The organism is Sphingopyxis sp. P8 (assembly GCF_020622175.1).
Lineage (GTDB): Bacteria > Pseudomonadota > Alphaproteobacteria > Sphingomonadales > Sphingomonadaceae > Sphingopyxis > Sphingopyxis jiangsuensis.
Genome location: NZ_JACNMK010000001.1, coordinates 678,685 through 1,578,411, shown reverse-complemented (window position 1 = coordinate 1,578,411; position 899,727 = coordinate 678,685). Strand labels below are relative to the sequence as shown.

Sequence of the window (899,727 nt, the reverse complement as noted above, 5' to 3'; positions counted from 1 at the left end):
GCCCCAATTGTCGCGCGTGTATGGGAGCTGGTCGGCGCCCGCGCCCTTGTCGTTCGAGGCGCAGGTTCGCGAGGGGTATCTTTCCAATGCGATCGTCCAGCGGGCGGTGCGGCTGGTCGCCGAGGCGGCGGGTTCGGCGCCGTTGGAGGCGAGCGATCCGGCGCTGGAGCGGCTGGTCGGTGCGACGTCGGGCGGGCAGGGGCTGGTCGAGACGCTCGCGGCGCAATTGCTGCTCCACGGCAATGGCTATGTGCAGATATTGACCGACGGCGCGGGGGCGCCCGCCGAGCTGTTTGCGCTGCGCCCCGAGCGGGTGACAGTCGAGGCCGACGCGCGCGGCTGGCCCGTCGCCTATCGCTACAAGGCGGGGGGCGAGGCGGTGGTGCTGGCCGCCGAGGATGGCGCGGGGCGGCCCGCGGTGGTGCATGTGAAGGCGCTGCACCCGCTCGACGATCATTATGGCGCGGGGTGCCTGGGCGCGGCGGCGGGCGCGATCGCGGCGCATAATGCGGCGGCCAGATGGAATGCGGCGTTGCTGGAGAATGCGGCGCGGCCGTCGGGGGCGCTCGTGCACGACCCCGGCGACAAGGGGATGCCGCTGTCGGCCGAGCAGGTCGAGCGGCTGCGCGAGGAACTGGCGGAGAGCTTTTCGGGGAGCGCCAATGCGGGGCGGCCGCTGCTGCTCGAAGGCGGGTTGAAGTGGCAGGCGCTGTCGCTGTCGCCCGCCGAGATGGATTTCCTGGCGCTGAAGGATGCGAGCGCGCGCGAAATTGCCATGGCGTTCGGGGTGCCGCCGATGCTGCTCGGCCTGCCGGGCGACGCGACCTATGCCAATTATCGCGAGGCAAACCGCGCGCTGTGGCGGCTGACGGTGCTGCCGCTGTGCGCGAAGATATTGGGGGCGGTGGCGCAGGGGCTGGCGGGGTGGTTCGAGGGGGCCGAACTGCGCGTCGATCTGAACAAGGTGCCGGCGATGGCCGCCGACCGGATGGCGCTGTGGCGCGAGGTGTCGGCGGCCGACTGGCTGACGGCGGACGAGAAGAAGGTGTTGCTGGGGGTGGGGTAGCGTTCGCGGGCGACGGCCCACCCCCACCCAGCTTCGCCTAGGCAGCAAGCTGCCAAGGCTGCGCAACCCTCCCCCATCCCAGGGGGAGGGGTTTTTGTGAGGAAATCGACATGGACGAGGAAGAGGCGCTGGCGCGGTTGATCGCGCTGGCGGGGACAGGCGTGGCCGGTGCGCCCGATGCGGCGTTGCTGCGCGCGGTGGTCGAGGAGGCGAGCGAGCTGGGGGCGCGGCGGGCGCTCGCGCGGCTGGGGCTCGCCGACGACGCGGCGCGCGGCGACATCGACGATCTGCGCCAGCTGCTCGGCGCGTGGCGCGACGCGAAGAAAAGCGCGTGGAAGGCGGCGGTCGACTGGGCGGTGCGCGGGATGCTGGCGCTGCTGGTGGTCGGGCTGGCGGTGAAGATGGGGCTGCCGGGGTTGCTGAAGTGAGGGCGATCGGTGCCGCTGCCCACCCCCCGACCCCCTCCCGCGTGCGGGAGGGGGAGGTTCGGTTCGCGGGCTATGCGTCGGTGTTCGACCGGGTCGATCGCGGGGGCGATGTGGTGCGTGCGGGGGCGTTTGCGGCGAGTTTGCGCGAAGCGCGCGCGGTGCCCTTGCTGTGGCAGCATCGGCCGGGTGCGGTGATCGGCGCGATCGAGGCATTGGCGGAGGATGCGCGCGGGCTGCGCGTGGTGGCGCGGGTGACGCATCCGACGGCGGCGCGGCTGGTCGCGCGCGGGGCGCTGACGGGATTGTCGTTCGGATATCGGGTGCGCGCGGCGCGCGGGGCGCGGCCGCGCGAGCTGCTGGCGCTGGAGCTCGCCGAAGTGAGCCTGGTGGCGATGCCGATGCAGCCGCTGGCGCGGGTGGTGGGGGTGGCGAGATCTGATCCTCCCCACTCGTGGGGAGGTGGCAGCGCGAAGCGCTGACGGAGGGGGTGGGCGTCCTTGCGCAACGTTGCCCAAGGACGCCCACCCCCTCCACCATCCCCGCTTTCGCGGGGACGGTCCCCCTCCCCGCAAGCGGGGAGGATTTTTTTGGAAGGAGTGACGGGCATGGAAGTGGATATGGAAGTGAAGGCCGATGCGCTCGACGGCGCGTTCGATGCGGTGCTGGCGGCGGAGGCGGTCGATGAGCTGAAGGCGTCGGTCGCGGCGCTGCAGCGCCAAGTCGATGCGCAGGCGGTCGCGGCGTCGCGGTTGCCGCTCGACGGGGCGAAGGCGGCCGATCCGGCGCGCGATGCCTTTGTCGAACGCTATCTGCGGCGCGGGATCGATGCGGGGGTCGAGATGAAAAGCCTGTCGGGGGCGAGCGGCGGCGAGGGCGGCTATGCGGTGCCGCGCGAGATCGACACCAGCATCGCCGCGACGTTGAAAGCGCTGTCGCCGATCCGCAGCATCGCGAGCGTCGTCCAGACGGGGACGAGCGGCTATCGCAAGCTGGTCGCGACGGGATCGACCGGCGCGGGCTGGGTCGGCGAGACGGCGGCGCGCCCCGAAACGGCGACGCGCAGCCTTGCCGAAATCGCGCCGCCGTCGGGCGAGCTGTACGCCAATCCGGCGGCGAGCCAGGCGATGCTCGACGATGCGATGTTCGACGTCGAGGACTGGCTGGCGGGCGAAATCGCGCGCGAGTTCGCGGTCGCCGAGGGGACGGCGTTCGTGAGCGGCAACGGGACGAACCGGCCCAAGGGCTTCCTGTCCTATGCGACGACGAACGAGGGCGATGCGGCGCGCGCGTTCGGCACGCTCCAGCACCTCGCGACGGGAAGCGCGGGGGCGTTCCCCGCGTCGAACCCGCAGGACAAGCTGGTCGAACTGGTCCATGCGCTGAAGCCCCCCTATCGCCAGGGCGCGGTATGGGTGATGAATTCGGACACGCTCGCGCGTATCCGCAAATTCAAGACGGCGGACGGCGCATTCGTGTGGCAGCCGGGGCTGGTCGAGGGGCAGGCGGCGACGCTGCTGGGCTATCCGGTGATCGAGGCCGAGGACATGCCCGACGTCGCGGCGAACAGCCTGTCGATCGCCTTCGGCAATTTCCGCGCCGGTTACCTGATCGCCGACCGCGGCGAGACGCGCATCCTGCGCGATCCGTTCAGCAACAAGCCTTTTGTGCATTTCTATGCAACCAAAAGGGTCGGCGGTGCGATCATCGATTCGAATGCCGTCAAGCTGATGAAGTTCGCCGCCAGCTGAGCTGGCGCGCGATGGGCGCCCGGCTGCCGTCCCCCCTTTCGGACGCAGCCGGGCGCCAAGCAGCACGGGCTTTGCTTTCCAACGACAGACTGAAGGACTTGCCATGACGATGATGGCGATACCGGTCGCGCTCGACGACGCGCGCGCCTGGTTGCGGCTGGGCGCGGCGGGCGACGATGCGATCGTCGAACGGCTGGTGCGCACGGCCACGAATATCTGCGAGGCCTTTACCGGCCAATGGCTTGTAATCCGCGCGGGCGAGGAGCGCGTTGCGGTGCGCGGAGGCCTCGCTGCGCTGCGCGCGCGTCCGGTCATCGGGATAGACGAAGCAGCGCTGATTGCCGCGGACGGGAGCGAGATTGCGCTCGACCCGGACAAATACCGGACGGTCATCGGCCCCGACGGCGACGCAGCGATCCGCATCGACGATCCGCAGGGAGCAGGACAAGTGCGCATCGGCTTTCGCGCCGGGATCGCCGCAGCGGCGGAGAATGTGCCCGAGGCGATCCGGCACGGCATATTGCGGATGACGCAGCATCTTTATGCCGCGCGCGACGATGTGCAGGCGTCGCCGCCCGCGGCGATTGCGGCGCTATGGCAGCCGTGGCGGCGCATTGGCCTGGGCGGCGCGCGATGAGCGGTGCGGAACAGGTCGTGCGGATGCGGGCGTTGAACCTGCTGGCGGACGATCCAGCGTTGCGCACCTTCGTCCACGGAGTGTTCGACGGAACGCCGCCGCGCGCGAACATCCCCTATGTGTCGGTCGGCGCGGCCGAGGGAAACGACTGGGGGACGAAGGACCGGGCGGGGCGCGAGGTCCGGTTGACCGTGACGCTCGTCGGTGCCGGCGAAGGGCCGGTCGGCGATGCAGCCGCGCGCATCGAGGCGGTTCTGGCCGGATTGCGCGGTGCGGCGGGCGGCTGGTCGATCGTCAGCGTGCGGCCGGTGCGGACACGCTTCAGCCATGCGCGCGACGGCGGCTGGCGGCACGAACTGGTCGTCCGGTGCCGCTGTCTCGCGGGGCTTTAGGGTCAGGGCCCTAGCCGGGGCGCGTGCCGGTGTCGCTGTAATCCTTGAATTTCTCGCTGAAATTCGCGTGATAATCCTCGACCTGCAGATCGGCGTTTTCGGTCGCATCGGCGGTCGAATCGCCGCTCGCGCGGTTGAGCGCGATGACCGCGGCATGGAAGGCGCCGCGCTCTGCGGTGCAGATCGATTTCAGCCCCATTTCGAATTCGGTCGGCGATTTCTTGTCGTCGAGCGACTTCAGCATGTGCGTGTTCAGGCATTTGGTGAAGGCAACCCGCGTGCGGTCGACCGTCGCGCTCGGTGTCTGGACCATCATCGCCAGGACGATTGTCGTCATAAGCATCCCGTTACTCCCCAGTTCCGGATGTTCTTGTCCAAAGGAGAATAAACCATGGCCGTCGAAAATGGGAGCGCCTTTCTGCTCAAGGTCGGCGACGGCGCGGCGCCGCCCGCCTATGCCACCGTCGCGGGGTTGCGCACGACGCAACTGTCGGTGAACGGCGAGGCGGTGAACGTCACGACCAAGGATTCGGGCGGCTGGCGCGAATTGCTGTCGGGTGCGGGGGTGCGGTCGGTGTCGGTGAGCGCGGCGGGGATCTTTACCGGATCAAACGCCGAGGCGCGGCTGCGCGGACATGCGCTGGCGGGCACGATCGACGATTATCAGCTGAGCTTCGAGAGCGGCGAACGGATGCAGGGGCGCTTCCTCGTCACGCGGCTCGACTATGCCGGCGATTATAATGGCGAGCGGCAATATACGCTGAACCTCGAATCGAGCGGTCCGGTGGTGAGCCTGTGAGCGGCGCGGCGAATGCGATGCGCGGCGAGGCGGAGCTGCGCGTCGGCGATGCGTGCCTCGTCCTGCGGCCGAGCTTTGCGGCGCTGGTCGCGGCGGAGGCCGAGCTGGGGCCGCTGTTCGCGCTGATCGAGCGCGCGGCGGACGGGCGGCTGGCGCTGGGCGAGCTTGCGGCGCTGTTCTGGCATTGCGTGAAGGAGCGGCCCGACGGGCTGACGCGCGACGCGATCGGCGAGGCGGTGGTGGCAGCGGGGCTGGCGGCGGTGACGCCGGCGCTGCGCGTGCTGATCGGGCAGATCTTGCAGGGGCGGTGAGGGGTGGAGGAGCGATCCTCCCTGTGCCGCGGGCATGGGGAGGGGGACCGCCGCGAAGCCGTGGTGGAGGGGCCGTGACGTCGTGCCATTGCCCCTCCGTCAGCGGCTTTGCCGCTGCCACCTCCCCATCGCTGCGCGACAGGGAGGATTACTGTGTCTGATCCTGGGTTTGGCGGCTCGGCGGTCCGGTTGCTCGGCACGATGGCGCGCATTGCGGGGTGGCGGCCCGAGGAGTTCTGGGCGGCGACGCCGGCCGATGTTGCGGCGGTGCTGGGCGGGTGGCGCGACGAGGAGGCGGGCGGTGCGGGGGTCGACCGCGCGGCGCTGGGCGCGATGATGGAGAGCTTTCCCGATGGACGAGTTTGACGAGATGCGCGTGTCGGTGCGCGCCGACACGGGGGCGTTCCGGCGCGACATCGCCGCGATGCGCGCCGCGATGGAGGGGCCGCTGGCGCAGGGCGCCGACGCGGCGGGGCGGGCGATCGAGCGGTCGCTGGCGCGCGCGATCACGAGCGGCAAGCTGGGGTTCGAGGATCTGAAGCGGCTCGCGCTGTCGGTAATGGCCGATATTGCGCGCGCCGCCGTTGCGAACGCCGTTGCGGGCGGCGGCCAGCAGGGCGGCGGGGGCGGCGGGCTGGCGTCGCTCGGCGCGTCGCTCGCGCTCGCGCTGTTCGGGGCGCCGGGGCGCGCGACGGGCGGGCCGGTGAGCGCCGGGCGCGCCTACCGCGTCGGCGAGCGCGGCCCCGAATATTTCGTGCCGACCGCGAGCGGCCGGATCGAGCCTGCGGGCGCGGCAACGCGCAACATTGCGATCACGGTCAACGTGCGGGGCGAGGCGGGGGCCGATCCGCAGCGGCTGGCGCAGACGGGACGGCAGCTTGCGCGCGCGGTGCGGCGCGCCGTGGCGGCGGGGGAGGAGTAGTGGCGATGGTCGATGCACGGAAAAAAGGGCAGCATATGGCCGCTCCCCTCCCGCTCGCGGGAGGGGTTGGGGGTGGGCCTGTTGCGATGCGGCTGCCCACCCCGCTGCGGCTAGCGAACAAGTTCGCAAGCCTCGCTGCCCCTCCCTCCTGCGGGAGGGGAGGGTATTCGTGATGGGCTGGGCGCTGGTGGCGAAGGCCGAGCCGCATCATCGCGGGAGCTGGGTCAAACGCTTCGACCCGCGTTTCTGGACGGTCGATTTTGCGCGGCCGATGATGGCGAGCGCGGTCACGATGGCGCCCGACGCGCTGCGCGTCGACGCGGTTTTCTATAACCGGCACGATCTGGCGGGGCTGATCTGGGAAGCCGAGGACCGCTGGGACCATCCGCTGCTCGCCTATGAAACGCGGCGCGATTTCCGGAACATGCAGCTCAGCTTTCGCTGGCGGTCGGGCGGGGTGAAGCCGCTCGACGCGCTGCACGGGCCGACGCTGACGATCGAGGGGCGCGACGCGGCGGGAAACCCGCGCGCCTGGTATGTGCGGCTGTGGAATTATGCGGCGGGGAGCGGCGAGGATGCTGTCGTCACGCTGGATTTCGACGCGCTCGACGGCGGCTTTGCGCTGCCGGGCGAGGCCGATCCGGTGTGGGCGGGCGATGTCGACCGCATGTTCATTTCGCTGGTGCCGCCCGCTTATGACGGGAGCGCGGGCGTTCTGGCGGTGCCCGTCGAGGGCTGGGCCGAGATGAGCGGCATCGCCTGCTCGGGGTCGGGGTCGGTGCTCGCGATCGGCGATGCGGTGCTGCCCGAGACAGCGCTCGGCATGACCAACGGCTATGACGATTGCTATCATCTGACCCCCGCGCGCGTCGTGCGGCAGATCGTCCAGCTCGGCTATCGCGGCGATGTCGTCCATTATGTCGGGATGAGCCATTATATGCGGCTCGAGCCGCTGGGCGGCGGCCATTATGTGAGCCTGACGGGCGGGACGCTCGCGAGCCCGTGCGCCGCGTGGCACGCGGCGCTGGCGGCGGCGTGCCGCGATGCCGGGCTGGGGATCATCTGGTCGCTGTCGTACGAAGTTTTCGACGCCTATTGCTGGAACGACTGGAAGCAGCGCGACGCATCGGGCGCCCCGGCGCTGACGGGATGGGAGCCGCCCTCGACCCTGCTGTCGCCCGCCAATGCGGCGGCGATGGGATATTTGCAGCTCGTCGCGCGCGCCTTTGTCGGGCTCGCGCGCGATGCGGGGCTGGCGGTGAAGTTCCAGGTCGGCGAGCCTTGGTGGTGGACCAATGCGGGCGGGCAGCTTTGCGCCTATGACGCGGCGACGAGCGCGGCGCTCGGCGCTGCGAGCGTCGCGATTCCCGATGTGCGCGGGCCGCAGGACGGCGCGGTGTGCGCGATGCTCGACGCGCTCGGGGCGCTGCTCGCGACGTCGACCGCTGCGCTCGTCGCGGCGGCGCGCGACGAGGCGGGGGCGGCGTGGGCAGTGGGGACGGGGAGCCATTTGCTCGTCTTTCTGCCGACCGCGCTCGACCCCGACGCGCCCGAGCTGCGCCGCGCCAATGTGCCGCTCGGCTGGGCGACGCCGGCGTTCGATGTGCTCCAGCTCGAGGATTATGACTGGGTGACCGCGGGGCGCGGCGCCGAGACGGCGGGCGCGCGGACGGCGATGACCGTGCGGCTCGGCTATCCGGTCGCCGGGCAGCATTATTTCGCGGGCTTCGTGCTGAACGCGGCGGATCGCGCGCAATGGGCGCCGATTGCCGACGCCGCCGATGCCGCGCGGCGCGCGGGGGTGGCGCGCGCCTTCGTCTGGGCGCTGCCGCAGGTCGCGCGCGACGGTTTTGTGAGCTTTGACGGGGAGGATGAGGTGCAGGCTTTCGATCCGGTCGACTTTCCGCTCGCCATCGGGCGCGAGGCGGTGGCGGCAACCGAATTTTCGACGCAGATCATAAGCTCGCCCGCGGGGCACGAGCAGCGCGCGAGCGAATGGGCCGAGGCGCGGATGCGCTATGACGCGGGGCCGGGGGTGCGGTCCGAAGCCGATGTGCGGACGCTCGCCGATTTCTTTCGCGCGCGGCGCGGGGCGGCGCGGGCGTTCCGCTTTCGCGACCCCTTCGACCAGAGTTCGGCGGCCGACGGCGGGCTGCCCGGACCCGGCGACCAATGGCTCGGCGACGGTGACGGGGTGCGGCGCGGCTTTTCGCTGGTGAAGCGGTACGGCGACGGCGCGGCGGTGCAGGAGCGGCGGATCGCGCTGCCGGTCGCGGGAAGCGTGCGCGTGTCGGTGGCCGGGATCGAGACGGCGGCGTTCGTGGTCACGGAGGCGGGCGAGGTGCTGCTCGACGCGCCGCCGCCCACAGGCGCGGCGGTGCGCGCGGGGTTCCGCTTCGACGTGCCGGTGCGCTTTGCCGAGGACCGGCTCGAGGTCAGCCGCGCGACCTTCCTTGCGGGCGAGCTGGCGAGCGTGCCGCTGGTCGAGGTGCGCGCGCCATGGTGACGGCGGCGCCCGACTGGCTGCGCGAGGAAGTGGTGACGCTCGCCTGGTGCTGGCGGCTGTCGCGGCGCGACGGGGTCGTCATCGGGCTGACGTCGCACGACCGCGACCTTGCCATCGACGGGCTCGTCTATCGCGCCGCGCCGGGGATGAAGCCGTCGGCGCTCGAAACGCGCGATGCGATCGAGGCCGAGACGATGGACCTGGGCGGCGCGGTGACGAGCGATGCGATTGCCGCGCGCGACCTTGATGCGGGACGCTGGGACGGGGCCGAGATGACGCTGTTCGTGACCGACTGGACCGCGCCCGACGCCGCGCCGATCACGGTCGCGCGCGGGTCGCTGGGCGCGGTCGAGCGGCGCGGCGCCGCGTTCACGGCGGAATTGCAGGGGGTGACGCGCTGGCTCGACGCGCCGGCCTGTCCCGCGACCTCGCCCTCGTGCCGCGCGGCGCTTGGCGACCGGGCGTGCCGCGTCGACCTCGCGCCGCGGACGCATGTGCGGCGCGTGGTCGCGGTCGCGGGGCGCGCGGTGACGCTCGATGCGCCGGTTGGGGCGGGGGCGATGACCTATGGCGCGCTGATGTGGATGGCGGGCGCGAATTGCGGGATCGAGGTGCCGGTGATGGCGAGCGAGGGGGCGGTGTTGCAACTCGCCGAGGCACCGCCGGCGATGGCCGAATTGCCGGTGCGCGTGCGGTTGGTCGAAGGGTGCGACAAGCAGCTTGCCACGTGCCGCGACCGTTTCGGCAATGCGGTGAATTTCCGGGGCGAGGCGCATCTGCCGGGCAATGATCTGCTCACGCGCTATCCGGGTGGCTGAGGTCGGGGTTCGGGCCTTTGCAGCGGCGCGGGCCCTGGTCGGGGTACGGTTCCGCCCGCAGGGGTGCGAACCGGCGACGGGGCTCGACTGCGCGGGGCTGGTGTGGGCGGCCTATGCCGCGGCGGGGGTGCGGCTGGTGCGCCCGCGCGCCTATCCGCTGCGCGGGTGGGGCCGCGAACGGATCGAGGCGGCGCTGCGGGCGGCGGGGTTCGCCGCGGTTGAAGGCGGCGCGCGCGCGGGCGACGTGGCGCTGATCGCGCTGCCCGCCGGGCAATTTCATCTGGCGCTGACGGGGCCGGAGAGCCTGGTCCACGCGCATGCGGGGCTGCGGCGCGTGGTCGAGACGCCGCTGGAGGCGTCCGATGGCGCGGCGCGGCGCTGGCGGCTGCGCGGCGACGATTGAGGGAGAGGATCATGGCAACTCTGGTGCTCACGGTGGTCGGCGGCATCGTCGGCGGCCCCGTCGGCGCGGCAATCGGCGCGGCGGTCGGGCAGCAGGTCGATGCGGCGATCTTCAAGCCCAAGGGGCGCGAGGGGCCGCGGCTCGCCGATCTGCGCGTGCAGGCGTCAACCTATGGCCAGCATGTCCCGATGCTGTTCGGGACGATGCGCGTCGCGGGGAGCGTGATCTGGGCGACCGACCTGATCGAGCACCGGACCAAGCGCGGCGGCGGCAAGGGGCGGCCGTCAACGACCGAATATAGCTATACGGTGTCGATCGCGGTCGCGCTGTCGTCGCGGCCGATCCGGGCGATCCGGCGTATCTGGGCCGACGGCAATCTGCTGCGCGGCGCGAGCGGGACGTTCAAGGAACGCTGCACCTTTCGCTGGCATGGCGGCGGCGAAGACCAGCCGGTCGACCCGCTCGTCGCGTCGGCGGTGGGGCTTGCGTCGGCGAGCGCCTTTCGCGGCCTCGCCTATGCGGTGTTCGAGGGTCTGGAGCTGGGCGCGTTCGGCAACCGCATCCCGGCGCTGACCTTTGAAGTCGAGGCCGACGCGGGCAATGTCGACGCGGGGCTGGTCGCGGCGGCGCTGACGGGAGAAGACGGGCGCGTTGCGGGGAACTGGCCCTTTGCGGGCTATGCCGCGTCGGGCGACCGCGTGCGCGACGCGCTGGCGCCGCTGTTCGAGGCCGACGCGACGCGGCTCGTGAGCGCGGGTGCGGCGTGGCAGCTTGCGCCCGCCGAGGCGACCGGCGATCCAGCGCCGCTCGCCGCCTATACCGAAGCGCGGCGCGCGGGGGCAGCCGATGAGGCGGCCGAGCGGCGGCGCGTGCCGCTCGCGTCGCTGCCTGCGTCGATCCGGCTGCGCCACTATGAACCGGCGCGCGACTATCAACTGGGGCAGCAGGCGGCGGCGGTAGCGGGCGGCGGGGTGCGCGAGGAGCGTATCGACCTGCCCGCGGCATTGGGGGCGGCGTCGGCGCGCGCGCTGGCGCAAAAGCTTGCCGCAGCGGCGAGCGACGGGCGCGAGACGCTGGTCGTGCGCGGCGATCTGGCGGCGCTTGCCTTGCCCGTGGGCGGGTTGGTTGCGGCAGCAGAGGGTGGAATCTGGCGGCTGGCGGCGCGCACGGTGCGCGACGGCGAAATTGCGCTGGAGTTGCGGCGTCATGCGCCGGTTCCGACGACGCCGGTCGCGGCAGACCCCGGCCAGCCGGTCGCGGCGCCCGACTGGCCCGACGCCGCCGGCGTGGTGCGGCTGTTCGACCTTCCGAGCATCGACGGACAGGCCGCGACGGCGCCGCGCATCCTTGTCGCAGCGGCGGGGAGCAACGACGGGTGGCGCGGCGCCGACGGCTGGTTCGTCGCGGCGCCGGGGAGCGAGCCGGTCGCGCTCGGGACGATTCGGCCGGCGGCGGCGCTTGGTGCGCTTTCGGCGCCGCTCGGCGCGGGAAGCGCATGGATATTCGACGCGGCGAACGGTGCGACCGCGGCATTGGTCAATCCGGCGATGACGCTCGAATCGGTCGACGATTTCGCGCTGCTCGGCGGCGCCAACCGCGCGATGATCGGCGACGAGCTGATCCAGTTCGGCGATGCCGAGCCGCTTGGCCCCGGATTGTGGCGATTGTCGCGCCTGCTGCGCGGCCGGGCAGGGACGGAGGCGGTGGCGCATCCGGCGGGGACGCCGTTCGTGCTTCTCGACGATACCGCGCTGCTGGCGCTGCCCGATGCCCTCGCGCGGTTCGCCGAATCTTCGGATGCGACGCTGCACTGGGCGGGGCGGGGCGCGATCGACATGACGGTCGAGGCGGTGCCGGGAAGCGCCGCCGCGCTGCGCCCGCTCGCCCCCGTTCACGGTCGCATCCGCACCGGCGGCGGAGGGGTGGTGGTCGAATGGATACGCCGAAGCCGCGCCGATACCGGATGGCGCGACGCGGTCGATCTGCCGCCTGGCGAAGCGGCCGCCGCGTGGCGCGTCACACTCGACCCGCCCGCGCCGGGCGTCGGCCCGTGGTCCGTGTCGGAGCCCCGGCTGGAAATCGGCGCGGCGGCTATGGCCGGGGTTGCACCGGGGACCGCCATCGAGGTGCGGCAGGTCGGCGATTTCGGCCTGTCGTTGCCGCTGCGCATGCCCTTGACCTGAAAGGAAACTTCATGACCGACTTGTCCGCAACACCGCGTCTGTCGCTGCCGCTGCTCGCGACCGCGCAGGCGCAAAAGGAAGTCACGCACAACGAGGCGCTGGTGTTGATCGATGCGCTCGTGCAAATGGCCGTGGTCGACGGACCGCAATCCGACCCGCCGGCCGCGCCGACGCCCGGCGATGCCTGGCTTGTCGGGGCCGCGGCCACCGGCGTCTGGGCGGGGCAGGACATGACGATCGCCATCTGGACCGCCGGCGGGTGGCGATTCGTCGTGCCACGCGCCGGCATGCGGGCTGCACGCCTTTCGGACGGGGTGATGCTTCGCTTCGCTGCCGGTTTATGGGTGGCGCCCGACAGCGTCGCCGTACCTGTCGGCGGCGGAACAGTCGACGACGAGGCGCGCGCCGCAATAGCGGCCGTAATTTTGGCGCTTGCCGCGCAGGGTCTTATGATACCAAGCTGATTTTGCATTACTTGACCTATAAACTGCGACTTTTTGGCAACAGATTAACGATTTGTTGGCTTGCACGGAACCAAAGGCAGGGGTAGGACGTCTGACGAGACGTAAATCTCAATTGAAAGGGGAATTTATTATGAGGAAGCTTGCCGTCGCAGTGGCGTTGGCCTCCACTGCCCTTGCGTCGCCAGCATTGGCGCGCGACAACTCCTGGTATGTCGGTGTTGGGGCAGGTGTGACGATCGTCGAGGACATGGACCTTGATATCGCAACCTTCAACAACGCTGGCACGCTGGACCATCGCACCGGCTATGACGCAGAAGGCGTTGTCGGCTATGATTTCGGCCCGTTCCGCGCCGAAGTCGAAGTCAGCTGGCGCGAAGCCGACATCAAGTCGGGCCGCTTCGTCACTCCGGGCATCCCGAGCCAAGCGAACGGCACTGGTTCGTTCGTCGGCTCGACCGACCTGAACGGCGACTCGAACGCGCTCAGCTTCATGGTCAACGGTTTGCTGGACTTCGGTCCCGACGATGGTCTGCAGGGCTTTGTCGGCGGTGGCGCCGGTATCTCGCGCGTTTCGGTCGAGCCGGTCTTCGCCGGTCCGTTCATCGACGATTCGGACACGGGCTTTGCCTGGCAGGCGCTCGCGGGTATCCGCGCACCGCTCAGCAGCAACTGGGACGTCGGCCTGAAGTATCGCTTCTTCAACGCCAGCGGCCTCGACTTCGTCGATCAGGCTGGCCGCGACGTTTCGACGCGCTTCCGGTCGCACTCGATCCTCGGCACGCTGACGTACAACTTCGGTGGAGCGGAACCGCCGCCGCCGCCGGCTCCGCCGCCGCCGCCGCCTCCCCCGCCGCCTCCGCCTCCGCCGCCGCCGCCGCCGCCGCCGCCGGTCGTGCAGTGCGAGCCTGGGCCGTACATCGTGTATTTCGACTGGGATCAGTCGAACATCACGCCGGAAGCGGCTTCGACGCTCGACAATGCGATCAGCGCCTACAACCGCGGTTGCACGGGTACGCAGGTCATGCTCGCCGGTCACACCGACCGTTCGGGTTCGGCACGCTACAACGTCGGTCTGTCGGAACGCCGCAACGCGTCGGTCCGCAGCTATCTGACGGCCCGCGGCATTGCCGACGGTTCGATCAGCTCGGAAGCGTTCGGCGAAACGCGTCCGGCTGTTGCGACCGCCGACGGCGTCCGCAACGACCAGAACCGTCGCGTGGAAATCACTTACGGTCCGAACTCGGGCATGTAAGACCGGTTTCCATTCCCGACGGGGACTGGAAGAAAAGAGGGGCGGTACCGAAAGGTGCCGCCCTTTCTTTATGCGTGCGCTGTTCGTTGGCGCATGCGGCAAGCGCCGCGACACATTGATCGCCGCGCTGCCAGCCGCGCTGCCTATTCGTTTGGCAGCGTGATAAAAATGTTATATCGTCTCAATGCCGGTGAGGAGCGGTCGCGACTGTCGCGGAAGCGTCGCCGGCTGCACGACGCCGCGGACGCCGGCGACAGCGCGCCGCGGCCCGTGCCCGAAAGGGAGAGAGCGCCATGCGCAAGCGCCGCAGCATTTTCCGTGCCGATCCGAACGCCAGCCCCGACATCAACACGACGCCGCTGATCGACGTCATGCTCGTGATGTTGGTGATGTTCGTCATCACCATCCCGGCCCCGACGCATGTCGTCGACATCACATTGCCTTCGGGTGGTCCCGATATTCCCGTCGCCGACGAGAATCGCGTGACGATCGACACGGCCGATGTCATCCGCTGGAACGACGAGGCGGTGGATGTTGCGGAGCTGGGCATGCTGGTCAAGCGCGCGTCAGAGCGCGCGCAGCCCGCCGCGATCCTGCTCGAACCCGATGCCCGCGCGCGCTATTTGCGCGTCGACCAGGCAATCGGGGCGATCCGCCGCAACGGCGCGAAATCGGTCGGCTTTCCCGGTATCCACCAGTATCGCGACAGCATCTAATCTGTCGCGCGTGCGGCCCGCGCCGGTCGATTCAGGACGCCGGAGCGGTGCCGGGGCGCAGATATTGCATCATATAGCCGACATAGTCGGCCTTGCCGAGCGGGACGCCCATATGGCGCAGAACCGCATAGGCGGCGACGAGGTGGAAGTAGAATTGCGGCTGCGCCCAGTCGCGCACATAGGTCGCCGCGGTCATGTCGAACGCCATCCCGTTGGGGAGGGTGAAGCCGACCGCGCGATCAGGGTCTGCGTCGAGCGCGGCACGGTCGACGGTTTCGAGCCAGCCGAGGCTGTCGGCAATCTGCTGCTGAAGGCCCGCGAAATCGGCAGCATCCTCCTCGAACGCCGGGGCGCCGGCCGCCCCCAGCCGCGTCGGCGACTGAAGCGCCTGGAGGCAGGAAAAGCGAACCTGCGCCGCGAGCGGGAACATGTCGGGGGCAATCCGCGCGGCGAGCAGTTGCAACTCGCCGACGCCATTGTCCTTGCCCCACGCCAGCGCCTTGTCGAGCTGCGCCGACAACGCGCGCAGGCCGTTGGCGTAAGCAGGGACGGTCGATTCATAGAGCATGATGTGTCCTTTGGTCAGGCGACGAGATTGTCCTGGAACTGCAGCCGCGCGAGCCGCGCATAGAGGCCGTCGGCGGCGACAAGGTCATCGTGGCGCCCCTCCTCGACGATGCGGCCTTCGTCCATCACGACGATGCGGTCGGCCGCGCGCACGGTCGCGAGGCGGTGCGCGATGACGATGGTCGTGCGGTCGTGCATCAGCGCTTCGAGTGCATCCTGAACGAGCCGTTCGGACTCGGCGTCGAGTGCCGAAGTCGCCTCGTCGAGCAGCAACAGCGGTGCGCGGCGCAGCAGCGCGCGAGCGATTGCGACGCGTTGGCGCTGGCCGCCCGACAGCCGCGCGCCGCCCTCGCCCATGAAGGTGTCGAGCCCGTCGGGAAGCTTGCGCAGAAACTCCTCGGCATTCGCCGCGCGTGCCGCGGCCCACAGCTCGTCGTCATCGGCGTCCCAATTGCCATAGCGCAGATTGTCGCGCGCCGACGCCGCGAAGATCACCGTTTCCTGCGGCACCATGGCGATCCGCGCGCGAATGTCGGCGGGGTCGGCCGCGGTGAGCGGAACGCCGTCGAGGCGGATCTCGCCCGCCTGCGGGTCGTAGAAGCGCTCGGCGAGCTGGAAGAGCGTCGACTTGCCTGCGCCCGACGGGCCGACGATCGCGACGGTCTCGCGCGGGCGGATGCCGAGCGTGAAGTCGTGGAGCGCGGGCGCATCGGGGCGCGTCGGATAGCGGAATTCGACGCGCTCGAATTCGAGCGTGCCGAGCGGCGGCACCGGGAAGGCGCGCGGCGCGGCGGGCACCGAAATATCGGGTTCGGCGACGAGCAGCTCGTTGAGCCGCTCGGCGGCGCCCGCGGCGCGGAGCAGGTCGCCATAGACTTCGGTGAGCGCGCCGAATGCGCCCGCGACAAGCCCGCCGGTGAGCACGAAGGCCGCGATGGTGCCGCCGGTGATCGTCCCCGCCGCGACCCCCGCCGCGCCATACCAGAGCAGCGTCGTGATCGCGCCGAAGAGCAGCCCGATGACGATCGCGGTCATCACCGCGCGCAGGCGGATACGGCGGCGCGCGGTCGCGAAATTCGCCTCGACCGCGCCGGCGAACCGCTCGGCTTCGCGCCCTTCCTGTCCGAACGCCTGGACGATCTTCATCGCGCCGAGCTGTTCGGCGGTCGTCGCGCCGATGTCTGCGACGCGGTCCTGGCTCGACCGCGACACCTTCTGAAGGCGGCGGCCGAGCAGGACGATCGGCAGGATGATGATGGGAATGCCGAGCAAGATGCCGCCGGTGAGCTTGGGCGAGAGCGAGAAGAGATAGATGATGCCGCCGATGCCCATGACGGTGTTGCGGAGCGCGACCGAGACGGTGGTGCCGACGATCTGTTCGATGATCGCGGTATCCGACGTCATGCGCGAGGCGATTTCGGACGGCCGGTTTTCCTCGAAAAAGCCGGGGGCGAGCCGCAGCAGGTTGCGCTGAACCGCCTGCCGGATGTCGGCGACGGTCCGCTCGCCGACCCACGACACGAAATAGAAGCGCACCGCGGTCGCGAGCGCGAGCAGCACGACGATCAGGTAGAAGAGACGGAAATGCGGCGCGACGTCGCCGCCACCCGCAACGAAGCCGCTGTCGATCATCTCCTTGAACTGCCACGGGATCGCGAGCGTCGCGAGCGCGGCGACGCCGAGCGCGATTGCCGCAATCAGGATCTGGAGCGGATAATCGCTCGCAAAATGCCACACCATGCGCAGGCTGCCGAGCTTTCGCGGCCGCGAATCCTGCACGGGGGAGGGGGCGGGCGGGGCGGGTTGTTCGGTTGTTGTCGCCATCGGTCATCGCCCTAGCAGCCCGTCCGCAGCCGCTCAACGCCGCAGAATCGCGCCCTGCTTCAAGCGCTTTGAAGCCCAGCCAAATGATGCGTTGCACAATGACACCGATGGCCTAGGATGCCCGCCAACACGCGGCGCCGTCAGAGCGCCGGAAACGGACGCAAGGAATATCGATGCTGTATCACGCATTTGAAATGCAGAAGAGCTGGCTTGCCGGCGCGAGCGCGCTGGCGACCGCGGGCGCGCAGGTCATGCAACATCCCGCCAACCCGCTCGGCTATTTCGGCGGCAGCCCCGCCTTCGCCTCGGCGCTCGAGGTGTTCGCGCACGCCGCGGCGCCGCGCGGCAAACCGCGCTTCGACCTGTACGACACCGTCGTCGATGGCGAGACGGTGCGCGTGACCGAGGCGGTCGAGGCGCGCAAGCCCTTTGGCCAGCTCAAGCATTTCAAGCACAAGGGCACGAAGGATGCGCCCAAGCTGCTGATCGTCGCGCCGATGTCGGGCCATTATGCGACGCTGCTGCGCGGCACGGTCGAGCGCATGCTGCCAGGCCATGACGTGTGGATCACCGACTGGCGCGACGCGCGCAACGTCCCGCTCGAGGACGGGCATTTCGACCTCGACGATTATATCGACTATATCATCGGCTGGCTCGAGCATATCGGGCCGGGCGCGCATATGCTCGCGGTGTGCCAGCCGTCGGTGCCAAGCTATGCCGCCGCGGCGATCATGGCGGCGGCAAAGCATGAATGCCGCCCGCGCACGCTGACGATGATGGGCGGGCCGATCGACACGCGCAAGGCGCCGACCGCGGTCAACCAGCATGCGACCACGCGCCCCTATGCCTGGTTCCAGGAAAATGTCATCGCAACCGTCCCCGCTTATTATCCGGGCGCGGGGCGCCGCGTCTATCCGGGCTTCCTGCAACTCGCGGGCTTCATGTCGATGAACCTCGGCAATCATATGACGAGCCATTGGGAGATGTTCAAACATCTGGTCGACGGCGACGACGAGAGCGCGGACAAGACCAAGGAATTCTATGACGAATATCGCGCGGTCTGCGACATGACCGCCGAATTCTATCTGCAGACGGTCGACGCTGTGTTCCAGCGCCACCTGCTGCCCAAGGGCGAGCTGCTGCATCGCGGCAAGCCCGTCGACCTCAATGCGATCGAGGATATTGCACTGCTCGCGATCGAGGGCGAGCGCGACGATATTTCGGGGATCGGCCAGACCAAGGCGGCGCTGACACTCGCCAAGTCGCTGCCTGCCGCGAAGAAGAAATATCTGATGGCGAAGGGCGTCGGCCATTATGGCATCTTCAACGGCCGCAAATGGCGCGAGGAAATTGCGCCGGTGGTTGAGGCGTGGATTCGCGGTAACGGCGGGTAGGGACGGTGGTCCAATACCCGTCATCCCGGACTTGATCCGGGCTCCATAGCAGCGCCGAGGTCATGGATCCCGGATCAGGTCCGGGATGACGAAGGTCTTGTAGCGACTAAAAAGTGACATTCACAGTATCGTCACCCCGGACTTGATCCGGGGTCCCGCTTCTATGGCGCCGCTGAGCGGGCCCCCGGGTCAAGCCCGGGGTGACGAGGGTATTATTGAACGTCCGCTGCCCACCCCGTCGTAGCCATAGCGCCGCGCCTTCAATGCACCGGCGCGACCCGGACGCTCCAATAGACGATGTAGAGGATCGCGGCCCAGGCGAGCAGCACCATCGCCATGCCGGCGCGGCTTGAGGGGTGTTTGCTGGCGGCTGCGGCGACGGCGTGGAATTCGCTCCATAGCGCGCGGGGGATCAGGCGGCGGACGAGAATCAATCCGGCGGGGACGAGGATCAGGTCGTCGATCCAGCCGAGCACGGGGATGAAATCGGGGACGAGGTCGATCGGCGACAGCGCATAGGCCGCGACCGCGAGCGCGAGCAGCCGCGCGGGCCAGGGCGTGCGCGGGTCGCGGGCGGCGAGCCAGGCGGCGTGCGCCTCGACCGCGAGGCGGCGGCCGAAATCGGCGATGCGTTCGGAAAGGGATTTGCCCGGCATGGCGGCACCATAGAAGGTTTGTCCGTCATTGCGAGCGAAGCGAAGCAATCTCCAGCCGCCGCGATAGCGCCGCCATCGAGACTGGAGATTGCCGCGTCGCCTGCGGCTCCTCGCAATGACGATATTGTGGGACGGCGGTCTTCGCCTATGATCCGTTCATGGCTATCCAACTGAAAAGCGCGCGCGTCGAGCGCTGGCCCGTCGCGGGGAGCTTCGTCACCAGCCGCGGCGCCAAGGAACATGTCGACGTCATCGTCGCCGAGATCGAGGGCAGGGGCGAGGTCGGGCGCGGCGAGGGGACGCCCGTCTATTATCTGGGCGAGGACGCGACGGGGTGCCGCGACGAGATTTTGCGGGTCGCGTCGCTGATCGCCGACATGGAGGCCGCCGAGGCGCGCGCGGCGGTTCAGGAAATGATGGCGGCGGGGGCGGCGCGCAACGCGCTCGACTGCGCGCTGTGGGACCTCGAGGCAAAGCAGCGCGGGATGCGGCTGTGGCAACTCGCGGGGTGCGACGGTGCGCCGACCGCGCGGCTGACCGCCTTCACCATCTCGCACGGACGGCCGGGCGAGATGGCCGAGGCCGCGGCGACCGCGGCTGCCGACGGATACCGGCTGCTCAAGGTCAAGCTGACCGGCGACGACGACCGGCTCCGCGTCACGGCGGTGCGCAAGGGCGCGCCCGACGCGCGGCTGATCGTCGATGCCAACGAAAGCTGGGGACAGGTCGATATCTTGAGCGAGGCCGAGGCGCTGTCGGACCTGGGCGTCGAGATGATCGAACAGCCGGTGCCGGTCGGCGCCGATGCCCTGCTCGACCCCATTTACGCGCCGATCCCCTTCATCGCCGACGAAAGCTGCCACACCGCCGCCGACGTCGCGCGGATCGGCGCCTTTTACGACGGCGTGAACATCAAGCTCGACAAGGCGGGCGGGTTGACCGAGGCGCTGCGCCTTGCCGATGCGGCGGACGCGGCCGGGCTGTCGATCATGGTCGGATGCATGCTGTGCACGAGCCTGGCGATCGCGCCGGCGTTCGTGCTCGCGCAGCGCGCGCGCTGGGTCGACCTCGACGGTCCCGCGCTGCTCGCGCGCGACCGCGAGGGCGGGTTTGAGTTTCGCGAAGGGCAGGTCGCACCGCGCGTGGGGTGAGGACGCCCCGGACGTCATATGGGTTTCGTAAATCGTCATCCCGGCGAAGGCCGGGATCTCGACCTCGCGATTTGTCGCACCGGCGAGATTCCGGCCTACGCCGGAATGACGATCGATGAGGTGGGCTAGAGCGCCACTTCGGCGTGCTGGCCGAGGTCGCCTTCCTTCATCGTCATGCCGGTCGCGAGCTTGAACATGCCCTTGATGCCCGCGTCGGCGGTCCAGATTTCGGCGTCGTCGAGGTCGAAGCGCAGCAGCAGCAGCTTGGGGTCGTCCTTGCCGCCCTCGTACCACGCCGCGACGCCGTTGCTCCACAGCTTGTCGAGAACCGCGCGATCGGTTTCGGGGCGCAGCGTTCCCGAAATGCAGGCGAAGAGGTCGTGGCCCTTTGCCGCGAACTGCGCCATCGCGGGGCCGCCGCCCGCGAGGCGGTTGTCGGTCGCGGTGAAAAACCAGAAGGCGCTGTTCGCATCCTTGTCGAGCTGCGCGCGCATCGGGATATGGTGCGCGCGCTCGCCAGTCTGGCCGACCATGACATTGGGGCTGTCGGCGAGTTCTTTCCAGAACCGCTTCTTGATATCGTCGCTCATGGGGGGACTCCTTTCGGTTAGTTCAAGGAGTCAACGCGGCGCCGCGCCATATGTTGCCCCGCCTCAGCGCGGGTGGGGGTCGGCGTAGCTCACCACCTCGAACTCGATGCCGTCGGGGTCGAGGAAATAGAAACGGCGGCCGGGTTCGTAATCGCCGTGGTTGAACGGGGTGAGCCCCGCGGCAGCGACGCGCGCTTCGGTCGCGTCGAGGTCGTCGACCTGGACGCCGATATGCTGGAGCGGCTCGCCCTTCGGATAGCGCACGCCGGCATGTTCGCCGTCGGGGCCGGTGTAGAGCGCGAGATAGGCGGTGTCGCTGCCGACATGGATCGTGCGGCCGCCGTGAAGCGAGGGGCCGCGCCAGCGCTCGTTCCAGCCGAAAATGGCGTGCATCAGCGCGGCGCTGCGGTCGGGGTCGCTGACGGTGATGTTCACATGCTCGATAAAGGGATGCGCCACGAAAAAACTCCTGATTCGGGTTGACGCAGACGGTTATGAAAGTTCAAGTGAGGTTTAGGTCAAGGGCCAATGACGCAAGGAGCGACGATGCACCGCACCGACCTGATATCGATCGGCGAGCTTGCGGCGCGCACCGGCGTCGCGGTGTCGGCGATCCGCTTTTACGAGGCGAAGGGGCTGGTCGAGGCGCTGCGCACGCGCGGCGGGCAGCGGCGTTTCCTGCGCGCCGACATCCGCCGCGTCTCGTTCATCCTGATCGCGCAGCAATTGGGGCTGGCGCTCGAGGAAATCGGCGCCGAACTCGCGCGCCTGCCCGCGGGGCGCACGCCGAATGCGGCCGACTGGGCGCGGATCAGCACCGGGCTGGGCGCGCGGATCGACGCGCAGATCGCGTCGCTGCAACGCACGCGCGAGCTGCTGGGCAATTGCATCGGCTGTGGGTGCCTGTCGCTGAAGAAATGCGCGCTCTACAACCCCGGCGACAAGGCGGCGCAGCGCGGCGCGGGGCCGCGTTACCTGCTCGGCGACCGGGCGGGGGAGATTGCCGAGGTCGGGTGAGGGGGCGTTGTTGGGGGCGACAGGTTCGGGGTGGAAAGCTGCCATTGCATCCTCGCACGGTTTTGCGACACTGGGACAGCATTTTAGGAGCCGCAAATGAGTGACGATTGGGATTTTTACCCTCTGCTTGTCGATAGTGAGCCAGCGTCGATTTACGTCGACTTGGGTTTGGCAGGCGAGGCTCCGATCGAGAACCAAAGTCATATGGTCTACATTCGAGTTTTCATGCGTCAGGCACGGCCCGACGGACTTTCCAGCAACGACGAGCTTGACGACCTGATTGGCGTTGAAGATTCTTTGACCGAGATTTTCTCTGGGAGCGATAAGACGACCTATGTTGGGCGAAACACGTCGAGCGGAAACCGGGACTTCTACTTTTATACAGCAGACGCTGCCGCATTTGAGGAGTCAGCTAGAGCGGCAATGGCTGGTCACCCAAATTATCAATTTGAAGTCGGAGGTTGGCCAGATCCGGACTGGAATGCTTATTTTGGCTTCCTTTATCCATCGCCGGATGACCTACAACGCGTCCTCAATCGGCGGGTCACCGAGCAGTTGGCGGCACATGGCGACAATCATTCTAAGCCTCGCTTGATCGAGCACTTCGCGTATCTGCCGAATGCGACCGCGACAGCAGAATTGCGTGACTTTCTTGCTGGTCAGGATTTCAGCGTTGACCAGCCAAAAATTGATGGCGGCTCCGTGGAGCTAAGCTTCACCCGGTCCGACCGACCGGACAGAATCGACGATGTGGTGGTACCAATCGCACGGCGCATTCGAGAGATAGGCGGCGAATACGACGGATGGGGTTGCGAGGTGGTCAAATGACCAGAAAAAAGCAGTGACCGGAATTGGTCGAGTCCGATCATCGCATCCAGATCGGGACTGAATGGCCAAAATGGGGGGATCTGCCGCTCAATCCTCCCTGTCGCGCAGCGCCAGCGGGACCGCTCGCGAAGCGAGGGGTGGAGGGGCCGCGCCGCCAGCGCCATTAGCCCCTCCGTCAGCCCTGCGGGCTGCCACCTCCCCATGCCTGCGGCACAGGGAGGATCGAACGTCCGCTACCGGTCGCTACCAGTCATTCGTCATCCCGGACCTGATCCGGGATCCACGACCGCGCTGAAGGCATGGGCCCCGGGTCAAGCCCCGGGGTGACGATAGAGGGGAGAGGGCACGATCCGCGCCGCTCAAACCGCAGTCAGTGTCTCAATTTCCGGCGCGCCGGCGAGGCAGGGGCCGAGCCGTGCGCCGAGCGTGCGGAAATGGTCCGATGCGCGGTGCGTCTCGGTCGCGGCCGCGTCGTCATAGCATTCCATGACCTTGTACACGCCCGCCTCGCCTGCCTTGAACAGCCGGTAATAGCTGTTGCCCGCTTCGTTTGCGCGGACCGCGGCGGCGAGGTCGGCGAAGACGCTCTCGAACTCGGCTTCCTTGCCGGGCTGGACGCGCAGCGTCGCGATGATGCCGATGGCGCTCATGGTGTTTTCCCTCAAAAGAATGGGCCGGTCCCGAAGGACCGGCCCGCTGGTTGGTCAGAAGACTTCGAAAAGCCCCGCCGCGCCCTGGCCGCCGCCGATGCACATGGTGACGACGGCATATTTGACGCCGCGGCGCTTGCCTTCGAGCAAAGCGTGGCCGACGCAGCGCGCGCCCGTCATGCCGAAGGGGTGGCCGATCGAGATCGAGCCGCCGTTGACGTTCAAGAGTTCGCTCGGGATGCCGAGCTTGTCGCGGCAATAGAGAACCTGGACGGCAAAGGCCTCATTGAGTTCCCACAGGCCGATGTCGTCCATCTTGAGGTCGAAGCGTTCGAGCAGCTTGGGGATCGCGAAAACGGGGCCGATCCCCATTTCGTCGGGCTCGGTGCCCGCGACCGCCATGCCGACATAACGGCCGAGCGGGGTCAGGCCGCGCTTTTCGGCAAGCTTTGCCTCCATCAGCACCGCCGCCGACGAGCCGTCGGAGAGCTGGCTGGCGTTGCCCGCGGTGATCGTGTGGCCTTCGCCCATCACGGGCTTGAGGCTCGCGAGCCCTTCGAGTGTCGTGTCGGGGCGGTTGCATTCGTCGCGGTCGGCGACGACGTCCTTGAAGCTGACTTCCTTGGTTTCCTTGTCCATCACCGCCATCGTGGCGTTGCACGCGATGATTTCGTCGGCGAATTTGCCCGCGGCCTGCGCGGCGGCGGTACGCTGCTGCGACTGGAGCGAATATTCGTCCTGCGCCTCGCGGCTTATGTTGTAGCGCTTGGCGACGACCTCTGCCGTGCCGATCATCGGCATATAGGTGTCCTTGTGCATCGCGATCAGGTCGGCGTCGGGTTCGATCCACACCTTGCCGCTGCCGCTGACCTTCGAGATGCTTTCGACGCCGCCCGCGACGACGACGTCCTGGCGATCGACGATGATCTGCTTGGCGGCGGTGGCGATCGTCATCAGCCCCGACGAGCATTGGCGGTCGATCGACATGCCGGGGACGGTGACGGGCAGGCCGGCGCGCAGTGCGATCAGGCGCGCGACGTTCGGCGACTGCGACCCCTGCTGCATCGCGGCGCCGAAGACGACGTCGTCGATCTCGCCGCCCTCGACGCCGGCGCGCTCGACCGCGGCCTTGACCGAAAAGGCGCCGAGCGTCGGCGACAGCGTGTTGTTGAACGACCCGCGGCCCGCCTTGGTCAGCGGGGTGCGGGCGGTGGAAACGATGACGGCGTCACGCATGATGAATTCCTTCTCTTTCTAAGCCCCTCCCAATCAGGGGAGGGGTTGGGTTGGGGTGTCGCAGGCTGGTGCAAGGCCGTTCGGTCCACTCCGCTGCGACTAGCCAGCAAGCTGGCAAGTCTCGCTGCCCCTCCCCTGAAGGGGAGGGAATAAGTCACTTCAAACAAAAAACTGGCTGATCCATTCGGCCATCAGCGCGGGCTTTTCCTCGCCTTCGATTTCGATGGTGAACTCGAGCGTCTGTTGCCACTGGCCGGGGCGTTTTTCGTCGATTTCGAGCAGCTTGAAATGGCCGCGGACACGCTTTCCCGAGCGGACGGGCGCGAGGAAACGAACCTTGTTGCCGCCATAGTTGACGCCCATCTTGACGCCCGCGGGGTGCGGACAGTCCGACTTGGCCATCAAGAGCGGAAAAAGCGAGAGCGTGAGGAACCCGTGCGCGATGGTCCCGCCGAAGGGCGTCAGCCTGGCCCTTTCCTCGTCGACATGGATGAACTGATGGTCGCCGGTGGCGTCGGCGAACTTGTCGATCATCGCCTGATCGACGAGCACCCATTCGGAGCTGCCGAGCGGCTTGCCGACCAGCTCTTTCATGTCTTGCGGTGCGATTGTAGCCATTCGCGCGTCCCCTCAATCTCTCAGGTCGGCAGGGGTTTTAGGCCCGTCGAACGCGGTTGCACAAGGGCCACGCCCCAGGGCCGCAGAGCCGTAGCGTCACTCCTTCAGTGGCTTCTGCGTCTTCATCGTGACGCTTTCGGCATAGGGGAGAATCATCGTCCCGTCGGGCGCCGCGGTGAAGGTGGTCTGCGTCGGATAGGCGAAGTCATAGCCTGCGCGCGTCATTTCCTCGAACAGTCGGATGCCGATTGCGGTGCGCGCGGCGATGACTTCGCCATAGTCGGCGCTCAAAATGTCGGCGACGAGCTCGAAATTGAGGCTCGAGTCGCCGAAGCCAAGGAAGCTGGAACGGATGAACTCATGTCCCTCGGCCTTCACCTGTTCCTCGAGCAATGCGGGAAGCGCGCGCAGCATCTCGGGCGTCGTCTGATAGATGACGCCGATGCCGAACTGGACGCGGCGGCGGTCGAGATGCGCGTAGTTGGTAATCTCCTTTGACAGGAGGTTGGTGTTCGAAATCACGAGCAGCTCGCCGTTGACCGAGCGCAGATGCGTGCTTTTGAGCCCGATCTTTTCGACCGTCGCGATACTCTCGTCATATTTGATCGTTTCGCCGACGCGGAACGGCCGGTCGAAGATGATCGAGAGCGACGCGAAGAGGTCGGAAAAAATGCCCTGTGCGGCGAGGCCGATCGCGATCCCGCCGATGCCGAGACCCGCGACGAGGCCGGTGACATTGACCCCCATATTGTCGAGGATGACGATGGCGGCGACCGCGAACAGCGCAACGCTGATGAGCAGACGGATGATCCCCATCGCATTGTGGAGCGTTTCATTATGCCCCTCTGCCGCGCGCCGCTGGATCAGCCCCAGCACGATCTCGCGCGCCCAGATCGCGACTTGCAGCACGACCGCGACGGTGAAGACGAGCCGGATAATGTCGAGGATGACGGCGGGCGGCTGTGCATAGCCTGCGACCGCACGGATCGCGATGATGGCGAGCACGACCGACTTGGTCTTGTGGATGACCCGGCCGACGATGTCGGTCAGCGTGAACTCGCCCGGCGCCGCCTGCGCGCGCTTGAGCGCAACGCGGCGCACCATCGATAGCAGCGCATAGATGAGCAGGCCCGCGCCGATGGCGATCACGATCTGGAGCCAATGGCCCTCCACCCAGGTCACGCTCGATTCCCACCAGCGCCGCAGATCCTCGAGCGGGTCGCCCGGGGTGCGGTTGGCGGATGCAAAGATGCTGGATGCGTAAAGGGGCAAAATCACATTGGTCCTCTGGGTTGGGGGATGGGGCAGGCGTCGCGAAGCGGAGCTGCATCATGGCGCTCCGGGACGGCGCAGGTCAACAAGTCGCGTGCAAGGCGCGAGAATCGGATTTGCCCTTGGCTCGTCACGTTACACTAAGGTGCGGGTACCGAATTTGGTTCCGATTCAATGCGCGGCAGGGGCCGCCCGGCGGGCGGGCACCTGCGCAGGGCGCGCGGTGAGCGGACGCCATCCGGCTTCGTCCTCGCGGCGGCGGCAATAGGTCGATAGTCCCATTTCGAGCGCGAGCATCATGTAGATGAAGGGCTGGAAGGCGATGCCGACGAACAATGATCCGACCATATAGACGATATGGCCGTGCTGGAGCGCGGTCGCGAGCGGGGCGATCCATTGCTCCTCGGCGCGGCGCGTCTTGAGATAGCGCCGGCGCAATCGCTCCATCTGGACGAGGCCGATCGCATGGAGCAGCAGCCACATTGCGAGCCCCGGATAGCCCTGTTCGCCGAGCATTTCGAAATAGCTCGAATGATAGGCGCGCGATTTTTCCTCGTGAACGGTCGGCGTTGCATCCTGCGGCTTGTCCGGGTCATAGCCGCTGCCCGTCGTTTCGACGCGCAGGTCGTTCTGAATATAGGCTTCGAATCCGCCGCCGAAGGGATTTTCCTTCGCATAGTCCCACGTCCACGCCCACACCGCGACGCGCGTCGAGGCCGACTGGTCGGACTTGTAGCCCTGGATCGTCTCCATCCGCTCGGTGAAGCTTTGCGGCAGGAAGGGGATCGCAGCGAGCGCCAGCAGTCCCGCGCCGGCCATGTAGAGGAAGCGATATTTGACCGCGCGCAGCGACAGCGCCGCGAGCACGGCAAGGCAGACCAGGCCGGTGCGCGCCTGCGTCCCCACGGGGAGGAGCATGCACGCAAAGCAGAGCGCGAAGGCAAACAGGCTGACGCGCCAGTCGGGCGGAAAGATGGTGCCGTGGCGGCGATACCAGAGGATCAGCGGGATGATCGAGATGCCGACGGTCGACATGATCGACCCTTCGTAGAGTCCGTAATTTTCGTTGAGGAGAAGCTGGAGCGAGCCATAGCCGCCGCCGCCCGCAGCGGTCTTGATCCCCCCGGCGATGGCGATCGACGCGGCCGAGAGCAGCATGACGAGCGCCAGCGCCTCGATCCTGAGTTTCGTCCGCAGCGTCAGCGGCAGGAAGATCGCCCAGACGAGCGCCTTCCACACCCAGCTCCACTTGTCGGCCGCCTCGACAGGAAAATCGGCGTGGATCGTCGTCATCCAGCAATAGAGCAGCAGCGCGACGAGCAAGGATTGCCGCCCCGACCAGCGCGTGTCGCGCTTGTCGTCGATCGCGAGCCAGCCGAGTATCGCGAGTGCGAAGGCAATCAGCGAGATCGGGATCGAGTTGATGAGGAAATAGCTGAGCCGTTGCGGCGCGACGATGTCGATGTAGCAAAAGGCGAGGACGAACAGGAACGGCCGGCGAAAGCCGAGGCCGATGAAGGCAAAGAGAAATGCGACAAAGGCGATGTCACGCATCGCGTTGCTCCGCTGCCGCGGCGTCGCGGCGCTGCTGCCACAATTTGCGCGGGCTCACCTCGCGGTCGAGGTCGTCGCGATGCAGCAGGCGCCATAGCGCGATCGCGATCAGCGCGTGCGTCAGGGCAATCGAAAAATTGTCGACCATGGTGGCGGCGCTGGCTTTCGTGGCGGCCCCGCAGGGCGTTTGACGGCGTTCTAACCCATCGGGGTTGACGCGGCGTTAAGTCTTGTCTGGCAAAGCGGCGACCTATGCCGCGCATCCTTCACGTCCTCGATCACAGCCTTCCCGCGCACAGCGGCTATACGTTTCGCACGCGCGCGCTGATGAAGGCGCAGCTTGCGAAGGGATGGGACGTCAAGGGCGTCACAGGGGTGCGCCATCCGGTCGAGGGCCCCGAAGTCGAGGAGGTCGACGGGCTGGCTTTTCACCGCACGCCGCCTATCGCTGGGGCGCCGCCGGCGATCCGCGAGTGGCGTGAGGTCGGCGCGCTCGCCGCGCAGGTCGAGGCGGTTGCGCGCGACTGGCGGCCCGACATACTCCACGCCCATTCGCCGGTGCTCGACGGCATGGCGGCGCTGCGCGCTGGCAAGCGGCTCGGTATTCCGGTGATCTATGAAATCCGTGCCTTCTGGGAGGATGCGGCGGTCGGCAACGGCAGCGGGCGCGAAGGCAGCCTGCGCTACCGCTTGACGCGCGCGCTCGAAACGCGTGCGGTGCGGCGCGCCGATGCGGTCGCCGTCATCTGCGAAGGGCTGCGCGGCGACCTGATCGCCCGCGGGATCGATCCCGCGAAAATCATCGTGTCGCCCAACGGCGTCGACCTCGACCTCTTTGGCGACCCGCCGCCGCGCGACGAGAGGCTCGCCGTCGAGCTGGGGCTGGACACCAGCGCAACGGTGATCGGCTATATCGGCAGCTTTTACGATTATGAGGGGATCGACGACCTGATTGCCGCGATGCCCGCGCTCGTCGCGGCGCAGCCCGGCGCCGGACTGCTGCTGGTCGGCGGCGGGCCGATGGAGCATGCGCTGCGCGCGCAGGCCGCGGCATCGCCCGTCGCCGACCGCATCCGTTTCGTCGGACGCGTGCCGCACGACCAGGTCGAGCTTTATTATTCGCTGATCGATATTCTCGCCTATCCGCGCAAGAAGATGCGCCTCACCGATCTGGTCACGCCGCTGAAGCCGCTCGAGGGGATGGCGCAGGGCAAGCTTGTCGCCGCGTCGGACGTCGGCGGTCATCGCGAGCTGATCGAGGATGGTGTGACGGGCACGCTGTTCGCGCCCGGCGATCCGGCGGCGCTCGCAGCGGCGCTCGCCGACCTGCTCGGCGCGCGGGCGATGTGGGACGAACGCCGACGAACGGCGCGAGCCTTCGTCGAGACGCATCGTAACTGGTCATCAAACATTTTATGTTATGAGCCTGTTTACCAAAGGCTGTTGCAGAGCCGCGCGACCTGGCGCAACGCCAAGTCGAATGCGGCGATCTGAACGGCGCAAGATACAGGTTCGAAAGTAAAATGAACGAAAGCAGCGAATATCGCACGGCGAACAAAGGGGCCGTCCTGCTCCGCGCGCTGCGTCCGGCGCTGCCTGCGATAATCGGCGCGGCGGCGCTGACTTTCCTGTTTGCGGCGCTGATGCCGATGGCGTGGGTCGCGGCGATCAGCTGGAATCTCTACCTCGACCGGCTGGCCGAACTTTTCGTGCCGCCCGTCGGCAACGGCGCGCGGCTTGCGCTCGCGCTCGGCCTGTCGGCGGTCGCAGCGCTGATTGCCGGCTTGGTCGCGCTGTTGATCGAGCGGCCCGGCGCGCTGCGCCGCCGGTCGCGCGATACGGATGCGGGTGACAATAACGCCGCTACGCGCCGCCGTTCCGACTTTCACCCCGACGATGCGCCGCGGCCGCCGTTGCGCGCGGGACGCGAGCTGCCTGCGGGCGGACTCGGTCCGCTGCCCGAAATCGCTTGGGCCGAAGCTTCGGTCGAACAGGAGGCGGACGGCGAAGCGATGCCGAGCGCCGCGCGCGAAGCGGAATTGGCGGCGGTCGACGCCGAGCCCGCGTTCGACGCCATGGCCGACGCACCGTGGCTGCAGCCTGCCGAGCTTCCGAACGCCTATGACGTTCCCGATGCCGCCGACAAAAGCCTGGGCGCGATGGTCGCGCGGCTCGAGGTCGGCCTGGCGCGCCGCCGCGATCTGCACGGTGCCGTGCCCCCGGACCCGCAGCGCGAAATCGCGATGGGTACCCGTCCCGCCGACAATGATCTTGTCGGCGAAGTCGACGTCGCGCTCGAAGCGGCGCTCGGCACGCTGAGCCGCATGAACCGCCACGCGCTCGGCTGAGCCGCGGCCTAATCCTCCACCGTCAATATCTCGATGCGCAGCCTGTCGTCGCGATCGGCGTCCACCGCGACGTCAGCGACGATCTGACCCGCCAGCACCCAGTCGCGCGCGCCGAGCTCCGCTTCGAGCGTCGTCCGCTGCACGCCGTTCGCTCCGCTCGCGACCGAGCAGGTGAAGATATGGCGCGCTCCGACGAAGTTCGCGCTCGCCCACGGGTGCGGCAGCGACGTGTCGATAGTGATGCCTTCGGGCAGCGCGCCGCCGAGGATGCGGCGCAAGCGGCGGTGCGGGCAGGCGGGGCGGGGCGGCAAGGCGGGCGACCAGAGCTTCATGCGCCCGCCTCCATCGCGTTGCGAACCGCGCGCGTGCGCCGGTCGCCGCGCTGCGTTGTGCGCCCCGCGCGAAAGTCGGCGCGCCATTTGTTCATGAAATGTTCTGCACGGCAGACAAGCTGAAGACCGGGCTTCCGTCCCGCGCGCAAGTCGCCGACGAGGCGTGGATCGCCGACCGCGGCGCGTCCGAAAACGCTCGGCGGTATCGCCGATTCCTCGAGGAATTTTTCGATCCGTTGCAACAGGCTGGACTCCATCTTCTTCTCCCTTTTCGGTGCAGGCGCGCCGCGACTCAAGCGATAGGAATTTTCCTATTTGATAGGCATTTTCCTACTTGTCTAGGAAAAATCCTATTGCTAAAGACGAAATAGGAAGGACCGGACCAGCCATGTCAGAATTTTCTGCCGATCCGCGCGCCGCGCTCGACCAGCTCTGCCAGGAAAAGGGCATCGACTATGCGCGCCTGTCGGCGGCGATCGGGCGCAATCCGGCCTATATCCAGCAATATATCAAGCGTGGCACGCCGCGACGGCTTGCCGAACAGGACCGCGCGCGCATCGCCGCCTATCTGGGCGTCGCCGAATCGATCCTCGGCGGCCCGGTGCAGCGCGTCGCATCGCGCGCAGGGCCGCGCGGGCGCGACATGGTGCTGGTGCCCAAGCTCGCCGTCGGCGCCTCGGCAGGCGCAGGGGCGAGCATCGACGGCGAGCCGGTCGAGGGCGAGGTCGCGTTCGACCCCAAATGGCTACGCAGCCTGGGCGCCGATCCGCGCGCGCTGAGCATCATCCGCGTCGAAGGCGATTCGATGGCGCCGACGCTGAGCGACGGTGACGACATCCTCGTCGACGGCGGCGACGCTGCGGCGCGGCTGCGCGACGGTATCTATGTGCTGCGGATGGACGATGTGCTGATGGTCAAGCGCGTCGCGCGCGCGCCGGGGCAGGGGCGGATCGCGGTGATCAGCGACAATCCGCAATACCGGAGCTGGGACGATCTGCCGCTGTCGGCGGTGCAGCTCGTCGGCCGGGTGGTGTGGACCGGGCGGCGCGTCAGTTGACGCGGCGAGACTTTCAGTAGGGCGCGTTCATCTCGGCCTCAATCTCATGATCGAGTATTTGCGCACGTTGGCATTGCTCGCTGTCGCCGTTGCGGCATTTTTCGGCAGCCTTGTCGCGCTGGCGCGACAATTTGCCGAGCCGCTCCTCGCGTTCGCGTAGCGCGCGACCACGGTTGCGGTCGGCCTCGTCCTGGCTGATCGTCGACCAGTCGGCGACTTGCCCGGCCGCCTTCACCGGCGCCGTGACGACCGATTTGACCGCGCCGACGCATCCTGTCAGCAACGGTGCCGCCAATAGTGCCGCAACATAGCCACGCATGAACTTCTCCCTGACGGTCCGTCCATCGCATGCCATCGGGTGTCGTGCCACCATTATGCGACCAATTGACCGGCGGCCGCGCCTTGGTGTCACATCACTGAAATAAATGGTTAAAACCGTCTTTACCATCACCCGCTAGGCATTGCGCCGTCACGAACCGCAAGGCGATGGGATCAGATGAATTCGGTACAGCTTGCCCTCGAACCCGCATCGGGTCATGCCATCGCGGTCGGCGTCGATGCACCGCTGGCCGAGGTGATCGAGGCGTTTCGCGCGCATCCCGATCTCCGGCTGCTTGCGGTGCTGGGTCCCGACCGGGCTCCTGTCGGAATTATCCGCGAACAGCGCGTGCGCGAACTGCTGTTCTGCCCCTATTGGTTTTCGCTGATGCAGAATCCGACGATCGGCGGCTCGATTGCAACGATGATCGAGCCGTGCCTGACCGCCGACGTTGCCGAACCGACCGCCGCGCTGTTGCGCCGTGTATCGCGCGCTGCGGGACATGAGGGGCTGGTGCTCGTCGACAAGGGGCGATTTGTCGAAACGCTCGACGGCGGCCAACTCGCGCGGCTGGCGATGATGCGCGAGATCGAGGTCGCGCGTGAGCGCGCCGAGCGCGCGGCGCAGATCGACGCCGCCGGGCGTGGGTTTCAGCAGGATATAGCTGCGCTGACAGCGACCTTGTCCGACATGGCGCATGAAGTTGAAGCGGTTGCGCGCCAATTGTCCGAACGCGCCGAACAGACCGGGCGTGACGCGCTGTCGGTCGCAGGCGCGACCGCGCAGACGCTCGCCGGATTGCAAGAACTCGGCGATCGCGGCCACGCGCTCGCCGCGAGCATGGCGCAGATCGTCGACGACGGCACGCGCGCGCGCAGCGTGCGGCGCGACGCCCATCAGAAGGTCAAGCAAACCGGCGATCGCGCGGCAATGTTGCAGGATGCAAGCCAGTCGATCGAACAGATGCTGCGGCTGATCATCGACATGGCAAGCCGCACCAACATGCTCGCACTCAACGCGGGGATCGAGGCGGCGCGTGCCGGCGATGCCGGGCGCGGCTTCGCCGTCGTCGCCGCCGAGGTCAAGGCGCTCGCCAACCAGACGCGTTCGGCGGCGAGCGACATCACCCCCTATATCGACCGCATCCGCGAGATTGTCGTGCAGGTCGCCGAGGGATTTCGCGACGTCGAACGCGCCATCGAGGCGAACAATGGCTTTTCCGACACGATCGACGCTGCGGTCGACGGCCAGAGCGCAACAAGCCTGTCGATCGCGAGTTATGTCGAGCAGGCGGTGTCCGCGGGCCGCGAGATCGACGACCGCGTCCAATATATCAGCCGCGGCGCATCGGCGGTTGGCGAGGGCGCGGCGACGCTCGGCGAGCTTTCGTCGGGGCTCAACCGCGCGGCGCAGTCGCTGCACCAGCGCGCGCGCCATTTTGTCGAGGCGGTCGCCGCCGCCTGAGTGTCGCGGGAATGCCCGATTCCAAGGGGTTGCGAGCCGCTCCGGCGGCGCTAGAGTGCCCCTGCGCCGGAGGCGTGCTTGGCCGCCGGCGGGGAGGAGGGTCAAATGACAAATCTGCAGAAGGGACTCGCCGAGTTTATCGGCACATTCTGGCTCGTGTTCGGTGGATGCGGGAGCGCTGTGCTCGCCGCGGCATTCCCCGAGGTCGGGATCGGTCTGCTCGGCGTATCGCTCGCCTTTGGTCTGACGGTCGTGACCATGGCCTATGCGATCGGCCATATTTCGGGATGCCATCTCAATCCCGCGGTGACCGTCGGGCTGTGGGCGGGCGGCCGCTTCGAGGCGCGCGACATACCGCTTTATGTCGCAGCGCAGGTGCTCGGCGCGATCGTCGCCGCCTTCCTGCTCTATTATGTCGCGAGCGGCAGCCCGGTGTTCGACATCGCGGGCGGGCTCGCCGCGAATGGCTTTGATGCGGGGTCGCCGGGCAATTACGACATCTGGTCGGCGCTGATTATCGAGGTCGTGCTGACGGGATTCTTCCTCTGGATCATCATGGGTTCGACTGACGGGCGCGCGCCTGCCGGTTTTGCGCCGCTTGCAATTGGCCTTGCGCTGACGCTGATCCACCTGATCTCGATTCCCGTCACCAACACATCGGTCAACCCGGCACGCAGCACCGGGCCTGCGCTCGTGGTCGGCGGACTGGCGTTGCAGCAACTGTGGCTGTTCTGGCTCGCGCCGCTCGTCGGCGGGCTTGTCGGCGGGTGGCTCTATCGCACGCTCGGCGCCGATACATTCCCCAAGCCCAACATCGAGGGCGAATAGGCTTCGGGCCGGCGGGGGACCTCCCCCGCCGGACTGTTATCGCAGGAGGTCGATGGCAAAGGCTCGCACTTCGGCGGCCATGTCGGGCCGTGCGAGCGCGACCGCCAGATTGGCCTGGATATAGCCCGCCTTCGATCCGCAGTCGTAGCGCGCGCCGTCGAAGGTCACGGCGTGAAAGGGCTGGTTCCCGATCATCGAGGCCATCGCATCGGTGAGCTGGATTTCGCCGCCGGCGCCCTTTCCCTGCCCTTCGAGCACGCGCATCACCTCGGGCTGGAGGATGTAGCGCCCCGAAATGATGAGGTTCGACGGCGCTTCGGCAACGGGGGGCTTTTCGACAAGGCCCATGACCTCGGTCAGCTTGCCGTCCGACGCGCCCGGCGCGATGACGCCATAGGACGACACCTGCTCGCGCGGGACTTCGAGGACGGAGATCAGATTGCCGCCGACGCGCGCATAGGCATCGACCATCTGCTTCATGCATCCCGGCGAACCGTGCATGAATTCGTCGGGGAGGAAGATCGCGAAGGGCTCGTCGCCGACGATGTCGCGCGCGCACCAGATCGCATGGCCAAGCCCCATCGGTTCCTGCTGGCGGACATAGGCGCAATTGCCGGGGCCGAGGCGCGTCGGTTCGAGAACCGACAGATCCTTGCCGCGCTCCGACATCGTTTTTTCGAGCTCGAAGGCGATGTCGAAATGATCCTCGATCGCGCTCTTGCCGCGGCCGGTGACGAAGATCATCTGTTCGATCCCCGCCTCGCGTGCCTCGTCGACCGCATATTGGATAAGCGGGCGATCGACGACCGGCAGCATCTCCTTGGGGATCGCCTTGGTGGCGGGAAGGAAGCGCGTGCCGAGGCCGGCGACGGGAAAGACGGCTTTGCGGATCGGTTTCATGGCGACGACCCTAGCCGCCCAGTGTTGCGAGGGAAAGCATTGCAGACGTTTGCGACTGCCGGCGCACGCCTATTCGGGCGCCACGATCACCACGACGCGGCGATTATCCTGTCGGCCTTCGGCGGTATCGTTGCTCGAAAGCGGGAAGGCTTCGCCGCGGCCGACAATCTGCTCTGGGTTAAAGCGCATGCCATTCGCCTGCATCGGCGTCGCGACGGCGTGGGCGCGCGCCTGCGACAAGGCCTGGTTATAGGCCGAGGTGCCGGTCGAATCGGTGTGGCCTTCGACGCGCGCGGTAAGAATATCGACCGATACGAGATTGCGGGCGAGGCGGGCGATCCGTTCCTGCTGATCGGGCTTGAGTGCGCTTTCGTCGACCGGGAACAACAGGCGTTCCGAGATCGTGAGTTCCCACGCGGGTCCGGTTTCGACAAAGCCTTCCGATTCGAGCATCGCGATCTGGGCCGGCGTGAATCCGGAAATCGGCGATACGCTTTGGCATGCCGCGAGTACGACTGCGGCGGCAAAAGCCAGCAGCGCTGATGGGCGAAGGGGGGATAGGCGCATCACGGGAGGGCTCCGATATTGGTCATCTTTCGCCGCTCGTCATCTTGTCGGCATACATGCCGGCATCGGCGACGGTCAGCAGAGCGGCGGAATCGCTGCCGTCGTCGGGGTAAACCGCAGCGCCGACGCTGATCGACGGACGGTATTGCTCGTCGCCCCCCGGCAAGGCGATCGGATCGGACACACAATCCTTGATGCGCCGGATCAGCGCGCCCGGATCGGCCTCTGCGTCGAGCGGATCGACGATCACTACAAATTCGTCGCCGCCGATCCGCGCCGCAAAATCGCCCTTGCGCAGTCCGTTGCGGATGCAGGTCGACACCGCGACGAGAACGCGGTCGCCCACCGCATGGCCATATTCGTCGTTGACCGCCTTGAAATTGTCGGCGTCGCAGAAAAGCAGGACAAAGCGCCCACCGCGCCGTTCGGCCGCGGCAATTCGCTCGGCTAGTTGACGGTCGAAAGCCGCGCGGTTGGGGAGTGTCGTCAGCGGATCGTGCGACGCGCGATGTTCAAGGATCGCGCGTTCGCTTTCCATATGCCCCTGCCACCCCTGCAATTCGTCGAGCAGTGCGTTGATGTCACCGCCGAGCCGGTCGAGTTCGGCGATGCCGAGCGGCTTGACGCGCTTGTCGAACCGGCGGTGCAGGCGGACGTCGTGCGCAACGGTGGCGATCTCGCCGAGCGGCTTGACGAGCTCATATTCGAAGCGCCGCGCGAGCACGATCGTACCGAGCGCGGTGACGAGCAGGCAGCCCAGCCCGGCGAGCAGGCCGAGCCGCACATAATCGTTCATCGTCGAACTGTCGCCCCACACCTCGACCGTCCCGATAACCGATCCGTTGCGGCGGACGGGGATTGCATAGGGCCGCGGAAAGACGAGGCGCGTCAGCAGCGGCGCCGGATCGGGGTTGGGGGACGTCCATCCGGTCAGCACGCGGCCGCGATCGTCAAGGACGCGCAGGCGGGCGATGCCGGCAATTTCCGTCAGCGGTTCGATGCCATCGCGCGCTGCCAGCGGGTCGTTGAACACCAGTGCAGGTTCGGCGCCATAAGCGCCGAGCCGCGCCGCAAGCTCCAAATTGCGATCGGCATAGCCGCGCAGCGCCGTGACCCCGGCGAGCAGGATCGTGATGCCCGACAGCGCCACCGCGAACAGGGTGATGCCGAAGTGGAACCGCGACAACAGCCTTTGCAGGGTGGTGCGGCGGACGGGCGTTTCGGTAGCGCGCTCGATCATGTCGCGCTCCCGTCGTTCTGCCCCATTTTCAGCACGCGCGGATCGACGCGCAGCGGTCCACGCCCGATCGCGTCGAGATTGACCGAAAAGCCGAGGCGTCCGGCGCGCGCCGACAGGCAGAACATGGCGCCGTGCAGGCAATCGGGGTCGTCGTCGCTGATCGTCAGCACGGCGCGGCCGCGCACCCAGCCGATCAGCCGTTGCCGATCGGCCGCCGCCATGCGCCCGAGAAAGAGAATGTCGCAGTCTTTGCGAACGCTGACCGCTGCCGCCGAAAGGCGATGGACGGTCACGGGTAGCCCGCCCGCGATCGACGGAGCGATGCTCGCAGTGATCGTAGGGCTTCCGACGATGCAAAGATTGCGTGCCGCGGCGGCGGGGCTTTCGGGCCAGCGGACATAGCTGATGATGCCGCCGACCATGCGGTTGACAGCGCGCGCCATGCCGTCGGCGCCGTCCTCGACAATCGTCTGGTTTGCGGTCTGTACTGCTACCGGCTGCGCGACAGCCAAAATACCAGAAAGGAACAACGATCCCAGCACGTCCAGCGACCCCCACGGCGCCTGGGGGCTATCCCGCCCCTAAGAAGCGGCGGCAGCTAGTCAAAATCGCTGATAAGTCAAGGAAAAGGAGCGAGTGACGTCATGCCTGCGCTTCCCTCGGCCATTGCGGCGGCGGCTAGCCCGCGCGGAGGCGCTCGCCGAACCCTTTGCGCAGCTTTGCCAGTTTCGGCGGAATGACGGCCATGCAATATGGATTGCGCTGGCCTTCGCCATCCCAATAGGCCTGGTGATAATCCTCGGCCGGATACCAGGTCGAAGCAGGCTCGATGGTCGTCACAATCGGTGCTGGCCAGTCGGCGGCGGCGCGTTCGATTCCGGCGCGCGCCGCAGCGGCCTGCGCATCGTCGAGCGGGAAGATCGCGCTGCGATACTGGGTGCCGATGTCATTGCCCTGACGATTGAGCTGCGTCGGATCGTGCGTCGCGAAGAAGACGTCGAGCAGATCGTCATAGCCGATGACGTCGGGGTCGAAGGTGATGCGGATCGCTTCGGCGTGGCCGGTGTCGCCGCCGCACACTTGCTTATAGGTCGGGTTTTCGACCGTCCCGCCGATATAGCCGCTTTCGACCGAGTCCACACCCGCGAGCGACTGGAACACGGCTTCGGTGCACCAGAAGCAGCCTCCGGCGAAAATGGCGGTCTCACGGGTCATGGCATGGGTCCTTGAAGGGTCGGGGAGCGATGGCTCCAAAATAGGATGGCCGCGCCGCTATTCCAAGGGCGGCGGGTTGGCGACCAGCGGCGGGACGAGCGGCTCGCCCTCGGCGCGGGCGGCGGCAATCGCGGCTGCCTCGGCCTCGAGCGTCGCGACGCGGTCGCGCCAGCGCGGATGCGTGCCCGCCTGGAAGAGCGGACGTCCTTCGCGCTGGCCGAAGCGCGTCCAGAAACGGGCGGCGGCAGTAGGATCATAGCCTGCGCCCGCGAGCAGCCAGACCGACAACCGGTCGGCTTCGATCTCGGTCTGGCGGAAGAGCCGGGCGCTGCGCCCGAACTGCTTGCCGAGCCCGCGGTCGACCCCCGCAGCGTCGAGCCGTTCGCGATGACGGAGGATATTGTGCGCGAGCTCGTGCGCGACGGCAGCGGCGAGTTCGGCATCATCCTCTGCAAACAGTGCGAGGCCGTAGCTGATAAGGACGAGGCGGCCGTCGGCCGCGCCCGCGGGGCGGTCGCGCGCTTCGAGGCGAAAGTCCGACGCGCAGCCGGTGACAGGCTGGATGTCGACCGTTTGCCCGTCGCCGGTCGCCAGCGTCAGCGGCCGGTCGAGCGGAAGTGCCGCGAGCGCGGTTTCGAGCGCCGAAATGCGCGCGAAGGCGTCGGTGCCCTCGGCGGGCGGCAAGGACGCCCCGTTCAGCTTGAGGATCGGGGTGCCGATGCGAAGTCCCGTACGGGCTGCGGGCGAATCGGGTGCGATGGCTGCGGGGAAGGGCGCGTCGCTGGTCGATGCGTCGTAGGGGACGAGCGCCGCCGCGCGGTCCTCCTCGGCGTAAAGGCGCGGGTCGCCCCAGAGCCATCCGAATTGCGGCTGACGCACCGGGCACCAGTTGGCGTTGGCGGTCGTCAGGCGGAAGCCGATCGCTGCCACGCGCGCCTCCATCGCGGCGAGCGCAGCATAGGGTGACGTGGCAGTGTCGGCACGCGCGGCAAAGGGTGCGGCGGCAATTGCGGCGCAGGCGAGCGCCAGAGCAGGCAAACGGCGGAACATCGACGACCGATTATCAACCCCAGCCTGTCGCGACCATGAATTTCGACCCGCTTGCCTAACGCGCGCCGAACGACGATAGGGCGGCGCATGTCCGACGCCTCGCTGACCGCCGCGGCCGCGCGCCGCACCCCCCGCCCCGCCGCGCTTGCGCGCTGGCTGTGGGCCGTCGCCGTGCTCGTCATCATCGTCGTCGCCGTGGGCGGGATCACGCGGCTGACCGAATCGGGGCTGTCGATCACCGAATGGCGCCCCGTGTCGGGCGTATTGCCGCCGACGAACGAGGCCGACTGGATCGCCGAGTTCGAGAAATACAAGCAGATCCCCGAATATAAGGAAATCAACCTCGGCATGACGCTTGAGGGGTTCAAGGCGATCTTTTTCTGGGAATGGCTGCACCGCATTTTGGGGCGCGTCGTCGGAATGGCGCTGCTGCTGCCGCTCGCCTGGTTCGCATGGCGGCGCGCGATCCCCGCGGGCTATGGCTGGCGGCTGTTCGCGCTCGCCGCGCTCGTCGGGCTGCAGGGCGCGATCGGTTGGTGGATGGTCGCGTCGGGGCTCGAATATCGCACCGACGTCAGCCATTTCCGCTTGGCCGCGCATCTGCTCACCGCGCTCTTCCTGCTCGGCGGGCTGGTGTGGACCGCGCGCGACCTTGGCGAGCTGGCGCGCGATGAAGGGGCGCGGCCCGCGCGGCTGACGGGCGCGGCGATCGGGGCGATCGCCATCCTCTTCGTGCAATTGCTGCTCGGCGCATGGGTGGCGGGGCTCAACGCGGGTCAGGTCGCGAACACTTGGCCGGCGATGAACGATCATTTCGTGCCCGAAGGCATCGACTGGTCGGGCGGCGCGTGGATGGCGCTGACCAACGATCCCTTCCTCATTCATTTCCTGCACCGCTGGTGGTCGTGGGTCGCGGCGCTCGCGCTGTTGCTGCTCGCGCGCGCACTGGCCAAGAGGGGCGCACGGCATGAAGCGGGCTTGATGGTCGTCACCGTTGCCGCGCAGATGCTGCTCGGAATCCTCACCGTCGTCACGGGGGTCTCGATGTGGATCGCGGTTCTCCATCAGGTCGTCGGCGCCATATTGGTCGCGGTGACGGCGGTCGCCGTGCACCGCCAGGGGTTGAAATCTGCCTCGGCAAATTGTTGATGGTATCATAATACCCGTCAGCAAAGCCGCAGGACGCTTGACTTTCGGGGCTTCAAGCGTCATTGGGCCGCTCCGAAGCGCCGCATTGTCCCACCGGGGCAGGCGGCGCGGATTGTTTTCGGGCGGCAGCGAATGCGACCGCCCCGTTCCATCTCTGTCAAGGAGCGTGCCATGAAGGCGCTGACCAAGACGACCCAGTCGGCAAACGCCGCGACGGTCGAAAAGAAATGGGTGCTGATCGACGCCGACGGTCTCGTCGTGGGCCGCGTTGCTTCGATCATCGCCAATATCCTGCGCGGCAAGCACAAGCCGTCGTTCACCCCGCACGTCGATTGCGGTGACAATGTCATCGTCATCAACGCCGACAAGGTGGCGTTCACCGGCAAGAAGATGGCCGACAAGCGCTATTACAAGCACACCGGCTATGCCGGCGGCATCAAGGAAACCAGCCCCGCGAAGATTCTCGAAGGCCGTTTCCCCGAGCGCGTGCTCGAAAAGGCCGTCGAACGCATGATTCCGCGCGGCCCGCTTGGCCGCCAGCAGATGCGCAACCTGCGCATCTTTGCTGGAGCTGAACATCCGCATGAAGGGCAGAGCCCCGAAGTGATCGACGTCGCGTCGATGAACCGCAAGAACAAGGTGGGTGCATAATGGCTGACGAACAGACCATGACCGATCTCAAGGATCTCGCCGGCGCCGTCGAAGGTACCGAAGCAACGATCGCGGCACCGTCCGCACCGCTGCGCGAAAAAATCGTCGACAAGCAGGGCCGCGCTTATGCAACCGGCCGCCGCAAGGACGCCGTCGCCCGCGTGTGGCTCAAGCCCGGAACGGGCAAGATCACCGTCAACGGCCGCGACCAGGAAGTCTATTTCGCGCGTCCGACGCTGCGCCTCGTCATCAACCAGCCCTTCGGTCTGACCGACCGCGCCGGCCAGTATGACATCGTCGCAACCGTCAAGGGTGGTGGCCTGTCGGGTCAGGCTGGCGCCGTGCTGCACGGCATCGCGCAGGCGCTGACCCGCTTTGAACCCGCGCTGCGCGGCACGGTGAAGTCGGCTGGCTTCCTGACCCGCGACAGCCGCGCGGTCGAGCGCAAGAAGTACGGCAAGGCAAAGGCCCGCCGCAGCTTCCAGTTCTCGAAGCGCTAAACGACTTTTTCCACCGACGGGTGGGAAAGAGGAGGGCGGTCCGGAAACGGGCCGCCCTTTTTGCTGAATGCAGCGCAAAGCGGACTTGGACCTTCCGCCCCGAATCGCCTAGCGTGGCGAAAGGGGGGAACAGGCGATGCTCAGAATATTGAAGATATTGCTCGTTATCGCGGTGGCAACCTGGGGCCTGCTCGGCGCTTTTGGCAATTTCCATGATTGGCAGGGAACGAAGGGCGCCGTCGCCGCGACGCTGTCGATGACGACGTTCGAAGGCGGCAGCGACGATTGGCGCGCGACGGCAAGTCCGGCGTTGGTCCTTGCGGGGGCGCTCGCTATTCCGTCGCTAAAGCTTGTAACGGCATTGCTTTGCCTCGCGGGCGCGAGGCGGATGTGGGCGGTGCGTGGCCGCGACCCGGCCACGTTCGACGCCGCCAAGACGCTCGCGCTGGCGGGTTGCGGGGTCGCCGTGCTGATGCTCTTTGCCGGCTGGATCGTGATCGCCGAAACCTGGTTCGAACTTTGGCGATCCGAAGCCATGCGCGAGGCGGCGCTCGACGCCGCGCTGCGCTATGGCGCGTTCATCGGCATCATCGCGCTGTTCGTGGGCGCGCGCGAGCCCTGATCAGACGAACGGGTCATAGGCCCATTGCAGCAGCGCCTGCCGTTGGCGCGGGCGGCAGTGAATGTCGCCCGGGTCGCAATTGGCGCGAACCTGCCCCGCATGGCGGGCGAAACCGCGCCAGCGCTTGATCTGGATCGCGTCGATGTCGGGCAGGCGGCGCCCCATATAATAGCGGCAATACCATTGGAACCAGCCACGCGGGTCGGGGCCGTAGATCCATCCTTTTTCACGCCACACGGAGAGTGGCTGGCGCGATTTGACGCCGAAATAGTTGAGGTCGGGATCGGGCTTGTCGGCTACCCTGGCGTTCTCGAACCAGTCGGCGGGAAATTCGTCCCGACAATCGTTGCAATATTTTCCCTCGAAGACCCCCATTTCCAGCATCTCCCCGGGCGTGAAATACGGCGTAAATGCGGGGTCGAAATCCGCGCCCTCGGGGGCAGTGAGGTCGTAGCTATAACCCGACTGCATCCTGTCGTTGACGTGGATTGTGCGGCGGCTCGTCATGGACCGGTTCCTTTCACCTGGGCGTGGCCGCGTCAATGGACGGGCGGGTCGACGGGCGGAACGGCGCCAACGGGAGCGACCGGCTCGCCCGGCCGACGCGGGGGGAGCGCGTCGGGCGGGATGGCGTCGATCTGCATGTCGCGCGTCGGGAGTTCCGGCAGGCTGCGCACGTTAACACGCACCGCTCCGTCCGCTATTTCGAGGTCGTTGAAACTGGGCGGGGTCGAGCGGATACGCTGCGACAAGGTGCCCGCGCCGATCATCCGGACCGGTCCGGCGGGTGTCTGCTTCACCAGATCGAAGGCGTCGTGGACATGGCCGGTGAGCACACCCGCGACGCCGCGCTCGGCGAGCGCGCACAGCGCCCGTTCGCCGCCGCGTGTGAGCGCGCGCCCGCGCGTTCCTGCTTCGACGAGCGGATGATGGCCCGCGACGAGGACCGTCGTGTCGGGCGGCAGCGCATCGATAGCGGCGAGTGTCTTGTCGAGCGCGCGCCGGGTCACCCGACCCTTCGACCAGTCGAGCCGCCATTGCGCGCGCGCCGTGGTCTTGAGCGGAACGACCGCCAGCCCCGGAAAGTCGAGCTCGCGGTCGATCAGCCTCTTGATCCGGGCGATACGGCGATAGGGAAAGAAGAAGCGCTCGATCGGGTTGAAATAGGGCAGGTCGTGGTTTCCGACCTCAACCGTAACCGGGAGGTCGAGCGTCTCGATCCAGTCGCACGCCGCCGCAAATTCGCGGGTGCGCGCGCGCATCGTCAGGTCGCCGGTGATCAGCACGCCGTCGGGGCACTCGGCGCGCACCAATTGGGTAAACCAGGCGAGTGCGATGCGGTCTTCGAGCCCGAAATGGAGGTCGCTGATGTGGAAGAGGCGGATCATGGCAAAGGCATCGTCAGGAGCATCGCCATCGGCGCGGGCTCGATCCTAAAGGTTACGCTCGCTGCGCCGTCGGCATGTTCGCCGTCCATCAGCAGGCCGAGCGGGGCGTCGGAGCTGATCGTGACCGTGGGGCGCGCGGTCAGCCGTTCGCGCGGCCCGTCGCGAAAATCGCCGCCGACCCACGCGATCGCGTGGCGCAGGAGCAATGTGGGGCTGTCGGCATAGAGGCCGTCGACGACGATGCCGTCGCGCGAGGGCGTCATGCTGATCGCCTGGAATTCGCGAGCATCGCCCGCGAGCCGCACCGGGTCGCCGGCAAGGCTTTCCTCGAGTGCCTCGGGGACCAGCGCGGCGGCGCTGGCCAGTTCGCGCTGGCGGACGTGCTCGCGCACCTCGGCCCAGACGGTCGTCGGCCCCGCGAGCATGTTGACCATCGCGCGACCGGCGGCGCAGGCGACGGTCGGCGGGACGTCGCGATGCGCGCGCCCGGAAAGAACATCGGCGAGGATGGCTTCCAGTTCGCGCTCGCCATGAAGCTGTTTGACGAGGAGGTTGAGCGTCCCGCCGGGAAGGGCCAGCAGCGTGCCGTCCCAGCCGGCGAGCGCCGCGACGCTTGCATTGATCGTGCCGTCGCCGCCCCAGACCACCGCGAGGTCGACGCCATCGGCGACAAGGCGCGCCGGGTCGGGCAGTTTCTGGTCGGGAAGGCAATAGTCTGCGACGAGCGGCGTCCCCGCCGCGGCAAATTGTTCGGCGATCCAGTCGCGGCGCGCGGAATCGAAGCTGCCGCTCTGGCTGTTGCAGACGAGCGCAGGGCGGCGGGCGGGCGGAGTCATGCCTTTCCTACGCACGACACGCGAAAAGGTGGCGCTTGTGGCGCTGCGCGACGCACGGTAGGGCCGCGGACGGACCGATGTTGCGCGGTCCGGCGAAGGGCGGACGAATGACGGACGCGGGGCGCAAGGGTCGGCGGTTGATCAAATATCTGTTTATATTGCTGATCCTGCTGCTCCTGTTCGGTGGCGGCGCAAAGCTTATCGTTGCGGGCGGCGCGAAATCACTCGACCTTGCCGACAAGCTGCTCGGCGGCGGAGGCGGCGCAAAACTGCTCTTCGCGGGGCAGCCCTATGGCCGCGGCGCGCGCCAGACGCTCGACATCTGGGTTCCCGAGGATGCGCGCGAGGGCGACCGGCTGCCGGTGGTCGTCTTCTTCTATGGTGGCGGCTGGAACAGCGGCGAGCGCGCCAGCTACGGCTTCGCCGGTCGCGCACTCGCGCGGCAAGGTTTCGTCACCGTCATCCCCGACTATCGCCTCGTCCCGCGCGCCTATTGGCCCGATTATATCGAGGACAGCGCGGCGGCGGTCGCATGGACGCGCGAACATGTCGGAAAGCTTGGCGGCGATCCCGACCGGATCGCGCTGATGGGACATTCGGCGGGCGCCTATAATGCTGCGATGCTCGCGCTTGACCCGCAATGGCTGCGCGCGGCGGGGACCGACCCGGCGGTGATCCGCGGCGTCGCGGGGCTGGCCGGGCCTTATGATTTCACCCCGCTCGAAAAGGGCGGCCGCGCCGACAAGGCGATGGGCAAGATCCGCCCGATCGAAAAGACCCAGCCTGTTTCCTTTGCGCGTGGCGATGCGCCGCCGATGTGGCTCGCGACGGGCGACGCCGACGATATCGTGCGCCCGCGCAACAGCCAGAATCTCGCCGCCGCAATCGAGCGCGCGGGCGGCGCCGCGACGTTGCGCGTCTATCCGGGGCTTGGTCACACGGGTATCGTCATGGCTCTCGCCGCGCCCTTTGGTGGCAAGGCGCCGGTACTGGACGAAGCGGGCGATTTCCTGCGTGGCGTTACCGGACGGCGGATCGCGCCGGTGGAGGCGTCGCCGCAATGACCGCGCCGATCCCGGCAATCGTGATGGCAGGGAGCCGCCCCGGCCCCGACCCCCTGCTCGACGGCAGCGGCGTCGCGACCAAGGCACTGCTGCCGATCGCGGGCGAAGCGATGCTCGTTCACGTCGTGCGCGCGCTGCGCGCGTCGCCGCGCGTCGGCGCGATCACCGTTCTCGCGCAGAACAGCCGCGCGATTGCCGCCGATCCGGCGCTTGCCGCTTTCGAAGACGTGCGGTTCGCCGACTCAGGGCAGGGGATCAGCGCGTCGCTCGCCGCTGCGCTCCCCGACGATGACGCGCCGGTGTTGGTGACGACCGCCGACAATGTGCTGCTCACTCCCGCAATGATTGGCGAGTTTCTCGATGGGGCCGAGGACAGCGACGTGGCGGTTGCGATGGTCGAACGCACGGTGCTGCTCGCGCGCTATCCCGAATCAAGGCGGACGTGGCTCAAGTTCCGCGGCGGCTGGTGGTCGGGGGCGAATCTCTTTCGCTTGCGCGGTCGCCGCGCACGGCCGCTGCTCGATTTCTGGGGGCGGATCGAGCGCGATCGCAAGAAGGGGCTCAGGATCATCGCGGCCTTCGGCCCCGCGCTGCTGATCGGCGTGCTGCTGCGGCTGCTGACGATCCATCAGGGCGTCGCGCGCGCGGGTCGCCGTTTCGGGGTCAAGGCGCGGATCGTGCCGATGTCGGCGGCGGAGGCATGTATCGACGCCGACAAGCCCGAAGATATTGTGCTGATCGAGCGGATCATGGCCGGGCGAGGCTTTTAAGCTTGCGTGCGCCTGCGGCAGCGGGTGCCCATCGCCGGTCGGTGCCACCTTGGCCGGGCAGGAGATGGTTCCCCGCCTTCGCGGGGGCTCACGAAATTCAAGATCGGGCAGCTAGCGCCTGATCGACCGCCGCCTTTGCCAGCGCCAGTTCCTCCGCATATGGCATGGTCGCGTCGAGATCGACGATGGGGGCGCCGCCCATCGTCAGCAGCGGCACCGTTTCGACCTTGCGTGCGATCAGCGCGCGTACATGATCAGGCTTGCGGGCCATCCCCGTGTCCACGTCGATGTGCAGGCGAATGACGAGCGTCGGCATATAGGCCGCCATCTCGGCATAAAGCGCGTGCTCCTCTGCCCGCATCGCCGCGAGGCGCGGTGTCATGGCGCGGCCCGCGAGGATCGGGCCGTCGTGCAGGCCGGGCACTTCGATCTGCGGGTAGCGGTCGGTGACGATGGTGATGCCCGCGCGGCGCCGCGCGAGAAGCTGTTCGAACTTCGCGCGGCGCTTCTTCGATTTGCGCAGCGCGTAGCGCGCGGCGAGCCAGCCGGGGATCGGCGCGTCGGGATCGCGCAGCCGGTCGGCGATGCCGTCGAGGAAGCGGTGGAGTGGCGGACCGATCAGCGGCCAGCGGCCGATGCGGCGGCCCTGCTCGCCCGAACCGAGGCCGAGATAGCCGCTCTCCGCGGGCCGCGACTTCTGGATATGCGCGAGGAGGTCGGCCGACAGCGTCGATTTGCCCGACCCGTCGCTGCCGATCACGGCGATGAGGGGAGCGAGATCGCTCCCCATTTGATCAGCTCAATTCCTTGAAGAAGCCGATCATCTTGAGTCCGCCGATGATGAAGCGAACGACGACGAGCGCGGCAAAGGCATAGACCCAGTTCCACTGCGCCGAGGTCAGCGCGTCGAAATTGAAGTCCATCCGCGCCATCCACGTCAGGAAGACGGTCGTCGCGAGCAGGAACAGCTTGTTCTGCTCGCGCCAGATCATCCGCTTCCACCAGAAGGGATATTTGGGCTTCACCCAGCCCGACAGGCGCGGGAGCAGCGCGGGGACGTCCTTTGCCCATTCGGCGTGTGCGGCGCCGAACTTTTCGCGCAGGAACTCTTCTTCGTAAATCGAGATGCGCTCATAGATCAGGATCGCGAGCAGGAAGACGATTGCGCCGAACACCCAGCTTCCCGACAGCATCGCAAGGCCGGTGAAGTTCAGGATGCGCCCGACATAGAGCGGGTTGCGCACCAGGCTGTAGGGGCCGGTGGTGTTGAGCTCGCTCGCCTCGGCGGCGATCTTGGCGCGCCCCGAGGTGCCAAGCGCGGCCCAACCGCTGGTAAAGACGCGGACGATTGCGCCCGTGCTTGCGACGCCCAGCGACAGCCAGAACCAGGCACAGTCGCCGAAAGCCGTCTGGAACGGCCCCCAATCCTTGCTGCACCACGCGATCAGCGTCGAGATTGCGATCGTGATGTAGATATAGGTGCCGCGAATGAAGAAAAGGCGCTTGCCGCTACGGGCGAGTTCTTGCTGATACATCGGGTTCCGCCTGTTGGCCGCAGGAGCGGCGAATGAAGTGGCGTCTCCTCTAGCAAAGTTTGCGGCCAAAATAAGACCCTCTGTCTTGTCGTCATCCCGGCGAAGGCCGCGATCTGGCCGGTGCATTGCAAGCGGAGGTCGAGATCGCGGCCTTCGCGGGGATGACGGATCAGGAGATCAGTCTGAGTTTCCGCCCGGTCTTGCCCAGCGATGCACGATCGGCTTCGGGCAGCGCGAAGCGGAGCGACGACCAGATTGCGGCGACCGCGACCAGCACGATCAGCGGCAGCGCGACCGGGTCAGGCAGGCGGCTGATGAACAGCGCGAGCAGTCCCGCCGCCAGCGTGATCAGCATTCCGCGCAGCGCGACCAGCGGGAACTGCCGGTCGAAGGGGTGAAGCCGCTCGCTGATTGCGAGCTGCGCCATCGGGATGCCTGCCATCACGACGAGCCCGATCGACATGGCGAGCGTCACGCCGGTCAGTGCGTCCATTTGACCGACGATCAACCACCCAGCGCCGACCGCGACGGCGACGCCGAACAGGCTGGCGGTGAGCTGGTGGCGAAAGGCGGCGACGACCTGGAGCACCGGAAGCGAAATGCCGAGCACCGCTTCCGCCGCGCGCGCGAAGAAGAGGATGACGACTGCAGCGCGCGCGACCTGCGCCTGATCGCCGAACAGGCTGAGCAGCGACGCGCTCCCCGCTGCGAGCACCGCCGCGAGCGGCAGCGCGATCGCCGCGATAAGCCGCGTCGCATAGGCATAGATTTCGGCAACCTGCGCGCGGTCGGCGCGCTCGGCGCTCGCGGCGAGCGGAGCGATGACATAGACGAAGGCAACGCGGACGAGCTGGACGACGCTCGAGAGCTTGCGCGCGATGGTGAAGAGGCCGGCCGCCGCTGCGCCCGCCGCGCCGGGGAGCAGCAGGTTGAGGATCAGCGCCGGCGCATCGCCGAACAGCCGCGCGATCACGTTCGACGGCAGGATCGACAGCCCGGCCCAGAAGGTGTTGCGCTCGACATCGCTGCCGCGCCCGCCGCGCCACAAGAGCGCGAAATCATAATGACGCCGCAGCAGCCGAACGCAGAGGAACGCGGTGATCGCGAGCGAGCACAGATGTGCGACGAAAAGCCCCTTGAGCCCCAGCCCGCCCGCGAAAAAGGCGCCGGCGAACACCAGCCGCATGATCTGCTCCCAGACGATACGCAGGCGGATTTCGGCGCCGAACACCATCCGCGCACGCATCGCCGAGGTCGCGATCTCGACAAAGGCCCACAAGGGCAGCGCCCAGACGAACAACTGTATCGCGGGAACGACGAGCGGGCGGTCGCGCTCGGCGACGTTGAGCAGCGGCGCGAGTTCGGCCGCGAACCAGGCAATGAGCGCCGCGACGACAAGGCACGGGCCGACCCCAAAGAGCATGGCGGTGCGCAGCGCCCCCGCCGCCTCGGCGTCGCTCGCCGACTGCGGGACGGTCCGCTGCATGGCGCTCGTCATGCCGAGGTCGAAGATATTCTCGATGAGGTTGATCGTCGCCCAGAGCACCGCATAGAGGCCGTAGCCCGCGAGCCCGAACATCAGCACATAAAGCGGCTGCGCGACAATCTCGACCACCGCACCGAGCCGCGCGAGCACGGTCGTGCCGAGCCCTTTGGCGACATGGCGGCTGGTGACGGCGGGTTGGGCGGGATCGGCGGTCATTCCATGCGCCCGTAGCCGCATATTTCGGAATTTACACCCCTCCCCTTCAGGGGAGGGCAGCGAGACTTGGCGGCTTGCCGTCTGGTCGCGGCGGGCGGGCCTTCGGAACCTTTGCGCCAGGCCGCTGGCCCCACCCCGACCCCTCCGCTGAAGGGAAGGGGCTTTTCATTAGCTCGCCACACCCCCTTGCCCCCGCCGCGCAACGGGTCTAGTCCGACCGCCGACTGCACAAGGGAGCCCGATATGGCCGAATTTCGCCTGCCCAAGAACAGCCGCGTCCAAAAGGGCGGCACGGTCCACAAGGCCGAGGGGGCGACCAACGTCAAAAAGTTCAAAGTCTATCGCTACGACCCCGACAAGGGCGCGAATCCGCGCTTCGACACGTTCGAGATCGACACCGAAAAGTGCGGGCCGATGGTGCTCGATGCGCTCATCAAGATGAAGAGCGAGCAGGACGCGTCGCTGACCTTCCGCCGCTCGTGCCGCGAGGGCATTTGCGGCAGCTGCTCGATGAACATGAACGGCAAGAACGGCCTCGCCTGCACGACCGCGATCGAGGATTTGAAGGGCGACATCACGATCACCCCGCTGCCGCACATGGAAGTCATCAAGGACCTCGTCCCCGATTTCACCCATTTCTATGCGCAGTATGCGTCGATCGAACCCTGGCTGAAGACCAAGACGACGACCCCCAGCGGCAAGGAAAGGCTGCAGAGCCCCGCCGAGCGCGAGAAGCTCGACGGGCTTTACGAGTGCATCCTGTGCGCATGCTGCTCGACGAGCTGCCCGAGCTATTGGTGGAACAGCGACAAGTTCCTCGGCCCTGCGATCCTGCTGCAGGCCTATCGCTGGCTTGCGGACAGCCGCGACGAAATGACGGGTGAGCGGCTCGACGAGCTCGAGGACCCGTTCCGACTCTATCGCTGCCACACGATCATGAACTGCGCCAATGCGTGCCCCAAGGGGCTCAACCCCGCGCGCGCGATTGCCGAGATCAAGAAGCTCGAGGCCGAGCGGCAGGTGTGAACGACGGCATTGAAGAACCCAAGCGGCGCGAGAATTTCACCGCCGAGGAGTTGCCCGACGGTTGGGTCAGCTGGAACCTGAAAGACCCGAGCCGCTTCAATGGCTTCATCGAGCCGCTGTCGGTGCGCGTCGAAGATCCGACTCCCGACGGTCGTCCGCGCGCGCGGGTGCGGATGGTGCCCGAGCGCAAACACAGCAATCTCGGCGACAATGTCCACGGCGCGGTGACGCTCGCGCTTGTCGACATCGCGCTCTTCGCGGCGTCGCATCAGTTCGGCTCGCTCGACGCGGGCCATTCGGTGACGCTCGACCTGTCGACGCAATTCGTCGGCGCGGGGCGGATCGGCGAGCCGATGGACGCGGTGGTCGAGCTGGTGCGCGAGACGGGGCGGCTGATCTTCCTGCGCGGGCTGGTCGTGCAGGGCGCGGGTGACGCGCATATCGTGCTGAGCTTTGCGGGGACGATCCGCAAGGCGACCAAGCGTTGACGACCATCCTCGCGCATTATGATGCGTTGATTGCTGCGGGCGAGCTGCGGTCCGACCCTGAGCAACGCGCGGCGGCCGAGCGGCTCGACGCGCTCCAGCGCGAGCTCGAGGCCGTGCCGCCGCGCGGCAGCCTCCTCTGGCGGATTACCGGGCGCAAGCCCGACGCACCGCGCGGCGTCTATTTGTGGGGCGCGGTCGGGCGCGGCAAGTCGATGCTGATGGACCTGTTCTACGACGCGCTCCACATCCAGCGAAAGCGCCGCGTCCATTTCCACGCCTTCATGCTCGACGTCCATGCGCGGATGCGCGAGGTGCGCAAGAGCGAGAGCGGCGACCCGATCCCGCTCGTCGCGGCGGCGCTCGCCGAAAATGTCCGCTGCCTCGCGTTCGACGAGATGGTGGTGAACAACAGCGCCGACGCGATGATCCTCTCGCGGCTGTTCACCGCGCTGGTCGACCGCGGCGTCACCGTCGTCGCGACGTCGAACCGCCCGCCGCAGGACCTCTACAAGGACGGGCTCAATCGCGAGCATTTCCTGCCCTTTATCGCGCTGATCGAGCAGAGGCTCGATATCCTCGGACTCAACGGCCCGACCGACTATCGTCGCGACCGGCTTGGCGATGGCGCGCGCTGGTTCGTTCCCGCCGACGATGCGGCGAGCGCGGCGCTATCGGCCGCCTTTTTCCGCCTCACCGACTATCCGCCCGAGGACCGCGCGCATGTGCCTTCGCTCGATCTCGACGTCGGCGGCGGGCGGACGCTGCACGTCCCGAAGGCGCTGAAGGGCGTTGCGGTCTTTTCGTTCAAGCGGCTTTGCGGCGCGGCGCGCGGCGCGGCGGATTATCTGGCGGTCGCGCAGCAATTTCACACGGTAATCATCGTCGGCATTCCCAGGATGGGGCCGGAGAACCGCAACGAGGCGGCGCGCTTCGTGACGCTGGTCGACGCGCTTTACGAATATAAGGTCAAGCTGCTTGCGAGCGCGGCGGCCGAGCCCGATGCTCTCTATGTTGCGGGCGACGGCGCGTTCGAGTTCGAACGGACGGCGAGCCGCCTCGCCGAAATGCAGTCCGACGCCTATCTGGCGCTAGGCCACGGCCAGGATGACGCCGCTTAGAATCTTGCCCCAGCGCGACGAATTGACCGCGACGGAGATGAGGTCGCGGACGTAGCGGACTTCGTGCGCGAGGTGGCCCGCCGCCTGCTCGACGATACGGCGCGCGGTGCGCAGCGGCTTTGGACGCGCGAGCCGGATGCGGCGCGGCTGCGACGGCGGGGTGGGCAGATCGACATAGCCGCCGCTGGTGACGCGCGGGTCGTCGGCGACCGCGCGGCACAGCGCCTCCATCCGTGCGATCGCGAGGCGGTTCGGAACGGCGCGGTCGCGGCTGAGCAACTCGAAACTGTGGCTGAATGCCGAAAACTGGATCGCGCCGCTCGCCGCCGCATGGTCGAGCGCGTCGCGCATTTCCTCTTCGGACATCGCGCAAAGCTGCGCGGGGCGAAAGCGGTTGCTGCGGTCGAGCAGTCCGCTGACGGGCACTTCGCAGATGCCCTGATGGTGGCGCATCCCGATATTGCCGGGGTCGAGCGAAATGTCGCAGCCCTGGCCGCGCCACGCGCCGTTGAAGCTGCTGTCGAAGCGGAAGCCGAGCGCCGCGACCGCGCGTAGCGTGTCGTCATTGGCGCCGAAATTTCCTGCACGGAATGCGATCGGGCGCGGTGCCCCGGCGCCGATCAATATGTCGCGGGAAAGGGCGATCAGCTTCTTTTGCGCGGTAAAGGGGAAGTCGCCGATGTTGCGCCCGTTAAGCCGCCCGACCGGGTTGAAGCGCGCGAATTCCAGCCATTCGGTGTGAATATGGAGCTGCACTTCGTGCCCGCGGGCGACGATCGGCGCGACGATTTCGTCGACGATCGCGGGGCCATAGACAAGCGCGGGCATCGGGTCGACGAACCAGACGCCGGTCAGGCCATGGCGTTCGAGCATGTCCATCTGGAAATGGATGCCGAAATCGCCGTCGCGACAACGGCCGAGGATCGAGCTTTCGAAATTGGCGCGCGCGTCGGCACCCCGCTGAAAGAGGGCGGCCGACAATTCGGTGTCAAAGCTGATGATCGCGCGCGTCACGCTTTCCACGATAACAGGGCAGGGATAAGTGAGGGTTAATCGGCGTCTGCGCAAATCTACGCTCGGCCCGTGGGATTCAGAAACGCAACGTCATGTCGATCCCGGCGCTTTTCGTGTCGCCCCACGGAACGATCTGCACGCGCGCGTTCGCCTTGCGCGTGATGAGATGCCCCGTCGCGGTGCCGATCGCGGCGCCGACGAGCACATCGCCGACGCGGTGCTTGCGCGCCTCGACGCGCGACAGGCCGACGAAGGAGGCGACGACATAGGCGGGAAGCCCCGCCTCCCAGCCGTAGCGGTTGTGAAGCGTCGCTGCGGCGGCGAAGCTCGTCGACGTATGCCCCGACGGGAAACTGCGGTCGTCGCTGCCGTCAGGTCGCCGCGAAGGAAAGATTTCCTTGAGGCCCTGCGTGACGAGGATCGTGCCGCCGATGCTGCCGCCCGCCTGCAGCGCGCCGTCCCAATCCTCCTGCACCGCCGGAACCGCGAAGGCCGCGACGACGAGCGCGTTCTTGGCGATTGTGCCCGCGTCGTCCCAACCTTTCTCGCTCGCAGCAGCGGGAGCGGCAAGGCCGAGCGCGAACAGGGTCGCGATTGCGCTGCAACGCTTTCGGAGCATATGCGTATCCCCGTCAGGATTTGAGTCCGGCGCGGTCAGGCTAGGCCGATTGCGTCCCGGCGCAAAGCAAATGCGACAATAATATTTCAACGCGCGCACTTGATCCGCAACGCAGCCGCTTGTTGCAGCTTAATGTTATTGCGAACTATTTGCAGAAAAACCCGGAAAAACGTGCTTTTGGCGGTTGTTTCCTTAACGGAATCGGCGTAGGGGCGTCGCCAGTCTTTGGGACCGGTTCGGGGCTTTAGCCCGTGCTCCCGTCGGTCTGTGAACCACATTGCCGGGCTTGCCAGGAAGGGAGTGCCGCGCGCCATGGGACGCAAGAAGATCGCTTTGATCGGAGCCGGGAATATCGGCGGAACACTGGCGCTGCTCGCCGCGCAGAAGGAGCTCGGCGACGTCGTGCTGTTCGACGTGGTCGAAGGCGTGCCGCAGGGCAAGGCGCTCGACCTGTCGCAGGTCGGCCCGATCGCGGGCTTCGACGCGAAAATAACCGGTTCGAACGATTACAAGGACATCGCCGGCGCCGATGTCATCATCGTCACGGCCGGGGTCGCCCGCAAGCCGGGGATGAGCCGCGACGATCTGCTCGGCATCAATTTGAAAGTCATGAAGGCCGTCGGCGAAGGCATCAAGGCCAACGCCCCCGACGCCTTCGTCATCTGCATCACCAATCCGCTCGACGCAATGGTCTGGGCGCTGCGCGAGTTTTCGGGCCTGCCGCACAACAAGGTCGTCGGCATGGCCGGCGTGCTCGATTCGGCGCGCTTCAGCCACTTCATCGCCGACGAATTCGACGTGTCGGTGAAGGATGTGAACACCTTCGTCCTCGGCGGCCATGGCGACACTATGGTCCCCGTCGTCCGCTATTCGACGGTCAATGGCATTCCGGTTCCCGACCTGGTCAAGATGGGCCTGTCGAGCCAGGACAAGATCGACGCGATCGTCAAGCGCACGCGCGGCGGCGGCGGCGAGATCGTCGCGCTGCTCGGCACCGGTTCGGCTTTCTATGCGCCGGCCGCGAGCGGCATCGCGATGGCCGAAGCTTACCTCGGCGACCAGAAGCGCATCCTGCCCTGCGCCGCTTATGTCGATGGCCAGTACGGCCTCGATGGCCTTTATGTCGGCGTGCCGGTGATGATCGGTGCGGGCGGGGTCGAGAAGATCGTCGAGATCGAACTTGATGCCGAAGACAAGGCGGGGCTTCAGGTGTCGGTCGATGCGGTCAAGGAACTGCTCGACGCGTGCAAGGCGCTGGATCCCAGCCTCGCCTGATGGACCTGTTCCTGCTCCTTGGCATCCTGATCGGGACGCCGATCCTCGTGGTCGGCGGCATCCAGTATCTGATTTTCAAGTTGGCAGGTGGCATGGCGCTTAGGGTGGTGTGCGCGATTGCGGCATTCTATTGCACCGTTGTCCTGATTTCCGCGTACGGCGCTCCGCCGCTCCTTGGAAACAAGGCTGCGTACGCCGGGGTCGCAGATGGCGTCACAGTGATACTCCTTCTGGAATGTCTCGCGATTTTGCTCTGGCCTTTGGCGCGGCGCTTTTTTGGTTTGAATATGGCCGCTGAAACGCGGCGCGCGGCTGAAGCCGAACAGACGATAGGAATTAGTAAATGAGCATCCTCATCGACAAGAATACCAAAGTCATCACGCAAGGGATGACCGGCGCCACCGGCACCTTCCACACCGAACAGGCGCTCGCCTATGGCACGCAGATGGTCGGCGGCGTGACGCCGGGCAAGGGCGGCACGACGCACATCGGCCTGCCGATGTTCGATACCGTTGCCGAGGCCAAGTCGGTGACCGGCGCGACCGCGAGCTGCATCTATGTGCCGCCGCCGTTCGCCGCCGACTCGATCCTCGAGGCGATCGACGCCGAGATGGAACTGATCGTCTGCATCACCGAGGGCATTCCGGTGCTCGACATGGTCAAGGTGAAGCGCGCGCTGTCGGGATCGAAGTCGCGCCTGATTGGCCCGAACTGCCCCGGCGTGCTGACGCCCGGTGAATGCAAGATCGGCATCATGCCCGGCAGCATCTTTTCGAAGGGCAGCGTTGGCGTCGTCTCGCGTTCGGGCACGCTGACCTATGAAGCGGTGTTCCAGACGACGAACGTCGGGCTGGGCCAGACGACCGCGGTCGGCATCGGCGGCGACCCGGTCAACGGCACCAACTTCATCGACGTGCTCGAACTCTTCCTCGCCGACGAAGCGACCAAGTCGATCATCATGATCGGCGAAATTGGCGGCGACGCCGAGGAGCAGGCGGCGCAGTTCCTGATCGACGAAGCCAAGCGCGGTCGCAAGAAGCCGATGGCTGGCTTCATCGCGGGCCGCACCGCGCCTCCGGGCCGTCGCATGGGCCACGCCGGCGCGATCGTGTCGGGCGGCAAGGGCGACGCCGAAAGCAAGATCGCGGCGATGGAAGCCGCGGGCATCAAGGTGTCGGCAAGCCCGTCCGAACTGGGCACGACGCTCGCCGACCTGCTCAAGGAACGCGTGTGATTTAAGCGCCCGCCGGCAACGGTCGTAGCTGGTGGGCGCTTGCTCAACTCCTCCCCGGAGCCATTTCTCCCGAGAGAATGGATTAGAAAATGAACCTCGAACGACAGAGCTTTGACATCGACGAGCCGCAGGCCGGCCCGAGCTGGGCGCCGAAGAACTGGCCGCTGATCGACAGCGACGACATGACCGCCGCGCTCGACCCGCAGCAGATGCAGGTTGCGGTCAAAGCCGCGGCGGCGAAGGCCGGAACGCCGCTGCCCGCCGCCGAGGTCGAACGCGCCGCGAATGATTCGATCCGCGCGATGATGCTGATCCGCACCTATCGCGTGCGCGGGCATCTGGCAGCGCAGCTCGATCCGCTCGGCCTGACGCAGCGCGAGCTTCCCGCCGATCTCACTCCCGAGTTTCACGGCTTCGTCGGCGCCGATCAGGATCGCCCCGTGTTCATCGGCGGTGCGCTCGGTCTCGAAAAGGCGACTGTACGTGAAATCGTATCGATCCTGCGCGCCAATTACTGCGGGCATGTCGGCCTCGAATATATGCACATCGCCGATGTCGAGGAACGCCGCTTCCTGCAGGACCGGATGGAGGGCGCCGACAAGCGCGTCGAGTTCACCAAGGAGGGCAAGCAGGCCATCCTCAAGAAGGTGATCGACGCCGAGGAATGGGAAAAATTCCTCGCCAAGAAATATGTCGGCACCAAGCGTTTCGGGCTCGACGGCGGCGAAGCGATGATCCCCGCGATGGAAGCGATCATCAAATATGGCGGCCAATACGGCTTGCGCGAGATCGTGTACGGCATGGCGCACCGCGGGCGGCTCAACATGCTCGCGAACGTGATGGCCAAGCCCTATCACGTCATCTTTCACGAATTTTCGGGCGGCAGCGCGAACCCCGACGATGTCGGCGGCTCGGGCGACGTCAAATATCACCTCGGCACCTCGACCGACCGCGAGTTCGACGGGATCAGCGTCCATATGTCGCTCGTCCCCAACCCTTCGCACCTCGAGGCGGTCGATCCGGTCGTGCTCGGCAAGGTGCGCGCGCAACAGGTCCACCGCGACGACCTCGACAAGCACGAACAGGTGCTGCCGGTGCTGATCCACGGCGACGCGGCGTTCGCCGGACAGGGGATTGTGTGGGAGTGCCTCGGCTTTTCGGGCGTTCCCGGTTACAATACCGGCGGCTGCATTCACTTCATCGTCAATAACCAGATCGGTTTTACGACGAGCCCGCAATTTGCCAGATCGTCACCCTATCCGTCGGACGTCGCAAAAGGCGTGCAGGCGCCGATCCTCCACGTCAACGGCGACGATCCCGAGGCGGTGACCTTTGCGTGCAAGCTCGCGATCGATTTCCGCCAGCAGTTCAAGCGCGATATCGTGATCGACATGTGGTGCTATCGCCGCTTCGGCCACAATGAGGGCGACGAGCCGAGCTTTACCCAGCCGCTGATGTACAAGAGCATTCGCAAGCACCCGCCGGTGAGCGAAATGTTCGCGGCGCGGCTGGTCGAGGAAGGCGTGATCGACGGCGATTTCGTCGCGCAGCACCGCGCCGAATTTACGGCCTATCTGGAGGACGAGTTCAAGCTTGGCGCCAATTACAAGGCGAACAAGGCCGACTGGTTCGCCGGACGCTGGTCGGGCCTTTATGCGCCGAAGGATGAAGGCAGCACCCGCCGCAACGTCGAAACGGGCGTCGAGCGCAAGCTGTTCGACGCGATCGGCCGCACGATCACGACCGTTCCCGACGACGTCGACGTTCACAAGACGCTCCGCCGCGTGATCGACGGCCGCGCCGAGATGTTCAAATCGGGCGAGAATTTCGACTGGGCGACCGGCGAGGCACTCGCCTTTGGCACGCTGATCAGCGAAGGCTATCAGGTCCGTCTGTCGGGACAGGACTCGGGCCGCGGAACCTTCAGCCAGCGCCACGCCGTCTGGGTCGACCAGACGACCGAAGCCAAATATGTGCCGCTGAAAACGCTGCCGCACGGCCGGTTCGAGGTACTCGACAGCCCGCTGAGCGAATATGGCGTGCTCGGCTTCGAATATGGCTATGCGATGGCCGATCCCAAGAGCCTCGTGCTGTGGGAAGCGCAGTTCGGCGACTTTGCGAACGGCGCGCAGATCATGATCGACCAGTTCATCGCGTCGGGCGAAGCCAAGTGGCTGCGCGCCAACGGCCTCGTGATGCTGCTCCCGCACGGCTATGAAGGGCAGGGGCCGGAGCATAGCTCGGCACGGCTCGAACGCTTCCTGCAACTGTGCGCGGGCGACAATATCCAGGTGTGCAACATCACCACGCCGGCCAATTACTTCCACGTGCTGCGCCGCCAGATGCTCCGCGATTTCCGCAAGCCGCTGATCATCATGACGCCCAAGTCGCTGCTGCGCCACAAGCAGGCGGTCAGCAGCCGCGACGAATTCCTGGGCGACAGCCATTTCATGCGGATCAAGTCCGACCTGAACCCGCCCGCCGACGACAAGGTCAAACGCCTTGTCCTCTGCTCGGGCAAGGTCGCCTATGACCTGATGGAAGCGCGCGACAGCGCCGGGCTCGACGATGTCAGCGTCGTGCGCGTCGAACAGCTCTACCCCTTCCCGGGCGAAGCGCTTGCGATCCGGCTCAAGCGGATGAAGAATCTCGAAGCCCTGGTCTGGGCGCAGGAAGAGCCGCGCAACAATGGTGCATGGTTCTTTGTCGAGGAACTGATCGAGGAATCGCTGAACGAGGCGGGGCACAAGGGCATGCGGCCGCGTTATGCCGGTCGGCACGCCGCCGCGTCGCCCGCGACCGGCCTGATGAGCCGCCACCAGACCGAACAGGCGGCGCTCGTCGCCGATGCGCTCGGCCTCGACGTCCGCGCGGAAATTCGCCGCACCAAGACCAAAGCCTGACACCCCGCAAGGAAATTGCCAATGACAACCGAAGTCAAAGTTCCCACTCTCGGCGAAAGCGTCACCGAAGCGACGATCGGCGAATGGCTGAAGCAGCCCGGCGAGGCGGTCGCCGTCGACGAGCCGATCGCCAGCCTCGAAACCGACAAGGTCGCGATCGAAGTGCCTTCGCCGGTGGCAGGGGTGATGGGGCAACAGGTCGTCGCGGTCGGCGACACGGTCAACGTCGGCGCGGTGATCGCGACGATCGAAGCCGGCGACGGCAAGACCGCCGCACCCGCTGCAGCCAAGGCCGAGGCGAAGGCCGAAGCCGCCGCACCTGCGCCCGCGACGTCGGGCGGTGACAGCGTTGATACCGTGACGACGATGTCGCCCGCGGTCCGCCGCCTCGTGCTCGAGCATGGCCTCGACCCCACGAAGATCAAGGGCACCGGCAAGGACGGCCGACTGACCAAGGAAGATGTGCTCGCCGCCGCCAACGCCGCGCCCGACGCGTCGCCCGCGCCGGCCCCCGCCGCTGTGGCGCCCGCGCCCGCTGCGGCGCCGGGCCGTCAGGAAGAGCGCGTTAAGATGACGCGCCTGCGCCAGACGATCGCCAAGCGGCTCAAGGCTGCGCAGGACACGGCGGCGATGCTGACGACCTTCAACGACGTCGACATGTCGGCGGTGATCGAGGCGCGCGCCAGGTACAAGGACCTGTTCGAAAAGAAGCACGGCGTCCGCCTGGGCTTCATGGGCTTTTTCAGCAAGGCCGCCTGCCTCGCGCTCAAGGATATTCCGGCGGTCAACGGCCGGATCGACGGCGACGAGATCGTCTATAACAATTATATGGACATTTCGGTCGCGGTCAGCGGGCCGAGCGGGCTCGTCGTTCCCGTCATCCGCAATGCCGAGACGCTGAGCTTTGCCGAGATCGAAAAGACGATCGGCGACTTCGGCAAGCGCGCCAAGGACGGCACGCTGACGATGGACGACATGACCGGCGGCACCTTCACCATTTCGAACGGCGGCGTGTTCGGATCGCTGATGTCGACCCCGATCATCAACCCGCCGCAGTCGGCGGTGCTCGGCCTTCACCGCATCGAGGACCGCGCGGTGGTCGTGAACGGCGAAGTCGTCGTGCGGCCGATGATGTATCTGGCGCTGAGCTATGACCATCGCCTGGTCGACGGCCGCGAGGCGGTGACCTTCCTGAAGACGATCAAGGAAGCGATCGAGGACCCGACGCGGTTGCTGATCGATTTGTAAATGATGTGCTCCTGCGAACGCAGGAGCCCAGGGCGGAATTGCGCTATTGGTGCGAACTGACCCTTGGGCTCCAGCTTACACCGGAGCGCTGGAGATGTAGGTGAACAGACCCGGATATCTCTACCTGATGGCCAGCGGCCGCAATGGAACGACATATCTGGGTGTTACCAGTGACTTGCTTAAAAGGGTCTGGCAGCACCGGAATGAGGTGGTCGACAGCTTCACCAAGAAATATGGCTGCATGCGGCTGGTCTGGTATCAGGCGTTTGACGATATTCAGCAGGCGCGTCAGCGCGAACTGCAAATGAAGAAATGGAAGCGGGCGTGGAAGGTTGAACTGATCGAGCGTGAAAATCCGCAATGGCTGGATTTGTTCGACAGTCTTTCCCTTTAACGCCCTGGGTTCCTGCGTTCGCAGGAACACAATTGGAGTGAACCATGGCTGATTACGACTACGACGTTCTTGTCATCGGTGCCGGTCCCGGCGGCTATGTTGCGGCGATCCGCGCGGCGCAGCTTGGGCTGAAGACCGCGTGTGCCGAAGGACGCGGGACGCTGGGCGGAACGTGCCTCAACGTCGGCTGCATCCCGTCGAAGGCGATGTTGCATGCGTCGGAGTATTTCGAGGCGGCGGCGGGCGGCATGATGGCCAAGATGGGCGTGATGGTCGAACCCAGGCTCGACCTCGACGCGATGCACAGCCAGCGCAAGGACGCGGTCAAGGGCCTGACCGGCGGCATCGAGATGCTGTTCCGCAAGAACAAGGTCGACTGGCTGAAGGGCTATGCCAAATTCACCGCCGCCGACACGGTCGAGGTCGACGGCAAATCCTATCGCGCCAAGAATATTGTCGTCGCGACGGGGTCGTCGGTGACGCCGCTTCCCGGTGTGGACGTCGACAATGACAAGGGCGTGATTGTCGATTCGACCGGCGCGCTCGAACTCGCCAAGGTTCCCGGGCACATGGTCGTCATCGGGGGCGGGGTAATCGGGCTCGAGCTCGGCAGCGTGTGGCGCCGCCTGGGTGCCAAGGTGACCTGCGTCGAATTCCTCGACCAGATCCTGCCCGGCATGGACGGCGACGTTCGCAAGGAAGCGAACAAGATCTTCAAGAAGCAGGGCATCGAATTCAAGCTCAAGACCAAGGTGACGAAGGCCGAGGTGAAGGGAAAGAAGGCGGTGCTGACGCTCGAACCCGCCGCGGGCGGCGAGGCCGAGACGCTGGAAGCCGACGTCGTGCTCGTGTCGATCGGCCGGCGGCCCAACACCGACGGCCTCGCACTCGACAAGGCGGGGCTGACGACCAATCAGCGCGGCCAGATCGAGACCGACCATGATTTCCGCACGAGCGTTCCCGGCATCTGGGCAATCGGCGATGTCGTTCCCGGCCCGATGCTCGCGCACAAGGCCGAGGATGAAGGCATTGCCTGCGCCGAAAATATCGCCGGGCTGACGGGCATTGTGAACCACGATGTCATTCCGTCGGTCGTTTATACCTGGCCCGAAATCGCTGGCGTCGGTCTGACGCAAGAGCAGGCGGTCGAGAAAGCGGGCGGAGATAAGACCGCGGTCAAGGTCGGCAAATTCCCGATGCTCGGCAACAGCCGCGCCAAGACCAATCACGAGCCCGACGGCTTTGTGAAGGTGATAGCCGACGCCAAAACCGACCGCGTGCTCGGCGTCTGGTGCATCGCGAGCGTCGCCGGGACGATGATTGCGCAGGCCGCGCAGGCGATGGAATTCGGCGCGACGTCCGAAGACATTGCCTACACCTGCCACGCGCACCCGACGCACAGCGAGGCAATCAAGGAAGCCGCGATGGCGGTGACGGGGAAGCCGATCCACATCTGACCGGCCGGACCGGGTCCGCGGCGCGCTATGCTTCCATCATGGCGCGCCAGCGGTCCATTGCTTCGGCGCTCCAGACCTCCCGCGGCGACGGGTAAAAATCGGCGAAAGCGGGGATGCCGTCGGGCAGCGCAACCCACGCCTGCTTGCTGCTGGTGAAAATATGGACGTCGGGCGGGCAGGCGTCGGGATTATCGAGCGTGCCGACGCGGACGAAGGAACTGCGCCGTCCGGCGTTGGGATAGTGGCTCCACAGCGCGACGCGGCAGCGCGGACAACGTGCTATTTCCTGCCCTTTTCCACTTTCAGACGGCGTCATGACCAGATCGGGATTGCCCTCGACTTTCAGCCGGTCGGATTCGATCAACGCATTGATGACAAAGGCGCTGCCGGTTTCACGTTGGCACCAGCGGCAATGGCAACAATGCACGATCATCGGCGTAGCCGTCATTTGGTAGCGCAGGCTGCCGCAGGTACATCTTCCCTCCATCGCCAATCTCCTCGCGCCGTCCATTGTGCGGACGTCGGCACGATGTTAGCTCGACGATCGATGGAAACTCAAACCCTGATCCGCTTGCTCGACGTGATCGGCATCGGCGTTTTCGCGCTGTCGGGCGCGTTGATGGCGGTACGGATGCGACAAACGCTGGTGACAGCGAGTTTTTTTGCGCTCGTGACCGGCGTCGGCGGGGGCAGCGTGCGCGACCTGCTTATCGGTGCGCCCGTGTTCTGGGTGCAGGACGGAGTCATAGCGGCGGTGTGCATTGCGATCGCCCTGATAGTGTGGATCACCCCCGAACGCTGGTGGCGCGGAAAGCTTCTCGAATGGGCCGATGCGGTGGGGCTTGCCGCCTATGCGGTGTTCGGGACGGCGAAGGCGCTGGCATGGGGCGTGCCGCCCGTTCCTGCGCTGCTGATGGGGGTGATTACCGGTTGCGTCGGCGGCATCATCCGCGACGTGCTCGCGGGCGCGCCTTCGATCATCATGCGCCCCGAAATCTATGTCACCGCCGCGGCGCTCGCCTCCGGGCTTTTCCTTCTGCTCCTGTGGCTGAGCGTACCGACCGCACTTGCGGCGCCGCTCGGCGCGCTCGCGGGTTTCCTGCTGCGCGGCGCGGCGATCCGCTGGTCGCTCGCGCTGCCCATATATGGGACAGGGCGCGGCGATCCGGCCTGAGCGCGCAAGAAAGGCTTAACGAAGCCGTCATAGCCCATCGCCCGCGAAACATGCGGGTGGCGTCCGTGGATACGCTGTTGATCGCCTTTGGCGCCGGGGTCGACCCGGCGGGATGCGGCATGTCGTGTCGCGGGAGCGCGCCGGCCGGGCCGTGGCTGCTGGCCGCGTCGGCGGCGATGATCGTGATGATGCTGCTCGAGCCGCAGCACCGACCACGCGGCATCGAGGCCCTGTATCAGCGCATGCAGCAGATCCTTGCGAGGGCAAAGCGGCGCCGGAGCTTGCCAAATTGCCAATTTGTGGCACGTTCAACTAGTGAACATCGATGTCAGCACCATCGAGCGTCTGCCATTCGGGCCGTATAGCGCCGCAGAGAACAGGGATTTTTCATGAGTATCGCCCAGACGACCGCAAACGGCATCACCATCACCTTCGAAGACAAGGGGCCGCGCAATGCGCCGGCCATCCTGCTGGTGATGGGACTGGGCGGACAGTTGACCCTGTGGCCCGACGAGTTCGTCGATGCGCTCAACGCGCATGGCTTTCGTACGATCCGCTACGACAATCGCGATGTCGGCCTGTCGACGCGGTTCGACGCGGCGGGGGTGCCGAACCTCAAATGGATGTTCGTGAAGGCTGCGCTCGGCCTGCCCGTGCGCCCCGCTTATACGCTGTCGGACATGGCGGCCGACGGGATGGCGCTGCTCGACCATCTGGGCATCGCGCGCGCCCACATCGTCGGCGCATCGATGGGCGGGATGATCGCGCAGCATGTTGCGGCCAACTGGCCGGACCGCGTGCTGTCGCTTACTTCGGTGATGTCGACGACGGGCAATCGTCGCCTGCCGCGTGCGCGCAAGGAAGCGATGCAGGTGCTCGCCAACCGGCCGATGAGCGGCGATCCCGAAGACATGATCGCCTATTCGATCAACGCCGCGCGCGTGATCGGAAGCCCCGGCTATCCCGCCGCCGAGGAGCGGCTGCATCGCCGCGTGCGGTCCGACTTTGAACGCGGATGGTATCCGCAAGGGGTCGCGCGGCAAATGGCGGCGATCGTCGCCGACGGCGACCGTCGCCCGATGCTGAAGCGCATCACCGCGCCGACGCTCGTCATCCACGGCGAGGACGACCCGCTGGTGCCCGTTGCGGCCGGGCGCGACACTGCCGCCAATATCGCAGGGGCACGGCTGATGACGATTCCCGGCATGGGGCATGACCTGCCGCTCGCGCTCGTCGACACGCTCGCGGACGCAATCGCCGAGCACGCCAAGGGTGTTGCCGTCGCGGCCTGATCTATTTGAGCAATAGCGCCAGCTGCGCGAACAGTCCGTCGGGCACGGCGGAGGGGCGCGGCGCGGCAGGCAGATAGGCGCGGCAGTCGAGGCACGCGGCTTGGATCGAGCCCGCATTGGCGAGCATCGCCAGATCCTGCACCAGCCGCCGTTCGGCCATCTGGCGGTTGAGCGCCGCGATGCCGAACCAGCCGCGTGGGAGCGCCGCGCTTTCCTGTTGCTCGGCGCCGGTCAGGCTGGCGAGCATCTTTGAAAATTCGCTCGGCTCGTCCTCAAAATATTTCGCGTGATAGTCGCCCTCGATTTTCGCGATTTTTGCTGCGGCCGCCATCGCGTCACGCAGGCCGCCGAACTGGTCGACAAGGCCGATCTGGCGCGCGGTGCCGCCCGCCCAGACGCGGCCTTCCGCAATCGGCAGCACCTTATCGAGTGGCTGCTTGCGGCTCTTGGCGACAAGGCCCGTGAAGCGCGCATAAACGTCCTCGACGCTCGCCTGCGCGAGTGCGTTGAACTCGTCGTTGATCCCGCCAAAGAGGTCGGGCTGCCCCGACAATGGTGTGGTCTTTATGCCGTCGGCGTTGACGCCGATCTTGGCGAGCGTGCGGTCGAAACTCGGCAGGATGCCAAAGACGCCGATCGAGCCGGTGATCGTGTCGGGCTCGGCAAAGATGCGGTCGGCGGGTGTTGCGATCCAATAGCCGCCCGACGCCGCGACATTGGCCATCGAGACGACGATAGGCAGCTTCTTCGCTTTCGCCGCGAGCAGCGCCTGGCGGATCTGTTCGGATGCCATCACCGATCCGCCGGGCGAATCGACGCGCAGAACGATGGCCTTCACCCCGTCGGCGGCGGCGGCATCGAGGATATGCTGTGCGATGGTCTCGCCGCCTGCGAGGCCGTTGGGTGCGTCGCCGTCGACGATTTCGCCGATGACGGGCACGACCGCAATCGCGCTGCCGGGCGTTTTCGGCGGGTTGGCGGCAACCCAATTGTCGAGCGGGATCGCGTTGAACTCCCACGGGCGCTCGTCATTCATCGTGCCGCTGATCTCTGCAACGCGGCGGCTGAACGCCATCCGGCTGCCCAGCTTGTCGACGAGCCCGGCGTCGGCCGATGCCTTCGACAGGTCGTTCCCCGCCGCGCGCACCGCGTCGGCAGGGCTTGCGACAAAGGCGTCGACCTTGGCTTTCGGTCGCGCTTTTTTGACGTCGCCAAGCCATTGTTCCCAGAGCACGCCGGCATAAGCGAGGTCGGCCTCTTTGGCCTCGGGTGACTGGTCGCTGCGCAGAAAGGGCTCGACCGCGCTCTTGAAGGTGCCGACACGATAGATGTGCGTGGTGACGCCCAGACGGTCGAGCAAGTCCTTGTAATAGAGGCGCGATCCGCCCGGACCGGCGATGGCGACACCGCCAATTTCGTCGACCCAGATTTCGCTGGCGTGCGCGGCGAGCTGATAGCTGTCGGTCGTATAGGCGGTGGCAAAGGCAAGCACCGGCTTCTTTTTGGCGCGCACCTTGTCGATCGCGTCGCCGATATCGGCAAGCGAGACCTGCCCGCCGCCAAGGAAGCGGTCGAGGTCGAGCACGACCGAGGTGACACGCTTGTCCTCGGCCGCGGTTTCGAGTGCGTGGACGATGTCGCGCGTGCGATATTCGCGGAACTGCTGGCCGCCCGACAGCGCGGCGAGCGGATCGATCTCGGCTGGCTGTTCGGTGACGATGCCGTCGAGTTCGAGCAGCAAAGCGCCATTGGATACCGGAAGTCCGGCATTGGGACGCCCCGCGAGAAGCCCGAACAGTGCGACAAAGAAAAGTAACAGGAAAACCAGCGCCAGCCCGTCCTTGATCGCGACGAGCAAATTCCACACCTTGCGCGGAAAGCTGGTCGTGCTCTTGGGCTTGTCGTCGCCGGGCAGCGGCCGCCGGACGGGAATGGCCCACGGGCCGGCGGGATTCTGGGGAGCGTTGGCGCTGGTGTCGTTCATGCGCGCAAATCTAGGCGCGCGCCCGGACGATGGCAATGCACGCTTCGACGGGTGTTCCTTGCCGACCCATCGACGACGTTACAGCCAGCCCTCGCGGCGATACCAGCGCACGGTTTCGGCGAGCGCATCTACGGTGTCGACGTCCGGGCGCCACAGCCCGGCGGGAGGGCGCGCGCCCTGCGTGACCACCCAATCGGGATGCGCGATATAGCGCGCGCGGTCGGGGGTCAGCTTGGCGCGGCCGCGGCGCAAGAGCTTGTCCAGACGTCCCCCCGCCTTGAGGATGGTCGCGGGAATGGCGAGGGTCGATACATGGTGCCGCCCGACCGCGCGCCCGATCGCGCGCGCGAAGCTGCGGTGCGACCAGCCGTCGGGGCGGCCATCGTCGGGTTCGTAGATGGCACCGATGCTCGCATCGCGATCCGCGACGAGCGCGACGAGCAGGCGCGCGAGGTCATCGACATAGATCGCCGACATTCGCCCGCGGGGCGGCAGCAACGCGATGCCGCGCCGCGCCATGCGGAACAGGTCGAGCATCTCGGTATCGCCGGGGCCGAACACCGCGGGCGGGCGCACGATCGTCCAGTCGAGCCCGCTTGCCCGCACCATCTTCTCGGCACGGTCTTTCGACCAGCCATAATCGGACAGACCGGGTTCGCGCGCGGCGAGCGACGAGACATGGACGAAGCGCGTGACACCCGCGCCGCGCGCGGCGTCGACGACATGGCCCGTTGCCGTGGCGTTTCCCGCCTCGAACGCTGCGCGGTCGGGAACGTTGACGACTCCCGCGATGTGCAGCAGCGCGTCGCTTCCCTTGGCCATTTCGGCGAGGCTGTCGGGGCGGTCGAGTGCGCCCGCAATCCAGGTGACGCCTTCGCGTTCCTCCTGCGGGCGGCGCGTGAGCGCGCGAACGTGCCAGCCCGCGGCAAGCGCGGCATCGAGCGTCGCGCGGCCCACGAAGCCGGTCGCGCCGGTCATCGCGAGCACCGCCTGCGTCACAGCAGCACCATATGGTCGCGGTGAACCATCGCGGCGCGGGGCGAATAGCCGAGCGCGGCTTCCTGTGCATCGCGGCCGAGCCCGCGGATTGCCGCGGCATCGGCGGCGGGATATTCGGCAAGGCCGCGTGCGACCGTGCGTCCATCGGGACCGGCGATGTCGAGGATGTCGCCGCGCGCGAAATCGCCGCTCACCTCGGTCACCCCTGCCGCCAACAGGCTCGCACCGCCGCGCAGCGCCTTGACCGCGCCCGCATCGATCGTCAGCCGTCCGCGTGCGGTGAGCCCGCCCGCGAGCCATGCCTTGCGCGCGCTCGCGCCCTTTTCCGCGACGAAAAGCGTGTGCCGCGCTTCGGTCGAAAGCGGCCGTTCGATGCGGCCGGAAGCGATGGCGAGATGTGCGCCCGCGGCATTGGCGATGCGCGCCGCGGCGATCTTCGACACCATGCCGCCCGACCCCATCCCCGACGCCGATCCGTCATCGGCCATCGCCTCGATCGCGGCGTCGATACGCTCGACGCGGCCGATGTGCACCGCGCCGGGCTGCGCGGGATTGCGGTCGTAGAGCCCGTCGATGTCGGAGAGCAGGACAACCCCCGCCGCGCCCGCCGCCTGCGCGACGCGCGCGGCGAGCCGGTCGTTGTCGCCGAAGCGGATTTCCTCGGTCGCGACGCTGTCATTCTCGTTGATCACGGGCACGACGCCGAGCCCGAGCAGGCGGTCGAGCGTCGCGGCGGCGTTGAGATAGCGGCGGCGATGCTCGAGGTCGTCGAGCGTCACGAGGATCTGCGCCGCGGTCAGCCCTTCTTCCCCGAGCACGTCGGCCCAGACGCGGCTCAATGCAATCTGCCCTGTTGCGGCGGCTGCCTGCGCATCCTCGAGGCTCGCGCGCCCGCCCTTGGCAAGGCCGAGCCGCCGCGCGCCGAGTGCGATCGCTCCCGACGACACGACCGCGACTTGCTGCCCCGCGCGCGTCCGCCCGGCAATGTCGGCCGCGATGCCCGCCAGCCAGTCGCGCCGCACCGCGCCGCTATCGTCGACGAGCAGCGCCGATCCGATCTTGACGATCAGGCGGGGGCAAGAGGCGGGGGCGAACAACATGCGCAGCCGATAGCGTGCAGGCGCGAAGGTGCCAATGCGAATATCCGGGTAGCCGGCGCCCGATTATGCTATGGCGCGCACCTCACCGAGCCTTCTGGAGAGTCGCGAACCCCTTGGTGGTGAGGAGCGAAATCATGGCTGACACTCTCAACGAAGAGAAACTGCACGCCTTTGTAGGCAAGATGCTGGGCGACCTGGGCGGTGCGATGAGCGTGCCGACTGCACGGATCGGTTTCCGGCTCGGGCTGTTCGACGAATTGGCGAAGGGCGCGGCAAGCGCGGGCGAGTTGGCCGAAAGGGCGGGCAATCTTCACGAGCGCTATGTCCGCGAATGGGCGCTGGCGCAGGCGGCGAACGGCTATATCGATTATGACGCCGCCACCGACCGATTCAGCCTGTCGCCCGAGCAGGCGATGGTGTTCGTCGATCCCGACAGCCCCGTCTATCTCGCCGGGGCATTCGAAATGGTCGCCGCGACAATCGAGGCCGAGCCCAAGGTCGAACAATGTTTCCGCAAGGGCACGGGGGTGCGCTGGGGCGACCATGCGGGATGCCTGTTTTGTGCGACGGGCGCCTTTTTCCGTCCGGGTTACGTCAATCATATCGTGCAGGACTGGATTCCGGCGCTCGACGGGATGGAGGCACGGCTGAAGGAGGGGGCGAAGGTCGCCGATGTCGGCTGCGGGGTCGGCTTTTCGACGTTGCTGATGGCCGATGCCTATCCCGACAGCGAATTCGTCGGCTACGATTTCCATGGCCCGTCGATCGAGGAGGCGCGTCGTCATGCCGAAGGGCATGGCTATGGCGAGCGCGTCCGCTTCGAGGTCGCGACGGCCAAAGACATCGCCGAGGAGGATTTCGACCTGATCACCATGTATGACTGCCTCCACGACATGGGCGATCCGCGCGGCTGTGCGTCGCACATGCGGCGCATCTTGGCGAAGGATGGCGTATGGATGATCGTCGAGCCGATGGCCGGCGATACGCCCGCCGACAATATGAACCCCGTAGGAAGGCTCTATTACAACGCCTCGACGATGATCTGCGTACCGACGTCGCTCGACCAGGAGGTGGGCGAAGGCCTCGGCGCGCAGGCGGGCGAGACAAAGCTGTCACAGGTCATCCGCGAAGGCGGATTTTCCGAAGTGCGCCGCGCCACCGAGGGGCCATTCAATATGGTACTGGAGGCGCGCGGAGCCTAGCGGCTGCCCCCGAAGGTGTAGCTCAGCGCGAGGCCAACGGACGGCTGATCGCGCGAGCCGAGCTGGCGCACGACTGGCGACCGCGCCGCATCGCCGACAAGGCGGTCATAGCGGCCATAAACCGCGACGCCCCAGTTGCGATCGATCTGCTTCAGAACGCCGGCGGTTACGCCCACAGACGTGATGCCGCCGCCGGGGCGATAGGCTGCAAGTCCCGAGGCGGCCGAATCGACCGGCGCGACGCCAACATAGGCGCGATGGAACTTCGCATCGCCCAGCGTCACGCGGGGACCGATCGACACCAGCCACTCGTCGCCGTCGCGCGCGACATAGTCGGCGCTGACCTCGCCGACCCAGCCGTCATGGCCCGAGAGCGCCTTGCGCCCCTCGACCCGCACGCGCAGCTCGGGGGCGGCCCACATTTGCGCGAAAGCGCCCGCTTCGATGCTGAAGCCGACGGTTGGGAGCGGCGCTCCGATGTCGCGCGCGCTGCGCTTGCCGATGAAGCCGAGCGCGGGGCCGAACTCGAAGCGTCCGCTTTCGATCAGGGGCGAGCCAAAACTTTCGTCCGGCGCCTCGAAGGTGAAATTGCGCCCCTCGCGTGCCCGCGAAAAGTCGAGATAGGGGCCGACCCCAAATTTGTCCGCCCCCGGCCATGATGGCGAGATTTGCGGACCGGCAAGCAGGCGGGTGCGTTTCGCAGGTTCTGCCCCGTCCTGCGCTGCGGCGGGCGCGGTAGCGACGGATAACAGAAGCCCGGCGAGGGCAACCCGCCGGGCGAGAGGATGCAGCATCGGAAACTCCTTGGTTGCTTTAAGCAATCCCTCGAGGCCGTGTTGGTTCCTCAGATCGGCGACCAGTCGTCGGCGCCTTCCTCGTCGGCCTCGTCGGCGCCGGGTTCGGGCAGGCCGACCGCTTCGAGCAGCCTGTCGAGTACCGCGTCGATACCCGCGCCGCTTGCGCCCGACAACGCCATCACCGGCTGGCCGCTCGCTTCGGCGAGTTCGGCGGACAGCGCGGCGATCAGTTCGTCGTCGAGCGTGTCGACCTTGTTGAGCGCGACGATGACCGGCTTGTCGATCAGGTCGGCGCCATAGGCCTCGAGTTCGTCGCGTACGACGCGGTAACTGGTCGCGACGTCGGTGTCATTGGCGTCGACAAGGTGCAGCAGCACGCGGCAGCGCTCGATATGGCCGAGGAAGCGGTCGCCGACTCCGGCGCCTTCGGCGGCGCCCTCGATCAGCCCCGGAATGTCGGCGACGACGAACTCATGCCCCTTGTGGCTGACGACGCCGAGCTGCGGGCGCAGCGTGGTAAAGGCATAGGCGCCGACCTTCGCCTGCGCGTTGGTCACCGCGTTGATGAAGGTCGACTTGCCCGCATTGGGCAGGCCGACGAGCCCCGCATCGGCGAGCAATTTCAGCCGCAGCCACACCCACATTTCCTCGCCCGGCCAACCGGGTCCGTGCTGACGCGGCGCGCGGTTGGTCGATGTCTTGTAGCTCGCATTGCCGCGCCCGCCGTCGCCGCCGCGCAGGAAGACGATGCGTTCGCCTTCCCTGGTCAGGTCGGCGAGCAAGCTGCGCTCGTCGTCGTCGGCAAGGATCTGCGTTCCGATCGGAACCTGGATGACAAGGTCGGGGCCGCCCGCGCCGGTACGGTCGCGCCCTGCGCCGGGGGTTCCGCGCTTTGCCTTGAAATGCTGCGTATAGCGAAAGTCGATCAGCGTGTTGAGCCCCGCGACCGCCTCGAAAATCACGTCGCCGCCCTTGCCGCCGTTGCCGCCGTCGGGGCCGCCATATTCGATATATTTCTCGCGCCGAAAGCTGACCGCGCCGGGGCCGCCGTCGCCCGACTTGATGAAAATCTTGGCCTGATCGAGGAAATGCATGGCGGGGTCTCTGGTGGCGGGAGGAGGGGACTAAACGTCAAGCCCCCCGCGATGCGAACGGGGAGGGAGGCGGGGCGACATAGCGACTGCGCAGCGAAAAGGCCAGTCGGCTATTCCCCCGCCTTGCCCCCATGCTCTGCCCAAAAAGCCGTGATGCGCCCGGTAATCAGCTCGGTCGCGAGCGCGCGCGCGGTGTCGCGCGGCAGGCCCAATGCTTCGGCCATCGGCCCGCCGAGCTGCGAATCCCCCATCGCCATCAGCACGAGCGCGAGCGTGTCTTCGTGCATCAGCCGCTTTTCGTGGGCGTCGGGGGTCATGCCGTCGATCAGCCGGTGGATCGCGTCGATGATCGGGTCGAGCGCGTCGTCATTGCCCGTCGCTGCCATCCAGGTCGCGAGCGCCCCCGCGCCGCCGCTGTCGAAGGCGTCGAACGCCAGATCGACGATCTCGCGCACATTGCGGTCTCCGGGGGGCGAGGCGGCCATCTTTTGCCCGATCGTGTCGCATACCGTGTCGGCAAGATAGGCCGCGAGCGCCTTTTGCAGCCCGGCGGCGCTACCGAAATGGTGGAGCAGGTTCGCGTGCGTGCGCCCGATGCGCGCCGCGACGGCCTTCAGCGTCACCGCCTGCGGACCCATTTCGATGAGGATCTGCCGCGCGGCTTCGAGCGAAGCGGACCGGCTTTCCTCCGGACTCAGGCGCTTCTTTGCAATTGACACCACTGTAAGTAACCCTTAATTTGCCCCATGGGTTTTGTACGACCCCCAACCCCTTTCCGACGGAGAGGCCGATATGTCCAGCGTTTCGCTCAGTCCGACACCGGACGACCTGACCATCACCCCGCGTGACCGCCGCTTCGGACGCGACGATGCGCAGGGGCGCTGGTGGCTGAACGGCGACCCGATCGCTTCGGCTTTCCACACCGCGCTTTCGGTGACGTTTCCGAAAGGCGAGGCGATGTTCATCGAGGCGGTGAAGGCGCATCGTGACGGCGTGCCCGACAAGCTCGCGCGCGAAATCCGTGCCTTCACCCAACAGGAAGTGATCCACAGCCGCGAGCATGTCGTCTTCAACCGCAAGGCGGCGGAGGCGGGCTACGAACTGACCGAACTCGAGGCTGACGTCGACGAGGTGATGGCGATCATCAAGGCGCGTCCGCCGATCGTCAATCTGATGGCGACGATCGCGCTCGAACATTATACCGCGATGCTCGCCGCGGTGATGCTGAGCGATCCGGCAATGTATGAGGGCGCCGAACCCGAATGGGCGGCGCTGTGGCGCTGGCATGCGATCGAAGAGATCGAGCATAAGGGCGTCGCCTATGACACCTGGCTCCACGCGACGAAGGATTGGAGCCGCTTCCGCCGCTGGCGCGCCAAATCGCTGATGATGCTGCTCGTCACGTCGCGTTTCTGGCCGCGCCGCGTGAAGGGCATGAAGGCGTTGTTGCGGCAGGACGGGCTCTCGGGCTGGCGCGTGACGGCGCGTATCTGGTGGTATCTGCTCGGCAGGCCCGGCGTGCTCCGGCGCAGCCTGCCCGCATGGCTGTCCTATTTCCTGCCGGGGTTTCATCCGTGGAACCACGACGACCGCGCGCTTATCCGCAAGTTCGATAGCGACTATGCCGATGCGGTAATGCCGGCGGCGGCCGCCTGAGCGCAACGTCGGTCGCGCAGAGGCTGGACGGCGCGGCGCTCCTTTCCTAATCGGGTGGTGTCCGATCGGACCTTTCCCGATCGGGCACGGGGACGGCGTCATGCAGCCACAGATGACCGCGGCCGAGGTGGGACAGATCGAGCTTCAACTCGCGGGTCGCGACGCGCTGCTCGAATTCGGGTGTGGCGGCAGCACTATCGTCGCGGCGCGGCAGGTGCAGCGGATCGTCAGCGTCGACAGCGATCTTGCATGGCTCGACAAGGTTGCGGCCGCACTGATCGATGCGCCGGTCGAATTCAACCCGGTTCACGCCGACATCGGACCGGTCGGCGAATGGGGCTATCCGACGAGCGAAGACAATATCCGTCATTGGCCGAGCTATCATATGCAGGTCTGGCGGCATCTGCGCGGCAGTCCCGACGCGGTGCTGATCGACGGGCGGTTTCGCGTCGCCTGCCTGCTCCAGTCGATCATCCACTGCAAACCCGACTGCATTTTCCTGTTTCACGATTTCAATGACCGGCAGCACTATCATGGCGTTCTGAAGCATGCCGATGTGCTCGCGCGCGTCGATACGCTGGCGGTGCTGCGCGCCAAACGGCAAGTCGACGGCAAGGCGGTTCTGCACGATCTTTTCGACCATTTCCTCGTCCCCGATTGACCGGCGGAACCGCAATGCGGCATGGCGGCGTGATGACCAGTACGCCCCCCGTTATCGAGACCGCGCGCATGCGCCTTCGCCCGCAACGACTTGGTGACAAGGATGTTCATATTGCGATGTGGGCCGACGAGCGCGTGACGCGCTTCATCGGCGGCGAACCGCGCGCACCCGATGTCAGCTGGGGCAAATATCTGAGTTCGGCGGGGCTGTGGCCGGTGATGGGGTTCGGCTATTGGGTGTTCGCCGACCGCGCGGACGACCGGCTGATCGGCATGGGAGGCCTCAGCTATTTCTGCCGCGGCATTGCGGAGCTGGAGGGCGTGCCCGAAGCCGGCTGGGCGTTCGACGCCGACCATTGGGGCGCAGGCTATGCGACCGAGGCGATGACCGCCGCGCTCGGCTGGGCCGACGGCCATCTCGATGCCAAGGAAGTGCGCTGCATCATCGATCCGGGTAACGCTGCCTCCGAACGCGTCGCGGCCAAGCTCGGCTTTGCGCGCATCGGCGACAGCGACGCGCTGGGGGGCGTCGTCGCAATCTATTCGCGGCCGAAGGGCGGGTAATAAATCCTCCCCGGAACGGGGAGGGGGACCGCGAAGCGGTGGAGGGGGCTATCGGCATTGAGCGGCGGTTGCAGGACGCCACCCCCCTCCGTCAGCGCTTCGCGCTGCCACCTCCCCACAAGGGGGGAGGATAAGCTTTTTCAAACCAGTTCCACGACCAGCAAGCCGCCGTCGGCGCTGACGACGCGCACCTTGGCGCCCTCGACGGCATCGGGACCGCGCACCGGCCATTCGCCGTCGCCGACCTTGACGCGCCCGCGGCCATCCTCGATCGCACGGGTCACGGTAAGAATTTCACCGACGAGCCGTCCCCCGCGCTCGTTGAGGTGCGGATCGGCCGATGTGATCGGGTTTGCCTTGAGCCAACGCCGCGCGCCATAGAGCGCGACGAAGGACAGCACGGCAAATATTCCGAGCTGGGCGGGGATCGACAGCGGGACGACCCACGCGATCACGCCGGTAACGACCGCCGCCGCGCCGAGCCAGATCAGGAAGAATCCCGGCATCACAATTTCGGCGGCGGCGAGCAGAACGCCGAGCGACAGCCACATCCAGTGCGGCTCCATATTGGTCAGCCAGTCGGGCATGTCAGGCTCCCTTGCGTTCGATAGCGTCGCGCGCAAGTTCGCCGATGCCGCCCAGCGTACCGATCAGCTGCGTCGCCTCGACCGGGAAGAGGATTGTCTTGCTGTTCGGGCTCGTCGCAAACTGGCTCACCGCCTCGACATATTTCTGCGCGATGAAATAGTTGATTGCCTGCGCGTTGCCGCTTGCGATCGCGTCGCTGACCATCGTCGTCGCCTTCGCTTCGGCCTCGGCCTCGCGTTCGCGCGCCTCGGCGTCGCGGAAGGCTGCCTCACGGCGACCCTCGGCCTGGAGGATCTGGCCCTGCTTCTCGCCCTCGGCGCGCAGGATTTCGGATGCCCGCATGCCTTCGGCTTCGAGGATGTTGGCGCGCTTTTCGCGCTCGGCTTTCATCTGCCGCGCCATCGCGTTCGAAATGTCGGCGGGCGGGCGGATGTCCTTGATCTCGACACGGGTGATCTTGACCCCCCACGGCGTCGTCGCATCGTCGACGACATGGAGCAGGCGAAGATTGATCTCGTCGCGCTTCGACAGCGTTTCGTCGAGGTCCATCGAACCCATGACGGTACGCAGGTTGGTCGTCGTCAGGTTCATGATCGACAGATACAGGTCGCTGACCTCATAGGCGGCCTTGGCGGCGTCGAGCACCTGGAAGAACACCACCCCGTCGACCGCGACCATCGCATTGTCCTTGGTGATGATTTCCTGCCCGGGAATATCGAGCACCTGTTCCATCATGTTCACCTTGCGCCCGACGCGGTCGAAGATCGGCATGATGAAGTTGAGCCCCGGCTGCGCGGTGTGCGTGTAGCGGCCAAAGCGTTCGATCGTATAGGCATAGCCTTGCCGGACGGGCGTCAACGCCCAGACAAGGAAGACCAGAGCCAGAACGACCAGCGCGAGCGCGAATTCCATCGATAATCCCCTCTAGCAGTTGAACTCTGCGTACCCGCCTTTCTTATTGCGGCATTGGCGTCGCTGCGCCACAGAAAAGCGCATGACTTTGCCCGATTTTGCTCCGCGTTCGTTGCTTTATGTGCCCGGATCGAACACGCGCGCGCTCGAAAAGGCGGCGGGACTCGCTGCCGATATGCTGATCATCGACCTCGAGGATGCGGTGCCCGCGGACCGCAAGGACGAAGCGCGGGCGGCGATGCGCGCGGCGGTGACGGCGGGCTTTCCGGGCAAGCGTGTCGCGGTGCGGATCAACGGCAGCGACAGCGCGCAGCAGGCGGGCGATCTCGCGGCGATCGAGGGGCTCGCACTCGACGCGGTGGTGCTTCCGAAGGTCGATGTTCCCGCCGATCTCGACCCGGCGCGTTCGCTCGGCCTCCCGCTTCTTGCCATGATCGAGACGCCGGTCGCCATCTATGCGGCGCGCGACATCGCGGCCGATCCGGCGGTGACGGGATTGATCGCGGGGCTCAACGACCTCGCGCACGAACTGAAACTGCCGGACGGGGCGGACCGCGGAGCGATGAGCCATGCGATCCAGGCCATCGTGCTCGCGGCGCGCGCGGGCGGCATTTGGTGCTTCGACGGAGTTTACAATGCCATTGACGACGCCGAGGGCTTTGCTGCCGAGGCTGCCGGAGGGCGGCGGCTCGGTTTCGACGGCAAGACGTTGATCCACCCGTCGCAGGTCGACCCGTGCAATTCGGCCTTTGCTCCGACCGAGCGCGAGATCGCGGCGGCCGAGGCACTCGTCGCGGCGGCGACCGGCGGGGCGCAGCGGCACGAGGGGCGGATGGTCGAGGATATGCACGTCGCCGCGGCGCGCGCGCTGCTCGCCCGCGCGGGGCGCTGACCGGTCTGCCGTTCGTCTTTCGACGAACGACGCTTGCCTCATAATGAGCCCCATGCCATGCGGCGCGCCCATGCAAGCAACAAAATTTCGCGCCGCTCTTGCGGCCGTCGCTCTTTCGGCCCTGTCTCTCTCCGCAACTCCAGCGCACAGCGCGGACGCCCCGATTACCGAGTCCGATCTTGCGGCCCATATCAAGATTCTTGCCGATGACATGTTCGAAGGGCGCGCGCCGGGAACGGCGGGCGAGGACCGGACAATCGGCTATATCGTCGGCGAATGGGCCAAGGCGGGTCTGGTTCCGGTTCCGGGCAGCAAGACACCCTGGCTCCAGCCTGTTCCGCTGATCGAGGCACAGGCGCTGACCGCCAGCGCGACGTTCAAGGTCAAGGGGCGCGACTTTGCGCTCGAGGACGATGGCGTGATCCTGACGGGGCGCGAGGCGGCGGTCGCGCTTGCCGATCTGCCCGTCGTTTTCGTCGGCTATGGCGTCGACGGGGCGGGCAAGGTCAACGCGGACGTCAAGGACAAGTTGGCGGTCATGCTGTTCGACAATGCGCCCTTCGGCGACAAGCTGCCGCGTTATCGCGAGCGGCGCCAAATGCTCGCCGATGCGGGCGCCGCCGGCGTGCTGGTGATCGCGACCGATGCTCTGCCCTGGGCGCAGCTGCGCGATGCGCTGGCGGGCAAGACGACGCGGGCCGCGAGCGCGAAGGCGGGCGCACCGATCAGCGGATTCATCTCGCTCGAGGCGGCCGACGCCCTGTTCCGCAAGGCGGGCGAGGACGGCGCGGCCTTGCGCGAGGCGGCGCGTTCGGCGGACTATCGCGGAACGGCGCTGCCCGTGACCGCCGATCTTGCTGCGACGACGGCGGTGCGCGCCTATGACAGCCACAATGTGGTCGCCAAGCTGCCGGGCGCCAGGCCCGACGGCAAGGCGGTGCTCTTCCTCGGCCATTGGGATCACCTCGGCATTTGCGCACCCGAGGGCGAGGCCGACCGCATCTGTAACGGTGCCGTCGACAATGCGAGCGGTATCGCGGTGCTGATCGAGGTCGCCAAGCGGCTCGGTTCGGGCGTGCGGCCCGACCGCGACATTTATTTCCTCGCGACCACGGCAGAGGAAATGGGGCTGCTCGGCGCGCATCGGTTTGCGAGCGATCCGTCAGTGCCGCTCAAGGATATCACCGTCGCGCTCAATATCGATACCATCGCCATTTCGCCGCGCGGCACCCCCGTCGCGACGATCGGGCGCGGCAAGCCCGCCTATGACGCAGTCGTGCGCGAGGTCGCGACGAAACTCGGCCGCAAGCTCGACGAGGACGGCGAGGCCGACGCCTTCATCCAGCGCCAGGACGGCTGGGCATTGGGGGCCAAGGGCGTGACGTCGCTGATGGCGGGCGGCAGCTTTTCGGACATGACGCTGCTCCAGAAATTCCTGGGCAGCGACTATCACAAGCCCGGCGACAATTATTCCGAGGCCATCGAGCTTGGCGGTGCTGCGGAGGACGCCGATCTCCACGTCGGCCTCGGCCGGGCGTTTGCCGACACGAAACGGTGGCCGGGGAAATAAGGTCCGGTCAGCGGGTCAGGACGAAATAGGCGACGTAGAACCAGCTGAAAATACCGTGGATGATCGCCCACAGCACCGACTGGTGCGTGGTGAAACTGATCGCGATGGCGAGCGCGCTGCCAAAGCCGATCCCGTTGCGGATCGCCTCGTGACGGACAACGACGCGCCGCTCGGTCATGCCGCCTGTTTGGCGCGGTCGCTCATTTCCTGATTGAGCATTTCGGCAAGCAGGAACGCGAGCTCCAGCGATTGCCCCGCGTTGAGGCGCGGGTCGCAGTGGGTGTGATAGCGGTCGGCAAGATCCATCTGGGTCACGTCCATCGCGCCGCCGGTGCATTCGGTGACATTCTGGCCGGTCATCTCGATGTGAATGCCGCCGCCATGCGTGCCTTCGGCGCGGTGGACGGCAAAGAAGCCGCGCACTTCGGCGAGGATGCGTTCGAACGGGCGCGTCTTGTAGCCGGTCGAGGTCTTGATGACATTGCCGTGCATCGGGTCGCACGACCAGACGACGGGGTGCCCCGATTCCTTCACCGCGCGCACCAGCCTGGGCAGGTGCGCCTCGATCTTGTCGTGGCCGTAACGGGTGATCAGCGTCATCCGCCCCGGCACATGATCGGGGTTGAGCGTGTCGAGGAGCCGCAGCAGCGTATCGGCTTCGAGGCTCGGGCCGCATTTCATCCCGACCGGATTGCCGATCCCGCGCAGATATTCGATATGCGCCGACCCTTCGAAGCGGGTGCGATCGCCAACCCACAGGAAATGGGCCGAGGTGTCGTACCAGCCGCCGGTCAGGCTGTCCTGCCGCGTGAGCGCCTGCTCATAGGGGAGCAGCAGCGCCTCGTGGCTGGTGTAAAAGCTCGTGCCCTTGATCTGCGGCACGGTTTCGGGCGTCACTCCGCACGCTTCCATGAAGGCAAGCGCTTCGGAAATGCGCGCGGCGGTTTCCTGATATTTCTTGGCCCACGGGCTGCGGTCCATGAAATCGTGCGTCCAGGCGTTGACCTGATGCAGGTTCGCATAGCCGCCGCCGGCGAAGGCGCGCAGCAGGTTGAGCGTCGCCGCCGCCTGGCTGTAGGCGCGCACCATGCGGCGCGGATCGGGCTCGCGGCCCGCGGCCTCGAAGGCGATGTCGTTGATGATGTCGCCGCGATAGCTGGGCAGCGCGACACCGTTCACTTCTTCCATGTCGGCCGAGCGCGGCTTGGCGAATTGTCCCGCCATCCGGCCGAGCTTCACCACGGGCATCTTCGAGGCAAAGGTCAGGACCACCGCCATCTGCAGGATCACGCGGAATGTGTCGCGGATATTGTTCGGATGGAATTCGGCAAAGCTTTCGGCGCAGTCGCCGCCCTGGAGAAGGAAGGCCTTGCCCTCCGCCACGCGCGCGAGTTCGCTCGTCAGTTCGCGCGCCTCGCCTGCAAAGACCAGCGGCGGATAATTCGCAAGTTCGCCTTCGGCCGCCGCGAGCGCCGCCGCGTCATTATAGGTCGGAAGCTGGCGGGCTTCGTGCGTGCGCCAGCTATGCGGTTGCCAAGTCTTCGTCATATCAAGGGTCTTCTAGTTCCAAATGGGCCGAAACGCGACTCGCGCGCCGCAATGGCGCGAATAGCCGCGGGGCGCAAGGTTGGAGAATTAGCATCGCCGCCCCGTTTGGGCAGCATTGCTTTCCTTTCCTGTCTGAAAATGTTAGTTTGTTTCAGAAAGTGGCGGATGTTCCGGGGAAAACGTCAAGGCGTTCGGTAATCGGTAACGTAATGGAATTAGTGACCCGAACAGGGTCTCGCCGCAAAAAAGAATTGTTATGGCCAACTTCGATCCTGCCTTGCTGGGCTATGGCGCACTCCTTGTGCTCCTTGTGGCAAGTTTGGTCGCGCGCGTCGACCACGTCCGGCTGGGGCTCGCCGTCGCCGCACTCCTCGCATTGCCCGTCGCGATATTCGGATGGCAGGGGCTCGGCTATACGCTGCTGATACTCGCGATCCTGATCGTCAACCTTGCACTCATCGCGCGTCTGTGGCTGCGCGACGCGCATGTGAAATTCACACCCGAGGAAGAGGAACTGCGCCGCGCGCACTTCGACGGGTTGCCGCTTGCCACGGCCCGCGCGCTCATCGATCAGGGGCACTGGATTACCGCGCGGCGGGGCGAAGTGCTGATCCGTGAGAATCAAGCGGCTCCCAGCCTCTTTTACCTGTCTGATGGCACGGCGTCGGTCCAGCGCGATGGCAATGATGTCGGAGTGGTTGCCGACGGGGCGCTGATTGGCGAGGCGACCGTGATCGACGGGTCGAATGCGACCGGAACGGTCGTGCTGACGAGCAACGCGCGCTTGTGGTTCGTTCCCGCCGCTGCACTGCGAGCCTATCTCGCTGCCAATCCCGACGTCGCGGCGAGCCTGCACGAGGGATTTGCACGCGCGCTGCGCGGCAAATTGGCGAGCGCAAACACTCGCATTGCCGAGCGAGCGTCGCTATGACGGCCGCATGGCACTGACAATCTTCGGCATTCCCAACTGCGACACTGTGAAAAAGGCGCGGCGTTGGCTCGACGCGGCGGGCATCCCTCATGCGTTCCATGATTTCCGCAAGGACGGGCTCGACGACGCGCGGCTCCAGCGATGGATGGACGCGCTGGGTTGGGAAAAGCTGCTCAACAAGAGTGGAACGACTTTTCGCAAGCTGTCCGACGCCGACAAGGCCGATCTCGACGCCGCGAAGGCCAGGAGGTTGATGCTCGACCAGCCTGCGATGATCCGACGGCCCGTGGTCGAATCGGAGCGCGGCGTCAGCGTCGGCTTTTCCGAAGCTGACTGGCAGGCACGCTTTGCCGAATGATCGCGCGGTGCGCCGCGGCGCTCGCGCTGCTGCTCGCGGCGTGCGCGACTGACGACGAAATGGCAACGCAACCCACCCTCGACGGAAAGGCTGCGATCGTCATCGCGCATCGCGGGGCGTCGGGCGAACGTCCCGAACATACGCTTGCGGCGTACAAGCTGGCGATCGAGCAAGGCGCGGATTTCATCGAACCCGACCTCGTGCTCACCCGCGACGGGGTGCTCGTCGCGCGGCACGAGAACGAGATTTCGGAAACGACCGACGTCGCCGACCGTCCCGAATTTGCCGCGCGCCGCGCGACCAAGACGATCGACGGGCGCGAGGTGAGCGGCTGGTTCACCGAAGATTTCACGCTCGCCGAACTCAAGACGCTGCGTGCGAAGGAGCGGCTTCCGCAATTGCGCTCGACCGACAGTGACGGCGCGTTTGACGTGCCGACTTTCGAAGAAATTCTCGCCTTCCTTGCCGAGGCGAACATGGGGCGCGAAACGCCCGTCGGCGTCTATCCCGAAACCAAGCACCCGAGCTATTTCGCATCGATCGGCTTGCCGCATGAAGCTCCGCTGCTCGCGCTCCTCGATGCTTATGGCTATCGCGGACGCGCAGCGCCGCTGTTCATTCAGAGTTTCGAGGTCGGCAATCTGAAGGCGCTGCGGGCGAAGAGCGACCTGCCGCTGATCCAGTTGATGGAAGCCGAAGGCGGTCCGGCCGATATACCCGGAACGAGCTATGCCGCCATGGCGTCGCCCGAGGGGCTGAAAGCGATTGCTGCCTATGCCGACGGAATCGGACCGAACAAGACAATGATAATCCCGCGCACGGCGCTCGGGTCGCTCGGATCGCCGACGACGCTGGTGCGCGACGCCCATGCCGCGGGGCTGAAGGTCCATCCCTGGACCTTTCGCCGCGAGAATTATTTCCTGCCGCTCGGCCACAAGGGCGGGATCAGTCCTGGCGGCCATGGCGATCTGGCGGGCGAGATCCGTGCCTATCTGGCGACCGGCATCGACGGGCTGTTCAGCGACAATGTGCGCGAAGCGGTGCCAGCGGTGCGTGACCGATAGCCATTATTTCTCCGGCTCGGTCCACTGAAACACCTCTTCGAGCGGTTTGCCGAAGGTGCGCGCGATGCGGAAGGCAACCTCGAGCGAGGGTGAATATTTGCCCTGTTCGATCGCGGCGATCGTTTGCCGCGTAACTCCGACCCGCTCGCCGAGTTCGCCCTGCGTCATCTCGTTGCTGAGGAAACGCAGCGTACGGATGTCGTTGGTGAAGGGAAGGCGCGCCATCTCTCAATAGCCCCGACGGTAGTAATAAAGCTGCGAACCGACGCGGATGAGTTCGGCAGCAACGAGCGTCGCGAGCAGAATGTTGAGCATCACGCCGCCGCTGTTGCCGTTGATCATCGCGACGATATTGGCCCAGATACCGAGCACGAGCGGATAATAGGCGAGGTGCGTGCCGCGCATGTGGATGGTCTTTTCACGCTCGTCTTCCTTCAGATTGGCCTCTTTGGGCGATCGGATAGCGAACCACGCCGAACCGATGACCATCGGTATGAGGAAGATGATGGTGACCGGAATCAGCATCCCGACCGCGGCATAGACGCCCGCGCGCGTATCGACGATGCTCCAGGGATAATTGGCGAAATACCATCCAAAGGCGCCGAGCAACGCGACAAGCGCGACCCAGTGGGTCTTTTCGCGAAAGGACATCCGAACCTCCATGCATTCTTTGATATACATCATGTAAAAAATATCGAACATCGAGTCAAGTATAATATACCTCGGTCAATCTCCAACCTTTCGCGCCGCAACATAAACCGCTAAGCCCGCGCCCCATGTCCACGACGCCGAAAACGCTCACGCTCGACACCTCGACGAGCCGCGCCAATCCCACGCCCAAGCCGATGAAGCGGCTGACCGTTCCGCGTATCCGCCAGCGCAAGGGCGGCGAGCCGATCGTCATGCTCACCGCCTATACGGTGCGGCAGGCGCAACTGCTCGATCCGCATTGCGACATGCTGCTCGTCGGCGATTCGCTGGCGCAGGTCATCTATGGCATGCCGCATACCGTCGGTGTGACGATGGACATGATGGCGCTGCACGGCGCCGCCGTCGTCCGTGGCAGTTTTCATGCCGCCGTGATCGTCGACATGCCCTTCGGCAGCTATGAGGGCAGCCCCCAGCACGCTTTTGACAATGCCGCGCGCCTGCTCAAAGAAACCGGCGCGGCCGCGGTGAAGGTCGAGGGCGGCAAGGTACTCGCGCCGACGATCGAGTTCCTGACCCAGCGCGGCATCCCCGTGATGGGCCATGTCGGGCTGACGCCGCAGGCGGTGAATATCCTCGGCGGTTATGGCGTACGCGGCAAGAGCGACGAGGAGGCGCGCTCGATCGTCGACGATGCCGTTGCGGTCGCCGAAGCCGGTGCCTTTTCGATCGTCATCGAGGGCGTCCTCGAATCGATCGCTGTCGAAATCACCAACAAGGTGGCATGCCCGACCATCGGGATCGGCGCGTCGGCGCAATGCGATGGCCAGGTCCTCGTTACCGACGACATGCTGGGCATGTTCGAACGCGTCCCCAAATTCGTGAAGCGCTATGGCAATATGGCCGATGTCGTTACCGACGCGGTCAAGGAATATGCGGATCAGGTCAGGTCCCGTTCATTCCCGACAGAGGAACAGATTTACGCCGGTTGACGTTAAAGCCGACAGGATTTGACGTTGCGGCTGAGGGACAAGTGAATCGCTTGGCCTTTGCGGGCGCCGTCGCTAAGGAGTCGGCCGGCCTTGCGGCCCTTGTGTTGGATGGAGGTTTGATTGGCGCTGAGCCCGACAGATAATTCGGCCCTGTTGCAGGAAGTCGATGAAGCGGTTCGCAAGGACCAGCTGCAATCCTTCGCGCAGCGCTATGGCCGCTGGGTCGTCGGCGTGGCGGTCGCAGGGCTGTTGGCCTTTGGCGGCTATCTGTACTGGGGGCATCATCAGGACAGCGTGCGCGGAGAAAAAGCCGAAGAACTTCTCGCCGCATTTGAAAAGCTGAGCAGCGGACAGCCGCAGGCGGCGACGAGCGAGCTCAAGGCACTCGAAGCCAGCGGCGAGGGCGCCTACCGCGCGGCGGCGCTCATTCAACAGGCGAATATGAAGGCCGAGGCCGGCGACCTGAAGGGCGCTGCCGCGATGATGGCAACGCTGGCGGGCGATGCCGACGTCGATCCGGCGCTCCGCGACCTCGCGCGCATCCGTCAAACGGTTTTCGAATATGACACGCTGAAGCCCGAGGCGGTAATCGCGCGCATGAAGCCGATGGTCGATGCCAAGGACCCGGCCTCGAGCTGGTTCGCGAGCGCCGCCGAACTCAGCGCGATCGCGCATTATCAGCTCGGCCAATATGACCGCGCCGGTGCGCTTTATGGCCAGATTGCGAAACTCGACGATATTCCGAAATCGCTGCAGTCGCGCAGCGTCCAGATGGCGGGCATGCTCGGCGTCGATGCGGTCGCCGACCGCGCCGAGGACAGCGCAAAGGCTGAAGCGGGAACCGACACGAAGGGCGCCACGACGCCTTCAACGAATGGGGATGCCGAATAAATGCGGACCAAGCTCAAGATATTGACGACTGCCCTCATCGCGCTGCCGCTCGCTGCGTGCGGCGCTCTCAAAGGCGACGGCGGGCCGCGAACGCCAACGGTCGGCGAGCGCGTTTCGATCCTGTCGAACGACAACAGCATCAAGGTCGATCCGGCCACTGCGGGCATCGCAGTCGTCCTGCCCGAGCCTGTGGTGAATGCCGCTTGGGCACAGTCGGGTGGCAATGCGTCGAAGTCGATGGGGCACCCGGCGCTTGGCGCGGCGCGCAGCCAGGTTTGGCAGGCGAGCATCGCTGGCAACACCAAGAAGCAGCGGCTGGCCTCGTCGCCGGTCGTCGCCGATAATCGCCTGTTCGTTGTCGACACCGACGCGGTCGTCACGGCTTTCGCAGCGGACACGGGCGCGAAGCTCTGGAGCACCGCGATCGGCAGCACCGGCAAGGACTTCAAGGATTCGCTGTTTGGCGGCGGAGCAGGGATCGACGGCAATGTCGTCTATGCGACGAGCGGCGTCGGCGATGTCGCCGCGCTCAATGTCGCCGACGGATCGGTGATCTGGAAGGTCAAACCGGCAGGTCCGCTGCGCGGCGCGCCGACGATCGCATTCGGCGGCGTCTTTGTGATCAGCCAGGACAATCAGATTTTCGCGCTCAACGCCGCCAACGGCGCGGTGCAGTGGCAGGCGACGGCGTCGCTCGAAGCGGGCAGCATCTTCGGTGCGGGCTCGCCCGCCGCCGGGCAGGGCACGATCGTTGCGGGCTATTCGTCGGGTGAGGTCCAGGCCTATCGCTACGAAAATGGCCGCGACCTGTGGGAAGACGCGCTGGCGCGCACGTCGATGGCGCTGTCGGTTTCGACGCTCTCCGACGTCGATGCCGATCCGGTCATCGATCGCGGGCGCGTCTTTGCGCTCGGTCAGGGCGGCCGCATGGCAAGCTATGAGCTTGTCACCGGCCAGCGCAGCTGGGAAATTTCGATCGCCGGAATTTCGACGCCTTACGTGGTCGGCGAGTGGGTCTATGCGATGACTGACGACGGCAAGCTGCTCTGCGTGGCGCGCAACACCGGTCGCGTCCGCTGGCTGCAACAGCTCGCGCGCTTTCGCGTCGAAACCGAAAAGAAGAAAAAGGACCCGATCCGCTGGACGGGACCGATCCTCGCCGGGAACCGCCTGATCGCGGTGAACAGCGAAGGACAGTTGGCCGAATTTTCGCCGACCGACGGCAGCGTGCTGGCAACGACCGAGTTCAAATCGTCGCTGTCGCAGTCGCCGGTTGTCGCGAACAACATGCTTTATATTCTGGCGGACGACGGGCGCATCACCGCCTGGCGGTAACAGGGGCGGAGCGGACGGCTTCGCCGACAGATAGGATAAGAAGATGGCGCGATCCGCGACGGTCGCCATTGTCGGCCGACCCAATGTCGGCAAATCGACCTTGTTCAACCGGCTGGTCGGCAAGCGCCTCGCGCTTGTCGACGACCAGCCGGGCGTTACGCGCGACCGGCGCGAGGGCGATGCAAAGCTGCTCGGACTCGAATTCCTGATCGTCGACACCGCCGGATTCGAGGATCAGGATGCGGCGACGCTGCCCGGGCGCATGCGCGTCCAGACTGAAAAAGCGGTGCGCGAGGCCGATGCCGCGCTGTTCATGGTGGATGCGCGCGCTGGCGTCACTCCGCTCGACGAGGAAATCGCGCGCTGGCTGCGCAGCGAGGACACGCCGATCATCCTCTGCGCGAACAAGGCAGAGGGCAAGCAGGGCGAGGCTGGCCTTATGGAAACCTATGCGCTCGGTTTCGATTCGCCGATCGCGCTCAGCGCCGAACATGGCGAGGGTCTCGTGGAATTGTTCGACGCGCTCCGGCCGATCGTCGAGCCGTTCATGGAAGGGCAGGAGGCGGCAGAGCGGGAAGAGGACGAGGATGCTCCGCTTGGGCCGCTCAAGCTCGCAATCGTCGGGCGCCCCAACGCGGGCAAATCGACGCTCATCAACCGGATGATCGGCGAAGACCGACTGATTACCGGTCCCGAAGCCGGAATCACGCGCGATTCGATCCGTGTCGATTGGCAGTGGGAGAAGAATGGCGAGATCCACCCGATCCAGCTTTTCGACACCGCAGGCATGCGCAAGCGCGCAAAGGTGCAGGACAAGCTCGAAAAATTGTCGGTCGCCGACGCGCTGCACGCGGTCGATTTCGCCGAGGTCGTCGTCTTGCTCCTCGACGCGACCAAGGGGCTGGAGGCGCAGGATCTGCGCATCGCCGACAAGGTTCTAGAGGAAGGGCGTGCGTTGATCGTCGCGCTCAACAAATGGGACGTCGCCGAAGATCCGTCATCGCTGTTCAATGGCGTGCGCGCCGCGCTCGACGACGGGCTGAGCCAGGTCAAGGGCGTGCCGCTGCTCAGCATTTCGGGCGCGACCGGCAAGGGCATCGACACGCTGGTGCGCGTCGCCTTCGAACAGCGCGACATCTGGACGAATCGCGTCTCGACCGCGCGGCTCAACCGCTGGTTCGAGCGCGCGGTCGAGGCAAACCCGCCACCGGCGCCGGGCGGCAAGCGGATCAAGCTGCGCTATATCACACAGGCACGGACGCGGCCGCCAACCTTCGTGGTTTTCGGGACGCGCACCGATGCATTGCCGGGCAGCTATGAACGCTATCTGGTCAACGGGATGCGTAAGGAGCTGGGATTCCAGGGCGTGCCCGTGCGCCTCAATTTCCGCAACGCGCGCAACCCCTATGACGAGTGATGCCGCCGCGTTGACCGTCGATGCACGCGGGATGCGCTGCCCCTGGCCGGCGCTCCGCCTTGCACGCGCGATGCGCGACGCGCGCGACGTGCTGCTGCTCGCCGACGATCCGCAAGCGGGCCGCGAAGTTGCGGCGCTGGCCGCCGAACATGGCTGGCGCGTGGAGCTGCGCAGCGATGCCGAGGGCGAGGGGCGTTGGCGCGTCCGGCGCGACTGACCCGAAACGGGACGGCTTCGGCGTTCGGAGAGCCTCCGCGTAACCTCTTTTTTACCCCCTTTTGGCATCACCCATGTCGGGACCAAGACCGACTTGAACACCGAGGGACGCAACATTGGACGAAATCCTGGTCGATTGGGATGAATTTCGTGCGACGCGCGCGCAGTTGGGTGCGGCGTTTGTGCGGATTCTGGGCTATTTTCGCGAGGACGGGACCAAGTCGGTCGCGGCGATCGAAGAGGCGATGCGCGCCCGTGATGCGCGGGGTCTCGTCATGCCGGCGCACACGCTGAAAAGCGAAGCGCGTCAGTTCGGTGCCGAACGCCTGGGCCAATTGTCCGAGGATATCGAAATGTTTGCGCGGCGCTGCGTCGAGGCACAGGTCAGCCCCGAGGAATATCTGCCGCGCGTCGTCGGCCTGCGCGCATTGTTCGAAGAAACGCTAGGCGCGCTCGAGCGCGAAGCGAACCCGCTCGTCCAGCGCCGCCCGACGACCTTCGGGCGCGCCGTCAGCTACTGAAATCCCGGAACGCGGCGCATCGGCTGCAGGCTTCCGCGGGCGAGCGTGCGCCACAGCCATTCGAGCGGGCCATAGGCGAAGCGGTCGAGCCAGGGCTTCGACCACAGCAGCATGACCGCCCACATTCCGATGCAGAATAAATAGAGCGTCCAGCGATCGACCTGGCCAAACAGGTCGAGCCCATAGCCATAGAAGATCGTCGTCATCACGATGCTGGTGCCGAGGTAGTTTGAAAATGCCGTCCGTCCGGCAGCCGCGACACGCGCGATGCCGCCGCTGTCGGCGTAGCGCCGGACCAGCAGCAACAGCAGCGCGGCATAAGCAATCGTCATCATCAACCGGCCCGGCGCCGCCCACGCCAAAAAGGCGTTGACCGCCACGATATAATCAAAGCCCGAACGCCATTGGAGCCATGCGACGATCAATGTCAGCACTGTGCCCGGCGGCAGCCAGCGCCAGACGATCCGCCGATAGGCGTCGGTGGTCCAGTCGCCGGTCAGGAACCCGTTTCGGAACAGCGCCATGCCCAGCATCATCATCGGGAGCGTTTCGAGCATCATCATTATGACGCCGATGAAAGGATTGACGGCATTCCCCAGTCGCTCGTCGACGATCGCGGCATATCCGCCGCGATAGAGTGCAACCTCGTCGATCGCCTCCCGGTCGATCTTGGCATATTCGGCGCGGACTTCGCGCCCCGCTTCGACAAACGGCGAGGTCGGATCATCGGCGGCGCTCGCGACGGCGAGCTGTGCGCCGAAGAACAGCGATGTCAGGACAACGCCCAAAGTATAGAGGCCGAGAGCCCATTTGATCAGCCGCCGCGCCTCCCAGCGCCGGAAGCCGAATGCGACGCAGCCAACCGCGGCATAGAGGAACAAAATGTCACCCCACCAGATGAAGAAATAGTGGCACAGCCCAAAGACCGCCAACCAGAACATCCGACGATAATGGACCGACCGAGGGTTGTTTCCGCGCGCGTCCGCGCGATCGACGATCAACAACATGCTTGCGCCGAACAGGATCGAAAAGAGGCCGCGCATCTTGCCGTCTACCAGCAGGAAACCAAATCCCCATGCCGCAATATCGCTTGGCGACGTGCCGCCAAAGGCTTTGGGCGAAAGATAGGCCATCTCGGGCATTGCAAAGGCGACGATATTCATCGCAAGGATGCCCATCACTGCAAAACCGCGCAGCGCGTCGAGCGTCACGAGGCGGGTCGATGCGGGCGCGGTGGTGGCAGACATGGCGTTCTCCGGCTGTGTTATTGCAATGCTACAGCCAAGATGCGATCTGATCGAGCGGCTTTTTGCGCGTCGCGTGAACGGGCACCGTTGCGTCGGGCGCAGGGTGTCCGGCGACAACCAGCATCAGCGGCTTTTCGTTGGCGGGGCGCCCGCAAATGTCGCGCAGGAACCCCATCGGCGAGGGTGTGTGCGTCAGCGTCGCGAGCCCGGCGTTGTGGAGCGCGGTGAGCAGCAGTCCGCACGCGATCCCGACGCTTTCGGTGACATAATAATTCTGCCGCGATTCGCCGGGCTCGATGCCGCCGCGCCGTTGACCGAACACGACGATCAGCCACGGCGCCAAATCGAGAAATCCCTTGTCCTCGTCGGTCCCGAGCGGCGCGAGCGCTTCGAGCCATTCCTGTCCGGCGCGGCTCGCATAAAAGGCCGCTTCCTCTTCCTCGGCTGCGAGGCGGATGCGGTGCTTCACCTCGGGCGAGGATATCGCGGCAAAATGCCAGGGCTGGTGGTTCGCGCCGCTAGGCGCGGTTCCCGCGGCTTCGATCGCCGCCGCAATCACGGCGCGCGGTACAGGCGCATCGGTGAACATGCGACAGGTACGGCGTTTGCCAACATGGTCGCGAAACGCCTCGGCGGCGGCGATCCGCTCGGCATCGGACATGGCGGGGAGGGCGGTATAGGGGATCGTCGCGTGCGGCTTCATGCCGCGGGTGTAGCGTGCCGCTTTCGACTGGACCAGCGCGTTCATGCTATATTGACATTTATGTCAGTAATGCTATCGGGATATTGCAAGGATTCGCTGAAGAGGTTCACCATGACCACTATCCCGCTCTCCCATCCCGATCGCACCGACACCGGATTCCGCCCGCTCAAGGCGTGGCGCCATTTCCGCAAGCTGATCGCGGACAAGGAAGACACCGAACAGGTCTTCCACATCATCGAGGCGCTGCGCGACCGCCGCTTCGAAAAGGCGACGCAGGCGTTTTTTGCGACGCCCGAGGGACAGAAGCAGCTGGCCGAGCGCCCCTACCTCCCGGCGATGCTCGACAATCATGATGCGCTGCGCAAGCTGCCCGAGGGCAGCGTCGGGCGCACTTATGTCGATTTCATGGAGCGCGAGGGGTTGACGGCGCAGGGGCTCGTCGATGAATTCGACAAATTCCGCCGCGGCCAGCCGCGCTACGACGATATGCTCGAACTCTATGGCAACCGGCTGCGCGACACGCACGACCTGTTCCATATCCTGACCGGCTATGGCCGCGACGCATTGGGCGAACAATGCGTGCTCGCCTTTTCCTACAGCCAGAACCCGAGTTGGGGCACGCTGTTTATCGCCTGGGCGGGCGCGCGCGAAATCCGCAAGGGATTCGGAAATCGCTATCCGATCTATGCCGCCGTCCGCGAAGGCCAGCGCATCGGCCGCGCCGCGCAGCCGATTGCGCATCAGGATATTGCCGCGCTGCTTGCCGAACCGCTCGACGTCGCGCGCGCGCGGCTTGGGATCGCCGAGCCAGCGACCTATAAGCAGGTCCACGCGATGATGCGCGCCGACGGCATCGACCCATATGACCTGTTAGGGCAGAAGGCGGCTGAAGCGGCGACACCACCGCAGCTCGCGAAGGCGGCCTGAGGCTCAGCCGCTCGGTTGCAATCGCGCGAGCAGCGCCTGCGCGGCTGCCGGGTTGCGGACCTTCGCGCCGGAAATGAAGAAGACATAGGCGGTGCGCCCGTTCGCGGCCCATTCGCGCGCGCGGCCCGCCCAATGATCTAGCGCGCCATCGTCATAGCCGGTTGCGACATCGTCGGTGCTGCGCTGCAGCCGCGCATAGGTGAAGTCGGCAGTCTGCTCGTCGATGCACGGAAATTCGTCGCTGTCGGCAAAGACGATAGCCGCGTTCCGCTCGCGCGCGAGGTCGACGAAGGCAGCATCGCGAAAGCTTTCGTGGCGCACCTCGAGCGCGTGGCGCAACGGCAGCCCGTCCTGACATTCCGGAAGCAGGTCGAGGAAGCGCGCGAAATCGTCGCGCTCGAATTTCTTGGTGGCCATGAACTGCCAGAGGATCGGACCGAGCCGGTCGCCGAGCCGTGTCAGTCCCTGCGTCAGGAATTTCTCGACCGATGCCGCGCCGTCGGCGAGTATTTTGCGGTTGGTGCAGAAACGCGACGCCTTGACGCTGAACTTGAACCCGTCGGGGACCGATGCCGCCCAGTTCGCGAAGCTTTCGGGCTTCTGGCTGCCATAATAGGTGCCGTTGATCTCGATGCCCGTCAGATGCTCGCCGGCATATTCGAGTTCGCGTTTCTGCGGGTGCTTCGGCGGGTAAAAGGTCGCACGCCATGGTTCGTAGGTCCAGCCGCCGATGCCGATGTGGGTGCTCATCGCCTTATCCTTTCCGCAATTCATCCATCTTCGCCGGAATGATGAGGTGAGGATACTAAGCCAGCGCCGCATCCGCCCCCATCAGCTTCGGGAAAAACCCTTCATATGCCTCGCGCAGTTCCGCGAGCGTCACCTGATGGTCGCTCTCGGGCAGTTCGAAGACGATCCGGTCCCTGATCGTGCGGCCGAGCGGGTCGACCGGCACATCCGCGCGGCCTGCGGCGTCGAGGAAATCGGCGAGGCAGGTGTCGCAGACGGTGACGAGATAAAGCCCCTGATCCTCGCCGAAGAAGCTTTCGGCGACACCGAACGGCTGTTCTTCGCTCACGAGAACGCCGATGTTCGACTTGAGCGCCATTTCGGCGAGCGTCACCGCTACGCCGCCGTCGGAGACGTCGTGGCACGCCGTTATCCAGCCGGCATTGATGCTCGCACGGATGAAGTCGCCCGTGCGCTTTTCGGCCTTCAGGTCGACCGGCGGCGGCGGGCCTTCCTCGCGTCCGTGGATTTCGCGCAGCCACGCCGACTGGCCGAGGTGCCCCATGCGTTCGCCGACCGCGAGCACGATGTCGCCGGTTTGCTTGAAGCCGATGCCGACGGCCTTCGACAGATCGTCGATCACGCCGACGCCGCCGATTGCGGGGGTCGGCAGAATCGCGCTGCCGCCGCCGGTCGCCTTGCTCTCGTTATAGAGGCTGACGTTGCCCGAGACGATCGGATAGTCGAGCGCGCGACACGCCGCAGCCATGCCGTCGAGGCAGCCGACGATCTGCCCCATGATCTCGGGGCGCTGCGGGTTCGCAAAGTTCAGGCAGTTGGTGATCGCGAGCGGCGTCGCGCCGACCGCGCTGATGTTGCGCCATGTTTCGGCGACCGCCTGCTTGCCGCCCTCGAACGGGTCGGCGTAGCAATAGCGCGGGGTGCAGTCGGTGCTCATCGCCAGCGCGCGGTTCGTCCCGTGGATGCGGACGAGCGCGGCGTCGCCGCCGGTCTGCACGGTATCGCCGCCGACCTGACTGTCATATTGCTCCCAGATCCAGCGACGGCTCGCGATGTCAGGGGTGCCCATCAGGGCCTTGAGGTCGGCCGCGACGTCCGAGGTTTCGGGGACGTTGGTGAGGTCGGCCTGCTTCGGCGTCGGAACGTGCGGCCGGTCGTAGAGCGGGGCATCGTCGGCGAGCGGGGCGAGCGGGATGTCGCAGACGATCTCGCCATGATGTTCGAGCACCATGCGGCCGGTGTCGGTGACGGTGCCGATGACCGCGAAGTCGAGTTCCCATTTCTCGAAGATCGCCTTGGCGAAGTCTTCCTTGCCGGGCTTCAGGACCATGAGCATCCGCTCCTGGCTTTCCGACAGCATCATCTCATAGGCTGTCATGCCCGTCTCGCGCTGCGGCACATCGTCCATCTTGAGGTGGAGGCCGACGCCGCCCTTCGACGCCATTTCGACCGACGATGACGTAAGCCCGGCTGCGCCCATGTCCTGGATCGCGACGATCGCGTCCGACGCCATCAGCTCGAGGCACGCCTCGATCAGCAATTTTTCGGTGAAGGGATCGCCGACCTGCACCGTCGGGCGCTTTTCCTCGGCATCCTCGCCGAAGTCGGCCGACGCCATCGTCGCGCCGTGGATGCCGTCGCGGCCGGTTTTGGACCCGACATAGACGATCGGATTGCCGACGCCCGAGGCCGCCGAATAGAAGATCTTGTCCTGCTCGGCGACGCCGACTGTCATCGCATTGACGAGGATATTGCCGTCATAGGCTTTGTGGAAATTGACCTCGCCGCCGACGGTCGGCACGCCGACGCAATTGCCATAGCCGCCGATGCCGTGGACGACGCCCGAGATCAGGTGACGCATCTTCGGATGGTCGGGGCGGCCAAAGCGCAGCGCGTTGAGGTTCGCGACCGGGCGCGCGCCCATGGTGAAGACGTCGCGCAAAATGCCGCCGACGCCCGTAGCCGCGCCCTGATAGGGTTCGATGTAGCTCGGGTGGTTGTGGCTCTCCATCTTGAAGATCGCGGCGAGCTTCTTGCTCTCGGGGCCTTCGCCGATGTCGATGACGCCGGCATTCTCGCCGGGACCGCAGATCACCCACGGCGCCTCGGTCGGCAGTTTCTTCAAATGGATGCGCGAGCTTTTGTAGCTGCAATGCTCGGACCACATGACCGAGAAAATGCCAAGCTCGACAAGGTTCGGCTCGCGCCCGAGCGCGTGGAGCACGCGCTCATATTCTTCCGGCGAGAGGCCGTGTTCGGCGACGATCTCGGGGGTGATGACGGAGGCGGGCGCGGTTGCAGTCTGAGTCATGGCGCGCCTTTAGCCGCGCGCGCGCGAAACGAACAGACCCCATGTGCCTGTCGCGTGGCACATGGGGTCCGAAAATCGACGATCAGCGCGAGGCGAGCGTCGTCGCGGGCTTGTCGAGCGGCTTGACGTCGCGCAGCGTGAAGCTGACCTGCTGCGACCCGACGGTGCCGCGGACGCGGTGCTTGCCGACGCGCAGGGTGAACGGCTTGCCCGTCTTTTCCTCGACGCCTTCGATGACGCGCCCGTTGTCGGTCGATGTAACCGTATAGCTATAGACATTTCCGCCATGCTCGAACCGCTTGACGTCGGGGTCTTTGGCATGGACGGCGGCGGACGTCAGCGTCGCGAGAGCCGATACGGCCAGAATGATCGTTTTCATGGTGCAAGTCCTTGTCTGATTGAACAAAACTTGCCTTTAAGCCCCTCTTTATTGTGCGATGCAACATGACGCGCTCGTCTCGCGTCAGCAATTGCAAAAAACCGAATCGCGATTGCAGCGCAGCGAACCCCTCAGCCGCCGCGCGGCAGGAATGTGAGCACAAGCCAAGCTGCCGCTCCGGCAGCAAAGCCCGTCGCAAAGCTGCCCCAGATTATGTCGAGCACGGTGATCTTGAGCGACCAGATCTTCATCGTCGCGTGATTGGTCAGGTCGTAGGTCATGTAACAAAAGAAGCCGAACAACGCCCCCCACTGCGCCGCGACCTGCCATTTCCCCGCCGCCAGCGCGGGGCCAATCGCGAAGATCTGGATGCCGACCATATAGAGCCCATAGAAGACCAGCGCCGGTACCGGGCGCCAGCCGTCCATCAGCAATTCGCCGATTTCGGGACGGTAAAGCCTGGGGCCGACGCGCGTCAGCCAGAGGGCATCGAGCAGGCCGAAGATGATCGCGGTGGCGCCAAAGGCCGCTATTGTCTGCAGAGCCATCCCAATGTCTCCTCTATGCGATGGACCTCAAAGGCTAAAGCAGGGCGGCGCGACGTCAAGCTTGACCGCACGGGGGCGAAGGGGCCAAAGCATGGGCATGACGGACACCCCTGAAGCGGACATTTCCAAGCTGTCGTTCGAAGCCGCGATGGGCGAGCTTGAGACAATCGTGCGCCGCCTCGAAAGCGGCGATGTGAGCCTTGAGGAATCGGTGGCGCTCTATGAGCGCGGGCACGCGCTTCGCCAGCATTGCGAAGCGCGGCTAGCGGCAGCGCAGGCGCGGATCGAGCAGGTCAGTCTGGGCGCCGACGGCCAGCCTGCCGGAACCACCCCCTTCGGCGAAAGCTGACCGCATGACGGTGCGGATCGACGGCGAAACGGCCAGTGCCGCGATGCGGGTCCGCGCGGCGCAGGCCGACGTCGCGGCGGGTGTCGACGATTTGTTCGAGCGCTGGCTCGCCGTGCCCGCCGATCCGCGCGCGCGACTGTACGAGGCGATGCGTCACGCAGCGATCGCGGGGGGCAAACGGCTTCGCCCCTTGCTCGTGCGCGCCGCAGGCGACCTGTTCCATGTCGATCGCGCGCTGAGCTTGCGCGTCGGCGCGGCGGTCGAGGCGATGCATGTCTATTCGCTGATCCACGACGATTTGCCGTGCATGGACGACGACGATCTGCGTCGCGGCAAGCCGACCGTTCACCGCGCCTTTGATGAGGCGACGGCGGTGCTTGCGGGCGATTCGCTGCACGCACTCGCTTTCGAATGGCTTGTCGATCCGGCGACGCACAGCGATCCTTTCGTCCGCAGCGAGTTGGTGCGCGAACTGGCGCGCGCCGCCGGTCCGGCGGGGATGGCGGGGGGGCAGATGATGGACCTCGCCGCCGAAACCGCCGATTTCGACCTGCCGACGGTCACGCGGCTTCAACAACTCAAGACCGGTGCGCTGATCGCCTTTTCGGTCGAGGCCGGCGCAATCCTGGCGCGCATCCCCCCCGACGGACGCATCCCGCTGCGCGGCTATGCGCGCGACATCGGCCTCGCTTTCCAGATCGCCGACGACATCATGGACGTCGAAGGCGACGAGGCGCTCGCCGGCAAGGCGCTCCACAAGGACGAAGCCGCGGGCAAGGCGACCTTCGTCACGTTGATGGGAATCGAACGCGCGCGCGAACAGGCAGGGCTTCTTGTCGAGCAGGCCATCGCGCATTTGTCGGGCTATGGCGACGAAGCCGCGCTGTTGCGCGCGATCGCGGCCTATGTGGTGGAAAGGGACCATTGATGCGGGTGGGGGTTTATCCGGGGACGTTCGATCCGATCACGCTCGGCCACATGGACATCATCCGGCGCGGGGCGAAGCTCGTCGACCAGCTGATCGTCGGCGTTACCACCAACATCGCGAAATCGCCGATGTTCGACGACGACGAGCGCATCGCGATGGTGAAGAGCGAAGTCGCGGGCATCGACGGCGATATCCGCGTCGTCGGTTTCAATTCGCTGCTGATGGATTTTGCCGAACGCGAAGGCGCGGGGATCATCGTTCGCGGGCTGCGTGCCGTCGCCGACTTTGAATATGAATATCAGATGGCGGGGATGAACCAGCAGCTCAACAACCGCGTCGAAACGGTATTCCTGATGGCCGATGTCAGCCTGCAACCAATTGCGTCGCGCTTGGTCAAGGAGATCGCGATCTTCGGCGGAGACATTCACAAATTCGTGACGCCCGCGGTGCGCGCGGCGGTCGAGACGCGCATCGCCGAACGCGGGTTGCGCCAGGGCGAGCTTTGACATCGCGACCGATGCCAATCATTGAGCGTTCAGCTTTTTCCCGCTAGGGCGCGCCAAACGGGGCGCAAACCACGTATCAAACAAGAGGCCGATCCAGCATGACATTCACATTCCGCCCCCTGGCCCTGACCGCGATGGCGCTCGCTTTTGCCGCGCCGGTGGCGGCGCAGGACGCGGCGCCGGCAGAGCAGGCGGCCGAGGCGACGGGCGAGGCTGCGCCCGCGATGACCCCCGACCAATATATCGGCAATCCGGAATATATGCTCAACCTCGACCTTTCGACGGGCGGGCGTGTGGTCATCCAGCTTTACCCCAATGTCGCCCCGAACCATGTGGCGCGGGTCAAACAGCTTGCGCGCGCGGGATTTTATGACGGCGTGAAGTTCCACCGCGTCATCGACGGCTTTATGGCGCAGACGGGCGATCCCACCGCGACGGGGCAGGGGGGATCGGAGCTTCCCGACCTCGAAGCCGAATTCAATCCCACGCCGCACCTGCGCGGCACTGTCTCGATGGCGCGCGCGCAGGCAGAGAATAGCGCGAACAGCCAGTTCTTCATCATGTTCCAGCCGCGCTTCACGCTCGACCGCAACTATACTGCGTTCGGCCGTGTCGTGTCGGGAATGCAATATGTCGACGCCATCAATCGCGGTGAGCCGCCGGCGGTGATGTCGCGCATGGTTCAGGTTTCGGTGGCCGCCGACGACAAGCCGGTGCCGCCGGCCGCGATGCTGACCGAGGCGCAGCCGGCCCCGGCCGCGCCGCAAATCGGCATCGACGAGCTCAACGCGCCGATCCGTTGATCGCGGCGCCGCGCGAGGTTTCATGCGCGTCGACGCTTTCGATTTCGACCTTCCGCCCGAACGCATAGCGCTGCGTCCCGCGCGGCCGCGCGACGCGGCACGCATGCTTGTCGTCGAAGGTGATGCGTTGTCCGACGCGCGCGTCGCCGACTTGCCGCAGCGGTTGCGCGCCGGTGACTGCCTCGTCTTCAACGACACGCGCGTAATCCCGGCGCAACTCGAGGGGCAGCGCGGCGATGCGCGGATCGGCGCGACCTTGCACAAGCGCATCGACCTGCGGCGTTGGCAGGCGTTCGTCCGCAACGCCAAGCGGCTGCGCGTCGGCGAGACGGTCGATTTCGGCCAGGGCGTCGCGGCCGTGGCCGAGGATCGCCTGCCCGACGGCAGCTTCGTGCTCGCCTTTGGCGGCGAAGAACCGGTCGAAGTGCTGCTCGAACGTGCCGGGACGATGCCGCTGCCGCCCTATATCGCGGGCAAGCGCGCGACCGACGATGCCGACCGCTCGGACTATCAGACGATGTTCGCGCGCGAGGACGGCGCCGTGGCCGCCCCCACGGCGGCGCTGCACTTCACGCCTGAGTTGCTGGCCTCGTTGAAAGCGGCCGGGATAGCCAGCGAAACGCTGACGCTGCACGTCGGCGCGGGCACCTTCCTGCCGGTAAAGGCCGACGATACCGACGATCATGTCATGCACGCCGAATGGGGGCGGATCGACGCCGCCACTGCCGGACGGCTCAATGCCGTGCGCGCCGCCGGCGGGCGCGTGATTGCGGTCGGCACGACCAGCCTGCGCCTGCTGGAAAGCGCCGCGCGCGACGACGGCACAATCGCGCCGTTCGAGGGCGACACCGCGATCTTCATCACGCCGGGATATCGTTTCAAAGCGATCGACGGGCTGATGACCAATTTTCACCTGCCGCGCTCGACGCTCTTCATGCTGGTGAGCGCGTTGATGGGGCTCGAGACGATGCAGGCTGCCTATGCGCACGCCATCGCGAGCGACTATCGTTTCTACAGCTACGGCGACGCGAGCCTGCTGCTGCCGGGCGGGTAGAGCGCGCGGCGCGCTACCCGCCCTGACAGTCAGAATTTGACGCGTGCGGTGAAGCGCGCGTTCAGCGGCGCCCCCGGCGAGATATTGTTGTTATTGTGCGCGTCGGCGAAATAGCCGGTGTCGAACAGATTCTCGACGTTGAGCTGGAACTGAACCTGCTCGCTTGCCTCGAAGAAGAGCGCCGCGTCGAACCGTGTAAAGGACGGCAGCCGCGTCGTCGTTGCCGAGGTGCGGATCGCGGCGAACTGGCTTGACTGGTGGATCACCCCGACGCCGACGCCGACCCGGCGGTCGAAATCATAGCGGTTCCACAGCGCAAGCTGGTGGCGCGGCGTCTGGCCTAGCCGCACGAAGTCGTTCCCGCGCAGCTTTGCGTCCTGGTAGGAATAGCCGCCGCTCACCTGCCAACCCGGCATGATCTGGCCGACCAGGCCGACCTCGATGCCCTTGGTGCGCGTCTCGCCGACGTTGATCGAGTTGGCGGGGTTCGCCGGATCAGGCGTCGTCGCATTGGTGCGGTCGAGCTGGAACAGCGCGAGCGTCGCGCTCAGCCCCGGGCGGACATCCCATTTGGCGCCAATCTCGTAATTGGTGAATTTCTCGGGCGCGAGATTTTGCTGCGTCGTCGACAGCGACAGAAACTGGTCGCCCGACCGCGGCAGGAACGACTGGCTGTAGCTGCCATAGATCGAGATATTTTCCCGCGGCTTGACGATCAGCCCGACGCGCGGCGAGACTTTTTCATCGACCCGCGCGAAATTGCGGTCGGGATCGGGGATGAAGTCTGTACCCGCGATGTCGAAACGGTCGAAGCGCAGCCCGACGACCAGGTCGACATGCTCGCCGAACGCAATCTGGTCCTGCGCATAGGCGGAGAAGAATTTGACCGTCGATTCGGTGCTGCGCGCGAGTGTCGGGAACGTCACAGTCGGATAGACGATGTTGGAAAGATCGAGCGCAGCGCTCGACAGCACGGCGTTGCGCCGTTGGTTCTGCGAATCCTGCTCGCCATATTCTACGCCGAGCAGGATCTTGTTCTCGACCCCGCCGAGCGCGACGTCCCATACGAAGTTCGATTGGACGATGAAATTTTCGCGCTTCGTCGGGTCGGTATAGCCCGACAGCGCTACCGTGCCGTCGGGCGCCGTCGCCGCGCCATTGGCATAGATGTTCGTGTAAAATTTGTCATAGTCGCCATAGAGCAAGGTCGACGACCATTGCAGATTGTCCGCAAGCTCGCCGTCGAGCCGCGCCTTGACGATATGCGCCTCGATGCCTGTGCGGTTGACGCCGGGAACCCCGAAGAAGGTGTCGCGGTGGCCGGGGAGCGGCCCGGGCGTGCAAGGCTGCGCGCAGGCGAGCGCGGGGATGCCGCGGTCGGTGACGCGGTCGTCCTTCACATATTCATAGCTGAGCCCCGCCTTCCAGCCGGGTGCGAATTCGACCCCAGCATAGGGGTTTACGGCGTAGCGCTTGCCGTCGAAATAATCGCGGTGATTGTCGAGTTCCTCGTAGAAGCCGTTGATGCGGAAAGCTGCGTTTGAGGACAGAGGTGCGTTGATGTCGGTCGACACGTCCCATGCGCCGAAGCTGTTGACCGAACCCGCAGCGCCGACAAAGGCGCGCTCGGCGCTCGGCGCCTTCTGCACGCGGTTGACGATCCCGCCGCCGCCACCGCGCCCGAAGATGAGCGCATAGGGCCCCTTGAGGATTTCGACGCGTTCGATGTTGTAGAGATTGCGATAATATTGGACGTCGTCGCGCACGCCATCGAGGAAAAAGTCGGCAGTCGTGTTCTGGCCGCGCAGCGTAATCTGGTCGCGATTGCCTTCGCCCTGGCCGATCGTCGTGCCGGGGATATAGCGCAGCACGTCGCCGATGCTGTGGTGCGCCTGATCGTCGAGCTGCTCGCGCGTCACGACGGTGACGCTCTGCGGTACGTCGATCAGCGGCGTGTCGGTCTTGGTTGCTGTGACCGAATCGACCGCCTGATAACCCTGCGACTTGCCGACGACGAGGATCGTCTGATCGTCACCGGCGTCGGCCTCCAGCGCGTGCGCAGCGGGGGCGGACAACGCCGCTATGGCGGTCGTAAGCATCAACAGGGGTCGCATATTATCTCCATCGGGTGCGGGAATTTGCCGCCCCTTAACGAGATTGCGAGTGAGTTGCAATTTCGAAATGCCAACAGGGCAGATCGCCCTCTGCCCACGTCAATGTCGCGCGCAAGTGAAATGCGTATCGATAGTGAGCGCGCCCCGCGGGCTTAGGGCGCGGGGGTAGCCAGCATCGTTTCCATCATTGCGAGCGCGGCTTGTTTGCCGATGCGCGCGACGAGCTTGCGATCGGTTTCGTCGCCGAGCTCGAAGGTCGCGGTCGGGACGCGATAGGCCTCATAGACCCACGACTTGGCGGTCGGGAGGCCGGGATTGTGGCTCGAATCGCGCTCGACCTTGTACCCCGGCATACGGTCCTGATAGCGCGCAAGCCAGCCAGCCGCGAAGCCTGGCGGATCGGTGATTTTTGCGTCGGGAAGCGTATAGACGACATCCTTCTGCGTCGAATGAAAGTCGAGCAGCAGCCGCAGCTTGCGCGCCGGATCGGCGTCGATGTCGGCGAGCAGCTTTTGCATGAGCTGAGTCTCGGGCTGGGTGAACGGCCCCCAATCTCGGTTGAGGTCGAGCCCGCCGGTTCCGTGGCGCCAATGGCCCCGGACAACGCCGTCGGGATTGAGCATCGGAACGACGATCGTCGAGAAACGCGCGCGATAGGCTTTTGCGACCGGATCGTCGGAAAGGATCGTGTCGACAAAGGCGAACATTGCGAGCGCGCCGGTAATTTCGGGTGGATGCTGGCGACCGATCAGGACGACCTGCTCGCGCGGTGCGGCAGCGGCCGACGTGATCGTCAACTGCTCGATGATGCGCCCCTCGGCCGATTTGCCCAGCGTCGCGCGGACGGCGTCGGGATGACGTGCGCTTTCGGTGAGCCAATGGTCATAGGTGGATGGCGCAATAATCTCTTGCCCCGCGACGAACAGCGGTCCGGAACCAAGGGCGATGTTGAGCTGCGCCTGCTTGATCCCGCGGCGCTCGAACAGCGTTACATCCTTTTTCGGCATCGCCTTCCAGTTGACGCCGTCGCTGCTCGTCTTGGGCCAGTAGCGGTGCCCGCACGCGGTATAGTCCAGCGTGACCTTCACCTTGGTCCCGCGCTTCGCTTCGGGCTGCGGGGTCAGGCGAAAGGCATACCAGGCGCTGCAATTGATCGGGGGAGCGTCTTCGGGGGCGAGGGTGATCGTCAGCTCGCGCTCGCTCACCGTTTCGCAGCGCGCGGCAGCGCCCGTGGGAAAGCCGGTATCGAGCCGGACCCGGCTGTTTTCGCATCCGGCCTTTGCCGGGGCGGCAAGGGGTTGTGGAAGCGGCTGTGCCGCGGTGGCAGGCAAGTGGACTGCCGCTGCCACCGCGGCACCAAGCGAAAGGGCGTGGCGGGCGATGCCGCCATTGATTGCGCCGCGCCGATTTCGCATCACGGACCTCAGAACTTCTTGCGCATCTCGAAATAGAAGACGCGGCGCTTGCCACTATGCTCGGCGCCGAAATAGCCATAGCTTTCGTCGGCGATCGGCGGGCGCTTGTTCTGGATGTTGTTGATGCCGAACTTCAGCCGCAGCCCGTTGAGCGCGGTGTTGTTGGTCACCGTATAGGCCACCGACGCGTTCATCGTGAACCAGCTCTTCACGCGCAGGAATTCCCCGGTCTGGTCCTGCGTGACGCTGATGTCGTTGAAGCTGCCGATATATTTGCCGAACCAGCTGACGTCCCAATTGCCCACGCTCCAGATTGCGGAGGTCGAAAAACGCCATTTGGGACGCCCGTCCTGTTCCATCAACTCGCCGATGCCATCGACGCTGACTTCGGTCGGCAGGTCGCCGTTGGCGATCGCGTCGAGCAGCAGCTGGCCGTCGGGGCCGGGGACCTGGAAAAAGCTCTTGAGCCGCGCGGCGTTGAACCGGAAGCGGAAGTCGCCGATCCCCGTGTCGGGCAGGTCGTAATAGGCGCCGAAGTCATAGCCCTTCGACGTCCGGCTATCGAGGTTCAGATAGGGGTCGAGGACGATGTTCACGTTGCCCGCCGGGTTGGCGGCGAGCGACGTTCCGGCGAACAGCGCAAGCGTGTCGGCGTCGGGATCCTCGCGAATCACGTTCGGGTTAAAGCTGCCCTGCTTGCGAAGGAGAAGGTCGAGCGCGAGCTGGTTCTGGTCGCCGAACGTGCCGACGAGGCCGGTCTGCTTGATGCGCCAATAATCGGCGGTCAGCGTCAGGCGCGGGATGAACGACGGAGAGACGACGACGCCGAAATTCAGGCTGGTCGTTTCCTCGGGCTCGAGCTGGTCGGTGCCGCTGCGCAGGCTGGTCGTGCTGCGGTTGCCGCACGCACCGACGTTGGAGATGAGGCCCTTTTCGAACTCGGCCTGACAACGGACATAATCGTCGCGCGAATTGTTGCGCGTTGTCCCGACGTCATTGACCTGAACGAGGTTGGGAGCGCGGAAACCGAGCGACCAGGCGCCGCGGAACAGCAGGCCGTCGAACGGGGTCCACGCCGCCGCGACGCGCGGGACGATCGTGCTGCCGACATCGGTGAAATGTTCGAAGCGGCCCGCAAGCTGAACTTCCAGCTTCTCGACGAGCGGAACATTCATATCCTCACCGATCAGCGGGATGAACGTCTCGGCAAAGGCCGAAAAGACTTCGCGATTGCCGCTGGTGTCGGGGCTGGGGCTGGTGCCGAGCACGTCGCTCTGCTCGACCACGCCGGTCACCGCATTGGTGAAGGTGATCGTGCCGTCGAGCCGCTCGTCGCGGTTGTCGATAAAGGTCTCGCGCCGCGCTTCGACCCCGACCGCGATGCCAAGGTCGCCGCCGGGAAGCGTGAAGAGATCGGGACGCGAAATCTTGAAATCGGCGAGCGCCAGCGTCGTCTTGCCGATGCGGTAGACGGGGACGATGAAGCTGTCGATCGTCGCCTGGTTGCTCGGCGTCCCGTCGATCGAATTGGGAAATTCGAAGCTGCCGCCGTTGAACGGATTATAGGCGCTCGCGTCGGTGCGGTTGATCGCGGCTTGGAACAGGGTGTTCGAGATGCGCGTCGCGCGGTCGGTCGTGTTCGCCTCGGTATAAAGGACCGCGGTGTCGAAATCCCACGAACCGATTTCGCCGCGCAGGCCGGCGAGGAAGCGCATGCTGTCGCCGGTGACCTGAACTTCGCGCGGACCGGCGTCGATCGCACGATAGCCGATGATCTGGATCGTCGATCCGGTCGCCGGGATGCCCGCCGGACGCGGATCGATCCGGTTCGGGTTGGTCGGATCGGGGGCGCCGAAGGGATTGTAATAGGCCGTCCGCGTCACGCCGATCGGGACGCCGCCCAGGATCTGCGCCTGCTCGATATTGCGGTTGAGCTTCGAATAATAATAGCTGCCCTCGGCATAAAATTCGAGGCCATTGTCGAACTCGTGGCTGAACAGCGCGAAGATATTATAGCGGTCGCGCTCCGAAAAAAGGTCGGACACCGGCGCCGAGTCATAGCGGATGGCGGTGTCGATGGTCGTGCTGCTGTTGTCGGCACACAGCCCGTTCTGCAGCGGCAGGAAGGTCGTGTCGTTCGACGCAAGGACGCTGCACGGCTGGATGTGGAAATCGTCGTCGCCAACGCGCGTGATCCGGTTGCTCGCCTGGAAGCGACCCCAGGGCGAGCCTGTGCTGCGATTGTTCAGCTGGGTGTCGTTCTCGAACGGTGTGCCCACGAAAAAGGGGCGCAGGTCGTCGCTTGCCGAAAAATCCTGCTCGGAAGCCGGAACGCGGTTGCCGTGAAAATAATTGCCATAGACGGTCAGGTTGCTGCGGCCGCCATTGAAATCGATGCCGAAGCCCGCGCTGATGTCATATTCATATTGGCTCGTCTCGTTCGCGAGGTCGAGCCGCATGTTGACGAAACCGCCTTTCAACCGCCCGCGCAGCTGGGTGTCGATCACGCCGGCGACGGCATCGGCGCCATAGACCGGCGATGCGCCATCGCGCAGCACTTCGACGCGGCGCACCGCGCTCGGCGGGATGGTATTGGTGTTCGGCGACACGACAGGGACAAGAAGTTCGGTCTGGAAACCGGGGTTGAGGACCATGCGGCGGCCGTTGATGAGCAGCAGCGTGTTGCCGGTGCCCAGGTCGCGCAGGTTGATCGACGCGACGTCGCCGCGCGCCGCGTTGGCGCTGCCGACCGTATTCTGGTCATTGAACTGGGTCGCCCCGATCTGCGGGATCGAACGGAAAAGTTCGTCGCCTGTGATCGCGCCAGTCGTCTCGATATCGTCCTCGGTCAGCACGGTGACGGGCAGGACATCGTCGACCTTCGCGCCCTTGATCTGCGAGCCGGTTACGACGATTTCCTGCTGCGGCGGAGCATATTCCGGCGCGCGTTCGGCCGCCGCAACGGGCGGATTGGCCGTCGACGCCTGCGCCACGGCTCCAGCGGTTACGACGAACGAGCCGCCGCTCGTTTCGCGCAGCGTCAGGCTCGAACCCTTGAGGAGCGTGCGATAGGCCGAGCGAGCGGTAAAGCGGCCCTTCAGCGCGGGCGCCGTCCGCCCCTCGACGGCCGATCCTGCAAATACGACGTTGCTGTCGGTCTGGGCTGCGACGGCGCGAAGCGACCGCGCAAGCGCCTGTTGAGGAAGATCGATGTTATATTCGGTCTGTTCGCGCGCCTCGGCCACATTTGCAGCGATAGCGACCATTGCGCTGCAGGCACCCAACATAGCCTTCGAGATCATAGTTTCGCCCCCTTGTGGCGCCGCGATTGTCGCATCCGCCTTCAACCTTTCAGACGTCGAAAGCGTCCAAATCCGACACAGAGATGAAAAAAAATTGGCTGGGGCCACAGCGCGCAATTAAATTACGGATTTGCCTGACATATTTTTTACCGGCGCGTCAGCAGCAGGCGGCTGTCCGACCGCTCGACGCGCAGGTCGTGAAGGGCCGCCACGGCGTGAGCAAATTCGGCGGTGTCGTTGGTTGCGAAAACGCCCGACACCGTAAGCCCGCCGAGGCGCGGGTCGGCAAGCTCGATATGCTGCCCGCCATATCGTCCGAGTTCGGTGAGCGCCGCCGACAAGCTCGTCTCGTCGAACACGATCTGGCCCCGCCGCCACGCCGTCGCGGCCTCTGCCGATGTTCGCGTCACGACTTCGGGGGATTGGGCGGCGGCCATCAGCTGTTCGCCGGGGGCAAGGATGGTGGCCGTCGCGCGCGGAGCCGTACCCGCGTCCAAAGTGTCGACGCGCACCTTGCCCGACAACAGGATCACGGCGACGGAATCCCCTGTCTTGCGGACAATGAAACTGGTTCCCAGCGCCGTAATCCGCTTGTTCCCGGCTTCGACCGTGAAGGGGCGCCGTGCATTGTGCGCAACCTCGAACATTGCCTCGCCCTTGTCGAGCTGGACGCTTCGGGAAGCCTTGTCATAGTGCACTTTAAGCTTCGTGTCGGCGTTGAGCGCGATACGCGACCCGTCTTCAAGCGTGGCAACCTGTTGTTCGCCGACCACCGTCGAATAGGTTGTCGATCCGTCGATCAGGAACCACCCCGACACAAAGCACATGATCAGCAGCGATGCCGCCATCGCGAGTGCGCGGCCGTGCTCGACGAAGTGCCTGAAGCCAGACCTTTTGCGCGCGGGTGACAGGCTCGCCGCCAACAGTTCGGCGGCGCCCGGGATGATCGCCCACACGTCCATCGCGCGCTCGAACGACCGGCGGTGCGCGTCGTCGGCAAGCAGCCAAGCCTTCAGCCCCGCTTCGGTCGAAGGCGTCCGTCCCGTCGATTCGAGCCGGGCGAGCCACGCCGTTGCTTCGGCGGCAATACGTTCCGATCGGTCGCGGCGCATCACCACTCGTCCATCCATTTCATCAATTGCAGCGTCGCCCGCGCAACCTGCTTTTCGACGGCTGCGACCGTCATCCCCTCATCGCGCGCAATGTCGGCAAAGGGCCGGTTGTCGAGCCGCCGCGCCAGCAGGATACGCCGCGTGCGTTCGGGAAGGCGCTCGAGCCCTTCCGATGCGCGGACAAGCCGCACCCGCTCTTCGACAATCTGCGCCGGGTCGGGCATCGCATCGGCAACGTCGCGCATTCCGTCCTGCGACGAAAAGGGCGACCGAAGGTTACGCCGCGCGCGGTCGATCGACAGGTTGATCGCTGCCTTCACAAGCAAGGCCTCGCGCGACTGCACATTGTGCGCGCTTTCATATTGTTCGAGCTTGATGAAAGCATCATGCACCAATTCATCGGCATCCTCGATTGGAACGCCGCGCCGCAGTACGGCACGCCTTGCTTTCGCCAACATGTCGACAAGGCTTGTCATGCGTCCCCGTGGTCCCCCCTCAGCCATTCAGACGAACGAGACGTCGAAAGCCGACATGCCGCGATGCGATCCGATCAATGGCGTCGCTTCCGTTATGCTCATTGGCGGAGAAAATCGCCGTCGCCAATATCCCTGATGATCTGCGCGCGAAGCAATCGGACTTGCGGTCGGCGCGTTTGGAGAGGAACGGCCGTCGCGGAACCCGCGCGGGGCTCGACCGTTTGCCTGAAGACCCCAGCGATCGATGGAGACCCGAATGGCCGACACGAAAATCTTCGCCCGCCTCAAGCAGGATCATGATCGTCATCGTGAGCTGCTCGAACGGATCGACGCCACTCAGGGTGACAGCCCGGAGCGGGCAGCATTGTTCGAAAAATTTCGTGTCGAGGTGACGGCGCACGCGGCGTCGGAAGAAATGTCGCTCTATGCCGCGATGCTCGGCCGTTCGGACCTCCGCGACGAGGCACAGCATAGCGTCGCCGAGCATAAGGAAATCGAGGATATGCTCGCCGAGCTATACGAGATGGACTTCGGCTCGACCGGTTGGCTCACGCGCTTCCGCACCATGAAAGACCGCTACCTCCACCATATCGACGAAGAGGAGGAGGACATGTTCCCCGAAGCCGAGGACGGCCTGTCCCAAGCCCAGAAAAAGGAGATCGCGGAGACTTTCGCGAAAGAGAAGCCGAAGGAAAAGGCCAAGGCCGCCGCGGAGGAACCCTCGAGCGAACACGCGCGCGAATAGCGCGGCGGCTCGACTTTCGGCGCGCGCCTCGCCATAGGCGCGCGCCATGAGCGACAGATTCGCCTTTTCGATCGCCGCGACCGACGGCGCCGCGCGCACGGGCACGATCCGGATGCAGCGCGGCGAGATTCGCACGCCCGCCTTCATGCCCGTCGGCACCGCCGCGACGGTGAAGGCGATGCGCCCCGCCGAGGTGCGCGCGACGGGAGCCGACATCATCCTCGGCAATACCTATCATCTGATGCTGCGCCCCGGCGCCGAACGGATGGCCCGGCTGGGCGGGCTCCATAATTTCATGGGGTGGGACCGGCCGATCCTGACCGACAGCGGCGGCTATCAGGTGATGAGCCTGTCGGCGCTCACCAAGCAGAGCGAAGAGGGCGTGGCGTTCAAAAGCCATCTCGACGGCTCGCGCCATATGCTTACGCCCGAGCGCTCGATGGAAATCCAGCGGCTGCTTGGCAGCGACATCGTGATGGCATTCGACGAATGTCCGCCGAACGGCGTCGATGCGAAGCGTGCGGAAGCGAGCATGGAGCGTTCGATGCGCTGGGCGGCGCGCAGTCGCGCGGGTTTCGATGCGGGCGAGGAACATGCGGCGGGTGCGGCGCTGTTCGGCATCCAGCAGGGATCGCTCGACGAAAAATTGCGCGCGCGTTCGGCTGCCGCGCTTATCGACATCGGTTTCGATGGCTATGCGATCGGCGGGCTCGCCGTGGGCGAGGGGCAGGAGGCGATGTTCGGCGTGCTTGACTATGCGCCCGGCCAGCTTCCCGCCGACAGGCCGCGCTATCTGATGGGCGTCGGCAAACCCGACGATCTGGTCGGCGCGGTCGCGCGCGGGGTCGACATGTTCGACTGCGTGCTGCCGACGCGGTCGGGGCGCAACGGGCAGGCCTTCACGTGGGAGGGGCCCGTCAACATCCGCAATGCCAAACATGCCGAGGATCTGGGTCCGCTCGATGCGTCCTGCGGCTGTCCGGTCTGCACAAACTGGTCGCGCGCCTATCTGCACCATCTCGTCCGCGCCGGCGAGATGCTCGGCGCGATGCTGATGACGCAGCATAATCTGCATTTCTATCAGGATCTGATGCAGGCGATGCGCGATGCCATCGCGGGGGGCCGTTTTGCGGCTTTCGCGTCGGACTTCGCCGCGCGCTATCGCAAATGATCAGCTGAGCTTGCCGAGCAGGTCGAGCATCGACTGCGGAATGCTTTCCTCAACGGCAGAATCATAGGCGCGGCGCAACGCGACGTTGACGTCGTGCGCCTTTCTGGTGACCTTCCTGTCACCTGTCTTGCCGGTCCGCTTGTTCGCTGACGAACCGGATTCAGATGACATATTCGAAGCAACCGCTGGTCATGGTCCCCCGTGCTAACTGTGGATAAACCAAACTGCAATGGTGCGTTTGTTCCTTCCGCATGAAACCAATTTGCGCTTAAATCGTTCCCGACAGGAGAAATTTTGCCGGGCTGGCGCCGACTTTTCGACGCGACGCCCGGATTTGCGTGTGTTTTGGGGCAGGCTCTGGCCTGGATCAGGAGGTAATCTATGTCATTGGGTCAGGCGATTGCGCCGCATCTTCCCTATCTGCGGCGCTATGGTCGTGCCATATCGGGAAGCCAGCAGCGCGGCGACGCGCTCGTGGCCCGCATTCTCGAAACGCTCGTCGCCGATCCGGGCGCGATCGACGAGGGCGCCGACCTGCGTATTCAGCTCTATCGCATGGTTCACGATAATTTCGCCCTGATGGCGGAAGAGGCGAATGTTGCGGAGGCAGCCCCCGCCGACGATATGGCGATTGCCGATGCCCGGCTGCGCCGCATCCCGTCGCTCGCGCGCCAGGCGCTGCTGCTCACGGCAGTCGAGGGGTTCGATGCCGAGGACACCGGCCGCATCATCGGCCGCGACGCCGACGCCGTGCAGCGCTTGATCGCCGAAGCAACCGCAGAGATCGAACGCCAGACGCGCGCGCGCATCCTGATCATCGAGGATGAGCCGATCATCGCAATGGACATCGAAATGATCGTCCGCGAACTCGGGCACGAGGTTGTCGCCGTGGCGACCACCCACACCGAAGCGGTCGCCGAAGCGCAGAAGCACAAGCCAGGCCTCGTCCTCGCCGACATCCAGCTCGCCGACAACAGTTCGGGGATCGAGGCGGTGCAGGAAATCCTCTCCGACGTGAAACTGCCGGTCATCTTCATCACCGCCTTCCCCGAGCGGCTGCTCACCGGCGACCGGCCCGAACCGGCCTTCCTGCTCACCAAGCCCTATCAGCCCGCAACGCTGCGCGCCGCGATCGCGCAGGTGTTGTTCTTCGACGAGAGCACGGTTCCGGCCTGATATTTCCTTCGCCATTGCGAGCGCGGCGAGGCAATCCGGAATGGATAAACCATCCTGGGTCGCTTTGCTGCGCCCGCAGCGAGCAGCTTTGGGTTGCGGCCTTGGGCCGGGCGCGCGATAGCGGCCTGCGATGACGTCCCAACGCCAATCGGCGCTCGACCGCCTGACCGCCAACGCGCCCTTCCTCGCGCGGCTTGCCGAGCTCAATCCCGGCGATGTGACGCGCTTTCTGGCCGACGGCACCGACGCGGCGCTCGCGCAGATCGATTCTCCGGCAGTCGACGACAATATCATGGCGGCGCTGCGCTACTGGCGCGGGCAGGTTGCGCTGCTGCTTGCGCTCGGCGACCTGTCGGGCGAGCATGATGTCGCGGCAACGACGCGTCACCTGTCGGACTTTGCCGATGCTGCGTGCGACGCCGCGCTTGCTGCGGCCTTTGCCGAGCGCGTGCCGGACGAGGAGCCGCGCGGGCTGTCGGTAATCGCGCTCGGCAAACTCGGCAGCCACGAGCTCAATTACTCGTCCGACATCGACCCCATCCTGATCTTCGACCCCGAAACGCTGCCGCGCCGCGCGCGCGACGATCCCGACGAGGCTGCCGTACGGATCGCACGGCGGATGGTCGAAATTTTGTCGGCGCGCACCGCCGACGGGCATGTGCTGCGCGTCGACCTGCGCCTTCGCCCGCACCCCGAAGTGACGCCGATCGTGCTGCCGGTGAACGCCGCGATCTCCTATTATGAATCGCAGGCGCTCGCGTGGGAGCAGGCGGCATTTATCCGCTCGCGCGCGTCGGCGGGCGACCGCGCGCTCGGGCAACATTTCCTTGGCGCAATCCAGCCCTTCATCTGGCGCCGCAGCCTCGATTTCCGTCAGCTCAAGGAAATCGGCGCGATGAGCGACCGCATTCGCGACCATTTCTCGCAAGGACAGGCGCTCGGCCCCGGCTATGACCTCAAGCGCGGGCGTGGCGGGATTCGCGAAATCGAATTTTTCGCGCAGGTCCACCAGCTCATCTACGGCGGACGCGAGCCAGCACTGCGCGCGCCCGCGACGGTCGACGCGCTTGCCGCGCTCGCTTCGGCGGGGCGGATTGACAGCGATGTCGCTGCGCGCCTCGCGGACCATTATGCGCTGCTGCGGCGGATCGAGCATCGGCTGCAGATGGTCGAGGATCAGCAAACGCACAGCCTGCCGGTTCAAACCGCCGCGCTCGACGGCGTCGCGCGGCTCGACGGGCTGGCCGACGGCGCCGCGCTGCTCGCGCTGCTCGAGCCAGTGGTTGCCGACGTCGGCTCCTGTTACGACCGCCTCGTCGCCGAACGCGCGGCGCCGAGTGGCGCATTGCCGCGCGACGAGGGCGAACTTGCGCCGCAACTCGCGGCGGCAGGCTTCGATCCGCCCGCCGCCGCGCTCCGCACGATCGCCGAATGGCGCGGTGGCAAGCTGCGCGCGCTGCGAAGCAGCGCCGCGGTCGAGGCGCTGGAAACCGTGCTTCCAGAGCTGGTGCGCGCGCTGGGGGCGGCACCCGACCCCGACGCCGCACTCACGCGCTTCGACAAGCTCGTCGCGGGACTGCCGAGCGCGGTCAATTTCTTTCATCTTCTCGCCGCCAACCCCGCGCTTGCGCGGATCGCGACGCGCATCCTGTCGCTTGCACCGACGCTGGCCGACGCGCTCGCGGTGCGCGTCGATCTGATCGAGGGGCTCATCGACGCGCATGCTTTCGATGCTCCCGCGACGCGCGACGCGCTCTTCGTCGAATGGGCGCCGGGGCTCGCGGGTCTCGATTACGAACAATTGCTCGACCGCGTGCGCGACCGCGTGGGCGAGCGGCGTTTCGCCTATGGTGTCCAGCTCATCGCCGGGTCGACCGATCCGCTCGATGTCGCGCGCGGCTATGCCGATCTTGCAGAGGCGGCTTTGCAGTTGCTCGCCGATGCGACGGTCGCCGAATTTCGTGCGGCGCACGGCGTCGTGCCGGACAGCGAATTGGTGATCCTCGCGCTTGGACGGCTCGGCGGGTGCGCGCTTACCCATGCGTCCGACCTCGACCTGATCTACCTCTTCACCGGCGACCATCTCGCCGATTCGGACGGCGCGCGTCCGCTCGGTGCGTCCACTTATTACAACCGTCTCGCGCAGCGCGTGACCGCGGCACTCTCGGTCCCGACGGCAGCGGGCAAGCTCTATGACGTCGACACGAGGCTGCGCCCGCAGGGCGCGCAGGGGCCGCTCGTCGTGACGCTCGACAGCTTCGAACGCTATCAGCGCGAGGAAGCCTGGACGTGGGAACATATGGCGCTGCTCCGCGCGCGGCCGGTTTACGGGTCGGACGAAGCGCGCACAGAGGTCGAGCGCATCATTCGCGAGGTGCTGGCCAGGCCCCGCGACCCCAATTCGGTCGGGCGCGACGCGGCGGAGATGCGGGCAAAGATGGCCGCGCATAAACCGCCCAAAGGACCGCTCGACGTAAAGGGCGGACCCGGCGGGCTCGTCGACCTCGAATTCGCGATGCAATATGTCCAGCTGACGCGCGGGCAGGGGCATGACCCGCATCTCGGCACCGCGCTCACCGTGCTGGTCGAGGCCGGCCTTGCACCACGCACGATACCGCAAGCGCATGACCTCCTCACGCGGATGCTCGTCATGCTGCGCCTGACCGCGCCCGAGGGTGAACCCGCGACCCCGGCCGCGCGCCGCCTTGTCGCGGAAGCGTGCGGACAGTCCGACTGGACCCAATTGCTTGCCGCGCACGATGCGGCGCGGCAGGAGGTCGGCAATTGGTGGGCGTCGATTCGCCCCGACGATATGGAAAAGGAGCGCGAGAAATGAGCGGATTGACCATCGGAGACGCGATTCCGGCCGTCAAGCTGGCCGACGCCGACGGCGCGATGATCGACCTCGCCGCGATGAAGGGGGCGCCGCTGATCGTCTATTTCTATCCCAAGGCCGATACGCCGGGCTGCACGACCGAGGCGCAGGACTTCACGCGGCTCGCGCCCGACTTCGCACATTTGGGCGCGCAGGTGCTCGCCGTATCGCGCGACGCGCCGGCAAAGCTCTGCAAGTTTCGCGACAAATATGGCCTCACCGTGCGGCTCGCCTCCGACGAGGATGGTGCCGTGTGCGAAGCCTTTGGAACCTGGGTGGAGAAGAAGAATTACGGGCGCACCTATATGGGCATCGAACGCTCGACCTTCCTCTTCGACCGCGATGGCAAGCTCGCGAAAGAGTGGCGCAAGGTCCGCGTGAAGGGACATGCCGATGCGGTGCTGGAGGCGGCGAAGGCGCTTTGACCGAGCATGCCCATTCGCCTGCCATTCCGTTCGCGCGACGCGAACCGTTTGGGGAAAGAGGCGGGATGCCGGTGACCACCCTTGGCGAAGCCGCGCGTGCGGTCCTGCTGACGGCGGACCCGCACGACAAGCGCCGCGCGGCGCGCGCATTTGCGCGGGCATGGCGGCAGGGCGCGCTTGCGCACCGCTGCGACGTCGCGATGCCCGATCAGCCCGCCTGGCCCGACCGGCCCGAGTTGCTTTCGCCTGCACACATGCCGCGGCGGCGCAAGGGCGGGTCCGAGCGCGGCCGGATCGCGATGCTCCACGCGCTCGCGCATATCGAATTTGTCGCGATCGATCTCGCCGTCGATCTCGTCGGCCGCTTCGGCGGCGAATTTCCGCGCGGCTTCGTCGACGACTGGATCGGCGTCGCGGCCGACGAAGCGATGCATTTTGCGCTGCTCGACCGCCGGTTGCGCGCGTTCGGCAGCCATTATGGCGCGCTTCCTGCGCATGCAGGATTGTGGGAAGCCGCCGCCGCGACGGCCGATGACGCGCTCGCGCGGCTCGCGATCGTGCCGATGGTGCTCGAAGCGCGCGGGCTGGACGTCACGCCGGCGATGATCGAGCGCTTTCGCGGCGTCGGCGACGCGGCGTCGGCGAAAATTCTTGAACGAATCTATAGGGATGAGGTGCGCCACGTGAGCGCGGGGACGCGCTGGTTCGGCTGGATGTGCGACGAACGGGGATTCAACGCCGTTGAAACGTGGCAAAGCCTCGTAAAATCGCGGTTTCGCGGGCAACTGAAGCCGCCGTTCAACGACTCAGCGCGTCACAACGCCGGTTTAACGCAAGAATACTACGCTGTTATTGCTTCATAAGGATTGGCACAGCACACAGGCTCTCGCGGGGGATGAGCAATCATCCAAGGCAAGAAAAACCAGCGCCAAGGCCCTTTTCGGGACCTTGGTGACTAGGACAACGCGGGGTCGTTACGTGATAAACACTCTTCTGATGCAGAAGTTGCAACAAGGTGCGTTTCTCTGTGCCGCCGCCCTTTTCTGGGCCGCCACGCCAGCAGCGATCGCTGCAGAGAATAGCGCCAATGCCGGGGTCGTCGTTCCCGACGAACCCGATGATGACGAATTTACCGCCGGCGTTCCGTCGGCCAGCGAAGACAGCGAAGCGCGCGCGGTGTTCCAGGCGTGGAAACGCCTCGATACCGGCCTTGCCGCAAGCATTGGTGTTTCGGTGCCGTCGCGCCGCCCGATCGAGCAAATGTCGCTGTCATCCTCCTACGGCATGCGTGTCCATCCGATCACGGGCAGGGTCGCGCGCCACAATGGCATCGACATTCCGGCGCCGCACGGCACGCCGATCTATGCCACCGCCGACGGCATTGTCGGCCGCGCGCAGCGCCTTGGCGGCTACGGCAATTATGTCGAAATCGAACATGGCAACGCGATCCAGACGCGCTACGGCCATATGTCGTCGTACATCGTGAAGTCCGGTCAGCAGGTCAAGAAGGGCGAAATTATCGGCTATGTCGGTTCGACCGGCCGCTCGACTGGCAATCATCTCCATTATGAAGTCCGCATCGAGGGCGCACCGGTCAATCCGATGCCCTTCGTCCGGTCGGACCAGATGGCAATCGCCGCGCTGACGGGGGACAACAGCGCAATGGGCGGTCCCGAGGAATAAGCTCTTTAGGGTCGGAGAGGAGCGAGGGCGCCCAACGGCAATGCCGGGGCGCCCTTTTCATTTGGCGCAGGCGCCTTATCTTGCAGTCATGAGCACCGACATCAGCCTTTCCTCCGCTGCCGCAGCGCGCGTCCGCTGGATTGCCGAACGGCAAGGCGCCGCCGAGCCTGCGCTGCGCCTCGCCGTCGATGGCGGCGGCTGTTCGGGCTTTACCTATCGTTTCGGCCTCGCCGACAGCATCGACGCCGACGATCTGGTGACCGAGACCGATGGCGTCAAACTTGTGGTCGATTCGGTCAGCATCGACCTCGTGCGCGGCTGCATCGTCGATTTCGTCGACTCGCTCGGCGGCTCGTCGTTCAAGGTCGAAAATCCCAACGCCGCCGCGGGTTGCGGTTGCGGGTCGAGTTTCTCCATCTGACGCCTTTCGAAGCGCGCCGCATCCTGCCATAGCGGGCACATGAAAGTCGCGACCTTCAATATCAACGGGATCAAGGCGCGCCTGCCGCGCCTCGTCGAATGGCTGGAGGAAACCCGGCCCGATGTCGCCTGCCTTCAGGAACTGAAGTCGAGCGACGAAACCATGCCGGTCAAGGAAATCGAGGCGGCGGGCTATGGTTTTCTCTATCATGGGCAAAAGGGGTTCAATGGCGTCGCAATCCTCGCCCGCGATGCACAGCCTGTCGAGATCCAGCGCGGCCTTGCGGGCGAGGCCGAAGACGAACAATCGCGTTACCTCGAGGCCGACGTCCACGGCATCCGCGTGGCGTCGATCTATCTTCCCAACGGCAACCCCCAGCCGGGGCCGAAATTCGATTACAAGCTGCGCTGGATGGCGCGGTTGCGCGAGCGCGCGAAGGCGCTGCTCGCATCCGAAATCCCGACCGTGCTTGCGGGCGACTATAATGTCATCCCGCACGACGACGATGTCTGGGACCCGCGCGCGATGGCGGGCGACGCCTTGATGCAGCCCGAATCGCGCGATGCCTATTTCCGCCTGCTCGGCGATGGCTGGACCGACGCGCTGCGCAGCCGTCACCCCGCGGGCGGGGTGTGGACCTTCTGGGACTATCAGGCGGGCGGCTGGCAACGCGACCACGGCTTTCGCATCGACCATCTGCTGCTCAGCCCTGCGATGGCCGACCGGCTTGTCGACGCGCAGGTCGACAAGGATCATCGCGGCCGCGAAAAGGCGAGCGACCACGCGCCGACGTGGGCGAGCTTTCGCTAGATACGATCAGGCGTCGGGATAAAGCGTCGTCATCACCCGTTTCGGGTCGAGCGCGTAGTGATGGGCAACTGCCTCGGCAATCACGCTTTCGAGGTTTCGCGTCGGCCTGAGATCGCGCCCCTCGTAACGCGAAGCAGGCGCCAGCCCCGGCCAGTCGGCGACCACCGTCCCGCCGTGCGCCAGTGCGCCGCCGAGGAACATTGCGCTCGACGCGGTTCCGTGATCGGTGCCGCCGGTGCCGTTGACCTCGACCGTCCGGCCGAACTCGGTCGCGACAATCACCAGCGTGTCGTTCCACGCCGTGCCCAGGCCGGTTTGCAGCGCCGCGACGAGCTGGTCGAGCCCGCGCAACTGCGCTACAAGGCGCCCGCGCTGCCCGCTGTGCGTGTCCCAGCCGCCCGTTTCGACCATCATCACGCGCGCGCCGTCGGCAGGCTGCATCAGCGACGCGGCAAGCTTGCCAAGGTCGGCGCCGTTGCGCCCGTTGTTGCCGCCGATGTCGCCCGCCAGTTCCTGCGTCTTGACCGCGCTGTCCCATAGTGGGTGAAGCAGCGGGTCGTCGGCGTAAAGTGCAGACAACCGCGCGATCAGGTCGGCATCGGCTTGCGGCAACCGGCTCGGCGCGTAGGTGCCGACCGGGAAGGGGCCGCGCAGCGCGAGCGGGACCGCGGCGGCGATCGCCAGTGCCTCGCGCTCGGCATCGGGGAGCAGGGTGAGCATCCGACCGACCCATCCGTCCTCGCGTCCATAGGGCCGCGCCCCGCCACCTTCGAGCATGTTCTGCCCGTCGAAATGCGACCGGTCGCGATAGGCGGTCGCGACGGCGTGCGCAAAATGCGCCTGCTTTGCTCCGTAAAGCGTCGCGGTGTTCGCGAGCGCCGGATGCAGTGTGAACATCGCATCGAGCTTGGCGCCGCCCGCGGTCTCATCGGCGAGCGCCTTGCGCGCGGAGGTAAAGGCGGGGTCGCCGGTGGGGGCGAGCGTTGCAAGCCCGTCGGCGGCTCCGCGCTGGATTATGAAAACGAGCCGTCGGGTCGTTCCGGCGGCGGCATAGGCGAAGCGCGGCGTGGCCGCGGCGGCGGCGGCGATGCCCAGGCCGGAAACCAGCAGCGAGCGGCGCGAGAATCTCATCGGCTATCTCCGCAAAAAGGCCGGGCTGGCGAAGAGCATCGCCATCCCCTGGCCGGGGCTGTCGGCGCGTGCGATCGCCGTTTCGGTTTCGGTCGTCAGCGCGTCGGCGAGAATCAGGGGCGCGAGGCGGCGCGCGTCGACGCGGTCGCCGATCCGCCCCGCGATCCGGCTCGCGAGTTCGACGCGCTGCATCAGCGCCGCCGATCCCGCCCAGGTCGCGACAAGATCGGCATAGCCCGCGGGCGATCCCGGGCGCCACAGCGGCTGGCCGAGCTGGTTGAACATTGCTGCGACATTCTGGCGCTCCCCGAGCGCGGGCAGTTTCAGCGCGCGCATCACCGACACCGACCAGTCCCACGGCGACTTGAACATCGCGGTGTCGGCGGCCCACGGCTCGGGCGACGCGACAAGCGTGCGATAAAGCGAGCGAAGGTCGCCGCCGCTCCTGCGGAAATCCTCCGCCAGCCGGTCGACGAGCGACTGCGGCGGCGTGTCGCCGGTGAAATGGCGCGCAATTTTGGTCGCGATATGTGTCGCGGTCGCAGGATGCACCGCGAGGTCGCGCAGCACCGCTTCGGCCTGTCGCGCCCCGGTGTCGGGATAGGATTTGCCGAGGATTGTCTGGCTGCCGGGCTGATGCAGCGGGGCGATGAACACCGTCTCCCCCGGCCGCGCGTCAGCGGGCATCAGCCGCTGGCCCGCGCCGCGCCCCAGGCCGCTCACCGTTACCCCGGTAAGCGCCTTGGCGAACGACGTGACGTCCGCTTGCGTATAGCCGCTGCGCACGCCGAGCGTGTGGAGTTCGAGGATCTCGCGCGCCAGATTCTCGTTGAGTCCCGGCGCTTGCCGCCGACCCCGGCCGCGCATCCGCGTCGCGAGCGCGCTGTCGGGGCCAAAGCTTTGCGCCTGGTCGAGATAGAGGAGCATCGCCGGATGGCGCACCGCCGCGATCAGCAGGTCGGCGAACTTGCCCATGATATTCGGGCGGATTGCCTCGAACTCGTAATTGCCGGCGAAACCGATCACCGGCAGCTTGTCCGCCGATACGGCAAAATGGTTCGACCAGAAATGGACCAGCCGCTCGGCAAAGGGAGTCGGGCTGGCAACGGCAGCGGTCAGCCGTGCGCTCGCCGCGTCGACATAATGGCGGCGGATGTCAGAGCGCGACAGACGCTCAACCTCAGGATCGGCACCTTCAGGTGTCGGGGCCCGCGCTTCTGTCTCGCGCATGGCGCGGCGGTCGGCGAAATAATCGACATAGGCGGCGGCGACAGCCTCGCGTCCGGCAAGCGCGGCGATGGGCGCGGGTGCAGGGTCGAATTCGGCAAGCTGGCGCGTCAGCCAGTCGCGGGGGTCGTCGATTGCCGGATCGTCATAGCGGCGCCCGAGACCGAAGCGGTTGGCGGCAAGATATTGGACAGCCATGCATCAGCCTTTCTCGAAAGCCGTGCCAGCATGTCCGCGCTTTGTCGCAAATTTGTGCCAGCGGATCAGCCGAATGACTTGTCGTAAATCTGGTACACCCGGTTTACGCGTGCTTCGATCGCGTCGGCAACCGCCTTCATCCCCTGATTGTCGTCGAGCACCCAGCCGATGTCGCCCCGCGTGGCGCCATAATCGCGTACGGCGTCGCGGCGGATAAACTCGATCATCATGAAGGCCAGCGTGCTCGCCATGCGGCTGTTCTGCAATTTCTTGACGACGCCCATCAGCGGGACGCGGAGCCGGCGGCTCTTGGGCTTGTGCAGCCACCAGAGCAGCTTCGCCCAATGAAAGGGGAGAAGCGAGCCGTTCATGTCGATCAGCAGCTCGTTGATGTCGGGGAGGACGATCATGAAGGCGACGGGTTCGCCGTCGACCTCGGCGATGCGGATCAGGTCCTCGAACACCAGCGCCTTCAGCTTCTTGCCGACGTGCGCGATTTCGGAGTCGGTCAAGGGCACGAAACCCCAATTGTCCGACCAGGCGTCGTTCAATATGCCCATGATGAGCGCGGCCTCGGCATCGAACCGGCGCTTGTCGACGCGCCGGACGCGGATACGCGCATTTTTCTCTCCCGCCGCGACGATGCGCTCGACGATCGGAGGGAAGCCATCGACGATGTCGACCGCATAGTTGAGCAATTGCTTGGCCGGGCGATAGCCTGCGGCTTCGACCCAGCCGCGATAGAGCGGGCTGTTGTGGCCGAGCATGATCGTCGGCGCCTCGGCAAAGCCCTCGATCAGCAGCCCCGGCTCGTCCCACACCGATATCGACAGCGGCCCCAGCGCGCGGTGCATTCCCTGCGCGCGCAGCCAGTCCTCGGCCGCCGCGAACAGGGCGGCGGCAACCTCTTCATCCTCGGCCTCGAGCAGCCCCCAATTGCCGGTCCCCGGCCCCATGCCCTGTTCGGCAGGCTGCGCGAGCGCGAGCGCGTCGATATGCGCCGAAATGCGTCCGACCGTGCGCTCGCCGCGGCGGGCGAGGAAAAGCTGCGCCTTGCCATGCTCGAACCAGGGATTCTTGCCGGGCGTCAGCAGGTCGAACACCTCGTTCTTCAACGGCGGAACCCATGCCGGGTCGCCGCGATTGAGCCGATAGGCAAGCTCTACGAACTCGCGCTTGTCGGCCTTGTTTTCGACGCGGCGGATGGTGATCGGACCTTCGCTGTGTGCGGCCATACCTGTTATCCCGTTGCAACTGCCCTATATTGGTCGCGCCGCATTAGGGCATCTGTGCGGCGGTGGCGACCCGCATTTGGCCATCTTGCTGCCACGAAATCATGGTGAAGGCACCGGCTATGACTGTCATGACTCCCACTGCCGAGCGCGCCGCCGCACCCGCTGCGGCGCAGCCCGCGCGCAAGGCCGCGATTGCCGACGACATGGCGATGATCCGCGCCGCGTCGGAACTGACGCGCGACCTCGTGCAGCCGAGTGCGCGCATCTATTGGACCGATTTCCTTGCCTCGGCCTTCATTGGCTATGCCGGTGTGGCGGCGGCGATCTTTGCGCCGACGACGGCGTGGATGCTCGCCGCGGCGCTCGTCGCGGTGCTCGCGCTCTACCGTGCGGGCAGCTTCATCCACGAAATCACGCATATCCGCAAAAATGCGCTGCCGGGCTTTCGCTTGGGGTGGAACCTGCTCGTCGGCGTGCCGATGCTCATCCCCTCCTTCATGTACGAAGGCATCCATTCGACGCACCATAACCGCACCAAATATGGCACGGTCGAGGACCCCGAATATCTGCCGCTCGCGCTGATGAAGCCGTGGACGGTGCCGCTGTTCGTGGTGGCTGCGGCCTTCGCGCCGCTGGCGCTGATCGTCCGCTATGCGGTGCTGACGCCGCTGTCCTTCCTGATCCCGCCGCTCCGCAAGCTGGTGCGCGAGCGCTATTCGGGGCTGATCATCAACCCGATGTTCCGCCGCCGCGCGCCCGAGGGCGAGTTTCGCCGCCAATGGGCGTGGCAGGAGGGCGGCGCCTGGGCGTGGTCGACCTTGCTCCTTGCCGCGGGGCTGTTCGGCTGGGTGCCGCTGCGCGCGCTGCTGATCTTTGGCGCGATCGCGTCGGCGAGCATCGTGCTCAACCAGATTCGCACGCTCGTCGCGCATCTGTGGGAAAATGACGGCGAGGTGCTGACCGTGACCGGCCAGTTCCTCGACAGCGTCAACGTCCCGCCGCCGGGCCTGCTGCCCGAACTTTGGGCACCGGTCGGGCTGCGTTATCACGCACTCCATCACCTGCTGCCCGGCGTCCCCTATCACGCGCTTCCCGAAGCGCACCGCCGCCTCAAGGCCGCGCTGCCCGACGATTCGCAATATCACAAGGCGAACTACAGGGGGCTGCCGGGGCTGGTCGCGAAGCTGCTCGCGGGTTCGGCCAAGGGCGCGGCAGTTTGAGGTGAGCCTGCAAAAGGTCGTCGGCTTTGGGGTTGGGAGCGGACGTTCAAGAGCACCCTCGTCACCCCGGGCTTGACCCGGGGTCCCGCTTCTATGGCGCTGCTGAGCGGGACCCCGGGTCAAGCCCGGGTGACGGGCTAGAAAGTCCGCAACCGGTCGCAAGCCGCCGTGCGACAACCCTATTCCTCGGTGCGTATCAAGATCGTCTCGCCGATCAGCGCGAAGAGGATGAACGGCCCCCACGCCGCCAGAAACGGCGAATATGCCCCCAGATCACCCATCGCGAGCGCGAAATTGTCGGCGACGAAATAGGCGAAGCCCAGCGCCATCCCCAGGATCGCGCGCACGAACAGCTTGCCCGAGCGCGCAAGACCGAAGGCCGCGACCGCGCCGAGGAGCGGCATCAGGATCGCCGACAGCGGACCCGAAATCTTGTGCCACAATATGCCTTTGAGCGCATCGACCGGCCGGCCCGCAGCCTCGAGGTCGGCGATGGCGCCGCGCAGCTCGAGAAAGGTCAGCGCGTCGCCGTCGACCTGCGCCAGCGTGAACTGGTCGGGCCGCACGCCTTTTGCCGCGACGATCGTGCCAAGCTCGGTCACCGTGCCCGATCGCCGCTCGAACCTTTTGGCGTTGGCAAGCTCCCATCCGCCCGCGACCGTCCGCGCGCTGTCGGCGGTGAGCATCGACGACAACACGCCCTGCACACGCTGGTAAATCTTGACCTTGCCGAGCCGGACCGTGTCGCCGTCGATCGTGACGCTGCCCGCATTGATCAGATCGTCGCCCGCACGCACCCAGATATTGGTCCGCGTGCCGTCGTCGCGCGGCACCTCGGCATATTGGACCTTTTGCCATGCGCTGAGCGAGGCGTTGGCGCGCGCGACGATGCGCTCGTTGAAGGCGAAGCTGATCGCCGCGACCAGCAGCGCGGCGAGGAACAGCGGCGCGAGCACCTGGTGTGCCGACATGCCCGCCGCCTTCATCGATACCACCTCGCTGTTCTGGTTCAGCGTAATCAGCGTCAGGATGGTGCCGAGCAGCACCGAAAAGGGCAGGAAAGTCTCGATAATCTGCGGCAGACGCAGGCCGACATAGCGCCACACCTCGGCGTCGCCATTGCCCGCGACCGCCAGTATCTTCCCGCTCTCGCCGAGCAGGTCGAGCGTCTGGAGGATCAGCACGAGCGCGAAAAGAATGGCGAAGCTGCGGGTGAGGAACAGCCGCCCGACATAAAGCGCCATCGTGCGCGAGGGAAAGAAATGAAGCTGGTGCATCAGGCGGACCGCTGCTTGCGCTGGAACAGTCGGGCAAAGGCGCGAATCTTCTGCCCCGCCTTTGCCGCAACGCGCTCGAGCGCGCCGATCGGCTGGCCGCCCGGAACATGCGCGACGGTGTAGTACATCCAAACCGCGAGCGCCGCGAACAGCAGGAACGGCACCCACAGTGCGATCAGCGGATCGACCGTCCCGCGAGCGCCCAGATCCTCGGCATATTGGTTGATCTTGTGCTGCGTCACGAGCAGCACGATCGACAGGAAAACGCCGAGCGACGAGGTCGAACGCTTGGGCGGGATCGCGAGCGCGACCGCGATCAATGGGATCAGGAACATCGACATGACCTCGACGATGCGGAAATGGAAATTGGCGCGCGATTCGAGCCGCGTCTGGAGCGTCTCGCGCTCGTCCTTGCCGACGACGAACAGCTCGGGAATCGTCAATTCGCGGTCGGCGCCGCCGCGCAGCCGGAACGCCTCGATCTTGGGGAGCGGGATCGGCAGGTCGTGGCTGTCGAAGGTCAGCACCCGCGGCACCGGGAATTTGGGCGATTCATGGATCAACACGCCCTGCGACAGGCGCAGGATGATCGTGTTCGGATCGTCGGTCGCAAGGAATTGCCCGCGCGAGGCGGTCGCCGACACCGTCTGGCCGTCGCGATTCTCGCCGCGCACGAAGATGCCGGCGAGGCGGCGCCCCTCGTCGTGGCTCTCTTCGATACGCAGCGTCATGCGGTCGCCGAGCTTGGTGAACTCGCCGACCTTGATCGACGCGCCGAGCGCGCCCGACCGCAGCTCGAACTGCAAGCCTTCATAGGCATAGCGTGCATAGGGCTGGATGAATCCGACGATGGCGAGGTTGAGCGCCGCGAGCGCGATCGCATAGGCATAGGGCACGCGCATCAGCCGGTTGAAGCCCATGCCGACGCCTTTCAGAACGTCGAGTTCGCTCGATGTCGCGAGGCGGCGAAAGGCGAGCAGGATGCCGAGCATCAGCCCGATCGGGATGCCGAGCGACAGATATTCGGGGATAAGATTGGCGAGCATGCGCCACACGACGCTGACCGGTCCGCCTTCTGTCGCGACGAAATCGAACAGGCGCAGCATCTTTTCGAGGACGAGCAGCATCGCCGACAGCACGAGCGTGCCGAGCATGGGGAAGAAGATGAGCCGCGCGATATAACGGTCGATGGCGGGTAGCTTATTCAATCTTTCGTCGCCCCATCACCATGTTTTGGCCGCAAATGTTTCCGATATGCCGAGTCAAGGGCGACAGGGACCCATGCCAGCCTTGAAGCTGGCGTGGCTATAGCCTCTGGAGGTTTTGAGGTCATGTCGAAAATTTTTCTCGCCGGACTGCTCGCTGCCGGTGCTGCCGGAGCGCTGATCGCGCCCGTCGCGGCGCAGGGCGCCACTCTCGGCCCGGCGGCCGCGCTCTGCAACAGCAACGCCACCGCCGTCCTCGTCGATGTGCGCGGGTTCAAGCAGAATACGGGCACATTGCGCGTCCAGATTTACGGTGCGGACCGCAACTATCTCGAAAAGCGCAAATGGCTCGAACGTGTTGATATTCCGGTATCGAAATCGGGCAATATGCAGGTGTGCGTTCCGGTCAAGGCGCCGGGCAATTATGTCGTGTCGGTCCGCCATGACCTCAACGGCAATGGCAAATCGGACAAGAGCGACGGCGGCGGCCTGTCGGGCAACCCCGACATGAAGCTCACCGACTTCATCTTCAAGCGGAAGCCGAAGCTGGCAGCGGTCAGCTTTGCGGTGGGCGCGACGACCAAGCGTATCCCCGTCACGTTGAATTATATCAACGGGCTCTCTTTCGATCCGGTGGATTAGGGGGGGCGGTGGCCAGCGTCGCGCTACTTTCCAATCCGCGATCGACGGGGAATCGCGCTCTGCTTCCCCGCGTGCGCGAATATTGCGCGGCGCACCCCGACATTTTTCACTATGAGGTCGAGGACGTCGACCAGATCGGCGAGGCGATCCGCACGATTGCGATGGTCAGCCCGCGCGTCGTCGCGATCAACGGCGGCGACGGCACGGTTCAGGCCGCGCTGACCGAGCTTTACTCGGGCGGCCATTTCGGCGGGACGCCGCCGCCGGTCGCAGTGCTGCCCAATGGCAAGACGAACCTGATCGCACTCGACCTCGGTGCCGAGGGCGATCCGATCAAGGCGCTCGAACGCGTCGTCGAGCTGGTCGAAGCCGGCGCGATCGACGACCATGTCATCGAACGCCAGCTCATTGCGCTCGACCGCGGCGGCGGTGGCCGGCCGGTGCTGGGGATGTTCCTCGGCGGCGCCTACCTCGCCGATGTGATGCTCTATTGCCGGCACCGCATCTATCCGCTCGGGCTGCCGAACGGCGTGTCGCATTTCCTTGCCGCGATCCTCGGGCTGTTTGCGATCGTCTTCGGCCTTGGCGGCGGCCGTCTGCCTCCCAAGCCCGAGCCGATGACCGTGTCGCTGGTCCGGCAGGGCGAGTTCAAGGGCAAATTTTCGCTGCTCATCGTCACCACGCTCGAGAAATTGCTGCTGAGCATCCGAACGAGCGAAGCCTATGGCACCAACGGCCATATGAAGCTGCTCGCGACGGAAAGCAGCTTTGGCGCGCTGTTCCGCATGCTGCGCGCGACCTGGCGCGGCACGCTCGGGCAAAAGCCGCTCGATGGCGTGCATTTCCAGCAGGGCGACGAAATCCGTATCGAAGGCGCGCGCTCGAACGTCATCCTCGATGGCGAGATTTTCGAGGCAAAGAATGGCAAGCCGATCATCCTGACTTCGACCCAGCCGGTGCCTTTCCTGCGCCTCGCCGCCTGAGCTATTGTCGGGGCGCCCGTCATGAATTCATTGCCCAAACTGGTCCGCGGCGAACTGTCGCACCCCGTCGACCCGCGCGTAACCGCGATGGCGGCGGCGATTGCGGCCGAATATCCCGGCAGCGCGCGCGCGGTGCTTTTTTATGGAAGCTGCCTGCGCGAAAGCGAACTCGACGGGCTGATGCTCGATTTCTATCTGATCGTGTCCGATTATGGCGACGCCTATGACCGGCGCTGGCTGGCCGCCGCGAACCGGCTGATCCCACCCAACGTCTTTCCTTTCCAGCATGGCGGGCTGGTCGCGAAATATGCCGTACTCAGCGAGGCCGACTTCCACCGCCTCAACGGGCCAGAGACGCGCAACGTGTCGGTGTGGGCGCGCTTTGCCCAGCCGTCGCGCATCGTGTGGGCCGTCGACGACACCGCGCGCGACAAAGCCGTTGCGGCAATATCGCGTGCCGCGCCGACCTTGCTGACGGCGGCAGGCCGGGTTGCGAGCGAAGCGCCGCTCGACTGGTGGCGCCGCGCCTTTGCGCTCACCTATTCGGCCGAGCTGCGCGCCGAGCGCCAAGGCCGTGCGCAATCGGTGGTCGACGCCGATCCCGATCGATACCGCCGCTTCGCCGACGCCGCGATCGCCGCGGTTCCGGCGCGCGCGGCGGGGGGCGGCTGGGCGCGGCGGCGTATCGAGGGCAAGGCGCTCAGCATTGTGCGGCTCGCCAAGGCGGCCTTCACCTATGCGGGCGGGATCGACTATCTCGCATGGAAGATCAACCGGCATGCCGGCACCAAGATCGAGATCAAGCCGTGGCAACGGCGCTGGCCGCTCCTCGCCGCGTTGACGCTCGTTCCGCGCCTGATGCGAAGTGGCGCCATTCGCTGAAGGAAAGAGGGCGGCGCTCAGCTCGCGAGCTGATGGTCCGCAACGCGCCGCTCGCTGGCGCGGCGGATCGCCTGATCGAGTCCGCTCAGCGTGAAGGGTTTGCGCAAGACATCGTGATCGCCGAAGCTCGCTTCTTCGGCGGCATCGCCCGCAAAACCCGTCAGGAACAGCACCGACAAGTCGGGCCAGCGCTTCTTCAGCCGCGCGACAAGCTCGGGACCGGTCAGTCCGGGCATCAGCACGTCGGTGAGCACGAGGTCGAACCCGCCCTTCTTTTCGACGAGCGCTTCGGCATCGAGCGGATCGGGGCAGGCGACGACCCGGTGGCCCAATTCGTCGACGGCATCGACCGTCGCGGTAAGGACGCGCGGATCGTCCTCGACGACCAGGATGTCGAGCGGGTTGGACGGCGCGATCGCGGCGACCGGCGCCGTCATCTTGCGTCCCGCATCGGCCGCTTCGCCGCGCTGCGCGACGGGGAGCAGCATCGCGACGCTCGTCCCTTCGCCTTCGGTCGAATGGATTTGCACCTCGCCCCCCGACTGGCGGCAAAAGGCAAAGACCTGGCTCATGCCCAGGCCGGTGCCCTGGCCCGCGGGTTTGGTGGTGTAAAAGGGATCGAACACGCGTTCGAGCACTTCGGGCGACATGCCGCACCCGGTGTCGATGACCTGCACGGCGAGCGCTGCGGCGCCATCGCGCTGGTCGCAGCGCGTGCGGATCGTCAGCGTGCCGTGCCCGTCCATCGCGTCGCGCGCATTGACCGCGAGGTTGAGCAGCGCATTTTCGAACTGCTGCCGGTCGATCCAGCTCGCAAGCTCCCCTGCCTCGAGGTCGAGGGTCAGCGCGATGCGGTTGCCGATCGTCCGCTCGATCAGCTCGGCAAAGCCGGTGATGCACGCGTCGATCTGGGTCATTTCGGGTCGTGCCGATTCCGACCGTGCAAAGGCCAGCAGGCGGCGCGTCAGGTCGGCAGCGCGGTTGGCGCCGTCAAGCGCATTGGCAAGGTGACGCTTCGCCTTGTCGGGCTCGCCCGGAAGCCAGCGCTGCGCAAGCTCGAGCCCGCCGACGACGACCGCGAGCATATTGTTGAAGTCGTGCGCGATGCCCCCGGTGAGCTGGCCGACCGCCTCCATTTTTTGCGCCTGGCGAAGCTGCGCCTCGGCGGCGATACGCTCCGACATTTCATTGCGCAGCGCGCTGTTCGCTTCGGCCAGTTCGACCGTCCGTTCCTCGACCGCGGCTTCGAGCTGCGTCGCACGCTCGGTTTCGGCAAGCTGTTCGCGCCGTGCCAGTCGCCGCTCGCTGATCGCGCGGATGAGCGAGATCGTCGCGCCGATCGCGAGCACCGCCGCCGCCGCGCCGAGCAGCGAGAAGAGCAGGATCGCGCGGTTGAGGTCCGCCCGGTCGGCCGCCGCGCCGCGGATGCGGTCGCGTAGCAGCGTGCGTTCGTTCTCGATGATCTGGGTGAGCAGCTTGTCGATGCGGTTCAGGCCGTCGTCGTGGCCCGCGGCGTGATATTTCGAGATTGCGGCGACGGTCTGGTTATAGTTGGCGCTGAGCGCGGCGTCGCCGAGCTGGGCGCCGCGGCTGTTCAGCTCCGCGGTGAGTTGCTCGACGAGTGCTGCCTGCTGCGGGTTGTCGCGGACATTGCGCTGCAATTGCGTCAATATTTGCCGCGCGCGCGCCCATTGATATTCATAGATGCGCCCGTCTTCCTTCTGCAGCCCCACCGCAAAGCGGCCGAGCGCCGCCTCGGCGCGGCCGAGCGCGGCGTCGACCGAGCGCGTCTGCGAGATGACCTCGAGGCTCTGCGACTGCCAGCCGAGCGAGCGATCATAATTGTCGTTGGCGCGCGACAACAGCATCACGAGCGCGCCGACCGCGCCGATCAGCACCGCGCCCAGCGCAATCGTCAGCCATAAACGGAAACGCTCGCGGCGACCCTCGGCCTCGTTATCCAGATCCCTCTCGAACACACTGAAGGTTTAGCCGAATTTGGACAAAAGGACCAAGCGGCGAAGCGGCCTGCAGCGGCGCGGCGCCTCGATTCGGCGCGAAAAGGAATCCGCTGGTCGGCGTGGGCGCTCGATTCAGCCGATTATGCCGACGCGCTTGCCCGCGCGCTCGAAGCGGCCGAGGATCTCGCCGACCTGTTCGCTCGAATGTTCGGCGCACAGCGAACAGCGCAGCAATGTCATCCCTGCGGGGGTCGCCGGCGGGCGCGCAAGGTTGACGTAAAGCCCTTCCTCCAGCAGCGCTTCCCACATCATCGCGCCGCGTTCCAGGTCGGGCATGATGACGGCGATGATCGCCGATTGCGGCTCGTCGGTGCCGAGCGTGAAGCCCAGATCCTTGAGGCCCTTGTGGAGCGTCTTCGAATTTTCCCACAGATGCGCGCGCTTGTTGCTCCCGTGCATCAGCTTGCGGATGCTCGTCGCCGCGGTCGCGACGACGCTGGGCGGAAGCGAGGCGGTGAACACATAGGGGCGGCAGACGAGCCGCAGGATCTCGAACTTCGGATGGTTCGACACGCAGAAGCCGCCGACCGTGCCGACGCTCTTGCTGAACGTCCCGATGATGAAGTCGACATCGTCGATCACGCCCTGCGCCTCGACGACGCCGCGGCCATTGTCGCCGATGAAGCCCATCGAATGCGCTTCGTCGACGAGCACCATCGCGCCATTTTCCTTGGAAACGCGCACCATTTCCTTGAGCGGCGCGACGTCGCCGAGCATCGAATAGACGCCTTCGAGCACGACGAGCTTGCCCGCGTCGGCGGGCAGGCGCTTCAGCCTTTTCTCCAGCGCCTCGACGTCATTGTGGCGGAAGGCGACGATTTCGGCGTCGCCCATCTTGCACCCGTCATAGATCGACGCGTGGCTGTCGATGTCGAGGATGACATAGTCGCCCTTGCCCGCGATCGTCGAAATGATGCCGAGGTTCGCCTGGTAACCGGTCGAAAACACCATGGCGTGATCCATGGCGTAAAATTCCTTGAGCGCGTCCTCGACTTCCCTGTGTCCCCGATAGGTGCCGTTGAGGACGCGGCTGCCGGTCGTGCCGCTGCCGAATTTCTCGAGCGCCTCCTTGCCCGCGGCGATGACATCCTCGTCGAAGGTCATCCCCATATAATTATAGGTGCCGAGCAGGATCGTCTCGCGCCCGTTGCAGATCGCGACGGTGGGCGAGAGCACCTTTTCCATCACCAGGCTGAACGGATCGGTGACGCCGGTCGCAAGCAGCGCCTCGCGCTGCTGGATGAGCGGATCGAATTTCGAGAAGAGGTCGGTCATATCAGTGTTCCATTGCCCGTTCGTGTCGAGCGAAGTCGAGACACCCGTCGGCATGGCGCAATGTCGAGGGGCATCTCGACTTCGCTCGATGCGAACGGGATCGGGGTTACCCCTTCAGCTTTTCCACCGCGGCGACCAGCTGGCCGACATTCTCGATCTCGGCCTGCTGGTTCATGCTGATGATGATGTCGAAACTGTCCTCGACCTCGGCGACGAAATCCATCACCGTCAGGCTGTCCCATTCGAGGTCGCCGGCAAAGGTCGTCGCGTCGGTCAGTTCGACGCCCTTTTTGTTGAAGGGATCGATCAGCGCGTAGATTTGGTCACGCAGGGCGGTGCTCATAAGGTGCATCCCGTAAAGGAAAGAGGAAAACTGCGCGCGGGCATGCCGCGCCGCGTCCCGATTGGCAAGCGAATGCGGCGGCAATCGGGCAGCATCTTGCCGCAAACGGCGCGGCGTGCCACGCTGGCTCGCCGCCGGCGATGGCGGAGGAGCGCAGCGCAGGAGAGGGAAGGCCTATGGACGACGGGGGCAAGCAACAGAGCGCCGTTTATCCGCCCAATGCCGTGCACCTGCTTCGCACGTCGCAACTGCTGACGATGCAATTGTCGCAGATGGCCGATCAAAAGGCGTCGATCCTGATGGGGGCGACTTTCGTTGTCTTCACATTGGCGGTGGGGCAGGTACGCACGGGAAGCGGCGCGCTCGCGATCCCGCTGGCGATCCTCGCGACCTTTGCCTTCCTGTCGGCGATGCTCGCCGTATCGGCCGTCCTGCCGCGCATCGGGCGAAAGCCGCCGGTGGCGGCGCCTGCCGGGGTGGATAACAGCAACATCCTGTTCTTCGGACGCTTCGCGCAAATGGCCGAGGAGGAGTTTATCGCTACGGTCAAGTCGCGGCTCCACACCGAGGACGATATTTACGAGATGATGCTGCGCGACACCTATCAGAACGGCGTGATCCTCGCGCAGCGCAAATACCGCTTCCTCGGCTATGCCTATCGCCTGTTCGTCGTCGGGCTGACGATCACCTTCCTCGCCTTTGCGGTCGAGGTGGTGTTGATGTGGACGTGATGCTGCCGGTTTCCTCCCCACGGCTTCGCCGCACCGACGATGCGGGCGCCCTGTTGCCTTTCTGCCACCCTCGTCCAGCAAATATATTGTAACGCATTTCGCGATTGATGCCCCCCGCCGCCGCGCCTATCCGGGCCGGCTATGCTTCATCAGCCCGCCCCCCTGACCGCCGAGGTTCCGCAGCGTTTCAGCACCGAATTTCGCGCGACGCTTGCGCTCGCCGCGCCGCTCGCGGCGGCGAATCTGCTGCAGATGCTCGTCCATGCGATCGACGTGATCTTCGTGGCGCGGCTCGGCGACACCGCGCTCGCCGCCTCGTCGCTCGGCGTGTCGATCTTTGGATTGCTGCTGTGGACGGGCACCGGGCTCGTCGGCGCCGCCGCGCCGCTGATCGCCGCCGAGATCGGCCGCCGCAAACATGCGGTGCGCGAGGTGCGGCGCACGGTGCGGATGGCGCTCTGGCTCAGTCTGCTCGTGTCGATCCTCTTCATGGGCATCTGCGCCGCCGGCGGGCCGATCATGCGCGCGACGGGCCAGCCCGCCGAACTCACCGATCGCGCGTCGAGCTTCCTCCTCATCTTGATGTGGGCGATGTTCCCGATGATCGCGGCGAGCGTGCTGCGTATCTTCGTCTCGGCGCTCGGCCGTGCGACGATCGCGACCGCGATCACTTTCTTCGCGCTGTTCGTCAACGCGCTCGGCAACTGGACGCTCGTCTTCGGCAATCTCGGCATGCCCGCGCTCGGGCTGCACGGCTCGGCGCTGTCGAGCGTCATCACCAGCGTGCTGATGCTGCTCGCCTATGTCGTCGTGATCCAGTCGGACCGCCGCCTGCGGCGCTATCGCCTGTTCGGCAATTGGTGGCGCAGCGAATGGTCGCGCTTCGTCGAAATGGTGCGGCTCGGCATTCCGATCAGCCTGACGATCCTGGCCGAGGCGGGGCTGTTCACCGGCGCCGCCTTCCTGATGGGTCGCATCGGCGAGGCGCAGCTTGCCGGACACACGATCGCGCTCCAGGTTGCCGCGCTCGCCTTCCAGATCCCCTTCGGCGTCGCGCAGGCGGCGACGATCCGCGTCGGGCTTGCCTATGGCGCGCGCGACCATCGCGGCATCGCGCTTGCGGGGCAGGCGTCGCTCGCGCTCGGCATCGGCTTCATGGGATTCACCGCGCTGTTGATGTGGCTCTTCCCCGGCCTTGTCCTGTCGATCTACGTCGATGTCGACGCGGCGCGCAACGCCGCGCTGGTCGGCTTTGCGATGCAGTTCCTCGTCATCGCCGCCGCCTTCCAGCTTGCCGACGGCGCGCAGGCGGTCGCGGCGGGCGTGCTGCGCGGCCTCCAGGACACGCGCATCCCGATGATCATCGCGGTGTGCGGTTATTGGATCGCGGGCTATGGCGCCGCGATCTACCTCGCCTTCTGGACCCCGCTCGAGGGTGTCGGGGTGTGGATCGGCCTCGCGGTCGGGCTGTTCGTCGTGGCGGCTATGCTGCTTGCACGGTGGCGGATGCGCGCGCGGTTGGGGTTGCTGCCTTCAGCCTAATTTCTGCAAGCGGTCTTCGACCTGTACGAGGAGTGCCTTCAGCCATTCTCGCCCGGCTTTCGGCTTGAATGCCTCAATTGGTATATGTCCCTTTTTCGCGTTGCACGGTTTGCACGCAAGAGCCAGATTCTGAATTGCTTTAGCGCCGGGTCCAGCACGGCCCTCGATATGATCGATAGTGACCGTCTCCTTGGTCAGGGCCTTCTGGCAATAGAAGCACCTGCCGCCGTGCTTGCGTCCCGCCTCCCGCAGTGCCTTCTCCGCGCCCCAAGGTCCGCCTGCTACTCCGCCAACCCAATAGAGCGGCGTCGTCCCATTCAGACGCGCAAAGACAATTGTTTGATAGGGATGCGACTCGAGGCAAGGCCGCGCACCGTTTTCTGGTCGCTCAGTGGTACAGCTTGAAAGATCAGCAAGCGTCTTACCCGTCATAGATTGCGCTCTAGGCGTGAGACTGAAAATTTTCCCTTAACCCGTCTTGACGCTGTCACACCCGCCGCCCATATGCCCGCCTGTTAGCACTCTCTCTTTGCGAGTGCTAAAGTGACATCCATTGCATTTCTGGAGGGACATCCATGCAATTTCGTCCGCTGCACGACCGCGTGCTCGTCCGCCGTATCGAAGCCGAAGAAAAGACGGCTGGCGGCATCATCATCCCCGACACCGCCAAGGAAAAGCCGCAGGAAGGCGAAGTCGTCGCCGTCGGTTCCGGCGCGAAGGCCGAAGACGGCAAGGTCACGCCGCTCGACGTCAAGGCCGGCGACCGCATCCTGTTCGGCAAATGGTCGGGCACCGAAGTCAAGGTCGACGGCGAAGAGCTGTTGATCATGAAGGAATCGGACATTCTGGGCGTCGTCGCCTGAACCGGTTCGGCGTCGCATCGCGGCGCGATTTCAGTGTGAAGTTACGCAGTTTTCTGCCATTTTAAAGGAGCATCCACATGGCTGCCAAGGACGTTAAATTTTCGCGCGACGCGCGCGAACGCATCCTCCGGGGTGTCGACATCCTCGCCGACGCGGTGAAGGTCACGCTCGGCCCCAAGGGCCGCAACGTCGTCATCGACAAGAGCTTCGGCGCGCCGCGCATCACCAAGGACGGCGTCACCGTCGCCAAGGAAATCGAACTCAAGGACAAGTTCGAGAATATGGGCGCGCAGATGGTGCGCGAAGTCGCATCGAAGACCAACGACCTCGCCGGCGACGGCACGACCACCGCGACCGTTCTGGCGCAGGCGATCGTCCGCGAAGGCATGAAGTCGGTTGCCGCCGGCATGAACCCGATGGACCTCAAGCGCGGCATCGACCTTGCGACCACCAAGGTCGTTGAAACGATCAAGGCGCAGTCGAAGGCGGTTTCGGGCTCGGCCGAAATCGCGCAGGTCGGCATCATCTCGGCGAACGGCGACAAGGAAGTCGGCGAAAAGATCGCAGAGGCGATGGAAAAGGTCGGCAAGGAAGGCGTCATCACCGTCGAGGAAGCCAAGGGCCTCGATTTCGAGCTCGACGTCGTCGAAGGCATGCAGTTCGACCGCGGCTACCTCAGCCCCTATTTCATCACCAACCCCGAAAAGATGCTCGTCGAGCTGTCGGACCCCTATATCCTCATCTTCGAAAAGAAGCTGTCGAACCTCCAGTCGATGCTTCCGATCCTCGAAGCCGTGGTGCAGTCGGGCCGTCCGCTCCTCATCATCGCCGAGGACATCGAGGGCGAAGCGCTCGCAACGCTCGTCGTCAACCGCCTGCGCGGCGGCCTGAAGGTCGCAGCGGTCAAGGCACCGGGCTTCGGCGATCGCCGCAAGGCGATGCTGCAGGACATCGCGATCCTGACCAAGGGCGAGATGATCAGCGAAGACCTGGGCATCAAGCTCGAAAGCGTCACGCTCGGCATGCTCGGCCAGGCCAAGCGCGTCACCATCGACAAGGACAACACGACCATCGTCGACGGTGCCGGCGATGCCGACGCGATCAAGGGCCGCGTCGAACAGATCCGCGCGCAGATCGAAACCACGACCAGCGACTATGACCGCGAAAAGCTGCAGGAACGTCTTGCCAAGCTCGCGGGCGGCGTTGCCGTGATCAAGGTCGGCGGCGCTTCGGAAGTCGAGGTGAAGGAACGCAAGGACCGCGTCGACGACGCGCTCCACGCGACCCGCGCCGCGGTCGAGGAAGGCATCGTCCCCGGCGGCGGTACCGCGCTCCTCTATGCGACCAAGGCGCTCGACGGCCTGCAGGGCGAAAATGAAGACCAGACCCGCGGTGTCGACATCATCCGTCGCGCGCTGCAGGCTCCGGTCCGCCAGATCGCCGAGAACGCCGGCTTCGACGGCGCGGTCGTCGCGGGCAAGCTGTTCGACCAGAGCGACAGCAACCAGGGCTTCAACGCTGCGACCGACACCTATGAGGATCTGGTCAAGGCCGGCGTGATCGACCCGACCAAGGTCGTCCGCACCGCGCTTCAGGACGCTGCCTCGGTCGCGGGCCTGCTCATCACCACCGAAGCGGCGGTGAGCGAGCTTCCCGACGACAAGCCGGCGATGCCGATGGGCGGCGGCGGCATGGGCGGCATGGGCGGCATGGACTTCTGACGACCCCCACAGGTCGTCGCCCCCGCGAAGGCGGGGGTCACATGCCGACTTGCCGAACGGCCAAGTCGAAAATCGGGCCGGGGGAGCAATCCTCCGGCCCTTTTTCGTCGGCGGTGCGGGGGAGGGACATTGCCAGTTCATCGGCGCGCGCATAGCTAGGGCGCGATGAACCTGTTCCTCGGCCTTTTACTGCTTGTCGCCGCGCAACCTGCCGGGGCCGTCGCGCCCGCGCCGGTCGAACGCTGTGGCTATCGCATCGTGCAAAGCTATCCGCACGACAGCGCCTCCTTTACGCAGGGCCTCTTCTGGGACGGCGGGCATCTTTATGAAGGGACCGGCCAATATGGCCGCTCGCGGATCGCGCGCATCGACCTTGCGACCGGCAAGGCGCTGAAGGAAGCGCATCTTCCCGCCGACCATTTCGGCGAGGGCATCGCGCGCTGGCGCGACCAGATCATCGGCGTGACCTGGCAAAATGGCGTCGGCCACCGCTGGCGGTTCAAGGATTTCAAGCCGGTCGGCACCTTCACCTACGCGGGCGAAGGATGGGGGCTGACCCTCCACGGCGACAGCCTTGTCCTCAGCGACGGGACGCCGGTGCTCCGCTTTCTCGACCCCGCGACGATGACCGAGCGGCGGCGCGTCACGGTTCAATTCCAGGGCAAGCCCGTCCCGATGCTCAACGAACTCGAAACGATCGACGGCCAGATCTGGGCCAATGTCTGGATGACCGATTTCATCGTCCGCATCGACCCCGCCAGCGGCGATATCGTGTCGGTCGTCGACCTGTCGGGACTCAAGGCCGAAGCGGGCGTCACGGGCAGCGACCGCGTCCTCAACGGGATTGCATGGGATGCGGACAAACGCCGCCTGTTCGTGACCGGCAAATATTGGCCGAAGCTTTACGAAATTGCGCTCGCGGACTGCCGTTAGTCGACTCCGGCACCCGCTTCGGCCTTCGCCTCCGCCTGCTCCTGTCCGGCTACGGGTGGCGTGTCGCGGCTTTCGAGCATTTCGGCGGCAGCGTCGAGCGCCTTGGCCTCGCTGACGGTCACGCCGCCGGGACCGGGTTCGTTTTCGGTGCGGCTGCATCCTGTCGTCGCAAGAACGGCCAGCGCCAGCAGTCCGAACATCCTCATCGTCTGGCTCCAAAGAAAAAGGGCTCCATTCGAGAAGAATGGAGCCCCTTGTCGTAACACCAAAGGCGCGACGCTTACTGCGCGTCGTTGGCTTTGGCTGCTTCGGTTTCGGCTTCGATCTTGTCGCCAGCCGCCGCCGCAGCGTCGCCCGCAGCGTTGACGGTGCCTTCGACGGCGTTGCCCGCATCGGCAGCGGCATCGGCGGTCGCGTCGGCAGCATCGGCAGCGCCTTCGGCCATCGCGTCGCCGGTGGCTTCGACGTCATCGGCCATGGCCGCGCCGGCTTCCGACGTTTCGTCCTGAGCCTTTTCCGAGCAAGCAGCGAGGCTGAAGGCCGCGGCGGCCATCGAGGCGATTACGAATTTGCGCATGAAAATTCCTTTCAACTTCCCCCGTGACCCGAACCGGCCACGCTGTGCGAAGGCTTAACCCCCGATGAAGCGATTGGCAACCGGCTAGGGCAGGCCTGCGTCTTGGCGGTTGAATTTCAAAGAAAAAGGGGCTGCCGGTCGCGCCGACAACCCCTTGTTCGAACCGGTATGGAAACCGGAAAGAAGCTTACTTCGTGGCTTCTTCCATCGCGCCCTTGGCGGCCGCGGTTGCTTCCTTGGCAGCATCGGCAGCTTCGGTCGCCTTGTCGGCGGCTGCGCTCGCTGCGTCGGCGGCTTCGCCCGCGGCAGCCGCGGTTGCATCGGCGGCTTCGGCCGTCGCGTCCGCAGCACCTTCGGCCGCTTCCATCGCGCCGTCAGCAGCACCTTCGACCGTTGCAGCCGCGTCGTCGGCGGTGGCAGCCGCGTCGTCGGCGGTCTTTTCGGCGCAAGCCGCGAGGCCGAGCGAAGCCGCGGCAACGAGCGACAGAGTGATCGACTTTTTCATGTGGGAAACCCCTCTCGATTGAACTTCCGACCGGCACGCGATCGCCTTGCGACCGCTGAAATGCCAATCGCGCTCAGGGGTACAGGCTCGCCAAATGGCGCGCAACGTACTTTTTGGGAACAATCGGCGTGCGTCGTCGCAAATTGACATTGCGGGTGTCAAAGGTGGGAGAATTTGCGGCGATGTCATCGGTTGACCAGATATAAAGAAAACTTTATATGTAGCCTCGTGACCGATTTGCTCGACATTTTTCGCGCGCTTGCCGACCCGACGCGGCTGCGAATCGTGGCGCTGCTGCGCGAGATGGAGCTGGCCATCGGCGAACTGGCGGTGGTTCTCGACCAGAGCCAACCGCGGGTGTCGCGGCACGTGCGGATTTTGGTCGATGCCGGGATGATCGAACGCCGACGCGAGGGTAGCTGGGTTTTCCTGCGGATCGTCGAGGGCGGCGCGATCGGAGAGGCGATCGCCCGCGCGGAGAATTGGCCCTATTCGGCGCGCGAGGCGCGCGTCATCGCGCACGATGCACGACGGCTCGCCGCCGTCCGGACCGAACGGGCCGCAGCCGCCGAACGTTATTTTGCCGACCATGCCGCCGAATGGGACGCGATCCGTTCGCGCCATGTGGCCGAGAGCGAGGTCGAAGCGGCAATGCTCGCGATGATGCACAACCGGCGGCTCGGCCATATGCTCGACGTCGGCACCGGAACGGGCCGGATGGCGGAAATTTTCGCGCCGACCGTGCGACGGATCACCGCGCTCGACCGCAGCCCCGAGATGCTGCGCCTTGCCCGCGCCAAACTTGCCGACCAGTCGATTCCGATCGACCTCGTCCAGGGCGATTTCCTGAACCTGCCGATGGCCGACACCAGTATCGACAGTGTCGTGATGCACCAGTCGCTTCACTTCGCGCACGAACCCGATCGGGTGATTGCGGAAGCGGCGCGCGTCCTGCGCGGCGGCGGGCATTTGCTCATCGTCGATTTCGCCCCGCACGAGCAGGAGGATCTGCGCGCGCTGGCGGCGCACGCGCGGCTCGGTTTTTCCGACGGCCAGATCCGCGGCTGGTTCGCATCAGCCGGACTGGTGCTCGAATCGACCCAGACGCTCGAGGGTGGATCGCTGGCGGTCAAGCTATGGCTCGGCCGACGGCGGAGCGACGAAGAACAAGATCCCGCCACCGAAGGCGGCCAGACCAAAAGGCTTGCGGCATGACGACCAATTTGAATTCGCTTTCGGAGGCGCGCCGTGCCGCAGCCTCGCCCCTGTTCGCCAATCTCGACGGCGACATCGGCGTCAGTTTCGAATTCTTTCCGCCGAAGAGCGAGAAGATGGAGGCGCAGCTTTGGGATACGTTCCACACGCTCGAGCCGCTCGCTCCGCGCTTCGTTTCGGTGACCTATGGCGCGGGCGGATCGACGCGCGAGCGCACGCACGCGACCGTCGCGCGCATCGCCCGCGAAAGCAGTGTCCCGCCGGCTGCGCATCTCACCTGCGTCGAAGCGTCGCGCGCGGAGATCGACGAGGTGGCGCACGCCTATTGGGATGCGGGGGTGCGCCATATCGTCGCGCTGCGCGGCGATGTTCCGGGCGGCGGTGCCTATCGCGCGCACCCGCAAGGCTATGGCAATGCCATCGAACTGGTTGCAGGGCTGAAAGCGGTGGCGCCGTTCGACATCTCCGTCGCGGCCTACCCCGAAGTCCATCCCGACGCCGATTGTCCGCAGGCCGACCTCGACAATCTGAAGCGCAAGCTCGATGCGGGGGCAACGCGGGCGATCACGCAATTCTTCTTCTCGCCCGACGCCTTTCTGCGTTTCCGCGACGCGGCGGCGGCGGCGGGGATCGACGCGCCGATCGTGCCCGGTATCCTGCCGGTGTCGAACGTGTCGCAGACGCGGCGCATGGCCGATATGTGCGGCACTGCGATCCCCGCGTGGATGGCGGGGCTGTTCGAAGGGCTGGACGATCACCCCGCCGCGCGTCAGCTCGTCGCGGCGACGATCGCCGCCGAAATGTGCCGCCGCCTCTATGCGGGGGGCGTGCGCGATTTCCATTTCTACACGCTCAACCGAGCGGAGCTTAGCTACGCCATCTGTCATTTGCTCGGGCTGCGTCCCAGGACCGCCCCCGCGTCGGAGAAAGCCGCATGACCGCACCATCGACCGAAAGCGCGCGCGACGCGCTGATCGCCGCAGCCAGCGAACGCATCCTGCTCACCGATGGCGGCTGGGGCACGCAGATACAGGAACGCAAGCTGGGTGAGGCCGACTATGCCGGCAACCTCGGCCTGACGCACGATCAGAAGGGCAACAACGACATCCTTGCGCTGACGCGGCAGGACGTCGTGACCGCGATCGGTGAAGCCTATCTGGCGGCAGGGTCGGACATCGTTTCGACCAACACCTTCAGCGCAAACCGGATCAGCCAGGCCGATTACGGCGCTGAAGCGCTCGTCGCCGACATCAATCATGAAAGCGCGCGGCTGGGGCGCGAAGCCGCCGACAAATATCAGGCTTTGGACGGCCGCCGCCGTTTTGTCGCGGGTGCCGTGGGTCCGACGAACAAGACATTGTCGCTGTCGCCCGACGTCAATAGTCCCGGCTTTCGCGAGATCGACTTCGACGAATTGAAGGATGTCTATCGCGAGCAGGTCGTCGCGCTTGCCGAAGGCGGCGCCGATTTCATCCTGATCGAGACGATTTTCGATACGCTCAACGCCAAGGCGGGGATCGCCGCGACGCTCGAGGCCGAAGCATCGGTCGGGCGCGAGCTGCCGCTGATGATTTCGATGACCCTGACCGACCTGTCGGGGCGCAACCTGTCGGGGCACACGGTCGAAGCCTTCTGGTATGCGGTGCGTCACGCAAAGCCGCTGACGATCGGGCTCAACTGTTCGTTCGGCGCGGCGCAGCTTCGCCCGCATGTGAAGGTATTGTCCGAGCTCGCTGACGCGTTGGTGATGGTTTATCCGAACGCAGGGCTTCCGAACGAACTTGGCGAATATGACGAGATGCCGGAAACGACGGCCGAGCTGGTTCGCGAATGGGCCGCGCATGGGCAGGTCAATATATTGGGCGGCTGCTGCGGCTCGACGCCCGCGCATATCGCGGCGATGGCGCAGGCGATCGAAGGATTGGCGCCGCGGCACATTCCCGAAGTGCCGGTGCGGACGCGGCTGGCGGGGCTGGAGCCATTCACGATGGCGGCTTGATTTAGCCCCTCCCCTTCAGGGGAGGGGTAGTGAGACCTGGTCCGGCGTCCAGCCGGGCCTTTAGTCGAGCGGGGTGGGGCCATCGGCCTTGCGCTACCTCGACAGCCCCCACCCCAACCCCTCCCCTGAAGGGGAGGGGCTTTAGAATGAAGACAATGACCGAAACCAACGCCTCCTCAACCTTCGTCAATATCGGCGAACGTACCAACGTTACCGGCTCCGCAGCCTTCAAGCGGCTGATCCTCGCCGACGACTACGCCGCTGCGGTCGAGGTCGCGCGCCAGCAGGTCGAGAGTGGCGCGCAGGTCATCGACGTCAACATGGACGAGGGACTGCTCGACGCCGTCCATGCGATGACGACCTTTCTGAAGCTCATTGCCGCCGAACCCGACATCGCGCGGGTGCCGGTGATGATCGACAGCTCGAAATGGGAGGTGATCGAGGCGGGGCTCAAATGCGTTCCCGGCAAGCCGATCGTCAATTCGATCAGCATGAAGGAAGGCGAGGAACAGTTCCTCGAGCATGCCCGCAAATGCATGGCCTATGGTGCTGCGGTCGTCGTCATGGCGTTCGACGAGGTCGGGCAGGCCGACACGAAGGAGCGCAAGATCGAGATCTGCGAGCGCGCCTACAAGCTGCTCATGACCATCGACTTTCCGCCCGAGGACATCATCTTCGACCCCAATGTCTTCGCCGTCGCGACGGGGATTGAGGAGCATGATAATTATGCGGTCGACTTCATCGAGGCGGTGAAGGAAATCCGCGTCCGCTGCCCGCACGCGCATTTTTCGGGCGGACTTTCGAACCTGTCGTTCAGCTTTCGCGGCAACGAGACGGTGCGCCGCGCGATGCACAGCGTGTTCCTCTATTATGCGATCCCGGCGGGGCTCGACATGGCGATCGTCAATGCCGGGCAGCTCGACGTCTATGACACGATCGATCCCGAGCTGCGCGCGGCGTGCGAGGACGTCATCCTTAATCGCAAGGTCGAGGGCGAGGCCGAAAGCCCGACCGAGCGGCTGATCGCGCTCGCCGAACGCTACAAGGGCAAGGATGCGGCGCAGGAAAAGGCGGCCGAGGAATGGCGCGGCTGGGAGGTGCGCAAGCGGCTCGAACATGCGCTGGTCAAGGGCATCGACGCGCATATCGTTTCGGATACCGAGGAAATGCGCATCCAGATGGACCGCCCGATCGAGGTGATCGAAGGGCCGCTGATGGACGGAATGAACGTCGTCGGCGACCTGTTCGGATCGGGCAAGATGTTCCTGCCGCAGGTCGTCAAATCGGCGCGCGTGATGAAAAAGGCGGTAGCGCACCTGCTGCCTTTCATCGAGGCTTCCAAGGAGCCGGGCGCGAAGGGCAAGGGCAAGGTCGTGATGGCGACCGTGAAGGGCGACGTTCACGACATCGGCAAGAATATCGTCGGCGTCGTGCTTCAGTGCAACGGGTTCGAGATCGTCGACCTCGGCGTCATGGTGCCGTGGAGCAAGATCCTGGAAGCCGCGAACGAGAATGACGCCGACATGATCGGCCTCAGCGGCCTGATCACCCCCTCGCTCGACGAGATGGTGACGGTGGCCGAGGAAATGCAGCGGGCAGGGATGACGATGCCGCTGCTGATTGGCGGCGCGACGACATCGAAGGTCCATACGGCGCTGCGTATCGATCCCGCCTATCAGGGCCCGGTGCTCCACGTCCTCGATGCCAGCCGCGCGGTCGGGGTGGCGACCGCGCTGGTCAGCGACACGGGGCGCGACGCCTATGTTCGGGGTTACAAGGACGATTATGCCCACATCCGCGATGTGCGCGCGGGCAAGGGGCAGAGCGTCCTCCACACGCTGGAGGAAGCGCGCGCCAATTATTACGACGCCTATTTGAGCGATAAGCCGGCCCCCCCGCTGCAACCGGGCTTGCACCGCTTCGACGACTGGTCGCTCGAAGAGCTGCGCGACTATATCGACTGGACGCCCTTCTTTCGGGCGTGGGAGCTCCATGGCACCTGGCCGTCGATCATGGACGACGAGGTGGTCGGCGAAACCGCGCAGGCGCTCAAGGCCGATGCCGATGCGATGCTCGACCGCATCATCGGCGAAAAATGGCTGACCGCCCGCGGCGTCTGCGCCTTCTGGCCGTGCGCGCGGCACGGCGACGATGTTATCATCCACCTCACCGAGGAGGAGCGCCACGTGACGCTCCCCTTCCTGCGGCAGCAGGTCAAGAAAAGCCGCGACCGCGCAAATATGTGCCTTGCCGATTTCATCGACCCGGCGGGCGACTGGATCGGCGGCTTCGCGGTCGGCATCCACGGTATCGAGCCGCATTCGGAACGCTTCCGCGCCGACAAGGACGATTATTCGGACATTTTGCTCAAGGCGCTCGCCGACCGTTTCGCCGAGGCGTTCGCCGAGCGGCTGCATCAGCATGTCCGCACGACGCTCTGGGGCTATGCGCCGGGCGAGCAACTGACCAACGAGGCGCTGATCAAGGAAGAATATCGCGGCATCCGTCCGGCGCCGGGCTATCCGGCCTGCCCCGACCATAGCCTGAAGCCGATCCTGTTCGACTTGCTCGCGGCCGGGGAGAATGCGGGGCTGGTGCTGACCGAAAGCTTTGCGATGCTGCCGACTGCGGCGGTGAGCGGCTTTTATTTCGGCCACCCCGAAAGCCAGTATTTCGGCGTTGCGCGGATCGGCAGCGACCAGCTCGAGGATTATGCGCAGCGGCGCGGCGTCGACCTGGAAACCGCGACGCGTTGGTTGCGGCCCAATCTCGATTGATACGTCGTCCCCGCTTTCGCAGGGGCGACGGTTATTAATCGGCGCATCTACGCCTGTCCGAAACCGAGACAGGCGCGCGGTTAACCAGCCTTGCACACGACTGCGCCGGCGACGTCGGCTAAACGGCCGTCATGATCCGGCTGATTTTTGCGCGGCCCGTGCTGCCGCTATTCGCGCTCCCGCTGTTGCTCGCGCCCGCGCCGCTGCCCGCGCAAACGGGCGGTGCGCCCTATAGTATCGACGGGCGCGGCTTTGCGCGGCTGCAGGAAGCCGTCGATGCGATCGGCGATGGCGAGGGCGTGATCCGCATCGCGCCCGGCTATCACCGCGACTGCGCGGTGCAGAGTGCGGGGCGCGTCGCCTTTGTCGCCGCCGAGCCGGGGCGTGCAATCTTCGATGGCGTCGCTTGCGAGGGCAAGGCGGCGCTCGTGCTGCGCGGCGCAGGCGCACGCGTCGAGGGCCTTGTGTTCCAGAATATGCGCGTGCCCGACGGCAATGGCGCGGGGATCCGGCTCGAACGGAGTGACCTCGAGGTTGCGGACAGCCTGTTCCGCAACAGCGAGGAAGGCATATTGACCGCTGACGACCCGCGCGCGGCACTGACCATCGACCGTTCGACCTTCTCGCGCCTCGGGCGCTGCGACCGCGGGCTGAGCTGCGCGCACAGCGTCTATACCGGCATCTACGGCCGCCTGACGGTCACGCGCACGCGCTTCGAAAAAGGGAGCGGCGGCCATTATCTGAAATCGCGCGCGGTGGTGGTCGATGTCAGCGACAACAGCTTCGACGACACGCAGGGGACGGGCACCAACTATATGATCGATCTGCCGTCGGGATCGGTCGGGCGCATCACCGGCAATCTGTTCGTCCAGGGGCGCGACAAGGAAAATTATTCGGCCTTGATCGCCGTGGCGGCTGAAGAGCGGAAAAACCCGTCGCGCGGGCTTTCGATAGCCAACAATCGCGCGCGTCTCCCCGACGACATGGAGCGCAAGTCGGTGTTCGTCGCCGACTGGAGCGGCGAGCCGCTGGCGATTGCGGCGAATGATCTGGGGCCCGGGCTGACGCGGTTCGAGAAGCGATAAGCCACCTTCAAATCCCGTTCGTGTCGAGCGAAGTCGAGACACGGGAGGCCACGCGCGATGTCCGCGTGTCTCGACTTCGCTCGACACGAACGGATCAGGCGGGAGCGTTAAGCCTCGCCGCGCGTTTCGATGAGCGAGGCCGCGAGCGCTTCGGCGGGCGATTTTCCACCCCACAGCACGAACTGGAACACCGGGTAAAAGCGCTCGCATTCGTCGATGGCGCTTTCGACCAGCGTTTCGGTAAGGTCGAGCGTCAACGCCGCGTCGCTGCCGACAAGCATGCCATGGCGGAAGAGGATCGTGCCGCTGTTCGACCACAACTCGAAATGGCCGAGCCACAATTGCTCGTTGATCAGCGCCAGCGCCTCGTGCGCGACGGTGCGCTTATCCTCGACCACACGGATGTCGGGAAAGGCGAGAAGCTGGATGACGCCGTCATCGGGGCGCCAGACAGCGCGCAATTCATAGGTCGTCCAACTGCCCTGCGCGGTCGCGACAATCTCGTCCTCGCCAACCATTTCGTGCGGCCAGTCGTGCGCCGCAAAATAGGAGGCGAGCATGTCCATCGGCGCAGCTTCCTGGCCGTCGTCATCGTCGTAGATATCGTCACTCATAGTCGCTGCCCTAGCCGTTCTCGGGTAAGGTTGCGAGTCTGGCCGTCACCCCAGCCTTCGCCGGGGTGGCGATCATGCCTTCGGTGCAGCCCTTGGCTTGCGCGCTGCCGGCTTGGTCGGCGCCTTTGGCGCCGCAGCCTTGGGCGCGGGCTTTACCGTTCCCTCAAGCTTGTCGAGCCGTGCCTTGAGCGCATCGGCTTCGGCGCGCGCCTTGGCGGCCATTTCCTTCACCGCCTCGAATTCCTCGCGGCTGACGAAATCCATGCTGCCGACCCATTCCTTCGCGCGCTCGCGCATCGCCGCCTCGGCCTCGCGGCCGGCGCCGGCGACGGTGCCGGCGATGCCGTTCACCATCTTGGCCAGATCGTCGAAAAAGCGGTTCTCGCTCTGCATGCTCAATTGCCTCCGTCGGGGGTGACCCCTTGCCCGAACTCTATCTGGGTGCTCGCCGCCGCCGGAACAAGGGTTTCGGCGTCGGGGTTGCGCTGGTCGATCTGGAAATTGAGCACTGCGGCAAAGCAGAGCCACACCATGTAGGGGACGAGCAGCCACGCCGCCGCCTTGCGGATCGGCGCAAAGGCAAAGGCGGTCGCGACCGTCACCATCAGGATGAAGATGATGAGGTAAAGCGCGGTCGTCACCTGATGCTGGCCGAAGAACAGCGGCGACCAGGCGAAATTCGCGAACAACTGCACGGAAAAGAGGAGCAGCGCAAAGCCGCGCCCCATGGCGCCGCGCGCATGGAGCACCATCGCGAGCGCAAGGCCGAGACAAGCGTAGAGCACCGGCCACACGACCGCGAACACCCAACCCGGCGGCGTGATCGCGGGGAGGTCGAGCGCGGCGAACCAACGGTTGCTGTATCCGCTGTTCGACAAATAGCCCATCAGGCTGCCGATCAGCACGATCGCCGGAACGGTGACCATCGCCCAGCGCCAATAGGACATGCGCAGCTGTCCGGGGGTGGCAAGTTCGCTCATTCTGGCTGGTCCCTTTCGCGATTCCGCTGGGTACAGGTGTCGCGACTCGCGGGGCCAGCGTCAAGCGCCTCGCTGCGTTGCAGCAATCAGGAACTCGACATTGCCCTCGGGCCCGGTGATCGGGCTCTCGACCAGATCGGCGACATCCCAGCCTTCGCTGTCGAGCCAAGCGCGCACTTCGGAACAGACGCGCTCATGCACGCTCGCATCGCGCACGACGCCCTTTTTGCCAACCTCGTGCCGTTCGGCCTCGAACTGCGGCTTGATCAGCGCAACGAGGCGCGCGCCCGGGCGGGCGAAGGACATCGGCACCGGCAATACCTTCGCCAGCGCGATAAAGCTTGCGTCGCAGACGATCAGATCGACCGGTTCGGGGATATGGTCTGCAGTCAGGATGCGCGCGCTCGTCTGTTCGTGGACGATTACGCGCACGTCCTGCCGCAGCTTCCACGCGAGCTGGTTGGTGCCCGAATCGACGGCATAGACGCGCGCAGCGCCGCGCGTCAGCAGCACGTCGGTGAAGCCGCCGGTCGACGAGCCGACATCGATCGCGACCGCGCCGGCCACGTCCCAGCCGAGATGCGCGAGCGCATGGTCGAGCTTGATCCCGCCACGCGACACCCAGGGGTGGTCGCGGCCCTTCACGCTGACCTCGGCGTCGTGGGCGAGCTGTTGCCCTGCCTTGTCGATCTTGCGGTCGCCGACAAAGGCGAGTCCGGCGAGGATCAGCGCCTGCGCGCGCGTCCGGCTTTCCGCGAGGCCGCGGTCGACGAGCAGCTGATCGGCGCGCTGTTTTGCCATCACGCCTTCCCCGTCATTGCGAGCCAGCCTTGTCCACCAGCATCCCCGGCGTCAAAATCTGCGGCAGGATTTCGGGTTCGGCCGCACCGGGCGCATACCAGAGATAGAGCGGCACGCTGTTGCGGCCATGTTCGGCGAGGGCGCGCGTGATTGCAGGATCGCCGTTCGTCCAGTCGCCAACCAGCGTGACGACGCCGGCCTTGTCGAATGCTTTCTGAACCGCCTCACGGTTGATCGCGCCGGCTTCGTTCGCCTTGCACGACAGGCACCAGTCGGCGGTGAAATAGACGAACACCGGCTTTCCGGTCGCGCGTGCCTTGGCGAGTGCGTCGGGCGAGTAGGTCGACCCCGTTCCGGCAACCGACCGGCTGCCGGACGCAAGCTCCGCCGCCGCCGCGCCAAAACTTGCGGCGAACAGGAGTGCGGACAAGGCGAGCAGCCAGCCGCGCCGGTCGCCGCGCTGCATCGATCCCCAATGCCACAAGAGCGCGATTGCCATCGCAAGCGCGATCAGCGGATAGGCGAGCGCGTCGGCGCTGCCGAGCTGGCGCCAGAGGAGCCAGCCGAGCGCGAGCGCGGTCAGACCCATCGGCAGCGCCATCCATTTGCGAAAGCGCGCCATCCACGGGCCGGGCTTGGGAAGGCGCTGGCGCAGCGCGGGGACGAAACCGACCGCGAGGAAGGGGAGGGCAAGTCCGAGACCGAGCCCGCCGAAGATCGGCAGCGCCGCCCATGCGGGCAGCACGAGCGTCGCGCCGAGCGCCGCGCCGAGCAGCGGCCCGCTGCACGGCGTCGCGACGAAGGCTGCGAGCGCGCCGGTCCAGAAGCCGCCCGCTGCGCCGCCCTTTTCGGCCAACGCTTGCCCGCCTCCGAAAGACGGCAGCTCATAGGTGCCAAGCAGATTGAGCGTGATCGCTACCGTCAGCAGCAACAATACCAGCACGCTCAACGGATGCTGGAGCTGGAACGCCCAGCCAACTTGCTCGCCCGCTGCGCGCAGACCAAGGAGTGCGCCGCCGAGAAGCAGCGCGGTCGCCACTGCGCCGGCGGCATAGGCCAGCCCTTCGACCTTCGCCGCGCGTGCATCGCCCCCGGAGCGCGCGAGGCTCAGCGCCTTGAGGCTCAATATCGGGAAGACGCAGGGCATCAGGTTGAGGATCAGCCCGCCGACGAGCGCCCCGCCGAGCGCGGCGAAGAACGTGGCGATGTCAAACGTCTTGTCGCGTCCGCCTGTCGTGGCGATGGCCTTGCCGGCCGCCGGCACCGCGCCCGGCTGGAAGCGCACCGAAAGCCCGCGACCTTCGCCGAGCCGGAGCAATCCTGCGATTTCGCCTTCGGCGCCGCCCTTCGCCCGCGTTTCGACGACGATCATGTCGCCGCTGCGGCTGAAGGTCTGCGGCGCCGGATAATCGACGACATCCTGTGTTTCGGCGAACAGATAGGGCGCATCGATTGCCACGCTTTCGGGCAGCGGGATGGCAAAGCGCACGCGCTCGCCGCGCCGCTCCCATCTTCCCGGGCGGTCGAGCGGCTGCGGAAGCGCTGCGCGCCATGTGTCGAAGCGCGTGCGGTCGGCGGCACTGACGGCTCCGTTGCCCGCGACGAGCTTTACCGAGATCACCGCCTTTTCGGGAACGCACACCTTGTCGGTGCAGGCGAGCCAGTTGGCAACGCCGGACAGCGTCATGTCGCTCCCCCGCGCGACGCGCGGATCGACGCGCACATCGGCGAGCAGCGCATAGGGATGCTCATAGACATGGTTCATCATGCCGAACAGGATCAGCGGCTCGGGCACCGGATAGCGGAAGGGCGTCACGCTCACGCCTTCGGGCGCATTCCATTCGACCGACAGGCCGAACCCCGCGTCGCCGCCATTGACCCAATAGCCATGCCAGCCCTCGTCGGGCGTCATCGTCAAGGCGATGCTCGTGCTTTCGCCGGGGGCGGGGACCACGGATTCGGCGACGAGTTTCGGCGCGATATGCGTCGATTGCGCGTGCGCGGAGGCAAGCGCGAGCTGCCCCATCGCGACCATCGCCAGCGCCAGCCGCCAAAGGCCTGTCACGATCCCGTTATTCCGCAATTCCATTGTTCGCCCGCAGCCGTTGGAGTCTGAAGGCTTGCCATATAGGCGGCTTTCGTCGAGAGGACAGCCCGCGCCGACGCCGCCGAACCGGAGAATTGCCGCCATGTCGATCAAACGCCTGACCACCGCGCTTGCAACCGCTCTTTGCCTGACCGCGGCAAGCGCGGGTCTCGCGCAGGACTCGCGTCCCGCCTCCACGGCATCTGCGCCCGCTGCCACAGCGCCCAAATTGCTTGTGGTGATCGCGGTGGACCAGTTATCGGCAGATCTGTTTTCCGAATATCGCAGCCATTTCACAGGCGGCTTCGCGCGGCTCGCGTCAGGGGTCGTCTTCCCGTCGGGCTATCAGGCACATGGCGCGACCGAAACTTGCCCGGGCCATTCGACGATCCTCACCGGCAACCATCCCGCGCGTACCGGGATCGTCGCGAACAATTATTTCGACCTTGCGGTCGGGCGCGAGGACAAGCGCGTCTATTGCGCCGAGGACGAGCGCGTCGAGGGCACCGCGTCGGGCAGCGGCAAATATGCGCCGTCGGTCGAGCATCTGCTCGTTCCGACGCTCGGCGACCTCATGAAGGCGCGCGACCCGGCGGCGCAGGTCGTGTCGATTGCGGGCAAGGACCGCGCGGCGATCATGATGGGGGGGCGCCGCGCCGACGAACTGATGTGGCTCGCACCGACCGGGCTGACGAGTTATCGCGGCACGGCCTTGTCGCCCACCGCCACCCAGGCCGGCGCGGCGATCGCCGCCGCCATCGCCCAGCCGCGCCCCGCGATGACACTGCCGCGCGACTGTGCGGCGCGCGATATTGCGATTGCCACCGACGCAAAGGGCGGCAGCGTCGGAACGGGGCGCCTCGCGCGCGACGGCGGCGACTTCCGCCGCTTCATGGCGTCGCCCGAAGCCGACGGGGCGGTGCTTGCGACCGGTGCAGCGATCCGCGCGGCGCGCAAGATGGGCGAGGGCCCAGGGACCGACCTGTTGATCCTCGGCCTGTCGGCGACCGATTATGTCGGCCATGGCGCGGGGACCGAAGGCAGCGAAATGTGCCTCCAGATGCTCGCGCTTGACCGTGAACTCGGCGATTTCTTTGCGCGGATCGACGCGACCGGGATCGACTATGCCGCCGTGCTGACCGCCGATCATGGCGGGCATGACCTGCCCGAACGCAACCGCCAGAATGGCTGGCCGGAGGCGCAGCGCGTCGACCCCGCCCTTTATCCCGCGGTGCTCGGCAAGGCGGTTGCGGAAAAGCTCGGCCTGCCGCAGCCGTTGCTCTATGGCGACGGCCCTTTCGGCGATCTTTATTTCTCGAAGGCACTCACACCGACGCAGCGCAAGGCGGCGATGGCCGAAGTCCTCGCCCGGCTGCGCGCGCATCCGCAGGTCGAGGTCGCGCTGACGGCAGAGGAGTTGGCGGCGCATCCGATGCCGACACGCGCCGCCGACCTCTGGTCGGTCAAGGACCGCATTCGCGCATCCTTCTATGCCCCACGCTCGGGCGACATCATTCTGGCGCTGAAGCCGCGCGTCACCCCGATTGCCGAACCGGGTGCCGGATATGTCGCGACGCATGGCTCGGTGTGGGACTATGACCGCCGTGTGCCGATCCTGTTCTGGCGCAAGGGGCTCGCCGGATTCGAGCAGTCCAACGCCGTGATGACCGTCGACATTTTGCCGACGCTTGCGGCGCTGGCGGGGCTCGAACTCGACCGCAGCAAAATCGACGGCCGCTGCCTCGACCTGATTTCGGGACCCGCAAGCAGTTGCCGACCATGACGAAGACCGAACGATGACCAAGGATTTGACGACTTTCAACGGCCGCCTGCTGCTCGTCGGCTGCGGCAATATGGCGGGCGCAATGCTCGATCGCTGGCTCGCGGCGGGGCTGGACCCGGCGCAGGTGGCGGTGGTCGACCCGGCGGCAGCGAAACGCCCCGGCGTGGTGATACACGCGTCGCTTGCCGAGTGGCGCGGCGCGGGCGGATCGGCGGACTGGATCATGCTCGGCATGAAACCGCAGCAACTCGGCGAAGTGGCGGGCGAACTCGCACCGCTCGCGATCGGCGACGTGCATCTGCTTTCGATCCTCGCGGGCGTGTCGCTCTCCGACCTGGCCGAGCGCTTCCCCGATGCCAAAGCGCAGGTCCGCATTCTCCCGAACCTCGCGGCGCGCATCGGCGCGGGCGTGTCGGCGGTTGCGAGCAGCGGCGATGCCGACATGGACGCGGTGGCGGCGCTGCTCGACCCGCTCGGCCGCACGGTCGCGCTTCCCGACGATTCGACGATGGACCTCGTCACCGCCTTCACCGGCAGCGGCCCGGCGTTTGTCTTCCGTTTGATCGAAGCTTATGCCGCTGCGGGCGAGCGGCTCGGGCTGTCGTCCGACGATTCCTTGGCGCTCGCGACCGCGACCTTCGGCGGCGCGGCGGCGCTGCTCGCCGAAAGTGACGAACGCCCGGGAACGCTCATCGCTCAGGTCGCGAGCAAGGGCGGCACGACGCAGGCGGGGCTAGACGTGCTCGATAATGACGGGCAGCTTGCGGCGCTTCTCACCAATGTGCTGCGCGCGGCGCGCGATCGCGGGCGCGAACTGGCCGACATCGCGCGCGGCGACGGTTGAATTTCAGCGCGGGGGTTCGCCCAGCCGCGCAACGCGGCCGCGTTCGCGCGGCGGCAGCAAGGCTTCGCTCACCTGCCAGAATCCCGTGACCGCCGCCTGCCCGGCGTGCGTATAGGCGCGGCTCATCGCGTCGCGCAGCAGCCCGAACACCGACGCCTCGAGCGCGCGGCCCGCGTCGGTAAGGCGCAGTTCCTTCTGTCGTCGGTCGCGGTTGCCGGGGCGCGTCGCAACGAGTTCTCGCGCCTCCAACTCCTTGATGACGCGGCCGAGCGACTGCTTGGTGATGCCCAGCAACAGGAGCAGATCGGAAATCGTCAACCCCGGGCGGCGCGCGATGAAGTAGAGCGCACGGTAATGCGCGCGGCCAATCCCCTGCTCGGCAAGCCGTGCATCTATTGCGCGCCAAAGCGATCCGTGTGCGAAAAACAGATATTCGATTCCCCGACGCACCTCATCCTCGCGTAAGAAAAGGGCAGAGGCAGTCGGGACTTGTGAAAGAAAATTATCGTCATCCATCGTCACTACCGTTGCGCCCCGCGCGCTCCTTTGGCAAGAGGCGCGCACCATCCACCGCCCGACGACAGGTCCTCCGCAATGTCTGCTAACGCTTTCTCCCGATTGCCGCATCCCCGCCCTACGGCCGAGGATGTTCGCGCCGCGGCGATTGCGGACCCGGTGTTCGGGCGGATTTTTACCGATCATATGGTGTCTATCCGCTATACCGAGGGCAAGGGCTGGCACGATGCACAGGTGATGCCGCGCGGGCCGCTGACGCTCGATCCCGCGACCGCGGTGCTCCATTATGCGCAGGAAATTTTCGAAGGGCTGAAGGCCTATCGACTCGACGACGGCGCGATGGCGCTCTTCCGCGTCGAGGCGAATGCCGCGCGCTTCAACGCGAGCGCGCGCCGCATGGCGATGGCCGAGCTGCCCGAGGAGTTGTTCATCGCGGCGGTCAAGGAAATCGTCGCCGCCGACGCCGACTGGTTCCCCCAGGTCGACGGCGGCGCGCTTTACCTGCGCCCCTTCATGTATGCGAGCGAGGTGTTCCTCGGCGTGAAGCCCGCGGCGGAATATCATTTCCTCGTCATCGCCTCGCCCGTCGGCAATTATTTCAAGTCGGGGGCGCCGGCGATCTCGCTGTGGGTGTCCGACGATTACACGCGCGCGGCGCCCGGCGGCACGGGGGCGGCAAAATGCGGCGGAAATTACGCCGCTAGCCTGATCGCCCAGCAGGAGGCGATCGCCAAGGGGCACGACCAGGTCGTCTTTCTCGACGCCGCCGAACACCGCTGGATCGAGGAACTGGGCGGCATGAACATGTTCTTTGTCTTCGACGACGGCAGCATCGTCACCCCGCCGCTGACCGGAACGATCCTGCCGGGCATCACGCGCGACGCGATCATGACGCTCGCGCGCGACGAGGGGCTGACGGTCCGCGAGGAACGCTATGCGATCGACCAGTGGCAGGCCGATGCCGAAAGCGGCCGCCTGACCGAAAGCTTTGCCTGTGGCACCGCCGCGGTGGTGACGCCGGTCGGCAAGGTGACGCGCCACGACGCGAGCTTCACCATCGGCGCCGGCGGTCCGGGGCAGGTCACCGCGAAGCTCAAGAACCGCCTAGTCGACATCCAGCGCGGCCGCGCCGCCGATCCTTACGGCTGGGTGACGCGCCTGTAAGCGCCGCCTTGCCAAGCCCGGGCGAGCCGCTATAGAGCGCCCTCGCACCGGCCGTTGGGGCGTAGCCAAGCGGTAAGGCAGCGGTTTTTGGTACCGCCATGCGCAGGTTCGAATCCTGCCGCCCCAGCCAGCCGGTGAGTTTCCGATCGTGGGCGTTCCTCAAGGCGCGAACAGCCAGCCCGCGGCCGCGCCCGCCGCGATTATCGCCGGCGTTCGCGCGCTGCCCCTTGCGTTCCAGATCAGCGCCGCTGCGGCGGCAAATATCGTCACCGCCACGCCGACGTTGGAGGCGCGTGCGGCGGTCGAAGTGCCGAGCTGAACCAGTGTCGCGGCGATGACGCCGACGACTGCGGCGGCGATGCCGGTCAGCATGCGATGAAGCGCCGGGTTCTCGACTGCAGCCTCGAGCCGTTCGAAAAAGATAAGGGAAAAAGCAAAGGCGGGCAGGAATATCCCGGCGGTAATCGCAACCGCACCGCTCCACCCTCCCGCCATATATCCAGCAAAAGTTGCAAAAATGACGAGCGGCGCAGGCAGGACCCCAGCCACCGCAACGCCATCGAGGAACATTCCGTCGGACAGCCAGCCGCGTTCAACGGTATCGGCGCGCACATAAGGGATGGCGGTATAGGCGCCGCCAAATGTGAGGAGGCCGCCCTTCAGTCCGGCGACGAACAGCGCGGCGGTGGTCGCGCGGCTTGGGGTGAGCGCGGCGCTCAACCCTATGGCGTGCATGTACGGTACGAGCAGGGTCAGGAGCAGGGCCGCGGCGCCTATCAAGGCGAGCATCCATGGTCGATCCGACACAATATAGGCGAGGCCAGATGCAATCAGCGGTATCCAGAATGGAACGCCTGCAAGTGTGGCACCAAAAGCCAGTCCGGCAAGCAGCCAGAGCATTCGGTCTTCCAACACATGGCGTCCGATGCGCTCGATCGCGCGCAGGATGATTGCCAGCACCACAAGCTGCACGCCGAAAAAGGCACTCGCCATTGCCGTGCCGCTGGCGAGCCATTCGTCATAGGCCCAGGCCGCGGCCAGCATCAGCGCGAAGCCCGGCAGCATGAAGCCCAGCCCGGCGAGAAGGCCGCCTATTCGCCCGCGCGCAATCATCCCCATGTGAACGCACAGTTCGTGCGCTTCCGGTCCGGGTAGAACCTGCATCACCGCGAGCAACCGGTTGAAGCGCGCCGACGATATCCAGCCTTCGTCCTCGACCAGCGCTTCGCGGATCATCGCGATTTGCGCGACCGGACCGCCAAAAGCCAGCAGGCCAAAGCGCAGGAATTTGAGGAACAGCTGCGGAAGGGTCGGAAAATGTGGCGCCGCCTGCTGCGTCATGGCATTCCCCTTGTTCGCGTCGCCACGGGCGGGGCGCTCCCCCCGTCTGCGATCCTATCGCGCTGGCGCCGTATCCGGTCAAGAAGCGCGAAAGCCGCTTGATCTCGGCTCAGACAAAGGGGCAGGTTCTAAGTCTCGGACGCGGGCAGCGGAATGTCGTGGCCGCCGGGGGGCTGGCAATCGGTCTGTTCGGGCTCAGACTGTTCTCCGACCCCCAAGCGATCTTGCACGTCGCCGAACTCGGCGTCGTGCTCTTCCACTTCATCATCGGGCTCGAAATGCAGCTATCGCCGCTCTGGTCGATGCGCGGAGAAATCTTTGGGCTGGGGGCACGCAGGTGTGTCTGTGCATCGCATTGTTCATCGGCGTCGACATTGATGATCAGCTTCGCGCGCTTTGGTCAGATCGTCAAACCCGATAGCTGAGGCAGCGAACCTTTGTCCCCCGCCCGCCGCGCCCGGCGGCCGCGACGGGGGAAAGGTTGTTTGTGCACAAAAAGAACATTAAGTGAACAAAATGATCGCGTCAACCCCATTTCGATGCGCTGGGTCGATGCGCCGGTGCTACGAGATCCGGCAGCAAATCACGCCCGAAAGGCCATTGCCCCCAACAGGATATTGACATAATCAATGTCAATATAATCGAGGGGAGAGCGAGGGTCATGGCGGTGCGCGTGCACAGCTGGAGGGTGCCGGGTCGCGTCGGTAGGTTGTGCCGCACCGTCTTATTGATTCTGGCAACCCTGTTCGCGGCGACGCCAGCGCAGGCACAGCGCCCTGCGGCGTCGCCGCGTTACCCCAATGTCGTGATCCTGCTCGCCGACGATTGGGGCTTCACCGACGTCGGGGCCTTTGGCGCCGAATTCGCGACACCGAATATCGACGCGCTCGCGCGCACGGGAGTGCGCTTTTCCAATTTCCATGTCGCCGGCTCCTGTTCGCCGACCCGCGCGATGCTCCAGACGGGGGTAATGAGCCACCGCGCGGGGCTCGGCAACATGCCCGAAACCATCCCCGACGAACATCGCGGAAAGCCGGGATACGACACGGTAATGAACCATCGCGTCGTGACGATCGGCCAGATGTTTCAGGCGGCAGGTTATCGTACCTATCTGACCGGCAAATGGCATTTGGGCAGCGATGCCGGGCGGCTTCCCGAAGCACGCGGCTATCATCGCGCCTTCAGCCTGGCCGATGCGGGCGCCGACAATTTCGCGCAGCGCCCGATCGAGGGGTTATACGAAACCGCTGCCTGGACCGAGGGCGGCAAGCCCGCGACCTTGCCGGCCGACTATTATTCGTCGCGCTTCGTCGTCGAACGGATGATCGACTATATCGAGGAGGGCCGTGCCGCGAATGCGCCCTTCTTCGCTTCGATCAACTTCCTCGCCAATCATATTCCGATCCAGGCACCCGACAGCGACATCGCTCGCTATGCGGCGATGTACCGCGACGGCTGGACCGCGTTGCGTGCGGCGCGGGCAAAGCGGGCGGCGGCGCTCGGGATCGTCCCCGCCGGTGCGCCGATGGTCCGGATGGCGACCACGCCCGATTGGGCGACGCTCGATCGCGACGAGCGCGCCGCCGCGGTGCGCGTGATGCAGGCCTATGCCGGCATGGCGACGGCGATGGACCGCGCGGTCGGCCGCCTTGTCGCGCACCTCAAGGCGACCGGCGATTATGAGAATACGATCTTCGTCTTTCTGTCGGACAATGGCGCCGAGCCGACCAATCCGTTCAACCGCTGGCGCAACCGGTTCTTCCTGAACCAGCAATATGATCTTTCGACCGCCAATATCGGCCGGCCGAACAGCTTCAGCGCGATCGGCCCGGGATGGGCGAGCGCTGCCGCATCGCCGCTAGCCGGATATAAGTTCAGCGCGGCCGAAGGCGGATTGCGAGTCCCGCTCATCATTGCCTGGCCCGGCAACGACAAGGTCGGGGCGGGCACAATCCAAGCGGGCTTTGCGCATGTGACCGACATCGTCCCGACGCTGGCCGAACTGGCCGGCGTTGCGCTGCACAGCGGCGAATGGCAGGGCAAGGCAGTCGAACCGGTGATGGGGCGCAGCCTCGTGCCGATGCTCGGCGATGCGGCAGGCAGCGTGCACGGCGATGATCCGCTTGGTTACGAATTGTCGGGCAATGCTGCATTGTTTCGGGGCGATTTCAAGCTGGTGCGCAATCTGCCGCCGGTGGGCGACGGGCGCTGGCGATTGCACGATTTGTCGCGCGATCCGGGAGAGACGCGCGACCTGTCGGCGGCGATGCCCGACCGCTTCGCGTCGATGCTCGCCGACTATCGCGCCTTTGCCAAGGCGAACGGCGTACTCGACATGCCGCCGGGATATTCGGCCGCGGACCAAATCGATCGCTATGCCTTCGCGCAGCAGGGACGCGCGCGGCTGATCCGGCTTGGGCTTTGGGTTGGTGGGACGTGTCTGTTGGTAGCTGCCCTTGTTTGGGCATGGCGGCGCAGACGGCGACGTCCGGTGCACTAGGCGGTCATTCCCCGGCGGCGAGCGCCGCCGCCAGCGCCTCGGCCATATGCGCGGTCACGTTGCCTGCCGCTTCGACCGACATTCCGTGATCGTGACGCAGCGCCCGCCAGTTCTGGAACGACAACGCCGCGCAGAGCGCTTCGGCCGGAACCGTGCGGCCGCGCATTTCCTTGGGCAGTAGTCGCAGCACCAGATCGCGCTCGATCGCAACCACTTTCCCATATTGCGCGGTGAGGAAGGGCGACTGGTAGCGTTTGATGTTCGCGGCAAGGCGAAAAGGCAGCATCGTTTCGAAAACGCGCGCGCGCCGCTCGACCAGATCGCGCAGGTTCACGCGCCAGTCGGTGCTGTCGTAGGGGGCTGTAACGATCGGCAACACACGTTCGGCGATTGTCGCAGAAATCTCGGCGTAAAGCGCGTCCATGTCGTCGAAATGACGAAAGACGGTGCGCAGTCCCAGCCCCGCTTCCTCGGCAACGCGCGCTGCGCTCGGCATCAGGTCGCCGCCCGCGATCAGGGTCATCATCGCCTTGACGATCCGGCGCCGGCTCGACCGGCCGCGCTCGCGTCGGCCGTCGACGCGCGCGGGCGCGGCGACTTCACTGATCCGGCTTTGCAAGCTTTGGGCCATAAAACCCCGCTGGCCTGTTCCGTTGCCTTCGTCAATGCCGCGCTTGCGCGACCACCGACATAATGACACATATAGTGTCACTTTCATAGCTGTGCGGCAGCGAGCAGGGGTGGGGCGATGGCAAAGGGCTGGATCGGGCTGAGCGTCGTGGCGCTCGCCGTCGCGGGTGGATATTGGGCTTACACCGAAAACCGATATCGGCTGCCCGGCATCGTGCAGGATTGGCGCGACCCCGTTCAGCCGAACCGTCCGGTCGTGTGGCAGGCCGGTCCCGACGCAGCACGGAGCGGTGAGCGGCCGCCCAACATCATCCTGATCGTCGCTGACGATCTGGGCTATAACGACATCAGCTTGAACGGTGGCGGCATTGCGGGCGGCATCGTGCGCACGCCCAATATCGACCGCATCGCGCGTGAAGGAGTGAATTTTACGACGGCCTATGCCGCCAACGCGACCTGTTCGCCTTCGCGCGCCGCAATGATGACCGGGCGCTATCCCACGCGCTTCGGATTCGAATTTACTGCTGTGCCGACCGAATTTGCGGAGAATCTTGTCCATGGCGGCGGAGTCGGGCCGCTCGAAGCGGTGTTTCACGCGGACCGCATCACCGACGACATACCCGATTATCCCGACATGGGCGTCCCGGCGAGCGAAGTGACGATCGCCGAAACCGTCAAGACAGCGGGCTATCGCACGCTTCACATCGGCAAATGGCATTTGGGGGAAGCGCCCAAGCTCCAGCCGCAGGCGCAGGGTTTCGACGAAAGCCTCGCGGTGCTGGCGGGCGCGGCGATGTTCCTGCCCGAGGATGATGCGGACGCGGTCAATGCCAAGCTTCCTTGGGATCCGATCGATCGCTTTCTCTGGGCCAATCTGCGCCATGCGGTGACGTTCAACGGCAGTCCGCGCTTTGCCGCGAAAGGGCATATGACCGACTATTTCGCCGACGAGGCCATTGAGGCGATCGAGGCGAACCGGAACCGGCCCTTCTTCCTCTACCTTGGTTTTACCGCGCCGCACACACCGCTGCAGGCGACGCGCGCCGAATATGACAAGTTCGTGCAGATCAAGGACCACAAGACGCGCGTATATGGTGCGATGGTCGCGCATATGGATCGGCGGATCGGTGACATTCTGGCAAAGCTCGAACAGCTTGGCATCGACGACGACACGCTTGTCATCTTCACCAGCGACAATGGCGGCGCCTGGTATGCGGGGATTCCCGATCTCAACGCGCCGTACCGCGGCTGGAAAGCAACCTTCTTCGAAGGCGGCATCCGCGCGCCGCTCTTCATGCGGTGGCCCAAGGCAATTGCGGCAAACACGGCTCGCGCCGATGTCACCGGTCATATCGACATTTTCGCGACGATCGCGGCGGCGGCGGGCGCAAAGCTGCCCAGCGGACGCCTACTCGACAGCGAAGATATATTGGCCGGCCCGGCGCAGCGCGATGCGATCTTCTGGCGCTCGGGGGACTATCGCGCGGTGCGCACCGGCGACTGGAAACTGCAGCTGACAAAGCGGCCTGAAAAGGCGCGGCTCTATAACCTTGCGACCGATCCCACCGAACAAACCGACCTTGCGGCGCGCGAGCCCGCCCGCGTTGCGGAGCTGCGCACGCTGATTGCAAGGCAGAACGCCGGGATGGCGAAACCGATCTGGCCCGGCCTTGTCGAAGGACCCGTGCGGATTGACGTGCCGCTCGACGCGCCGTGGCGCGATGGGCAGGATTATATCTACTGGACCAATTAGCGAAACGCTTTGCGGGACGGGCCGCCGCCGGACGCTATTTCTTCAGCCCGATCTCGCGCAGCCGCTGTTGCAGATAATCGTCGGCGGTAATCGGTTGGGGATAGCGGTTCGGATGCTCGGCATCGATGCAGTTATCGAGCGTCTCGATCAGATAGTCCGAGCGGAAATGCAGGAAGAAAGGCATCGAATAGCGTGCGATGCTTGCGCGCCCTTCGTCGGGGTTGCGAACGCGGTGGGTAGTGGAGGGAAGGCGGTTATTGGTCAACCGCTGGAGCATGTCGCCGACATTGACCGCCATCGCGCCTGCAGGCGGCGACACGGGCAGCCAGCTGCCATCCTTGTCGAGGATTTCGAGCCCCGCCTCCTCGGCGCCGAGCAGCAGGGTGATCGTATTGATGTCCTCATGCGCCTCGGCGCGGATGCCCTTCGCGGGCGCTTCGACCGGCGGATAGTGGAGCAGGCGCATCACGCTGTTGCCGTCTCTCACCGTGTCGTCGAAGAAATCGGGGGCGAGCTTCAGATAGCGCGCGATGCCCGACAGCAGCTGTCCTCCGACGCGGTCGAATTCGGCGAAGAGCTTATCGAACACGGCGCGGAAGCCTTCGACCTCGGCGGGCCAGACATTGTTCGGTTGCTGCGCCGCAAGCGGGTGGCCTGCGGGCAGGTCGCGGCCGACGTGCCAGAATTCCTTGAGATCGACTTCTTTCGCGCCCTTGGCGATCTCGGTTCCGAACGGGGTATAGCCGCGCGCGCCGCCGCCGCCGGGGATGTGATAGCTGCGCTTCGCCTCCTCGGGCAGCGCGAAAAATTCCTTCGCCTTTGTCCATGCATCGTCGATCAGTGCGGGGTCGATGCCGTGGTCGGTAATCATGGCAAAGCCGAAACGCTCGAACGAGGCTCCGAAATCACGGGCAAAATCGTCGGCGGAAAGCGACATGGAAATGACGGGGACGGCGGCGGTCATAAATTGCGAATCCATATGGTCAGGGGTGGCGCCGCAAGGCGCGCGACATGCCGAGCGATTTAGGCGCTGCCGCGTGCGCTTGAAAGGGAAAAAGGCGGTTCCGTCGGCCGCACGGCTCGGCTAAACCGCGCGGCATGAGCAAGCAATATTGGCTGATGAAGTCCGAACCCGACGTCTATCCGTGGGACCAACTCGTCGAGGACGGCACCGGCATATGGGACGGTGTGCGCAACCATACGGCAAAGCTCAACATGATGGCGATGCAAGTCGGCGACGAGGCGCTCTTCTATCACAGCAATATCGGCAAGGAATGTGTCGGGATCATGCGGGTTACCGAAACCGCCTTTCCCGATCCGACCGCCGATGAAGGATCGCCGTGGGTCGTCGTGCGCGTCGAGCCGGTCCGGCCGCTCGATCACCCCGTCACGCTCGCGACCATAAAGGCCGACCTCAAGCTTGCCGACATGGATTTGATCCGCCAGTCGCGGCTGTCGGTCGGGCGCGTGCGCCCGGCTGAATGGACGCATATCCTGCGCCTGTCGGAGAACGCCGCGCGTTGATTCCTGGGGACGTTATGCGCCGCGCAGGCTTGCCTGCAGATGATCCGCCACCGCGGGATGAAGCGGCGCAATGAATTCGCACCCGTAATTATTGCCGTCAGCTCTGCGCACCACGGCCTCGAGCGGTTGCAGTCCGGGCAAGTTCACCCAGATGTGTTTGCCGATTTGCGGGCGAAAGGCGGTGACCATCCGGAACCCGGTCGACGACAGGTCGAACAGGTCAACATCGAATGGATTGAGCCCGGGTTCGCGGAACCGAGCGCGCGCCTTTACGGGGGCACGCTTCGAACGACGAGCGGCTTCGGGGGCTGGTCTGACCTTGAACTTCTGCGTTTCTATCACGGCGCTGATTTCCATAACCCAGTTTCGCTACGTCGATCTAAGCCGTAAACAGTTACCGCAAGATAGACGAACTTGGTAAACAGTCGGCACTCCTGTTTCTTATCGGAACAACTCGACGTCGGTGGCTACAGGCTGTGGGGGCTTTATTTGTCCCGGCGAGAGCGCTTTGTCGGGCGCCTGTCGGGCACGGTAATGGTCCGCGGTTGATCGGCGGCAATCATCATCCCGGCGCCCCTCATACTGCCTCCGACGAAACTCGGGGCGGTCAGACAAGGGGGGCCTCAGGGCGGATTTTGGGATTTCGCTCATGAACTGCTCCGCTTGATCGCTCGAGTGGTCTAGCGGAGCATCGTAAAAATCCTGTTTACTCCGCTCCGCGCACGCGGCCGCGCATCGCTTTCACCGCGCTGCGGGCCTTTTTTCCTTCGGCACGCCGCGCCTTCGCGGCCTTGCTCGGCTTGGTCTTGATCCGCCGTTCGGGACGGGTGAGTGCGGCGTCGATCAGTTCGCTGAGCCGATTCCGCGCGTCGGCGCGGTTCGCTTCTTGGGTGCGAAACCGGCGCGCGAGGATGACAAGCCCCCCTTCGCTCGTCAGCTTGCTGCCCGCGAGTGTCTTCAGCCGGCGAAAGGCATCGGGCGGCAAGCCCAGTGCATAGACGTCAACGCGTAGCTGGCACGCGGTCGCGACCTTGTTGACATTCTGCCCTCCCGGACCCGACCCCGCGAGGAAGCGCTCGCTGATCGCGCTTTCCGGAATCTCAGCCACGGGTTGGTGCCGCGCCCTCGGGCGCCTCGAACCCCAGAGCAGCAAAACGATCGGGGAACGGCGCCTCGGCGATGATTGGCGGCTTGACGTCACGATCGACCACAAGCCGTTCGGCGTGGAGCATCGTCCGGTCGCGCGGGCCGCCGCGGCCGTAGACGGGATCGCCGACGATCGCGAAACCGAGACCTTCGAGCGCGTGGACGCGCAATTGGTGCGTGCGCCCCGTCTCGGGGCGAAAGCGCAGCAGCGCGCGGCCCTCGACGACCGCCAGCTTTTCCCAGTGCGACACCGACGGTTTGCCGGTCGGGTCGCCGACCATCCGCCAGCCCGTTTCGGCGGTCGAGGTTTTGGACAGCGGCAGGTCTATTGTGCCGCTCGCTGCATCGGGAACGCCGTCGAGGATCGCGAGATATTGCTTGTTGACCGCACGGCTTTCGAACGCGCGCGTGAAGCGGCCATGTGCCTTTGGGTTGCGCGCGAGCAGCAGGCATCCCGACGTGTCGCGGTCGAGCCGATGGACGGCAAGCGGCCAGCGTTTGAAACCGAAGCGCAAGCTGTCGAGATGGTTTTCGAGGCTGAGGCTGCCGTCGCGCGGCGGATCGACGGGCAGGCCTTCGGGCTTGTCGAGGACGAGGGCTTCGCCGTCGAGAAAGAGGATGCGGTCTGAAAGAAGCATCGCCGCGCTATAGGGCGGGCAGCCCCTTGCCGAAAGCGGAAACGTCAGCGGCCATCGGATGGATGCAGCGGGAAAGTGACCCGGTCCGCGCCGGGTCAAGCGAAAGGAACAAACCCGGCGGGACGCGCTTTCGGGTCAGGCCGCCTGCTGTAGGCCGTCGATCGCGGCGGTCGCGCGGGTGACTGCCGTTTCGTCCGCCATCTGCTGGTCGGCAGCGATGATGGTGACGTCGGTGATTCCGACGAAACCGAGGACGTGGCGCAGATAGCCGGTGGCAAAGTCATAATCGCTGCCAACCGGGACGCCACCCGAGGCGACGACCAGGAAGGCGCGCTTGCCCTTCAGCAGGCCTTCGGGACCGGCTTCGGTGTAGCGGAACGTCTTGCGCGCGCGGGCGATCTGGTCGACCCATGCCTTGAGCGCGGCGGGGATTGCAAAATTATACACGGGGACGCCGATAACGATCGTGTCGGCGGCTTCGAGTTCGGCGATCAACGCGTCCGATCCCGCGAGGGACGTCTTCTGGTCGTCACTGCGTTCGGCTTCGTCGGTAAAGTTGGCGAATACCCAGCTTTCGTCGAGCAGCGCCGGCGGCGTTGCTGCAAGGTCGCGGTGGACGACCTTGGCGCCATAGCTTTCGGCGAGCAGGCGCTCGACAAGCTTTTCGGCGAGCGCGCGCGTGGTCGAACCCTGATAGCGGGCGCTGGCGTCGATACGAAGAATATTGGTCATGGCATTGCTCCTTGAACATTTCGAGAAGGGAGAAGGGGTGGGCCGCCGCCTCAGGGAGGGGACAAGCGGCGGCCCGGGGGGATTTCGTCAGAGGCTGTCGACGAGCACCAGTTCGGCGTCTTCGAGCGCCTCGACGGTGATCGTGCCGACATCGCGGATCGCGATGCCATCGCGCGGATCGGCATTCAGACCATTGACGCGGATGCGTCCCTTGGCAGCGACCAGATAGGCGTGGCGTCCGTCTCCGAGGTCGTAGGACACGCTCTCACCGGCGTTGACCGTCGCGGCCGCGACACGGGCGTCGGCGCGGATCGGCAGGACATCGTCGCCCTCGATGCCGCTTGCCAGCGTTACGAAGCGACCCGAGCGATCCGCCTTGGGGAACTGGCGCGCGCCCCATCCGGGGTTGCCGCCGGCACGGTCGGGCATGATCCAGATCTGGAACAGCGTCGTTTCCTCGTCCTCGAGGTTGAACTCGCTGTGCGTCACGCCGGTGCCGGCACTCATCACCTGAACGTCGCCCGCTTCGGTGCGGCCGCTGTTGCCCATGCTGTCGCGATGGGTGATCGCGCCGGTGCGGACATAGGTGATGATTTCCATGTCGCGGTGCGGGTGCGGCGGAAAGCCGGCCTGCGCGGCAATGGCATCGTCGTTCCAGACGCGCAGCGCCCCCCAGCCCATGCGGTCTTCGTCATAATAGTTGGCGAAGGAAAAATGATGGCGGGCATCGAGCCAGCCGTGGTTGGCGTGGCCCAGCGTGTCGAATTTGCGAATGTCGATCATCGGGCATTCCTTTCTCTGGCACGCCCCCGGCATGGCGGCGGCCTTGGGTTGAGCCCAACATAGCGATTGGCATTGTTTCCAAAATAGCATAGATGGAAATCTATTGTTTCCATATGCAGGATGATTGCATGTCGCTCCCCGACTATGAAGGCTGGGCTTGTTTTGTGGCGGTTGCGGACGGCGGAAGCTTCACGGCCGCAGCGTCTTCGCTCGGCCTGTCAAAGGCGACGGTGTCGAAGGCGGTGTCGCGGCTGGAGGCGTCGCTCGGCATCGCGTTGCTTCACCGCAGTTCGCGCACGGTCGCAGTCTCGACCGCTGGTGCGGGACTCCTGGACGAGGCGCGCGCGATGGTTGCGGCGGCGATGGCGGCGACCGAAGCGGCGCGCGGCGACCGCATCGACCTTTCGGGGCCGATCAAGCTGGCGGCGCCGATGAGCTTCGGCATCAAGGTTTTGGGGCCGCCGCTCGCCGTCTTCCTCGAACGGCACCCGGCGGTCACGGTCGATGTGATGCTCAGCGACGCGCGGCATGACCCGGTAGCCGAAGGGATAGACCTGACGCTGCGCATCGCGCCGCTAGCCGATTCCAGCCTGCTTGCGCGAACCATCGCGCCGGTCGCCGCGTCGATCATCGCAAGCCCGGCCTATCTTGAAGCGCATGGTACGCCGCGCCATCCACTCGAACTCGCGCGCCATCGCCTGATCGGCTACGGCCACCGCGACCGCATATTGCCGCTGCATTTTTCGCGCGAAGGCGAGGAAGCGACGGTGATACCGACGGGCCCCATGTTCACGAACAACGGCGACATCATGGTGCCGCTGCTGGTGGCCGGCGGCGGCGTTGCCGTGTTGCCGGAGTTCATCGCGCGTGAGGAAATCGCGGCGGGACAGCTGGTGCCGATCCTCACCGACTGGTCATTGCCGCAGTCTTTTCTGCACCTGCTGTCGCCGCCGACGCGCTTGCGTCCGGCGCGCGTCCGCGCGCTTTCTGACCATCTTGTCGACAGTCTGAAACTGTCATGCACAGGGCGCGACTCGCGGGATTCCGCGGGTTAAGTCAAAATTAACCTTTCCCCTTCATTTGTTTCATGGTTAATGTTCCGGCAGTCCCGCAACGGGGGTCGGGCGCCGGCACCGTTATGACGAGCCAGCGACCGGGTTGCGGGGTCATCGTGGGAAGTCCCTTCGGGGATCGAGTGTAAGGGGTGCCCAATGCGTGTATTGCTGATCGAGGACGAGCCGACGACCGCCAAGGCGATCGACACGATGCTCACGACCGAAGGCTTCAACGTCTATACCACCGACTTGGGGGAAGAGGGCTTGGATCTGGGCAAGCTCTATGATTACGACATCATCCTTCTCGACCTGAACCTGCCCGACATGCACGGCTATGACGTGCTCAAGAAGCTCCGCACCGCCAAGGTGCAGACACCGGTGCTGATCCTGTCGGGCATTTCCGAAATGGATTCGAAGGTGCGTTCGTTCGGCTTTGGCGCCGACGATTATGTCACCAAACCCTTTCACCGCGACGAACTGGTGGCACGCATCCACGCCGTCGTTCGCCGTTCCAAGGGCCACAGCCAAAGCGTCATCAAAACCGGGAAGCTCGCGGTCAATCTCGATACCAAGACGGTCGAGGTCGACAGCATCCGCGTGCATCTGACCGGCAAGGAATATCAGATGCTCGAGCTGCTCTCGCTCCGCAAGGGCACCACGCTGACCAAGGAAATGTTCCTCAACCACCTTTACGGCGGCATGGACGAGCCCGAACTCAAGATCATCGACGTCTTCATCTGCAAGCTGCGCAAGAAACTCGCGCTCGCGTGCGGCGGCGAAAATTACATCGAGACGGTTTGGGGTCGCGGCTATGTGCTGCGCGATATCGACGACGACGGCAACGAGGTGCGCCGCGTCGCCTGACGCAATTTTCTGCGACGACAAGTTCACGAGGGGACCCGGCGCGGAGTGATCCGCGCCGGTTTCCTTTTGGCTTTTTGGTTTAGCGCTTGCGGCCGTAGTGGCCGGGCAGGCTCGTCGCACGGCGCAGACCCGGGCGCCAGGTATCGACCTGTGGTGCGGGGACGATCTGGAACTCGCTCTTGCTGTCCGCGGCTACCAGTTCGTCGGCATGCGCGGCGCGCAGGCGGGCCGTTTCGATTTCCTTGTCGGTTTCGAGCCCGAATCGCTCGCCCGCGACCCAGCGCACGGTCCCGGTCATTGCCTCGTGCCCCGGCATATACAGCGTCACCTGTTCGCCCTTTTCGAGAACATGCGGCCCGCGGCCGCCGACTCCCGTCTGTGACACGTTGCGTAGCGTAACGTCGAATCGGCCCAGCCGCTGGCAGGCGAGTGCAGCCTTAACCAGCCGCGACTGCCGCGGTTGGCGCTTTTCGGCTGAGGCCGTTGAGGCAGATCGGGCCTCGGAATCGGGCATAAGCGACCTAATATTATAATCGACCGCCTGTTCCCACGTCAGGCGGCTATTCTAACTGTTCCCATCGTCCCTCCTAAACGAGGAAGGTGAATTTTCGTATAGCGTTTTTCTATTTCGGTTCCGTTGACGCCAAAAGGAGCACGAAAATTGGCCCGCCGCGCGCCGAAACGCGGGCGGACCTGATATGAGCCGACAGTTGGAAAAGCTTAACGCAGACCCGAAAAGTCGATGTCGACAACGCGGCCGTAACGCACGTCGCAGCTGAACTTGCCGCGGTCGTAATAGCCGCCGCCGCGGCCCCAGCGGCCACGATAGCCGTCGGTCACGACGACACGGCCCTTTACGCGATAGCCGTCGCGCTTGCGGTCGATCTTCGTCACTTCCGTCACGTCGGTGCGGCCATAGCGGCGGCTGCCGCGTTCGACGGCATTGACGCACTGATTCACCGCGCTGCGGCTGTTGCCATACCGGCCATAGTCATAGCCATACCCATAGCGCGGGTTGTCGTAGCGGCCGCGATAGCGGTTGTCATAGCGACGGTCGTAACGATCATAGCGATCATTTCCCGACGACAAGATGGCGGCGAGGCCGCCGATCACAACGGCGCCTGCGATAATCTCGCCGGCGCTGATGCCGTCGCGATCATGCCGGTCACGCGCCATCGCGGGGGTGGCGGTCAGCGCCATTGCGCCGGCAGTGGCCGCACCAATCGCGGCCTTGCTTAGCTTGTTCATAGCCATGGTTCGGTCTCCTGAAGCGCAGGCGGCGACAGTCGCTGCCTGTTGAAGACCTTTTACCAGTCTGGCTGTGACGTCACGCTGAACCCGCCGCTTATCTGGCGTTCAGCCTTGGTTTTGCTGGTGTTCATCAACGGAAAGCGGCCCCGGCAAACAAGTGCCGGAGCCACCGAAAGCTCTACCGGGCGGACGGGCTGTGTCAGCCGAAGCTGACGTCGACGACGCGGCCTTCGCGGAAACTGCATTCGAAACGGCGGAAGTCGCCGCCGCCGTCCGACGCCGTGCCCGCGACATGCCAGCTGTCCCCATCCGCGCGCGTCTCGCTAACGTCGTCGACGCGGGCGTCGCCGCCCATTTCGCCCTCGACCGCCCAGCTGCATGCATCGGTGGCGCGCGCCTCTGCTTCGCCGCGGCCATAGGCGTCCGTCTGAGGAGCTTCGTCATCGTCTCCGGGGTCATAGTTCGGAACGGCGCGCCGGTCCTGTTCGCGATAAGGCGGGTCATAACGTTCGTCGCGGTCGCGCCGGTCCTTGCTTGCAGCGCTCGCAATGGCGGCGATCGTTCCGATGATCAGCAGGCCGCCGATGACGTCGCCCGCGTCGATGCGGTCGTGGTGGCGGTGGCCCCAACCACCGTGACGATGTCGCGCTTCGGCAGGAGTCGCGGAAAGACCGACCGAACTCAAGACGACTGCGGCTGCGGCGCAAGCACCCGAAAATTTACGCATTGGAATGACTCCACCGGTGCGGGACAAGGGGCGTCTCGCCCGCTCTATTTTCCTCTATTCCCGCTTTGCTGTCGCGTCGCTGAACCGTTGCACAGATGCGGCCAAAGGAAAGCTCGCCACCCTTGCGGATGACGAGCTCTCGGGTCGCCTCGATAAACTGGTTCAGCAGACGCAGCGCGGCTTGGGCTTTGCCTTTGGCTTCGTGCGCTTTTTGGCAACATAGCGCTTCCGGACCGGTGCCGTTTCATAATAAGTTTTGGTGGTGGTCTCGACGGTTTCGGTTACCAGCGGTTCGCCTTCGATGATGGTCGTGATGACGACGCCCGGCGTGTACCAGCCATAGCCATAATGACCGTAGGCATGGCTGCCATAATAATGATGAGTCGTCCCCGGACGGCCGTCGTAGCGATAGCGGCGGATTTGATGCTCGCCCCGGCTTGCCCACCATTCCTCGCACTTCTTGCGCTCGGCGGCATCGCCGATCGCCGCACCGGCGAGTGCGCCGCCGCCGCCGCCAATCAGCGTTCCCGCCGTGCGATTGCCCTTTCCGGCGATGCGGTTGCCGGCGATTCCCCCCACGAGTCCGCCGACAACCGCTCCCCCGCCTGCGCCCCCCCGGCCGCAGCGGCGATACATGTCTTCGTCATGGCGCGAATCCCACGCGCCGTCATAAGCGGGATGATAGGGCGGCGGCGCGTAGCTCGTGCCGGGTCGCCCTTCGACCACACCTTCATAGCTGCCTTCGTAGCGTCGACCGTCGGGGGCTTCATAAGTGCCGTCCCAACGTCCCGACCAGCGCCCTTCGGCCTCATAATGACCATCGACGCGGCGATAGTCGACCTCGCTCGGGACGCGGTCAGGATAGCCGGTGTAAACGCGCGTATCGGTCGTGGCGGGCGCGCTATAGTCGAGGTGCGGCTCGGCGCTCGATGCGCGTCCCGACAGCAACAGCGTTCCCGCAGCCACCCCGAGAAGCAAAATCGTCCGCATGCCAAACTCCCTGCCAACCCCTGCCGAACCATTGCGCTCCGGCAGTTTGTTAACAAATGTTTAGCAAATTAGGCACTGACTCGCGAATCTGTTAACCCTTTGTGCCGCGTCCCATTTTGGGTCAGGCGGTAAATGCCCCCGCGATGCGCGCGACAAGCGCTTCGGCGCCCGCTTGATCAGCCGCCGAAAAGCGGCCGGGCAGCGGACTGTCGAGGTCAAGGACGCCGACCAGGCGATCATCTGCCACGATCGGAACGACCAGCTCGCTCCGGCTGTCGGCGTCGCACGCTATATGGCCCGGAAAGGCATGGACATCGTCGACACGCTGCGTCGCGCGCAGCCGCGCCGCGGCGCCGCACACGCCCTTGTCAAGCGGAATGCGGATGCACGCCGCCTTACCCTGAAACGGACCGAGCACAAGCTCTTCGCCGTCGAAGCGATAGAATCCGGCCCAATTCAGGTCGGGGATCGCCTGCCAGATCAAGGCCGCGACATTGGCCATATTCGCAATCGCGTCGGGTTCTCCGGAGACAAGCGCATCGGCCGCATCAGCGGCTTCGGCCCAGCGTTCGGCGGGGCCGGTGGCTGAGAAGGCAAGGGCGTAGGACATGGATGGTTTTTCCGTTCAGGGAGTGCAGGGCGACAAGGGAACCGGCGTAGCCGCCGCGTCGCCGCGCCAGCTGAGCTGGAAAACTATATATTGGGCGTCATGGTCCGAAAGGCGAGGGCCATTTTTACCGTCGAACAAGGTTGCGACGGCGAGCGGTTCGATGCGAAGGGCCCGGCCGCTGCGATAGCCGATAAGGTCGTAGGCCTGCCGCCACGCCTTGCCGTCGCGCATCGGCGCGGCGCGTCCGGCAAAGCCGCTGCCCTTTGCCGCCAATCGGAAAGCCGGATCCTCGGCAAAGCGGCCGCTGCGGTCGCCCGCGCGATAATTGTTGAAATCGCCAGCCGCGATAAGTGCGGCGTTGCGAGCAACGGCAGCAAGGAAAGCGTCATTCTCCTGTGTCTGCAACAGGTGCGATGCTTCGGCGCGGGCGATCCCGACCCTGGCGGGTTCGCGCGAGTTGCGGTGCGTGTTGAACAGAAACAGCGCCTCTGGCGCGCCGGGAACGCGGAGCTCTGCGAGCGCAGCCCCTTTGTTCGACAGGCAGTCATATCCCGCGCAGCTGTGACTGCCGAAGGCTTCGCTTTTCGCGGCGGCGACAGGGATGTCGGTGGCGATATAGAGCCCGCCATCGAGCCATTTGCCGATTCCTTCGCCCTTCCACCAGCGTGCGCCTTCGGCAAAGGCAGCGGGTGCTTCAGCGGCGGGAAGACGCCGAAGCTGGTCCCGCGCCGGACCGGGCAGGATAGAGGTATATCCCGCCTGCACGGCAATTCGGGAGGCGTCGGGCGTGAACGCCTTTTGCAGGATCAATATGTCGGGGCCGCGTCCGGCCGCGCGGCGCGCGGCGATCCAGTCGGCAACGCGTTGAAGCGTCGCCGCGCGGCCGCTGCGGATCGGCCAGGGGAGGCCCTCGACATTCCAGAGCAGGACGCGAAGCCGCACCGCCCTGCGGCCGTCGGCCAGCGTCTCGACCGGCGGCAGCGCGGTAGGGCTATAGCAATCGGCGACCCGCTCGACGCGCGCGGCGCGCCCGTCGGGCAGCACGGCCCAGACCGTGGCGGCGGTGCCCAGCAGGAGCGCCGCCACGGCCCACGGCCAGCGCCTTATTCGACGGCCAGCCCGGTCCATTTCGCCGCAAAGGCATATTTGTCGGCGGCCTCGGCAATGATCTTGTCGGTGGGCTTGCCCGAACCATGGCCGGCGCGTGTTTCGATGCGGATCAGGTGCGGCTTGTCGCCCGTCTCGGCATGTTGGAGCGCCGCGGTATATTTGAAGCTGTGGCCGGGAACGACGCGGTCGTCGGTATCGGCGGTCGTCACCAACACCGCCGGATAGCCCACGCCCGACTTGATATTATGATAAGGCGAATAGCGCAGAAGATTGCGAAAATCGGCTTCCTTCGACGGATAGCCATAATCGTCGACCCAATAGCGCCCGGCGGTGAAACGGTCGAAGCGCAGCATGTCCATCACGCCCACGGCAGGCAGCGCGGCGGCGATCAGGTCGGGGCGCTGGTTGGTCACCGCGCCGACGAGCAGTCCGCCGTTCGACCCGCCCTCGATCGCGAGCTGGCCCTTGCCGGTGATGCCTTCGGCGATCAGAAATTCGCCTGCGGCGATGAAATCGTCGAATACATTCTGCTTGTTGGCGAGGCGGCCGGCATCGTGCCACGCCTTGCCATATTCGCCGCCGCCGCGCAGGTTCGCGATGGCGAGCACGCCACCCTTGTCGACCCAGGCGAGCCGCGTCGGTGAAAAGGCCGGAGTCATCGACACGTTGAAACCGCCATAGCCATAGAGGATCGTTGGCGATCCCTTGCTGCGGTCGACACCCTTCTTCATCACCAGGAACATCGGCACTTCGGTGCCGTCCTTCGACTTGAAGAAACGCTGTTCGACGGCGAAATCGTCAGGTTTGAATGTCAACTTGGGCTCTGCGAAAATCTCGGTCTTTCCGGTCGCTGTATCGAGGCGATAGATGGTCGTCGGCCGCGCATAGCTGGAAAAGGCATAGAAGGTTTCGGGGTCGGCCGACTTGCCGCCAAAGCCCGATGCCGATCCGATGTCGGCCAGATTGATTTCGGCTACCTTCTTGCCGTCCAGCGCGATCATTTCGGCCTGCGATTTGGCATCGCCCAGATAGGACAGGATGATACGATTGCCGACGCGCGACGCTCCGACGAGCGTCGCTTCGCGCTCGCCCACCAGCTCCGTAAGATCGCGAGGCTTGCGAATGTCCATCGACACGAGGCGCTGACGCGGCGCGCCCTTGTTTGTGACGAAGGTAAAGCGCGTGCCCTCGTTGGTTACATATTCCCAGTTGTTCGCGAAATCGTCGACCAGCACGACGGGCTTTGCCTTGGCTTTGCCGATTGTATGCAGCGTCAGTCCATAGCGTTCGTCGGTCCCTTCGGAACCGATGACGAGCAGATATTTGCCGTCGTCGGTGACGATTGCCGCATTGTTGAGTTTCGGCTTGTCGGGCGTTGCGTGGGTCAGCAGGTCAGCGCTCTGCGGTGTACCCAGCTTGTGAAAATAGACGCTGTGATTTTCGTTGAGTGACTGGAAAGCCGCGCCCTCGGCGGGTTCGGGGAAGCGCGAATAGAAAAAGCCGCTTCCGTCTTTCGCCCAGTCGAGCGCGGAAAATTTCACCCAGCGCACCTCGTCGGCGAGGTCCTTGCCCGTCGCGACGTCCATCACGCGCACGATGCGCCAGTCGGTGCCGCCGTCCTGCACCGAATAGAGCAGATATTTGCCGTCCTCCGACGGCGTCCATTCGGCAAGCGCGGTCGCGCCGTCCTTGGCCCATTGGTTCGGGTCGATCAGTACGCGGCCTTCGCCGTGCAGTCCGTCGCGCACATAGAGCACCGACTGCGGCTGCAGCCCGTCATTGCGCGCATAGAAATAGCGCGACCCCGCCTTCTTCGGCAGGCCGAAGCGTTCGTAATTGTAGAGTTCGGTCATCCGCGCCTTGAACGCATCGCGTCCCGGCAGAGTGTCGAGATAAGCATCGGTGACCTTGTTCTGTTCGGCGACCCACGCGGCAACCTTCGGATTGACGCGCACATCGTCCTCGAGCCAGCGATAGGGATCGGCGACATCGACGCCAAACTGGGGGTCGATGGTGTCGCCACGCTCGGTCGCGGGATAGGCGAGCGCCGGTGCGCTTGCCGATGCGGCACTGTCCTCGGCGGCAAAGGCGGTGGCGGGCGACATCAGCAGCAGCGCGAGCGCCAGCGGCGCGCCGAAGGAGTTACGGGACATGGCAAGGCGATCCTCATCGTTGGAGTAATATTCGTGCGTCTCAATGTAAGCATCGACAAGGGGCGGGCAAGAGGATTCGGGGGGCGACGACATTGAGCGTGGCCCAATCGGGTGGGCGTCAGATCTCGATAATGATACGGACTTTGTCGGTCGAAGTGCCCGCAAGCTGCGCAATAGTTTCGCGGCTATGCGCCACATATTCCGTCAATCCCACCGATCGGGCAGGTGTCTCCAGTGCGTCGTAGGACAGGTCGAGAAGATCCGACAGCGCCTTCATCCGATCGACCTTCGGTCGCATCCGACCCTTTTCCCATCCGCACACCGTCGCGACACTGACGCCGAGGGCTTGGGCAAGCCGGGACTGGCTATAGCCGCGCGCCGCGCGTTCGCGGCGCAGGCGGTCGGCGAAGGAAACGGGTATCAGGGCTGGTTTCACACGGGGGGATCGCTGGCGACTTGTTGCTATGTTTTGCACAACGATAATCCCATTTCCGGCGACTGCAACCAGCGAAAGTGCAGAAACGACGCCAAACAAGAAACGGGCGGCGATGATGTCATCGCCGCCCGTCTTTTTTCTTTCATGTCGAAGCCTCAGGCTTCGGCCATATCCTCGTCGTACTGCTCGGCCGGACCCGAATCCTGGCCCTTGGCATCGATGTCGCGATCGACGAATTCGATGATCGCGATCGGCGCCGCGTCCGAAGCGCGGATGCCAGCCTTGATGATGCGCGTATAGCCGCCGTTGCGGTCCTTGTAGCGCTCGGCGAGAACGTCGAACAGCTTCTTGAGCTGCGTGTCGTCCATCAGGCGGCTCTGCGCGAGGCGACGATTGGCGAGCCCACCGCGCTTGGCGAGCGTGACCAGCTTTTCGACATAGGGGCGCAGTTCCTTCGCCTTGGCGACAGTCGTCGTGATCTGCTCATGCTTGATGAGCGATGCCGACATGTTGCGGAACATTGCGGTGCGGTGCGCGCTCGTGCGCTGCAGCTTCCGGCCACCCGATTTATGACGCATAATCCATTCCTTCGTTTGTCAGAGGGGCCGTTTGACGGAACCCCAAGCCAGGCCCGCTTGCGGAGGAGCCCATTCCCTGTCCCCTCGCCCCCGCAAAGGCGGGGGCCGCTGGAGACGTAGCGCAAGGTTGCAGTCGGCCCCCGTCTTCGCGGGGGGCGACGCGTTTGTTACCCAAGCAGCTCCTGTTCGAGCTTCTTGGCCATTTCCTCGATATTCTCGGGCGGCCATCCGGGGATGTCCATGCCGAGGCGCAGACCCATCGACGACAGCACTTCCTTGATTTCGTTCAAGGACTTGCGGCCGAAGTTCGGCGTGCGGAGCATCTCGGCTTCGGTCTTTTGAACCAGGTCGCCGATATAGATGATGTTGTCGTTCTTCAGGCAGTTCGCGCTGCGGACCGACAGTTCGAGCTCGTCGACCTTCTTCAGGAGGAAGCGGTTGAGCTGGTTGACATCCGACTCGTCGCTTGCCTGGCTCGGCGCCGCCATTCCGATGAGGCCGCCTTCGGCCATCGCCTCTTCGAAGTGGACAAAGACCTGGAGCTGGTCCTGCAGGATGCGCGCGGCATAGGCGACGGCATCTTCCGGGGTCACCGTGCCGTCGGTTTCGACGGTCAGGTTCAGCTTGTCATAGTCAAGCTCCTGGCCGATGCGGGCATTGTCGACCTTGTAGGCGACCTGGCGCACGGGCGAATAGAGCGAGTCGACCGGGATCAGGCCGATCGGCGCGTCGACCGGGCGGTTGGCGGTCGCGGGGACATAGCCCTTGCCGGTATCGGCGACGAGTTCCATGTTCAGCGTCGCGCCATCGTCGAGGTGGCAGATGACGTGGTTCGGGTTCATCACCTTGATGTCGCCCGACACCATGATGTCGCCCGCCTTGACGGTCGCGGGGCCGGTCGCCGAAAGCTGGAGGCGCTTCGGTCCGTCGCCTTCCATCTTGAGCGCGATCTGCTTCACGTTGAGCACGATGTCGGTAACGTCTTCGCGAACGCCAGCGAGGCTCGAGAATTCGTGAAGGACATTCTCGATCTTGATCGAGGTGATCGCCGCGCCCTGGAGCGACGAGAGGAGAACGCGGCGCAGCGCGTTGCCGAGCGTCAAGCCGAAACCGCGCTCGAGCGGCTCAGCGACGAAGGTCGCCTTGCGCTTGCCGTCGCTGCCAGCCTTGATTTCCAGGTTGCTGGGCTTCTTCAATTCCTGCCAGTTCCGGATATTGACAGTCATGGATTTCCCTTTGCTAGTGGCGGGACGGGCGGGGGTCGGCCACCGGTCCGGCGAGAATAGGTGCGGGCGACACCCCGACGGGGCGCGCCCGATATTGGAGTCAGACGCGGCGGCGCTTGGCCGGGCGGACACCATTGTGCGGGATCGGCGTCACGTCGCGGATCGACGTGATGTGGAACCCGACCGCCTGCAGCGCGCGGAGCGCCGATTCGCGGCCAGCACCGGGGCCCTTGACCTCGACTTCGAGGGTCCGGACGCCATGTTCGGCGGCCTTTTTGCCCGCGTCTTCGGCGCAAACCTGCGCCGCGTAAGGGGTCGACTTGCGGCTGCCCTTGAAGCCCATCATGCCGGCGCTCGACCAGGCAATTGCATTGCCCTGTGCGTCGGTGATGGTGATCATCGTGTTGTTGAAGGTCGCGTTGACGTGGGCCACACCCGACGAGATATTCTTGCGTTCGCGCCGACGAAGACGCTGCGGTTCACGAGCCATTGTGATAAATCCTACCTAATCCTGAAGCGGGCCGGGGCGCGAGCCGTGAAGGCGGCCGCCGGCGCGGAAAAACCGGCTTACTTCTTCTTGCCAGCGATCGGCTTGGCCTTGCCCTTGCGGGTGCGCGCATTGGTGTGCGTGCGCTGGCCGCGGACCGGCAGGCCCTTGCGATGGCGCAGGCCGCGATAGCAGGCAAGATCCATCAGTCGCTTGATGTTCATCGCCGTGTTGCGGCGAAGGTCACCCTCGACCGTGTGGTCGGCGTCGAGCGTTTCACGGATCTGCAGGATCTCGGCGTCGCTGAGGTCCTGGACGCGGCGGCTGTGGTCGATACCCAGCTTGTCGGCGATGTCGACGGCAGTCTTGCGACCGATGCCGTGGATATAGGTAAGGGCGATGATTACGCGCTTGTTGGTGGGCAGATTGACGCCCGCGATACGTGCCATGAAACTTTCTCCTGCTCCACAGGGCGCGCTGGCAAACGGCCCCATCTCAAAGCGTCTGATTTCCAACGCAAAAAACGGACCACGAACACGCTGCTGCGCTTCGCCGTCCGGTCAGGCTGTCGGAATGGAGGCGCAGTTAAGGTGAGTCGCCCGAATTGTCAAGCGAACTGCGGCGCATTGATGGGGTTTCCGCGATGCAGAAACCGGCGGCGGGTGCCGTCCTATGGTGCGGACGTAAGCGCCACCGCCCGGTCATGCAAGCGCGCAACGACGGCCCGGTGGATTCCGGCGGCGCAGGCGATGACGCCAAAGGCCTGCGCGCGCGGCGTGTTGAAACGCAGCGGGTCGCCAAAAGCGTCGGTGACGGCGGCCCCCGCCTCGGCGGCGATCAGCGCGGCGGCGGCGACATCCCACTCGAACCCCCAGCGCAGCGTCGCGACCAGATCGGCGCGATCGTCGGCAACGAGTGCCATGCGCAGCGCGATGCTGTTCGGTTTGGTGACCATGATGAGGTCGCGGTCGATCTTGGGCAGGCTGTCGGCGGGGACGCGCGATCCGTTGAAGATCATACGACGGCTCGCGCGCAGCGTTTCGCCGTTCAGCGTTGCGCCCTGACCCTTTTGCGCGACCCATAATTCGTCGAGCGCGGGGGCATAGAGCACGCCGAGTTCGGGTTCGCCGTCGATGACGAGCGCCACCGACACCGCCCAACCCGGCCGTCCGCGAATGAAATCGCGGGTGCCGTCGATCGGATCGACGCACCACATGGCGCGGCGCGACAGCCGGTCGTCACTGTCGGCGGTCTCCTCTGACAGCCAGCCTGCTTCGGGGACCATTGCACCCAGTACCGATTTCAGCCGCGCATCGACCGCCAGATCGACGTCACTGACGGGGTTGTCGTGCCCTTTGTGCCAGACGTCGACTGGCCGCCCTTCGCCGCGCCAGCGCGCCATAGCCATGTCGCCGACCTCGCGCGTTGCGGCGATCACGGCCTCAAGATTGCGCGCGGGCATCGCCGGGATCAGCTGCTCGCGACGGTCATGCCGTCGATGCGGATCGTCGGGACGTTGACGGCCTGCCGGAATTCGAGATCGTTCGCGGGCCTCATCGCCGCGAACATGTCGATCAGGTTCCCAGCGACGGTGAATTCGGCGATCGGTTCGGCAATCTGGCCGTCGCGAATGACGAAGCCCGACGCGCCGCGGCTGTAATCGCCGGTGACGGGATTGACGCCCTGGCCGATCAATTCGGTGACATAGACGCCGGCCTTGACGCCGGCCATCAAATCGGCGGGGCTTTGCTGGCCAGGGACGAGATGCAAGTTGCTTGCGCTCACCCCCGATGCGCCGCCGCCGCGGCTGGCGTGGCCCGTGGGCGACAGGCCGAGCTGCTTGGCCGACGCCGTGTCGAGCAGCCAGCCGCTGATGCGTCCGTCCGACACGATGTCGTGTGCCGCAGTGGGAAGGCCCTCGCCGTCGAACGGGCGGCTGCGCAAGCCGCGCAGCCGGTGCGGTTCGTCGCGGACGACAATGGCGCTGTCGAAAAGCTGCTGGTCTTCCTTGCCGAGCAGGAAGCTGGTGCCACGGGCGATGGCCGGCCCGGCAATCGCGCTCATCAAATGGCCGAGCAGGCTGCCGCCGACGCGTGGATCGAACAATATCGGCAGCTTGCCGACGGGGGCCTTACCCGGGTTCAACCGTGCCACCGTGCGCTTTCCGGCGCGCGTGCCGACGTCAATAGCGCTTTCGAGATCGGACAGATGGTGCGTGCTGTGCCAGTCATAGTCACGCTGCATTCCCGCACCTTCGCCCGCAATGACGCTGGCCGACAGGCTGTGGCCGCTTGCGCCATAGCCGCCGGCGAAGCCGTGGCTGGTGACCAGAGCAAAGCGCATGCGGCTGTGGCTTGCGCTGCCGCCTTCGCTGTTCGTTACCCCGGCGACGGCGCGCGCAGCTTCCTCGACCGCGAGTGCAGTTTCGCGCAGGGCTTGCGGGTCGGCCTCGCTCCCGTCGTCGAGCTCGAGGTCGGGCGTCGGTCCCTTGAACAGCCGGTCTTCGGGTGCGAGCCCGGCGTAGGGATCTTCGGGCGCCTCGCGGGCCATCGCGACGCAGCGGTCGACGAGCTTGGCAAGTTCGCCCGCATCCATGTCGGCGGTCGACACGCTCGCGCTACGCTGCCCGACGAAGACACGCAGCGAAATATCCTGGCCTTCGGACCGCTCGACATCCTCGAGCGCGCCGAGGCGCATCGACACTGAAGTAGAGGCGTTGCAGTAGAACAGCGCGTCGGCGGCATCGGCACCCGCCTTTGTGGCGGCGTCGCACAGCAGTTGCGCGCGGTCGAGGGCTTCGGAAACACTCAGCATGGCCGCGCCCTATACGGCGCCGACCAAGGCGTCAAAATCTATGTCGCGGGATTAGTTCGCGATTGCCGCAATCGCGTCGGTCGCGGCCATCGCGCCGCTGACCCACATGATGGGAACGAACAGCGCGGCCGCCCACAGGCGGCGGACATCGCGGCGAAACCGTGCATGAAGTCCCCAGCTCGCGAGGGCTTGGCGGCTGAGGTGATACCAGTGTCGCTCAATGGCGCGCGCCGCCGGAATGGCGAGCGCAAGCAGGACCACGAGCGCGGTGATTACGAATGCCGAGGGCGCGCCCGCGGAAATCGCGCTCGACACCAGCCAGATTTGAAGAACGGAGAAAGCGATAAGCGCCGCGGCGGCATGGAATGTCATGCGGCGGCCAAGGCTGCGCGGGGGAGGAACCGATGCGCTCGCTCGTTTCCACAAGCGTGGTTCGAAGGTCGATGCCATTGTTTTCAGCCTCCCCGGCCGGCGATTCCCAGAAACGCCACGTTTTGCCCCAATAATTCCCAAGTCAAGACAGCTTCGCACCGATTCGTTAATTTTTTTGCTCGACTCGCCTCGAAAATCGAACAAATCGCGCCAGGCTGCCAAATCGGTTTCAAATTCAGCCATTTCGGTTGCGATTCGTCCCCGTTCGACCGGTCGAGCATAACATTCTTGTCGACGGTCGATTGCAACGCATCGTTGGTCGAACTCTTGCATCGCCGAGAGTGCGCGATAGCGTCTATGCCCGGTCAATTGCTTCATTTCAAAACGGGGACATCATCATGCGCTATCTTGCCGCTCTGGCCACTCTTGCCTTGCCGTTTGCACCGGCACTTGCCGCCGAAGGAGAGGGCGCCGCGGTCGAGCCCAAGCCGGCAGCGCTGATCGCCGATGGCGTACCCGCGGTCCCGGCCGACCTGCCTGCCGCAACGCGTCCCTATATGGAAAATCGCGGCGCCGGTTTCGTCGGCTGGCACCCGACCGACAAGTCGATGCTCATCGCCACGCGTTTCGGCAATACATCGCAAATCCATCGCGTCGCCGCCCCGATGGGCGCGCGCAAGCAGCTGACCTTCGAAGCCGAACCCGTCGGGCGCGGTGCATGGTCGCCGTCGACCGGCGATATGATGCTCGTGCAAAAGGACATCGGCGGGAACGAATTCTATCAGATCTACGCGATGAAGGACGGGCGGCTCGACCTGCTTACCGATGGCAAGAGTCGCAACGGTCTGAACGCGTGGAGCAAGGACGGGACGCTTGTCGGCTTTACTTCGACGCGTCGCAATGGGCGTGATAGCGACATCTATGTCATGAACCCGCGCGACCCAGCATCGAGCCGGATGGTGGCCGAGGTTCAGGGCGGCGGCTGGTATCTCGCCGACTTTTCGCCCGACAAGAGCTGGGCGCTCGTTGCCAAATATACGTCGGTGCAGAAATCGGACCTGTTCCGGCTCGACCTCGCCACCGGCGCGATGACGCCGATCGGCGACCATTCGAAAAGCGTCGCGCTCGGCGGGGCAGAATTTGCGCCCGACGGCACGATCTGGGTGACGAGCGACGAGGGAAGCGATTTTCAGCGGCTCGGAACTGTCGATCCGGCGACGGGCGCGTTTACCCCGCGTGGTCCAGCCGAAAAATGGGACGTCGATACGTTCGACATCGCCCATGACGGCAGCTTTATCGCCTATGTCGTGAACGAGGCGGGCATGGCCAAGCTCCGCATCCTCGATCCGAAAAGCGACGCGGTGCGGACCGTCGAGGCGCTGCCGCCGGGCATCATCGGCGGCATCGACATCGCGCCGTGGGGCGAAATCGGACTGACCTTTACCTCAGCGCGCAGTGCTGCCGACGCGTTTAGCGTCGATCCCAAGACGCTGAAGGTCACGCGCTGGACCGAAAGCGAGACCGGCGGTCTCGACGTCACGAAGAATGTCGAACCCGAACTCGTCAAAATCAAAAGTTTTGATGGGCTGGAGGTGTCGGGATTCCTCTATCGCCCGGACCCGGCCAAATTCCCCGGCAAGCGCCCGCTGATCATGAATGTCCACGGTGGACCCGAAGCGCAGTCGCGCCCCGGCTTCATGGGCCGCAACAACTATCTGCTCAACGAAATGGGGATTGCGATCTTCTATCCCAACGTTCGCGGTTCGACGGGCTATGGGAAGACTTTCGTCAGCCTCGACAACGGCCCGTTCAAGCGCGAAGACAGCGTCAAGGACATGGGGGCTTTCCTCGACCATCTGGCGAAGGACAAGATGCTCGACACGTCGCGCTTTGCGCTGACCGGCGGCAGCTATGGCGGCTATATGTGCTATGCTGCGGCGATCCATTACGCCGACAAACTGCGCGCCAATCTGTGCGTCGTCGCTATCTCGAACTTCGTGACCTTCCTTGAAAATACGCAGGATTATCGCCGCGACCTGCGCCGCGTCGAATATGGCGACGAGCGCGATCCGGCACAGCGCGCCAAGCTCATCGAAATCTCGCCGCTGACGCATGTCGACAAGATCGAGAAGCCGCTGTTCGTCGTCACGGGCGCGAACGACCCGCGCGTCCCGGCGTCCGAAGCCGACCAGATTGTCGAGGCGGTCCGCAAGAATGGGGGGACGGCTTGGCACCTTGTCGGCACCAACGAAGGCCATGGTTTCGCGAAAAAGGAAAATGCCGACTACAGCTTCTGGACGTCGCTCATGTTCTGGAAGCAGTACTTGCTGAATTAAGCATCATTCGCGCGTCCACCGAGATCATCCCGATCCCTGTGGACGCGTGATCGACATTCCGGCTCCCGCCAGAACTGCGGATAAGCTAGTTCAACTCTGCGGCGGGAGCGGCAAAGGTTCGGCGTCTGCTTCGCTATCGGGCGTGGTCGGCGCTTCGCCGTTCGCTTGCCGTTCGAGTTCGGCGGCGGCGCGGCGGCGTTCTTCCATCGCGCGTTCTTCGGCCACGACTGCCGCCTCGACCTCGGCCGCTGCGGAGTCGATACCTGCGAGTCGCTTGGCGCGTTCGTCGGCGATCATCGTCTGCCAGTCGGTCTTGTCGGCCGCGACGCGCTCGGCCTTGGCTCCCGCGACGAGTGCCTGCGTGCAGCCCGTGAACCCGCCAAGGCCCACCGGCGAGCAGCTGTCGGTGCCAAAGCGACCGACGCGCTCAAGTGCGACGACCTTGTTCGCCCACGCTTCGTTGCGCGGGTCGAGCGGGTCGCCGCGGAAAATCTGCGGGACGCGATAGCGATCCTGTTCGGGGAGGCGGCTGCAGACGACAATCTCGTTGGGGCTCGACTGTTCGCATTTGTCGTCGCCATAGACGATGACCTGGTTGATCTTCTCGCCATCGACCGTGGCTTCTTGCGCGCCGACGGACGGGATCGCCGCGTTTCCGGCGAGGATCAAGGCGAGGGAAAGAAGGCGGGTCATCGGTCGTTCCTTTATGGTTTCGGCGGGCATGACAGTGCGAAGCTGCATCGGTGCTGAACGGGCAGGCCCGCGCGCGAGCCTATCAGATACGCTTCGACAGCGCGATGGCTGCGCGACACCCGGCGCGGATCGCAAGATTGAGCAGGGGATAGCCCGGCGCATTTTCCGCGCCTGCGGCGATCGCCGCCTCCTTATGTTCCAGCTCCTCGGCGCGAAAATCGGCAACTGCAGCGCTCAGTTCGGGATCGCTGTCGCCAAGTTCGTCGAGTTGCTGCCGATAATGGCGGTCGATCTCGGTTTCGACCGCGGCGGTGCAGGCCATTGCGGCGCGCGGGCCGATGGCAGCCGTAATCGCCCCGAGGGCAAAGCCCGCGCGGTTCCACAGCGGTTGCAACGCGGTCGGGCGCACGCCGCGCCGGGCGATCATATCGTCGAAAAATTTGCGATGCCGCTCTTCCTGCTCGGCCATGTGGGCAATTTCGCGCGCCATTGGATGCCGGTCGCCGAGCACCGCAAGCTGCCCTGCATAGATACGCGTCGCGCCATACTCGCCCGCCTGATCGACGCGGATCATCGACGCCGTGCGGCGATCGGTCGGGTCCGGGCTTTCGCTCATGCGTCCGATGTGCGCCGACGGAGCAGCAAGGTCAAGACAAGCGCCGCGCCGCCCAATGAGAAAATGGCATTGAAGCCTGCGAGCGAAATGCCGAACAAATCCCACTGCGTCTGGTCGCACCGGATCAGCGGCGCGTTCATGATCGATTCGAGCGAGACGGGGCCGGCGGCGCCGGTCGAGCAGCTCGTCAGACCTTCCCAAAAGCCATATTCGACGCCTGCGTGAAAGATGCCGATCGCGCCGCTGATAGCGATCGCAATCGCCGCTAGCGCCGTCAGCAGGCGCATCGCCTTGCCATTGCTGCGCAGCAACAGCGCCAGCGCAGCAAGCACGATCGCCGCCTGGTGCGGCCAGCGCTGCCAATAGCACATCTCGCACGGGTGGAGGCCAAAGCCAAATTGCGACACGAGCGCACCGCCATAGAGGAGGAGCGGGATGGCGAGCGCGAGCAGCGGCGCGGCGAGGCGCGATTTCGGCATCGGTCGCGCCCCTTAGTTGCGGCGCGCCGGCTTGGCGACCGGTTTGGCCTGCGCCATGCGCGGAGCGGTGGCGCCGATGCGGCCGATGGTTTCCAACGCGTAGTGCAGCTGGAAATCCTCAATCCCCTTTGCCCTCAAGTCCGCCGCGGTCGCGGTAAAGCGCGGATCGGGTTTTTCGTCCTTTTCGATCAGGCTGTTGTCGACCTTTTTCTCGTTGACGAGGTGGCGGCGCAGATCGCTCTCACGGAACTTGGGCCGCGAAGCGTAGTCGGGGTCCGAAAGTTGCGGCACGCGGATGTCGGGGTCGATCCCGCCCTCTTGCACGCTGCGCCCCGACGGCGTGAAATAGCGCGCCGTGGTCAGGCGAAGCGCGGTGGTGTCGGTCAGCGGCAGGACGGTCTGCACGGACCCCTTGCCGAAGCTGCGTTCGCCCATCACCACGGCGCGGTGCTGGTCTTGCAGTGCGCCTGCAACGATTTCCGACGCCGATGCCGACCCGGCGTCGATCAGCACGATGACCGGTGCGCCCTTCGCGAGGTCGCCCGGCTCGGCGAAATAACGCTCGATGTCGCCCTTGCGGCGGCCGCGCTGCGACACGATTTCGCCGCGTTCGAGGAAGACGTCGCTGACGCCGACGGCTTCGTCGAGCAGTCCGCCAGGGTTCGAGCGGAGGTCGAGAACCCAGCCGCGCGGCTTGTGGCCCAGCGATTTTTCGACCGACAGCATTGCCGCCTTCAAATCGCGCGTCGCGTCGGCCGAAAAGCTGCTGATAGTCAGCACGCCGACATCGTCCTTCACCTCCCACTTGACGGGCTTGAGGTCGATGATTTCGCGCGTCAGCGACAATTCCATCGGCTTGTCCTGGCCCTCGCGAACGACGGTTATGTCGATCTTTGTGCCGGGGCGGCCGCGCATCTGTTCGACCGCCTCGTCGAGCGTCAGGCCGAAAATCAGCTCCTTGTTGATATGCGTGATATAGTCGCCCGCCTTGATGCCCGCGCGCGAAGCCGGGGTGTCGGCGGTCGGCGCGATCACCTTTACGACGCCGTCCTCCATCGTCACCGATAGCCCCAGGCCGCCATATTCGCCGTCGGTTTGCGTCCGCAGCGTCGAATAGCCCGATGCGTCGAGATAGCCCGAATGCGGATCGAGGCTGGCGAGCATGCCGTTGATCGCACCCTCGATCAGCGTCGAATCGTCGACCGGTTCGACATAGTTGGATTTGACCTCGAGGAACACGTCCATGAAGCGCGAGATTTCGCCGGTCGTCTTCGAATCGACGGCGGCCATCGCGCCCGTTGCCAGCGGGACGAGCGCGAGCGTGCTCAGCGCGGCGGCACCCTGCCACAGCGCAAAACGGCGCTTGGGCGACGCGGAAGTCTTGGGCGTTGCGGTCATATACGTCTTTCACTCATGCGGGAATCCCCGCTCTATAAACCCCGGCGCGCCATCCTCCTACGCAATTGCGCGCCCGTCAAGCATGGCATCCCGATACGGAACAGGGGTCAAACGGTCGATTAACCGGCCGTCAGCCGAGCATCGCGACGATGTCGACAGGCCGTCCGGCGCGGCGCAATTCGATGGTGATTCGGCTGTCATTCGACCCCGCACGACCGATCGGCATGCCGGCATCGAGCACGTCGCCGACACCGGCAGAGAGGCCGATCAGTCCGGTAATCAGCGACGTCCAGCCGCCGCCATGGTCAATGATGATGATCTTGCCATAACCGCGATAGTCGCCGGCGAAGCTCACGCGTCCCGGCGCGGGGGCCACCACCTGCCCGCCGGGCTGCGCCGCGACGGTGATCCCGCGCGACCGAACGCCGCTGTCGTTGACTTCGCCCAGTCCCGCGATGATGCGCCCGACGACAGGCAAGCGATAGGCGCCCACGGTCAGTTCGGGTTCGACTGGCGCTGGCGGGGCGGGCTGCGACGAAGCGCGCGAGGGATCGCGCGGCCGTGCGATCGGGCCGGGCAGCCGGGCGAGCTCCGCGCGCACCGCGCTGTCGGTTTCGAGTGTGTCCATCAGTTCGACAATATCGCGCGCCTTTTCGCCGAGCCCGAGCGCGCGGTCAGCCTCCAGCCGCGCGCTGCTGATGAGTTCGCGCGAGCGGAGTCGGCCTTCGTTTTCGAGCCGCGTCAGCGTGTCGCGACGTTCGGCCAGTTGCTCCTTGCTCGCCGCCAGTGCTTTCAGCGCAATCGCCTGATGCTGCTGGGCGGTGCGCAGTTCGGCGAGTTCGCGGCGCACGCCTGCGGTGCGGTGCTCGATGATCGGCAGCGTCGCATCGAGCACCGCGCGCGCGTGGACCATGTCGCGGAGCGAACCGGGCTGCGCGAGGACACTGACGGGCGGCTGGCGGGACAATTGCTGCAGCGTCGCGGAGAGTTCGAGCAATGGCTTTTGCTGCTCGGCCAACCGCGCGCGGCGGATCGCGAGGCGGCGGTTGACGAGCGCGACCCGTGCCTCGCCCGCGCGGATGTCGGCCTCGGCCGACTGGATTCGTGCAGCAAGCGCCGCGCTTTGCTTCTTGAGCCGCTCGGCTTCGGAGCGGGCGGCGAGTGCCTGCGCCTCGAACTGCGCGCTTCGCGCCATCGCTTGTACCGACTGCTCCTTCGCTTCGCGTAATTGTTGGCGTTCGTTCTCAGCGATAACGACGGGGTCGAAGATGTCGCTCTGCGCGAGGGCGATGGCGCCGACGGTGCCTGCGGCGGCGAGAACGAGGGCGAAGAGCGCGCGCCTCATTGCCGTCCCTCGCGGTGATAGGGGTGACCCGCGATGATGCTGGTCGCGCGCCACAATTGTTCGGCGAGCATCGCGCGCGCCATCAGATGCGGCCAGGTGGCGCGGCCAAAGGCGATCACCTTGTCGGCGCCTTCGCGCTCGTCGGGGGTAAAGCCGTCGGCGGCGCCCAGGCAGAAGCGCGTTTCGCGCACGCCGCTGTCGCGCCACTTTTCGAGAAGCCGAGCGAATTCGAGCGACGACATTTGTTCGCCCCCCTCGTCGAGAAGGACGGTACGGCTGGTATCGCCGGGGGCGGGCCAGCGCCCGCCCGTGTCGGAAAGTTCGGAAATCTTGTGCGGCCAGCCGAGCCGTTTCATGTAGCGATCGACGAGTTCGGCCTCGGGGCCGCGCCCGATGCGACCGCGCGCGATGATATGGAGCAACATTCCCGCCGTCTTACAGGATCAGCGGGCGCGCGCCATCAATTTGCCGCAGCAACCGGCGGGGCGTCGCCGAACGACCACATCCGCTCGAGATTGTAGAAGCTACGCACCTCGGGACGGAACAGATGGACGATGACATCGCCGGCGTCGATCAGCACCCAATCGGCGTTGGGCAGCCCTTCGACGCGGACAAGCCGGCCCGCTTCCTGCTTGATGCGCTGCGCCAGCTTGTCGGCGATCGCCGAGACATGACGCGTCGACCGGCCGCTCGCAATCACCATATGATCGGCGATGCTGCTCTTGCCGGCAAGCGGGATGGAAATGGTTTCCTGGGCCTGGTCCTCTTCCAGCTGGTGGAGGATCAGCGCGTGGAGTGCGTCCACGCTGTCGTTTGCGGGTGCGGCGCCGGGCGCGGCATCCTTGTTCGCGGCTATCAAGCGGTTCCTTTCCTTTCGCGGTCGCGCAGGCGCGAATGCGTCAGCGGGTCGCGCATCGCGCGGCCTGCATAGCGTTCGAACCAGCGGGGATTGGCCTGCCGTATAGCGGTTGCGGATCGCACATCGGGCGAAAAACGCAGGAACACGAGGGCAGGCGGTCTCCAGTTCGTCCAATGAAGTTTCTGGTCCGCGGGCCGGACGAAGCGCCGAAGCCAGCCCATCGCCTGCGCGGCATGGGTTCGGCCATTATAGCCCGGGCGCGCGACAACCGCAATCGGCATCAAGCGCGCAATGTCCCGCCAGTCGCGCCAGCGGGGCAATTGGACGAGATTGTCGGCACCCATGATCCATATGAAACGGCGATTGGGGTAGCGGCGCACCAGCTTTCGCAGCGTATCGACGGTATAGCGCGTCCCGAATTCCGCCTCGATCGCCGTTGCGCGGATCGGCGCGCGCCGCGCCATGTGCTGCGCCGACGCGAGTCGCGCGGGGAGGGGCGCCATGCCCTTTGCGGATTTGAGCGGATTGCCCGGCGAGACGAGCCACCACAGCTCGTCGAGCCCCAGTGCGTCGATGGCATTGAGGCTGATTGTGCGGTGCCCGCCGTGCGCAGGGTTGAAACTGCCGCCAAGGAGACCGGTGGGACGGGCGCGAGTCAGGGGCGGACCTGTCCCGTGCCGTGCACCAGCCACTTATAGGTGGTGAGCCCTTCCAGTGCGACCGGTCCCCGCGCGTGGAGCCGCCCCGTCGCGATGCCGATTTCGGCGCCGAGGCCGAATTCGCCGCCGTCTGCGAACTGGGTCGAGGCGTTGTGCATCACGATGGCGCTGTCGACTTCGCCCAGGAAGCGCCGCGCCGCCGCTTCGTCCTCGGTGACGATCGCATCGGTGTGGCGGCTCGAATGCGCGTCGATATGTGCAAGCGCGCCCTCGATTCCGTCGACCGCGGCAATCGACACGATCGCGTCGAGATATTCGCTGTCCCAGTCGACCGTGCTCGCCGGAGTGACATGCGGGCTGAGCGCCGTGATCGCGCTGTCGCCGCGCACTTCACAGCCCGCCGCGATCAGCGCATCGACGATGGCTTGCGGTGCGCCATAGCTGCGGTCGATCAGGATCGTCTCGGTTGCACCGCAGATTCCGGTGCGGCGCATCTTGGCATTGACCGCGAGCGCGACCGCCTTGTCGGGATCGGCCGATCCATCGATATAAAGATGGCAGATGCCGTCGAGGTGCGCGAGCACCGGGACGCGCGCCTCGTCCTGCACGCGCGCGACCAGCCCCTTGCCGCCGCGCGGAATGATGATGTCGATATGGCCCTGCGCGCGCAGCAGCGCCCCGACCGCCGCGCGATCCTGCGTCGGGATGATCTGCACCGCCTCAGCCGGCAGTCCCGCTTCGGTCAGCCCTCCAACAAAGGCCGCATGGATGGCGCCATTCGAATGGACCGCCTCGCTGCCGCCGCGCAGGATCACCGCATTGCCCGACATCAGCCCGAGCGCGGCGGCGTCGGCGGTGACGTTGGGGCGGCTTTCGTAGATGATGCCGACGACGCCGAGCGGCACGCGCACCCGTTCGAGCTCCATTCCGTTCGGGCGCTTGGCGCGGTCGATGATTGCGCCGACCGGGTCGGGTAGCGCGGCGACCGCTTCGACCGCATCGGCAATGGCGCCGAGGCGATTTTCGTCGAGCCGCAGACGGTCGAGCATGGCCGAGGTGAGGCCCGCCGCCTTGCCGGCCTCCATATCCCGCGCATTGGCCTCGAGGATCGTGTTCGCCTTTGCGCGCAGCCAGCGCGCGGCAGCATTGAGCGCGGCGGCCTTCTCTGCCGTCGCAGTCACTGCAAGCCGTTTTGCCGCAGCGCGCGCGCGCAGCCCCATGTCGGCGATCAGCGCATCGGGGTCGGCGGTGGCGGGCGAGGCAAGCGTGTCGGTGGTCATGACGCCGCTCTATCACGCTTATCCGCGGCTGCGAAAGCCCCGTTGCGCGTGGCGGCGTGCCGGACTAGGCAGGGGCGATGAGCGGGGACATCGACAGCATCGGGGCGGCGGTCACGGCGGGACTCGCGGGCGCTGCGGTCGAACCCGCGCGCGGGATGGCTGCCGAGAAGGGCGGTCCGCGCCGCTGTTTCAACTGCGGGACCAGCCTTGTCGGCGCGCATTGCCACCGCTGCGGGCAAAAGGCCGACATCCACCGCAGCTTCGGTGCGATCGGGCACGACCTGGTCCACGCCATCTTTCATTTCGAAGGCAAGCTGTGGAATACGCTGCCACTGCTCGTGTGGCGGCCGGGTGACTTGACGCGGCGCTATATCCACGGCGAGCGCGCGAGCTTCATATCACCGCTCGCGCTGTTCCTGTTTGCCGTCTTTCTGACCTACGCCGTGCTGGCGATGGTCGGTTCGGGGAGCGGCCTCAGCGACCAGATGGCGAAGGCGGCCGCGGAACAGACGCGCCGCAACGCGCTTCAGACGAGCTTTCGCGCGGAGGTCGAACGGATCGACACACGTCTTGCGGCGGCGGGCGCGACCGATGCCGAAAAGGCGTCTCTGGCCGACGAGCGCGCGACGCTCGAAAAGAGCGCACAATATCTGGGTATCGCGCGCGATTTGACCGACGAAGAACGCGCCGCCGGACCGCCGGTGCTTGAGGATCCGGTCGAACAGGTCACATCGAGCGCCGATTTCCTGACGCGCACAAAGATCGACAGTGGCGTTCCCTTTATCGACAAGGCGCTGCAAAAGGCTTGGGCGAACCCGGGACTGCTTCTCTACAAGTTGCAGGCGAACGCCTATAAGTTCGCATGGGCGCTGATCCCGCTATCGCTGCCCTTCCTGTGGCTGCTCTATCCGTTCAGCCGCCGCTTTCACACCTATGACCATTTCGTCTTCATAACCTATTCGATCAGCTTCATGCTGTTGCTGTTCGTGGTTGTGCGGCTGTTCAACATGACCATCCTTGGCGAAACGATAAGCGTCGCTGCGCTCTTTTATGTCCCCTTTCATATGTACCGACAGTTGCGTGGCGCGTATCGTTCGTCGCGTTTCGGCGCGATCGTCCGGTCGATCCTGTTGCTCAATTTCAGCCTGTTCGCGGTGATCGCTTTCATGTTGCTGCTGCTTACACTCGGGATGATGGGGTAGCGCGAATTGTAACATTGGCGGGGCAGGGAAGACGCATCCGGGAAGGGAAGGAACGCCATGCATCCGATTTGGAGCGCCATCGAACGCCGTTTGCTCGTCAAGCTGGGGACCGCGGGGCTGGCGGCGCTCGCGCTCCCGGGCGCGGCGCGGGCGATGGTGGCCCAAGGCTTTACCCATGGCGTCGCAAGCGGCGAACCGGGCCCCAATTCGGTGATGCTTTGGACGCGCTACGCCGCATCCTCGGACACCGATCTGACCGTCGAGGTCGCGGAGAGCGCGGATTTCGCGAAGGTCGTTGCCGGGGGCACTGTTCGTGCCTCGGCCGAGCGCGACTTTTGCGCGAAGATGGTCGTCGACGGCCTCGACCCCGGGCGCTGGTATTTCTATCGTTTTATCGCCCCCGATGGCGGCACGTCGGTTTTCGGCCGCACGCGTACGCTGCCCGAAGGCGCGACGTCGGCGTTCACGCTCGCGCTCTTTTCGTGCGCGAACCTGCCTTTCGGTCATTTCAACGCCTATGCCCACGCGGCGGCGCGGCAGGACATCGATCTGGTCGTCCACGCGGGTGACTATCTTTACGAATATAAGATCGGCCAATATCCGACGCTGAAGGAAGCCTTGCCGGGGCGCCTCATCCAGCCGAGCCACGAGATTGTCGCGCTCGCCGATTACCGCCTGCGCTACGCCTCCTATCGCGCCGACGCCGATTTGCAGCGCATCCACCAGCTCTATCCGATGATCGCGCAATGGGACGATCATGAGCTGACCAACGACGCCTGGTCGGGCGGAGCGCAGAATCATCAGCCCGACGAAGGCGAATGGAGCGTACGGGCGGCGGTTGCCGAGCGCGTGTGGCGCGAATGGATGCCCGTCGCCGATACGCGCTGGCGCCATTATGAGGTCGGCGACCTTGCGACGATCTTCCTCCCCGAAACGCGGCTGACCGGGCGCGACAAGCAATTTTCGGTCGGCAACATCGTCAGGGATGCCGGCGATCCTGCGGCCGCGCTGCGACGCTTTCGCGAAACGGGGTATGTCGATCCGGAGCGCCAGCTGCTCGGCGCCGATCAGGAAAGCTGGCTGACGCGCGGCATCGCCTCATCGGTCGCGGCGGGCAAGCGCTGGCAGGTCTGCGCGCAGCAGGTCATCATGGGCAGCACCTACAGCCCGCCCGAGTCGGCGGGATGGTTCGGCGCCGACGCGCCCGACTATGTGCTCGAACGGATCAAGTCGGCGCAGCTTGCGGCGACGGCGGGGCTGCCGTTCAACTTCGACGCGTGGGACGGCTATCCTGCCGCGCGCGCGCGGCTCCTCGGCGCGGCGCAGTCGGCGGGGGCCAATTTCGTGTCTCTCGCCGGCGACAGTCATAACAGCTGGGCATTCGACCTGCCGCATGACGGGCGCCCCGCCGGCATCGAGGTCGCGGGGCAGAGCGTCACCTCGCCGGGAATCGAGGCATCGGCCAAGGCGGCGAGCGCCGCCGACCGCGCCGCCGCGCTCCGCGGCTCGTCGCCGCAGCTGCGCTGGGTCGACACCGAACGGCGCGGCTATGCGACCGTGGCGCTGACGCCGGACATAGTGACCGCCAACTGGCATTTTCTCGAAACCGTGGGGCAGAAGTCGCTCGCGCTTGCTGGCACGCACCGCATGACCGCACAGCATGGGCGCAACCGCTACGACGCCTAGCTATAGGGCGGCGCATCCTCGAATTCGTCGAACCACGGATAATCCTCCGCGACGCTCGCCGTGAAATCGGGCGCGCGCTTTTCGAGGAAGCTTGTCACCCCTTCGGCGGCGTCGGGGCTGCGTCCGCGCGAATAGATGGCGCGGCTGTCCCAGCGGTGCGCGCTCATCGGGTGCGGCGCGCCGAGCATCCGCCACAGCATGTGCCGCGTCAGCGCGACCGACACCGGCGCGCTGTGCTCGGTCATCTCGCGTGCCTTGGCGATCGCCGCGTCGATGAGCTCGCCCGGTGCGTGGACCGACTGGACGAGCCCCTTGTCGCGAGCTTCTTCGGCGGAAATCAGACGGCCCGAATAGCAAAGGTCGACCGCATTCGCGATGCCGACAAGCCGCGGCAGGAACCAGCTCGAGGCCGCCTCGGGCACGATCCCGCGCCGGGCGAAGACGAAGCCATAGCGTGCGGTGTCGCTCGCCAGCCGCGCATCCATCGGCAAGGTCATCGTCGCGCCGATGCCGACCGCCGCGCCGTTGATCGCGCCGAGCACCGGCTTCTTCGCCTCGAAGATGCGCAGCGACACGCGCCCGCCCGAATCGCGCACCAGCGGGTGCGACCAGTCGATCGACCCGTCGGCGCGGACCGGGGTCGGCGCGACGCCGTCGGGCAGCGCGACCGCCTTGTCGGTGCGCTTGTCATAATCGAAGGTCGCGGCGCCGCCGCCAAGGTCTGCCCCGGCGCAATATGCGCGCTCGCCCGCGCCGGTGAAGATCACCGCGCGCACCGCGTCGTCGGCGTCGCACTCGTCGAGCGCCGCGACGATGTCGAGCATCATCTGCGTGGTAAAGGCGTTCATCCGGTCGGGGCGGTTCAGCGTCAGCAGCGCGATCCCCTCCTGCTTGTCGAGGCTGATCTGTTCAAAGCTCATCGCGTCTCTCCCCTTGGCTTTTGGCCATGGTTGCAAGCAGGGCGGGCGATGGCAAGCGCTTTACGTAAACGTAAATCAATCGTCGCCTCCGCGAAGGCGGGAGCCGCTGTCGGCATGGCTCCCCGCTCCCGGTGGCCCCCGCCCTGGCCGGAGCGACGTGACTGATGACGCGCCGATGCTTTGCCGCTATAGGGCGCCGACCGCCCCGGCGCCGCGCTCGCTTATCCGAGTCGCTTTCGCCGGGGTCATTCATTTGGTTCCGACAGAAAGTTGACCGCCATGGCCCGTCGCCGCCAGATTTACGAAGGCAAAGCCAAGATCCTGTACGAGGGTCCCGAACCCGGCACCTTGATCCAATATTTCAAGGATGACGCGACCGCGTTCAACGCGCAGAAGCGCGGGACGATCAACGGCAAGGGCGTGCTCAACAACCGGATTTCGGAGCATGTCTTCACGCTGCTCGGCAATATCGGCGTGCCGCACCATTTCATCCGCCGCCTCAACATGCGCGAGCAATTGATCCGGCAGGTCGAGATCGTGCCGATCGAGGTTATCGTCCGCAACGTCGCCGCGGGCTCGCTGTCGAAGCGGCTGGGGATCGAAGAGGGGACGCAGCTTCCGCGCACGCTTATCGAATATTGCTACAAGGACGATGCGCTCGGTGATCCGCTTGTCGCCGAGGAGCATATCGCCTGCTTCAACTGGTGCAGCCAGGACGAGCTTCACGACATCCAGGACATGGCGATCCGCATCAATGATTTCATGAGCGGGCTGTTCGCCGCGGTCGGTATCCGCCTCGTCGACTTCAAGCTCGAGTTCGGACGTCTTTATGACGGCGATTTCAGCCGCATCATCCTTGCGGACGAAATCAGCCCCGACGGTTGCCGCCTGTGGGACATGGCAACGAACGAAAAGCTCGACAAGGACCGCTTCCGCCGCGATCTGGGCGGAGAGGTGGAAGCCTATCAGGAAGTCGCCCGCCGCCTGGGCCTGATGCCCGAAGGCGGCGACAATGCGGTGCTCGACCTCGAAAGCCACCGCAAGAAAAAGGGCTGAACGGCCCTCTCATATCCGTCATCCCGTCGAAGGCCGGGATGACGATAGGGGTATGTCCGCAGTCGCTTCCAAAAGCGCATGGCCTTGACGCGGGCGCAATGATCGCCAGAACGGCCGAATGACCAGCCCCATCCTCCGGCGTGCCGCGACCGCGCTGTCGGCCCTCGCCCTTCTTGCCGTCTGTTCGCCGCCGCTGCTTGCCAAGGAGGCCGAGCGGTCCGCGGTGACCGCCGCGGTCAATCCGCAGAACGACGCGGCAAGGGCATGGAACTTCGCCGCGAGCGACGTGCCCGTCGATCCGAACATCATTTTCGGCGTCCTGCCCAACGGCATGAAATATGCGCTCCTCCAGAACGGCACGCCCAAGGACAGCGTCGTCATCCGCATGCGCTTCGACGTCGGCAGCTTCGCCGAGGCCGAGGACCAGCGCGGCCTTGCCCATTTCCTCGAGCATATGGCGTTCAACGGCTCGACCAATGTGCCCGAGGGCGAAATGACCAAGCTGCTCGAGCGCAAGGGGCTGGCGTTCGGCGCCGACACCAACGCGTCGACCGGCTTTGACGAGACGATCTACAAGCTCAACCTGCCGGGTGCCTCGGACGATCTGATCGACACCGGCCTGATGCTGATGCGCGAGACGGCAAGCGAGTTGACGATCGACCCTGCGGCGGTCGACCGCGAACGCGGCGTCATCCTGTCCGAACGCCGCGCGCGCGACACCTATCAACTCCGCAACGTCATCGACCAGCTCGACTTCCAGATGCAGGGGATGAAAGTCGCGAGCCGCATCCCGGTCGGCACCGAAGAGGTGATCCGCACCGCCCCTGCCGAGCGGCTCCGCGATCTATACGACCGCTATTATCGCCCCGAGCGGGCGACGCTGGTGATCGTCGGCGATTTCGATCCGGCGGCGGTCGAGGCGAAGGTGAAGGAGCGCTTTGCCGACTGGACCGGGCGCGGCCCCGCGGGCGCCGACCCCGACATCGGAACGATCGATTATGATCGCGCCGCGGCGGCGGACGATTTCATCGATCCCGCAGTGCAGGATTCGGTGACGATTGCGACCTTCAAACCGTGGGTCGACGAGCCCGATACGCGCGCCAAACGCGCCCGCAACCTGGCCGAAGAGGTCGGCGAGGCGATCGTCAGCCGCCGCCTCGCCAAGATCGCGCTTGCCGAGGATTCGCCGATCCTCGCGGGCTATTTCAGCGAGGCCGCCGGGTGGGACATTTTCGACCAGGTGACGATGGGCGCGGTCGCCAAGGAGGGGGCGTGGCGCGAGGCGCTGGCGCTGATCGAGCAGGAGTTCCGCCGCGCGCGCGACCATGGCTTCACCGAAACCGAGGTCGCCGAGCAGTTGGCGATCCGCCGCACCGCGCTCCGCAACGCCGTCGCGGGCGCCTCGACGCGGCGCAGCGAGGCGCTTGCCGACCGGCTCGTCGAGGCCGCCGAGGGCAAATTCGTTTTCGTACGCCCCGAAACGAGCCAGATGCTGTTCGAGGCGGTCGCGCCGACGCTAAGCGCCGCTGCGGTCAGTGCAGCCTTCCGCGCGCGCACCGACGGACTCAGCGCGCCGCTCGTCCGCGTGACCGCGAAAAAGCCGATCGAGGGCGGCACCGACGCAATCCTCGCCGCGCTCGAGGCATCGACCGAAGTTGCGGTCGCGCCGCCGACCGAATCGGTTGGCATCGCCTTTGCCTATGAGGATTTCGGCGAACCCGGGCGCGTCGTCGCCGACGACCGCATCGACGACCTCGGCATCCGGCGCGTGCGCTTTGCCAACAATGTGATGCTCAACATCAAGACGACGGATTTCCAGAAGGACCGCGTTTACCTGTCGCTCCGCGTCGACGGCGGCAATCTGCTCGCGACGCGCGACGATCCGACGCGCGTGTCGCTCGCGGGCTCGTTCAGCCTCGGCGGTCTCGGGATGCACGGCCTCGACGATCTGCGCTCGATCCTCGCCGGAAAAACGGTGAGCACCAGCTTCGGGTCGGACACCGACGCCTTTGGCGCCAAGGCGCTGACCTCGCCCGAGGATTTCGCGCTGCAGGCAAAGCTGATGGCGGCGTTCGTCGCCGATCCGGGCTACCGCCCCGACGGCCTTGCGCTGATCCGCCGCTATTTGCCGCAGCAATATGCCGCGAACGACGCGACGCCCGCGGCGGTGCTGGGGCGCGATGCGGGCGGCATCCTTGCCAATGACGATCCGCGCGCGCAGACCCCGCCGCTCGACCACCTGCTCGCGCTCGATTGGGACCAGTTGCGCCGCGCCATCTCCGACAGCCTGGTCAACGGCGCGATCGAGATCGGCGTCGTCGGCGACATCGACGAGCAGGCGGCGATCGACGCGATTGCGGCAAGCTTTGGCGCGCTCCCCGAACGCCGCGCCGCCTTCGATCCGCGCAGCGAGGCGCGCGTGCGCGAATTTGCGGTCGACCGCAGCGAGCGCACGTTGATCCACAAAGGCCCCGCCGAACAGGCCGAGATCCGCGTCTATTGGCCCGCGCGCGACGACAGCGATCTGGCCGAAGCGATGCGGCTCAACCTGCTCGCGCGCGTGATGCAACTGATGCTGACCGAGGAATTGCGCGAACGGCTTGGTGAAAGCTACAGCCCCGGCGCGGGCGCCAGCCTGTCGGACGAGTTTCCGGGCTATGGCCATCTGTTCGCGTCGAGCAATGTCGATTTCCAGCATCTCGCGACGACGCGAGCGGCGATCTTTGCCATCGCCAAGCAACTGCGCGACAAGCCCGTCGATGCCGACCTTCTCGACCGCGCCCGGCGCCCGCTCGTCGAGGCGATGGTGAAGGCGCGGCGCGAGAACGTCTATTGGCTCAATTATGTCGCCGAAGCGACGAGCGCCGCCGACCGCCTCGACCGCAGCCGCAACGGCATCGCCGAGGTCGAGGCGGCGACGGTCGAAGAATTGCAGTCGCTTGCCCGGCGCTATCTGACCGACGACAAGGCGCTGGTAATCAAGGCGGTGAGCGACAAGGTTTGAGCCCGACGAATCGCAAATAATCCGCCATCGTCATCCCGGATCAGGTCGGCGCTTGTCCATTTTCGCGAAGTAAGTGCTCCCCGGCGAAAGCCGGGGTCCAGGTTCGGGCCGCACTGCACCGCGTGGACTCCGGCTTTCGCCGGAGAACACCTAGGGGCCATAATCGCCGATCAAGTCCGGGGTGACGAGGTGGAGCGAAAAACTGTTCCTTCTCCGCCAGACGTCGCCATCAAAGCCGCCAAACAGAAAAGGGCCGGAGTTTCCCCCGGCCCTTCGCTAAATCGTTGCGATGTCGATCAGGCGCCGATTTCGGCGGTGTCGACCTTCACACCCGGACCCATCGACGACGACAGGGCGATCTTGCGGACATATTTGCCCTTCGCGCCCGCCGGCTTCGCCTTGACGATCGCGTCGACAAAGGCGTCGAAGTTCTGGCGGAGCTTTTCCTCGCCGAACGACAGCTTGCCGATACCGGCGTGGATGATGCCCGCCTTTTCGACGCGGAATTCGATCTGGCCGCCCTTGGCTGCCTTGACCGCTTCGGCGACGTTCGGGGTGACGGTGCCGAGCTTCGGGTTCGGCATCAGGCCCTTGGGACCCAGCACCTTGCCGAGACGGCCGACGATGCCCATCATGTCGGGCGTCGCGATGACGCGGCCATAGTCGAGGTTTCCGGCCTGCATGTCTTCCATCAGATCCTCGGCCCCGACCTTGTCGGCGCCAGCCTTCAGCGCTTCCTCGGCCTTGTCGCCGCGCGCGAAGACCGCGACCTTGACGTCCTTGCCGGTGCCGGCGGGCAGCGTCACGACGCCGCGGACCATCTGGTCGGCGTGGCGCGGATCGACGCCCAGGTTCATCGCGATTTCGAGCGTTTCGTCGAACTTCGTCGACGACAGGTCACGCACGGTCTTGATCGCTTCGTCGACGGCGTGAAGCTTCAGCGCGTCAACCTTGCCCTCGAGGGCCTTCTGCTTCTTGGTCAGCTTTGCCATCGGTTCAGCCCTCCGTCACTTCGAGGCCCATCGAGCGGGCGCTGCCTTCGATGATCTTCGTCGCCTGTTCGATGTCGTTGGCGTTCAGATCCTTCATCTTGATCTCGGCGATTTCGGCGAGCTTCGAGCGCGCGATCTTGCCGCCGCTGATCTTGCCGGGTTCCTTCGATCCCGACTTCAGGTTCGCGGCCTTCTTGATGAGGTAGGTCGCCGGGGGCGTCTTGGTGACGAACGAGAAGCTCTTGTCGGCATAGACGGTGATGATCGTCGGCGTCGGCGTGCCCTTGTCGAGCCCGTCGGTCGCCGCGTTGAACGCCTTGCAGAATTCCATGATGTTGACGCCGCGCTGACCCAATGCCGGCCCGAGCGGCGGCGAGGGGTTTGCGGTCCCCGCCGGAACTTGCAGCTTGATATAGCCGCTGATCTTCTTGGCCATGATGGCCTCCTTTCTTTCTGTCGCCGCGGATCAGGTCCGCGGCTCAAAATAAGCGGTCAAGCAGAAGGGCATCACCCCTTCCTCCCGCACGGACTCGCGCCCTTTTTCGACGCGAAGCGGCGCCGTTAGCGCCGGTGGAGCGAAAAGGCAAGGATTGCCTTGGTTCGCCCTCGGTGACGAAGGCGAAAACGGATCGATGTCTGCGGCAGAAAAGCGCAGAAATCCGCCGAACTTCACACTGAAATACAATCCCGCGGGATCGTCACTTCATGCGTTCGACCTGTTCGAAGTCGAGCTCGACCGGCGTCGCGCGGCCAAAGATCGACACGCTGACCTTGACGCGCGCCTTGTCGAAGTCGAGTTCCTCGACGACGCCGTTGAAGCTTGCGAACGGGCCTTCGAGCACCTTGACCTGATCGCCGATCTCGTAATCGACGCGGATTTCGGTCTTCGGACGCGCCGCGGCCTCTTCCTTGCTGTTCAGGATGCGCGCGGCCTCCGCCTCGCTGATCGGCTGCGGCTTGCCCGACGAGCCGAGGAAGCCCGTGACCTTCGGCGTGTTCTTGACGAGGTGATAGACGTCGTCGGTCATCGTGAGCTTGGCGAGGACATAGCCGGGGAAGAATTTCCGTTCGGCCTGCACCTTCTTGCCGCGCTTGACCTCGGTGACGGTTTCAACCGGCACCTCGACCGCTTCGACGAGCTGGGTCAGGCCCATGCGCTCGGCCTCGGCGAGCACCGAATCGCGGACCTTGTTTTCGAAACCCGAATAGGCGTGAATGATGTACCAGCGCGCCATGTGTTGAAGTCCTGTCCTGTGAAACCGCGGCGATTAGCGCGCGAGCGACGTCAACCAGTTGACGATCGCGTTGAAAACCGTGTCGATGCCGAGGAAGAAGAGCGCGAGGATCGTCGTCATGATCAAGACCATGATCGTCGTCTGCATCGTCTCGCGGCCCGTGGGCCACACGATCTTGCCGGCTTCGGCGCGCACCTGACGGATAAATTCACCCGGGCTGGTCTTGGCCATGTCGATCGTCCTGTCCTTCAAGCGTCCAATATCTGGCCAGATGGGTCGCCGCCCGCGGCGCGTCAAGCGCGCTTCGGGCAATAGTCCGCCCACCCTCCCCGACCAGGTCGGCGAAAGGCGGAAGGAAAACGGCGCATCTGTCCGAATGAAAGCGGCCTTTAACCGCGCGTCCCGCCATTGGCAAGCAAATGGCGATGGTGCGGCCTGGCAGGGGCAGCAGGATTCGAACCCGCGACCCTCGGTTTTGGAGACCGATGCTCTACCAGCTGAGCTATACCCCTAGGCCGGAGTGCGCCCCTATACCGATTGCCGCATGGGAGCAAGGGGGATGAACGCCTTGCCAGCGGCTTCGGGGCTGATATGCGCAAACGCCATGCCGGCTGCTGCATCCTCCGCCGCCTCGACGCAGGCGCCCCAGCATTATCTGGGCGGCATCGCGCTGCGCCTGCTGGCGATGGCGAGCCTGTCGCTGATGTTCGTGCTCGTCAAATATGTCGACCGCGCCGGCATCCATATCGTCGAGAGCCTTTTCTGGCGGCAGGCATTGGTGCTGCCATTCCTGCTCGTCTGGATTCGCGCGACGACGGGCGGCTTCGCTTCGCTGAGGACGCAGCGCATCGGCGCGCATGCGCGGCGGATGACGATGGGGCTGGTCGGCATGGCGTGCAATTTCGGCGGGATGATCTTCCTGCCGATGGCCGAGGCGACGACGATCAGCCTGTCGGTGCCGATCTTTGCCGTGATCTTTGCCGCTGCACTGCTCGGCGAGCCGACGGGGTGGCAGCGGTGGAGCGCGGTGATCGTCGGCTTTGTCGGCGTGCTTGTCGTGCTCGACCCCGGCGCGAGCATTGCGGCGGGCTTTGGCGGCGATCATGGCATGGGCACGTTGATCGCGCTCGCGGGGGCGGTGATGACCGCGCTGATCACCATTGCGGTGCGTGACCTCGGCCGCACCGAGGCGGCGGCGACGATCGTCTTCTGGTTCAGTGCGCTGTCGATGATCCCGCTCGGGCTGATGCTGCCCTTTGTCATTACCTCGCACAGCGCGCAGGAATGGCTGCTCCTCCTCGGGCTCGGATTTTCGGGGGCCGTGGTCCAGATGGCATTGACCGGCGCGTTGCGGCTCGCGCCCGTCGCCGTGGTGATCCCGATGGATTACACCAGCCTGCTCTGGTCGATCGCGGCTGGCTGGTGGTTTTTTGGCACCTTCCCCGCCGAGACGACGTGGATCGGCGCGCCGCTGATCGTCGCGAGCGGACTGTTCATCGCGTGGCGCGAGCACCGGCTGCACATCGCACGGACCAAGGAGGTTGCCGCATGACCGGCGAGACGCCGCGCCCGATCCTCTATCACTGCCCCGACGCGCGTTCGCTGCGCTGCCTGTGGGCGGCCGAGGAAGCGGGGCTCGACATCGACCTGCGGCTGCTGAAATTCCCGCCGCGCGCGTTCGAGCCCGATTATCGCAGCGTCAACCCGCTGATGACCGTCCCCGGCTGGGTCGAGGACGGCCGGTTGATGACCGAATCGGCGGCGATCTGCGAACGCATCGCCGAGGGAACATCGCTGGAGGTGCAGCGCGACGAGTGCGATTATTGGGCCTGGCGCAACTGGCTCCACCGCAGCGACGCGACGCTGACCTTTCCGCTGGCGATCATGATCCGCTACACGCGCGTCGAGCCCGAAGAGCGGCGGCTCGCGCAGGCGGTGCAGGATTACAAGGCTTTCTTCGGCGGCCGCGCCAGGAGCATCGAGGCGGCGCTGTCCGACGGGCGCGACTGGCTCGTCGCGCGGCGCTTCACCATCGCCGACATCGTGATCGGCTATGCGGCATTTCTTGCGACGACGCTGGGCGCCGACGATGTGCTGGGCGAAGCGACGCAGGCGTGGCTCGCCCGCTGCATGGCGCGCGAGGGGTTCGTGCGCGCACGGGCGCGGCAGTGAGGTGGATATGACCGACCCCGACGCGCGCTGGCACGCCCATATCTATTATGACGCCGCGGAGCGGGCGGCGGCGCTTGCGCTGCGCCAGGCGTTCGGTCGCGATGCCGCGATCCTGTTCGTCGGCGCGATGAGCGACGCGCCCGTCGGGCCGCATCCGATCGCGCAGTTCGAGGTGCATTTTCTTGGCGAACATCGTGCCGCCGTGGTCGCGGCGGTCGAGGCAATGGGGCTGCGCGCGCTGGTTCATCCGCTGACCGACGACGACCTTGCCGATCACACAACGCTTGCGCACTGGATCGGCGCGCCGCTCCCCCTCAACCTTTCGGTGCTCGATCCGCCGGGGACGAACCAGGGTGTCGCGCGCTTCGGCGTTTCGGATTTTTAAGCTTCGACCGGGCCGTCGGGGCCGAGGACATAGCCGCAGCCGAGCCGGTCGGCATCCTCGGCATCGGTGAGCGCGGCGACCGTGTGCCAGCCGTCGGCGCGCAGGCTTGCGGCGAGTTCGGCGTCGTGGCCGAGCGGCAGGAAAATGCGGCGTTCGGCCTGGTCGGCAGTGCCGAGTCCCGCGTCGATCAGCGGGTCGGGATAGAGCGAAAATCCGACCGCGGCTTCCTCCTGATCCTCGCCCAGCGGGATGGCATAGCTGCCGCCGCGCCCGACGGCGTCGCCCTGGCCGGGGACGAAGACCGAAAAGCCGAACCAGCTTTGATAGGCGAAGCCGTGCCGTTCGGTCGGGTCGAGCGTCAAGGTGACGCGGTCGCGCACGGGGGCGGCGATCGCCCGCAGCGCCTCTATCCGCGTCGCCAGCACGCCTTCGCTGTCGAAGGCGGCAAGCTCGGCAATCGCGCGGTCGAAGGGGCCGGTCGCGCGGAGCAGCGGCAGATAGGCGTCGGCGCCAAGGCGCGCGAGCCCGCCGGCATCCTTGGCGTCGAGTTCGTCACGAAGCTGGTCGAGCGGCACCTTGACCGGATGCACCTCGGCGAGCAGGTCGACGAGGTCGGGCAGGGTGAAGTCGATCGTCACCGGGCCGATGCCCGCGGCTTCGAGCGCGTCGATCGCGACGGTCACGATTTCGCGCGCCGCGGCGACGCTGTCGCTGCCGATCAGTTCGGCGCCGACCTGGAGCATTTCGCGCGCGGGGCGAAGCTGGCTTGCCCGCAGCTTGACCACCTGGCCGGCGTAGCAAAGGCGCAAGGGGCGGGGGGCGGCCGCGAGCAGCGAGGTCGCAATGCGTCCGACCTGCCGCGTGATGTCGGGGCGCAGCGCGAGCGTGCGCTGCGACACCGGATCGGTGAAGCGGAGCAGGTCGCGCGCCGACCGTTCGTCATTGCCGCCCAGCGTCTCGCGAAACTCGGCGAGCGGCGGCGACACGCGGCCATAGCCATGCGCGCGCATCGCATCGACCAGCGCGCGCGTGACGCGCGACGCCGCTTCGGCCTGCGCGGGCAGGCGGTCGCGGAGGCCTTCGGGCAGCAGGGCAGGGGCCTTGGTCATGGGGGCTCCTCTAGCCCTTGGTGCGGGCTTGTGAAAGCCCCTCCCCTGAAGGGGAGGGCGTAGCTGCGTCAGAACTTCAGCCCCTTCACCGTCTTCACGCCGGGGAGCTGGCAGATCTGCCACAGCAGCGGCTCGGGCATGGCCGAGTCGATCGAGAGCAGCAGGATCGCCTCGCCGCCCGCTTCGCGGCGGCCGAGGTGGAAGGTGCCGATGTTGAGCCCGGCATCGCCCAGCGTCGACCCAATGCGGCCGATGAACCCCGGTGCGTCCTCGTTGACGATATAGAGCATGTCGCCGTCGAGGTCGGCCTCGACCTTGATGCCGAACATTTCGACGAGGCGCGGGTCGCCGTTGCTGAACAGGGTGCCCGCGACCGACCGGTCGCCCTGGCTCGTCGCGACGGTGACGCGGACGAGCGTGTGGTAGTCGCCCTCGCGATCGTGACGCACTTCGCGCACGTCGAGCCCGCGTTCGCGCGCGAGATGCGGCGCGTTGACCATGTTCACGCTGTCCGAATAGCGGCGCATCAGTCCGGTGAGCACGGCAGCGGTAATCGGCTTCATGTTGAGTTCGGCCGCAGCGCCCTCGACCTCGATCGAGATGGTGGTGAGATTGTCGTGCGCGAGCTGGCCGACGAGGCTGCCGAGCTTTTCGGCAAGCTCCATATAGGGGCGCAGCTTCGGGGCTTCCTCGGCCGACAGGCTGGGGACGTTGAGCGCGTTGGTGATGCCGCCGGTCAGCAGATAGTCCGAAATCTGCTCGGCGACCTGAATCGCGACATTGACCTGCGCCTCGTCGGTCGACGCGCCGAGGTGCGGCGTGCAGATGAAGTTGGGCGCGCTGAACAGCGGGTGGTCGGCCGGCGGCGGCTCGACCGCGAAGACGTCGAGCGCGGCGCCCGCGACATGACCGCTTTCGAGCGCGTCCTTCAGCGCTTCCTCGTCGATCAGGCCGCCGCGCGCACAGTTGATGATGCGCACGCCCTTCTTGGTCCTCGCGAGATTTTCGCGCGACAGCACGTTGCGCGTCTGGTCGGTGAGCGGCGTGTGGAGCGTGATGAAGTCGGCGCGGGCGAGCAAGGTATCGAGATCGACCTTTTCGACGCCGAGCTCGATCGCACGCTCGGGCGTGAGGAAGGGATCGAAGGCGACGACTTTCATGCGCAGGCCAAGCGCGCGCTCGGCGACGATGCTGCCGATATTGCCGCAGCCGATCAGGCCGAGCGTCTTCTGCGTCAGCTCGACACCCATGAAGTCATTCTTCGGCCATTTGCCCTGCCGGGTGCGCGCACTGGCGTCGGGGATCTGGCGCGCGAGCGCGAACATCATCGCGACCGCATGTTCGGCGGTGGTGATGCTGTTGCCGAAGGGCGTGTTCATCACGACGACGCCCTTGGCCGATGCAGCGGGGATGTCGATGTTGTCGACGCCGATGCCGGCGCGCCCGACGACTTTCAGGTTCGTCGCGGCGGCGAGGACGTCGGCGGTCACCTTGGTGGCCGAGCGGATGGCGAGGCCGTCATAGTCGCCGATGATCGCGATCAGCTCGTCCTTGGTCTTGCCGGTGATCTCGTCGACCTGGATGCCGCGTTCCTTGAAGATCGCGGCGGCCTTGGGATCCATCTTGTCGCTGATGAGAACTTTGGGTTGGGTCATTTCGATATTCCTTTTACCTCGTCATTCCCGCGAAAGCGGGAACCCAGTGTGGGATCAGCCCAGGCACGCTCTGGGTCCCCGCTTTCGCGGGGATGACGAAAAAATGTTAGGCGGTGAGCGTTTCGTAGGCCCAGTCGAGCCACGGGCCGAGCGCTTCGATATCGGCGGTGTCGACGGTCGCGCCGCACCAGATGCGCAGCCCCGGGGGGGCGTCGCGATAGCCCGCGATGTCGAAGGCAGCGCCTTCGGCTTCGAGCAACCCCGCAAACTTCTTGATGAAGTCGGCATCGGCGCCCGCGACCGACAGGCACACCGAGGTCTTCGAGCGGATTGCCGGATCGGCGGCGAGGTGGCTGAGCCAGTCGCGTTCCGCGACGATCGTGTCGAGCGCGGCGGCGTTGGCATCGCTGCGCGCCTTCAGCCCGTCGAGCCCGCCGACCGATTTCGCCCATTCGAGCGCGAAGATCGCATCCTCGACCGCGAGCATCGACGGGGTGTTGATCGTCTCGCCCTTGAACACGCCCTCGACCAGCTTGCCGCCCTTGGTCAGGCGGAAGACTTTGGGGAGCGGCCAGGCGGGAGTGTGGCTTTCGAGCCGTTCGACCGCGCGCGGGCCGAGGATCAAGACGCCGTGCCCGCCTTCGCCGCCGAGCACTTTCTGCCAGCTGAAGGTCGCGACGTCGATCTTGTCCCACGGCAGGTCATAGGCGAACACCGCCGACGTCGCGTCGGCAAAGCTCAGCCCTTCGCGGTCGTCGGCGATCCAGCCGCCATCGGGAACGCGAACGCCGCTGGTGGTGCCGTTCCAGGTGAAGAGTATGTCGTTCGACCAATCGACCTGAGCAAGGTCGGGAAGCTGGCCATAGTCGGCGCGCAGGATCGTCGGTTCGAGCTTGAGCTGCTTGGCGGCATCGGTGACCCAACCTTCACCGAAGCTTTCCCACGCAAGCGTCGTCACGGCGCGCTGCCCAAGCATCGTCCACATCGCCATTTCAAAGGCGCCGGTGTCCGAACCGGGCACGATGCCGATGCGGTGCGTGTCGGGAAGCTGGAGCAGCTCGCGCATCAGGTCGATGCAATATGCGAGTCGCGACTTGCCGATCTTCGCGCGATGCGAACGGCCCAGCGAGTCGGTCGAAAGTTTTTCGGGGGTCCAGCCCGGCGGCTTGGCGCAGGGACCGGAAGAAAAAGTGGGGCGCGCAGGGCGCACCTGCGGCGTCGTTACGTCAGTCATCAGTCTCTCCTTGCAGAGAGCTCGCGCGGCGTTGGGACCGCGTGGCCCGGCGCCGCGTTTAAGGACGGCGCCGGGTTTGTCAAATGATTTGGGTCCTGACGCTGGCGGCGCGCCGCCTCAATAACCCTTGGCGCGGAAGAGCACCTGGCCGCGGCGCGCGACATAGAGCTTTTCGAAGGTGACGGGGTGGAAATAGGCTTCGACCCGGTCGCCTTCGGGGGTGGTGCCATAGACTTCGTAGCAGCCGCCATCGACCTTCGACTTGCGGACCTGCCAGCCGTCCTTGGTCAGTTTCGATTCGAGCGCTTCGCGGCTCTTCCAGCCCGATTGCGGGCCGGCATCGCACTTGATCGCGCCGGTGGCGTGCGCGGGCGCCGACAGGCCCGCGGTGGCGGCGACGGCAAGCGCGAGCGCGGCGAGGGGGAGTTTGGTCATGGTCGGATTCCTTTCGGGGTTCGAGGGGGAGCGTCAACAGATTGGAGGCGCCGCGCCGCAAGGGCAAGCCAGACAAGGGCGAGCGGTGCGAAATGCGCGAGCGCCCCTGCAAGGCCATTGTGGACCCACCACCAGTGGAGGAGGGTGAGGAGCGCGGCGGGATAGGCGAGGCGCTGCAGCCGTTTCCACGCCGCTCCGAGCGCGCGCATCGCGGCATTGTTGCTCGTGCAGGCGAGCGGCAGCATCAGCGCGAGCGCGACCCATCCCGTCCAGATGCCCGGCGCGCCAATCTCGGCGAGCATGTCATCGAGATTGCCCATGTCGATCACATAAAAGACGAGGTGCGCGAGCGCGTAGAGAAAGGCCGCAACGCCGAGCGCGCGGCGCCGGCGCAGCAGCCAGCCGAGCCAGCGGCGGGCGCCAAGCACGCCGGTCAGCGGGCCGATCAGCATCGCTGCGATCATCAGCCGCGCGCTCGTCTCGCCGGTCGGGTGGAGCATGTCCATCGTATCGATCGCGCCATCGAGCCATCCGGCGAGCATCAAGGCACCCGGAATCGCCAGCAGGAGCCAGAAAAAGGGCAGGCTGTTGAGCAGGGATCGCAGTTTTGCCACCGGCGTGGGATAGGGGAAAGCGGTCACGATGGTCAATCAAAATGATAATCGTTCGCAACAAGGTCCGGGGCGTTAGCAATTGATTAACGATAGTTCTTTAGATTCCGGGTCCATGTCCGGTGTCCGTTTCCCTCGTCCGATGCGCCCAGGCGCGGCCTTGCGGACTGTGCTGGTCGCCGCGCTTGCTGTCAGCCTGTCCGGCTGTATCGGCGGCAACGTGCCCGGCGACCGCCGTGCGCAAACGGGGTCGGGGCCGTCGACCGCAAAAGACCCGAAACTTTCGACAGTGCCTGCCTTTTCGACCCCCGAGGCGCGGCAGTGTGCGGTCGACCTCGAGCGGGCGGGGGTACGCTTCACGCCGCTCGCGAACCAGGATTTCGGCGGTGGGTGCAGCGCGATCGATTCGGTCAAGCTGCTCGACATCGGCACGCCGACGAGCAATCTCGGCCCGATGACCTGTCCGCTCGCGCGCAATTTCGCGGCGTGGGCGCAACATGCGGTGCGCCCCGCTGCGCGGCTCCATCTCGGCAGCGACGTGGTGAAGATCGAGACCTTCGGCACCTATAGCTGCCGCAACATCTATGGCGGCCGTTCGGGGCGCCTGTCGCAGCACGCCTATTCGAACGCGGTCGATGTTTCGGGATTTGTGCTCGCCGACGGGCGTCGCATCATGCTCGACGGCGGCTGGAACGGCGACCGCGCGTCGCAGCAATTCCTGCGTGCGTTGCACAAATCGGCGTGTCGCCGCTTCGGCACCGTGCTCGGCCCCGACTATAATGCCGCGCACTACAACCATTTTCATTTCGACATGAGCGGCAACGGCTATTGCCGCTGAGGCGGGGCCGTCTTGGCAAAGTCACGCGGACCGGCTAGCCGCGAGGGAATGACAAAAGACAAGCAACCCCATCGCTCGCGTTTCCACAAGGCCAAGGATGACGCGCAGTTCGCCCAGCAGGCGACGACCACCCCGCAGACCGCGAGCGAGGCATATAAGCTCGCCTTCCAGGATACCGACTTCCTGCTGCGCGAAGATTTGCGCCCGGTGCGCTTCCAGCTCGAGCTGCTCAAGCCCGAATTGCTGCTCGACGAGGCGGGAATCGAATCGACGCTCGTCATCTATGGCTCGGCGCGCATTCCCGAACCCGAAGTGGCCGACGGTCTGGAAGCCGCAGCGACCGACGACGTCCAGCGCAACATTGCGCGCCGCCTGAAGGCGAAGGCCAAATATTATGACGAGGCGCGCGCGCTCGCGCGGATCGCAAGCCAGGTGCCGTGCGACGAGGACGGTTGCCGTCATTTCGTTGTCTGCTCGGGCGGCGGTCCGTCGATCATGGAAGCGGCGAACCGCGGTGCGACCGACGAGGGGCGCGATTCGATCGGGCTCAACATCGTTCTGCCGCACGAACAGGCGCCGAACCGCTATGTCACCCCCGATCTCAGCTTCCAGTTCCACTATTTCGCGCTGCGCAAGATGCACTTCCTGCTCCGCGCGCGCGCGGTCGCGGTGTTCCCGGGCGGTTTCGGGACGTTCGACGAGATGTTCGAGCTGCTGACGCTGATCCAGACGGGCAAGATCAAGCCGATCCCGATTGTGCTGTTCGGCAAGGAATTCTGGCATCGCGTCGTCAATTTCGACGCGCTGGTCGAGGAAGGCGTGATCAGCGCCCGCGACCTCGACCTCTTTACCTTCGTCGAGACGGCGGCCGAGGCGTGGGCGATTATCGAGGAATTCTACGCGCAGGTTGAATCCTGACGCGCATCCTTTCTGTCGCGTAGCGATGGGGAGGACCGGTTTATTGCGACTGTTCTTCCAGATACAGGATCAGCGCTTCGCGATCTGCGGGATCGATGACGCCCGCGAACGCCATGCGCGTGCCGGGGAGCGCCTTCATCGGCGCTTCGAGATAGGTGTCGAGCGCGGGCTTGTCCCAGACCCCGCCCTTTGCCTTCATCGCGCCCGAATAGGAGAAGCCGGGGTGCGATGCGACCGTCCGGCCGACGATGCCGTGAAGATTGGGGCCGATGCCGCTGGCGCCGCCCTTGTCGATCGTGTGGCAGGCGACGCAGCGCTTGAAGACCTGCTCGCCCATTGCCGCGGTCGGCTCTACCGCGGGCGCAGCGCTTTCGGAGGCGGACGGCGCGTCGCCCGGTGCAGGGCCGTCGGCCTTGCCGCATCCGGCAAGGGCCATTGCGCCCGCCAGAACGACGGACGCGGGGCGCATTATTTCGCGGCTTCTGCCGGTGCCGCTTCGGTCGCTTCGCCTTCGGCGGGGGCGGTGCCTTCGGCCACCACGCCATCCTCTGCCGCGGCTTCACCTTCGGCCTGCACGGCTTCGGGAGCGGGGAGGGGCAGGTTCGAACCCATATTGTTCATGTAAACGATCAGGTTCGCGCGATCCTCGGCGCTCGACAGGCCGGCGAAAGACATTTTGGTGCCGGGCGCATATTTGCGCGGGCTTGCGAGCCACTCGTCCATCGCTTCAAACGTCCAGTTGCCCGGGACCGACTTCAACGCATCCGAATAGGCGAAGCCTGCGACATGGCCGTGCGCCTTGCCGAGCGCACCATAGAGGTTGGGACCGATGCCGTTTGCGCCGCCTGCGTCGATCGTGTGGCATGCCGCGCATTTCGCGAACACCGTCTCGCCCTTCGCCGGATCGGCGGCGGCGAGAAGGTTGGCGAGCGGAACGGCGGATTCGCCGCCACCAGCGCCCGCATCGGCGTCCTCGATCGGATAGCCGGGCTTTTCGGGGGCATGGGTCGCCGACAACATGCCGGTGCCGATCGTCAGGCCCAGCGCGCAAATGCCGGCGAACAATACCCAGCCGGCAATAGTGTTGTTGCGATTGTCCATGCTCTGCAGCCCCGTTCGATAGCCCCGGCGCGGGGCGCTTGCTGTGAATTTGGACGCTCCCTTACTGGCGCGCGGACGGCGGCGCAAGGGGATGAAATCGGCGAACGGGCCGGTTGCGCGTCGGCGGACCTCCCGCTATGCGCCGCGGCTCTGGCGCGGAAAGGCAGTCATGGGCAGTTATTCGGCATCGGCACAGCATCTGGTGGACGCGATGAAGGCGGCGGCGCTCGCCGATCCGGCGCGCGGCCTTGCGTTCCAGGGTGCCCCCGGCGCGAACAGCGACCTTGCGGCGCGCGAATATGACCCCAATTCGCTGCCGCTGCCCTGCTATTCGTTCGACGATGCGATCGATGCAGTGCGCGACGGCCGCGTCGACCGCGCGATCATCCCGATCGAGAACAGCCTGCACGGCCGCGTCGCCGACATCCATTTCCTGCTCCCCGAATCGGGGCTGCACATCGTCGGCGAGCATTTCCTGCCGATCCGCTACGGGCTGATGAGCCGCGACCTCGGGCCGGTGACGCGTGCGATGAGCCACGAGCAAGCGCTCGGCCAGTGCCGGCAGTGGCTGCGCGCGAACAATATCTCGCCCGTTGCGCACAGTGACACGGCGGGCGCTGCGGCATGGGTTGCCGATAGCGACGAGGTGGGGCTCGCTGCGCTTGCGCCGCCGCACGCGGCGGAACTCTATGGGCTGACGCTGCACGGCACCGGAATGGAAGATGCCGATTATAACATGACGCGCTTCGTCGTCCTCGCGCGCGAGCCGCTTTCCGACGTGTCGGCGATTGCCGCCCCGATGACGACCTTTGTCTTCGAGGTGAAGAATGTCCCCGCCGCGCTCTACAAGGCACTCGGCGGTTTTGCGACCAACGGCGTCAATATGACCAAGCTGGAAAGCTATCAGGTCGGCGGCAGCTTTGCGGCGACCAAATTCTATGCCGACATCGTCGGCGCGCCCGGCGACGAGCGGATCGACAATGCGCTCGACGAGCTGCAATTCCAGACCAAATCGCTACGGTTGCTCGGCAGCTATGCGCAGGCGCGTCCGCGGCCCTGAACGACGAGGCTAGTCGCCGCGGCGACGCAGCATCCGCGCGGTCGTCGATGTCTGGACGACGAACAGCGTGACGAGGATGCTCGCAACGACGAGCGCGAACAGGTCGAACACCGAAAAATTGGTTCCGGCAACGTCCGCGGCGCCGATCACGGGCATGAGCGCGGTCATCGCCATCAGCATCAGTCGCAGTTCGGTCGGCCCTCCTGCCATGTAGGACAGACGAAATTCGCCGAGGATCTTCGCCGAAATGAAGGTGTGGATCGACAGCAGGAAATAGCCGATCACGGCCATCAGAGCGACGTCGAGCCGCATATAGGGGCTCATGCCGATCGCGCTGATCATCAGAAAGGTCGCGATCGCATCGACGCTATGATCGATGAAATAGCCGTAATTGGGCCGTTCGATGCCGCGCCAGCGCGCCAGGCTGCCGTCGAGCGAATCGCCGAACCAGTTGACGATATAGCCGACAAGCGAGAGGCCCAGCCACTCGCTGTCGACCCAGCTGAGCAGGTAGCCCGCGGCGACGAGCACCGCGCCCGCGAAGCCGAGCGCGGTGAGTTGGTCGGGCGTCACCCACGCGGGCAGCCGCGCGCAGAGCCAGTTGAGCAGGCGGCGCTCGCTGCGCGCGAGGATATTCTGCTGGATGCGGACCGGCGCCTTGGCGACGGGTTCGAACTTGCTCATGCCGACCCTTTGTTGCCGCCTGTCACAAAAGCGCCAGCCGGATGTCATCGCACCGTAATAGGAGCAATGTCAGCTATGCGAAAGGGCGGTGCGTTCGCTGCACCGCGCGTGTGCGGCGCTCAGTCGCGCCAGGGGCCGATTTCGCCGACTTCGCCGATAGTCCGGTACTGCACGCCGTCGCCCATCCATGCGACCTCCCACATCGGCGCCGGGCGCGCCCATTCGCCGATCACGAACAGCGGGATGCGGTTGCGCGCGACGAAGGCGAGGTCGTCGGGCGTCGGGCCGGGGACGATGGTTTCGGATTTCTGGTGGAGGCGGACGATCGCGATCGTGCCGGCGGGCGGTGGCGGAAGCGATTCGCGCGCGGGGAAGCCGAAACTTGCCGCGACCACCGGAAACCCCTTGTCGTCGCGCGCGAGCAGCAACAGCTTGTCGGCGGTGCCATAGGGGCCGCCAACGGGGCGCCCGACGACCTTGCGCCCCGCAACGGCCGCGAATTCGCGAATGTCGGCATCGGCAACGGGTGCGACGGCAGCGGGCGGCGCTGCGGCGGGCGCGTCAGCGGGGGCGGCGAGTTGCGCCGCGAGGACCAGCAGGGCGGCGATCAATGCGCGTCGCCCCAGCTCTTGCCCGTGCCGATATCAATGTCGAGCGGGACGCTGAGTTTCAGCACCGGCTCGGCCGCGCCCGCCATCACGCCGCGAATGACTTCCTTCGCGGGTTCCGCGAGGGCTTCGGGTGCCTCGAACACCAGTTCGTCATGGACCTGGAGCAGCATTTTGACGTCGGCGAGCCCCGCGGCGGCGAGCGCGGCGGGCATGCGCGCCATCGCGCGCTTGATGAGGTCGGCGCTCGTGCCCTGGATCGGCGCGTTGATCGCGGCGCGCTCGCTGCCCTGCCGCTCATTCTGGTTCGCGGCCTTGATCCGCGGGAACCAGGTTTTGCGACCGAACAAGGTTTCGGTGTAGCCGTGCTCGCGCGCGCCCTCCAGCGTGTCGCGGATATAGTCGGAGATGCCGGGAAATCGCTCGAAATAGCGGCTGATCAGCGCCTGCGCCTCGTCGGGGGTAATTTCGAGGCGGCCCGCGAGGCCCCAGCGCGAGATGCCGTAGAGGATCGAGAAATTGACCGTTTTTGCCTTGGCACGCGTGTCGCGATTGACCTCGCCGAACAATTCGATCGCGGTCGCGGCGTGAATGTCCTGCCCCTGCGCAAAGGCTTCCTTGAGTTCGGGAACGTCGGCCATATGCGCGGCGAGGCGCAGCTCGATCTGGCTATAGTCGGCGGCGAGCAGCAGATGGCCGGGCGCGGCGACAAAGGCGTCGCGGATCTGGCGCCCGACCTCGGTGCGGATCGGGATATTCTGAAGATTGGGGTCGGTCGACGACAGCCGCCCGGTCTGCGCGCCGACGAGGCTGTAGCTGGTGTGGACGCGGCCCGTGCTTGCGTTGATCTGCGCCTGGAGCGCGTCGGTGTAGGTCGATTTGAGCTTCGAAAGCTGGCGCCATTCGAGGATGAGCCGCGCGATCGGCACGCCGTCGCGTTCGAGCCGTTCGAGCTCGTTCTGGTCGGTCGACCAGTCGCCCGACTTGCCCTTGCGCCCGCCCTTCAGCCCCAGTTTGTCGAACAATATTTCGCCGAGCTGCTTGGGGCTGCCGATGGTGAAGGGCTGGCCGGCCTCCTTGTGGATTTCGGCTTCGATGCGCTGCATTTCGGTGGCGAATTCGCCCGACAGCCGCGCCAGATAGTCGCGGTCGACCATGACGCCCGCGCGTTCCATCGATTCGACCACCGCGACGAGCGGGCGGTCGACCATTTCATATACGCGCGTCCCGCCTTCGAGCGGCAGGCGGAGCTTGAGCAGATTCCAGAGGCGCAGCGCGACGTCGGCGTCCTCGGCGGCATATTCGGTCGCGCGGTCCAGCGGTACTTCGGCAAAGCTGATCTGCGACTTGCCGGTGCCGCACATTTCCTTGAACGTCAGGCAGACATGGTCGAGGTGGAGCCTGGCAAGCTCGTCGAGGCCGTGGCCATGCTTGCCCGCATCGAGCGCGAAGCTCATGACGAGCGTGTCGTCATAGGGCGCGATCGCGACCCCATGCTGCGCGAGCACGCCGATGTCATATTTGAGGTTGTGGCCGACCTTGAGCACCGCCTCGTCGGCGAACAGGTCGCGCAGACGGTCGAGCGCCGCATCGAAATCGACCTGCTCGGGGCGTTCGGCGAACATGTCGGTCCCGCCATGGCCGAGCGGAATATAACAGGCGCGCCCCGGCGCCGTCGCGAGGCTGACCCCGACGAGGCGGCCCGTGACGCTGTCGAGGCTTGCGGTTTCGGTATCGACCGCGACGACATGCGCGGCGCGCGCTTCGGCGATCCAGCGGTCGAGCGCGTCGAGCGTCGTGACGCATTCAAAGGCCGCGCGGTCGATTGCGGGCATGGCAGGCAGGGCAGGCGTCGAAGGCGCCTCGGCTGCCGCCGCCGATGTCGCCTTCGGCAGCGTCGGCGGGCCGCCGGGCGACGCGCCATTGTCGAGCTTGGCCGAGAGCGAGCGGAAGCCATGCTCGTCGAGGAAGACCTTGAGCGGCGCGGGCGGGATCGCGCCAAGCTTCAACGCGTCGAGCGCGTCGGGGAGCGGGCAGTCGCGCTTCAGGTCGACGAGGATGCGCGACAGCCGCGCCATGTCGGCATGTTCGATCAGATTGTCGCGCAGCTTCGACGGCTTCATCGTCTCGGCGCCCGCGAGCGCCTTTTCGAGGTCGCCATATTCGACGATCAGCTTGGTCGCGGTCTTGGGCCCGACGCCGCGGACGCCGGGGACATTGTCGACGCTGTCGCCCATCAGCGCCAATATGTCGCCGACCAGTTCGGGGCCGACGCCGAACTTTTCGTGGACCGCCTCGACGCCGAGGCGGACATTCTTCATCGTGTCGAGCATGTCGACGCGCGGGCCTTCGTCGGGCTCGCGGACGAGCTGCATCAAATCCTTGTCGCTGCTGACGATGGTGACGTCCCAACCCTCGCGCACCGCCGCCTCGGTGTAGCTTGCGATGAGGTCGTCGGCCTCGAAATTCTCCATCTCGATGCACGGCAGCGAAAAGGCGCGCGTCGCGTGGCGGATCAGCGGGAATTGCGGAACAAGGTCCTCGGGCGGGTCGGGCCGGTTCGCCTTATACTGGTCGTAAATCTCGTTGCGGAACGACTGGCTCGAATGATCGAGGATGACGGCGAGGTGCGTCGGTCCGTCGGCCTCGTGCAGATCCTTCGCGAGCTTCCACAGCATCGTCGTATAGCCGTAAACCGCGCCGACGGGCACGCCCTGCGGGTTCGTCAGCGGTGGCAGGCGGTGATAGGCGCGGAAGATGTAGCTGGAGCCATCGACCAGATAGAGATGATTCTTGTCCGACATGGCGCGCGGTGTAGCAGGGGTGTCGCAGCCACGCGAGCGTCGATGGAGGCGCGCGGCGAAGTCCCTTCATCGCCGCGCGCCGGACATCAGTAACGGTTGCCGAGCTGGCCCCGTATCGCGCCGTCGGGATAGGCGGCCGTGTGGATGTTCACATAATAGTTGGAAAAATCGCGCTCGATCGAATCTTCGAGCCATTCGGAACGACCCTTGCAGCCTTTCCAGGCGCCTTCGTTCGATTTGGTGAGCGGGAGAACGACGGGGCCATTGGTCCCGGCACGCCCGCGGTGAATATGCATGCCGGTGATCGTGTCGATGTTACGAATATCCTTCACGTCATAGCAAATCTGGTTGAATTCGTCCGACACGCTAATCTCTGCCGTGGCCGAACCGTCGGGATCGCCGGGGCCGACCTCTTGCGCGCCGGTCAGATTGGTGCGGTGGGTTTCGGCAAGCGCTTCGGCAGCCCCTTCTTCGAGGGTTGCGCAGCCCGCGAGCATCGTGACCGCAAGCAGATGTGCGGCCCAAAAATTCTTGTCCATCACTCGTCTCCCAAGGATATGCAAAGCCCCAGACGGGCATGCGGATTGAACCCTTGAAGGAAGGCGGGGTTCCGCCGTCGCGCGCGGACCGCGATGCCGCCCTGGCGCGCGCGAGGCTTATTCGCGTCCTGTCGATCGCGCGCGCGGCTTCAGATCGAAGTGCATCACGTCTTCGCGGACGCCAAGCTTGGTATAGAGCGCCACCGCCGGATCGTCGCCGTAATCGGCCTGAACAAAGACCGCCCAGGCTCCCGTATCCGCGGCGATACATTGTAGTTCCTCGATCAGCCGTGTCGCAATTCCGCGGCGGCGATGGTCCTTGGCGACCGCAAGGTCGTAGAGATAGATTTCGTTGCGCGCCGCCTCGAGCTTGGGGAGTTCATAGGCGGTGAGGCCGCCGACGACCCGGCCTTTCGCTTCCGCCACCAGCAGGATGATCGCATCCCTGGCCAACTGGCGTGTCAGCCACGCGTTGTCCGGCGTGTCGCGGCGGTAGGTTTCATTGTCCTCAAAGGCCGCGGCGTAAAGGGCGTTGAGGTCGCGCATTGTGGCAACATCGTCGGGGCCAAGGCGTCGGACCCGCAGATCGGGGGAGGCTGTCATGCCGCGGTATTTACGGGAAGAAATCGGGCAGGGCGAGCATGTGGAGCAAGGCCCGCTATGGATATTCGATCCGCAGCCTCGCCGCAGCCGCGACCGCCGCCGCGCGGGCGTCGTCGGTCGTGCCATCGGCTACCCGGGCCAATGCGACCCCCATGCGGCGCCAGGGGCGCGTTACGGGCTTGCCGAAGATGCGCGCGTCGACGGATGTCTTGGCATTCGGCGGCACAAGCGCGTCCGCGAGGCCTGCGATTGAGAAACTCTCCGCATCGCGGTCGGCGAGCAGCACCGCGCTCGCGCTGGCGTGCGGGACGGCGACGTCGGGAATCGGCAGGCCGAGGATCGCGCGCGCGTGAAGGTCGAACTCCGACAATTGCTGCGAGATCAAAGTCACCATCCCCGTGTCGTGCGGCCGCGGTGAGAGTTCGGAGAAGATGACGGCATCGCCCTTCACGAAAAATTCGACGCCGAAAATGCCGTGCCCGCCGAGCGCGTCGACGACCTTGGCCGCCATATCCTGCGCGGCCTTGAGCGCCGCCGCCGACATCGCGGCGGGTTGCCAGCTTTCGCGATAATCGCCGCGTTCCTGCCGGTGGCCGATCGGCGGGCAGAAGGACACGCCGTCCTTGTGCCGCACGGTCAGCAGCGTGATTTCATAGTCGAAGTCGATGAAGGCCTCGGCAATCACGCGCAGCCGGTCGCCGCGCATCCCGGCGGCGGCATAGTCCCACGCCGCGTCGATGCCCGCGGCGTCCTTGACCGTGCTCTGCCCCTTGCCCGACGAAGACATGACGGGCTTGACGACGAACGGAAAGCCGATGCGCGTCGCCGCGGCCGCGAGCTCGTCGCGGCTGGTTGCATATTCGAAGGTCGAGGTGACAAGCCCAAGCTCGCTTGCGGCAAGATCGCGGATTGCGTCGCGGTTCATCGTGAGCTGCGCCGCGCGCGCCGACGGGACGACGTGAAAGCCCCCGGCCTCGACCTCGGCCAATATCTCGGTTCGGATCGCCTCGATCTCGGGGACGATATGATCGGGGCGATGCTTTTCGATCGCGGCGCGCAGCGCGTCGCCGTCGAGCATCGAAAACACCTCGGCCGCGTCGGCAACCTGCATTGCGGGTGCGCCCGCATAGCTGTCGCAGGCGACGACATGGCAGCCGAGCCTTTTCGCCGAAATCACGAACTCGCGCCCCAGCTCGCCCGAGCCGAGGAGGAGGATTTTTGCGGTCGGGGTCATTCGGGCCAGTTTTCCGTATCATGGTCGGGATGCTGGTGGTTCGACGCCGCGATCGCGCCGACATAATCGGCCATCACCTCTTCGGTCGTCCCTTCCTGATGCAAGGACGGCAGCGTATCGAACCACGGCATCCGCGCCTCGACCCCGAACTGATATTTGGGGGTGAAGCGCGCGGGTTCGTCGAACGAGCCGGTGGTCAGATTGAGATGCTTCGACGCGAGATAGTCGTAATAGAGCGGCGTCCCGCAATCGCGGCAGAAACCGCGCGCGACCTGGTCCGAACTGTTGAACGAGGCCGGCTCCCCGCGCGTCCAGACGATCGCGTCGCGTGGAATGCCGACGAGCGCGGCAAAGAAATTGCCCGCCGCTTTCTGGCACATGCGGCAATGGCAGATGTGCGACGTGTCGAGCATCGCGGAGACATGATAACGGACGGCGCCGCATTGGCAGCCGCCGGAGGCTTGGGTTTCAATTCGCTCGAGCTTTTCCGGCATGGCGCTTCACTCCCACTCGATCGTTCCCGGCGGCTTTGACGTATAATCATATACCACGCGGTTGATGCCCTGCACCTCGTTGATGATGCGCGTCGCGCAGCGGCTGAGGAAACCGGCGTCAAAGGGGTAGATGTCGGCGGTCATGCCGTCGGTCGAGGTGACGGCGCGCAGCGCGCAGACATGGTCATAGGTGCGGTAGTCGCCCATCACCCCGACGGTCTTGACCGGGAGGAGCACCGCGAACGCCTGCCAGATCGCGTCGTAGAGGCCCGCATTGCGAATCTCTTCGAGATAGATGGCATCGGCCTTGCGGAGGATGTCGCAGCGCTCCTTCGACACTTCGCCCGGGATGCGGATCGCGAGGCCGGGGCCGGGGAAGGGGTGGCGGCCGACGAAGATGTCGGGGAGGCCAAGCTCCTTGCCGAGCAGGCGCACCTCGTCCTTGAACAGCTCGCGCAAGGGCTCGACGAGCTGCATGTTCATCCGTTCGGGCAGGCCGCCGACATTGTGGTGGCTCTTGATCGTCACGCTCGGTCCGCCGGTGAAGGAGACCGACTCGATCACGTCGGGATAGAGCGTGCCTTGCGCGAGGAAGTCGGCGCCGCCGATCTTCTTTGCCTCTTCCTCGAACACATTGATGAACTCGGCGCCGATGAACTTGCGCTTCGCTTCGGGGTCGGTGACGCCGGCGAGCCCCTTCATGAAGCGTTCCTCGGCGTCGACGACGACGAGCGGGATATTGTAATGGCCGCGGAACAACTCCTCGACCTGCTTGCGCTCGTTCATGCGCAGCAGGCCGTGGTCGACGAAGACGCAGGTGAGTTGCTCGCCGATCGCTTCGTGGATCAGCACCGCCGCGACCGCGCTGTCGACGCCGCCTGACAGGCCGCAGAGCACGCGCTGGTCGCCGACCTGCTCACGGATTTCGGCGATCTTGGTGGCGCGGAACTCGGCCATCGTCCAGTCGCCCGCGCATCCGCAGACGTGGCGGACGAAATTGGCGATCAGCCTGGCGCCATCGGGGGTGTGGACGACCTCCGGGTGGAACTGCGTGCCATAATAGCGGCGCTCGTCGTCGGCGATCAGCGCGAAGGGCGCGCCGTCGCTGACCGCGACAATGCGAAAGCCGGGGGCGAATTTGGTCACGCGGTCGCCGTGGCTCATCCACACCTGGTGGCGCTCGCCGACATCCCAGAGCCCGTCGAAGAGGACGCAGGGTTCGGTGACGGTCAGGAAGGCGCGGCCGAATTCGCCGTCGCGCTCGCCGTCGATGCCGCCGGGCTCGACCTGCCCGCCGAGCTGCTGGCTCATCACCTGCTGGCCGTAGCAGATGCCGAGAATAGGGAGGCCGCTGTCGAAGATCGACTGTGGCGCGCGCGGACTGCCAGGCGCGGGGACCGAGGCGGGCGAGCCCGAGAGGATCACGCCCTTCGGCTGCATGCGCTCGAGCGCGGCCTCGGCGGCGCTGAACGGCACGATCTCGCTATAGACCCCGGCTTCGCGAACGCGGCGGGCGATGAGCTGGGTCACCTGGCTGCCGAAGTCGACAATCAGGATGGATTCGGGGGCGGCGGAGGGGTTGGGAGTCGGCATGGCTGGCCGATAAGGAAGCGAAGCGATGCTGTCCAGCGGTCGGTGGTGGTCATTCGTCGATTGCGGATCGTGGTGCCATAAGTTTGCGACAATTGCCGCCTAGCCGGTCCGCAGTCATCGACCGTCCGCATTCGCGGACCGATTGGCTGTACCAAAATAACAGAATCAAGAAGTTAGTCAGGAAAGGCTCCCCTCCCCAATGACGATGTCATGCTCCCCGCTGTCGTTGCGCGCGGCGCTGCTGGCCGCAACGGCGTCGCTGGCCGTCCCTGCACAGGCCGATACAGCGAAGGCTGCATCCGATGCGGCCACGGCGGCCGACACCGCGCAACCGGCGCAACCGGTCGCGGTGCCCGCCGACAGCATCGAGAACACAGTGTTCGGCGGGGAGGAAGGCGATGAAATCATCGTGACCGCCCCCCGGCTTGCGGGCCAGCTTGACACCGATATCAAGGCCGAGGCTGAACTCGATGAGGCCGCGATCGCGAGCTATGGCGCGTCGAACGTGTCGGAACTGCTTGAAGCGCTCGCGCCGCAGACGCGCTCGGGGCGGGGACGCGGCAGCGGGCGACCGGTAATCCTGGTCAACGGGCGCCGTGTCGGCGGCTTCGGCGAGGTCCGCAACCTTCCCCCCGACGCCATCGCGAAGGTCGAGATTTTTCCGGAGGAGGTCGCGCTCCAATATGGATATTCCGCCGACGAACGCGTCGTGAACCTGGTGCTCAAACCCAATTTTCGCCAGATCGCCCTCGAAGGCGAGGCGGGCATCCCGACGCAGGGCGGGCGTTTCCACAGCGAACTCGAACCGAGCTTCCTGGCCATCGGCGAAAAGGGGCGCGTCAATATCAATGGCGGATGGGAGCATCGAACGATGCTGCGCGAAACCGGCCGCGACATCGCCTATGATCCGGCGACCGGCCGCGCCGCCGAGGCGCCCGCACGCAGCTTGCTCCCGGCGACCGACGAATATAAGCTCGATGCAACCATCCAGCGCAGCCTCGACAAGGTGACTGACGCCTCGATCAACCTGCGCTTCGACCAGACCGACAGCCTGTCGTGGCTGGGACCGCGCAATGGCGATGCGAACGATCCGCTGACCCGCGACAGTCGCAGTCGTAATCTCAGCGGCACCGCCAGCGTCAACGGTATGCTCGGCGACTGGCGCTGGTCGGCGACAGGCAATTATGCCGACGCGGATTCGCGTATCTTTACCGACCGGAATGCAGGCGCGCGCGACCGTTTCGACAGCAGCCAGCAGAGTTTTGGCGGCAATGCCAATCTGTCGGGCACGGTGACCGAGGGCTGGGCGGGGCCGATCCGCCTCTCGATGACAGGGAGCTATTCCGGCATCCGGTTCGACAGCCGCTCCGAACGGTCGGGCGACGTGACGCTGACCGAATTGTCGCGCGATACGCCGAGCGTGTTCGGATCGCTCACCGTGCCGCTGCTCGACCCCGAATATGATGTCGCGAACATCGGGCGCGTGTCGCTGACGCTGAGCGGGCAGACGCAAAAGCCCAGCGATTTTCAGTCGCTCGTCAATTGGGGAGCAAGCCTCAACTGGGGCGTGACCGACAGCCTGTCGCTGCTCGCCAGCTTCAACAGCGACGAAGCGGCGCCCGGCATCCAGCAACTCGGCGCGGCGCCGCTCGTGACGCCCGCGGTCACCTATTATGATTTCCAGACCGGGCAGACGGTGGAGATCACGACAACGACCGGCGGCAATCCATTCCTGCTCGCCGAACGGCGCCGCGACCTCAAGCTCGGGGTCAACTGGTCGCCGCCGATGGTCGAAGGCCTCAACCTGTCGGTCAATTACAACCGTAACGTCAGCCATGACACCGCCGAAAGCTTCCCGCTGCTGACGCCCGAAATCGAAGCGGCCTTTCCCGACCGTGTGACGCGCGACGCCAGTGGCGTGCTCGTGGCGCTCGACCAGCGGCCGGTCAATTTCAACCGCAGCGAAAATTCACAGATCCGCTGGGGGCTGAATTTCGGGAAGAGCTTTGGCCAATCGGACGAGCGTGGCGGCGGGCGCCGGGGCGAAGGCGGTCCGCCGCCAGGCGGCGCGCGCGAGGGCGCGGGTGGGCCTCCGCCGGGGGCGGCACGCGGCCCGCGACCGGGCGGCGGTGGCGGCGGTATGCGCGGCCGGATGTTCGGCGGGCCGCAGGGCGGGCGCTGGCAGGTGTCGCTCTATCATACGCTGAGGCTCACCGACACGGTGCTCATCCGGCCCGGCGTCCCCGAACTCGACCGTCTCAATGGCTCGGCGACCGGCAATAATGGTGGAAGCAATCGGCATCTTGTCGAACTCGACGGCGGCGTCTTTTACAAGGGCGTCGGCGCGCGCTTCAGCGCCAAATATGACAGCGGCAGCCGCGTGACGGGCGGCACCGCGGGCGACCTGCATTTCGGCGATCTCGCGACCTTCAACCTGCGCATGTTCGTCGACCTGAACCAGAAGCCCAAGATCACCGAAGCGCTACCCTTCCTGAAGGGTTCGCGCCTGCGGCTTGCGATCGACAATATCTTTGACGCGCAGCGCCGGATCAGTGACGCAAACGGGGTCGTGCCGTTCAACTATCAACCGGGGTATATCGACCCGCTGGGCCGCTACATCGAGATCGAGTGGCGGAAGAGCCTCTAGAGCTTGTCCTGTTTAGATTGAACAGATTCAAGCCCCTCCCCTGAAGGAGAGGGGCTTGATTCCACCCAAACCGAACAAGCTCTAGGCCGCGAGGCCCGGGGCACCGTGCATCGGCTCGGGCGCCGGGCGAGCGGGAACGAAGGTCAGCGCCTTGACGAATTGTCCGGTGCAGCTTTGCCAGCTGTAGCGCGCGCCGAGCGCCGCGGCATCGGCGCGCCCGCGCATCAGCGCGGCGGCGATCGCCTCGTCCAGATCCTCGTCGAGCGCGCCGGCCTTCTCGGTCACGATATCGGCCGGCCCAGCCACCGGATAGGCCGCGACGGGGGTGCCGCAGCTCAGCGCCTCGATGATCACCAGTCCGAAAGTATCGGTGCGGCTCGGAAAGACGAAAACATCGGCGCCGGCATAGGCAGCGGCGAGCGCCTCGCCCGTCTGCTTGCCGAGGAAATGCACATGCGGGTAGCGCGCGCGCAATTCGGCGAGCGCGGGGCCGTCGCCGACAACAACCTTGGTGCCCGGCTGCGCGGTGTCGAGAAAGGCCTCGATATTCTTTTCGACCGCGACGCGCCCGACATAGAGCTGGATCGGACGCTTCAGTCCGGACAAACCGGGGTGCGGCGGACGGTCAGGCCGGAACAGGCGGTGGTCGACGCCGCGTTCCCAGAGCATCGTCCGGTCGAGACCCTGCGCCGCCAGCTCGTTCACGAGCGAGCGCGTCGCGACCATGATGTGCTGCGCGGGGCGGTGGAACCAGCGAATGAAGCGCCAGACCAGATCGGGCGAAATAGGGAGGCGCGCCGCGACATAGTCGGGGAAGCGCGTGTGATAGGCGGTGGTGAAGGGAAAGCCGTTCCTGATGCACCAGCGCCGCGCCGCGAGGCCCAGTGGTCCTTCGGTCGATATGTGAATTGCTTGCGGATCGAACGCACGGATGCGGCGACCGACCGCGCGCTGTCCGGCAAAGGCGAGGCGGATTTCGGAATAGGAAGGGCAGGGGATCGAACGGAAGAGGTCGGGCGAGATGACGCCGACCTCATGCCCCGCGGCGCGAAGTTCGCCGATTGTCGCCTGGAGCGTGCGGACGACGCCGTTGACCTGCGGCTCCCACGCATCGGTGACGATCAATATCCTCATGCGGCGCGTGCCGGCGACGGAAGCTTGAGTTGCGCCGGTGCGTCGCGCGCCTCGACCTCCTTGGCCCAGTGCAAAATCTCCATGCGCCCGTCGTGATGCTCGACCAATGCGGTGCAGCCTTCGACCCAGTCGCCGTCGTTATAATAATCGACGCCTTCGATTTCGCGCATCTCGGCGCTGTGGATGTGGCCGCACACGACGCCGTCGACTCCGCGCGAGCGTGCGGCATGCGCGACGACCTCTTCATAGCGGCCGATGAACTGCACGGCATTCTTGACCTTATGCTTGGCGACCATCGACAGCGACCAATAGGGAAGGCCGAGCTTGCCGCGCACCCAGTTGACCGCGACATTGCACTTCATAAGCGTCGTGTAGGCAGCGTCGCCGACGAAGGCGAGCCAGCGGTGCGCGAGCATTACCGCGTCGAATTCGTCACCGTGGACGACGAGCAGCTTGCGGCCGTCGGCGGTTTCGTGAACCGCCTCGCGGCGGATTTCGACGCCGCCGAAATCGAAGCCGTCGAAGGGCTTGACCATCTCGTCATGGTTGCCGGGAACATAGACGACGCGCGCGCCGCGCTTGGCGCGCTTGAGCACGCGCCACACCACGTCATTATGCTCGGGCGGCCAGAAGTGCCGCTTCTTGAGCCGCCATCCGTCGATGATGTCGCCGACAAGGTAGAGCGTCTCGCAATCGACATGGTCGAAGAAGTCGATGAGCAGCTTGGCGTTGCAGCCGCGCGTGCCGAGGTGGATGTCGCTGACCCACACGGTGCGATAGCTCCGCCGTTCGCCGATCACCCGTTCAGGAACATGGGGTTCACTGTTGAACGGATCGGCAAATCGCGCGGGGATCGGCAGGGTCGAGATCGAGGCCATGTCGTACTCCGTAAGCAGCTCTTGGCTGCCCCCGGCCTAGACAGGAGATTTGTTACACGCGGCGAATCAAAGCCGCGACAGTTTGAAGAAAGATCGGTGGCGGTTCGGTGACGTTGCTCCAGAGTGACACCTATCCTCCCCGTCGATGGGGGAGGCAGCGAGACTTGTCAGCTTGCTGACTAGTTGCAGCGGTGGGGGTGATTTCTCGGCCTTACACCGGCGGCGCAAGGCCGCACCTTCACCCTCATCCAACTTCGCCCATCAAGGGGGAAGGAGATCAGGTCCGCCGGATAACCAAATTCCTGATTTCGCTCATGTCCTCCATCGCGAAGCGGACGCCTTCGCGGCCGAGGCCGCTGTCCTTGACTCCGCCATAGGGCATGTTGTCGACGCGGTAGGAGGAGACGTCGTTGACGACGATGCCGCCGACCTCGAGCTCGTCCCAAGCCTCGAGCACCTTGTGCAGATCGCGCGTGAAGAGGCCGGCCTGGAGGCCGAACTTGCTGTCGTTGACTTCGGCAAGCGCCTTTTTCCAGTCGGTGAATTTCGAGAGGATGACGACGGGACCGAAGGCTTCCTCGCGCACGACATCGCTGTTTTCGGGGGCGTCTTCGAGCAAGGTCGCCTCCAGCATATTGCCGTCGCAGCCGCCACCCGCGAGCAGTGTCGCGCCCGCGCCGACCGCATCGTCGATCCAGCCTTTCAGCCGCTGCGCCTCCTTGGCGGAGATCATCGGGCCGATGAAGGTGTCGCGATGCTTGGGGTCGCCCGATTTCAGCGTCTTGACCCTGGCGACCAGCATGTCGCGGAAGCGGTCGTAGATGTCGGCGTGGATGATCACGCGCTGGACGTGGATGCAGCTTTGCCCCGACTGGTAATAGCCGCCGAAGATGATGCGTTCGAGCGCGTGATCGAGATCGGCGTCCTTGTCGACGACGACCGCGGCATTGCCGCCGAGTTCGAGCACGACCTTCTTCTTCCCCGCCTTGGCCTTCAAATCCCAGCCGACGCCGGGCGAGCCGGTGAAGGAAAGGAGTTTCAACCGTTCGTCGGTGGTGAACAGGTCGGCGCCGTCACGGCTTGCAGGCAAAATGCTGAATGCGCCTTCGGGCAATATGTCGCATTCGGCAAGAATCTCGCCCATGATGATCGCGCCCAACGGCGTCATCGACGCGGGCTTCATCACGAAAGGACAGCCGATCGCGATCGCTGGCGCGATCTTGTGCGCGGCGAGGTTGAGCGGGAAATTGAACGGCGAGATGAAGCTGCACGGCCCGATCGGCACGCGCTTCCACATCCCCATATAGCCCTTGGCACGCGCCGAAATGTCGAGCGGCTGGATCTCGCCATAGTTGCGCACCGCCTCTTCGGCCGCGATGCGGAAGGTGTCGATCAGGCGGCTGACCTCGCCCTCGCTGTCGGCAATCGGCTTCCCCGCCTCGACGCACAGCGCATAAGCGAGTTCGTCGAAGCGTTCCTTGAAGCGCGCGACGCAATGGTTGAGGACGTCCTGCTTCTCGTAGCTCGCAAGCCGCGCCATCGGCTCGGCGGCGCGCACCGCGCCGGCAATCGCCTCGTCGATCACGTCTGGGGTCGCGAGCGCGGTACGGAACGCGGCTTCACCGGTATATTTGTCGGTGACGACAAGGTCGGTATTCGGCTGCGCCGCCTTGTTGTTGAGGTAGAGCGGGTAGACGGTTTTGAGCTTCATCGCATCTCTCCCCCCTCCCCTTCAGGGGAGGGGCCGGGGGTGGGGCCATCGGGGTAGCATAAGGCCGCAGCCCCCACCCCAACCCCTCCCCTGAAGGGGAGGGGCTTAGGCGCTTATAATTCCTTCGACAATTTCTTGATGTCGATGTTCAAAATCTGGTCATTCTCCGAATAATCGACCGGACAGTCGATCAGGTGGACGCCCGGCGTGTCGGTGCAATGCTGCAGCACCGCCTTCAGATGCGCGGCGCTTTCGACGCGGTGGCCGTGCGCGCCATAGCTTTCGGCATATTTGACGAAATCGGGATTGCCATAGGTCAGCCCCCAATCCTCGAACCCCATGTTCGCCTGTTTCCAGCGGATCATGCCATAGCTATTGTCGTTGAGGATCAGCACGGTGAGATTAAGGCCGAGCCGCACCGCGGTCTCCATTTCCTGGCTGTTCATCATGAAACCGCCGTCGCCGCAGATCGCCATGACCTTGCGATCGGGATAGACCATCGCCGACATCATCGCGCTCGGCAGCCCCGCGCCCATCGTCGCGAGCGCATTGTCGAGCAGGACGGTGTTCGGCTTGCACGCCGTATAGCCGCGCGCGAACCAGATCTTGTACACGCCATTGTCGAGGCAGATGATACCGTCGTCGGGCATCGCGTCGCGGACCTGCTGGACGAGGTGCGGCGGAAAGATCGGGAAGCGTGCATCGTCGGCCAGCCCGCGCGTATGGTCGACCTCCGCCGCGCGATAGGCGAGCATATGATCGAAATTCCAGCCGCCGTTGGGGACGATATCTTCCTTCATCTGCCAAACGGCATTGGCGATATCGCCGATCACCTCGATATGCGGGAAATAGACGGGGTCGACCTCGGCGGTCTTGGTCGACACATGGATGACGGTCGGTCCGTCCTGCTGCATGAAGAAGGGCGGCTTTTCGATCACGTCATGGCCAAGGTTGACGATGCAGTCCGCAGCCTCGACCGCGCGGTGGACGAAATCGCCCGCGCTCAAGGCCGCGCAGCCGAGGAATTTCGGATGCCGCTCGTCGATCACGCCCTTGCCGAGTTGCGTCGTCAGAAAGGGGATGCCGGTCTTTTCGATGAATTGCAGCAGCATGCGGCTCGTCATCGTGCGGTTCGCGCCCGCGCCGATTACGAGGACGGGTGACTTCGCTTTTTCGAGCGCTTTCACCGCCTCGCGGATCGATTTGCTGTCGGCGTTGGGGCGCCGCGAATGGCTGCGCTTGAGCGGGGTGGAATCGGTGTGTTCGTCGGCGATGTCCTCGGGCAGCTCGATATGCACCGCGCCCGGCTTTTCCTCTTCGGCGAGGCGAAAGGCCTCGCGCACGCGGCTCGGAATATTGTCCGACGAGGCCATCTGGTGCGTGAATTTGGTGATCGGCCCCATCATCCGCACGACGTCGAGGATCTGGAAGCGGCCCTGCTTCGATTTCTTGATCGGCTTTTGCCCGGTGATCATCATCATCGGCATCCCGCCGAGTTGGGCATAGGCCGCCGCGGTCACGAAATTGGTCGCGCCCGGCCCGAGCGTCGCGAGGCACACGCCGGTCTTGCCGGTGTGCCGCCCATAGGTGGCGGCCATGAACCCTGCACCCTGTTCGTGGCGCGTGAGGATGAGCTTGATCTTCTTCGACCGCGACAGACTGTCGAGAAAATCGAGATTTTCCTCGCCGGGAACGCCGAAAATATACTCGACACCCTCTTCCTCGAGGCATTCGATGAACAGGTCGGATGCTTTTTTCATGCGTGTCGCCCCCTTAAGCCGCGCACCGCCATGGTGCGGCCCCAGATCATGCCGGCGACCCTTCGGCATCATGTCGTTGCAGCGGCGCCCGTCGTAAGCCCGCGAGTCCCTGCTGCATCACGCAGGATTTGTAACGAGGGGGGAGGGGGTTGTCACGCGGGGTGTCTTCGGTCGCATTCATGGGGGTTCGCGCAGAGGCAGGCGGTGGGGGCGAGTTTGGGGGTTGAGCAAGCTGAGGCCTTAATTCCGTAACTCACATCCATGTAAAGCCACGCTTGACATGCTGCATGTAAAGTGATACTTTCCACTCGTGGAGATCGAGAGCATCAGCCATAAAGCGCTGCGGCGGTTCGTCGAGACGGGCAAGCCGAAGGGCCTGCCGGGTGATCTGATCGACCGTCTCTCCAGGATGATGAACTTCATCATCGCGGCAGAGACGATCGACGAACTTGGAACGCCGCCCAACTATGGCCTGCATCCCCTGACGGGCGACCGGGCCGGGACATGGGCGATGACCGTCACGCGCAATTGGCGGATGACATTCTCGATCAACGACCAGGGGGCGATTATCGACCTGGATTTGGAGGATTATCACTGATGGCTATCAAGGTTCACCCCTCTTTCGCGATCCACGCCGGCGAGTGGCTGAAGACCGAGATCGTCGAAGCGCATGGCGTATCGATCAATGACCTGGCGGAGGCGTTCGGCGTCAGCCGCCAGTCGGTGAGCGCCGTGCTCAATGGCCGCGCGGCGCTGACCGCCGATATGGCGATCCGCTTTGAGAAGGCCTTCGGTGTGAAGGCTGAAACGCTGCTGCGGATGCATTCGCGCTATGAACTCGCCAAGGCGAGAGAGCATGAAGGCGACCTCGTCGTGAAGCGGCTGGTCGCGGCCTGAGGCATGACGGCGTAGGGGGGGGCGCGATTTGCCTTGTTTCGAAATCCGGTATCGAATTCAGGGGTTAAGTGAGTTGTCGCTGTAATTTAAAATAGGGGATTCCTCGCGACTCATTGAGCCTCCAAATACATTGGTTAGACAATGCAACGCAATTCCAATAATTCGCCCAACGGTTAGCCCGCTCAATCGATATCGAACAACCCCGCCAATTGCTCGACCATCGTGCCGCCCAATTGCTCGGCGTCCATGATCGTCACCGCGCGGCTGTAATAGCGGGTGACGTCGTGACCGATACCGATCGCGCAAAGCTCCACCGGCGATTTCTTTTCGATCCACTCGATCACCTGGCGCAGATGCTGGTCGAGATAGGCGCCGTGGTTGACCGACAGCGTGCTGTCGTCGACCGGCGCGCCGTCGGAGATCACCATCATGATACGGCGTTCTTCGGGGCGGTTGACGATCCGGCTGTGCGCCCACATCAGCGCCTCGCCGTCGATATTCTCCTTGAGAAGCCCTTCGCGCATCATCAGCCCGAGCGACTTGCGCGCGCGGCGATAGGGTTCGTCGGCGGGCTTGTAGATGATGTGCCTGAGGTCGTTGAGGCGGCCGGGGTGCAGCGGTCGGCCGGCGGCGAGCCAGTCCTCGCGGCTCTGCCCGCCCTTCCATGTCCGCGTCGTGAAGCCGAGGATTTCGGTCTTGACGCCGCAGCGTTCGAGCGTGCGCGCGAGGATGTCGGCGCTGATCGCCGCGATGCTGATCGGGCGCCCGCGCATCGATCCCGAATTGTCGATGAGAAGCGAGACGACGGTATCGCGAAAGTCGGTGTCGCGCTCGATCTTGTATGACAGCGAATGGCCGGGCGACACGATGACGCGTGCGAGCCGCGCGGCGTCGAGCTGGCCTTCCTCCTGGTCGAAGTCCCACGCGCGGTTCTGCTGCGCCATCAGGCGGCGCTGGAGCCGGTTGGCGAGCTTGGTCACCGCGCCCTGCAGATGCGTCATCTGCTGGTCAAGATAGGCGCGCAGGCGGGTGAGTTCGTCGGCGTCGCAAAGTTCGGTCGCGGCGACGATCTCGTCATGCTTTTCGGTGAAGCGCAGATAGTTGAAATCGGGAACGTCGGTCGGCAGGCGGTTGGGACGGACGGGGAGCATGCCTTCGTCGCCTTCGCCGCCCATTTCGGGTTCGCCGTCGGCCTCCATCTCCTGCGCGTCGGGGTCGCTGTCGCCGTCGTCGGCCTGGTCGCCCGCCATTTCGGCGCGCGCGTCGACCTGGCTCTCGCCGCTGCCGCCGTCCTCGCTTTCCTGCTCCTCGGCGCTTTCCTCGGCCTCGGTCTCGTCGTCCTCGCCGCCGTCCTCGGCTCCCTCTTCGAGCGGCTCGTCGCCGTGGATGAGGTCGAGGTTGCGCAGCGCAATCTTCGCGGTTTCGGCAAAGGCGGCCTGGTCGTCGAGCAGCATCGACAGCGCGGTCAGGTCGCCGCCCGCGTCCTTGGTGATCCATTCGCGCACGAGCGACAGGCCGGTTTCGGTCCCCTGCGGGGCATGATCGCCGGTCAGCGCTTCGCGCAGCAGCAGTTCGAGCGCGCTCGACATCGGCACATCGTCACGGCTTTGCGCGCGGCTGATCGGGTCGCTCCGCATCCGCATCGCGAGGCTCGCCGACAGATTGGCGCGCATACCTTCCATGTTGCGGGCGCCGAGCGCCTCGATCCGTGCGCGCTCCATCGCGTCGAAAGCGGCGGCGGCGATGGGCTCGGCCGGGCGCGCGGCGGCGTGGAGCTTTTCGCTGTGATGCTTCATCCGCAGCGCATAGCTGTCGGCAAAGCCGCGCGCCTCGGCCACCTGGTCGCGCGGCAGGGTGCGCGACGGGGTGGGGACGCGAATCGCCTTGCCGATCTGCGCGGGGGCGTCGGCGGTGAAGCCGACCTCGACCTCGGCATCGCGCGTCACTGCGCGCGCGACACTCGACAGCGCGGCCTTCAGATCGTCGAGGGGAGAGTGGGCGGTCATGACGAGTCGGCTCTAACCGGCTTTGGTAAGGGAAGGAAGAGGATGAGGGCTTGCATTGAGACCGTCACCCCGGATCAAGTCGGAAATTATCCCTATCCGTGAAGCAAGCGATCCCCGTCGAAAGCCGGGGTCCATTCCGGGGCAGCGCCGCGCCGCGTGGCCCCGGCTTTCGCCGGGGGGCACCAGTTCCTCGCCTGAGAGGTATGATCGCCGATCAGTCCGGGGGTGGCGAAAGAAGGGTTAAGCAAAGCCATAGCTAGGGTCAGGACCCATTAATTACGCGTTCGAGGCGTCGAAATGGCGAAGATATCGGGTCCGGGCGGGTGCAGCGGGTAGCATCGCTACCCGCAAGGCCGCGCGGGCGCGAGATCGAAGCCATTTCGGCGTCCCTCCGGGATTTGACCGATTTTGTCCATTGCTTCGTCGGCAAGCCTCGAAATATCGACATATTCCGTCGCCTTGCCTCCTCGCACTGAACAAAATCGCTTCAAACCTCGTACGCGTAATTAATGGGTCCTGACCCTAAGCTCGCTTGACCTTGCGCCGTCCGAGGCGCATCGGCGCTCCATGGTTTCCCCCAGCCATAGGTCTCCCCCAATGAAAAAACCCTGGATCGTCATCGCCTGCGCGGCCTTCATCGTCACCCTCGCGATGGGCGTGCGGCAAAGTTTCGGATTGTTCCTTCCGCAAATGAGCGTCGAGATCGGCATCAGCCGGTCCGACTTCGGGCTTGCGATGGCGCTCCAGAACCTGCTTTTCGGCCTCGTCCAACCTTTCGTCGGCGCGCTCGCCGACAAGCATGGCGCGGGACGCGTCGTGGTCGTCGGGTCGCTGCTCTATGCGGCCGGACTCGTCAGCGCGGCGCTCGCGACCGACGCGCTCGGCCTTCATATCAGTTTCGGGCTGCTCATCGGCATGGCGCAGTCGGCGACGACCTTTGTCGTCGTGCTCGGCGCAGTCGGGCGCGTGGTGAGCGCGGAGAAGCGCAGCACCGCCTTCGGCATCGTCACTGCGGGCGGATCGCTCGGCCAGTTCCTGGTCGTGCCGGTCGCGTCATCGCTGCTGGGTGGTGTCGGTTATGAGCAGACCTTGTGGATAATGGCGGCGCTTGTCGCCTTGTGCGGGCTGCTCGCGATCGGCGTCGCCGGACGCCCGGCTGCGGCCGGTGCGCCGGGGGCGTTGGCGGTCGAGGAACAAGGCGCGCGCGAGGCGCTGCGCGAGGCGGCGGTGCATCGCGGTTACTGGCTGCTCAACGCCGGCTTTTTCGTTTGCGGCTTCCACATCGCCTTCATCGCGACGCACCTGCCATCCTACCTCGACGACAAGGGGCTGGGTATCGAGATTGGCGCGCAGGTGCTGGCGCTCGTCGGGCTGTTCAACATCCTCGGCTCCTATGTCTTCGGGCGCGCGGGCGACATGATGCGGCAGAAATATGTGCTGTCGGCGCTCTACACCGCACGCTCGGCGGTCATCGCGCTCTTCCTCTTCGTCCCGCTCAGCCATGCGAGCGCGCTCGTTTTCGCGGGCGCGATGGGCTTCCTGTGGCTCGGCACGATCCCGCTCACCAGCGGCATCGTCGGGCGCATTTTCGGCATCCGTCACCTGTCGATGCTCTATGGCATCGTCTTCCTCAGCCATCAGGTCGGCAGCTTCTTCGGCGCGTGGATGGCGGGGCTGATCTTCGACGCAACGGGAAGCTATGACATCGCGTGGGGCTTTGCGATCGCGCTCGGCCTTTTTGCAGGGCTGGTGCACCTGCCAATCGCCGACAGCCCCGTCAAAAGGCTGCAACCGGCATGAGGATCGCGCGGCACGACTGGATCGCGCTCGGCGCCTTTGCGCTGATCGCGGTCGCCGGTCTGGCGCTGTGGCGCAGCGAAGGAGCGGTCGTTTGGCTCGCCGATATGGCGATCATGTGCGGCTTCGGCTGACGCGGCGTCAGCCTTCGCCGTTGCCCACCCGATGACAGATGGCTTCATCCATCTCCTTTGGCATCGCCTTATCGGGGCGTAGCAGGAAGACGTGCGGCCATTTCGTTGCGACGCGCTCGGACCGTTCGTTTCTGCCCGCGACGACATCGATGAAGTCGCGGCACGCGACGGCGCTGCGCAGGAAATTGCTGTGTCCGGTCGCCCCACGCGACACGTCCGTCGTGTCGATGATCGTGACCCCCGGCATCGCGGCGGCGTAGCAACGCACGGGTAGCCCCTCGGCCTTGAGTTCGTCGGCGGCGAAAGTGTCGAAGCAATAGGGCGAACCCAGCCGCGGGTAGCCGTGCAGCGTCCGCGACGCCGCCAGCGCCTTGTCGGAATGCGAAACATAGACGGTGATGCGCCTTCCTGCCGCCACGCGTCGTGCAGTGAGCACAAAGTCTTGCGCGTCGCGCTCGAACGTTTCGCGGTCGATGTCGGGCGAGGCGAGGATGATGTTCGAAATATTGCTGCTGTCTTCGCGGGCGGCGACGCGGTCGACATAGGCGATGGCGGGAACGACCAGCCGCGCGCCGAGCGAATGCGAAACGACGACGATTTCCTTGACCCAGTCCTGTTCGGCGAGCGCTTTCAGGAAGTCGCGGAAATTGCGGACGTCGTGATACATGTTCGTCTCGTCGACGCCATAGCCGAGCAGGTCGCCCTGCGACGGCCAGCTATAGGCGACAACCGGACCGTCGAACCCCGTCATCCGGCTGATCTGCGCGGCATCCTTGGTGGTCGTCTCGAAATTCTCGCGATATCCATGCACGTAAAGCAGGACGCGGCCCTGACGGCGGTCGGTTTCTGCCCGCAGCGCGCGCCACCAGTCGTCGGGTGTCTGCAGGGCGAAGGGCGTGCGAAAGCGTTGTTTGCCGCTCACCATCTCATCGCGCGGTGCGGCGAAGCGGCCATAGCGCACCCTGTCGCCGCGATGGGAGAGCAGGACGATCTCGGGGCTGCGACAATCGGGCAGGCGGCTCGTCGCAAAGAAGAGCGGCAGCGCAGCGTCATCGACAGGCGCGCCGGGGTCCGGCGTGCAGCGCGCGTCGGCGACATAGTCGGCGTGGCGCACCGGTCCGTAGTCGACGCCGGTCGCGCAACCGGCGAGCGCGAGCGCCGCGAGCGCCACCCAGAGGCGGCGCGGCAAAATCACTTGCCGACGACGCCTTCGGGAAGGTCCTCGCCGAACACGCGCTGGAAATATTCGGCGACGATCATCCGCTCGGCCTCGTCGCACTTGTTGAGGAAGGACAGGCGGAAGGCAAAGCCGAGATTGTTGAAAATCGCGGTGTTCTGCGCCCAGCTGATCACGGTGCGCGGGCTCATCACGGTCGAGATGTCGCCGTTGATAAAGCCCTGCCGCGTCAGATCGGCGACCTTGACCATGTTGGCGACGGTCGTCTCGTCGGTGGCGGGAACCTTCGCCAGAATGATCGCGCTTTCGGTTGCGGCGGGCAGATAGTTCAGCGTGACGACGATGTTCCAGCGGTCCATCTGGCCCTGGTTGATCTGTTGCGTGCCATGATACAGCCCGCTCGTATCGCCAAGTCCGACGGTGTTCGCGGTCGAGAAAAGACGGAAATGCGGATTCGGGCGGATGACGCGGTTCTGGTCGAGCAGCGTCAGCTTGCCCTCGGCCTCGAGCACGCGCTGGATCACGAACATCACGTCGGGGCGTCCCGCGTCATATTCGTCAAAGACGAGCGCGGTCGGCGTCTGCAGCGCCCAGGGGAGCAGGCCTTCGCGGAACTCGGTGACCTGCTGTCCGTCGCGCAGCACGATCGCGTCGCGGCCGACAAGGTCGATGCGGCTGATATGCGCGTCGAGGTTGACACGGATGCACGGCCATTTGAGCCGCGCGGCAACCTGTTCGATATGCGTCGATTTGCCCGTGCCGTGATAGCCCTGCACCATCACGCGACGGTTGAACTTGAAGCCCGCGAGGATCGCGAGGGTGGTGTCGCCGTCGAAGACATAGGCCGGGTCGAGGTCGGGAACGCGCTCGTCGGCCTCGCTGAACGCCGGGACCTTCATGTCGATGTCGACCCCGAACATCTCGCGCGCATCGACCTCGGTATCGGGCGCGGCGAGGAGCGTCGAACCGTGATGGTCGGGGAGGCTGTTCGGAATGTCGGTCATGTCAAAGGCCCAGCTGATATTGGAGGAGAGTCGCCGGCGGAGCCGACGGCGCCAAGCATAGCGCGGTAGAGCGACGGGTTGCGGCTTGCAACGCCTTTTGTCGTCGACACGTCAGGCGAAGGCGCGCGATTTGCGGAGCAGTTGATAGGCCTCGACCACCGCGCCAAGCCGCGTTTCGTAACTGCGGTCGCCACCGTTGCGGTCGGGGTGATATTTGCGGACCAGTTCGCCGTAGCGGCGGCGCAACGCGGTGCGGTCGGCATCGGCCGCAAGCCCCATCGTCTGGAGCGCGCGATGCTCGTCGCGCGTGAAGCGCGGGTCGGCGGCCTCGCGCCGCGCCTCGTCCATCCGCTGGCGAAAGCGCGCGCCGAGCGCGTCCATCGGATCCTTGAAATCGGCCCAGCGCGGCGGCAGGTCCGCGCTCCCCGCTGCGCGAAAGGCGCGGCTTTCGGTTTCCCAGCCCGACGTCGGCGACTGCGCGGCCAGAATCTGGTCGGCGCTCATCCCGTCAAAGAAATTATAGCCCGCATTGAATTCGCGCACATGGTCAAGGCACAGCCAGCGGTAGGGCGGCGGCCCGTCGGGCGAGCGATGCGCCGTGGCCGGGGCACGAAATTCGCCGGCCTCGCCGCAGCCGGGAACGGCGCAGGGCGCTTCGCGGGGAATGCGACCGTGGAATCGATTGGGGCGGGCAGAAGGAGGCAAACCAGGCTTTCGGGAGTCTTGGGAGGCCTTATAATTTGGCGACGCGGCGGCTATGGTCAACCCCATGACGACCAAGGGCCCCGTGCAAACAGAAATGGAAAGCCTGCTACGCGCAGCTTTTCCCGACGCCAATTTCGTGCTCAGCAATGATAGCGCGCAACATCATGGCCATGCCGGCGATGACGGGTCGGGCGAGTCGCATTTCAGCCTGAGCATCGAATGGGCGGGCTTTGCCGGGCAGAACCGCGTCGCGCGCCAGCGCGCGGTGAACAAGGCGCTGGGCGATTTGCCGGGGCAGCGCGTCCACGCGCTCGCGATCCGCGCGACGGCGCCGGGGGAGTAGCGGGTGGCGGAGCATCGCATCTTTTCGACCAGCTTCGCCAGCGTCTATCCGCACTATGTCGCCAAGGCCGAACGCAAGGGGCGGACAAAGGCCGAGGTTGATGAGATCATCCGGTGGCTGACGGGATATAGCCAGAAGCAACTCGACGCGGAGATCGCGTCTGCGACCGACTTTCGCGGCTTTTTCGACAAGGCACCCGCGATGAACAGCGCGCGCGACCAGATCAAGGGTGTCGTCTGCGGCGTCCGCGTCGAGAATGTGGACGACCCGCTGATGCGCGAGATCCGCTATCTCGACAAGCTGGTCGACGAGCTTGCCAAGGGCAAGGCGATGGAAAAGATCCTTCGGGCGCCGGCATCATGACGATCGACAAGGTCAATCTGGCGCACGCCTTTGCCAGTTTTGGCGACCATTGGAATCCGCGCGTTGCGGGCGACATCAACGATTTCCAGGTCAAGCTGGTGAAACTCGACGGCAAGTTCGACTGGCATCATCATGAGCGCGAGGATGAACTGTTCCTCGTCGTCGCAGGGCGGATGAAGATGGGGCTGCGCACCGGCGATGTGATCGTCGAAGCAGGCGAATTCATCATCATTCCGCACGGGGTGGAACATTGCCCCGAGGCACTGGACGGCGAATGCCATGTCCTGCTTCTCGAGCCCAACACGGTGCTCAACACCGGCAATGTCGAAACCGACAAGACGCGAACGACCCTCGAAAGGCTTGGCTGATGGTTACGGTGATTACGCCCTCGACGCACGACATCGGCGCTTTCGAGGTGCGCCGCACCCTGCCGGACAAGGCGCGCACGATGGTCGGTCCCTTCATCTTCGTCGATCAATTCGGTCCGGCGCATTTCGACATCGGCAAGGGGATGGACGTGCGCCCGCACCCGCACATCAACCTCGCCACCGTCACCTATCTCTTCGAAGGCGCGATCGACCATCGCGACAGCCTTGGCACCTATGCGACGATCCGGCCGGGGGCGTGCAATCTGATGACCGCAGGCCGCGGTATCGTTCATTCGGAGCGCACGCCTTCGGCCGCGCGCGCCACGGGATCGCCGATCTCGGGAATGCAGACCTGGCTCGCGCTGCCCGACGGCAAGGAAGAGATCGATCCGGCGTTCGAGCATGTGGCGAAGGACGACCTGCCTTTGGTCGAAGACAATGGCGTTTCGGCGCGCGTCATCATGGGCAGCCTGTGGGGCGCGACATCGCCGATCACCCAGCACAGCGCGACCATCTATGCCGATATATTGATGAACGCAGGCGCGAGCATCCCCATCGAAGCCGAAGCGGATGAGCGTGCCGTGCTCGTGGCACTCGGCGACGCCAGCCTCGACGGCGAGCGGCTTGAAAGGCACAGCCTGTATATATTGAAACCCGGCGAGGCGATGACGCTGCGTGCGGCGAGCGACGCGCGCGTGATGCTGCTCGGCGGCGAGGCGTTCACGACCCCGCGCCACGTCTGGTGGAACTTCGTCAGCTCGTCGCGCGAACGAATCACGCAGGCGAAACACGACTGGAAGGACCGCAATTTCCCGCTCGTCCCCGGCGACAGCGAGGAATTCATCCCGATCCCCGAAGTGCCAAAGACGGTGAGCTATCCTTAGGGTCAGGACCCTAGGGTCCTGACCCTAGCGGCGACTGCTATGGGGAACGGCCGTGATCCACCCGATCCGGACCTGCCGTCGCTCCCGACCCCATAACCTCGCACCCCATCCATTGTCGCGGCTTGCCAGCCGCTCTGATCCTCGCCACATTGGTTGCGAAACGAAACCAAAGGGAGTGGGCGATGGTCGGCGATTTCGAACAGCGGCGGGTGAAACTTGCAACCGGAGTCGAACTCGACACGGTCGATATGGGGCCGCGCGACGCGCCGGTGTTGATCTTCCTCCACGGCTTTCCCGAATCGCACCGCACGTGGCGCCACCAGCTTCCGCATTTCGCGACTCGCTTTCGCTGCATTGCGCCCGACCAGCGCGGCTATCGCGGCTCGTCGAAGCCGCAGGCGGTCGAGGCCTATACCCCCGACAAGTTGATCGCCGACATATTCGCGCTCGCCGACGCGCTCGAGGTCGATGAGTTCACCGTTGTCGGTCATGATTGGGGCGGGGCGATTGCGTGGGGTGTCGCACTCGGCGGCCAGCCGGGCGGACTGCATCCCCAATGGGCCGGGCGCGTGACGCGCGCGGTGATTGCCAACGCGCCGCACCCCGGCATTTTCCAGCGCCTGCTCGCGACCAATGCCGAGCAGCGCGCGGCGAGCCAATATATCCGCACCTTCCGCGACGCCGCGAACGACGGGCTGGTCGAGGAAAAGGGGATTGCAGGGATATTGGGGCTGGCGTTCGAGGGGCGGACGCCGAGCGGCGGATTGCAGCCAGCCGACGAAATCGACCGTCTGCTCGCCGACTGGGAAGATCGCGACGCCTGCCGCGCGATGCTCAATTGGTACCGCGCGTCGCCGCTGGCGGTGCCTGCAATGGACGATCCCTATGCCGAACCGCCGTCGTCGCCGTTTCCGACGCTGACCATTCCGACGCTCGTGATCTGGGCGCTGGACGATACGGCCCTGCCGCCATGCAACCTCGAGGGCATCGATGAACTTGTTCCCAACGCGACGATTGTCCGCGTCCCCGACTGCGGCCATTTCGTGCCGTGGGAGGCGCCCGACGCGGTCAATGCCGCGATGGACGCCTTTCTAGTTTCCTGAGATCCTGACCCTAATCGGCGGGGTCGAGCAGGCAGCCGCTTGCTCCCGCATAGCGCGCGCTGCGCGCGGCGAGGAGGGGGACGCTGCCGGTGATGTTGCGCGTGTCGGGATCCTCGCTCAGCGACACCATCTCCATGCCGGGTTCGAAGTCGCTCTGGCAGCTTTCGAGGCTGCGGCCCTGGACGTAGCGGCACGAGCAACCGACGCGCGCGGCATAGGCCGAACCGAGCTCGGCCTGTGCCTTGAACGACGGAAATTTCCAGACCAGCCAGCCCGCAAGTATGACGCCGATCAGGATCGCCCACGGCAGGCACCCGCCCCAGCGTCCGGGCTTGCGCGCCCGGTCCCTTCCGGTTGCGGGGATGTCTGACCGGGATACAGACGACGGAGGCGGCGGTACGGGCTCGGGCGTTGCCGATGAGGGCGGGTTGGTGTTAGTCACGGTCGGGCATGATGACCAAAAAAGCCTTGGTGGCAAGTGCCGCGCTGGTGCTTCTGGGCAGCTGGACCTTGTCGCTCGCGGCCGCGCCGGGCACAATGGCGCCCGCGGCGCCGGTTCCAAAGCTCGGAGCATCGCTCGACCCCGCTGCGGCTGCCGACGACCCCCAGCCGCTCCCCGCGCTTCCCGCCGATCTGCACGCGAAGGCCGAAGCGCTTTTTTCGGAAAGCGAAGCGGTCGGGCAGACGCGCGCGCTTCTCGTGCTGCGCGACGGCGATCTCGTTTACGAACGTTATGCCGCGGGATTCGGGCCCGACACGAAGCTTATCAGCTGGTCGATGGCCAAGAGCATTACCGCAGTGCTCGCGGGGTTCATGGTCGCCGACGGGCAACTTGCGCTCGACGGTCCCGCCCCGGTCGCCGCGTGGCAGCGCAGCGGCGATCCGCGCGGCGCCATCACGCTGCGCCATCTGCTCCATATGTCGTCGGGGATCGAGCATGTCGAAAATGGCGATCCGATCTGGGAGGGCGACACCGTCGAAATGCTGTTCGGCGCAGGAGCCGCCGACATGGCGGGTTTTGCCGAAGCGAAGCCCGCGGCCGCGCAGCCCGGCGAGCGGTTCAACTATAGTTCGGCGACCAGTGTCATCCTGTCTGACATATTGGCCGACACGCTGACCCCCGCGCAGGGCGCGACCGCGCGCCGCGACGCGATGCGCGAATATATCCGCGGGCGACTGGCCGAGCCGCTCGGTATGACCAGCCTGACGCCGGAATTCGACGCGAAGGGGACGATGATCGGCGGCTCGATCATGCATGCCACGGCACGCGATTATGCGCGTTTCGGCGAGTTCCTGCGCAACCGGGGCGTCGCGGGCGGCCAGCGATTGCTGCCCGAAAGCTGGATGCGCTTCATGCTGTCGCCTTCGCCGAACGATGCGGGCTATGGCGGGCATATCTGGCTCAACCGGCGGCGTCCGCCGGGCGCGCGCGCGGCGCTTTGGCCCGAGCGCGGGCCGAACGACCTGTTCGCGTGCATCGGCCATCAGGGCCAATATATCATCGTCTCGCCGTCGCAGCGGGTGACGATCGTGCGGTTGGGCGTCACCAAAGAGGATCAGTTTCCGGCGTTGCGCCAGCGTCTCGCCGACCTGCAGGCAGCGCTATAGCAGGAATTCGCCGGTCAGCGTCGTGACGCAACGACCCGACAGCTCGACACGGTCGCCGTCGAGGCGGCAGCCGAGATGGCCGCCGCGCGCGCTCGCCTGAAAGGCCGTGAAACGGTCGCGGCCGAGCCGCTTCGTCCAATAGGGCGTCAACACGCAATGCGCCGAGCCCGTCACCGGGTCTTCGTCGACCCCCGCTCCGGGGACGAAAACCCGGCTGACGATGTCGCTTCCTGCCGCATCGCCCGATCCGGGCGCGGTCGCAATGGCCTGCACGTCGCCGATCGCGCGGAGCGCCGCCATGTCGGGGGCGAGCCCGCGCACTTCGGCGGCAGTCGCATAGACAAGCACGGCATAGCGCCCATCGTGCCACAGCGTCTCGACCGGCGTTCCGCCGACCGCAGCCGCAATCCCGGCGAGTGGCTTGGGTTCCGGCGGAAAGGCGGGGAGCGCCATGCGATAGCCATCTTCGCCATCGCGCGCGACCGTCAGCACGCCGGCCTTGCGCGTGCGGAACAGCATCTTGTCGCGATAGGGTGCCGCGGTGAGCAGCACGTGCCCGCTGGCGAGCGTCGCGTGCCCGCACAGAGCAATCTCCAGCCCCGGCGTGAACCAGCGCAGCTCATAATCGGCGTCGTCGCTGTCGTCGGGGACCAGGAAGGCAGTTTCGGACAGATTGTTCTCGGCAGCCATCGCGAGCAATGTCGCATCGTCGAGCCAGTCGTCGAGTGGCATCACCGCCGCGGGATTTCCTGCGAAGGGCCGGTCGGCAAATGCGTCGACGCGGGTGATCGGAAAACGGCGCCAGCTCATGGATAGAGCATTCCTTTCGTCCAGGCATCGCCGTCGCGTTCGAACAGCGTGCGCTCGTGCAGCCGGTGCGCGCGGTCCTGCCAGAATTCGATGCGGTCGGGCACGACGCGCCAACCCGACCAGCGCGGCGGGCGCGGGACGTCCTGCCCTTCGAAGCGCCGCTGCATGTCGACGAAACGCGCCTCGAACGTCTCGCGCCGGTCGAGCGGACGCGACTGGTCGCTCGCCCAGGCGCCAAGCTGGCTGTCGCGGCTGCGGGTCGCGAAATAGGCGTCGGCGACGCGATCGTCGACGGGCACGACCGGGCCTTCGATGCGGATCTGACGGCGCAGCGACTTCCAGTGAAAGAGCAGCGCGACATGCGGATTCTCCGCGAGTTCGCCGCCCTTTCGGCTGTCGAGATTGGTGTAGAAGATGAAGCCGTCGGGGCCATGCCCTTTGAGAAGGACCATTCGGAGCGATGGAAGCCCTGCGGGGGTGGTCGTCGCGAGCGCCATTGCATTGGCGTCATTGGGTTCGCTCGCCGCCGCTTCGGCGAACCAGGCGTCGAACAGGTCAAAGGGGTCGTTCGTCATGAGCGCGGTCATAATGCCGAGCGCCAGCCGCGTCGAGCGAAAGCCTGTGCCGTCGGTGCGCTACCCGGTGCCGAATGAAAAGCCACATATTGCAAAGCGCTTGACCGGGTGACGCGGCTTTCCCACATCGGTCGGCAATCGGGCCTTTTCGCCCGTCGGCATATCAGGCTACAGACAGGTTTATGGCAGATCCCTATTCCACCCTGGGCGTCGCAAAGGGCGCAAGCGACGCGGAGATCAAATCGGCATATCGCAAGCTCGCGAAAGAGCTTCACCCCGACCGGAACAAGGATAACCCGAAAGCGGCGGAGAAATTCTCGGACGCGACCAAGGCCTATGACCTGCTCTCCGACAAGACGAAGAGGGCGCAATTCGACCGCGGCGAAATCGACGCCGATGGAAACCCGGCCATGCCCTTCGGCTATGGCGGCGGCGGGTTTCGCGGCGACCCGCGCGGCGCGCAGGGCGGCTTTGGCGGGGATGGCGCCGACTTCGCCGATATTTTCGAAGGGCTGTTCGGTGGCCGCGCGGGCGGCGGTCCGTTCGGCGGTTTTGGCGGACGTCAGGCGCCGCCGCCCAAAGGCGCCAATGTCGCCTATCGGCTGTCGGTATCGTTCATCGACGCCGCGACGCAGGCGCCGCAACGCATCACGCTCGCCGACGGCGGCACGATCGATCTCAAGCTGCCCGCGGGCGTTGAAACCGGGACACAGATGCGCCTGGCGGGCAAGGGGCAACCGGGACCCGGCGGCAATGGCGACGGCATCGTCACCATCACGGTCAAGGACCACCCCTTTTTCGAACGCGACGGAGCGAATATCCGGCTCGACCTGCCCGTCACGCTGACCGAGGCCGTGAAAGGCGCAAAGGTCAAGGTTCCGACGGTCGACGGCCCGGTCATGCTCTCGATCCCCGCAGGCTCGACGTCGGGGAAGGTGATGCGGCTGAAAGGAAAGGGATTCAGCCAGAAGGGCGGCGGGCGCGGCGACCAGCTCGTGCGGTTGATGGTCGACCTGCCGGGCGACGACGCCGATCTGGCGAAGCTGGTCGATGCATGGTCGGACAAGCGCGCGGTGCGGGCCGACCTCGGCGTGTGACCGGTGAGCGATAAACCCAATCCTGAATCGGTCGATGCGCTGGAGCGCGAGGTTGCCGAAGAGGTCGATCGGGAGTTTTTCGCCGAGGGTCATTCGCCGCATTCGCCCGAGGCGCGCGCCGAGCGCGCAAAACGCACCCATGTCCGCGCCCATTCGCTCGGCATTATCGAGCGCGGCCGCGAGCGGCTCGGCCCCGGTACGCGGGTGTTCGAGATTCTCCGGCGCGTGGTCGTCGGCACCTATACGGACGGGTTTATCCACGCCGGCAATCTTGCCTATCTGGCGCTGATCGCGTTGTTCCCCTTCTTCATTCTTCTTGCTGCGGCACTCAGCCTGATCGGTGGTAGCGCGGGCGGTGAGGCCGCGATCGAAGCGGTGTTTTCGTTGATGCCTCCCACCGTCGCGCGCGCGCTCGCCGGGCCTATCCGCGAGGTGATGACGGCGCGCACCGGGCTTTTCCTGTGGCTCGGCGCGCTCGTCGCGCTCTGGACCGTCGGCAGCCTGGTCGAAACGATCCGCGACATTCTGCGCCGTGCCTATGGCACCCATTTTTCCAAGGGCTTTTTTCATTATCGCTTGCTGTCGATCGGCATCATCACCGGCGCGGTCGTGTTGATGTTGCTGTCGTTCAGCCTGCAGGTGCTGATTTCGGGGATCGAGCAGTTCGTTGCCCGCTTTCTTCCCGCAGCCTATCAAACGGCGGGCGCGGTCGCGATTTCGCGCGGCGTTTCGGGCTTCGGGCTGTTTCTTGCCATCTATATGCTCTTCTATTGGCTGACCCCGTCGAAATACCGGCGGCTCAAGCACTGTCCCAAATGGCCGGGTGCGCTGTTTACGACCTTGTGGTGGATCGGCGTGACGCTCGCGCTGCCGCCGCTGCTTGCGGGCCTGCTCCGCTATGACGCGACCTATGGCAGCCTCGCCGGAGTGATGGTCGCGCTTTTCTTTTTCTACCTCGTCGGATTGGGTATGGTCATCGGTGCCGAACTCAACGCCGCGCTCGTCGAGGTTGAGGATTTGGACCATCACGCTATTGGGCGCGTGGACGAAAGAATTGCCGAAGCCGGAGAAAATATATGACGGGTCTGATGAAGGGCAAGCGCGGGCTGATCATGGGGCTTGCCAACGACAAGTCGCTCGCATGGGGCATTGCGAAGGCGCTGCACGAGCACGGCGCCGAACTTGCGATCAGCTATCAGGGCGAAGTGATGCTGAAGCGGGTCAAGCCGCTCGCCGACCAGCTCGGCTGCGATTTCCTGATCGACTGCGACGTTGGCGACATGGGCAATCTCGACGCCGCCTTTGCGACGCTCGCCGACCGCTGGCCGACGATCGACTTCGTTGTCCACGCCATCGGCTATACGAACAAGGAGGCGCTGCGGGGCAAATATGCCGATGTGACGCTCGACGACTTCCTGATGACGATGAACATCAGCGTGTACAGCTTCACCGCAGTCGCGCAGCGCGCGGCGGCAATGATGACGCCCTATGACCCCGAAACGGGCAAGGGCGGCGGGTCGCTGCTGACGCTCAGCTATTATGGCGCCGAAAAGGTCATCCCGCATTACAATGTCATGGGCGTCGCCAAATCGGCGCTCGAGACGAGCGTCAAATATCTCGCCAATGATTATGGCCCGCAGGGCGTTCGCGTGAACGCAATTTCGGCAGGGCCGATCAAGACGCTGGCGGCGAGCGGAATCGGCGATTTCCGCCTGATCCTGAAGTGGAACGAGTTCAATGCGCCGCTGCGCCGCAACGTTACGATCGACGATGTGGGCGGATCGGCGCTCTATCTGCTGAGCGATCTGGCAAGCGGCGTGACGGGCGAAACGCACCATGTCGACGCGGGCTATCACACCATCGGCATGAAACAGGAAGACGCGCCGGATATCGCGCTTGCCTGACGAACTGCTGATACGGTCAGCCAGCAAGACCGATGCCGAGGATATTGACCTGCTCGTTCGCGCGGCTTTTGCACAGACCGAATTCGGTCATCAGGGCGAGGCTGAGCTGGTACGGATGCTGAGTGACGATGGCGACGCACTCGTCTCGCTCGTCGCCGAAAGCGGTAGTGCGCTAGTCGGACATGTGCTGTTCAGTCGGATGGATGTCGAGGCGGACGGCGCCGCGCTGTCGGCAGCGGGGCTTGCGCCCGTGTCGGTGGTTCGCGCTCGGCAGGGTGAAGGCATCGGCGCAGCGCTCATCAACGCCGGGCTCGATGCGCTTCGTCAGCAAGGCATTGCGATGAGTTTCGTGCTGGGGCACGTCGACTATTACCGGCGCTTTGGCTATTCCATCGATCTTGCCGATCGCTTCGCGTCCCCCTTTTCAGGGCCGCATTTCATGGCGATGATGCTGGACTCGAACGCCGAATGGCCGCAAGGCGGCCGGGCGGACTATGCGCCAGCATTCGGCCGACTGGGATAGGGGACGATGAGTTTCAACAGCTTCGGGCGCGTTCTTCGCTTCACGACCTGGGGGGAAAGCCATGGCCCCGCGCTCGGTGCGGTCGTCGACGGTTGCCCGCCGCGCCTGTCGCTGTCGGAGGCGGATATCCAGCCTTTTCTCGACAAGCGCCGCCCGGGCCAGTCGCGCCATACCACGCAGCGCAAGGAACCCGATCAGGTGCGCATCCTGTCGGGGGTGTTCGAGGGCAAGACGACGGGCACGCCGATCAGCCTGATGATCGAGAATGTCGACCAGCGGTCGAAAGATTATGGCGAGATCGCGCAAGCCTATCGCCCCGGCCACGCCGATTATGCCTATGACGCCAAATACGGCATCCGCGACTATCGCGGCGGCGGCCGGTCGAGCGCGCGCGAGACCGCAGCGCGGGTGGCGGCGGGCGCGGTGGCGCGGCTCGTCATCCCCGAAGTTCAGATCCATGCGTGGGTTGCCGAAATCGGGGGCGATGCGATCGATCCCGCCAATTTCGATCTTGAGGAGATCGACCGCAACCCCTTCTTCTGCCCCGATCCCGCGGCGGCTCAGCGGTGGGAAGGGCTGATGGACGCAGCGCGCAAGGCCGGAAGCTCGCTAGGCGCGGTCATCGAATGCGCGGCCAGCGACGTGCCTGCCGGGTGGGGCGCCCCTGTCTATGCCAAGCTCGACGCCGATCTGGCGGCGGCGATGATGGGGATAAATGCGGTGAAGGGCGTTGAAATCGGCGCTGGCTTCAACGCGGCGCGGCTGCGCGGCGAGGAAAATGCCGACCCGATGCGTCCTGCGACCGACGGCAGCAACCGCCCCGATTTCCTGTCGAACAATGCGGGCGGCATAGCCGGGGGCATTTCGACGGGGCAGCCCGTGGTCGTCCGCGTCGCGTTCAAGCCAACGAGTTCGATCCTGACGCCCGTGCCGACGGTCAACAAGGCGGGCGAGGCGACCGATATCGTAACAAAGGGGCGACACGACCCGTGCGTCGGCATCCGCGGCGCGCCGGTCGTCGAGGCGATGATGGCGCTCGTCCTCGCCGACCACAAGCTGCTCCACAGGGCGCAATGCGGCTGAGCGTATGATCGCGGCGGCGCAGGCCTTCATCGCCGATTATCAGGCGATCATCGGCCTTATCGTGCTCGCGCTGATGTTCGTCGGTTTCGTCGTCGAGCGCTTCCCTGCGGCAGTTGTCGCGATCCTTGGCACCTGCACCTTCCTGTTTCTCGGCATTTTGTCGGGCAAGGACCTGTTCTCGGTCTTTTCCAATTCGGCGCCGGTGACGATCGGCGCAATGTTCATCCTGTCGGGTGCGCTGCTGCGTACCGGGACGCTCGATGCGATCGCCAACCGGATTATCGCGCGCGCGCAGCGCCACCCGAAGCTGGCGCTCGCCGAAATGTTCGTCGGCGCCTATTTCGCCTCGGCTTTCCTCAACAACACGCCCGTCGTCGTCGTCATGATCCCGATCATGATGAAGCTTGCGAGCGCGCTGGGGCTGAGCGCGAAACGCTTGCTGATACCGCTCTCCTATGTTGCGATCCTCGGCGGGACGACGACGCTGATCGGCACATCGACGAACCTGCTTGTCGCCGCCGTCGCCGACGAAAACGGCCTCGACCGGTTCGGTATCTTCACCATCACGCCGGTCGGACTTGTCGCGGGCGCCGCGGGTGTGCTCGCGCTGATTCTGATTGCGCGGCACTTCCTTCCCGACGACACGCCGCAACAGATCGCGCTGAGCCAGGACCATCGCAGTTTCCTGTCAGAGGTCCGCATTCTGAAGGGCGGAACGCTCGTCGGGCGCAAGGTCAGCGATGTGCCGTTCGTGAAGCGCGCCACCGTCAAGCTCGTCGGCCTGAAACGTGGCGCGGTGCTGCGCCGGAGCGGGATCGAGAGCGAGCGGCTCGAAGCCGACGACCGGCTCGTGCTTCGGCTCGAGCTGGCCGAACTGCTGTCGATGCGCGCGAACAAGAATATCGCGATCGGCCTGACTGCGGGACATGACGACATCGACCAGGACGATACGGCGATCGTCGAAGCGATGATCGCACCGAGCCATCCCGCCATCGGGCGGCGCCTTGTCGAAATTCCGTTTCTGTCGGCGCTCAAGGTGCGCGTGCTCGGCATTGCCCGCTTTCGCAAGACCCCGGGCCCCGACCTGCCCAATGCGCGCATCCAGGCGATCGACCGCGTGCTCGTCACCGGCCCCGCCGATCAGGTCGGGCAGCTTTATGGCAATCCGCATCTCTATGGTGTCGGGTCGACCAACGAGCGCGAATTTCGGCGCAGCAAGGCCCCGATCGCCATCGGTGCGCTGCTCGGCGTCGTCCTGCTCGCGACATTCAACATCCTCGATATCGGCGTCGCAGCGATCATCGGTGTTGGGCTTATCCTCGTTACGCGCTGTATCGACGCCGACGAGGCGTGGGATTCGATCGACGGCAACGTCCTCGTCCTCATTTTCGCGATGCTTGCGGTGGGGCTCGCGCTCGAAAACTCGGGCAGCGTCGCGATCGTCGTGGGCGAACTCACGCCGCTGCTCCGCAACGTGCCGCCGTGGGGGCTGGTGCTCGCCACCTATGTCATTTCGGTGATGCTGACCGAGATCATCACGAATAACGCAGTTGCGATCCTCGTCACCCCGCTTGCCATCGCCGTCGCGCGCGATCTTGGCGTCGATCCCTATCCGCTCGTCGTCGCGGTGATGTTCGCCGCATCGGCGAGCTTTGCGACGCCGATCGGCTATCAGACAAACACGCTCGTCTATGCGGCGGGCAATTACCGTTTCGTCGATTTCTTCCGCGCGGGCATTCCGCTGACGCTTATCGTCGGGGCGACGACCTGCGTCGCAATAACATTGCTCATCTAGGTCGCAAGCCGTTGTAGCCTACTGGACGTGGTGCGCGAATTGGTGAAAGGGTGCGCCGCGAAAAGCAATGCGCGGGACAGGGGCTGGGCCGCAACGCGGCAACAAAAGCCATAACCGGACGCAGGGAGTGAAAGGATATTATATGGGTTGGTGGTTCCGCATTCCCCTTTGGCAGCGCGTCGTCGGTGCGCTCGTCCTCGGCGTATTGACCGGATTTCTGTGGGGGCCGGAGGCCGCGAGCCTGAAATGGATCGGCGATTTCTTCATCAAAGCGGTGAAGATGCTCGTTGTTCCGCTGATTTTCTTTTCGCTCGTCTCGGGCGTCGCCGCGATCGGCGACCTGCGCAAGCTCGGCAAGGTCGGCGGGCGCGCGATGCTGCTTTTCGTTGTTACCGGTCAAATCGCCGTGTGGCTCGGCCTTGGCCTCGGGACGGTGCTTCAGCCGGGCGTAGGTGTCGATACGAGCGCGATCGAGCGCGGGCCGGTGCCCGAGCCGAACGCGACGGGCTGGACCGACATGATCCTGTCGATCGTTCCCGAAAGCCCGGTGCAGGTGATGGCCGACGTCCAGGTGCTGCCGCTCATCGTCTTTGCGTTGCTGGTCGGCATCGGCATCCTGATGGCGAAGGAGGAAGGCACGCCGGTCGCCAAAATTTTCGACAGTGGCGCAATCATCATGCAGAAGGTCACGATGCTCGTCATGGAGCTGACCCCTTTCGGCGTTTTTGCGCTGATGGCGTGGGTGGCGGGCGTGCTCGGAATGGAGGCGCTCCAGTCGCTCGCGCAGCTCGTCGGGCTCAACTATCTCGGTTGCCTCCTCATCATTTTCGGCCTGTATCCGTTGATGATCCGTCTGCTCGCCAAAGTGCCCGTCATCGGTTTTTTCCGAGGCATGATCGACGCGATGGCCGTCAGCTATTCGACCGCTTCGTCGAACGCGACGCTGCCCGTCACGTTGCGTTGCGCGCAGCGCAACCTTGGCGTGTCGCCGAGCGTGTCGAGCTTCGTCATCTCGCTCGGCGCGACGATCAACATGAACGGCACGGCGATGTATCTGGGGCTCGCGACGCTGTTCGGTGCGCAGATCTTTGGCGTCGACCTGAGCCTCGCCGACTATATCATGATTTCGGTCACCGCGACGCTCGGAGCGATCGGCGCGGCGGGGATACCCGGCGCAGGGCTCATCATGATGGCGCTGGTGTTCGGCAGCGTTGGCGTTCCGCTTGAAACCATCGCCTTTGTCGCGGGCGTCGACCGGATCATGGACATGATGCGCACGACCACCAACGTCACGGGCGACGCAGCGGTCGCGGTGACGGTTGCGTCGATGACCGGCGAACTCAATGTCGAAGAGCTGGTGTCCGCCGACGACGTCTAGCGGGCGCCAAACCTAATCTTCGCGCATCCGGTTGGCCCGGTCGCCGCCGCGCGAGGCGGCGCGGGTCGCGGGTCGCTCGGCGCGTTCCGGCCGTGCGACCGGAGCAGCAGTCGCGCGCGGGGCAGGCGCCCTCGCGGCCTCAGGAACGGGCGCGCGCTGCACGGGGCGTGCGGCAACGGGTTCGCGCCGAGGAGCCGCCGCAGGGGCAGCTTGCCGTGCCGGCGCACGCATGGCCGGTCGGCGAGATGTCACAGGATCGCCGCCGATCGTTTCGCGATACGGACGCGGACGAACGGCGTCGGGATCGCGCGGTGGACGCTGAGAAGGCGTTCCCACGGGCGCTCCCGGCGTATGGGAAGTCGGCGGATGATCGGTGCCACCACCGCGTCCCGGCCGATGTCCGGGGCGACCCTTGCCGTCGCCGTCGCGGTCGCCGCGATTCCAGCCGCCGGGGCGTCCCGGGCGTCCGTCGTGATCTCCGCGACCCGGCCGGTTCCAATTGCCGTCGCCGCGACGCCCATGATGCTTCCACCACGCGCGGCGGCCACCCCAATAGTTCAGATAATGGCCGCGTAGCGGATAGCGGTTGCGATAGCCGTCAAACATCCACAGGCCATAGCCGGGGTAATAATAGCTGTCGTACCAGCCGCCGCCGAAACCGATCTGGACAAAGCCCGATCCATAGTCGCCGCCGTCGTAGCAGTCGTACCCATAGCCATCGTCATAAGCATAGGGATCATAGGCGTCGTAATAGCCGGAGCCATAACGCGTCTCGCACGCATAGCCCGCCGACGCGTAGCTCGCGCCGTTGACGTCGCCATAATAGCAGCCGCCGAGCGCAGCAGTCGCGGCCGCTCCAAGCGCGATCGACAGTGGGCGGCGGAGGACGCTCGACATATCAAATTCCTTTGCTGGCCCGCGCATGCGAGCCGTTCATCATGCGAGCCAGAATATGCGAGTCGAATTGAATTTGCGGTGAACGGTTATGAGGACGGGCAATGCGCTTGCTTGCAACAATGTCAGTAGCGCGATAGGCTGGGATCATCTCCCGTCCTGCCAAGGAGCAGAGTGATGAACGCGCCGTCCAAAAGTTTCTGGTCAGAGACCCGCTTCGGTCCCGAAACGCAGCATTGGCTGCCGCGAACGCCCGACGCCGCGCTCGACCATATCCCGGGCGAGGACGGATTGCCGGTGGTGGGCAATACGCTGGAACAATTGCGCGATTACCGCGCCTTCACGCGGCGGATGGTCGCCAAATATGGCCGCGTCTATCGCAACAATAGCTTCGGCGGGCGCAATGTTGCGCTGCATGGCCCCGAAGCGAACGAGCTGATCATGTTCGACCGCGAGAAGATTTTCTCGTCCGAACAGGGATGGGGGCCGGTGCTCAACCTGCTCTTTCCGCGCGGGCTGATGCTGATGGATTTCGACAAGCACCGCGCCGACCGCAAGATATTGTCGGTCGCCTTCAAGCCCGAACCGATGCGCCATTATGCCGAGGCGCTCAATACGGGCATCAGGGAGCGCGTCGCGCGCTGGAGCGGCAAGCGCATCAGATTCTATCCGGCGATCAAGGAGCTGACGCTCGACCTCGCCGCGACGAGCTTCCTCGGCATCCCTTGGGGTCCCGAAGCTGACCGGGTGAACAAGGCGTTCGTCGACATGGTGCAGGCGTCGATCGGCATCGTGCGGGTGCCGCTGCCCTTCACCGCGATGGGCCGCGGGGCGAAGGGTCGCGCCTATCTCGTCGATTATTTCGGTCGCATGGTACCCGAGCGGCGCGAGGGAACGGGAGAGGACATCTTCAGCCAGATCTGCCGCGCAAAGGACGACGACGGCAATCATATGAGCGTCGAGGCAATCGTCGACCATATGAACTTCCTGATGATGGCGGCGCACGACACGATCACGAGTTCGATCACGACGATGGTGTGGATGCTCGCCAAGCACCCCGAATGGCAGGACCGGTTGCGCGACGAGATGCTGGACGTTGCGCCCGCGGGCGAGGGCGTCGGGCACAATGGCCTCGGCGAGCTCGAGCTCACCGAATGGGCGTTCAAGGAATCGCTCCGCCTCATCCCCCCCGTGCCGAGTTTCCCGCGCCGCGCGCTCAAGGATTTCGAGTTCGGCGGCTATCGCATCCCGGCGGGCACCCCGGTCGGCGTCAGCCCCGCCTTCACGCATATGATGGAGGAGCATTGGCCCGAGCCCGAAAAGTTCGACCCGATGCGCTTCGCCCCCGAACAGGCGCGCGAGCGGCACAAATATGCGTGGGTGCCGTTCGGCGGCGGCGCGCATATGTGCCTGGGGCTGCACTTCGCCTACATGCAGGCGAAGATCTTTTTCCATCACCTGCTGACGACGCACCGCATCGAAGTGGACGAGGGCTATGCCCCCGAGTGGCAGTTGCTTCCGATCCCCCGCCCCAAGGACGGACTGCCGGTGCGGTTCGTGCCGCTCTGAGCTTGCCAGTCGGCGTGTCGGCCCCCAAGTGGCAGGCGTGAAGAGTTTTCGTCCCTATCTCATATGGTTCGGCGTGGCAGTGCTGCTGGCATTCGGGGCGGTGCGCGCGATGCAGTGGGTGCGTGACCATCCCGAGCATAACCCGACTGCGCGCTTCGAGGTCGCGCATCCGCAGGGGTGGGCGACGCACCGCAAACTTGTCGAGCTCGCGAGCGACGATGCCGCCTGCTTCGCGGCGCTCGACCGCGCGGGTGCGGCCTATGAAAGGCGACCGGTGGTCGGCGAGGGGATATGCCGCGCGAGCCAGCGGCTCGTTCTCACGAGCAATCGCTTCGTTCCGACGATGCGCCCCGCCACCGCCGCGCCGGGCTGCTCCGTCACCGCGGCGATGATGCTGTGGACACGCGACGTCGTGCAGCCGCTCGCCATTCGCCATTTCGGCCAGCGCGTCGTCGAGATCGAAAATCTGGGCAGCTATAATTGCCGCAAGATCGCCGGGCGCGAGGCGCAGAGCGAACATTCGACAGCGAATGCGATCGACGTATCAGCCTTCATCCTGTCCGACGGAACGCGCATTTCGTTGATCAACGATTGGGACGATGCCGATATTCGCAGCGAGTTCCTGCGCGCCGTGCGCGACGAATCCTGCGGGCTGTTCAGTACCGTGCTATCGCCCGACTATAATCGCGCGCACGCCGACCATTTTCACCTCGACATGGCGGAACGGATGGCGGGGTGGACGGTGTGCCGTTAGGTTAGACGGTAAAGCTCTCGCCGCAGCCGCACGCGCCCTTGGCGTTCGGATTGTTGAACACGAAACCCGCGGCAAAATCATCCTCGACCCAGTCCATCGTGCTGCCGATCAGGTAGAGCACCGACGCGCCGTCGATGTAGAAAATGCCGCCGGACGTTTCGATCTTTTCGTCGAACTTCGCTTCCTCGGTCACATAGTCCACCGAATAGGCGAGGCCCGAACAGCCGCGGCGCGGGGTCGACAGCTTGACGCCGATCGCGCCTTCGGGGGCAGCGGCCATCAGCTTCGCGATGCGCGCTTCCGCGTTGGCCGTCAGCGTGACGGCGGCGGGGAGGGGGCGGGTTTTCGTTTCAGTCACAATTGGTTCCTTTCCCCGTTCGTGTCGAGCGAAGTCGAGACACCCATCGACGTGGCGTCTGGCCCGAGGGGCATCTCGACATCGCTCGATGCGAATGGAAAATTTTCAAGGGCCTGTTTCACAACATCCCCAGCTCCAGCCGCGCCTCGTCGCTCATATTCTGCGGCGACCAGGGCGGGTCCCAGACGAGGTTCACTTCGGCATCGCCCACGCCCGGCACCGCGCCGACGCGCAGCTCGACCTCGGCGGGCATCGATTCGGCGACGGGGCAATGCGGCGTCGTCAGCGTCATCGTGACAACGACATGCCCCTCGTCGATCTCGACATTATAGATGAGGCCGAGGTCATAGATGTTCACCGGAATCTCGGGGTCGTAAATATCCTTGAGTGCCGCGATCACCGCCTCGTACAGGTCGCCGCCGACGCTGTGCGGATCGACCGCCGCGGGCTTGGCGGCAAGGAAGCCTTCCAGATAGTCGCGCTTGCGTTCGAGCTTTTCGGGCGCACTCTCGACATCGCCGACGCGCGCCTTGGGCGGCGCCTCGACGCTCGTCACTTCTTCAACCTTGATCGCCCGTTCCTCGTTCATTCGAAAATCCTTTCGACGCGCGACAGCCCTTCGATCAGGGCGGCGACATCGTCGTCGTTGCTGTACACGCCAAAGCTCACGCGCGCGGTGGCCGGGACGCCCAGATGCTCCATCAGCGGCTGTGCGCAATGGTGCCCGGCGCGGATCGCGACCCCGCTTTCGTCCAAGATAGTGCCGATGTCGTGCGGATGAACCCCTGCCATCGAGAAGCTGACGATTCCGGCGCTGTTTTCCGGACCATAAAGGGTGATGCTGTTGCGCCGCGCGAGTTGGCTGCGCAAGCTGGCGACAAGCGCACATTCGTGCGCGTGGATCGCGTCGAGCCCGATCGTCTCGACATAATCGACCGCGGCGGCGAGCCCCAGCGCCTCGACGATTGCCGGCGTTCCCGCCTCGAAGCGCGTCGGCGCAGGGGCATAGGTCGTTCTTTCGAAGGTCACGCGGTCGATCATTGACCCGCCGCCCTGCCACGGCGGAAGCGCGTCGAGCTTGTCGCTCCACAGCGCGCCGATGCCGGTCGGCCCATAAAGCTTGTGCCCAGAAAAGACATAATAGTCGCAACCGAGCGCGGAAACATCGACCGGCAGGCGCGGCACCGCCTGACAGCCGTCTATCAGCAATTCGGCACCGACGCGGTGCGCGAGGTTGGCGGCGCGAGTGACGTCGAGCGGGCTGCCGAGCACGTTCGAGACATGCGCGAAGGCGACCATCGTGTGATCAGGGGTGAGCAGCCTTTCGGCGGCATCGAGGTCGATGCAGCCGTCAGAGGTCAGCGGACACACGTCGACCTGCCAGCCTGCAAGCTGCCACGGCACGATATTGCTGTGATGTTCGAGCATCGACAGCAGCACGCGGCCTTTGCGTGGATGCGAATAGGCGACAAGATTGATCGCCTCGGTCGCGCCGCGCACGAAGGCGATCTCGTCCTCCTTCGCGCCGATGAACGCCGCGATGCGCCGCCGCGCCGCCTCATAGGCGAGCGTCATGTCGGCGGAGCGCGCATAGACGCCGCGGTGAACGGTCGCATAATCGCGTCCGATTGCGTTTACCGTCGCGTCGATGACGGCCTGCGGTTTCTGCGCGGTCGCGGCAGTGTCGAGATAGTGCCAGCCGGGGGTGAGGCCGGGGAACTGGTCTCGAATGCCGTTCGGGTCGAGCGAAGTCGAGACACCCCGAAGGCGTGCGTTCTCGATGGGCATCTCGACTTCGCTCGATGCGAACGGGGAAGGGAGGTTGCTCACACCAGCTCTCCCAATTTCGCGAGCGCCAGTTCCTGCAACCGCACCTCATCGTCGGCGCCGTCGAACACGCCCGCGACGAACGCCTGCAGCATCAGCTTCTTCGCTTCGCCCGGCGGCATGCCGCGCGACTGGAGATAATAGAGCGCCATCGGATCGAGCTCGCCGATCGCGCAGCCGTGCGCGCATTTGACGTCGTCGGCGAAGATTTCGAGTTCGGGCTTGGCGTTGGCGGTCGCGCTGCGGTCGAGCAGCATCGCCTTCACATCCTGTTCGCTGTCGGTCTGCTGTGCATCGCGCGCGACCGCGACCTTGCCGAGATAGGTGCCGGTAGCGGTGTCACCGAGCACCGATCGCACAACCTGCCGCGACGTCGCTCCGGGTTCGGCGTGGGTGACGGTGGTGATGATTTCGAGGTTCTGTTCGCCGCCGCCGATCTGCGCCGCACCGAGTGTGAAGTCGGCGCCCTCGTGCAGCGTGATGTTCAGGTCAATGCGGCCATAAGCGCCGCCGATGTTGAGCACGTGCAGCGCCGCAGTCGCGCCCTTGCCGATGCTCATCTCGACCTGATGGATCGCGCCTGCATCCTGTACGATCGCGCGCTTGAAGTCGCCGCCCGCGGGCACGATGATGCTCTCGGGCGCGGGCAGCGGCCATGCGGCGGCGATCGCATCGATATCGCTATAGCGCCAGGCTTCGTCGCGGCGGGTGGGGAGGGTGGTCATCATTTCTTCTTTCGCGCTTCTTTGCGGATCTGCGCGATCAACTTTGGTTTGCTTGCCGCAACGCACTGGTTGATCGTCTGATCGTCACTTGCGCCCTTTTGCACGCATCTGGTCACCGCGCGGCATAAACGGTCATCAAGCCGGGCAAGACCCGTGCTGCCGCTGAGGCTGCAATGATAGCGCCCCTTGTCATCGCGACCGACGCTGGCCGAAATCTCATCCAGGCGGCGCGCGATCACGACGATCTCTTCCTCGGTCGGAACGGGCTCGGTCACTTGTGCCATCGCCAAAAGAGCCAGCGACAAGATCACTGCGCTTCTCCCCACACCTCGTCATGCCGGACCTGATCCGGGGGCCACGCGGTCATGGATGCCGGATCAAGTCCGGCATGACGAGGAAAGGAAAGGCGGGTGCGATTGTTCACGCCGCAATCTCCGCATAACCGTGCGCTTCCAATTCCCGCGCCAGCTCCGGCCCGCCTGACTTGACGATGCGGCCGCCTGCGAGGACGTGGACGAAATCGGGCTCAACATAATCGAGCAGGCGCTGATAATGGGTGATCAGCAGCACCGCCTTGTCGGGTGCGCGCATGATGCTGTTGATCCCGTCGCCGACGGTGCGCAGCGCGTCGATGTCGAGGCCCGAGTCCGTCTCGTCGAGGATCGCAAGGCGGGGGTCGAGGATCCCCATCTGCACCATCTCGTTGCGCTTCTTCTCGCCGCCCGAAAAGCCGACGTTCACGGGGCGCTTGAGCATGTCCATGTCCATCTTGAGCAGCCCCGCCTTCTCGCGCGCGAGCTTCAGGAACTCGCCGCCCGACAGCGGTTCCTCGCCGCGCGCCTTGCGCTGCGCGTTGAGGCTCTCGCGCAGGAACTGGACGTTCGACACGCCGGGAATCTCGACCGGATATTGGAAGCCGAGGAACAGGCCGGCGGCGGCGCGTTCATGCGGTTCGAGGGCGAGGAGGTCGATGGCTTCCCCATCATCGTCACCCCGGACTTGATCCGGGGTCCATTCCGGCGCCGCAGCCGTGGATGCCGGATCAAGTCCGGCATGACGAGGAGGGGTGAACATCACCGAGCCATCGGTGACCTCATACCCCGGCCGCCCGCCGAGCACATAGGACAAAGTCGACTTGCCCGCGCCATTCGGCCCCATGATCGCATGAATCTCGCCCGCATTGATGCTGAGCGACAGGCCCTTGAGGATCGGCTTGTCGGCGACGGTGGCGTGGAGGTTTTCAATTTTGAGCATTAGTCTTTCCCAGGGCTTGCGCGGCGGACCGTTGTCCGCGCGGTCCTAGCGGGGTCGGGTCTGCCGGGGATTATTGGAATTGTGCTGGCAGTGGTCCACAAATCGCGGAGCTGGAGGGTTTCGCGGTCAGTCATGGGGTGGCACCAATTCATTGGTGATTGCCCGAGCCATTCTGTCAAATTCATCGCCGCGACCGTTCAGCCGGGCGGTGGCGTAGGTAAACCACAGCCCCGCGACCTGACGAAAGCGTTCAAGAACCACTCGTTGGTTCTCTGAATCGCCGTATATTCTTTGTTTCGACAGATATTTACCCGCTTTAAGGTCCGCCGCGTGTCGCTTTTCTGTGCAACGGGAGCGCGCTGAATGCATAGCTTCAATTGCTACTTTCCCCTCCTCAGTGCCGAAGCGATCATCGGCACTAAGGTGGTTGTAATAACATATAAAATAAGGGTAATAGATTTTATTGATCGTCTCGAGATGAAGCGCATGAACTTGGTTTTCAGGCTTTCGGGAATAGTCGTAAACACTATCGCCCTTGCCGTCTCTGGGGCGGGTAGTAATCGCTGGCATAGGTTGGGCGAGAATTATTAGAGTGGTGGCTAACGTCACTATCATCCCGCACTCCCCTCAAGGCTGATGCCCAGCAGTTTCTGCGCCTCAACCCTCTTAAGCCCCTCCCCTTTAGGGGAGGGGTTGGGGTGGGGGCCATCGGCCTTGCGTAAGGCTTCTGAAATGAACGTCAAAACGCCGTCCATGTTGGACATCACATCATGGTTCGTAACGCGGATGGTGCGATAGCCTTGCTCCGACAGCGCCTTATCGCGAGCGCGATCCACCAACTCTTCATGCGTGTCGCCATCGACTTCGATAATCAGCTTTGCCGACGCACAAACGAAATCTGCAATGAACCACCCGACCACCTGCTGACGCCGGAACTTGTGTCCATCCAACTGTCCGTTCGACAAACTCCGCCACAGGCGTTTTTCCGGCTCGGTCGGGTTGTTGCGCATCTGGCGCGCGCGAGACTGCAACTCGGCGATGTCCAAGGCCGATAGACCCCACCCCCGGCCCCTCCCCTGAAGGGGAGGGGTGTTGAGTTGCTTCGCCTGATCGCGAAGGGTCCAGTTCATCCGACCGACCCCTCCAACGAAATCCCCAGCAGTTTCTGCGCCTCAACCGCAAACTCCATCGGCAATTGCTGCAGCACTTCCTTCGCAAAGCCGTTGACGATCAGCGCCACCGCTTCCTCCGCATCCAGCCCGCGCTGCATGGCATAGAAAAGCTGGTCGTCGCTGATCTTGCTCGTCGTCGCTTCATGCTCGACGGTGGCGCTCGGGTTGCGGACTTCGATGTACGGTACGGTGTGCGCGCCGCTGAGCGAGCCCAGCAGCAGGCTGTCGCACTGGGTGAAGTTGCGCACGCCCTCCGCGTTCGGTGCCACGCGCACCAGCCCGCGATAGGTGTTGTTCGACTTGCCCGCGCTGATCCCCTTCGACACGATGGTCGAGCGGGTGCGCTTGCCGTTGTGGATCATCTTGGTGCCGGTGTCGGCCTGCTGGTAATTGTTGGTGACCGCGACCGAATAAAATTCGCCGACGCTGTCGTCGCCGTTGAGCACACAGCTCGGATATTTCCAGGTGATCGCGCTGCCGGTTTCCACCTGCGTCCACGACACCTTGCTGCGCTTGCCCTGGCACAGCGCGCGCTTGGTCACGAAATTATAGATGCCGCCAAGGCCCTCGGCATTGCCCGGATACCAGTTCTGGACGGTCGAATATTTGATCTCGGCATCGTCGAGCGCGACCAGTTCGACCACCGCGGCGTGGAGCTGATTCTCGTCGCGCATCGGCGCGGTGCAACCTTCGAGGTAGCTGACGTAAGCGCCCTTGTCGGCGACGATCAGCGTCCGCTCGAACTGCCCTGTATTTTCGGCATTGATGCGGAAATAGGTGCTGAGCTCCATCGGACAGCGCACGCCCTCCGGCACATAAACAAACGTCCCGTCCGAAAAGACCGCGCAGTTCAATGTCGCGAAATAATTGTCGTGCATCGGCACGACCTTGCCGAGCCACTTCTTCACAAGCTCGGGATATTCGCGGATCGCTTCCGAAATCGACAGGAAGATCACGCCCGCGCGCTTCAGCTCTTCGCGAAAGGTCGTCGCGACGCTGACGCTGTCGAACACCGCGTCGACTGCGACCTTGCGCGCGCCCTCGACGCCCGCGAGCACCTTCTGCTCCTCGATGGGGATGCCGAGCTTTCTATAAACCTCGAGAATTTCGGGATCGACCTCGTCGAGGCTCGACAGCTTCGGCTTGGGTTTCGGCGCCGCATAATAATAGGCGTCCTGATAGTCGATCGGCGGCACGTTGAGCTTCGCCCAGTCGGGCGTCTCCATCGTCAACCAATGGCGAAACGCCTTCAGCCGCCAGTCGAGCATCCATTCGGGTTCGTTCTTCTTGGCCGAGATGAAGCGGACCGTATCCTCGGTCAGCCCCTTGGGCGCGAAGTCGGTCTCGATCGCCGAGGACCAGCCATGCTCATAATCGGCGACCTTTGCGGCGGCATCGTGGGCGGCCTGGTCCTTGACGGGGGTTTCGGGTGTGTCGGTCATAATATCAACTCGTCGCCCCCGCGAAAGCGGAGGCCGCAGGAGGGTTTAAAATGTCGTCGCCACGCGGTTCGACAGCGGTCCCGGCCTTCGCGGGGGCGGCGGCCAGGCTCGCGAGGCTTATCTCCGCCAACGCTCCACGCACCGCGCCGTTCACCACGCCCCAGTGCGGCTGCACCTTGCAACTGCCTTCGAGCGCGCAGTCGTGGCGGCCTTCGTCGACGCAGCTCGTCAACGCGATCGGTCCTTCGACCGCCTCGATAATCTCGGCTACGTTGATCGCTGCCGCGGGCCGCGCGAGGCGCACGCCGCCGCCGCTGCCGCGCGATGCGACGAGCAGGCCGGCGCGCGCGAGGCCGCTCACCAGCTTTTGCGCGGTCGGCCCCGGGATTCCCGTCTGCTCGGCGAGCATCGCGGCGTGGATGGGCACCGACCCGCACTGGCGGGCGGCGGCGCTCATCAGCACGACGGCATAATCGGCAAGGTTGGACAGGCGCATGGGTGCGTCGGGTGCCTCATATCGTCCGCACTCTGCGAACGATTCTTAAGTGGAGTAAATCGTTCCACTTATATAGGCGCGGCGTTCGCGCGGTGCAAGCAAGGCAAAATTGGGTGCAGGCAAAAAAAGGCACCCGTCCGGCCGGGGCCAAACGAGTGCCGAGATGAAGGTCTCAGTCCTCGTCAGAGGAAGAGCTCTTCTGGGTCGCGAGGCCCGATTATGCCTTGCCAGTGATTCGCGATTGTATGGAAACGCCAAATCGACATGACGATTGAAATTAGATGCTTAACAGGCCCGAACTGTCACGTGTCTGAAACAATCGGACTCACTTTTCCCGCAAGATTCTTGCGTCCCTTGGCCGTCGCCTCGGTATAGCGTGACGGGCGTGCGAGCTGTCCCGGCGTCGCGCCGGCAAAGCGCTTGATCTCGCGGATCAGGTGCGACTGGTCGTAAAAGGCGTCGCCGAGCTTCGCCGAAGCCAGGTCCTCGCCGCGCGCGAGAGCCGATGCCGCGCGAACCGCGCGATATTTGCGCGCGAGCATGCGCGGCGACAGGCCGTAATAATGCTTGGTCATCCGCTCGACCGACCGGATCGACATGCCGGTCGCTTCGACCAGTTCGGGGACTTGCGGCGACGCCGATTCGGTCAGCCACTTGTCGACGGTGCGGATGAACCACAGCGGCGCCGGCTCGCCCGGCTTCATGATCTCGCGCACGATATTGTTTGCGATCACGAGCCGATCCTCGACGCTCGTTGCTTCGATTAGCGCGCCGACCGCATCGTCGATCCAGCCGCCGAACAGATCGGCGGCGTCGATCGCCCGGTCGGTCAACTTTTCGGCTTCGTCGCCCATCAGCGCGGCCCAGCCGGCGGGCATGATGCCAAAGCCATAGAGGGCGGTCGGCCCGCGCGCGATCGCACGAACGCTGCCGCTAGTCGGGCCGATAATCGTAGCGCGCGCGGCCGGAAAACGGTGACCGCCGGGAAAGACATATTCGCCGTCGGGCTTGGTCATGATGCGGAACTGCGGCCGGTCGGCGCGCTCATATTCGTCGAACAGCGGCATATCGAGCCGCGCGAAATAAAAGCTCGACACCATGTCGGTCAGGTCGGGATCGGGCGCAAAATAGTGCAGCTCAAATGGCTGGCTGGTGTCCGCACCGTCCGGCGGAGGTAACTGGTCAGGCATTCATGACGACCCCCGGCAACATTATTGCTGCCTTGTTGATGCCTCTATAATTTTCAATTCACCCCCGCGCGTCAAGGCGCAATCCGATTCTTGTTAACCTTTTTGCTTGGCAATCCACCTGTCGACGCGCCGATCCAGTATGTCGAGCGGAACCGGTCCCGATTCGAGCACAACCTCGTGAAATGTCCGATAATCGAAACGGTCGCCGAGCGCCGCCTGCGCCCGTCCGCGCAATTCCATGATCTTGAGCTTGCCGATCAGATAGGCGGTCGCCTGGCCCGGATAGACGATGTAGCGCTCGATCGCCTTTTCGATGTCGCCGTCAGGGTTCGGCGTGTTCTCCTTGAGATAGGCGATCGCCTGTTCGCGGCTCCAGCGCTTGTCGTGGATGCCGGTATCGACGACCAGGCGGCACGCGCGCCACAGCTCCATACCGAGGCGGCCGAAATCGCTGTAGGGATCGGTGTAGAAACCCATGTCCTTGCCCAGCTCTTCCGAATAGAGGCCCCAGCCTTCGGTATAGGCGGTCACGCCGCCGAAGCGGCGGAAGGGTGGCAGCTCCTCAAGCTCGGTCTGCACCGCGCGTTGGAGATGGTGCCCCGGAACCCCCTCGTGATAGGCGAGGGCTTCGAGCTCGGTCTTCGACATGTCGCGCAGGTCGTACAGATTCACATAATAGGTGCCGGGGCGCGATCCGTCGGGCGAAGGCGATTGATAAAAGGCTTTGCCCGCCGATTTCTCGCGAAACGCCTCGACCGCCTTCACTTGGAGCGCAGCCTTGGGGAGCGTGAGGAAGAATTGCGGAAGCCGCGCCTCCATCGCCTTCACCCGCGCATCGACGTCGGCCAGATAGGCTTCGCGCGTTTCGTGGAAATATTGCGGGCTGGTGCGCAGATGCTCGAAAAATTGCTGGAGCGTCCCCTTGAACCCGACCTTGGCCATGATCGCGCGCATCTCGCCATGGATGCGCGCGACTTCGGAAAGGCCGAGGTTGTGGATTTGCTCCGCGGTCATGTCGGTCGTGGTGTAATTGGCGAGCAACGCTTCATAATAAGCCTTGCCGTCCGGCAGCCTCCAGACGCCGTCGTCGGTCGGTGCCACGGCCTGCTGACGCTTCATCTCGGCGAGCAAGCGGTCGTAGGCCGGACCGGCGCTTTCGACCCAGGCCGCCTTTGCCGCCGCAATCAGCCGCGCCTTTTCGGCGTCGGCGACCGTCAGCTTGCCGACCTTTGCGGCGAAATCGTCGAGCACCGCATTGTCGGGCCGGTTGATGTTGCCAATGTCCGAAATGACATAGGGATAGACCCATTTGGGCGGTTGCACGCCAGCGGCGGCGCGCTTCGCCGATTCGGCCGTCTGGATGTCGAGCCACGGTCCGAGCCCGCGAATGCGCTCGACATAAGCTTCGGCCTCCGCCGGGTCGGCGACGCGGTGGATATTGATCAGGAAGGCGGGGCCGCTGCTCTGCGCGCCGTTCATCTGGTCGAAGATGTAGCCGTGGTTGCGATAGGGAAACAGCCGGTCGGCGCGCGCCGCCGCTGCGAGGAACAGTTCGTGCGAAAGTGCATCGTCGGGTGAAAGGCGTTGCGGATCGAAGCCGTCGCGCAGCGCGGCCGCCGTTGCCTGACGCAACGAATGATTGGCGATTTCAGCCTCTTCGCTCGGGTCGTCCCATCGGCCATAGTCGGCGTCGCGAATCCCGCGATACGCCTTGTCGATGGGCGACAGCGACAATTGGGCTTCGTCATATTTGCGGAAAAATTCGCCGAGGTCGGCACCTGCGGGCACCGGGTCGGACGCTGCCTGCGGCTGTTGTTCGGCGGCCATCGGCGCACAGCCGACGAGGGCAAATGCGGCGAGCGCGGTCGATGTCAGGACGATTTTGCGAAGCGGCGACACATTTTTCTCCCGGTTTTCCTGTTGTCTGCAGGCTTGCCATAGCGCCCGGTCGCGCGCAATGGCGGGGCCATGTCGCTCTTTGCTTCGCTCACCGACGCCGCCTATGCGCTCGTGCGCCCGGTCGTCCACGCCACCGACGGCGAGGCCGCCCATAATCTGACTCTCAACGCGCTGCAGCCACTCCCGCGAGCGCGCCACGCGCTGACCAGTCCCGCGCTCGCAACGCACTTTGCGGGGATCGAGTTCCCGAATCCCGTCGGCCTTGCTCCGGGCTTCGACAAGGATGCACGCGTCGCGCATGCGATGCCGCATTTCGGCTTCGGCTTTGTCGAAGTGGGCACGCTCACCCCGCTGCCGCAGGAGGGCAATCCTCGCCCTCGGCTGTTCCGGCTTGTCGAGGACGGTGCCGTTATCAATCGCATGGGTTTCAACAATGGCGGGCAGGCGAAGGCGACCGAACGCATCGCTTGCCTGCGCCGCTTCGGCCTTCCGGTTCCGCTAGGCATCAACATCGGCGCGAACAAGGACAGCGCCGACCGCGTTGCCGATTATGCAAAGGGCACGGCGGCGATGGCGCCGCTCGCCGATTATCTGACGGTTAATATCAGTTCACCCAACACGCCCGGGCTTCGCGCGCTTCAGGACAAGGGTGCGCTCGAGGCGCTTCTCGACGCCGTCGCGGCGGCGCAGCAGACGGGTGTTGCCGTACCGGTGTTGCTGAAGGTCGCACCCGACCTCGAGTCCGCCGACATCGACGATATCGTCAAGGTCGCGCTCGACAAAGGGATCGCCGCTGTCATCGTTGCGAACACCACGATTACGCGCCCGCCGCTGGCGTCGCCTCACGCCGGAGAGGCAGGGGGGCTTTCGGGCGCGCCGCTCGCTGCGTTGGCGCTTCAGCGGCTCAAGGATTTCCGGGCGGCGAGCGGCGGATCGCTGTCGCTCGTGGCCGCCGGGGGCATCGGGTCCGCCGAGCAGGCGTGGGAGCGCATTCGCGCGGGTGCCGGACTGGTGCAGATATATTCGGCCATGGTCTATTCGGGACCCGGTCTCGCAAGTCGGATTGCGAAAGGGCTTGAAGCACTCGCCGCGCGCGATGGTTTCGCCCGGGTAAGTGACGCGGTGGGCATCGATCACTGACAGGGTTGCGCGGGCGCGGGCGCCGCGCCAATGTCGCGCGCATGATCAAACGATTCCTCGGCTTTATCCTCGCCCTTTTTATCCTTCCCTCGCTGGCCTTCGCACAGGGGGTCTCCTCATCGGCCGACCCGCGCGCGACCGAAGCTGGGCGACAGATTTTGCAGCAAGGCGGCTCGGCTGCCGACGCCGCGGTCGCGATGGTCGCGGTGCTCACGCTCGTCGAGCCGCAATCGAGCGGCATCGGCGGCGGGGGCTTCCTCGTCTATCATGATGAAAGAGCGGGAAATATTACCACCATTGACGGGCGCGAGCGAGCGCCCGCCGCTGCCAAGCCCGAACGTTTCCTGGGCGCGGACGGCAAGCCGCGCGGCTATATGGATGTCATTCCCGGCGGACTGTCGGTAGGCGTACCCGGCAACGTCCGACTGATGGAGATGGCGCATCGCAAATGGGGGCGGCTGGGTTGGGACGCACTGCTCCAGCCCGCAATTCGCCTTGCCGAAGAGGGGTTCGAGGTTACCCCCGTGCTCCACAATTGGCTCGTCCGTTTCGAGCCCTTGTGGAAGGATTTTCCTGCGGCGCGGGCCATATATTATGTCGATGGCAAGCCTGCACCCGTCGGCACGCGCATTCGCAATCCGGCCTATGCCGCCTTGCTGCGCGACATGGCCACGCGCGGGCCCGACGCCTTTTACAGCGGCGCGAACGCGCGCGCGATTATCGACGCCGTCGCGACCGCCCCGCGCAACCCAGCGACAATCACCGCGAAGGACCTCGCCGCCTACCGGGCCGACGAACGTCCCGCGGTCTGCACCACCTATCGCGTTTACAAGCTTTGCGGCATGGGCCCACCCTCCTCGGGCGCGACGACCGTGTTCGGTATCCTCGGCATGCTCGAAGGTTGGGACATGAAGGCGATGGGCAAGGACAATCCGATGAGCTGGCACCTGCTCGCCGAAGCGATGCAACTCGCCTATGCCGATCGCGAACTCTATCTCGGCGATGCCGATTTCGTCGAGGTGCCGGTCGCCGGCCTGCTCGACAAATCCTATTTGGCCGAGCGCCGCCGCCGTATTTCGCCTTTCGGACCGGCCGAGGACTATCCCGCCGGAACCCCGCCCGGCGCACCGGCGCGGACCGCGTCGGGGCCGGTCGCCGAAAATGGTACGACGCACTTCGTCGTGGTCGATCGCGACGGCAATGTCGCCTCGATGACGTCGACAGTCGAAAGCATTTTCGGAAGCCACCTCATTGCCAACGGCTTTGTACTCAACAACGAACTCACCGATTTCGACCTCAGCCCCGAAAAGGCAGGGGCGCCTGCGGCCAACCGTGTCCAGCCGGGCAAGCGCCCGCTCTCGTCCATGTCGCCGACGATCGTCTACGGTCCCGACGGCAAGCCTGTTCTCGCCGTTGGCTCGGCGGGGGGCAAGCGCATCATCATGCATGTGACCAAGACGCTGATCGGAGTGCTCGACTGGGGGCTCAGCGCCGAGGATGCAATCGCGCTTCCAAACCTGTATTTCGGTCGCGACGGCGTTCTCATCGAGGACAATGAGGCCGGTAGGGCGATTGCGGCGAAAATCGCGCCCTTCGGATACAGCTTTTCGCCCACCGATCTCGGATCGAAACTCAATGCGGCCGAACGCGTCGACGGTCATTGGCGCGGCGCCGCCGATCCGCGCGGTCCGGGAACATCGGCGGTCGACGACGCCCCGCCGCAGGGCTAATCAGATACGATAAGACGGCTGCACAGGCCGACGCCCATACCTCCCCGGGAGAGCAGAGGAATGAAGCTGGAGAATCCACATCTCGACCATTTTCCGAGTCTGGTCGCGATGTTCTTTGACCGTGCGGAAAAGGGAGGCGATTCGCCCTTTCTGTGGCGCAAGGCCGATCGCGCGTGGCAGGCGCTGAGCTGGAACGAGGTTGCGAACCAGGTTGCGGCGCTCGCGCACAACCTGCGCAAGCTCGGGCTGAAAGAAGGCGACCGCGTCGTGCTGGTCAGCGAAAACCGCCCCGAATTCTGCATCGCCGATCTGGGAATCATGGCGGCGGGATGCGTCACCGTCCCGACCTACACGACCAACACCGAGCGCGATCACCAGCATATCCTCGACAACAGCGGCGCGCGCGCGGTCATCGTGTCAACCGCGAAACTTGCGCGCGTCCTGATGCCAGCGGTGATGCGGTCCGATGCAAAGCTGGTTATCAGCATGGAGCCGCTGCGCGTCGGGCAGCAGGGCGATGTCGAGATTTGCGACTGGGCGCCCCTCGTCACCGACGGCGCGACCTATGTCGAAGAAACCAAGGCGCGCGGCCTTGGCGTCAAGCGCGACGACCTTGCCTGCCTCATCTACACCAGCGGCACCGGCGGCGCGCCGCGCGGGGTGATGCAGCATCACGGCGCCATCCTGCACAATGCGGCCGGCGCCGCCGAGGTGCTGGTCAATGATTTCGGGATTGGGGAGGAAGAGGTGTTCCTGTCCTTCCTGCCCTTGAGCCACGCCTATGAACATTCGGGCGGGCAATTCCTCCCGATCATGGTCGGCGCGCAAATCTATTACAGCGAGGGGCTCGAAAAGCTCGTCGCCAATATCGAGGAGACGCGCCCGACGATCATGGTGGTCGTCCCCCGGCTGTTCGAGGTGATCCGCGCGCGGATGATCAAGGCGCTCGAAAAGCAGGGCAAGCTGGCCAATTGGATGCTCGCGCAGGCGCTGCGCGTCGGCGAAAAGGATTATGAGCGGCGCATGGGGGTGCTCGACCGGCCGGTCGACATGCTGCTCAACCGGCTTTTCCGGCCCAAGATTCAGAAGCGTTTCGGCGGCCGGATGAAGGCGCTCGTCTCAGGCGGCGCACCGCTCAATCCCGAAATCGGCGTGTTTTTCCATTCGATCGGCCTCACGCTGCTACAGGGTTATGGGCAGACCGAGGCGGGGCCGGTGATCAGCTGCAATCGACCGAAAACCGGGCTCAAGATGGACACGGTCGGGCCGCCGCTGATGAACACCGAGGTGCGCATCGCCGACGACGGCGAGATTTGCGTGCGCGGCGAGCTGGTGATGAAGGGCTATTGGCGCAACGAGGCGGAAACGCAGCGTGTGCTGGTCGACGGCTGGCTCCACACGGGCGACATCGGTCATATCGACGAGGCGGGCCGCATCGTCATCACCGACCGCAAGAAGGATCTGATCGTCAACGACAAGGGCGACAATGTATCGCCGCAGCGGGTCGAGGGAATGCTGACGTTGCAGCCCGAAATCCTGCAGGCGATGGTCTATGGCGACAAGCGTCCGCACCTGGTCGGCATCCTGGTGCCCGATCCCGAATGGGCGAGCGAATGGGCCGAGGAACAGGGGCTGCCCAAGGACATGAAGCTGCTGCGCGAGCATGAGAAATTTCGCGCGGCGGTGCGCGCGGCGGTCGACCGCGTCAACGGCCAGCTTTCGGTCATCGAAAAGGTGCGGAAGTTCGACTTTGCCGACGAGCCTTTCACGATCGAGAACGAACAGATGACGCCGTCGATGAAGATCCGCCGCCATGTGCTGCGGCAGGTCTATGAAGAGAAAATCGCGTCGCTCTACAAAGCGTAGGCGTATATCGCAGGCGAGGGTGCGACCCGAAGAGCTCGGTGCAAACCGGAACCTCGCCTGCTGCCGGGCCGGAGCCTAGCCCTTGTCCCCCGCCGGTTTGCGATAGGGGACGAAGTCGCCAAAAACGCAGGTCGGACCGCGAATGCCGCTCGATCGGTCGACCAGATGAAAAAAGTCGCCCGAACAGGTCGATGACCCATATTGTTCGATGACCAATATATCGCTGTCGCGTGCAAGGCCCGGGCAGCTGCTCTTGAGATTGTTGCGATAAACGAGGTTCGATCCGCTGCGATAGAGCAAGATGTCGTCCGATACGCGGACGAGGTCTAGTGTGCGGAAGTTGGGCAGGCATTTGGTCGGTTCACCCGCGACCTTGCCCGCAAGCTGTTTGTCGAGCGTTTCGGCCTGCCGCGGCGTTAGTGCAGCGGCGCCGGGCTCGCCCGAACCGGCAGGGGCGCAGCCGGTAGCAAGCGGCATCGCCGCAGCCAGCAGCGCGGCCCCCACGAGATTCAGCTTTGCCATGAACATGCTCCTTGCGACTTGCGATTATTGTTATCGATGATGAATAGGCGCTGAAGCCGGCGCATCAGGCGGCATCTTTCAAGGCGCGAATACGACCGAGTTCGGTCGCGCTGTTGGCGCGCAAAAAGGGGTTGGTGGCCCGCTCTTCTCCGATAGTTGTCGGCACGGTTGCGTCACCGGCGCTTCTCGCGGTCTCGACTGCGGCAAGGCGCTTTGCGAGTGCGCTGTTGTCGGGTTCGACCGTGACGGCAAAGCGCGCGTTGGACAAAGTATATTCGTGCGCGCAGTAAACGCGCGTCGCGTCGTCCAGCTCTGCCAGCCGCTGCATGTTCGCGAACATCTGTTCGGCGGTGCCTTCGAACAGGCGCCCGCATCCCATCGCAAACAAGGTGTCGCCGACAAAGATCGCGCCATCATCGGCGAAATGATAGGCGATATGTCCCGCTGTGTGCGCGGGAACGTCCCACACCGCAGCGACATGATTGCCGAGGCGCACCGTGTCGCCGCCCGTTACCGTGATGTCGAGCGTCGGGATGCGCGCCGCTTCGGCGGCGGGCCCGGTGATCGTACACCCCGTCGCCTCCTTGATTGTGGCGTTTCCTCCCGTGTGATCGGGGTGCCAGTGCGTGTTCCAGATGTCGGTAATCGTCCAGCCTCGCTCGGTTGCCGCCGCGAGCACCGGGTCGGCGACCGCCGGATCGACCACCATCGTTGCGCCGCTTTCGGACTCGTGGACCAGCCAGACATAATTGTCGCTGAGGACCGGAATGCGGACGATTTCAAGCGCAGCCATCTCGTCTCCTTTCCCCCGTCCATCGTTCATAGCATAGACGGCGCGAAGACGAAGCAGCCTTGGTTGCTTACCAGCTTCCGCTGTTCGGCATCGACGCCCAGGGTTCGGCGGGGTCGAGATAGCCGTCCTGCAGCAATTCGACCGAAATGCCGTCGGGCGAGCGCACAAAGGCCATATGTCCGTCGCGCGGCGGGCGATTGATCGTCACTCCCGCGTCCATCAGGCGCTGGCAGGTGTCATAGATATTTTCGACGCGATAGGCGAGATGGCCGAAATTGCGCCCGCCCGAATAGGCCTCGGGCGCGCTACCGTCTTCGGGCGGCCAATTATAAGTAAGCTCGACCTCGGCGATCCCCTCCTGCCCGGGAGCGGCGAGGAAGATCAGCGTGAAGCGGCCCTTTTCATTATCAAAGCGGCGAACTTCTTCGAGCCCGATCAGCTTGAAAAAGTCGATTGTCGCGTCGGGATCGCTGACGCGGATCATCGTGTGGAGATATTTGGTCATGGGGGCAATTTAGGCGCGGAGCGCGCATCCTTCAAATGCTTCGAACATGTTTACGATTTCATCGGGCACGGGAGCGGGGGCGCCGCGCGCTTCGGCGACATGGACGCTGACCTCAAGCCCGGTGGCGCGCAAATCCTCCTTGCCCGCGCCGTGAAGTTCGAAAAGAAATGTCGCCGAACTGCGTCCGATCCGCGAACAGCGCACGCAGATGTCGATCTCTTCGTCGACCAGCATGGGCACCTTGTAGTCGACCTCGGCGCGCGCGACGTGAAACTCGGGGCTGTCGTGGACCGGCCAGCGTTCATAGATGCCGACTGCCCGCCAATATTCGGTGATGCCGATGTCGAAATATTCGAGGTAGCGGCTGTTGAACACGACCGCCTGCGCGTCGATTTCGGCATAGCGGACGCGTTTTCGGACGTGGAACTTGAAATCGCTGCGGGCCATTTATTCCTCTAATCGTTCGTTGCAAGCCGCGCGACGGTATCGATGAGTAGCGCGATGTCGCCCTCACGCGACAGGCGGTGATCGCCGCCCTTGACCAGCGTGACCTGTACATCCTCGCTCGCCAGCGCGGCGGCGAGGCGATGGCTGATCCCGGGCGGGACGTCGCCGTCGGCTTGCCCGTGGAGCAGGCGCACGGGGCAGGCAAGGGGGATCGGAGCGTCGAGCAACCGATTTGCCTCGCCCGACTGCCAAAAACGCCGCGTCGTCACATAGGGCTGGTCGCTGTAGGGCGTGTCCTCGCGCAGCTCGCCTTCGGCCTGGATGATCGCTTTCTCTTCGTCGCTGAAGCCCCAGTCCGTGAAATCGGGCGCCGCAGCAATGCCGACAAGTCCGGCCACGCGCGCCGGACCGTCGCGCCGGACAAGCGCGAGCGCCACCAGGAGCATCAGCCAGCCGCCCATCGATGAGCCGACCAGCAGCACCGGCCCTTCAGCCTTCGCGTCGATCAGGTCGAGCACATCGCCCCGCCAGTCGATCAGGTCCTGCTCGGCAAACAAACCCTCCGACGATCCGCACCCGGCATAGTCGAGCAGCAGGCATGCCCGCCCTTCGGCGGCAGCCCAGGCATAGAGCGCCGTCGCCTTGCCGCCCTCCATGTCGGACATATAACCGGGGAGGAAGACGATCGTCGGGCCGGTGCCAGCGATATGGCGATAGGCGAGGCGTGGGCGGCCGGTGCGGTCGAGGAGCTGAAACGCGGGACCATCCGTCATGGGTTCAGATCACCCAGTCGACAGTGTTGACCTGTATGGCCGCCTGGCCTTTTGCGGCGCGCTGTTCGACCATGATCTTGTTGAGTCGCCGGATCGTGTCGCTTCCCGTGGTGATGCACCAGCCGGGGACGATTGCGTGGACCAGCGCACAAAGTCCGCCCCAGATCATCGTCACACCGAATTTCGACGCGACGCCGAAATGTTCGATATAGCTTTCGTCGACGCTTTTGGGGTGATCGACAAACAGGCGGTTGAACATCGACTGGGCTTCCTTCCGTATGGGTGCCGCCCTAGCGGGCGCTGCGGTGCCTCGCAAGCGCAGCCGCGCTCGCACCATTCAATCATGCGTCGCCGGATGGCCGCCGCGGCGCCAGTTGATGAGGTGTGCGCCGGCGAGCAGCAGCGCCCCTGCGCCGGAGAAAAACCGGTCGGCGATCTCGGGGTCGGCCACCGGCAGCCAAGTTTCGTGCGCGGCAAGGCCCAGCGCAAGCAGCGTCAGGCCTGTCGCTGCCAGCAGGGCCGGCATCGGCCGCCTATGCCGCCGCCATCCCCCAACCATGGCGACAAGCGCAGCCGGCAGCGCCAGCATCAATATCGCGGCGTGGACTTCGCCGGAAAGGTCCAGCCATGTCGAAAGGGCGGGCGCAAGCACGAGGGCGAGCGGCAGGGCCAGACAATGGACGAGGCAGGCGACGGACAACGCGACACCCGCAAGATCGGCGGCGCGATGACGCAGGGACGGACGGTGCGCGACGGCAAGGGACATGTACGGAGCTTTCGATCAGGCGTACGCCCCATTTAGTGATACAGTATATCATTGCAAGAGTGTCTTGTCGCGCGTGTGGCTGTCGGTGGAAGTGCGGGCCTATGCGGCACGCGCATCGGATCTAAATTGTGGCGTCAGTCGGCCAAGAATTTATCGAGCGCCTCGGCAAAAGCCGCGGGCTGGTCGAGCATCAGGAAGTGACGGCTATCTGAGATCATCTGTGCGCGGAAGTTGGCAATATCGCGATAGGGCGTTTCGAACAGTGCCTTGGTTGCAACGGGCGACGCCACCCGATCGTCTTGCGCATAGACAAGCGTCACCGGCGCGGTGACCGAGCCGAGTTCAGCGCGCATGTCTGTCGTCAGGACATCATAAAAGGCCTGGGCGGACACTCGGGGGTCGGATGCCCTTGCCCATGTCGCAACCGCAATCCGCCCTTCGGCACTATTCGACATGCGCCCCATCGGGCTCTTTTCGCCCGGGTCGGCGACCGGTCCGTCGGGCTGCGGGCGGCCGTATTCTGCGCGCATCGCACCCGCTGCCACCTCGGCCTGTGGACGCAGCGTCTCGACAGTGGCATCCGGGGCGAACAATGTGCCGATAAAGGGCAGCGCGTCGACGATCATCAGCTTCCCGACCGCGTCGGGTTGGCGCGCCGCAATCATCAGCCCGGCGAGTCCGCCCATCGAGTGGCCGACGATTGCCGGAGCTTCACGTCCCGCTCCCAAGATACAGTCGTCGATATAACCCGCGACCTCTCTGGATGCCGGGTCCAGCACCGGCCCAGTGGCATTGGCGCCCGCAGAATCGCCAAACCCGCGGATCTGGACGATGTGGAGCCGGTACGCGTCCTTCAGCCGGCGTGCCGTGCGATCCCACACCGCGCGGGGTGACGACAGGCCCGGAAGCAATACGACGTCGGGGCCATTGCCCGAAATTGCAATGGTAACGCGCGTTCCGTCGAACAATGGTGCGCTGCATGGTTGTGGGGTGGCCGCGGCAGTGGCAGCGGTAGTCGAAAGCGAGGCTGCGGCAAACGCCACAGCAAACGTCCATTTCAACATGTTCAGTCTCCGGGAAAATGCGTCAATCGCGCAGGAAAATCTCTTCGATCGAAAGGTCGAACAGGTCGGCAATGCGAAAGGCGAGTGGGAGCGAGGGGTCATATTTCCCCGTTTCGATCGCATTGACCGACTGGCGCGATACCTTGAGCCGCTCGGCAAGGTCGCCCTGGCTCCAGTCGCGCTCGGCGCGCAGCACCTTCAGCCGGTTCTTCACGGACAGCCCCCGTCGCCAAGCGTCAGCTTGTTGACAAGCGCGCCGACGCCAAGGCCGATGCACCAGAGGGGGAACACCCAGAAAATCTCGATCCGCGGTACGTCGGTATAGATTTCAAGGATGCCCCAAGTCGCAGTCAGCGCGAGGGTCATGGCCGTTGCAATCAGCGCCTTTCTCACCTCCAGAAAACGCAAATATTCGTCAGTCAGCTCCGCAAGGAAGCTGCCGATCGCCCAGATGAAAGCGAGTACCGCGATACCGGGAACGAGCGCGATGGCGACCGTCAGCGGCGTCGCTTTCGCATCGTCGGGGATGATGCTGCTCGCGGCGAAGATCGCGGCCACATAAATTGCCGAAACGGCGACCATGCGGCGAAAATAGCGACGGGTTGGGGCATCGATCGCCATCGGTCAGGCCTTTGCGCGCAGGCTGCAGCAGCGTGCTGCGCGCGGCGTCGTCGCGATCATCAGCGCCGGCAGCACGATGATCAGCGTGTTGGCGAGGTCCGTCGGGACCCGCTCAAAAATGCTCGCGACAGCAACGCCCATCAGGGCAACCGACCAGAGCAGGGCGCGGTGAACGGGATTCATTGGTCAAGCCTCCTTGTTCAATAGTAAAGGAACATTGACATAGCGAGTCGCACATGTCAAGTGTCATTTACATAGTGACAAGCTACCTGTTCCGAGTCTTCGGCGAGGCGGGCGCGTGACGATACGCCGGGCCTCTTGCGGCGGCGCAGCATGGCTGGCAAAGGGGCGCAGTTTTACTCCGCCAGAAAGGCTGCTTTCCCGATGTCCGAGATGATCCGTGTCACCCTTCCCGATGGCTCTGCCCGTGAAGTCGTGCGCGGGACTACCCCGGCGCAGATTGCGGCGGATATCGGCCCCGGCCTTGCCAAGGCGGCGCTCGCGGCGCGCGTCGACGGCGAGGTGCGCGACATCATGCGGCCGCTGGATGCCGACACGCAACTCGCGCTGATTACTGCGAAGGACGAGGCCGACGCGCTCGAACTGGTTCGCCACGACTATGCCCATATCCTGGCCGAAGCGGTGCAGGCGCTGTGGCCGGGAACGCAGATCACCTTTGGTCCCGCGACCGACGACGGCTTTTACTATGACGTGAAGGCGCCCGAGAGCCGCGACCCCTTCTCGATGGACGATTTGCCAGCGATCGAGGAAAAGATGCGCGAGATCATCCGCGCCGACAAGCCGCTCCGCCGCGAGGTGTGGAGCCGCGATGCGCTGATCGCCAAATGGGAAAAGGAAGGCGAGGTCTTCAAGGCCGAATGGGCAAAGGAATTGCCCGAGGGCGAGGAACTTTCCGTCTATTGGTCGGGCGACGACTGGCTCGACATGTGCCGCGGCCCGCATCTTGCGAGCACGGGCAAGGTTGACCCCCAGGCGTTCAAGCTGATGCGCGTCGCGGGCGCCTATTGGCGCGGCGACCAGCGCAACGCGCAGCTCACGCGCATCTATGGCACCGGCTGGCTCAACAAGAAACAACTCGACGCGCATCTCCACCGGCTCGAGGAGGCCGCCAAGCGCGACCATCGAAAGCTGGGGCGCGAAATGGACCTCTTCCACTTGCAGGAAGAGGCGCACGGCAGCGTGTTCTGGCACCCGCACGGCTATATCGTCTGGCGCGAGCTTGAGGCCTATATGCGCCGTGCCATCGACGCGGCGGGCTATCGCGAGGTCAAGACGCCGCAGGTGATGGATGCGCGCCAGTGGGAACAATCGGGCCACTGGGGCAAATATCGCGAGAATATGTTCGTCATCCCCGACGAGGTACCGAATACCGAAGACGAGGGGCCGCTGGTTTCGGACGCCGCCGAATGGATGGCGCTCAAGCCGATGAACTGTCCCGCGCACGTCCTGATCTTTCGCCAGGGGATCAAGTCGTATCGCGATCTGCCGCTGCGTTTCTACGAAAACGGCTGCTGTCACCGCAACGAACCGCACGGCGCTCTCCACGGGCTGATGCGCGTGCGCCAGTTCACGCAGGACGACGCGCATATCTTTTGCCGCGAAGACCAGATCGTCGACGAGGTGCAGGCTTTCTGCGAACTCGCCGACCGCATCTACAAGGACATGGGCTTCGACAGCTATGCGATCAAACTCGCGCTGCGCCCCGAAAAGCGCTTCGGCAGCGAGGAGATGTGGGACAAGGCCGAGGCCGAACTGCGCGCCGCGGTGGCGCGCGCGGGGCTTGCGACCGACGACTATGGCTGGGAAGAATTGCCGGGCGAGGGCGCCTTCTATGCGCCCAAGCTCGAATGGCATCTGACCGACGCGATCGGCCGGACGTGGCAGGTGGGAACGATCCAGTCGGACCGCGTGCTTCCCGAACGGCTCGACGCCTCTTATGTGGCCGAAGACGGCGAGCGGCATCGCCCAGTGATGCTCCACCGCGCGATCTTCGGCAGCTATGAGCGCTTCATCGGCATCTTGATCGAACATTTCGCCGGCCGCTTTCCGACGTGGCTCGCACCGGTGCAGGCGGTGGTCGCCACGATCGTCAGCGATGCCGACGATTATGCGAAGGAGGCGGTCGCGCAGCTCGTCGCCGCGGGCATCCGCGTCGACACGGACCTGCGCAACGAAAAGATCAACTACAAGGTCCGCGAACACAGCCTCGCCAAGGTTCCGTACCTGCTCGTCGTCGGCAAGCGCGAGGCAGAGGAAAACACGGTTGCGATCCGTACGCTCGGCCAGGATGGCCAGCGCATCATGCCGCTTTCCGAAGCGATCGCGATGCTGAAGGCCGAAGCGACGCCGCCGGATCTGCGCAAAGATTGAACGTGCTTGCCGACCTAGTCGACCTCGCGCCGCTGACCTTTGCCGGTGCGGCGGCGATGACCTTTGGGGCAGCCTATGTGCGCGGGCTGACGGGGTTCGGGATGGCGATCATTCTCGTGCCGTTATTGGGCCTGATCGTCCCGCCGGGCGAGGCGGTGGTGCTGGGCATTCTGCTTCAGCTTTTGATCGGACCGGTCGGTATCAACATCATCCTGGCCGATGCCGACCGCGCGACCGCGCTGCCGATCGGGCTCATTGCGATGGCGACGACGCCGGTGGGCATGGTCGCGCTCGATGCGACGCGGCCTGAGGTGGCGAGGCTGTTGATCACGCTCGTCGCGGTTGGTGCCTTTGTCGCGGTGTTGCTGCCCAAGCAGCCGGCGGGGCACCGCCCGGGGCGTATCGCGGTCGCGGGGACCGGGTTGGTCTCGGGCGTGTTGACCGGCTTTGCGGCGATGCCGGGGCCGCCCGTTGTGCCCTTTTACCTCCGCCGCGCGCTCGACCCGCGCACGTCGCGCGCGTCGATGCTGCTGATCTTTTTCCTGACCGCGATTGCCGGGACGCTCGCGGCGCTGTGGGTCGGGATCGCGACGTGGAAGCTCTTCCTGCTGTCCCTGCTGCTCTTTCCGCCGATGTGGTTCGGCAACCGCCTGGGCGGGCGCCATTTCGGCAGCGTGCCGCCGCATGTCTGGCAGACGATGGTCGCGCTTGTGCTCGGCATTGCCGCCGTATCGGCGCTGGTCAGGCTGATCGACTAGAGGCTCCGCAGCGCCTGCGCCGGCTTTGCCGAGAGGAGCGGCCAGCTTCCCGCGATCCCGATCAGGAAGGACAGGCCTGCGCCGCCGAGCAGGGTCAGGCCGACAATCAGCGGATCGGGCGCGAAGGTGAATTCGAAAAGCTGCGTCACCACATACCACGCCCCGGCCAGTCCGAGCCCCAGCGCGAGCAACGCGAGCACCGATGCAAGCAGCGCATATTCCATCCCCTGCGCTCCCAGAATCTGACCACGCGTCGCGCCGAGCAGCTTCAGGATCACGCTGTCATAGACGCGGCGCTCGCGGCTCGCGGCGATCGCGCCGATGAGCACCGCGATGCCCGCGAGGATCGCGATGCTGGCGGCGGCGGCGATCGCCTGGCTCATCTGCGTGAGCAGGATCGTGACCTGGCTGACGACATCGCGCACCGCGATGAGCGATGCCGAGGGGAAGGCGCGTGGAATGCTGCGCGCAAGGCCGGTTTCCGCTGCCTCGTCGACTGAGACCGTCGCGACCATATTGTGCGGGGCGGCGTCGAAACTGCCCGGCGAGAAAACGAGCACATAGTTGAGCCCGAAATTGTCCCAGTCGACAGTGCGGAACGAGGCAACGCGCGCCTGCACTTCGACCCCCAGCACGTTTACAGACAGCGTATCGCCGATTTCGAGGCCAAGCGATGCGGCAACCTCCTGTTCGACACTGACGAGCGGCGGGCCGCTGTAATCGGCTGCCCACCATTCGCCGCCGACGAGCGTGCTGCCGTTGGGCAGCGCGGGGCTGTAGGTCAGCCCGCGGTCGCCGCGCAGCACCCACGCGCCCTCCGGCAATTGTTCGAGCTCGTCGACGCGCTGGCCACGGAATTCGGTGACGCTGCCGCGCAGTGCGGGGATCAGGTTGAGCTCGGCGCCCTTGTCGGCGGCGGTCACCATCGCGCGGAATTCGGTGCTGCGGTCGCGCGGGATGTCGAGCACAAAGAAACTTGGCGCGCGCTGCGGCACGGTGCGCGAAATCTCCGCTGTGATGCTCGTCTGGATCGCGGCGAGGGTGACGAAGAGGGTGAGGCCGAGGCCGAGCGCGACGACGAGCGCGCCGGTGGCAGAGCCAGGCCGATGGAGGTTCGCCAGCGCAAGGCGCAGCAGCGGGCGGCGCGGGCGCGGCAGGCGGCTCGCGGTGCGGCGGACGAGCCAGCCGAGGAAGACGAGGATGAGAAGCAGCCCAACCGCGGCGCCGATGAAGCTCAGCGCGAACAGCGGCTCGCGCGCGGTGCCGACCGCGAGTGCGACGATGGCCGCGAAGGCGATCACGACCGCCGCGATCGTGCGCTTGCCGATGCGCGCCGCGCCGCTGACGGTCGCGCGGTAGAGGCCCGCGGCGGTGACGTGGCGTGTCGCCGATAGCGGCGGCAGCGCAAAGGCGAGCGCAATGAGCAGGCCATAGGCGGCGCTCACCGCCAGCGGGAGCGGATAGAGGGCGAAGCCGGGCTTGACTGGCAGCACATCGCCCGCGATCCACCCAATCGCCGAGGGGATGAGCGCACCGACCGCGAGTCCCGCGACGATCGACACGGCGGCGACCGCGACAATCTGAAGCCCATAGATGCGCGCGACCGTCGCGCTGTCGGCGCCGAGCACCTTGAGCGTTGCCAGCGCAGGCCGCTTGCCCGACAAATAGCTTGCGACGCCATTGCCGACACCGATTCCTGCGATAACGAGCGCGGCAAGTCCGACGAGCGCGAGGAACTGGCCCATGCGCTCGATGAAGCGGCGCGTTCCGGGGGCGCCGTTGCTGCGGTCGGTAATGTCCCACCCCGCGCCGGGGAATTGTTCGGTCAATTGCTTGCCGACGGTTTCGGGGTTGGCTCCCGCGGGCAATCGGATGCGATATTTGCTCTCGAACAGGCTGCCGGGCTGGATAAGCTGCGTCGCGTCAAGGTCGCCGATGCCGATCAGTGCGACGGGGCCGAGCGTGAATCCTTCGCCAAGCCGGTCGGGCTCTTCGGCGATGATGCCGTCGATAACGAACGCTTTTTCGCCGAACTTCACACTGGATCCGACTTTGAGGTCGAGCCGCGAAGCGAGGTCGGCGCCGATCCAAACCGCTCCGGGCGGGGGCGGCCCGCGACGCGCGCCATCGTCGGTGCGCATCGTGCCATAGAGAGGATAGGCGGCGTCGACGGCCTTGAGTTCGGCGAGCAGCGCGTCGCCGCCCGGCGCATTCGCCATCGCGCGCATCCGCACGGTTGCCGAAGCGGTGCCGGCAGCACGGAACGCCGCCATTTCGGCGTCGGTCGCTTGTCGTTGCGGAAGGCTGAATTCGATATCGCCGCCGAGGATCGTCTGCCCGCGCGCCTCGAGTTCGGAGGTAATGCCGCGGGTCAGGCTGCCGATGGCGGCAAGCGTCGCGACGCCGAGAAAGAGGCACACGGCGAGCAGGCGAAGGCCACGGATACGCGCCGCAAGGTCGCGCCGCGCAATGCGCCAGAGGCTCGCGAGGGGGAGCATCAAAATCCTCCCCGCTTGCGGGGAGGGGGACCGTCCAAAGGACGGTGGAGGGGGGTAGCGGCCATCACCGAGGTATCAGGCCGCGAGCCCCCTCCGTCAGCGGCTCCGCCGCTGCCACCTCCCCACAAGTGGGGAGGATTTGATATTGCCTCGCTCACGCCCGTTCCTCGATCCGCCCGTCGTGCATCACGACGACGCGGTCGCAATGCTCGGCGAGTTCGGGGTCGTGCGTGATGATGAGCAAGGTCGCGCCGAGCGCGGCGCGGCGCGCGAAGATGAGTTCGATGATGCTGTGACCCGTTGCCGTGTCGAGATTGCCTGTCGGCTCATCGGCGAAGATGATCGCAGGCTCGCTCGCCATCGCGCGCGCGATGGCGACACGCTGTTGTTCGCCGCCCGAAAGCTGCGCGGGATAATGGGTGAGGCGATGGCCAAGCCCGACCGCCTCAAGCTCGGCGGCGGCGCGACCGAAGGGATCGGCGTGGCCCGCAAGCTCGAGCGGGACGGCGACATTCTCGAGCGCGGTCATTGTCGGAAGCAGGTGGAAAGCCTGCAGGACGATACCGATGCGTCCGCGCCGCGCGCGTGCGAGGTCGTCCTCGTCCATCGTGCCGAAGTCGAGCCCCGCGACCTTGATCGTCCCGCTGCTAGCGCGTTCGAGTCCGGCGAGTACCGCCATCAGCGAACTCTTGCCCGAACCGGACGGGCCGAGCAGCGCGACCGAGCTTCCTGCCGCGACTTCCAGATCGACGCCGCGCAAAATTTCGACGGGGGTCTTGTCGCTTCCCAGCGTCAGCGTCACATTATGGGCGGCGATCGCCGGTTCGGGCGATGGTCGGGTGGCGTCGGTCAAGAAGGGGCCCTTTGGAATGAAAACGGCTGGATGGCGTTCTGCGTTGATATATGGTTGCGCGGTCGCGCTTTGCCAACCGCTCGCCGCGTGCGGCTCGGCGGACGCGCCATCGGCATCGACGAACGACAAGGCGGCGGCGCCTGCCAAGACTGCCGCCATTCCTGCCGGCGCACCGCTCGTGATTGCGTTCGGCGACAGCCTTTATGCTGGATACCAGCTTGGGCCGAAGGAGGGGCTGGCGCCGCAGCTTCAGGCCGCACTTGCCGAGGATGGCGTGGTCGCGCGCGTTCAGAGTGCAGGCGTATCGGGCGATACGAGCGCGGCGGGGCGCCAGCGGCTCTCTTATGTCCTCGACAATGCGAAGACCAAGCCCGCGCTCGTCGTGCTGGGGCTAGGCGGCAACGACATGCTGCGCGGCATCGGGCCGGAGCAGACGCGTGCCAATCTTGACGCGATGCTTGCCGAGCTCAAGAAGCGCGAGATTCCGGTGCTGCTCACAGGAATGATGGCGGCGCCCAATCTCGGCAGCGACTATGCGAACGCTTTCAATCCCATCTATCCCGAGCTGGCGGGTAAATATGATGTCAGCTTCTACCCCTTCATTCTCGATGGGGTAATAACCGACAAGTCACTGATGCTGGGTGATGATCTTCATCCCAATGCCAAAGGGGTGACGGTGATTGCCGAGGCATTGGCACCGTTGGTCGGAGAGGCGTTGCCCGACGGCGAATGACCGGACGGTCCCCTAACGCGTCATCCCAGCGGTTTTTCGGCGCGCGTGCGCCACGTCGTTGCCAGCACATCCATGCCCGACAGCTCGCGCAAAGCCGCGGGCTCGCGCTTGCCTCCGCCGCCAATGAGCAGGCCGAACACGCGTTCGACGGTCCATTCGGGCATCGGGCGATCGACAAGGGCGAGTGCGTCGCCCGCCGCGACCGCCCCTTCCTCGATCACGCGATAGTACCAGCCGCTGCGCCGCGTCTTGACCACTGTCGCCGGAACGCTCGCGATACCGAAGCGGTGGCCGAGTTTCCAGCACGGCTGGCGCCCCTGGCTGATTTCGACGAGCGCACTGCCGAGCCGGAAGCGGTCGCCGATGCAGGCTTCGGCCTCGACAAGGCCGATTGTCGAGACATTTTCGCCGAACGCGCCCGCGTTGGCGAGCAATGCGTGGCCGCCGAACATCTCGTCCCAGAAGGAATAATGATCGCGCGGGTAGTGATGGATCGCCTTGTCGGGCCCGCCATGGACGGTCAGGTCGGCTTGCTCGTCGCCTTCGATACCGAGCAATCCGACTTTGCGCGGGCCGTCCACAAGGGTTTTGGCGATGGCGCTCTTTTCGGTCCCGCGAAAGGTGCGTGCCCTTCCGGTGAGTAGGGCGTCAATGCGATGCTCCATAAGACTCCTTCGGCGGACCGATGCAACGCCAACGGCGGCGAGGCAAATGAAAAGGGGCGGCCCGTAAAGGCCGCCCCTTCCCGTTTCAATCGCTGTTCCGAAAATCAGAAAGCGAAGCCGACGCCCGCGGTGATCGTGTCGAAGTCACCGAAGTTGCCGATGAACTGGTGGCGATATTCCACCTTGCCATAGACGTTCGAGCCGAACTTGTGCTGATAGCCCGCACCGACATAGGGATCGTCGATGTCGCTGAAGGTGTAACCGGCGGTGGCAAAGAGCTTGCCGTTCGAGCCGATCTTGGCACCAACGCGGCCACCGGCCGAGAACTGGACGTCGGCGCCGTCGACGAGCACCTTGTCACCCGCAACTTCGGCGCCGGCGAACGCGGTGCTGCCGAGGTCGAAGTCATAGCCGGCGGCAAGGCCGAGCGTGCCTTCGTCGATCCCGTTACCGGTGATCAGGCCGCCGCGAACTTCGACACGGCCTTCACCGCCGGGAGCGGCGAGTGCGGGGGTGGCGACAACGGCAGAGAGGAGAGCTGCTGCAACTGCGAATTTTTTCATCGTCTTATATCCTTCATTATGATTCGAGCCCGCCCTTTTGGGTCGCGGCCCGGAGCTCTAAATGGCGATTGCGGCTGTCGCTTCAATGAACGGATCGTTCAGACTGTGACAATTTTCTTACCTGTGTTATTTTTACAACACGGTATAGAATTGTTCATGCGGCGTTCAGGCGGAAAACGCGCGTGATCAGCCCAGCGCGGCCTGTTTTTCCTCGGCAATTCGATCGAGTTCGGCGCGCGTCGGCTTGGTCGCGGCGCTCTTGAGCTGCCCGCACGCGGCCATGATATCGCGACCGCGCGGGGTGCGGATCGGCGCCGAGATCCCCGCCTCGAAAATCAGGTTGCTGAACGCGCGCACGCGCTCGGGCGACGAACATTCATAGGGCGCGCCGGGCCACGGGTTGAAGGGGATCAGATTGACCTTTGCGGGCAGCCGATACTGCTTGATCAGCCGCACCAATTCGCGCGCGTCGGCATCGCTGTCGTTCTTGTCCTTCAGCATCACATATTCGAACGTGATGCGCCGCGCATTATTGGCGCCTGGATAGGCGGCGCAGGCTTCGAGCAGTTGTTCGATGCCGTATTTTCGGTTGAGCGGGACGATCTCGTCGCGCACTTCCTTGTTCACCGCGTGAAGCGAAACAGCGAGGTTGACGCCAATCTCTTCGCCAGCGCGCGCCATCATCGGAACGACGCCGCTCGTCGACAGGGTGATGCGCCGCTTCGACAGCGCAAGGCCGTCGCCGTCCATCACGATCTTGAGCGCGCCCTTGACCTCGTCGAAATTATAGAGCGGCTCGCCCATGCCCATCATCACGATGTTGGTGAGCATGCGGCCGTCGGCGGTGTAATGGCCCGCGTCGTCGTCCTCGTCTTCGATATCCGCGCTCGATGCCATCGTCCCCTTCGGCCATTCACCGAGCGCGTCGCGCGCAAGCAGCACTTGCCCGACGATCTCGCCCGCGGCCAGATTACGCACGAGGCGCATCGTGCCGGTGTGGCAGAAGCGGCAGTTCAGGGTACAGCCGACCTGGCTCGACACGCAGAGCGTTCCGCGGTCGGCGTCGGGGATGAACACCATTTCATATTCCTGGCCGTCGGCGGCGGCGAGCAGCCACTTGCGGGTGCCGTCGTTCGACACCTGCGCGGTGACAACCGTGGGGCGCCCGACGATGAATCGCTCGGTCAGCCAGGGACGCATCGCCTTGGCGATGTCGGTCATCGCGTCGAAATCGGTGACGCCGCGATGATAGATCCAGTGCCAGATCTGCTTCGCGCGAAGCTTCGCAGCCTTGGCGTCGAGCCCGGCCTCTTCGAGCGCCGCACGCACGCCATCGCGCGTCAACCCGACAAGGTCGATGCGGTTACCGCCGCGCAGCGGGACGGTGCCCGTCGTCACGGGGTCGATATGGCCGGGAATCTGCATGATGCGCGCGCATATAGGCACGAACGCCCGGTTGCGCAATCATGGCGGATGAAGGGCGCAAAAAGACCCGCGCGTCGTCCGACGCGCGGGAGTAGAGGAGTCCGAAAAGACCTGGACGGAATGTCTGTTATTGCGCGGCCGTAAGGAGGATCGGCTGGCTCCCGCGCGCGGCCGCGACGAGTTCGTCGGCCTGGGCCGAAGCGACTTGAGCCGTCTCGCGGCGGCATTTGCGAACTTCATTCTTGCCTTCGAGGTCGAATTCATGCGCGGTTCCGCACACATCGGCGGCGGCGCGCCAGATCCGGTGCTTGAGCCGGTCCTGTCCCGACTTGGTCGCCAGATCGAGGTCGCTATGGTGGATAAAGGCCGTCCGCTGGGTGGAAGCGGGTTCGGCATAGGCAGGCACGCCCAGCTGGATGGTAACCAGGGCGGCGAGGATCAGATGCTTTTTCATCATATGTCTCCATCGGCCGGCTGTTTAGGGAGGGGAGGAAGCCGGTGGAGCCAATTTAGGCAATCGTCGCGCGCGCCGGGAGCAACGATGTTGCGCGACCATTCTGCGAAATTGCAGAACCGCGCGAGTGGGCGTATGAGCCGGCGCACCATGTACGACTGGAACGACCTCAAATCCTTTCTCGCCGTGGCGGAAACGGGCAGCACGCTCGCCGCGGCGCAGGCGCTGCGCGTCAGCCAGACGACGGTCGCGCGGCGAATCGCGGCGCTGGAGGAGGCGACGGGGCTCGCCCTGTTCGAGCGACGGCAGGCGGGATATGCGCTGACTCCGGTTGGGGAAGCGATGCTGGGTCACGCGGCGGCGGTGCGCGATGCCGCCGAGCGCTTTGATCAGGCCGCTGGCGCAAGGTCGCGCGATACGGCAGGGACGGTAAGTCTTACCACGATGGAAATGATCGCGGTCACGATTCTGCCTCCGATCCTCCGCGCGCTCCGCACCGCGCATCCCGAAATTCACTTGCAGGTCGACTCGGCAGACGAAACGCGCGACCTCGCTGCGGGCGCGGCCGACATCGCAATCCGCAGCAGCAAGCAACCGTCGGGGGGAGGACTGGTCGGTCGCCGCGTCGCCGATAATCCCTGGACGCTCTATTGCAGCCGCGAATATGCGGAACTCCACGGCAAACCCCAGCGCCGCGACGACCTTATCTTGCACCCCTTCATCGGGGGTGGGGGTAACGTCTGGGGACCCTATAAGGCGTGGTTGCAACGGCACGGCCTCGAGGATTCGGTCGTCATGCAATATGACAGCGCCGCGGGGCTGTTGTCCGGTGTCCGGTCGGGGATGGGGCTTGCAATCCTTCCCAGCTTTCTGGCGGACAGCGACCCCGAACTGGTGCGCTGCATACCGCCGCGAAAGGACGACACCACCGGCCTCTGGCTGCTCGTGCACGAAAGGCTGCGCCACGTCCCGCGCGTTCGCACCGTGCTCGATTTCCTGGCGCTCGAACTGAAGCGAGTGGCGCGCGGTTAGCGCGAGCCCGCTATCGAAGCTTTGCGCAGCCAAGTGCGGCGGCGTCGATCGCGGTCGCTGCGCCGCGCAGGCGGTACCGGTCCGAAATCGCACCCCCACTCGCCGCGCGGCTTTCGACACGCATGGTCTGGGCCGAACGCATGGCGCCGATGATCGCGGCGTCCATCCGGGCATCGCTCGCCCAACCGTGGGCGCCGTTGCCGGCGAGGATGAAGCGGCGGCTGCCGACGGTCAGGCGCAATTCGCTGCCGTCAAGGCGCGGTTTCGACAGGCGGATATAGAATTGCCCGCGGATACGCGACCGCGGCCAATATCCGATGCTCGCATAGGGCTTTTCCTGCGCGCGACCGATCGAAGCCGACGGCTCGGCAATCGCAAAGCAGCGCGGCGTCCTCGCCTCGCGAAAGGCGCCCCAATCCTCGAAAATGCCGAGCGCCGTGCGCGGCGCCGCGAGCGCCGCGGCGGGCAGGAGGACCAGAATGAGAGAAAAGAAGGCCGCGCGCCGCATCGCGCCTTCGTTCGCGCGAATGGCGCTGCAATGCAAGCTTGGCTTGCGCGGCGCGTTGCGTTCGTTAAGGAAGGTGGACATTTTTCGGCGAACGGGATTCGGGGCATGCTGGCCCGCGCCGCCGAATTTCCCAGGGCAATCCTGACAGACACAGGGATGATGGATTAGATGAAAGCGACGATCGAACGTGCGGTGCTGCTCAAGAGCCTCGGCCATGTCCAGTCGGTGGTCGAGCGGCGCAATACCATCCCCATCCTGTCGAACGTCCTGATCGAAGCCGACGCGTCGGGCAGCCTGAAGCTGATGGCGACTGACCTCGACTTGCAGGTCGTCGAAACCATCGCGGCCAAGGTTGAAACGCCGGGCACGACAACCGTGTCGGCGCACACGCTTTTCGAGATCGCGCGCAAGCTGCCCGAGGGGGCCGAGGTCAGCCTCGCTGCCGCCGAGGGCAAGATGCAGGTCAAGGCCGGCCGCTCCAACTTCAACCTGCCGACGCTGCCGCGCGACGACTTTCCGGTGATCGCCGAGGGTGACCTGCCGACGAGCTTTGAGCTGCCCGTCGCCGAGCTCATCCAGATTATCGACAAGACGCGTTTTGCCATCTCGACCGAGGAAACGCGCTATTATCTGAACGGCATCTTCTTCCATGTCGCCGAGGATGCGACGGGTCCTGTGCTCAAGGCCGCGGCGACCGACGGCCACCGCCTCGCGCGTTACACGGTGACGCGCCCCGAAGGCGCGAGCGGCATGCCCGACGTCATTGTACCCCGCAAATGCATCGGCGAAATCCGCAAGCTGCTCGACGAGGCCGAGGGCAATGTCGAGATCAGCCTGTCGGCGACCAAGATCCGCTTTACGCTGGGCCATGCGGTGCTGACGTCGAAGCTGATCGACGGCACCTTCCCCGACTACAGCCGCGTCATCCCGACGGCGAATGACAAGCTGCTGAAGGTCGATCCCAAGAGCCTGTTCCAGGGCGTCGACCGCGTGTCGACGATTGCGAGCGAAAAGACGCGCGCGGTGAAGGTCGGGCTCGACAAGGACCGCATCACGCTCAGCGTGACCAGCCCCGAAAACGGCACCGCGGCCGAAGAACTCGCCGCAGGCTATGACAGCGACGCGATGGAGATCGGCTTCAACGCCCGCTATCTCAGCGACATTTTGGGCCAGGTCGACGGCGACAGCGTCGAGCTCCACCTCGCCGACGCCAACGCCCCGACCTTGATCCGCGAAAGCGAGAAAAGCCCGGCGCTTTACGTGCTGATGCCGATGCGGGTCTAAAGACCTTCGCCCCCGCGAAGGCGGGGTTGCCATCGTTTTAGGCCGAGGGTGGGAGCAAGGCTGCCAGTGGTCCCCGCCTGTGCGGGGACGATGCCTTTTAGCCTCCCTTCGCAACCCGCCAGATAACCCCACCGGTATCGTCGGCGATCAGCGCGCTGCCGTCCTTTGCAACCTTGACGTCGGCGGGGCGCCCGCGCGTAGTCTTTGTATCCGGGGCAAGGAATCCGTCGAGCAGGGTGACCGGCAGCGCATCGACCGGCTTGCGGTTCGCGCCGAACTTGACGAACACAACGTCATAGCCTGCCACAGGATCGCGATTCCATGATCCATGCCGTGCGACGAGGGCGCCGTTCGCCCAGCGCTCGCCAAGGTCGAGGCCGTCGGTGAATGTCATGCCGAGCGGTGCAGTGTGTGCGCCCAGCCCATATTCGGGGCGCTTCACATATTGGCGGCGATCCTCCGCCTCGGGCGGGACGCGCGGGTCGATGAAGCCACCCCAATAATACCAGGGCCAGCCGTAGAAATCGCCTTCGGCTACGTCGGTCAGATAGTCGGGGACAAGGTCGCTGCCGATCATGTCGCGCTCGTTGACCACGGTCCACAGCCGGTCGGTGCCGGGATAAAAGGCAAGCCCGACAGGGTTGCGAATGCCCGCGGCATAGGTACGCATATATTTCTGTTCCGGGCGCACTTCGAGCACGCTCGCGCGGCGGAACTCGCGGTTCATCCCCGCCTCGCCGATATTCGAATCGGCGCCGACACCGATGTAAAGCCAGCCGTTCGGCGCCGCGGCGAGGCTCTTGGTCCAGTGGCGGTTGGTGCCCTTGGCGGGGAGGTCGACGATTTTTTCGGGCTTGGCGCTCATTGCAGTCTCGCCTTCGACATAGGGAAAGGCGAGCAGGGCGTCGGTGTTGGCGACGTAAAGCGTTTCGCCGACCAGCGCCATGCCATAGGGCGAGTTGAGCCCGGTGATATAGGGGGTCTTCACTTCGGCCTTGCCGTCGCCATCGGCGTCGCGGAGCAGGGTGATGCGGTTGGCCGAGACGCCGCCTGCGCCCGCCTTGCTCATCAGCCGGCCCATCACCATGCCTTCGATGCCCGACGTGTCGCGCGGCGGGCTCTGTGCTTCGGCGACGAGCACATCGCCATTGGGCAGGACCAGGATCGTGCGCGGATGGTCGAGCCCTTCGGCAAAGCGGCCAACGGTCAATCCCTGCGCGGCGCGCGGCGCCTCGCCGGCGGGCCAGCTTGTCGCCTCTGGCACGTTGATCGTCGGGAAAGTCTCGGTGCGTTGCGACGCCATCACGGGGACGCGGCCACTGAGTTCGGCGGTTGAGAAACGCGCGATGTCGGGGCGCGACATGACGTAAAGCGTGACACCTCCGGCGATCAGCAGCACCAAAAGGCCGAGGGCGACATATTTCAGGATCTTGCGCATGGTCTTTTCCTACACGCGCGCGGCGCGGCGGCAAAGGGGCGAAACGCAGCCCAAGTCTGGTCCCGAAATATGCTTACCCATTTGTTCATCACGGTTGGGAACGGCGCAGTCAGGGGCGCGGGGGTAGGTAGGTCGGCGATCGAGAGGGCCGGGAACGATATGCAATTGCAAGCGCCATATTTGACCGACCGCGGTGCGGTCGACGAAGCCGACGCGCTCATCCGCGAACATGGCGATGAAGCCGGCTTTGCCGCCGCGGCGCGCGCGGAGCAGTTCCGCGTCCTTGGGAACCACATCCACTTTGCGCGCTGGCGCCAGATCGAACGGTTGATTACCTATCTGTCGATCGACACCGCGCTCGACACGGTTCACTGAGGTCAGAGTCGCAGGCTCGCGGTCTCGGGCAATCCTGCCATGATATTGAGGTTCTGGACGCACGCTCCGCTTGCGCCCTTGCCGAGGTTGTCGAGCCGCGCAACGAGCCGCGCCTGGCTGCCGTCACCATTGCCGAACACGAACAGTTCGATTTGGTCGCCACCCTCCTCGGAGCCGCGCAGCAGCATTTCGCCACTGGCAGGTGCCTCGCCCATCGTGACGATCGCGCTGCCCGCATAAAATTCGGCCAGAGCGGCGCGCAGCGCATCAGGGTTGGCAGCGCGCGGCATAGCGGCGAGCGGCAGTGGGATTTCGACGACCATGCCGCGATGCGCAGGAATCACCGCAGGGGTGAACAAGGGCGCGACCGACAGGCCGCAATGCGCCTGCATCTCCGGCACATGCTTGTGGCCGAGCGTCAGCGCATAGCCGCGCCATGCAATGTCGCGGTCCTGCTCGAAGCGTTCGATGAGCGCCTTGCCGCCGCCCGAATAGCCGCTGACTGCGTTGCAACTATAGGGCCAGTCGGCGGGGAGCAGTCCCGCGCGCACGAGCGGCGCGAGCAGCGCGATGAATCCGGTCGAATAGCAGCCGGGATTGCTGACGCGCGCGGCAGCCGCAACCGCATCATGGCCGCTGACTTCGGGAAAGCCATAGGTCCAGCCGGGCGCGACGCGGTGTGCGGTCGAGGCATCGATGACGCGCGTTCGTTCGTTAGCGATCATCGCGACCGCTTCGCGCGCCGCATCGTCGGGGAGGCACAGGATGACAAAATCGGCGTCGTTGAGCGCCTCGCGGCGCGCATCGGCGTCCTTGCGCCGCGCTTCGTCGAGCGCGATCAGCGAAAATTCGCTCCGCCCCGCCAGTCGTTCGGCGATTTCGAGCCCCGTGGTACCGGCAGCGCCGTCGATGAAGATCGACTGTGTCATGCGTCAGCGCGGCCGCTTGTAGCCGAGCACGGCGGGGTCATTTCCTTCGGCGGCCGAGCGCGCGACAAGGTCGGCGAGCGGTTCGGCGCGCACTTCGTTCCAGTGCTGGCTGGCGTGGACGATGGTCCCCCCGTCGGCCACGATCCCGACATGGCCGGGGAAGAAGACAAGGTCGCCGCGCGCCAGATCGCCCGGCGCCACATCCTTGTCGGGGCCGAGCGCATCGAGCTGCAGGTCGCTGTCGCGCGGCAGCTGTACGCCTGCCGCATGCCAGGCGAGCTGGACCAGTCCCGAACAGTCGATACCTTTCGCCGTGCGTCCGCCCCAAAGATAGGGCGTGCCGATCAGATCCTCTGCAACCGCCACGGGGTCGCTGTCGGTTTCGTCGACCTCGGCAAGCGCCGCCAAGGGAAAATATCCGTGCGAGGTGGCGAGCCACTCGCCCTGCGCCTCTCCCATCACCAGCGCGCCGCGCGGGACGATCGCCGAGCCGCCGCTCGCGGCATCGGGCGCGCTGTGGACGATCGATTCGCGCGCAATAACGCGGTGGGTCGGGGCAATCGGTGCGGCGAGCGCGTCGGCGGCGATATAGCCGACATAATGGTCGGCGAGGCTGTAACCCCACGCCCAGCCGCCGGTGATGTCGAGAAGCGCAAATCCTTCGCCGAACAGCAATTCGCTTGTCTGTTCGGCGTCGGTCGCCGGGGAAGCGCGCATCGCCGCGGCCGGCAGCGCGCCGCTCCGCATCATCGGCGCGGCATAATGGGGCGCGAAATAGCGGCCTGCGACCGCGATATCGGCGAGGTCGGGCCGGATCGCAACGATGCGCGGATCAAAGGACTGCGAAACGCCGGTCAGGCCAAAGCGATCGCGGCCGGCGCCAGCGACACCGGGCCGCCCCATCCGTACCCGCGAAGAGACCTGATTATCGCCGCTTTCTCCAGTCACCTATTGTCCTGTCACTATCCGAATAGCCGCCGCTGGCGGAATCGCGCGGCATTAGCCCAGCCGGACGAAGTTTATCAAGCCGCTTCCCGTTTGCCGCGCCGGTCGTAGCGTGACTGCAGCATCGCCCATGCCGCGCGCAGCCCGAGCGCCGCGCCGCCCTTTGGCCGGCCGGGCTTTGCCGTCGGTCGCCAGGCGAAGGTGTCGAAATGCGCCCAAGTGGTCTTGTCGGGAATGAAGCGTTGGAGGAAGAGTGCCGCGGTGATCGACCCCGCAAAGGGCGAACTGCCCGCGTTGCCAAGGTCGGCGATGTCGGTTTCGAGCAACTCGGCATAACCGTCCCACAGTGGCATGCGCCACAGCGGATCGTCGCGCTCGGTCCCGCTCGTGAGCAGGTCGTCAGCCAGCGTGTCGTCATTGGCGTAAAGGGCGGGAAGGTCGGGGCCGAGCGCAACGCGTGCTGCGCCGGTCAAAGTCGCGAAATCGACGATCAACTCGGGCTTGCTCTCGCCCGCGCGCGCGAGTGCGTCGCCGAGGACGAGGCGCCCTTCGGCGTCGGTATTGCCGATCTCGACCGTCAGCCCCTTGCGGCTTTTGAGCACGTCGCCGGGGCGAAAGGCGTCGGACGAAATCGCATTCTCGGCCGCCGCGACGAGGCAATGGAGCCGGACGGGAAGGCCGCTCGCCATCACCAGTTCGGCGAGCGCGAGGACGTGCGCGGCGCCGCCCATGTCCTTTTTCATCAGTCGCATCCCCGAAGCGGGCTTGATGTCGAGCCCGCCGCTGTCGAAGCTGATCCCCTTGCCGACCAGCGCAACCCGAGGATGCTGATCCTTGCCCCAGTCGATCTCGATGAGGCGCGGCGCATGATGCTTGGCCGCCGCGCGCCCGACCGCGTGAATCATCGGATAGCCCTGTTCGAGCGCCTCGCCCTTGGTGACGGTCAGCTTGCCGCCGTGCGCCTTGGCGATCCGTTCGGCAGTCTTTTCGAGTGTCGCGGGTCCCATATCGGCGGCGGGGGTGTTGACGAGATCGCGCACCAGCGCGACCGCGCGCACCTCGGCGACCATCGGCGCGATCGCGCCGACGTCGGTGGTAAGCAGGGTGCGCGGCCCGCGAGTCTCGCTCTTTGATTTGTAGTTATCAAATCGATACTGGCCGCTCATCCAGCCGAACATTGCCTTGCCTGGCTGGCGCCCCTCAAGCCGATAACGTCCTTCGGGGAGGACGGTGCCGAGCTTCGAAATGCACCAGGCCGACAGGCTGTCGACATCGGCGACTGCCGTAACCACCGACCAGCTTTCAGGCACGTCGCCGGGCAAGATGGCATGGGCGTAACCGTCGGGCTTGTAGTTTGCGGCCTCAAGCGCCGCGCGTTCGCGCGCGCTGCGCCCCTTGAGCCAGTTGTCATAGCTCTTCTTGTCGACGAGGTGGATGATGCGGGCGTCCTGCCCCTTGTCGGGTTGCACGAGGTCGGAATAGTCGGTCATCCGCTTTTGCTAGGCGCGGCGGGAAACTTTGTCGATTCCCGGCGTTGAGGGAGGAATGAGAATCGTGACGAACCTTAAAGTACCCGCGGCGCTGCTGGCCGCATCGCTTGTCATCGCCGCGTGCAGCGAAAAGGCGTCGCCCCTTGCCGAAGAGGTCGAGGCCGTGTCGGTGCCCGGGGCGCCCCCCGAGGGTGCCGAGGAGCTTGTCGCGCGCGGCGCGCAAGCGTCCGACGAGCGGCAGTCGGACGAACTCGTCGAATTTGCCTATGCCTATCCGGTCGAGGCAGCACGAATTGCCAAGCTCGCCGCGTGGCTCGACAATGACCGCGAGACAAAACGCGAGGCGCTGATCGCGGCAGCGAGGCGTGACCGCACCGCGGCTGAAAAGGGTGGCTTTCCCTATCGTCAGCACAGTCACCTGCAGAAATGGGAGCGGGTGACGGATACGCCGCGTTTCCTCAGCCTCTCCTCCGAAATCGCCACTTATACTGGGGGCGCGCACGGCATGTTGAGTTTCGATTCGCTGATCTGGGATCGCACGCGCGCCCGGTTGCTGCGCCCGATGGATCTTTTCACGAGTTCCGACGCATTCGACCGCGCGGCGAAGGACGATCTGTGCGCGCGGCTGAACAAGGCCAAAGAGCGCAAAGGTATCGAATGGGATCGCTCGGCGGACGGCCCCTTTGGCGAATGTCCGGTCCCGTCGGCGCAGACGGTGTGGATTGGCTCGTCGGACGGCAAGCATCTCGACCGGCTGACCATCGCCATCGCGCCCTATGAGGTCGGGCCATGGGCCGAGGGCAGCTATCGCGTCAACCTCCCCATGTCGCGGGCCATAGTCGATGCGGTGAAGCCCGAATTTGCCCGCGAATTTCTCCCCCTCAACTGACCGGAAAGGACTTTCTCATGGCGAAGCGACCGAAGGCCGGAAAGGTCGGCGAGACGCCGGCGGAAAAGAAAGGCAAGAAGCGCGCCGCCGCCAAGCTCGAACAGGAAGTCGGCAAGTCGCAATCGATCGCCGATCCGCCGAGCGATCGCGAGACCGACCTCGACCGCGCGCCAAAATGGGAGCCGCGCTATCCGGGATCAGGACGCCTCCACGGCAAGGTGGCGATCGTCACGGGTGGCGACAGCGGGATCGGCCGCGCCGTGTGCGCGCTTTTTGCGCGCGAAGGCGCCGCTGTCTCCATCGTCTATCACGAGAATCGCGAGGACGCCGAACGGACGGCGCAGATTGTCACCGATGAGGGGAGCCGTGCGGTGGTGATCAAGGCGGATGTCGGGAGGCCCGCGGCTTGCGAGAAGGTCATTGCCAAAACCGTCGGGCGCCTCGGCCGCCTCGACATCCTCGTCAACAATGCCGGCGAGCAGCATCCGGCCGCCGATATCCGCGACATTTCGGCCGAGCAGCTTCGCCGCACCTTTGAGACGAATATCTTTGGCATGTTCTATCTTGTGCAGGCTGCGCTGCCGCATCTCGGTAAAGGCGCGGCGATCGTCAATTGTACGAGCGTGACGATGTACAAGGGGTCGGCGGGCCTGCTCGATTATAGCGCCACAAAGGGCGCGATCACCGCTTTCACGCGCTCGCTCAGCGAAAATCTGGTCGACAAGGGCATTCGGGTGAACGCCGTCGCGCCGGGGCCGATCTGGACGCCGCTCAACCCGCGCGGTGGCGCGCCCGTGTCGAAGGTGGAGGAATTCGGCGAATCGACGCCAATGAAGCGGCCAGGCGAGCCGAATGAGGTCGCGCCCGCCTTTCTGTTCCTCGCTTGCGACGACAGCAGCTATATGTCGGGTCAGGTGTTGCATCCCAATGGCGGGATGATCGTTAACGGATAGCGGGGGCAGACAGGAGAATTGTCATGCCAGCCAAATCCAAAGCCCAGCAAAAGGCCGCCGGCGCGGCGCTCAGCGCCAAGCGTGGCGATACGCCCAAGTCCGAGCTGAAAGGTGCATCGAAGGACATGTACGACAGCATGAGCGAAAGCCAGCTCGAGGATTTCGCCAAGGGTTCGCGCGAGGGCAAACCCGAGCACGTCGATTAGGCAGAGCGCGCTATTCGGCGGCCTCGAGCGCGGGGGCCGTCGCCGCGCTCTTCGCATGTCCGAAGGCCAGCACGCCGTCGTCGACCGGGCCGCTCCGCATATAAGCGCGGTCGTGGACATAATCCTGGTTGAGCCGCCACGGCAGCGCATCGGCATTTTTGGGCATGATGTGCAGCGACCGCTGGATATAGCCCGACGAGAAATCAAAGATATTCTCCTCGGTCAGGCTGGCGGGGTCTTCGAGTGCGGGCGTCGCCACCTCGGTCCCCGTCGCGCGCATGTGGTTGAGCACGCGGCACACATATTCGGCGACGATGTCGGCGCGCAGCGTCCACGACGCGTTGAGATATCCGAACACCGCAGCGAAATTGGGGACGTTCGAGAACATGCACGCCTTGTAATAGAAATGCTCGCTCCATTCGATCCGCTCGCCGTCGACATGGACGGGAATCTTCCCTGCAACAGCCAGCTTGAGCCCCGTTGCGGTGACGATGATATCGGCGTCGAGGTGGCGGCCCGACTTGAGCAGGATGCCGCTTTCGTCGAAGCGCTCGATATGATCGGTGACCACCGATGCCTTGTCGGCCTTCATTGCTTCAAAGAAGTCAGCGTCGGGGACGAGGCAAAGCCGCTGATCCCACGGATTATAGGGCGGGGTGAAGGCCTCTTCGTCATAGCGGTCGCCGAGCGCCGCCTTGAGCTTGCCGGTCAGGAAATCCTTGACCTTTTCGGGCTTCGTCCGCGCGCGGCGAAAGCCAATGTCCTGCAGCTTCACATTTTTAAAGCGCGTGATCCTGTACGCGACCTTCTCGGGCAGGATCTTGCGCAGGAAATTGGCGAGTGCGTCCTTTGCGGGGCGGATGAAATACCATGTCGGGGTGCGCTGGAGCATCGTCACATGCTCCGCTCCCTTGCCCTCGCTGTTGTCGGCGATGGCCGGGACGATGGTCACGGCGGTGGCGCCCGATCCGATCACCACCACCTTCTTGCCCGCATAGTCGAGGTTCTCGGGCCAGAATTGCGGATGGACAATCTGTCCCTTGAACGCCTCGCGCCCCGTGAAATTGGCGTCGAAGGGCTCGTCATAGTCATAATAGCCCGACCCGAGATAGAGCCATCGCGCCGTCGTCGTCGACTTTGCACCGGCGTCGTCCTCCATCGTCACGGTCCAGCGCGCCGTCGCGCTGTCCCAGTCGGCGCCGATGACTTTGCGGTTGAAACGGATGCGTTCGCGGATGCCGCGTTCGTCGACGATGCGGTTGAGATAGTCGAGGATCGCCGGGCCGTCGGCAATCGATTTCTCATGCTTCCACGGTTCGAAAACAAAGCCGAGCGTGTGCATGTCGCTGTCCGAGCGGATGCCGGGGTAGCGGAACAAATCCCAAGTCCCGCCCAGATTGGCGCGACGTTCGACGAGGCCGAAACTGCGGTCGGGGCAGCGCATTTGCAGATGTGCCGCCATGCCGATGCCCGAAATCCCGGCGCCGACGATCAGCACATCCTGATCGACCGGCGCAGCTTGCGTGCCTGCAGGGCGGTTCATCGTCGCCGTGGCTGCCATCATCGCATCTCCCATCTGCTTTGGCCCCAGCTTACGCACCGCGTTGCATTTTGCAATCGAATTGACGTTTACGGAAAGTGCAGGTTGTCAGGGCCACCATTGCCGCTGTCACATTATTGTCATAAGAGCGACATCGTTTTGCAACGATACGATCCTCGCTGTCGTTCAAGATCATGAAAAGACGAATTTAATTGCGCCAGATCGCTGTCCTTCCCTATCGATTCGGTGGCCCCGCGCAGGATGGCGCGACCGAAATCCTGCTCATCACCTCGCGCGAGACCAAGCGTTGGGTGATCCCGAAAGGCAATCCGCTGACCGGGATGGAACGCCACGCCGCCGCGGCGATCGAGGCGGAGGAAGAGGCTGGCGTTTTGGGCGCGGTATGCCCGACGTCGATCGGCAGCTATGAATATCGCAAACGGCGCGGGAACGGCGCGTCGATCATGTACAATGTCGAGGTTTTTCCGCTCGCGGTAACGCGCGAACTGTCCGAATGGAAGGAAATGGACGAGCGCGACCGGCGCTGGTTCTCGTTCCGCGACGCAGCTGCGGCCGTCGATGAGCCCGACCTGCAGGCGATGATCCGTTCGTTCGGCGACGGGGGCTTTCGCGCCGCCGCGCAGCCGCGCGGGGTCGTCCATAATGTAGCCGAAAAAACAGGGGTCAACCGGATGTTCGCATGGTTCCAGCGGCTGTTGCCGCGGCAGGGCAATTTCTTCGAGCTGTTCGAAAGTCACGCCGCGACGCTGGTCGCCGGAGCGAACGCCTTGTCACGGATGTTGCAGGGCGGCGAGGGCATGGCCGATCATGTGCGAGAGATTATCGAGCGCGAACATGACGCCGATGCGATCACGCGCGAAGTGCTGCAGACGGTGCGCCGCACCTTTCTGACGCCATTCGATCGCAGCGCGATCACCGACCTCATCGCGTCGATGGACGATGCGATCGACGAAATGCAGAAAACCGCCGGGGCGGTCGACCTCTACGACGTCACCGAATTCGAACCCGAAATGCGCGACATCGCCGGGATCATCGTCGATGCTGCCCGCCTGACCGCCGAGGCGCTGCCGCTGCTGCGAAATATTTCGGCCAATGGCCCGCGCCTGCACGAGTTGACCGAACGCCTTGTCCGGATGGAAGGCCATGCCGACGAAATCCATGCTGCGGGTCTGAAACGCCTGTTCAAGGAGCATGGCCAGTCGAATGGCGTTCGCTTTGTCATCGGGCGCGAACTCTATCGGCACCTCGAGCGCGTTACCGACAGTTTCGAGGACGTCGCGAACGAAATCGACGGCCTCGTCATTGACCACGCGTAGCGCACGCGGCTGACATGCACGAACTCGCGTTTCACCTTCTGGTCGGGCTGGTCATCCTTGCGCTGGCTTTCGACTTTCTGAATGGTTTGCATGACGCTGCGAACAGCATCGCGACGGTCGTCGCGACGCGCTTGCTCCGACCGGTGCAGGCGGTGATCTTTGCCGCCTTCTTCAATTTCGCTGCCTATTTCCTCAGCCTGGCCTTTCCGGCGCTCCACAAGGTCGCCGAAACCATCGGATCCGGGCTGATCGACAAGGATCTGGTGACCCCGGCGGTCGTGTTCGGCGCGCTCGTCGGGGCGATGTTCTGGAACGTCGTGACCTGGCTCAAGGGCATCCCTTCCTCGTCGAGTCACGCGCTCGTCGGCGGCATCGTCGGCGCGGGCGTGGCGCACGCGGGGTTCGAGGGCATCCAGTGGACCGGGCTCAACAAGACCGTCGTCGCGATCTTTCTGTCACCGATGCTGGGCATGCTGCTGGCGATGCTCGTGATGCTGGCGAGCAGTTGGTCGCTCCGCCGCGCCACAGCGAAATTTGCCGAAAAATCCTTTCGCTATCTCCACCTTTTCTCCTCCGCAGCCTATTCGCTCAGCCACGGACTCAACGACGCGCAAAAGACGATGGGGATCATTGCGGTCCTCCTCTATTCGACCGGCTATCTCAGCGGTGAATTTCACGTTCCGCATTGGGTGGCGTTCAGTTGCTATGTCGCCATCGCTTTGGGTACGCTGTCCGGCGGCTGGAGGATTATCGAGACGATGGGCGGCCGGATCACCAAGCTGTCGCACCATCAGGGCTTCGCCGCCTCGACCGGCGGATCGATCATGGTGTTCACCGCCAGCCTGCTCGGCATCCCGGTATCGACGACGCACACGATCACAGGCAGCATCATCGGCGCGGGCGTCGCGCGCCGCGCGAGCGCGGTGCGCTGGGGCGTTGCGGGTAACGTCATCGCCGCCTGGTTCATAACGATCCCGGCGAGCGGTTTGGTGGCGGCGCTTTTCTACGCGCTGACGCGGCTTTTCTGATCGTCAGCGGCGCGGGCGGTAATCGACCGTCGCACCGCCGGTCATCCGCACCGGCATATACAGGCCGTTGCCATAGGCGCGGATCGTGCCCGTTTCAAAGCCGTCGATGCGCGTCCGGATGACGAAGGCGCCCTTCTGCCGTTCGTCGACCGCGCGCCGGATCTTGGTTTCGAGTTCGGCGACGTCGCGCGTGAAATTCTGGCTCAGCGCTTCGGCGATCAGCGGCGCGAATTCCTCGTTGCGGCCGAGCAGGATCAACAGGTCGCCGCCGATTCCGTCGCTGTCGCCGTTGACGACCAGATCGGTGAACTGCACCTTTGCCGATCCGGCTTCGGTCACCGGCACGGCGGTCATCCAGATACGGCCGCGGGTCGGGTCGCCCGAACGGATTTGCAGGCGCGCGTCGACATCGACGCCGACCGCGATGCGGCCGCCGGGCGCGCCATAGATGGTCGACTTGCCGAATTTGACGTCCATCGGACCAAGTTTCGGCAGATCGAACGGGCGCTGCGCGCGCTTGGCGAGCGCGCGGTCGACGACCGGCTGAAGCTGCGCATAAGCGGCGATGACGGGCACGCGAATGTCGAGCTGCGGCTCGGGAACGCCGTTGTCGAGCGCGGGAAGCGGCACGGGTACGGGGTCGGCCGGGCGCTTTGCGACAAAGGTTTCGGTGACGGCCTCTACGCCGAGGTCGAGTCGGATGCGCCGACCGTCGATACGATAGCCGCCGTAAAGGATGCGCTTCGGCGTGACGCGCATCCACACGGGCGGATTCTCGCGGTTGAGCGACAGGGTGGTGAAACTCTGCCGCCAGATGTCGGCGGCCTGCGCGCGCATGTCGATCTTCGCGATTTCGCGGTTTACCTCGCGCTCGACGTTGCGCACCACCGGCCTCAGCTTTGCGTCGGCCTCTTCGGTGAAGGTGATGCGATGACCAAGGAAGTCGATGCCGGGCGCTTTGGTCCAGCCATAGGTGATGCGCGCGGTACCGCGGGTTCGCCAGTCGGACAGCAGTTCGACACGGATGCGGGCGTGGGCCAGCGCCGAGCCGTTGGCGGTTTCCTCCTTCAGGATGCCGCCGACGTCGCGCGCGCTGATCCGCGCGTTGAGCGGAACGTCGACGACGATCTCGTCACCCTCGCCGCGCAGGCGCAGCGCGCCGCGCGTGACGCGCCCGACAATCGTGCAGGCGATCGGCGGCGTCACGTCGATCCGGCGCCCCAGCACCTTGACCTCTTGCGGCGGCACGCAGCGCGGTTCGCGCCGATTGATCGTCCACAAGGTGCGCGGGACAGCGCGTTCGAGCGCGCGTTTGAGCGCCGCCGTATCGGCGTTGATCGGAACGGCAATCGTCGATAACTGGCTGGGGGAGGGAGCGATGTCGGTCGCGCGCGGCGGTGGTTCCGCGCCGCCCTTGGCCGGATCGCAGCCCGCGAGGACTGCCATCGTCAGCAGCGCCGAGCCCATCGTCCTGATCGCGTGCGTCATTCGCTCCCCGATTCATGCCGTCGATAGCATCAATCGGGGTGCTGTGCCTATTCGTCAGCGGTCGATGACGACCCCGAACAGGTCGTGTTCGTCGGCGTCCTCGACCGTCACATCGACGATGTCGCCCGCCTGCAGCGATTCGGCAACGTCGCGCAGATAGACATGCCCGTCGATTTCGGGTGCGTCCGCCTGGCTGCGCCCGGTCGCGCCGATGCTGCCGTCCCATTCAGGGTCGTTGGGGTCCGCCTCGCCGACCTCGTCGATGATGACGGGGATGGTGCGGCCGACCTTGGCGGCGAGCTTGGCGGCGCTGATCGCGGCAGTCTTTGCCATGATGCGCTGGAAGCGCTCTTCCTTCACCTCTTCGGGCACCGGATCGGGCAGGGCGTTCGCCTGCGCGCCCGCGACGGGTTCGAAGCGGAAGGCGCCGACGCGGTCGAGTTGCGCTTCGTCGAGCCAGTCGAGGAGATATTGGAAATCCGCTTCGGTCTCGCCCGGAAAGCCGACGACGAAGCTTGATCGGATCGCGATGTCGGGGGCGATCGCGCGCCAGTTCTTCAGCCGTTCGAGCACCTTCGCTTCGTTCGCGGGGCGCTTCATGCGCTTGAGGACGCTCGGGCTCGCATGCTGGAAGGGGATGTCGAGGTAGGGCGTCAGCAGTCCCTCGGCCATCAGCGGGATGACCGCATCGACATGCGGATAGGGATAGACATAGTGAAGGCGCACCCAGGGCGCGCGGCCCTCGCCCGTCCGGAGTTGCCCCAATTCGCGCGCGAGGTCGGTCATGTGGGCGCGGACTTCGCGGCCGTGCCACTGGCGCGGGTCATGGCGGATATCGACGCCGTAAGCCGAGGTGTCCTGGCTGATGACGAGCAATTCCTTCGTGCCCGCCGCAACGAGCTTTTCGGCCTCGCGCAGCACCGCGTCGATGCGGCGGCTGACGAGCTTACCGCGCAGGTCGGGGATGATGCAGAAGGCGCAGCTGTGGTTGCAGCCCTCCGAAATCTTCAGATAGCTGTAATGGCGCGGCGTGAGCTTGAGCCCGCCTTCGGGGACGAGATCGACGAAAGGTCCTTGCGTCGGCGGCGCTGCGTCGTGGACGGCATCGACCACCTGCTCATATTGATGCGCGCCGGTAACGGCGAGCACGTTCGGGAAGCGCGCGCGAATCGCCTCCGCCTCATTGCCCATGCAGCCGGTGACGATGACGCGGCCGTTCTCGGCCATCGCCTCGCCGATCGCCTCCAGGCTTTCCTCCTTCGCCGAATCGAGGAAACCGCAGGTGTTGACGAGCACCACGTCGGCGCCCGCATAGTCGGGCGAGAGGCCATAGCCGTCGGCGCGGAGCTTGGTCAGAATCCGTTCGCTGTCGACGAGCGCCTTGGGGCAGCCGAGCGACACCATGCCGACTTTCGGCTGGGCAGGGAGGGTCTTGGTTGTCATGATCGGGCGCGCCCATAGCCCAAATTCCCCGGCTTGTCACGCGCGCGCCGCGGGCGCATGGTGGCGGGGGACGAGGGGAGAAACATCATGGCCAATATGAGCTGGATCGCAATCATCGTCGCTGCGGCGGCGGGGTTTTTCGTCGGGGGGCTGTGGTACGGCCCGCTGTTCGGCAAGGCGTGGATGAAGGAGCGCGGCTTTACCGAGGAGGAGTTGAAGGAAGGCAATATGGCGCTGATTTACGGCACCACCTTCCTGCTGAGCATTGTTTCGGCCATTTTCCTTGGCCATCTGCTCGCGCATTTCGGCGAGATGAGCATGCGATCGACGATGATGATCGCGATCGGCGTCGCGATCGGCTTCGTCGTGCCGGCGATCGGTACCAACTATCTGTTCAGCCGCGCGACGTTCAAATTGTTCGCGATCGACGCCGGATACTGGACCGTCTTCTACGCCGCGATGGGACTCGTGTTCGCCTTTTTGGGTAAGGCTGGCAGGCGCAGTCTGCCTTAGGGTCCTGGCCCTAGTCGCGTCGCCCCCTATTCGGGATCGCAGCGGATGACTTCGACGATGAGGTCGCCGCTCTGCAGCGACTGCGCCTCCGGCTCCCAGAAGCCATAGGGGTGGCCGCCGCGATAGACGCGCAGGCCGCGCCCACCCGTCGCCAGCTGATCGATGCTCCGGCCGACTTCCTCGGGGTGCACGGCGCGCTCGTTCAATTGCACCTTGCCGGTGACCGAGGCGAGATCGGCCATATATTCGGCGACATGCACGCCTTGCGCCGATCCCGCGAGCAATAGCCCGGTAAAAGCGACGGGATTGATCACATTGTTCGCTCCCGCCTGCCGGGCGAGCAGTTCATTGTCCTTGGCGCGGATGACGACACTGATCGGAACGTCAGGGGCAAGGTGGCGAACGGTAAGCACGATGAGGATCGAACTGTCGTCACGTCCCGCCGACACGAGCACGGTCTGCGCGTTCGCGATGCGCACGTCGAGCAGCGTTTCGTCGTTCGAGGCGTCGCCCTCCAGCACATTGCAGCCCAGATCTTCCGCCGCCGCGATGCGGGCAGGATTGCCGTCGATCACGACAATGCACGCCGGGTCGGTGTCGCGCGCGATCAGTTCCTTGACTGCTTCGGACCCGCTGATGCCGAAACCGAGGACGACGATATGGTTGGTGAGTTCTGCCTGGATGCGGGCCATGCGCCATTTTTCCCATGTGCGTTTGATGACGAAGCTATAGGCGGTGCCGACGAAAATGAAGAGCACCGCGATGCGGATCGGCGTGACGATGACCGATTCGATCAACCGCGAGCGGTCGGAGATCGGCGCGATGTCGCCGAACCCCGTCGTCGTGACCGAGATCATCGTGAAATAGACGACGTCGAGAAAGCTGACATGGCCGTCATAATGGTCGATCAGCCCGCCGCGATCGAGCCAGTGGACGAGGATGACGACGCCGATCAGCGCGAAGGCGAGGCCGAGGCGTGCGGTGACGTCGGCCCAGACCGGCCATTTGCTCGCGCGGCGTAGCGGTTGAAAGCGATGCAGCCGCGGTTCGGGGCGTTTCTTTGCCATGCGCCGCTATCTTGGCGGCATTTTTTGCGGCCGGTCAACGGCTATGACGGCACTGCGTTTCCCGTCGATGCTTCATAGGCGCTGCGCAGCGCGGCCATCGACGCGTCGTGCGTCAGGTCGAGCTGCAGCGGCGTCACCGAAATGAAACCGTCGTCGATGGCTTCCAGATCGCTGTCGTGTGCGAGCGAATGTTCGATGCCGTGGAGGCCGAACCAATAATAGGGATAGCCGCGCGGGTCGGTGCCCTCGACGATCGAGCCGCGGCCATAGTCGTGAAATCCTTGCCGCGTCGCGCGGACGCCGCGCACCTCGCCTGCAGGGATCGCGGGGAAGTTGATATTGATCAGCGTGCGCGGCGCCATCGTCATTTCGAGCAGCGGCGCGAGCACCCTGGCGCCCCAGGTTTCGGCGGCGTCGAAGGGGACGGTGTCGCCCATGCCTTCGCGCGCATAGACCTGACTCAAGGCTATCGCCGGGATGCCCGCAAGCGCCCCCTCGATCGCCGCTGACACGGTGCCCGAATAGGTGATGTCGTCGCCAAGGTTTGCGCCGCGATTGACGCCCGACAGGATGAGATCGGGGCGTTCGGGCATCAGCTTGCCGATCGCCATCATCACCGAGTCGGTCGGCGTTCCGCTGCACGACCAGCGCCGCTCGGCATGCTGGCGGATACGCACGGGGCGCGACAGGGTGAGCGAATGGCCCGCGCCCGACTGTTCCTCTGACGGCGCGCAGACCCAGATGTCGTCGGACAGCTGGCGCGCGATGGTTTCGAGCACCGCCATGCCGGGGGCGTGATAGCCGTCGTCGTTGGTGAGGAGGATGCGCATGTGAATTTCCGTTCAAGCGTCATTGCGAGGAGCGCAGCGACGAAGCAATCTCCAGCTTGAGCGGCAGGGGGGCGAAGGCTGGAGATTGCTTCGCTGCGCTCGCAATGACGGGTTAGGGCTCGAGCCGTGTAATCCCGCCCATATACGAATGGAGCACCGCCGGGATGTCCACGCTGCCGTCGGCCTGCTGGTAATTTTCGAGGATCGCGACGAGCGTGCGCCCCACCGCGAGGCCCGAGCCGTTGAGCGTGTGGACGAACTCATTGCCCTTCACGCCCTCGCGGCGGAAGCGCGTGTTCATGCGGCGCGCCTGGAAATCGCCGCAGTTCGAACAGCTCGAAATCTCGCGGTATGCGCCCTGGCCGGGGAGCCAGACCTCTAGGTCATAGGTCTTGCGCGCGGCAAAGCCCATGTCGCCCGCGCACAGCAGCATCTTGCGATAGGGAAGCTCAAGCGCCTCGAGGATGCTTTCCGCGGCGCGCGTCTTGCGTTCGAGTTCGGCGTCCGAATCCTCAGGACGGGTGATCGAGACGAGTTCGACCTTCCAGAACTGGTGCTGGCGAATATAGCCGCGCGTGTCGCGTCCCGCCGACCCGGCCTCGGAGCGGAAGCAGGGCGTCAGCGCGGTCATGCGGATCGGCAGGTCGGCCTCGCTCAATATTTCCTCGCGCACCGCATTGGTGAGGCTCATCTCGGAGGTCGATATGAGCCAGCGGCCGTCGGTCGTCTGGAACAGGTCTTCGCGAAACTTCGGCAACTGCGTGGTGCCGAACGCCGCTTCGTCGCGGACCATCAGCGGGGTCGCGCATTCGCTATAGCCCGGTTCGCCCGTCTGCATGTCGAGCATGAACTGGCCGAGCGCGCGTTCGAGCCGCGCCATCGGTCCTTTGAGGAAGGCGAAGCGCGCGCCCGACATCTTTGCCGCCGTCTCGAAATCGAGCCCGAGTGCCGGAGCGAAGTCGGCATGTTCCTGCGGCGTGAAGTCGAAACTGCGTGGTGTGCCCCAGCGTGCGATCTCGACATTGCCATCCTCATCCGCCCCCTCCGGCACGTCGTCGGCGGGAAGATTGGGGAGTGCCGCCATCAGTTCCTGAAGCGCGGCCATCCGTTCGCGTTCGGCCTGTTCCTGCGCGGGCAGCGATTCCTTGAGCGCGGCAACTTCGGCCTTGAGCGCCTCGGCCGTCTCCTTTTCGCCCTTGGCCATCGCCTGCCCGATCGCCTTCGACGCTTCATTGCGGCGCGCGAGAGCAGCCTGCATGTCGGTCTGGAGCGCGCGCAGCTCGGCGTCGAGCGTGAGGATTTCGGCCGAATGCGGCGCGACGCCGCGGCGCGCGAGGCCAGCGTCAAATGCGGCGGGATTGTCCCGGATCAGGCGGATATCGTGCATGGCCGCGCTATGGCGTTGCCGCGCGCGCCGCGCAACCCCGTGTGTCGTTCAGCGCTTGGGCCGCGTCCAGCCCTTGTTCGCCATGCAGGTGTCGATCGCGAACCGCCGTTCCTCACGCCCGCCAAGCGCGGAGGTCCGGCCTTGACAGTCGGCATAGGCCTGATCGAACGGTTCGGCGCCCGTGCCGGTCCAGCCGCTCTCGGTCGTCGCGCAGGCGGCGAGCAGGAGGAGCAGGGTAGGCGAAGCGACGCCAAGCGATCTGGGCATGAAATTCCTCCCGACGGTGCGCGTTGCTGCCTATCGCGAGCCACGCACCGCGGCAATCCTGGCCGAAGAAAAAGGGGCCACCGCAAGCGATGGCCCCAGTCCGGTGGTCTGGGTTTCCCCCCCACACCCCCAGTGGATTTCGTCAGGCTGCGTCCGACTTCCGCCCTTCGCGATTCGCGACGTGGCGGCGAGCAACGAGCGCGGCTGCTGCTGCGCCGAATAATAGCATCATCGGCGGTGCCGGAACAGGGGTCGGCGGCGGATTGCCGCTGCTGCCGCCGGAGCTCGAAGAGGACGACGAACTCGACGATGAGGAACTGCTCGATGACGAAGAACTGGTGCTGCTGCTCGAGCCGAAGCTGCTGGTGCTGCTCGTCGCGCCCGATGACGTTGCACCGCTGCTCGTCGATGAACTGCCCGACGAGGAAGAGGAGCTTGATGAGGAGGAACTGCTCGACCCACCCGAGCTTGTCGAACCACCGCGCGACGATCCGCCCCAGCTCGAACTGCCGTGCGACGACCCGCCCTTCGACGAACTGCCGCCCGACGAGGAGGAACTCGACGACGAGGAGGACGAAGACGAAGAACTCGACGACGAACTGCTGCTGGACGAAGAGGTGCTCACGCCGCCGGTCGAGGTGCTGACGCTACCAGTCGACGTGCTCACGCCGCCGGTCGAAGTCGACACGCTTCCGGTCGAGGTGGAAACCCCGCTCGACGTGCTGACGCCGCCCGTCGAGGTCGACACGCCGCCGGTGGAGGTGGTCGTGCTGACCCCGCCGGTCGACGAGGTTGTGCTGACGCCCCCCGTCGACGTCGATACGCCGCCCGTGGACGAGGTCGTGCTGACGCCGCCCGTCGATGTCGAAACGCCGCCCGAGGTGCTGCTGCTCGTCGTGCTGAGGCCGCCGGTCGTCGTCGACGTCACGACAATGCTGCCGCTGCTGCCACCCGAGCTGCCGCCGAAGAATCCGCCGAAGAAACCGCCGCCGAACCCGCCGCCGAACCCGCCGCCGATGACGGTCAGGCCGCTGCCGCTGCTGCCGCCGCCTTCCCAGCTGCCGCGCGGCGGGAAGGGCGCATAGGGAATCGGGGGTAGCGGAACCGTCTGCGTCACGACGCGCGTCTGCGGCGTCTCGGTGCGAATCACGCGCTTGGTCGTGACGACGCGGCGCACACGCTTGACCGGCTTACGCGCGGCGTGGCGCTTGCGGACGACCTTTTTCGTCGTGCAGCAGGATTGCGCCTGGGCCTGCGCCGACGGCACATCCGAAATCTGCATCGCACCGCCGCCGATAATGGCACCGCCGCAGGTGCAGGCGCAAAGCTTGGCGAGGGCCATACGGACTGACATAGGCGTGACTTTCTTTCCCGTTGGCGGGTCGCTGGCACTGCCGGCAGACCCCGATAGTTTGTCGCTAGCGCCAATTGGCCAACGCTTTGTTGATACGGCAATCGCGTTAACCGCATTTAGGTGTTCGACAGCGGGAATTCGGACGCAGAATCAACCCCGGCAACCTCAACTGTCCCAAAACAGTACGAAAAACGCACTGTTAACAAGGGTCGTGTTAACAAAATCGCGAAAATATTAAGCGCGCCGGAATGTCCGGCCTGCGTAGCGACGTCGGAGTCTTCGGCTGGTTCAGCTTTGCTTCACCCCTTTCTCCCTACTTCATTTTTTCGGCGCTTGTATCGCATCGGGCGGGTGGTTATAGGCGCGGCGCAACCTTGGTTCGCCAAGCTCGGCGGCAAGGCGACAGGAAAGGACTTGGAAGCCCACCATGCCGACCAAGATTGCCGATGTTGGCGCCGATGCGCTTCTAGTAGCCAAATCCAAACTCGACTCTGATTATACGCCGAGCGAAGACGAAGAGTTCATGAACGAGCGGCAGCAGGAATATTTCCGCGGCCTGCTTATCGCCTGGAAAAAGTCGATTCTCTCCGAAGCCGAATCGACGCTCGCGCATCTGCAGGACGGGCCGCTGCGCGAACCCGACCTCGCCGACCGCGCGTCGAGCGAAACCGATTGGGCGATCGAACTCAGGACCCGCGATCGCCAGCGCAAGCTGATCGCCAAGATCGACTCGGCGATCCGTCGCATCGACGAAGGCGAATATGGCTATTGCGCCGTCACCGGCGAACCGATTTCGCTCGCGCGGCTTCAGGCGCGTCCGATCGCGACGATGACGCTTGAGGCGCAGGAGCGGCACGAGCGCAACGAACGGATTTCGCGCGAGGATTGACCCGCGACGGGACACAAGCTCCCCGGTTTAACCTTTCGGAAACAGCCGCGACTTAAATTCGCGCCCCACAACAAAAGAGGGTCGGGCGCAGATGGAATCGCGGGTGCCGCAAACTTTGGACGAAGAAGTGGCGGCGCTGTCGCGCGGCGCCGATCGTGACAGCCTGTTCATGCAGGCCGAACTGATTCTGCCCGGGCAAACCAAGACTGCAACGGTGCGCGTGCGAAACCTCTCCGCCGGCGGGATGCTCGCCGAAGCGCCATTACGCATTGCACAAGGCACGACGGTCGAGGTCGATCTGCGCAACATCGGCGCGGTGCCGGGGCACATTGTTTGGGTCGGCGACGGCAAGTTCGGCATCGCCTTTGAATATCAGGTCAACCCGCAGGCGGTGCGCCGCCAGATTGCGCGGACACCGGAAGTGCCGGCGCATATTTCGGTGCTGAACCGGGGACCCTTTCACCGTCGCAGATGAAGCCACCGTCGGCGCTGAAGGGCTTCGGAACAAAGCCCGTCAGCCGACGGCAGCGTTGCTCGCGCTAAACGCTGGCGAGCATCTCTTCCTTTATCTTGAGTTTCTGCTTTTTCAGCTGCGCCAGCATGGCCGCATCGGGGCAAGGTCGGCGCTCTTCATTCGCAATTTTCGCGTCGAGGTCCGCATGGCGGGACTTCAGGGCGGAAAGGTGCGACTCGCTCATTGGCCATTCTCCTTTTCGACTCGGGTAGGCACGGCTGAGTAAATCATGAATTGCGCCCGATGTCGTGACGATTCGGTCAGTCGGTGCCCGTTGCGGACGGACCGCGATTCTGGCAGGAAGATCGAGTGAATCCCGAAGAGATTGTCCAGCGCCTCGAATTGCTCAAGATCGAGCACCGCGACCTCGACGCCGCGATTTTCGCGCTGTCGGAAGGGGCGGTCCCCGATCAACTCCAGATCGCTCGGATGAAAAAGCGCAAGCTCAAGCTGCGCGACGAAATAGCGTGGTGCGAGGACCAGCTGCTCCCCGACATCATCGCCTGAGCGCGAAAGGCGCGAGCAATATCGTGTCGACGCGTTAACCGACAAAATTGGTTACCGCCATTGCCCCCCGCGGTCGCCTCGTGGCATCGGATGCGCATGACCGGTGGACCTACCTCGGACTCGATAGCAGGACGGCCGCTGCACCGCGTGCAGGTCGAAAATCTCTATGTCGAGGCAATGCTGCTCGCCGACGAAGCGCATGCGACATTCGCGGCCGAGCGTGACCTTGGCACGTCGCGGGGCGACAGCCTGCTCCGCATCAACCTGGCCTGCGAATCGCTCAAGACCACGACGCGGCTGATGCACGTTATCGCCTGGCTGCTCCACCGCCGCGCGATGCTCGCAGGCGATCTCGGCGCCCGCGCCGACGACAGTGCTGCGCGGATCGGCGAACCCGTGGCCGCCGACTGGACCCTTTGCGAAAGTTTCGACGAACCCGTGCGCCGCATAATCGCGGCAAGCGAGCGCTTGTTCGACCGTGTCGCGGCGCTCGAAGCGGGATGGGATGCGCCAGCGGTGGCGCCGGTGCAGGCGATGCTGGCGCGGCTGCACGCGCAGCTCTGAAGCGAGCGACAATCGGCTATCCCCTCAGAACCACCTCGACACGACCTTCGCCTGCCCCCTTAGACCAGCCATTCGATCCACGCGCCATGGGCGTGCGCGCGCGCGAGCATCCTGGGTTCGCCATCGCCGGGCCAGTGGCGTACGACCAGTTCATGGTGGTGGACGGTACGGTTCGCTTCGAGCGCGATCCATGCGAGCGGCCGCTCGCGAGTGGCGCGCGCGGCCGCGGCCTTCATCGCCGCGGTAACACGCGCTTGCTGGTCGGCGGGGACATATTGCCAGACGATCGAGTGCATCAGCACGCGTGTCCGGCCCTCGGTTTGCGGGCGCGCGAGTTCGGCTTCGACGAAATCGGCGGCGTTGGCGCGGACGAGATTCGGCTGGTCGCGATAGGCTGCGGCGATGGCCGCCTCCATCCGCTCGAACCGCACATGATGCTCGGGCCAGATATAGGCCTTGAGCCGCAGCGCCTGTTCGGGATCGGTGAGATCGACCGGTCCGACGTCGCAACCCTTCAGCTCGGCAAAACCGATGCCGTGCTGCGGCGGATGGCGACCGCGCCATTCGGGGGTAAACGCCATGACGCCCGGATGCGGCCCCACCTGCACGCCGCCGAGGTCGTAATGATAGCGGTCGAGCATCAGGTTGATCCCCGCGCTCGACCCGATCTCGATACAGTCGAACAGCGGCGGCAATCCCTGATCGGCGAGCCAGAGCATCGCGGCGATAAAGTTCGACGAGCGCCCCGCCTCGTTCGTTTGCGGCGGGCCATCGAGCCACGGCAGCAGGCTGGCTTCGTGATGCGCGACGACTGCGCCGATGATCGCGGCGTCGTTGATGTCCTCGGCATCGGCATAGATGGGTGCAAGATCGGGGGCGACGCCGCCGAGATGCAACGCGTGGAGTCCGCCGGCGGCGCGCAGCGGCAGGGCATCGGCGAGCGGGGCGCCCTCCCACGCCGCGATTCGCCGCGCAAATTCGGTTGCGGGCTTGTCGAGCAGGGTCGCGAGCGCCGCGACGATGCGCGCGGTAATCGGGGCGTCGTTGGCGCGGCAATAGGCGACCTGATTGGCAAAGGCGGCGCGGATGGCGGCGGGTCCCGCCTCGTTGAGTTCGACCGGCTGCATACGCTCGCTCATTGCCCTTTCTCCCGCTGCCGCTTATGTGCGCCTCGCTTATGCCCGAACCGATCATCTTTGCCATCCCGAAAGGACGCATCCTCGACGAGGCGCTGCCGCTGCTCGCGCGCGTCGGGATCGAGCCTGCGGCAGACTTCTTTGACAAGAAGAGCCGCGCGCTCGTGTTCGGCACCAACCAGCCGCATATTTCGCTGATCCGCGTGCGCGCGTTCGACGTCGCGACCTTCGTCGCGCATGGCGCGGCGCAGCTTGGCATCGTCGGGTCGGACGTCGTCGACGAATTCGCCTATTCGGAGCTCTACGCCCCCGTCGACCTCGGCATCGGCCATTGCCGCCTGTCGCTCGCGGGGCCGGAGGGCAGTGCGCCGCCGGGGATCGGCGAAAGCCACATCCGCGTTGCGACCAAATATCCGGCGACGACGCGCCGCTGGTTCGAGGCGCAGGGCATCCAGGCCGAGTGCATCAAACTGAACGGCGCGATGGAAATCGCGCCGAAGCTGGGGCTCGCCTCGCACATCGTCGATCTGGTTTCGACGGGGCGCACGCTCGTCGAAAACGCGCTGGCGGAGCAGGTCGTCATCAGCGAGGTTTCGGCGCGGCTGATCGTCAACCGCGCGGCGTTCAAGCTGCGCTCGGCGGAAGTGCCGGAACTGGTCGAAAAATTTCGCGCGGCAGCGGGGCAGGGCGATGCGGCGGCTTGACGCCTCCGATCCCGGTTTTGCGGCGGCGTTCGACGCGTTGGTACACGACCGGCGCGAGAGCGCGTCCGACGTGTCGGCCGACGTCGCGGCGATCATCGCGCGCGTGAAGGCGGAGGGCGACGCCGCGCTCGCCGACTATACCGCGCGTTTCGACCGTTTCGATCTCGATGCGAGCGGCTGGAGCATTTCGAAGGAGGAATGCGCCGCGGCCTATGAGGCGCTGGCGCCCGAGCTGCGCGTGGCGCTCGACCTCGCGGCGGAGCGTATTCGTGCCTATCATGCCGCGCAATTGCCCGAGGACCGCGACTATCGCGACGCGGTGGGCGCGCGGCTCGGTGCGCGCTGGCGTGGGGTCGATGCCGCAGGGGTCTATGTCCCGGGAGGGCGCGCCGCATACCCTTCTTCGGTGCTGATGAACGTCATTCCGGCGAAGGTCGCGGGGGTAGAGCGCATCGTGATGGTGACGCCGACACCCGATGGCTGGGCCAACCCGGTCGTGATGGCCGCCGCGCATATCGGCGGGGTCGACGAAAGCTGGCGCGTTGGCGGCGCACACGCGGTCGCCGCGCTCGCCTATGGTACCGAGCGTATCGCGCCGGTCGATGTCGTCACGGGTCCGGGTAACGCCTGGGTCGCCGAGGCGAAGCGCCAGCTTTACGGTGTCGTCGGCATCGACATGGTCGCGGGGCCGAGCGAGATCGTCGTCGTCGCCGATTCCCGGAACGACCCGCATGTCATCGCTGCTGACCTGATGAGCCAGTCGGAGCACGACCCGACGAGCCAGTCGATCCTGTTCACCGATGACGCGGAATTCGCCGATGCCGTGGCCGCGGCGGTGGCAGACGTCATCCCGACGCTGTCGACCGCGGCGACGATGCAGGCGAGCTGGGCCGACAATGGCGCAGTGATCGTCGTGCCGACGCTTGGTGCTGCGATCCGGCTGTGCGACCGGCTCGCGCCCGAACATCTCGAACTCGCGGTCGATCCGGTCGAGGCCGAGGCGCTGTTCGCGCAAGTCCGGCACGCGGGATCGGTCTTCCTCGGTCGCCAGACGCCCGAGGCGATCGGCGACTATGTCGCCGGCCCGAACCATGTCCTTCCCACCGGACGCCGCGCACGCTTTTCGAGCGGGCTGTCAGTCACCGACTTCATGAAGCGCACAAGCTTCCTTGCGCTCGACGACGAAAGTCTCGTCGCTATCGGACCGGCGGCGGTCGCGCTCGCCGAGGCAGAAGGGCTGCCCGCGCACGCGCTTAGTGTTCGGAACAGATTGAACAAGACCAACCATTGAACCCCTATATTTGTCGTTCCGGCGAAGGACGGAATCTCATCATTGCGAAATGTCGCGCCGGCGAGATCCGGGCCTTCGCCGGAATGACGATTTGAGATAAAGCGAAAAACCATGAACAAACGCGCCCAATCCCGCTCCGCTGCCCGGCTTGCTGCTGTCCAGGCGCTCTATCAGCACGAGATGGAGGGCACGCCGGTCGCGCAGCTTGTCCACGAATTTCACCAGCACCGTATCGGCGCGATCATCGAGGATGCCGAATATGCCGAGGCTGACGTTCCCTTCTTCGACGACATTGTGAAAGGCGCACTCGCGCGCATGACCGAGGTCGATGCCGCGATCACGGCGCGGCTGGCGAGCGGCTGGACGATGGACCGGCTCGACCGGACGATGAAGGCGATATTGCGCGCCGGCGCCTATGAACTGGTCGCGCGCGGTGACGTGCCGGTGGGCGCGGTGGTCAGCGAATATGTCGATGTCGCCAAGGCGTTCTTCGACGGACGCGAAGCGGGCTTTGCCAACGGCCTGCTCGACGCGATCGGCAAGGACGTGCGGGGAACCACCGCATAAGCTGTCCGTTCGCATCGAGCGTAGTCGAGATGCCCCTCGGTCTTGCGCAGTTTCGACGGGTGTCTTCGCTCGCCCCGAGCCGACGATAGATGCCCGGGATTGGCGAGAGGGTAGGATGAACGAACCCGATTTCATCGCGCGTCTGCGCGGCATCGCGACCGACCCTGCCGCGCGTGGGCTCACCGACGATGCGGCGGTATGGGAAGGGCTGGTGCTCACGCACGACATGATCGTCGAGGGCGTGCATTTCCTGCCCGACGATGCGCCGCAGGATGTTGCGTGGAAGCTCGTCGCGGTGAACCTGTCCGATCTCGCCGCCAAGGGAGCGGCGCCGGTTGGGGTGCTTGTCGGATACAGCCTTGGCGACAGCGAATGGGATGCGGCTTTCGTCGAAGGGCTGGGCAAGGCGCTGCGCCATTTCGGCATCATCCTGATCGGCGGCGACACGGTGCGCGCTCCGGCGGGCGCGCCACGGAGCCTGGGGCTGACCGCGATCGGACGCGCGCCGACGGGCGGCGCGCCGTCGCGCAGCGGCGTGCGCCCCGGCGACCGGCTGTGGGTCACCGGGACGATCGGTGATGCGGGTGTCGGGCTGGCGATGCGGCTGGGGCAGGTCGACCCCGCCGACGCGTGCCTTGCCGCCTATGCTCGCCCGCAGCCGCAACTCACCTTCGGTCTCGCGGTGGCGCGGCATGTTCATGCGATGATGGACCTGTCCGACGGGCTGCTCATCGACGCCGAGCGGATGGCCGAGGCGAGCGGGTGCGCGATCGCGCTGATGCTGGAAAATATTCCGCTGTCGCAGGGGCTGTTGTCGGTGCGGCCCGATGTTCTCGATACGCGGCTTGCGGCGGCGACGGCGGGCGACGACTATCAACTCTTCTTCGCCGCTGCGCCGGAGGCCGATGCGGCGATCCGCAAGATTGCCGCGGGGCTGGGGGTCGCGGTGACCGTGGTGGGACATGCCGGCGTCGGCGAAGGAATCACACTGACCCATCGTGCGCGGCGCATCGCGCTGCCCGACCGTCTCGGTTTCGCGCACTAGTTCGGAATCGGCAGGAATTTCGACGAATTACCGGGCTTGCCCTGACTGGGCTTTCTTCCCATAACGCAGCGTCCAAATTTGGGGCGGTCGCATCAGGGGAGAGAGCGAACCGGCATCAATAAGTCGGACGGGCTCGACTGCTATCCTTGCGTTCGCCCTTCTCAATGGGGAAGGAACAGTCACGCATGAATCCGGTTTTGATCGCGATAGCGTGCGGCCTATTGGCCGTGCTCTATGGCTTTGTCACGTCCCGGCAGGTGCTCAGCGCCTCGGCCGGTAACGAAAAGATGCAGGAAATCGCCGGCGCCATTCAGGAAGGCGCCAAGGCGTATCTGGGCCGTCAATATCGCACCATCGCTGTCGTCGGCGTTGTCGTCGCGATCATCGTCGGGCTGTTTCTCGGCGCGATTTCAGCGACGGGTTTCGTCATTGGCGCTGTCCTGTCGGGCGTTGCGGGATTTGTCGGCATGAACATCTCGGTCAAGGCCAACGTCCGCACGGCGGCGGCGGCACAGACCGGCCTTCAGGCGGGGCTGACCATGGCGTTCCGCGCCGGCGCGATCACCGGTATGCTGGTCGCGGGGCTTGCGTTGCTCGCGATCTCGGTCTTCTTCTGGTATCTGACCGGCCCCGGCGGCTTCACCGTTGGCGGCGATGATCGCACCGTCGTCGACGCGCTCGTCGCGCTGGCGTTCGGCGCTTCGCTCATCTCGATCTTCGCGCGTCTGGGTGGCGGCATCTTCACCAAAGCCGCGGACGTCGGCGCCGACCTCGTCGGCAAGGTCGAAGCTGGCATCCCCGAGGACGATCCGCGCAACCCAGCGGTGATCGCCGATAACGTCGGCGACAATGTCGGCGACTGCGCGGGTATGGCCGCGGACCTTTTCGAAACCTATGTCGTCACCGTCGGTGCGACGATGGTGCTGATCGCCTTGTTGCTCAAGGGTGCGGGCGATATGTTGATGCCACTGATGACGCTGCCGCTGCTGATCGGCGGCGTGTGCATCATCACCTCGATCATCGGTACCTATTTCGTCCGTCTCGGCAACGGGACCAACGTGATGGGCGCGATGTACAAGGGCTTCCTTGTCACCGCGGTGCTGTCGATCCCGGCGATCTGGTTCTCGACCAGCTATGCGCTGGCCGGCGACATGGCCACCGACATTACCGGCACGACGTTCAACGGCAGCGACCTTTTCTTCTGTTCGCTGCTTGGTCTCGTCATCACGGGGCTGATCATCTGGATCACCGAATATTATACCGGCACAAATTATCGCCCCGTGCGCTCGATCGCCAAGGCATCGGAAACGGGCCACGGCACGAACGTCATTCAGGGGCTGGCGATCAGCCTTGAATCGACCGCGCTGCCGACGCTCGTCATCTGCGTCGGGATCGTTGTCGCCTTCCAGACGGCGGGTATTGTGGGCATCGCATTTGCGGCCACCGCGATGCTCGCGCTCGCGGGCATGGTCGTTGCTCTCGACGCCTATGGCCCCGTCACCGACAATGCCGGCGGCATCGCCGAAATGGCAGGTCTCGATGATTCGGTCCGGGAAAAGACCGATCTGCTCGACGCCGTCGGCAACACGACGAAGGCGGTGACCAAGGGCTATGCGATCGGTTCGGCGGGCCTGGCCGCGCTGGTGCTGTTCGGAACCTATACCGCCGACATCACCGAATATTCGGTTGCGCTCGGACTCGATGCGCCGCTGACTTTCTCGCTGTCGTCGCCCTATGTCATCGTCGGACTGCTGCTCGGCGCGCTCTTGCCCTATCTGTTCGGGGCTATGGGCATGACCGCGGTCGGCCGCGCGGCGGGCGATGTGGTGAAGGACGTCCGCGACCAGTTCGCGAACAACAAGGGCATTATGGACGGCACCAGCCGCCCCGATTATGCCCGCACCGTCGATCTCGTCACCAAGGCGGCGATCAAGGAAATGATCATTCCTTCGCTGTTGCCGGTACTTGCGCCGATTGTGGTCTATTTCGTCATCCAGTGGGTGGCGGGTACGGCTGCGGCGCTCGAGGCGCTCGGCGCGTTGCTTCTCGGCGTGATCGTCGGCGGGCTGTTCGTCGCAATCTCGATGACCTCGGGCGGTGGCGCGTGGGACAATGCCAAGAAATATATCGAGGACGGCAATCATGGCGGCAAGGGCAGCGAAGCCCACAAGGCGGCCGTGACCGGTGACACCGTCGGCGATCCCTACAAGGATACCGCGGGTCCGGCGGTGAACCCGATGATCAAGATCACCAACATCGTGGCGATCCTGCTCCTCGCGGCACTGGCGCACGGCGCGGCCTAGACGGCGCCGCGCCCCTTGCGGGCAAGGAAAGGCCCCGCCGGAGCGATCCGGCGGGGTATTTCGTTGCGGGATGACCGCGAATTGAAAGTCAGGCTTTCACCGTAACCCGCCCTTACGACTCCGTCGCTTCCATTTGCTGCGCATAGCCTGCCTGCACCATCGCGCTCATCCGGTCGAACAGCGCGTCAGGGTCGCTGCGGCGAAGGGCGGGGATGGCGGCTTCCATCCCTTCGGCAACGACGATCTCGCGCTTGCCCTCGTCGAGCGCGGTCAATATCTGCCGCGCGGCCTCTTCGGGAGGGAGGCCATTGTCGATCGCCTTGTCGCTCGTCCCGCGCACGCTGCCGTGGGCGGTGAGTGCGTTGCGGCTGACGTTCGTTCGCACCGAACCCGGAGCAACGACGAGCACGTTCAGGCCCAGATGTTCATTCTCGGCACGCACCGCGTCATGATAGCCGATCAACCCATGCTTTGCCGCGCAATAGGCGCTGCGCAGCGGCACGCCCGCCATGCCCGCGACGCTGGAGATGGCGACGATCCGCCCGCCGCCCGCCGCGATCATGCGCGGCAACAGCTGCTGCGTCAGCGCGATCGGGGCGAGCAAATCGACCGCGACAATCTGTTCATAGACGGCAAAGTCGGTATCGACCGCAAGGCTGCGCTGCGAAATGCCGGCGTTGTTGACAAGGCCGTCGATGCGCCCGCACCAATCCCACGCCCGCGCGGCAAGCTGCGGCAGCGCGGCATAGTCGGTCGCCTCGAAAGGAAGGATCATCGTCGCCGTTTCGCATTCGGCGGCAACCGCTTCGAGTGCCGCGACATTGCGCCCCGACAGGATCAGCCGCGCCCCGCGAATCGACAGCGCCCTGGCGAGTGCTGCCCCGATTCCCGACGACGCGCCCGTCACCCACCACACTTGATCGTGCATGCCAGCATCCCCATCTGTTGTTTCGTTGCAACGTGAAACGCGTCCACACGGGCGTCAAGGCGCCTTGCCGCAGATTTCCGTGCGGGGGTGGCAATTTTGTTGCGAATCTGTTATAATAAATATCAACGCGCCGACATTCTGCCTCTTCCCCTCGCCGGGTCGGGCATGGTCGGCGCTCCCGATGGAGCTGAATCCCTTGCCAGTTTGACAGGCTAGCGCCGCCCGCATGTCCAATCCCCCTTCAACAAGGGCCGGAGGCATCGGTTTGTACGCGCTCTTCCGTCCGGCGAGGCCAAAGAAAGGAAGCTGAATGTCCGCGAGCACGCTTTTGTTCGAAGTTGGGGACTATGTCGTTTATCCGAAGCATGGCGTGGGGCGCGTCATCGAACTGCAGAAGTCGGAAATCGCCGGCATGCAGCTCGAGCTGTATGTCCTTCGCTTTGAAAAGGAAAAAATGACGCTGCGCGTCCCGACCAACAAGGCCGAGGGCGTGGGCATGCGCAAATTGTCGTCGGACAAGACGCTGAAGGAAGCTTTGCAGGTTCTGACGACCAAACCGAAGGTCAAGCGCACCATGTGGTCGCGCCGCGCGCAGGAATATGAAGCGAAGATCAACTCGGGCGACCTCGTGTCGATCGCCGAAGTGACGCGCGACCTGTTCCGCGCCGATGACCAGCCCGAACAGAGCTATTCGGAGCGCCAGATCTTCGAAGCGGCGTCGAGCCGCCTCGCGCGCGAACTCGCCGCGATGGAGGAAAGCGACGAAAAGACCGCGCAGGCGAAGATCCTGCAGATTCTGAACGAACATGCGCCGCTTTATTACGCCGAAAAGGCGTAAGCCGGGCGCATAGCCACAACAAAAGGGCGGTCCTGCGGGGCCGCCCTTTTTCGTCGCCCGTGATATTCTTTCGGCATGCCGGACCCTTCGACATGCTCAGGACAGGCTTGATCCGGCATCACCGCGGCGTTGCCGTCATGAACCCCGGATCAAGTCCGGGGTGACGAAGCGCGGCTGTTATGGATAGCGCGCCTCGACGAAATAGAGCCCGTCAGGCGGTGCGTTCAGGCCGAGCGCGCTGCGGTCCGCGGCATCGAGCGCAGCCTTCAAATCGCGCGCCGACCATTTGCCTTCGCCGACCATTGACAGGCAACCGACCATCGAGCGCACCTGGTGGTGGAGAAAGCTGCGCGCCGCCGTCTCGATGATGATCTCGTCACCGTGGCGACTGACGTTGATCCGGTCGAGCGTCTTGACCGGGCTTTCGGCCTGGCAATGCACCGAGCGAAAGGTCGTGAAATCATGGCGTCCGACGAGCGCTTGTGCCGCGCCGTGCATCGCCTCGGCATCCAGCGGTTTGGCGAACTGCCACGACAGTCCCTTGTCCCACGTCAGCGGCGCGCGGCGATTGACGATGCGATATTCATAGGCGCGCCCGATGCACGAGAATCGCGCGTGCCAGTCGTCGGCCACTTCCTCGCACGCGAGGATCGCGACGGGAGCAGGGCGAAGCTGCGCGTTGAGCGCCTCCATCAGCCGGAAGGGCGTGAGCGGTTTGTCGATGTCGACATGCGCGCGCATCGCGATCGCATGGACCCCCGCGTCGGTGCGCCCCGCGCCATGCACCGCGGCCTCCTCGCCGGTGATGCGCGTCACCGCTTCCTCGATCGCCTGCTGGACGCTGGGACCGTGCGACTGGCGCTGCCAGCCCATGAAGGGGCGGCCGTCGAATTCGATGGTGAGGGCGAAGCGGGTCATGGGCGTTTCCATTGCCCATTGCCGTCGCCCCGGACTCGATCCGGGGGCCATTTTTCCACCGTCGTGCGACTGGACCCCGGATAAAGTCCGGGGTGACGAGGGGGGAGGAACATGGTCATGCGAGCCGTGTTCCCTTGGCGATCGCCCGCCCGCGCAGCAGCTCCGTCGCGTCCATCGCGGGCTTGCCCGCGCGCTGGATGCGGGTCGCGCGGATCGCGCCGGGGTTGCAGGCGATGGTGAGCGCATCGTCGAGCGCCACCCCCGGCGCGGCCCCGACGACCGTGTCGGCAGGATGCACGACCTCGGCCGCCAATATCTTGAACCGCTCGCCGTCGAGTTCGAAAAAGGCGCCCGGCATCGGGTTGAAGGCACGAATCTGGCGTTCGACCTGCACTGCGCTCGTCAGGAAATCGAGCCGCGCCTCGCTCTTGTCGATCTTGGCCGCGTACGTCGCGCCCGCATCGGGCTGCGGTTCGGGCGGATAGGCGGTAAGCTTGCCGAGCGCCTGCACCATCAGCGCCGCGCCCATGTCGGCAAGTTCGTCGGTGAGGTCGCCCGCACTCTTGCCATCGACCGGCGTCCGCCCGATCAGCCGCATGCCGCCGGTGTCGAGCCCTGCGTCCATCTGCATGATCGTGACGCCCGTTTCGGCATCGCCCGCAAGGATCGTGCGCTGCACCGGCGCCGCGCCGCGCCAGCGCGGCAGGACCGAACCGTGGACGTTGAGGCAGCCGTGGCGCGGCGCGTCGAGGATCGCTTGCGGCAGGATCAGGCCATAGGCCGCGACCACCGCGGCATCGAGGTTCAGCGCGGCGAATTCGGCCTGCGCCGTCGCATCCTTCAGGCTCTTGGGCGTGCGCACCGACAGGCCGTGCGCTTCGGCCCAATTGTGGACCGCGCTTTGCTGCAGCTTCTTGCCGCGCTGCGCGGGGCGCGGCGGCTGGGTATAGACCGCCGCAATATCATGCCCCGCCGCGTGAAGCGCAGCGAGCGTCGGCACCGCAAAGGGCGGCGTTCCCATGAAGGCGATACGCATGGGTGCGGGCTTTGGCGGAGGATGGGGGGGAGTGCAAGGGCGATGGGTTCCTTGAATTGTCACCCCGGGCTTGACCCGGGGTCCCGCTTTAAATTGAGCGGCCGACAGCGGGACCCCGGGTCAAGCCCGGGGTGACGAAGGAGGTGGGATTGGGGATATTGCGGGTGGCGCCCGCAGCCACTACCACCGCCGCATGGCGTCCACCGAAATCGAAGCGCTCGTCCAGCAACTCGCCCGGCTCCCCGGCCTCGGCCCGCGGTCGGCGCGGCGGGCGGTGCTGCACCTGATGAAAAAGCGCGAGAGCGCGTTTGTGCCCTTGCTCGCGGCGCTGCAGACGGTGGCCGAGCGGCTCGTCACCTGCGGCATTTGCGGCAATGTCGACACGCAGGACCCGTGCGCGATCTGCGCCGACCCGCGCCGTGACGCGCGCAGCCTGTGTGTCGTCGAGGAGGTGTCGGACCTGTGGGCGCTCGACAAGTCGCGGCTGTTTCCCGGAAAATATCATGTGCTCGGCGGGCGGCTCTCGGCGCTGGAGGGGGTGCGACCGCAGGATCTCAGCATCGACGCCCTCGTCGCGCGCGTCGCGGCGGGCGGCATCGACGAGGTCGTGCTCGCAATGAACGCGACGCTGGAGGGGCAGACGACCGCGCATTATCTCGCCGAGCGGCTGGAGGGCTATCCGGTGCGGCTGACGCAGCTCGCGCACGGTCTGCCGGTGGGCGGCGAGCTGGATTATCTCGATGAGGGGACGCTGGCGCAGGCGCTCAGGGCGCGGCGGCCGGTGGGGTGATACCGCATTCGCATTCGTCATTGCGATGAGCGTAGCGACGCGGCAATCCCCAGCTATCGTCGCTGCGTGAGGCCGGTCGCCGGAGATTGCTTCGCTGTGCTCGCAATGACGGTGTTGCGGTCACGGACCTGTTGCGCGCCCCCTTGACCAAACGCCCCCTCGACCATACCTGAGCCCCCATGGCCATCCTACCCATCATCGAGACGCCGGACCCCCGGCTGCGCGTCATTTCGAAGCCCGTCGAGACGTTCGATGCCGAGCTGAAGCAGCTTGTCGCCGACATGTTCGAGACGATGTACGACGCGCCCGGTATCGGGCTGGCGGCGATCCAGGTCGGGATGGCGAAACGCATCCTGGTTATCGACCTGCAGGAAGCCGATCCCGAGGACGAAGAGGGCAAGAAGGTGATCCGCGACCCGCGCGTGTTCATCAACCCCGTCTTCTCCGACTTTTCGGAGGAGCATAGCGTCTATCAGGAAGGCTGCCTGTCGGTCCCCGAACAATATGCCGAGGTGACGCGCCCCGCCGAGGTCACCGTCGACTGGCAGGATGTCGAGGGCAAGCACCACAAGGAGCGCATGACCGGCCTGATGGCGACATGCATCCAGCACGAGCATGACCATCTGGAGGGCATCCTGTTCATCGACCATCTGTCGCGGCTGAAGCGCGAGATGGTGCTGAAGAAGCTCGCGAAGCTGCGCAAGGCGGCGTAGCACCCTCTCCCACAAGGGGAGAGGGGGTAGGTCATCAATCCGGCTTCTTGGCGACCCCGACCATCGCGGGGCGCAGCAGGCGGTCTTTCATCATATATCCCGCCTGCATTTCCTGCACGATCGTGCCGGGCTCCTTGTCGCTCGGAATTTCGAGCATCGCCTGATGCTGGTTGGGGTCGAGCGGCAGGCCGATCGCGGCGATGCGCGTGATGCCGTGGCGTTCGAACACGCTCATCAGCTCGCGCTCGGTCGCCTCGAGCCCGGTGACGAGCGGCTTGATCGCCTCGTTCGCGCGTTGCTCCTCGCCCAGCGAGGCGAGCGCACGGCCCAGATTGTCGGCGACCGACAATATGTCGCGCGCGAATTTGGTCGCGGCATAGGCGTGCGCGTCGGCGATTTCCTTGTCCTTGCGGCGCGTGACATTCTGCGTCTCGGCGCGCGCATAGAGCAGGTCCTGCTGCAGCGCGGCAATCTGTTCGGCAGCGTCCGCCGCTTCGTCCTGCGGTTCGGCCGCGACGGCTTCTGCAGCTTCGGTATCTTCGGTCGCGCCGTCCTCGACGGGCGTGTCATTTTCGGTGTTTGTCATAGACCTATCGTATCAGTTTGGAGAGTGATTGTGCGGTGAAGTCCACCATGGGAACGATGCGCGCATAGTTCAAGCGCGTCGGGCCGATAACCCCGACAACGCCGACCACGCGCCCGTCGCCGCCGCGATAGGGCGCGGCGATAACCGACGATCCCGACAGCGAAAAGAGCTTGTTTTCGGACCCGATGAAGATGCGCGTCGCGCTGCCTTCGCGCGCGCTGTCGAGCAGCTGCGCGATGTCCTGCTTCGTTTCGAGTTCGTCGAGCAGCTGCCGCACGCGGTCGAGATCGCCGACGGCGCTGTCGTCGAGCAGGTTCGCCTGCCCGCGCACGATCAGCACCGGGCGGTCGGAGCCGTCGGACGACCAGACCGCGAGGCCGCGCGACACAAGATCCTGCGCCGCGCGGTCGATCGCGATGCGCTCGGCCTCGATCTCGCGGTGCACGCGCACCATCGCTTCGTCGAGCGTCAGGCCGGATAGCGTCGCCGAAATATAATTGCCCGCTTCGACGAGGGCCGAGGGGTTTAGCCCCGGCGGGATGTCGATCACGCGATTCTCGACCGCGCCGTCGCCCGCGACGAGCACGACGAGCGTCTGGGCCGCCGACAGCGGCACGAAGGCAAGCTGCTTCAGCACGCGTTCGTGCTTGGGCACCAGCACCAGCCCAGCGCAGGCCGACAGGCCCGACAGCGCGGCGGTCGCGTGGGCGAGGGCGCTTTCGATCGGTCCGCCTTCGGACAGACTCGCCTCGATCTGCGCGCGGTCTTCGGCCGACGGTTCGGCGACCTGCATCATCCCGTCGACGAAGAGGCGCAGCCCCTGTTCGGTCGGCAGGCGGCCCGCACTGGTGTGCGGGCTGGCGAGCAGGCCGAACTCCTCGAGATCCTGCATCACGTTGCGGATCGACGCCGGCGACAGGTTGAGCGCGGCGAGCTTCGACAAAGTGCGCGAACCGACCGGCTGCCCGGTCTCCAGATAGGCATCGACCACCAGTCGGAACACGTCGCGCGCGCGCGTCGTCAGTTCGGGGATCGGCGGTGTGCTCATGCAAAGGATTTAGGATGGCGAGGGCGATGGGGCAAGTTGGCAGTCCTCAACGAGGATGGCAGAGGGTTTGCGCTCGCGCCGCATCGCCGCTAAGCGCCCCCGCACACAGCCACAGGAGAATCCCCCATGCGCCCTTCCGGCCGCGCCCCCGACCAGATGCGTTCGATCGCCATCGAAACCGCCTTCACCATCCATGCCGAGGGCAGCGTCCTCGTCAGCTTTGGCAATACCAAGGTGCTGGTCACCGCGAGCGTCGAGGAAAAGGTGCCGCCCTTCCTGCGCGGCAAGGGGCAGGGCTGGGTGACCGCCGAATATGGCATGCTCCCCCGCGCGACGCACACCCGCGGCAGCCGCGAGGCGGCGAAGGGAAAGCAGTCGGGGCGGACGCAGGAAATCCAGCGGCTCATCGGACGCAGCCTGCGCGCCGTGGTCGACATGCAAAAGCTGGGCGAGCGGCAGATCGTGATCGATTGCGACGTGATCCAGGCCGACGGCGGGACGCGCACCGCCTCGATCTCGGGCGCGTGGGTCGCGTTGCGGCTCGCGGTCGACAAGTTGCTGGAAAGCAAGGCAATCGTCGGGGACCCGATCGCGGACAAGGTCGGCGCGATCTCGTGCGGCATCTACAAGGGCACGCCGGTGCTCGACCTCGATTATGACGAGGATTCGGTCGCGGAGGCCGACGGCAATTTCGTGCTGACGGGCAAGGGCCAGATCGTCGAGGTGCAGGCGAGCGCCGAGGGCGCGACCTATGACGAGGAAGGCCTCCTCCGCCTCCTTCGCCTCGCGCGCATCGGCTGCGGCGAAATTTTCGCGGCGCAGGACAAGGCGACGGGGCGGTAGGATTTCCTCTCCCGTCGGGAGAGGAAGCGAGACTTGCCAGCTTGCTGGCTAGTCGCAGCAGGTGAGGGGATGTGACCGAGCGGCAGCACAAACCGTCCACGCCCATCGCGCGGAAGCTTCGCCGCGACGCGACCGAGGCCGAAAAGCACCTGTGGCGATGGCTTCGCGGGCGGCAGATACTCGGCTTCAAATTTCGGCGCCAATCGCCGGTCGCGGGGTTCATCGCAGACTTTCTTTGCGAAGAATTGCGGATCATCGTCGAGCTTGACGGGGGCCAACACTCCGATAGCAGCACCGATGCCGATCGGACGGCGCGATTACAGGCGGCCGGCTATCAGGTCATCCGTTACTGGAACAACGACGTGATGCGAAACATGGAGGGTGTGTTGGAGGATTTGCGTAGCCGCCTGATTGCTGTCGCAGGCGCCGGAACCCCTCACCCAACCCTCTCCCGGGGGGAGAGGGCTTTATGAGCCGCAAACTCGCCCCCGGCAAACTCGTCATCGCCAGCCACAACGCGGGCAAGGTGCGCGAGATTCGCGCATTGCTCTTGCCCTATGGCATCGAGCCCGTGTCGGCGGGCGACCTTGGCCTGCCCGAGCCCGAGGAGACGGGGACGAGCTTTCGCGAAAACGCGCTGCTCAAGGCGCACGCCAGCGCGAACGCGGCGGGCCTTCCCGCGCTTGCCGACGACAGCGGGCTCGAGGTTGCGGCGCTTGACGGGCGGCCGGGGGTGTACACCGCCGACTGGGCCGAGCGGCAGTGGTTCGAGGGCGAGCCCGGCCGCGACTGGTATATGGCGATGGGCAAGGTCGAAGGGCTGCTCGCCGAGCAAGGCCATGACGTCGACCGCAGCGCGCGTTTCGTCTGCACGCTGGCGCTCGCCTGGCCCGACGGCCATGCCGAAGTGTTCGAGGGATGCGCCGAAGGCAGCCTGACCTGGCCGCCGCGCGGGACGATGGGCTTCGGCTATGACCCGGTGTTCGTGCCGACGGGCAGCGCGCTGACCTTTGCCGAAATCGACCCCGCCGAAAAGCATGCGATCAGCCACCGTGCCGACGCATTTGCAAAGCTGGTGGCGGGGGCGTTCTGAAGCGCGCGGCCTCGCCAGCGGCAGTGCGGAGGTCCAGTTTGCGCGATTGGAGGTCGGCAATGCGCCTGATATCCGTGTTTCTTTCTTTCCTGTTGGCTGCGGCGAGCATCGCGGCGGAGCCGAGCTGCCGGATGGCGGAGGCGGACCGCGCGTGGCTCGCGCGGTCGATCGTGCTGTGGAAAACGGCCGAGACCGACTGGCTGCGCCTTGTCGCCCAGCCGCTTCCCGACATTGTCGTATTCGATGGCAACTGCACCTATCGCCTGCCCGATGGCGATTTCGGGGCGCTGGTTTCGCAGGCAAATGTCGACGGCATGGCCACCTACGACGGTCACCCGCTCCCGATGGGGCCGGTCTCTTTTGCCGATGGCAGCGGGGCTTTTGTGATGAGCCTTCCGAGCGTCTGGCGCGCTGCCGGAGTGGACAGCGCGCTTGGTCTCGAGGTGCTGATGGAGGGCGTGTTCCTTCATGAGATCATGCACACACGCCAATCTTCATTGGCGAACGCCGCATTTGAAGGGTTCGGAGCCGAACAGACCGAGGAGCTTTCAGACGATTTCGTGCAGGCGCTGTTCGAAGCCGATGCAGCCTATGGTGCCGCCTACCGGCAGGAACGCGACATGTTGTTCGCCGCCGCGTCTGCGGACGATATCGGCGAAGCGCGGACGCTGGCGGGGCAGGCGCTGGAGCTGATGCGCGCGCGTCGCGCCCGCTGGTTCACGGACGATCGCGCGTGGCTGACCGTTGCCGACGATGTGTTCCTCACGATGGAAGGGATGGGGCAGTGGCTTGTCTATCGGCATTTCGCATCGCTCCCCGGGATCGGTGCACAGCGCGCGATGGACGAAGCCCGCCGCGGGGGGCGGTTCTGGGCCCAGGATGAAGGCCTGGCGTTGATGCTGGTCGTCGACCGGCTGGTCCCCGATTGGCAGCAGCGCGCCTTTCGCGAGCCCGAATGGCGCGCCGTGAAGTTGCTTGCCGCCGCCGCGTCGCGCTGATCGCATGGCCGAACCGCTCGCCCTTTATGTCCATTGGCCGTTTTGCGTGTCGAAATGCCCCTATTGCGACTTCAACAGCCATGTGCGCGAGGCTGTCGATCAGGGTGCGTGGCGCGCCGCGCTGCTCGCCGATCTGCGGCACGAAGCTGCGCTTTTGCCCGGACGCAAGGTCTCGTCGATCTTCTTCGGGGGCGGGACGCCCAGCCTGATGCCGCCTGCGACGGTCGCGGCGGTGATCGCCGAAGCCGAAGCGCTGTGGGGCGTGTCCGCCGATTGCGAAATCACGCTGGAGGCCAATCCCAATTCGGTCGAGGTCGCCAATTTCGCGGCGCTCGCGGCGGCAGGGGTCAATCGCGTGTCGATCGGCGTGCAGAGCTTTGACGCCGATGTGCTGGCCTTCCTCGGCCGCGCGCACAGCGGCGACGAGGCGCGGCGCGCGATTGCCTCAGCGCAGGCGCATTTCGCGCGCGTCAGTTTCGACCTCATCTACGCGCGCCCCGGCCAGACGCTCGCCGCGTGGGAGGCCGAGCTTGCCGACGCGCTCGGGTTCGGGACGGGGCATTTGTCGCTCTATCAGCTCACGATCGAGCCGGGGACGCGCTTTGCGACGCTCGCGGCAAAGGGCGACCTCGTCATCCCCGACGGCGATGTCGCTGCCGACCTGTTCGACGCGACGCAGGCGATCACGCGCGCCGCGGGGCTGCCGCGTTACGAGGTGTCGAACCATGCGCGTCCGGGCGAGGAGAGCCGGCATAACCTCACCTATTGGCGCTATGGCGACTATGCGGGGGTCGGGCCGGGGGCGCACGGGCGGCGGCTGGCGCAGGCAACCGAGCGGCACAAGAAGCCCGAGAATTTCCTGTCGGCGGTGGAGCGCAATAGCCATGGGCTGAAGCAGGAGAGCGACCTGCCCGCGCACGAACGCGCGACCGAGGCGATGCTGATGGGGCTGCGCTTGACCGAGGGCATCGACCTGGCGCGCGTCGAGGCGCGCAGCGGGCTGGGCCGCGATGCCTTTGTCGATGTGAATGCGGTGGCGCGGCTGGAACGGCAGGGACTGATGCGCGCCGAGGCCGACCGGCTGCGCGTCACCGATGCGGGGATTTTGCTGCTCGACAGCATCCTTTCCGAGGTGGTCAAGACCCACTAAGCTTTCAGGCCGGTCGCATCGAACGAAGTCGAGATGCCCCTCGGCCTCGCGCTTGCCTTCGGGGTGTCTCGACTTCGCTCGACACGAACGGATATCAAGGGATGGTGTTGGCCGACGATCTGATCCGCACATGGGACGCCCATCTGGCGCATGAAAAGCGCCGGTCGGAGCATACGCGCCGCGCATATATCGCGACGGCCGAGCGCTTCTGCGCCTTTCTGTCGCGCCACCGTGGCGGCGAAGTCGATACCGCGATGCTCGCGGCGCTCGTGCCCAACGATCTGCGCGCATTCCTGGCCGAGCGCCGCGCCGAGGGGCTCGGTAATGCGTCGGCAGCGCGCGAGCTGAGCGCGGTGCGCGGTTTCTTGCGTTTCGTCGGCGGGTCCGAGGCGAAGGTGCCCGCGATGCGCGGCCCGCGCGTCAAAAAGGGGCTGCCGCGCCCCGTCGCGCCGCAAGAGGCGCTGGCGCTTGCGCAGGATGTCGAGGCCAATGCGCGCGAAGGCTGGGTCGGGGCGCGCGATTTTGCGCTGCTGCTGATGCTTTATGGCGCTGGCTTGCGCATCGGCGAGGCGCTTGCGCTGACTGGCGCGGCGCTGCCGCTCGGCGAGACGCTGCGCGTCACGGGGAAGCGCGGCAAGACGCGGATCGTACCGGTGCTGCCCGCGGTCGCGCACGCGGTGGCGCGCTATGTCGAGGCTTGTCCCTATCCGATCGCCAAGACTGCGCCGCTATTCGTCGGCGCGCGCGGCGGGGCGCTCCAGCCCGGCGTCGTGCGCGCGAGCGTGCGTTCGGCGCGGCGCGCGCTCGGGCTTCCCGAGCGGACGACGCCGCACGCACTGCGCCACAGCTTTGCGACGCACCTGCTCGCGGGCGGGGCGGATTTACGGTCGCTGCAGGAATTGCTCGGCCATGCGAGCCTTGCCTCGACGCAGGTCTATACCGGAGTCGACGCGGCGCACCTGCTCGACATCTATCGCAACGCGCACCCGCGGGCGTGACGTCCGTTTTGGGGGTGACGATACTGTGAATGTCACTTTTCGATCGCAAGCAGTCGGCGTGGTTGAAGGAAAGCAAGGGCCCGGCTATTTTCCCTTGGCCTTCGGTTTCCATGTGAAAACCCGCCACACATAGAACAGCACCAGCGAGCCGATTGCCACGAGGGCGAGCGGGCCGACAATCGCATCGAGATTGGCGAAGCTGCGCGCGAACCAGTTGCCCGCGCCCGCGAGCGCGGCGATCCAGATCGACGACCCCGCGGCGGTCCACAACAGGAACTTGCCCTGGTGCATCCGCACCATCCCCGCGGGCAGCGACACCATCGTCCGCGTCACCGGCATGAAGCGCGCGACGAATACAATGCCGGGGCCGAAGCGGAGGAAGATGTTGTGGAGCCGCTCGACCTCGTTCCAGTCGAGCGTCAACCAGCGACCGTGCCGGTCGATGAAGGGCTTGAGGCGCTCATATCCGATCCAGCGCCCGATGCCGTACCACACCCAATTGCCGAGCGTCGTTCCCGCGACCCCGACCGCAACGAGCGTCCAGAAATCGAACCGTCCCTGCGCCGCGGCGATCCCGCCCAGCCCCATGATCACCTCGCTGGGGATCGGCGGAAAAACATTCTCGATGACCATCAGGACGAAAATGCCGGCGTAGCCCCAGCTTTCGATCAGGTTCAGGATGAAGTCGGTCATGGGGGTGTCAACGCCGCAAAGGTGCGGATAGATGCCCCGATGTTGGGCACGACTTACCCTATCCGCCGTGCAATGGCGTCCCAGATCATGCCCGCGGTGTCGCTGTTGTTGAAGCGATCGATGGCGACGATGCCGGTGGGCGAGGTGACGTTGATCTCGGTCAGCCATTCGCCGCCGATGACGTCGATGCCGACGAAGATCAGCCCGCGCTCGCGAAGCTGCGGGCCGAGCGCGTCGCAGATTTCCCGTTCGCGCGACGTCAACTCGGTCGCCTCTGCATAACCCCCGACTGCAAGGTTCGAGCGGAACTCGCCCTCGCCTGGCTTGCGGTTGATCGCGCCCGCGACCTCGCCGTCGACGAGTACGATGCGCTTGTCGCCCTTTGCCACGCTCGGCAGGAATTGCTGGACCATGAAGGGTTCGGGCCACACCTGGCCGAAGAGTTCGACGAGCGCGCCGAGGTTGCTGCCGTCGGCGTCGATGCGAAACACCGCCTTGCCGCCATTGCCGTGCAGCGGCTTGATGACGACCGCGCCGTAGCGCTTCTGGAAATCCTTCACCGCGCCCAAGTCGCGCGTCACCATCGTCGGCGGCATATAGTCGGCGAAATCGAGCACATAGACTTTCTCGGGCGCGTTGCGCACCGACACGGGATCGTTGACCACCAGCGTCTCGCCGCGAATCCGCTCGAGCAGCCAGGTGCCGGTCAGATAGCCGAGGTCGAATGGCGGGTCCTGCCGCATCAGCACGACATCGACATCGCGCCGGAGGTCGAGCGTCACTTCATCGCCGAAGCGATAATGATTGCCGGCCTCGCGCTTGACGTCGAGCACCGGATGCGCGCGCGTCGTCAGCCGTCCCGCCTCCCACGTCAGACCGCGCACGTCATAGTGGAAGAGCGAATAGCCGCGTTCCTGTGCGCTGAGCATCAATGCGAAGCTGCTGTCGCCGGCGATGTTGATGCCGTCCATCGGGTCCATTTGCACCGCGGCGCGCAGGGTCATTGTCTTCTCCTTTTGGCCTGCGCGCTGCGCGGCATTCAAACTGTCGTCATCCCGGCGAAGGCCGGAATCTCGACGTCACACTATGACGCCCCGGCGAGATCCCGGCCTTCGCCGGGATGACGCATAGTGGCGTGCGCCTAGCACCCTCACGGCTGCCAAACATGGACCAGATGGCGTGGCAGGCGGCGCGGCGCAAGGAGCATCACGTCGATCCTGATGTCGTCGCCGGGTTTCGCGAAACGCGAGCTCAGCATTTCGGCGGCCGCTGCGACGCGGCGCAGGCGGTGTTGGTCGACCGCGAGATCGAGGTCTTCGGCACGCTCGCGCCACTTCACTTCGATGAAGGCGACCATGCGTCCGCGCCGCGCGACGAGGTCGACCTCGCCAACCGGTACGCGCAGCCGCTGGCCGAGAATGCGCCAGCCGTGAAGGCGCAGCCACCAGGCGGCGCGCGCCTCGGCCTTGCGCCCGCGCGCTTCGGCCTCGGCGCGTTTCAACCCGCGTCCTTCAGCGTGAGCGCGCGCGCATAAATCTCGTGCCGGTCGAGGCCGAAGCGCTTGGCGACGGCCTTTGCAGCCTGCGCCACGGGCTTGTCGGCCATCGCTTCGCGGAGCGCAGCGTCGAGCGTGGCATCGTCGGCCTCTTCGGCGGTCGCTTCGCCCGGTGGGCCGACGACGATCACGATCTCGCCCTTTGGCGGCGTGTCGGCATAGCGCGCCGCCAACGCTGTGAGCGTGCCGGTCACGCATTCCTCGTAGAACTTGCTGATCTCGCGCGCGACCGCTGCCTCGCGGTCGCCGAGCCCTTGCGCCAGCGCCGCAAGCGAGGCGAACAGGCGCGGACCGCTTTCATAGAAAACCAGGCTCGCGCGAAGCCCGGAAAATTCGGCGATGGTGTCGGCGCGCGCCTTTGCCTTCGACGGCAGGAAGCCCGCGAAGAGGAAGCGGTCGCTCGGCAGTCCCGACAGCGTGATCGCGGCGATTGCGGCGCAGGGGCCGGGCAGGGTCGTGACATGCCGCCCCGCCGCGCGCGCGTCGCGCACCAGCTTGTAACCGGGGTCGGAAATGAGCGGCGTCCCTGCGTCGGACACCAGGACAACCACTTCGCTCGCCATGCGTTCGACAAGCGCGGCGCGCACCCGCTCGTCGCTATGATCGTGATAGGGGGTCATCGGAACGCGCAGTCCCAGATGTGACAGCAGCTTCGCTGTCACACGCGTGTCTTCGGCCGCGATCACATCGGCGCGCGCGAGCAACGCCGCGGCGCGCGCGCTGATATCGCCGAGGTTGCCGATGGGCGTCGCGACGATATAGAGACCGGGCAAGGGAGATTGAGAGATGGTCGAATCCGGCATGACGCCGAAAATGGCAGAAACTTCGGCGGAGCGCCAAGCCTATGCGTCGTCGCGGCGCCAATTGTTGCGCGGGCTCGGCGTTACCGCGATGGCGGGCTTCCTCGCCGCATGCCAGGTCGTGCCAAAGGCGGGCGGGCCGGTGGCGCCGCCGCCGCCCGAGCAGCCGACCGACAATGTCGGCCCGGGGCTGCCGACCGATACCGATCGTCACCGCATCGCGCTGCTTGTGCCGCAGACCGGCACCAACGCCGACGTCGGCACCTCGATCGCCAATGCAACGACGCTCGCGTTGCTCGATACAAAGACCGAGCGGCTACGTATCACTACTTATGACACAGCGCTGGGCGCCGCCGCGGCGGCGCGGCAGGCGGTGGCCGACGGCAACAAGCTGATCCTCGGCCCGCTGCTCAGCGAGGATGTGACCGCCGTCGCGCCGATCGCGCGCGCGGCGAAAGTGCCGGTGCTCAGCTTCTCGAACGACACCGGCGTTGCGGGCAATGGTGTTTTCATCATGGGTTTTGTGCCCGGCCAGTCGGTCGAGCGCGTCATATCCTATTCGCAAGCGCAAGGGCACAGCCGCTTCGGCGCTCTCGTGCCCAAAAATGTCTATGGCGACCGGTCGGCTGCGGCGTTTCGCGATGCTGTCGCCGAGGCGGGCGGCACGCTGGTCGCGGTCGAAAGCTATGACCGCAGCGCTACCGCGCTGACAGGCGCCGCGCGGCGGCTCGCCAATGCGGGCGACATCGACGCGGTGCTCGTCGCCGATTCGGGTGGCAATGCGGTGCGCGCGGTTCCCGTGCTCAAGAGCAGCGGCGACAAACAGATCCTCGGCACCGAACTCTGGAACACCGACGCCTCGCTGGGCGGCAGCGCGGCAATGCGCGGCGCGTGGTTTGCGAGCGTGTCCGATGGCCTTTACGGCCAGCTCGCGGGCAAATATCGCGCGCGCTTTGGCCGGGCGCCTTACCGGCTCGCCAGCCTTGGCTATGATTCGGTGCTGCTCACGGTGCGGATTGCCCGCGACTGGAAGCCCGGAACCAATTTTCCCGTGAGCAAGCTGATGGCCGAAGACGGCTTTGGCGGGATTGACGGCATCTTCCGCTTCAACAATCGCGGCGTCGCCATTCGCGCGCTCGAAGTCAGCGAAATCGGCGCCGGCGGTTTTCGCGTGATCGACCCCGCGCCAGCGAAATGGTAGGCTCTTGGGGCGTGGCATAGCCGCCACAGTCGGGTAAAAAGCGGCGCCGAATGGCGTGCCGCGCCCTTTACGTGGCCGTGCTGTTCACTATATGGACAGTGCGCGCGACGGCTATGGCTTATCGCGTCGATCATCAATAACCAGGAGATACAGCTATACGCCCGCCCATGACCCGCCGCCCCTTGGCGCCGATGCCGCCCAAGAATGGCCCGCGATACAATGAATTCATCGCCTCCCCGAAAGTCCGCGTTATCGACGAGGAAGGCGAAAATCTGGGCGTAATGCTGACTGCCGAAGCGATCGAACAGGCGGCCGAAGTGGGCCTCGACCTGGTCGAAGTCTCCCCCAACGCCGATCCGCCGGTGTGCAAGTTCCTCGATGTGGGCAAATTCAAGTACGAAGCCCAGAAAAAGGCCAATGCCGCGCGCAAGAGCCAGAAGACGCAGGAGATCAAGGAGATCAAGATGCGTCCGAACATCGACGACCATGATTTCGAGGTGAAGATGAAGAAGGTCTTCGACTTCCTCGAGGATGGCGACAAGGTCAAGATGACGATGCGCTTCCGCGGCCGCGAGATGAGCCACACGCAGCTCGGCCTCAACGTCCTTCAGCGCGTTGCCGAAATGACCGCCGAGATCGCGAAGGTCGAAGCGCATCCGCGCACCGAAGGCCGTCAGATGCTGATGGTACTCGCACCGAAATGATATATTTTCCTCCCCATGGCTTCGCCGTAGGGAGGATTATCTCAACCGATCCGAAAATCGAGGGCGGTCGTTCCACCGGGGCGGCCGCCCGCTTCGTATCGGCGTTCGATCATCCTGACGGCGCCGTCCGCCGCCACCGCGACCAGCGTCGAGGCGCGCGTGCCATACACCTCGCCCATCAGGAACAGCGCCGGGTCGCCTTCCGCCGTCAGCGTGTCGAGCAGCCCCTCGGGATCGCTGCCCGTCGCGACCACGGCGGCGAGCGCGGCGCGCAGCCGTTCGGCGCGCGGGCAGGGGCGGTCAATGGGTTCGTTCGCGAGCGCGTGGACGCCCTTCTCTAACGCCGAAAGCTGCGGCGCTGGCCGGTTGGTGAAAAGGCGCGGGGCGCCCAAGCCAACCGCAAACAGGTTGAAGGCGTTGAAACGGTCGAGGTCGGCGGCGGCCGGGTCGGCAAAGCGGCCCTGTCCGCGCAGCAGGTCGGTGACGAGCGCGCCGCGCGAGTCCTTTGCCGGATCGGGCATCGCGCCGCGGACATTGGTGACGACCACGGCACGGCCGCTCGGGCGATGAACGCCGAGCCATGTCCCGCCCGCCTGCAAGTCACGCCCCGCGACGATGCCGCTGCTGTCTTCCCACATATGGAGCGACGCCGCGGGGCGCGCGTGAAACTCGTCGCGGTTGCCGATGAGGATGAGCGGCCAGTCGGGGTGGACGCGGTGGGCGAGGGCGACGACGCACATGCGCGCCCATATCGGTCGTCGCGCTCGATTTGCCAAGCCGGTGCCGTGGTGTATTGTATGGATATATCACTAATTGCCGACGCAGCGGAATGGTGATAGCCTCCGCCCATCTTTCTGGAGGGGGAGATGAATATGACCGATGCTGTGAAGACGCCTCTGCACCTGTGGGTGGTGGGGATCGTGTCACTGCTGTGGAACGCCTTTGGCGCGTTCGACTATGTGATGACCAAGCTTAAAGACCCTGGCTATATGGCGGCGTTCACGCCCGAACAGCAGGCGTATTTCTATGGTTTTCCGCTGTGGGCCAATGTCGGCTGGGCGCTGGGGGTGTGGGGATCGGTGCTGGGGTCAGTGCTGCTGCTCGCGCGCAGCCGTCACGCGGTGACGGCGTTTGCGCTGTCGCTCGTCGGGCTGGCGATCAGCAGTGTCTATCAGTTCGGGATGCATTATGGCGATCTGGAACGGATGTTCGGGATTTTTCCGATGATCTTTACGGCCGTGATCTGGGTGATCGTGATCGCGCTGTTCCTGTATGCGCGCGCGCAGGCGGCGAAGGGCGTGCTGCGGTAGGAGCGTCTGCTTCGGGGTGGAGAGCTGCCGCTAAATCCTCCCTGTGGCGAAGCCATGGGGAGGGGGACCGCTCGCGAAGCGAGGGGTGGAGGGGCGCCCGCGACGTTGCGCCATTAGCCCCTCCGTCAGCCCTTCGGGCTGCCACCTCCCCATGCCTGCGGCACAGGGAGGATCGAACGTCCGCAACCGGTCGTTAGCAGCCGTTCTACCGCGCCCGGATGAACGCCCGCACATCCTCCGACAGTTTCCGCCGGTCGTCGTCGCGGATGTACATCATGTGGCCTGCGCCATAATAAGTGTAAGTGATGCGGTCCTGCGGGATTCCGGTGCGTGACAGCGCATATTCGGCGGCGAAGAAGGGCGTTGCGAAATCATACCAGCCTTGCGCCACAAGCACGCGTAACCCCGAATTCTCGCGCATTGCCTGCCCAATCCAGGGGGCGACGTTGAGGTAGGCGTTGGCGTCGCGCCCGCCGATGCGCCAGTCCCACTGGCCGCCGATGCCGCTGATCGACTGATATTCGCGGTCCGTCCTGAACCCCAGCCCGTCGCGGCTCCAGCTGTTGATCGCCGCGGTGTAGCTTGCGTCGATGCCATAGAAACTCGGGTCGTTGTCCGGGCTTTCACCGGCGTTATCATAGTCCTTGCCCGTGTAGCGGCTGTCGAGCCGCCCGACGGTCAGGCCGCGGTCGCGCAGCAGTTCCTTGTAGAAGCGCGCCGGGGTGACGCGCAGGTCCGCCTGTTCGAGATAGGTTTCGGAAAGGCCGGTGAAGCGCGCAAGCTCGCGGCGGATCGCGGCGCGTTCCTCGCCCTGCAATTTCTGCCCTTTGAGCAGCGCGGTGGCATAGGGACCGATCGCCCATTGCCGGGCTTCCTCGGCAAAGGCCTCGACCGACGCGGCGCTCGCCTTGCCGTGATAGAGCGCGGTGACCGCCATCGAGGGCAGGTTGGTGATCGGTGACAGCTCGTTGCCCGGCGTATCGGCGCCCGCCGCGAAATCGAGAACGGTCGAAATCAGGATCAGGCCGTTGAACGCGACGTCATTATAGGTTGCATTCATCAGCTGGTGCGCAACGGCGGCGGTGCGCGTCGTGCCATAGCTTTCGCCGCCCAGATATTTGGGGCTGTTCCAGCGGCCATTCTCGCTCAGCCAGCGGCGGATCACCTCCGCGACGAGTTTCGCATCCTGCGTGACGCCATAATAATCCTCGGGGTTGGCCTTGCCGATCAGGTGCGAAAAGCCCGTGCCCGGCGGGTCGATGAACACCACGTCGGTGACGTCCATCAAGGCGTCGGGATTGTCGACGATCGGATAGGGCGGGGCGCCATCATCGACCCCGGTGCCGGGGATCGCGACGCGCTTCGGCCCGAAGGCGCCCATCATCAACCAGACGGTGCCCGACCCCGGGCCGCCGTTGAACAGGAAGGTCACGGGGCGATTGGGGTCGCGCGGTTCCTTGACATAGGAGGTGGTGACGACCGCGACTTCGGGCACGCCGTCCTTGTTTTTGATGATCGTCTCGCCGATCGTCGCGGCATAGTTGATCCGCTGCCCGCCGAAGGTTCCGCTGAGCTTGGTGGTGCGGATTTGCGGTTCGTAATCGGCGGGCTTTTCGACCTTCGCCTTGTCAGTCGCGTCCGCAGCGTGGACGATGGCAGGAACCGCGACGGCAAGCGCCAGCGCGATCAGCGACAGACCCGATTTCATAAACTGCTCTCCCCGTTCGAAGCGCGGACGCTAAGCCGCACGCGGGGAGGGGGCAAGGGCGCTGGTCGGTTGCGGTGGGGTTTTGGTCGAACCTGCGGGCTCTACCGCCCCCATTTCGTCTTGCTCTGCTTTCCGAACCGCCCCTTGCGCGTACCCGGCTTGCCCTCGTTGCTCCGCCCGACACGCGGCGCGACCTGCTGGTCCGGCGGCAGGCCCAGCTCGTCGGCTTCCAGCTTGCGGATTTCGTCGCGGAGGCGGCCGGCTTCCTCGAATTCCAGGTCGGCGGCGGCGTCGCGCATCTTCTTTTCGAGCTCCTGGATGTACGCGCGCAAATTGTGGCCGACCATGTGCGCGGGCTTGTCGTCGCCGATGTCGATGACGACGCCGTCCTTCGATGCGACATGCGCGATGATGTCGCCGATGTTGCGTTTGATCGTCGTCGGGGTGATGCCGTGCGCTTCGTTATACGCCTTCTGCTTTTCGCGGCGGCGGGCGGTTTCGCGCATCGCGCGTTCCATGCTGCCGGTGATGCGGTCGGCGTAGAGGATGACGCGGCCGTCGACGTTGCGCGCGGCGCGGCCGATCGTCTGGACGAGGCTGGTTTCGCTGCGCAGGAAGCCCTCCTTGTCGGCGTCGAGGATCGCGACGAGCCCGCATTCGGGAATGTCGAGCCCTTCGCGGAGCAGGTTGATGCCGACGAGCACGTCGAACACGCCGAGCCGCAGGTCGCGGATAATCTCGATGCGCTCGAGCGTCTCGACGTCCGAGTGCATGTAGCGGACCTTCAGCCCCGCTTCGTGGAGGAACTCGGTCAGATCCTCGGCCATGCGCTTGGTCAGCGTCGTCACCAGCGTGCGATACCCCGCCGCCGCGGTCTTTTTCGCCTCGGCGATCAGATCGTCGACCTGTTCCTCGACCGGCTTGATCTCGACCGGCGGATCGATGAGCCCGGTGGGGCGGATCACCTGTTCGGCAAAGACACCCTGCGTGCGGTCCATCTCCCAGGTGCCGGGCGTCGCCGACACGCTCACCGTCTGCGGGCGCATCATGTCCCATTCGGCGAAGCGTAAGGGCCGGTTGTCGATGCAGCTCGGCAGGCGGAATCCATATTCGGCGAGGGTGATCTTGCGGCGATGGTCGCCCTTTGACATCGCGCCGATCTGCGGGATCGTCTGATGGCTTTCATCGACGAAGAGCAGGGCGTTGTCGGGGAGATATTCGAACAAGGTCGGCGGCGGCTCGCCGGGGAGGCGGCCTGTGAGGAAGCGGCTGTAATTCTCGATGCCCGCGCAGCTTCCGGTGGCGGCGATCATTTCGAGGTCGAAATTGGTGCGCTGTTCGAGCCGCTGTGCTTCGAGCAGGCGCCCTTCGGCTTCGAGTTCCTTCAAACGCTCGGCGAGTTCGTGGCGGATCGCCTCGCTCGCCTGTTTCAGCGTCGGGCCGGGCGTGACATAGTGGCTGTTTGCAAAGACGCGGACGTAATTGAGGCTCGCGATCTTCTTGCCGGTCAGCGGGTCGAACTCGGTGATCTCCTCGATCTCGTCGCCGAAGAAGCTGACGCGCCACGCCATATCTTCATAGTGCGACGGGAAGATTTCGAGGCTGTCCCCACGCACGCGGAAATTGCCGCGTGCGAACGCCTGATCGTTGCGTTTGTACTGGAGCGCGACGAGCTTGCGGATGATCTCGCGGCTGTCGGCGACCTGGCCCTTCTTGAGGTCAAAGATCATCGCCGAGTAAGTCTCGACCGAGCCGATGCCGTAGAGACACGACACCGACGCGACGATGATCACGTCATCGCGTTCGAGCAGCGCGCGCGTTGCCGAGTGGCGCATGCGGTCGATCGCCTCGTTCACGCTCGACTCTTTCTCGATGTAGGTGTCGCTGCGCGGGACGTAAGCTTCGGGCTGGTAATAGTCGTAATAGCTGACGAAATACTCGACCGCATTGTTCGGAAAGAAGCTTTTGAACTCGCCATAGAGCTGTGCCGCGAGGATCTTGTTCGGCGCGAGGATGAGGGCAGGGCGCTGCAACTCCTCGATGACCTTTGCCATGGTAAAGGTCTTGCCCGAGCCGGTGACGCCGAGCAGCACCTGATCGCGCTCGCCTGCAAGGGCGGTTTCGACCAGTTCCTTGATCGCGGTCGGCTGGTCGCCCGCGGGTTGATAGTCGCTGACAAGTTCGAAGCGCTTGCCGCCCTCGACCTTCTCCGGGCGCGCCGGCCGGTGCGGGACATAATCGGCCGTCGTGTCGATTTCGTCGAGCGAGGTACGAATCTGAATTGCCATCGCGGACAATATGGTAACGATAGCGCGGGTCCACAATCGCAATGAATCGCAACGGCGACCGACGCGACTTTCACAGGAGACAGAATATGAAGACTATGTTGGCGCTGGCCACATTGGGGGCTGCCTTGGCGATTGCGGGTTGTGGAAAGACCGAAAATGCGGGTGGGCCGGTGAAACGCGAGGCGGGCAACTGGAAAACCGACGTCAAGCTCGTGAAATTCGATGTGCCGGGCATTCCCGATGAGATGAAGGCCGGAATGAAACAAATGGTCGAAGGCGCGAGCGGCATGGACCAGTGCTTCACGCAGGAACAGGTCGACAAGGAAGACATTGCGGCCGAGCTTGCCAAGGGACCGGGCAATGGCGGCGAATGCACCTGGACGAAAAAGGATGTCGGCGGCGGCACGATCGACGTTGCCGGGACCTGCACAGCAAATGGCCAGACGGTCGACATGGCCATGGCGGGCACGATGGCGGCAAAGAAGACCGACGTGACGATCACCACCAAAGGCGCGGTCCCGGCGGGCGGCGAAATGGAAATGGTGATGCAGATGACGAGCACGCATACCGGCCCGTGCAAGGAAGGAGAGGCGACAACGCAAAGCTGAGCGGCGCTGGGCGTAGCGGTTTTGGGGGACGGCCGAGAATCGGCTCAGTCGAGGGATTTGCGGACTTGGCGGGCGGAATTGTAGGTGGGGCTACGCCTCCGCCCGGCCAAGTCACATGTTCATGAAGCCGATTGATGTGCAGCGGACGCCAGGGACCAGCTCGCGTCTGCCGCAACAGCGGCTTCAATCCGCCCGGCCCGGTCGAAGACCGGGGCGGACCACGGTGCTATGGGGGGCTCCGTGACTTTCCCAAAATGGTGCAGTTTTCGGCGAAATTGCAGTTACAAGAGGTCACGTAGCGGGGAGTAGCGATTTGGTAGAAATTTGTTAACCCGAATGGACGCAAATTCAATGCGGATTGGCCAACTCGCTGAAATTTGTTACAAGGCACACCGCCGCTGTTACCGTTACACGGGTGTAACAGCAACTAGCCCCGGTTCTCGATTGGCTTATTGGTCGCGCACCGCCCGATGGGGCAAATGGAATTTGGGACAGCGTGAGCGATAACGACATTCAGGACTCCGGCGAAGCCGACAGGATCATAGCCGAAGAGCTTCAGCGGCTGCTGGAATCGCCCATGTTTGTGCGTTCGCCGGTGCTGTCGCGGCTCTTGCAATATCTGGCTGACCATCGATTGCGCGGTGGACGCACGACGCCCAAGGCCTATGCCATCGCTACCGAGGCGCTCGGTCGCAGCGCCGATTTCGACCCTGCGGTCGACAGCTATCCTCGCGTCATGGTCGGGCGGCTGCGGACATTGCTCGACCGCTATTATTCCGAAACGCCGTGGGTTCACCGCTTGCGCGTTCCGCAAGGCAGCTATGAAGTCGTCGTCCAGTATCGCGCGTCGCCGCCGGGCCGATCGGATTCATCCTCGGATAACGCATCCGTCACCACGGCGGACGCGATGGCCGCAGGCGGCGCGACGCAACCACCCGTCGCTCCAGCGCCGACGTCGTCGGCGAGCCAGCCGGCGCGCGGGGGCTATGGCTGGGTCATTTCGGTGCTGGTGTTCGTGGTCGCTCTTTATGTCGGCTGGCAATTGCTCGGCAGCGCGGGGCGCTATTTCTCGAGCAAGCCCATCCCGATGCCCGTCGTCGAGGTCAGCGCGCCGCAGTCGGGCGAAACGGCTGTCTCGCGCGCCATGGCCCGCGCGCTCGACGGCAAGCTTCGCGACGGCATTCGGCGCTTCGGCCTCGTCCAACTGCAAAGCAGGCGGCAACCCGGTACGCGCGCGCCGGAGCCCGATTATCGCCTCGATTCCTCGATCGTTCGCACCGTTGAAGGTCCGGTCGACGTCACGCTCGTCCTGAACCGCGCCGCCGACCAACGGACCATCTGGTCGCAGCAATTTCGTGTCGCGCATCAGGACATGCCGGCTTTCACGACGGTCGAGCCCGCCATTGCCCAGATTGCAGGCGATTTCGGCATGATCGTTCGCGATCAGGTGCAGCGCCAACCGAACAATTTTGCCACGGGCTTTCCGTGCCTCGCGCAGTTCAACCGGTTGCGCCAGATGCGTCAGGCCGCGACGGCGCGCCGCGTCGAGGCGTGTCTGCGCGAAACGCTCGTTCAAGATCCGCTCGACCCGATTATACTCTCGTCATTGTCGCTACTTCGCTTTGGCGACTGGCAACCGCTGCGCGGAACGCCGGCGGGCATTGGAGCTTTCGCCGAGGCGCGCGAGCTTGCCGAACGCGCCTATCAGAACGGATCGAATTCGAGTGCGGGACTGTTCGCGATGGCCCGCGCCAATTTTTTTGCGGGCAACTGTTCGGCGGGCAACGCCCTCGGTGGCAGCGCGTTTCGGTTCAATCCTTATGACCCGGACATTGCGGGCTTCCTCGGCCTTTACAAGGTCGCGTGCGGACAGGCAGCCGACGGCGAAGCGATGCTCCAGCGATCGCTTGACCTCGACGCATCCTTTCCGGGGGTGCCCGCGGTTACGCTCGCCTTCCTGATGTCGCAGCGCGGCGAACAGGACGAGGCGATGGCAGTGCTCGACAACATGCCTTCGCCCAGCAACATGGAGCCGCAATATAAGATGGTGCGCGCAATCGTCACCGCGCGCCAAGGCGATTTCGCGACGGCTCGGCGGATCTGGAAAGAGCTTGTCGCCTTTACGAAGCAGCCCGCAGACGCCGCTCCGGAAACGGTGCTACGCCAGTTCATGATCACGCCCTCCGTCATCGCACGCTCGTCCGAGGCGTTGCGCGATTCGGGGGTCGTTGCTGCCAAATCGCCGCGTTGAACCGGCATCCGTAGCGCGGCGATCGCCGCATTTGTGCCGTTCGCGCGCTATTTTCGATGGTCACGAAGCGCCAGCCCTCTTGCCAGCCCCGTTGGCTCGCTCTAGGGCAAAACCCAACATTCACGCGTCAGCAAGAAAGAAAAAGGAAATCTGCATGAGCGATTCGGCCGACAAGGTTAAAAAGATCGTCGTCGAACATCTGGGCGTCGAAGCCGACAAGGTCACCGAAGAAGCGAGCTTCATCGACGATCTGGGTGCGGACAGCCTCGACATCGTCGAGCTGGTGATGGCGTTCGAAGAAGAATTCGGTGTCGAAATCCCCGACGATGCGGCGGAAAAGATCGCCACCGTCAAGGACGCGATCGACTATATCGAAGCGAACAAGGGCTAAAATGCCCCGGTCCGGCGTGGCCGGACGCGGCGGCGACGCCGCCCACGCGTTTCCGGCTTCCCGGTTCCGAGCGCATGTGCGCCCAGACCGGGAAGCCTTTTTTTTGGACATGCGTTCACGATATTGATGCGGGCACCTGCGGGGGTGGGGCCGACGAAAGGAATGACTATGCGCCGGGTTGTGGTGACGGGTTTGGGTCTGGTGACGCCGCTGGGCGGCGATGTCGAAACGAGCTGGAAGAACCTGCTCGCGGGCAAATCGGGTGCGGGAACGATCACGCGCTTCGATACGACCGACCAGAAATGCACGATCGCGTGCGAGGTCAAACCCGCCGATCACGAATATGGCTTCGATCCGATGAAGCGCGTCGACCACAAGGTCCAGCGCCAGGTCGACCCGTTCATCGTTTATGGCATCGACGCCGCCGGACAGGCGCTCGAGGATGCCGGCCTTACCGACATGACCGACGAGCAAAAACTGCGTGCGGGCTGTTCGATCGGGTCGGGCATCGGCGGTCTGCCGGGGATCGAAAGCGAAAGCCTGCTGCTCGCCGAAAAGGGGCCGGGCCGCGTCAGCCCGCACTTCGTCCACGGCCGCCTCATCAACCTCATCTCGGGGCAGGTCAGCATCAAATACGGCCTGATGGGGCCGAACCATGCGGTCGTCACCGCATGCTCGACCGGCGCGCATTCGATCGGCGACGCCGCGCGGATGATCCGCGACGACGACGCCGACATCATGCTCGCGGGCGGCGCCGAATCGACGATCTGCCCGATCGGTATCGCCGGCTTCGCGCAGGCGCGCGCGCTCAATATGAGCAGCAACGACGCGCCCGAAAAAGCGAGCCGTCCCTATGACAAGGACCGTGACGGCTTTGTGATGGGCGAGGGCGCCGGCGTTGTCGTGCTCGAGGAATATGAGCATGCCAAGGCGCGCGGTGCGAAAATCTATGCCGAGGTCGTCGGCTATGGCCTGTCGGGCGACGCCTATCACGTCACCGCGCCGCATCCCGAAGGCTTTGGCGCCTTTCGCTCGATGGAAATGGCGCTGAAGAAGGCGGGCATGACCCCCGCCGACATCGACTATATCAACGCGCACGGCACCTCGACGATGGCCGACACGATCGAGTTGGGCGCGGTGAAGCGCCTGTTCGGAAACGAGATCGCCAATGTGTCGATGAGCTCGACCAAATCGGCGATCGGCCATCTGCTCGGCGGCGCGGGTGCGGTTGAATCAATCTTCTGCATCCTCGCGATCCGCGATCAGATCGTCCCCCCGACGCTCAATCTCGACAATCCCGACGAGGGGACCGAGGGCGTCGACCTTGTCCCGCACACGGCCAAGAAGCGCGCGGTCAAGGCGGCGCTCAACAACAGCTTCGGTTTTGGCGGCACCAATGCCAGCCTGATCGTCAAGGCGGTCGAGGACTGACGCGATGCGCCGGCTGCTTGCAGCCTTGCTCGCGCTCCTCCTCGCCGCCTGTTCGGGCGGCGCGCCGCGCGATACCGAAGTCGTCATTCCGGCCGGATCGAGCATCGCCAAGGCAGGGCAGATTCTGGAGGAGGCGGGGGCGACCTCTGCCTCGGCGTTCGTCAATCACGCGCGCTTTTTCGGCGGCGACGACCCGATCAAGCCCGGCGAGTATAAAATCGAAAAGGGCATGGACGCGGGCGACATCCTCGCGCTGATGCAATCGGGCAAGACTGTCCAGCGCTTTGTCACCGTGCCCGAGGGCATGCCGTCGATCATGGTGTGGGAGCGGCTGATGGCCGAGGAGCGGCTGAAGGGCGAGGTGCCCGTGCCGCCCGAGGGCAGCGTGCTTCCCGACACCTATGCCTTTACGACGGGCGAGAAGCGCGCCGCGGTGCTGAAGCGGATGCAGGACGCGATGGACAAGACCTTTGCCGAACTCTGGGCAGAGCGCAGCCCGCGCTCGGCGGTCAAGGATCGTAACGAGGCGCTGACGCTCGCCTCGATCGTCGAGAAGGAAACCGGCGTACCCGCCGAACGCCGTACCGTCGCTGGAGTGTACACAAACAGGCTCGCGGTGGGCATGCGGCTGCAGGCCGATCCGACGATCATCTATCCGATCACGAAGGGCAAGCCGCTCGGCCGCCGTATCAAGCGATCCGAAATCCAGGACGTGAACGATTACAACACGTACAGCATGGCAGGGCTGCCCAAGGGGCCGATCGCCAATCCGGGCAAGGCCTCGATCGCCGCAGTGCTCGATCCCGAGCCCAACGACTATCTCTATTTCGTCGCAAAGGGTGATGGCGGGCATATCTTCGCGCGCACGCTCGCCGAGCATAATGCCAATGTGCAGAAATGGTACGCGCTCCGCCGCGAGCGGGGCGAGATGTAGGGAATCCGCGGCCCCCGCGAAGACGCGGGCCGCTGGCGGACCTGCCAGCCTGGGCTGCCCAAACCGATAGCGGCCCCCGTCTTCGGCGGGGGCGGCCAACGAGGGGATGAAATATGGCTGCCAAGCTCTTTCTCCACGGTGTGCCCGACAGCCCGGCGATCTGGCGCCCCTTGCTCGCCGCGCTCGACCTTGGCGATACGCCCGTGACGGTTCCGGCCCTTCCCGGATTCACCGGTCCGCTGCCGGCAGGATTCGCCGCGACCAAGGAGGCCTATGCCGACTGGGCGGTGGGGCAGGCGGAGGCGTTGTTCGCCGCGCACGGCCCCATCGACATCGTCGGTCATGACTGGGGCGCCTTGATCGCGCAGCGCGTAGCGATGCTGCGCCCGGACCTCATTCGCAGCTGGGTCGTATCGAATGCTGTGATCGACCCCGATTATCGCGGCCACCGCATCGCGCGCATCTGGAACACCCCGGTGCTCGGCGAAATTTTCATGGCGCTGAGCCGCGCCGACAAGCTTGCCAAGGGACTCGCCGCGCAGGGCATGCCCGCCGATATTGCGCGCGAAGAGGCCGAGCAGTGGCAGAACAAGGACAAGCGCCGCGCGATCCTCAAACTCTATCGCTCGGCGCGGGGGCTGAGCTTCGAGCATGATTGGGCGCGCGATTTGGACAGGCTGCCGTCGAACGGCGCGTTAGTCTGGGGCGCCAACGATCCCTATGTGGGGCTGGAGGTTGCGGAGCGCTTCGCCGCGGCTACCGGCGTGTCGCTTCACATCGTCGAAAAGGCCGGCCATTGGGCGATTGCCGAACGTCCGGCAGAGGTGGCGGCGGCCCTGAGGACCTTCTGGGGGGCGTTAAGACGCGGATAATATTATGTCATCGCATTATACGATGATTGTGATGCAGTAATTCGATTGGCGTTTGCGAGATCGAACTACCAGATGCGCCATTGAACGCGAAAGGGCGTCCCATGGACGACGGCACATCCCCCTCCCGACCGCCGCGCCCATCCCGCTTCGCGAACGGCGACCCGGACATCCCCCCTCCCGTCCGGGCCACTGGTGCCGCGCCCCTCATTCTGACCGGAATGATGGGTGCGGCCGACCAGCGCCATTTCGACGCGCTGCGCGCCGCGCACTTCCCTCCCGACCGCAATTTCCTGTCGGCGCACATCACGCTGCTTCATCAGCTCCCGCCGTCTGCACATGACGAGCTCGATCGGCTCGTCCGCCGGATCGCCGCCGACACACCGCCACCCGCCGCGACGCTTGGCGCGCCCTATTCGCTTGGGCGCGGCGTTGCCTTTCGCGTCGACAGTCCAGAACTGCTCGTCATCCGCGAACGCATTGCGGACCATTTCACCGGCATGCTCACCGCGCAGGACCGGGGCGTGCCGCGCCTCCACATCACGGTTCAGAATAAGGTGACGTCCGCCACGGCGCGCGACCTGCTTGCCCGTCTCGCCACAGACTTCCGCCCGCGCCCGCTGGAGATCACCGGTCTCGCGGCACATCATTATCGCGGCGGCCCGTGGGACGACGCCTTTGCGCGCAAATTTCGCGGACCGCGCAGATGATATTGACCGCCCGCCGCGCCCTGCCTATAGGCGCTGCTCGCCCAAGCGGCGGCCTTTCGGGGCGGAGTAGCTCAGCAGGTTAGAGCAGCGGAATCATAATCCGCGTGTCGGGGGTTCGAGTCCCTCCTCCGCTACCGGAGCCGAAAATCCCAGCTCATCCCGGTTTGTGCTGTTTCGTATTTATTTTACCTGAAATCAGCCGTTTAATCGGCGCCGATGGGTGCCGATAGGGAGCGTTGCGTTCCGGTGCGGTGATTTGATTTTGGGGGTGGATGGGGGATAATTTTTGCCTGTACCTCAAACAGGCCATGCCCCAATGATCTTGAAAGAGCTCGAAGTGAAATGTGCGACGCGGCGTGAGCGGCCGTATAAAATGTCTGACGGAGGCGGATTATAGCTGCTCGTGCAGCCCACCGGATCGAAGCTCTGGCGCATGAAGTATCATTTCCGTGGCAAGGAAAAGCTGCTCAGCTTTGGCAAATATCCAGCAGTGGCACTCGCGATGGCGCGAATGAAGTGCAACGATACCAATGCGTTAATCGACGCAGGAAGCGATCCCGCCGAAACGAGGCGGGTGGCAAAAAGATTGGCGGCCTCGCCTGACTTCTTCGAGCCTGTCGCGCTGGCGTGGCACGCGAATCGCGTCAACGGTTTTAGCCCGGCACATGCCGATCGGGTGCTGAGCCGCTTGGAACGCGACGTTTTTCCTGTACTTGGCAAAAGGCCAATCCGATACATTGCGGTGCCCGAAGTGCTCGACGTCATTCGCACGGTGGAGGCGCGCGGAGCGCTCGATAACAGCAGGCGGCTCAAGCAAAACATCGGACAAATGTTCCGGTTCGCGATCGCAAGCGGCTGACGGATTCAGCGGTTCGACCGAACGTCAGCTTTCCCAAATTCTGTTCCTGACACCGGACCGACAGAACACGGCCAGGATTGATGCTCTCCGAGGTTTCTTAGGCTTGCTCAGTCATTGTGAAGTCTTGCTCGGCAGCGCCGGCTTTGGCGCGGGGCCTGCTTCCGGATTTCGAACGATCCAGCCCCGACCCTCGCGCAAGTCGAGCGTGATGATCCAGTCGTGCAAAAACGGCATGCCCAGATTGCCATCCATAATCATATCTGGCGTGAACATATGTTCGGATTGGAGATTTACGCCTTCGGCAACCTGGAAATGCCCCGACTGGGGTTCCTCTGTATCAGGCTGCAAGCCGAACAGGGCCGCGTTGTGTTTTGCTACCAGCACCGTGCCGCCATTACCTGAGTCCAGTTCCATCCAGACCGGACCACGTGGGCTGGTTACTTCGGCCATAATGGCAAGCGCGGTGCCTTCCACCTCGCGTTTCATGCGGATCGGGAATGGCCGCATCGAACGCACGCGTTCGTGGAGGCTCGCTGGCGATTCCACGATGATTTCGCCTTCGCCAAGATTCAGTGTGATTGCGCGACCCTCGAACATGTTGAGTGCAGCAATTCCCTCCAATTCGGCATCGGCGGGATTGAGCGTCCCGAGTTCGATTGCTCCTAGAAGCGGTGGCCGGAATGGATGACCTGCGACGAAGATATCCATCGCGTTGCAACGAGGCCCGTCGCCCCGCTGGCCGAACATCCGAAAGCCCGTCACGCGTCCCCAAAGTTCACATTTTGCGGCTGAAAGCACATCGGGATGGAGCAGGGTCAGGCCGGCGCCCGTATCGAAGAGAAGCTTGCGTTCCGCACCCCCAAAGTCGACCCGGATGAACCACCGGGTGCGCCAGCGCTCCAGAGGAATGACGGCGTCGGGAGACGCGTTCGTTGCAGGCGTGACCTGGTCTCTCGCATTCGCGGTCGACGGGCTCGCGAGATGAGCAAAAACAAGGCAAGCAGCGACAAGCGTTGCGCGAAGCGTCATTTCGTCCCCTTACGTCAGCCGCTTCCTGCGGCGATTGATTTCGGCCGATTTGACAAGGACGACCTTAACCCTCGCCGAACGAAAACATGCGATAACACGGCCGTCTCGGTCAAGGGATCCAGCCCACCGCATCGCTACCTGACCGCCAATCATCGCCTCCGCTTTGCTGCCGGCCGCCGCTGGAAGCGATCACCTTCGCCTAGGCCGATCTCGGGCAACCGGAACGCACGCACTTCGCCTGCCGGGCGGTCAATCGCGAAGATTCGCCGCGGCTCTGCCGGATCGAAGGCGAAAGCCTGACCTCCAGCGTCAAGGTCGATCGTCGCGACATGGAGCAGTTCGACGCCCATCCGGGGTTTCGCCAGCACGTAAAGCTCGGGCAGTGTGTGACCGAAGAGATAGAGGAAGCCGTCGGGTCCGATTGCGCCGCCCGATGCTGCCTGCGGCGCCATTTTCTTGCGGATCGAGGGCGGGATCAGCCATCCCCCGGTGCGCCGCCATTGGTCGTCGACGCTGATGATCGACGAATAGTCCGATGACTTGAAGGGCACACCGGTCTCGTCCGAATAATGCGAGAAGCCGAGGAGCCAACCGCTTGCCATCGGTTCGGCGAAAGTCAGCGACCCCTCGTCCATATTGCCGAGGCTGTGGCTCGCTTTGTGCGCGAGGGTAGCCGTGTCGAAGATTTCCACCGAGCTCCCCATCGGCACTTCGGGATGGTTCGAATGGGCACAAACGAGCTCGGTGTCCATCACGATGCAGCTGTTGAGGTGGCGCAGCATCCCGCCGCGCGGACTCGCCCAGCGAGCGAGCAGTCGCCCGTCGGCACGCGAATATTTGCCGATTGCGGTGTTGACCACGGCATAGATATTCTGCGCGTCGACCGCGACGCCCTGCCGCGCTTCTGGCGCGCCGTAAACATATTCCATCCTGGCCTTGAGGCGCGAAATCTCACGCGGCTGCAAAGGCGGCAGCAACGTGCTCAGCCCGCGCGCGGGGGGCGCAGCGTCGCCCACAAAAACGCCGATATGATTGCCGAGCGGTCGCTGACGTCCCGGGACGCCGGTGTGGATCGGTCGGCTCATCACGATGGGGCCGGCGGGGCCGCGGGCGACCATCGTCGCCGAGCCGCCGCCATCGAGGCTCATGACGTCGCTTGCGCCAAGCTTGCGGAACAGTGCCAGAATATCGTCGGTACTCGCGCCGAGGCTCCATCCCGGCTGGCGGCCGTCGGCGACGACGAGCCACAGTTTCGTGCCGTCGGCATTCAGCCCCGCGACGGTGCGCGGGCCGCCACCCGAACCCGGTGGCGCAGCTGCGGGCTGCGCCGCTTCCTCGGGCGTCAATTCGGTCGCGCCGTGAAATACGCCGTCGCGGCCAAGGCGGCGGCGCGGTACGAATTCGCCAGCTTTCAGGATGCGCGGCCCGGCCGACACACCTTCGGTAAAGCCCGCGGGGCAGACCTGACCTTCGACGATCGCCGCACGGGTCGGCGCGAAGCAAATCATGCTGTCGACGCGGGCGTCGATGCCCTCGACCGGCGAGACGGTCGCGCCGTCCGAGATCACGGCGCCCGATGCGGCGGCGGCTTGTCCCGGCTGCGGCACAAAGTCACCGCCGCCTTTCGACCCGCCTACGAAAGGGAGGAAATAGCTGGCGTTGACCGCAAGTACCGCGCCGAACCTTGCGAGATAATCGCTAGCGGTCTGTGCCCGATACTCCATGCCGGCCGAACGGTCAGCGGGGGTGACCTTCACTTGAACATCGGAGCGCGTGAGGTCGATTTCGGCGACATGCATCACCAACGGTGCATCGCCGGCGCGGACGATGCGCCAGTATCGGACGCCGGGCGAGATGTCGCACGGCGTCTCATCCCCGCCGACGCATCGCTCGGCGCCGATCGGTCCGGACAGGAAAGGATCGACCGACTGGGCGGCGGCGGGCGTGCCGCCGCCCAACAGGGCAAGGAGAAGCGCGTATTTCATGCGCGGCGTCCCGATTACAACGAGAACGCCACGCCGACCCAGAACTGGCGGCCAAACCGGTTAATGTCGCGCGCGATATTTTGGTCGGGGCCGGTCAGGTTCAACCGCTGCTGATTGGTCAGGTTGCGGACTTCGCCGATCATTTCGATCCCCGAATTGATGCGGATGCGCGTCTGGAAATCAAAGGTGTTGAAGGCTGCTTCGGTGCGGTCGGCCGCCGGGTTGGCGGCGTTCACCGACGTCTTGTTCTTGCCGATATGTGCATAGCTGAGGCGCGCGCGCACGGGTCCCTGTTCATAGAAGATCGCGGCATTGGCCAGGAACTTTGCCTGGCCCGGCAGCTGGTCGAGCTTGCGGCGAACCGTATTGTTGCGGATCGTGATGCTGCCGTCGAGCACGGTCACATTGCCCGACACGCCGAAGTTGGACAGGAAGCCCGGCAGGAAGGCCAAACGGTTGACCACCAGATTGGCTTCGAAACCCGTGACCTTCGCGCCTTCGGCGTTGCGCGGCTGGCTGACATTCCGCTGCACGCCGTCGATCGTCTCTATCGACGCGAAGGTATAGATTTCGTCCTCGATCTTCTTGTGAAAGGCCGCGAAAGACAAAATGCCGAGCCGGTCGGGCAGATAATATTCGAGGCTCGCTTCATAGCTGTCGCCGCGACGCGGATCGAGGTCGGGGTTCGGGCGGCTGATCGAATCGTCTGCGTTGATCACTTCCTGGCCCGCGATCGAATTGGGGTTCGGCCGGCCGATCGCCTTGAACCAGGCGGCGCGAAGGCGAAGGTTCTCGCTGATATCATATGACGCCGTGATCGACGGCAAGAGGTCGTCATAGGAATTCTTGCGTGATATCGGGGTGAACTGGTCGACCCCGCCAACGGTACGCCGCGAATAACCGTCGGCCGTCGTCTCGGTCTTTTCGTAGCGGACGCCGGCGATGATGGTGTGCCGATCGCCATGATGCCGGACAAGGCCGTAACCGGCATAGACATCTTCCTGGAACCGCCAGTCGCCGCCGATGGTCTGCCGCGCGCTGTTCGCGGCACTATAGGTGAACTGCGACGGGTTGGCTTTGAAATAGTCGAGGAAGCTCTGGAAATCGACGAACAGGTGGTTGAAATTGCCGAAGATCGGCTGGTAATTTTCGGCTTGGTTGAACTGCGTCAGGCGCAGGTCGACACCTGCGGCAGGCGACCAGAAATCCTGCGTGCGGTCGTTGTCGCGGATCGTCTGCCGATATTTGGTTCCAATGCCTAAGCCGAAGCCGTCATCGCCATAAGCGTTGTTCCAGCCGTAATCGAACTGGCCTTCGGTAACCTTGTCGGTCGAGTCATCTTCATAGGGATTATAGCTGGTGAAGCGATATTGCGCCGGATCGCTGAAGCGCGGGTCGATGTTGGTCGCAACCGGATAGTGCCCGTCGAGTTCGAGATCGAAGGTCGGCGCCGCGCCGACGAGGTTGAACTGCAGCTGGTTCGACGGTTCGACGAAGCTCGCCTGCGAATAGGATCCGCGCAGTGCGACATAATGGCCTTCCTGTTCATAAGACAGCTTGCCCTGTCCCATGTGGAGTGGCTTGCGGATCGGGAAATCGTTGAATCGCACGAAGCTGCCGCCCGCCGTGTTGAGCAACTGCTGCGAATGGCGCAGTTCGGTGTCGTCCTGCGAGAAATAGGTATAGGCGAGGCTGGCTTCGAGCCCGTCGCCGGGGCGCGCCTCCAGCTTCACCGTGCCGCCATTACGGTCGACCGAATTGGGATAGGTCGACCAGAGCAGGTTGGTGTTGGGACCGGCCGGCGCGGCGGTCGCGCCCGTGCCCGCCGGGATATTCTGCGGCAACAGCCGTTCCTGGTCGCGCCTTTTGCGGCTGAACGATCCGGTCACGACCAAGCCGAAGATCCCGTCGGGCCCGAAGCGGGTCGAGGCAATCGCGTCGCCGCGGAAATTGATGCCATCATCGCTGTCGCGACCAAAGCCGCGGCCCGGAATATCCTGCGAATCCGACATGCCGACAAAAGCATTGCCGGCGATGAAAGTGCCGGGCTTGTCGAACGCCGAACGGGTGACGACGTTAATCGCGCCGCCGATGGCGTTGCCCTCCATATCGGGGGTGCGCGACTTCAGCACTTCCAGGCTGGACACGGCGGTCGACGGAATCGCTTCCATGTTGAGCTGGCGATTGCCGCGTTCGGCGGTGGCCATCGTGCCGCCGTCGAAGCTGCCAATAGTGAAACTGGGGTTCAGGCCGCGGATCGAAACATAGCGGCCTTCATCCTCGTCGAAAATCGTCTGAACGCCGGGAAGGCGGCGCAGGCTGTCGGCGATATTATAGTCGGGCTGCTGCCCGATATCGTCGCTTTTGGCAAACTCGGCGATGATTTCGGCGTTCCGCTTGGCATCGACGGCCAGCTGGTTCTGGGCGCGAAAGCCGGTGACGACGATATCCTCGCCTTGATCCTCCTGTGCAAAAGCTGCGGTCGGGCAACAAAGCGCCATCACGCCAGCACCGGTCAGCAACGAATGACGGATCGATTGCGACACCATTTGAATCATGGGGGGAGGCTCCTGTTTTTGTTTTCGGCGGGAAGGAGCTGACCCCCTAGGGGTGGTTTGTTGCAGTCATCACACGAAGCAATGACGGTTGATGGTCGGTTGGATGACAAATCCGCAATGGAGGCTGGGCGCAGGAGCCTATCGCGAAAAGATCGCTTTCGCTCAGGGGCTTCGTCACGTGCCAGTTGGTCCGCGCTCAGAGCAGTGCTCATCATCGGTATAAATGAACTGCCCTTGTCCGGGGGGCTCGGGACTGGGAGCGTGGGTCTCCCCGGCTCCGTTCGTCGTTCTTAGGGGATAGTCTGAAGCTGGTCTCGCTTGGAGGAGTCCGCATCGGACTGCGCGCGATCAATGCCGTCGAGCGGCCCGCGTTTCAGCCTACTAACACTGGCTCGTCGCAACACGTTCGAATGTGTCGTCGTAATCTGGGTGATTCACGGTATCGGACAGGGCTTTCCCGAACGAGCCGTAACTTTTTTGTGTTGCGCGCAATTGCTCCACAATTGTCGGTAAGGCAGGGGGCTCAACACCCTGGTTGCCGGTGTCCCACTCGTCGGCAGTCGTCAGTGCCCATAATTTGGTGACTTCATGGGTGTAATCCGAAGCCGCGATATGGGAGCCGGGTGAAAGTTCGAACATTGTTTGGAGAAAGACGGCCTTCAATCGATCTTGTCGGCCGCTATCTGGCGACATCTCCACATCCTTTTCGGCAAGCCGCCTGTCCCAGCCATATATGGCGCGGGGATAGGAGCCGATCGGCAAAAATTCCTGAAGGGCAAAGCGCAGGCCCCAGGCATCTTCTCCTATCGCATCAATCTGCCGATCATTCGTCGTCGCTGTTTCGTTCGGTCGAGCGCCGCTATATCTGGATTGCAGTTCGTCATGCACCGCTTGCTGGTCGCGTATCGGCTTCTTGAAACCCAAAGCCACTTGCGCCGGGTCAAAAGAACAGCGCGGCGAACCGGCCAAGCCGCATCCGGCCATAAGCAGCGCAAAAGGCAGGAACAAACCTCTCATGCCCGATGCCCTGGTTGCCACGATTCAGCGACCTTCTTCATGCTGCCCGTGATCCGAGGGCATATTATTTCTCGATATCGTCATGGCAGGCAGCCCAGACGAAACGCTCGAGATTTGGCGCGAATGACGGTTGCTCGATCGCTTCAAGCATGACCGAATGGAGCGCGCGATGCGCGGCGGCCAGCCGATCCCTGGCGAGCAGAAGCGGATAGGAATGAAAGCTTTTGCCATCGATATTGTCGTGCACGGGCGTCCACGCATCCATTTCCCGCAAGGCATCGTTATAATCGAACAAAATTGCTCCATTTTCGTCCTCGGCACTGGCCAGCATGCGAGCGAAACCGATGCGCAAGCGCTCCTTGCTTCCGGTTCCCGTCGGCGGCGGCACACGGATCGAACGCACATCGGTCGCGACGCCATCGGCACGTTCGACCCGCTCGACCGGTGCAAGGATGTTCAGACTGAAAAATTGGGCGCTGTCGATCACCGAACGCAGCATGGTCTGGCGCTCGCGATCGAATAGCGGGACAGGCTGGCCCCATCGGTCGCTGTTTTGATCATGGCGCTCCCGGTCCTCTGCGAGCGTTTCGAGAGCCTTGCCCAGCTCATGGACATTATAGGCGATATATTCGCTTGCCTGATCGGCCGGGAATTCACCCTCTGCAGGGCAAAGGTCGACACGATCCTCGTCGAATGCGCTCCATAATTCTCCCGCGGCGGCCTGTGACGGACCCATTGTAATAGACAGAATTACCGTGACGAACATTGTGGCTTTCATTGATCTCACCTTCGGCTTGCAGCGATGTCACCGTGCTGCGCACATCTGTTGTAGCCGTTTGATGTTCGCGGCCGCTCGGTCGGCAGCAGCGGCGGACAGATAGGAAAGCGATAGGTTATCAACTTGACGCACCCCCGTCGTGCTATCAACATTGCGAACGGGTTTCGGGCCGCCGGGTTCGGAACTGAGAACCAGATAAATTGTCTCTTGCTTGAAGCTGGCTCCGTGGCTGCGACTGAGCCAGCGTATTTGCGAGAGGTTGAATCTGGCGGTTTGACGAAATGTCGAAGTCATCCCCCGCTCCCATGTCCCCACCTCAACCGTGACATCGGCGATACAATCGGCAATTTCGACAGCATTCTTCCAGCGTCGTTTGTTAATCGACCCGTTGCTTCGCTCCATCCTGATATTCGTGTCATCCGCGATTTGCTGTTCGATGCGGGACATTTCGGGAGATGCCGTCATTGCCGCCAACCAGGCCAGCGTCGCGCTCGGCGTTGAATCATTGGCACCGAGTGTCAGGGCCATTGCCGCAAGAACAAACATCGTCATTTCCCTTTTCGAAATGTCATTCGGATTGGTCCCGTTCGGACAGGATATCGTCGCAATATGATGTCATCCGGCGACCAAGCGCCGTTTCGAACCCGGGTGCAAATAACGCTGTCTTGAGCGCGGGCATGAACGCTTCAAAGGCGTTTTTCAGGCCGGAATTCTGGTCATGGAATGCTGGCGCCGGCTGACCCGATGCCAGCGCAAGCGTGCTGCCCTCAAGAGCATGGAGCGCCTCGACAAAGGCGATGCCAAGTGCGCGGTTTTCCTGCGCGCCGGACAAGAATTGCTCCATGGCCACGATCTGGTGCTCGGCGGCCGTGCCATAGGCGGGAACCGAGCGTGTCGCGAATCGTTCGACGAGCCTTTCGCCGTCGCTTGGCCGGCTATATTGCGGGAACAAGGCGCCCATCAGCGCCATCAGATGTTGGAGCCGCTCCTTATACCGCTCCATTCGCGCGCGCATCGGGTCGCGCGCAGAGAGAGGCGACAGACCAAATTGAGCGGAATGGGGGCTGATCCGGGCGAGCGTCGCACGGCCATGGACGTCGAGATCGTACCAGGCGCTGCGTATGGCGCCCCCGACCAGCGATAGCCGTTGTTCCGGCGGGACCTGGCAATAGTCGCTCGGGTCAAGATGCTGTTGATGGCCATTTTGAGCGACGGCGGGGGTGGTGATGAACAGGAAGCCGGTCAGGGTCAGGGTAGCGAGGCAAATTTTGTCCATCACCTTCCTCCGGCCAACGGACGTCCACGCGGCACGCAGCGTTGACCGTCCCAAGTCGAATCCCATGTACCAAAGAGGCTGGGATTACGCCCGTCGGAATAGAAGGTCGCGTTATAGCCCTGCCCGTTATTGGCGTGCCAGGGACAAAGCAGGCTGCTTGAATGTCTCTCGTTGTTGTTCCTTGACCGCAGTCGCCGGAGTATCGCTTTGCGCCGCTCGAGACAGACATTGTCATAGCCGACAAACGCGTCGTCGCGGTCGTAGATGGAGCAGATCTCATAATCGCCGTCGCCGAGCGACCGGGCCGACGCTGGTTGGGGTGCGACGATGAGCAGGGCCATGGCCCACGCGGCGATCATCGTCACCATGGCATATGCGCGAGAATGCATGAACTTTCTCCCTCGATCGCCCCGAGCACCGGAGAGCGCACCGGCAACAATTCCCATTCTGACAGTCGCGCAGGCCAGGTCTTTGTCGGCCCGGTGAAAAGTTATGAAAAATTCTGAAGCGAGCCGAACGCGTTCGGCGTCGCCGCTCGCCGGGCGAGCATTCCCGGCGGTTGCGGGGATTTACATGCTAAAAATCAAACGGCGGTGCGGCTGGTTGAGTGCGCCCGCGGGCGCCTTTGTGCCTTATCAAGGCTGGACCATCGTTACTGCGGGAGATACGCTCAGGATTACGACAATCGCGACGGGGGTTTAGATTGTTCCAAGCCGAACAGCGTTGCTGCAGTTTTCACTCGATCCGCTTCATTCCCGATGTGCGTCTTGTCCGTTCGGCCGACGAAGATATTCTGCTCGATCGCAGTTCCTGCGCGATCTTCGCGCTTTTGCTTGAACGCTGCGGCGAAGAGGTTTCCAAGGACGAATTGCTCGAAGCCGGCTGGACCGGACGCATTGTTCATGAAAATTCGCTCGCGAAGGCGATCGGGCGGTTGCGTCATGCGTTGGGCAAAGACAAGGACCGGCTCGAAACGGTCTTTGGCAGGGGCTATACACTGGTCGGCGAGGCCGTTTGGCAGGGCGTAGACAGCGCCCCCGCGGCTGTGCCCACCCGCTCGACCGTCATGGCGCCGAGGCGGATAGTCGATCGTTTCGTGAGTGCGGCCAGGTCGCGGCGCGGCATGGCGGTCTTGAGCGGCGCGATCCTGCTCATAGCGGCACTGCTCCTCAGCGGCCTCTGGGCGCCGAAGACAAACGCCGGGCGAAGCGCCGAGGCGGAAGCCCTCGTCGCCTATGTGTCGAACGATCTGATCGCGGCGACCGACCCCTATTCGCTCAACGAGCGCGACCCGAAATTGCGCAATGTCGTCGAGCGGATTGCCCTCTCGATGGACACGCGCTTCGCCGACCATCCCGCATCGCTGGTGTCACTTCATCAGATGGTCGCGAACGCCGTGAGCGGCTGGGGCGAATATGGCCGGGCGGTTCGGCATCTTGATGCGGCACGGGATTATGCCGAACGATATCTTCCCGCTTCCGATCCGGTCTTCGTAAAAATCGATACCGATCTCTGCCAGCAACTGCGGCTCGCGGGACTGACCAAGCGAGGGGAGCGCGTATGCTTGCGCGCGCTGTCGGGGGCCGAGGTGCGAGACAGGGCATCCTTGCCCCGTGCCCGCGTCAATCGCGCAAAAATGGCGTTCGAGATTGGCGACTATGCCGCCGCGCGCGCAACCTTGCGGCAGACGATTGCGGTGCCCGCAGACCTGGATCCCAATTTGCTTGCCGACGCCTATTGGTTCCTCGGCTTGTCCGAGCGCAAGCTTGCGCGCTTCCCCGCGGCTGACGAAGCGCTGCGCGCGCATATCGCGATGCGCGAGGAACAATATGGGGCGGATCACCCGCTCACGGGCTGGGCCTATTCGGATTATGGCGACCTGCTGGTCGATGCCGGTCGGTATGACGATGGGCTGAAGGCGCTCGAAAAGGCACAGACAATCTTCGATGCCCGGCTCGGCTCCGACCATCTGGAATCGCAATCGCCCAAATATAGCGTGGCGCTGGTGCATGCGGCGCGCGGCGACCGGCACAAGGCCCGTGACATTTTCGTATCCATGTTGGCCATATTTCGCGAAAAACTCGGCAGCGACCATTTCTGGACGCTCTATACGATGACCGAACTGGCCGATGTCGAGGCCGAACTGGGCGACATCGACGCCGCCGCAAAACTGGTGATCGAGGCCCAGAAAAATGCCGAGCGTCTGCTCTATGGGCGTCCGGGAAAGGAAGGCTGGTTCCGCCTGCGGTGGGCCGAAATCCTCACCAAAATCGATCATAAAGAGGCTGCGGCAACCGAGTTGCGGCGGTCCCAGACCGCGCTGCGATCAAGTTTTGGGTCCGCCCATCCTTGGCATGCACGCAGCCTCTGCGCCGCGGCGCGCCTTGCGAAGCCGGACGCGGCTACGCGTCAAGCCCGTGCATGTCTCGAGACCTTGCAGCGTGCCGATGTGCCGCCCGAATATCCTGTCTTGATCGAAGCCGAGCGGATGGTTCTTGCGAGCAGCTGAGAAAACCGATTTGCAATAAGCCATTGTAATATAGTATATATATTTCTGTTTCATCAAATTTCAGAAATTTTCATCGCTCGCGGCAAAGACTTGACCCACGCCTCCGTGATCCTTTCCCCTGACGGCCGCTTGCAAACGGCTCAGGCAATGTTCCGGGAGATCGGTTGTGCAAAAGCGGAGCGAAAAATCCGCCATTCAAAAATTCGGAGCGGCGCTCCTGGGTTCGGGCCCCGTCCTTTTGATTGCCGCGAGCGCGGCGAGCACGAGCGCGATCGGAAGCACGCAGGCAGAGGCCTGCGCAAAGGCAAAGAGCAGCGCGATTTCCATTTACGGGCGGTCGAAGATCAAGGGTTTCGGGCATTGCAACTGCACGCGCCAAGGCAGTCCGCAATCCACTTGGTATGACTGCAAGATCGCGGTCGCTTTGACCGACTGACCGTGCGTCGGCGCCAAGGCCGGTCAAATATTGGCCAGCCCAGGCTGGGATCATCAGGCAAATCAGGGAAGGATCAGAAAGTCCATGCGCATCGTCCTCATCACGACCGGCCTTGCAGCGGCCATGTCATTCAGCCCGTCGTTCGCTCAGTCCAATAGCCAGATTAGCGCGGTCGGCCGCACGATCGTCACGCAAATACCGTCGGGCTTCAGCGCCACCAATTCCCGCAACCAGACGCGGTCCTTCTACGCCAACAAAATATTGGTGAAGGGGTGCCAGTTCGATATTGCGACCTCGGTCGATCGCGAGGGCCCGCGCGTCACGCGCAATATGGAAGAGCATCAATCGCGCTTTGCTGCCCGCGATATCGCCAGTTTTGCATGGGGGGCGGCGCCCGACGGCAGCGGCTGGTTCCGGCTGGACCTGACGCAAAAGCTTGCCACCTACGGCTATGAAATGAATGGGCGATATGGCGAAACGAAGAGCACCGCCGTTCGCCTGTTCCTCCGGTCAAAGGAAGATGCTGATCGGCTGTTGAGCCAATTCGAACAGATCAAAACCCTGTGCGGGTGATCCCCGCAGTCCTCTTCAACGCCTTTGGCAAGAATAGGGCCGCCGATTGGTCCGCTGACAAATTATCGCATGTCCCCGCTAAAAACTCCGAAAAGGAAATCAGGATGAAAAAAATGATCATCGCCACCGCTGGAATGTCCGCTTTTGCGATCGCTGCGCTGACCGTTGCCGCTCCCAGCTATGGACAGGGCGTCGAAACCAAACAGGGTGTGACCTCCCGTTCGGCCGGATACAGAAATGGGCAACCGGTGAAGAGTGACGCCGAATTGTGCGCAAACCTCCGGCCTGCGACGGTCGGAAAAGTCATTCCTTCGACTGTTACGCAATGCCGCTGCGAGGACCGAAACATGGGCTCTCGGACCCGCGTCTGTTCAGTTTCCTATAATTATACGGTCGGCGTCAACCGTTCCAGCGGGAACGGAGGATCAGTACGCTAGGGTCAGGACCCATTAATTACGCGTTCGAGGTTTGAAGCGATTTTGTTCAGTGCGAGGAGGCAAGACGACGGAATATGTCGATATTTCGCGGCTTGCCGACGAAGCAATGGACAAAATCGGTCAAATCCCGGAGGGACGCCGAAATGGCTTCGATCTCGCGCCCGCGCGGCCTTGCGGGTAGCGATGCTACCCGCTGCACCCGCCCGGACCCGATATCTTCGCCATTTCGACGCCTCGAACGCGTAATTAATGGGTCCTGACCCTAGCCGCCTGATAATCCGCGCCTTGAGGTCTGTCTGCGAGCTATGTCACCGACAGTACCTCGGGCTCGGCTTACTGTTATTCATTGGTGATCGCTGAACCGGTACCGAATTCGGACGACAGCAAGCGGCGGCGTCATTATCTCGACAGGACGCTTGTCCATGCGCGAGTAAAGTGCCTCTTGTGGGGACGATCTCCGCAGCGCAGCAGCCGTTCGGAACAGCTTGCGATCTGCAGTCATCGACTGTTTTGCAAGCAATGCTTAATATGCTGCCGCGATGATCTGGCGGCAGCTGTGCAGTTGATGTTCGCCGAGGATTCTGCAGGACGCATCCCGGCGTTCGATGGCGATGCGGCTAAAGGTTGGCTCGAAAGAGATGACGGCATTGCGCATGCTAAAACCATCTCGTTTACACCGAGAGAGTCGGCTAGCGGTCAAGAGGCGCCATTCCCACCAGTCAGCTTTGCAATGGCAATCCCTAACCGGACACACCGAACATAACGAAGAAGAGAGCGGCAGCAAAGCTGGCGAGCGACGCTGCCGCCACCGGAGCCGTCGCGCGCCAGCCAAGATCGAGCAGCAGGTCGGTTCGCGAACGCATGGCCGTTGCGGTGACGGCGAGCAGAAGCATGGCCTTCGACGCTGCGAGCGACGTCGTTGCTGTCATTGCAGGCAGGTCGATCAGGCTGTTGACCGCGACGATGGCGAGGAAGAGCGTGATAAACCACGGGACTGCAAGCCGGCGCCAGGCGGGTCGCGCGGCGTTGCTGGCGGCGGGGCCTATCCAGAGCGATACCAGCAGTACCACTGGGGCGAGCATGGTGACGCGCGCGAGCTTCACGATGGTGGCGTAGGCGCCCGCTGTATCGGAAAAATCATAAGCGCCGCCGATCGCCTGGCCGACATCATGGATCGACGCGCCGATCAGGTAACCGGCCTGCGCGTCGGAGAGTCCCAGCTGTGCGGCAATGACAGGATAGAGCGACATGGCGAGCGCGCTCGCCATCGACACGCCAACGAGCGTCAGTGCAAATTGCGCCTGCCCGAGCCGTTCCTTCCCGATGACGCCGTAGAGCGCCAGCGCGGCGCTCGCACCGCAGATCGCAGTCGCGCCGCCCGCGAGGAGGCCCGCAAATGGTGATTGGCGCGACAGGCGGGCGGCGATCAGGGCGGCCGCCAAGGCGATCGCCATAATCGCCAACAGGGCCGCGAAGGGTCCGATTCCCAGTGCCATGATCTGCGATGCGCTGACCTGGAAACCCAGCAAAACGATACCGATCCGCAGAAATTGCTGCGATGCCAGATCGAGTCCCCGATGCGTCCGTGGGTCGCGCGCCGCGAAATTGAGCGCGAGACCGACAAGAAGTCCGAGCAGGATGACGGGCACGCCATAGTGGTCCGATAGCCAGGCCGCAGCGCCCGAGGCTACCGCACAGATCGTCAGGCCCGGAAAATAGTCGCGGACCGTCGGCGCTGCCGCGCTTCGGGTCAATTCGGCAAGGTGGATCTCGCCGAACAGGTCGCCGGAATAGGGCTCGGTGGGAGAGGGGGCGCGGCCCATCGCATCGCTGTCCTTCAGTTTATGTCCTACGGTGTCATATTTTTCTTCCCTTATCGGCGGCGTGCGCTAGGTTGCAAGTCGAAACAGCTTCAAGGGCGAGGGAGAGAAGATGATGGCGACCGCAGCAGCGCAGCAGGACCGCTCGACGCGCATCGCGATCATGCTGGTTACGCTGCTTTTTCTGGGCAACGCGCTCAACTATGTCGACCGGCAGGTGCTTGCGCTCCTCAAGCCGACGCTTGAAGCCGAGTTCGGATGGAGCGATTCGGATTATGCACATCTGGGATCGACCTTCCAGATCGCGGCTGCCGTCGCTCTCTTGGGTGTAGGCTGGTTCGTCGACCGTCTTGGCGTACGCTGGGCCTATGCAATCGCCATAGCGGTCTGGAGCCTTGCAGGGATGGCGCACGCCCTGGCGCAGTCCGTTCAGCAATTCGTCGCAGCGCGCGTCGTCCTCGCGGTCGGCGAGTCGGTCAGCACGCCGGCTGGAATCAAGACGGCTGCCACATATTTGCCGGTGCGGCAGCGCAATATGGCGATCGGGCTGATCAACACCGCCCCCAATATCGGTGCGATCATCACGCCGCTCCTTATCCCGCCGCTGGCGATGGCCTTTGGCTGGAAAGCGGCCTTCATCGTAACCGGTGCGCTAGGCTTTGTGTGGCTTGCCTTCTGGATCCCCGCAATGCGCAAGATGCGCCCGCTCGGCGACCTTCCCGAGCGAGCGAAAGTCGCTTGGCGACCGCTGCTGCGCGACCGCCGGACGTGGGCGGTCGTCGGCGCCAAATTCTGCACCGACTGCGTGTGGTGGTTTGTGCTCTTCTGGATGCCCGATTTCTTCAACCGGGTTTTCGGGATGAGCCAAAGCGCACTCGGTCTGCCGATCGCCATCGTCTTTACATTGGCAGCGCTCGGTGCCGTGACGTCGGGCGCCCTCTATCCGATCCTGCTTGCGCGCGGCTATTCGGTCAATCGTGCGCGCAAATTGTCGATGTTCATCTTTGCGCTCGCGGTTTTGGCAATGCCGCTCGCCATGTACACGGCCAATCCTTGGGTCGCGGCCGTGTGCGTCGGCATCGGCCTGTTCGCGCACCAGGGTTTCTCGACCAATATCTTTGGCATGACCGCCGACATCATCCCGCCGCTGCGCGTCGCAACCGTCATTGCGCTCGGCGCCGTGGCAGGCAATCTGTCGGGCACGGCGATCATCGAATTCGCGGGCTGGTCGCTTGGAAACGGGCTGGGCTACGGGCCGCTCTTCGCAATTTGCAGCGTCGCCTATCTGTGCGCGCTTGGGCTGGTCCATCTGGTCGTTCCGCGCCTAGAGCTCGCTGACACGAAGGAATGAGGCGCGGCGTTCGTCGCGCCTTCAATCAGGATTGTCGGTGATTCCCGGCGAAGGCCGGGATCCGAAAGTTCCCAAATTTGCAGGTTCATTGCGCCCGGCTTTGACCGGGCGTCGCGCGAAGGGCGCGGGGGGGAGCATCTCAGATGGTGCGCGGCCAAGGCACCGCACATCGGCGCCAGCTCGCCGTTCCAATACGCCGATCCACTGGATGCCGCCCATCCTCGTAGCTTGGCGCATGTCGATAAGCGCGCCGGCACGAAGAGGTCGGCGCCGCAGGCAGAGTGTCATTGATCGCTGATGGACTTGTCGGCCGATATTCTGTCGCGGGCGGCCGATCGGTCGGTCGTCAGCCCTGCCCGATTGCGCGGCGCAGACGGTCGGCGGCCGTGTGAAGGACATGAAAAGCCCCCCTGCGCTGGGCGCAGGGGGGCAGGGGATGATCCTCGTGGGGAACGAGCGGCCCGACCCGCGGGCGCCCATTCCGATTACATGCGCGCGCGGAGGCTCACGCCGAAGTAACGGTCGGCATCGCGCGGGATCTGGAGGCGCTGGCCGTTCGAGACGTTCAGCAGCACATAGCTTTCGTCGCTGATGTTGCGTGCGTGGAAGGTCAGGCGATAGCGGTCCTCGGCGTCCGAGATGCCGATTGATGCGTTCCACTGGCCATAAGCGTCGATGAGGCCCTGTTCGCCAAGGTCGGAGAATTGCTTCGACACATGGCGATAGTCGGTGCCGAGGTAGAGCATCATGCCGCCTACCGGCACCTCATAGTCCGCGCCCACGGTGTAGGTGAACTTCGGGGCGAGCGGCAGGCGCGTGCCGTCGCGGGCATCGGGGGCATTGGTGAGCGGGTTCGGATTGAACTTCTTCACCTTTGCGTCGGCATAGGCGGCGCTGCCGCGCAGCGTCAGCCCTTCGACGGGAACCGCGGTCAGGTCCGCCTCGAAGCCCTCGCTCTTCACGGTGCCGGCGTTGGTCAGGTTGGTGACCACGGCACCGTTCAGCAGCACGAAGTTGTTCGCCTGAAAGCCGTCATACTCGACGCTGAAGCCCGCGAGGTTGAGCTGGACCTTGTTATCGAGGAATCGCGATTTCAGACCGATTTCAAAGGCGTCCGACGTTTCTTCATCGATCGGAACCGCGTTGGTCGGCGCCGTATGGTTGAAGAAGACGTTGAAGGCCGGACCCTTATAGCCGCGCGTATAGCTGCCATAGAGCATGATGTCGTCCGACGGGGTGAATTGCAGCACGGCCTTGCCCGAAAGGTTGCCGTTGCTGCTCGACCCGCTCGACGTGTTGAGGCCTGTCCCGCCCGAAGCGATCGTACCGCCCGCAGGGCTGCCCGAAATTCCCGGGCCGGTCGCCGGGAGGCCGGTCACCGCATTGATGCCCGGCGCGCGGAAGTGCGTGAAGCTGAGGTCGTCCCAGGTGTAGCGGAGCCCGCCGGTCAACGCGAAGAGGTCGTTGAAGCGATAGGTCGCCTGACCGAACAGCGCGAAGTTGGTTGAATTGACATCGCTGTTCGACGTTGCGGTCGGGAACAGCGTGTTGACCGTGTCGTTGACGTTGCACGGGCGCGCACCCGTTACCGGATCGACGGGAAGCGTCGAGGTGGTGCAGGTAATGTCGCGGCGCGTGAAGTCCTGCTTGTTGTCCGAATGCCAGGCAAAAGCCCCGACCTGGTAAAAGAAGGGCATGGACTGGTCGGACGCGATGCGCGCCTCGACCGAGAACTGCTGCGTCTTCACGAGGCCGTTGTCGTGCAATTCGGCCGTGCCGACGATCGCGCGGGGCAGGAAGTCGCCTTCGCGGATCTCTTCATTCTCCCAGTTGCGATAGCCCGCGACGACGCTCAGCGTGTGTGTGTCGGTGAGATCGAAATCGCCGCTGGCGGTCAGGCTCCATTGCTTGTCGCGCGTGCGGGTAACAAGATTGTGATTGATGAAGCGCTGCTTCTCGCCGAGCGCAACGCCGCCCGGGAGGCCGAGTTCAGCATCGAGCACCGCGCCGCGGCTCGCACCCGTTACATCGGCGCAGCAATCGTCATCGGCCTCGAAATAATCGGCAATGAAGCGCAGCCGCGCCACGTCGCCGCGATAGTCGACGATTCCGCGCGTGCCCCAATGTTCATAGCCATTCACCTTGCGGTTGCGACCGCCATTGATGTTGGTGATGTTGCCGTCATAGCTGCCGTAGAAGCCGGTGATGCGACCACTCCAGTCGCCGCCGATCGGGCCCGAAACCGAGCCGCGGAGGCGATATTCGTCGCCCTCGAACCATTCGGCCTTCGCCTCGGCTTCGAGCTCTTCCGTGCCGCCCTTCGACACGATGTTGACGAGGCCGGCCGACGCATTCTTGCCGAACAGCGTTCCCTGCGGGCCGCGCAGGACCTCGAGGCGCTCGGCATCGACGAGGTCCATGAAGGCCTGGCCCGAACGGCTGAGAACGATGCCGTCGACGACGGTCGACACGCTCGGCTCGGCCGCGACCGAGAAGGTGATGGTTCCGACGCCGCGCATTACGATTGCACTGTTCGCGCTGGTCGTGCCCTTGCGGAACGTCACCGAGGGAACAATGCGCGTAATGCCTTCGAGACTCGTCGTGCCTGTCGCCTCGAGGCGGTCGCCCGAAACCGCGGTGATCGCGATCGGGACCTTCTGTACATTTTCCTCGACCTTCTGCGCGGTGACGATGATATCTTCGACTTCCTGCGCGTGCGCTGCGGTGGCCGAAGCGACTGCGATCATGCTGGCCGTGGCGGCCGCGGCGCGCAAAAGGGTAAAACTGGACGCACTCATAGCATTCTCCTCCCAATATCGATTCGGGGCGTTTTTCTGCCGCCGGAAGCCCGGCTGCACGGAAAACGCCTCTCGCTTCCTGCATGGCAATGCGCCTGTCCTCCGAATATGTCAAGCGGTGTCATATAGGCCTTGCGATGCGGCCGGATTTGTGGTTCTAAAACACCTAGGCGAGAGGGTCTGTAGCGTGAATTTGCGATTTTCCGACAGTAAAGGCGGTTTTGAGCTTCGATTCGGAGCGCATGTCGTGCTGCGCCATTCCGTTCAATGTCCATCGGTGGTCATTGCGAAGGGCGACCCGCAGGTCGCGATGTATCGCGGCAATTTCCGCATCGACGATGCGCCAAGCGGGCGCATTGCGCCGACGGAATGGCGTGCCGATGGCGCCGACATGCTGTTGCTCGATGCGGGCGAGCCCGCGGTGCGGCTGCGTCTCGACGGCGACGCGCTGGTCGTTGACGCTCTGCGCGGCGGCTATGACCGGATAACGACCCGCTTCCACGCCGAGCCTGACGAGGCCGTTTGGGGCGGCGGCGAGCAAATGAGCTATCTGATGCTTGCCGGACGACGTTTTCCGATCTGGACGAGCGAGCCGGGAGTCGGTCGCGACAAATCGACCGAGCTCACGCGCATCATGGACGCCGACGGCATGGCTGGTGGCGACTATTGGAACAGCAACTATCCCCAGCCGACCTTTTTGACGTCGCGGTGGCTGGCGGTCCATCTGGACAATTTCGGGTATAGCGTCCTCGATTTTTCCGATCCGGCGGCGCACTGCGTCGATTATTGGGGTGCGCAGGCGCGGTTCGAGTTTTTTGCCGCTGAAGGTCCGAGAGAGATCGTCGGGCAATTGTCGGCGCGCTTCGGCCGCCAGCCAGCGCTGCCCGACTGGGCGATCGGCGGCGCGATCGTCGGCCTCAAGTCCGGGACATCGAGCTTCGATCGCCTTGAGCGCTTCGTCGATGCCGGCGCCGCCATATCGGGGCTTTGGTGCGAAGACTGGGCGGGCATTCGCGAGACGAGCTTTGGCCGCCGTCTCTTCTGGGACTGGACTGGCGGAGCGCGCAGCGAACAGCGTTACCCCGATCTGCGCGCGCGCATCGCAGCGTTGAACGCCCGCGGCATTCGTTTCCTCGCATATGCAAACCCCTATCTGGCGGTCGATGGCACGCTTTACGAGCAGGCGAAGGCCGAGGGGCATTTCTGCCTGCGCCAGGACAGTGACGAGGTTTATCTTGTCGACTTTGGCGAGTTCGACTGCGGGGTCGTCGATTTCACCCGCCCCGAAACGCGCGACTGGTTTGCCGACCATATTCTCGGTCGCGAGATGCTCGATATCGGCATTGACGGATGGATGGCCGATTTTGGCGAATATCTGCCGACCGACGTGCGGCTCGCCGACGGATCGGACCCGATGGAGGCGCACAACCGCTGGCCGGTGCTGTGGGCCGAGGTGAATGCACAGGCGCTCGCCTCGCGCGGCAAGACGGGCGATGCGCTCTTCTTCATGCGCGCCGGTTTTTCCGGCGTGCAAGCGCACTGCCCTTTGCTCTGGGCGGGCGATCAATGTGTCGATTTCACCCGCCACGACGGCATCGGAACGGTGATTACAGGAGCGCTGTCGGCAGGGCTCGTCGGCAATGCGTACAGCCATTCGGACTGCGGCGGCTATACCTCGCTGCATGGCAATGTCCGCACCGAGGAACTGATGCAGCGCTGGTGCGAACTGGCTGCGTTCGCCCCGGTCATGCGCAGCCACGAGGGCAACCGGCCCGACGACAATCTGCAATATGATTCGACGCCCGAACTGCTGGCCTGCTTCGCACGATGGAGCCGCGTCCATGCGCATCTTGCGCCTTATGTCCGGCATCTGTCCCACGAAGCGCAAGATAAAGGGCTGCCTGCACAGCGGCCACTCTTTCTCCATTACCCTGATAATCGCGGCCTCTTTACGGTGCAGGATCAGTATCTTTACGGTGCAGACCTCTTGGTGGCGCCGGTCATCGAGCAGGGGGTCGAGGCGCGGCACGTCATCCTTCCGGGCGAAGGGCCGTGGCGCCATTGCTGGACCGGCGAGGATTTCGCCGGCGGCATCCACGATATCCCTGCGCCTGTCGGCATGCCACCGGTATTTTACCGGCCGGACAGCGCGTTTGCACCGCTGTTCGGCGAGATGGCGGAGGTATTGAATCGATGAGCGAGCGGTCGAACATTCGGGACGTGGCCGCAAAGGCGGGCGTGGCGGTAAAGACGGTGAGCCGCGTGCTTAATGGTCATCCCTATGTGAGCGACGAAACGCGGCGCCGGGTCGAGACCGCGATGGCGGAACTCGATTTTCGCCCGAGCGTCGCTGCCCGTATCCTTTCAGGCGCGAAGTCGAACCAGATCGCGCTGATCTATGACAATCACAGCCCCTACTACATGTTCCAGATCCAGACAGGCTGCTGGCAGCTTTGCAAGGAGCGAGGGATCCGCCTGCTCGCCCAGCCCGTCGATGTCGCCGACCCGTGCGTCGGTGACCAGGTGCGCGGACTCGTGACCGAAACGCACGTCGACGGAATCATCCTGTCCTCGCCGGTCACCGATTGCGAGCCGGTCCTCGCAGCGCTCGAGACGCTGGACATTCCGTTCGTGCGCATTTCGCCGGGAACGAACCATTCGCTGACAAGCTCGGTCTTCATGGACGACGCGCAGGCCGCCGACGATATGACGACGCACCTCATCAACGCGGGCCACCGGCGGATCGGATTCATCAAGGGGCACCCGAGCCACCGCGCGTCCGATGATCGCCTCTATGGTTATCGCCGCGCGCTCGACCGTGCCGGAATCGCTTTCGAGCCCGGGCTCGTTTGCGACGGTGAGTTCGATTTCGACAGTGGCGTTGCTGCCGGACGCTTCCTGCTCGGACTCGACAATCCTCCGACAGCCATTTTCGCGGCAAACGACGATATGGCGGCGGGTGTGCTCGCAGTCGCACACGATCGCGGAATCGACCTCCCGTCCGAGCTTTCGGTGGCGGGTTTCGACGACACGACCTTGTCGCGAACCGTTTGGCCGCCGCTCACCACCATCCACCAGCCGATGGCTGAGCTTGCCCGCACCGCGACCCGTATTTTGATCGAGGGAGGCGATATCAGTCACCACCGTCTTCCCCACACCCTCGTCGAGCGCGCTTCGGTCGCTCCGCCAAACAGGACCAATATATGAGCCTTTTGTCTGCCCCCCCTGTTTCCCGCCCGCTTGGAAACAGCGGAATTTCGATTTCGTCCATCGCGTGGGGGATGTGGCGGCTTGCCGAGGGCGAACGCACCGCAGCCGAAGCGGCGCGTCTCGTCCACGCCGCGCTCGACGCGGGGATCAACTTTCTCGATACGGCCGACATTTACGGCTTTGACGGCGCGCAGGGTTTTGGCGATGCCGAGGCGCTGCTGGGCGACGTACTCGCCAATGAGCCCGCGCTGCGCGATCGCATGGTGCTGGCGACGAAGGGCGGCATCCGTCCGCCGCTCCCCTATGATCAGAGCGGCGAGTATCTGGTCGAAGCGATCGATGCATCCTTGCGGCGGCTGCGCACTGACTTCGTCGATCTTTGGCAGGTCCATCGCCCCGATATTCTGACCCACCCGCAAGAGGTGGCGCGCGTCCTCGACGATGCGGTCGCGGCCGGCAAGATCCGGACGCTTGGTGTCTCCAACTTCACCCTTGCGCAGACTGACGCGCTTGACCGATTCCTGGGTAACAAGCTGGTTTCGACGCAGCCCGAAATCAGCCCGCTTCGTATCGATTGCTTCGAAAATGGCGAGCTCGATTACGCGATGACGCACGGGATTGCAGTGCTTGCATGGTCGCCGCTCGGCGGCGGCCGACTGCTCGCGCCGCAAAGCGAGCGCGACAAGGTGGTTGCCGCTGCATTGGACGGCGTCGCCGAAGCGCAGGATGTGTCGCGCGAAATCGCGGCTTACAGCTGGTTGATGGCTCATCCGGCGGGAATTGTGCCGATCGTCGGATCGCAGCGCGCGGAGCGAATCCGCGAGGCGGCGAGTGCGCTCAACGTCCGCTGGACGCGCGCCGAATGGTATAATGTGTTGGTTGCAGCGCGCGGCGTCCCGCTGCCCTGAACATGGCGGCGCGGGACAGCCGCGCCGACCACGGTCCTGCGACGCGCGGCGCGCGGGAGATAGAGAGGAAAGAATATGACCCAGCAGCAATGCGAAATCGCCTGGTTCTCGGCGCTGTGCGACGACGACTATGAATTTTTGGGCGTCTCCGACCCCTATCTGCGCTCAAGCTGGGAGCATTGCCGCAATATCGTGCTCCGCGCCGAAGAGGGCGGATTCGACAATATCTTGCTGCCTTCGGGCTATCAGCTCGGGCTCGACACTACGGTCTTTGCGGCCGCCGTTGCGACGCAGGTGCAGCGCATGAAGCTGTTGTGGGCGACGCGCATCGGCGAAGACTGGCCGCCGCAGCTTGCGCGCCGTATTGCGACGCTTGACCGCATCCTCGGCCCCAACGCGGCGGGCACCGGCGGAAGGCTTAACGTCAACATCATCTCCTCGGACATGCCCGGCCAGCAGCTCGCCGGAGGGCCGCGCTATGCACGCGCGACCGAGGTGATGAAGATCGTGCGCACGCTGCTCAATGGCGAGGCGCTCGACCATGACGGCGAATTTTATCAGCTGAAGCTCGATCCGCCGCGTATCACGACGCTTTCGGGCAAGTGCCCGCCCTTCTATTTCGGCGGGCTGAGCCACGAGGCGCGCGAATGCGCTGCCGAGGGCTGCGACGTCTATCTCATGTGGCCCGACACGATGGACAAGGTGCGCGAGACGATCGCCGATATGCGCGAACGCGCGGCGCGCTTCGGGCGCACGTTGAAGTTTGGATATCGCGTCCATGTGATCGTGCGCGAAACCGAGGACGAGGCCCGTCATTACGCCGACCGGCTGCTTTCAAAACTCGACGAGGCAACGGGCGCCGCAATCCGCGAAAAGTCGCTCGACGCCAAGAATTACGGGGTCCAGCGACAGGCGGAACTGCGTAGCGCGGCGGGCGGCGACGGGTTCGTCGAGGAGAATCTGTGGACCGGCATTGGCCGCGCCCGCTCGGGTTGTGGAGCCGCTATCGTTGGCACGCCCGACCAGGTTCTCGCCAAGCTTCGCGCCTATCAGGCCGAGGGGATCGAGGCGTTCATCCTGTCGGGCTATCCGCACGCGCAGGAAGCCGACCTGTTCGCACGCCATGTGTTGCCGCACATCGCGCACGCGCCGCTCGAGTTCCGGTAACGGAGCGCGCGAATGTCCGCCGACATCTTTGACATTGCGGTGATCGGCGGTGGCATCAACGGCTGCGGGATCGCCCGCGATGCCGCGGGGCGCGGCGCGCGCGTCCTGCTGTTCGAAGCAAATGACCTTGCGAGCGGGACGTCCTCTGCCTCGACAAAGCTCATCCACGGCGGCCTGCGCTATCTCGAACATTATGAGTTTGGTCTCGTCCGCGAGGCGCTGTCCGAGCGCGAACGCCTGTGGGCGATCGCGCCGCATATTGTGAGACCGATGCGGTTCGTCCTGCCGCATGTTGCGGGCCTGCGTCCGCGCTGGCTGATCCGGCTGGGCCTGTTCCTCTACGACCATATCGGCGGGCGAGCGCGGCTGCCCGCGACCGAAACCATCGACCTGCGTAAGCATGTCGCAGGGCGGGCGCTTCAGGACGGGTTTGCGGCAGGTTTTGTCTATTCGGATTGCTGGGTCGATGACGCTCGGCTCGTTCTTCTCAATGCGCGTGATGCCGCCGACCGCGGCGCTGAAATTCGTACTGGATGCCGCGTAACGCGTTTCGAGCGCCAGGGCGATCACTGGACTGTCGATACGCCCGCCGGCCAGTTTCGTGCGCGCGCCATCGTCAATGCAGCGGGGCCCGCGGCGGTCGACGTGTCGGGGCTCGGCGATGCGCCGGTCGGCAAGCGCGTGCGGCTCGTACGCGGGTCGCATATCGTCGTCCCCGCGCTGTTCGCTCACGACTATAGCTATTTTTTCCAGCTTCCCGACGGGCGCATCTTTTTTGCCATCCCCTATGAAGGCGATTTTACGCTGATCGGGACGACCGACCGCGACCATGACGGCGATCTTTCCGATATCCGAGCCTCCGACGAGGAGGTCGCTTATCTGTGCGAAGGCGCGAGCCGCTTTTTTAGGAAAAGCGTATCCCCGGCCGATGTGGTCTGGACCTATTCGGGGGTGCGCCCTCTTGTCGACGATGGATCGGACCGTCCCGAGGCGGCGACGCGCGGCTACAATCTCGACCTCTCTCCCGAAGGCGACGGCCCGGCGCTGCTGACCATCTTTGGTGGCAAGATAACGACCTATCGCCGCCTTGCCGAAGACGCGCTTGACCTGCTTACGCCGCGGGTTCCCGCGATAACGCGGACCCGCTGGACGGGCGACGCGCCGCTTCCTGGCGGAGATTTCGCGATCGATGGTTTCGCGGATCTCGTGCGGTCGCTGCGAGCGACCTTTCCCTTTCTCGAGGCGCATTGGGCCGAGCGTCTCGCGCGCAGCTACGGCACGCGAACCTATGGGATCCTTGCCGGAGCGTCGCGGCTCGACGAATGCGGGCGCCATTATGGCTTTGGACTGACCGATCGCGAGATTGGCTATCTCGTCGAACAGGAGTGGTGCAAGACAGCCGACGATCTTCTCTGGCGCCGGACCAAGCTTGGCCTGCACCTTGACGCTGCGGCGCAGCAGGCGCTGGCGGAAGCCTTTGACGAAAGGAAATGTGCGTGAGCATCAACATTGTCGCTATTGGCGGCACGGTGTCGCCGATCAGCGCGACCGAACAGGCGCTTGGCGTTGCTGCGGCGCGGGCGACGGCGCAGGGCGCGCACGTCGACCTGTTCGGCGGCAGCTATTTGGGCGCACTACCGCATTATCGGGGTCCGCTCCACGGCCCTGAGGATGGCATAAAGCTTGTCGAGGCTGTACGGAACGCCGACGGCATATTGATTGCAGCGCCCGGCTATCACGGTACGATTTCGGGGCTGGTGAAAAATGCCCTCGACTATCTCGAGGAACTGGCGGGCGATGTGCGTCCCTATCTCGACGGACGGGCGGTCGGCCTTATCGCGACGGCCTATGGTGACCAGGCGACGATGAGCACGATGCAAACATTGCGCAGCATCGTTCACGCCCTGCGCGGCTGGCCGACGCCGATGGGGGCGACCGTTCGCACCTATCGAGGGCTCTTTTCGCCCGACGGCGAATGTCTTGAGGACAGGGCTCGGCTTCAGCTCGAACTCGTCGCCGACCAGCTTGTCGCGGGCGCCAGCAGCTTTGCTGCCGCGCGAAAGGCAGCTTGATGCCTGACATCGAACACGCTCTCGAAGCGCTGGCGCAGGGACGCATCATCATCATCACCGGCGATCGGTTGCGCGGCGGCGACATCGATTTCGCCGTTGCCGCACGGCATGTTACGGCAGATGCTATCAACTTCATGGCCAGTCACGGGCGTGGGCTCATCTGTCTGACGATGCGACCCGAACGTGCGGTTCGATTGGGCATCGGGCTTCTCAATCCCGGTGCGGAGCGCCAGTCGGGCCGGCCGTTCGGCCGTTCGATCGAGGCGCGCCATGGCGTCGAAACCGGGATTTCCGCGGCGGATCGCGCGCATACGGTCCGCGTTGCGACAGCGCCCGAGGCAACGGGCGACGACCTCGTGTCGCCCGGACACGTCTTTCCGCTGATCGGGGCGCCGGGAGGGGTGCGCGAGCGCGCGGCCGCCGCTGAGGCGTCGATCGAGCTTTGCAACCTTGCGGGTGCAGGCGACATGGCTGTGATCTGTTCGATCATGCGCGACGATGGCGAGATGGCACGGATCGACGATCTTGACGATTTCATCGCCCGGCATGCGATTCCCGTCGCCGACATCGGCGCGCTGATCGACCGCATTGGCTAGTTTGCGCCAATTGGGGGAAGGGCGATGATCGATTCCGGGCTGAAAGACGAGCGGCTGTTTCTGGTGCTCGACGAGGGAACGACGTCGACGCGCGCAATCCTTTATGACGACCGCGGGGTGCGTCGCGCCATGTCGCAGGCCGAGCTTACCCAATATTATCCGGCGCCCGGATGGGTCGAGCACGACGCTGCCGAGATTCGCGATCGCACCATCGAATGTGCGCGCGAAATGGTAGCCAGGGCTGGCGGCGCTGATCGCATCGCTGCGATCGGCATTGCCAACCAGCGCGAGACGATCGTCGCCTGGGACCGGACGAGTGGCGAGCCGGTCGGCCGGGCGATTGTCTGGCAGGATCGCCGGACCGCGGTGCAGTGTGCGACGCTTCGCGACGAGGGGCATGAGGCGCTCGTATCCGATAGGAGCGGTCTCGTACTCGATCCCTATTTCTCGGCGACAAAGATCGCCTGGGTGTTGGCAAACAATCCGGAGGCACGCGCGCTCGGTTCCCGGCTAGCGGTCGGCACAGTCGAAAGCTGGCTGGTCTGGAATCTGACGGGCGGCCTTCATATTAGTGACGCGAGCAACGCAAGCCGCACGATGCTGATGAACCTCGACAGCGGCCGGTGGGACGATGATCTGCTGGCGCTTCACGGCGTGCCGCGCAGCATATTACCTGAAATTGTCGATTCCTGTGGCGAGCTTGGTTCGACAAGCGCCGACATTTTCGGTGCGCCGATTCCTGTCTGCGGGCTCATCGGGGACCAGCAGGGCGCGATGATCGGGCAGGCATGCCTTGCCGACGGTCAGACGAAGGCTACGCTTGGCACCGGAGCCTTCATTCTCAGCAATACGGGCGATCGGCCGGTCCGAAGTGCCCATCGCCTGCTCGGTACCGTGCTCGCGCAGGTCGGGGGTAAACGCTCCTATGCGCTCGAAGGATCGATCTTCGTTGCGGGAAGCCTCGTTCAGTGGCTCCGCGACAAGCTCGGCATTATCAAGGATGCGTCCGAAACCGAAGCGCTGGCACGGTCCGTCGAAAGCAGCGGCGGCGTGACCATTCTTCCGGCGTTGTCGGGGCTGGGCGCTCCCTATTGGCGCGCCGAGGCGCGCGCCGTCATCGCCGGCCTCACGCACGGCACGGGACGCGCGGAAATCGCGCGCGCTGCGCTTGAATCGATCGCGCATCAACTCGACGATCTCAAAACCGCCTACGCAGGCGATGGCTGCCCCTGGAATCGGCTGCGGCTTGATGGCGGGATGAGTGCCAATGACTGGGTTGCGCAGGATATTGCCGATATTCTCGGCCTCGGCGTCGAACGCCCCCACGACGTCGAAACGACCGCTCGCGGTGCAGCGATGCTCGCGGCGGTAGGGATTGGGCGCTTCTCTTCATTGATCGAGGCCGCCGATATGTGCGGCCAATCGGACCGCTTCGATCCCGTCATCAAGGAGGACGTCAGGCGCGCGCGCCTCGCCGACTGGCATCGTCTGGTCGCCCAATAGGCGCGATGCTCGACGATGCGAACGATTGAAGGGTCATGCCGGTAGGCGAGGGGCGCTTCAGCGAGCCCGTCGGCAAATCGAACCCCATTCTTCGCTAGGCTGTCGGCCAAGAATCTGTCGCTCTGCATTTGGTGCAAGTCGTTATCGCTGCCCTGTAGCCTTCCGTTGTCCGCGTCTCCCGCTGGTGGCCTTGGAGCTGGCTATCCGATATCGTGAAGGGTTCGGGCGCCGCCAGGTCCAAGGCACGAGCCCGCTGACGCCTTGTCACCGGCTTGGGGAATTTTCGATTTTCGTCGCGTTCTGGTGGGAGCGCGACCGGTTCCGGGATGCACGGATCGCGATGCCGTCGGGTTGCTTTGCAGCATGTGGAACCGGCGATGATGGCCGGGCATGAGGTTATGATGCAGTCTCGACCTGCCGCGCTCGAGCCGCAGAACAAAACCGGCGCTCTCATCGGCGAATATCGTGCGATTTGCAATCATTGATCAGAGCCAGGCGATGACGGTTGCGGCGAAGGCGGCGGCGGAGAAGAAGGCCTTCGGGCACCGATCATAGCGTGTTGCGACGCGCCGCCAGTCTTTGAGGCGGCCGAACATGATCTCGATGCGGTTGCGGCGTCTGTAGCGGCGCTTGTCGTAAATATCCTGGCTGGAAGTCCCGCCGGCGGCTAATCCGACCGATGACGTCCGTGCCATCGGTTGCCAGCTTCGGGTATGATTGATAGCGTTCGGCGGCATGGGTAGATTTGTCTTTTTACTCAGTCGTGCGGGGCCCCTTTGGCGTTTTCTCGGAAGCGGTCTGTTGCTGATGGTAGCCGCAGCGACGACGCCCACGGCTTCCGCCTGCGGCACGGACAGCGGTATTCTCATTCGCCATGTTCGATTGATCGACTTTTCCGGAACTGAGCCGAGAATAGACGACAACCAATCGGTGTTGGTCCGGGGCGCGCAAATTGTTGCCGTTGCTCCATCTACCGATCTCGAAGCTTCTGTTGGCGACCGGATTGTCGAAGGTGGCGGCCGGACGCTGGTTCCGGGTCTCGTAGACATGCACGTTCACATCTGGGACGAGGCTGAACTTGGAGCTTATCTTGCCTCCGGCGTGACAACAGTACGCAATATGTCGGGCATGCCCTTCTTGCTCGAGATGCGGGATAGCATCGCAGTAGGGGCTTTGGCCGGTCCGAAGATCTTCACAACGGGGCCAATCCTCAACAGTCGTGGCCCCAACGCCCAACTCAATCATCAGATTGTCGAGACTGCGGACGAAGCCCGAGCAGCAGTGCAGGCGCAATATGACCAAGGCTATAGGCGGATCAAGGTTTACTCGAACCTCAACGAGCCTGCCTATTTGGCAATTCTCGACGAGGCCGCGCGGCTGGAAATGCCCGTCACGGGACACACACCGGAAGGTCCGCGAGCGCGCGGCGTCCCGCAGCAGCGCCCCTTCGCGATCGATTTTGCCGATATCGTCGACGACGGTTTCGAGACGATCGAGCATGTCGAGTCGATTGTCTGGCATGGCTTGAGAAACAGGCATGATCGGGTCGCGGCAAGGGCGCTGGCGCGGCACATCGCAGCGCAATCCGTTCCGGTCACACCGACACTCATCGCATTTGCCAATTTATCGCGCATTGCCGACACGCGGGGCGCACATCTTCACCGAGCCGGAACCGAAACGCTCAATCCGTTCATCGGCTCGACCGAAATGGAGCAGTTCGCGCGATGGTCGTCAGAAGATAGCTCGCGGGCGCGGGAGCAACTCGCCTTTTACCGCGACTTCACCCGGATACTCTCCGAAGAAGGCGTGCTGCTTGTCGTCGGCTCGGATGCAGGCATCGCAACCAATATTCCCGGCGTCGCGCTCCATGACGAGCTTGATTTGCTGATCGAATCAGGTCTCACGCCGTACGAGGCCATTCGGGGAGCGACCGTGAACGCCGCGCACGTGCTGGGCAACGGCACGTTTGTTGGCCGAATCCGACCCGGCTATCGTGCCGACCTGCTCCTTGTGGACGGTGACCCGCTGACGCAGATCGATGTCCTGCGACGTCCCGTTGCTATGGTGGTCGATGGCCGCCTTTTTGACAAAGGCGATCTGGACGATCTTTGGCAATCAGCCGCGCGGACTGACGCCGACCGTACTGCGCGCAACGTTCTCGGCGCGATGGCCGCGCAGGGGACTGTTGTGGAGGTTCCGAACTGAATTGCTGTCGGCTAACTTTACGGCTGGAATGATGGGTTGTGTTTCCTAAAGCCGCCTAACCGCTATCGTTTAGAGTTTCGGACGCCGTCTGGCGGCGGAAAGTCGGTGGTGCCCGACCCGCGGTGGTCATGGGCTGAACTATTGGGAAAGAGGCTTTGTGCCGGTCGTGGGGTAGCCAAGTGCCGCTCAAAACGGACGTGTACGATAGTGGACCGTCTGGATTTGGATCGCGAAGGCGGACGTGGGAAAGGCGCGCGGGCACGCCGTTTCTGCGTTGTTTCCCGGCACTTTAAGTTTGGACCAATGCTGTCCTATCCTGCTCAACGTCCCAACAGACGATCAACTCGGGCTTGTTTGACGCGTTAGACCGGGCCGGCGGTTCGCTGTCGCCTGAACCGCAGAGGCTGTGGCGCTCTATTGGGCAAGCCATTTCTCGGCGCTGTCCGCTTCGTTCATCTCGAAACTTCTGATCTCGATCCCCGGGATCAGCGCTCCTTCGATTGCCGCGGCGTTCCGCAGCCAAGCGGAGTCGCTGAGCACCGCGCATTTATCGAATTTACCGAGGAGGCCGAACAATTTCGGGAGCCGGGTCATTTCGACGCCGATCGCTCCCAGCGTCGGCCACGAAAAGTCCGAGATTCGGTATAGCATGCGTCCGTGTTCGATGCCCTCCGACTGTTCGATCAACTCGTCGAGGGCTTCTCGCATGCTGTCGGCATCGAGCTTTCCGGACAATTCGATATCCATACGACTGGCGGACACTTTGACGATGTTGAGCATGGTTGAATCCTCCGGCTGGCGGGGCGTCGGACGGCGACGCGAGCACGAACAGCGCAGGCGAGGACGGGTTGCCGCCTTTCTTTCATCATAGCGATGACAAACGCACCGTCAAATTGCGGCGGCCGTTTGGCGAATTCACTTGCACGAGCGTTCGATTGTGATCGCTCATGGCACGAGCACTGCGGCACCCTGCAGACGGCCGTGCCGTAAGTCGGCAAGTGCGGCGTTGGCGGCGGCCAGCGGATATTGCGTCGCGTGCGTCCGTACTTCTCGGTACGGCACACCCCGCAGGCATGGACCGCAACGAGGATCTCGCCGGGACCTGGAACGGGCATTGCGCGCTGTTCGCGACGCAACGGGACATCCGGCTCCTCGCACACCATCACATCACAATAACGCGGTTCCGATCTCGACATCCTGATACCTCATGATTTTCAGTATCGTACATGCTATTACAATATCAGAAAAATTATAGGTAATCCATGTGTTGATATTTGTTGAACAGATATAAGTATAGAAAGAGAAAGATAAGACATCTAAACAATCCTTCCTTTTGTCTCTAAATTTTGCTATCTGGATTATATTCGGATGGACTAGGGCGTCACGAGCAGTGATCGACTGGAGAACTTTGTCGATTACGGAATTCTATCTCGCGAGCCATGGAGTCGCCCAGCCTGCCTTTACGCGCTGGTGGCGTTTTGTTCTGCGAGAGAAGGTCATCATCCATCACCGGGCCTCCGATCGCTCGACCGGCCGCGCAACAGGAGGGAATAATGCGCAGTATTCTTCTGCATATTCACGATGACGATTGCCTTGAGCCGCGCAGGCAAGTCGCGCTCGATCTCGCGCGTGCGTTCAGCGGGCACGTGACATGTCTGCAGTCGGCCCCGATCGAAGCCAGCTACGGTGACTATTATGGGACCGCATTTGCGCAGGTAATGCCGATCATCGAGAAAGGTTCATCCGCGCTTCGCAACCGTGTGGAGGGGGCAATGCGGCAGGAGGATGTGCCATGGAACTGGGTGTTCGAAAATTTCGATGCCTATGGCGCGATCCGTCAACACGCCCCCATGCATGATCTGTTAGTACTGGGAGCGTGCGACTTTCGTAGAGGGAGCAAGGGGTATTCCGCGCTGGCGGCAGATCTTGCAATCGATCTGCGTACACCGGTCATGCTGGTCGGCGAAGACTCGGGTGGGTACGATCCTGCCAAGCCGATCGTGCTTGCCTGGAACGGGTCGGCAGAAGCCGCCAACGCCATGCGCGCCGCGGTACCGTTGCTCGCGATGGCGTCGAAGGTCATTGTCGTCACGATCGAGGAAAAGGACGATCACTGGCGAGTTCCGGCCACTGCAGCAGCGGCCTATCTGTCGAGGCACGCCATCGCGGCCGAAGTGGCCGAAGAACCTGTCTTGAAAACAGGAATTGCGTCGACGCTGCGCCACCTTTCTGACCGCTTGGAAGCGGGGTTGATTGTCATGGGCGCCTACGGGCGAACACGCTTTCATGAACTGGTGCTGGGCGGCGTCAGTCGCGACATGTTCAGCAATGTGGCGACGCCCCTGTTCCTGGCGCACTGATCTTCACTTCGGAAAGAGAGAAGCAATGGCAAACATGTCGCAAATCAAACGAGGGTTGGAGAATCAGCTTGCCGAACTTCAGGCGCGTCTTGCCCGGATTGCGGAGGACCTTGCCGAACCGCTCAACCCGGACTCTTCCGAACAGGCGGTCGAGATGGAGGATGACGCGTCGCTTCAAGGCCAGGGAGCATTGATCACGCGGGAGATCGCGTCGGTCGAGCGAGCCTTGGCGCGAATTGACCAGGGCAGCTATGGGGAGTGTGTGCGATGCGGCGGAGACATTGCGCCGGAGCGGTTGGAAGCACGCCCCGAGGCCGCACTATGTATTGCGTGCGCGCGGCGCGAGCAGCATTGAGATTTCGCCGCATCGTCGGACAATGCGGCGAGGAACATTTGACTAATCGCGTACGATGAGGACGTCGCACGGCGCGTCGCGCATGATGGCATGCGCGTTCGAGCCCAGGATACGTCGGCCGATTGTCGCTCTATGCGCCGCGACGATTATCAGATCGGCACCGATATTTGTCGCGATCTGTGTCACTTCGCTCGCAACATTTCCGGTGGGCGGGAACACATCTGACAGATGGGCGGCAAAGCCATGATCCATGGCGATTTGCCGCAACCAATTCTCGGTTTCGATAAACTCATCGGCCTCCCATTGCGGCGGGAGGTGACGGACATAGGATTCGGGGAGCGATAGGCGCACATGGATCAGCGCAATCGACGGTCCCGACGCATCCACCAGCGTCTTGCAGCGCCGACCGATCAGATCGGTTCCGATAGGGTCTGTCCTGTCGATCGCCGCCAGCAGCCTCTTATACATTTTTGCCGCCTTTCCATAAAGTTCCGGTCCAACTCTGCAGTAACCTTCTTCAGGACTCAGTAGCCGGCCGCATTGCGCGGATACTCTGCGAGGCAAGCTCCTCATCGATGCCGAATTCGGTCAACAGCGTCTGCGCAAGCCGCAAACTCCCCTCAACCGTCTCGGGTATGGCGACGTTCGCGCCTTTTTCGAGCAACCTTTGTGCGTGGGCCGTGTCGCGCGCGCGCGCAAAGATCGGAAGCAGGGGGGCGATGCGGTGGATCTCGCTCGTAAGATTTTCGGTGGCATCCTCGTCTGCAATTGTCACGACGACCGCTGCTGCACGGTCCAGTCCCGCCGCGCGTAGCGTATCCAATCGCGATGCGTCGCCGACGCGCACCGGGCGGCCGGCCGAAGCCGCCGACCACGCCAATGGGGAATCGCGGTCGATTGCAACATAGCGAAGACCCTGCCTGTCGAGTATCTCGGCGATCGTTTCGCCCACGCGCCCGTAACCGGCTATGATGACATGGCCGTCGCATTCGTCGCTCGACACAGTGAGCATATTTTCGTCGGCCGCCGGCTTCGCCCAGGCATTCGATACCCTTCGCGCGATTCGGTCGAGCGCAGGCGTCGCCACCATGGTCAGCCCGACCACCATGAGCATGAACTGGCCGACCGGTGCGGGCAAGAGGCCGACCGTCACCGAAAGCCCGACGACGAGAAACCCAAACTCGCCGGCCTGCCCCAATAATATCGCGACTTCCGCAGCGCGGTGGCGCGGCAGACCCCAGACCAAACACAGCCCAAAGTTGATCGTGATTTTCAGAAGTATGAGGCCTGTTGCCGATGCGACAATCCAGGCCGGATTGTCGATCACAAGGCGCCAGTCGATCCCCATGCCGACCGACATGAAGAACAGGCCGAGCATGAGGCCCTTGAAGGGTTCGATGTCGACTTTTACCTGATGTCGGAACTCGGTTTCGGCGACGAGCAGGCCTGCGAGGAAAGCACCGAGCGCCATCGAAAGACCAGCATAGCCGGTCAGCGCCGCCGTGCCGATGGCGAGCACGAGCACAATCGCCACAAAGGCCTCCCGGCTGTTTGTGCCGGAGACGAGGCGCAATAGCGGGCGCAGCGCAATCCGGCCGATGATGTAGATCAGGCCGATGGCCGCTAGCGCTTGAAGCAGCGCTAGTGTGAAGCCAAGCGCGATATTGCCAATCGCAACGGTACCAAGCACGCTCACGGCGAACAGGATCGGGACGACGGCCAAATCCTGCATCAACAGAATGGCGAAGGCCGCGCGTCCCGATGGCGTTCCGAGCCTTCCGCTCTCAATCAGCAGATGGGTGACGATGGCAGTCGACGACAGCGCCAGGCAGGCGCCGAGGATGATAGCGGTTGCGGGGCTATTGCCCCACAAAAAGGCTATTCCCCCGATGACCATTCCCGTGGCGATGACCTGCGCACCGCCGAGGCCGAAGACCTGGCGCCGCATCGCCCACAAGCGTTGAAGCGAAAGCTCGAGTCCGATGACGAAGAGAAGGAATATCACGCCGAGTTCGGCAAAAATGGCGACACCCTCGAGGTCGGTGATCACAAACCAGGAGACCGCGTCGATCTTGTCGGCGAGAAGGCCAAGACCAAAGGGGCCGATTACGCTGCCGATAAAGAAATAGGCGATCACCGGACTGATTGCCCGCTGCAGCAGCGGCACGATCAGGCCCGCGCTTAGAAGGAAAAGCAGAACCTCCCGAAGATAAGGAATGTGGACCGGAATCTCCATTCGCAGATGCGCTCCTTCTTTCTCAGCATAGGAAGTGTGACAGTGACGACACAAGTTTCTTCAGTGCAGGCTCGGGCCGGGACGGGTCAGGACTCAAACCCTATTCACCAAGGAGGAAGCTTGCATATGCGCCGAATAGATAGGTCATCAGCAGCGAAAGGCTTATCCAGCTAATGGTCCCGCGTATGCGGCTGTCGGGCCTGAACAGCAAGGCCACGATGAAAATGCCCGACATGATGACGGCGGCAAAGGCAGTGACAGCGTGGGCGCCGGATACAGAGGACAGCAACGGCCCTGAGCCGTAGACGAGATCGTCGATGGCGATCGCAAGAACATCGAACAGATTGCTCCCGAGTAGATTGCTGATTGCCATGTCGATTGCGCCGATTCGCAAGGCACTGAGGCTGACCACAAATTCGGGGACTGACGTGCTGGCCGCGATGAGCAGGGTGCCGACGAAGGTTGTCTGCCATCCCATCGTCTCGGCAAGTTCGACGCCAATCAGCGGAAGCCAAAACCCGGCTGCGATCACCACGGATGCGGCGGCGACATAGCGCCGCGCCGCCTGTCCCAGCGTCAGCCCTGCACCGACATCTTCTTTCGCAAATGGGCGCGTGACGCGCCGCTGGTAATCGAACGAGGCGCGCATGGCGACGAGATAAAGCAGGATCAGGAAAGGTGTGAACAGGCTGATGTGCAGTACGCGGCCATCGAGGCCAGCTTGATTCAAGAGGATCGCGGCTCCGACCGTACCGATCATGATCACGCCAAATCCGGCCGTCAGAATATGGCCCTGCTCGATGCGTCGGTAAACGGGATGCGTGCGTGACAACTCGTCGAGGAGCACGAGCATCAGGAGATTGAAGATGCAACTGCCGAGCGCGTCCCCCACCGCAATATTTGGCGCATCGGCAACCGTTACTGCGCTCACGCCGGTGATCAGCTCGGGGAGCGAAGTGGCGGTTGCCAGCAGCGAGAGTCCTACCCAGGTGCTCGACAATCCGGTGAGCTCGGCAATCCGATGCCCATATTTGACCAACTTGGGCCCTGCCACGGCGATTAGCGCCGAGCAGAGTGCAAATTTTATCCAGACGGACGCTACATCCATGGAGCTGCCCTTGGGTTGGCGGATATCACAGCAAGCCTGACAACATAAGCGCGACGCCGGAAACAGCTCCAATTGCCGGGACGATGCGGGGGATGGAAAATTCGGCGGCCGGCGCTGTTGTCCGGCTTTTCAACCGCAGGAGCGCCAAGTTTACGAGGATGAATACGATGAGAACAATCTGCGATGTCCGTTCGGCGAGCGTTTCGATGGGAAGGGCTTGCGTCAGCACGGCGATAATCAGCACGACCAACGCCGTTGCGACGATTGGCGTCCTCGTCAGCGGTGAAATCGCGGAGAGTTGTCGAGGAAGGTGGCCACCGCGCGCCAGCCCGAAAAACACGCGGGAGGCCATGATGATCTGGATCAGAATTCCGTTCATCGTCGCGACGATCGCGATGACCACGAACAGATCGCGCAGCAGCGTCGGCGCATCTGCGAACACCAGCGCCAGCGGCGCTGCACTCCCCGCCAGTTCGACCATCGGGACGCTCAGGATCACGGCCGTCGTCGTGGCCGCATAGAGCAGGGTTGCAATCACGAGGGTCAAGATAATCGCGCGTGGATAGGTCCGCGCGGGCTCCTGCACCTCTTCGGCCACATTGACCATATCTTCGAAACCGACGAAGGCAAAAAAGGCGAGCAGCGATGCGGCGCCGATCCCGGCCCATGTGTCTGAGCTGAAGTCAGGAACCAGGTCTGCAGCCGCTGCACCGGTTGATCGGGTGCCAGCAAGACCCCAGCTTATGACGAGCAGCAGTCCTGCTATTTCGACAAGCGTTACGATTGCGGCAACCGTCACCGACTGTGCAATCCCCCATGCCGCTAGCAGGCCCATGGCAACCACTACAGATATGGCGAGCACCGACACGGGGAGGCCTGTGATTCCCTGAAGATAGGCCCCCGCCCCGATAGCGATGGCAGAAGCCGATACAATTCCCGATAATGCCACCAGCAGGCCCACAGGCAGTGTCAGCCGCCGCGTTTCGAATCCGGCTTCGACATAAATGGCTTCACCTGCGCTGACCGGAAATCGGTCGGCAAGTTCGGTGTAGGAGAGCGCGGTAAAGGCGGCGACGACAGCGGCGATCAGAAAGGCGAGGGGGGCGTGCGTGCCGGCAACCTCGGCGGTCGCGCCGACGAGAACATAAATCCCGGCTCCAATGGTGACGCCAAGCCCATAAAGCGTCAGCAGCGGCAAATTCAATGCACGCAGAAGGGTGGGCTCCGAAGGCTCGGAATCGAAGTTCCGGTCGGTGCCAATCTGGTCCAACGCGATTACTCTCCCATGTCTATCGAGCCGCACCGACGGCCGTTCCCGGTTCGCGCTCAGTGGGCGAGGAGCAATGCGAAGCGCCCGCAACGCACGAGATATTGCGTCGCTCCTCCGAAGATGGTCTCGCGCATGCGATGGTGGCCAAAGGCACCCATGACGATCAACTCGGCGTCCATCGCCTCAGCCTCTTTTTCGATGCGCTCTTCGGCCTTTAGTCCGACCCGCTGCGCCACTCTGCTATTCGCCTTGATGCCGCGGCGCGACAGGAACAACAATGCGTCGTCGGCGGACGTTCCCGAAGTCTCGCCAACCGAAAGCAGCAGGATTTCGCGGCTGGCGCTGAGCAGCGGCAAGGCACCGCGCAGCGCGCGGGCGGCCTCGTCACTGCCGTTCCAGGCAATGAGCATTGGTGCATCGGCGGGGATCGCTTTCGAATGGCCGGGAAGTGCGAGCACGGGAGCCGGCGTTGCAAGCGCAAGATCGGCCGCCAGCATTGCCGGTCGTCGGCGATCATCCTTCCCCGCCTCGGGAAGGCCCACGATCGCGAGGTCTGCCAATATAGCGGCGCCGGCCAGAGACGGTATCACACCGTCGCGTGCGCCCAGAATGTCCCACGACAGATCGTCAGCGTCGAGGCGCTCGCGTAGGCGCGCATCGAGCAATGCGTCGTCCTGTTGCGCCTTCGCAAAGGCCTCGGCCGCAATCTGGGCGCCGCCAAAGGGGTCACCGACCAGATATTGCTGAAACGGCGTTGCAATCATCACCGAGAGATGAGCGCCATGGCGCTTCGCCAATCCTATGGCGGCATCCAGCCGCCTGTCACAGGCTGTATCATGGTCGGCATGAACGAGGATGCTGCGCATGATTATCTCTCCCTCGCCAGGAGTATAGCATGGACCGCATCGATTGTCGGTCGGGGCAAGTGATGGAAGTCGTAAGATTTGCTGTGTCTACAGGGAGCTTCTTGATTGCCGTGCGGCAACTTCGCCAGGGGAGGTTGCCGGCGCCGCGCGGTCAGCGGCCAATATCGACATCGACACGGGCTCTCTATCCTGATGGACGATATCCCGCATGCGCTGCCCACAGGAGCATGTTTTGATTATTGAAAAGCATGTTTGAAATTTGTATATTCAGTTTTCCAAATTATAAATGATGTATAATACATCATAGAGGGACTGAATGATCACATCGCAACAAATGCGGGCTGCCCGTGCCCTGCTGGGGATCGATCAGCGACAGCTTGCCGAGTTGGCGGGTTTGTCGCTCCCGACGATCCAGCGAATGGAAGCATCGGATGGTCAAGTGCGCGGTGTTGTCGACACGCTCGTGAAGGTGATTTCGGCGCTTGAGACCGCTGGGATCGAGTTGCTCGGTGAGAATGCGCCGAGCATCGGAACCGGACGTGGCGTCCGTTTCCGCGACACTCTCGTCCCGTCGAGCGAACCGCCCGACAGGTCCGGACGATCCCAGCTCTCGCCCCGCTACGCGGGCAAGTCCGGCGTGCAGTGAGCGCGCGAAGCCTGACACCCAAGCTGTTGAGCGTGTGGCGCGAGGGCTATTCCTTCGCTACCTTTCGCGCCGATGCGTTGGCCGGCCTGACGGTTGCGATCGTGGCGCTGCCGCTTGCGATGGCATTGGGTATCGCAAGCGGCGCGTCCCCCGACAGGGGGCTCGTCACCGCCGTGGTCGCGGGCTTCCTGATCTCTGCTCTTGGCGGGTCGCGCGTCCAGATCGGAGGGCCGACCGGTGCGTTCGTGGTCGTCGTCTTCAACGTAATTGCTGCCCACGGCTATGACGGATTGCTTATAGCGACGCTGCTGGCAGGACTGATCTTGATTGCCGCGGGCGCGCTCGGCCTCGGGCAAATGATAAAATATGTCCCGCATCCAGTGGTTACCGGTTTCACGGCAGGCATCGCGGTGATCATAGCCTCGAGCCAGGTCAAGGATTTCCTCGGCCTTTCGGTCGCCGAAGTGCCGGCGGACTTTCTTGCAAGGTGGCGCACCCTTTTGGAAGCGCTCGATACGTTCGATCCAGTGACGCTGGCGGTTGGCATCGCGGCACTGACAATCATCGTCGGCCTGCGAAGACTGGCACCACGGTTCCCGGCATTCCTGATCGCGATCGTGGCGACGTCGGCGGCCGTCGCGCATTTTCGGCTGCCGGTCGACACCGTAGGCACAAGCTTTCCCGGCATAACCGCCGGTCTGCCGGTGCCCTCCATTCCCGATCTGTCGCTCATGCGCATCAGCGCTTTGCTGCCTTCGGCCTTCACCATCGCCTTTCTCGCCGGAATCGAAGCATTGCTATCGGCCGTCGTAGCCGACGGTATGGCCGGAACCCGGCATCGCCCGAATCAGGAACTCGTTGGACAGGGCGTCGCGAACCTCGGTTCGGCTCTGTTCGGCGGACTTCCGGCAACCGGTGCGATCGCGCGAACTGCAACCAATATCCGATCGGGGGCAAGAACGCCCGTCGCAGGCATCGTGCATGCAATGGCGATTCTGTCCTTCATCCTGTTTGCCGGGCACCTCATGTCCTTTGTGCCAATGGCGTCGCTCGCGGCGGTTCTTTTCATCGTGGCCTGGGGCATGAGCGAGCATCGGCGGTTTCTGCTACTGCTCCGGATGCCCAACAGCGACAGGGCCGTGCTGTTGCTCACCTTCATATTGACGATATCGGTCGACCTGACGGTCGCTATCGCGGTCGGCGTTACGCTGGCTTCGCTTCTCTTCATGGCGCGGATGGCGGAGGCGGTGGAAGTCGGGCGCGGCATGCCGACCGAGTCAGGTCGCGACGCCGAGGACATCGACCAGCGCGATGATCTGCCACCGGGGGTTGAGGTATTCCGCATTGCTGGACCCTTCTTTTTTGGCGTGGCCGGTGAGTTGCTCGACACGCTTCGCCGGCTCGGCGAGGCACCACGCGTCATCATCCTGCGTATGCGGCTCGTTCCGCTGCTCGATGCCAGCGGTGCGCAGGCAATCGCGGACTTCGTTGATCAGGCTTCGGCTGCGGGAGCATATGTCATCCTGTCCGGCGTGCAGTCGCAACCAGCGGCAATTCTTGCGCGCATGCGCCTTGGGGAGGGTGCGAGCCGGTTATTCTATGCCTCCGATTACAAAAGCGCGCAGGCGCTCGGTATCGAACTGGCGGAGATTGCCGAAATCTGACGGCGCTGGCCGCAGAGCAATGTCAGGAGCCTGCGCAGATATACAAGGAGCGGTACATGAACGGTGACGAAGAATATGTTTACGACGAAGAGAGTGGCGAATGGGTGGCGGCTTCCGAACTGGTCCGGCTCCGTGAAGCCGCCAGTCATGTCGATGTGCGCGATGCCGCAGGCAACCTCCTCGCCGACGGCGATAGCGTCGTTCTTGTCAAGGATCTCGTGGTCAAGGGCGCAGGCAGAACCCTCAAGGTCGGAACGGTGATCAAGTCAATCCGGTTGACCGGCGATCCGCAGGAGATTGATTGCCGACACGAAAGCATCAGGGGGCTCGTTTTGCGTGCCGAGTTCGTCCGAAAACGTTGAACCTCCGGCGGGCGCCGCGCGCCTTCTACCCCGCATCGAACCGGTTCGCCCTTTCCTTCATGCCTCCGCTGATCGTCGCCGGACGGGCCACCAGCATATAGCTGGATGCACCCAACCTTCGGAACACGGGGAACGCGCCGCTGCGCACAAAGCGGCGCTCCTGTTCGCGCGCCGACCCGCCGCAACATCTTGACGATGTCCAATGCTCGCGTCGCTGCGCGATCGGACGCGGCTCCGCGAGACGCTACGCAATAAGTCGGCGTGAAAGGCCATCGCGCTGTGCCTTAAACCCACCATTACTTCCGATCTGAAGCCGCCTAACCCTCCTCCACGATCCTAGGGCTGTGTCTCTTGAATTCTCAGCGGGATTTTCAGGTAATGGACGCCATTGTTTTCGGCTTCGGGGAAGCGCCCCGCGCGAATATTGACCTGGATTGAAGGCAGGAGGAGCTTCGGAGCCGCAAGCGTTGCGTCGCGTGCCTCGCGCATGGCGGAAAATTCATCTTCCGAAACGGATTCATGGACGTGGACGTTGCTGTTTCGCTGTTCGGCAACGGTCGTCTCCCAGCGATATTCATCGCGCCCCGGAGCCTTGTAATCGTGACACATGAAGAGCCGTGTCTCCGGCGGCAGTTTAAGAAGGCGGCGAATGGAGCGATAAAGTGTTCGTGCGTCGCCGCCCGGAAAATCGGCACGCGCCGATCCATAGTCAGGCATGAACAGCGTATCGCCGACGAAGGCTGCATCCTCGACGCGATAGGCGACATCTGCGGGCGTGTGTCCGGGAACATGCATGACCTCAAACGTCAGTTCGCCGACCTTGAACCGGTCGCCATCGGCGAACAGCCGGTCGAAGTCCGAGCCGTCGGGCGTCATATCGTCAAGGCCGAACATAGGACCGAAGATCTTCTGAACATCGCGGATATGCTCTCCGATGGCAATGTCCGCGCCCGTCTTTGCCTTGATATAGGGCGCAGCCGACAGATGGTCGGCATGGGCATGGGTTTCGAGGATCAGGACGATCCGCCACCCCTCATCGGCCGCGGCCTGGAGAATGCGATCGGCAGATTCGAATTTGGCCGCGCCACTGGCGAGGTCGAAATCGAGAACCGGATCGATAACCGCCGCCTCCTTGCTGGCCGGGTCGGCGACGAGATAGCTGATCGTATTGGTCGCCTCGTCGAAAAATGGTGTGATGACGGCTTTGGCTTGCATCATGATCTCCTTATCCTTGACAATATATTAGAAGTATCTAAATTAGCAATACCTGATGAAAGGAATTGCGATGCTGCGCTCACCGATGAACCTCGCAAACTTCGAGGCGAAGGCTGCAAAGGTCGCCGACCTGCTGAAGGCGATGGGTAATGCGCGCCGCCTGATGCTGCTCTGCAAGCTCGTCGAACATGGCGAAGTGGCTGTCGGGGGCCTCGCGCACGATGTGGGCTTGTCGCAATCGGCATGTTCGCAGCACCTCGCCCGGATGCGCGACGAAGGACTGGTGGCCTTCCGACGCGAAGGCCAGACGCTCTGGTACAGGATTGCCGATCCCAACGCCGAGGCGCTGCTCGCGACACTCTACAAACTTTATTGCAAGGATTGATTCAATGTCCCTACCGATCATCGACGCTGATAAAGCACGAGAGCTTGTCGATCGCGGCGCGACCCTTGTCGACATTCGCGAGCCCGATGAATATGCGCGCGAGCATATCCCCGGGGCGAGGAATGTTCCGGTCGGCCGTCTCGCGGATCTTCCACCAGGCTCGCTGGTCTTTCACTGTCGCTCGGGCGCACGAACGTCGGCCAACCAAAACATTCTTTTCAGCGCTTCGCGCGGCGCGCCGTGTCACATCCTTGGCGGCGGGCTCGATGCATGGCGGCGTGCGGGTCTGCCGCTTCGTCTCGATCGGCGGCAGCCGCTTGAAATCATGCGCCAGGTCCAGCTCGTCGCGGGCGGCCTGGTGTTGGCCGGAATTGCGCTCGGCCTGACCGTGTCCCCGGCCTTTCTCGGGATTTCAGCCTTTGTGGGGGGCGGACTGATGGCGGCTGGCGCGACGGGATGGTGCGGTATGGCGCGGCTGCTTGGCCACATGCCGTGGAACCGTGCTGCGCATTCCGGCTGAATATCGTGTCGCTTGCCGATATTCTGCCGGTCGTTGCTTCGGGGGCACTGATCGGCCTTGTGCTCGGGCTCGTGGGCGGCGGCGGATCGATCCTCGCGGTCCCGCTTCTCATTTATGTCGTCGGCGTCGATTCGACCCATGAAGCGATCGGGACCGCGGCGGTCGCTGTCGCGGTCAATGCTCTCGCCGGACTCGGCGGTCAAGCACGTAGGGGCAATGTCAAATGGCCCTGTGCTTTCACTTTCGCTCTGGCTGGCGTCGTCGGTGCCGCGATCGGGGCAGAATTGGGAAAATCCGTCGACGGTGCGAGGTTATTGTTTCTGTTCGGTCTGTTGATGGTCGGTGTCGGGCTTTCCATGCTGCGCAAGCGCAAGAGGCCCGACGATCCGGGGGTGCGTCTCACGCGACGCAGCGCCCCCCATTTGCTTCCACGTCTCGTGCCGACCGGCTTCGGTGTTGGCCTGGGGGCTGGATTTTTCGGAATTGGTGGCGGATTTCTGATCGTGCCCGGCCTGATGGCAGCGACCGCGATGCCGATTGTCGCGGCCGTCGGGACTTCGCTGTTTGTCGTCGCCGCGCTCGGGACAACGACCGCGATATCCTATGCACTATCGGGGCTCGTCGACTGGGCACTCGTCGGATTGCTGATGGCTGGCGGAGCGGCGGGTGCCGTTTCGGGGATCGCGATCGGGCGCATTATGGCGGAACGCAAGTCGTTGCTCGAAAGACTCTTCGCTGTCCTCGTGATATCTGTCGGCATCTACATCCCGATCGGGGGCGCCTGAGCAGGGGGGGCGCGAGCTGGGGCGAGGCTTCGAATTTGGCGGGGGATGACGCATGGCGGCGCGCTTGGTCGAGATTTTCTTGCCCGACGAGCAAATTGGAGAGCTCGAACTGGTGCTCGGACGCCATAGCCGGCGCTATTGGCGGGAGACGGTGCCGGGCGGCCAGGAGAAATTTAGCTGCATCGTCCAGCAGCGATATGCTGAGCGCCTGCTTGAGGACCTTTCCTCGAAATTCGGCGATATGCCTGACTTTACAGCCTATGTGTCGCAGCTTGAGGCGGTGTTGCCGCCGGTTGTCGAAAACGCGGAGACCGAATTGCCCGCGCAGGGTGCGCTGCGACCTCCGACTGCCCTCGAGCGTTTCTTCAGCCGCGACCGGATCAGCACCGATGAGCTATACGACGATATCGAAGAAAGCCTTCACGTCACGCCAAGCTATCTTCTGACCGTCGTGCTGTCGTCGACCATTGCGGCGCTGGGCATGCGCAGCGGGCAGACCGCGGTCGTGATCGGCGCGATGATCATCGCGCCGCTCCTCGGGCCGACGATGGGCGTCGCGCTCGCTGCGACCGTCGGTAATGGCAATCTCGGACGAAAGGCAGCAGCGACGTTGCTCGTCGGCTCGATATGCGCGGTCATGGCAGGATTTGTTGTCGGATTGAGCGTTTCGATCGACCCGCTCGTCGATGAATTGCGTAACCGCACGATCGTGCAGCCCGCCGATATCGTCCTCGCGCTTGCTTGCGGTGCCGCCGGAGTCCTCGCTTTCAGCCGCGGAGCCTCGCTTACGCTGGTCGGGGTGATGATCGCCGTCGCGCTCGTTCCACCGCTAGCCGCCACCGGCATCTTTCTCGGGATCGGCGAGCCTGTTGTCGCAGGCAACGCGCTTTTCCTGTTCGCGGTCAATCTCGTCTGCGTGAATGTCGCCGGAATCGTGATGTTTCTCGTACAGGGCCTCCCGCCCAAGAGTTGGCGGATGACCGGCGGCGTTCTGGGGCTCTGGGGTCTTGTCCTCTTCGCACTCGCGTCATTTGCAGCGGGCCGACTGATTTTCGGCCTGGGATCGATTGAAATGGTCGGGCGATATCTATTGGGCGGTCTTTGAGCCGTTGGGCTCAACGGGCTACACGGCCGCGCCACCGAAATCGCTCACAAGAAAAGATGCCGCGACGCCAACCATGATGAGGGCAAGCAGCCACCGTAACATGACAAGATGGCGCGGGTGCGAAAAATAGGCTCGCGCCTTGCTGGCAGCGAAGACGACCGCAAAATGGATGGTCGTTGCGATTGCCGCACTCGTTGCTGCCAGCGTGAGGGCATTGACTGGATTTAATGGCTCGCCGCCTAGAAAGCGCGGAACCATGACAAGGAAGAAGAGGTAGGATTTCGGATTGAGCAGATTGATCATCATTCCTGTCGCGAATGCGCGCCGCAGCGAATGGTGACGCTCAGGAAGGTGCATATTGCTTGCCGCGCTCCGCCACGTGTCGAATGCCAGCCACAGCATCAGGGCGGCGCCCGCGACGCGCAGCACCTTTTGCAGCATCGGGATCGTCTCGAGCAGGAGAGCCAGGCCCAGCGCCGCAAGCAGCGCGTTAACAAGCAATCCCAGTGCTACGCCGGCGACGGCTGCGGTTCCGCTACGCCGGCCTTCGGCGGCCGCAAGTCCAGCGAGCCAGGCCATATTGGGGCCTGGCGTGAGTTCGATCAAAAGGACCGCTAACGCAAAGCCGAGAAGGTCCAAAACCGCCGATCCTTTCGCGCCTTGATGGCGGTGCTCGAAACCGTCCGCCCATATCCTTCAGTGCATAATGCAATTTGAACGCGGTCAATGATTGGGAGGGGCCCCTGCTATTGTGCAGGAATATGCAGGAGATGGTCGATGCGCAACATTCTGGTTCATGCTGACGAGGATCCAGGGCTCGTGGCCCGGATCGAAAGCGTACTCGAAATCGGGCGGCGAAACCGTTCGCACCTCAGTGTGCTGGTCGCGACGCCTTATCGGCATTTCGTTGCCATGGACCCGTTCGGAGGCGCTTATCTGCTTAGGGACCGGATCGAAGAGGCACTGCGGAGCGCGGCGGTGGCCGCAAGCCCGCCGCGCGGACGCGCCAAGGCGAAATGACCATTGCCGCCGAGATCGATGCGCTGATCCGGCGCCTCGAGGCGTCGCGATTTGCAATGGTTGCATCACGGACCGGCTTAATCTGTTGGTTCGCTCGCAGGATAATGTCGTGACGCGCGGTCTCGGCAGCGTGCGCGGTTACGCCCGCGAGAAACGGTCGTGCGGGTTATGCAACGTGGTCAAGATGTCGATATCGCATTAGCGCTGGCGCCATAGGCGAACGCGCGTTTTCCGAGGCGGCGCCAATGCGTCAGATGCTGCTCGCGCGCTTCGCCGCGCCATGTCGCGGCGGCTTCGACGAGCAGCCCGAGAATGACCGCGCGGTCGTCGCCGGCGAGTTCGACGAGGTCACGCCCGCCAACAACGCTGCCGCGGCCTTCGAGGAACTGCGCAGCGAGATATCACTCCTTCAAGCCGCGATCGAAGGGCTTGCCGCTGCGAAGGGGAAGCTCCCCGACTACTCACCTACGCTTCGCACCATCGAGGCGCGCCTCGATCGAATCGATCAGCAAATCAAAAGCATCCACGGCAAGCTGGCTATGTGGCTCCCACCAATGACCTTAGCTGCCGAAAACGACCAGGCATCGCGATCCTGTGGTGCCGAGGATCGCAAATCCGTTGGCGAGGCTCGCGAGGCACTCGCAAGGGAACTTGGCAGCGTCGAGGGCATGATGAAGCAACGTCGGTCGAACCGACGAACAGGGCCGGTGGGTGATTTTGGCGGCTACCGGCAGTTTCTTGGCAGGAATGTTTGTGGCACTCGTTGGAGTGGCCATTCGGCCTTTAACGGCAATGCTACAGCTGCTCAGCAGCGATTGGCCCGTTCACTGGAATTTGGAAGTATGGCGGCAAGGCGGCCCAGGAGCGTGTTTTACCGGCCGTCGGGGTGGAAGCGACAAGTCGGCACGCGTCCGTCGCTTCTGGCAATTTTGCCGCCACATCACCCCGCGATTGGAGGCACTATTCGGCGCGGTGAGTGCTGTACTCCACAAGCCGCTAACCCCAAAAATAACAAAAGAAAAGTAACCGAATCTGGTGGCGAATTCGCATTGAAATCAGACGCGAATTCTCATAGACCGCCAATGCCGAAGCAGCTCTCCCATAGGCTGATTCGAAAATAGTAATCGGTGTGTGGAGAATATCATGAATCTGATCAAGAAAGTCGCGCTGTCGATTGCGGCGACCTCGTTGATTGCGGCGCCTGTCGTGGCGTCGGCTGCCCCCGCAGTGAACGGCGCTCGTGCGCTCGCAGCAGTTGACGGTGAGAGCGAGCTGGAAGGCAGCAGCTGGATCATCGCAATCATCGCTCTCGCTGCGATCGTGGGTGGCATCATCATTGCGTCGGACAATGACGACGACGCTCCGACCAGCCCGTAATTTCCGGCTGATTGGTACTTTTGAAGGGGCTCCGGAGTTCATCCGGGGCCCTTTTTCGTTGGTGGTCATTGTTGGATGTTTGGCATATCTGAAGTTCGGGGGCCGACAATCTGATGAGTGAGCAGTGGTAAAGCTGCCCCTCCAAAGGATCCTTGCGCAATTGGACCAATCCCATGCCGGAGCATCTTGACGAAAAGCATTGGGTCACGGTTGGCAACCATGCATCGGTGATCCCGCCGTCACGGCTCTCGAAACGGCAGCAAAGGGCCTTGCCAGCATTGCGGGTAGCTCGCAGCGGATGAGCAACGGTCCCTTCGGATTACCGCAGCGGCATCCTCAGGAAGGCGCTCGATCCAAGCGCAAAGGCCGCTGAAAAGTCATAAAACGTTATATATTACAGATAGTTGGCGGAGCGGGAGGGATTCGAACCCTCGATACGGTTTTGCCGTATACTCACTTTCCAGGCGAGCGCCTTCGACCACTCGGCCACCGCTCCGCATAGGCACCCGGTCATTTCGTGCGAAGCACGGAGCGTGAATCGGGTGCCGAACCAATTCGCACTGGAAGGCGCGCCCTAATCGCTCGGAGGGGCTTTCGCAAGCCGGTTGGCGGTGGCAGACAGGTGCGATGAGACAATTGCTCCTTGCCGCCGCTGCGGTTTCGCTCGTCCTTCCCGTCCATGCTCCGCTCCTCGCCGACGAAGCGGCGCCGTCGCCCGGACAGATCGTCGATGCTGCTCCCGCCGATGACTGGATTGCGATCGCGCCGTCCGACCTGTTGGTGATGGACCTGGCGGCGGACGCCATTGGCAACCCGCGCCGCGTCGTCATCCAGCTGATGCCGGCGCCGTTCAGCCAGGGCTGGATCGACAATATCCGCAAGCTCGCCGCCGCGCACTGGTGGGACGGGACGAGCGTCAATCGCGTGCAGGACAATTATGTCGTGCAGTGGGGCGATGCGACCGAGGAGAAGGCGCTGCCGGAGGGTTTGGCGACAGTGCCAGAGAGAAAATATGAAGCGCCGCTCGAGGATGATTTGCAGGCTGCATTGCGCGCGAAATTGAAGTCTGAGGAGGCGGAACTGCTAGCTGCCTCCCGTCAACCGCGAGACAAGACGATACGGGCGATCCAGTGGGCAATCCCTCGCGATCCATTCGCCGAAGAGACGATCGTTTTTCGCGGCTGGCCGATTGCCGTTGATCGTCAGGATCAGTCCGCGTGGCCCGTCCACTGCTATGCCATGGTTGGCGTCGGCCGCAATCTGTCACCCGACACGGGTACGGGAGCCGAGCTTTACACGGTGATCGGTCACGCGCCGCGGCACCTCGATCGCAATATCGCGCTCGTCGGACGGGTGATCAGCGGCATCGAACATTTGTCGAGCCTGCCGCGCGGGACGGGAGCGCTTGGCTTTTACGAAGACGCGGCCCAACGCGTTCCTATCGTGTCGGTTCGTCTCGCGAGCGAATTGACCGGTGGCGACCGCCCGCACTTCGAACATCTTTCGACCGAAAGCGACAGTTTCGCGCGTTACGCCGACGCCCGCGCGAACCGCCGCGACCCCTTTTTCATCCGGCCCGCCGGCGGCGCCGACATTTGCAACGTTCCCGTCCCGGTGCGACCGGTTGCTGCGGAGTAATCGGCTGTGGAGGATTTTACCATCGCCACACCGCTCTGGCGCTGGCAGTCGGCGACCGCGCCGGGAGCCTGGCATTTTCTGACCATCGCGGGAGACGCGGCCGACGGCATACGTCTCGCCGCCATGTCGGGCCAATGGCTCGACGGGAGGGGCGGCTTCGGGTCGGCCAAGGTGCGCGCGGCGATCGGCGACACGGTGTGGAGCACATCGGTCTTTCCGCACAAGGAAAGCGGCGGATGGCTGCTCCCGATAAAGGCGGCGGTGCGCAAGGCCGAAGCGCTGGCCGAGGGCGATATGGTGACGGTTACGATCAGTCTTTAGGCGGTTCCGGCGTCCGCGAATCGCGCGCCTGCGCCTTGCGCTTGCGCAAGTTCGCGCGCAGCGCCTCGGCGAGGCGGCGCTCGCGTTCGATGTCGGCGGGGGAGGGCGGCTTGCTCACGTCCCGCGCATTCGTCCGAATTCGGCGCCCCGTCAAGCCTCGCACCTTGACAGGCGAGGGTCGCCCCGCCATAGGCCGCGCCTGCCCCGCACACATCGGTCGCGGGCGTCCCGGACGCTGCTGTAGCTCAGTGGTAGAGCGCACCCTTGGTAAGGGTGAGGTCGAGAGTTCAATCCTCTCCAGCAGCACCATCCTTTCCTGATATTTTTCAGGAAGTTGCAGGTTTTCCTCGGTGTTTTGACTGCCTCTGGTACAAAGAGGTGGTACAAAGATGAGCATCGCAATGGTGTCGTTGAGGCGATCCAAATCGGGCCTTTGGGCAGCCCGAAAAGTCATCCCTGCAGACGTCCGAGAAGCCTACGGCAAAAGGGAAGAGAAACGGACTTGGCCCTCGGAGCTGTCTCAAGGACAGGCAAAGGCCGAGCTGGCAGCTTGGATCACCCCCATCGAAGAGAAGATAGCATTGCTGCGCGCGGTGCACAGCGTTGCCCCTCTTACCCTGACAAAACGCCAAGCCCGATCGATTGCGGGAGAGTGGTACAAGCAAAAGGTCGCGATCTTCGAAGACGATCCCGGCGATCCCTTCGATTGGTGGTCTGCTCGGGACGAACTCGCCCCAGACGACCCCATTGAGGCAGAGGCAGGGCGCATTAAGCCGACGGGATGGCTGATCAGGGAGCGGGACCAGATATTGACGGAGAAGGGGCTTCGGTTGACCCCAGTTTCCTCCGAAAACTTATTGCAGGAAATGGGTGAGCTTTGGGTGGCGCTTTGTGACTTGATGGAACGTCGAGCGCAAGGAGACTACAGCCCAGACCCAGTAGCGCCAACTTTGCCGCCACCTGAGACGCCGTCCCCTGTCGTAAATGCGGTCGCCGCCCCTGTAGTCACCGTCACCGGTCTATTCGACGAGTATGCCCGCACGGGGGTAGCCGCGCAGCGGACCCTGAAGTCTTGGGAAAGGGTCATCTCTTCATTTGTGAGCCACCTTGGCCACGACAACGCATTGGCGGTTGCACGGGCAGATGCGCACAGCTGGTTTGATTCCTTGTTAGCGCAGGGACTCTCGGCTCGAACTGTGAGGATGACGTATCGTGCGGCCTTGGCCCGCGTGTTTCGCGTCGCGCACGATAGGGGGAGATTAGCGCATAACCCGTTTGCAAGGCTGGAGGTCATTGGTCCGAAAGCCGTCGAGACGAAGCGCAAGGAGCTCACCGACGAAGAAGCGCGGACTATCCTCAAGGCTGCCCTTGGGCCGCACTCTGAGGGCCTTAGTGAGCCCCATGCTCGTGCGCGTCGCTGGGTGCCGTGGATTTGCGCCTATACCGGCGCGCGGGTCAACGAGATCACTCAGTTGCGCGCAATGGATATCTGCCAGATCGACGGGGTTTGGTCCTTCTTCATCACCCCCGAAGCGGGGTCGGTAAAGACGCGCAAAGCCCGCGCCGTCCCAATCCATTCTCACCTAATCGACCAAGGCATACTCAAGCTCGCTAAGGCTGACGATCCCACGCCGTTGTTCTACAATCCCGCAGCCGCTCGGCGCGGCTCGTCCCTGTATCCCATGAACCAGCAGATGGGGACCAAGCTTGCCGCATGGGTACGGGAGCTAGGAGTTGTCGGGGTTCAATCGCCCAATCACGGCTGGCGTCATCGCTTTAAGAGTGTGGCGAGGAGAGTAGGGATGGACCCCGAAGCGAGAGACGCCCTGCAGGGGCACGCCCCGAAGACCGAGGGGCAGGCCTACGGGAGTTGGCCTATGGAGGCGCTTAGGGCGGAGTTGGAGAAGTTGCCAAGATACATCGTTTAAGTCGGAGTATTTGTGGTCCCGCTGCCTCTGACCGCCCCTTGGATTAATTGCACCATCGGTGCGTGATCGTAACCCGTGCTCGATTTGGAATAGCCAGTGTCGCTTGCAGCAAAAATCGCTTGAGCCGCTTGATTGAGGATTGCGTCGTGAACCGCTTCATCTCGCGTGGCGGCCAGTAGCGCCCGATATGTCCGCAGCGCACTGCTTCTATGGAAGTTTTGTACAGCATTATGCCTGTTGGCTGCATATTGTTTGGCAGTGAAGGCAACTGCCGCACCAACAGAGCCTAGGATCAGGACTTTCCCGAAAATCAGGCTTGCTACTTGGGCAGGTGTATCATTAGAACCCACCGGCAGAACCACTCCGAACGCAAAACCAAACGCGAGGAGTGTCAACACCCCGCCTAAAAGGATCGTCGCGCCCAGCCAACTATTAGCGGCGGTGCGATACGAGCGCCCCTCCGTATGGAATACCCGAGCACGCCCGCTCGCGGCTATCTTAGCTGTAGATTCCTTGGATGCGGCTTCCATTTCGCTTAGTCGCCCTAAGATACTCTCCGCCTCTTGAAGCTTCTCCTTAATCGCCCTTTCGGCGGTCCGAATATCGTCGATTGCCTTCTCTGTATCTAGCCGCTGATCATCGGCCACCATCTGCAGCATGACGAGATCTTTGATCGAATTGATCGATCGTCCCATCACTTGAAGTGCTTGAGGAGCGAGATTGTTTAGGGTGGCTGCTCGAAAAGAGATTGAAGATTCGTTAGCGAGTGCCACCAACTGCGTCAGAAGTCGTTCAGTCTCGCTAATAAGGTTTTCGAGGTCTCCGGGAGTTTGGGGAAGGATTTTCTGCCAACGTTCCGGAATTCTCTTGAGCAATGCTTTCGCCCAATCGAGGAAGACGTCGATTTTTTCACTGTAAATGTCGCCATTAGGATCGGTATTCAATGCCCTTAGAGCATCAATGTCAAAGCGGTCAGAAAGCGTTGCGACCTTCATTCGGCGCCTTTCTTCCTGAACTTGGTCTGCGATATGTTCTATGTTCATTCCGCTTGCCCCGCACCTCAGGAATCATAGTTGAATAGTCACTACATCGATTCACGCTATCGTCAACAATGGCCCAATCCAGAAAAAGATCAGACTCCCACGCGCTCAGAAAAACGATTGAGCAGATTGCGGACGCTAGACGCGTGCCATTGGCCGCCGCGTCGTGTCTGAATATGACGGGCGTTGAGTTCCCCTGCGATGGCCGCCAGTGAGGTCGCGCCCTTGGCCTGAATGTCCGTAATGATCGGCTGAAGGTCTATCGCAAACTGATCGGCGTCATGCCGCACTCGAGCGACGGCTGCCCGATTGCCGCGCTGGGCGCGCCGCAGTGCAGCAGCCCCGTTGGGATTCCCTAGCTTCACTCCGCGCGCCTTCGCTGCTTGCAATGCCGCACGAGTCCGCTCAGCGATCCGTTCGCGCTCGTCCTCATTGATCACGGCGAGCAATCCTATGGTGAGGCGATTGACGTCTGGATTGTCGGCGCAGACAAAATCAACGCCGCTGTTTCGAAGGCTCAGGGTGAACTCCGCGCTACGGCTAAGTCGGTCGAGCTTCGCTACGACCAGCTTTGCGCCAGTCCTACGGGCGTCGCCAAGGGCGGCCTCAAGTTGTGGCCGGTCATTGCGCTTGCCGCTTTCGATCTCCGTATACTCGCTCACGACGTTCCAGCCGCGCCCATCGCACAGGCGGTGAACGGCGTTACGTTGCGCTTCCAATCCAAGTCCGGAGCGACCCTGCGCTTCAGTGGAAACACGATAGTAGGCAACGACGCGGCACATTCAAACCTCCATACAAAACAGCGTAACGTCCGTTAGGCAGATTTGTATGTTGCTGGCAGCAGTTCTGCAAGAGGAGCAGCGGCAATTCATCGTGCAATGGATTCGATTGGACTCAAAGCCAACGTCGTCGCGTATATTTGCTAGTGTGGATCTCACGCGATTTGATCGGATGTAACGAGGGGGAGGGTCTATGGCACGGGACGAAGATCTGGAGCCGGTTATGCTGGCTCTCGGGAACGCGGTCTTCGCAGCCCAATGTTTTGAAATGAACCTAGGTACGACCCTTATAGCTCTCACCGTAGCAAAGGGCGACCGAACGAAGTTCCCTGACGAAGATGCAGTTTACGCGTGGCTGGCACGCGTTGATCGGCTGACTGTAGGTCAACTCGCTGGAGAGCTGAGGGCCCTCAACGTGCTTCCGGAACCGATGATCAACGATATCGGTGAAATCAACCGGAGGCGGATTGAAGTCGTTCACCATTTCGCGAACCGGTGGGTGGATGAGCTTGACGCCGTCGAAGGTCGTGTCCGCGCGATTGACGACCTGCGATCCGATGAAGTTTTATTTCTCGAGGCCGCCAGAAAGCTTCAGGAGGGCACCCACGCGCTCTCAGAAATGCGGCTCATCGGGTGAGACGCCGCAGGGCTCACCCCCCGTGGGGGAAGATGGACGATGAGCCATCCATCAATCCCCCTTCAGATTTTTTCGCCAAATATTTGGGCAGCGTTAGCGCAACCGAACTCGATAGCGTTCAAACACTTTGATGGCCAGCAAGGGGTCAAATCGAAACATGCGCAGTCCCATAAAAAGCGCGCGATCCTCGTTGGACAGGGTGCGAGCATAAGTGGCTACAGGAAATCGTGCTTCCATGGTCGCTCCTATGTTGGTGTTGATTTTGCAGGGCCATGCGCTGGGCCTACCGGGCGGACCGAGGGTGTCCGGGTGTGGCCTTTTTGGCCCCAGTCTTCCTGCGGGTTTGGGGGGTGCTTAGCGTCCCGTGTCGACAGAGGACGTAGGTCACGACCTGTCCCCGCAAAAACGGGACGCTAAGGGCACTCAGATAGTGCGCTCTAGGCGCTGGCGTTGGCGGTCCTGCCATTTCTTCAGTTCCGCTGCCTCGGGGCTGCGGCTCGTAAAGCCTTGGATGCCGTCACGGCGCAACGCTGCAGAGAACTCATCACGGCTAACGTAGCCAAACCCTTTGCGATTGAACTGGAATGAGAGCTCTTCCAGGGCGTACTCAAGCGGGACCAGCAGGGCGAAGCAGAGCGGCTGAGAGCTCCGGCGGCTTACAGGACCGATCGGGCCGATAAAGCCCAGCTTATGGGTTGCTTTGGTGATCACGCTCCACGCTTTGGGGCCTGCATCGGGACCAGCCTTAGGGGCAGTTCCCCGGGCGGCCCTCTTTCGGCAAGCCGAGGAGCAGTAGCGAGAAGAGTTGCGCGGCGAACGGTAGGTGGCTCCGCACTGGGTGCACATCCGCTCTCGGCCCGCGCTGGCCGGTTTAATCTCAATAGTTGTCATAGTCCTTTCGGTCTTTGAGGGCGTCATGGTCCGGACTGGAAAGCAAGGCCCCGCCGGGGACCATGACTAAAACCGGCGGGGCAGGGGAAATGGCGGCAGGCGGGCGTTACCAACCCGAAACGCGCTGAACTCGACCTTGGGCCTCCAGCTCACGCGCAAGCTGCGCGGCATAGTTCCTGTTGGCTTCCGCGCGATGGACAGCGGGCGCTGCCTCGTGCCGCCAACGCCGCTCATTGAGGCGTTGTTGACCAATCAGCGTGAAGCGGACGGAGCGAATGTCCTTGTCCAACGCGCGCCTTGTCTCTTCGCAACGCACGTAGCGGGGGGAGCCATCGGGGTCGAACCCAGTGATTTCGTCGCGTAGCGACGTTAGGCGCTCGATCTCCCGCTCAAGGCGTTTGATATCGGCATTGGCGCTTGCTTGAGCAGCGGATACCGCCTCTTGTTCGGGGGTTTGCTGCGGGACGCCGTTGACGACGCGGGACACGACCGAACCGTCGGCTCCAAAGGTCACGGAGTTGTAGGACTCAGAGTTCCATTTCACGCCTAAGCCGGAAGACTTTTGAACTTCGTCAAGGATTGATTGCGCTTCGCGGGCAAGTTCAGCATCGCGGGCTACATCATCAGCCGTGGGTTGGAGAGATTCGGGCAGGGGAGTTCTCATAAAGGGCTCCTATGTTGTGAGGGACTTGGGACGGGCGCGCGCATTCGAGCCGGGGGCCAGCCACTAGGGCCGGCCCCACGGCGAGCGGGAGCCCTTCACGCACCGCGCCCTCAGTTAGCGGCGTGTGAAGCTCGGGATTGGGATGGGCTCGCAGGTGAGCCGATAGATTTCGTCAAAACAGGGGCTGCCAAAGGGGCTGCCACATCACGTTAGGGGATAGGCACAAACGACCGCAGGGTACGCAAGGCCTGTTCTCGGCTTTCCCGAGGTATCTGGGACCACATCTGCATCAGCGCAGTTACGTCGCGCGGTGGGCTATCCAAAATAGCCCCTGCAGTGGTGCCGAGATGTCGTGATAGCCGCACGAGCCATTGGTGAGTGAGACTCCGTTTACCGCTTTCGAGGTAGCCGATCATGTTTGGGCTCGTCCCCACAAGCGTTGCAAGCTGCTCTTGGGTCAGGCCGCTGTGCTCACGCCATTCGCGCAAGTAGTTCAGAGGCGCGCCTTGGGCCGAAACGGTGGAGGGCTCGCTGCAAATGAGTTGGTCAGGTGTGCATCGGTATACGGTGGCGAGAGCTTCAAGGATTCTGCGACTGTAGGGCTGCTTCCCGTTTTCAAGACGGGACAAGCTTGCGGCAGTTTGAGGGAGTTTAGGGTCTCCGACCTCAATGAGCTTACGCACAACCTGACTTTGGGTAAGGCCGCGCTTCTGTCGCCAATCCTTCAATCGAGTATCGCTCAAGTGGCCTCCGTCTGTGATAACCGCTCGCCCAAGGTCATGAGGGCGGTTGTACCGAAAGAGGCGACCAACCAAGTCATTGGAATCTAACTTGATATCCTCGTTTTACCGTGCTACCCTTATTCAATCCTTAGGAATATGCCTAGAGAACATTCTTAGAGAAGCTTCCTAGGATATTCCCTTAGAGCATACCTGTTTAAGGGATATATAGATCAAGGAATATACACCTTTAGGTCGTTCCTAAGGAGTCTGCTTAGGGCTGGCCTATGGCGGATCAGGGACGCTCAGCGTGTTTTGGTTCCTTCCAAGCCGTGATCGGTGGCCTACATGTTGTGGTCGGAGCGTGAGCTAAGCTGAAGCGTGTTTCTTGCTAAGAGGGAACTTTAATGATCCCCCAATGATTTCAAATGCTTACGCAGGGCCATTGCATTTGGCTACACGTGCTCCTCCGGCACAAGATATTGTGGTCAGCGAGGGCTCGCCGTCCTAATCGCGCCTCATTGCTGAGCGGCGTCGCTGTGTTGTGCCGCAAGATCTCATTTGAACCATTTTAGACAGACTGGTCATACCCCAAATCTGACGCTTCCGTGCTAGATGGCAACTTTAGTGATCCTCCTGTGAAAGGGATCCCCCTTCGTCGTCAACTTGGCGTTGCCCGTGGTACAAAGACAAGGTACAAAGGCTTCAGAATGAGGCAGTCAAAGTCCGAGTAAAACTGCGATATTTTAGATCTCGCTGGAGTCTTCAATCCTCTCCAGCAGCACCATTTTCCGTCAGATGCGTGCGGCGAGCAGCCAGTCGTGGAACAGCTTTACCGCCGGCTGGCGCAGCGCGCGCGGGCGGCAGACGAACCAATAGCTGTACGGGCTGTCGACGTCGAAATCGAACAGGCGGACGAGGCGCGGGTCGTGCGCGTCGTCGAAGTGATGGCCGTGCATGAAGGCGACCCCGATCCCCTGCGCCGCGGCTTCGAGCATCAGCGGCCCCGAATCGAAAAAGTCGATTCCGGCAGGCTCGAGATAGGGCATGCCGATCGCCTTTTTCCATTCGCTGAAGGTTTCGGGCATCTCGCGATGGAGCAGGATGGTCAATCGCTGCAACTGTTCGGGAACCGCGATCACCCGGTCGCCGTCGGTCAGCGTTCTGGAGGCGATAGGGAACACTTTGTCCTGGTCGAGCCGCGCGGCATAGAGCGCGGGGTCGATCGAACGCGCGAGCGCGATGGCGACGTCGATGCCGTCGCCGAGCCGCGCCTCGGCGTGCGACATGGTGTCGATATCGATATGAAGCTCGGGATGCTCGCGCCTTAGTTCGGGCAGGCGCGGGAAGAGCCGCTGCTGCGCGAACAGCGGCAGCACGTTGAGGTGCAGGCGCAGCGACGCGTCAGGGCTGCCGACGCGGGCGATCGCGGCGCGCAATTCGTCGAGGATCGGCGACAGCTGATCCTGCAACTCGCGCCCGGTCTCGGTCAGCTTGAGCCCGTGATGATGGCGGTTGAACAGCGGCCGGCCGACGGCATGTTCGAGCGTCTGGATGCGGCGCGACAGCGCGGGCATCGACAGGCCGAGCTCGCTCGCGGCAGCTTTCACCGTGCCGTGGCGGGCGACCTCGAGGAAGGCCTCCATGCTGCTCAGGGGAGGAAGGCGTGGCATAAGTATCTCTGCCTAATGATGACATGGGGCGCGGTGACAAGCCAGAATTATTGTGCACTGCGGCATAAATTGGCGCTTGGTGTGGGGTCGCATTTCGGGAACCCGCTTCCTATCTTCCGCATTCTGACCTTTTTGCGGGAGAAACGGCGTGGCCGAAGCAGCGGTAAAAGAGAAGACCGTCAAACTGCAGGTCGCGAATGCGCGCGCCGAGGAAAGCGGCGGCGGCATCGCGCGCATTCCACGCTCGGCGATGGCCGAACTCGGCGTTACCGAAGGTGACGTCATCCAGATCAGCGGCAAGCGGCAGACCGCCTCGCGCGTCGTTGCGCCCTATAGCGAAGACGAAGGGCTCGAGGTCGTCCGCCTCGACGGACTCCAGCGGGCCAATGCGGGCGCCGGCGCGGGTGATATGGTCACGCTGAGCCGCGTCGAAACGCGCCCAGCGACGCGCGTCGTCTTTGCCCCCGCGCAGGAGAATCTCCGCCTCCAGGGGTCGGCGCTCGCGCTCAAGCGCAGCTTTTTCGGGCGGCCACTCGTCGCGGGCGATACGGTAGCGACAGCGGGGCAGCAGCGGCTTCCCGCGGGCGACATGCCGCCGCAGCTCCGCCAGATGCTCAACGCGCCAGCCTATGCGCTTGCCGAGGTGCGGCTGATCGTCGTGTCGGCCGTGCCGAAGGGCGTCGTCTTCATCGACGAGAATACCGAAGTCGAACTGCTCGCCGAATATCAGGAACCGCACGATGCGCGGCGCACCGACGTCACCTATGACGATCTTGGCGGGCTTGGCGAGACGATCGACCAGCTGCGCGAGATGGTTGAGTTGCCGCTGCGCTATCCCGAGTTGTTCCGCCGCCTCGGCGTCGACCCGCCGCGCGGCGTGCTGCTCCACGGCCCGCCGGGAACGGGCAAGACGCGCCTCGCGCGCGCCGTCGCGAACGAGAGCGAAGCGCAATTCTTCCTGATCAACGGGCCGGAGATCATGGGCAGCGCCTATGGCGAGTCCGAGAAGCGGCTGCGCGACATTTTCGAGGCGGCGGCGAAGGCCGCGCCCTCGATCCTCTTCATCGACGAGATTGATTCGATCGCGCCGAAGCGCGGGCAGGTGACGGGCGAGGCCGAGAAGCGCCTTGTCGCGCAGCTCCTTACGTTGATGGACGGGCTCGAGCCGCGAACCAATCTGGTTGTTATTGCGGCCACAAACCGTCCCGATGCGGTCGACGAGGCGTTGCGCCGTCCGGGCCGCTTCGACCGCGAGATCGTCATCGGCGTTCCCGACGAGAGCGGGCGGCGCGAGATATTGGGCATCCACACGCGCGGCATGCCGCTCGCCGACGATGTCGACCTCGCCGAGCTCTCCCGTACGACCTTCGGCTTTGTCGGCGCCGATATGGCGGCACTGACGCGTGAGGCGGCGATCGAGGCGGTGCGCCGCATCATGCCGAAGATCAACCTCGAGGAAGGCACGATTCCGCCCGAGGTTCTCGACGAGGTGCGCGTGACGCGCGACGATTTTCTGGGGGCTTTGAAGCGCGTCCAGCCGTCGGCGATGCGCGAGGTGATGGTGCAGGCGCCCAAGACGCGGTGGAGCGACATCGGCGGGCTCGATGCGGCGCGCGAGAAGCTGATCGAGGGAATCGAGCTGCCGCTCAAAAATCCTGAGGCCTTCCGGAGACTGGGTATCCGTCCCGCCAAGGGCTTCCTGCTCTATGGTCCGCCGGGAACCGGCAAGACCTTGCTCGCCAAGGCGGCGGCGCGCGAATCCGATGCCAATTTCATCGCGATCAAATCGTCGGACCTCTTGTCGAAATGGTATGGCGAGAGCGAGCAGCAGATCGCGCGGCTGTTCGCGCGTGCGCGCGCCGTCGCGCCGACGATTGTGTTCATCGACGAACTCGACAGCCTTGTCCCCGCGCGCGGCAGCGGCACGTCGGGCGAGCCGCAGGTCACCGAGCGCGTCGTCAACACGATCCTCGCCGAGATGGACGGGATCGAGGAGATGCAGTCGGTCGTCGTCATCGGCGCGACCAATCGCCCGAATCTCATCGATCCGGCGCTGCTGCGTCCGGGTCGGCTTGACGAGCTCATCTATGTGTCGGTCCCCGATGCCGAAGGGCGCAGGCGCATCCTCGAAATTCATACGAAACGGATGCCGCTCGCCGACGATGTCGACCTAGACGCGCTCGCGAAGCGCGCCGACCGCTTCACCGGCGCCGACCTCGAGGATCTGGTGCGCAGGGCCGGGCTTGCCGCGCTCAAGCGGTCGCTCGACAGCGACCTCGTGACGATGGACGACTTCGACGCGGCGATGAAGGACACGCGCGCCTCGGTGACCGAGGCGATGGAGCGCGACTATGAAAAAATCCAGGGCGAGATCAAGCAGAATGCCATGAGCGTCGATCCGATCGGTTTCTTCGCGCCCGGGATGCTCAAGCCCGTGCGCGATTCAAAACATGGCGAGGATCCGAAGGCTTAGCGCCGGGCGTCGGCAGGGGGAGGTGCGTCGGTGCGCAGCGCCGACCACCCCCACAGCAGGAGGATCGCGCAGAATCCGGCCATCAGTCCGTATGCGACCATCGCGTGCCAATTGTAGAGCAGCACGCCGATCGCCGGCGAGACGATATAGGCCGACCCGTTGATCGACGCGGTCATGCCCGCGACCGCGCCCTGGTCGCGGCGCGGTACCGCGAGCGACGCGCCCGCGGTAAAGCCCGGGCGAAAGAGGCCGAAACCGAGCGAGGCGAGCGCAAAGCCGATGATGATCGCGTGCAGCCCCTCGGCAAGCCCCGTCATCAGCGTCCCGGCCGCGCCGAGCGCCGCGCCGACGAGCACCGCGGTGCGCGGCGTCAGCTTGAGCAGCGGGATGAGCCCCCATTGCGCGAGCAAGGTCGCAAAGGCACCCGCCATCATCACGATGCCGGTCATCGCCGCGCCTTCGTCGGGGTCGCTGCGCAGCGCGAGCCGGTCGAGGATCAGGAAGCCGATGACGCCGAGCATCATCGCCTGTGCCTGTCCGCCGAGCAGTCCGGCAACGAGCCACGGCCGTGGGCGGCGGTCCGACCAGCGGAGCGGCGGCTGGGGGTCGGCGCCCTCGGCTTCCTCGCCTTCCTCGTCGTCGCTGCGTGACGTGTCCGAAAGGCCCGCGGTGGGGTAGGGCGCGATTGCCCCGCGCGCGGCGAAGCGCGGCGTATCGCTCGGAAGCCGCCAGCGCAGCATCACGAGCACGAAAATCCCGATCAGCGCGAAGACGAGCAGCGGCCCCGACAGGCCGACAAAGGGCAGGATGAAGAAGGGCGCAACCGCAGGACCAATCACGGTGCCGAGCCCGAAGGAGGAGGAGACGAGCGACAGCGCCTGCGTGCGCTCCTCGGGATCGGTGCGCGCCGCGACATAGGCCTGCACCGCCGGCGGGGCGGCCGAGCCGAGCGCGCCGTACAGGCTGCGGAACAGCGCGAAGAGAAGGAAGGTCGCCCCCGCGGCGAGCCAGCCCGACAGCCCGGCCCACAGGATCAGCCCGCACAGTGCCATCGACGAGAGAAATCCGGTGATGCCGAGCGCCATCAGTGCCTTGCGTCCGCGCTTGTCCGACTGGCGCGCCCAATGCGGGGCGGTCAGCACCCAGAGCAGCGCCGACCAGCTGAAGGCGAGGCTGACCCAGACATCGGGGATATGGAGCTTGGCGCCGATCGCGGGGAGGATCGATTGCATCGCGGTATTGCCTGCCGCCGCGACCAGCATGATCGCGAACAGCACCGCCATGCGGTAGGCAGGGATCGCGCGCGATAATGTCGCCATGTCGCGCTCCTCCTCTTCGTGCGCCGCGCGCCCTCCCTACAACGGCGCGCCCGTCTGTCCACCGCGAAACGTGACTCTTTCCTTGCGCTTGCCCGCCGCATTTGCCACGCTTTTGGGAACGCCAACAACGCGAAAGCCATCATGACCAATCCGCGGGCGCAGGCCCAAGCATCGAAAGTCGCGCTGTCCCGCCGGATGCGCGAGCGGCTCAGACGGTTTTTCGGACCGTGGGGCATGTTCGTGAAAGGCTTTATCAAGCATCCGGTGATGGTCGGCTCGATCGTGCCTTCGTCCCCGACCCTGATCCGCCACATGCTGCGCCCCGTCGACTGGAAACGGACGAAGCTCTTCGTAGAATATGGCCCGGGCGTCGGCACTTTCTGCCGCCCGATCCTCGAGCATCTGCCGGGCGACGCGACGCTGATCGCGATCGATACCAACGAGGATTTCATCGACTATCTGCGCAAGGATATCCGCGACAGCCGCTTCATCGCGGTCAACGGGTCGGCGGCCGATGTCGAGGCGATCATCGCGGCGCACGGGTTCGATCATGCCGATTATGTCGTCTCGGGCCTGCCCTTTTCGACGCTTCCCGCGGGTGTCGGTCCTGCGATCGCCGCAGCGACGCACCGCGTGCTGCGTCCCGGCGGCGCTTTCCTCGTCTATCAATTTCGTGCCCGCGCGCGCGATTATCTCGCGCGCCATTTCGAGCGCATCGACAACGCGTTCGAATGGGTCAATGTGCCGCCCTGCTACCTCTTTTGGGGCTGGAAAGACTAGGATTCACTCGACATCGAGGTCGGGTTCAGCGAGCCCGAAGTTGAGCCGCCGCGACACGGTATAATCGACCGCGCCGACAACGAACCATGCAAGCGTCCAGCGCAGCCGGGTGAGCCACGAAGCGCTCGCCTTATGGCCTTCGCGCGTCACGACGCGCGATTCGGGCTGCATCCGCGCGACGAAATCGCGCATCGTTGCGGCGAAACCGGCGTCGGCGATGCGCAACATCGCCTCGACATTGACGAACAGGCTGCGGACGTCGAAATTGGCGGTCCCGATATAGACGACATCGTCGATGACGATCAGCTTCATATGCAGGCGGCATGGCCGATATTCCCACACTTCGGCGCGCTTGCGGAGCAAATAGCCGTAGAGCAGGCGCGAGGCGCCGATCGTCGCCGCATTGTCGGACTTGCCCGCCATGACGAAGCGCGCACGCCCGCGCGCCGCGACGCGGCCGAGCCGGCGGAGCATGCCTTGCCCCGGCGAGAAATAGGCCATCACCATGTCGACCGTACGCGCGGCGTCGAGGTCGCGGCGCACCGCCCGCGCCCAGGGCGACAGCCGCTGCGTCGGGCCGCCGACGAGCCACTCGACCGGCGTATCGTCGACGGGCCATTCGCGGATTATGCGCCGGAGCATCAGCAACTTGCCGTCATGGTTCACCGTATAGTCGTGGACCGCGTCGAACCACCGTGCAATCCGCGCCACCGCCGGTCCACGAACCGAAAGGCCGAGATCGAACCAGCACCGGCTGTCATGCTCCGACAGATAGGCATCGGCGATATTGAAGCCGCCCGTGAGTGCGACCTCTTCGTCGACGAGTATGAGCTTCTGGTGATTGCGGACCAGATAGCTTGAGCGCCAGCGGCGCGAAAAGAAGGTCACGCTTCCCCCCGCTTCGCGCAGCGGCGCAAAAACATGGTCCGACAGGTCGGCGGAGCCGAAGCTGTCGATGATCATCCGCACGCGCACACCGCGCCGGGCGGCGGCAACGAGCGCGTCCAGAACGCGCGTGCCTGCGCCGTCGGCCTCGAAAATATACATGATGATGGCGATGCTGCGCGTCGCGCCCGCCAGCATCGCGAGCAGGCGTTCGCGCCGCACATCGCCGTCGACGATGACCTCGAGGTCGTGCCCTGCCACCTTTGCGCTTATCACCTCGGTCTCGCTGGCGGGGCGGAGGGGGTCGGTCATGCGCTGCTCATAGGCTGCGCGCGCCGCCTGCCGCAAGCCGGGGGTTCGATTGACATTGGCGCCCCTCCCTGCTAGCGCGCAGCGCTTGCCGCCACGCCTCTGGCTGGCCTCTCCTCAATCCAAGGAATTATCATGGCCCGCGTTACCGTCGAAGATTGTGTCGACAAGGTTCCCAACCGTTTTGACCTGGTTCTGCTGTCGGCGCACCGCGCCCGCGAAATCTCGGGTGGTTCGGAACTGACGGTCGACCGCGACCGCGACAAGAATCCGGTCGTCGCGCTGCGCGAAATCGCCGAGCAGACGATTCGTCCTGCCGAACTTCAGGACACGCTCGTCGGGTCGATGCAGAAGGTGGTCGTCGACGATGACGATACTCCCGACGAAATCAGCTCGATCTCGCGTTCGGCCGAGGCGCTCCGCCTGACCGCGGCGGCTCCGCCGCGCAGCCCCGCGGGCGGCGGGGGCGATTTCGACTGATCGTCGAAGCCGAGCAACAATCGCCAAGGGGGCCGCGGGAAACCGCGGCCCTTCTTGTTTCAGACGAGATGCGCCAGTCGCGCGATCCGAATGGTGTTCGACGCCAGCAACGGCGCGACGATCGTTGCCATCCGTGCGGCGCGTGGCGAACCGGCCTCGATATTGAACAGGCTGTTGGCGATGACGTCGGCGATCTGCACGCCTTCGGACCGGCGGCTGTCGGCAAGCGAGGCCTTGCCCCATCCCGCAAGCCCTTTCTGGATCGTCGCGCGCACGCGTTCGAGGATCGCCGGGTCGTAGCGCCCGTCGTCGATCACGACGTCGGTGCAGACACCGCCGGTCTCGGGGAGCCAGCTTGCGATCGCGAGGTCGAGCAGCGCGGCATAGATCGCAAGATCGGTTGGCGGCGCGCCGCCGCTTTCCGCTTCGAGTTCGCTGCGCCGCGCCACTGCGACCCATGCGCGGCCACCTGCGCGGTCGAAGAGTTCGAGCAGATAGGCGCGTTCGGTGAGGCTGATCCGGCTGCCCTTGAGCTCGCCGCGCAGCCCGGTCACCGCGCGAAAGCGTTCGTGGATCGCCGCGGCCGTCTCGGGGGTCAGCATTACGGCGGCAAAGGTCATGGCCCCCGCGTTGAACCCGCCCGATTCGTCGCAATAGATTGTCATTGACCCGCGATCATTGCGCGGCGGGACAGGGGTAACGCTTTTTCATCAGCGCCTCGAATGCCGAATAGACGCTGACCGAGCGTCGCGCCGCGGGCGGATAGCTGCGCAGATGCCCCAGCCATTCCTCGGGCGTCAGCGAACCCGATTCGGGCGGGCAGCTCGTCGTCGGGCGTCCGGCGCGCCGCTGCGCGTCGATCCGCGTCTTGTAACGATGGCCTGCGGCGATGACCTCATTCTTCAGCCGCACGCCATCGGGCGTGGCGATGGCGAGCGGGCCGAGCCGGGAGATCGAGTCGGCGCGCGCGAGAAAGGCGGCGATGCTCATGTCGCCGGGGGTCATCGCGGTAAGCGTGACGCCCGCGCCGAGGGCAAGGAGGGCCGAAGCCATGCGCGCCTTGGTTGGCGCGATCATGCCGTCAGCCGGTTGCTACGCCGCCCCCTCATGCGCCCCGCTGCTTCAATCAGGCGCCCTGCGGATTGGCGCCGCCAAAGGGGCGCGGCTTGCGTTTGATCTGCGGGAGCGAACCGGCGTGGCCCTTGATCGGCGTTCCCGAACGGTCGCCATCGCTTTCGCGGCCGATGTCTTCGCCCTTGATCGCGCGCTTGGCTTCCTCGCCCGACAGCGTTTCATATTCGAGCAGCGAGGCGGCGAGCAGGTGCAGTTGGTCGATATTGTCGGTGAGCACCTTGCGCGCGGTCTTTTCGCCTTCCTCGACGAGGCGGCGGACCTCGGCGTCGATCAGCTTTGCCGTTTCCTCCGACATATTCTGCGCGCGCGACACGCTGTGGCCCAGGAATACCTCGTCCTGATTGTCGCGGTAGCGCAGCCAGCCGAGCTTTTCGGACATGCCATATTCCATGACCATCGAGCGCGCCATGTCGGTCGCCTGCTGGATGTCGTTCGATGCGCCGGTGTTGAGTTCGTCCTTGCCATAGATCAGCTGCTCGGCGATGCGGCCGCCGAAGCACAGCGCGAGCCGCGCCTTCATCTGCTTCATATTGGTCGAATAGCGGTCGCGTTCGGGGAGGTTCCACGTCACGCCGAGCGCGCGACCGCGCGGGATGATCGTGACCTTGTGCAACGGGTCGTTGCCTTCGACGTGGAGCGAGACGAGCGCATGGCCCGCTTCGTGATAGGCGGTGGCCTTCTTCTCGTCCTCGGTCATCACCATCGAGCGCCGCTCGGCGCCCATCATGACCTTGTCCTTGGCTTCCTCGAACTCGTTCGAGGCGATCAGGCGCTTGCCCCGGCGCGCCGCGAGCAGCGCCGCCTCGTTGCAGAGGTTGGCAAGGTCGGCGCCCGAAAAGCCCGGCGTGCCGCGCGCGACGCGGCGCAGATCGACGTCGGGCGCGAGCGGCTTCTTGCGCGTATGCACCTCGAGAATCTTCTGGCGACCCTCGATGTCGGGGCGCGGGACGACGACTTGCCGGTCGAAGCGGCCGGGGCGCAGCAACGCAGGGTCGAGCACGTCGGGGCGGTTTGTCGCGGCGACGATGATGATGCCCTCGTTCGCCTCGAACCCGTCCATTTCGACGAGGAGCTGGTTGAGCGTCTGTTCGCGCTCGTCATTGCCGTTGCCAAGGCCTGCGCCGCGGTGGCGGCCCACAGCGTCGATTTCGTCGATGAAGACGATGCACGGCGCGTTGCGCTTCGCCTGTTCGAACATGTCGCGGACACGGCTGGCGCCGACGCCGACGAACATTTCGACAAAGTCCGAGCCCGAAATGGTGAAGAAGGGAACGCCCGCTTCGCCCGCGATAGCGCGCGCGAGAAGCGTCTTGCCGGTACCGGGCGAGCCGACGAGCAGCGCGCCTTTCGGGATCTGGCCGCCGAGCTTCGAGAATTTGGTCGGGTCCTTCAGAAACTCGACGATTTCCTCTAGCTCTTCGCGCGCTTCGTCAATGCCTGCGACATCGTCGAAGGTCACGCGGCCCTGCTTTTCGGTGAGCATCTTCGCGCGCGATTTGCCAAAGCCCATCGCGCCCGAGCCATTATTCTTCTGAACCTGCCGGAAAACGAAGAAGGCGATGCCGAGAATCAGGATGAAGGGCAGCGACTGGAGCAGGAAATACATCCAGATATTGCCGGTTTCCGCAGCCTTGCCGTCATATTTGACGTCGTGGGTGTTGAGTAGCTTGAGCAGTTCGGGATCGCGCACGACATTGGCGGTGAAGCGCTCGCCTCCGGTAAGCTCGCCCGTGACGCGATCATCGGAAAGAACGACTTCCTTGACCGCGCCCTCTTCGACCTTCTGGCGGAACTCTGAATAGGCGAGCGTCTCGCCCACAGGCTGCGAGGCGCCGCCGAAGACCGATGCGACCATGAGCATGGCGAGCAAAATGCCCGTCCAGATCATCACGCTCTTCATCCAGGGGTTGCCCTGCGGTTCCTTGTCGTCCTGCATCGGAATCTTTCCAAACGCGCGCGAAATGCGCGCTCCTACCTGCACAAGATAGGATAATCGGGTTAAATGACAATGAGGCAATCAGCCCTTTTTCGGGGGTGTCCGGCGCGGCGCCGCCGAAATGCGCCAGATCGTGCCTTCGAGCCCGCGGACGGTGTCGATCAGCAGGCTCCCGATCATCGCGCGTCGGCCATCGCGCATCGCGGCGATCACGCCATCGAGCGTCGCGCCGCGGATCGACAGATGCGGCGCGTGCGCGTGCAGGCGGGCGCTGACAATGCGGCGGAAAATCTCGGGCGGATAGCCATCGTCGCGGATGACCGCGACGTCGGAGGCGTCGGGCCATGATGCCATCAGCCGCTCGGCCGCCCAGTCGAGCGCGTCATCGGCCTCGGCAAGCCATTCGGCCGAACGGGCGGCAGCCTCGGCATCGAGCGCTGACTGCGATTTCAACGCCTGACGCAGCCGCGCGCGGTCGAAGCGATTATCGCTGTTCGACGGATCGTCGACAAAGGGCAGGTCGTGGTCGAGCGCGAGGTCCAGAAGTTGCGCGCGGCGCCAGCGCAGAAGCGGGCGCAGGATCGTGCCGTTGCGCGCGCGGATCGCCGCCAGCCCGCCGACCCCGCTGCTGCGGTTGAGCCGCATGACCATCGTTTCGAGCTGGTCGTCGGCATGATGCGCGGTCGCGATGAAATCGACCTTGTGCGCGACGCGCCATGTTTCGAGCAGCCGGTAACGCTGCGCGCGTGCCGCAGCCTGGAGCGAGCCGCGGATCGGTTCGGGCGGGACCAGAATGGCGTGGGGGATATGCTCGCGCGCGCAAAATCCGGCGACCATGCGCGCCTCGTCGTCCGATCCCTTGCGAAGGCCGTGATCGACCGTTGCTGCCCGAACCTGACCGGGAAGCAAGCTCGCCATCAGCCAGAGCAACGCCATGCTGTCGGGACCGCCCGAAACGGCGATCCCATAGTCGCGTCGATGCCAGTCGGAGCCGACGAGCGCGGACAGATCGAGCGCGAAGCGCTCGATCGCCGCGTCGGCCTCAGCAGCCGGCTTTTGCTTTTGCGGCGGCTGCATCGCTGCGGACATCCTGCGGGGCCTTGTCGCCATAGACGTCGTCGAGCTCGCGGAACGCCTTGCACGCATCGGCCTTGCGGCCGAGCTTGTCGAGCGCGATGCCCATGTACATCAGGCTGTGCGGCGCGCGCGCGCCGTTCGGCCGATCCTTGTAATTGTTATAGAAGGCCACCGCGGCAAGGCTGGGCTTCCCTTCGTCGAGATAGGCGCGGCCAAGCAGATTTTGCGCATAGCTTGCCAGATTGTGGCTCGGCCATTTGCTCACCACCTGTTTGAGCTGCGCCTGCGCCTCGGGATAGAGTTTGGCGTTCCAGAGCCGGTAGCCATAATTATAGCTGTCCTCGACCTCATTCCCGCTCGCCGGGATTTCGACCTGCTTGACGAGCGCGAGACGTGCAGCGTCCGGGCTCGCGGGTTTCCTGGCCGGAGCGGTGGTTGCCGTGCTGCTGGTTGCCGTCGTCGCGGTTGCGGCGGGCTTGGGTGTCGCGGTGGGCACCAGGGCCAGGCTGGCCGGCGTCGCTGTGGTGTCAGGGCTCGCCAGCCGCTTGTCGATGTCGGCCTTATAGGCGGCGAATGCCTTTTCGAGTTCGCGAAGCTGGAAGGCATTTTGTTCGGTCTGCCCGGTGAGTGACTGGAGCTGCGCTTCGAGCGCGTCGACGCGCGCGGTAAGGTCGATGACCGGCGCGTTGGCACGGGCGCGCTCGCCCGGCGTGTTGTCGGGTGCGATCTCGCCTTCGAAAAAGGTCGGGCTGCCGCCGGGAAACACCGTGCGTTGCACCGCGCGCATTTCCTTCTCCAGCCGCTCGACGCGCTTGTCGAGCCCTGCCTGCTGTGCCCCCGCACCCGGTGCGATCGTGGCGAGCGCAATGGCACTAGCCCCCGCGACAATCAGTCTGTTCTTCATCATTTGCCGTTGGCCCCTAGCCATTAACCATATTGAGAATGTTTCCTAACGCCGCAATCGGCGTCAGTGCAAACCAAAATCAGTCCAGAATCGACGGCAGGCGCGCGCGATCCGACGTTCAGCCGACGTCAGCCGGGGCGACGTTGCGTTCCTGCCGCGTCGCCGCTGGCGGAGCCGCCGCTGCGCGTAAGAAGGTCCGCCGGCTTGAGCGAGACGCCCTTTACGAGCGTATCGGCAGGGCCGATCGCCCCGACATCGCGCCCGCCGACCGTGACTTTCAGCGCTTGCGGAATGCTCGTGCGCAGCGTGAACTGTTCGATATAGGCGGGCGGAACCTCATAGGTCTCGCCCGGGTCGAGCGTGCGCCAGTTTTCTGTCTTGCCCTCTGCATCGTCGAAACCGATCCAGACTTCCGAAAGTCCGGTCAGCACGACCGGGGCATCGGGGGCGACATTGGCGCCGTTGGGGGCCGCGGCCTTTTCGACCGACGGCACGGCAGCGGGGGCTTCGGATGCATCGGCATCGCGGTTCTGCGCAGCGATCAGCGCTTCGTCGGGTTCGACCGACAGGAAGCGCCAGACGCCATAGGCCGAGGCAAGAAGCGCTGCGACGATGACGACGGTCCAGACGAGGCGCGGCGTCGGCAGGCGCGCCGGGTCGGTCGGCTCATAGGCCTCATAGGCCGGGCGCGCGCCATAGTCGTCGTCTTCGAGCTCCTGACGGACCGACGCACCGATCTCGGCTTCGGGAAGGTCGACGGCGCGGGCGTAGGCGCGCGCGAAGCCGGTCACATAGGTGCGGCCGGGAAGTTCGGAAAAATCGGATTTCTCGAGAGCGGCGAGGTGGCGCTGCGTGATGCGGGTGCGCGTCGCGACGTCGGCGAGCGAAAGCCCCGCCGCTTCGCGTGCCAGCCGAAGCCGGTCGCCCGTGCGCGTGATCGCCAGTTCGCCTTGGGTGGCGACCTCTTCCTCATCCATTGCTGTCTCCGTGACGATCGACTGCAACCCGGTTCGACCGCTTTACTGTTCATCGCATCGACGGCGCGCGAAAGTCAAATGGAGTTCGGTCGACGGCAGGCCGAATGGACGAAGATTTCGGCCTGTCTGAAAATGTTTAGCCGAAATCTGTCAGACTAAAGCACATATTTGCTGAGGTCCGTGTCGCCCACGACATCGGCGAGTTGTTTGTCGACATAGGCGGCGTCGATTTCGAGCGTCGTGCCTGCCATGTCCTCGGCGGTGAAACTCACCTCTTCGACGAGCCGCTCCATCATCGTCTGCAGGCGGCGGGCGCCGATATTCTCGACCTTTTCATTCACCTCGGCGGCGAGGTTCGCCACACGCGCAATCGCCTCGCGCGTGAAGCTCAAGGTCACGCCCTCGGTCGCGATCAGCGCCGAATATTGTTCGGGGAGGCCTGCCTTGGTCTCGGTCAGGATGCGTTCGAAATCCTTCTCGCTGAGCGCGCCGAGTTCGACGCGGATCGGCAGGCGGCCCTGGAGTTCGGGGAGCAGGTCGGAAGGCTTGGCGACGTGGAAGGCGCCGCTCGCGATGAACAGCACATGGTCGGTCTTCATCGGCCCATATTTGGTCGCGACCGTCGTGCCCTCGATCAGCGGCAAGAGGTCGCGCTGGACGCCCTCGCGGCTCACCGATCCGCCGCGCACGTCGCTCACCGCAATCTTGTCGATCTCGTCGAGAAAGACGATCCCGTTTGCCTCGGCATCGCCGAGCGCGACGCGCGCAACATCGTCCTGGTCGAGGCGCTTGTCCTGCTCTTCCTCGAGCAACCGCGTCCACGCTTCCATCGCTTTCATGCGGCGGCGCTTCTTGGGGCCGCCGCCAAGCGCCTTGCCGAGCATGTCGGAGAGGTTGATCATCCCGACCTGCCCCGGCTGGCCTGGTAACTCGAACGGCATCGACGGCGTATCGGTCACTTCGATCTCGACGTCGCTGTCGGCCAGATGGCCGTCGCGAAAGCGCTGGCGAAAGCTTTCGCGCGTCGCCTCGCTCGCGCCCTTGCCGGTGAGCGCATCGAGCAGCCGGTCCATCGCGGCTTCCTCGGCGGCACCGCGCACCGCCTCGCGGCGGCGGTCGCGTTCGAGCCGCACCGCTTCCTCGACAAGGTCGCGCGCAATCTGTTCGACGTCGCGGCCGACATAGCCGACCTCGGTAAATTTGGTTGCCTCGACCTTGATGAAGGGCGCGTCGGCAAGTTTGGCGAGGCGCCGCGAAATCTCGGTCTTGCCGCAGCCGGTGGGGCCGATCATCAGGATGTTCTTGGGACTTACCTCGTCGCGCAAGTCGGGGCCGAGCTGCTGGCGGCGCCAGCGATTGCGCAGCGCGACCGCGACGGCGCGCTTTGCGGCGTCCTGTCCGATGATATGCGTGTCGAGCGCGGCGACGATCGCCTTCGGGGTCAGATCCTTGTTCATGCTTTTCAGGCCTGGATTTCGATGAGTTCTTGGGTGAACTGGTCGTTGGTATAGACGCAGATGTCGGCGGCGACTTCCATCGCCTTGCGCGCGAGGACGGCGGGGTCCTTCTCATATTCGGCGAGTGCGCGCGCTGCCGAGAGCGCGAAGTTTCCGCCCGATCCGATCGCCGCGATTCCGCCCATGGGTTCGAGTACATCGCCGTTGCCGGTGATGACGAGCGTCACCTCCTTGTCTGCGACGATCATCATCGCCTCGAGGTTGCGCAGATATTTGTCGGTGCGCCAGTCCTTGGCGAGTTCGACCGCAGCACGCAGCAACTGGCCATTGTGGCGCTCGAGCTTGGCCTCGAGACGCTCGAAAAGCGTGAAGGCATCGGCGGTCGCACCCGCAAAGCCGCCGATCACGCTGCCATCGTGGAGGCGGCGTACCTTTTTGGCATTGGGCTTCATCACCGTCTGGCCCATCGACACCTGCCCGTCGCCGATCACGACGACCTTGTCGGCGTTGCGGGCGGAAAGGATGGTGGTTCCGTGCCAGGGCGCGGCACTCTGCGCATGAGGGTCGGTCATGCGGCGGGATATGGGCGATGGGCGCGGGCGCCGCAAGGGGAGGGGTCTGCGAAGCGCGTCAGGCGGCCCAGGCGAGCAGGGCGCGCGCGCCTTTTCGGAGGTCGAGAAGGTTGGGGTCGTCGAACTGGGCAGCTTGTCCGACCAGGATCGAAACCTCCGCGACGCGGCAATCGCCTGCCAGCGGTAGCAAGGTCATCATTCCCTTGGCGTTCGCGACCGTGGCGGGGTCGAATGGCGCCACCAGATGATGCAGGTGAAAATAGGGACCGCGCACGAGCTCGCTGGCGGCATTGGGATCGATACTGCAGTCGCGTTCATCGCGCGTCGGCGACAGATGGGCCACTTCGAGTGCTTCGTCCAAATGCAGCGGACGCTCGCGCCCATAATCATAGAGGCGATAGGTGGTGTCGCAATTTTGCTGGACCTCGACGATCGTCAGGCCCGCGCCGATGGCGTGAATCGTACCGGCCGGATTGTAGATGAAATCATCGACATGGGCGCGTCGCCAGTCGATCATGTCCATGATCGATCCGTCGAGCGCGGCTGCTCTCAACGCCTCGTGATCGGTGTTCCGGTTCAGGCCGACGCCAATTCGCGCATCGTCATCGCCCGTGACGACAAGCCAGCATTCGTCTTTGCCGCATGGCGCCCCTGTTCGCCGCGCGACCTTGTCGTCGGGATGAACCTGGATCGACAGCCGTTCGCTCGTGAACAGAAACTTCAACAGCGGCGAGCGCGTATCGTCGGGTGGCGGCAGGAACCAGATCTCGCCAATCCGTCCATCGCCAAGATCGCCGAAGTCCTTCCCCGGATGCCTGCGGCCCCAGGGCTTCTCGACGATGCGCCGTTCGAGCAGCCGGAAGCCGGCCTTGCCGTTTCGGAACGCGTTCGAGGGGGCATACATGGCGTCAGGCCGCCCGCGGGATTCGATTGGGAGCGCTCTGGCCGGGCTGGTCGGGCCACAGGCCGCGCGTGTCATAGACGAACTTGTCCGCCCGCTCTTCGAGCGGGATCGACTTGAAAAGTTCGTGATCGACGAGCACGATCAGAAGGTCGCATTTTGCGAGCGCCGTGTCGAGGTCGACGAGCGTTGCACCCGTACCCGCGAATTCCATCGGCAGGCCGCGTGCATAGGGTTCGACGATCGCGATCTGTTCGCCGAAGCGGCGCGCGAGGGCGGCGGCGACCTCGACCGCGGGGCTTTCGCGAAAATCGTCGATGTTGGGCTTGAACGCGAGACCGAGGCAGGCGACCCGCGCCCGCGGGTGCTGCGTGATCAGCATTTCGGCGGCGCCGATGACGTGCGCGGTCTTGGCGAGATTGACCTCGCGCGCGGTGCGGATCAGGCGGCTCTGGTCCGGCGCACCGTGGACGAGGAACCAGGGATCGACCGCAATGCAGTGCCCGCCGACGCCGGGGCCGGGCTGGAGGATGTTGACGCGCGGGTGGCGGTTGGCGAGGCGGATGACCTCCCAAACATCGACGTCCAGCGCCTCGGCCATCATCGACAGCTCGTTGGCAAAGGCGATGTTGACGTCGCGATAGCTGTTTTCGACGAGTTTCACCATCTCGGCAGCGCGCGCCGTGGTGGTCACGCACGCGCCGCGCACAAACTGGCGATAGAATGTCATCGCGCGCCGCGCGCAGCGCGGGGTGATACCGCCGATACAGCGGTCATTGTCGACGAGTTCGACGAGGATACGGCCGGGCAGCACACGCTCGGGGCAGTAGGCGATGAAGATGTCGGCAGCGCCCGCGCAGGTCCCCGGCACCTTGAGGTCGGGGCGTAGCTCGGCGAGCAACGCCGCGACCGTCTCGGTCGTCCCGACGGGCGACGTCGATTCGAGGATGACGAGGTTGCCGGGAACGAGGACGGGCGCGATTGCGCGCGCTGCGGCCAATACGTGGCTGGTGTCGGGGCGATGCTCGTCGTCGTGGGGTGTCGGGACCGCGATCACGAAGGAGTCGGCGGCGGTCACCTTGGTCGATGCGGTCAGCACGCCGCGTGCAACGACGCCTTGGACCAACCCGTCGAGGTCGATTTCCTCGATATGCACTTTGCCGCTGTTCACCGTGTCGACGACCGCCTGGCTGACGTCGACCCCGGTCACGCGGCAGCCCGAGCGCGCGATCAGCGCGGCGGTCGGCAGCCCGATATAGCCGAGCCCGAGGACGCAGACGCTCTGTTCGGTATCAAAGGGCACGCGCGATGATCTCCGCAATTCGCGTTGCCGCCTTGCCGTCGCCGAAGGGATTGTGCGCGCGGGCCATGGCGGAATAGGCGGCATCATCGTCCAAAAGGCTGAAAATTTCGGAAACGATGCGGTCCTTGTCGGTGCCGACAAGCCGCGCGGTGCCCGCCACGATCCCCTCGGGGCGTTCGGTGGTTTCGCGCATCACCAGCACCGGCTTGCCGAGCGACGGCGCCTCTTCCTGCACCCCGCCGCTGTCGGTGAGCACAAGGTGGCTCATCGCGAGCAGGCGGACGAAGTGCGGATAATCGAGCGGATCGATGAGCGCGACGTTGTCGAGTCCGCCAAGGATCGGCTCCATCGCACTTCGGACATGCGGATTCGGGTGTACGGGGAAGATCACCGCGAGATCGGGGCGGGTGGCGATTGCGGCGATGGCGCCGGCGATTGCCTTCATACCCTCCCCGAAATTTTCGCGCCGGTGCGAGGTGACGGCGACAATCTGCTTGCCCGCGAAGCGCGCTGCCAGCGGGTCGAGGCCGGCGGCGAGTGCGGGTTCTTCCTCGATCCGAGCGCGCGTCGCCAGCAGCGCATCGATCACCGTGTTGCCGGTAACATGGATGCGCTCGGCCGGGATATTCTCCGCGCGCAGCGCGGCGGCCGCGGTCTCGGTCGGCGCGAAATGCATATCGGCGACGGCTCCGGCGACCTTGCGATTTACCTCTTCGGGCCAGGGTTGATAGATATCGCCACTGCGCAGCCCCGCTTCGATGTGGCTCACCGGGATCTTGCGAAAATAGGCGGCGATCGTTGCCGCCATCGTCGTCAGCGTGTCGCCGTGGACGAGGACGCGGTCGGGCTTTTCGTCATCGAATGTCTTGCCGAGGCTTGTGACAAGGCGAGCGAGCAGCGCGTCGAGCGTCTGGTCGGGAGTCATGACGTCAAGATCGACGTCTGGCGTAATGCGCGCTATGCCCAGCACCTGGTCGAGCATCTCGCGATGCTGCGCCGTTACGCAGACGCGCACGTCGATGCCCGACTGCCGATGCAAGGCGTGGACGACCGGGAACATCTTGATCGCTTCGGGACGGGTGCCGAACGCAATGGCTATCTTGTTGGTAACGCGACCTGTCGTTGGATGCGATTCCAAGGGCATAAACTAGTGGCCTTCTCAGGGAGTCTTCAAACCACCTTAGCGCAAAGCTCTTGCCGGTCGCTTAACTTGGCTCTAATCGCCGCGCCGTTCGCTACGGGATTCTCGGGCACCGGCCTGAAGCATGTTTCCCCGCACTGCATGGCATCCATCAAGGGGCGGATGGAATGTCTTTTTTGGTAAGATACTGAACAGCTTGTACAGGCCAATATGTCCTTTCTAGATTTCCTGAAGCGTCGGCCACGCGAGGACCGGGTGCTCGAAGCGCCGTCGCGGATTCCTTTCGGCCAGCGTGTCTACGCTATTGGCGACATTCACGGGCGCGACGACCTGTTCTGGCGGCTTCTGGAAAAAATCGAAGCCGACAATGCGGCACGCGAAAAGGCTTATACGACGCTGATCTTGCTGGGCGACCTGGTCGACCGCGGACCGGATTCGGCGGCAGTCGTGGAACGGGCGCTCTGCCTGGGACCACCGTTCGATATGGTCAGGTTGTTGATCGGCAATCACGAGGAATGTTTTCTGGCGGCGCTTTCGGGCGATCCGCGGCGCGTTCGTTATTTCATTCGCATTGGCGGCGACGCGACCATCAAGAGCTATTGGGGCGACGATGCTTCCTATTCGGCAGCGGATTTCGACGAGGTTGCAGCACGCCTTCCGAACCTCGTTCCGCAATCGCATGTCGATTTTCTTGGGCGCGGCGAAGACATGATCCAGATAGGTGACTACGTTTTCGTGCACGCGGGCGTGCGGCCTGGCGTACCGCTGGACCGGCAGCAAATCTCCGATCTGCGCTGGATTCGCGAGGAATTTATCGAGGGTCATCATGATCATGGCTTAACGGTCGTCTACGGCCATACCATTTCGGACACCGTCGACGAAGCGTGGGGGCGCATCGGGATCGATACCGGTGCCTATCTGACAGGTCGGCTGACTGCGCTAGGGCTGGAAGGTTGCGAACGGTGGATCCTCGATACCGCAGATTTGCAGGCGCAATAGCGCGCTTTCGAATTCGGATGGGCAATCGAAGCTTGGCTTCGCCGGTCCCACAGCATAGCAGTTACGGATAATGAATTTGGGATGGAAGTGCGTTGATGAAGCCTAAGACCAAGCCTGCGAGGTTCGAAGACATTTCCGCACGCCGCTCGATCTGGATATTGGGCGCTTTCGTCGCCATCATCGCGCTGATGGGCGGCGGATCGCGCTACGATATCGCATCGACCCCTCTTCTGCGCGCGTTTGCGACATTTTCCGCTTTCGCCGTGATCGCGCTCGCTCCGCTGCAGACCTGGCGCGCTATGCGCATTCCGTTTATATTGCTGGCGGCGCTGGCGATCTGGATGGGAATTCAGTTGATTCCCTTGGCCCCGGGGCTGTGGTCGGAGTTACCGCTGCGGGGCCAGATTTTCGCGATCGATCAGTTGCTGGGCATGCCCGACCGCTGGCGTCCAATCAGCATGGCGCCTTCGCTGACGGTCAACAGCCTTTTGTCCCTCACCGTCCCTTTCGCAGCATTGCTGGTCGCGGCGACGCTCCCGGCCGCTGAACGGGTCCGTCTATGGTGGGCAATTTGGGGCTTGGGCGTGGCTTCGGTCGTTTTCGGTCTGCTGCAGATCATGGGCGGGCCGCGCAGTATTTTCTATCTCTACCGCATCACAAACGACATGTCGCCAGTCGGTCTTTTCGCCAATCGCAATCACCATGCACTGATGCTGTCGCTGTCGATCCTAGCGGCCGGATGGCTGATTTCCAACGAAGTCCTGCGGCGGAAGCGCCGCCCGTTGCTGATCCCGGCGATGATTGGCAGCATCGTCGTATTTCTTTTGTTCACGCTGATTATCGGTTCGCGAATGGGGCTTGTAGGCGGCGCTGCCAGCGTCATCCTGGTTTATGTCGTCGTGCGCTGGTCCTACCGTTTCGAGCCCAAGCCGATCAATCAGATATCGGCTCGCCGGGGTGGCCGCGGCTCGCCGCCGGGCCGCGACAACCGCGCAAGGCGCATTTTCCGGACGCTTCTTCCCTTCGTACTTATCGCCGGCTTGGCGACGCTCTTCTATTTTTCGGGGCGCGAGAATGCGGTCGGCCGCCTGTTCGATGGCGACGGGGTAGAGGAAATTCGCGTCGCTACCTTCGGTACGATCACCGCCATGGTGAAACAACAATGGTTGTTCGGCACCGGTTTTGGCTCTTTCGCTCGCGTCTATCAGATCGTCGAGCCTGATTCAGCGCTTCGCGAAGCCTATCTCAACCAGGCTCACAACGACTGGCTTCAGCTGCTGATCGAAGGCGGTTTGCCGGCCGCCCTGATCTTTGTCGGGGGCGCCGTCTGGGTTGCGTATGGGCTCATCTCCGCCTGGCGTGGCCGCCCAGCGCCGATGCGCGGCGAATTGGCCGAAGTTGTGATGCTCGCAGCCGCGTTCGCCTTGCTCGTTACGAGTTCGGCGCTCGATTATCCGCTCCGCGTACCGTCGATCATGATGACTGCGGCGCTCCTGATCGTCATTCTGGTTCGTTGCCGCGACGAACTATTCAATTCCAACCCTCAAGCTAAAGCGGCTTTCGTCACCTGATGTTTCGGCCTATGGGCGAACAAATTTTTCGAAAATTCTAGGCTTATGGATGTATAATATGCCTCGCTTGCGTCACCTTTTCGCTTATGCGCTGCTCACGCTGGCGGGATGTTCCGGCAAACAACCAGTGGCGACAGTTCCCGCCAGCGGCGTGACCCTTCTTGAGGCGCTTCCGCAGCCGACAAGCGGAGACGCGCGGCAGGCAACCCGCCAATCATATGTCGGTTCATTTACCGAGCTGACGGTCGATGTTTATGGCGTGTCTGATCTTCAACGCGACATATTGACCGACGGTGAAGGCAAGTTTTCTTTTCCCCTGGTGGGAACATTGGAAGGGGCGGGCAAGTCCCCGACCCAGCTGGCCGCTGAGATCGAAGACCGGCTTCGCGGACGATTTGTGCGCGATCCTCAGGTAACGGTGAATTTCAAGGCAACCTCGGCGGCGACGCATTTGCTTTCGCAGGCCGTTACCGTCGATGGCCAGGTGCAGCGTCCCGGCCAGTATCCGTTGGTCGGCCGCGCGACGCTGATGCGCGCGGTTTCGCTGGCGGGGGGGCTGACGGAACTGGCAAAGCGCGACGAGGTGCTCGTGTTCCGCAAGGTCGACAACCGCCAGTATGTCGGCATCTATAACTTGGAAGCGATCAGGCGAGGCAACTATGCGGACCCGGAAATTTTTCCGAATGATGTCGTGATCGTGGGCGATTCGCCGCAGCGCCGTCTTTTCGAAGACATCATCAAGGCCGCGACATTGCTGAGTACTCCGCTCATCGTCCTGACCAATCTGACCAACAACAATTGATCGAGCGATCGCATTTTCTGAACGGATGATATTGCAGATGGATACCGTAAATACCGGGCGCTCGATTGCGAGGCTGGAGGCGCCGGCGGGACAGGGCGAAATGGCTGCACCCTATCAAGGCGGGTTCCTCGACATGCATATGGTCGAAAAGGCCTTTGTCGCGCTGCTGAACCACAAGGCCTGGGTGATCGGCAGCATTCTCGCCTGCCTGTCCATCGGGCTCGTCGTCACCTTTTTGATGACACCCCTGTATACGAGCACTTCGCGGATCGAAATTTCGCCGCAGGCTCCGGTGGAAACCGACGTGAAGGGCGCGCGCGAAAAGACGATCTCGAACGAGATCGCCTTTTTCAATACGCAGTACAGCCTCCTGGAATCGCGGTCACTCGCGGCCCGCACGGTCCGTGCGGGCAATTTGCTCAACGACAAGGAATTCCTCGCGCACTATGACTTGACGGGCGGCGAGGAAGGCACGCCCAACAGCGCGCAGCGCACGCGGATGGCCGAGCGCGCAGAAAAAATATTGCTCGATGCCGTAAGCATTGAACCTGTGCGCCAATCGAGCCTAGTCGACGTCTCCTTCGCAACGCCGTCGCCAGCTTTGTCGGCTAAGCTCACCAATCTTTGGGTTCAGCAGTTCGTCGCCGCAAATCTCGACCGTCGTTTCGCGGCGACCAGCGATGCAAGGCGCTTTCTCGAACAGCGTATCTCCTCGCTTCGCCGCAACCTCGAGGATTCCGAGCGCGAGTTGATAACCTATGCCGCAAACAACGATATCATCACGCTGGAAAGCCGCGGCGATCCTGCGAGCGGCCGGTCCGTTGGCGACCGGACCCTTATTGCCGCCGACGTGGAGAAGATCAGCACCGCGCTTTCGAATGCGCGCGATGCACGAATCGCCGCCGAAAGCCAGTTGAGCAGCTCGGTTTCGTCGGCCGACTCATCCAGCAACGCGTCGGTCAGCGCGCTTCGTCAAAGGCGAGCTGAGCTGACTGCGGAGCTGGCGCGTCTGACGACCACCTTTGGCGAGGAATATCCCGAGGTTCTGGCCAAGAGGCAACAGCTTGCCGCCCTTAGCCAGTCAGTGGTTACCGAGACGCAACGTTCGCGCGCGCTCAATCAGGAGAGCTATGCAAGTGCGTTGAAGCGGGAAAGGGAGTTGCAGTCCGAACTGGATCGTCTCACCGGAAAATATCGCGACCAGCAGCGCCGGTCGATCGAATATGCCATTCTCCAGCGCGAAGTAGATACCAACCGACAACTCTATGACGGCCTGTTGCAGCGGTATAAGGAAATCGGCGCCGCGGGGGTGGGAACCAACAATATCGCGGTCGTCGATATGGCGGCTCCGTCACAGGTTCCCTCCAGCCCTAAGCTGATCCTGAATATCGTGTTAGCGCTGATCGCGGGATTCGGGATCGCTGCAGCGATTGTCTTCATGTTCGAGCAGCTCGATCAATCGATTCGCGATCCGAGCGAGGTTAGCGATCGCTTCGGGCTTCCGCTGCTCGGATCGATCCCCCAGGTGGATTCCGAAGAGTTCGAAACACTGCTGCTCGACAAAAAGTCGATGGTCTACGAAGCCTATTTCACGGCCCAGACCAATTTGACCTTTCTGACAAGTCACGGCGCGCCGCGCAGCTTCATGCTGACCTCGACGCGGCCCGCCGAAGGCAAGAGCAGCTCGGCATTGAGCCTTGCGAGCGTTTTCAGCCAGACGGAAAAAAGGGTCATCCTGATCGACGCCGATATTCGCAGTCCGTCGCTGAACGAGCTGCTCGATATCAAGAATGGCGCCGGGCTGAGCAATTATTTGACCGGTTTCGACAATGTCGGCGAGCTGATCGCCAAGTCGCCCGAATTCGGCTTCGACTATATGCTGGCAGGGCCGATGCCGCCGAACGCGGCAGAATTGTTCAGCTCGTCGCGCCTCGGTGAATTGATCGAGTTGCTCCTGCGCGACTATGACCATGTCATCCTCGATGCTCCGCCGGTTCTTGGACTGGCCGATGCGTCCTTGCTCGCGCGACCGGTCGAGGGCGTCATTTTCACGATCGATGCTTCGAGCAGCAGTTCGAGGGCCATCAAGTCGGCGCTCAATCGCCTTCGGCAGACCGATGCACACATCTTTGGCGCGCTGGTGACAAAGGTTGGTCGGCGAAACGAGATCTACGGTTATGGCTACGGTTATGGCTACGGCTATGGTTATGGTTATGGCGCGGACAAGAACCGCAACAGCGACGATTGAATTTAGCGAATGACGCGGCGCGGCGATGATGTATGAAAAAGTCGGTTAAGTCCTCTCTGTTGATCGTATCCGGTCTGCTGGCGGCAGGTGTCGTCTGGGCCCAATCGGCCGTTATCGTTAATCAACGACGCGCGCCGGCGAAGGCCGCCATGATCGGCATTCCCCCGCAAGGGTGGGTTAAGGCATCGCTGAGCCGTGCCTTGCTGGGCGCGCGGCTGATCAAGGATCCGAAATCGGTCCCGCAGTCATTGGAGCGTCGCATGGCGCAAGATGCTTTCGCGGCAGAGCCGCTTGCCACTTCGGCCTTGCCGGTGCTGGTCCAGTCGCTTGCAGCTGACGGCAAGAAACGCCAGTCGCGACGGCTGTTGACTCTGGCCGGAGAACTCACCCGCCGCGATAACCTGGTCAATGCCATGCTGATCGACGAGGAGTTGAAACGCGAGCGGCCCGAACGGGCGGTCCGGCTTTTGGCGCGCGCCATGTCGGTCGATTACGATGCACGATACTTCTATGTCGAACGCATGGCGACCGCGACAGCGAGCTCGGGAGCGATGGCTGTCCTTGCACCAATGCTTGGCCAAAATCCCAATTGGAGCGCAGATTATTGGGCAGCGGTGCTGCGAATTCCGGCGGTCATTCCGCAGGCGGGGCGGATACGCCTGCGCATTGCCGGCCCACCCTGGAACTTGAAAGAGCCTACTCAGACGGACTTCGATCTGGTTGCTGAACTTGCTGGCCGCAATGAGCCGGCTCTTGCCTATGACGTCGCCCGCGCGCTCGGGATGCAAGCGCCGCGGGGCGGCGAGTTGTTGGCGGGTTCGCGGTTCGATCGCGAGCCGCATTTCAGACCCTTTGAATGGGATTTGCTCCAGACCGGTGATATCGGAACGACGATCGAACCGAAGAGTCGCACCCTTTCGATTTCGAGCCTTCCGGGCGCGTCGGGCATCGCCGCCCGCCAGCTTGTGTTCGTTCCATCGGCAGGACCCTATCGCTTGCGATGGAAGTTGTCGGGACTAAACAACAGCCTGGGCGCGACGTTGAAATTTCGGCTGACCTGCGTCGAATCGGGAAAGGCCCGTACCCCGGTGGCTGTCGTTGCGCTGAAGGACGGGGCAGGCAGCGCAATCGTCGCGATCGCAAACTCGGCCTGCAAGTGGTATTCGGTCATGCTCGAGCTCGATGCGGTCGACACTGCGACCGGCACGGACATCGCTATCCAGCAACTCAGCCTACGTCGCGATTCCGGGGGTGCGGGCAACGCGTCGGCCGCGAACGCCGGAAACTGACATTCCCCAGCGGAGATTTGCATGCGCCGTAAAGTTTTCGTGACCGGTACCGCCGGCTTCATAGGGTTTCATCTGGCCAAATTATTGCTTGCCGAGGGTTTTGAAGTCGCTGGCTTTGACGGGATGACCGACTATTATGACGTCGATCTCAAACGTCGACGCCATCAGATACTGCTCCAGAATCAGCATTTCAGTGCCGTCGAGGCGATGCTGGAAGATCGCGAACGGGTCGATCTGACGGTCGACGAATTCCGCCCGGACGTCATCGTGCACCTCGCCGCGCAAGCCGGTGTCCGCTACTCTCTCGAAAACCCGCACGCTTATTTGTCGGCGAATGTCATCGGCACGTTCAACATCATGGAAGCCGCGCGTCGCAACCATGTCAGTCACTTGCTGATGGCTTCTACATCGTCGGTCTATGGTGCGAACGAGGACATGCCCTTTCATGAAAATGAAAAAGCCGACACCCAGCTGACCATATATGCGGCGACCAAGAAGGCCACGGAATCGATGGCGCACGCCCATGCGCACCTGTGGAACGTGCCAACGACGATGTTCCGCTTTTTTACCGTATACGGCCCATGGGGCCGCCCCGACATGGCACTCTATAAATTCGTTGATGCCATCCTCGATAACCGGCCGATCGACCTCTACAACGGCGGGGACATGTACCGCGACTTCACCTATGTCGAGGATCTGGTGCGCGGCATCCGCCTCCTCATCGATGCGGTTCCGGAACGCCCTGCATCGGCGACAGAGATCGCGGAAGGGGACAGCCTGTCGCCGGTCGCGCCTTTCCGCATCGTCAACATCGGTAACAACGACAAAGTCAAGCTGCTCGATTTCGTCGCGGCGATCGAAACATCGCTCGGCAAGAAGGCCCGCCGAAACCTGATGCCGATGCAGATGGGCGATGTTCCTGCCACCTGGGCCGACGCCAGCCTGCTCGAACGACTGACCGGCTACCGCCCGCAGACCGACTTCCGTGACGGGGTCGAGAAATTTGTCACCTGGTACAGGGATTATTTCCGCAAATGATTTCCGATCAGATCGCACCGCTGCCCGATTTCGATACGGCTGCCATCGCCGTCATCGGCCTCGGTTATGTGGGCTTGCCGCTTGCGGTCGAATTCGGCCGCGTTCGGGCGGTTGTCGGCTTCGATATCAATAGCGACCGTATCGCAGCGCTCCGGATGGGGCGTGACGATACAATGGAGACGACGTCGGACGAACTCGCCGCCGCCGCGCATCTCAATTTTTCGGACAATACGTCCGATCTTGAGCAAGCTCGTATCTATATCGTGACGGTGCCGACGCCGATTGATGCGCATAAACGCCCCGATCTGTCGCCGCTTGTGAAGGCGTCGGAGACGGTTGGCCGCGTGCTCAAACGCGGCGACATCGTAATTTATGAAAGCACCGTCTATCCAGGCTGTACCGAGGAAGATTGCGTACCGATCCTCGAACGAGTGAGCGGCCTTAAGTTCAACCGGGATTTTTTTGTCGGCTACAGCCCCGAACGGATTAATCCGGGCGACAAGGAGCACCGCCTCCCGACCATCCGGAAGGTGACGAGCGGTTCGACGGTTGAGGCCGCCGAATGGGTCGATCGCCTTTATGCTGAGATCATCACCGCTGGAACCTTCTGCGCCGAAAGTATCAAGGTCGCCGAAGCGGCAAAGGTGATCGAAAATACGCAGCGCGACCTGAACATCGCGCTGATGAACGAGCTGTCAATCATCTTCGGCCGGCTCGGCATCGACACGCACAGTGTGCTGGAAGCCGCAGGAACCAAGTGGAATTTCCTGAAATTTACGCCGGGACTAGTCGGAGGGCACTGTATCGGCGTCGACCCCTATTATCTGACGCACAAGGCGCAGGCGGTCGGCTATCACCCGCAAGTCATCCTGGCCGGGCGCCGCGTCAACGACGGCATGGGCGGGTATATTGCCGGCCAGGTCATCCGGTTGATGATCAGACGAGGCCTTCCTGTCCAGAGCGCGCGCATCCTCGTGCTGGGGCTGGCATTCAAGGAAAATTGCCCAGATATCCGCAATACGCGAGTCATCGACCTGATCAGCGAGTTTCGGGACTATGGTGCGCAAATCGACGTATATGATCCATGGGTCGACGCAGACGAAGCCCGCCACGAATATGGAATCGAGATTCTCGACGCCCCGCAGGGCGGTTATGATGCGGTCATCCTGGCGGTGTCGCATCGTGAGTTTGTCGATGCGGGCGCGCAGGCCTTGCGCAAGTTCGGCAATGCATCGTCGGTGCTGGTCGACATCAAGGGGACGCTGGGCTTCGACGAGAGCGATTTGCGCATCTAATTTGTAAACCGGGGCAGGGGAACCGATGCAACTGCGCAGTCTCATCCAACTAACCGCGAGCGTGGGCGCCATCGGTTTGCTCGATCGGATTGTGGCGGTCGGCCTTGGTATCATCTTCGCGCGATGGCTCGGACCGAATGAGTTCGGGACCTATGCTTTTGTCGTCACCGCTATTGCGCTCTTATGCATTCCGGCAAAGCTCGGCATCCCCGAATTGCTCACTCGCGATATTGCTGCCTCGCGCGGCAGCGCCGAGCCGCTCGCGCTTGGGCGTTCGATACTGAAGGGGTTTGCGGTCGTGGGCGCGGCCTCGTTCGCCATCGTGGCCGTCGGCCAGCTGGTTCTTCAGTTCACCGCCGATACGCCGATTAGCCGGCTTATGAAAATCGGCCTTTGGATGGTCATTCCATCCGCCTTTTTCGAGGTTGTGGCAGGAATCATACGCGGCCTTGGCCGGACCATTGCCTTTCAGCTCTATGGTTCGGTGCTATTGTCAGGGGCGACCCTCGTGATCGGCGCATCGGCAATGCTGCTGCTTGATCTTTATACGGCAAGAATCGCGATCGAGACGCGTTTTGCGGCATTTACGCTATTGCTCATGGTCTGCTGCGTTCACCTTGTGCTGATCCTGCGTCGTTTACAGCCCGTCGCTGGCGGTCGCGTTCTGGGAACAGGGGTTATAATGTCCACGGGCTCACGCTTCATGTTCAACTCGGTGATCAACATGGCACTGATGCGTGTCGATCTCCTGCTTCTCGGCATCCTTGCGACCGAAGAGGCCGTGGGGCTTTATCGCGTCGCGGCGGAGGGTGGGCTTCTGGTCGCCTTCGGCTATACTGCGGTGACGACGGTTCTGGCTCCCGAATATGCGCGGATCCATTCGGTCGGAGACCGTGAAAGGCTTCAGAAAACCGTGCGTCACGCAACCTGGCTCATCTTGCTGATCGGGGGGTTGATCGCGCTTCCGCTCATTTTCGGATCGCATCTCTTCATTGCGGTCGTTTTCGGCGAATCCTATGTTCCGGCCAGCCTTGCACTTTCGATCATCGCGGCGGGGTACTTGGTCTCGTTCCTGTTTGGCGACCCCGTCTATATTCTGAATATGACCGGGCATCATGACAGGGTGACATTGCTCGTTGCGATCAGCCTCGCCTTGTCCCTGTTGCTGTGCCTGATCCTGATCCCGCCCTTGGGTGGAACCGGGGCGGCTATCGCCGCATCGGTCGCGCTGATTTGTTATCGCTATCTGGCTTGCCGCGCGGTTTTCCAGAGATTGGGTGTGAATTGTGCGATCTTTGGCAAACTGACGACCTTAGGCACGGCGCCTGACCGTGTGGCGTGATCCGGCGGCACGCAACGAGCATACTGCCGTGGCGAGTGAGGCGCGATCCCGAAATTACACATTCCCTAGATTGGACTGAAATTGACCAATGCCCTCCACAGTTTTCGATCGTCGAGCCAGGGGCTGACGAAAGTGTCGCGGTTCGTGACCAACCGGCAACTGCACAAGCTGGCGCGCGAGCATCATGCCGCCGGTTACCCGCAGTTGGCGATCTTTTCGCACGATCACATCGGACATATTATCAACATCGAAGGCCGGTACGAAGATGATTATTTGCGCACAGCATTTGGGTGGCTCGGCCGCTTCCTGACGGATATGGATCAGCTGGTGGCGCTCGATATCGGGGCAAACATCGGCAATCATTCGGTGTTCTTCTCAAGATATTTCCACGCCGTGCATTCGTTCGAGCCCAATCCACGCACGTTCGAGCTTCTGAGGTTCAATGCGGCTCAGACCATAAATGTGACGCCGCACCGACTGGGCCTCTCCGATGCCGAAGTCTTCGGGACGCTACGCGAAAATCCAACCAACATGGGTGGGACATTCATCGAGGTCGCCGCGCAGGGCGTCGTTCCCGCTGTCGATGCAGGCATATCACTGGCGACGCTGGACCGGTTCGCGGCCGACCACGCGCTTGGCCGCATTGGCTTTATCAAAATCGATACCGAAGGATTCGAGGCGCGTGTCCTTCGCGGCGCGCGTTCGGTTATCGCTGCGCATAGACCCGTCATCATGTTCGAACTATCGCCCAGCGATTTCGGGCCGGATGGTTCGGATGTGGTCAACCTTCTTTCCGATGCGGGTTATGATTTCGTCTCGGTTGAAAGAAACTTCGATTTTGGTGAATCGAGGTTCGGCCGCTACACAGGTTTCCTGCTGCGAACCCTTTTCGGAGAGCGGCTCGACGTGCGGCCGATCGGAAAGTTCGCGCCCGCCTTTTACCAGATGATCGTCGCTGTGCACCGCGATCTAGGTGTGGTCTGAGAAATGTCGGATCCCGGCGCCGCTCCGCTTTTCACCATTTTTACCCCGACGCACAATCGGGCCCATACCTTGCTGCGCTTGTATGAAAGCATCGCCGCGCAGGAGTTTCGGGACTTTGAATGGGTGATCGTCGACGACGGGTCGACCGATAACACCCGCGAATTGGTCGCGCGATGGATCGACGAAACGGATTTTCCGATCCGGTATTTTCATCAATCGCACGGGCACAAAAAAACAGCCTATAATTACGGCATTCGCGAGGCTCGTGGCGAGTTGTTCCTATGCTGGGACAGCGATGACGCCGCGCTCCCGCACGCGCTGCGTCTGTTTCGCGATGAGTGGCTGGCGATCCCTGAGGCCGACCGCGGCGCCTTTGTCGGCATCACCGGCCTTTGCTGCTATGAGGATGGCAAAATTTTCGGCGATACCTATCCGCAGAGTCCCTATGACAGCAATCCGGTCGAATCGACGCTGTGCGACCGCATCCGGGGCGATAAGTCTGGTTTCCAACGCGTCGATATTCTGCGTCGACATCCTTTCCCGGAATTTATCGAAGGCCTTGTTCCTGAAGGGGTTGTGTGGAACGCGATCGCCCGAGAATACAAGACGCGGTACATTAATGAACCGGTGTTGATCTATCACGTCGAACAGGATTCGATCATCAACAGCACAAACACGCTTGCCAAGATTCGAAGCATGGCGGTCGGGCGTGGTTACTTCGCCGCCGAGTTTCTCACGCATGACTGGCGTTGGCTTTTCCGGGCGCCGGTCGAGGTGCTCAAGATCGCGGCCAATCACACGCGCTATGCCTGGCACATGGGGCGAAGCGGAAGAAAAGGCGGCTTTCCGCCCCAAAGCATAGGAGGCTGTTTGTTGAAGCTGCTTGCTTGGCCTGTGGGATTTCTTGCGTTTCTCTATGACGAAAGACGGTTGCCGCGAGCATGATGTCTTTTTGTGACTTCTTCCAACAATCTGTCCCACTGACCCAGAATTCTGTCGAGTGAATAGGTTTCCGTCACGTCGCGCGCACGCTCCCCAAGCGCACGCCGCCCGTTGCCGTCGGTCATTAGGCTCTGGAGCGCCTCCAGAAGTCGAGCGGACTGGTTGTCGTCCGAAAGCAGCAGAAGGCGCTGGCGGTCGTGGCTGAGCTCGGCCGGGCCGGTCGGAATGTCGAACGCCACCGACGCGACACCATGGGCCATGGCTTCGAGCAGACTGTTGGGAAATCCCTCGGTGCTCGACGACAGAAGATAAATATCGGCGCGCTCGTACCAGGCGCCGAGATTTCCGGCAAAGCCCGGAAGAAATATTCGGTCGTCCAATCCCTTTTCGGCGACTGAGGTCTGCAGTCCGGCGCGGCGCGGCCCGTCGCCTAGCATTACGAGAACCCAATTGGGAAACCGGTTCGCCAGCACGGCAAAGGCGTCAATCGCAAGCTCTGGTCGTTTTACAGTATCCACCCGACCCACCCAGAGCAGAACGCGCGCCGCGTCATTAACGAGCGACGATGGCGGTACAGCGGGTTCGGTGTCGATCATCGGTAGAAGGATCGGGTTCGCTATGATGGCGGTTTCCGTCCAGGGCGCGCGGCGGCGCATCCAGGCTGCCATGAGCTGTGTCTGTGCAACCAGCGCCGCGGCGAAGGGATATGTAAGTCGACGTAGCAAGCGATAGGAAAGCGGCAGGGGAGGCGAAAGAAGTGGCGGGTATGTGCGCTCGCAGGCGACCACCGGCACGCCGGTTCCGAGCGCGGATATCAGGGCGGCGACATTGACGTGCGACAGAAATGAAACGATGACATCGGGTCTGATGCTCCTTATGAGCCGCCGCAACGTCATAAGTCGTGCCAACCGTCCCGCGGTAGGCGCGCAATGATCAGAGAGAAAATCCAGATGAACCGACTCTGACAATGGATAGACGCAATTTCCGCGCGCCGAAAAGGTCGGCATGAGCTTGACATCGTGACCGCGCGCAGCCCACGCATTTGCGAGCAGCGCGGCAACCCGTTCTGCTCCACCTCCCTGCATTGAAGATACCAGAAATAATATTTTCATTTCAATGTTTTGACCTTTGAATGATTAGTGGTAGTCTAATATGAACAATCGGCAGAATTATCAAGAGTCTCTTCCAAAAGACTATCGATCATACATTGTTCCTATTGTATTATCTGTTATCATTTCTTTGATGCCGTGGCCTGATATTATCATGTCAGGTACGCGTGGTATATTGCAAGACAGAGAAGTCTATATCCAAAAGATCATCTACAAGGATAATCTTTTGGATTATTTTTACTTCGATAGCTACCTAGACTATTTCACTTCCGAATATTCCTGGTGGTTTCTGATGAAACTCCTGGAGGATGATCTGCTTCCGGTAACGTACGATACCGTTTTTCAAATTATATCGACCGTATTTTTGGCGACGGCTGCGCTTATCGTCTACAGGCGTGGTGGACTGCTTCCGCTTATTTTTCTTGCAAACCCCCTCATCTTCGAGCTCGCTTATTCGCAGCTGCGGTCGGGGTTGGCGATCAGTATTCTCTATCTCGTCTATCTCTTCTTGCGGCGATCGACCTATATTGCCGTCGCCCTATGCCTGTTTGCAGCCACGATCCATACGACGATGATCATTTTCCTCGCGATTTATGTCCTTTGCCTGATGACCGACAGCGAAGGCGGGCGTTTGTCGCGCTGGCCTTTGGGGCTACGCCTCGCGCTGATACTGGGCGCAGGGGTTGTCATGGGGCTGGTGATCGGACCGCTTCGTGAGGTCCTGCTGACACTGATCGGCGACCGGCGAGCCGAATATCTGGACCTGTCGAGCAGCCCCCTCTATCTTAGCTTCTGGGTCGGCCTCTTGGGACTTTTCCTGATCGACTATCGCGACACCTTTCGCTCGATCGAGGGCCGGTTTTCGCTGTTCATCCTTTCGCTCGTAACGGTGAACGTCTTTACCGGCGGCTATTCGCTTCGCTTCTTGGCGCTCGGTTATCCTTTCGTCATTTCGACGGTGTTGATCGCCAAGCCGTCGGTGAAGATGTTCGCGATTCCGGCGATGTCGATCTACACGATCGCGCAGTGGATATATTATTTCTCCACAATTTCAGGATGACGCCGCATGTCGGGACATGTGCTTCACATCATCACGGGACTCGGGACCGGCGGGGCCGAACGATCGCTTTTCAATCTGGTGACCTCGAACCTCGACAACCGGTTCACGCATGATGTCGTGTCGCTGGCTGGCATGGGGCACTACGGCCCTATCTTGCTGGAACGGGGCATATCGGTCGAGGCGTTCGGCATGAAGGGGGCGGTCGGGCTTCCCGCAGCGCTGTTCGGGGTGCGTCGGGTTGTTCGACGGACACGCCCCGACATTGTCCAGGGATGGATGCCGCACGGCAACGTGATCGCGTCAATGGCAGCTTCGATGGCGGGCCGGCGGGTTGGCCTCGCGTGGAACGTCCGTCAATCGCTTTACGACCTGCGCGCCGAGAAGCGCGCGACGCGATGGATGATCCGCGGTCTAAAAGCCAAGTCCGCGCGACCGGATGCGATTATCTATAATAGCAACCAGGCCCGTGCGCATCATGAAGCCATGGGCTTCTCCGCGCGCCGCGGTATCGTCATTCCGAACGGCTTCGACACCGAGCGATGGAAACCTGATGCGCGGTGCCGGGCGGCGCTGCGGACGAAATTGGGCATTGGCGATGATGTGCCGCTCGCGGGTTTTGTTGGTCGCTTTCACGCGCTTAAGGACGTCCCGACCTTCATGGCAGCCTGCGCGATCGCGATGGTGGAAAACCCGCAGTTGCATGTGGTCATGATCGGTGATGGTCTGACCCGCAACACGATTGCGCTGCAACCGCATTTCGCCGATCTGCCGGCACAGCGATTCTTTGCCCTGGGCCCGAGGGACGACATCGAGGCGATATTGCCCGGCATGGATTTCTTCTGCCTGTCGTCTGTGAGCGAGGCATTTCCAAACGTGATCGGCGAAGCGATGGCGAGTGGCCTGCCATGCGTGGCGACCGATGTAGGGGATTGTGCAAGGCTTCTCGATGGCAACGGGCGAATTGTACCGCGCGGCGACGCCGCGGAAATGGCCGTGGCGATAACCGATCTGGCGCGGATGAGTGTTGCGCGCCGCGCTGAAATCGGCAAAGCGGCGCGAGCGCGGATCGAGGCTAGCTACAGTCTCCGGGCTACCGTTGCTGCCTATATGCAACTCTATGATTCAATGATGAAAAGAGAAGTCTAATGTGTGGTTTTGCAGGGTTTCTCGATCGGGCGGGATTTGCCGACGGCGAAGCCGTGCTGCGCCGGATGGCCGATACGCTCGTGCATCGTGGGCCGGATAGCGACGGCTATTGGGTCGATGGAGAGGCTGGGATCGCGCTGGCGCATCGCAGGCTGGCGATTATGGACCTGTCCCCTGCCGGACATCAGCCGATGGCAAGCCACGACGGCCGATTTGTCCTGAGCTACAACGGCGAAATCTATAATCACCTCGATCTGCGGCGCGAACTCGAAGCGAACGGCCAAATCGGATGGCGGGGCCATTCGGATACCGAAACGCTGCTTCAGGGCTTTTCGGCTTGGGGCGTGCCGGGGACGCTCGATCGCGTGAACGGCATGTTCGCACTGGCACTCTGGGACAAGGGGGAGCGAAAGCTGTTCTTGGCACGCGACCGGATGGGCGAAAAGCCGCTTTATTACGGCCTGCAGGGCAATACATTGCTCTTCGGGTCGGAACTCAAGGCGCTTCGCCAGCATCCGGCGTGGCGTGCAGGCGTGAACCGCGACGCGCTGGCGTTGTTTCTGCGCCACAATTATGTCCCCGGACCCGGCTCGATCTTCGAAGGCATTCAGAAGCTACCACCTGCGCATTATCTTGAGATCGGCGTCAACGATGTGGCACTTCCTGCATCTGTCGCCTACTGGGACATCGCAGCGAAAGCGAAAGCGGGGCGCGACACCCCCTTTTCGGGATCGGCCCAGGAATCGGTCGACGCTCTCGAGACACTGCTGCTCGATGCGGTCGGGATTCGGATGGCGGCCGACGTTCCGCTCGGGGCTTTCTTGTCCGGCGGCTATGATTCCAGCACAATCGTCGCGCTGATGCAGCATCGATCGGCGCGCCCGGTCAAAACCTTCTCGATCGGCTTTTCCGAAGCCGAATATGACGAGGCGCATCATGCAAAGCGGGTCGCGACGCACCTCGGTACCGACCACACCGAACTCTATGTCACACCGCAGGATGCGCTCGATCAGATCCCGATCCTGCCGCATCACTGGGACGAACCCTTCGCTGATTCCTCGCAAATTCCGACGCTATTGGTCAGCCGCCTTGCTCGATCGGAAGTGACCGTCAGCCTGTCGGGCGACGGCGGCGACGAACTGTTCTGCGGATACACCCGTTACGCCCAAGGCTATGATATCTGGCGTCGTCTCGGCAGGATGCCGCGCGGTGCCCGCACGCTGGCCGCGGCTATGCTTCGCATGACGCCCGCGAACCTTATCGACGGGGCGATGAAGTTTGCACCCGAACGGCTTCGTAAGATGGCGGTTGGCGATCGGATGCTCAAGCTTGCCGATGTGCTGAACGTCGAGCGTGCTGACGATTTCTACCGCTCGCTGGTGTCACATGCCAAGAACCCGTCAGCGCTCGTGCCTGGCGCGCACGAGCCGGTGACGATCTTGACCGAGTCCGATCCGGACTGGCCCACGGACGGCGATTTCCGGGATCGGATGATGTATCTCGATATGCGCAGCTACCTGCCCGACGATATATTGGTGAAGGTTGATCGGGCCAGCATGGCCGTCAGTCTGGAATCGCGCGTGCCGTTGCTCGACCACCGCGTCGTCGAATTCGCGCTCGCGCTTCCGCTGTCGTACAAGCTCCGCGGCGACGAGGCGAAATGGCCGCTGCGTCAACTTCTTTATCGGTACGTACCGCGCGAGATGATGGAGCGACCCAAGATGGGTTTCGGCGTGCCGATCGAGCATTGGCTCCGCGGGCCGCTTCGGTCGTGGGCGGATGATCTGCTCGCACCCGACCGTTTGCGGCGCGACGGCTATTTCGATGCCGAAGCCGTCGCCCGGCTGTGGTCCGACACACGCAGCGGTCGTCGGCGACTGCACTATCACGTTTGGGACGTGCTGATGTTCCAGGCTTGGCTTGACGCTCAAGCAACGAGGTGAGGCGGGGGCGGCGAGGCGTTCTCGGCCGCCGCTATCAGGGTCGGTGGCCGCGCATTTCGCTGTGTCGATAAATCTCAAGATGCCGTGCAGTGACTTCGCGAACATCGAAATGGGTTTCGGCGTGCCGCCGTGCCGCTTTGCCCATGGCAATACAGAGATTGCGATCGAGGATCAGTTTGTCGATCGCGTCGGCCAGCGCCGCACCATTCTTCGCCGGACATAAAATCCCGGTGACCCCGTCGACGATTGCGTCACGGCAACCGGGAACATCGCTTGTAACCGACGCGCGGCCGGCCGCGGAGGCGTCGATGATCGTCTTTGGAAATCCCTCACGGTAGGACGGCAGGGCGACAATATGGAGCGCCGCGAGCGCTGTCGAGATATCGTGCGTATGCGGCTGCCATTCGATGGCGCCATCGGCGACCCAGGATTCGATTTCTTTTGACGTTACGGACGAGGGATTGGTCGGATCGGGATCGCCGATCAGCAGGAAGCGAGCATCGCGGCCACGTTCGCGAAGCTGTCGTGCGGCGTCGACGAACTCATAGACTCCCTTGTCGCGGAGCAGGCGGGCGGGGAGGCCGACGGCGGTCGTCGCGCCGACCGGGTGTGGCCGCATCACGATCGCGCCCAAGTCGACGCCTGAGCCGCCGATCATGTAAACGGTGGCCCTGTCGAGGCGGGCGAATTCGACCATCTTTGCGTCATCGCGATTCTGGAAGATGAAACTGGCATTCCGGCGATTGAGGCCGATGCTCATAAAGCGGTTGATGAGGCGTCGCAGCACGGCTTTCGATCCGCGCGCGGCACCGGTGTAGACATACCCGAGCCCCGAGACCGCGCCGACGATCGGGACGCGTAATAATTTCGACGCGAATCCGGCATGTAATATACATTTGAGCGCTATGGCGTGAATTATCGTGGGAGCTGCTGCACGGGCAATCCTGACGGCGCCGAGAAAGGTCCGAACCTCGCCTATGATGGACGTGCCGCCGCGGTCGATTTTCCATTCGACCCATCGCGCGCCGCTCGCCTGGATCGTATCGGTGGCCGGCGAAGTCGGACAGGCGACCACGACGTCATAGCCGCCGGCGATTGCGCCCTCGACCAGGTTGAGCCGGTGCGACACGAAAAAGGGCGCATCGCCGACAAAGAAGAGAATCCTTTTGTTCGGCATGATGATCAATCAGACTTGGTCGGACGCGGTTATGCGATCACCGCCACCGCGTCCGAGCGCAGTTGCCACGATGATGCGAAGATCGAGCAGCAACGATCGCAACTTCTTGTACCGATAGTCGCTGCGCGCGAGCGCGATTGGCCTACTCATGTCGATCTCGCGGATCTGCGCATAGCCGGTTATCCCCGGCTTTAGTGCGTAAACCCCAAGCGCTTCGCGCGCCTGCATAAGTTCGGTCTGCGAGTACAGGCAGGGACGGGGCCCCACAAGGGTCATATTCCCGCGCAGCAAATTTATCGCCTGGGGTAGTTCATCCAACTTGGTCCGGCGGAGAAACGCGCCAATCCTGGTTACGGCGCTGGAGCTGACCTCGTGCGTTCCGGCGGCCACAGTATCGCGCTTCATTGTCCGGAACTTATAGAGGGTGAACGGAATCTGCGCGGCGCCGACACGTTGCTGCGCGAAGATTGCTGGCCCCGGACTGTCGAGCCGGATCGCGATCCAGATCACAGCAAAAACTGGTAAGAATAGCAGTAGGATGCCCAACCCGACACCAAGGTCCATTGAGCGTGAAATGGCGCGGTAGGCGCGCGAGCGTGATAGGTCGTCGGTCAATATTCCAGGTGGAGGAAGGGAATGGGGTTCGCCAAGCGCATAATCGACGAGGCTTTGCGCCGAAGTCGCGGGCTTCAGCATTCTTAACAGAGCAAATATCATACCACCAACCGCAGGGCCGAAGCGGGAGAGAAAGGCGAGCCTTTCGCCGAAGTATCCGCGGTCATGAAAATAACCGATGTGAACATTGTCGAGACGGTCGCCGATAATATCGTGAATAGCGCGCTTTCCTATAGCCTTACTGACCGCATAGGGCGATTCTTCAAAGTCGTCGAGCGCGAGGATAGAGGAAATATTGAGGAAACGACGCCCGTTCATGCGCGAGAATTCGCGTGCGATCTGCGATGCGAAATCCACATTCACCGCCGAGAAATCGGCCAGCGTCCCGGGCGCGTCATTGTTGCGCACGGCCAGATGAATCAGCGTATCGCAGCCGGGCAGGCGCTTAAGATCGCCATAGTCCGCGACTGCCACGGAACCAGTTTGGTTGGCGAACAGGCGGCGCAGCGTGTCCGAGTTGCGTCCGACCGCGAGCAACGTGCGCCCGTTCCGCGCTAACAGGGGAACCAGATGCCGGCCTATTTTCCCGGAAGCGCCGGTGACGATGAAATCATAAGGACGTGAAGTGTCGACGATCATCACACGGGTTCAAACGGTTCCAAATGAAGGGGAGGCGGCGGCTCTGGAGCGGCCCGTCGGATTCAACCAGCCGCGCCGGTCTCTGTCAACGGCTATCGCCGCGGCGAATCATTCGGCGATTTCGACGAGATCGCCGCGACCTCCGAGCCATTGCCCGCTGGCGGCATATTCGGGCACCAGGCTGCTGATGATCTGCATTGCGGTGGCGGCATCGCCGGACTCGCAAATGACTGCGTTAAGCCGCTTCATCATGCGATCCAGCTCGACCCAGGGTATCAATCCCTCGCGCGCGCGCATGATTCGCGGGTGGTGCGTCGGTTCCGGATTATTTCCGATGAGTAGCTCTTCATAAAGTTTCTCGCCCGGTCGCAGGCCGGTCTCGATAATCTCGATATCGCCCTCCGGAACGTCAGGCTCGCGTACGCTGAGGCCTGAAAGCCGGATCATGGCACGAGCCAGGTCGACGATCCGCACCGGCTCGCCCATGTCGAGAACGAAAACCTCGCCGCCCTTGGCCATTGCGCTTGCCTGGATGACGAGCTGTGCAGCTTCGGGTATCGTCATGAAGTAACGTGTTATCTCCCGATGCGTAAGCGTCAGGGGGCCGCCGGCCGCGATCTGCGCCTTGAACAACGGCACAACCGAACCACTCGACCCCAAGACATTGCCGAACCGCACCATGCTGAAAATCGTTTTCACTCCCGGCTCGGTCGCGCGTGCCTGCAGAATCATTTCGCAAACCCGCTTCGAGGCGCCCATGATGTTCGTCGGCCGCACCGCCTTGTCGGTGCTAATCAACGTGAAGTTGGTGACGCCAACCTCTTCGGCTGCCTTGACGCTATGGAGCGTCCCCATGATATTGTTGCGGAGGCCCGATAGCGGATTGGCTTCAACTAACGGCACATGCTTGTAAGCTGCCGCATGAAGCACGGTCTCGGGGCGATGGCGCTTATATATGCGTCGCATCGATGACCGGTCGGATACGTTGGCGAGTTCGAGTTGGATCGGAATTGCAAGGCCAAGCGCCTTCATCATGGCGTCGAGTTCGCGCTCAATCGCATAAAGACTATACTCGCTTTGTTCGAGCAGGACGAGCAGTGCGGGGCGGCAGCGAATTATCTGTCGGCATAGTTCACTTCCGATCGATCCGCCCGCCCCCGAAACAAGGACTCGTTTGCCAACGATCGTCCTGCCCATCAGCAATTCATTTGCGGCTACCGGTTCACGTCCGAGCAACTCTTCGATCTGAATCTCGCGCAAATCGTTGACGGTTATACTTCCGTCGATGACATTGGTCAGACTGGGCAGCGATCGGACGTAGACATCCTCTTTCTGCAGCTCCTCGATAATCTCCCGGCGGCGTGCGCGCGAAGCGCTCGGGATCGCCAGCAGCACCTCATCCGCGGCGGTTTCGTGCAACACTTGATGCAGGCGGAACGAGCCGAACACTTGGACGCCGTCGAGCCGCTGTCCGTCGAGTCTTGGGTCGTCATCGATGAAGCCGACGAGGTGCACTTGCGGTTCATGACGCAAGGACAGCGCAAGCTGCTGGCCGGCGCGTCCGGCGCCATAGACCAGCATACGCCGCGCGTTGACGCCGACGACGTTCAGAAGGTCGAGTAGTGCGAAGCGGATGCCGACGCGGCTCGCCGCTAACAGCAGCAGAAAGATCATCGGATGCAGTACGCTCAGGGTTCGCGGCACACCGGGAAGACGAAATACGACGCACACCACCAGCAGCGGAAGAATCAGCAACCCGCACGCGATCGCAAGGTCCGTGACCGTGCGCGAGCCGGAATATCGTATGAGCGACCGATAAACGCCGGACCTCCATGCGATGGGATACCAGAATATCAATGAGCAAGCAGCAAACGTCATGATCGGGCGTGAGAAAAGCTCCCAAACGCCCAAGCGTAGCGAGAAGGCAAACCATACGGCAACCAAGCATAGCGCGCCGTCGATCGCCACCGCGGCGAACTGGCGTTGAATGCGCGGCCGTTCGCCGATGAAAGCGAGAACCCCCTTCCGCAGGTTGCGCCAATGATTTTGGTCGAGAATTTTCATAGATTGCCGCTATTCCTCGCAGATAGCCATTGTGGGGTGCAACTTGCGAGACATGCTCCTGCAGTGGTTGCGCACCAATGAAGCGGGCGCGACAAAAAACAAGATTATCATAGAAGCAATACCGTTGCCATTCAACCAGCGTTGCGTCCAGTTGTGTTAGCTATCCCACGGAAATCAGGGAGCTTGTGCTGATGGACTCTCTCGCGCTCGCCGGACAACGCGCGAATTCCCAGTGGATGCTCGAGGTGGACCTGAAAAATCGAACAGACGATCGCTAAGGCTATTTACGATCTTGTTGTCGACAACGGTCGCGTCTTGTCCGACTGAGAACGCCTTCGATGCGACCGGTTGCTCGAATTCTACGAGATTTCCACGCAGCTCGGGGGCGATCGCATCCCATGCGCCGACGATGTGGGTTGTCGGCCGGCTGATGCGAACATAGAATTTATTCTCCTTTATCTGCGGCGCTTTCCCGCCGAAATAGGCCGCGCGTTCATAAACACCGAGTAACATCATATGTTCGAACACCGCGTGGTCGCCCAGAAAGACAAAGGCGTCGGGGCGCACTGACGACCGCAGATCGACCACGCTGTGGCTCACCTGGACCCGCGGCGCATGGGCGCCGCAGATGAACGATGCGCTCCCGTCCGACCTTATCCCGCTGATCGCGATCCCCGCAGCGGCGGCGCCATGTACATAAATGCAGGGGTGATGATCCGATGCGCCGTTGTCAATCAACTCGAACTTCGGATCGGCAATACTGGTCGGGCCCGCCAGATAACCGATGTCGATAGCGCCGCGTTTAGGAGGAGCGCTGGCTCGGCTTGAATAGGGCTCGTTTGTCCAGTTGCGAACTGTCGGCCTCAATATAGCGATCTCGTCGCCAAAGGATTCGATCGCAGCTTTCTTGTTTGCATCAAAAATACAGTCAACTACCTCGATGTTGCGAACGCCGTTCACTCGCGTAATCGCCAATCCGGCGCCTTGGTTGCCGTCGAACAATATATTCTGAAGCCGGATGTTGCGAATGCGATTCGCGGGTCTTGACGGAACATCATCGGGTTCGAGGATGATACCTGCGCAAGGGCCGTTTCCGGTATCCCAAAGTCCACGAGTTAGCCCATAGCGACCGCCTTCGATCGATGCGTCTACACCCTCGATGATCGACAGGCCCTGTCGAAAGTTGTTGAGCGCGGTGCAATCTTTGAGCTTCCAGCGTGAAGGAAAGTCCAATGTAGAAACAGCGCCGCCGGGCCCCGTGCCATTTCCGTCGGTGCCAGCATACACGAGAAATCCGTCGCACGTGCCATTCACCACATGAACATTGCGAAAGAGCCACCGATGGCATTTGTCGACGACAATTACGTGCGCCGGATCTTCTGCCGGAATGCGGCTTTCGCGGTTGCCGTCGCAATGTAGATCGGAGATCTCGAAGTCGTTGCACTGGACGATGTAGAGTGCCGATCCGCCCCAGCCGGTGGGAGCGCCATCAGCCACCCTGATCCGGTGACCATTGCCGCGCAGCCTAAAGTTCGATTTTCCGCTCAGGACCAGTTGCGAGGGTATGACATAATCTGCGTCCAGTTCGCCATCTGTCCCGCCGCCGAGCGCATCGAGAAATCGCTGCAAACGCTGCAGGTGCGTATCGCCAGGCTGGCGAAAATTTTCGGGCCTTATCATCGTCCGGGTTTCCCATTCGATACCGGAGCCCAAAACGGACGGGCGCGACCGCAAAGATCGACCCGCCGCTGAGTCTCCGCCAAAACTATAGCCTCGCCCCGCACTACTTGCGAGACTTGCGCGAGAGGCGCGCATCCAAACAAGTTGATAGTGTCGCCCGTGTCGGTTGAATAATTATCCCAATCGGCTCGTGCATGAAGGGGTGCATGGCGGCTCCAAATCATACTATTGCATGGGATTGCCGGAACCCGTGATGCCGCTTAGTCGCCGGGTGATTCTCGCGAAGCTTGCCACGATCCCGCCGCGCCGGGATCGACGTTGCGGCTATGCATTCTGACTACAGACGCAATTCGTCCTGCCTGTCGAACCATAATCAATAGTGGCACACGCCGGACGAGGCTCTATGGAACGAGAAGCTGGCAAGACGAGATTCAGACTGCGGGGCGGGATAAGCGGTATTCTGCGGGTGGCGCAGATCGTGAAGTCCTTCAGTAAATGCCAAGTCGATCCTTGTCGGCTTCTGGTAGGACAATCTGTCATCGACATTGCCCAAGCGGCGGCGATGCCCTAAGTCCGCGACGTTATATTTCTTGCCACCAAAGGTTTCGCGTTCCCGTTATGTGATGTTGCACCAATTGGCGGCGAGGTAGGACGCCACGGACAGTTCTGCAGATACAGTGAGGATATTAGTGGAAAATTTCGGACATGACGCGCTTTCGGAATCTGATTGCGTGGGACGTTCGTCGCGGGGCCAAGGAGGCGGTCTGGCGACGGCTAAACAGGAAATGACGCGCTGATGCTCAGAACTCCCACGGCGGGCAATATCGACCCCAAGACCGTACAAGGCTTTGGTGAGGAATGGGCGGCCTTCGACCAGACTGCGCTCGATGAAGCGGATTGGCGCCAACTTTTTGACGGCTATTTTTCGCTTTTTCCATGGGATGCTCTGCCCGCAGGTGCGTCCGGGTTCGACTTGGGATGTGGATCAGGTCGGTGGGCACGCGGCGTAGCCCCGCGCGTCGACATTCTCCATTGTATCGACCCTTCCGAAAAAGCGTTGCAGGTTGCAAGGCGCGTGCTCGGCAATGTGTCGAATGTCCGGTTTCACCATGCCGGGGTCGACGAGATCCCCCTTCCCGATGCCAGCCAAGACTTTGGTTATTCTCTTGGCGTGCTTCACCATATTCCGGACACGCAGAAAGCGATGCGGGCATGTGTCGCCAAGCTGAAACCTGGTGCGCCGTTCCTCGTGTATCTCTATTACGGTTTTGACGACCGGCCCGCGTGGTTCCGCTTCATATGGAAACTGAGTGATTATGTCCGGAGGGCCATCAGCCCGATGCCATTCCCTCTCCGCAAGACCATAACAACAGCGATCGCTGCCGCCATTTACTGGCCCTTGGCGCGGATGGCGATGCTCGGCGCACGCATCGGGCTGAAAGTGGACGGTCTGCCGCTTAGCTTCTATCGCGATCAGAGTTTTTACACAATGCGCACCGACGCGCTCGATCGATTCGGCACTCGTCTGGAACAGCGGTTCACGCGACCACAGATCGAAGCCATGATGACGGCATGCGGGCTGGAAGACATTCGGTTTCGCGACGGAACTCCCTATTGGGTCGCATGCGGCACAAAGGTACGCGACGGGAATTGATCTTTATGGGGGACGTGTTGCAAAGCACGCCCGTCATATTGGCCTGATGCCAGGACGGATCTGCTACGAGGAAGAGCTTTTGCCCTGTCGGTCGCGCCATGGCGCGCGCGGAATTTCGTCAGCACGACGCAGCGCCGTCAGCCAGACTTCGGCTTTGCCCGTATTAAGCTGGGCCAGCCCGGGCTACTATTGCGACAGCATCGCAGTTGGATGTCGTGGTATAGTCTGCCAGGCAAGCGCTTAACTTGAGACGCGCACCATAACCGGAAGCCCACTGGTCACGACTCGTTCGGGTCACGAACGAAAAAGAGGGCCTCCGAACCATCCGTCGCAAAACTCGGCGTGCGTCCAAAAAGCGTGGGTATGTGGTGCGCGAGACTCTCGCAATCGGCGCGCTCGTGCGCGACGAGGCGACCGCCTTGCAGCCACAGCACGCTGTGGGAAAACTGCGCAACTAGCGTCAGGTCGTGCAGAACCACGAGCACCGCGCGCCCCTGACTCGATTTTTCGGCGAGGCATTCCATCGCGCGATACTGGTTGGCGGGATCGAGCGCCGCTGCGGGTTCGTCGGCAAGGATGACGGGAGTATCGGCTGCCAGCACCCGCGCCAGGCAGGCGAGCGCCTGCTCGCCGCCCGAAAGGTCGGCGACGCCGCGGTCGGCGAGCGCGGCGCAGCCGGCGGCTTCCATGGCTCGCTCGACGGCGGCACGGTCGGTCGCGCCCAGCTTGCCGGGCTCGGCTCCATAAGCGAATCGTCCGAGCGCGACCATGTCGCGGACCTTGATGTTCCACGCAAGATCATGGTGCTGCGGAAGATAGGCGATGCGCCGGGCCCGCTCGGTCGGGCTGAGATGCGCGAGCGGCGCCGCCCCCAGAGCCAGCGTGCCTGCGAACGGCGCGACGCCCGCGAGTGCCCGTAGCAGCGTCGATTTGCCCGCGCCATTGGGGCCGACAATTGCCGTGATACGCCCGGGTTCTATTGTCGCCGTCACGTCATCGAGCAGCGTCTTGGCGCCAGCGCGCACCGTCAGATTCTTGATGTGGAGCGCGTCAGACATGGGCGCCCCGGCCGCGCCGCAACGCGATCATGGTGAAGATGGGCGCACCGGCGAGCGCCGCGACGACACCAAGCCGCAGCTCGGTATCGGTGGGGAGGAGGCGCACGAGCAAGTCGGCGAGCACGAGGAGCAATGCGCCGAGCGTTGCCGAAGGGAGCAGGGTGCGGCCCGGATCATGCCCTACCCATGGCCGGACAAGGTGCGGCGCAACGATGCCCACAAACCCCACCGCTCCAGCTAGCGCGACTGCGGCTCCGGTTGCGATTCCGGTGCCTGCAATAACGGCGATGCGCGTACGCCGCGCGTCGAGACCGTGCGCGATGGCGGCGGTCTCGCCGATCGCCAGCAGCGACAGATGCGCGCGCTGGCCGAGCAGGATCACGCAGCCGGCGAGAACCAGCGGCGCCGTGAAGACGAGGTCGCCGAGCGAGCGATTGGCGACCGACCCCAGCGTCCAGTTGATGAGATCCGAAAGGGAGAAGGGGTTGGGCGCGAAATTGAGGATAAGCGCCATCAGCGCGCCCGAGAGACTCGACAGGCCGACGCCGACGAGAATCAGCGTGGCCATCCCTTGCGTTCGCATTGCCGCGACGGCGAGGAGGCTCGTCGCAAGGAGTGCGCCGACGATGGCCCCGATCGGGAGCACCCAGGGGAGCGCAGCGGCAAGGCCGAAATAGAGCGTCAGCGTCGCGCCCAGCGTGGCCGCCGCCGACACGCCCAATATCCCCGGCTCGGCGAGCGGATTACGGGTCAGCGCCTGCAGCGCAGCACCGCAGAGGCCCAGCGCTCCGCCGACAATTGCGGCCGCCAGCACGCGTGGCAGGCGGATGTCGAGAAGGATTATTGCTGCCGCCCGATCGCTCCCGCCGATCGCATCGACGACAAGGCGCGGCGCGGCGCCATCGGGGCCGAACATCACGGCTCCCAGTGCGGCAACGACAAGAAGCAGGGCAAGCGCCGGGTTCAGTCGCGCTGCGGTCATCGCTGTTCCCTTTCGGTCGTCGCGAGCGCGTGTACGGCGTGCCCGGCGAGCCAGTTTCCGCACGATATCCATGCCCCCGGCACCTCGACGTCCGCTGCACCGCGTGTCGCCCGCTCGACGACGGGGTGACGCGAAGCGGTCCAATGATCCTGACGGTAGCGCGGGCTGTCGAAAAAGGCGCGCATCACGACATCGGGCCGGCGGCGGACGAGCGCCTCGAGCGGGAGCGTGCCCCAGCCGGGCTGCTTGCGATAGGTCGTGTATCCTGCGGCAGCGACGATTTCGGCGACCATCGAACCGGGACCGGTGGTAACGTCGCCGGGGGTCACATAGAGCACAGACGGCGCGCTTGCCGGCGCCGGACGCTGCGCGGCGGCAAGCTGTTGTTCGAGGTCGCTAGCGAGCCGCCGGGCTTGGCGGGCGGCTCCAAGTTCGGTGCCGACGCGCAGCAGGTCGGTGCGCGTTTCGGCAAAATTGTTCGGGAAGCCGAGCTGGACGACGTGAATGCCCATCGCTTCGAGCTGGCGGTCGAGCCGCGCAGCGCCGCCATAAGAGCGCACGACCACCGCGGGACGGAGGCGTGCAATGTCCTCGAGCTGTGGCCGAATTCGGACGATGCCCTTGGCGCGCGGGGCCGAAAAGCTTGTGTCGCTGTCGGCCTCGAACGAAACGGCGCGGATCTTTTCGCGGGGCAGCAGCCCGAGCACCATCTGGTCGGCGCAATAGTCGATGCTCGCGACGCCGCGGCGCTCGGGCAGCGGCGCGCGCGGCTGGCAACCCGCGAGGGCCGCCAGCATCGCGAGGGCCGCTGCCATGCGCATCAGAAGCTCCAGCGCACCCCGCCATAGGCCGAGCGACCCGCGGTGCCATAGGTCGCGACCGTCTGATATTCCTCGTCGAACAGATTTTCGACGCGGCCGAACAGTTCGATAGCGCCAGTGAGCGGATAGCTCGCGCGCAGGTCGACGAGCCAATAGGGTGCGAGCCGGACGGTGTTGGCGCGATTGTCGAAGCTCGCCGACGCATAGCGTGCCGCGACCGACAGGTCGGCGCCGGCGAGGTCGCCCCCGGGCGTCCACGCAAGCTCGGCGTTGGCGAGATGTTTCGGCCGCCGCGCGAGGCGATTGCCTTCATAGAGGCCGGCGGGCGTGCGGTCGGTAACGACGACGAGGCTGTAATTGCCGCGCAGCTCGATCGTGTCGCTCAGCTTCGCACCCGCGTCGACCTCGACACCCTGACCGCGCGCGCGGTTGATATTGTCATAGGTACCGAAGGGGCGGGTGCCGGTGGCGCAGATCGGGGGAAGGGGATTGGGTCCCGGCGGGCACGACACGAAATCGATAAGGTCGCGGCTGTCGCGGCGGTACCAGGCGATATCGGCGTACCAGCGCTGCGCGTTGCCGATCCGCACGCCGATTTCATAGGAGCGCGCGGTTTCAGGGCGCAGGTCGGGGTTGCCATAGGCACCCGTCGAATCGGAGAGCTGGAACAAGGTCGGTGCCTTGAATCCCTCGCGATAGCTCGCGCGCAGCGTGACGAGCTCGCCGAGCCGCTGGCCGATGTCGAAGGCGACGCTTGTCGCGCCGCCGAAGTCGCGGTGATCGTCGCGGCGCACACCGCCGGTCAGCGTCAGCGTATCGGTCGGCTTCGCCGTCGCCATCGCCCAGACGCCCGTCGTCGCGGTCTTGCGACGGTCGGGCGCAAAGCCGTCGTCGGTCAGGCTGCGGCTCCACTCGCGCTCGGCGCCGGCGATCAGGCGAATTTCCGGGGTCACGGTCCAGTCGGCGCTATAGCTCAGCCTTTCGCTGCGTCCGCGCGCGCTGAAGCCGGGCGCCGTGCCGAACGCCGGGTTGTAATTGTCGCGGTTGACGTCGGCGATCCCGAATTGAAGCTGGTGCGTGAAACCCGTCGCTCCGGTCCCGCGTCCGCCGGGCCGATGCTCGATCAACGCGGCGGCATAATGTTCGCGCGTCTTCTGAAATTCGTCGGTGTCGCCGAAGCTGTAGGTCGGCGGCGCGAAACCATCGAGGTCGATCCGGCTGTCGGCGTAGAGACCGAACGCGCGGAAGGTCAGCGTGTCGCCGATGTCGGTGCGGTTGCTGATGTTCGCGCTATATTGGCGATAGCCGTCGCGCTCGGTCCCGCCCGCCGCGTTGCTGAAGCCGTCGGTACGGACATAGCCGCCGCCGATCCCGAACTGCGAAGCGCCAAGCGCCGCGGTGCGGAGCTGGCCGTTGACGCGCACCGTGTCGCGCGCGCCATATTCGGCGCCGATCCGTCCGCTCGTGACCGCGCCTGCCGCAGGCGTGGCAGCGGTGGTTGTGACCGCGACAACGCCGCCGATTGCCTGGCTGCCCCACGGCAGACTGTTCGCGCCGCGCAGCACTTCGATCCGGTCGATCGTCCCGAGCATCAGATTGCCGAAGTCGAAACCGCCGCCCGGCGACGAGGGGTCGCCGACGCGCACCCCGTCGATAACGACCAGCGTCTGGTCGGTCTCGGCGCCGCGGATACGCAGATTGGTGACGCCGCCGAGTGCGCCATATTGGTTGAGCGTTACGCCGGGAAGACGCGCGACAAGGTCGGCGGCGGCGCCGTTCTGCGCGCGCGCAATATCCTCGGCATCGATGATCGACAGCGATGCGTTGGCGTCTTCGCGCGCGAGCGGGACGCCGATGACGGTGATCGCGATGCGGTCGTCCTCGTTCGCCTCGGCGGCAAGCGCCGGCGCGGCGGCCGCAAAGGCGATCAGCGAAATGGCGGTACGATAGGCAAAAGTCTTCATAACAGGTTCTCCAACGTGACGGCTTTGCCGTCACGCGAGGAACCTCGCCTGCTCCCGGTACACCCCGCCCGCGCGCAGATAACGGCGACGCTCGGGCAGGTCTCCTGGCTTGCCGGGTCATCAAAGGGATGCGGCCTTCCCGGAACATCGTTCCAGTGGCACGATCGCACCCTTCTCTCCGACGACAGTTGCGGGGGCAGCGCCGGATTGGAACCGGACTTCCCTTTTCACCCCGTTTCCGGGGAACCTGAGGTCACGGACGCGGCGGCTAGCAAAGCCTTGCGCGGTTCGCAATCGACAATTTTACGCCGCAGCTTCGACGACACGATTGGTTCGCGCGAAAGGACTGAGCCCCAGCCAGGTTTCAATACTCGCCGTCAGCCGGTCGTCGCCGGTAAGAAGCAACCTTCGGTCCTCGATGGCCGCGGCCACAGTGTCATAGCCCATCCAGATCGCCGTCATTGTGCGCAGGTCGCACGATGCATAAAGATCGACGTCGAATCCGGGATCGACCGAGCACAGCTGCGTTTCGCTGCCGGGTTCGACGACGAGCCACCATGATCGGCGCTCGGCGGGAAGTTCGGGATAGCGGAACTGGATGATCGAACGTCGTGCTGGCATCGGGTCGAGCACGAGCCCGCGGCGCATGTCCCACATGAGCAAATGCGCGTCGAGTTTTTCGAGCGAAAGGTCGCCGTCGATCCAGCGCTTTCCCCAGACGCCGAAGGCCTCGACAACGGGTGCGAGTTCCTGTCCCGCACGGGTGAGGACATAGTCGAAGACGCCCGAGTCGCCGGGAACCGGCGTGCGGCGGAGGATGCCGGCCGCCTCCAGATCCTTCAGTCGCTGTGAGAGCAGCGCCGGCGACATGCGCGGGACGCCGCGGCGCAAGTCATTGAAACGCGTCGACCCGGCTGCGAGTTCGCGCACGAGAACAATCGTCCAGCGCGTACACAAAATCTCGGCCGCCATCGCGACCGGACAAAATTGCCCATAGCTCGCCTTTGCCATGATAGGCTCCCTTCCGCAGCATTATAGCCCATGCCGTTTGGCGGGCGCGAGTTCAGTTTCTGAATCGGCGGCGATTCAGTTCCTGAACTATTCGTGGTCGCCACGAACCGACACAACCATCGCCAGCAGGGAAGCAACCTATGGAGATGAATATGCTTGTAGAAGCGAAGGCAATGACCGCCGATTACTGGCACGAAATTGCGGACCGCATTGCTGCGACGATCGGAGCGACGGCCGAAAGCCACGATTGCGAGGGGCGCTTTGTCGCCGACAATTATGGGCTGCTCCGCGAGGCTGGACTGATCGGGGCCGCGGTGCCCGTGGACCTAGGCGGGAACGGAATGGATTACCGCACACTTTGCGGCGTCGTGCGGCGGCTCGGCAAGGGATGCGGCTCGACCGCGCTTGCCTTTTCGATGCACTGCCACCAGGTCGCGGTCGCGGCATGGCGCTGGCAGCATATGCAGGCGCCGACCGACGGTCTTTTGAAGCGGATCGCGTCGGAGAATCTGGTGCTCGTGTCGAGCGGCGGGTCCGACTGGCTGCAGGGCAGCGGGACGGCAACGAAAGTCGATGGCGGCTTCCGGATCAACGCGCGCAAGATATTCTCGAGCGGTTGTCAGGCGGGTGATCTGCTGATGACGAGTGCGGTCTATGACGATCCCGATGCGGGACCGACCGTTCTCCACTTCGCGCTACCGCTCGATGCCGACGGTGTAACCATCCTCGATACGTGGAACACGATGGGGATGCGTGGCACTGGTTCGCACGATGTCGAGCTGAAGGACGTTTTCCTTGCCGATGCAGCCGTTTCCGGCCGGCGGCCGCAGGGGCAGTGGCACATGCTGTTCCACATTATCAGCATGATCGCCTTTCCGCTGGTCTATTCCGCCTATCTCGGCGTCGCGGAGGCGGCGCGCGACGCCGCGCTTGAGGCGGCACGGCGCAAGGCCTCGACAGGCGGGATGATCGCGCTTGTCGGCGAAATGCAGAATAGTTTCTGGATCGCGGAAACCGCACTCGACGCGATGATTGCGGAGGCGGAGGCGGGCGGACCCGGACCTGCGAAGACGAGCAGCGTCATGACCGGTCGCACCGTGACCGGTCGCGCCGCAATTCGCACCGCCGAACTGGCGATGGAAGTGGCCGGCGGCGCCGCCTTTTATAAGGGGTCGACGATCGAGCGCGCCTTCCGCGACGTTCAAGGCGCGCGCTATCATCCGCTTCAGGAGCCAGCACAGCGCGAGTTGAGCGGTCGTCTCGCCCTGCGGCTCGATATTGACGGCTGACGAATGGGCGCGGGCGCGGGGCGCCTTCCGTCCGACCCGCGCCCTCTCATTATCCAAGAGGACGACTTGCAATCGCGGCGCGGCCGGTCAATCTGGGGCGGGCAAGGAGCGACGCGGTGGATTTCGCCTTCGACAATAGTTTTCACGACCGGATGGACGGCTTTTACACGCCGGCGGAGGCGGTCAAGCCGTCGGCACCGGCGATGCTCGCCTTCAATCATCCGCTCGCTGCAGCGCTGGGTCTGGATTTTGAAGGTGTCGGCGAGGCCGATCTGGCAGCGCTGTTTTCGGGCGCGAGCCTCCCCGCGGGCAGCAATCCGATCGCGCTCGCCTATGCGGGGCACCAGTTCGGCCATTTTTCGCCGCAGCTCGGCGACGGGCGCGCGCTTTTGCTCGGCGAAATCGTCGCGCCCGACGGTGCGCGTTTCGACATCCAGCTCAAGGGATCCGGGCCGACCAGCTTTTCGCGCAATGGTGATGGCAAGGCCGCGGTCGGTCCCGTCCTGCGCGAATATCTGGTGTCCGAGGCGATGGCGGCGCTTGGCGTTCCGACAACGCGCTCGCTTGCGGCGGTGGCGACGGGCGACCGGGTGCAGCGCGAGCGCGGGCATCCGGGCGCCGTCCTCACGCGCGTCGCGAGCAGCCATATCCGCGTCGGAGCCTTTCAGTTCTTCGCTGCGCATTTCGGCGCGGAGCATGTCGCGCGGCTGTCCGATTACAGTATCGCTCGGCATTTTCCGGACCTTGCCGATCAGGCGAACCCGCATCTTGCGTTGCTCGACCGCGTCATCGGTCTGCAATGCGATCTCGTCGCGCGCTGGCTCGGCATCGGCTTTGTCCATGGCGTCATGAACACCGACAATGTCGCGATCAGCGGCGAGACGATCGATTACGGTCCCTGTGCGTTCGTCGATCGTTTCGCGATGAGCACCGTTTTCAGCTCGATCGATACGCAAGGCCGATATGCTTATGGCAACCAGCCGCGGATAATGCACTGGAACATGGCGCGCTTTGCCGAAGCGCTGCTTCCCGCGATCCATGCCATCGACCCTGCCGCGGTGGAAGCGGCCAAGGCGCTTGCCGACACCATCCCCGCTCGCTTCGCCGCGGCGCTCTCGGCAGTGATGCGGCGCAAGTTGGCGCTCGAACAATCGGAGGACGGCGACCAGCAATTGTTCGATTCGCTGTTCGATGCGCTTGAGGGCAATCGCATTGACTTCACGCTCTTTTTCCGCGGGCTCGCCATGATGCTGCGCGGTGACGGAAAGCTGCTTGAAAGCCTGATGCCCTATCCCGACGCCATGGCATCGTGGATCGCTGACTGGTGGGAGCGGCTTGCGCGCGAAACCGACGAGCCGCTTGCGCGGGCCGACGCCATGGACGCGGTGAATCCGCTCTATATTCCGCGTAACCATCGTGTCGAAGCCGCGCTCGAAAGTGCCGAGGTGGGCGATATGGCGCCTTGGTTGGCATTGCTCGATGTCGTCCGCAATCCCTTTGTCGCGCGTGACGAATGGAGCGAATTTGCCGGTCCCGGTCCCGACGACGCCGAACCCTATGTGACCTATTGCGGCACCTGACACGCGCGGCGCGTGTTGAGCGCAGCGCGCGCGCTTGCTACTGAGCCGCTCCCGTCAGACAAAGGATATCGACTTGTCCGCATCCCCCGCATCGCAATCCGGCGTCTCGGCCTCCGCTCCCAAGATCGCCGTCGTCGGGACGGGCTATGTCGGCATATCGAACGCCGTGCTGCTCGCCCAGCGGAACCGCGTTGTCGCCCTCGACATCGACGCGCGCAAGGTCGAACAGATCAATGCACGCCAGTCGCCCATCGCCGACCCCGAGATCGAGGATTATCTCGCCAACAAGCCGCTCGATCTCGTTGCTACGCTCGACAAGCAAGCGGCCTATGGCGGTGCCGACTTTGTCGTCGTTGCGACACCGACCGACTATGATCCCGACACCAATTATTTCAACACGAGCACGGTCGAGGCAGTGATTGCAGACGCGCTCGTGATGGCGCCTGACGCGTTGATCGTCGTCAAATCGACGGTCCCTGTCGGCTTCACCGAAAGGATGCGCGCCGAACATGATACCGACACGGTGATCTTTTCGCCCGAGTTCCTGCGCGAAGGGCGCGCGCTCTTTGACAATCTCCACCCGTCGCGAATCATCGTCGGTAACACGCATCCGCGCGCGCGCGAATTCGGCCAATTGCTTCTCGAAGCGTCGCTGAAGCCCGAGGCAGCCATCCTCCAAACCGGCAATACCGAGGCAGAAGCGATCAAATTGTTCGCCAACACCTATCTTGCGATGCGCGTCGCTTTCTTCAACGAACTCGACACCTATGCCGCGACTCACGGGCTGGACTCGCGGCAGGTGATCGAAGGCGTGTGCCTCGATCCGCGCATCGGGCAATTCTATAACAACCCATCCTTCGGCTATGGCGGCTATTGCCTGCCCAAGGACACGAAGCAGATGCTCGCCAATTATCAGGACGTGCCGCAAAATCTGATCGCGGCGATCGTGTCGTCGAATACGACGCGCAAGGATTTCGTCGCGGCCGAGGTCATCAAGCGCAACCCGCGCGTCGTTGGCATCCATCGCCTTGCGATGAAGGCAGGATCGGACAATTTCCGTGCCAGCAGTATTTTGGGCGTGATGAAGCGGATCAAGGCGAAGGGGATCGAGGTGATCGTTCATGAGCCGCTCCTTGAGGAGGAACTGCTGTTCAACTCGCGCGTCGTTCGCGACCTTGACGCCTTCAAGACCGAAGCCGATGTCATCATCGCCAATCGCGTTACCGACGACCTCGCCGATGTCGCCGACAAGGTTTATAGCCGCGACCTCTTTGGCGCTGACAGCTAGGGCTGGGCGCCAGGCAAGGCGCGGAACTCCCCCGAATCCTGCACGTTGACCGGTAAAGGGAGATTCCGGTTGCGCCGCTGCACCCCGCAAGCCACAAATGCGCCTTGACCGAGGGCAGATGCGACCATTTGAAAAGCCTTGCGATTTGGGGAGAGCGGGTGCGCCGCTGTTGCGGTCGCTCGTTGGGCTGTCGGCGTTTGCGTTCGCCATAGGACATGGCTCGCTGGTCGTCGCCCAACCGCCCGAACCGTCCCCCGCCAACGCCCCCGCCGCGCCGAAACCGTCAACCGCTCCCGATGACATTGCTGCGCCCACGCCGCCTCCAGCGGGTGCGCAATTTCCCGAGGTTCCGCCGATCATCGATGACGACGAGTTCGAGCGGGCGATCCCCGATATCGCCGCCGAGGACGATCCCGAACTCGATCGTCCGCTGGAAACGATCGCCGAATTCGAGCGTCGGCTGACCGCCGTAGCCGCGTCGGGTGACGCCGACGCTGCGGAGGACGACGACGCTGCCGACGGGGCGCCGGTGGTCGATGGTGTTGCTATTCCCGCGCTCGCCGACGGCGACGTCGTCGAGGCGATCGGTGACGCGCCGATCAGCGATGTCGAGCTGGCCGCACCGCTTCCGCCGCTCGAAAGCTTTGACGTCGAACCGGTGGAATATGCCGAGGCCGAAGAGGAAGCCCGCGACCGCAGCGTCACCTATATTGTGCAGGTCAACGGGTTGGACGCTGCCGATGCCGCAAGCGACGTCGATCTTGCGGACCTGTTCAGCGACCTGTCGGCGCTTTACGATGGCGACGGCAAGGCGGACAATGCGGCAATGGTGCGCGCGCGGCTCCGCGCCGATGCCGACCTTATGCAGCGAATCCTTGCGTCCGAGGGCTTTTATGACGCGGCGATCGGTACGCGGATCGACCGGACCGCACGCGAACGCAACGCGCCGCTCACTGTGATCCTCGATATAACGCCGGGACAGCGATACACGCTCGGGTCTGTTTCAATCGATGCGGAACCGACCGTTCCCCCGGCGTTGATTGCCGATAATTTCCCGCTGACCATCGGCGAGCCGATCGTCGCGCAGCGCATCCAGGGCGCCGAGGCGGCAATCGCGCTCAAACTGCCCGAGGAAGGCTATCCCTTCGCCAAGGTTGGCCAGCGCGACATCCTCCTCGACGGCGCGACGGGCGAGGGCGATTATACCCTGCCGGTCGAGATCGGGCCCCGGTCGCGTTTCGGCGCTATCGAGACGACGGGCGATCTCGCCTTTGACGCCGAGCATGTCGAAGTCCTCGCGCGCTTCGAACGCGGCCACCTTTACGACAGCCGGATGGTTGATGATTTGCGCCAGGCCCTCGTCGCGACGGGGCTGTTTGCGACGGTAGCGGTCGAGCCGCAGCGCACCGGCGAAAGCGCGGGCGACGATACCGAATATGTGACAACGCTCGTCACCCAGCAGGCGGGGCCGCCGCGTACCATTGCCGCGAGCGCGGGCTATGGCACGGGGGAAGGGCTGCGGCTCGAAGGGAGCTGGACGCATCGCAATCTGTTCCCGCCCGAAGGAGCACTGATCGGACGTGCCATTGTCGGCACGCAGGAGCAGGGGATCGGCGCGACGCTACGCCGTTCGAATGCGGGGCGGCGGGACCGCACGTTCGAACTGGTCGCCGAGGCGACGCGCAGCAACTATGACGCGTTCGAGGCAATCACGGGCCGCGTCGCCGCGCGCATCAGCTATGATTCGACGCCAATTTGGCAAAAGAAGTTCACCTATGCCTTCGGTGTTGAACTGATCGCAACGAGCGAAGACGATTATGAGTTCACGCGCGGTTTGCGCGACCGCGATTTCTATACCATTGCCGGGATCAGCGGACAGGTCGGGATTGACCGCACCGACAGTCTGCTCGATCCGACGAAGGGCTTTCGCATCACGACGCTGCTCCAGCCCGAAGGGTCGTTTGCGGGCGGCTTCTCGCCCTATATGCGTGCGCGTGTCGACGTGAGCGGCTATTATCCGGTCACCGACAGCGTCGTGCTTGCGGGGCGCGTTCGCGTCGGCTCGATCATCGGCGCCGCGCGCGAACTATTGGCGCCGTCGCGGCGCTTCTACGCCGGTGGCGGCGGTTCGGTTCGCGGCTTCGGTTATCAGCAACTCGGCCCAAAAGACCCCAACAATGATCCCATCGGCGGGCGGAGCGTGAACGAAGCAGCGGTCGAGGCGCGCTATCGCTTCGGTAATTTCGGCGTCGTCGGCTTCGTCGACGCGGGGCAGGTCTATCGCGGATCGACGCCCGATTTTTCGAACCTGCGCTTCGGCGCCGGGATTGGCGGGCGTTTCTACACCAATTTCGGGCCGATGCGGCTTGACATCGCGACGCCGATCGACCGCCAGCCGGGAGAATCGCGCGTCAGTGTCTATGTGTCGATCGGGCAGGCTTTCTGATGGCGGAAGAGGCGCCTCCGGTCGCCGACGGTGCGGCAACACCGCGCCGGACCTCGCGCATCGCGCGCGGCGCTGCGGTTGCCATCCTCGGCCTTCTCGCGCTGGTCGCACTCTTTCTCGTCGGGCTCAATAGCGACGCCGGACGGCGTTTCGTCGTCACCCAGATCGAGAAATATGAGTTTGAGAACGGGATGACGATCGGCATCGGCCGGCTCGACGGATCGCTTTACGGCGCGATGGTCGTGCGCGATTTCACCCTGTCGGACCCCGAGGGCGTATTCTTGGCGTCGCCCGAACTGCGGATTGACTGGCGACCATTCGCCTATCTTTCGAACCATATCGACATTCGCTCGGCGACCGCCGAGGAAATTCGCTTGCAGCGCTTGCCGCAGTTCAAGCCGGTTCCCGACACGGGCGAGCCGCTGCTTCCCGATATCGACATCGACGTTGGCCGCCTGCGCGTCGATCGCTTCGTCTTCGAGCCTGCCGTCGCCGGCGAGCGGCAGGTAGCGCAAATCGATGGCAAGATCGCAATTGCCGACCGGCGTGCGCAGGTCAGCGCCAATGCCGTGACCGTTGGCGCCGGTGCGCGAGGCGACCGGGTCAAACTGCTGCTCGATGCGGTCCCCGAAGCCAACCGGCTGGCGATGACGTTGGACCTCAGCGCGCCGCAGGACGGCGTTATCGCGGCGATGGCGGGACTGGACGAACCGCTCACAGCGCAGCTCGACGGGCGCGGCGATTGGGCGAAGTGGGACGGGTCGCTCACCGCCAGCCTTGGATCCGCGCCGCTTGCACGCATCGGTCTGACGGCGCGCGACGGCAGATTCGCGGCCAAGGGAACAGCGCAGCCCTCGCGCCTCTTCTCCGGCTCGCTAGCCGCGCTGCTCGGCGCCGAAACACGGGTCGATCTGGTCGCAAAGCTCGACGAGCGAAAAGCCGACCTCGATGGCGCCGTCGCGTCGGAAGCGATGCGGCTCGGCGTCAGCGGAGGGGTCGATCTGGGAACGAACCGTTATGACGGTTTGCAACTCGCTCTCAATGTCGTCCGTCCCGGGGCCATCGCGCCCGCGGTGCGCGGAAACGGCGTGCGCGCGACGGCGCGCCTCGACGGCGCATTTGCACACCCCACGGTCGACTATCGGGCCAATGCGGCGGCGCTCGCCTTTAACGATATTGTCGTTGAAAGGCTCAGCCTGTCGGGAAAGGCGCGCATCGACGCCGATCAGATTGTCATTCCCGTCGTCGGGCGCGCCGCGCGCATCCGCGGGCTCGACAGCGTTGCGGGCGGGACGCTCACCGCGGTGCGGCTCGACGGCGATCTTGCCTTTGCCGAAGGGCGGTTGCTCAGCGACAATCTGCGGCTGCGATCGTCGCGGATCGATGCCAAGGCGATCGTGATCGCCGACTTCAACCGCGGTTTCTACACTGGTGCGATCGACGGGCGGGTCAACGACTATCGAATCGAAAGCGTCGGCATTTTCGACATCGATACCGACGCCGATCTCCTGACGGCGGCGCATGGCGGGTTCGAAATTGCGGGGCGCGTTCGCGCGCGTTCGACGCGGCTGTTCAATTCGGGTGTCCGCGATTTGCTCGGCGGCAACGGCACTGTCTCGGCGGATGTACGTTACGGCACCGACGGGCTCGTGCGCTTCGCGAACCTGCGCCTCACATCGCCGTTGCTGCGGATCACGAGCGGGCGCGGCAGCTATGCGCCCGACGGTCGCGTCCAACTGAGCGCGCGTGCCATGTCGAGCGACTATGGTCCGCTTGGCGTCGAGCTCGCGGGAACAATTAGCGATCCGCGCGCGACGCTCACCGCAGAGCGGCCGGGGCTTGGTATCGGGCTCGCCAATCTCGAGGCGCGGGTGAACGGTGCGCCCAACGGCTATCGTCTCGCTGCCACCGGCGAAACCGACTATGGCCCGCTGTCGGCGGACGTCGTCCTGCTGACCGCGTCGGGACCGCTGACAATCGAGGTCGAACGCGGCGACCTGTCGGGCATCGGTTTTTCGGGCCGGCTCGTCCGCAGCGATGCGGGACCCTTCGTTGGACAGCTCGATGCGAGGGGGCAGGGACTCGGCGGGCTCGTGCGACTGAGCGCAGCGGGACCGCATCAGGCCGCGGCGATCAACTTGCGTGCGAACAATCTGTCCTTGCAGGGACCGGCGCAACTCACCGTCGGCGGCGCGATCGTCGATGCCGATGTGACGCTTTATGACAGCCCGCATATCGTTGCCGATATACAGTTTGCGCAGACGCGCATCCGCGACTTCGATATTGCCGTCGGACGTGTGAAGATCGATTATCGCGACGGCACCGGCAAGGCGCAGGCGCTTGTCGAGGGGACGAACGGCGTGCCTTTCCGCGTTGCGGCGAACGCCGATCTCGCGCCCGGGCTCTGGCGCGCGTCGGTTCAGGGGCGCGCCACCGGCATCAATTTCCGCACGACGTCGCCCGCGCGGATCGTCCCCGGCGACGACGGTTATGAATTGCTGCCGACGACGGTGAATCTGGGACGCGGAAGCAACGCGCGCATTGCGGGGCGTTTCGGCGATGGCATTATGCTGCAGAGCCGTCTCGACCGCGTCAATATGGCGATCCTCAACGCCGTCTATCCCGATATGGGGCTGGGCGGACGCGCGAGCGGCAGCCTCGATTTCGAGCAGGCTGGCGCCGATGCTTTCCCGCGCGCCGACGCACGGCTGACTATCGACAATTTTACGCGCACCACCGCCGCATCGGTCAGCGAACCGGTCGACATCAATCTCGCGGGCAAACTGCTTTCCGACGGCGGCGAAGCGCGCGCGGTCGTGCGCAAGCGCGGCAGCGTGATAGGGCGGATGCAGGCATCGCTACGTCCGTTGGGGCCGGGGGCAGGAAGCTGGACGGAACGGCTACGCGCCGCGCCGCTCGGCGGCGGTATCCGCTACAATGGTCCGGCCGATACGCTCTACAGCTTCGTCGGCCCTGCTGGCCAGCATGTGGGCGGGCCGATCGGCGTCGCTGCCGACTTCGGTTGCCGCCTCGACGATCCCTGCCTGCAAGGCGTCGTGCGCGGCAAGACGCTGACTTATGAGAATCAAGCCTATGGCACGCGCCTGACCAATTTGGCCGTCAATGGCCGGTTCACGGGGAACCGGCTCGAGATCGATGAACTCACCGCCACCGCCGGTGACGGCAGCCTTTCGGCGAGCGGTTTCATCAGCCTTGCGGCGTCGGACGGCTATCCGATGAATCTTACAGCGACGCTCGACAATGCGCGGCTTGCGCGAAGCGACAATATCGGCGCGCGCGCGACAGGCACGCTGACGCTCGAAAAGCGGGCCGGGCAGACGGCGCTGCTGTCGGGCGATCTGCAGCTTCCCGAATCGCGCTATCGGATCGTGCGCGAAGGCGCAGCGCAGGTGCCCGCGCTAACCGGCGTTCGCCGCAAGCCCCCTGCTGGTCGCCCGCGCGTCAGCGGCGACGGCATCGCGGCGGTCGGTGGCAGCCTCTTTGACCTGATCCGCCTCAACATCCGGCTGCGCGCAGGCGACGAAATCTATGTCTCGGGCATGGGGCTGGAGTCCGAATGGCAGGGCGATGTTACCTTGACGGGGACGACGCAGGCGCCGCGCGTGACGGGCGATATCGAACTGGTGCGCGGGACGCTGGGTTTTGCAGGACGCTCGTTCACGCTCGACGAAGGGCGGATCAGCTTCCCGACGGGCGATGTCTATGACCCTGCGCTGCGGCTCGTCGCGTCGGACACGTTCGACAATGTGACGGTGAACGTCAACGTGTCGGGCCGTGCGCAAAATCCGCAGATCAGCTTTTCCAGCATACCGGGACTGCCACAGGACGAGATTGTGTCGCGCATTCTGTTCGGCGGATCGATCACCGAATTGTCGCCGCTTCAGGCGGTGCAACTCGCCGCTTCGCTCAACGCCCTGCGCGGCAGCGGCGGGCTCAGCCCGCTCGGTGCGCTCCAGTCGGCGACCGGGATCGACCGACTGCGCGTGCTCGGCGCCGACGATACTGAAGGGCGCGGCACTGCGATCGCCGCGGGGCAATATATTTCGAAGGATATTTACCTGGAGATCATCACCGACGGGCGCGGCTATACCGCCACCCAGCTCGAAATCAGCCTGACGCGGGCATTGTCGCTGCTCAGCCAGGCGGGGGGTTCGGGCCAGTCGAACCTCAGTATCCGCTACCGGAAAGATTATTGATGCGGGCGCTTCCGTACATCGCGGCATTGCTCCTTGGGGCGTGCAAGGAGGAGCCCGACTTCGACGCGCGCTATGATGCCGCAAGCAAGGAAATCGAAGCGCGCGCCAAGGCCCTCGACGCCGCGGTTGGGGCGGCCGATGAGGTTCCGCCGGGAGCCAGCGAGTCGGGCACGATCGCAGAGAGCCCGCCCGACCCCGCATTGTCAGGGCGATAGCCGATCCTGCCGGCTGCGTGATCCGGAGCGGCGCTTGCCCGCCGCCTCCCCCTGTGCAAGGGGCATCGGGCCGAATTTGGGGAGGCGACAGATGCATTTCGACGTGGTGATTGTGGGCGGTGGCCATGGCGGGGCGCAGGTGGCCATATCGCTGCGCACGCAGAAGTTCGAAGGTAGCATCGCTATCGTCGGCGACGAAACCGACCTTCCCTATGATCGTCCGCCTTTGTCGAAGGAATATTTCGCCGGCGAAAAAGAATTCCAGCGCATCCTACTGCGTCCCGCCAAATATTGGGACGAGCGCGCGGTAACGATGCTGCTCGGCAAGCGCGTCGTTTCGGTCGATCCGGTGGCGCATTGCGTGGCGACCGACGCGGGCGAGACGATCGGTTATAGCAAGCTGGTATGGGCGACGGGTGGAAGGCCGCGGATGCTGCCGATCCCCGGCGGCGACCTCCCGGGCGTGCAGGGCGTGCGCACGCGCGCCGATGCCGACGCGATGAAGGCAGCCGCCGAAAGCGCGGACCAGATCGTCGTGATCGGCGGCGGCTATATCGGGCTCGAGGCCGCGGCGGTGCTACGCAAGGCGGGCAAGAAGGTGGTGCTGTTGGAAGCGCTCGACCGCGTGCTTGCGCGTGTCGCGGGCGAGGAACTTTCGCGCTTTTACGAAAAGGAGCATCGCGATCACGGCGTCGACCTTCGCCTCGGCGTCAATGTCGAGGCGATTGAGGGCGAAAGCCACGTCACAGGCGTGCGCCTTGCGGGCGGCGAGGTGATCCCCGCCGATCTCGTCATCGTCGGCATCGGCATCATCCCGGCGGTCGAGCCGCTCGTCGCGGCGGGCGCCGAAGGCGGCAATGGCGTCCTCGTCGACCGCTATTGCAAGACGAGCCTTCCCGACATCTATGCGATCGGCGACTGCGCGGCGCATGAGAATGATTTTGCCGACGGGTTGGTCATCCGTCTGGAATCGGTTCAGAATGCCAATGATCAGGCGAATGTCGTCGCCAAGGGAATTTGCGGCGTCGAGGCGCCCTATCATGCGATTCCGTGGTTCTGGTCGAACCAGTATGATCTGAAGCTTCAGACCGCGGGCCTCTCGACCGGGCATGACCAGGCTATCCTCCGCGGCGATCCCGCGTCGCACAGCTTCTCGATCGTCTATCTCAAGGCCGGAAAGGTCGTCGCGCTCGACTGTGTCAATGCGACCAAGGATTATGTTCAGGGCCGGATGATTGTCACTGCGGGGCTCAAAGCCACCGCCGAACAGCTTGCCGACACCGACACGCCGCTGAAGGCTCTGCTGGCGAGCTAGGCAGGGGGCGGGAGGTCCGGCGCCGGGGACGGGTCGGCGGCGAGCATCTTCTTCATTCCTGCCTTCATATTGCGGAGCAGTCGACGTAGCGCGATGATCACGATCACCGCGGCGATCGCCATCAGGATTGCGATCGCGATCGCCAGCGGCGGAAAGGCGATGGCAAGCGCCAGAAGACCGCCGGTCGCGATGTCTTCGCCGGTTGAAACCACTGCATTGCTATAAGGTTCGGGGCTGACGTTGATGACGGCGCGCGTCGTCGCTTTCGCGCCGTGACTGAGCAGGGCGCCGCCGCCGCCGAGCAGAAATGCAACGACCTGCCACGCCGGATCGGACGCGTCGACCAGTGCCAGCGCGAGCAGGGCTCCGCCAAGCGGACGTATAATCGAGTGGCTACCGTCCCACGCGGAATCGACCCAAGCAATCTTGTCGGCCAGAAATTCCGCGACCGTTCCTGCAGCGGCGACGCCAAGAACCCAAGGATTGGCAAAAACCTGCAGCGCTTGGAGATGTTCGGGGAGCGGAAGCCATCCGAAGTGCATTGCAATTCCTGTCGCGAGGACGGTCAAATAGAGACGCCATCCGGCAAGCAGGCTGAGGCTGCCCGCGACACCCAAAATCTCGACTATTCCCATGGCCTTGCTCCCGGCCGCTTCCGCCGGTTCATCCTGCACTGCACCGTTCCGTCAGGCAATGGCATAGTCATACGCCGGGTGACACGGGGACGCCCCGCAGGTATCGCCCTCGGCATGAGGTCCGATATTTCGCCCGCGTCCTTGCCAGATGGCGCGATACCCGCCGCTACGCTTGTCATCATGCGCCCCGCCGCGAATGGTGGTCCAGATGAGATTCTGATGGTCAAACGCGCGACGACGATGGCCTTCGCGGCCGGCGCGGTCGTATTTCCCGGCGGACGCGTCGATCCCGACGACTTGGTCGTAGCCCAGCTCTGCGGCTTTGAGGGCGAACCCGCCGAAGGCGCGGCGCGCGTCGCGGCGCTGCGTGAGACGCTTGAGGAAACGGGGCTTGCCGTGGGGTGGCCCGCGCTTGACGATGCCGAAATTGCCTCTGTCCGCGAAGATCTCCTCGCGGGCGTGCTGCTGTCGGATATTCTGGCACAGCGCGGCGATAGACTGTCGCTTGATGCAATGGTTCCCTTTGCGCGCTGGTGCCCCAATTTCAAGGAAGCACGCACGTTCGACACGCGTTTCTTTGCTATTGTATCGCCGTCGCACCGCCATGAATTGACTGTCGAGGCTGCTGAGCACAGCCACATATTCTGGGCGAGCGCGCGCGAGACGCTCGAAATGGCTGATCGTGGCGCGGTTTCGGTGATTTTTCCAACCCGTCGCAACCTCGAACGCTTGGCGCTCGCGGGCGATTTTTCAGAATTTGCAGCGCATGCGTGCGATTTTCCGGTCGAGTTGATAACACCATGGATTGAAGTTCGCGATGGAGCGACGCATCTTTGTATCCCGGACCATTTGGGATACCCGGTAACGTGCGAGCCTTTCGAGCGCGTGCGTCGCGGATAGAATTTGTCGCTAAAATGAAACTTTTTCCTAATTTAGTGATTTCCTAACAATTGGATCCATAATGCAGATCATCGTTGCAATTATTTGTAGCGAAGCTTAGAGCGGTGAGGCCGGATTGGACGGAGAGCTTGCTCTCAATTCGATTCGAGAAGATCAAATCCAGTGGACGGAGAATATGATGAACCTGCTTAAGAAAGTTGCGATCTCCCTCGCAGCGACTTCGATGATCGCGGCTCCGGTCGTGGCTTCGGCTGCTCCCGCAGTCGATGGCGCTCGTGCGTTCTCGACCGTCGACGGTCAGAGCGAGCTGGAAGGCGGCACGAGCTGGATCATCGCGCTCGTGGCACTCGTCGCCATTGTTGGCGGCATCATCATCGCGTCGGACAACAACGACGATACCCCGACCAGCCCGTAATTACCGGCTGATCAGAACGAAATTTTCAAAGGGCTCCGGGTTTCTTCCCCGGGGCCCTTTGTGCATTACGGGCTACTGACTTTTGGCGCCGTCCTGACGAAGCAGGCGGGGGCTGCGGTTCGGCTTTCGCCCCGCTAGTCGAATTTTGCCGAGCGGGCGTGACGTGAGCGGTCGAGCGGGATGCCACCGCGCGCCCGAGCGACGGCGCCCGGCGCGATGGGCGCTATGGCAAGACGGTAGGCGTCTTCGCTGTCGCCCGCCTCTGCCAGCACCGCGCCCCACGGATCGACGATCAGGCTGTGGCCGAAGGTCGCCCTGCCGTCGGCGTGCGTGCCTTGTTGTGCTGCAGCAATCACATGCGATCCGGTTTCAATTGCGCGGGCGCGAAGCAGGACATGCCAATGCGCTTCACCCGTCGGGACGGTGAAGGCTGCGGGAACAGCGATGACGTCGGCTCCACGTTCGACCAGCGCCCGGAAAAGTTCAGGAAAGCGCAGGTCGAAACAGATGGTGAGGCCCAGTTGGCCGATCGGAGTTTCGACGACCACGATCTCGCCTCCACCTTCATAGGCTGCGGATTCGGTCCAGCGCTCGCCCGTCGGCAGATCGACATCGAACATGTGAATCTTGTCGTATCGCGCCCTTATGCTGCCGTCGCCTGCGATGACGTGGCTGCGATTGACGCGCCGCGCGCCGTTGTCGGCGAGAAGGGGCATCGAGCCGTTGTGAAGCCAGATCCCGTGACGCCGCGCCATGTCCTGCAAAGCCGCAGGCCATGGGGAATCGGTTTCGCGGGCCATATATGCCGCCGACCGCGCGCGGTCACGGTCGAGCAACAGGGACATTTCGGGAAGAAACGCCATCGCCGCCCCCGCTGCCGCAGCGTCACCGAGCGCGCGGTCGATGACGGAAAGATTTTCAGCAGGATCGAACCCGCTCCTCATCTGGACGGCCGCGGCAAGCGGTGGCGCGGTGGGCGATCCGGGATCGGGCGTCGGCTCGGTCATGGATTATCGCTAGGCCGAGTGCGCGCGTGCGACAAGCCGTGTCAGTTCAGTGGCCAGCAAGCTTTGAACAGGATAATATGCGCCGATGCCCAACGCCCCGACGCATGCGCCGCATGCCCCTCACCGAATTCTTGTTTCCGCTTTTGCAGCTAGCGCATTGTTGCTGGTGCCCGCGGCATTCGCGGCGCCCGCCGACAGTGAAATGGCGACGGCCGCACAAAGCGCCAAGAATCAGAGCTGGCTCTATGCGGGCAGCGACATTCCGCGCGATGCCGCATGGCAGTTCGGCGAGCTGCCGAACGGCGTGCGCTATGCGGTGCGCAACAATGGCGTGCCTCCCGGGCAGGTTTCGATCCGCGTGCGTATGGACGTCGGATCGCTCTTCGAAACCGACAAGGAGCGCGGCTTTGCACACTTGCTCGAACATCTGAGCTTCCGCGGGTCCGAACATATTCCCGACGGCGAGGCGAAGCGGATCTGGCAACGCTTTGGCGTCACATTCGGTAGCGATTCGAATGCGCAGACGACGCCGACGCAGACCGTGTACCAACTCGACCTGCCGAGTGCGACGGGCGCCAATCTCGACGAGAGCATGAAGCTGCTCGCGGGAATGATCCGCGAGCCGCGCATTTCCGACGCTGCTGTGGCCGCCGAGCGCGGCGTCGTCCTGTCCGAACTGCGCGAATCGGACGGTCCGCAGCGGCGTATCGCCGACGCGACCAATGCCCATTTGTTCGCAGGCCAGTTGCTCGGCGACCGCGCCCCAATCGGTACGCCCGCCTCGCTCGAGGTCGCGCGCGCGTCCGCTGTCGCCGCCTTCCACAAGCGTTGGTATCGTCCCGACCGCACGGTCGTCGTCATCGTGGGGGACGGCGATCCCGCCGAATTCGCGCGGTTGATTGCGAAATATTACGGCGACTGGCGCGGCGACGGCCCGGCGCCGCGCCAGCCGGATTTCGGAAAACCCGACCCCAAGGCTGCCGTGGTCAAGGAAATTGTCGAAGCCAATCAGCCCGCCGCGCTGACGCTGGCGATGATCCGGCCGTGGATAAAGCGCGTCGATACGGTCGAGAATACCCGTCGTCTCTACCTTGAGTTCATCGCGCTGGCGCTGGTCAACCGGCGCCTCGAAAACCGTGCCCGCACCGGCGGCAGCTATCTCGTCGCGACGGTCGAACAGGAATATATCAGCCGCAGCGCAGATATTACGCTGACGCAGATCGTGCCGCTCGGCGACTGGAAGGATGCGCTCGCCGACGTGCGGGGCGTCATCGCAGACGCTGTTACGACCGCGCCCTCGCAGGCCGATATCGATCGCGAAGCGAACGAGATCGAGGCCTTTTTGATGAAAGAGCTGGAGAATGCGCGCAACGAACCCGGTGCGCGCCTTGCCGACGATCTGGTACGGGCGGTCGACATCAACGAGGTGGTGTCGACCCCGCAAGGTCAGGTCGATATGTTCCGCGCGATCCGCGCCTCGGCAACCCCCGAAGTCATGCTGGCGACAAGCAAGGCGGTTTTCCGGGGCGACGCGACGCGGGTCGTCCTGACCAGTCCGAAGGCGACCGAGGGTGGAGAAAAGGCGCTGCTTGCGGCGCTTGCAGCGCCCGCGACCATACGCGATGACCGGCTGACGAGCGTGGCTGCCGATTTCACCCAGCTTCCCTCGCTTGGAACGCCAGGCACTCTTGTTGCCAGCGCGCCGCTTCCGGGGCTTCGTGCCGAACGGATCGAATTTTCGAACGGGGTGACGGCGCTCGTTTCGAACAACCGCGTTGAGCCGGGCAAGGTGCGCGTCAATGTGCGCTTCGGCACCGGGAATCGAAGCGTCGCGGCCGATGCGCCGAACCTTTTGTGGACGGGCGATTATGCGCTGGTCGCGAGCGGGGTGGGTCCCTGGGGCCAGAATGAGCTCGACCAACTGACCAATGGTCGCCAGATACAGCTTGGCTTTTCGATCGACGACGACGCGTTCGAGCTGACAGCCGAAAGCAAACCCGCTGATCTTCGCGACCAGCTGAAACTGATGGCCGGAAAGCTCGCCCATCCGCGTTGGGACAAGGCGCCCGTGGAGCGGCTTCGCGTCGGCTTTCTGACCGGCTATGACCTCAACGACGCGACGCCCAATGCGGTCCTCGATCGACATTTGCGCGGGTGGCTCTCGGGCAATGATGCGCGCTGGTCGCCGCCCGACCGGGCAGCGATCGAGGCGCTGACGCCAGAGGCGTTCCGCGAGTTCTGGGAGCCGCGGCTGGCAAGCGGGCCGATCGAGGTCCAGCTGTTCGGTGATCTGCAGGGCGTCGATTACACGACGCTGCTGGCCGAGACATTTGGTGCGCTTTCGCCGCGTGCCCCGATCGTTCCGTCGAGCGGGCAGCGTGTCCAGTTCGCCGCGCATACGGTGGCGCCCGAAATTTCCTTCCATCGCGGCGAAAAGGGGCAAGCGGCGGCGATGACCGCATGGCCGACGGGCGGTGGGCTGGCATCGCCGCGCGATGCACGCGGTCTCGACATTCTCGCCGCCATTTTCAACGACCGCCTCTTCGACCGATTGCGCGCCGAGCAGGGGGCAAGCTACGGCCCGGTCGTCGACAGCTATTGGCCGACCGGTTTCGAGGGCAGCGGCGGCTATCTGCTCGTCGGAAGCTTGCTGGCTCCGCGCGATATTGACCGTTTTTACGCCATCGCTCGCGATATCGCCGCCGATCTGGTCGCGAATCCGATCGGCGCCGATGAACTGGCGCGCAACGCCGGGCCGCTGCGCGAGCAGGTTGCGCGCGCCTCGACGGGCAACGTCTATTGGATGTTCCTGCTCGAAGGCGCGACGCGCGATCCGCGCGTTGCCGCCAATGCGCTGACGATTCAGGACGATATCAGCGCCGTGACGGCGGCCGACATCCAGCGGCTGGCACGCGCCTATCTGAAACCCGACCGCCAATGGTCGATGGCAATCCTGCCGCAGGGCATGTCACTTGCCGATGCGTCGGCGCTAGGCAAGGCAGCGGTCGGGGGTCGGTAGGCGCAGGGACAGCAGCGCCCGGCGGCCGACGCCAGGCGTTTAGTCTTCGGTTGCCCGCTGCGCACCCGTCGGCGGCGTCCGCAGCCGGTTGATGCGCGGCTCGCGCTCCAGATGCCCTTTGGTCATGATGTCGTGCCGCATTTTGGCGCGCACATCGTGGATCGACGCAATTACCGGTCCCATCGCGACGCCGAGGTCGATCAGCACAGCCTCGGCGAGTTGCAGCGAGCTTTCCAGCGTTTCGGGCACGGCGTCGGTCGCGCCCGCTTCGTAAAGCGCCGCTGCATGGTCCGAATCGCGCGCGCGGCTGACGATCGGCAGGTCGGGATATTTCTTGCGGAGCTGGCGCGTCATGCGCAGCTGTTGCACGGGGTCGTCCATCGTCAGTACGATGGCATTGGCATGTTCGAGCCCCTGCTTGTCGAGCGCGCCCGGCCGTGCGACGTCCGAAAAGCGCACATTGAACCCGTCGCGACGCGCCAGAGCGACCGTGTCGATGTCGGCATCGACCGCGACATAGGCGCGATCATGTTCGCGCAGCAGCTCGGCGACCGTGCGACCGACACGGCCGAAACCGACGATCACCGTGCGCGCCGTGGGGATGGCCTCGTCCTCGCGCTCGGCGCCTGCCATTTCGATCCGGCGCGCGACGTCGTGGCCGACGCGTGCAAGCAGGGGGGTAATCGTCAGGCCGATCGCAGTGACAAGCTGCCAGAATTCGGCAGTCGAGCGGCTGATGAGCTGTGCCTGCAATGCAGCGGTCAGGACGATCAAGGTGGTTTCCGACGGGCTTGCCATCAGCAGGCCGACCTCGGCCGCGGTGCCTTGTCGCGCACCCGAAAAACGCAGCAGCAGCGCCGTGACGATTGCCTTGACCGCGACCACGCCGACCACCGCCGCAATCAGCATCGGCCATTGCTTCACGATGGTTTCAAGGTTCAGCCCCATTCCGACGCTGATCAGGAACACCCCGAGCGCGAGCCCTTTGAACGGTGCGGTGATCGCCTCGACCTCGCCATGATATTCGGTTTCGGCGATCATCAAACCGGCAAGCAGTGCGCCGACGATCGGCGACAGGCCGACGCCCGCTGTGGCGAGCGCAGCGATGATGACAACAAGCAGGCTCGCCGCGAGGAAGAGTTCGGGGTCCTTCGCGCGAGCGGCCTGCGCGAAGATGCGCGGCAACAGGAACCAGCCGCCGATCGCCAGTGCCGCGACGACCGCGACGCCCTGCCACAAAGTTGTCAGCAGCAATTGCGTGTTGTCGCCCGCCGGATTGGGGGCGAAGGCGCCGAGGATGAAGATGATCGGGACGATTGCCAGATCCTCGAACAACAGCATCGAAAAGGATGCGCGCCCCACCGCTGACTTGGTTCCTGCAATCGGCATTACCAGCGCGGTGGATGAAAGCGCGAGCGCGATGCCGAGCCCGTAGGCCGCCGGCGGCGACATATCGCCGAAGAAGAGCAGCGCGCTGCCCAATATGGCCCCGCCGAGCGTCAGTTCGGTCGCGCCGACCCCGAAGACGAGCCGGCGGAGTTGCCACAGGCGGCGGAACGACAGTTCGAGCCCGATCGAGAAAAGGAGCAAGATGATGCCGAATTCGGCAAAAAGCGCGATGTCCTCGGTCGATCCGATCGTGACATGATCAAGCCACGGATAGTCGTGCGCGAGCGCGCCCAACCCCGACGGCCCGACGAGCAAGCCGACCAGAATGAAACCGATGACGGGCGATATGCGAAAGCGCGCAAATGCGGGGATCACGATGCCTGCGGCACCGAGTACGACCAGGGCGTTGCCGATCGCCGACGTATCACTTTCCGAGACCATAGGGGCCGACCTTATGCGGGCCGGCCCCGATTGGCTAGGTTGTGTTATGGAACCGACGATTTAACGTCGTCCCCGCGTTTGCGGGGGCGGCGTTCATATGATCAGGCGCCCATTTTCTTTTCGAGATTTTCGACGATTGCCTCGAAGAAGCCCTCGGTCGTCAGCCAATTCTGGTCGGGGCCGATGAGCAGGGCGAGGTCCTTGGTCATCTTGCCGCTCTCGACGGTTGCGACGCAGACCTTTTCGAGGTCGTCGGCGAACTTCACCAAGGCCGCATTGTCGTCGAGCTTCCCGCGATGCTTGAGCCCGCCGGTCCAGGCAAAGATCGACGCGATCGGATTGGTCGAGGTCGCCTTGCCCTGCTGGTGCATGCGATAGTGACGGGTCACGGTACCGTGCGCGGCTTCGGATTCGACGGTGTTGCCGTCGGGCGTCATCAACACGCTGGTCATCAGGCCGAGCGAGCCGAATCCCTGCGCGACGGTGTCGGACTGGACGTCGCCATCATAATTCTTGCATGCCCATACGAACTTGCCCGACCATTTGAGCGCCGATGCGACCATGTCGTCGATCAGGCGATGCTCATAGGTGATCCCGAGCTCGTCGAACTTCGCCTTGAATTCGCTCTGGAAGATTTCCTCGAACAGATCCTTGAAACGCCCGTCATAGGCTTTCATGATCGTGTTCTTGGTCGACAGATACACCGGCCATTGGCGCGCGATGCCATAGTTCAGGCTGGCGCGCGCAAAGTCGCGGATCGAATCGTCGAGATTGTACATCGCCATCGCGACACCCGACGAAGGGAACTGGAACACTTCCTCGTCGATTGTCTGGCCGTCCTCGCCCTCGAACACCAGGCGCAGCTTGCCGGGGCCGGGGACACGGAAATCGGTGGCGCGATACTGGTCGCCGAAGGCATGGCGCCCGACGACGATCGGGTCGGTCCAGCCGGGGACAAGACGGGGGACGTTCTTCATCACGATCGGTTCGCGGAAGACGACGCCGCCCAGGATGTTGCGGATCGTGCCGTTCGGCGACTTCCACATCTTTTTAAGACCGAATTCTTCGACGCGCGCCTCGTCGGGGGTGATCGTCGCGCATTTGACGCCGACGCCATATTTCTTGATCGCGTTTGCGGCGTCGACGGTGATCTTATCGTCGGTGCGGTCGCGCTCCTCGATACCGAGGTCGTAATAATGGAGGTCGATGTCGAGATAGGGCAGGATGAGCCGTTCGCGGATCCATTGCCAGATGATCCGGGTCATTTCGTCGCCGTCGAGTTCGACGACCGGGTTGGCTACCTTGATCTTGCCCATGCTGCTGCCTTTTCTTGGGGAGTCGGAATGCAGGGCGCCTTAGGCAATGCCGCACGAATGTTCAACTGCCGCGGTGCGTATCCCATTGTCTATGCCCGGCGCGCGCCCTAGAAGGCCGCCATGTCCAATAGTATATCATCCAATCGTCCGGGCGGCGGCATCAAATGGCGCTGGCCGGCAATCCATCCCGAGGGACGCAAATTCCTGCTGATCGCCGGGATCGTTACCCTTTGTTTCTGGCTTTTGGGTTGGGGGATTGCCGGGTGGCTGATGCTTGGCATCACCGCGTGGGTCGGCGCCTTCTTTCGCGACCCGGTGCGGATTACGCCGACAGGCGCGGATCTTGTCATCGCCCCCGCCGATGGCCTTGTCACACAGATTGCCGAAGTCGCCCCGCCGGTTGAAATCGCCGGTCCCGATGGGCTGAACGAAGCAACGATGATGCGCGTGTCGATTTTCATGAGCGTGTTCGACGTTCACATCAATCGCACGCCAATGGCGGGGACGCTGAAAAAGCTGGTCTATATTCCCGGCAAATTTGTGAACGCGGACCTCGACAAGGCGAGCGAGGAGAATGAGCGTCAGCACTTCGTCGTCGAACGCGCCGACGGGGTACGGATCGGCTTTACCCAGATCGCAGGCCTCGTCGCGCGGCGGATATTGCCCTTCGTCAGCATGGGCGCGACGCTTGCGACCGGGCAGCGGGTCGGACTGATCCGCTTTGGCAGCCGCGTCGATGTTTATCTTCCCGCAGGCACGACGCCTCAGGTTCTCCTTGGGCAACGAACGCTCGCGGGCGAAACGATCGTGGCGCGGATCGGGACGTCGGAGACTATCGACGGCATAGGACAATAACGCGTGACCGACGCCGATCATCCGCCGGCGGATGCCGCGGGGCGCCGCATCGGGGGGATCAGCCTGCGTGCCTTTCCGCCCAATGCGATCACGGTGCTCGCGCTCTGCTTCGGACTTACGGGGGTCCGCTTTGCGATCGGCGGACAGTTCGAAATTGCCGTGGCGGCCGTTATTTTTGCCGGGGTGCTCGACGGGATGGACGGCCGCATCGCTCGCCTGCTGCGCGCGCAGAGCAAGTTCGGCGCCGAACTCGACTCCTTATCCGACGTGATTGCGTTCGGCGTGGCGCCGGCGATGATCCTTTTCCTCTGGTCGCTGACCGACGCGCCGAAGTTCGGCTGGACCGCGGCGCTTGCGCTTGCCGTTTGCTGCGCGCTGCGCCTTGCGCGCTTCAACTCGCGTATGGATTCCGATTTCCAGCCGCACAAGTCGGCGGGCTTCATGACCGGCATTCCGGCACCTGCAGGGGCAGGACTTGCGTTCGTGCCAATCTATTTGTGGCTCGTCACCGGCAATGGCTGGTTTCGCGAATGGTTCGTCGTCATGCCGTGGGCCCTCGGCGTCGCGATGCTGATGATCTCGGCGCTGCCGACCTACAGCTGGTCGTCGTTCCGGTTACGTCGGTCGTGGCGTTTGTTCGCACTTGCGGGAATCGGCCTCCTCGGCGCGGCGCTCATTACTGCGCCCTGGTGGACGCTGCTTGCGGTCAGCGCGATCTATCTGGTGCTGCTGCCTTTCGGCATTGCGAGCTACGCGCGCGTCAGGCGGCGTGGCTGACGATCTTCACGCTGCGCGAGGGAGCGCGGCTACGGTGAGTTCCCAAGCGCCGCACCGGTGCGGCGCGCAATTTGATAGCTTTTCCATCGGAAACCGGTCCCGGCGCAGCGGGTGAGGTGAAGGCGCCTTCGCCGAGAAGTGCGGAGAGTATCGCGTCCGCATTGCTGCGGAGCATCGCAAGAATGACCGTGACGCCAAGACCGGCGGCAATGGCGAAAAGGAGAGCGGCAGCGACCTGAACCATCATCTTGTCCTTTCGGCTTCGTGGCGAAGCGCTTTTGCGAAACTACGGCTTTGCAGCGGTTTTTGTTGCATGTTCGTGGTTTGTTCTCAACGGTTTTGCGACGAACCGAGTCGGATTGTCGCCGGATCGAGCGGCAATGCGTGTGTCTGTGCGGGCGATCTGGCGCCGTAAATCGCGCGCCGGGGCCTTGCTTTTCCTGATCGAAGCCGCTAACGGGCCGCCCATTCCACATGGAAGGCGCACATACCGGTGCCGGGTCCATCCCCCGACGGATGCCTCGGTTCTTGCCTTTCAGAGGACTAACCGGAAGGAGAAAGACTATGGCGGCTCCTGTCGTCACGATGCAGAATCTTATTGAGGCCGGCGCGCACTTCGGCCACCAGACCCACCGTTGGAATCCGCGCATGAAGCCGTACATCTTCGGCGCGCGCAACGGCATCCACATCCTCGACCTGTCGCAGACCGTGCCGCTCTTTGCGCGCGCGCTCGACTTCATTTCGTCGACCTCGGCCGCGGGCGGCAAGGTGCTGTTCGTCGGCACCAAGCGTCAGGCGCAGGGACCGATCGCCGATGCGGCACGCGCGTCGGGCCAGCATTTCGTCAACCACCGCTGGCTGGGCGGCATGCTCACCAACTGGAAGACGATCTCGAACTCGATCAAGCGCCTCAAGACGCTCGAAGAGCAGCTTTCGGGCGACACCTCGGGCCTCACCAAGAAGGAAGTGCTCAACAAGACGCGCGAGCGCGACAAGCTCGAAATGTCGCTCGGCGGCATCCGCGACATGGGCGGCATCCCCGACGTGATGTTCGTGATCGACGCGAACAAGGAAGAGCTGGCGATCAAGGAAGCCAATGTCCTTGGCATCCCCGTCGTCGCGATCCTCGATTCGAACGTCTCGCCCGACGGCATCGCTTTCCCGGTTCCGGCGAACGATGACGCGGCGCGCGCAATCCGCCTCTATTGCGATGCGGTTGCCCAAGCGGCGACCCGCGGCGGCCAGCAGGCCCGCGCCGATCGCGGCGAAGACCTTGGCGCTGCCGTCGAGCCTGTCGCCGAGCCCGCGCTGACCGAGGAAGCCCCGGCGGCCGACGCTGCTCCGGCGACCGAGGACGAACAGGTTCCCGCCGAAGCGGCAGCCGAGACCGAACGCCAGAGCGACGCCTGAGCGCCGCTCGCGTGTGACGGGACGGCGCGGCGAGTCCGCGCCGTCCCGGTCATAGTATTGACTTATCACGCCGCCATGCGCGCGGCGGACAGCAGGCCGATGACGGCCTGCCCCTTTTTGAAAGGAATATCCGATGGCTGAGATTTCGGCTGCACTCGTCAAGGAACTGCGCGACCGCACGGGCGCCGGCATGATGGACTGCAAAAAGGCGCTCGCCGAAAACAACGGCGACATCGAAGCGTCGATCGACTGGCTGCGTACCAAGGGCCTTGCCGCCGCCGCCAAGAAGGCCGGCCGCGTCGCCGCCGAAGGACTTGTCGGCGTTGCGACCGACGGCACGCGCGGTGCGATGGTCGAAGTCAACAGCGAAACCGACTTCGTCGCCAAGAACGAACAGTTCCAGGACTTCGTCCGCGACGTGACGCAGGTCGCGCTCGCCGGCAACATCACCGACATCGAAGCGCTGGGCGCCGCGACCTATCCGACCGGCGGCACCGTCGCCGAAAAGCTGACGAGCAATATCGCGACGATCGGCGAAAACCAGTCGCTGCGCCGCGCCGCAATCGTCTCGGTCGGCTCGGGCGTCGTCACCGGCTATGTCCACAATGCCGCCGCGCCCGGCATGGGCAAGATCGGCGTGCTCGTCGCGCTCGAATCGACGGCGGGCGCCGACGTGCTCGAACCGCTCGGCAAGCAGCTTGCGATGCATGTCGCAGCCGCCAACCCGCTTGCGCTCAACGGCGACGAGCTCGACGCCGACCTGGTGGCGCGCGAACGCGCGATCGCCGAAGAAAAGGCCGCCCAGTCGGGCAAGCCTGCCGACATCGTCGCCAAGATGGTCGACGGTTCGATCGCCAAGTTCCGCAAGGAAAATGCGCTGCTGTCGCAGCTGTTCGTGATCGACGGCAAGACCCCGGTTGCAGAGGTCGTCGCGGCTGCGGGCAAGGATGTCGGTGCGGCGATCACGCTCAAGGGCTTCGTCCGCTTCCAGCTCGGTGAAGGCATCGAGAAGGAAGAGAGCGATTTCGCCGCCGAAGTCGCGGCTGCCGCCGGCGTCTGATCCGCAGAATTGGACTGCTGGCCCGCAGGGCGCCGTTTTCCTCTGCTTCGTCATGCCGGACTAGATCCGGCATCCACTCCGGCCTTCGAGGGCAGATGGACCCCGGATCAAGTCCGGGGTGACGAAAGCGGGGAGGGCGATCGCGGGGTGTGGCAGTCCGCTTGGCAATGGCGCGTGCCCGCTCTAGGGTGCGCGCCATTCGCATATAGAGAATTGGCAAGAGGTTCCCCCGCACATGGCATTGCCCGGCATGAAACGCATTTTGCTCAAATTGTCGGGCGAGGCGCTGATGGGCGCGACGCCGTTCGGGATCGATCCCGAAACAGTGGCGAACATGGCCGCCGAGGTGAAGGCGGCGAAGGATCGCGGGCTCGAAATCTGCCTCGTCATCGGCGGCGGCAATATCTTTCGCGGCATGGCGGGGGCGGCCAAGGGCATGGACCGCGCGCAGGCCGATTACATGGGCATGCTCGCGACGGTGATGAACGCGCTCGCAATGCAGAATGCGCTGGAGCAACTGGGGGTGGAGACGCGGGTCCAGTCGGCGATCGAAATGGACAAGGTGTGCGAACCGGTGATCCGCCGCCGCGCCGAGCGCCATATGGAAAAGGGCCGCGTGGTCATCTTTGCCGCGGGCGTCGGCGCGCCATATTTCACGACCGATAGCGGCGCTGCGCTGCGTGCTGCCGAAATGAAGTGTGACGCGCTATTGAAGGGCACCAGCGTCGACGGCGTTTACAACGCCGACCCGAAGAAAGATCCGAACGCGGTGCGTTACGATACATTGAGCTATGATCGCGTGCTCGCCGATAATCTGAAAGTGATGGACGCGAGCGCTGTGGCACTGTGCCGCGACAACAATATTCCCATTGTCGTGTTCAATATTCGCGAACCCGGCAATCTGGCGCGCGTACTGGCGGGCGAGGGTGTCGCCACCGTCGTCGGCGACGCTGCCCGAAGCGATTGAGAGAGGAACGATAGATGGCAAAATATGACAAGGCCGACCTCGAGCGCCGCATGCACGGCGCGGTCGAATCGCTGAAGCACGATCTGGCGGGCCTGCGGACGGGCCGCGCCAATGCTGCGCTGCTCGACCCGGTGACGGTGGAAGTCTATGGCGCGCAGATGCCGCTCAACCAGGTCGCGTCGATCAGTGTCCCCGAACCGCGCATGATCACGGTTCAGGTGTGGGACAAGGCGAATGTCGGACCGGTCGACAAGGCGATCCGTTCGGCGGGCCTCGGTCTCAACCCGATCGTCGATGGGCAGATGATGCGCCTCCCGATCCCCGAAATGACGCAGGAGCGCCGCAAGGAGCTGTCGAAACTCGCCGGCCAATATGCTGAAAAAGCGCGTGTGGCCGTTCGCAACGTCCGCCGCGACGGGATGGACGGGCTGAAGCAGGACGAGAATAAGAAGGAAATCAGCGAGGACGAGCGCAAGCGTCATGAGACTGAAGTCCAGAAGCTGACCGATTCGACGATTGCCGAAATCGACGCGGCGGCGAGCGCCAAGGAAAAGGAAATCTTGGGTTAGTGCGTTTCCGGGCTCACCTCTCAGCCGTTCAGGCTGAGCTTGTCGAAGCCCCGTCCTTTTCTGGCAAAGGAAAGAACGGCCCTTCGACTGGCTCGCGGCGAACGGAATCGGGTTCTGTCGGTGTCTGATACTCAAAACCGCGCGCGTCACGTCGCGATCATCATGGACGGCAATGGCCGCTGGGCGAAGAAACGCCACCTGCCGCGCGTCGCCGGGCACCGCGCAGGGGTCGAGGCGGTGCGGACGATCGTTCGCGCCGCGGGCGATCTGGGGCTGGAGGCGATGACGCTCTATGCCTTTTCGTCGGAAAACTGGAAGCGCCCCGAAGATGAAGTCAGCGACCTGATGGGGTTGATGAAGCGCTTCATTCTGTCCGACCTCGACGAATTTGCTGCGAACGACGTCAAGCTGAAAGTCATCGGCAACTGGCGCGCGCTTGCTCCCGATGTTGTCGCGCTCATCGAAAATGCGCTCGACCGCACGTCGGGCAACAAGCGCACGACGCTCGCCGTTGCGCTCAATTATGGAGCGCAGGACGAACTCGTTCGCGCGGCGCAGGCGGCCGCGGCGGCGGGTGCGATCACGGCGGACGCTATCGAGGCGCATCTCGACACCGCCGACATGCCGCCGCTCGACCTGCTTATCCGCACCTCGGGCGAGGTGCGGCTTTCGAACTTCCTGCTGTGGCAGGCGGCCTATGCCGAGCTTTACTTTACCGACCGGCTGTGGCCCGACTTCACACCGGACGATTTGAAGGCGGCGCTCGATCAGTTTGAACGGCGCGAACGCCGCTATGGGGGATTGTGATGGCGACTGCGGTGAAGTCGGATCTTTGGACGCGGGTCGGATCGGCGATCATTTTGTTCGCCATCGCCGGTGCTGCGCTGTGGTTCGGCGGGCTGGCGTTCGGGCTGCTGCTGCTCGTCGGCGGCGCGCTCGTCATTGTCGAGTGGCTCGCGCTCGTGCGCGCGATGGGACAGGGGGGCGGTGCAAAGGCCGCGCTCACGATCCTTGGCCCGCTGTTCATTGTCGGCGCGGTCGCGGGGCTCTGGTTCATCCGCGAAAAGCTTGGCATGACGGCCGCGCTCTGGGTCTTCGGCATGGTCTGGGCGACCGACATCGGCGCTTATTTCGCAGGGCGTGCCTTTGGCGGCGCGCGGCTGGCGCCGACGATCAGCCCGTCGAAGACCTGGTCAGGACTCATCGGCGGCATGGTCGCTGCCCTGATCGCGAGCGCGAGCATCGGCGACCGGGCGGGCATCGTCGGCGTCCCGTTGTCGATCGGCCTGTTCGTCGGCCTGCTCGCGCAGATGGGCGATCTTGGCCAGAGCTGGATGAAGCGTCGTGCCGGCGTCAAGGATTCGGGCAAGCTCATCCCCGGCCACGGCGGCATTTTCGACCGCGTCGACGGACTGTTGCCCGTCGCGTTGCTGCTTGGCGCGCTGGCGATGGCGGGCGCGCTGACGGTTCGGGCCGCAGGCTGACATGACGCGCCGCCTCGCCCTTTTCGGTGCCACGGGGTCGGTCGGGCAATCGACGCTCGATCTTGTGCGCCGCGACAGCGAGGCTTGGCGCATTTCGGTGCTCACCGCCAATTGCGATGTCGCCGAGCTTGCGCGGCTGGCGCGCGAGTTTCGACCCGAGCTGGCGGTGGTCGCCGACGAGAGCTGCCATGGTGCCCTCCGCGACGCGTTGGCGGGCACCGGCGTCGAAGTGGCCGCCGGGGCCGACGCACTCGTCGCGGCAGCGCAGCGACCTGCCGATCTCGTCATGGCGGCGATCGTCGGAACTGCCGGTCTTGCACCGACGATGGCGGCGCTCGCGTCAGGGCATGATGTCGCGCTTGCGAACAAGGAGGCGCTCGTTTCGGCCGGGGAACTGATGACCGCGGCGGCGCGTGCCTCGGGAGCGACGATCCTGCCGGTCGATTCCGAACATAATGCCATCTTCCAGTGCCTCGCGGGCGGGCGCCTGTCCGAAGTACGCCGCATCATCCTGACCGCGAGCGGCGGCCCGTTCCGCACGATGAGCGCCGCCGACATGGCGACCGTCACGCCGGCGCAGGCGGTCGCGCATCCGAACTGGTCGATGGGCGCGAAAATCAGCGTCGATTCGGCAACGATGATGAACAAGGGCCTCGAACTTATCGAGGCGCATCATCTTTTTCCGGTCGGGCTCGATCGCATCGATATCCTGGTTCACCCGCAATCGGTGATCCACAGCCTCGTCGAGTTCGTCGACTGCTCGACGCTCGCGCAATTGGGTTCGCCCGACATGCGTATCCCCATCGCCTCGGCGCTTGCCTGGCCGCAGCGGATGGCGACACCGTGCGCGCCGCTCGACCTTGCAAGCATCGCGCGGCTCGATTTCGAGGCGCCCGACGAGGACCGCTTTCCCGCAACCGCGCTGTGCCGCGCGGCCATTACCGAGGGCGGCGCGCGCCCGGCGCAGCTCAACGCGGCGAACGAGGTTGCGGTCGCGGCCTTCCTTGCCGGGCGGATAAGCTTTCCCGCCATCGTCGATACGGTGCGCAGCGTGATGGAGGCCGAAGCGCCGCCGCCTCCCGCGTCGCTTCAGGACATATTCAGCGTCGATGCGGCATCACGTGCGGCCGCGCAGACATTTGTGGACAGTTTCGAACATGCTTGAATCTCCCGGTATCGGGTTCACCATCCTTGCCTTTCTGCTCGTGCTCGGGCCGCTCGTTTTCGTGCACGAATATGGCCACTACATCGTCGGACGCTGGTGCGGGGTGAAAGCCGAAACCTTCTCGATCGGCTTCGGGCGGCGCATCCTCGGCTGGACCGACAAGCGCGGCACCGAATGGAAAATCGGCTGGTTGCCGCTCGGCGGCTATGTCCAGTTCGCGGGCGACCGCGACGCGGTAAGCCAGCCCGACGCCGAATGGCAATCGCTCCCCGACGCCGAGCGTTCGCACACCTTTCCGGCGCAGCCGGTGTGGAAACGCGCGCTGATCGTAGCTGCCGGGCCGGTGACCAATTTCCTGTTTGCCATCCTGATTCTCGCCGGTTTCGCCGCCTTTGTCGGAACGCCGACCACCCCCCCTGTTGCCAGCATGGTGATGCCGGGTTCCGCCGCCGCCGCGTCGGGCATGCAGCCGGGCGACCGGATCGTCGCGATCGACGGCCGCACCATCAAGGTATTCGACGACATCTTGATGTCGGTCATCCACCGGCCCGGCGAGGCGATGGACGTGCGCATCCAGCGCAACGGAAGCGAACAGACGGTGCGTCTGACCCCGCGCCTCGTGAAGGAGAAGGACCGCTTCGGCAATCCGATCGAGCGCGGCGTGATCGGCATTGCGGCAACCGCGCCGATATATGAACGCGCGCCGCTTGCTGAGGCGCCGGCGATCGCGATCCGCCAGACGACCCAAATCGTTCGCCAGACCGTTGAGGTGCTAGGGCAATTGCTCGGCGGCGACCGGTCGATCAAGGATCTGAGCGGCCCCATCAAGATCGCGAAGACTTCGGGCGAGGCCGCCTCATTGGGGGTTGGCGTTCTTATCTACTTTGTCGCGCTGGTCTCCATCAATCTGGGGTTCATCAACCTGTTGCCATTGCCGATGCTTGATGGAGGACATCTGCTTTTCTACGGCTATGAGGCGATCCGTCGCCGTCCGGCGCCCGCGGTGGCGCAGGAATGGGCGTTTCGCTTTGGCTTTGTCGCCATCGTGACGTTGATGCTGGTCGTGACTTTCAACGATTTGGGCTCAATTGGCGTGTGGGACGGGATCGCGCGCTTGATTGGATAGCCGGACTGGGGCAGGGAGTGCGCCGAACCCGCGACGTCGCGGGTTCGTCGCTATTTAGAAGATTTTGCGGGATGAACAGCGTGGCTTCACAAAATAACACGGCACGGACGCGGCTTTCGGCGCTTTTTCTGGCCGGAACGATGCTGACATGGCCCGCGGTGGTGATGGCGCAAGAGGTCGCTCCGCCGGTCGTCCCGGCGCCCGCCGAGACCAGCCAGCCTGCCGCATCGACGATCCGGTCGATTACCGTCACGGGCAACCAGCGGCTCGAGGCGCAGACCATCCTGTCCTATCTCCGCCTGCGCGTCGGCCAGTCCTATGACCGCGCGACGCTCGACCAGGCGCTCAAGGATCTGGCGGCGACCGAATTGTTCAAGGATTTCCAGATCAGCGACGACAATGGCGCGCTGACGATCCAGGTTGCCGAAAACCCCGTGATCAACCGCGTGATCCTCGAAGGCAACAAGCGGCTCAAGGAAGACAAGATCCGTCCCGAGATCAAACTGTCGCCGCGCCAGATCTTCACCCGTTCGAAGGTCCGTGCCGACGTCGCGCGCATCATCGAGCTCTACAAGCGGCAGGGCCGCTTCGCCGCGACTGTCGAACCCAAGATGGTCCAGCTCGACCAGAACCGCGTCGATGTCGTCTTCGAAATCAACGAAGGGCCGAAGTCGAAGGTCCGCCAGATCAACATCATCGGCAACGAGAAGTTCAGCGACGGCGATCTCAAGGACGAGATGGCAACCAAGGAAACGGGGTTGCTGACGATCCTGTCGTCGAACACCAGCTACGACCCCGACCGTCTTGCCTATGACCAGCAGAAGCTGCGTCTTTTCTATTTGCAGAACGGTTATGCGGATTTCCGCGTCATTTCGGCGGTCGCAGAGCTGACGAGCAACAAGCAGGACTTCATCATCACCTATGTCGTCGAGGAGGGCGAGCGCTACAAGTTCGGCGACGTGGACGTGAAGAGCGAAATCCGTGACTTCCGCCCGGAAGCGCTGAAGACGCTGCTGCCCATGAAAGAGGGCGACTGGTACAACGCCAAGCTTGTTGAGGATACGGTCGAAAGCCTCAGCGAAACGGCGGGCCTGTTCGGCTATGCCTTTGCCGACATCAATCCGCAGTTCCGTCGCGACCCCGAAAATCGCACGATGGCGATCACGTTCGACGTTGCGGAATCGCCGCGTACTTATGTCGAACGGATCGACGTCAACGGCAACACGCTGACCCACGACAAGGTCGTGCGCCGCGAGTTCCGCCTGAACGAAGGCGACGCCTTCAACAGCTTTGCCGTCAAGCGCACCGAGAACCGCATCAACAGCCTTGGCTTTTTCCAGGAGAATCTGGAGATCGAGCGCAAGGAGGGCAGCGCGCCCGACCGCATCATTCTCGAAACCAATGTCGAGGAAAAGCCGACGGGCGAATTGTCGCTGTCGGCTGGCTTTTCGTCGATCGAGAATTTCTTGCTCCAGGGTTCGATCCGCCAGCGCAACTTCCGTGGCCTCGGCCAGCAGCTGCAGGCGTCGGTCAATTATTCGAGCTATTCGAAATCGGTCGAGCTCGGCTTTACCGAACCCTATCTGCTCGACCGCAACATCTCGATCGGCGGCAGCGTCTATCGCCGCGATTTGAACTCGTTCAACTTCATCGGCAACGATCGCCGCACGACCTTTGAGCAGGTTACGACGGGTTTCCAGATCAACTCGGGCGTGCCGCTCACCGAATATATGTCGCTGTTTGTGCGGTACAGCCTGAATTACGACGATGTGACGCTCGACCGCAGCGTTTATTTCTTCGGCGACAATTGCGACCCGCTCGTCGCGGGGCGTTATCTTTGCGACGCGATCGGAAAGCGCACGACCTCGCTGGTCGGATTCACGCTCGCCTATGACGACCGCGACAATCGTTTGCGTCCGACACGCGGCCAGTCGGCGTCGATCAGTCAGGATTTCGCGGGCCTTGGTGGCAGCGTCAAATATGTCCGCACCCGCGCCGCGGCGAGCAAGCACTTCAACCTCGGCAGCCGGTTCATCCTCAATATCTCGGCCGAAGGCGGTTATATCTATCCGCTCGGCGGGCGCCCGACGCCGACGAGCGACAAGGTTCGATTGACCGACCGCTTCTTCCTTGGCGAACCGCAAATGCGCGGCTTCGACATTCGCGGCATTGGCCCGCGCGTCATCCGTTACGGCAATGTCGACCTTACCGACCCGATGAACCCGGTCCTCGACACCAGCCTCAGCAATCGCAACGGCCTGATCGACGACGCGCTCGGCGGCCGCGCATATTATCAGGGTCGGCTCGAGGTCGACATTCCGCTCGGCACGGGAGCAAAGGAACTGGGGTTGCGGCCCTCGGTCTTCCTCGATGTGGGTTCGGTCTTTGGCGTCAAGCGCCCGACGCTCACCACCCTGACCGATTTCCGCGATCCGAGCGACGGCATCACCAAGAATCTGTGCCGCAATGCCCAGACCGGAACGCAGCAATTCGCGACGCGACCCGTCGACAACAATGGCCAGCCGCTCGGGGCTCAGTACACGTCCTGTCCGACCGGCTTCTCATCACTCGCCCCGTTCGAAGAACGCTTCTTCGGCGATACGTGGATGCCGCGTGTCTCTATCGGCGCCGGGGTCAACTGGAACTCGCCTTTCGGTCCCTTCCGGATCGACTTCGCTTACGCCCTTCGCAAAGAAGAGGGCGATGATACCAAACGCTTCTCATTCAATGTAGGAACCCAATTCTGATGAAGAAAATTTTTGCCGCTTCGGCGCTGGCGATTGCCGGCCTGTCCGTTTCACCCATGTTCGCAGCGCCCGCCGTGGCGCAGGCTCGCGCGGTCGCCGTCGCCGATGTCCGCGCCGCTGCCGGGCGGTCCAATGCTTTCACCGTCGCCACGCAGCAGATCGAAACGACCTACAAGGCGACGATCGATCAGCAGCAGACGCGCGGACAGACGCTTCAGGCCGAACTCAACGTCCTCGTCGCCAAATATAATGAAGAGGTGAAGAAGACGCCTGCCAACCAGGCTGCAATCCAGGCGGCGGGCAAGGCCGTCCAGGACAAGCGCCAGGCCGCCTCGGCCGAACTGGGCCAGATCGGCGCGCCCGTCGACCTCGCGATCGCCTATGTCGAAGACCAGATCAGCCTGCGCATGAACGAAGCGATCAAGGCCGCGATGACGGCGAAGAAGGTCGACCTTCTCGTCAATCCGGAAGCGGTGATCGCGCGCGAGAATAACGTCGACATCACCGATGCCGTCGTGACCGAACTCAACCGCATCCTGCCCAACGTGTCGATCACGCCGCCGGCCGGATACCAGCCGGGCCAGCTGGTGCAGCAGCGCAACCAGCAGCTGATGGACCAGGCGCGCGCAGCGCAGGGCGCCGCGGCGCCCGCGCCCACCGGCAGCCAGCCGACGACGCGCTAATCGATCATGACGGCCGGGGAAAATAGCGAGGGCAGGATGGGGCCGGCGGACATCCGCCGCATCCTGTCGCTGCTGCCGCATCGTTATCCGATGCTGCTCGTCGACCGGGTGGAATCGATGGTGAAGGACACCTCGATCCACGCGGTCAAGGCAGTGACGATGAACGAGCCCTTTTTCCAAGGGCATTTCCCCGGCCGGCCGATCATGCCCGGCGTCCTCATCGTCGAGGCGCTGGCGCAGGCGGGCGGCGTTCTGGCGATCGAATCGCTCGGCCTCGCGGGCAGCGGAAAGCTCGTCTATTTCATGGGTATCGACGGCGTGAAGTTCCGCAAGCCGGTGGAACCCGGCCATTTGCTGGACCTGCACGTCACCATCCTTCAGACAAAGCGGAACATCTGCAAGTTCGAAGGAAAAGCGATGCTGGGCGACCAACTCGCCACCGAGTGCCAGTTCACCGCAATGATCGCCGATCCGCCGAGCGACTAGGGTCAGGACCCATTAGTTACGCGTTCGAGGTTTGAAGCGATTTTGTTCAGTGCGAGGAGGCAAGGCGACGGAATATGTCGATATTTCGAGGCTTGCCGACGAAGCAATGGACAAAATCGGTCAAATCCCGGAGGGACGCCGAAATGGCTTCGATCTCGGGCCCGCGCGGTCTTGCGGGTAGCGATGCTACCCGCTGCACCCGCCCGGACCCGATATCTTCGCCATTTCGACGCCTCGTACGCGCAATTAATGGGTCCTGACCCTAGGGCGGAGACCTCCCCTTTATACGTCATCCCGGCCTTCGCCGGGACGACGATCAACGGGGTACAGGTGTTGCATTTTCCCCAATTGCCCAGTAAGGGCGCCGCTTCGCGTCCCCGGACGCACCGACTCACGCGGCTGGTCGGAAACCAGCGGCACAGGAGCCAAGAGACATGAAAAAAGACATCCACCCCGACTATCACATGATCACGGTCAAGATGACCGATGGCACCGAATATCAGACGCGCTCGACCTGGGGCAGCGAAGGCGACGTGATGACGCTCGAAATCGACCCCACCGCGCACCCGGCATGGACCGGCGGTCAGGGCCGTATGCTCGATGCTGGCGGCCAGGTCGCAAAGTTCAACAAGCGTTTCGGCGGTCTTACGCTCAAGCGTTGATGCGCTTCGGCATCAGCCGAGCACTTTTGCAAGCGCGCTTTGCCATCCGGCGAGGCGCGCTTTGCGCTTTTCGGGGGCGAGCGCCGGCGTGAAGCGTGTCGTGCGCCCGCGCATCGCCTTTGTCGCGCTGGCGAGATCGGGGTAGAGGCCGGCACCGGTTGCCGCGAGCATGGCGGCGCCGAGCGCCGTGCTCTCGACGAACTCGGGGCGCTCGACGGTCAGGTCGAGCATGTCGGCAAGATCCTGCGCCATCCAGTCGTTCGCTGCCATGCCGCCATCAATCCGGAGTTCGGACCAGTCGACTCCGTCGGCGGCAAAGGCGGTTTTCAGATCATGGGCCTGATAGGCCTGCGCCTCGAGCGCCGCGCGCGCGATGTGCGCCTTGTTGCTTGCGAAGCTGAGGCCCGACAGGGCAGCGAGCGCGTCGGGACGCCAATGCGGCGCGCCGAGCCCCGCGAGCGCCGGCACCAGATAGGCGCCGCCATTGTCGTCGACCGAACGCGCCAACCCCTCGCTCTCGCCGGCATTGGCCAAAAGCCCCAGCCCGTCGCGAAGCCATTTGATCAGACTTCCCGCGACGAATACCGATCCTTCGAGCGCATAGGAGCGGACATCGCCCTCCTGCGCGAGGATGGTCGCGAGCAGGCGGTTGTCCGATTGCGGCCGCGTGGTTCCGCTCGCCGACAGGATGAAGGCACCCGTGCCGAAGGTCGCCTTGGTCTGGCCGGGCGACAGGCACGCCTGGCCGATGGTCGCCGCCTGCTGATCGCCCGCCATGCCGCATATCGGGATCGCGCCGCCGAGCAGATCGGGCATAGTCGTGCCTACGGTCGTCGTGCAGCCGGTAATTTCGGGAAGCAGCGACATCGGGACGCCGAGGAGGTCGCACAGTCCCGCGTCCCATCCGCTCGCGCCATTGATGTCCATCAACAAGGTGCGCGACGCATTGGTCGCGTCGGACACATGGACGCCGCCCGTCAGCCGGTGGACGAGATAGGATTCGACCGTCCCGACCGCTAGCCGGTCGCCAACCTCGGCAAGCTGCGGCCAGTTGCGGAGCGCCCAGCCGATCTTGCTCCCCGAAAAATAGGGGTCGAGGAGCAGGCCGCTCGCCGCCTGAACCGCGGGTTCGTGCCCCTCCGCCTTGAGGCGCGCGCAATCGGCGGCCGTGCGCCGGTCCTGCCAGACGATCGCGGGGGCGAGCGGTTCGCCGGTTGCGCGGTCCCAGAAGACGACGGTCTCGCGCTGGTTGGTGATCCCGATCGCCGCGATTGCCCCCGCGCCGCCCGCCTTGTCGATCATCGCGCGCGTGCAGGCGAGCGTCGCGGTCCAGATTTCGGCGGCGTCATGTTCGACAAGCCCCGGAGCAGGATAATGCTGGCGGAACTCGCGCTGCGCGCTGCCGAGCGGGGTGCCGTCGACGGAAAACAGCATCGCGCGCGTCGATGTCGTGCCTTCGTCGATGACGATGATCTTTTCGGTCAAAGCCTCCCCCTTTTCGTTCGTGCCGAGCTTGTCGAGGCGCCGTTTTCCTCTTTTCTGTTTCATGAAGAAAGAACCGCCCTTCGACAAGCTCGGGACGAAAGGGAGGAGGCCTCGCGCAACGATCTTGCAATTTCACGCAATATCGCCCATATGATGGTGCAGCGCAGCATGGCGGGCCGACCCGCCGTAACCACCGGCAGCGTGATTTTCCCGTCCGAGACAGGCGCGGGACGAGCCGGAATAGCGCTTTGTCCCAAGAGGCACCCTTTCACGCGGGTCGTTTCGAACCCGCGGCCGTGCGCCGTCCGTTCGACACGAACGGATGCGCCTGCGCGTCGCCCTATGTGAGTATTTTATGACGACTTTTAACGACTTTGGCCTGCACGCAGACATTAATCGCGCGCTTGCCGCCAAGGATTATTCGACGCCGACGCCGATCCAGGTGCAGGCGATCCCGCCGTTGATGAAGGGCCGCGACCTGTGCGGTATCGCGCAGACCGGGACGGGCAAGACCGCCGGTTTTTCGCTGCCCTCGATCCATCATCTTTTGACCTATCCGCATCGGCCGACCCCGCGTGGCTGCCGGATGCTGGTGCTCGCGCCGACCCGCGAACTCGCAGCGCAGATTGCGCAGAGTTGTCGCGACTACGGCCGTTTCACGAAGCTGTCGGTTTCCACCGTGTTCGGCGGCGTCCCGATCAACAAGCAGATCCGCGACTTGTCGCAAGGCGTCGACATCCTCGTCGCGACGCCGGGCCGCCTGCTTGACCTCATCGACCAGCGCGCTTTGCGGCTCGACGATGTGGAAATCTTCGTTCTCGACGAAGCAGACCAGATGATGGACATGGGCTTCATCCATTCGCTGCGGCGTGTCGCCAAACTGCTGCCGTCGCGCCGTCAGAATCTGTTCTTTTCCGCGACGATGCCAAAGGAGATCGCGGGTCTGGCCGACCAGTTCCTCAACGATCCCGTTACGGTGTCGGTGGCGCCGCAGGCGACGACCGCCGAGAAGGTCCGCCAGCAGATTACCTTCGTCGAGCAGAAGGAAAAGCAAGCGCTTCTCCACCATGTGCTCAAGACCGAAGGCATCGACCGGGCGCTGATCTTCACCCGCACCAAGCACGGCGCCGACCGCGTCGTCCGTCACCTGAAGGGCGCAGGGATCGAAGCCTTCGCCATCCACGGCAACAAGAGCCAGGCGCAGCGCACGACCGCGCTGCAGGCGTTTCGCTCGGGGCAGGTCAAGCTGCTCGTCGCGACCGATATCGCGGCGCGCGGAATCGACGTGTCGGGGGTCAGCCATGTGATCAACTTCGAGATCCCGAACGTTCCCGAACAATATGTCCACCGCATCGGCCGTACCGCGCGCGCGGGGGCGGAAGGCATCGCAATCAGCTTTGTCGCGCCCGACGAGAAGCCATATATTCGCGACATCGAGCGCGTGACGCGCACACGCGCAGAACCGGTCAAGCTGCCCGAGGGCTTTAACGAAATGGTCCGCAACCTGCCCAAGCCGGCGACGCCTCCGCGCGACACCGGCGGTCGCGGTCGCGACCCGCAGCGCCAGCGTGAAGAGGCCGTGCGCAAGCGCGACGGCGGCCAGCCGCGCGGCGAGCGCGGTCCACGCCGTGAGGGTGCAGCAGGTGAGGGCCAGCCGCAGCGCAAGCGCCGCTTCCGTCCGCGCCGCGGCGGCGTCGGCGCGCACAAGGGCGCGGTGACGCGCGTCGGTTAAGACCCGGCGCTTCGCTCTTTTCCGTTTGTACTGAGCTTGTCGAAGCACCGTTCTTTCCTCTAGCGTGGCAAAAGGAAGAACGGCCCTTCAACGGGTTCAGGGCGAACGGGGAAAAGGATGAGCGAACAGGCCGGGGCAGCAGTACCCATCGACACCCGGCAGGATGCGCGCAAGGTCATCGTCGCCTCGTCGCTCGGCACCATTTTCGAATGGTATGATTTCTACCTCTATGGCCTGCTTGCGACGGTCATTTCGGCGCAGTTCTTTTCTGCGGTCAACGAAACGACGGGGTTTATCTTTGCGCTGGCGGCCTTTGCGGCGGGCTTTGCGGTGCGTCCTTTCGGGGCGCTCGTCTTCGGGCGCATCGGGGACCTGGTCGGGCGCAAATATACCTTCCTTGTGACGATGGGGCTGATGGGGCTGTCGACCTTCCTCGTCGGCGTTCTGCCCAATTATGCGGCGATCGGTGTTGCCGCGCCGATCCTGCTCGTCGTGCTTCGGCTTGTGCAAGGGCTGGCGCTCGGCGGCGAATATGGGGGCGCCGCCACTTACGTTGCCGAACATGCGCCGGAGGGGAAGCGCGGCCTGTTCACCAGTTTTATCCAGACTACGGCGACGCTGGGGCTGTTCGCCGCGCTGCTCGTCGTGATCGCGACCCGGACCCTGCTGGGCGAAGAGGCGTTCGCCGAATGGGGTTGGCGCCTGCCGTTCCTGATTTCGGTGATCCTGCTGGGCGTATCGCTGTGGATCCGGATGCAGCTCGAAGAAAGCCCGGTGTTCAAACAGATGAAGGCCGAGGGCACGACGTCGAAGGCTCCGCTGATCGAAGCGTTCGGGCGCTGGTCGAACCTCAAATGGGTGCTCGTCGCGCTGCTCGGTGCGGTCGCGGGGCAGGCGGTCGTCTGGTACACCGGGCAATTCTATGCGCTCTTCTTCCTCGAAAAGACGCTGAAGGTCGATGGCGCGACCGCGAATATATTGATCGCGATTGCATTGGTGCTGGGCACGCCTTTCTTCATCTTTTTCGGCTGGCTCAGCGACCGGATCGGGCGCAAGCCGATCATCCTCGCGGGCTGCGCGCTCGCCGCGCTCACCTATTTTCCGGCCTTCCAGCTGCTCACCACCGCTGCCAATCCGGCGCTCGCCGAGGCGCAGGCACGCGCGCCTGTCATCGTGTTTGCCCACGCAGAGACCTGTTCATTTCAGTTCGACCCCATCGGTCGCGCCTCTTTCGACCGCACGGGCTGCGACATCGCCAAATCCGCCCTCGCCAAAGCGGGGATTCCGTACGCCAACGAAGATGGTGCCGATGACGGCCGCGCGTTCGTGCATGTCGGCGAAGAGGTGATTTCCGTCGCAGACAAGCAAGGCTTTGGCGCCGCACTCTCCGAATCGCTGGCCGCCGCCGGCTACCCTGCCAAGGCGGATACGGACGCAATCGACAAGCCGCTCGTCGTCGGCATCCTCTTCTACCTCGTGCTGCTCGTGACGATGGTTTACGGCCCGATCGCCGCGCTGCTCGTCGAAATGTTCCCGAGCCGCATCCGCTATTCGGCGATGTCGCTGCCCTATCACATCGGCAACGGCTGGTTCGGCGGCTTCCTGCCGACCACCGCCTTTGCGATGGTCGCCGCGACGGGGAATATCTATTACGGTCTCTGGTATCCGGTCGTCATTGCACTGCTGACGTTTGTCGTCGGCCTGCTGTTCCTGCCCGAAACCTTCCGGCGCAAGATCCACGAATGATCGCGGCGCATTGACGGGCGGTATCGCGGCGCTAGGGTCCTGACCCTGGGTTCGCCCTTGCTCTGAGGGGGGCGTGATGGCCGGTTTCGATGACGATGATGACGAGGATTTTGCGCCGCCGCTGCGGCGACCCTTTTGGCGGCGCAAACGCGTGCTCTTGCCGCTCGCCATTCTGGCCGCGCTCGTTGCCGGCTTCGTTCTCCTTCTGACCCCCGACACCGACCGCGAGGCGATGATCGCCAAATATGGCGGACCCGACGCGGCCTTTGCGGCGGGCCCGGCGGGGCAGCGCATCCATTACCGCGATCAGGGCAAGCGCGACGGTCCCGTCATTATTTTGCTCCACGGATCGAATGCGAGCCTCCACACCTGGGGGCCGATGGTCGCGCGGCTCGGTGCCGATTACCGCGTCGTCACGCTCGACCTGCCGGGGCACGGCCTGACGGGCGCGACCCCCGACCGTGATTATGGCGCAGCCGGGATGATGGCGGCCGTCGATGTCGTTGCCGCCAAGCTGAGCCTCGATCGCTTCATCCTCGGCGGCAATTCGATGGGAGGATGGGTGGCGTGGCGTTATGCGCTGGCGCGCCCCGAGAATGTCGAGGCGTTGCTGTTGCTCGACGCCAGCGGCATGCCGCTTCGCAAGGGCGAGAAGCCGCCCGAATCGAACATCGGATTCCGCATCCTCGAATATCCACTCGGGCGCTGGCTGGCGACGCGGATCACGCCGCGCGCCTTGGTCGAACAATCGCTGCGCGGATCGGTTTCGGAAGAGGCCTTCATCGACGAGGCGATGATCGACCGTTACTGGGAATTGCTGCGCTTTCCCGGCAATCGCGAGGCGACGGTCATTCGCGCGCGCACCGATCGTGAGGCGCATATGGCCGCCAAAGCAGGGGACATTGCCGTCCCGACGCTCATACTGTTCGGGAGCGAGGACCGGCTGATCAATTCCACCGCCGCGCAAAGTTTTGCCGAGCGTATCGCGGGGTCGGAGGTTGTGCTGCTCGAAGGCATCGGCCATCTGCCGATGGAAGAGGCACCCGACCGGACCGCTGCGGCGATTGCCGATTTCCTTACGCGGCGGCTCGCCGTTCCGCCGCAGGCTGATCGAGAAATTCGCTGATCCGGGATGCCGTTCGCGCGGCATGGGCAAAGGGGAAGAGGTGTGAGCCCGGAACCGTTTCGACCTGGGCATCGTCGACCAGGTCGGCGATCATCTGACCGTGGCTTGCCGGTACAATGCCATCGTCGCGCGCCATCAGGACCAGAACCGGCAGGCCGCGTAGCAACGGCAGCATCGGCACGCTCGTCCAGCCGGCGAGCGCCATCCCCTGATAGGCGAGACCCAGTGGCGTCGCCGTCGGCAAGCGCAGGCCGTTGGCCAAAATGTCGCCGTCGAGCATTGCCGCCCAGCCGATCCCCGGTGCCCCCAGCGAGGGCGTTGTTGCCATCAGCACGAGCCGGCGAATGCGCGAGCGATATTGCACTGCGATCTGCTGCGCCAGCGCGCCGCCCCAGCTGAACCCTGCAAGGTCGATCTGGTCGTGGCCGAAGCGGTCGGCGATCGTCATCACAGTGGCCGCCATGGCCGAGGCCGTATAGGGCAGAAAGGCATCGGGCGAGCCGCCTACGCCCGGCATGTCGAGCGTCCAGACCTCGCGCCCCGAAATCTGCGCGAGCAGTGGCGCGGCGGTCGCAATGTCGGCGCCAACGCCGTTGAGATAGAGAAGCGGCGTTCCCGGCAAATCGGTCCGCCAGCGCGCGACGCGAAGCGACTGCCCAAAAACGGTCTCGCTGCTGATGTCGGGCCGACCGCTGATCCTCGTCATACCGTCAGCCTTGGCACAGCTTGGGGGCGAGGGAAAGGCGGACGGGCGTCAGCCCTGATTCTCGACGGCTTGCGCTGCGCGCGCCGCCTGCTCGTAACGGAGGCAATCAAAGATTTTTGCGCCGGCAAGGAAAACGGCCCCGCTGCATGCGGCCATCAACAATTGACCGCCGATACCGGGATATTGCTCAAGATAGGCCGTACCGCGCGCCATCGCGCCAACGGCCAGCGCGTAGATGATAAGACAGGCTTCGAACCGGGTCTTGATTACGAACAGGCGACCGACCTTTTTCCACATCGTCCAATATCCAGCAAAAGCCGTGCCAGTGGCGCATTTCCTTGCATCGGCGCGCCACAGCGATGGTAAACTGTAAGTTAATTCGACAGAAAAGGGAAGGGCGCGATAGCGACACCCCTGCCGCCGGTCGCGGTGCGAGCGGCAGCAAAGGTGTCGCTGACTGACCAGCCTAGGGTCGCAGAAACGGCCGGCAGCTGACGTTCTTGTCGTATTTCGCCCCGCGCATCGCATCCTCCATTTGGATGATCGCGCGCCGTTTTCGAAAATTTTCAGCGGGGAGCCGTCGCACCGATGCGGGCGAGCAGCGCGGCGAGATCGGCCTGACGCGCACATCCCGTCTTCTCCAAGACGCGACGTAGCTGCGTGCGCACGGTGCTGATCGCGACCTCGCCTTCGGCCGCAATGGCTTCGGGCGTCGCACCGCCCGCGATGCCCTGTGCGACGCGCGCCTCCGAAGGCGTCAGGTCGAAGAGCGATTTCATCAACGTCGCCGACGGCGCGCGATCGGAGGCGACCGGGACCAACAACAACAGGGCAAAGCTGTCGCCGAATACATCGTGGGCGCTGCGGCGCACCGGGATCACGTGCGCGACATAGGCGGGAATGCCATCCGCATCGCGGAGCGGAAAGGATCGGACATCGTCGGCTGCGTCCCGTCCGATCGCGCCGAGCGCATCGGCGAGCATCCGGTCCGCCTGCCGGTCCGCCAGCCGGACATGGCCATGGGCTGCCCAGACGATATGATCACCCAGCTCTTGCGCCAGAAGGCTCGCTTCGGCGATTTCGCCGCTCGGCTTCAGAAGCAGCGCGGGAAGTTGCAGCGCGGTGAGCGCTTCGGTCGCTCCCTGCGCGCGCTTCAGCTGCAGGCGCGCGCTGACCAGCGCACTGCGCGCGAGGTGGGGGCGAATGGCATTGAGGCGCGCGACGCTGGCGCTGTCGACCGGGCCGTCGGCAAAGGCGCGCTCGACACTGAAGACGATATTGTCGCCGGTCGGGACCTGCAATCCGGTGCCCGCCGACCAGCCGAGTCCATGCGGCCGGAAGAAATCGCGATAGACGGGGTCGGCGTCGATCTCGTCCTCGCTCCAGAAATCATGCTCGACGAAGAAGGAGGGCGCATCCTGGCTCATCAGGCAGACGCGGCGGCTGCATTTCCCGAACCAGCCATCGTTGACATAAGAGGCAAAGACATCGCTGACGCTTTCGGACGCCGTCCAATTGAGCGCCTTGTGCGCCGAGAACAGCAGGCCGCCGGTCGCATTTGCCAGCGCGGCGACATCGTCGAGGACTGCGGGCCACGCCTCGGGGACCACGGAGCATTCGTAGATGCGGTCGACGAGATCGGTCTGCAATGCCTGTCCCCCGAAAGCAAAGAGAGCTTATTGTCTGAAAGCGGAGCCAAAAATGCAAGGCGGCTGTGACGGCGAGCGCCGTTCGCGTCAGTTGCGCATTCTGCCCAGCTCTGCCGAACCGTAGAATTGATGCCAGTCGGCAGGACATTGCTTGACCGGGGTTGCCCGGTCGTTGCCGCTGTCGGCGATCCAGCAATCCTCGAACACCGAGCAATAGCAGATCCGAACCTTCAGCTTCAGTCGCTCCTCGTCGAAGCGCGACCAGGTGTCGGCGGGAACCTTTTGCGGGTCGAGCTGCGCGAACATCACATTCTCACCGGGTCGCAGGACTTCGCCGAGCATGCTGCCGATGCCGACCGACAGGGTCTCGGGCGAATCGCTGCAACAGGCGCCCAGCACCTCGCGAAACTGCGTATAGGGCTTGTCGCGATAACGGACTTCGAGGCCGCGGATATGCGCGGGCCCGACCCCCTTGTTCGTCAATGACAACCGAATGAAGGGATCATCCTGTTCGTTGCGGTTCGACGTTTCAAAGGCGACATAGGGCCAGACGCTCGCAATCTGCATCTTCGTCGTCGCATCGGCCTGGATGAAGGTGAAATAGGCGACCGCTATCGACAGCGCGAAGGCCGGGACGGCGATGAGGAAATTGCTGATGGCGATAAGCGGCAGATAGCGGATCGCACGCTCGATCGGCGGTAGTGCGGCGCGCGGTGCCTGGTCCCGGTCCTGTTGATCGTCCATCGCCGATGTGGTGGCGCGCTTCGCGTGCCGGGTCAATAGTGGCGGCGGGCACCGGCTCTATGGTCTTGACCCTAGCCAAGCTCTCCCAGATCGAGCGCGTCGAGAAGCGCGCGACGCGCACGCACCACATCGGCGGCAAGCGCGGTTGATGCGAGGTCGGACGGTGCGATTGCCTCGGGCCAATGCGCGGCGATCACATCGGCGATGCGGTCGAGTTTTGCCGTGTCCGCAACGAAGCGCGGATCGACGGTCGCGGGGTCGGCGACGACGCGGAGCCGCAAACAGGCGGGCCCCCCGCCATTCGCCATCGATTGGCGGACATCGACAGGATAGAGTCGGCGGATCGGGCCGTTACCCGCGACATGCGCCTCCAGCCAGTTCCAGACGCTCGGCGTGTCGCGCGCTTCGGTGGGCAGCACGAGCCCCATGCCGCCGCCGTCCGGCAAGCTGACGAGCTGCGCGTTGAACAGATAGGATTTGATCGCGTCGGACAGGCTCACCGCGCTTGCCGGCACCTCGACGATCTCGACATCTGGAAAGGCCGCGCGGATCTGCGCATGTGCGCCTTCGCGATCTTCGAACGCCGTTTCGTGGGTGAACAGCACATGCTCGTTCGCCACCGCGACGACATCGTTGTGAAAGGCGCCGCCCTGAATCGCCGTGTCCGATTGGCGGATGAACAGGGTGCGCGCGGGATCGAGCCGGTGATGCCGGGCGAGCGCTTTCGAAGCGTCGAGATGCTGGCGCGCCGGGAAGCGGCCGCCGCCGACGCCATAGACGAATATCTCGACGCCCGACTGGTCGTGCCCGTTGCAAAGGCGCATGTGGTTCGCCGCGCCTTCGTCGCCGAAGGGGGCGGGGATGGGCCCGTGGACGGCAAAGGCCGGATGCGCAAAGGCGAGGCGAAGCTGCGCGAGCGTTCCCTGCCATTCGTGGCTGCGGTGCGGCATGGTGACGAGATTGGCGACGGTCAGATGGCATTTGCCGTCGCCGCTGTCGGGCGCAGGCGACACGGTCGCGGCGTTTGCTGCCCACATCGACGACGCCGACCAGGCCTGCGCGCGCAAATGCGGCTCGGCATTGTCGAGGCTGGTGCCGAGCGTTTCGAGCCACGCCGCATCGGGGCGGTCCAGCGGCATGAAAAAGCCCTGCGGCAGACCGAGAGCCAGATTGTGGCGCATCTTTTCGATGCCTTGCAGCGCCGCGGCGCGCGGCTGCGACACGTCGCCTGCGTGGCTCGCCGAGGCGATATTGCCGCGGCTCAACCCCGCATAATTGTGCGTCGGGCCGATGATGCCGTCGAAATTGATCTCGGTGAGCATGTCAGCGTCCAATCCAGCTGATGTCGTCGCCGGGGCTGACGCCGAGCAATCGGGCGGTCGCAGCGTCGATCGTCCCCCCCGCGCCGACCTTGCCGAAGCAACAGCGGAAGCCCGCGAGGCGTCCGGTTGCGATCAGCGCATCACTCTCACCCTCGGCAATGCCGGTGACTTCGAGATGCTGCGCATTGCGGATGCTCGCGACCTGGTCGGTGCGTGCGGTCATCGTCGGGCCGCCGTCAAAAATGTCGATGTAATTATCGAAGGCGAAGCCCTCATTTTCCAGCATCCGCATCGCCGCGCGGCCGCTGGGGTGGGGGACGCCGATAACGCTGCGCGCGCTTTCGGGAAGCATCGCGATATAGACGGGGTGCTTGGGCATCAGGTCGGCGATGAACTGGTTGCCGTGGACCGCGTTGAACTGATCGGCTTCCTGAAAGCTCATCCCGAAAAATTTGCCCGCGACCCCGTCCCAGAAGGGCGAGCCGCCTGCTTCGTCGATCACGCCGCGCAGCTCGGCAAGGATGCGGTCGGCGAAGCGCGCGCGGTGACGCGCGATGAACAGGTAGCGCGACCGCGCGAGCAGCAGGCCGAGTCCGCCGGCGCGCGCCGCCGGATGGAGGAACAGCCCGCCGACCTCGCTCGCGCCGTTGAGGTCGTTGCTCAGCATCAGGATTTGCGCGTGAAAAGTGCGCCCAAGCTGCTCGCTGTGCTTGCTGTCGGTGCCGATGCGATAGGAATAAAAGGGCCAGCGTTGGCCGACCTGACCGAACACCTGGCACGTTCCGCGCACCTCGTCGGTCTCGGCATCGGCGAGCACCATCAGATACAGCTCGTCGGCCGGATATTCCTTTTCGGAAGCAAAGCTCGCCTCGGCACGCTCGAGCTTGCCGCGCAGTGCCTTTTTGTCGGGCGGCAGGTTGGTGAACCCGCCCCCCGTCAGCTTCGCCATTTCATAGATGCTCTGGAGATCGCCCGGTTTGGCCGCCCGGATCACATAGCTCACACAGTCCCCCGTTCTGCTATTTTCATTATGGTGAGTGCCGACAATTGCGCGCGTTCGGCAAGGCTGTCGACAATAAGAAACTCGTCCGAAGAATGGATCGCGCCGCCGCGTGGCCCCATCGTGTCGACCACGGGTACGCCGCAGGCCGCGATATTGTTGCCGTCGCACACGCCGCCGGTCGCGTTCCAGCCGATTGAGAGGCCGAGCGCGCTGCCGCATTCGCGGACGAGTTCGAACAATCGCGTCGCGGCGGGGTCGAGCGGCTTGGGCGGGCGGTTGAAGCCGCCGTGGAGGTGGCAGTGGACGTCGTGGTCGCGTTCGATGTTGGCGATGGTGTCGCGGAGCGTGGCTTCGGCGGCGGCCTTTGCCGCGGGGGTCGAGGGGCGCATGTTGACGCGGAGGATCGCCTGGTCGGGGACGACATTGTTCGGCCCGCCGCCGTCGATTCGCGCAGGATTTACCTTGAGTTCCAATGACTTGAGCGCATTCAGCCGCAGCGCGAGGTCGGCCGCGGCGACGAGCGCGTTGCGCCCCTCTTCGGGGTTGCGGCCGGCGTGGGCCGGGCGGCCGTGAATCGTGACGCTGAAGTTGCCGCTTCCCGGCCGAGCGCCCGCGAGCGTGCCGTCGGGAAGCGCGGGTTCGTAGGTGAGCGCGGCGGTCTTGCCCGCGGCAAGTTCGGCAATCAGCCCTGCCGAAGCATGGCTGCCCGTCTCTTCGTCGCTGTTGATCATCACGTCATAGCCGATGCGCGATGCAAGCGGCGAGGTTTCGACCGCCGACAGCGCCGCGAGGATGACCGCAAGGCCGCCCTTCATATCGGCGGTGCCGGGGCCGTTGAGGACGCCGTCGTCGAGCCACCGGAGCGTCTGGAACGGGTGATCGGCGGCAAAGACCGTGTCCATATGGCCGGTCAGGAGAAGCTGCACCGGCGCATCGGGCCGCACGCGCAGGTGCAGGTGCGCGCCGCGCTCGACGGTGCGGATACTGCCGTCGGGATCGACCGCCTCGACCGGATCGGGATCGACGAGGCGCACGTCGCCGGGAAGCGCGGAAAAGGCATCGGCGAGCATGCCGGCGACGGTCCGAAGCCCCGCGAGATTGCCCGTGCCGCTGTTCACCGCCGCCCAGCGTTCGACCGCGGCGAGCATCGGCGCACCCGCGGCTTGGTCAAGAGCGGCCCGTTCGGTTTCAGTGAGGCTGGTCATCGGAAGGCGTATAGCGAGCAGCCGCACCCATTTACACCCCGGCGACGATTATTGTCGGCGGCCTGTGTGACCGCTGTCACTGCGGCCAATTTCCATCCGTACCATGATCGCGCGCGGACCGAAGATTCGGCGCCAGCGTTAGGGTCAGGACCCATTAATTACGCGTTCGAGGCGTCGAAATGGCGAAGATATCGGGTCCGGGCGGGTGCAGCGGGTAGCATCGCTACCCGCAAGGCCGCACGGGCGCGAGATCGAAGCCATTTCGGCGTCCCTCCGGGATTTGACCGATTTTGTCCATTGCTTCGTCGGCAAGCCTTGAAATATCGACATATTCCGTCGCCTTGCCTCCTCGCACTGAACAAAATCGCTTCAAACCTCGTACGCGTAATTAATGGGTCCTGACCCTAATTCAGCGCCCGCGTTAATCGATCGTTTGCGTGGGCGGCATAGGGTTGGAAACGGGCAGGAAATCGGGATGGAAACTGGGATTCGGTGACGGCTGCTTTCGTTCTTGGCATCAATTTGTTCATCGCGGGGATTTTCGCGGTGGCCTTTGCCGTGGTCGCCGCCATCAGCCGGTCGGCGCACGGTGCGAAGTGGATTTCGCTCGGCTATGCGACGGGCATGGCGACGATCCTGTTCGAATATCTGCTTCCGACGCAGACGAACCCCGTCCCGGTCGGCATCGCGGTCTTTCTGACCTATTTGCTCGCGATGACCTTTTGCGTCGTAGGGGTCGCGCGGCACTATGGCTTCGACCCGCGCTGGCCGGTTATCGCGGGAATCTGGATCGTCACAATCTTCACCATCCCGCTGACCTTTTCCATTCCCTATGCTTCGCCGCACCGCGTGATGCTGTACCAGTCGCCATATTTTGCGATGCAGTTGCTCATCCTGTTGGCACTGATCGAATCGGGGCGGCGGTTGAAGCTCGACCTGTTGCTCGCGGGCGTGATGGCGACGGCCGCGCTGATCTATGCCTCGCGTCCGCTGATCGCGTGGCAATTGGGTCAGGCCAGCCTCGCGCAGGACTATATGGCGACCGACTATGCCGCGATTTCGCAGAGCCTCGGTGCCGGGACGCTGGTCGCGCAGGCGCTGGTGATGCTGCTCGTGATGATGCGCGACACGACCGCCGAGATGATCGTCCGTTCGGAGACCGACCCGCTGTCGAGCGTGCTAAACCGGCGCGGGTTCGAATTTCATGCCGAGGCGGCGCTCGAACAGGGCGATGCCGTGCTCGTCGTCGCCGACCTCGACTATTTCAAGCAGATCAACGACAATTTCGGGCACGCGGCGGGAGACGGGGTGATCGCGCATTTCGCGGCCATCATGCGCGACGCCGCGCCCGATGATGCGATCGTCGGGCGCATCGGCGGCGAGGAATTCGCCGTGCTGCTTCCCGATGCGATGCTGTCCGACGGACGGCTTTACGCCGAGACGGTGCGCGGCCGCTTTGCCACGAAACAATTGCCGATACTGGGCGTCAACCAGCGTTTCACGGCGTCGTTCGGCGTCGCCCAACGCACCGCAAGCGACAGCCTTGCCGACCTGTCGCGGCGCGCCGACGAAGCGCTGTACCGCGCCAAGGCGGGCGGCCGCAATCTCGTCCGCGTCGAACTGAGCGAACTGCGCGCCGCGAACGAAGTCGCCTAAAGGCCTGCCCCTGGGGGCCTGGCCCTGGCAGAGAGTGGCGCCGCGCAGGCGGTTGCCTTCGCGGCGCATTCGCGGCATAGCGCGGCTGCCCTTCCTCCCCGGGTCCCATTGCGCGCTTGCGCTGACCAGAGGGTGTTTGAATGACCGATTTTAGCGACCGTCACGGCCTTTCCGTCGATTCGCGTCTGATTTCCTTCATCGAAGACAGGGCGCTGCCGGGGACCGGCGTCGACGCGCAAAAATTCTGGGCCGATTTCGCCGCTTTGCTGACGCGCTTCGCGCCCGAAAATGCCGCGCTGCTCGAACGGCGCGAGGCGTTGCAGGTACAGATCGACGGGTGGCACATCGCCCGCGAAGGCCAGCCGCACGACGCCGAAGCCTATCAGGCCTTTCTGTACGACATCGGTTATCTGGTTCCCGAACCCGTCGGCTTTTCGGTCGGCACCGCCAATGTCGATCCCGAGATCGCGACGATGGCGGGGCCGCAGCTCGTCGTTCCGGCGCTCAATGCCCGCTTCGCGCTCAACGCCGCCAATGCGCGCTGGGGGAGCCTTTATGATGCCCTTTACGGCACCGACGCGCTCGACGCGCCGCCCGCGCGGCCCGGCGGCTATGATGCGGACCGCGGCGCGGCGGTGATCGCGCGCGCCAAGGCGTTTCTCGACGAGGCGGCGCCGCTGGCCGACGGGAAATGGGCGGACTGGCAGGGGGGGCAGCTGACGCTCGCCGACCCGTCGCAATGGGTGGGAAGCAAGCCCGGCGGCATCTTGCTCAAGCACAACGGCCTGCACATCGAACTGGCGATCGATCCCGACCATCCGATCGGCAAGACCGACCCCGCGGGCATCGCCGACGTGATCCTGGAAGCAGCGCTGACAACGATCATCGACCTTGAGGACAGCGTCGCGGCGGTCGATGGCGAAGACAAGATCCTCGGCTATTCCAACTGGCTGGGGCTGATGCGCGGCGACCTGACCGAAAGTTTCGACAAGGGCGGCAAGACGGTAACGCGCGCGATGGTGCCCGACCGCGAATGGACGTCGCCCGAGGGCACGCGCTTTGCGTTGCACGGGCGCAGCGTGATGTTCGTGCGCAACGTCGGCCATCTGATGACGACGCCGATGGTGCGGCTGCCCGATGGCAGCGAAGCGCCCGAGGGGCTGTGCGATGCGGTGATCACCAGCCTTTGTGCGCTCCACGACGTCAAGGGGCTTGGCGAGCTGATCAACAGCCGTGCGGGCGGCATCTATATCGTCAAGCCCAAGCAGCATGGGCCGGAGGAATGCGCCTTCACCGACCGATTGTTCGACGCGGTCGAGGATATGCTGGGCCTGCGGCGCCACACGATCAAGGTCGGCGTGATGGACGAGGAGCGGCGGACGTCGGCGAACCTTGCCGCGTGCATCGAGGCGGTGAAGGACCGCATCGTCTTTATCAACACCGGCTTCCTTGACCGCACCGGCGATGAAATCCACACGTCGATGCGCGCGGGGCCGATGATCCCCAAGGGCGAGATGAAGGCGAGCGACTGGATCACCGCCTATGAGGACCGCAACGTCCGCATCGGGCTGGCGTGCGGCCTGTCGGGCAAGGCGCAGATCGGCAAGGGCATGTGGGCGATGCCCGACCTGATGAAGGCGATGCTGGAGGCGAAGATCGGCCATCCGAAATCGGGCGCGAATACCGCCTGGGTTCCGTCGCCGACCGCCGCGACGCTGCACGCGCTCCATTATCATGCGGTCGATGTGTTCGCGCGGCAGAAGGAAATCGCGCACGAGACGGTGCCGTCGCTCGGCCGGTTGCTGACGATTCCGGTGGCGCACGGGCGCAACTGGAGCGAGGCGGAGGTGCGCCGCGAGCTCGACAATAATTGCCAGGGCATTTTGGGCTATGTCGTACGCTGGATCGACCAGGGTGTCGGCTGTTCGAAGGTTCCCGACATCGACGATGTGGGGTTGATGGAGGACCGCGCGACCTTGCGCATTTCGAGCCAGGCGCTCGCCAACTGGCTGCTCCACGGCGTGTGCACCGCCGAGCAGGTCGACGCGGCGCTCGCGCGCATGGCGGCAAAGGTCGACGCGCAGAATGCGGGCGACCCGCTCTATGAGAGGCTGACGCCCGACGGCGTGGCGTGGCAGGCGGCGCGCGCGCTGATTTTCGAGGGGGTCAAGCAGCCGTCGGGATATACCGAGCCGTTGCTGCATGCCTATCGGCAGAAGAAGAAGGCGGCTTAGGGTCCTGCCCCCAGGGGGCAACGGAATCCGCCAGGCTGGCCTTCGCCGCGATGACCGACAGGCTGGGGGCGGCTTACCGCCCCCGAAGCGGCGATCCGCTTACGCCAGCCGTTCCAGTATCCGCGCCGCCAGCCAGTCGGCGTCGGCGCCCGCAAAGCTGTGCGAGGGGCTGTCCAGGCGTTCGACCGGGATCGTGCCGCTGCGGCAGCTTTCGACGAACGCCTGCGCGGTGCGGTCGCCCGTCGCGAGGAGGATGGTGGCGGGGCAGGCGAGCGACGCCATTGCGGCATCGAGCCTTGCGGCGAGGCTTTCGGGGGCGGCGGGGGCTTTGCGCCTGCCGAGCGCGGCGAGGCCGCGGGTGAGTTTGGCGAGGTCGATATCGCCCCTCAGCAGGCGGAGCAGGCTTTTGGGGTCTTTGAAGCGCGCGAGATAGCGGGCGCGGATTGCCGCGGCGGGGGGAAGCGCGGGGGCGTCTTCCTCCGCCGCGGCCGCGTCGTAGGTCCAGGGGTTGGCGAGGATCAGCGCGTCGAGCGGCAGCGGCTGGTGGAGGAGCAGCGCGCTCGCGGCGTCGCAATTGCCGAACGCCGTGATGCGCGCGAGCTGCGGCGCGGCGGCGCGGAAGGCGGCGATGGCGGCCATTATGTCGGCGCGGCTTGCCTCGAACCCGCCATTGTCGCCCTCGCTGTCGCCGACCCCGCGGCGGTCGAAGCGAAAGACCGGATGCCCCGCCGCCGCCACGCGCTGCGCGAGCATGGCCATGCCGCGGTGCGCGCCGCTGCGGATCTCGTTGCCGCCCGAGACGATGAGCAGCCCCGCGCTGCCCGGCGCGGCGTCGAGCGTCGCGGCGAGCGCCGCGCCCTCGCAATCGAAGCTCAGCTGATGCCGCATGCGGCGCTCCAGTCGGCGATGTCGGCGGCGATCGCCGCGGCCATCGCGGCATCCTCACCCGGCTCGGCGCGCAGCCAGAGCGGGGTGCCGGCGATCCTGCCGTCGCCGGCGCCGGGCGCGGCGGTGCGGAGCGGCGCGACGGGTTCGACTGCGGCCGCGCCAAGCTGCGCGATCATATCGGGCGACAGGCGGTTGCCCGCGAGGAGCAGCGGTTCGCGGTGCGCGGCGGCCTGCAAGGTTTCGAGCGTGCTTTCGTGCCCCGCCTCGCGGTCGGCGGCGACGCGCGCGCGCAGCAAGGTGCGGAGCAGCGACGCGCCGCCGACGGGGGCGAGGCGCCACCAGCCGTCGGCGCGGACGCGATGGTCGATGAGCGCGCCGCCGCGCACCGATGCGACGATCAGCGGCGAATCGATTGTAGCGGCGACTTCGGCGAGCGCGGTGCGCCAGCGGTCGAGGTCGACCTCGACCAGCGCGACGCGGCTTTCATTCTGACCCGGAAGGTCGGGGAGCAGCGCCGCGAACCCCCGCGCCGCGAGCGCGCGCATCGCGAGCACGAGCGTGCGGCGGGTGCGGTTCGCTTCCTCGAACAGCGGCGGGACGACGAGCACCGTCGCGCGCGGCGCGGTGGCGGGGGCGATGCGGAGGATATGGTCGGCGGGAGCGTTCATGCGCGCGGCTCAATGCACCCCGTCCGGGATGACGGGATGGTAACGGGGCGCTTGAGCGGCGCACAGCCTCACCCAGCCACCTTGCGCGTCGCGAAGGTGAGCAGGCTGCCATAGGTTTCGAAGATTTCGCCGTCGACCTCGTCGTCGTCGATGACGATGCCGAGCCGGTCTTCCATCTCGGTGAGCACGGTCGCAACCGCCATCGAATCGAATTCGGGAAGCTCGCCGAACAGGCCGCTGTCGGCGGCGAGCGTTGCGGCGCGATCTTCGCCAAGGCCGAGCACATCGGCGAGCAGCGCGCGCAGGGTGGAATCGACGGTCATGCTTTCGGTCACGCTTCTTTCCCCAGCAAGGTGCGGGCGAACGCCCGGATCGCCGGTCCCCATGCCGCGATGCGCGCGCGATTGAAAGCCTCGATGCGCCACAAGGGCTCGTGCCGGTTCATCCAGTCGCGCTTGTAGGCGTCGTTGCCGGTGCCGAAATCGACGCGGCACACGCGGTCGACCTCGATCGCGTGGCGAAAGAGCGCCGCGGAGAGCAAGGTGCCGGGCGACGCCTTTTGGCTGTCCTCGACATGCGCGAGCTTGTGGATGAAGGCGGTGCCGTCCTCGACCGTCCAGAACTGCGCCGCGACGGCGGCGCCGTCGATACGCGCGAGCCCCATGCGAAAGGTGCCGCGCGCGCTTTCGGCCTCGGCAAAGGCGCGGAGCAGCGCGGGGTGGCCCTCCTCGGGCTTCCAGCTTGCGGCATAGACGGCTTCATAGGCGACCCAGCTTCCCGGATCGAAACGGTCCAGAAGCTGGATGTCGACCACGCCCTTTTTCGCCTTGCGCTGCACCGTGCTGCGAAGCGCGCCGGGGCGCGTCGCCCACCAGCCGTCATGGTCGAGTTCGGAAAGGTCGAGCCAGTGGCGGTCGCCCGCGCGTGACGCGCGAACCCACCAGCCGGCGGCCCTCATCGCGGCGACGATGCCGGCCTGTTCGGCGTCGGGGACGGGATAGAGCGTCAGCGTCGCCGCCTGCGCGCGGAGACGGACGAAAAGGTCGCGCAGCGCCGCGGCGCGGTCGCCGGGGCCGCTGTAGAGCGGACGGATCGCGAAACTGTACCAGCAGGTGAGGGCCGCATAATGGCCCGGCTTGTCGCGGCGGAGCGGGAGGACGGCGACGCTGTTCGCCGCCGATCCGAGCGCGTCGTGACGGCATTCGCCCGCAAATCCGTGCGCGGCGAGGAGGTCGAACCAGTGCGGCTGGTCGAAGGGCGAGGCAAAGCCCGCGGCGCGCGCGCCCTGCGCCGCCGCTTTATCATTAGCCCGATCTTCACCGTTCCCTTCCATGATCGCCGCCTCTATCACCAAAGCTCCTAACAGCCGATGACCATGCCAACCGATCCGCCCTCGCGTCCGCTCGACCATCTCGCGCTCTGCGGCGCGCCCGATGCGCCTGCGCTGCTGCTGCCCGGCGGCGCGATGGATTATGCCGCGCTCGAGGCCGGGGTCGGCCGGCTCGCGGCCTGGCTGCTCGAGCGCGCGGGCGGGCCGGGCGAGCGCGTTGCGAGCTGGAGCGCGAAGACGCGGCTCGCCTGCCTGATGCCGCTCGCCGCGGCGCGCGCGGGGCTGATCCATGTGCCGGTCAACCCGCTGCTGAAAGCGCCGCAGGTGCTGCATATATTGGAAGACAGCGGCGCGAGGCTGCTGATCACCAACGGCGCGCGTGCCGACACGCTCGGCGCGCTGCGACCGGCGGCGTGCGCGGTCGAGGAACTGGCGGCGGCGGAGGCGGCGATCGATTCCGATGCGCCGGGCCTGCCGCCTTCGGACGCGATGCCCGACGATCTGGCGGCGATTCTGTACACGAGCGGGTCGACGGGGCGGCCCAAGGGCGTGATGCTGAGCCACGCGAACCTGTGGCTGGGGGCGGAGAGCGTCGCGTCCTACCTTGAGATTGCGCGCGACGACCGCGTGCTCGCGGTGCTGCCCTTCGCTTTCGATTATGGGCAGAACCAGCTGCTTTCGAGCTGGTATGCGGGCGCGGCGGTCGCGCCGCTCGACTATCTGACGCCGCGCGACGTCGTAAAGGCGGTCGCGAAGCATCGCGCGACGACGCTTGCGGGGGTGCCGCCATTGTGGGTGCAGCTTGCAGAGAGCGACTGGCCCGCCGACGCCGCGGCGCATCTCAAACGCCTGACCAACAGCGGCGGCGCGCTGACGCCCGCGCTGATCGACGCGATGCGCGCGACATTTCCAGCGGCCGACATCTATCCGATGTATGGGCTGACGGAGGCGTTCCGATCGACCTATCTCGCCCCGAAATTCGTCGCCCACCATCCGACCTCGATGGGCCGCGCGATCCCGCATGCCGAAATATTGGTGTGCCGCGCCGACGGGACGATTACCGCCGACGAGGAGCCGGGCGAGCTTGTCCATTGCGGGCCGCTCGTCGCCAAGGGCTATTGGGGCGATGAAGCGCGCACCGCCGAACGATTCAGGCCCGCGCCGCGCGTTTCGACATATGGCGGCACGGCGGTGTGGTCGGGCGATACGGTGCGCCGCGACGCCAACCACCTCCTCTATTTCGTCGGGCGCGACGATGCGATGATCAAGACCGCGGGGAACCGCGTGAGCCCGACCGAGATCGAGGACGCCGCCGCAGCGTCGGGGCTGGTGCATGAAAGCGTCGCCTTTGGCGTCCCCGACGCGCGGCTCGGCGCGGCGATCATCTTGATCGTGCGCGGGCGCGAGGGGACGGATCGCGAGGCGCTCGCCGCGCATCTGCGGCATGTGCTGCCCAATTTCATGCAGCCGCAGCATATCGAATGGCGCGACACGCTGCCGCGCAACCCCAATGGCAAGCTCGACCGCGCGGCGATTGCGGCGGATTGGCAGAAAGAGGTGACGGCATGAAGCCGCATGGACCGATCCCTGCGGGTTACCGCGCCGATGCCGATGGGACGCTGTTGATCGGCGACGACCGTGCCGAACGGCTGGCGGACCTTGCGGGGGACACGCCGCTCTTTGCCTATGACAGCGCGAAAATCGCCGCGCGCGTCGCCGAATGGCGCGCCGCGATGCCGCGCGCCGTGCAGCTTCATTATGCGATCAAGGCGAATCCCTTTGCGCCCTTGCTCGCCTTTATCGCGCCGATGGTCGACGGGTTCGACGTCGCCTCCGGCGGCGAACTGAAGGCCGCGCTCGCGAGCGGGATGGCGGCGGCGGACATCAGCTTTGCCGGCCCCGGAAAGCGCGACCGCGAGCTGGAAGCCGCGATCACGGCCGGGGCGACGATCAACCTTGAATCGGCGGGCGAAGCGACACGCGCGCTGTCGATCGCAAAGCGGCTCGACATGCGGCCGCGGCTTGCCGTGCGTGTCAATCCCGACTTCGACCTCAAGGGGTCGGGGATGAAGATGGGGGGCGGCGCCAAGCCCTTCGGCGTCGACGCGGAAGCGGTCCCGCCGCTCGTCCGGCAGGTGATCGAAGCGGGCGCCGACTGGCAAGGTTTTCATATTTTCGCGGGATCGCAAGCGCTTGATGCCGCAGCGATTGCCGAAACGCAGGCGCAGACGGTCGCGCTCGCCGCGCGGCTCGCGAACGAGATCGGCGCGGCGCCGCCGCTCGTCAATATCGGCGGCGGGATGGGCGTGCCCTATTTCCCCGGCGATACGGCGGTCGATGCGGAGGCCGTCGGGGCGGCGCTCGGCAAAACGCTTGCCGCGCGCGACGGGGTTCTGGGGACGAGCCGCTTTGCGATGGAACTCGGGCGCTGGCTTGTCGCCGAGGCGGGGGTCTATCTGACGCGAATCGTCGACCGCAAGACGAGCCACGGCGAGACTTTCCTCGTCACCGACGGCGGGCTGCATCACCAGCTTGCGGCGAGCGGCAATTTCGGGACGGTGATCCGCCGCAACTATCCGATTGCGGTCGCGAACCGCTTTGGCGCCGAGCCGACCGAGACGGTGAGCGTCGTCGGGTGCCTCTGCACCCCGCTCGACCGGCTGGGCGACCAGGTGGCGCTGCCGAGGGCCGACGTCGGCGACCTCATCGCGATCTTTCAGGCGGGCGCCTATGGCGCAACCGCGAGCCCCGCGGCCTTTCTGGGGCAGGGCCCGGCGCGCGAAATGCTGGTGTGAGCGGCGCCAGCGCAATCCGTCCCGATACGGCACAAATTGCGACGAGTGCGGGCCGAACCTGGCCGAATACTAACGGTATTTTCACCCTTTTCGAACAAGGCTGAGGCCGACCCAAAGGCTTCTGCCGCCCGCATGGCTGCGGCGGCGGTTTCCGCCCGTTCGGAAAGGTGAATTCACGATGACGTCCTCCGCTCCGCTTCGCGCTGCCCGTGCGGCCCTGATTTCCGGCGTTGCCGCGACCGCGCTCGCCGGGTGCATGGGCGCCGGAACCACCGCGCCGCAACTTCCGAGCGCGAACTTTGTCCAGAACCAGGAAGGGCCGGGCGAGGGATATATCATCGGGCCGCTCGACGAACTGCAGATCTTCGTGTGGCGCAACCCCGAGCTGGGCGGCAAGGTGCAGGTGCGCCCCGACGGGCGGATCACGACGCCGCTGATCACCGACATGCCCGCGGTCGGCAAGACACCGACGATGTTGCAGCAGGACATCAAGCTCCAGCTCAGCGAATATATCACCGACCCGATCGTCAGCGTGATCGTGACGACGTTCAACAGCACATTTTCGCAGCAGGTGCGCGTCGTCGGCGCGACCGAAAAGCCGGCGTCGATCCCATTCCGCGCCAATATGACCGTGCTCGACGCGATGATCGCCGTCGGCGGGCTCGGCGAATTTGCCGCGGGCAACAAGGCGCGCCTCGTACGCTTCGACAAGGGCAGCGGCAAGCAACAGGAATATGCGCTGCGGCTCAACGACCTCATCAAGCGCGGCGACATCAAGGCGAACGTCCGGCTGCAGCCGGGCGACGTCATCATCATCCCCGAAAGCATGTTTTGACCGGCGGCCCGGCAAGGACTGAACCGACACAATGAACGGCCTGTATGACGAATTCCGCGTGGCGGTACACAGCGTGTGGACGCGGCGCTGGCTCGTGCTCGGCGTCGCGTGGGGGATCTGCATCCTCGGCTGGCTGGCGATCGCGTCGATCCCCAACCGTTATGACAGCCGTGCGCGATTGCTCGTCGAGATCAACGAGATATTGCCCGACGACGCAGCAGGCGGCGGCTTTGGCCGTCCGCAGCGCATCGACCAGGTGCGCGAGACGCTGACCAGCGCGCGCAACCTGGAAAAGGTCGCGGTGACGACCGGGATGGTCGCCGCGGGCGCCAGCGAGCGCGACAAGGCAAGCGCGATCGCAATGCTGCAAAAGAACATCAAGATCATCCCGCAACAGGATAATATCTTTGAGATAACATCGTCGATCGGTGTCGGCAGCCTGTCCGACGCCGACAACGCCAAGCTCGCCTCTGCGGTGCTCGACAGCCTGATCACGGTATTCCGCGACGACCAGCTGCGCGGGGGGCGGGTGAACGCGCGCGAGGGGCTGAAATTCCTCGATTCGCAGATCGCCGACCGCGAACAGGCGCTGCGCGAGGTCGAGGCGCGGCGCGCGGCGTTCGAGGCGGCGAATGTCGGGCTGGTGGCCGGCGGCGCGGGATCGCCCGCGCAGCAGGTCGAGGCCGCGCGCGCCGAGATTCGCCAGATCGACAGCCAGCTCGTCGCGGCGCAGGCGGCGCTCGCCGCCGCAAACGGCCAGCTCGCCGCGACGCCCGCGACGATCAACGTCCCCGGCCTTGGCGCGACCGGAAGCGGCGTCGCGCGGCAGCAGCTTGCCGGGGCGCAGGCCGAACTGTCTTCGATGCGGGCGCGCGGGCTGACCGACGCGCATCCCGACATTGTCGCGCTGAAAAGCCAGATCGCGTCGCTGAAGGCGATCGCCGACCGCGAAGGTCCGGGCGGTGGCGGCGGCAATGCACAGAATCCCGCCTATGCCTCGCTCGCCGCGATGCGCGCCGAACGTCAGGCGACCGTCGGTGCGCTTTCGGCCCGCAAGACGCAGCTGATGGGCGACATTGCCAAGATCAACGCGCAGCAGATCCAGAACCCCGGCGTCGCCGCCGAATATGACCGCATCAACGGCGAATATACGGCGCTGAAGGCGCAATATGACAAGCTGTTCGCGCAGCGCGAGCAGGTGCGGCTGCGTGGCGACGTGCAGACCGAAACCGACGCGATCAAGGTCGAGCTGCTCGATCCGCCGACGAAGCCGACGAGCCCCGCCGCACCGAACCGGCCGCTGTTCCTGTCGCTGGTGCTCTTCGCCGGGATCGGCGGGGGTGTCGCCGGGGCCTTTGCCCTGGGCCAGGTGCGCCCGAGCTATGCCACCGCCGCCAAGCTCGAGCGCGCAAGCGGGCTGCCGGTGATCGGCTCGATCACGGAGGTCGTGACCGCCGATCGCCATGTCGAGCGCAGGAAGCGGCTCGTCTGGCTCGCAAGCGGCGCGGGGGCGCTCGTCGGCCTTTATGCGCTGCTGCTGATCGCCGAATTTGTCCAGCGCGGCATGGTTGCGTGAGGGGGATGCAATGACCGACCAACGCCCCGTCAAGCGCCAGCCTTCGCTGCTCGAACGCGCCGCCGACATGTTCGGCCTCGACCCCGCGGCGAACGCGCCGACGATCGACGTGTCGAGCCTGCCGCCCGAAGAACCGAAGAAGGCGCGGCGCAAGGCGGCTGCATCGAAAGACGCTGCCGCGCCGCCGCAGGTGGACATGCCCGCGCCCGCCGCACCCGCTCCGGCGGTCGAAGCCGACCCCGCGCCCGCCGTCCCGGCGCCGCGGGCCGAGGTGGCCAAGGCCGCGCCGGCGATCCGGGCGAACCGTCACGGGCGCATCGACCGCGACCGCCTCGCCGAGCGCGGCATGGTCGTCCCCGGCGCCCCCGTGACGGGGATCGCCGAGGAATATCGCATCGTGAAGCGCGAGATCATCCGCAATTTTTCGGGGACCGCGAACCGGCCGGTGGTGCCGCGCGGGCACCGGGTGCTGATCGCATCGGCGAACCCCGGCGAGGGCAAGACTTTCTCTGCGGTCAACCTTGCGCTCAGCCTCGCGGTCGAGGCCGATCACGACGTGCTGCTGATCGACGCCGACATCGCCAAGCCGAGCGTGATCGAGGCCCTGGGGCTGACCGACGGTCCGGGGCTGATGGACGCGCTCGCCGACCCGCACCTGGCGCTTGGCGACTGCCTGATCCAGACCGACATTCCGGGGCTGAAGGTGATGCCCGCGGGCGCGCAGCATCTGCACGACACCGAATTGCTCGCCTCGGCGCGGACCGAGACATTGCTCGCGCAGCTCGAACAGGGCGCGCCGGGGCGAATCATCATCCTCGATTCGCCGCCGGTGCTCGCGGCGTCGCCCGCGGCGGTGCTCGCGGGGCACGTCGGGCAGCTCATCATGGTCGTGCGCGCCGACGAGACGCTCGAATCCGCGCTGCGCGACGCGATCGGGCTGATGGGCGGATGCCCGCATATCCAGTTGCTGCTCAACGGGGTGAAATACTCACCCGGCGGGCGGCGTTTCGGAACCTATTACGGACAGGGAGGCGCGTCGTGACACGCTGCCGGGGAATTTCACGCGCCGCCACGGCGCTCGCGGCCGTGCTGGCGGCAAGCGCCGGAGGGACCGCCCACGCGCAATGGTCGAGCGACGCCGGCGCGGGAAGCGGCGGCACGCAGGCGGGGCCTGCATCGCAGGCCGAAGGCGCGACGCGCGAGAGCAGCCGCCGCGAGCGCGGCAGCCAGCGGCGGAGCGACATCAGCCCCTATCTGGAAGTCGGGCAGGTGCTGTCGGCGGACCTCAAGAACGGCGGCGACGTGCTGACCTATACGACGGTCGCGGTCGGCGTCGACGCCGCGGTGGTCATGCAGCGCGCCGAACTCGCGGCGACGGTGCGTTACGAGCACCAGTTCGGCTGGAACAATCTGGGCGACCAGGACATATTGAGCGGGCTGTTGCGCGGGCGGTTCGAGGCGGCGCGCGGGCTGAACCTCGAGGCCGGAGCGCTTGCGACGCGCACGCGCGCCGATGTCGCGGGCGCCGACAATGGCATCGTCAACGCCGATTCGAGCAATGTCGCCAATCTCTATTCACTCTATGCCGGCCCGACGCTGACGCGGCGGATCGGCGGGCTCGACGTCGGCGCGGGCTATCGTTTCGGTTACAGCAAGGCCGATGTCGAAACGCCCGCGCTGCTTCCCGGCGGGGCGACGTCGCAGGGCCTGTTCGATTCGTCGACGAACCATGTCGCGTGGGGCAGCGTCGGCCAGCGTCCCGGCGACCTGCCGTTCGGCTGGCAATTGTCGGCCGGCTATGAGCGCGAGGATACGAGCCAGCTCGACCAGCGTTACGAGGGCAAATATGCGCGCGCCGACGTCACCGTGCCGGTGGGCCCGACGCTCGCGCTGCTCGGCGGCGTGGGTTATGAGGATATCGAGATCAGCGAGCGCGCGCCGCTGCTCGACGGAAGCGGCTTTCCGGTGCGCGACGGCAGCGGCCGCTTCGTCACCGATCCCGCGAGCCCGCGCCTGCTGTCGTTCGACACCGACGGGCTGATCTGGGACGCGGGCGTGATGTGGCAGCCGAGCCGCCGCACCTCCGCCACCGCGCGCGTCGGGCGACGCTATGGCGACACCATCTATACCGGCAGCTTCTTCTATCGCGCCGACCATGCGACGGTCGTGCAGGTCGGCGTCTATGACGGGCTGTCGAGCGTCGGCCGCGGGCTGTCGAGCGGGCTCGCTGCCTTGCCGACGCAGTTCGACGCGTCGCGCAACCCGGTCGATGGCGCTTTGAACAGCTGCGTCTTCGGGCCGCAGGGGGGCAATTGCCTGACGCCGCAGCTCGGCAGCGCAACCGGAGCGCAGTTCCGCAATCGCGGCGTCCAGGCGGTGCTGTCGTCGCGCTATGCGGGATGGAATTATGGCGTCGGTATCGGGTACGACCGCCGCCGCCTGCTCGTTCCCGCGACCTCGCCGATCGCGAGCCTCAACGGCGTGATCGACGAAAGCTATTATCTCTTCCTGTCGGCGGGGCGCCGGATCGACGCCGATTCCGACATCAACCTGACCGGCTATCTCAACTATTTCGACAATGGCGCGCCGGGCGCGGGCGATGTGCAGTCGGCGGGCCTGTCGGCCGCCTATGCACGCCGTTTCTGGCGCAGCCTGACCGGCACCGCCGCGGCGAGCCTGACCGCTTTCGACCAGGACGGCTTCAACAGCCAGCTGATCGGCTCTGCGCTGGTCGGCCTGCGGTACAACTTCTGATCCCGGGGAACACGCGATGTACGATCAATTTTACGGCTTTTCGGGACGCCCGTTCCAGCTCACCCCCGATCCCGCTTTCTATTTCGAGAGCGGGACGCATCGCAAGGCGATGTCCTACCTTGGCTATGGCCTCGCGCAGGGGGAGGGGTTCATCGTCATCACCGGCGACATCGGCGCGGGCAAGACCACGCTCGTCGGCCATCTGATGAACACGATCGACCCCAACCGGCTGACCGCGATCAAGCTCGTTTCGACGCAGGTCGAGGGCGACGACCTGTTGCGGCTGGTCGCCGAACAATTCGGCATCGAGTGGGAAGGCGAGAGCAAGGCCGAACTGCTGCGCGCGATGGAGCAATATCTGCGCGAGCAGGCGCGCGCGGGGCGGCGGACGCTGCTGATCGTCGACGAGGGGCAGAACCTGCCGATCTCGGCGCTCGAAGAGCTGCGCATGCTGTCGAATTTCCAGCTCGGCGGTCATTCGCTGCTGCAGATTTTCCTGCTCGGCCAGCCCGAGTTTCGCCAGACGCTGTTCCACACCCCGACGCTCGAGCAATTGCGCCAGCGCGTCATCGCGACGCACCACCTCGACCCGATGGAGCCCGAGGAGGTCGAGCCCTATATCCTGCACCGGCTGGGCAAGGTCGGCTGGTCGGGCAACCCGAGCTTCAGCCCCGACAGTTTCGAGCAGATTTTCGACTATAGCGAAGGCGTGCCGCGCAAGCTCAACGTCCTCGTCAGCCGCCTGCTGCTCTATGGCGCGGTCGAGGAACTCAATCGCATCACGGCGCAGCACGTCCGCGCGGTGATCGCCGAGATCGAGGCCGATCGCGGCGTCGACGAAACGACGCTGGCCCCCGCGCCGGTCGAGGCGATCGTCGCCGAGGCGCAGGCCGCGATTGCGCCCGAAACGCCGCCGCCCTTTGCTGCGCCAACCCCGTCCGAGCCCGCGCCGGCCACGGAAGCCCCCGCGCCGCCCACGGTCGATACCGAACAGGTCGAAGCATTGCAGCGGCAGATCGCCGAACTCGAATCGCGGCTTGTCGAGCAGGACGAGGCGTTGCGCCGCGTGCTCGACCTGTTGATCGAATGGGTCGAGCGCGATCCCGAAAATGCCCCCAACCCCGCCAAGTCGAAAGTGTGGGCGGCCTGACGCTTTGCGATCAGGGTAAAGGGCGACGAAGGTGACGAGTGATGCAGAACGGCCTGTCGGTCGATGTCGAGGACTGGTTCCAGGTCGGCGCCTTTGAAGGCGTGATCGACCGCGCCGACTGGCCGCGGCTCGATTGCCGGGTCGAGGCCAATTGCGAGACGGTGCTGCAGATTTTCGACGCGGCGGGGGTCAAGGCGACCTTTTTCACGCTGGGCTGGATCGCCGAACGCTATCCGGCACTCGTGCGGCGGATCGTCGCGGCGGGGCACGAGCTGGCGAGCCACGGCTATGACCATCGCCGCATATTCACGATGACCGCCGAAGAATTTGCCGCCGACCTGTCGAAGACGCAGGCGATCCTCGAGGATCTGGGCGGCGTGGGTATCCGCGGCTATCGCGCGCCGAGCTTTTCGGTCGACGGGCGCACGCCGTGGGCGCATGCCGTGCTCGCCGAGCAGGGCTATGCCTATTCGTCGAGCGTCGCGCCGGTCGTCCACGACCATTATGGCTGGCCGCAGAGCCCGCGCCACGCGTGGCGACCGCTCGCCGACAGCGACCTCGTCGAATGGCCGGTGACGACCGCGCGCGTCGCGGGGCGGACGCTGGCCGCGGGCGGGGGCGGCTTCATGCGGCTGCTGCCCTATCGCTTCACCCATTGGGCGATCGAACGGATGAACGCCGAAGGGCATCCGGCGATCCTCTATTTCCACCCATGGGAGGTCGACCCCGGCCAGCCGCGCGTTGCAGGAGCGTCGCTGCGTTCGAAGCTGCGCCATTACAGCGGGCTTGGCGCGATGGCGGGCAAGCTCCGCCGGCTCGTCGGCGATTTCGAATGGACGCGCGCCGATGCGCTGATCGCCGCGCAGCAGCAGCGCGCCGAGCCGTGGCGCGCGGCGGCGTGAACGCGGCGCCGCATCCGGTGCCCGCGCCGCAGGCGGACGCGGCAGTGCTTCCAATGGCCGCGCCGCAAGCGGACGCGGCAGTGCATTCAATGGCCGCGCCGCAGGCGGACGCGGCGTGGGACGAATTCGTCGCCGCGCATCCCGATGCGACGCCCTTTCACAGCCGCGCGTGGTGCGAGGCGGTCGCGGCGGCGACCGGGCACCGGCTCGAGCCGATCCTGTCGCGCGACGCTGCGGGGCGGGTGCGGGGGCTGTTGCCGCTGCACCATATCCGCTCGCTCCTGTTCGGCGACGCGCTGGTTTCGAGCGGCTTTGCCGTGGGCGGAGGGATGTTGGCGCAGGACGCGGCGGCGGCGGAGCTGCTTGCCGACAGCGCCGCCGATGTCGCGCGCGCGCGCGGCGTGCCCGCGGTCGAACTGCGCGGCGGACCGGTGCCCGACGGCGAGGGCTGGCGCGCCGAGGAGGGCATCTATGCGGGCTTTGCGCGCGACCTTGCCGACGGCGACGATGCCGAACTGCTCGCCATTCCGCGCAAGCAGCGCGCCGAGGTTCGCAAGGCGCTCGCGAGCGACCTGACCGTGACGGCGGGGCGCGGTGAGGAGGAGCGGCGCGACCATTACCGCGTCTATGCGACGAGCGTGCGCAACCTTGGCACGCCGGTCTTTCCGCGTGCGCTGTTCGACGCGGTGCTGGACGCTTTCGGGGAGGACGCCGACATATTGACCGTGCGCCGCGGCGGGCGCGCGGTGGCGAGCGTGTTCAGCCTTTACTGGCGCGGGACGGTGATGCCCTATTGGGGCGGCGGGCTGGCCGAGGCGCGGGGGCTGCGCGCGAACGAGCTGATGTATTTCGCGCTGATGCGCCACGCGCGCGCGCGCGGCAGCACGCGCTTCGACTTCGGGCGCTCCAAGGTCGGGACGGGGCCGTTCGCCTATAAGAAGAATTGGGGCTTCGCGCCGCAGCCGCTCACCTATGCGCGCTGGCTCGCGCCGGGGCAGGCGCCGCGCGACACCAATCCGACGAGCGCGAAATACCGGATGCAGGTTGCGCTGTGGAAGAAGCTGCCGCTGTGGGCCGCGAACCGCATCGGGCCCGCCATCGCGCGCGGGCTGGGGTGATGGGGGTGGAACGACCTTTCGTCATTGCGAGGAGCCGCAGGCGACGAAGCAATCTCCAGCCTCCGGCGCCGGGCAAGGTTGCCGACTGGAGATTGCTTCGCTTCGCTCGCAAGGACGGGAGGGGGCGGGGGTGAGCGAAATCCTGTTCCTCGTCCACCGTGCGCCGTGGCCGCCCGACCGCGGCGACCGCATCCGCAGCTGGCATATGTTCGAGGCGCTGGCGAAGCTGGCGCCGGTGCATGTCGCCGCGCTCGCCGACAGCGACGCCGACGCGGCGGTAGCGCGCGCGAAAATGGCGCTGCTTTGCAAGAGCCTGTGCATCGAAGTTCGCGACGTTTCGCGCCCGGTCGCGCTCGCGCAGGCGTTGCTGCGCGGCGAGCCGGTGTCGAACCGGATGTTCCGCAACTGCGCGCTCGCGCGCCACGTCGACGGGCTGCTCGCCAGCGGGGCGGTCACCCATATCGTCGCCTTTTCGGGCCAGATGGCGCAATATCTGCCGCCGCATTTCGACGGCCCGCGCGTGATGGATTTCGTCGACGTCGATTCGGCGAAATTCGCCGCCTATGCCGCGCAGGACGCGCGCCAGCCGCTGCACTGGGTCCACCGGCGCGAGGCGGCGCGGCTCGGCGCGTTCGAGGCCGAGGTCGCGCGCGCGGTCGATGCGAGCCTGTTCGTGAGCGAAGCCGAAGCGGCGCTGTTCCGGACGCAAAGCGGGCTCGGCGCCGACCGCGTCCGCGCGCTCGAGAACGGGATCGACACCGGCCATTTCGACCCCGCGACGGTGGCGCCGGTCGCGCGCGAGGGCGATGCGCCGCTCGCGGTCTTTACGGGGCAGATGGACTATCGGCCCAATATCGACGCGGTGCGCTGGTTTGCGGAGGCGGTGCTGCCGCGCGTGCAGGCGGCGCATCCGGGGGCACGCTTTGCCATCGTGGGGCGCGCGCCGACCGACGCGGTGCGCGCGCTGGGCGAGCGTGCGGGGATCAGCGTGACGGGTGAGGTGCCCGACGTGCGCCCGTGGCTCGCCGCGGCGGACGTGGTCGTCGCGCCGCTGCTGCTCGCGCGCGGGGTGCAGAACAAGCTGCTCGAAGCGATGGCGATGGCGCGCCCCGTCGTCGCGAGTGCGGCGGCGGCCGAGGGGATCGACGCCGCGCCGGGCGAGCATCTGCTCGTCGCCGACGGCGCCGAAGCGATGGCGGCGGCGGTCGCGCGATGCTTTGCCGACCCGGCGCGCGCCGCAGCCATGGGCGCGGCGGCGCGCGCGCGGATGATCGAACGCTATGGCTGGGAGGCGCAGCTCGCGCCGCTCGCGCAATTGCTCGGGCTGGCGGCATGACGGTGCGCGCGCTTCGACTCGCGCCGCCGGGGGCGCGGACGCGCTGGCGGCGGCACCTCGCCGCGCTGGGGCTGCTGTGGACGGCACTGGCCGCGCTGTTTGCACGCGATGCAGCCGACATGGCGGGCATCTGGTGGAACAGCGCGACCTTCACCCATTGCCTGTTGATGGTGCCGCTGATCGGCTGGCTCGTCGCGCAGCGGATGCCGCAATTGCGCGGCCTGACGCCGGTTTACTGGTGGCCCGCGCTGCTGTGGCTCGCCGGGGGCGGGCTTGTCTGGCTGGTCGGGGAGGCGGCGAGCGTCGCGCTGTTCCGGCATCTGGGGCTGGTGCTGATGCTCCAGGGCGCGGTGGGCGCGGCGCTCGGCGAAAGGCTGGTGCGCGCGCTGCTGTTCCCGCTTGCCTATGCGCTGTTGCTCGTGCCGTTCGGCGAGGAACTGGTACCGCTGCTCCAGACCTTTACCGCCGCGATCAGCGTCGCGCTGCTTCGGCTTGCGGGGCTGGAGGCGGCGCTAGAGGGGGTGTTCATCACGACGCGCGCGGGGCTGTTCGAGGTCGCCGAGGAGTGCGCCGGGGTCAATTTCCTGATCGCGATGCTCGCCTATTCGGTGTTCGCGGCGCATCTCTGTTTTCGGGGATGGAGGCGGCGCACGCTGTTCGTATTCTCCGCGCTGGCGGCGACGATCCTGGCCAATGCGCTGCGCGCGTGGGGAACGATGCTCGCCGCCGACATCTGGGGGATCGAGGCGGCGGGGGGCATCGATCATATCTTCTATGGCTGGATTTTTTTCGGGCTGGTCATCCTGATTGTCATGCTCGTTGCGCGGCGCTGGTTCGACCGGCCCGCGGGCGACGTCGCCGTCAACGTGACGGGGCTTCAAGGAACCCCGCGGTTCAGCGGTGCGGCGCGCCATATACTTCCCGCCGCGCTCGCCATCCCGCTCGCCTTTGCGGGATGGGCGGCGTTGATCGGCGGGCGGTCGGGGCCGTTGCCCGCGACGATGGCGGTCGCGGCGCCTGCGGGCTGGTCGGCGGCGGCGGCCGATGCGACGCCGTGGAGACCGCGCTTCGACGGCGCCGACCAGATCGTGCTTCGCGATTTTGCCGATGCGCGCGGGCGCGTCGTCACCGTGGCGATCGGCGGGTTCGAACGGCAGGCCGAGGGGCGCGAGGTCGCGGGCTTCGGGCAGGGCGCGGTCGATCCGGCGAGCGACTGGGCGTGGAGCGCGGCGCTCGCGCCGGTGGGCGGCGCGCGCACCGAACGGCTGTTCCACCCGGGACCGGTGCTGCGCGATGCGGCGACCTGGTATGTCGTCGATGGCCGCGCGACCGGGAGCGCGCGCACGGCCAAGCTGCTCGGGCTGAAGGCGCGGCTTGGCAGCGGCGACCCGCGCGCGCTGTCGCTGATCGTCAGCGCCGAGGCCGGGCAGGGCGGTGCCGCTGCGATAAGCGATTTCGTTTCCGCGTCGGGCGGAGCGCAGGCAATGGCTGACCGCGCGCTGAAACTGCGATAGGAGCACAGCCCTATGTGCGGGATCGCAGGCATTTATCACCCGGAGACGGCAAAGCCCGTCGATCCCGCGCGGCTTCGCGCGATGCTCGAACCGATGGGGCATCGCGGCCCCGACGGGTCGGGCGTGTGGACCGCGCCGGGGGTCGGGCTGGGGCATCTGCGGCTGTCGATCATCGACATCGAGGGCAGCCCGCAGCCGATGGCGAGCGCCGACGAAGCGGTGACGCTGAGCTATAACGGCGAAATCTATAATTTCCGCGAGCTGCGCGCCGAGCTTGAGGATCGCGGCCATCGTTTTCGGACGAGCGGCGATACCGAGGTCATCATCGCGGCGTGGCGCCAATGGGGCCCCGAGTGCCTGTCGCGGTTCAACGGCATGTTCGCCTTTGCGCTCCACGATGCGGCGCGCGGCTGCCTGTTCCTCGCGCGCGACCGGCTGGGGGTGAAGCCGCTGCATATGGCGCGGCTGTCCGACGGGTCGCTTGCCTTTGCCTCCGAACTCAAGGGGTTGCTCCGCCACCCGCTGCTGCGCTGCGAGGCACGGCTGTCGGCGGTCGAGGATTATCTGGCCTTTGGCTATGTCCCCGACGACAGCAGCATCGTCGCGGGCGTCGAAAAGCTGGCGGCGGGCCATTATCTGCTGATCGAGCGCGGCAAGCCGGTGCCGGCCCCGACGCGCTGGTGGGCGCCCGATTTCTCGCGCCGGATCAAGGCGAGCGAGGGCGAGGCGGCCGAGCATCTGGTCCACCTGATGCGCGCCGCGGTGACCGACCGGATGGTCGCCGACGTGCCGCTCGGCGCCTTTCTGTCGGGCGGCGTCGATTCGAGCAGCGTCGTCGCGCTGATGGCCGAGGCGAGCCCGAAAGCCGTGAAGACCTGCACGATCGGTTTCGACGAGGCGGCGCTCGACGAGACCGCCTATGCGCAGGCAATCGCCGAGCGTTTTGCGACCGATCACAGGACGCGCACCGTGGCGGCGGGCGATTTCGGGCTGATCGACCGGATCGCGGACATGTTCGACGAACCCTTCGCCGACGCGAGCGCGCTGCCGACGTGGCGCGTGTGCGAACTGGCGCGCGAGACGGTGACGGTCGCGCTGTCGGGCGACGGCGCCGACGAGGCGTTCGCGGGCTATCGCCGGATGGTGTTCCATCACCAGGAGGAGCGGCTGCGGCGCATGATCCCGGCGCCGCTGCGCCGCGGGCTGCTCGGACCGCTCGCGAAGGTCTGGCCGCAGATGGACTGGGCGCCGCGCCCCTTGCGCGCGCGCGCGACGCTCGCCAGCCTCGCAAAGAGCGGGGCGGAGGGCTATGCCGAGGCGGTCGGGGTCACCGGACCGACGCAGCGCGCGCGGCTGTTCAACGATGCCGCGCGGCGCGCGCTCGGCGATCATGTCGCCGAGGCGCGTTACTGGAAGGCGATGGCCGAGGCGCCCGCGCGCGAGCCGCTCGACGCCGCGCAATATGCCGACCTGATGATCTGGCTTCCCGGCGACATTCTGACCAAGACCGACCGGACGAGCATGGCCGCCAGCCTCGAGGCGCGCGAGCCGCTGATCGATTATCGGCTGATCGAATTCGCCGCCGCGCTGCCCGCGGCGATGCGCGTGCGCGGCGGGACAGGGAAGGCGCTGATGAAGCGCGCGATGGAGCGCTATCTGCCGCGCGACATCCTCTATCGCCCCAAGATGGGGTTCGTGACGCCGGTGTCGCACTGGTTCCGAGGCGCGCTGACCGATCAGGCGCGCGCGCTCGCGACCTCGGCGACGCTGTCGCGCACCGGCTGGTTCGACATGGCCGAAATCGACCGCATCGTCGCGGCGCACCAGTCGGGGCGGCGCGATCACGGACGGCTGATCTGGCAATTCTTCATGCTCGAAAAATCGCTGGCGAAGCTGTTCGGGATTTGAATGGCAGGGCGAAAGTTCGCGCCGACTTGCACCACCTCTTAACCCATCGCGGCTACCCTCTCGCCGATGACGGTTCATCCTGCCTTTCCCGTCGACGGCGTGCCCGTGCCGTCGGGCGCGGCGCCGCTCTGTGTGCGCGTCGTCGATCCGCTGGCGCTGTCGCCCGAGCTGGCGGCGGCGTGGGACGCGCTGGCCGCCGAGGCGAGCGAACCCAACCCCTTTGTCGAACGCTGGTGCCTGCAATCGGCGCTCCACCTGCTCGACCCCGACCGGCGCGCGCGGCTGGTGATGGTGATGGGCGGCAGCGCGGGGCCGCTGATCGGCGTCATGCCGCTCGCGCGCGCCGAGCGCTACGGACGGCTGCCGCTTCGCCACGTCACGGGCTGGGCGCATCCCAATCATTTTCTCGGCACGCCGCTCGTGCGCGCGGGGTTCGAGCAGCTCTTCTGGTCGATCCTGCTCGGCTGGTGCGATGCCGCGCGCTGGGCGCAGACGATGCTGCATGCCCCGCGACTGACCGAGGACGGGCCGCTCCACCGTGCGCTCGTCGCGGCGGCGGACGAGCGCGGGGGCGCGGCGCGAACGGTACACCGCGAGGAGCGCGCGCTGCTCGAAAGCAACCTCTCCGCCGAGGCCTATTGGGAGGCGGCGGTGCGCACGAAGAAGCGCAAGGAATTGCGGCGGCAGGCAAACCGGCTCGCCGAGGAGGGCGCGGTTGCCTTTCGTCGCTGGAGCGCGGACGAGGCGCCGGGGCCGTGGATCGACGCCTTTCTCGCGCTCGAGGCGCGCGGGTGGAAGGGGCGCGCGGGATCGGCGCTGGCGTGCGACGGCGGGACTGAGGCGTGGTTCCGCGCGATCGTCGGCGCGGCCGCCGAGGCCGGCAAGCTCGACATGCGTGCGCTCGACCTCGACGGGCGACCGCTCGCGATGCTGGTCAATTTCCTCTGCCCGCCGGGGGGCTTTTCGTTCAAGACCGCGTTCGACGAGGATTATGCCCGCTTTTCGCCGGGTGTGTTGCTCCAACAGGCGAACCTCGACCTGCTTGCCGAGCCGCGCATCGCCTGGGTCGACAGCTGCGCGGCGCCGGGACACCCGATGATCGACAGCGTGTGGCGCGAACGGCGGCGGCTCGTGTGGGTGAACGCGCCGCTGGCGGGGCGCGCCGACCGCTGGCGCTTCGCGGCGCTGACGCGCGCCGAGGATTTATGGCGGCGCTGGAAGGGCGCTGCTGCGGATAAGGGGGACCAGCCATGACCGCACATCAACCGATCGTCGCGCCCGTCTTTCCGGACGAGGCGCTGGCGGCGATGGCCGCGCTTTATCCCGTCAAGGCGGGGCGGCTCGGCCACAGCCTCGGCGATCATCCGTTGTTGACGCTCGAGGCGCTCGCGACGCTCGGCGAACGCCTGCCCGCGGCGCAGGTCGAATATAATCCCGGCGACATTCCCATCGGCATCCGGCCCGAGGACATCCCCTCGAACGGGCTGTCGATCGGCGAGACGATCCGCACGATCGACGCGAACCGGAGCTGGGCGGTGCTCAAGAATATCGAGAGCGAGCCCAAGTATCGCGCGCTGCTGATGAACCTGCTCGGCGAACTCGAGCCCGTCGTCGCGCCGCGCACCTGCGCGATGCTGACGCCGCAGGGCTTTATCTTCATTTCGTCGCCGGGGTCGATCACCCCCTTTCACTTCGACCCCGAGCATAACATCCTGCTCCAGCTGCGCGGGACGAAGGTGATGCATGTCTGGCCGGCGGGCGACGAGCGCTTTGCCAATCGGATCGAGCATGAACGCTATCACACCGGCGGCCACCGCAACCTGCCGTGGGACGACGCCTTTCGGGACGGCGCGCAGCAGGTGCCGCTCGCGCCGGGCGATGCGGTGCTGATGCCGGTGATGGCGCCGCATTTCGTCGCCAACGGCGATGCGCCGTCAATCTCGCTGTCGATCACCTGGCGCAGCGAATGGAGCTATCGCGAGTCCGAAGCGCACGCCGCCAATGCGGCGCTGCGCCGGCTGGGATTCGACCCCGCAATGCCGCCGCGCTGGCCGCGCCACGCGCGCGCGAAAACACTCGGCTGGCGCGTGTTGCGGCGGCTGCGGCTCGTCGCCTAACGAGGCTGTGACAGATTGCTTTCAATTGCGCGCAATTGCGGCTATGGGCGCGCATCCACGGAATTTGAGCCCATAGAGGATTGATGGCGAAAGAAGAACTTCTGGAAATGCGCGGCCAGGTGGTCGAGCTGTTGCCGAACGCGATGTTCCGCGTGCGGCTCGAAAACGACCACGAGATTCTGGGCCACACGGCCGGAAAGATGCGCAAGAACCGCATCCGCGTATTGGTGGGCGACGAGGTGCTCGTCGAGCTCACCCCTTATGACCTGACCAAGGGTCGGATCACCTATCGCTTCAAGTGATCGGCGCGGCATTGGGTTCGAACCCTGAACATCCCGCGCTCGTACTCGCTTCGACATCGCCGCGCCGGCGCGAACTGCTCGCGCGAATCGGGATCGAACCCGCGCGCATCGCGGCCCCCGACATCGACGAAAGCCCGCTGAAAGGCGAACTGCCGCGTCGCTATGTCGCGCGGCTTGCCGAAGCGAAGGCGCGCGCCGTCGAGCGCGCGGCGGGCGAGGTCGTGCTTGCCGGCGACACCACCGTCGCGGTCGGGCGCCGCATCCTCGAAAAACCGAGCGACGAAGCCGACCTGCGGCGGATGCTCGCGCTGCTTTCGGGGCGGCGGCATCATGTCTGGTCGGGCGTGTGCGTCGTCGATGCCGCGGGCAAGGTTCGCGTGCGCGTTGCCGACACGATCGTCGCGTTCAAGGTGCTGAGCGCCAGCGAAATCGACTGGTATGTCGCGAGCGGCGAGGGGATGGGCAAGGCGGGCGGCTATGCCATCCAGGGGCGCGCCGAGATTTTCGTGCGCTTCCTGTCGGGCAGCCATTCGAATGTCGTCGGCCTGCCGCTGTTCGAAACGCGCAGCCTGCTTTCCGCCGCCGGGGTGCCGCTTGGCTGAGTGGCTGTACGAGGCCGGGATCGGCGAGGCGCGCGCCGCGCTCGTCGACGACGGCCGCATCGTCGAGGCGCGGATCGAGCGCGACGACGAGCGCCCGCGCGTCGGCGCGGTCGTCGCTGCGCGGCTGAGCGAAAAGGCGGGGAAGGGCGCGCTTGTGACGCTCGACCTTCCCGGTGCGCCGGTGGCAACGCTGACGGCGGTTCCAGCCAAGACCTCGATCGGCGCCGCGCTGACCGTCGAAATCACCCGCATGGCGCTGCGCGAGCGCGGCCGCGACAAGCATGCGCGCGCACGGATTGCGCCCGAGGGGGCGGAGATCACCGACGGAGCGAGCCTGCGCGAGCGGATCGCGGCGAACGGGGTGCCCGTTGCCGATTTGGGGCCGAGCGATCCCGACCAGCTCGAAGAAGCAGGCTGGTCGGAATTGATCGACCAGGTCCGGCGCGGCCACTGGCCCTTTGAGGGCGGCGCGCTGTGGATCGATTCGACCCCCGCGATGACGGTGATCGACATCGACGGCGCGGGCGACACGCTGGCGCTCGCGCGGGCCGGAGCCATTGCGGCGGCCGCGGCGATTCGCTGCTGCGACATCGGCGGGTCGATCGCGATCGACTTTCCCTCGCTCGCCGGGCGCGCCGAGCGGCAGGAGATCGACGCGCTGGTCGATGCCCAGCTGCCGCAGCCGTTCGAGCGCACGGCGATCAACGGATTCGGCCTGATGCAGATTATCCGCCGCCGGTCGCGGCCTTCGCTGGTCGAGCAAATCCGCTTCGATGCGGCGCTGGCCGATGCGCTGGCGCTCCTGCGGGTGGCCGAGCGGACGGCGGGGACGGGCGGACTGCAACTCGTGGCGCGCCCGGCCGTTGCCGACCTGTTGAGCGCTCGCGCCGACTGGATCGACATGTTGCAGCGGCGGACCGGGCGCCCGGTTGCGATCCGCGCCGACGCAGCCATGAAAGGACCGGGCCATGCCCAATAGCTCCCCGCGCGTGCGCAGCTGTCCGCTTTGCGGCAAGCCGCGGGCCGACGAATTCAAGCCCTTTTGCAGCCGCGGCTGCCGCGACCGCGACCTCAACCGCTGGTTCGACGAGGGCTATCGCGTGCCCGTCGACCAGTCGCCCGACGGCACCGCGGACGACGATCGCTTCGACGATAGCTGACCGGTCGAAAAGCGTGCGAAAAGCCTCTGGACAGGATGAAATGCCCTGCCTATAGCCGCCGCTCGCCAGCGCGACCGACCGGTCGCAGCGGCCTTGCCCGGGTAGCTCAGTTGGTAGAGCATGCGACTGAAAATCGCAGTGTCGGCGGTTCGATCCCGTCCCCGGGCACCACGACCCTTTTCAGGACGTTTCAGAAAATCCCGGAAGGACCGTTAAGTCGTTCAGTTTCAACGATTTAATCGCGCGCCTCGTCCCATGGCGTCGCTTTGCATCCCAGCCTCTTTTTGCACAGTTTGGCGGTATCTATCGTCAGCTCGCGAAAGGAGTTACCGCCATGCTCAGTGCAACAGCCGTCGCCCAGGCCCGCCCCAAAGATCATCAGTACAAGCTCTGGGACGAACGCGGCCTCTTTCTCCTCGTCATGCCCAATGGCAGCCGTTACTGGCGTTTCAACTATCGTTTCGCCGGCAAGCGAAAGACCATCTCGCTCGGGGTCTTCCCCGATGTCGGTCTCGCGGTCGCTCGCGACAAGCGCGACGAAGCACGCAGGCTCGTCGCCCTCGGCGAGGACCCCGGCGCTTCCAAACGCCAGCATGCCGCCGCCCTGCAGCTTCGACAGGCCGGGAGCTTCGATGTGGTGGCCGACGAATATATCGAGCGGCTGCGCCTCAAGGGTCGCAGCGAGTCCACCATCGGCAAGAATGTCTGGCTCTTCGACCATGTCCGGCCCGCGCTTGGACGCCGGCTCATGTCGGATATTTCCGCGCCCGACCTTCTCGCGGTCCTTCGCAAGGTCGAAGCGCGCGGCCGCTACGAAACCGCGAACCGCCTGCGCGGAACCTTGAGCTCGCTCTTCCGCTACGCCATCGCAACGGGGCGCGCCGATCGCGACCCTGCCGCCGATCTTCGCGGCGCGCTGATCACAGCCAAGGTAAAGCATCGAGCAGCCATCACCGATCCCAAGGCGGTGGGAGCATTGCTTCGCGCCGTCGATGGCTATGATGGGAGCGTCATCGTGCGCATCGCGCTCCAGCTTTCTGCGCATCTGTTCACGAGGCCCGGCGAGCTTCGGCTCGCCGAATGGCGCGAGTTCGACTTCGAGGTCGGCGTCTGGACGATTCCGGCGGAGCGTACGAAGATGCGAAGGCCCCACAAGGTGCCGCTGACAGATCAGGTCATCACCCTGTTCGAACAGCTTGATGCAATCTCCGGTGACGGCAGCCTTCTGTTCCCGAGCGTGCGATCGGCGGACCGTGCCATGTCGGACAACACACTCAATGCGGCGCTGCGCCGGCTCGGTTACGGTCCCGAAGAGATGACCGCCCATGGGTTCCGCGCAATGGCTGCGACGCTGCTCAATGAGTGCGGCCTGTGGCATCCCGATGCCATCGAGCGCCAGCTCGGCCATGTCGAAGACAATGACGTGCGGCGGGCTTATGTGCGTGGCGAGCATTGGGCCGAGCGGGTCAAGATGATGGACTATTGGTCGAACCGTCTCGACAGTCTCAGGTCCAATGGAAAAGTCGCCGGGCGGCGGTTTCATCGATTTGCGGCGCGCAGGGTTGTGGCGGAGCAATGACGGTACGGTGGCAGCTCTGAGCTGTCGCACTTAGGGTCAGGACCCATTAATTACGCGTTCGAGGCGTCGAAATGGCGAAGATATCGGGTCCGGGCGGGTGCAGCGGGTAGCATCGCTACCCGCAAGGCCGCACGGGCGCGAGATCGAGGCCATTTCGGCGTCCCTCCGGGATTTGACCGATTTTGTCCAATGCTTCGTCGGCAAGCCTTGAAATATCGACATATTCCGGCGTCTTGCCTCCTCGCACTGAACAAAATCGCTTCAAACCTCGAACGCGTAATTAATGGGTCCTGACCCTAGCAATTGCGGCGGCCGATCTGGCCGTCGGAACCTTGCCGCTCCCGATCGGCGTTGCAGCAGGACGATGTTCTGAGCGCGCATCGAGGTCGTAGCGAGTCCTGCTGCCCTGACATTGCTGGCAGTCAGTTGCCGTTGCTTCCTGTTCCAGGCGGCAACGTGCCCAGCCAGGCAACCAGTCCCAGTATCGTCAGTGCAGCACCACCTTCGACAAGCAGGCTTCGGCGCAATGCGGCAACTTCGCTGGCCAGGCTTCGCGCGGAGCCCAGTGTCGACGCGGTGCCCTGAAATTGCTTGAGTGCCGGTACCAATCGCCACCGATTGGCTGCTGCGATGGCGAGCATGATCGAGAAGAGAATGAGCTTTGCGAGGAGCAGTCGCCCATATGGCGATGCGTGCGCGCTCGAAAGACCCGGGATCCCAATAGTCATCTGGGTGTTGATCAACCCGGTCGCAGCGATAAGGAGCACGCAGATCGTTCCTGTTCGCGAAAATCTTTCGAGACTGCGACCCGCCACTTCGAGTCTTGGGGACTCCGGTGCAGCGGGTCTCGGCGCCAGCCACAGAAGAAAGCCCGCAATCGCGCCGACCCAAATGGCGGCTGCGATCATGTGTACAATGTCACTTATGCGGTGCAACGATCCGCCAGCTCCTTCGGAGGCGCCGGCATGGCCCGTCCATACAAGGCTTGCGAGCGCAAATGCGCCGGCTGTCGCTGCGACAATGGCCGCACCTGTCGGGCGCTGCCGCAAGCTGAATGTGGCGGCGAGCGCCACCATAAGCGCCGCGTTTCTCGCCAGCCAGGCAACCCCCATATCGGTCTGAACAATCAGCTCGCCGACCGACGCTGCTTCAAGATCAAGGATGCCCACCCCGAACATCGACGCTGCGAGAACCGCAAAGCCGAGCGTCGATACGGCAAGCCCGGCGACGCAAAGCCATCGTTCTGCGCGCCAGATTCGTTCGGTCAACACGGGATTCCGCCGTTCGTCGGCGTCAAGCGCATGTAGGGCAAAAGCCGCAAGCCCCGCGATCAGCATCAGGTCCGCGTACAGCGCGAACCGGATGCCGATCAGGATGGGATCGCCCATGTCCTTATTTGACGGTGAAGCTGAACTCGCTGCCCATCCGATGCGTATCGGCGCCGGCGGCGGACCATTTCACCTTGTAGGTACCCGGCACCAGCGGGCGCTTCAGCATCAGCGTCATCGATTTGCCGTCTTTCCCCATCGCCGAGGTATAGGGGATCTTCATCGGCGGGTGGTCGGTCATTCCCGGCATGCCCGTCATCACGAGCTCGGTCTTGACCGTTGAGGCGACCAGCTTTTCGTTGAACTTGAGTTCGACTTTGGTCACTTTTGTTGCCGTCGCATTGGCCGCGGGCGTCGAGCTGACAAGCTTTGCGTGCGCGTAGGCAGCGGTTGGCGCGACAAGCAGCGCAAGCGCGGCGGTCGCGGGGGCGAGGAAGTTCCGGAACATTAATATCTCCAATTGCATGTCGGTCCTTCTAATACGCGGTAGATGTCTGTAACCCTTGCGCACAATTTGGCGGACATGGCGAGGGATGCCGTTTGCCGGTGCGTATGGACATGATAGGAAGGTTTGACGAGATCAAGCGATGGACAAAGAGCTGCGCCTATTGAGCAAGGTCGCTGCGCCTACGGCGCTGGACACGCTCGACGACCGGATTCTCTCGGCGCTCGCCCTGCGCCGCGAGGAGGCGATGGCGACGCGCCGCCTGGTCGCGCTTGTCGCACTTTTCTCGCTTGGTACGGGCGTGGTTGCAGGGAGCGCCGTTCCGCAGCCGGCGGTTGCCGCGAGCCCGCTCAGCCCCTTTGGTCCGGCAAGCGCTTTGGCGCCTTCTACGTTGCTCGAGGCGCCTAAAACATGAATCTGCGCCGCTTGCTCCTTGTTGGAGCCGTAGCTTTCGCCGCTTGTTTCGCCGGAGTGTTTCTTGGTCAGCGCGTTGCCGATACCCCCAATCCCAATGAAACCGAGCTTCACGCCGTCCTGCACGACCGGATCACGCTGACGGCCGCGCAAAAGGCGCGGATCGACAAGATCGAAGCGGATTTCGCGGTGCGCCGCCATGCGCTCGAGCAGGAAATGCGCGCTTCGAACATTCGGCTCGCCAAGGCGATCGAGGCCGAGCAGGGCTATGGTCCGCGTGTGACCGAAGCGATCGATCATACGCATGATGTCATGGGAACGCTGCAGAAGGAAACGCTCGAACATCTTTTCGAGATGCGCGCGGTTCTCAATCGCGAACAGGCGCAGGAGTTTGACGAGAGCGTGGTCAAAGCGCTGACCGCCGATGCGCGGTGAGTCCGGACCTGGCGCAAAGGAGCGATCGGGACCTGGCGGCGATGGCGCGGACGGGCCGTGACGACGCCCACCGCGAACTTCTCCGACGATACAAGGCACCGGTCTATCAGCTTATCGCGCGGCATACGGGCGACGCCGACGAGGCGCTCGACCTGACGCAGGAAACTTTTGTGTCGGGCTTCGCGGCGCTCGACCGCTACGACGGCGACCGCCCCTTTCGAGTCTGGATTTCGACGATCGCCATCAACAAATGCCGCGATTGGGCGCGCAGGCGCAAGGTGCGCGCTTTCTTCTCGTGGGCGTTTCCGCTCGACGAGGCGCATCATATCGCGAGCGATGTGCCCGCCCCCGATATGGAGGCCGACGCCCGCTTGGAGCTCGAACGCGTTCGCGGCGCCATTGCCGAACTGCCGCAGAAGCTGCGCGAAGTCCTTGTCCTGCGGGGTATCGAAGAGGCGACCCAGGCCGAGACGGCGGCAATTTTGCAGGTCAGCGAAAAGACCGTGGAAACGCGCCTCTACCGGGCGCGGAGCAAGCTCAGGCAATTGCTTGGCGGGGACGAAACTGCGGATAGCGATGCGTGATCGCCGGAATCGGATAGCCGCCGACCGTGCGGCAATTTCGGGCCGCGGGTGAGGGATGCCCTTGTTGCCTGCGTATGGCTGGATAAGACCAACAATGTCGGGAAGAAAATGCAGATAGATCGACGCCGCTTTGTCAGCGGAGCATTGGGCGGCGGCGCCGCAGCAGCGATGGCCGCGTGGTTTCCGGCCCGGGCGCAGCCTGTTTCGGCGGGGCTCGCCGCCACGCTGCCGACCGTCTCGGGTAATGACATCCGTCTGCGCATAGCGCGGCAGACCATGCGGATCGACGGCAAGTTGAGCCGCGCGATCGGCATCAACGGCACGATTCCCGGGCCGCTCGTTCGCCTTCGCGAAGGACAGCAGGCGCGTCTTACCGTGATCAACGACCTCGACGAAGACAGCTCGATCCACTGGCACGGGTTGATCCTGCCCTTCCAGATGGACGGGGTGCCGGGGGTCAGTTTCCCCGGCATCAAGCCGCGCTCGACCTTTGTCTACGAGTTCCCCGTCGTCCAGTCGGGGACCTATTGGTATCACAGCCATTCAGGATTGCAGGAGCAGCTCGGCCACTACGGACCGATCGTGATCGATCCCGCGGGCGCAGACCCCATCGCGCACGACCGCGAGCATGTGATCGTTCTGTCCGACCACAGCCGGCTTGCGCCCGAGGAAATCTTTCGCAAGATGAAGGTCAATCCGGGCCATTTCAATCGCCAGCGCCAGACTTTGTCGGGATTGCTCGCGGGCAAGGATCAGCCGCTCAAGGAGCGAGTCGAGTGGGGCCGGATGCGGATGGACCCGACCGACGTCGCCGACGTCAACGGGTCGACCTACACCTTCCTCGTCAATGGCTATGGGCCGCGCGACAACTGGACCGCGCTCTTCGCTCCGGGCGAGCGCGTGCGGCTGCGCATCGTCAACGCGTCGGCCATGTCGATCTTCAACGTGCGCATCCCCGGCTTGCGGATGACCGTTGTCCAGGCCGACGGGCTCAACGTCGTTCCGGTTGAGATCGACGAATTCCAGATCGGTGTCGCCGAGACCTATGATGTCATCGTGACGCCGGTCGAGGAGCGTGCCTACAGCTTCGTTGCCGAAGCCAACGACCGTTCGGGCATGGCGCGCGCGACGCTCACACCGCGGGTGGGTATGATCGCGCCCGTTCCGGCGCTGCGCGCGCGCCCGCTCGCGACGATGAAGGATATGGGCATGGGGGCAATGTCGGGCGGCGATGCCGGCTGCACGCCCGAGCATGCGGCGATGGGCCATTGTACGGTCGCAGATGCGTCCGAACCAGATCACGCCGCGATGGGACATGGCGGGCACGGCGGTATGGATCACAGCATGCGCGATTTCGATGTCGCGCCGCAGGTCAAGCGCGACCCGAGCGTGCAATCGATCTCGCCGATGCCGGTCGACCGCATGGGCGAACCGGGTCAGGGGCTCGAAGATGTGGGGCACGAGGTGCTGACCTATCACCATCTGGTCGCGCTCGACCGCAACCCCGATGTCCGTGCGCCAGACCGGTCGCTCGACATCCATCTGACCGGCAATATGGAGCGCTTCATGTGGTCGTTCGACGGCGTGAAGATGTCCGACCATCACGAGCCGATTCCCTTCATCGAGGGCGAGCGCGTGCGCGTGAACCTGATCAACGATTCGATGATGAGCCACCCCATTCACCTGCACGGCCATTTTTTCGAGCTGGTGACGGGGAAGGGCGACCATGCGCCGCGCAAGCATACGGTGATTGTGCAGCCCGGCGGCATCGCAACCTTCGACTTCACTGCCGACGCGCTCGGCGACTGGGCGTTTCACTGCCACCTTCTCTATCATATGCACGCCGGAATGATGCGCGTCGTGAGCGTTCGCCCGCGGGAGGATGCAGCATGAGGCGCGCTTCCCTGTTGTTCGCGAGCTTCTCTGCTTTCGCGCTTGCAATGCCCGCCGCGGCGCAGGCGGACCCGCATGCCCGGCACGGCGCTTCGGCGCCAATGGCCCCCGCGCGCGAAGGCGGGGCGTCTGGTTGCACGCCCGAGCATGCAGCGATGGGTCATTGCACCATGGACAACGATGTCGAACACCATGGGGCGCATGGCGATACCGAAATGCAAGCCGATCCCGGCGACAATATGGACGATGGCGCGCACGCCGCCATGCCGACCAACGGCGATTGCACCCCCGAACATGCCGCGATGGGGCATTGCACGCCCCGCGAAATCATCACCGAAGGACATGGGGAAGCCGCGGTCGGCACCGACCTTCCCCCTGGCGATGCGCCGGCCCCGCCGCCGCCGTCGGACTGGTATGCCGATCGTATCTATCCAGCGTCCGAAATGGAGCATTCGCGCCACCAGATGATGAAAGAAAATGGCGCCCAGACTTTTGGCTTCATCAATCTCGATTTCGAGTATCAGGCGCGCAAGGGCCACGACGGGCTCAGTTGGGAAGGCGAAGCCTGGTACGGCAACGACATCGACCGGCTGACGATCAAGAGCGAGGGCGAAAGCGAAATCGGTGAAGGGCTCGAAGAGGGCGAGGTGCAACTGCTCTATAGCCGTGCAATCGGCCCCTATTTCAATGCGCAGGCTGGCGTGCGGCAGGATTTCGGGGGCGGCCCCGACCGTAGCTATGCGACGCTCGCGATCGAAGGGCTCGCGCCCTATTGGTTCGAAGTCGAAGGCGCGCTCTTCCTGTCCGACAAGGGTGACGTGCTCGCGCGGGTCGAAGGCGAATATGACCAGCGCATCACGCAGCGGCTGGTGCTGCAGCCCGCGATCGAGGCCAATTTTTCGCTTCAGGACATGCCTGCGAACGGCATCGGATCGGGTCTCTCCGACGTCGAGCTCGGACTTCGCCTGCGCTATGCGATCGTGCCCGAATTTGCGCCTTATATCGGCGTCGAATGGAGCCGGAAGTTCGGCGACACGGCCCGCTCCGCGCGCCTTGCAGGCGAAAGCGTGGAAAGCACGAGTTTCGTTGTCGGGGTGCGTGCCTGGTTCTGACACATCATGTCGATTCGGCTGGCAGGGAGATAGGCTTTGACCTTGGTCTATGACAGGCGGAAGCTTGTCCTTTTCGGCACCCTAATTGCCGGCGCGACGCTCGCCGGATGCAACCGCGGCATGGCGGCGGATGCCGGCGCGCGCGATGGCGGTGCATCCGACGATGGCGTCGGCAAGGCGATGCTCGTCTACCGCGACCCCGGTTGCAGCTGCTGCGAAGACTGGGCCGAAATCGCGCGCGTCGCAGGCTACCGCGTCGAAGTCGTCAACCGGGCGGATATGACGGCGGTCAAAACGCGCTATGGAGTTCCGGCCGATCTCGCGTCGTGCCACACCGCGATTATCGGTGACTATGCCATCGAAGGGCATGTCCCGATGCCGCATGTAGCAAAATTGATCGATGATAGGCCGCGCGGCATTGTCGGGCTCGCAGTTCCGGGGATGCCGCGCGGTTCGCCGGGTATGGAAATGGCGGACGGAACCATCGATCCCTTTGAGGTCATGGCATTCGATCGAGCGGGCAACAGCCGGACCTATCGCGCCTGATCGCAACTGCGCCGGACAGTAACATCAGTGACCGGGCAACCCCGCCCGCCCATGACCGTTGATACTCCAGACGGCAGGAGAACCAACGATGACGGATCGCCGGAATGTCGAAGATCGGTCACACGGCGGAAATTATACCCGCTTCATGGCGATGATCGGCACATCGACTTCCGTGATGTTTGGCTTGATGTATCTCAATACCTATAGCGCGGCTCATATTTTCTGGAGCGAAACGCGTTTCTGGATGGCGTTCATCATGGGCGCCGCGATGATGGTCGTGATGCTGCTCTTCATGCGGTCGATGTATCGTAACCCAAGCAAAAATTACCTCGTCCTCGGAACGGCCGTGGTCGTGTTTGCGACGGCGCTCTGGCTCGTCCGCAGCCAGGAGACGATCGATGACGTCGATTATATGCGTGCGATGATCCCGCATCATTTGATCGCGATCATGACGAGCGAGCGCGCCCACATCCGTGATCCGCGCACGCGTGCGCTCGCGAACGAAATCATCGCGGCTCAGCGGCGCGAAATTGCCGAGATGAAATATCTGATCGCCGATATCGAGTCGAACGGCGTTCGCGCCCCGCACGCAGAGACAAATGTCGGGGACGCGAAGGCGCCCGTCGCTACCCTGATTTTGCCGGTCGAACGAAGCGCGCCCTGATGAGGGAAGAGGAATGCGCTTCGCAGCCACACGGGCGACGATCGCGTCGGGAGTGGCAAGGCCGCGCAATTTCGGACCTGTCCGGTCAGAGAAGGCAAGTGTGCGTGACGATCAGACCCAATTGAAGATGGCCGACTCTCCGCGATCTATGGTTTTGGCATACCGATGGCGCGACTCGGCATTTCCGGCTCCCGTCGCTTGGCACCCTGCTACATCGCCCTGGAATTTTCCGGAGTGTAGGGGCCGACGGTGACGCCTTGTCGCACAAATTTTCGCACGAACAAAAAAATTGAACAGAGTTGTGAGGGATGATCCGCGCGCCTGCGTAATAGAACTGTCATCTCTATTGAGCGCAAATAGATTTAACGCGTTGATAAAAAACGAATTTTTGTGTTGACCTGTATATACATTTGATGCTCTCTCGGCCCCGTCCGGTAACCGAAGGGGGGTCTCTCCATGTCATCCAGGAAATTTCTGCTCGCGAGCGCGGCTGTTGCCGCAATCATTACGCTGCCCGCCCACGCCCAGAGCGGCGAAGCGCCCATGGCCGCGAACGACGATGCCGCTGCCTCGCAAGCGGCATCCGACATTATCGTAACAGGGTCGCGCATCCGCCGTCAGGATCTTGCCGGCGTCGGTCCTGCCACCGTAGTGTCGGCCGAGCAGATCGAGAATACCGGCCTCGTCAATATCGAAACCGTCCTCCAGCGCCTGCCGGCAAACGCCGGATTTGCCGGCAACCAGACCTCGGCTTACTGGACCGGCAACGGCTATGGCACCGCGCAGGTCAATCTGCGCGGCCTCGGTATCAAGCGCACGCTCGTGTTGCTCAACGATCGCCGGATCGTCGCTGGCGGAACGGGCGCCAACTCGTCGCCCGACCTCAATATGATCCCTGTGGTCGCGCTCGCGCGCACCGACGTGCTCAAGGACGGTGCGTCGGCGATCTATGGCGCCGACGCGATGGCGGGCGTCGTCAACCTCGTGACGCGCACCGACTATGAAGGTCTGGGCGTCAGCCTGCGTCAGGGCATCACGGAAAAGGGCGACGGGGCCGATTTCACCGCCGACCTCATCTGGGGGATACGCAACGACCGCGGCGGTTTCATGGCTGCCGTCACCTACCAAAAGACCAAGGCGGTCAACATGGCGACGCGCGCGCCCTGTTCGCTCGCCGAAACCACGCCGGGCGCGCTGAGCTGCGTCAACAGCGCCTCGACGATCGGCGGGCGCGCTGTGCTGCCCAACGGTCAGCAGATCAACTTCAACCAGGTGCTCGGCGGCGACGGCGATTTCTTTGAGCCCTACAGCGCCGCCAAGCATAATTTCAATTCGGCGCCCTTTCTGAACGCGGTCAGCCCGATCGAGCGCGTCAGCACCGCTTTTTTCGTCGATTACGACCTGTCGGACGGCGTCGAAGCATTTGGTGAATTTCTTTATACCTTCCGCAAGTCGAACCAGATCGCGACGCCCGGCACGTTGCGCAATCTGGCGATTTCAGCGACCAACCCGACCAACCCCACGGGCGAGAATATCGTCCTCATCCAGCGCCGCCTCGCCGAGCCGGGGCCGCGCCAGTTCTTCCAGGAAACCGATACCTGGCAGGGCACTTTCGGCCTGCGCGGCGCACTGTCGAATGACTGGCACTGGAATGTCGCGGGCAGCTTTGGCCGCAACACCGCGGTCGACGGGTCGACGAACATCGCCAACCTCGAGCGCGTGCGCAACACGATCGACACGTCGAAGTGCAGCACCGCGCCGGGCGCGGCGATCCCGTGCGGCGACTATCTGGGCGCGGGCGACCTGACGCCGGAAGTGCTCGACTATATCCTCTTCACCTCGCGCGACCGCGGCGGCAACGAACTGGCGACCGTCACGGCCGACCTGACCGGCAGCTTGTTCGAACTGCCCGCCGGACCGCTCTCCTTTGCGACGGGCGTCGTCTATCGCAAGGAAAAGGGCTGGCGCGATCCCGATCCGCTGACCGTCCTCGGCGTCGCCAACACCAACCAGCAGGACCCGATTTCGGGATCGAGCACGGCGAAGGAAGCCTATCTCGAACTGTCGGTACCGGTCCTCGCCGACAAGCCTTTCTTTGAGGCGCTGACGCTCGACGGCGCGGTCCGCTATTCGGACTACGACCTGTTCGGCAGCGACTGGAATTACAAGCTGGGCGCCGACTGGATGATCAGCAACAGCTTCCGCCTGCGCGGAACCTATGGCACGGGTTTCCGCATTCCCAACGTCCCCGAATTGTTCGGCGGCGTATCCGAAGGCAATCTGACCACTACCGATCCCTGCTCGCGCTATTCGACGAGCGGCAACGCGACGCTGATTGCCAATTGCCAGGCATCGGGCGTACCCGCCAACTATGTCCAGCTCGGCACGACGATCCTGACGACCGTCGGCGGCAATGAGGATCTTCGGCCCGAAAGCTCGACGACCTGGACGGTCGGCACGGTGATCTCGCCCAAGGCGATGATCCCCGGCCTGTCGCTCACCGCCGACTGGTTCGACATCAAGATCAAGGACGCGATCCGGGCGATCCCGGGATCGACCAAGCTTGCCGTATGCTATGCGAGCCAGAATCTGTCGCATCCTTTCTGCGACGATTTCACGCGCAGTCCGCTGACCGGCGAGGTGACGTTCCTCTCGGCGCAGCCGATAAACACCGGGCGCGAGGAAATGAACGGGCTCGACCTTGGTCTCGTCTACAACAAGATGGTCGGCGGCGTGTCGGTCTCGTTCGACATGAACGTCACCTACCTCAACAAATATGTCGTCCATCCCTTCCCGGGCGGTGCGCCGATCGAATTCGACGGCTTCATCGGCGGCGGCAACGGCGGTTATCCGAAATGGCGCGGCTATGGCGTGCTGACGCTCGCCAAGGATGAGGTCAGTGCGACCTGGTCGACCCAGTGGATCGGCAAGGCCACCGACTTCAACGCCGACCCGGGCGACATCGGCTATCGCACCCCGAACGTCTTTTACCACAACCTCCAGCTTGCCTATGAGGTCAATGACAAGACCCGCTTCCAGGTCGGTGTCGACAATCTGTTCGATCGCAAGGCGCCCTATATCCAGAGCTTTACCGATGCGAACACCGACACGATGACCTATGATCTGCTCGGCCGGCGCTTCTATGTCGGTTTCCGCACGGCGTTCTGAGGAAGGGCGACATGGCAATCCGATGGCCGCTTCTCGTCCGGCGGACGCACAAATGGCTCGCCCTCGCGGTGGGCGTCCAGGCGCTGCTCTGGACGTTGACCGGGATGTACATGGTGGCGGTGCATATCGACATCATTCACGGTGACCATCTGGTCAGGGCTCCCGCAGCCACACCGGTGGATGTGGCAAGTCTTGTGGCGCCGTCGCGGATCGTCGCGGCGGCACCCGGAACGTCCGAGGTCCGTTTTCAGCGACTTTTGGACCGCCCCGTCTGGCGCGCCGAAACTCCCGACGGCGCCCGCCTGTACGATGCGGTCACGGGTGCGCCGCTGCCTGCCCTTTCCAAGTTCCAGATCGAGGAACAGGCGCGGCGCATCTATGCCGGTGAAGGAAAGATTGTCGCCACTCGTTTGCTCGACATAGCGCCGGTCGAAATGCAGGCGCGCAAGCCGCCCTATTGGCAGGTCGAGTTCGAAGGGTGGAATCGCCCGACGCTCTATCTGTCGCCGACGACCGGCGAACTCATTTCGCGGCGCCACGCGCTCTGGCGGGTCTTCGATTTCGCGTGGATGCTGCACATCATGGACTATGACGAGCGCAGCGACGTCAACAATCCGCTGCTGCGCGTCGTAACCTGGAGCACCTTTGCCATGGCGCTGACCGGCGCGTGGTTGCTCATCTGGTCTTTCCCCCGCCGCAAGAGGAAAAAGGCATGAAACCTATCCGCCTGACGCCGCTTTTCTTCCGGCGCATTCACAAATGGGTCGGCCTGATCCTCGGCATTCAATTCCTGCTCTGGGCGCTCAGCGGCTCGGTGATGGCGCTTCTCGACAAGGATGCCGTCGGCGGCCACGGCGGGCAAATGGCGCACACACATCCTCTGCCGGAGGGCGCCTATTTCAATCTCGCCAATTTGCCGGATGACAAAGCCATAGTCGGTATCGTGCTTCGCGATCTCGGCGCCCGGCCTGTCTATGAAATCCGGACGCGCACGGGGGTTCAACTGTTCGATGCGACCAGCGGCGACGAAATCCATGTCGATGGCGACTTGGCACGCCACGTCGCGTCGATGATGAACGACGCGCCTATCCGGAGCGCGAGCGTGCTTCCCAAGCCCAATCTCGAAGCGCGCGATCACGAAGGCGCCATGTGGCGCATCGACTTTGACGACGAAGAGAACAGCAGCGCCTATGTCTCGCTCGACACCGCACGCTTCCTTGTCATGCGCGGCGACACATGGCGCACCTGGGACTTCTTCTGGATGCTCCACAATATGGACTACATTGATCGGAAGAGCTTCAACCACCCATTGATCATCTTTATGGCCTTTGGCGTATTGTGGCTTTCGGGAACGGGCTTCTACCTGCTCTTCAAAAGCTTCAGCCGAGCCGATTTCCGCTGGCTGCGTCGCCGCCGCAAGCCCACGGTCGTGGCGGACGCCGGCTAAGGGGCGTCAGTCGTCGACCGAAAAGGCTGCGGTCAACTCGAAGCGCTTGCCGGGGTGCGTCAACCAGGCATGCGAGACAAGACGCCCCGCGCTCCAGGTGCGGCGCGTCATACGCAAAACCGGCTCACTGTCGGCGAGACCCAACATGGTCCGTGTCCGCTCGTCGGGCATCATCGCATTGACCCGATGCTCGACCCGTTCGAGCGGAGCGATGCGCGACAGATATTCGTTCGGCGTCAGTTGTGTGAAGTCGAGCTTGTCATAATCGGGAGCAATCGAGCCCAGAACAAAGCGTTCCTCGATCTGGATCGGGAACTCATCTTCATGGTGGACGATGATCGAATGAAAAAGCTTGGTACCGAGCCGGGCCTCGATAAGAGGCGCGGTGTCGGAATTGGCGCGTTCGGCACGATTCTGGATCACGCGCGCGCGATACACATGGCCGCGTGCCCGCACCTCGTCAGCAATGTTGCGGATTTCGATCAGCTGGCCGATCGGCTTGGGCTCGGCGACAAAGGTGCCGCTCCCGGCGCGCCGGACCAGAACGCCTGCGGTCTGGAGCTCGCGAAGCGCACGGTTGGCCGTCATTCGCGACACGTCGAATTGCTGCACCAACTCTGATTCCGATGGCACCCGGTCGCCGGGTTTGAGCGATCCGTCCTTGATGGCATCGGCGATGCGCTGTTTGATTACGGCATAGCGTGGAGCAATCGCTTCGTCGTCGTTGCCTTCGGCAGTCGATGCAGGATGGTCCGAATCCGAGACCGCCAGTGGCGAACGTGATGTCATCACCCGTCTATACAGGTTGCAGACGTGATTTTCCAACCGGCCAAGTGAAAAAAATCGAGCAATCGAAACCGCCTGGGCTTCGTGAAGCGCGATTGTTCGTTCGGCGGAGGCCGGGAAAGCCCCGCCGAACCGGCCCCTCTGTTGAGGCAGTTAATCGTTGGCGGTGCTGCCCGTCGTCGGCGGGAAGCCGGCCGCGATCAGTGCGCGCTTGATTTCGGTGGCGGAGAGGCGGGTTGCGACACTGATCGTCCGTTCGGCGGGCCGCGCATCGACCTTCGCGCCGGGGTCGACTGTTTCGATGGCCTTGGTCACGCCACGCGCGCATCCGCCGCAGGTCATATTCTCGATGTGAAATTCCACGCTTTTTCTCCTGTAGATTACGGTGTGGAGCGGGGGATGCAGTGTGCCAGCGTTGGAAGGTCAAGCCATTTCAGGATAATTTTCGGACTTGACCTTACCATACTTGGAAGGTGCATTTTTCGGGCCAGCTTCGAAATCTATGAGGAATTTCAAGATGGCTACCGCCGCGACTCAGATACCGGGCCAAGCGCTCCACGATATCAGCCTGCCAATCGAAGGCATGACCTGCGCGTCATGCGTCGGCCGCGTGGAAAAAGCGCTTCGGGGCGTCCGCGGCGTCCAGCGCGCCGAGGTCAACCTTGCCACCGAACGCGCGTCGGTGAGCGTCGCGGACGATGTCGATGTCGCCGATCTGGTGAGTGCGATCGGTGCCGCAGGCTATATTGTCCCCGTACCTGCGCCAATCGAGCTCAGCATAGAGGGCATGACCTGCGCCTCGTGCGTGGGACGGGTCGAGCGCAGCCTCGCCGATGTCCCGGGGGTCCAGTCGGCGACGGTCAATCTGGCGACCGAACGCGCCTTCGTCACCGCAGGTGCGGGCGTGAGCGCCGAAACGCTCATCGATGCCGTCGAGAAGGCCGGTTATGGAGCGGCGCGTGTCTCGGCAGCGGTCGACAGCGGCAATGCGGCGAAACGCGACGCCGAGGCCGCGGTGCTGCAACGGAACCTCATGATCGCGGCTGCACTGACGCTGCCCGTATTCGTGATCGAAATGGGCTCACATCTTTTTCCGCCGCTCCATCATCTGGTCATGCGCACGATCGGCATGCAGGCGAGCTGGACGCTGCAATTCGTCCTTGCCAGCCTCGTCCTCCTGTTCCCCGGCCGCGCCTTCCTCGCCAAGGGCGTTCCGGCCTTGCTCCGGCGTGCGCCCGACATGAATTCGCTCGTCGCGCTGGGCACCATGGCCGCCTGGGGATATTCGACCGTCGCAACCTTTGCACCGCACTGGCTGCCGCCCGGAACAGTGAATGTCTTTTTCGAGGCAGCGGCGGTGATCGTGACGCTGATCCTGCTAGGGCGCTGGCTCGAGGCGAAAGCGAAGGGGCGGACGTCGCGCGTAATCGAGCAGCTCGTTGCCCTTGCGCCGCAGACCGCGCGTGTTCGCCGGGGAACCGCGATCGTCGAACTGCCCGTTGCAGAGATTCAAAGCGGTGATGTCGTCGAACTGCGACCGGGTGAGCGCGTAGCGGTCGATGGCGTCGTCGTCGAAGGCGAAAGTTTCGTCGACGAATCGATGATCAGCGGCGAACCCGTTCCAGTCGCGAAATCCGAAGGCGCCGAGGTCGTCGGCGGCACGATCAACGGGCAAGGCAATCTTGCCGTTCGCGCCACGACCGTGGGCGAGGCGAGCGTCCTTGCGCGCATTATCCGGATGGTCGAACAGGCGCAGGGCGCCAAACTGCCGATCCAGGCGCTCGTCGACCGGGTAACCATGTGGTTCGTGCCTGCGGTAATCGCGTTGGCGTCGCTCACGTTCATCATTTGGCTGCTGTTCGGGCCTGACCCCGCGCTTGGTTTTGCGTTGGTGAATGCGGTCGCTGTGCTCATCATCGCATGCCCGTGCGCGATGGGGCTCGCCACCCCAACGTCGATCATGGTCGGCACCGGCCGGGCGGCCGAAATGGGCGTGTTGTTCCGCAAGGGCGAGGCGCTTCAAGCGTTGCGCGAAGCAAAGATCGTCGCGCTCGACAAGACGGGCACCTTGACCGAAGGGCGCCCGACGCTCACCGACTTCATCGTGCTTGATGCATCGCCGCGCGACGAGCTTCTTGCGATGGTCGCGGCGATCGAGGCGAAATCGGAGCATCCGATCGCGCGCGCGATCGTGGAGGCTGCCGAGGCCGAAGGGTTGACGCTTCCTGCCGTCAGCCGATTCGAGGCGCGCCCCGGATTTGGGGTGGAAGCGGAAGTCGCGGGGCGGCGGGTTGCCATCGGCGCCGATCGCTATCTGAACCAGTTGGGTGTCGACGTCGCATCGTTCGAGGACTTGTCGGCAGACCTCGGTCACGACGGCAAGTCTCCGCTCTATGTGGCAGTTGACGGCCGCCTCGCCGCCATGGTTGCGGTAGCCGATCCCTTGAAACCGGAGGCTGTCAGGGCCGTTGCCGCCTTGCGCAAGCTGGGGCTGAAGGTCGCGATGATCACTGGCGACAATGTGCGCACCGCCCGCACGATTGCGCGTCAGGCCGGCATCGACCATGTCGTGGCCGAGGTGATGCCGGACGGCAAGGTCAGCGCGCTTGAAGCCCTCCGCAACGATTTCGGCAAGGCCGTCTTTGTGGGTGACGGGATCAACGACGCGCCGGCGCTCGCCGCAGCCGATGTCGGTATTGCGATTGGCAGCGGAACGGACATTGCGATCGAGGCGGCCGACGTCGTGCTGATGGCGGGCGACCTCGGGAATGTTCCCAAGGCGATCGCACTGTCCTCTGCAGTAATGGCCAATATCCGGCAAAATTTGTTCTGGGCGTTTGGCTACAACACCGCGTTGATTCCCGTTGCGGCAGGTTTGCTTTACCCTGCCAGCGGCACCTTGCTGTCGCCCATGCTTGCGGCCGGAGCGATGGGACTGTCATCGGTATTCGTGCTAACCAATGCGCTGCGCCTCAAGCGTTTCGTCCCGTCGGCAATTTGATAGGGGAGACAATCAGATGAACATTGGCGAAGCTGCAAGCGCTTCGGGCGTGTCGGCCAAGATGATCCGCTATTATGAGAAGGTAGGCCTGGTAGAGGCGCCGGCCCGCACCGATGCCGGTTATCGATCCTATGGATCCCGCGACGTCCACAACCTGCGATTTGTCCGACGCGCGCGTGATTTGGGCTTTACGGTCGATGAGATCAGGGATTTGCTTGGTCTTTGGCGCGACCAGGGCCGTCGCAGCGCCGATGTAAAGCGGATGGCGCTCGATCAGATCAGGCTACTCGAGCAAAAGGCGCGGCATCTCCAGGAAATGGCCGATACACTTAAATCCTTGGCAGATTGTTGCACGGGTGATGCGAGACCCGACTGTCCCATAATTGCGGGGCTGGAGGCGGGGCAGCCGCTTTCTTCTCGGCGTCCAAACCGGCGCTTCGGAGTAACAAATGAGCGTGCCGTACCCCCGCGACGCTGAATTCAGGCGCCATCTTGCCAGAGTCTATGTCTGATTCTCCGCTTTAATCGAGGCTGCACCGAAACTGCCTGCTTGTTATCCGGGTAACGGGCCAAACGGGATTCGACGCTCTGGATTATAGTCGGTCGTACCCTCAAACGAATCACCGCATCTGTTGCACAAACTGTCGAAATTCGGCATCGAACCCCCGAAAATCGCACAGAATGGCGGTAACAAAAAAATTGCAAGTAAAAAGATTCTGCGTTTTTCAAAACGTTACTTCTCAATTGGATCGCGTCCCCGGCACCACAATCACTTCCTTCATTGTGACGCACCCGTGACGGAACGGCGACGGCTTCCGTAGCGTAAACTGTTGCTTTTTGGCCACAAATTTTTGCAAAATCCAAATCTCCGCTGCGCTGTTGTTGACCTCGGCGGACGCCGGATTAGGTCGGAAGGTTCCTGCCGGAGCATCCCCTCCAGAGGCCCGATGGGTCAGGTTTCGGCGGGTTGGAGAGAGAGACCATCATGACCTTGCGCAACATCTTGTTGGGCGCCACCATGCTGTGCGCCGCAAATCTTCCTGTCCTTGCCCACGCGCAGGACGCCGCGGCGTCCACCGACAGCAGCGGCGGTGTCGACGCATTCGATTACGGCAACGAAATCATCGTGACGGCCTCGAAGCGTTCGCAGACCCTGCAGGATACGCCGATCGCGGTTTCGGTTGCTTCGGCGGCCGAAATCGAAAATGCCCAGATCCGCGACCTGATCGACCTCCAGTCGGCGGTCCCCAGCCTGCGCGTGTCGCAGCTCCAGTCGAGCGCGAACACCAATTTCATCATCCGCGGTTTCGGTAATGGCGCAAACAACGCGGGTATCGAACCCTCGGTCGGCGTGTTCATCGACGGCGTCTATCGCTCGCGCTCGGCGGCGCAGATCGGCGATCTTCCGAACCTCGAGCGCGTCGAAGTGCTGCGCGGCCCCCAGTCGACCCTGTTCGGCAAGAATGCGTCGGCGGGCGTCATCAGCATCGTCACGCAAAAGCCGCAATATGACTTCGGCGGTTCGGTCGAAGCGACCTATGGCAATTATGATGCGATCACGGTGAAGGGCAATGTTACCGGGCCGATCAGCGACACCGCCGCTTTCTCGATCGGCGGCAATTACAACCGTCGCGACGGCTATGCCTATGATGTCAACCTCGGCACCGACGTCAACGACCGCAACCGATGGGGTCTTCGCGGCCAGCTGTTGTTCGAGCCGACCGACGCGCTGTCGATCCGCCTGATCGCCGATTACGACAAGATCGACGAAAATTGCTGTATCGCGGGCAATGTCATCGCGGGACCGACGGTTGCAATCACCAACGCGCTTGCGGGCGGCCCCAGCGTCGACGCGAACAACCCCTTTTCGTACCGTGTCTATAATAATTTCCTGTCGACCAACGAGATCGAGAATTACGGCGGTTCGGCGCAGATCGACTATGACCTCGGCAACCTCGCGCTGACGTCGATCACCGCCTATCGCGAAGTGCGCGCCGACACGAACCAGGATTCGGACTTCACGAGCGCCGACCTGATCGGCCAGAACAGCCAGCAGCTTGGCATCGACACCTGGACGCAGGAAGTGCGGCTCACCTCGGACTTCGATGGTCCGGTCAACTTCCTGGTCGGCGGATATTATTTCAACGAAAAGATCGACCAGAAGAACGACATTCGCTTCGGGACGCACTTCCGCCCCTATGGCGACCAGCTGATCCGCGCGGCGTCGGACAATGCGCTCAATGTCGCCATGCTCGAAGGCACGCTGGGCGCGCTCGAAGGCGCTCCGACGAAATATGTCGGCAGCTTTTTCCGCGCAGGCGACGGGCTCGACGAGGCGTATCGCATGTCGAACACCGCCTGGTCGATTTTCGGCACGCTCGATTTCGAGTTTACCGACCGTCTGATGCTTACCGTCGGCGCCAACTATACGAAGGACCGCAAGCGCTTTGCGACCGACGTCATCAGCAACGACGTCTTTTCGGGCGTGAACCTCGACGCGGCTGCCTATACGCCCTTCCGTCAGGCACTGTTGATCGGCGCCGGCGTCGATCCCGCGACTGCGGCCTTCCTTGCCGCCAACCCGACGATGACCTTGCCCGACGGCAGCAGCGCGAACCCGCTTGCAGGACTGAAAGCCTTTCAGTTCCTGCCGCCGTTCCTGAACCTGCCGAACGCGGTGGAGGATGGGCGGACGAACGACAGCGACCTCGCCTATAGCGCGCGCCTGTCGTACGAGCTGACCGACACGGTCAATGTCTATGCGACCTATGCGACGGGCTTCAAGGCGAGCTCGGTCAACCTGTCGCGCGACAGCCGTCCGCTCGCCGCCGACCTGCCCGCGATCACCTCGGGCGGGCTTCGCACACCGAATCTGGTTGCGGGTTCGCGCTTCGCCGATCCCGAGGAATCGGAAGTCTATGAGGCGGGGCTGAAGGCACAATGGTCGGTCGCCGCACTGAACCTTGCGGTGTTCAAACAGTCGATCAAGGGGTTCCAGTCGAACATCTTCACCGGCACCGGCTTCGCACTCGCCAATGCGGGCAAGCAGTCGACTTTCGGCATCGAGTTCGACGGATCGGTGCGCCCGGTCCGCGGGCTCAACCTGACGCTGGCGATGACCTATCTCGACCCCAAATATGACAGCTTCGTCAATTCGGCGTTCGGGGACATTTCGGGCACCAAGCCCGCCGGCATTGCGGACCTGTCGATGTCGCTCGGCGGCACCTATACGCACGAGTTCGCGGGCGGCACGCGCGCGATCTTCCACGCCGATTATCTGTACGAAAGCCCGGTGCGGATCGTCGAGGGGTTGCAGGGGATTCCGCAGGCTGTCGCCGACTCGCTGAAGCGCGAGGTGAACCAGTTGAACGCGTCGTTCACGATCGCGCTGACCAACGGCCTCGAAGTCGGTGTGTGGGGCCGCAACCTCACCAATGCGCAATATCTGACGACGGTCTTCCCGGCTGTTGCGCAGTCGGGCAGCGTGTCGGGCTATCCCAGCCAGCCGCGCACCTATGGCGGCACGGTGCGTTTCAAATTCTGACGCGTGCCGCGTGCGGGGGCGGTGCCTCGCCCCCGCCTGCACATCGCGCCCAAACAAAAACCCCGCCCTCTCGCGTGAGAGGGCGGGGCTTTTCTTGGGTGCCGGGTGGCGTCAGAATCTGAAGCCGGCCGCAATGCCGTAGCGGCGCGGATCGAGCGTGAACACGTTGGTGAGCAGGCCCGACGACTGGTCGGTGACATAAAGGCCGGTGACCGGCTGGCTGTCGAAGATGTTCGAAACGAACGCCTTCACATACCATTTCTTGTCGACACCATTGAGCTGGATCTGGGCGTTCGCCTGGGCATAGCCGTTGATCTTGTTGATCCGCCCGTTGAAGATATTGCCATAGCTGTCGCCGGTGTAGGTGATGTCGAGACGCGGGGTCAGCGACATGTCGTTGGCGAAATGATGCGTATATTGCACGCCGGCGTTGAACTTGACGTTCGGCGCCTGCGGCAGCTTGTTGCCCCGGATGTTGACCGGCACACCTGCGTTTTCGACAATGAAGGGCAGCGGCCCCGTCGGCACCCCGAACAGCGCGCGGAGCGGCGCCGGCGGGTTGGCGGCCGTCGCTGCGAGCACCGAGCAGATGCCGAAGGCGCCCGGCGAGTTGATGCCGCTGTTCGGACCGAAGCTCGTCGGCGGCTGTAGTTGTAACGCGGGGTCAGAATTGACAGCGGCGACATAGGTTTGGACGCCCACGGCATTGCCTGCGGTCGTCGGGACCACGGCGCAGTTCGAACCGTTGGTGATGTCCTTGATGATCACCGTGTCCGAACGCCCGCCCGACGGATCGCGCGGATTGCCGAGGAACTTGTCGCTCGACACCTTGGTATTGAGATAGCTCGCGCCGAGGTTGACGACGAAATCGGGCGTCGGCGTGATCACCGCTTCGGCTTCGAGGCCCCAGATATCGGCGTCGACATTGTCGTTCACCGAGGTACGCGCGACGATGCGGCTGAGCTGGAGATCCTTATATTTGTAATAGAAGCCCGTGACGTTGATTTGCAGGGCTCCGAAACGGTTCTTCGACCCGATCTCGAACGCGTTGACGATTTCGGGCACGAAGGATTCGTCGACCTCAAATACCGGTTGCAGCGGCGGGTTGATGCCGCCCGATTTATACCCGCGCGAATAGCTCGCATAGAGCAGATTGTCGGGAGTAATCTTCCAGTCGATGACCGCGCGGCCGGTCACCTCGTCGAAGCCGACGCGGCGTTCCTGGAACAACTGGTTGCCCGCAGTGCCGGGGTCGGCGTCGAAAGTGCCGACGAACGGCGAATCGAATGCGCTGCCCGTCTGGCCGAACGGCGTGAGGAAATTCGCAAGCGTCGAGCGTGCCCGAACCGCCTTGCGATCATTGGTGTAGCGAAGGCCGGCGGTCAGCTTGAGCGTATCGTTGAACTCGAAATAGCCTTCGCCGAACAGCCCGTATGAACGGACGCGCAGATCGTCGGTGTTGTTGCGGAAAAAGGGTGTGGCGAGGAAGGACGGCGCCAGCGGGCCACCCGCAGCCGGCGGGTTGCCGAGCGCCGTAAATGTGCCGAGGATGCCGGTCAGATAGTCGATGCCGAACGAGTTCACATAATAGCTGTTCTCGGTCAGGTGCGACTTGCCATAGATGCCGCCGACGAGGAAGTTGAACGGGCCGTCGAGGTCGGAGCTGATAATGAGCTCGCCCGACCAGCTGCTGCTGTCCTGGTTCGACCGGTCGAAATCCTGCGGCGTCGCGGTACAGGTCGAAAAGCCGCCATAGGAACCGAGCCCCGATTCCTCGGCGAGCGAGGTGCAGAGCGGGCCGTTGGGACCGCCGGGGATCAGCGCCGCCGCGATCGGGGCGAAATAAGCGGCCGGGAGCCCCGGGATGCCGCCTGCTGCCGCTGCGGCAAGGGTATTGAGCGCCGGCGCGAAGAAGCTGCGGTCCTGGATCGACAGGTTATAGTCCTGGCTGCTGTCGACGCTGGCTTCCTGATAGACGCCCGCGAGCGAGACGTTGATCGCGCCGAAGCTGTGTTCGAGCCGCCCCTGGATCTGGAGCTCGTCCGAGAAATAGTTCGGCGTATAGTCGGTGTTGACGATGCGGGGATCGGGGTTCGACTGAAAGGTCGACAGCGCGTCGGGGCCATAGAGGCTGCCAAGGCCGAAGGCGGTCGGAATGCCGCGGATCGCCAGGAACTCGCGGCTCGTCAGCACGCCGACGAAGGTCGAGTTCGCATTGGTGACGCCGGGATCGCGGCGGTTGTTCAGACAGCCGAGCACGCCGGTGGGATCGCGCTGGCAATATTGTTTCTGGATGCGAAGCCGGTTGTCCTCTTCGCGGAAATAATAGCCGAGGAGGTCGAGCGTCGTGTCGGGCGTGGGCTGCCAGCGAATCGACCCGCGCACCGCGTACATGTCGCGGTCGTCGATACGGCTGTTGTCGAACAGATTCTTCGTATAGCCGTCGCGGTTGAGATAGAAGCCCGCCACGCGCACGCCCAGCGTGTCGCCGATCGGCAGGTTGACCATCCCCTTGACCTTGATGCTGTTGTAATTGCCATATTCGAAATCACCCGCGGCCCCAAAGGCGCTGAGGTCGGGCTTGGCGGTCACGACGTTGACGACGCCCGAGGTCGCATTGCGGCCGAACAGCGTTCCCTGTGGCCCGCGCAGCACCTCGATGCGTTCGAGGTCGAAAAATTCGGTTTCGAACAGACGGGTGCCGATCAGCGGCGATTCATTCTGGTGGATCGCGGTCGCGCTGTCGCAACTGACGCCGACGCAAAGGTCGCCGATGCCGCGGATCGTGAAACTCGACGAGGTGAAATTGGTCTTGGTGAAGGTAACATTGGGCAGGGTGAGTTGCAGGTCGGACGGGTTCTCGATCTGCTGCGCCTCCAGCGATTCCGCGGAAAAGGCGCTGACGGCGATCGGCACGTCCTGAAGCCGTTCGGACTGGCGCTGTGCCGTCACGACGATTTCGCCGCCGAAGGCGTCGGTATCTCCACTCTGCGCCATTGCCGGTGTCGCCACCGCCATCGCCAGGATCGAGCTTCCGATCAATGCGTTGAACTTCATCAATGTCCTCCCTTTTCCGATCCCGCGGGTGCGGGTCGCCCAAATCAGATTTGTGACTAAGGGAAGGAGTGTGACCTGCATGGCAGGGAGCACCGGGCCAGGTCGGCCAGATGTGTGTCGTTTTCCCACCTGCCAGCTGCGCTGGTCATCGTCCTCTCCCACCGGTGTCGGGGAAAACACCGGCCTCTCCGGATTACGGTCCGCTTGGGCGGACTCTGTAATGGGTTAAAACTGCGCCCAGTTGACGCGAGCGTCAAGCCACTTGTTCGGCGGCATCGGCGCCAGATTTTCTTGTGAGTCCAACCGCGTGAAAAGCGCGGTTTCCGCAACGTCAACCCGATGGCGGAGGATAAAAACTTGGTATCGCGGGCTTGCTTCTTCGCGCATTCGTCCCGAAATGTGCGGCATCAAAGCAACAGTGAAAGCGGGGCAATGACGGGATCGAGTGGAACTCCAGGCGATGGCGATTTGGTCGACGACCGCTATGATCGCGACGGCAAGCTGGTGGTGCCCGACCATGTCGCGGACGCCGTTCGCACGCTGATCGAGTGGGCCGGCGACGATCCTGCGCGCGAAGGGTTGCGCGACACACCAAAGCGCGTCGCGCGCGCGTGGAAGGAATATTGTTCGGGCTATGCCGACGATCCGTCGGTTCATCTGTCGCGGACGTTCGAGGAGGTCGGCGGCTATGACGAGATCGTGCTGCTGCGCGATATTCCGTTCCAGTCGCATTGCGAACATCATATGGCGCCGATCACCGGCAAGGCGTCGATCGCCTATTTGCCGCGCGACCGCGTTGTCGGAATTTCCAAACTCGCGCGCGTCCTCAACGGCTATGCGCGGCGGCTGCAGGTGCAGGAGAGGCTGACCGCCGAGGTCGCGCGCTGCATCTGGGACAATCTGCATCCGCATGGCGTCGCGGTGGTGATCGACGCGCAGCATGGCTGCATGACCGGCCGCGGTGTGCGGACGCCGGGTGTCGGCATGGTCACGAGCCGCCTGCTCGGCTGCTTCCTCGACGACGAGCGCAGCCGCAAGGAAGTGCTGAGCCTGATGGGATATTAGGCGACCGGTCTGCGACTTGAAATCGCAATCGCGGTTCGTCGTCACCCCGGGCTTGATCCGAAGCCAATGCCTTCAGCGCGGTCGTGGATCCCGGATCAGGTCCGGGATGACGAAGGTCTGAAATCGACCGGTTGAGGACGTTCGATCCTCCCTGTGCCGCAGGCATGGGGAGGTGGCAGCCCGAAGGGCTGACGGAGGGGCTGATGGCGCTGGCGGCGCGGCCCCTCCACCCCTCGCTTCGCGAGCGGTCCCCCTCCCCATGGCTTCGCCACAGGGAGGAACTAGCGGCAAATCCCCCCGAACCGGACTCCAAGGAAAAAGGCCCCGGAACCAGCGTTCCGAGGCCTTTTCTGTCTCGCGAGAGGAGAGAAGCTCAGGCTTCCTTGTCTTCCTCGGCGTCCGTATCGGCAGCCGTTGCTTCTTCGGCGGCGGCTTCCGACGGGGGCGTGCCCTCTTCGAACTCGTCTTCGCTGTCGGGTTCGAGTGCCGAAGCGACGGCTTCGGCCTGTTCTTCCTCGAACATCGCGGCGATGACGTCGATGCCTTCCTTCTGCATCTCGGCTTCGTCCGGCGAGCGGGCGACGTTGACGCCGACGGTCACGCTGACTTCGGGGTGCAGCTTGACCTTGACGTCGAACAGGCCGAGCGACTTGATCGGGCGTTCGAGCTCGACCATCGCCTTGGTGACGCCTTCGACGCCGTCCTCGGCCAGCGCTTCGACGATGTCACGCACCGCGACCGAGCCGTAAAGCTGGCCGGTGTTCGACGCCTGACGGATCAGGACAACCTGCTTGCCGTCGATGTCCTTGGCGCGGCCTTCGGCGTCGGTGCGACGTTCGGCGTTGTCGGATTCGATCTTGGCGCGGTTCGCCTCGAACAGCTTCTTGTTGGCTTCGTTCGCGCGCAGCGCCTTGTTGTTGGGCAGCAGATAGTTGCGGGCAAAGCCGTTCTTGACGGTGACGACGTCGCCGATACCGCCGAGTTTCTCGATACGTTCGAGCAGGATGATTTCCATGACGCTGCCCTCCTTACTTCACAATGTAGGGGAGCAGGCCGATGTGGCGCGCGCGCTTGATCGCACGGGCCAGCTCGCGCTGCTTCTTGGTGGACACCGCGGTGATCCGCGACGGGACGATCTTGCCGCGCTCCGACAGGTAACCCTGGAGCAGGCGGACGTCCTTGTAATCGATGACCGGTGCGTCCTTCGCGCTGAAGGGGCAGGTCTTGCGGCGGCGGAAAAAGGGTCGTGCCATGATGCTGTTCCTTATTCTTCGCCGGCGCGGTCACGGCCGCGGCCACCGCGGCGTTCCTGCTTGCGCATCATCGCCGACGGACCCTTTTCGAGTTCGTCAACGCGGATGGTGAGCCAGCGGATGATATCTTCGTTGATCGCGGCCTGGCGCTCGACCTCGGCGATCGCATCGCCTTCGACTTCGGCCGACAGCATCACATAATGACCCTTGCGGTTCTTTGCGATCTTGTAGGCGAGCTGCTTGAGGCCCCAGGTTTCGGTCTTGTGAACCTGGCCCTTGTGCTCGGTAATGATGTTGGTGACGGTTTCCGCCAGCGCATCGACCTGAGCCTGGCTCAAGTCCTGACGCGCGATAAAGACATGCTCGTAAAACGGCATGGTTTGCGTCCTTCGATTTGGCCGATCGCTGATTCCGCGCCAATCGCGAAACCCCTCCGGCTGTCGTCCGGCTTTGCGTATTGGTGCAAAGCAAACGGGGCGACAGGCGCAAGGCCTCGCCCCGAATGGGGGCGCCTATACAGGTTTCGGCGACGGAATCAAGCGCACGCGAGCTTTTCGAGCAGCTCGCGTCCGAACTCGGTGAGGGTGTCGTCGCGCGCGCCGAGGATCAGGATGCGATCGCCTGCGTGTGCCTCGGCGAGCATGGCTGCGCCGCAATCGTCGCGGCTCGCGATGTGCGCTGCATCGCCGCCGTGCGCGACTATGTCGGCGACCAGCGCCTCGCTCCCGGTACTGCGGTCGACCGTGCCGCCGAAATAGACGGGGTCGCTGACATAGAGCCTGTCGCCCGCGCGCATTCCCGCGGCAAAGCTCGACGCCAGTTCCTTGCCCATTTGGCGCAGGGGGCCATAGCCGTGCGGCTGGAAGAAGATCAGCGCGCGGCCCGGCAATTCGGCAACGGCGGCGAGGGTTGCGGCGACCTTGTCGGGGTTGTGCGCGAAGTCGTCGATGACGGTCACGCCGCCTGCCTGTCCGATGACTTCGTAGCGGCGCGCGAGCCCGGAAAAGTCGGCGAGCGCCGCGACCGATTGCGCGACGGGGATGTTGAGCGCGCGCGCCGCGGCGATAGCGGCGAGCGCGTTCGCGGCATTGTGTCGCCCGGGCATCCGCAGGCGCACCGCGTGGCTGTCGGCGGCGAAATGGACGGTGAAGCGGCAGCCGTCGGGCAGCGCCTCGAAATCGCTGCCGCGTACCGCTGCGGCATCCGAAAAGCCGAAGCGCATGACGTTGTCGCCACGGAGCAGGGGTGCCGATTCGGGATCGTCGGCGTTGACCACCGCAACGCGCGCCTTGGCAGCGAAGTCGCCGAACAATTGGTGCAGTTCATCAAGGCTCTTGTGATCGAGGCTGATGTTGGTGACCACCGCGACGTCGGGCCGATAGAACGCGATCGACCCGTCGCTTTCGTCGACCTCGCTGACATAGGTCGCCATGTCGCCGACAAGGGCACTTGCGAAGGGCGTCTCGCCGCTTGCGAAATTGCGCATATAGGCGCCGTTCATCACCGTGGGATTGCGCCCTGCCTGCGCGAGAATCCAGCCGAGCATTCCGGTGACGGTCGACTTGCCGCTCGTCCCGCCGATGCCGACGCCATGGTCCGCCGCATTGAACAGCGCGGCGTTGAGGTCGGCGCGCGTAAGGCGCGGCAGGCCGAGGTCGCGTGCGGCGGCGATGTCGGGGACGTGATCCTCGACCGCTGCCGATGCGACGAGGGTCTGTCCCGGGGCGACGCCGCTGCCGTCCTGCGCAAAGAGTTCGATGCCTCGGCTTTCGATCCAGTCGAACTTGGCTGCGCTGCGCCCCTGATCGCGGCTGCGGTCGGACCCGGCGACCGATGCACCGCGCGCCGCGACGATCAGCGCCAGGGGCAGCATTCCCGATCCGCCGACGCCGCAAAAGAAATAGGATTTGTTTTCGGACATGCCCGCGCGATATGGGCTTGGCGAAGGGTTTGCAACAAGGGCGACACTCCCTTTCCCGTTCGCATCGAGCGAAGTCGAGATGCCCATCGACTTGGCTCCGGCCTTCGGGGTGTCTCGATCCTTCGACAGGCTCAGGACAGGCGTCGCTCGACACGAACGGAAATCGAAAGTCGATCTATGCGCATCGGAATCGTCGCCCCGTCGACACCCATATATCCCGACGATGCCGAAGCCGTGCGCGCGGTTGCCGCACTCGGCTACCCCGATGTCGAGCTCGTGTTCGACGAGCAATGTTTTACGGTCCACGGCCATTTCGCGGGCGAAGATGGGCATCGCTTTGCTGCACTGGTCGAAATGGCGAACCGGCCCGACATCGACGCGATCTGGTTCGCGCGCGGCGGATATGGCGCGGCGCGGATTGCCGAGGACGCGGTCGCGGCGATGACCGGTGCCGCGCGCGGCAAGGCTTTCCTCGGCTATTCGGACCAAGGGAATCTGCTCGCCTGCCTCTATCGCGACGGGTTCGACCATGTCGCGCACGGGCCGATGGTCGCCGACATCCGCCGCGAGGGCGGCGATGCGGCGGTGGCGCGCGCGCTCGACTGGCTGGTCGCGCGCGATCCTGCGGCATGCGAGGCGGGGCTGGAGCATGGCGCTCGCCACGCGGCGTTCAACCTGATGACGCTGTCGATGCTGCTCGGCACCCCGCTCGAGCCCGACCTTGCCGGTCATGTGCTGATCGTCGAGGAGGTCAGCGAATATCTCTACGCCTTCGACCGCGCCTTTTTCCACATGGCGACAAGCCTTGGCCCGCGCGGGCTGGCCGGGCTGCGGCTGGGGCGTGTCAGCGACATACCCGACAATGATCGCCCGTTCGGCAGCGATGCCGAGGAAATTGCGCGCTATTGGTGCGACCGCTGCAACATCCCCTGGCTGGGCCGTGCCGACATCGGCCATGACGCAGACAACAAGGTCGTGCCCTTCGGCTTGCATCGCGCGGGGTGAGCGAATAGGCGGCAGGACTCGTCGCCTCCGTGCAGACGGGGGCCGCCATCGGGATATCCCGGCGGCGAAAACAAGGAACTCCAACGGTCCCCGCCTTCGCGGGGACGACGATTATGAAGGCAGGGGCATGCGCGCATTCATCTTTCCGGGACAGGGCAGCCAATCGGTCGGCATGGGCAAGGCGCTTGCCGAAGCATCGAGCGTCGCGCGCGAGGTGTTTCAGGAGGTCGACGACGCGCTCGGCCAGCATCTGTTCAAGCTGATGAGCGAGGGGCCCGAGGATCAGCTGACGCTGACCGAGAATGCCCAGCCCGCTATCATGGCGAATGCGATTGCGACCTTGCGCGTGCTCGAAAAGGAGGGCGGCGTGACGCTTGCCGCGAAGGCCGATTATGTCGCGGGGCACAGCCTTGGCGAATATAGCGCGTTGTGCGCCGCGGGCGCGTTCGATCTTGCGACGACGGCACGGCTTTTGAAGACGCGCGGGCAGGCGATGCAGGCCGCGGTGCCCGTCGGCGTCGGCGCGATGGCGGCGCTGCTCGGCGCCGACATCGACACCGCGCAAAAGCTCGCCGACGCGGCGGCCGACGGCGAGGTCTGCACCGTCGCGAACGACAACGACCCGTCGCAGGTCGTGATCTCGGGCCACAAGGGCGCGGTCGAGCGCGCCGTCGCGCTGGTCAAGGATTACGGGATCAAGCGCGGCGTGTTGCTCCCCGTGTCGGCGCCCTTCCACTGCCCGCTGATGCAGCCCGCCGCCGATGCAATGGCCGAAGCGCTCGGTACGAACCCGCCCGCCGCGCCGCTCGTCCCCGTTGTCGCGAATGTGACGGCGGCCCCGGTGAGCGACGCCGCTGAAATCCGCGATCTGCTGGTTCAACAGGTCACCGGCCGCGTCCGCTGGCGCGAAAGCGTGCGCGCGATGGAGGATATCGGGGTCGGCCAGTTCGTCGAATTCGGCGGCAAGGTGCTCGGGCCGATGGTCAAACGCAGCGCGTCGGGCGAGGTCGAGGTGACGAGCCTGATCTCGATGGACGATATCGAGGCGCTCATCAAAGCGCTCTGAATTTCGCATATCAGGAGAATTTTCATGTTCGATCTTACCGGCATGACTGCCCTTGTTACCGGCGCTTCGGGCGGCATTGGCTCGGCCATCGCGCAGGCGCTGGCGGCGCAGGGGGCGCGGCTGGCGGTTTCGGGGTCCAATGCCGACAAGCTGAACGCGTTTCGCGATACGCTGGGCGGCGATCATGTCGCCCTGCCGTGTAACCTTGGCGACGCCGATGCCGTCGATGCGCTGGTCCCTTCGGCGGTCGAGGCGCTGGGCGGAAAGCTCGACATCCTCGTCAACAACGCCGGCGTCACGCGCGACAATCTGATCCTGCGGATGAAGGATGACGAATGGTCCGATGTCATCCGGATCAACCTCGAGGCCAATTTTCGCCTCGCGCGCGCCGCGGCGAAGCCGATGATGAAGGCGCGCTTCGGGCGCATCATCTCGATCACCAGCGTCGTCGGCGCGACGGGCAATCCGGGGCAGGCCAATTATGCGGCGTCGAAGGCAGGCGTCACCGGCATGGCCAAGGCGCTCGCGCAGGAGCTCGCAAGCCGCGGCGTCACCGTGAACTGCGTCGCGCCCGGCTTTATCGCGACGGCAATGACCGCCGACCTGCCCGACGCGCAGAAAGAAGCGCTCAACACGCGAATCCCCGCAGGCCGGATGGGCGAGGGGAGCGACATTGCCGCGGCGGTCGTCTATCTCGCGTCGAAGGAAGCGGGCTATGTTACCGGCCAGACACTTCATGTTAATGGCGGGATGGCGATGCTGTCATAATGCGGCTTTGGCGCCGGCCACGAAAGGAACGGCAATGATGAAGGCATTTCCGGCTGGCCTGGTGCTGATGCTGGCCGCCCTGCCGGCGGCGACCGCGGCGCAGGAGGGCGCCAAGCTCGACTGCGGCGTGGCCGGCATGGACGTCGGACAAAGGTCGCTGCTCGGGTCGGCGATGGTTGGCGAAGGCGCCGCCGACGCGCAAGAGGCGCTGATCAAGGAACTCGTCGCTATCGTCGACGGCTGTGCCGAATCGCAGGGAATAGCGGCGGATCTCAAGACCGCCTATTTCGACTACAGCATCGCGCGCGTCGCGCGCGAATGGCTGAGCAGCCGTATGGCCGAATCGAATATGTCGACGGTCGTGATCGACCGCGCGCTCGATTTTGGCCCCACGGGCGCCAATCCCGACCTGTCGCAGGAAATGAGCGAGGAGCAGATCATGAAGATCGTCCAGGCCTATATCGACAGCGGCGTCGACATCGAAAAGGTTGATCCCAAGATCTGGGAATTGGTGGGCGCCTATGCGGCGTCGACATCCATCTATTGGAACCGGCGCAAGACTTTCCTCGATTGATCGAACGCCGGGGCGGTATCGCCCAGCCCCGGCGCGACAATCAGAAGCTGGCGCGCGCCGTCAGGCGGAAATCGCGGCCGGCGAGCGGGACATAATCCTTCGTAAAGCTCGCGTGGCGGCGCGCCTCGACGTCGAAGATATTGTTTGCGGCCAGCGTCAGCGTCAGATTCTTTGCCGCGGGCAGGGGGCGCCAGCTGATCGACGCATTCACCAGCGTGAAGCCCTTGGTCGGCGTTTCGAATTCGGCGATGCGCGTCTGGTCGTCGGTCCATTCGACCTCGACGCGTGCGTCGAGCCGTTCGCCCTGCGCCTCGAGCCCGCCGAGCACGCGCAGCGGCGGGATACGCGGGACATGCTGGTTGACGCCGCCGCGGATCTTGGCGCGCGTCATGTCGGCGGTGACGTCGCCGACGATGTTGAAGCCGCCGAACTGTGCGAGCCGCGCGCTCGCTTCGGCCTCGAAACCCCACACGCGCGCATCGTTCTGGAAATATTGGAAGACCGGAAGCTCGTCCTCTTCGTCTCCGGTCGCCGCCGAATAGATGAAATCGTCGAACCAGTTGGCATAGCCGGTGAGCGCGACGTTGAACGCGTCGCTGCGATATTTGACCGAGGCTTCGACGCCCCAGCTGGCTTCGCGCCTGAGGTCGGGGTCGCCGACCTCGAACGCCTGCGTCGCGATGTGCGGGCCGTTCGAGAATAGCTCCTCGGCCGACGGCGCACGCACCGCGCGCGCGACCGATGCGCCGATCTTGGCGCCTTCGGCAATGTCATAGGTCGCGCCGAGCGCCCCCGAGAAGGCGTTGAAGCGGCGCTCGACGCCCAGGCTCGGCGCGCGGACGCTGGTGGTTTCGAAGCGCGCGGCGCCTTCAAGGCCAAGCGGGCCTGCCGTCAATTCCTGCAGGGTGAAGACAGCGAACTGGTCGGTCAGGTTGCGCGGGACGAATGCCTCGGCGCCCACGGCGTCGAAATCGCGGTGCGAATATTGGACGCCGCTTGCGCCGCGCCAGCCGCCGCGATCGTTCTGGGCGAGCTCCAGGCGGCCCTCGACGCCCTGGTTGGTAAAGACGGTCCCGACCTCGTCGCCCTCGAACTCGGTGTGTTCATAGTCGGCGAAGCCGGCGCGGATGCGGAGCTTGTCGAAAAGGCCGTCGCCGAGCTCGACCTCGCCGCGCAGGTCGGCGCGCCATTGCTTGAGGCCGATCGTGACGGCCTCTTCGCCATGACCTTCCTCTTCCTCTCCTTCTTCCTCGCCCTCTTCGTGATGATGTTCGGTTCCTGGTCGGCTCGGCACGCCATATTTGCTGTCGTAATAGGAAACCGACACGCCCAACTGGCCGCCTTCGTTGATGAGCGACAGGCCGCCCGCCGCGGTCCAGGTTTCGCTTGCCGTGTTGGCGATCTTGCCGCGAGCATTCGCCTGTTCGGTCAGTTCGGCCGCTTCGTCGGCATGGCCCTCTTCGGCTTCTTCTTCGGCAAGGTCGAGCAGTTCGCTGCGCAGCCCGGGGGCAAGAACGAAACCGCCCGAACGCAGGTTGCCGGTCTTGCGCCAGCTGCCGTCGAGATGCGCGACAATCTGCGGCGTCAGCGCGACGTCGACCGAGGCGCCGACATTGCCGTCATCGGCCGCCGTCGCAAAGCCGCCGATGGCGTCGAAGTGGACATGGTCGGCGGGAACCTTGCGCGGGATGCGGCGGTCGAACAGATTGACCGCGCCGCCGATCGCCTGGCTACCGAAAAGAAGCACCGCGGGGCCGCGCAGGATTTCGACGCGTTCGACGGTCAGCGGGTCGATCGTCACCGCATGGTCGGCCGAGGTGTTCGACACGTCGATCGATCCGATACCGTCGGTGAGCACGCGCACGCGCTCGCCCGAAAAACCGCGCAGGACGGGGCGCGAGGCGCCGGGGGCGAAGCTGGTCGCCGACACGCCCGGCTGGCGCGTCAGGCTGTCGCCGATCTGTCCGCGCAGGTCGCGCGCCAGCTCGTCGCCCTCCAGCACCGACACATTGCCGAGGATGTCGAGACTGCGGACATAGGGCGCGGTCACGATAATCGGCTCGCCCGTGTGCACATCGTCGTTGCCCGTCGGCGCCCGGTCTTGTGCATAGGCGGGGGCGGCAAGGAGCAGCGCGAGCGTGACCGTTGCGGAGGGGAGCATGTGCATGGAATATTCCTGTTTCAGTTCGATTTCGCGCGTCGCAGTAATGTTATATAGTTACTATTGCAAGGCCCCGCGCGGGGATTTGCGACCGCTGGCCGAAGGAAACAGGCCGCTCGTCGATGAAGATCGGCAATCGCCCCGCGAAGCGAAGCTGTCTTGCGGGGGCGGAACGGCGAGCCTAGATCATGGGGCATGATCATAGCTGAAAACAGCCTCGACCTGATCGGCAATACACCGCTCGTATTGCTGAAGGGGCCGAGCGAAGACACGGGCTGCGAAATCTGGGGCAAATGCGAATATGCCAACCCCGGCGGCTCGGTAAAGGACCGCGCGGCGCTCTATATCGTCCGCGACGCAGAGGCGAACGGACTGCTGCGTCCGGGCGGCACCATCGTCGAGGGCACGGCCGGCAACACCGGAATCGGGCTCGCGCTCGTCGGCAATGCGCTGGGGTACAAGACGATTATCGTCATGCCCGACAATCAGAGCGCCGAAAAAATGGCGACGATCCGCGCGCTCGGCGCCGAACTCGTGCTCGTCCCACCCGCACCTTTTGCCAATCCCGGGCATTTCGTCCACACCTCGCGCCGCATCGCCGAGGAAACCGAAAATGCCGTCTGGGCGAACCAGTTCGACAATATCGCCAACCGCAAGGCGCATGTCTGCGGCACTGCCGAGGAAATCTGGGAACAGATGGATGGCCGCGTCGACGGTTTCACCTGCGCGGCAGGGACCGGCGGCACCATCGCGGGCACCGGCTTGGGTTTGAAGGCGAAAGATGCCGACGTCGTCGTCGCGCTCACCGATCCGCACGGCGCCGGGCTCTATAATTATTACCAGTGCGGCGAGTTGAAGCCCGAAGGGTCGAGCGTTGCCGAAGGCATCGGCCAGAACCGCATCACCGCCAACCTCGACGGTGCGCCGATCGATACGCAGTTCCGCATTTCGGATGCCGAAGGGCTGGCGATCGTTCGCCGCCTGCTCGACGAAGAGGGGCTGTGCCTCGGCCTGTCGTCGGGAATCAATGTTGCGGGCGCAATGGCGCTTGCGCGCAAGCTCGGTCCCGGAAAACGCATCGCAACCATCCTGTGCGACAGCGGGTTCCGCTATCTGTCGACGCTCTACAACCCCGAGTGGCTGGCGAGCAAAGGATTGGCGGAGGCCGCGGCATGAACAGCAATCAATATGAAGCCCCGATTCCGGCGGTCGCGCCGCCGCAGCCCGAGCCGACGAACGATTCGATGCGGCGGCTTCAGATCGGCGTCGCCGGGGTGCTGACCGTGCTGCTGCTCGTCGGTATGGCGGGATTGATCGGCGACCGCGCCCGCGAGAAAGTTGCAGAAGACGCCGCCGCAACCGAAACAGTCAAGATGCCGGGCGACGAGAAGGCGGGCGCTGCGCCGCTCGAAGAGCTGGGCGTCCAGCCGGTGTCCAAGGAGTCGAAGGACGTGAACGCCCAACCGGGGGCCAAGGTGCCGCAGGCGGCGTCTTCGGCAACGGTTCCCGACCTCGAACCCGACCCCGCCCTCGAACGCGCGCGCCAGTCGGCCAAGTGAGCGCCGCGCGCGTGGCCGGGGCGCGCATTTTATCGGCTGGCGTGGCCTATGCCGCTCCCGCGTTGCTGCTCGGCTGGTATCTTGGCGGCCAGGCGCTGACCGGCCGGGTCGATGCATGGCTGGCCGTTCCCCTGTTGATGCCGGGTGCGCTCCTCCATGCGCGGCTGATGCGTGACACCGATCGGGCAGGCCGCGCGTGGGCAGCCGTTGCCGCGCTGGCATTGCTGATTGCGTTGCAGGGCGCGCTGCACCTCATTTTGGCAGCGCGGCCAGGTGTTCCGGCCTTGCTGGTCACGGCCCTTGCCGGCGCAGTTTGCCTGACGGCGGCGCAGGCACTCGATAAGGTCGCCGTGCGCTGGCCGCGGGCGGTACGCTGGCCGGCTTCGCTGCTCGCCGTGCTCTTGTGGTTCGCCGGGTCGCACGGCACGATCGCGTTGCTGCACCGCGGCGGCGGCGAGCCGGCCGTGCGGCCGGTCGCGGTCATGCTTTCCGGATTGCCGCTGCGCTGGGGCGGCGCTGCGGATCTCGCGTCGATGCTCGACCGCGGGCCTGCCGATCATCCCGTTCTCGTCCAACTCGACCGCGCGGTCGACCTGCGCCTCGTCGATAGCCTTGAGGCGCTGCCGCCCGACGCGCGATTGCTTCTGGCGCATCCACGCGCGCTGGCGCCTGCCGATCTGGTTCGTATCGATGACCATGTCCGCAAGGGCGGGGAAGCGATCCTCTTTGCCGACGCATTGTCGAGCTGGCCGCCGCCGTATCCGCTGGGCGATCCGCGCAACCCGCCGATTACCAGCCTGCTGACCCCGCTGCTCGACCATTGGGGTGTCGAGCTTGCCGCGCCCGCGCCGGCCGATCAGGTCGATGTGCCGATCCAGCTTTCCCGCGAGGGGCCATTGCTGCGCCTCCATTCTGCGGGCCGCTTTGTTCGCCTCCCGTCGACCTGCCGCGCCCTCGGCGGCGGTGCAGTGGCGGAATGCCGCATCGGCGCGGGGCGCGCCCTGATCGTCGGCGATGCCGACCTGCTGCACGAAAGTCAGTGGCGGTCGCCGCTGGCGTGGGCGCCCTGGTTGCGGCGCGCCGACACGATGGCTTGGCTTCCGGCCCGGTTACGCGGCGATGCCTGGGATAGCCGGATCGCGCCGCTGTGGATTCGTCCGCGCGGCGACTGACGCCATCCCCCTCTAATTTCTGACATTTTGGCGTTTGGGAGCGGGCCTTCGTTCGTCTGCGTCCCCGACCTGTCGACCATTCGCCCCGATTTTACCGCCAAATGGGCATGATTTCCCTATTTCACCCTAAATTTCCCCTTTTCACCCCAATCGATAGTTGATACTCAGGTGGCGGAGAGGGGCAATCTCCACCTGAGTCTTTCGGCGCGAAATCGGTGATTCCGCGATCAGGAAAATATTGCCCGGAGGCGCGAGACGGGGGGCTAAAGCGATGGCGATTGTGACGCCCGGCCGTTATTCGGGCACCAACTTCGCCGCAATCGATGGCAAGGGGCGCATCGCCGTTCCTTCGCAGTTCCGCAACAATGTGCCCCTCAATGCGGACGGCCAGCGCGTGCTCTGGGTTGGTTTCCACGAAAAGCTGCCGTGCCTCGTCGCCTATGGCCAGGACCAGTATGACCGGCTGATCGACGAAATCGAACGCGACCGCGAAACGGCGCTCGCGCGCAACCTCGACTTCGACGAGGATGAGGCGTCGAAAAAGCGGTTCAGCTATACCGAGCCCTATGCGCTCGACGACAGCGGGCGCTTCCTTCCCAATTTCACCGCGCGGGACCGCGTCGGCGACGGCGGCGCGACCGCCTTTGTCGGGTCGGGCCGCCGCTTCGAAATCTGGTGGCTGCCGACGCTCGCCGAATGTGTGGAGGCCGACCCGGTGCTCCAGCGGCTCGCCAAGGCGTGGGAAGAAACGAAGGGGAAGGGACGCAAGTGACCGACCTCGCTCGAGATCCCCGTCACGATCCGGTCCTTCGCGAAGAAGTCATCGCTGCTCTCGCCATCGCCCCCGGCGAGCGTCACGTCGATGCGACCTTCGGCGCGGGCGGCTATACGCGCGCGATGCTCGCCGCGGGCGCCGAGGTGGTTGCGTGCGACCGCGACCCCGATGCGATTGCCGAGGGGCAGGCGCTCGTCGAAGAGGCGGAAGGTCGGCTGACGCTGATCCACGGCCGTTTCGGCGAAATCGACCGGCTGCTCGCCGAGCGCGGCATCGACGCGGTCGACGGCATCACCTTCGATATCGGCGTGTCGTCGATGCAGCTCGATCAGGGCGAGCGCGGATTTTCGTTCCAGAAGGACGGGCCGCTCGACATGCGTATGGCGCAGGAGGGCGAAAGTGCTGCCGACTGGCTGAACCGCGCCGACGAAGCGGAAATCGCGGATGTGCTCTATCATTATGGCGACGAACGCCAGTCGCGCCGCGTTGCGCGTGCCATCGTTGCGGCGCGCCCGCTGTCGCGCACCGGCGAACTCGCCGCGGTAATCCGCAAGGCGCTCCGCCACCCGCCGGGCGCGCCCAAGGATCCCGCAACCAAAAGCTTTCAGGCGATCCGTATCCACATCAATGCCGAACTCGACGAGCTGGTCGCGGGGCTGAGTGCCGCCGAGCGCCTGTTGCGCCCCGGCGGCCGCCTCGCGGTGGTCAGCTTTCACAGCACCGAGGATCGCATCGTGAAGAACTTCCTGCGCGAACGCAGCGGCGGCGACGCCGCCGGTTCGCGCCACCGGCCCGCGCCGCTCCCTCTGGCGCGGGCCGCCACTTTCGAACCCCCGGCGCGCAAGGTGCGGCCGGGCAAGGCCGAAGAGGCACGCAACCCGCGTGCCCGCTCGGCAACATTGCGCAGCGCAGTCCGGACCGCGGCTCCCGCCTGGCCCGGCAATTCGACCCAAGGAAAGACAGGCAAGGAGGCGATGTCATGTTGATGGCTGCTCGCAAGCTCCAGGGAATCGGCCTGGTGCTTCTCGTGCTCATATTCGCGATGATGCTCTATCCCGTGTCGCTCAAGGTTGCGGCGACGCGCAGCGAGCTGTCGCAGATCGAAAAGGATATCGAACGGACGCGCGGCAATATCCGCTACCTCGAATCCGAGCTCGCGGTGCGCGCCTCGATGCGCCAGCTCGAACAGTGGAACGCCGAATCCTTCGGCTATTCGGCCCCGTCGGCGTCGCAATATCTGGAAAACGAGCGCCAGCTCGCGTCGCTCGACGGCCTGCCGCGCGCCCGCGGCGCCAACGAGGTCGCGCCGGTGCTGATGGCGATGGTGTCGCCTGTTGCGGTGGCCGAGGCGCCGAAGACGAGTCCCGTTGCCAAGCCCGCCGACAAACCCATCGTGCTCGCGCAGGCCGCCCCGGTTGCCAGCGACGTGCGCAGCGACGTCACGCCGAGGATGACGCCGACGCGGCGACGCGAGCAGCTCAAGATGATCGAGGATCAGCTGCTTGCCGACTCGACGCTCGCCGAACTCAAGCGCGCCGCCGCGCGCGAAGCTGCGGAGGGCAAGACCGCGCAATGAACACGCTGGTCGTCCGTCCGGCCCGAGTTCGTACCGCAGGAGTGCGGCAGCAGATATTGCTGACCGCGCAGCAGCGGCTGATGATCCTGATGCTGCTGTTCATGGCGGCCTTTTTCCTCGTGTCGGTGCGCCTTGTCTATTTCGCGCTGTTCGATACCGGGTCGGGGCGCGGGCAGGGGGCGTCGACCTTCGTGCCGGCGCGCGCCGACATCGTCGATCGCAACGGTGTCCCGCTCGCGCGCACGATCGACGGCTATTCGATCCGCGTCGTGCCTGAAAAGCTGCTCAACGACCGCAATTATCTGGCGGACGAGCTGGTCAAGATTTTCCCTGACACCTCGCGTGCCGAGTTTCTCGCCAAACTCAATGGGCCGCGCCCGACCTATATCCGCCGCCGCGCGCTCCCCGACCAGGTTGCGGCGGTGAACGCGATCGGCGATGTCGGCTTCGATTTCCCGCGCGAAAAGGAACGCCTCTATCCGCAGCTGAGCCTCGCGGCGCATGTGCTTGGCTTTACCAATGCCGAAGGGCATGGCGTCACCGGCGTCGAGGGCGCTTTCGACAAGCGCCTGATCGACGATGCGACGCGCGCCGATCCGCTCGCGCTGTCGATCGACGCGCGTGTGCAGGGCGTGCTCGAAAGCGAGCTCGGCAACGCTGTGACCAACCTGGAAGCCTTGGGCGGCGCGGGAATCATCCTCGACGTCCATACCGGCGAAGTCCTCGCGATGACGTCGCTCCCGACCTATAATCCGAACAAGCTGCTGGGCAGCGACCCCGCGACCCGCCGCAACGCGGTGACGTACAATCTTTACGAACTCGGTTCGACCTTCAAGCCGCTGACGGTTGCAGCGGCGATCGACGCGGGCACGGTGACGAGCATGGCGCGCCGCTACGACGCGACCGAGCCGCTGGCGATTGCCGGCTTCCGCATCCGCGACAGCCACCCGTCGCGTCGCTGGCTCAACGTTCCCGAAACGCTGATCCACAGCTCGAACATCACCACCGCGCGCATCGCCGACGAGCTTGGGCGCGAAAATATGGAAAAGCTGTTCCGCGACCTCGCGTTCGATGGTCGGCCCGAAATCAACATCAGCGAACGCGCCTTCCCGCTCTGGCCCAAGGATTGGGGCCGGCTGACGACGATGACGACCAGCTATGGCCACGGCATTGCGGTGACGCCGCTGCACCTCGCCAACGCCTATGCGACGCTCGTTAACGGCGGCATCTATCGTCCCGCGACGCTGACCAAGCTCGGCGACAAGGCGCCGCCCAAAGGACGCCGCGTGTTCAAGGCGGCGACGAGCGCGCGGATGCGCCAGCTTCTCCGCCTCATCGTCTCCGACGGCACTGGAAAGCAGGCCGAGGCGCCCGGCTTCCGCGTCGGCGGCAAGACGGGCAGCGCCGAAAAGCCGGGCGTTGGCGGCTATCGCCGCAGCTCGGTCGTCGCGACCTTTGCTGCCGCCTTTCCGATGGACAATCCGCGCTATGTCGTCGTCGCGATGATCGACGAGCCAAAGGGGAACGCCTATAGTTCGGGGCAGCGCACCGCCGGGTGGACCGCGGCGCCGGTCGTGCGCAAGGTCGTCACACGCGCGGGACCGATGCTCGGCGTATATCCCGACGAAAGCCGCGACGTCGACGTGTCCGAGCTGACACCCCTGCTGTGGAGAAACGGGGAAGATCAATAATGCGTCTGGCGACGCTATTTCCTGAAGTCGATTTGGAGGGTGCAAACCCGGTGGTGACGGGGCTGGCCATCGATCACCGCAAGGTTGCTCCGGGCACGCTGTTCGGCGCTTTCGTCGGCGAGAAATTCAACGGCGAGGACTTTATTCCGGCGGCCGTTGCTGCAGGCGCCGTCGGCGTGGTCGCGCGGCCCGATGCGCGCGTCGAGGGCGCCGCGCATATCGCCGACGCCAATCCGCGCCGCGCCTTCGCGATTGCCTCCGCGCGCTTCTTTCACCGTTTTCCGGCGACCAGCGTCGCGGTGACGGGCACGAACGGCAAAACGTCGACCGTCGAAATGACGCGCCAGCTCTGGCGAATGGCGGGGTTTCATGCGGCGTCGATTGGCACGCTCGGCATAACCACATCGACCGATCGGGCGACGACCGGGCTGACGACGCCCGACATCGTGACCTTCCTCAGCAATATGTCGGGCCTCGCCGCCGAGGGCGTGACGCACGCGGCGTTCGAGGCGTCGAGCCACGGTCTCGACCAGCATCGCACCGAAGGGCTGCCGGTAAAGGCGGCCGCCTTCACCAATCTCAGCCACGATCATCTCGATTATCATGGGACGATGGAGGCCTATCTCGCCGCCAAGCTGCGCCTGTTCTCGGAGGTCGTCGCCGACAACGGCACGGCGGTCGTGTGGAGCGACGACGGTACGTCGCGCGCGGTGATCGAGGCGGCGGAGGCGCGCGGCCTGCGCCTGTTGACGGTCGGAGCGGCGGGCGAGACGCTGCGCCTCGTCGCGCGGGCGCCCACCCAACTCGGCCAGTCGCTCGTGATCGCCGCCGAGGGGCAGGAATATCGCATCGACCTGCCGCTGATCGGCGCATACCAGGCCGCCAATGCTCTGGTCGCGGCGGGCCTCGTCATCGCGACAGGCGGACGGACCGGACAGACGCTTGCCGACCTCGCACGGCTCCAGCCGGTTCGCGGTCGGCTCGAGCGTGCCGCGATCACGCGCTCGGGCGCTCCGGTCTATGTCGACTATGCCCATACGCCCGACGCCATCGCCGCGGCGCTCGACGCGCTGCGTCCGCATGCGTCGGGCCGACTGATCCTCGTGTTCGGGGCGGGCGGTGATCGCGATCAGGCAAAGCGCCCCGAAATGGGCAAGGTCGCAGCGGCGAAGGCCGACCTCCTCTTCATTACCGACGACAATCCGCGCGGCGAGGACCCGGCGCTGATCCGCGCCGCCATCGCCGAGGGGGCGCCCGGCGCCGAAGTGATCGGCGACCGGCGTACCGCGATTGCCGCTGCCATCGCGGCTGCAGGGACCGACGACATTGTGTGCGTCGCGGGCAAGGGCCACGAACAGGGCCAGATCGTCGGGCGCGGCGACGAAATGCGCGTCATTCCCTTTGACGATGTCAGCGTGGCGCGCGAGGAGGCGGTATGACGTCGCTCTGGACTTCGCGCGCGATTGCCGATGCGACTGGCGGAACCGCCAGCGCCGACTTCACCGTGGGCGGCGTCGCCTTCGACTCGCGCGAGGTGACCAAGGGCGATCTTTTCATCGCGATGAAGGGCGAGGAAACCGACGGGCATAAATTCATCGGCAAGGCGATCGAGGCGGGCGCGGCTGGCGTGATCTGCGAAACCGCGATCGACCACCCGCACGTCCGCGTAGCGGACAGTGCTGCTGCGCTGGATGCGCTCGGTGCCGCGTCGCGGTCGCGCAGTCGTGCGCGGATTATCGGCGTGACGGGATCGGCGGGCAAGACGGGGACGAAGGAGGCATTGTTCGCCGCGCTCGACCGCTTCCGTCCCGGCAAGGCGCATCGTTCGGTCAAAAGCTATAACAACCATGTCGGCGTTCCGCTCAGCCTCGCGCGCATGCCTGCGTCTTCCGATTATGGCGTGTTCGAAATGGGGATGAATCACGCGGGCGAGCTTGCCGCGCTGACGCGGCTCGTCCGTCCGCACGTCGCCATCGTCACGACGATTGCCCCCGCGCACATGGAGTTTTTCGGCAGCGAAGAAGCCATCGCCGACGCGAAGGGCGAGATTTTCGAGGGGCTCGAACCCGGCGGCACCGCCATCATCCCCTTTGACAGCCCGCATTATGCGCGGCTGCGTGCGAAGGCCGAGCGTCACGCCGCGCATGTCGTGAGCTTTGGCCTTGGCAAGGAGGCCGATGTGCGCGCGGTCGACTGGCTGCCCGACGGTAACGGCGGGTCGCTCGTCACGGCACAGGTGCAGGACGCGCTGCTCTGCTTCACCATCGCGCAGGCGGGCGAGCATTGGGTGTCGAACGCGCTGGCGGTGCTCGCCGCGGTCAAGGCCGTGGGCGGCGACCTGCCCGCTGCGGGGCTGGCTTTCGCCGAAATGGCCGGACTCGCCGGACGCGGCGCGCGCCATCGGATCGCGGTGCCGGGCGGGCATATCCTCGTCATCGACGAAAGCTATAACGCCAACCCCGCGTCGATGGCTGCGACCATCGGCGGGCTTGCAAACGAATCTGCCGAGCGCCGCGTCGCGATTCTCGGCGCGATGCGCGAGCTGGGTGAGGGGAGCGACGCCTATCATGCAGCGCTCGCCGCTCCGCTCGTCGCTGCGGGAGTGCAGTTCGCCCTGCTTGTCGGGCCGGAAATGGCGCCGCTCGCCAAAGCGCTTGAGGGGCAGATGGATTTCGCGCATGTGGCCGCGCACCAGGACGCGGTCGCGCGGCTTGGCGACCTGATCAGGCCCGGCGACGCCGTGCTGGTCAAGGGATCGAACAGCGTCGGACTGTCGCATGTCGTGGCAGCGCTGACGGACGGGGATATTTGATGCTTTATTGGCTGGCGGAATGGCTTGGCTTTCCGGGGGCGCTCAATCTCATCCGCTATCTGAGTTTTCGCTCGGGCGCCGCCGTGGCGACCGCGCTGATCCTCGGGCTGTGGATCGGTCCGCGCTTCATCCTGATGCTGCGCGCGCGGCAGGGCAAGGGACAGCCGATCCGCGACGACGGGCCGCAGAGCCATTTGTCGAAAAAAGGTACGCCCACAATGGGCGGACTGATGATCCTGGTGTCGCTGATCGTGTCGGCACTGCTGTGGATGGACCTGTCCAACCGCTTCGTCTGGGCGTGCCTGTTCGTGACCGCGGGGTTCGCGGTCGTCGGCTTCCTCGACGATCTCGACAAGGTCACCAAGGCGAGCCATCGCGGGATTCCGGGGCGGGTGCGCTTGCTGGTCGAATTTGTTATCGCCGGAATCGCTGTGCTGCTGATCGTATCGCGCACAGGGACCGATCTTTATCTGCCGTTTTTCAACGATGTCGTGATTCCGCTGGGGCCGCTCTATTATGTCTTCGCGATGGTGCTCATTGTCGGTTTCGGCAATGCGGTGAACCTGACCGACGGGCTCGACGGACTCGCGACCTTCCCCGTCATGATCGCGGCGCTGACCTTCCTCGTCATCGTCTATCTGTCGGGCAATGTGAAATTCGCGGGCTACCTTGGCATCCCGCATGTCCCGGGCGCGGGCGAGCTTGCCATATTCGCGGCGGCGATCATCGGGGCATGTCTGGCCTTTCTATGGTTCAACGCGCCGCCCGCGGCGGTGTTCATGGGCGACACCGGAAGCCTCGCACTCGGCGGCGCGCTGGCGACAATGGCCGTAACCGCGCAACACGAACTGGTGCTCGTCCTCGTTGGCGGATTGTTCGTCGTCGAGGCGCTGTCGGTCATCATCCAGGTCTTCTGGTACAAAAGGACGGGCAAGCGGGTGTTCCGCATGGCCCCCATCCACCATCATTTTGAGCAGCTCGGCTGGCCCGAGTCGACGGTCGTCATCCGTTTCTGGATCGTCTCGATCGTCCTCGCGCTGGCAGGGCTTGCGACCTTGAAACTGCGGTGATCACCTCGCGCGCCTTTGCCGGTCACCGCTTTGCGGTGTTGGGACTGGCGCGCTCGGGTCTCGCGACCGTCGAAGCGCTGATCGCGAGCGGCGCGGGCGTCACCGCGTGGGACGAGCGCGAAGAAGCGCGCGACGAGGCGATGGCGCTCGGCGCCGACGTCGGCGATCCATTGACCATCGACCTGATCGGCTTTTCGGGCGTCGTCGTCTCGCCCGGCGTCCCGCTCAATCGGCACCCGATCGCCGCGCACGCACGCGAGGCGCATGTTCCGGTCATCGGCGACGTCGAGCTGTTTGCCGAAGCGCGGCCCGACCTGCCGCCACACAAGGTCGTCGGCATCACCGGCACCAACGGCAAGTCGACGGTGACCGCGCTTGTCACGCATATGCTCGAAAGCGCGGGGCGCTCCGTGCTGATGGGCGGGAACATCGGCCTGCCCATCCTCGCGCGCGATCCGCTTCCCGACGGGGGCGTCTATGTGCTCGAACTGTCGAGTTACCAGATCGATCTGACGCACAAACTTTCCTGCGACGTCGCGGTGCTCACCAATATCTCGCCCGATCACCTCGACCGCTACGACGGATTCGAAGGCTATGTCGCGTCCAAGGCGCGGCTCTTCGGCCTCCAGCATCGCGACCAGGTGGCGATCGTGGCGACCGACGACGGCCCGTCGAAAGCGGTCGCGAGCCATATCAACCACCGCCTCCACCGCGTTTCGGCAAAGGACATCGACCCTGCCGACCAGGCGCGCTGGCCGGCGCTCCAGGGGCCGCACAATGCGCAGAACGCCGTCTGCGCAATCGCCGTGTGCCGCGTCCTTGGCCTGAACGACGAGCAGATCGAGCGCGGGCTCGCGACCTACAAGTCGCTCCCGCACCGGATGGAATTGGTCGGCGAAGCCCGTGGTGCCCGCTGGTATAATGACAGCAAGGCGACCAATGCGGCTTCCGCTGCACCGGCGCTGGCGGCATTCCCGCCGGCGCCGGACCAGCGTTTGCACTGGATTGCGGGAGGGCAGGCAAAGGGCGACGGACTGGAAGCGTGCCGCCCCTGGTTCGGTCACGTCAAGCGCGCCTATCTGATCGGCGAGGCGATGGAGAGTTTCGCGGCGGAGATCGGCGACGCCATCCCGGTCGAGTGCGCGGGCGATCTGGCAACCGCAGTCGCGCGTGCGGCCGAGGCCGTCGGCGAGGGCGATGTCGTGCTGTTGTCGCCCGCCTGCGCCTCGTTCGACCAGTTCAAGGACTATGAGGCGCGCGGCGACGGCTTCCGCGCTGCGGTGCAGGCGCTGGGGGGTGGATGAGCCGATGGCCGGGGGAAGCGACAATCTTGACGCGACCGAACGCCCGCTGATAGCCGCGGCGCGCAATGCGAAACGGCGCGGCCCGCGCCTCAGCCGCGCCGACCGAACGCCGCTCGGCCTGTGGTTCTGGGAAATCGACCGCGTGCTGCTGATGCTCGTGATGATGCTGGTTGCCGTTGGGCTGGTCGCGGTCGCGGCGGCCTCGCCCGTCGCCGCGCAGAAATTGTCGACGACGACCGCCAGCCTCGATCCGCTTTATTTTTTCTATCGCCAGATCATGTGGGTCATCGTCGGCGTGCCTGCGATGCTTGCCGTTTCGATGCTGCCGAAGCCGCAGGCAAGGCGCTTCGCCATTTATGGGACGCTCTTTTTCCTGTTCCTGCTGTTCCTCGTCCCGCTCATCGGAACGGCGGTCAACGGCGCGCAGCGCTGGATCGGGAGCGGTGTGTTCCGGCTTCAGCCGTCCGAATTTCTGAAACCGCTGTTCGCAGTCTCGCTCGCCTGGATATTGTCGCTGCGCCTGCAGGATCAGAGCCTGCCGGTCGTTCCCCTGTCCTTCGTGCTGACCGGGGTTATCGCCGCGTTGCTGATGGCGCAGCCCGACCTCGGCCAGACGATCATTTTTGCAGCGACCTGGTTCGTGCTCGTGCTCGTCGCCGGACTGTCGATGCGCATCCTGTGGGGGCTCGTCGGTGCGGGTTTTGCAGGACTTGTCGCTGCCTATTTCTTCTATCCGGTGGCGCAGCAGCGCATCAACATCTGGCTCTTTGCCGAGGGTGACAGTTTTCAGGTCGACAAGGCGCATGCGACGCTCACCGCCGGGGGACTGATCGGAACGGGGCCGGGGGCGGGTCTTGCCAAGTTCCAGCTTCCCGAAGCACATACCGACTATATTTTTTCGGTGATCGGCGAGGAGTTCGGTATGATCGCGTGCATCGCGATCGCGCTGCTCTATCTGGCGATTATCGTGCGCGTGCTCATACGCCTGCTTGACGAGGAAGACAGTTTCCTGATCCTTGCCGTTGCGGGGCTGATCGCGCAGTTCGGCGGGCAGGCGACGATCAACATGGCGGTGAACACCCAGCTCTTCCCGTCGAAGGGGATGACCCTGCCGTTCATCAGCTATGGCGGATCGTCGTTCATCGCTTTGTCGATCGGCATGGGTTTGCTCTTGTCGCTGACCCGGCGAAACCCCTATGCGGCGCGGGTGTCGATGACCCGCAACTGGAACAAGAAATGACCGCCCGAAAATGACAGCGACGCGCCACTTCCTCCTCGCCGCCGGCGGGACCGGCGGCCATATGCTGCCCGCTTATGCGCTGGCGGGCGAGCTGATCGCGCGCGGGCATCGCGTTGCGCTGGTCAGCGACGACCGCGGCCTGAAGATTCCCGGCGCGCCGCACGAACTCGAAACGCATGTCTTGCCCGCAGGGCGCGTGCACGGCGGCCCGGTCGGCTGGGTGAAGGCGGCGCTTGCGATCCGCAAGGGGCGGCGCATGGCCATCGACCTGATCCGCGACTTCGACCCGGGCGCTGTGGTGGGCTTTGGCGGATACCCTTCGCTGCCCAGCCTGCTCGCGGCGCGCGCGACGAAGACTCCAAGCATGATCCACGAACAAAATGCCGTGCTTGGCCGTACGAACCGGCTTATGGCGCGGCGCGTCGATGCCATTGCGGTCGCCTATCGCAATATCCAGCGTCTTCCCAAGGGTCTCGACCTCAAGACGCATATGACCGGCAATCCGGTACGCGAAGAAATCATCGCGATCCGCGACGAAGGGTTTCCGCCGCTTCCCGAGGATGGCATCCTCCGCCTTCTCATCGTCGGCGGCAGCCTGGGGGCGACGGTGCTCAGCGACGTTGTCCCGGCGGCGGTTGCGATGCTGCCGAAGGCGCTGCTCGAACGCCTGCAGGTCGTCCAGCAATGCCGCGAGGCCGATATCGAGGCGGTGCGCGGCAAATATGCCGAGCTTGGCGTCGCGGCCGATTGCATGCCCTATATCGGCGATTTTCCGGAGCGGCTGCGCTGGGCGCATCTGGTCATCGCGCGCGCGGGGGCCTCGACCGTCGCCGAACTTGCCTGTGCGGGCCGCCCGGCAATCTTCGTTCCCTATCCGCACGCGATGGACAATCACCAGACCTATAATGTCGTCGATCTGGTCGAGGCGGGAGGCGCGCTGTCGTTCGCCCAGTCCGACTTCACCCCCGGTGCGCTCGCCAAGCAACTCCAGCGCATGGCGCTCGAGCAAGGCGCGCTCGAAGCGGCGGCCGATCATGCCGCGAGCTGCGGGCTTCCCGACGCGACGCGCGATCTCGCCGACCTTGTCGAATCGCTTGTGCCGCCGCCACTGATGGACGTGATCCGCGTCGGTGCGAGCAGGCAGCGCAAGTCTGCCGGCATCGCCGCCGCGCGGCGGGAGGCGCAGTGATGCGCGGCGTCGCGACCGACATCGGCACCATCCACTTCATCGGGATCGGCGGCATCGGCATGTCGGGCATCGCCGAGGTGATGCACAACCTCGGCTATCAGGTGCAGGGCAGCGACATCGCCGATTCCTACGTCGTCGAAGGACTACGCAAACGCGGGATCAAGGTCGCGATCGGCCATGCCCCCGAAAATGTCGAAGGCGCGGCGGTCGTCGTGACCTCGACCGCGGTCAAACGCGGCAATCCGGAGGTGGAGGCGGCGCTTGCGAACCGCATCCCGCTCGTCCGCCGGGCCGAGATGCTCGCCGAGCTGATGCGCCTCAAATCGACCGTGGCGATTGCGGGGACGCACGGCAAGACGACGACGACCAGCCTTGTCGCCGCGCTGCTGGACGCGGGCGGGATCGACCCGACCGTGATCAATGGCGGTATCATCAACAATTATGGATCGAACGCGCGGCTCGGCGCGTCGGACTGGATGGTGGTGGAGGCCGACGAAAGCGACGGCAGTTTCCTGCGGCTCGACGGGACGATTGCGGTCGTGACCAACATCGATCCCGAACACCTCGACCATTATGGCAGTTTCGACGCGATCAAGGCCGCCTTTGTCGAGTTCATCGAAAATGTGCCTTTTTACGGCGCGGCGATGCTGTGCCTCGACCATCCCGAAGTGCAGGCGATCATCCCGCGCATCCGCGACCGGCGCATCGTCACCTATGGCTTTTCGGCGCAGGCCGACGTGCGCGGCACCAATGTCGAACCCGGTCCCGAAGGCAACCGCTTCGACGTCGTGGTGCGCTTGCCCGACGGAAGCAGCCGGACGATCGCGGGCATCCACCTGCCGATGTCGGGCCGCCACAATGTCCAGAACGCCCTCGCAGCCGTCGCCGTGGCGCTCCACATGGGGGTCAGCGACGACAAGATCGTCTCGGGCTTCCAGGGCTTTGCCGGGGTAAAGCGGCGCTTCACCAAGGTCGGCGAGATCGCCGTCGATGGCGGCAGCGTTACGGTGATCGACGACTATGCCCACCACCCTGTCGAGATCCGCGCCGTGTTGTCGGCCGCACGCGAGGGCGTAGGGACGGGGCGCGTCGTGGCCGTGGTCCAGCCGCACCGCTTCACACGCTTGCGCGACCACATGGACGACTTTCAACAGGCGTTCAACGACGCCGATATGGTGCTCGCGCTCCCCGTCTATGCGGCGGGCGAAGCGCCGATCGAAGGCGTGTCGTCGGATGCCCTGGCGCAGGGGCTGCGCGACCGCGGGCATAGGTTCGCGGCGACCGTCGCCGACGCGGACGCACTCGCTGCAACGCTTGCCGACGCGATCCGCGCCGGCCAGCTCGGCGCGGGCGACAAGATCATCTGCCTTGGTGCGGGGGACATCACCAAGATGGCGGCAGCGTTGGCAGCGGCTGTGGAGGGGGCGGCGTGAACGCAACCCAAACGCTTCCCGACGTCCGCGGCAAATTGACCCCTGATGCCCCGCTCGCACCGCTCGTCTGGTTCAAATCGGGCGGCGCGGCCGATTGGTTGTTCGAGCCCAAGGACGCGGAAGATCTCGCAGATTTCCTGCGCGACCTCGACCCGTCGGTGCCGGTGATGGCACTCGGCCTCGGGTCGAACCTGATCGTGCGCGACGGTGGATTCCCGGGCGTCGTCGTCCGGCTCGGCAAGGCCTTTGCCAAGGTCGAAGCACTCGACGCAACGACGCTGCGCTGCGGCGGCGGCGCGTCGGGCATTCTGGTGTCGTCGACCGCGCGCGATGCGGGGATTGCGGGAGTTGAATTCCTGCGCTCGATTCCCGGCACCGTCGGCGGTTTTGTCCGCATGAACGGCGGTGCCTATGGAGGCGAGGTCAAGGACATATTGGTCGAGGCCGACGTCATCCTGCGTTCGGGTGAGCGGCGGACGCTTACGCTCGCCGACCTCGGCTATACCTATCGTCACAGCGAATTGCCCGACGGCGCGGTCGTCGTCGCCGCGACCTTTCGCGGCCGTCGCGGCGAGCCTGCCGCCATCCAGGCTGAAATGGATCGCATCTCGGCGAGCCGCGAGGCATCGCAGCCGCTGCGTTCGAAAACCGGCGGATCGACCTTCAAGAACCCCGATGGGCACAAGGCATGGCAGCTCGTCGATGAAGCCGGTTGCCGCGGATTCACCGTGGGCGGCGCGCAGGTCAGCGAGAAGCACACCAATTTCCTGATCAACACCGGCACGGCGACGAGCGCGGACATCGAAACACTGGGCGAAGAAGTCCGCCGCCGGGTGAAGGCCAAGAGCGGCATCGAACTGCAGTGGGAGATACAGCGCGTGGGGGTGGCGAAGTGAGCGGCCTGAAACTCCTGAAGGGGAAGGGCTTGTGAGCGCACGCGGCCCTTGGCATGTCGCCGTCCTGATGGGCGGCTGGTCCGCCGAGCGCGAGGTGTCGCTGATGAGCGGCAACGGCGTCGCCGACGCGCTCGAATCGCGCGGCCACCGGGTCACGCGCATCGACATGGATCGCAACGTCGCGCTGCGGCTCGCCGAGGCCAAGCCCGATGTCGTGTTCAACGCGCTCCACGGCGTCCCGGGCGAGGACGGGACGGTGCAGGGCATGCTCGACCTGATGGACCTCAAATATACGCACAGCGGGCTCGTCACATCGGTCATCGCGATCGACAAGGAATTGACGAAGCAGGCGCTGGTGCCGCATGGAATCCCCATGCCGACGGGGACCATGGTCGACAGCGAAAGCCTGTTTACAGCCGACCCCCTGCCGCGTCCCTATGTCCTCAAACCGGTCAACGAAGGCTCGTCGGTCGGCGTTGCGATCGTCAAGGACGACAGCAATTACGGCAATCCGATTTCGCGCGAAGCAGTCGGGCCGTGGAAGGAATTCGACCGCTTGCTCGCCGAACCCTTCATCAAGGGGCGGGAACTGACCGTCGCAGTGCTGGGCGACACGGCGCTTGCCGTCACCGAACTGCGGGTCAAATCGGGCTTCTATGATTATGATGCCAAATATACCGATGGGCTGACCGAGCATGTCTGCCCCGCCGACATTCCAGCCGACATTGCCGGGCGGATGAAGGAACTGGCATTGAAGTCGCACCGGCTGCTCGGTTGCAAGGGCGCATCGCGCTCCGACTTCCGCTGGGACGACGAATTGGGGCTGGACGGTATTTTCCTGCTGGAGGTCAACACCCAGCCGGGGATGACGCCGCTCAGCCTCGTTCCCGAACAGGCGCGCGCGCTCGGCATCGATTATGCCGACCTTGTCGAGCGCATTGTCAAGGAGGCGCTATGAGCAGCACCCGGATCAAACGCGCCAAGGCGCCGCCGCGCCGCCCGGTCCGGACGCCCAAGAAGCGCCGCAAGGTCAAGACGTCGCGCGTCGACGCGATCATCAACGCGTTGCCCGTCAGTCCCGCGACATTGCAGCGCGTGGCGAACTGGACGATCGGGCTCGGCCTGTTCGCCTTTGCGGGCATTGCCGCGCATGCGACGGGCGTAACTGCCAAGGTCCACGAGGAATGGGCGCAGGCGGTTGGCCGCGCGGGTTTTCAGGTCAAGAAGGTCGAGGTCGTCGGCGCCGACCGGATCGACCGGCTGAAAGTATATGACATCGCGCTCGCTCAGAAGGACCGTTCGATGGCGGCGGTCGACCTAGCCGATGTGCGCGGCGATTTGATGAAATATGGCTGGATCAAGGATGCGCGCGTGTCGCGTCGCCTGCCCGACACGCTCGTCGTCGATATTGTCGAGCGCAAGCCGGCGGCGATCTGGCAGCACAGGAATCGCCTGTCGCTGATCGACGAAAAGGGCGTGGTGCTCGAACCCGTCACCGTCGCGACGATGCCCGACCTGCCGCTTGTCATTGGGCCGAAGGCGAACCAGCGCTCGCAAGACCTCGACCGCCTGCTCGCCGAAGCGAGCAGCCTCAGGGAATTGCTGGCGGGCGCGACCTGGGTCGGCAACCGTCGCTGGGATCTGCGCTTCCGCAGCGGCGAGACGCTTTCGCTGCCCGAGGGCGAGGAAGCCGCCAAGGCGGCGCTCGCCAAATTCGCGCACCTCGACGGCGCCAACCGCCTGCTCGGGCGCGGCATATTGCGTTTCGACATGCGCGACCCCGCGCGTTTCGTCCTGCGCTTGCCGCACGAGGGGCAGGTCGCACCCGCCAAGCTCGACGAAGCGCGTGCCGCTGTCGACGCGGTGGCGGACGCGAGCGCCGCGGAGAAGGGCTGAGCAATGGCGCAGCCGCGCATAGAACGGATCATCACCGCGCTCGATGTCGGGTCGTGGAAGGTTTGCGCGCTGATCGCGGGGCAGTCGGCCGACGGTCAGCTCCACGTACTCGGCACCGGGCAGCGCGAAAGCCGCGGAGTCCAGCGCGGCTATGTCGCCGACATGGAACAGACCGAGCATGTCGTGCGCGAGGCGATCGAGCAGGCCGAACGTATCGCGGGCCTCAACATCGACGATGTGTGGGTCAGCTTTTCGGCGGGCAGCCTGCTCAGCGACGTTGCGCCGATCGAGAGCGAGCTCGGCGGGCACCGGATCGAGCAGGAGGATGTCGATGATCTCCTCGCCGCGGGCCGCGCAGGGATCGATCCCGAAGGCCGGATGATCCTCCACGCACAGCCCGCGCTCTACACGCTCGACGGGCTGACGGGGGTGAAGAATCCTATCGGTCTCCACGCTGACCGGCTGGGCGTCGATATCCATATCATCATGGCCGAGGGCGCGCCGGTGCGGAATCTGGAGTCCGCGGTGCGGCAGGCGCATCTCGACGTCAACGCGGTCGTCGCCTCGCCGATTGCCGCCGGGCTTGCGTGTTTGTCGGACGAAGAGCGCGACCTTGGCGTCGCGCTCGTCGAAATCGGCGCGGCGGTGACGACGGTGTCGCTTTATGCCGGCGGCATGCTCGTCGAGCTGGCGTCGCTTCCGTTCGGCGCGAGCGACATCACCGACGACATCGCTTCGGCCTTTGGTATCCGCCGCAGCCAGGCGCAGCGCCTGCAAAGCTTTTATGGTTCGGCGTCGGCCAGCCCGCGCGACAATGTCGAGGTGATCGAGCTCGATCCCGGCGCGCCTGCGGGCAGCGAATCGCCGCGCATCACCCGCGCGCAGCTTGTCGCGGTAATCCGCCAGCGGCTCGACGCGATGATGGGAGAGATTGGCAGGACACTGAAAGACCTGCATTTCGTCGGCCCGGTCGGGCGGCAAGTCGTGCTGGTGGGCGGCGGCGCCGACCTCAAGGGCCTCGCCGATTATACCCAAAGCGCGCTCGGTCGCGCCGCGCGTGTCGGACGACCGCGCGGCTTGCACGGGCTACCCGATGCACACGGCGGACCGGCTTTCGCCACGCTCGCGGGTCTGGTTCTTTACGCCGCATCGGACCCTGTTGACCTGCGCGACTTGCCGATGATGTCACAGGATGTCTATCGACCGAAAGGAAGCTCGATTCTCCATCGCCTTATGGCGGCACTCAAAAGCAGTTTTTAGGGCGCGGCTTGCCCGAAAGGTTAATTTTTTGGATGATTCCGGCGTCACAATAGTGCAATGCGGTAACGGAAAGCCGGATGACGGGACTGACGTCCGGACGGGTCGCAAAGTTGGGGAAGCGGCGCTGGTCCGCCGCTGCAGGGAGATTATTTGATGAGCATCAACATTGGCCCGCCGCAGGTCGACGAGCTGAAGCCGCGCATCGCGGTCATCGGCGTCGGCGGCGCGGGGGGCAATGCCATTGCGAACATGATCGCCGCCCGCGTCGAGGGCGTCGATTTCGTCGTGGCGAACACCGACGCGCAGGCGCTCAACGCCTCGGCCGCAGAGCGCCGCATCCAGCTCGGCACGCAGATCACCCAGGGTCTGGGCGCAGGTTCGCGCCCCGAAGTCGGGCGCGCGGCCGCCGAAGAAAGCATCACCCACGTCGAAGAGGCGCTGAACGGCGCGCATATGTGCTTTGTCGCGGCCGGCATGGGCGGCGGCACGGGCACCGGCGCGGCGCCGGTGATCGCGAAGGCAGCCCGCGACCGCGGTATCCTGACCGTCGGCGTCGTGACCAAGCCCTTCACCTTTGAAGGCCAGCGCCGGATGCGTTCGGCCGAAGCCGGCATCGCCGAGCTTCAGGAGCATGTCGACACGCTGATCGTCATTCCGAACCAGAATCTGTTCCTTGTCGCCAACCCGAACACCACCTTCAAAGAGGCCTTTTCGATGGCCGACGAGGTGCTGCAACAGGGCGTGCGCGGGATCACCGACCTGATGGTCATGCCCGGCCTCATCAACCTCGACTTTGCCGACGTGCGCAGCGTGATGCGCGAAATGGGCAAGGCGATGATGGGCACCGGCGAGGCCGAGGGCGATGGGCGCGCACTCGAAGCGGCGCAAAAGGCAATCGCCAACCCGCTACTCGACGGCGTGTCGATGGCAGGCGCGAAGGGCGTCATCATCTCGATCACCGGCGGCGAGGACATGCGCCTGATGGAAGTCGACGAAGCGGCGAACCATATTCGCGAACTCGTCGATCCCGATGCGAACATCATCTGGGGCAGCGCGTTCAACGACAATCTCGACGGCAAGATCCGCGTGTCGGTCGTCGCGACCGGCATCGACGGCAGTGGTGACGCCGCGACGCAGCCCGCTCCGGCTGCGCGTAGCTTCTCCTTTGCGCCGCGTCCGTCGCCCGCTTCGACGCCGGTGGCCGAGGAAGTCCTTGCCACCGAGGTCGAGGAAAGCCCGGTGGAAGAGCCGGTCGCCGAAAGCGATCCGACCCCCGGATTCTCGCTCGGCGGCGTCGCCGAACCGACCTCCGAGCCCGAGACGGCTCCCGAGGTTGCAGAGGAAGAGCCGATGGAATTGTCGCAGGTCGCCGCGACCTATGACGATACGGCCGACGAGCTGATACTTGGCGAACCCGAGGCGGCAGCGGTCGAAGCGCAGCCTGCTCCCGAAGCCGAACCGGCACCCGCGAGCGACGCTCCGGCGCGTTCGATCGGCGGCGGAACCTTGTTCGAACGCATGTCGCGGCTTTCGCGCGGCGGCGCTCCGGCCGATGCCGACGAAAACAAGGAGGACGGGGTCGATATTCCGCGCTTCCTGGGGCGGCAGAACAACCAGTAACAGGGCAATCGAACGGCCGCCCGCCGGGCACGGCAGGCCGGAAACGGGATGATTTGACGTGCCCTTGCGGCGACCGAACATGATGTCAGTTCCCCGGTACGCGCGGCGATGGGCCGTCGCGTCCGGGTTGCTGCTCGCTGCAACCAGCCATGCCGCGCCCGCGCTCGCGTGGCAGGTGACGCCGCCCGACGCCGCGACCAAGGCAGCGATGGACAAGCGGACGTCCGCGCGCGCCACGCTGGCGTCGGCGCTCGGCCGGATTGCCGCCAACGCCAATGACAGTACGGCGCTGCTCGACGCGGGTCGCGCGTCGATTGCGCTCGAGGATTATCGCGCGGCGCTCGGCTTTCTGCTGCGCGCTGAACGGGCGGCGCCGCGCGATGGGGCGGTCAAGGCGGCGCTCGGTTCGGCGATGGTCCATCTGGAAAATCCGACGCGTGCGCTCGATTATTTCGGCGAGGCGCAACTGCTGGGCGCACCCGAACGCACATTGCTCGCCGACCGGGGCCTGGCGCGCGATCTGCTGGGGCAACAGGATGCGGCGCAGCGCGACTATCAGCTCGCCTTGTCGATCGGCTCGGATGACGAGCTGGTGCGGCGCTATGCTCTGTCGCTCGGCATCAGCGGCGATATCGAGCGCGCCGTTCAGCTCCTCACGCCGCAGCTTCGCGCGCAAAATCGCGCGGCGTGGCGCTCGCGCGCGATGATCCTTGCGATGAACGGGCGCGACAAGGAGGCGACCGACATCGTCAATGCGACGATGCCCCCCGCGCTGGCGCAGGGGATTCTTCCCTACCTTGTCCAGATGGACCGGCTGAACCCCGCGCAACAGGCCGCGGCCGCGCACTTCGGACGCTTTCCGTCGGGCGAACTCGGCCCGCGCCGCGCCGCGGTGCAGGTTGCGGCGGCGACGCCCGCGCCGACTCCGGCGCCCGCAGCACGGCAACCCGCGCAATCGCGCCGCGACCGCACGAATCCGCCACCCGCGCGCACAGCAACCACAACAGCTCCGCCGACACGCGCCGCAACGAACAGCGCTCCCCCCGCACGGCCGATGCCAGCGCCGACTCCGGCGCCGACACCGACTCCCGTGCAAGTTGCGGCCGCCGTTCCCGTGCCGCCCTCGCCCGCACCGGCGCCCACTCCGACTCCTGTGCCTTCGCCGACACCGGCTGCGGCGCCGGTCGGCGTTGCGGTCAATCGCGACATGGGGCCCGTCGGTCCCGGCTTCTCGATTGCTGATGTCGGGCCGCAGCCCGCTCCCGCCGCTGCTTCGCCTGCGCCGCTCGCCTCGCTTGCCGAAATTGCGGGGTCGATCGAGATTCCGGCCGAGGAACTCGCGCGTCCGGACAATGCGCTCGGTGCCGATGTGCTCGCACGGCTTCAGGCCGACAAGCGCAAGGCCGAGGCTGCCGAGGCGGCGCGCCGGGAAAAGGAGGAAGCCGCAGCAAAAGCCAAGGCCGAAGCCGAGGCGAAGGCGAAGGAAGAAGCCGACCGCAAGAAGGCCAATCCCGCGCGCATATGGGTCCAGATTGCCACCGGCGCCAATCTGAAGGCGCTCGCCTTCGACTATAACCGCTTCGCCAAGCGCAATGCCGAGCTGTTCAAGGGCAAGTCGGGATCGACCGCCGAATGGGGACAGACGCGCCGCCTGCTCGTCGGGCCGTTCAAGGACCGCAAGACTGCGCAGGACTGGCTTGCCGACTATAAAAAGGCCGAGGGCGACGGCTTCCTCTTCAACAGCGAAGCGGGCGAGACCGTCGAGCCGATCCGATGACGACCGCCCGCTGCGCGAGCGACCCGGCCGCGACGCGGGGCCGCCGCCACGAAGAGGTCGGACGCGTCGTTCGCGGTCCGCGCGATGCCTTTCAGCGCGACCGCGACCGCATCATCCATTCGATCGCCTTTCGCCGCTTGCGCCACAAAACGCAGGTGTTTGTCTGCCCCGACGGCGACCATTACCGTGTCCGCCTGACCCACAGCATAGAGGTGGCGCAGATCGGCCGCGGCATCGCCCGCGCGCTGGGGCTCAATGAGGATTTGACCGAGGCGCTGTGCCTCGCGCACGACATCGGCCACCCGCCTTTCGGCCATGCGGGCGAGGCCGCGCTGAAGGCCGCGATGCAGGCGCATGGCGGCTTCGACCACAATGGCCATACGCTCCGCACGCTTGCGCGGCTCGAATGTCCCTATCCGCGTTTCGACGGGCTCAATCTGACGTGGGAGACGCTGGAGGGGCTGGCGAAGCACAATGGCCCCGCGCGGCATCCCGGCTGGGCGCTCGCCGATATCGATGCCGACTTTCCGCTCGACCTTGCGAGCCACGCGAGCCTCGAGGCGCAGATTGCGGCAGTCGCCGACGACATCGCCTATGATAACCACGACATCGACGACGGGCTGCGCGCCGGATTGCTGGGCCTCGACCAGCTGATGGAACAGCCCTTTGTCGCTGCCAATTTCCGGGCGGTCGAAGCGCGGTTTCCGGGCGCGCCGCGCGACCGGTTGCTGCGCGAACTGGTGCGCGACCAGATTGGCGTGATGGTCAACGATGTGATCGCCGCCACCGCCGCCAACGTCGCCGACGCGGGCGCTGCGTCGGTGGACGAGGTGCGCGCGGCGGGCCGCACGCTCGGCGGCTTTTCGCGCGATCTTGCTGCGAAGGAGCGCGATCTCAAGCGCTTCATGTACGCCAACCTCTACCACCATCCGTCGCAGCTCGCCGCTGCGGAGGGCGCGCGCTGCGTCATCGCGCGGCTTTTCGATGCCTATCTGGCCGACCCGTCCTTGATGGGTGAGGATTGGTCGTCGCGCGTCCCCGGCGATGAGGGCGCGACAATCCGGCACATTGGAGACTATATTGCGGGAATGACCGACCGTTTCGCCATTGACCGCTATGCGGAGATTTTCGGGCGCGTCGACGTGCCGGAGGCGCTCGCGCATGTCTGAGGCGCTGCTCGTCGGGGCCACCGGGCTTGTCGGCGGGCGCGTGATCGACAGCGCGGGCGACCTTGGGCTGACGATCCTTTCACGCCGCGCGATTGCCGATGTGCCGCCGCAGCATCGTGCGATCGTCGCGCCGACTGCCGATTGGCCCGGCATCATCGCGGCAGAGCGCCCGCGCGCGCTGATCTCCTGTCTCGGCACCACGATCCGGCAGGCGGGATCGCAGGCGGCCTTTCGTGCGGTCGATGTCGACCTGATCCTCGCCGCCGCGCATGCCGCCAAAGAGGCGGGGGCGCGGCAGATGATCGCCGTGAGTTCGGTCGGCGCGTCGCCGCGCGGCGGCAATTTCTACCTCCGCACCAAGGGACAGACCGAGGAGGGCCTGCACGCTCTCGGGTTCGACCGGCTCGATATTGTCCGCCCAGGGCTGCTTCGCGGCGACCGCGGCGGGATCAAGCGGTTCGGCGAGACGATTGCGCTGATGGTCGCGCCGGTCACCGACGCAATGCTCCACGGCGGCCTCCGCCGCTACCGTTCGATCGCCGCCGCGACCGTCGCGCGCGCCATCGTCGCACTCGCGCGGGAAGGCGGCACCGGGGTCCATATTCACGAAAACGACGCGATCCGCGCGCTCGCCGATTGACTCCGCTTCAGGGCAGCGCCAAGGCTCGACCGTCCGCTGCGTCCTTTATCGAGGATTCGGCCGGCCGCGCGGGAGAGCGCGGGGGCGGTACGCCGCGCCTCGCCACCGAAGGAGCAACCGCCCCGGAAACTCTCAGGTCAACGGACCGCGCGGACGATTGGACACTCTGGAAAGCGCCCCGGCATGATGTCGAGGCCACCGAAGGGGTAACCCCATGATAGCATGGGGGAAAACTCTCAGGTTCCCGTGACAGAGGGGGCATGGCGAAGGAACGGCACCGGGCCGCGCCGCGTCATGTCAACGACGGGAGGCCGATATGAGCGAAACCGAAGACTTGATCGAAGAGGTGGCGACCGAGACGTTGCCGCTCGACGCATGGCACCGCGCAAAGGGCGGACGCATGGTCGAATTCGCCGGATACTGGATGCCGATCCAATATGAAGGCATCATGGCCGAACATCTGTGGGTCCGCGAAAATGCGGGCCTGTTCGATGTCAGCCACATGGGGCAGCTGCTGATTTCGGGCGACGGCGCCGCCGCGGCGCTCGAAACGCTCGTCCCCGGTGACATTTCGGCGCTGAAGCCCGGACGGATGCGTTATTCGCTACTGCTAGCCGAAGATGGCGGCATCCTCGACGACTTGATGATCACCAACGAAGGGGACCAATTCGGCATCGTCGTCAACGGCGCGGTGAAGTGGGAAGATATCGGGCACCTGCGCGAAAATCTGCCCGACCATATCACCCTTAATCATAATGAGGATTACGGCCTGTTGGCGCTGCAAGGACCGAAAGCGGTCGATGCGCTGTCGCGGCTCGTCCCCGAAGCCGCTGGTCTCGTCTTCATGCAGGCTACGCGCGCGACATGGCAGGGCCATGCGATCGGCATCAGCCGCTCGGGCTATACGGGCGAGGACGGGTTCGAGATTTCGCTGCCCAACGCAGCGCTCGAAGCCTTTGCCGCCGCGCTGTGCGCGATGGACGAGGTGAAGCCCATCGGGCTCGGCGCGCGCGACAGCCTGCGGCTCGAAGCTGGCTTGCCGCTTTACGGACATGACCTCGACGAGACAATCGATCCGGTCGAGGGCGACCTCTGCTTTGCGATCAGCAAGCGCCGCCGCGAGGAAGGCGGATTTCCGGGCGCCGCGCGCATCCTCGGCCATCTGGGGCAGGGGAGCGCGCGCAAGCGCGTAGGGCTGCTGATCGACGGGAAAATGCCGGTCCGCGAAGGCGCCAAGCTCTTCGACGGCAACACCGAAGTCGGCGTCGTGACATCGGGTGGCTTCGCCCCCAGCGTCGGCGCGCCGATCGCGATGGGCTATGTCCCGACCGGCCTGTCCGAGCCGGGGACGCCGGTCGCGGCCGAAGTTCGTGGCAAGCGTGTGGCGTGCACCGTTACCGCCATGCCGTTCGTTCCACATCGTTACGTGCGCAAACAGGGAGGCTGATCGATGCCGCGCTATTTTACCGAAGAGCATGAATGGATCGACGTCGATGGCGACGTCGCGACGGTCGGCATCACCGACTTCGCGCAGGGCCAGCTCGGCGACATCGTTTTCGTCGAGGTGCCCGACACCGGCGCCGAACTCAGCCAGGGCGGCGACGCTGCGGTCGTCGAGTCGGTGAAGGCGGCAAGCGACGTCTATGCACCCGTCGATGGCGTGGTGACCGAGGGCAATGCCGCGCTCGAGGAAGATCCGGCACTAGTCAACTCGGACCCCGAAGGCGAAGGCTGGTTCTTCCGCATGACATTGAGCGACAAGAGCCAACTCGACGGACTGATGAACGCGCAGGCGTACAAGGACTTCTGCGACGATCTGTGATTCAGCGGGCCCCTCCCGCCAGCGGGAGGGGGGAGATGACGTGACCAGCACCGACGCCGCCCTTGCCAACTGCCGCCTGATGGTGGCGACGCCCATTTATGAAGGGGCGCAGGGCAGCTATGTCCGCGCCGCTCTCGCGCTTGCACTGCAGGCGCAGGCGATGGGCGTTTCGGTGCGGTTCGAGTTCATCCTGTACCAGCCCGACGTCACGCGAGCGCGCAACGTGCTGAGCGCGATGTTCCTCGCCAGCGATTGTACGCATTTGCTGTTCGTGGACGCCGATATTGATTTCGTGGCCGACGATATATTCTCGATGCTGCACGCGATGTCGGCGCGACCCAAATGCGCCGTACTGGGAGCTGCCTGCCCGCGCCGGATGATAAATTGGGATGCCGTCGCGCGGGCCGCCGCATCGGGTATGCCGACGAGTGACCTCGCGCGCTATGCGGGGGAGTTTGCACTCCAGTTCGTCGACCCGACCCAGCGTTTTGCGCTCGGCGAGCCCGTCGAGCTTGTGCGGGTCGGAACCGGATTGATGCTGATCCGCCGCGACGTGCTCGAAACACTGCGGACCAACGGCGCCGATCTGGCGTTCCGTCCCGACCCGGCGGAACGGCAGGCGCACGCGATCGGGGAGGAGGCGCACGCCTTCTTTGCCCCCGTCATTGATCCCGAAAGCAAGGCGCTGCTGTCCGAAGACTATGGGTTTTGCCGCCGGGTGCGCGATGCTGGCTTTCGGATCTGGCTCGCGCCCTGGGTGCGCACCACCCACAGCGGGCCGATGATTTTCCAGGGGTCGATCCCCGACCTCGCGCAGCTTGCGGCTGTAAATTCAATTCCTTCTGCGGAGTAGTTCATGCGTTACCTCCCTTTGACCGCTGACGACCGGGCCGCAATGCTTGCTGCCGTCGGCGCTTCGTCGATCGACGATCTGTTCGCCGACGTCCCGCCCGAAGCGCGGCTCGACGGGCCGATTGCGGGCCTGCCGCTCCACGCCAGCGAGATTGCGGTCGAACGCCATATGCGCCGTCTTTCGAAGCAGAATCTGGCCGCCGCCGATGCGCCCTTTTTCCTTGGAGCGGGCGCCTATCGCCACCATATCCCCGCGAGCGTCGACCATCTGATCCAGCGCGGCGAGTTCCTGACCGCCTATACGCCGTACCAGCCCGAAATCGCGCAGGGCACACTCCAGATGCTCTTCGAATTCCAGAGCCAGGTCGCGCGGCTGTTCGGCACCGACGTCGCCAATGCGTCGATGTACGATGGCTCGACCGCCTGCTGGGAAGCGATCGTGATGGCGCGGCGCATCACCAAGCGGAGCAAGGCGCTGCTCTCGACGGGCCTCCACCCGCATTATCGCAGCGTCGCGCGCACGATGGCGAAATATACGCGCGACATGCTCGTCGATGGCGACCCGACCCTCGAAGCCGGAACCGACTGGGCCGCGCTCGCGGCGGCGGTCGACAAGGAGACGAGCTGCGTCGTCGTCCAATATCCCGACATTCTGGGCCGCATCGATGACATGTCGTCGCTGGCCGGAGCTTGTCAGGCGAATGGCGCGCTGCTGATCGCGGTCGTGACCGAGCCTGTCGCGCTCGGCCTTATCAAATCGCCCGGCGAAATGGGCGCCGACATTGTAGTGGGCGAGGGGCAGGCAATCGGCGTCGGGCTCCAGTTCGGCGGACCTTATGTCGGCCTGTTCGCCTGCAAGTCGAAATATGTCCGCCAGATGCCGGGGCGCCTTTGCGGCGAGACGGTCGACGCCAACGGCAAGCGCGGCTTCGTTCTCACCCTCTCGACGCGCGAACAGCATATCCGCCGCGAGAAGGCGACGAGCAACATCTGCACCAATTCAGGGCTTTGTGCGCTGGCATTCAGCATTCACATGACCTTGCTCGGCGAGGCAGGGCTGCGCCAACTCGCCGCGATCAATCATGGTCGGGCGAAGGCGGCGGCGGCAGAGCTTGCCAATATCCCCGGCGTGTCGGTGATGAACGACAGCTATTTCAACGAGTTCACGCTGCGGCTCCCCACCGACGCGCGCGCGACGGTGCACAAGCTCGCTGAAAAGGGCGTCCTCGGCGGCGTTTCGCTCGGACGCCTCTATCCCGACAACGACGCGCTCGCGAACGGGCTGATCGTTGCGGTGACCGAGACCGTGACCGAGGACGATATCGCCGCCTTTGCCGCGGCGCTGAAGGAGGTGCTGGCATGACCGCGCTCAACCCCGCCGGCTGGCGTCCCGAAATGTCTGTGCCAGGCGGCGCCGACGATAGCGCCACCTTCACCGGCAACCGCGCGCTGATGCTTGAAGAACCGCTGATCTTCGAAATTGGGTCGACCGAAACCACCGGCGTCGATTTCGACGAGGATGCACCGGCCGCCGATCCGGGGTCGCTGATGCGCAGCGCGCCCATCGGCCTGCCGGGGCTCAGCGAGTCCGAAACGGTACGCCACTATACGCGCCTGTCGCGCCAGAATTATGCCATCGACCTCGGCCTCTTCCCGCTCGGAAGCTGCACGATGAAGCACAACCCGCGTCTCAACGAAAAGGTCGCGCGGATGCCGGGCTTTGCGGACGTCCACCCGCTCCAGCCGCAGGAAACGGTGCAGGGCGCACTCGCGGTCATCAACGAACTCGCTTTCTGGTTGATCGAGCTCACCGGCATGTATGGCGTCGCCATGTCGCCCAAGGCGGGCGCGCATGGCGAGCTGTGCGGCATCCTCTGCATCAAGGCGGCGCTCGAAGCACGCGGCGAGGACCGGCGCGTGCTGCTCGTTCCTGAAAGCGCGCACGGCACCAACCCCGCGACCGCGGCCTTCGCGGGCTTCACCGTCGAGGATATTCCGGCGACCAAGGAAGGCCGCGTCGATCTGGAAGCGCTGAAGGCGCGGCTCGGGCCCGATGTCGCGGGGGTGATGATCACCAATCCCAACACCTGCGGCCTGTTCGAGCGCGACATGAAGGCGATTTCGGACGCGGTCCATGCGGTCGGCGGCTATGTCTATTGCGACGGCGCCAACTTCAACGCGATCGTCGGCAAGGTGCGCCCCGGCGACCTTGGCATCGATGCGATGCACATCAACCTGCACAAGACCTTTTCGACCCCGCACGGCGGGGGCGGGCCGGGTTCGGGTCCGGTCGTGCTGTCGGAAGCGCTCGCTCCCTATGGCCCGATCCCCTATGCGGCGCGCTACGCCGACGGCTCGCTCAAGCTGGTCGAGGAGGAAAGCGCGGGCGCCGAGCATCCCGAAACCTTCGGGCGCATGACCGCTTTCCACGGCCAGATGGGCATGTTCACCCGCGCGCTCGCCTATATCCTCAGCCACGGTGCCGACGGGTTGAAGCAGGTCGCCGAAGATGCGGTGCTCAACGCCAATTATGTGCTGCGTAGCCTCGAGGATGTGCTCGACGCGCCCTTCGGACCGTCGGGGCCGTGCATGCACGAGGCGCTGTTTACCGACGAGGGGCTCGCCGAGGGCTTTACGACGCTGGACATCGCCAAGGCGCTGATCGACGAAGGCTATCACCCGATGACCGTCTATTTCCCGCTCGTCGTCCATGGCGCGATGCTGATCGAACCGACCGAGACCGAGTCGAAGGCGGTGCTCGACCAGTTCATCGGCGCGCTGCGTAGCGTCGCGCTGCGCGCCAAGAACGGCGACCCCGCGCTCAAGGCAGCACCGCATTTCGCGCCGCGCGCGCGGCTCGACGAAACGCTTGCGGCGCGCAAGCCCGTGCTGGCGTGGGAAGGTGACCTATAATCCATCGTCATCCCGGCGAAGGCCCGGATCTCGCCGGTGCGTCACGATTATAGGATGAGATCCCGGCCTTCGCCGAGATGACGGATAAAGGGGAGGGTGTGATGAGCTGGGACAGCCTGTTTCTATTGGCGAATTATTGGGCCATCGCGGCGTGGATCGCGCTTGCCTTTCTGCCGCGTGGGCCGAAGACGCTGGCGCTCATCCTCTATCTCGGCGTCGCGCTGCTCTGCCTCGCCTACACCATATTGATCGCGGGCTTCCTCACAGGCGCGATTAATCCCGGCAGCGAAACCGGTGGCAGCTTCACCTCGCTTGCAGGCGTGATGAAACTGTTCGACACCCCCGGCGGGACGACCCTCGGCTGGGTCCATTATCTTGCGTTCGACCTGTTTGTCGGCATGTGGATCGCGCGCGACGCCGACCAGAAGGGCTTCAGCCGCATTGCGCAATTCCCCTTCCTGTTCCTGACGCTGATGGTCGGCCCGGTCGGGCTGCTCGCCTGGCTGGTCGTGCGCGAGCGCCGCGCGCGCAAGCTTGCGAAAGCCAAGTGACCGATCCCTGGACTGCGGCCGACGGCGGCGGGGAAGCCAAGCGTCACGCGCCCGCGACGCTGCGCAACCGTGAGGCGATTGCGACGGTCCTCGCCGACTGGCTCCCCCCTGCGGGGCGCGTGCTCGAGGTCGCGAGCGGGTCGGGCGAGCATGTCGTCCATTTCGCCGCCGCCTTCCCGCTTCTCGACTGGCAACCGAGCGACCCCGATCCCGACGCGCTGACCTCGATAGCCGCGTGGAGCGGCGAGGCGGCACACGCCAACATTGCGCCGCCGCTCTGTCTCGACGCCGCTGCGGGCGGCTGGCCGATCGGCTATGCCGACGCGCTGCTGTGCATCAACATGGTGCATATCAGCCCGTGGGAGGCAACGCTGGGGCTGTTCGCTGGCGGCGCGCGCCTGCTGAGGTCAGGCGCGCCGTTGATCCTCTATGGCGCCTATGTCGAGCCTGACGTACCGACGGCACCGAGCAACCTGACCTTCGACGCCAATTTGCGCGCGCGCAATCCCGCCTGGGGGCTGCGCAATCTGGATGAAGTCAAGGCGGCGGCAGCCGATGCGGGCTTCCTATTCGCCGAACGCCGCGCGATGCCCGCGAACAATCTGATGCTGCTTTTCCGCCGGTCGTGACCGGCCGCCGCGGCTGGCACTCGTAACAGGTCGGGGTAATCGCGGCTTTACCGAACGCGCGCTTCGGCTAGCCTCTCCGCAAATCGTGCATGAATGACACGATTCGGGGAGAGTGAAATGGCGAGCGACGTGGCCGATATTCTGACGTTCGACGGATTTCTGTCGCATTGGGCACAGGAGCGCGGTGACAGGACCGCGATGCGCGAGGAGGATCGCAGCTACAGCCATGCCGAACTCGACGCGCTGACGCGCAAGGTCGCCTCGGCTTTGATTGCGGCGGGCGTGCAGAAGGGCGAACGGATCGCGTGGATCGGCAAGAACAGCGATCTTTACTTCATCCTGTTCTATGGCGCCGCACGCGCGGGGATCGTGATGGCGCCGATCGGCTGGCGGCTGTCGCCCGCCGAATGGGCGTTCATCGTCAACGATACGCGCGCCAGGCTGGTGTTCGCTGGCCCCGGCTTTGAGGATCTCGCCGAAAAGCTCGCCGGACGGCTCGACCATGACCCGCAGATCGTCACCGCCGGCGCGGCGCGTGCGATGATCGACGCCGCAACGCCGCGCGATTTCGATGCCTCGGGACCCGACGACGCGGTGCTCCAGCTCTACACGTCGGGAACCACCGGCAATCCCAAGGGCGCAGTGCTGTCGAACCGCAACCTCTTCGCGCTCCGCCGCCATTCGGACGACCTCGACCTTCCCTATACCAAATGGGACGATGACGAGGCGGTGCTCGTCGCAATGCCCTGCGCGCATATCGGGGGGACGGGGCTGGGCATCATGGCGCTTGCCGCGGGGATTCCGGGCATCATCCTCGCCGAATTCAACCCCGACGGCGTGTTCGATGCGGTCGAAAAACATGGCGTGACGCGCTTTTTCATGGTGCCCGCGGCGCTCCACATGCTGCTGATGCACCCGCGCTGCGCGAGCGTCGATTACAGCCGCCTCAGATATATCCTCTATGGCGCCGCACCAATGCCGCTCGAATTGCTGCGCCAGTGCATCAAGATGTTCGGGGCGCAGTTCATCCAGGCCTATGGGATGACCGAGACGACGGGAACGATCTGCATGCTCCCGCCCGAGGACCACGACCCCGAAGGCAATGCGCGGATGCGTTCGGCGGGAAAGCCGCTCCCCGGTGTCGAAATCCGCATCCTCGGTCCGGATGGACGGCATTGTGCGGTGGGCGAGGTCGGCGAAGTCGTCACCCGCTCGTCGAACAATATGATCGGTTACTGGAACCTCCCCGACGCGACCGCGCGGACGATGGAGGACGGCTGGATACGCACCGGCGACGCGGGCTATCTCGACGCCGACGGCTATCTCTTCATCCACGACCGGATGAAGGACATGATCATCACCGGCGGCGAAAATGTCTATCCGGCCGAGGTCGAGAGCGCCATCTTCGGCCATCCCGCGGTGCAGGAGGTCGCAGTGTTCGGCGTCCCCGACGAAAAATGGGGCGAGGCCGTCAAGGCCGCGGTCGTGGCCAAGCCGGGCGAGACGGTCGACGAGGCCGCAATCATCGCCTGGGCACGCGAACGCATCGCCCCCTTCAAATGCCCGCGCAGCGTCGATGTGATTGCGGCGTTGCCGCGGAATGCGAGCGGCAAGATCCTGCGCAAGGACCTGCGCGCGCCCTATTGGGAAGGGCACGAACGGATGGTGAATTGACCGGGGGCGAACGACTGGTTGCAGCAGGAAAGCGCTTTTGACAGGGAGTTGGGGCGGGTTTCGGCCGAAAAGTGACATTGACAGTATCGTCACCCCGGACTTGATCCGGGGTCCCGCTCAGCAGCGCCATCGAACCGGGACCCCGGGTCAAGCCCGGGGTGACGAGGGTGTTATTGAATGTCCGCTCCCCACCCCCAAGCCGCCATTCGTCATTTGAAGCCGCCTTGGCACATTGACGCCCTCATCGCCACCGCCAGCCCCCGCATTGCCCATCTTGCGCTGGCGCCACACCCCCTTACAAGCGGCGCAAAGCGATAAGGGGAGCCCCAGATGACCGATAGCCTGCTGCGCCGCAAATCCGTGCTTCCGGAAACGCAGGAGGGGAGCGGACTCGCACGCACGCTTGGCTGGCCGCATCTGATCGCGCTCGGCGTGGGGGCGATCGTCGGCACCGGGATATTGACGCTGATCGGCGTCGGCGCCGACAAGGCGGGGCCGGCGGTGATCCTGTCCTTTGCCGTCGCAGGGCTGATCTGCGCCTGCGCCGCGCTCGCCTATGCCGAAATGGCGACGATGATTCCCGCGTCGGGCAGCGCCTATACCTATAGCTATGTCGTGATCGGGGAGATCGTCGCCTGGGTCGTCGGGTGGAGCCTGATCCTCGAATATTCGCTGGTGGTGAGCGCGGTCGCGGTCGGATGGTCGGGCTATGCCGCGCCGCTGCTGCAAAGCTGGGCGGGGGTGCCCATGGCGTTGATGCAGGGGCCGGAACTGGGCGGTATCGTCAACCTGCCGGCGATCGGGATTATCGCGGTCGTTGCGGCCATGCTGCTGTACGGCACGCGCGAAAGCGCGACCGTCAACGCGATCCTCGTCGTCGTGAAAGTCGTCGCGCTCGCCGTGTTCGTAGCGGTGGCGCTGCCCGCGTTCGATGCGGCGAACCTCGAACCGTTCAGCCCCTATGGCTTTGCCAAACATATGGGCCCTGACGGGGTCGAGCGCGGGGTGATGGCGGCAGCGGCGATCATCTTTTTCGCCTTTTACGGCTTCGACGCCATCGCGACGGCGGCCGAAGAGACGAAGAACCCCGACCGCGACCTCAAGATCGGGATTGTCGGATCGATGCTCGCCTGTGTCGTCATCTATATCCTCGTCGCGGTCGCGGCGGTGGGTGCGGTCGTCTATAGCCGGTTCGCGAACAGCCCCGAACCGCTCGCGCTGATCCTCCGCCAGCTCGGTCAGCCGCTCGCGGCGCAATATCTGGCGGTGTCGGCGGTCATTGCGCTGCCGACCGTGATTTTGGCCTTTTTCTATGGCCAGAGCCGCATCTTCTTCACCATGGCGCGCGACGGGCTGCTCCCGCAGAGCCTTGCGCGCGTGTCGGCGCGCGGGACGCCGGTGCGGATCACCATCTTTACCGCGATTGTCGTTGCGATCCTCGCCGGTTTCATTCCGCTCGGCGAACTTGCCGCGCTCGCCAATGCAGGCACGCTCGCGGCCTTTACTGCAGTGTCAATCTGCATGCTCATCCTGCGGCGCCGCGCGCCCGATGCGCCGCGCACCTTCCGCACGCCGCTGCCGTGGGTCGTCGGCGGCATCGCGGTGTTCGGCTGTATCTATCTGTTCGTAAGCCTGCCGGTGAAGACGCAGATATGGTTCGCCGTCTGGAACGTCGCGGGGATCGGTGTCTATTTCCTCTATGCCCGCCGGAACGCCGTCGCCCTATGAGGGGTGCAAGGCCACGAATCGTCCGAGTTTAGGGTTAATTTCATCGTAAGGATATTCGGCTAGCTGTCGGTGTCGCAGCGAAACGCCCGATGTGCGTGCTGCACATGGGACCGAAATTATGGGGACTGGCCGCGCCAGAGACACGGTTCGTCATGACCCGGGGTCTCTTAATCAGCTTCGTAAACCGTTTTCGCGGACGGGCGAGGGCAATCTCGCCGCGAGGCAGCGCGCTCGTCAGCGGCCGCCGGTTGTGAAGCGAGAGTCCGTGAGCCATTCTGCGCAAAAGAGGGACGACGCCCGGCGCATCTATCTGTCGGTACGTGCCAAATTCATGCTTGCACTGGGCATTGCGATCGCGTGGACAAGTTTCAGCGTCGTGCTCTCGCAGCGCTGGATGGCCGAACTCGCCGCGGTGACGAGCTGGACTTTCGCGCTGATTGCCATCGGCTTCATCGCCTATGTGCCGGGTTTCATGAATGCCTTTCTGATCGCGACCCTTGCGCTCGACCGGCGTCCGCCGGTGGAAAAACTGCCGCGAAAACTGCCGGGCGTGACCATTCTTGTCGCCGCTTATAACGAAGCGGCGGCGATCCGCGATACGCTGACCAGCCTGTCGCGGCAGGATTATCGTGGTCCGCTCGAGGTGCTGGTGCTCAACGACGGATCGACCGACGATACGGCTGCCATCGTGCGCGAGCTGCTCAAAACGCTCGCCATCCCCAAAAAGGCGAAGTTCGAGCTGCTCGACTTCCCGGTCAACCGCGGAAAATCGGCGGCGCTAAACGACGGGCTACGCGCCTCGTCGCACGGCCTTGTCATCACGATCGACGGCGACTGCTGGGTCAAGCGAAACGGTGTGGCGCGGATCGTCGGGCGCTATCTTTCGGACCCCGATGATACGGCGGCAATCGCCGGTGCCGTGATGGTCCGCAATTCGCGGGCGAACCTGCTCACCCGCGCGCAGGAATGGGACTATTTCCACGGCATTGCCGCGGTGAAGCGCATGCAGGGCATGTATCATGGCACGCTCGTCGCGCAGGGGGCCTTTTCGCTCTATCGCCGCGACGCGCTCGATGAAGTCGGGGGCTGGCCCGAGTGCGTCGGCGAGGACATCGTCGTATCGTGGGCATTGCTCGCTCGCGGCTATCGCATCGGCTATGCCGACAGCGCGCTGGCTTTTACCAACGTCCCCGAAGGGTTCCGGCAGTTTGCATTGCAACGCAAGCGCTGGTCGCGCGGATTGATGGAAGCGTTCAAGGCGCATTGGGAATTGCTGTTCAAACGCCGGATGACGACGCTGTTCATCTGGTGGAACGTGACCTTCCTGCCGCTCGACCTTGTTTACAGCTTTGTCTTTATTCCAGGTCTGGTGCTCGCGGTTTTTGGCCATTTCTATATCGCCGGACCATTGACGCTGGCAGTGTTGCCGCTCGCGGCGCTGTGGAACGTCGTCATCTTTCGCATCCAGCGCAACGTGTACGAGAATGAGGATCTGAAAGTGCGGCACAACCCCGCCGGCTTCCTCTTTTACGCGCTCGTCTACAGCCTGATCATGCAGCCGGTTTGCGTGTGGGGCTATCTCGCCGAAATCATCGGGATGAAGAAAAAATGGGATACCAAGTGAAACCGCTGTTCGTCGTAGCGCTGTGGTTGGCGGCGTCCCCTGTCGCGGCGCAGGAAACCGACGCAAATGACGCAGGGTCCGGCAAGCGTGCGGCGGGGATCGACTTCTTTGCTTCGACCGATGCCGATCAAACCGACGTCTTTCGCGCCGGGGTCAATTTCGACGTCGAGCACCAGGACCAGCGGAATTATCTGGGCCTGCGCTACGAAAAGGCATGGTATCGCCCGTTGGGACAGGCGACAGTCGACAAGGATCGGCTTTTCGTGCGCGCGGCGGATTCCAGCGGTCCTTGGAACTGGAGCGCGCAGGTCGGCACCGACGGTGACACCGTCATCGGCGCCGCAACGATTCACGACGATGCGCGCTTTCGAAAAGAGTTTTTCATCGAACGCGACATTGTCGAAACGCCGCGAGGGGTGAGCGACGGCATCTATTACACCTTCGTCGGCGGCGCGATCGATCTTCCCGCCGACGATCGGAACAATTTCACCCTGGTTGCCGGGGCGCAGGAGTTCACGGGCAAGAATGTCCGGCTGCATGCGCGCGCCAATTATGTGCATGTCGTAAAGCCCGAACTGGGCCTCAGTGCACAGCTGCGCGCCCGCTATTTCCACAGCACGCGTCCTCGCGAGTTCGATTATTATTCGCCGCGCTGGTATGTGCAGATATTGCCGGTCGCGCAGATGCGCCGATACAGCGGCGGCTGGCGCTATATGATCGCGGGCGGTGTCGGGGCGCAGCGCGATGCGGTGTCCGATTGGCGCGCATCCTATTACGCGGGGGCCGAGGTGACGAGCCCCGAGGTTGGACGCGACTGGTATCTGAAGGCCAGTGCGCTTTACAACAATATCCCGCAGAACAGCGGCGCTTATGACTATGGGCAGTTCTCGATAGCGCTCACCCGCGCATTTTAGGCGGTTCGCGCGGCCGCAGCTGCGGTCATCGCTTGACTCTGCGGGCATTGCCGCTATGAGCGCCCGCGTGTTGTCGCGGGTTCGCCCACGACAATTCCGTCCGAGACAGTTGGTGAAGGGGATTTGCCCTTCTTAATTTCCAGCCGAGACGGGGAACAGTCTTTTATCGGTCGCCCGCCTGGAATGTTCAGGTGACGCGGCTTGACCGACCCCTTCGGACATCGTTGCGCGAATGACAGACGGGATTCGTCCCATGTCGGTTGTTCGCGTGTGTTAGTCGCCCGGCGGCGCGTGCCCTTGCGGCGCGGGCGTCCGGGCAGATGAGTGGAGTATAGGCATGGATCGTACGGAAAAGGCCGAAGCCGTATCCTCGCTGAACGCTACGCTGGCAAATGCCGCCTCGGTTGTGGTCGTCCGCAACCTTGGCATGACCGTCGCCCAGTCGACGGTGCTGCGCCAGCAAATGCGCGATGCAGGGGCCGACTTTCGCGTCACGAAGAACCGTCTTGCCAAAATCGCGCTCGACGGCACGACCTACACCGGCATCGGCGATCTGCTGACCGGTCCCACGGCCCTCGCCACCTCGACCGATCCGGTCGCGGCGGCAAAGATCGCCGTGGATTTTGCCAAGACCAACGACAAGCTTGAGATCGTTGGTGGCGGCATGGGCGACGTGGTGCTCGACGTGGATGGCGTGAAGGCGCTTGCTTCGCTTCCCTCGCTCGACGAGCTGCGTGCCAAGATCATTGGTCTGGTACAGGCTCCGGCTACCAAGGTTGCTCAGATTGCAGCAGCACCGGCTGGGCAGTTGGCGCGGGTTTTTGGCGCATATGCCGCCAAAGAAGCAGCATAATTTCGATTTGAACTGAAACCTGTTGCCGGGTGCATCCCGGCTTTGATGGAGAATTAAAATGGCTGATCTTGCAAAGATCGTTGACGACCTGTCGGCGCTGACCGTTCTGGAAGCTGCCGAGCTTTCGAAGCTGCTCGAAGAAAAGTGGGGCGTTTCGGCTGCCGCTGCTGTTGCGGCTGCTCCGGCTGCTGGCGGCCCCGCCGCTCCGGCTGCTGAAGAAAAGGACGAGTTCGACGTCATCCTGACGGGCGACGGTGGTCAGAAGATCAACGTCATCAAGGAAGTCCGCGCGATCACCGGCCTGGGTCTTGGCGAAGCCAAGGCGCTCGTCGAAGGCGCGCCGAAGCCGATCAAGGAAGGCGTGAACAAGGCCGAAGCCGAAGAGCTGAAGAAGAAGCTCGAAGCTGCTGGCGCGACCGTCGAACTGAAGTAATTCGGTTCGCGGCCGACGGGTAACCGTCGGTACGCGTTTGCCAAAAGAAAAGGGCGGTGCCGCGAGGCGTCGCCCTTTTTCTATGGGCTTCGGGGAAGGTCAGCTTCGATACCAGCCAGGGCGCAGGCTGCCCGGATGACCCTTGGCCGGGGCAGGGCGATGGACTTCCTGTTCGGCGGCGGCCGGGACAGGGCGCTGCGAGATTTCCCAGGCACTGGCGGGAGTTCGGCGAACCTCCTTCTGCGCGGCGAGCGTCTGTTCATATTGCAGGCGCTCGCGGCGATCGAGGAAGCGCGCGCGCTTGAGCCGCATCTTCAGTGTCGCGAACGGATTGTCGGGCGTCGGCCCGGCGAGCGCCATCGCTTCGTGGCGCCCCATACTTCCGTGCGGAGCCGCGGCGAAGGCAGGCGCTGTCGCGAACGCGGGCGCCTTTGCCATTTGCGGGGCGCGATCCATTGCGGGCGTTGGCGCCTGCTCAGGCGGTGTCTCGATGGGGGCATCGTTCTCGGCGGTCCTCTCGACCGATGCCGTTTTTCGGCGTCGCGCGAGGGCAAGGCCCGCACCGCCGACCAGCAGCAATGCTGCGGCGCCAGCGGCGATCTCCCACGGAAAATCATTGGCAGGCGTCGCCGCCGGGGGTGCGTCCGCCGCGGGCGCTGCGGCGGCCGGAAGGGGTGCCACCATCGCCGGATCGGCCGCGGCCGTCTCGCTTGCAGTCGCACTTGTCATCGCGGCTTCGGCGCGCTCCGGCGCGGGAGCGGCTGCGGGCGTGGGTTCGCTCGGCTGCGCGGGTCGTGCGGTTCGCGTCCGCGTGGCCGGAGCAGCGGTCGCGGCGCTTTCGCGCGCTGCGGGGGCGGGCTCGGCCGCCGGTTCGGGCGCGATGTCGAGCGGCACGCGGATCACCGCGGCAGGAGCGACGGGGGCGGTCGTCGGCGGCGTGACCGTCGGTGCCGTCGGCACCGGGTCGGCAACCGGCGGGGGCGAGGTTGCGGGCGGGACGGCTACAGGCGACGTCATCGGCATTGTGGGCACGGTCGTCGGCGCTTCCTGCGCCAGCGCGGCGGGGGTGGACAGGGCCAGGAACGCGGCAATCGCGCTCGAGGCGGGGCGGGAGAGGGCGATTTTCTTCAACATAGTGAAGGACAAACGTGCGTCCGGGCGAAAGTGCTGCCCGTTTCGGGCGATTCCGCGACGAACCGTTGCCGACGAACGGCTGGCCGACCCGCCGCCGATCCGCCGCATTACGGTTGGAACGCGGGTTTTCAGCCGATTTTCAGCCGAGCGGTTCGGGTTGCCTGCTACAGAGCGCGGTTGACGCCGCCGCCGAGATGGCCGCGCCGACCAGCGCCATGTCGTTGTCGAGCCGCGTATCGAGCGCCGGCCCTTTCAAGGCCGAAAGTTCGGCGATCAGCGGCATCGAAAGCGACAGGCGCAGCGTCCCCGCCATCGCGCCGCCGGGGAGTCGGTGTGTCTTGACCGGTTGGCCGATCCTGATCTCGCGCCCCAGCCACTGGCGCGCATTGCGGGCGATGAGGGCGTGCATCGCCTTGGCGGTGTCGAAATCGCACCGGGGCCAACGCGAGGCGAGGTCGATCGTGACGAGCGTGTCGGCCGCAAGGCATCCGGCCTTGCCCGCGCCCGGCACGCACGCGAGTTCGAGCCGCGTCATCATCTTGCCGACATGCGTGCCGAAGGCGGCAATGACATCTGTTAGACGTTCGGCAGGAAGCGCCGCAAAGCGTTCGATCTCGATCTGTGCCGCCTGGAGGCGCAGCAGAAGGCCGAAATTGCCGAGCGCCGGGAGGCAATCGGCGCCCGGCCAGTCGGCGGGCCATTCGGCGCGCGTCGCAAGGCGGCGGAAGCCTGCGGGGAGCGGCAGCGCCCGGCCGCGCACCGCCGCGGGCACGAGCGCAAAGCCGCTGAACGGCGGGCCGCCCGCAAATTTCGAGCCGGTCATCAGCACGACGCATCCCGCTTCGAGATAGCGGCGCACGACGGCGGGCGAGACGCGCAGCTGGCAGGCGTCGACGACGACGGTCATCGCTTCGCCATGCGCCGCAACCAGCCGTTCGACGTCGTCGATTGCCGGCAAAGTCAGCCCCGACTTCGATCCGTGGACGACATGGACGACCGCGCGCCGGCCATCGGCAGCGGCTTTATCGACCTGTTGCGACAGGTCGGCCGCAATGTCGGGCGAACTGCGCGGTTGCCCGCTCGCGTCGCGGACCGCGACGTCGACCAAAACCGTCGCGGCGAAAGCCGGATCTATCGCCGATTGCGCGACGACGCGCGCACCCGTGGCGGTTTCGTCGGCGAAAAAACGGCCCGCCGCGCTGTGAATGCACCCGCTTCCGACCTCGTCGCGACCGAGGAGGATGGCGGTCAGCGGGCGCCCGTCATGCGCGGCTGCCAGCCCAACATATTCCAGATCGGTGCCGGAGGCGGCGAATATGACTGCGGTATCGGCCAAGGGGCCGGCGAGGCCGAAATATTCGCCGAACTGGACGCGCAGAAGGGCAAGGCCTTCGGCATAGTCGGCGGCGCCCACCGGCCGACCGAAGCGACCGCTCCAGCGGCGGTCGAGCATGTCGAAGGCGTGCTGCGAAATGCTGCTGATCGTCGACGAGCCATAGGCCAGCGCGTCCGTCGGCAAAATGCTCGCAAAATATTGATTACGCCCGTCGGTATCAGGCCGGATGCGCGCGTCACCGCCGCTGGCGAGCGCGGCCGCCAGCCGCGCCGTGCTGCGCCCACGACCATCACTGCCAAGGTCGAACGCACCGGAATTGAGCAGCATCGGGGAGGCATCCTGTCGGCAAGTGGGGCGTTGCAGGATTAGGATGCCAAGATGACAATGTTTTGGCGTTTTGGTTTCAATGCCGTCATCGAACGGTCATCGCTCTGCAACCCAATTGTGGTGAAGGCGTCGCATGAAAATGAGCAACCTGACCCCGACCCGCCTCCCGGCCTCGCTGCGCGACACGCGGCGCCTGCTATTCGTTGCCAAACATGCGCGATGGGAAGGCGGCCTGCATCCCGAGGATGGCAATCACGCCGTCTATCACCGCGAGACGCGGCAGATCCTAGAGGGTCTGGGGATGCCGCTGAGCGTCGCCGACAGCTATGCCGCGCTCTTCGACCAGCCCGACGCCGATTTCGTCTTCCCGCTGCTCAACCGCGGCGGGTTCTTCAACTCCGAAATGTTGCTGCCGCTGCTCTGCAACCGGCTCGGCCTTCCCTATGTGGGGGCATCGCCGATCGTGCGCGGGCTGTCGGACGACAAGCATCTCACCAAGCTGGAAGCGGCGGCGCGCGGCATTCCCACCGCGCCCTGGGCGCTGTTCCGCCGCGGCGCGCCGGTCGATGTGTCGCGATGCCCGCCCGCGAAGCGCTGGGTAATCAAGCCGAACAACAGCTCGGCATCCTGGGGTATTCGCGACGCCCATGACCGCGCGGAGCTCGCGCAGGCGATTGCCGAGGTGCAGGCGCTCGACCATGACGCGATCGTCGAGCCTTTCATCGAAGGTAGCGATGTCGAAGTACCCGTCATCACGATTGGCGGCGGGCCCGCGATGCTCCCGATGATGATATTCGAACAGGCCGACCCCAGCCATTTGCGCACCTATCAGGAGAAGCGCGACCTCGTCGACCGCAGCGCCAAATACAGCCTGAAGCTGTTCGACGACGACGGGCTGCGCGACCGGATCGTCGCCTATACGCAGCAAATGGCCGCGGTTTTCCAGCCGTTCGACTATGGCCGCTTTGAGTTTCGGGTCGATTTCGCACGCGGCGAAGTTCGCCTGCTCGAAGTCAATTTGAACTGCAACCTCTGGTCCGAAAAGGTCTTTGGCCGCGCCGCCGTCGCCGCCGGATTCAGCCAGGCCGACCTGATCGAAACGATCGTCGCCGAAAGCATGATCCGGCAATTTGGTGCCGCTGGCGTGCGGAAGGTCGCGGCATGACGGGATCGATCCTCATCCTCGCCGGCCGCCGCCCCGGCGCGACCGATCCGCTGGCCGAGGCTGCCGGCGTCGGCGACAAATGCCTCGTACCCGTTGCCGGTCGCGCGATGATTGCGCATGTGCTCGAAAGCGCGGCCGCGAGCCGCGCCGAGCGGGTTTTCATATCAACGCACCATGACCGCTTGCTCGACGACATTGCCGATCCGGTCATCGACCGGCTCGGCGAGCGGCTGACGCTGGTCGCGGCGGCCGACAATTTGGCCGACTCGGTCCTCGCCATCGCCGAACGGGCGCGCTTTCCATTGCTCGTCACCACCGCCGACAATTGCCTGCTCACGCCCGAGACGATTGAGGAAATCGCCGCCGAGGCCGCAAGGCTGGGCGCCGAGGCCGGCGTCGCGTTGGCGCGGCGCGAAGATGTGCTTGCGGTCCACCCTGAAGGACAGCGGCGCTTCTATGAGTTTTCGGACGTGGCAGTTTCGAACTGCAACGCCTATTGGATCGGAAGTCGCAGCGCGCTCAAGGCCGCCGAAGCATTTCGCGGCGGCGGGCAATTCGTCAAGAAGCCGATCCGCGTGCTGCAGGCATTCGGCCTCATCAACCTCCTCCGCTTCCGCTTCGGGCTCGGCCCGATCCATCACATATTTCAGCGTATCTCGCGCCGTTTGAAAGTCGAAATCGCCCCGCTGCTCGTAAGCAACGGGGCGACGGCGATCGATGTCGATAACGAACGGTCGCTGCGCGTGACCGAAGCGCTGATGACGAGGGGCGTCGGCGTCAGTCGGCGACCCAGTTGCCGTGAAATCCCGGCGGAACCCGGTGCGGCAGATGAACGACCGCTTGCGGTGACCCGGTAAAATCGTCGGCATCGAGGATGACGAGGTCGGTCGTTTCGTCATTCATGTTGACGACGAGCCCGATCAGCCAGCCATCATCCTCCGCACCGCTTTCGCTGCGCGGAACGAAAACAAACTCGCCGGGGTGGCGGCCGGGACCGAAATCATGCACCGCGGTTTCGCCGCGTTCGAGGTCGTGGCGGAACAGCCGCGTATCGGCGAGCGCCCATTCGAGGCTTTCGCCGTCGGGGATCGCCACCGAATAGATATAACGATAGGGTCTTGTCGTCAGCCGCTCGTCGTAGCGCGGGAATTCCTGCGCATGATCGTGGATGACGGTGCGCGTCGTCGTGCCCGCGGCGGCATCGATCGTCCAGCGTTCCATCCGCGATTTGTGGCTGTCGGGGCCGCGCTTTGATTCGGCGAACATGGTTTCGTGCGCGACGACGTCGACGATCACCTTGCCGTCTGCGGCTTCATGGGCGTTGGCGGGGTGAAAGACATAGCAGGGATCGACTGGCACCCAGGCGATGCTGTCGCCGCTTCCGCCGCGCGGCAACAGGCCGACGCGCGCCGGATGCGCCTTGTTCCACGCATAGGGGAAGGGATAGCCCGCGAGCAGCATCTTCATCGAGAATGTCACCGGCAGGTCGAACACGAGCACATGATTTTCGGTGATTGCACAGTCGTGGATCGACGGCCCGTCGCTCACCGCGATTGCCTCTTCGCGAACGACATGGGCCTGGCTGTCGAGTACGACGTGCCAGACACGGTTGGGTTCGTCGCCACGATAAGTGATCGCGTGCGTTTCGTCGGTGAAAGGGTCGTGGTGCGGGTGTGCCGTATAGGCGCCGACAAGCGTCCCGTCGAACGGGTTGTGCGCAATCGTGTCGAGTTCATAGCCAAGCTCGACGGGCTTCCCGCCCGCCTCGACGATAGCGAAGGTCCGACCGTCGAGGCCGACGACGTTCGTGTTGGGCGCGTCATTTCGTTCGATGCGCGGGCCGGGCGGCACCTCTTCGCCCAACGCGGCGCACGCTTCGCTGCCGCGAACCCAGCGGTTGCGGTACCAATCGGCCTTTCCGTCGGCGATCCGCACGCCGTGGACCATGCCGACCCCGGTGAACCAGTGATAGCTCGCCGGATCGGGTGCGATCGCGGGATTGGGGCCGTTGCGCAAATAGCGACCGGTCAGGCCGACGGGGATCTCGCCGTCAACGCGAAGCGCTTCCAGCGTCACCTCTTCCTCCATCGGCTTGTGGATACCGGTCAGGAAGGGATGGGCGTCGGTCGGGCGAGGGAGACGCTTGCGATTGAAATCGGCGATTTTGCCAATTCCTTTGACGACCGCGCTGCGGATCAGGGTTTCGACATTGCTCGCCATTCTTAAGCTCCTTATGCGGAAAGATATTGCAGGGGGATTGCAGAGGCGACTCGGCATGTTTACAGTGGCAACATGAACGACGAAGATAACAGTGTCAACATAAAAGGCGCGCGGCCCAAAGGTGCGGGCACCTATCACCATGGCGACCTGCGCGCGGCGGTGATCGCCGCGGGGATGAAGCGGCTCGCCGAAGGCGACGCGAGCGAACTGGGATTGCGCGCGCTCGCGCGCGACGTGGGGGTCAGCGCGACCGCACTTTACCGCCATTTTCCGGACAAGGAGGCGGTGCTCGACGCGCTCGCCGACGAGGGGCTGCGGCGATTGGGGGCATTGCAGGCGCAGGCCTGGCTCAAAGCGGGCGGCGGAAGCGCCGGGTTCAAGGCGACCGGCGTTGCCTATGTCCGCTTTGCGCACGACGAACCTGCGCTGTTCAGGCTGAGCTTCACGCGTCAAATGCCGACGCGTTACGAAGGGGCCGACAAGGATGGCGGCGAGGTCGCCTATAACCTGCTGCGCGCCGGTGTCGGGGAGGCGCTGCCCGGCGTTGACGATCCCGACAATGCCGCGCTCCACGCCTGGGCACTCGTCCACGGGCTCGCGATGCTGGTCCTCGACGGACGCGTCGACTGGGACGAGGCAAAGATCGAGCAGGTCGTCGGCCTGACCTTCGGCGGCATCGCCTGACGCGCGCGTCGCGTTCGGCCCGTCCTGTCCATTCCGGACGCAGTTACCGGCCGTCCGCCGCAAATTATCGGTTTGTTTGCCATTTTTTGGCTATGGAGCCGACATGACAAGGTCGCTCCCTCCGCATATCGAGGCAGCCTTCTGGCTGCTGCTGACGGCAGTAGGGTATTTCCTGCTCGCGAGCCTCTCGCTTTATGCGACCAAGGGCGCCGACAATATTGCGGCGATCTGGCCGCCGAGCGGCTATTTTCTGGCGCTGCTGCTGTTGATGCCGGCGCGCGCGCAGATCACGGCCTTTATCGGAATGGCCATGGCGAGCATTGCGGCGAACATGCTCGTCGGCGGGTCGTCGCTGCTGCTGTCAGCCGGCTTTACCGTCGCCAATGCGTGCGAGGCGGTGATCGCGCTGGGGGTGCTGCGGATTGGTGGTCCGGGCGACCTGTCGTTCATGGTGCCTCGTGCGGTCGCGAAATTCTGTGCGGCGGCGATCATCGGAAGTCTGACGGGTGGTGTCTTTGCGGCGCTGCTCACCGGTTCGGGTCTGAACTTCTTTCTGTCGTGGACGACGACGGTTGCATTGGGAATGTTGATCGTTGCCCCGATGATCGTCATCTTTGCGCGCATGATCGCGTCGGGCGCGCTCCAGAATGTCCCGATGCGCATGAAGCTGGAATCGGGCGCCATCATGCTCGGTGTCGCGCTCATGACCGGCGCGACCTTTTCGCAGTCGCTGTTTCCGGGAACTTTCGTGCCGTGTCTTGCCGTTATCCTAGCGGCTTTTCGCCTCGGCCCCTTCGGCGCGGCAGCGAGCGTCCTGGTGGTCACGATCGTGGCCTCGCTGATGACGGTGCACGGCTATGGCCCCATCGCGGCCATCGACGCGCAGCCGAAGGTTCATGTGTATTTCCTGCAATTCTATCTGCTCGCCCTCTTGTTCACGGCGTTGACGCTGGCGGCGCTGACGGTGATGCATCGCCGGCTCGCCAAGCGGCTCGAACAAAGCAACCGCTTGTTGCTCCAGGCCGAGGCAGCGGCGCTCGTCGGTCATTGGCGCGTCGATTTGCTGAACTGGACGATCCAGTGGTCCGACCAGGCCTATCGTGTCCACGGGCTCGAACCCGGCACGCCTGTCGATGTCGAATATAGCGTCGACCGCTATGTCGACGAGGATGGGGAGGTGGTCCGCGGAATCCTGGAAGACGCGATCCGGACCGGCGAGCCGTTCGAATATCAGGGCCGCATTCGCCGCGCCGACGGGGCAATCCGGCATGTAAGGTCGCACGGCTCGGTCGAATTCAGCCGGCGCGGACGCCCTGTCGGGATATTCGGGACCGTGCAGGACGTGACCGAGGTTGTCGAAAATGCGCGCGTGCTGGAAGCTGCGCGCAGCGCGGCCGAGCGCATCGCCAATACGGACATGCTCACCGGCCTTCCCAACCGCCGCCACACGCTCGCCGAACTTGAAGCCGCGCTCGCCGAGGCGCGCGATGGAGAGGACGCGCTTGCGGTCGCGATTTTCGACATCGACCATTTCAAGCGGGTCAACGACAATTATGGCCATGCGGCGGGCGATGCGGTGATCCGCCGCGTGGCCCACCGCGCGCGCGGGGCGCTGCGCGACGTCGATCTCATCGGCCGCGTGGGCGGCGAGGAATTTGTCTGCATCCTGCGTGGTTCGAGTGCACATGCGGCAGAGATCGTCGCCGAACGTGTTCGCAAGACCGTCGAAAGCGAGACGGGACTTGCCAATGATGCACCGCGCGTGACGATCAGCGTCGGGCTTGCGCGGTTCAACGGCGACTCCGATATCGAGGAACTGATGCACCGCGCTGACGAGGCGCTCTATCGCGCCAAGCGTGAGGGCCGGAACCGTGTTGGCATGGCGGCCTGATCGGGGCCAGCCACCCGGCGGTCGATTGACAGTCCGCCCCGCCAATTCTATATAGCCCCCACACCCCGGCGTCCGGGAAGCGGCCTGACTTTGCGCAGCGGGCCACAGGAATAGGGCGATCGGGATTTCGATATGCGTTGGAAAGCTGCGGTAAACCGGCAACGGTTGCTTGCGGCTTTTTTGCGTGTCGGTGCGCTCGCGACCATGATTCTTACAGGCGAGACAATCATTTATGGCGACCAAGGCGAAGTCGGTGGGCAAGGCCCTCGAAGCAACCGCGACCAAGCGAATCCGCAAGCTGTTCGGCAACATCCACGAAGCGGTGGAAATGCCCAACCTCATCGAGGTGCAGCGCGAATCCTATGAACAGTTCCTGCGGTCCGACCCTTCGGTCGGCTATGTTTCGGGCCTCGAAAAGACGCTGCGCAGCGTTTTTCCGATCCGCGACTTCGCCGGCACCGCCGAGCTCGACTTCGTCCACTACGAACTCGAAGACCCGAAGTATGACGTCGAGGAATGCCGTCAGCGCGGCATCACCTATGCGGCGCCGATGAAGGTCACGCTGCGCCTGATCGTCTTTGAAGTCGACAGCGAAACCGACACCCGCTCGGTCCTCGATATCAAGGAGCAGGACGTCTACATGGGCGACATGCCGCTCATGACCGAGAACGGCACCTTCTTCGTCAACGGCACCGAGCGCGTTATCGTGTCGCAGATGCACCGCTCGCCTGGTGTGCTCTTCGACCATGACCGCGGCAAGACCCACTCGTCGGGCAAGTTCCTGTTCGCCGCGCGCGTGATCCCCTATCGCGGTTCGTGGCTCGATTTCGAGTTCGACGCGAAGGACATCGTCAACGTCCGCATCGACCGCAAGCGCAAGCTTCCGGTGACGTCGCTTCTCTATGCTCTCGGCATGTCGGGCGAGGAAATCCTCAATCATTTCTATGACCGCCTCGTCTTCGAGCGCGCCGAAAATGGCTGGAAGGTTCCGTTCGTCGTCGAAAACTGGCGCGGTTCGAAGCCCGCCTTCGACGTTGTCGATGCGAAGACCGGCGAAGTCGTTTTTGCCGCCGGCCACAAGATCAGCCCGCGCCTTGCCAACAAGGCAGCAAAGGACGGTCTCGACACGCTGCTGATCCCGACCGAGGAAATCTTCGGTCGCTACAGCGCCTATGACCTCATCAACGAGGCGACCGGTGAAATCTATATCGAGGCCGGCGATGAAGTGACCGCCGAAAACCTCGAAAAGATGGACGCGGCGGGCATCGACAAGCTCGTCCTGCTCGACATCGACCACAACAACACCGGCCCGTGGATCCGCAACACGCTGAAGGCCGACAAGGCCGAGGATCGCGACCAGGCGCTGTCGGACATCTATCGCGTCATGCGCCCCGGCGAACCGCCGACGCGCGAAACCGCCGAAGCGCTGTTCGACGGCCTGTTCTTCGACGCCGAGCGTTACGACCTGTCGGCCGTCGGCCGCGTCAAGCTCAACATGCGCCTCGGCCTCGACGCCGAGGATACGGTCACGACGCTCCGCAGCGAGGACATCCTTGCCGTGGTCAAGGAGCTGGTGAACCTGAAGGACGGCAAGGGCGAAATCGACGACATCGACAACCTCGGCAACCGCCGCGTGCGTTCGGTCGGCGAGCTGCTCGAAAACCAGTATCGCGTCGGCCTGCTCCGCATGGAGCGCGCGGTGAAGGAACGCATGAGCTCGGTCGACGTGTCGACCGTCATGCCGAACGACCTGATCAACGCGAAGCCCGCGGTGGCCGCGGTGCGCGAATTCTTCGGGTCGTCGCAGCTCTCGCAATTCATGGACCAGACCAACCCGCTGTCCGAAGTGACGCACAAGCGCCGCGTTTCGGCGCTCGGGCCGGGCGGCCTCACCCGCGAGCGTGCGGGCTTCGAGGTCCGCGACGTTCACCCGACGCACTATGGCCGCATCTGCCCCATTGAAACGCCCGAAGGCCCGAACATCGGTCTGATCAACAGCCTCGCGACCTTCGCGCGCGTCAACAAGTACGGTTTCATCGAAACGCCGTACCGCCGCGTCGTCGACGGCAAGGTGACCAACGAGGTCGTCTATCTGTCGGCGATGGAGGAATCGAAGCACACCGTTGCGCAGGCGAACGCCGACCTCAACCCCGATGGCAGCTTCGCCGAGGAACTGATCTCGGCACGCGAAGCCGGCGAATTCCTGATGGCGCCGCGCGAACAGATCACGCTGATGGACGTGTCGCCGAAGCAGCTCGTTTCGGTCGCTGCGTCGCTCATCCCGTTCCTCGAGAACGACGACGCCAACCGCGCGCTCATGGGTTCGAACATGCAGCGTCAGGCTGTGCCGCTGCTTCGCGCCGAGGCGCCTGTTGTGGGCACCGGCATGGAAGGTACGGTGGCGCGTGACTCGGGCGCGGCCATCGCGGCGCGCCGCGGCGGCATCATCGACCAGGTCGATGCGACGCGTATCGTCATCCGCGCGACCGACATGATCGAACCCGGCAAGTCGGGCGTCGACATCTATCGCCTGCAGAAGTTCCAGCGTTCGAACCAGTCGACCTGCATCAACCAGCGTCCGCTGGTGAAGGTCGGCGACGTCGTCCGCGCGGGCGACATCATTGCCGACGGTCCGTCGACCGAACTCGGCGAACTGGCGCTCGGCAAGAATGTGCTCGTCGCCTTCATGCCGTGGAACGGCTACAATTATGAGGACTCGATCCTCATTTCCGAACGCATCGTGAAGGACGACGTCTTCACCTCGGTCCATATCGAGGAATTTGAAGTCACTGCGCGCGATACGCGCCTTGGCCCCGAAGACATCACCCGCGACATCCCGAACGTCGGCGAGGAAGCGCTTCGCAACCTCGACGAAGCGGGCATCGTCTATATCGGCGCCGAGGTCGGCCCCGGCGACATCCTCGCCGGCAAGATCACGCCGAAGGGCGAAAGCCCGATGACGCCGGAAGAAAAGCTTCTGCGCGCCATCTTCGGCGAAAAGGCCAGCGACGTGCGCGACACCTCGCTCCGCCTGCCGCCGGGCGTGTCGGGCACGGTCGTCGAAGTCCGCGTCTTCAACCGTCACGGTATCGACAAGGACGAGCGCGCGATCGCGATCGAACGCGAGGAAATCGAGCGCCTGAAGCAGGACGCCGACGACGAGCGCGCGATCCTCAACCGTGCGACCTTCTCCAGCCTCAAGGAATTGCTGGTCGGCCAGACCACCAGCGCGGTTCCGAAGGGCATGAAGAAGGGCGAAGAGCTGACCGAAGCGGCGCTCGTCGAACTCGACCGCGCCGACTGGTGGAAGCTCGCGGTCGTCGACGACAAGGCGCAGACGGCGCTCGAAGCGATCAAGGCGCAGTATGACGAGGCGATCAAGCGCATCAACGCGAAATATGAGGATCGCGTCGAAAAGCTGCAGCGCGGCGACGAACTCGCACCGGGCGTGCTCAAGATGGTCAAGGTTTTCGTCGCGGTGAAGCGCAAGCTGCAGCCGGGCGACAAGATGGCCGGCCGCCACGGGAACAAGGGTGTCATCAGCCGCATCCTGCCGGTCGAGGACATGCCGTTCCTCGAAGACGGCACGCATGTCGACATCGTGCTCAACCCGCTGGGCGTGCCGTCGCGCATGAACGTCGGCCAGATCCTCGAAACGCACCTTGGCTGGGCGTCGCGCGGGCTGGGCCGGCAGGTGACGCACGCGCTCGAGGAATGGCGCGACGCCAATCCCGAAACGACCGGCGGGCAAATGCCCGAAGCGGTGCGCGAGGCGCTGATCGAGGTCTATGGCGAGGAATATGTCGAGGACATCAAGTCGCGCGACGCCGATAACATCGTCGAAATGGCCGAGAATCTGAAGGTCGGCGTGCCGTTCGCGACGCCGGTGTTCGACGGCGCGAAGGAAGCCGATGTCACCAACATGCTCACCCTCGCGGGTCTGCATGAATCGGGGCAGTCGGACCTTTACGACGGACGCACCGGCGATCGTTTCGACCGCAAGGTGACCGTGGGCTACATCTATATGCTGAAGCTTCACCACCTCGTCGACGACAAGATCCACGCGCGTTCGATTGGCCCCTACAGCCTCGTCACCCAGCAGCCGCTGGGCGGTAAGGCGCAGTTCGGTGGCCAGCGCTTCGGTGAAATGGAGGTCTGGGCGCTCCAGGCCTATGGCGCGGCGTACACGCTGCAGGAAATGCTGACGGTGAAGTCCGACGACGTGATCGGCCGCACCAAGGTCTATGAAGCGATCGTCAAGGGCGACGACACCTTCGAGGCCGGCATTCCCGAAAGCTTCAACGTGCTCGTCAAGGAAATGCGCTCGCTGGGCCTCAACGTCGAACTTTCGTCCTATGCGGACGAGGACGACGACGAGGGTCCGGAAGCCCTTCCCGAAGCCGCCGAATAAGATTTTTCCTCACCCCTCTCGCCGCGCGCGAGAGGGGAAGATGGAGCGAGAATATGAACCAGCTTACCAACTTCATGAACCCGGTCGCGAAGCCCGAAACCTTCGACATGATCAAGATCGGCATCGCGAGCCCGGAACGCATCCGTTCGTGGTCGTTCGGCGAGATCAAGAAGCCCGAAACCATCAACTACCGCACGTTCAAGCCCGAACGTGACGGCCTGTTCTGCGCGCGCATCTTTGGCCCGATCAAGGATTATGAATGCCTGTGCGGCAAGTACAAGCGCATGAAATACAAGGGCATCGTCTGCGAGAAGTGCGGTGTCGAAGTCACGGTGACCAAGGTCCGCCGCGAGCGCATGGGCCATATCGAGCTCGCCGCGCCCGTCGCGCACATCTGGTTCCTGAAGTCGCTGCCGTCGCGCATCGGCCTGCTGCTCGACATGCAGCTCAAGCAGCTCGAACGCGTCCTCTATTTTGAAGCCTATATCGTTCTCGAGCCGGGCCTGACGCCGCTCGAAAAGTTCCAGCTTCTGACCGAGGACGAACTGCTCGACGCGCAGGACGAATATGGCGAAGACGCGTTTAGCGCCGGCATCGGCGCCGAGGCGATCCGCGTGCTGCTCGAGAATCTCGATCTCGAACAGGAACGCGTCGACCTGATGGAAGAGCTCGCGACGACCAAGTCGGAGCTCAAACCCAAGAAGATCATCAAGCGCCTGAAGGTCGTCGAAAGCTTCATCGAATCGGGCAATCGCCCCGAATGGATGATCCTGGAGGTCGTGCCGGTCATCCCGCCCGAACTGCGCCCGCTGGTGCCGCTCGACGGCGGCCGCTTCGCGACAAGCGACCTTAACGACCTTTACCGCCGCGTGATCAACCGTAACAATCGTTTGAAGCGCCTGATGGAACTGCGCGCACCGGACATCATCGTCCGCAACGAAAAGCGCATGTTGCAGGAAGCCGTCGACGCGCTGTTCGATAACGGCCGCCGCGGCCGCACGATCACCGGCGCCAACAAGCGCCCGCTCAAGTCGCTCAGCGACATGCTCAAGGGCAAGCAGGGCCGCTTCCGTCAGAACCTGCTCGGCAAGCGCGTCGACTATTCGGGCCGTTCGGTCATCGTGACCGGTCCCGAACTCAAGCTGCACCAGTGCGGCCTGCCCAAGAAGATGGCGCTCGAGCTGTTCAAGCCATTCATCTATGCCCGCCTCGACGCCAAGGGTCTGTCGATGACCCTGAAGCAGGCGAAGAAATGGGTCGAAAAGGAACGCAAGGAAGTCTGGGACATCCTCGACGAAGTCATTCGCGAGCACCCGGTCCTGCTGAACCGCGCGCCGACGCTTCACCGTCTCGGCATTCAGGCGTTCGAGCCCGTGCTGATCGAAGGCAAGGCGATCCAACTGCACCCGCTGGTTTGCGCGGCCTTCAACGCCGACTTCGACGGCGACCAGATGGCCGTTCACGTTCCGCTGAGCCTTGAGGCGCAGCTCGAAGCGCGCGTTCTGATGATGTCGACGAACAACATCCTCAGCCCCGCGAACGGCAAGCCGATCATCGTTCCGTCGCAGGACATGGTCCTCGGCCTTTATTATCTGTCGCTGGAGCGCGAAGGCGAGCCGGGCGAGGGCATGATGCTGGCCGACATGGCCGAGGTGCATCAGGCGCTCTACACCGGCGCCGTGACGCTGCACTCGAAGATCATCAGCCGCGTCCCGCAGACCGACGAGCAGGGCAACGAATATCAGAAGCGGTTCGAAACCACGCCGGGCCGCATGCTGATCGGCGAATGCCTGCCGAAGTCGCACACCGTGCCCTTCGACGTCGTCAACCGCCTTCTGACCAAGAAGGAAATCGGCGACGTGATCGATCAGGTCTATCGCCACACCGGCCAGAAAGAGACCGTGCTGTTCGCCGACGCGATCATGGCGCTGGGCTTCCGCCACGCGTTCAAGGCAGGCATTTCCTTCGGCAAGGATGACATGATCATCCCGGCGTCGAAGGAGAAGATGGTCGACGATACGCGCGCGCTCGTGAAGGATTTCGAACAGCAGTATCAGGACGGCCTGATCACGCAGCAGGAAAAGTACAATAAGGCGATCGACGCCTGGTCGCAGTGCGGCGACAAGGTCGCGAACGCGATGATGGACGAAATCCGCGCAACGCCGAAGCTCGACGACGGCCGTCTCGCCCCGATCAACTCCATCTATATGATGGCGCACTCGGGTGCCCGTGGTTCGCAGGCTCAGATGAAGCAGCTCGCGGGCATGCGCGGCCTGATGGCCAAGCCGTCGGGCGAGATCATCGAAACGCCGATCATCTCGAACTTCAAGGAAGGCTTGACCGTCCTTGAATATTTCAACTCGACCCACGGTGCGCGTAAGGGTCTGGCCGATACGGCGCTCAAGACGGCGAACTCGGGTTATCTGACCCGCCGCCTTGTCGACGTGTCGCAGGACTGCGTCGTGATCGAGGAAGATTGCGGCACGACCCGCGGCATGGAAATGCGCGCGATCATCCAGGGCGGTTCGACGATCGCCTCGCTCGGCGAGCGCATCCTCGGCCGCACGACGCTCGAGGATGTCGCCGACAAGGACGGCAACGTCATCGCGCCCGTCGGCACCCTGCTCGACGAAGCGATGGTCGCGCGGATCGAAGAGGCCGAGGTTCAGTCGGTCAAGATCCGTTCGCCGCTGGTCTGCGAAGCGACGCTGGGCGTTTGCGGCAAATGCTATGGCCGTGACCTTGCGCGCGGCACGCCCGTGAACATCGGCGAAGCGGTCGGCGTCATCGCCGCCCAGTCGATCGGTGAACCGGGCACGCAGCTGACGATGCGGACCTTCCACATCGGCGGCGCGGCGCAGGTCAACGAACAGTCGAACCTTGAAGCCATCTCCGACGGCACGATCGAATATCGCGAAATGGCGACGATCGTCGACCAGCGTGGCCGCCGTCTGGCGCTGTCGCGTTCGGGCGAGATCGCGATCATCGACAGCGAAGGCCGCGAGCGCGCGACCCACAAGCTGCCCTATGGTGCGCAGATCATGCACAAGGACGGCGAAAAGGTGAAGAAGGGCGACCGGATTGCCGAATGGGATCCGTTCACCATGCCGCTGATCACCGAAAAGCAGGGCGTCGTGAAGTATCAGGACCTGATCGACGGCAAGACGCTGATCGAGCAGGTCGACGAAGCGACGGGCATCGCCCAGCGCGTCGTGATCGAATATCGCGCCGCCGGCCGTGGCAAGAAGGAAGACCTTCAGCCGCGCCTCACGCTGCTCGACGATGCCTCGGGCGAAGCCGCGCGCTACCTGCTCGCGGTCGGCACGATGATCTCGGTCGAAGACGGCCAGGAAGTGCAGGCGGGCGACGTGCTTGCCCGCGTCAGCCGCGAAGCGTCGAAGACGCGCGACATCACCGGCGGTCTGCCGCGCGTCGCCGAACTGTTCGAAGCCCGCATCCCGAAGGACAATTCGGTGATCGCCAAGGTTTCGGGCCGCATCGAGTTCGTCAAGGATTACAAGGCGAAGCGCAAGATCGCGATCGTTCCGGAAGAGGGCGATCCGGTCGAATATCTGATCCCCAAGTCGAAGGTGCTCGAGGTTCAGGAAGGCGACTATGTGAAGCGCGGCGACGCGCTGATCAGCGGCTCGCCGAACCCGCACGACATCCTCGACGTCATGGGGGTCGAGGCGCTGGCCGAGTTCCTCGTCGCGGAAATCCAGGAAGTCTATCGACTGCAGGGCGTGAAGATCAACGACAAGCACATCGAGGTGATCGTTCGCCAGATGCTGCAAAAGGTGGAGATCACCGATGGCGGCGACACCACGCTGCTGCCGGGCGAGCAGCTCGATTACCTGGAGATGATGGAATATAACGCCAAGCTGCCGAAGAATGGCAAGCCGGCAGAGGGCCGCCCGGTCCTCCTCGGCATCACCAAGGCGTCGCTGCAAACGCGCAGCTTCGTTTCGGCGGCATCGTTCCAGGAGACGACCCGCGTCCTCACCGAAGCCTCGGTGCAGGGCAAGGTCGACTCGCTGCAGGGCCTCAAGGAAAATGTCATCGTCGGCCGCCTCATCCCGGCGGGTACCGGCGCTGCCATGAACCGCGTCCGCGTCACCGCCTCGTCGAAGGATGCTGCACTCCGCGCCGCAATGCGCGCCGCGAACCAGGAGCATCTGATCGCGCCGCAGACCGCAGCCGAGGAACATGAAGCCGAACTGGCGCAGGGCCCCGAAGCCGCGATGGGCGACGATCCGCTCGGCGCCGTCCAGGGCAGCTCGTCGGGCGAAGACGATGTGATGGTTGAAGAACGCACCGAAGGCGCGGGCGAGGAATAAGCCCCTCGGCCAATAGGGCCTGAACGAAACAAGCCCCGCCGGAGCGATCCGGCGGGGCTTTTTCTTTTCGGTCAAGCTGATAGCGTTGCCGCTTCAACGGTAAGGGAGTGGGACGATGCGGGCGATTCTATTTTGTGCTGCGCTGGCGGGCGCGATGCCGGCCGCCGCACAGGACAACAGCAATATCCAGGGCGAGGTGGTGGTGACGGCACAGCGCGCGTCGGCCGACTATCTATCGGACGAGCAGACCGTCGTGGGGCTGCGCCGTGCCGCCGACAGCGCTATCCAGCCGGTTAAATTCACGTCGGACTCGCGCGACGAGGACATGCGGAAGCGCGAAATCCATGCCATGCTCGAAGCGGCGATCCGCCGAGCCGACGGAGCGGGCGTCGAGCTTGTGACCGGCGATTTCGAGCTCGCGAAGGTCACGCTTGCCAATTACAAGGATCTTGCATTTTCGCGTGGCGCGCGCCCCGACACGAGCGAGATCGGCCTGTTCGTCAAAGCGGGACTGGCCGGTTCCGTCGGGAGTGCGCAGGGCCGGATCGATGCCTTCATCAAGGGCGTTCCTCCGAGCGGCCGGGCGTTGATCGAGAAGCGCGGCGGCATCACGCTGACCATCATCAACCCTGACCAGTATCGCGATCCGATCGTCAAACTTGTCGCCGCCGAGGCACTGAAAACGGCTGCGGCATTTGGTCCCGACTATGGCGTGGAGGTTGCCGGGTTGAATGAGCAGCTGATTTGGGCGCAGGCCAGTGCGACCGAGGTCTTCCTGTACATTCCCTATCGCTTCAGCGTGCGGCCGAAATAGGAAAAGGCCCACCGGACAGACCGGCGGGCCTTCGTTTATGTGGAATTGTGCGGGCCGGTGCGACTGCGCCTGAAAGGCGGCCGGCCCGATGCTGCGTCAGTTCGCGAGGATCGCGACCGTGATATAGAGCAGCAGCGGCAGGCCGAAGCCCAGCAATGTCAGCGCCACAAAGGCGATGCGCGTCCACAAGACGTCAAAGCCGAAGCTGTCCGCCATGCCGGCGCACACGCCGAAGATCATGGCATTCTGACGATTCTTGCGAAAACCCTGTTTCATGTCTTTCCTTTCCGTCCCGGTCCGCGACAATCTCTGGACCGGCGTTGTTGCGTGCGGCGTGGGGAGGTCCGCCGGTCAGATGACCAGCGAACCGACCTGCGCACCATTCTGTCCGGCAATCGCCAGGAACATCACCGAGCTGTAGAGCGCGGCGAAGGCGCCGAGGGCGTAGCTCTTGACGACGTCGACATTGAAATGTGCCATGATAAACTTCCTTTCTGACCTCCCGCCCGGACTATCCGGTGGATGCCCAATACAATGCAGGAGGCGTGCCAATTCCGTTCATCCGCAGTTAACCGCCGTTTTCGGGTTGCAGAAATAATATTTCAACGGAAAAATAACTCTCAAATGGTGAAAAATCCCAACGATATGAAATTTGTTCGGTCGCATTTTCGGTGCCCCGGTTTGGACGCCTTCCGCCCGTGCGTTGTGGGCTGGCATCGGGCAACCTGCTAAGCTACGCGCAAGGCGAATGACGCTCACCCGCCTCTCGCTCACCGATTTTCGCAACCATGCGGGCGCCGACTTTGCGGCGGGGTCGGGGCTGGTTGCCATCCACGGCGACAATGGCGTTGGCAAGACCAACATCCTCGAAGCAATTTCCTTGCTCGCGCCGGGGCGCGGTTTGCGGCGCGCGCCGCTTGCCGAAATGGTACGCGACGGCGCGGGCGGGGGCTTTGCGGTTTTTGCGGAAGTGCAGGCGGGGGCGGACCTGCCCCATGTCGCGCTCGGCACGGGGATAGAGCCCGCGCAGCCGGGACGGCGCATCGTGCGGATCAATGGCGCGCCTGCCGCGGCGACCGCGCTCGGCGACTGGCTGGCGGTGTTGTGGCTGACGCCGGCGATGGACCGGCTGTTCGTCGAGACGGCGGGTAACCGCCGCCGTTTTCTCGACCGGCTCGTGCTCGCGCTCGAGCCGCGCCATGCGCAGCACGGCAATCGCTATGAAGCGGCGCTGCGCGCGCGCGGCAAGCTGCTCGCCGACGCGGCGCAGGCCGACGCGCAGTGGCTCGCGAGCCTCGAAGCGCAGCTCGCCGAGCATGGCGCGGCGATCGATGCGGCACGGCAGCGGACACTGGCAGCCCTGTCGGCGGAACTTGCCGAGCAGCCCGACGCGCCTTTCGCGCGCCCGCTGCTCACGCTCGTCGACGCCGAAGGGCAGGCGCGAGCGGCGCCATGGGCGATGGAGGAACTGCGCAGGCTGTTCGCCGAAAGACGGCGCATTGACGCCGCCGCAGGCCGCGCGACCGCCGGGCCGCATCGCGACGATCTGGCGGCGGTCCACGCGGTCAGCGGTCGCGCGGCGGCGCGCTGCTCGACCGGCGAGCAAAAGGCGATGCTGCTCTCGCTCGTCCTCGCGCATAGCGACCTCGTCGCGCGGCTGCGTGGGCAGCGGCCGGTGCTGCTGCTCGACGAAGTTGCCGCGCACCTCGACCCGTCGCGCCGCGCCGCGCTCTATGCGCGGCTGGCGGGGCAGGGCGGACAGGCGTGGCTCACCGGGACCGAGGCGGCGCTTTTTGACGATATGCCGGGGCCGGTGACGCGCTTTCGCATCGCCGACGGACGGGTATTGACGGGTTAGCGGGGCGAAGAGGTTGTAAGACCGATGGATGACGAGCAAGGACCGGAGCCGAGGCTTCAGAGAATTTCCTGCACCACCTCCTGCGGACGGCAGAAACGCACGCCCTTGTCGGTCTCCACAAACGGGCGGTTCACATAGGCAGGGTTGTCGACCATCGCGGCGATGATCGCATCTTCGCTCGCGTCCGTCAGTCCGCGTTCCTCGGCATCGGTGCCGCGCAGCCGCAGCGCCTCGCGTGCGGTGAGGCCGGCGTCCTTGAAAAGCTGGCGCAGCTTTGCCTCGCTATAGGGTGTTTTCAGATATTGGATAACCTCGACCTCGACGCCGGGCGTCTCTTCGAGGATCGCGAGCGTCTTGCGCGACGTGCCGCAGCCGGGGTTGTGCCAGATCGTTGCTTTCATGGGGCGGGTAACTAACGCGGCCTTACCGCAGCGTAAACCGGCTATTCATGGCAATTATGGCACAATTGCCCGCATGAAGAGGCACGACAAGCTTGCCTTTGTCGCGCAAGGCGCGATGGATGGGCCGACGAGGGACCGCTGCAGGCGGCCAGAGTGGGGTTGGGTTGCACGTGACTGATATGTTCGATCGCAGGGCGATGCTCGCCGGGATCGCAGGCGCAGGGGCGCTGGCGGCGCTGCCCGCGCGTGCGCAGCTGCCCGATTGGGTCCAGCAGCCTGTGCCGCCAAAACCCGTCGATTATCTCGCAGTCGCGCGCCAGCAGCTCGCGTTACAGTCGCGCCATATCCCGCAGACCGACCGTGTCGGGATCGTCGACTTCGGCCTGCCATCGTCGCGTCCGCGCTTTGCGCTCGTCGACATGGTGGCGGGCACGATCGACCTGTTTCCGGTGACGCACGGGCGCGGGTCGGACCCGCAGCACGATGGTTGGCTCAAGAATTTTTCGAACCGCGTCGGCAGCCTCGCGACCTCGCGCGGCGCCTATCGCACCAGCGACTATTATTGGGGCGCCAACGGGTCGTCGATGCGGCTCGCTGGGCTGGAACCCGACAATAACAATGCCGACATTCGTGCGATCGTCGTTCACGGCGCCTGGTATGCCGAGCCGTCGCTGATCGCGACGCAGGGCAAGCTCGGTCGCAGCGAAGGCTGTTTCGTCTTTGGCGAAGAACTGTTGCCGATGATCCTCTACAAGCTCGGGCCGGGGCGGTTGCTGTTCGCCGACAAGTTGAGCGTCCAACCGCCGCTGCCGAAACCGTTCGACCTTCCGACCGATCCCTTGCCCGGCAGCGAGCATATCGTCCGCACGGGCGCGGCGAACGGCGTGATACCGCCGACTGCGGATTGATGGAGCCTCAGTAAATCCCGCTTGTCGCCTCCGTTGTCACGCGCGTGGCGGTTTCAACGGTGGGGACAACAGGCGGAGCAACCGGCGCGATGATCGTTGCCGTCGGGCGGCCGGGCTTGGCGAAGCTTGCCACCACCGGCGCGTCGCGGCCGTACAGGTCGGCGAACTTCTTGACGCCGCCCTTGCCGTCGGGGACCGCGGTCCAATAAGCGACATAGACGGGGAAGGGTTCGTCGAAGCCGAAGCGCGTCGTCTTGCCGCTGGCGATCGCTTCGCCGAATTCCTCGGGGCTACGGCCTGCGAACATCACCGCCATCAACCCCGAAAAATGCAGCGCCTTTTCGGTGCGGATACAGCCGTGGCTGAAGGCGCGCGCCGCGGCGTTGAACGCGCCCTTCGACGGCGTGTCGTGCAGATAGATCGCATGCTCGTTGAGCATCTCCATCTTCATCACGCCAAGCGCGTTGTTCGCCCCAGGCTGCTGGACGACCGACAAATTCTTGCCGCTGCCCGTCCAGGTATAGCCCTGCGCGCGCGCCGAAGCCGGGTTGCGCGCGATTGTCGCGCCAATGCCTTCGTTGATGATGCTGCGCGGCAGGGTCCATGTCGGGTTGACGATCACGCCGGTCGCCATGGGGTTGAGCTGCGGCGTCGGGGTCGATGCTTTCCCGACCACGGCCTTGTGCGTCGCGATAACGGTGCCGCCGTGGACGACGCGCGTCATATATTCGGGGACGTTGCTGACGACGTAGCGCTGGCCAAGATCGCGCGGCATCCAGCGCCAGCGTTCCATGTTCACGCGGATCGCATTGGCTTCGGCCGGCGATTTTGCGGTCGCGAGCGCGGCTTTGAGCCCCGCAAAATCGGGATGCACGGGATTGAGCCGCGCCAGCGATTCCGCGATGCTGTCGGATGAGAGCGCGGAGGTCAGCAGCGGCAGCAGCGGTTCGACTTCGGCGTCGTTGTCGGTCATGAACCATTGCTTGCGTGCCGCATTGGGCGTGCGGCCGTCGCGCAGGTGCGTCGCGAGCAGCAGGAAGCTGTCGGTCGCCACCTTGTCGAGCTGTAGCTGGTCCTTCGACAGGATGGCGGCGGCAAGCCCATCGGGATTATAGTCGCGCGCGAACAGCCCTTCGGCGTTGATACCTTCGATGACGCTGAGCAGCGTCGTCGCCTGCTCTTCCGTCCAGCTCGGCATATCGAAATCGGCCGCAACCACCGGCGCGTCGTCGGTGACCTTGTCGGGTTGGATGACAACCGAATCTTCCTTGACGTTCGTCTGCGCGAACGCCGGGGCTGCAAGCAGGGACAGTGGCGCCAGAAGCGCCAAAGCGGTGCGGTGGGGGAGTTTATGGACCATGCCAAAAGGCATAGCCAATTTCCCAGGGCTTTGGAAGCCGCCCACCCCGCCGTCGGACGGTGGTCAGGCCGCCGATTCGCCGTCGTCCTTCGCCAGCCATTCCTCCAGCCACTTGATCGTATAATCGCCGTGGATCACTGCGGGATCGGCGAGCAGCGCCTGATGGAGCGGGATGTTGGTCTTGATCCCGCCGATCACCATTTCGTCGAGCGCACGGCGCATCCGCATCATGCAGCTTTCGCGCGTGCGGCCATAGACGATCAGCTTGCCGATCATGCTGTCGTAATAAGGCGGAATCGAATAGCCGGCATAAAGCCCGCTATCGACGCGGACGTGCATGCCGCCGGCTGCGTGATAGTTGGTCACCTTGCCCGGCGAGGGGAGGAAGGTGCGCGGGTCCTCGGCATTGATGCGGCATTCGATCGAATGGCCGCGGAACTCCAGATCCTCCTGCTTGACCGACAGGTCGCGTCCGTCGGCGATGCGGATCTGTTCGCGGACAAGGTCGAAACCGGTGATCATCTCGGTCACCGGATGTTCGACCTGGATGCGCGTGTTCATCTCGATGAAGAAGAACTCGCCATTTTCCCACAGGAACTCGATCGTCCCCGCGCCGCGATAGCCCATCTTGGCCATCGCGTCGGCGCAGACGCCGCCCATGCGCGCGCGTTCTTCTGCCGAAATCACCGGCGAGGGCGCTTCCTCGAGCACCTTCTGGTGGCGACGCTGGAGCGAGCAGTCGCGTTCGCCGAGGTGAATGGCGTTGCCCTTGCCGTCGCCGAACACCTGAAACTCGATATGGCGTGGATTGCCGAGATATTTTTCCATATAGACGGTCGGGTCGCCGAACGCCGCCGCCGCCTCGCTCGATGCCTGGCCCATCAGGCTTTCGAGGCTGTCCTCGTCGGGCACGACCTTCATGCCCCTGCCGCCGCCGCCCGAGGCCGCCTTGACGAGCACCGGATAGCCGATCTCGCGCGCAAGCTTCTTCGTTGCTTCGCTGAATGTCACCGCACCCGGCGACCCCGGCACGACGGGCAGGCCGAGCGCGACCGCGGTGCGCTTCGCCTCGACCTTGTCGCCCATCGTGCGGATATGCTCGGGCTTCGGTCCGACAAAGACCATGTCGTGCGCTTCGATAATCTCGGCAAAGCGCGCATTTTCGGAAAGAAAGCCGTATCCGGGATGGATGGCGTCGGCGCCGGTCACTTCGGCGGCCGAAATGATCGCCGGAATGTTGAGATAGCTGTCCTTCGCGGCCGGCGGACCGATGCACACGGCTTCGTCGGCAAGGCGGACGTGCATCGCGTCGGCGTCGGCGGTCGAATGGACCGCGACCGTCTTGATCCCCATTTCGTGCGCCGCGCGGTGGATGCGCAGCGCGATCTCGCCGCGATTGGCAATCAGCAGTTTTTCAATGGCCATGACGGGGCGCTGCCTCAGCCGATGGTGAACAGCGGCTGGTCATATTCGACCGGCTGGCTGTTTTCGACATGGATGGCTTTCAGCGTGCCGCCGGCGGGCGCGGTGACGGGGTTCATCACCTTCATCGCCTCGATGATCAGGATCGTGTCGCCGGCTTTGACCTGCGAGCCGACCGCCGCGAAATCGGGCGCGCCGGGTTCGGGCGCCAGATAGACGGTGCCGACCATCGGCGATTTCACCGCATCGGCAAAGCCGTCGACTGCTGGAGCGGTGGCAGCGGGCGCAGCGGCCTGCGCGGCGGCAGGGGTAGCCACCGGCGCGGGGGCATGGACGACCGGCGCTGCCGCGGCGGTCAGCGTGCGCGCGACGCGCACCTTGCGCTCGCCGTCCTCGACCTCGATTTCGGAGAGCTGCGTATCGTCGAGCAGTTCGGCGAGCGCGCGCACGAATGCCGGATCGATGTTGATGCCATTGTCCTTATGGTCACCCATGATGATATTTTCCCGTTTGCTTGAGGACACCCGCGGCGGGGCGTCCCGACCCCTGTTCAATGATGGCGCCTCTTGTCAGAGTCGCGCGGCGGCGTCCAGCGCAAGCGTATAGCTGTCTGCGCCATGTCCTGCAAAATGTGCGGCGGCGGCCCGGCCGATGTAGCTCGTATGGCGAAAGGGCTCGCGCGTCATCGGGTCCGACAGATGGACCTCGATTACCGGCACCTTGATCGACTTGATCGCGTCGTGAAGCGCAATCGACGTGTGCGTATACCCCCCCGCGTTGAGCAGCACGGCCTTCGCGCCCGCATGGTGCGCCTCATGCAGCCAGTCGATCAGCACGCCTTCGTGGTTCGATTGGCGGCAGTCGACGACCAGCCCCAGTTTCGCCGCCTGGTCCGCCAGCCGCGCATGGATATCGTCGAGCGTGTCATGCCCGTAGATCTCCGGCTCGCGCGTGCCGAGCAGGTTGAGATTGGGGCCGGATAGGACAAAGACGGTCGGAAGGTCGGTCAAGTCGCGGGCTTTCGGTTGCGGCGTGGCACGCTCCCCCTATATGGGCTGCTCGACAAAAGGCAAAGCGAGGCGAAAGCGTGATCTCGGTCATCCTCAACGGCGAGCCGCGGCAGGTGCGGCAGGGCAGCATCGCGGACCTCGTCGCGTCGCTCGGCCTCGACGTGAAAAAGGTCGCGGTCGAACGCAACCGCGAGATCGTGCCGCGCTCGACACTGGCCGATGTCGCGCTGGCCGAGGGTGACGCGCTTGAAATCGTTCATTTCGTAGGAGGCGGTTGTTGACCGATCAGTGGAGTGTAGCCGGGCGGACGTTCACGTCGCGGCTGATTGTCGGCACCGGCAAATACAAGGATTTCGCACAGAATGCCGCCGCGCTCGAAGCGTCAGGCGCAGAAATCGTTACGGTCGCGGTGCGCCGCGTCAATGTTTCGGACCCGTCGGCACCGATGCTCACCGACTATATCGATCCCAAGAAGGTCACTTATCTTCCCAACACCGCGGGCTGCTTCAACGCCGACGATGCGATCCGCACGCTGCGGCTTGCGCGCGAGGCGGGAGGCTGGGATCTCGTGAAGCTCGAGGTGCTGGGCGAGGCGAAGACGCTTTATCCCAATATGCGCGAGACGCTGGAGGCGACCGAAGTGCTCGCGAAAGAGGGCTTCCTTCCGATGGTCTATTGCGTCGACGATCCGATTGCGGCGAAGCAGCTCGAGGATGCGGGCGCGGTCGCAATCATGCCGCTTGGCGCACCGATCGGATCGGGCCTCGGTATCCAGAACCGCGTAACGATCCGCCTGATCGTCGAGGGCGCGTCGGTCCCCGTGCTCGTCGATGCCGGCGTCGGCACGGCGAGCGATGCCGCAGTTGCTATGGAACTGGGCTGCGACGGCGTGCTGATGAACACCGCGATTGCCGAGGCGAAGGACCCCATTCGCATGGCGCGCGCGATGAAGCTCGCCGTCGAGGCCGGGCGCGACGCCTATCTCGCCGGGCGGATGGGGCAGCGGCGTTACGCTGACCCGTCGAGCCCGCTTGCGGGATTGATCTGACCAGCCGAATTCCGATGCCGCCGTAACATTGGCCGGACCTGCCGCGAACAAGGTCTCATGTGGTCGCGCGTGCTGTTCTTCTTTGGGCTGTTTGCTGCGCTGTGCGTGACGGGCGTCCAGCAGGGCGCGGCGCAAGCCTGCTGCCCCGATCTGCGTGGCAACTGTTTATCGTACGCCTTGAACGGTGACCGCGACGGCGACCAAGCGCCTCCGACACCGTCCTGCGACAAGGCCGCGATGCAGGGCTGTTGCCGCGCCGCCGCCGACGTCAATCGGCCAGATTTTGCCGCGCCGGAAATCGTCCTTCCGTCATCGGGCGGTTATAGTTTGATCGATCGTCCGCTTGCGGGCGGTGAAATCGAACCGGCTACTCCACCTCCGCGAAAAGTCCGCATCGACGTAAACTGAATTGGATCGATTTTACCGGAGTGAAGATAATGAAGACTATGCTGAAAATTGCTGCCACCCTCGCTGCCATCGGGCCGACTGCGGTCTTTGCCGCCGAACCGGGCGTTGTCCAGGCGAGCTTCCATGCGGCTTGCTGCGCGATTGCCGCCTGCTGCGGGCTTCCTTGCTGCCCGTAACAATATCGAAGACCAGGGGCGCTGCGCTGTTTCGCAGCGCCCTTTTTATCTTGTCGAGATAAACGGCTGGTCGCAAATTGCGGAACATGCGCCAGTGGGACCGGTTGATCGGATGTGAGGCGCTACCGCCTCCGACAACCGAAGGAGACTCCCCATGGGTGAACTGACCGACAAGACCAAAGGCGTCGCCAACGAGGCGGCAGGTAACACCAAACAGGCGATCGGCAAGGCGACCGAAAACGAACGCCTGCGCGCCGAAGGCGAAGCGCAGGAGCGCAAGGGTGAGGCCCAGAACCTCAAGGGCGAAGTCAAAGGTGCGCTTGGCGACAAGGTCTGACCTTTCCGCCGCGCAATAAAAAGGCCCCGGCGCTTGTGCGTCGGGGCCTTTTTCGTACCGTCAGGAAAAAGGATCAGCGGCCGCCCGAGGCGACGAGGTCGACGTCGGTCATCCCGCCGTCGCGCCGCGCAAAGACGACAAAGGCCAGATCGCCCTTGGTGCCGCCAAGCACATGTTCGTTGCCGCGCACGCGGTGGTCGCTTGTATAGCCGTTGCGGATCGCGAGCGTGTGATAATAGTTGAGCACGCCCTGGACCGACGCGGCGGTCTGGAAATTGACGACGCGCAAATTGCATTTGCCGCCTGCGACCCCCGCAGCCTCGCGGAGCGTTGCGCGCGGATAGACCCTGAACGCGGCGGGCAGGCGCTCGGCCCACTGGTTGCCATAGGTCAGCTTGGCGTCGCAGCCTCCATTCTGCTGGTCGCGCGCGAGCGCGCCGATGGTGACGGGGCGTTTGGCGGCGTCGCAATCCTCGCAGCCTTCTTCGAACGCCAGCGCCTTGGGTGCTTGCAGCAGCTTGCCCGCTTTCAGGGCCGCCGCGGCCTCGGCGACGGTTGCGGTCTTGCCCGACCGGACGCCCGGAACGCCGCCATCGACGGGGCGGTTGCCGGGGCCGACGGCGTTGCGGTTGGCCTGACCCGCGAGCTCGGGGTCGACCATGATCTTGTCCTCGAGCGCGCCCTTGATGGCGGGGTCGGCTTCGGTCAGCCCGTCGTCGAGCGGCCTGAGGTCAGATTTGGCTTCGGGATTGTCCCGGCACCCGGCGAGCGGTGCGGCGAGCACCAGCAATCCGGTGACGAGCCATTTTCCGCGCAAGATCATCGCTAACACTCCCTTAATCTATCCTTCGGAAGTGCCGAAGAACGGTTAAGAAGATGTGAGCAAATTGCGTTAACTTGTAAGGATTTGTTATCCGAAAACTGTGCCGGACCGAGACGCATCGGGCGCGCAGCGGATGAGGCGCGAGGTTTCGACCGCGGCCTGCCGGTGGACGACGGCCAGGCGATAGGCGGGGTCGGTGACCATTTCCATAAAGGCGCCGCTGTTCGGATATTGGGCGATGAACACCGCGTCCCATCGCTCGTCCTCGGGGCCGATCAGCAGCGCTTCCATCGTGCCGCGCCAGACGATGCTGCCGCCGACACGCTGGAAAATCGGTCCGCTCTCGCGCCCGTAATTGGCATAGGCATCGGCACCCGTCAGCGTCTCGCCGGCGAGCGGATGGTCGTCGGGATAGCTGGCCTCTGCCTTGAACCGGACAAGGTTGAGCATATGGATAGGCGTGTCGCGCGGCAGCGTCTTGAAGGCGTCGAACTGTGCGCGCTCGGGATCGATATGGCGATCGGTCATGGCCGGAATTCCTTTCGCTTGACGCGCCAGGCATCGGCGCTTTGGGTCCAGGCATCGACCGGCGCATTCTGAAAAGGCGCCGGAAGACGCGTCGGACCGCTGTTGGTGGCGCCGAGGCGGCGGGCGAGCGCCTGCGAGCGGTGGTTGGCAGGGTCGATGCTGTGCATCAACTCGGGCCACTTCAGGAATTCCACGGCAAAATCGCACGCCGCGACGCTGCCCTCGAAGGCATAGCCCTTTCCGGCAAATTTGGCGCGAACGCCATAGCCGACCTCGGGCGCCGGCCAGCCGTCGGGTTCCCACGGTCCCAGCCGTCCGACCCATTCGCCGGTCGCGCGCTCGATGACCGAGAACATCGAAAAACCGCGGATGTGCCATGCGCCCGCGAGTGTGCACCACTGGCGCCAAGCCTGCGACCGCTCGCAAACGCCGCCGATATATTCCATCGTTTCGGTTTCGGTGCACATTTCGGCAAAGGCGTCGAAATCCTCGGCCGCCGGGGGACGCAGGATCAGCCTTTCGGTGACGAGCAAGGGCCCGTTGAGCATGACGCTATCTCTCCCGCAGCAACTCGCCCGTGCCTTAGCGGCAAGAGCGGTGGCGGGGCAAGCGCGCACGCCTTGAGGGCGCCGACAACATGGTCGACGCCCTCTCCATCGCGTGTGCGGGCGGAGGGGTCTCGGACCCACACCCGGGACGGGTTCCGTGGCTTAGCGGCAGCGATATTTGTCGCGGTCGATCTCGCGGCCGATCAGTGCGCCAGCGCCTGCGCCGATGATCGTGCCGAGCAGCTTGTCGCCGTCGCCGGCAATTTCATGACCGGCAAGCCCGCCGACTGCACCGCCGATGAGCAGGCCGGTCGTGCCGTCGTCGCGGCGGCAGCGATAGCGGCCGTCATTGCCGCGCCAGATGCGCGTATCGCGGTTGATGCGCTGGTCGCGGGCATAATGGCTATGCCGCTTCTTGCGCTTGTGAAAGCCGGCCGACTGGTCGAGTTCGTAATAGCCGCCTGCCTTCGCAGGGGCTGCGGTCCCGGCATAAGCGGGCGCGGTCAGCGCGATCCCGGCGGCGGCAATCCCGCCCAACAGCCCCTTCGTCATGATACGCATTTCAAATCCTTTCCTGGTTCAACGTCTCGTAAAGCCATTCGCTCCCCGGACGCCTGGGGAGAAAACGAGCCGAATCTGCCTCGCGTTGCATGAACCCAAGGCAACAAGACGAAGCGAGGCCCCGTGTCGACGAACCGCGCGACCGGCGAAACGGCTTGCGGCGCACACAGGCGCGTGCAAAAAGTCGGCCCATGCTCAATATCGCGTCGCTTCTTATCGGTTTGATCGCGCTCGTGCTTGCGGTCGTGGCTTTCATCCCGCTTCTCGGCTGGGCGAATTGGGTAATCGTTCCGGTCGCCGTCGTCGGCCTCGCGCTTGGCGCGATGTCAGAGCGCAACGCCGGCCGGAATCTCTGTATCGTCGTGATTGTCATCGGCGTGATCCGCCTGATGCTCGGCGGCGGCATCATCTGATCCAGCGAAAGCAGCTGTAATGGCACAGGATTCGGCGTCGGCCGCGAGCGATCGGGGCGGTCTTCCCTACGCGCTCGCCGCCTATTGCATCTGGGGTTTCGTCCCCATTTTCTTCAAGCTGCTCGACGCGGTGCCCCCGGTCGAAGTGCTGACGCAGCGGATCATCTGGTCGCTGCCCTTCTGCTTCCTGATCATGGCGTTCCGCCGCCAGATCGGCGAATATCTGGGCGCATTTCGCGACTGGCGGGCGCTGCGGCTGTTGCTTGCGAGCGCGCTGCTGATCGGGATCAACTGGCTCGTCTATATCTATGCGATCTTCACCGACCATGTGCTCGCGGCGAGCCTCGGCTATTATCTGAACCCGCTCGTCAACGTGTTGCTCGGCACGCTCGTACTGGGCGAGCGATTGTCGCGGCTTCAGGCCGTTGCGGTCGCGATGGCGGCGGTCGGCGTCGCGATCCTGCTCGCTGGCGCGCTCGATACGCTTTGGATCAGCGTCACGCTCGCGCTCTCGTTCGGCACCTATGGCCTGCTGCGAAAGGTCGTGGCGGTCGGGTCGCTCCCCGGCCTTGCCGTCGAAACGACCTTGCTGCTGCCGCTCTCGCTCGCCGCTGCCGCTTATTATTTCTTCGCGGGCAGTCCGACAGGATTCGGGTCGAGCGTGGAAATCAGCCTGCTGCTCGCGGCGGGCGGGGTGGTGACGGCGGTGCCGCTGCTGCTCTTTGCGACCGCGGCGCGGCGGATGAGCTATGCCGCGCTCGGCTTCATCCAGTATCTCGCGCCGACGATCCAGTTCCTGCTCGGCATCTTCCTGTTCCGCGAACCATTGAAGCCCGCGCAGCTCGTCTGTTTCCTGCTCATCTGGGCGAGCATCGCGGTGTTCAGCTATGACCTGTGGCGCAAGATGCGCGCGAGCCGGATGATCGAAGTCGCCTGACGGGGGTCAGGCCAGCCGCCAGCGCAGCGTCTCGCCTGCGTGGAAGGGCACGACATCGCCGATATGTGACGGCACCGTCACCTCGGCGCGCTCGAGCGTCACCGTGCCTTCGTTGAGCGGCAGGCCATAGAAGCGCGGGCCATGCTCGCTCGCGAAGCCTTCGAACTTGTCGAGCGCATCGTCTTCCTCAAAGGCGGCGAGGTAGGATTCGAGCGCGAAGGGCGCGTTGAAAATCCCCGCGCAGCCGCACGACGATTCTTTCGTATGGACGGCATGCGGCGCGCTATCGGTGCCGAGGAAGAATTTGGGCGAGCCTGACGTCGCCGCTTTCCGCACCGCCAGCCGGTGATGTTCGCGCTTCGCAACGGGCAGGCAATAGGCGTGCGGGCGGATGCCGCCGACGAGCATCGCGTTGCGATTGATGTGCAGATGCTGCGGCGTGATCGTCGCGGCGACATTCGCGGGCGCATCGGCGACGAACGCGGTCGCCTCGGCGGTCGTGATATGCTCGAAGACGATCTTGAGGCCGGGCAATGCCTTGACCAGCGGCGCCAGCGTGCGCTCGATGAACACCGCCTCGCGGTCGAAGATGTCCACATCATGGTCGGTGACCTCGCCGTGGATCAGCAGCGGCATGCCGATGTCCTGCATCCGCTCTAGCACGCCCATGATGTTCGCGACGTCGGTGACGCCGTGCGCGCTGCCGGTCGTCGCATGCGCGGGATAAAGCTTGGCTGCGGTGAACACCCCCTCGGCATGGCCGCGCGCCATTTCGTGCGCGTCGCTCGCGTCGGTCAGATAGGCGACGATCAGCGGTGTGAAATCCATCTCGGCCGGGACGGCGGCGACGATCCGCTCGCGATAGGCGACGCCCTGTTCGACCGTCGTCACCGGCGGCGACAGGTTGGGCATCACGATCGCCCGCGCGAACTGGCGCGCGGTATGGGGCGCGACATGCGCGAGCATCGCGCCGTCGCGCAAATGGACGTGCCAATCGTCGGGGCGGCGGATGGTCAGGCGGTCGGTCATGTCATTCTCTCCCCCCTCCAGCAAACGGGAGGGGACGGGGGTGGGCGAGTCCGGTGCGGCGCTTAGCCCAAGTTTGCGGTCAGGCCCACCCCAAACCCCTCGCGCGTGCGGGAGGGGCTTTAAGTCGTCGTCCCGGCAGCCTATTTCTCTGCCATGACCAATACTACCCTCCACGACCGCGCCCTCATCCGTCTGTCGGGGGAGGATGTCCGCGGCTTCCTGCAAGGCCTTGTCACCAACGACGTCTCGGGCGGGCTGCCCGTCTGGGCGGCGCTGCTGACGCCGCAGGGCAAGGCGCTGTTCGACTTTCTGATCTGGGCGGATGGCGACGACATTCTCGTCGACTGCGAGGCTGAAACCGCCGACGCGCTCGCCAAGCGACTGACGCTCTATCGCCTGCGCCGCGCGATCACGATTGCGCGTGACGAGCAGCTTGCGGTGCATTGGGCGCCCGGGGGCGAGCAAGGCGTTCCCGACCCCCGGCTTGTCGACCTCGGCCGCCGCTGGCTCGCTCCGGCGGGGAAGGGCGAGGGCGCCGACGCCGCGTGGCGCGCGCATCGGCTCTCGTTCGGCGTCGCCGAAGGACGCGCCGAACTGGGCGATGGCGAGACGCTGTGGCTCGAATGCAATGCCGCCGAACTGAACGGCGTCAGCTTTGCGAAGGGCTGCTATGTCGGGCAGGAAAATACCGCGCGGATGAACTGGCGGCAAAAGGTCAACCGGCGGATCGTCGTCGTGCCGATCGCCGACGCCGACGAAAAGCGCCAAAGGATTGCCTATCCCGACCTCGACTGGTCGGTCGAGCATCGGCGGGTCGAGTCGATCGACGCGGACGCAGCGCCGATGTGGATGCGCGAAGGGCTTGTCGCGACCGGTTCATGACGCATGCAGCCAGGGCTGCTATATTGGGCGCATGCGCGCGCTCGTCCTTTTGCTGCTGTTCGCAGGCATGGCTGCTGCCACGTCCGTCGCTGCGATGCCGGCGTGCGAACCCGCGCCACCGCCGCTGGCCGCCCAAGATGACGCATCCCCTATCGTCCCTGGCTCCGTTGATGGCGCCGTCGATGTGGCGCCCGTGCCCCTGGCAGAGCTTGCGTCCGACTCGCCCTGGCTCCCGCGAATCGAGGCGGCAGCCGACGAACTGCTTGCGGCACTCAAGTCGCGCGACGCGCGTCGCTGGAAACCGTTGCTCGGCGGCCGCTGGCTCGGCGCCGGTGATCAGCGCGCGATCGAGCGGTTGCTCGACGATCGATGCAGCGCGTTCGCCGCCGTGCTTGCGGCAGATACTCCGCCGGCGCGCAAAATTTTGGGCTGGACCGTTCCGCCCGGCTATTCGGTCGACGAGCGGGCCGAAATAGCCGCTCGCCCCGGGGCCGAGGCGCTCGTTTGCTGGTCGGCAAAGGACGGCGGGGATCGCAGATGGCCGCGTTCGGCCGCCGAAGCCGACAATGCACGCGGCCGGGGTTTCGCCTGCGCGCGCATCGTTCATTCCTCGCTTGCCGAGGCGCCCGGATGGCGGGCATTCATCGAGCTACCCGCAGAGGCAGGCGGCGTTTAACCAAACTCCAATTCTTCGCTGCCAATATCGCGCCATGTTGGGGCGTTATCTTGGCTTGGCCGGAGTGATCGCGGTCGTATCGGTGGGCATGGCGGGCTTCGCCAGCCGGATGAGCGCACCCGAATCGATCGAAACCGCGGCGACGGTCAGCGGCGACCATGACAATTGGACGACGGGGGAGCGGAGCCGCGGCGGCTGGTCGTCGGGCGCCAACTCGCCAGGCGAGGTTCGCCTCGGTCGCGCGGGCGATTCGCATTTCTATGCCGACGCCAACATCGACGGCACCAATATCCGCATGATGGTCGACAGCGGCGCTTCGGTCATCGCGCTGACGCGCCGCGATGCCGAGGCCATCGGCATCGACGTCGACCGGCTGCCGATCGCGGGCAGGGCGAACACGGCGGGCGGCGTCGTACCGCTGCGCCCCGTCATGCTCGACAGCGTCGATGTCGACGGGGTCGAGGTGAAGCGCGTGCAGGCGGCGGTGATCGACGCGGACATGGGCGTTTCGCTGCTTGGCCAGAGCTATTTGTCCAAGCTCGAGTCGGTAAAGGTCGAAGGCGATACGATGACCTTGCGCTGAGGCGCCGCGCTCCCTACTTCGCCTTCTTGTCGATCAGCACCGCCTGCTGCCACTTGCTCGGAGCTTTGTCGGTGCGGTGGATGCACCCCGCCCAGCAGCAGGGGCGGCGCTTGCCCTCGATCAGTTCCTCGACCGTCCGCTCGATCCGCCGCGCGCGTGTTTTCGCCTGTTTCGCATCCTCGACCCAGCAGATGAACTCGTTGCGGCCGAGCGGGGTCAGCCCCTGCCAAAGCGCAAGAATCGCGGGATCGGCCTGAATGGCCGACCGCATATCGTCGCCTGCCGTGTGGACGGTGCCTTGAGCAAATGCCTCTGTCATGAGCGCCTGTATAATCCGCTCATTTCGCTATCTCAAAGCTCTGCGACATTGCGCCTCCCTTGCCAAAGCGGCCGCTTTTGCCCACATCATGCGCCATGAATGCTCCCAACCCGCCGCTCAAGGCCGCCATCGTACCCGTCACCGCTTTCCAGCAGAATTGCACCTTGCTCTGGTGCACCGAAACGAACAAGGCGGCGTTCGTCGATCCCGGCGGTGACCTCGACAAGCTGAAGGAAGCGGTGCGTCAGACCGGGGTCGAGGTAGAGAAGATCCTCGTCACCCACGGCCATATGGACCATTGCGGGCAGGCGGGGATGCTGGCGAAGGAGCTGGGCGTTCCGATCGAGGGGCCGCACGAGGACGACCGTTTCTGGATCGAGCGTTTTGCCGAGGATGGCGCGCGCTTCGGCATGGTCGGCGAAAGCTTCGAGCCCGACCGCTGGCTCGTCGACGGCGACACGGTGCGGGTCGGCAATCTCGAACTCGACGTGATCCATTGTCCGGGCCACACGCCCGGTCATGTCGTGTTTCATCACCCCGAATCAAAGCTGGCGATCGTCGGTGATGTGATTTTCCAGGGCTCGATTGGGCGCACCGATTTCCCGCGCGGCAATCATCAGCAATTGCTCGATTCGATCACGGGCAAGCTGTGGCCGCTCGGGGGTGACACAATCTTTCTGCCCGGCCACGGCCCGCACAGCAGCTTCGCACAGGAACGGCGCACCAATCCCTATGTCGGTGATGCCGCGATAGCGGGTTAGGGTCAGGACCCTAAGGGGGGGCTCAGTTCGAGGGTTGGACGATGGTTTCCGAGACCTCGGTAACCGTGATCTGCCCCGGCGTCAGATAGACGATGGCGAGCGCGGTGACCGCAAGGCCCAGTTGGACGAGCATCGTCACGGTCGTGCCGGCCATCCGGCCCCACATCATGCCATCCATCCCCAGTGCGTGCAGGATGCGCGCGACCAGGTAAAGCGCGCCGACGCCCCACAGCCAGATCGACGAACCGAGTCCCAACTCGACAAGCGCCAACAGGATGACGACGAACGCGGTATTCTCAACGAAATTGCTGTGCGCGCGCATGCGGCGGATGACGCGCTCGTTCCCGCCGTCGCCGATCGATACTTTCTCTTGCCCGCGCACGCGCCCGACACGCATCGTCAGCCACAGGTTCAGCAACACGGCGCCCGCCGCGATTGTCAGGCTGATCGGCAATATCATCATTATCGGCTCCCCCATCGATTGGCCGGCGCGTCGTCGCGATCCGGCGGGAGCGAGGTGTGGCACCAAGCAGGGCGATCGGCAAGGCTGGCTGTGTCGACGCTCGGGGCTTGCCTTTGCGGGCAAAAACGCTATAGCCGCGCCCGATCCGGCACCCGACACCAACAGGCGTTGAGGCACCCTCCGGCGGAAGATTTCCTGTCCATTTCGTGGTGGGAACAGGCTTCGGCGCGGCGGGCGGGCCAGTCATTTCCGGCGACGGAAAGGACAAATCCGGGTTCGCCGATTCGTATAAACATTTAAGAATGCAGGAAATATCATGGCCGTCCCCAAGCGAAAAACCTCGCCCTCGAAGCGCGGCATGCGTCGCAGCCACGACAGCCTGAAGGTCGAAGCCTTTCAGGAATGCCCGAACTGCGGCGAGTTGAAGCGTCCGCACAATCTTTGCAACGCCTGCGGCCATTACAATGGCCGCGAAGTGGTTTCGGCCGGCGCCTGATCATTAGCCGGAGGGCGCGCAGATGAGCCTGACACCGCGAATCGCAATCGATGCGATGGGCGGTGACGTCGGCGTTCGCGTAATGTGCGCGGGCGCCGCGATGGCGCGCCACAAGCACGACCGCCTCCGTTTTCTGCTCGTCGGCGACGAGACGCGGATCAAGGCCGCGCTCGACAATCACCCGAACCTGCGCGCGGCGTCGGACATAATCCACACCGACGGCGTGGTGTCAGGCGAGGACAAGCCGAGCCAGGCGTTGCGCAAGGCGAAAAGCACCTCGATGGGGCTCGCGATCGACGCGGTGAAGCGCGGCGATGCCGGCGGCGCCGTGTCGGCGGGCAACACCGGTGCGCTGATGGCGATGGCGAAGCTTGCGCTGCGCACGATGCCGGGGATCGACCGGCCGGCGCTGGCGGCGCTGCTGCCGTCGCTCGGCGACAATGACGTCGTGATGCTCGACCTTGGTGCCAATACCGATTGCGACGCGAACAACCTTGTCCAGTTCGCCGTCATGGGCGCGGCCTATGCGCGTACGGCGATGGGCCTCGACAAGCCACGCGTCGCCCTGCTCAATATCGGGACCGAGGAACTGAAGGGCACCGGCGAGATTCGCGAGGCGGCGGCGCTGCTGCGCAGCGCGACCGGATTGCCGATGCAGTTCACCGGCTTCATCGAAGGCGACAAGCTGTCGCGCGGCGAGGTCGACGTTGTCGTCCATGACGGCTTTTCGGGCAATATCGCGCTCAAGACGATCGAGGGGACCGCGCGTTTCGTCACCGACCTTTTGCGCCGTGCCTTCACCAGCTCGACACGTTCGAAGATCGGTTTCCTGATCTCGCGGCCTGCGACCGAGCTGCTTCGCCACCATCTCGACCCCAACAACCACAATGGCGCCGTGTTCCTCGGGCTCAACGGCGTCGTGCTCAAAAGTCACGGCAGCGCCGATGCGAAAGGGGTCGCCAATGCGGTTCACCTTTGCGCCGAGCTCGTCGAAAAGGATATAACGCGTCAGGTGACCGAAGATCTTGCCAATTTCCGCGGCCAGGCCGCATGACCTTACGCTCTGTTCTGGCTGGTACCGGCGCTGCGCTGCCGCGTACGCGCGTTTCGAACGAAGAACTCGCGCAGCGCGTCGATACGAGCGACGAGTGGATCGTCGAGCGCACGGGCATCCGTTTTCGCCACATTGCCGAACCCGACGAGACGACCGGTACGCTCGGCGCCGCCGCAGCGCGGCAGGCGCTTGAGGCGGCGGGCCTCGAAGCTGCCGACATTGGCCTGATCATTGTCGCGACCGCGACACCCGACAACACCTTCCCTGCAACCGCGACCAAGGTGCAGGCGATGCTTGGCGCGCCCGACTGTATCGCGTTCGACGTTGCCGCGGTCTGCTCGGGCTTTCTCTACGCCGTTTCGGTCGCCGACTCGATGCTCCGAACGGGCGCTGCGAAACATGCGCTCGTCATCGGTTCGGAAACCTTCAGCCGGATTCTCGACTGGGAAGACCGCGCGACCTGCGTGCTCTTTGGCGACGGAGCCGGTGCGGTCGTGCTGTCCGCCGAGGATGTCGACGATGATCGCGGAATCCTTGCGACCCGCCTCCACGCCGAGGGGCAATATTGCGACATGCTCTATGTCGATGGCGGGCCGTCGACGACGGGGACTGTCGGCCATGTCCGCATGCAGGGGCGCGAAGTTTTTCGCCACGCTGTGACCAATCTCGCCTCGGTCCTCGGCGAGGTGCTCGCCGACACGGGACTTTCGGCAGCCGATGTCGACTGGGTGGTGCCGCATCAGGCGAACCGCCGCATCATCGACGCAACCGCGAAAAAGCTGGGGCTTCCGGCCGAGCGCGTCGTCCTGACGGTCGATCAGCATGCCAACACGTCCGCCGCGTCGGTTCCGCTGGCGCTCGACCTCGCCGTGCGCGACGGGCGGATCAAGCGCGGCGATCTGGTCGTGCTCGAAGCGATGGGCGGCGGCTTCACCTGGGGCGCAGCGGTCCTGCGCGTCTGACGCGCCTTCGTCGCGTCAACTTCTCGCCCCATCCTTTTCAGTTTGGCGGATTAATTCTCTTTTGTTACAAGAATGGCAGGACTCGTGATGGTGGGGGCCGTCCGAGACCTGTGAAATTCGCTTCATGAGGGGGAAGGGAACACCATGACCGCAGGAACGCTTACGCGCGCCGACATCGCCGCGCGGATCAACCAGCAAATCGGATTGTCGCGCAATGAATCGGCTCAGATTGTCGAGTCGATTCTTGCCCATATGTCGGATGCGCTTGCCGAGGGTCAGAATGTGAAGATTTCGGGCTTCGGCACCTTTGTGCTGCGCGACAAGGCGCAGCGTATCGGCCGCAACCCCAAGACGGGGGTCGAGGTTCCGATCCTCCCGCGCCGCGTCATGACGTTTCGCGCCAGCCAGACGATGCGCGCGCGCGTGGCCGGTAAATAATCGACCGTTTCGCAATGGCCGGATCTGACGAGGGCGCAAAGGCGGACGGTGCGATGCTCGCGATCGGCGAGCTTGCCGATCGCATCGGTGTTCCGACGCATGTCCTGCGCTATTGGGAAACGCGCTTTCCGCAGCTCCGGCCGCTCCAACGCTCGGGCCGCCGCCGCTATTACCGCGCCGAGGATGTCGCGCTCGCCGAGCATATCCATCATCTGCTGCATGTGCAGGGCTTCACCGTCGAAGGGGCGCGGAAGGCGTTGTCGGACGGAAGCGGCAAGGCGGCCGCGCCCGCTACCGGGATTGGTGCGGTTCGCAACGGTGCGGGTACGGGCGTCCCGGTCGAGGCCCTTGTGGCGCTGCGTCAGCGGCTGGTGGCCGCGCTAGACTGAATCGGCGGGCTCGCCGCGCAGCGAAGGCGGCTTTGGGGTGGGGACGGGACATTCAATAATACCCTCGTCACCCCGGACTTGATCCGGGGTCCCGCTTCTCACCGTTGCTGAGCGGGGCCCCGGATCAAGTCCGGGGTGACGGTACGGTGAATGTCACTTTTCGGTAGTTTCCAGCCGCGGCGGAGGCGCTCAATCTCAGTCCATCGACGGCGCGAGCGCGGGGTCGAGGTCGCGCGGGCGGACGAAAGCCACGATCCGCGCCATTCCGATGTCGAGCCGGTGCCAGTCGTCGATGTCGATTTCCATCCGTACGAGCGCCGAGGTCGGCAACTTCGCCTCGATTTCCGCGCGCAATGGATCGTTTGCCGATTCGGGAACGAGCATCAACGCCAGATCCTCCAGCCCCGGATTATGTCCCGCGATCAGCAGATGCTCGGCATCGCGCCCCGTGTCGCGCAGCACCTCGATCAATGTTGCGGCCGAAGCGAGATAGATGCGCCGGTCCCAATGCGGCTCCAGCGCGTCGAGGTCGGCGGCTGGCTGGAAAATGTCGAGCGTTTCGGTCACGCGCACGGCAGGCGAGGCGACGATGCGGTCGACGGGCAGCGCCTGCTTCTTCAGATATTGGCCGATCAGTTCCGCGCCGCGGCGGCCTCTTGGGTTGATGGGGCGGTCGAAATCGCGCTCGACCGGGGCGTCCCAACCCGATTTCGCGTGGCGCAGGATCGTCAAGCTCTTCAAAATCTCTCCCCGCGCATCCCGCGCTCTTCCCCCGATTGCGCCGCCTTGTGCCGCAAAGTCATGACGGTGAAAAGGCAGGATATGCGCTTTTTCGGCGCTCGACATTGGCGGCGGCAACATGGTTCACCGCTTCGTCGAGCGGCAGACGCCGGATCGGTGTGCCGGGGGGAAAGGCCGACAGCAGCCGCGACGGCACGCTGGCCGACAACATCACGAACTGCCCGAAATCGTCGGCGCGGCGGATCAGCCGCCCGAACGCCTGGCCCAGCCGTGCGCGTATGACGCTGTCGTCATAGGCGCTTCCTCCCTGCGCAGCGCGGCGTGCCGCGTGGAGGATCGTCGGGCGCGGCCATGGCACGCCCTCCATCACCACAAGCCGCAGCGAATCGCCCGGCACGTCGACCCCGTCGCGCAGCGCATCGGTGCCGAGCAGCGACGCATGCGGGTCGGCGCGGAAAATATCGACGAGCGTACCGGTGTCGAGCGGATCGACATGTTGGGCAAAGAGCGGCAGCCCCGCGCGCGCAAGCCGGTCGGCGATCCGCGCATGGACGAAACGCAGCCGCCTTATCGCGCTGAACAGACCGAGCGCGCCGCCCCCCGACGCCTCGATCAGCCGGCTATATGCGCCCGCGAGCGCGGGCAGGTCGCCGCGCGCGATATCGGTGACGATGAGCACCTCGGCCTGCCGCGCATAGTCAAAGGGGCTCGCCACGGCGAAATGGCGCGCCGCGCCGTCGAGGTGGCGCGCGCCGGTGCGAATATCGGCTTCGGTCCAGCCGTCATCGTCCCGCGCGCCGCTCCGCAGTGTCGCCGACGTCACGAGCACGCCGTGCGCGGGGCGATAGACGGCCTCGGCAACCGGGTAGGCGGGGTCGAGCCAGTGACGGTGCAGCCCCGCGTCATATTCGCGCCCGTCAAAGCGGTCGACCGCAAGCCAGTCGACGAAGGCGGGATCGGCGGGACCGCCGACGCGGCCGAGCAGCGACAGCCAGCCGCCGAGCGTATCGATTCGCGTGCCGAGGCTCGCGCGTGCGCCATCGACGCGCGCGCGTGTCTGGCCGTCGAGCCAGTCGGGTGGGTCCTCGACGAGCGCGTCGAGCCGCTTGCCGAGCGCCATTAACGGGCGCAGCAGCGCCTCGATCGCGTCGCTTGCGCCGCCGGCGGCCTCGACCAGCGCGGGCTCGGGATCGGCGAGCTCGGTTTCGAGACCATAGCCGCTGTCGGCGCCGCGCGGATCGACCGCGCGCGCATAGACCATGGCGCGTGCCGCCGCGAGCAGCCGCTCGATTGCCCCCCACGGCGCATTTTCGTTGAGCCGCGCGAGCCAGCCTTCGCCCGGAAACTCGCCCGCCGCCGCAATCGCCGCGTCGATCGCCTTGTTCCCCGCCTCGTCATAGCTCGCCACGTCGGCGAGCCGCGCCGCGAGCCCGCGCCGCCGCCCGCGCGATTTGCCCTCTGGCCCCAGCACCCACCGCCGGATCTCGACCGCCTCCTGTCCCGTCAGCGCCGCGGCGAACATGCTGTCGGCGGCGTCCCACAGATGATGCCCTTCGTCGAAGATCAGCCGCGTCGCGGGCGCGCCGCCATCGCGCGGGCGCGCCGCCTGCACCATCGTCAGCGCATGGTTGGCGATCACGAAATCCGCCTGCTGCGCCGCGCGCGCCGAGCGCTCGATGAAGCATTTGCGGAAGTGTGGGCAGCCCGCATAGATGCACTCGCCGCGCCGGTCGGTGAGCGCGGTCGTGCCGTTGCGGCGGAACAGCGCGGGAAGCCAGCCCGGCAGGTCGCCGCCAACCATGTCGCCATCGCGCGTGTAGGAGGCCCAGCGCGCCACAAGCTGTGCAAGGATCGCGGCACGCCCCGAAAAACCGCCCTGCAACGCGTCCTCGAGGTTCAGGAGGCAAAGGTAATTTTCCCGCCCCTTGCGCACCACGACCTTTTCGCGGTGGGTCGCGGCGTCGGGGTAGAGCCGCTCGGTCTCGCGCGCGAGCTGCCGCTGCAACGCCTTGGTGAAGGTCGAGATGCAGACGCTGCCCCCCGACTGGTCGATCCACTGCTTCGCGGGCGCGAGATAGCCGAGCGTCTTGCCGATCCCCGTACCCGCCTCGGCAACGAGCATTTGCGGTGCATCCTTGCGCGCGCGCGGCTCGAACATCGCGGCGGCGGCGCGCGCATAATCCTGCTGGCCCGGCCGCCGTTCGGCACCGTCGCCGGTCAGCCGGTCGAGCCGCTCGGCAATCGCGTCGGGCGCCAGCGCGACCTGTCGCGGCTGCGGGCGCGGCGATACTTCCTCCCATTCGGGAAGGCGCGCGAACAGCCAGCGATCGGATTGCTCGGCGCGCGGGAGATGCTGCTGGAGCAAGGGCGCCCACGCCCATCGCTGGCGCGCAAGCGCCTGCAGGCTGTGCCACGCGCCTTCGCGCTCGGGCCAAGCCGGATCATTTGCCGCATCAAGCATCGCAGCGGTCGCGACACGCAGAAAGGGCGCGATTGCGGCCTCGTCCGTCGGGGCTTCGAGCCCGAGCGCACGCGCGATGCCCGCCGGGGTCGGCACAGCGAAGCGCGCGGGAAACAGGAAAGCGAAGAGTTCGAGCAGGTCGAGTCCCGACAATTCGGGATAGCCGAGCCGGTCGCCCGTCAGCGTCGCGCCGAGCAGCAAATGCGGGGTTCCCGCCACCGCCGCCATCGCCTCGCCGCGCCCGACGCGCTGCGCGCGCCCGTCGCCATCGGCGAGCCAGATGCCGACATGGCTGGCATGAATCGCGGGTAGGGGGAGAGGATTGAGCGCCACCGCGTCACGCTAGGCACAAAAGGCGAACGCGGCAAGGGCGTCCACCTTGTCGTCATTCCCGCGAAAGCGGGAACCCAGCGAACCGGCGTTGCAACTGGGTTCCCGCTTTCGCGGGTATGACGATTGGATATGCGTAAATCAGCGCAGCCCGCGCCGTCCGAAACCCGATGGGCGGCTGGTGCGGAAGACCTGGACGGGCGCTGCTGCCGGGCCGCGCGCGCGTTCGAGCGCATTGTAAAGCGGCCCGCTCGTGAGCTCATAGGGAAAGCGAACGCCCATCCGGTCGAATTCGGCCCACATGACGACGGCGTACACCACCTGCCCGCCATAATGGATTTCGCAGCGCGAGCGGACCGGCATGCTGGCGCCGTCGATGCGCGCGCCGCCTTCGGAGAGGTCGGAAATCGTGCCATCGATCATGTTGAGGACGCCGTTGACGGTGACGTCGATCTCGACGGGCGTGCGCCGGTACTGGCGCGGACGGGGGAGGGAAAGGCTTGTCATGGCCGTCATGCTAGGCCGCTTATGGTAAATTTCCGGTAACCATGATTTCTTCGCGATCATTCTATTCATCACGCAAGTGAACCCCGGCGAAAGCGGGGGTCGAGACAGAGGCAGTGCTACGGGGCGCAGACCCCGGCTTTTCGCCGGGGTTCACCAACCTCTGTCCTCAGGTCCGCCGATTTTCCGGTTGGTTCGCTCGCCGTCGAAGAAGGCTTTCCTACTTTTCCTTGGCGTGGTGAAGATGGCGACATGCGCGCCGCGACTCGCTCCTGCCAAAGGCGACAATGGAGACAAAATGCGCCCGCGCGTCGGTCGCTTTTGTCTCGTCAGGCGTCCGCTTTCCCCACCAGAAATTTGCATTCAGTGTGAAGTTGCGCAGTTTTCCGCGCTTCTTCCCATCGGCCTCGCTTGCGGCTATGGGCGCGCCATGACCGATATGCACCTCGACCCATCGCTGCGCGAAGCCGCACAATCGTCCAAGGCCTGGCCGTTCGAAGAGGCGCGCAAGCTGGTCAAACGCTATCCCGACGGAAAGCCGGGGGGTGAGGCGATGCTGTTCGAGACCGGCTATGGCCCCTCGGGCCTGCCGCATATCGGCACCTTCAACGAAGTGCTCCGCACGACGATGGTCCGCCGCGCCTATGAAACGCTGACCAGCGGCGCGCCGACGCGCCTCGTCGCGTTCAGCGACGATATGGACGGGCTGCGCAAGGTTCCCGACAATGTGCCGCAGCAGGAGATGCTGCGCGAATATCTGGGCAAGCCGCTCACCGCGATCCCCGATCCCTTCGGCAAATATGAAAGCTTCGCGCACCACAATAATGCGATGCTGCGCGAATTCCTCGACCGCTTCGGCTTTCAGTATGAATTTGTAAGTTCGACCGAGCGTTATGCGTCGGGCGCGTTCGACGCCGCGCTCGCCAATGTGCTGCGTCACAACCAGGACATTCTCGACATCATGCTGCCGACGCTGCGTGCCGAGCGCGCGGCGACCTATTCGCCGATCCTGCCGGTCAGCCCCAAATCGGGCGTGGTCCTGCAGGTGCCCGTTACCGTCGTCGACGCCGATGCGGGTCTCGTGTCGTTCGAGGATGAGGGCGAGACGATCACCCACTGCATCTTCGGCGGCGGTGCCAAGCTGCAGTGGAAGGTCGACTGGGCGATGCGCTGGGTCGCGCTCGGCGTCGATTACGAAATGTACGGCAAGGATCTGACCGACAGCGGCGTCCAGTCGGGCAAGATCGCCAAGGCGCTTGGCGGGCGCAAGCCTGAGGGGCTGATTTACGAGATGTTCCTCGACGAAAAGGGCGAGAAGATCTCGAAGTCGAAGGGCAATGGCCTCTCGATCGAGCAGTGGTTGAGCTATGGCAGCGAGGAAAGCCTTGCCTTTTACGCCTATCGCGAGCCCAAGGCCGCGAAGCAGCTTCACATCGGTGTGATCCCGAAGGCCGTTGACGAGTATTTTCAGATGCGCGGGCAATATCCGGCGCAGGCGCCCGACAAGAAGCTCGGCAATCCGGTGCATCATGTCCATGTCGCGCGCGGCGAGGGGGTGCCCGAAACGGTGCTTCCGGTGACCTTCGGCTTGCTCCTCAACCTTGTCGGGGTGATGGGGGCCGACGCGACCAAGGAACAGATCTGGCGCTACCTCGGCCAATATATCGACGGCGCTGATGCCGCGACCTATCCCGAGCTCGACGCGCTGATCGACAATGCGATGGCGTATAACCGCGACTTCGTCGCGCCGACGCTCGCGCGCCGCAAGCCCGCGGGCGGCGAGGCGGCGGCGCTGCGCGAACTCGACGACAAACTCGCCGCGCTGGGCAGCGACGCATCGGCCGACGACATCCAGAACATCGTGTACGAGATCGGCAAGAACGAAGCCTATGGCTTTGAAAATCTTCGTGACTGGTTCAAGGCGCTTTACGAAACTTTGCTCGGGTCGAGCGCTGGTCCGCGCATGGGCAGCTTCATCGCACTGTTCGGGATCGACAACACGCGGCGCCTGATCGCCGAGGCGTTGGCATGACATGGAACGTCATTGCGAGCGAAGCGAAGCAATCTCCCGCCATCGGCCGTGCGCTAGGCCGAGGTCTGGAGATTGCTTCGCTGCGCTCCTCGCAATGACCTGAGGGCACTTATGATCGAAATCTTCACCACCGGCGGCACGATCGACAAGGTCTATTTCGACGCGCTTTCCGAATATCAGGTCGGTCCGACGACGCTGCCCGACCTGTTGCGCGAGAATAATGTCCATGTCCCGCACCGCGTCACGCAGCTGATGCGCAAGGACAGCCTCGAACTCGACGACGCCGACCGCGAGGCGATCCGTGCGGCGGTGGCGGCGAGCGATGCCACGCAAGTCCTTGTCACCCACGGCACCGACACGATGGCGGTGACGGGGCGGGTGCTTCAGTCGGTCGCGGGCAAAACCATCGTGATGACGGGAGCGATGCAGCCCGCGTCGGTGCGCGCGAGCGACGCCGAATTCAACGTCGGCTTCGCGCTCGCGGCGGTGCAGACGTTGCCGCCCGGCGTCTATATCGCGATGAACGGGATGATCTTCGATCCCGCCAGGACGGTAAAGGACCGCGCTGGCGCGCGTTTCGTTGCCGAGAGCTGAGCCGTCAGCCGGCGGCGGTGACCTGCCGCAGCACGGCGGCATAGTTCGGCGCGATCGTCATTGCCCGATGCTTGTCGGCGCGCCCGAGCGCCTCGTGAACTTGCGGCAGGCGATAGCATGGAACGCCCATGAACAGGTGATGCTCGGCGTGATAATTCACCCAATATGGAGCAACCGTCGCCCGCGCCAGCCAACCGGCGCGCGTTGTACGGGCATGGGTGAAGGGATCGTCGCTCCCGGTCGTCGTGCAGGCATGTTCGGCGATATTGCGAATACGCAGGTATAGCTGGAACGTCGTCGCAAGCGCGGCGAGCCACAGAAGGAAGGGCGTCCATCCCCAGAGCAGCAACGACAGCGCGAGCAACACCGTCTGGACGAGGAGGAAGCGCCCGACCGCGCGCGTCACCGCCATCGCGCCGGCGACGTCGGCAGTCGGCGATGTGACGCCGTCGTCGGACTGTTTGTTGAACGGCGTTCCTGCCTTGGTGCTCGCGCGTCCCTTTTCTGCCGCCTCGCCGCGCAGCATCGGCTTCAGCCCGACGGCCGCAAAGGCGAATTGTGCCTTGCGCTGTTTGAAAAATGTCTGCCCGCTGAGGTCACGGAAAACCTTGCGCCACAGGCTGGCGCGCGTCGTCGGGAAGGGGGCCGATAGCGAGAGATCGGGGTCTTCGGGCTGCTGCGTGAACTTGTGATGCTGCAGGTGATAGGTGCGATAGGCGATCAGGTCCGATCCCACCGCCGCGCCCGTCAGCCACTGACCGAGAAAATTGTTGAGCTTGCGGTCGGGGTGCAGCGCCCCGTGCGCCGCATCGTGCATCAAGATCGCGAGGCCGAGCTGGCGCCCGCCGACAAATATGATCGCCGCAAGCCATGCAATCGGATGGTGCAGCCAGGTTGCCACACCGATCAACGCCGCCGTCACGATCCACGCGTGCGCCACGAGCCACACGCCGCGCCATGGCGAAGCGCGCGTCAGCGCTGCCCATTGCTGGCGGTCAAAGAAGCGGTCGGGCGGCAAAAGGCGAACGGCGGGCATGGCAGCAGCATATCAAGTTGCGAAGCGAAACCAAATCCTTTCGTTTTGGCACAGCATCGGACAAATCAGCGCCGCGCAGGTAAGGAATTGGCAACCCCTTTTTCGCCACTGCAGTCTTGGGGCACCGGAACGGCAGGGAAGCGAATTTTGGGGAGCAGAGGAGCGAATTTTCGGTCGGTCGTGACCGAGGCGCCTGACGGTGCGTCGTTGTTGCGCTCGCGTGAATTCATGGAACAGCTTCGGCGCGTCGCGCAGCTCTGGCACTATGTGCTCGTGGCGCGCGCGCTCGTCTTCCTAACGCTGGTCTTGGTCCCCGAAGGCGCCGATTTCCTTGCCCGGCCGTCGCTTTGGCTCATCATGGTTATCGGGCTGTGCTGCGACATCGTTTTGGCGATGACCGGCCAGTTGATGTGCGCGTCGCGACTGGCCAGCATGCGGCGGCGGCGAATCTTCGCAATATTTTGCCTCGCGCTTATCGCCTTCGGCACCTTTTGCAGTGCAGCGGCAATGCTTCCCGCCTTCGCGCTCGGCGCCAATCGTAACTTTTTCGACGCCTATTCGGCGGTGCGACTGGGGGCTATTCTCGTCGCCGCATCGGCGGCGGCCATTGTCCGACCGGTCTTCTTCGTTTTCGCAGGGGCGATGGCGTTCGGCGGCGCGGTCGGAATCGCGTCATTGCCATTTGCGCTTGCCGGGCTGGTCTTTCTGGGGCTGTTGATCGCGATGATGCGCGAGGACGTCCGGCATCAGCGCGAAGCGACGCGGGCGCGGCGCTTTGCCGTGAGCCAGCAGGAAAGGGCGCTCGGCCTTGTTCGCGATTTCGAACGGGCTGGCCGCGGCTGGTTCTGGGAAACCGACCGCAACGGACATCTCGTCTATATATCGCCGACGGTGGCCGCGAAGCTGGGCGTGCCGTTGGCCGAGCTGATCGGAAAGCCGTTCACTGCGATTATCCGCAGGCGTATCGGCAACGACGAAAGCGAGGAAAGGACGTTGGGCTTCAGCCTGTCGTCGCGAACGCCGTTTCATGAGTTGACAGTGCGCGCTGCGGTGCCTGGCGAGGAGCGCTGGTGGTCGATCTCGGGCAATCCCATTGCCAACGAACTCGGTAATTTTCAGGGGTTTCGCGGAAGCGGCACCGATCTGACCGAAAAGAAGCGCTCGGAGCGCGAGATCAACCAACTCGCGCGCTACGACACGCTGACCGGCCTCGCCAACCGCCTTCACATTTCCGATCTGCTCGATCGCGCGCTCGGGGGGCAGGGCGGCCGTCCGCAGCCGTGCGCGCTGCTGATGATGGACCTCGACCGCTTCAAGGCGGTGAACGATACGATGGGGCATCCGGTCGGCGACCAATTGCTTCAGCAGGTCGCGGCGCGGCTGACGCAGATTATCGGCGACAAGGGACAGGTGGGCCGGCTGGGCGGTGACGAATTCCAGATCGTGCTGCCGCAGATAACGCAAACCGCAAAATTGTCGGGCATCGCGAATGCGATCATCCTGAGCCTCGCCAAGCCGTTTGCAATCGAGGGGCAGCAGATTCGCATCGGCTCGTCGATCGGAATCGCCGTGGCCGACGGCGAAGCCATCACGGCATCGGCCCTCGTCCGCAACGCCGATCTTGCGCTTTATGCCGCCAAGGACGCAGGGCGCGGCGTGCATCGCTTCTACGCCGACGCGATGCATGACCAGGCGAGCGAGCGCAAGGCGATCGAGGATGCGCTTCGTGACGCGCTGGCGAATGACGAACTCCAGCTTCATTACCAGCCCATCGTCGACGTAGGCAGCGAACATATTTCGGGGTTCGAGGCGTTGATCCGCTGGCACCGCAAAAGCGGCGAGGTGGTCGATCCGGTCAAGTTCATTCCTATAGCGGAGGAATCGAACTTGATCGTCCCCATCGGAGATTGGATCATTCGCACCGCTTGTGCGTCGATCGCAAGGCTCGGTCCCGGTTATCGAATCGCCGTCAATGTGTCGCCGCGGCAGTTTGCGAACGAAAAGCTGCCGTCGGCCATTGTAAGCGCCGTGTCGGCCGCCGGCATTTCCCCCGACCAGTTGGAACTGGAAATTACCGAGGGCATCTTTCTTGACGAGAGCCCGGAAAATCTGGCGATGTTCCAGAAGCTGAAACGCACGGGTGTCCGGTTGGCGCTAGACGATTTCGGGACCGGATATTCGGCGCTCGGCTATCTGAAAAAGGCGCCTTTCGACAAGATCAAGATTGATCAGAGTTTCGTCCTTGGCGCCGCCGATCCCAGCAGCATGAACGCCGCGATCATCTCGTCAATCGTCGGTCTTGCGCGAGCATTGGGGATGGAAACGACGGCCGAAGGGGTCGAGACCCACGACGACCTCGCGCTGATCCGTGGACTCGGTTGCAGTCATGTCCAAGGCTATATCTATGGTAAGCCCGTCAGTATCGAAGCTGCGCTCGATATGCTTCGCGATAATTGCGGACAGATCGAGGCGCGCGGATTCAAAAGCGTTCGCGCACCGCGCGTCCGTACTTTCCGGACGATCAACGTCGAGAGCGGCGGCCATGATTATGAAGCGATCGTGCGTAACGTTTCGTCACGCGGCGCACTTGTCGAGGGACTCTGGAACGTGCCCGAAGGAACGTCGCTTCGCCTGCGGTTCGGCGAAGGGGCCACGATCGATGCGCAGGCGCGTTGGTCACAGGACAATCGTGTCGGTGTGCAATTTGCCGAAAGCGTCGATGTCGAGACGCTGATCGGCCAGTCGGGCCGCGAACGCCGTCTCCGCCCGCGCGTCCCACGCGCCGCCTGACATATAAGTGACCGGCTCTTAAGTGACCGGCTCTTGCAACGCGGTCAAAAAAATGGGCCGACTTTCGCCGGCCCTTCAGGAAGCCTCTGGTAACCGAAAGGACTATTACCAGAAGAAGTCATAGAGGACGTCGACGACCTCGCCCGAGTAGATGTCGACGAGCAGCGCATCGTCATAATAGCGGATCCAGCGGTAATTGCCGTAGGCGGGCGGAAGGCGATAATACCAGGGATCGTTGATCCAATAGCGCTGGCCGTAAAAGAGCGACCCCAAGGTGAAGCCGATGTGGAACCGCGTATAGCGATGGTTCCGATAGGGCGAATAATAGCGCGGGAGCCGGTAATAATGCCGGTGCGTCTGGCGGTGGTGGCGCCAGTTATAGCGCCGGTCGCTGCGCCAATCGCGGCTCCAGTGGTTGCCGCGTCGGCTGTCGCGATAACGACGGTCGATGCGGTTGTCGTTGTTGCGATCCCAGCGGCGATCGGTCCGGCCGTCGCGGTCGCGATCGTAAGCGCCGCCACGCTGGCGCTGCACTTCGACCTGGCGCACCTGGCGCTGCTCGGTGCCGCGCTGCGACTGGCGCGCCGCGCGGTCGCTCCGTTCGCTGCGGTCGCGGCGCGTCTCGCTGCGTTCGACGCGCTGCTGGCGAACTTGTTGCTGCGGGCGCTGGCGTTGTTCGCGGGCACGGCTTTCGCCGCCGCGGTTGCCGCGGCGAACTTCGGGGCCACGCGGACCGCGATCTCCGCGGTCGCCGCGCTGAGCGATCTCGATCGTGTTGGCCTGCGGGCGGGCGGCCGCGGGGGCTATGGGCGTCAGGATCGTCGCGGCGATCAACAGCCCTCCGAAACTCTTCTTCATCTGGCGTGTCTCCAATTCGTGTCCCGCATGCCGGACAGGCCAGCCGGGAAGATGAATCGAAATTTACCCGGGGCAAGATGAGTTGCCGCTGAACCGCAATGTTGCCTGAGGTTCAGCTAGATGAACAGTCAGCGCCTGGCCGGCGGTTTCAACGAAGGCACGGCGCGCGCCGCATCTTCGGGCCGGATGCCCGGCGGCGGGGCGGCGGCGAGCTTTTCCTCGCCGCGCAGCACGCGGCTCGCCAGCCGGATCGCGCCACGGATGCGCGGATAGGTACCGCAGCGGCAAATATTGGTCATCGCCGCGTCGATCTCCGCATCGCTCGGATTACTGCTCTTTCGCAGCAGGGCGGCGGCGGCCATGATCATCCCTGACTGGCAAAAGCCGCACTGCGGAACCTGCTCGGCGACCCACGCTTGCTGAACCGGGTGGCTGCGGTCGCGCGACAGCCCTTCGATCGTCGTGACGAAGCGCCCCTCGCACTCGGCGATGGTGACGATGCAGCTCCGGATCGCCTCGCCATCGATGTCTACCGTGCAGGCACCGCATTCTCCCGTGCCGCAGCCATATTTTGTGCCCGTCAGGTTCGACGCATCGCGCAACGCCCAAAGCAGCGGCGTTTCGGGGTCCATGCGATATTCGACCGGGCGGTCGTTGACCGAGAATTTCGTCATGGCGCCCTGTGTAGCGCGCCTTCCGGATTAGTCACGCCAGCTCGTGTCGATCTTGTCGACCTTGCGCACCATTGCGTCGAATTCGGCCTTGCCCGACTGGCCGGGGATCGCCGCCATGTAGAGGTCGCGCTGGTGAACCTTGATGACATCTTCGTCGACCAGGATCGGTTTCCCCATGCTCATCGTCGCAAGCTGGATCTCGCACGCGCGTTGGAGCGCCCAATATTTGATGAAGGCGTCGGTCAGCGACTTGCCCATCACGACGGGGCCGTGGTTGCGCAGCATCAATATGCGCTTGTCGCCAAGGTTCTTGACGAGCCGTTCGCCCTCTTCCTCGCGCACAGTCACGCCCTCGAAATCATGATAAGCGAGCTGGCCGATGAAATTGCAGGCATAAAAGTTCGTCGGCTGGAGTCCGCCTTCGAGCCCGCACACCGCCATCGTCGCGGTCGTGTGCGTGTGGATGATCGCATGCGCATCGGGAAGCACGCGGTGGAACAGGCTGTGCTGGACGAACCCCGCCTTGTTGACGTGCCAGGGGTTGTCCTCGTCGAGCTTGTTGCCGTCGATATCGATCTTGATCAGGCTCGACGCCGTTACCTCGCTGAAATGCATGCCATAGGGGTTGATCAGAAAGGCGCCGTCCTGATCGGGCACCTTGACCGTGATGTGGTTGAAGATCAGCTCGTCCCAGCCCATCATCGCGAAAATACGATAGCAGGCCGCGAGTTCCTGGCGCGCCGTCCATTCGGCCTCGCTATATTTGCTGTTGCGCTTGAGCTGGGTTGCCATGGCCTGATCCTCTGTCCTTATCGGTTTCGTCCTGCTACCTATGCCACAGTGGCAGGGGCGGGCACAATCCCGCCGGGGGGCGCAAATTGCGCCATATGGCGCTGGGGGCTTGCAATTCGGCGCGAATCCCTTTAGTGCGGCGTCATCGGAACGTCGCGCTTTCGCGGCGCTCTTTTTATTGCCCGAATATCGGCGATCTATGGCGAACCGGAACGAAGCCGGGGACATGGCTCGTTTGACGAACAGGAGACGACACGGCGTATGCAGATCATCGTTCGCGACAATAATGTCGACCAGGCCCTTCGCGCGCTCAAGAAGAAGCTGCAGCGTGAGGGTGTGTATCGCGAAATGAAGCTGCGTCGCCACTACGAAAAGCCCAGCGAAAAGCGTGCGCGCGAGCGCGCCGCCGCCGTCCGCCGCGCCCGCAAGATGGAGCGCAAGCGGATGGAACGCGACGGTATCAAGTAAGACCGTCCTTTCGGACTATCCTGTTTCGTGAAAGGGGCGCTGCGGCAACGCGGCGCCCTTTTTCATTTCGCGCTGGACCGCCGCGCGCCGCCCCGCCTATAGCGCTGCCCGACGAAGGCGCCCCAGGGGCAGGAAAGGACAAGATGATGAGCGTGACGACGGTTCCATTGCGCCCGGTAAGCAAGGGCGGGCTGTGGCTGCTGTGGATCGGACTGATCGCGCTGCTCGGCGTAGGCGCGGGGCTTGCCTGGTACCAGACGCGCGAACGCGGAACGGTGGTTGAGGTTATTTCGGCGGGCGAGGGCGAAAGCCCCTCCGACGGCGACGTGGTGCTCATCAAATATACCGGCCGACTTGCGAACGGGACGGTTTTTGACCAGCAGGAGCAGGCACCGATGCCGGTCGCGGGCGTCGTTCCCGGCTTTTCGAAGGCGCTGAAACAGATGCAGCGCGGCGGCAAGTACAAGATCGTGATCCCGCCCGAGGAAGGCTATGGCGCCGAGGCAGCGGGTCCGATTCCTCCGAACAGCACGCTCCATTTCGACGTCGAACTGCTCGACTTCCGCAGCGAAGCCGAAATTCGCGCGATGCAGCAGATGATGCAGCAGCAGATGCAGGGTGGCGATGGCGCCCCGCCGCAGGGTGCGCCCCAGCCCTGATTCGGAATAAATGCGGATAAGGCAGCGGCAGGCTAAGGAGAGCCGGCCGCCGCTTTACTTTTGCCCGGGCGCGCATTGCGTTCGGCCTCGCGCTCGAGAGCGACCTTGATCATGGCGACGATCGGATCGGCGAGCGCGAGGCCCAATATGCCGAGCAACGCGCCGAGCAATATCTGCGCGCCGAGCACGAGTGCTGGGGCGAGGTCGACCGTCTGCTTCGCGACCATGGGCACGATCAGATAGCCGTCGACCGTCTGGACGATGAAATAGATGGCGATCGCCCAAAGGCCCGTATCGGTCCCGGCGGAAAAACCGACGAGAACGAGGATGACGCCCGAAACAATCGCGCCGATATTGGGGATGAAGGCAAGGAGACCGGTGAGCAGGCCCATGAGCGCCGCCATCGGAATACCCACCGCCAGACAGGCGAGCCAGGTCCCGATACCTTCGACGACCATGCCAAGCAGCCTTCCTGCCATCAAGCGGCGGAGCGTGAAGCCCATATGGTCGATTGTGACATAGAAATTCTCGCGCGTTTTCATTGGCAGCATCCACGCGACGCCGCGCTCATAGAGCCGCGGATCGATCGCAATGAAGACGCCAAGCACCACGATCATCACCAGGCTTGTGATGCCGCCAATCACCGTTCCGACTGCGGCGGTAACGCGCCCCACCGTCCCGGCGAGATTCTCGGTAATCGTCTGCGTGTCGATCTGAAAGCTGCCGATGCCGTGATCGCTTGCCCACGCAGCCCCCCGTTCCACTTGCGTCATCAGGACAGTCTGCAACGTTGCGGCCTGGCTCGCGATCTGCGATCCCGCGAACATCATCGTCCAGACGAGGAAGGCGGCGAGCGAAAGGCACATGATCAGCAATCGCCAAGCGCGACCGATCGGCAATATGCGTCCGAGCAACCGGGTGCCGCCGTCGAGCATCGAGGCCACGACGATCGCCCCGAAGATGAGCAGGATCGGCTGGATCAGCACGATACACAGCCCGATCAGCAGGGCGACGCCGAGCCAGACGCTCGCCTTCAGCAATTCAGTGCGGACGAGGTGACTGCGAATCTCGGTCGGGCCGGGGGCTTCGACCTTGGTTGCGGAGCTTGCATCCGACCCTTTTACCGATCCGTCCATAGCGTCACTCCCTATTGCGCCTCGACATCATGCTCGGGCCGCAAATTCGTTCCGGCGCGCCCCGATCGCAAGGCGGCGAACCAGCTTAGCGGATTGTACCAGACGGCATCGCCATTCGTCGAAAAGCTGATGATTTCGGCGCGACCAGCGATTGCATCGAACGGCACCGCGCCGCCGAGCCCTTTCTGCGCCACCGAGACGCGGCTGTCGGCGCTTCCGTCGCGATTGTCGCCCATCAGGAAGAGATGATCGTCGGGAACGACATAGGGTCCGAAGTCATCGGTCTGCCGCGGCCCCATCTCGATGGTGTCGATGGTCGCTCCGCCCGGAAGCGTTTCGCGGACGATCGGAAGTTCGAGGATCGGGTTGCCCGCACCATCGCGCGTCACAATAGCATGAAGGCTGCTGTCAGGGCCGGGCGTGTTGCGGTCGACGGGGATCGACAGCATCGGCTGCACCTCGCGCTTCACAGGGCGCCCGTCAATGAACAGCACGCCCGCACGCATTTCGATAGTCTCGCCGGGAAGACCGATGACGCGCTTGATATAGTCGACCCGCGTTTCGGGATGCTCGAGCACGACGATGTCGCCGCGCGCGGGCAGATGGCCGAAAAGCCGCCCCTCCATCTTGGGGGCGAGATGGAAACTCACCGAAGCATAGGACCAGCCATAGGGATATTTGCTGACGATCAGCCGGTCGCCGTTGCGCAAAATCGGCATCATCGAATCCGACGGGATATAGAAGGGCTTGGCTACGCAGCTATGAATGCCGAGGACGAGCAGCAGGATGACGATAATATCGCGGACTAGCTTGCCCCAGCTCTCGTCCGCCTTCTTTGCTTTCTTGGCCACCGTCAGTCCCTGATCGCTTCGATGATGACAAAAGCCTGCGCCCAGGGATGGTCGTCGGTCAGCGTCAAGTGGATATGCGCGCTATGGCCAGCGGGGATCATCGCCGCGAGCCGTTCGGCGGCGCCGCCGGTCAGCGCCAGTGTCGGCGCGCCCGATGGGGCGTTGACGACGCCGATGTCCTTCATGAACACGCCGCGCTTGAAGCCGGTGCCGACAGCCTTGGAAAAAGCCTCCTTCGCGGCGAAGCGCTTGGCATAGGTGCCTGCGCGCGTGAACGGGCGGCGCGCGGCCTTCGCCCGTTCGACCTCCGTAAAGACGCGCTTCTCGAACCGCTCGCCGAAGCGGTCGAGCGAGTTCTGGATACGCTCGATATTGCAGAGGTCGGAGCCGAGGCCGATGATCACCGAGAATCCTCCCTGTCGCGCAGCGATGGGAAGGATTGGATTGCGACGATCGCCCTAATCATCCCCGTGCCTCGTCCATCAGATCGCGCATCCGGCGCACCGCATCCTCAAGACCCGTGAAGATCGCCTCGCCGATCAGATAATGGCCGATGTTGAGCTCGGCGAGCTGCGGTATCGCTGCTACGGGGACGACATTCTCATAGGTCAGGCCATGCCCCGCATGCGGCTCGATCCCGTTCTTCCATGCCAGCGCGGCGGCGTCGGCGATGCGGCGAAGTTCGGCGGCGCGCTCGTCGCCGTAGGCATGGGCATAGCGGCCCGTGTGAAATTCGACGACGGGCGCCTTCAGGCGCATCGCCGCCTCGATCTGGCGCGCATCGGGTTCGATGAACAGGCTGACGCGGATACCGACGTCGGACAGCCGGGCGACAATAGGCGCGAGGTGATTATGCTGTCCCGCCGCGTCGAGCCCGCCTTCGGTAGTACGCTCCTCGCGTTTTTCGGGAACGATGCACGCCGCGTGCGGGCCGTGGCGCAGCGCGATGTCGACCATCTCGTCGGTCGCCGCCATTTCGAGGTTGAGCGGCAGGTCAGTCGCCGCCTGGATGCGCGCAAGGTCGTCGTCGCGGATATGCCGCCGGTCCTCGCGCAGATGCGCGGTGATGCCGTCGCCGCCGACCGCCGCGACGATCTCCGCCGCGCGGACCGGATCGGGATGGTCGCCGCCACGCGCGTTACGGATCGTCGCGACATGATCGATGTTGACGCCAAGGCGCAGGCGCGACCGGGAAGGGGTGGCGCTCAAGCCGCGACGCTCCGGCTGCCGGGCTTGATCGCGGTCGTTCCGGCAAGCTCGGGCGGCAATTCGTCGTCGGCGTAGGTCGGAAAGTTGATCGCGACGAGCGGATAGAAGGGGACGCCGAGTTCGGCGGTCCCGCCCGAGCGATCGACCAGCGCCGCTTCGGCCAGAACTTCGCCACCTGCAGCGCGCACTGCCTCCATCGCCTCGCGCGACGACAGGCCGGTGGTCACGACATCCTCGACCATCAGCACCTTGGTGCCCGGTGCAATGGCGAAGCCGCGGCGCAGCTCGAACGTGCCTGTGGGGCGTTCGACGAACATTGCAGCTTTGCCGAGTGCGCGGCCCATTTCATGGCCGATGATGACGCCGCCCATTGCCGGCGAGATGACGACGTCGATCGCCTGCCGCAGATCGCGGGGCAGCTTCGCCGCGAGCGCCGAGGCAAGGCGGCCGGCGCGTTCGGTGTCCATCAACACGCGTGCGCATTGCAGATAATATTCGCTGTGGCGGCCCGAGGAGAGCAGGAAATGTCCCTGGAGCAGCGCTTCGGCGGCGCGGAATTCGGCCAGGATTTCGTCGTCGGTCATGGAAGAATAGGTCTTTTTGTTCGTGCGGCCCGTCCGTGACGAGCCCGCATTGGATGGAGCGGATTTGCGTGCCGTAAAATAGTGTTAGAGATGCTTGAGGCAAGCGGCAAGCGGGTCTATAGCGCCCGCGAGATTCAGCCCGTCTGCTGGCTGTCCGGACGTATGTCCGGGCGCGACGACGGCGGGTTCGATCGTCAGAATAACAACAGGCAACGGGCGGCACTATCCTTATGAAGAGCTTGAAAACCCTTGTAATTGCGGCGGCGCTGTCGCTTGGCGCCGTGGGCGCGGCACAGGCGCAGGCTCCTGTCGCGGCACCGGTTGAAGCACCGGTGGCGAATCCAGCTCCGGTCGCGGCGCCGACGGTCGTAACGGAGACTCCCGAAGCCGCTGCGCCGGCCGGCGATGCGACCTATGTTCCGCTCAAGCCCGAAGCGGGCGTCGGCCAGCCGGTCGATGCAGGGATTGATTTCCAGCCGCAGGTCAGCCCGATCGGCGAACAGGCGATCTGGTTTAACAACGTGATGCTGCTGCCGATCATCACTTTCATTTCGCTGCTCGTTCTCGGTTTGCTGCTGTGGGTAATCGTGCGCTACCGCGCCAAGGCCAACCCGGTGCCGTCGAAAACGACGCACAATACGCTGATCGAGATCATCTGGACAGGCGTCCCCGTTCTGATCCTCGCGGCGATCGCCGTGCCGTCGATCAAGCTGCTCGCCGCGCAATATGAGCCACCGTCGAAGGAGGCGCTGACGATCAAGGTCACCGGATACCAGTGGTATTGGGGCTATGCCTATCCCGACCAGGGTATCGGCGAATATGTGTCGAAGATGCTACCCGAAGATCAGGCCAAGGCCAATGGCGAGCCTTATCAGCTTGCCGTCGACAACCGTATGGTCGTTCCCGTCGGCCGTCAGGTGAAGCTGATCGTTACTGGCGCCGACGTGATCCACAGCTTTGCCGTCCCGGCCTTCTGGACCAAGATGGACGCCGTGCCGGGCCGCGCCAACGAGACGACGTTCACCGCGAACAAGGTCGGCGTTTATTACGGCCAGTGCTCGGAACTTTGCGGCGTCGATCATGGCTATATGCCGATCGCCGTCGAAGTCCTTCCGGTCGACAAGTGGGAAGCCTGGGTCCGCTCGAAGGGTGGCAACCCGTCGGGCGAAGTCGCGGCGACTGCCGCCACGCCCGCGGCCGCACCGGCGACCGAAGCAGCCCCGGAAGCCGCGCCCGCCGCCGCTCCGGCCGCAACGATTTAATCAAGGGGTCCGATAGATGACCGATATTGCAGCGACTGCACCTGCGCACGGCCACGATCATGCGCATGACGACCATGACACGCCGGGCTTTTTCGTCCGCTGGTTCATGTCGACGAACCACAAGGACATCGGCACGCTCTACCTGATTTTCGCGATCATCGCGGGGATCGTGGGCGGCGTCCTGTCGGGCATGATGCGCCTCGAGCTTGCCGAGCCCGGCATTCAGTATCTGACCGGCTGGGCACAGATGTTCGACCCCGCTGCGGGCGATGTGCAGGGCAAGCATTTCTGGAACGTCATGATCACCGCGCACGGCCTGATCATGGTCTTCTTCATGGTCATGCCCGCAATGATCGGCGGCTTCGGCAACTGGTTCGTGCCGCTGATGATCGGCGCGCCCGACATGGCCTTTCCGCGCATGAACAACATCAGCTTCTGGCTGACTGCGGTCGCATTCATCATGCTCGTCGGTTCGATGTTCGTTCCCGGCGGCAGCGGCCTTGGCGCCGGCACCGGCTGGACCGTCTATGCGCCGCTGTCGACCAGCGGGTCGGCGGGCCCGGCGGTCGACATGGCGATCTTCTCGCTTCACCTTGCGGGTGCGGCGTCGATCCTTGGTGCGATCAACTTCATTACCACCATTTTCAACATGCGCGCGCCGGGCATGACGCTGCACAAGATGCCGCTGTTCGTGTGGTCGGTGCTCGTCACCGCCTTCCTGCTGCTGCTCGCGCTTCCGGTGCTCGCCGCGGCGATCACCATGCTGCTCACCGACCGCAACTTCGGCACGACCTTCTATGATGCGACGGGCGGCGGCGATCCGGTGCTTTACCAGCATCTCTTCTGGTTCTTCGGCCACCCCGAAGTCTATATCATGATCCTGCCGGGCTTCGGCATCGTCAGCCAGGTCATTTCGACCTTCAGCCGCAAGCCGGTGTTCGGCTATCTCGGTATGGCCTATGCCATGGTCGCGATCGGCGTTGTCGGTTTCATCGTGTGGGCGCACCACATGTTCACGGTCGGCATGAGCGTGAACCTGAAGATGTATTTCACCGCCGCGACGATGGTCATCGCGGTCCCGACGGGCATCAAGATCTTCAGCTGGATTGCGACGATGTGGGGCGGCTCGCTGACATTCAAGACTCCGATGGTCTGGTCGCTGGGCTTTATTTTCATGTTCACCGTCGGCGGCGTGACCGGCGTCGTGCTCGCCAATGGTGGCGTCGATACCAACCTGCACGACACCTATTATGTCGTCGCCCACTTCCACTATGTGCTGTCGCTGGGCGCGGTCTTCTCGCTCTTCGCGGGCTTCTATTACTGGTTCCCGAAGATGTCGGGCCGGATGTACAACGAATTCCTGGGGCAGCTCCATTTCTGGATCTTCTTCATCGGCGTGAACATCCTGTTCTTCCCGCAGCATTTCCTTGGCCAGCAGGGGATGCCGCGTCGTTACCCCGACTATCCCGATGCCTATGCCTTCTGGCACCTCATTTCCTCCTATGGCTATGTCATCATGGGCGTGGGCGTGCTGATCTTCTTCGCGAACATCCTCTGGTCGCTGGTCGCGGGGAAGAAGGCGGCAGACAATCCGTGGGGCGAAGGCGCGACGACGCTCGAATGGACGCTGTCGAGCCCGCCGCCGTTCCACCAGTTCAACGAACTGCCGCGTATCGCCTGAGATCCGGTTTGCTCCCTGCTGATATTCGGCAGGGAGCCTTTCCGGCTTCCGGCCTGGAGTTAGCATGGCGCAGAGCCTGACCCACGGCGAGATGACGCTTCCGGCGGACTGGCGCGACCTGTTCGCGCTGACCAAACCGCGCGTCATGTCGCTCGTCGTGTTCACGGCGCTGTGCGGCTTGCTCGCCGCGCCGGTCAGCGTATCGCCGGTTCTCGGTTTCGCTTCGATCCTCGCGATTGCGCTGGGGGCAGGGGCGTCGGGTGCGCTCAACCAATGGTATGAGGCCGGACTCGACGCGAAGATGAAGCGCACGGCGAACCGTCCGCTGCCCGCCGGCCGCCTTGACCCGCAGACCGCGCTGCAGTTCGGCGTCGGGCTTGCCGCCTTTTCGCTGTTCCTGATGCTTTTCGCGTCGAACTGGCAGGCGACGCTGCTGCTCGCGGCGTCGATACTCTTTTACGTTTTCGTTTATACGATGTGGCTCAAGCCGCGGACGCCGCAGAATATCGTCATCGGCGGGGCGGCGGGCGCCTTTCCGCCGCTGATCGGCTGGGTCGCCGCGACGGGAAGCGTGGCGCCGCTCCCGGTGCTGCTCTTCCTGCTCATCTTTCTCTGGACGCCGCCCCATTTCTGGGCGCTCGCGCTGTTCGTGCGCTCCGACTATGCGGCCGCGGGCATCCCGATGATGCCCGTGGTCGCGGGCGAGCGCGCGACGCGGCGGCAGGTTCTGCTCTATGCAATCATCATGGCGGGGGCGGCAATCGCGCCTTGGCCGCTCGGTTATACGGGCGCACTCTATGGCTGGACCGCGGCCATCCTGTCGGCGCTGTTCGTCTTGCTGTCCCTGCGTGTCGGTACGCGCCAAAGTGCAGAGGGCGATTTGATGCTCCCCGAAAAGCGCCTTTTCGCTTTCTCGATCGCCTATCTCTTTATCCTGTTCGGCGCGGTCGTCGCCGACCGTTGGGTGCTTGCATGACCGAAGAACCGACCAAGCCGCCGTTCGACGAGGCCGAATATCGCCGCCGCCAGCGCAGCCGCGCCAATCTGATGGCTTGGCTGCTCGGTGCGCTCGCGATACTCTTTTTCCTCATCACCATTGCCAAGATGCAGATTTTCCAATGATCAACCGCCTGTCGCCCAATACGAAAACGGCAAGCCTCGCGGCGTTGCTCGCTGCGTCGATGGTGGGTCTCGGCTTTGCGGCGGTCCCGCTTTACGATCTGTTCTGCCGCGTGACGGGGTTCGGGGGAACGACGCAGCGATACGATCCGGTCGCCGCCGCCGCCGCACCGCAGGTGCTTTCGACGACGATATCGGTGCGTTTCGATTCCAACGTGTCGCCGGGGTTGCCGTGGAAATTCTATCCCGAACATCCGCGCGACACGGTCGCGATTGGCGCGCGCGACATGGCGATCTTTATCGCCGAAAATCAGTCGGCCCGCCCGGTGGTCGGGACGGCGAGCTTCAACGTCACGCCGACGCAGGCGGGCAAATATTTCACCAAGATCCAATGCTTCTGTTTCACCGAACAACGGCTGGAGCCGGGGCAGCAGATGCGCATGCCGGTGCTCTTTTTCGTCGATCCCAAGATATTGGACGACCCCGATGCGCGCGACGTGCAGGAAATCACCCTCAGCTACACCTTCCACCCTGTAGACGAGGGCAAAAAGGCCAGCTAAGGCCGCGATCAACGAGTCAAACCGGGCTGGCGGATGATGGGCAATCATCGGGCCGGGGCAATAAACGGGAACTGTGACATGGCCGGTGCCAAACATCATGACTATCACCTCGTAAACCCGAGCGTCTGGCCGCTGATCGGCTCGTTCGCCGCGCTTATCCTGTTCTTTGGGCTCGTGATGACGATGCACGCCGACTATTTCGGCAGCGCGGGCAAATGGGTGCTTGGCCTTGGCTTCATGGGCGTCATCGCCACCTTTTTCAGCTGGTGGGGCGACGTCATCAACGAAGCGCACGCGGGCGACCACACGCCGGTGGTGCAGCTCCACCTGCGCTACGGCATGATCCTGTTCATCGCGTCGGAAGTCATGTTCTTCGTCGGCTGGTTCTGGGCGTGGTTCGATTTCTCGCTCTTCCCCGTGCCGATCGAATATGCCGACGGCGCAGTCACCTCGCTGTTCGGGCAGGAAGGCGCGGACGCAATTGCGCAATGGCCGCCCAAGGGGATTGAGGTCATCGACGCGTTCTCGCTGCCGCTCCTCAATACGCTGATCCTGCTTTGCTCGGGCACGACGATCACCTGGGCACACCATGCGCTGATCCACGGCGATCGCGAGGGGCTGAAGAAGGGTTTGTGGGCGACGATCATTCTCGGCGTGCTCTTTTCGTCGATCCAGGCCTATGAATATGCAGAGGCGCCGTGGGCGTTCGGCCAGAGCAACTATAGCTCGGCTTTCTTCATGGCGACCGGCTTCCACGGTTTCCACGTCCTGGTCGGGACGATCTTCCTGATCGTCTGCCTCGTGCGCGCCTATAAGGGTCACTTCACGCCCAAGCAGCATTTCGGTTTCGAAGCCGCTGCCTGGTACTGGCACTTCGTCGACGTCGTGTGGCTGTTCCTCTTCATCATCGTCTATGTGTGGGGCGGTTGGGGCGCTCCGGTCGCCGCGCACTAAATTGGGCGGCGACATGCCAAACACGAAAGGGCAGCCGCCGATCGGGCGCGCTGCCCTTTTCGGTCTCTGCCCCGAATGCGGGGCGCAGACTTTGTTCGATGGACCGGTCAAATTCGCAGCCCGCTGCCGGGTCTGCACCCTCGATTTCGAAAGCTATAATGTCGGCGACGGTCCGGCGGCCTTTCTGACGATGATCATCGGCGCCTTGCTGATCGTCCTCGCGCTCGCTCTCGATTTCGCCGTCGCACCGCCGCTCTGGGTTCATATCCTGCTCTGGGTGCCGCTCACCGCAGCCGCGGTCGTATATGGGCTGCGCGTTGCCAAGGCGGCGCTGCTGGCGTCCGAACATCAACGGAACGCCGCCGAAGGGCGGCTTGCAGAGGATGGCGATGACTGAACCTGCAATCCCGATGCGCCGCTGGCCGCTTATCCCGACGCTGCTCGTCCTTGCTGCGGTGGCGGTAATGATCGCCCTCGGCGTGTGGCAGCTCCAGCGCAAAGGCGAAAAAGAAGCGCTGCTGGCGCTTTATGAACGCAACCGCGCAATGTCGTCGCTCGCCACCTATCCTGAGCTGCCACCGGTCCCCGATGAACTGCTGTTCCGCAAGAGCAGCGTCGTCTGCCTCGACCCCGTGCGCTGGGATCCGCGGAGCGGCACCGATGTAAAAGGGCGGAGCGGTTTCAGGATGATCGCCGATTGCCGCACTGGCGCCGAAGGACCTGGGGTTCTTGTCGATGTGGGAATTTCCGATGATTTCACACCGCCCGCGTGGACCGGCGGGATCGTGCAGGGGACCGTCGTTCCCGGCCCCGAGCAGCCGACGCTGGTCGAACGGCTGACGGGGAGGGCGGTTGCCGCACGGCCGATGCTGGTCGCCGATCAGCCCGTCGCGGGATTGCGGCAGAGCGCGATACCGTCGGGCGCCGATGTGCCGAACAATCATCTCGCCTATGCGGTGCAATGGTTCCTGTTCGCGCTCGCGGCGCTGACAATCTATATTTTCGCGGTGCGCCGCCGCTTGCGGCAATGAGCATGCGCCGCTAGGCGCTTTGGCGCCATGGATTATATCAGCACACGCGGCGCCGCGCCGACTCTCGACTTTCGTTCCGCCACGCTCGCAGGCCTCGCCAACGACGGTGGGCTATATGTCCCGGCGCGTTGGCCGCATATGTCGCTCGACGAAATTCGTGCGCTCGCGGGTCTCGATTATGTCGAGACGGCGGTGCGCGTGATGACACCTTTCGTCGCCGGTGCGCTGTGCGAAGATGAACTGCGCGAGCTTTGCCGCGCCGCTTATGGCCGCTTCAGCCACGACGCCGTGACGCCGCTCGTCCAGCTCGATCATCGCCACTGGCTGCTCGAGCTTTTTCACGGTCCGACGCTCGCGTTCAAGGACGTCGCGCTCCAACTGCTCGGCCAATTGTTCGAAAAATTCCTGAGCGGCGGCGGCACCGACCTGACGATCGTCGGCGCGACCTCGGGCGACACCGGCTCGGCGGCGATCGAGGCGGTTGCGGGACGCGAGCATATCCGCATCTTCATGCTTCATCCCGAAGGCCGCGTCAGCGATGTACAGCGCCGCCAGATGACGACGGTGCTCGCGCCGAACGTCCATAATATCGCGATCGACGGCAGCTTCGATGACGCGCAAGCGATGGTGAAGCGGCTGTTCGGCGATGCCGAGGCGCGCAACGCGCTGACGCTGTCGGCGGTGAACAGCATCAACTGGGCGCGGCTGATGGCGCAGGTCGTCTATTATTTCTACGCTGCGGTCCGCCTCGGTGGCCCCGACCGTCCGGTGGCGTTCAGCGTGCCGACGGGCAATTTCGGCGATGTCTTTGCGGGCTATGTCGCGGCGCAGATGGGGCTTCCGGTCGCGCGGCTCGTCGTCGCGACCAACGTCAACGACATCCTCCACCGCGCACTGGCGAGCGGCGATTATAGCGCGGGCAGCGTCACGGCGACGGCGACGCCGAGCATGGATATTCAGGTCAGCAGCAATTTCGAACGGCTGCTTTTCGACCTCGCGGGCCGCGACGGCGGCGCGATCACGGCGATGATGCGAGAGTTCGATACGAACCGCGCGATGACCATTCCCGCCGACATGCGCGCCGGCGCCGCCGGCCTGTTTACAAGCGCGCGCATCGACGGCGACACGATGGCGATGACGCTGCGCTGGGCGAAGGAAAATGGCGGGCAGGTGATCGATCCGCACAGCGCGGTGGGTCTCGCCGCTGCGCGCGAGCTCGAAATCGAGGACGATGTGCCCATCGTTACGCTCGCGACGGCGCATCCGGCGAAATTTCCCGACGCGGTAGAGCGGGCAACCGGCGTGCGCCCCCCGCTGCCCGCGCGGCTCGGCAATCTGTTCGACCGCGAGGAGCGGTACGAGCGGCTCACGGGCGATTACGACGCCGTCAAGGCGCATATCCTCGCGGAAGTCGCGCGTGGCTGACGGCCTGACCCTCACGACCCTGGTCGGCGAGGGCTGGGACGACTATGGACTCGTCGACAGCGGCGGCGGGCGCAAGCTCGAACGCTATGGTCCCTATCGCTTCATCCGACCCGAGCCGCAGGCGATGTGGGAAGCGGCGTTGCCTGCCGCCGAATGGGAAGAGGCCGACGGCGAGTTCATACCGGCCTCGGACGAGGATGGCGGCGGGCGCTGGTATTTCAATAAGCCGGTGCCCACCGAAGGCTGGCCGCTCGGCTGGCGCGAGGCGCGTTTCACGGCAAGCTGCACGCCCTTTCGCCATCTTGGCTTCTTTCCCGACATGGCGCCGGTGTGGGACTGGCTCCGCGCGCAAATTGCGGACAAGCCCGATCCCGCCTTCCTCAACCTCTTCGGCTACACCGGCGTCGGCAGCCAGGCGCTCGCCGCGACGGGCGCGTCGGTGACGCATGTCGATGCCTCCAAGAAATCGGTCGCGCAGGCGCGCGACAATGCCGCCCTGGCGGGCATGACCGAGCGGCCGATCCGCTGGATCGTCGACGATGCGGGCAAGTTCACCGCGCGCGAGGTGCGGCGCGGGCGACGCTATGATGCGATCCTGCTCGACCCGCCCAAATTCGGCCGCGGTCCCAATGGCGAACGCTGGCAGCTCGAGGAAGGTCTTGCGTCGCTCCTCGCCGACTGCCGCCGCCTGCTCGACGCCGACAGCCATGCGCTGTTCCTCACTGTTTATGCTGTGCGCATGTCGGCGCTGGCGATCGGCGAGCTGCTGTCGCAGCTCTTCGCCGACCTTCCGGGAAAGGTCGAATGCGGCGAGCTGGCGGTGCGCGAAGAGGCGCGCGGCCTCCTTCTTCCGACTGCGATCTTCGCGCGCTGGAGCCGCTGACACGTCCTATGGCCACCGGCGGCCCTGCGGCTGCGACGAACCGAAGCAACTTCGTGACCGCCGCTTGGTTGGTTGGGTAAGGGGGCGGCGCGGGCAGCCCTTCTGGCTGAATCGTATGACCGCCTCCGTTGCGAAAGGAGACTCTCATGGCCGATACACTCGACCGCGAAACCCATCGCCTCATTTCTTCGGACAAGGTCGAAGGCACCACCGTCTATAACCCCGAAGGCGAAAAGCTCGGCTCGATCGCCAATGTCATGATCGACAAGCGCTCGGGCAAAAGCGAATATGCCGTCATGGAATTCGGCGGGCTGTTCGGGCTCGGCAGCGATCAATATCCGCTCCCGTGGGACATGCTGACCTATGACACCGACGTGGGCGGCTATGTCGTCAACCTCTCCAAGGAACAGCTCGACGGTGCGCCGCGCTATCCGCGCGAACAGATGCCGGCCTATGACGATGCCTATGGACGCAGCGTCTATAGTCATTACGGGCTGACCTATCCGGTCTATTGACGATTGCAGCAGCCCGGCTTCATTAATGAACGCTGGGCTATCTGAAATGGAACGGGCGACCGTCTGGTTCCGGTCGCCCGTTCGGCTGCCCCCCAGCAGATAGGCGTTCAGTGGGCGAGTTCGATGCGATTGCGCCCCAATTCTTTTGCACGATATAATGCTTCGTCGGCAGCTTTCAGCGCGCCGCGCGCTTCGTCATAGCCGAACACATCGGCGACCCCGCCCGAGAAGGTGATCTGGCCGAACGGCTGATCGGTTTTCCGGTTGATGAGGCGGCGATTGGCAAGGCCCTCGCGCGCTTCGTCGAGGCGCTTTGCGGCGTCGCTTGGTGTCAGCCCACGGAACAGCATCACGAATTCCTCGCCGCCGTGGCGTGCGACATGGCAGTGATCGTCGGAAATATGGGCGAGCGTGTCGGCGATCAGCTTGATAACGCGGTCGCCCGCCGCGTGCCCGTGCGTGTCGTTGACGCGTTTGAATTCATCGATGTCGCAAAAGGCGACGCTCAAAGGCTCGCAGGCGGCGCGCGCCTCCGTATAGTGGCGTTCGAGCAGGATTTCGAAGGCGCGGCGGTTTGGCAGCCCCGTCAGATGGTCGATTTCGGCATCGCGCTTGGCGCGGGCAAGACTGCGCCGCAGCGCCTTCGCCTCGTCCTCGCTGCGGCGCATGTCCTTCTCGGCCTGCCGCGTGCGTTCGAGCATGGCTCTGGCAAGGCTGGCAAGGTGGGTGACGAGTTCGCCGGTCTTTTGCACCTGTTCGAGGTCGTCGACATGCTGTTCCAGCTCGGTTCCATAGTCGCGCGTAACGTTGCGCGCCGCCTTGGTGCTCGACTGGAACGTGTCGAGATTGCTTTCGAGCCGCGCGACAACTCGCTCGAGCTCGGCCTGATCCGGGCGTTCGGGATCCTGCTCGGCGATCGTGTCGAGCCACGCCTGCGTAATCCCCTCCGCCGATTGCGCCTGCATGGCGATTTTCCGCGCAAGCGCTGGGTTCAGACCCGAGAAGGCGCCGTGCGCGAGCGCCAGATTGGCACGCGAAACTTCCAGATCATGGTCGATCAGAAACGACATGATGGCGCCCGCAAGCTGGCGGCGTGCGTTGCGCGTCATCTCGCGGCTATCGGGCGGCGCTTCGCCTGCTGCGGAGCCGCCGTTCTGCGATCGGCTTAGCCCCAGCCAGCCCAGGAGCCGCCCTACCGGCTCATGCGACGAAGTTGCTTTGGTGGTCATGCGGCAATTAACGGGCGCGCCGCTCGCCGATTAAGGCCACTTAACCACAATTTTTCTGCCGGACGCGTCGCGCGCCTGAATGACGCTCACACCATCGCCATCAAACTGGCGTTGCCCCCCGCCGCGGTTGTGTTGATCGACACCGTGACCTCTTCAAGCAGCAGGTCGAGCCGGTAGGCCGGATCGCCGCCCCCCATCGCCGCGGTCGACGCAGCGTGCAGCGTAATGATGGCGCCGTCGCGCTCGGCAAGGATTTCGGTGGCGCGTGCAACCTCGGCGGCGTCGCCTTCGATTAGTGCGGCACTCACACCCTCGACGCTGCGTAAGTCACGGCGCGGACGCTCTACATGGGCTGCGATTGCCGTGGGCAGGGCGGACGATTCGATGGTTACGCTGCCGGAGAGGATCACCGCCTTGTTGCCGGTAGCGAGGATTGCGGCGATCTGATTCCAGAACCCCGCCTCGCTCTTTGCGAGCATCGCGATCCTGCCGCGGGGGTGCAGGCTGTACAGGTTGCGCTCTCCGACAGGGCCGGGAAGTTCGATATCGAGTCCAAGGCGCGAGTGTCCCCGATATTGATTCACCGCCCGTTGGGCCTCTGCATTGCCGTTCGCCGCCGCCCAATCGGCGAATGCGGCATAGCCTGATCCCGGCTCCGACGCCGCGGGAAGCACACTATCGGCGCGGGCGGCAAAGCGCGTCACATAGATGGGACCGCCCGCCTTTGGCCCGGTTCCCGACAACCCGCGCCCGCCAAAGGGCTGCACGCCGACGACCGCGCCGATGATGTTGCGGTTCACATAATGATTGCCGACCGCGATCTGCCGCGTCACCCGGTCGACGACCTCGTCGAGCCGCGTGTGGAGGCCGAAGGTAAGGCCATATCCGGTGGCATTGATGTCGGCGATCAGCGCATCGAGGCGGTCGCCCTTGAAGCGGATGACGTGGAGCACGGGACCGAATACCTCCTGCTCCAGCTCCGAAATCGCTTGAAGTTCGATGATCGTCGGCGCGACGAAGGTGCCGAGTGCGTCCCATTCGCCGATATCGACCTGTTCGACGCGGCGCCCCTTGGCGCGCATCGCGTCGATATGCGCATTGATGCCGTCGCGCGCTCGGGCCGAGATGACCGGACCGATATCGACCGCCAGCCGGTCGGTACTTCCGACGCGCAGCTCGGCGAGCGCGCCGCGCAGCATGTCGAGGGTGCGGTCGGCAATATCCTCTTGCAGGCAAAGCAGTCGCAGAGCCGAGCAGCGCTGCCCCGCGCTGTCGAAGGCCGATGCGATGACGTCGGCGACGACCTGTTCGGCAAGTGCCGAGGAATCGACGATCATTGCGTTCTGGCCGCCCGTCTCCGCGACGAAGGGGATAGGCGACCCGTCCGGCAGCGTTCGCCCGGCAAGCGTCTTCTGAATCGAACGCGCGACGCCGGTCGAGCCGGTGAAGACGACACCCGCCGCCTCGGGCGCCGCGACGAGCGCCGCGCCAATCGATCCGTCGCCGGGGACCAGCTGCAGCACATCGACCGGGATTCCGGCCTCGTGGAGGATGGCAACTGCCTGCGCGGCGATCAGCGGCGTTTCGCTCGACGGCTTGGCGACGACGGGATTGCCGGCGACGAGCGCCGCAACGACCTGCCCGGTAAAAATCGCCATCGGGAAATTCCACGGACTGATGCACACGACGGGGCCGAGCGGCGCCGCACCGGCGAGCGCGGCGCGCGCTTGCACGGGGTAGTAGCGGAGGAAATCAATCGCCTCGCGGATTTCGGCGATTGCGTTGGGCGCCGACTTCCCGGCCTCGCGCATCACGAGACCCATCAGCAGCGGCATTCGCTCCTGCAGCAGATCGGCGGCGCGTTCGACAGCGGCGGTGCGCGTTTCCAGCGGAGTAGCCGCCCATGTGGTCGCGGTTTGGGCTGCTATCGCGACCGCATTCCGGGCGTCGTCCGCGGTCGATTGATGGACAAGGCCGACGAGGTCGCGGCGGTCGGCGGGATTGCGGACCTCGGCGGTTGTGCGCGTCGGCGACGCTTCTCCGGCCACCCACTCTCGCCGCGTGCTTTCGACGAGCGCGTCGGCAAGCGCCGCAAGCGCCGCTTCGTCGCTGAGGTCGATGCCTGCCGAGTTGCGCCGGTCGGCAAACATGTCGGGCGAACGCGCAATGCGCTCGTGCGCTGCGCCGGGTTCCGGCATCGCGCGCACCTCGGCGGCAGGGTCGGCAATCAGCTCGTCGATCGGCACCGCTTCGTCGTTGATGCGGTTGACAAAGGAGGAGTTGGCACCGTTTTCGAGCAGGCGGCGGACGAGATAGGCGAGCAGCGTCTCGTGCGTGCCCACGGGCGCATAGATGCGGCACGGCCGGTCGAGCTTGTCCTTGCCGACGACCTCGCCGTACAGGCCTTCGCCCATCCCGTGGAGGCACTGGAACTCATAATCGCCGATGCTGAAGTCGGGACCGGCGAGGTGAAAGACGGTCGCAAGCGTCTGCGCATTGTGCGTCGCGAATTGCGGGAACACCGCATCGCGCGCGGCGAGCAGCTTCTTGGCGCAGGCGATATAGGCGACGTCGGTATAGATTTTGCGCGTGTAAACCGGAAAGTCGGCGAGGCCGTCGATCTGCGCGCGCTTGATCTCGGCATCCCAATAGGCGCCCTTGACGAGTCGGACCATGATGCGCTTGCCGGTGCGGCGCGCGAGCGCAACGATCCAGTCGACGAGCGCGGGACAGCGCTTCTGATAAGCCTGAATCACGAAGCCAAGGCCGTTCCAGCCGTCGAGTTCGGCGTCTTCCGCGAGCGCCTGCAATATGTCGAGCGACAGTTCGAGCCGGTCGGCCTCTTCGGCATCGATGTTGAAGCCGATGTCATAGCTGCGCGCGATCAGGGCAAGGGTGCGCACCTTGGGCAGCAACTCGTCCATCACCCGGTCGGCCTGGCTGCGCACATAGCGCGGGTGGAGCGCCGACAATTTGATCGAGATGCCGGGCCCCCGATAAACGCCGCGCCTTTCGGATGCCTTGCCGATCGCGTGAATCGCCTGTTCGTAATCGCGATAATAGCGCGCGGCGTCGGCGGCGGTCGTCGCGGCTTCGCCGAGCATGTCGTAGCTGTAGGAAAAACCGCGCTTCTCGGTCTTGCGCGAGCGTTGCAGCGCCTCGGCAATCGTCTGGCCGGTCACGAACTGCTCGCCCATCAGCCGCATCGCCGCATCGACGCCGCGCCGGATCACCGGTTCGCCCGCGCGTGCGATCAGGCGGGTGAGGACGCTGCCGAGGTCTTTGCCGTCGTCGGCCGCGGTCAGCTTGCCGGTGACGACGAGGCCCCAAGTCGCCGCATTGACGAACAGTGACTTGCCGCCGCCGAGATGCGATTTCCAGTCGCCGCCCGCAATCTTGTCGCGGATCAGCGCGTCGCGTGTCGCTTCGTCGGGAATGCGGAGCAAGGCTTCGGCGAGGCACATCAGCGCGACGCCCTCGCGGCTGCTCAGTGCGAATTCCTGCACCAGCGACTGGACGCCGCCCGTCTCGCGATTGGCGCGCAACCGTTCGATCAGCTTCCGCGCCGTGGTGGCGACAGCGGCCGCCGTTTTGGTGTCGAGCGTCGCGGCTTCGGCAAACGCGGGGACGATGGCCGGCTCGGGCGGGCGATAGGAAGCGTTGATCGCGGCGCGGAGCGGATCGTCGCGGCGCAGCGGCGGAGCGAAATCGGAAAAGGCGCGGTATCCAATTGCGGCAGTCATTCAGGATTCCTCTCGGGCAATGAGCCGCAATAGCATGTCTGCTTCAGTCAATTCGTCTAATGAGTGAACAAGTTATATGTGATTTTTCTGAAATTTGGCATATGGTCAGGTCCTATGAACCAGAATATCCGCAATGATGGTCGATTGGACCGCTATGACCGTGCTATACTCGATGCGCTTGCGGTCGACGGACGCATGAGCGTAACCGAACTCGCGGAGCGCGTCGGGCTGTCCAAAACGCCGACGCAGGTGCGTTTCCGTCGCCTTGTCGACGAAGGCTATATCCGCGGCTTCCGCGCGATCCTCGACACCAAGAAACTCGGCATGGACCATGTCGCCTTCACCGAGGTGAAACTGTCCGATACGCGCGAAAAGGCTCTGAACGAATTCAATGCTGCAGTGATGCGGATCCCAGAGATCGAGGAGTGCCACATGATCGCGAGCAGCTTCGACTATCTGCTCAAGGTGCGCACTGCGGATATTCGCCGCTATCGCATCGTGCTGGGGGAGAAGATTTCGACGCTGCCGCATGTCGCGAACACGTCGACTTTCGTTGCAATGGAAACGGTGCGCGAAGCGACCGACTGATGCTCGCTATTTCGCGAACAACTGGTCGGGGTCGGCGAATGCCTTGAACTCGAGCGCATTGCCCGCCGGATCGTAGAAGAACATCGTCGACTGTTCGCCGGGCTGGCCATGGAAGCGCGTGTGCGGCTCGATCGCGAACGTAACGCCATGCGCCTGCAGCCGGTCGGCGAGCGCCTGCCATTCGGCGGGGGCCAGGACGACGCCGAAATGCGGGACGGGGACCGAATGGCCGTCAACCGGATTATGCCCGGCGACGGCTTCGCGCCGTACTCCGACGCAGTGCGCAACGATCTGGTGTCCATAGAGGTCGAAGTCGATCCAGTCGCTATCGCTGCGCCCCTCGGGACAGCCGAGGATTGTGCCATAGAAATGGCGCGCGGCGTCGAGGTCGTCGACCGGAAAGGCAACATGAAAGGGTGAAAGGCCGGACATATCGCCTGCTTAATCCGAACGCGGCGCAGCGTCCACCCGGTCGATCGCGCCGGTGTCGAGCAGCGGTGCTGCATCGATGGCCTCGGCGCCAAGCACCTGCGCAAGCCGCTCGGCCCCGGCGAGGATCATCGCCTGTTCCCAGGAGGGGAGCAGGGCGAAGCGTTCGGCGAATTTTTCCTGCAGCAGATCGGGCGCCTCGACGACGCGCCGATGGCCTTCGGGCGTGGCGGCAAGGTGAATCTGGCGCTTGTCGCGTTCGCTCCGCTCGCGTCGTACCAAGCCAAGCGCGACAAGACGGTCGACGATCGCGGTGATTGTCGCGTGGCTGAACTGCAGGCTGCTTGCCACGCTTCCCGGCGTTGCGCCCGCCCTCGCGTCAATCTCCCGCAGCACGAGGAGCTGTGACGGGGTGAGCCCAGTGGCTGCCGCAAGTTTGCGGCTGCCCGTATCGGTCGCGCGCAGGATGCGCCGCACGGCGCGCAGGGTGGCGTTCGCAATCTCGCTGTCCATCGCAATCTGTTAGCGCGGACGGTCGCGATGCGCCAATTTGAATTGCGATCCTGCTCCATCCTGAAACTATTTTATAAAATGAAACAATATCGCCTCCGCGGGGTTGATGTTTGACAGCATATGCTTATGTTTTTGCGTGATGCTGCTTCATGGTCACCGTGAGGCGGCTTTCATTTATTTCAGGAGATGAAAAATCCTTGATCGGCAAAATGACGCAGAGTCCTTGACCGACGCCCAGAATGCACCCTCCGAGACGGCGCCTGCGGGCGCTATCCGCTTTCGCAAGCCGGCCTCCACCGACGGGCCGGCCATCACCGCGCTGATCGCGGCTTGCCCGCCGCTCGATCGCAACTCGCGCTACTGCAACCTCATCCAGTGCGCACATTTCGCCGACCATTGTATCGTCGTCGAAAAGAACGGGCGCATTATCGGCTGGGTGTCGGGTTATCGCCCGCCGTCGGACCCGGCCGCCTTCTTCGTCTGGCAGGTCGCGGTATCGACCGAAGGCCGCGGCCAGCGGCTCGCGAGCCGGATGATCAAGGAGCTGCTGGTGCGTCCAGCTCAAAAGGGCGTCAAGCGGCTGATCACGACGATAACGGCTGACAATGACGCTTCGTGGGCCTTGTTTCGCGGGCTTGCCCGTGACTGGGATGCCGAACTGGAACGCCAGCCGCTGTTTGAGCGCGAGGCGCATTTCGCCGGCGTCCACGCCACCGAATTCGAGGCCCGCATAGGCCCGCTCAACGACAAGAAACTGCAGGAAGAACAAGCAAAATGACCGACAGCATCGTCCCCAAACCGTCCGGCGCGATTCCGGACCGAAGCCTTTACGAGCGCCGCGAATCCGGCGTCCGCAGCTATGCCCGTGCGATGCCGCGCCAGTTCGGTAAGGCCGAGGGCGTGTGGATGCACGACACGCAGGGCGGGCGTTATCTCGACTTTCTGTCGGGCTGTTCAACGCTCAACTATGGCCACAACCACCCGATCCTGAAGCAGGCGCTGCTCGATTACATCGCTGCCGACGGTATCGCGCACGGCCTCGACCTCCATACCGACGCGAAGGAGGATTTCCTCGCGACGTTCGAGGATGTGATCCTGCGCCCGCGCGAGCTCGACTATCGTGCGATGTTTACCGGCCCGACCGGCACCAATGCGGTCGAGGCGGCGATCAAGCTGGCGCGCAAGGTTACCGGCCGCGAAATGGTGATTGCCTTCACCAACGGCTTTCACGGCATGACGCTGGGAGCGCTCGCGTGCACCGGCAACGCCGCCAAGCGCGGCGGTGCGGGGGTCCCGCTCAGCCATGTCAGCCATGAACCCTATGACGGCTATTACGGCCCCGATGTCGACACCGCCGATCTGCTCGCGCAGCGGCTCTCCGATCCGTCGAGCGGCCTCGACGCTCCCGCTGCGATCCTCGTTGAAACGGTGCAGGGCGAAGGCGGCCTCAACGCCGCGTCGCCCGAATGGCTGCGCGCAATCGCCCGTATCGCCCGCGCGCACGGCGCGCTGCTGATCGTCGATGACATCCAGGCGGGGTGCGGCCGGACGGGCGGCTTCTTCAGCTTCGAGGGCATGGGCCTCACCCCCGATATCGTCACGATGGCGAAATCGCTGTCGGGCATGGGGCTGCCCTTTGCGCTGACCCTGTTCCGTCCCGAACTCGACCAATGGTCGCCGGGCGAGCACAACGGCACCTTCCGCGGCAATAACCATGCGTTCGTCACTTCCGCTGCGGCGCTCCGCCATTTCTGGAGCGGCGGTGCCTTCCAGGCCGACGTCGCGCGGCGTGCGGCGCTGCTCGAGGATCGCCTGCAGGCGATTGCCGCCGAATATGGGTTCGAGGTGCGCGGGCGCGGGATGATGCGCGGAGTCAACGTCGGATCGGGCGAGCTTGCTGCCAGCGTGACCGCCGCCTGCTTCGCCGAGGGACTGATCATCGAGACGAGCGGCGCGCATGACGAGGTCATCAAGGTGCTCGCGCCGCTGGTGATCGACGACGCCGTACTCGCGACCGGCCTAGACATACTCGAAACCAAAATCCGCGAGGCGATGACGACGGATTATGCCGTCGCCGCCGAGTAAATCAGGAGAACCGACACATGATCCTTCGCAATCTCAATGACATTCGCAAGTCCGACCAGAATGTGCGCGCGGACGGCTGGGCGAGCGCGCGCATGCTGCTCGAGCAGGACGGAATGGGCTTTTCGTTCCACGTCACGACGCTGTTCGCGGGCGCCGAACTCAAGATGCATTATCAGAACCATCTGGAATCGGTGTTCGTGCTCAAGGGCAAGGGGACGATCGAGGATCTCGGAACCGGCAAGACGCACAAGCTCAAGGCCGGCGACCTCTATGCGCTGAACGACCATGACCGCCACATCCTGCGGCCCGAGACCGACATGCTGACCGCCTGCGTCTTCAACCCGCCCGTTACCGGCAAGGAAGTGCATGACGAAAGCGGCGCCTATCCCGCCGCCGAACGCGAGCCCGTTCCCGCCGACTGAATTTATCTGCCACTATCAGGGGGAAGTCCCATGCAAGACATCTACCCATCGCGTCACGCGGCCCGACCCGAAATGCGGCCGCGTCAGGACCCGGTCGTCCATAGCGAATGGACCGACGCTGCACCGATCAGCCGAGCGCAGGCCGAGCAATTCGACCGCGACGGCTATCTGGTGCTCGAAGACCTGTTTTCCGAGGCCGAGGTCGAGTATCTCCAGCGCGCTGCCGGCGGGCTCCTTGCCGATCCGTCGGCGCTCGACGCCGAAACGATCGTGTCGGAGCCACAGAGCAAGGAAATCCGCTCGATCTTTGAAATCCACCGCCAGAGCGACGTGATCGGTCGCCTTGCCGCCGACGCGAGGCTCGCCGAGGTTGCGCGCTTCCTGCTCGGCGATGAGGTGTATATCCACCAGTCTCGCCTGAATTATAAGCCCGGTTTCAAGGGCAAGGAATTTTACTGGCACAGCGATTTTGAAACCTGGCACGTCGAGGACGGCATGCCGCGGATGCGCGCGCTGTCGATGTCGGTGCTGCTGGCGGAAAATATGCCGCACAACGGACCGCTGATGGTCATTCCGGGGTCGCACCGCACCTATCTGACCTGCGTCGGCGAAACGCCCGACAATCATTATCTTAGCTCGCTCAAGAGGCAGGAATATGGCGTTCCCGACGAGGACAGCCTCGCTGAACTCGCGCACAAACATGGCATCGTCGCGCCGACGGGGAAGCCCGGGACAGTGATCCTGTTCGATTGCAACCTGATGCACGGATCGAACGGCAACATCACGCCTTTCCCCCGCGCTAACGCCTTCCTTGTCTATAATGCGGTGAGCAACCGCCTCGAAAAGCCATTTGGCGTCGATAAGGCGCGCCCCTGGTTCCTCGCGCATCGCGGCGATCCCGAACCGCTCCGGGTCGAACATGGCGCGCTCAACGAAAGGGTTGCGGCATGACGGGCCGGCATAGTGTCGAGAAGATCGGCGGAACCTCGATGGCCGCGACGGCGACCTTGTTCGACAATGTCCTGATCGCCGGGCGATCGGGCTCCGAACTCTACAACCGGATTTTCGTGGTGTCGGCGTATGCCGGCATGACCAATTTGTTGCTCGAGGACAAAAAGACAGGCGAGCCGGGCGTTTATCAGCGCTTCGTCGCCGATGATGAAGGGGCCGATGGCTGGCGGCGCGCGATGGATGACGTCCGCCGCGCGATGCACGAGCGCAACGCCACCATGTTCGCGCGCCCGGCGAGCCGCGCCGAAGCCGACGCTTTTGTCGACGCGCGCCTCGATGCCGTTGCCGATTGCCTCGACGACCTCGCGCGCCTGCGCAGTCACGGGCGCTTCTGCGTCAAGGAACAGCTTGTCACGGCGCGCGAATTGCTCGCGGGGCTCGGCGAGGCGCATAGCGCGCACAGCACCAGCCTGATGCTGCGCGACCGCGACGTAAACGCGCTGTTCGTCGACCTGACCGGCTGGGATCAGGAAGATCTTCGTACGCTCGACGAACGGATCGAAGAGGCGCTGGGCGACGTCGACCTGGCAACGACAATGCCGATCGTCACTGGCTATGCCGGATGCCGCGGCGGGATGGTTCGTCGCTTTTCGCGTGGCTACACCGAAATGACCTTCTCGCGCATTGCGGTTCTGACCGGTGCGCGCGAGGCGATCATCCACAAGGAATTCCACCTGTCCAGCGCCGACCCCAAGCTTGTCGGCGAGGACAAGGCGCGCAAGATCGGTCGCACCAATTACGACGTCGCCGACCAGCTCGCCAATCTTGGCATGGAGGCGATCCATCCGGGGGCGGGCCGCGGGCTTCGACAGACCGACATTCCGCTGCGCGTCCGCAACACCTTTGATCGCGAAGATCCGGGCACGCTTGTGTCGGGGACCTACGTTTCCGACGTTCCGCGGGTCGAGATCGTGACCGGTATTTGCCACATGCAGGCGCTGCAATTCTTCGAACAGGATATGGTCGGGGTGAAGGGTTACGACTCTGCTATCCTCGACGTGCTGGCGCGGCACGGCCTGTGGATCGTCAGCAAATCGTCGAACGCGAATACGATCACCCATTATCTTTCGGCGAGCGCCGATGCGGTCAAAAAGGTCATTGCGGACCTCGAAAATGCCTATCCCGACGCGGCCATTTCGGCGCATCCGGTGGCGATGGTCTCCGTTATCGGCAGCGACATTTCGCGGCCCGGCCTTGTCCCCGACGCGCTTCGCGCACTCGAGGATGCGGGGATTTCCATGATCGCGATGCAACATCAGATCCGCAACGTCGACGTGCAGTTCATCGTCGAAGGCCGCAATTTCGAACGTGCCATTCGCGTGTTGCACAAGGCGCTGGTCGAACGCGACGAACTGGCCGGGGAGGGGCGGCGCGCCGCCTGACGCGCCGCCGTAGCGGCCGATGCTCGCCATGATCCAATCCGTCCGCAGCCTGCTTGTCGCGATTTTCGTGTTGATGGCAGGCAGCGGTTTCCTGTCCACGCTCGTCGGGCTGCGGCTCGAACGCGCGGGCAGCGGGACGATGGTGATCGGGCTCGTTGCGACCGCCTATTTTGGCGGGCTTGTGCTCGGGGCGTTGCGGGCAGGGGGCGTGGTCCGCCGGGTCGGACATATCCGCGCCTTTGCGGCATTCGTCGCGCTCTTTTCGGCGAGCACGCTGATCTATGCGCTCGTACAGCAACCGCTGCTGTGGGGCGCACTTCGCTTCATCGACGGCGTGTGCGTCGCGGGCGTTTTCATCTGTGTCGAAAGTTGGCTCGGGGACCGCTCCGAACCCGAAACGCGCGGGACGATCCTCGCGCTCTATATGGTTGCGCTTTATGCGGGGCAGGCGCTTGGCCAATTGCTGCTCAACGTCGGCCGCGGCGATCCGGCGGTTCCGTTCGTCGTCGGCTCGATCCTCATTTCGCTGGCGATCATCCCCGTCTGTCTGACACGCAGCACCGCGCCGGTGCTGGGTGAAGCGGCGACATTGCCGCTACGGCGGTTGTTCGACGCTTCGCCATTGGGCGTAGCAGGTGCGGGGATCACGGGGCTGGTGCTCGGCGCCTTCTATGGACTTGCCGCAATCTATTCACGCCGTCTGGGGCTCGACCTCGGCGCCACGGCGACCTTCATGATGACCGTCATCCTTGGCGGGGTGGCGCTCCAATGGCCGCTCGGGTGGTTGTCGGACCGCTATGACCGGCGGCACGTCATCATCGGCTGCTTCGCCGCGACGCTGGCGGTCAGCGCAGCGCTCGCGATGCTCCCCGGTGGCGTTCTGCTTCTCGGGCTCGGCGCGGCGTTCGGGGGGTTGAGCTTTGCGCTCTATCCACTGTGCGTTGCGCACGTCAACGACCGTCTCCTCCCGTCGGAGCGCGTGACGGCGAGCAGCCAACTCGTCTTGCTCTATTCGGTCGGCGCGGCGCTCGGCCCGCTCGGTGCGGCGACGGCAATGACGCTGGCGGGGACCGCCGGATTGTTCCTGTTCATCGCGCTGTGCACAGCGCTGATGCTCGGCTTCGGCCTATTGAGGCTCGCGGCAAGCGCGCCCGTCCCCGCACTCGATCAGCAAGATTTCCAGATCCTGCCACGCACGACGCCCACCGCAGCGCTCCTCGATCCCGCTGGTGCTGACGAACCCGGCCCCGCGGCACAGACTGAAAGCAGTTAGACATGGATGCTCAGACCAACGCCGCCGATATGCCGACGACCGGTCAATCGACCGACCCCGATACGCTCCGCCGCGCGATTACCGCGTCGGCGCTGGGCAATGCGACCGAATGGTTCGATTACGGCATTTATGCCTATGGTGTGACCTATATTTCGGCGGCGCTGTTTCCGGGAGACGTCGAGGAGGCGACGTTGTTCGCGCTCGCGACCTTTGCCATCTCCTTCCTCATCCGTCCGCTCGGCGGGCTGTTCTGGGGGCCGCTCGGTGACCGGATCGGGCGCAAGTCGGTTCTGGCAATCACTATCTTGCTGATGGCGGCGGCGACCCTCGGTGTCGGACTGGTTCCGTCCTATGACAGCATCGGCCTCTGGGCGCCTGCAATCCTGATTGTGTTACGCATAATTCAGGGCTTCTCGACCGGCGGCGAATATGGCGGCGCGGCGACCTTCATGGCTGAATATGCGCCTGACGACCGGCGCGGCTTTTTCGGCAGCTTCCTCGAATTCGGGACGCTCGCCGGATTTTCGCTCGGCGCGGCGTTGATGCTGGGCTTTTCGCTCATCCTCGGGGATGCGGCGATGCACGATTGGGGGTGGCGCATCCCGTTCCTCGTCGCCGCACCGCTCGGCCTCATCGGCATGTATCTGCGCGCGAAGATGGACGACACGCCAATTTTCGTCGAGGAAAGCGTCGTGGCGGAGGGCCGCGCGGCGCCGGGACTGGGCACAATCATACGCGACCATTGGCGCGCTCTGCTCGTGGTCGCGGGGCTCGTCGTTGCGCTCAACGTCGTCAACTACACGCTGCTCAGCTATATGCCGACCTATTTGCAGCGGCGCATCGGACTGACGCCTGATGAGGCGCTTGTCGTGCCGATCATCGGAATGCTCTTCATGATGGTCTTTCTGCCGATCGCCGGGGCGCTGTCCGACCGGGTGGGGCGCCGTCCGATGTGGCGCTGGTCGCTGATCGGCCTCTTCCTCTTCGCCGTGCCGCTGTACATGCTGATCGGTACCGGGTTGGCGGGTGCGGTTGCAGGATTTATCCTTCTCGGCCTGCTCTATGTCCCGCAGCTTGCGACGATATCGGCAACCTTCCCGGCGATGTTCCCCACCGCGGTGCGCTTCGCCGGTTTTGCGATCGCCTACAATGTCTCGACGTCGCTCTTCGGCGGTACCGCACCGGCGATCGGCAGCGCGCTGATCAGCGCGACGGGCGACCAACTGATGCCGGCCTATTATATGATGCTTGCATGCCTCGTCGGGCTGGCCGCCTTGCGTTTCATGCCCGAAACCGCCGGCCGGTCGCTGCGCGAAGACCCTTTCGCGCGCGGAACCTGAACCAAACGCGCGTCAGAAGGCCTTGGACGCCGATACAAAGGCGCGGAAGGCATTCTCGCCATGCGTCGTCTCGACCGGAACGCCCGCCTCGGCTTTGACATAGATGCCGCCGAGCATGAAGCGCGCTCCTCCGCCCACCGACGCCAGCGCCTGGTTGCGCGCAATCCCCGCGGGATGTCCGTGCTGAAATGCCGCACCGCCGTCGATAAAGGTGAAAAATTCTACGTGCTGGAACGGACCGAAATGTTCGCCTGGACGGAAGCCGATTTCGAGCGAGCCACCGAAGCCATGATCGCCCGTTAGCTCGTTGAAGTCGAAAGCCCGGCCGACCTGGCTGCCGCCGAGTGCAAATTCCTCGATGGAGAGCAACGGCGCCGACGATAATTGACCGGCTGCGAATGCGCGCAGGGTGAAGCGCGGGTCGAGCTGTTGCGATGCCTGCACGGTAAAGCTCACCTTGGTGAATTTTCCGCCTGCATCGGGGCGAGAGGCAAGCGGATCGCCGGGTTGGGTTGCCGCATCGAAATCGAGCCCCTGCGCCACCCAGAGTTCGCCGCTGAACGATCGCGCCGACGCGCCTGCAATGGCCATTCCAAAGCGCGCGACGCGAATGCGGTCACGCTGCAGGCGTGTGACGTCATGACGGCTGATACTGCGCCAGTCGCTTACGCCAAGCCTTGCGATGGCCGAAAATGCGCGGCTGCGAACGAGGGGGTAGCGTAGCTGGGCAGAGAGATGGGTCGAGCTTCCGTCGACGGGGATATTGTTGGCGCGCTGATATTGGTCGCCCTGCGATGCCGCCAGCTCCAGTGCCAGCCCGTCGGCACCGATCGGTAAGGCATAGGCGGCTTGCCCATAGAGGTAGCGAAAGCCGTCGCCAGGAATAGCGAACGCATTGAGGCGAAGCTCGTCGCCCGTGGTCGCAAGCGAGGCAATGCCCAGCGAGGTATAAAGGCGCACGCGGGCGTCGGGGATCGTTCCGTGATTGTCGACATAGGCCAGCCCGCGGACTGCATTGCGGACGATGCGTATCGTCATCACATGGTCGGCGGGGCTGCCTTCGACGCGCGCGACACTGACGTCGGCGACCTGAAACCCCGGCTGATCGCGCAGAAGTCCCAGCACGCGTTCTAGCGTTGCGGTGCGCAACGGACGATCGGCGGAGAGCGGGGCGGCAATTGCGTCGAGGCCGGACTGATGCCGGCCGGCGCCCTCGATTACGACCGCGCCGACCTGTCCCTCCACGACATCGATGCGCACGACGCCGCCGCGCACATTCTGTCGCGGCAACATGGCATAGGACAGTGGGTAGCCCGCCGCCTGGTATCGCGCCGTAATTCTGGCGGCTATTTCCTTCAGCCGCGCGTCGTCGACGACGGTGGCAAGATAGGGTTCATATTCGGCCGCGAGTTCGGCCGGAGTAAAAGCCGTGGCCCCACTGACGTGAACAGCGCCGAGGATAAAACTTTCGCCGGTAGTCGCGCTTTCGGCGGCGACGTTCAGGCTGGGCAAGGTCGCGGGATCGGCCGGCTTTTCGATCGGGGCGCGGGGAATCGTTCGTTCGATGGCCGAAGGTTCGACCGTCGATTGCGCATGGGCTGCTTCCGACACCATCAGGAACAGGCCCGACGCAGCCAGAAAACTTTGTCTCAAAACGGGACGGGACTTCATTCCGGACGCTCGCTTCGTGTCTGAAATCGGAAACAACGCCGTGCAGCTTGCCACACGATAGTTAACAAGCGGAAAAGCCTGAGGTTTGCGGCAAGGTTTGATTAACCAGTGCTGGCGATTTTTCGTTATCCCTGACGCGATATCCCTGAAGCGGTGGAGGCAGCCGTTACGTGCTGCGAAATCTGGCATCGATCAATTGGGCGCGTCGGGCGCTGGTGCCAAAGCCAAACCGGGACCAAGTCATGCAACGCATCATCTTGTTCGTTATGTCAGCCTTTCTGATTTTCGCGGTTCCCGCGACTGCGAAAGAGGTGTCGAGTGCCTGGATGGTCAGCGAAAAGACCGGCGATGTGCAGGTGCTGCGCGGCGGGTTGCAGCCGGTGTCGCTTCGAAGCGAAGGGACGCTGAAACCCGGCGATATTATCGCAACCGGCGCGACTGGCCGCGCCGTGCTGACGCGGCAGGCCGATTATGTGATCGTAGCGCCGAACAGCCGGGTGAGCCTGCCTGCGGCGGATACGCCCGACGGCATGACGCGCTTTTTTCAACAGGTCGGAACGATGCTTTACAAGGTACGCCGGATGGGCGTGCCACATTTCGAGGTTGAAACGCCGATGCTTGCGGCGGTCGTGAAGGGCACGACCTTTACCGTGATCGTCGATCGGGACCGCAGTGCGGTGCAAGTGACCGAAGGTAAGGTCGAGGTGACCGCCGTCACGGGGGGGATGAAACGCTTGGTGATGCCGGGCGAGACCGTATTCATTAATCGGGAAGATCCTTCGGACCTGGTGTTGGCGTCGACCGCGTCGGTGGGCATTGTCGGTGACGGTGACGGAGGTGTGCAGATCGACGGTTCGGCGCCGGAGCCGCTCACGAACGTCGTCACGCTGACCGGCGGCCTGGTCCAGGCGGCCGCGCCTGTGCAGGTCGCGGCGCTCGTTCCGCCCAGCACGACGGTTGACGTGCCTGCGGTCGCTGCGCCTGCCGGCCTGACGCCGACGACGCCGTCTGTGGCAACGCCAGCAGCGACCGTACCGGCAGTGACGACGCCGGCGGTCACGACGCCGACCGTCACCGTGCCCTCGACAACCACACCGACGGTCACAGTCCCGGCGATCACGACGCCGGTTGTGACGACGCCCGCGATCACCGTGCCTTCGGTTACGACACCGGCGGTGACGGTCCCGGCGATCACGACGCCGGTTGTGACGACGCCCGCGATCACCGTGCCTTCGGTTACGACACCGGCGGTGACGGTCCCGGCGATCACGACGCCGGTTGTGACAACGCCCGCGATCACCGTGCCTTCGGTTACGACGCCGACGGTTACGGTACCGGCGATCACGCCGCCGCCTGTCACCATACCCGCAGTGCCGGTACCGGTTGTGCCCGTGACCACGCCGCCGGTGACAATTCCCGGTATAACCTTGCCGCCTATCCCGGGTCTTTGACCTGATGCGCTCCGTGCGTCAGCGAGCCGGCGAGCGACGAAGCGTTCCGGCGCCTGGCATCAGGATGCTCTTTGACCGGCCGGTCGAAAGGATCGCGCTTGCCGTCGCGGTTGCGTTGCTAGCGGGGCTGCTGTTCCTCGCGGGGCTGTTTGACCCCGTTGAAGACAGGCTTGGAAGCGCACGCGCCAGCCTGCTGCAACGTGCGCCGACGGGCGATGTAGTCATCGTCGAGATCGACGCCCAAAGCCTCGCGAAACTGCAGACCTGGCCCTGGTCGCGCAGCCACCATGCCGCGCTCGTCCGTAAGCTGGAAAAGGCTGGTGCCCAGAGCATCGCCTTCGATGTCGATTTCAGTGCCTCTTCCGACCCGGCCGCCGATCGCGATTTCGCCGCCGCGTTGACCGAAGCCGAACCGGTCATCCTGCCGATATTCCAGCAACGCGCGTCGGATGGAGCCAGAAGCGACACGTTGATCGTCAGTCGCCCTGCCGCGCCATTTTCCGCTGCGTGGGCGGGCGGCGTGAACATTTTTCCCGACAACGACGGTACGGTACGACAATATGCTGCCGCCACGTTCATCGATGGACGAATCCAGCCGTCGATCGCGACCCTGCTGGCGCAGACCAGCGCGCTCGGCGATCGCAGCTTTCAGCCCGATTGGGGTATCGACGCCCGCAGCATCCCGCGCCTGTCGTTCATCGACGTCGTCGAAGGGCGCGTGCCCGATGGTGCGATTGCCGGAAAGCGAATCATCGTCGGCGCAACCGCCATCGAACTCGGCGACCGCTATCCGGTTCCGCGTTATGGCATCGTGCCCGGCGTGGTCATCCAGGCACTTGCGGCGGAATCGCTGCTTCAAAAGCGGGCTATCCTTCATAGTGGGACCCTGCCGTCGCTTGCCGGTATCCTGTTGATTGCATTGCTTCTGGGCGCGCTTCCTTATAGCCGCTTCGCCCGGAATTATGCGATTGCCGCAGTTGTTTGCGCGGCATTTCTGATTGCAGTGCCAATATATGTTCAGGCGCGGTGGCCGGTGTCCATCGACTCCGCGGCGATGCTCTTCACATTGCTTGCGTGCGTCGCTGTTCGTGGAGGTGCCGAAGTCCGCAAACGGATTGCTCTGCGGGGATTGCACGATGTCGAAACGGGTCTGCCCAACCGTCAGATGCTCGAAGAGCACTTGAAGGGCGTGAGCATCCGCGTCGTCGTCGCGGTCGCGTCAATTGACCGGTTCGAGGCCATTCGCGACGCCATCGGCATCAAGGGGTTTGCTGAGGTTGTGAACAAGGCGGCGGCGCGCCTGGCGCGCGATACCGACACGTCGGTCTTTCGCATCGCTCCGGACATGCTTGCCTTCCTGTTGCCGATGGACAACGCCACAGCCATCGGCTCCCATATCATGGAGGCCAGCCGAAGCTTCCGCGACCCGATCGAAACCTTGGCGGGGCAGGTCGACGTCGCCCTCTCCTTTGGTCTCGACCGCAGTCCCGAAAATGCCGCCGTGCTGCGGATCGAGCGTGCCATTGCGGCGGTTGGCGCGGCGCGGTCGGCGGGTGACATTTGCCACTGGTTCGAAGGCATCAACCCGAGCGCGCGTCGCGAACTCTCGCTGATGGGCGAATTGCGTCGCGGAATGGCGCGCGGCGAGGTGACGATGGTTTACCAGCCCAAGCTCGACCTGCGAACCGGGCGCGTCGCCAGCGCAGAGGCGCTGATGCGCTGGCAGCATCCGACCGATGGTTTCATCCCGCCCGATCGCTTCATTCCGCTGGCAGAAGCAACCGGCGTTGTCCGCGAACTTACCGAATATGCCCTCCGCGCGGTCATGGCCGACTGCGCGCGCTGGAAGGCGATGGGGGTCGACATGCGCGTCGCGGTCAACCTGTCGGCGGGCGACATTTCCTGCACGGATTTTTCGGGGATGATCCGCCGCATGTTGAGTGAGCATGGGCTTGAGCCGCACCATATCGCGCTCGAAATCACCGAAAGCGCGATTATCCGATCACCTGAAACGGCAATCGCGGTGCTCAACCGGTTGCGAACGTCCGGTTTGCGCCTGTCGATCGACGACTATGGGACCGGGCAATCGACGTTGTCGTATCTCAAGCAGCTGCCGGTGCACGAGATCAAGATCGACAAAAGCTTCGTGACCGCGTTGTGCCATGACCGGAGCGACGCGATCATGGTGCGCTCGACGATCGAGATGGCGCATCATTTGGGGCTGGAAGTCGTTGCTGAAGGCATCGAGGACGCGGAGACCACAAAGCTCCTTGCCGACATGGGATGCGACTATATCCAAGGCTATTTTATCGGCAAGCCGTTGCCGTTCGACCTTTTGACGGAAAATTTGCTGTCGGCACCGCCTTCAATTAGCGAGATGGCCTAACCCCGCCGTCAGCTTTCAGATTTGCAGCTCCCCTGGCGCTTATTTGACGCCTCGCCAAAACTGATCGCATGCCCATCGGCAATCACGACCCCCCGCGTCGGGCCGAAGGGAAAGATGTTGCGTCATAGAAATGTCCGCTGCGTTCGAGATCGCGCGCGCCGACGGTCATATGGTTGAACAAGGTCATTGGGGGCGTCCTAGATGGCGCCGATCTCGGCAGCGAGCGTGGCAAGCCGCGCTTCGTTGCGGCGATAGAATGTCCATTGCTTGATGCGTTTGGCGATCACCAGTTCGCTCGCCTGCAACACGCGCATATGTTCGCTGAGCGTCGAGGCGTTGATCTCCAGCTTTTCTGCGATCGATTGGCCGCATACGCCATCCTCGATCAGGTCGCCGTCGCGCTGCGGGGGGAAGTGCGCGGTCGGGTCGCGCAGCCAGCTCAGGATCTGAAGGCGCCGTTCGTTGGCGAGCGCCCGAAAAATTTCTGCATTCGACATATTGCCAATTTGCCAATAAACGAAATAAATGTCAATCGAAGCTTGCACGATTGAGGAATTGCACGATGCCTGTTTTACCCTTTTCGACGGTCGACGTGTTCACGCAGGAACGCTTCGGCGGCAATCCGCTAGCGGTTGTGCTGGGCGGCGCAGATGTTCCGGACGCGGTAATGCAAAAGGTCGCGGCCGAGTTCAATTTGAGCGAGACCGTCTTCGTCCTTCCGCCTGCCGACCCGGCGCACACCGCGCGCGTCCGCATTTTCAACCGTACCGAGGAAATGGCATTTGCCGGCCATCCGATGGTGGGCACCGCGTTCGTGCTCGCATCCGCCGATCCACAGCTCGACGTCGCGACGTTCGAGGTTCTGGCCGGCACGGTGGCGGTAGAGATCGAGCGGGATGCGGACCGCGTCGTCCGGGGCGCTACCGTCGAAGCGCCGCAGCCGCTCAGCATAGGGGAAGCGTTACCGCCGGAAACGGTGGCGCAAATGCTACGGCTCCGGCCCGACGATGTTCGGACCGACACGCACCCACCGATCCTCGCATCGGTGGGTAATCCCTATATCATCGCCGAACTGCGCGACGAGGCCCTTGCGCGTTGCGACCCCGATCTCGCGGTGTTTCGCGAAACGTTGGCGCGCTATCCGCAGTTCGGGACGCGGCTGTCGGCGCATGTCTATTGCCGCAACGGCCAGACGCTGCGCGCGCGGATGTTTGCACCGCTGGCGGGAACCTGGGAGGACCCCGCCACGGGCAGCGCCAATGCACCGCTCGCCTGCCTCCTCCTGTCGCTCGAACCGGACGCCGACGAACGCCGCTTCGAAATCCATCAAGGCGTCGAAATGGGGCGGCCGAGCCTTCTCCACGTCACAGCACGGCGCGCGAACGACGGCATAAGGGCGACGTTGCGCGGCGATTGCGTCGCGGTCTCTGCAGGACATATCGACTGTGGCTGAAGAAGCGTGGGCGCCCCAGCGGGCCCCGCGTATGATATGCATCTCAGGCGAAACGCCCAACATCGCGGCCCTGGAGGCAGGCCATATCATCGGCGGGTTGATGGTCCTGATCCTGCCTCCTCACTGGGTCACACACCCCGACGGCGTCCGCCGAACTGTATAAGCAATCGCCTGCCTCGACCGCGCACATGCGCAACAAGACTGCTGGGCTCTAATCCCGACCGGTGGAAACCAAGGAGCGCGTCACGACATAATGCGCAGATCGCGGTATCCTGATGCACCCCGGTCGTGTCGAACGGTCTGCATCAGGACGCAGGCACCGTCTTGCGCCTGTGGTCGGACTTGCCGAGAGGATATGTCCTCTCCCTGGGAAGAACGTCTCGCCCTGCCGGGGAGCAGTCAGTCCACTACCGGGCAGCCCGTCGCGGGGACGGGACGCAGCAGCGCCCGGCCGGCAGTGGCACCCGTGGCGCGGCTGTCGTCGACTGCAAGAGTGCCGTTGACGTACAATTTGCGCACCCCGACGCTGAGTTCGCGCGGGTTCATATAGTCGGCGCGCGGCGCGAAGCCGTCGGGGTCGATCACCGCGACATCCGCGAAATAGCCGGGCCGCAGATAACCCCGCCGGTCGAGGCGATAGATGTCGGCCGGGCGGCCCGTCGACTGGCGGATGAAGGCGGCGAGACTCACCACCTTGCGGTCCCGCACATAGCGCTGATACTTTTCCGGAAAGCTTGCGTACATGCGCGGGTGGCCGTCCGAGCCGTCAGACGAGGTGACCATCCACGGCTGCTGCATCAACAGGTCGACGTCGGCCTGCGCCATGTTGAACGAGGCGACTGCGGTTCCGCGCCCCCTTTGCTTTTCGTCGGCAGCCTCGAGGCTGTGGCGGATGATGCGCAGCGCGGCGTCGCGGGGATCGAGCCCCCAGCCGTCGGCGACCGCGGCGAGCGTCTGTCCCGTCCAGGGAAAGCCCTGCGCGATCAGCAGCAGCGACGCCGCGCCACCCCGCCGCCGCAGATTTTCCGCCATTTCGTCGCGGATTCGCGCGTGCGTTGCGTCGTCGTCGAGGCGGGCGAGGAGCGCGGGCGCGCCGCCGTCGACCGCCCAGCGCGGCAGCAGCGACGCGTCGAGACTCGACCCCGAAGCGAGCCACGGATACTGATCGGCGGTCACCTGCATCCCGGCACGGCGCGCCGCGTCGATTTCGGCGATCACGGCGCCTGCCTGTCCGTGGACGTCGACCCCCAGCGCCTTCAGATGTGCAAAATGGACGGGCATGCCGGCGGCACGGCCGATGGCGATCGCTTCGCGCACCGATCCGAGAAGGCCGATGGTATAGCTCGATTCGTCGCGCTGGTGCGTATCGTAAAGCCCGCCGCGCACGGCCGCTTCGCGCGCAACTGCGACGACCTCGTCGGTCGTTGCAAAGCTTTGGGGCGCATAGAAAAGGCCGGCCGAAAAGCCCGCTGCGCCTTCGCACATGCCGCGCGCGACAAGCTTTTGCATCGCGGCGAGTTCGGCGGGTTCGGGCGCGCGCGCCGCCTGGCCGAGGACACGCTGGCGCACCGCGCCAAAACCGATCAGCGAGACGAAATTGGTGCCCACGCCCGAGGCTTCGATCCGGCGCGCGTCGCTCGCGACATCGGGGGTGCCCGCCCCGTCGACGCCGATGACGACCGTCGTCACTGCCTGGTTGAGCCATGCCGGGTTGACGCGCTGCGCCGGGTCGGACGAGCGCAGGAAGCCGTCGGCGTGCGTGTGCGGGTCGATTAACCCCGGCGCGACGATCATGCCCTGCGCATCGACGACGCGCGCTGCGGACAGGCGGCGCAAGTCGCCGACCTCGACGATGGTGTCGCCGCGAATGGCGACGTCGCCAATGAAAGGCGCGCGGTCGCTGCCGTCATAGATCGTCCCGCCGCGGATCAGCAGGTCGACTTCGGCGGAGGTCGGGGCGCTGGTGGCGCAGGCAGACAGCATGATCGCCATCGCGCCGAGCGCGGCGGTGCGACGAAACGATGACAAGGCGGAAGGCAGGGGCATCGGCGACATCCTAGGCTGCGGGCTCCGCACCGGGAGGCGCGCGGCGGCCCGTCATTCGGGACGAACTTGTCGGCAAAGCGCCGCTCTGCGTCCAGAGAGGGTTGTTGCGCCACCTATAACCCGCTGGCATAGAGAGCCCAAGTCGCCACAAAGTCCCCGCATCAGCGGGCGGACATCCCGTGCTGGCCGTCGGGAGACAAAACTCATGAATCTGCGCCAGATCGAGGTTTTTCATGCCGTGTTCCTGCACGGAACGGTCAGCGCCGCGGCGCGGGCGCTCAACGTATCGCAGCCCTCCGTCACCAAGGTACTCCGCCACGCCGAACGTTCGATCGGCCTTCCGCTGTTCGAACGCTCGAAGGGGCGGCTCATCCCCACGCAGGACGCGCGCATCCTGTTCGCCGAGGTTTCCGATATTCAGGATCGCGTCCGCTCGCTGCGGCAGGCATGCCAGAATTTGCGCCACGGCCGCGGTGGCCTGTTGCGGATCTCGGCGCTGCCGTCGCTGGGGCTCGGCGCGATCCCGGAGGCGGTGGCGCGCTTCATGACCGGCCATGCCGATGTGATGTTCGACCTGCAGACAGTCCATCACGACGAAATGGTGCGCAAACTCTATGAGCGCGAAACCGACATAGCGATCAGCTATGAAGTGCCGCTCGCGGCGCCCGTCGCGCACCAGGTGATCGGCGAAGGCGAGCTGGTCGTGATCTTTCGCGAACAGGATCTGCCCGCTGCGCCCCCGCGCATCCGGCTCGACGAGCTGCGCGGGCACAAGTTCATCAGTCCGGTGCAGAGCGGGCCGATCGGCCGGATGCTGTCGGGCGAGCTCGACCGGCTCGAGGTGACGCTCAACGAAGTGGTGTCGGCGCGGACCTATTATGTCGCGGCGGCGCTCGTCCATGCCGGGGTCGGCATGGCGATCGTCGACAATTTTACCGCGCACGCGGCGCTGCCGCCGGGGCTCGCGAGCCGCCCGCTCCAGCCCGCCATCGCGTTCGACATCAACGCCGTCTATCTGCAGGACTGGCCGCCGTCGAAGACCGCCGCCGAATTTCTCCAGATGCTCTCGCAGGTGATCGAGGAACTATAGCGCAAGGCTATAGGAAGCGCGGCGCAAGATATTGGGGGCCGGCGTGCGGCGGCGATAGACGTTCGCATTCCACGCCACGCAGGTATCGAACAGCATGATCGCCACCCCCTATCTTCTCTATCTCGGCCATTCGAACGACAATGTCGGGATCAAGACCGCCCGCGGACTGGCGGTATTCCGCCCCGACATTTGCGTCGGCGAGTTTCGCCACGATGACTGCGGATTGACGCTCGACCTTCCGCGCATGGATTTCGCGATGGCGCGTGCGGCGGGCGCCAGAACGCTGGTGCTCGGGATTGCGAATGCCGGGGGCAAGCTGGGCGCGGACCTGATCGAGGACGCCCTTGCCGCGCTTGAATCAGGCCTCGATATCGCCTCGGGGCTTCACCATCGGCTCAACGACGAGCCACGGCTGGTCGAAGCGGCGGCGCGCCTGGGCCGTCAGCTTCACGACGTGCGCAAGCCGCGCCCCGACATTCCGATCGGCAACGGCCTGCCGCGCGAAGGCAAGCGGTTGCTCACCGTCGGAACCGACTGCTCGGTGGGCAAGATGTACACAACGTTGTGCCTCGCACGCGCGCTCGAAAAGCGCGGTATCGCCGCCGATTTTCGCGCGACCGGCCAGACGGGCATTCTCATCGCGGGCTCGGGCGTACCGCTCGATGCGGTTGTCGCCGATTTCATCTCGGGCGCGATCGAACAGCTTTCGCCGCCGCGCACCGACGGTGGCTGGGACCTGATCGAAGGACAAGGCTCGCTGTTCCACCCGTCGTTCGCCGGGGTGTCGACGGGGCTGCTGCACGGCGCGCAGCCCGACGCGCTTGTGCTCTGCCACGATCCCACGCGCCCGCACATGCGCGGCCTCCCGCACTATCAGCTACCCGCACTCGACGAATGTCTCGAAGCCAATCTGCAAGTGGCGCGGCTTACCAACGCCGCCGTTCAGGCGGTCGGGATCGCGCTCAACACGTCGGCGCTCCCCGAAGCGCAGGCGTATGAGCTTTGCGCCCGCACCGAAGAGAAATTCGGCCTTCCCTGTACCGATCCCTATCGCATGGGAGTGGAACCGATCCTCGATCGCTTGCTTGCCGCGACCGGGATCCCCTCGACGATTGCGCAACCCGCCTGATGGCCACCATATCTGCCGCGTTGGCCGTACGGACCGACTGTTTCCCGCTCAACGCCCCGTTTCGCATTTCGCGCGGGGTGAAGACGATCGCGGAGGTGCTGAGCGTCGTCATCCTTCGCAATGGCGTCGTCGGTCGCGGCGAATGCGTGCCATACGCCCGCTATGGCGAGAGCCTTTCGAGCACCACCGCTACCATCGAATCGATACGCGAGGAAATCGAGCGCGGGGTAACGCGGCGCGAGCTGCTGTCCTTGCTGCCGGCCGGAGCGGCACGCAATGCCGTCGATTGCGCCCTGTGGGACCTCGAACTTCGGCAGGGCCGTGCGGCTGCGCGGGCCCGCCCGGTGGCAACCGCGATGACCGTCAGCCTCGACACGCCCGAACGCATGGCGGAGGCCGCGACCCTGTTGGCTGATGCGCCGCTGGTCAAGGTCAAGGTCGACCGCGAAAATCCGGCGGAGGCGCTGCGTGCCGTGCGCAAGGCCGCCCCTGGTCCGCGTCTGATCGTCGATCCCAACGAAAGCTGGACCATCGCCGACGTCGATGCGCTACAGGGGCTGATGACCGATCTGCGCGTCGACCTGCTCGAACAGCCTCTGCCTGCCGATGCCGATGGCGGTCTGGCGGGCTATCGCTCGGCGATCCCCATCGCCGCCGATGAATCGATCCACGTCGCCGAGGATCTCGAGACGCTTCCCGACGGCTATTCGGTAGTCAATATCAAGCTCGACAAGACCGGCGGCCGCACCGCGGCGCTGGCGCTCGCCGAAGCAGCGCGCGCGCGCGGGCTCGGCGTGATGACGGGCTGCATGATCAGCTCGTCGCTGTCGATCGCCCCGGCGTGGACGATTGCCGAACGGGCCGACTTTGTCGATCTTGACGGACCCTTGTGGCTCGCCAAGGATCGCGAGGGAGGCGTCAGGGGCACAAAGGGGCTTCTCGCGCCTCCCCAAGCCGGATTCTGGGGCGATTTTTGATATGAGCGGAGCCTGACTGCCGATGACCGCATTCCTTCGCCGCTGGTTCGCGGTTCCATTATGGCAAAGGGTGGTCGGTGGCATGCTTCTCGGCCTGCTGGTCGGGCTCGCCTCACCGGAAGCGAGCGCCGCGATCGCGGTGATCGGCGAATTGTTCGTGCGCCTGATCCGGATGCTTGTCGTCCCGATCGTTTTCATCAGCATCGCATCGGGGGTGACCGCACTCGCCGATCCGCACAAGCTGGGGGCGGTCGGCGCCCGCACGATCGGCCTGTTCGCGGCGACGACCGCCTGCGCAGTGTCGATCGGCATGGCGGTCGGGCTGCTCATCGAACCCGGCGCGGGGGCGGCGCTTGGCAGCGCAACGCCGCACGCGCTGGGCGAGGCGAAGTCGCTCCACGATCAGCTTGTCGGCATCGTTCCGGTCAACATCGTCCAGGCGCTCGTCGACGGGGACATGCTCGCGATCATCTTTTTCTCGATGCTGTTCGGTTTCGGGGTGATTCTGGCGGGCGAAGCGGGGAAACCGACCGCGGCGCTGCTCCAGTCGGTGGGGCAGGTGCTTTTCCACCTGGTGCGCATCGTGATGGAGTTCACCCCCTTCGGGGTGCTCGCGCTGATCGCAAAGGCGGTGGCCGACAATGGCGTCGCAGTCTTCACCAATGTCGGCTGGCTCGCGGTTGCGGTAGCGACGGGCGTCGTGCTGCAGATCCTGCTCGTCCATGTGCCGCTGATCGCGCTCGTCGCACGGCGCTCGGTCGCGCGCTTTTACCGCACCATCCTCGACGCGCTCGTCGTCGCCTTTTCGACCGCCTCGTCGGCGGCGACGCTTCCCGTCGCATTGCGCATCGCGCATGAAGAGCTGCGGATCGCGCCGGGTGTTGCATCGACGGTGCTGCCGATCGGCGCGAGCATCGGCAAGGACGGGACGGCGATGTATGTCGGCCTTCTCAGCATCTTCGCGCTCCAGGCGCTCGGCATTACGCCCGACGCGCCGATGCTCGCGATCCTGCTGCTCACCGGCGCGCTCGCGGCTTTCGGGACCGCGCCCATCCCCTCGGCCTCGCTCTTCATGCTTGCCGCTGCGCTCGGCGCGGTCGGCGTGTCGCCCGAACAGACCGCGCTCGTCGTCGGCTTCATCCTGCCCTTCGACCGACTGCTCGACATGACGCGCACGGTGGCAAGCGCGAGCGCCAATCTGACCGTGACGAGCGTGGTCGGGCGCAAGGAAGGCAATATCACGCAGGAGGCACTGGCATGAGCGTGGCGACAGCCGACGGGAGCGCGGCATTGGCCGACGCGCCGCTGCCCGGCGACGACCAGGGCGCGCCGCAGGTCAAGCGGTGGCGGCTGCTCGGCCTCTACTTGCTGCTCGGCTTTTCGGCGGGCCTGCCCTTTTACATGTTCAATGCGGTGCTGACGCTGCGGCTGTCGCGGCACGGCGTCGACATCGTCATCATCGGTTTTTTCGCATGGATTGCGCTGCTTCCAACCTTTAAATTCGCCTGGGCGCCGCTCGTCGAACGCTTCAGCATCCCTGGGTTCGGGCGGTTCTGGGGACGGCGGCGGAGCTGGATCATGCTGTCGCAGCTCGGCATTTTCCTGTCGATGGTCGCGATGGCGGCGACGTCGAACGACGAAAGCCTGCCGCTCACCGCTCTTTTTGCGATCCTGCTCGCCTTCTGGACCACGACGCTCGAAGTAGCTGCCGACGGCTGGCGTATCGAGCTCGCTCCGACGCAGGCCGAGCAGGGCCCGCTCGTCGCAGCGAACCTCTGGGGCTATCGCAGCGCGATGGTCGCGGCGGGCAGCGGCGCGGTGCTCGTCGCGGCGTGGGCCGACTGGACCTGGGCCTATCTGGTAATTGCGGTCGCGGCGTTCGCGCCTTTCCCCGTGCTGGCGGCGATGCGCCCCGAAGCCGAGGGGGCGAAAGGGCGCTGGAGCGCGCTGTTGCTGGGGGTCATGGTCAGCCTCGCCATCCTGTTCGTGACTGCGATTGCGACGACGGCGGTGGGATGGGTGCTGCTGTCTGCGGTGCAGGGGGCGGGCGTTTCGGCGAAGACCAACGTCACGCCTTTTGTGCTGGCGGTCGCGCTGTTGCCCTTCATCCTCCTCGCCGCCGCGCTGCCGCGTATCCGGCGGTTGCCTCCCGACGCGCCGCAGAGGATGCACGCCTTCGTCGCCCCCTATGTCGAGATTTTCTGGCGCTATGGTTATGCCGTGCTTGCAGTGCTGGCTTTCGTCTCGCTCTATCGCATGGGTGACGTGCTCGCGCTGACGCTGTCGCATCCGCTGTGGAACGACATGGGCTACAGCCTCGAACAGATCGGCGTCGCCGACGGCGTCGTCGCGCTGTCGTCGAGCATGTTCGGCGTGGCGCTCGGGGGATGGCTGACGATGCGGCTGCCGCTGCCTTGGACGCTCATGCTCGGCGCAGTCGCTGCGGCGCTCGGCAACTGGATCTATGTCTGGCTCGCGCACACCGAACCCTCGTCTTTCGTGCTCTACACCTCGGTCGCGGTCGACCAGTTCGGCAACGGCTTCGCCGGGGCGGTCTTCGTCGTCTATCTCTCGATGCTGGTGAGCCCGCGCTTTGCCGGAGCGCAATATGCCTTTCTGTCGGGCTTCGCCTTCCTCTTGCCGCGACTGCTCGCGGGCGCGTCGGGGTCGATGCAGACGCAGATCGGCTATGACGGATTTTTCCTGCTTTCCGGCGCGCTGAGCTTTGCCGCGATCTTCCTGTTGCCGCTCGTCGCGCGCGCCAAGGGGCGCGTCGCGGAATGAGTATCGAGTCTGCCTGCCGCGAGGCGTTCGCACCCGCACGCGCTGCGGTTGAAAGCGGGCGTATTCCCGGCGCGGCGCTGGGGCTCGTGGCGCGCGACGGGGCAAGCGCGATCGAGCTTGCCGGTATGGCGTCGCTCGTCCCCGAGCCCGAGGTGCTGACGCGCGCGCACTGGTTCGACCTCGCGTCGGTCAGCAAGGTCGTTGCGACCACGACGATGATCCTCAAACTCGCCGAAGCGGGGCGCATCGACCTCGACCGCCCGCTCACCGACGCAATACCTGACCTGCGCCAATATGACGTCGCGGGCGCTGCCGAACGGCGGCTGACTTTCCGCGACTGTCTGGTCCATCGCACCTTTTTCCCTGCGGTCGAGCCGATCTATACCTATGGCGACGACCCCGCGCGGCTCCGCGCCTTCGTCCTTCAGCGCGAGTGGCGTCACGGACCACCCGTCTATTCGGACATCAATTTCATCCTGCTCGGCATTGCGATCGAGCGGCTGACGGGCGCCTCGCTCGCCGACTGGCCGCTCGGTGAGGGCCTCAGTTTCGGCCCGCCCCCTGGCCCCGCCGTCGCGACCGAGATGTGCAGCTGGCGCGGGCGCGTGCTCAAGGGCGAGGTGCATGACGAAAATGCCTTCGCGCTCGGCGGCGCCCCCGGTCATGCCGGACTGTTCGGAACGGTCGACGGCGTGCTCGGCTTTGCGCGCGCGATGCTCGACGGGTCGATCCTGTCGGCGGCGATGCTGGACGAGGTGCGAAGCGCGCAGGAAGGCCATCGCACCTGTGGATGGGAACGCGCCTTTCCGGGCTGGTCGGGCGGCACCGCCTGCTCGGCCGCAACGATCGGCCACACCGGCTTCACCGGAACGGGGCTGTGGATCGATTTCGACCGCGGCATCGCCTGGACCCTGCTGACCAACCGCGTCCATCCGACACGCCACGCCGACAGCGGCATTTTCGAGCTGCGCCCGGCAACTGGCGATGCGGTGATCGCCGCGTGGGACGCACGAGAGGAGTAATAATGACACAAGCTCGGCACATGTTCGCGGCGCTGCTCCTCTTCGCCGCAGTCCCGGCGCAGGCGCTCGCCGAACAGCCGTGCGCGACGGCCGAGCGGTCGCCTGTCCAGGCGGCCGTCGAAAGCGCGCTCGCCGACGCGCCGCAGGGCGCGCGCTTTGGCTTTCTTGTCACGACGATGGAGGGCGAGACGCTCGTGGCGGTCGCTCCCGACCAGCGATTCATCCCGGCGTCGAACACCAAAATCTATACCTCGGCGGCGGCCTATGCGGTGCTTCCCGAACTCGAAAGCAGCGCGAAAGGCACGGGGGTCCGGCTCGAGCCCGCGGCCGACGGTGCAGTCGACGTGGTGCTTTATGGCCGCGGCGACGCGCGCATGTCGAGCGCGGCGGACTGCACCGTCGACTGCCTTCGCACGCTTGCCGACGCGGTCGCGGCAAAGACGCGCCGCGTGCGCCATGTCGTCGGCGACGACAGCTGGCTTCCCGACGAGCGGTGGGGACCGGGGATGAGCTGGAACAATATCCAGTCGCGCTATGGCACCGGCATTTCCGCGCTCACGGTCGATGACAATGAATGGTCGCTGATGCTGACCCCCGGCAAGGTCGGCGCATCGCCCGCGATCGCCGCTTCGCCCTATTTCACCGTCGACAATCGCGTCACCACGGTCGAGGGCAAGGAGGAGGCGATCGTCGCCGAGCGCGCGCCGGGCAGCCGCACCATCCTGCTCACCGGTTCCGTCGGTGCATTGGCAGCCCCCGTCCGGCTCCGTTTCGGCATCGACGATCCCGCGCATTATGCCGCGTGGCGGATGCGCGACCTGCTCGTCGAACGCGGGGTGCAGGTTGAAGGCGACGCGACCGCGCGGCATCGGCCGCTGTTGCCGTCCGACGATCCCAAGTTGCGCGGCGATGCACCGCCCATGCGCGCGCCCGACCTGCCGATGCTCGCAGAGCTACAGCCGCCGCCGCTCGCCGATGATGTGCGGCTGATCAACAAGGACAGCCAGAATCTTTATGCCGACCTGATGCTCCGCCGGCTGGGGCGGCTTGGCGGGAGCGGTTCGATTGCCGACGGCCAGGCGGCGCTGCGTGCGACGATGACTGCCGCCGGCGTGGCGCCCGAGGGCTATGGACTCGCCGACGGGTCCGGGATGTCGAGCTATAATCGGATCACACCCCGAGCGACGGTGGCCTTGCTGTCGTGGGTTGCGCGCCAGCCGTGGGGCGACGCGTGGCGGGCGACCCTGCCCATCGCCGGGGTCGACGGCACGCTGCGCAGCCGTTTCAAGGGAACGAGCCTAGAAGGTCGGCTGTTCGCCAAGACCGGAACGCTCAACGCGTCGCGCGCTCTCTCAGGCTATCTGCTCACCAAGAGCGGGCGGACGCTGATCTTCTCGACCCTCGCCAACGACATGCCCGAGGGCACCGACGCGGCAGCGAGCGCTGCGGTCGACCGCGCCCTCGTCGCAGTCGCCGAGGCGCTGTAACCGGACCCGTCAGCCTTTCCCGTCAGCCTTTCGCCGGCGTCAGCGTCAGCCGCGCGGCGGCATGGCGGTCGACCGCGGCGCGGCTGAACCACAAGGGCTGCATCGCGCCGGCGAGCCAATAGGGATAGAAATCGCGATAGCGCGCCGACCGCGGATCGGCCGACTGGCCGGGAAGCAGCAGGAAGCGGCTGTTGTCCCACGCCCCGACGTCGGCGACGAAAAGATAGCTCGCGCCGTGCGAGACGTTGAAGCCGCGCCGCGAATTGTAACCGCGCGCCATCGGAGTCGTCCCGTCGCCACCCGACCGCCCGCCCTCGATCCGCGGGAAGGCCGCGGCGATCGCGGGGATCGAGGATGCGAGCGGGTGCGCGATGGTGACGCGGTGGAGGTCGCCCCATTTCCACACGCTAGGATCGGGCCCGGCGAGTTCGACTGCCTTGTTCCATCCGGACTCGAGCGCGCGTGCGATCATCGCGTCGCGCGCCGCGCGCGGGTCGGGGCCGAGCTGCGCGTCGAGGTCGCTAAGGATACGCAGCATCTCCGACAGGTTCACCGTCGGGATGAGGTCGCGTGCCTCTGCGGGTACGACGCGCTCGCGGAAATCGTTCGACAGCGCCTGCATCACCATTTCGAACAGCAGCGCGGCACCGCTGTCCGCGTCCACTTCGCGGTCCCACGACCGCAGCATTGCGGCGGCGTCGGCCACCGTCCCGGGCGGCGGCACGGCGGGCAGCATCGCCTGGAGTGCGCGCGCGGGCAGTGACTGGACGTCGTGGAGCAGCGCGACGCTATCCTCGATCCGGTGCTTTGGCTGCGCGTCCAGCACCTCGGCGATGCGGTTGTAGCGATAGGGGTCGCTCCACGTGAAGCTGATGATCCTTTCGCGATAGGGATAGTCTTTGGGGAGGTTGAGTTGGTTCGCCGAGGCAAACCAGCCTTCGTGCGGGTTGAAGACGTGCGGCATCTGCGACACCGGCAATATCCCGGTCCAGTCATAGTCGCCATCGCCCGGCGCAGGAAAGAGCCCGTCATGCTTCGGGCGGCGCGGGGTGAATCCGATCGTCTGCCAGCCGATATTGCCGTCGATGTCTGCATAATGGAGATTGGTTGGCGAGACGTGCAGCTTGAACGCGCGCTGGAGCGACTCCCAATCCTTCGACAGGTTGATTGCGATAATCGCGAACCGCATGTTCGCGCCCGGCAGCATCGTCACGGTCGCAAAGGCAACCGCGCGGTTGCGCGCCGGGTCTTCCGAAATGATCGGACGCCCTTCGGCATAGCGCAGCATGACGCGCTCGGCGGGCGCATCCTTCACCTGTATCACTTCCTCGTGGCGCTCGAACGCCTTCCATTCGCCGCGATGCCAATAGCGGTCGGGGTCGCTCTCGTGCGTCTTGAGGACGAACAGGTCGGTCTGGTCGATGTGGAAATTGGTGCGGCCAAAGGCGAAGCGGTCGGTGTGCCCCTGCATGATGCCCGGAAGGCCCGGAGCGCCCGCGCCGATCACGTCGAGGCCGGGCGCAGTCATATGGACCATGTGGCGCGGGCTTGCGCCCCCGATGCCGAGGTGCGGGTCGTTCGAGAGGATCGGGCGGCCGGTTGCGCTGCGCGTCGGCGCGATCGTCCAGGCGTTGCTTCCTTGCGAGAAGCGGTCGGCGTTGCGCTGCGCAGGGTCCGCCTGCGCTTCCTGCAGCGTGTCGAAGGGCAGGGGCCGCGCCGATGGGAGGAGCACGCCGAGATCGGCCTCCGAAACCGCGGCGACGTCGAGCCCTTTGGGCACGGTAAACTCCCAATCGAGGCGCAGCGGTGCCATCAGCCGCTCGGCCTCGATCAGCCCGCGCGCCTGAAGCTGGGCGCGGCGCACCTCGTCGTCGGCGTCGCCCATGCCGATGCCGCGATGGCGCACGAGGTTGCGCACGTCCCAGCGCAGCGGCGCGATGCCGAGGATGCCATATTCGAGTGGCAGCTGGTCGGGGTCCGCCTCGAGCTCGGCGATGCGGGCGTTGACACCCGCGACATAGCCGCGCGCGCATTCGAGCACCTCGGGCGGCAGCGTTGCCAGTTCGGCGTCGATGTCGCCGCGATAATGGAACAGCCGCGCCGCGCGGTCGGCGGCGACGAAGCGCGCGCCGAATACCTCCGCCATCCGGCCGGCCTCGCGTCGATAATCCATGTCGATCTGGAACAGCCGGTCGCGCGCGACGAGATATCCCTGCCCGAAATAGGCGTCGTGGAGCGACGCCGCGCGGACATGGGGGATGCCGAGTTCGTCCTCGATGATTTCGACCGGCGCGCACGCGCCCTCGACCACCCGCCGTGTGCGCGGCTGAGCGCCCGGCGTGCGACTCCAGGATTGTACGGGGAAGGCAAGCGTGGCAACGGAGGCGAGCAGGAAGGTGCGGCGTTGGATCACGAGGGTCCCCTTGTGGTGCTAACGAAGGCCGAAAGCCTATCGGCGGGGAATTGGCACCCCCAATATCAAAGCGCCCCCCTCCTATAGCCCCAAGTTATCGAACGTGCAGACTCCTGCGACAATGGGCAGCATCCCATGCCGGTTGGCTATACCTCCATATAACCAAGTTAATACCATATCGGTTGACCCGCATTCGTCGCCCTGTAACCTCCCTGTCACGAAATGCGACGTCGCCGCGCCTTGAGAGGCCCGGCAAGCCAGTCGCAATATTGGGATGGACATAAATGGCGGGGCCATGGCGCAGCGAACGCAGCGTCATGACCGTGCTGGAGCCAGCAGGGGCCGGATCGTCCAGGATGGGCGGCGGTCTCGATAATGAGGGGGCATGAATATGCGTGACATTCGAAACCATCATCGCACGGCCGGTCGTCGGGTCGCCTTCACCGCGGCGGCGAGTGCTATCGCGCTCACACAGGCACTTCCCGCGATGGCGCAGTCGGCCCCGGCCGACGACGAGGTTCGCGCCGACCAGATCGTCGTCACCGGCACGCGCGTCGTTCGCGACGGCTTCCAGTCGCCGACGCCGCTCACCGTCCTTACCCAGGAAGACATCCAGAACCAGTCGCCGACGAACAACATCGCCGACTTCGTCAACCAGGTTCCCGCGCTTGCAGGCAGCACCCGCCCGTCGAACTCGCGCCTCGCCATCAGCTCGGGCCTCGCGGGCATCAACACGATGAACCTGCGCAACCTCGGTGAAGTGCGCACGCTGGTCCTGCTCGACGGTCGCCGCTCGGTCGGCTCGACGATTACCGGCCTCGTCGACATCAACACTTTCCCGCAATCGCTGGTGAAGAGCGTCGAAATCGTGACTGGCGGTGCCTCGGCGGCCTATGGCTCGGACGCGGTCGCGGGTGTCATCAACTATGTCCTCGACAAGGAATATGAAGGGCTCAAGCTCGAAGCCGACAGCGGCATCACCGACGAAGGCGACGGCTTTAACTACAGCTTCTCGGGCGCCGCAGGTCTCGCATTTGCCGACGGCCGTGCGCGCGTGCTGCTCGCTGCCGAATATTCGCACCGCGACGGCATTTTCCAGGTCGATCGCGAATGGAACCAGCTTGGTTTTCGTACGATCGCCAATCCCAATTACACGCCGACGAACGGCGAGCCTGCCAGCCTCGTCGTTCACGGCGCGGGCACCTGGAACACCCTCCCGGGCGGCGTGATTCGCTCGCAGGTCGGCGGCGGCAGCTCGCTGCGCGGCGTCTATTTCGATCAGGGCGGCGTCGCCAAGCAATATCAGTTCGGCAGCCTGACCGACGGATCGCAGACGGTGGGCGGCGACTGGGAACTCAACGATCAGTCGCGGCGCATCGGTCTCGACGCCACGGATGACCGCCGCGGCGTGTTCGGCCGCGTCAGCTATGAATTCGCCGATTGGCTCACGCTGTTCGCGCAGGCGTCGTACAACTGGAACCGCACGCTGTTCAACTCTGGGCCGCAGGCAGCGACCTTCACGCTCACCGCCGACAACGCCTATCTGCAGCAGGCGCTTACCCCGGCGCAGCTGGCCGGCGTCACTTCGGTCACGCTCGGCACGTCGGCGGCCGACCTTCCCTATCGCAAGAACAACAGCACGCGCGAGGTCCAGCGCTACACCATCGGCGCGGGCGGCGAGTTTGAGATGTTCGGCAATCGCGCGATCTGGGACGGCTATTTCCAATATGGCCAGACCGACGCGCACGAACAGATCCGCGACATCATGAACAATACGCGGATGGCGCAGGCGACCGACGCAGTGTTCGCGCCCGCCGGCAATGCGCTCGGCGTCCCCGCGGGGACGATCGTTTGCCGCTCGTCGCTGACCAATCCGACCAACGGCTGTATCCCGCTCAACCGGCTCGGCATCGGCGTGGGTAACCCGGCGGCAATCGACTGGGTGCTCGGCGATCCCTATCGCGACCAGAAGTTCAAGCAGACGGTCGCGGGGCTCAACCTGTCGATGACGCCCTTTGCCACCTGGGCGGGCGACGTCAGCGTCGCGATCGGCGCCGAGTATCGCAAGGAAGAGGTTTCGGGCTTCGTTCCGACCGAATTCCAGTCGGGCTGGTCGGTCGGCAACTATCGTCCGACCTTCGGCAGCTACAACGTCAAGGAAGCCTATCTCGAAACGGTTGTCCCGCTGGGCCTTGGTGCCGAATTCAACGGTGCGGTGCGTGCCACCGACTATTCGACCTCGGGCTATGTCACGACCTGGAAAACGGGTCTCACCTGGCAGCCGATCGACGATATCCGTCTGCGCGGCACGCTGTCGCGCGACATCCGCGCGCCCAACCTCAACGAACTCTATCAGTCGGGAACGTCGCGGACCAATACCTTCACGACCAATGCGGCGCTCGTCGGCCCGACCTATGCGGGGAGGAATTATCAGGAGATCACGACGGGCAACCTGAACCTCGACCCGGAAAAGGCTGACACGCTCAGCGTTGGCGCGATCCTGCGTCCGCGCTTCGTGCCCGGCCTCTCCTTCTCGGTCGACTATTTCCGGATCAACGTGAAGGATGCGATCGCGCAATTCTTTGCGGACAGCATCGCGCAACGCTGCTTCGAAGGACGGCAGGACTTCTGCGCCGCCATCGTTCCCGATCCGAGCGGCGTGCGCGACTTCCTTGTCTCGGCAAGTCCCTTCAACTTCGCCAAGGTCAAGGTCCGCGGCATCGACTATGAAGCGAGCTATCGCCTGCCTGTCGGGGAATCGGGCAACCTGTTCCTGCGCGGGACCGCGACCAACTATCTGGAAAATCTGGTCGACAACGGCGTATCGAGGCCCGTCGACACGGTAGGCCAGAACAGCGGTCAGACGAGCGGTACGCCGAACTGGATCTTCCGCACCTCGGCCACGTTCGACACGCCCGATTATTCGGTGTCGGTCGTCGGCCGCGGCGTCAGCTCGGGCAAATATAACAACACCTTCATCGTCTGCACCTCGGGCTGCCCGACCAGCACCGCCGCGGCGCCGACGATCAACCGCAACCATATCAACGGGACCTTCTACACCGACCTGAACTTCACCGCGAAGCTCGGCATCGGCAAAGCGGACGGCCAGTTCTTCGTGAACATCACCAATCTGTTCGACAAGGACCCGATCCTGCTTCCCGAAACCGGTCTGTCGGCCAACTCGACCTTCAGCGATCTTCTCGGCCGCAGCTTCCGCGTCGGCGTCCGGTTCAAGACGCGGTAAGGACTTTCGTTTGCTGGAATGACTCGGGCGGGGCGCTTCCATGCGCTCCGCCCTTTCTTTTGGCGCAATGGTATTAGGGTGGTATTGTAATTGGCGGCGGGGCGGTGTAGCCCATGATAGGGTCGGCACCGCTGCCGCGCCGTGCGAGAGCGGCGCGGCGGCGCCCGCCGGCCACCCGCAACGGCGGCGCGTCATGCGCCGCCGGTCGAGGCAGGGGCTCGAATGACCGACACCGAAACACGCAATCCCGATTTTATCGATATCGACCGCTGGCCGACCGAGCGCGCGGTCGAGGCGATGCTCGACGGACAGGTCGCTGCGGTCGAGGCAATCCGCGGGCAGACGGCGGCAATTGCCGCGGCGGCCGACGCCGCGGCGGCGCGGCTCGGGCGCTCGGGGCGCCTCGTCTATGCAGGCGCGGGCACCTCGGGGCGGATCGCGGTACAGGACGGCGTCGAATTGGGCCCGACGTTCAACTGGCCCGCCGACCGGCTCGTCTATCTGATGGCAGGCGGGATGACCGCGCTCGCCGACAGCGCCGAGGGCGCCGAGGACGATGCGGACGATGCGCGACGCCGCGTGCACGATGCCGCAATCGGACCCGGGGATGTGGTAATCGCAATTGCGGCGAGCGGGCGTACGCCCTTCACGGTCGCGGTCGTCGAAGCCGCGCGCGCTGCGGGCGCGCTGACCATCGGCGTCGCCAACAATCCGGACACCCTCTTGCTCGCAGCGGCGGAATATCCCGTCCTCGCCGCAACCGGTGCCGAGCTCGTCGCCGGGTCGACACGCATGAAGGCGGGGACGGCGCAGAAAACCATTGCCAACCTCTTGTCGACCGCGATCATGCTCCGCCTCGGGCGCGTTTATCGCGGGTTGATGGTCGACATGGTCATTTCGAACGACAAGTTGCTCCAGCGCGCGCGCGGGATCGTTGCGACGCTCGCGGGCTGCGGTGCCGATGCGGCGGCCGATGCGCTCGAGCGCGCGGGGCGCGACATCAAGCGCGCGGTACTGGTGGCCCGCGGCCTGCCGCCGCGCGACGCCGAGGCGCTGCTCGCCGCGCATGACGGCATTCTCGCACGCGCTATCGCGGCTTCGGGAGGCGAGGCCGAATGAGCGAAGCGGCCGAACCCGAAGCCTCCTTCGCGAGCACGCCGCTCTACCTCCAGCTCGCCGCGACGCTGCGCCGCAAGATTTTCGAGCATGAGATCGGACCGGGAGAGGCGCTGCCCTCGGAACGCGACCTGTGCGATATTCTTGGCGCGTCGCGCGTCACGGTGCGCAAGGCGATCGAGCAGCTCACCGACGAAGGCCTGCTCACGCGCCGCCAGGGGTCGGGCACCTTCGTCACCGAGCGCATCGAAGCGCCGGGGTCGCAGCTCAGCAGCTTCAGCGAGGACGCCGAAGCGCGCGGAGCCGAAAGCGACACGATCTGGATCATGAAATCGCGCGGCCAGGCGTCGGAGGATGAGGCGCAACTGCTCGAAATCGCCGCCGGCGCGCCCGTCATTCGCCTGAGCCGCGTTCGCCTTGCGGGCGGCGAACCGCTCGCGGTTGAGAATGCGACCGTTCCGGCCGACATGCTGCCTGCGCTCGATGCGGTGGACAGTTCGCTTTACCGTGCGCTCGAAAGCAGTGGAAACCGACCCGTCAACGGGCGTCAGCGTATCCGCGCGGCACTCGCCGGCCCGACCGAAGCGGGTCTTTTGACGATTGCCGAGCATAGCGAAATTTTGCGCATCGAACGGATCACGCGCCGTGCCGACGGGCGCCCGGTCGAGTTGACCCGTTCGGCCTATCGCGGCGACCGCTTCGACTTTGTCAGCGAGTTGCGGCTACCCTAGGTCAGGCGCCCTGCCGGTCGTTGATCGCCGCGTCGTCGAGGAAGATTTTCCCCGGATTGAACAGGCCGTGGGGGTCGAGCGCCTGCTTGATCTGTCGCATCGCCGCGATCGCTGGCGCGCCATGTTCGCGCAGCAGCGCCTCGCGCTTGCCGAGCCCGATGCCATGCTCGCCGGTGCAGGTGCCGCCGACCGACAGCGCGTGGTCGACCATCGCCGCATTGACCTGCCGCGCCTTGTCCCAGCTTTCGGTATCGTCGGGATGGAGGGCAAAGATGACGTGGAAATTGCCGTCGCCGACGTGGCCGAGGACGGGCGCGAATAATCCTGCGTCCTCGATGGCGGCTTTTGCGCGCCCGATTGCGTCGGCGAGGTGCGAGATCGGGACGCACACGTCGGTCGTCCAGGTCACGCCGCCTGCGACCATCGCGCGCGTCGCCCACAGCATCTGGTGCCGCGCGCGCCACAGCCGGTTGCGGCTGTCGGTGTCCGATGCGAAATCGAGGCTACCGCCGCCGCCGCCCGCCCCGATGGCGCGGACGAGTTCAAGCTGATCGCGCACGGCGGCTTCGGACCCGTGAAATTCGAGGAACAGGGTCGGCCGTTCGACAAGACCCAGTGCGCTTTGCGCATTGCATGCACGGATCGCGACCTCGTCGAGCAATTCCATCCGCGCAATCGGCACGCCCGACTGGATCGTCGCGATTACCGTGTCGACCGCGCCGCCGACGCTCCCGAAATCCCAGGTGGCGGCGAGGATATGCTCGGGCTGACCGTGGAGTCGAAGGCTCGCTTCGACGACGAGGCCAAGCGTGCCCTCGGCCCCGGTGAACAGGTGTGTGAGGTCATAGCCTGCGGCCGATTTGCGTGCATGACCCCCCGTGGTGATCAGTTCGCCGTCAGCGCCGACGACCTTCAGCGCGAGGACATTGTCGCGCACGCTGCCATAGCGGACGGTCGTCGTTCCCGAGGCGCGGGTCGAGATCATCCCTCCGATCGACGCATTCGCACCGGGATCGACCGGAAAGAACAGCCCCGTCGCCCGAAGGTCGGTGTTGAGCTGCTCGCGCGTTACACCGGGCTCGACGACGCAGAGAAGATCTTCGGGATGCACCGCGACGATCCGGTTCATGCGGGCAAAATCGACGATCAGGCAATTCGTCCCCACCGGCGCGGCATTGCCTTCGAGCGAGGTTCCGGCGCCATAGCCGATGACCGAAAGGCCTTGGGCTGTGGCAAAGCGGACGAGTGCCTGAACCTCCTCGATGCTCTCGGGCTGTACGGCAAGCGCCGGCGGAGGATAGCAATGATGCCCTTCGCTCTGCGCATAGGCGGCGAGCGCTGCCGGGCGGGTCAGGAGGCGCGGTCCGAAACGCTCGGCAATAGGGCTGGCGTCGATCATGGCCCTGTATAGCAGCCTTGCAGGACGCGGTAAATTGGTATTATAAAGGTATTATGAAATCGAGCAAAGCCGACATGACCGGCGTGCAGGATACGCTGATGTTCCGCGAAGCCGCCGAAGCGGGGGCGGCGGTGTGTCTCCAGCGCGCCGAAAACCGCGCGGCGGTGGCGGACCTTGCGCGCACGCTTGCGGCGGGGAAGCCGTCGCTGCTGCTCACCTGTGCACGCGGAAGTTCGGACCATGCGGCGACCTTCGCCAAATATCTGATCGAAACGCGGCTGGGCATTCCGGTCGCCTCCTATGCGCCGTCGCTTGCCTCGCTCTACCAGTCCCCGATGCCGGGGCTGGCGGGACAAGTGCTGTTGCTCATCTCGCAGTCGGGCCGCAGCCCCGACCTGCTTCTCTCAGCCGAGGCGGCGCGGCGCGCGGGCGCCCTTACCGTCGCGCTCGTCAACGATGCCGCCTCGCCGCTGGCGGCCGCGGTCGATGCGGTCGTCCCGCTCCACGCTGGACCCGAAACCAGCGTGGCAGCGACCAAAAGCTATATCGCGACGCTCGCTGCGCTCGTTGATCTTGTCGCCGCCTGGGCGGATCAGCGCGACCTGCTCGATGCACTCGAACGGCTTCCCGACGATCTCGAAGCGGCCTGGCACGTCGAGTGGGAGATACCGCAGGCCTTTGCGTCGGCGCGAAACCTGTTTGTGCTCGGGCGCGGCCTCACGCTCGGCGTAGCGGCCGAGGCGGCGCTCAAGTTCAAGGAATGCTGCGCGATCCATGGCGAAGCCTTCAGCCTCGCCGAAGTCGCGCACGGGCCGATGGCGCTCGTCGGGCCGGGCTTTCCGCTGCTTGTCTTTCCGCCGTTCGACGAAGCGCGCGCGGGCGCCGATGCGTTGCTTGCCGACTTTGCCGCGCGCGGGGCCGACATTGCGGTCGCTGGCGAGGGCTTTGCCTCGACCCATCCGTTGCCCGTCGCTGCCGGGCTGCATCCTGCCACCGCACCGATTGCAATGATCCAATCCTTCTATCGCTTCGCCAACCGCCTTTCGCTCATGCGCGGGCTCGACCCGGACCGCCCGCCAAGCCTTGCGAAGGTGACGAAAACGCGATGAGCGCGCGCTTCGCCATCGCCGCGCCGCTGATCCTTGCCGCCGACGGATGGCGGCGCGAGCACGCCGTTATCGTGCGCGACGCGGCAATCGAGGCGGTGCTGCCGGTCGGGGCGCTCCCCGGCGACCTGGAGATCGAGCGCTTTTCCAAGGGTTTGCTGCTCCCCGGCTTTGTCGACACGCAGGTCAATGGCGGCGGCGGGGTGCTGTTCAACGATGCGCCGACGGTTGAGACGATAGCGACGATCGCGGCCGCGCACCGCCGGTTCGGGACGACCACGCTGCTCCCCACGCTGATCAGCGACGACGTGGCGATCATCGAGCGCGCGATCGCGGCGGTCGAGGCGGCGATCGCCGCGGGGGTTCCGAGCGTTGCGGGAATCCATATCGAGGGGCCGTTCCTCAACGAGGGCAAGCGCGGCATCCATGATGCGACCAAGTTTCGCCGGCTCGACGAAGAAGCGGTAACTTTGCTGTCGTCGCTGCGCGGCGGGCGCACGCTCGTCACGCTGGCGCCAGAGCTTGCGCCCGCGGGACTGATCCGCCGCCTCGTCGATGCGGGCGTCATCGTCGCCGCGGGGCATACGCTCGCGAGCTATGACGACATGATGCGCGCGCGCGACGAGGGGATACGCGGCGTGACCCATTTGTTCAACGCGATGACGGGACTCGACAGCCGCGCCCCCGGCGTCGTCGGGGCGGCGCTCGACAGCGATCTTGTCTGCGGGCTGATCGTCGACGGGCACCATGTCCATCCGGCATCGCTGCGCGCCGCCTTTCGCGCGAAGGGCGCGGGCGAGTTGATGCTCGTCACCGACGCGATGGCGACGGTCGGCACCCGCCGCGACCATTTCATGCTCGGATCGACGCTGATCCGCGAACAGGACGGCGCGCTACGTGCAGCCGACGGCACGCTGGCAGGGTCGGCGCTCGACATGGCGGCGGCGGTGCGCGGCGCGGTCACGCTGATGCAGCTCGACCTTGCCGACGCGTCGCGAATGGCGAGCGCGACCCCAGCCGAATTTCTGGGTTTGGGGGCACAGCGCGGGCGCATTGCTCAGGGGCTGCGCGCCGATCTGGTGCTGCTCGACCGCGATCTTGCACCGCTGCGCTGCTGGATCGGCGGCGCGACCGACTAGGGTCCTGACCCTAGGCGTCTTTTGTTTTCGGGTATCAGCCGCGCGCGGCGGTCGCGATCGGCAAGCCTGCAAAGAGAAGCGCCCCGTCGAGCGCGTCGCCGAGCGGCTCGTCGAGCTTTTCGACGATGCGCGCGCGCAGCCACGGCTTGATGCGTTCGGCAAGCCCCCCCATCAGCACGCAGCGCGTCGCCCCCTTGGCAAGGATCGTCTCGATGAAGCGTTCGACATGCTGGGCCGCGTCGCGCACGATCGACAGCGCAATTTCGTCGCCGGTTTCGGCATAGTCCATCACGAGCGGCGCAAAGCTTGCGTAGTCGCCGGGGGCGGCGTCGTCCATCCACGCGATGACCTTGGGGATCGCATGGTCGAATTGCTGGGTCACCGCCTGGCTGAGCGGCGTCGGGCGCGTCCTTCCGTCGAGCGCACGAAGCGCGTGGCGGATCGCGCTAAGCCCCAGCGCGGCACCGCTCCCTTCGTCCGAAATGGGAAAGCCATAGCCGCCGATGCTGAAACTGTCCTCGCCGCGCTTGACGAGCCCGACGCTGCCGGTGCCGATGATCAGGATGGCGCCGTCGGCACCGCGGTGCGCCCCCAGATTGGCGATCATCGAATCGCTCGTGAGCTGGACATGCGCGAAGGGGAATTCGAGCAGCTGAAGCTGCTGCTTCATCCCCATGCGGTTGATGCCCGCAATGCCCATGCCGACGCGCACGGTGCCATAAAGGCTTTCATCGACCCCGCCTTCGCGCAGCGCCTGGAAACAGACGTCGAGCAGCGTGCCATGCAGCTTGTCGAGCCCGATGCGCGCATTCGCCGGACCCGCCTTGCCAGACCCCAGGACGCGCCCGTCCTGGTCGACCAGCCGCGACTTGCTCGCCGTTCCGCCCGCGTCCACGCCGAGGTAGAATGTCATACGGCCGTCCTTTGCTGGGGCAGTCGGCGACGGGCAATTCCTTCAAGGGAGTCGCCGTCGTGCTCCTGCAACAATTGGTATCTTATTGGTATTTCCTGTGCAACCGAATGTCCAGCACCAAATGGCGCGCCTTGCGGCTCCCCGCGACTGTCAAAGGATGGATGGTCAAAACTCGCGAACGCCAAGCGGAAGCCAAGCAACTACTTCCTGACCAAACTCCATTGCTCTGATTGCGTCCCTACGATCCCCAAGCACCATTGCGGATATGGAACAGAAGGGCAACAAGATCTCGCACGGGTCCGGCGACGAAGCTTATGATCGGCTTATGAGCCCGAATACTGACCACAAAGGCTCTACGCGCTCTGCACACAAGCGGCCAGTTTCATGGGGAAAAATGGTGGACGCACTAGGGCTCGAACCTAGGACCCGCTGATTAAGAGTCAGCTGCTCTACCAACTGAGCTATGCGTCCACATGCCGGATTTCGGCGCGCTTTGCGGGAGGAAATTCCTCCTGCGCTGCGAAGAGAGCGGGCCGCTATCATGGCGTCGCGGGCTTGGCAATCCCCGGTGCACAATTTTTTCTCAATGAAGGCGGCGCGTTCCCGTTTTGCTGTCGGTTTCGATCGCGAGAATGATGCCGATGCACGTCATGATCGTCAGCATCGACGATCCGCCATAGGAAAAGAGCGGGAGCGGGATGCCGACCACCGGCGCGAGTCCCATCACCATCATCAGGTTGATCGCGATATAGAAAAATATCGTCATCGTGAGGCCGGCGGCGACGAGTTGGCCGTAGCGCGCGCGCGCGCGGAGCGCGACGCGGGTCGACCAGCGCAGCAACAGGAAAAAGGCGAACAGCAGCGCAAGGCCGCCGATCAATCCCCACTCTTCCACCATCGTCGAGAAGATGAAGTCGGTATGCCCCTCGGGCAGATAGTCGAGGTGGCTTTGCGAGCCATTGAGGAAGCCCTTGCCGCCGACGCCGCCCGAACCGATCGCGATCTTCGACTGGGTGATGTGATATCCCGCGCCGAGCGGATCGCTTTCGGGGTCCAGGAAGATCAGGATGCGCTTTTGCTGATAGTCGTGGAGGAAGGAGAAGAGCACCGGCACCGCAGCGGCGCCCGCGGCGACCGCGCTGGCGAACCACCAGAAGGGAAGCCCCGATACGAACATCACGATCACCCCGCTCGCGCTGATCGCGAGCGCGGTGCCGAGGTCGGGCTGGAGCATCACGAGTCCCGCGGGGATGCCGATGAGCAGCAGCGCGGGCCATAAGGCCGTCCAGCTGCGCGTCTCGCCCGGCGGCAATTGCGCGTAGAAGCGCGCGAGCGCGAGGACGATCGCTACCTTCATCAGCTCCGACGGTTGAAGGTTCATGAAGCCCAGATTGAGCCATCGCTGGCTGCCGCCGCCCGCAAACCCCAATGCTTCGACGGCGACGAGGAGGATGACGACGCCGATATAGGCGAGGTAGGAGAAATTCTCGAACAATCGCAGCGGCAGGCGACCGAGAACCAGCGCGCCGCCCAGGAACACCAGAAAACGCACACCCTGTTGCCACGCCCACGGCGACCAATTGCCGCCCGCGGCCGAATAGAGGACGAGCAGGCCAAACCCGGCGATCGCGCACAGCAGCGCGATGAGTTTCCACGGGAAGCGTTGGACTGCGGGCGGGACGGGGATCATTGCGCCGCCTCCGGATCGGGTCCGGTACTCGCACCCGCCTTCCACGCGGCATAGTCGCGGTCCATCCGGTCCTTGATCGTGCCGCCCCAACCCGCCTCGAACGTGTCGAGCGCCTCCATCGCCTTTTCGCGGTCATAGAGGAAGGTGAAGATGTCCTTTGCGACCGGCGCGGCGGCGCGCGAGCCACCCATGCCATGCTCGATGACCACCGAGGCGGCGTAGCGCGGGTTCTCGACCGGCGCGAAACAGACGAACAGGCCGTGGTCGCGATATTTCCACGCGCCGCTCTGGCCGCGCGAACCCGACGCGAGGCCGCGCACCTGCGCCGTCCCCGTCTTGCCGCCCATCGTGATGCCGTCGAGCGGCAGGCGGCTGCGCACCGCGGTTCCGGCGCCGTTCACGACAAGGTCCATGCCGAGCCGCGCGATGGCAAGCGCCTCGGGCGAAAAGGGCAGGGGTTCATTCTTGAACTGGCGGTTGATCAGCCGCGGATAAAGCCGCCGACCCGACGCGATGCGCGCCGACATCACCGCAAGTTGCAGCGGATTCACGCTGACATAGCCCTGGCCGATGATTGCGTTCAGCGAGTCCGACGCGGTCCACGCCTGATCATATTTGCGCAGCTTCCACGCGCTGTCGGGGATCGTCCCGTACCGCTGGTTGCTTCCGGCAAGCTGAAATTCTTCGCCGAGGCCCAGCAACTTCGCCGTCGGCGCGAACGCGTCGTAGCCAAGCCGGTGTGCGAGCCAATAGAAATAGCTGTTGCAGCTTTTCATGATTGCGGTCGGCATGTCGATGCTGCCGTGCGTGCCCAGGCATCGGAAAAAGCGCCGACCAAGCCGGTACCCGCCGACGCAGGTGTGGCGTTCGCTCGGGTCGACGCCATGCTCGACCGCCGCGATGGCCGCCATCGGCTTGAGCGTCGATCCGGGCGGGTACAGCCCGCGCGTCGCCTTGTTGATCAGCGGCTGGTGATCGTCGGCGCGCAGCCACGCATATTCGTTGGTGCTGATGCCGTCCGAAAAGCTGTTCGGATCGAAACTCGGCATCGACACAAAGGCCAATATGTCGCCGTTCAGGCAATCGATGACGACAGCCGCCCCCGATTCGCGCCCCATACGCCGCGCAGCAAATTCCTGCAGGTCGGCGTCGATGGTCAGATGGACGGTCTTTCCCTGCACGTCGGGCTGCGTGCTCAGTTCGCGGATGACCTTGCCGCGAGCGGTGACCTCGACGCGTTTGGCGCCTGGTTTGCCCTTCAGCATCTCCTGGAAATATTTCTCGAGCCCGTCCTTGCCGATCTTGTAGCCCGGCGTGATGTAGAGCGGGTCCTTGGCTTTTTCATATTCCTCGGCATTGGGGGTGCCGACATAGCCGATCAGGTGACCCACCGCCGCGCCGGTCGGATAGTTGCGCGCAAAGCCGCGCTGCGGCGCGATTCCGGGCAGGTCGGGCAGGCGGACGAGCACCGACGAATATTCGGCCTCGGTCATGTCCTCGGCGACTGCGACAGGCTGATACCCCGACGCTGCCTTGAGGTCGCGGTTGATGCGTTCCATCGTATCGCCGTCGAGGCGCAACAGCGTCTGCAACCGGCCGAGAACCAGTTCCTTGTCGTGCAGGCGGTCGGGAATGATGTCGATGCGCAGCGACACGCGGTTGTTCGCGAGCGCCTTGCCGTTGCGGTCGACGATCCAGCCGCGCCGCGGCGGAATGAGCGTCAGGTTGACGCGATTGCTTTCCGATTCAAGGACATAACGGTCTTTGTCGATGATCGAAATATAGCCGAGCCGCGCGGCAAGCGCCGCGCCCACGACCATTTGTCCGCCGCCGACCAGCAGGGTGCGGCGCGTGAAGGTGAACCCCCTCCAGGCTTCGGTGATGGGCGGGCGCTTGCCGAGCATAGGGAACTATCGACGTTTCAGGCGGAAATTGTCAAACATGCCCGTCAGGCGGAGGAAGAGCGGAACGAGAAGCGCCGAGAGCACGATCTGCGGCACCACGAGACTGAGTACGCGCACTGCATCGGCCTGCGGGTGGGTGATCAGCGCGGCGAGCGCCTGGATTGCCGCCACAAGCCCCGCTCCGATGGCCCAGTCGTGATAAAAGCCGCGCCAATAGATGCGCTGTTCGACATAATGGATGGCAAGGCTGGCAAATGTCCACAAGGCGACAGCGGTGCCGATCGGCGCGCCGCTGAACAAATCGTCCCACAGGCCGAGCGGCAGGCCGATCCACACCGGCCACATTTCGGTGCGCAGCAATTGCCAGCAGAGGAAAAGCAACAGCCCCAGCGGCGGCAGCACCGGCGAATTGGCGATCAGCGGCAACATCAGCGGCAGCGCCGATGCGACCATGACGCTGGCGATGGGGACAAGCCGCATCCGCCATAGCGACGCCGGCTCGCCAAGGCGCGGGCCCTTCCGGTTCATTGCGGGGCGGGACGCGCAGGCACGGGCGCGGCGGGCGCGGTCGATATCGCCGGGCGTGCCTCGATATTGTCGGGCGTATAGGGACGCAGCACTGAAACCGCGTCGACCTTTCCGGGGTCGGCGAGCGGACGGGCGAGCGCGCCATCGTCCTGACGCCGCACGATGATCGCGACCGGGATATTGGGCGGATAGAGGCCGCCCGTTCCCGATGTGACGAGAATGTCGCCCGGCTTGAACGGGTTGTTGGCAATGTTGAGCGTGCGGATGTCGAGGTCGCCGTTGCCGCGTCCCGACGACAGCGCGGGCAGGCCGTCGCGTGCGCGGCGGACGGGGACGATATTGTCAACGTCGGTGAGCAGCAGCACCTGCGAAACCGAGGGGCCGCTGCTGAGCACGCGTCCGATCAGCCCGTCGGCGCCGCGCACCGGCTGCCCGGCCTGCACGCCCAGGTTGCGCCCGATGCTGAGCAGCGCGATGCGCTTGCTGCTCGTCGAGGTCGAGGTGAGCAGATAGCCGTTGGCGAGTGCGGCGCGGTCGGTCTGCTGGAGCTTGAGCAGCGCCTTCAGTTGCCGGTTTTCTTCCTGCAGCGCGCTAGTGGCGACAAGCTGGCGGCGCGTGTCGTTGAGCTGCTTGCGCAGGCGGCGGTTTTGCGACCCGGCTTTGACATAGGCCGAAACGGCGTCATCGACGCCCGAGATCGATCCGATCACCGACCGCGACACGCGCGCGACGGGCGCCGTCACCTCGTGGCTCGCAACGCGAAGCTGGGCGAAGCCCACGGGATCGACGACCGACAAAATGGCAAGCAGCAGCCCGGCCACCGCGCCGGTGACCGCGATGACATAAGCGATAAACAGGCTCGTTTGCGCCTTGCGGGATTGCCCCGGACGCCGATGTGCCGGGCGGGTCATGGATCAAATACGCCGAATCAAGCTTGCTGCAGCACGCCGCGGAATGCGGGGTCCTCCATCGCGCGGCCGGTGCCGATGGCGACGCAGGTCAGCGGGTCGTCGGCGACCGTGACCGGAAGCCCCGTCGCGTCGCGGAGCAGCTCGTCGAGCTCGCGGATCAGCGCGCCGCCGCCCGTCAGCACGATGCCCTGATCGACGATGTCGGCCGCGAGTTCGGGGGCGGTGTTTTCGAGCGCGATGCGGACGCCTTCGACGATTGTTCCGATCGGCTCCGACAGCGCCTCGGCGATCTGCGCCTGGTTGATCGAGATTTCCTTGGGTACGCCGTTGACGAGGTCGCGGCCCTTGATGTGGATCGTCATGCCCGTGCCGTCGGCGGGGATGCGCGCGATGCCGAAATCCTTCTTGATGCGCTCGGCGGTGGTTTCGCCGATCAGCAGATTATGGTGCCGGCGGACATAGGAGACGATCGCCTCGTCCATCTTGTCGCCGCCCGCGCGGACCGAAGTGGTGTAGGCGAGACCGCGCAAGCTGAGCACCGCAACCTCGGTCGTGCCGCCGCCGATGTCGACGACCATCGACCCGATCGGTTCGGTGACGGGCATGTCGGCGCCGATGGCGGCGGCCATCGGTTCCTCGATCAGCCACACCTCGCTCGCGCCCGCGTTCGACGCGGCGTCGCGGATCGCACGGCGTTCGACGCTGGTCGATCCCGACGGCACGCAGATCACGATTTCGGGGCTGCGGAACGCATTGGGCTTGCCGCCGTGGACCTTGGTGATGAAGTGCTTGATCATCTGCTCGGCGACGTCGATGTCGGCGATCACACCGTCGCGCAGCGGGCGGATCGCCTCGATGCTATCGGGGGTCTTGCCCATCATCAGCTTGGCATCGTCGCCGACCGCCTTGACCCGCTTGACCCCGTTCAGCGTCTCGACCGCCACGACCGACGGTTCGTTGAGAACAATGCCCTTACCCCTGACATACACCACCGTATTCGCGGTGCCGAGGTCGATGGCCATGTCCTGGGAATTGAATTTGAACCAACGCGAAAAGAAGGACATCGATACTGCTTCCTGTCATCGGTGCCGGCGGCCCGAAGCGGACCGTGCCCCTGTCTTGGTGCCCGCGCGTCCCGTTCGGCGACAGGTCCAATCAGGGGAGATTCCGGCTCTTCCGTGTGGGGCGGCTGGATAAAATGATCAGGCTGTGCGGGTGGGTCGCGATTTGCGTCCGACTGCGCTAGGAGAGCCATTATGTCAATACGCCGCCTGCCGGAAACGCTCGTAAATCGGATCGCAGCCGGTGAAGTGGTCGAAAGACCCGCCGCAGCGCTGAAAGAACTGGTTGAAAATGCCATCGACGCGAGTGCGACTCGCATATCGGTGCGAATCGCCGAGGGCGGGATCGCGCGGCTTGAAGTCGAGGACGACGGTTGCGGAATGACGCCCGACGACATGGCGCTCGCGCTCGAACGCCATGCGACCTCGAAACTGCCCGACGACGCGATCGAGGATGTGACGACGCTCGGTTTTCGGGGAGAAGCGCTGCCGTCGATTGCCAGCGTCGCGCGGCTGACGCTCGAAAGCCGCACTGCGGGTGGCGACGGGTGGAGGCGCGTCGTCGACAATGGCACGGTGATCGCCGAAGGGCCGGCGGCGCTTGCCAAGGGGACGCGCGTCCTTGTCGAGGATCTGTTCGCGCGCGTGCCTGCACGGCGCAAGTTCCTGCGCAGCGCGCGCAGCGAATATGCCGCGTGCCTCGATATCGTGCGGCGGCTCGCGATGGCGCGGCCCGAGATTGGCTTTTCCGTCGAGCATGACGGCCGCCGCGTCCTCGACGTGCAGGGCGGTCAGGATCGCCTCGCACGCGTCGCCGCACTCACCCAGCGCGAGCTTGCGCAGAACAGCATCGGCGTCGATGTTGACCGCGGCGAAGTGCATCTGGGCGGCGTCATCAGCCTGCCAACCTACAATCGCGGCATCGCCGACCACCAATATCTGTTCGTCAACGGGCGTCCCGTGAAAGACCGGCTGCTCGTTGGCGCGCTCCGCGGCGCCTATGCCGATCTCCTCGCGCGCGACCGCCACCCGGTCGTCGCGCTGTTCCTCGACATGCCGACGAGCGAGGTCGATGTGAACGTCCATCCGGCAAAGACCGAGGTGCGTTTTCGCGATCCGCAACTGGTGCGCGGAATGATCGTCGGCGGGCTGCGCCGCGCGCTCGACGAGCAGGGTTTTCGCAGCGTCCAGCGACCTGCGGAGGCGGCGCTTGCCGCATGGCAGCAGGAACCGGTCGCGCCGCCGCCGTCCGCGACCGGCTTTCTCTTCGGACGTCCCGGCGAGCCTGCGGTTCACCTGTTCGGTGCAGAGGTTCCCCCTGTCGGTGACGACATCGCGCGCGTCTATGACCGGCAAATGCCTTTTTCGAGCGCGGCGCCGGTCGCAGGCCGCGCCGAAGTCGCGGTCGCGCCGCCACCGGACGCCGTAGCCCACCCGCTCGGCATCGCGCGCGGCCAGATCGCCAAAACCTATATCGTCGCAGAGGCCGAGGACGGGCTGGTGATTGTCGACCAGCATGCGGCGCACGAGCGGCTCGTGCTCGAAACCTTGAAGCGCGGCATGGCGGGACAGTCGGTCGCTTCGCAGGGACTGCTAATGCCCGAGGTCGTTGAACTCGACGAACCCGCCTGCGACCGGCTGGAAGCCGCGGCCTATCAACTCGCGGCGCTTGGGGTCGAACTCGAACGCTTCGGTCCTGCCGCCGTCATGGTGCGCGCGACCCCGGCGATGCTTGGCGCGATCGACTGTCGCAAGCTCGTGACCGACATCGCCGACGATCTTGCGGGCTACGACGCCGCGCTCGGCCTCAACGAAAAGCTCGAACTGGTCGCGGCGACGATGGCATGCCACGGCTCGGTCCGCGCCGGTCGCACGCTGAACGTGACCGAGATGAACGCGCTCCTCCGCCAGATGGAAGTCACGCCGCACTCGGGCCAGTGCAACCACGGCCGCCCCACCTGGGTGAAGCTCGCAATGGACGATGTTGAACGCCTGTTCGGCCGCAAATAATCATCAGGCGGTCGGAATCGTTCCGCCGTCAATGACATACTCGGCGCCGCTGATCGCGCCCGCGCGCGGCGAGGCGAGAAAGGCGATCAGGTCGGCTACCTCGGCGGGACGGGCAGGGCGACCGAGGGGAATGCCGCCGAGTGCGTCCATGATGATTTTCTTGCCTCCCTCATAATCGGTGCCCGCGTGCGCCGCGAGGCGCTCCGCAATCGCGACGGCTGCCTCTGTCTCGATCCAGCCGGGCGAGACGCGCACGACGCGAACCCCCTTTGGCGTGACCTCCTTCGACAGACTTTTGCTATAGGTCGACAGCGCGGCCTTGGCGGCGGCATAGGCCGTCGTTGAGTCGGGAAGCGGAAGGCGATTCTGGATAGAGGTGACATGGACGATCACGCCCGACCCCTGATCGATCATGGCTGGCAACAGCGCCCGGTCGAGCCGCACCGCCGACATCAGGTTCAAATTGAGCTCGGCCAACCATATATCATCCCCGAGCGCCGCATAACCGCCGCCCGGTGCCGACGAGCCGCCGGTCATGTTCACCAGAATATCGACCGCGCCGTAGCGTCGGCGAACGGCGTCGGCGACAACGGCGCAGCCTTCGGCGGTCGACAGGTCCGCCGCGGCGAATTCGACGCCCCCAGGAATAGCGGCCGATGCGGATCGCGCCGTGCTCATGACGCGCGCGCCCTCGGCGATCAGGCGCTTGACGACCGCGGCGCCGGCGCCCTTCGTCCCTCCCGTAACGAGCGCGCGCTTGCCCGTGAGGCCAAGATCGAAGCTCATGGGATAATCTCCAGAAAGGCGATCTTGTCACCTTCGACCCGAAAGAAATGGCGTAGATTGACTTCGCCTCCGGGGAAGTTGCCGACCAGATGACAGGTGACGACAATCTTGCCGTCCTCTTCGGCGACCGCGACGGGCGTGATGCTATAGCTGTACTTGCGTGAGGCGTCGGCTTTCCATGCCCGGATCGCCGCCTTGCCGCGATGCGTCTCCCCTTCGTCCTTCACCACTGCATCGTCGGTGAAAAAGGCGGCTACGGCCGCCGCATCGGCACGGTCGGCTGCAAAATAGGCGGCAATGGGTGGGGGCAGGGGTATCGACATCGCGGGCTCCTGAAATTGCTTCACCGCCTAGATGTTTCTAAGCAGCGAAAAGCACAAGAACGCACGGAAAAGTAAGGCACTCACGTATGAGTAAGGTCGAACATACCCCGATGAGCGCCGCCGCGGGCATCGAACGGGCGTTTCATATGCTGGAGGGGCGCTGGAAGCTCGTTATCCTCTTCCACCTGTTCGGCGGGGCGCTCAAGCGCTTCTCTGACCTCGAGCGCGCGATCCCCGGCATTTCGCAAAAGATGCTCGCCCAGCAGTTGCGCCAGATGGAAAGCGACGGCATCGTACGGCGCATCGTTCATCCCCAGGTGCCGCCCAAGGTCGAATATGGCATCACCGCGTGGGGGCAGACGCTGTGTCCGGCGCTCGACGCGCTTTTGAGTTGGGCCGAACAGGGACCGGAAACCGAATAGTTAACTGAAAAGAGAAGCGTTGAGGGGAGGCCGCCATGATCTTCGCCAGTTTCCGCGATGGAGAGGGATGCAAATCCTATATTGTCGGTTGCCCCGACACATGCGCCGCTGCGATAATCGATCCGGCACTCGACCAGGTAGACCGCTATATCGGAGAGATCGCGAAGCTAGGGCTTCGGCCCCGCTACATCATCGACACCCACACCCATGCCGACCATTTTTCGGGGGCACAGGCGATCCGGCGCGAATATGGCGCTCCGATCGTCATGCATCGCCTGTCGCCGTCGCTATATGTCGACCTTCATGTCGACGACGGTCATATGCTTCCGCTTGGCGCAATGCGCGTCCGGATCCTTCACACGCCCGGTCATACGCGCGACTCGATGTCGCTTCATATCGAGGACCGTGTTTTCACCGGCGACACATTGCTCATCGGCGGGACCGGGCGTACCGACCTTCCGAGTGGCGATCCCGAACAATTGTTCGACAGCCTGTTCGGCAAGCTGCTCGCCCTGCCCGACGACACGCTTGTGTTCCCTGCGCACGACTATAAGGGGCGCGAGCACAGCACGATCGGCGACGAACGGCGCGCCAATCCGCGCCTCGCCAAAACCGACCGCGCCGAATTCGTCGCGATGATGAACAGTCTCAACCTTTCGGCGCCAACCCATTTGACCGAGGCGCTGCGCACGAACATGTCGGGAGGCAAGACGGTCCGCCAACTTCTCGTCGAGGCGAGCGCGCGCGTGCCCTTCATGGCACTCGAAGAACTCGACCGCCGCATTGCCGCGCGGCCCAATGACTTCGTCGTCCTCGACGTGCGCGAAAAGGATGCCTTTGCGGCGGGCCATGTTCCGGGCGCTATGCACCTTCCGCGCGGACAACTCGAACTGCGCGTCAACGAGCTGCTGCCCGACCCCAGCGTCGAGATCCTGACGATTTGCGAATTTGGCAAGATATCGACCCTTGCGGCAGCGACGCTGCGCGAACTGGGTTTCGAACGCGCCACCGCGCTCGACGGTGGAATGAAGGCGTGGCGCGACGCGGCCTATCCCGTCGAGGCATCGCCGCCCGCAAACTGACTGCATCAACGCGGTTTCAACGGAGCTCCCCGATAATCCGTCCGCGGCGTCGGCGGAACCTGCGCGCGCGCAACACGTTCGAGGAAGGAACGTAACGACAGGGGAACATCGTTGAACATGGACCGCCTCCGGAGGCTCGAGACCTTTGCACGCGCGGGATGGTTTGCGCGAGGGGTCGTCTACTTGCTGCTGGCCTACCTCGCCTTTGCGACCGGGACGCGCGACGAAGGCACCGTCGGCGTGCTTCGCTATGTCCAAACGATGCCTGCGGGTGGAATCCTGCTTACGCTGCTCGCAATCGGACTATGTTTTTATGGCATTTATCGCCTGCATTGCGCACTATTCGATGGCGAAGGCAAGGGCGACGATGCGAAAGCGCTCGCGATCCGTACGGGCTATGCCGGCAGCGCGCTCGCGCATCTGGCCTTGGCATGGCTGGCGCTCAAGCTGCTGAATGGGCGTTCGCAGGAAGGTGGCGAGACCGAAAAAGGCGTCGCGCGCTTCATTCTGGAGCTTCCGTTCGGCGGAACCTTGCTGGGAATCCTTGGCGCAGCCTTTCTGCTCGCGGCCCTTCATCAGGGGCGCAAGGCCTGGACCGCGAGCTTCATGGCCGACATAGACCCCCGCGCGCCCTCGTGGGTGTGCCCGGTCGGGCAGGCGGGCACCGCAGCCCGTGCGGTTGTGTTCGCCATCGTCGGTTATTCGCTGCTCAGCGCCGGATGGTTCGCACAGGCGCACCACGTCAAAGGTCTTGACGATGCGCTCAGCGCGCTGCGCGGCCAGCCGCTGATCTATGCCTTCGTCATCCTCGGCCTTGCGATGTTCGGCCTATTGAGTCTCGTTGAAACGCGCTGGCGCCGGATACGGAATGAGGATGTCGTCGCGCGGTTCAAGGCCGCTGTTCGCTAATCCTTGTCGCCGCGCACGCGGATCAGGCCGTTCGAGCGCATGGTCATGACGGGCTCGTCATCCTGGTTGAACACCGTGAGCTTCGACTTGAAAATCCCCATGTCGGGACGACTTTCCGACCGGCGTTTTTCGAGCACTTCGGTTTCGCAGCGCAGCGTATCGCCCGGATAGACGGGTTTCAGCCAGCGTAGCTCGTCGATGCCAGGTGAGCCGAGGCCAGCCTGTTTGCGCTCGGTCATATGGTCGACCATCATCCGCATCGCCATCGACGCGGTGTGCCAACCACTTGCCGACAATCTGCCGAAATAGGTCTTCGCCGCCGCATCGTCGTCGAGGTGAAAGGGTTGCGGATCGAACTTGCTCGCGAAATCGATCACGTCCTCGCGGTCGACGAGTTTGTTTCCGAACCGCTCGATGCGACCGACTTCGATATCTTCATAGTGCAGCATGGATGCGCCTATGCCGTGTCTCACGCCGCTTTGGCAAGGCGTCGATTGGCATCACGCCATTCTTACGCCCGCCACCCCGCGTTCGACTACGCCGGTCGCGCGTTTCGACAGGCTGTTTTCGGGCACCGTCACCCGGTCGACGACCATATAATGGGTCTGCCACGCCTCGCGATTTACCTCGCAAACGAGATAGCCGCGTTGATCGTTGGCAAATTTGAGTTCGGGATTGAGTTTCAGAAACTCGTCGGTGCCGCGGCGCTGGTCGCTGCCGTCGCCGCCGCTCGAGATCGACGTTGCGACGAATTCGGCGCCGACCACCTTGTCGCGCTGGACAAGGTCGCCGCAGAAGTTCTGATGTTCGTCGCCGGTCAGCACGATACAATTGTCGAGGCCCGCAAGGCGCGACAGGATACGCTGACGCGGCGCCTCATAGCCTGCCCAGCTGTCGAGGTTGACGATCTTCTCGGGTTCGTCGGCGCGCCGCCGTCGGTCGAGCGACATCATCGTCACCTGCTGCGCGATCGCGTTCCATGTCGCGCCGCCTTGCGACAGGTTGCGCGCGAGCCATTGCTCCTGCGCCTTGCCGAGCACCTCGGCATCCTTGGCGAACACTTCGGGGCAGGCAGGCTTGAAGCCGTCGCCGCACGGCTGGTCGTCGCGATACTGGCGCGTGTCGAGCAACTGCATCGCCATCAGGTCGCCATAGCGAAATTCGCGGTGCATCGCGACCATGCCGCCGCGCGGCAACAGCGCGCGGCGCACCGGCATATGCTCGTACCATGCCTGCATCGCCGCCGCCTTCTTGAGCATGAAGACATCGCCAGGCGCGGCGTCGGGGTTGTTTCCGGGCAGGTCGAGCCGCCAATTGTCGACGTCGGACACCCAGTCGTTGATCACCTCATGATCGTCGAAGCTCGCCAGATGGGCATGCTGCGCGCGCACCGCCTGCTGGTCGATGTCGAGCAGCGTCTGTGAATAGGCGAGGCGGAAATCGGTCAGGTCGAACAGCGCGCGCTGGGCATAGCGGCGCACCGGCCGCACCGGCAGCCCGTCGGGGAAGAGGTAATCCTGCTGATATTCATAGATGAAGTCGCCATAATGATAGACGAAGGCCAGATCCTCGCGCGCCATGTGGCGATAGGCGCCGTAATAGCCCGATTCGAGGTGCTGGCATCCTGCGACGCCAAATTTCAGCGCATCGACGCGCGCGCCGGCGGCGGGCAGGGTGCGCGCGCGCCCGCGCAGGCTGCGCTCGCCGCCCGCGGTGAAACGGTAATAATAGGGGCGGTCGGGCTGGAGCCCCGCCACCTCGACATGCACGGCGTGCACGAGTTCGGGCCGTGCAAGCACCGTCCCCTTCGCCGCGATCTCGCGAAAACCGCTGTCGGGCGACACTTCCCACTCGACCGGAACATTCGACAGCGGCATTCCGCCGTGGCGCTCCATCGGGTCGGGCGCAAGCCGCGTCCAGATAACGAAACCGTCGCTCGCGGGGTCGCCCGACGCAACGCCGAGGCTGAAAGGAAAGTCGCGAAACAGCTTTTGCGCGCGGACGATGGCGGGAGCCGACAAGCCGGCAAGCGTTGCCCCGGCGATAAAATGGCGACGGCTGAACATGGTGCGGCTCCGTGTGGGCGAATCGACCAACCGTCGATAGCCGAGCGGCGCGCCACCGCAACTGTCCTAGGGCCAAGACCCATTAATTACGCGTTCGAGGCGTCGAAATGGCGAAGATATCGGGTCCGGGCGGGTGCAGCGGGTAGCATCGCTACCCGCAAGGCCGCGCGGACCCGAGATCGAGGCCATTTCGGCGTCCCTCCGGGATTTGACCGATTTTGTCCATTGCTTCGTCGGCAAGCCTCGAAATATCGACATATTCCGTCGTCTTGCTTCCTCGCACTGAACAAAATCGCTTCAAACCTCGAACGCGTAATTAATGGGTCTTGGCCCTAGAACCAGAAACGTACCCCGGCGACAAACGACGGGCGCGACGCATCCTCGCCCGCGCGGCGCGCCAGCCGCGCGGTGCGGCCGATCTTGCGTTCCCAAACGACGCCGACATAGGGCGCAAATTCGCGCGCGACCTCGTAGCGCAGGCGTAGCCCCAGTTCGATGCTCGACAGCCCCGCGCCGACACCGGTCTCGGTGACGTCCTGCATCGCGAAATCGGCCTCGGCCAAAGGTTGCGCGATCAGCCGCTGCGTGATGCGCTGGTCATAGCTGGCTTCGAACCGCGCGGTCACATCGCCCTTGTGCGACACGAACAGCGAGCCCTCGACCTCGAACCAATAGGGGGCCAGTCCCTCGATGCCCAATACGGCATGGGTGGGCGAAGCGCCGGGACCGAAATCCTGACGAATGCCTGCCTGCACGTCGAAATAGGGTCCGATGGCGTGGCTCCACAATGCCTGCGCCTCGCTGCCCTCGAAATCGCCATCGAAAGCGCCTTCTCCCTCGCTTTTCAGCACCAGCCGGTCGATGTCGCCCCCAATCCAAGCTTCGGCGTCCCAAGCGTAACCGTCGGAGCCTTGCCCGGCGCGCCATTCGGCTTCGTCGATCATCAGCTTGGAAAATGTGCCGCCGCCATGCTCGGCATAGAGGCGCTCGCGCGGTCCTCGCATTGCGTCGGCGCCGAATATGGCGTCGGCGGCGTCGACGCGCGGGGGAGCGGGCGCAGCCTCGTTTCCGGGGGGATTGTCATGGCTGCCATGTGGGTCCGCCACTTCGGCAGAAGGGGTGTCGGACTTGCAATGGCCCATCGCAGCGTGTTCTGCAGTGCAGCCGCTGCTCGGCGGCGGCGGCGGAACCGCAGGAGGATCGGGCATTGTGCAATGCCCCATCGCCGCATGGTCTGGCGTACAGGTGGGGGCAGGCGGGGGCGCATGATCGGCATGCGCCGGCTGCGCCGCGGCGAACAGGAGGGCGATCATGCTCATGCAGCATCCTCCGGCGCGCGGACGGTAACGACCTGCATCATTCCGGCGTGCATGTGATAGAGGAGGTGGCAGTGAAAGGCCCAGTCGCCCGGCGCGTCGGCGGTCAGGTCGAATGTCACCTTGCCGCCGGGCTGGACATTGACCGTATGTTTGCGCGGCGCATGGTCGCCCTTTCCGGTCACCAGTTCGAAAAAATGGCCGTGCAGGTGGATGGGATGGGTCATCATCGTGTCGTTGACCAGTGTCACGCGCACGCGCTCGCCCAGCCGGAAGGGGATCGGGTCTTTGACCGCGTTCATCTTCACCCCGTCGAACGCCCACATATAGCGTTCCATATTGCCGGTCAGGTGGATCTCCATCGATCGTGAAGGCGTCCGCGTATCGGGGTTGCGGTCGAGTGCGACGAGATCGCGATAGGTCAGCGCGTCCTCCACATCCTCGAGGCCTTGTCCGGCCTCGCCGGTGCGGTCGACCGGCATCGGCGAAATGCTCTGGACCGCGGGGGTGTCCTTGACGGTCGGGGCGAGGTCCATGTCGCGCATACTGTGTTTCATCGCGCCATGATCGCCACCATGGTCCATCGCGCCATGGTCCATTGTTGCATGATCCATGCCGCCCATCGCACCCATTCCCATGTCCTTCATCGTGGCGAGCGGGCGTTTGCGAAGCGGGGGTGCCGGCGCGGTCATGCCGGCGCGCGGCGCCAGCGTCGCGCGCGCCATTCCCGATCGATCGCTGGTCTCGCCAACCAGCGTATAGGCGCGATCCTCGGGCACGACGATGACGTCATAGGTCTCGGCGACGCCGATCTGGAACTCGCCGACCGTTACGGGGCGGACGTTCAGTCCGTCGGCCTGTACGACGATCATCTTGAGGCCGGGAATCCGGACGTTAAAGATCGACATGGCGGAGGCGTTGATGATGCGCAGCCGCACGCGCTCGCCCGGCCGGAACAGCCCGGTCCAATTGTCCTGCGGGCCGTGCCCGTTGACCAGATAGGTGTAGGCGGCGGCGGTGACGTCGCTGATGTCGGTCGGGTCCATCCGCATCGCCCCCCACCGCAGCCGCTCCCCGAGCGTCTGGTCCTCGCCCGCGATCAATCCGCCGAGCGTCTGTTTCTGACGGTTGAAATATCCACCCATCTGCTTGAGCTTCTTGAAGATGACATGCGGGTGCATCGGGCTGTGGTCGGACAGGACGATGACATGCTCGCGGTCATGTTCGACCGGGTCGGGGCCAGCGGGGTCGATCACGATCGGCCCATAGTGGCCGAGTTGCTCCTGCAGCCCCGAATGGCTGTGATACCAATAGGTGCCTGACTGCTGGACCGGAAATTCATAAGTGAAGGTCGTGCCCGGCGCGATGCCGGGAAAGCTGATTCCCGGTACGCCGTCCATATGAAAGGGCAGGATCAGCCCGTGCCAGTGGATCGAACTGTCCTCGTCCAGTGCATTTTCGACGTGCAGCCGCACTGTCGTGCCTTCCCGCAACCGCACGAGCGGGCCGGGGATCGTTCCGTTGATCCCGATTGCATGGCTCGTCCGCCCATCGATGGTCAGCATGCGGTGCGCAATCTTCAGCCGGATGTCGGTTCCGCTCACCGTCGGCAAGCCGGACGAGACCGGCCGGGCCCACAGCGGAAGCCATGGTGCCAGCGCGGCCGCGCCTCCAACGGCAAGCAAGGCGCGGCGGTCGATCATCCGTGTCATACCACCATCCTCAGCATCCAGAGCGCCATGCCGATCATCATCAGATTTTCGGTCAGCGATACAAAGCCGAGCGGAACCTTGCTGCTGCCGCCGACGCATGCGCATTTGATGTCGCGCTTGTCGATATAGACCGCCTTGAATACCGAGACCGCACCGATGCTCGCTATGAACAGCGCGACCGGAATCGACAGCCACGGTAGCGCGTGCGCGGTCATCAGTACGCCCGCCAGCCCTTCGGCAAAGGGATAGATGCGGCCATAAGGCACCCAGCGGCGCGCGAGCAGGTCGTAATTCAGGAACATCGTCGCAAACTTTTCGACGTCCTGCAGCTTGAGCAGCGCGAGTACGATCATGCTGAACGAAATGAACCATTCAGCGGCGCGGACCGTGAAGGCGTCGCCATAGGCCGCAAAACTGGTCGCAAGCGCCATCAACGCGGTCATCGCGAACAGCGCCATCACGGGCGTATAGGTAGTGGCGTCGGGGTCGGCGACTTTCAGACCAAAATGTCGGCGGAGGTCGTCGTGCCCGCCGATCCGTCGCCCGTCGATAAAGATTTGCGGCGTGGTCTTCACATCATGCTTTGCCTTGAAGGCGTCGGTCTCGGCCCGTGTCGTCAGCCAACGGTCGTCGACCGCATAGCCTTTGCGTTTGAGCAGGTGGAGTGCCTTGAGACCGTAGGGACAGATATGGTCGGACATGACCATGCGATAGAGGGTTGCTTGCTGTGTCATGCCGCCCATATAGCGTCCGTACTATAGTACGGAGTCAAGCAGTGCAATTGACGATCGGCAAATTTGCGAAAGCGGGCGGGGTCGGGGTAGAAACTATCCGCTATTATCAACGTCGTGGGTTACTCGGCACGCCCGCGCGGAGCGGTGGCGACGGGTGGAGCGGGGGCGTCCGCCGCTATGACGAAAATGACGTCCGCCGCCTGAAATTCATTCGCTCGGCGCAGGCATCGGGTTTTACGCTCGACGAAATCGGCGAGCTACTCGCGCTCGAACAGAGCGACGACCGACCGCGCGTGCGTGCGTTGGCGCGGCAGCGCATTGATGTGCTCGACGAAAAGATCGCCCAAATGACCGAGACCCGCGCTGCCCTGGCGCGTCTTGCCGATCAATGCGCCGCGAGCGACAAGGGGCCATGCCCTATATTGGCGGCGTTCGAGGGGTAAGACTCAGGCTAATCTTTGACAAAGGCGGATTTCGGGCGATCGATGTCATCGTCTCCCACCACATATCGTCATACCAGCGAAGGCGCGAACCCAGGGCGAGCATAGGCTGCCCCCACTCTGGGTTCCCGCTTTCGCGGGAATGACGAAAGTTGGTGATGCCCGCTTCTCGCCCATGCGGACGTGGTAGTAGCGACGTCTAGCTATGCAGGAAGTGCATCACGTCGCCGTCCTGCACGACATAGGCCTTGCCCTCGGCGCGCAGCTTTCCGGCCTCGCGCGCCTTGGCTTCGCCGCCGAGCGCGACATAGTCGGCATAGGCGATGGTCTCGGCGCGGATGAAGCCCTTCTGGAAGTCGCTATGGATCTCACCCGCTGCTTCTGGAGCGGTCGCGCCCTTGTGGACGGTCCACGCGCGCGCTTCCTTCGGCCCGACGGTGAAGAAGGTCAAAAGGTGGAGCAGCTCATAGCCTGCGCGGATCACGCGCGCGAGGCCGGTTTCGTGGAGACCCATTTCTTCGAGGAACAGCATGCGCTCGTCGGCGTCCATGCCGACCAACTCGGCCTCGATCGCCGCCGACACGATGACCGCCTGCGCGCCCTCCGCCTCGGCGCGTGCGAAGACCGCGGCGCTGTGGGCGTTGCCATCGGCTGCCTTCGCCTCGTCGACGTTGCAGACATACAGCACGGGCTTGGTGGTCAGCAGCTGCGCTTGCTTGAGGATGCGTTCCTCCTCGACATCCTTGGGTTCGGTCAGCCGCGCAGGCTTTCCGGCGCGCAGCAGATCGAGCGCCTGGCCGAGCACCGACGCGGCCGCCTTGGCTTCCTTGTCGCCGCCGGTCGCCTTTTTCTGGAAGGCGGGAACGCGCTTTTCCAGACTTTCGAGGTCGGCGAGCAGCAGCTCGGTCTCGACCGTGTCGGCATCGGCGACGGGATCGACCTTGTTTTCGACATGCTGGATGTCGTCATCCTCGAAACAGCGCAGCACATGAACGATCGCGTCGACTTCGCGGATGTTGCCGAGGAACTGGTTGCCGAGTCCTTCGCCCTTCGACGCCCCGCGCACGAGGCCGGCGATGTCGACGAAGGCAAGTTGCGTCGGGATGATCTTCTGGCTCGACGCAATGGCTGCGAGCTTGTCGAGCCGCTCGTCGGGGACGGCGACATTGCCGATGTTCGGCTCGATCGTGCAAAAGGGATAATTCGCCGCCTGCGCCGCCTGCGTCTCGGTCAGCGCATTGAACAGCGTGGACTTGCCGACATTGGGCAGCCCGACGATCCCGCATTTGAAACCCATAAACACTCCATGAGGTCCGGCGTCGCGCCGGTCGTTGCCCGCGCCCCTAGCGCCTCGTGGCCGCGCGCGCCAGCCTTTGTGGGCGAATGCGGCAGTTGCCAAATGTTCAGCCTCGGGCTTCTATTGCGCAGCCATGCGTTCCTATCTCTTCCCGACCGTCGCAATCGCGGCGCTCGCACTGGCAACGACCGTCGCCGCGGCGCCAAACAGGTTCGAGGCAGTCGTGCTCGGCGAACTCAATCGCTTTCGCGCCGATCCGGCGGGCTACGCTGACGTGTTGCGCAGCTATCGCCCGCGTTTCGAGGGGCGGTTGCTGCGCGGCAACGGCAATGGCGAAATCGACATTTTGACCAATGAGGGCGTATCCGCCGTCGACGAAGCGATCCGCGACCTTCGCGGCGAGCGACCGCTGCCGCGCCTCGATCCGAGCGATATGCTGGCGCGTGCGGCTGCCGACCATGTCGCCGACCAGTCGCGCTCGGGCGCGGTCGGCCATTACTCGCGCGGCCGCGGTCCCGGCGAGCGGATGAAGGCGCGCGGCGGCGGCCCCTATGTCAACGAAGTGATCACTTATGGTCATCACGAACCCGCCGGTGTCGTCCATCAGTTGCTCATCGACGATGGCGTTCCGGGGCGCGGTCATCGGCACAGCCTGCTCCGCGCGACGCACCGCTATGCCGGCGTCGCGTGCGGCCGCCACCCGGTCCATCGCACGATGTGCGTGATCATGATGTCGCAAACGCCCGACGGATCGCCGCCCCCACCGCCCAAGCGGTGACGCGCGCGGGCGATCAGTCGTGGACCGCCTTGACGAGCGGACCGAGGGCGCTGCCGCCGAGCCAGGCAAGCTGCGTTTCTGCCGACACGCGATTGATTGCTTCCTGCGGCTTGTTGCCCGGGTGCACCGCGCGGCGTAGCGGGCGCTTGCCCACCGGCATCGCCATGATCTCGACAATTGCGCGCGGGACGTCCATCGGGTCGGCGCTGCGTCCGCTGCCGTCTTCCGTTCCCATGCCGCGCGTAAAGGGTTCGTAGGCCGCGAGCAGCGCAGGCTCGCTCCGTTCTTTCAGCGCGCCGGTATAGGCGTTGCGATTGACCCAGACCTTGGTCGGATAGCCGCCGGGCTGGATGATCGTCACATCGATGCCGTGCGGCACGAGCTCGTAGGCAAGCTGCTCGGACAGCGCCTCGACCGCAAATTTGGTGGCCGAATAATGGCCGCCGCCGGGGATGATGACGCGCCCGAGTTGCGACGAGATATTGAAAATCTGGCCGACCTTTGCCGCGCGCATCTGCGGTAGCAGCGCGCGCAACATCCGCTGGATACCGAAAACATTGGTGTCGAAGATCAGCTTGGTCGCTTCCATATCCTGCACCTCGACCGGCCCGGTGATGCCGATGCCTGCATTGTTGACCAGCGTGTCGATGCGCCCGTCCGCAATCTCGAGCGCCTTTGCGGCGCCGCCCGCGACCGAGGCGTCGCTGGTCACGTCGATTTCGACGATATGAAGGTCGAGTCCGTCCCTCGCCGCTTCGCCGGCAAGGCTTTCCGCCTCGGGCCGCGGCACCCCCCGCATCGTCGCGATCACCTTCGCGCCGAGCCGTGCATAATGCAGCGCGCCGAGCCGCCCGAAGCCGCTCGAACAGCCGGTGATAAGGACAGTTCGGCCTTTGAGTGAAGGCGCCTCCTGGGCGCGGAGTATGGCCGGTGCCGCGGCCGTCAGCGCAGCCGCGCCGATCATCAACTCGCGGCGGGAAGGGGAAGGGCGGTCGGTCATGAGCGATTCCTTTCGCCCGCGACCATGCCTCAATTTTGCAGCGCATCCAAATGGGAGGGGGAGTCGCAATCAGGGCTTCGGTTCGCCATCATATCATTCAAGGTTTGATCCGAAATCTAGCTTCCCGGCGCAGCGCAACGGACGCCGAGAAGATCCAATCCAAGCCACGACTTGCCGCGCCAGAAAATTCAGGCACAATGAGTAATGCCTTGGCGTCTGTCCTGCATTCTGTTTAGTTTGCTTGTGACCCTGTTCGCAGCGCATGTTGGCGCGCCCCGTTTCGACCTTATCGTCCTTGCAGTTACACTTTCAGGGTTGGTCGCCCTGCTTCACGGCGCGAGATTCCTCGCCGCATTTGTGTTCCGTCGAGCAGAAGCAAACAGCTGGCCAGTAGTAATGGCGCTATGGGACGGTGCGCTCGTATCAGCGGCCCTCGCATTCTCAGCGAGCTTCGGCGTGCTGAAATCACAGATACCGACCGTTAATCCGTTCTGGGCCGATGACTTGTTTACCCAAATGGACACAGTGCTGTTCTTCGGCAAACCTTGGGAACTGTCACACAAAATCATTCCGTCGTTCGTCACACCGGCCATAGACTTCGTTTATTTCCTATGGTTGCCGATGCTGCTAGCGACGATTCTCATTGTCGGAATGTTCGCCCCCGAAGAAACGAAGCGGCGATTTTTCGTCAGCTACCTTGCGGCATGGTCATTGCTTGGTCTTGTCATCGCAACCGCATTTTCGTCTGTTGGCCCGATATTCGGCGATCTGGTCGGCGGGCAATCGTTCCTCCCTGCGAACGCCCCTTTTGCACACGCTGCGTCGGCCTATCTCCGCGAGGGCTATGTCAACAGGGCCGCCAATGTTGGACAGGGCATTTCAGCCATGCCGTCGATGCACGTCGCAATGGCGTGGCTTTATGTCCTCTGCTTTCCGAAATTGCGGATTCTAACCGTTCCCTTTTTCGCGTTTATCGCGGTCGGGTCGGTCCATCTTGGCTGGCACTATGCGATCGATGGCATCGTCGCCGTTATCGGGGTAGCGGCGATTTGGTCTTCATCTCGCCGTCGGTCTAGCGAGGCTGAGCGTGACAATCACCGCGTTGCGATGGATGGTCATGGAGTGCGTGCCGTTCATGCTTTTCGAATTACGCTGAACCGCCTGCGTTCGCGATGACGTCGCATAAGTCGCGATAAGCGCGCTCGCGAACGGCATTTCGCGCGTCTCGATCGTCGTTGTAGTTGGCTCTCTAAATTGTTCGGTCCGTCGTCATACTGGACGTAGGGATTGCTGGCAGCGGGATTTCCGCCTCAACGTGTCGCTGCGATTGTTAAGGTGATCGGAAGCAGTCGGCGCGACGGTCTGCGACAGCGCAGTTGTGCAACTGATATTTGCTCCAATCAAATCCGGCGTGACGAAATAAAAATGCTCAACCGTTGAGCCGCAGCGCCAGGTCGTTCTGGAAGCGCACCTCGTCGCCATCCGCCAGCCACGGCGCTTCAGCCGCGATGGCGCCGAGCAGGTCGGTCAGCGGTTCGATCTCGCTCTTGTGATAATTGCCGAGGACATGGCCGGTCACGCGGTCCTTGTGCCCCGGATGTCCGATGCCGATGCGCACGCGGCGGAAATCGTCGCCGATATGCGCGATCATGCTGCGGATGCCGTTATGGCCCGCCGCACCGCCGCCCTGCTTGACCTTCACCTTCATCGGCGCAAGGTCGAGTTCATCGTAAAAGGCCGTGACGTCCTGCGGCGTCAGTTTGAAAAAGTCCATCGCGGCGCGCACGCTGCGCCCGCTTTCGTTCATGAAGGTACCGGGCTTGAGCAGCAAGATACGCTGCGAACCGATGCGCCCTTCCTGAAGCCAGCCCTGGAATTTCTTCGCGGGCGCGGGATATCCGTGCATGTCGGCGATGACGTCGAGCGCCATGAAGCCGACATTGTGGCGGTGCATGGAATATTGCGGCCCGGGATTGCCGAGGCCGACCCAGAGCTGCATGGCGGCGTCCTTCCCGGCTCTGTCGGGGATCGCCCCTTCCCACGCAGGGGAAGGGGCGAGTCCGGTGGATCAGGCTTCTTCGCCGCCCTCGGCTGCGTCTTCGCCGCCTTCGGCTTCGGCCTCGCCTTCGTCCTTCGACGTATCGCCATCGCTCGATTTGAGCGCCGACGGGGCGACGATGGTGGCGATGGTGAAGTCGCGGTCGGTGATCGCGCTTTCGACGCCCTTCGGCAGCGTCACGTTGCTGATGTGGATCGAATCGCCCACGTCAAAACCGGTGACGTCGATCGCGATTTCGTCGGGCATCTTGTCCGCATCGCAAACGAGCTCGAGCTCGTGGCGAACGATGTTGAGCACGCCGCCGCGCTTCAGGCCGGGCGACTTTTCTTCGTTCTGGAACACGACCGGAATCGCGACCTGCACCTTGGCATCCTTGGCGATGCGCAGGAAGTCGGCGTGGACCGGGCGATCCTTGACCGGGTGGAAAGCGACGTCCTTGGGCAGCGTGCGGATCTGCTTGCCGCCAACATCGATCATCACGACCGAGTTCATGAAGTGACCCGTCATCAGCTGCTTCATCAGCAGCTTTTCTTCGACATGGATCATCAAGGGTTCTTCTTTGCCGCCATAGACGACGGCGGGGACGCGGCCATTGCGACGCAGGTCACGCGAGGCTCCCTTGCCTCCGCGTTCGCGCGTCTCGGCCGTCAGCGTCAGCTGATCGCTCATATCATTTCTCCGAGAAACAGTTACACAGTTCCGCCACGCCTCCAGGGATGACCATGACGGAAGCGCGGGCGCATAGCGGGGAACGGACCCAAAAGCAAGCGCGTCTCTGGTGCCAGGCTTTCGTCGGCGGAAGGGATTCGGAACCTTCGCTTCGCATCCCGTTCCCGCCGTTTCGGTACAATATGCCTTGCCTCGCCCCATGATAAGGCGCCATCGTGGATGCAGGGTGAGCAGGGGACGGGGCGATGGCGGCACCATTCGGGCATGGGCAGCTCAAATTCCTGAAGGCATTGACCGAAGCGCTGTTTCACGGCGCCGAAATGGCGATCAGCGCCGATCAGGTCGTGGCAAATGTCGCCGAACTGTTCGGTAAGGTCGGCGGGACCAAGCTCGAGGAGATGCGCGTCTCGCTTGCCGCGACCGAATTCGTCCTCGGGCCGATGTTCAGCGAGGTCGGCGTCGCAACGCGCGTCGCGCGGATCGAGGACCGGCTGCGCGACAGCCAGATCGACTTGTTCCAGGACATGGGGCGGCTGCGCGGCATCATATATGCCTGTTACTACGGCCATTGGCTGCCGGGCGGCGAGGATCAGAATGTCGGCAACCCGGTGCATCGCCAGATCGGCTTTGCCCTCCCGAAATTTCGGGCGCGCGGTCCCGGCGAGATGCCCATCACCCGCGTCGAGGGGCGCGAGATCGATCCCGCGCATATATTGGATGCCGACAGCCTCGACGACCGCTATGACGTGATTGTTGTCGGGTCGGGTGCGGGGGGCGCGGTCGCGGCCTGTAATATTGCGGCGCAGGGTTATAAGGTGCTGATCGTCGAGGCGGGGCCCTTTTACCCGTCGCCCGCGATCACGCATCACGAGCTCGACATGATCGCGCGGCTTTACAAGCATGGCGCGGTGCAGACGACGACGAACCGCGATTTCGTGGTGTTCCAGGGGCGCTGCGTCGGCGGATCGTCGACGATCAACAACGGCATCTGCCTGCGCGTCAACGAGGAGGGGCGCACGCACCCCGACGCGCTCGACGTGCTGGCAAAATGGGCGAGCATCGGCGCGCCGGTCGACCGCGCTGCGTTCGACGCGAGTTATGACGCGGTGCAGGCGAAGCTCGGCATCGCGCGGATCGAGCCGCGGAGCGGGCGGCACAACGGCCCGCACCTGATGAACGGGTGGCATGCCTATGCCGCGACCTCGGCCGACCCCAAGGATGCGCGCGCGGTCGCCGACTGGTTCGACAAGAATTTCGGGCCGTCGGGGACGCCGAACGCCTGCGCCTATTGCGGCTATTGCAATTCGGGCTGCGCCTATGGGCGCCGCATGGGCGTCGCGCAGACCTATTTGCCCGAGGCGTGCCGCGACCATGGCGCGCGCATCCTGCCCGGCACCAAGGCCGACCGCATCCTGTGGCAGACCGCCTATGACGGCCGGCGCGAGGCCGAGGCGGTCCGGCTGGTGCTGCCCGACGGGTCGCGGCGGATCGTCGGCGCGCGCGTCGGCGTAGTTGTCGCGGCGGGCACCATCGCCTCGTCGAAGCTGCTCGACCGCAGCGACATCGACGGCACGGGCTATCAGGTGTCGCTCAACGTCGCCTCGCCCGTCGTCGCGCTGATGCCCGAGGGCGTCGGCGGCAATGCGTGGGACGAGGACCAGATGTCGAGCTATGTCGACTGCGGCGACTTCCTTCTCGAAAGCCATTTCCAGCCGCCGATGTCGATGGCGTCGCTGATGCCCGGCTGGTTCGCCGATCATGCCGCGCGGATGAAAAATTACGGACGCGTCCATTCGGCGGGCGTGCTTGTCCCCGCCGACCGGCGCGGGCAGATCGACGACGGCAAGCTGAAGTTCCGGCTCGACACGCAGGACGACCTGCCGCTGCTCCGCCGCGCGATGGCGACGCTGACCAAGGTGCATTTCGCCGCGGGAGCGATCGAATGTTATCCTGCGCTGGCGAAGGGGCAAAAGGTGACGCCCGACATGGACATCGACGGCTTTTTCGCCGCTGCGATCCGCGAGCAGGACGACGTGACGCTGTCGAGCAGCCACCCGCACGGCGGCAATGCGATGCACGAAAACCCGCAGCACGGCGTCGTCGACCCCGCCTGCCGCGTCCATGGCACGACCAATGTGCTCGTCACCGACGCGAGCGTTTTCCCGAGCTGCATCCGCGTCAACGCGCAATGGACGACGATGGCGATGGCGCATTATGCAACCGGGCGGGGTGATCCCTTCCGTTAGGGGGCCGACACGCCTACATGGCGCGCACCATGAGCTTCACCGTTGCCGCCCTCTATCGCTTTGCGCCGTTCGACGACCCTGCCGCGCTGCGCGCGCCGCTACTCGCGCTTTGCGAGGAGCGGGGGATCAAAGGCACGCTGCTCCTCGCGCGCGAAGGGGTGAACGGGACGATCGCGGGGACGGGTGAAGGGGTCGCGGCGGTGGTCGACCATATCCGCGCGCTCCCCGGATGCGCCGACCTCGACGTCAAATATTCGGCCGCGGCCGCGATGCCCTTTGGCCGGATGAAGGTGCGGCTGAAGAAGGAAATCGTGACGATGAAGGTGCCGGGCGTCGACCCCGCGCGCGAGGTCGGCGCCTATGTCGCGCCCGCCGAGTGGAACGCGGTGGTCGACGACCCCGACACCGTCGTCATCGACACGCGCAACGATTTCGAGGTCGGATATGGCAGCTTCGACGGCGCGGTGAACCCGCACACGAAAAGCTTTGGCGACTTCCCCGGCTGGTGGCGCGCCAATGCCGACCAATTTGCGGGCAAGCGTATCGCGATGTTCTGCACCGGCGGCATCCGCTGCGAAAAGTCGACCGCCTTCCTGAAAAGCGAAGGCGTCGACGATGTCGTCCACCTGAAGGGCGGTATCCTCGCCTATCTCGAACAGGTGCCGGAAACCGAGAGCCGCTGGCACGGCAGCTGCTTCGTCTTCGACGAGCGCGTCAGCGTCGGCCATGGGCTGGTCGAGGTCGGGGAGAAGGGCGAGGATCGATAGCCCTGCGATATCCACATTATAGTTCTGTCGCGTTCGCCGAAGCTGTATTAGGGTGGCTACAGATTGCAGCATCAGGAATTGACCATGCGCTTTCGCGCAATCTTCACTTCAATGCTGGCTGGCCTTCTGTCCGTCGCGACGGGCGCGTCTGCGCATGCCGCAGAGGACCAATCTATCGAGGTCATGGTGCTTGGGACCTACCATTTCGCCAACCCCGGGCTCGACGTCATCAATGTAGAAGCAGCGGACGTGCTTGCGCCGGCACGGCAGCGTCAGCTCGAGGCACTGGCTGACGCGCTCGCGGAGTGGAAGCCCGACCGCATCATGCTGGAAGCGCAGGCCGACGGCCCCGATTTCCATTGGGCCCGCTATACGTCGTTCGATCTCGCGCAACTGAAACGCGAGCGCAACGAACATTACCAGATCGGGTTCCGCCTCGCGCACCGGTTGGGGCATCGCGTCGTTTACGGCATCGACGAGCAGCCTGCCGAGGGCGAACCCGATTATTTCCCGTTCGGTCGCGTCGCCGCCTATGCCGAAGCGAATGCCGAAAGCGCGAAACTTGCCGAGATTGTTGCACACACGCAGCGGCTGGCGGGCGGGATTGCAACCGACAATATCCTTGATGCGCTCGCGGCGCATAACGATCCGGCGGTCTATGCGATCGGTAACTTCTATTATGAGGTGCTGCCGCTTGGCGACGGTACGATGCAGCCGGGCGCCGAGCTCAACGCCTATTGGTACATGCGCAACGCGAAAATCTTTGCAAAGTTGATGGCTGTGGCGAAACCCGGCGAGCGCATCCTCGTCATCTTCGGCGCGGGGCATAATTACTGGCTGACGCATTTTGCGGGCGCCACCAAGGGTTATCGTGCCGTCGACCCGTTGCCGCTGATAGCCGACGCGAAGTCCCGCATCGAACCTGTTCCCGATCTGGATTGACCATCGCCCTTGGCGCGCAGCCTGTCCCTTGCTAGCGCGCTTGGCAACACCCATTTAGGCGCACCCACGCTTGCGAAGGACGATCATGCCCACGACCCACCACACCAAGATGCTGATCCTCGGTTCCGGCCCCGCGGGGCTTTCGGCCGCCATTTACGGCGCGCGTGCGGGGATGCAGCCGATCGTCGTGCAGGGGCTTCAGCCCGGCGGGCAGCTGACGATCACGACCGACGTCGAAAACTATCCGGGCTTTGCCGACGTGATCCAGGGGCCGTGGCTGATGGAACAGATGACCGCGCAGGCGGTGCATGTCGGGACGAGCATGATCTGGGACACGATCGTTGACGTCGATCTGACGCAGCGGCCGTTCAAACTGACCGGCGACGGCGGCGATGTCTATATGGCGGAAACGCTGGTGATCGCGACGGGCGCGCAGGCGAAGTGGCTGGGCGTGGAAGGCGAGCAGGAACTGGGCGGCAAGGGCGTGTCGGCGTGCGCGACGTGCGACGGATTCTTTTATCGCGGCAAGAAGGTCGTGGTGATCGGCGGCGGCAACACCGCGGTCGAAGAGGCGCTGTACCTCACGAACCACAGCGACGACGTGACGCTGATCCATCGTCGCGATTCGCTGCGCGCCGAAAAGATCCTCCAGGACCGGCTGTTTGCCAACCCCAAGATCAAGATGCTGTGGAACAAGCGCGTCGAACGCTTCGTCGCGGGCGAGGGCGTTTCGGGACTCGTCGGCGTCGACCTGGTCGACACGGTGACGGGCGAGGCAAGCCACGAGCCGACCGACGGCGGTTTTGTCGCTATCGGCCACAGCCCGGCGACCGAATTGTTCAAGGGCAAGCTGCCGCTCGATGACGACGGCTATCTGCAGGTGACGCCGGGCACGTCGTTGACGGCAGTGCCCGGCGTGTTCGCGGCTGGTGACGTGTCGGACAAGGTCTATCGCCAGGCCGTGACCGCCGCCGGCATGGGCTGCATGGCCGCGCTCGACGCCGAACGCTTCCTCGCCGAAGCGGAGTTCCACGCGCTGGTGGACGCATAGGGCGCGGTCTCACCGCCCTATTGCACCCGGCGCACGTCGAACCCGGCGGCTTCCATCAATGCTGGCAGGCCGTCGGTGCCGACCATATGTCCGGCGCCCACCGCGACCAACACGGTGCCCGGCCGGTCGAGACGCCGTTTGATCCTAGCGCTCCACGCTTGATTCCGGTCGGTGATGATCGCTTTGCGCGCGTCCGGCACCGCGTCGATGTCGTCGTTTACGATCGCCTCCAGCGCGGCAACGTCGGCGCGCGACCAGGCGGCGGTCAGCTTGCGAACGTCGTTCACGGCATCCTTCGCGTCCGATGCCGCGTTGACCAGCAGTGTCCGCTGCGTCGCCGGGTCGAGCGTTTCGAAAAGATAAAGTTGTGCGCGCGCCGTTTCGAAACCGGAAATCGGTTTGCCCGCAGCCTCGAACATCGCGGTGAGTCCGGTTTCGACTCCGTCTGACGACGACAACGCCGCATTGCGCGCGGCGCGCTGGCCCATCAACACCAGTACGGCCCAATCGTCGAGCGCATCGCCGCCGAACGGATCGCCGCTCGCTTCGAGTGCGCGATAGCCGGCGAGCGCGGCCGGAGGAAGGCGCTCGTGCATCGCGAGAGGTGCCTTGCGCGGGGCGAGGGCGCGAAAGACCGATCCGGCCTGCGCGGCCTCTCCCGGTGACAGTTCGAGGACCAGCTCGTCGGCGTTGGCGATTGCCGTGTCGACCTTTCCTCCCCTCCAATCGGTCCCCCGCGGAAGGGCGTGCATCGTGCCAAGCAAATAGATTTGCGTGTCTTCGTCGGCGACGAGCCACAATGCGGGTGTCGCGGTCGGCCCCGGCTCTCGTGTTCCGCACGCGGCCAGCAGCAAGGGCAGCAGGATCGCTGTAACGCGGCGGCGGCCGTGCAGTGACCGGGGGCGACCGCTACCGATCAATAGTCGACCCGTTCGGCGACCAGCCCGCGGTCGGCGAGTTTCTTCTGGACGCTGCGGTCTCCGGCGAGATGCCCGGCGCCGACCGCGACGAAAACCGTGCCGGGTTCGTCCATGCGGGCCTTGATCCGATCGGCCCAGCGCGCATTGCGGGCATAAAGCAGCGCATCGGCGACTTCCGGCGTTTCCGCCAGGCTTTCGTTCATCAGTTCGGCAAGCGCTTCGGGTTTGCCCGCGGCCCATTCCACGACCAACGCGTCGAGCATTGAACCCATTTTGTCGATATCACGCACAACCGAGTTGAGATAGGAAAGCTGGGCATCGGCCGGCAGCGCGTCGAGAAAACCGAGCTGTTCCTTCAGATCCTCGAACCCCGCAATCGGCTTGCCCGCGCTTTTGGCGAAGCGCGTAAGCTGTTTTTCGGCTCCCTGTTCGGGGTCGTATCCCAGCTTGGCGAGCGGGGCGACCGACAGGGTGACCGCGGCGAACCAGGGTTCAAAGATATCGAACTGCGCAACCGGCAGTCCGACTTTGTCCATTGCCGCATGATAGGCCGCGCGCTGTTCGTTATCGAGCCGCGACGACAGCGCGGTGCCGCTCTGGTCGACGGCGAGCGGAATCATCGTTTGCTGGATGGCGGTCTGGTCCTCGGGCAGCACCATTTCGAGCATCAACGTGTCGGATTTGTCGAACGCCTCCTTCACCGCTTCGTCGAACCAGCTGAACCCCGGTTTCAGCACATGGACGGTCCCGAACAGGTAAATGGTCGTGTCCTCGTCCCTGACAACCCACAGGGCGGGGTCAGCGTCGACCGTCGCGGCCGCTTCGGCAGCATGCGCAATCTGCGAGCCAAAGTGGAGCAGGGTGCATTGCCCGAGCGGGATCAGCGCGCAGGTGAGGACGAGTTTCTTGAACCATTTGGTCATTGCAAAGCCTTTCGTCGATTTGCCCAAGGCTTAGGGCGGGCGGCGCGAAAAGGGGAGGGCAAATATTGACGGTTTGCAGGCATTGTCCTCGCCGTCCCGCCGCGGCGCCTTGCCCCCGCCCTTGACCGGCGCGCGCCGCTGCGCCAAGGGCTGCGGCACTTGTTGCACCTGCGAAAGAAGGCATGAGCGTGGCCGGCGCGGCGGAAAAGACACCCTTGAGCTTCCAGGACATGATCCTGACGCTGCACGCCTATTGGGGCGCGCGCGGCTGTGCCATCCTGCAGCCCTATGACATGCGCGTCGGTGCAGGGACATTTCACCCCGCGACGACCCTGCGCAGCCTGGGTCCCGAGCCGTGGAACGTCGCCTATGTCCAGCCGAGCCGCCGGCCGACCGATGGCCGCTATGGCGAGAATCCGAACCGGCTGCAGCATTATTACCAGTATCAGGTGATCCTGAAACCGTCGCCCGCAGACCTGCAGGAGCAATATCTGGGGTCGCTGGCGGCGATCGGCATCGACCCGCTGCTCCACGACATCCGCTTTGTCGAGGATGATTGGGAATCGCCGACGCTCGGCGCGTGGGGGCTGGGCTGGGAAGTCTGGTGCGACGGGATGGAAGTCACCCAGTTCACTTATTTCCAGCAGATGGGCGGCTTCGACTGCAAGCCCGTCGCGGGCGAGCTGACCTATGGGCTCGAACGGCTCGCCATGTATATCCAGGGCGTCGACAATGTGTACGACCTGCGTTTCTCCGACCCCGTCGGGGACGTGCCGGGTGTCAGCTATGGCGACGTCTTCCTTGAAAACGAACGGCAATTCTCGAAATGGAATTTCGAGGTCGCCGACACTGACAGCCTGTTTGCGGGCTTCAAGGCGGCCGAAGCCGAATGCCAGCGCGCGATCGACGCGGGCGTGCCGCTCGCGGCCTATGACCAGGCGATCGAGGCGAGCCACCTCTTCAACCTGCTCCAAGCGCGCGGCGTGATCAGCGTGCAGGAACGCGCCAACTATATGGCGCGCGTCCGCGACCTCGCGAAAGGGAGCTGCAAAGCGTGGATCGACAGCCAGTCGGAGCGGTGGACCGCGAAATATCCGGGGTGGACGCTATGATGGCGACCTACCAAAATCCTCCCCGAAACGGGGAGGATTTTTGATGACCGACTTCCTTCTCGAACTGCGCTCCGAGGAAATCCCCGCGCGGATGCAGGCGGGCGCGCGCGCCGAGCTCGACAAATTGTTCCGCGCCCAGATGGCCGCTGCGGGCATCGACTTCGGCGAGCTCACCATCTGGTCGACCCCGCGCCGCCTCGCGCTCATCGCACGCGACTTGCCGGAGGCGACTGCGGCGGTCAGCGAAGAACTCAAGGGTCCGCGTACCAGTGCGCCGCCGCAGGCGCTCGAAGGCTTCCTCCGCAAGACCGGTCTGACACAGGAGCAGCTTGAGGACCGCGACGGCATATGGTTCGCGGTGATCGACAAGCCCGGCCGCGCGACCGCCGACGTTCTGGCCGAGGCGATCCCTGCGATCATCCGCGCCTTTGCCTGGCCGAAGTCGATGCGCTGGGGCAAGGACAGCGCGAGCAGCGAAAGCCTGCGCTGGGTGCGCCCGCTGTCGGGTATCGTCGCGATCTTTGGCGAAGACTTGATTCCGTGTGAAGTTAGCGGGATTTCCGCGGGTTTCGCAACGCGCGGCCACCGTTTTCATTGCCCCGGCGAAATCACCATCGGCTCGGCGTCGGACTATGCCGAAAAGCTGCGCGCGTGCCACGTCATTGTCGACCATGAAGAGCGCGCGGCGATCATCCGGACGGGCGCTGCCAAGGCCGCGCTCGACGCTGGGCTGGCCTTGATTGAGGACGAGGGGCTGGTGATCGAGAATGCCGGCCTCACCGAATGGCCGGTGCCCTTGCTCGGCCGCTTCGACGAGGCTTTCCTTGAGGTGCCGCCCGAGGTCATCCAGCTGACGGCGCGCGTGAACCAGAAATATTTCGTCGTTCAGGACGGCGCGGGCAAGCTCGCCAACGGCTTTGTCTGCACCGCGAACATCGACGCGACTGACGGCGGCACGGCGATCGTCGCGGGCAATGAAAAGGTGCTCGCGGCGCGGCTTTCGGACGCGCGCTTCTTTTGGGAGCAGGACCGCAAGACCAAGCTAGAAGACCATGCGAAGAAGCTGGACCGGATCACGTTCCACGAGAAGCTGGGGACGGTTGCGGACAAGGTCGAGCGGGTTGCGGAGCTGGCGCGGTGGTTGGTCGAGGAGGGCATAGTCACCGACCGCACCCCGGCGAAAGCCGGGGTCCAGAGCGGCACAGAGCAAGCGTTAGCTTCAGGAAGCCCTGGACCCCGGCCTTCGCCGGGGAACACGGAAGAATTAGCCAATCAAGCCGAACTCGCGGCGCAGCTGTGCAAGGCCGACCTCGTCACCGAAATGGTCGGCGAGTTCCCCGAATTGCAGGGTCTGATGGGCGGCTATTACGCCCGCGCCGAAGGCTTGCCCGATGCGGTCGCCGACGCGATCCGCGATCATTATAAGCCGGTCGGGCAGGGCGATGACGTGCCGACCGCGCCGGTGACGGTGGCGGTCAGCTTGGCTGACAAATTGGATACCCTAATTGGCTTCTTCACATATGGAATGCTGCCAACGGGTTCGAAAGATCCCTTCGCCCTGCGTCGAGCAGCGCTAGGTATCGTTTCTCAATTGGTTGGCGCCGACGTGCGTTCGTCGCTTGGTTTCATCGTTTATCAGCACGCATGGTTCTTCTTCCCGCATCAAGAAGAAGCACAGCGAACGGCGGCAGCTGTTGAACGGTTGAACGCGTATAGGGTCATTCGTGACCTTTATGGCGTAGAACTGACGAGCCAAAACTATGCGTACGCACGGACGATCGAGTCAGCGCGCCAGCAAGCGCACGTGAATGAGGCGCATGACGCCATCATTAAAATTGTTGATAGCCTTGTTGCTTTTGTAGTCGATCGCCTCAAGGTCCAGCAGCGCGAAGCCGGTGTCCGCCACGACCTGATCGACGCGGTTTTCGCGCTCGGGGGCGAGGATGATCTTGTTCGCCTGCTCGCGCGGGTGAAGGCATTGCAGGCGTTTATGGCGACCGACGACGGCGCCAATCTGCTCGCGGGCTACAAGCGTGCGGCGAATATATTGAAGCAGGCCAGTGTTCCGGCGGAAGCCGGAACCCAGGGCGGGGCAGCGCAGGCGTTGGAGCAAGACACTCCTGGGCTCCGGCTTTCGCCGGAGCGCATGACGGATGTGGATCGGGCCCTCCTTACCGCCCTTGGCACCGCCGAACCGGCTGCGCGCAACGCTGTCGAAGAAGAACACTTTACCGATGCGATGTCCGCGCTCGCCTCGCTCCGCGCGCCGATCGATGCCTTTTTCGAGGGCGTGATGGTCAACGACCCCGACGCGGCGGTGCGCGCCTATCGCCTCGGCCTGCTCGCGCGCTTCACCGCTGCGGTGCATGGCGTCGCCGATTTCTCGAAGATCGAGGGATAGAGCCGGGTTCCAATTCCCGTTCGTGTCGAGCCTAGTCGAGACAGCGGGAAGGCGAGGATGAACGATGGGCATCCCGGCTTCGCTCGATGCGAACGGGTTTGGGATGCCGGGTAGCTTATAACGAAAGAAGCAAAACTGAATCGACCGACGCGCATTGCATAGCTACCCAGCCGCAACCTCCTCCCCGGGGCAGCAGGAGCAAGACATGACGAATATGGTGCATTTATTCGGCGGAACGGCCACGACGGCCGAGCGATCGAAGGAATTGCTTGGTGGCAAGGGCGCGAACCTTGCCGAAATGGCTTCCATCGGCCTGCCGGTGCCCCCCGGATTTACGATCACCACCGAAGTCTGCACCGCCTATTACGACAATGACGAGCAATATCCCGCGGGGCTTGCCGACGAAGTCGCCGCAGGAATCGCGCATATCGAGGCACTCACCGGCAAGGCGTTCGGCGATGCCGCGAACCCGCTCCTCGTCTCGGTCCGTTCGGGCGCGCGCGTGTCGATGCCGGGGATGATGGACACGGTGCTCAACCTCGGCCTCAACGACACGACCGTCACGGGGCTGGCTGAAGCGTCGGGGGACCCGCGCTTTGCGTGGGACAGCTATCGCCGCTTCATCCAGATGTACGCCGACGTCGTCATGGGGCTCGACCATGCCGAATTCGAAGAGGCGCTGGAAATCGCAAAGGAAGACAAGGGCTTCTTTCTCGATACCGAGATGGCGGCCGAGGATTGGCAGGCTCTCGTCAAACAATATCAGGCCATCGTCGAGCGCGAGACCGGCGCAGCTTTCCCGCAGCAGCCGAAGGACCAGCTGTGGGGCGCGATCGGCGCCGTCTTTGCGAGCTGGGAAAGCGAGCGCGCCAAAGTCTATCGCCGCCTCAACGGCATCCCCGGCGAATGGGGCACCGCGGTCAATGTGCAGGCGATGGTGTTCGGCAATATGGGCGACACGTCGGCGACGGGTGTGGCCTTCACGCGCGACCCCGCGACGGGCGAGCGCGCCTGGTACGGCGAATGGCTGATCAACGCGCAGGGCGAAGACGTCGTCGCAGGCATCCGTACACCGCAATATCTGACGAAGGTCGCACGCGAAAAGGCCGGCGCCAAGCCGCTGAGCATGGAAGAGGCGATGCCCGAAACCTTTGCCGAGCTTGGCCGCGTCTTCGATACGCTCGAGACGCATTATCGCGACATGCAGGACATCGAGTTTACCGTCGAGCGCGGCAAGCTGTGGATGCTCCAGACGCGTAGCGGCAAGCGCACGGCCAAGGCGGCGCTCAAGATCGCGGTCGACATGGCGGCGGAAGGGCTGATTACCGAAGAGGAAGCGGTGAGCCGCGTCGATCCCGGCGCGCTCGACCAACTGCTCCACCCGACGCTCGACCCCGATGCGCCGCGCGACGTTCTCACAAAGGGGCTGCCCGCGAGCCCCGGTGCCGCGTCGGGCAAGATCATGTTCGACGCCGACAGCGCCGAAAAATGTGCAGGAATGGGCGAGGCGGTGATCCTCGTCCGCGTCGAGACAAGTCCCGAGGATATTCACGGCATGCACGCGGCGAAGGGGATTTTGACCGCGCGCGGCGGAATGACGAGCCACGCGGCGGTCGTGGCACGCGGCATGGGGCGTCCGTGCGTCTCGGGTGCGGGCGGGCTCAGCATCGACGGCGCGGCGCGCGTGCTGCGCGTTGCGGGGCGCGAACTCAAGGAAGGTGATGTCATCACGCTCGACGGATCGACCGGCGAAGTGATGGCGGGCGAGGTGCCGACGCTGCAACCCGAGCTTGTCGGCGACTTTGGGACACTGATGGTCTGGGCCGACAAGGTGCGCCGGATGAAAGTGCGCACCAATGCCGAAACGCCGCAGGATGCGCAGGTCGCGCGCGATTTCGGTGCCGAGGGCATCGGTCTCTGCCGTACCGAGCATATGTTTTTCGACGCCGCGCGCATCACCGCGGTGCGCGAAATGATTCTCGCCGAAAATGAGGCGGGACGCCGCGCCGCGCTCGCCAAATTGCTCCCCGAGCAGCGCGGCGACTTTGCCGCTATCTTCCGCGTGATGGCGGGGCTGCCGGTGACGATCCGCCTGCTCGACCCGCCGCTTCACGAATTCCTGCCGACCCGCGAGGAAGATTTTGCCGACGTCGCCAACGCTGCCGGCGTCGGGATAGAGGCGCTCAAGGCGCGTGCGAACGAGCTTCACGAATTCAACCCGATGCTCGGCCATCGCGGGTGCCGCCTCGGCGTCACCTATCCCGAAATCTATGAGATGCAGGCACGCGCAATCTTCGAGGCGGCGTGCGATGTCGCCGCGGAATCCGGCGCGGCGCCGATCCCCGAGGTGATGATCCCGCTCGTTGCCACGCGCCGCGAATTCGACCTGATGAAGGCGGTCGTCGACAAGGCAGCGAAGGCGGTCTTTGCCGAAAAGGGGCGCGAGATCGACTATCTCGTCGGCACGATGATCGAACTGCCGCGCGCCGCGCTGATGGCTGGCGAGATTGCAAAGTCGGCCGAATTCTTCAGCTTTGGGACCAACGACCTCACCCAGACGACGATCGGCATCAGCCGCGACGATGCCGGGCGCTTCCTGACGCAATATGTCGACAAGGGGATTTTCGTCACCGATCCTTTCGTCAGCCTTGATGTCGAGGGCGTCGGCCAGCTGATCGAGATCGCTGCCGAGCGGGGACGCGGCACGCGCGACGGCATCAAGCTCGGCATCTGTGGCGAACATGGCGGCGATGCGCCGAGTATCCGCTTCTGCGAGCAGACGGGTCTCGACTATGTCAGCGCCTCGCCGTACCGTGTGCCCATCGCGCGGCTCGCGGCGGCGCAGGCGGCGCTGAAGGCGTAGCCGCCCGCGCGCCGCAGGGGCGAAGAGAGGGGAGGCCGCATGCAGCGTTGGCACCGCTTTGCAATCGCGATTTCGGGTGGACTTCTGCTTGGTCTCGGCGCGGCATGGGCTGTCACCGGCGGAGGGCTTCGCGGTGGCTCGATCACAAACGGGGTGTGGTCGACCTCACTTGGCTATGGGACGAAGGCGACCGATCCGCTGACCCGCGCCGCGGTCGCGCGCGCAGGCTTGCTCGCGCTCCCGGCGAAAGAGACCGTCTATTGGATGGCGCGCACCGACAGCACGGGCGCCCCGCTCGACGGCAATTGCCGCTACCGCCTTTCGGGTCCCCAACTCGATGCGCGCTGGTGGAGCGTCACCCTCTATGACACCGACGGCTATCTCGTCGACAATGACGCGCGGATATGGTCGGTCAACGGTGCAAACGTGGCAAGCGACGACGACGGCCGGTGGCGCGTGACAATATCGCCGGACAAACCGTCCGAGGGCGCGTGGCTGCCGGGCGCGGCCGGGCAACCCTTTCACCTGACGCTGCGCATGTACAATCCGGGTTCGGCTTTCCGGGCCGATCCGCGCGCGGCGGAGCTTCCAACCATCGTCAGGGAGGAGTGTTGAGATGCGTGCGTGGCTGCACCCGCTCGCGCTCGGCCTTCTGGTCGCCGTCATCGCTGCCTGGGCCGGCGTTGCGGCAATCCCCTATGCAATGATGGGCGCGGCGATCGACCGGGTCGGCGAAGGCGGCATGAACCGCATGACGCACGGCAATCTCGCGACACCCGCGCGCCAGCCGGTCGTGCGGCCCAGCCCCGACCTGGCTTATTCGATCTGCCCCTTCGATCTTGGCGAAGGCCCGGTCGCGATTGACGTCGTTCCGGTGCCGGACCGTTACAGCTCGCTCAGCATCTTCGACGCCGCCACCGATGTCGTTTTCGTTCGGAACGACGTCGAGGCGGATGGAAAGCCTTATCGAATCGTCGTGGCGCGCGAGGGGCAGGAGGTCCCTGCAGACGCCGAAGTCGTGCGCGTCGGGCACGATAGCGGCATCGCGTTGATTCGCCTGCTGCTTCGTGAACCCGGCGAAATCGGCGCGCTCGATGCGGCGCGCCGCCGCTCGTCCTGCGCACCCGTCACAAATCCGAAATAGGGGGTTGCGCGCCTGCGCCTCGCGCCTTAAAGGCGCCTCTCCACGCACCCGTAGCTCAGCTGGATAGAGCACCAGACTACGAATCTGGGGGTCGGACGTTCGAATCGTTCCGGGTGCGCCATTTCCTTTTTCTGGCAATTTGACGACGGTTCGTTCCCGCCATAGGCTGCGCGCCACGCCCTGTGCGGGCGGGCGCGTAGCGGTCGTTCAGGCTGCCTCGTGCAGCGACCTTTCGAAATAATCGGCGAGGCGTGCGAGCGCGTCGGCGCCGTCGCCGTGAAAGGTCGGTCCGTGCATCAATGCGAGCGTGCGCGGTGCAAGCCCGGCAAGGCGGCGGATCGTCGGCGCGGTGGCCGGGCCGACACTCGTCGAATGGAACGCGTCTTCGGCGGCGATGGCGGCGGGGACGATGTCATCGCGCGTTTCGGCCTGTTGCCCGAACTGGGTGAACAGGTCGCCGCAAAGCAGCGTCGCAGTCGTTTCCTCGAACATCACCCCCGATTCCCACGAATGGGGAACATGCGGCGTGTCGATATAGCGAAGGCGGTGGCGACCGGTCGTCACGACCTCGCCGTCCGCGAGCGCGCGCGGGGGCCGGTCGGCCAGATCGTTGAGCGAAATCGAGCAAGCCGTTTCGCCATGTACCACCTGGGCTTGCGGAGCGGCGGCGAGCCAGAGGTTCATCGCGCCGCATTCGTCGGCCTCGATATGGCCGAAGCCGATCCAGCGCAGCCGCTCGACAGGCATCAGGCGCGCCACCGCGTCGGAATAAAGCGGAAACATCCCCCGCTGGCCGGCATGGAAGAGCAGAGGTTCATCATCGAGGACAAGGAAGCTGTTGAAGGTGAAACCCTCGGGCGCGCCGATTTCGGGGACGGAAACCGACAAGCGAAAGATGCCGTCGGCAATTTCGGTGGTCTGGGCAGTCATGGACTCGGATCCTTACAATATTGACTACACATATGTGTGCATTTAAAATGACGACATGTCAAATGAGCTGCCGAAATGCCAGGAATCGCGTCGTCCATATCGACTGGGGAAGCGCGCCAAATCGCGCGAAGAGACGCGAAAGCGAATCGTCGAGGCGGCCATCGACCTCCACGGAAGCATTGGCCCCGCGCGAACGACTGTGGCGCAGATCGCGGAGCGGGCGGGTGTGCAGCGGCACACCTATTATGCGCATTTTCCGACCGAGTGGGATTTGTTCCTTGCCTGCTCGGGCACTTCGCTCGCACGCGACCCGCTGCCCGACCCGGAGGCGTTGCGCGGTGTGCCCGCAGGCGGCGAGCGCGTGCTGGCGGGACTGACGCGCTTATACGAATGGTTCGCGCGCAACGAGCAGCTTGCCGGCTGCGTCCTGCGCGATGCCGAACATCACGAACTGACCCAGCAGATTACGGCGCTGCGCATGACGCCATCGTTCGAAGCTGCCGCGGCCATCATGAGCGAGACTCTCGGTCCGCGCGCCGGTTCCCTGCTGGCGGTTGCGCTCGCCTTTCCGACATGGCGAACGCTTGGGCAAATGCTTGGGTGCGCGGAAGCGGCGGAGTTGATGCGCGATGCCATTTTGGGGGTCGACGGCGACGAAGCGGAACCAGCGGCGCGCTCGCGCATCACATAGCTATGCGCCTTGCCATCGGGGGGCTATTCGGACACGCGACTATATATGGCCCGCCGCCTGGCGAGGCGAGGAAAGGGAAGAGGGATGAGCGAACCGATCGTCACGGTCGATATCGGCGGCACCCATGCGCGCTTCGCCATTGCCGAAATTGCAGGCGGTCGGTGCGTCTCGCTCGGCGAAGCGACGACGCTGCACACCGACGACCATGCGAGTTTCCAGACCGCCTGGCAGGATTTCGAGCAGCGGCAGGGCGGTAGTTTGCCGAAAAGCGTCGCCATCGCCATCGCGGGGCCGACGCGCGGCGAAATTATCCGCTTTACCAACAACCCCTGGATCATTCGCCCCGCGCTGATCGGCGAGAAGCTCGGCGTCGACCACTATACACTTGTCAATGATTTCGAGGCGGTGGGCCATGCCGCGGCGCAGGCGGGAAGCGAATATTTCGAACATCTTGCGGGTCCCGACCAGCCGTTTCCAGAGCGCGGGACGATCAGCGTCATAGGCCCCGGCACCGGGCTTGGCGTCGCGCATGTCTGGCGCGACGGCAACGATTATCGGGTGCAGGCGACCGAGGGCGGGCATATCGATTTCGCGCCGCTCGACATCATCGAAGACGCGATCCTCGCCCGGCTGCGCAAACGCCATCGCCGCGTGTCTGTCGAGCGCGTCGTGTCGGGGCCCGCAATTGTCGATATTTACGAGACGCTTGCGAGCATGGAAGGCCGCGCGGTCGAACAGCTCGATGACCGCGAAATCTGGACGCGCGGGATGGAAGGGAGCGACAGTCTCGCCGCGGCGGCGATCGACCGTTTCTGCCTGTCGCTGGGCAGCGTCGCGGGCGACCTCGCCCTCGCGCAGGGGGCGAGCGGCGTGGTGATTGCCGGCGGTCTCGGCCTGCGGATTCGCGATCAGCTTGTCCGGTCCGGCTTTCCCGAACGCTTTGTCGCAAAGGGGCGGTTCGAAAATTTCATGGCTGCAATCCCGGTCAAGCTGATCACCCACCCGCAGCCCGGCCTGTTCGGCGCGGCAGCGGCATTTGCGCGGCAGTACGGCTGAAAAATTCCGCTGGCGAAAGGCCGCGAAAATCGGCAGCTAGGGCGCATGAGTACACGCCCCGTCCTCGGCATCATCGCCTGCAACCGCATGGTCGGGACCGAGGTCGCGCAGACGGTTATCAACCGCTATGCGACAGCGGCGATGCGCTATGCCGATTGCGCGGCGCTGATCGTCCCGTCGCTCCCGGAGTTGATGCATGCTGACGAGATCGTGGGTCGGCTCGACGGCGTTCTGCTCACCGGGACGCCGTCGAACATCGAACCTGCGCGCTATGGCGAGGCGGATGCGGGCGAGGGGCCGTTCGATCCCGACCGCGACCGCATGATGCAGCAGCTGGTCGATGCGGTGATTTCGGCGCAGCGGCCGCTGTTCGGCATCTGCCGCGGCTTTCAGGAGATCAACGTCGCGCTCGGCGGGACCTTGCGCCGCGATACGTCGGCAAGCGGCGACCTTTTGCCACATCATGCGCCCGATGGCGTCGATTTCGACGCGATGTTCGATCATCGGCACCGCGTCGAATTGGTCGAGGGGGGGCTGCTTGCAACCGCCTATGGCGACACGGCGCTCGACGTGAACTCGGTTCATTTCCAGGGAGTCGGCCGGCTTGCCGACGGATTGACAGTCGAGGCGCACGCAGCCGACGGGCTGGTCGAAGCCTATAGTGCTCGCCCCAACGGCGCGCCGCTGCTCGCTGTGCAGTGGCATCCCGAATGGCAGACTGATGACAACTCACAAAACCAGACCTATTTTCGTCTGCTGGGTCGCGCGCTAAGAGGCGAATTATGAACCGCCGCATCACCCGCTATAATCGCTATCTCGCGCGGCTTGGCTTTTCGCCCTGATCGTTCGGAGTCCGGCTCTACCCGTTCCCGAAATTTCAGGAGTTCAGACATGCCCCGCAATCACGACATCGCCGAACTGCGCCGTCTCGACGTCGCACACCATCTTCCCGCGCAGGCCGACTGGGCCGAGATTGAGGCTTTGGGCGGCAGCCGTATCATCACCCATGCCGAGGGCGCCTATATCACTGATGGTGACGGCCACCGCATCCTCGACGGTATGGCGGGCCTCTGGTGCGTCAACGTCGGCTATGGCCGCGAGGAGCTGGTCGAGGCGGCGGCGGCGCAGATGCGCGAACTGCCCTTCTACAACACCTTCTTCAAGACCGCGACGCCGCCGACGGTGACGCTCGCGGCCAAGATCGCCAGCCTCACCCAGAACCGCCTGCCGCATGTCTTTTTCAACGCCTCGGGCAGCGAGGCGAACGACACGGTGTTCCGCATGGTGCGCCATTATTGGAAGCTGAAAGGCGAGCCGAAGCGCACCGTCTTTATCAGCCGCTGGAACGCCTATCATGGCTCAACCGTCGCGGGGGTCTCGCTCGGCGGGATGAAGGCGATGCACGCGCAGGGCGATCTGCCGATCCCCGGCGTCGAACATGTTCGCCAGCCTTATTTCTTCGGCGAAGGCCAAGGGATGAGCGAGGAGGAGTTCTGCGACGCCTGTGTGCAGGCGATCGAGGACAAGATCCTGGAGGTCGGCCCCGAAAATTGCGCGGCCTTCATCGGCGAGCCGGTGCAGGGCGCGGGCGGCGTCATCATCCCGCCCAAAGGCTATTGGCCGAAGGTAGAGGCCGTGGTGCGCAAATATGGCCTGCTGCTCGTCGCCGACGAAGTCATCTGCGGCTTCGGTCGCACCGGCAAGATGTGGGGGCATGAGGTGATGGGGTTCACCCCCGACCTGATGCCGATGGCGAAGGGATTGTCGTCGGGCTATCTCCCAATCTCGGCGACGGCGGTCGCGAGCCACGTCGTCGACATGCTCAAGACCGGCGGCGACTTCGTCCACGGCTTCACCTACTCGGGGCATCCGGTCGCGGCGGCGGTCGCGCTCAAGAATATCGAGATTATCGAGCGCGAGGGGCTGGTCGAGCGGACAGGGAACGTGACCGGTCCGCATCTGGCGAAGGCGCTCGCGACGCTGAACGATCACCCGCTGGTCGGCGAAACGCGCTCGATCGGGCTGCTCGGCGCGGTCGAGATCGTCGCGGACAAGCACAGTCGCGCGCGGTTCGGTGGCGCCGAAGGGACGGCCGGACCGATAGCGCGCGATGCCTGTATCGCCAACGGCCTGATGGTGCGCGGGATTCGCGATAGCCTGGTCATGTGCCCGCCCCTGATCATAACCACCGAACAGATCGACGAGATGGTTGCCATCATCCGCAAATCGCTCGATGAAGTGATGCCCAAGCTCCGTGCGCTCTGAACCCGAAGGACCAACTCCCTATGCCCTCTGGCCTTTTTGCCCTGCTCGACGATGTCGCGACGATCGCCAAGGTGGCGGCGGCGAGCGTCGACGACATCGGTGCCGCGGCATCGCGCGCGGGGGTGAAGGCTGCCGGGGTGGTGGTCGACGATGCCGCGGTGACGCCTCGCTACGTCACCGGCTTTACGCCCGACCGCGAGCTGCCGATCATCTGGCGGATCACCAAAGGATCGCTGTTCAACAAGCTGGTGCTGATACTGCCGGCGTTGCTGCTGCTGTCCGAGGTCGCGAAATGGGCGATCACACCGCTGTTGATGCTCGGCGGCATCTATTTGTGCTTCGAGGGTGCAGAAAAGGTTTGGCATAGCTTTCACAAGCCAAAGCATACGCTGGCCGAAAAGGCCGCCATCGTCGCCGACAAGGACCATGAAGAGTCGATGGCCAAAGGGGCGATCCGCACCGATTTCATCCTGTCGGCCGAAATCATGGTCATCGCGCTCAACGAAGTGCTTGCCGAGCCGCTTGGTATGCGCGCCGCGACGCTGGCGCTCGTCGCGGTGGTGATCACCGTCGCGGTCTATGGTGTCGTCGGATTAATCGTGAAGATGGACGACATCGGCCTGCATATGGCGGGGGCGGGATCTTCGCTTCGCCGCTCGGTGGGGCGGGGGCTGGTCAATGTGATGCCAAAGCTGCTTGCCGCGCTTGCGACGATCGGTACCGCCGCGATGTTGTGGGTCGGCGGACAGATATTCCTCCACGGGCTCGACGAATATCATATCGGCAATATCGGGCACGGCTTACAAGATTTCGCCCATGGCGTGGCTGGCGGGCTGCCCGGCGCGGGCGTGTGGGAATGGATCATCAACGCTGCGGGCGCGGGGCTGTTCGGGCTGGCGCTCGGCGGAGTGATCGTCGGGATGCTGCACCTGGTGCCGGGAAAGGCCAAAGCGGCCGCTGCACACTGAACGCGTTGTTTCGGCCTTATTGGGGATATGCGATCGGCGCCGGATGATGTCCGGCGCCACCAAAGGTCAAAGATATTTCTTCGTCACCAGCTTCGCGCCCTCGTCTTCGCGCAGCCCGACGCCGATTGACGCGCGCATGGCGTCGCTTTCGGAACTGGCGACCGGATAGGCGCAATAGTCGGCGGCATAAAAGGCGCTCGGCCGATGGTTGCCCGACAGGCCGATGCCGCCGAAAGGCGCCGCCGAAGACGCGCCATTGGTAGGCCTGTTCCAGTTGATCACCCCGGCACGCGCATTGGCCCAGAATTGGTCGTACAACTGCGGCGTCCCGCCGATCAGCGATGCCGAAAGGCCGAAGCTCGTATTGTTCGCCTCGGCAATCGCGGCCTCAAAGCTGTCGACGCGAACGACCTGAAGCAACGGCCCGAACAGTTCGACATCGGGGCGCTCGGCCATGCCGGTAACGTCGATGATTCCAGGGGTCAGGAAAGGGCGATCGGCGATGGGCCGCGACATATGGCGGACGACGCGGCCGCCGTTCGACATCAGGATCAGGAAATTCTCGGTCAGATGATCCGCCGCCTCATTGTCGATCACCGGCCCCATATAAGGGGCGGGATCGGCATGCGGATGGTCGACGATCAGCCGTCCGGCGAGTGTCTTGACCTCATCGAGCAACGGTTCGGCGAGTCCCTGCTTGACGATCAGGCGGCGCGCGTTGCTGCACCGCTGACCCGCGCTGAGAAAGGCCGACTGGACGACAAGAATTGCCGCGGTGTGCAGGTCGGCGGTGTCCCACACGATAATCGGGTTATTGCCGCCCATTTCGAGCGCGAGCATCTTGCCCGGCTGCCCCGCAAACTGACGGCTGAGGGCAACGCCGGTCGTCGCCGATCCGGTGAACAGCAGACCGTCGATCGCCGGATGCGCCGCGAGCGCCTTACCTTGTTCGGGGCCACCGACGACGAGGCGGAGCACCTCTTCGGGCACGCCCGCGCTGTGGAACAGCTCGACGAGCTTGGCGCCGACCGCGGGCGTCTTTTCGGACGGCTTGAACACGACCGAATTGCCTGCGAGCAATGCGGGAACGATATGTCCGTTGGGCAGGTGCGCCGGGAAATTATAGGGCCCCAGTACCGCGAGCGTCCCGTGCGGCTTGTGGCGAACCGCATTGCGCAGGCCCATCGCGCCTTCGATGCGGCGGTTCGGCGTGCGTTCGGCATAGGCCTTGATCGAAATATCGACCTTGTTCGCAACGCTTTCGACCTCGGTCCGCGCTTCCCACAAGGGCTTGCCCGTTTCGCGCGCGATCAGGTCGGCGAGCGTCTCGCTTTCGGCCTTCACCCGGTCGACGAAGCGGCGCAGCGTCTCACTGCGATAGGTGACGGCCTTCGACGCCCATTCGGGCCACGCCCGTCGCGCGGCTTCGACTTCGCGGTCAACATCGCTCACCTCGCTGCGCCACAGTTCTTCGCCGGTTGCGGGTTCGAAAGAAATGAGCGCGTCGGTCATGGTTGACCGCCTCTTATCCGCGAAATCGGGGTCGGGCAACCGCGGCCGCCACGGACCGCTTGCACCCCGGCGCGTCGTTCGCGATAGACAGGGCCGAATCCGCTAAACCGGCGGGCGCGCAAAGGGGAAGCAATATTTCGGCGATGCAGGACGGAGAGCGCGACTGGACCGACCGTTACTGGTGGTCCGCCGACGGAGTGCGGCTGCACGCGCGTGTCTATGACGGACCGCCGGAAGCAGCCCCTGCGCCGCCCATCCTCTGCATGCCCGGCCTGGCCCGCAATGCCCGCGATTTCGAAACACTTGCACCGCATCTCGCGCGGCGGCGGCAGGTGGTCGTCGTCGAGTTTCGCGGACGCGGCGAAAGCGCTTATGCAAAGGATCCGATGACTTATGTGCCGCTGACCTATGTTCAGGATGTGGCGGCCATGCTCGACGAATTCGGCCTGTCGCGGTTCGCCGCAATCGGCACGTCGCTCGGAGGGCTGGTCGCGATGCTCATCGCGGCGACCATGCCGGGCCGCCTTGTCGGCGCGGTGCTCAACGACGTCGGGCCCGAGCTCGAGACTGCGGGGCTCGAGCGTATTCGCGACTATATCGGCAGCAGCGGCAGCCAGCCGACCTGGATGCACGCGGCGCGGGCTTTCTCCGAACTCAACGGCGCGATTTATCCCGATTATCGCATCCACGACTGGTTGCGCGTCACCAAGCGGACGCACCGGCTGACGCCGGAGGGGCGAATAGTCACCGATTATGACAAGCAGATCGCGGCGCCGCTGCGCGCGCCGGGCGGCGCCGAGGCGGGGGTCGATCTGTGGCCCGCCTATCATGCGCTGGGCAACGCGCCGGTACTGATCCTGCGCGGCGCGCTGTCGGACATATTATCGCAGCGTGCCGCGCAGAAAATGGCTGGCGAGCTGCCGAACGCCCGGCTCGTCGAAGTTCAGCGCGTCGGTCACGCGCCGACGATGGACGAACCCGAAGCGCGCGCGGCGATCGATACATGGGTCGCGGGGCTTCCGGGCGAATGATGTGGACCGGCGAATATGCCGAACGCGAGGGGCCATTTCGCATCATTCACCTCCATTCGAGCTTTTCGCTGGGCGGGAAGGAAGCGCGTGCCGTCCGTTTGATGAACCTGATGGGCGAGCGGGCCGAACATACGATCCTGTCGGCGGTTCCCGGCGCGCTGGATGCGCGCGACGCGATCGCCCCGGGTATTGTTGCGCATTTCCCGACCGATGCTCCACCGCTTGCGGGGCGGCCTTCGCTTGCGCGTTTCCGAAAGTTGGCGGCCTATATCTATGATTTCGACCTCGTGCTCAGCTATAATTGGGGCGCAATGGACGGGGCGATGGCGCACCGTCTCTATTGGGACCGCTGGTGGAACATGATGCCTCCGTTTCTCATCCACCATGAGGACGGGTTCAACGAAGACGAGAGCGTCAAGCGCAACTGGAAGCGTAACCTTTACCGCCGCCATGCGCTGCGCACCGCGTCAAGGCTGGTCGTCCCCTCGGAACTGCTGGGCGGGATCGCGAGGCGGGAATGGAAGGTTCCAGCCGATCGTGTCGAGTTGATCCGCAACGGGATCGATGTCGGCTCCTACGCTCGCGGGCCATCGCTATCGATTCCAGGATTCGAGCGGACAGACGGCGAGGTGGTGATCGGCACCGTGGCGGGGCTGCGCAAGGTGAAGGACCTTCCGCGCCTCGTACGCGCAGTGGCTACGTTGCCCGGTCATGTGCGGCTGGTCATCGTCGGCGAGGGGCCGGAGCGGGCGGCGATCGCGGCCGAGGCCGAGCGTTGCGGAATAGCGGATCGTGTGGTGCTCGCAGGCTTCGTGCCCGAACCTGCACGATGGATCGGGCATTTCGACATGCTCGCCCTGTCGTCGCTGAGCGAACAGGCGCCGATAGCGGTCATCGAGGCGATGGCGGCCGGTTTGCCTGTCGTCAGCCCGGATGTCGGCGACGTCGCCTCGATGGTGGCGCCGATCAACCGGTCGTTTGTGGTGGCTGGCGAGGCGGAGTATCGTGCAGCCCTTGCGCAGATGGCGGCGGACGCCGGACAACGCAGGCGCATTGGTGAAGCCAATCGGGCCGCCGCCGCCGAGCGCTTTGACGAAACAAGGATGGTCGCGAGCTACCAAAAGCTCTATGCTCGCGCGCTTGATGGATATGATGTTTTCACTGGGCGTTTCCTAGGCATTGATTGACATAGCGAGCCGCGTGCCGCTTACGGAAACGGCAAATGGGGGCTGGCACCGCCAGGGCGCCGGCGGAGAGAAAGAGGTTTAGAGTGTTCAAAGGTTTGAAGCCCATTCTTTACGGCGGGCGTGAAGTGTGGCCGCTTGTCGAAGGCGGAAAAGGCGTTTCGGCAACCAATCATATGTCGAGCGGCGCATGGGCTGCGGCCGGAGGCATCGGGACCGTTTCGGCGGTCAATGCCGACAGCTATGACGCCGAGGGCAAGATCATTCCGCAAGTCTATCGCGCGCTGACGCGAAAGGAACGGCATGAGGAACTGATCCAATATGCGATCGACGGTGCCGTCGAACAGGTCAAGCGCGCCTATGACGTCGCGAGCGGCAAGGGCGCGATCAACATCAACGTGCTGTGGGAAATGGGCGGCGCGCAGCGCGTGCTCGAAGGCGTGCTCGAACGCACCAAGGGCCTTGTCACCGGCGTCACCTGCGGCGCGGGCATGCCCTACAAACTCAGCGAAATCGCCGCGCGGCACAATGTCCATTATCTGCCGATCATCAGTTCGGCGCGCGCCTTCCGTGCGCTGTGGAAGCGCGCCTATCACAAGGTTGCGCATCTGATGGCGGCGGTGGTGTATGAGGACCCCTGGCTTGCAGGCGGTCACAACGGCCTGTCGAACGCAGAAGATCCACGCAAACCCGAAGATCCTTATCCACGCGTCAAGGCGCTGCGCGACACGATGCGCGCCGAAGGCATCGCCGACGATGTGCCGATCGTCATGGCCGGCGGCGTCTGGTATCTGCGCGATTGGGAGGACTGGATCGACAATCCCGACCTTGGCCAGATCGTCTTCCAATATGGCACGCGGCCGCTGCTCACCGAAGAAAGCCCGATTCCACAGGAATGGAAAGACCGGCTGCGCACGCTCGACGAAGGCGATGTGCTTCTTCACCGTTTCTCGCCGACGGGCTTTTATTCGAGCGCGGTGCGCAATCCGTTTTTGCGCGATCTCGAAGCGCGGTCGGAACGCCAGATTCCCTATTCGAAGCAGGAAGCGGGCGACCATGTCGTCCAGCTCGACGTCGGCGTGAAGGGCAAGAATTTCTGGGTAACGCCGCACGACCGCGACCGCGCGCGCGATTGGGTGGCCGAGGGCTATACCGAAGCGCTGAAAACACCGGACAATACGGTCGTTTTCGTCACCGACACCGACAAGGCCGTGATCCGCAAGGACCAGGCCGACTGCATGGGCTGCCTGTCGCACTGCGGTTTTTCGGCGTGGAAAGACCATGACGATTATTCGACCGGCTATCTCGCCGATCCCCGCAGCTTCTGCATCCAGAAAACGCTGCAGGACATCGCGCACGGCGGCGACGTCGAGCAGAATCTGATGTTCGCGGGCCACGCCGCGTTCAACTTCAAGACCGACCCATTCTACTCGAACAACTTCACCCCGACGGTGAAGCAGCTGGTCGATCGGATTCTGACGGGGGACTGATTTTCTTTCGTCGCCTCCGCGAAGGCGGTGCCGCAGGGCGCCTTGCCGAGCCGTGCTGCGTAAACCGATAGCGGCCCGCCTTCGCTGAGACGTGGCGCCTTAAGCCCACCCCTCCAGCACCTGGTCGGGCGGCCGGTGCCCGTCGCACCAGGCGCGGATATTGGCGATCACCTTTTCGCCCGACGCCTCGCGCCCTTCGATCGTGGCGGAGCCGAGGTGCGGGAGGAGTACGACATTGTCGAGGGCGAGGAGGTCGGCGTCGACGGCTGGTTCGTGCGTATAAACGTCGAGTCCTGCGCCCGCGATGCGGCCGGTCTTCAATGCTGCGATCATCGCCTTTTCGTCGACGATCTCGCCGCGCGCGGTGTTGATCAGATAGGCCGTGCGCTTCATCGCGGCGATGCGCGCGGCATTGACCATTTCGTGCGTTTCGCTGGTGTGCGGGCAGTGAATCGTCACCACGTCGCTGATCCTGAGCAGCGTGTCGATGCTCGCGTGATAGCTCGCACCGAGTTCTTCCTCGACGGCGGCGGGCAGGCGCTTTCGGTTGTGATAGTGGATCGACAGGCCAAAGGCGCGTGCGCGCCGCGCAACGGCGAGGCCGATGCGTCCCATGCCGATGATACCGAGCAGCTTGCCGCCGACGCGGTGGCCGAGCATCGCGCTTGGCGCCCAGCCTTGCCATTTGCCGGAGCGCATCAGTTTCTCGCCCTCGGCGAGCCGGCGCGGGACCGACAGAATCAGCGCCATCGTCATGTCGGCGGTGTCTTCGGTAAATACTCCCGGCGTGTTCGACACCATGATGCCCTTGGCGCGCGCCGCCGCGAGGTCGATATGGTCGACCCCCGCGCCGAAATTGGCGATCAGCTTGAGCCGTTCGCTTGCGGCGTCGATGATCTCGGCATCGATGCGGTCGGTGACCGTCGGGACGAGAACGTCGCAATCGCTCACCGCGGCCTTCAATTCATCGACCGTGAAGGCGTGGTCGTTTGCCGACAGCGCGACGTCGAACAATTCGGCCATGCGGCCCTCGACATGTGGCATCAACTGGCGGGTCACGACGACACGCGGGCGCTTGGGTCGGGGGGAGTCGGTCATGCGCGTCGATAGAGCGCGCCGACGCGCGGGGGTCAAGAGGGCGAGGCGCATCGGGGCTGTGGATGAATGCCTTCGAACGCGCGGCGAACGGTTGAAAAGCCGGGCCGATTTTGACAAGGCTGGGGGATGACCCGCCGTCTTATCGTTTCAGCGCTTGCGATGATCGTCGCCGCAGGACCGGCCGTGGCACAATCCGATCCCGAACTGCCCTATTGGGCATCGATCAATGTGGATGAGGCGCGGATGCGCAAGGGACCGTCGCCCGACGTGCCCGTGATATGGGAATATCGCCGCAAATATCTGCCGGTGAAGGTCGTCGCGCGTCACGAAAACTGGCGCAAGATCGAGGATCCCGACGGTACGCAGGGGTGGATGGCGGCGCGGCTGCTCAGCCGCGCGCGGACGGCGATCGTCACCGGCGAAGTGCGACCGATGCGCGAATCCGCCGATCCGGCCGCACCAATTGCCTACCGCGCCGAACCCGGCGTCGTCGGGCGTATCAGCGATTGCAAGGACGGCTGGTGTCTGTTCGACGTCAAGGGGCGCAAGGGCTGGATTCAGACCAGCCATATTTGGGGCGACTGAGCGCGCGGGCGGTTTTGGCGGTTCTCAAGGCAAGAGCGGTCCCGATATTTCCCGCGTTACGCCCTTGCGAGAGCCCATCCTCCGCGTCGATCGATCTTCCGCATCAGCCCTCAAGTAACGCGATGGTCGCCGCCACGACGTCATCCTGACGCATCAGGCTTTCGCCGACAAGAAAGGTCCTGACGCCGCTTTGGGCGAGGCGCTGGCAGTCGGCGTGCGTTGCGATTCCGCTTTCGCCGACGAGCAGGGTCTCGGGCGGAACGAGCCTTGCCAGCCGTTCGGTGACGCCCAGGTCGGTTTCGAAGGTGCGGAGGTCGCGGTTGTTGACGCCGATCAGGCGCGACCGGAGTGTTCCCAGCGCGCGGTCGAGTTCGGCCTCATCGTGAACCTCGACGAGCACGTCCATTTGGCGTTCGATCGCCGCGGCCTCGATCTCGCGCATCGCGCCGTCGTCGAGCGCGGCGACGATGATCAGGATCGCGTCGGCGCCGATTGCGCGCGCTTCGGCGACCTGCCACGGGTCGATCATGAAATCCTTGCGGAGGACGGGGAGGGCGCAGGCGGCGCGCGCGGCGACCAGATAATCCTCATGCCCCTGAAAATAAGGCGCGTCGGTAAGCACCGACAGGCACGCCGCGCCGCCGGCGGCATAGGCGCGAGCGTGGTCGACTGGATTGAAATCGTCTCGTATCAAACCTTTGGAAGGCGAAGCTTTTTTGATTTCGGCGATGAGGGCGAAGCCGCCCGCGTCGATTTTGGCCTGAAGCGCCGCGTGGAAGCCGCGCACCGGCGACGCCGCCACCGCGTCGAGATCGGCGACGCTGCGCATTTTGCGGCGTTCGGCGACCTCGCCCGCCTTGGTTTCAAGAATCTGCGTCAGCTTGTTCATTTATAGGCGATCCAGCAGTTGAGCAGCGCGTTGGCGAGCCCCTTGTCGATGGCTTCGGCGGCTTCCTCGACCCCGTCGACCAGCGTGTCGACCGCGCCCGCGACCACCAGCGCCTCGGCGGCGTTATAGAGCACCGCGTCGCGATAGGCGCCGGTTTCGCCCTGGAACAGCGCGCGCAGCGCATTGGCATTATGCGTAGCATCGCCGCCGCGGAGCGCTTCGACAGGGTGCGACGGGAGGCCCGCGTCAGCGGCATGGCTGCGCTGCATTCGCACGCCTTCGGGGGTGACGACCGCAACTTCGTTGCCGCCCGCGAGCGAGAGTTCGTCGAGCCCCTCGTCGCCCGAAACGACGCGCGAATGTTCGGTGCCGAGCCGGTACAGCGCCTCGGCATAGACGGGGACATAGGCGGGCCGCGCGATGCCGACGAGCTGGCGGGTGACGCGCGCGGGGTTGGCGAGCGGGCCCATGAGGTTGAAGATGGTGCGGCGGCCGAGCGCCTTGCGGATCGGCATGATGCGCTTCATCGCCGGATGATGATGCGCGGCGAAAAGGAAGCAGATGCCAAGGTCGGCGAGCTGCGCCTCTGCATTGGCGGCGGCGCGGTCCATGTCGAGGCCCAGCGCCTCAAGCGTGTCGGCGGCGCCTGCTTTCGACGATGCCGCGCGATTTCCGTGCTTTGCAACCGGAACTTCGCACGCGGCCACAACGATCGCGACGGCGGTCGAGACGTTGAGCGTGTGGTGGCCATCGCCGCCGGTACCGCACACGTCGATTGCGCCCGCGGGCGCCTCTATCGGGATCAGCCGGTCGCGCATCGCCTGCGCCGCGGCGGCGATTTCGGTCGCCGTCTCGCCGCGATCCGACAGTGCCGCGAGGAAGGCCGCAACCTCGTCGTCGCTGCCGCCGCCGTCGAGCATCGTCGCAAAGGCGAACGCCGCCTCGTCCGCGCCCAGAAAGGCGGCGGGGTCGGGAAAGGGACCAAAGCGGCTCATGCGCGCTGCAGGTCGGCGACGGGCAGCCCCGCGATCCGCAGATAATTGGCGAGCATCGCATGGCCATGCTCGGTCGCGATGCTTTCGGGGTGGAATTGCACGCCGTGGAGCGGCAGCTCCGCGTGGCGAAAGCCCATCACGGCGCCATCGTCGCTGGTCGCGTTGATGACGAGCTCGTCCGGAATATCGACGACCTCGAGGCTGTGGTAGCGCGTCGCGGTGAGCGGCGAGGGCAGTCCCTCGAACAGGCCGCTGGCGTCATGGCAGACGGGCGAGGTCTTGCCGTGCATCAGATGCCCGCGCTGCACCGTGCCGCCGAAATGCTGGCCGATCGCCTGATGCCCGAGACACACGCCGAGCAGCGGCCGCCGCGCCTCGGCACAGGCGGCGACAAGATCAAGGCTGATACCCGCCTCGTTCGGCGTGCAGGGGCCGGGCGAGATGAGGAAACCCGCCGCGTTGCTCGCCATCGCATCGGCGGCGGTGAGCGCGTCGTTGCGCACGACGCTGACCTCTGCGCCCAACTCGATCAGATAATGGACGAGGTTGAAGGTGAAGCTGTCGTAGTTATCGATGACGAGGATCATGGCGCGCTATTGCCCGTAACCCGGCGTACCCGCAAGTCGCACCGCTTCGCGCGCAGCGGCGAAAAGTGCGCCGGCCTTGGCCTCGCATTCGCGCTGTTCATAGGCGGGGTCGCTGTCGGCGACGATGCCCGCGCCCGCCTGGACATGCATGACGCCGTCCTGGACGATCGCGGTGCGCAGGACGATGCAGCTGTCCATATTGCCGTCGGGGGCGAAATAGCCGACTCCGCCCGCGTAAGGCCCGCGCGCGTCGGCTTCGAGTTCGGCGATGATCTGGCACGCGCGCACCTTTGGCGCGCCGCTGACGGTGCCGGCGGGAAAGCCCGCGAACAGTGCGTCGATCGCGTCCTTGTCGGGCGCGAGGCGGCCGATGACGTTCGACACGATGTGCATGACATGGCTGTAAAATTCGACCGTATAGCTGTCGGTGACGGTCACGCTGCCGCCGACCGAGGCGCGGCCGACGTCGTTTCGACCGAGGTCGAGCAGCATCAAATGCTCGGCGCGCTCCTTTGGATCCGCGAGCAGGCTTTCGCGATTCTCGACATCTTCCGCGCTCGTGCGGCCGCGCGGGCGCGTGCCGGCGATCGGGCGGATCGTCACCTCGCCATCCCTCACCCGAACGAGGATTTCGGGCGACGAACCGATGAGCGCGAAGCCGGGGAGGTCGAGGAAGTAGAGGAAGGGCGAGGGATTCACGCGGCGCAGCGCGCGGTAGAGATCGAAGGGCGGCAGGTCGAACGGGGTCGAAAAGCGCTGCGAGAGCACGACCTGAAAAATGTCGCCCGCGGCGATATAGTCCTTCGCCGTCGCGACCATTTCTGCAAAGCGGTCGCGCGGCGTCGCTGGCGCGGCGTCGATGGCGTCGGGGACGAGCGCGGTCGACGCGCGTTCGCCATGCGCGCTCGCGCTCGCCAGGCGTGCGGCGATGCTGCCCAGCCGGTCGGCGGCGTGGTCGATCATCCGGTCGATCGCGGCATCGGCATCGGGCCAGATCGGCGCAATCAGGAACAGCTCGTCGGCAAGCCGGTCGAAGACGAGGATCGTCGTCGGGCGCACGAACACCATGTCGGGCAGACCGAGCCCGTCGCCGTCCGCGCGCGGAATGCGTTCGACAAGGCCGATGGTTTCATAGGCGAAAAAGCCGACGAGCGTCGCGAGCGCCTTGGGTAATCCTTCGGGCACGTCGAAGCGGCATTCGGCGACGAGCGCGCGCAGCGCGTCGAGCGCCGGTCCGGGAACGGGCATGAAGGCGTCGCGGTCGCTAGGCCAATTGCGGTTGATGCGCGCGGTATCGCCGCGCACCTCGAACAAAAGGTCGGGGTCGAGCCCGATCAGGCTATAGCGCCCGCGCGTCTCGCCGCTTTCGACCGATTCGAGCACCCAGTCGCCGCGACCCGCCTCGATCAGCTTGAGTGCCGCCGAGACAGGCGTTTCGACGTCGGCGATCAGGCGCTGCCAAACGACCGCGCCCTTGCCCTGCGCCAGCGCTTCGAGCGCGGCGGCGCGTCCTTCGAGGCTCATCGAACGCGCTATTCGGTCACCGGCGCGGTGCCGGTGAGTTCCTGGCGCAGCTGTTCGAGCAGCTCCTTGTTGATTTCGACCCCGGCGCGGCGCTTTGCCTCGGCGGCGAGCTGTTGGACGAACTCATTGCCGATGGCGGGGGCGAGCGGCTGGGCGATCGCGGCAACGCGCTGCGGCTCGATGCCCTTTGGATCGGGGCGCTCGACCTCGCCGAGCGAGAGCACCATCCAGCCCCGATTGCCGGGCACTTCGAGCGTTTTGACGCTGTTCTTTGCCATCGAGAAGAGGAGGGCGAGTTCGGGCGGGACCGGCTGACCGTTCTGGCCGAGTTCGCCGCGGCGGCCGCCGATGGTCTGGACGCTGCCGATGTTGGGACCGGCGGCGGCGACGGCGGCGGTGAACGCCTGCCCGCCCTCGACCGCCTTGACGATCGCGCGCGCCTTGTCGCGAGCGATCTTCTGCCCTTCGGAAAGGCGCCAGTCGGCGAGGAGTTCGCCGCGAATGCGCGCGAGCGGCGGCGGCGCGGCCTGGACGATCGACTTCACGGCATAGACCGCAAATTTTTCATTCTCGACGAGCGTTGCGATCGAACCCTCGCCTTCGACCGCCGTCTGGAACGCCTGCTGGAGCATCGGTGCGAGTTCGGCGGGCAGGGTATAGCTGCCGTCGCCGACGACGCGGCCACTGGGCAGGAGGGCAGGGGTCTCGGTGACTTTCAGCCCGCGGTCGGCGGCGACTTCCTCGATCGACGCGCCGCCATTCACAGCGTCCTGGATGCCGTTATAGAAATCGACGATCGCCTCGTTCGCCTTGTTCTTTGCGAGTTCGGCGCGGATTTCGGGGGTGGCGTCGGCGAGTGAGCGAGCGGGGAGCGCGGTAACATCCTCGACGCGCGCCACCGCCCAGCCAAGACTCGTCTGCAGCGGACCGACAAGGTCGCCGCGACTTGCTACATAAGCGGCCTTTGCGGCGGCTTCACCATTGGTTGCGGCATAGGCTGAACGGGTGAGGTCGCCCGTCGTCGTCGCGGTCAGACCCGATGTCTGGGCGGCGGGGAGTAACGCGGTGCCACCGCGGACGCGTGCGGCGATGGCATCGGCGGTCGCCTTGTCGGGCGCGATCACCTGCGAAAAGCGGCGCGTTTCGCGCGCGGCATATTGGGCGGCGTTGGCCTTATAGACCTCGGCGACTTCGGCGTCGGTGACGGCGGCGGCGGGGGCCGCGCTCTTGTCGAACTCCGCATATTGCAGCACGCGCCGCTCGGGAATTGTGTAGCGCGCGCGATTCTGCGTCAGATAGGTCTGGAGCGCCGCGTCGCCGGGGTCGGTCGAGGGAGCGAAGGGGCTCGCGGGGATAAAGGTCGCCTGGCCTCGGCGCTCTTCGAGGAGCAGCGCTGCATAGGGCTGAGCGAGCGATGTCGCGATGCGCGGGAGCGTGCCAACCGGCGAGGCAAGCTGTTCGGCCAGAAGTTGCTGGCGAATGTCGCGGCGCAGCTGCGCTTCGCTGATTCCGTTCTGTTGAAGGAATGTTTCGAAACGCGTCTGGTCGAAACTTCCAGAGACCCCCGCAAACGCCGGCAGGTCGGCGATGCGGCCGTCGACGAGCCGCTTGCTGACGCCGAAGCCGAGTTCTTTGGCGAATTGTTCGAAGGCCGCACCCTCGATCAGCTGATTCAGCGTCTGGTCAAGCCCGCCCGATTCGATGAAGGCTGTCATCGTCAGTCCGGGTTGCTGCTGGCGCGCATCGTTATAGGCAAGGCGGACGCGATCGCGCAGTTCGCCGACGCCGATATCGGTATCGCCGACGCGCGCCACGTTGGCGCCGCCGACTCCCCCGAAGCTTGAACTGCCAGTGACATCGCTGAGCGCGAAGGCAACACCGACGAGCACGACAAAGGCCAGCGCGATAAATTTGCCGATCGCGGAGGAAAAGAGATTGCGGATGGCGGTGATCATGAAGCGTCAGGTCTTTCGGCGAAGCGCGTGAAGCGCACGGATGCGGGCTGCTTTAGGCGCGCGGCGGTGCTGCATCAAGGCGGGAAAGCGCGATTTGCGCCATCGGCGTGCAGGCGGGTTCAGAGGCGCTTGCCTTTACGGCGCGCGGGCCGCTAGGGGCGGGCGACATCGGACAAGGCGGGAGGATCAGGATATGGCACGGCGCAAATATATCGTCGGCAACTGGAAAATGAACGGCACAAAGGACGCCCTTGGCGAAGCGCGCGCGATTTTCGAAGCCGCGTTAAACAGGCAGGGTGTCGACGTGGCGCTTTGCCCGCCATTCACGCTGATCGGGCCGATGGTCGCGGAAATCTCCGACGCGGTCGTTGGCGCTCAGGACTGCCACGCTGCCGCATCCGGCGCATTCACCGGGTCCGTTTCTGCCGCCATGCTTTCCGATGCCGGCGCGGCGGTTACCATCGTCGGACATAGCGAACGGCGCGAGGCCTTTGGCGAGGCCGATAGTGACGTCAAGGCGAAGGCCGGGGCGGCGCTGGGCGCAGGGCTTGGCGTCATCCTTTGTGTGGGCGAGCCGCGCGACGTGCGCGAATCGGGCGGCGCGGTGGCGCATGTGCTGGCGCAGGTTGCAGGGTCGCTGCCGGACGATTTCGATCCCGCGCGCCTCGCAATCGCTTATGAGCCGATCTGGGCGATCGGCACGGGTTTGGTGCCGACGGTGGCCGACGTCGCCGAAATGCACGGCGCGATCCGAGGCGCCCTGGCCGAACGGATCGGCGCGGGCGCCGGGCAGCTGCGCATCCTTTATGGCGGTTCGGTGACGGGCGAGAATGCGGCGGAGCTGTTGTCGGCGGGTGATGTCGACGGGGCGCTTGTCGGCGGAGCGAGCCTGACTGCGGCGAAATTCGTGCCGATCATCGAGGCAGCCGCGGCGCTTTGAAAATCGTCGCCCCGCGAATGCGGGGTGGCGCCATCGATGTAGCGCCGACAATTCAGCGGCTCCCGGCTTCGCGGGGGCGACGTATGGGTTGAAGCTGCGGCGCTTCCTCTCTATGTGCGCCGCAGATGCGGTCCGCGTGGGACCGCGCGCTTTTTCGGGAAAATTCGATGTCGAACCTGTTCACCTTTCTGCTCGTCGTCCAGGCGCTGATTGCCGCCGCGATGATTGCGGTCATCCTGATGCAAAAGTCGGAAGGTGGCGGTCTGGGCGTCGGCGGTAGCCCGGCGGGCCTGCTTTCGGCACGCGGCGCGGCCGATTTCATGACGCGCGCGACGACGGTTCTCGCGTGCATGTTCGTAGGTCTGTCGATCCTGCTCGCCGCAATGGCGTCGGTGGGCCGCGGCGGTTCGACAATCGATACCTCGCTGTCGAAGAGCGCTCAGACGCAGTCGAGCGGCGCAACGCCTTCGTCCCTGACCGGACCTGCGCAGCCGGCCCCCGATGCCACATCGACGGCAGCGCCCGCTCCGGCGACCGACGATCCACTTGCGGCAGCGGCGGCAGCGGCCACCGCGCAGGACGCCCCTGCAGAGGCGCCAGCAAAGAAATAAGCGGCGGCTTCGGCCTCGCACCATAGTCCGCGGGCGGCGGAATTTTTTTCCGCCGCAAGCGATTCGACGGCTTGCGCCGTCACCCTCCTGTTGAGTAAGTCTTTCCTCCCATGGCGCGGTTCATTTTTATCACCGGCGGCGTGGTCTCCTCCCTTGGCAAAGGTTTGATGGCGGCTAGCCTTGCGGCATTGTTGCAGGCGCGCGGATACCGCGTGCGCATCCGGAAGTTCGACCCCTATCTGAACGTCGATCCGGGCACGATGTCGCCCTATCAGCATGGCGAGGTCTATGTGACCGACGACGGGGCCGAAACCGACCTCGACCTCGGCCATTACGAGCGGTTTACCGGTGTTGCGGCGCGGCAGAGCGACAATGTCACCTCGGGCCGAATTTATCAGCAGATCATCACCAAGGAGCGCCGCGGCGACTATCTGGGCGCGACGGTGCAGGTGATCCCGCACGTCACCGACGCCATCAAGGAATTTGCCCGCGCCGACATCGACGACCTCGATTTCGTGCTGTGCGAGATCGGTGGCACGGTTGGTGACATCGAATCGTTGCCCTTTATCGAGGCGATCCGCCAGCTTCGCAACGAAGAGGGGCGCGACCGGACGCTGTCGGTCCATGTCACGCTGGTGCCCTATATCGCCGCTGCGGGCGAGCTGAAGACGAAGCCGACGCAACACAGCGTGCGTGAACTCGCGTCGCTCGGCGTCCAGCCCGACATATTGCTGTGCCGTTGCGAAAAGCCGTTGCCCGAGGGCGAGCGCGCGAAAATCGCGCAATTCTGCAACGTCCGCAAGGAAGCGGTGATTCCCGCGCTCGACGCCGACAGCATCTATTCGGTGCCGGTCCAATATCATGGCGAAGGACTCGACAGCGAAGTGCTGCGCGCCTTCGGCATTTCCGACGCGCCCGAACCCGATCTGACGCGCTGGTACGACATCATGGACCGCAAGCGGCACCCCGAGGGCGAGGTGACGATCGGCGTGGTCGGCAAATATGTCTCGCTGCCCGACGCCTATAAATCGCTCAACGAGGCGTTGGTTCACGGCGGACTCGCGAATCGGGTGAAGGTCAATATCCGCTGGCTCGATGCCGAAATGTTCGAGCACGACGAGGAGCTTGCTGCGAACCTCGAACCGATGCACGGCATTCTCGTCCCCGGCGGCTTCGGCGAGCGCGGGTCGGAGGGCAAGATTGCGAGCGTGCGGTTCGCGCGCGAGCGCGGCGTGCCCTTTTTCGGCATCTGCCTCGGCATGCAGATGGCGTGTATCGAGGCGGCGCGGAATACTAGCGGGATCGCGGGCGCGTCGAGCAGCGAATTCGGCCCGACCGACGAGCCCGTTGTCGGCCTGATCACCGAATGGATGAGCGCCGAAGGCCTGCAAAAGCGCGGGGCCGACACCGACCTGGGTGGTACGATGCGGCTCGGTGCCTATGATGCCAAGCTGTCGCCGAACAGCCATGTCGCCGCCGTTTACGGCGCGCACGCCATCAGCGAGCGCCACCGTCACCGTTACGAGGTCAACGGCGCTTATCGCGACGCCCTGGAAAAGGGCGGGCTGGTCTTTTCAGGACTGTCGCCCGATGGCATGTTGCCCGAAATCGTCGAGCGGCCGGACCATCCGTGGTTCATCGGGGTGCAGTTCCATCCCGAACTCAAGTCGAAACCCTTTGATCCGCATCCGCTGTTCAAGGGCTTTGTCGAGGCGGCGGTGCGGCAAAGTCGGCTGGTCTGACGCAGGCAACGGGGAAAAGGGCCATGGATCACGCGAAACTCGCAGAGCTACAAGGCCCCGACAGTATTTTTTCCGGCCTGTCGCCGCAGGATTGGGCCGACATCGCCAAGCGCGCGGTGCCGGTCAATTTCTCCAAGGGCAAGGAGTTGCTCTCGCAGGGCGACGCGGGTGACAGCCTGCTCATCCTGACCGAGGGCAGCGCGCGCGTATCGTTGCTCACGGCAGGGGGGCGGGAAATCGTGCTCGCCTATGCCGAACCGGGCGCGGTGCTGGGCGAGATCGCGCTGCTCGACGGTGGCGAGCGCACGGCGTCGGTGATCGCCACGAGTGCGGGTAGCGCGCTTCAGCTCGGGCGCAATGCGATGCGCGATTTCGTGACCACCCACCCCGAGTTTTCCTGGTCGCTGATGCAGCAGCTCGCGCGGCGGCTGCGGATGGCCGACCAGACGATCGAAAGCGACCGCGCTTATGCGTCGGGACCGCGGCTCGCGCGCTATCTGAAACGGCTGATCCGCCGCGATGTCGAATCGTCGCACCGCGTCGAGCTGAGCCAGACCGAACTCGGCAATTTTGCCGGTATGAGCCGCGAACATATCAACCGCCAGCTTCGCAGTTGGGAAGAATCGGGAATCATCGCGCTGGAGCAGGGGCGCGTACGAGTGCTCGACCCCGATCTGCTCGACGATATCAGCGAGAGCGAAGGCTAGGCGCCGACCACTGCGCCTATTGCGTTTCTTATCGTTCGGCGCCTTGCGCGTGAGCGCGACCCATCAATCGTAAACGCATCCGTCCAGACCGTCGCGGCGGACCTGGCCGATACGGGCGCGGATGGTGTTGCCGTACCGGCGCGTGAAGCCCGATGGACTGATGGCGGCGCGCTTTTTGGGAAGCGGCAGGATGGCGGCGATGCGCGCCGCTTCCTCCGGGTTGAGCGTCGCTGCGCCATGTTTGAAATAGCGCTGCGCCCCCGCCTCGACACCATAGGTGCCGATGCCGGTTTCGGCGACGTTCAGATAGACCTCCATGATCCGGCGCTTGCCCCACAAATGCTCGATCAGGAAGGTGAAATAGACCTCCGGCACCTTGCGGAGGTAGCGCGTCCAGCCGCTGCCCTGCCACAGAAAGACATTTTTTGCAGTCTGCTGGCTGATCGTCGAACCGCCGCGCATTCGCTTGCCTTTTGCATTGCGCTCAATCGCCTGCTCGATCGCGTCGGCGTCGAAGCCGTTATGGCTGCAGAACTTCCCGTCCTCGGCGGCGATGACGGCGCGCACCATATTGCGGTCGATATTCGACAGGCTCGTCCAGTCCTTGGTGATACCATTGCTGTCGGCCAGCATGGTGAAGGTCACCGGCGGCGGAACAATGCGATAGATCAGCACCCACAGAACCGTGACGACCGCGAACCAAAGCAGCCATTTCAGCGGCCTTAGATACCAGGGGAGTTTGCGGCGTTTGGATGATCGAGCGGTGCGGGCCATATCATCCATTTAGCCGCTTGCCGGTCGGCGGCAAGCGGCGTGTTGGGTGTGGTGACACTCAAGCCTTGGGCGGCTCGTCGTCCTTTTTCTGCGTGGCGCCGTCGATCGCATCGCCCGCCTTGGCGGCGGCCTGTTTCGCCTTTTCGGTCGCATCGGCGGCGAGGGCGCGGACCTTGGCTTCGGCCTCCTCTTCCTTGCCGCTCATCACCAGCCACGCCATCACGGCGGCGGCAACCAATGACAAGAGCGCGATCCAGTATCCGATTTCCCAGTTGATCTGGATCATCGCGAGTGCGGCGCGGTCCATGTCGCCATTGCCGCCGCTTTTGCCGGCTTCTGCAAGGATCGCCTCCTTGCTGTAACGCCAGGTGCCGACGAAAATCAGCACCAGCGCGGCAACCGATGTGCCGAGAACCAGCTTCGCCGACTCGCGGCCGCGCTTGAAGAGCAGGAACAAGCCGCCGGCGATCGCCAGAATTGCGAGGATCAGCCAAAGGTTGACCGCCGCGCCGTCAGCCGCCGACGAGGCCTGTCCCATCGCGGTGATGCGGCCAAAGGCGAGGCCGAAGCCGCTCGCTTCGGCAATTTTCTGGTTGGAACAGCTGACCGTCATCCACGGCAGCAGAAATGCCACCAACGCCAGTCCCTTGGGAATCCGTATCCATTTCCACATAATGTGCCCCCTCCGGTCGAACCGAAGGGGGGAGGCTAGCCTAACCGTACGGGGTGTCAATTCACGCGTTGTCGCGCGCGCGGATCAGGTTGCGATCAGGCGACGGTCGCCGGCGAGCTTGAGCATCGCCTTTTGCAGCTTTTCAAAGGCGCGCACCTCGATCTGGCGCACGCGTTCGCGGCTGACTTCATAGACCTGGCTCAAATCCTCGAGCGTCTTGGGGTCGTCGGTCAGGCGGCGCTCGGTCAGGATGTGGCGCTCGCGCTCGTTGAGCGTTTCGAGCGCTTCGGTGAGCAGTTCGTGGCGCACATCGCGTTCCTGCGCTTCGGCCACGCGCTCGTCCTGCAGCGGACCTTCGTCGCCGAGCAGATCCTGCCACTGGCTGTCGCCATCCTCGCCCATCGGGACGTTGAGCGACGTGTCGCCGCCCATCGCCATGCGGCGGTTCATGCTGACGACCTCGTCCTCGGTGACGCCAAGGTCCTTGGCGATTTTGGCTACGTTCTCGGGGCTTAGGTCGCCATCCTCGAACGCTTCGAGGTTGTTCTTCATGCGGCGGAGGTTGAAGAAGAGCTTCTTCTGCGCGGCGGTGGTGCCCATCTTTACGAGGCTCCACGAGCGCAGGATGAACTCCTGGATCGACGCGCGGATCCACCACATCGCATAGGTGGCGAGGCGGAAGCCGCGTTCGGGGTCGAATTTCTTCACGCCCTGCATCAGGCCGATATTGCCTTCGGAAATCAGCTCGCTGACCGGCAGGCCATAGCCGCGATAGCCCATTGCGATCTTTGCGACGAGACGGAGGTGCGACGTCACGAGCTGCGCCGCCGCCTCGTTATCGCCATGTTCCTGAAAACGCTTGGCGAGCATATATTCCTGCTCGGGCGTGAGCAGGGGAAATTTGCGGATCTCGGCCAGATAGCGATTCAGGCTGGCTTCGCCGCCCAGCGCTGGCACCACGGCCGGAACATTGCTTTTGTTAGCCATAGGAGAGTGTCTTCCCTAAATCCTGTGCTCAAAATGCCGCGGTTGAACCCGCGCGTCAAAATAGATTTTCAATCGAAACTTAAACGCGCAGTTCATCGATCAGTTCCCGCATATCCGCAGGGATTTCGCTGTCGAGCGCGATCCTGTTACCGTTCACCGGATGAATAAAGCCCAAATGGGCCGCGTGCAATGCCTGCCGCGCAAATCCCCGCGCTTTCAGCACGTCCGAAAGCGGCTTGCGCGCGCGGCCATAGACGGGGTCGCCGACGAGGGGGTGCCCGATATGCGCCATGTGGACGCGCACCTGATGCGTCCGCCCGGTTTCGAGGCGGCATTCGACAAGGGTGGCGCCCGCCAGTGGTTCGAGCGTGCGATAATGCGTCACCGCGCGCTTGCCGCGTCCTGCTGCGACCACCGCCATTTTCTTGCGATTGGTTGCCGAGCGGCCGAGCGCGGCGTCGACCGTACCGTTCGCGGGTATCGGGCGTCCGGTCGCGATCGCGATATAGCGGCGGTCGATGCTGTGCGCGGCGAATTGCTTGGCGAGGCCTTCGTGCGCCTTGTCATGCTTGGCGGCAACGATCAGCCCGCTGGTATCCTTGTCGATGCGGTGGACGATGCCGGGACGCGCGACGCCACCGACGCCCGACAATTGCCCCGCGCAATGGTGGAGAAGGGCGTTGACCATTGTGCCGTCGAGATTGCCCGCGGCTGGATGGACGACCATCCCCGCGGGCTTGTCGACGACGATCAGATGCTCGTCCTCATAGGCGATGACGAGATTGAGGTCCTGCGCGGCATTGTGTGCCGGCGCCGGCACCGGAAGCCGCAGTGCGAGCGTTGCGGGCGCGGCGGCCTTGGCCGACGGGTCCCACAGGATTGCGCCGCTTGCGTCGGCGACGCGCCCGCCCTTTATGAGCGTCTTGACGCGTTCGCGCGACAGGTCGGGGAGCGCCTCGGCGAGCGCCCGGTCGAGCCGCAGCCCGGCCGCACCTTCGCCCAGCGTCACGGTCAGAATGTCGTCGTCCCCCTGCATTGAGAGCGATGTGGGCGGGTGGCACGGAAATTCAAGGGGTTCGCCCTTGCCCAAGAGGGGGGCGCTGCCCTAGGAGCGAAAAGAGCCGAAAATATTTGGTTACTGCGCTGGGGAGCCCATTCATCCATGACCGACGACCGTGTCGATTTCGCCTCGATGCTGGCATCGCGCCTGTGTCACGATTTGCTCAGCCCGGTGGGGGCCTTTGCCAACGGCCTCGAACTGCTCGCCGATGAAAAAGACCCCGAAATGCGCGCGCGCTGTTTCGAACTGCTCGAACAGAGCGCGCGGACCTCGGCCGCGAAACTGAAATTCTTTCGTCTTGCCTTCGGTTCGGCGGGCGGGTTCGGCGAGGCGGTTCCGCCGGACGAGGCCAAAGCGGCGATCGAGGGGATCATGGCCGAACGCCCGATCACGCTCAACTGGATGCTAACCGACGAGGCGTTGCCGAAACCGGCGGTCAAGATCATCCTCAATCTTGCGCTGATTCTCGTCGATGCGCTGGTACGCGGCGGCCGACTGGATGTCGGGTGCGAAAGGCGCGCCGACGGATCGATCGAAATTGCGCTGCACGCCGAGGCCGAGCGCATCCTGGTCGATGCCGACGTCGAGCGCATCCTGGCCGAAGGCGAAGCGGTCGCGGCGATGACCTCGCGTACCGCGCCCGCCGTGCTGGTGCAGGCGGTTGCACGCCAGAATGACGGCACGGTGATGCTCGCGCGCGAAACGCCGACATCGTTGCTGGTCGGAGCGGTATTCAAAGGGCGCGACTAAAGCCTCCGTTAACCATTGTCGGGCATGGAAGCGCTTGAAGTTTTTGGGTGCACCGGGACCGCAATGGACGACCTGCTGAACGATTTTCTTGCCGAAACGGCGGAATTGCTGGCCGAGGCCGGAGCAACCATCGTGGCGTGGGAGGCCGACCCGACCGATCGCGAGCGGCTCGACGCAATTTTCCGGCTCGTTCATACGATCAAGGGCAGTTCGGGGTTTCTGGCGCTGCCGCGCGTTACCGCGCTGTCGCACGCCGCCGAGGAAGCGCTCGACGACGTGCGGCGCGGCAAGCGGACTGCCGATAGCGCGCTCGTCACCGCGGTGCTTTCCATCCTCGACCGCTTGTCGTTCGTCTGCGACGCGCTGGGCAAGGATGCGAACGAACCTGCCGGAGACGACGGCGACGTGATCGATGCGCTGGCGCAGGTCGAAACGGAAGCCGACGCCGTGGCCGAACCCGAACCCGAACCTGAGCCCGAAGCCGAAAACCGCGAAATCCGGACACGGCGCGACGATGATCTGCAGACCGACATGCAGGGTTGGCGTTCGATCCGCGTGCCGCTGCCGCTGCTCGACAGCGTGATGACCGGCGTCACCGACATCGTGCTCGCGCGCAACGAATTTGCCCGGATGCTGCGCGAATCCGGCGCGGACCCGGCGGTTATCGGATCGTTCGACCGACTGTCCGATTCGATTGCGACGATGCGCCAGTCGGTCAGCCAGATGCGTATGCAGCGCATCGACAAGCTTTTCGCGCCGTTGCCGCGCATCGTTCGCGATCTTGCACAAGACCTCGGCAAGAAGGTCAAATTCGTCACCAGCGGGGGCGAAGTCGAACTCGACCGCGAAATGATGGAGAATATCCGCGATCCGTTGATCCACATGGTGCGCAACGCGATCGACCACGGCATCGAAACGCTCGACGACCGGGTCGCCGCAGGCAAGGATGTAACCGCGACGATTTCGGTGACGGCACGCCAGTCGGGCAATCAGATCGAGATCATGATCGCCGACGACGGCCGCGGCCTGTCGCCCGACGCTCTCGTCGCCAAGGCCATTGGAGCGCGCGTCCTGAGTGCGGCAGAGGCGCGAGCGCTGTCGCCGAAGGAAAAGCTTGAGCTGATCTTTCGTCCGGGCTTTTCGACTGCATCGCAGATCACCTCTATCTCTGGGCGCGGCGTCGGCATGGATATCGTTCGCGCGAACCTGGAAAAAATCGGCGGTGTGGTCGAACTTCGCAACGAAGAAGGTCGCGGTTTGACCGTCGTGCTGCGCGTTCCGATGACGCTGACGATCATTTCCGGCCTGATGGTGCGCGCCGCGGGGCAATATTTCGCAATCCCGCGCGGCGCCGTCCGCGAAATCCTGCTCGAAACGAGCGACAGCGTGCGGATCGAGAAACTGGGCGGCGGCGAAATCGTTTCGGTACGCGGCGAGCAATTCCCGCTGCTCCGGCTCGAGGACGTGCTCGGCCGCCATCGCGACGACGGTGACGATGCCGATGATCGCGCGCTCGTGCTGATCCGGCCGGGGCAGGACCAGAGCTATGCGTTGAGCGTTGCGGCGATTCACGATCATGAAGAGCTGGTCATCAAACCTGCGGCGCCGATGATCATGGCGACCGGCCTCTATGCGGGGACGACCTTGCCCGACAATGGGCGTCCGGTCCTGTTGCTCGATGTGCAGGGTATTTTGGCGGTTTCCGCCATCGACGCCTCGGAAGCGGGTCGCGCCCACCGCCAGGCGGAGGAAGCCGACGCCGCGCTCGCGGCGACGCGCGACGCAACGCAGCTTCTGCTTTTCCGCGACATCGGCGGGCGGACGCGCGGGGTGCGTCTTTCGGTCATCGAGCGCGTCGAAGAGGTGCCCGCACTGGCGCTGTTCGAAAGTGCGGGCGCGATCCGGGCGCAGATCGGCGACGATATGTTCGCGGTCCACGCGGCGCGCCTTCCCGAAGGGCACGGGACCGTCAAATTGCTCCGCCTTCACGACGGTCAGTCGGTGCTTTGCTATCCGATCGAAGCGGTCATCGACATCGTTCGTTTGCCCGATGTGGTCGAACCGTCGGCGACCGAAGGCCTGATAGCGGGTGTCGTGCTTATCGGCGGAGACCCGGTCGAAATCATCGATCCCTATTGGCTGATGGAGCAGCATGCGCGCGGACCCATCCACGCCGCGCCGCGCGCGCCGCTGTGTCGGCTCACCGACGACCATGACGGATGGGGCGCGAATTTCCTCGCGCCGATCCTGCGCAGCGCGGGCTATCGCATCGCTGCGGGAGCGGACGACGACGAAGCGCCCGATGTGCTGCTCTGCCTGTCGGGCGACGAATCGGCGTGCGACCATGGCACCGACGCGGTCCCGGTCATCCGGCTGCGCGCAACCGCCGCCTCCGCCGGCCCCGACGACGAAACCGTCTATCGCTATGACCGTCATGCGCTGCTCGAAGCGCTGAGTCGGCGTGTCGGGGGAGGCCGCGCGTGATGGACAATCTCTATCTAGTCGCGCGGATCGCCGACACGCGCGTCGCGTTGCGGTCGCGTGCAATCAATTCGGTCGTCACGGTGGCGACGCCGGTCGAGGTTCCGGGGGCTCCGCCGCACGTCGTCGGGCTGTTTGCCTTGCGCAGCCGCGTGTTCACGCTGATCGACCCGCACGTCGTGGTCGGGCTGCCGCCGGTTCCCGTCGCCGCGGGGCAGCGCGTGATCGTCGTCGATGTGGCGGAACATGGCTATGCGCTGCTTGCCGACGAGATCGAGGATGTCTGTTTCATCGAAGCGGCCGAGACGCGGATCGCGGGAAAACTCATGCCGGGTTGGGCGCGCGTTGCCGATGCGATGATCGAGCATCAGGGGGCGTCGCTGCTCGTCGTCGACCCCGCGCATTTTGTCACAATTCCGGTTGTAAATGCAGCGTGACTTTTGTCGTTCGTTAACGGGCTGAATACCCCTTCGCCGTAACATGGCCCAGTTCCCCGGGGGGTCGGAGTAAGAATATGTCGAAATCCTGTCTGGTCGTCGATGACAGCAAAGTCATTCGCAAGGTCGCGCGCCATATCCTTGAAAGCATGTCGTTTGACGTCGAAGAGGCGGCGGATGGCCAAGAGGCACTGACCTATTGCCGGGCCAATCGCCCCGACGTGATCCTGCTCGACTGGAACATGCCGGTGATGAGCGGGATGGAATTTCTAGGCGCTTTCAATGATTTGGATTATGGTCTGGACGATCGGCCACGCGTCGTTTTCTGCACGACCGAGAACAGTATCGACCATATTCGCGCCGCCATCGAGGCGGGCGCCGACGAATATGTGATGAAGCCTTTTGACCGCGAAACTCTCGAAGGGAAATTGCAACTCGTCGGCGTCGCCTGAAGCCTGAACGATGACGCAACCGCTCTCTCTCGACACTAGATCCGAGCAAAACGAGATTCCGGCCGGGCGCACCGTCCGCGTGATGCTGGTCGACGACAGCCTGGTCGTGCGCAGTATTCTCGAACGCATTGTCGACCAGCGCGCCGGATTGATGGTCTGCGCGTCGGTCGCATCGGCGCCGGATGCTCTGGATTATCTGGCGCGCGAGCCCGTCGATGTCGTCGTGCTCGATATCGAAATGCCCGGAATGAGCGGATTCGACGCGCTCCCCCTCATTCTCGAACGCGCAGCCAATGCGCGCGTGCTGATCCTGTCGTCGAACTGCGTCGAGGGTGGTCCGGCCGCGATCGAGGCGCTTTCGCTCGGTGCGAGCGACACGTTGGCGAAGCCGGGTCGCGGCAGCTTTTCCGGACATTTTGCCGAGATCCTGACCGATCGCATCCTGTCGCTGGGGCAGCGCCAAGCAGCCCCGGTTCTCGCACCGGTAGCAAAGCGTGTCCCGCCCGCGCCCACCGTGATCGCCATCGACGCGCGGCACCCGCTGGAATGTATCGCGGTCGCGGCATCGACTGGCGGAATTCCTGCTTTCACGAACTTTCTCGCCCACCTCGATCCGCGTGTGCGCGCTCCGATCCTGCTAACCCAGCATCTGCCCGACGCCTTCATGGAATTTTACGCCAAGCAGATTGCAACGATGACGCACCGCCGTGTCCGCGTCGCGGCGGCCGGAATGCGTGTCGAGCCCGACAATATCTATCTCGCGCCTGGCGACGCGCATCTGATGGTCGTCGCAAATGGCACACGGCGCGAGATCGTGCTCGACCGCCATCCCGCGGCCAATGGATGCTGCCCGTCGGCCGACCCGATGCTGGCGTCGGTCGCCGATGCCTATGGTGCCGGTGGTGTCGCCGTGATCCTGAGCGGAATGGGGCGCGACGGCGCGACCGGTGCCGCGCGGCTCAAGTCGGCAGGCGGCACGATTTTTGCGCAAGCGCCCGAAAGTTGCGTGATCTGGGGGATGCCGGGCGCGGTCGCCAAGGCGGGGATCGCTGCTGCGTTGCTCAACCCCGATGCCATCGCGCTCTTGCTCGGCAGCTTTCTGTCGGGGCGGTCGGCAACATGATTGGCGGCACAGCGAGCGAGTCTGCCTATCGCGTGCTGATGGGTGTGCTTGAATCGCGGACGGGGCAGACGCTGTCGCCCAACCGTATCTGGCGCATCGAGATGTCATTGAAGCCCGTGATGCAGCGCCACGGCCTCGCCGATCTCGATGCGCTGGTCGCGGCGCTGGTGACGTCGAACAGCCGCCAGTTGCTCGACGATACGGTCGACGCGATGCTCAACAACGAAACCTATTTCTATCGCGAACACAGCGTGTTCGACGACATCGCGGCCAACGCGCTCGAAAATCTGCGCGAGGTCAATGCGCGCACGCGAAGGCTGACGATATGGCACTGCGGCGTTTCGACGGGGCAGGAAGCCTATTCGATGGCGATGCTGTTCGCCGAGCAGGACATGAAATGGGCAGGGTGGAAGGTCGATATCGTCGGCACCGACGTCAGCTATCACGCGATTGGTCGCGCGCGCGTCGGCCTCTATAGCCAGTTCGAGATTCAGCGCGGCCTGCCGGTGCAGCGCATGGTGCGCTGGTTCGACCAGACCGAGGCGGGGTGGCTCGCCAAGGCCGATCTGCGCCGCCGCGTCGATTTCACCGTCCAGAACATGCTGACCGACAAGCCGCCGCTCGGGGCGCCGGCCGACCTGATTTTTTGCCGCAACCTCTTGCTCTATTTCTCGGCTCCGATGCGCGAGAAGGCATTTGCGCGACTCCGCGCAGTGGCGGCGCCGCAGAGTTTTCTCGTGCTCGGCGCAGGCGAGACTGTTTTGGGGCAGACCGACCAGTTTGTCGCCAGTCGACGCCTGCGCGGCCTTTACGAGCCAGCTGACCGGCCAACACCGCGCATCGCCGCGATTGCCGCCGCCTGACCTTGCAATTTGCGGGGCGGTGGCGCAGGTGAGTCGGACCCCGCGCCGGGGCGGATTTTATGGGCGCCGAACCGCATGAGCGATTTTATCGAACGCTGGTCCCCCAATTTCGACGAACGCGCGCTACCCATTTCGATGATCGTGCTGCATTATACGGGCATGAAGACCGGAGCCGAGGCGCTCGACCGGCTGGCCGACCCCGAGGCGAAAGTTTCCGCGCATTATGTCGTCGGCGAAGACGGCCAGATCACCGTCATGGTTCCCGAAGAAAAGCGCGCCTGGCACGCCGGCAAGGCGCATTGGCGTGGCATCAGCGACGTCAATTCGGCGAGCGTCGGGATCGAGATCGTCAATCCGGGGCACGAGTTCGGCTATGTTCCCTTTCCCGACCCGCAGGTGGCGTCGGTCGTCCGGCTGGTGCATGGCATCAAGGATCGGCACGCGATCACGCGCGGCAATGTCGTCGGCCATTCGGACGTGGCGCCGACGCGCAAGCAGGATCCCGGCGAGCTTTTCCCGTGGGACGAGCTGGCGCGCCGCCGCCTCGCGCTGCCGCGCCCGACCAAGAAGCTGACCGACCCGCTCTGGACCGACGCAGGCTTCCTGCTCGCGCTCGAGCGTTTCGGCTATGATGTGACCGACGGTTTTGCCGCGACGGTCGCGTTTCAGCGGCGCTTTCGTCCCGAGCTGATCGACGGGACGATCTGCGGCGAGTGCCGCGCGATCCTGCTCGCGCTGCTCCTTCCGCAGCCCGAGGGGGATTGATTCGCCTTATCTTTCCGTTCGCATCGAGCGAAGTCGAGATGCGGATCGGGCGTGAGTGCTTTCCCGTGTCTCGACTTTGCTCGACACGAACGGATCGCTGGCGTTAAGCCGCGTTCGGGCTTATACTCCATTTGCCAGAGGGCCGGGCGATCGCCGCCGCGCGCAAGCGTGGGGGAGGAAAGTCCGGGCTCCACGGAAACCACGGTGCCGGATAACGTCCGGCGGCCCTCGCAAGGGGGTCAGGGAAAGTGCCACAGAGAGCAGACCGCCCAAGGCCTCGGCCCGGCGAAAGGTGAAAGGGTGCGGTAAGAGCGCACCGCGCGGACGGTAACGGACGCGGCATGGCAAACCCCACCGGGAGCAAGGTTGAATAGGGACGGCAGGGGAGCAATCCCAGGACTGGTTCCGGTCCCGCCGTCCGGGTTGACTGCTTGAGCGTTCGGGCAACCGCACGCCTAGAGGAATGATCGCCCATCCTCCGCAAGGAGGTGGACAGAACCCGGCTTACAGGCCCTCTGGCATTCTCTCCCGACTGCCCGCGCGGGAACCGCGCGGCCGAAGCTTGCGTTGATGGGGAACCAGATGAAGGGAGGCGCAGCATGAAAATCGTCGACGAACATGTCGAGGTCACCGATGAGGAAGCCAGCAGCGGCGTGAAAGGGCATGGTGTACGCTATGTGCTCGCGATCTCGCTTTTGCTGGCGGTTGTCGTCCTGTCGGCGGTGTGGATACTTCCGGCGCTTCTCAATCAATAGCGGCGTGAGGCAGGATTTGCCTTTTCGCGCATAGTTACGCAGACTTGCCCCGAGCCGCGGCGCGAAATCGGCGTTCGCCGGAACGGGGGTGACATGACACGATGGTGGAAAGCCGGCGCTGTCGGAGCAGCCTTTTGGGCTGCTTCGTGCATCGCGACGGGCGCATCTGCGCAAGAGTGCGGCACGGCGGCGCTCGACAGCGACCGCGTCGCGCTATTGATCGGCAACAGTGCCTATAATGATTGGGAATGGCCGTCGCTCAAGAATGCGGTCAACGATATCGATCATGTCTGTACGGCATTCGCGCGTGCGGGCATTGCCCCGCGGATCGTGCGCAATGCCGACAAGGCCGAACTCGACGCCGCGCTCGATCGTTTCGCGGTCGAGGCGCGCGGCGCGCGGTCGGTGCTGATCTATTTCGCCGGGCATGGTTTCGAATATGGCGGCCGTAACTGGCTGGTGCCGATGGACGCGCCGCCACAGACACGGCGCTCCGACGTCGAGAAACGCTATTTGTCGCTGGAGGCGCTGGTGCGGCGCGTGGTCCCGGCGGATGCCTTCACCCTGCTGTTCGTCGATGCCTGTCGGACCACCGAACCCGTCGTGCGCATCGCTGACGTCGATGTGGCGGGTGGCGAGGCGGGGTCGGCGCCGCTCGGGCTGCTCGATATCGGGCAGGGGGCGGTCTTTTACTCGACCGCAAAGGGGCGGCCCGCGCTCGACCATGCGCCGGTGGGATCGCCGGTGAGTCCGTTCGCGGCGGCGGTCGTCAAGGAAATGGCGATACCCGGCCTCGAAATTTCGGATTATTTCAAGGTGGTCGCGCGCGATGTTTACAAGCGCACCTTCGGGATGGAGAGCGGGCCGCAGCAGCCGTTTCATTACGGCAGCTGGTTCGACGATTTCTATCTGGTTGCACCGGTCGAGGTCGCTTCGATGACGCAACCCGCATCGGCCGGCGCGCAAGACAGTCTTGACAGCGCGGCGCGCGGCGCGCGGTCGGCGGTGGAGTCGCTCGCGGGAATTTCGCTCGACCGGCTGGCAATCGAGGATGAGCCGGTGCTCGTCGCCGATGTCCTGTCGCGGCGCTCCGCCGCCGACGTGATCGCGCTTGCCGACGGCGGCGATGCGCTCGCGCAGCATCTGGCGGGCTATATGTTCTCGCTTGGCGTCGGGGTGCGGAAAGACGCCGCGCGCGCGCGCTCCTACCTCGAACAATCGGCGGGGCAGGGGTTTGCCGGGGGACAGACCGAGCTTGCCTATCTGTTGCTGGCCTCGCCGGAGGCAAGCAGCAACGACAAGGCGCGCGCTCTGTCCCTCTACCGTGCCGCGTCGCAGGCGGGATATTCAAAGGCGAAGACCCACCTTGCCTATCATCTGGCGGCGGGCACATTCGGAGCGGCCGATTTCGCCGCGTCGCAGGCGCTCTATTCCGAGGCGGCGGCGGCGGGCCATCCCGCCGCCATGTTCGCGCTGACCGTCTTTCCCGACAGCCGTGCGGCGAATATGGCGCGGCTTCGCGCGCTTGCCGAAACGGGCAACGCCGAAGGCAATCATTGGCTTTGTGAGGCGAGTTTCGCGGCAGAAACGCTGGGCGCCGCAATCGAGGATTGCGCGGTTGCCGCGCGGGCCGGCTTTGCGGGGTCGCGGGCGATTCTGGCCCATGCTTTCGCAGAGGGGAAGGGGGTCGCAGCCGATCCCGGCGAAGCGACGCACTGGGCCAAGCTGGCGCGTACCTTGCCCGAATTGCGTCAGGACCAGCGCGACCTGATCGCCGGGATCGGCATCGAATAGTCAGGGATAGGCGATCGCGATGATTTCCCATTCCTTTGGGCCGGCGGGCAACTGCACGGTCCTGAGGTCGCCGACCGCCGCGCCGCGCAGGGCGCGGGCGAGCGGACTGTTCCATCCGATGCGTCCGGCGCCCGCGTCGGCTTCGTCGTCGCCGACGAGCGTGACGGTACGCCGCGCGTCATCGTCGTCGGCAAGTTCGACCGTCGCGCCGAACCAGATCCGGCTGCGGTCGGGCTGGACGGCGGGATCGACGACCCGCGCAGCCTTCATCCGCCGCGCAAGAAAGGCGAGACGCCGGTCGATCTCGCGCAGTCGTTTGCGACCATAGATGTAGTCGCCATTTTCGCTGCGATCGCCATTGCCTGCGGCCCAGCTGATGACTTCGACCAGTTTCGGACGCTCGTCGCCGAGCAGCGCGTCATATTCGGCGCGCAGCGTGGCGAAACCCGCCGGGCTGATGATGTTCGATTTGTCCGCCGCCACCGGCCTTATCCCGGCGTGCGCTTACCGAGATAGAAGCTGAGCGGAGCGTTCGGGAGCGGGCGGTTTTCGGTCGGATGGAGGGTGTCGTACACCACCGCATTTTCGAGCACGCGCTGCACATAATTCTTCGTCTCGAAAATCGGGATCGCCTCTATCCATTCCAGGATGTCGATGCTGCCCGTGCGCGGGTCGCCATTGGCGCGGAGCCACTTGTTCACATTGCCCGGACCGGCGTTATAGGCCGCGACCGCGAGCGGATAGCTGCCGCCGTAATAGCGCAGCATCTGCTGGAAATAGGTCGAGCCGAGCGTCATGTTGTAATTGGTATCGCTGGTCAGCGACCCGGCGTCATAGCCGAGCCCCAGCTTGCCCGCGACCTCGCGCGCGGTGCCAGGCATCAACTGCATCATCCCACGCGCCCCCGCATGGCTGATCGCGGCGCGGTCGAACTGGCTTTCCTGCCGCGTGATGGCATGGATGAAGGTCCAGTTATTCTCATGCCCCGCGGGCACCCGAACCGTGGGGAAGCCCGAAACCTCGACCGCGTCGAGGCTGTTGGCTTGCGCGCTGCGTCCGATCATCACGCCAAGATCGGGGCGGCCGATCGCCTGCGCCAGTTGACCGGCAAGGACATGGTCGGCCGGGCTAGACGCCTTTTGCGCGAGCGCGCGAAGGAAGAGCGATTGCTCGCGCCATGCGCCCACTTCGCCCAGCACGCGCGCCGCGCGGACCAGACGGTCGTCATCGAAGGCACGCTTTTCGTCGAGGCTGACCGCAATCGTCGGAACCGGCGCAGGTTTCGGCTGCGGACGGTTCAGTCGTTCGAGCGAGAGCTGGCCATAGAATTGATCGTAATGCTGCGCGGCATCCTCGAAGTGCGATTGCGCGGTCGCGCGGTCGCCGGCAGCGAGTGCGGCGCGTCCCGCCCAATAATAGCCCTTGGTACGCGTCTGCGCCGAGCGGGCGGCGTCGCCATAGGCGCGGTAGAGCTTCACCGCCTCTGCCGGTCGGCGCAGATCATGGAGAGCAAGCTGTCCGGCGAGCCAGGCGAGCGAGGTATAATCGTCGCGTACACCAAGCGGCGTTTCGCGCGCGACGGTCCCGGCGGGCAACGCGTCGTCGATCTGGCGGGCGATGTTGAACGCCGTCAGCTTGTCGCCGGCCGAATCGGCGAGGCGCGCATTGGTGAGCAGGGTTTCGAGCCACTCCTCGGCATCGAGCGGCGCGCTGGCAAGCGAGCGCGGCCCCGCAAGCAGTGCGCGCGCCTCGCCCTCGCGGCCCGAGCGGCGCAGCCAGGTTGCCTTGGCGGTGATATAGCCGGGGTCGGTGCGGACGAGCGAAGGATTGGCGGCTTCGACCGCCGCCGCCTGCATTGCGGCATCGACGGCGCCGCTCCGCATCGCGAGGCGCGCGGCAAAGATCGCGCGTTTTGCGGGCGAGGTAAGCGCTAGCTGGCGGCTCGCAGCGGCGGTGGCGTTGGACCAGAGCAGCCGATCCATGCGCGCGTCATGGTCGGCGAGGCTGATCGCGCCGGGGAAGAGCGTGAGCACGCGGCTCGTCTCGGCCTCGTCGAGCGAACCGCTCGTCCAGGCGCGGCGGACGGCGGCGTTGGCTTCGTCGCGGCGACCGGTGGCGTTGAGCGCGAGCGCATAGCGGAGCTGCCCGCTCGCGGTCTGGGGCGGATATTTGGTGAAATAGGCAAGCGTGCGCGCGGGATCATAGCTGTCGATCGCGATCGCCTTTTCGGCGCGTACACGCATCTTGTCGGCGTCGGGCCAGCCGGGGTTCGCGATCAGAAAGCGCGAAAGCTGGTCGAACGACGCATTGCTGTTCTGCGTCAGGCGGCGCCATTCGAGCACCGCATCGCCCACCGAATTGGTCGACGAGGGCTGGACCGACACCGAGGCAAGCCCGAGCTGGGCGCGATACCAGGCCATCTGGTCGGGGGTAAGCTCGCTCGACCAGGCGGCGGAAGGGATCAGCAAGGCGACAGCCATCGCCATGCGCGATATTTTGGACAGCGAGATCATAGCGGCCATGTTAGTGCCAAACTCCTTGCGGGGCGCTGAATAGACGTCCATGAGGCGGCGCGTCCGCCCATTTTATCGGTCGCGGCGCGATTTTTGTAAAGGAGCGCGAGCATGTTTTCGGGATCGATTCCCGCCTTGGTGACGCCGTTTCGTGACGGGGCGTTCGACGCGTCCGCCTACGCACGGCTGGTCAATTGGCAAATCGACGAAGGAACAAGCGCGCTCGTTCCGTGCGGAACGACGGGCGAAAGCGCAACCCTCGGGTTCGACGAACATTATCGCGTGATGGATTGCTGCATCGAGGCGGCTGCCGGGCGCGTTCCGGTGATCGCGGGGTGCGGATCGAACGATACTGCGACCGCGATCCGCCACATGCGCCACGCGCAAGCGGCCGGCGCTGCCGCCGCGCTGATCGTTGCACCCTATTATAACCGGCCGAGCCAGGACGGGATCGTCGCACATTTCGAGGCGCTCGCTGCCGCGAGCGACCTGCCGATCGTCGTCTATAATGTGCCCGCCCGCACCGTGACCGACATCAGCGCCGAGACGATGTGCCGACTTGCCGAGATTCCCTCCGTCGTCGCGATCAAGGACGCGAGCGGCGACCTGTGCCGCGTGACGATGCATCGGGCCGGGGCGAGCAAGGATTTCTGCCAGCTGAGCGGTAACGACGACCTGTGGCTCGCGCACGCCGCGATGGGCGGGGTGGGGTGCATTTCGGTCACCGCCAATGTCGCGCCGCGACTGTGCGCCGATTTTGCCGCCGCCTGCGCGGCGAGCGACTGGAGCTGCGCGCTTGTCCTGCACGATCGGCTGTTCGGCTTGCACAAGGCGATGTTCACCGACGCGTCGCCGGCGCCGGTTAAATATGCGCTGTCGCGCGTCCATGACTGGTTTTCTGCCGAAGCGCGCCTACCTATTATCCCGGCGAGCGATGCGTCGCGCGCCGCCGTCGATGCCGCTTTGTCCGCGGCCGGAGTGATTTAGGTTTTTCATGGCCCGCCCCCAATCTGCAGCCGAATTCGACAAGAAGAAGGTCGTCGCCGAGAACCGGCGCGCGCGCTTCGACTATAGCATCGAACAGGTGTTCGAGGCGGGGATTGCGCTGCAAGGGACCGAGGTGAAGTCGCTGCGTTTCGGCGAAGGGACGATCGCCGAAAGCTATGCCGAGGTTAATGGCGGCGAAGTGTGGCTGATCAATGCCAATATCCCCGAGTTCAGCCATGGCAACCGCTTCAATCACGAGCCGCGGCGGCCTCGCAAACTGCTGCTCAACGGGCGCGAGATCAACAAGCTGCACGCGGGCGTGATGCGGCAGGGGATGACGCTCGTCCCGCTGAGCGTTTATTTCAACAGCCGCGGCCGCGCGAAGGTCGAGCTCGCGCTCGCCAAGGGCAAGAAGGCGCACGACAAGCGCGAGTCGATCAAGGAACGCGACTGGAAGCGCGACAAGCAGCGACTGATGAAGGAACGCGGATGAGTGGCGGGAAACCGCGCGACAAGGCGGCGCTGATGAACTGGATCCGCCGCAACTCGCCGACGCGCGAGGAATTGCTGGCGAGCCGCTTCATCCGGCCGTTCGCGCACCGCGTCGCGCACAGCCATTTGTGGCGTTTCACGCGCACCTCGGTGCCGCGCGGCACCGCCCTCGGCCTGTTCATCGGCATTTTTTTCCTGATCCCGGGCGTGCAGATCATCGGCGTCGCGCTGCTCGCGCTGCCGTTCCGGGCGAACATCCCGATCGGCGCGGCGATGACCTTTTTGTCGAACCCGGCAACGACGCCCTTCATCATCGCGGCGTCGGTATGGCTTGGCGACAAGGTGTTCGGGTTTCACGCCAATGTCGCGACCTTTTCGATCATGGTCGAAAAGGGAGCGTCGGCGGGCGAATGGGTGCGCTGGTTCCTGTCCGACGCCGCGCCTGCGATGGTCGCGGGGCTTTTCATCATTTCGGTCGTATCAGCGATCGTCGGTTATGTGCTCGCGGCGCTGTTCTGGGATAATTGGATCCGGCTGCGCTGGCGGCGCAAATTGCGGCGCGCGCGCGACCAACGACTTGACGCTTCGACGAGCGACACGCCGGTCGGTTGAACCCGACGTTCCGCCCTTTATAGATTTCCCATCGCATGATCGCGCCGCGACAGGGTGGCCGCGATCTTCGTCCGATCACTGGGGAAGACTGGGGATAAACATGAGCCTTAAAACGACATATAATCGCCTGCTCGCGTCGGCGGCGCTGGGGGCATTGCTGCTGACCACGGGCGCGACCGCCAAGGATGGCCATGCGAGCGGCAAAGAGGCCGGGGCGACGGCGGCAAAGCCCGAACTCGGCACCTTCGGTTTCGACACCAAGGGCATGGACACGAGTGTCGCACCGGGCGACGATTTTTACGCCTATGCCAATGGCGTCTGGGCGAAGAACACGCAGATTCCGGCCGACAAGTCGAACTATGGCATGTTCACCGCGCTCGCCGATCTGTCGCAGGAGCGGACGCGCGCGATTCTTGACGTCGCAAAGGGCGACCCGGACAGCATGATCGGCCGCGCCTATTCTTCCTATCTCGACGGCGCGACGGTCGAAGCGAAGGGGCTCGCGCCGATTACGCCTTGGCTCAACAAGATTCGCAGCGTCGAAAAGTCCGGCCTTGCCGCACTGCTTGCCGAAGCGGACCGCAGCGGCGTCCAGCATTTCTTTGGCGGCTATGTTGGCCAGGACGACAAGAACCCCGACGTCTATATCTACACGATGTTCCAGGGCGGCATCGGCATGCCCGACCGTGATTTCTATTTGAAGGACAGCGAGCGCAATACCAAGCTGCAGGCGGCCTATCTGCAGCATCTGGAGAATGTGCTGACGCTGGCGGGCGAGGGCAATGCCGCCGCGCGCGCCAAGGCGATCTATGACTTCGAAAAGCAGATCGCGACGGTCCATTGGGACAAGAACGACAGCAGCGACGCGACCAAAGTCTATAACAAGATGACGATCGCCGAGCTGGCCGTCGCGGCGCCGGGGTTCGACTGGGCGACCTTCATCCGCGGGATCGGGGTCAACGAGGATTCGCTGCTCGTCTCGCAGCCAAGCGCTTTCACGGGCGAAGCCAAGCTGATCGCCGACGCGCCGATTTCGGTGGTCCGTGACATGCTGATCGTGCGCAGCCTCGACGGCTTTTCGGGCGTGCTGCCCGATGCGGTCGCGCAGGAAGCCTTCTCCTTTTATGGCACCGCGCTGTCGGGCACGCCGCAGATGCAGGAGCGCTGGAAGCGCGCGGTCGATTTCACCACGGGCAATCTCGGCGAAGCGGTCGGCCAGGATTATGTCGCGAAATATTTCCCGCCCGAAACGAAGGCGGAGATGGACAAGCTCGTCAAAAATATCCTCGCCGCGATGGGGCGCCGCATCGAGGGGCTTTCGTGGATGCAGCCGCCGACAAAGATGAAGGCAAAGCAAAAGCTCGCCAATTTCACCACCAAGATCGGCTACCCCGACCGCTGGAAAGATTATGGCAAGCTCGAGATCAAGGCCGACGATCTTTTCGGCAATGCGGTTCGCGCCAACCAGTTCGCCCACGACGACAATATCAGTCGGCTTGGTGGGCCGATCCGTCGGTGGGAGTGGATCATGACCCCGATGACGGTCAACGCCTATGCCAATTTCGGCATGAACGAGATCGTTTTTCCTGCCGCCATCCTGCAACCGCCCTTCTTTGATCCGCATGCCGACCCGGCGATCAACTATGGGGGCATCGGCGCGGTCATTGGGCACGAAATCAGCCACCATTTCGATGACCAAGGCGCGAAGTATGACGAGACGGGCAAGCTCGCCGACTGGTGGACACCCGAAGATGTCGCGGCGTTTGAGGCGGCCGGAAAGGCGCTGATCGCACAATATGATGCCTATGAGATTTTGCCGGGCGAAAAGCTCGACGGCAAATTTACCCTGGGTGAAAATATCGGCGACCTTGCCGGCCTGACCGTCGCCTATGACGCATACAAGGCGTCACTCGGCGGCAAGGAGGCTCCGGTTATCGACGGTCTCACCGGCGATCAGCGCTTCTTCCTCGGCTGGGCGCAGGTCTGGCGGCGCAACTACCGCGAGCAGAATCTGGCGCAGCGGATCACAACCGACCCGCATGCTCCGTCGATCCAGCGGACTTGGGTCTCGCGCAACCTTGACCCCTGGTATAAGGCGTTCCAGATCAAGGAAGGCCAGAATCTCTATCTGGCGCCCGAGGATCGCGTTCGCATCTGGTGATGCGCCCATAGGAAAGTTCGCTCTTGACCGCGCAAAGCTTGCCTGCCGCTGACGATGATTTCGGTCGGGAGGCAGGTTTTGTCGGCCCGCTTTCGGTGCCCGCAGGACCATCGCGCCTCGATATGGCGCTGGTCGCGGGCCTCGCGCTCGTGTCGGTAGCGCTGCTTTACTGGACGACACGCGACACGGTGCTCGCGGCGGGCTTTGTCGCCGGACTGGCGTTGGCGGTCGGCGCGCTGATTCTGGTCCGACGCCTATTTCCGGCGGGCGATGCCGAAGTCGCGGCATCGATGGACTGGACGATGCTGCGTCAGGCGGTGCATCACGACGACGTCGCGATCGCCGTCACCGATCGCGCTGGCCGTATGGTGTGTGCCAACGATCTGTTCGCAACGTGGATGGGCGGCTTTGTGACGCCGCCCGGTCTGCCGCTCGAAGGACGCGGGGCCGAGTTGCTCAAGGATGCGGGGCGTGCTGCCTGGCGCGATGGCGAAGGCGTGGCCGAGGATATCGCTATCGGGCCACTGCAATTGCGCGCGCAGGTCAGCCGGACGGGGCAGGGCGAGGATTATCTCGTCTGGCGCTTTTCCTCGGTCGAACGGCTTGATCTCGTGTCCGAAATCGTCCGCCACCTCGACGGACCCGCGGGGCGCGCGCTGGCGAATGCGGGCATCATGACCGCGCTGGTCAGCGCCGAGGGACGGCTTCGGGTCGCCAACCAGGCGTTTTTGATGCGCGCGCTCGGTCCCGACGATATGGTCCATTATATCGGACGCGACGCGGGAACGATGCTGCGCATCGATGATCAGGGACGCCTCTATTTTTCGCGCGAAGGCGACCGAGCGACTCCGGTCCGCCTGCTCCAGGTGCCGCTGGCGGCGGCCGATGTTCACGGTCCGATGCTGCTCGCGCTGATCGACGAGGATATCGGTCCGGCCGATCGCGGCACCGCCCAAACCTATGTCGAGACCTTGTTGTCGCTGTTGCCTTTTGGCCTCGCGATGGTCGATCGCGACGGGCGCTTCCTTTACATGAACAAGGCCTTCGGACGCGCCGCGGGGGTCGCCGACGGGCGGATGCCGCGCTATCCGGGCGATCTGGTCGTCGTCGAGGATAAGGGGCCACTCGCCGACATGATCCGCCGCCACTCGAGCGGGCAGCAGGTGGGCGGCGACCTGTCGATCCGCCTCGCCGGGCAGGGCGACGAGCCGGTTTCGATGCGCGTCGTCGGGGTGCGCGGGCTTGGCGAAGCGGCGGTGCTGCTGAGCCTTAAGGACTCGAGCGAGGAATCGCGCCTCAAGTCGCAGGTTGCGCAGGCGTCGAAGATGCAGGCGGTCGGTCAGTTGGCGGGCGGCGTTGCGCACGATTTCAACAACATCCTGACCGCCGTGCTCGGGAGCTGCGACCTGATGCTGATGCGCCATACGCCGGGCGACAGCGATTATGACGATATCCAGCACATTCGCAGCAATGCGAATCGTGCTGCGAGCCTGACGCGGCAATTGCTCGCCTTTTCGCGCCAGCAGACGTTGCGGCCGCAGATATTGCAGCTTCCCGACGTGATTTCCGAAGTGTCGCACCTGCTCAAGCGGCTGATGGGCGACACGGTGCAATTGGTCGTCCATCACGGACGCGGCCTCGGCGCGGTGCGTGCCGACCCGGTGCAGCTCGAACAGGTCATCATCAATTTGGGCGTCAACGCGCGCGACGCGATGGCCGGCGGCGGCACGCTGACGATCGAGACCTATCCGGTATCGGCCGCCGAAGTGCGCCAGTTGGGGAGCGATTTCATGCCGCCTGCCGACTATAGCGCGCTGAAGGTCAGCGACACGGGGACCGGCATTCCGCCCGAAGTCCTGCCCAAGATTTTCGAACCCTTTTTCACGACGAAAGACGTAGGCAAGGGGACGGGGCTGGGGCTTTCGACGGTTTATGGCATCGTCAAACAATCGGCGGGGTTCATCTTTGCCGACAGCAAGCCGGGCGAAGGGACGAGCTTTACCATCTATCTGCCCGTCCACCGCGCGACCGGCGATACGCCGGCGATCGCGGCGCCGCCGGCGAAGCCCAAGAAGAGCCAATGGGGAACGGGGTCGATCCTGATCGTCGAGGATGAGGATATGGTGCGCGCGGTCGCCGAGCGCGCGCTGGTGCGTGCGGGCTATACGGTTGCGACCGCCGCGCAGGGCGAAGAGGGACTGGAACGCTTTGCCGAAATGGGTAAAATCGACCTTGTGATTAGTGACGTCATGATGCCGAACATGGACGGACCGACGATGGTTCGCGCGATGCGCGCGAAGATGCCCGCGCTGCCGGTGCTGTTCATGTCGGGCTATGCCGAGGAACAGCTGCGCCAATCGATCAACATCGACGACGTCGCTTTCCTTCCAAAGCCCTTTTCGATCGCACAGCTTGCCGAGGCGGTATCGGCGACGCTCGACGATGCCGCGCACCGGGCCGGCGATGCCTGACCAGGGTCGCATCCTGCTCGTCGAGGACGATGTGCTGATCGGCATGATGCTGGTCGACATGTTCGAGGCGCTCGGCCTGTCCGAGCCTGCGCAGGCGACGACGAACGAAGAGGCGCTGGCACTGATCGCGTCCGAGCCGCTCGCAGGCGCGCTCGTCGATATCAATCTTGGCGACGAAAAGGGGTGGCCTATCGCCGACGCGCTTGCGGCACACAATATCCCCTTCGCCTTTACCACCGGCGGGGGCGATGTGATTCCCCCGGCGCATGCCGACCGTCTGCTGGTCACCAAGCCCTTCCGCATCGCCGACATCGAAGCTGCGCTGGAGACGTTCTCGGGCAACTGATCCGCTGAATCCTCACCCGAAAAATATTTTGTTCCACTCTTGTTCCATGAGAACATATATGGCACAAAGCTCGGGCGTTGCGATGGCTCTGCCGTCGCCTTAGAGGAGGAAGGGGACGGTCATGGCCGGACAATTGTCACTCGTCGAATCGGGGAAATCAGTGAACGGAACAGACAGGCAGAAGGCGCTCGACGCCGCACTCGCGCAGATCGATCGCGCGTTCGGCAAGGGCTCGGTGATGAAATTGGGCTCGAAGGAAGCGATGCAGGTCGAGGCGATCTCGACCGGTTCGCTCGGGCTCGACATCGCGCTCGGCGTCGGCGGCCTGCCGCGCGGGCGCGTAATCGAAATCTATGGCCCCGAAAGCTCGGGCAAGACGACGCTCGCGCTGCACTGCATCGCCGAAGCGCAGAAGGCGGGCGGCACAGCGGCCTTCGTCGACGCCGAGCATGCGCTCGACCCGGTATATGCCAAGAAGCTCGGCGTCGACATCGACGAGTTGATCGTGTCGCAGCCCGATACCGGCGAACAGGCGCTCGAAATCGTCGATACGCTCGTACGCTCGAACGCGATCGACGTGCTCGTCGTCGACTCGGTCGCCGCGCTCGTCCCGCGTGCGGAAATCGAGGGCGAGATGGGCGACAGCCATGTCGGCTTGCAGGCGCGCCTCATGTCGCAGTCGCTGCGCAAGCTGACCGGCTCGATCAGCCGCTCGCGCTGCATGGTAATCTTCATCAACCAGCTGCGCATGAAGATCGGCGTGATGTACGGCAATCCCGAGACGACGACGGGCGGCAACGCGCTCAAATTCTATGCTTCGGTCCGTCTCGACATCCGCCGCACCGGCCAGATCAAGGATCGCGACGAGATTGTCGGCAACACGACGCGCGTCAAGGTCGTCAAGAACAAGGTCGCGCCGCCGTTCAAGCAGGTCGAGTTCGACATCATGTACGGACAGGGCATTTCGAAGATTGGCGAGATACTCGACCTTGGCGTCAAGGCGGGGCTGGTCGAGAAATCGGGCGCCTGGTTCAGCTATGATTCGATCCGAATCGGCCAAGGGCGCGAAAATGCGAAGAATTTCCTGACCGAGAACCCCGAACTGATGCAGCGTCTCGAAAGCGCGATCCGTACGCGTACCGATGCGGTGGCCGAAGAGATGATGGTCGGCCCCGACGACGACGGCGACGCCGAATAGCAAGCCTTCGCTCGGCCCGTTCCTTGCGCGGGCCGGGTGTCAGGCGGCAGCGGATTTCAGCCCCTTGGACCTGCTTTCCCCCTCTCCCGCAGGTCGGTCCGCCCGCCGCTGAGCCGGCTGGTCCGGTTGCCGCGCGTCCGCGCTCGGCGGCCGGGCAGCCGGTATTTTCGTGCGTCGAACGCTCGCCGGGCCGGTTTGGGCGCGCTGGCCTTCGCCCGACCCTTGCTGTAGCGCATGGGCGTCAAAACCGGCTGGCGTTTCAGCATCGTGCCGCAACGCTGCCCGAGGGAGGATGCCGTGAGCCTGATCGTCCATCATTTGAACAACAGCCGGTCGCAGCGGATTTTGTGGCTGATCGAGGAAATCGGCGCCGATTTTTCGATTGTGCATTATAGCCGAGACCCGGCCACCAATCTCGCACCTCCCGAACTGCTCGCAGTGCATCCACTCGGTAAATCGCCGATTCTCGACGATGGCGGAAGGCTGATCGCCGAGTCGGGTGCGATCGTCGAGCATCTGTGCGAACGCCACGGCGGCGCGCATCTGGTCCCCGCGCGTGGAAGCGACGCCTATATCTCGCATCTTGAATGGATGCATTTTGCCGAAGGGTCGGTGATGACACCGATCCTGTTGCGCATTTATACCGCACGGCTCGGCGAGGCTGCGGCACCGCTCGAACCCCGGATCAACCAGCAGCTCGATTCGCATTTTTCCTTCATGGAAGAGCATGTGAGCGACGACGGGCATTTCGTTGGTGACGCCTTGTCGGCGGCGGACATCATGCTGAGCTTTCCGGCCGAAATTGCCGTGATGCAAGGGATGGGTGCGCGCTATCCAAAACTCGCCGCCTTTGTTGAAAAATGCCATGCACGACCCGCGTGGAGGCGAGCGCGCGAAAAGGGCGGCGCCTATTATGGGTTCTGATTGGCGTTTCGTTTTCTGCGTCGCGGCGATGCTGGTCGGCGGCGATGCGCAGGCGCAAACGCCGGTACTTGGCCCTGCGACCGAGCGCGAGGTCAGTGTCGCCGCTGGCGTCACGTTCGAGCCGACCGCGCCCGACGAAGCCGCCGCCGCCGAACGTTTCGCCGCCTATACGATGGCGCTCGCGCGGCGCGACTATGCAGCGGCCTATGCCATGTTCCGCCTGTCGCTGCAGGCATCGACTCCGCGGCTCGAATGGGAAATGAACCTGCGCAAGCGCCCCGCGCTGTGGGCCGACGGAAGTCTGCGCGTGCTGAGGCTGAGCTGGTATGCGAACCCGCCCGGCCAGCCAGAAGGCGTCTACGCTGCTTTCGATTTTCGGGGCGACCGCGCGGACGGCACGATGGATTGCGGCTATGTCGTCGTTCACCGGGCGTCGCCCGGCGCGGCCTTTACCGTAGTGCGCACCGACACGTCGGAGGTGCCACCCGAACTGATCGAGGAGGGGGTGCCGAAGGCCGACGTGCTGCGCCAGCTTCCCTGCTATCTCGGCAAGGGAATCGCGACCGCGCTCTGAGCGGCGCCGACGATCAGCGTCATCGACATGAAGCGGCTTGTCGCAGCGCGGCAAAGCCCCTAATTCGCGCGCATGACATCGACCAACGACATTCGCCGCTCGTTCCTCGACCATTTCGCGGGGGCGGGGCACCATATCGAACCGTCGGCGCCGCTCGTGCCGCACAACGACCCGACGTTGATGTTCGTCAACGCGGGGATGGTGCCGTTCAAGAATGTCTTCACGGGCCTCGAAAAGCGTCCTTACACGACCGCGGCCTCGTCGCAGAAATGCGTGCGGGCGGGTGGCAAGCACAATGACCTCGACAATGTCGGCTTCACCGCGCGGCATCATACATTCTTTGAAATGCTGGGAAATTTCTCCTTCGGTGACTATTTCAAGGAACAGGCGATCGATCACGCCTGGACGCTGATTACCAAGACCTGGGGCCTGCCACCCGAAAAGCTGACCGCCACCGTCTATCACACCGACGACGAGGCGTTTGACCTGTGGCGCAAGATTTCGGGCCTGCCCGAAGAGCGCATCATCCGTATCCCGACGAGCGACAATTTCTGGTCGATGGGCGACACGGGGCCGTGCGGGCCTTGCAGCGAGATATTCTACGACCATGGCGAGCATATCTGGGGCGGTCCGCCGGGATCGCCGGAGGAGGATGGCGACCGCTTCGTCGAGATCTGGAACCTTGTGTTCATGCAATATGAGCAACTGGCGGACGGCGAACGGGTCGATCTGCCGCGGCCGAGCATCGACACCGGCATGGGACTCGAACGCATCGCGGCGGTGATGCAGGGCGTCCACGACAATTATGACACCGACACCTTCAAGGCGCTGATCGCCGCGTCGGTCGAACTGACCGGGGTCGCCGCCGAAGGTTCGACGCAAGCCAGCCACCGGGTCGTCGCCGACCATCTGCGCGCCGCAAGCTTCCTTGTCGCGGACGGCGTGCTGCCGTCGAACGAGGGGCGCGGCTATGTGCTGCGCCGGATCATGCGCCGCGCGATGCGTCACGCGCATCTGCTCGGCGCGAAAGACCCGCTGATGCACCGGCTGTTGCCGTCGCTTACTGCCGAGATGGGCGCCGCCTATCCCGAGCTGGTTCGCGCGCAGCCGCTGATTGCCGAAACGCTCGAGCGCGAGGAGGTCAAATTCCGCCAGACGCTCGACAAGGGGCTGCGGCTGCTTGACGAGGCGACGGCGGGGTTGGGCAAGGGCGATACATTGCCCGGCGAGGTCGCGTTCAAACTCTACGACACCTATGGCTTCCCATATGACCTGACCGAAGACGCGCTGCGTACACAGGGGATTGCGGTCGACCGCGCAGGTTTCGACGCGGCGATGGCCGAGCAGAAGGCGGCGGCGCGCGCGGCGTGGAAGGGCAGCGGCGAAAAGGCGTCGGACGATATCTGGTTCGACATCGCAGAAACGCACGGCAGCACCGAATTCACCGGCTACAGCTCGACGTCGGGCGAGGGCGAAGTGCTTGCGCTCGTCAAGGACGGCGCGCCGGTTGAGGCGGTCGAGGCCGGCGACGAGGTCGTCGTGCTCACCAACCAGACGCCCTTTTATGGCGAAAGCGGCGGGCAGATGGGCGACAGCGGCACGATCACGACGCTTGGCGGGCTGCGTGCCACGGTACGCGATACGGGCAAGCCGCTTGGGCGCCTGCACACGCACCAAACGGTGATCGAAGCCGGGACGCTGAAGGTCGGCGACACGGTTCATCTGACCGTCGATGCCGAGCGGCGCGACCGCATTCGCGCGAACCACAGCGCGACGCACCTGGTTCATGCCGCGCTTCGCAACCGGCTCGGCGGGCATGTGACGCAGAAGGGCAGCCTTGTCGCCGCCGATCGCTTCCGCTTCGACTTTTCGCACCCCAAGGCGCTGACCGCCGAAGAGATTGGGGACATAGAGGCCGAGGTGAACGCGCAGATCCGCGCAAACGAGACGGTGACGACGCGGTTGATGACTCCCGACGACGCGGTTGCGGCGGGCGCGCTGGCGCTGTTCGGCGAGAAATATGGCGACGAGGTTCGCGTGCTGAGCATGGGCAAGGCCGATGCGAATTCCTATTCGGTCGAGCTGTGCGGCGGGACGCACGTCCGCGCATTGGGCGACATCGCGTTGTTCAAGATCGTCGGCGAAAGTGCCGTTTCGTCGGGGGTGCGTCGTATCGAGGCGCTGACGGGCGAAGCCGCGCGCCAGTGGCTGGGCGCCCGCGACGAGGCGCTGAAGGCTGCGGCGGCGGCGCTCAAGACCTCGCCCGACGAGGTGCCGGCGCGCGTCGCGCAGCTTGCCGAAGCGCTCAAGAAGGCCGAGCGCGAGCTCGCCGACGCGAAGAAGGCGCTCGCGATGGGCGGCGGCGCGGCGAGCGGCGGTCCGGCAGTCGAAGAGGTCGGCGGGACGAAGTTCCTCGCGCAGGTCGTCGACGGGCTCGACCCCAAGGGGCTGCGCGGGGCGGTCGACGACTTAAAGAAGGCGGTTGGTAGCGGCGTCGCGATGCTCGTCGCGGTCAATGACGGACGCGCGTCGGTCGCGGTCGGCGTCACCGACGACCAGACCGCGAGCCGCAACGCCGTCGATCTCGTCAAGGCCGCCGTCGCCGCGCTCGGCGGGCAGGGCGGTGGCGGGCGTCCGGACATGGCGCAGGGCGGCGGCCCCGACGGCAGCGCCGCCGACGCCGCCGTCGCGGCGGTGAAGGCGGCGCTGGCGGCCTGACCGCCGCTCAGCCTGCGGCCCACTCCGCTGCGATCCGCCCGACCTCGGCGAGGACGGCCTGATCCTCGTCGCGCATCTTTTGCGAACTGATGACGGGGCTTTCATAATAGGCGGTGATGAGGATCGGCGGCCCTTTCGGGGGGTAAGTGATGGCGATGTCGTTGTATTTGCTGATCCTGTCTGCCGATACGCCCGTTCCGGTCTTGTCGCCGGAGCGCCAGTCGGACGGGAGTCCCGCGCGCAGCCTCTTGTAGCCCGTTTCGGTGGCGACGCCCCAATCGATCAGCAAGGCGCGCGAAGTCGGCGAGAGGGCGTCGCCGACCAGTGTCGCTCGCAGCAGTCCTGCCATCGCCGTCGGTGACGTCGTATCGCGCTCGTCGCCTGCGACAACGTCGTTCATTTCCGGTTCGAGACGATCAAGCCGGGTCACCGCGTCGCCCCACGCCCGGAATTGCCGCGTTGCCCCCGCCGGGCCGCCGACGAGGCCGAGCAAGAGGTTTGCCGCAGTATTGTCGCTGGTGGTGATCGTCGCCTCCATCAGCTCGGCGACCGTCATCGACCCTGTCGCGACGTTGGCGCGCGTGACGGGGGCGAATTCGAGCAGGTCCGACGCCCCATAAGGCACTGGCTGGTCGAGCATGAGCTTTCCGCCTTCGATCGCCTTCAAAATGACCGCCGAGAGCGGCCATTTGAAGGTCGAGCACATGGCGAAGCGTTCGCCGCCGCGGTGGCTTGCCGTTCGTCCCGTCGCGCTGTCGAGGAAGGCGACACCGAGGCGGCCGCCGGCGCGCTTTTCGAGCGCGGCGAGGCGGTCGGCGGTCGCATCGGCGGACTTCGGGGCGGAGCCGGCGTCCGCCTTGCACCCGGCGAGCAGCGCCCAGGCGCCGACGCCGGCCACGGGCATCATCGAAAGCAGGCGGCGCCGCGAATATGCGCTCGTCATATCAGTTATCCTTATGTCGAATTGTCCTGCGCGTATGATTTAGCAGATTTTACTCGTAGCCAAGCGATGATAGATCAATAGAGGCATTAGAAAATCTAAAGGTGCGTCATGGCGGTCACCGAAATCTCGCTCAACCTGCTGCGCGCCTTTGATGCGGCGGCGCGCCAGGGGAGTTTCACCGAGGCGGCAAAGGAATTGTTCGTCACGCAGGCGGCGGTGAGCCACCAGATCAAGGCGCTCGAGGCGTGGCTCGGCAAACCGCTGTTCCACCGCACTTCGCGCGGGCTTGCGCTCACTGACGAGGGGCTAATGCTCGCCCCGACGGTGGCCGAGGCGCTCGCGGCGATCGAGCAGGGGGTCGATCGCGTGCGCGACGGCGTGGCGCGCGAGCTGCTGACCGTGGGCGTCGTCGGCACCTTCGCGGTCGGTTTCCTGATGCGACACCTTCCCGATTTCCGTCGCCGCTTTCCGCATATCGAGTTGCGACTGCTCACAAACAACAACAAGCCCGAACCCGCGACCGACAGTCTGGACCTGTCGATCCGCTTTGGCGACGGGGCGTGGCGCAGCGTCGAGGCTGTGCGCGTGATGGACGCCCCGATGACGCCGCTTTGCACCCCGTCCATCGCCGAAACGCTGCGCCACCCCGCCGACCTCGCACGCTGGCCGCTGCTGCGGTCGTATCGCGCGCAGGACTGGCCGGCGTGGTTCAGGGCGGCGGGCGCCGAACCCGTGGCCGCGCGCGGCGCGCAGTTCGATACGTCGATCATCATGGTGCAGGCGGCGCTGCTCGGCGAAGGGGTCGCGCTCGCCCCACCCGCGATGTTCACCACCGAACTGGACGACGGACGGCTGGTCCAGCCGTTCGACGCCAAGGTCGATGCCGGCGCCTATTGGCTCACCCGCCCGCTCGCGCGCGCCGAGCGGGCGGCGGAGCGGGAGTTTTCCGATTGGCTGGTGGAGCGGGCCGGGGAATGACCGGCCGCTTTGCCCACCGTCATTGCGAGCGCAGCGAAGCAATCTCCTGCCGAGAAGAGGGCGTGCCGATAGCTGGAGATTGCTTCGCCCGGCTCCGCCGGCCTCGCAATGACGATGGAACTCAGCTTTCGACCCCCTTTGCCTTGCCCCACGCGCGCGCGGCGGTGTAGCCGAGGTAGCCGGTGCCGAAGAGCGCGTAGAGCGGCTCGGGAATCCCGGCGAGATAGGCGTTCATCCCCTCGGCAATACCCTTGGCCATCTCGGGCCGCGCGGCTGCGATGAGGCCCATGGGGATCGCCCAGAGCAGCAGCGCATACATGACATAGAGGAAGCTGGGGCGTGCGCGGCTCGTCCACGGGTCGCTGCTGTTCGCTTCGGCGACGATCGCGGTCATCCGCGTGCGGATCGCTTCCATTTCCTGGCTGCCCTCGAGTTTGATCAGCTCGAGCTTGGCGCGGTCGCGTACGTCGGGGTCGGGAATAATCTTGTCGATCAACTTGGCGATGGGGCCGATCAGTCCCTCGATGATGCTCATGGCAGTTTTCCTTTTTGCTAGAGAATCCTTGCAACTTCACACTGGATTCGATGTCGGGGAGCGCTGTCAGCACTAGCCGATGCGGTTGGCGAGCCAGCCGTAGAGAAAGGCCTCCTGGCTCGGGCGGCGTTCGGCGAGCGCGATGTAGCGTTCGCCCTGCAGCGCTTCCATCGCGCGCAGCAGCACCGTCTCGCCGCCCTTGCCGCGCACGCGGAGGAAGGCGTCGAGCGCCGAAAGCGTGCGCGGACCGATGTCGCGGTCGACGGCGATGTCGGGATAGTCGCGTGCCGAGCGGTTGAGCGCATTGAGCGCGCGCTGGAGAAAGCCGGTCGCGGTCGCGGTGCCCATGTTGACGCCGGTATCGAAGAGTTCGGCGGCGATTTTCGGCGCGCGCAGCCCGACCCGATCATAGCCGGGACGCAGCCAATAGATGCGGCGATAGATGGCCGCCGCCTCGGCGCGAGGCAGCGCGCGCATCTCGCCCGCATAGCCCTGCGCGCGCGCCACCGCCTCGGTGATACCCCAGCAGGTCGGACCGCCGCGATCGGCAGGGTGGTTTACATAACGGCCTTCGCGGTCGATGACGGCGTCGATCAAGGCGTCGACGTCGTAGATGAGGGTGTCGGTTTTCGGCATGATTCGCTCCTTTCGGTTCTCTGATGAGGTGAAACGAACCATATAGGAATAATGTAGGAAAGGAGTTTTACCGATGCGGGCATTGCAGGTGCGCGAGCTACTTCCCGATCACGAGGGGGCAGCGATTGCCGACGTGCCTGTTCCCGCGCCGGGCACGGGCGAGGTGCGGGTGCGCGTGCGCGCGGCGGCGGTCAATTTTCCCGACCTGTTGATGACGCGCGGCGCCTATCAGTTGAAACCGGACCTGCCCTTTATCGCGGGGCTCGAATTTTCGGGCGAGGTCGATGCGGTCGGGGAGGAGATTACAGCTTGGGTGCCGGGCGATGCGGTGGTCGGCGGCAACCGCTTCGGCGCGATGGCGGAATATTGCGTCGTCCCGGCAAGCGCGCTGCGGCCGAAACCCGCGCGGCTCGGGTGGGACGAGGCGGCGGCCTATCCGGTCGCATATCTGACCGCCTATGTCGCGCTGGTGCGCGGCGCACGGATCGCGCCGGGCGAATGGCTGCTCGTTCATGGTGCGGCGGGCGGGGTCGGGCTGGCGACGGTTGACCTGGGCAAGGCGCTCGGCGCGCGCGTGATCGCGGCGGCAAGCAGCCCGGAAAAGCGCGACGCCATCCAGCGTCTCCGTGCGCCCGAAGCGGTCATCGCCGCCGATCCCGGATTCCGCGATGCGGTAAAGACGATGACTGGCGGAATGGGCGCCGATGTCATCTTCGATCCGGTCGGCGGCGATGTGTTCGACGAATCGACACGCTGCATTGCGTTCGGCGGGCGGCTGCTCGTCGTCGGTTTTGCGTCGGGACGTATCCCCGAAGTTTCGGTGAATATGCCGCTGATAAAAGGCTTCTCGGTCGTCGGGGTGCGCGCGGGCGAATATGGGCGCCGTTTTCCGGAGCGCGGGGCCGAAAATCTGGCGATGATCGACGCGCTGGCCGCCGAGGGGCGGATTCGGCCGCATGTCCACGCCTCGTTCGACCTTGCTGACTGGCGCGAGGCTTTTGCAATGCTGGAGCGGCGCGAGGTGGTGGGGAAGGTCGTCTTGCGACCGTAACCGGCCGACGCTGATATAGTTTTGCGACATAGCAGCGCCAATCGGACGGCGGGGCTTCCCGGCTGCGATGCCGCATTCTTCGAGAGGAAAAAAACGTGAAGACTTTGATCTGGATGACCGCCACGGTCGGATTTGCCATGACCGCGCCGGTACAGGCTCAGGCGCCGCGCGACGGCGAACGGCTGTTCGCGATGATCGACGTCAATGGCGACGGCAAGCTCGACAAGATCGAGATTGCGAAGATGATGGCGATGCGCGCAGAACGACGCGGCGATCCGTCGCTGAACCCGCCCGAAAAGATCGACGCCTTTCTGAAGCGCGCGGACACCAACGGCGACGGCGCGGTCGACAAGGCCGAACTGGGCGCGATGCGGGGTGCGATGCGCGAAGGCAGGCCCGACGCCAAGAATTGATCCCCGGCGACGGCTCTCTGCCGCCCTCCGATTTTTCCGGACCCGGCAGTCGAATCCTGCCCTAGTCGGCGGCGGTGTGCAGCCCGAGCGCGGGGATGCCGACCGAGCGCTGGCCGCCGAAGTTCGAGCGCACGACGATTGCGCCCTGCCGTTCCATGAAGTCGAGCAGGCGGCGGAGTCGGCCCGGTGAATGGGTGCCATAGGCGCGCCCGAGCGCTTCGTCGTCGGGGCAGGGCTGGCCGTCCATCGCCGCGCGCGCGATGAGAAGGAAGGGCGCGAGCATGTCGTCGGGAAGCTGCGCTGCGGCGGCGAGAAGCTCGCTCCATTGGGGATCGGCAGGATCGAAGATGTCGACGCGCGCGAGCGCGAAGCGGCGGCGGAAGGCAGTCAGGTCGATCGGCGGCGCGGGCAGCCGCGCCATGCGGCAACGCACCGAGAAATCCTGATAGAGCATCGCGTCGGGTTGAAAGGCGCTGTCAGGATCGGCGAGCATCGCTTCGAGCGCGGCCCGCACGATGGCTTCGCTGTCGGGCGCCGGTGCGGGCTGGGGTGATCCTTCGTCGCCGGACGCGGGGTCGGCGCTCTCCTGCGCGTCGCTGCGCGCGATGCGTTCGATCAACTCGCCCGCGGCGACGGGAGACGGCGTGGGCGGGGGAGGCGGCGGTGGGCTTTCCATCGCGGCGAAAAGCATTTCGCGCATGTCGCCCGCCTCGGCGTCGGGAAGCGGGAGCAGGCTATGCGTCCCCGAGCGCGTGCTCGTCTGCGTCGCGCCGATGCGGATCGACACGGGGCGACGCGAAATCGCGGGGCCGAGGCCGAGAAAACAGCCGCGTTCGAGGTCGCGGATCATCTCGGCCTGTCGCCGTTCCATCCCGAGCAGGTCGGCGGCGCGCGCCATGTCGATGTCGAGGAAGGTACGCCCCATCAGGAAATTGCTCGCCTCTGCCGCGACATTCTTGGCAAGCTTGGCGAGCCGCTGCGTCGCGATGGCCCCCGCGAGCCCGCGCTTGCGCCCACGACACATCAGGTTGGTCATCGCGCCGAGGCTCGCACGGCGCACCGTGTCCGAGACTTCGCCCGACGCGCTCGGCGCGAACATCTGCGCCTCGTCGACGACGACGAGCGCGGGGAACCAATGCTCGCGCGGCGCATCGAACAGCGCGTTGAGAAAAGCGGCGGCGCAGCCCATCTGCGCTTCGATATCGAGCGATTCGAGGTTGAGCACGACCGACGCGCGATGCTCGCGGATGCGCGCGCCCATCGTTGCGATTTCGCGCTCGTCATAATCGCCCGCGTTGATCGCGACATGGCTGTACGCGTCGGCGAGGGTGACGAAATCGCCCTCGGGGTCGATCACGACCTGCTGGACGAGCCCCGCGCTCTGTTCGAGCATCCGGCGCAAAAGATGCGATTTTCCCGACCCCGAATTGCCCTGGACGAGCAGCCGGGTCGCGAGCAGTTCCTGCACGTCGATCGCAATGGGGCGTCCGGCGGTGTCGAGTCCGATTTCGATGCTGCTTGTCACCGCGCCGCCCCTAACGGGCCGCCCGCCGGTTGACAACCGAAGCTGGCGGGTGCTTGCACTCGCGGCCATGGACCTCGACGACCAGCTCTTTCGCTATTTCGGAACGCGCGACATGGACGCGATCACGCCCGCCGCGCTGGAGACGGGTGCCGAGCGGATGCGCGTCGATTTCGGGCTGGAGAGCAACAGCGGGCGGCGCTTTGCGCTGTGGGCGCTGATGTACATGCTCGGCGTCGCGCCCGATCTCGACGCAGCGTTCAAGGATCCCGCCGAGCGCGACACGGCGCGCGATTTCATGGACATGGTCGACCGCGCGCAGGAGGAATGAGTTTCCGCCTCGCGTGACCTGCATTTCAAATGTCGAAGAATGAATTGGTCGGGACGAGAGGATTCGAACCTCCGACCCCCACACCCCCAGTGTGATGCGCTACCAGGCTGCGCTACGTCCCGACCGGCCCGATTGGGCAGGCGAGGCCCCTAGCGCGGCTTGGCGGGGGATGCAAGGCTATCGTGCGTCGTCGGTCGCGGAGCGCGATACGGACGCCGCTGCCCTTGATTGCCCATTGGCGCACACTATCTCCGCGCCGCCTCTCCCGCGGGCGAGGGCGCAGCCATCGGTTGCGCCCCCCGCGCCCGCGTGATAGGCGCCGCGCCATATTTTTTGCGCGAACCGCCCCGTCCGGGGACCGGCCGCGCCACCTGAATGGAAAGTTCTCTTCGATGACGACCACCTTGCTTCTGACCCAGGCGGCCGGATCGGGCGGCGGGGCAGCCGGTTTCCTGATGCTGGTGCCCTATCTGCTGATCTTCGTCGTCTTCTGGTTTTTCCTGATCCGCCCGCAGCAAGTGCGAGCGAAAGAGCATCGCGCGAAGATCGCGGCGGTGAAGCCGCGCGACCAGGTCGTGACCGGCGGCGGCATCGTCGGCAAGGTGACGCGCGTCGACGATGATTTCGCCGACGTCGAAATCGCGCAGGGCGTGAAGATCAAGGTCGTCAAATCGACCCTCGCCGACGTGCTGCAGCCCGGCGGCAAGCCCGCAAACGACTGACGCAGCGCCGGTCCGCGCGCGTGCGCGGACCCGCCCTCTGACCGGAACCCCCATATGCTCGACTTTCCGCGCTGGAAAACCATCGGTATCGGCATCATCCTGCTGCTCGGTGTCCTTTTTTCGATCCCGAGTTTCCTGACCGAAAAGCAGTTCGAGGCGCTGCCCGGATTCGCGCAGGCAAAGGTGAACCTGGGGCTCGACCTTGCGGGCGGCAGCCATTTGCTGCTCGAAGCCGATCTCGACGATCTTGCCAAGACGCAGCTGTCGAATATGGAAAAGACCGTGCGCACCGCGATGCGCGGCGAGCGCGGACCCGACGACGACATCGCGATCGGCGAGCTGTCGACCGACGGCGGGCGGATCAGCTTCCTCGTTCGCGACCAGACGCAGCTCGACGAAGCGCGCGAACGGCTGTTCCGCGAGACGCAGGGCGCGGCGATGACCGGCCAGCGCGACTGGAACATCGACATCGTCGATTCGACGCGCATCGTCCTGAATCCGACCGGCGCAGGCCGCACGCAGGCCATCAGCCAGGCGATGGACACAGCGCGCGACATCATCGATCGCCGCGTCAACTCGCTCGGTACGCGCGAGCCGACGATCATCCGTCAGGGCGACGACCGTATCGTCGTGCAGGTGCCGGGGCTTCAGGACCCGCAGGCGCTGAAGGATCTGATCGGCAAGACCGCGCGGCTGGAGTTCCGGATGGTCGACGCGAATGCCGACCCCAATGAGGCCGCGGCGGGCCGCGTGCCGGTGGGCAGCGAGATCGTTCCCTATGCGCCCGGCGAAGGCAATGGCGCAGCGTTCGAGGTGCTGCGCCGACAGGTCATGATCAGCGGCGAACAGCTGATCGACGCGCAGCAGAGCTTTGATCCCCAGAACAACCAGCCGGTCGTCACGATCCGTTTCGATTCGGGCGGGTCGAGCACCTTTGCGCGCGTCACCGCGCAGAACGTCGGCCGCCGCTTTGCAATGGTCCTCGACGGACAAGTGCTGTCGGCGCCGTCGATCAACGAGCCGATCCTGGGCGGCAGCGCCCAGATTTCGGGCAGCTTCACCGTCGCAACCGCGAACAACCTGGCGATCTCGCTGCGCTCGGGCGCGCTGCCGGTAAAGATGGAGGTCGTTGAAGAACGCACCGTCACCCCCGAACTCGGCGCCGATTCGATCCGCAAGGGCGCGATCGCCGGCATCATCGCGACGGTCGCGGTGCTCGTCTTCATGATCCTCGTCTATGGCCGCTTCGGCGTTTATGCGAACATCGCGCTGCTGTTCAACATCGGGCTGATCGTCGCTATCATGGCGGCGTTCAACGCGACACTGACCTTGCCGGGTATCGCGGGATTCGTGCTCACCATCGGCGCCGCGGTCGACGCGAACGTGCTGATCAACGAGCGTATCCGCGAGGAACTCAAGCGCGGACGGCGGATATTCCAGGCGGTCGATGTCGGATATTCGGAAGCGAGCCGCGCGATTTTCGACGCCAATATCACCAACGTCATCGCGGCGGGGTTGATGTTCTGGTTCGGCTCCGGCCCCATCAAGGGCTTTGCGGTGGTGCTGACCATCGGCATCATCACCAGCGTCTTTACCGCCGTTACCGTCACGCGCCTGTTCGCCGCCCGCTGGCTGCACAAGACGCGCCCGACGGCGCTGAACATTTAAGAGGGATCGACCCATGCGCTTGCTGAAACTCGTCCCCGAAAACACGAACATCCAGTTCCTGAAATATCGCAAGGTCGCGATGGCGATCAGCATATTGATGATCGTCGCGTCGATTGCGCTTGTTGCGGTGCGCGGGCTGAACCTTGGCGTCGATTTCGTCGGCGGCCAGTCGGTGCGCGTCGAATTTACGCAGGAGATGCCGCCGATCGACGAGATTCGCGAAAAGGTGGGCGACATCGGCCTCGGCGAAGCAACGATCCAGCAATTCGGCACGGACACGGCGGTATCGATCCGCACCGCGCTGCCCGACGGCGACAAGGCCGCGGCCGACCGCGCCGGGCGCCAGCTTGTCGACGGGATCAAAAAGGCCTTTCCGACTGCGACGACGGGCTCGGTCGAAACCGTGTCGGGCAAGGTATCGAACGAGCTGCTGCGGACCGGTGCGCTCAGCCTGCTGCTCGCGATGATCGCGATCTCGATCTACATCTGGATCCGTTTCGAATGGCAGTTCGGGGTCGGCGCACTGTTCGCGCTGTTTCACGACGTCGCGCTGACCTTCGGCTTTTTCGCGCTGACGCAGATGCAGTTCGACCTCAACATCGTCGCCGCGCTGCTGACGATCATCGGCTATTCGCTCAACGATACCATCGTCGTGTTCGACCGTATCCGCGAAAATCTGAAAAAATATCGCAAGATGGAAATCATCCCGCTGCTCGACCTCAGCATCAACGAGACGCTGGCGCGCACGGTGATGACGAGCTTTACGATGCTCATCGCGCTCGCGGTGCTGCTGTGGGTCGGGCCGGACGTGATCTTCGGTTTCACCGCGGCGATGCTGCTCGGCATCTTTGTCGGCACCTATTCGTCGGTCTATATGTCGGCGCCGATCCTCGTGTGGCTGAAGGTCGGTCCCGACAGCTTCATCCCGCGCACGAGCGCCGCGACGGCAGGCGCCGAACGCATCGACCGCAACGACGACGGCGCGGTGGTCTGAGGCCGCGGCCTGTCGCCAAGAAGCGACACGGCGACAATTCTGAATTCGTCATTCCCGCGAAAGCGGGAACCCAGTTGCGACGTTGGTTCGCTGGGTTCCCGCTTTCGCGGGAATGACGAACTCGGGGTGAGCGCGCTGACGATATCTGCCGGAAGCTAGGAAACAGTTACGGCGGAAATCGCTAGCGGCCCGCGCATCGCCGCAGATGCGCGGCGAGGTCGCGGCCGTTGCGGTCCCAGTCGAAACGATCGCCCAGCGTTGCGGCGACATCGGCGGGTGCGGGCGGAACGGCGAGGATTTCGTGCACAGCCGAAGCGATCGCCTCGGGCGTTCGCTCAACGATGCGGCCCGCAGCGGGCGCAGTGACCAGTTCGGCGGCGCCGCCCGCGTCGCTGATGACGAGCGGGGTGCCGCAGGCGAGCGCCTCGACCCACGCATTGGCAAGCCCCTCGCTTGCCGACGGCATGACGACCGCGTCGGCGGCGCGGTAAAGCCGGGGCAGTTCGGCGTTGGCGACGGGGCCGAGGAAATGGACGCGGTCGGCGACGCCTAGACGCGCCGCGAGTGCGCGGTATCGCGCTTCCTCTTCACCCGCGCCCGCGAGGCGATAATGGACGCCGGGAAGCGCAGGCAGCGCTTCGATTGCCAGCGCCTGCCCCTTGCGCGGGATGAGCGCGCCGACCGAAAGGATCGTCGCGGCGTCGCCCCATCCGAACTGCGCGCGTGCGGCCGCGCGGTCACCGGGATGAAAGCGGGCGCGGTCGATGCCGGTGTAGTGGACGGTCACTTTTCCGGAGTCGATGCCGATGGCGGCCATGTCGCGGCGCATCGATTCGGATACGGCGAGCAGCCCGGCGGCGCGCTCCGCTGCTTTCAGCACTTGTCCGCGCGAGGCCGGTGAATGACCGAAATGGCTGATGTCGGCGCCGCGTGCCTTCACCGAAAAGGGAAGGCCGAGCGCCTGTGCGACCCGCATTGCGGCGGGGCCGTCGGGATAGAAGAATTGCGCATCGACGACGTCGACCGCCCGCTGGCGTGCAACCGGTGCAACGGCGCGGGCGATGGCAGCGGGGTTTAGGCGCGTGCCGACCCGGGGAAGGAGCGTGAAGCGCGGACGATGGACCGTGAGGCCGTTCCACGTCTCGCGTTCGGGCAGGTCGCGGAGAGCGCGATAGCGCGGGTGAAGCGACAGCGGAAAAGGCGGGAGGCCAAGCGGGGCGACGACGGAGAGGTCAATGTGGGGTTGTGCCGCGAGCGCGCGCAGGCTGCGTTCGACGAACAGGCCGAAGTTGGGGCGCGCGGCGTCGGGAAAGAGCGTGGCGATCGACAGGATGCGGAGGGGAGCGGTCATTCGCTGCCTCTCATCCGATTGTGCCGAGCTTGTCGAAACACCATTCTTCCCCGGTTGATGCAGAATAAGGACGGCCCTTCGACACGCTCGGGGCGAACGGCGATCAGAGGCTCCTTATCAGGCGCACGGCTATTGCGGCCCAGGGCGGATTGTTCACGACCTGCTGGCGCTGGCCGGTGCCGAGCGGCAGGAGGTGGAGCTTTTCGCCGTCGACATTGAGCAGCCGCGCGAAAATGAAGCGACCAGCGGGGCGGGGGACGAGCAGGTCGCGGTTGAGCGCGTTCGTCCAGTCACCTTCGATACGGCGGCACCAGATTTCGTCGCCCGCGCGATAATCGCCGATCGACGAGGTGACGCGCACCGCGACCATATCCTCGCCCGGCCGCGCGGTGAGCGCCTGTTCGACGCGCGTCGGCGCCTGCGTCCCGTCGGCGCCGAGCAGCGCGGTGATCGTGAGCTGCGTGTCCTGCGGAAGCTGCACCAGTTCGGCAGCGTCGACGCCGAGCGCTGCGGCGATGCGGTTCATCCAGCCGAGCGACAGCGTGCGCGTGCCGGTTTCGAGCCGCCCGATCGTCTGCGCGGTCGTCGGCGGATCGCAGCGATGCGCGACCTCTTCGAGTGTGAGGCCCTTGGCGCGGCGCACGGCGCGGATACTGTTGATCATCGAGAGACCCCTGATAACCGATTTGGTTTCTTCTTTCCTACAAAATATCCCGCTGTCAAGCTTTGCGCGAATCCTCGCAGATCAAGGAGAAACGTATGAGCGCCCGGCGCCTCGAAAGCCGCATCCACCCCGACGACCTGATCGATCCCGGGAAACGGGGGCCGCAGGTGATGCGCCATGTGACGGTCAATGTCGCGGAAAGCCCGCTCGCGTGGCTTGCGGCGCGCGGGCATCTGAACGATGCGCAATTACGCGCGGGCGAGCGGCTGCGCGCTGATTATGAGCGCGCGGGGCTGGCAGCGCGGGTGACAATGCGCTGGGACGCTGCGTCGCCGGGGAAAAGCCGCGGCGGCGCGCGGGCGTCGGACGCCTCGCTCGCGCGGATCGACGCGCACCGGCGCTTTCACGCGGCGCTCGAAGCGGCGGGGCCGGGGCTCGCCGACATCTGCTGGCGCGTGATCTGTGCGGGCGAGGGGGTGAGCGGGGCGGAGAAGGCGCTCGGCTGGCCGGCGCGGTCGGGGAAGCTGGTGTTGACGCTGGCGCTTGATCGGCTGGCGCGGTTTTACGGGACGGGATGACGGGAAGTTGGTGTTCGCTCAGCAACCCAAAAAGTGAAGGCTATCCCAGCCCCTCGACCTGTTCGGCGAGTTCCAGCCAGCGGTCTTCGGCCGTCGCCTTTTCGGTACGCAGCATTTCGAGCTTTTCGGTCAGCGTCATGAATTTTGCATTGTCGCGGGTGAACAGGTTGCCGTCGGACAGTTCGGCCTCGATCCCCGCCATCTCGGCTTCGATTTCCTCGATCCGGCCCGGCAGAAGGTCATAGTCGCGCTGATCCTTGTAGGAGAGCTTCTTGCGCTGCTGCGGCGGGGGTGGCGGCGCGGGTGAGGCGCTTGCCGCCTTGCTCTTTGCGGCCACGGGCTTGCTGCGCTTGGCTTCCCAGTCGGCATAGCCGCCCGCGACGATGTCGACCTTGCCCGACCCGTCGAGGCCGAGCGTCACGGTGACGGTGCGGTCGAGGAAGTCGCGGTCGTGGCTGACGAGCAGCACGGTGCCCTGATAATCGGCGATGACCTCTTGCAAGAGGTCGAGCGTTTCGAGGTCGAGGTCATTGGTCGGCTCGTCGAGAACGAGCAGATTCGATTCGCGGGCAAATTCGCGCGCGAGCAGGAGCCGCGAGCGTTCGCCGCCCGACAGTGCGCCGACGCTCGTTTCGGCGACACCGGGATCGAAGAGAAAGTCCTTCAGATAACCCTGAACATGCTTTTTGACCCCGCGCACCTCGACCCAGTCGCCGCCGTCGGCGAGGATGTCGCGAACGCGCTTGTCGGGCGAGAGCAGGCTGCGCTGCTGATCGATGACGATGCCGTCGAGCGTCGGGGCGAGCGTGACGCTGCCGCTGTCGGGTTCGATCTCGCCGGTCAGCAGCTTGAGCAAGGTCGACTTGCCCGCGCCGTTCGCGCCGACGATGCCGATGCGGTCGCCGCGCTGGACGCGGAAGGTGAAGTCCTTGATAATCGTGCGCTGAGCATTCCCTTTCCCGTTCGCATCGAGCGGGGTAGCGGAAAAAGCTTTGGATATATTTTCGGCGACGATCACCGATTTCGAGCGAACGTCGTCGTTGGCGAGGCCGAGCTTGGCGACGCCGGGACCGCCGATCATCGCCGCACGGGTAGCGCGCATTTCCTTCAGCTTTTCAAGGCGACCCTGGTTGCGCTTGCGCCGCGCGGTGACGCCGCGTTCGAGCCAATGCGCCTCCAGCCGCAGCTTGGAATCGAGCTTTTGCGCGGCGCGTGCCTCCTCGGCAAAGACCGCCTCGGTCCATTCGTCGAAGCCGCCGAAGCCGATCTCTTTCCGCCGGATGCTGCCGCGGTCGAGCCAGAGTGTCTGGCGCGTCAGGCGGGTGAGAAAGGTGCGGTCGTGGCTGATCGCGACGAAGGCGCCGGCGAAGCGCGACAGCCAGCTTTCGAGCCAGTCGATCGCGGCGAGGTCGAGGTGGTTCGTCGGCTCGTCGAGGAGCAGCACGTCCGGGTTTTGCGCGAGTGCGCGGGCGATGGCGGCGCGGCGGCGCTCACCGCCCGACGCGCTCGCCGCCTCGCGCGCCATGTCGATGCCGAGCTGGTCGGCGATCGCGGCGACTTCATGCTCGCTCGGCCCGTCGGTGCCTGCGACGGCAAAGTCCATCAAGGTGGCAAAGCCGGAAAAATCGGGTTCCTGTTCGAGCATCACGACATGCGTGCCTGGAACGATCGTGCGTTTTCCTTCGTCGGGATCGATGCGGCCGGCGAGCAGTTTGAGCAGGGTCGTCTTGCCCGCGCCGTTGCGACCGATGAGGGCGAGCCGATCGCGCGCGCCAACATAGATGTCGAGTTCGCGAAACAGCCAGCCGCTGCCCTGGACGAGGCCGAGGCCTTCGTATGAAAGAATAGGTGCCGCCATGATGAACGGCTCGCTACTGGCGTGTTCAGCATGTTGCAAGCGCTGGAGCGGCAAAGGCCGGAACGGGCCTGCTCCGTCTTGCGTTAGGGGTGGGTAAAGCAATGGGCCGCCCCACCGGCCCCGCAGGAGATTGAAATGAAGAAGCAAATGCTCATCGCACTGGCCGCCGGGCTCATGACCGCCGCAGCCACCCCCGCCATCGCCCAGCAAGGAGGATCGAGCGTGACGACTGCAACGGCGCAAGGCCCGATTCTGTCGTTCGGCGTCACCAAGGAAGTGCGCTCGCGCCCCGACGAGGCGACGATCGGTGCAGGCGTCACCACGACGGCGCCGACCGCGGTCGAGGCGATGCGCCTCAACGCCGCGGCGATGGACAAGCTGATCGCGGCCGCCAAGGCGCGCGGGATCAAGACCGAGGATATTCAGACGAGCGGGATCAACCTGTCGCCGCAATATGATTATAGCGAACGCGCGCCCGGCCAGCAGCCGCGATTCATCGGCTATCAGGTGAGCAACACGGTGCGCGCGACCACCGGCAAGATCGCGGACATCGGCCCGCTGCTCGACGCACTCGTCGCCGCGGGCGGGACCAATGTCGAAGGTCCGTGGTTCGGAATGAAGGACAGCGACGCGGTTCTCGCAGGCGCGCGCGGCGAAGCGATCAAGGCGGCCGAAGCCAAGGCCGCGGACTATGCACGGCTCGCGGGCTTTCGCGGCGCCGAACTGGTTTCGATCAGCGAAGGCGGTTTCAGCGGCCCGCAGCCGCCGATGCCGATGGTGCGGATGGAAATGGCCGCCGACGCCAAATCGACCCCGGTCGAGCCGGGGCGGGTGTCGAACAGCCTGACCCTGAATTTCCAGTATCGGCTGGTGCGGTAATTTTGAGGGGGCGGTCCGAACTGCCCCCCAAAATTTCCGTTCGCATCGAGCGAAGTCGGGATGCTCATCGGCTTGGCGCTCGCCTTCGGGGTGTCTCGACTTCGCTCGACACGAACGGGTTTTGAGACAGGCTAACCCAACTCCCCCTCGGCCCAGGGCCAAGGGCGTTCGCGAAACCATTTCGTGACGATATATTTGCGTCCCTTGCGGACTTTCATGCCGTGGTGGAGCGTATCGGGATTGATCGTGCCGTCGCGCCCGACATTGTTCCATGCGAGCAGCTTGCCGGTTTCGGGCTGGTGGATCTTCCCCGTCGCAAGGAAGCGCGTCGCGCCGCCCGCAGGTGGCTCGTTGAGATAGATCATCAGCGTCCAGCTTCGTTGGCCGGGGATCGTGCAATAGGTTTCCCAGTCGGCGCCGTGCGGGTCGAAATAGTCGGTATGCGCCTTGAACTCCTCGCCGACTTCATAGCGCTGGCCCTGCAGCGGCTCGCCATAGGGCAGCGGGATGCCCGTGAGGTCGTGCAGCCGCGCGTTGATTTCGGCCACCAGCGCGTCGCGATGGTCGAGATCGCAGGTCGAGCTGGTGCGAAAATATTCGTCGCCGTTGGGGTCGGCGATCGTCGATGGGCGCGCCGCGGCATTGATCCGGTCGATGAGCGCGTCGCAAGTCGCGTGGTCCAGAAAGCGCGGCAGCACGAACTGTTCGAGCTTGGGTGAGGGCGTGCGGCGGATGCCCGGCAACGCCGCTAGCCGCGTGGCGGTACGATCGGCGCCCGAGGTCGCCATGTCGACATGTTCGTTGCCAGCCATGGCGCGCTTTTATGCGTTCATGTCCATGCGAACAATGCTTGACGAAGCGGGGGTGCGCGCCTATCGCCGCGCGCTGTCGTAGGCGGTTTCGCCCGGCGTGTGGCGATCATAGCTCAGTTGGTTAGAGCGCCGGTTTGTGGTACCGGAGGTCGCGGGTTCGAGCCCCGTTGATCGCCCCATTTACAGCAGCATCCGAGCATCCCCTGCTTTTGGCGTGACTCGTTGCCGCTATTTCATTATTACGCCTTCATGTAATTTTTATTCGTGAGGGTTTGTCATGTCCGCAGTCTGGGATTTCGCCGATTTCGACGATCACGAGCATGTCCACATGTTCCGCGATCGCGCGAGCGGGCTGACGGCGGTCATTGCAGTCCATTCGACCCACCTCGGCCCCGGCGCGGGCGGCGTTCGCTATTGGCATTACCCCCAGCGTGCCGCGGCGATCACCGACGCGCTGCGCCTGTCGCGCGGCATGAGCTACAAGAACGCAATGGCGGGGCTGCCCATGGGCGGCGGCAAGGGCGTGATCCTGGCCGACGAAGGCGCGGCAAAGACCCCCGAACAACTCGCGGCATTCGGGCGCGCGGTCGAATCGCTCGGCGGCGCCTATGTGACGGCCGAGGACGTCGGCATGTCCGACGCCGACATGGTCGCGATCTCGCAGCACACCAGGCATGTCAGCGGGCTGCCCGTGGCGAGCGGTGAAGCGGGCGGGGACCCCGGTCCGCTGACCGCGCTCGGCGTCTATCTGGGTATCAAGGCAGCGATCAAGGAAGGGCTCGGCACCGAAAGCGCGAAGGGCGTGCGCATCGCGATCCAGGGCGTAGGAAGCGTTGGCGGCGGCGTTGCACGGCGGCTCGCGGCCGACGGCGCCAAGTTGACCCTCGCCGACGTCAATCTCGCGCGCGCGAAGGCGCTCGCCGAGGAACTGGGCGCCGAGCTTGCCGATTCGGCGGCGATCATGGAGATCGAGGCCGACGTGCTGAGCCCCAATGCACTCGGCGCCATCCTGTCCGAACGGAGCATCGAAAAGCTGCGCGTGCCGATCGTCGCAGGCGGCGCGAACAATCAGCTCGCAACGGCCGGCGACGGTCAGCGCATCCATGATCGCGGCATCGTTTACGCCCCCGACTATGTCATTAACGCGGGCGGCATCATCAACGTCGCGCTCGAGTATCTGGGGCAGGGAAGTCGCGAAGAGGTGGAAAGCAGGATCGCGAAAATCCCTGGACGCCTCGCCGAAATCTGGGCCGAAAGCCGCGCGAGCAGCACCCCGGCGTCGGTCGTCGCCGACCGCATGGCGCAAAAACTGATCGGGCGCGGGTAAAATACGGGCCCCGTTCCCACCAAAGGGGAGGGGTTTTGTTGTCGGCGATTTCCGCTAAGCCTCGGTGCCGATGAAACGGCATTTCTATCTCGTCGCAGGTTGGGCCTCGCTGGGGCTGGGCGCAATCGGCGCCGTGTTGCCGCTGCTGCCAACCGTGCCGTTCGTGATTCTTGCGGCTTTCTGCTTTGCGCGCTCGTCGCCGCGGCTCGAGGCCTGGCTCCTCGCGCATCCGGTGTTCGGCCCCCATATCGTCGCATGGCGCGACCATGGCGCGGTCAGCCGCAAGGGGAAGGTCGCGGCGACGGTCGCTTTCGCGGCGAGCATCCTGCTCGCGCTCGTTCTGGCGCCGTGGCCGTGGATGATGGCGCCAATCATCGCGGCGGCGGTGGGCGGAAGCTGGATTTGGACGCGCCCCGAAGGTGCGACGTAAGGCTGGACCGTCGCCTCCCCCTCGCCTAAGGCTGCGCGCGCGATGCACGCCTATGCGAATCCTACCCGTTTCCTTGCGATTGCGCGCCCGCTGACGCCCTGGCTGCTCGGCGGGGGACTGTTGCTGTTGATGGTCGGCGCATGGGCCGGACTTGCGCTTGTTCCGGGCGACTACAAGCAGGGTGAAACCGCGCGCATCCTGTATGTTCACGTTCCCTCGGCATGGTTGGGCATGGGCGGCTGGACGAGCCTCGCGGTTGCGGGTCTGGTGCAACTGGTGTGGCGCCATCCGCTTGCAGGGATTGCGGCGCGCGCGATTGCGGTGCCGGGGATGCTGTTCACCGCGCTCTGCCTCGCCACCGGGTCGATCTGGGGCAAACCCACTTGGGGCACCTGGTGGGAATGGGACGGGCGCATGACCTCGATGCTCGTGCTGTTCTTTCTTTATGCCGGCTTTATCGCGCTGACGCGCGGCGACGAGGGCGCGCGCGCCGGTGGAGCGCTGTCGCGCGGTGCGGCGGTTTATGCGCTCGTCGGCGCGATCAACATTCCTATCATCAACCGCAGCGTCGTGTGGTGGAACAGTCTGCATCAGGGGCCCAGCATCACCCTGCGCGGGTCGAGCATCGACGGCGCGTTACTGTGGCCGCTTGGGCTGACGCTCACCGGATTTTCGTTGCTTTTCGGCGCCATCGTGCTGATGCGGATGCGGCGTATCATCGCCGAAAACCGCGTAACGGCGCGGCTGCGGCGACTGGCGGACGACGAGGAGGGCTGAGGTGACGGGCGTGATCGATGGAAGCGCGCAATGGGCCTATGTCGCCGCGGCCTATGGCCTGACCGCGCTGCTCACCGCCGCGGTGCTCTGGGCGAGCTGGCGCGCGATGGTCAAGGCCGAACGGCGCAGCGATGCGCTGCGAAAGGACCGGCGGTGAAGGCAAAGCATCAGCGGCTGATCCTCGCGCTGCTCGCGGTGGCGGGCATTGCCGGCGCGGGCGTGCTCGGCGCGAGTGCGCTTCGCGACGAGGCCGCCTATTTCCGCACCCCCGCCGAAATCGCCGCGGGCAAGGCAGCGACGGGCGAGGCGATGCGGCTCGGCGGGATGGTGGCGCAGGGCAGCATCGAGCGGCTGGGCGACGGCGTGACGATCCGCTTCGTCGCGACCGACGGCAAGGCATCGGTGCCGGTCGAGTTCACCGGCATCGTCCCCGACCTGTTCGCCGAGGAATCGGGCATGGTCGCCGACGGCCGGATGCGCGCCGACGGGACTTTTGTCGCCGACCGGATCCTGGCGAAGCATGACGAGCGTTATATGCCGCCGCAGATGGGCGACATGCCGAAGGGTGTAGCGAAAATGGCGCCGAAAACATGACGCCGCGTATATTTCCGTCATTGCGAGCGGAGCGAAGCAATCTCCCGCATGCGGTTTTGACTAGCGTTGGCAGGAGATTGCTTCGTCGCTTCGCTCCTCGCAATGACGCGACCGGTTTGAGGACGTAGCGGAATGATTGCCGAACTCGGCCTCGCCCTCTTGTGGATCGCTGCGGCGCTTGCCTGCCTGTCGCTGATCGCGGGCGCGCTGTTCCTGCGCGCGGGGCCGAAAGACCTTGCGTCGCTGGTGCGCCCGGCGAGCGTGGCGCAGGGCGTGCTCACCGCGGTTGCATTTGCGTTGTTGATAGCATTGTTCGTGCGCTCCGACATGTCGGTCGAGCTTGTCGCGCGCAACAGCAACAGCCTGAAGCCGATGATCTTCAAGGTCGCCGGCGCATGGGGCAATCACGAAGGGTCGATGCTGTTGTGGCTGACGATCCTCGGCCTGTCGGGCGCGCTCGTCGCGTTGTTCGAGAAGCGGCTGCGCGAGGATACGCTGATCGCCACGCTCACCGCGCAGGCGGCGCTCAGCCTGGGGTTTTTCGCCTTCCTGCTCTTCTCGTCGAACCCGTTCAACCGGTTGCCGGTCGCGCCGCCCGACGGGCAAGGGCTCAACCCGCTGCTCCAGGACATCGGGCTCGCCTTCCACCCGCCGACGCTCTACGTCGGCTATGTCGGCCTGTCGGTTGCGTTCAGCTTTGCGGTCGGCGCGCTGGTGACGCGCGAGATCGGCCCCGCCTTTGCGCGCGCGATGCGGCCGTGGGTGCTGGGGAGCTGGATATTCCTGACGCTCGGTATCACCGCGGGCAGCTATTGGGCCTATTATGAGCTCGGCTGGGGCGGCTGGTGGTTCTGGGACCCGGTCGAGAATGTCTCGCTGATCCCGTGGCTCGCGGGCGCCGCCTTGCTCCATTCGGTCGCGGTGACGGCGACGCGCAACGCGCTGCGCGCCTGGACGGTGATGCTCGCGGTGATCGGCTTTTCGATGTCGATGGTCGGGACCTTCATCGTGCGGTCGGGCCTGTTGACCAGCGTCCACAGCTTTGCGGTCGATCCCGAGCGCGGGACTTTCCTGCTCGTGCTGATGGCGCTTTACATCGGCGGCGCGCTGACCCTGTTTGCGATCCGCGCGGGAACGGTGGCCGAGGGGAAGAAGTTCGCGCTGGTCAGCCGCGAAGGCTCGCTTGTCATCAACAACCTGCTGCTGACGACGATCCTCGCGCTTGTGCTGCTCGGCACGCTCTATCCGATCGTTGCCGAGGCGATGGGGGAGAAGATTTCGGTCGGGCCGCCTTATTACAACCGCGTCGCGGGGCCGCTTGCGCTGATCCTTTGCCTTGTCATGGTCGCCGGGCCGTTGCTCGCGTGGCGCAAGGATGACGGCCGGAAGCTCTGGTCGCGCCTGCCGCCCGCGATCTTCGCGGGTGCGGCGGTGCTGTTCGCACTCGTTCTGTTTGGCGGCAAGATCGGCATCCTGCCGCTGCTGGGGATGTCCGTTGCGGGCGTCGTGGCGGTCGCGAGCTTGGCGCCGCTGTGGAACCGCAATCTGCGCCGTACCCCGCTGCCGACGTGGGGGATGGTCCTTGCCCACTTTGGCGTGGCGGTGGCGCTTGCCGGGATGGCGGCCGAGAGCGCGTTCATCAAGGAACGACTGGTCGCCGCGGCGCCGGGCGAAACGGTGCGCGTCGCCGATTTTGCCGTGCGCTTCGACGGGGTGAGGCCGGTCGCGGGGCCCAATTACACAGCGCTCGAAGGGTCGCTGACCGCGACGACGCCGGGCGGCGCGTCGTTCGTGCTCAAGCCCGAATCGCGGATGTTCCCGGGGCTGATGGGCACTGCGCCGACCGAAACCAATGAAGCCGCGCTGCTGACGCGGCCGGGCGGTCAGCTTTATGCGGTTCTCGGCCAGCCGGTTCCGGGGATGAACGGTGCGCCCGACCGCTATCAGCTGCGGCTGTGGTGGAAGCCGCTCGTATGGTGGATATGGCTCGGCGGCGGGCTGATCGCGCTCGGTGCCGCGCTCGCGCTGATCGGGCGCGCACAATTGCTGGCGATCTGGCGCGTCCGGCGCGCGCGCAAGGCAGAGGAGCGTTTCGCGCCATGAAGAACCGCTGGGTCCTTTTCGTGCCGCTGGCGATCATGGGGCTGCTGTTCGGCGCCTTCATCTATCGGCTGACGGTTCCTGCCGAAACGCTGATCCAGTCGCAATGGATCGACAAGCCGATGCCGCTGTTCGACCTGCCGCCCGCGACCGAAGGCGTCGAGGGGCTGAAAAGCAGCGACCTCGCCGACGGGCGGCCGCGCCTCGTCAATGTCTTTGCAAGCTGGTGCATCCCGTGCCGCGCCGAGGCGCCGCAGCTCGAAGCGCTGAAACAGGCGGGCGTCCCGATTGACGGCATCGCGATCCGCGACCGGCCCGAGGATGTCGCTCAATTCCTGCGCGAATATGGCAACCCCTTCGACCGTATCGGCTCGGACATGCAAAGTAGCGTCCAGATCGCGCTCGGATCGTCGGGCGTTCCCGAAACCTTTCTCGTCGATGGCAAGGGTATCATTCGCGAGCAGATCCAGGGCGTGATCCTCGCCGATCAGGTGCCGGAGATTGTCGCCAAGCTGGAGGCGATGGAATGAGGTTGCGGCTAGCCCTTGCGCTGCTCCTCTGCGCGGCGGCGGCACCCGCGGCAGCGCAAGACCGGCTGCCGTCGGCGCCTTATGCCTATCAGCAGCTTCAGGACCCTGCGAAGGAAGCGCAGGCGAAGGCGCTGATGGAAACGCTGCGCTGCCTGGTCTGTCAGGGTCAGTCGATCGCCGACAGCGACGCGCCGCTCGCGGGTGACATGCGGCACGAGGTGCGGAGCAAGCTTGCCGCGGGCGAAAGCCCCGACGCAATCCGCGAATGGCTCGTCGCGCGCTATGGCAATTGGGTGAGTTATGACCCGCCGTTCGATGGCGCGACCGCGTTGTTGTGGCTCGGACCACTTGCCTTCCTTGCCATCGGAGGCTGGCTTGCTTTTGGGCGGCTACGCGGCGCCAAGGACGAGGAAGAGGGCGGGGCGACATGACCTGGCTCTGGGTCCTTCTCGCCGCGGCGCTGACCATCGGCGCTTTCGTCTGGCCCGGCCGGTTGCCCGCGACGACGCGTCCACTCGCCGCAGCGGCGGTGATGCTGGGCCTTGCCGGCTATGCCTTGCAGGGGAATCCCTCGTTACCCGGAAAGCCGGTGGCGGGATTCGACGAGCCCGAGGGCTTTGGCGAGGCGATCAAGGACCAGCGGCAGGGGATGGCCGACCGCTTCGGTCCGGCGGCGCAATGGCTCGGCATGTCCGATGGCTTCGCGCGCACGGGCAAGACTGCGCTCGCGGCACAGACGCTGCAAAAGGGACTGGAGCAGCACCCCGACAATGTCGACCTTTGGGTCGGGCTCGGCAATGCGCTCGTCGCGCATGGCGGCGGGGTGATGTCGCCCGCGTCGGCGCTGGCGTTCGACGAGGCAGAAAAGCGCGATCCGAACCATCCGGCGCCACCCTTTTTCGCGGGGCTGGCGCTGGCGCAGAGCGGCGACCTCAATGGCGCCGAGGCAGTGTGGAGCGAATTGCTGGCGCGCAGCCCCGATGGCGCGCCGTGGCGTCCCGACCTCGAAGCGCGGCTTGCCCAGCTGCGGCAGGCGCTCGGACCCGCACTGCCGCCCGAAAGCGCGACGCAGCGCTGATATGCGTCCCAATTTGGAACCTGTTTTCTCGCCGCGCACTCGTCTAAGGGGCGCGGCATGACTTCTGAGTCGCAATTGGCGGCCGAGGGCGCAGACGCGCCCGCGTCTCCCGCCGCCGCTTCCGGCCACCACGGCCACGGACATCATGGCGATGGCAGGCTGAAGCTGGCCGTCGGCGCTGTCGGCGTCGTGTTCGGCGACATCGGCACCAGCCCGCTTTACGCGTTTCGCGAAACCTTTGCGGGGCATCACTCGATCGATCCCGACCGGCTGCACATCTATGGCGTGCTCAGCCTTGTCTTCTGGTCGATGATGCTCGTCGTCACCTTCAAATATGTGATGACGATCATGCGCGCTGACAACAAGGGGGAAGGGGGCAGTCTTGCCCTGCTCGCGCTGATCAGTCGCTCGTCGGAGGGCAAGCGCTGGACATGGCCGATCATCCTGCTCGGCGTGTTCGCGACCGCGCTCTTTTACGGCGACAGCATGATCACCCCGGCGATGTCGGTGCTGTCAGCAACCGAGGGGCTGAGCTACATCAATCAGGGGTTCGAGCCCTATATCGTGCCGATTGCGCTCGCGATCCTGATCGGGCTGTTCGCGATCCAGTCGCGCGGGACGGCGAAGGTCGGCGGATTGTTCGGGCCGATCATGCTCTGTTACTTCCTGATGCTCGCGACACTTGGGATCATGCATATTTTCGAGCATCCGCAGATCATCCTCCACACGCTGAATCCGGTCAATGCGCTGCGCTTTTTCTATGTTGACGGCTTCACCGCCTTCATCGCGCTCGGCGCGGTGGTGCTTGCGGTGACGGGCGCAGAGGCGCTTTATGCCGACATGGGCCATTTCGGACGCGGGCCGATAGGGATCAGCTGGCTGTTCTTCGTGCTCCCCGCGCTGATGCTCAACTATATGGGACAGGGCGCGATGGTGCTGAGCGCCGAGGCGGGGGCACGGCTTGGATTGATCCAGGACCCCTTTTTCCTGATGATGCCCGACGCGTGGCGCATACCCGTCGTCATCCTTGCGCTGCTCGCGACGATCATCGCGAGCCAGGCGGTGATTTCGGGCGCCTTCTCGCTCACCCAGCAGGCGATCCAACTCGGCTTCATGCCGCGCCTGCGCGTCGAGCATACGAGCGCCGCGACGGCCGGGCAGATCTATATTCCGGTCGTCAACTGGGGGCTGATGGTGATGGTCATCATCCTCGTCCTCTTCTTCGGATCGTCGAGCAACCTCGCGGCCGCCTATGGCATCGCGGTGACGGGGGCGATGTTCATCGACACCTGCCTGATGAGCGTTGTGCTGTTCGCGCTGTGGAAATGGCCGGCGTGGAAGGCGCTGCCGGTGCTAGCCGTCTTCTTCATCGTCGACATCGCCTATTTCGGTGCGAATCTGATCAAGGTTCCGGACGGCGGCTGGGTGCCGCTCGCCATTGGCCTGACGATCTTTACCTTGCTGACCACGTGGTCGCGCGGGCGCAAGCTGATGCAGCAGGAAATGGCCGAAGGCGCAATGCCGATCCCGATCTTCGTGAAATCGGCGGCGAACAGCGCGACGCGCGTTCCGGGTACCGCGGTGTTCATGACATCGAGTTCGGACGGGGTGCCGCACGCGCTGCTCCACAATCTGAAGCACAACAAGGTGCTGCACCAGCGCGTCATCCTGCTGACCATCAAGATCGCCGACGTGCCGTTCGTCAGCGCAGAGAAACTCTGTTCTCTCGACGATCTGGGGCAGGGTTTCCACCGCCTGATCCTGAATTATGGTTTCATGCAGCCTGTCGATGTCCCGGCAGCACTGGACCGCGTCACAAGCTGTGGCGGCGAGTTCAAGATGATCGAGACCAGCTTTTTCCTGTCGCGTCAGACGCTGATCGCCGCGAAAACGCCGGGAATGCCGATCTGGCGCGAAAAACTGTTCGCGTGGATGCTTCGGAACTCGGAAAGCGCGATGGAATATTTCCGTTTGCCGACCAACCGCGTGGTCGAACTGGGAAGCCAGGTCGCAATCTGACGAACCGGCGCTGTCATGGCCGGGATGCAATAAGCATTTGAACATCGGCGCAAGTCTTGCGATGCAGGGGTCGTCAAGCAAAGGTCGGCAAGCAGATGAACGTCGGCGACAGCGATAAGAATATCTTGCCGGTTGTCCCGGAACCCTTTGCCCTGATTATCGGTCCGAGGCTGCACGGCGCCGACGCCGGCCACATCGAAACGGCGATGCGCCACATGGGGCTGCAGCCCGAAACGCTTCAATCGGTCCCAGCGAATTTGACCGATGAAATCCGACTACCCTGTTACCGGTTTCGCTTTGGATCGGTGACGGTCCTCGCCGGACCTGCGGCGGACGGCGCAGTGGCAGAGGCGGACCCTGCCGACCCGGCGACCAGCCTGCTGGCAGCGAGCCTGCCGGCCAATTGGCAAAAAACAGAGAAATGCTGGCGCTTCGTTCCCGAGACGACTGGCGCGGCGTCGTTGCCGCAACGCGACTATCTCAAGCTGGTCGTGCTGGCGGTTGACCTGTTCGACGCGAGCCATTTCTTTTGGCCCCCCGCACGTCTTTGGTCCGACGCATCGCAGTTGCGCAGCGCCGTTGCCGAGATGCTGGCGAGCAGCATGCCACCGGTACTTCATCTCGTCGCTTTTCGCCGCAGTGAGATTGACGGTGCCGACGTCGTTTCGACGCGCGGTCTGGCTCTGTTTTCGGATCAGGAATTACGGGCACATCTGCCTTCCGGCTGGACAATCGCCGACGGCGTAAAGCGATTGGCCCGCATCGCCATCGATGTCATTCTTCATGGTGCGATCGACGGTCCGCAGCGGATTCGGGGTATGACGGCGGGGGAGTCGATCAGGCTTGTTCTGCATCCTGCCCGCGCCGCCAATTCCCCGACGATCGTTGCAGTCGAATTTATCGATCACCGCTGATGGCGGCGCGCTGGCACTGCGCACCGCCAGCTCGAGCGGGGTTTCAGCGCCACCATCTGATTCCGGTTGCAATCCTGCGGCGAAGCCAAATGGCGACGATGTTCGACCATTTGCGACGTGAGGGCTTTGCATTGCAGCAGTTTGATCGCAACGGCGTCATGCTCCCCGCCCGGGAAGAAATGGCGCTGTGCTCAGGGCACGCGCTGCACCGCGGACCGCATCGGGGATATACCGACGTGATCGCGGCGCGCGTTGAACAGGTCCGCGCTACTTTCGAGCGGCAGGCACACAGCGATTATTGCACTGCGCGCCGTACGGCAGTGATGCGCCTGTGCCTGATTCAGAACACGATGCGGCGAGCGTTGACCGACGGGCATCGCGGCGGATTCTGGCTCAACCGACGCGATCCCATGCGACTCTTTGTCGATCGTCCCTACCTCGATGCCGCGATCGATCGGATGTACGCGCTCGTCAGCGGATGAATTTGCCTTCGAGCGCGTGATAGGCGTCGCGATACTCCTCGGTCAGCCGCGCGACGAAATCGGCGACCGGGCCGACCGAGCGCACCGCGCCGATACCCTGGCCCGATCCCCAAATGTCCTTCCAGGCCTTTACCTTCGTGTTGCCGCCAGAACCGAAATTCATCGTCTTGAGGTCGCCTTCGGGCAGCGCGTCGGGATCGAGTCCGGCCGCCGAAATCGAACCGCGCAGATAATTGCCGTGAACGCCGGTGAAAAGATTCGAATAGACGATATCGGCGGCGCGGCCCTCGACAATGCCTTGCTTGTAATCGTCGCTGGCGTTTGCTTCCTCGCACGCGATGAAGGCACTGCCGATATAGGCAAGATCGGCCCCACACGCCTGCGCTGCCAGCACCGAACGACCGTGGCCGATGGCGCCCGACAATGCAATCGGGCCGTCGAACCATTCGCGGATTTCCTGCACGAGCGCAAAGGGCGACTGGACGCCGGCATGTCCGCCCGCGCCAGCCGCGACCGGGATCAGACCATCGGCACCCTTTTCGACTGCCTTGCGCGCAAAGCGGTCGTTGATGATGTCGTGCATCGTGATGCCGCCCCAACTATGGACTGCCTGATTGAGTTCCTCGCGCGCGCCGAGCGAGGTGATGGTGATCGGCACCTTCCATTTGGCGCAGGTCGCAATGTCGGCCTCGAGCCGGTCGTTCGAGCGATGGACAATCTGGTTGACGGCATAGGGTGCGGCGGGGCGGTCGGGATTGTCGCGGTCCCACGCCGCCAGTTCCTCGGTGATCCGGTGGAGCCATTCGTCGAGCATCGACTGCGGGCGCGCGTTCAGCGCGGGGAAGCTCCCGACGATCCCGGCCTTGCATTGTGCGATGACGAGTTCGGGGCCGGAGACGATGAACAGGGGCGACCCGATGACGGGCAGGCGAAGGCGGTCGAAAATCGGGGGAAGGGCCATGAATCACTCTCTCCGGTTGCGCTTTGAAACTTACCTTAACGTCAACGGAAGGCAGCGCAAGTGGGTGAGAGTGACAGGGCGGCGGAATGGAAGCGGGACAGGGACGACCGGCCACCGTCCCTGCCTTTGCAACCGTTAGGGTCGGACGTCCGCGCGGGGGCGCACCGATCGGACCGCAGCGTAACCGAGTGCAATCATAGCGAGAAGCAGAAGGGCCTGTGCGGCAGCGAAGGGCGGCTCGCTTCCTGTCGGGGCGAGCGCGTTGAGCGCCGGGACCTTCAGGAAGGATTGCACGACGAGCACGAACAGGTTGAGCCACAGCCCGACCGTTGCCGTCACAGCAAAGACGCTCCCGGCGGACCCTGTAAGTCTGCGACCGTACCAGGCCCAGAATGCGGCGACGAGGACCAGCGTCGACACGATCCCGACCCCGAGGGCCGGTGTGAAGGCGACGATCGGAAAGAGGAAGCCGGTGAGCGTGGTGAGCAAAGTCGTCCAGAGGAAGATGCCCGTCATGCGCGGCATGAGGCGTCCGCGGGCGAAGGCGGGCAGGACGATCAGGCCGCTGCCGATGCCGACGAAGCTGATCGCGACGTGGAGCGCGGTGAACTGGGGAATGGTGAGTCCGAGGATCATGGCAGGTCTCCTTTCGTTCGCTCAGCGATAGCGTGCCGCGGGCTGGGACCGCGACAGGTTGGGACGGAGCGCGGCGCGCGCGGCGATATAGGCGTCATAGTCGGCTTGATCGGGAAGCGCCGGGATCGTCACGGTTTCGCCGATGTCAAACCCCTTGAGCGCGGCATCGACCATGTCGTCGACGTCCATCACCATCTCTGCCGGGATGTTTGCGAGTTGTGCCTCGTCCCAGATCGGTGTGCGTGTGATGCCGGGGAGCACCGCCTGCACGCGGACGCCCTTTGCGCCGAGTTCGACGTTCAGCGCTTCGGAAAAGGCGAGCACGAATGCCTTGCTGGCGGGATAGGCCGCAGTGAAGCCATCGGGCAGCAGCGCGGTGACCGAGGTGATGTTGATGATTGCCCCCGATCCTGCGGTGGCAAGGCGCGGCGCGATCGCGGCGGAAAGCCGGGTGACGGCAAGGATGTTGAGGTTGACCAGCGCGGTCAGATGCGCGGGGTCGGCCTCGACAAATGCTGTTTCGCCCGCAATCCCCGCATTGTTGACAAGGCCCGTGATCGCGGTGTCGCTGCGCAGGCGGTTTTCTATGCGGGCGAGATCGGCGGCGTCGGCGAGGTCGGCGGCAATGATGTCCACCGCAACGCCGGTTTCGGCGCGCAGCCGGGCGGCGAGGGTTTCGAGCTTGTCGGCGCGGCGCGCGACGAGGATCAGATTGACGCCGCGCTTGGCCAGCCGGTCGGCATAGACCGCGCCGATGCCGTCCGATGCGCCGGTGATGAGATAGGTGTCCTGAGTCATGTCTTCACTCCCTTGTCCGGGGCGAAGGGCGCGGTGCCGGCCGGCACCGCGCCCTGCCTTGTATCATCCGTTGATGAAATCGAGAAGATCGGCGTTGAACCGGTCCTGATGGGTCACCGTCAGGCCGTGGTCGGCGCCTTCATAGACCTTCAGCACCGCATGCTTGACGATCTTGACCGTCGAATGGGCCGAGGCGTCGATCGGAACGATCTGGTCGTCGTCGCCGTGGAGGACGAGAGTCGGCTTGTCGAACTTCTTGAGGTCGTCGTTGAAGTCGCTTTCCGAAAAGGCGCGGATGCTGTCGAGTTCGCCCTTCAGGCCGCCCATCAGTCCCTGGCGCACGAAATCGTCGCGCACCGCTTCGGAAACGACCGCGCCGTCGCGGTTATAGCCGTAGAAGGGAATGGTCAGATCCTTGAAGAATTGCGCCCGATTGTCGAACGTGCCCTTGCGGATGCCGTCGAACACGTCGATCGGCAGCCCGCCCGGATTGGCTTCGGTCTTGAGCATCAGGGGCGGAACTGCGCCGATCAGCGCAACCTTGGCGACGCGGGCAGTACCGTGGCGACCGATATAGCGGGTGACTTCGCCGCCGCCGGTCGAGTGGCCGACGAGGATGACGTCGTTGAGGTTGAGCTGTTCGATCAGTTCGGCGAGATCGTCGGCATATTGGTCCATGGTGTTATTGTCCCAGACCTGGTCCGAACGGCCGTGGCTGCGGCGGTCGTGGGCAATCGTGCGGAAGCCTTTGCCAGCAAAGAACACCATCTGCGCATCCCATGCGTCGGCGGTCAACGGCCAGCCGTGTGAGAAGACGATGGGCTGGCCGTCCTTCGGACCCCAGTCCTTGAAGAAGATGTTCGTGCCGTCCTTGGTTTTGATCGTGGTCATGATGCTTTCCTTTCGGGTGTCGGGCGGTCCTGTCCGCCGGTGTTTTCGGATTTAAGTGCTTGCCCCCTTGAAAGGGATTGGCGGAAACGACATTATGCGGGCTGATTACGACAAGGAGTCGACTCATGCCGAAACAGCCGGGCGAAACCAGTGTGCCGCTGATCGAGGTCGGGGTGATGACCTATCCCGATTGTCAGATGGGGATGGTTCACGGGATCACCGACTTGTTCGACATTGCGGGACGCTTTGCAGTCAAGCACGACCGCCCGCCGATCCGCGTCACCCATTGGCGGGTCGAGGAAGGCGGCGGGATGGCGCCGTCATATGACAGCCACCCGGACGAGCCCGAATGCCATCGGCCTGCGGTGCTGATCGTGCCCGGGAGCCTGCACCGCCTGCTCGATCCCGAAGAGGCGGAGCCCTATGCCCGCTGGCTGCTCGACCGGCATGCGCAGGGCGCGGTGCTCGCGTCGAATTGCGCGGGGTCGTTTGCTCTCGCGGCGACGGGATTGCTGGGCGGGCGGCCGGCGACGACGCACTGGTTTTTTGCCGACGCATTTCGCGAGCGTTTCCCCGATGTACGGTTGGAGATCGACCGGATGGTGATCGACGATGGCGACATCATCACCGCGGGCGGGTTGATGGCGTGGACCGACCTGGGGCTGCGGATCGTCGAGCGGCTGCTGGGTCCGACGGTGATGATGGAGACGGCGCGCTTCCTGCTGATCGACCCCGCGGGGCGCGAGCAGAAAAATTATGCGAGCTTTGCGCCCAAACTGAGCCATGGCGACGAAGCGGTGCTGAAGGTGCAGCACTGGCTGCAGGCCAGGGGGCCGGGACCGGTTGCAGTACCCGCGATGGCCGCCGAGGCGGGGCTGGAAGAACGGACGTTCCAGCGGCGGTTCAAGGCGGCAACGGGGATGACCCCGGTCGAATATGTTCAGCACCTGCGTGTCGGCAAGGCGCGCGAGTTGCTGGAATTCACGCGCCGCACCGTCGACCAGATCGCGTGGACCGTCGGTTACGAGGATGCCGCGGCGTTCCGCAAGCTGTTCCACCGCATTACCGGGCTGACGCCCCACGAATATCGCCAACGCTTCGCGGTACCCGCGGCCGCCTAGGCCGGCTGCGTTGTGGCTTCAATTCCCGTCCAGACCGCCGCGGTGTCGATGTTCGACAGACCGAAGCGCTCGCGCAGCACCGTGTCGAGTTCAGCGGCGGTGGCGATTTCTCTCTGCGTCACGCCGCTCGCGTCACGGCACGTCAGGCTGCGTCCGACCAGCGAGTCGAGGCCGTGCGGCGTGTAGCGCTGGACGACGAGATTCTGGCGGAAGGGCGAGGCGGGGTCGGTCTGGAGCCAGCGGCAGCTGCCGTCGAGCAAAGCCTCGTCGTGGATGTCGGGCGAAAAGTCGAAATAGGGCGGCAGCACGCCCGGCCGGTTGTGAAAACGCCACCAGCCGCCCGCAATGGGTTCGAGCGCATAGTCGGAGCCGCGCTGCGTGGTGCGGCCCGCGGCGAAAGGGATCGGCTCGACAAGGCCCGAGCCGAGGCCGACGTCAGCGATATAGTCGCGGTCGAGATGGACGATCATCATCAGATGGTTGCCGAGCGACACCTCACCCAGTTCGTCGCGCATCACGGCGGCGGCAAGGCGCGTCAGCCGGAAGCCGATCGCCTCGAGCATCGCGGCGAGCAGCCCGTTCATTTCGTAGCACCAGCCGCCGCGCCCCTGTTCGACGATCTTGACAAAGGCCGCCGCGGGGTCGCGCCCCGTTGCGCGCCCGACAAATGCGTCGATGCAGTTCCACGCAAAGCTTTCGACATGCGCGCGGTGGATCGCGGTGAGCGTGTCGAGGTCGGCGCGCGGAATCCCCGCAAAGCCGATGCGCGCCAGATAGGCGGCAAGCTGCGCGGGGGTCGCGGCAGTGGCTGCAGTCATGCCGCGACGGCCGCCGCAGCAGCGCCGACGCCGAGCTGCGCCTGGATCGCGGCGAGGTCGCACCAGACCTGCTCGCTCTTCACGAGTTCGCCGTCGAATTCGAAGACGTGGAGCATGCGGAAGGTTACGCGGCCACTCTTGCCGTCGCACAGGAAGATGCTGCCGTCGTGGACCTGCCCCTCCCACAGCACCTCGTCGACGACGAAGTCGGGGCCGTAGAGGCGGCGGACCGGCGTGACCTTTTCGCCGGCGATCGCGGCAAAGAGGCGCGTGTAAAAGGCGCGCACCGCGGCGTGCCCCGAAATCGGACCGGCGGGCGAGGGGATGACGTGATGTGCGGCGTCGGGGGTCATTCCGGCGACGACGGCGTCGATGTTGTCCGTGGCCTCATATTCGAAATGTTCGTTGATCAGCTTGTCGATCTGTTCGGGGGTCATGATGCGAATCTCCTTTGGGGTGGCGCGCCCATTAATGAGACTCGAGTCTCACCACAAGAGAAAAGTCTAATCATCATTTCGCGTCGCGCTTTGCTCTGTCAGCGCGGCGTCGAGCAGCGTCTTGGCCATCCATTGCAGCGTATCGCGCGCGGCGGCGTCATCCAAGCGGCAGATGTCCTTCATCACCAACAGCGGCTCGATGCCGAGGGTGAGCGCGAGCGCCGCCGACAGGCGCTGCGCGGTGTCGGGGGCGAGCGTGCCGCGCGCCGGGGCGAGCGTCGCGGCGATCCAGCGCATGCGGCGCCCCTGCCGCACGTCGGGGGCGAGCGTGCCGCGCTCGCGCGCCGCGAACCAGGCGTCGAGATAGGAGCGGAGCGCCATCCGCATTGCCGCCTCTTCCTCCCCCACCAGCGCGTTGAATGCCGCCTGCAGCTCGGCGAAGCGGGCGCCGGCGTCGTCGCCGGTCTGCGCCGCGACGAGCGTCTCGATCGGTTCGACCGGCCCGTGCGCCGCCGCCTCGACAAGGAGCGAGTCCTGCGTCGGGAAATAGCGATAGGCGGTCGCGCGCGACACTTTGGCGGCGGTCGCGGCCTCGCTGACCGTCGGGCGGCAGCCGGTGGCGAGCAGCGCGATCGCGGCGTCGACGATGGCGGTGCGGGTGCGCTGTTTCTGGTTCGCGCGCGGATCGGAGTCGGGGGAGACAGTCATCGCGCCATGATACAAGGGTCTCGCCAAAGCGACAGGCGCGATTTGTCCCGCGGCTGTCCCGAATCGGCGGAGCCCGCGCGGCGGCGCGTCAGGCGGTGGCGGCGGCCTTGTCGCGCAGTTCGGCCTCGCGCGCGGCGTCCGCAACGCGCTTCTCGCGCGTCTGTTCGGTGAGGATCAGCTTGTCGGCCATCGTGCGCCACGCGGCGGCGGCGCGCAGATTGCGCTCACGCACATTGTCGAGCGCGGTTTCCACTGCGTCGCTTTCGCATTTTTCAGCCTGTTTCAGATAGAAATCGCTGGTGGCGGACACGGGGCTTCTCCTTTGGGCGGCCGCGCGGCAAGGCGCGGCCGGGGTGGTGCGATCAGTCGATCATGTCGGCGATCAGGCGGCGCAGTTCGCGACGCGAGAGCGTCGGCGAGCGCCGGTCGCGCGGCGCAGGGCGCGCCGGAACGGCGCGGTGCAGCGCGCTGGCCAATTGGGGGAATGCGTTACTGTAGTTGAACATAAATCCTCTGATATTCATTCTTTTATTGCTATTGGCGCCGTCATCGGCGCTTTGGCTGGCGGCCGCGCGGGCCGCCGCCCCCGGCTCCCGGACCGCGATCGCGATAGACGATGCGTCCCTTGGAGAGATCATAGGGGGTCATTTCGACCTTCACCGAATCGCCGACGACCGACCGGATGCGGAAACGCCGCATCCGGCCAGCCGTATAGGCAATCAGGCGATGGCCATTTTCCAGCACGACGCCAAAGCGGCCGTCGGGCAGGATCTCGTCGATGACGCCGTCGAAGCTGAGCGCTTCTTCTTTCGCCAAAGATCAGGCCTGGGTCAGATTGACAGCCGAGGTCTTGCCATTGCGGCCGGTTTCCAGCTCGTACGAAATGCGCTGGTCCTTTTCGAGACCAGACATGCCGGCGTTCTGGACGGCGGTGATGTGGACGAACGCGTCGCCCGAGCCATCTTCGTCCGAAATGAAGCCATAGCCCTTGTCGGCGTTGAAGAATTTTACGGTGCCTATCGGCATGGGATGTTCCTTTCACGAAACGATATCCGGCGACAACAGCGTCGACGGAGCTGGTAGCGAGTGAAGGGAAGTATCCGCCGCGAAGGCTTCTAATTTCCGTCGCAGGCAACGGTAGCGCGGCATAAATGGAGGCCTCCTTTCAAAATGTCAAGTTTTTCCGCAAATTCCAGCAAAATGAACGCGATATATCGCCATGTTTGCAGTCAAATATCCGCGCAGCTTGATCTTCGCTTTTTCTGGCCTGGGCCATGAAAATACTGACCGTGGTCACGGCGACTGTTTGCCGGTGCGGCACAGGTAATTGGCCTCTGGTTTGGGCCAGGGTCCTGCCCCTGAGGCCGTCCGGCGATCAGCCGCCCGCCGCGGCGCGCGGGGCGGCGGCGTCGGCGTCGGCGTCGTAATCGTCGGGGTCGTTCGCGGGGGCGGGGAGGCCGAAGCAGGCGCGGCGTGCCGCCTCTGCCGCATGGCGCAGCGGCGCGGCGTCGGCGGCGCGCGCGGCCTCCCACGCCATTTCCTCGTCGGGGTCGAGCGTGCGTTCGTAACGCGCCTCGCCGAACTCGCCGTCTTCGATCCCGGCGAAGTCGGCGGGGGGCGGGAAATCGGTGCGCCATTCGCCGGTCTCTCCGTCGCGCCACACGCCCATGGCGCCGACCGCCTCTGCGACCGTCGGCTGGGCATCGCAGCGGGAGCCGAGATCGGCGGGGAGACCGGCATCGAAATTGGCGGAAATCCGCGCAACTTCACTCGCGATTGCACTTCCTGCCCACAGGGTGGCGAGCGGGTTGGCGCGGTTGTCGCGCCCGGCGAGCCAGACCGCCAGCGCAGCGCCCTGGCCGGGGACGGCAGCGGAAGGGGTGGCGCCGGTGGCGGTTTCGGACAGGGCGTCGGCGCTCTCGCCGGTGGGGGAGGTGTCAGTGGGGGAGGTGTCGGGGGAGGCCGCGGCGGCGCGCGCGGCGTCGAACTGCGCCTGCGCGGCATCGAACAGCGCGAGGAAGCCCGGCCAGTCGCCCGCGATCACCTGCGCCGCCATCGCCTCGCCCGCCCGCGCGCGCACCTCGACCATCTGGTCGAGCCGCGCGAGCATCGCGAGGCCAAGGCGGCTGTCGCGGCGCTGCCGCCGCGCAAAGCTTCGCCCGTCCTCGCGGCTGATCGTCGCGGTCTCCTCATAGCCCCAGATCGCGCGGTCGAGCAGCTCGTCGGCGAGCCGCTCGCGCGCGATCAGCACCGCCGCCGCCCAGCCGAGCCTGAACGCCGCGCCCTCCGGCCGGTGGCGAAGCTGGTACGCCGCCGAAGGCGACATCGACACATGCATCGCCGCAGTCCGCACCGAGCCGGTGGCGGCCAGATGCTCCAGAAATTCGCGCTGCAGCGCGGGCGTCCAATGATAGCTGGGGCGGCGGGGAAGGGTGGCGTCGGTGTCGGTCGCGTCCATCGATTCGTCCTTTCGGTGAGTTAAAACCGACAGAATGAACCATATGGGTGAATTGTAGGAAAGGGGGATTATGTCACCGTCGCTGACTTTGCTGCTTTAGCGGCCCGCCTGCGTTGAGCACCTTCCGCCTTTTTAATTACGCTCTTTGCGATTGAGGCGCCCTCGCCATCCAGCGCATCGCGTTTAATGACTTCATTCGCAAGGATCACGCGGAGATCGGCTTCGGAAACCTTCAAGCCGTCAAACAAACGGCGAAACTCCTTTCGCAACGAGCCAACAACGCCGTCTGACAACAGTGTTACCGCGATGACGTAGCGATTGACGATCTGTGCTTGGCGATGAAATGCGTCGAGCGTTTCGCTATTTATACTTTCTCGGCAAAGCATAAAAAGCTTCGCGAGATCGTCACCAGACTTAGTGATTTGCGAGAAATCGAAGCACAGAACCTCTTCCCATTCGATGGGTTGGGCAAATTTTATGCGATAGATTTTCCAGACAATCGCGTTTGAGAGGATGACCCATTCGATGCCTTGGTGCGCGCCATAGTTCACCGCTTGTCGCAGATGGTTATCGTTGAGTGTCGTGCCTGCCGACTTAACCTCGCAAAGATATTGGATTTTTCCTTCGACCTTTATCGCAAGATCGCAGAACGTTCCCCTGATCTGTTGTTCGCTGGTGACTTCAGCATATTTGTCATATCCGAATATATCATTCAGCATATCCTTGATGACGGTAACTGTATCTGCTTCCGAAATGTCTCTTGCTACCAATTTGCGAACAATCGGCTGATACCGCTTAATTCCCGAAAAAAGACGGTCCTGAACCTTTTTCGGAATTTTTACTGCGACGGACATGACCCCTCCCCATACCGACTTTCATGACTGGAAAGCTAAATCGCCAAAAGGATTCAGTCTAGCTTATGTTTTGTCGTTGCATTCACCCCTCCACCACTCGCTTTGCGAGCGGTCCCCCTCCCCATGCCCTGCGGGCACAGGGAGGATTGCCCCTCCGTCAGCGCTTCGCGCTGCCACCTCCCCATTGCTGCGCAACAGGGAGGATTTGGGGGATTGGTCCGGGGTGGGGGCGGTTGGGATTTCCGAATTCCTCCCTGTGCCGTAGGCATGGGGAGGGGGACCGCCCGAAGGGTGGTGGAGGGGCGGGGGCGATGCGTTTTGGCCCCTCCGTCAGCCTCTTTGCGGCTGCCACCTCCCCATGGCCTTTCGGCCACAGGGAGGATTGGGTTGGGGAGGGGGTGTGGGGCGTTCGACTTCTAAAGCTGTGGTCAAGACGGCGCGCGGGCTGCGGCGCGAGATGTCTTTGCCCGAGGTGATGCTGTGGCAGCGGCTGCGCTTGCGGCCGGGCGGGGTGAAGTTTCGGCGGCAGCATCCGGTGGGGCGCTTCATTGCCGATTTCTATGCGCCCGAGGCGAAGCTGATCGTCGAGGTCGACGGGATGGCGCACGACATGGGCGAGCGGCCCGCGCGCGATCTGGAGCGCAATGCGTGGCTCCGCGGGGAGGGACTTGTCGTGCTGCGCGTCGCGGCGGCGGATGTGCTGCGCGATGTCGAGGCTGTGGTCGACGGGGTGGTCCGGGTGGTTCTGGCGGGGCGCTGATGGCCCCTCCACCACTCGCTTTGCGAGCGGTCCCCCTCCCCATGCCCTGCGGGCACAGGGAGGATTCTGCGCTGCCACCTCCCCATTGCTGCGCAACAGGGAGGATATTTATGCCCCGTTGGCGGCGCTCAGGATCGCCCGCACGCTCGCCGTCGCGACGTCGGTGTCGAGGCCGCAGCCGAACAGGCTGCGTCCGTCGGCGGTGCGGCATTCGACATAGGCGGCGGCTTGCGCGTCGCTGCCGTGGCCGATCGCGTGCTCGCTGTAATCGACGATGTCCATCAGCGGGCCGCCCGACTCCGCCAGCGCGGCGATGACGCTGCTCATCAGGCCGTTGCCGCGGCCGCTGACGCTGCGCGTTTGGCCGTCGATGGTGAGCTTGCCGGCGAAGATGCGGTCGGGGCCGCTGTGCGATTCGGACCAGTCGACGAGCTGGAAGCGCTTGGCTTCGCTTGCCAGATAATGCGCCTCGAACGCGTGCCAGATGTCGTCGGCGGCGAGCTCGCGGCTTGTCTGGTCGGCCAGCGCCTGCACCACATGGCTGAAGCTCGCCTGCATCTTCTTCGGCAGTTTGAGCCCCTTGTCCTGTTCGAGCACCCAGGCGACGCCGCCCTTGCCCGACTGGCTGTTGACGCGAATCACCGCTTCGTAATCGCGGCCGAGGTCGGCGGGGTCGATGGGGAGGTAGGGCACCTCCCACTTTTCGTCATTCTGGCGTTCGCGCGCGGCGAAGCCTTTCTTGATCGCGTCCTGGTGGCTGCCCGAAAAGGCGGTGTACACCAGCTCGCCACCATAGGGGTGGCGCGGGTGGACGGGGATGTTGTTGCAATATTCGACCGTCGCGATGACTTCGTCGATGTCCGAGAAGTCGAGGCCGGGGTCGACGCCCTGCGTGTACATGTTGAGCGCGATGGTGACGAGGCAGGTGTTGCCCGTGCGCTCGCCATTGCCGAACAGGCAGCCCTCGACGCGGTCGGCGCCCGCGAGCAGGCCGAGCTCGGCCGCCGCGACGCCGGTGCCGCGGTCGTTGTGGGTGTGCAAGGATATCAGCGCCGCTTCGCGGTTGGGCAAATGCCTGGCAAAATATTCGATCTGGTCGGCGTAGATGTTCGGCGTCGCCGCCTCGACCGTCGCGGGAAGGTTGAGGATGATCGGCTTGTCGGCGGTGGGTTGCAGCACGTCCATCACCGCGGCGCACACCTCGATGCTGAAATCGAGCTCGGCGGTCGAAAAGGTTTCGGGGCTGTATTCGAAGCGCCAGTCGGTGCCGGGGAGGCGCGCGGCATTGTCGCGCAGCTGCTTCGCGCCGTCGATCGCGATCTGCTTGATCTGCGGCATCTCCATGTTGAAGACGACGCGGCGCCACGCGGGGCTGACCGCGTTATAGAGGTGGACGATCGCGGTGCGTGCGCCCTGAAGGCTGTCGAAGCTGGTGCGGATCAGGTCGGCGCGCGCCTGCGTCAGCACCTGCGGCGTCACATCGTCGGGGATGCGGCCCGATCGGACGAGGTTCTGGATATAGTCGAAATCGGTCGCGCCGCTCGCCGGAAAGCCGACCTCTATCTCCTTGAGCCCGCAGCGGACGAGGAGGTCGAAGAAGCGCGTCTTTTTCTCCGCATCCATCGGGTCGATCAGCGCCTGGTTGCCGTCGCGAAGGTCGGTCGAGAGCCAGATCGGCGGCTGGGTGATCGTGCGCGACGGCCACTGGCGGTCGGCCAACGGAACCTGCGGGAAGGGCGAATATTTGACCGAGGGGTCGCGGAGCATCGTCATGGTTCTGGTCGTCTTCTGCTTGGTAAATTGCGGGGGTGTGTGCCGATGACCCTTGGGCGCCGTGGCCCACCGCTAGTCGCGCAGGCCGAACGTCACGCCCAAGGGCGTGTAAGTCGCAGAAGAAGAAGCTTGGCGCTACGCATGCGCGTCCTAGTGATGCAAAATGTCGCGCTTGGCAAGGGGGGAGTGCGATAATTGCGCGGGGTCACGCGCGCGTCATTGCGAGCGCAGCGAAGCAATCTCCAGCCGTCGGCCGTCGTGCAGTTCGAAGGCTGGAGGTTGCTTCGTCGCCTTTGGCTCCTCGCAATGACGGGGTGCGACGTTCAGCCTGTCACCCACTCGACGCGGGGATCGGTGAAATCGACGACATCGGCAAGCTCGCGGACATTGGGATAGCCATAGCCGACGAGGTTGATGAAGGTCTGGATATTGAGGGCGAGCGCGGCCGCCTTGACGGGGACGGGGCTTTGGTCGTTCGAGAAATTATTGTTGCAATAGATGAGGATCGGCCGGTGCGCGTCGGGGCCGATGACCGCGGCGAGGCTGGCTGCGGTGAAATCGGTGAGCGGCAGGTTGACTGCGCCCTTGATATGGCCGCGCGCAAAGGCGTCCTTCGACCGCGCGTCGAGCAGCAGCGCGCCGGGCCTCGCGGCCTCGGCCTTGAAGGCGTCGAAGGCGAGCAGGCGCTCGGCGCGCTGCGGCGCGACGCTTGCGGTGAGCGCGGCGAAGGCGGGATAGTCGATCTGGGGATTTGCCTGCGCCAGCGCCGAAGGGGCGGCAGCGAGCGCAAGGGCGAGGCAGAATGTGCGGCGCATGAGGGTCCTCCCTGGGATATGGGGAGACGCTAAATCCGCACCGATGGACGGACGATGAACCGAAAATGTCGCCGGACCGCGCCGCGACGCGGCCCGGCGCAGTGCAGGGGAGTCAGGCAGCCTCGCTGTCGGCGTCGTCGGCGTCGTCGGCTTCGTCCCAGGGTTCGAAAATCTCGTCCTCGATCATATTGTTGATGGCGTGAACGCGCACGCCGATGACCCAGTCGTCGAGCGGGCCTTCCCATCCGGCCTCGACCGCGGTCATGACCTCTGCCGCCGGATCGGCGGGGCGGTCGCCGACAAGGTCGAAATCCTGGAAGCCGTCGTCGGGCGGGGTGATATAGACATGCGGTTCGAGCCGCACCTGCGTCCAGCCGGCGGTGCGGGCGAGCCCCTCGACCTCGACGACGAGCAGCGGGCTGTCCTCGTCGCCGTCGATCCCGGCGTTCAGTTCGACAATTTCGCGTACCAGTTCGCTCATCGCACTGCGCTCCTGCGAAGGGGCGGAAAAGCGGCCCCGATGCGGGCTGTAGCGCCGCGATGTGACAATATGGGTGCGCCGTATCGCCGGACCCGATCAGGGCGCGCGCTTCGCCTCGAACCACTCGCGCAATGCGAGCGCCGCGCAGCCGGTGAAGCCATAGCTGCCGACCGCCGAGCAGCTGTCGGGGCGCGTCTGCCGCGCGATGCCGTCATAGCCCTCGACGCGCGAGGCCCAGCTGCCGCCGCCCGCGGGGGCGTCGTCCTTCAACTCCTCGCGCAATTCCTTGGGCACGCGATAGCGTTCGGATTCGGGCTGCTGCGCGCAGACGACGATTTCGTTCGCGGCGCCTTCGGGGCAGGGTTCGTCGCCATAGGTATAGAGGATCGAGGTTTTCTGGGGCGGCGTGCTCGACTGGGCGAGGCTTTCCTCTTCCTGTGCGAGCGCCGGGGTCGCGAGGAGCAGCAAGGGCAGGATGAGGGAGGACAAGTTTTTCATGTGCGCATTCCCGATAACCCATCCCGCACCCGATGCTAGGGTCCTGACCCTAGGCCCTGAAGATGAACCTCAGCCGAACCGGATGGGCGAGGGGATTGGTGTAACCGAAATGCCGGACCGCGCGAAGCCTTGCGGGTGCCCGGCATCGGGCCGGCGCCGTCCGGAGAGAAAATGTCATGAAAACAAGGTCGCTGTTCGCACTATTCGCGGCGCTGCTCGCGCCGCTCGCGCTGTCGCTGTCGCCCGCTCACGCCAAGCCCGTCTATGTCGGGGTCGAGGGCGGCAATGTTGCCGTGAGCGGCTATGACACGGTGAGCTATTTCGAAACCGGCGGCGACCCGGTGATGGGCAAGGCCGAACATGCGGTCGAGCATGACGGCGCGGTCTATCATTTCGCCAATGCCGCCAATGCCGCACGCTTTGCCGCCAACCCCGAAGCCTTTGCGCCGCAGTTCGGCGGACATTGCGCATGGGCGATGTCGCGCGGCTATCTCGCGCCCGGCGACCCGCTCGCCTATACGCTGGTCGACGGCAAGCTCTACCTCAACTTCAACCGCGACGTGCGCGCGATGTGGCTGAAGGAACGCGACTCGAATATCGCGAACGGGCACAAGAATTGGGAGGTGATCCCGGCGGACGCGAAGTTCGGGGGGTAAGCCCACCCCGTCCCTTCGCATCCGTGGATCAAAATTGGGCGGTCAGGCGAAAATTTCGCTATGACCGCCTTTGGGATCCGGCCCAAATCGGTTCGATCCGTGGGTGCCGTCGATGCACATGAATACAAACATGATGATTCCTCCGACGTATGGGACAAAGCTGATCAAATAGAACCAGCCAGATTTGTCCTGATCGTGTAGTCGCCGAACGGTGACCGCAATCGAAGGAATGGCGGTGACGAGCACGAAACCGATAAGGAGCAACAGAAAAATTGCGCCGCCGATACTTGTGTCGTCGGTGTCGTCAAAGCCGCCCAATAGTGCCGCACCGAACATCAGGGCCGCGATTACAAGCACCATGAAGAGCGTGAACATCCAATATTCTTTCCGCTGCGAACGCCCCGAAAATTCGGCGTAGCGTTTTAGCGGCATCAGCATCCATTCCATATTTGTCCCCCGTTTTCCTTGTTGCACGAGCTGCAGTGTTCGGCCTTGATGACTGAACAGATAGAGGGACTAACAAATAAATCGACGAGAACAAGTAGCTAACAAGCTTTAAGCCGTTCCGAATTGCTACCGAGTGATTTCATCGAGCGACACGGCAATGCTTTGCCACACCTCCGCCAATTCGTCCGCCGTCGTGCAATAGGGCGGCATGACATAGATGCTGTTGCCGAGCGGGCGGAGGAGGACGCCGCGGTCGCGGTAGAAGGCGGTGAGGCGCGGGGCGAGGTTCGAGAGATAGCCGGTGTCGGTCGCGACGACGTCGAGCGCGGCGATGGTGCCGAGGCGGCGCGCGTTGGCGACGCGCGGGTGCGCGGCGAGCATTGCAAGGTGCGCGGCCTGCGCGTCGGCGAGCGCGTCGATGCGTGCCTGCACCGGCTCGTCGCGCCAGATCGCGAGATTGGCGTTGGCGGCGGCGCAGGCGATCGGGTTCGCGGTATAACTGCTCGAATGATAAAAGAGCCGTGCGCGGTCTTCGGATAGGTGCGCTTCGAAAATCGGCTCGATGCACAGCGTCACCGCGAGCGGGACCGCGCCGCCGGTGAGCCCCTTGGACAGGCACAGGATGTCGGGGATGACGCCCGCCTGGTCGCAGGCGAAGCGCGTGCCGGTGCGGCCCCATCCGGTCATCACCTCGTCCGCGATGAACAGCACATCGTGGCGCGCGCAGATGGCGCGCATTTCGGCGAGCACCCATGCGGGATAGACGAGCATGCCGCCCGCGCCGAGGATCAGCGGCTCGACGATGAAGGCGGCGGGCTTTTCGCGACAGGCGGCTTCGAGCGCGTCGAGCGCCTCTTGCTCGCGCCCTTCGTGCGGGAAGGGGATGGTGCCGACGTCGAAGAGCAAAGGTTGATAGGGGCGGTTGAACACGCCGCGCTCGCCGACCGACATCGCGCCGATCGTGTCGCCATGATAGCTGTGTTCGAGGACGAGGATGCGGCTGCGGTCCGCGCCGACGTTCGCCCAATAGCCGAGCGCCATCTTGAGCGCGACCTCAACACTGGTCGATCCCGAATCCGAAAAGAAGACGCGGGTGAGCGGGTCGGGGGTGATGCGGACGAGTTCGGCGGCGAGGGTCTCGGCGGGTTCGTGCGTCCAGCCCGCGAAGATGAGCTGGTCGAGCTTTTCCGACTGCTCGCGGATCGCCGCCATGATGCGCGGGTGCGCGTGGCCGTGCGTCGTGACCCACCAGCTCGAGATGGCGTCGATCCAGCTATTGCCGAGGGCGTCGTAGATGCGCGCGCCCTCCGCGCGGTCGATGAGCGGGATCGGCTCGCCGAGGCCGTGCTGGGTGAAGGGGTGCCAGACGGGGGAGGGGGTGGTCATTTCGGCGCCTTATCTCATTTCGTCATCCAGGCGAAGGCCGGGATCTCGCCGGTGCGTTGGGCCGAGAGGGCGAGATCCCGGCCTTCGCCGGGATGACGTATGATTATTGGTAATCAGTGAGGTCGAAGTTCGTGGCGAAGGCGTCCGCGAGCCTTTCGGGCGTCAGCGGATCGATGATTGGCAGGCGGCCGAGGCGGCGGACCTTGCCGAGGTCGCAGATGATCGCCTCGCTGTCCTCGACCGCGTCGCCGATGAAGGCGATGCCGTGGATCGGGACTTCGCGTGCGCGCAGCGCCTCGATCGTCAGCAGGCTGTGGTTGATCGTGCCGAGCGCGGTGCGGGCGCAGATAATCACGGGGATCTGCCAGCGCGCGAACAGGTCGGCGTAGAGCAGCGAGCGCGTGACGGGGACGAGCGCGCCGCCCGCGCCTTCGACGAGCAGGTCGCCCGGCGGCGGGGTGAGGGCGTGCGCGTCGATGGTGACGCCGTCGATTTCGGCCGCAATATGCGGGGAGGCGGGGGTGACGAGGCGATAGGCTTCAGGGAGGATCGTTCCTCCCTGTTGCGAAGCGATGGGGAGGTGGCAGTCCGCAGGACTGACGGAGGGGCTTTGTCCTTCTTGCCCCTCCACCACGCCCTTCGGGCGCGGTCCCCCTCCCCACGGCTTCGCCGCAGGGAGGAGTTTGGCGACGGTTTCGCTGTCGGTTTCGTCTTCGAGGCCCGACTGGATCGGCTTCCAATAGGGAATGCCGAGCGCGCCGGCGAGCGCGGCGGAGAAGATGGTCTTGCCGATGCCGGTGTCGGTACCGGTGACGATGAAGCGCCTGGTCATGCCGCGGCCATAGCGGCCGACAGCGCCTCCGTCATCGCGTCGATGTCGCTTTCGCCGACGTTGAGCGTCAGCGCGATGCGCAGCCGCGCGGTGCCGTGCGGCACGGTCGGCGGGCGGATGCCGCGAATGTCGAAGCCGGCAGCCTGGAGCGCGGCGGCGATCCGCATCGTGCGCGCATTGTCGCCGATGACGACGGGCAGTATCTGGCTGCCGCTCGACGGCAGGCCGAGCGCGGCGAGGCGATATTCGGCGTGGCAGACAAGCGCGTCGAGGCGCGCCGCGCGCTCGGGCTGGGTCGCGACGATTTCGAGCGCCTGTCGCACGAGCCACGCGATCAGCGGCGAGGGCGCAGTCGAAAAGATGAAGGGGCGGCCGCGGTTGACGAGGAAATCGCGGACGATCGCGGGGCAGCAGAGCAGCGCGCCCTCGGTCCCCAGCGCCTTGCCGCAGGTGTGGAGGGTGATGACGTTCGGGCGGCCGGCATATTGGTGCGCGAGCCCCTGTCCGGCGGGGCCGTAAACCCCGGTCGCATGCGCCTCGTCGATGACGAGGACCGCATCGTGGCGGTCGGCGACGGCGGCGAGATCGGCGAGCGGGGCGCGGTCGCCGTCCATCGAATAGAGGCTTTCGACGGCGATCCACGGCGTGCCGACGCCGCCGCCGCGCCGCCAGCGCGCAATGGCGTCGTCGAACGCCTGCGCGTCATTGTGGCGCGCGTCGATGCGCCCGGCGCGGCCGAGCTTCATCCCGTCGTGCGCGCTCGCGTGGATGAGTTCGTCGTGGACGACGAGGTCGCCGCGCTGCGGCAGCGTCGCGAACAGCGCGGCGTTGGCGGCAAAGCCGGTCGCGAAGAAGAGCGCGGCCTCGGTCCCGTAATGGCGCGCGGCGTCGGCTTCGAGCGCCTCATGCTCTTCATGGTTGCCGCGCAGCAGGCGCGAGCCGCCCGAACCGGCGGGGATACCGCGCGCCGCGCCCTCGGCAAGCGCCTCGGCGAGCGCATAGGAACCCGCGAGCGCGAGATAGTCGTTCGAGGCAAAGTCGATCCCCGTGCGCGGCGCGAGCGCGCGGCGCCGGTCGTCTGCGGCGAGCGCGGCGAGATCGGCGCGGTGGGGGGCAAAGGGGGGCGTCATGCGCGGCCTCTATCAATAAGCCCCTCCCCTTCAGGGGAGGGGTTGGGGGTGGGGGTCGCCGCCTTCAGCCAGCTCAACGCCCACCCCGCTGCGACTAGCGGGCATGACCCGCAAGTCTCGCTGCCCCTTCCCTGAAGGGGAGGGGAGACAGCAAGTTCAGTTCTTCGCCTTGTCGACGAGCTTGTTCTTGGCGATCCACGGCATCATCGCGCGCAGCTTTTCGCCCGTCTGTTCGATCGGGTGCGCGGCGGCGGCCTTGCGGCTGGCCTTCAGCTCGGGCTGGCCGGCCTGGTTGTCGAGGACGAAATCCTTGACGAAGCGGCCCGACTGGATGTCGGCGAGGACGCGCTTCATTTCGGCCTTGGTCTCGTCGGTGATGATGCGCGGGCCGGTCTTGATGTCGCCATATTCGGCGGTGTTCGAGATCGAATAGCGCATGTTCGCGATGCCGCCTTCATAGAGGAGGTCGACGATCAGCTTGGTTTCGTGGAGGCATTCGAAATAGGCCATTTCGGGGGCATAGCCCGCCTCGACCAGCGTTTCGAACCCGGCCTGGATCAGGTGGGTGATGCCGCCGCACAGCACCGCCTGTTCGCCGAAGAGGTCGGTTTCGCACTCTTCCTTGAAGGTGGTTTCGATGATGCCGCTGCGCCCGCCGCCGACGGCCGAGGCGTAGGAGAGGGCGAGCGCCTTGGCGTAACCGTTGCCGCTGTTGCCTTCGGCCTCCTGCGCGACCGCGATCAGGCAGGGGACGCCGCCGCCCTTTTGATATTCACTGCGCACCGTGTGGCCCGGCCCCTTGGGCGCGACCATGAAGACGTCGATGTCTGCGCGCGCCTCGATCAGGCCGAAGTGGATGTTGAGGCCGTGCGCGAAGGCGAGCGCGGCGCCGGGCTTCATGTTCGGGCCGATGTCGTCGGCGTAGATTTTCGCCTGATGCTCGTCGGGCGCGGCGATCATGATGACGTCGGCCCAGGCAGCAGCCTCGGCATTGGTCATCACCTTGAAGCCCGCAGCCTCGGCCTTCTTTGCGGTTGCCGAACCCGGGCGGAGCGCAATCGCAACCTCCTTGACGCCGCTGTCGCGCATATTCTGCGCGTGCGCGTGGCCCTGGCTGCCATAGCCGACGACGGCGACCTTCTTGCCCTTGATCAGATCCTGGTCGGCGTCGCGATCGTAATAAACCTGCATGTCTTCTTCCCTGTAGTTTTTCGTCATGCCGGACTTGATCCGGCATCCATGGACCCCGGATCAAGTCCGGGGTGACGACAAGTTGAAACCCAAGACGTAAACCCTAAACCGCCTCCGCCCCGCGAGCGATGGCGACGACGCCGGTGCGGCCGACCTCGACCAGCCCGCATTCGCGCATCAAGGCGACGAAGCGGTCGACCTTGTCGCTCGACCCGGTGATTTCGAAAATGAAGCTCGTCAGCGTGGTGTCGACGACCTTGGCGCGGAAGACGTCGGCCATGCGCAGCGCCTCGATCCTCTTGTCGCCCGTGCCCGCGACCTTGACGAGCGCAATCTCGCGCTCGACATGCGCGCCCTGGTCGGTGAGGTCGGTGACGCTGTGGACGGGCACCAGCCGGTCGAGCTGCGCGATGATCTGGTCGATCACCGCGGGCGGACCGCTGGTGACGATGGTGATGCGCGACACCGCATGATCGGCGCTGATGTCGGCGACGGTCAGGCTCTCGATATTATAGCCGCGCGCCGAGAACATGCCGGTGATCTTGGCGAGGATGCCCGATTCATTGTCGACGGTGACCGCGAGCACATGGCGCTCGCCCGCTTCGGTTTGGATTTTCATGGGGCTAGACCAGTGCTTTCGCTTCGTCGTCCATCGTGCCGATGACGTCGCTCGGCTGGAGGATCATGTCGGTGTGTGCCGCGCCCGACGGAATCATCGGGAAGCAGTTGGCGAGCTTGGCGACGCGGCAGTCGACGATCACCGGACCCGGCGTGTCGATCATCGTCCGAATGCCGTCCTCGAGTTCGCCGAGCGTGTCGATACGCAGCCCGGTCCAGCCATAGGCGTCGGCGAGCTTCACGAAATCGGGCAGGCTGTCCGAATAGCTGTTCGAATAGCGGCTTTCATAGGTGAGTTCCTGCCACTGGCGGACCATCCCCATATATTCGTTGTTGAGGATGAAGATCTTCACCGGCAGGCGGTACTGGCTGACCGTGCCCATTTCCTGGATGTTCATCTGGAGCGAGGCTTCGCCCGCAACGCAGATGACGAGGCGGTCGGGCTTGGCGATCTGCGCGCCCACGGCGGCGGGGAAGCCATAGCCCATCGTGCCGAGCCCGCCCGAGGTGAGCCAGCGGTTGGGGGCCGAGAAGCCGAAATGCTGCGCCGCCCACATCTGGTGTTGGCCGACCTCGGTCGTGATGATCGGGTCGCGGCCGCGCGTTGCGTCGAACAAAGCCTTGATCGCGCGCTGCGGCATGATCTCGGCCGACGCCTCGGTCTTTTCGGGAAAGTCGAGGCAGCGCGTCGCGCGCCAGCCGTCGATGCGGCGCCACCATTCGCCAAGGTCGCGCGCCTGATGTCCCCGGTCCTGCCACGCGGCGATGAGCGCATCGAGCGCGCGGCCGGCGTCGCCGACGATCGCGATATCGACGGGGACGATCTTGTTGATCGAGCTTCGGTCGATGTCGATGTGGATTTTCTTCGCCTCGGGCGCGAAGGCGTCGAGACGGCCGGTGACGCGGTCGTCGAAGCGCGCGCCGACCGCGATGATCAGGTCGGCGCGGTTCATCGCCATATTGGCTTCGTACGTGCCGTGCATCCCGAGCATGCCGAGCCATTTGGGGTCGTCCGACGGGAAGGCGCCGAGCCCCATCAGCGTCGAGGTGATCGGCGCGCCGGTGAGCGCCACGAGCTGGCGCAGCGCGGCGCTCGCGTCGGGGCCGGCGTTGATGACGCCGCCGCCCGAATAGAAAACGGGGCGCTCGGCCGCGGCGATGAGCGCGATCGCCTTGGCGATCGGGCCGGCGTCGGGCTCGATCTGCGGGCGATAGCTTTTATGCTCGATCCGCTCGGGCACGGTGTAGCTGCCGGTCGCGACCTGCACATTCTTGGGGATGTCGACGACGACCGGGCCGGGGCGGCCGTGCGTCGCGATGAAGAAGGCCTCGTGGATCACCGGGCCGAGCCGGTCGGGGTCCATCACCAGATAATTATGCTTGGTGCAGTGGCGGGTGATGCCGACCGTGTCGCATTCCTGAAAGGCGTCGGTGCCGATCAGGTTCGTCGGAACCTGTCCGGTGAGCACGACCATCGGGATCGAATCGAGCAGCGCATCGGTGATGCCGGTGACGGCATTGGTCGCACCGGGACCCGAGGTGACGAGCACGACGCCGGGCTTGCCCGTCGCGCGCGCATAGCCCTCGGCCGCGTGCGTCGCCGCCTGTTCGTGGCGGACGAGAATATGCTTGATCTGCGGATGGTTGAAAAGCGCGTCGTAAATCGGAAGCACGGCGCCGCCCGGATAGCCGAACACCGTATCGACCCCGAGGTCGACCAGCGCCTGAACCACCATGTCGGCACCACTCATTTCCGTCACGACGAAACTCCTTCTTCAATCTGGCAGCCGCAAGGGCACGCGCCTTGTGCGCTGCAACAGGGTTGCGGGCAATAAGTGCATGATTCTATCCTGTCAATAATCTATCGTGTAATTTAATTGCAATTTCATTGATAGAATCGTTGTTTAATGACTCTGTATGCCGGGGCCATTCGGCCGGAGGCTGGTGGCGGAACCAGGTGAACTGACGTTTCGCATATTGGCGCGTCGCCGCCTGTGCCCGCGCCAGCGCCTCGTCACGCGACAGCTCGCCCGTCAGAAAGGCCGCGATTTGCGGAACGCCGATGGCGCGCATCACGGGCAGATCGGGGTCGAGTCCGCGCGCGACGAGCGCCTCGACCTCTTCGATCGCGCCGCCGTCGAACATCTGCGCGAGCCTATGGTCGCAGCGTTCGCGCAGCCAGCCGCGCGGCGGGAGAAGGATGAGGGGAACGAGCGTCACAGTGTCGGCAATGCCGCCGACGAGCGAACGCTGCCATGCCGCGATCGGCTGGCCGGTCGAACGGATAACCTCGAGCGCGCGGGCGATGCGCAGCCCGTCGGTCGGGTCGAGCTTTTCGGCCGCGACGGGATCTTCGCGCCCAAGCGCGGCATAGGCGTCGTCGAGGCGCAGCGCGCGCACCTTGGCGCGGACGTCGGGATCGATGTCGGGAACCGGTGCGATGCCGAACAAGAGCGTGCGCAGATACATGCCGGTGCCGCCGACGAGGATGGGGACGTCGCCATCCTCCCAAGCATGGGCGAGCGCGCGGCGCGCCTCCTGCGCCCAGCGTGCGGCATTATAGGCTTCGGCGCCATCGACATGGCCGAAGAGGCAATGGCGCACCCCCGCCATCTCTTCGTCCGTCGGGCGCGCCGAAAGGACCGCGAGGTCGCGGTAAACCTGACTCGCGTCGGCATTGACGACCTGCGCCCGGCCGAGGGCCTGCGCCAGCGCGACTGCAAGAGCGCTCTTGCCGCTCGCTGTCGGACCGACGATGAGCGCCAGGGGAGGGCGGTTGGAAGAGGAAGGAAGGGACTGGCTCATATTCCGATGGTGATAACAGTCCGCACGCCAACGCGCGAGGCCGTGTCGTCAACTGTTCCTCCTGCGCCGCCGGGCGGTCCGGGTAGCGTTCAACGACGTGCTTCGGTCGCCATCCGCACAGCGAGCCCCGCCAGTACCGTACCCATCACCCAGCGCTGGATGCTCGCAAAGCTGGGCCGCCGGACAAGGAAGCGCGCGATCGATGCGGCCGACACGACGATCGCAAGATTCACGATTATGCTGATCATGATCTGTGTCGTGCCAAGCACGAGCGCCTGACCGAGTATCCCGCCGGCATCGGGCGAGATGAATTGCGGCAGAAGCGACAGGTACATGACGGCAATCTTGGGGTTGAGCAGGTTGGTCAGGAACCCCATCGCAAAAAGCTTTGCCGGCGGGTCGATGGCGAGATCCTTGACCTCGAACGGCGAACGCCCGCCCGGTCGCACCGCCTGCCAAGCGAGCCACAGCAGATAGATCGCGCCTGCAAAGCGGATTGCGTCATAGGCAAAGGGCACCGCCATCACGAGCGCGGTGATCCCGAACGCGGCGCAGAGCATATAAAAGACGAAGCCGAGCGCGACCCCGCCAAGCGAAATCACGCCCGCCGAACGGCCCTGGCAGATGGCGCGCGAGATCAGATAGACCATGTTCGGACCGGGCGTCAGCACCATGCCGAGCGCGATGATGGCGAAGGCGAGCAGATTTTCGGATTGGGGCATCGGTTCCTCCTTGCGAGATGGATGCCCAGACGCGCGGCCGATCATGCTCGCGCTTCCCGATGGTGCCCCATCTCAAGCGTCAGTCACGCGAGACGGGCGATGCTATTGCCGCCGGCCATCAGGCACGCAATAGGGAGAGTTCTTCGCGCGATGAAACCCGGGCTTTAGCGGACACCGGATCGTCGTCGGCCGCCATCGCGCCGCGGCATCGGCCGCCCGACAGCCAAAGCACTCTTGCCGCAGACCGCGGCGCCCGCGATAAGGGAAGGGCGGCGCGCGCCGCGAGCCAAGGGAGAAGGAGCCGCCATGTTCGTTGCCACGCTGATCGCCGACGGAAAGCTGACGGGTGAGGTGGTCCGCGAAGCGATCGACCGGCTCGACATGACGGGGCATGACGTCGGCGCGCCGCACTGGCTTGATGTCGGTGACGCTGTGGACATCGCGTTCGAGGGGAGCCTGGTGAGCGCGCGCAAGGAACTGGCGAAAATGGATCATGGGGCGCTCGACGTGGTCGTCCAGCCGCTCGGCGACCGCACCAAGAAGCTGATCATAGCCGACATGGATTCGACGATGATCCGCTGTGAATGCATCGACGAACTGGCCGATTATGCCGGACTGAAACCGCAGATTTCGGCGATTACGGAGCGCGCGATGAAGGGCGAGCTCGATTTTCGCGCCGCACTGGCCGAGCGTGTCGCGCTGCTCGGCGGGATGGACGAAAGCGTGCTGGCCGAATGCCGGATCGAGCGGGTGCGCCTGACGCGCGGCGCGCGCACGCTGATCCAGACGATGAAGGCGCATGGCGCGCGGTCGGTGCTCGTCACCGGAGGATTCACCGCTTTTGCCGATCCGGTGGGCGAGGCGATCGGTTTCGACCGCGTCGTTGCCAATGTGCTGGAGGTTGTCGACGGCAAGCTGACGGGCCGGGTGACCGAACCGGTGGTCGATGCGAGCACCAAGCATGCAACGTTGACCGCCGAGGCGGCGAAATACGGGCTGCCGCTGGCCGACACACTCGCGGTCGGCGACGGGGCGAACGATATTCCGATGATCACCGCGGCGGGGCTCGGCATCGCTTACCACCCGCACGCCGCCGCCGCCCAGGCCGCCGACGCCGCGATCCGCCACCACGACCTGACCGCGCTCTTGTGGGCGCAGGGCTATCCGCGGCGCGATTGGGTTCTGGGCTGAACGACGCCGGACGCCGGGCGAGAACAAGGACGATGGACCGCGCGCCCTGTACAATGCGCGCCTCTGTGCCCGGCGACGGCGCCGCGGTGCTGCAGATCTGGCGCGACGCGGTCGATGCAACGCACGACTTCCTGTCCGCAGCCGACCGGAAGGCAATCGACGCCGAAGTCGCCGATTTCCTGCCCTCGGCACCGCTCTGGCTCGCCGTCGATGGGGCGGATCGGCCGGTGGGTTTCATGCTGCTGAACGGCGCCCATATGGATGCGCTTTTCATCGCCCCCGCGCATCGCGGCAAGGGCGTCGGGCGCATGCTCGTCCTTCATGCGCTGGCGCGGGCGCCGGGGCTTTCGACCGACGTCAACGAGCAGAATGACCAGGCGGTGGGCTTTTACCGGCGGCTTGGTTTCGTGCCCGTCGGCCGGTCTGCGCTCGACGGGCAGGGGCGGCCCTATCCGATCATTCACCTGCGCCACATGCCATAGCGCGGCATGCGCGCGCGGCGCCGTCAGGATCGAAAGCGCGCGACGCTTTCCAGCTCGGTCCTGTCGAGCGGCCGCCTGAACCACAGGCCGCCGCGATTCCCCTTTGACCAGCGCACGAGCGCCGGGCGTTTCTGATCATCGCCGGGAAGCAGCAGGTCGATCTCGGTCCCGGTGTCGAGCTTGCTGTCGTAAACGAAGCCCGCCCCGCTTTGCGAAATGTCGACAAGGTCGATCGGGCGCGCGTCGTTGCGGAAAAGGACGAGCGCTTCGATCTCGATTGGAAGCCGCAAGGCACGATAACCTTCGGCCTGTTGTTCCTGCGCCAGCGCCGCGAGCACCGCGGCTGCGTCGATAGGCTGGTCGAAAGCAATGCCGCAGCGCCCCTTGTCCGCCCAGACTATCCGGCCGCTGATGACGGTGCTTTCTGACAGCGCGATCTCCACCGCTTCGCCCCCGGCCAAATCGACGTCGGCCGCGAGCATCATCCCCTTGTCGGAGATATTGCGCACACGCCACAGTCCCATGTCGTCAGAGCGGCTCACGCGCGCGATACGGCAAACCGAGCGATAGCGATCGCCCTCGCGCCGGTCCGGTTGTTCCGGCGATTCCCGAATATTGGTCGCGCCTCCGCTTTCGAAACGCGAATCGATGCCCCTGTCCATCAAGCCCTCCCTTCCGCGGGTCGGTCCTTGCGATGGATGGACCGCCCGAGTTTGGCAGGAGCCGGGGGAACTTCCCGGCCCCCCGTTCAATGCCGTGCGGCAATGAACGTGCGGTCCGGGAGCAAGTATTGCATTTTAATGACGCTACGGCAAGCTGTTAGGGCAGGCACATTGCGCGCGGAGTCGCGGCACTATTTTGCGATAACGAGGCAGGGCTGGCCGCTGGCTGTCATTTCCGTACAGAAGCGGTCGGCCGCAGCCTTGTCGGCAAATCCGCCCGCGTGGAGGCGGGTGAGCGCGCCGGTCTTGACGAAATAGGGTTTGCGCGCCGCGACGGCCGGGTGCTTGCCGGAGAGCGCCGCCCAGAGGTTGCGGGCGTTGGCCTCGACACCGAAGGCGCCGAGCTGCGCGCGCCACGGGCTTTCGGCTTGCTTTGCCGGGGCGTGCCCGGGCGTGGCGGTTTTGACGGGGGCGGGCCGTTCGGGCGCCGGAGCGACCGCCGTTTTGACGGGCTTTACGGGTGCGGATGCCGCCGGCGCCGTTTCGGGCGGCGCGTCGAAACTCGTTCCGGCCGCTGCCGCTGCGGCGGCCGTTGCCTCGCTTGCGGCATCGGCTGCCGCCTGTGCGACGGGCGAGAGCAGCGGAGCCGGCGCGGGTGTGACGATTGCGGTAGGCGCGTCGGGGACCGCAGCAGCGGCGGGCGGCTTCGCAGCCGCAATCACCGGCGGGGGCGTGTAGCTGGTGGCAGGGAGCGAAGCGGGTAGGCGCGCGGTCTTCACCGGCGAGGCCACCGCCTTGGGCGGCGGCGGTGCGGCGGCATTGACCGCGGCAAGGCGTGCGCGCGCTTCGGACTTTTCCATGTCGGGGAGCATCGCAAGTCCGCGCTGGCGCTGTTCGAGCGGGATCAACCGGTCGAGCTGCGCGAGCCGTGCGGCGGCGATGTCGAGCCCGGCGTCGGTCGCGCGCTTCGTCAGTGCATAAGAAAGCGGCCAATCGCGCGTGGCAAGGTCGCCATTGAAGTGCGCGGTGCCGAGGACATATTGCGCGCGCGGTTCCCCCCGCGCGGCGGATCGGGCGATATAATCCATCGCCTCGTCGCGGCGGTTGGCAGTGAAAAGCACGAGGCCAAGATTGTCCTCGGCCTGCAAATGGCCCTGTTTCGCGGCGCGGCGATACCAGGCCTCGGCCTGCGCCAGATCGGCGGGAACGCCGCGGCCGAGCTTGTAGGCCTGACCCAGATTGAACTGCGCATCGGGGTCGCCGGCAAGCGCGAGCGGGCGCCACTCGGCGACGGCGGCCTGATAATCGCCCGCCTGCCAGGCATCGACGCCATCCTTCACATCGGCATTGGCGGGCACGGCAAGCGCGGCGAGCGCGAGCGGCAGGCTGAAAAGGGCGGCGGTGCGAATGGAACGCATCGAGTATCTCCACTGGCTTGCGGCGCATGTGATCGGCCGTCGGTCCCGGCAAAGCGGATAGGGGCAATTGGCTAACACCCCGTTAGCGACGCGTGCGGGATGCCCGTAGTTGCTCCATGCCGGGACAGTTTCGCATTAAGCGGATCTTTACCACAGAATCCAACGGCTCGTTCACCGACAATTTATCATCGTTAACTCAATTTTAGCGTCCTCCATGCCATTCCTCCGGCCGATTATTGGATATCCGAGGGGGATAGCAGTGCGCGTATTGGCATTGGCTTCACAGAAAGGCGGGTCGGGCAAAACGACGCTGTCGGGGCACCTCGCGGTGCAGGCGCAGCTTGCCGGCGCCGGCCCCGTCGTGTTGATCGACATCGATCCGCAGGGCTCGCTCGCCGACTGGTGGAACGAGCGCGAAACCGACCTTCCGGCCTTTGCGCAGACCACGGTCGCGCGGCTTGCATCGGACCTTGAGGTGCTGCGCCAGCAGGGCTTCAAACTCGCCGTTATCGACACGCCGCCGGCGATCACGATGGCGATCCAGAGCGTTATCGGCGTCGCCGAACTCATCGTCGTCCCGACGCGCCCGAGCCCGCACGACCTGCGCGCCGTCGGCGCCACGGTCGACCTTTGCGAACGCGCGGGCAAGCCGCTCGTGTTCGTCGTCAACGCCGCGACCCCCAAGGCAAAGATCACCAGCGAGGCGGCCGTCGCGCTGTCGCAGCACGGCACCGTCGCACCGGTGACGCTGCACCATCGCACCGACTATGCGGCGTCGATGATCGACGGGCGCACGGTGATGGAGGTCGACCCCAACGGGCGTTCGGCCGAAGAGATTCGCCAATTGTGGACCTATATAAACGACCGGCTGGAAAAGAATTTCCGCCGCACCGTCTTTTCGGCACCCGCGGTGCCGCAGCCGGGCAGTTATGGCGCGGTCCGTCCGATGGGTGGTGGCTTCGGCCGCCGCGTCGCCGGTCAGTGACGGGAGAGTTTGGAACCATGGGCGAACCCAAACCCCTCGCATCGCTGAGCGCCGGACTTCTTGCCCGCAAGGGTGGAGCACGACCCGCCATGCGCCGTCAGCCGCTCGGCAGCGGCCCCGCACCGCTGACCGGGACGGGCTATGACGACCTTGGCTGGAACGACATGGGCTATGATGTCGACCCCGACCAGTCGAACGACGGCGGCCGGATGGTCGACCTGAAGCCGCTCCTCGCCGGATCGGTGCTGGCGCACAACAGCGAAGCCGAACATGCGGTCGAAGAAAGCGCGACGCGCGACGAGGCGATCAACGCCGAACGCGGCGGCGACCTGACCGAAGCATTGGCCGGGGAAGGCTTCGACGCCGATCCGGTCGACGTGCCCGAAGTCGTCCGTCAGCAGGAATCGCTGAAGGATCGCGTCGCCGCGGTTGCGGCGAAGGTCGAACAGCGTCCCGCCCCGAAAGCCAAGGCGCCGCGCGCGCTGCGCGCCCGCGACAAGGCGGCGTTCACATTGCGCCTCGACGCCGAACGCCATCTGCGGTTGCGGCTGGCGAGCGCCGTGACGAACAAGTCGGCGCAGGCAATCCTGACCGACCTGCTCGACGAATATCTGTCGTCGCTACCCGAAATCGACGCAATGGCGAGCCGCCTGCCGGCAGCGCGTCCGGTACGCAAGACGAACTAGACAGCGAGAAAAAGGGGGACCTGTCATGAATCGCAAGATGCTGATGAAGCTGGCCGTTTCGGGGTTCGTCCTCGGCACGGCCACTGGATGCAGCGGGCTGGGCACGATGGCGAAAGCGCCGTCGAGCGCCGCCGGGGCGCCCGCGACCGCCGAAAAGTCGGCCGAGCGCGCGCGCGATGCGATGGAGCATGGCAAGGTCAGCAAGGCGGTCGCCTTTGCCGAAGCCGCCGTCGAGGCGAGCCCGCGCGATGCACGCTATCGCGCTTTGCTGGGGCAGGCCTATCTCAACGACGGGCGTTTCGCGTCGGCGACGCATGCGCTCAGCGAATCGATGGAACTCGGCGCGCCCGACGCCAATAGCGTCATCGCGCTGAGCCTCGCGCAGATCGCGCAGGGCAAGCGCCGCGAGGCCGTCGATCTGTTGTCGCAGCATCGCGACACCGTTCCGGCAACCGACCTCGGGCTTGCGCTGGCGCTTGCGGGCGATAGCGAGGCATCGATCTTTGTGCTGACCGAAGCGGCGCGGGCCAAGGACGCGACCGCGCGCACGCGGCAGAATCTGGCGCTGGCGCTCGCGCTGTCGGGGCGCTGGGCGCAGGCGCGCATCATCGCCTCGCAGGACCTGCCGCTCGACAAGATCGAAGGCCGGATGGCCGAATGGTCGCAGCTTGCAGGCCAACCGGACGCGCAGGTGCGCGTTGCGAACCTGATCGGCACCAAGGCGCAGGCCGACGCCGGTATGCCGGTGCGCCTTGCACTCGCCAATTTCCCGGCGGTTCGGATGGCCGCCGCGGACGCCGAACCCGTCATGCTGGCAAGCGCGGACCCGGCGCCGCTCGAAAGCTTTGCGCCGCCGCCGCCGCCCGAAGCCGCACCGGTCGCGATGGCCGATGCATCGAGCGCGATCCGCAGCATCGAACTGCCGATGCCCGAACGCAACGCCGACGGCGTCGTTCCGGTCACCGAATTGCCGCAGCCGGCCGCAGCGGGCGAAATCATCCTCGCCGATGCCGCGCCCTATCGCCATGCGCCGCGCGTGGCGGGAGCAGCGGGCGCCAAGGCCGAAACACTGCGCCCCGCGCAGCGCCAGGCACTTGAGATCGCAACCCGCCTGATCCCCGCCGCAATGGGCTTTGATACGAAAAATCCGAACGGCTGGGCGGTTCAGCTCGGCGCCTATGACAGCCTGGCGGTCGCCAAGGAAAAATGGGGCGTGCTGAAACAGCGCAACGCCATGCTCGCAAGCTTTCCGGCGTCGAGCCACGCCGCGGTCGTCAACGGGCGCACCTTTCACCGCCTGACGGTCAACGGCCTCAAGAGCAGCAGCGATGCCAAGGCATTGTGCCAACAGCTCAAAGCCGAGGGCGAGCGCTGCTTCGTCCGCCAGATGGGCGGCAGCGAGGCGATCCAATGGGCGGCCAAGGCGCGCCCGGTGCAGCTCGCTTCGCGATAAGAAATTTCCCCTCTCGCACGCGAGGGGGTTATGGGGGGAAGCGCGGTCCCGTGAAGGACCGCGCTTCATTTTTGCGGTCAGCGTATTCGCACGCCGCCTTTCCACATCGCGGTCGCGCGGCCCTGGACGGGCATGCCGTCGAACGGAGTATTGCCCGCCCAGGCGGCCATTTTCTTGGCATCGACCTGCCACGGTGTGCCTTCGTCGACCAGGATAAGGTCGGCGTCGAGCCCCGCCTCGATGCGCCCCGCGTCGATGCCGAGCAGGCGCGCGGGATTGGCGGCGAGGAGGTCGAAGAGGCGCGCGGGCGTGACATGGCCGTCGCGAACGAGCTGGAGCCCCATCGCGAGCAAGGTTTCGGCGCCCGCCATGCCGGGCAGCGCCTCGGCAAAGGGAAGGCGCTTGTCCTCGGGGCCGCGCGGGTCGTGGCCCGACGCGAGGATGTCGATCGTGCCGTCGGCGACCGCGGCGAGGCAGGCGAGGCGGTCGTCCTCGCTGCGAAGCGGCGGCGACAGGCGCGCGAAGGTGCGAAAATCGCCGACCGCGGTATCCGAGAGGAAGAGATGCGCCGGGGTGATGCCGCAGGTCACGGGCAGCCCCCTGGCCTTGGCCTCGCGGACGAGATCGAGCGCGCGCGCGGTCGAGAGCTGGCGGAAATGGAGCGGCGCGCCGGTTTCCTCCACCAGCATCAGGTCGCGCGCGACCGCCATCGCTTCGGCAATCGCGGGGGCCGAGGCAAGACCGAGCCGCGTCGCCATTTCGCCATCGGTCGCCACCGCGCCGTGGGTCAGCCCCTCGTCCTCGGCATGCGCGATCACGGTGAGGCCGAGCGCGGCGGCGTAGGACAGCACGCGGCGCATTACGCCCGCATCGGCAATGCGGCGGCGGCCGGTCGCGACCGCGCGCGCGCCCGCGCTCTTCATCAGCGCAATCTCGGCCAGTTCCTTGCCGTCGAGGCCCTTGGTCGCGGCGGCGAGCGGGTGGACCCAAAGGTCGGGCTTGCCACCCTTTGCCGCACGCTCGACCATCCCCGGATGATCGAGCGGGTGCGCGCCGTCGGGCATCAACGCGGCGCGCGTGATGCCGCCGAAGTGAAAGGCGGGCTTGTCGGTCGCAAACACGCCAAGGTCGACGATGCCGGGCGCGATCCACTGGCCCTTTGCATCGACCGTCACGGCGCCGTCGGGCAGATCGGACGGGTTGATCGCCGAAATGCTCCCGGCGACGGCGAGCACGGTGACGCTGTCGCCGCCGAGCAGGCGCGCGTTGGTGATGACGAGCGGGTTCAGTTCCATCCGGGCACTCCCCGCTTGCGGCGCGTCAGGATGTCGAGGCACGCCATGCGCACCGCGACGCCCATTTCGACCTGTTCGGTGATCGTCGAGCGTTCGGGATCGTCGGCGATGCTGCTGTCGATTTCGACCCCCCGGTTCATCGGGCCGGGGTGCATGACGATCGCGTCGGGTTTCGCCTTGTCGAGCCGCGCCGGGGTGAGACCATAGAGCGCGTGATATTCGCGCGCCGAGGGGAGGTAGGCGCCGTCCATGCGCTCGTTCTGGAGCCGCAGCATCATCACGACGTCGGCGTCTTTCAGCCCTTCGTCCATGTCGGTGAAGGTCGCAACATGCATCCGTTCCATCGCCGGCGGGGTGAGCGTCGGCGGCGCGACGACGCGCACCTCGTTGCCGAGCAGGGTGAGCGCGAGGATGTTCGAGCGCGCGACGCGGCTGTGGAGCACGTCGCCGCAGATTGCGATCGTCAGCCCCTCGACCCGTCCCTTGCGGCGGCGGATCGTCAGCGCGTCGAGCAGCGCCTGCGTCGGGTGCTCGTGGCGCCCGTCGCCTGCGTTGAGGACGGGGCAGTCGACCTTGTCGGCGATAAGCTGTACCGCGCCCGATGACGCATGACGGATGACGATCGCGTCGGCGCGCATCGCGTTCAACGTCATCGCGGTGTCGATCAGCGTCTCGCCCTTTTTCACGCTCGATTGCGCGGCGTGCATGTTGACGACGTCGGCGCCGAGGCGCTTTCCGGCGATTTCGAACGACAGCAGGGTGCGCGTCGAATTTTCGAAAAAGGCGTTGATGATCGTGAGCCCCGCGAGCCGGTCGTCATGCTTTGCGGCGCCACTGCGATTCATTTCGACCCACTCTTCGGCGGCGTCGAGAATGTAGGAGATTTCCCACGGGGTGAGCGGGGCGATACCGAGCAGATGGCGATGGCGAAACGCATCGCCACCGGGCGGATAGTCGCTGGCGGGCCGGATGGATGAGCTTGTCATTAAAGCCGAGCGTTTAGGGGGCGGGAGGCGATTGCGCAAGCGCGATCCTCCCTGTCGCGAAGCGATGGGGAGGGGGACCGTCCGCGAAGCGGATGGTGGAGAGGCCGCGTTACCGCCCCTCCGTCAGCGGCTGCGCCGCTGCCACCTCCCCACCGCTACGCGGCAGGGAGGATCAGCGCACCATCGCGTCGATTGCACCCTGCAGGATGAACGCCGCCGCGGCGCTGTCGATGCGTTCGGCGCGTTTGGCGCGGCTGACGTCGGCGGCGACCATCGCGCGTTCGACCGCGGCGGTTGACCAGCGCTCGTCCCACAGCAGCAGGGGAAGAGCGAGCGGGGCGAGATTGCGGGCGAAGGCGCGCACCGACTGGGTGCGCGGGCTGTCGCTGCCATCCATGTTGAGCGGCAGCCCGACGACGAGACCGACGACGCCTTGCGCGGCGACGAGCGCGCGCAGCGCTTCAAGGTCGGCGGCGAATTTCTTGCGGACGATCGTCTTGTCGGGGGTCGCGAAGCTCCACCCCGCGTCGCAGAGCGCGACGCCGATGGTCTTGGTGCCGACATCGAGCCCCGCGAGGCGTCCGCCATCGGGGAGCGCGGCGGCGAGATCGGGGGCGGCGGTGGTGATCATTTTCGCTCCTTAGCCGTCATTGCTTCGCTTCGCTCGCAATGACGATCTCAGGAAGTCGGCGTTTCTGCAGGCGCCGCGGCGGGCGGGACCGGCGACGGTTTGCCCTCGAAGCTCGCCAAACGCCGCAATACGTCGGCGCGGACGTTCGCCCAGAAGAGGGTGATGTCGAAAACATGATAATTGTTTCCGGGCAGCACATAATTGGGCGCATAATCCTTGGCGACATTGGCATCGCCGATGAGCAGCAGGCCGCGCTCCTCGTCGCAGCGCGCACCGATCACGCCGGGGACGAGGCTGCCCGCCTTGAAGCCGTCGACGGGCTTGAGCGTGCCGATATTGGCGTCGGCCGTGGCTACTGTATCGGGGGTGCCGGTGAGCGGATTGGTGCAGAGCATCCGGGTGTCGGCGCGCGGGCGGCCATCGAAGCCGATTGTGCCGTCATAGGCGCCGAGCACCATTTCGGGATCGGCGGGTTCGGCGAAGGTTGCCCAGCTCAGGATGCAGCCTTTTTGGCCGGGGTTCTGGCAGGCGGGGAGGCCCATGGCCTCGATATCGGTGTCGACGCTGACCGGCCAGCCGACGATATAGGCGGCGACGATGCGCTTCGCGAGCGGAGTGCCCGCGACGCGGTTCTTGAGCAACATGGTGAGGTGCAGCGCGCCCTGGCTGTGCCCCGCGAGGATGACCGGCTTGTTCGCCGGGATCGCGGCGACGAAGGCGTCAAACGCCTGCTCGACGTCGCGATAGGCGGCGTCGATTGCCTTGCCCGCCGTCACCCGGTCGCTCGCAAGGAAGGCGCCGAGCGTCGCCTGGCGATAGCGCGGCGCCCACATCTCGCCCGCATCGGCAAAGGCGCTCGCCATGCCGCGCATGAACAGGCCGGCGCGGTGGTTGGCATCGGCATCGTCGAGCGGGGCGTTCCAGCTCGACTTGCTGTAATAGCTCGTCGGGTGGACGAAAAAGACCGCGGCGTTGCCTTTGGGGAAGGCGGGGGCCGAGGCGTCGGCGGCTCCCGCCGGCGGGAGAAGCTGGTCGCCGCTTTGCGCCTCGGCGCTGTCGGGGCCGGGGGTTACCGCGCCGTCGGGGTCAGGACGCCATGCGGTCGGATCGTCGGCGAGGCCGGGGCGCGCGAACCACATGGCGGGGTCGTCATAGGCGTTGGGCGCGGCGGCGGCCTGTTGCTCGAAGTCGGCGCTCGGCACGAAGGCGACGCGCGCGATCCAGCCCGGAAAGAGCTGGTAGACGACGCCGGCGCCGAGGATGAGCAGGATGATCGCGGCGATGAGGTAAAGGAATTTGCGGGCCATCGGGGCTCCAAATGAATGTCCGGCCGGTTTGTTCCCTCGCAGGTGATGGAACCAAAGCGGCAGTTTGCGAGGCGCTATCTGGCTTGCGCGCGCGCATGAAACAAGCCCAGATGTTTCGTATGACCGATGCAACAACACCCGCCACCGCCGATTCGCCCCGCGCCGCCTCGGCACGCCTCGACGACAGCGACGCGCCGTGGCCGCTGCGGCCTTGGATCATGGCGGCGCTTTGTGCCGTCGCCGGGCTGCTGTTCCACCTGCTGATCGATCATCAATATCCCGAGCGGCTCGCCGCGTGGCGGAGCGCCCTGGCGACCGCGGTGGCCGTCGCGACAATCGTGTTCGTGCTCGGCGTCGAGCAGCGGCGCTGGCACTGGGCGCTCGGCTTTGCGGCGCTGTGGGGCGTCATCATGGGGCTGATCGCGTGGCAGACCGCGGGCTATAATCTGCGGGGTACGCCCGTCGAATGGCCGTTCTGGTCGGGGATGCTCGCGGTGCTTGTCGCGACGCCGCTGTTCCAGACGCGGCGCGACGTCGCGCCCGACTGGCGGTTCTGGAAGCTGTGGCAGATGCCCTATGCGCGATTGCACAGCCATGCGTGGGCCGACGCGGTGCTCGGCGCGGCGAGCCTTGCCTTTGTCGGGGTGACCTTCCTGCTGACGGCGCTGATCGGGCAGATGTTCAAGCTGATCGGGATCAACCTGATCTTTGACCTGCTCAACGACGAATGGTTCGGCTGGATGCTCGCGGGCGCCGCGTTCGGCGGCGCCGTCGGCGTGCTGCGCGAGCGCGACAGGCTTGTCGCGACCCTGCAGCGGCTCGTGATGATCGTGCTCGCGGTGCTGGCGCCGGTGCTCGCGGCGGCGCTGCTGTTGTTCCTGCTGTCGCTGGTCGGCACCGGGCTTGGCGGACTGTGGAGTTCGGGTTTTTCGACCGCGGCGCTGATGCTCGCGGCAGCGGCCTTTGCGGTGCTGCTCGCCAATGCGGTGATCGGCAACGGCGGCGACGAAGGGTCGGCGAACCGGATGATGCGCGGCGCGGCGGCGCTGCTCGCGCTGGCGGTGCTGCCGCTCGCGGCGATTGCGGCGGCGTCGATGCAGGTGCGAATCGGCCAATATGGCTGGACGCCCGAGCGCATCTGGGGCGCGATCGCGGTTGGCATCGCGCTCGCCTATGGGATTGCCGGGCTGTGGGCGGTGGCGCTGGCGCGCTGGCGCTTCGACGAGCTGCTTCGCCCGTTGCAGCAGCGGCTGGCGATCGCGCTGATGCTGCTCGCGCTCTCCCTTGCGCTGCCGCTGTTCGATTTCGGCGCGATTTCGACGCGCGACCAACTCGCGCGGCTCGAATCGGGCGCGGTGAAGGCCGAGCAGTTCGACTGGGCGGCGATGGCGTTCGATTTCGGCCCCGAAGGACGCGCAGCGCTGGCTGCCCTCGCCAAATCGTCCGACAAGGCGCGCGCCGATGCAGCGCAGGCGGCGCTCGGCGCGACGAACAGATACGACCTTGACGGGCCGCGCGGGCTGGTGCCGGTTGCGCCGATCGAGGAGCGGCTGCGCATCCTTCCCGAAGGCCGCGCGCTGCCCGACGGCGCGCGCGAGCGGATTGCCGATAGCTATATGTGCAGCCGCTCGGCGCAGTGCGTTGCAGTGGTGATCGACGAGGGCCGCATCGCGGTGCTCGGCCAAAGCGATCCGGGCGGGGCGATCCAGTCCGACTTCGTGACGCGCAACGACAGCGGGCGGTGGGTCGTCGGGCAGGCCGACCGCCAACCGGAGGCGGCGCGCAAGGATGTCGATCTCTCGACCGCGACGATCTCTGTCGAAACGGTCGCGCAGCGGCGCGTGATGGTCGACGGGGTGGCGGAGACCGAGGGGTTCTGAATTTTCCTCCCCCACGGCTTTGCCGCAGGGAGGATCAGCATGGTTGAAGCAATCAAATGACGGTGCTAGCGGCGCGTCTTCTTCCGCAAAGGCAGGACTCAATGGCAATCGATCAGGCAACGGTGAAGAAAATCGCGTCGCTGGCGCGCATCGCGATCAGCGATGCGGAAGCTGCGGCGATGGAAGGCGAACTCAACAATATCCTGGGTTGGGTCGAGCAACTCGGCGAGGTCGATGTGGCCGGGGTCGAACCGATGACCGCGGTGATTCCGAACACGCTGCGCCTGCGCGACGATGTCGTCGACGCCGATCCGCTGACCGGCGGAGGGCGCCGCGACGATGTTCTCGCCAATGCGCCTGAGCCGCAGCATGGCTTTTTTGGCGTGCCGAAGGTGATCGAGTGATGGCACATCATTCGATCATCCCGGACAGCGGCGTAGCCGCGAGCGATCCGGGGTTCAGAAACGAAAAACTGCGGTTTATGCCGCCCTGGGCTCCCGCCTTCGCGGGAGCGCACAAGAGTGCGAAACATGACTGATCTTACGAACCTTACCGTAGCGCAGATCCGTGACGGCCACCGCGCGGGCGATTTCAGCGCCGTCGAGGTCGCGGAGGCGTTCAGCGCCAATGTCGCGGCCGCCAAGGCGCTCAATGCGTTCATTGTCGAGACTCCCGAACATGCGCTCGCCGCCGCGAAGACGGCCGACGCCGACCGTGCGGCGGGGACGCTGAAGCCCTTGTCGGGCGTGCCGATCGGGATGAAGGACCTGTTTTGCACGAACGGCGTCCAGACGACCGCGGCGAGCCATATCCTCGAAGGCTTTGTCCCTCGCTATGAATCGAGCGTTTCGCAGAAATTGTGGGACGCGGGCGCGGGAATGCTGGGCAAGCTGAACCTCGACCAGTTCGCGATGGGGTCGTCGAACGAGACGAGCTATTTCGGCAATGTCATCAGCCCGTGGAAGCGCAAGGACGGCGGTAATGCCGCGCTCGCGCCGGGCGGCTCGTCGGGCGGATCGTCGACCGCGGTCGCGGCGCGGCTGTGCCCCGCTGCGACGGGGACCGACACCGGCGGCTCGATCCGCCAGCCCGCGGCCTTCACCGGCATTTCGGGGATCAAGCCGACCTATGGCCGCTGCTCGCGTTGGGGCATCGTCGCCTTTGCGAGCTCGCTCGACCAGGCGGGGCCGATGGCGCGCGACGTGCGCGACTGCGCGATCATGCTCGAGAATATGGCGGGCTTCGATCCGAAGGATGCGACGAGCCTCGACATGCCCGTACCCAATTGGGAAGCCGCTTTGTCGAGTGATTTGAAGGGCAAGACGGTCGGCATTCCCAAGGAATATCGATTGGATGGCATCGACCCCGACATCGACGCGATGTGGGATGCGGGGATCGCGATGCTGAAGGATGCGGGGGCTGACGTGATCGAGATCAGCCTGCCGCACACCAAATATGCGCTGCCCGCCTATTATATCATCGCGCCTGCCGAAGCCTCGTCGAACCTCGCGCGTTACGACGGCGTGCGCTATGGCCTCCGCGACCTGCCGCAGGGGGCGGGGTTGCAGGACATGTACGCCGCGACGCGCGCCGACGGCTTCGGGCCCGAGGTCAAGCGCCGCATCATGATCGGCACCTATGTGCTGTCGGCGGGCTTTTACGATGCTTACTACACGCAGGCGCAGAAGGTGCGGACGCTGATTGCGCGCGATTTCGAGGCGGCCTTTGCGTCGTGCGACGTGATCCTCGCGCCGACCGCGCCGTCGGCGGCGTTCGGGCTGGGCGAGAAAATGGCCGATCCGCTGGCGATGTATCTGAACGACGTGTTCGCGGTGCCCGCGAGCCTCGCGGGGCTGCCCGCGATGTCGGTCCCGGCGGCGCTGAACCGCGAAGGGCTGCCGCTGGGGTTGCAGATCATCGGCAAGGCGTTCGACGAGCAGGGCGTGCTCAACGCCGGGCTGGCGATCGAGGAACGCGCGGGCTTCACGGCGCGCGCGGAGAAGTGGTGGTGAGCCGTGCTGCCGACCTAGCCGAGATGGTCGCTGCCATCATCGAAGGTGTCGGCGAATTGTGGCTCAAATTGAGCAAGCAGCGGCCGAAGCGTTATTCGCCAAAGCCGGGAGCAGACGATGACGCAGGGCCTGATCTTCCTCGGCTGACGAAGCGAAGGAAGCGGGACGATGACGGACAAAAATGATGACTGATTATCGCATACATGGCGAAACTGGCGAGTGGGAGGTCGTGATCGGCCTGGAGGTCCATGCGCAGGTCACCTCCAAAGCCAAGCTGTTTTCGGGCGCAGCGACGGCGTTCGGGGCGGAGCCCAATACGCAGGTGAGCCTGGTAGACGCGGCTATGCCGGGGATGCTGCCGGTGCCGAACCGCGAGTGCATCCGCCAGGCGGTGCGTACCGGCATGGCAATCGAGGCCGGGATCAACAAATGGTCGCGCTTCGACCGCAAGAATTATTTCTATGCCGACCTGCCGCAGGGTTATCAGATTTCACAGCTTTATCATCCGCTTGTCGGCGAAGGCTCACTGCATATCGAGGCCGACGAAAAGGCGGGCATCGCGCACGGCAAGATGATCGGGATCGAGCGCATCCACGTCGAGCAGGACGCCGGCAAGCTGATGCACGACCAGCATCCGACGATGAGCTTCGTCGATTTGAACCGCTCGGGCGTCGCGCTGATGGAAATCGTGTCGAAACCCGACATGCGCTCGCCCGCCGAGGCGGGGGCGTATCTTCGCAAATTGCGCGCGATCCTGCGCTATGTCGGCTCGTGCGACGGCAATATGGAGGAAGGCTCGATGCGCGCCGACGTCAACGTCAGCGTGCGCAAGGTCGGCGACCCGTTCGGCACGCGGACCGAAACGAAGAATGTCAATTCGGTGCGCTTCGTGATGCAGACGATCGAATATGAGGCAAAGCGCCAGGTCGAGCTGATCGAAAGCGGCGGAACTGTCGTGCAGGAAACGCGGCTGTTCAACCCCGACAGCGGGACGACGCGGACGATGCGGTCAAAGGAAGACGCGCACGATTACCGCTATTTCCCGGACCCCGACCTGCTGCCGCTCGAACTCGACGACGCCTTTCTCGACGAATGTCGCGCCAGCCTTCCCGAACTGCCCGACGCCAAGCGTGCGCGCTACGAAGCGGCGGGGATTTCGGCCTATAACGCCGATGTCTTGACCGCCGAGGTCGAGAATGCGCGCTGGTTCGACGCGCTGCTGGAAACCGGCGCCGAGCCCAAGGCAGCGGCGAACTGGGTGACGAGCGAGCTGTTCGGTGCGCTCAACCGCCTTGGCAAGAGCATCGAGGAATCGCCGGTCAGTCCCGCCGAGGCCGCCGAACTGCTCGGCCTTGTCGCCGACGGGACGATTTCGGGCAGCATCGCGAAACAGGTGTTCGAAATCATGCTCGAAACCGGCGATGCGCCTGCAAAAATCGTCGAGGAAAAGGGCCTCAAGCAGACGAGCGACACCGGCGCGATCGAGAAGGTCATCGGCGAGGTGCTCGCCGCCAATGCCGACAAGGTCGAGCAGTATAAGGGCGGCAAGGAAGCGCTGTTCGGATTCTTCGTCGGTCAGACGATGAAGGCGATGCATGGCAAGGCCAACCCGCAAGTCGTGAACGAACTGCTGAAAAAGGCGCTGGGTTAGGGACTGGCTTTTTCAGTCAATCGTCATTCCCGCTTTTGCGCGACTGGCGAGGAGCGCGCTAGATCTGCCCCGGCGGCAGTTCGTCCGGGCCGCGGCCCGGTTCGTCGATCCCGTCGCCGCCCGGATTTCCGGGGATTTCGAGCGGCTGGCCCGCCGGGTCCTCCTGCGGCGTCGGGCGCGCGGGGGTTTCGGGGGGCGATTGGGGCTCGATCGTGTCGGGCTTGGGCTTGGGCAGCGGATTGGTACCGTTCGTCATCTCTGGTCTCCTTGAGCTGATAAACGTCCGATGACCGCCCATGTTCCGCCGCGGCGACGCGCGGCTTTCCGCCCTTGCCCTTGGCGGCGCGTCTGCTATAGCCCCGCGCGGCCCGCACGGGCGTGCGCGGCACAGCGCATGGCATCCGTGCACCCGGCCGAAAGCTCCTGCGGGCGTGGCGGAATTGGTAGACGCGCTGGTTTTAGGTACCAGTATCGCAAGATGTGGGGGTTCGAGTCCCTTCGCCCGCACCAATTCGCTCCGCAGGCCGGGAATGGGGAATTCAGCCGCCAGGGCTGGGTTCGAACGAGAGATTTTGAGCAAGGATAAGATTGAGCCAATGAAGACCGTCGAAACGCTGAACGAAGGGCTGAAGCGCGAATATCGCCTGACCATCACCGCGAAGGACATCGACGCACGGGTCGATGAAGAGGTCAAGACGATCGCCCCGACCGTGCGCATGCCCGGTTTCCGTCCCGGCAAGGTTCCGCCGAACCTGATCCGCAAGATGCACGGCGAAGCGCTGTCGGCCGACGCGCTCAACAAGGCGATCGACGCGGGCGTCAAGGATCTGATGGGCAAGGAAAAGCTGCGCCCTGCGCTGCAGCCCGCGGTGACGCTCGCCGACGGTTATGAGCGCGGCAAGGATGCCGAGCTGACCGTCGCGCTCGAAGTGCTGCCCGACATCGAGGCGCCGTCGATCGACGGGCTGAAGCTCGAACGGCTGACCGTCCCCGCCGACGACAAGGCGGTGATGGCGAAGATCGAGGAATTCGCCGCGCAGATGAAGCGCTTCGAGGAAGCGCCGAAGACCAGGAAGGCCGCGACCGGCGACCAGGTCATCATCGATTTCGCGGGCAGCGTCGACGGCGTCGCTTTCGACGGCGGCACCGGCGAAGACATGGCGGTCGAGATCGGATCGGGCCAGCTGATCCCCGGTTTCGAGGACCAGCTTGTCGGCGTGAAGACGGGCGACGAAAAGACGCTGAAGGTCAGCTTCCCCGACGATTATCCGGTCGACACGCTGAAGGGCAAGGACGCCGAATTCGCCGTCAAGGTGAAGGAAGTGAAGGTTCCCGCCGACACGAAGATCGACGACGAGTTCGCCAAGTCGCTTGGCCTTGAAAGCCTCGACAAGCTCAAGGAGCTGATGAAGGACCAGGTCGAGCAGGAACTCAACGGGCTGACGCGCACCTATATGAAGCGCAAGCTGCTCGACCAGCTCGCAGCGAGCCACGACTTTGACGTGCCGCCGACGATGGTCGAGGCCGAGTTCAACCAGATCTGGCAGCAGCTCGAGCATGAGGCGAGCCACGAGGAAGATCCCGAGGCGGCGAAGGCCGAACTCGAAAAGGATCGCGACGAATATCGCAGCATCGCGGTGCGCCGCGTCCGCCTGGGCCTGCTTCTCTCCGAAATCGGGCAGGCGCACGGCGTGCAGGTCAGCAGCCAGGAAATGCAGCGCCTCATCATGCAGGCGGCGCAGCAGTATCGCCCCGAAGACCGTCAGCGCTTCGTCGAATATGTCCAGCAGGACGCACTCGCCGCCGCGCAGCTCCGCGCGCCGCTTTATGAGGACAAGGTCGTCGACTTCCTGTTCGACAAGGCCGAAATCAGCGATCGCGAAGTGACGCGCGAGGAACTGGAAGCGGCAATCGAGGCCGACGAGGACCATGTCCACGGTCCGGGCTGCGGCCACGACCATGACGAAAAGCCCGCCAAGAAGGCGGCGGCGAAAAAGCCCGCGGCCAAGAAGGCCGAGCCGAAGGAAGACAAGGCCGCTGCTGCGCCGGCAAAGAAGGCGCCCGCCAAGAAGGCGGCAACCGCCAAGGCAGAAGCCGAGGGCAAGCCTGCTGCGAAGAAGGCTCCCGCCAAGAAGGCTCCGGCCAAGAAGGCCGCCGCCAAGGACTGATCCTGCGGCGACACGACAATGAAAAGGCCGGGTGGAGGATGCTCCACCCGGCCTTTTTTTCGTCGACCGTCGCTACTGGGTTCCCGCTTTCGCGGGAATGACGAAGGTGGGGGGAATGACGAAGCGGGGGATGTCTATCCACTGCAAACTAGATCACCGCCATATTATAACAGTGCCAGCTGAAGATCGCCGCGGCGCCGCGGTGGGGGCGCCACGGTTCGGCGAGTTCGCGCGCCTGTTTTTCGCTCGGGCGCGCGTCGAGTTTCAGGATGCGGCCGACCGCCTCCTGCACCGCAAGGTCGCCCGCGGGCCAGATGTCGGGGCGCCCTTCGGCAAAGAGCAGGTAGATTTCGGCCGACCAGCGCCCGATCCCTTTGACCTTGGTGAGCAGCGAAATCGCCTCCTCATCGTCGGCGGGGAGGGCGTCGAAGGAGAGTTCGCCGTCGAGCACGAGCTGCGCGAGGCTTTTCGCATAGCCCTGTTTCTGTCCTGACAAGCCGCAGGCGCGCAGCGCGTCGAAATCGGCGGCGGCGATCGTTTCGGCGGGGCATCCTGTGCCGAATCCCGCCTCCAGCTTGTTCCAGATCGACGTCGCGGCGGCGACGCTGACCTGCTGGCCGACGATCGTGCGCAGCAGGGTCGTATAGCCGCGCTCGCGGATGCGCGGCTCGGGATAGCCGGCGTTGCCGAGTGCCCGCGCAAAATTGGGGTCGCGCGCGGCGAGGGCGTCGATTCCGGCGTTGAGCTGCTGCTGGCTGAGCCCCATCGCGATATTCTCCTTTTGTTCCAAGACTTGCCTTTAGCAACGCTTGATTTGCCGCGCAACGCGCGACATAGCCCCCGCAACACGAACCGATGAGGACGAGCATGGCCAAGCTGATTGTCGTGACGCGCGACGGAACCGAGCATGAGATCGAGGGCGACACCAGCCTGACCGTGATGGAGAATATCCGCGATGCAGGCTTCGACGAACTGCTCGCGCTGTGCGGCGGCTGCTGTTCGTGCGCGACCTGCCACGTCCATGTCGAGGCGGGCGCCAAGGATGCCATCCCCGCGATGAGCGAGGACGAAAACGACCTGCTCGATTCGACGAGCGACCGCGACGAAAATTCGCGCCTGTCGTGCCAGATTCCGTTCAGCGATGCGCTCGACGGGCTGAAGGTGCGCATCGCGGCGGAGGATTGATCAATATCGTCATTGCGAGGAGCGTAGCGACGAAGCAATCTCCAGCTGTCGGCATGGTGCTTTGCCGATAGCTGGAGATTGCTTCGCTTCGCTCGCAATGACGATTATTACTGGCCTGCCGTCGCCACCGCGTAGAGCGCGATCGCCGCGGCGTTGGAAATATTGAGGCTCTCCATTCGCGGCGAGATCGGCAGCCTTGCCAGCACGTCGCAATGTTCCATCACATTGTGGCGCATTCCGTCGCCTTCGGAGCCGAGGACGAGCGCGACCTTGCTGCCGTCGAGCGTTTGCCCAAGCGTCGTTTCGGTGTCGCCCATCAGCCCGATGCGCCAATATTGCGCCTCGGCGATTTCCTCGAGCGCGCGCGACAGGTTGACGACGCGCACCCACGGCACGCTTTCGAGCGCGCCCGAGGCCGAGCGCGCGATGACGCCGCTTTCGGGCGGACTGTGCCGGTCCTGCGTGATGATCGCCGCCGCATCGAAGGCGGCGGCCGAACGCAGCACCGCGCCGATATTGTGGGGGTCGGTGACCTGGTCGAGGATGATAAGCGGGCGCTTGCTGCCGGCGTCGACCTCTTCCTGCAACAGATCGCCGAGATGGATGCCCTCGAGCGGGTCGACCTCGATCACCAGCCCCTGGTGCGGCGCGTCGCGCGCGACGAGGCGCGCGAGGTCGGCGACGTCGGCGTAGCTGATCGGAATCACCGGCGGCAGGTCGAGCTGGCCCAGGGCTTCGCGGGTGCCCCAGATGCGCTTGACGGTGCGTTCGGGGTTGGCGAGCGCGGCGAGGACGGCGTGGCGGCCCCAGAAACGAATGGCCTGGCCGCGCTGGTTTCCGCCCGACGGGCGGCGGTGACGAGAAAATTGACGCATGATGGCGCGCCTTTCCCATGACTGGCATTGACAGGCAAGCCTCGTTTCGCCATTGGGCCACTTCCCAAAGCGGGCCCCAATGGACAGGTGGCCGAGTGGTTAAAGGCAGCAGACTGTAAATCTGCCCGGGTTTCCGTACGCTGGTTCGAATCCAGCCCTGTCCACCACCCTCTGGTCCGAGAGCATCTCCTAAAATCGCTAGAAACCGCAGAAAACCTAGGATATTATCCCTCGGTCGTTTCTCTGCTGCCCATGCCGTATCACTGCAGCGCAGTGAAAACTGTGGGGGAAATGTGGGGGTAAATTTTGGGACCCCTAAGAATCGGGCTTCCGAGTGTGGGGGTAAAAAATCGGGTTAACCATATGAAAAAGCTTACAGCTTTGGCGATCAAGGCAGCTTTGGCGAATCCTGGCACCTATCAGGACGGCGATGGCCTGTTTCTGAAGGTCGACAAGCGCGGCGGTGCTTATTGGCTCTTGCGTCTACAGCGCGATGGTAAGCGGCAAGACATTGGCTTGGGCAGCGCCAAATTGCTTCCGCTCGTGGAGGCTCGCCAGAAAGCCAGCGAACTCCGCAAGGCGGTCAAGATCGACCGGCGCGATGTGCTGGCCGAGAGGAAGAGCGAAGCTGCTGCGAAGGTGACATTCCGCGAAGCGGCTCGCCAATATCATAAAGAGAATGCGGCTGGGTGGAAAAGTGCCATCTATGCGCGCCAATGGCTTGCCAGCCTCGAAAGCCACGCCTTTCCGAAGTTGGGCGATGTGCCGACCGGCGGAATCGCCGCAGCGGATATCATCGACGTGCTGATGCCGATTTGGCAGGAGATTCCCGAAACGGCCCGACAGGTGCGCAATCGGATCTGCGTCGTCCTGGATTTCGCCCACGCAAAAGGCTGGCGCTCCAACGAAGCCCCGTCGGGAAATGGCAGCTTGAAAGCGGGACGCGGATTGCCTCGCCAAGTGAAGTCGCGGGAGAATCGCAAGGCCATGCCTTATAGCGCGCTGCCTACCTTCCTCGCGGCTTTGCGGCGAAAGCCGGCATTTGGAAGGTTGGCGCTCGAACTGCTCATTCTGACCGGCGTACGCAGCCAGGAGGTCCGGCTCGCGACATGGGACGAGTTTGATTTTGAGGGGCGGCTGTGGACGATACCCAGTGACCATATGAAGCGGGGCAACGCCCATGTTGTTCCGCTGTCGGATGCGGCGTTGGCTGTGCTGACGAGAGCAAAAGCCTTCCGGCGTTCTGATGTCGACGTGGTTTTCCCGGGAGCGACCGGCAAGCCGATGTCCGATATGACGTTGCTAAAGGTGCTGCGCGACATGAAGGAGCCGTTCCACGTTCACGGCTTTCGGTCCACGTTCACCGACTGGGCCGCCAATGAAGATTTTGCCGATGCTGTTGTGGAGGCCGCGCTGGCGCACAAGACGCCCGACGCCGTGCAGGCGGCTTATCGGCGTACAACCTATCTAGGCACACCGGATCAGCCCGGCGCCCGTGTCAAATTGATGGAGGCGTGGGGGAGCTATTGTGCTGGGGATGCTCCCGAAACGGAATAATATCGTCCCGCCGGGAATAAACGAGCGCGGCCTCAATTGAGCGCGCACTGGCGACGGCAGGCGCCGCCAGAGGTCGCGCGTTGGCACGGTTGGCCGCGCAGCGCTCTTGTCTCGCTTCCTGGCGCCGCGGGCGCACGTCCCTTGCGGCGGGTACACAGCGCTGCGCGCTGCTCCGGGCGCGGCATTGCCGCACCCGACCCGCTACCGGTCCGCGCACGCCGCGGCGCCTGCGGCTGCGACAAGGGCGCGTTTGTTGTCCGATGTTGGCGCCGCGCTGAATGCGCGTCGGCGTTTGCCGATGGGCCGGCCACGGACAGCGTGTCGTTCGGCGCACGGCTATGGGACCGCTCGGCCGGTGCGCAAGCCGCCGCTGCGCGTCGGCTCCTCCATTGCATTGCGGCCCTCACGGGTGCGCGCCGTCCTTTGGCGCGGTCCCGTCGCCTTTCCTCGCCGCCCGCCCCGCCGTCCGGGGCCGGGTGTGGTGGAAGGAAAGGAAGACGTCATGAAGCTTGATTTTATCGATGTGGATCATCTGTCGATTGCGACAACCAACATGCGCGGGAAGGGCAAAGACCCCGATGTGTCCGACCTGCTCCCCAGCGTTCGCGCGCGCGGGGTGCTGGTTCCGCTGCTCGTTCGTCCAAACTGTGCCGAAGGCCGTTTCGAGATCGTCGCGGGTCGTCGGCGCTTTACCGCGGTGAACGTCGTGGCGCGCGAGGGTGGGGCGGTGAAGCCGATCCCGTGCGCGATCCTCGACGAGGGCGATGATGCAGATGCGCTCGAAGCGTCGATGCTGGAGAACCTTGCGCGGGTCCGGCCCGACGAGGTCAGCCAGTGGGAAGCCTTTGTAGCCTTGGTCAAATCAGGGCGCAGCGTGGGCGAGGTGGCCGATACGTTCGGGTTCGAACCTTCGGCGGTGAAGCGCATCCTCGCGCTCGGCAATCTGCTCCCGCGTATCCGCACCCTCTACCGGCGCGGCGCGATCGATGCGGGCACCGTTCGCCATCTGACCTTGGCATCGAAGAGCCAGCAGAAGGCATGGCTTGCCTTGTTCGACGATGAGAACACCTATTGCCCGACCGGCCACCAATTGAAGGCATGGTTGTTCGGCGGCACCGCCATCGCGGTGAACCACGCGCTGTTCGACGTCGAGGAGGCGAAGCTCGCCATCGTCTCGGACCTGTTCGGCGAGGACAGCTATTTTGCCGACAGCGATGCTTTCTGGTCGGCGCAGATGGCGGCCATCGAAGCGCGCAAGGCCGAGTATCTCGAAGCGGGATGGTCCGACGTCGTCGTGATGGAGCGCGGCGACTGGTTCCGGTCGTGGGACTATGTCCATGCGAGCAAGCGCAAGGGCGGCCGTATCTATGTCGAGGTCCGCGACAGCGGCGAGGTCAGCTTCCACGAAGGTTATGTCACCACCAAGGAAGCGAAGCGGCTTTCGGGCGGCGGCGGCAGCGATGATGAGAACACGCCCGCAGCGAAGCCCGCACGTCCCGAAGTGTCGGGTCCGCTCAACGCCTATATCGACCTCCATCGCCATGCAGCAGTTCGCGCCGATCTGGCCAGCCATGGCGGCGTCGCGCTCAGGGCGATGCTTGCGCATGTCATTTCGGGCGCGGACCTGTGGCGCGTCGACATCGAAAGCCAGCGGGCGCCCAAGGAAGACATCGCCGAGAGCGTCGAAACCTGCCCCGCCGAAACCGCCTTCGACATCAAGCGCCGCGCGGTGCTTGCGGTGCTGGGGTTCGATGAAGACACTCCGACCGTCACCGGAAGGCCGCTGCACCGGCCCCCTTTTGCGCTTTTGTTCGCGCGGCTGCTCGAACTCCCCGATCCGGTGGTATTGGAGATCGTCGCGATCGTCATGGGCGAGACCTTGGCGGCGGGCAGCGAGGCGGTCGAGATGATCGGCCTCCATCTCGGCACCGACATGCGCCAGCACTGGCAAGCCGACGCGGCTTTCTTCGACCAGCTGCGCGACCGCGAAGTGCTGCTCGCCATCACCGGCGAGGTCGCGGGCGCCGAGGTGGCGGCAGCGAACGCCGGTGAAAAGGCCAAGGCCTTGAAATCGATCATCGCCGATTGCCTTGCGGGGACCAACGGGCGCGCCAAGGCCGAGCCGTGGGTGCCGCAATGGATGGCGTTCCCGCCCGCCGCCTACACGTCGCGCGGCGGGGTCGGCGGCGTGAAGGCGGCGGCGCGGGTGGCGTTCGCGCTGTCTGCGAGCGCCGATGCCGATCCGGTCGAGCAGGATTGCGCGTCGGTTGACGAGGAGACGCCGCTTGCGGCGTGAGGGCAGGGAGGGCGGCTTCGGTCGCCCGCCCATTTTGTGCGCGCTGAAATTGTCGCGCCGGCCTTGGCGACCGGCGCGGCGTTATTCGTCGGAGGCGCGCCGCCGCTACAGGCGGCATCGGCACGCAGTGAGAAGAAGAAGGGCGGCGCGAGTGTCTCGCGCCGCCCCGCGATGGCGTGCCATCGCCCCCGCCGCCGGTTGCAGACGGGTCGCGGTGTCTGCATCCGGCGGTGAACTGCTGCGGTCAGCTTAGCGCCGCGTTCGTCTCGACGCTGCGACAATCGGCGCGGCGCGAGCAGATTGCGGTGCGAATGTCTGCGAATTTAGTGCCCCGCACGCCTGGCGCCTCGATATGGGACTGTCGGGCGCAGGACTCTTTAACGCCGATCGGCGATTACGGATTTTCGGGCGAGCGTAAGCGGGAGGGGCGGCTTCCTTGCTTATCGACATCCATTCCTCCACCGAGCCGCCCTCGTCCCTGCTGCGCAGCAGCACCATCCCGGCGACGGGCGATCTGACCTGTCCCGGCGCGGCGCCCCGCGAAAGTGCGGCGGCGCGATTATTTCCCCGCGCGTGTGCAACGCGCTCCTCGCGGCCGCTTCGCTCCAAATAATCGCGCCGCCGCACTCCTCCGCTTTGCTGCCGCCCTTCGGGTTCGCGCGGCGCCTTATGCGCCGGTCGCTGGTCCGCCCATGCCGCAGGGATGGTCCCGCGGCACAGTGAAGGAGACGACCAATGGCAGCTATCGGCTTTGTGAACGGCACCATCGAAAAAGGCTTCGTGGGCCAGCTGAAAACCCTCTCGATCCGCGCGGCGATCGAAATCCGGACCAACGGCTCGAAGAGCGGCGACGTCCAGCCTGATTACCGGGTCTATTCCGAAGGCGTCGAGATCGGTGCCGGCTGGGTCCGCATCGGCGAAGCGTCGGGCAAGCCTTTCGTGTCGCTGACACTGGCAGCCCCCGAGTTCGGGCCGCGCCGCCTTTATGCCAACCTCGGCCGCGCCGCCGGCCAGGACAGCGAAGACGCTTATGCGATCATCTGGAACCCCGACAACTGAGCCGGGCTTCCGCCCCGCGCCGCGGTATGCGGCGCGGGGCTTTGCCGTGCGGTGTTCAGTCAGGGTCGCCGTCGGGCTTATTGTCGCGATCGAGGTCGGCGACGGTGAAGGTCATCGGGTTGCGCAGCCAGAGGTCGACCTCGCCGACGCGCCAGCCGCAGCAGCGTGTCGCGAGCTTGTGCTGCGGTGGGAATGTGCCCACGGCAATCTTGCGGTAGAGGGTCGCGCGGCTGAGGCCGGTCAGATCGAGCACTTCGTTGAGACGCATGAGGCGGAGAGGGGATTGAAACGCCATGAACAGTTCCTTCATCTACTGGTTCAAAATGATGCCCCGCAAATGAGAATGGGAAAGTTTTGCGCCTCGTCAACATGATGAAATTTCTCGCCAAAATGGCGTTGTCATAGTCTGTCGTACTTTGTCCAATTGTGGGAAAATTTGTCCAAGTGCAGCGTGTGAGAATAAATCTGCATGTCGCGGCAAATAATTTCGTTCCCACTCGCGATTGAGACTGTCTGAGACAGTCGCGCTGCGAAGGACGCGCCGCAGACGGCGCGAGCATCGTCCGATTCGTGTCCGGTAAGGCGCCGCTGGCGCGCACGCGGTCGCCACTGCGCGGCGGCGTCGTTTGTCCCGGCGCGGCGGGGGGCAGGGTGGGCGTCACTCGCCTCTAGCCCCGCCCGGCCGGGCCGCAACCCGCGTGCCGCGGGTTCTCCACTTCGCTCCGATCCTGCGGATGCAGCCCGCCCGATGACGCGGGTCTGCCGGCTCCCTCCTGCCGCCCACCCCGCCCCCTTCCGGGCCGGGGTGCGGTGGCTGGAAGGAGAAAGGATATGCGCAAGGCACGGAAAGAACGGGTGAGCCTCTATAGTGAGGTCACGAACAAGATCATCGCGGAGCTCGAAGAGGGACGGCTGCCATGGGTGCAGCCGTGGGACAGCGCGGTGTGCAGCTGCATGATGCCGCAGAATGCCGGAACGGCCCGCAAATATTCGGGGATCAATGTGCTGATCCTGTGGGCCGAGGTTGTTTCCAAAGGCTATAGCGCGCAGCGATGGATGACCTATCGGCAGGCCGAGGCAGCGGGCGGCAACGTCCGGCGCGGCGAGAAAGGCACGGTCATTTGTTATGCCGACCGCTTTACGCCGAAGGCCGAAGCCGAGGCCGCGCGCGGCGAGGACCGCGAGGCGCGGCAGGTGGCTTTCTTGAAGCGTTTTGTCGTCTTCAACATCGACCAGTGCGACGGACTGCCCGCAGATTATATCGCGCCGATGGTCAGCCCCGATCCGGTGCTTGCCAATGCCGAGGCCGATGCGCTGATCGCCGCGACCGGCGCGCGCGTCAATATCGGCGGCGGTGAAGCCTTTTACAGCCCGAGCCATGACTTTGTTCAGGTGCCGCCGCAGGCGGCGTTTCATGAACCGATCAACTGGTATCGCACCGCGCTGCACGAGCTGGGTCATTGGACCGGTCATGGCAGCCGATTGGACCGCGACCAGAAGGGCGGGTTCGGTTCCGAGGCCTACGCCAAGGAAGAGCTGGTCGCCGAGATGGCGGCGGCGTTCACCTGCGCATCGCTCGGCATCGCGCCGACCGTTCGCCATTCGGACTATATCGCGTCGTGGCTGTCGGTGCTGCGCGATGACGAGAGGGCGATCTTCCGCGCCGCCAGTCAGGCGAGCAAGGCGAGCGATTATCTGTTCGCGTTCGCGGGAGCCGAGCAATGAGCGCGCGCATGTCGCGCGAGGAACGTCTGGCGCTGTGGCGCGCTGAGCGCGCGGTCGACCGGTTGCCCCGCATGACCCGCAAGGTCTTTCTCGCGATCCGCGTCGAGGAGCTGAGCTATTCCGAGATCGCCGCCCGGTTCGGTATCAGCGTCGCCGGTGTCGAAGCCCATTTCGCGGTGGCCTTGCGCATCCTCATGAAAGTCATGGATGAAAAAGATCCATGGTGGTGGCGTTTCCTGCGTTGATGGCCGCGCGAAGGCCGGATGGCGCTTGCCATCCGGCCGATGCAATTACACAGGTAAAGACCATGCGCACCGACCTCGATCATCTTCCGGCCAACAAGCAGCGCGAACTCGAGCGCGTGAAGGCGATCATCTTCGAGGAATTTGCCGACAGCATCGCGCTCGCGACGATGAACTGGAAGAAGAAGGGCCGGATCGACAAGATCATCCTTTACGGCAGCTACGCGCGCGGCGGCTGGGTCGATGAGCCGCATACCGCCAAGGGCTACCGGTCGGACTTCGATTTGCTGATTATCGTCAGCGACAAGCGCCTCACCGACAAGGTCGAATTTTGGCCGAAGATCGAGGACCGTCTCAATCGCGAGCTTCTGATCGACAAGACGCTGCACACGCCCGTCAACCTCATCATCCACACCATGTCCGAAGTGAATGACGGGCTCGCGCACGGGCGTTATTTCTTCATGGACATCGCCAAGGACGGCATAGCGCTCTATGAATTTGACGACAAGGAACTGCACAAGCCCAAGCCGAAGACGCCCGAGCAGGCGCTCGACATGGCGCAGGAATATTTTGATGAGTGGTTCCCGAGTGCGGGAGAGTTTTTTGACGACTACCGTTCAAACACCGAACGTGGCCGCTACAAAAAGGCCGCGTTTGAACTTCATCAGGGTGTCGAACGCCTCTACCATTGCGTCCTATTGGTCTGCACCTTCTACACGCCTCACGTTCATAATCTCGGCTTCCTGCGTACCCAGGCCGAGCGGCTCGACATGCGCCTCGTCGATGTCTGGCCGCGCGACCTGAAGTCGGATCGCAGGCATTTCGAGAAGCTGAAGGAAGCCTATGTGAAGGCGCGCTACTCGAAGCATTATCGCATCACCGAAGAGGAATTGCGCTGGCTTGGCGAGCGCGTCGAAGAACTTGGCCGCGCCGTCCACGCCATATGTTCGGAGCGAATTGCTCAGCTTGAAACAGCTGCGCAGGCCGGTCGCTGATTCATGCCGCGGCGCATGACCATTGCGGGGCAAATCGAGGCGCTGATTCAGCGCCTCGAAGGCGTCGCGATATGCGATGACTGCATCACCGACCGGCTCAACTTGTCAGTTCGCTCGCAAGCGAATGTCGTGACGCGCGGTCTCGGCGGCGCTGGCGGTTACGCCCGCGAGAAGCGGCCCTGCGGACTTTGCAGTTCGGTCAAGGTCTCGACGTCGCATCATCGCTGACGCCATCGGCGAAAGCGCGCTTCCCACGCCGTCGCCATAAAGTCAGCTGCCGTTCGCGCGCTTCGCCGCGCAGCGTTGCGGCGGCCTCGACGAGCAGCCCGAGAATGACCGCGCGATCGTCGCCGGTGAGCTCGATTAGATCGGCCTTGGCGATCAGCCCACCAAGCTCGATCAACTGGCGCGTGCGTTCGCGGCGCTTCACCTGCCAAGCCCGCGTGTCATGCCGCGCCCGCTTCGCCTGCAGGCGATTGCGCGCTTGAGCCGTCCGGCGATGCGCGGCGCGCGTCACGGCCAGCGCCTTTGCGAGCGCCGGCGCCGTCTCCGCGAAAGAAGGCCGCGCCGCTCTTCCGCCACGCCTCCCTTCGCGCCGCGTCAGCGCCGACCGCTTCGAGTAGTGCGCCCGCAAGCTGTTCGATCGACAGGCCGTCCGCGCCGGTCGCAATCACCAGCTCGCCAAGCTGTCCTTGCTTCCTCGTCTTGAGCGCCTTGGCCTTGTCGGTCAGCGCCTGGAGTTCGGCGTCGAAATCTCTCGGTTTTCGCATCGTCTGTCCTTCCGTTTGTGAGGGTCGGACGAACCAGCTATGCCGAGTCTCAAAGCCCGGCAAGCCGCTGAAATCTCTTGCGACTTTGTGATCCCGAGCGCGATCAAATCGTGTGAGGGCGCGCTTATACGTCGTGCCGACGTGCTCGTTTTGCTGTAAATGGTACGGCGCTATGGCGCTGTATCATTTCTCCGCAAAAGTCATTTCTCGCGCTGTCGGCAGCAGCGCGGTCGCCGCGGCTGCCTATCGTTCGGCGGATCGGCTGCACGACGAGCGGCTTGGTCGTGCCCATGACTTCTCGAACAAGGCGGGTGTCGTGCACAGCGAGGTGCTGTTGCCCGAAGGCGCGCCGGAGGAGTGGCAAACCCGCGAAAAGCTCTGGAATGATGTCGAGGCGGTCGAGGTCCGCAAGGACGCGCAGCTCGCCCGCGAGATCGAGTTCGCGATCCCGCGCGAGATGACCGAGGGGCAGGGGATCGGGCTGGCGCGCGACTTCGTCCAATCCGAGTTTGTGACACGCGGCATGGTCGCCGACCTCAATGTCCATTGGGACATCGGCGCCGACGGGCTCGCGCGGCCGCACGCGCATGTCATGCTGACGATGCGCGAGATCCGCATCGGTGAAGACGGATCGCCCGAGTTTGGCGCCAAGGTCCGCGACTGGAACCGCACCGAGCTGCTGACGCATTGGCGCGAGGCGTGGGCAGATCATGTCAACGAGCGGCTGGCATCGCTCGATATCGACGCGCGCATCGATCATCGCAGTCTCGAAGCGCAGGGAATCGACCTCGAACCGCAGCACAAGATCGGTCCCGCGGCGTCGCGGATGGTCGAGCAAGGGCTCGAGGCCGACCGCGCCGAGGAGCATCTCGACATCGCGCGGCGGAACGGCGAGAAGCTGCTCGCCAACCCGTCGCTCGCGCTCGATACGATAACCCACAACCAGGCGACGTTCACCAACCGCGACCTCGCCATGTTCGTGCACCGTCACAGTGCCGGAACCATCCAGTTCGATGCAGTGATGGGCGCGGTGAAAGCATCGCCCGACCTGATTGCGCTAGGCAAGGATGGGCGTGGTGAGGAGCGCTTCACGTCGCGCGCGATGATCGAGACCGAGCAGCGGCTCGAACGCGCGACCGCGATGCTCGATGCGCGGCGCAATCATGGCGTCGCCGAGCGTCATCGCGAGCGTGCTCTCGCGCGTGCGTCGGCACGCGGCCTCCACTTGTCGCTCGAGCAGCGCGGCGCACTCGAGCATGTGACCAGCGCGCGGGGGATCAGCAATGTCGTCGGCTATGCCGGCACGGGGAAGAGTGCGATGCTCGGCGTCGCGCGCGAGGCATGGGAGCGCGCCGGTTATCAGGTGCAGGGCGCCGCCCTTTCGGGCATCGCGGCCGAAGGCTTGGAGAATGGCTCGGGCATCGCCTCGCGCACGCTCGCGAGCCTCGAGCATCAATGGGCCAACGACCGCGAGCGGCTCACCAGCAAGCATATCCTTGTCATCGACGAGGCGGGGATGGTCGGCACGCGCCAGCTCGAGCGCGTCGTGTCCGAAGCCGAGCGGCAGGGCGCAAAGGTCGTCTTCGTCGGCGATCCGCAGCAGCTCCAGGCGATCGAGGCGGGCGCGGCGTTCCGTGCCGCGGCCGAACGACACGGCGCTGTCGAGATCATCGACATCCGCCGCCAGCAGGCGGAATGGCAGCGCGAGGCGACCCGCGAGCTTGCCACCGGGCGGACCGGCGAGGCGATCGGTCGCTACGCCGAGGCGGGACATGTCCACGCCGCCGATACCCGCGAGGCCGCGCGCGCCGAGCTGGTCGATGCGTGGGATCGTGATCGTCAGGCGCATCCGGGTGCCAGCCGCATCATCCTCACCCACACCAACGACGAAGCGCGGCTGCTCAATGCCGAGGTGCGCGAGCGGCTGAAGGCGGGCGGCGCGCTTGGCGCAGAGGTGGGCATCACCGTCGAGCGCGGAGAACGTGCGTTCGCATCGGGCGACCGCGTCATCTTCCTCAGGAACGAGCGCGAGCTTGGCGTGAAGAATGGCTCGCTCGGCAGCGTCGAGACCGTGACTCCGGCGCGCATGGCGGTGACGCTCGACGACGGGCGGCGCGTCGCGTTCGACCTCAAAGATTATGCCCATATCGATCATGGCTATGCCGCCACGATCCACAAGGCCCAGGGCATGACGGTCGACCGGGTGCAGCTGCTCGCGACGCCGGGGGTAGACAGCCACTCGACTTACGTCGCGCTGTCCAGGCACCGCGAGCAGGTGAGTCTATATTATGGCCGCGACGATTTTGCGAGCCAGTCCAAGCTCATTCGTGTTGCCTCGCGCGAACGCGGCAAGGATATGGCGAGCGATTACAAGGTTGCGGAGGCGATGAAGGTCGTCGAGTCCAAACGCTCCATGTTCGATGGCCTGAAGCTCACTGTCCCGCGCAAGGCTCTCGAAGAGCCTGCGCCCAAACTGCGGCGCGATTCTCGGCTCTCCGAGGTGAAGATCAGTGCCCGTGCTCTCGATCCCGCACCGGCGCACTCGGCTCTCGACAAGGCGGTCGAACGCTTCGCGCGGGTGACGAAGGAGATCGTCGACGTGCGGCGCGCCGGGGGTAAGGAACTGCCGCACGAACTCGACAGCTATCGCAAGGCGTTCGGCGAGGTCGATGCACTGCGTCCCGGCGGGGCGAGCGACCTGCGCGAGGCTTTCGGAAAGAGCTACAAGCTTGCCAGCCAAGCTGCCGAAGGGAAAACCGCAGGGGCTATCGCCGCGATGGACCGGGAAGCGGCTGCGCGTGCCGCGGAGCGCGTGGCCGCGGAGCGCGTGGCGGCGGAGCGCGCGGCGCGCGAGCGGGCGCGGCTCGCCGCTGAGACCGACAAGCGCGCTGAGCTGTTCGTCGCGTCTTGGAAGGAGGAGAGCATGCGGGCGCGCAAGGCGCCGACCCATGCCGCCCGCGATGAGGCGCGCGCCAACCTCAACGACATGGCGAAGAGCCTGCACCGCGACCCGCAGCTCGAGTCGCTGCTCCAGAATCGCCGCGCCGATCTCGGCCTGAAACCCTCTGCGACAGGATCGCTGTCGCACGACCTCCAGCATTATCTCGGCCGCTCGCGCGGGATGGGGATATCGATGTAGGCCAATGCCATGACCGTGAAACGCCCCCGCTCGAACCCGGCTTCCAACAATGCCGCCGAGGCCTTCGACAAGCTGCGCGACGAAGTATCGCTCCTGCACGCGGCGATCGAAGGGCTCACGGCAGCGAAGGAGAAAATGCCCGATTATTCGCCGACGCTTCGCAAGATCGAGGGGCGCCTCGACCTGGTTGACCAGCATATCGAAAGCATCCGCGACAAGCCCGCCATGCTCCTCACGCCAGAAGGGCTCGCAACCCGGCTCGCGGATGCAGCGATCATCGTCCGCACCGAAGATCGCAAGGCCATTGGTGACGCGCGCGACGCGCTATCCCGCGAGCTTGGCCGCGTCGAGGGGATGATCAAGCAGCGCCGCTCGACCGCCGAGCAGGATTGGTGGGTGACCTGGGCCGCCACCGGTGGATTCCTTTTCGGCGCCTATTTCGCATTGATCGGCGTCGCTGTGTCGGGCTAGGCCCGCCTCGCCCAATGCGTCGGGTTTGCGCGTCAGGTCGGTCATTCAAATGGCTCTTGGTTTTAGCCCAAAATCGGACATCGGCATCATGAAGTTGGCGGCGCTGATGCGCTTCCTCCACCACCACGAACAGAGGTAGCAGATGCCGCTCTGGGTCCTTCGGCTCCAGTTGAGTGCTTCATAGATGATCCTGAGGCTCGATCCAACGAGCTGAACAAGCACCGTGCCGGGTACGCCCGAAAGATCGAGGATGGTCGAGCCCGCCATTCGCGCTCGGTCTGAGCGGAACTGCGCGTCAACTGCATTTCGAATATCCGCAGTCGAGGCAATTGCTGCAACCCTCGACCTTGATTAGCGATGCAGCGCCGCATTGCGGGCAGGCCGGGCGCGGCGCCGGGTCTGGGCGTTGCTCGGGCGCTTCATGCGGCACTTCGAGTGTGCCGATATGACGCTCGACGATTCCGCCGATCGCCGCCGGGAGCGAGGGGACGTAGCGACCATGCATCCAGGCGCCGCCGCGCGGGTCGAAGACGGCTTTCAGTTCGTCAGCTACGAAAGAAATGTCGCCTCCCCGCCGGAATACGGCCGAGATCATCCGGGTGAGCGCGAGCGTCCAGGCATAATGCTCCATATTCTTCGAATTGACGAAAATCTCGAACGGCCGGCGATCGCCATCCTGCTGCTCGTCATTGATCGTCACATAGACCGCGTGCGCGCTGTCGGGCCAGCGAAGTTTGTAAGTTGTGCCGTCGAGCGCCTCGGCGCGGGGTGATAGCGGCGGTTCGGCCTTTTCCGGTTCCTTCGCTGCGGGCGCGACACTCAGGATCGAACCGGTCACGGCGTTCGGCCGATAGGTTGTGAGACCCTTGCAGCCGAGATGATAGCCTTCGATATAAACATCGGCGAACGCATCGAAGCTGATGTCCTCGGGACAATTGACCGTCTTCGAGATCGAGCTGTCTACCAGCGCTTGCGCCGCAGCCTGCATTGCCAGATGGTCGGAGGGACTCAGCGTTTGTGCGCTTACGAACAGATCGTCCGGGGGCGAGGCATCGCCTTTTAGCTGCCGCCAGACCTGCATCGCATAATCCTCGACCGGTTGTTCGCGCGTCGATCCGTCGCCCTGACGGATGCGCCGCGTATAGGAGTAAGCGAAAACGGGTTCGATTCCAGACGAGACATTGCCGGCTAGCAGCGAGGTCGTGCCGGTCGGTGCGATCGAGGTCAGACAGCCGTTGCGCAGACCGTTCGCCTTGATCAGGCTGCGCGTCTCCTCATCCAGCGACGCGAGATTGGGCCGCTTCAGCATGGCCTTCTTGTAGAGCGGAAAGGCGCCTTTCTCCTTTGCCAGTAGCGCCGAGGCCCGATAGGCCTCGCGCTTGATTACCCCGAGCCAGCGGCGGGTCAATTCGATGGCCTCCGACCGGCCATAGGTTGCGCCGCAAAAGAGAAGCGCGTCAGCAAGCCCGGTGATCCCAAGGCCGATCCGCCGTTTGGCTTTCGCTTCGGCATCCTGCGCCGGTAACGGAAAGCGCGAAAGGTCGATCACATTGTCGAGGAAGCGCACCGCGGTACGCGTCAGCGTCGCAAGTTCTTCTTCGTCGAGGAATGCGCCGCTCGTGAAGGGGTTGTCGACGAGCCGCGCCAGGTTGATCGATCCGAGCAAGCATGCGCCATAGGGCGGAAGCATCTGCTCGCCGCACGGATTGCTCGCGCTGATCGTCTCGCAATGCGCGAGATTGTTATTCTCATTGACCCGGTCGATGAAGATTACGCCTGGTTCGGCCATATCGTACGTCGCACGCATCAGCCGAACCCAAAGAGCTTTTGCAGGGACCGAGCGTATTTCGCAGCCATCGAAAATGAGCGGCCAATTCGCGCCCGATGCAAGGGCCTGCATGAAAGTGTCGGGAACCAGGACCGAGAGATTGAAATTCCGAAACCGGGCCGGATCGCGCTTGGCATCGATAAAGGCCTCGATGTCGGGGTGGTCGATCCGCAGGCAGCCCATCATTGCGCCGCGACGCTGGCCGGCCGACTCCACGGTCCGGCACATTGCATCCCAGCAGTCCATGAAGCTGAGCGGCCCCGACGCCTCGGCGCCGACGCCATGGACCACGCTGCCCGAGGGACGGATCGTCGAGAAATCCATCCCCGCGCCGCCGCCCTGCTGCATTGTGACGGCGGCTTCCCGCAGATGCTCGAAGATACCGGGCAGGCTGTCGGGGACAGTTCCCATGACAAAGCAATTGAACAGCGTGACGGCGCGTTCGGTACCCGCGCCCGCAAAAATCCTGCCGGCAGGGATGAACCGGAAATCCGTCAGTGCTTCCTCGAAGCGCGCCCGCCACAGCGGCCGAATGTCTTCGCGCTCGGCATCCGCCACCGCCGCTGCGACGCGCGCGATCGTCTCGTCGATACTGGAATCACCGCCGCCCTGAGCAGACTTGAAGCGATATTTAGCGGTCCAGATGTCTTCGGCGAGTTCATTGGCAAATTTCATGGCGTGCCCCCTGCTGCATCCGCTCGCCACTGTGGCCGATCATGCGATGCGGACTTTTGATCTGCCTCAATTTTCGGGCGCGGCATCCGCTTTGACCACCTGCAAAGAGGCTGGCGGGCTGCGAGTCGGGTCCGGCCAGCAGGGATATGGATCCGGCCAGGTCGTTAGCGCGTCGTCGCCAGCCGCCAAGCGTTCCATCGCTGCCCGGTCGATGATCGCGAGCTTGTGGGTGCCGATCATTCGGATCAGCCGTTTCGATTTGAGAACGCCGAGTTCGCGGCTGATCGTTTCGTTGCGCACACCCAGATAGTCGGCGATGTCGCTGCGCGGCATAGGGAGCACAGCTCGCGCGGGTTCGCCCGGGATTTGCGTCGAGTGACGGGTCATGTCGAGCAGGAAGGTGGCGAGTCTCTCGATCGCGGTTTTTCGGCCGAGGACCAGGATCTGCTCGCGCGCAACGGCCAGATCGCGGGCTGCCACGCCAAACAGGCGTCGATCGAGGTGTGGGTGGTCCGCAAGGAAGGCGACGAAGCGAATGCGCAGGAACTGGCAAACTTCTGCATCGCACGTTGCTTCGATCGTGAAAGGATGTTCGCCTTCCATCGTCACGCCGACAAAATCGCCAGGAAAGGCAAAGCCGATCACTTGCCGCCGGCCGTCGCGCAACAGCTTCGACAGGCGTAGCGCGCCCTTTTTCACGGTATAGACATGCGCGGCTGGGGTGCCCTCCCTGCAAAGCGCGTCGCTTTCGGCCAGCCGGCGTCCGATGCCTGTGCGCCGGAACCTTGCGAGTTCTTCGTGCCGAAGCGCGCTGCATAAGGCACGGTGACGGACAGGACATCCAAAGCAGGGATGATCGCCGGCGATGTCGGCGCCATTTGCAATCGGACCGCTAGGAATCATCGCGGGCCCCGCTGTCGATGGAGTCACCAAGCCGCTGCACATGGCGTATCATGGGCCATCCTTCCCTGGCGATGCCACGAGCGCGTCTATTGCGTCGATGAGCGAGTCGCGCAGCAAAGGCTTCTCGACCAGGCAGGCGCCGGCATTCTCCGCCTGGTGCCGCATCCGCGCCGAAGGATTGCTCGTGATGATGATGACAGGACAGCGAAGGCCTCGGGTCCGGAGCCGCGCGAGCAACTCCAGCCCATCGACGCCCGGCAGGCGATAATCGATAACGGCGCAGTCGTATTGGAGCCGCGCTGCCTCCCCGAGTACAGCCTCGCCGCTGCCATAGGCCCGGACCGAATAATCCTCGGTTTCGAGGGCGAAGGCTATCGCCTCGCACAGCGCGGGATCGTCATCGACGAGCAGGATGCTTCGGGTAGGGGGCAATTTGCGATCGATCCGGACTCAGGCCGCCCGTTTCCAGTGCGGTTCGAGTTCATGGTGGGGCGGACAGGGCGCAATCGTTCCCGTGGGAAGGCCGGCCATGCTGTTCGCAAACCCATGATTGACGTCGCGGTGATGTGCCTCGTCCGCCCGCACCACCACTATCATGTCGCGCAGCGTTGCATGGTCGGGAAGGCCCCAATAGCGCTTGGCAATGGCGGGCGCCGGCACGTTGGGCGAACGACCCTCGTCGATTTCGGCCAGATAATGCGTATAGCTGATGACGGCTTCTTCCTCGAAATAGCCGACGACGCGGTGCGCGGTTCTGGCGCTGACTAGGTAGAGCGCGAAGAAGGCGATGTAGAAGACCCACTGGACGCTGATGATCACGGTACGCTCGAACAGGGTCGGCTTGCTGATCTCGACGAACGTCATGAGATGCATGCGCTCATTTTCGGCTTCGTCCATCAGCGTCTTGATCCAGCCCTGATCGTCGCACATGCGCCGCAGGCACCGGAGATGATTGATCGTGGCGCCCACCATGCCGGGCACGGCGGCCACGGTTTCGAGAACAACCGCGCGATGGCCGTAACGCTTCGCGAAAAAGGTGTCGGCGCACCAACGCAGCATCTTTGTGAAGCCATAGGCGACCCGGTCGGACGTCCCTACGGGCCGGTGATGCATATTGAGATTGATTGCGCTAATGTTCATGGGAAATTCTCCTGTTCGGAGGCGGCATTTCCCCGGCTCCTTACTGGTCGTCCCTTTCTATGCGTCGCTGCTGGGAGTTGATACTTGGGTCTTCATCCTACGGGGCACACCGGAGGTCGGCCACGCCGGCGGGGTCTGCTCGAGCCGGTGCTGCGTGCGGCGCCTGGGCCACGGATAGTTCCGAAAACCAGTCCGTCCGTCGCGGTAGCGCTCGGCATCCTGATCATCGCATTGGGCTTCGGTGCCCGCCTGATGCTCGACCCCATGCTCGCAAACCGCGCGACCTTCATTTTCTTTGTGCCCGGCGTTATCGCAGCAGCTGGCCTGGGTGGCCTTTGGCCCGCTTTGATTGCGACGCTGGTCGGCGCGACGGCGGGCATCGCCGCCAAATTATTGACCAGCGATCTGCTATTGGGCGATATTGTGGCGGCCTCGGTCTATTCCATCATCGGCGGCGTGATCGCGGCGGGCGGCGCCTGGCTGCACCGAGCGCATGCACGCGAATCTTCGATCACGCGACAGCTCGAGCAACGCGAGGCGCATCTCACATCGATCCTGCGCACCGTCCCCGACGCGATGATCGTGATCGACGAGGCCGGCCTCATCCAGGACTTCAGCGATACTGCCCAGCGTCAGTTTGGCTGGACGGCGGACGAAGTGACGGGGAAGAATGTCTCGATGCTCATGCCCTCACCCTATCGCGAGGCACATGACGGTTATCTCGATCGCTATTATCGAACTGGCGAACGGCGCATTATTGGCGTCGGGCGCGTCGTCGTCGGCGAGCGCAAGGACGGATCGACCTTTCCGATGGAGCTTGCGGTTGGCGAGATGACGCTTGCCGAGGGTCGATATTTCACCGGCTTTGTGCGCGACCTCACCGAAAGGCAGCAGACCGAGACGCGCCTGCAGGAGTTGCAGAGCGAACTGGTGCATGTCTCGCGCCTCACCGCGCTCGGCGAGATGGCCTCGTCGCTCGCGCATGAACTCAATCAGCCCCTCAGCGCGATCGGCAATTATCTGATGGGAAGCAAGCGTCTGCTCGCGCGGGAGGACATACCGCGCGAGCGCGTGTCCGACGCGGTCGAACGTGCCGGCAAGGAAGCCTTGCGAGCCGGCGAGATCATTCGTCGATTGCGCGACTTCGTATCGCGCGGCGAGACCGAGCGGCGCGTCGAAAGCCTGCCAAAGCTTGTCGAGGAAGCGAGTGCGCTCGCGCTGGTCGGGGCCAAGGAGCATGGCATCCGCGTCCGCTTCCTGCTGCATCCCGACGTCGATCTCGTGCTGGTCGACAAGGTTCAGGCGCAGCAGGTCATCCTGAACCTCATTCGCAATGCCGTCGATGCGCTCGGCGACTCGGTGGAACGCGATCTTACCGTCAGCATCAATCCCGCAAAGGGAGATATGGCCCAGGTCAGCGTCGCCGATTCAGGACCGGGTATCTTGCCCGACATCGCAGACCAACTGTTCCAGCCCTTCGTATCGAGCAAACGCGACGGCATGGGGGTGGGATTGTCGATCTGCCGGACAATCGTAGAGGCCCATGGCGGGCAAATCTGGACCGAACCGAACAAGGGTGGCGGTGCGATCTTTCATTTTACCATTCCAAGCGTGGGCAGGGAGGAAATTTTCGATGCAGAATGAACCCGTGGTTCATGTGATCGACGACGACGAAGGGGTCCGGGAATCTCTGGCCTTTTTGCTCGATTGTTCGGAGATCGCCACGCGGACCTATGAGTCGGCAATGGAGTTCATCGATGCGTTGCCGAAGGTCGAGCGCGGCTGCATCGTCACCGACGTCCGTATGCCCGGGATGAGCGGTATCGAATTGCTCTCGCGCCTGCGGGCGCTGGGCGTGACCGATCCGGTCATCGTCATCACGGGCCACGCCGACGTGCCGATGGCGATCCAGGCCCTGCACGCGGGCGTTTCGGACTTCATCGAAAAGCCGTTCAGCGACGAGGCCATTCTGCTTGCCGTGCGCAGCGCGCTCGCCAAGCTCGAAAGCCGCAGCGAAATGGAGGCCGAGCGAGCGGACATCGACAGCCGTCTCAATAGCCTCTCGGGCCGCGAAAGCGAGGTGATGGAGGGGCTGGTGGAAGGCAAGGCGAACAAGGTCATCGCCCATGACCTTGATATCAGCGCACGCACCGTCGAGGTTTACCGTGCCAATGTCATGACCAAGATGGGCGCCCGAACCTTGTCCGAGCTGGTGCGCATGGTCATGATTTCACGCCTGACCTGAAATCGGGCCATTTGCCGGCAATCCATTCGCGTATCCGTGCCCTGGGATCGCCACGCGGCGCTTCCCCGACTGCCTGTACCGAGACGACCTCGGGGACCCAATGCCTTATCGTGGTCTCGATCCCCTTCTTGAGGGTGATGCTGCCGGAGGGACATCCGCCACATGCTCCTTCCATTCTGACCCAGGCGGTCCCGGTCGCCGGGTCGAACCGGTCGAGCAGGGCATTGCCGCCGTCGGCGGCGAGCCACGGCCGGATATAGCGATCGAGAACCGCGTCGATCTGCGCTTCGATGTCGCTGAACTGTTCGGCGGCGGCGATAGCGGCCGGCTCGGCGCCGGCGTCCGATCTCATGCGCTCGCCCTCAAAAAGGCCGAGCAGCTGCAAGGCGATGTCGGATTGGAGGGTTGCCCAATCTTGATCGGGTCCGTCACGAACGACTGTAAAGAAGTCGGCGCCGATCAGAACGCGTGCGACGCCTGTGATCCCGAGTAGTGCTGCGGCCAGCGGTTCATGGGTGGCATTCGACCTGTCGAAACTGCGCGGCGGCCCGATTGCGAGCAGGAAACCGGGCAAGACGCGCATTGCATCGGGATTCGGTGTCCGCTCGAATTCTACGGGCTTCACAGCAGGCCGTTTTTCCAGATCGCCGCCAGCGCCGCCAGAATAGCGCCGGGTCGCCTGGGACCGATTCGATTGCCATCGAAAGGCGTGCGTGCCGCTGAGCGACCGGATTTTTTGCCGGAAGAACCAGGATCGGGGTGTGCCATGGGTAAAGGGACAGGTGCGACAAGCGATGAACAGGGCCAGACCGCGGCGATGTCGCGTGCCGACACTTCCCTTTCATCGGGAAACTCGAATTGCGAAGATCGTCTCTCGCTCATGACATCTTCATGCGCCAACCGACCCTTATCGAAAATTGCGGAACCGAACCTAAGGTGCGTACCGGAGCTGCCGGATCGGGCTTTCGCGGCTCATTAGGGGCGACCATCGGGGCGCGGACCGAGCAGCTTTGGCCCATAGACGCAAGCGAAGAGCAGGAAGGCGCCGCCCCACATCGTGCCGGCCACCGCGATCGACCGCAGATAATCGAACGGCAGCACCGGCGCCGCGACGCGGAGGACCGCGCCCAGCGTGACGAGCAAATAGATGAGCTGGGTAGCCCGGTCGGCAACGAGCGGTCGGCCGGTGTGCCCGAGGGTTGCCCTAGTCATCACCGCGAGCGTCATCGAGGACATGGCGCCGGCGCCCAGCGCATGAAGCGCCGAGGAAGCGGGAATGGACCAGACAAAGGCGCTCGCGCCCAGAAGAAGCAGGCCGAGCGGCAGCCAAGCATAGGAAATGTGCAGGATGACGACGAGCGGATCGCGGATCGTTTTCAAGCCGGACCAGCGCGCGAGACGGATCGCATGAAGCCCTCCGGCGATAACCAGCAGCGCACCGACAAGCTTTGCATCGGGCGCGGCGACCCATCCCGCGAGCGCGGCGCCGCTCATCGCGAGCGTGGCCATGTCGAATGGACCCGGCTGCCCCGGAAGCCCCTTCCTGACCCCCTGTTTTGCAAGCCAATTGCGCGTGAAGGACGGAATGATCCGGCCGCCGATCAGCGAAACCAGCATCAGGACCAGCGCGAAGCCGGCGCGCCAGCCCAGACCTGGGTTGACGTCGAATCCCAGCGCCTCCGCATGGTCGAGACCGTTGGCGATCGTGAGCAGGCCGAGCACGATGACGATCGGAACATTGCGATTCTTGGCGGCGAGAATTTCGCGCGCGGCGACGAAAGCCAAAGCGGCCGGAAAGCCGACATCGAGGATCACCGCCGCAACGGCGCCGATGTGCGCTGAAAAGAGAAGGGCCAGCCGCGCCGAGAGCCAGAGCGCGAACAGGAGCGCCAGGCGGCCCCCCGCGACCGGCAGACGCCCGGTCCAGTTCGGTATGGCGGTGAGCAGAAACCCCGCAATGGCACTGCCGAGAAAGCCGAACAGCATCTCGTGACGGTGCCATGCAAGCGAATCCATATGGGTCGGCAGTTCGAGCCGCCCTGAAAGAGCGCCGACCCAAAGCGCAGTGACGCCAAGCGCCCAGCAGGCCGCAGCAAAAAAGAAAGGACGGAAACCGCTGCGAAGCACTGGTGGCAGCCGCATCAGTCGATCGTGGCGCAGATCTTCGGCCCGCATGGAAAAAATTCCTCCAGAAGAGGACAGGCCGTCCGCCCTCTGGCGAACAGCCTATCAGGGGGTGTTACTCGGCGGGTTGCCCGGCCGCTAGACGGGGCGCAGGCCGGATGGCGCGCGCGCCGGTCAAGAGTCGCACCATGAACCGCACGGGGACGATCGCCCCGATGCTGAAGACGATGTCGGCCGGCACGCGCGTCCAGGCCTGCGAAACAGGGATTGCGCTGGTCTTCGGGTCATAGCTGTTCGTGCTGAGTTCGGTTTTGAGCCGTTCGCTGAGCACCGATGAGGCCGAGGGCCGCGAAGGAAAAAGGAATATCCCTCCCGGCCACAGCCATCGCTTCTTCGAATTGATCATGGGCACCCCTGGGAATATGCGAAACTGCATTCATTGATAGGGGGAGGCCCGCGCCGATTAAATTTGGGAGCGCGACCTAAGGAGTATCCCGGAAGGGGAATCCCTCAAATGAAGCATTTCAGCCGAGCGCTTAAAGGGTTCAGCTCGGCAGCGCTTCTTGATCCAGCGCAATGCGGCGATCCGCGATACGGTCTGGAGCTACCGCGTTTCAGGGAGAAGCAGAATGACCGATAGGAAGCGCCGGATCGCGGTCGTCGGAGCGGGCCCCGCCGGCCTCGGTTTCGTGCGTGCCCTTGCTGGAACCGATACCGAAATTACCCTGCTCGAACGCCAGCCTTTGTCCGTGCTTGCCGCGCCGCCGTTCGACGGCCGCGAAATTGCGCTTACGCACCGGTCGATGCGCAGCCTGCGCGACCTTGGTGTGTGGCCGCTGATACCGTCCGCCGAAATCCACGACATGCACCAGGCGCGCGTGCTCAACGGCCGTTCGCGATTTGCGATGACGATCGCACCGAACTTCGCGGATCACCGGCCTCTCGGCGTACTGATATCCAATCACCTGCTGCGCCGGGCCTTATTCGAAGCCGTCCAGCACCAGGCGAATGTCGCGATTCGTGCCGGCTGCGGCGTCGATCGCGCGGCCCTTGAGGGTGACCGCGTCGTCGTGACCCTCGCCGATGGCGGAACGATCGAGGTCGATCTGCTGATCGCAGCTGACTCGCGCTTCTCGCGACTGCGCGGGCAATTCGGCATCGACACCGGCATCGAACCACTGGGGCGCACCATGCTCGTCGGTCGTATCCGTCATGACGCCGATGCGGAAGGCGCGGCAACCGAGTGGTTCGTCAGCGGGAGAACCATAGCCATGCTTCCGCTCGGCCGCGGCCTCTCCTCGATTGTCGTGACGCTGAAAACGGACGAAGCCGAGGCGCTCCTCGCGCTTCCGCAGCCGGCACTCGACCGCTGGCTGACCGGGTACTGCCGTGGCCGCTGGGGTGCGATGAGGCTCGCGACCGATCTCCACGCCTACCCGCTTACCATCACCTACGCACATTGCTTTGCGGTGGAACGCTTCGCGCTCGTCGGCGACGCCGCGGTCGGAATGCACCCGGTGACGGCGCATGGTTTCAATTTCGGCCTGGCGGGAGCGATGCGCCTCGCGCGGCTCATCAGCAATGTCCCCGATGTCGGAGCGAACCGACCGCTCGGCCGCTACGCGCTTGCGCATCGCCTCGAAACCCGATCGCTTTACCAGGCGACCCGGACTCTCGTCGCGTTGTTCACCAACGACCGTCCGACGGCGATGGCCGCGCGTCATGCAGCAGTGCGCGTCGGTGCATTGCGGCCAGTGCGCGGCGCCCTTCGTGCGTTACTGATGCAGTAAGACAGGCGCTGAGCGGTCGTATCGACGGCAAGATCCCCTTGATGCGGACGTCTCTGGCAACCGCTAACCGCGCGTACTAGAACAACCCATGCGCCCCCGCCATCGCGCCAAGCGTCGTCACCAGCGCCAGTAGCGACAAAAGCCGATGCGCCGCCACCATCCGCTGCCAGTCGCGCGCCGGGTCCGGCGAACGGGCGAAGCGCCGGTGCAGCACCAGCGGCTCGGCGGCGAACAGCATCAGCGCGAACAGCAGCCATAGCCCCAGCATTGCATGCATCCACCATTGCGCCGGATCGGCAAAGCGCCACCACAGGTCGGCTTCCCAGGTCATCCACAAGCCCGAAAGACCCGCGAGCAGCACCCAGAATTTTGCCTGCGGGGCGAACCCCCGTTCGATCTGATGAAACGCGGCCAGGCGCGCCGCGGGTGCCTCGCGACGCGCGATGGCGGGCATCACGACGAAGGTGACGAACCAGACCCCGCCGATCCAGCCGACCACCGAGACGACGTGTAACATGCGAGAGAATGTCAACCAGTCCATGCGAGACAAACTAGATCGCGCTCCCGCAATGCTCCTTGATGCAAATCAATTACCTTCCTGATGATCCGGCTATTCGAACCGGCATGTATCAGGCACGGCTCATTCTGTTCACGTTCGCGATCGCCCTGGCACCGCTGGGTGCCGTGAGAGCACAGGACGCCAACCCCGCCGATGCCGGGGTGGTCCGATTCGATCCCTATGCCGATTTTCGGTACCGACTTGAACTGGTCGAGCAGGACGGTCTGCCCGAGGATGCGATAGCTTCGACTTTGCGGATCAGGACCGGATTCCGGCTGGGTGAATGGCAAGGGCTCAGCGTGCAGGTGGAAGGCGATGCGATCGTGCGCCTCGGGCCGGAGGATTACAACGACACGACGAATGGCAAGGCCGTCTTTCCGGTAGTGGCCGATCCGTCCTCGATCCAGCTCAATCAGGCCTTTCTGCGCTGGCGGCCCCATGAGGCGATCGAACTTGCTGCTGGGCGGCGCGCGATTAACCTCGATAACCAGCGCTGGATCGGTTCGGTTGACTGGCGGCAGAACGACCAGACGCTCGATCTCGCACAGGTGACGCTGCGTCCGGCCAACGGTCTGTCGATCGATTATTTCAACACCTGGCGGGTCAACCGTATCTTCGGTCCAGACTCGCCGCAGGGCGTGTTTCGCGATACCGATATCAATGCGGCGCGGATCGCTCATTCGAATAACTCCGTCGGCACGATTTCGGCCTTTGGTTTCTGGCTCGATATACCCGCCCTTCCGGCCGGAAGTTCGCGGACGCTGGGTGTGCGGATAGTTGGCGAGCAGCCCGTGGCGGGAGGCATGAAGATGCTCTACGCTGCCGAGTTTGCTCGCCAATCCGAATATGGCGCCAATCCGGCGCGCTTCGATCTCGACTATCTGCTGATCGAACCTGGCGTGGCGCTGGGCGGGTGGACGGTGAAGGCCGGGTTCGAACGGCTCCAAGGCGATGGCGCGGTCGCGCTGCAGACCCCGCTGGCGACGCTCCACGCCTTCAACGGCTGGGCCGACAAATTCCTTGTCACCCCGCCGGCAGGCCTGCGCGATCTTTATGGCGAGGTCGGCTACCGCTTCGGCCCGGGTTCGGCGCTCAAGGGACTCCATCTGCGTGCAATCGTACATGATTTCCGGGCGACCGCGAGTGATGCTGTCTACGGGCAGGAGTGGAACCTGTTGGCGGCGTATCCCATCCGGCCCAATCTCGTCATTCTCGGCAAATTCGCACATTATGAGGCAAAAGATTACGCCAGCGACACCACCAAAGGCTGGCTCTCGCTGCAGCTCAGCTTCTGACGCCTGAGGTTTGGCGGCTGGTCGGCACCGGGTCCGATCAGGCACGATGGGAAGGCGCCCTAAGGGGTATCCCCGAAGGGGAATCCCCGAAATGCAGCCAGTCGGGCGCGATCGTATAGCCATTCCCAAGTCTGACAGGGGGCTCCAGTAACAATGCGCGACGACGGGATTTTCAATGACGAGATTGAATGCCTGCACGACGAAGGTCGACGCTGTTTTGTCGGCCGTTCGCCGATCATTTTCGCCCTGATCAATTTGTCCGTGCGCGATCGCCTGAATCAGCAAGCCGGACCTGGCTTTTGCAATCGGAGCGACAAATGAGAGCGCGGGATATAGCTGAAGACGGTCAGCAAAACCTCGCTCTGGGGCTGAGTACTTTTGCCTTCACGGTCTGCTTTGCGGTCTGGACGATCTTCGCGATCATCGGGATCGAGATCAAGGCCGAGCTCGGTCTCAACGACACCCAGTTCGGCCTGCTCGTCGGTACGCCGATCCTCACCGGCTCGCTGGTACGGTTGGTGCTCGGTATCTGGACCGATCAGTTTGGCGGGCGGATCGTCTTTCCCCTCACGATGATGGCTTCGGCTGCGTCGACCTTCCTCCTTTCCTACAGCGACACATATTATTTGATGCTGCTCGCGGCACTGGGGCTGGGGCTTGCAGGCGGCGGATTCGCAGTCGGCGTTGCCTATGTTTCCAAATTCTACCCGCTGGAGCGCCAAGGTGCGGCACTGGGCTTCTTCGGAATGGGCAATGTCGGTGCGGCAGTGACCAAGTTTCTTGCGCCGTGGGTGATGGTGGCGATCGGTTGGGAGGGCGTGGCGCAAGTCTGGGCTGGGGCGCTCGCTGTGGTCGCGGTGCTGTTTTATGTCCTTGCCAGGGACGATCCAGAGTTCGCCGCACGCAAGGCCGCCGGGATTCCGCCGCGCAGCCTCAAGGACCAGCTCGCGCCACTCCGGAACGAGCAGGTCTGGCGCTTCTCGCTGTACTACTTCTTCGTATTCGGCGCGTTTGTGGCGCTGGCCCTGTGGCTGCCCAACTACATGGTCGGGCTCTATGGGGTCGACGTGAAGGTGGCAGGGATGCTGGCGGCGACATTCTCGCTCTCTGCCAGCCTGTTTCGCGCCTATGGCGGGATCCTGTCGGACAAATATGGCGCGCGGCGGATCATGTACGCAACCTTCGGCGTATCGCTGGTCTGCCTGTTCATGCTGTCCTATCCCGCGACCGATTATGTGATCCACGGGATCGAAGGTGACATCGCCTTTTCGACCTCGATGAGCCTGGTGCCTTTCGTCATCACGGTGTTTGTGCTCGGCTTCTTCATGTCGCTGGGCAAGGCGGCGGTGTTCAAGCATATCCCGGTCTATTACCCCGATCATGTCGGTGCGGTCGGCGGGCTGGTCGGGATGGTCGGCGGGCTTGGCGGGTTTGTGCTGCCGATCGTGTTCGGCGCCGTGAGCGACCTGACCGGCATCTGGACCAGCTGCTTCATGGTGCTGTTCGCACTGGTCGGCGTGGCGCTCGCGTGGATGCACATCGCCGTCCGCCAGATGGAACAGAAGGCGAGCGGAATCGATGCGCGTTCGCTGCCGCAATTCCCGGAACTGGCTGATCTTCATGACGAAGCCCGTCATGCCGCTGCACAACCGAGCAAGGTGCTCACCGAATGGAAGCCCGAGGATCCGGCTTTCTGGCAATCGCAGGGCGAACGGATCGCGCGGCGCAACCTTTACATCTCGATCCCCGCGCTGCTGCTCGCCTTCGCGGTGTGGATGGTTTGGTCGGTGGTGGTCGCCAAGCTGCCGTCGATCGGCTTCGCCTATACTACTGACCAGCTGTTCTGGCTGGCGGCTCTGCCGGGGCTTTCCGGGGCAACCTTTCGGATCTTCTACAGCTTCATGGTGCCGATCTTCGGCGGACGGCTGTGGACGACGCTCTCCACTGCTTCGCTGCTGATCCCGGCCTTCGGCATCGGCTACGCGGTCCAGAACCCGAATACGCCCTACATCATCTTTCTGGTGCTGGCACTGCTGTGCGGCTTCGGCGGAGGCAATTTCGCCTCGTCGATGTCGAACATCAGCTTCTTCTTCCCCAAGGCGCAGAAGGGCAATGCGCTCGCGCTCAACGCCGGACTCGGCAATCTGGGCGTGTCGGTAATGCAGTTCGCGGTGCCGCTGGCGATTACCGCGGGTGTGTTTGGCGCGCTCGGCGGGGCGGGGCAGCAGACCGTCGAAGGCGGCCAGCTGTGGCTGCAGAACGCAGGGTTTATCTGGGTTCCGTTCATTATCGCCAGCGCGCTGCTCGCCTGGTTCGGGATGAACGACATTGCCGCTGCCAAAGCCAGCTTTGCCGAACAGGCGGTCATCTTTCAGCGCAAGCACAACTGGCTGATGTGCTGGTTATATACGGGCACCTTCGGCAGCTTCATCGGCTTTTCGGCCGGCCTGCCGCTGCTCGCCAAGCAGCAGTTCCCGCAAGTGGATGTGCTGCAATTCGTATTTCTGGGTCCGCTGGTAGGCGCGCTCAGCCGCGCGGCGACCGGGTGGGTATCGGACCGCTGGGGCGGGGCGCGGGTCACCTTCTGGGTGTTCGTGCTGATGATGCTGGGCGTGCTGGGGGTCATGTATTTCATCGAGGCCGCCAGCTGGTGGGGCTTCCTCGGCATGTTCATCTTCATGTTCTTCATGACCGGGGTCGGCAATGCCTCGACCTTCCAGATGATCCCGGTCATCATGCGCCAGGAAGTGCTGCGGCTCATGCCCGACCTTCCGACCGATGCGCAGCTGCGCCAGGCCGAAAAGGAATCCGCCGCGATTGTCGGCTTCACCTCGGCGATTGCTGCCTACGGAGCCTTCTTCATCCCCAAGAGCTTCGGCAGCGCGATCACCGCGACCGGATCGCCGATGTTGGCGCTGTGGGGTTTCCTGATCTTCTACGCCAGCTGCGCCGCGCTGACGTGGTTTGTCTACACCCGCCGCGGCGGCCTGCTGCACGACATCGAGCGTGGCCGGGAGTCCGCGACCCCCATCCAGTCCATTCCCCTGAAAGGAGCCGCTGCATGAGCCAGCTTCTCGACCGCCTGACCTTTTTCCGTCAGCCGAAGCAAGCCTTTGCGGCTGGCCACGGCATCACCACCAACCAGAACCGCGACTGGGAGGACGGTTATCGCAAGCGCTGGCAGCACGACAAGATCGTGCGCAGCACTCACGGGGTGAACTGCACCGGGTCGTGCAGCTGGAAAATCTACGTCAAGGGGGGGATCATTACCTGGGAAACCCAGCAGACCGATTATCCGCGCACCCGCCCCGACTTGCCCAACCACGAACCGCGCGGCTGCCCGCGCGGGGCGAGCTACAGTTGGTACATCTATTCGGCCCAGCGACTGAAATATCCGATGGTGCGCTCGCGGCTGCTCAAGCTGTGGCGCGCGGCGCGGCTCCGGTATAGCTCGGTCGCGGCCTGGGCCTCGATCGTCGAGGATCCGGTCAAACGCAAAAGCTATACCGGCATTCGCGGGCATGGCGGGTTCGTGCGGTCGACCTGGGACGAGGTCAACGAGATCATTGCCGCCGCAAACGCCTACACCGCCAAAACCCATGGACCCGACCGGATCATTGGCTTCTCGCCGATCCCGGCGATGTCGATGGTCAGCTATGCTGCCGGCTCACGCTACCTGTCGCTGCTCGGCGGAACCTGCATGAGCTTCTACGACTGGTATTGCGATCTGCCGCCGTCCTCGCCGCAGACCTGGGGCGAGCAGACCGACGTCCCGGAGAGCGCCGACTGGTATAATGCCGGTTTCCTGATGATGTGGGGCTCGAACGTGCCCCAGACCCGCACGCCCGACGCGCATTTCATGACCGAGGCGCGGTATCGCGGGACCAAGGTCGCGGTGGTCAGCCCCGATTATGCCGAAGCGACCAAGTTCGCCGACCTGTGGTTGAACCCCAAACAGGGCACCGACGCCGCCCTCGCGATGGCGATGGGGCATGTCATCCTGCGCGAATATCATCTCGACCGGCAGGCCGAATATTTCGAGGATTATTGCCGCAAATATTCTGACATGCCGATGCTGGTGCGTCTGGTCGAAAAGGATGGCGCGTGGGTCCCGGAAAATCTGCTGCGAGCGGCCGACTTCCTCGACGAGTTAGCGGAGGCGAACAATCCTGATTGGAAGACGGTCGCGATCGACGACATCGCCGATGAGGTCGTCTCCCCGTCCGGTTCGGCCGGGTTCCGCTGGGGCGAAGAAGGCAAATGGAATCTCGAGGAACGTGACGGGCGCGGTAATGCGACCAAGCTGCGCCTCACCAACATTCTCGACCGGCATCATGACGAAGTGATCGACGTCGCCTTCCCCTATTTCGGGAATCGCGAACATGATCATTTTCGGGGCACCGATCATCCCAGCGTCCTGCGTCGCCGGGTGCCGGTGCGCCAGATGCAGCTCAAGGGCGGCAAGGCCTATGTCGCCACGGTGTTCGACCTGTTCTGCGCCAATTACGGCCTCGACCGCGGGTTGGGCGGCGAACATGTCGCGCGCGACTATGGGGAGATGGTCCCTTACACCCCCGCCTGGGCGGAGCGGATCACCGGGGTCCCGGCCGACCATATCGTCACCGTCGCGCGCGAATTTGCGAGCAATGCCGAAGCGACCAAGGGCAAGTCGATGGTGATCCTGGGGGCCGGTCTCAACCACTGGTACCATATGGACATGAACTATCGCGGCATCATCAACCTGCTGGTGATGTGCGGCTGTGTCGGCCAGTCGGGCGGTGGCTGGTCGCATTATGTGGGCCAGGAAAAGCTGCGTCCGCAGACCGGCTGGACCGCGCTTGCCTTCGCCCTCGACTGGAACCGCCCGCCGCGGCACATGAACTCCACCAGCTTCTTCTACGCCCATACCGATCAGTGGCGCTACGAGACGCTGGGCGTGGACGAGATCCTGTCACCGACTGCTCCCGATGGCGATTGGGACGCCAGCCTGATCGACTATAATGCGCGGGCCGAACGCATGGGCTGGCTGCCGTCCGCGCCGCAGCTCAAGACCAACCCGCTTGAGGTGGGGAAGGCGGCCAAGGCCAGCGGTAAGGATGCGAAGGACTATGTCGCAGATGCGCTCAAGTCCGGCGAGCTTGAACTGTCCTGCTTCGACCCGGACGATCCCGCCAACTGGCCCCGCAATATGTTCGTATGGCGCTCCAACCTTCTGGGTTCGTCGGGCAAGGGCCACGAATATTTCCTCAAGCACCTGCTCGGCACTGCGCATGGCGTTCAGGGCAAGGATCTGGGCGAAACCGGCGCGCAGAAACCCAAGGAGGTCAAATGGCATGACGAGGCGCCCAAGGGGAAGCTCGACCTGCTGGTGACGCTCGACTTCCGCATGTCCACCACCTGCGTCTATTCCGACATCGTCCTGCCGACCGCGAGCTGGTACGAGAAGGACGATCTCAACACGTCGGACATGCACCCGTTCATCCACCCGCTCTCGGCGGCGGTCGATCCGGTGTGGGAATCGCGCAGCGACTGGGACATTTACAAGGGGCTCGCCAAGAAGTTCTCCGAAATCGCGCCCGAAGTGCTCGGCGTCGAGCAGGATGTGGTGCTGACTCCGATCCAGCATGACAGCCCGAACGAGATTGCCCAACCCTATGACGTCGCCGACTGGGGGCTGGGGCAGGTCGAGCCGATTCCGGGCAAGACGATGGCGACCGTGGCCGTGGTCGAGCGCGATTATCCCAATCTCTACAAACGCTTCACTGCGCTCGGACCGCTGATGGAATCGCTCGGTAATGGCGGCAAGGGGATCGGGTGGAACACCGATCATGAGGTCGCCAATCTCCGCGCGCTCAACGGGCCGGTGCTCGAAGAGGGACCCGCCACGGGGATGCCGCAGATCGAAACCGCGATCGACGCGGCCGA

877 protein-coding genes, 12 tRNA genes, 1 other RNA gene, 2 pseudogenes and 3 riboswitches (2 of these 895 cut by a window edge) are annotated in these 899,727 nt (G+C 64.8%); of the genes and pseudogenes, 492 read left to right on the top strand and 400 right to left on the bottom strand.

Annotation, left to right across the window (positions count from 1 at the left end):
- The 6 genes from H7692_RS07770 to H7692_RS07745 all read left to right on the top strand — a co-directional run.
- On the top strand, positions 1–1,066 hold the 3' portion of the coding sequence (locus H7692_RS07770; protein WP_227339996.1) for a phage portal protein. 41 nt of this gene lie to the left of the window's left edge; 1,066 of the gene's 1,107 nt are visible here — the last part of the coding sequence; its start codon lies off the left edge, out of view; the stop codon is at positions 1,064–1,066.
- 110 nt (positions 1,067–1,176) lie between these two features.
- Complete coding sequence (locus tag H7692_RS07765; protein ID WP_227339995.1) at positions 1,177–1,494, top strand: DUF6127 family protein; 318 nt, start codon at positions 1,177–1,179, stop codon at positions 1,492–1,494.
- A gap of 5 nt (positions 1,495–1,499) precedes the next feature.
- The gene (locus H7692_RS07760; RefSeq protein WP_227340051.1) at positions 1,500–1,973 is read left to right on the top strand and encodes an HK97 family phage prohead protease; all 474 of its coding nucleotides are present in this window, start codon (positions 1,500–1,502) and stop codon (positions 1,971–1,973) included.
- Between the two features lie 126 nt (positions 1,974–2,099).
- A complete protein-coding gene (locus H7692_RS07755; protein ID WP_227339994.1) occupies positions 2,100–3,242 on the top strand; it encodes a phage major capsid protein in 1,143 nt (380 codons plus the stop codon).
- 103 nt (positions 3,243–3,345) lie between these two features.
- A complete protein-coding gene (locus tag H7692_RS07750; RefSeq protein ID WP_227339993.1) occupies positions 3,346–3,879 on the top strand; it encodes a head-tail connector protein in 534 nt (177 codons plus the stop codon).
- Positions 3,876–4,271 carry a DUF3168 domain-containing protein gene (locus H7692_RS07745; protein ID WP_227339992.1) on the top strand — a complete coding sequence of 132 codons (396 nt, stop codon included), beginning with the start codon at positions 3,876–3,878 and terminating at the stop codon, positions 4,269–4,271. The genes H7692_RS07750 and H7692_RS07745 overlap by 4 nt, the downstream gene beginning before the upstream one ends.
- 10 nt (positions 4,272–4,281) lie before the next feature.
- On the opposite strand, the gene H7692_RS07740 is transcribed toward H7692_RS07745, so the two are convergent.
- Entirely contained in the window at positions 4,282–4,608 is a 327-nt protein-coding gene (locus tag H7692_RS07740) for a hypothetical protein (protein ID WP_227339991.1), read from the bottom strand.
- Positions 4,609–4,662: 54 nt separating this feature from the next.
- Between H7692_RS07740 and H7692_RS07735 the strand changes: the two genes are divergently transcribed.
- From H7692_RS07735 to H7692_RS07685, 11 genes are all read left to right on the top strand, one after another.
- On the top strand, positions 4,663–5,070 hold the full coding sequence (locus H7692_RS07735) for a phage major tail protein, TP901-1 family (RefSeq protein ID WP_227339990.1): 408 nt from the start codon (positions 4,663–4,665) through the stop codon (positions 5,068–5,070).
- Positions 5,067–5,381: a GTA-gp10 family protein gene (locus H7692_RS07730; RefSeq protein ID WP_222135458.1), complete on the top strand. Its 315-nt coding sequence runs from the start codon at positions 5,067–5,069 to the stop codon at positions 5,379–5,381. The genes H7692_RS07735 and H7692_RS07730 overlap by 4 nt, the downstream gene beginning before the upstream one ends.
- Positions 5,382–5,534: 153 nt before the next feature.
- On the top strand, positions 5,535–5,747 hold the full coding sequence (locus H7692_RS07725; protein ID WP_227339989.1) for a phage tail assembly chaperone: 213 nt from the start codon (positions 5,535–5,537) through the stop codon (positions 5,745–5,747).
- Positions 5,734–6,303 (top strand): tail tape measure protein, encoded by a 570-nt coding sequence (locus tag H7692_RS07720; protein WP_201928896.1) that lies wholly within the window; start codon positions 5,734–5,736, stop codon positions 6,301–6,303. The genes H7692_RS07725 and H7692_RS07720 overlap by 14 nt, the downstream gene beginning before the upstream one ends.
- A 172-nt stretch (positions 6,304–6,475) precedes the next feature.
- The gene (locus H7692_RS07715; RefSeq protein WP_227339988.1) at positions 6,476–8,809 is read left to right on the top strand and encodes a DUF2460 domain-containing protein; all 2,334 of its coding nucleotides are present in this window, start codon (positions 6,476–6,478) and stop codon (positions 8,807–8,809) included.
- Entirely contained in the window at positions 8,803–9,627 is an 825-nt protein-coding gene (locus H7692_RS07710; RefSeq protein ID WP_227339987.1) for a DUF2163 domain-containing protein, read from the top strand. Before H7692_RS07715 ends, H7692_RS07710 begins: the two co-directional genes overlap by 7 nt.
- Positions 9,620–10,030: an NlpC/P60 family protein gene (locus H7692_RS07705; protein ID WP_227339986.1), complete on the top strand. Its 411-nt coding sequence runs from the start codon at positions 9,620–9,622 to the stop codon at positions 10,028–10,030. The genes H7692_RS07710 and H7692_RS07705 overlap by 8 nt, the downstream gene beginning before the upstream one ends.
- 11 nt (positions 10,031–10,041) lie before the next feature.
- A complete protein-coding gene (locus H7692_RS07700; protein ID WP_227339985.1) occupies positions 10,042–12,213 on the top strand; it encodes a phage tail protein in 2,172 nt (723 codons plus the stop codon).
- Positions 12,214–12,224: 11 nt separating this feature from the next.
- Positions 12,225–12,677, top strand: coding sequence for a DUF2793 domain-containing protein (locus tag H7692_RS07695; protein ID WP_227339984.1), 453 nt, complete (start codon positions 12,225–12,227; stop codon positions 12,675–12,677).
- A gap of 130 nt (positions 12,678–12,807) precedes the next feature.
- Entirely contained in the window at positions 12,808–13,929 is a 1,122-nt protein-coding gene (locus H7692_RS07690) for an OmpA family protein (RefSeq protein WP_227339983.1), read from the top strand.
- Positions 13,930–14,222: 293 nt separating this feature from the next.
- Complete coding sequence (locus tag H7692_RS07685; protein WP_201928903.1) at positions 14,223–14,645, top strand: ExbD/TolR family protein; 423 nt, start codon at positions 14,223–14,225, stop codon at positions 14,643–14,645.
- Positions 14,646–14,676: 31 nt separating this feature from the next.
- Here the strand turns inward: H7692_RS07685 and H7692_RS07680 are convergent, their stop codons facing one another.
- Both H7692_RS07680 and H7692_RS07675 read right to left on the bottom strand, forming a co-directional pair.
- Positions 14,677–15,213, bottom strand: a complete 537-nt coding sequence (locus tag H7692_RS07680; protein ID WP_222135465.1) for a DUF1993 family protein — start codon at positions 15,211–15,213, stop codon at positions 14,677–14,679.
- A 14-nt stretch (positions 15,214–15,227) separates the two neighbouring features.
- On the bottom strand, positions 15,228–17,036 hold the full coding sequence (locus tag H7692_RS07675; RefSeq protein WP_201928905.1) for an ABC transporter transmembrane domain-containing protein: 1,809 nt from the start codon (positions 17,034–17,036) through the stop codon (positions 15,228–15,230).
- Between the two features lie 173 nt (positions 17,037–17,209).
- Between H7692_RS07675 and H7692_RS07670 the strand changes: the two genes are divergently transcribed.
- Entirely contained in the window at positions 17,210–18,430 is a 1,221-nt protein-coding gene (locus tag H7692_RS07670; protein WP_222135467.1) for a polyhydroxyalkanoate depolymerase, read from the top strand.
- Positions 18,431–18,833: 403 nt separating this feature from the next.
- Here H7692_RS07670 and H7692_RS15210 read toward each other — a convergent pair.
- Positions 18,834–19,023 (bottom strand): annotated as a pseudogene (locus H7692_RS15210) (YkvA family protein); the annotation flags it as partial.
- 221 nt (positions 19,024–19,244) lie between these two features.
- On the opposite strand from H7692_RS15210, the gene H7692_RS07660 reads away from it, so the two are divergent.
- Positions 19,245–20,237: a dipeptide epimerase gene (locus tag H7692_RS07660; RefSeq protein ID WP_222135469.1), complete on the top strand. Its 993-nt coding sequence runs from the start codon at positions 19,245–19,247 to the stop codon at positions 20,235–20,237.
- A gap of 125 nt (positions 20,238–20,362) precedes the next feature.
- On the opposite strand, the gene H7692_RS07655 is transcribed toward H7692_RS07660, so the two are convergent.
- Entirely contained in the window at positions 20,363–20,827 is a 465-nt protein-coding gene (locus tag H7692_RS07655; protein ID WP_201928909.1) for a pyridoxamine 5'-phosphate oxidase family protein, read from the bottom strand.
- Positions 20,828–20,890: 63 nt separating this feature from the next.
- Entirely contained in the window at positions 20,891–21,286 is a 396-nt protein-coding gene (locus H7692_RS07650) for a VOC family protein (RefSeq protein WP_201928910.1), read from the bottom strand.
- Positions 21,287–21,373: 87 nt separating this feature from the next.
- On the opposite strand from H7692_RS07650, the gene soxR reads away from it, so the two are divergent.
- Both soxR and H7692_RS07640 read left to right on the top strand, forming a co-directional pair.
- Positions 21,374–21,844: a redox-sensitive transcriptional activator SoxR gene (gene soxR, locus H7692_RS07645; RefSeq protein ID WP_201928911.1), complete on the top strand. Its 471-nt coding sequence runs from the start codon at positions 21,374–21,376 to the stop codon at positions 21,842–21,844.
- A 96-nt stretch (positions 21,845–21,940) separates the two neighbouring features.
- Positions 21,941–22,672 carry a DUF695 domain-containing protein gene (locus H7692_RS07640; protein ID WP_222135470.1) on the top strand — a complete coding sequence of 244 codons (732 nt, stop codon included), beginning with the start codon at positions 21,941–21,943 and terminating at the stop codon, positions 22,670–22,672.
- A 359-nt stretch (positions 22,673–23,031) separates the two neighbouring features.
- On the opposite strand, the gene H7692_RS07635 is transcribed toward H7692_RS07640, so the two are convergent.
- The 6 genes from H7692_RS07635 to H7692_RS07610 form a co-directional block, all read right to left on the bottom strand.
- Positions 23,032–23,322: a putative quinol monooxygenase gene (locus H7692_RS07635; protein WP_222135471.1), complete on the bottom strand. Its 291-nt coding sequence runs from the start codon at positions 23,320–23,322 to the stop codon at positions 23,032–23,034.
- 54 nt (positions 23,323–23,376) lie between these two features.
- Positions 23,377–24,558, bottom strand: coding sequence for an acetyl-CoA C-acyltransferase (locus H7692_RS07630; RefSeq protein WP_222135472.1), 1,182 nt, complete (start codon positions 24,556–24,558; stop codon positions 23,377–23,379).
- Between the two features lie 159 nt (positions 24,559–24,717).
- A complete protein-coding gene (locus H7692_RS07625) occupies positions 24,718–25,176 on the bottom strand; it encodes a MaoC family dehydratase (RefSeq protein WP_201928915.1) in 459 nt (152 codons plus the stop codon).
- Between the two features lie 96 nt (positions 25,177–25,272).
- Entirely contained in the window at positions 25,273–26,427 is a 1,155-nt protein-coding gene (locus tag H7692_RS07620; RefSeq protein WP_222136343.1) for a mechanosensitive ion channel family protein, read from the bottom strand.
- Between the two features lie 192 nt (positions 26,428–26,619).
- On the bottom strand, positions 26,620–28,002 hold the full coding sequence (locus H7692_RS07615; protein ID WP_201928916.1) for a putative O-glycosylation ligase, exosortase A system-associated: 1,383 nt from the start codon (positions 28,000–28,002) through the stop codon (positions 26,620–26,622).
- Positions 27,995–28,150, bottom strand: a complete 156-nt coding sequence (locus H7692_RS07610) for a hypothetical protein (RefSeq protein WP_201928917.1) — start codon at positions 28,148–28,150, stop codon at positions 27,995–27,997. The genes H7692_RS07615 and H7692_RS07610 overlap by 8 nt, the downstream gene beginning before the upstream one ends.
- Before the next feature lie 104 nt (positions 28,151–28,254).
- Here H7692_RS07610 and H7692_RS07605 point away from each other — a divergent pair, with 104 nt between their 5' ends.
- On the top strand, positions 28,255–29,496 hold the full coding sequence (locus H7692_RS07605) for a TIGR04063 family PEP-CTERM/XrtA system glycosyltransferase (RefSeq protein WP_227339981.1): 1,242 nt from the start codon (positions 28,255–28,257) through the stop codon (positions 29,494–29,496).
- A 29-nt stretch (positions 29,497–29,525) separates the two neighbouring features.
- Positions 29,526–30,350 carry a hypothetical protein gene (locus H7692_RS07600; protein WP_227339980.1) on the top strand — a complete coding sequence of 275 codons (825 nt, stop codon included), beginning with the start codon at positions 29,526–29,528 and terminating at the stop codon, positions 30,348–30,350.
- 8 nt (positions 30,351–30,358) lie between these two features.
- Here H7692_RS07600 and H7692_RS07595 read toward each other — a convergent pair whose 3' ends face one another.
- Both H7692_RS07595 and H7692_RS07590 read right to left on the bottom strand, forming a co-directional pair.
- Positions 30,359–30,682, bottom strand: coding sequence for a hypothetical protein (locus H7692_RS07595; protein WP_227339979.1), 324 nt, complete (start codon positions 30,680–30,682; stop codon positions 30,359–30,361).
- On the bottom strand, positions 30,679–30,939 hold the full coding sequence (locus H7692_RS07590) for a hypothetical protein (RefSeq protein WP_227339978.1): 261 nt from the start codon (positions 30,937–30,939) through the stop codon (positions 30,679–30,681). Before H7692_RS07590 ends, H7692_RS07595 begins: the two co-directional genes overlap by 4 nt.
- Positions 30,940–31,070: 131 nt before the next feature.
- Here H7692_RS07590 and H7692_RS07585 point away from each other — a divergent pair, with 131 nt between their 5' ends.
- Positions 31,071–31,739, top strand: coding sequence for a S24 family peptidase (locus tag H7692_RS07585; protein WP_227339977.1), 669 nt, complete (start codon positions 31,071–31,073; stop codon positions 31,737–31,739).
- A 13-nt stretch (positions 31,740–31,752) separates the two neighbouring features.
- Here the strand turns inward: H7692_RS07585 and H7692_RS07580 are convergent, their stop codons facing one another.
- Positions 31,753–32,058 (bottom strand): hypothetical protein, encoded by a 306-nt coding sequence (locus tag H7692_RS07580; RefSeq protein WP_227339976.1) that lies wholly within the window; start codon positions 32,056–32,058, stop codon positions 31,753–31,755.
- A gap of 177 nt (positions 32,059–32,235) precedes the next feature.
- Between H7692_RS07580 and H7692_RS07575 the strand changes: the two genes are divergently transcribed.
- Both H7692_RS07575 and aqpZ read left to right on the top strand, forming a co-directional pair.
- A complete protein-coding gene (locus tag H7692_RS07575; RefSeq protein WP_227339975.1) occupies positions 32,236–33,522 on the top strand; it encodes a methyl-accepting chemotaxis protein in 1,287 nt (428 codons plus the stop codon).
- A gap of 105 nt (positions 33,523–33,627) precedes the next feature.
- A complete protein-coding gene (gene aqpZ / locus H7692_RS07570) occupies positions 33,628–34,350 on the top strand; it encodes an aquaporin Z (protein WP_227339974.1) in 723 nt (240 codons plus the stop codon).
- A gap of 36 nt (positions 34,351–34,386) precedes the next feature.
- Here aqpZ and galU read toward each other — a convergent pair whose 3' ends face one another.
- The 6 genes from galU to H7692_RS07540 form a co-directional block, all read right to left on the bottom strand.
- Positions 34,387–35,250: a UTP--glucose-1-phosphate uridylyltransferase GalU gene (gene galU, locus H7692_RS07565; protein ID WP_222135479.1), complete on the bottom strand. Its 864-nt coding sequence runs from the start codon at positions 35,248–35,250 to the stop codon at positions 34,387–34,389.
- A gap of 69 nt (positions 35,251–35,319) precedes the next feature.
- Entirely contained in the window at positions 35,320–35,703 is a 384-nt protein-coding gene (locus H7692_RS07560) for an OmpA family protein (protein WP_227339973.1), read from the bottom strand.
- Between the two features lie 136 nt (positions 35,704–35,839).
- Positions 35,840–37,057 carry a diguanylate cyclase domain-containing protein gene (locus tag H7692_RS07555; protein WP_222135481.1) on the bottom strand — a complete coding sequence of 406 codons (1,218 nt, stop codon included), beginning with the start codon at positions 37,055–37,057 and terminating at the stop codon, positions 35,840–35,842.
- Entirely contained in the window at positions 37,054–37,569 is a 516-nt protein-coding gene (locus tag H7692_RS07550; protein ID WP_227339972.1) for a YfiR family protein, read from the bottom strand. Before H7692_RS07550 ends, H7692_RS07555 begins: the two co-directional genes overlap by 4 nt.
- 166 nt (positions 37,570–37,735) lie before the next feature.
- Positions 37,736–38,272, bottom strand: coding sequence for a peptide-methionine (S)-S-oxide reductase MsrA (msrA, locus tag H7692_RS07545; protein WP_201928927.1), 537 nt, complete (start codon positions 38,270–38,272; stop codon positions 37,736–37,738).
- Between the two features lie 57 nt (positions 38,273–38,329).
- Positions 38,330–39,322 carry a M48 family metallopeptidase gene (locus H7692_RS07540; RefSeq protein ID WP_201928928.1) on the bottom strand — a complete coding sequence of 331 codons (993 nt, stop codon included), beginning with the start codon at positions 39,320–39,322 and terminating at the stop codon, positions 38,330–38,332.
- An 87-nt stretch (positions 39,323–39,409) separates the two neighbouring features.
- Here H7692_RS07540 and H7692_RS07535 point away from each other — a divergent pair, with 87 nt between their 5' ends.
- The 4 genes from H7692_RS07535 (at position 39,410) to H7692_RS07520 (ending at position 42,244) form a co-directional block, all read left to right on the top strand.
- On the top strand, positions 39,410–40,471 hold the full coding sequence (locus tag H7692_RS07535) for a COX15/CtaA family protein (protein WP_222135483.1): 1,062 nt from the start codon (positions 39,410–39,412) through the stop codon (positions 40,469–40,471).
- Positions 40,472–40,642: 171 nt separating this feature from the next.
- Positions 40,643–41,122, top strand: coding sequence for a 50S ribosomal protein L13 (gene rplM, locus H7692_RS07530; protein WP_201928930.1), 480 nt, complete (start codon positions 40,643–40,645; stop codon positions 41,120–41,122).
- On the top strand, positions 41,122–41,622 hold the full coding sequence (gene rpsI / locus H7692_RS07525; protein ID WP_201928931.1) for a 30S ribosomal protein S9: 501 nt from the start codon (positions 41,122–41,124) through the stop codon (positions 41,620–41,622). The genes rplM and rpsI overlap by 1 nt, the downstream gene beginning before the upstream one ends.
- A 136-nt stretch (positions 41,623–41,758) precedes the next feature.
- Positions 41,759–42,244, top strand: coding sequence for a DUF2165 family protein (locus H7692_RS07520; RefSeq protein ID WP_227339971.1), 486 nt, complete (start codon positions 41,759–41,761; stop codon positions 42,242–42,244).
- Here the strand turns inward: H7692_RS07520 and H7692_RS07515 are convergent, their stop codons facing one another.
- The 3 genes from H7692_RS07515 to H7692_RS07505 are packed head-to-tail and all read right to left on the bottom strand — an operon-like array spanning position 42,245 to position 44,468.
- Positions 42,245–42,751 (bottom strand): hypothetical protein, encoded by a 507-nt coding sequence (locus H7692_RS07515; protein ID WP_222135485.1) that lies wholly within the window; start codon positions 42,749–42,751, stop codon positions 42,245–42,247.
- A gap of 32 nt (positions 42,752–42,783) precedes the next feature.
- Positions 42,784–43,632: a metallophosphoesterase family protein gene (locus tag H7692_RS07510; RefSeq protein WP_222135486.1), complete on the bottom strand. Its 849-nt coding sequence runs from the start codon at positions 43,630–43,632 to the stop codon at positions 42,784–42,786.
- On the bottom strand, positions 43,629–44,468 hold the full coding sequence (locus H7692_RS07505; RefSeq protein WP_222135487.1) for a diacylglycerol/lipid kinase family protein: 840 nt from the start codon (positions 44,466–44,468) through the stop codon (positions 43,629–43,631). The genes H7692_RS07510 and H7692_RS07505 overlap by 4 nt, the downstream gene beginning before the upstream one ends.
- Before the next feature lie 107 nt (positions 44,469–44,575).
- Here H7692_RS07505 and H7692_RS07500 point away from each other — a divergent pair, with 107 nt between their 5' ends.
- On the top strand, positions 44,576–45,532 hold the full coding sequence (locus tag H7692_RS07500) for an alpha/beta hydrolase (RefSeq protein WP_227339970.1): 957 nt from the start codon (positions 44,576–44,578) through the stop codon (positions 45,530–45,532).
- A complete protein-coding gene (locus H7692_RS07495) occupies positions 45,529–46,302 on the top strand; it encodes a nucleotidyltransferase family protein (protein WP_222135489.1) in 774 nt (257 codons plus the stop codon). The genes H7692_RS07500 and H7692_RS07495 overlap by 4 nt, the downstream gene beginning before the upstream one ends.
- A 97-nt stretch (positions 46,303–46,399) precedes the next feature.
- Here the strand turns inward: H7692_RS07495 and H7692_RS07490 are convergent, their stop codons facing one another.
- The 3 genes from H7692_RS07490 to H7692_RS07480 form a co-directional block, all read right to left on the bottom strand.
- Positions 46,400–47,092, bottom strand: a complete 693-nt coding sequence (locus tag H7692_RS07490; protein ID WP_222135490.1) for a nucleoside triphosphate hydrolase — start codon at positions 47,090–47,092, stop codon at positions 46,400–46,402.
- 4 nt (positions 47,093–47,096) lie between these two features.
- Positions 47,097–47,837, bottom strand: a complete 741-nt coding sequence (locus H7692_RS07485) for a methyltransferase family protein (protein WP_222135491.1) — start codon at positions 47,835–47,837, stop codon at positions 47,097–47,099.
- Positions 47,838–48,006: 169 nt separating this feature from the next.
- Entirely contained in the window at positions 48,007–49,539 is a 1,533-nt protein-coding gene (locus H7692_RS07480) for a lipopolysaccharide biosynthesis protein (protein ID WP_222135492.1), read from the bottom strand.
- A gap of 243 nt (positions 49,540–49,782) precedes the next feature.
- Here H7692_RS07480 and H7692_RS07475 point away from each other — a divergent pair, with 243 nt between their 5' ends.
- The 3 genes from H7692_RS07475 to zapE are packed head-to-tail and all read left to right on the top strand — an operon-like array spanning position 49,783 to position 52,171.
- Positions 49,783–50,565 (top strand): succinate dehydrogenase iron-sulfur subunit, encoded by a 783-nt coding sequence (locus tag H7692_RS07475; RefSeq protein ID WP_201928941.1) that lies wholly within the window; start codon positions 49,783–49,785, stop codon positions 50,563–50,565.
- Positions 50,562–51,053, top strand: coding sequence for a PaaI family thioesterase (locus H7692_RS07470; protein WP_201928942.1), 492 nt, complete (start codon positions 50,562–50,564; stop codon positions 51,051–51,053). Before H7692_RS07475 ends, H7692_RS07470 begins: the two co-directional genes overlap by 4 nt.
- On the top strand, positions 51,050–52,171 hold the full coding sequence (zapE, locus tag H7692_RS07465; RefSeq protein WP_222135493.1) for a cell division protein ZapE: 1,122 nt from the start codon (positions 51,050–51,052) through the stop codon (positions 52,169–52,171). The genes H7692_RS07470 and zapE overlap by 4 nt, the downstream gene beginning before the upstream one ends.
- Here zapE and H7692_RS07460 read toward each other — a convergent pair.
- Both H7692_RS07460 and H7692_RS07455 read right to left on the bottom strand, forming a co-directional pair.
- Positions 52,142–53,185, bottom strand: a complete 1,044-nt coding sequence (locus tag H7692_RS07460; RefSeq protein WP_222135494.1) for a polysaccharide deacetylase family protein — start codon at positions 53,183–53,185, stop codon at positions 52,142–52,144. The genes zapE and H7692_RS07460 overlap by 30 nt on opposite strands.
- Positions 53,186–53,261: 76 nt before the next feature.
- On the bottom strand, positions 53,262–53,804 hold the full coding sequence (locus H7692_RS07455; protein WP_222135495.1) for a phosphatase PAP2 family protein: 543 nt from the start codon (positions 53,802–53,804) through the stop codon (positions 53,262–53,264).
- A 312-nt stretch (positions 53,805–54,116) separates the two neighbouring features.
- On the opposite strand from H7692_RS07455, the gene mdh reads away from it, so the two are divergent.
- The 7 genes from mdh (at position 54,117) to lpdA (ending at position 62,315) form a co-directional block, all read left to right on the top strand.
- Entirely contained in the window at positions 54,117–55,079 is a 963-nt protein-coding gene (gene mdh / locus H7692_RS07450) for a malate dehydrogenase (protein WP_222135496.1), read from the top strand.
- Complete coding sequence (locus H7692_RS07445) at positions 55,079–55,426, top strand: hypothetical protein (RefSeq protein ID WP_222135497.1); 348 nt, start codon at positions 55,079–55,081, stop codon at positions 55,424–55,426. Before mdh ends, H7692_RS07445 begins: the two co-directional genes overlap by 1 nt.
- Complete coding sequence (gene sucD / locus H7692_RS07440; RefSeq protein WP_222135498.1) at positions 55,423–56,313, top strand: succinate--CoA ligase subunit alpha; 891 nt, start codon at positions 55,423–55,425, stop codon at positions 56,311–56,313. The genes H7692_RS07445 and sucD overlap by 4 nt, the downstream gene beginning before the upstream one ends.
- 89 nt (positions 56,314–56,402) lie before the next feature.
- Positions 56,403–59,216 carry a 2-oxoglutarate dehydrogenase E1 component gene (locus tag H7692_RS07435; RefSeq protein ID WP_201928948.1) on the top strand — a complete coding sequence of 938 codons (2,814 nt, stop codon included), beginning with the start codon at positions 56,403–56,405 and terminating at the stop codon, positions 59,214–59,216.
- A gap of 21 nt (positions 59,217–59,237) precedes the next feature.
- The gene (gene odhB, locus H7692_RS07430) at positions 59,238–60,464 is read left to right on the top strand and encodes a 2-oxoglutarate dehydrogenase complex dihydrolipoyllysine-residue succinyltransferase (protein ID WP_201928949.1); all 1,227 of its coding nucleotides are present in this window, start codon (positions 59,238–59,240) and stop codon (positions 60,462–60,464) included.
- A 100-nt stretch (positions 60,465–60,564) separates the two neighbouring features.
- The gene (locus H7692_RS07425) at positions 60,565–60,858 is read left to right on the top strand and encodes a GIY-YIG nuclease family protein (protein WP_314816802.1); all 294 of its coding nucleotides are present in this window, start codon (positions 60,565–60,567) and stop codon (positions 60,856–60,858) included.
- 44 nt (positions 60,859–60,902) lie between these two features.
- Entirely contained in the window at positions 60,903–62,315 is a 1,413-nt protein-coding gene (lpdA, locus tag H7692_RS07420; protein WP_222135500.1) for a dihydrolipoyl dehydrogenase, read from the top strand.
- A gap of 25 nt (positions 62,316–62,340) precedes the next feature.
- Here lpdA and H7692_RS07415 read toward each other — a convergent pair whose 3' ends face one another.
- Positions 62,341–62,802 (bottom strand): GFA family protein, encoded by a 462-nt coding sequence (locus H7692_RS07415; RefSeq protein WP_222135501.1) that lies wholly within the window; start codon positions 62,800–62,802, stop codon positions 62,341–62,343.
- A gap of 60 nt (positions 62,803–62,862) precedes the next feature.
- Here H7692_RS07415 and H7692_RS07410 point away from each other — a divergent pair, with 60 nt between their 5' ends.
- Positions 62,863–63,489 (top strand): trimeric intracellular cation channel family protein, encoded by a 627-nt coding sequence (locus H7692_RS07410; protein WP_201928952.1) that lies wholly within the window; start codon positions 62,863–62,865, stop codon positions 63,487–63,489.
- Positions 63,490–63,878: 389 nt separating this feature from the next.
- Positions 63,879–64,781 (top strand): alpha/beta fold hydrolase, encoded by a 903-nt coding sequence (locus H7692_RS07405; protein ID WP_222135502.1) that lies wholly within the window; start codon positions 63,879–63,881, stop codon positions 64,779–64,781.
- A 1-nt stretch (position 64,782) separates the two neighbouring features.
- On the opposite strand, the gene sppA is transcribed toward H7692_RS07405, so the two are convergent.
- The 3 genes from sppA to proB all read right to left on the bottom strand — a co-directional run bounded on the left by sppA (position 64,783) and on the right by proB (position 68,864).
- Positions 64,783–66,765, bottom strand: coding sequence for a signal peptide peptidase SppA (sppA, locus tag H7692_RS07400; RefSeq protein WP_222135503.1), 1,983 nt, complete (start codon positions 66,763–66,765; stop codon positions 64,783–64,785).
- Between the two features lie 78 nt (positions 66,766–66,843).
- Positions 66,844–67,743, bottom strand: coding sequence for an NAD-dependent epimerase/dehydratase family protein (locus H7692_RS07395; RefSeq protein WP_222136345.1), 900 nt, complete (start codon positions 67,741–67,743; stop codon positions 66,844–66,846).
- A gap of 17 nt (positions 67,744–67,760) precedes the next feature.
- Positions 67,761–68,864: a glutamate 5-kinase gene (proB, locus tag H7692_RS07390; protein WP_201928956.1), complete on the bottom strand. Its 1,104-nt coding sequence runs from the start codon at positions 68,862–68,864 to the stop codon at positions 67,761–67,763.
- Positions 68,865–68,998: 134 nt separating this feature from the next.
- On the opposite strand from proB, the gene H7692_RS07385 reads away from it, so the two are divergent.
- Positions 68,999–70,066, top strand: coding sequence for a class I SAM-dependent methyltransferase (locus tag H7692_RS07385; RefSeq protein WP_222135504.1), 1,068 nt, complete (start codon positions 68,999–69,001; stop codon positions 70,064–70,066).
- On the opposite strand, the gene H7692_RS07380 is transcribed toward H7692_RS07385, so the two are convergent.
- The 3 genes from H7692_RS07380 to H7692_RS07370 form a co-directional block, all read right to left on the bottom strand.
- Positions 70,063–70,860, bottom strand: a complete 798-nt coding sequence (locus tag H7692_RS07380; RefSeq protein WP_227339969.1) for a MipA/OmpV family protein — start codon at positions 70,858–70,860, stop codon at positions 70,063–70,065. The genes H7692_RS07385 and H7692_RS07380 overlap by 4 nt on opposite strands.
- Before the next feature lie 50 nt (positions 70,861–70,910).
- Positions 70,911–71,957, bottom strand: a complete 1,047-nt coding sequence (gene obgE / locus H7692_RS07375; RefSeq protein WP_201928959.1) for a GTPase ObgE — start codon at positions 71,955–71,957, stop codon at positions 70,911–70,913.
- 110 nt (positions 71,958–72,067) lie between these two features.
- Complete coding sequence (locus tag H7692_RS07370; RefSeq protein WP_222136346.1) at positions 72,068–72,676, bottom strand: TetR/AcrR family transcriptional regulator; 609 nt, start codon at positions 72,674–72,676, stop codon at positions 72,068–72,070.
- Positions 72,677–72,749: 73 nt separating this feature from the next.
- Here H7692_RS07370 and H7692_RS07365 point away from each other — a divergent pair, with 73 nt between their 5' ends.
- The 3 genes from H7692_RS07365 (at position 72,750) to H7692_RS07355 (ending at position 74,837) form a co-directional block, all read left to right on the top strand.
- Positions 72,750–73,613 carry a metal-dependent hydrolase gene (locus H7692_RS07365; protein ID WP_201928960.1) on the top strand — a complete coding sequence of 288 codons (864 nt, stop codon included), beginning with the start codon at positions 72,750–72,752 and terminating at the stop codon, positions 73,611–73,613.
- A gap of 100 nt (positions 73,614–73,713) precedes the next feature.
- On the top strand, positions 73,714–74,274 hold the full coding sequence (locus tag H7692_RS07360) for a hypothetical protein (RefSeq protein WP_201928961.1): 561 nt from the start codon (positions 73,714–73,716) through the stop codon (positions 74,272–74,274).
- 32 nt (positions 74,275–74,306) lie between these two features.
- Entirely contained in the window at positions 74,307–74,837 is a 531-nt protein-coding gene (locus tag H7692_RS07355) for a GNAT family N-acetyltransferase (protein ID WP_201928962.1), read from the top strand.
- 140 nt (positions 74,838–74,977) lie between these two features.
- On the opposite strand, the gene H7692_RS07350 is transcribed toward H7692_RS07355, so the two are convergent.
- Together H7692_RS07350 and H7692_RS07345 are read right to left on the bottom strand one after the other, a co-directional pair.
- Complete coding sequence (locus H7692_RS07350) at positions 74,978–75,424, bottom strand: NfeD family protein (protein ID WP_201928963.1); 447 nt, start codon at positions 75,422–75,424, stop codon at positions 74,978–74,980.
- Between the two features lies 1 nt (position 75,425).
- Entirely contained in the window at positions 75,426–76,337 is a 912-nt protein-coding gene (locus H7692_RS07345) for an SPFH domain-containing protein (protein WP_201928964.1), read from the bottom strand.
- Positions 76,338–76,419: 82 nt separating this feature from the next.
- Between H7692_RS07345 and H7692_RS07340 the strand changes: the two genes are divergently transcribed.
- Both H7692_RS07340 and H7692_RS07335 read left to right on the top strand, forming a co-directional pair.
- Positions 76,420–77,229, top strand: a complete 810-nt coding sequence (locus H7692_RS07340; protein ID WP_227339968.1) for an HpcH/HpaI aldolase/citrate lyase family protein — start codon at positions 76,420–76,422, stop codon at positions 77,227–77,229.
- A 211-nt stretch (positions 77,230–77,440) separates the two neighbouring features.
- Positions 77,441–78,799, top strand: a complete 1,359-nt coding sequence (locus H7692_RS07335; protein WP_227339967.1) for a M28 family peptidase — start codon at positions 77,441–77,443, stop codon at positions 78,797–78,799.
- A 7-nt stretch (positions 78,800–78,806) separates the two neighbouring features.
- Here the strand turns inward: H7692_RS07335 and H7692_RS07330 are convergent, their stop codons facing one another.
- Positions 78,807–78,977, bottom strand: coding sequence for a hypothetical protein (locus tag H7692_RS07330; protein WP_201928967.1), 171 nt, complete (start codon positions 78,975–78,977; stop codon positions 78,807–78,809).
- Positions 78,974–80,347, bottom strand: a complete 1,374-nt coding sequence (locus H7692_RS07325; RefSeq protein ID WP_201928968.1) for a class II 3-deoxy-7-phosphoheptulonate synthase — start codon at positions 80,345–80,347, stop codon at positions 78,974–78,976. Before H7692_RS07325 ends, H7692_RS07330 begins: the two co-directional genes overlap by 4 nt.
- A gap of 256 nt (positions 80,348–80,603) precedes the next feature.
- On the opposite strand from H7692_RS07325, the gene H7692_RS07320 reads away from it, so the two are divergent.
- The 3 genes from H7692_RS07320 to H7692_RS07310 are packed head-to-tail and all read left to right on the top strand — an operon-like array spanning position 80,604 to position 82,700.
- Entirely contained in the window at positions 80,604–81,278 is a 675-nt protein-coding gene (locus tag H7692_RS07320; protein ID WP_222135512.1) for a Crp/Fnr family transcriptional regulator, read from the top strand.
- 7 nt (positions 81,279–81,285) lie between these two features.
- Positions 81,286–81,636, top strand: a complete 351-nt coding sequence (locus H7692_RS07315) for an ArsC family reductase (RefSeq protein ID WP_201928970.1) — start codon at positions 81,286–81,288, stop codon at positions 81,634–81,636.
- Positions 81,633–82,700, top strand: coding sequence for a glycerophosphodiester phosphodiesterase (locus H7692_RS07310; RefSeq protein WP_390881082.1), 1,068 nt, complete (start codon positions 81,633–81,635; stop codon positions 82,698–82,700). Before H7692_RS07315 ends, H7692_RS07310 begins: the two co-directional genes overlap by 4 nt.
- A gap of 3 nt (positions 82,701–82,703) precedes the next feature.
- On the opposite strand, the gene H7692_RS07305 is transcribed toward H7692_RS07310, so the two are convergent.
- Complete coding sequence (locus H7692_RS07305; RefSeq protein WP_201928972.1) at positions 82,704–82,925, bottom strand: helix-turn-helix transcriptional regulator; 222 nt, start codon at positions 82,923–82,925, stop codon at positions 82,704–82,706.
- Positions 82,926–82,928: 3 nt separating this feature from the next.
- Positions 82,929–83,351 carry a hypothetical protein gene (locus H7692_RS07300; protein WP_222135513.1) on the bottom strand — a complete coding sequence of 141 codons (423 nt, stop codon included), beginning with the start codon at positions 83,349–83,351 and terminating at the stop codon, positions 82,929–82,931.
- A gap of 125 nt (positions 83,352–83,476) precedes the next feature.
- Here H7692_RS07300 and panB point away from each other — a divergent pair, with 125 nt between their 5' ends.
- The 6 genes from panB to H7692_RS07270 all read left to right on the top strand — a co-directional run bounded on the left by panB (position 83,477) and on the right by H7692_RS07270 (position 88,720).
- Positions 83,477–84,340 (top strand): 3-methyl-2-oxobutanoate hydroxymethyltransferase, encoded by an 864-nt coding sequence (panB, locus tag H7692_RS07295; RefSeq protein ID WP_201928974.1) that lies wholly within the window; start codon positions 83,477–83,479, stop codon positions 84,338–84,340.
- Between the two features lie 120 nt (positions 84,341–84,460).
- On the top strand, positions 84,461–85,231 hold the full coding sequence (locus H7692_RS07290) for a tetratricopeptide repeat protein (RefSeq protein ID WP_201928975.1): 771 nt from the start codon (positions 84,461–84,463) through the stop codon (positions 85,229–85,231).
- Positions 85,232–86,566, top strand: a complete 1,335-nt coding sequence (locus tag H7692_RS07285) for a PQQ-binding-like beta-propeller repeat protein (protein ID WP_201928976.1) — start codon at positions 85,232–85,234, stop codon at positions 86,564–86,566.
- Positions 86,567–86,609: 43 nt separating this feature from the next.
- Positions 86,610–87,983 carry a ribosome biogenesis GTPase Der gene (gene der / locus H7692_RS07280; RefSeq protein WP_222135514.1) on the top strand — a complete coding sequence of 458 codons (1,374 nt, stop codon included), beginning with the start codon at positions 86,610–86,612 and terminating at the stop codon, positions 87,981–87,983.
- Positions 87,973–88,200 carry a sulfurtransferase TusA family protein gene (locus H7692_RS07275; protein ID WP_201928978.1) on the top strand — a complete coding sequence of 76 codons (228 nt, stop codon included), beginning with the start codon at positions 87,973–87,975 and terminating at the stop codon, positions 88,198–88,200. Before der ends, H7692_RS07275 begins: the two co-directional genes overlap by 11 nt.
- A gap of 115 nt (positions 88,201–88,315) precedes the next feature.
- Positions 88,316–88,720: an Hpt domain-containing protein gene (locus H7692_RS07270; RefSeq protein ID WP_201928979.1), complete on the top strand. Its 405-nt coding sequence runs from the start codon at positions 88,316–88,318 to the stop codon at positions 88,718–88,720.
- On the opposite strand, the gene H7692_RS07265 is transcribed toward H7692_RS07270, so the two are convergent.
- Entirely contained in the window at positions 88,714–89,967 is a 1,254-nt protein-coding gene (locus tag H7692_RS07265; protein ID WP_222135515.1) for a DUF418 domain-containing protein, read from the bottom strand. The genes H7692_RS07270 and H7692_RS07265 overlap by 7 nt on opposite strands.
- Positions 89,968–89,995: 28 nt before the next feature.
- Entirely contained in the window at positions 89,996–90,670 is a 675-nt protein-coding gene (locus H7692_RS07260; protein ID WP_222136348.1) for a nitroreductase family protein, read from the bottom strand.
- A gap of 111 nt (positions 90,671–90,781) precedes the next feature.
- Between H7692_RS07260 and H7692_RS07255 the strand changes: the two genes are divergently transcribed.
- Entirely contained in the window at positions 90,782–91,597 is an 816-nt protein-coding gene (locus H7692_RS07255; RefSeq protein WP_222135516.1) for a ubiquinone biosynthesis protein COQ4, read from the top strand.
- 3 nt (positions 91,598–91,600) lie between these two features.
- Here H7692_RS07255 and H7692_RS07250 read toward each other — a convergent pair whose 3' ends face one another.
- The 4 genes from H7692_RS07250 to H7692_RS07235 form a co-directional block, all read right to left on the bottom strand.
- The gene (locus H7692_RS07250) at positions 91,601–92,347 is read right to left on the bottom strand and encodes a DUF72 domain-containing protein (protein WP_222135517.1); all 747 of its coding nucleotides are present in this window, start codon (positions 92,345–92,347) and stop codon (positions 91,601–91,603) included.
- A gap of 55 nt (positions 92,348–92,402) precedes the next feature.
- Positions 92,403–94,658 carry a phosphoribosylformylglycinamidine synthase subunit PurL gene (purL, locus tag H7692_RS07245; RefSeq protein ID WP_222135518.1) on the bottom strand — a complete coding sequence of 752 codons (2,256 nt, stop codon included), beginning with the start codon at positions 94,656–94,658 and terminating at the stop codon, positions 92,403–92,405.
- 82 nt (positions 94,659–94,740) lie between these two features.
- Positions 94,741–95,037, bottom strand: a complete 297-nt coding sequence (locus H7692_RS07240; RefSeq protein WP_222135519.1) for a hypothetical protein — start codon at positions 95,035–95,037, stop codon at positions 94,741–94,743.
- Positions 95,038–95,168: 131 nt separating this feature from the next.
- On the bottom strand, positions 95,169–95,585 hold the full coding sequence (locus tag H7692_RS07235) for a DUF2177 family protein (protein ID WP_222135520.1): 417 nt from the start codon (positions 95,583–95,585) through the stop codon (positions 95,169–95,171).
- 97 nt (positions 95,586–95,682) lie between these two features.
- On the opposite strand from H7692_RS07235, the gene H7692_RS07230 reads away from it, so the two are divergent.
- The 5 genes from H7692_RS07230 to queA all read left to right on the top strand — a co-directional run bounded on the left by H7692_RS07230 (position 95,683) and on the right by queA (position 99,225).
- Positions 95,683–95,934 carry an exodeoxyribonuclease VII small subunit gene (locus tag H7692_RS07230; RefSeq protein WP_201928986.1) on the top strand — a complete coding sequence of 84 codons (252 nt, stop codon included), beginning with the start codon at positions 95,683–95,685 and terminating at the stop codon, positions 95,932–95,934.
- A gap of 4 nt (positions 95,935–95,938) precedes the next feature.
- The gene (locus tag H7692_RS07225) at positions 95,939–96,862 is read left to right on the top strand and encodes a polyprenyl synthetase family protein (RefSeq protein ID WP_227339966.1); all 924 of its coding nucleotides are present in this window, start codon (positions 95,939–95,941) and stop codon (positions 96,860–96,862) included.
- Positions 96,862–97,368, top strand: coding sequence for a pantetheine-phosphate adenylyltransferase (gene coaD / locus H7692_RS07220; RefSeq protein ID WP_201928988.1), 507 nt, complete (start codon positions 96,862–96,864; stop codon positions 97,366–97,368). The genes H7692_RS07225 and coaD overlap by 1 nt, the downstream gene beginning before the upstream one ends.
- Before the next feature lie 98 nt (positions 97,369–97,466).
- Positions 97,467–98,171, top strand: a complete 705-nt coding sequence (locus H7692_RS07215; protein WP_222135521.1) for a peptidylprolyl isomerase — start codon at positions 97,467–97,469, stop codon at positions 98,169–98,171.
- Between the two features lie 22 nt (positions 98,172–98,193).
- Positions 98,194–99,225 (top strand): tRNA preQ1(34) S-adenosylmethionine ribosyltransferase-isomerase QueA, encoded by a 1,032-nt coding sequence (gene queA / locus H7692_RS07210; RefSeq protein WP_201928990.1) that lies wholly within the window; start codon positions 98,194–98,196, stop codon positions 99,223–99,225.
- 29 nt (positions 99,226–99,254) lie between these two features.
- Here the strand turns inward: queA and H7692_RS07205 are convergent, their stop codons facing one another.
- The 5 genes from H7692_RS07205 to H7692_RS07185 all read right to left on the bottom strand — a co-directional run bounded on the left by H7692_RS07205 (position 99,255) and on the right by H7692_RS07185 (position 107,644).
- The gene (locus tag H7692_RS07205) at positions 99,255–101,339 is read right to left on the bottom strand and encodes a TonB-dependent receptor (RefSeq protein WP_227339965.1); all 2,085 of its coding nucleotides are present in this window, start codon (positions 101,337–101,339) and stop codon (positions 99,255–99,257) included.
- Between the two features lie 152 nt (positions 101,340–101,491).
- Positions 101,492–102,754, bottom strand: coding sequence for a M14 family metallopeptidase (locus H7692_RS07200; protein ID WP_227339964.1), 1,263 nt, complete (start codon positions 102,752–102,754; stop codon positions 101,492–101,494).
- A gap of 8 nt (positions 102,755–102,762) precedes the next feature.
- On the bottom strand, positions 102,763–106,056 hold the full coding sequence (locus tag H7692_RS07195) for a TonB-dependent receptor domain-containing protein (RefSeq protein WP_227339963.1): 3,294 nt from the start codon (positions 106,054–106,056) through the stop codon (positions 102,763–102,765).
- A gap of 146 nt (positions 106,057–106,202) precedes the next feature.
- Positions 106,203–107,168 carry a FecR family protein gene (locus H7692_RS07190; RefSeq protein WP_222135524.1) on the bottom strand — a complete coding sequence of 322 codons (966 nt, stop codon included), beginning with the start codon at positions 107,166–107,168 and terminating at the stop codon, positions 106,203–106,205.
- Positions 107,168–107,644 (bottom strand): RNA polymerase sigma factor, encoded by a 477-nt coding sequence (locus H7692_RS07185; RefSeq protein ID WP_201928994.1) that lies wholly within the window; start codon positions 107,642–107,644, stop codon positions 107,168–107,170. The genes H7692_RS07190 and H7692_RS07185 overlap by 1 nt, the downstream gene beginning before the upstream one ends.
- Positions 107,645–107,900: 256 nt before the next feature.
- On the opposite strand from H7692_RS07185, the gene H7692_RS07180 reads away from it, so the two are divergent.
- Together H7692_RS07180 and tgt are read left to right on the top strand one after the other, a co-directional pair.
- Positions 107,901–108,389 (top strand): hemerythrin domain-containing protein, encoded by a 489-nt coding sequence (locus tag H7692_RS07180; protein ID WP_222135525.1) that lies wholly within the window; start codon positions 107,901–107,903, stop codon positions 108,387–108,389.
- A gap of 46 nt (positions 108,390–108,435) precedes the next feature.
- Positions 108,436–109,560, top strand: a complete 1,125-nt coding sequence (tgt, locus tag H7692_RS07175; protein ID WP_222135526.1) for a tRNA guanosine(34) transglycosylase Tgt — start codon at positions 108,436–108,438, stop codon at positions 109,558–109,560.
- Here the strand turns inward: tgt and H7692_RS07170 are convergent, their stop codons facing one another.
- The gene (locus H7692_RS07170; RefSeq protein ID WP_201928997.1) at positions 109,561–109,731 is read right to left on the bottom strand and encodes a NepR family anti-sigma factor; all 171 of its coding nucleotides are present in this window, start codon (positions 109,729–109,731) and stop codon (positions 109,561–109,563) included.
- A 210-nt stretch (positions 109,732–109,941) separates the two neighbouring features.
- Here H7692_RS07170 and H7692_RS07165 point away from each other — a divergent pair, with 210 nt between their 5' ends.
- The 7 genes from H7692_RS07165 to xth all read left to right on the top strand — a co-directional run bounded on the left by H7692_RS07165 (position 109,942) and on the right by xth (position 116,950).
- Positions 109,942–110,736: a response regulator gene (locus tag H7692_RS07165; RefSeq protein ID WP_227339962.1), complete on the top strand. Its 795-nt coding sequence runs from the start codon at positions 109,942–109,944 to the stop codon at positions 110,734–110,736.
- 130 nt (positions 110,737–110,866) lie between these two features.
- On the top strand, positions 110,867–113,572 hold the full coding sequence (locus H7692_RS07160; RefSeq protein WP_227339961.1) for a bifunctional [glutamine synthetase] adenylyltransferase/[glutamine synthetase]-adenylyl-L-tyrosine phosphorylase: 2,706 nt from the start codon (positions 110,867–110,869) through the stop codon (positions 113,570–113,572).
- Positions 113,569–114,036 (top strand): thioredoxin-dependent thiol peroxidase, encoded by a 468-nt coding sequence (gene bcp / locus H7692_RS07155; RefSeq protein ID WP_201929000.1) that lies wholly within the window; start codon positions 113,569–113,571, stop codon positions 114,034–114,036. Before H7692_RS07160 ends, bcp begins: the two co-directional genes overlap by 4 nt.
- A gap of 65 nt (positions 114,037–114,101) precedes the next feature.
- Complete coding sequence (locus H7692_RS07150; protein WP_227339960.1) at positions 114,102–114,899, top strand: ferritin-like domain-containing protein; 798 nt, start codon at positions 114,102–114,104, stop codon at positions 114,897–114,899.
- Between the two features lie 115 nt (positions 114,900–115,014).
- Positions 115,015–115,719 (top strand): M23 family metallopeptidase, encoded by a 705-nt coding sequence (locus tag H7692_RS07145; RefSeq protein ID WP_201929002.1) that lies wholly within the window; start codon positions 115,015–115,017, stop codon positions 115,717–115,719.
- Positions 115,720–115,807: 88 nt separating this feature from the next.
- On the top strand, positions 115,808–116,140 hold the full coding sequence (gene erpA, locus H7692_RS07140; RefSeq protein WP_201929003.1) for an iron-sulfur cluster insertion protein ErpA: 333 nt from the start codon (positions 115,808–115,810) through the stop codon (positions 116,138–116,140).
- 39 nt (positions 116,141–116,179) lie between these two features.
- On the top strand, positions 116,180–116,950 hold the full coding sequence (gene xth, locus H7692_RS07135) for an exodeoxyribonuclease III (protein WP_201929004.1): 771 nt from the start codon (positions 116,180–116,182) through the stop codon (positions 116,948–116,950).
- Positions 116,951–116,956: 6 nt separating this feature from the next.
- On the opposite strand, the gene H7692_RS07130 is transcribed toward xth, so the two are convergent.
- The 3 genes from H7692_RS07130 to H7692_RS07120 all read right to left on the bottom strand — a co-directional run bounded on the left by H7692_RS07130 (position 116,957) and on the right by H7692_RS07120 (position 120,741).
- Entirely contained in the window at positions 116,957–118,081 is a 1,125-nt protein-coding gene (locus H7692_RS07130) for a DUF1501 domain-containing protein (protein WP_227339959.1), read from the bottom strand.
- A 3-nt stretch (positions 118,082–118,084) separates the two neighbouring features.
- Positions 118,085–119,506, bottom strand: coding sequence for a DUF1800 domain-containing protein (locus tag H7692_RS07125; protein ID WP_227339958.1), 1,422 nt, complete (start codon positions 119,504–119,506; stop codon positions 118,085–118,087).
- A 65-nt stretch (positions 119,507–119,571) separates the two neighbouring features.
- Entirely contained in the window at positions 119,572–120,741 is a 1,170-nt protein-coding gene (locus H7692_RS07120) for an N-acetyltransferase (RefSeq protein ID WP_227339957.1), read from the bottom strand.
- Positions 120,742–120,860: 119 nt separating this feature from the next.
- Between H7692_RS07120 and H7692_RS07115 the strand changes: the two genes are divergently transcribed.
- Positions 120,861–121,961: a fatty acid desaturase family protein gene (locus tag H7692_RS07115; RefSeq protein ID WP_227339956.1), complete on the top strand. Its 1,101-nt coding sequence runs from the start codon at positions 120,861–120,863 to the stop codon at positions 121,959–121,961.
- 179 nt (positions 121,962–122,140) lie between these two features.
- Here the strand turns inward: H7692_RS07115 and lptG are convergent, their stop codons facing one another.
- Together lptG and lptF are read right to left on the bottom strand one after the other, a co-directional pair.
- Positions 122,141–123,238 (bottom strand): LPS export ABC transporter permease LptG, encoded by a 1,098-nt coding sequence (gene lptG / locus H7692_RS07110; protein WP_227339955.1) that lies wholly within the window; start codon positions 123,236–123,238, stop codon positions 122,141–122,143.
- Positions 123,238–124,446 (bottom strand): LPS export ABC transporter permease LptF, encoded by a 1,209-nt coding sequence (lptF, locus tag H7692_RS07105; RefSeq protein ID WP_201929010.1) that lies wholly within the window; start codon positions 124,444–124,446, stop codon positions 123,238–123,240. The genes lptG and lptF overlap by 1 nt, the downstream gene beginning before the upstream one ends.
- 123 nt (positions 124,447–124,569) lie before the next feature.
- Between lptF and H7692_RS07100 the strand changes: the two genes are divergently transcribed.
- Genes H7692_RS07100 through H7692_RS07090 form a run of 3 tightly spaced genes read left to right on the top strand, consistent with a single transcriptional unit; the run spans position 124,570 to position 126,950 of the window.
- Entirely contained in the window at positions 124,570–125,085 is a 516-nt protein-coding gene (locus H7692_RS07100) for a DUF2141 domain-containing protein (RefSeq protein WP_222135533.1), read from the top strand.
- Positions 125,086–125,093: 8 nt separating this feature from the next.
- Complete coding sequence (locus H7692_RS07095; protein ID WP_201929012.1) at positions 125,094–126,068, top strand: diacylglycerol/lipid kinase family protein; 975 nt, start codon at positions 125,094–125,096, stop codon at positions 126,066–126,068.
- 21 nt (positions 126,069–126,089) lie between these two features.
- Entirely contained in the window at positions 126,090–126,950 is an 861-nt protein-coding gene (locus tag H7692_RS07090; RefSeq protein WP_227339954.1) for a hypothetical protein, read from the top strand.
- A gap of 17 nt (positions 126,951–126,967) precedes the next feature.
- On the opposite strand, the gene H7692_RS07085 is transcribed toward H7692_RS07090, so the two are convergent.
- From H7692_RS07085 to H7692_RS07075, 3 genes are all read right to left on the bottom strand, one after another.
- Positions 126,968–128,929, bottom strand: a complete 1,962-nt coding sequence (locus H7692_RS07085; protein WP_227339953.1) for an ATP-binding protein — start codon at positions 128,927–128,929, stop codon at positions 126,968–126,970.
- 114 nt (positions 128,930–129,043) lie between these two features.
- On the bottom strand, positions 129,044–130,246 hold the full coding sequence (gene spt / locus H7692_RS07080) for a serine palmitoyltransferase (RefSeq protein ID WP_201929015.1): 1,203 nt from the start codon (positions 130,244–130,246) through the stop codon (positions 129,044–129,046).
- 106 nt (positions 130,247–130,352) lie between these two features.
- Positions 130,353–130,589, bottom strand: a complete 237-nt coding sequence (locus H7692_RS07075; protein WP_201929016.1) for an acyl carrier protein — start codon at positions 130,587–130,589, stop codon at positions 130,353–130,355.
- 176 nt (positions 130,590–130,765) lie between these two features.
- On the opposite strand from H7692_RS07075, the gene H7692_RS07070 reads away from it, so the two are divergent.
- Together H7692_RS07070 and H7692_RS07065 are read left to right on the top strand one after the other, a co-directional pair.
- A complete protein-coding gene (locus tag H7692_RS07070; RefSeq protein ID WP_227339952.1) occupies positions 130,766–131,320 on the top strand; it encodes a Pycsar system effector family protein in 555 nt (184 codons plus the stop codon).
- Positions 131,321–131,461: 141 nt separating this feature from the next.
- The gene (locus H7692_RS07065) at positions 131,462–132,862 is read left to right on the top strand and encodes an MATE family efflux transporter (RefSeq protein WP_222135535.1); all 1,401 of its coding nucleotides are present in this window, start codon (positions 131,462–131,464) and stop codon (positions 132,860–132,862) included.
- Here H7692_RS07065 and H7692_RS07060 read toward each other — a convergent pair.
- Complete coding sequence (locus H7692_RS07060; RefSeq protein WP_201929019.1) at positions 132,854–133,294, bottom strand: HNH endonuclease; 441 nt, start codon at positions 133,292–133,294, stop codon at positions 132,854–132,856. The genes H7692_RS07065 and H7692_RS07060 overlap by 9 nt on opposite strands.
- A 143-nt stretch (positions 133,295–133,437) precedes the next feature.
- Here H7692_RS07060 and groES point away from each other — a divergent pair, with 143 nt between their 5' ends.
- The 3 genes from groES to H7692_RS07045 all read left to right on the top strand — a co-directional run bounded on the left by groES (position 133,438) and on the right by H7692_RS07045 (position 136,379).
- A complete protein-coding gene (gene groES, locus H7692_RS07055) occupies positions 133,438–133,725 on the top strand; it encodes a co-chaperone GroES (protein ID WP_201929020.1) in 288 nt (95 codons plus the stop codon).
- A 77-nt stretch (positions 133,726–133,802) separates the two neighbouring features.
- Positions 133,803–135,446 carry a chaperonin GroEL gene (gene groL, locus H7692_RS07050; protein ID WP_201929021.1) on the top strand — a complete coding sequence of 548 codons (1,644 nt, stop codon included), beginning with the start codon at positions 133,803–133,805 and terminating at the stop codon, positions 135,444–135,446.
- Between the two features lie 165 nt (positions 135,447–135,611).
- Positions 135,612–136,379, top strand: coding sequence for a glutaminyl-peptide cyclotransferase (locus H7692_RS07045; protein ID WP_222135536.1), 768 nt, complete (start codon positions 135,612–135,614; stop codon positions 136,377–136,379).
- Here H7692_RS07045 and H7692_RS07040 read toward each other — a convergent pair.
- The 3 genes from H7692_RS07040 to H7692_RS07030 form a co-directional block, all read right to left on the bottom strand.
- Positions 136,376–136,585 (bottom strand): hypothetical protein, encoded by a 210-nt coding sequence (locus H7692_RS07040; RefSeq protein WP_222135537.1) that lies wholly within the window; start codon positions 136,583–136,585, stop codon positions 136,376–136,378. The two genes, H7692_RS07045 and H7692_RS07040, sit on opposite strands and share 4 nt — an antisense overlap.
- A 74-nt stretch (positions 136,586–136,659) precedes the next feature.
- Positions 136,660–136,956: an entericidin EcnAB gene (locus tag H7692_RS07035; RefSeq protein WP_201929024.1), complete on the bottom strand. Its 297-nt coding sequence runs from the start codon at positions 136,954–136,956 to the stop codon at positions 136,660–136,662.
- A gap of 187 nt (positions 136,957–137,143) precedes the next feature.
- Complete coding sequence (locus H7692_RS07030) at positions 137,144–137,461, bottom strand: hypothetical protein (protein ID WP_201929026.1); 318 nt, start codon at positions 137,459–137,461, stop codon at positions 137,144–137,146.
- A gap of 228 nt (positions 137,462–137,689) precedes the next feature.
- On the opposite strand from H7692_RS07030, the gene H7692_RS07025 reads away from it, so the two are divergent.
- The 5 genes from H7692_RS07025 (at position 137,690) to H7692_RS07005 (ending at position 144,537) form a co-directional block, all read left to right on the top strand.
- A complete protein-coding gene (locus H7692_RS07025; RefSeq protein ID WP_222135538.1) occupies positions 137,690–138,676 on the top strand; it encodes an ArsR/SmtB family transcription factor in 987 nt (328 codons plus the stop codon).
- Positions 138,673–139,614: a methylenetetrahydrofolate reductase gene (metF, locus tag H7692_RS07020; RefSeq protein WP_222135539.1), complete on the top strand. Its 942-nt coding sequence runs from the start codon at positions 138,673–138,675 to the stop codon at positions 139,612–139,614. Before H7692_RS07025 ends, metF begins: the two co-directional genes overlap by 4 nt.
- On the top strand, positions 139,611–140,675 hold the full coding sequence (locus H7692_RS07015) for a homocysteine S-methyltransferase family protein (RefSeq protein ID WP_222135540.1): 1,065 nt from the start codon (positions 139,611–139,613) through the stop codon (positions 140,673–140,675). Before metF ends, H7692_RS07015 begins: the two co-directional genes overlap by 4 nt.
- A 155-nt stretch (positions 140,676–140,830) precedes the next feature.
- A complete protein-coding gene (gene metH, locus H7692_RS07010; protein ID WP_227340050.1) occupies positions 140,831–143,452 on the top strand; it encodes a methionine synthase in 2,622 nt (873 codons plus the stop codon).
- A gap of 131 nt (positions 143,453–143,583) precedes the next feature.
- Complete coding sequence (locus H7692_RS07005) at positions 143,584–144,537, top strand: right-handed parallel beta-helix repeat-containing protein (RefSeq protein WP_201929053.1); 954 nt, start codon at positions 143,584–143,586, stop codon at positions 144,535–144,537.
- Positions 144,538–144,644: 107 nt separating this feature from the next.
- Here H7692_RS07005 and H7692_RS07000 read toward each other — a convergent pair whose 3' ends face one another.
- The 5 genes from H7692_RS07000 to H7692_RS06980 all read right to left on the bottom strand — a co-directional run bounded on the left by H7692_RS07000 (position 144,645) and on the right by H7692_RS06980 (position 149,021).
- Complete coding sequence (locus H7692_RS07000; RefSeq protein WP_201929055.1) at positions 144,645–145,151, bottom strand: YbjN domain-containing protein; 507 nt, start codon at positions 145,149–145,151, stop codon at positions 144,645–144,647.
- Positions 145,152–145,223: 72 nt separating this feature from the next.
- Complete coding sequence (locus H7692_RS06995; protein WP_201929057.1) at positions 145,224–145,544, bottom strand: accessory factor UbiK family protein; 321 nt, start codon at positions 145,542–145,544, stop codon at positions 145,224–145,226.
- Between the two features lie 2 nt (positions 145,545–145,546).
- Positions 145,547–146,131: a TspO/MBR family protein gene (locus H7692_RS06990; protein WP_201929059.1), complete on the bottom strand. Its 585-nt coding sequence runs from the start codon at positions 146,129–146,131 to the stop codon at positions 145,547–145,549.
- A gap of 60 nt (positions 146,132–146,191) precedes the next feature.
- Positions 146,192–146,932, bottom strand: a complete 741-nt coding sequence (locus H7692_RS06985; protein ID WP_201929061.1) for a TlyA family RNA methyltransferase — start codon at positions 146,930–146,932, stop codon at positions 146,192–146,194.
- A 13-nt stretch (positions 146,933–146,945) separates the two neighbouring features.
- Entirely contained in the window at positions 146,946–149,021 is a 2,076-nt protein-coding gene (locus H7692_RS06980) for a protein-disulfide reductase DsbD family protein (RefSeq protein WP_222135541.1), read from the bottom strand.
- A 100-nt stretch (positions 149,022–149,121) separates the two neighbouring features.
- Between H7692_RS06980 and H7692_RS06975 the strand changes: the two genes are divergently transcribed.
- Complete coding sequence (locus H7692_RS06975) at positions 149,122–150,801, top strand: alkaline phosphatase family protein (RefSeq protein ID WP_222135542.1); 1,680 nt, start codon at positions 149,122–149,124, stop codon at positions 150,799–150,801.
- Between the two features lie 13 nt (positions 150,802–150,814).
- Positions 150,815–151,645: a pyrroline-5-carboxylate reductase gene (proC, locus tag H7692_RS06970; RefSeq protein WP_222135543.1), complete on the top strand. Its 831-nt coding sequence runs from the start codon at positions 150,815–150,817 to the stop codon at positions 151,643–151,645.
- A 3-nt stretch (positions 151,646–151,648) separates the two neighbouring features.
- On the opposite strand, the gene H7692_RS06965 is transcribed toward proC, so the two are convergent.
- A complete protein-coding gene (locus H7692_RS06965; protein WP_201929080.1) occupies positions 151,649–152,161 on the bottom strand; it encodes a MarR family winged helix-turn-helix transcriptional regulator in 513 nt (170 codons plus the stop codon).
- 78 nt (positions 152,162–152,239) lie between these two features.
- On the opposite strand from H7692_RS06965, the gene H7692_RS06960 reads away from it, so the two are divergent.
- Both H7692_RS06960 and H7692_RS06955 read left to right on the top strand, forming a co-directional pair.
- A complete protein-coding gene (locus H7692_RS06960; protein ID WP_222135544.1) occupies positions 152,240–153,325 on the top strand; it encodes a branched-chain amino acid aminotransferase in 1,086 nt (361 codons plus the stop codon).
- 55 nt (positions 153,326–153,380) lie between these two features.
- Positions 153,381–153,455: transfer RNA gene (locus tag H7692_RS06955), tRNA-Gln, on the top strand.
- 29 nt (positions 153,456–153,484) lie between these two features.
- On the opposite strand, the gene chrA is transcribed toward H7692_RS06955, so the two are convergent.
- Positions 153,485–154,666, bottom strand: coding sequence for a chromate efflux transporter (gene chrA / locus H7692_RS06950; RefSeq protein ID WP_222135545.1), 1,182 nt, complete (start codon positions 154,664–154,666; stop codon positions 153,485–153,487).
- On the opposite strand from chrA, the gene H7692_RS06945 reads away from it, so the two are divergent.
- Together H7692_RS06945 and H7692_RS06940 are read left to right on the top strand one after the other, a co-directional pair.
- Entirely contained in the window at positions 154,645–155,091 is a 447-nt protein-coding gene (locus H7692_RS06945; protein ID WP_227339951.1) for a cation:proton antiporter, read from the top strand. The two genes, chrA and H7692_RS06945, sit on opposite strands and share 22 nt — an antisense overlap.
- Before the next feature lie 302 nt (positions 155,092–155,393).
- Complete coding sequence (locus H7692_RS06940) at positions 155,394–157,166, top strand: arylsulfatase (RefSeq protein ID WP_227339950.1); 1,773 nt, start codon at positions 155,394–155,396, stop codon at positions 157,164–157,166.
- A 4-nt stretch (positions 157,167–157,170) separates the two neighbouring features.
- Here H7692_RS06940 and H7692_RS06935 read toward each other — a convergent pair whose 3' ends face one another.
- Positions 157,171–157,797, bottom strand: coding sequence for a TetR/AcrR family transcriptional regulator (locus H7692_RS06935; RefSeq protein WP_201927119.1), 627 nt, complete (start codon positions 157,795–157,797; stop codon positions 157,171–157,173).
- 117 nt (positions 157,798–157,914) lie between these two features.
- On the opposite strand from H7692_RS06935, the gene H7692_RS06930 reads away from it, so the two are divergent.
- The gene (locus H7692_RS06930) at positions 157,915–159,549 is read left to right on the top strand and encodes a sulfatase-like hydrolase/transferase (RefSeq protein ID WP_201927116.1); all 1,635 of its coding nucleotides are present in this window, start codon (positions 157,915–157,917) and stop codon (positions 159,547–159,549) included.
- A 34-nt stretch (positions 159,550–159,583) separates the two neighbouring features.
- Here H7692_RS06930 and H7692_RS06925 read toward each other — a convergent pair whose 3' ends face one another.
- Positions 159,584–160,513, bottom strand: coding sequence for an isopenicillin N synthase family dioxygenase (locus H7692_RS06925; protein ID WP_222135548.1), 930 nt, complete (start codon positions 160,511–160,513; stop codon positions 159,584–159,586).
- A 134-nt stretch (positions 160,514–160,647) separates the two neighbouring features.
- Here H7692_RS06925 and H7692_RS06920 point away from each other — a divergent pair, with 134 nt between their 5' ends.
- Positions 160,648–161,073, top strand: coding sequence for an EVE domain-containing protein (locus tag H7692_RS06920; protein WP_201927112.1), 426 nt, complete (start codon positions 160,648–160,650; stop codon positions 161,071–161,073).
- Positions 161,074–161,085: 12 nt separating this feature from the next.
- Here the strand turns inward: H7692_RS06920 and H7692_RS06915 are convergent, their stop codons facing one another.
- From H7692_RS06915 to H7692_RS06895, 5 genes are all read right to left on the bottom strand, one after another.
- Positions 161,086–161,430, bottom strand: a complete 345-nt coding sequence (locus tag H7692_RS06915) for a PilZ domain-containing protein (protein ID WP_201927110.1) — start codon at positions 161,428–161,430, stop codon at positions 161,086–161,088.
- Positions 161,431–161,779: 349 nt separating this feature from the next.
- Positions 161,780–162,181: an alternative ribosome rescue aminoacyl-tRNA hydrolase ArfB gene (gene arfB / locus H7692_RS06910; RefSeq protein WP_201927103.1), complete on the bottom strand. Its 402-nt coding sequence runs from the start codon at positions 162,179–162,181 to the stop codon at positions 161,780–161,782.
- Complete coding sequence (locus H7692_RS06905; RefSeq protein ID WP_201927100.1) at positions 162,174–162,857, bottom strand: RluA family pseudouridine synthase; 684 nt, start codon at positions 162,855–162,857, stop codon at positions 162,174–162,176. Before H7692_RS06905 ends, arfB begins: the two co-directional genes overlap by 8 nt.
- Before the next feature lie 135 nt (positions 162,858–162,992).
- Entirely contained in the window at positions 162,993–163,589 is a 597-nt protein-coding gene (locus H7692_RS06900) for an FMN-dependent NADH-azoreductase (protein WP_201927090.1), read from the bottom strand.
- Positions 163,590–163,676: 87 nt separating this feature from the next.
- Entirely contained in the window at positions 163,677–164,372 is a 696-nt protein-coding gene (locus H7692_RS06895) for a pirin family protein (protein WP_222135549.1), read from the bottom strand.
- Between the two features lie 128 nt (positions 164,373–164,500).
- On the opposite strand from H7692_RS06895, the gene H7692_RS06890 reads away from it, so the two are divergent.
- The gene (locus H7692_RS06890) at positions 164,501–165,427 is read left to right on the top strand and encodes a LysR family transcriptional regulator (RefSeq protein WP_201927085.1); all 927 of its coding nucleotides are present in this window, start codon (positions 164,501–164,503) and stop codon (positions 165,425–165,427) included.
- Positions 165,428–165,583: 156 nt separating this feature from the next.
- Positions 165,584–166,291, top strand: a complete 708-nt coding sequence (ctrA, locus tag H7692_RS06885; protein ID WP_201927084.1) for a response regulator transcription factor CtrA — start codon at positions 165,584–165,586, stop codon at positions 166,289–166,291.
- Positions 166,292–166,370: 79 nt separating this feature from the next.
- Here the strand turns inward: ctrA and H7692_RS06880 are convergent, their stop codons facing one another.
- From H7692_RS06880 to H7692_RS06810, 15 genes are all read right to left on the bottom strand, one after another.
- Entirely contained in the window at positions 166,371–166,805 is a 435-nt protein-coding gene (locus H7692_RS06880) for a PilZ domain-containing protein (RefSeq protein ID WP_222135550.1), read from the bottom strand.
- 206 nt (positions 166,806–167,011) lie between these two features.
- Positions 167,012–167,539 (bottom strand): hypothetical protein, encoded by a 528-nt coding sequence (locus H7692_RS06875; RefSeq protein ID WP_390881098.1) that lies wholly within the window; start codon positions 167,537–167,539, stop codon positions 167,012–167,014.
- Between the two features lie 202 nt (positions 167,540–167,741).
- The gene (locus H7692_RS06870; RefSeq protein WP_222135552.1) at positions 167,742–168,269 is read right to left on the bottom strand and encodes a hypothetical protein; all 528 of its coding nucleotides are present in this window, start codon (positions 168,267–168,269) and stop codon (positions 167,742–167,744) included.
- A 162-nt stretch (positions 168,270–168,431) separates the two neighbouring features.
- Entirely contained in the window at positions 168,432–169,259 is an 828-nt protein-coding gene (locus H7692_RS06865; RefSeq protein WP_222135553.1) for a hypothetical protein, read from the bottom strand.
- A gap of 121 nt (positions 169,260–169,380) precedes the next feature.
- Positions 169,381–169,869 carry a GAF domain-containing protein gene (locus H7692_RS06860; protein WP_222135554.1) on the bottom strand — a complete coding sequence of 163 codons (489 nt, stop codon included), beginning with the start codon at positions 169,867–169,869 and terminating at the stop codon, positions 169,381–169,383.
- A gap of 15 nt (positions 169,870–169,884) precedes the next feature.
- Positions 169,885–170,955, bottom strand: a complete 1,071-nt coding sequence (locus H7692_RS06855; RefSeq protein WP_222135555.1) for a hypothetical protein — start codon at positions 170,953–170,955, stop codon at positions 169,885–169,887.
- 17 nt (positions 170,956–170,972) lie between these two features.
- Positions 170,973–173,132, bottom strand: a complete 2,160-nt coding sequence (locus H7692_RS06850; RefSeq protein WP_222135556.1) for a prolyl oligopeptidase family serine peptidase — start codon at positions 173,130–173,132, stop codon at positions 170,973–170,975.
- A gap of 118 nt (positions 173,133–173,250) precedes the next feature.
- Entirely contained in the window at positions 173,251–173,667 is a 417-nt protein-coding gene (locus H7692_RS06845; RefSeq protein WP_222135557.1) for a helix-turn-helix domain-containing protein, read from the bottom strand.
- A 56-nt stretch (positions 173,668–173,723) separates the two neighbouring features.
- Entirely contained in the window at positions 173,724–174,146 is a 423-nt protein-coding gene (gene rplQ / locus H7692_RS06840; RefSeq protein ID WP_201927065.1) for a 50S ribosomal protein L17, read from the bottom strand.
- A 167-nt stretch (positions 174,147–174,313) separates the two neighbouring features.
- Positions 174,314–175,372 carry a DNA-directed RNA polymerase subunit alpha gene (locus tag H7692_RS06835; protein WP_201927063.1) on the bottom strand — a complete coding sequence of 353 codons (1,059 nt, stop codon included), beginning with the start codon at positions 175,370–175,372 and terminating at the stop codon, positions 174,314–174,316.
- Between the two features lie 100 nt (positions 175,373–175,472).
- Positions 175,473–175,862 carry a 30S ribosomal protein S11 gene (gene rpsK, locus H7692_RS06830; protein WP_003040416.1) on the bottom strand — a complete coding sequence of 130 codons (390 nt, stop codon included), beginning with the start codon at positions 175,860–175,862 and terminating at the stop codon, positions 175,473–175,475.
- Between the two features lie 77 nt (positions 175,863–175,939).
- Positions 175,940–176,308 carry a 30S ribosomal protein S13 gene (gene rpsM, locus H7692_RS06825; protein ID WP_058454488.1) on the bottom strand — a complete coding sequence of 123 codons (369 nt, stop codon included), beginning with the start codon at positions 176,306–176,308 and terminating at the stop codon, positions 175,940–175,942.
- A gap of 221 nt (positions 176,309–176,529) precedes the next feature.
- Complete coding sequence (locus H7692_RS06820) at positions 176,530–177,321, bottom strand: inositol monophosphatase family protein (RefSeq protein ID WP_222135558.1); 792 nt, start codon at positions 177,319–177,321, stop codon at positions 176,530–176,532.
- Positions 177,322–177,329: 8 nt separating this feature from the next.
- Positions 177,330–178,673, bottom strand: coding sequence for a TldD/PmbA family protein (locus tag H7692_RS06815; protein ID WP_222135559.1), 1,344 nt, complete (start codon positions 178,671–178,673; stop codon positions 177,330–177,332).
- A 51-nt stretch (positions 178,674–178,724) separates the two neighbouring features.
- Positions 178,725–179,288, bottom strand: a complete 564-nt coding sequence (locus H7692_RS06810; RefSeq protein WP_227339949.1) for a hypothetical protein — start codon at positions 179,286–179,288, stop codon at positions 178,725–178,727.
- A 155-nt stretch (positions 179,289–179,443) separates the two neighbouring features.
- Here H7692_RS06810 and H7692_RS06805 point away from each other — a divergent pair, with 155 nt between their 5' ends.
- Positions 179,444–181,381 (top strand): prolyl oligopeptidase family serine peptidase, encoded by a 1,938-nt coding sequence (locus H7692_RS06805; protein ID WP_222135560.1) that lies wholly within the window; start codon positions 179,444–179,446, stop codon positions 181,379–181,381.
- 90 nt (positions 181,382–181,471) lie between these two features.
- Here the strand turns inward: H7692_RS06805 and H7692_RS06800 are convergent, their stop codons facing one another.
- The 9 genes from H7692_RS06800 to H7692_RS06760 all read right to left on the bottom strand — a co-directional run bounded on the left by H7692_RS06800 (position 181,472) and on the right by H7692_RS06760 (position 188,710).
- On the bottom strand, positions 181,472–182,074 hold the full coding sequence (locus H7692_RS06800; protein WP_201927052.1) for a hypothetical protein: 603 nt from the start codon (positions 182,072–182,074) through the stop codon (positions 181,472–181,474).
- An 82-nt stretch (positions 182,075–182,156) separates the two neighbouring features.
- Positions 182,157–182,690, bottom strand: coding sequence for a demethoxyubiquinone hydroxylase family protein (locus H7692_RS06795; RefSeq protein WP_201927050.1), 534 nt, complete (start codon positions 182,688–182,690; stop codon positions 182,157–182,159).
- Complete coding sequence (locus tag H7692_RS06790) at positions 182,687–183,169, bottom strand: disulfide bond formation protein B (RefSeq protein ID WP_227339948.1); 483 nt, start codon at positions 183,167–183,169, stop codon at positions 182,687–182,689. Before H7692_RS06790 ends, H7692_RS06795 begins: the two co-directional genes overlap by 4 nt.
- Before the next feature lie 12 nt (positions 183,170–183,181).
- The gene (locus H7692_RS06785; RefSeq protein ID WP_227339947.1) at positions 183,182–184,567 is read right to left on the bottom strand and encodes a S41 family peptidase; all 1,386 of its coding nucleotides are present in this window, start codon (positions 184,565–184,567) and stop codon (positions 183,182–183,184) included.
- Between the two features lie 130 nt (positions 184,568–184,697).
- Complete coding sequence (locus tag H7692_RS06780; RefSeq protein WP_227339946.1) at positions 184,698–185,912, bottom strand: murein hydrolase activator EnvC family protein; 1,215 nt, start codon at positions 185,910–185,912, stop codon at positions 184,698–184,700.
- A complete protein-coding gene (locus H7692_RS06775) occupies positions 185,909–186,337 on the bottom strand; it encodes a 23S rRNA (pseudouridine(1915)-N(3))-methyltransferase RlmH (RefSeq protein WP_201927042.1) in 429 nt (142 codons plus the stop codon). Before H7692_RS06775 ends, H7692_RS06780 begins: the two co-directional genes overlap by 4 nt.
- 35 nt (positions 186,338–186,372) lie before the next feature.
- Entirely contained in the window at positions 186,373–186,771 is a 399-nt protein-coding gene (gene rsfS, locus H7692_RS06770; RefSeq protein WP_201927040.1) for a ribosome silencing factor, read from the bottom strand.
- Positions 186,768–187,463, bottom strand: coding sequence for a nicotinate-nucleotide adenylyltransferase (locus tag H7692_RS06765; protein ID WP_201927037.1), 696 nt, complete (start codon positions 187,461–187,463; stop codon positions 186,768–186,770). The genes rsfS and H7692_RS06765 overlap by 4 nt, the downstream gene beginning before the upstream one ends.
- Positions 187,427–188,710, bottom strand: coding sequence for a glutamate-5-semialdehyde dehydrogenase (locus H7692_RS06760; protein ID WP_201927034.1), 1,284 nt, complete (start codon positions 188,708–188,710; stop codon positions 187,427–187,429). Before H7692_RS06760 ends, H7692_RS06765 begins: the two co-directional genes overlap by 37 nt.
- Positions 188,711–188,787: 77 nt before the next feature.
- On the opposite strand from H7692_RS06760, the gene H7692_RS06755 reads away from it, so the two are divergent.
- Both H7692_RS06755 and H7692_RS06750 read left to right on the top strand, forming a co-directional pair.
- Positions 188,788–189,912 carry a DUF3667 domain-containing protein gene (locus H7692_RS06755; protein WP_201927032.1) on the top strand — a complete coding sequence of 375 codons (1,125 nt, stop codon included), beginning with the start codon at positions 188,788–188,790 and terminating at the stop codon, positions 189,910–189,912.
- Between the two features lie 57 nt (positions 189,913–189,969).
- A complete protein-coding gene (locus H7692_RS06750) occupies positions 189,970–191,598 on the top strand; it encodes an alkaline phosphatase D family protein (protein WP_227339945.1) in 1,629 nt (542 codons plus the stop codon).
- Here the strand turns inward: H7692_RS06750 and H7692_RS06745 are convergent.
- Entirely contained in the window at positions 191,595–192,518 is a 924-nt protein-coding gene (locus H7692_RS06745; RefSeq protein ID WP_201927028.1) for a crotonase/enoyl-CoA hydratase family protein, read from the bottom strand. The two genes, H7692_RS06750 and H7692_RS06745, sit on opposite strands and share 4 nt — an antisense overlap.
- Positions 192,519–192,797: 279 nt before the next feature.
- Between H7692_RS06745 and purC the strand changes: the two genes are divergently transcribed.
- On the top strand, positions 192,798–193,574 hold the full coding sequence (purC, locus tag H7692_RS06740) for a phosphoribosylaminoimidazolesuccinocarboxamide synthase (RefSeq protein ID WP_227340049.1): 777 nt from the start codon (positions 192,798–192,800) through the stop codon (positions 193,572–193,574).
- 118 nt (positions 193,575–193,692) lie between these two features.
- On the top strand, positions 193,693–196,578 hold the full coding sequence (locus tag H7692_RS06735) for a M16 family metallopeptidase (RefSeq protein ID WP_227339944.1): 2,886 nt from the start codon (positions 193,693–193,695) through the stop codon (positions 196,576–196,578).
- Between the two features lie 296 nt (positions 196,579–196,874).
- On the opposite strand, the gene rplA is transcribed toward H7692_RS06735, so the two are convergent.
- The 5 genes from rplA to H7692_RS06710 form a co-directional block, all read right to left on the bottom strand.
- Positions 196,875–197,570 (bottom strand): 50S ribosomal protein L1, encoded by a 696-nt coding sequence (gene rplA / locus H7692_RS06730; RefSeq protein WP_201927024.1) that lies wholly within the window; start codon positions 197,568–197,570, stop codon positions 196,875–196,877.
- A 4-nt stretch (positions 197,571–197,574) separates the two neighbouring features.
- Positions 197,575–198,006: a 50S ribosomal protein L11 gene (gene rplK, locus H7692_RS06725; RefSeq protein ID WP_201927022.1), complete on the bottom strand. Its 432-nt coding sequence runs from the start codon at positions 198,004–198,006 to the stop codon at positions 197,575–197,577.
- Positions 198,007–198,268: 262 nt separating this feature from the next.
- Positions 198,269–198,805, bottom strand: coding sequence for a transcription termination/antitermination protein NusG (nusG, locus tag H7692_RS06720; protein ID WP_201927020.1), 537 nt, complete (start codon positions 198,803–198,805; stop codon positions 198,269–198,271).
- A gap of 33 nt (positions 198,806–198,838) precedes the next feature.
- Positions 198,839–199,036: a preprotein translocase subunit SecE gene (gene secE, locus H7692_RS06715; RefSeq protein WP_201927018.1), complete on the bottom strand. Its 198-nt coding sequence runs from the start codon at positions 199,034–199,036 to the stop codon at positions 198,839–198,841.
- A 205-nt stretch (positions 199,037–199,241) separates the two neighbouring features.
- A tRNA-Trp gene (locus H7692_RS06710) sits at positions 199,242–199,317 on the bottom strand.
- A 92-nt stretch (positions 199,318–199,409) separates the two neighbouring features.
- On the opposite strand from H7692_RS06710, the gene H7692_RS06705 reads away from it, so the two are divergent.
- From H7692_RS06705 to H7692_RS06695, 3 genes are read left to right on the top strand one after another with little or no spacing between them, the layout of a single operon-like run.
- Complete coding sequence (locus H7692_RS06705) at positions 199,410–200,357, top strand: DMT family transporter (protein WP_222135568.1); 948 nt, start codon at positions 199,410–199,412, stop codon at positions 200,355–200,357.
- Entirely contained in the window at positions 200,354–200,977 is a 624-nt protein-coding gene (locus H7692_RS06700; protein ID WP_222135569.1) for a glutathione S-transferase family protein, read from the top strand. Before H7692_RS06705 ends, H7692_RS06700 begins: the two co-directional genes overlap by 4 nt.
- A gap of 7 nt (positions 200,978–200,984) precedes the next feature.
- Positions 200,985–201,362: a DOPA 4,5-dioxygenase family protein gene (locus H7692_RS06695; protein WP_222135570.1), complete on the top strand. Its 378-nt coding sequence runs from the start codon at positions 200,985–200,987 to the stop codon at positions 201,360–201,362.
- On the opposite strand, the gene H7692_RS06690 is transcribed toward H7692_RS06695, so the two are convergent.
- The 5 genes from H7692_RS06690 to H7692_RS06670 form a co-directional block, all read right to left on the bottom strand.
- The gene (locus H7692_RS06690) at positions 201,359–202,471 is read right to left on the bottom strand and encodes an ATP phosphoribosyltransferase regulatory subunit (RefSeq protein ID WP_222135571.1); all 1,113 of its coding nucleotides are present in this window, start codon (positions 202,469–202,471) and stop codon (positions 201,359–201,361) included. The genes H7692_RS06695 and H7692_RS06690 overlap by 4 nt on opposite strands.
- A 68-nt stretch (positions 202,472–202,539) precedes the next feature.
- Entirely contained in the window at positions 202,540–204,126 is a 1,587-nt protein-coding gene (gene serA / locus H7692_RS06685; RefSeq protein ID WP_227339943.1) for a phosphoglycerate dehydrogenase, read from the bottom strand.
- 106 nt (positions 204,127–204,232) lie between these two features.
- Positions 204,233–205,360: a phosphoserine transaminase gene (locus H7692_RS06680; protein WP_222135573.1), complete on the bottom strand. Its 1,128-nt coding sequence runs from the start codon at positions 205,358–205,360 to the stop codon at positions 204,233–204,235.
- Positions 205,361–205,477: 117 nt separating this feature from the next.
- Complete coding sequence (locus H7692_RS06675) at positions 205,478–205,795, bottom strand: PepSY domain-containing protein (RefSeq protein ID WP_222135574.1); 318 nt, start codon at positions 205,793–205,795, stop codon at positions 205,478–205,480.
- Complete coding sequence (locus H7692_RS06670) at positions 205,792–206,436, bottom strand: sulfite oxidase heme-binding subunit YedZ (protein ID WP_227340048.1); 645 nt, start codon at positions 206,434–206,436, stop codon at positions 205,792–205,794. The genes H7692_RS06675 and H7692_RS06670 overlap by 4 nt, the downstream gene beginning before the upstream one ends.
- Positions 206,437–206,548: 112 nt before the next feature.
- On the opposite strand from H7692_RS06670, the gene H7692_RS06665 reads away from it, so the two are divergent.
- Positions 206,549–207,244: an extensin family protein gene (locus H7692_RS06665; protein ID WP_222135576.1), complete on the top strand. Its 696-nt coding sequence runs from the start codon at positions 206,549–206,551 to the stop codon at positions 207,242–207,244.
- 48 nt (positions 207,245–207,292) lie between these two features.
- Positions 207,293–208,162 carry an LOG family protein gene (locus H7692_RS06660; RefSeq protein WP_201926998.1) on the top strand — a complete coding sequence of 290 codons (870 nt, stop codon included), beginning with the start codon at positions 207,293–207,295 and terminating at the stop codon, positions 208,160–208,162.
- 40 nt (positions 208,163–208,202) lie between these two features.
- On the opposite strand, the gene H7692_RS06655 is transcribed toward H7692_RS06660, so the two are convergent.
- Both H7692_RS06655 and H7692_RS06650 read right to left on the bottom strand, forming a co-directional pair.
- Positions 208,203–208,631 carry a c-type cytochrome gene (locus H7692_RS06655; protein ID WP_201926996.1) on the bottom strand — a complete coding sequence of 143 codons (429 nt, stop codon included), beginning with the start codon at positions 208,629–208,631 and terminating at the stop codon, positions 208,203–208,205.
- Complete coding sequence (locus H7692_RS06650; protein WP_222135577.1) at positions 208,631–209,263, bottom strand: c-type cytochrome; 633 nt, start codon at positions 209,261–209,263, stop codon at positions 208,631–208,633. Before H7692_RS06650 ends, H7692_RS06655 begins: the two co-directional genes overlap by 1 nt.
- Positions 209,264–209,432: 169 nt before the next feature.
- Here H7692_RS06650 and H7692_RS06645 point away from each other — a divergent pair, with 169 nt between their 5' ends.
- Positions 209,433–210,323 (top strand): prephenate dehydratase, encoded by an 891-nt coding sequence (locus H7692_RS06645; RefSeq protein ID WP_222135578.1) that lies wholly within the window; start codon positions 209,433–209,435, stop codon positions 210,321–210,323.
- Between the two features lie 9 nt (positions 210,324–210,332).
- Here the strand turns inward: H7692_RS06645 and H7692_RS06640 are convergent, their stop codons facing one another.
- From H7692_RS06640 to guaA, 8 genes are all read right to left on the bottom strand, one after another.
- On the bottom strand, positions 210,333–211,007 hold the full coding sequence (locus tag H7692_RS06640; RefSeq protein ID WP_222135579.1) for a CDP-alcohol phosphatidyltransferase family protein: 675 nt from the start codon (positions 211,005–211,007) through the stop codon (positions 210,333–210,335).
- A 119-nt stretch (positions 211,008–211,126) separates the two neighbouring features.
- Positions 211,127–211,618, bottom strand: coding sequence for a hypothetical protein (locus H7692_RS06635; protein WP_222135580.1), 492 nt, complete (start codon positions 211,616–211,618; stop codon positions 211,127–211,129).
- A complete protein-coding gene (gene polA / locus H7692_RS06630) occupies positions 211,615–214,419 on the bottom strand; it encodes a DNA polymerase I (protein ID WP_222135581.1) in 2,805 nt (934 codons plus the stop codon). The genes H7692_RS06635 and polA overlap by 4 nt, the downstream gene beginning before the upstream one ends.
- A gap of 86 nt (positions 214,420–214,505) precedes the next feature.
- A complete protein-coding gene (locus tag H7692_RS06625) occupies positions 214,506–214,958 on the bottom strand; it encodes a CHRD domain-containing protein (protein ID WP_222135582.1) in 453 nt (150 codons plus the stop codon).
- Positions 214,959–215,075: 117 nt separating this feature from the next.
- Positions 215,076–215,561: an AAC(3)-I family aminoglycoside N-acetyltransferase gene (locus H7692_RS06620; protein ID WP_314816962.1), complete on the bottom strand. Its 486-nt coding sequence runs from the start codon at positions 215,559–215,561 to the stop codon at positions 215,076–215,078.
- 55 nt (positions 215,562–215,616) lie between these two features.
- A complete protein-coding gene (purT, locus tag H7692_RS06615) occupies positions 215,617–216,795 on the bottom strand; it encodes a formate-dependent phosphoribosylglycinamide formyltransferase (RefSeq protein ID WP_222135583.1) in 1,179 nt (392 codons plus the stop codon).
- A complete protein-coding gene (locus tag H7692_RS06610; protein ID WP_222135584.1) occupies positions 216,792–217,289 on the bottom strand; it encodes a GFA family protein in 498 nt (165 codons plus the stop codon). Before H7692_RS06610 ends, purT begins: the two co-directional genes overlap by 4 nt.
- A gap of 6 nt (positions 217,290–217,295) precedes the next feature.
- Positions 217,296–218,882, bottom strand: a complete 1,587-nt coding sequence (gene guaA, locus H7692_RS06605) for a glutamine-hydrolyzing GMP synthase (protein WP_201926976.1) — start codon at positions 218,880–218,882, stop codon at positions 217,296–217,298.
- 199 nt (positions 218,883–219,081) lie between these two features.
- Here guaA and H7692_RS06600 point away from each other — a divergent pair, with 199 nt between their 5' ends.
- A complete protein-coding gene (locus H7692_RS06600; RefSeq protein WP_222135585.1) occupies positions 219,082–221,529 on the top strand; it encodes a TonB-dependent receptor plug domain-containing protein in 2,448 nt (815 codons plus the stop codon).
- A gap of 81 nt (positions 221,530–221,610) precedes the next feature.
- On the opposite strand, the gene H7692_RS06595 is transcribed toward H7692_RS06600, so the two are convergent.
- The 4 genes from H7692_RS06595 to H7692_RS06580 form a co-directional block, all read right to left on the bottom strand.
- A complete protein-coding gene (locus tag H7692_RS06595) occupies positions 221,611–222,663 on the bottom strand; it encodes a glycosyltransferase family 4 protein (RefSeq protein WP_222135586.1) in 1,053 nt (350 codons plus the stop codon).
- Entirely contained in the window at positions 222,660–223,541 is an 882-nt protein-coding gene (locus H7692_RS06590) for a UDP-2,3-diacylglucosamine diphosphatase (RefSeq protein WP_227339941.1), read from the bottom strand. Before H7692_RS06590 ends, H7692_RS06595 begins: the two co-directional genes overlap by 4 nt.
- A gap of 277 nt (positions 223,542–223,818) precedes the next feature.
- On the bottom strand, positions 223,819–225,252 hold the full coding sequence (locus H7692_RS06585) for an aldehyde dehydrogenase family protein (protein WP_222135588.1): 1,434 nt from the start codon (positions 225,250–225,252) through the stop codon (positions 223,819–223,821).
- A 113-nt stretch (positions 225,253–225,365) separates the two neighbouring features.
- Positions 225,366–227,012, bottom strand: coding sequence for an acetolactate synthase large subunit (locus H7692_RS06580; RefSeq protein ID WP_201926967.1), 1,647 nt, complete (start codon positions 227,010–227,012; stop codon positions 225,366–225,368).
- A gap of 310 nt (positions 227,013–227,322) precedes the next feature.
- Here H7692_RS06580 and H7692_RS06575 point away from each other — a divergent pair, with 310 nt between their 5' ends.
- Both H7692_RS06575 and H7692_RS06570 read left to right on the top strand, forming a co-directional pair.
- Positions 227,323–227,610, top strand: a complete 288-nt coding sequence (locus tag H7692_RS06575) for a type II toxin-antitoxin system RelE/ParE family toxin (protein WP_201926965.1) — start codon at positions 227,323–227,325, stop codon at positions 227,608–227,610.
- Complete coding sequence (locus tag H7692_RS06570; RefSeq protein ID WP_227339940.1) at positions 227,610–227,909, top strand: HigA family addiction module antitoxin; 300 nt, start codon at positions 227,610–227,612, stop codon at positions 227,907–227,909. Before H7692_RS06575 ends, H7692_RS06570 begins: the two co-directional genes overlap by 1 nt.
- A 182-nt stretch (positions 227,910–228,091) precedes the next feature.
- On the opposite strand, the gene cobT is transcribed toward H7692_RS06570, so the two are convergent.
- On the bottom strand, positions 228,092–229,915 hold the full coding sequence (gene cobT, locus H7692_RS06565; protein ID WP_201926961.1) for a cobaltochelatase subunit CobT: 1,824 nt from the start codon (positions 229,913–229,915) through the stop codon (positions 228,092–228,094).
- Between the two features lie 597 nt (positions 229,916–230,512).
- Between cobT and H7692_RS06560 the strand changes: the two genes are divergently transcribed.
- Together H7692_RS06560 and H7692_RS15125 are read left to right on the top strand one after the other, a co-directional pair.
- Positions 230,513–231,715: an MFS transporter gene (locus tag H7692_RS06560; RefSeq protein WP_222135591.1), complete on the top strand. Its 1,203-nt coding sequence runs from the start codon at positions 230,513–230,515 to the stop codon at positions 231,713–231,715.
- Positions 231,712–231,846 carry a hypothetical protein gene (locus tag H7692_RS15125; protein WP_261312147.1) on the top strand — a complete coding sequence of 45 codons (135 nt, stop codon included), beginning with the start codon at positions 231,712–231,714 and terminating at the stop codon, positions 231,844–231,846. The genes H7692_RS06560 and H7692_RS15125 overlap by 4 nt, the downstream gene beginning before the upstream one ends.
- A gap of 7 nt (positions 231,847–231,853) precedes the next feature.
- Here H7692_RS15125 and H7692_RS06555 read toward each other — a convergent pair whose 3' ends face one another.
- The 3 genes from H7692_RS06555 to H7692_RS06545 form a co-directional block, all read right to left on the bottom strand.
- Positions 231,854–233,041 carry an alpha/beta hydrolase gene (locus H7692_RS06555; RefSeq protein WP_222135592.1) on the bottom strand — a complete coding sequence of 396 codons (1,188 nt, stop codon included), beginning with the start codon at positions 233,039–233,041 and terminating at the stop codon, positions 231,854–231,856.
- Positions 233,038–234,027: a cobaltochelatase subunit CobS gene (cobS, locus tag H7692_RS06550; protein ID WP_201926956.1), complete on the bottom strand. Its 990-nt coding sequence runs from the start codon at positions 234,025–234,027 to the stop codon at positions 233,038–233,040. Before cobS ends, H7692_RS06555 begins: the two co-directional genes overlap by 4 nt.
- 111 nt (positions 234,028–234,138) lie before the next feature.
- Complete coding sequence (locus tag H7692_RS06545; protein WP_201926954.1) at positions 234,139–234,798, bottom strand: J domain-containing protein; 660 nt, start codon at positions 234,796–234,798, stop codon at positions 234,139–234,141.
- On the opposite strand from H7692_RS06545, the gene H7692_RS06540 reads away from it, so the two are divergent.
- From H7692_RS06540 to H7692_RS06520, 5 genes are all read left to right on the top strand, one after another.
- The gene (locus H7692_RS06540; RefSeq protein ID WP_390881083.1) at positions 234,797–235,075 is read left to right on the top strand and encodes a BolA family protein; all 279 of its coding nucleotides are present in this window, start codon (positions 234,797–234,799) and stop codon (positions 235,073–235,075) included. The two genes, H7692_RS06545 and H7692_RS06540, sit on opposite strands and share 2 nt — an antisense overlap.
- A 3-nt stretch (positions 235,076–235,078) precedes the next feature.
- The gene (locus tag H7692_RS06535) at positions 235,079–235,438 is read left to right on the top strand and encodes a DUF2200 domain-containing protein (protein ID WP_201926950.1); all 360 of its coding nucleotides are present in this window, start codon (positions 235,079–235,081) and stop codon (positions 235,436–235,438) included.
- A complete protein-coding gene (locus H7692_RS06530; protein ID WP_227339939.1) occupies positions 235,435–235,806 on the top strand; it encodes a cupin domain-containing protein in 372 nt (123 codons plus the stop codon). The genes H7692_RS06535 and H7692_RS06530 overlap by 4 nt, the downstream gene beginning before the upstream one ends.
- Entirely contained in the window at positions 235,806–236,690 is an 885-nt protein-coding gene (locus H7692_RS06525) for a pirin family protein (protein ID WP_227339938.1), read from the top strand. Before H7692_RS06530 ends, H7692_RS06525 begins: the two co-directional genes overlap by 1 nt.
- A 182-nt stretch (positions 236,691–236,872) precedes the next feature.
- Entirely contained in the window at positions 236,873–237,793 is a 921-nt protein-coding gene (locus H7692_RS06520) for an alpha/beta fold hydrolase (RefSeq protein WP_227339937.1), read from the top strand.
- Positions 237,794–237,803: 10 nt separating this feature from the next.
- Here H7692_RS06520 and H7692_RS06515 read toward each other — a convergent pair whose 3' ends face one another.
- On the bottom strand, positions 237,804–238,235 hold the full coding sequence (locus H7692_RS06515) for a hypothetical protein (RefSeq protein WP_227339936.1): 432 nt from the start codon (positions 238,233–238,235) through the stop codon (positions 237,804–237,806).
- A gap of 8 nt (positions 238,236–238,243) precedes the next feature.
- On the opposite strand from H7692_RS06515, the gene H7692_RS06510 reads away from it, so the two are divergent.
- The gene (locus H7692_RS06510) at positions 238,244–239,401 is read left to right on the top strand and encodes a serine hydrolase domain-containing protein (RefSeq protein ID WP_227339935.1); all 1,158 of its coding nucleotides are present in this window, start codon (positions 238,244–238,246) and stop codon (positions 239,399–239,401) included.
- On the opposite strand, the gene H7692_RS06505 is transcribed toward H7692_RS06510, so the two are convergent.
- Entirely contained in the window at positions 239,396–240,211 is an 816-nt protein-coding gene (locus tag H7692_RS06505) for a PhzF family phenazine biosynthesis protein (protein WP_201926938.1), read from the bottom strand. The two genes, H7692_RS06510 and H7692_RS06505, sit on opposite strands and share 6 nt — an antisense overlap.
- Complete coding sequence (pdxH, locus tag H7692_RS06500; RefSeq protein ID WP_227339934.1) at positions 240,208–240,786, bottom strand: pyridoxamine 5'-phosphate oxidase; 579 nt, start codon at positions 240,784–240,786, stop codon at positions 240,208–240,210. Before pdxH ends, H7692_RS06505 begins: the two co-directional genes overlap by 4 nt.
- A gap of 182 nt (positions 240,787–240,968) precedes the next feature.
- Between pdxH and H7692_RS06495 the strand changes: the two genes are divergently transcribed.
- The 7 genes from H7692_RS06495 (at position 240,969) to H7692_RS06465 (ending at position 248,566) form a co-directional block, all read left to right on the top strand.
- Positions 240,969–241,883, top strand: coding sequence for a DnaJ C-terminal domain-containing protein (locus H7692_RS06495; RefSeq protein ID WP_201926933.1), 915 nt, complete (start codon positions 240,969–240,971; stop codon positions 241,881–241,883).
- A gap of 3 nt (positions 241,884–241,886) precedes the next feature.
- Positions 241,887–242,963, top strand: coding sequence for a YihY/virulence factor BrkB family protein (locus H7692_RS06490; RefSeq protein ID WP_201926931.1), 1,077 nt, complete (start codon positions 241,887–241,889; stop codon positions 242,961–242,963).
- Positions 242,960–243,787 carry an enoyl-ACP reductase FabI gene (gene fabI / locus H7692_RS06485; RefSeq protein ID WP_227339933.1) on the top strand — a complete coding sequence of 276 codons (828 nt, stop codon included), beginning with the start codon at positions 242,960–242,962 and terminating at the stop codon, positions 243,785–243,787. Before H7692_RS06490 ends, fabI begins: the two co-directional genes overlap by 4 nt.
- Positions 243,780–244,310 carry a GNAT family N-acetyltransferase gene (locus tag H7692_RS06480; RefSeq protein ID WP_201926927.1) on the top strand — a complete coding sequence of 177 codons (531 nt, stop codon included), beginning with the start codon at positions 243,780–243,782 and terminating at the stop codon, positions 244,308–244,310. The genes fabI and H7692_RS06480 overlap by 8 nt, the downstream gene beginning before the upstream one ends.
- 6 nt (positions 244,311–244,316) lie before the next feature.
- Entirely contained in the window at positions 244,317–245,393 is a 1,077-nt protein-coding gene (aroC, locus tag H7692_RS06475; RefSeq protein WP_227339932.1) for a chorismate synthase, read from the top strand.
- A gap of 4 nt (positions 245,394–245,397) precedes the next feature.
- Positions 245,398–247,188 carry an SLC13 family permease gene (locus H7692_RS06470; RefSeq protein ID WP_201926923.1) on the top strand — a complete coding sequence of 597 codons (1,791 nt, stop codon included), beginning with the start codon at positions 245,398–245,400 and terminating at the stop codon, positions 247,186–247,188.
- 142 nt (positions 247,189–247,330) lie between these two features.
- Positions 247,331–248,566 carry a dicarboxylate/amino acid:cation symporter gene (locus H7692_RS06465; protein ID WP_222135603.1) on the top strand — a complete coding sequence of 412 codons (1,236 nt, stop codon included), beginning with the start codon at positions 247,331–247,333 and terminating at the stop codon, positions 248,564–248,566.
- Positions 248,567–248,578: 12 nt separating this feature from the next.
- On the opposite strand, the gene H7692_RS06460 is transcribed toward H7692_RS06465, so the two are convergent.
- Positions 248,579–249,463 (bottom strand): hypothetical protein, encoded by an 885-nt coding sequence (locus tag H7692_RS06460; RefSeq protein WP_222135604.1) that lies wholly within the window; start codon positions 249,461–249,463, stop codon positions 248,579–248,581.
- 174 nt (positions 249,464–249,637) lie between these two features.
- On the opposite strand from H7692_RS06460, the gene H7692_RS06455 reads away from it, so the two are divergent.
- On the top strand, positions 249,638–251,029 hold the full coding sequence (locus tag H7692_RS06455; RefSeq protein WP_222135605.1) for a cytochrome P450: 1,392 nt from the start codon (positions 249,638–249,640) through the stop codon (positions 251,027–251,029).
- Between the two features lie 37 nt (positions 251,030–251,066).
- A complete protein-coding gene (locus H7692_RS06450; RefSeq protein WP_227339931.1) occupies positions 251,067–251,783 on the top strand; it encodes an extensin family protein in 717 nt (238 codons plus the stop codon).
- Position 251,784: 1 nt separating this feature from the next.
- Here the strand turns inward: H7692_RS06450 and H7692_RS06445 are convergent, their stop codons facing one another.
- From H7692_RS06445 to H7692_RS06390, 12 genes are all read right to left on the bottom strand, one after another.
- Positions 251,785–252,144, bottom strand: a complete 360-nt coding sequence (locus H7692_RS06445) for a HesB/IscA family protein (protein ID WP_222136352.1) — start codon at positions 252,142–252,144, stop codon at positions 251,785–251,787.
- A 115-nt stretch (positions 252,145–252,259) separates the two neighbouring features.
- On the bottom strand, positions 252,260–252,730 hold the full coding sequence (locus H7692_RS06440; RefSeq protein ID WP_201926912.1) for an SUF system Fe-S cluster assembly protein: 471 nt from the start codon (positions 252,728–252,730) through the stop codon (positions 252,260–252,262).
- Positions 252,727–253,929, bottom strand: a complete 1,203-nt coding sequence (locus H7692_RS06435) for an aminotransferase class V-fold PLP-dependent enzyme (protein WP_222136353.1) — start codon at positions 253,927–253,929, stop codon at positions 252,727–252,729. The genes H7692_RS06440 and H7692_RS06435 overlap by 4 nt, the downstream gene beginning before the upstream one ends.
- 38 nt (positions 253,930–253,967) lie before the next feature.
- On the bottom strand, positions 253,968–254,696 hold the full coding sequence (locus H7692_RS06430) for a SufD family Fe-S cluster assembly protein (protein WP_222135607.1): 729 nt from the start codon (positions 254,694–254,696) through the stop codon (positions 253,968–253,970).
- Complete coding sequence (locus tag H7692_RS06425; RefSeq protein ID WP_222135608.1) at positions 254,693–255,004, bottom strand: hypothetical protein; 312 nt, start codon at positions 255,002–255,004, stop codon at positions 254,693–254,695. The genes H7692_RS06430 and H7692_RS06425 overlap by 4 nt, the downstream gene beginning before the upstream one ends.
- A gap of 109 nt (positions 255,005–255,113) precedes the next feature.
- Entirely contained in the window at positions 255,114–255,947 is an 834-nt protein-coding gene (sufC, locus tag H7692_RS06420; RefSeq protein ID WP_201926904.1) for a Fe-S cluster assembly ATPase SufC, read from the bottom strand.
- A gap of 126 nt (positions 255,948–256,073) precedes the next feature.
- Entirely contained in the window at positions 256,074–256,517 is a 444-nt protein-coding gene (locus tag H7692_RS06415) for a hypothetical protein (RefSeq protein WP_201926903.1), read from the bottom strand.
- Positions 256,518–256,558: 41 nt separating this feature from the next.
- Positions 256,559–257,077 carry an endonuclease domain-containing protein gene (locus H7692_RS06410; RefSeq protein ID WP_201926901.1) on the bottom strand — a complete coding sequence of 173 codons (519 nt, stop codon included), beginning with the start codon at positions 257,075–257,077 and terminating at the stop codon, positions 256,559–256,561.
- Complete coding sequence (gene sufB, locus H7692_RS06405; protein ID WP_222135609.1) at positions 257,074–258,561, bottom strand: Fe-S cluster assembly protein SufB; 1,488 nt, start codon at positions 258,559–258,561, stop codon at positions 257,074–257,076. The genes H7692_RS06410 and sufB overlap by 4 nt, the downstream gene beginning before the upstream one ends.
- 4 nt (positions 258,562–258,565) lie before the next feature.
- Positions 258,566–259,057, bottom strand: a complete 492-nt coding sequence (locus H7692_RS06400) for an RrF2 family transcriptional regulator (protein ID WP_227339930.1) — start codon at positions 259,055–259,057, stop codon at positions 258,566–258,568.
- Positions 259,058–259,359: 302 nt separating this feature from the next.
- Positions 259,360–260,247: an AraC family transcriptional regulator gene (locus H7692_RS06395; protein ID WP_201926897.1), complete on the bottom strand. Its 888-nt coding sequence runs from the start codon at positions 260,245–260,247 to the stop codon at positions 259,360–259,362.
- A 93-nt stretch (positions 260,248–260,340) separates the two neighbouring features.
- A complete protein-coding gene (locus tag H7692_RS06390; protein ID WP_227340046.1) occupies positions 260,341–262,074 on the bottom strand; it encodes a DUF885 domain-containing protein in 1,734 nt (577 codons plus the stop codon).
- A gap of 141 nt (positions 262,075–262,215) precedes the next feature.
- Here H7692_RS06390 and H7692_RS06385 point away from each other — a divergent pair, with 141 nt between their 5' ends.
- The 3 genes from H7692_RS06385 to H7692_RS06375 are packed head-to-tail and all read left to right on the top strand — an operon-like array spanning position 262,216 to position 266,882.
- Positions 262,216–263,286, top strand: coding sequence for a quinone-dependent dihydroorotate dehydrogenase (locus tag H7692_RS06385; protein ID WP_201926895.1), 1,071 nt, complete (start codon positions 262,216–262,218; stop codon positions 263,284–263,286).
- Between the two features lie 41 nt (positions 263,287–263,327).
- A complete protein-coding gene (gene ggt / locus H7692_RS06380) occupies positions 263,328–265,016 on the top strand; it encodes a gamma-glutamyltransferase (protein ID WP_222135610.1) in 1,689 nt (562 codons plus the stop codon).
- Positions 265,017–265,076: 60 nt separating this feature from the next.
- Positions 265,077–266,882, top strand: a complete 1,806-nt coding sequence (locus H7692_RS06375) for an AMP-dependent synthetase/ligase (RefSeq protein ID WP_227339929.1) — start codon at positions 265,077–265,079, stop codon at positions 266,880–266,882.
- Between the two features lie 75 nt (positions 266,883–266,957).
- Here the strand turns inward: H7692_RS06375 and H7692_RS06370 are convergent, their stop codons facing one another.
- The 11 genes from H7692_RS06370 to H7692_RS06320 all read right to left on the bottom strand — a co-directional run bounded on the left by H7692_RS06370 (position 266,958) and on the right by H7692_RS06320 (position 272,556).
- On the bottom strand, positions 266,958–267,404 hold the full coding sequence (locus H7692_RS06370; RefSeq protein WP_201926889.1) for a hypothetical protein: 447 nt from the start codon (positions 267,402–267,404) through the stop codon (positions 266,958–266,960).
- A 64-nt stretch (positions 267,405–267,468) separates the two neighbouring features.
- Positions 267,469–268,197, bottom strand: coding sequence for a hydroxyacylglutathione hydrolase (gene gloB / locus H7692_RS06365; protein ID WP_222135613.1), 729 nt, complete (start codon positions 268,195–268,197; stop codon positions 267,469–267,471).
- Between the two features lie 67 nt (positions 268,198–268,264).
- On the bottom strand, positions 268,265–268,702 hold the full coding sequence (locus tag H7692_RS06360) for a VOC family protein (protein WP_201926885.1): 438 nt from the start codon (positions 268,700–268,702) through the stop codon (positions 268,265–268,267).
- Positions 268,703–268,711: 9 nt separating this feature from the next.
- Positions 268,712–269,149, bottom strand: a complete 438-nt coding sequence (locus tag H7692_RS06355) for an acyl-CoA thioesterase (RefSeq protein WP_201926882.1) — start codon at positions 269,147–269,149, stop codon at positions 268,712–268,714.
- A gap of 8 nt (positions 269,150–269,157) precedes the next feature.
- Positions 269,158–269,922, bottom strand: coding sequence for an alpha/beta fold hydrolase (locus tag H7692_RS06350; protein ID WP_201926880.1), 765 nt, complete (start codon positions 269,920–269,922; stop codon positions 269,158–269,160).
- 4 nt (positions 269,923–269,926) lie between these two features.
- Positions 269,927–270,181: a DUF6356 family protein gene (locus H7692_RS06345; RefSeq protein ID WP_201926878.1), complete on the bottom strand. Its 255-nt coding sequence runs from the start codon at positions 270,179–270,181 to the stop codon at positions 269,927–269,929.
- A gap of 78 nt (positions 270,182–270,259) precedes the next feature.
- Complete coding sequence (locus H7692_RS06340; RefSeq protein WP_201926876.1) at positions 270,260–270,688, bottom strand: MerC domain-containing protein; 429 nt, start codon at positions 270,686–270,688, stop codon at positions 270,260–270,262.
- A 134-nt stretch (positions 270,689–270,822) separates the two neighbouring features.
- A complete protein-coding gene (locus H7692_RS06335; RefSeq protein ID WP_222135614.1) occupies positions 270,823–271,752 on the bottom strand; it encodes an alpha/beta fold hydrolase in 930 nt (309 codons plus the stop codon).
- Between the two features lie 22 nt (positions 271,753–271,774).
- Positions 271,775–271,966 (bottom strand): helix-turn-helix transcriptional regulator, encoded by a 192-nt coding sequence (locus tag H7692_RS06330; RefSeq protein ID WP_201926871.1) that lies wholly within the window; start codon positions 271,964–271,966, stop codon positions 271,775–271,777.
- Entirely contained in the window at positions 271,963–272,373 is a 411-nt protein-coding gene (locus H7692_RS06325) for a hypothetical protein (RefSeq protein ID WP_201926869.1), read from the bottom strand. Before H7692_RS06325 ends, H7692_RS06330 begins: the two co-directional genes overlap by 4 nt.
- Positions 272,374–272,376: 3 nt before the next feature.
- Positions 272,377–272,556 carry a hypothetical protein gene (locus H7692_RS06320; protein WP_222135615.1) on the bottom strand — a complete coding sequence of 60 codons (180 nt, stop codon included), beginning with the start codon at positions 272,554–272,556 and terminating at the stop codon, positions 272,377–272,379.
- 201 nt (positions 272,557–272,757) lie between these two features.
- On the opposite strand from H7692_RS06320, the gene thrS reads away from it, so the two are divergent.
- Positions 272,758–274,764, top strand: coding sequence for a threonine--tRNA ligase (thrS, locus tag H7692_RS06315; RefSeq protein WP_222135616.1), 2,007 nt, complete (start codon positions 272,758–272,760; stop codon positions 274,762–274,764).
- Positions 274,765–274,766: 2 nt separating this feature from the next.
- Positions 274,767–275,522, top strand: coding sequence for a sulfite exporter TauE/SafE family protein (locus H7692_RS06310; RefSeq protein ID WP_227339928.1), 756 nt, complete (start codon positions 274,767–274,769; stop codon positions 275,520–275,522).
- On the opposite strand, the gene H7692_RS06305 is transcribed toward H7692_RS06310, so the two are convergent.
- Positions 275,519–278,020 (bottom strand): ABC transporter permease, encoded by a 2,502-nt coding sequence (locus tag H7692_RS06305; protein ID WP_222135617.1) that lies wholly within the window; start codon positions 278,018–278,020, stop codon positions 275,519–275,521. The genes H7692_RS06310 and H7692_RS06305 overlap by 4 nt on opposite strands.
- 154 nt (positions 278,021–278,174) lie before the next feature.
- Positions 278,175–278,873: an ABC transporter ATP-binding protein gene (locus H7692_RS06300; RefSeq protein WP_222135618.1), complete on the bottom strand. Its 699-nt coding sequence runs from the start codon at positions 278,871–278,873 to the stop codon at positions 278,175–278,177.
- Between the two features lie 16 nt (positions 278,874–278,889).
- Here H7692_RS06300 and H7692_RS06295 point away from each other — a divergent pair, with 16 nt between their 5' ends.
- Positions 278,890–279,606 carry an arylesterase gene (locus H7692_RS06295; protein ID WP_222135619.1) on the top strand — a complete coding sequence of 239 codons (717 nt, stop codon included), beginning with the start codon at positions 278,890–278,892 and terminating at the stop codon, positions 279,604–279,606.
- A 20-nt stretch (positions 279,607–279,626) separates the two neighbouring features.
- Here the strand turns inward: H7692_RS06295 and H7692_RS06290 are convergent, their stop codons facing one another.
- The 4 genes from H7692_RS06290 to H7692_RS06275 all read right to left on the bottom strand — a co-directional run bounded on the left by H7692_RS06290 (position 279,627) and on the right by H7692_RS06275 (position 282,713).
- Positions 279,627–280,271, bottom strand: a complete 645-nt coding sequence (locus H7692_RS06290) for an MOSC domain-containing protein (protein ID WP_222135620.1) — start codon at positions 280,269–280,271, stop codon at positions 279,627–279,629.
- 104 nt (positions 280,272–280,375) lie between these two features.
- Positions 280,376–280,834 carry an outer membrane protein gene (locus tag H7692_RS06285; RefSeq protein WP_222135621.1) on the bottom strand — a complete coding sequence of 153 codons (459 nt, stop codon included), beginning with the start codon at positions 280,832–280,834 and terminating at the stop codon, positions 280,376–280,378.
- A gap of 186 nt (positions 280,835–281,020) precedes the next feature.
- Positions 281,021–282,259 (bottom strand): 23S rRNA (adenine(2503)-C(2))-methyltransferase RlmN, encoded by a 1,239-nt coding sequence (gene rlmN / locus H7692_RS06280; protein WP_222135622.1) that lies wholly within the window; start codon positions 282,257–282,259, stop codon positions 281,021–281,023.
- Between the two features lie 127 nt (positions 282,260–282,386).
- A complete protein-coding gene (locus H7692_RS06275) occupies positions 282,387–282,713 on the bottom strand; it encodes a UrcA family protein (protein ID WP_227339927.1) in 327 nt (108 codons plus the stop codon).
- 135 nt (positions 282,714–282,848) lie between these two features.
- On the opposite strand from H7692_RS06275, the gene H7692_RS06270 reads away from it, so the two are divergent.
- Positions 282,849–283,745 (top strand): LysR family transcriptional regulator, encoded by an 897-nt coding sequence (locus H7692_RS06270; RefSeq protein ID WP_227339926.1) that lies wholly within the window; start codon positions 282,849–282,851, stop codon positions 283,743–283,745.
- Between the two features lie 10 nt (positions 283,746–283,755).
- On the opposite strand, the gene H7692_RS06265 is transcribed toward H7692_RS06270, so the two are convergent.
- On the bottom strand, positions 283,756–284,253 hold the full coding sequence (locus H7692_RS06265; RefSeq protein ID WP_222135623.1) for a hypothetical protein: 498 nt from the start codon (positions 284,251–284,253) through the stop codon (positions 283,756–283,758).
- A gap of 168 nt (positions 284,254–284,421) precedes the next feature.
- Here H7692_RS06265 and dnaN point away from each other — a divergent pair, with 168 nt between their 5' ends.
- Positions 284,422–285,537 carry a DNA polymerase III subunit beta gene (dnaN, locus tag H7692_RS06260; protein ID WP_201926848.1) on the top strand — a complete coding sequence of 372 codons (1,116 nt, stop codon included), beginning with the start codon at positions 284,422–284,424 and terminating at the stop codon, positions 285,535–285,537.
- Between the two features lie 97 nt (positions 285,538–285,634).
- On the opposite strand, the gene H7692_RS06255 is transcribed toward dnaN, so the two are convergent.
- On the bottom strand, positions 285,635–286,975 hold the full coding sequence (locus tag H7692_RS06255) for a PQQ-dependent sugar dehydrogenase (RefSeq protein WP_201926846.1): 1,341 nt from the start codon (positions 286,973–286,975) through the stop codon (positions 285,635–285,637).
- A 159-nt stretch (positions 286,976–287,134) separates the two neighbouring features.
- Here H7692_RS06255 and H7692_RS06250 point away from each other — a divergent pair, with 159 nt between their 5' ends.
- Positions 287,135–287,350: a hypothetical protein gene (locus H7692_RS06250; protein ID WP_201926844.1), complete on the top strand. Its 216-nt coding sequence runs from the start codon at positions 287,135–287,137 to the stop codon at positions 287,348–287,350.
- Between the two features lie 2 nt (positions 287,351–287,352).
- Here the strand turns inward: H7692_RS06250 and argC are convergent, their stop codons facing one another.
- From argC to H7692_RS06235, 3 genes are all read right to left on the bottom strand, one after another.
- The gene (gene argC / locus H7692_RS06245) at positions 287,353–288,279 is read right to left on the bottom strand and encodes an N-acetyl-gamma-glutamyl-phosphate reductase (protein ID WP_201926842.1); all 927 of its coding nucleotides are present in this window, start codon (positions 288,277–288,279) and stop codon (positions 287,353–287,355) included.
- A gap of 3 nt (positions 288,280–288,282) precedes the next feature.
- Positions 288,283–289,227, bottom strand: coding sequence for a C40 family peptidase (locus H7692_RS06240; RefSeq protein ID WP_227339925.1), 945 nt, complete (start codon positions 289,225–289,227; stop codon positions 288,283–288,285).
- Positions 289,228–289,301: 74 nt separating this feature from the next.
- Positions 289,302–290,714 carry a leucyl aminopeptidase family protein gene (locus tag H7692_RS06235; protein ID WP_201926840.1) on the bottom strand — a complete coding sequence of 471 codons (1,413 nt, stop codon included), beginning with the start codon at positions 290,712–290,714 and terminating at the stop codon, positions 289,302–289,304.
- A 64-nt stretch (positions 290,715–290,778) separates the two neighbouring features.
- Between H7692_RS06235 and H7692_RS06230 the strand changes: the two genes are divergently transcribed.
- From H7692_RS06230 to H7692_RS06220, 3 genes are read left to right on the top strand one after another with little or no spacing between them, the layout of a single operon-like run.
- Positions 290,779–291,603: a DUF4163 domain-containing protein gene (locus H7692_RS06230; RefSeq protein ID WP_201926839.1), complete on the top strand. Its 825-nt coding sequence runs from the start codon at positions 290,779–290,781 to the stop codon at positions 291,601–291,603.
- Positions 291,604–291,620: 17 nt separating this feature from the next.
- On the top strand, positions 291,621–292,556 hold the full coding sequence (locus H7692_RS06225; RefSeq protein WP_222135625.1) for an SDR family oxidoreductase: 936 nt from the start codon (positions 291,621–291,623) through the stop codon (positions 292,554–292,556).
- 23 nt (positions 292,557–292,579) lie between these two features.
- Positions 292,580–292,762: a DUF3008 family protein gene (locus H7692_RS06220; protein WP_201926835.1), complete on the top strand. Its 183-nt coding sequence runs from the start codon at positions 292,580–292,582 to the stop codon at positions 292,760–292,762.
- Between the two features lie 10 nt (positions 292,763–292,772).
- Here the strand turns inward: H7692_RS06220 and H7692_RS06215 are convergent, their stop codons facing one another.
- Complete coding sequence (locus H7692_RS06215) at positions 292,773–294,323, bottom strand: flavin-containing monooxygenase (protein WP_227340045.1); 1,551 nt, start codon at positions 294,321–294,323, stop codon at positions 292,773–292,775.
- A 191-nt stretch (positions 294,324–294,514) separates the two neighbouring features.
- On the opposite strand from H7692_RS06215, the gene H7692_RS06210 reads away from it, so the two are divergent.
- Positions 294,515–295,639 carry a DUF47 family protein gene (locus tag H7692_RS06210; RefSeq protein WP_201926833.1) on the top strand — a complete coding sequence of 375 codons (1,125 nt, stop codon included), beginning with the start codon at positions 294,515–294,517 and terminating at the stop codon, positions 295,637–295,639.
- Positions 295,640–295,653: 14 nt separating this feature from the next.
- Positions 295,654–296,667, top strand: coding sequence for an inorganic phosphate transporter (locus H7692_RS06205; RefSeq protein WP_222135626.1), 1,014 nt, complete (start codon positions 295,654–295,656; stop codon positions 296,665–296,667).
- Between the two features lie 3 nt (positions 296,668–296,670).
- On the opposite strand, the gene H7692_RS06200 is transcribed toward H7692_RS06205, so the two are convergent.
- Both H7692_RS06200 and rimO read right to left on the bottom strand, forming a co-directional pair.
- Positions 296,671–298,155 carry a DUF4403 family protein gene (locus H7692_RS06200; RefSeq protein ID WP_227339924.1) on the bottom strand — a complete coding sequence of 495 codons (1,485 nt, stop codon included), beginning with the start codon at positions 298,153–298,155 and terminating at the stop codon, positions 296,671–296,673.
- Between the two features lie 54 nt (positions 298,156–298,209).
- Positions 298,210–299,598, bottom strand: coding sequence for a 30S ribosomal protein S12 methylthiotransferase RimO (rimO, locus tag H7692_RS06195; protein WP_222135627.1), 1,389 nt, complete (start codon positions 299,596–299,598; stop codon positions 298,210–298,212).
- Between the two features lie 87 nt (positions 299,599–299,685).
- Here rimO and H7692_RS06190 point away from each other — a divergent pair, with 87 nt between their 5' ends.
- Entirely contained in the window at positions 299,686–300,111 is a 426-nt protein-coding gene (locus tag H7692_RS06190) for a DUF1761 domain-containing protein (protein WP_227339923.1), read from the top strand.
- Between the two features lie 26 nt (positions 300,112–300,137).
- Here the strand turns inward: H7692_RS06190 and H7692_RS06185 are convergent, their stop codons facing one another.
- The 4 genes from H7692_RS06185 to H7692_RS06170 form a co-directional block, all read right to left on the bottom strand.
- Positions 300,138–301,178, bottom strand: a complete 1,041-nt coding sequence (locus H7692_RS06185; protein WP_201926823.1) for a potassium channel family protein — start codon at positions 301,176–301,178, stop codon at positions 300,138–300,140.
- 41 nt (positions 301,179–301,219) lie between these two features.
- A complete protein-coding gene (gene surE, locus H7692_RS06180; protein ID WP_222135628.1) occupies positions 301,220–302,008 on the bottom strand; it encodes a 5'/3'-nucleotidase SurE in 789 nt (262 codons plus the stop codon).
- 112 nt (positions 302,009–302,120) lie between these two features.
- Positions 302,121–303,395 carry a serine--tRNA ligase gene (serS, locus tag H7692_RS06175; protein WP_222135629.1) on the bottom strand — a complete coding sequence of 425 codons (1,275 nt, stop codon included), beginning with the start codon at positions 303,393–303,395 and terminating at the stop codon, positions 302,121–302,123.
- 48 nt (positions 303,396–303,443) lie between these two features.
- Positions 303,444–303,662, bottom strand: coding sequence for a hypothetical protein (locus H7692_RS06170; protein WP_201926817.1), 219 nt, complete (start codon positions 303,660–303,662; stop codon positions 303,444–303,446).
- Positions 303,663–303,925: 263 nt separating this feature from the next.
- On the opposite strand from H7692_RS06170, the gene H7692_RS06165 reads away from it, so the two are divergent.
- From H7692_RS06165 to H7692_RS06155, 3 genes are all read left to right on the top strand, one after another.
- The gene (locus H7692_RS06165; RefSeq protein WP_201926815.1) at positions 303,926–304,747 is read left to right on the top strand and encodes a hypothetical protein; all 822 of its coding nucleotides are present in this window, start codon (positions 303,926–303,928) and stop codon (positions 304,745–304,747) included.
- Positions 304,748–305,443: 696 nt separating this feature from the next.
- Positions 305,444–305,905 (top strand): RNA polymerase-binding protein DksA, encoded by a 462-nt coding sequence (gene dksA, locus H7692_RS06160; protein ID WP_201926813.1) that lies wholly within the window; start codon positions 305,444–305,446, stop codon positions 305,903–305,905.
- A gap of 103 nt (positions 305,906–306,008) precedes the next feature.
- Positions 306,009–306,380: a PilZ domain-containing protein gene (locus H7692_RS06155; RefSeq protein ID WP_227339922.1), complete on the top strand. Its 372-nt coding sequence runs from the start codon at positions 306,009–306,011 to the stop codon at positions 306,378–306,380.
- 64 nt (positions 306,381–306,444) lie between these two features.
- On the opposite strand, the gene H7692_RS06150 is transcribed toward H7692_RS06155, so the two are convergent.
- Positions 306,445–306,603, bottom strand: coding sequence for a DUF465 domain-containing protein (locus H7692_RS06150; protein ID WP_201926809.1), 159 nt, complete (start codon positions 306,601–306,603; stop codon positions 306,445–306,447).
- Positions 306,604–306,728: 125 nt separating this feature from the next.
- Between H7692_RS06150 and H7692_RS06145 the strand changes: the two genes are divergently transcribed.
- Positions 306,729–306,926, top strand: coding sequence for a YdcH family protein (locus H7692_RS06145; RefSeq protein ID WP_201926807.1), 198 nt, complete (start codon positions 306,729–306,731; stop codon positions 306,924–306,926).
- Between the two features lie 96 nt (positions 306,927–307,022).
- Positions 307,023–307,490, top strand: coding sequence for a DUF1465 family protein (locus H7692_RS06140; RefSeq protein ID WP_227339921.1), 468 nt, complete (start codon positions 307,023–307,025; stop codon positions 307,488–307,490).
- A gap of 59 nt (positions 307,491–307,549) precedes the next feature.
- On the opposite strand, the gene H7692_RS06135 is transcribed toward H7692_RS06140, so the two are convergent.
- Positions 307,550–308,629, bottom strand: coding sequence for a DUF2332 domain-containing protein (locus tag H7692_RS06135; protein WP_227339920.1), 1,080 nt, complete (start codon positions 308,627–308,629; stop codon positions 307,550–307,552).
- A 38-nt stretch (positions 308,630–308,667) separates the two neighbouring features.
- On the opposite strand from H7692_RS06135, the gene hisG reads away from it, so the two are divergent.
- From hisG to H7692_RS06110, 5 genes are all read left to right on the top strand, one after another.
- The gene (gene hisG / locus H7692_RS06130; RefSeq protein ID WP_201926803.1) at positions 308,668–309,330 is read left to right on the top strand and encodes an ATP phosphoribosyltransferase; all 663 of its coding nucleotides are present in this window, start codon (positions 308,668–308,670) and stop codon (positions 309,328–309,330) included.
- Positions 309,317–310,621: a histidinol dehydrogenase gene (hisD, locus tag H7692_RS06125; protein ID WP_227339919.1), complete on the top strand. Its 1,305-nt coding sequence runs from the start codon at positions 309,317–309,319 to the stop codon at positions 310,619–310,621. The genes hisG and hisD overlap by 14 nt, the downstream gene beginning before the upstream one ends.
- A 111-nt stretch (positions 310,622–310,732) precedes the next feature.
- Positions 310,733–311,188, top strand: coding sequence for a transcription antitermination factor NusB (gene nusB / locus H7692_RS06120; RefSeq protein WP_201926800.1), 456 nt, complete (start codon positions 310,733–310,735; stop codon positions 311,186–311,188).
- Positions 311,189–311,303: 115 nt separating this feature from the next.
- Entirely contained in the window at positions 311,304–312,233 is a 930-nt protein-coding gene (gene thiL / locus H7692_RS06115) for a thiamine-phosphate kinase (protein WP_222135631.1), read from the top strand.
- 185 nt (positions 312,234–312,418) lie between these two features.
- Complete coding sequence (locus H7692_RS06110) at positions 312,419–314,536, top strand: sodium-translocating pyrophosphatase (protein ID WP_222135632.1); 2,118 nt, start codon at positions 312,419–312,421, stop codon at positions 314,534–314,536.
- Between the two features lie 112 nt (positions 314,537–314,648).
- Here the strand turns inward: H7692_RS06110 and H7692_RS06105 are convergent, their stop codons facing one another.
- On the bottom strand, positions 314,649–315,464 hold the full coding sequence (locus H7692_RS06105; protein WP_201926795.1) for an SDR family NAD(P)-dependent oxidoreductase: 816 nt from the start codon (positions 315,462–315,464) through the stop codon (positions 314,649–314,651).
- A 310-nt stretch (positions 315,465–315,774) separates the two neighbouring features.
- On the opposite strand from H7692_RS06105, the gene H7692_RS06100 reads away from it, so the two are divergent.
- The gene (locus H7692_RS06100) at positions 315,775–316,302 is read left to right on the top strand and encodes a CarD family transcriptional regulator (RefSeq protein WP_201926793.1); all 528 of its coding nucleotides are present in this window, start codon (positions 315,775–315,777) and stop codon (positions 316,300–316,302) included.
- Between the two features lie 177 nt (positions 316,303–316,479).
- On the opposite strand, the gene truA is transcribed toward H7692_RS06100, so the two are convergent.
- Together truA and fmt are read right to left on the bottom strand one after the other, a co-directional pair.
- Positions 316,480–317,220: a tRNA pseudouridine(38-40) synthase TruA gene (truA, locus tag H7692_RS06095; RefSeq protein ID WP_201926791.1), complete on the bottom strand. Its 741-nt coding sequence runs from the start codon at positions 317,218–317,220 to the stop codon at positions 316,480–316,482.
- Between the two features lie 115 nt (positions 317,221–317,335).
- Entirely contained in the window at positions 317,336–318,256 is a 921-nt protein-coding gene (gene fmt / locus H7692_RS06090; RefSeq protein ID WP_201926789.1) for a methionyl-tRNA formyltransferase, read from the bottom strand.
- Positions 318,257–318,449: 193 nt separating this feature from the next.
- On the opposite strand from fmt, the gene recR reads away from it, so the two are divergent.
- On the top strand, positions 318,450–319,046 hold the full coding sequence (gene recR, locus H7692_RS06085) for a recombination mediator RecR (RefSeq protein WP_201926787.1): 597 nt from the start codon (positions 318,450–318,452) through the stop codon (positions 319,044–319,046).
- A 179-nt stretch (positions 319,047–319,225) separates the two neighbouring features.
- Positions 319,226–319,759, top strand: coding sequence for a peptide deformylase (gene def / locus H7692_RS06080; RefSeq protein ID WP_227339918.1), 534 nt, complete (start codon positions 319,226–319,228; stop codon positions 319,757–319,759).
- 34 nt (positions 319,760–319,793) lie between these two features.
- On the opposite strand, the gene grpE is transcribed toward def, so the two are convergent.
- Together grpE and hrcA are read right to left on the bottom strand one after the other, a co-directional pair.
- Complete coding sequence (grpE, locus tag H7692_RS06075; RefSeq protein ID WP_201926783.1) at positions 319,794–320,345, bottom strand: nucleotide exchange factor GrpE; 552 nt, start codon at positions 320,343–320,345, stop codon at positions 319,794–319,796.
- A gap of 4 nt (positions 320,346–320,349) precedes the next feature.
- A complete protein-coding gene (hrcA, locus tag H7692_RS06070; RefSeq protein ID WP_222135637.1) occupies positions 320,350–321,393 on the bottom strand; it encodes a heat-inducible transcriptional repressor HrcA in 1,044 nt (347 codons plus the stop codon).
- 126 nt (positions 321,394–321,519) lie between these two features.
- Here hrcA and rph point away from each other — a divergent pair, with 126 nt between their 5' ends.
- The 6 genes from rph to H7692_RS06040 all read left to right on the top strand — a co-directional run bounded on the left by rph (position 321,520) and on the right by H7692_RS06040 (position 326,475).
- Complete coding sequence (gene rph / locus H7692_RS06065) at positions 321,520–322,236, top strand: ribonuclease PH (RefSeq protein WP_201926779.1); 717 nt, start codon at positions 321,520–321,522, stop codon at positions 322,234–322,236.
- A gap of 71 nt (positions 322,237–322,307) precedes the next feature.
- Positions 322,308–322,709, top strand: a complete 402-nt coding sequence (locus H7692_RS06060) for an endonuclease domain-containing protein (RefSeq protein ID WP_201926777.1) — start codon at positions 322,308–322,310, stop codon at positions 322,707–322,709.
- Positions 322,706–323,329 carry an RdgB/HAM1 family non-canonical purine NTP pyrophosphatase gene (rdgB, locus tag H7692_RS06055; RefSeq protein ID WP_201926775.1) on the top strand — a complete coding sequence of 208 codons (624 nt, stop codon included), beginning with the start codon at positions 322,706–322,708 and terminating at the stop codon, positions 323,327–323,329. The genes H7692_RS06060 and rdgB overlap by 4 nt, the downstream gene beginning before the upstream one ends.
- Before the next feature lie 74 nt (positions 323,330–323,403).
- Positions 323,404–324,327, top strand: a complete 924-nt coding sequence (locus H7692_RS06050; RefSeq protein WP_201926773.1) for a hypothetical protein — start codon at positions 323,404–323,406, stop codon at positions 324,325–324,327.
- Between the two features lie 4 nt (positions 324,328–324,331).
- A complete protein-coding gene (gene hemW / locus H7692_RS06045) occupies positions 324,332–325,477 on the top strand; it encodes a radical SAM family heme chaperone HemW (protein ID WP_222135638.1) in 1,146 nt (381 codons plus the stop codon).
- A 101-nt stretch (positions 325,478–325,578) separates the two neighbouring features.
- Complete coding sequence (locus H7692_RS06040) at positions 325,579–326,475, top strand: tyrosine recombinase XerC (protein ID WP_201926769.1); 897 nt, start codon at positions 325,579–325,581, stop codon at positions 326,473–326,475.
- Between the two features lie 84 nt (positions 326,476–326,559).
- On the opposite strand, the gene H7692_RS06035 is transcribed toward H7692_RS06040, so the two are convergent.
- The 4 genes from H7692_RS06035 to rsmI all read right to left on the bottom strand — a co-directional run bounded on the left by H7692_RS06035 (position 326,560) and on the right by rsmI (position 329,526).
- Entirely contained in the window at positions 326,560–327,168 is a 609-nt protein-coding gene (locus tag H7692_RS06035) for a DedA family protein (protein WP_222135639.1), read from the bottom strand.
- Between the two features lie 53 nt (positions 327,169–327,221).
- Positions 327,222–328,172 carry a glutathione synthase gene (gene gshB / locus H7692_RS06030; RefSeq protein ID WP_201926763.1) on the bottom strand — a complete coding sequence of 317 codons (951 nt, stop codon included), beginning with the start codon at positions 328,170–328,172 and terminating at the stop codon, positions 327,222–327,224.
- A gap of 146 nt (positions 328,173–328,318) precedes the next feature.
- Complete coding sequence (locus tag H7692_RS06025) at positions 328,319–328,669, bottom strand: YraN family protein (protein WP_201926761.1); 351 nt, start codon at positions 328,667–328,669, stop codon at positions 328,319–328,321.
- Entirely contained in the window at positions 328,666–329,526 is an 861-nt protein-coding gene (gene rsmI / locus H7692_RS06020) for a 16S rRNA (cytidine(1402)-2'-O)-methyltransferase (protein ID WP_222135640.1), read from the bottom strand. Before rsmI ends, H7692_RS06025 begins: the two co-directional genes overlap by 4 nt.
- A gap of 10 nt (positions 329,527–329,536) precedes the next feature.
- Here rsmI and H7692_RS06015 point away from each other — a divergent pair, with 10 nt between their 5' ends.
- Both H7692_RS06015 and infC read left to right on the top strand, forming a co-directional pair.
- The gene (locus H7692_RS06015) at positions 329,537–330,724 is read left to right on the top strand and encodes a penicillin-binding protein activator (RefSeq protein ID WP_201926757.1); all 1,188 of its coding nucleotides are present in this window, start codon (positions 329,537–329,539) and stop codon (positions 330,722–330,724) included.
- 167 nt (positions 330,725–330,891) lie between these two features.
- Entirely contained in the window at positions 330,892–331,428 is a 537-nt protein-coding gene (gene infC, locus H7692_RS06010; protein ID WP_201926755.1) for a translation initiation factor IF-3, read from the top strand.
- 41 nt (positions 331,429–331,469) lie between these two features.
- On the opposite strand, the gene H7692_RS06005 is transcribed toward infC, so the two are convergent.
- Positions 331,470–332,168 (bottom strand): NRDE family protein, encoded by a 699-nt coding sequence (locus tag H7692_RS06005; RefSeq protein ID WP_227339917.1) that lies wholly within the window; start codon positions 332,166–332,168, stop codon positions 331,470–331,472.
- Positions 332,169–332,300: 132 nt separating this feature from the next.
- Between H7692_RS06005 and H7692_RS06000 the strand changes: the two genes are divergently transcribed.
- Entirely contained in the window at positions 332,301–332,738 is a 438-nt protein-coding gene (locus tag H7692_RS06000) for a hypothetical protein (protein ID WP_201926751.1), read from the top strand.
- Between the two features lie 205 nt (positions 332,739–332,943).
- Here the strand turns inward: H7692_RS06000 and H7692_RS05995 are convergent, their stop codons facing one another.
- A complete protein-coding gene (locus H7692_RS05995; protein WP_227339916.1) occupies positions 332,944–334,446 on the bottom strand; it encodes a S10 family peptidase in 1,503 nt (500 codons plus the stop codon).
- A gap of 101 nt (positions 334,447–334,547) precedes the next feature.
- Complete coding sequence (gene uvrB / locus H7692_RS05990) at positions 334,548–336,734, bottom strand: excinuclease ABC subunit UvrB (RefSeq protein WP_227339915.1); 2,187 nt, start codon at positions 336,732–336,734, stop codon at positions 334,548–334,550.
- 86 nt (positions 336,735–336,820) lie between these two features.
- Here uvrB and H7692_RS05985 point away from each other — a divergent pair, with 86 nt between their 5' ends.
- The 9 genes from H7692_RS05985 (at position 336,821) to H7692_RS05945 (ending at position 344,787) form a co-directional block, all read left to right on the top strand.
- Entirely contained in the window at positions 336,821–337,342 is a 522-nt protein-coding gene (locus H7692_RS05985) for a DUF3617 domain-containing protein (protein WP_222135644.1), read from the top strand.
- A 496-nt stretch (positions 337,343–337,838) separates the two neighbouring features.
- On the top strand, positions 337,839–339,593 hold the full coding sequence (locus H7692_RS05980) for a tetratricopeptide repeat protein (protein WP_222135645.1): 1,755 nt from the start codon (positions 337,839–337,841) through the stop codon (positions 339,591–339,593).
- Positions 339,594–339,747: 154 nt separating this feature from the next.
- Entirely contained in the window at positions 339,748–339,984 is a 237-nt protein-coding gene (locus tag H7692_RS05975) for an acyl carrier protein (protein WP_201926741.1), read from the top strand.
- Positions 339,985–340,152: 168 nt separating this feature from the next.
- The gene (gene fabF, locus H7692_RS05970) at positions 340,153–341,415 is read left to right on the top strand and encodes a beta-ketoacyl-ACP synthase II (RefSeq protein ID WP_222135646.1); all 1,263 of its coding nucleotides are present in this window, start codon (positions 340,153–340,155) and stop codon (positions 341,413–341,415) included.
- Between the two features lie 4 nt (positions 341,416–341,419).
- Positions 341,420–342,349: an endolytic transglycosylase MltG gene (gene mltG / locus H7692_RS05965; protein ID WP_222135647.1), complete on the top strand. Its 930-nt coding sequence runs from the start codon at positions 341,420–341,422 to the stop codon at positions 342,347–342,349.
- A 113-nt stretch (positions 342,350–342,462) separates the two neighbouring features.
- Positions 342,463–343,221, top strand: coding sequence for an alpha/beta fold hydrolase (locus H7692_RS05960; protein ID WP_222135648.1), 759 nt, complete (start codon positions 342,463–342,465; stop codon positions 343,219–343,221).
- Between the two features lie 221 nt (positions 343,222–343,442).
- Positions 343,443–343,928: a 2'-5' RNA ligase family protein gene (locus H7692_RS05955; protein WP_222135649.1), complete on the top strand. Its 486-nt coding sequence runs from the start codon at positions 343,443–343,445 to the stop codon at positions 343,926–343,928.
- Between the two features lie 60 nt (positions 343,929–343,988).
- Positions 343,989–344,062 (top strand) — tRNA-Met (locus H7692_RS05950).
- 269 nt (positions 344,063–344,331) lie between these two features.
- Complete coding sequence (locus tag H7692_RS05945) at positions 344,332–344,787, top strand: tyrosine-type recombinase/integrase (RefSeq protein WP_227339914.1); 456 nt, start codon at positions 344,332–344,334, stop codon at positions 344,785–344,787.
- A gap of 111 nt (positions 344,788–344,898) precedes the next feature.
- Here H7692_RS05945 and H7692_RS05940 read toward each other — a convergent pair whose 3' ends face one another.
- From H7692_RS05940 to H7692_RS05905, 8 genes are all read right to left on the bottom strand, one after another.
- Complete coding sequence (locus H7692_RS05940; RefSeq protein ID WP_222135651.1) at positions 344,899–345,816, bottom strand: hypothetical protein; 918 nt, start codon at positions 345,814–345,816, stop codon at positions 344,899–344,901.
- Positions 345,817–345,965: 149 nt separating this feature from the next.
- On the bottom strand, positions 345,966–347,801 hold the full coding sequence (locus H7692_RS05935; protein WP_222135652.1) for a phosphodiester glycosidase family protein: 1,836 nt from the start codon (positions 347,799–347,801) through the stop codon (positions 345,966–345,968).
- A gap of 14 nt (positions 347,802–347,815) precedes the next feature.
- Positions 347,816–350,359, bottom strand: coding sequence for a TonB-dependent receptor (locus H7692_RS05930; RefSeq protein WP_227339913.1), 2,544 nt, complete (start codon positions 350,357–350,359; stop codon positions 347,816–347,818).
- 381 nt (positions 350,360–350,740) lie between these two features.
- Positions 350,741–351,376 carry a hypothetical protein gene (locus H7692_RS05925; protein ID WP_222135654.1) on the bottom strand — a complete coding sequence of 212 codons (636 nt, stop codon included), beginning with the start codon at positions 351,374–351,376 and terminating at the stop codon, positions 350,741–350,743.
- A 64-nt stretch (positions 351,377–351,440) separates the two neighbouring features.
- Positions 351,441–352,154, bottom strand: a complete 714-nt coding sequence (locus H7692_RS05920; protein WP_222135655.1) for a hypothetical protein — start codon at positions 352,152–352,154, stop codon at positions 351,441–351,443.
- Positions 352,155–352,181: 27 nt separating this feature from the next.
- Complete coding sequence (locus H7692_RS05915) at positions 352,182–352,706, bottom strand: hypothetical protein (protein WP_222135656.1); 525 nt, start codon at positions 352,704–352,706, stop codon at positions 352,182–352,184.
- Between the two features lie 16 nt (positions 352,707–352,722).
- Entirely contained in the window at positions 352,723–353,433 is a 711-nt protein-coding gene (locus H7692_RS05910) for a hypothetical protein (RefSeq protein ID WP_227339912.1), read from the bottom strand.
- Complete coding sequence (locus tag H7692_RS05905) at positions 353,430–353,798, bottom strand: hypothetical protein (RefSeq protein WP_201926716.1); 369 nt, start codon at positions 353,796–353,798, stop codon at positions 353,430–353,432. Before H7692_RS05905 ends, H7692_RS05910 begins: the two co-directional genes overlap by 4 nt.
- A 335-nt stretch (positions 353,799–354,133) precedes the next feature.
- Here H7692_RS05905 and H7692_RS05900 point away from each other — a divergent pair, with 335 nt between their 5' ends.
- The gene (locus H7692_RS05900) at positions 354,134–355,939 is read left to right on the top strand and encodes a tetratricopeptide repeat protein (RefSeq protein ID WP_201926714.1); all 1,806 of its coding nucleotides are present in this window, start codon (positions 354,134–354,136) and stop codon (positions 355,937–355,939) included.
- A 195-nt stretch (positions 355,940–356,134) separates the two neighbouring features.
- Here H7692_RS05900 and H7692_RS15120 read toward each other — a convergent pair whose 3' ends face one another.
- Positions 356,135–356,266 carry a hypothetical protein gene (locus H7692_RS15120; protein WP_261312150.1) on the bottom strand — a complete coding sequence of 44 codons (132 nt, stop codon included), beginning with the start codon at positions 356,264–356,266 and terminating at the stop codon, positions 356,135–356,137.
- A 193-nt stretch (positions 356,267–356,459) separates the two neighbouring features.
- Between H7692_RS15120 and H7692_RS05895 the strand changes: the two genes are divergently transcribed.
- Positions 356,460–356,948, top strand: a complete 489-nt coding sequence (locus tag H7692_RS05895; RefSeq protein ID WP_222135659.1) for a hypothetical protein — start codon at positions 356,460–356,462, stop codon at positions 356,946–356,948.
- Between the two features lie 104 nt (positions 356,949–357,052).
- The gene (locus H7692_RS05890) at positions 357,053–357,385 is read left to right on the top strand and encodes a hypothetical protein (RefSeq protein WP_201926710.1); all 333 of its coding nucleotides are present in this window, start codon (positions 357,053–357,055) and stop codon (positions 357,383–357,385) included.
- A gap of 740 nt (positions 357,386–358,125) precedes the next feature.
- Here the strand turns inward: H7692_RS05890 and H7692_RS05885 are convergent.
- Positions 358,126–359,208, bottom strand: a complete 1,083-nt coding sequence (locus H7692_RS05885; protein ID WP_222135660.1) for a YeiH family protein — start codon at positions 359,206–359,208, stop codon at positions 358,126–358,128.
- 112 nt (positions 359,209–359,320) lie between these two features.
- Between H7692_RS05885 and H7692_RS05880 the strand changes: the two genes are divergently transcribed.
- Positions 359,321–360,556 carry an MFS transporter gene (locus H7692_RS05880; RefSeq protein ID WP_201926705.1) on the top strand — a complete coding sequence of 412 codons (1,236 nt, stop codon included), beginning with the start codon at positions 359,321–359,323 and terminating at the stop codon, positions 360,554–360,556.
- A gap of 485 nt (positions 360,557–361,041) precedes the next feature.
- Here the strand turns inward: H7692_RS05880 and H7692_RS05875 are convergent, their stop codons facing one another.
- Positions 361,042–363,354 (bottom strand): TonB-dependent receptor, encoded by a 2,313-nt coding sequence (locus H7692_RS05875; protein ID WP_227339911.1) that lies wholly within the window; start codon positions 363,352–363,354, stop codon positions 361,042–361,044.
- A gap of 187 nt (positions 363,355–363,541) precedes the next feature.
- Between H7692_RS05875 and H7692_RS05870 the strand changes: the two genes are divergently transcribed.
- The 8 genes from H7692_RS05870 to H7692_RS05835 all read left to right on the top strand — a co-directional run bounded on the left by H7692_RS05870 (position 363,542) and on the right by H7692_RS05835 (position 372,810).
- Entirely contained in the window at positions 363,542–365,551 is a 2,010-nt protein-coding gene (locus tag H7692_RS05870; protein WP_227339910.1) for an alpha-glucosidase, read from the top strand.
- Positions 365,548–366,561: a LacI family DNA-binding transcriptional regulator gene (locus H7692_RS05865; protein ID WP_201926702.1), complete on the top strand. Its 1,014-nt coding sequence runs from the start codon at positions 365,548–365,550 to the stop codon at positions 366,559–366,561. Before H7692_RS05870 ends, H7692_RS05865 begins: the two co-directional genes overlap by 4 nt.
- Positions 366,558–367,472 carry an aldo/keto reductase gene (locus H7692_RS05860; protein WP_227339909.1) on the top strand — a complete coding sequence of 305 codons (915 nt, stop codon included), beginning with the start codon at positions 366,558–366,560 and terminating at the stop codon, positions 367,470–367,472. The genes H7692_RS05865 and H7692_RS05860 overlap by 4 nt, the downstream gene beginning before the upstream one ends.
- 75 nt (positions 367,473–367,547) lie before the next feature.
- Positions 367,548–368,639 carry an LLM class flavin-dependent oxidoreductase gene (locus H7692_RS05855; RefSeq protein ID WP_227339908.1) on the top strand — a complete coding sequence of 364 codons (1,092 nt, stop codon included), beginning with the start codon at positions 367,548–367,550 and terminating at the stop codon, positions 368,637–368,639.
- A 12-nt stretch (positions 368,640–368,651) separates the two neighbouring features.
- The gene (locus H7692_RS05850; protein WP_222135664.1) at positions 368,652–370,139 is read left to right on the top strand and encodes a glycerol-3-phosphate dehydrogenase; all 1,488 of its coding nucleotides are present in this window, start codon (positions 368,652–368,654) and stop codon (positions 370,137–370,139) included.
- Positions 370,130–370,711 (top strand): NADPH-dependent FMN reductase, encoded by a 582-nt coding sequence (locus H7692_RS05845; RefSeq protein WP_201926694.1) that lies wholly within the window; start codon positions 370,130–370,132, stop codon positions 370,709–370,711. The genes H7692_RS05850 and H7692_RS05845 overlap by 10 nt, the downstream gene beginning before the upstream one ends.
- The gene (locus tag H7692_RS05840) at positions 370,711–371,307 is read left to right on the top strand and encodes a 3,4-dihydroxy-2-butanone-4-phosphate synthase (RefSeq protein WP_201926692.1); all 597 of its coding nucleotides are present in this window, start codon (positions 370,711–370,713) and stop codon (positions 371,305–371,307) included. Before H7692_RS05845 ends, H7692_RS05840 begins: the two co-directional genes overlap by 1 nt.
- Before the next feature lie 24 nt (positions 371,308–371,331).
- On the top strand, positions 371,332–372,810 hold the full coding sequence (locus tag H7692_RS05835) for a glycerol kinase (RefSeq protein ID WP_222135665.1): 1,479 nt from the start codon (positions 371,332–371,334) through the stop codon (positions 372,808–372,810).
- Between the two features lie 485 nt (positions 372,811–373,295).
- Here H7692_RS05835 and H7692_RS05830 read toward each other — a convergent pair.
- A pseudogene (locus H7692_RS05830) lies at positions 373,296–373,448 on the bottom strand (transposase); the annotation flags it as partial.
- 97 nt (positions 373,449–373,545) lie between these two features.
- Between H7692_RS05830 and H7692_RS05825 the strand changes: the two are divergent.
- Positions 373,546–375,015: an amidohydrolase family protein gene (locus H7692_RS05825; RefSeq protein WP_222135666.1), complete on the top strand. Its 1,470-nt coding sequence runs from the start codon at positions 373,546–373,548 to the stop codon at positions 375,013–375,015.
- A gap of 414 nt (positions 375,016–375,429) precedes the next feature.
- Here H7692_RS05825 and H7692_RS05820 read toward each other — a convergent pair whose 3' ends face one another.
- Positions 375,430–375,795: an STAS/SEC14 domain-containing protein gene (locus tag H7692_RS05820; protein ID WP_201926686.1), complete on the bottom strand. Its 366-nt coding sequence runs from the start codon at positions 375,793–375,795 to the stop codon at positions 375,430–375,432.
- A 773-nt stretch (positions 375,796–376,568) separates the two neighbouring features.
- On the opposite strand from H7692_RS05820, the gene H7692_RS05815 reads away from it, so the two are divergent.
- The gene (locus tag H7692_RS05815; protein ID WP_201926684.1) at positions 376,569–377,375 is read left to right on the top strand and encodes a universal stress protein; all 807 of its coding nucleotides are present in this window, start codon (positions 376,569–376,571) and stop codon (positions 377,373–377,375) included.
- 25 nt (positions 377,376–377,400) lie between these two features.
- On the top strand, positions 377,401–377,730 hold the full coding sequence (locus tag H7692_RS05810; protein ID WP_201926682.1) for a TraR/DksA family transcriptional regulator: 330 nt from the start codon (positions 377,401–377,403) through the stop codon (positions 377,728–377,730).
- 42 nt (positions 377,731–377,772) lie between these two features.
- On the opposite strand, the gene H7692_RS05805 is transcribed toward H7692_RS05810, so the two are convergent.
- The 5 genes from H7692_RS05805 to H7692_RS05785 all read right to left on the bottom strand — a co-directional run bounded on the left by H7692_RS05805 (position 377,773) and on the right by H7692_RS05785 (position 383,210).
- Positions 377,773–378,198 (bottom strand): universal stress protein, encoded by a 426-nt coding sequence (locus H7692_RS05805; protein WP_222135668.1) that lies wholly within the window; start codon positions 378,196–378,198, stop codon positions 377,773–377,775.
- A gap of 49 nt (positions 378,199–378,247) precedes the next feature.
- Entirely contained in the window at positions 378,248–379,966 is a 1,719-nt protein-coding gene (locus tag H7692_RS05800) for a cation:proton antiporter (RefSeq protein WP_222135669.1), read from the bottom strand.
- A gap of 100 nt (positions 379,967–380,066) precedes the next feature.
- Positions 380,067–381,074 carry a sodium:calcium antiporter gene (locus H7692_RS05795; RefSeq protein ID WP_201926676.1) on the bottom strand — a complete coding sequence of 336 codons (1,008 nt, stop codon included), beginning with the start codon at positions 381,072–381,074 and terminating at the stop codon, positions 380,067–380,069.
- 25 nt (positions 381,075–381,099) lie between these two features.
- Positions 381,100–382,344 (bottom strand): APC family permease, encoded by a 1,245-nt coding sequence (locus H7692_RS05790; RefSeq protein WP_227339907.1) that lies wholly within the window; start codon positions 382,342–382,344, stop codon positions 381,100–381,102.
- A 56-nt stretch (positions 382,345–382,400) separates the two neighbouring features.
- Positions 382,401–383,210 (bottom strand): universal stress protein, encoded by an 810-nt coding sequence (locus H7692_RS05785; RefSeq protein WP_201926672.1) that lies wholly within the window; start codon positions 383,208–383,210, stop codon positions 382,401–382,403.
- A gap of 316 nt (positions 383,211–383,526) precedes the next feature.
- Between H7692_RS05785 and H7692_RS05780 the strand changes: the two genes are divergently transcribed.
- Genes H7692_RS05780 through H7692_RS05770 form a run of 3 tightly spaced genes read left to right on the top strand, consistent with a single transcriptional unit; the run spans position 383,527 to position 385,882 of the window.
- Positions 383,527–383,856 (top strand): helix-turn-helix domain-containing protein, encoded by a 330-nt coding sequence (locus H7692_RS05780; protein WP_227339906.1) that lies wholly within the window; start codon positions 383,527–383,529, stop codon positions 383,854–383,856.
- Between the two features lie 32 nt (positions 383,857–383,888).
- Positions 383,889–385,520 carry a SulP family inorganic anion transporter gene (locus H7692_RS05775; RefSeq protein WP_227339905.1) on the top strand — a complete coding sequence of 544 codons (1,632 nt, stop codon included), beginning with the start codon at positions 383,889–383,891 and terminating at the stop codon, positions 385,518–385,520.
- A 56-nt stretch (positions 385,521–385,576) separates the two neighbouring features.
- The gene (locus tag H7692_RS05770; protein WP_222135673.1) at positions 385,577–385,882 is read left to right on the top strand and encodes an alkylphosphonate utilization protein; all 306 of its coding nucleotides are present in this window, start codon (positions 385,577–385,579) and stop codon (positions 385,880–385,882) included.
- 336 nt (positions 385,883–386,218) lie between these two features.
- Here the strand turns inward: H7692_RS05770 and H7692_RS05765 are convergent, their stop codons facing one another.
- Positions 386,219–387,097: an MBL fold metallo-hydrolase gene (locus H7692_RS05765; RefSeq protein ID WP_222135674.1), complete on the bottom strand. Its 879-nt coding sequence runs from the start codon at positions 387,095–387,097 to the stop codon at positions 386,219–386,221.
- Between the two features lie 85 nt (positions 387,098–387,182).
- Between H7692_RS05765 and H7692_RS05760 the strand changes: the two genes are divergently transcribed.
- From H7692_RS05760 to H7692_RS05745, 4 genes are read left to right on the top strand one after another with little or no spacing between them, the layout of a single operon-like run.
- Positions 387,183–387,482 carry an ArsR/SmtB family transcription factor gene (locus H7692_RS05760; protein ID WP_227339904.1) on the top strand — a complete coding sequence of 100 codons (300 nt, stop codon included), beginning with the start codon at positions 387,183–387,185 and terminating at the stop codon, positions 387,480–387,482.
- Between the two features lie 4 nt (positions 387,483–387,486).
- Entirely contained in the window at positions 387,487–388,002 is a 516-nt protein-coding gene (locus H7692_RS05755; RefSeq protein WP_222135675.1) for a rhodanese family protein, read from the top strand.
- 5 nt (positions 388,003–388,007) lie between these two features.
- A complete protein-coding gene (locus H7692_RS05750; protein ID WP_227339903.1) occupies positions 388,008–388,787 on the top strand; it encodes a sulfite exporter TauE/SafE family protein in 780 nt (259 codons plus the stop codon).
- 52 nt (positions 388,788–388,839) lie between these two features.
- Complete coding sequence (locus H7692_RS05745; protein WP_201926659.1) at positions 388,840–389,892, top strand: TIGR00341 family protein; 1,053 nt, start codon at positions 388,840–388,842, stop codon at positions 389,890–389,892.
- An 18-nt stretch (positions 389,893–389,910) separates the two neighbouring features.
- On the opposite strand, the gene H7692_RS05740 is transcribed toward H7692_RS05745, so the two are convergent.
- Positions 389,911–390,498, bottom strand: coding sequence for a LysE family translocator (locus H7692_RS05740; RefSeq protein ID WP_227339902.1), 588 nt, complete (start codon positions 390,496–390,498; stop codon positions 389,911–389,913).
- 171 nt (positions 390,499–390,669) lie between these two features.
- On the opposite strand from H7692_RS05740, the gene H7692_RS05735 reads away from it, so the two are divergent.
- Positions 390,670–390,912 (top strand): hypothetical protein, encoded by a 243-nt coding sequence (locus tag H7692_RS05735; protein ID WP_201926657.1) that lies wholly within the window; start codon positions 390,670–390,672, stop codon positions 390,910–390,912.
- Between the two features lie 179 nt (positions 390,913–391,091).
- On the opposite strand, the gene H7692_RS05730 is transcribed toward H7692_RS05735, so the two are convergent.
- Positions 391,092–391,217, bottom strand: a complete 126-nt coding sequence (locus H7692_RS05730) for a hypothetical protein (RefSeq protein WP_314817355.1) — start codon at positions 391,215–391,217, stop codon at positions 391,092–391,094.
- On the opposite strand from H7692_RS05730, the gene H7692_RS15160 reads away from it, so the two are divergent.
- Both H7692_RS15160 and H7692_RS05725 read left to right on the top strand, forming a co-directional pair.
- Complete coding sequence (locus H7692_RS15160; protein ID WP_314817056.1) at positions 391,158–392,033, top strand: hypothetical protein; 876 nt, start codon at positions 391,158–391,160, stop codon at positions 392,031–392,033. The two genes, H7692_RS05730 and H7692_RS15160, sit on opposite strands and share 60 nt — an antisense overlap.
- Positions 392,034–392,055: 22 nt before the next feature.
- Entirely contained in the window at positions 392,056–392,289 is a 234-nt protein-coding gene (locus H7692_RS05725; protein WP_201926655.1) for a hypothetical protein, read from the top strand.
- Positions 392,290–392,694: 405 nt separating this feature from the next.
- Here the strand turns inward: H7692_RS05725 and H7692_RS05720 are convergent.
- A tRNA-Ser gene (locus H7692_RS05720) sits at positions 392,695–392,785 on the bottom strand.
- 131 nt (positions 392,786–392,916) lie between these two features.
- On the opposite strand from H7692_RS05720, the gene H7692_RS05715 reads away from it, so the two are divergent.
- Positions 392,917–393,927 carry a peptidylprolyl isomerase gene (locus H7692_RS05715; protein WP_222135677.1) on the top strand — a complete coding sequence of 337 codons (1,011 nt, stop codon included), beginning with the start codon at positions 392,917–392,919 and terminating at the stop codon, positions 393,925–393,927.
- 6 nt (positions 393,928–393,933) lie between these two features.
- Positions 393,934–394,248, top strand: coding sequence for a DUF1905 domain-containing protein (locus H7692_RS05710; RefSeq protein WP_222135678.1), 315 nt, complete (start codon positions 393,934–393,936; stop codon positions 394,246–394,248).
- Here the strand turns inward: H7692_RS05710 and H7692_RS15115 are convergent.
- Positions 394,238–394,366: a hypothetical protein gene (locus tag H7692_RS15115; protein ID WP_261312257.1), complete on the bottom strand. Its 129-nt coding sequence runs from the start codon at positions 394,364–394,366 to the stop codon at positions 394,238–394,240. The genes H7692_RS05710 and H7692_RS15115 overlap by 11 nt on opposite strands.
- A gap of 116 nt (positions 394,367–394,482) precedes the next feature.
- Here H7692_RS15115 and H7692_RS05705 point away from each other — a divergent pair.
- A tRNA-Thr gene (locus H7692_RS05705) sits at positions 394,483–394,557 on the top strand.
- Positions 394,558–394,637: 80 nt separating this feature from the next.
- Positions 394,638–396,176 carry a tyrosine-type recombinase/integrase gene (locus H7692_RS05700; protein ID WP_227339901.1) on the top strand — a complete coding sequence of 513 codons (1,539 nt, stop codon included), beginning with the start codon at positions 394,638–394,640 and terminating at the stop codon, positions 396,174–396,176.
- Here the strand turns inward: H7692_RS05700 and H7692_RS05695 are convergent.
- Positions 396,173–397,219, bottom strand: coding sequence for a hypothetical protein (locus tag H7692_RS05695; RefSeq protein ID WP_227339900.1), 1,047 nt, complete (start codon positions 397,217–397,219; stop codon positions 396,173–396,175). The genes H7692_RS05700 and H7692_RS05695 overlap by 4 nt on opposite strands.
- Before the next feature lie 89 nt (positions 397,220–397,308).
- Positions 397,309–397,998 (bottom strand): recombinase family protein, encoded by a 690-nt coding sequence (locus tag H7692_RS05690; RefSeq protein ID WP_227339899.1) that lies wholly within the window; start codon positions 397,996–397,998, stop codon positions 397,309–397,311.
- A gap of 190 nt (positions 397,999–398,188) precedes the next feature.
- Here H7692_RS05690 and H7692_RS05685 point away from each other — a divergent pair, with 190 nt between their 5' ends.
- Complete coding sequence (locus tag H7692_RS05685; RefSeq protein WP_227339898.1) at positions 398,189–398,632, top strand: hypothetical protein; 444 nt, start codon at positions 398,189–398,191, stop codon at positions 398,630–398,632.
- 423 nt (positions 398,633–399,055) lie between these two features.
- On the opposite strand, the gene H7692_RS05680 is transcribed toward H7692_RS05685, so the two are convergent.
- The 4 genes from H7692_RS05680 to H7692_RS05665 all read right to left on the bottom strand — a co-directional run bounded on the left by H7692_RS05680 (position 399,056) and on the right by H7692_RS05665 (position 402,579).
- Positions 399,056–399,343 (bottom strand): hypothetical protein, encoded by a 288-nt coding sequence (locus H7692_RS05680; protein WP_227339897.1) that lies wholly within the window; start codon positions 399,341–399,343, stop codon positions 399,056–399,058.
- 286 nt (positions 399,344–399,629) lie between these two features.
- Positions 399,630–400,187, bottom strand: coding sequence for a hypothetical protein (locus H7692_RS05675; protein ID WP_227339896.1), 558 nt, complete (start codon positions 400,185–400,187; stop codon positions 399,630–399,632).
- Positions 400,188–400,396: 209 nt separating this feature from the next.
- Positions 400,397–400,915, bottom strand: coding sequence for a helix-turn-helix transcriptional regulator (locus H7692_RS15205; RefSeq protein WP_227340044.1), 519 nt, complete (start codon positions 400,913–400,915; stop codon positions 400,397–400,399).
- Positions 400,916–401,700: 785 nt separating this feature from the next.
- Entirely contained in the window at positions 401,701–402,579 is an 879-nt protein-coding gene (locus tag H7692_RS05665) for a LysR substrate-binding domain-containing protein (RefSeq protein ID WP_201926649.1), read from the bottom strand.
- 148 nt (positions 402,580–402,727) lie between these two features.
- Between H7692_RS05665 and H7692_RS05660 the strand changes: the two genes are divergently transcribed.
- Entirely contained in the window at positions 402,728–405,052 is a 2,325-nt protein-coding gene (locus tag H7692_RS05660; protein WP_222135679.1) for a CDC48 family AAA ATPase, read from the top strand.
- Here H7692_RS05660 and H7692_RS05655 read toward each other — a convergent pair.
- On the bottom strand, positions 405,049–406,371 hold the full coding sequence (locus H7692_RS05655; RefSeq protein ID WP_227339895.1) for an MFS transporter: 1,323 nt from the start codon (positions 406,369–406,371) through the stop codon (positions 405,049–405,051). The two genes, H7692_RS05660 and H7692_RS05655, sit on opposite strands and share 4 nt — an antisense overlap.
- Before the next feature lie 141 nt (positions 406,372–406,512).
- Here H7692_RS05655 and H7692_RS05650 point away from each other — a divergent pair, with 141 nt between their 5' ends.
- Positions 406,513–407,151, top strand: coding sequence for a class I SAM-dependent methyltransferase (locus H7692_RS05650; protein WP_201926643.1), 639 nt, complete (start codon positions 406,513–406,515; stop codon positions 407,149–407,151).
- 3 nt (positions 407,152–407,154) lie between these two features.
- Here the strand turns inward: H7692_RS05650 and H7692_RS05645 are convergent, their stop codons facing one another.
- Positions 407,155–408,348 carry a phospholipase D-like domain-containing protein gene (locus tag H7692_RS05645; RefSeq protein ID WP_201926640.1) on the bottom strand — a complete coding sequence of 398 codons (1,194 nt, stop codon included), beginning with the start codon at positions 408,346–408,348 and terminating at the stop codon, positions 407,155–407,157.
- Positions 408,349–408,480: 132 nt separating this feature from the next.
- Between H7692_RS05645 and rpoZ the strand changes: the two genes are divergently transcribed.
- Positions 408,481–408,825: a DNA-directed RNA polymerase subunit omega gene (gene rpoZ, locus H7692_RS05640; RefSeq protein ID WP_201926638.1), complete on the top strand. Its 345-nt coding sequence runs from the start codon at positions 408,481–408,483 to the stop codon at positions 408,823–408,825.
- 59 nt (positions 408,826–408,884) lie between these two features.
- Here the strand turns inward: rpoZ and H7692_RS05635 are convergent, their stop codons facing one another.
- The 11 genes from H7692_RS05635 to wecB form a co-directional block, all read right to left on the bottom strand.
- On the bottom strand, positions 408,885–409,490 hold the full coding sequence (locus H7692_RS05635) for a DUF3800 domain-containing protein (protein WP_201926636.1): 606 nt from the start codon (positions 409,488–409,490) through the stop codon (positions 408,885–408,887).
- Between the two features lie 10 nt (positions 409,491–409,500).
- Positions 409,501–409,878 (bottom strand): hypothetical protein, encoded by a 378-nt coding sequence (locus H7692_RS05630; RefSeq protein WP_227339894.1) that lies wholly within the window; start codon positions 409,876–409,878, stop codon positions 409,501–409,503.
- A 73-nt stretch (positions 409,879–409,951) separates the two neighbouring features.
- Positions 409,952–411,895: an ATP-dependent zinc metalloprotease FtsH gene (gene ftsH, locus H7692_RS05625; protein ID WP_201926632.1), complete on the bottom strand. Its 1,944-nt coding sequence runs from the start codon at positions 411,893–411,895 to the stop codon at positions 409,952–409,954.
- An 81-nt stretch (positions 411,896–411,976) separates the two neighbouring features.
- Complete coding sequence (tilS, locus tag H7692_RS05620; protein ID WP_227339893.1) at positions 411,977–412,984, bottom strand: tRNA lysidine(34) synthetase TilS; 1,008 nt, start codon at positions 412,982–412,984, stop codon at positions 411,977–411,979.
- Positions 412,938–413,879 carry a YbgF trimerization domain-containing protein gene (locus H7692_RS05615; RefSeq protein ID WP_227339892.1) on the bottom strand — a complete coding sequence of 314 codons (942 nt, stop codon included), beginning with the start codon at positions 413,877–413,879 and terminating at the stop codon, positions 412,938–412,940. Before H7692_RS05615 ends, tilS begins: the two co-directional genes overlap by 47 nt.
- A gap of 125 nt (positions 413,880–414,004) precedes the next feature.
- Positions 414,005–414,853 (bottom strand): helix-turn-helix domain-containing protein, encoded by an 849-nt coding sequence (locus tag H7692_RS05610; protein ID WP_227339891.1) that lies wholly within the window; start codon positions 414,851–414,853, stop codon positions 414,005–414,007.
- A gap of 155 nt (positions 414,854–415,008) precedes the next feature.
- Positions 415,009–416,310 carry an ATP-dependent protease ATPase subunit HslU gene (hslU, locus tag H7692_RS05605; RefSeq protein ID WP_201926625.1) on the bottom strand — a complete coding sequence of 434 codons (1,302 nt, stop codon included), beginning with the start codon at positions 416,308–416,310 and terminating at the stop codon, positions 415,009–415,011.
- 5 nt (positions 416,311–416,315) lie between these two features.
- On the bottom strand, positions 416,316–416,882 hold the full coding sequence (gene hslV, locus H7692_RS05600) for an ATP-dependent protease subunit HslV (protein WP_201926623.1): 567 nt from the start codon (positions 416,880–416,882) through the stop codon (positions 416,316–416,318).
- A gap of 58 nt (positions 416,883–416,940) precedes the next feature.
- Positions 416,941–417,786, bottom strand: a complete 846-nt coding sequence (locus H7692_RS05595; RefSeq protein WP_227339890.1) for a class I mannose-6-phosphate isomerase — start codon at positions 417,784–417,786, stop codon at positions 416,941–416,943.
- Between the two features lie 4 nt (positions 417,787–417,790).
- Positions 417,791–419,086, bottom strand: a complete 1,296-nt coding sequence (gene wecC / locus H7692_RS05590; RefSeq protein WP_227339889.1) for a UDP-N-acetyl-D-mannosamine dehydrogenase — start codon at positions 419,084–419,086, stop codon at positions 417,791–417,793.
- Positions 419,076–420,146, bottom strand: a complete 1,071-nt coding sequence (gene wecB, locus H7692_RS05585; RefSeq protein ID WP_261312203.1) for a non-hydrolyzing UDP-N-acetylglucosamine 2-epimerase — start codon at positions 420,144–420,146, stop codon at positions 419,076–419,078. Before wecB ends, wecC begins: the two co-directional genes overlap by 11 nt.
- Positions 420,147–420,437: 291 nt before the next feature.
- On the opposite strand from wecB, the gene H7692_RS05580 reads away from it, so the two are divergent.
- From H7692_RS05580 to H7692_RS05535, 10 genes are all read left to right on the top strand, one after another.
- A complete protein-coding gene (locus H7692_RS05580) occupies positions 420,438–421,226 on the top strand; it encodes a metallophosphoesterase family protein (RefSeq protein ID WP_201926619.1) in 789 nt (262 codons plus the stop codon).
- A gap of 95 nt (positions 421,227–421,321) precedes the next feature.
- Complete coding sequence (locus H7692_RS05575) at positions 421,322–422,797, top strand: O-antigen ligase family protein (protein ID WP_201926618.1); 1,476 nt, start codon at positions 421,322–421,324, stop codon at positions 422,795–422,797.
- Positions 422,798–422,864: 67 nt separating this feature from the next.
- Positions 422,865–423,599: a polysaccharide biosynthesis/export family protein gene (locus tag H7692_RS05570; RefSeq protein WP_227339887.1), complete on the top strand. Its 735-nt coding sequence runs from the start codon at positions 422,865–422,867 to the stop codon at positions 423,597–423,599.
- 100 nt (positions 423,600–423,699) lie between these two features.
- Positions 423,700–425,847 carry a GumC family protein gene (locus tag H7692_RS05565; protein ID WP_201926616.1) on the top strand — a complete coding sequence of 716 codons (2,148 nt, stop codon included), beginning with the start codon at positions 423,700–423,702 and terminating at the stop codon, positions 425,845–425,847.
- A 32-nt stretch (positions 425,848–425,879) separates the two neighbouring features.
- Entirely contained in the window at positions 425,880–427,136 is a 1,257-nt protein-coding gene (locus H7692_RS05560) for a hypothetical protein (RefSeq protein ID WP_201926614.1), read from the top strand.
- Positions 427,137–427,157: 21 nt separating this feature from the next.
- On the top strand, positions 427,158–428,174 hold the full coding sequence (locus H7692_RS05555; protein ID WP_201926611.1) for a GDP-mannose 4,6-dehydratase: 1,017 nt from the start codon (positions 427,158–427,160) through the stop codon (positions 428,172–428,174).
- Positions 428,171–429,469 (top strand): Vi polysaccharide biosynthesis UDP-N-acetylglucosamine C-6 dehydrogenase TviB, encoded by a 1,299-nt coding sequence (gene tviB, locus H7692_RS05550; RefSeq protein WP_201926609.1) that lies wholly within the window; start codon positions 428,171–428,173, stop codon positions 429,467–429,469. Before H7692_RS05555 ends, tviB begins: the two co-directional genes overlap by 4 nt.
- 25 nt (positions 429,470–429,494) lie before the next feature.
- Complete coding sequence (locus H7692_RS05545; protein WP_227339886.1) at positions 429,495–430,811, top strand: oligosaccharide flippase family protein; 1,317 nt, start codon at positions 429,495–429,497, stop codon at positions 430,809–430,811.
- A gap of 81 nt (positions 430,812–430,892) precedes the next feature.
- A complete protein-coding gene (locus tag H7692_RS05540; protein WP_222135683.1) occupies positions 430,893–431,795 on the top strand; it encodes an FkbM family methyltransferase in 903 nt (300 codons plus the stop codon).
- Between the two features lie 3 nt (positions 431,796–431,798).
- Positions 431,799–432,740 carry a glycosyltransferase family A protein gene (locus H7692_RS05535; RefSeq protein ID WP_227339885.1) on the top strand — a complete coding sequence of 314 codons (942 nt, stop codon included), beginning with the start codon at positions 431,799–431,801 and terminating at the stop codon, positions 432,738–432,740.
- Here the strand turns inward: H7692_RS05535 and H7692_RS05530 are convergent.
- Positions 432,710–433,849 (bottom strand): glycosyltransferase, encoded by a 1,140-nt coding sequence (locus tag H7692_RS05530; RefSeq protein WP_201926601.1) that lies wholly within the window; start codon positions 433,847–433,849, stop codon positions 432,710–432,712. The genes H7692_RS05535 and H7692_RS05530 overlap by 31 nt on opposite strands.
- Before the next feature lie 151 nt (positions 433,850–434,000).
- Here H7692_RS05530 and H7692_RS05525 point away from each other — a divergent pair, with 151 nt between their 5' ends.
- From H7692_RS05525 to asnB, 3 genes are read left to right on the top strand one after another with little or no spacing between them, the layout of a single operon-like run.
- On the top strand, positions 434,001–434,906 hold the full coding sequence (locus tag H7692_RS05525) for an EpsG family protein (protein ID WP_201926599.1): 906 nt from the start codon (positions 434,001–434,003) through the stop codon (positions 434,904–434,906).
- Between the two features lie 6 nt (positions 434,907–434,912).
- A complete protein-coding gene (locus tag H7692_RS05520; RefSeq protein WP_201926597.1) occupies positions 434,913–436,052 on the top strand; it encodes a glycosyltransferase in 1,140 nt (379 codons plus the stop codon).
- Positions 436,052–437,995 carry an asparagine synthase (glutamine-hydrolyzing) gene (gene asnB / locus H7692_RS05515; protein WP_201926595.1) on the top strand — a complete coding sequence of 648 codons (1,944 nt, stop codon included), beginning with the start codon at positions 436,052–436,054 and terminating at the stop codon, positions 437,993–437,995. The genes H7692_RS05520 and asnB overlap by 1 nt, the downstream gene beginning before the upstream one ends.
- A 34-nt stretch (positions 437,996–438,029) precedes the next feature.
- Here the strand turns inward: asnB and H7692_RS05510 are convergent, their stop codons facing one another.
- From H7692_RS05510 to H7692_RS05495, 4 genes are all read right to left on the bottom strand, one after another.
- Positions 438,030–439,172 (bottom strand): glycosyltransferase family 4 protein, encoded by a 1,143-nt coding sequence (locus H7692_RS05510; protein ID WP_201926593.1) that lies wholly within the window; start codon positions 439,170–439,172, stop codon positions 438,030–438,032.
- A gap of 9 nt (positions 439,173–439,181) precedes the next feature.
- Positions 439,182–440,426 carry a sugar transferase gene (locus H7692_RS05505; protein ID WP_227339884.1) on the bottom strand — a complete coding sequence of 415 codons (1,245 nt, stop codon included), beginning with the start codon at positions 440,424–440,426 and terminating at the stop codon, positions 439,182–439,184.
- A gap of 108 nt (positions 440,427–440,534) precedes the next feature.
- A complete protein-coding gene (locus H7692_RS05500) occupies positions 440,535–442,490 on the bottom strand; it encodes a polysaccharide biosynthesis protein (protein WP_222135686.1) in 1,956 nt (651 codons plus the stop codon).
- A gap of 174 nt (positions 442,491–442,664) precedes the next feature.
- Positions 442,665–444,170 (bottom strand): hypothetical protein, encoded by a 1,506-nt coding sequence (locus H7692_RS05495; RefSeq protein WP_222135687.1) that lies wholly within the window; start codon positions 444,168–444,170, stop codon positions 442,665–442,667.
- A 796-nt stretch (positions 444,171–444,966) separates the two neighbouring features.
- On the opposite strand from H7692_RS05495, the gene H7692_RS05490 reads away from it, so the two are divergent.
- Positions 444,967–445,824 carry a class I SAM-dependent methyltransferase gene (locus H7692_RS05490; protein WP_201926585.1) on the top strand — a complete coding sequence of 286 codons (858 nt, stop codon included), beginning with the start codon at positions 444,967–444,969 and terminating at the stop codon, positions 445,822–445,824.
- A 278-nt stretch (positions 445,825–446,102) separates the two neighbouring features.
- Here H7692_RS05490 and H7692_RS05485 read toward each other — a convergent pair whose 3' ends face one another.
- The 5 genes from H7692_RS05485 to H7692_RS05465 form a co-directional block, all read right to left on the bottom strand.
- Positions 446,103–446,882 carry an ABC transporter ATP-binding protein gene (locus tag H7692_RS05485; protein WP_222135688.1) on the bottom strand — a complete coding sequence of 260 codons (780 nt, stop codon included), beginning with the start codon at positions 446,880–446,882 and terminating at the stop codon, positions 446,103–446,105.
- Positions 446,875–447,864 carry a FecCD family ABC transporter permease gene (locus tag H7692_RS05480; protein WP_222135689.1) on the bottom strand — a complete coding sequence of 330 codons (990 nt, stop codon included), beginning with the start codon at positions 447,862–447,864 and terminating at the stop codon, positions 446,875–446,877. Before H7692_RS05480 ends, H7692_RS05485 begins: the two co-directional genes overlap by 8 nt.
- The gene (locus tag H7692_RS05475) at positions 447,861–448,679 is read right to left on the bottom strand and encodes an ABC transporter substrate-binding protein (RefSeq protein WP_222135690.1); all 819 of its coding nucleotides are present in this window, start codon (positions 448,677–448,679) and stop codon (positions 447,861–447,863) included. Before H7692_RS05475 ends, H7692_RS05480 begins: the two co-directional genes overlap by 4 nt.
- Before the next feature lie 5 nt (positions 448,680–448,684).
- The gene (locus tag H7692_RS05470) at positions 448,685–450,649 is read right to left on the bottom strand and encodes a TonB-dependent receptor plug domain-containing protein (RefSeq protein WP_227339883.1); all 1,965 of its coding nucleotides are present in this window, start codon (positions 450,647–450,649) and stop codon (positions 448,685–448,687) included.
- Positions 450,650–450,725: 76 nt separating this feature from the next.
- A riboswitch (cobalamin riboswitch) is annotated at positions 450,726–450,915 on the bottom strand.
- 37 nt (positions 450,916–450,952) lie between these two features.
- Positions 450,953–451,660, bottom strand: a complete 708-nt coding sequence (locus H7692_RS05465) for a winged helix-turn-helix transcriptional regulator (protein WP_222135692.1) — start codon at positions 451,658–451,660, stop codon at positions 450,953–450,955.
- A 152-nt stretch (positions 451,661–451,812) separates the two neighbouring features.
- Between H7692_RS05465 and H7692_RS05460 the strand changes: the two genes are divergently transcribed.
- From H7692_RS05460 to H7692_RS05430, 7 genes are all read left to right on the top strand, one after another.
- The gene (locus H7692_RS05460; protein WP_222135693.1) at positions 451,813–452,949 is read left to right on the top strand and encodes an acyl-CoA dehydrogenase family protein; all 1,137 of its coding nucleotides are present in this window, start codon (positions 451,813–451,815) and stop codon (positions 452,947–452,949) included.
- A 116-nt stretch (positions 452,950–453,065) separates the two neighbouring features.
- Positions 453,066–454,529: a protein adenylyltransferase SelO gene (locus H7692_RS05455; protein ID WP_222135694.1), complete on the top strand. Its 1,464-nt coding sequence runs from the start codon at positions 453,066–453,068 to the stop codon at positions 454,527–454,529.
- Between the two features lie 73 nt (positions 454,530–454,602).
- A complete protein-coding gene (locus tag H7692_RS05450) occupies positions 454,603–455,817 on the top strand; it encodes a nucleotide sugar dehydrogenase (protein ID WP_222135695.1) in 1,215 nt (404 codons plus the stop codon).
- Between the two features lie 169 nt (positions 455,818–455,986).
- Positions 455,987–458,263, top strand: a complete 2,277-nt coding sequence (locus tag H7692_RS05445; RefSeq protein ID WP_227339882.1) for an autotransporter assembly complex protein TamA — start codon at positions 455,987–455,989, stop codon at positions 458,261–458,263.
- The gene (locus H7692_RS05440) at positions 458,263–462,480 is read left to right on the top strand and encodes a translocation/assembly module TamB domain-containing protein (RefSeq protein WP_222135696.1); all 4,218 of its coding nucleotides are present in this window, start codon (positions 458,263–458,265) and stop codon (positions 462,478–462,480) included. The genes H7692_RS05445 and H7692_RS05440 overlap by 1 nt, the downstream gene beginning before the upstream one ends.
- On the top strand, positions 462,480–462,695 hold the full coding sequence (locus H7692_RS05435; protein WP_222135697.1) for a hypothetical protein: 216 nt from the start codon (positions 462,480–462,482) through the stop codon (positions 462,693–462,695). Before H7692_RS05440 ends, H7692_RS05435 begins: the two co-directional genes overlap by 1 nt.
- Positions 462,696–462,786: 91 nt before the next feature.
- On the top strand, positions 462,787–464,010 hold the full coding sequence (locus tag H7692_RS05430; protein ID WP_222135698.1) for an NAD(P)/FAD-dependent oxidoreductase: 1,224 nt from the start codon (positions 462,787–462,789) through the stop codon (positions 464,008–464,010).
- Here the strand turns inward: H7692_RS05430 and H7692_RS05425 are convergent.
- Positions 464,007–464,645 carry a DUF4126 domain-containing protein gene (locus H7692_RS05425; protein ID WP_222135699.1) on the bottom strand — a complete coding sequence of 213 codons (639 nt, stop codon included), beginning with the start codon at positions 464,643–464,645 and terminating at the stop codon, positions 464,007–464,009. The two genes, H7692_RS05430 and H7692_RS05425, sit on opposite strands and share 4 nt — an antisense overlap.
- A 180-nt stretch (positions 464,646–464,825) precedes the next feature.
- Here H7692_RS05425 and H7692_RS05420 point away from each other — a divergent pair, with 180 nt between their 5' ends.
- Together H7692_RS05420 and H7692_RS05415 are read left to right on the top strand one after the other, a co-directional pair.
- On the top strand, positions 464,826–465,545 hold the full coding sequence (locus H7692_RS05420; RefSeq protein WP_261312154.1) for an NUDIX domain-containing protein: 720 nt from the start codon (positions 464,826–464,828) through the stop codon (positions 465,543–465,545).
- Between the two features lie 175 nt (positions 465,546–465,720).
- Entirely contained in the window at positions 465,721–465,960 is a 240-nt protein-coding gene (locus tag H7692_RS05415) for a hypothetical protein (RefSeq protein ID WP_227339881.1), read from the top strand.
- Between the two features lie 134 nt (positions 465,961–466,094).
- On the opposite strand, the gene H7692_RS05410 is transcribed toward H7692_RS05415, so the two are convergent.
- The gene (locus H7692_RS05410; protein ID WP_227339880.1) at positions 466,095–466,967 is read right to left on the bottom strand and encodes a carbon-nitrogen hydrolase family protein; all 873 of its coding nucleotides are present in this window, start codon (positions 466,965–466,967) and stop codon (positions 466,095–466,097) included.
- A 166-nt stretch (positions 466,968–467,133) separates the two neighbouring features.
- On the opposite strand from H7692_RS05410, the gene H7692_RS05405 reads away from it, so the two are divergent.
- Positions 467,134–469,986 (top strand): M16 family metallopeptidase, encoded by a 2,853-nt coding sequence (locus H7692_RS05405; protein WP_227339879.1) that lies wholly within the window; start codon positions 467,134–467,136, stop codon positions 469,984–469,986.
- A 39-nt stretch (positions 469,987–470,025) separates the two neighbouring features.
- Here H7692_RS05405 and H7692_RS05400 read toward each other — a convergent pair whose 3' ends face one another.
- Both H7692_RS05400 and H7692_RS05395 read right to left on the bottom strand, forming a co-directional pair.
- Positions 470,026–471,816, bottom strand: coding sequence for a cation:proton antiporter (locus tag H7692_RS05400; protein WP_201926551.1), 1,791 nt, complete (start codon positions 471,814–471,816; stop codon positions 470,026–470,028).
- A 101-nt stretch (positions 471,817–471,917) separates the two neighbouring features.
- Positions 471,918–473,132, bottom strand: coding sequence for an NADP-dependent isocitrate dehydrogenase (locus H7692_RS05395; protein ID WP_201926549.1), 1,215 nt, complete (start codon positions 473,130–473,132; stop codon positions 471,918–471,920).
- Positions 473,133–473,252: 120 nt separating this feature from the next.
- On the opposite strand from H7692_RS05395, the gene H7692_RS05390 reads away from it, so the two are divergent.
- On the top strand, positions 473,253–473,987 hold the full coding sequence (locus tag H7692_RS05390; protein WP_201926546.1) for a phosphatidylserine decarboxylase: 735 nt from the start codon (positions 473,253–473,255) through the stop codon (positions 473,985–473,987).
- Between the two features lie 3 nt (positions 473,988–473,990).
- On the top strand, positions 473,991–474,764 hold the full coding sequence (locus H7692_RS05385; RefSeq protein WP_201926544.1) for a CDP-alcohol phosphatidyltransferase family protein: 774 nt from the start codon (positions 473,991–473,993) through the stop codon (positions 474,762–474,764).
- On the opposite strand, the gene H7692_RS05380 is transcribed toward H7692_RS05385, so the two are convergent.
- Complete coding sequence (locus H7692_RS05380) at positions 474,748–475,008, bottom strand: hypothetical protein (RefSeq protein ID WP_201927355.1); 261 nt, start codon at positions 475,006–475,008, stop codon at positions 474,748–474,750. The genes H7692_RS05385 and H7692_RS05380 overlap by 17 nt on opposite strands.
- 320 nt (positions 475,009–475,328) lie before the next feature.
- On the opposite strand from H7692_RS05380, the gene rpsB reads away from it, so the two are divergent.
- From rpsB to rpmE, 12 genes are all read left to right on the top strand, one after another.
- Positions 475,329–476,174 (top strand): 30S ribosomal protein S2, encoded by an 846-nt coding sequence (rpsB, locus tag H7692_RS05375; RefSeq protein WP_201926542.1) that lies wholly within the window; start codon positions 475,329–475,331, stop codon positions 476,172–476,174.
- Between the two features lie 133 nt (positions 476,175–476,307).
- Entirely contained in the window at positions 476,308–477,234 is a 927-nt protein-coding gene (gene tsf / locus H7692_RS05370) for a translation elongation factor Ts (protein ID WP_201926540.1), read from the top strand.
- 235 nt (positions 477,235–477,469) lie between these two features.
- Positions 477,470–478,201 (top strand): UMP kinase, encoded by a 732-nt coding sequence (pyrH, locus tag H7692_RS05365; protein ID WP_222135703.1) that lies wholly within the window; start codon positions 477,470–477,472, stop codon positions 478,199–478,201.
- Positions 478,202–478,215: 14 nt separating this feature from the next.
- Positions 478,216–478,770 carry a ribosome recycling factor gene (gene frr, locus H7692_RS05360; RefSeq protein WP_201926537.1) on the top strand — a complete coding sequence of 185 codons (555 nt, stop codon included), beginning with the start codon at positions 478,216–478,218 and terminating at the stop codon, positions 478,768–478,770.
- 114 nt (positions 478,771–478,884) lie between these two features.
- On the top strand, positions 478,885–479,577 hold the full coding sequence (gene uppS, locus H7692_RS05355) for a polyprenyl diphosphate synthase (protein WP_261312206.1): 693 nt from the start codon (positions 478,885–478,887) through the stop codon (positions 479,575–479,577).
- Positions 479,577–480,254 carry a phosphatidate cytidylyltransferase gene (locus H7692_RS05350; RefSeq protein WP_222135704.1) on the top strand — a complete coding sequence of 226 codons (678 nt, stop codon included), beginning with the start codon at positions 479,577–479,579 and terminating at the stop codon, positions 480,252–480,254. The genes uppS and H7692_RS05350 overlap by 1 nt, the downstream gene beginning before the upstream one ends.
- A 1-nt stretch (position 480,255) precedes the next feature.
- Positions 480,256–481,419 (top strand): 1-deoxy-D-xylulose-5-phosphate reductoisomerase, encoded by a 1,164-nt coding sequence (locus H7692_RS05345; RefSeq protein ID WP_222135705.1) that lies wholly within the window; start codon positions 480,256–480,258, stop codon positions 481,417–481,419.
- Positions 481,412–482,545, top strand: a complete 1,134-nt coding sequence (gene rseP, locus H7692_RS05340) for an RIP metalloprotease RseP (RefSeq protein ID WP_201926531.1) — start codon at positions 481,412–481,414, stop codon at positions 482,543–482,545. The genes H7692_RS05345 and rseP overlap by 8 nt, the downstream gene beginning before the upstream one ends.
- Positions 482,546–482,616: 71 nt before the next feature.
- Positions 482,617–485,292, top strand: a complete 2,676-nt coding sequence (gene bamA, locus H7692_RS05335; protein WP_222135706.1) for an outer membrane protein assembly factor BamA — start codon at positions 482,617–482,619, stop codon at positions 485,290–485,292.
- Positions 485,292–485,975, top strand: a complete 684-nt coding sequence (locus tag H7692_RS05330; protein WP_201926527.1) for an OmpH family outer membrane protein — start codon at positions 485,292–485,294, stop codon at positions 485,973–485,975. The genes bamA and H7692_RS05330 overlap by 1 nt, the downstream gene beginning before the upstream one ends.
- Positions 485,976–485,981: 6 nt before the next feature.
- Positions 485,982–486,461 (top strand): 3-hydroxyacyl-ACP dehydratase FabZ, encoded by a 480-nt coding sequence (fabZ, locus tag H7692_RS05325; RefSeq protein ID WP_222135707.1) that lies wholly within the window; start codon positions 485,982–485,984, stop codon positions 486,459–486,461.
- Between the two features lie 434 nt (positions 486,462–486,895).
- Complete coding sequence (rpmE, locus tag H7692_RS05320) at positions 486,896–487,123, top strand: 50S ribosomal protein L31 (protein WP_095383345.1); 228 nt, start codon at positions 486,896–486,898, stop codon at positions 487,121–487,123.
- Between the two features lie 12 nt (positions 487,124–487,135).
- Here the strand turns inward: rpmE and H7692_RS05315 are convergent, their stop codons facing one another.
- A complete protein-coding gene (locus H7692_RS05315; RefSeq protein ID WP_222136360.1) occupies positions 487,136–488,608 on the bottom strand; it encodes a glycerol kinase in 1,473 nt (490 codons plus the stop codon).
- A gap of 355 nt (positions 488,609–488,963) precedes the next feature.
- Between H7692_RS05315 and H7692_RS05310 the strand changes: the two genes are divergently transcribed.
- From H7692_RS05310 to H7692_RS05300, 3 genes are all read left to right on the top strand, one after another.
- A complete protein-coding gene (locus H7692_RS05310) occupies positions 488,964–490,340 on the top strand; it encodes a DEAD/DEAH box helicase (protein WP_222135708.1) in 1,377 nt (458 codons plus the stop codon).
- Positions 490,341–490,457: 117 nt separating this feature from the next.
- Positions 490,458–492,086, top strand: coding sequence for an MFS transporter (locus H7692_RS05305; protein ID WP_222135709.1), 1,629 nt, complete (start codon positions 490,458–490,460; stop codon positions 492,084–492,086).
- 76 nt (positions 492,087–492,162) lie between these two features.
- On the top strand, positions 492,163–493,212 hold the full coding sequence (locus tag H7692_RS05300) for an alpha/beta fold hydrolase (RefSeq protein ID WP_227339877.1): 1,050 nt from the start codon (positions 492,163–492,165) through the stop codon (positions 493,210–493,212).
- On the opposite strand, the gene H7692_RS05295 is transcribed toward H7692_RS05300, so the two are convergent.
- The 7 genes from H7692_RS05295 to H7692_RS05265 form a co-directional block, all read right to left on the bottom strand.
- Positions 493,163–493,918: an alpha/beta fold hydrolase gene (locus H7692_RS05295; protein ID WP_222135711.1), complete on the bottom strand. Its 756-nt coding sequence runs from the start codon at positions 493,916–493,918 to the stop codon at positions 493,163–493,165. The genes H7692_RS05300 and H7692_RS05295 overlap by 50 nt on opposite strands.
- Before the next feature lie 48 nt (positions 493,919–493,966).
- Complete coding sequence (locus H7692_RS05290) at positions 493,967–494,215, bottom strand: hypothetical protein (RefSeq protein WP_222135712.1); 249 nt, start codon at positions 494,213–494,215, stop codon at positions 493,967–493,969.
- A 269-nt stretch (positions 494,216–494,484) separates the two neighbouring features.
- Positions 494,485–495,567 (bottom strand): helix-turn-helix transcriptional regulator, encoded by a 1,083-nt coding sequence (locus H7692_RS05285; protein WP_222135713.1) that lies wholly within the window; start codon positions 495,565–495,567, stop codon positions 494,485–494,487.
- Between the two features lie 87 nt (positions 495,568–495,654).
- A complete protein-coding gene (locus H7692_RS05280) occupies positions 495,655–496,311 on the bottom strand; it encodes a hypothetical protein (RefSeq protein ID WP_201926509.1) in 657 nt (218 codons plus the stop codon).
- Between the two features lie 71 nt (positions 496,312–496,382).
- A complete protein-coding gene (locus tag H7692_RS05275) occupies positions 496,383–497,633 on the bottom strand; it encodes an N-succinylarginine dihydrolase (RefSeq protein ID WP_222135714.1) in 1,251 nt (416 codons plus the stop codon).
- A gap of 1 nt (position 497,634) precedes the next feature.
- Positions 497,635–498,636: an arginine N-succinyltransferase gene (locus H7692_RS05270; protein ID WP_201926505.1), complete on the bottom strand. Its 1,002-nt coding sequence runs from the start codon at positions 498,634–498,636 to the stop codon at positions 497,635–497,637.
- The gene (locus H7692_RS05265; RefSeq protein WP_222135715.1) at positions 498,633–499,841 is read right to left on the bottom strand and encodes a hydrolase; all 1,209 of its coding nucleotides are present in this window, start codon (positions 499,839–499,841) and stop codon (positions 498,633–498,635) included. Before H7692_RS05265 ends, H7692_RS05270 begins: the two co-directional genes overlap by 4 nt.
- Positions 499,842–500,333: 492 nt before the next feature.
- On the opposite strand from H7692_RS05265, the gene H7692_RS05260 reads away from it, so the two are divergent.
- Both H7692_RS05260 and H7692_RS05255 read left to right on the top strand, forming a co-directional pair.
- Positions 500,334–501,497, top strand: a complete 1,164-nt coding sequence (locus H7692_RS05260) for a GGDEF domain-containing protein (RefSeq protein WP_222135716.1) — start codon at positions 500,334–500,336, stop codon at positions 501,495–501,497.
- A 140-nt stretch (positions 501,498–501,637) separates the two neighbouring features.
- Positions 501,638–503,731 (top strand): malate synthase G, encoded by a 2,094-nt coding sequence (locus H7692_RS05255; protein WP_222135717.1) that lies wholly within the window; start codon positions 501,638–501,640, stop codon positions 503,729–503,731.
- A 99-nt stretch (positions 503,732–503,830) separates the two neighbouring features.
- On the opposite strand, the gene H7692_RS05250 is transcribed toward H7692_RS05255, so the two are convergent.
- From H7692_RS05250 to H7692_RS05235, 4 genes are all read right to left on the bottom strand, one after another.
- Complete coding sequence (locus tag H7692_RS05250) at positions 503,831–504,619, bottom strand: hydrolase 1, exosortase A system-associated (protein WP_227339876.1); 789 nt, start codon at positions 504,617–504,619, stop codon at positions 503,831–503,833.
- Positions 504,604–505,287 (bottom strand): hypothetical protein, encoded by a 684-nt coding sequence (locus tag H7692_RS05245; RefSeq protein WP_222135719.1) that lies wholly within the window; start codon positions 505,285–505,287, stop codon positions 504,604–504,606. The genes H7692_RS05250 and H7692_RS05245 overlap by 16 nt, the downstream gene beginning before the upstream one ends.
- A gap of 68 nt (positions 505,288–505,355) precedes the next feature.
- The gene (locus tag H7692_RS05240; RefSeq protein WP_201927318.1) at positions 505,356–505,610 is read right to left on the bottom strand and encodes an acyl carrier protein; all 255 of its coding nucleotides are present in this window, start codon (positions 505,608–505,610) and stop codon (positions 505,356–505,358) included.
- 8 nt (positions 505,611–505,618) lie between these two features.
- Positions 505,619–506,620 (bottom strand): GNAT family N-acetyltransferase, encoded by a 1,002-nt coding sequence (locus H7692_RS05235; protein WP_227339875.1) that lies wholly within the window; start codon positions 506,618–506,620, stop codon positions 505,619–505,621.
- A 36-nt stretch (positions 506,621–506,656) separates the two neighbouring features.
- On the opposite strand from H7692_RS05235, the gene H7692_RS05230 reads away from it, so the two are divergent.
- The 20 genes from H7692_RS05230 (at position 506,657) to H7692_RS05135 (ending at position 528,265) form a co-directional block, all read left to right on the top strand.
- On the top strand, positions 506,657–508,186 hold the full coding sequence (locus H7692_RS05230; RefSeq protein ID WP_227339874.1) for an acyl-CoA ligase (AMP-forming), exosortase A system-associated: 1,530 nt from the start codon (positions 506,657–506,659) through the stop codon (positions 508,184–508,186).
- Entirely contained in the window at positions 508,183–509,412 is a 1,230-nt protein-coding gene (locus tag H7692_RS05225; RefSeq protein WP_227339873.1) for a pyridoxal-dependent decarboxylase, exosortase A system-associated, read from the top strand. Before H7692_RS05230 ends, H7692_RS05225 begins: the two co-directional genes overlap by 4 nt.
- Before the next feature lie 178 nt (positions 509,413–509,590).
- Positions 509,591–510,247, top strand: coding sequence for an XrtA/PEP-CTERM system exopolysaccharide export protein (locus tag H7692_RS05220; RefSeq protein WP_227339872.1), 657 nt, complete (start codon positions 509,591–509,593; stop codon positions 510,245–510,247).
- A 31-nt stretch (positions 510,248–510,278) separates the two neighbouring features.
- On the top strand, positions 510,279–511,823 hold the full coding sequence (locus H7692_RS05215; protein WP_222135723.1) for an XrtA system polysaccharide chain length determinant: 1,545 nt from the start codon (positions 510,279–510,281) through the stop codon (positions 511,821–511,823).
- Positions 511,824–511,833: 10 nt separating this feature from the next.
- Positions 511,834–512,865 (top strand): AAA family ATPase, encoded by a 1,032-nt coding sequence (locus H7692_RS05210; RefSeq protein WP_201926485.1) that lies wholly within the window; start codon positions 511,834–511,836, stop codon positions 512,863–512,865.
- On the top strand, positions 512,862–514,577 hold the full coding sequence (locus H7692_RS05205) for a hypothetical protein (protein WP_222135724.1): 1,716 nt from the start codon (positions 512,862–512,864) through the stop codon (positions 514,575–514,577). The genes H7692_RS05210 and H7692_RS05205 overlap by 4 nt, the downstream gene beginning before the upstream one ends.
- A 16-nt stretch (positions 514,578–514,593) precedes the next feature.
- The gene (locus tag H7692_RS05200; RefSeq protein WP_222135725.1) at positions 514,594–515,727 is read left to right on the top strand and encodes an XrtA/PEP-CTERM system-associated ATPase; all 1,134 of its coding nucleotides are present in this window, start codon (positions 514,594–514,596) and stop codon (positions 515,725–515,727) included.
- A 41-nt stretch (positions 515,728–515,768) separates the two neighbouring features.
- Entirely contained in the window at positions 515,769–516,629 is an 861-nt protein-coding gene (locus H7692_RS05195; RefSeq protein WP_222135726.1) for an XrtA system polysaccharide deacetylase, read from the top strand.
- Positions 516,630–516,718: 89 nt separating this feature from the next.
- Positions 516,719–517,747 (top strand): FemAB family XrtA/PEP-CTERM system-associated protein, encoded by a 1,029-nt coding sequence (locus H7692_RS05190; protein ID WP_227339871.1) that lies wholly within the window; start codon positions 516,719–516,721, stop codon positions 517,745–517,747.
- Between the two features lie 130 nt (positions 517,748–517,877).
- A complete protein-coding gene (locus H7692_RS05185; RefSeq protein ID WP_227339870.1) occupies positions 517,878–519,083 on the top strand; it encodes a TIGR03087 family PEP-CTERM/XrtA system glycosyltransferase in 1,206 nt (401 codons plus the stop codon).
- Complete coding sequence (gene xrtA, locus H7692_RS05180) at positions 519,080–520,597, top strand: exosortase A (protein ID WP_227339869.1); 1,518 nt, start codon at positions 519,080–519,082, stop codon at positions 520,595–520,597. The genes H7692_RS05185 and xrtA overlap by 4 nt, the downstream gene beginning before the upstream one ends.
- 12 nt (positions 520,598–520,609) lie before the next feature.
- Positions 520,610–522,505: an XrtA/PEP-CTERM system amidotransferase gene (locus tag H7692_RS05175; protein ID WP_227339868.1), complete on the top strand. Its 1,896-nt coding sequence runs from the start codon at positions 520,610–520,612 to the stop codon at positions 522,503–522,505.
- Between the two features lie 66 nt (positions 522,506–522,571).
- Entirely contained in the window at positions 522,572–523,759 is a 1,188-nt protein-coding gene (locus H7692_RS05170) for a GNAT family N-acetyltransferase (protein ID WP_227339867.1), read from the top strand.
- Entirely contained in the window at positions 523,756–524,622 is an 867-nt protein-coding gene (locus H7692_RS05165; protein ID WP_227339866.1) for a cupin-like domain-containing protein, read from the top strand. The genes H7692_RS05170 and H7692_RS05165 overlap by 4 nt, the downstream gene beginning before the upstream one ends.
- Positions 524,623–524,705: 83 nt before the next feature.
- Positions 524,706–524,924: a translation initiation factor IF-1 gene (gene infA / locus H7692_RS05160; RefSeq protein ID WP_003049127.1), complete on the top strand. Its 219-nt coding sequence runs from the start codon at positions 524,706–524,708 to the stop codon at positions 524,922–524,924.
- Positions 524,924–525,526 (top strand): Maf family protein, encoded by a 603-nt coding sequence (locus tag H7692_RS05155; protein WP_413541441.1) that lies wholly within the window; start codon positions 524,924–524,926, stop codon positions 525,524–525,526. Before infA (H7692_RS05160) ends, H7692_RS05155 begins: the two co-directional genes overlap by 1 nt.
- Entirely contained in the window at positions 525,519–526,505 is a 987-nt protein-coding gene (locus tag H7692_RS05150; protein ID WP_227339864.1) for a ribonuclease E/G, read from the top strand. The genes H7692_RS05155 and H7692_RS05150 overlap by 8 nt, the downstream gene beginning before the upstream one ends.
- Complete coding sequence (locus H7692_RS05145) at positions 526,495–526,686, top strand: DNA gyrase inhibitor YacG (protein ID WP_201926466.1); 192 nt, start codon at positions 526,495–526,497, stop codon at positions 526,684–526,686. The genes H7692_RS05150 and H7692_RS05145 overlap by 11 nt, the downstream gene beginning before the upstream one ends.
- A 95-nt stretch (positions 526,687–526,781) precedes the next feature.
- Positions 526,782–526,857 (top strand) — tRNA-Phe (locus H7692_RS05140).
- Between the two features lie 163 nt (positions 526,858–527,020).
- Entirely contained in the window at positions 527,021–528,265 is a 1,245-nt protein-coding gene (locus H7692_RS05135) for a tyrosine-type recombinase/integrase (protein WP_227339863.1), read from the top strand.
- A gap of 422 nt (positions 528,266–528,687) precedes the next feature.
- Here H7692_RS05135 and copD read toward each other — a convergent pair whose 3' ends face one another.
- Entirely contained in the window at positions 528,688–529,653 is a 966-nt protein-coding gene (gene copD, locus H7692_RS05130) for a copper homeostasis membrane protein CopD (protein ID WP_222135734.1), read from the bottom strand.
- Positions 529,654–529,657: 4 nt separating this feature from the next.
- Entirely contained in the window at positions 529,658–530,041 is a 384-nt protein-coding gene (copC, locus tag H7692_RS05125; RefSeq protein WP_222135735.1) for a copper homeostasis periplasmic binding protein CopC, read from the bottom strand.
- Positions 530,042–530,180: 139 nt separating this feature from the next.
- Here copC and H7692_RS05120 point away from each other — a divergent pair, with 139 nt between their 5' ends.
- The 10 genes from H7692_RS05120 to H7692_RS05075 all read left to right on the top strand — a co-directional run bounded on the left by H7692_RS05120 (position 530,181) and on the right by H7692_RS05075 (position 540,301).
- Entirely contained in the window at positions 530,181–530,453 is a 273-nt protein-coding gene (locus H7692_RS05120) for a hypothetical protein (protein WP_222135736.1), read from the top strand.
- On the top strand, positions 530,450–530,887 hold the full coding sequence (locus H7692_RS05115; RefSeq protein WP_201926427.1) for a periplasmic heavy metal sensor: 438 nt from the start codon (positions 530,450–530,452) through the stop codon (positions 530,885–530,887). The genes H7692_RS05120 and H7692_RS05115 overlap by 4 nt, the downstream gene beginning before the upstream one ends.
- Before the next feature lie 41 nt (positions 530,888–530,928).
- Positions 530,929–531,471 carry an RNA polymerase sigma factor gene (locus tag H7692_RS05110; protein ID WP_201926426.1) on the top strand — a complete coding sequence of 181 codons (543 nt, stop codon included), beginning with the start codon at positions 530,929–530,931 and terminating at the stop codon, positions 531,469–531,471.
- Positions 531,472–531,579: 108 nt separating this feature from the next.
- Positions 531,580–533,364 (top strand): copper resistance system multicopper oxidase, encoded by a 1,785-nt coding sequence (locus tag H7692_RS05105; protein ID WP_227339862.1) that lies wholly within the window; start codon positions 531,580–531,582, stop codon positions 533,362–533,364.
- Entirely contained in the window at positions 533,361–534,476 is a 1,116-nt protein-coding gene (locus H7692_RS05100; RefSeq protein ID WP_222135738.1) for a copper resistance protein B, read from the top strand. The genes H7692_RS05105 and H7692_RS05100 overlap by 4 nt, the downstream gene beginning before the upstream one ends.
- A 36-nt stretch (positions 534,477–534,512) precedes the next feature.
- Positions 534,513–535,022, top strand: coding sequence for a DUF411 domain-containing protein (locus H7692_RS05095; protein ID WP_227339861.1), 510 nt, complete (start codon positions 534,513–534,515; stop codon positions 535,020–535,022).
- An 88-nt stretch (positions 535,023–535,110) separates the two neighbouring features.
- Positions 535,111–535,686, top strand: a complete 576-nt coding sequence (locus H7692_RS05090) for a DUF305 domain-containing protein (protein ID WP_227339860.1) — start codon at positions 535,111–535,113, stop codon at positions 535,684–535,686.
- A gap of 456 nt (positions 535,687–536,142) precedes the next feature.
- Complete coding sequence (locus H7692_RS05085) at positions 536,143–538,854, top strand: TonB-dependent receptor domain-containing protein (RefSeq protein WP_201926416.1); 2,712 nt, start codon at positions 536,143–536,145, stop codon at positions 538,852–538,854.
- An 11-nt stretch (positions 538,855–538,865) separates the two neighbouring features.
- Positions 538,866–539,570, top strand: coding sequence for a PepSY domain-containing protein (locus tag H7692_RS05080; protein ID WP_222135741.1), 705 nt, complete (start codon positions 538,866–538,868; stop codon positions 539,568–539,570).
- Complete coding sequence (locus H7692_RS05075) at positions 539,567–540,301, top strand: PepSY domain-containing protein (protein WP_222135742.1); 735 nt, start codon at positions 539,567–539,569, stop codon at positions 540,299–540,301. Before H7692_RS05080 ends, H7692_RS05075 begins: the two co-directional genes overlap by 4 nt.
- 6 nt (positions 540,302–540,307) lie before the next feature.
- Here the strand turns inward: H7692_RS05075 and hutC are convergent, their stop codons facing one another.
- Both hutC and H7692_RS05065 read right to left on the bottom strand, forming a co-directional pair.
- Positions 540,308–541,090 carry a histidine utilization repressor gene (hutC, locus tag H7692_RS05070; protein WP_222135743.1) on the bottom strand — a complete coding sequence of 261 codons (783 nt, stop codon included), beginning with the start codon at positions 541,088–541,090 and terminating at the stop codon, positions 540,308–540,310.
- Positions 541,091–541,240: 150 nt separating this feature from the next.
- Positions 541,241–541,450 carry a heavy-metal-associated domain-containing protein gene (locus H7692_RS05065; protein ID WP_201926407.1) on the bottom strand — a complete coding sequence of 70 codons (210 nt, stop codon included), beginning with the start codon at positions 541,448–541,450 and terminating at the stop codon, positions 541,241–541,243.
- A 154-nt stretch (positions 541,451–541,604) separates the two neighbouring features.
- Here H7692_RS05065 and H7692_RS05060 point away from each other — a divergent pair, with 154 nt between their 5' ends.
- The 3 genes from H7692_RS05060 (at position 541,605) to H7692_RS05050 (ending at position 547,632) form a co-directional block, all read left to right on the top strand.
- Positions 541,605–544,088: a heavy metal translocating P-type ATPase gene (locus tag H7692_RS05060; protein ID WP_227339859.1), complete on the top strand. Its 2,484-nt coding sequence runs from the start codon at positions 541,605–541,607 to the stop codon at positions 544,086–544,088.
- 16 nt (positions 544,089–544,104) lie between these two features.
- Positions 544,105–544,566: a Cu(I)-responsive transcriptional regulator gene (gene cueR / locus H7692_RS05055; protein ID WP_227339858.1), complete on the top strand. Its 462-nt coding sequence runs from the start codon at positions 544,105–544,107 to the stop codon at positions 544,564–544,566.
- A 507-nt stretch (positions 544,567–545,073) separates the two neighbouring features.
- Positions 545,074–547,632 carry a TonB-dependent receptor gene (locus H7692_RS05050; protein ID WP_227339857.1) on the top strand — a complete coding sequence of 853 codons (2,559 nt, stop codon included), beginning with the start codon at positions 545,074–545,076 and terminating at the stop codon, positions 547,630–547,632.
- A 111-nt stretch (positions 547,633–547,743) separates the two neighbouring features.
- Here H7692_RS05050 and H7692_RS05045 read toward each other — a convergent pair whose 3' ends face one another.
- Positions 547,744–550,689: a TonB-dependent receptor gene (locus H7692_RS05045; RefSeq protein ID WP_227339856.1), complete on the bottom strand. Its 2,946-nt coding sequence runs from the start codon at positions 550,687–550,689 to the stop codon at positions 547,744–547,746.
- Positions 550,690–551,121: 432 nt separating this feature from the next.
- Between H7692_RS05045 and folE the strand changes: the two genes are divergently transcribed.
- Positions 551,122–551,754 carry a GTP cyclohydrolase I FolE gene (gene folE, locus H7692_RS05040; protein ID WP_201926399.1) on the top strand — a complete coding sequence of 211 codons (633 nt, stop codon included), beginning with the start codon at positions 551,122–551,124 and terminating at the stop codon, positions 551,752–551,754.
- A 373-nt stretch (positions 551,755–552,127) separates the two neighbouring features.
- Here the strand turns inward: folE and rplI are convergent, their stop codons facing one another.
- The 4 genes from rplI to H7692_RS05020 form a co-directional block, all read right to left on the bottom strand.
- On the bottom strand, positions 552,128–552,769 hold the full coding sequence (rplI, locus tag H7692_RS05035; RefSeq protein ID WP_201926397.1) for a 50S ribosomal protein L9: 642 nt from the start codon (positions 552,767–552,769) through the stop codon (positions 552,128–552,130).
- 13 nt (positions 552,770–552,782) lie between these two features.
- Positions 552,783–553,007: a 30S ribosomal protein S18 gene (gene rpsR, locus H7692_RS05030; protein ID WP_089217216.1), complete on the bottom strand. Its 225-nt coding sequence runs from the start codon at positions 553,005–553,007 to the stop codon at positions 552,783–552,785.
- A gap of 11 nt (positions 553,008–553,018) precedes the next feature.
- Positions 553,019–553,384 carry a 30S ribosomal protein S6 gene (gene rpsF / locus H7692_RS05025; RefSeq protein ID WP_201926395.1) on the bottom strand — a complete coding sequence of 122 codons (366 nt, stop codon included), beginning with the start codon at positions 553,382–553,384 and terminating at the stop codon, positions 553,019–553,021.
- A 158-nt stretch (positions 553,385–553,542) separates the two neighbouring features.
- Positions 553,543–554,928 carry a Mur ligase family protein gene (locus H7692_RS05020; protein ID WP_227339855.1) on the bottom strand — a complete coding sequence of 462 codons (1,386 nt, stop codon included), beginning with the start codon at positions 554,926–554,928 and terminating at the stop codon, positions 553,543–553,545.
- Positions 554,929–555,105: 177 nt separating this feature from the next.
- Between H7692_RS05020 and H7692_RS05015 the strand changes: the two genes are divergently transcribed.
- The 4 genes from H7692_RS05015 (at position 555,106) to H7692_RS05000 (ending at position 558,341) form a co-directional block, all read left to right on the top strand.
- Positions 555,106–555,933, top strand: coding sequence for an LD-carboxypeptidase (locus tag H7692_RS05015; protein ID WP_201926391.1), 828 nt, complete (start codon positions 555,106–555,108; stop codon positions 555,931–555,933).
- Between the two features lie 127 nt (positions 555,934–556,060).
- Positions 556,061–556,999, top strand: coding sequence for an ACP S-malonyltransferase (gene fabD / locus H7692_RS05010; RefSeq protein ID WP_222135748.1), 939 nt, complete (start codon positions 556,061–556,063; stop codon positions 556,997–556,999).
- A 24-nt stretch (positions 557,000–557,023) separates the two neighbouring features.
- On the top strand, positions 557,024–557,767 hold the full coding sequence (gene fabG / locus H7692_RS05005) for a 3-oxoacyl-[acyl-carrier-protein] reductase (RefSeq protein WP_222135749.1): 744 nt from the start codon (positions 557,024–557,026) through the stop codon (positions 557,765–557,767).
- Positions 557,768–557,801: 34 nt separating this feature from the next.
- Positions 557,802–558,341 carry a hypothetical protein gene (locus H7692_RS05000; RefSeq protein WP_222135750.1) on the top strand — a complete coding sequence of 180 codons (540 nt, stop codon included), beginning with the start codon at positions 557,802–557,804 and terminating at the stop codon, positions 558,339–558,341.
- Between the two features lie 40 nt (positions 558,342–558,381).
- On the opposite strand, the gene H7692_RS04995 is transcribed toward H7692_RS05000, so the two are convergent.
- On the bottom strand, positions 558,382–560,508 hold the full coding sequence (locus tag H7692_RS04995; protein WP_222135751.1) for a TonB-dependent receptor: 2,127 nt from the start codon (positions 560,506–560,508) through the stop codon (positions 558,382–558,384).
- 189 nt (positions 560,509–560,697) lie between these two features.
- Between H7692_RS04995 and H7692_RS04990 the strand changes: the two genes are divergently transcribed.
- The 35 genes from H7692_RS04990 (at position 560,698) to rplL (ending at position 599,574) form a co-directional block, all read left to right on the top strand.
- Positions 560,698–561,678 carry a cysteine synthase A gene (locus H7692_RS04990; protein WP_201926381.1) on the top strand — a complete coding sequence of 327 codons (981 nt, stop codon included), beginning with the start codon at positions 560,698–560,700 and terminating at the stop codon, positions 561,676–561,678.
- On the top strand, positions 561,675–562,061 hold the full coding sequence (locus tag H7692_RS04985; protein WP_222135752.1) for a hypothetical protein: 387 nt from the start codon (positions 561,675–561,677) through the stop codon (positions 562,059–562,061). The genes H7692_RS04990 and H7692_RS04985 overlap by 4 nt, the downstream gene beginning before the upstream one ends.
- Before the next feature lie 41 nt (positions 562,062–562,102).
- Positions 562,103–563,233 (top strand): GldG family protein, encoded by a 1,131-nt coding sequence (locus H7692_RS04980; RefSeq protein WP_227339854.1) that lies wholly within the window; start codon positions 562,103–562,105, stop codon positions 563,231–563,233.
- A gap of 271 nt (positions 563,234–563,504) precedes the next feature.
- On the top strand, positions 563,505–564,005 hold the full coding sequence (locus H7692_RS04975) for a division/cell wall cluster transcriptional repressor MraZ (protein WP_201926375.1): 501 nt from the start codon (positions 563,505–563,507) through the stop codon (positions 564,003–564,005).
- The gene (rsmH, locus tag H7692_RS04970) at positions 564,002–564,994 is read left to right on the top strand and encodes a 16S rRNA (cytosine(1402)-N(4))-methyltransferase RsmH (RefSeq protein WP_201926373.1); all 993 of its coding nucleotides are present in this window, start codon (positions 564,002–564,004) and stop codon (positions 564,992–564,994) included. Before H7692_RS04975 ends, rsmH begins: the two co-directional genes overlap by 4 nt.
- On the top strand, positions 564,988–565,584 hold the full coding sequence (locus tag H7692_RS04965; protein ID WP_201926372.1) for a hypothetical protein: 597 nt from the start codon (positions 564,988–564,990) through the stop codon (positions 565,582–565,584). Before rsmH ends, H7692_RS04965 begins: the two co-directional genes overlap by 7 nt.
- Complete coding sequence (locus H7692_RS04960; protein ID WP_222135755.1) at positions 565,581–567,275, top strand: peptidoglycan D,D-transpeptidase FtsI family protein; 1,695 nt, start codon at positions 565,581–565,583, stop codon at positions 567,273–567,275. Before H7692_RS04965 ends, H7692_RS04960 begins: the two co-directional genes overlap by 4 nt.
- Positions 567,275–568,714, top strand: coding sequence for a UDP-N-acetylmuramoyl-L-alanyl-D-glutamate--2,6-diaminopimelate ligase (locus H7692_RS04955; protein ID WP_227339853.1), 1,440 nt, complete (start codon positions 567,275–567,277; stop codon positions 568,712–568,714). Before H7692_RS04960 ends, H7692_RS04955 begins: the two co-directional genes overlap by 1 nt.
- Positions 568,711–570,087 carry a UDP-N-acetylmuramoyl-tripeptide--D-alanyl-D-alanine ligase gene (locus H7692_RS04950; RefSeq protein WP_227339852.1) on the top strand — a complete coding sequence of 459 codons (1,377 nt, stop codon included), beginning with the start codon at positions 568,711–568,713 and terminating at the stop codon, positions 570,085–570,087. Before H7692_RS04955 ends, H7692_RS04950 begins: the two co-directional genes overlap by 4 nt.
- The gene (mraY, locus tag H7692_RS04945; RefSeq protein WP_201926364.1) at positions 570,087–571,157 is read left to right on the top strand and encodes a phospho-N-acetylmuramoyl-pentapeptide-transferase; all 1,071 of its coding nucleotides are present in this window, start codon (positions 570,087–570,089) and stop codon (positions 571,155–571,157) included. Before H7692_RS04950 ends, mraY begins: the two co-directional genes overlap by 1 nt.
- On the top strand, positions 571,154–572,461 hold the full coding sequence (gene murD / locus H7692_RS04940) for a UDP-N-acetylmuramoyl-L-alanine--D-glutamate ligase (RefSeq protein ID WP_222135758.1): 1,308 nt from the start codon (positions 571,154–571,156) through the stop codon (positions 572,459–572,461). The genes mraY and murD overlap by 4 nt, the downstream gene beginning before the upstream one ends.
- 4 nt (positions 572,462–572,465) lie before the next feature.
- A complete protein-coding gene (locus tag H7692_RS04935; protein WP_201926361.1) occupies positions 572,466–573,701 on the top strand; it encodes an FtsW/RodA/SpoVE family cell cycle protein in 1,236 nt (411 codons plus the stop codon).
- Between the two features lie 10 nt (positions 573,702–573,711).
- Entirely contained in the window at positions 573,712–574,890 is a 1,179-nt protein-coding gene (gene murG, locus H7692_RS04930) for an undecaprenyldiphospho-muramoylpentapeptide beta-N-acetylglucosaminyltransferase (protein WP_222135759.1), read from the top strand.
- Entirely contained in the window at positions 574,890–576,323 is a 1,434-nt protein-coding gene (gene murC / locus H7692_RS04925; protein ID WP_227339851.1) for a UDP-N-acetylmuramate--L-alanine ligase, read from the top strand. Before murG ends, murC begins: the two co-directional genes overlap by 1 nt.
- A complete protein-coding gene (gene murB / locus H7692_RS04920; RefSeq protein WP_222135761.1) occupies positions 576,320–577,219 on the top strand; it encodes a UDP-N-acetylmuramate dehydrogenase in 900 nt (299 codons plus the stop codon). The genes murC and murB overlap by 4 nt, the downstream gene beginning before the upstream one ends.
- Positions 577,220–577,286: 67 nt before the next feature.
- Positions 577,287–578,177, top strand: a complete 891-nt coding sequence (locus H7692_RS04915; RefSeq protein ID WP_222136364.1) for a D-alanine--D-alanine ligase — start codon at positions 577,287–577,289, stop codon at positions 578,175–578,177.
- Positions 578,174–579,115: a cell division protein FtsQ/DivIB gene (locus tag H7692_RS04910; RefSeq protein ID WP_201926353.1), complete on the top strand. Its 942-nt coding sequence runs from the start codon at positions 578,174–578,176 to the stop codon at positions 579,113–579,115. The genes H7692_RS04915 and H7692_RS04910 overlap by 4 nt, the downstream gene beginning before the upstream one ends.
- A 3-nt stretch (positions 579,116–579,118) precedes the next feature.
- Positions 579,119–580,375, top strand: coding sequence for a cell division protein FtsA (gene ftsA, locus H7692_RS04905; protein ID WP_201926351.1), 1,257 nt, complete (start codon positions 579,119–579,121; stop codon positions 580,373–580,375).
- A 153-nt stretch (positions 580,376–580,528) separates the two neighbouring features.
- A complete protein-coding gene (gene ftsZ / locus H7692_RS04900) occupies positions 580,529–581,995 on the top strand; it encodes a cell division protein FtsZ (protein ID WP_222135762.1) in 1,467 nt (488 codons plus the stop codon).
- A 79-nt stretch (positions 581,996–582,074) separates the two neighbouring features.
- A complete protein-coding gene (locus H7692_RS04895; RefSeq protein WP_227339849.1) occupies positions 582,075–583,772 on the top strand; it encodes a tetratricopeptide repeat protein in 1,698 nt (565 codons plus the stop codon).
- A complete protein-coding gene (locus H7692_RS04890) occupies positions 583,769–584,941 on the top strand; it encodes a deoxyguanosinetriphosphate triphosphohydrolase (protein ID WP_222135763.1) in 1,173 nt (390 codons plus the stop codon). Before H7692_RS04895 ends, H7692_RS04890 begins: the two co-directional genes overlap by 4 nt.
- Complete coding sequence (locus tag H7692_RS04885; RefSeq protein ID WP_222135764.1) at positions 584,934–585,581, top strand: NAD-dependent dehydratase; 648 nt, start codon at positions 584,934–584,936, stop codon at positions 585,579–585,581. The genes H7692_RS04890 and H7692_RS04885 overlap by 8 nt, the downstream gene beginning before the upstream one ends.
- Before the next feature lie 59 nt (positions 585,582–585,640).
- Positions 585,641–585,739: riboswitch (glycine riboswitch) on the top strand.
- Positions 585,740–585,897: 158 nt separating this feature from the next.
- Positions 585,898–587,028, top strand: a complete 1,131-nt coding sequence (gcvT, locus tag H7692_RS04880; RefSeq protein ID WP_227339848.1) for a glycine cleavage system aminomethyltransferase GcvT — start codon at positions 585,898–585,900, stop codon at positions 587,026–587,028.
- 3 nt (positions 587,029–587,031) lie between these two features.
- A complete protein-coding gene (gene gcvH / locus H7692_RS04875) occupies positions 587,032–587,403 on the top strand; it encodes a glycine cleavage system protein GcvH (RefSeq protein WP_222135766.1) in 372 nt (123 codons plus the stop codon).
- Between the two features lie 40 nt (positions 587,404–587,443).
- A complete protein-coding gene (locus tag H7692_RS04870; RefSeq protein WP_227339847.1) occupies positions 587,444–588,256 on the top strand; it encodes a glycosyltransferase in 813 nt (270 codons plus the stop codon).
- Positions 588,257–588,259: 3 nt separating this feature from the next.
- Positions 588,260–589,618, top strand: coding sequence for an aminomethyl-transferring glycine dehydrogenase subunit GcvPA (gene gcvPA / locus H7692_RS04865; RefSeq protein ID WP_222135767.1), 1,359 nt, complete (start codon positions 588,260–588,262; stop codon positions 589,616–589,618).
- On the top strand, positions 589,615–591,168 hold the full coding sequence (gcvPB, locus tag H7692_RS04860) for an aminomethyl-transferring glycine dehydrogenase subunit GcvPB (protein ID WP_222135768.1): 1,554 nt from the start codon (positions 589,615–589,617) through the stop codon (positions 591,166–591,168). Before gcvPA ends, gcvPB begins: the two co-directional genes overlap by 4 nt.
- Positions 591,169–591,269: 101 nt before the next feature.
- Positions 591,270–591,719, top strand: coding sequence for an ABA4-like family protein (locus H7692_RS04855; RefSeq protein WP_222135769.1), 450 nt, complete (start codon positions 591,270–591,272; stop codon positions 591,717–591,719).
- Complete coding sequence (locus H7692_RS04850; RefSeq protein WP_222135770.1) at positions 591,716–592,348, top strand: DUF938 domain-containing protein; 633 nt, start codon at positions 591,716–591,718, stop codon at positions 592,346–592,348. The genes H7692_RS04855 and H7692_RS04850 overlap by 4 nt, the downstream gene beginning before the upstream one ends.
- A 117-nt stretch (positions 592,349–592,465) precedes the next feature.
- Positions 592,466–594,022 carry a fatty acid--CoA ligase gene (locus H7692_RS04845; protein WP_222135771.1) on the top strand — a complete coding sequence of 519 codons (1,557 nt, stop codon included), beginning with the start codon at positions 592,466–592,468 and terminating at the stop codon, positions 594,020–594,022.
- Between the two features lie 330 nt (positions 594,023–594,352).
- Complete coding sequence (locus tag H7692_RS04840; protein WP_222135772.1) at positions 594,353–595,750, top strand: amino acid permease; 1,398 nt, start codon at positions 594,353–594,355, stop codon at positions 595,748–595,750.
- A gap of 265 nt (positions 595,751–596,015) precedes the next feature.
- Positions 596,016–597,374: a glycosyltransferase gene (locus H7692_RS04835; RefSeq protein ID WP_222135773.1), complete on the top strand. Its 1,359-nt coding sequence runs from the start codon at positions 596,016–596,018 to the stop codon at positions 597,372–597,374.
- Positions 597,371–598,288: a hypothetical protein gene (locus tag H7692_RS04830; RefSeq protein WP_222135774.1), complete on the top strand. Its 918-nt coding sequence runs from the start codon at positions 597,371–597,373 to the stop codon at positions 598,286–598,288. The genes H7692_RS04835 and H7692_RS04830 overlap by 4 nt, the downstream gene beginning before the upstream one ends.
- A 337-nt stretch (positions 598,289–598,625) precedes the next feature.
- Entirely contained in the window at positions 598,626–599,141 is a 516-nt protein-coding gene (rplJ, locus tag H7692_RS04825) for a 50S ribosomal protein L10 (RefSeq protein WP_201926320.1), read from the top strand.
- A gap of 58 nt (positions 599,142–599,199) precedes the next feature.
- Positions 599,200–599,574 (top strand): 50S ribosomal protein L7/L12, encoded by a 375-nt coding sequence (gene rplL, locus H7692_RS04820; protein WP_201926318.1) that lies wholly within the window; start codon positions 599,200–599,202, stop codon positions 599,572–599,574.
- 99 nt (positions 599,575–599,673) lie between these two features.
- Here rplL and H7692_RS04815 read toward each other — a convergent pair whose 3' ends face one another.
- Both H7692_RS04815 and H7692_RS04810 read right to left on the bottom strand, forming a co-directional pair.
- Positions 599,674–600,708, bottom strand: coding sequence for a hypothetical protein (locus H7692_RS04815; RefSeq protein ID WP_222135775.1), 1,035 nt, complete (start codon positions 600,706–600,708; stop codon positions 599,674–599,676).
- A 139-nt stretch (positions 600,709–600,847) separates the two neighbouring features.
- Complete coding sequence (locus tag H7692_RS04810) at positions 600,848–602,371, bottom strand: hypothetical protein (RefSeq protein ID WP_222135776.1); 1,524 nt, start codon at positions 602,369–602,371, stop codon at positions 600,848–600,850.
- A 139-nt stretch (positions 602,372–602,510) separates the two neighbouring features.
- Between H7692_RS04810 and H7692_RS04805 the strand changes: the two genes are divergently transcribed.
- Positions 602,511–603,536, top strand: coding sequence for a phosphoribosylglycinamide synthetase (locus H7692_RS04805; protein WP_201926313.1), 1,026 nt, complete (start codon positions 602,511–602,513; stop codon positions 603,534–603,536).
- Positions 603,533–604,393, top strand: coding sequence for a nucleotidyltransferase family protein (locus H7692_RS04800; protein WP_201926311.1), 861 nt, complete (start codon positions 603,533–603,535; stop codon positions 604,391–604,393). Before H7692_RS04805 ends, H7692_RS04800 begins: the two co-directional genes overlap by 4 nt.
- On the opposite strand, the gene H7692_RS04795 is transcribed toward H7692_RS04800, so the two are convergent.
- Complete coding sequence (locus H7692_RS04795) at positions 604,314–605,756, bottom strand: carotenoid oxygenase family protein (protein WP_222135777.1); 1,443 nt, start codon at positions 605,754–605,756, stop codon at positions 604,314–604,316. The genes H7692_RS04800 and H7692_RS04795 overlap by 80 nt on opposite strands.
- Positions 605,757–605,828: 72 nt before the next feature.
- On the opposite strand from H7692_RS04795, the gene H7692_RS04790 reads away from it, so the two are divergent.
- The 5 genes from H7692_RS04790 to H7692_RS04770 all read left to right on the top strand — a co-directional run bounded on the left by H7692_RS04790 (position 605,829) and on the right by H7692_RS04770 (position 617,893).
- Positions 605,829–606,440, top strand: a complete 612-nt coding sequence (locus tag H7692_RS04790) for a TetR/AcrR family transcriptional regulator (RefSeq protein ID WP_222135778.1) — start codon at positions 605,829–605,831, stop codon at positions 606,438–606,440.
- A 103-nt stretch (positions 606,441–606,543) separates the two neighbouring features.
- Complete coding sequence (locus H7692_RS04785) at positions 606,544–608,331, top strand: sensor domain-containing diguanylate cyclase (RefSeq protein ID WP_227339846.1); 1,788 nt, start codon at positions 606,544–606,546, stop codon at positions 608,329–608,331.
- 232 nt (positions 608,332–608,563) lie between these two features.
- The gene (gene rpoB / locus H7692_RS04780) at positions 608,564–612,742 is read left to right on the top strand and encodes a DNA-directed RNA polymerase subunit beta (RefSeq protein WP_227339845.1); all 4,179 of its coding nucleotides are present in this window, start codon (positions 608,564–608,566) and stop codon (positions 612,740–612,742) included.
- A gap of 53 nt (positions 612,743–612,795) precedes the next feature.
- A complete protein-coding gene (rpoC, locus tag H7692_RS04775; RefSeq protein WP_222135781.1) occupies positions 612,796–617,079 on the top strand; it encodes a DNA-directed RNA polymerase subunit beta' in 4,284 nt (1,427 codons plus the stop codon).
- Positions 617,080–617,194: 115 nt separating this feature from the next.
- The gene (locus tag H7692_RS04770) at positions 617,195–617,893 is read left to right on the top strand and encodes a TonB-dependent receptor (RefSeq protein ID WP_222135782.1); all 699 of its coding nucleotides are present in this window, start codon (positions 617,195–617,197) and stop codon (positions 617,891–617,893) included.
- 96 nt (positions 617,894–617,989) lie between these two features.
- Here the strand turns inward: H7692_RS04770 and H7692_RS04765 are convergent, their stop codons facing one another.
- Positions 617,990–618,169, bottom strand: coding sequence for a PspC domain-containing protein (locus H7692_RS04765; protein ID WP_201926298.1), 180 nt, complete (start codon positions 618,167–618,169; stop codon positions 617,990–617,992).
- 75 nt (positions 618,170–618,244) lie between these two features.
- The gene (locus H7692_RS15110) at positions 618,245–618,373 is read right to left on the bottom strand and encodes a hypothetical protein (RefSeq protein WP_261312157.1); all 129 of its coding nucleotides are present in this window, start codon (positions 618,371–618,373) and stop codon (positions 618,245–618,247) included.
- A 268-nt stretch (positions 618,374–618,641) separates the two neighbouring features.
- Between H7692_RS15110 and recF the strand changes: the two genes are divergently transcribed.
- Complete coding sequence (gene recF, locus H7692_RS04760; RefSeq protein ID WP_222135783.1) at positions 618,642–619,751, top strand: DNA replication/repair protein RecF; 1,110 nt, start codon at positions 618,642–618,644, stop codon at positions 619,749–619,751.
- A gap of 56 nt (positions 619,752–619,807) precedes the next feature.
- Here recF and arsC read toward each other — a convergent pair whose 3' ends face one another.
- Positions 619,808–620,152 carry an arsenate reductase (glutaredoxin) gene (arsC, locus tag H7692_RS04755; protein WP_222135784.1) on the bottom strand — a complete coding sequence of 115 codons (345 nt, stop codon included), beginning with the start codon at positions 620,150–620,152 and terminating at the stop codon, positions 619,808–619,810.
- Positions 620,153–620,331: 179 nt separating this feature from the next.
- Here arsC and H7692_RS04750 point away from each other — a divergent pair, with 179 nt between their 5' ends.
- Positions 620,332–621,060 (top strand): murein L,D-transpeptidase catalytic domain family protein, encoded by a 729-nt coding sequence (locus H7692_RS04750; protein WP_227339844.1) that lies wholly within the window; start codon positions 620,332–620,334, stop codon positions 621,058–621,060.
- A gap of 7 nt (positions 621,061–621,067) precedes the next feature.
- Here the strand turns inward: H7692_RS04750 and H7692_RS04745 are convergent, their stop codons facing one another.
- The 4 genes from H7692_RS04745 to H7692_RS04730 form a co-directional block, all read right to left on the bottom strand.
- The gene (locus H7692_RS04745; protein ID WP_222135785.1) at positions 621,068–622,420 is read right to left on the bottom strand and encodes a L,D-transpeptidase family protein; all 1,353 of its coding nucleotides are present in this window, start codon (positions 622,418–622,420) and stop codon (positions 621,068–621,070) included.
- A 63-nt stretch (positions 622,421–622,483) separates the two neighbouring features.
- Positions 622,484–623,845, bottom strand: coding sequence for an acetyl-CoA carboxylase biotin carboxylase subunit (accC, locus tag H7692_RS04740; RefSeq protein WP_201926290.1), 1,362 nt, complete (start codon positions 623,843–623,845; stop codon positions 622,484–622,486).
- Between the two features lie 14 nt (positions 623,846–623,859).
- On the bottom strand, positions 623,860–624,336 hold the full coding sequence (accB, locus tag H7692_RS04735) for an acetyl-CoA carboxylase biotin carboxyl carrier protein (RefSeq protein WP_201926288.1): 477 nt from the start codon (positions 624,334–624,336) through the stop codon (positions 623,860–623,862).
- 75 nt (positions 624,337–624,411) lie between these two features.
- Positions 624,412–624,852 (bottom strand): type II 3-dehydroquinate dehydratase, encoded by a 441-nt coding sequence (locus H7692_RS04730; protein WP_222135786.1) that lies wholly within the window; start codon positions 624,850–624,852, stop codon positions 624,412–624,414.
- Between the two features lie 77 nt (positions 624,853–624,929).
- Here H7692_RS04730 and thiS point away from each other — a divergent pair, with 77 nt between their 5' ends.
- The 5 genes from thiS to H7692_RS04705 all read left to right on the top strand — a co-directional run bounded on the left by thiS (position 624,930) and on the right by H7692_RS04705 (position 626,821).
- Positions 624,930–625,133, top strand: coding sequence for a sulfur carrier protein ThiS (gene thiS / locus H7692_RS04725; RefSeq protein WP_201926284.1), 204 nt, complete (start codon positions 624,930–624,932; stop codon positions 625,131–625,133).
- Positions 625,130–625,900: a bifunctional sulfur carrier protein/thiazole synthase protein gene (locus tag H7692_RS04720; protein WP_201926282.1), complete on the top strand. Its 771-nt coding sequence runs from the start codon at positions 625,130–625,132 to the stop codon at positions 625,898–625,900. Before thiS ends, H7692_RS04720 begins: the two co-directional genes overlap by 4 nt.
- A 57-nt stretch (positions 625,901–625,957) precedes the next feature.
- Complete coding sequence (locus H7692_RS04715) at positions 625,958–626,308, top strand: hypothetical protein (RefSeq protein WP_227339843.1); 351 nt, start codon at positions 625,958–625,960, stop codon at positions 626,306–626,308.
- Positions 626,309–626,431: 123 nt separating this feature from the next.
- Positions 626,432–626,602: a hypothetical protein gene (locus tag H7692_RS04710; protein ID WP_227339842.1), complete on the top strand. Its 171-nt coding sequence runs from the start codon at positions 626,432–626,434 to the stop codon at positions 626,600–626,602.
- Between the two features lie 36 nt (positions 626,603–626,638).
- The gene (locus tag H7692_RS04705; protein WP_201926279.1) at positions 626,639–626,821 is read left to right on the top strand and encodes a CsbD family protein; all 183 of its coding nucleotides are present in this window, start codon (positions 626,639–626,641) and stop codon (positions 626,819–626,821) included.
- A 73-nt stretch (positions 626,822–626,894) separates the two neighbouring features.
- Here H7692_RS04705 and H7692_RS04700 read toward each other — a convergent pair whose 3' ends face one another.
- The 4 genes from H7692_RS04700 to H7692_RS04685 all read right to left on the bottom strand — a co-directional run bounded on the left by H7692_RS04700 (position 626,895) and on the right by H7692_RS04685 (position 629,281).
- Entirely contained in the window at positions 626,895–627,644 is a 750-nt protein-coding gene (locus H7692_RS04700) for a hypothetical protein (protein ID WP_201926277.1), read from the bottom strand.
- Between the two features lie 87 nt (positions 627,645–627,731).
- Positions 627,732–628,172, bottom strand: a complete 441-nt coding sequence (locus H7692_RS04695; RefSeq protein ID WP_227339841.1) for a DUF1330 domain-containing protein — start codon at positions 628,170–628,172, stop codon at positions 627,732–627,734.
- Positions 628,169–628,720, bottom strand: coding sequence for a GNAT family N-acetyltransferase (locus tag H7692_RS04690; RefSeq protein WP_201926272.1), 552 nt, complete (start codon positions 628,718–628,720; stop codon positions 628,169–628,171). Before H7692_RS04690 ends, H7692_RS04695 begins: the two co-directional genes overlap by 4 nt.
- A gap of 162 nt (positions 628,721–628,882) precedes the next feature.
- Complete coding sequence (locus tag H7692_RS04685) at positions 628,883–629,281, bottom strand: glycine zipper 2TM domain-containing protein (protein ID WP_227339840.1); 399 nt, start codon at positions 629,279–629,281, stop codon at positions 628,883–628,885.
- A 191-nt stretch (positions 629,282–629,472) separates the two neighbouring features.
- On the opposite strand from H7692_RS04685, the gene H7692_RS04680 reads away from it, so the two are divergent.
- Both H7692_RS04680 and rarD read left to right on the top strand, forming a co-directional pair.
- On the top strand, positions 629,473–629,694 hold the full coding sequence (locus H7692_RS04680; protein WP_201926268.1) for a hypothetical protein: 222 nt from the start codon (positions 629,473–629,475) through the stop codon (positions 629,692–629,694).
- 19 nt (positions 629,695–629,713) lie between these two features.
- Positions 629,714–630,631: an EamA family transporter RarD gene (gene rarD / locus H7692_RS04675; protein WP_227339839.1), complete on the top strand. Its 918-nt coding sequence runs from the start codon at positions 629,714–629,716 to the stop codon at positions 630,629–630,631.
- A gap of 6 nt (positions 630,632–630,637) precedes the next feature.
- On the opposite strand, the gene pyrC is transcribed toward rarD, so the two are convergent.
- Positions 630,638–631,660 carry a dihydroorotase gene (gene pyrC, locus H7692_RS04670; RefSeq protein ID WP_222135794.1) on the bottom strand — a complete coding sequence of 341 codons (1,023 nt, stop codon included), beginning with the start codon at positions 631,658–631,660 and terminating at the stop codon, positions 630,638–630,640.
- A 153-nt stretch (positions 631,661–631,813) separates the two neighbouring features.
- Here pyrC and H7692_RS04665 point away from each other — a divergent pair, with 153 nt between their 5' ends.
- From H7692_RS04665 to H7692_RS04655, 3 genes are all read left to right on the top strand, one after another.
- Positions 631,814–632,542 (top strand): YgfZ/GcvT domain-containing protein, encoded by a 729-nt coding sequence (locus H7692_RS04665; RefSeq protein WP_222135795.1) that lies wholly within the window; start codon positions 631,814–631,816, stop codon positions 632,540–632,542.
- 184 nt (positions 632,543–632,726) lie between these two features.
- The gene (locus H7692_RS04660; RefSeq protein WP_222135796.1) at positions 632,727–633,218 is read left to right on the top strand and encodes a hypothetical protein; all 492 of its coding nucleotides are present in this window, start codon (positions 632,727–632,729) and stop codon (positions 633,216–633,218) included.
- A 64-nt stretch (positions 633,219–633,282) separates the two neighbouring features.
- On the top strand, positions 633,283–633,801 hold the full coding sequence (locus H7692_RS04655; protein ID WP_227340043.1) for a TIGR02281 family clan AA aspartic protease: 519 nt from the start codon (positions 633,283–633,285) through the stop codon (positions 633,799–633,801).
- A 13-nt stretch (positions 633,802–633,814) separates the two neighbouring features.
- On the opposite strand, the gene H7692_RS04650 is transcribed toward H7692_RS04655, so the two are convergent.
- Entirely contained in the window at positions 633,815–634,120 is a 306-nt protein-coding gene (locus H7692_RS04650) for a YdeI/OmpD-associated family protein (RefSeq protein ID WP_201926255.1), read from the bottom strand.
- 95 nt (positions 634,121–634,215) lie between these two features.
- Here H7692_RS04650 and H7692_RS04645 point away from each other — a divergent pair, with 95 nt between their 5' ends.
- On the top strand, positions 634,216–634,881 hold the full coding sequence (locus H7692_RS04645; RefSeq protein WP_201926253.1) for an MBL fold metallo-hydrolase: 666 nt from the start codon (positions 634,216–634,218) through the stop codon (positions 634,879–634,881).
- A gap of 22 nt (positions 634,882–634,903) precedes the next feature.
- On the opposite strand, the gene H7692_RS04640 is transcribed toward H7692_RS04645, so the two are convergent.
- Positions 634,904–635,344, bottom strand: coding sequence for an MAPEG family protein (locus tag H7692_RS04640; protein WP_201926251.1), 441 nt, complete (start codon positions 635,342–635,344; stop codon positions 634,904–634,906).
- 316 nt (positions 635,345–635,660) lie between these two features.
- Between H7692_RS04640 and rpmF the strand changes: the two genes are divergently transcribed.
- From rpmF to H7692_RS04615, 5 genes are all read left to right on the top strand, one after another.
- Positions 635,661–635,840: a 50S ribosomal protein L32 gene (gene rpmF / locus H7692_RS04635; protein WP_201926249.1), complete on the top strand. Its 180-nt coding sequence runs from the start codon at positions 635,661–635,663 to the stop codon at positions 635,838–635,840.
- Positions 635,841–635,862: 22 nt separating this feature from the next.
- On the top strand, positions 635,863–636,894 hold the full coding sequence (plsX, locus tag H7692_RS04630; RefSeq protein WP_201926248.1) for a phosphate acyltransferase PlsX: 1,032 nt from the start codon (positions 635,863–635,865) through the stop codon (positions 636,892–636,894).
- Complete coding sequence (locus H7692_RS04625) at positions 636,891–637,856, top strand: beta-ketoacyl-ACP synthase III (RefSeq protein ID WP_201926246.1); 966 nt, start codon at positions 636,891–636,893, stop codon at positions 637,854–637,856. Before plsX ends, H7692_RS04625 begins: the two co-directional genes overlap by 4 nt.
- A gap of 144 nt (positions 637,857–638,000) precedes the next feature.
- Positions 638,001–638,294: an integration host factor subunit alpha gene (locus H7692_RS04620; protein ID WP_201926244.1), complete on the top strand. Its 294-nt coding sequence runs from the start codon at positions 638,001–638,003 to the stop codon at positions 638,292–638,294.
- Between the two features lie 14 nt (positions 638,295–638,308).
- Entirely contained in the window at positions 638,309–638,683 is a 375-nt protein-coding gene (locus H7692_RS04615) for a MerR family transcriptional regulator (RefSeq protein WP_222135800.1), read from the top strand.
- A 195-nt stretch (positions 638,684–638,878) separates the two neighbouring features.
- Here the strand turns inward: H7692_RS04615 and H7692_RS04610 are convergent, their stop codons facing one another.
- The 3 genes from H7692_RS04610 to H7692_RS04600 form a co-directional block, all read right to left on the bottom strand.
- A complete protein-coding gene (locus H7692_RS04610; protein WP_222135801.1) occupies positions 638,879–639,424 on the bottom strand; it encodes a SixA phosphatase family protein in 546 nt (181 codons plus the stop codon).
- A 58-nt stretch (positions 639,425–639,482) separates the two neighbouring features.
- Positions 639,483–642,218, bottom strand: a complete 2,736-nt coding sequence (locus H7692_RS04605; RefSeq protein WP_222135802.1) for an ATP-dependent DNA helicase — start codon at positions 642,216–642,218, stop codon at positions 639,483–639,485.
- 138 nt (positions 642,219–642,356) lie between these two features.
- A complete protein-coding gene (locus H7692_RS04600) occupies positions 642,357–642,722 on the bottom strand; it encodes a PilZ domain-containing protein (RefSeq protein WP_222135803.1) in 366 nt (121 codons plus the stop codon).
- 427 nt (positions 642,723–643,149) lie between these two features.
- Here H7692_RS04600 and H7692_RS04595 point away from each other — a divergent pair, with 427 nt between their 5' ends.
- On the top strand, positions 643,150–644,751 hold the full coding sequence (locus H7692_RS04595) for a lysine--tRNA ligase (RefSeq protein WP_222135804.1): 1,602 nt from the start codon (positions 643,150–643,152) through the stop codon (positions 644,749–644,751).
- Positions 644,752–644,862: 111 nt separating this feature from the next.
- Positions 644,863–645,345 carry an asparaginase domain-containing protein gene (locus H7692_RS04590; RefSeq protein ID WP_201926233.1) on the top strand — a complete coding sequence of 161 codons (483 nt, stop codon included), beginning with the start codon at positions 644,863–644,865 and terminating at the stop codon, positions 645,343–645,345.
- A gap of 4 nt (positions 645,346–645,349) precedes the next feature.
- Here the strand turns inward: H7692_RS04590 and H7692_RS04585 are convergent, their stop codons facing one another.
- On the bottom strand, positions 645,350–646,381 hold the full coding sequence (locus tag H7692_RS04585; RefSeq protein ID WP_222135805.1) for a fatty acid desaturase family protein: 1,032 nt from the start codon (positions 646,379–646,381) through the stop codon (positions 645,350–645,352).
- 228 nt (positions 646,382–646,609) lie between these two features.
- On the opposite strand from H7692_RS04585, the gene H7692_RS04580 reads away from it, so the two are divergent.
- Entirely contained in the window at positions 646,610–649,171 is a 2,562-nt protein-coding gene (locus tag H7692_RS04580; protein ID WP_222135806.1) for an EAL domain-containing protein, read from the top strand.
- 105 nt (positions 649,172–649,276) lie between these two features.
- Here H7692_RS04580 and H7692_RS04575 read toward each other — a convergent pair whose 3' ends face one another.
- The 3 genes from H7692_RS04575 to H7692_RS04565 form a co-directional block, all read right to left on the bottom strand.
- Positions 649,277–650,029, bottom strand: coding sequence for an RcnB family protein (locus H7692_RS04575; RefSeq protein WP_227339838.1), 753 nt, complete (start codon positions 650,027–650,029; stop codon positions 649,277–649,279).
- 128 nt (positions 650,030–650,157) lie between these two features.
- Complete coding sequence (locus H7692_RS04570) at positions 650,158–650,703, bottom strand: (2Fe-2S)-binding protein (protein WP_201926225.1); 546 nt, start codon at positions 650,701–650,703, stop codon at positions 650,158–650,160.
- 27 nt (positions 650,704–650,730) lie between these two features.
- The gene (locus tag H7692_RS04565) at positions 650,731–651,495 is read right to left on the bottom strand and encodes a class II aldolase/adducin family protein (protein WP_222135807.1); all 765 of its coding nucleotides are present in this window, start codon (positions 651,493–651,495) and stop codon (positions 650,731–650,733) included.
- A gap of 261 nt (positions 651,496–651,756) precedes the next feature.
- Here H7692_RS04565 and rpsU point away from each other — a divergent pair, with 261 nt between their 5' ends.
- Both rpsU and H7692_RS04555 read left to right on the top strand, forming a co-directional pair.
- On the top strand, positions 651,757–651,963 hold the full coding sequence (gene rpsU, locus H7692_RS04560; RefSeq protein WP_003047635.1) for a 30S ribosomal protein S21: 207 nt from the start codon (positions 651,757–651,759) through the stop codon (positions 651,961–651,963).
- 146 nt (positions 651,964–652,109) lie between these two features.
- Positions 652,110–652,622, top strand: a complete 513-nt coding sequence (locus H7692_RS04555; RefSeq protein ID WP_201926221.1) for an FKBP-type peptidyl-prolyl cis-trans isomerase — start codon at positions 652,110–652,112, stop codon at positions 652,620–652,622.
- A 32-nt stretch (positions 652,623–652,654) separates the two neighbouring features.
- Here H7692_RS04555 and H7692_RS04550 read toward each other — a convergent pair whose 3' ends face one another.
- Genes H7692_RS04550 through pyrE form a run of 5 tightly spaced genes read right to left on the bottom strand, consistent with a single transcriptional unit; the run spans position 652,655 to position 656,402 of the window.
- Positions 652,655–653,758 carry an AI-2E family transporter gene (locus tag H7692_RS04550; RefSeq protein WP_201926219.1) on the bottom strand — a complete coding sequence of 368 codons (1,104 nt, stop codon included), beginning with the start codon at positions 653,756–653,758 and terminating at the stop codon, positions 652,655–652,657.
- An 11-nt stretch (positions 653,759–653,769) separates the two neighbouring features.
- On the bottom strand, positions 653,770–654,609 hold the full coding sequence (lepB, locus tag H7692_RS04545) for a signal peptidase I (protein WP_201926217.1): 840 nt from the start codon (positions 654,607–654,609) through the stop codon (positions 653,770–653,772).
- Between the two features lie 2 nt (positions 654,610–654,611).
- A complete protein-coding gene (gene acpS, locus H7692_RS04540; protein ID WP_201926215.1) occupies positions 654,612–655,013 on the bottom strand; it encodes a holo-ACP synthase in 402 nt (133 codons plus the stop codon).
- A gap of 58 nt (positions 655,014–655,071) precedes the next feature.
- Entirely contained in the window at positions 655,072–655,818 is a 747-nt protein-coding gene (locus H7692_RS04535; RefSeq protein ID WP_222135808.1) for a pyridoxine 5'-phosphate synthase, read from the bottom strand.
- Positions 655,815–656,402, bottom strand: a complete 588-nt coding sequence (gene pyrE, locus H7692_RS04530) for an orotate phosphoribosyltransferase (RefSeq protein ID WP_201926211.1) — start codon at positions 656,400–656,402, stop codon at positions 655,815–655,817. The genes H7692_RS04535 and pyrE overlap by 4 nt, the downstream gene beginning before the upstream one ends.
- A 230-nt stretch (positions 656,403–656,632) precedes the next feature.
- On the opposite strand from pyrE, the gene coxB reads away from it, so the two are divergent.
- The 11 genes from coxB to H7692_RS04475 all read left to right on the top strand — a co-directional run bounded on the left by coxB (position 656,633) and on the right by H7692_RS04475 (position 665,832).
- Entirely contained in the window at positions 656,633–657,664 is a 1,032-nt protein-coding gene (gene coxB, locus H7692_RS04525) for a cytochrome c oxidase subunit II (RefSeq protein ID WP_201926209.1), read from the top strand.
- 16 nt (positions 657,665–657,680) lie between these two features.
- Positions 657,681–659,345, top strand: coding sequence for a cytochrome c oxidase subunit I (gene ctaD / locus H7692_RS04520; protein ID WP_201926207.1), 1,665 nt, complete (start codon positions 657,681–657,683; stop codon positions 659,343–659,345).
- A 64-nt stretch (positions 659,346–659,409) separates the two neighbouring features.
- On the top strand, positions 659,410–660,321 hold the full coding sequence (locus H7692_RS04515; RefSeq protein WP_222135809.1) for a heme o synthase: 912 nt from the start codon (positions 659,410–659,412) through the stop codon (positions 660,319–660,321).
- A complete protein-coding gene (locus tag H7692_RS04510) occupies positions 660,318–660,467 on the top strand; it encodes a hypothetical protein (protein WP_201926203.1) in 150 nt (49 codons plus the stop codon). Before H7692_RS04515 ends, H7692_RS04510 begins: the two co-directional genes overlap by 4 nt.
- Positions 660,464–661,024, top strand: coding sequence for a cytochrome c oxidase assembly protein (locus H7692_RS04505; RefSeq protein ID WP_222135810.1), 561 nt, complete (start codon positions 660,464–660,466; stop codon positions 661,022–661,024). The genes H7692_RS04510 and H7692_RS04505 overlap by 4 nt, the downstream gene beginning before the upstream one ends.
- A gap of 78 nt (positions 661,025–661,102) precedes the next feature.
- A complete protein-coding gene (locus H7692_RS04500) occupies positions 661,103–661,978 on the top strand; it encodes a cytochrome c oxidase subunit 3 (protein WP_201926199.1) in 876 nt (291 codons plus the stop codon).
- Between the two features lie 13 nt (positions 661,979–661,991).
- A complete protein-coding gene (locus tag H7692_RS04495; RefSeq protein ID WP_201926198.1) occupies positions 661,992–662,375 on the top strand; it encodes a DUF983 domain-containing protein in 384 nt (127 codons plus the stop codon).
- The gene (locus H7692_RS04490; RefSeq protein WP_227339837.1) at positions 662,368–663,009 is read left to right on the top strand and encodes an SURF1 family protein; all 642 of its coding nucleotides are present in this window, start codon (positions 662,368–662,370) and stop codon (positions 663,007–663,009) included. The genes H7692_RS04495 and H7692_RS04490 overlap by 8 nt, the downstream gene beginning before the upstream one ends.
- Positions 663,010–663,036: 27 nt before the next feature.
- Positions 663,037–664,434: a threonine synthase gene (thrC, locus tag H7692_RS04485; protein WP_222135811.1), complete on the top strand. Its 1,398-nt coding sequence runs from the start codon at positions 663,037–663,039 to the stop codon at positions 664,432–664,434.
- A 4-nt stretch (positions 664,435–664,438) separates the two neighbouring features.
- Entirely contained in the window at positions 664,439–665,317 is an 879-nt protein-coding gene (locus H7692_RS04480; RefSeq protein ID WP_222136367.1) for a class I SAM-dependent methyltransferase, read from the top strand.
- Positions 665,318–665,463: 146 nt separating this feature from the next.
- Positions 665,464–665,832, top strand: coding sequence for a PRC-barrel domain-containing protein (locus H7692_RS04475; protein ID WP_201926194.1), 369 nt, complete (start codon positions 665,464–665,466; stop codon positions 665,830–665,832).
- A 107-nt stretch (positions 665,833–665,939) separates the two neighbouring features.
- On the opposite strand, the gene H7692_RS04470 is transcribed toward H7692_RS04475, so the two are convergent.
- Entirely contained in the window at positions 665,940–667,061 is a 1,122-nt protein-coding gene (locus tag H7692_RS04470; protein WP_227339836.1) for a sensor domain-containing diguanylate cyclase, read from the bottom strand.
- An 86-nt stretch (positions 667,062–667,147) separates the two neighbouring features.
- Positions 667,148–670,804: a trifunctional transcriptional regulator/proline dehydrogenase/L-glutamate gamma-semialdehyde dehydrogenase gene (gene putA / locus H7692_RS04465; protein WP_227339835.1), complete on the bottom strand. Its 3,657-nt coding sequence runs from the start codon at positions 670,802–670,804 to the stop codon at positions 667,148–667,150.
- Between the two features lie 114 nt (positions 670,805–670,918).
- Here putA and H7692_RS04460 point away from each other — a divergent pair, with 114 nt between their 5' ends.
- The gene (locus H7692_RS04460; RefSeq protein WP_201926190.1) at positions 670,919–671,392 is read left to right on the top strand and encodes an Lrp/AsnC family transcriptional regulator; all 474 of its coding nucleotides are present in this window, start codon (positions 670,919–670,921) and stop codon (positions 671,390–671,392) included.
- A 6-nt stretch (positions 671,393–671,398) separates the two neighbouring features.
- Here the strand turns inward: H7692_RS04460 and H7692_RS04455 are convergent, their stop codons facing one another.
- Both H7692_RS04455 and H7692_RS04450 read right to left on the bottom strand, forming a co-directional pair.
- Positions 671,399–671,824, bottom strand: coding sequence for a VOC family protein (locus H7692_RS04455; RefSeq protein WP_222135814.1), 426 nt, complete (start codon positions 671,822–671,824; stop codon positions 671,399–671,401).
- A 9-nt stretch (positions 671,825–671,833) separates the two neighbouring features.
- On the bottom strand, positions 671,834–672,334 hold the full coding sequence (locus H7692_RS04450; protein WP_201926186.1) for a MarR family winged helix-turn-helix transcriptional regulator: 501 nt from the start codon (positions 672,332–672,334) through the stop codon (positions 671,834–671,836).
- 271 nt (positions 672,335–672,605) lie between these two features.
- On the opposite strand from H7692_RS04450, the gene ectA reads away from it, so the two are divergent.
- Genes ectA through H7692_RS04415 form a run of 7 tightly spaced genes read left to right on the top strand, consistent with a single transcriptional unit; the run spans position 672,606 to position 679,847 of the window.
- Positions 672,606–673,112, top strand: a complete 507-nt coding sequence (ectA, locus tag H7692_RS04445; protein WP_222136369.1) for a diaminobutyrate acetyltransferase — start codon at positions 672,606–672,608, stop codon at positions 673,110–673,112.
- The gene (gene ectB, locus H7692_RS04440; protein ID WP_227339833.1) at positions 673,109–674,419 is read left to right on the top strand and encodes a diaminobutyrate--2-oxoglutarate transaminase; all 1,311 of its coding nucleotides are present in this window, start codon (positions 673,109–673,111) and stop codon (positions 674,417–674,419) included. Before ectA ends, ectB begins: the two co-directional genes overlap by 4 nt.
- A 17-nt stretch (positions 674,420–674,436) precedes the next feature.
- Complete coding sequence (locus H7692_RS04435) at positions 674,437–674,841, top strand: ectoine synthase (protein WP_222135816.1); 405 nt, start codon at positions 674,437–674,439, stop codon at positions 674,839–674,841.
- Positions 674,842–674,871: 30 nt separating this feature from the next.
- The gene (thpD, locus tag H7692_RS04430) at positions 674,872–675,792 is read left to right on the top strand and encodes an ectoine hydroxylase (RefSeq protein ID WP_222135817.1); all 921 of its coding nucleotides are present in this window, start codon (positions 674,872–674,874) and stop codon (positions 675,790–675,792) included.
- Entirely contained in the window at positions 675,789–677,234 is a 1,446-nt protein-coding gene (locus H7692_RS04425; protein ID WP_222135818.1) for an aspartate kinase, read from the top strand. The genes thpD and H7692_RS04425 overlap by 4 nt, the downstream gene beginning before the upstream one ends.
- Before the next feature lie 19 nt (positions 677,235–677,253).
- Entirely contained in the window at positions 677,254–678,507 is a 1,254-nt protein-coding gene (locus H7692_RS04420; protein WP_222135819.1) for an MFS transporter, read from the top strand.
- Between the two features lie 2 nt (positions 678,508–678,509).
- A complete protein-coding gene (locus H7692_RS04415) occupies positions 678,510–679,847 on the top strand; it encodes an MFS transporter (RefSeq protein ID WP_222135820.1) in 1,338 nt (445 codons plus the stop codon).
- 12 nt (positions 679,848–679,859) lie between these two features.
- Here H7692_RS04415 and H7692_RS04410 read toward each other — a convergent pair whose 3' ends face one another.
- Positions 679,860–681,461 carry a ShlB/FhaC/HecB family hemolysin secretion/activation protein gene (locus H7692_RS04410; protein WP_222135821.1) on the bottom strand — a complete coding sequence of 534 codons (1,602 nt, stop codon included), beginning with the start codon at positions 681,459–681,461 and terminating at the stop codon, positions 679,860–679,862.
- 299 nt (positions 681,462–681,760) lie between these two features.
- Between H7692_RS04410 and H7692_RS04405 the strand changes: the two genes are divergently transcribed.
- Together H7692_RS04405 and H7692_RS04400 are read left to right on the top strand one after the other, a co-directional pair.
- Complete coding sequence (locus tag H7692_RS04405; protein WP_222135822.1) at positions 681,761–682,969, top strand: FecR domain-containing protein; 1,209 nt, start codon at positions 681,761–681,763, stop codon at positions 682,967–682,969.
- A gap of 64 nt (positions 682,970–683,033) precedes the next feature.
- Positions 683,034–685,355, top strand: coding sequence for a putative bifunctional diguanylate cyclase/phosphodiesterase (locus H7692_RS04400; RefSeq protein ID WP_222135823.1), 2,322 nt, complete (start codon positions 683,034–683,036; stop codon positions 685,353–685,355).
- 197 nt (positions 685,356–685,552) lie between these two features.
- Here H7692_RS04400 and H7692_RS04395 read toward each other — a convergent pair whose 3' ends face one another.
- Entirely contained in the window at positions 685,553–685,852 is a 300-nt protein-coding gene (locus tag H7692_RS04395) for an ArsR/SmtB family transcription factor (RefSeq protein WP_201926164.1), read from the bottom strand.
- A 65-nt stretch (positions 685,853–685,917) separates the two neighbouring features.
- On the opposite strand from H7692_RS04395, the gene H7692_RS04390 reads away from it, so the two are divergent.
- Positions 685,918–686,808 carry a PhzF family phenazine biosynthesis protein gene (locus tag H7692_RS04390; protein ID WP_222135824.1) on the top strand — a complete coding sequence of 297 codons (891 nt, stop codon included), beginning with the start codon at positions 685,918–685,920 and terminating at the stop codon, positions 686,806–686,808.
- Between the two features lie 399 nt (positions 686,809–687,207).
- Here the strand turns inward: H7692_RS04390 and H7692_RS04385 are convergent, their stop codons facing one another.
- Positions 687,208–688,854, bottom strand: coding sequence for an N-acyl-D-amino-acid deacylase family protein (locus tag H7692_RS04385; protein ID WP_222135825.1), 1,647 nt, complete (start codon positions 688,852–688,854; stop codon positions 687,208–687,210).
- Between the two features lie 205 nt (positions 688,855–689,059).
- On the opposite strand from H7692_RS04385, the gene H7692_RS04380 reads away from it, so the two are divergent.
- The 7 genes from H7692_RS04380 to dacB all read left to right on the top strand — a co-directional run bounded on the left by H7692_RS04380 (position 689,060) and on the right by dacB (position 697,343).
- Positions 689,060–689,944 carry a LysR family transcriptional regulator gene (locus H7692_RS04380; protein ID WP_201926157.1) on the top strand — a complete coding sequence of 295 codons (885 nt, stop codon included), beginning with the start codon at positions 689,060–689,062 and terminating at the stop codon, positions 689,942–689,944.
- A 94-nt stretch (positions 689,945–690,038) separates the two neighbouring features.
- Positions 690,039–691,073 (top strand): N-acetyltransferase DgcN, encoded by a 1,035-nt coding sequence (gene dgcN / locus H7692_RS04375; RefSeq protein ID WP_222135826.1) that lies wholly within the window; start codon positions 690,039–690,041, stop codon positions 691,071–691,073.
- Between the two features lie 8 nt (positions 691,074–691,081).
- Entirely contained in the window at positions 691,082–692,050 is a 969-nt protein-coding gene (dgcA, locus tag H7692_RS04370) for an N-acetyl-D-Glu racemase DgcA (protein WP_390881100.1), read from the top strand.
- Between the two features lie 22 nt (positions 692,051–692,072).
- The gene (locus H7692_RS04365; RefSeq protein ID WP_222135828.1) at positions 692,073–693,311 is read left to right on the top strand and encodes a dicarboxylate/amino acid:cation symporter; all 1,239 of its coding nucleotides are present in this window, start codon (positions 692,073–692,075) and stop codon (positions 693,309–693,311) included.
- Positions 693,308–694,834 (top strand): permease, encoded by a 1,527-nt coding sequence (locus H7692_RS04360; RefSeq protein ID WP_227339832.1) that lies wholly within the window; start codon positions 693,308–693,310, stop codon positions 694,832–694,834. Before H7692_RS04365 ends, H7692_RS04360 begins: the two co-directional genes overlap by 4 nt.
- Positions 694,831–695,856 carry a serine hydrolase domain-containing protein gene (locus H7692_RS04355; RefSeq protein ID WP_201926148.1) on the top strand — a complete coding sequence of 342 codons (1,026 nt, stop codon included), beginning with the start codon at positions 694,831–694,833 and terminating at the stop codon, positions 695,854–695,856. The genes H7692_RS04360 and H7692_RS04355 overlap by 4 nt, the downstream gene beginning before the upstream one ends.
- Positions 695,857–695,858: 2 nt before the next feature.
- A complete protein-coding gene (gene dacB, locus H7692_RS04350) occupies positions 695,859–697,343 on the top strand; it encodes a D-alanyl-D-alanine carboxypeptidase/D-alanyl-D-alanine-endopeptidase (RefSeq protein ID WP_227339831.1) in 1,485 nt (494 codons plus the stop codon).
- Between the two features lie 22 nt (positions 697,344–697,365).
- On the opposite strand, the gene H7692_RS04345 is transcribed toward dacB, so the two are convergent.
- On the bottom strand, positions 697,366–699,756 hold the full coding sequence (locus tag H7692_RS04345; RefSeq protein ID WP_222135829.1) for a penicillin acylase family protein: 2,391 nt from the start codon (positions 699,754–699,756) through the stop codon (positions 697,366–697,368).
- Positions 699,757–700,147: 391 nt separating this feature from the next.
- Here H7692_RS04345 and H7692_RS04340 point away from each other — a divergent pair, with 391 nt between their 5' ends.
- The 3 genes from H7692_RS04340 to H7692_RS04330 all read left to right on the top strand — a co-directional run bounded on the left by H7692_RS04340 (position 700,148) and on the right by H7692_RS04330 (position 704,847).
- Positions 700,148–703,000 (top strand): TonB-dependent receptor plug domain-containing protein, encoded by a 2,853-nt coding sequence (locus H7692_RS04340; protein ID WP_227339830.1) that lies wholly within the window; start codon positions 700,148–700,150, stop codon positions 702,998–703,000.
- 222 nt (positions 703,001–703,222) lie between these two features.
- Positions 703,223–704,119: an N-acetylmuramic acid 6-phosphate etherase gene (locus tag H7692_RS04335; RefSeq protein ID WP_227339829.1), complete on the top strand. Its 897-nt coding sequence runs from the start codon at positions 703,223–703,225 to the stop codon at positions 704,117–704,119.
- Positions 704,116–704,847 (top strand): GntR family transcriptional regulator, encoded by a 732-nt coding sequence (locus H7692_RS04330; protein ID WP_201926139.1) that lies wholly within the window; start codon positions 704,116–704,118, stop codon positions 704,845–704,847. The genes H7692_RS04335 and H7692_RS04330 overlap by 4 nt, the downstream gene beginning before the upstream one ends.
- 1 nt (position 704,848) lies before the next feature.
- On the opposite strand, the gene H7692_RS04325 is transcribed toward H7692_RS04330, so the two are convergent.
- Positions 704,849–706,246: an FAD-binding oxidoreductase gene (locus tag H7692_RS04325; protein WP_227339828.1), complete on the bottom strand. Its 1,398-nt coding sequence runs from the start codon at positions 706,244–706,246 to the stop codon at positions 704,849–704,851.
- A gap of 53 nt (positions 706,247–706,299) precedes the next feature.
- Between H7692_RS04325 and H7692_RS04320 the strand changes: the two genes are divergently transcribed.
- The gene (locus H7692_RS04320; RefSeq protein WP_227339827.1) at positions 706,300–707,355 is read left to right on the top strand and encodes an SIS domain-containing protein; all 1,056 of its coding nucleotides are present in this window, start codon (positions 706,300–706,302) and stop codon (positions 707,353–707,355) included.
- Positions 707,352–708,491: an N-acetylglucosamine-6-phosphate deacetylase gene (nagA, locus tag H7692_RS04315; protein ID WP_222135833.1), complete on the top strand. Its 1,140-nt coding sequence runs from the start codon at positions 707,352–707,354 to the stop codon at positions 708,489–708,491. Before H7692_RS04320 ends, nagA begins: the two co-directional genes overlap by 4 nt.
- Before the next feature lie 34 nt (positions 708,492–708,525).
- On the opposite strand, the gene H7692_RS04310 is transcribed toward nagA, so the two are convergent.
- From H7692_RS04310 to H7692_RS04280, 7 genes are all read right to left on the bottom strand, one after another.
- Complete coding sequence (locus tag H7692_RS04310; RefSeq protein WP_201926134.1) at positions 708,526–709,404, bottom strand: BadF/BadG/BcrA/BcrD ATPase family protein; 879 nt, start codon at positions 709,402–709,404, stop codon at positions 708,526–708,528.
- A gap of 395 nt (positions 709,405–709,799) precedes the next feature.
- Positions 709,800–709,875, bottom strand: a tRNA-Lys gene (locus H7692_RS04305).
- Between the two features lie 112 nt (positions 709,876–709,987).
- Complete coding sequence (gene rodA / locus H7692_RS04300) at positions 709,988–711,094, bottom strand: rod shape-determining protein RodA (protein WP_201926131.1); 1,107 nt, start codon at positions 711,092–711,094, stop codon at positions 709,988–709,990.
- On the bottom strand, positions 711,091–712,998 hold the full coding sequence (gene mrdA / locus H7692_RS04295; RefSeq protein ID WP_201926129.1) for a penicillin-binding protein 2: 1,908 nt from the start codon (positions 712,996–712,998) through the stop codon (positions 711,091–711,093). The genes rodA and mrdA overlap by 4 nt, the downstream gene beginning before the upstream one ends.
- 6 nt (positions 712,999–713,004) lie before the next feature.
- A complete protein-coding gene (locus H7692_RS04290) occupies positions 713,005–713,526 on the bottom strand; it encodes a rod shape-determining protein MreD (protein WP_201926127.1) in 522 nt (173 codons plus the stop codon).
- Positions 713,523–714,437, bottom strand: coding sequence for a rod shape-determining protein MreC (gene mreC, locus H7692_RS04285; protein WP_227339826.1), 915 nt, complete (start codon positions 714,435–714,437; stop codon positions 713,523–713,525). The genes H7692_RS04290 and mreC overlap by 4 nt, the downstream gene beginning before the upstream one ends.
- Before the next feature lie 17 nt (positions 714,438–714,454).
- A complete protein-coding gene (locus H7692_RS04280; RefSeq protein WP_201926123.1) occupies positions 714,455–715,501 on the bottom strand; it encodes a rod shape-determining protein in 1,047 nt (348 codons plus the stop codon).
- 192 nt (positions 715,502–715,693) lie between these two features.
- Between H7692_RS04280 and mutL the strand changes: the two genes are divergently transcribed.
- Complete coding sequence (gene mutL, locus H7692_RS04275; RefSeq protein ID WP_222135837.1) at positions 715,694–717,508, top strand: DNA mismatch repair endonuclease MutL; 1,815 nt, start codon at positions 715,694–715,696, stop codon at positions 717,506–717,508.
- 3 nt (positions 717,509–717,511) lie between these two features.
- Here mutL and H7692_RS04270 read toward each other — a convergent pair whose 3' ends face one another.
- Complete coding sequence (locus tag H7692_RS04270; RefSeq protein WP_222135838.1) at positions 717,512–718,294, bottom strand: SDR family oxidoreductase; 783 nt, start codon at positions 718,292–718,294, stop codon at positions 717,512–717,514.
- Positions 718,291–718,617, bottom strand: coding sequence for a nuclear transport factor 2 family protein (locus H7692_RS04265; RefSeq protein ID WP_222135839.1), 327 nt, complete (start codon positions 718,615–718,617; stop codon positions 718,291–718,293). The genes H7692_RS04270 and H7692_RS04265 overlap by 4 nt, the downstream gene beginning before the upstream one ends.
- Before the next feature lie 86 nt (positions 718,618–718,703).
- Between H7692_RS04265 and H7692_RS04260 the strand changes: the two genes are divergently transcribed.
- The 3 genes from H7692_RS04260 (at position 718,704) to H7692_RS04250 (ending at position 721,030) form a co-directional block, all read left to right on the top strand.
- The gene (locus H7692_RS04260; RefSeq protein ID WP_227339825.1) at positions 718,704–719,039 is read left to right on the top strand and encodes a winged helix-turn-helix transcriptional regulator; all 336 of its coding nucleotides are present in this window, start codon (positions 718,704–718,706) and stop codon (positions 719,037–719,039) included.
- 35 nt (positions 719,040–719,074) lie between these two features.
- Positions 719,075–720,121 (top strand): MBL fold metallo-hydrolase, encoded by a 1,047-nt coding sequence (locus H7692_RS04255; RefSeq protein WP_222135840.1) that lies wholly within the window; start codon positions 719,075–719,077, stop codon positions 720,119–720,121.
- A 117-nt stretch (positions 720,122–720,238) separates the two neighbouring features.
- The gene (locus H7692_RS04250) at positions 720,239–721,030 is read left to right on the top strand and encodes a DUF1206 domain-containing protein (protein WP_201926117.1); all 792 of its coding nucleotides are present in this window, start codon (positions 720,239–720,241) and stop codon (positions 721,028–721,030) included.
- On the opposite strand, the gene H7692_RS04245 is transcribed toward H7692_RS04250, so the two are convergent.
- From H7692_RS04245 to H7692_RS04225, 5 genes are all read right to left on the bottom strand, one after another.
- Positions 721,027–721,479 (bottom strand): MaoC family dehydratase, encoded by a 453-nt coding sequence (locus tag H7692_RS04245; protein WP_222135842.1) that lies wholly within the window; start codon positions 721,477–721,479, stop codon positions 721,027–721,029. The two genes, H7692_RS04250 and H7692_RS04245, sit on opposite strands and share 4 nt — an antisense overlap.
- 51 nt (positions 721,480–721,530) lie before the next feature.
- Positions 721,531–723,096 (bottom strand): alkaline phosphatase D family protein, encoded by a 1,566-nt coding sequence (locus H7692_RS04240; protein WP_222135843.1) that lies wholly within the window; start codon positions 723,094–723,096, stop codon positions 721,531–721,533.
- A 332-nt stretch (positions 723,097–723,428) separates the two neighbouring features.
- Positions 723,429–724,415 carry a copper resistance protein B gene (locus H7692_RS04235; protein WP_227339824.1) on the bottom strand — a complete coding sequence of 329 codons (987 nt, stop codon included), beginning with the start codon at positions 724,413–724,415 and terminating at the stop codon, positions 723,429–723,431.
- Positions 724,412–726,124, bottom strand: coding sequence for a copper resistance system multicopper oxidase (locus H7692_RS04230; protein WP_227339823.1), 1,713 nt, complete (start codon positions 726,122–726,124; stop codon positions 724,412–724,414). The genes H7692_RS04235 and H7692_RS04230 overlap by 4 nt, the downstream gene beginning before the upstream one ends.
- Entirely contained in the window at positions 726,121–726,858 is a 738-nt protein-coding gene (locus tag H7692_RS04225; protein ID WP_227339822.1) for a glutaredoxin family protein, read from the bottom strand. The genes H7692_RS04230 and H7692_RS04225 overlap by 4 nt, the downstream gene beginning before the upstream one ends.
- A gap of 41 nt (positions 726,859–726,899) precedes the next feature.
- On the opposite strand from H7692_RS04225, the gene H7692_RS04220 reads away from it, so the two are divergent.
- Positions 726,900–727,301 carry a MerR family transcriptional regulator gene (locus H7692_RS04220; protein ID WP_227339821.1) on the top strand — a complete coding sequence of 134 codons (402 nt, stop codon included), beginning with the start codon at positions 726,900–726,902 and terminating at the stop codon, positions 727,299–727,301.
- Positions 727,302–727,497: 196 nt separating this feature from the next.
- Here H7692_RS04220 and ychF read toward each other — a convergent pair whose 3' ends face one another.
- Complete coding sequence (ychF, locus tag H7692_RS04215) at positions 727,498–728,595, bottom strand: redox-regulated ATPase YchF (RefSeq protein ID WP_227339820.1); 1,098 nt, start codon at positions 728,593–728,595, stop codon at positions 727,498–727,500.
- Positions 728,596–728,728: 133 nt separating this feature from the next.
- Here ychF and H7692_RS04210 point away from each other — a divergent pair, with 133 nt between their 5' ends.
- Positions 728,729–729,373: a CAP domain-containing protein gene (locus H7692_RS04210; protein WP_222135846.1), complete on the top strand. Its 645-nt coding sequence runs from the start codon at positions 728,729–728,731 to the stop codon at positions 729,371–729,373.
- 13 nt (positions 729,374–729,386) lie between these two features.
- Here H7692_RS04210 and H7692_RS04205 read toward each other — a convergent pair whose 3' ends face one another.
- Positions 729,387–730,373 (bottom strand): SDR family oxidoreductase, encoded by a 987-nt coding sequence (locus tag H7692_RS04205; RefSeq protein ID WP_227339819.1) that lies wholly within the window; start codon positions 730,371–730,373, stop codon positions 729,387–729,389.
- Between the two features lie 243 nt (positions 730,374–730,616).
- On the opposite strand from H7692_RS04205, the gene H7692_RS04200 reads away from it, so the two are divergent.
- Positions 730,617–731,549: a phosphatase PAP2 family protein gene (locus H7692_RS04200; protein ID WP_201926100.1), complete on the top strand. Its 933-nt coding sequence runs from the start codon at positions 730,617–730,619 to the stop codon at positions 731,547–731,549.
- 253 nt (positions 731,550–731,802) lie between these two features.
- On the opposite strand, the gene pth is transcribed toward H7692_RS04200, so the two are convergent.
- Together pth and H7692_RS04190 are read right to left on the bottom strand one after the other, a co-directional pair.
- On the bottom strand, positions 731,803–732,372 hold the full coding sequence (gene pth, locus H7692_RS04195; RefSeq protein ID WP_222135848.1) for an aminoacyl-tRNA hydrolase: 570 nt from the start codon (positions 732,370–732,372) through the stop codon (positions 731,803–731,805).
- Positions 732,373–732,441: 69 nt separating this feature from the next.
- Positions 732,442–733,101 (bottom strand): 50S ribosomal protein L25/general stress protein Ctc, encoded by a 660-nt coding sequence (locus H7692_RS04190; protein WP_201926096.1) that lies wholly within the window; start codon positions 733,099–733,101, stop codon positions 732,442–732,444.
- Between the two features lie 245 nt (positions 733,102–733,346).
- Between H7692_RS04190 and H7692_RS04185 the strand changes: the two genes are divergently transcribed.
- From H7692_RS04185 to trxB, 4 genes are all read left to right on the top strand, one after another.
- A complete protein-coding gene (locus tag H7692_RS04185; protein WP_222135849.1) occupies positions 733,347–735,347 on the top strand; it encodes a GMC family oxidoreductase N-terminal domain-containing protein in 2,001 nt (666 codons plus the stop codon).
- A 29-nt stretch (positions 735,348–735,376) separates the two neighbouring features.
- Entirely contained in the window at positions 735,377–736,114 is a 738-nt protein-coding gene (locus tag H7692_RS04180; protein WP_227339818.1) for a rhodanese-related sulfurtransferase, read from the top strand.
- 84 nt (positions 736,115–736,198) lie between these two features.
- Complete coding sequence (locus H7692_RS04175) at positions 736,199–737,056, top strand: DUF5694 domain-containing protein (RefSeq protein WP_222135851.1); 858 nt, start codon at positions 736,199–736,201, stop codon at positions 737,054–737,056.
- 85 nt (positions 737,057–737,141) lie between these two features.
- Complete coding sequence (trxB, locus tag H7692_RS04170; RefSeq protein WP_201926089.1) at positions 737,142–738,107, top strand: thioredoxin-disulfide reductase; 966 nt, start codon at positions 737,142–737,144, stop codon at positions 738,105–738,107.
- A gap of 17 nt (positions 738,108–738,124) precedes the next feature.
- Here the strand turns inward: trxB and H7692_RS04165 are convergent, their stop codons facing one another.
- Both H7692_RS04165 and H7692_RS04160 read right to left on the bottom strand, forming a co-directional pair.
- Positions 738,125–739,027 (bottom strand): TraB/GumN family protein, encoded by a 903-nt coding sequence (locus tag H7692_RS04165; protein ID WP_227339817.1) that lies wholly within the window; start codon positions 739,025–739,027, stop codon positions 738,125–738,127.
- Positions 739,024–739,977 carry a TraB/GumN family protein gene (locus H7692_RS04160; protein WP_227339816.1) on the bottom strand — a complete coding sequence of 318 codons (954 nt, stop codon included), beginning with the start codon at positions 739,975–739,977 and terminating at the stop codon, positions 739,024–739,026. The genes H7692_RS04165 and H7692_RS04160 overlap by 4 nt, the downstream gene beginning before the upstream one ends.
- Positions 739,978–740,132: 155 nt before the next feature.
- Between H7692_RS04160 and H7692_RS04155 the strand changes: the two genes are divergently transcribed.
- From H7692_RS04155 to H7692_RS04130, 6 genes are all read left to right on the top strand, one after another.
- Entirely contained in the window at positions 740,133–741,062 is a 930-nt protein-coding gene (locus tag H7692_RS04155; protein WP_227339815.1) for a glycine--tRNA ligase subunit alpha, read from the top strand.
- 43 nt (positions 741,063–741,105) lie between these two features.
- Positions 741,106–743,463 (top strand): glycine--tRNA ligase subunit beta, encoded by a 2,358-nt coding sequence (gene glyS / locus H7692_RS04150; protein ID WP_222135854.1) that lies wholly within the window; start codon positions 741,106–741,108, stop codon positions 743,461–743,463.
- Positions 743,464–743,668: 205 nt separating this feature from the next.
- Complete coding sequence (gene ppdK, locus H7692_RS04145; protein WP_227339814.1) at positions 743,669–746,326, top strand: pyruvate, phosphate dikinase; 2,658 nt, start codon at positions 743,669–743,671, stop codon at positions 746,324–746,326.
- A 39-nt stretch (positions 746,327–746,365) separates the two neighbouring features.
- Positions 746,366–746,941, top strand: a complete 576-nt coding sequence (locus H7692_RS04140) for a DUF1214 domain-containing protein (protein WP_201926079.1) — start codon at positions 746,366–746,368, stop codon at positions 746,939–746,941.
- Between the two features lies 1 nt (position 746,942).
- Entirely contained in the window at positions 746,943–747,470 is a 528-nt protein-coding gene (locus H7692_RS04135) for a DUF1254 domain-containing protein (protein WP_201926077.1), read from the top strand.
- 44 nt (positions 747,471–747,514) lie between these two features.
- Positions 747,515–747,591 (top strand) — tRNA-Arg (locus tag H7692_RS04130).
- A gap of 86 nt (positions 747,592–747,677) precedes the next feature.
- Here the strand turns inward: H7692_RS04130 and H7692_RS04125 are convergent.
- On the bottom strand, positions 747,678–748,400 hold the full coding sequence (locus tag H7692_RS04125; protein ID WP_201926075.1) for an MBL fold metallo-hydrolase: 723 nt from the start codon (positions 748,398–748,400) through the stop codon (positions 747,678–747,680).
- Positions 748,401–748,455: 55 nt separating this feature from the next.
- Here H7692_RS04125 and H7692_RS04120 point away from each other — a divergent pair, with 55 nt between their 5' ends.
- The 5 genes from H7692_RS04120 (at position 748,456) to H7692_RS04100 (ending at position 753,380) form a co-directional block, all read left to right on the top strand.
- Positions 748,456–749,091, top strand: a complete 636-nt coding sequence (locus tag H7692_RS04120; RefSeq protein ID WP_201926073.1) for a TetR/AcrR family transcriptional regulator — start codon at positions 748,456–748,458, stop codon at positions 749,089–749,091.
- An 84-nt stretch (positions 749,092–749,175) separates the two neighbouring features.
- Positions 749,176–750,147, top strand: a complete 972-nt coding sequence (gene glk, locus H7692_RS04115; protein WP_201926070.1) for a glucokinase — start codon at positions 749,176–749,178, stop codon at positions 750,145–750,147.
- 45 nt (positions 750,148–750,192) lie between these two features.
- Positions 750,193–750,933 carry a gamma-glutamyl-gamma-aminobutyrate hydrolase family protein gene (locus H7692_RS04110; protein WP_201926068.1) on the top strand — a complete coding sequence of 247 codons (741 nt, stop codon included), beginning with the start codon at positions 750,193–750,195 and terminating at the stop codon, positions 750,931–750,933.
- Positions 750,934–751,038: 105 nt separating this feature from the next.
- Positions 751,039–752,412, top strand: a complete 1,374-nt coding sequence (locus H7692_RS04105) for an aspartate aminotransferase family protein (RefSeq protein WP_227339813.1) — start codon at positions 751,039–751,041, stop codon at positions 752,410–752,412.
- Between the two features lie 20 nt (positions 752,413–752,432).
- Positions 752,433–753,380: a DUF808 domain-containing protein gene (locus H7692_RS04100; RefSeq protein ID WP_201926064.1), complete on the top strand. Its 948-nt coding sequence runs from the start codon at positions 752,433–752,435 to the stop codon at positions 753,378–753,380.
- A gap of 66 nt (positions 753,381–753,446) precedes the next feature.
- Here the strand turns inward: H7692_RS04100 and astD are convergent, their stop codons facing one another.
- A complete protein-coding gene (gene astD, locus H7692_RS04095; protein WP_227339812.1) occupies positions 753,447–754,892 on the bottom strand; it encodes a succinylglutamate-semialdehyde dehydrogenase in 1,446 nt (481 codons plus the stop codon).
- A gap of 143 nt (positions 754,893–755,035) precedes the next feature.
- Between astD and H7692_RS04090 the strand changes: the two genes are divergently transcribed.
- The 3 genes from H7692_RS04090 (at position 755,036) to H7692_RS04080 (ending at position 758,597) form a co-directional block, all read left to right on the top strand.
- Positions 755,036–755,923, top strand: coding sequence for an alpha/beta fold hydrolase (locus H7692_RS04090; RefSeq protein WP_201926060.1), 888 nt, complete (start codon positions 755,036–755,038; stop codon positions 755,921–755,923).
- The gene (locus tag H7692_RS04085) at positions 755,923–757,110 is read left to right on the top strand and encodes a glycosyltransferase (RefSeq protein ID WP_413541440.1); all 1,188 of its coding nucleotides are present in this window, start codon (positions 755,923–755,925) and stop codon (positions 757,108–757,110) included. The genes H7692_RS04090 and H7692_RS04085 overlap by 1 nt, the downstream gene beginning before the upstream one ends.
- 83 nt (positions 757,111–757,193) lie before the next feature.
- Positions 757,194–758,597: an NAD(P)H-dependent flavin oxidoreductase gene (locus H7692_RS04080; RefSeq protein WP_201926058.1), complete on the top strand. Its 1,404-nt coding sequence runs from the start codon at positions 757,194–757,196 to the stop codon at positions 758,595–758,597.
- Between the two features lie 99 nt (positions 758,598–758,696).
- Here the strand turns inward: H7692_RS04080 and H7692_RS04075 are convergent, their stop codons facing one another.
- Positions 758,697–759,695 (bottom strand): 2-hydroxyacid dehydrogenase, encoded by a 999-nt coding sequence (locus tag H7692_RS04075; RefSeq protein ID WP_227339810.1) that lies wholly within the window; start codon positions 759,693–759,695, stop codon positions 758,697–758,699.
- 126 nt (positions 759,696–759,821) lie between these two features.
- On the opposite strand from H7692_RS04075, the gene H7692_RS04070 reads away from it, so the two are divergent.
- Positions 759,822–760,280: an SH3 domain-containing protein gene (locus H7692_RS04070; RefSeq protein ID WP_201926054.1), complete on the top strand. Its 459-nt coding sequence runs from the start codon at positions 759,822–759,824 to the stop codon at positions 760,278–760,280.
- Between the two features lie 103 nt (positions 760,281–760,383).
- Here the strand turns inward: H7692_RS04070 and trpC are convergent, their stop codons facing one another.
- The 5 genes from trpC to H7692_RS04045 are packed head-to-tail and all read right to left on the bottom strand — an operon-like array spanning position 760,384 to position 766,230.
- Entirely contained in the window at positions 760,384–761,169 is a 786-nt protein-coding gene (trpC, locus tag H7692_RS04065) for an indole-3-glycerol phosphate synthase TrpC (protein ID WP_227339809.1), read from the bottom strand.
- On the bottom strand, positions 761,166–762,164 hold the full coding sequence (gene trpD, locus H7692_RS04060) for an anthranilate phosphoribosyltransferase (protein WP_227339808.1): 999 nt from the start codon (positions 762,162–762,164) through the stop codon (positions 761,166–761,168). Before trpD ends, trpC begins: the two co-directional genes overlap by 4 nt.
- The gene (locus H7692_RS04055; protein ID WP_222135863.1) at positions 762,161–762,751 is read right to left on the bottom strand and encodes an anthranilate synthase component II; all 591 of its coding nucleotides are present in this window, start codon (positions 762,749–762,751) and stop codon (positions 762,161–762,163) included. Before H7692_RS04055 ends, trpD begins: the two co-directional genes overlap by 4 nt.
- 6 nt (positions 762,752–762,757) lie before the next feature.
- Positions 762,758–764,275: an anthranilate synthase component I gene (gene trpE, locus H7692_RS04050; RefSeq protein WP_227339807.1), complete on the bottom strand. Its 1,518-nt coding sequence runs from the start codon at positions 764,273–764,275 to the stop codon at positions 762,758–762,760.
- A gap of 8 nt (positions 764,276–764,283) precedes the next feature.
- On the bottom strand, positions 764,284–766,230 hold the full coding sequence (locus H7692_RS04045; RefSeq protein ID WP_227339806.1) for a peptidylprolyl isomerase: 1,947 nt from the start codon (positions 766,228–766,230) through the stop codon (positions 764,284–764,286).
- Positions 766,231–766,423: 193 nt separating this feature from the next.
- On the opposite strand from H7692_RS04045, the gene tpiA reads away from it, so the two are divergent.
- The 4 genes from tpiA to H7692_RS04025 all read left to right on the top strand — a co-directional run bounded on the left by tpiA (position 766,424) and on the right by H7692_RS04025 (position 770,230).
- A complete protein-coding gene (tpiA, locus tag H7692_RS04040; protein ID WP_222135866.1) occupies positions 766,424–767,170 on the top strand; it encodes a triose-phosphate isomerase in 747 nt (248 codons plus the stop codon).
- 176 nt (positions 767,171–767,346) lie between these two features.
- Complete coding sequence (gene secG, locus H7692_RS04035) at positions 767,347–767,781, top strand: preprotein translocase subunit SecG (RefSeq protein ID WP_201927271.1); 435 nt, start codon at positions 767,347–767,349, stop codon at positions 767,779–767,781.
- A gap of 110 nt (positions 767,782–767,891) precedes the next feature.
- Positions 767,892–769,523: a CTP synthase gene (locus tag H7692_RS04030; protein WP_222135867.1), complete on the top strand. Its 1,632-nt coding sequence runs from the start codon at positions 767,892–767,894 to the stop codon at positions 769,521–769,523.
- Between the two features lie 23 nt (positions 769,524–769,546).
- On the top strand, positions 769,547–770,230 hold the full coding sequence (locus H7692_RS04025; RefSeq protein WP_222135868.1) for a Crp/Fnr family transcriptional regulator: 684 nt from the start codon (positions 769,547–769,549) through the stop codon (positions 770,228–770,230).
- A gap of 63 nt (positions 770,231–770,293) precedes the next feature.
- Here the strand turns inward: H7692_RS04025 and mtgA are convergent, their stop codons facing one another.
- The 4 genes from mtgA to H7692_RS04005 all read right to left on the bottom strand — a co-directional run bounded on the left by mtgA (position 770,294) and on the right by H7692_RS04005 (position 773,700).
- On the bottom strand, positions 770,294–771,004 hold the full coding sequence (gene mtgA, locus H7692_RS04020) for a monofunctional biosynthetic peptidoglycan transglycosylase (RefSeq protein WP_227339805.1): 711 nt from the start codon (positions 771,002–771,004) through the stop codon (positions 770,294–770,296).
- A gap of 58 nt (positions 771,005–771,062) precedes the next feature.
- Positions 771,063–771,677, bottom strand: coding sequence for a hypothetical protein (locus H7692_RS04015; protein ID WP_201926033.1), 615 nt, complete (start codon positions 771,675–771,677; stop codon positions 771,063–771,065).
- An 84-nt stretch (positions 771,678–771,761) separates the two neighbouring features.
- Positions 771,762–772,664: an RNA polymerase sigma factor RpoH gene (rpoH, locus tag H7692_RS04010; protein WP_201926031.1), complete on the bottom strand. Its 903-nt coding sequence runs from the start codon at positions 772,662–772,664 to the stop codon at positions 771,762–771,764.
- Positions 772,665–772,743: 79 nt separating this feature from the next.
- On the bottom strand, positions 772,744–773,700 hold the full coding sequence (locus H7692_RS04005; protein ID WP_201926029.1) for an RluA family pseudouridine synthase: 957 nt from the start codon (positions 773,698–773,700) through the stop codon (positions 772,744–772,746).
- 126 nt (positions 773,701–773,826) lie between these two features.
- Between H7692_RS04005 and H7692_RS04000 the strand changes: the two genes are divergently transcribed.
- The 10 genes from H7692_RS04000 (at position 773,827) to H7692_RS03955 (ending at position 783,144) form a co-directional block, all read left to right on the top strand.
- Positions 773,827–774,474, top strand: coding sequence for a histidine phosphotransferase family protein (locus H7692_RS04000; RefSeq protein WP_201926027.1), 648 nt, complete (start codon positions 773,827–773,829; stop codon positions 774,472–774,474).
- A gap of 63 nt (positions 774,475–774,537) precedes the next feature.
- Complete coding sequence (locus tag H7692_RS03995) at positions 774,538–776,958, top strand: chemotaxis protein CheA (protein ID WP_227339804.1); 2,421 nt, start codon at positions 774,538–774,540, stop codon at positions 776,956–776,958.
- Positions 776,958–777,392, top strand: a complete 435-nt coding sequence (locus H7692_RS03990; protein ID WP_201927269.1) for a chemotaxis protein CheW — start codon at positions 776,958–776,960, stop codon at positions 777,390–777,392. The genes H7692_RS03995 and H7692_RS03990 overlap by 1 nt, the downstream gene beginning before the upstream one ends.
- Positions 777,393–777,469: 77 nt before the next feature.
- The gene (locus H7692_RS03985; protein WP_222135873.1) at positions 777,470–777,844 is read left to right on the top strand and encodes a response regulator; all 375 of its coding nucleotides are present in this window, start codon (positions 777,470–777,472) and stop codon (positions 777,842–777,844) included.
- Positions 777,845–777,854: 10 nt separating this feature from the next.
- The gene (gene cheB / locus H7692_RS03980; RefSeq protein ID WP_201926021.1) at positions 777,855–778,967 is read left to right on the top strand and encodes a chemotaxis-specific protein-glutamate methyltransferase CheB; all 1,113 of its coding nucleotides are present in this window, start codon (positions 777,855–777,857) and stop codon (positions 778,965–778,967) included.
- On the top strand, positions 778,964–779,830 hold the full coding sequence (locus H7692_RS03975; RefSeq protein ID WP_227339803.1) for a CheR family methyltransferase: 867 nt from the start codon (positions 778,964–778,966) through the stop codon (positions 779,828–779,830). The genes cheB and H7692_RS03975 overlap by 4 nt, the downstream gene beginning before the upstream one ends.
- 75 nt (positions 779,831–779,905) lie before the next feature.
- Entirely contained in the window at positions 779,906–780,595 is a 690-nt protein-coding gene (locus H7692_RS03970; RefSeq protein ID WP_201926017.1) for an N-acetylmuramoyl-L-alanine amidase, read from the top strand.
- Between the two features lie 134 nt (positions 780,596–780,729).
- Positions 780,730–781,118, top strand: an RNA gene (rnpB, locus tag H7692_RS03965) — RNase P RNA component class A.
- A 76-nt stretch (positions 781,119–781,194) separates the two neighbouring features.
- On the top strand, positions 781,195–781,350 hold the full coding sequence (locus H7692_RS03960; RefSeq protein WP_201926015.1) for a hypothetical protein: 156 nt from the start codon (positions 781,195–781,197) through the stop codon (positions 781,348–781,350).
- A 93-nt stretch (positions 781,351–781,443) separates the two neighbouring features.
- The gene (locus H7692_RS03955; protein WP_227339802.1) at positions 781,444–783,144 is read left to right on the top strand and encodes a caspase family protein; all 1,701 of its coding nucleotides are present in this window, start codon (positions 781,444–781,446) and stop codon (positions 783,142–783,144) included.
- Here H7692_RS03955 and greB read toward each other — a convergent pair whose 3' ends face one another.
- Together greB and H7692_RS03945 are read right to left on the bottom strand one after the other, a co-directional pair.
- Positions 783,145–783,627 (bottom strand): transcription elongation factor GreB, encoded by a 483-nt coding sequence (greB, locus tag H7692_RS03950; protein WP_222135876.1) that lies wholly within the window; start codon positions 783,625–783,627, stop codon positions 783,145–783,147.
- 5 nt (positions 783,628–783,632) lie between these two features.
- On the bottom strand, positions 783,633–785,666 hold the full coding sequence (locus H7692_RS03945) for a lytic transglycosylase domain-containing protein (protein ID WP_222135877.1): 2,034 nt from the start codon (positions 785,664–785,666) through the stop codon (positions 783,633–783,635).
- A gap of 102 nt (positions 785,667–785,768) precedes the next feature.
- On the opposite strand from H7692_RS03945, the gene dapA reads away from it, so the two are divergent.
- From dapA to alaS, 10 genes are all read left to right on the top strand, one after another.
- Positions 785,769–786,644 (top strand): 4-hydroxy-tetrahydrodipicolinate synthase, encoded by an 876-nt coding sequence (dapA, locus tag H7692_RS03940; protein ID WP_201926007.1) that lies wholly within the window; start codon positions 785,769–785,771, stop codon positions 786,642–786,644.
- Between the two features lie 7 nt (positions 786,645–786,651).
- On the top strand, positions 786,652–787,137 hold the full coding sequence (gene smpB, locus H7692_RS03935; RefSeq protein ID WP_201926005.1) for an SsrA-binding protein SmpB: 486 nt from the start codon (positions 786,652–786,654) through the stop codon (positions 787,135–787,137).
- Entirely contained in the window at positions 787,134–787,748 is a 615-nt protein-coding gene (locus tag H7692_RS03930; protein ID WP_201926004.1) for a DUF2062 domain-containing protein, read from the top strand. Before smpB ends, H7692_RS03930 begins: the two co-directional genes overlap by 4 nt.
- A gap of 100 nt (positions 787,749–787,848) precedes the next feature.
- On the top strand, positions 787,849–789,909 hold the full coding sequence (locus H7692_RS03925) for a M13 family metallopeptidase (RefSeq protein WP_222135878.1): 2,061 nt from the start codon (positions 787,849–787,851) through the stop codon (positions 789,907–789,909).
- A 122-nt stretch (positions 789,910–790,031) separates the two neighbouring features.
- On the top strand, positions 790,032–792,380 hold the full coding sequence (locus H7692_RS03920) for a response regulator (protein WP_201927267.1): 2,349 nt from the start codon (positions 790,032–790,034) through the stop codon (positions 792,378–792,380).
- Positions 792,373–792,726, top strand: a complete 354-nt coding sequence (locus tag H7692_RS03915; protein ID WP_201926000.1) for a response regulator — start codon at positions 792,373–792,375, stop codon at positions 792,724–792,726. The genes H7692_RS03920 and H7692_RS03915 overlap by 8 nt, the downstream gene beginning before the upstream one ends.
- Before the next feature lie 121 nt (positions 792,727–792,847).
- Positions 792,848–793,924: a recombinase RecA gene (gene recA / locus H7692_RS03910; RefSeq protein WP_201925998.1), complete on the top strand. Its 1,077-nt coding sequence runs from the start codon at positions 792,848–792,850 to the stop codon at positions 793,922–793,924.
- A gap of 234 nt (positions 793,925–794,158) precedes the next feature.
- Entirely contained in the window at positions 794,159–794,848 is a 690-nt protein-coding gene (locus tag H7692_RS03905; protein WP_236659673.1) for a glutathione S-transferase family protein, read from the top strand.
- Entirely contained in the window at positions 794,838–795,422 is a 585-nt protein-coding gene (locus H7692_RS03900; protein WP_201925995.1) for a hypothetical protein, read from the top strand. The genes H7692_RS03905 and H7692_RS03900 overlap by 11 nt, the downstream gene beginning before the upstream one ends.
- A 72-nt stretch (positions 795,423–795,494) precedes the next feature.
- Positions 795,495–798,140: an alanine--tRNA ligase gene (gene alaS / locus H7692_RS03895; RefSeq protein ID WP_222135879.1), complete on the top strand. Its 2,646-nt coding sequence runs from the start codon at positions 795,495–795,497 to the stop codon at positions 798,138–798,140.
- 7 nt (positions 798,141–798,147) lie between these two features.
- Here alaS and bla read toward each other — a convergent pair whose 3' ends face one another.
- Positions 798,148–799,083, bottom strand: coding sequence for a class A beta-lactamase (gene bla / locus H7692_RS03890; protein ID WP_222135880.1), 936 nt, complete (start codon positions 799,081–799,083; stop codon positions 798,148–798,150).
- Between the two features lie 108 nt (positions 799,084–799,191).
- Between bla and H7692_RS03885 the strand changes: the two genes are divergently transcribed.
- The gene (locus H7692_RS03885) at positions 799,192–800,061 is read left to right on the top strand and encodes a LysR substrate-binding domain-containing protein (RefSeq protein WP_222135881.1); all 870 of its coding nucleotides are present in this window, start codon (positions 799,192–799,194) and stop codon (positions 800,059–800,061) included.
- Between the two features lie 121 nt (positions 800,062–800,182).
- Here H7692_RS03885 and H7692_RS03880 read toward each other — a convergent pair whose 3' ends face one another.
- Entirely contained in the window at positions 800,183–800,596 is a 414-nt protein-coding gene (locus tag H7692_RS03880; RefSeq protein ID WP_222135882.1) for a holin family protein, read from the bottom strand.
- 72 nt (positions 800,597–800,668) lie between these two features.
- Entirely contained in the window at positions 800,669–801,232 is a 564-nt protein-coding gene (locus tag H7692_RS03875; RefSeq protein ID WP_222135883.1) for a glycoside hydrolase family 108 protein, read from the bottom strand.
- A gap of 73 nt (positions 801,233–801,305) precedes the next feature.
- Here H7692_RS03875 and H7692_RS03870 point away from each other — a divergent pair, with 73 nt between their 5' ends.
- Both H7692_RS03870 and H7692_RS03865 read left to right on the top strand, forming a co-directional pair.
- The gene (locus H7692_RS03870; protein ID WP_222135884.1) at positions 801,306–802,283 is read left to right on the top strand and encodes an NADPH:quinone oxidoreductase family protein; all 978 of its coding nucleotides are present in this window, start codon (positions 801,306–801,308) and stop codon (positions 802,281–802,283) included.
- Positions 802,284–802,378: 95 nt separating this feature from the next.
- Complete coding sequence (locus H7692_RS03865) at positions 802,379–802,696, top strand: EF-hand domain-containing protein (RefSeq protein WP_227339801.1); 318 nt, start codon at positions 802,379–802,381, stop codon at positions 802,694–802,696.
- 61 nt (positions 802,697–802,757) lie between these two features.
- Here the strand turns inward: H7692_RS03865 and H7692_RS03860 are convergent, their stop codons facing one another.
- Positions 802,758–804,221 carry an ATP-binding protein gene (locus H7692_RS03860; RefSeq protein ID WP_222135886.1) on the bottom strand — a complete coding sequence of 488 codons (1,464 nt, stop codon included), beginning with the start codon at positions 804,219–804,221 and terminating at the stop codon, positions 802,758–802,760.
- A 67-nt stretch (positions 804,222–804,288) separates the two neighbouring features.
- Here H7692_RS03860 and H7692_RS03855 point away from each other — a divergent pair, with 67 nt between their 5' ends.
- Positions 804,289–804,549, top strand: a complete 261-nt coding sequence (locus H7692_RS03855; RefSeq protein ID WP_222135887.1) for a hypothetical protein — start codon at positions 804,289–804,291, stop codon at positions 804,547–804,549.
- Between the two features lie 45 nt (positions 804,550–804,594).
- On the opposite strand, the gene H7692_RS03850 is transcribed toward H7692_RS03855, so the two are convergent.
- Positions 804,595–804,671 (bottom strand) — tRNA-Pro (locus H7692_RS03850).
- A gap of 270 nt (positions 804,672–804,941) precedes the next feature.
- Here H7692_RS03850 and yajC point away from each other — a divergent pair.
- From yajC to secF, 3 genes are read left to right on the top strand one after another with little or no spacing between them, the layout of a single operon-like run.
- Complete coding sequence (gene yajC / locus H7692_RS03845; RefSeq protein ID WP_201925976.1) at positions 804,942–805,271, top strand: preprotein translocase subunit YajC; 330 nt, start codon at positions 804,942–804,944, stop codon at positions 805,269–805,271.
- Positions 805,272–805,325: 54 nt separating this feature from the next.
- Positions 805,326–806,939 carry a protein translocase subunit SecD gene (secD, locus tag H7692_RS03840; RefSeq protein WP_222135888.1) on the top strand — a complete coding sequence of 538 codons (1,614 nt, stop codon included), beginning with the start codon at positions 805,326–805,328 and terminating at the stop codon, positions 806,937–806,939.
- Between the two features lie 13 nt (positions 806,940–806,952).
- On the top strand, positions 806,953–807,933 hold the full coding sequence (gene secF, locus H7692_RS03835) for a protein translocase subunit SecF (RefSeq protein WP_201925972.1): 981 nt from the start codon (positions 806,953–806,955) through the stop codon (positions 807,931–807,933).
- 181 nt (positions 807,934–808,114) lie between these two features.
- Here secF and H7692_RS03830 read toward each other — a convergent pair whose 3' ends face one another.
- Positions 808,115–809,284: a glycosyltransferase gene (locus H7692_RS03830; protein ID WP_222135889.1), complete on the bottom strand. Its 1,170-nt coding sequence runs from the start codon at positions 809,282–809,284 to the stop codon at positions 808,115–808,117.
- A 103-nt stretch (positions 809,285–809,387) separates the two neighbouring features.
- Positions 809,388–809,948 (bottom strand): helix-turn-helix domain-containing protein, encoded by a 561-nt coding sequence (locus H7692_RS03825; protein ID WP_222135890.1) that lies wholly within the window; start codon positions 809,946–809,948, stop codon positions 809,388–809,390.
- Positions 809,949–810,043: 95 nt separating this feature from the next.
- Here H7692_RS03825 and H7692_RS03820 point away from each other — a divergent pair, with 95 nt between their 5' ends.
- Positions 810,044–810,526 carry a DUF6456 domain-containing protein gene (locus tag H7692_RS03820; protein ID WP_222135891.1) on the top strand — a complete coding sequence of 161 codons (483 nt, stop codon included), beginning with the start codon at positions 810,044–810,046 and terminating at the stop codon, positions 810,524–810,526.
- Between the two features lie 40 nt (positions 810,527–810,566).
- Here the strand turns inward: H7692_RS03820 and H7692_RS03815 are convergent, their stop codons facing one another.
- Entirely contained in the window at positions 810,567–812,384 is a 1,818-nt protein-coding gene (locus tag H7692_RS03815) for an ABC-F family ATP-binding cassette domain-containing protein (RefSeq protein WP_222135892.1), read from the bottom strand.
- Between the two features lie 135 nt (positions 812,385–812,519).
- Between H7692_RS03815 and H7692_RS03810 the strand changes: the two genes are divergently transcribed.
- A complete protein-coding gene (locus tag H7692_RS03810) occupies positions 812,520–813,263 on the top strand; it encodes an SIMPL domain-containing protein (protein WP_227339800.1) in 744 nt (247 codons plus the stop codon).
- Positions 813,264–813,394: 131 nt separating this feature from the next.
- Here the strand turns inward: H7692_RS03810 and H7692_RS03805 are convergent, their stop codons facing one another.
- Positions 813,395–814,075 carry a prolyl hydroxylase family protein gene (locus H7692_RS03805; protein WP_227339799.1) on the bottom strand — a complete coding sequence of 227 codons (681 nt, stop codon included), beginning with the start codon at positions 814,073–814,075 and terminating at the stop codon, positions 813,395–813,397.
- A gap of 102 nt (positions 814,076–814,177) precedes the next feature.
- Here H7692_RS03805 and H7692_RS03800 point away from each other — a divergent pair.
- The 13 genes from H7692_RS03800 (at position 814,178) to H7692_RS03740 (ending at position 824,326) form a co-directional block, all read left to right on the top strand.
- Positions 814,178–814,254 (top strand) — tRNA-His (locus H7692_RS03800).
- A gap of 98 nt (positions 814,255–814,352) precedes the next feature.
- A complete protein-coding gene (locus H7692_RS03795) occupies positions 814,353–815,402 on the top strand; it encodes a Glu/Leu/Phe/Val family dehydrogenase (protein ID WP_201925962.1) in 1,050 nt (349 codons plus the stop codon).
- A gap of 70 nt (positions 815,403–815,472) precedes the next feature.
- Positions 815,473–815,832, top strand: coding sequence for a YbaN family protein (locus H7692_RS03790; protein ID WP_201925960.1), 360 nt, complete (start codon positions 815,473–815,475; stop codon positions 815,830–815,832).
- A gap of 42 nt (positions 815,833–815,874) precedes the next feature.
- Complete coding sequence (ccmC, locus tag H7692_RS03785) at positions 815,875–816,609, top strand: heme ABC transporter permease CcmC (RefSeq protein WP_201925958.1); 735 nt, start codon at positions 815,875–815,877, stop codon at positions 816,607–816,609.
- 1 nt (position 816,610) lies between these two features.
- Positions 816,611–816,766, top strand: a complete 156-nt coding sequence (locus H7692_RS03780) for a hypothetical protein (RefSeq protein WP_201925956.1) — start codon at positions 816,611–816,613, stop codon at positions 816,764–816,766.
- Positions 816,763–817,203, top strand: a complete 441-nt coding sequence (gene ccmE / locus H7692_RS03775) for a cytochrome c maturation protein CcmE (protein WP_201925954.1) — start codon at positions 816,763–816,765, stop codon at positions 817,201–817,203. Before H7692_RS03780 ends, ccmE begins: the two co-directional genes overlap by 4 nt.
- 132 nt (positions 817,204–817,335) lie before the next feature.
- A complete protein-coding gene (locus tag H7692_RS03770) occupies positions 817,336–819,306 on the top strand; it encodes a heme lyase CcmF/NrfE family subunit (protein WP_227339798.1) in 1,971 nt (656 codons plus the stop codon).
- Positions 819,303–819,833: a DsbE family thiol:disulfide interchange protein gene (locus H7692_RS03765; RefSeq protein WP_201925950.1), complete on the top strand. Its 531-nt coding sequence runs from the start codon at positions 819,303–819,305 to the stop codon at positions 819,831–819,833. The genes H7692_RS03770 and H7692_RS03765 overlap by 4 nt, the downstream gene beginning before the upstream one ends.
- Positions 819,830–820,264 carry a cytochrome c-type biogenesis protein gene (locus H7692_RS03760; protein WP_201925948.1) on the top strand — a complete coding sequence of 145 codons (435 nt, stop codon included), beginning with the start codon at positions 819,830–819,832 and terminating at the stop codon, positions 820,262–820,264. The genes H7692_RS03765 and H7692_RS03760 overlap by 4 nt, the downstream gene beginning before the upstream one ends.
- Positions 820,261–820,911, top strand: a complete 651-nt coding sequence (locus tag H7692_RS03755) for a tetratricopeptide repeat protein (RefSeq protein ID WP_227339797.1) — start codon at positions 820,261–820,263, stop codon at positions 820,909–820,911. The genes H7692_RS03760 and H7692_RS03755 overlap by 4 nt, the downstream gene beginning before the upstream one ends.
- A 75-nt stretch (positions 820,912–820,986) precedes the next feature.
- Complete coding sequence (locus H7692_RS03750) at positions 820,987–822,930, top strand: potassium transporter Kup (RefSeq protein WP_390881101.1); 1,944 nt, start codon at positions 820,987–820,989, stop codon at positions 822,928–822,930.
- 95 nt (positions 822,931–823,025) lie between these two features.
- Positions 823,026–823,844, top strand: coding sequence for a hypothetical protein (locus H7692_RS03745; RefSeq protein ID WP_227339796.1), 819 nt, complete (start codon positions 823,026–823,028; stop codon positions 823,842–823,844).
- Positions 823,844–824,326 (top strand): AHH domain-containing protein, encoded by a 483-nt coding sequence (locus H7692_RS03740; RefSeq protein ID WP_227339795.1) that lies wholly within the window; start codon positions 823,844–823,846, stop codon positions 824,324–824,326. The genes H7692_RS03745 and H7692_RS03740 overlap by 1 nt, the downstream gene beginning before the upstream one ends.
- On the opposite strand, the gene H7692_RS03735 is transcribed toward H7692_RS03740, so the two are convergent.
- The 4 genes from H7692_RS03735 to H7692_RS03720 form a co-directional block, all read right to left on the bottom strand.
- On the bottom strand, positions 824,316–825,287 hold the full coding sequence (locus H7692_RS03735) for an NAD(P)H-dependent flavin oxidoreductase (protein ID WP_201925938.1): 972 nt from the start codon (positions 825,285–825,287) through the stop codon (positions 824,316–824,318). The genes H7692_RS03740 and H7692_RS03735 overlap by 11 nt on opposite strands.
- A gap of 135 nt (positions 825,288–825,422) precedes the next feature.
- Positions 825,423–825,923 carry a hypothetical protein gene (locus H7692_RS03730; protein ID WP_222135900.1) on the bottom strand — a complete coding sequence of 167 codons (501 nt, stop codon included), beginning with the start codon at positions 825,921–825,923 and terminating at the stop codon, positions 825,423–825,425.
- Positions 825,924–825,944: 21 nt separating this feature from the next.
- Entirely contained in the window at positions 825,945–826,721 is a 777-nt protein-coding gene (locus H7692_RS03725; RefSeq protein WP_201925933.1) for an SDR family NAD(P)-dependent oxidoreductase, read from the bottom strand.
- A 63-nt stretch (positions 826,722–826,784) separates the two neighbouring features.
- Positions 826,785–827,612, bottom strand: coding sequence for an alpha/beta fold hydrolase (locus H7692_RS03720; RefSeq protein WP_201925931.1), 828 nt, complete (start codon positions 827,610–827,612; stop codon positions 826,785–826,787).
- Positions 827,613–827,737: 125 nt separating this feature from the next.
- Between H7692_RS03720 and H7692_RS03715 the strand changes: the two genes are divergently transcribed.
- Positions 827,738–828,733, top strand: coding sequence for a GlxA family transcriptional regulator (locus tag H7692_RS03715; RefSeq protein ID WP_222135901.1), 996 nt, complete (start codon positions 827,738–827,740; stop codon positions 828,731–828,733).
- On the opposite strand, the gene H7692_RS03710 is transcribed toward H7692_RS03715, so the two are convergent.
- The 9 genes from H7692_RS03710 to H7692_RS03670 all read right to left on the bottom strand — a co-directional run bounded on the left by H7692_RS03710 (position 828,730) and on the right by H7692_RS03670 (position 834,008).
- Positions 828,730–829,551, bottom strand: coding sequence for an arylamine N-acetyltransferase family protein (locus H7692_RS03710; RefSeq protein ID WP_227339794.1), 822 nt, complete (start codon positions 829,549–829,551; stop codon positions 828,730–828,732). The genes H7692_RS03715 and H7692_RS03710 overlap by 4 nt on opposite strands.
- Complete coding sequence (locus H7692_RS03705; protein WP_201925924.1) at positions 829,548–829,988, bottom strand: nuclear transport factor 2 family protein; 441 nt, start codon at positions 829,986–829,988, stop codon at positions 829,548–829,550. Before H7692_RS03705 ends, H7692_RS03710 begins: the two co-directional genes overlap by 4 nt.
- A gap of 66 nt (positions 829,989–830,054) precedes the next feature.
- Positions 830,055–830,696, bottom strand: a complete 642-nt coding sequence (locus H7692_RS03700; protein WP_227339793.1) for a TetR/AcrR family transcriptional regulator — start codon at positions 830,694–830,696, stop codon at positions 830,055–830,057.
- A gap of 88 nt (positions 830,697–830,784) precedes the next feature.
- Positions 830,785–831,006, bottom strand: coding sequence for a hypothetical protein (locus H7692_RS03695; RefSeq protein ID WP_227339792.1), 222 nt, complete (start codon positions 831,004–831,006; stop codon positions 830,785–830,787).
- Positions 831,007–831,058: 52 nt separating this feature from the next.
- The gene (locus H7692_RS03690) at positions 831,059–831,202 is read right to left on the bottom strand and encodes a hypothetical protein (RefSeq protein ID WP_201925918.1); all 144 of its coding nucleotides are present in this window, start codon (positions 831,200–831,202) and stop codon (positions 831,059–831,061) included.
- Between the two features lie 40 nt (positions 831,203–831,242).
- Entirely contained in the window at positions 831,243–831,512 is a 270-nt protein-coding gene (gene infA, locus H7692_RS03685) for a translation initiation factor IF-1 (protein ID WP_201925916.1), read from the bottom strand.
- 3 nt (positions 831,513–831,515) lie between these two features.
- Positions 831,516–831,722 carry a cold-shock protein gene (locus tag H7692_RS03680; RefSeq protein ID WP_201925914.1) on the bottom strand — a complete coding sequence of 69 codons (207 nt, stop codon included), beginning with the start codon at positions 831,720–831,722 and terminating at the stop codon, positions 831,516–831,518.
- A gap of 349 nt (positions 831,723–832,071) precedes the next feature.
- Positions 832,072–833,154, bottom strand: a complete 1,083-nt coding sequence (locus H7692_RS03675; RefSeq protein WP_227339791.1) for a hypothetical protein — start codon at positions 833,152–833,154, stop codon at positions 832,072–832,074.
- A gap of 68 nt (positions 833,155–833,222) precedes the next feature.
- On the bottom strand, positions 833,223–834,008 hold the full coding sequence (locus tag H7692_RS03670) for a type I restriction enzyme HsdR N-terminal domain-containing protein (protein ID WP_227339790.1): 786 nt from the start codon (positions 834,006–834,008) through the stop codon (positions 833,223–833,225).
- Positions 834,009–834,432: 424 nt separating this feature from the next.
- Between H7692_RS03670 and H7692_RS03665 the strand changes: the two genes are divergently transcribed.
- Positions 834,433–834,768, top strand: a complete 336-nt coding sequence (locus tag H7692_RS03665) for an endonuclease domain-containing protein (protein ID WP_227339789.1) — start codon at positions 834,433–834,435, stop codon at positions 834,766–834,768.
- A 108-nt stretch (positions 834,769–834,876) separates the two neighbouring features.
- On the opposite strand, the gene leuA is transcribed toward H7692_RS03665, so the two are convergent.
- The 4 genes from leuA to H7692_RS03645 all read right to left on the bottom strand — a co-directional run bounded on the left by leuA (position 834,877) and on the right by H7692_RS03645 (position 838,335).
- Positions 834,877–836,541 carry a 2-isopropylmalate synthase gene (gene leuA, locus H7692_RS03660; protein WP_227339788.1) on the bottom strand — a complete coding sequence of 555 codons (1,665 nt, stop codon included), beginning with the start codon at positions 836,539–836,541 and terminating at the stop codon, positions 834,877–834,879.
- 323 nt (positions 836,542–836,864) lie between these two features.
- Positions 836,865–837,356, bottom strand: coding sequence for a rhodanese-like domain-containing protein (locus H7692_RS03655; RefSeq protein WP_227339787.1), 492 nt, complete (start codon positions 837,354–837,356; stop codon positions 836,865–836,867).
- 112 nt (positions 837,357–837,468) lie between these two features.
- Entirely contained in the window at positions 837,469–837,837 is a 369-nt protein-coding gene (locus tag H7692_RS03650) for a hypothetical protein (protein WP_227339786.1), read from the bottom strand.
- A gap of 96 nt (positions 837,838–837,933) precedes the next feature.
- Entirely contained in the window at positions 837,934–838,335 is a 402-nt protein-coding gene (locus H7692_RS03645; RefSeq protein WP_201925903.1) for a hypothetical protein, read from the bottom strand.
- Between the two features lie 176 nt (positions 838,336–838,511).
- On the opposite strand from H7692_RS03645, the gene H7692_RS03640 reads away from it, so the two are divergent.
- Positions 838,512–838,991 carry a YHS domain-containing (seleno)protein gene (locus tag H7692_RS03640; protein WP_227339785.1) on the top strand — a complete coding sequence of 160 codons (480 nt, stop codon included), beginning with the start codon at positions 838,512–838,514 and terminating at the stop codon, positions 838,989–838,991.
- Positions 838,992–839,033: 42 nt separating this feature from the next.
- On the opposite strand, the gene H7692_RS03635 is transcribed toward H7692_RS03640, so the two are convergent.
- The 9 genes from H7692_RS03635 to H7692_RS03595 all read right to left on the bottom strand — a co-directional run bounded on the left by H7692_RS03635 (position 839,034) and on the right by H7692_RS03595 (position 848,122).
- Positions 839,034–839,438: a DUF805 domain-containing protein gene (locus H7692_RS03635; RefSeq protein WP_201925900.1), complete on the bottom strand. Its 405-nt coding sequence runs from the start codon at positions 839,436–839,438 to the stop codon at positions 839,034–839,036.
- A 126-nt stretch (positions 839,439–839,564) separates the two neighbouring features.
- Positions 839,565–840,824 carry an adenosylmethionine--8-amino-7-oxononanoate transaminase gene (locus H7692_RS03630; RefSeq protein WP_227339784.1) on the bottom strand — a complete coding sequence of 420 codons (1,260 nt, stop codon included), beginning with the start codon at positions 840,822–840,824 and terminating at the stop codon, positions 839,565–839,567.
- A gap of 103 nt (positions 840,825–840,927) precedes the next feature.
- Positions 840,928–841,656 (bottom strand): ATP-dependent dethiobiotin synthetase BioD, encoded by a 729-nt coding sequence (gene bioD / locus H7692_RS03625; protein WP_222135908.1) that lies wholly within the window; start codon positions 841,654–841,656, stop codon positions 840,928–840,930.
- Entirely contained in the window at positions 841,653–842,786 is a 1,134-nt protein-coding gene (locus H7692_RS03620; protein ID WP_222135909.1) for an 8-amino-7-oxononanoate synthase, read from the bottom strand. Before H7692_RS03620 ends, bioD begins: the two co-directional genes overlap by 4 nt.
- 156 nt (positions 842,787–842,942) lie before the next feature.
- Entirely contained in the window at positions 842,943–843,977 is a 1,035-nt protein-coding gene (gene ilvC, locus H7692_RS03615; protein WP_201927257.1) for a ketol-acid reductoisomerase, read from the bottom strand.
- A 103-nt stretch (positions 843,978–844,080) separates the two neighbouring features.
- The gene (gene ilvN, locus H7692_RS03610) at positions 844,081–844,596 is read right to left on the bottom strand and encodes an acetolactate synthase small subunit (RefSeq protein ID WP_201925891.1); all 516 of its coding nucleotides are present in this window, start codon (positions 844,594–844,596) and stop codon (positions 844,081–844,083) included.
- Positions 844,597–844,600: 4 nt separating this feature from the next.
- Positions 844,601–846,355, bottom strand: coding sequence for a biosynthetic-type acetolactate synthase large subunit (gene ilvB, locus H7692_RS03605; protein ID WP_227339783.1), 1,755 nt, complete (start codon positions 846,353–846,355; stop codon positions 844,601–844,603).
- A gap of 85 nt (positions 846,356–846,440) precedes the next feature.
- Positions 846,441–847,400 (bottom strand): tRNA (adenosine(37)-N6)-dimethylallyltransferase MiaA, encoded by a 960-nt coding sequence (gene miaA, locus H7692_RS03600; RefSeq protein WP_227339782.1) that lies wholly within the window; start codon positions 847,398–847,400, stop codon positions 846,441–846,443.
- Positions 847,401–847,489: 89 nt separating this feature from the next.
- Entirely contained in the window at positions 847,490–848,122 is a 633-nt protein-coding gene (locus tag H7692_RS03595) for a LysE family translocator (RefSeq protein WP_227339781.1), read from the bottom strand.
- Positions 848,123–848,138: 16 nt separating this feature from the next.
- A riboswitch (ZMP/ZTP riboswitch) is annotated at positions 848,139–848,219 on the bottom strand.
- A 209-nt stretch (positions 848,220–848,428) separates the two neighbouring features.
- On the opposite strand from H7692_RS03595, the gene serB reads away from it, so the two are divergent.
- Entirely contained in the window at positions 848,429–849,313 is an 885-nt protein-coding gene (gene serB / locus H7692_RS03590) for a phosphoserine phosphatase SerB (protein WP_227339780.1), read from the top strand.
- 53 nt (positions 849,314–849,366) lie between these two features.
- Positions 849,367–849,795, top strand: coding sequence for an acetyltransferase (locus tag H7692_RS03585; protein ID WP_227339779.1), 429 nt, complete (start codon positions 849,367–849,369; stop codon positions 849,793–849,795).
- A gap of 23 nt (positions 849,796–849,818) precedes the next feature.
- Here the strand turns inward: H7692_RS03585 and H7692_RS03580 are convergent, their stop codons facing one another.
- Both H7692_RS03580 and H7692_RS03575 read right to left on the bottom strand, forming a co-directional pair.
- Complete coding sequence (locus H7692_RS03580; RefSeq protein WP_227339778.1) at positions 849,819–850,457, bottom strand: PilZ domain-containing protein; 639 nt, start codon at positions 850,455–850,457, stop codon at positions 849,819–849,821.
- A gap of 191 nt (positions 850,458–850,648) precedes the next feature.
- On the bottom strand, positions 850,649–851,875 hold the full coding sequence (locus H7692_RS03575) for an SPOR domain-containing protein (RefSeq protein WP_201925878.1): 1,227 nt from the start codon (positions 851,873–851,875) through the stop codon (positions 850,649–850,651).
- 259 nt (positions 851,876–852,134) lie between these two features.
- Here H7692_RS03575 and H7692_RS03570 point away from each other — a divergent pair, with 259 nt between their 5' ends.
- From H7692_RS03570 to H7692_RS03560, 3 genes are read left to right on the top strand one after another with little or no spacing between them, the layout of a single operon-like run.
- On the top strand, positions 852,135–852,860 hold the full coding sequence (locus H7692_RS03570) for a ParA family protein (protein WP_201925876.1): 726 nt from the start codon (positions 852,135–852,137) through the stop codon (positions 852,858–852,860).
- Positions 852,861–852,877: 17 nt separating this feature from the next.
- Positions 852,878–853,546 carry a hypothetical protein gene (locus tag H7692_RS03565; protein ID WP_201925874.1) on the top strand — a complete coding sequence of 223 codons (669 nt, stop codon included), beginning with the start codon at positions 852,878–852,880 and terminating at the stop codon, positions 853,544–853,546.
- Between the two features lie 25 nt (positions 853,547–853,571).
- Positions 853,572–854,999 (top strand): SPOR domain-containing protein, encoded by a 1,428-nt coding sequence (locus tag H7692_RS03560; protein ID WP_201925872.1) that lies wholly within the window; start codon positions 853,572–853,574, stop codon positions 854,997–854,999.
- 77 nt (positions 855,000–855,076) lie between these two features.
- On the opposite strand, the gene H7692_RS03555 is transcribed toward H7692_RS03560, so the two are convergent.
- The 4 genes from H7692_RS03555 to H7692_RS03540 form a co-directional block, all read right to left on the bottom strand.
- Complete coding sequence (locus tag H7692_RS03555) at positions 855,077–856,294, bottom strand: dihydroorotase (protein WP_227339777.1); 1,218 nt, start codon at positions 856,292–856,294, stop codon at positions 855,077–855,079.
- Positions 856,285–857,280, bottom strand: coding sequence for an aspartate carbamoyltransferase catalytic subunit (locus H7692_RS03550; protein ID WP_201925867.1), 996 nt, complete (start codon positions 857,278–857,280; stop codon positions 856,285–856,287). Before H7692_RS03550 ends, H7692_RS03555 begins: the two co-directional genes overlap by 10 nt.
- Before the next feature lie 172 nt (positions 857,281–857,452).
- Complete coding sequence (ruvX, locus tag H7692_RS03545) at positions 857,453–857,911, bottom strand: Holliday junction resolvase RuvX (protein ID WP_201925865.1); 459 nt, start codon at positions 857,909–857,911, stop codon at positions 857,453–857,455.
- A 47-nt stretch (positions 857,912–857,958) separates the two neighbouring features.
- Complete coding sequence (locus H7692_RS03540; RefSeq protein WP_227339776.1) at positions 857,959–859,218, bottom strand: DUF3089 domain-containing protein; 1,260 nt, start codon at positions 859,216–859,218, stop codon at positions 857,959–857,961.
- 119 nt (positions 859,219–859,337) lie between these two features.
- Between H7692_RS03540 and H7692_RS03535 the strand changes: the two genes are divergently transcribed.
- The 4 genes from H7692_RS03535 (at position 859,338) to gatB (ending at position 864,761) form a co-directional block, all read left to right on the top strand.
- Entirely contained in the window at positions 859,338–861,098 is a 1,761-nt protein-coding gene (locus H7692_RS03535) for a DUF4153 domain-containing protein (RefSeq protein WP_227339775.1), read from the top strand.
- A gap of 101 nt (positions 861,099–861,199) precedes the next feature.
- Positions 861,200–861,502 carry an Asp-tRNA(Asn)/Glu-tRNA(Gln) amidotransferase subunit GatC gene (gatC, locus tag H7692_RS03530; RefSeq protein ID WP_201925861.1) on the top strand — a complete coding sequence of 101 codons (303 nt, stop codon included), beginning with the start codon at positions 861,200–861,202 and terminating at the stop codon, positions 861,500–861,502.
- 126 nt (positions 861,503–861,628) lie between these two features.
- The gene (gene gatA, locus H7692_RS03525; RefSeq protein ID WP_222135919.1) at positions 861,629–863,110 is read left to right on the top strand and encodes an Asp-tRNA(Asn)/Glu-tRNA(Gln) amidotransferase subunit GatA; all 1,482 of its coding nucleotides are present in this window, start codon (positions 861,629–861,631) and stop codon (positions 863,108–863,110) included.
- 184 nt (positions 863,111–863,294) lie between these two features.
- On the top strand, positions 863,295–864,761 hold the full coding sequence (gene gatB, locus H7692_RS03520) for an Asp-tRNA(Asn)/Glu-tRNA(Gln) amidotransferase subunit GatB (RefSeq protein WP_222135920.1): 1,467 nt from the start codon (positions 863,295–863,297) through the stop codon (positions 864,759–864,761).
- Between the two features lie 58 nt (positions 864,762–864,819).
- On the opposite strand, the gene H7692_RS03515 is transcribed toward gatB, so the two are convergent.
- Entirely contained in the window at positions 864,820–865,017 is a 198-nt protein-coding gene (locus H7692_RS03515; RefSeq protein WP_222135921.1) for a hypothetical protein, read from the bottom strand.
- 169 nt (positions 865,018–865,186) lie between these two features.
- On the opposite strand from H7692_RS03515, the gene H7692_RS03510 reads away from it, so the two are divergent.
- Positions 865,187–865,271 (top strand) — tRNA-Leu (locus H7692_RS03510).
- Positions 865,272–865,357: 86 nt separating this feature from the next.
- Positions 865,358–866,929 (top strand): trigger factor, encoded by a 1,572-nt coding sequence (gene tig, locus H7692_RS03505; protein ID WP_222135922.1) that lies wholly within the window; start codon positions 865,358–865,360, stop codon positions 866,927–866,929.
- A gap of 148 nt (positions 866,930–867,077) precedes the next feature.
- Here tig and H7692_RS03500 read toward each other — a convergent pair whose 3' ends face one another.
- Complete coding sequence (locus H7692_RS03500) at positions 867,078–867,695, bottom strand: DNA-3-methyladenine glycosylase family protein (RefSeq protein ID WP_222135923.1); 618 nt, start codon at positions 867,693–867,695, stop codon at positions 867,078–867,080.
- Between the two features lie 101 nt (positions 867,696–867,796).
- Between H7692_RS03500 and H7692_RS03495 the strand changes: the two genes are divergently transcribed.
- The gene (locus tag H7692_RS03495) at positions 867,797–868,114 is read left to right on the top strand and encodes a 2Fe-2S iron-sulfur cluster-binding protein (RefSeq protein WP_222135924.1); all 318 of its coding nucleotides are present in this window, start codon (positions 867,797–867,799) and stop codon (positions 868,112–868,114) included.
- Positions 868,115–868,221: 107 nt separating this feature from the next.
- On the opposite strand, the gene rlmB is transcribed toward H7692_RS03495, so the two are convergent.
- On the bottom strand, positions 868,222–868,989 hold the full coding sequence (rlmB, locus tag H7692_RS03490) for a 23S rRNA (guanosine(2251)-2'-O)-methyltransferase RlmB (protein WP_201925844.1): 768 nt from the start codon (positions 868,987–868,989) through the stop codon (positions 868,222–868,224).
- An 81-nt stretch (positions 868,990–869,070) separates the two neighbouring features.
- Here rlmB and H7692_RS03485 point away from each other — a divergent pair.
- The 4 genes from H7692_RS03485 to H7692_RS03470 all read left to right on the top strand — a co-directional run bounded on the left by H7692_RS03485 (position 869,071) and on the right by H7692_RS03470 (position 873,901).
- Positions 869,071–869,156: transfer RNA gene (locus tag H7692_RS03485), tRNA-Tyr, on the top strand.
- Positions 869,157–869,352: 196 nt separating this feature from the next.
- Positions 869,353–870,546 (top strand): tyrosine-type recombinase/integrase, encoded by a 1,194-nt coding sequence (locus tag H7692_RS03480; RefSeq protein WP_222135925.1) that lies wholly within the window; start codon positions 869,353–869,355, stop codon positions 870,544–870,546.
- Positions 870,547–871,048: 502 nt separating this feature from the next.
- Positions 871,049–872,842 carry a ParB/RepB/Spo0J family partition protein gene (locus H7692_RS03475; protein WP_222135926.1) on the top strand — a complete coding sequence of 598 codons (1,794 nt, stop codon included), beginning with the start codon at positions 871,049–871,051 and terminating at the stop codon, positions 872,840–872,842.
- 735 nt (positions 872,843–873,577) lie between these two features.
- The gene (locus tag H7692_RS03470) at positions 873,578–873,901 is read left to right on the top strand and encodes a DUF736 domain-containing protein (protein WP_222135927.1); all 324 of its coding nucleotides are present in this window, start codon (positions 873,578–873,580) and stop codon (positions 873,899–873,901) included.
- A gap of 55 nt (positions 873,902–873,956) precedes the next feature.
- Here H7692_RS03470 and H7692_RS03465 read toward each other — a convergent pair whose 3' ends face one another.
- Complete coding sequence (locus tag H7692_RS03465) at positions 873,957–874,196, bottom strand: helix-turn-helix transcriptional regulator (protein WP_222135928.1); 240 nt, start codon at positions 874,194–874,196, stop codon at positions 873,957–873,959.
- A gap of 536 nt (positions 874,197–874,732) precedes the next feature.
- On the opposite strand from H7692_RS03465, the gene H7692_RS03460 reads away from it, so the two are divergent.
- The 4 genes from H7692_RS03460 to H7692_RS03445 all read left to right on the top strand — a co-directional run bounded on the left by H7692_RS03460 (position 874,733) and on the right by H7692_RS03445 (position 877,091).
- Complete coding sequence (locus tag H7692_RS03460) at positions 874,733–875,626, top strand: ArdC family protein (protein WP_222135929.1); 894 nt, start codon at positions 874,733–874,735, stop codon at positions 875,624–875,626.
- Positions 875,623–875,871, top strand: coding sequence for a sigma factor-like helix-turn-helix DNA-binding protein (locus H7692_RS03455; RefSeq protein ID WP_222135930.1), 249 nt, complete (start codon positions 875,623–875,625; stop codon positions 875,869–875,871). Before H7692_RS03460 ends, H7692_RS03455 begins: the two co-directional genes overlap by 4 nt.
- A 62-nt stretch (positions 875,872–875,933) precedes the next feature.
- On the top strand, positions 875,934–876,863 hold the full coding sequence (locus tag H7692_RS03450; RefSeq protein WP_222135931.1) for a HEPN domain-containing protein: 930 nt from the start codon (positions 875,934–875,936) through the stop codon (positions 876,861–876,863).
- 15 nt (positions 876,864–876,878) lie between these two features.
- Positions 876,879–877,091 (top strand): hypothetical protein, encoded by a 213-nt coding sequence (locus tag H7692_RS03445; protein ID WP_222136381.1) that lies wholly within the window; start codon positions 876,879–876,881, stop codon positions 877,089–877,091.
- On the opposite strand, the gene H7692_RS03440 is transcribed toward H7692_RS03445, so the two are convergent.
- Together H7692_RS03440 and H7692_RS03435 are read right to left on the bottom strand one after the other, a co-directional pair.
- On the bottom strand, positions 877,063–877,293 hold the full coding sequence (locus H7692_RS03440) for a conjugal transfer protein TraD (RefSeq protein WP_222135932.1): 231 nt from the start codon (positions 877,291–877,293) through the stop codon (positions 877,063–877,065). The genes H7692_RS03445 and H7692_RS03440 overlap by 29 nt on opposite strands.
- A gap of 16 nt (positions 877,294–877,309) precedes the next feature.
- Positions 877,310–877,633: a conjugal transfer protein TraD gene (locus H7692_RS03435; RefSeq protein ID WP_222135933.1), complete on the bottom strand. Its 324-nt coding sequence runs from the start codon at positions 877,631–877,633 to the stop codon at positions 877,310–877,312.
- 172 nt (positions 877,634–877,805) lie between these two features.
- Between H7692_RS03435 and traA the strand changes: the two genes are divergently transcribed.
- Both traA and H7692_RS03425 read left to right on the top strand, forming a co-directional pair.
- Positions 877,806–880,772, top strand: coding sequence for a Ti-type conjugative transfer relaxase TraA (gene traA / locus H7692_RS03430; RefSeq protein ID WP_227339774.1), 2,967 nt, complete (start codon positions 877,806–877,808; stop codon positions 880,770–880,772).
- Positions 880,773–880,781: 9 nt separating this feature from the next.
- A complete protein-coding gene (locus H7692_RS03425) occupies positions 880,782–881,243 on the top strand; it encodes a DUF6118 family protein (RefSeq protein ID WP_227339773.1) in 462 nt (153 codons plus the stop codon).
- Positions 881,244–881,288: 45 nt separating this feature from the next.
- Here H7692_RS03425 and H7692_RS03420 read toward each other — a convergent pair whose 3' ends face one another.
- The 5 genes from H7692_RS03420 to H7692_RS03400 all read right to left on the bottom strand — a co-directional run bounded on the left by H7692_RS03420 (position 881,289) and on the right by H7692_RS03400 (position 885,789).
- Positions 881,289–881,510, bottom strand: a complete 222-nt coding sequence (locus tag H7692_RS03420; protein WP_222135936.1) for a hypothetical protein — start codon at positions 881,508–881,510, stop codon at positions 881,289–881,291.
- Positions 881,511–881,538: 28 nt separating this feature from the next.
- Positions 881,539–883,746 (bottom strand): adenosylcobalamin-dependent ribonucleoside-diphosphate reductase, encoded by a 2,208-nt coding sequence (locus tag H7692_RS03415; RefSeq protein WP_227339772.1) that lies wholly within the window; start codon positions 883,744–883,746, stop codon positions 881,539–881,541.
- 66 nt (positions 883,747–883,812) lie between these two features.
- Positions 883,813–884,649 (bottom strand): helix-turn-helix domain-containing protein, encoded by an 837-nt coding sequence (locus H7692_RS03410; protein WP_222135938.1) that lies wholly within the window; start codon positions 884,647–884,649, stop codon positions 883,813–883,815.
- Positions 884,650–884,697: 48 nt separating this feature from the next.
- The gene (locus H7692_RS03405) at positions 884,698–885,081 is read right to left on the bottom strand and encodes a response regulator transcription factor (RefSeq protein ID WP_227339771.1); all 384 of its coding nucleotides are present in this window, start codon (positions 885,079–885,081) and stop codon (positions 884,698–884,700) included.
- Between the two features lie 18 nt (positions 885,082–885,099).
- A complete protein-coding gene (locus H7692_RS03400) occupies positions 885,100–885,789 on the bottom strand; it encodes an alternative oxidase (protein ID WP_222135940.1) in 690 nt (229 codons plus the stop codon).
- A 252-nt stretch (positions 885,790–886,041) separates the two neighbouring features.
- On the opposite strand from H7692_RS03400, the gene H7692_RS03395 reads away from it, so the two are divergent.
- Together H7692_RS03395 and fixJ are read left to right on the top strand one after the other, a co-directional pair.
- A complete protein-coding gene (locus H7692_RS03395) occupies positions 886,042–887,433 on the top strand; it encodes a PAS domain S-box protein (RefSeq protein ID WP_222135941.1) in 1,392 nt (463 codons plus the stop codon).
- 13 nt (positions 887,434–887,446) lie between these two features.
- A complete protein-coding gene (gene fixJ, locus H7692_RS03390) occupies positions 887,447–888,034 on the top strand; it encodes a response regulator FixJ (protein ID WP_314817292.1) in 588 nt (195 codons plus the stop codon).
- Here fixJ and H7692_RS03385 read toward each other — a convergent pair.
- From H7692_RS03385 to H7692_RS03370, 4 genes are all read right to left on the bottom strand, one after another.
- The gene (locus H7692_RS03385) at positions 888,012–888,659 is read right to left on the bottom strand and encodes a NifU family protein (RefSeq protein ID WP_227339770.1); all 648 of its coding nucleotides are present in this window, start codon (positions 888,657–888,659) and stop codon (positions 888,012–888,014) included. The two genes, fixJ and H7692_RS03385, sit on opposite strands and share 23 nt — an antisense overlap.
- Entirely contained in the window at positions 888,656–888,916 is a 261-nt protein-coding gene (locus tag H7692_RS03380; RefSeq protein WP_222135944.1) for a hypothetical protein, read from the bottom strand. The genes H7692_RS03385 and H7692_RS03380 overlap by 4 nt, the downstream gene beginning before the upstream one ends.
- A 93-nt stretch (positions 888,917–889,009) precedes the next feature.
- Positions 889,010–890,209 (bottom strand): NnrS family protein, encoded by a 1,200-nt coding sequence (locus tag H7692_RS03375; RefSeq protein ID WP_222135945.1) that lies wholly within the window; start codon positions 890,207–890,209, stop codon positions 889,010–889,012.
- Between the two features lie 64 nt (positions 890,210–890,273).
- Entirely contained in the window at positions 890,274–890,489 is a 216-nt protein-coding gene (locus H7692_RS03370; RefSeq protein WP_222135946.1) for a hypothetical protein, read from the bottom strand.
- Positions 890,490–890,721: 232 nt separating this feature from the next.
- On the opposite strand from H7692_RS03370, the gene ubiM reads away from it, so the two are divergent.
- On the top strand, positions 890,722–891,948 hold the full coding sequence (gene ubiM, locus H7692_RS03365; protein ID WP_227339769.1) for a 5-demethoxyubiquinol-8 5-hydroxylase UbiM: 1,227 nt from the start codon (positions 890,722–890,724) through the stop codon (positions 891,946–891,948).
- Positions 891,949–892,024: 76 nt separating this feature from the next.
- Here the strand turns inward: ubiM and H7692_RS03360 are convergent, their stop codons facing one another.
- Positions 892,025–892,489 carry a hypothetical protein gene (locus H7692_RS03360; protein WP_227339768.1) on the bottom strand — a complete coding sequence of 155 codons (465 nt, stop codon included), beginning with the start codon at positions 892,487–892,489 and terminating at the stop codon, positions 892,025–892,027.
- 38 nt (positions 892,490–892,527) lie between these two features.
- Between H7692_RS03360 and H7692_RS03355 the strand changes: the two genes are divergently transcribed.
- The 4 genes from H7692_RS03355 to H7692_RS03340 form a co-directional block, all read left to right on the top strand.
- Positions 892,528–893,802 carry a hypothetical protein gene (locus H7692_RS03355; RefSeq protein ID WP_222135948.1) on the top strand — a complete coding sequence of 425 codons (1,275 nt, stop codon included), beginning with the start codon at positions 892,528–892,530 and terminating at the stop codon, positions 893,800–893,802.
- Between the two features lie 153 nt (positions 893,803–893,955).
- Positions 893,956–894,123 carry a hypothetical protein gene (locus H7692_RS03350; protein ID WP_222135949.1) on the top strand — a complete coding sequence of 56 codons (168 nt, stop codon included), beginning with the start codon at positions 893,956–893,958 and terminating at the stop codon, positions 894,121–894,123.
- A complete protein-coding gene (locus H7692_RS03345; RefSeq protein ID WP_222135950.1) occupies positions 894,120–896,867 on the top strand; it encodes a nitrate/nitrite transporter in 2,748 nt (915 codons plus the stop codon). Before H7692_RS03350 ends, H7692_RS03345 begins: the two co-directional genes overlap by 4 nt.
- Positions 896,864–899,727 carry the 5' portion of a nitrate reductase subunit alpha gene (locus H7692_RS03340; RefSeq protein ID WP_222135951.1) on the top strand. Its footprint extends 874 nt past the window's final position, so 2,864 of the gene's 3,738 nt are visible here — the first part of the coding sequence; the start codon lies at positions 896,864–896,866; the stop codon falls past the right edge of the window. The genes H7692_RS03345 and H7692_RS03340 overlap by 4 nt, the downstream gene beginning before the upstream one ends.

What these genes read in the sequence shown, in the direction of transcription:
- H7692_RS06530 (WP_227339939.1), top strand. Translation starts at nt 235,435, where the DNA reads ATGACGATCGACAAGGTCAATCTGGCGCACGCCTTTGCCAGTTTTGGC.
- H7692_RS04790 (WP_222135778.1), top strand. Translation starts at nt 605,829, where the DNA reads ATGAACGACGAAGATAACAGTGTCAACATAAAAGGCGCGCGGCCCAAA.
- trxB (WP_201926089.1), top strand. Translation starts at nt 737,142, where the DNA reads ATGCCCACGACCCACCACACCAAGATGCTGATCCTCGGTTCCGGCCCC.
- H7692_RS06650 (WP_222135577.1), bottom strand. Translation starts at nt 209,263, where the DNA reads ATGGACAATCGCAACAACACTATTGCCGGCTGGGTATTGTTCGCCGGC.
- H7692_RS06205 (WP_222135626.1), top strand. Translation starts at nt 295,654, where the DNA reads ATGCACGAACTCGCGTTTCACCTTCTGGTCGGGCTGGTCATCCTTGCG.
- H7692_RS07350 (WP_201928963.1), bottom strand. Translation starts at nt 75,424, where the DNA reads ATGCCCGACTGGCTGACCAATATGGAGCCGCACTGGATGTGGCTGTCG.
- H7692_RS06270 (WP_227339926.1), top strand. Translation starts at nt 282,849, where the DNA reads ATGAGCCGGCGCACCATGTACGACTGGAACGACCTCAAATCCTTTCTC.
- rplL (WP_201926318.1), top strand. Translation starts at nt 599,200, where the DNA reads ATGGCTGATCTTGCAAAGATCGTTGACGACCTGTCGGCGCTGACCGTT.
- H7692_RS04205 (WP_227339819.1), bottom strand. Translation starts at nt 730,373, where the DNA reads ATGACCGACCGCCCTTCCCCTTCCCGCCGCGAGTTGATGATCGGCGCG.
- H7692_RS04400 (WP_222135823.1), top strand. Translation starts at nt 683,034, where the DNA reads ATGCTCTTTGACCGGCCGGTCGAAAGGATCGCGCTTGCCGTCGCGGTT.
- H7692_RS04580 (WP_222135806.1), top strand. Translation starts at nt 646,610, where the DNA reads ATGGAACAGCTTCGGCGCGTCGCGCAGCTCTGGCACTATGTGCTCGTG.
- H7692_RS04240 (WP_222135843.1), bottom strand. Translation starts at nt 723,096, where the DNA reads ATGTTCAGCCGTCGCCATTTTATCGCCGGGGCAACGCTTGCCGGCTTG.
- H7692_RS06540 (WP_390881083.1), top strand. Translation starts at nt 234,797, where the DNA reads ATGACGACCAAGGGCCCCGTGCAAACAGAAATGGAAAGCCTGCTACGC.
- H7692_RS05505 (WP_227339884.1), bottom strand. Translation starts at nt 440,426, where the DNA reads ATGATCGTCGACACTTCACGTCCTTATGATTTCATCGTCACCGGCGCT.
- H7692_RS05145 (WP_201926466.1), top strand. Translation starts at nt 526,495, where the DNA reads ATGCCCAATAGCTCCCCGCGCGTGCGCAGCTGTCCGCTTTGCGGCAAG.
- H7692_RS07605 (WP_227339981.1), top strand. Translation starts at nt 28,255, where the DNA reads ATGCCGCGCATCCTTCACGTCCTCGATCACAGCCTTCCCGCGCACAGC.
- H7692_RS03820 (WP_222135891.1), top strand. Translation starts at nt 810,044, where the DNA reads ATGAGCGCCCGGCGCCTCGAAAGCCGCATCCACCCCGACGACCTGATC.
- serS (WP_222135629.1), bottom strand. Translation starts at nt 303,395, where the DNA reads ATGCACGATATCCGCCTGATCCGGGACAATCCCGCCGCATTTGACGCT.
- H7692_RS05465 (WP_222135692.1), bottom strand. Translation starts at nt 451,660, where the DNA reads ATGGCAAAGGCGAGCTATGGGCAATTTTGTCCGGTCGCGATGGCGGCC.
- H7692_RS05275 (WP_222135714.1), bottom strand. Translation starts at nt 497,633, where the DNA reads ATGCTCACCGAGATCAATTTCGACGGCATCATCGGCCCGACGCACAAT.
- H7692_RS05390 (WP_201926546.1), top strand. Translation starts at nt 473,253, where the DNA reads ATGTCCAATAGTATATCATCCAATCGTCCGGGCGGCGGCATCAAATGG.
- rplK (WP_201927022.1), bottom strand. Translation starts at nt 198,006, where the DNA reads ATGGCCAAGAAGATCAGCGGCTATATCAAGCTGCAAGTTCCGGCGGGG.
- hemW (WP_222135638.1), top strand. Translation starts at nt 324,332, where the DNA reads ATGGCCGAACCGCTCGCCCTTTATGTCCATTGGCCGTTTTGCGTGTCG.
- H7692_RS07580 (WP_227339976.1), bottom strand. Translation starts at nt 32,058, where the DNA reads ATGCGTGGCTATGTTGCGGCACTATTGGCGGCACCGTTGCTGACAGGA.
- plsX (WP_201926248.1), top strand. Translation starts at nt 635,863, where the DNA reads ATGAGCCTGACACCGCGAATCGCAATCGATGCGATGGGCGGTGACGTC.
- H7692_RS03905 (WP_236659673.1), top strand. Translation starts at nt 794,159, where the DNA reads ATGGGCGTCAAAACCGGCTGGCGTTTCAGCATCGTGCCGCAACGCTGC.
- H7692_RS05075 (WP_222135742.1), top strand. Translation starts at nt 539,567, where the DNA reads ATGAAACCTATCCGCCTGACGCCGCTTTTCTTCCGGCGCATTCACAAA.
- H7692_RS05765 (WP_222135674.1), bottom strand. Translation starts at nt 387,097, where the DNA reads ATGCAAGCCAAAGCCGTCATCACACCATTTTTCGACGAGGCGACCAAT.
- H7692_RS03825 (WP_222135890.1), bottom strand. Translation starts at nt 809,948, where the DNA reads ATGATCAACAGTATCCGCGCCGTGCGCCGCGCCAAGGGCCTCACACTC.
- H7692_RS04015 (WP_201926033.1), bottom strand. Translation starts at nt 771,677, where the DNA reads ATGTGGAAATGGATACGGATTCCCAAGGGACTGGCGTTGGTGGCATTT.
- H7692_RS06935 (WP_201927119.1), bottom strand. Translation starts at nt 157,797, where the DNA reads ATGGCCCAAAGCTTGCAAAGCCGGATCAGTGAAGTCGCCGCGCCCGCG.
- infA (WP_003049127.1), top strand. Translation starts at nt 524,706, where the DNA reads ATGGCGAAAGAAGAACTTCTGGAAATGCGCGGCCAGGTGGTCGAGCTG.
- H7692_RS04495 (WP_201926198.1), top strand. Translation starts at nt 661,992, where the DNA reads ATGCCAAACACGAAAGGGCAGCCGCCGATCGGGCGCGCTGCCCTTTTC.
- H7692_RS04000 (WP_201926027.1), top strand. Translation starts at nt 773,827, where the DNA reads ATGACCGACGACCGTGTCGATTTCGCCTCGATGCTGGCATCGCGCCTG.
- H7692_RS04515 (WP_222135809.1), top strand. Translation starts at nt 659,410, where the DNA reads ATGGCGCAGAGCCTGACCCACGGCGAGATGACGCTTCCGGCGGACTGG.
- H7692_RS04770 (WP_222135782.1), top strand. Translation starts at nt 617,195, where the DNA reads ATGCGGGCGATTCTATTTTGTGCTGCGCTGGCGGGCGCGATGCCGGCC.
- H7692_RS07235 (WP_222135520.1), bottom strand. Translation starts at nt 95,585, where the DNA reads ATGGCTCTGCAGACAATAGCGGCCTTTGGCGCCACCGCGATCATCTTC.
- H7692_RS03455 (WP_222135930.1), top strand. Translation starts at nt 875,623, where the DNA reads ATGAGCGCGCGCATGTCGCGCGAGGAACGTCTGGCGCTGTGGCGCGCT.
- accC (WP_201926290.1), bottom strand. Translation starts at nt 623,845, where the DNA reads ATGGCCATTGAAAAACTGCTGATTGCCAATCGCGGCGAGATCGCGCTG.
- H7692_RS07355 (WP_201928962.1), top strand. Translation starts at nt 74,307, where the DNA reads ATGACCAGTACGCCCCCCGTTATCGAGACCGCGCGCATGCGCCTTCGC.
- H7692_RS06815 (WP_222135559.1), bottom strand. Translation starts at nt 178,673, where the DNA reads ATGCTGAGTGTTTCCGAAGCCCTCGACCGCGCGCAACTGCTGTGCGAC.
- H7692_RS03620 (WP_222135909.1), bottom strand. Translation starts at nt 842,786, where the DNA reads ATGACGCCCCCCTTTGCCCCCCACCGCGCCGATCTCGCCGCGCTCGCC.
- groL (WP_201929021.1), top strand. Translation starts at nt 133,803, where the DNA reads ATGGCTGCCAAGGACGTTAAATTTTCGCGCGACGCGCGCGAACGCATC.
- tgt (WP_222135526.1), top strand. Translation starts at nt 108,436, where the DNA reads ATGAGCGACAGATTCGCCTTTTCGATCGCCGCGACCGACGGCGCCGCG.
- hisD (WP_227339919.1), top strand. Translation starts at nt 309,317, where the DNA reads ATGCGGCGGCTTGACGCCTCCGATCCCGGTTTTGCGGCGGCGTTCGAC.
- H7692_RS04410 (WP_222135821.1), bottom strand. Translation starts at nt 681,461, where the DNA reads ATGGTGTCGGAAGCAGCCCATGCGCAATCGACGGTCGAACCTTCGGCC.
- H7692_RS04090 (WP_201926060.1), top strand. Translation starts at nt 755,036, where the DNA reads ATGCAGGACGGAGAGCGCGACTGGACCGACCGTTACTGGTGGTCCGCC.
- H7692_RS04590 (WP_201926233.1), top strand. Translation starts at nt 644,863, where the DNA reads ATGATCGAAATCTTCACCACCGGCGGCACGATCGACAAGGTCTATTTC.
- sucD (WP_222135498.1), top strand. Translation starts at nt 55,423, where the DNA reads ATGAGCATCCTCATCGACAAGAATACCAAAGTCATCACGCAAGGGATG.
- mraY (WP_201926364.1), top strand. Translation starts at nt 570,087, where the DNA reads ATGCTTTATTGGCTGGCGGAATGGCTTGGCTTTCCGGGGGCGCTCAAT.
- H7692_RS03550 (WP_201925867.1), bottom strand. Translation starts at nt 857,280, where the DNA reads ATGACAAGCTCATCCATCCGGCCCGCCAGCGACTATCCGCCCGGTGGC.
- H7692_RS05925 (WP_222135654.1), bottom strand. Translation starts at nt 351,376, where the DNA reads ATGAGAGGTTTGTTCCTGCCTTTTGCGCTGCTTATGGCCGGATGCGGC.
- H7692_RS04665 (WP_222135795.1), top strand. Translation starts at nt 631,814, where the DNA reads ATGACCAATACTACCCTCCACGACCGCGCCCTCATCCGTCTGTCGGGG.
- H7692_RS04075 (WP_227339810.1), bottom strand. Translation starts at nt 759,695, where the DNA reads ATGACCGACTCCCCCCGACCCAAGCGCCCGCGTGTCGTCGTGACCCGC.
- H7692_RS04045 (WP_227339806.1), bottom strand. Translation starts at nt 766,230, where the DNA reads ATGATCACCGCCATCCGCAATCTCTTTTCCTCCGCGATCGGCAAATTT.
- H7692_RS07045 (WP_222135536.1), top strand. Translation starts at nt 135,612, where the DNA reads ATGAACCTGTTCCTCGGCCTTTTACTGCTTGTCGCCGCGCAACCTGCC.
- cueR (WP_227339858.1), top strand. Translation starts at nt 544,105, where the DNA reads ATGAACATTGGCGAAGCTGCAAGCGCTTCGGGCGTGTCGGCCAAGATG.
- H7692_RS05725 (WP_201926655.1), top strand. Translation starts at nt 392,056, where the DNA reads ATGAATCTGATCAAGAAAGTCGCGCTGTCGATTGCGGCGACCTCGTTG.
- H7692_RS07225 (WP_227339966.1), top strand. Translation starts at nt 95,939, where the DNA reads ATGACGGTGCGGATCGACGGCGAAACGGCCAGTGCCGCGATGCGGGTC.
- H7692_RS03410 (WP_222135938.1), bottom strand. Translation starts at nt 884,649, where the DNA reads ATGATTCCTAGCGGTCCGATTGCAAATGGCGCCGACATCGCCGGCGAT.
- H7692_RS04805 (WP_201926313.1), top strand. Translation starts at nt 602,511, where the DNA reads ATGAGCAACCTGACCCCGACCCGCCTCCCGGCCTCGCTGCGCGACACG.
- H7692_RS05220 (WP_227339872.1), top strand. Translation starts at nt 509,591, where the DNA reads ATGACGTCCTCCGCTCCGCTTCGCGCTGCCCGTGCGGCCCTGATTTCC.
- H7692_RS04235 (WP_227339824.1), bottom strand. Translation starts at nt 724,415, where the DNA reads ATGAGCATGATCGCCCTCCTGTTCGCCGCGGCGCAGCCGGCGCATGCC.
- H7692_RS06220 (WP_201926835.1), top strand. Translation starts at nt 292,580, where the DNA reads ATGCCAGCCAAATCCAAAGCCCAGCAAAAGGCCGCCGGCGCGGCGCTC.
- copD (WP_222135734.1), bottom strand. Translation starts at nt 529,653, where the DNA reads ATGGGCGATCCCATCCTGATCGGCATCCGGTTCGCGCTGTACGCGGAC.
- mutL (WP_222135837.1), top strand. Translation starts at nt 715,694, where the DNA reads ATGTCAATACGCCGCCTGCCGGAAACGCTCGTAAATCGGATCGCAGCC.
- H7692_RS06440 (WP_201926912.1), bottom strand. Translation starts at nt 252,730, where the DNA reads ATGAACGAGGAACGGGCGATCAAGGTTGAAGAAGTGACGAGCGTCGAG.
- H7692_RS07015 (WP_222135540.1), top strand. Translation starts at nt 139,611, where the DNA reads ATGACCGCACCATCGACCGAAAGCGCGCGCGACGCGCTGATCGCCGCA.
- H7692_RS05645 (WP_201926640.1), bottom strand. Translation starts at nt 408,348, where the DNA reads ATGACCGACCCCCTCCGCCCCGCCAGCGAGACCGAGGTGATAAGCGCA.
- H7692_RS07365 (WP_201928960.1), top strand. Translation starts at nt 72,750, where the DNA reads ATGTCCAGCGTTTCGCTCAGTCCGACACCGGACGACCTGACCATCACC.
- H7692_RS03450 (WP_222135931.1), top strand. Translation starts at nt 875,934, where the DNA reads ATGCGCACCGACCTCGATCATCTTCCGGCCAACAAGCAGCGCGAACTC.
- H7692_RS06225 (WP_222135625.1), top strand. Translation starts at nt 291,621, where the DNA reads ATGGCGAAGCGACCGAAGGCCGGAAAGGTCGGCGAGACGCCGGCGGAA.
- H7692_RS05225 (WP_227339873.1), top strand. Translation starts at nt 508,183, where the DNA reads ATGAAGCCGCATGGACCGATCCCTGCGGGTTACCGCGCCGATGCCGAT.
- H7692_RS06875 (WP_390881098.1), bottom strand. Translation starts at nt 167,539, where the DNA reads ATGAACAAGCTAAGCAAGGCCGCGATTGGTGCGGCCACTGCCGGCGCA.
- traA (WP_227339774.1), top strand. Translation starts at nt 877,806, where the DNA reads ATGGCGCTGTATCATTTCTCCGCAAAAGTCATTTCTCGCGCTGTCGGC.
- H7692_RS03960 (WP_201926015.1), top strand. Translation starts at nt 781,195, where the DNA reads ATGAAAATCGTCGACGAACATGTCGAGGTCACCGATGAGGAAGCCAGC.
- H7692_RS05770 (WP_222135673.1), top strand. Translation starts at nt 385,577, where the DNA reads ATGAACGGTGACGAAGAATATGTTTACGACGAAGAGAGTGGCGAATGG.
- H7692_RS06215 (WP_227340045.1), bottom strand. Translation starts at nt 294,323, where the DNA reads ATGGCAGCCACGGCGACGATGAACCGCCCTGCAGGCACGCAAGCTGCG.
- H7692_RS06190 (WP_227339923.1), top strand. Translation starts at nt 299,686, where the DNA reads ATGGCCAATATGAGCTGGATCGCAATCATCGTCGCTGCGGCGGCGGGG.
- H7692_RS05195 (WP_222135726.1), top strand. Translation starts at nt 515,769, where the DNA reads ATGCAGAACGGCCTGTCGGTCGATGTCGAGGACTGGTTCCAGGTCGGC.
- H7692_RS06790 (WP_227339948.1), bottom strand. Translation starts at nt 183,169, where the DNA reads ATGCCGAAATCGCGCCTCGCCGCGCCGCTGCTCGCGCTCGCCATCCCG.
- H7692_RS03435 (WP_222135933.1), bottom strand. Translation starts at nt 877,633, where the DNA reads ATGCGAAAACCGAGAGATTTCGACGCCGAACTCCAGGCGCTGACCGAC.
- H7692_RS05615 (WP_227339892.1), bottom strand. Translation starts at nt 413,879, where the DNA reads ATGATGAAGAACAGACTGATTGTCGCGGGGGCTAGTGCCATTGCGCTC.
- H7692_RS04105 (WP_227339813.1), top strand. Translation starts at nt 751,039, where the DNA reads ATGCCCCGCAATCACGACATCGCCGAACTGCGCCGTCTCGACGTCGCA.
- H7692_RS06295 (WP_222135619.1), top strand. Translation starts at nt 278,890, where the DNA reads ATGAAAACGGCTGGATGGCGTTCTGCGTTGATATATGGTTGCGCGGTC.
- H7692_RS04280 (WP_201926123.1), bottom strand. Translation starts at nt 715,501, where the DNA reads ATGTCCTTCTTTTCGCGTTGGTTCAAATTCAATTCCCAGGACATGGCC.
- H7692_RS03755 (WP_227339797.1), top strand. Translation starts at nt 820,261, where the DNA reads ATGACCTGGCTCTGGGTCCTTCTCGCCGCGGCGCTGACCATCGGCGCT.
- H7692_RS04250 (WP_201926117.1), top strand. Translation starts at nt 720,239, where the DNA reads ATGGACCGCCTCCGGAGGCTCGAGACCTTTGCACGCGCGGGATGGTTT.
- H7692_RS05855 (WP_227339908.1), top strand. Translation starts at nt 367,548, where the DNA reads ATGACCCAGCAGCAATGCGAAATCGCCTGGTTCTCGGCGCTGTGCGAC.
- H7692_RS05510 (WP_201926593.1), bottom strand. Translation starts at nt 439,172, where the DNA reads ATGCCGAACAAAAGGATTCTCTTCTTTGTCGGCGATGCGCCCTTTTTC.
- H7692_RS06375 (WP_227339929.1), top strand. Translation starts at nt 265,077, where the DNA reads ATGAAGCTGGAGAATCCACATCTCGACCATTTTCCGAGTCTGGTCGCG.
- mltG (WP_222135647.1), top strand. Translation starts at nt 341,420, where the DNA reads ATGCGCCGGCTGCTTGCAGCCTTGCTCGCGCTCCTCCTCGCCGCCTGT.
- H7692_RS03790 (WP_201925960.1), top strand. Translation starts at nt 815,473, where the DNA reads ATGAAACGGCATTTCTATCTCGTCGCAGGTTGGGCCTCGCTGGGGCTG.
- dksA (WP_201926813.1), top strand. Translation starts at nt 305,444, where the DNA reads ATGCCGACCAAGATTGCCGATGTTGGCGCCGATGCGCTTCTAGTAGCC.
- H7692_RS07735 (WP_227339990.1), top strand. Translation starts at nt 4,663, where the DNA reads ATGGCCGTCGAAAATGGGAGCGCCTTTCTGCTCAAGGTCGGCGACGGC.
- asnB (WP_201926595.1), top strand. Translation starts at nt 436,052, where the DNA reads ATGTGTGGTTTTGCAGGGTTTCTCGATCGGGCGGGATTTGCCGACGGC.
- H7692_RS06785 (WP_227339947.1), bottom strand. Translation starts at nt 184,567, where the DNA reads ATGACCGCAACGCCCAAGACTTCCGCGTCGCCCAAGCGCCGTTTTGCG.
- H7692_RS05555 (WP_201926611.1), top strand. Translation starts at nt 427,158, where the DNA reads ATGCGCCGTAAAGTTTTCGTGACCGGTACCGCCGGCTTCATAGGGTTT.
- H7692_RS07405 (WP_222135502.1), top strand. Translation starts at nt 63,879, where the DNA reads ATGAGTATCGCCCAGACGACCGCAAACGGCATCACCATCACCTTCGAA.
- H7692_RS05940 (WP_222135651.1), bottom strand. Translation starts at nt 345,816, where the DNA reads ATGACGCTTCGCGCAACGCTTGTCGCTGCTTGCCTTGTTTTTGCTCAT.
- folE (WP_201926399.1), top strand. Translation starts at nt 551,122, where the DNA reads ATGACGGGATCGAGTGGAACTCCAGGCGATGGCGATTTGGTCGACGAC.
- H7692_RS05135 (WP_227339863.1), top strand. Translation starts at nt 527,021, where the DNA reads ATGCTCAGTGCAACAGCCGTCGCCCAGGCCCGCCCCAAAGATCATCAG.
- H7692_RS06005 (WP_227339917.1), bottom strand. Translation starts at nt 332,168, where the DNA reads ATGTGCGTCGTCGCCCTCGCCCACCGCGTCCACCCCGACTGGCCGCTC.
- H7692_RS05425 (WP_222135699.1), bottom strand. Translation starts at nt 464,645, where the DNA reads ATGGGAATAGTCGAGATTTTGGGTGTCGCGGGCAGCCTCAGCCTGCTT.
- H7692_RS04615 (WP_222135800.1), top strand. Translation starts at nt 638,309, where the DNA reads ATGGCCGGATCTGACGAGGGCGCAAAGGCGGACGGTGCGATGCTCGCG.
- H7692_RS05890 (WP_201926710.1), top strand. Translation starts at nt 357,053, where the DNA reads ATGAAAAAAATGATCATCGCCACCGCTGGAATGTCCGCTTTTGCGATC.
- H7692_RS06395 (WP_201926897.1), bottom strand. Translation starts at nt 260,247, where the DNA reads ATGCCTGACCAGTTACCTCCGCCGGACGGTGCGGACACCAGCCAGCCA.
- H7692_RS06655 (WP_201926996.1), bottom strand. Translation starts at nt 208,631, where the DNA reads ATGCGCCCCGCGTCCGTCGTTCTGGCGGGCGCAATGGCCCTTGCCGGA.
- rpsB (WP_201926542.1), top strand. Translation starts at nt 475,329, where the DNA reads ATGGCGGCTCCTGTCGTCACGATGCAGAATCTTATTGAGGCCGGCGCG.
- H7692_RS05015 (WP_201926391.1), top strand. Translation starts at nt 555,106, where the DNA reads ATGCGCATCGGAATCGTCGCCCCGTCGACACCCATATATCCCGACGAT.
- rplM (WP_201928930.1), top strand. Translation starts at nt 40,643, where the DNA reads ATGAAGGCGCTGACCAAGACGACCCAGTCGGCAAACGCCGCGACGGTC.
- H7692_RS06455 (WP_222135605.1), top strand. Translation starts at nt 249,638, where the DNA reads ATGAACGCGCCGTCCAAAAGTTTCTGGTCAGAGACCCGCTTCGGTCCC.
- metH (WP_227340050.1), top strand. Translation starts at nt 140,831, where the DNA reads ATGACCGAAACCAACGCCTCCTCAACCTTCGTCAATATCGGCGAACGT.
- H7692_RS06905 (WP_201927100.1), bottom strand. Translation starts at nt 162,857, where the DNA reads ATGCTTCTTTCAGACCGCATCCTCTTTCTCGACGGCGAAGCCCTCGTC.
- ftsA (WP_201926351.1), top strand. Translation starts at nt 579,119, where the DNA reads ATGGCGCAGCCGCGCATAGAACGGATCATCACCGCGCTCGATGTCGGG.
- tsf (WP_201926540.1), top strand. Translation starts at nt 476,308, where the DNA reads ATGGCTGAGATTTCGGCTGCACTCGTCAAGGAACTGCGCGACCGCACG.
- H7692_RS04625 (WP_201926246.1), top strand. Translation starts at nt 636,891, where the DNA reads ATGACCTTACGCTCTGTTCTGGCTGGTACCGGCGCTGCGCTGCCGCGT.
- nagA (WP_222135833.1), top strand. Translation starts at nt 707,352, where the DNA reads ATGAGCGCGCGCTTCGCCATCGCCGCGCCGCTGATCCTTGCCGCCGAC.
- H7692_RS05685 (WP_227339898.1), top strand. Translation starts at nt 398,189, where the DNA reads ATGGCACGGGACGAAGATCTGGAGCCGGTTATGCTGGCTCTCGGGAAC.
- H7692_RS05865 (WP_201926702.1), top strand. Translation starts at nt 365,548, where the DNA reads ATGAGCGAGCGGTCGAACATTCGGGACGTGGCCGCAAAGGCGGGCGTG.
- H7692_RS06995 (WP_201929057.1), bottom strand. Translation starts at nt 145,544, where the DNA reads ATGCAGAGCGAGAACCGCTTTTTCGACGATCTGGCCAAGATGGTGAAC.
- H7692_RS03955 (WP_227339802.1), top strand. Translation starts at nt 781,444, where the DNA reads ATGACACGATGGTGGAAAGCCGGCGCTGTCGGAGCAGCCTTTTGGGCT.
- H7692_RS04360 (WP_227339832.1), top strand. Translation starts at nt 693,308, where the DNA reads ATGAGCGTGGCGACAGCCGACGGGAGCGCGGCATTGGCCGACGCGCCG.
- H7692_RS07480 (WP_222135492.1), bottom strand. Translation starts at nt 49,539, where the DNA reads ATGACCGCCGATCCCGCCCAACCCGCCGTCACCAGCCGCCATGTCGCC.
- H7692_RS07310 (WP_390881082.1), top strand. Translation starts at nt 81,633, where the DNA reads ATGATCGCGCGGTGCGCCGCGGCGCTCGCGCTGCTGCTCGCGGCGTGC.
- H7692_RS06960 (WP_222135544.1), top strand. Translation starts at nt 152,240, where the DNA reads ATGTCTGCTAACGCTTTCTCCCGATTGCCGCATCCCCGCCCTACGGCC.
- astD (WP_227339812.1), bottom strand. Translation starts at nt 754,892, where the DNA reads ATGACCGACGCGCTCATTTCTTTCGAACCCGCAACCGGCGAAGAACTG.
- truA (WP_201926791.1), bottom strand. Translation starts at nt 317,220, where the DNA reads ATGACCCGCTTCGCCCTCACCATCGAATTCGACGGCCGCCCCTTCATG.
- H7692_RS04695 (WP_227339841.1), bottom strand. Translation starts at nt 628,172, where the DNA reads ATGACCGATCGCCATATCGATCCCGAGCGCGCACAGTTCGACGCCTTC.
- H7692_RS05000 (WP_222135750.1), top strand. Translation starts at nt 557,802, where the DNA reads ATGATGAAGGCATTTCCGGCTGGCCTGGTGCTGATGCTGGCCGCCCTG.
- H7692_RS06360 (WP_201926885.1), bottom strand. Translation starts at nt 268,702, where the DNA reads ATGACCAAATATCTCCACACGATGATCCGCGTCAGCGATCCCGACGCG.
- H7692_RS03675 (WP_227339791.1), bottom strand. Translation starts at nt 833,154, where the DNA reads ATGGACGCGACCGACACCGACGCCACCCTTCCCCGCCGCCCCAGCTAT.
- H7692_RS05700 (WP_227339901.1), top strand. Translation starts at nt 394,638, where the DNA reads ATGAGCATCGCAATGGTGTCGTTGAGGCGATCCAAATCGGGCCTTTGG.
- thrC (WP_222135811.1), top strand. Translation starts at nt 663,037, where the DNA reads ATGGATTATATCAGCACACGCGGCGCCGCGCCGACTCTCGACTTTCGT.
- rpsF (WP_201926395.1), bottom strand. Translation starts at nt 553,384, where the DNA reads ATGCCGTTTTACGAGCATGTCTTTATCGCGCGTCAGGACTTGAGCCAG.
- rph (WP_201926779.1), top strand. Translation starts at nt 321,520, where the DNA reads ATGCGCCCTTCCGGCCGCGCCCCCGACCAGATGCGTTCGATCGCCATC.
- H7692_RS03585 (WP_227339779.1), top strand. Translation starts at nt 849,367, where the DNA reads ATGCGCGCCTCTGTGCCCGGCGACGGCGCCGCGGTGCTGCAGATCTGG.
- H7692_RS04120 (WP_201926073.1), top strand. Translation starts at nt 748,456, where the DNA reads ATGTCAAATGAGCTGCCGAAATGCCAGGAATCGCGTCGTCCATATCGA.
- H7692_RS05100 (WP_222135738.1), top strand. Translation starts at nt 533,361, where the DNA reads ATGAGGCGCGCTTCCCTGTTGTTCGCGAGCTTCTCTGCTTTCGCGCTT.
- H7692_RS06415 (WP_201926903.1), bottom strand. Translation starts at nt 256,517, where the DNA reads ATGCCAGCGATTACTACCCGCCCCAGAGACGGCAAGGGCGATAGTGTT.
- H7692_RS07075 (WP_201929016.1), bottom strand. Translation starts at nt 130,589, where the DNA reads ATGAGCACCGCCCTGCGTGACCAAATCTACGCGCTGATCGATCCCTTC.
- H7692_RS05475 (WP_222135690.1), bottom strand. Translation starts at nt 448,679, where the DNA reads ATGGCAGCGGCCCTCGCGATGCTGGCGGCCCTCGCGGGTTGCCAGCCG.
- H7692_RS03765 (WP_201925950.1), top strand. Translation starts at nt 819,303, where the DNA reads ATGAAGAACCGCTGGGTCCTTTTCGTGCCGCTGGCGATCATGGGGCTG.
- H7692_RS06930 (WP_201927116.1), top strand. Translation starts at nt 157,915, where the DNA reads ATGGCAAAGGGCTGGATCGGGCTGAGCGTCGTGGCGCTCGCCGTCGCG.
- H7692_RS07065 (WP_222135535.1), top strand. Translation starts at nt 131,462, where the DNA reads ATGCTTCATCAGCCCGCCCCCCTGACCGCCGAGGTTCCGCAGCGTTTC.
- H7692_RS03810 (WP_227339800.1), top strand. Translation starts at nt 812,520, where the DNA reads ATGAAGAAGCAAATGCTCATCGCACTGGCCGCCGGGCTCATGACCGCC.
- H7692_RS03555 (WP_227339777.1), bottom strand. Translation starts at nt 856,294, where the DNA reads ATGGAACTGAACCCGCTCGTCATCACCAACGCGCGCCTGCTCGGCGGC.
- H7692_RS03900 (WP_201925995.1), top strand. Translation starts at nt 794,838, where the DNA reads ATGGGTTCTGATTGGCGTTTCGTTTTCTGCGTCGCGGCGATGCTGGTC.
- trpC (WP_227339809.1), bottom strand. Translation starts at nt 761,169, where the DNA reads ATGAACAAGCTGACGCAGATTCTTGAAACCAAGGCGGGCGAGGTCGCC.
- H7692_RS05500 (WP_222135686.1), bottom strand. Translation starts at nt 442,490, where the DNA reads ATGAAAATTCTCGACCAAAATCATTGGCGCAACCTGCGGAAGGGGGTT.
- bcp (WP_201929000.1), top strand. Translation starts at nt 113,569, where the DNA reads ATGAGCGGATTGACCATCGGAGACGCGATTCCGGCCGTCAAGCTGGCC.
- H7692_RS05235 (WP_227339875.1), bottom strand. Translation starts at nt 506,620, where the DNA reads ATGGAAGGGAACGGTGAAGATCGGGCTAATGATAAAGCGGCGGCGCAG.
- H7692_RS05760 (WP_227339904.1), top strand. Translation starts at nt 387,183, where the DNA reads ATGAACCTCGCAAACTTCGAGGCGAAGGCTGCAAAGGTCGCCGACCTG.
- H7692_RS15120 (WP_261312150.1), bottom strand. Translation starts at nt 356,266, where the DNA reads ATGGAAATCGCGCTGCTCTTTGCCTTTGCGCAGGCCTCTGCCTGCGTG.
- H7692_RS05850 (WP_222135664.1), top strand. Translation starts at nt 368,652, where the DNA reads ATGTCCGCCGACATCTTTGACATTGCGGTGATCGGCGGTGGCATCAAC.
- proB (WP_201928956.1), bottom strand. Translation starts at nt 68,864, where the DNA reads ATGTTGTTCGCCCCCGCCTCTTGCCCCCGCCTGATCGTCAAGATCGGA.
- H7692_RS06620 (WP_314816962.1), bottom strand. Translation starts at nt 215,561, where the DNA reads ATGACAGCCTCCCCCGATCTGCGGGTCCGACGCCTTGGCCCCGACGAT.
- H7692_RS06525 (WP_227339938.1), top strand. Translation starts at nt 235,806, where the DNA reads ATGGTTACGGTGATTACGCCCTCGACGCACGACATCGGCGCTTTCGAG.
- H7692_RS03760 (WP_201925948.1), top strand. Translation starts at nt 819,830, where the DNA reads ATGAGGTTGCGGCTAGCCCTTGCGCTGCTCCTCTGCGCGGCGGCGGCA.
- ctaD (WP_201926207.1), top strand. Translation starts at nt 657,681, where the DNA reads ATGACCGATATTGCAGCGACTGCACCTGCGCACGGCCACGATCATGCG.
- H7692_RS06755 (WP_201927032.1), top strand. Translation starts at nt 188,788, where the DNA reads ATGAGCGGGGACATCGACAGCATCGGGGCGGCGGTCACGGCGGGACTC.
- H7692_RS05410 (WP_227339880.1), bottom strand. Translation starts at nt 466,967, where the DNA reads ATGACCGAGCCGACGCCCGATCCCGGATCGCCCACCGCGCCACCGCTT.
- H7692_RS04460 (WP_201926190.1), top strand. Translation starts at nt 670,919, where the DNA reads ATGAACCAGAATATCCGCAATGATGGTCGATTGGACCGCTATGACCGT.
- H7692_RS03475 (WP_222135926.1), top strand. Translation starts at nt 871,049, where the DNA reads ATGAAGCTTGATTTTATCGATGTGGATCATCTGTCGATTGCGACAACC.
- H7692_RS06355 (WP_201926882.1), bottom strand. Translation starts at nt 269,149, where the DNA reads ATGGCCCGCAGCGATTTCAAGTTCCACGTCCGAAAACGCGTCCGCTAT.
- H7692_RS04715 (WP_227339843.1), top strand. Translation starts at nt 625,958, where the DNA reads ATGTGGTCGCGCGTGCTGTTCTTCTTTGGGCTGTTTGCTGCGCTGTGC.
- H7692_RS04840 (WP_222135772.1), top strand. Translation starts at nt 594,353, where the DNA reads ATGACCGATAGCCTGCTGCGCCGCAAATCCGTGCTTCCGGAAACGCAG.
- ychF (WP_227339820.1), bottom strand. Translation starts at nt 728,595, where the DNA reads ATGGGTTTCAAATGCGGGATCGTCGGGCTGCCCAATGTCGGCAAGTCC.
- lpdA (WP_222135500.1), top strand. Translation starts at nt 60,903, where the DNA reads ATGGCTGATTACGACTACGACGTTCTTGTCATCGGTGCCGGTCCCGGC.
- H7692_RS04640 (WP_201926251.1), bottom strand. Translation starts at nt 635,344, where the DNA reads ATGATGATATTGCCGATCAGCCTGACAATCGCGGCGGGCGCCGTGTTG.
- H7692_RS03715 (WP_222135901.1), top strand. Translation starts at nt 827,738, where the DNA reads ATGCCGAAACAGCCGGGCGAAACCAGTGTGCCGCTGATCGAGGTCGGG.
- H7692_RS05170 (WP_227339867.1), top strand. Translation starts at nt 522,572, where the DNA reads ATGACGGTTCATCCTGCCTTTCCCGTCGACGGCGTGCCCGTGCCGTCG.
- H7692_RS07485 (WP_222135491.1), bottom strand. Translation starts at nt 47,837, where the DNA reads ATGTATCAGCAAGAACTCGCCCGTAGCGGCAAGCGCCTTTTCTTCATT.
- H7692_RS07070 (WP_227339952.1), top strand. Translation starts at nt 130,766, where the DNA reads ATGGACGACGGGGGCAAGCAACAGAGCGCCGTTTATCCGCCCAATGCC.
- purT (WP_222135583.1), bottom strand. Translation starts at nt 216,795, where the DNA reads ATGACCCCGACCGCAAAAATCCTCCTCCTCGGCTCGGGCGAGCTGGGG.
- H7692_RS06690 (WP_222135571.1), bottom strand. Translation starts at nt 202,471, where the DNA reads ATGACCAAGGCCCCTGCCCTGCTGCCCGAAGGCCTCCGCGACCGCCTG.
- pyrC (WP_222135794.1), bottom strand. Translation starts at nt 631,660, where the DNA reads ATGACCGACCGCCTGACCATCCGCCGCCCCGACGATTGGCACGTCCAT.
- rpsI (WP_201928931.1), top strand. Translation starts at nt 41,122, where the DNA reads ATGGCTGACGAACAGACCATGACCGATCTCAAGGATCTCGCCGGCGCC.
- H7692_RS03465 (WP_222135928.1), bottom strand. Translation starts at nt 874,196, where the DNA reads ATGGCGTTTCAATCCCCTCTCCGCCTCATGCGTCTCAACGAAGTGCTC.
- H7692_RS05440 (WP_222135696.1), top strand. Translation starts at nt 458,263, where the DNA reads ATGGCGGAAGAGGCGCCTCCGGTCGCCGACGGTGCGGCAACACCGCGC.
- rpsK (WP_003040416.1), bottom strand. Translation starts at nt 175,862, where the DNA reads ATGGCTCGTGAACCGCAGCGTCTTCGTCGGCGCGAACGCAAGAATATC.
- H7692_RS03400 (WP_222135940.1), bottom strand. Translation starts at nt 885,789, where the DNA reads ATGAACATTAGCGCAATCAATCTCAATATGCATCACCGGCCCGTAGGG.
- hutC (WP_222135743.1), bottom strand. Translation starts at nt 541,090, where the DNA reads ATGACATCACGTTCGCCACTGGCGGTCTCGGATTCGGACCATCCTGCA.
- H7692_RS06305 (WP_222135617.1), bottom strand. Translation starts at nt 278,020, where the DNA reads ATGCTCCCCCTCGCGAGCCTCTGGCGCATTGCGCGGCGCGACCTTGCG.
- H7692_RS05175 (WP_227339868.1), top strand. Translation starts at nt 520,610, where the DNA reads ATGTGCGGGATCGCAGGCATTTATCACCCGGAGACGGCAAAGCCCGTC.
- H7692_RS03595 (WP_227339781.1), bottom strand. Translation starts at nt 848,122, where the DNA reads ATGCCCCAATCCGAAAATCTGCTCGCCTTCGCCATCATCGCGCTCGGC.
- H7692_RS06265 (WP_222135623.1), bottom strand. Translation starts at nt 284,253, where the DNA reads ATGCGGCGCGCGGCCTTCTTTTCTCTCATTCTGGTCCTCCTGCCCGCC.
- cobT (WP_201926961.1), bottom strand. Translation starts at nt 229,915, where the DNA reads ATGACCGCCCACTCTCCCCTCGACGATCTGAAGGCCGCGCTGTCGAGT.
- H7692_RS06700 (WP_222135569.1), top strand. Translation starts at nt 200,354, where the DNA reads ATGACCGGCGAGACGCCGCGCCCGATCCTCTATCACTGCCCCGACGCG.
- H7692_RS06600 (WP_222135585.1), top strand. Translation starts at nt 219,082, where the DNA reads ATGACGATGTCATGCTCCCCGCTGTCGTTGCGCGCGGCGCTGCTGGCC.
- H7692_RS04385 (WP_222135825.1), bottom strand. Translation starts at nt 688,854, where the DNA reads ATGCCCCTGCCTTCCGCCTTGTCATCGTTTCGTCGCACCGCCGCGCTC.
- H7692_RS05695 (WP_227339900.1), bottom strand. Translation starts at nt 397,219, where the DNA reads ATGAACATAGAACATATCGCAGACCAAGTTCAGGAAGAAAGGCGCCGA.
- H7692_RS05535 (WP_227339885.1), top strand. Translation starts at nt 431,799, where the DNA reads ATGTCGGATCCCGGCGCCGCTCCGCTTTTCACCATTTTTACCCCGACG.
- H7692_RS05880 (WP_201926705.1), top strand. Translation starts at nt 359,321, where the DNA reads ATGGCGACCGCAGCAGCGCAGCAGGACCGCTCGACGCGCATCGCGATC.
- ctrA (WP_201927084.1), top strand. Translation starts at nt 165,584, where the DNA reads ATGCGTGTATTGCTGATCGAGGACGAGCCGACGACCGCCAAGGCGATC.
- H7692_RS07315 (WP_201928970.1), top strand. Translation starts at nt 81,286, where the DNA reads ATGGCACTGACAATCTTCGGCATTCCCAACTGCGACACTGTGAAAAAG.
- H7692_RS03740 (WP_227339795.1), top strand. Translation starts at nt 823,844, where the DNA reads ATGGCGGCGCGCTGGCACTGCGCACCGCCAGCTCGAGCGGGGTTTCAG.
- H7692_RS03795 (WP_201925962.1), top strand. Translation starts at nt 814,353, where the DNA reads ATGTCCGCAGTCTGGGATTTCGCCGATTTCGACGATCACGAGCATGTC.
- H7692_RS04505 (WP_222135810.1), top strand. Translation starts at nt 660,464, where the DNA reads ATGATCAACCGCCTGTCGCCCAATACGAAAACGGCAAGCCTCGCGGCG.
- H7692_RS04355 (WP_201926148.1), top strand. Translation starts at nt 694,831, where the DNA reads ATGAGTATCGAGTCTGCCTGCCGCGAGGCGTTCGCACCCGCACGCGCT.
- H7692_RS05975 (WP_201926741.1), top strand. Translation starts at nt 339,748, where the DNA reads ATGAGCGATTCGGCCGACAAGGTTAAAAAGATCGTCGTCGAACATCTG.
- recR (WP_201926787.1), top strand. Translation starts at nt 318,450, where the DNA reads ATGGCGTCCACCGAAATCGAAGCGCTCGTCCAGCAACTCGCCCGGCTC.
- argC (WP_201926842.1), bottom strand. Translation starts at nt 288,279, where the DNA reads ATGACACAGTCGATCTTCATCGACGGCGCTGCCGGTACCACGGGGCTC.
- H7692_RS07445 (WP_222135497.1), top strand. Translation starts at nt 55,079, where the DNA reads ATGGACCTGTTCCTGCTCCTTGGCATCCTGATCGGGACGCCGATCCTC.
- H7692_RS06505 (WP_201926938.1), bottom strand. Translation starts at nt 240,211, where the DNA reads ATGAGCTGGCGCCGTTTTCCGATCACCCGCGTCGACGCATTTGCCGAC.
- H7692_RS05995 (WP_227339916.1), bottom strand. Translation starts at nt 334,446, where the DNA reads ATGAAATCGGGTCTGTCGCTGATCGCGCTGGCGCTTGCCGTCGCGGTT.
- tilS (WP_227339893.1), bottom strand. Translation starts at nt 412,984, where the DNA reads ATGTCCGCAGCGATGCAGCCGCCGCAAAAGCAAAAGCCGGCTGCTGAG.
- H7692_RS07695 (WP_227339984.1), top strand. Translation starts at nt 12,225, where the DNA reads ATGACCGACTTGTCCGCAACACCGCGTCTGTCGCTGCCGCTGCTCGCG.
- cobS (WP_201926956.1), bottom strand. Translation starts at nt 234,027, where the DNA reads ATGACCGACATTCCGAACAGCCTCCCCGACCATCACGGTTCGACGCTC.
- rpsM (WP_058454488.1), bottom strand. Translation starts at nt 176,308, where the DNA reads ATGGCACGTATCGCGGGCGTCAATCTGCCCACCAACAAGCGCGTAATC.
- gcvH (WP_222135766.1), top strand. Translation starts at nt 587,032, where the DNA reads ATGCCGCGCTATTTTACCGAAGAGCATGAATGGATCGACGTCGATGGC.
- H7692_RS05985 (WP_222135644.1), top strand. Translation starts at nt 336,821, where the DNA reads ATGAAGACTATGTTGGCGCTGGCCACATTGGGGGCTGCCTTGGCGATT.
- H7692_RS04885 (WP_222135764.1), top strand. Translation starts at nt 584,934, where the DNA reads ATGTCTGAGGCGCTGCTCGTCGGGGCCACCGGGCTTGTCGGCGGGCGC.
- sppA (WP_222135503.1), bottom strand. Translation starts at nt 66,765, where the DNA reads ATGAACGACACCAGCGCCAACGCTCCCCAGAATCCCGCCGGCCCGTGG.
- putA (WP_227339835.1), bottom strand. Translation starts at nt 670,804, where the DNA reads ATGACTGCCGCAATTGGATACCGCGCCTTTTCCGATTTCGCTCCGCCG.
- H7692_RS06735 (WP_227339944.1), top strand. Translation starts at nt 193,693, where the DNA reads ATGACCAGCCCCATCCTCCGGCGTGCCGCGACCGCGCTGTCGGCCCTC.
- mreC (WP_227339826.1), bottom strand. Translation starts at nt 714,437, where the DNA reads ATGACCCGCCCGGCACATCGGCGTCCGGGGCAATCCCGCAAGGCGCAA.
- H7692_RS05860 (WP_227339909.1), top strand. Translation starts at nt 366,558, where the DNA reads ATGAGCCTTTTGTCTGCCCCCCCTGTTTCCCGCCCGCTTGGAAACAGC.
- gloB (WP_222135613.1), bottom strand. Translation starts at nt 268,197, where the DNA reads ATGGCTGCGCTTGAAATCGTCCGCATTCCGGTCCTCAGCGACAATTAT.
- serB (WP_227339780.1), top strand. Translation starts at nt 848,429, where the DNA reads ATGTTCGTTGCCACGCTGATCGCCGACGGAAAGCTGACGGGTGAGGTG.
- H7692_RS05560 (WP_201926614.1), top strand. Translation starts at nt 425,880, where the DNA reads ATGAAAAAGTCGGTTAAGTCCTCTCTGTTGATCGTATCCGGTCTGCTG.
- H7692_RS04230 (WP_227339823.1), bottom strand. Translation starts at nt 726,124, where the DNA reads ATGACACGGATGATCGACCGCCGCGCCTTGCTTGCCGTTGGAGGCGCG.
- H7692_RS04550 (WP_201926219.1), bottom strand. Translation starts at nt 653,758, where the DNA reads ATGGACGGATCGGTAAAAGGGTCGGATGCAAGCTCCGCAACCAAGGTC.
- H7692_RS06795 (WP_201927050.1), bottom strand. Translation starts at nt 182,690, where the DNA reads ATGAGCGAAAGCCCGGACCCGACCGATCGCCGCACGGCGTCGATGATC.
- H7692_RS07455 (WP_222135495.1), bottom strand. Translation starts at nt 53,804, where the DNA reads ATGCTCCGAAAGCGTTGCAGCGCAATCGCGACCCTGTTCGCGCTCGGC.
- ggt (WP_222135610.1), top strand. Translation starts at nt 263,328, where the DNA reads ATGATCAAACGATTCCTCGGCTTTATCCTCGCCCTTTTTATCCTTCCC.
- aroC (WP_227339932.1), top strand. Translation starts at nt 244,317, where the DNA reads ATGAGTTTCAACAGCTTCGGGCGCGTTCTTCGCTTCACGACCTGGGGG.
- H7692_RS05525 (WP_201926599.1), top strand. Translation starts at nt 434,001, where the DNA reads ATGTCAGGTACGCGTGGTATATTGCAAGACAGAGAAGTCTATATCCAA.
- H7692_RS07100 (WP_222135533.1), top strand. Translation starts at nt 124,570, where the DNA reads ATGTCGAAAATTTTTCTCGCCGGACTGCTCGCTGCCGGTGCTGCCGGA.
- H7692_RS05110 (WP_201926426.1), top strand. Translation starts at nt 530,929, where the DNA reads ATGGCGCGGACGGGCCGTGACGACGCCCACCGCGAACTTCTCCGACGA.
- H7692_RS04030 (WP_222135867.1), top strand. Translation starts at nt 767,892, where the DNA reads ATGGCGCGGTTCATTTTTATCACCGGCGGCGTGGTCTCCTCCCTTGGC.
- polA (WP_222135581.1), bottom strand. Translation starts at nt 214,419, where the DNA reads ATGTCGGACAAGAATCATCTCTATCTGGTCGATGGCTCCAGCTACATC.
- H7692_RS04795 (WP_222135777.1), bottom strand. Translation starts at nt 605,756, where the DNA reads ATGGCGAGCAATGTCGAAACCCTGATCCGCAGCGCGGTCGTCAAAGGA.
- H7692_RS07190 (WP_222135524.1), bottom strand. Translation starts at nt 107,168, where the DNA reads ATGCGCCGCGACCGATCGGAACGTATTGCCGCCGAAGCAACGGCGTGG.
- H7692_RS03540 (WP_227339776.1), bottom strand. Translation starts at nt 859,218, where the DNA reads ATGGCCCGCAAATTCCTTTACCTCATCGCCGCGATCATCCTGCTCATC.
- H7692_RS07720 (WP_201928896.1), top strand. Translation starts at nt 5,734, where the DNA reads ATGGACGAGTTTGACGAGATGCGCGTGTCGGTGCGCGCCGACACGGGG.
- H7692_RS07600 (WP_227339980.1), top strand. Translation starts at nt 29,526, where the DNA reads ATGAACGAAAGCAGCGAATATCGCACGGCGAACAAAGGGGCCGTCCTG.
- H7692_RS07475 (WP_201928941.1), top strand. Translation starts at nt 49,783, where the DNA reads ATGGCCGAATTTCGCCTGCCCAAGAACAGCCGCGTCCAAAAGGGCGGC.
- H7692_RS04180 (WP_227339818.1), top strand. Translation starts at nt 735,377, where the DNA reads ATGAGCTTCACCGTTGCCGCCCTCTATCGCTTTGCGCCGTTCGACGAC.
- purC (WP_227340049.1), top strand. Translation starts at nt 192,798, where the DNA reads ATGGCCCGTCGCCGCCAGATTTACGAAGGCAAAGCCAAGATCCTGTAC.
- H7692_RS05930 (WP_227339913.1), bottom strand. Translation starts at nt 350,359, where the DNA reads ATGATTCAAATGGTGTCGCAATCGATCCGTCATTCGTTGCTGACCGGT.
- xth (WP_201929004.1), top strand. Translation starts at nt 116,180, where the DNA reads ATGAAAGTCGCGACCTTCAATATCAACGGGATCAAGGCGCGCCTGCCG.
- H7692_RS07575 (WP_227339975.1), top strand. Translation starts at nt 32,236, where the DNA reads ATGAATTCGGTACAGCTTGCCCTCGAACCCGCATCGGGTCATGCCATC.
- H7692_RS07560 (WP_227339973.1), bottom strand. Translation starts at nt 35,703, where the DNA reads ATGCTCGAATCGGAAGGCTTTGTCGAAACCGGACCCGCGTGGGAACTC.
- H7692_RS03420 (WP_222135936.1), bottom strand. Translation starts at nt 881,510, where the DNA reads ATGGCGGGCTCGACCATCCTCGATCTTTCGGGCGTACCCGGCACGGTG.
- H7692_RS05200 (WP_222135725.1), top strand. Translation starts at nt 514,594, where the DNA reads ATGTACGATCAATTTTACGGCTTTTCGGGACGCCCGTTCCAGCTCACC.
- H7692_RS06170 (WP_201926817.1), bottom strand. Translation starts at nt 303,662, where the DNA reads ATGCCCAGATCGCTTGGCGTCGCTTCGCCTACCCTGCTCCTCCTGCTC.
- H7692_RS03705 (WP_201925924.1), bottom strand. Translation starts at nt 829,988, where the DNA reads ATGACCCCCGAACAGATCGACAAGCTGATCAACGAACATTTCGAATAT.
- H7692_RS04690 (WP_201926272.1), bottom strand. Translation starts at nt 628,720, where the DNA reads ATGCTCAACGGGCCCTTGCTCGTCACCGAAAGGCTGATCCTGCGTCCC.
- H7692_RS06990 (WP_201929059.1), bottom strand. Translation starts at nt 146,131, where the DNA reads ATGAGCGAACTTGCCACCCCCGGACAGCTGCGCATGTCCTATTGGCGC.
- H7692_RS06800 (WP_201927052.1), bottom strand. Translation starts at nt 182,074, where the DNA reads ATGACCCGCCTTCTTTCCCTCGCCTTGATCCTCGCCGGAAACGCGGCG.
- H7692_RS04620 (WP_201926244.1), top strand. Translation starts at nt 638,001, where the DNA reads ATGACCGCAGGAACGCTTACGCGCGCCGACATCGCCGCGCGGATCAAC.
- H7692_RS03350 (WP_222135949.1), top strand. Translation starts at nt 893,956, where the DNA reads ATGCGCGACGACGGGATTTTCAATGACGAGATTGAATGCCTGCACGAC.
- H7692_RS06810 (WP_227339949.1), bottom strand. Translation starts at nt 179,288, where the DNA reads ATGGCTGAATTTGAAACCGATTTGGCAGCCTGGCGCGATTTGTTCGAT.
- H7692_RS05050 (WP_227339857.1), top strand. Translation starts at nt 545,074, where the DNA reads ATGACCTTGCGCAACATCTTGTTGGGCGCCACCATGCTGTGCGCCGCA.
- H7692_RS03925 (WP_222135878.1), top strand. Translation starts at nt 787,849, where the DNA reads ATGAGCCTTAAAACGACATATAATCGCCTGCTCGCGTCGGCGGCGCTG.
- H7692_RS07750 (WP_227339993.1), top strand. Translation starts at nt 3,346, where the DNA reads ATGACGATGATGGCGATACCGGTCGCGCTCGACGACGCGCGCGCCTGG.
- H7692_RS07585 (WP_227339977.1), top strand. Translation starts at nt 31,071, where the DNA reads ATGTCAGAATTTTCTGCCGATCCGCGCGCCGCGCTCGACCAGCTCTGC.
- H7692_RS05905 (WP_201926716.1), bottom strand. Translation starts at nt 353,798, where the DNA reads ATGGTGACGATGATCGCCGCGTGGGCCATGGCCCTGCTCATCGTCGCA.
- H7692_RS03985 (WP_222135873.1), top strand. Translation starts at nt 777,470, where the DNA reads ATGTCGAAATCCTGTCTGGTCGTCGATGACAGCAAAGTCATTCGCAAG.
- H7692_RS04845 (WP_222135771.1), top strand. Translation starts at nt 592,466, where the DNA reads ATGGCGAGCGACGTGGCCGATATTCTGACGTTCGACGGATTTCTGTCG.
- H7692_RS07275 (WP_201928978.1), top strand. Translation starts at nt 87,973, where the DNA reads ATGACGAGTGATGCCGCCGCGTTGACCGTCGATGCACGCGGGATGCGC.
- H7692_RS05785 (WP_201926672.1), bottom strand. Translation starts at nt 383,210, where the DNA reads ATGCGCAGCATCCTCGTTCATGCCGACCATGATACAGCCTGTGACAGG.
- H7692_RS03870 (WP_222135884.1), top strand. Translation starts at nt 801,306, where the DNA reads ATGCGGGCATTGCAGGTGCGCGAGCTACTTCCCGATCACGAGGGGGCA.
- H7692_RS06680 (WP_222135573.1), bottom strand. Translation starts at nt 205,360, where the DNA reads ATGACTGACGTAACGACGCCGCAGGTGCGCCCTGCGCGCCCCACTTTT.
- H7692_RS07330 (WP_201928967.1), bottom strand. Translation starts at nt 78,977, where the DNA reads ATGACCGAGCGGCGCGTCGTTGTCCGTCACGAGGCGATCCGCAACGGG.
- bioD (WP_222135908.1), bottom strand. Translation starts at nt 841,656, where the DNA reads ATGACCAGGCGCTTCATCGTCACCGGTACCGACACCGGCATCGGCAAG.
- hslV (WP_201926623.1), bottom strand. Translation starts at nt 416,882, where the DNA reads ATGACCGACCCTCATGCGCAGAGTGCCGCGCCCTGGCACGGAACCACC.
- tpiA (WP_222135866.1), top strand. Translation starts at nt 766,424, where the DNA reads ATGGCACGGCGCAAATATATCGTCGGCAACTGGAAAATGAACGGCACA.
- H7692_RS05780 (WP_227339906.1), top strand. Translation starts at nt 383,527, where the DNA reads ATGATCACATCGCAACAAATGCGGGCTGCCCGTGCCCTGCTGGGGATC.
- H7692_RS06695 (WP_222135570.1), top strand. Translation starts at nt 200,985, where the DNA reads ATGACCGACCCCGACGCGCGCTGGCACGCCCATATCTATTATGACGCC.
- H7692_RS06675 (WP_222135574.1), bottom strand. Translation starts at nt 205,795, where the DNA reads ATGACCAAACTCCCCCTCGCCGCGCTCGCGCTTGCCGTCGCCGCCACC.
- H7692_RS05120 (WP_222135736.1), top strand. Translation starts at nt 530,181, where the DNA reads ATGGACAAAGAGCTGCGCCTATTGAGCAAGGTCGCTGCGCCTACGGCG.
- H7692_RS05580 (WP_201926619.1), top strand. Translation starts at nt 420,438, where the DNA reads ATGTCCTTTCTAGATTTCCTGAAGCGTCGGCCACGCGAGGACCGGGTG.
- H7692_RS07710 (WP_227339987.1), top strand. Translation starts at nt 8,803, where the DNA reads ATGGTGACGGCGGCGCCCGACTGGCTGCGCGAGGAAGTGGTGACGCTC.
- rplQ (WP_201927065.1), bottom strand. Translation starts at nt 174,146, where the DNA reads ATGCGTCATAAATCGGGTGGCCGGAAGCTGCAGCGCACGAGCGCGCAC.
- H7692_RS05240 (WP_201927318.1), bottom strand. Translation starts at nt 505,610, where the DNA reads ATGACCGTCGATTCCACCCTGCGCGCGCTGCTCGCCGATGTGCTCGGC.
- H7692_RS06370 (WP_201926889.1), bottom strand. Translation starts at nt 267,404, where the DNA reads ATGGCAAAGCTGAATCTCGTGGGGGCCGCGCTGCTGGCTGCGGCGATG.
- rpoZ (WP_201926638.1), top strand. Translation starts at nt 408,481, where the DNA reads ATGGCCCGCGTTACCGTCGAAGATTGTGTCGACAAGGTTCCCAACCGT.
- ftsH (WP_201926632.1), bottom strand. Translation starts at nt 411,895, where the DNA reads ATGCAGGACGACAAGGAACCGCAGGGCAACCCCTGGATGAAGAGCGTG.
- H7692_RS04365 (WP_222135828.1), top strand. Translation starts at nt 692,073, where the DNA reads ATGACCGCATTCCTTCGCCGCTGGTTCGCGGTTCCATTATGGCAAAGG.
- H7692_RS03635 (WP_201925900.1), bottom strand. Translation starts at nt 839,438, where the DNA reads ATGGAATGGATGCTGATGCCGCTAAAACGCTACGCCGAATTTTCGGGG.
- H7692_RS04070 (WP_201926054.1), top strand. Translation starts at nt 759,822, where the DNA reads ATGACCCGCCGTCTTATCGTTTCAGCGCTTGCGATGATCGTCGCCGCA.
- H7692_RS03730 (WP_222135900.1), bottom strand. Translation starts at nt 825,923, where the DNA reads ATGATCCTCGGACTCACCATTCCCCAGTTCACCGCGCTCCACGTCGCG.
- gcvPA (WP_222135767.1), top strand. Translation starts at nt 588,260, where the DNA reads ATGCGTTACCTCCCTTTGACCGCTGACGACCGGGCCGCAATGCTTGCT.
- H7692_RS03630 (WP_227339784.1), bottom strand. Translation starts at nt 840,824, where the DNA reads ATGACCACCCCCTCCCCCGTCTGGCACCCCTTCACCCAGCACGGCCTC.
- H7692_RS06150 (WP_201926809.1), bottom strand. Translation starts at nt 306,603, where the DNA reads ATGAGCGAGTCGCACCTTTCCGCCCTGAAGTCCCGCCATGCGGACCTC.
- H7692_RS05595 (WP_227339890.1), bottom strand. Translation starts at nt 417,786, where the DNA reads ATGTATGCCCCCTCGAACGCGTTCCGAAACGGCAAGGCCGGCTTCCGG.
- tig (WP_222135922.1), top strand. Translation starts at nt 865,358, where the DNA reads ATGAAGACCGTCGAAACGCTGAACGAAGGGCTGAAGCGCGAATATCGC.
- pyrH (WP_222135703.1), top strand. Translation starts at nt 477,470, where the DNA reads ATGGCATTGCCCGGCATGAAACGCATTTTGCTCAAATTGTCGGGCGAG.
- H7692_RS03970 (WP_201926017.1), top strand. Translation starts at nt 779,906, where the DNA reads ATGAGCGATTTTATCGAACGCTGGTCCCCCAATTTCGACGAACGCGCG.
- H7692_RS04890 (WP_222135763.1), top strand. Translation starts at nt 583,769, where the DNA reads ATGACGACCGCCCGCTGCGCGAGCGACCCGGCCGCGACGCGGGGCCGC.
- H7692_RS05060 (WP_227339859.1), top strand. Translation starts at nt 541,605, where the DNA reads ATGGCTACCGCCGCGACTCAGATACCGGGCCAAGCGCTCCACGATATC.
- H7692_RS05215 (WP_222135723.1), top strand. Translation starts at nt 510,279, where the DNA reads ATGAACGGCCTGTATGACGAATTCCGCGTGGCGGTACACAGCGTGTGG.
- H7692_RS06460 (WP_222135604.1), bottom strand. Translation starts at nt 249,463, where the DNA reads ATGTCGAGCGTCCTCCGCCGCCCACTGTCGATCGCGCTTGGAGCGGCC.
- H7692_RS04995 (WP_222135751.1), bottom strand. Translation starts at nt 560,508, where the DNA reads ATGCACATGCTCCCCTCCGCAACGGTCACGCTCGCGCTGCTCCTTGCC.
- trpD (WP_227339808.1), bottom strand. Translation starts at nt 762,164, where the DNA reads ATGAGCCGCTTTGGTCCCTTTCCCGACCCCGCCGCCTTTCTGGGCGCG.
- H7692_RS07300 (WP_222135513.1), bottom strand. Translation starts at nt 83,351, where the DNA reads ATGTCCTTTCGCGAAAAGACCCACTGGGTCGCGCTTGTCGCGTTGCTC.
- H7692_RS06880 (WP_222135550.1), bottom strand. Translation starts at nt 166,805, where the DNA reads ATGCCCGATTCCGAGGCCCGATCTGCCTCAACGGCCTCAGCCGAAAAG.
- H7692_RS04975 (WP_201926375.1), top strand. Translation starts at nt 563,505, where the DNA reads ATGGCGATTGTGACGCCCGGCCGTTATTCGGGCACCAACTTCGCCGCA.
- H7692_RS07115 (WP_227339956.1), top strand. Translation starts at nt 120,861, where the DNA reads ATGACTGTCATGACTCCCACTGCCGAGCGCGCCGCCGCACCCGCTGCG.
- H7692_RS04745 (WP_222135785.1), bottom strand. Translation starts at nt 622,420, where the DNA reads ATGGTCCATAAACTCCCCCACCGCACCGCTTTGGCGCTTCTGGCGCCA.
- H7692_RS04705 (WP_201926279.1), top strand. Translation starts at nt 626,639, where the DNA reads ATGGGTGAACTGACCGACAAGACCAAAGGCGTCGCCAACGAGGCGGCA.
- H7692_RS07255 (WP_222135516.1), top strand. Translation starts at nt 90,782, where the DNA reads ATGACCACTATCCCGCTCTCCCATCCCGATCGCACCGACACCGGATTC.
- H7692_RS07755 (WP_227339994.1), top strand. Translation starts at nt 2,100, where the DNA reads ATGGAAGTGGATATGGAAGTGAAGGCCGATGCGCTCGACGGCGCGTTC.
- H7692_RS07230 (WP_201928986.1), top strand. Translation starts at nt 95,683, where the DNA reads ATGACGGACACCCCTGAAGCGGACATTTCCAAGCTGTCGTTCGAAGCC.
- H7692_RS05655 (WP_227339895.1), bottom strand. Translation starts at nt 406,371, where the DNA reads ATGGCGACATTATCGCGCGCGATCCCTGCCTACCGCATGGCGGTGCTG.
- hrcA (WP_222135637.1), bottom strand. Translation starts at nt 321,393, where the DNA reads ATGAGCACACCGCCGATCCCCGAACTGACGACGCGCGCGCGCGACGTG.
- rseP (WP_201926531.1), top strand. Translation starts at nt 481,412, where the DNA reads ATGCTTGAATCTCCCGGTATCGGGTTCACCATCCTTGCCTTTCTGCTC.
- dnaN (WP_201926848.1), top strand. Translation starts at nt 284,422, where the DNA reads ATGAAAGCGACGATCGAACGTGCGGTGCTGCTCAAGAGCCTCGGCCAT.
- fabD (WP_222135748.1), top strand. Translation starts at nt 556,061, where the DNA reads ATGCGCGCATTCATCTTTCCGGGACAGGGCAGCCAATCGGTCGGCATG.
- H7692_RS04500 (WP_201926199.1), top strand. Translation starts at nt 661,103, where the DNA reads ATGGCCGGTGCCAAACATCATGACTATCACCTCGTAAACCCGAGCGTC.
- coxB (WP_201926209.1), top strand. Translation starts at nt 656,633, where the DNA reads ATGAAGAGCTTGAAAACCCTTGTAATTGCGGCGGCGCTGTCGCTTGGC.
- serA (WP_227339943.1), bottom strand. Translation starts at nt 204,126, where the DNA reads ATGACCCAACCCAAAGTTCTCATCAGCGACAAGATGGATCCCAAGGCC.
- cheB (WP_201926021.1), top strand. Translation starts at nt 777,855, where the DNA reads ATGACGCAACCGCTCTCTCTCGACACTAGATCCGAGCAAAACGAGATT.
- H7692_RS03495 (WP_222135924.1), top strand. Translation starts at nt 867,797, where the DNA reads ATGGCCAAGCTGATTGTCGTGACGCGCGACGGAACCGAGCATGAGATC.
- H7692_RS03655 (WP_227339787.1), bottom strand. Translation starts at nt 837,356, where the DNA reads ATGCGCCGCACATTCTGCCTCGCCCTTGCGCTCGCTGCCGCCCCTTCG.
- H7692_RS05935 (WP_222135652.1), bottom strand. Translation starts at nt 347,801, where the DNA reads ATGAAATACGCGCTTCTCCTTGCCCTGTTGGGCGGCGGCACGCCCGCC.
- grpE (WP_201926783.1), bottom strand. Translation starts at nt 320,345, where the DNA reads ATGACAAACACCGAAAATGACACGCCCGTCGAGGACGGCGCGACCGAA.
- sufC (WP_201926904.1), bottom strand. Translation starts at nt 255,947, where the DNA reads ATGCTCAAAATTGAAAACCTCCACGCCACCGTCGCCGACAAGCCGATC.
- H7692_RS06760 (WP_201927034.1), bottom strand. Translation starts at nt 188,710, where the DNA reads ATGACCACCGACACGCTTGCCTCGCCCGCCACCGCCGACCCCGATGCG.
- H7692_RS04085 (WP_413541440.1), top strand. Translation starts at nt 755,923, where the DNA reads ATGTGGACCGGCGAATATGCCGAACGCGAGGGGCCATTTCGCATCATT.
- glk (WP_201926070.1), top strand. Translation starts at nt 749,176, where the DNA reads ATGAGCGAACCGATCGTCACGGTCGATATCGGCGGCACCCATGCGCGC.
- H7692_RS03500 (WP_222135923.1), bottom strand. Translation starts at nt 867,695, where the DNA reads ATGGGGCTCAGCCAGCAGCAGCTCAACGCCGGAATCGACGCCCTCGCC.
- msrA (WP_201928927.1), bottom strand. Translation starts at nt 38,272, where the DNA reads ATGACCCGTGAGACCGCCATTTTCGCCGGAGGCTGCTTCTGGTGCACC.
- H7692_RS07130 (WP_227339959.1), bottom strand. Translation starts at nt 118,081, where the DNA reads ATGAGATTCTCGCGCCGCTCGCTGCTGGTTTCCGGCCTGGGCATCGCC.
- H7692_RS03815 (WP_222135892.1), bottom strand. Translation starts at nt 812,384, where the DNA reads ATGGCGGCACCTATTCTTTCATACGAAGGCCTCGGCCTCGTCCAGGGC.
- H7692_RS07715 (WP_227339988.1), top strand. Translation starts at nt 6,476, where the DNA reads ATGGGCTGGGCGCTGGTGGCGAAGGCCGAGCCGCATCATCGCGGGAGC.
- H7692_RS06980 (WP_222135541.1), bottom strand. Translation starts at nt 149,021, where the DNA reads ATGGAATTGCGGAATAACGGGATCGTGACAGGCCTTTGGCGGCTGGCG.
- H7692_RS06750 (WP_227339945.1), top strand. Translation starts at nt 189,970, where the DNA reads ATGCATCCGATTTGGAGCGCCATCGAACGCCGTTTGCTCGTCAAGCTG.
- H7692_RS03885 (WP_222135881.1), top strand. Translation starts at nt 799,192, where the DNA reads ATGGCGGTCACCGAAATCTCGCTCAACCTGCTGCGCGCCTTTGATGCG.
- H7692_RS04110 (WP_201926068.1), top strand. Translation starts at nt 750,193, where the DNA reads ATGAGTACACGCCCCGTCCTCGGCATCATCGCCTGCAACCGCATGGTC.
- H7692_RS05675 (WP_227339896.1), bottom strand. Translation starts at nt 400,187, where the DNA reads ATGAGAACTCCCCTGCCCGAATCTCTCCAACCCACGGCTGATGATGTA.
- H7692_RS06495 (WP_201926933.1), top strand. Translation starts at nt 240,969, where the DNA reads ATGGCAGATCCCTATTCCACCCTGGGCGTCGCAAAGGGCGCAAGCGAC.
- H7692_RS05435 (WP_222135697.1), top strand. Translation starts at nt 462,480, where the DNA reads ATGCGGGCGCTTCCGTACATCGCGGCATTGCTCCTTGGGGCGTGCAAG.
- H7692_RS04435 (WP_222135816.1), top strand. Translation starts at nt 674,437, where the DNA reads ATGATCCTTCGCAATCTCAATGACATTCGCAAGTCCGACCAGAATGTG.
- secD (WP_222135888.1), top strand. Translation starts at nt 805,326, where the DNA reads ATGCTCGACTTTCCGCGCTGGAAAACCATCGGTATCGGCATCATCCTG.
- H7692_RS04185 (WP_222135849.1), top strand. Translation starts at nt 733,347, where the DNA reads ATGGCGGCACCATTCGGGCATGGGCAGCTCAAATTCCTGAAGGCATTG.
- H7692_RS07685 (WP_201928903.1), top strand. Translation starts at nt 14,223, where the DNA reads ATGCGCAAGCGCCGCAGCATTTTCCGTGCCGATCCGAACGCCAGCCCC.
- H7692_RS03460 (WP_222135929.1), top strand. Translation starts at nt 874,733, where the DNA reads ATGCGCAAGGCACGGAAAGAACGGGTGAGCCTCTATAGTGAGGTCACG.
- H7692_RS04470 (WP_227339836.1), bottom strand. Translation starts at nt 667,061, where the DNA reads ATGACCACCAAAGCAACTTCGTCGCATGAGCCGGTAGGGCGGCTCCTG.
- lptG (WP_227339955.1), bottom strand. Translation starts at nt 123,238, where the DNA reads ATGCACCAGCTTCATTTCTTTCCCTCGCGCACGATGGCGCTTTATGTC.
- H7692_RS03395 (WP_222135941.1), top strand. Translation starts at nt 886,042, where the DNA reads ATGCTCGACCCCATGCTCGCAAACCGCGCGACCTTCATTTTCTTTGTG.
- H7692_RS04750 (WP_227339844.1), top strand. Translation starts at nt 620,332, where the DNA reads ATGTTCGATCGCAGGGCGATGCTCGCCGGGATCGCAGGCGCAGGGGCG.
- H7692_RS06590 (WP_227339941.1), bottom strand. Translation starts at nt 223,541, where the DNA reads ATGGCCTCGATCTCGACCCTGCCGATCCCCGCGCGATTTGCCGATCCG.
- H7692_RS03580 (WP_227339778.1), bottom strand. Translation starts at nt 850,457, where the DNA reads ATGGACAGGGGCATCGATTCGCGTTTCGAAAGCGGAGGCGCGACCAAT.
- H7692_RS07660 (WP_222135469.1), top strand. Translation starts at nt 19,245, where the DNA reads ATGGCTATCCAACTGAAAAGCGCGCGCGTCGAGCGCTGGCCCGTCGCG.
- H7692_RS03830 (WP_222135889.1), bottom strand. Translation starts at nt 809,284, where the DNA reads ATGACCGCTCCCCTCCGCATCCTGTCGATCGCCACGCTCTTTCCCGAC.
- H7692_RS05810 (WP_201926682.1), top strand. Translation starts at nt 377,401, where the DNA reads ATGGCAAACATGTCGCAAATCAAACGAGGGTTGGAGAATCAGCTTGCC.
- H7692_RS07740 (WP_227339991.1), bottom strand. Translation starts at nt 4,608, where the DNA reads ATGACGACAATCGTCCTGGCGATGATGGTCCAGACACCGAGCGCGACG.
- gatA (WP_222135919.1), top strand. Translation starts at nt 861,629, where the DNA reads ATGACTGATCTTACGAACCTTACCGTAGCGCAGATCCGTGACGGCCAC.
- H7692_RS06110 (WP_222135632.1), top strand. Translation starts at nt 312,419, where the DNA reads ATGAATCCGGTTTTGATCGCGATAGCGTGCGGCCTATTGGCCGTGCTC.
- H7692_RS04765 (WP_201926298.1), bottom strand. Translation starts at nt 618,169, where the DNA reads ATGAAACAGGGTTTTCGCAAGAATCGTCAGAATGCCATGATCTTCGGC.
- H7692_RS05845 (WP_201926694.1), top strand. Translation starts at nt 370,130, where the DNA reads ATGTGCGTGAGCATCAACATTGTCGCTATTGGCGGCACGGTGTCGCCG.
- H7692_RS04910 (WP_201926353.1), top strand. Translation starts at nt 578,174, where the DNA reads ATGAGCAGCACCCGGATCAAACGCGCCAAGGCGCCGCCGCGCCGCCCG.
- spt (WP_201929015.1), bottom strand. Translation starts at nt 130,246, where the DNA reads ATGACCGACCTCTTCTCGAAATTCGATCCGCTCATCCAGCAGCGCGAG.
- H7692_RS05300 (WP_227339877.1), top strand. Translation starts at nt 492,163, where the DNA reads ATGGCCGGTTTCGATGACGATGATGACGAGGATTTTGCGCCGCCGCTG.
- H7692_RS04125 (WP_201926075.1), bottom strand. Translation starts at nt 748,400, where the DNA reads ATGACTGCCCAGACCACCGAAATTGCCGACGGCATCTTTCGCTTGTCG.
- H7692_RS07680 (WP_222135465.1), bottom strand. Translation starts at nt 15,213, where the DNA reads ATGCTCTATGAATCGACCGTCCCTGCTTACGCCAACGGCCTGCGCGCG.
- H7692_RS03345 (WP_222135950.1), top strand. Translation starts at nt 894,120, where the DNA reads ATGAGAGCGCGGGATATAGCTGAAGACGGTCAGCAAAACCTCGCTCTG.
- H7692_RS04255 (WP_222135840.1), top strand. Translation starts at nt 719,075, where the DNA reads ATGATCTTCGCCAGTTTCCGCGATGGAGAGGGATGCAAATCCTATATT.
- H7692_RS06545 (WP_201926954.1), bottom strand. Translation starts at nt 234,798, where the DNA reads ATGGGGTTGACCATAGCCGCCGCGTCGCCAAATTATAAGGCCTCCCAA.
- panB (WP_201928974.1), top strand. Translation starts at nt 83,477, where the DNA reads ATGTCCACGACGCCGAAAACGCTCACGCTCGACACCTCGACGAGCCGC.
- mrdA (WP_201926129.1), bottom strand. Translation starts at nt 712,998, where the DNA reads ATGCTCGGCAAGCGCCCGCCCATCACCGAAGCCTGGAGGGGGTTCACC.
- metF (WP_222135539.1), top strand. Translation starts at nt 138,673, where the DNA reads ATGACGACCAATTTGAATTCGCTTTCGGAGGCGCGCCGTGCCGCAGCC.
- H7692_RS04585 (WP_222135805.1), bottom strand. Translation starts at nt 646,381, where the DNA reads ATGCCCGCCGTTCGCCTTTTGCCGCCCGACCGCTTCTTTGACCGCCAG.
- fabG (WP_222135749.1), top strand. Translation starts at nt 557,024, where the DNA reads ATGTTCGATCTTACCGGCATGACTGCCCTTGTTACCGGCGCTTCGGGC.
- H7692_RS07540 (WP_201928928.1), bottom strand. Translation starts at nt 39,322, where the DNA reads ATGTTCCGCCGTTTGCCTGCTCTGGCGCTCGCCTGCGCCGCAATTGCC.
- H7692_RS03700 (WP_227339793.1), bottom strand. Translation starts at nt 830,696, where the DNA reads ATGACTGTCTCCCCCGACTCCGATCCGCGCGCGAACCAGAAACAGCGC.
- H7692_RS04245 (WP_222135842.1), bottom strand. Translation starts at nt 721,479, where the DNA reads ATGCTGCACTATGAAGATATCGAAGTCGGTCGCATCGAGCGGTTCGGA.
- H7692_RS06580 (WP_201926967.1), bottom strand. Translation starts at nt 227,012, where the DNA reads ATGAAAAAAGCATCCGACCTGTTCATCGAATGCCTCGAGGAAGAGGGT.
- H7692_RS03535 (WP_227339775.1), top strand. Translation starts at nt 859,338, where the DNA reads ATGACCGATGCAACAACACCCGCCACCGCCGATTCGCCCCGCGCCGCC.
- H7692_RS05715 (WP_222135677.1), top strand. Translation starts at nt 392,917, where the DNA reads ATGAGACAATTGCTCCTTGCCGCCGCTGCGGTTTCGCTCGTCCTTCCC.
- trpE (WP_227339807.1), bottom strand. Translation starts at nt 764,275, where the DNA reads ATGAGCCTCGAAGGACGCGCCGCCGCGCTCGAAGCGCTGGCGCAGGGC.
- H7692_RS04335 (WP_227339829.1), top strand. Translation starts at nt 703,223, where the DNA reads ATGACCGACACCGAAACACGCAATCCCGATTTTATCGATATCGACCGC.
- H7692_RS05290 (WP_222135712.1), bottom strand. Translation starts at nt 494,215, where the DNA reads ATGTGGAAAAAGGTCGGTCGCCTGTTCGTAATCAAGACCCGGTTCGAA.
- smpB (WP_201926005.1), top strand. Translation starts at nt 786,652, where the DNA reads ATGGCCCGCCCCCAATCTGCAGCCGAATTCGACAAGAAGAAGGTCGTC.
- H7692_RS06900 (WP_201927090.1), bottom strand. Translation starts at nt 163,589, where the DNA reads ATGACCAATATTCTTCGTATCGACGCCAGCGCCCGCTATCAGGGTTCG.
- H7692_RS06915 (WP_201927110.1), bottom strand. Translation starts at nt 161,430, where the DNA reads ATGGAAATCAGCGCCGTGATAGAAACGCAGAAGTTCAAGGTCAGACCA.
- H7692_RS07005 (WP_201929053.1), top strand. Translation starts at nt 143,584, where the DNA reads ATGATCCGGCTGATTTTTGCGCGGCCCGTGCTGCCGCTATTCGCGCTC.
- rplA (WP_201927024.1), bottom strand. Translation starts at nt 197,570, where the DNA reads ATGGCAAAGCTGACCAAGAAGCAGAAGGCCCTCGAGGGCAAGGTTGAC.
- H7692_RS06640 (WP_222135579.1), bottom strand. Translation starts at nt 211,007, where the DNA reads ATGAGCAAGTTCGAACCCGTCGCCAAGGCGCCGGTCCGCATCCAGCAG.
- H7692_RS06645 (WP_222135578.1), top strand. Translation starts at nt 209,433, where the DNA reads ATGGGCAGTTATTCGGCATCGGCACAGCATCTGGTGGACGCGATGAAG.
- H7692_RS05565 (WP_201926616.1), top strand. Translation starts at nt 423,700, where the DNA reads ATGGCTGCACCCTATCAAGGCGGGTTCCTCGACATGCATATGGTCGAA.
- H7692_RS05210 (WP_201926485.1), top strand. Translation starts at nt 511,834, where the DNA reads ATGACCGACCAACGCCCCGTCAAGCGCCAGCCTTCGCTGCTCGAACGC.
- H7692_RS05630 (WP_227339894.1), bottom strand. Translation starts at nt 409,878, where the DNA reads ATGGCTTCGGCCCTCCTTGCCCTCGGCGCGGGCGTCACGCTTACCGCG.
- H7692_RS05255 (WP_222135717.1), top strand. Translation starts at nt 501,638, where the DNA reads ATGACCGATTTTAGCGACCGTCACGGCCTTTCCGTCGATTCGCGTCTG.
- H7692_RS15125 (WP_261312147.1), top strand. Translation starts at nt 231,712, where the DNA reads ATGAGGATCGCGCGGCACGACTGGATCGCGCTCGGCGCCTTTGCGCTG.
- pth (WP_222135848.1), bottom strand. Translation starts at nt 732,372, where the DNA reads ATGCAGCTCTGGGTCGGCCTCGGCAATCCCGGGCCGCAATATTCCATG.
- H7692_RS03690 (WP_201925918.1), bottom strand. Translation starts at nt 831,202, where the DNA reads ATGTTCAACTACAGTAACGCATTCCCCCAATTGGCCAGCGCGCTGCAC.
- H7692_RS04685 (WP_227339840.1), bottom strand. Translation starts at nt 629,281, where the DNA reads ATGCGTATCATGACGAAGGGGCTGTTGGGCGGGATTGCCGCCGCCGGG.
- H7692_RS03560 (WP_201925872.1), top strand. Translation starts at nt 853,572, where the DNA reads ATGAATCGCAAGATGCTGATGAAGCTGGCCGTTTCGGGGTTCGTCCTC.
- gcvPB (WP_222135768.1), top strand. Translation starts at nt 589,615, where the DNA reads ATGACCGCGCTCAACCCCGCCGGCTGGCGTCCCGAAATGTCTGTGCCA.
- H7692_RS03565 (WP_201925874.1), top strand. Translation starts at nt 852,878, where the DNA reads ATGGGCGAACCCAAACCCCTCGCATCGCTGAGCGCCGGACTTCTTGCC.
- H7692_RS06570 (WP_227339940.1), top strand. Translation starts at nt 227,610, where the DNA reads ATGGCTATCAAGGTTCACCCCTCTTTCGCGATCCACGCCGGCGAGTGG.
- H7692_RS04455 (WP_222135814.1), bottom strand. Translation starts at nt 671,824, where the DNA reads ATGTCCGGCCTTTCACCCTTTCATGTTGCCTTTCCGGTCGACGACCTC.
- pdxH (WP_227339934.1), bottom strand. Translation starts at nt 240,786, where the DNA reads ATGACGAACGACCCCTTTGACCTGTTCGACGCCTGGTTCGCCGAAGCG.
- H7692_RS03355 (WP_222135948.1), top strand. Translation starts at nt 892,528, where the DNA reads ATGCAAATCAATTACCTTCCTGATGATCCGGCTATTCGAACCGGCATG.
- H7692_RS03990 (WP_201927269.1), top strand. Translation starts at nt 776,958, where the DNA reads ATGGACAATCTCTATCTAGTCGCGCGGATCGCCGACACGCGCGTCGCG.
- H7692_RS04260 (WP_227339825.1), top strand. Translation starts at nt 718,704, where the DNA reads ATGAGTAAGGTCGAACATACCCCGATGAGCGCCGCCGCGGGCATCGAA.
- H7692_RS06350 (WP_201926880.1), bottom strand. Translation starts at nt 269,922, where the DNA reads ATGACGGATGGTCCCGCGTTTCAGCTCCTCGACCGCACCGGCCGCCCA.
- rlmB (WP_201925844.1), bottom strand. Translation starts at nt 868,989, where the DNA reads ATGCGTCAATTTTCTCGTCACCGCCGCCCGTCGGGCGGAAACCAGCGC.
- H7692_RS07670 (WP_222135467.1), top strand. Translation starts at nt 17,210, where the DNA reads ATGCTGTATCACGCATTTGAAATGCAGAAGAGCTGGCTTGCCGGCGCG.
- H7692_RS05820 (WP_201926686.1), bottom strand. Translation starts at nt 375,795, where the DNA reads ATGCTCAACATCGTCAAAGTGTCCGCCAGTCGTATGGATATCGAATTG.
- H7692_RS05735 (WP_201926657.1), top strand. Translation starts at nt 390,670, where the DNA reads ATGCGCAACATTCTGGTTCATGCTGACGAGGATCCAGGGCTCGTGGCC.
- H7692_RS06040 (WP_201926769.1), top strand. Translation starts at nt 325,579, where the DNA reads ATGGTGTTGGCCGACGATCTGATCCGCACATGGGACGCCCATCTGGCG.
- dacB (WP_227339831.1), top strand. Translation starts at nt 695,859, where the DNA reads ATGACACAAGCTCGGCACATGTTCGCGGCGCTGCTCCTCTTCGCCGCA.
- H7692_RS07285 (WP_201928976.1), top strand. Translation starts at nt 85,232, where the DNA reads ATGCGGACCAAGCTCAAGATATTGACGACTGCCCTCATCGCGCTGCCG.
- dgcN (WP_222135826.1), top strand. Translation starts at nt 690,039, where the DNA reads ATGATCGCCACCCCCTATCTTCTCTATCTCGGCCATTCGAACGACAAT.
- queA (WP_201928990.1), top strand. Translation starts at nt 98,194, where the DNA reads ATGCGCGTCGACGCTTTCGATTTCGACCTTCCGCCCGAACGCATAGCG.
- H7692_RS04100 (WP_201926064.1), top strand. Translation starts at nt 752,433, where the DNA reads ATGCCCTCTGGCCTTTTTGCCCTGCTCGACGATGTCGCGACGATCGCC.
- nusG (WP_201927020.1), bottom strand. Translation starts at nt 198,805, where the DNA reads ATGGCGCGCTGGTACATCATTCACGCCTATTCGGGTTTCGAAAACAAG.
- H7692_RS05080 (WP_222135741.1), top strand. Translation starts at nt 538,866, where the DNA reads ATGGCAATCCGATGGCCGCTTCTCGTCCGGCGGACGCACAAATGGCTC.
- H7692_RS06035 (WP_222135639.1), bottom strand. Translation starts at nt 327,168, where the DNA reads ATGACCGACTTCATCCTGAACCTGATCGAAAGCTGGGGCTACGCCGGC.
- H7692_RS03855 (WP_222135887.1), top strand. Translation starts at nt 804,289, where the DNA reads ATGGACCTCGACGACCAGCTCTTTCGCTATTTCGGAACGCGCGACATG.
- H7692_RS06745 (WP_201927028.1), bottom strand. Translation starts at nt 192,518, where the DNA reads ATGAGCTTTGAACAGATCAGCCTCGACAAGCAGGAGGGGATCGCGCTG.
- murC (WP_227339851.1), top strand. Translation starts at nt 574,890, where the DNA reads ATGCGCGGCGTCGCGACCGACATCGGCACCATCCACTTCATCGGGATC.
- H7692_RS04290 (WP_201926127.1), bottom strand. Translation starts at nt 713,526, where the DNA reads ATGAACCGGAAGGGCCCGCGCCTTGGCGAGCCGGCGTCGCTATGGCGG.
- H7692_RS07490 (WP_222135490.1), bottom strand. Translation starts at nt 47,092, where the DNA reads ATGGGGAGCGATCTCGCTCCCCTCATCGCCGTGATCGGCAGCGACGGG.
- H7692_RS05825 (WP_222135666.1), top strand. Translation starts at nt 373,546, where the DNA reads ATGGGTAGATTTGTCTTTTTACTCAGTCGTGCGGGGCCCCTTTGGCGT.
- H7692_RS06325 (WP_201926869.1), bottom strand. Translation starts at nt 272,373, where the DNA reads ATGGCGATCGATGCCCCAACCCGTCGCTATTTTCGCCGCATGGTCGCC.
- rdgB (WP_201926775.1), top strand. Translation starts at nt 322,706, where the DNA reads ATGAGCCGCAAACTCGCCCCCGGCAAACTCGTCATCGCCAGCCACAAC.
- H7692_RS05020 (WP_227339855.1), bottom strand. Translation starts at nt 554,928, where the DNA reads ATGTCCGAAAACAAATCCTATTTCTTTTGCGGCGTCGGCGGATCGGGA.
- fabF (WP_222135646.1), top strand. Translation starts at nt 340,153, where the DNA reads ATGCGCCGGGTTGTGGTGACGGGTTTGGGTCTGGTGACGCCGCTGGGC.
- H7692_RS05745 (WP_201926659.1), top strand. Translation starts at nt 388,840, where the DNA reads ATGGCGGCGCGCTTGGTCGAGATTTTCTTGCCCGACGAGCAAATTGGA.
- thpD (WP_222135817.1), top strand. Translation starts at nt 674,872, where the DNA reads ATGCAAGACATCTACCCATCGCGTCACGCGGCCCGACCCGAAATGCGG.
- H7692_RS04800 (WP_201926311.1), top strand. Translation starts at nt 603,533, where the DNA reads ATGACGGGATCGATCCTCATCCTCGCCGGCCGCCGCCCCGGCGCGACC.
- H7692_RS07000 (WP_201929055.1), bottom strand. Translation starts at nt 145,151, where the DNA reads ATGAGTGACGATATCTACGACGATGACGACGGCCAGGAAGCTGCGCCG.
- fabZ (WP_222135707.1), top strand. Translation starts at nt 485,982, where the DNA reads ATGACGGCCGGGGAAAATAGCGAGGGCAGGATGGGGCCGGCGGACATC.
- H7692_RS06345 (WP_201926878.1), bottom strand. Translation starts at nt 270,181, where the DNA reads ATGTTCAACCGCCTGTTTGTCGATCACCCCAAAAGCGTCGACGAAAGC.
- ppdK (WP_227339814.1), top strand. Translation starts at nt 743,669, where the DNA reads ATGACGAATATGGTGCATTTATTCGGCGGAACGGCCACGACGGCCGAG.
- rpoB (WP_227339845.1), top strand. Translation starts at nt 608,564, where the DNA reads ATGGCGACCAAGGCGAAGTCGGTGGGCAAGGCCCTCGAAGCAACCGCG.
- H7692_RS06285 (WP_222135621.1), bottom strand. Translation starts at nt 280,834, where the DNA reads ATGAAAAAATTCGCAGTTGCAGCAGCTCTCCTCTCTGCCGTTGTCGCC.
- H7692_RS03650 (WP_227339786.1), bottom strand. Translation starts at nt 837,837, where the DNA reads ATGAGCGAACTGGTACGCGAAATTGTCGAACTGAACGCCGGGATCGAC.
- H7692_RS05920 (WP_222135655.1), bottom strand. Translation starts at nt 352,154, where the DNA reads ATGAAAGCCACAATGTTCGTCACGGTAATTCTGTCTATTACAATGGGT.
- H7692_RS05265 (WP_222135715.1), bottom strand. Translation starts at nt 499,841, where the DNA reads ATGACCAGCCTCACTGAAACCGAACGGGCCGCTCTTGACCAAGCCGCG.
- H7692_RS05485 (WP_222135688.1), bottom strand. Translation starts at nt 446,882, where the DNA reads ATGTCTGACGCGCTCCACATCAAGAATCTGACGGTGCGCGCTGGCGCC.
- H7692_RS05345 (WP_222135705.1), top strand. Translation starts at nt 480,256, where the DNA reads ATGACGCGCCGCCTCGCCCTTTTCGGTGCCACGGGGTCGGTCGGGCAA.
- H7692_RS06275 (WP_227339927.1), bottom strand. Translation starts at nt 282,713, where the DNA reads ATGAAAAAGCATCTGATCCTCGCCGCCCTGGTTACCATCCAGCTGGGC.
- H7692_RS04210 (WP_222135846.1), top strand. Translation starts at nt 728,729, where the DNA reads ATGCGTTCCTATCTCTTCCCGACCGTCGCAATCGCGGCGCTCGCACTG.
- proC (WP_222135543.1), top strand. Translation starts at nt 150,815, where the DNA reads ATGACCAAGGATTTGACGACTTTCAACGGCCGCCTGCTGCTCGTCGGC.
- H7692_RS05960 (WP_222135648.1), top strand. Translation starts at nt 342,463, where the DNA reads ATGGCTGCCAAGCTCTTTCTCCACGGTGTGCCCGACAGCCCGGCGATC.
- H7692_RS05165 (WP_227339866.1), top strand. Translation starts at nt 523,756, where the DNA reads ATGACCGCACATCAACCGATCGTCGCGCCCGTCTTTCCGGACGAGGCG.
- frr (WP_201926537.1), top strand. Translation starts at nt 478,216, where the DNA reads ATGGCAAAATATGACAAGGCCGACCTCGAGCGCCGCATGCACGGCGCG.
- H7692_RS04265 (WP_222135839.1), bottom strand. Translation starts at nt 718,617, where the DNA reads ATGTCGATACCCCTGCCCCCACCCATTGCCGCCTATTTTGCAGCCGAC.
- H7692_RS06435 (WP_222136353.1), bottom strand. Translation starts at nt 253,929, where the DNA reads ATGCCCATCGAGAACGCACGCCTTCGGGGTGTCTCGACTTCGCTCGAC.
- H7692_RS07630 (WP_222135472.1), bottom strand. Translation starts at nt 24,558, where the DNA reads ATGCGTGACGCCGTCATCGTTTCCACCGCCCGCACCCCGCTGACCAAG.
- H7692_RS06585 (WP_222135588.1), bottom strand. Translation starts at nt 225,252, where the DNA reads ATGAAGCTCAAAACCGTCTACCCGCTCTACCTCAACAACAAGGCGGCG.
- H7692_RS06865 (WP_222135553.1), bottom strand. Translation starts at nt 169,259, where the DNA reads ATGCGGACGATTTTGCTTCTCGGGGTGGCTGCGGGAACGCTGTTGCTG.
- H7692_RS07380 (WP_227339969.1), bottom strand. Translation starts at nt 70,860, where the DNA reads ATGCTGCATCCTCTCGCCCGGCGGGTTGCCCTCGCCGGGCTTCTGTTA.
- H7692_RS06560 (WP_222135591.1), top strand. Translation starts at nt 230,513, where the DNA reads ATGAAAAAACCCTGGATCGTCATCGCCTGCGCGGCCTTCATCGTCACC.
- galU (WP_222135479.1), bottom strand. Translation starts at nt 35,250, where the DNA reads ATGAAACCGATCCGCAAAGCCGTCTTTCCCGTCGCCGGCCTCGGCACG.
- H7692_RS05090 (WP_227339860.1), top strand. Translation starts at nt 535,111, where the DNA reads ATGACGGATCGCCGGAATGTCGAAGATCGGTCACACGGCGGAAATTAT.
- chrA (WP_222135545.1), bottom strand. Translation starts at nt 154,666, where the DNA reads ATGACGCAGCAGGCGGCGCCACATTTTCCGACCCTTCCGCAGCTGTTC.
- H7692_RS05460 (WP_222135693.1), top strand. Translation starts at nt 451,813, where the DNA reads ATGCTTGTAGAAGCGAAGGCAATGACCGCCGATTACTGGCACGAAATT.
- H7692_RS07165 (WP_227339962.1), top strand. Translation starts at nt 109,942, where the DNA reads ATGTCATTGGGTCAGGCGATTGCGCCGCATCTTCCCTATCTGCGGCGC.
- aqpZ (WP_227339974.1), top strand. Translation starts at nt 33,628, where the DNA reads ATGACAAATCTGCAGAAGGGACTCGCCGAGTTTATCGGCACATTCTGG.
- H7692_RS07615 (WP_201928916.1), bottom strand. Translation starts at nt 28,002, where the DNA reads ATGCGTGACATCGCCTTTGTCGCATTTCTCTTTGCCTTCATCGGCCTC.
- H7692_RS04700 (WP_201926277.1), bottom strand. Translation starts at nt 627,644, where the DNA reads ATGATCTTGCGCGGAAAATGGCTCGTCACCGGATTGCTGGTGCTCGCC.
- guaA (WP_201926976.1), bottom strand. Translation starts at nt 218,882, where the DNA reads ATGCCGACTCCCAACCCCTCCGCCGCCCCCGAATCCATCCTGATTGTC.
- thrS (WP_222135616.1), top strand. Translation starts at nt 272,758, where the DNA reads ATGTCCGAGATGATCCGTGTCACCCTTCCCGATGGCTCTGCCCGTGAA.
- H7692_RS04935 (WP_201926361.1), top strand. Translation starts at nt 572,466, where the DNA reads ATGGCCGGGGGAAGCGACAATCTTGACGCGACCGAACGCCCGCTGATA.
- H7692_RS07035 (WP_201929024.1), bottom strand. Translation starts at nt 136,956, where the DNA reads ATGCGCAAATTCGTAATCGCCTCGATGGCCGCCGCGGCCTTCAGCCTC.
- H7692_RS07265 (WP_222135515.1), bottom strand. Translation starts at nt 89,967, where the DNA reads ATGTCTGCCACCACCGCGCCCGCATCGACCCGCCTCGTGACGCTCGAC.
- rarD (WP_227339839.1), top strand. Translation starts at nt 629,714, where the DNA reads ATGGCACAGGATTCGGCGTCGGCCGCGAGCGATCGGGGCGGTCTTCCC.
- H7692_RS05875 (WP_227339911.1), bottom strand. Translation starts at nt 363,354, where the DNA reads ATGAGTGCGTCCAGTTTTACCCTTTTGCGCGCCGCGGCCGCCACGGCC.
- ftsZ (WP_222135762.1), top strand. Translation starts at nt 580,529, where the DNA reads ATGAGCATCAACATTGGCCCGCCGCAGGTCGACGAGCTGAAGCCGCGC.
- H7692_RS05350 (WP_222135704.1), top strand. Translation starts at nt 479,577, where the DNA reads ATGGCGACTGCGGTGAAGTCGGATCTTTGGACGCGGGTCGGATCGGCG.
- arsC (WP_222135784.1), bottom strand. Translation starts at nt 620,152, where the DNA reads ATGAAAGCAACGATCTGGCACAACCCCGGCTGCGGCACGTCGCGCAAG.
- H7692_RS04450 (WP_201926186.1), bottom strand. Translation starts at nt 672,334, where the DNA reads ATGGACAGCGAGATTGCGAACGCCACCCTGCGCGCCGTGCGGCGCATC.
- H7692_RS03575 (WP_201925878.1), bottom strand. Translation starts at nt 851,875, where the DNA reads ATGCGTTCCATTCGCACCGCCGCCCTTTTCAGCCTGCCGCTCGCGCTC.
- H7692_RS04915 (WP_222136364.1), top strand. Translation starts at nt 577,287, where the DNA reads ATGGGCGGCTGGTCCGCCGAGCGCGAGGTGTCGCTGATGAGCGGCAAC.
- H7692_RS04475 (WP_201926194.1), top strand. Translation starts at nt 665,464, where the DNA reads ATGGCCGATACACTCGACCGCGAAACCCATCGCCTCATTTCTTCGGAC.
- H7692_RS05115 (WP_201926427.1), top strand. Translation starts at nt 530,450, where the DNA reads ATGAATCTGCGCCGCTTGCTCCTTGTTGGAGCCGTAGCTTTCGCCGCT.
- H7692_RS04510 (WP_201926203.1), top strand. Translation starts at nt 660,318, where the DNA reads ATGACCGAAGAACCGACCAAGCCGCCGTTCGACGAGGCCGAATATCGC.
- H7692_RS04710 (WP_227339842.1), top strand. Translation starts at nt 626,432, where the DNA reads ATGCGGCTTGCTGCGCGATTGCCGCCTGCTGCGGGCTTCCTTGCTGCC.
- murG (WP_222135759.1), top strand. Translation starts at nt 573,712, where the DNA reads ATGACAGCGACGCGCCACTTCCTCCTCGCCGCCGGCGGGACCGGCGGC.
- H7692_RS04555 (WP_201926221.1), top strand. Translation starts at nt 652,110, where the DNA reads ATGAGCGTGACGACGGTTCCATTGCGCCCGGTAAGCAAGGGCGGGCTG.
- H7692_RS03920 (WP_201927267.1), top strand. Translation starts at nt 790,032, where the DNA reads ATGGCGCTGGTCGCGGGCCTCGCGCTCGTGTCGGTAGCGCTGCTTTAC.
- rpoH (WP_201926031.1), bottom strand. Translation starts at nt 772,664, where the DNA reads ATGGCTAACAAAAGCAATGTTCCGGCCGTGGTGCCAGCGCTGGGCGGC.
- H7692_RS06625 (WP_222135582.1), bottom strand. Translation starts at nt 214,958, where the DNA reads ATGGACAAGAATTTTTGGGCCGCACATCTGCTTGCGGTCACGATGCTC.
- H7692_RS04140 (WP_201926079.1), top strand. Translation starts at nt 746,366, where the DNA reads ATGCAGCGTTGGCACCGCTTTGCAATCGCGATTTCGGGTGGACTTCTG.
- H7692_RS04270 (WP_222135838.1), bottom strand. Translation starts at nt 718,294, where the DNA reads ATGAGCTTCGATCTTGGCCTCACGGGCAAGCGCGCGCTCGTTACGGGA.
- H7692_RS03515 (WP_222135921.1), bottom strand. Translation starts at nt 865,017, where the DNA reads ATGACGAACGGTACCAATCCGCTGCCCAAGCCCAAGCCCGACACGATC.
- ilvN (WP_201925891.1), bottom strand. Translation starts at nt 844,596, where the DNA reads ATGAAAATCCAAACCGAAGCGGGCGAGCGCCATGTGCTCGCGGTCACC.
- H7692_RS04380 (WP_201926157.1), top strand. Translation starts at nt 689,060, where the DNA reads ATGAATCTGCGCCAGATCGAGGTTTTTCATGCCGTGTTCCTGCACGGA.
- H7692_RS04965 (WP_201926372.1), top strand. Translation starts at nt 564,988, where the DNA reads ATGTTGATGGCTGCTCGCAAGCTCCAGGGAATCGGCCTGGTGCTTCTC.
- H7692_RS03915 (WP_201926000.1), top strand. Translation starts at nt 792,373, where the DNA reads ATGCCTGACCAGGGTCGCATCCTGCTCGTCGAGGACGATGTGCTGATC.
- H7692_RS06705 (WP_222135568.1), top strand. Translation starts at nt 199,410, where the DNA reads ATGCCGGCTGCTGCATCCTCCGCCGCCTCGACGCAGGCGCCCCAGCAT.
- H7692_RS05520 (WP_201926597.1), top strand. Translation starts at nt 434,913, where the DNA reads ATGTCGGGACATGTGCTTCACATCATCACGGGACTCGGGACCGGCGGG.
- H7692_RS04960 (WP_222135755.1), top strand. Translation starts at nt 565,581, where the DNA reads ATGAACACGCTGGTCGTCCGTCCGGCCCGAGTTCGTACCGCAGGAGTG.
- H7692_RS07590 (WP_227339978.1), bottom strand. Translation starts at nt 30,939, where the DNA reads ATGGAGTCCAGCCTGTTGCAACGGATCGAAAAATTCCTCGAGGAATCG.
- H7692_RS06925 (WP_222135548.1), bottom strand. Translation starts at nt 160,513, where the DNA reads ATGACCGCCGCCGTCCCCGTCATTTCCATGTCGCTTTCCGCCGACGAT.
- hslU (WP_201926625.1), bottom strand. Translation starts at nt 416,310, where the DNA reads ATGAACAAGGATCTGACCCCGAAGGCGATCGTCGCCGCGCTCGACACG.
- H7692_RS05430 (WP_222135698.1), top strand. Translation starts at nt 462,787, where the DNA reads ATGCATTTCGACGTGGTGATTGTGGGCGGTGGCCATGGCGGGGCGCAG.
- H7692_RS04135 (WP_201926077.1), top strand. Translation starts at nt 746,943, where the DNA reads ATGCGTGCGTGGCTGCACCCGCTCGCGCTCGGCCTTCTGGTCGCCGTC.
- H7692_RS07675 (WP_201928905.1), bottom strand. Translation starts at nt 17,036, where the DNA reads ATGGCGACAACAACCGAACAACCCGCCCCGCCCGCCCCCTCCCCCGTG.
- H7692_RS07260 (WP_222136348.1), bottom strand. Translation starts at nt 90,670, where the DNA reads ATGAAGCCGCACGCGACGATCCCCTATACCGCCCTCCCCGCCATGTCC.
- H7692_RS04225 (WP_227339822.1), bottom strand. Translation starts at nt 726,858, where the DNA reads ATGACACAGCAAGCAACCCTCTATCGCATGGTCATGTCCGACCATATC.
- gatC (WP_201925861.1), top strand. Translation starts at nt 861,200, where the DNA reads ATGGCAATCGATCAGGCAACGGTGAAGAAAATCGCGTCGCTGGCGCGC.
- H7692_RS03720 (WP_201925931.1), bottom strand. Translation starts at nt 827,612, where the DNA reads ATGACCACGATCAAAACCAAGGACGGCACGAACATCTTCTTCAAGGAC.
- H7692_RS06250 (WP_201926844.1), top strand. Translation starts at nt 287,135, where the DNA reads ATGCAATTGCAAGCGCCATATTTGACCGACCGCGGTGCGGTCGACGAA.
- H7692_RS05805 (WP_222135668.1), bottom strand. Translation starts at nt 378,198, where the DNA reads ATGTATAAGAGGCTGCTGGCGGCGATCGACAGGACAGACCCTATCGGA.
- hisG (WP_201926803.1), top strand. Translation starts at nt 308,668, where the DNA reads ATGCCCGAACCGATCATCTTTGCCATCCCGAAAGGACGCATCCTCGAC.
- secE (WP_201927018.1), bottom strand. Translation starts at nt 199,036, where the DNA reads ATGGCCAAGACCAGCCCGGGTGAATTTATCCGTCAGGTGCGCGCCGAA.
- H7692_RS04155 (WP_227339815.1), top strand. Translation starts at nt 740,133, where the DNA reads ATGAGCGTGGCCGGCGCGGCGGAAAAGACACCCTTGAGCTTCCAGGAC.
- nusB (WP_201926800.1), top strand. Translation starts at nt 310,733, where the DNA reads ATGAACAAACGCGCCCAATCCCGCTCCGCTGCCCGGCTTGCTGCTGTC.
- H7692_RS05310 (WP_222135708.1), top strand. Translation starts at nt 488,964, where the DNA reads ATGACGACTTTTAACGACTTTGGCCTGCACGCAGACATTAATCGCGCG.
- H7692_RS05305 (WP_222135709.1), top strand. Translation starts at nt 490,458, where the DNA reads ATGAGCGAACAGGCCGGGGCAGCAGTACCCATCGACACCCGGCAGGAT.
- H7692_RS06805 (WP_222135560.1), top strand. Translation starts at nt 179,444, where the DNA reads ATGCGCTATCTTGCCGCTCTGGCCACTCTTGCCTTGCCGTTTGCACCG.
- H7692_RS06235 (WP_201926840.1), bottom strand. Translation starts at nt 290,714, where the DNA reads ATGACCGACTATTCCGACCTCGTGCAACCCGACAAGGGGCAGGACGCC.
- H7692_RS07125 (WP_227339958.1), bottom strand. Translation starts at nt 119,506, where the DNA reads ATGGCTGTCCAATATCTTGCCGCCAACCGCTTCGGTCTCGGGCGCCGC.
- H7692_RS06665 (WP_222135576.1), top strand. Translation starts at nt 206,549, where the DNA reads ATGCGCCCAGGCGCGGCCTTGCGGACTGTGCTGGTCGCCGCGCTTGCT.
- H7692_RS06610 (WP_222135584.1), bottom strand. Translation starts at nt 217,289, where the DNA reads ATGCCGGAAAAGCTCGAGCGAATTGAAACCCAAGCCTCCGGCGGCTGC.
- H7692_RS03805 (WP_227339799.1), bottom strand. Translation starts at nt 814,075, where the DNA reads ATGGCTGGCAACGAACATGTCGACATGGCGACCTCGGGCGCCGATCGT.
- H7692_RS03710 (WP_227339794.1), bottom strand. Translation starts at nt 829,551, where the DNA reads ATGACTGCAGCCACTGCCGCGACCCCCGCGCAGCTTGCCGCCTATCTG.
- H7692_RS07640 (WP_222135470.1), top strand. Translation starts at nt 21,941, where the DNA reads ATGAGTGACGATTGGGATTTTTACCCTCTGCTTGTCGATAGTGAGCCA.
- H7692_RS07320 (WP_222135512.1), top strand. Translation starts at nt 80,604, where the DNA reads ATGGCCAACTTCGATCCTGCCTTGCTGGGCTATGGCGCACTCCTTGTG.
- H7692_RS03415 (WP_227339772.1), bottom strand. Translation starts at nt 883,746, where the DNA reads ATGAAATTTGCCAATGAACTCGCCGAAGACATCTGGACCGCTAAATAT.
- thiL (WP_222135631.1), top strand. Translation starts at nt 311,304, where the DNA reads ATGAACGAACCCGATTTCATCGCGCGTCTGCGCGGCATCGCGACCGAC.
- yajC (WP_201925976.1), top strand. Translation starts at nt 804,942, where the DNA reads ATGACGACCACCTTGCTTCTGACCCAGGCGGCCGGATCGGGCGGCGGG.
- H7692_RS07360 (WP_201928961.1), top strand. Translation starts at nt 73,714, where the DNA reads ATGCAGCCACAGATGACCGCGGCCGAGGTGGGACAGATCGAGCTTCAA.
- H7692_RS06430 (WP_222135607.1), bottom strand. Translation starts at nt 254,696, where the DNA reads ATGATGACCACCCTCCCCACCCGCCGCGACGAAGCCTGGCGCTATAGC.
- H7692_RS04595 (WP_222135804.1), top strand. Translation starts at nt 643,150, where the DNA reads ATGACCGATATGCACCTCGACCCATCGCTGCGCGAAGCCGCACAATCG.
- H7692_RS07335 (WP_227339967.1), top strand. Translation starts at nt 77,441, where the DNA reads ATGTTCGAAGGGCGCGCGCCGGGAACGGCGGGCGAGGACCGGACAATC.
- H7692_RS05815 (WP_201926684.1), top strand. Translation starts at nt 376,569, where the DNA reads ATGCGCAGTATTCTTCTGCATATTCACGATGACGATTGCCTTGAGCCG.
- H7692_RS04650 (WP_201926255.1), bottom strand. Translation starts at nt 634,120, where the DNA reads ATGACAGAGGCATTTGCTCAAGGCACCGTCCACACGGCAGGCGACGAT.
- H7692_RS04025 (WP_222135868.1), top strand. Translation starts at nt 769,547, where the DNA reads ATGGATCACGCGAAACTCGCAGAGCTACAAGGCCCCGACAGTATTTTT.
- H7692_RS07395 (WP_222136345.1), bottom strand. Translation starts at nt 67,743, where the DNA reads ATGACCGGCGCGACCGGCTTCGTGGGCCGCGCGACGCTCGATGCCGCG.
- H7692_RS04985 (WP_222135752.1), top strand. Translation starts at nt 561,675, where the DNA reads ATGAACAGCAATCAATATGAAGCCCCGATTCCGGCGGTCGCGCCGCCG.
- H7692_RS07515 (WP_222135485.1), bottom strand. Translation starts at nt 42,751, where the DNA reads ATGACGAGCCGCCGCACAATCCACGTCAACGACAGGATGCAGTCGGGT.
- rplJ (WP_201926320.1), top strand. Translation starts at nt 598,626, where the DNA reads ATGGATCGTACGGAAAAGGCCGAAGCCGTATCCTCGCTGAACGCTACG.
- surE (WP_222135628.1), bottom strand. Translation starts at nt 302,008, where the DNA reads ATGCGCATCCTCCTCACCAACGACGACGGCTATCACGCCCCCGGCATG.
- rlmN (WP_222135622.1), bottom strand. Translation starts at nt 282,259, where the DNA reads ATGCAGATTCCCGGCCATATCGACCCCGTGACGACGGGCACCGTCCCG.
- H7692_RS06105 (WP_201926795.1), bottom strand. Translation starts at nt 315,464, where the DNA reads ATGCACGATCAAGTGTGGTGGGTGACGGGCGCGTCGTCGGGAATCGGG.
- rpmE (WP_095383345.1), top strand. Translation starts at nt 486,896, where the DNA reads ATGAAAAAAGACATCCACCCCGACTATCACATGATCACGGTCAAGATG.
- H7692_RS04325 (WP_227339828.1), bottom strand. Translation starts at nt 706,246, where the DNA reads ATGATCGACGCCAGCCCTATTGCCGAGCGTTTCGGACCGCGCCTCCTG.
- H7692_RS03880 (WP_222135882.1), bottom strand. Translation starts at nt 800,596, where the DNA reads ATGAGCATCATCGAGGGACTGATCGGCCCCATCGCCAAGTTGATCGAC.
- H7692_RS04680 (WP_201926268.1), top strand. Translation starts at nt 629,473, where the DNA reads ATGCTCAATATCGCGTCGCTTCTTATCGGTTTGATCGCGCTCGTGCTT.
- H7692_RS05665 (WP_201926649.1), bottom strand. Translation starts at nt 402,579, where the DNA reads ATGCCACGCCTTCCTCCCCTGAGCAGCATGGAGGCCTTCCTCGAGGTC.
- H7692_RS05085 (WP_201926416.1), top strand. Translation starts at nt 536,143, where the DNA reads ATGTCATCCAGGAAATTTCTGCTCGCGAGCGCGGCTGTTGCCGCAATC.
- H7692_RS03445 (WP_222136381.1), top strand. Translation starts at nt 876,879, where the DNA reads ATGACCATTGCGGGGCAAATCGAGGCGCTGATTCAGCGCCTCGAAGGC.
- H7692_RS04570 (WP_201926225.1), bottom strand. Translation starts at nt 650,703, where the DNA reads ATGACGAAATTCTCGGTCAACGACCGCCCGGTCGAATATCGCATGGAC.
- H7692_RS03995 (WP_227339804.1), top strand. Translation starts at nt 774,538, where the DNA reads ATGGACGACCTGCTGAACGATTTTCTTGCCGAAACGGCGGAATTGCTG.
- H7692_RS05420 (WP_261312154.1), top strand. Translation starts at nt 464,826, where the DNA reads ATGCGCCCCGCCGCGAATGGTGGTCCAGATGAGATTCTGATGGTCAAA.
- H7692_RS05610 (WP_227339891.1), bottom strand. Translation starts at nt 414,853, where the DNA reads ATGGATGAGGAAGAGGTCGCCACCCAAGGCGAACTGGCGATCACGCGC.
- H7692_RS07160 (WP_227339961.1), top strand. Translation starts at nt 110,867, where the DNA reads ATGACGTCCCAACGCCAATCGGCGCTCGACCGCCTGACCGCCAACGCG.
- H7692_RS04175 (WP_222135851.1), top strand. Translation starts at nt 736,199, where the DNA reads ATGCGCTTTCGCGCAATCTTCACTTCAATGCTGGCTGGCCTTCTGTCC.
- H7692_RS07410 (WP_201928952.1), top strand. Translation starts at nt 62,863, where the DNA reads ATGGAAACTCAAACCCTGATCCGCTTGCTCGACGTGATCGGCATCGGC.
- H7692_RS07040 (WP_222135537.1), bottom strand. Translation starts at nt 136,585, where the DNA reads ATGAGGATGTTCGGACTGCTGGCGCTGGCCGTTCTTGCGACGACAGGA.
- H7692_RS06320 (WP_222135615.1), bottom strand. Translation starts at nt 272,556, where the DNA reads ATGAATCCCGTTCACCGCGCCCTGCTCTGGTCGGTTGCCCTGATGGGC.
- soxR (WP_201928911.1), top strand. Translation starts at nt 21,374, where the DNA reads ATGCACCGCACCGACCTGATATCGATCGGCGAGCTTGCGGCGCGCACC.
- H7692_RS07170 (WP_201928997.1), bottom strand. Translation starts at nt 109,731, where the DNA reads ATGTCATCTGAATCCGGTTCGTCAGCGAACAAGCGGACCGGCAAGACA.
- rsmI (WP_222135640.1), bottom strand. Translation starts at nt 329,526, where the DNA reads ATGCCGGATTCGACCATCTCTCAATCTCCCTTGCCCGGTCTCTATATC.
- H7692_RS05415 (WP_227339881.1), top strand. Translation starts at nt 465,721, where the DNA reads ATGATGAACCTGCTTAAGAAAGTTGCGATCTCCCTCGCAGCGACTTCG.
- H7692_RS07345 (WP_201928964.1), bottom strand. Translation starts at nt 76,337, where the DNA reads ATGGAATTCGCGCTCGCGCTGGTCGTTCTGGCTCTGGTCTTCCTTGTC.
- H7692_RS07520 (WP_227339971.1), top strand. Translation starts at nt 41,759, where the DNA reads ATGCTCAGAATATTGAAGATATTGCTCGTTATCGCGGTGGCAACCTGG.
- H7692_RS05895 (WP_222135659.1), top strand. Translation starts at nt 356,460, where the DNA reads ATGCGCATCGTCCTCATCACGACCGGCCTTGCAGCGGCCATGTCATTC.
- rodA (WP_201926131.1), bottom strand. Translation starts at nt 711,094, where the DNA reads ATGATCCCCGTCCCGCCCGCAGTCCAACGCTTCCCGTGGAAACTCATC.
- tviB (WP_201926609.1), top strand. Translation starts at nt 428,171, where the DNA reads ATGATTTCCGATCAGATCGCACCGCTGCCCGATTTCGATACGGCTGCC.
- H7692_RS04575 (WP_227339838.1), bottom strand. Translation starts at nt 650,029, where the DNA reads ATGAAGAAGAGTTTCGGAGGGCTGTTGATCGCCGCGACGATCCTGACG.
- secF (WP_201925972.1), top strand. Translation starts at nt 806,953, where the DNA reads ATGCGCTTGCTGAAACTCGTCCCCGAAAACACGAACATCCAGTTCCTG.
- fabI (WP_227339933.1), top strand. Translation starts at nt 242,960, where the DNA reads ATGACGGGTCTGATGAAGGGCAAGCGCGGGCTGATCATGGGGCTTGCC.
- H7692_RS07595 (WP_227339979.1), bottom strand. Translation starts at nt 30,682, where the DNA reads ATGAAGCTCTGGTCGCCCGCCTTGCCGCCCCGCCCCGCCTGCCCGCAC.
- H7692_RS06340 (WP_201926876.1), bottom strand. Translation starts at nt 270,688, where the DNA reads ATGTCCCTTGCCGTCGCGCACCGTCCGTCCCTGCGTCATCGCGCCGCC.
- H7692_RS06660 (WP_201926998.1), top strand. Translation starts at nt 207,293, where the DNA reads ATGACAAAAGACAAGCAACCCCATCGCTCGCGTTTCCACAAGGCCAAG.
- H7692_RS06390 (WP_227340046.1), bottom strand. Translation starts at nt 262,074, where the DNA reads ATGGCCGCCGAACAACAGCCGCAGGCAGCGTCCGACCCGGTGCCCGCA.
- H7692_RS05330 (WP_201926527.1), top strand. Translation starts at nt 485,292, where the DNA reads ATGAAGAAAATTTTTGCCGCTTCGGCGCTGGCGATTGCCGGCCTGTCC.
- rpoC (WP_222135781.1), top strand. Translation starts at nt 612,796, where the DNA reads ATGAACCAGCTTACCAACTTCATGAACCCGGTCGCGAAGCCCGAAACC.
- H7692_RS05840 (WP_201926692.1), top strand. Translation starts at nt 370,711, where the DNA reads ATGCCTGACATCGAACACGCTCTCGAAGCGCTGGCGCAGGGACGCATC.
- H7692_RS05650 (WP_201926643.1), top strand. Translation starts at nt 406,513, where the DNA reads ATGACCAATCCGCGGGCGCAGGCCCAAGCATCGAAAGTCGCGCTGTCC.
- H7692_RS07505 (WP_222135487.1), bottom strand. Translation starts at nt 44,468, where the DNA reads ATGACTCCGCCCGCCCGCCGCCCTGCGCTCGTCTGCAACAGCCAGAGC.
- gcvT (WP_227339848.1), top strand. Translation starts at nt 585,898, where the DNA reads ATGAGCGAAACCGAAGACTTGATCGAAGAGGTGGCGACCGAGACGTTG.
- rplI (WP_201926397.1), bottom strand. Translation starts at nt 552,769, where the DNA reads ATGGAAATCATCCTGCTCGAACGTATCGAGAAACTCGGCGGTATCGGC.
- H7692_RS04565 (WP_222135807.1), bottom strand. Translation starts at nt 651,495, where the DNA reads ATGGCAACCCAGCTCAAGCGCAACAGCAAATATAGCGAGGCCGAATGG.
- purL (WP_222135518.1), bottom strand. Translation starts at nt 94,658, where the DNA reads ATGACTCAGACTGCAACCGCGCCCGCCTCCGTCATCACCCCCGAGATC.
- H7692_RS04395 (WP_201926164.1), bottom strand. Translation starts at nt 685,852, where the DNA reads ATGTCGAATGCAGAAATTTTTCGGGCGCTCGCCAACGAACGGCGCCTT.
- H7692_RS05045 (WP_227339856.1), bottom strand. Translation starts at nt 550,689, where the DNA reads ATGAAGTTCAACGCATTGATCGGAAGCTCGATCCTGGCGATGGCGGTG.
- fmt (WP_201926789.1), bottom strand. Translation starts at nt 318,256, where the DNA reads ATGCGTATCGCCTTCATGGGAACGCCGCCCTTTGCGGTGCCGACGCTC.
- H7692_RS07495 (WP_222135489.1), top strand. Translation starts at nt 45,529, where the DNA reads ATGACCGCGCCGATCCCGGCAATCGTGATGGCAGGGAGCCGCCCCGGC.
- H7692_RS04405 (WP_222135822.1), top strand. Translation starts at nt 681,761, where the DNA reads ATGCAACGCATCATCTTGTTCGTTATGTCAGCCTTTCTGATTTTCGCG.
- H7692_RS04310 (WP_201926134.1), bottom strand. Translation starts at nt 709,404, where the DNA reads ATGACATTCTACCTCGGCGTGGACGCGGGCGGAACGGCGAGCAAGTCG.
- mtgA (WP_227339805.1), bottom strand. Translation starts at nt 771,004, where the DNA reads ATGGCCCGCACCGCTCGATCATCCAAACGCCGCAAACTCCCCTGGTAT.
- H7692_RS05915 (WP_222135656.1), bottom strand. Translation starts at nt 352,706, where the DNA reads ATGACGATGTTTGTTCTTGCGGCAATGGCCCTGACACTCGGTGCCAAT.
- H7692_RS03875 (WP_222135883.1), bottom strand. Translation starts at nt 801,232, where the DNA reads ATGCCGAAAACCGACACCCTCATCTACGACGTCGACGCCTTGATCGAC.
- H7692_RS06975 (WP_222135542.1), top strand. Translation starts at nt 149,122, where the DNA reads ATGTCGATCAAACGCCTGACCACCGCGCTTGCAACCGCTCTTTGCCTG.
- H7692_RS04190 (WP_201926096.1), bottom strand. Translation starts at nt 733,101, where the DNA reads ATGAGCGATCAGCTGACGCTGACGGCCGAGACGCGCGAACGCGGAGGC.
- H7692_RS04320 (WP_227339827.1), top strand. Translation starts at nt 706,300, where the DNA reads ATGAAATCGAGCAAAGCCGACATGACCGGCGTGCAGGATACGCTGATG.
- wecB (WP_261312203.1), bottom strand. Translation starts at nt 420,146, where the DNA reads ATGTTCCCGGTCGTCCACGCCTTGCATCGGCAGTCGGGCATCGACGTG.
- H7692_RS03930 (WP_201926004.1), top strand. Translation starts at nt 787,134, where the DNA reads ATGAGTGGCGGGAAACCGCGCGACAAGGCGGCGCTGATGAACTGGATC.
- H7692_RS07635 (WP_222135471.1), bottom strand. Translation starts at nt 23,322, where the DNA reads ATGAGCGCCATCGGCATCATCGCGACGCTGCGCGTCCAGCCCGGCAAG.
- H7692_RS06520 (WP_227339937.1), top strand. Translation starts at nt 236,873, where the DNA reads ATGGTCGGCGATTTCGAACAGCGGCGGGTGAAACTTGCAACCGGAGTC.
- H7692_RS07765 (WP_227339995.1), top strand. Translation starts at nt 1,177, where the DNA reads ATGGACGAGGAAGAGGCGCTGGCGCGGTTGATCGCGCTGGCGGGGACA.
- H7692_RS07510 (WP_222135486.1), bottom strand. Translation starts at nt 43,632, where the DNA reads ATGATCCGCCTCTTCCACATCAGCGACCTCCATTTCGGGCTCGAAGAC.
- pyrE (WP_201926211.1), bottom strand. Translation starts at nt 656,402, where the DNA reads ATGACCGACGACGAAATCCTGGCCGAATTCCGCGCCGCCGAAGCGCTG.
- H7692_RS07200 (WP_227339964.1), bottom strand. Translation starts at nt 102,754, where the DNA reads ATGCGAAATCGGCGCGGCGCAATCAATGGCGGCATCGCCCGCCACGCC.
- mdh (WP_222135496.1), top strand. Translation starts at nt 54,117, where the DNA reads ATGGGACGCAAGAAGATCGCTTTGATCGGAGCCGGGAATATCGGCGGA.
- H7692_RS06920 (WP_201927112.1), top strand. Translation starts at nt 160,648, where the DNA reads ATGAGCAAGCAATATTGGCTGATGAAGTCCGAACCCGACGTCTATCCG.
- infC (WP_201926755.1), top strand. Translation starts at nt 330,892, where the DNA reads ATGACCCGCCGCCCCTTGGCGCCGATGCCGCCCAAGAATGGCCCGCGA.
- gshB (WP_201926763.1), bottom strand. Translation starts at nt 328,172, where the DNA reads ATGACCCTGCGCGCCGCGGTGCAAATGGACCCGATGGACGGCATCAAC.
- obgE (WP_201928959.1), bottom strand. Translation starts at nt 71,957, where the DNA reads ATGCATTTCCTCGATCAGGCCAAGATTTTCATCAAGTCGGGCGACGGC.
- H7692_RS15160 (WP_314817056.1), top strand. Translation starts at nt 391,158, where the DNA reads ATGCGTCAGATGCTGCTCGCGCGCTTCGCCGCGCCATGTCGCGGCGGC.
- H7692_RS05470 (WP_227339883.1), bottom strand. Translation starts at nt 450,649, where the DNA reads ATGAAGACTTTTGCCTATCGTACCGCCATTTCGCTGATCGCCTTTGCG.
- H7692_RS06860 (WP_222135554.1), bottom strand. Translation starts at nt 169,869, where the DNA reads ATGTCCTACGCCCTTGCCTTCTCAGCCACCGGCCCCGCCGAACGCTGG.
- H7692_RS05230 (WP_227339874.1), top strand. Translation starts at nt 506,657, where the DNA reads ATGACCATGCCAACCGATCCGCCCTCGCGTCCGCTCGACCATCTCGCG.
- H7692_RS07435 (WP_201928948.1), top strand. Translation starts at nt 56,403, where the DNA reads ATGAACCTCGAACGACAGAGCTTTGACATCGACGAGCCGCAGGCCGGC.
- H7692_RS06890 (WP_201927085.1), top strand. Translation starts at nt 164,501, where the DNA reads ATGTCGCTCCCCGACTATGAAGGCTGGGCTTGTTTTGTGGCGGTTGCG.
- H7692_RS03425 (WP_227339773.1), top strand. Translation starts at nt 880,782, where the DNA reads ATGACCGTGAAACGCCCCCGCTCGAACCCGGCTTCCAACAATGCCGCC.
- H7692_RS05250 (WP_227339876.1), bottom strand. Translation starts at nt 504,619, where the DNA reads ATGCGGCATCAGCTGAGCTTCGATTGCGAGGGCGCGGCGCTCGCCGCG.
- H7692_RS07195 (WP_227339963.1), bottom strand. Translation starts at nt 106,056, where the DNA reads ATGATCTCGAAGGCTATGTTGGGTGCCTGCAGCGCAATGGTCGCTATC.
- H7692_RS06850 (WP_222135556.1), bottom strand. Translation starts at nt 173,132, where the DNA reads ATGTCCCGTAACTCCTTCGGCGCGCCGCTGGCGCTCGCGCTGCTGCTG.
- gatB (WP_222135920.1), top strand. Translation starts at nt 863,295, where the DNA reads ATGACTGATTATCGCATACATGGCGAAACTGGCGAGTGGGAGGTCGTG.
- H7692_RS04950 (WP_227339852.1), top strand. Translation starts at nt 568,711, where the DNA reads ATGACGTCGCTCTGGACTTCGCGCGCGATTGCCGATGCGACTGGCGGA.
- H7692_RS04785 (WP_227339846.1), top strand. Translation starts at nt 606,544, where the DNA reads ATGACAAGGTCGCTCCCTCCGCATATCGAGGCAGCCTTCTGGCTGCTG.
- ilvC (WP_201927257.1), bottom strand. Translation starts at nt 843,977, where the DNA reads ATGCAGGTTTATTACGATCGCGACGCCGACCAGGATCTGATCAAGGGC.
- H7692_RS04600 (WP_222135803.1), bottom strand. Translation starts at nt 642,722, where the DNA reads ATGACAAGCCTTTCCCTCCCCCGTCCGCGCCAGTACCGGCGCACGCCC.
- H7692_RS03745 (WP_227339796.1), top strand. Translation starts at nt 823,026, where the DNA reads ATGAACGTCGGCGACAGCGATAAGAATATCTTGCCGGTTGTCCCGGAA.
- H7692_RS07325 (WP_201928968.1), bottom strand. Translation starts at nt 80,347, where the DNA reads ATGACGAAGACTTGGCAACCGCATAGCTGGCGCACGCACGAAGCCCGC.
- H7692_RS05480 (WP_222135689.1), bottom strand. Translation starts at nt 447,864, where the DNA reads ATGACCGCAGCGCGACTGAACCCGGCGCTTGCCCTGCTTCTTGTCGTT.
- H7692_RS15110 (WP_261312157.1), bottom strand. Translation starts at nt 618,373, where the DNA reads ATGGCACATTTCAATGTCGACGTCGTCAAGAGCTACGCCCTCGGCGCC.
- leuA (WP_227339788.1), bottom strand. Translation starts at nt 836,541, where the DNA reads ATGACGATGCTCCGCGACCCCTCGGTCAAATATTCGCCCTTCCCGCAG.
- ectB (WP_227339833.1), top strand. Translation starts at nt 673,109, where the DNA reads ATGACCGACAGCATCGTCCCCAAACCGTCCGGCGCGATTCCGGACCGA.
- H7692_RS06100 (WP_201926793.1), top strand. Translation starts at nt 315,775, where the DNA reads ATGTCCGCGAGCACGCTTTTGTTCGAAGTTGGGGACTATGTCGTTTAT.
- H7692_RS05490 (WP_201926585.1), top strand. Translation starts at nt 444,967, where the DNA reads ATGCTCAGAACTCCCACGGCGGGCAATATCGACCCCAAGACCGTACAA.
- recA (WP_201925998.1), top strand. Translation starts at nt 792,848, where the DNA reads ATGGCCGGACAATTGTCACTCGTCGAATCGGGGAAATCAGTGAACGGA.
- H7692_RS06965 (WP_201929080.1), bottom strand. Translation starts at nt 152,161, where the DNA reads ATGGATGACGATAATTTTCTTTCACAAGTCCCGACTGCCTCTGCCCTT.
- H7692_RS07060 (WP_201929019.1), bottom strand. Translation starts at nt 133,294, where the DNA reads ATGACGGGTAAGACGCTTGCTGATCTTTCAAGCTGTACCACTGAGCGA.
- H7692_RS06835 (WP_201927063.1), bottom strand. Translation starts at nt 175,372, where the DNA reads ATGACTGTCAATATCCGGAACTGGCAGGAATTGAAGAAGCCCAGCAAC.
- rimO (WP_222135627.1), bottom strand. Translation starts at nt 299,598, where the DNA reads ATGACAACCAAGACCCTCCCTGCCCAGCCGAAAGTCGGCATGGTGTCG.
- recF (WP_222135783.1), top strand. Translation starts at nt 618,642, where the DNA reads ATGACGCTCACCCGCCTCTCGCTCACCGATTTTCGCAACCATGCGGGC.
- H7692_RS06000 (WP_201926751.1), top strand. Translation starts at nt 332,301, where the DNA reads ATGACCGATGCTGTGAAGACGCCTCTGCACCTGTGGGTGGTGGGGATC.
- H7692_RS07150 (WP_227339960.1), top strand. Translation starts at nt 114,102, where the DNA reads ATGCCGGTGACCACCCTTGGCGAAGCCGCGCGTGCGGTCCTGCTGACG.
- H7692_RS03770 (WP_227339798.1), top strand. Translation starts at nt 817,336, where the DNA reads ATGATTGCCGAACTCGGCCTCGCCCTCTTGTGGATCGCTGCGGCGCTT.
- alaS (WP_222135879.1), top strand. Translation starts at nt 795,495, where the DNA reads ATGACATCGACCAACGACATTCGCCGCTCGTTCCTCGACCATTTCGCG.
- H7692_RS03725 (WP_201925933.1), bottom strand. Translation starts at nt 826,721, where the DNA reads ATGACTCAGGACACCTATCTCATCACCGGCGCATCGGACGGCATCGGC.
- H7692_RS03360 (WP_227339768.1), bottom strand. Translation starts at nt 892,489, where the DNA reads ATGGACTGGTTGACATTCTCTCGCATGTTACACGTCGTCTCGGTGGTC.
- H7692_RS04810 (WP_222135776.1), bottom strand. Translation starts at nt 602,371, where the DNA reads ATGCTGCTCAATTCCGGTGCGTTCGACCTTGGCAGTGATGGTCGTGGG.
- H7692_RS07305 (WP_201928972.1), bottom strand. Translation starts at nt 82,925, where the DNA reads ATGGCGCGCCTTCCCTTCACCAACGACATCCGTACGCTGCGTTTCCTC.
- H7692_RS06290 (WP_222135620.1), bottom strand. Translation starts at nt 280,271, where the DNA reads ATGGAGCATCGCATTGACGCCCTACTCACCGGAAGGGCACGCACCTTT.
- H7692_RS06465 (WP_222135603.1), top strand. Translation starts at nt 247,331, where the DNA reads ATGGGTTGGTGGTTCCGCATTCCCCTTTGGCAGCGCGTCGTCGGTGCG.
- bla (WP_222135880.1), bottom strand. Translation starts at nt 799,083, where the DNA reads ATGACGAGCGCATATTCGCGGCGCCGCCTGCTTTCGATGATGCCCGTG.
- bamA (WP_222135706.1), top strand. Translation starts at nt 482,617, where the DNA reads ATGAACAGCGTGGCTTCACAAAATAACACGGCACGGACGCGGCTTTCG.
- H7692_RS06985 (WP_201929061.1), bottom strand. Translation starts at nt 146,932, where the DNA reads ATGGCAAAACAGCGCGCCGATCAGCTGCTCGTCGACCGCGGCCTCGCG.
- H7692_RS04415 (WP_222135820.1), top strand. Translation starts at nt 678,510, where the DNA reads ATGGATGCTCAGACCAACGCCGCCGATATGCCGACGACCGGTCAATCG.
- H7692_RS07215 (WP_222135521.1), top strand. Translation starts at nt 97,467, where the DNA reads ATGACATTCACATTCCGCCCCCTGGCCCTGACCGCGATGGCGCTCGCT.
- H7692_RS05380 (WP_201927355.1), bottom strand. Translation starts at nt 475,008, where the DNA reads ATGGTTCAGGTCGCTGCCGCTCTCCTTTTCGCCATTGCCGCCGGTCTT.
- H7692_RS04990 (WP_201926381.1), top strand. Translation starts at nt 560,698, where the DNA reads ATGATCATAGCTGAAAACAGCCTCGACCTGATCGGCAATACACCGCTC.
- H7692_RS06870 (WP_222135552.1), bottom strand. Translation starts at nt 168,269, where the DNA reads ATGCGTAAATTTTCGGGTGCTTGCGCCGCAGCCGCAGTCGTCTTGAGT.
- H7692_RS05530 (WP_201926601.1), bottom strand. Translation starts at nt 433,849, where the DNA reads ATGAAAATATTATTTCTGGTATCTTCAATGCAGGGAGGTGGAGCAGAA.
- H7692_RS04005 (WP_201926029.1), bottom strand. Translation starts at nt 773,700, where the DNA reads ATGCAGGGGGACGACGACATTCTGACCGTGACGCTGGGCGAAGGTGCG.
- H7692_RS06400 (WP_227339930.1), bottom strand. Translation starts at nt 259,057, where the DNA reads ATGCGCCTGTCCAACCTTGCCGATTATGCCGTCGTGCTGATGAGCGCC.
- uvrB (WP_227339915.1), bottom strand. Translation starts at nt 336,734, where the DNA reads ATGGCAATTCAGATTCGTACCTCGCTCGACGAAATCGACACGACGGCC.
- H7692_RS06335 (WP_222135614.1), bottom strand. Translation starts at nt 271,752, where the DNA reads ATGTTGAAATGGACGTTTGCTGTGGCGTTTGCCGCAGCCTCGCTTTCG.
- H7692_RS03640 (WP_227339785.1), top strand. Translation starts at nt 838,512, where the DNA reads ATGAAAACAAGGTCGCTGTTCGCACTATTCGCGGCGCTGCTCGCGCCG.
- H7692_RS06015 (WP_201926757.1), top strand. Translation starts at nt 329,537, where the DNA reads ATGGCAGAAACTTCGGCGGAGCGCCAAGCCTATGCGTCGTCGCGGCGC.
- H7692_RS07340 (WP_227339968.1), top strand. Translation starts at nt 76,420, where the DNA reads ATGACTTTGCCCGATTTTGCTCCGCGTTCGTTGCTTTATGTGCCCGGA.
- H7692_RS06185 (WP_201926823.1), bottom strand. Translation starts at nt 301,178, where the DNA reads ATGGCAAAGAAACGCCCCGAACCGCGGCTGCATCGCTTTCAACCGCTA.
- H7692_RS06895 (WP_222135549.1), bottom strand. Translation starts at nt 164,372, where the DNA reads ATGATCGACATTCGCAAATTCGACACGCTGGGCCACGCCAACCACGGC.
- H7692_RS04645 (WP_201926253.1), top strand. Translation starts at nt 634,216, where the DNA reads ATGAATGCTCCCAACCCGCCGCTCAAGGCCGCCATCGTACCCGTCACC.
- H7692_RS03375 (WP_222135945.1), bottom strand. Translation starts at nt 890,209, where the DNA reads ATGCGGGCCGAAGATCTGCGCCACGATCGACTGATGCGGCTGCCACCA.
- H7692_RS05495 (WP_222135687.1), bottom strand. Translation starts at nt 444,170, where the DNA reads ATGATAAGGCCCGAAAATTTTCGCCAGCCTGGCGATACGCACCTGCAG.
- H7692_RS07655 (WP_201928909.1), bottom strand. Translation starts at nt 20,827, where the DNA reads ATGAGCGACGATATCAAGAAGCGGTTCTGGAAAGAACTCGCCGACAGC.
- H7692_RS03945 (WP_222135877.1), bottom strand. Translation starts at nt 785,666, where the DNA reads ATGGCCGCTATGATCTCGCTGTCCAAAATATCGCGCATGGCGATGGCT.
- xrtA (WP_227339869.1), top strand. Translation starts at nt 519,080, where the DNA reads ATGACGGTGCGCGCGCTTCGACTCGCGCCGCCGGGGGCGCGGACGCGC.
- H7692_RS07030 (WP_201929026.1), bottom strand. Translation starts at nt 137,461, where the DNA reads ATGAAAAAGTCGATCACTCTGTCGCTCGTTGCCGCGGCTTCGCTCGGC.
- der (WP_222135514.1), top strand. Translation starts at nt 86,610, where the DNA reads ATGGCGCGATCCGCGACGGTCGCCATTGTCGGCCGACCCAATGTCGGC.
- H7692_RS04425 (WP_222135818.1), top strand. Translation starts at nt 675,789, where the DNA reads ATGACGGGCCGGCATAGTGTCGAGAAGATCGGCGGAACCTCGATGGCC.
- H7692_RS04955 (WP_227339853.1), top strand. Translation starts at nt 567,275, where the DNA reads ATGCGTCTGGCGACGCTATTTCCTGAAGTCGATTTGGAGGGTGCAAAC.
- H7692_RS03670 (WP_227339790.1), bottom strand. Translation starts at nt 834,008, where the DNA reads ATGTCCGTCGCAGTAAAAATTCCGAAAAAGGTTCAGGACCGTCTTTTT.
- H7692_RS03480 (WP_222135925.1), top strand. Translation starts at nt 869,353, where the DNA reads ATGAAAAAGCTTACAGCTTTGGCGATCAAGGCAGCTTTGGCGAATCCT.
- H7692_RS05800 (WP_222135669.1), bottom strand. Translation starts at nt 379,966, where the DNA reads ATGGAGATTCCGGTCCACATTCCTTATCTTCGGGAGGTTCTGCTTTTC.
- H7692_RS06255 (WP_201926846.1), bottom strand. Translation starts at nt 286,975, where the DNA reads ATGCGCAAGATCCTGAAATATGTCGCCCTCGGCCTTTTGGTGCTGCTG.
- H7692_RS07690 (WP_227339983.1), top strand. Translation starts at nt 12,808, where the DNA reads ATGAGGAAGCTTGCCGTCGCAGTGGCGTTGGCCTCCACTGCCCTTGCG.
- H7692_RS03975 (WP_227339803.1), top strand. Translation starts at nt 778,964, where the DNA reads ATGATTGGCGGCACAGCGAGCGAGTCTGCCTATCGCGTGCTGATGGGT.
- H7692_RS03645 (WP_201925903.1), bottom strand. Translation starts at nt 838,335, where the DNA reads ATGAAAAACTTGTCCTCCCTCATCCTGCCCTTGCTGCTCCTCGCGACC.
- H7692_RS04055 (WP_222135863.1), bottom strand. Translation starts at nt 762,751, where the DNA reads ATGATCCTCGTCATCGATAACTACGACAGCTTCACCTTCAACCTCGTC.
- ruvX (WP_201925865.1), bottom strand. Translation starts at nt 857,911, where the DNA reads ATGATCACCACCGCCGCCCCCGATCTCGCCGCCGCGCTCCCCGATGGC.
- H7692_RS07240 (WP_222135519.1), bottom strand. Translation starts at nt 95,037, where the DNA reads ATGAAAACGATCATTCTGGCCGTATCGGCTCTCGCGACGCTGACGTCC.
- H7692_RS03680 (WP_201925914.1), bottom strand. Translation starts at nt 831,722, where the DNA reads ATGCCGATAGGCACCGTAAAATTCTTCAACGCCGACAAGGGCTATGGC.
- H7692_RS05835 (WP_222135665.1), top strand. Translation starts at nt 371,332, where the DNA reads ATGATCGATTCCGGGCTGAAAGACGAGCGGCTGTTTCTGGTGCTCGAC.
- H7692_RS03470 (WP_222135927.1), top strand. Translation starts at nt 873,578, where the DNA reads ATGGCAGCTATCGGCTTTGTGAACGGCACCATCGAAAAAGGCTTCGTG.
- H7692_RS04895 (WP_227339849.1), top strand. Translation starts at nt 582,075, where the DNA reads ATGATGTCAGTTCCCCGGTACGCGCGGCGATGGGCCGTCGCGTCCGGG.
- H7692_RS07185 (WP_201928994.1), bottom strand. Translation starts at nt 107,644, where the DNA reads ATGACAAGCCTTGTCGACATGTTGGCGAAAGCAAGGCGTGCCGTACTG.
- dapA (WP_201926007.1), top strand. Translation starts at nt 785,769, where the DNA reads ATGTTTTCGGGATCGATTCCCGCCTTGGTGACGCCGTTTCGTGACGGG.
- H7692_RS07555 (WP_222135481.1), bottom strand. Translation starts at nt 37,057, where the DNA reads ATGATCGAGCGCGCTACCGAAACGCCCGTCCGCCGCACCACCCTGCAA.
- H7692_RS05395 (WP_201926549.1), bottom strand. Translation starts at nt 473,132, where the DNA reads ATGGGCAAGATCAAGGTAGCCAACCCGGTCGTCGAACTCGACGGCGAC.
- H7692_RS05105 (WP_227339862.1), top strand. Translation starts at nt 531,580, where the DNA reads ATGCAGATAGATCGACGCCGCTTTGTCAGCGGAGCATTGGGCGGCGGC.
- H7692_RS06595 (WP_222135586.1), bottom strand. Translation starts at nt 222,663, where the DNA reads ATGAGGATATTGATCGTCACCGATGCGTGGGAGCCGCAGGTCAACGGC.
- H7692_RS05885 (WP_222135660.1), bottom strand. Translation starts at nt 359,208, where the DNA reads ATGGGCCGCGCCCCCTCTCCCACCGAGCCCTATTCCGGCGACCTGTTC.
- H7692_RS04815 (WP_222135775.1), bottom strand. Translation starts at nt 600,708, where the DNA reads ATGTTGAAGAAAATCGCCCTCTCCCGCCCCGCCTCGAGCGCGATTGCC.
- H7692_RS07180 (WP_222135525.1), top strand. Translation starts at nt 107,901, where the DNA reads ATGGCCGACACGAAAATCTTCGCCCGCCTCAAGCAGGATCATGATCGT.
- H7692_RS05635 (WP_201926636.1), bottom strand. Translation starts at nt 409,490, where the DNA reads ATGACAATCTATTGCGACGAATCGGGCGGGTTCAACGCGGGGGCCATG.
- H7692_RS05400 (WP_201926551.1), bottom strand. Translation starts at nt 471,816, where the DNA reads ATGGTCTCGGAAAGTGATACGTCGGCGATCGGCAACGCCCTGGTCGTA.
- H7692_RS05190 (WP_227339871.1), top strand. Translation starts at nt 516,719, where the DNA reads ATGGCCGCGCCGCAGGCGGACGCGGCGTGGGACGAATTCGTCGCCGCG.
- H7692_RS06820 (WP_222135558.1), bottom strand. Translation starts at nt 177,321, where the DNA reads ATGCCCGCGCGCAATCTTGAGGCCGTGATCGCCGCAACGCGCGAGGTC.
- H7692_RS04855 (WP_222135769.1), top strand. Translation starts at nt 591,270, where the DNA reads ATGAGCTGGGACAGCCTGTTTCTATTGGCGAATTATTGGGCCATCGCG.
- H7692_RS06775 (WP_201927042.1), bottom strand. Translation starts at nt 186,337, where the DNA reads ATGTTGCTCCATATCATCGCGCGCGGTCGCATCGGGCGCGGCCCCGAG.
- H7692_RS07535 (WP_222135483.1), top strand. Translation starts at nt 39,410, where the DNA reads ATGTCCGACGCCTCGCTGACCGCCGCGGCCGCGCGCCGCACCCCCCGC.
- H7692_RS06385 (WP_201926895.1), top strand. Translation starts at nt 262,216, where the DNA reads ATGTCGCTCTTTGCTTCGCTCACCGACGCCGCCTATGCGCTCGTGCGC.
- H7692_RS07745 (WP_227339992.1), top strand. Translation starts at nt 3,876, where the DNA reads ATGAGCGGTGCGGAACAGGTCGTGCGGATGCGGGCGTTGAACCTGCTG.
- H7692_RS03380 (WP_222135944.1), bottom strand. Translation starts at nt 888,916, where the DNA reads ATGAGCGAGAGACGATCTTCGCAATTCGAGTTTCCCGATGAAAGGGAA.
- H7692_RS06510 (WP_227339935.1), top strand. Translation starts at nt 238,244, where the DNA reads ATGATGACCAAAAAAGCCTTGGTGGCAAGTGCCGCGCTGGTGCTTCTG.
- coaD (WP_201928988.1), top strand. Translation starts at nt 96,862, where the DNA reads ATGCGGGTGGGGGTTTATCCGGGGACGTTCGATCCGATCACGCTCGGC.
- H7692_RS05755 (WP_222135675.1), top strand. Translation starts at nt 387,487, where the DNA reads ATGTCCCTACCGATCATCGACGCTGATAAAGCACGAGAGCTTGTCGAT.
- sufB (WP_222135609.1), bottom strand. Translation starts at nt 258,561, where the DNA reads ATGACCGACACACCCGAAACCCCCGTCAAGGACCAGGCCGCCCACGAT.
- groES (WP_201929020.1), top strand. Translation starts at nt 133,438, where the DNA reads ATGCAATTTCGTCCGCTGCACGACCGCGTGCTCGTCCGCCGTATCGAA.
- rpsR (WP_089217216.1), bottom strand. Translation starts at nt 553,007, where the DNA reads ATGGCACGACCCTTTTTCCGCCGCCGCAAGACCTGCCCCTTCAGCGCG.
- miaA (WP_227339782.1), bottom strand. Translation starts at nt 847,400, where the DNA reads ATGAGCCAGTCCCTTCCTTCCTCTTCCAACCGCCCTCCCCTGGCGCTC.
- H7692_RS06780 (WP_227339946.1), bottom strand. Translation starts at nt 185,912, where the DNA reads ATGAGGCGCGCGCTCTTCGCCCTCGTTCTCGCCGCCGCAGGCACCGTC.
- H7692_RS06410 (WP_201926901.1), bottom strand. Translation starts at nt 257,077, where the DNA reads ATGAACTGGACCCTTCGCGATCAGGCGAAGCAACTCAACACCCCTCCC.
- H7692_RS06135 (WP_227339920.1), bottom strand. Translation starts at nt 308,629, where the DNA reads ATGAGCGAGCGTATGCAGCCGGTCGAACTCAACGAGGCGGGACCCGCC.
- accB (WP_201926288.1), bottom strand. Translation starts at nt 624,336, where the DNA reads ATGGGTGACCATAAGGACAATGGCATCAACATCGATCCGGCATTCGTG.
- H7692_RS04340 (WP_227339830.1), top strand. Translation starts at nt 700,148, where the DNA reads ATGCGTGACATTCGAAACCATCATCGCACGGCCGGTCGTCGGGTCGCC.
- def (WP_227339918.1), top strand. Translation starts at nt 319,226, where the DNA reads ATGGCCATCCTACCCATCATCGAGACGCCGGACCCCCGGCTGCGCGTC.
- H7692_RS07090 (WP_227339954.1), top strand. Translation starts at nt 126,090, where the DNA reads ATGAATTCATTGCCCAAACTGGTCCGCGGCGAACTGTCGCACCCCGTC.
- H7692_RS05955 (WP_222135649.1), top strand. Translation starts at nt 343,443, where the DNA reads ATGGGTGCGGCCGACCAGCGCCATTTCGACGCGCTGCGCGCCGCGCAC.
- H7692_RS07120 (WP_227339957.1), bottom strand. Translation starts at nt 120,741, where the DNA reads ATGGCCGCACACAGCGAAGGTCCGATCACCATCCGCCGCGTCGAAAAC.
- H7692_RS05795 (WP_201926676.1), bottom strand. Translation starts at nt 381,074, where the DNA reads ATGGATGTAGCGTCCGTCTGGATAAAATTTGCACTCTGCTCGGCGCTA.
- H7692_RS07415 (WP_222135501.1), bottom strand. Translation starts at nt 62,802, where the DNA reads ATGGAGGGAAGATGTACCTGCGGCAGCCTGCGCTACCAAATGACGGCT.
- H7692_RS07250 (WP_222135517.1), bottom strand. Translation starts at nt 92,347, where the DNA reads ATGAGCACCCACATCGGCATCGGCGGCTGGACCTACGAACCATGGCGT.
- H7692_RS07205 (WP_227339965.1), bottom strand. Translation starts at nt 101,339, where the DNA reads ATGCGACCCCTGTTGATGCTTACGACCGCCATAGCGGCGTTGTCCGCC.
- H7692_RS04490 (WP_227339837.1), top strand. Translation starts at nt 662,368, where the DNA reads ATGACTGAACCTGCAATCCCGATGCGCCGCTGGCCGCTTATCCCGACG.
- H7692_RS04420 (WP_222135819.1), top strand. Translation starts at nt 677,254, where the DNA reads ATGCTCGCCATGATCCAATCCGTCCGCAGCCTGCTTGTCGCGATTTTC.
- H7692_RS07700 (WP_227339985.1), top strand. Translation starts at nt 10,042, where the DNA reads ATGGCAACTCTGGTGCTCACGGTGGTCGGCGGCATCGTCGGCGGCCCC.
- H7692_RS07625 (WP_201928915.1), bottom strand. Translation starts at nt 25,176, where the DNA reads ATGGCTACAATCGCACCGCAAGACATGAAAGAGCTGGTCGGCAAGCCG.
- rpmF (WP_201926249.1), top strand. Translation starts at nt 635,661, where the DNA reads ATGGCCGTCCCCAAGCGAAAAACCTCGCCCTCGAAGCGCGGCATGCGT.
- H7692_RS05280 (WP_201926509.1), bottom strand. Translation starts at nt 496,311, where the DNA reads ATGGACGATCAACAGGACCGGGACCAGGCACCGCGCGCCGCACTACCG.
- odhB (WP_201928949.1), top strand. Translation starts at nt 59,238, where the DNA reads ATGACAACCGAAGTCAAAGTTCCCACTCTCGGCGAAAGCGTCACCGAA.
- H7692_RS05690 (WP_227339899.1), bottom strand. Translation starts at nt 397,998, where the DNA reads ATGTGCCGCGTCGTTGCCTACTATCGTGTTTCCACTGAAGCGCAGGGT.
- H7692_RS06200 (WP_227339924.1), bottom strand. Translation starts at nt 298,155, where the DNA reads ATGACGCACGCGATCAGGACGATGGGCTCGGCGCTGCTGACGATGGCA.
- glyS (WP_222135854.1), top strand. Translation starts at nt 741,106, where the DNA reads ATGACCGACTTCCTTCTCGAACTGCGCTCCGAGGAAATCCCCGCGCGG.
- H7692_RS07500 (WP_227339970.1), top strand. Translation starts at nt 44,576, where the DNA reads ATGACGGACGCGGGGCGCAAGGGTCGGCGGTTGATCAAATATCTGTTT.
- rpsU (WP_003047635.1), top strand. Translation starts at nt 651,757, where the DNA reads ATGCAGATCATCGTTCGCGACAATAATGTCGACCAGGCCCTTCGCGCG.
- H7692_RS05245 (WP_222135719.1), bottom strand. Translation starts at nt 505,287, where the DNA reads ATGAACGCTCCCGCCGACCATATCCTCCGCATCGCCCCCGCCACCGCG.
- erpA (WP_201929003.1), top strand. Translation starts at nt 115,808, where the DNA reads ATGAGCACCGACATCAGCCTTTCCTCCGCTGCCGCAGCGCGCGTCCGC.
- H7692_RS06470 (WP_201926923.1), top strand. Translation starts at nt 245,398, where the DNA reads ATGATCGCGGCGGCGCAGGCCTTCATCGCCGATTATCAGGCGATCATC.
- ccmC (WP_201925958.1), top strand. Translation starts at nt 815,875, where the DNA reads ATGCACGCCTATGCGAATCCTACCCGTTTCCTTGCGATTGCGCGCCCG.
- H7692_RS06140 (WP_227339921.1), top strand. Translation starts at nt 307,023, where the DNA reads ATGACCGGTGGACCTACCTCGGACTCGATAGCAGGACGGCCGCTGCAC.
- H7692_RS05575 (WP_201926618.1), top strand. Translation starts at nt 421,322, where the DNA reads ATGAAGCCTAAGACCAAGCCTGCGAGGTTCGAAGACATTTCCGCACGC.
- H7692_RS04330 (WP_201926139.1), top strand. Translation starts at nt 704,116, where the DNA reads ATGAGCGAAGCGGCCGAACCCGAAGCCTCCTTCGCGAGCACGCCGCTC.
- H7692_RS03735 (WP_201925938.1), bottom strand. Translation starts at nt 825,287, where the DNA reads ATGGCCCTTCCCCCGATTTTCGACCGCCTTCGCCTGCCCGTCATCGGG.
- copC (WP_222135735.1), bottom strand. Translation starts at nt 530,041, where the DNA reads ATGTTCCGGAACTTCCTCGCCCCCGCGACCGCCGCGCTTGCGCTGCTT.
- H7692_RS07610 (WP_201928917.1), bottom strand. Translation starts at nt 28,150, where the DNA reads ATGGTCGACAATTTTTCGATTGCCCTGACGCACGCGCTGATCGCGATC.
- H7692_RS04390 (WP_222135824.1), top strand. Translation starts at nt 685,918, where the DNA reads ATGCCTGTTTTACCCTTTTCGACGGTCGACGTGTTCACGCAGGAACGC.
- H7692_RS05295 (WP_222135711.1), bottom strand. Translation starts at nt 493,918, where the DNA reads ATGACGAGGATCAGCGGTCGGCCCGACATCAGCAGCGAGACCGTTTTT.
- H7692_RS05545 (WP_227339886.1), top strand. Translation starts at nt 429,495, where the DNA reads ATGCAACTGCGCAGTCTCATCCAACTAACCGCGAGCGTGGGCGCCATC.
- H7692_RS07385 (WP_222135504.1), top strand. Translation starts at nt 68,999, where the DNA reads ATGGCTGACACTCTCAACGAAGAGAAACTGCACGCCTTTGTAGGCAAG.